Annotated in this window: 806 protein-coding genes, 41 pseudogenes and 1 riboswitch (2 of these 848 cut by a window edge); of the genes and pseudogenes, 453 read left to right on the top strand and 394 right to left on the bottom strand. The window is 69.5% G+C overall.

From position 1 onward, the window contains the following. From OG905_RS05410 to OG905_RS05400, 3 genes are all read left to right on the top strand, one after another. Positions 1–258: the 3' portion of a Fur family transcriptional regulator gene (locus OG905_RS05410; RefSeq protein WP_328666451.1), read on the top strand. The gene continues 153 nt to the left of window position 1, outside the view; the window shows 258 of its 411 coding nt (coding positions 154–411); its start codon lies beyond the left edge, outside the window; it ends in the stop codon at positions 256–258. A 153-nt stretch (positions 259–411) separates the two neighbouring features. Next, positions 412–795, top strand: a complete 384-nt coding sequence (locus OG905_RS05405; RefSeq protein WP_328666450.1) for a VOC family protein — start codon at positions 412–414, stop codon at positions 793–795. 40 nt (positions 796–835) lie between these two features. Further along, positions 836–991 carry a hypothetical protein gene (locus OG905_RS05400; RefSeq protein ID WP_328666449.1) on the top strand — a complete coding sequence of 52 codons (156 nt, stop codon included), beginning with the start codon at positions 836–838 and terminating at the stop codon, positions 989–991. A gap of 9 nt (positions 992–1000) precedes the next feature. On the opposite strand, the gene OG905_RS05395 is transcribed toward OG905_RS05400, so the two are convergent. Then, positions 1001–1762, bottom strand: a complete 762-nt coding sequence (locus OG905_RS05395) for a DeoR/GlpR family DNA-binding transcription regulator (protein ID WP_328666448.1) — start codon at positions 1760–1762, stop codon at positions 1001–1003. Positions 1763–2162: 400 nt separating this feature from the next. Here OG905_RS05395 and OG905_RS05390 point away from each other — a divergent pair, with 400 nt between their 5' ends. After that, positions 2163–2516: a CU044_2847 family protein gene (locus OG905_RS05390; protein ID WP_328666447.1), complete on the top strand. Its 354-nt coding sequence runs from the start codon at positions 2163–2165 to the stop codon at positions 2514–2516. 176 nt (positions 2517–2692) lie between these two features. On the opposite strand, the gene OG905_RS05385 is transcribed toward OG905_RS05390, so the two are convergent. After that, complete coding sequence (locus OG905_RS05385) at positions 2693–3103, bottom strand: VOC family protein (protein WP_328666446.1); 411 nt, start codon at positions 3101–3103, stop codon at positions 2693–2695. A gap of 83 nt (positions 3104–3186) precedes the next feature. Continuing rightward, the gene (locus OG905_RS05380; RefSeq protein ID WP_328666445.1) at positions 3187–3579 is read right to left on the bottom strand and encodes an AraC family transcriptional regulator; all 393 of its coding nucleotides are present in this window, start codon (positions 3577–3579) and stop codon (positions 3187–3189) included. A 127-nt stretch (positions 3580–3706) separates the two neighbouring features. Here OG905_RS05380 and OG905_RS05375 point away from each other — a divergent pair, with 127 nt between their 5' ends. Next, positions 3707–5449 carry a sensor histidine kinase gene (locus OG905_RS05375; protein WP_328682054.1) on the top strand — a complete coding sequence of 581 codons (1743 nt, stop codon included), beginning with the start codon at positions 3707–3709 and terminating at the stop codon, positions 5447–5449. Positions 5450–5467: 18 nt separating this feature from the next. On the opposite strand, the gene OG905_RS05370 is transcribed toward OG905_RS05375, so the two are convergent. Then, a complete protein-coding gene (locus OG905_RS05370; protein WP_328666444.1) occupies positions 5468–6169 on the bottom strand; it encodes a response regulator transcription factor in 702 nt (233 codons plus the stop codon). A gap of 301 nt (positions 6170–6470) precedes the next feature. Beyond that, on the bottom strand, positions 6471–7454 hold the full coding sequence (locus OG905_RS05365; protein WP_328666443.1) for an Acg family FMN-binding oxidoreductase: 984 nt from the start codon (positions 7452–7454) through the stop codon (positions 6471–6473). A 356-nt stretch (positions 7455–7810) separates the two neighbouring features. On the opposite strand from OG905_RS05365, the gene OG905_RS05360 reads away from it, so the two are divergent. Further along, positions 7811–8710: a pyridoxamine 5'-phosphate oxidase family protein gene (locus OG905_RS05360; RefSeq protein ID WP_328666442.1), complete on the top strand. Its 900-nt coding sequence runs from the start codon at positions 7811–7813 to the stop codon at positions 8708–8710. An 83-nt stretch (positions 8711–8793) separates the two neighbouring features. On the opposite strand, the gene OG905_RS05355 is transcribed toward OG905_RS05360, so the two are convergent. From OG905_RS05355 to OG905_RS05310, 10 genes and pseudogenes are all read right to left on the bottom strand, one after another. Then, positions 8794–9666, bottom strand: a complete 873-nt coding sequence (locus tag OG905_RS05355; RefSeq protein WP_328682052.1) for a universal stress protein — start codon at positions 9664–9666, stop codon at positions 8794–8796. Between the two features lie 339 nt (positions 9667–10005). Next, positions 10006–10581: pseudogene (locus OG905_RS05350) on the bottom strand (FkbM family methyltransferase); the annotation flags it as partial. Next, positions 10578–10787 carry a Trm112 family protein gene (locus OG905_RS05345; protein ID WP_328666441.1) on the bottom strand — a complete coding sequence of 70 codons (210 nt, stop codon included), beginning with the start codon at positions 10785–10787 and terminating at the stop codon, positions 10578–10580. The gene OG905_RS05345 and the pseudogene OG905_RS05350, both read right to left, overlap by 4 nt. Continuing rightward, positions 10777–11685 carry a hypothetical protein gene (locus OG905_RS05340; protein WP_328666440.1) on the bottom strand — a complete coding sequence of 303 codons (909 nt, stop codon included), beginning with the start codon at positions 11683–11685 and terminating at the stop codon, positions 10777–10779. The genes OG905_RS05345 and OG905_RS05340 overlap by 11 nt, the downstream gene beginning before the upstream one ends. A 4-nt stretch (positions 11686–11689) precedes the next feature. After that, positions 11690–12409, bottom strand: coding sequence for a class I SAM-dependent methyltransferase (locus OG905_RS05335; protein ID WP_328666439.1), 720 nt, complete (start codon positions 12407–12409; stop codon positions 11690–11692). Then, the gene (locus OG905_RS05330; protein ID WP_328666438.1) at positions 12406–13752 is read right to left on the bottom strand and encodes a condensation protein; all 1347 of its coding nucleotides are present in this window, start codon (positions 13750–13752) and stop codon (positions 12406–12408) included. The genes OG905_RS05335 and OG905_RS05330 overlap by 4 nt, the downstream gene beginning before the upstream one ends. Then, entirely contained in the window at positions 13749–18056 is a 4308-nt protein-coding gene (locus OG905_RS05325; protein ID WP_443043896.1) for an alpha-(1->3)-arabinofuranosyltransferase domain-containing protein, read from the bottom strand. The genes OG905_RS05330 and OG905_RS05325 overlap by 4 nt, the downstream gene beginning before the upstream one ends. After that, the gene (locus OG905_RS05320) at positions 18049–18819 is read right to left on the bottom strand and encodes a class I SAM-dependent methyltransferase (protein ID WP_328666437.1); all 771 of its coding nucleotides are present in this window, start codon (positions 18817–18819) and stop codon (positions 18049–18051) included. The genes OG905_RS05325 and OG905_RS05320 overlap by 8 nt, the downstream gene beginning before the upstream one ends. Positions 18820–18826: 7 nt before the next feature. Beyond that, the gene (locus tag OG905_RS05315) at positions 18827–19984 is read right to left on the bottom strand and encodes a glycosyltransferase family 4 protein (RefSeq protein WP_328666436.1); all 1158 of its coding nucleotides are present in this window, start codon (positions 19982–19984) and stop codon (positions 18827–18829) included. 171 nt (positions 19985–20155) lie between these two features. Beyond that, positions 20156–21106 carry a DUF3068 domain-containing protein gene (locus tag OG905_RS05310; protein WP_328666435.1) on the bottom strand — a complete coding sequence of 317 codons (951 nt, stop codon included), beginning with the start codon at positions 21104–21106 and terminating at the stop codon, positions 20156–20158. Positions 21107–21271: 165 nt separating this feature from the next. On the opposite strand from OG905_RS05310, the gene OG905_RS05305 reads away from it, so the two are divergent. Together OG905_RS05305 and OG905_RS05300 are read left to right on the top strand one after the other, a co-directional pair. After that, complete coding sequence (locus OG905_RS05305) at positions 21272–21436, top strand: hypothetical protein (protein WP_328666434.1); 165 nt, start codon at positions 21272–21274, stop codon at positions 21434–21436. Between the two features lie 30 nt (positions 21437–21466). Beyond that, the gene (locus OG905_RS05300; RefSeq protein ID WP_328666433.1) at positions 21467–22705 is read left to right on the top strand and encodes a PucR family transcriptional regulator; all 1239 of its coding nucleotides are present in this window, start codon (positions 21467–21469) and stop codon (positions 22703–22705) included. Positions 22706–22714: 9 nt separating this feature from the next. Here OG905_RS05300 and OG905_RS05295 read toward each other — a convergent pair whose 3' ends face one another. Continuing rightward, entirely contained in the window at positions 22715–24046 is a 1332-nt protein-coding gene (locus OG905_RS05295; RefSeq protein WP_328666432.1) for a helix-turn-helix domain-containing protein, read from the bottom strand. A 139-nt stretch (positions 24047–24185) separates the two neighbouring features. On the opposite strand from OG905_RS05295, the gene OG905_RS05290 reads away from it, so the two are divergent. Beyond that, the gene (locus OG905_RS05290) at positions 24186–25538 is read left to right on the top strand and encodes a M64 family metallopeptidase (protein WP_328666431.1); all 1353 of its coding nucleotides are present in this window, start codon (positions 24186–24188) and stop codon (positions 25536–25538) included. Here the strand turns inward: OG905_RS05290 and OG905_RS05285 are convergent. From OG905_RS05285 to OG905_RS05255, 7 genes are all read right to left on the bottom strand, one after another. Next, positions 25473–26345 carry an ATP-grasp domain-containing protein gene (locus tag OG905_RS05285; protein ID WP_328666430.1) on the bottom strand — a complete coding sequence of 291 codons (873 nt, stop codon included), beginning with the start codon at positions 26343–26345 and terminating at the stop codon, positions 25473–25475. The two genes, OG905_RS05290 and OG905_RS05285, sit on opposite strands and share 66 nt — an antisense overlap. Continuing rightward, the gene (locus tag OG905_RS05280; protein ID WP_328666429.1) at positions 26342–27256 is read right to left on the bottom strand and encodes an ATP-grasp domain-containing protein; all 915 of its coding nucleotides are present in this window, start codon (positions 27254–27256) and stop codon (positions 26342–26344) included. The genes OG905_RS05285 and OG905_RS05280 overlap by 4 nt, the downstream gene beginning before the upstream one ends. 108 nt (positions 27257–27364) lie before the next feature. Further along, positions 27365–27499 carry a hypothetical protein gene (locus OG905_RS05275; RefSeq protein WP_328666428.1) on the bottom strand — a complete coding sequence of 45 codons (135 nt, stop codon included), beginning with the start codon at positions 27497–27499 and terminating at the stop codon, positions 27365–27367. Positions 27500–27525: 26 nt separating this feature from the next. Continuing rightward, complete coding sequence (locus OG905_RS05270) at positions 27526–28377, bottom strand: SAM-dependent methyltransferase (RefSeq protein ID WP_328666427.1); 852 nt, start codon at positions 28375–28377, stop codon at positions 27526–27528. 248 nt (positions 28378–28625) lie between these two features. Further along, positions 28626–29084: a CBS domain-containing protein gene (locus OG905_RS05265; protein WP_328666426.1), complete on the bottom strand. Its 459-nt coding sequence runs from the start codon at positions 29082–29084 to the stop codon at positions 28626–28628. Positions 29085–29173: 89 nt separating this feature from the next. Continuing rightward, positions 29174–29473: a hypothetical protein gene (locus OG905_RS05260; protein WP_328666425.1), complete on the bottom strand. Its 300-nt coding sequence runs from the start codon at positions 29471–29473 to the stop codon at positions 29174–29176. A 226-nt stretch (positions 29474–29699) separates the two neighbouring features. Further along, positions 29700–32984: a GH92 family glycosyl hydrolase gene (locus tag OG905_RS05255; RefSeq protein WP_328666424.1), complete on the bottom strand. Its 3285-nt coding sequence runs from the start codon at positions 32982–32984 to the stop codon at positions 29700–29702. Between the two features lie 361 nt (positions 32985–33345). Here OG905_RS05255 and OG905_RS05250 point away from each other — a divergent pair, with 361 nt between their 5' ends. Continuing rightward, entirely contained in the window at positions 33346–34299 is a 954-nt protein-coding gene (locus OG905_RS05250) for an ABC transporter substrate-binding protein (RefSeq protein ID WP_328682048.1), read from the top strand. A 17-nt stretch (positions 34300–34316) separates the two neighbouring features. On the opposite strand, the gene OG905_RS05245 is transcribed toward OG905_RS05250, so the two are convergent. Continuing rightward, positions 34317–35453, bottom strand: coding sequence for a hypothetical protein (locus OG905_RS05245; RefSeq protein WP_328666423.1), 1137 nt, complete (start codon positions 35451–35453; stop codon positions 34317–34319). A gap of 94 nt (positions 35454–35547) precedes the next feature. On the opposite strand from OG905_RS05245, the pseudogene OG905_RS05240 reads away from it, so the two are divergent. The 9 genes and pseudogenes from OG905_RS05240 to OG905_RS05200 all read left to right on the top strand — a co-directional run. Beyond that, positions 35548–35691: pseudogene (locus OG905_RS05240) on the top strand (glycoside hydrolase family 5 protein); the annotation flags it as partial. A gap of 72 nt (positions 35692–35763) precedes the next feature. Then, positions 35764–37062, top strand: coding sequence for an alpha/beta fold hydrolase (locus tag OG905_RS05235; protein WP_328666422.1), 1299 nt, complete (start codon positions 35764–35766; stop codon positions 37060–37062). Positions 37063–37090: 28 nt separating this feature from the next. Beyond that, a complete protein-coding gene (locus OG905_RS05230) occupies positions 37091–37837 on the top strand; it encodes a PIG-L deacetylase family protein (protein WP_328666421.1) in 747 nt (248 codons plus the stop codon). A 108-nt stretch (positions 37838–37945) separates the two neighbouring features. Then, positions 37946–38530, top strand: a complete 585-nt coding sequence (locus OG905_RS05225) for a helix-turn-helix domain-containing protein (RefSeq protein ID WP_443043895.1) — start codon at positions 37946–37948, stop codon at positions 38528–38530. Between the two features lie 78 nt (positions 38531–38608). After that, complete coding sequence (locus OG905_RS05220) at positions 38609–39577, top strand: NADPH:quinone oxidoreductase family protein (protein WP_328666419.1); 969 nt, start codon at positions 38609–38611, stop codon at positions 39575–39577. Then, the gene (locus tag OG905_RS05215) at positions 39574–40755 is read left to right on the top strand and encodes an acyl-CoA dehydrogenase family protein (protein ID WP_328666418.1); all 1182 of its coding nucleotides are present in this window, start codon (positions 39574–39576) and stop codon (positions 40753–40755) included. The genes OG905_RS05220 and OG905_RS05215 overlap by 4 nt, the downstream gene beginning before the upstream one ends. Further along, positions 40752–41831, top strand: a complete 1080-nt coding sequence (locus OG905_RS05210) for an acyl-CoA dehydrogenase family protein (RefSeq protein ID WP_328666417.1) — start codon at positions 40752–40754, stop codon at positions 41829–41831. Before OG905_RS05215 ends, OG905_RS05210 begins: the two co-directional genes overlap by 4 nt. A 192-nt stretch (positions 41832–42023) precedes the next feature. Next, complete coding sequence (locus OG905_RS05205) at positions 42024–42890, top strand: phosphatidylinositol-specific phospholipase C/glycerophosphodiester phosphodiesterase family protein (protein ID WP_328682046.1); 867 nt, start codon at positions 42024–42026, stop codon at positions 42888–42890. Between the two features lie 119 nt (positions 42891–43009). Continuing rightward, a complete protein-coding gene (locus OG905_RS05200) occupies positions 43010–43204 on the top strand; it encodes a hypothetical protein (protein WP_266484269.1) in 195 nt (64 codons plus the stop codon). Here OG905_RS05200 and OG905_RS05195 read toward each other — a convergent pair. Further along, positions 43194–43610: a hypothetical protein gene (locus tag OG905_RS05195; RefSeq protein WP_328666416.1), complete on the bottom strand. Its 417-nt coding sequence runs from the start codon at positions 43608–43610 to the stop codon at positions 43194–43196. The two genes, OG905_RS05200 and OG905_RS05195, sit on opposite strands and share 11 nt — an antisense overlap. 71 nt (positions 43611–43681) lie before the next feature. Next, a complete protein-coding gene (locus tag OG905_RS05190; RefSeq protein ID WP_328666415.1) occupies positions 43682–44041 on the bottom strand; it encodes a DUF779 domain-containing protein in 360 nt (119 codons plus the stop codon). Between the two features lie 147 nt (positions 44042–44188). On the opposite strand from OG905_RS05190, the gene OG905_RS05185 reads away from it, so the two are divergent. Both OG905_RS05185 and OG905_RS05180 read left to right on the top strand, forming a co-directional pair. Then, positions 44189–44755 carry a dihydrofolate reductase family protein gene (locus tag OG905_RS05185; RefSeq protein WP_328666414.1) on the top strand — a complete coding sequence of 189 codons (567 nt, stop codon included), beginning with the start codon at positions 44189–44191 and terminating at the stop codon, positions 44753–44755. A 67-nt stretch (positions 44756–44822) separates the two neighbouring features. Then, complete coding sequence (locus tag OG905_RS05180; RefSeq protein WP_328666413.1) at positions 44823–45263, top strand: nitroreductase family deazaflavin-dependent oxidoreductase; 441 nt, start codon at positions 44823–44825, stop codon at positions 45261–45263. A gap of 30 nt (positions 45264–45293) precedes the next feature. On the opposite strand, the gene OG905_RS05175 is transcribed toward OG905_RS05180, so the two are convergent. The 3 genes from OG905_RS05175 to OG905_RS05165 form a co-directional block, all read right to left on the bottom strand. Then, positions 45294–46646, bottom strand: a complete 1353-nt coding sequence (locus OG905_RS05175; protein ID WP_328666412.1) for a hypothetical protein — start codon at positions 46644–46646, stop codon at positions 45294–45296. A 76-nt stretch (positions 46647–46722) separates the two neighbouring features. Continuing rightward, positions 46723–48045, bottom strand: a complete 1323-nt coding sequence (locus OG905_RS05170) for a sensor histidine kinase (protein WP_328666411.1) — start codon at positions 48043–48045, stop codon at positions 46723–46725. Between the two features lie 25 nt (positions 48046–48070). Beyond that, positions 48071–48748 carry a response regulator transcription factor gene (locus OG905_RS05165; protein ID WP_324976122.1) on the bottom strand — a complete coding sequence of 226 codons (678 nt, stop codon included), beginning with the start codon at positions 48746–48748 and terminating at the stop codon, positions 48071–48073. A gap of 391 nt (positions 48749–49139) precedes the next feature. Between OG905_RS05165 and OG905_RS05160 the strand changes: the two genes are divergently transcribed. Continuing rightward, complete coding sequence (locus OG905_RS05160) at positions 49140–49895, top strand: nuclear transport factor 2 family protein (protein WP_328666410.1); 756 nt, start codon at positions 49140–49142, stop codon at positions 49893–49895. Between the two features lie 67 nt (positions 49896–49962). Continuing rightward, positions 49963–50391: a PPOX class F420-dependent oxidoreductase gene (locus tag OG905_RS05155; protein ID WP_328666409.1), complete on the top strand. Its 429-nt coding sequence runs from the start codon at positions 49963–49965 to the stop codon at positions 50389–50391. Between the two features lie 51 nt (positions 50392–50442). On the opposite strand, the gene OG905_RS05150 is transcribed toward OG905_RS05155, so the two are convergent. Beyond that, complete coding sequence (locus OG905_RS05150; protein WP_328666408.1) at positions 50443–50829, bottom strand: nuclear transport factor 2 family protein; 387 nt, start codon at positions 50827–50829, stop codon at positions 50443–50445. A gap of 45 nt (positions 50830–50874) precedes the next feature. Further along, complete coding sequence (locus tag OG905_RS05145; RefSeq protein WP_328666407.1) at positions 50875–51429, bottom strand: hypothetical protein; 555 nt, start codon at positions 51427–51429, stop codon at positions 50875–50877. 179 nt (positions 51430–51608) lie between these two features. On the opposite strand from OG905_RS05145, the gene OG905_RS05140 reads away from it, so the two are divergent. Continuing rightward, entirely contained in the window at positions 51609–52529 is a 921-nt protein-coding gene (locus tag OG905_RS05140) for a helix-turn-helix domain-containing protein (protein ID WP_328666406.1), read from the top strand. A gap of 137 nt (positions 52530–52666) precedes the next feature. Here the strand turns inward: OG905_RS05140 and OG905_RS05135 are convergent, their stop codons facing one another. After that, positions 52667–54610 (bottom strand): glycoside hydrolase, encoded by a 1944-nt coding sequence (locus OG905_RS05135; protein ID WP_328666405.1) that lies wholly within the window; start codon positions 54608–54610, stop codon positions 52667–52669. Between the two features lie 169 nt (positions 54611–54779). Between OG905_RS05135 and OG905_RS05130 the strand changes: the two genes are divergently transcribed. From OG905_RS05130 to OG905_RS05120, 3 genes are all read left to right on the top strand, one after another. After that, complete coding sequence (locus tag OG905_RS05130) at positions 54780–55460, top strand: response regulator transcription factor (protein WP_328666404.1); 681 nt, start codon at positions 54780–54782, stop codon at positions 55458–55460. Further along, entirely contained in the window at positions 55457–56842 is a 1386-nt protein-coding gene (locus tag OG905_RS05125) for a sensor histidine kinase (protein WP_328666403.1), read from the top strand. The genes OG905_RS05130 and OG905_RS05125 overlap by 4 nt, the downstream gene beginning before the upstream one ends. A 330-nt stretch (positions 56843–57172) precedes the next feature. Beyond that, on the top strand, positions 57173–58687 hold the full coding sequence (locus OG905_RS05120) for a nucleobase:cation symporter-2 family protein (RefSeq protein ID WP_328666402.1): 1515 nt from the start codon (positions 57173–57175) through the stop codon (positions 58685–58687). A 40-nt stretch (positions 58688–58727) separates the two neighbouring features. On the opposite strand, the gene OG905_RS05115 is transcribed toward OG905_RS05120, so the two are convergent. Both OG905_RS05115 and OG905_RS05110 read right to left on the bottom strand, forming a co-directional pair. Then, positions 58728–59357 (bottom strand): TetR/AcrR family transcriptional regulator, encoded by a 630-nt coding sequence (locus tag OG905_RS05115; RefSeq protein WP_328666401.1) that lies wholly within the window; start codon positions 59355–59357, stop codon positions 58728–58730. A gap of 106 nt (positions 59358–59463) precedes the next feature. Then, the gene (locus OG905_RS05110; protein ID WP_328666400.1) at positions 59464–61527 is read right to left on the bottom strand and encodes a galactose-binding domain-containing protein; all 2064 of its coding nucleotides are present in this window, start codon (positions 61525–61527) and stop codon (positions 59464–59466) included. 263 nt (positions 61528–61790) lie between these two features. On the opposite strand from OG905_RS05110, the gene OG905_RS05105 reads away from it, so the two are divergent. Continuing rightward, on the top strand, positions 61791–62351 hold the full coding sequence (locus OG905_RS05105) for a GNAT family N-acetyltransferase (RefSeq protein ID WP_328682045.1): 561 nt from the start codon (positions 61791–61793) through the stop codon (positions 62349–62351). 37 nt (positions 62352–62388) lie between these two features. Here OG905_RS05105 and OG905_RS05100 read toward each other — a convergent pair whose 3' ends face one another. Continuing rightward, entirely contained in the window at positions 62389–62949 is a 561-nt protein-coding gene (locus OG905_RS05100; protein ID WP_328666399.1) for an isochorismatase family protein, read from the bottom strand. Positions 62950–63350: 401 nt separating this feature from the next. Between OG905_RS05100 and OG905_RS05095 the strand changes: the two genes are divergently transcribed. Beyond that, positions 63351–64766 carry an MFS transporter gene (locus tag OG905_RS05095; RefSeq protein ID WP_328666398.1) on the top strand — a complete coding sequence of 472 codons (1416 nt, stop codon included), beginning with the start codon at positions 63351–63353 and terminating at the stop codon, positions 64764–64766. A 96-nt stretch (positions 64767–64862) separates the two neighbouring features. Beyond that, positions 64863–65069 (top strand): annotated as a pseudogene (locus OG905_RS05090) (UTRA domain-containing protein); the annotation flags it as partial. A gap of 90 nt (positions 65070–65159) precedes the next feature. On the opposite strand, the gene OG905_RS05085 reads toward OG905_RS05090, so the two are convergent. Both OG905_RS05085 and OG905_RS05080 read right to left on the bottom strand, forming a co-directional pair. Next, on the bottom strand, positions 65160–66014 hold the full coding sequence (locus OG905_RS05085) for an SDR family NAD(P)-dependent oxidoreductase (protein WP_328682042.1): 855 nt from the start codon (positions 66012–66014) through the stop codon (positions 65160–65162). 154 nt (positions 66015–66168) lie between these two features. Next, a complete protein-coding gene (locus tag OG905_RS05080) occupies positions 66169–66747 on the bottom strand; it encodes a TetR/AcrR family transcriptional regulator (RefSeq protein WP_328666397.1) in 579 nt (192 codons plus the stop codon). A gap of 90 nt (positions 66748–66837) precedes the next feature. Here OG905_RS05080 and OG905_RS05075 point away from each other — a divergent pair, with 90 nt between their 5' ends. Together OG905_RS05075 and OG905_RS05070 are read left to right on the top strand one after the other, a co-directional pair. After that, complete coding sequence (locus OG905_RS05075) at positions 66838–67092, top strand: hypothetical protein (protein WP_328682842.1); 255 nt, start codon at positions 66838–66840, stop codon at positions 67090–67092. Between the two features lie 129 nt (positions 67093–67221). Next, positions 67222–68862, top strand: a complete 1641-nt coding sequence (locus tag OG905_RS05070; RefSeq protein WP_328666396.1) for a penicillin-binding transpeptidase domain-containing protein — start codon at positions 67222–67224, stop codon at positions 68860–68862. A gap of 211 nt (positions 68863–69073) precedes the next feature. Here the strand turns inward: OG905_RS05070 and OG905_RS05065 are convergent, their stop codons facing one another. Next, positions 69074–69400: a GYD domain-containing protein gene (locus OG905_RS05065; RefSeq protein WP_328666395.1), complete on the bottom strand. Its 327-nt coding sequence runs from the start codon at positions 69398–69400 to the stop codon at positions 69074–69076. A gap of 671 nt (positions 69401–70071) precedes the next feature. Further along, positions 70072–70680, bottom strand: coding sequence for a TetR/AcrR family transcriptional regulator (locus OG905_RS05060; RefSeq protein ID WP_328666394.1), 609 nt, complete (start codon positions 70678–70680; stop codon positions 70072–70074). A gap of 132 nt (positions 70681–70812) precedes the next feature. Here OG905_RS05060 and OG905_RS05055 point away from each other — a divergent pair, with 132 nt between their 5' ends. Further along, complete coding sequence (locus OG905_RS05055; RefSeq protein WP_328666393.1) at positions 70813–71574, top strand: SDR family NAD(P)-dependent oxidoreductase; 762 nt, start codon at positions 70813–70815, stop codon at positions 71572–71574. A gap of 159 nt (positions 71575–71733) precedes the next feature. Here the strand turns inward: OG905_RS05055 and OG905_RS05050 are convergent, their stop codons facing one another. Both OG905_RS05050 and OG905_RS05045 read right to left on the bottom strand, forming a co-directional pair. Continuing rightward, positions 71734–71991: a hypothetical protein gene (locus OG905_RS05050; RefSeq protein WP_328666392.1), complete on the bottom strand. Its 258-nt coding sequence runs from the start codon at positions 71989–71991 to the stop codon at positions 71734–71736. Positions 71992–72560: 569 nt separating this feature from the next. Beyond that, positions 72561–74057 (bottom strand): IPT/TIG domain-containing protein, encoded by a 1497-nt coding sequence (locus OG905_RS05045; protein WP_328666391.1) that lies wholly within the window; start codon positions 74055–74057, stop codon positions 72561–72563. Positions 74058–74142: 85 nt separating this feature from the next. Between OG905_RS05045 and OG905_RS05040 the strand changes: the two are divergent. From OG905_RS05040 to OG905_RS05020, 5 genes and pseudogenes are all read left to right on the top strand, one after another. Beyond that, positions 74143–74357, top strand: a pseudogene (locus OG905_RS05040) (hypothetical protein); the annotation flags it as partial. Between the two features lie 591 nt (positions 74358–74948). Beyond that, positions 74949–76361: a family 2B encapsulin nanocompartment shell protein gene (locus tag OG905_RS05035; protein ID WP_328666390.1), complete on the top strand. Its 1413-nt coding sequence runs from the start codon at positions 74949–74951 to the stop codon at positions 76359–76361. Positions 76362–76588: 227 nt separating this feature from the next. Beyond that, positions 76589–78016, top strand: a complete 1428-nt coding sequence (locus tag OG905_RS05030; RefSeq protein ID WP_443044058.1) for a family 2 encapsulin nanocompartment cargo protein terpene cyclase — start codon at positions 76589–76591, stop codon at positions 78014–78016. A 15-nt stretch (positions 78017–78031) separates the two neighbouring features. Further along, positions 78032–78913, top strand: a complete 882-nt coding sequence (locus tag OG905_RS05025; protein ID WP_443043894.1) for a geranyl diphosphate 2-C-methyltransferase — start codon at positions 78032–78034, stop codon at positions 78911–78913. Between the two features lie 191 nt (positions 78914–79104). Continuing rightward, a complete protein-coding gene (locus tag OG905_RS05020; protein WP_328666387.1) occupies positions 79105–80427 on the top strand; it encodes a cytochrome P450 in 1323 nt (440 codons plus the stop codon). A gap of 148 nt (positions 80428–80575) precedes the next feature. Here the strand turns inward: OG905_RS05020 and OG905_RS05015 are convergent, their stop codons facing one another. Together OG905_RS05015 and OG905_RS05010 are read right to left on the bottom strand one after the other, a co-directional pair. Then, a complete protein-coding gene (locus OG905_RS05015; protein ID WP_328666386.1) occupies positions 80576–80821 on the bottom strand; it encodes a hypothetical protein in 246 nt (81 codons plus the stop codon). Positions 80822–81036: 215 nt separating this feature from the next. Continuing rightward, the gene (locus tag OG905_RS05010; protein ID WP_328666385.1) at positions 81037–81984 is read right to left on the bottom strand and encodes a mannose-binding protein; all 948 of its coding nucleotides are present in this window, start codon (positions 81982–81984) and stop codon (positions 81037–81039) included. Positions 81985–82543: 559 nt separating this feature from the next. On the opposite strand from OG905_RS05010, the gene OG905_RS05005 reads away from it, so the two are divergent. The 4 genes from OG905_RS05005 (at position 82544) to OG905_RS04990 (ending at position 89279) form a co-directional block, all read left to right on the top strand. Next, a complete protein-coding gene (locus OG905_RS05005; RefSeq protein WP_328666384.1) occupies positions 82544–83368 on the top strand; it encodes a type VII secretion system-associated protein in 825 nt (274 codons plus the stop codon). Further along, positions 83365–84576: a ricin-type beta-trefoil lectin domain protein gene (locus OG905_RS05000; protein WP_328666383.1), complete on the top strand. Its 1212-nt coding sequence runs from the start codon at positions 83365–83367 to the stop codon at positions 84574–84576. Before OG905_RS05005 ends, OG905_RS05000 begins: the two co-directional genes overlap by 4 nt. A 144-nt stretch (positions 84577–84720) precedes the next feature. Beyond that, positions 84721–88038 carry a right-handed parallel beta-helix repeat-containing protein gene (locus tag OG905_RS04995; protein WP_328666382.1) on the top strand — a complete coding sequence of 1106 codons (3318 nt, stop codon included), beginning with the start codon at positions 84721–84723 and terminating at the stop codon, positions 88036–88038. Beyond that, the gene (locus OG905_RS04990; protein WP_328666381.1) at positions 88035–89279 is read left to right on the top strand and encodes a S8 family serine peptidase; all 1245 of its coding nucleotides are present in this window, start codon (positions 88035–88037) and stop codon (positions 89277–89279) included. The genes OG905_RS04995 and OG905_RS04990 overlap by 4 nt, the downstream gene beginning before the upstream one ends. 215 nt (positions 89280–89494) lie before the next feature. Here OG905_RS04990 and eccCa read toward each other — a convergent pair whose 3' ends face one another. Next, positions 89495–93529 (bottom strand): type VII secretion protein EccCa, encoded by a 4035-nt coding sequence (eccCa, locus tag OG905_RS04985; RefSeq protein ID WP_328666380.1) that lies wholly within the window; start codon positions 93527–93529, stop codon positions 89495–89497. Positions 93530–93983: 454 nt separating this feature from the next. Between eccCa and eccD the strand changes: the two genes are divergently transcribed. The 9 genes from eccD to OG905_RS04940 all read left to right on the top strand — a co-directional run bounded on the left by eccD (position 93984) and on the right by OG905_RS04940 (position 123647). Then, positions 93984–95390, top strand: a complete 1407-nt coding sequence (gene eccD / locus OG905_RS04980) for a type VII secretion integral membrane protein EccD (RefSeq protein ID WP_328666379.1) — start codon at positions 93984–93986, stop codon at positions 95388–95390. 45 nt (positions 95391–95435) lie between these two features. Continuing rightward, positions 95436–97034, top strand: coding sequence for a type VII secretion protein EccB (eccB, locus tag OG905_RS04975; RefSeq protein ID WP_328666378.1), 1599 nt, complete (start codon positions 95436–95438; stop codon positions 97032–97034). A gap of 503 nt (positions 97035–97537) precedes the next feature. Beyond that, positions 97538–97873, top strand: coding sequence for a hypothetical protein (locus OG905_RS04970; protein WP_328666377.1), 336 nt, complete (start codon positions 97538–97540; stop codon positions 97871–97873). Positions 97874–97958: 85 nt separating this feature from the next. Beyond that, on the top strand, positions 97959–98267 hold the full coding sequence (locus tag OG905_RS04965; protein WP_328666376.1) for a WXG100 family type VII secretion target: 309 nt from the start codon (positions 97959–97961) through the stop codon (positions 98265–98267). Between the two features lie 316 nt (positions 98268–98583). Next, positions 98584–99045, top strand: coding sequence for a type VII secretion system-associated protein (locus OG905_RS04960; RefSeq protein ID WP_328666375.1), 462 nt, complete (start codon positions 98584–98586; stop codon positions 99043–99045). A gap of 125 nt (positions 99046–99170) precedes the next feature. After that, entirely contained in the window at positions 99171–102338 is a 3168-nt protein-coding gene (locus OG905_RS04955; protein WP_328666374.1) for an AAWKG family protein, read from the top strand. A gap of 223 nt (positions 102339–102561) precedes the next feature. Then, positions 102562–103017 (top strand): YbaB/EbfC family nucleoid-associated protein, encoded by a 456-nt coding sequence (locus OG905_RS04950; RefSeq protein WP_328666373.1) that lies wholly within the window; start codon positions 102562–102564, stop codon positions 103015–103017. A 2-nt stretch (positions 103018–103019) separates the two neighbouring features. Continuing rightward, positions 103020–103394: a hypothetical protein gene (locus tag OG905_RS04945; RefSeq protein WP_328666372.1), complete on the top strand. Its 375-nt coding sequence runs from the start codon at positions 103020–103022 to the stop codon at positions 103392–103394. Positions 103395–103475: 81 nt separating this feature from the next. Beyond that, complete coding sequence (locus OG905_RS04940) at positions 103476–123647, top strand: hypothetical protein (protein ID WP_328666371.1); 20172 nt, start codon at positions 103476–103478, stop codon at positions 123645–123647. A 480-nt stretch (positions 123648–124127) separates the two neighbouring features. Here the strand turns inward: OG905_RS04940 and exaC are convergent, their stop codons facing one another. The 6 genes from exaC to OG905_RS04910 all read right to left on the bottom strand — a co-directional run bounded on the left by exaC (position 124128) and on the right by OG905_RS04910 (position 133369). Continuing rightward, entirely contained in the window at positions 124128–125651 is a 1524-nt protein-coding gene (exaC, locus tag OG905_RS04935) for an acetaldehyde dehydrogenase ExaC (RefSeq protein WP_328666370.1), read from the bottom strand. Positions 125652–125751: 100 nt separating this feature from the next. Then, positions 125752–127314, bottom strand: coding sequence for a GMC family oxidoreductase (locus OG905_RS04930; protein WP_328666369.1), 1563 nt, complete (start codon positions 127312–127314; stop codon positions 125752–125754). Between the two features lie 48 nt (positions 127315–127362). Next, positions 127363–128952, bottom strand: coding sequence for an APC family permease (locus tag OG905_RS04925; protein WP_328666368.1), 1590 nt, complete (start codon positions 128950–128952; stop codon positions 127363–127365). Next, entirely contained in the window at positions 128949–130418 is a 1470-nt protein-coding gene (locus OG905_RS04920) for an aldehyde dehydrogenase family protein (protein WP_328666367.1), read from the bottom strand. The genes OG905_RS04925 and OG905_RS04920 overlap by 4 nt, the downstream gene beginning before the upstream one ends. Positions 130419–130605: 187 nt before the next feature. Next, positions 130606–131859, bottom strand: coding sequence for a GAF domain-containing protein (locus OG905_RS04915; RefSeq protein WP_328666366.1), 1254 nt, complete (start codon positions 131857–131859; stop codon positions 130606–130608). 163 nt (positions 131860–132022) lie between these two features. Beyond that, positions 132023–133369, bottom strand: coding sequence for an esterase-like activity of phytase family protein (locus tag OG905_RS04910; protein ID WP_328666365.1), 1347 nt, complete (start codon positions 133367–133369; stop codon positions 132023–132025). A gap of 126 nt (positions 133370–133495) precedes the next feature. Here OG905_RS04910 and OG905_RS04905 point away from each other — a divergent pair, with 126 nt between their 5' ends. Beyond that, the gene (locus OG905_RS04905; protein WP_328666364.1) at positions 133496–133756 is read left to right on the top strand and encodes a hypothetical protein; all 261 of its coding nucleotides are present in this window, start codon (positions 133496–133498) and stop codon (positions 133754–133756) included. A 3-nt stretch (positions 133757–133759) separates the two neighbouring features. On the opposite strand, the gene OG905_RS04900 is transcribed toward OG905_RS04905, so the two are convergent. Both OG905_RS04900 and OG905_RS04895 read right to left on the bottom strand, forming a co-directional pair. Continuing rightward, positions 133760–135061 (bottom strand): SWIM zinc finger family protein, encoded by a 1302-nt coding sequence (locus OG905_RS04900; RefSeq protein WP_328666363.1) that lies wholly within the window; start codon positions 135059–135061, stop codon positions 133760–133762. Further along, the gene (locus tag OG905_RS04895; protein ID WP_328666362.1) at positions 135058–137967 is read right to left on the bottom strand and encodes a DEAD/DEAH box helicase; all 2910 of its coding nucleotides are present in this window, start codon (positions 137965–137967) and stop codon (positions 135058–135060) included. The genes OG905_RS04900 and OG905_RS04895 overlap by 4 nt, the downstream gene beginning before the upstream one ends. A 264-nt stretch (positions 137968–138231) precedes the next feature. Here OG905_RS04895 and OG905_RS04890 point away from each other — a divergent pair, with 264 nt between their 5' ends. The 3 genes from OG905_RS04890 (at position 138232) to OG905_RS04880 (ending at position 140177) form a co-directional block, all read left to right on the top strand. Then, positions 138232–139314, top strand: coding sequence for a fatty acid desaturase family protein (locus tag OG905_RS04890; RefSeq protein WP_328666361.1), 1083 nt, complete (start codon positions 138232–138234; stop codon positions 139312–139314). Positions 139315–139383: 69 nt separating this feature from the next. Beyond that, the gene (locus tag OG905_RS04885; protein ID WP_328666360.1) at positions 139384–139566 is read left to right on the top strand and encodes a hypothetical protein; all 183 of its coding nucleotides are present in this window, start codon (positions 139384–139386) and stop codon (positions 139564–139566) included. A 68-nt stretch (positions 139567–139634) separates the two neighbouring features. Beyond that, positions 139635–140177, top strand: coding sequence for an MOSC domain-containing protein (locus tag OG905_RS04880; protein WP_328666359.1), 543 nt, complete (start codon positions 139635–139637; stop codon positions 140175–140177). A 314-nt stretch (positions 140178–140491) separates the two neighbouring features. Here OG905_RS04880 and OG905_RS04875 read toward each other — a convergent pair whose 3' ends face one another. The 4 genes from OG905_RS04875 to OG905_RS04860 all read right to left on the bottom strand — a co-directional run bounded on the left by OG905_RS04875 (position 140492) and on the right by OG905_RS04860 (position 142883). Further along, positions 140492–140998: an SAM-dependent methyltransferase gene (locus OG905_RS04875; protein WP_328666358.1), complete on the bottom strand. Its 507-nt coding sequence runs from the start codon at positions 140996–140998 to the stop codon at positions 140492–140494. 48 nt (positions 140999–141046) lie between these two features. Continuing rightward, positions 141047–141847, bottom strand: coding sequence for a hypothetical protein (locus OG905_RS04870; RefSeq protein ID WP_328666357.1), 801 nt, complete (start codon positions 141845–141847; stop codon positions 141047–141049). 115 nt (positions 141848–141962) lie between these two features. After that, complete coding sequence (locus tag OG905_RS04865; RefSeq protein WP_443043893.1) at positions 141963–142259, bottom strand: hypothetical protein; 297 nt, start codon at positions 142257–142259, stop codon at positions 141963–141965. Between the two features lie 99 nt (positions 142260–142358). Next, on the bottom strand, positions 142359–142883 hold the full coding sequence (locus OG905_RS04860; RefSeq protein ID WP_328666356.1) for a PadR family transcriptional regulator: 525 nt from the start codon (positions 142881–142883) through the stop codon (positions 142359–142361). A 106-nt stretch (positions 142884–142989) separates the two neighbouring features. Here OG905_RS04860 and OG905_RS04855 point away from each other — a divergent pair, with 106 nt between their 5' ends. Beyond that, entirely contained in the window at positions 142990–143775 is a 786-nt protein-coding gene (locus OG905_RS04855; RefSeq protein WP_328666355.1) for an alpha/beta fold hydrolase, read from the top strand. On the opposite strand, the gene OG905_RS04850 is transcribed toward OG905_RS04855, so the two are convergent. Beyond that, positions 143766–144365 carry a class I SAM-dependent methyltransferase gene (locus OG905_RS04850; protein ID WP_328682038.1) on the bottom strand — a complete coding sequence of 200 codons (600 nt, stop codon included), beginning with the start codon at positions 144363–144365 and terminating at the stop codon, positions 143766–143768. The two genes, OG905_RS04855 and OG905_RS04850, sit on opposite strands and share 10 nt — an antisense overlap. 151 nt (positions 144366–144516) lie before the next feature. On the opposite strand from OG905_RS04850, the gene OG905_RS04845 reads away from it, so the two are divergent. Genes OG905_RS04845 through OG905_RS04830 form a run of 4 tightly spaced genes read left to right on the top strand, consistent with a single transcriptional unit; the run spans position 144517 to position 148861 of the window. After that, positions 144517–145431, top strand: a complete 915-nt coding sequence (locus tag OG905_RS04845; protein ID WP_328666354.1) for an MHYT domain-containing protein — start codon at positions 144517–144519, stop codon at positions 145429–145431. 48 nt (positions 145432–145479) lie between these two features. Further along, positions 145480–147972 carry a sensor histidine kinase gene (locus tag OG905_RS04840; protein ID WP_328666353.1) on the top strand — a complete coding sequence of 831 codons (2493 nt, stop codon included), beginning with the start codon at positions 145480–145482 and terminating at the stop codon, positions 147970–147972. Then, entirely contained in the window at positions 147969–148391 is a 423-nt protein-coding gene (locus OG905_RS04835) for a roadblock/LC7 domain-containing protein (RefSeq protein ID WP_328666352.1), read from the top strand. The genes OG905_RS04840 and OG905_RS04835 overlap by 4 nt, the downstream gene beginning before the upstream one ends. Before the next feature lie 35 nt (positions 148392–148426). Next, positions 148427–148861, top strand: a complete 435-nt coding sequence (locus OG905_RS04830) for a DUF742 domain-containing protein (RefSeq protein ID WP_328682036.1) — start codon at positions 148427–148429, stop codon at positions 148859–148861. 221 nt (positions 148862–149082) lie between these two features. Here the strand turns inward: OG905_RS04830 and OG905_RS04825 are convergent, their stop codons facing one another. Further along, positions 149083–149664 carry a GNAT family N-acetyltransferase gene (locus tag OG905_RS04825; RefSeq protein ID WP_328666351.1) on the bottom strand — a complete coding sequence of 194 codons (582 nt, stop codon included), beginning with the start codon at positions 149662–149664 and terminating at the stop codon, positions 149083–149085. Positions 149665–149728: 64 nt separating this feature from the next. Here OG905_RS04825 and OG905_RS04820 point away from each other — a divergent pair, with 64 nt between their 5' ends. From OG905_RS04820 to OG905_RS04790, 7 genes are all read left to right on the top strand, one after another. After that, positions 149729–150334, top strand: coding sequence for a GTP-binding protein (locus tag OG905_RS04820; RefSeq protein WP_328666350.1), 606 nt, complete (start codon positions 149729–149731; stop codon positions 150332–150334). An 84-nt stretch (positions 150335–150418) separates the two neighbouring features. Next, entirely contained in the window at positions 150419–150823 is a 405-nt protein-coding gene (locus OG905_RS04815; RefSeq protein WP_142212421.1) for a roadblock/LC7 domain-containing protein, read from the top strand. A 109-nt stretch (positions 150824–150932) separates the two neighbouring features. Further along, positions 150933–151886, top strand: coding sequence for a DUF6397 family protein (locus OG905_RS04810; RefSeq protein WP_328666349.1), 954 nt, complete (start codon positions 150933–150935; stop codon positions 151884–151886). A gap of 238 nt (positions 151887–152124) precedes the next feature. Continuing rightward, the gene (locus OG905_RS04805) at positions 152125–152631 is read left to right on the top strand and encodes a response regulator (protein WP_328666348.1); all 507 of its coding nucleotides are present in this window, start codon (positions 152125–152127) and stop codon (positions 152629–152631) included. 293 nt (positions 152632–152924) lie between these two features. Further along, positions 152925–153953, top strand: a complete 1029-nt coding sequence (gene tdh, locus OG905_RS04800; RefSeq protein WP_328666347.1) for an L-threonine 3-dehydrogenase — start codon at positions 152925–152927, stop codon at positions 153951–153953. 41 nt (positions 153954–153994) lie between these two features. Then, positions 153995–155176 carry a glycine C-acetyltransferase gene (locus OG905_RS04795; RefSeq protein ID WP_328666346.1) on the top strand — a complete coding sequence of 394 codons (1182 nt, stop codon included), beginning with the start codon at positions 153995–153997 and terminating at the stop codon, positions 155174–155176. A gap of 23 nt (positions 155177–155199) precedes the next feature. Continuing rightward, positions 155200–156114 (top strand): LysR family transcriptional regulator, encoded by a 915-nt coding sequence (locus tag OG905_RS04790; RefSeq protein WP_328666345.1) that lies wholly within the window; start codon positions 155200–155202, stop codon positions 156112–156114. Positions 156115–156133: 19 nt separating this feature from the next. Here OG905_RS04790 and OG905_RS04785 read toward each other — a convergent pair whose 3' ends face one another. The 10 genes and pseudogenes from OG905_RS04785 to OG905_RS04740 form a co-directional block, all read right to left on the bottom strand. Next, positions 156134–156643, bottom strand: coding sequence for an SRPBCC family protein (locus OG905_RS04785; protein WP_328682034.1), 510 nt, complete (start codon positions 156641–156643; stop codon positions 156134–156136). A gap of 41 nt (positions 156644–156684) precedes the next feature. Further along, entirely contained in the window at positions 156685–158301 is a 1617-nt protein-coding gene (locus OG905_RS04780) for a sodium/solute symporter (RefSeq protein ID WP_328666344.1), read from the bottom strand. Next, positions 158298–158717, bottom strand: coding sequence for a DUF485 domain-containing protein (locus tag OG905_RS04775; protein ID WP_328666343.1), 420 nt, complete (start codon positions 158715–158717; stop codon positions 158298–158300). The genes OG905_RS04780 and OG905_RS04775 overlap by 4 nt, the downstream gene beginning before the upstream one ends. 263 nt (positions 158718–158980) lie before the next feature. After that, entirely contained in the window at positions 158981–161176 is a 2196-nt protein-coding gene (locus tag OG905_RS04770; protein ID WP_443044057.1) for an RICIN domain-containing protein, read from the bottom strand. A gap of 129 nt (positions 161177–161305) precedes the next feature. Then, a complete protein-coding gene (locus OG905_RS04765) occupies positions 161306–162577 on the bottom strand; it encodes a ricin-type beta-trefoil lectin domain protein (protein WP_328666342.1) in 1272 nt (423 codons plus the stop codon). Between the two features lie 194 nt (positions 162578–162771). Then, positions 162772–162977: pseudogene (locus OG905_RS04760) on the bottom strand (MFS transporter); the annotation flags it as partial. Positions 162978–163049: 72 nt separating this feature from the next. Beyond that, entirely contained in the window at positions 163050–164987 is a 1938-nt protein-coding gene (locus tag OG905_RS04755) for a transglycosylase domain-containing protein (protein ID WP_328666340.1), read from the bottom strand. 69 nt (positions 164988–165056) lie between these two features. Beyond that, entirely contained in the window at positions 165057–166292 is a 1236-nt protein-coding gene (locus OG905_RS04750) for a sensor histidine kinase (protein ID WP_328666338.1), read from the bottom strand. A gap of 2 nt (positions 166293–166294) precedes the next feature. Next, complete coding sequence (cseB, locus tag OG905_RS04745; RefSeq protein WP_328666336.1) at positions 166295–167041, bottom strand: two-component system response regulator CseB; 747 nt, start codon at positions 167039–167041, stop codon at positions 166295–166297. Beyond that, complete coding sequence (locus OG905_RS04740; RefSeq protein ID WP_328666335.1) at positions 167041–167781, bottom strand: hypothetical protein; 741 nt, start codon at positions 167779–167781, stop codon at positions 167041–167043. The genes cseB and OG905_RS04740 overlap by 1 nt, the downstream gene beginning before the upstream one ends. Before the next feature lie 91 nt (positions 167782–167872). Here OG905_RS04740 and OG905_RS04735 point away from each other — a divergent pair, with 91 nt between their 5' ends. Beyond that, positions 167873–168052 (top strand): hypothetical protein, encoded by a 180-nt coding sequence (locus OG905_RS04735; protein WP_328666334.1) that lies wholly within the window; start codon positions 167873–167875, stop codon positions 168050–168052. A gap of 20 nt (positions 168053–168072) precedes the next feature. On the opposite strand, the gene OG905_RS04730 is transcribed toward OG905_RS04735, so the two are convergent. Continuing rightward, positions 168073–168957, bottom strand: coding sequence for a hypothetical protein (locus OG905_RS04730; protein WP_328666333.1), 885 nt, complete (start codon positions 168955–168957; stop codon positions 168073–168075). Beyond that, entirely contained in the window at positions 168954–170564 is a 1611-nt protein-coding gene (locus OG905_RS04725; RefSeq protein ID WP_328666332.1) for a serine/threonine-protein kinase, read from the bottom strand. The genes OG905_RS04730 and OG905_RS04725 overlap by 4 nt, the downstream gene beginning before the upstream one ends. 253 nt (positions 170565–170817) lie before the next feature. On the opposite strand from OG905_RS04725, the pseudogene OG905_RS39060 reads away from it, so the two are divergent. Next, a pseudogene (locus OG905_RS39060) lies at positions 170818–171164 on the top strand (SRPBCC family protein); the annotation flags it as partial. A 78-nt stretch (positions 171165–171242) separates the two neighbouring features. Here the strand turns inward: OG905_RS39060 and OG905_RS04720 are convergent. Further along, positions 171243–171890, bottom strand: coding sequence for an NADPH-dependent F420 reductase (locus OG905_RS04720; protein WP_328666331.1), 648 nt, complete (start codon positions 171888–171890; stop codon positions 171243–171245). A gap of 31 nt (positions 171891–171921) precedes the next feature. Beyond that, positions 171922–172734: an inositol monophosphatase family protein gene (locus OG905_RS04715; RefSeq protein WP_328666330.1), complete on the bottom strand. Its 813-nt coding sequence runs from the start codon at positions 172732–172734 to the stop codon at positions 171922–171924. A 124-nt stretch (positions 172735–172858) separates the two neighbouring features. Between OG905_RS04715 and OG905_RS04710 the strand changes: the two genes are divergently transcribed. Beyond that, positions 172859–173776: a LysR family transcriptional regulator gene (locus OG905_RS04710; RefSeq protein ID WP_328666329.1), complete on the top strand. Its 918-nt coding sequence runs from the start codon at positions 172859–172861 to the stop codon at positions 173774–173776. Between the two features lie 89 nt (positions 173777–173865). Further along, positions 173866–175272, top strand: coding sequence for an amidase family protein (locus OG905_RS04705; RefSeq protein WP_328666328.1), 1407 nt, complete (start codon positions 173866–173868; stop codon positions 175270–175272). A 278-nt stretch (positions 175273–175550) separates the two neighbouring features. Here the strand turns inward: OG905_RS04705 and OG905_RS04695 are convergent, their stop codons facing one another. From OG905_RS04695 to OG905_RS04680, 4 genes are all read right to left on the bottom strand, one after another. Beyond that, positions 175551–175889, bottom strand: coding sequence for an ArsR/SmtB family transcription factor (locus OG905_RS04695; protein ID WP_142212405.1), 339 nt, complete (start codon positions 175887–175889; stop codon positions 175551–175553). A 196-nt stretch (positions 175890–176085) separates the two neighbouring features. After that, positions 176086–176427 (bottom strand): hypothetical protein, encoded by a 342-nt coding sequence (locus OG905_RS04690; RefSeq protein ID WP_443043892.1) that lies wholly within the window; start codon positions 176425–176427, stop codon positions 176086–176088. 170 nt (positions 176428–176597) lie between these two features. Continuing rightward, positions 176598–177026, bottom strand: a complete 429-nt coding sequence (locus OG905_RS04685) for a transposase (RefSeq protein WP_328682028.1) — start codon at positions 177024–177026, stop codon at positions 176598–176600. After that, positions 176959–177279, bottom strand: a complete 321-nt coding sequence (locus OG905_RS04680; RefSeq protein WP_328666327.1) for an antibiotic biosynthesis monooxygenase family protein — start codon at positions 177277–177279, stop codon at positions 176959–176961. The genes OG905_RS04685 and OG905_RS04680 overlap by 68 nt, the downstream gene beginning before the upstream one ends. 149 nt (positions 177280–177428) lie before the next feature. Between OG905_RS04680 and OG905_RS39055 the strand changes: the two genes are divergently transcribed. After that, positions 177429–177641 (top strand): DUF7848 domain-containing protein, encoded by a 213-nt coding sequence (locus OG905_RS39055; protein WP_443044056.1) that lies wholly within the window; start codon positions 177429–177431, stop codon positions 177639–177641. An 83-nt stretch (positions 177642–177724) separates the two neighbouring features. Here OG905_RS39055 and OG905_RS04675 read toward each other — a convergent pair whose 3' ends face one another. Next, positions 177725–178534, bottom strand: a complete 810-nt coding sequence (locus OG905_RS04675; RefSeq protein WP_328666326.1) for an NPP1 family protein — start codon at positions 178532–178534, stop codon at positions 177725–177727. 433 nt (positions 178535–178967) lie between these two features. On the opposite strand from OG905_RS04675, the gene OG905_RS04670 reads away from it, so the two are divergent. After that, entirely contained in the window at positions 178968–179786 is an 819-nt protein-coding gene (locus OG905_RS04670) for a methyltransferase domain-containing protein (protein WP_328666325.1), read from the top strand. Between the two features lie 97 nt (positions 179787–179883). Here the strand turns inward: OG905_RS04670 and OG905_RS04665 are convergent, their stop codons facing one another. From OG905_RS04665 to OG905_RS04610, 12 genes are all read right to left on the bottom strand, one after another. Next, positions 179884–180891, bottom strand: a complete 1008-nt coding sequence (locus OG905_RS04665; protein ID WP_328666324.1) for an isopenicillin N synthase family dioxygenase — start codon at positions 180889–180891, stop codon at positions 179884–179886. A gap of 50 nt (positions 180892–180941) precedes the next feature. Continuing rightward, positions 180942–182099 carry an MFS transporter gene (locus tag OG905_RS04660; RefSeq protein ID WP_328666323.1) on the bottom strand — a complete coding sequence of 386 codons (1158 nt, stop codon included), beginning with the start codon at positions 182097–182099 and terminating at the stop codon, positions 180942–180944. Positions 182100–182172: 73 nt separating this feature from the next. Then, positions 182173–183465: an ATP-grasp domain-containing protein gene (locus tag OG905_RS04655; RefSeq protein ID WP_328666322.1), complete on the bottom strand. Its 1293-nt coding sequence runs from the start codon at positions 183463–183465 to the stop codon at positions 182173–182175. A gap of 101 nt (positions 183466–183566) precedes the next feature. Next, positions 183567–184439 (bottom strand): 2,3,4,5-tetrahydropyridine-2,6-dicarboxylate N-succinyltransferase, encoded by an 873-nt coding sequence (locus OG905_RS04650; protein WP_328666321.1) that lies wholly within the window; start codon positions 184437–184439, stop codon positions 183567–183569. A 31-nt stretch (positions 184440–184470) separates the two neighbouring features. Next, entirely contained in the window at positions 184471–185622 is a 1152-nt protein-coding gene (locus OG905_RS04645) for an aminotransferase class I/II-fold pyridoxal phosphate-dependent enzyme (protein WP_328666320.1), read from the bottom strand. Continuing rightward, positions 185619–186902 (bottom strand): diaminopimelate decarboxylase, encoded by a 1284-nt coding sequence (gene lysA, locus OG905_RS04640; protein WP_328666319.1) that lies wholly within the window; start codon positions 186900–186902, stop codon positions 185619–185621. The genes OG905_RS04645 and lysA overlap by 4 nt, the downstream gene beginning before the upstream one ends. A 32-nt stretch (positions 186903–186934) precedes the next feature. Further along, positions 186935–187621 (bottom strand): hypothetical protein, encoded by a 687-nt coding sequence (locus OG905_RS04635; RefSeq protein ID WP_328666318.1) that lies wholly within the window; start codon positions 187619–187621, stop codon positions 186935–186937. A gap of 75 nt (positions 187622–187696) precedes the next feature. Beyond that, positions 187697–188314: a GTP cyclohydrolase I gene (gene folE, locus OG905_RS04630; protein WP_328666317.1), complete on the bottom strand. Its 618-nt coding sequence runs from the start codon at positions 188312–188314 to the stop codon at positions 187697–187699. A 1-nt stretch (position 188315) separates the two neighbouring features. After that, entirely contained in the window at positions 188316–189011 is a 696-nt protein-coding gene (locus OG905_RS04625) for a 7-carboxy-7-deazaguanine synthase QueE (RefSeq protein WP_328666316.1), read from the bottom strand. Positions 189012–189063: 52 nt separating this feature from the next. Further along, positions 189064–189426 (bottom strand): 6-carboxytetrahydropterin synthase QueD, encoded by a 363-nt coding sequence (queD, locus tag OG905_RS04620; RefSeq protein ID WP_328666315.1) that lies wholly within the window; start codon positions 189424–189426, stop codon positions 189064–189066. A gap of 5 nt (positions 189427–189431) precedes the next feature. Next, on the bottom strand, positions 189432–190103 hold the full coding sequence (locus OG905_RS04615) for a 7-cyano-7-deazaguanine synthase (RefSeq protein ID WP_328666314.1): 672 nt from the start codon (positions 190101–190103) through the stop codon (positions 189432–189434). A gap of 174 nt (positions 190104–190277) precedes the next feature. Then, the gene (locus OG905_RS04610) at positions 190278–191126 is read right to left on the bottom strand and encodes an AfsR/SARP family transcriptional regulator (RefSeq protein WP_328666313.1); all 849 of its coding nucleotides are present in this window, start codon (positions 191124–191126) and stop codon (positions 190278–190280) included. Between the two features lie 438 nt (positions 191127–191564). Between OG905_RS04610 and OG905_RS04605 the strand changes: the two genes are divergently transcribed. Continuing rightward, a complete protein-coding gene (locus OG905_RS04605) occupies positions 191565–194852 on the top strand; it encodes a BTAD domain-containing putative transcriptional regulator (RefSeq protein ID WP_328666312.1) in 3288 nt (1095 codons plus the stop codon). Between the two features lie 72 nt (positions 194853–194924). Here OG905_RS04605 and OG905_RS04600 read toward each other — a convergent pair whose 3' ends face one another. The 3 genes from OG905_RS04600 to OG905_RS04590 form a co-directional block, all read right to left on the bottom strand. After that, positions 194925–195905, bottom strand: a complete 981-nt coding sequence (locus OG905_RS04600) for an aldo/keto reductase (protein ID WP_328666311.1) — start codon at positions 195903–195905, stop codon at positions 194925–194927. A 9-nt stretch (positions 195906–195914) separates the two neighbouring features. Next, positions 195915–196865 carry a nucleoside hydrolase gene (locus OG905_RS04595; protein ID WP_328666310.1) on the bottom strand — a complete coding sequence of 317 codons (951 nt, stop codon included), beginning with the start codon at positions 196863–196865 and terminating at the stop codon, positions 195915–195917. A gap of 323 nt (positions 196866–197188) precedes the next feature. Beyond that, on the bottom strand, positions 197189–198079 hold the full coding sequence (locus OG905_RS04590; protein WP_328666309.1) for a LysR family transcriptional regulator: 891 nt from the start codon (positions 198077–198079) through the stop codon (positions 197189–197191). 89 nt (positions 198080–198168) lie between these two features. Here OG905_RS04590 and OG905_RS04585 point away from each other — a divergent pair, with 89 nt between their 5' ends. After that, complete coding sequence (locus tag OG905_RS04585) at positions 198169–199077, top strand: alpha/beta fold hydrolase (RefSeq protein ID WP_328666308.1); 909 nt, start codon at positions 198169–198171, stop codon at positions 199075–199077. On the opposite strand, the gene OG905_RS04580 is transcribed toward OG905_RS04585, so the two are convergent. Together OG905_RS04580 and OG905_RS04575 are read right to left on the bottom strand one after the other, a co-directional pair. Further along, the gene (locus tag OG905_RS04580; RefSeq protein ID WP_328666307.1) at positions 199064–199201 is read right to left on the bottom strand and encodes a putative Ig domain-containing protein; all 138 of its coding nucleotides are present in this window, start codon (positions 199199–199201) and stop codon (positions 199064–199066) included. The genes OG905_RS04585 and OG905_RS04580 overlap by 14 nt on opposite strands. Before the next feature lie 213 nt (positions 199202–199414). Continuing rightward, entirely contained in the window at positions 199415–200308 is an 894-nt protein-coding gene (locus OG905_RS04575; RefSeq protein ID WP_328666306.1) for a LysR family transcriptional regulator, read from the bottom strand. Positions 200309–200708: 400 nt separating this feature from the next. Here OG905_RS04575 and OG905_RS04570 point away from each other — a divergent pair, with 400 nt between their 5' ends. Genes OG905_RS04570 through OG905_RS04525 form a run of 10 tightly spaced genes read left to right on the top strand, consistent with a single transcriptional unit; the run spans position 200709 to position 220418 of the window. Next, positions 200709–207401, top strand: a complete 6693-nt coding sequence (locus tag OG905_RS04570) for an SDR family NAD(P)-dependent oxidoreductase (protein WP_328682026.1) — start codon at positions 200709–200711, stop codon at positions 207399–207401. Further along, entirely contained in the window at positions 207394–211812 is a 4419-nt protein-coding gene (locus OG905_RS04565) for a beta-ketoacyl synthase N-terminal-like domain-containing protein (protein WP_328666305.1), read from the top strand. The genes OG905_RS04570 and OG905_RS04565 overlap by 8 nt, the downstream gene beginning before the upstream one ends. Then, entirely contained in the window at positions 211802–212152 is a 351-nt protein-coding gene (locus tag OG905_RS04560) for a phosphopantetheine-binding protein (protein ID WP_328666304.1), read from the top strand. Before OG905_RS04565 ends, OG905_RS04560 begins: the two co-directional genes overlap by 11 nt. A gap of 5 nt (positions 212153–212157) precedes the next feature. Further along, positions 212158–212973, top strand: a complete 816-nt coding sequence (locus tag OG905_RS04555; RefSeq protein WP_328666303.1) for an alpha/beta fold hydrolase — start codon at positions 212158–212160, stop codon at positions 212971–212973. Then, positions 212970–214139, top strand: a complete 1170-nt coding sequence (locus tag OG905_RS04550) for a glycosyltransferase (RefSeq protein ID WP_328666302.1) — start codon at positions 212970–212972, stop codon at positions 214137–214139. The genes OG905_RS04555 and OG905_RS04550 overlap by 4 nt, the downstream gene beginning before the upstream one ends. Next, positions 214136–215995 carry a class I SAM-dependent methyltransferase gene (locus OG905_RS04545; RefSeq protein ID WP_328666301.1) on the top strand — a complete coding sequence of 620 codons (1860 nt, stop codon included), beginning with the start codon at positions 214136–214138 and terminating at the stop codon, positions 215993–215995. The genes OG905_RS04550 and OG905_RS04545 overlap by 4 nt, the downstream gene beginning before the upstream one ends. 11 nt (positions 215996–216006) lie before the next feature. Then, positions 216007–216876, top strand: a complete 870-nt coding sequence (locus tag OG905_RS04540) for a galactokinase (RefSeq protein WP_328682024.1) — start codon at positions 216007–216009, stop codon at positions 216874–216876. 16 nt (positions 216877–216892) lie between these two features. Continuing rightward, on the top strand, positions 216893–218110 hold the full coding sequence (locus OG905_RS04535; RefSeq protein ID WP_328666300.1) for an alkaline phosphatase family protein: 1218 nt from the start codon (positions 216893–216895) through the stop codon (positions 218108–218110). A gap of 35 nt (positions 218111–218145) precedes the next feature. Continuing rightward, positions 218146–219405 (top strand): MFS transporter, encoded by a 1260-nt coding sequence (locus OG905_RS04530; protein WP_328666299.1) that lies wholly within the window; start codon positions 218146–218148, stop codon positions 219403–219405. Next, positions 219402–220418 carry a TolB family protein gene (locus OG905_RS04525; RefSeq protein WP_328666298.1) on the top strand — a complete coding sequence of 339 codons (1017 nt, stop codon included), beginning with the start codon at positions 219402–219404 and terminating at the stop codon, positions 220416–220418. Before OG905_RS04530 ends, OG905_RS04525 begins: the two co-directional genes overlap by 4 nt. 157 nt (positions 220419–220575) lie before the next feature. Here the strand turns inward: OG905_RS04525 and OG905_RS04520 are convergent, their stop codons facing one another. Further along, positions 220576–221904, bottom strand: a complete 1329-nt coding sequence (locus OG905_RS04520; RefSeq protein WP_328666297.1) for an MFS transporter — start codon at positions 221902–221904, stop codon at positions 220576–220578. Further along, entirely contained in the window at positions 221901–223268 is a 1368-nt protein-coding gene (locus OG905_RS04515) for a hypothetical protein (RefSeq protein WP_328666296.1), read from the bottom strand. Before OG905_RS04515 ends, OG905_RS04520 begins: the two co-directional genes overlap by 4 nt. A 128-nt stretch (positions 223269–223396) precedes the next feature. Between OG905_RS04515 and OG905_RS04510 the strand changes: the two genes are divergently transcribed. Then, positions 223397–223837, top strand: a complete 441-nt coding sequence (locus OG905_RS04510) for an SsgA family sporulation/cell division regulator (protein WP_328666295.1) — start codon at positions 223397–223399, stop codon at positions 223835–223837. Positions 223838–223881: 44 nt separating this feature from the next. Here the strand turns inward: OG905_RS04510 and OG905_RS04505 are convergent, their stop codons facing one another. Further along, entirely contained in the window at positions 223882–224406 is a 525-nt protein-coding gene (locus OG905_RS04505; RefSeq protein WP_328666294.1) for a hypothetical protein, read from the bottom strand. Between the two features lie 182 nt (positions 224407–224588). On the opposite strand from OG905_RS04505, the gene OG905_RS04500 reads away from it, so the two are divergent. The 9 genes from OG905_RS04500 (at position 224589) to OG905_RS04460 (ending at position 234706) form a co-directional block, all read left to right on the top strand. After that, positions 224589–225128, top strand: coding sequence for a (2Fe-2S)-binding protein (locus OG905_RS04500; RefSeq protein WP_328666293.1), 540 nt, complete (start codon positions 224589–224591; stop codon positions 225126–225128). A gap of 11 nt (positions 225129–225139) precedes the next feature. Next, on the top strand, positions 225140–227515 hold the full coding sequence (locus tag OG905_RS04495; RefSeq protein ID WP_328666292.1) for a xanthine dehydrogenase family protein molybdopterin-binding subunit: 2376 nt from the start codon (positions 225140–225142) through the stop codon (positions 227513–227515). Next, positions 227512–228369, top strand: a complete 858-nt coding sequence (locus OG905_RS04490) for an FAD binding domain-containing protein (protein WP_328666291.1) — start codon at positions 227512–227514, stop codon at positions 228367–228369. Before OG905_RS04495 ends, OG905_RS04490 begins: the two co-directional genes overlap by 4 nt. Before the next feature lie 4 nt (positions 228370–228373). Beyond that, positions 228374–229252 (top strand): AAA family ATPase, encoded by an 879-nt coding sequence (locus tag OG905_RS04485; RefSeq protein WP_328666290.1) that lies wholly within the window; start codon positions 228374–228376, stop codon positions 229250–229252. 5 nt (positions 229253–229257) lie between these two features. Further along, positions 229258–230418: a vWA domain-containing protein gene (locus OG905_RS04480; protein WP_328666289.1), complete on the top strand. Its 1161-nt coding sequence runs from the start codon at positions 229258–229260 to the stop codon at positions 230416–230418. Next, positions 230411–231523 carry an XdhC/CoxI family protein gene (locus OG905_RS04475; protein WP_328666288.1) on the top strand — a complete coding sequence of 371 codons (1113 nt, stop codon included), beginning with the start codon at positions 230411–230413 and terminating at the stop codon, positions 231521–231523. Before OG905_RS04480 ends, OG905_RS04475 begins: the two co-directional genes overlap by 8 nt. Before the next feature lie 10 nt (positions 231524–231533). Next, the gene (locus tag OG905_RS04470) at positions 231534–232208 is read left to right on the top strand and encodes an SRPBCC family protein (RefSeq protein WP_328666287.1); all 675 of its coding nucleotides are present in this window, start codon (positions 231534–231536) and stop codon (positions 232206–232208) included. Positions 232209–232307: 99 nt separating this feature from the next. Continuing rightward, positions 232308–233123: a thioesterase family protein gene (locus OG905_RS04465; protein WP_328666286.1), complete on the top strand. Its 816-nt coding sequence runs from the start codon at positions 232308–232310 to the stop codon at positions 233121–233123. Between the two features lie 182 nt (positions 233124–233305). Next, a complete protein-coding gene (locus OG905_RS04460; protein WP_328666285.1) occupies positions 233306–234706 on the top strand; it encodes a hypothetical protein in 1401 nt (466 codons plus the stop codon). Positions 234707–234742: 36 nt separating this feature from the next. Here the strand turns inward: OG905_RS04460 and OG905_RS04455 are convergent, their stop codons facing one another. Beyond that, positions 234743–237661: a LuxR family transcriptional regulator gene (locus OG905_RS04455; protein ID WP_328666284.1), complete on the bottom strand. Its 2919-nt coding sequence runs from the start codon at positions 237659–237661 to the stop codon at positions 234743–234745. 192 nt (positions 237662–237853) lie between these two features. Then, positions 237854–239545 (bottom strand): S8 family peptidase, encoded by a 1692-nt coding sequence (locus OG905_RS04450; RefSeq protein ID WP_328682022.1) that lies wholly within the window; start codon positions 239543–239545, stop codon positions 237854–237856. A 622-nt stretch (positions 239546–240167) separates the two neighbouring features. Between OG905_RS04450 and OG905_RS04445 the strand changes: the two genes are divergently transcribed. Beyond that, positions 240168–240953 (top strand): VOC family protein, encoded by a 786-nt coding sequence (locus OG905_RS04445; RefSeq protein WP_328666283.1) that lies wholly within the window; start codon positions 240168–240170, stop codon positions 240951–240953. A 33-nt stretch (positions 240954–240986) separates the two neighbouring features. Here the strand turns inward: OG905_RS04445 and OG905_RS04440 are convergent, their stop codons facing one another. The 6 genes from OG905_RS04440 to OG905_RS04415 all read right to left on the bottom strand — a co-directional run bounded on the left by OG905_RS04440 (position 240987) and on the right by OG905_RS04415 (position 249623). Beyond that, a complete protein-coding gene (locus tag OG905_RS04440) occupies positions 240987–242258 on the bottom strand; it encodes a glycosyltransferase (protein ID WP_328666282.1) in 1272 nt (423 codons plus the stop codon). Between the two features lie 65 nt (positions 242259–242323). After that, complete coding sequence (locus OG905_RS04435) at positions 242324–243388, bottom strand: trypsin-like serine peptidase (protein ID WP_328666281.1); 1065 nt, start codon at positions 243386–243388, stop codon at positions 242324–242326. Between the two features lie 32 nt (positions 243389–243420). Further along, positions 243421–244554 carry a trypsin-like peptidase domain-containing protein gene (locus OG905_RS04430; RefSeq protein WP_328666280.1) on the bottom strand — a complete coding sequence of 378 codons (1134 nt, stop codon included), beginning with the start codon at positions 244552–244554 and terminating at the stop codon, positions 243421–243423. Continuing rightward, complete coding sequence (locus OG905_RS04425) at positions 244551–247496, bottom strand: ATP-binding protein (protein ID WP_328666279.1); 2946 nt, start codon at positions 247494–247496, stop codon at positions 244551–244553. The genes OG905_RS04430 and OG905_RS04425 overlap by 4 nt, the downstream gene beginning before the upstream one ends. Continuing rightward, complete coding sequence (locus OG905_RS04420; protein WP_328666278.1) at positions 247477–248601, bottom strand: hypothetical protein; 1125 nt, start codon at positions 248599–248601, stop codon at positions 247477–247479. The genes OG905_RS04425 and OG905_RS04420 overlap by 20 nt, the downstream gene beginning before the upstream one ends. A 77-nt stretch (positions 248602–248678) precedes the next feature. Further along, positions 248679–249623: a hypothetical protein gene (locus OG905_RS04415; RefSeq protein WP_328666277.1), complete on the bottom strand. Its 945-nt coding sequence runs from the start codon at positions 249621–249623 to the stop codon at positions 248679–248681. Positions 249624–249801: 178 nt separating this feature from the next. Here OG905_RS04415 and OG905_RS04410 point away from each other — a divergent pair, with 178 nt between their 5' ends. Beyond that, complete coding sequence (locus OG905_RS04410; RefSeq protein WP_328666276.1) at positions 249802–250653, top strand: caspase family protein; 852 nt, start codon at positions 249802–249804, stop codon at positions 250651–250653. A gap of 12 nt (positions 250654–250665) precedes the next feature. On the opposite strand, the gene OG905_RS04405 is transcribed toward OG905_RS04410, so the two are convergent. Next, positions 250666–252858, bottom strand: a complete 2193-nt coding sequence (locus OG905_RS04405) for an endonuclease (RefSeq protein ID WP_328666275.1) — start codon at positions 252856–252858, stop codon at positions 250666–250668. A 313-nt stretch (positions 252859–253171) separates the two neighbouring features. Here OG905_RS04405 and OG905_RS04400 point away from each other — a divergent pair, with 313 nt between their 5' ends. Continuing rightward, positions 253172–254035, top strand: a complete 864-nt coding sequence (locus OG905_RS04400) for a leishmanolysin-related zinc metalloendopeptidase (protein WP_328666274.1) — start codon at positions 253172–253174, stop codon at positions 254033–254035. A 103-nt stretch (positions 254036–254138) separates the two neighbouring features. On the opposite strand, the gene OG905_RS04395 is transcribed toward OG905_RS04400, so the two are convergent. Next, a complete protein-coding gene (locus OG905_RS04395) occupies positions 254139–254603 on the bottom strand; it encodes a hypothetical protein (protein WP_328666273.1) in 465 nt (154 codons plus the stop codon). A 261-nt stretch (positions 254604–254864) separates the two neighbouring features. Between OG905_RS04395 and OG905_RS04390 the strand changes: the two genes are divergently transcribed. Further along, positions 254865–256019, top strand: coding sequence for a sensor histidine kinase (locus OG905_RS04390; RefSeq protein WP_328666272.1), 1155 nt, complete (start codon positions 254865–254867; stop codon positions 256017–256019). Further along, positions 256016–256693, top strand: coding sequence for a response regulator transcription factor (locus tag OG905_RS04385; RefSeq protein WP_328666271.1), 678 nt, complete (start codon positions 256016–256018; stop codon positions 256691–256693). Before OG905_RS04390 ends, OG905_RS04385 begins: the two co-directional genes overlap by 4 nt. An 11-nt stretch (positions 256694–256704) precedes the next feature. Here the strand turns inward: OG905_RS04385 and OG905_RS04380 are convergent, their stop codons facing one another. Then, positions 256705–257382 (bottom strand): winged helix-turn-helix transcriptional regulator, encoded by a 678-nt coding sequence (locus tag OG905_RS04380; protein WP_328666270.1) that lies wholly within the window; start codon positions 257380–257382, stop codon positions 256705–256707. Positions 257383–257568: 186 nt separating this feature from the next. Between OG905_RS04380 and OG905_RS04375 the strand changes: the two genes are divergently transcribed. Next, a complete protein-coding gene (locus OG905_RS04375; RefSeq protein ID WP_328666269.1) occupies positions 257569–258405 on the top strand; it encodes a class I SAM-dependent methyltransferase in 837 nt (278 codons plus the stop codon). Between the two features lie 2 nt (positions 258406–258407). Here the strand turns inward: OG905_RS04375 and OG905_RS04370 are convergent, their stop codons facing one another. Then, positions 258408–259724 carry a sensor histidine kinase gene (locus OG905_RS04370; RefSeq protein WP_328666268.1) on the bottom strand — a complete coding sequence of 439 codons (1317 nt, stop codon included), beginning with the start codon at positions 259722–259724 and terminating at the stop codon, positions 258408–258410. A 38-nt stretch (positions 259725–259762) separates the two neighbouring features. Next, entirely contained in the window at positions 259763–260449 is a 687-nt protein-coding gene (locus OG905_RS04365; RefSeq protein ID WP_328666267.1) for a response regulator transcription factor, read from the bottom strand. A 136-nt stretch (positions 260450–260585) separates the two neighbouring features. Here OG905_RS04365 and OG905_RS04360 point away from each other — a divergent pair, with 136 nt between their 5' ends. Both OG905_RS04360 and OG905_RS04355 read left to right on the top strand, forming a co-directional pair. Continuing rightward, complete coding sequence (locus OG905_RS04360; protein WP_328666266.1) at positions 260586–262805, top strand: MMPL family transporter; 2220 nt, start codon at positions 260586–260588, stop codon at positions 262803–262805. Then, the gene (locus tag OG905_RS04355) at positions 262802–263503 is read left to right on the top strand and encodes an LmeA family phospholipid-binding protein (protein ID WP_328666265.1); all 702 of its coding nucleotides are present in this window, start codon (positions 262802–262804) and stop codon (positions 263501–263503) included. The genes OG905_RS04360 and OG905_RS04355 overlap by 4 nt, the downstream gene beginning before the upstream one ends. 55 nt (positions 263504–263558) lie before the next feature. Here OG905_RS04355 and OG905_RS04350 read toward each other — a convergent pair whose 3' ends face one another. The 13 genes from OG905_RS04350 to OG905_RS04290 all read right to left on the bottom strand — a co-directional run bounded on the left by OG905_RS04350 (position 263559) and on the right by OG905_RS04290 (position 271129). Then, positions 263559–263879: a hypothetical protein gene (locus OG905_RS04350; RefSeq protein WP_328666264.1), complete on the bottom strand. Its 321-nt coding sequence runs from the start codon at positions 263877–263879 to the stop codon at positions 263559–263561. A 17-nt stretch (positions 263880–263896) separates the two neighbouring features. Beyond that, positions 263897–264718, bottom strand: coding sequence for an alpha/beta fold hydrolase (locus OG905_RS04345; protein ID WP_328666263.1), 822 nt, complete (start codon positions 264716–264718; stop codon positions 263897–263899). 145 nt (positions 264719–264863) lie between these two features. Continuing rightward, on the bottom strand, positions 264864–265064 hold the full coding sequence (locus OG905_RS04340; RefSeq protein WP_328666262.1) for a DUF5988 family protein: 201 nt from the start codon (positions 265062–265064) through the stop codon (positions 264864–264866). A gap of 87 nt (positions 265065–265151) precedes the next feature. Next, the gene (locus OG905_RS04335) at positions 265152–265628 is read right to left on the bottom strand and encodes a DUF5994 family protein (RefSeq protein WP_328666261.1); all 477 of its coding nucleotides are present in this window, start codon (positions 265626–265628) and stop codon (positions 265152–265154) included. 112 nt (positions 265629–265740) lie between these two features. Then, the gene (locus tag OG905_RS04330) at positions 265741–266340 is read right to left on the bottom strand and encodes a DUF5994 family protein (RefSeq protein ID WP_328666260.1); all 600 of its coding nucleotides are present in this window, start codon (positions 266338–266340) and stop codon (positions 265741–265743) included. Between the two features lie 304 nt (positions 266341–266644). Beyond that, positions 266645–266917, bottom strand: coding sequence for a hypothetical protein (locus OG905_RS04325; protein WP_324978233.1), 273 nt, complete (start codon positions 266915–266917; stop codon positions 266645–266647). 321 nt (positions 266918–267238) lie between these two features. Beyond that, positions 267239–267601, bottom strand: a complete 363-nt coding sequence (locus OG905_RS04320) for an ArsR/SmtB family transcription factor (protein ID WP_328666259.1) — start codon at positions 267599–267601, stop codon at positions 267239–267241. Between the two features lie 65 nt (positions 267602–267666). After that, positions 267667–267888 (bottom strand): alkylphosphonate utilization protein, encoded by a 222-nt coding sequence (locus OG905_RS04315; RefSeq protein ID WP_326655003.1) that lies wholly within the window; start codon positions 267886–267888, stop codon positions 267667–267669. Continuing rightward, positions 267860–268336: an STAS domain-containing protein gene (locus OG905_RS04310; protein ID WP_328666258.1), complete on the bottom strand. Its 477-nt coding sequence runs from the start codon at positions 268334–268336 to the stop codon at positions 267860–267862. The genes OG905_RS04315 and OG905_RS04310 overlap by 29 nt, the downstream gene beginning before the upstream one ends. Before the next feature lie 16 nt (positions 268337–268352). Beyond that, positions 268353–268562 (bottom strand): hypothetical protein, encoded by a 210-nt coding sequence (locus OG905_RS04305; RefSeq protein WP_443043891.1) that lies wholly within the window; start codon positions 268560–268562, stop codon positions 268353–268355. A gap of 109 nt (positions 268563–268671) precedes the next feature. Further along, entirely contained in the window at positions 268672–269082 is a 411-nt protein-coding gene (locus tag OG905_RS04300; protein WP_328666257.1) for a pyridoxamine 5'-phosphate oxidase family protein, read from the bottom strand. Then, positions 269079–270719 carry a SulP family inorganic anion transporter gene (locus tag OG905_RS04295; protein ID WP_443044055.1) on the bottom strand — a complete coding sequence of 547 codons (1641 nt, stop codon included), beginning with the start codon at positions 270717–270719 and terminating at the stop codon, positions 269079–269081. The genes OG905_RS04300 and OG905_RS04295 overlap by 4 nt, the downstream gene beginning before the upstream one ends. Positions 270720–270787: 68 nt before the next feature. Beyond that, entirely contained in the window at positions 270788–271129 is a 342-nt protein-coding gene (locus tag OG905_RS04290) for an ArsR/SmtB family transcription factor (protein WP_328666255.1), read from the bottom strand. Positions 271130–271309: 180 nt separating this feature from the next. Here OG905_RS04290 and OG905_RS04285 point away from each other — a divergent pair, with 180 nt between their 5' ends. From OG905_RS04285 to OG905_RS04270, 4 genes and pseudogenes are all read left to right on the top strand, one after another. Then, positions 271310–272851, top strand: coding sequence for an FAD-binding oxidoreductase (locus OG905_RS04285; RefSeq protein ID WP_328666254.1), 1542 nt, complete (start codon positions 271310–271312; stop codon positions 272849–272851). A gap of 273 nt (positions 272852–273124) precedes the next feature. After that, positions 273125–273400 (top strand): hypothetical protein, encoded by a 276-nt coding sequence (locus OG905_RS04280; protein ID WP_328666253.1) that lies wholly within the window; start codon positions 273125–273127, stop codon positions 273398–273400. A 58-nt stretch (positions 273401–273458) separates the two neighbouring features. Next, positions 273459–273635: pseudogene (locus OG905_RS04275) on the top strand (His/Gly/Thr/Pro-type tRNA ligase C-terminal domain-containing protein); the annotation flags it as partial. 310 nt (positions 273636–273945) lie between these two features. Next, positions 273946–275184 (top strand): heparan-alpha-glucosaminide N-acetyltransferase domain-containing protein, encoded by a 1239-nt coding sequence (locus tag OG905_RS04270; RefSeq protein ID WP_328666252.1) that lies wholly within the window; start codon positions 273946–273948, stop codon positions 275182–275184. 18 nt (positions 275185–275202) lie between these two features. On the opposite strand, the gene OG905_RS04265 is transcribed toward OG905_RS04270, so the two are convergent. Further along, positions 275203–275640 (bottom strand): SRPBCC family protein, encoded by a 438-nt coding sequence (locus OG905_RS04265; protein ID WP_328666251.1) that lies wholly within the window; start codon positions 275638–275640, stop codon positions 275203–275205. After that, complete coding sequence (locus OG905_RS04260; protein ID WP_328666250.1) at positions 275637–275960, bottom strand: ArsR/SmtB family transcription factor; 324 nt, start codon at positions 275958–275960, stop codon at positions 275637–275639. Before OG905_RS04260 ends, OG905_RS04265 begins: the two co-directional genes overlap by 4 nt. 87 nt (positions 275961–276047) lie before the next feature. Here OG905_RS04260 and OG905_RS04255 point away from each other — a divergent pair, with 87 nt between their 5' ends. From OG905_RS04255 to OG905_RS04215, 9 genes are all read left to right on the top strand, one after another. Further along, entirely contained in the window at positions 276048–276470 is a 423-nt protein-coding gene (locus OG905_RS04255; RefSeq protein WP_328666249.1) for an SRPBCC family protein, read from the top strand. 52 nt (positions 276471–276522) lie between these two features. Then, positions 276523–277095, top strand: a complete 573-nt coding sequence (locus OG905_RS04250) for a TIGR03086 family metal-binding protein (RefSeq protein ID WP_328666248.1) — start codon at positions 276523–276525, stop codon at positions 277093–277095. Positions 277096–277295: 200 nt separating this feature from the next. Continuing rightward, positions 277296–278006: a response regulator transcription factor gene (locus OG905_RS04245; RefSeq protein WP_328666247.1), complete on the top strand. Its 711-nt coding sequence runs from the start codon at positions 277296–277298 to the stop codon at positions 278004–278006. Next, positions 278003–279490 carry a sensor histidine kinase gene (locus OG905_RS04240; RefSeq protein WP_328666246.1) on the top strand — a complete coding sequence of 496 codons (1488 nt, stop codon included), beginning with the start codon at positions 278003–278005 and terminating at the stop codon, positions 279488–279490. The genes OG905_RS04245 and OG905_RS04240 overlap by 4 nt, the downstream gene beginning before the upstream one ends. A 57-nt stretch (positions 279491–279547) precedes the next feature. Beyond that, positions 279548–279955 carry a hypothetical protein gene (locus OG905_RS04235; RefSeq protein WP_328666245.1) on the top strand — a complete coding sequence of 136 codons (408 nt, stop codon included), beginning with the start codon at positions 279548–279550 and terminating at the stop codon, positions 279953–279955. Continuing rightward, positions 279952–280179: a hypothetical protein gene (locus tag OG905_RS04230; protein WP_328666244.1), complete on the top strand. Its 228-nt coding sequence runs from the start codon at positions 279952–279954 to the stop codon at positions 280177–280179. Before OG905_RS04235 ends, OG905_RS04230 begins: the two co-directional genes overlap by 4 nt. 277 nt (positions 280180–280456) lie before the next feature. Further along, positions 280457–281143: a FadR/GntR family transcriptional regulator gene (locus OG905_RS04225; RefSeq protein WP_328666243.1), complete on the top strand. Its 687-nt coding sequence runs from the start codon at positions 280457–280459 to the stop codon at positions 281141–281143. After that, on the top strand, positions 281140–282546 hold the full coding sequence (locus tag OG905_RS04220; RefSeq protein ID WP_328666242.1) for a hypothetical protein: 1407 nt from the start codon (positions 281140–281142) through the stop codon (positions 282544–282546). Before OG905_RS04225 ends, OG905_RS04220 begins: the two co-directional genes overlap by 4 nt. Next, the gene (locus tag OG905_RS04215; RefSeq protein WP_328666241.1) at positions 282543–284420 is read left to right on the top strand and encodes a GMC family oxidoreductase; all 1878 of its coding nucleotides are present in this window, start codon (positions 282543–282545) and stop codon (positions 284418–284420) included. The genes OG905_RS04220 and OG905_RS04215 overlap by 4 nt, the downstream gene beginning before the upstream one ends. Before the next feature lie 80 nt (positions 284421–284500). On the opposite strand, the gene OG905_RS04210 is transcribed toward OG905_RS04215, so the two are convergent. Next, on the bottom strand, positions 284501–284671 hold the full coding sequence (locus OG905_RS04210) for a hypothetical protein (RefSeq protein ID WP_328666240.1): 171 nt from the start codon (positions 284669–284671) through the stop codon (positions 284501–284503). Between the two features lie 45 nt (positions 284672–284716). Further along, entirely contained in the window at positions 284717–285151 is a 435-nt protein-coding gene (locus tag OG905_RS04205) for a carboxymuconolactone decarboxylase family protein (protein ID WP_328666239.1), read from the bottom strand. Between the two features lie 184 nt (positions 285152–285335). On the opposite strand from OG905_RS04205, the gene OG905_RS04200 reads away from it, so the two are divergent. Both OG905_RS04200 and OG905_RS04195 read left to right on the top strand, forming a co-directional pair. Continuing rightward, positions 285336–285677, top strand: a complete 342-nt coding sequence (locus OG905_RS04200; RefSeq protein WP_328666238.1) for a hypothetical protein — start codon at positions 285336–285338, stop codon at positions 285675–285677. A 74-nt stretch (positions 285678–285751) separates the two neighbouring features. After that, positions 285752–286321 (top strand): hypothetical protein, encoded by a 570-nt coding sequence (locus OG905_RS04195; protein WP_328666237.1) that lies wholly within the window; start codon positions 285752–285754, stop codon positions 286319–286321. Between the two features lie 31 nt (positions 286322–286352). Here the strand turns inward: OG905_RS04195 and OG905_RS04190 are convergent, their stop codons facing one another. Together OG905_RS04190 and OG905_RS04185 are read right to left on the bottom strand one after the other, a co-directional pair. Continuing rightward, positions 286353–287708 (bottom strand): S1 family peptidase, encoded by a 1356-nt coding sequence (locus tag OG905_RS04190; protein ID WP_328666236.1) that lies wholly within the window; start codon positions 287706–287708, stop codon positions 286353–286355. 118 nt (positions 287709–287826) lie between these two features. Next, positions 287827–289050 (bottom strand): 4-hydroxybenzoate 3-monooxygenase, encoded by a 1224-nt coding sequence (locus OG905_RS04185; RefSeq protein WP_328666235.1) that lies wholly within the window; start codon positions 289048–289050, stop codon positions 287827–287829. A 135-nt stretch (positions 289051–289185) separates the two neighbouring features. Here OG905_RS04185 and OG905_RS04180 point away from each other — a divergent pair, with 135 nt between their 5' ends. From OG905_RS04180 to OG905_RS04170, 3 genes are all read left to right on the top strand, one after another. Further along, positions 289186–289986, top strand: coding sequence for an alpha/beta fold hydrolase (locus tag OG905_RS04180; protein ID WP_328666234.1), 801 nt, complete (start codon positions 289186–289188; stop codon positions 289984–289986). A gap of 369 nt (positions 289987–290355) precedes the next feature. Further along, positions 290356–290940: a TIGR03086 family metal-binding protein gene (locus OG905_RS04175; RefSeq protein WP_328666233.1), complete on the top strand. Its 585-nt coding sequence runs from the start codon at positions 290356–290358 to the stop codon at positions 290938–290940. Between the two features lie 100 nt (positions 290941–291040). Continuing rightward, entirely contained in the window at positions 291041–292111 is a 1071-nt protein-coding gene (locus tag OG905_RS04170) for a methyltransferase (protein ID WP_328666232.1), read from the top strand. Positions 292112–292174: 63 nt separating this feature from the next. Here OG905_RS04170 and OG905_RS04165 read toward each other — a convergent pair whose 3' ends face one another. Then, positions 292175–294052, bottom strand: a complete 1878-nt coding sequence (locus OG905_RS04165) for an acyl-CoA dehydrogenase family protein (protein WP_328666231.1) — start codon at positions 294050–294052, stop codon at positions 292175–292177. A gap of 372 nt (positions 294053–294424) precedes the next feature. Between OG905_RS04165 and OG905_RS04160 the strand changes: the two genes are divergently transcribed. The 6 genes from OG905_RS04160 (at position 294425) to OG905_RS04135 (ending at position 299685) form a co-directional block, all read left to right on the top strand. Next, positions 294425–295105, top strand: coding sequence for a ScbR family autoregulator-binding transcription factor (locus OG905_RS04160; RefSeq protein WP_324978283.1), 681 nt, complete (start codon positions 294425–294427; stop codon positions 295103–295105). Positions 295106–295271: 166 nt separating this feature from the next. Beyond that, positions 295272–295481: an acyl-CoA carboxylase subunit epsilon gene (locus OG905_RS04155; protein ID WP_328666230.1), complete on the top strand. Its 210-nt coding sequence runs from the start codon at positions 295272–295274 to the stop codon at positions 295479–295481. 96 nt (positions 295482–295577) lie between these two features. Next, positions 295578–297170 (top strand): acyl-CoA carboxylase subunit beta, encoded by a 1593-nt coding sequence (locus tag OG905_RS04150; protein ID WP_406277152.1) that lies wholly within the window; start codon positions 295578–295580, stop codon positions 297168–297170. A 12-nt stretch (positions 297171–297182) separates the two neighbouring features. After that, on the top strand, positions 297183–297809 hold the full coding sequence (locus tag OG905_RS04145; RefSeq protein WP_328666229.1) for a ScbR family autoregulator-binding transcription factor: 627 nt from the start codon (positions 297183–297185) through the stop codon (positions 297807–297809). 419 nt (positions 297810–298228) lie between these two features. Then, positions 298229–299056, top strand: a complete 828-nt coding sequence (locus OG905_RS04140; RefSeq protein ID WP_328666228.1) for an AfsR/SARP family transcriptional regulator — start codon at positions 298229–298231, stop codon at positions 299054–299056. 23 nt (positions 299057–299079) lie between these two features. Continuing rightward, on the top strand, positions 299080–299685 hold the full coding sequence (locus tag OG905_RS04135; protein WP_328666227.1) for an acyl carrier protein: 606 nt from the start codon (positions 299080–299082) through the stop codon (positions 299683–299685). Between the two features lie 32 nt (positions 299686–299717). On the opposite strand, the gene OG905_RS04130 is transcribed toward OG905_RS04135, so the two are convergent. Further along, entirely contained in the window at positions 299718–300707 is a 990-nt protein-coding gene (locus OG905_RS04130; RefSeq protein WP_328666226.1) for an AfsR/SARP family transcriptional regulator, read from the bottom strand. A gap of 355 nt (positions 300708–301062) precedes the next feature. On the opposite strand from OG905_RS04130, the gene OG905_RS04125 reads away from it, so the two are divergent. From OG905_RS04125 to OG905_RS04110, 4 genes are all read left to right on the top strand, one after another. Next, positions 301063–301884, top strand: coding sequence for an AfsR/SARP family transcriptional regulator (locus OG905_RS04125; RefSeq protein ID WP_324976363.1), 822 nt, complete (start codon positions 301063–301065; stop codon positions 301882–301884). A 49-nt stretch (positions 301885–301933) separates the two neighbouring features. Then, positions 301934–303199: a beta-ketoacyl-[acyl-carrier-protein] synthase family protein gene (locus OG905_RS04120; RefSeq protein WP_328666225.1), complete on the top strand. Its 1266-nt coding sequence runs from the start codon at positions 301934–301936 to the stop codon at positions 303197–303199. Continuing rightward, on the top strand, positions 303196–304425 hold the full coding sequence (locus OG905_RS04115; RefSeq protein ID WP_328666224.1) for a beta-ketoacyl synthase N-terminal-like domain-containing protein: 1230 nt from the start codon (positions 303196–303198) through the stop codon (positions 304423–304425). Before OG905_RS04120 ends, OG905_RS04115 begins: the two co-directional genes overlap by 4 nt. 75 nt (positions 304426–304500) lie before the next feature. Then, on the top strand, positions 304501–306030 hold the full coding sequence (locus OG905_RS04110) for an FAD-dependent monooxygenase (protein WP_328666223.1): 1530 nt from the start codon (positions 304501–304503) through the stop codon (positions 306028–306030). Here the strand turns inward: OG905_RS04110 and OG905_RS04105 are convergent. From OG905_RS04105 to OG905_RS04080, 6 genes are read right to left on the bottom strand one after another with little or no spacing between them, the layout of a single operon-like run. Next, complete coding sequence (locus tag OG905_RS04105; protein ID WP_328666222.1) at positions 306006–307277, bottom strand: ATP-grasp domain-containing protein; 1272 nt, start codon at positions 307275–307277, stop codon at positions 306006–306008. The genes OG905_RS04110 and OG905_RS04105 overlap by 25 nt on opposite strands. A 4-nt stretch (positions 307278–307281) precedes the next feature. Continuing rightward, entirely contained in the window at positions 307282–308082 is an 801-nt protein-coding gene (locus OG905_RS04100) for a phytanoyl-CoA dioxygenase family protein (protein WP_328666221.1), read from the bottom strand. Next, positions 308079–308531 carry a pyridoxamine 5'-phosphate oxidase family protein gene (locus OG905_RS04095; protein ID WP_328666220.1) on the bottom strand — a complete coding sequence of 151 codons (453 nt, stop codon included), beginning with the start codon at positions 308529–308531 and terminating at the stop codon, positions 308079–308081. Before OG905_RS04095 ends, OG905_RS04100 begins: the two co-directional genes overlap by 4 nt. A 10-nt stretch (positions 308532–308541) precedes the next feature. Continuing rightward, positions 308542–309837, bottom strand: a complete 1296-nt coding sequence (locus OG905_RS04090; RefSeq protein ID WP_328666219.1) for an MFS transporter — start codon at positions 309835–309837, stop codon at positions 308542–308544. Position 309838: 1 nt separating this feature from the next. Then, entirely contained in the window at positions 309839–311269 is a 1431-nt protein-coding gene (locus OG905_RS04085) for a hypothetical protein (RefSeq protein ID WP_328666218.1), read from the bottom strand. Between the two features lie 26 nt (positions 311270–311295). Next, positions 311296–312528 carry an ATP-grasp domain-containing protein gene (locus OG905_RS04080; RefSeq protein ID WP_328666217.1) on the bottom strand — a complete coding sequence of 411 codons (1233 nt, stop codon included), beginning with the start codon at positions 312526–312528 and terminating at the stop codon, positions 311296–311298. A 576-nt stretch (positions 312529–313104) separates the two neighbouring features. On the opposite strand from OG905_RS04080, the gene OG905_RS04075 reads away from it, so the two are divergent. From OG905_RS04075 to OG905_RS04045, 7 genes are read left to right on the top strand one after another with little or no spacing between them, the layout of a single operon-like run. Continuing rightward, positions 313105–314475: a formylglycine-generating enzyme family protein gene (locus tag OG905_RS04075; RefSeq protein ID WP_328666216.1), complete on the top strand. Its 1371-nt coding sequence runs from the start codon at positions 313105–313107 to the stop codon at positions 314473–314475. Next, positions 314472–315908, top strand: coding sequence for an MBL fold metallo-hydrolase (locus OG905_RS04070; RefSeq protein ID WP_328666215.1), 1437 nt, complete (start codon positions 314472–314474; stop codon positions 315906–315908). Before OG905_RS04075 ends, OG905_RS04070 begins: the two co-directional genes overlap by 4 nt. Further along, entirely contained in the window at positions 315901–316917 is a 1017-nt protein-coding gene (locus tag OG905_RS04065) for an alpha/beta hydrolase-fold protein (protein ID WP_328666214.1), read from the top strand. The genes OG905_RS04070 and OG905_RS04065 overlap by 8 nt, the downstream gene beginning before the upstream one ends. Position 316918: 1 nt before the next feature. Beyond that, on the top strand, positions 316919–318697 hold the full coding sequence (locus OG905_RS04060; RefSeq protein ID WP_328666213.1) for an asparagine synthetase B family protein: 1779 nt from the start codon (positions 316919–316921) through the stop codon (positions 318695–318697). A 14-nt stretch (positions 318698–318711) separates the two neighbouring features. Then, positions 318712–319806 (top strand): hypothetical protein, encoded by a 1095-nt coding sequence (locus tag OG905_RS04055; RefSeq protein WP_328666212.1) that lies wholly within the window; start codon positions 318712–318714, stop codon positions 319804–319806. Further along, positions 319803–321275 (top strand): aldehyde dehydrogenase family protein, encoded by a 1473-nt coding sequence (locus OG905_RS04050; protein WP_328666211.1) that lies wholly within the window; start codon positions 319803–319805, stop codon positions 321273–321275. The genes OG905_RS04055 and OG905_RS04050 overlap by 4 nt, the downstream gene beginning before the upstream one ends. Beyond that, on the top strand, positions 321272–322351 hold the full coding sequence (locus OG905_RS04045) for a GntG family PLP-dependent aldolase (protein ID WP_328666210.1): 1080 nt from the start codon (positions 321272–321274) through the stop codon (positions 322349–322351). The genes OG905_RS04050 and OG905_RS04045 overlap by 4 nt, the downstream gene beginning before the upstream one ends. Here the strand turns inward: OG905_RS04045 and OG905_RS04040 are convergent. Next, positions 322327–322563, bottom strand: a complete 237-nt coding sequence (locus OG905_RS04040) for a DUF6059 family protein (RefSeq protein ID WP_328666209.1) — start codon at positions 322561–322563, stop codon at positions 322327–322329. The two genes, OG905_RS04045 and OG905_RS04040, sit on opposite strands and share 25 nt — an antisense overlap. 152 nt (positions 322564–322715) lie before the next feature. Here OG905_RS04040 and OG905_RS04035 point away from each other — a divergent pair, with 152 nt between their 5' ends. Beyond that, positions 322716–324197: a hypothetical protein gene (locus tag OG905_RS04035; RefSeq protein WP_328666208.1), complete on the top strand. Its 1482-nt coding sequence runs from the start codon at positions 322716–322718 to the stop codon at positions 324195–324197. A 437-nt stretch (positions 324198–324634) separates the two neighbouring features. Further along, positions 324635–325555, top strand: a complete 921-nt coding sequence (locus tag OG905_RS04030) for an MBL fold metallo-hydrolase (protein ID WP_328666207.1) — start codon at positions 324635–324637, stop codon at positions 325553–325555. Between the two features lie 57 nt (positions 325556–325612). Here the strand turns inward: OG905_RS04030 and OG905_RS04025 are convergent, their stop codons facing one another. Further along, positions 325613–326068 carry a nuclear transport factor 2 family protein gene (locus OG905_RS04025; RefSeq protein ID WP_328666206.1) on the bottom strand — a complete coding sequence of 152 codons (456 nt, stop codon included), beginning with the start codon at positions 326066–326068 and terminating at the stop codon, positions 325613–325615. A 123-nt stretch (positions 326069–326191) separates the two neighbouring features. Between OG905_RS04025 and OG905_RS04020 the strand changes: the two genes are divergently transcribed. The 9 genes from OG905_RS04020 to OG905_RS03980 all read left to right on the top strand — a co-directional run bounded on the left by OG905_RS04020 (position 326192) and on the right by OG905_RS03980 (position 335950). Beyond that, positions 326192–327796, top strand: a complete 1605-nt coding sequence (locus OG905_RS04020) for a class I adenylate-forming enzyme family protein (RefSeq protein WP_328666205.1) — start codon at positions 326192–326194, stop codon at positions 327794–327796. A gap of 66 nt (positions 327797–327862) precedes the next feature. Next, entirely contained in the window at positions 327863–328180 is a 318-nt protein-coding gene (locus OG905_RS04015; protein ID WP_328666204.1) for an antibiotic biosynthesis monooxygenase family protein, read from the top strand. Continuing rightward, the gene (locus OG905_RS04010; protein WP_328666203.1) at positions 328170–329921 is read left to right on the top strand and encodes an FAD-dependent oxidoreductase; all 1752 of its coding nucleotides are present in this window, start codon (positions 328170–328172) and stop codon (positions 329919–329921) included. The genes OG905_RS04015 and OG905_RS04010 overlap by 11 nt, the downstream gene beginning before the upstream one ends. 151 nt (positions 329922–330072) lie before the next feature. After that, entirely contained in the window at positions 330073–331029 is a 957-nt protein-coding gene (locus OG905_RS04005; RefSeq protein WP_328666202.1) for an aromatase/cyclase, read from the top strand. Then, on the top strand, positions 331026–332792 hold the full coding sequence (locus OG905_RS04000; protein ID WP_328666201.1) for an acyl-CoA dehydrogenase: 1767 nt from the start codon (positions 331026–331028) through the stop codon (positions 332790–332792). The genes OG905_RS04005 and OG905_RS04000 overlap by 4 nt, the downstream gene beginning before the upstream one ends. Positions 332793–332850: 58 nt before the next feature. After that, positions 332851–333690, top strand: coding sequence for a 4'-phosphopantetheinyl transferase family protein (locus tag OG905_RS03995; protein WP_328666200.1), 840 nt, complete (start codon positions 332851–332853; stop codon positions 333688–333690). Positions 333691–333787: 97 nt separating this feature from the next. Further along, positions 333788–335227 (top strand): condensation domain-containing protein, encoded by a 1440-nt coding sequence (locus OG905_RS03990; protein WP_328666199.1) that lies wholly within the window; start codon positions 333788–333790, stop codon positions 335225–335227. Between the two features lie 100 nt (positions 335228–335327). Beyond that, entirely contained in the window at positions 335328–335456 is a 129-nt protein-coding gene (locus tag OG905_RS03985; RefSeq protein WP_324986592.1) for a hypothetical protein, read from the top strand. A 77-nt stretch (positions 335457–335533) separates the two neighbouring features. Beyond that, entirely contained in the window at positions 335534–335950 is a 417-nt protein-coding gene (locus OG905_RS03980) for a pyridoxamine 5'-phosphate oxidase family protein (RefSeq protein WP_443043890.1), read from the top strand. Positions 335951–335960: 10 nt separating this feature from the next. Here OG905_RS03980 and OG905_RS03975 read toward each other — a convergent pair whose 3' ends face one another. Further along, positions 335961–336410 carry a nuclear transport factor 2 family protein gene (locus OG905_RS03975; RefSeq protein WP_328666198.1) on the bottom strand — a complete coding sequence of 150 codons (450 nt, stop codon included), beginning with the start codon at positions 336408–336410 and terminating at the stop codon, positions 335961–335963. A gap of 165 nt (positions 336411–336575) precedes the next feature. Between OG905_RS03975 and OG905_RS03970 the strand changes: the two genes are divergently transcribed. The 11 genes from OG905_RS03970 (at position 336576) to OG905_RS03920 (ending at position 348133) form a co-directional block, all read left to right on the top strand. After that, the gene (locus OG905_RS03970) at positions 336576–338045 is read left to right on the top strand and encodes an FAD-dependent monooxygenase (protein WP_328666197.1); all 1470 of its coding nucleotides are present in this window, start codon (positions 336576–336578) and stop codon (positions 338043–338045) included. Positions 338046–338097: 52 nt separating this feature from the next. After that, a complete protein-coding gene (locus OG905_RS03965) occupies positions 338098–338793 on the top strand; it encodes an antibiotic biosynthesis monooxygenase (protein ID WP_328666196.1) in 696 nt (231 codons plus the stop codon). A gap of 216 nt (positions 338794–339009) precedes the next feature. Beyond that, on the top strand, positions 339010–339339 hold the full coding sequence (locus tag OG905_RS03960; protein WP_328666195.1) for a TcmI family type II polyketide cyclase: 330 nt from the start codon (positions 339010–339012) through the stop codon (positions 339337–339339). After that, positions 339336–340607: a beta-ketoacyl-[acyl-carrier-protein] synthase family protein gene (locus OG905_RS03955; RefSeq protein WP_328666194.1), complete on the top strand. Its 1272-nt coding sequence runs from the start codon at positions 339336–339338 to the stop codon at positions 340605–340607. Before OG905_RS03960 ends, OG905_RS03955 begins: the two co-directional genes overlap by 4 nt. Further along, positions 340604–341854 (top strand): ketosynthase chain-length factor, encoded by a 1251-nt coding sequence (locus OG905_RS03950; protein ID WP_328666193.1) that lies wholly within the window; start codon positions 340604–340606, stop codon positions 341852–341854. Before OG905_RS03955 ends, OG905_RS03950 begins: the two co-directional genes overlap by 4 nt. 70 nt (positions 341855–341924) lie before the next feature. After that, entirely contained in the window at positions 341925–342194 is a 270-nt protein-coding gene (locus tag OG905_RS03945) for an acyl carrier protein (RefSeq protein WP_324986611.1), read from the top strand. Between the two features lie 12 nt (positions 342195–342206). Next, a complete protein-coding gene (fabG, locus tag OG905_RS03940) occupies positions 342207–342992 on the top strand; it encodes a 3-oxoacyl-ACP reductase FabG (RefSeq protein WP_328666192.1) in 786 nt (261 codons plus the stop codon). Between the two features lie 31 nt (positions 342993–343023). Further along, entirely contained in the window at positions 343024–343968 is a 945-nt protein-coding gene (locus tag OG905_RS03935) for an aromatase/cyclase (RefSeq protein WP_328666191.1), read from the top strand. Positions 343969–343970: 2 nt separating this feature from the next. After that, positions 343971–345452, top strand: a complete 1482-nt coding sequence (locus tag OG905_RS03930) for an FAD-dependent monooxygenase (RefSeq protein ID WP_328666190.1) — start codon at positions 343971–343973, stop codon at positions 345450–345452. A gap of 63 nt (positions 345453–345515) precedes the next feature. Continuing rightward, positions 345516–347036 carry an FAD-dependent monooxygenase gene (locus tag OG905_RS03925; RefSeq protein ID WP_328666189.1) on the top strand — a complete coding sequence of 507 codons (1521 nt, stop codon included), beginning with the start codon at positions 345516–345518 and terminating at the stop codon, positions 347034–347036. A 275-nt stretch (positions 347037–347311) separates the two neighbouring features. After that, the gene (locus OG905_RS03920) at positions 347312–348133 is read left to right on the top strand and encodes an alpha/beta hydrolase (RefSeq protein WP_328682015.1); all 822 of its coding nucleotides are present in this window, start codon (positions 347312–347314) and stop codon (positions 348131–348133) included. 79 nt (positions 348134–348212) lie between these two features. Here the strand turns inward: OG905_RS03920 and OG905_RS03915 are convergent, their stop codons facing one another. After that, complete coding sequence (locus tag OG905_RS03915; protein WP_328666188.1) at positions 348213–349298, bottom strand: methyltransferase; 1086 nt, start codon at positions 349296–349298, stop codon at positions 348213–348215. A gap of 421 nt (positions 349299–349719) precedes the next feature. Between OG905_RS03915 and OG905_RS03910 the strand changes: the two genes are divergently transcribed. From OG905_RS03910 to OG905_RS03900, 3 genes are all read left to right on the top strand, one after another. Then, positions 349720–350850, top strand: coding sequence for a ScyD/ScyE family protein (locus tag OG905_RS03910; RefSeq protein ID WP_328666187.1), 1131 nt, complete (start codon positions 349720–349722; stop codon positions 350848–350850). Positions 350851–350918: 68 nt separating this feature from the next. Next, entirely contained in the window at positions 350919–352082 is a 1164-nt protein-coding gene (locus OG905_RS03905; RefSeq protein ID WP_443043889.1) for an inositol-3-phosphate synthase, read from the top strand. A gap of 42 nt (positions 352083–352124) precedes the next feature. Continuing rightward, positions 352125–352778, top strand: a complete 654-nt coding sequence (locus OG905_RS03900) for an EboA domain-containing protein (RefSeq protein WP_328666186.1) — start codon at positions 352125–352127, stop codon at positions 352776–352778. Positions 352779–352787: 9 nt separating this feature from the next. On the opposite strand, the gene OG905_RS03895 is transcribed toward OG905_RS03900, so the two are convergent. Further along, positions 352788–353663, bottom strand: a complete 876-nt coding sequence (locus OG905_RS03895) for a sigma-70 family RNA polymerase sigma factor (protein WP_328666185.1) — start codon at positions 353661–353663, stop codon at positions 352788–352790. Positions 353664–353971: 308 nt separating this feature from the next. Here OG905_RS03895 and OG905_RS03890 point away from each other — a divergent pair, with 308 nt between their 5' ends. The 4 genes from OG905_RS03890 to OG905_RS03875 all read left to right on the top strand — a co-directional run bounded on the left by OG905_RS03890 (position 353972) and on the right by OG905_RS03875 (position 357572). After that, positions 353972–356149 carry an MMPL family transporter gene (locus tag OG905_RS03890; protein ID WP_328666184.1) on the top strand — a complete coding sequence of 726 codons (2178 nt, stop codon included), beginning with the start codon at positions 353972–353974 and terminating at the stop codon, positions 356147–356149. 81 nt (positions 356150–356230) lie between these two features. Next, positions 356231–356650: an SDR family oxidoreductase gene (locus OG905_RS03885; protein WP_328666183.1), complete on the top strand. Its 420-nt coding sequence runs from the start codon at positions 356231–356233 to the stop codon at positions 356648–356650. Further along, positions 356593–356991: an SDR family oxidoreductase gene (locus OG905_RS03880; RefSeq protein WP_328666182.1), complete on the top strand. Its 399-nt coding sequence runs from the start codon at positions 356593–356595 to the stop codon at positions 356989–356991. Before OG905_RS03885 ends, OG905_RS03880 begins: the two co-directional genes overlap by 58 nt. 128 nt (positions 356992–357119) lie before the next feature. Further along, on the top strand, positions 357120–357572 hold the full coding sequence (locus OG905_RS03875) for a carboxymuconolactone decarboxylase family protein (RefSeq protein WP_324986644.1): 453 nt from the start codon (positions 357120–357122) through the stop codon (positions 357570–357572). Positions 357573–357641: 69 nt separating this feature from the next. Here OG905_RS03875 and OG905_RS03870 read toward each other — a convergent pair whose 3' ends face one another. Genes OG905_RS03870 through OG905_RS03860 form a run of 3 tightly spaced genes read right to left on the bottom strand, consistent with a single transcriptional unit; the run spans position 357642 to position 359744 of the window. Then, entirely contained in the window at positions 357642–358406 is a 765-nt protein-coding gene (locus OG905_RS03870; protein ID WP_328666181.1) for a gamma-glutamyl-gamma-aminobutyrate hydrolase family protein, read from the bottom strand. Between the two features lie 34 nt (positions 358407–358440). Then, a complete protein-coding gene (locus OG905_RS03865; protein WP_328666180.1) occupies positions 358441–359277 on the bottom strand; it encodes an NmrA family NAD(P)-binding protein in 837 nt (278 codons plus the stop codon). A gap of 5 nt (positions 359278–359282) precedes the next feature. After that, positions 359283–359744, bottom strand: a complete 462-nt coding sequence (locus tag OG905_RS03860; protein WP_328666179.1) for a VOC family protein — start codon at positions 359742–359744, stop codon at positions 359283–359285. A 240-nt stretch (positions 359745–359984) separates the two neighbouring features. Here OG905_RS03860 and OG905_RS03855 point away from each other — a divergent pair, with 240 nt between their 5' ends. Next, positions 359985–361499: an FAD-dependent monooxygenase gene (locus OG905_RS03855; RefSeq protein WP_328666178.1), complete on the top strand. Its 1515-nt coding sequence runs from the start codon at positions 359985–359987 to the stop codon at positions 361497–361499. Positions 361500–361604: 105 nt separating this feature from the next. Here the strand turns inward: OG905_RS03855 and OG905_RS03850 are convergent. Together OG905_RS03850 and OG905_RS03845 are read right to left on the bottom strand one after the other, a co-directional pair. Continuing rightward, positions 361605–362204 (bottom strand): annotated as a pseudogene (locus OG905_RS03850) (sigma-70 family RNA polymerase sigma factor); the annotation flags it as partial. A 264-nt stretch (positions 362205–362468) separates the two neighbouring features. After that, positions 362469–363254, bottom strand: a complete 786-nt coding sequence (locus OG905_RS03845; RefSeq protein WP_328666177.1) for a DUF3050 domain-containing protein — start codon at positions 363252–363254, stop codon at positions 362469–362471. A gap of 233 nt (positions 363255–363487) precedes the next feature. Here OG905_RS03845 and OG905_RS03840 point away from each other — a divergent pair, with 233 nt between their 5' ends. From OG905_RS03840 to OG905_RS03810, 7 genes are all read left to right on the top strand, one after another. Then, on the top strand, positions 363488–363817 hold the full coding sequence (locus OG905_RS03840; protein ID WP_328666176.1) for a 4Fe-4S dicluster-binding protein: 330 nt from the start codon (positions 363488–363490) through the stop codon (positions 363815–363817). Further along, positions 363814–365718 carry a hypothetical protein gene (locus OG905_RS03835; RefSeq protein WP_328666175.1) on the top strand — a complete coding sequence of 635 codons (1905 nt, stop codon included), beginning with the start codon at positions 363814–363816 and terminating at the stop codon, positions 365716–365718. The genes OG905_RS03840 and OG905_RS03835 overlap by 4 nt, the downstream gene beginning before the upstream one ends. 198 nt (positions 365719–365916) lie before the next feature. Continuing rightward, the gene (locus tag OG905_RS03830; protein WP_328666174.1) at positions 365917–367302 is read left to right on the top strand and encodes an amidase; all 1386 of its coding nucleotides are present in this window, start codon (positions 365917–365919) and stop codon (positions 367300–367302) included. 3 nt (positions 367303–367305) lie between these two features. Continuing rightward, the gene (locus OG905_RS03825; protein ID WP_328666173.1) at positions 367306–368823 is read left to right on the top strand and encodes a glutamine synthetase family protein; all 1518 of its coding nucleotides are present in this window, start codon (positions 367306–367308) and stop codon (positions 368821–368823) included. Between the two features lie 73 nt (positions 368824–368896). Further along, on the top strand, positions 368897–370174 hold the full coding sequence (purB, locus tag OG905_RS03820; RefSeq protein ID WP_328666172.1) for an adenylosuccinate lyase: 1278 nt from the start codon (positions 368897–368899) through the stop codon (positions 370172–370174). Then, a complete protein-coding gene (locus OG905_RS03815) occupies positions 370171–370581 on the top strand; it encodes a GNAT family N-acetyltransferase (protein WP_328666171.1) in 411 nt (136 codons plus the stop codon). The genes purB and OG905_RS03815 overlap by 4 nt, the downstream gene beginning before the upstream one ends. A gap of 14 nt (positions 370582–370595) precedes the next feature. Beyond that, positions 370596–371318, top strand: coding sequence for a response regulator transcription factor (locus OG905_RS03810; RefSeq protein ID WP_328666170.1), 723 nt, complete (start codon positions 370596–370598; stop codon positions 371316–371318). A gap of 100 nt (positions 371319–371418) precedes the next feature. Here the strand turns inward: OG905_RS03810 and OG905_RS03805 are convergent, their stop codons facing one another. Then, positions 371419–372462 carry a ParB N-terminal domain-containing protein gene (locus tag OG905_RS03805; RefSeq protein ID WP_328666169.1) on the bottom strand — a complete coding sequence of 348 codons (1044 nt, stop codon included), beginning with the start codon at positions 372460–372462 and terminating at the stop codon, positions 371419–371421. Positions 372463–372634: 172 nt separating this feature from the next. Between OG905_RS03805 and OG905_RS03800 the strand changes: the two genes are divergently transcribed. The 3 genes from OG905_RS03800 to OG905_RS03790 all read left to right on the top strand — a co-directional run bounded on the left by OG905_RS03800 (position 372635) and on the right by OG905_RS03790 (position 376646). Then, the gene (locus OG905_RS03800; RefSeq protein ID WP_328666168.1) at positions 372635–373297 is read left to right on the top strand and encodes a class I SAM-dependent methyltransferase; all 663 of its coding nucleotides are present in this window, start codon (positions 372635–372637) and stop codon (positions 373295–373297) included. Positions 373298–373600: 303 nt separating this feature from the next. After that, entirely contained in the window at positions 373601–375070 is a 1470-nt protein-coding gene (locus OG905_RS03795; RefSeq protein WP_328666167.1) for a multicopper oxidase family protein, read from the top strand. A gap of 13 nt (positions 375071–375083) precedes the next feature. Continuing rightward, the gene (locus OG905_RS03790) at positions 375084–376646 is read left to right on the top strand and encodes an MDR family MFS transporter (protein WP_328666166.1); all 1563 of its coding nucleotides are present in this window, start codon (positions 375084–375086) and stop codon (positions 376644–376646) included. 49 nt (positions 376647–376695) lie between these two features. Here OG905_RS03790 and OG905_RS03785 read toward each other — a convergent pair whose 3' ends face one another. The 6 genes and pseudogenes from OG905_RS03785 to OG905_RS03760 form a co-directional block, all read right to left on the bottom strand. Then, complete coding sequence (locus tag OG905_RS03785; protein WP_328666165.1) at positions 376696–378096, bottom strand: MFS transporter; 1401 nt, start codon at positions 378094–378096, stop codon at positions 376696–376698. 425 nt (positions 378097–378521) lie between these two features. Then, positions 378522–378689: a hypothetical protein gene (locus OG905_RS03780; RefSeq protein WP_328666164.1), complete on the bottom strand. Its 168-nt coding sequence runs from the start codon at positions 378687–378689 to the stop codon at positions 378522–378524. Between the two features lie 191 nt (positions 378690–378880). Beyond that, positions 378881–380488: an alpha/beta fold hydrolase gene (locus tag OG905_RS03775; protein WP_328666163.1), complete on the bottom strand. Its 1608-nt coding sequence runs from the start codon at positions 380486–380488 to the stop codon at positions 378881–378883. Positions 380489–380502: 14 nt separating this feature from the next. Then, positions 380503–382134 carry an alpha/beta hydrolase gene (locus OG905_RS03770; RefSeq protein WP_328666162.1) on the bottom strand — a complete coding sequence of 544 codons (1632 nt, stop codon included), beginning with the start codon at positions 382132–382134 and terminating at the stop codon, positions 380503–380505. A gap of 329 nt (positions 382135–382463) precedes the next feature. Beyond that, positions 382464–383240: pseudogene (locus tag OG905_RS03765) on the bottom strand (IS5 family transposase). A gap of 37 nt (positions 383241–383277) precedes the next feature. Next, complete coding sequence (locus OG905_RS03760; protein WP_328666161.1) at positions 383278–383718, bottom strand: YdeI/OmpD-associated family protein; 441 nt, start codon at positions 383716–383718, stop codon at positions 383278–383280. Positions 383719–383878: 160 nt separating this feature from the next. Between OG905_RS03760 and OG905_RS03755 the strand changes: the two genes are divergently transcribed. Together OG905_RS03755 and OG905_RS03750 are read left to right on the top strand one after the other, a co-directional pair. Further along, positions 383879–384085: a hypothetical protein gene (locus OG905_RS03755; protein WP_328666160.1), complete on the top strand. Its 207-nt coding sequence runs from the start codon at positions 383879–383881 to the stop codon at positions 384083–384085. Positions 384086–384144: 59 nt separating this feature from the next. After that, positions 384145–384453: pseudogene (locus OG905_RS03750) on the top strand (transcriptional regulator); the annotation flags it as partial. An 18-nt stretch (positions 384454–384471) separates the two neighbouring features. Here OG905_RS03750 and OG905_RS03745 read toward each other — a convergent pair. Both OG905_RS03745 and OG905_RS03740 read right to left on the bottom strand, forming a co-directional pair. Beyond that, positions 384472–385056 carry a dihydrofolate reductase family protein gene (locus OG905_RS03745; protein WP_328666159.1) on the bottom strand — a complete coding sequence of 195 codons (585 nt, stop codon included), beginning with the start codon at positions 385054–385056 and terminating at the stop codon, positions 384472–384474. A gap of 195 nt (positions 385057–385251) precedes the next feature. Next, the gene (locus tag OG905_RS03740; protein ID WP_328666158.1) at positions 385252–386034 is read right to left on the bottom strand and encodes an oxidoreductase; all 783 of its coding nucleotides are present in this window, start codon (positions 386032–386034) and stop codon (positions 385252–385254) included. Between the two features lie 209 nt (positions 386035–386243). Here OG905_RS03740 and OG905_RS03735 point away from each other — a divergent pair, with 209 nt between their 5' ends. The 3 genes from OG905_RS03735 (at position 386244) to OG905_RS03725 (ending at position 389711) form a co-directional block, all read left to right on the top strand. Further along, the gene (locus tag OG905_RS03735) at positions 386244–388202 is read left to right on the top strand and encodes a sensor histidine kinase (RefSeq protein WP_328666157.1); all 1959 of its coding nucleotides are present in this window, start codon (positions 386244–386246) and stop codon (positions 388200–388202) included. Between the two features lie 231 nt (positions 388203–388433). Then, positions 388434–389270 carry an undecaprenyl-diphosphate phosphatase gene (locus OG905_RS03730; protein ID WP_328666156.1) on the top strand — a complete coding sequence of 279 codons (837 nt, stop codon included), beginning with the start codon at positions 388434–388436 and terminating at the stop codon, positions 389268–389270. Between the two features lie 111 nt (positions 389271–389381). Next, entirely contained in the window at positions 389382–389711 is a 330-nt protein-coding gene (locus OG905_RS03725; RefSeq protein ID WP_328666155.1) for a TfoX/Sxy family protein, read from the top strand. A 275-nt stretch (positions 389712–389986) separates the two neighbouring features. On the opposite strand, the gene OG905_RS03720 is transcribed toward OG905_RS03725, so the two are convergent. Then, positions 389987–390748, bottom strand: a complete 762-nt coding sequence (locus tag OG905_RS03720) for an SDR family oxidoreductase (protein ID WP_328666154.1) — start codon at positions 390746–390748, stop codon at positions 389987–389989. Between the two features lie 105 nt (positions 390749–390853). On the opposite strand from OG905_RS03720, the gene OG905_RS03715 reads away from it, so the two are divergent. After that, positions 390854–391738 carry a sigma-70 family RNA polymerase sigma factor gene (locus OG905_RS03715; RefSeq protein ID WP_328666153.1) on the top strand — a complete coding sequence of 295 codons (885 nt, stop codon included), beginning with the start codon at positions 390854–390856 and terminating at the stop codon, positions 391736–391738. A gap of 42 nt (positions 391739–391780) precedes the next feature. On the opposite strand, the gene OG905_RS03710 is transcribed toward OG905_RS03715, so the two are convergent. Further along, complete coding sequence (locus tag OG905_RS03710) at positions 391781–392200, bottom strand: arsenate reductase ArsC (RefSeq protein ID WP_328666152.1); 420 nt, start codon at positions 392198–392200, stop codon at positions 391781–391783. A 65-nt stretch (positions 392201–392265) separates the two neighbouring features. Here OG905_RS03710 and OG905_RS03705 point away from each other — a divergent pair, with 65 nt between their 5' ends. Further along, the gene (locus OG905_RS03705) at positions 392266–392580 is read left to right on the top strand and encodes an ArsR/SmtB family transcription factor (protein WP_328666151.1); all 315 of its coding nucleotides are present in this window, start codon (positions 392266–392268) and stop codon (positions 392578–392580) included. Positions 392581–392627: 47 nt separating this feature from the next. Further along, on the top strand, positions 392628–393422 hold the full coding sequence (locus OG905_RS03700) for an aquaporin (RefSeq protein WP_328666150.1): 795 nt from the start codon (positions 392628–392630) through the stop codon (positions 393420–393422). Between the two features lie 21 nt (positions 393423–393443). Here the strand turns inward: OG905_RS03700 and pstS are convergent, their stop codons facing one another. Beyond that, positions 393444–394562: a phosphate ABC transporter substrate-binding protein PstS gene (gene pstS, locus OG905_RS03695; RefSeq protein ID WP_328666149.1), complete on the bottom strand. Its 1119-nt coding sequence runs from the start codon at positions 394560–394562 to the stop codon at positions 393444–393446. 272 nt (positions 394563–394834) lie between these two features. Between pstS and OG905_RS03690 the strand changes: the two genes are divergently transcribed. Continuing rightward, positions 394835–395278, top strand: coding sequence for an ArsI/CadI family heavy metal resistance metalloenzyme (locus OG905_RS03690; protein WP_328666148.1), 444 nt, complete (start codon positions 394835–394837; stop codon positions 395276–395278). A gap of 45 nt (positions 395279–395323) precedes the next feature. On the opposite strand, the gene OG905_RS03685 is transcribed toward OG905_RS03690, so the two are convergent. Next, positions 395324–397426, bottom strand: a complete 2103-nt coding sequence (locus OG905_RS03685) for a SpoIIE family protein phosphatase (protein WP_328666147.1) — start codon at positions 397424–397426, stop codon at positions 395324–395326. Between the two features lie 358 nt (positions 397427–397784). Between OG905_RS03685 and OG905_RS03680 the strand changes: the two genes are divergently transcribed. The 9 genes from OG905_RS03680 (at position 397785) to OG905_RS03640 (ending at position 410495) form a co-directional block, all read left to right on the top strand. Continuing rightward, entirely contained in the window at positions 397785–399509 is a 1725-nt protein-coding gene (locus OG905_RS03680; protein ID WP_328666146.1) for a serine/threonine-protein kinase, read from the top strand. Between the two features lie 420 nt (positions 399510–399929). Beyond that, positions 399930–401129, top strand: coding sequence for an isochorismate synthase DhbC (gene dhbC / locus OG905_RS03675; protein WP_328666145.1), 1200 nt, complete (start codon positions 399930–399932; stop codon positions 401127–401129). Then, positions 401126–402754, top strand: a complete 1629-nt coding sequence (locus OG905_RS03670) for a (2,3-dihydroxybenzoyl)adenylate synthase (RefSeq protein WP_328666144.1) — start codon at positions 401126–401128, stop codon at positions 402752–402754. The genes dhbC and OG905_RS03670 overlap by 4 nt, the downstream gene beginning before the upstream one ends. A 15-nt stretch (positions 402755–402769) precedes the next feature. After that, complete coding sequence (locus tag OG905_RS03665) at positions 402770–403402, top strand: isochorismatase family protein (RefSeq protein ID WP_328666143.1); 633 nt, start codon at positions 402770–402772, stop codon at positions 403400–403402. 15 nt (positions 403403–403417) lie between these two features. Beyond that, the gene (locus OG905_RS03660; RefSeq protein ID WP_443043888.1) at positions 403418–403636 is read left to right on the top strand and encodes a phosphopantetheine-binding protein; all 219 of its coding nucleotides are present in this window, start codon (positions 403418–403420) and stop codon (positions 403634–403636) included. Then, positions 403633–407586 carry an amino acid adenylation domain-containing protein gene (locus OG905_RS03655; RefSeq protein ID WP_328666141.1) on the top strand — a complete coding sequence of 1318 codons (3954 nt, stop codon included), beginning with the start codon at positions 403633–403635 and terminating at the stop codon, positions 407584–407586. Before OG905_RS03660 ends, OG905_RS03655 begins: the two co-directional genes overlap by 4 nt. Then, complete coding sequence (locus tag OG905_RS03650; RefSeq protein WP_328666140.1) at positions 407583–407774, top strand: MbtH family NRPS accessory protein; 192 nt, start codon at positions 407583–407585, stop codon at positions 407772–407774. Before OG905_RS03655 ends, OG905_RS03650 begins: the two co-directional genes overlap by 4 nt. A 237-nt stretch (positions 407775–408011) precedes the next feature. Beyond that, the gene (locus tag OG905_RS03645; RefSeq protein ID WP_328666139.1) at positions 408012–409082 is read left to right on the top strand and encodes a YncE family protein; all 1071 of its coding nucleotides are present in this window, start codon (positions 408012–408014) and stop codon (positions 409080–409082) included. 454 nt (positions 409083–409536) lie between these two features. Further along, positions 409537–409701, top strand: a riboswitch (cyclic di-AMP (ydaO/yuaA leader). A gap of 2 nt (positions 409702–409703) precedes the next feature. Continuing rightward, complete coding sequence (locus OG905_RS03640) at positions 409704–410495, top strand: transglycosylase SLT domain-containing protein (RefSeq protein ID WP_328666138.1); 792 nt, start codon at positions 409704–409706, stop codon at positions 410493–410495. A gap of 80 nt (positions 410496–410575) precedes the next feature. Here OG905_RS03640 and OG905_RS03635 read toward each other — a convergent pair whose 3' ends face one another. The 4 genes from OG905_RS03635 to OG905_RS03620 all read right to left on the bottom strand — a co-directional run bounded on the left by OG905_RS03635 (position 410576) and on the right by OG905_RS03620 (position 418172). Next, positions 410576–412465 carry an ABC transporter ATP-binding protein gene (locus tag OG905_RS03635; protein WP_328666137.1) on the bottom strand — a complete coding sequence of 630 codons (1890 nt, stop codon included), beginning with the start codon at positions 412463–412465 and terminating at the stop codon, positions 410576–410578. A 658-nt stretch (positions 412466–413123) separates the two neighbouring features. Continuing rightward, a complete protein-coding gene (locus OG905_RS03630) occupies positions 413124–414491 on the bottom strand; it encodes a pyridoxal phosphate-dependent decarboxylase family protein (protein ID WP_328666136.1) in 1368 nt (455 codons plus the stop codon). Between the two features lie 67 nt (positions 414492–414558). Next, on the bottom strand, positions 414559–416421 hold the full coding sequence (nhaA, locus tag OG905_RS03625; RefSeq protein WP_328682011.1) for a Na+/H+ antiporter NhaA: 1863 nt from the start codon (positions 416419–416421) through the stop codon (positions 414559–414561). 194 nt (positions 416422–416615) lie between these two features. Beyond that, positions 416616–418172 carry a M4 family metallopeptidase gene (locus OG905_RS03620; RefSeq protein WP_328666135.1) on the bottom strand — a complete coding sequence of 519 codons (1557 nt, stop codon included), beginning with the start codon at positions 418170–418172 and terminating at the stop codon, positions 416616–416618. Positions 418173–418375: 203 nt separating this feature from the next. On the opposite strand from OG905_RS03620, the gene OG905_RS03615 reads away from it, so the two are divergent. Further along, positions 418376–418945: a CchlQ gene (locus OG905_RS03615; RefSeq protein WP_328666134.1), complete on the top strand. Its 570-nt coding sequence runs from the start codon at positions 418376–418378 to the stop codon at positions 418943–418945. A 32-nt stretch (positions 418946–418977) separates the two neighbouring features. Here OG905_RS03615 and OG905_RS03610 read toward each other — a convergent pair whose 3' ends face one another. After that, on the bottom strand, positions 418978–419523 hold the full coding sequence (locus tag OG905_RS03610) for a hypothetical protein (protein ID WP_328666133.1): 546 nt from the start codon (positions 419521–419523) through the stop codon (positions 418978–418980). Between the two features lie 202 nt (positions 419524–419725). On the opposite strand from OG905_RS03610, the gene OG905_RS03605 reads away from it, so the two are divergent. The 4 genes from OG905_RS03605 to OG905_RS03590 all read left to right on the top strand — a co-directional run bounded on the left by OG905_RS03605 (position 419726) and on the right by OG905_RS03590 (position 421620). Further along, positions 419726–420511, top strand: coding sequence for a hypothetical protein (locus OG905_RS03605; protein ID WP_328666132.1), 786 nt, complete (start codon positions 419726–419728; stop codon positions 420509–420511). Continuing rightward, positions 420508–421035 (top strand): SixA phosphatase family protein, encoded by a 528-nt coding sequence (locus OG905_RS03600; RefSeq protein WP_328666131.1) that lies wholly within the window; start codon positions 420508–420510, stop codon positions 421033–421035. Before OG905_RS03605 ends, OG905_RS03600 begins: the two co-directional genes overlap by 4 nt. Before the next feature lie 106 nt (positions 421036–421141). Next, positions 421142–421306, top strand: coding sequence for a 50S ribosomal protein L33 (rpmG, locus tag OG905_RS03595; protein ID WP_328666130.1), 165 nt, complete (start codon positions 421142–421144; stop codon positions 421304–421306). A 56-nt stretch (positions 421307–421362) separates the two neighbouring features. Then, a complete protein-coding gene (locus OG905_RS03590; RefSeq protein WP_328666129.1) occupies positions 421363–421620 on the top strand; it encodes a type B 50S ribosomal protein L31 in 258 nt (85 codons plus the stop codon). Between the two features lie 57 nt (positions 421621–421677). Here the strand turns inward: OG905_RS03590 and OG905_RS03585 are convergent, their stop codons facing one another. From OG905_RS03585 to OG905_RS03575, 3 genes are all read right to left on the bottom strand, one after another. Then, positions 421678–422136, bottom strand: coding sequence for a DUF5709 domain-containing protein (locus tag OG905_RS03585; protein ID WP_328666128.1), 459 nt, complete (start codon positions 422134–422136; stop codon positions 421678–421680). A gap of 84 nt (positions 422137–422220) precedes the next feature. Beyond that, a complete protein-coding gene (locus tag OG905_RS03580; protein WP_328666127.1) occupies positions 422221–426084 on the bottom strand; it encodes an nSTAND1 domain-containing NTPase in 3864 nt (1287 codons plus the stop codon). Between the two features lie 192 nt (positions 426085–426276). Then, positions 426277–427695 carry an APC family permease gene (locus OG905_RS03575; RefSeq protein ID WP_328666126.1) on the bottom strand — a complete coding sequence of 473 codons (1419 nt, stop codon included), beginning with the start codon at positions 427693–427695 and terminating at the stop codon, positions 426277–426279. A gap of 456 nt (positions 427696–428151) precedes the next feature. Here OG905_RS03575 and OG905_RS03570 point away from each other — a divergent pair, with 456 nt between their 5' ends. The 4 genes from OG905_RS03570 to OG905_RS03555 all read left to right on the top strand — a co-directional run bounded on the left by OG905_RS03570 (position 428152) and on the right by OG905_RS03555 (position 431604). Further along, on the top strand, positions 428152–428661 hold the full coding sequence (locus OG905_RS03570; protein ID WP_328666125.1) for a hypothetical protein: 510 nt from the start codon (positions 428152–428154) through the stop codon (positions 428659–428661). Positions 428662–429003: 342 nt separating this feature from the next. Continuing rightward, positions 429004–429741, top strand: coding sequence for a class I SAM-dependent methyltransferase (locus tag OG905_RS03565; RefSeq protein ID WP_328666124.1), 738 nt, complete (start codon positions 429004–429006; stop codon positions 429739–429741). Between the two features lie 32 nt (positions 429742–429773). Continuing rightward, entirely contained in the window at positions 429774–430868 is a 1095-nt protein-coding gene (locus tag OG905_RS03560; RefSeq protein WP_328666123.1) for a hypothetical protein, read from the top strand. A gap of 49 nt (positions 430869–430917) precedes the next feature. Then, positions 430918–431604 (top strand): HAD-IA family hydrolase, encoded by a 687-nt coding sequence (locus OG905_RS03555; RefSeq protein ID WP_328666122.1) that lies wholly within the window; start codon positions 430918–430920, stop codon positions 431602–431604. Between the two features lie 20 nt (positions 431605–431624). Here the strand turns inward: OG905_RS03555 and OG905_RS03550 are convergent, their stop codons facing one another. The 4 genes from OG905_RS03550 to OG905_RS03535 form a co-directional block, all read right to left on the bottom strand. Beyond that, positions 431625–432620 (bottom strand): NAD(P)-dependent alcohol dehydrogenase, encoded by a 996-nt coding sequence (locus OG905_RS03550; RefSeq protein ID WP_328666121.1) that lies wholly within the window; start codon positions 432618–432620, stop codon positions 431625–431627. After that, positions 432617–432850: a helix-turn-helix transcriptional regulator gene (locus tag OG905_RS03545; RefSeq protein WP_405604800.1), complete on the bottom strand. Its 234-nt coding sequence runs from the start codon at positions 432848–432850 to the stop codon at positions 432617–432619. The genes OG905_RS03550 and OG905_RS03545 overlap by 4 nt, the downstream gene beginning before the upstream one ends. Next, entirely contained in the window at positions 432844–433272 is a 429-nt protein-coding gene (locus tag OG905_RS03540) for a hypothetical protein (protein WP_328666120.1), read from the bottom strand. Before OG905_RS03540 ends, OG905_RS03545 begins: the two co-directional genes overlap by 7 nt. 259 nt (positions 433273–433531) lie before the next feature. Continuing rightward, entirely contained in the window at positions 433532–433924 is a 393-nt protein-coding gene (locus OG905_RS03535; protein ID WP_328666119.1) for a DUF5997 family protein, read from the bottom strand. Positions 433925–433982: 58 nt separating this feature from the next. Between OG905_RS03535 and OG905_RS03530 the strand changes: the two genes are divergently transcribed. After that, positions 433983–434756, top strand: a complete 774-nt coding sequence (locus OG905_RS03530) for a LysR substrate-binding domain-containing protein (RefSeq protein ID WP_328666118.1) — start codon at positions 433983–433985, stop codon at positions 434754–434756. Positions 434757–434961: 205 nt separating this feature from the next. Here OG905_RS03530 and OG905_RS03525 read toward each other — a convergent pair whose 3' ends face one another. Continuing rightward, a complete protein-coding gene (locus OG905_RS03525; protein ID WP_328666117.1) occupies positions 434962–436170 on the bottom strand; it encodes an aminotransferase class V-fold PLP-dependent enzyme in 1209 nt (402 codons plus the stop codon). Positions 436171–436270: 100 nt separating this feature from the next. Then, complete coding sequence (locus OG905_RS03520) at positions 436271–436441, bottom strand: hypothetical protein (protein ID WP_328666116.1); 171 nt, start codon at positions 436439–436441, stop codon at positions 436271–436273. A 356-nt stretch (positions 436442–436797) separates the two neighbouring features. Between OG905_RS03520 and OG905_RS03515 the strand changes: the two genes are divergently transcribed. Beyond that, a complete protein-coding gene (locus OG905_RS03515) occupies positions 436798–437607 on the top strand; it encodes a S1 family peptidase (RefSeq protein ID WP_328666115.1) in 810 nt (269 codons plus the stop codon). A 107-nt stretch (positions 437608–437714) separates the two neighbouring features. On the opposite strand, the gene OG905_RS03510 is transcribed toward OG905_RS03515, so the two are convergent. The 3 genes from OG905_RS03510 to OG905_RS03500 form a co-directional block, all read right to left on the bottom strand. Continuing rightward, positions 437715–438185: a GNAT family N-acetyltransferase gene (locus OG905_RS03510; protein WP_328682007.1), complete on the bottom strand. Its 471-nt coding sequence runs from the start codon at positions 438183–438185 to the stop codon at positions 437715–437717. A 23-nt stretch (positions 438186–438208) separates the two neighbouring features. Next, positions 438209–438736 (bottom strand): hypothetical protein, encoded by a 528-nt coding sequence (locus OG905_RS03505; protein ID WP_328666114.1) that lies wholly within the window; start codon positions 438734–438736, stop codon positions 438209–438211. 142 nt (positions 438737–438878) lie between these two features. Then, entirely contained in the window at positions 438879–440243 is a 1365-nt protein-coding gene (locus tag OG905_RS03500; RefSeq protein WP_328666113.1) for a cytochrome P450, read from the bottom strand. Between the two features lie 268 nt (positions 440244–440511). Between OG905_RS03500 and OG905_RS03495 the strand changes: the two genes are divergently transcribed. Beyond that, complete coding sequence (locus tag OG905_RS03495) at positions 440512–441933, top strand: cytochrome P450 (protein ID WP_328666112.1); 1422 nt, start codon at positions 440512–440514, stop codon at positions 441931–441933. A 55-nt stretch (positions 441934–441988) separates the two neighbouring features. Here OG905_RS03495 and OG905_RS03490 read toward each other — a convergent pair whose 3' ends face one another. After that, positions 441989–443239, bottom strand: a complete 1251-nt coding sequence (locus tag OG905_RS03490) for a cytochrome P450 family protein (protein WP_328666111.1) — start codon at positions 443237–443239, stop codon at positions 441989–441991. A gap of 542 nt (positions 443240–443781) precedes the next feature. On the opposite strand from OG905_RS03490, the gene OG905_RS03485 reads away from it, so the two are divergent. From OG905_RS03485 to OG905_RS03475, 3 genes are all read left to right on the top strand, one after another. Continuing rightward, positions 443782–444876: a selina-4(15),7(11)-diene synthase gene (locus tag OG905_RS03485; protein ID WP_328666110.1), complete on the top strand. Its 1095-nt coding sequence runs from the start codon at positions 443782–443784 to the stop codon at positions 444874–444876. Between the two features lie 182 nt (positions 444877–445058). Then, positions 445059–445622, top strand: coding sequence for a GNAT family N-acetyltransferase (locus OG905_RS03480; protein WP_328666109.1), 564 nt, complete (start codon positions 445059–445061; stop codon positions 445620–445622). A 112-nt stretch (positions 445623–445734) separates the two neighbouring features. After that, positions 445735–446577: a hypothetical protein gene (locus tag OG905_RS03475; RefSeq protein ID WP_328666108.1), complete on the top strand. Its 843-nt coding sequence runs from the start codon at positions 445735–445737 to the stop codon at positions 446575–446577. A gap of 207 nt (positions 446578–446784) precedes the next feature. Here the strand turns inward: OG905_RS03475 and OG905_RS03470 are convergent, their stop codons facing one another. Continuing rightward, the gene (locus OG905_RS03470) at positions 446785–447288 is read right to left on the bottom strand and encodes a GNAT family N-acetyltransferase (protein ID WP_328666107.1); all 504 of its coding nucleotides are present in this window, start codon (positions 447286–447288) and stop codon (positions 446785–446787) included. Positions 447289–447889: 601 nt separating this feature from the next. Between OG905_RS03470 and OG905_RS03465 the strand changes: the two genes are divergently transcribed. The 20 genes from OG905_RS03465 to OG905_RS03370 all read left to right on the top strand — a co-directional run bounded on the left by OG905_RS03465 (position 447890) and on the right by OG905_RS03370 (position 468481). Then, complete coding sequence (locus OG905_RS03465; RefSeq protein WP_328666106.1) at positions 447890–448825, top strand: fatty acid desaturase family protein; 936 nt, start codon at positions 447890–447892, stop codon at positions 448823–448825. Further along, entirely contained in the window at positions 448818–449753 is a 936-nt protein-coding gene (locus OG905_RS03460; RefSeq protein ID WP_328666105.1) for a class I SAM-dependent methyltransferase, read from the top strand. The genes OG905_RS03465 and OG905_RS03460 overlap by 8 nt, the downstream gene beginning before the upstream one ends. A gap of 50 nt (positions 449754–449803) precedes the next feature. Further along, a complete protein-coding gene (locus OG905_RS03455) occupies positions 449804–450742 on the top strand; it encodes a glycosyltransferase (RefSeq protein ID WP_328666104.1) in 939 nt (312 codons plus the stop codon). Between the two features lie 112 nt (positions 450743–450854). Then, a complete protein-coding gene (locus OG905_RS03450; RefSeq protein WP_328666103.1) occupies positions 450855–452105 on the top strand; it encodes a nucleotide sugar dehydrogenase in 1251 nt (416 codons plus the stop codon). Next, the gene (locus OG905_RS03445; protein WP_328666102.1) at positions 452102–453055 is read left to right on the top strand and encodes a sugar phosphate isomerase/epimerase family protein; all 954 of its coding nucleotides are present in this window, start codon (positions 452102–452104) and stop codon (positions 453053–453055) included. Before OG905_RS03450 ends, OG905_RS03445 begins: the two co-directional genes overlap by 4 nt. Next, positions 453042–454241 carry a DegT/DnrJ/EryC1/StrS family aminotransferase gene (locus tag OG905_RS03440; RefSeq protein WP_328666101.1) on the top strand — a complete coding sequence of 400 codons (1200 nt, stop codon included), beginning with the start codon at positions 453042–453044 and terminating at the stop codon, positions 454239–454241. The genes OG905_RS03445 and OG905_RS03440 overlap by 14 nt, the downstream gene beginning before the upstream one ends. Further along, positions 454238–455272 carry an NAD-dependent epimerase/dehydratase family protein gene (locus tag OG905_RS03435; RefSeq protein ID WP_328666100.1) on the top strand — a complete coding sequence of 345 codons (1035 nt, stop codon included), beginning with the start codon at positions 454238–454240 and terminating at the stop codon, positions 455270–455272. The genes OG905_RS03440 and OG905_RS03435 overlap by 4 nt, the downstream gene beginning before the upstream one ends. 2 nt (positions 455273–455274) lie before the next feature. Beyond that, a complete protein-coding gene (locus tag OG905_RS03430; protein ID WP_328666099.1) occupies positions 455275–456522 on the top strand; it encodes a DegT/DnrJ/EryC1/StrS family aminotransferase in 1248 nt (415 codons plus the stop codon). Then, on the top strand, positions 456515–457450 hold the full coding sequence (locus tag OG905_RS03425) for a GNAT family N-acetyltransferase (protein WP_328666098.1): 936 nt from the start codon (positions 456515–456517) through the stop codon (positions 457448–457450). Before OG905_RS03430 ends, OG905_RS03425 begins: the two co-directional genes overlap by 8 nt. Beyond that, positions 457447–458133, top strand: coding sequence for a WbqC family protein (locus OG905_RS03420; protein ID WP_328666097.1), 687 nt, complete (start codon positions 457447–457449; stop codon positions 458131–458133). The genes OG905_RS03425 and OG905_RS03420 overlap by 4 nt, the downstream gene beginning before the upstream one ends. Further along, complete coding sequence (locus tag OG905_RS03415) at positions 458130–458831, top strand: PIG-L deacetylase family protein (RefSeq protein ID WP_328666096.1); 702 nt, start codon at positions 458130–458132, stop codon at positions 458829–458831. The genes OG905_RS03420 and OG905_RS03415 overlap by 4 nt, the downstream gene beginning before the upstream one ends. 6 nt (positions 458832–458837) lie before the next feature. Then, entirely contained in the window at positions 458838–460292 is a 1455-nt protein-coding gene (locus OG905_RS03410; RefSeq protein ID WP_328666095.1) for an aldehyde dehydrogenase family protein, read from the top strand. Between the two features lie 77 nt (positions 460293–460369). After that, positions 460370–461449, top strand: coding sequence for an LLM class flavin-dependent oxidoreductase (locus OG905_RS03405; protein WP_328666094.1), 1080 nt, complete (start codon positions 460370–460372; stop codon positions 461447–461449). Beyond that, positions 461449–462618, top strand: a complete 1170-nt coding sequence (locus tag OG905_RS03400) for a LuxE/PaaK family acyltransferase (protein ID WP_328666093.1) — start codon at positions 461449–461451, stop codon at positions 462616–462618. The genes OG905_RS03405 and OG905_RS03400 overlap by 1 nt, the downstream gene beginning before the upstream one ends. 46 nt (positions 462619–462664) lie before the next feature. Next, entirely contained in the window at positions 462665–463567 is a 903-nt protein-coding gene (locus OG905_RS03395) for a hypothetical protein (RefSeq protein ID WP_328666092.1), read from the top strand. Positions 463568–463572: 5 nt separating this feature from the next. Next, positions 463573–464373 carry a class I SAM-dependent methyltransferase gene (locus tag OG905_RS03390; RefSeq protein ID WP_328666091.1) on the top strand — a complete coding sequence of 267 codons (801 nt, stop codon included), beginning with the start codon at positions 463573–463575 and terminating at the stop codon, positions 464371–464373. Positions 464374–464406: 33 nt separating this feature from the next. Beyond that, complete coding sequence (locus OG905_RS03385; RefSeq protein ID WP_328666090.1) at positions 464407–465957, top strand: alpha/beta hydrolase; 1551 nt, start codon at positions 464407–464409, stop codon at positions 465955–465957. Continuing rightward, the gene (locus OG905_RS03380) at positions 465954–467522 is read left to right on the top strand and encodes an MFS transporter (RefSeq protein WP_328666089.1); all 1569 of its coding nucleotides are present in this window, start codon (positions 465954–465956) and stop codon (positions 467520–467522) included. Before OG905_RS03385 ends, OG905_RS03380 begins: the two co-directional genes overlap by 4 nt. Before the next feature lie 5 nt (positions 467523–467527). After that, on the top strand, positions 467528–468034 hold the full coding sequence (locus OG905_RS03375; protein WP_328666088.1) for a flavin reductase family protein: 507 nt from the start codon (positions 467528–467530) through the stop codon (positions 468032–468034). 159 nt (positions 468035–468193) lie between these two features. Next, the gene (locus OG905_RS03370) at positions 468194–468481 is read left to right on the top strand and encodes a hypothetical protein (protein WP_328666087.1); all 288 of its coding nucleotides are present in this window, start codon (positions 468194–468196) and stop codon (positions 468479–468481) included. Between the two features lie 26 nt (positions 468482–468507). Here OG905_RS03370 and OG905_RS03365 read toward each other — a convergent pair whose 3' ends face one another. Beyond that, positions 468508–469065: a hypothetical protein gene (locus OG905_RS03365; protein WP_328666086.1), complete on the bottom strand. Its 558-nt coding sequence runs from the start codon at positions 469063–469065 to the stop codon at positions 468508–468510. Between the two features lie 209 nt (positions 469066–469274). On the opposite strand from OG905_RS03365, the gene OG905_RS03360 reads away from it, so the two are divergent. Continuing rightward, positions 469275–471125 carry an APC family permease gene (locus OG905_RS03360; RefSeq protein WP_328666085.1) on the top strand — a complete coding sequence of 617 codons (1851 nt, stop codon included), beginning with the start codon at positions 469275–469277 and terminating at the stop codon, positions 471123–471125. A gap of 95 nt (positions 471126–471220) precedes the next feature. Here the strand turns inward: OG905_RS03360 and OG905_RS39050 are convergent, their stop codons facing one another. Then, the gene (locus OG905_RS39050; protein ID WP_443043887.1) at positions 471221–471511 is read right to left on the bottom strand and encodes a DUF7848 domain-containing protein; all 291 of its coding nucleotides are present in this window, start codon (positions 471509–471511) and stop codon (positions 471221–471223) included. Beyond that, entirely contained in the window at positions 471511–471942 is a 432-nt protein-coding gene (locus OG905_RS03355) for an ATP-binding protein (RefSeq protein WP_328666084.1), read from the bottom strand. The genes OG905_RS39050 and OG905_RS03355 overlap by 1 nt, the downstream gene beginning before the upstream one ends. Positions 471943–472103: 161 nt before the next feature. Here OG905_RS03355 and OG905_RS03350 point away from each other — a divergent pair, with 161 nt between their 5' ends. Continuing rightward, positions 472104–473453, top strand: coding sequence for an XRE family transcriptional regulator (locus tag OG905_RS03350; RefSeq protein ID WP_328666083.1), 1350 nt, complete (start codon positions 472104–472106; stop codon positions 473451–473453). On the opposite strand, the gene cutA is transcribed toward OG905_RS03350, so the two are convergent. Further along, positions 473446–473766, bottom strand: a complete 321-nt coding sequence (cutA, locus tag OG905_RS03345) for a divalent-cation tolerance protein CutA (RefSeq protein WP_328666082.1) — start codon at positions 473764–473766, stop codon at positions 473446–473448. The two genes, OG905_RS03350 and cutA, sit on opposite strands and share 8 nt — an antisense overlap. Before the next feature lie 386 nt (positions 473767–474152). Here cutA and kdpF point away from each other — a divergent pair, with 386 nt between their 5' ends. The 6 genes from kdpF (at position 474153) to OG905_RS03315 (ending at position 482207) form a co-directional block, all read left to right on the top strand. Next, entirely contained in the window at positions 474153–474242 is a 90-nt protein-coding gene (kdpF, locus tag OG905_RS03340; RefSeq protein WP_328666081.1) for a K(+)-transporting ATPase subunit F, read from the top strand. An 8-nt stretch (positions 474243–474250) separates the two neighbouring features. After that, positions 474251–475915 (top strand): potassium-transporting ATPase subunit KdpA, encoded by a 1665-nt coding sequence (kdpA, locus tag OG905_RS03335; RefSeq protein WP_328666080.1) that lies wholly within the window; start codon positions 474251–474253, stop codon positions 475913–475915. Continuing rightward, positions 475912–478062, top strand: a complete 2151-nt coding sequence (gene kdpB, locus OG905_RS03330) for a potassium-transporting ATPase subunit KdpB (protein ID WP_328666079.1) — start codon at positions 475912–475914, stop codon at positions 478060–478062. Before kdpA ends, kdpB begins: the two co-directional genes overlap by 4 nt. A gap of 4 nt (positions 478063–478066) precedes the next feature. Beyond that, positions 478067–478789 carry a potassium-transporting ATPase subunit C gene (locus OG905_RS03325; protein ID WP_328666078.1) on the top strand — a complete coding sequence of 241 codons (723 nt, stop codon included), beginning with the start codon at positions 478067–478069 and terminating at the stop codon, positions 478787–478789. A 113-nt stretch (positions 478790–478902) separates the two neighbouring features. Next, positions 478903–479586 (top strand): response regulator transcription factor, encoded by a 684-nt coding sequence (locus tag OG905_RS03320; RefSeq protein WP_328666077.1) that lies wholly within the window; start codon positions 478903–478905, stop codon positions 479584–479586. A 74-nt stretch (positions 479587–479660) separates the two neighbouring features. Then, entirely contained in the window at positions 479661–482207 is a 2547-nt protein-coding gene (locus OG905_RS03315; RefSeq protein WP_328666076.1) for a sensor histidine kinase KdpD, read from the top strand. 63 nt (positions 482208–482270) lie between these two features. Here OG905_RS03315 and OG905_RS03310 read toward each other — a convergent pair whose 3' ends face one another. Further along, positions 482271–484175 carry an amino acid transporter gene (locus OG905_RS03310; protein WP_328682006.1) on the bottom strand — a complete coding sequence of 635 codons (1905 nt, stop codon included), beginning with the start codon at positions 484173–484175 and terminating at the stop codon, positions 482271–482273. Between the two features lie 310 nt (positions 484176–484485). Here OG905_RS03310 and OG905_RS03305 point away from each other — a divergent pair, with 310 nt between their 5' ends. Then, complete coding sequence (locus tag OG905_RS03305) at positions 484486–485565, top strand: NAD(P)H-dependent amine dehydrogenase family protein (RefSeq protein WP_328666075.1); 1080 nt, start codon at positions 484486–484488, stop codon at positions 485563–485565. Further along, complete coding sequence (locus OG905_RS03300) at positions 485562–486041, top strand: carboxymuconolactone decarboxylase family protein (RefSeq protein WP_328666074.1); 480 nt, start codon at positions 485562–485564, stop codon at positions 486039–486041. The genes OG905_RS03305 and OG905_RS03300 overlap by 4 nt, the downstream gene beginning before the upstream one ends. Before the next feature lie 30 nt (positions 486042–486071). Here OG905_RS03300 and OG905_RS03295 read toward each other — a convergent pair whose 3' ends face one another. Continuing rightward, on the bottom strand, positions 486072–487715 hold the full coding sequence (locus OG905_RS03295) for a GMC oxidoreductase (protein WP_328666073.1): 1644 nt from the start codon (positions 487713–487715) through the stop codon (positions 486072–486074). 485 nt (positions 487716–488200) lie between these two features. Between OG905_RS03295 and OG905_RS03290 the strand changes: the two genes are divergently transcribed. Continuing rightward, positions 488201–488401: a hypothetical protein gene (locus OG905_RS03290; RefSeq protein ID WP_328666072.1), complete on the top strand. Its 201-nt coding sequence runs from the start codon at positions 488201–488203 to the stop codon at positions 488399–488401. A 97-nt stretch (positions 488402–488498) separates the two neighbouring features. On the opposite strand, the gene OG905_RS03285 is transcribed toward OG905_RS03290, so the two are convergent. The 6 genes from OG905_RS03285 to OG905_RS03260 are packed head-to-tail and all read right to left on the bottom strand — an operon-like array spanning position 488499 to position 497250. Continuing rightward, the gene (locus tag OG905_RS03285) at positions 488499–489179 is read right to left on the bottom strand and encodes a formyltransferase family protein (RefSeq protein ID WP_328666071.1); all 681 of its coding nucleotides are present in this window, start codon (positions 489177–489179) and stop codon (positions 488499–488501) included. After that, positions 489176–492274: a non-ribosomal peptide synthetase gene (locus OG905_RS03280; protein ID WP_328666070.1), complete on the bottom strand. Its 3099-nt coding sequence runs from the start codon at positions 492272–492274 to the stop codon at positions 489176–489178. The genes OG905_RS03285 and OG905_RS03280 overlap by 4 nt, the downstream gene beginning before the upstream one ends. A gap of 2 nt (positions 492275–492276) precedes the next feature. Continuing rightward, positions 492277–493311 (bottom strand): NAD-dependent epimerase/dehydratase family protein, encoded by a 1035-nt coding sequence (locus tag OG905_RS03275; protein ID WP_328666069.1) that lies wholly within the window; start codon positions 493309–493311, stop codon positions 492277–492279. Further along, on the bottom strand, positions 493308–495275 hold the full coding sequence (locus tag OG905_RS03270; RefSeq protein ID WP_328666068.1) for a fatty acid CoA ligase family protein: 1968 nt from the start codon (positions 495273–495275) through the stop codon (positions 493308–493310). Before OG905_RS03270 ends, OG905_RS03275 begins: the two co-directional genes overlap by 4 nt. Further along, complete coding sequence (locus OG905_RS03265; RefSeq protein ID WP_328666067.1) at positions 495275–496222, bottom strand: hypothetical protein; 948 nt, start codon at positions 496220–496222, stop codon at positions 495275–495277. The genes OG905_RS03270 and OG905_RS03265 overlap by 1 nt, the downstream gene beginning before the upstream one ends. Before the next feature lie 2 nt (positions 496223–496224). Beyond that, positions 496225–497250, bottom strand: coding sequence for a 3-oxoacyl-ACP synthase III family protein (locus tag OG905_RS03260; protein ID WP_328666066.1), 1026 nt, complete (start codon positions 497248–497250; stop codon positions 496225–496227). 412 nt (positions 497251–497662) lie between these two features. Here OG905_RS03260 and OG905_RS03255 point away from each other — a divergent pair, with 412 nt between their 5' ends. From OG905_RS03255 to OG905_RS03245, 3 genes are all read left to right on the top strand, one after another. Further along, a complete protein-coding gene (locus OG905_RS03255) occupies positions 497663–498736 on the top strand; it encodes a hypothetical protein (protein WP_443044054.1) in 1074 nt (357 codons plus the stop codon). 132 nt (positions 498737–498868) lie between these two features. After that, the gene (locus OG905_RS03250; RefSeq protein ID WP_443043886.1) at positions 498869–500584 is read left to right on the top strand and encodes a CocE/NonD family hydrolase; all 1716 of its coding nucleotides are present in this window, start codon (positions 498869–498871) and stop codon (positions 500582–500584) included. Between the two features lie 94 nt (positions 500585–500678). Next, the gene (locus tag OG905_RS03245) at positions 500679–501173 is read left to right on the top strand and encodes a pyridoxamine 5'-phosphate oxidase family protein (RefSeq protein ID WP_328666063.1); all 495 of its coding nucleotides are present in this window, start codon (positions 500679–500681) and stop codon (positions 501171–501173) included. A gap of 147 nt (positions 501174–501320) precedes the next feature. On the opposite strand, the pseudogene OG905_RS03240 reads toward OG905_RS03245, so the two are convergent. Continuing rightward, positions 501321–501424 (bottom strand): annotated as a pseudogene (locus OG905_RS03240) (aldo/keto reductase); the annotation flags it as partial. Positions 501425–501428: 4 nt separating this feature from the next. On the opposite strand from OG905_RS03240, the pseudogene OG905_RS03235 reads away from it, so the two are divergent. Beyond that, a pseudogene (locus OG905_RS03235) lies at positions 501429–501509 on the top strand (TetR family transcriptional regulator); the annotation flags it as partial. Here the strand turns inward: OG905_RS03235 and OG905_RS03230 are convergent. Further along, on the bottom strand, positions 501510–502196 hold the full coding sequence (locus OG905_RS03230) for a pyridoxamine 5'-phosphate oxidase family protein (RefSeq protein WP_328666062.1): 687 nt from the start codon (positions 502194–502196) through the stop codon (positions 501510–501512). It abuts the pseudogene before it with no gap. A 306-nt stretch (positions 502197–502502) separates the two neighbouring features. On the opposite strand from OG905_RS03230, the gene OG905_RS03225 reads away from it, so the two are divergent. The 8 genes from OG905_RS03225 (at position 502503) to OG905_RS03190 (ending at position 509121) form a co-directional block, all read left to right on the top strand. Next, positions 502503–503708, top strand: coding sequence for an RNA polymerase subunit sigma-70 (locus tag OG905_RS03225; protein ID WP_328666061.1), 1206 nt, complete (start codon positions 502503–502505; stop codon positions 503706–503708). Positions 503709–503796: 88 nt separating this feature from the next. Then, a complete protein-coding gene (locus tag OG905_RS03220; protein WP_328666060.1) occupies positions 503797–504006 on the top strand; it encodes an SDR family NAD(P)-dependent oxidoreductase in 210 nt (69 codons plus the stop codon). Continuing rightward, positions 504003–504125 (top strand): hypothetical protein, encoded by a 123-nt coding sequence (locus OG905_RS03215; protein WP_328666059.1) that lies wholly within the window; start codon positions 504003–504005, stop codon positions 504123–504125. Before OG905_RS03220 ends, OG905_RS03215 begins: the two co-directional genes overlap by 4 nt. A gap of 157 nt (positions 504126–504282) precedes the next feature. After that, complete coding sequence (locus OG905_RS03210) at positions 504283–505368, top strand: S-(hydroxymethyl)mycothiol dehydrogenase (protein WP_328666058.1); 1086 nt, start codon at positions 504283–504285, stop codon at positions 505366–505368. Continuing rightward, positions 505365–505997 carry an MBL fold metallo-hydrolase gene (locus OG905_RS03205; RefSeq protein ID WP_328666057.1) on the top strand — a complete coding sequence of 211 codons (633 nt, stop codon included), beginning with the start codon at positions 505365–505367 and terminating at the stop codon, positions 505995–505997. The genes OG905_RS03210 and OG905_RS03205 overlap by 4 nt, the downstream gene beginning before the upstream one ends. Positions 505998–506341: 344 nt before the next feature. After that, a complete protein-coding gene (locus OG905_RS03200) occupies positions 506342–506704 on the top strand; it encodes a bifunctional 3-phenylpropionate/cinnamic acid dioxygenase ferredoxin subunit (RefSeq protein ID WP_328666056.1) in 363 nt (120 codons plus the stop codon). Next, a complete protein-coding gene (locus OG905_RS03195; protein ID WP_328666055.1) occupies positions 506701–507864 on the top strand; it encodes an NAD(P)/FAD-dependent oxidoreductase in 1164 nt (387 codons plus the stop codon). The genes OG905_RS03200 and OG905_RS03195 overlap by 4 nt, the downstream gene beginning before the upstream one ends. Positions 507865–507990: 126 nt before the next feature. Further along, positions 507991–509121: an aromatic ring-hydroxylating oxygenase subunit alpha gene (locus OG905_RS03190; RefSeq protein WP_328666054.1), complete on the top strand. Its 1131-nt coding sequence runs from the start codon at positions 507991–507993 to the stop codon at positions 509119–509121. Positions 509122–509123: 2 nt separating this feature from the next. On the opposite strand, the gene OG905_RS03185 is transcribed toward OG905_RS03190, so the two are convergent. Next, entirely contained in the window at positions 509124–509921 is a 798-nt protein-coding gene (locus tag OG905_RS03185) for an IclR family transcriptional regulator (RefSeq protein ID WP_328666053.1), read from the bottom strand. A 143-nt stretch (positions 509922–510064) separates the two neighbouring features. Here OG905_RS03185 and betA point away from each other — a divergent pair, with 143 nt between their 5' ends. Further along, positions 510065–511726: a choline dehydrogenase gene (gene betA / locus OG905_RS03180; protein ID WP_328666052.1), complete on the top strand. Its 1662-nt coding sequence runs from the start codon at positions 510065–510067 to the stop codon at positions 511724–511726. Then, positions 511723–512556 carry a 5,10-methylenetetrahydrofolate reductase gene (locus OG905_RS03175; RefSeq protein ID WP_328666051.1) on the top strand — a complete coding sequence of 278 codons (834 nt, stop codon included), beginning with the start codon at positions 511723–511725 and terminating at the stop codon, positions 512554–512556. Before betA ends, OG905_RS03175 begins: the two co-directional genes overlap by 4 nt. Positions 512557–512943: 387 nt before the next feature. Here OG905_RS03175 and purU read toward each other — a convergent pair whose 3' ends face one another. Continuing rightward, entirely contained in the window at positions 512944–513816 is an 873-nt protein-coding gene (gene purU / locus OG905_RS03170) for a formyltetrahydrofolate deformylase (RefSeq protein ID WP_328666050.1), read from the bottom strand. Positions 513817–514035: 219 nt separating this feature from the next. Here purU and OG905_RS03165 point away from each other — a divergent pair, with 219 nt between their 5' ends. The 10 genes from OG905_RS03165 (at position 514036) to OG905_RS03120 (ending at position 529493) form a co-directional block, all read left to right on the top strand. After that, the gene (locus OG905_RS03165; RefSeq protein WP_328666049.1) at positions 514036–515505 is read left to right on the top strand and encodes an aldehyde dehydrogenase family protein; all 1470 of its coding nucleotides are present in this window, start codon (positions 514036–514038) and stop codon (positions 515503–515505) included. 20 nt (positions 515506–515525) lie between these two features. Continuing rightward, positions 515526–516614 (top strand): quaternary amine ABC transporter ATP-binding protein, encoded by a 1089-nt coding sequence (locus OG905_RS03160; RefSeq protein WP_328666048.1) that lies wholly within the window; start codon positions 515526–515528, stop codon positions 516612–516614. Then, entirely contained in the window at positions 516614–518605 is a 1992-nt protein-coding gene (locus OG905_RS03155; protein ID WP_328666047.1) for an ABC transporter permease subunit, read from the top strand. Before OG905_RS03160 ends, OG905_RS03155 begins: the two co-directional genes overlap by 1 nt. Before the next feature lie 47 nt (positions 518606–518652). Next, on the top strand, positions 518653–519654 hold the full coding sequence (locus OG905_RS03150; protein WP_328666046.1) for an ABC transporter substrate-binding protein: 1002 nt from the start codon (positions 518653–518655) through the stop codon (positions 519652–519654). A 198-nt stretch (positions 519655–519852) separates the two neighbouring features. Further along, positions 519853–522291: a GcvT family protein gene (locus OG905_RS03145; protein WP_328666045.1), complete on the top strand. Its 2439-nt coding sequence runs from the start codon at positions 519853–519855 to the stop codon at positions 522289–522291. A gap of 27 nt (positions 522292–522318) precedes the next feature. Beyond that, the gene (locus tag OG905_RS03140; protein WP_328666044.1) at positions 522319–523170 is read left to right on the top strand and encodes a bifunctional methylenetetrahydrofolate dehydrogenase/methenyltetrahydrofolate cyclohydrolase; all 852 of its coding nucleotides are present in this window, start codon (positions 522319–522321) and stop codon (positions 523168–523170) included. Further along, positions 523167–524444, top strand: coding sequence for a serine hydroxymethyltransferase (gene glyA / locus OG905_RS03135; protein WP_328666043.1), 1278 nt, complete (start codon positions 523167–523169; stop codon positions 524442–524444). Before OG905_RS03140 ends, glyA begins: the two co-directional genes overlap by 4 nt. After that, a complete protein-coding gene (locus OG905_RS03130; RefSeq protein WP_328666042.1) occupies positions 524441–525673 on the top strand; it encodes a sarcosine oxidase subunit beta family protein in 1233 nt (410 codons plus the stop codon). Before glyA ends, OG905_RS03130 begins: the two co-directional genes overlap by 4 nt. A gap of 12 nt (positions 525674–525685) precedes the next feature. Continuing rightward, positions 525686–528907 carry a sarcosine oxidase subunit delta family protein gene (locus OG905_RS03125; RefSeq protein ID WP_328666041.1) on the top strand — a complete coding sequence of 1074 codons (3222 nt, stop codon included), beginning with the start codon at positions 525686–525688 and terminating at the stop codon, positions 528905–528907. Beyond that, the gene (locus OG905_RS03120; protein WP_328666040.1) at positions 528900–529493 is read left to right on the top strand and encodes a sarcosine oxidase subunit gamma; all 594 of its coding nucleotides are present in this window, start codon (positions 528900–528902) and stop codon (positions 529491–529493) included. The genes OG905_RS03125 and OG905_RS03120 overlap by 8 nt, the downstream gene beginning before the upstream one ends. A gap of 255 nt (positions 529494–529748) precedes the next feature. On the opposite strand, the gene aspA is transcribed toward OG905_RS03120, so the two are convergent. Both aspA and OG905_RS03110 read right to left on the bottom strand, forming a co-directional pair. After that, positions 529749–531197 carry an aspartate ammonia-lyase gene (aspA, locus tag OG905_RS03115; RefSeq protein WP_328666039.1) on the bottom strand — a complete coding sequence of 483 codons (1449 nt, stop codon included), beginning with the start codon at positions 531195–531197 and terminating at the stop codon, positions 529749–529751. A 110-nt stretch (positions 531198–531307) separates the two neighbouring features. Next, positions 531308–532330 (bottom strand): asparaginase, encoded by a 1023-nt coding sequence (locus OG905_RS03110; protein ID WP_328666038.1) that lies wholly within the window; start codon positions 532328–532330, stop codon positions 531308–531310. 207 nt (positions 532331–532537) lie between these two features. On the opposite strand from OG905_RS03110, the gene OG905_RS03105 reads away from it, so the two are divergent. Continuing rightward, a complete protein-coding gene (locus OG905_RS03105; protein WP_328666037.1) occupies positions 532538–532993 on the top strand; it encodes an Lrp/AsnC family transcriptional regulator in 456 nt (151 codons plus the stop codon). 23 nt (positions 532994–533016) lie between these two features. On the opposite strand, the gene OG905_RS03100 is transcribed toward OG905_RS03105, so the two are convergent. From OG905_RS03100 to OG905_RS03070, 7 genes and pseudogenes are all read right to left on the bottom strand, one after another. Further along, entirely contained in the window at positions 533017–533634 is a 618-nt protein-coding gene (locus OG905_RS03100) for an MBL fold metallo-hydrolase (protein ID WP_328666036.1), read from the bottom strand. A gap of 87 nt (positions 533635–533721) precedes the next feature. Then, positions 533722–535167, bottom strand: a complete 1446-nt coding sequence (locus OG905_RS03095; protein ID WP_328666035.1) for an amino acid permease — start codon at positions 535165–535167, stop codon at positions 533722–533724. Positions 535168–535555: 388 nt separating this feature from the next. Continuing rightward, entirely contained in the window at positions 535556–536926 is a 1371-nt protein-coding gene (locus OG905_RS03090) for an NAD-binding protein (protein WP_328666034.1), read from the bottom strand. Positions 536927–537115: 189 nt separating this feature from the next. After that, complete coding sequence (locus OG905_RS03085) at positions 537116–537448, bottom strand: hypothetical protein (RefSeq protein ID WP_328666033.1); 333 nt, start codon at positions 537446–537448, stop codon at positions 537116–537118. Positions 537449–537579: 131 nt separating this feature from the next. Next, positions 537580–537807, bottom strand: a pseudogene (locus OG905_RS03080) (histidine phosphatase family protein); the annotation flags it as partial. Positions 537808–537926: 119 nt separating this feature from the next. Next, entirely contained in the window at positions 537927–538871 is a 945-nt protein-coding gene (locus OG905_RS03075) for a ribose-phosphate diphosphokinase (protein ID WP_328666031.1), read from the bottom strand. Between the two features lie 229 nt (positions 538872–539100). After that, positions 539101–539274, bottom strand: a complete 174-nt coding sequence (locus OG905_RS03070) for a hypothetical protein (RefSeq protein ID WP_328666030.1) — start codon at positions 539272–539274, stop codon at positions 539101–539103. Between the two features lie 691 nt (positions 539275–539965). On the opposite strand from OG905_RS03070, the gene OG905_RS03065 reads away from it, so the two are divergent. Further along, on the top strand, positions 539966–541498 hold the full coding sequence (locus OG905_RS03065) for a S8 family peptidase (RefSeq protein ID WP_328666029.1): 1533 nt from the start codon (positions 539966–539968) through the stop codon (positions 541496–541498). A 356-nt stretch (positions 541499–541854) separates the two neighbouring features. On the opposite strand, the gene OG905_RS03060 is transcribed toward OG905_RS03065, so the two are convergent. Together OG905_RS03060 and OG905_RS03055 are read right to left on the bottom strand one after the other, a co-directional pair. Then, on the bottom strand, positions 541855–542850 hold the full coding sequence (locus OG905_RS03060; RefSeq protein WP_328666028.1) for an NAD(P)-dependent alcohol dehydrogenase: 996 nt from the start codon (positions 542848–542850) through the stop codon (positions 541855–541857). 163 nt (positions 542851–543013) lie between these two features. After that, on the bottom strand, positions 543014–543310 hold the full coding sequence (locus OG905_RS03055; protein WP_328666027.1) for a DUF3303 family protein: 297 nt from the start codon (positions 543308–543310) through the stop codon (positions 543014–543016). A gap of 493 nt (positions 543311–543803) precedes the next feature. Between OG905_RS03055 and OG905_RS03050 the strand changes: the two genes are divergently transcribed. After that, positions 543804–545612: a VanW family protein gene (locus tag OG905_RS03050; RefSeq protein WP_328666026.1), complete on the top strand. Its 1809-nt coding sequence runs from the start codon at positions 543804–543806 to the stop codon at positions 545610–545612. A gap of 37 nt (positions 545613–545649) precedes the next feature. On the opposite strand, the gene OG905_RS03045 is transcribed toward OG905_RS03050, so the two are convergent. Beyond that, entirely contained in the window at positions 545650–546750 is a 1101-nt protein-coding gene (locus OG905_RS03045) for a mechanosensitive ion channel family protein (protein WP_328666025.1), read from the bottom strand. 323 nt (positions 546751–547073) lie between these two features. Beyond that, entirely contained in the window at positions 547074–547721 is a 648-nt protein-coding gene (locus OG905_RS03040) for a DUF6300 family protein (RefSeq protein WP_328666024.1), read from the bottom strand. A gap of 452 nt (positions 547722–548173) precedes the next feature. On the opposite strand from OG905_RS03040, the gene qcrB reads away from it, so the two are divergent. Then, positions 548174–549811 (top strand): cytochrome bc1 complex cytochrome b subunit, encoded by a 1638-nt coding sequence (gene qcrB / locus OG905_RS03035; protein ID WP_328682003.1) that lies wholly within the window; start codon positions 548174–548176, stop codon positions 549809–549811. A 31-nt stretch (positions 549812–549842) separates the two neighbouring features. Here the strand turns inward: qcrB and OG905_RS03030 are convergent, their stop codons facing one another. From OG905_RS03030 to OG905_RS03015, 4 genes and pseudogenes are all read right to left on the bottom strand, one after another. Then, a complete protein-coding gene (locus tag OG905_RS03030; RefSeq protein WP_328666023.1) occupies positions 549843–550232 on the bottom strand; it encodes a cytochrome c oxidase subunit 4 in 390 nt (129 codons plus the stop codon). Continuing rightward, complete coding sequence (ctaD, locus tag OG905_RS03025) at positions 550229–551944, bottom strand: aa3-type cytochrome oxidase subunit I (protein ID WP_328666022.1); 1716 nt, start codon at positions 551942–551944, stop codon at positions 550229–550231. Before ctaD ends, OG905_RS03030 begins: the two co-directional genes overlap by 4 nt. A 193-nt stretch (positions 551945–552137) precedes the next feature. Further along, positions 552138–552506 (bottom strand): low affinity iron permease family protein, encoded by a 369-nt coding sequence (locus OG905_RS03020; RefSeq protein WP_328666021.1) that lies wholly within the window; start codon positions 552504–552506, stop codon positions 552138–552140. A 5-nt stretch (positions 552507–552511) separates the two neighbouring features. Then, positions 552512–553205 (bottom strand): annotated as a pseudogene (locus tag OG905_RS03015) (UdgX family uracil-DNA binding protein). Positions 553206–553481: 276 nt separating this feature from the next. Between OG905_RS03015 and OG905_RS03010 the strand changes: the two are divergent. Continuing rightward, complete coding sequence (locus tag OG905_RS03010; RefSeq protein ID WP_328666020.1) at positions 553482–553754, top strand: CsbD family protein; 273 nt, start codon at positions 553482–553484, stop codon at positions 553752–553754. Between the two features lie 112 nt (positions 553755–553866). Here OG905_RS03010 and OG905_RS03005 read toward each other — a convergent pair whose 3' ends face one another. After that, complete coding sequence (locus OG905_RS03005; RefSeq protein WP_328666019.1) at positions 553867–555138, bottom strand: peptide ligase PGM1-related protein; 1272 nt, start codon at positions 555136–555138, stop codon at positions 553867–553869. A 107-nt stretch (positions 555139–555245) separates the two neighbouring features. Here OG905_RS03005 and OG905_RS03000 point away from each other — a divergent pair, with 107 nt between their 5' ends. Both OG905_RS03000 and OG905_RS02995 read left to right on the top strand, forming a co-directional pair. After that, positions 555246–556265: an iron-containing redox enzyme family protein gene (locus OG905_RS03000; protein ID WP_328682002.1), complete on the top strand. Its 1020-nt coding sequence runs from the start codon at positions 555246–555248 to the stop codon at positions 556263–556265. After that, positions 556262–556915, top strand: coding sequence for a HemK2/MTQ2 family protein methyltransferase (locus OG905_RS02995; RefSeq protein WP_328666018.1), 654 nt, complete (start codon positions 556262–556264; stop codon positions 556913–556915). Before OG905_RS03000 ends, OG905_RS02995 begins: the two co-directional genes overlap by 4 nt. A gap of 53 nt (positions 556916–556968) precedes the next feature. On the opposite strand, the gene OG905_RS02990 is transcribed toward OG905_RS02995, so the two are convergent. Further along, positions 556969–557250, bottom strand: a complete 282-nt coding sequence (locus tag OG905_RS02990) for a CDGSH iron-sulfur domain-containing protein (protein ID WP_328666017.1) — start codon at positions 557248–557250, stop codon at positions 556969–556971. Positions 557251–557448: 198 nt separating this feature from the next. Here OG905_RS02990 and OG905_RS39045 point away from each other — a divergent pair, with 198 nt between their 5' ends. The 5 genes from OG905_RS39045 (at position 557449) to OG905_RS02970 (ending at position 560325) form a co-directional block, all read left to right on the top strand. Then, on the top strand, positions 557449–557799 hold the full coding sequence (locus tag OG905_RS39045) for a DUF6479 family protein (protein WP_443043885.1): 351 nt from the start codon (positions 557449–557451) through the stop codon (positions 557797–557799). Between the two features lie 138 nt (positions 557800–557937). Further along, positions 557938–558654 (top strand): hypothetical protein, encoded by a 717-nt coding sequence (locus tag OG905_RS02985; RefSeq protein WP_328666016.1) that lies wholly within the window; start codon positions 557938–557940, stop codon positions 558652–558654. Next, a complete protein-coding gene (locus OG905_RS02980; protein ID WP_328666015.1) occupies positions 558651–558905 on the top strand; it encodes a BON domain-containing protein in 255 nt (84 codons plus the stop codon). The genes OG905_RS02985 and OG905_RS02980 overlap by 4 nt, the downstream gene beginning before the upstream one ends. Then, entirely contained in the window at positions 558902–559636 is a 735-nt protein-coding gene (locus OG905_RS02975) for a metallophosphoesterase family protein (protein ID WP_328666014.1), read from the top strand. Before OG905_RS02980 ends, OG905_RS02975 begins: the two co-directional genes overlap by 4 nt. Positions 559637–560001: 365 nt before the next feature. Further along, positions 560002–560325 (top strand): plasmid stabilization protein, encoded by a 324-nt coding sequence (locus OG905_RS02970; RefSeq protein WP_328666013.1) that lies wholly within the window; start codon positions 560002–560004, stop codon positions 560323–560325. Positions 560326–560401: 76 nt separating this feature from the next. Here OG905_RS02970 and OG905_RS02965 read toward each other — a convergent pair whose 3' ends face one another. The 4 genes from OG905_RS02965 to OG905_RS02950 form a co-directional block, all read right to left on the bottom strand. After that, positions 560402–561373, bottom strand: a complete 972-nt coding sequence (locus OG905_RS02965) for an LLM class F420-dependent oxidoreductase (RefSeq protein WP_328666012.1) — start codon at positions 561371–561373, stop codon at positions 560402–560404. 52 nt (positions 561374–561425) lie between these two features. Further along, positions 561426–562088, bottom strand: coding sequence for an HAD family hydrolase (locus OG905_RS02960; RefSeq protein WP_328666011.1), 663 nt, complete (start codon positions 562086–562088; stop codon positions 561426–561428). Between the two features lie 209 nt (positions 562089–562297). After that, positions 562298–563146 (bottom strand): transposase family protein, encoded by an 849-nt coding sequence (locus OG905_RS02955; RefSeq protein ID WP_328666010.1) that lies wholly within the window; start codon positions 563144–563146, stop codon positions 562298–562300. A gap of 108 nt (positions 563147–563254) precedes the next feature. Further along, positions 563255–563827 carry a TetR/AcrR family transcriptional regulator gene (locus OG905_RS02950; RefSeq protein ID WP_328666009.1) on the bottom strand — a complete coding sequence of 191 codons (573 nt, stop codon included), beginning with the start codon at positions 563825–563827 and terminating at the stop codon, positions 563255–563257. A gap of 101 nt (positions 563828–563928) precedes the next feature. Here OG905_RS02950 and OG905_RS02945 point away from each other — a divergent pair, with 101 nt between their 5' ends. The 3 genes and pseudogenes from OG905_RS02945 to OG905_RS02935 form a co-directional block, all read left to right on the top strand. Next, positions 563929–564240 carry a hypothetical protein gene (locus tag OG905_RS02945; RefSeq protein WP_328666008.1) on the top strand — a complete coding sequence of 104 codons (312 nt, stop codon included), beginning with the start codon at positions 563929–563931 and terminating at the stop codon, positions 564238–564240. A 100-nt stretch (positions 564241–564340) separates the two neighbouring features. Further along, a complete protein-coding gene (locus OG905_RS02940; protein WP_328666007.1) occupies positions 564341–565063 on the top strand; it encodes a VOC family protein in 723 nt (240 codons plus the stop codon). Between the two features lie 436 nt (positions 565064–565499). Next, positions 565500–566266 (top strand): annotated as a pseudogene (locus OG905_RS02935) (SDR family oxidoreductase); the annotation flags it as partial. Positions 566267–566327: 61 nt separating this feature from the next. Here the strand turns inward: OG905_RS02935 and OG905_RS02930 are convergent. Then, positions 566328–566768 carry a hypothetical protein gene (locus OG905_RS02930; protein ID WP_328666006.1) on the bottom strand — a complete coding sequence of 147 codons (441 nt, stop codon included), beginning with the start codon at positions 566766–566768 and terminating at the stop codon, positions 566328–566330. 181 nt (positions 566769–566949) lie between these two features. Here OG905_RS02930 and OG905_RS02925 point away from each other — a divergent pair, with 181 nt between their 5' ends. Further along, entirely contained in the window at positions 566950–567120 is a 171-nt protein-coding gene (locus OG905_RS02925) for a hydrophobic protein (RefSeq protein ID WP_328666005.1), read from the top strand. A 152-nt stretch (positions 567121–567272) separates the two neighbouring features. On the opposite strand, the gene OG905_RS02920 is transcribed toward OG905_RS02925, so the two are convergent. Then, positions 567273–567536 carry a DUF5133 domain-containing protein gene (locus OG905_RS02920; RefSeq protein WP_328666004.1) on the bottom strand — a complete coding sequence of 88 codons (264 nt, stop codon included), beginning with the start codon at positions 567534–567536 and terminating at the stop codon, positions 567273–567275. Positions 567537–568510: 974 nt separating this feature from the next. Here OG905_RS02920 and OG905_RS02915 point away from each other — a divergent pair. The 14 genes and pseudogenes from OG905_RS02915 (at position 568511) to OG905_RS02845 (ending at position 576944) form a co-directional block, all read left to right on the top strand. Beyond that, a complete protein-coding gene (locus OG905_RS02915) occupies positions 568511–569005 on the top strand; it encodes a hypothetical protein (RefSeq protein ID WP_328666003.1) in 495 nt (164 codons plus the stop codon). A gap of 6 nt (positions 569006–569011) precedes the next feature. After that, positions 569012–570112 carry an SRPBCC family protein gene (locus tag OG905_RS02910; protein ID WP_328666002.1) on the top strand — a complete coding sequence of 367 codons (1101 nt, stop codon included), beginning with the start codon at positions 569012–569014 and terminating at the stop codon, positions 570110–570112. 6 nt (positions 570113–570118) lie between these two features. Continuing rightward, positions 570119–570556 carry a gas vesicle protein GvpJ gene (gene gvpJ, locus OG905_RS02905; protein WP_328666001.1) on the top strand — a complete coding sequence of 146 codons (438 nt, stop codon included), beginning with the start codon at positions 570119–570121 and terminating at the stop codon, positions 570554–570556. Then, positions 570553–571359 carry a GvpL/GvpF family gas vesicle protein gene (locus tag OG905_RS02900; protein ID WP_328666000.1) on the top strand — a complete coding sequence of 269 codons (807 nt, stop codon included), beginning with the start codon at positions 570553–570555 and terminating at the stop codon, positions 571357–571359. Before gvpJ ends, OG905_RS02900 begins: the two co-directional genes overlap by 4 nt. Before the next feature lie 2 nt (positions 571360–571361). Further along, a complete protein-coding gene (ccmI, locus tag OG905_RS02895; RefSeq protein WP_328665999.1) occupies positions 571362–571613 on the top strand; it encodes a c-type cytochrome biogenesis protein CcmI in 252 nt (83 codons plus the stop codon). A gap of 3 nt (positions 571614–571616) precedes the next feature. Then, positions 571617–572015 carry a gas vesicle protein GvpO gene (gene gvpO, locus OG905_RS02890; protein ID WP_328665998.1) on the top strand — a complete coding sequence of 133 codons (399 nt, stop codon included), beginning with the start codon at positions 571617–571619 and terminating at the stop codon, positions 572013–572015. After that, on the top strand, positions 572012–572407 hold the full coding sequence (locus tag OG905_RS02885) for a gas vesicle protein (RefSeq protein ID WP_328665997.1): 396 nt from the start codon (positions 572012–572014) through the stop codon (positions 572405–572407). Before gvpO ends, OG905_RS02885 begins: the two co-directional genes overlap by 4 nt. Beyond that, positions 572404–573204 (top strand): GvpL/GvpF family gas vesicle protein, encoded by an 801-nt coding sequence (locus OG905_RS02880; protein WP_328665996.1) that lies wholly within the window; start codon positions 572404–572406, stop codon positions 573202–573204. The genes OG905_RS02885 and OG905_RS02880 overlap by 4 nt, the downstream gene beginning before the upstream one ends. A 4-nt stretch (positions 573205–573208) precedes the next feature. Further along, the gene (locus OG905_RS02875; RefSeq protein ID WP_328665995.1) at positions 573209–573469 is read left to right on the top strand and encodes a gas vesicle protein; all 261 of its coding nucleotides are present in this window, start codon (positions 573209–573211) and stop codon (positions 573467–573469) included. Positions 573470–573536: 67 nt separating this feature from the next. After that, a complete protein-coding gene (locus OG905_RS02870; RefSeq protein ID WP_328665994.1) occupies positions 573537–573797 on the top strand; it encodes a gas vesicle protein K in 261 nt (86 codons plus the stop codon). A 97-nt stretch (positions 573798–573894) separates the two neighbouring features. After that, positions 573895–574107: a CsbD family protein gene (locus OG905_RS02865; protein WP_328665993.1), complete on the top strand. Its 213-nt coding sequence runs from the start codon at positions 573895–573897 to the stop codon at positions 574105–574107. A 91-nt stretch (positions 574108–574198) separates the two neighbouring features. Beyond that, a complete protein-coding gene (locus OG905_RS02860; RefSeq protein ID WP_328665992.1) occupies positions 574199–574657 on the top strand; it encodes an SRPBCC family protein in 459 nt (152 codons plus the stop codon). Between the two features lie 521 nt (positions 574658–575178). Further along, positions 575179–575670: a hypothetical protein gene (locus OG905_RS02850; RefSeq protein ID WP_328665991.1), complete on the top strand. Its 492-nt coding sequence runs from the start codon at positions 575179–575181 to the stop codon at positions 575668–575670. 87 nt (positions 575671–575757) lie between these two features. Continuing rightward, positions 575758–576944, top strand: a pseudogene (locus OG905_RS02845) (alcohol dehydrogenase catalytic domain-containing protein). A gap of 154 nt (positions 576945–577098) precedes the next feature. Here OG905_RS02845 and OG905_RS02840 read toward each other — a convergent pair. The 7 genes from OG905_RS02840 to OG905_RS02810 all read right to left on the bottom strand — a co-directional run bounded on the left by OG905_RS02840 (position 577099) and on the right by OG905_RS02810 (position 581991). Then, a complete protein-coding gene (locus OG905_RS02840) occupies positions 577099–577362 on the bottom strand; it encodes a GlsB/YeaQ/YmgE family stress response membrane protein (RefSeq protein ID WP_328665990.1) in 264 nt (87 codons plus the stop codon). A 65-nt stretch (positions 577363–577427) separates the two neighbouring features. After that, the gene (locus OG905_RS02835) at positions 577428–578987 is read right to left on the bottom strand and encodes an FAD-dependent oxidoreductase (protein WP_328665989.1); all 1560 of its coding nucleotides are present in this window, start codon (positions 578985–578987) and stop codon (positions 577428–577430) included. Positions 578988–579016: 29 nt separating this feature from the next. Next, positions 579017–579283 (bottom strand): DUF4235 domain-containing protein, encoded by a 267-nt coding sequence (locus OG905_RS02830; RefSeq protein ID WP_328665988.1) that lies wholly within the window; start codon positions 579281–579283, stop codon positions 579017–579019. After that, positions 579280–579711, bottom strand: coding sequence for a DUF3618 domain-containing protein (locus OG905_RS02825; RefSeq protein WP_328665987.1), 432 nt, complete (start codon positions 579709–579711; stop codon positions 579280–579282). The genes OG905_RS02830 and OG905_RS02825 overlap by 4 nt, the downstream gene beginning before the upstream one ends. Beyond that, positions 579708–580127 carry a phage holin family protein gene (locus tag OG905_RS02820; RefSeq protein ID WP_328665986.1) on the bottom strand — a complete coding sequence of 140 codons (420 nt, stop codon included), beginning with the start codon at positions 580125–580127 and terminating at the stop codon, positions 579708–579710. Before OG905_RS02820 ends, OG905_RS02825 begins: the two co-directional genes overlap by 4 nt. A gap of 234 nt (positions 580128–580361) precedes the next feature. Beyond that, the gene (locus OG905_RS02815) at positions 580362–581384 is read right to left on the bottom strand and encodes a YihY/virulence factor BrkB family protein (RefSeq protein ID WP_328682000.1); all 1023 of its coding nucleotides are present in this window, start codon (positions 581382–581384) and stop codon (positions 580362–580364) included. Between the two features lie 79 nt (positions 581385–581463). Further along, positions 581464–581991, bottom strand: coding sequence for an STAS domain-containing protein (locus tag OG905_RS02810; protein WP_328665985.1), 528 nt, complete (start codon positions 581989–581991; stop codon positions 581464–581466). Positions 581992–582118: 127 nt separating this feature from the next. Here OG905_RS02810 and OG905_RS02805 point away from each other — a divergent pair, with 127 nt between their 5' ends. Next, positions 582119–582508, top strand: coding sequence for a helix-turn-helix transcriptional regulator (locus tag OG905_RS02805; RefSeq protein ID WP_328665984.1), 390 nt, complete (start codon positions 582119–582121; stop codon positions 582506–582508). 24 nt (positions 582509–582532) lie between these two features. On the opposite strand, the gene OG905_RS02800 is transcribed toward OG905_RS02805, so the two are convergent. Further along, positions 582533–583207 (bottom strand): formylglycine-generating enzyme family protein, encoded by a 675-nt coding sequence (locus tag OG905_RS02800; protein ID WP_328665983.1) that lies wholly within the window; start codon positions 583205–583207, stop codon positions 582533–582535. A 104-nt stretch (positions 583208–583311) separates the two neighbouring features. Between OG905_RS02800 and OG905_RS02795 the strand changes: the two genes are divergently transcribed. Both OG905_RS02795 and OG905_RS02790 read left to right on the top strand, forming a co-directional pair. Next, positions 583312–583593, top strand: a complete 282-nt coding sequence (locus tag OG905_RS02795; protein ID WP_328665982.1) for a hypothetical protein — start codon at positions 583312–583314, stop codon at positions 583591–583593. Positions 583594–583751: 158 nt separating this feature from the next. After that, positions 583752–583934: a DUF6381 family protein gene (locus OG905_RS02790; RefSeq protein ID WP_328665981.1), complete on the top strand. Its 183-nt coding sequence runs from the start codon at positions 583752–583754 to the stop codon at positions 583932–583934. Between the two features lie 114 nt (positions 583935–584048). On the opposite strand, the gene OG905_RS02785 is transcribed toward OG905_RS02790, so the two are convergent. Then, complete coding sequence (locus OG905_RS02785) at positions 584049–586247, bottom strand: MMPL family transporter (RefSeq protein WP_328665980.1); 2199 nt, start codon at positions 586245–586247, stop codon at positions 584049–584051. An 84-nt stretch (positions 586248–586331) separates the two neighbouring features. Here OG905_RS02785 and OG905_RS02780 point away from each other — a divergent pair, with 84 nt between their 5' ends. Then, positions 586332–586982, top strand: coding sequence for a TetR/AcrR family transcriptional regulator (locus OG905_RS02780; RefSeq protein ID WP_328665979.1), 651 nt, complete (start codon positions 586332–586334; stop codon positions 586980–586982). Positions 586983–587065: 83 nt separating this feature from the next. Here OG905_RS02780 and OG905_RS02775 read toward each other — a convergent pair whose 3' ends face one another. Next, a complete protein-coding gene (locus tag OG905_RS02775) occupies positions 587066–588250 on the bottom strand; it encodes an isoafricanol synthase (RefSeq protein ID WP_328665978.1) in 1185 nt (394 codons plus the stop codon). Positions 588251–588510: 260 nt separating this feature from the next. Between OG905_RS02775 and OG905_RS02770 the strand changes: the two genes are divergently transcribed. Continuing rightward, positions 588511–591441 (top strand): ATP-binding protein, encoded by a 2931-nt coding sequence (locus tag OG905_RS02770; protein ID WP_328665977.1) that lies wholly within the window; start codon positions 588511–588513, stop codon positions 591439–591441. Between the two features lie 76 nt (positions 591442–591517). Here the strand turns inward: OG905_RS02770 and OG905_RS02765 are convergent, their stop codons facing one another. Continuing rightward, positions 591518–592285 (bottom strand): hypothetical protein, encoded by a 768-nt coding sequence (locus OG905_RS02765; RefSeq protein ID WP_328665976.1) that lies wholly within the window; start codon positions 592283–592285, stop codon positions 591518–591520. A gap of 217 nt (positions 592286–592502) precedes the next feature. Between OG905_RS02765 and OG905_RS02760 the strand changes: the two genes are divergently transcribed. Next, positions 592503–592973, top strand: coding sequence for a cupin domain-containing protein (locus tag OG905_RS02760; protein WP_328665975.1), 471 nt, complete (start codon positions 592503–592505; stop codon positions 592971–592973). A gap of 136 nt (positions 592974–593109) precedes the next feature. On the opposite strand, the gene OG905_RS02755 is transcribed toward OG905_RS02760, so the two are convergent. From OG905_RS02755 to OG905_RS02740, 4 genes are read right to left on the bottom strand one after another with little or no spacing between them, the layout of a single operon-like run. Further along, a complete protein-coding gene (locus tag OG905_RS02755) occupies positions 593110–594258 on the bottom strand; it encodes an XdhC/CoxI family protein (protein WP_328665974.1) in 1149 nt (382 codons plus the stop codon). Then, on the bottom strand, positions 594251–596437 hold the full coding sequence (locus tag OG905_RS02750) for a xanthine dehydrogenase family protein molybdopterin-binding subunit (RefSeq protein WP_328665973.1): 2187 nt from the start codon (positions 596435–596437) through the stop codon (positions 594251–594253). The genes OG905_RS02755 and OG905_RS02750 overlap by 8 nt, the downstream gene beginning before the upstream one ends. Beyond that, positions 596434–597426: an FAD binding domain-containing protein gene (locus OG905_RS02745; RefSeq protein WP_328665972.1), complete on the bottom strand. Its 993-nt coding sequence runs from the start codon at positions 597424–597426 to the stop codon at positions 596434–596436. The genes OG905_RS02750 and OG905_RS02745 overlap by 4 nt, the downstream gene beginning before the upstream one ends. Beyond that, positions 597423–597974, bottom strand: a complete 552-nt coding sequence (locus tag OG905_RS02740) for a 2Fe-2S iron-sulfur cluster-binding protein (protein WP_328665971.1) — start codon at positions 597972–597974, stop codon at positions 597423–597425. Before OG905_RS02740 ends, OG905_RS02745 begins: the two co-directional genes overlap by 4 nt. 238 nt (positions 597975–598212) lie before the next feature. Here OG905_RS02740 and OG905_RS02735 point away from each other — a divergent pair, with 238 nt between their 5' ends. Then, complete coding sequence (locus OG905_RS02735) at positions 598213–598812, top strand: TetR/AcrR family transcriptional regulator (RefSeq protein ID WP_328665970.1); 600 nt, start codon at positions 598213–598215, stop codon at positions 598810–598812. A 26-nt stretch (positions 598813–598838) separates the two neighbouring features. On the opposite strand, the gene OG905_RS02730 is transcribed toward OG905_RS02735, so the two are convergent. Then, positions 598839–599723, bottom strand: coding sequence for a helix-turn-helix transcriptional regulator (locus tag OG905_RS02730; protein WP_328665969.1), 885 nt, complete (start codon positions 599721–599723; stop codon positions 598839–598841). Between the two features lie 150 nt (positions 599724–599873). On the opposite strand from OG905_RS02730, the gene OG905_RS02725 reads away from it, so the two are divergent. The 7 genes from OG905_RS02725 (at position 599874) to OG905_RS02695 (ending at position 604630) form a co-directional block, all read left to right on the top strand. Next, positions 599874–600659: an SDR family oxidoreductase gene (locus OG905_RS02725; protein ID WP_328665968.1), complete on the top strand. Its 786-nt coding sequence runs from the start codon at positions 599874–599876 to the stop codon at positions 600657–600659. A gap of 83 nt (positions 600660–600742) precedes the next feature. Continuing rightward, entirely contained in the window at positions 600743–601651 is a 909-nt protein-coding gene (locus OG905_RS02720) for an SDR family NAD(P)-dependent oxidoreductase (RefSeq protein ID WP_328665967.1), read from the top strand. A gap of 23 nt (positions 601652–601674) precedes the next feature. Beyond that, positions 601675–601890, top strand: coding sequence for a 4-oxalocrotonate tautomerase family protein (locus tag OG905_RS02715; RefSeq protein ID WP_328665966.1), 216 nt, complete (start codon positions 601675–601677; stop codon positions 601888–601890). Positions 601891–602392: 502 nt separating this feature from the next. Further along, positions 602393–602749 (top strand): PRC-barrel domain-containing protein, encoded by a 357-nt coding sequence (locus tag OG905_RS02710; RefSeq protein WP_328665965.1) that lies wholly within the window; start codon positions 602393–602395, stop codon positions 602747–602749. Positions 602750–602783: 34 nt separating this feature from the next. Continuing rightward, a complete protein-coding gene (locus OG905_RS02705) occupies positions 602784–602951 on the top strand; it encodes a hypothetical protein (protein ID WP_328665964.1) in 168 nt (55 codons plus the stop codon). 176 nt (positions 602952–603127) lie between these two features. Then, the gene (locus OG905_RS02700; RefSeq protein ID WP_328681998.1) at positions 603128–603550 is read left to right on the top strand and encodes an Asp23/Gls24 family envelope stress response protein; all 423 of its coding nucleotides are present in this window, start codon (positions 603128–603130) and stop codon (positions 603548–603550) included. A gap of 297 nt (positions 603551–603847) precedes the next feature. Then, positions 603848–604630: a class I SAM-dependent methyltransferase gene (locus tag OG905_RS02695; protein WP_328665963.1), complete on the top strand. Its 783-nt coding sequence runs from the start codon at positions 603848–603850 to the stop codon at positions 604628–604630. 52 nt (positions 604631–604682) lie between these two features. Here the strand turns inward: OG905_RS02695 and OG905_RS02690 are convergent, their stop codons facing one another. Next, positions 604683–605081 (bottom strand): hypothetical protein, encoded by a 399-nt coding sequence (locus OG905_RS02690; RefSeq protein ID WP_328665962.1) that lies wholly within the window; start codon positions 605079–605081, stop codon positions 604683–604685. Positions 605082–605389: 308 nt separating this feature from the next. Between OG905_RS02690 and OG905_RS02685 the strand changes: the two genes are divergently transcribed. The 4 genes from OG905_RS02685 (at position 605390) to OG905_RS02670 (ending at position 611136) form a co-directional block, all read left to right on the top strand. Next, entirely contained in the window at positions 605390–606493 is a 1104-nt protein-coding gene (locus tag OG905_RS02685; protein WP_328665961.1) for a PP2C family protein-serine/threonine phosphatase, read from the top strand. 332 nt (positions 606494–606825) lie between these two features. Next, entirely contained in the window at positions 606826–607602 is a 777-nt protein-coding gene (locus OG905_RS02680; protein ID WP_328665960.1) for an alpha/beta fold hydrolase, read from the top strand. Positions 607603–607830: 228 nt separating this feature from the next. Next, complete coding sequence (locus OG905_RS02675) at positions 607831–610191, top strand: transglycosylase domain-containing protein (RefSeq protein WP_328665959.1); 2361 nt, start codon at positions 607831–607833, stop codon at positions 610189–610191. A gap of 45 nt (positions 610192–610236) precedes the next feature. After that, positions 610237–611136 carry a bifunctional helix-turn-helix transcriptional regulator/GNAT family N-acetyltransferase gene (locus OG905_RS02670; protein ID WP_328665958.1) on the top strand — a complete coding sequence of 300 codons (900 nt, stop codon included), beginning with the start codon at positions 610237–610239 and terminating at the stop codon, positions 611134–611136. A 46-nt stretch (positions 611137–611182) separates the two neighbouring features. Here OG905_RS02670 and OG905_RS02665 read toward each other — a convergent pair whose 3' ends face one another. Genes OG905_RS02665 through OG905_RS02640 form a run of 6 tightly spaced genes read right to left on the bottom strand, consistent with a single transcriptional unit; the run spans position 611183 to position 617313 of the window. Continuing rightward, entirely contained in the window at positions 611183–612073 is an 891-nt protein-coding gene (locus OG905_RS02665) for an STM4011 family radical SAM protein (protein WP_328665957.1), read from the bottom strand. 6 nt (positions 612074–612079) lie between these two features. Continuing rightward, a complete protein-coding gene (locus OG905_RS02660; protein ID WP_328665956.1) occupies positions 612080–613417 on the bottom strand; it encodes an STM4012 family radical SAM protein in 1338 nt (445 codons plus the stop codon). Further along, a complete protein-coding gene (locus OG905_RS02655; RefSeq protein WP_328681997.1) occupies positions 613414–614226 on the bottom strand; it encodes an STM4013/SEN3800 family hydrolase in 813 nt (270 codons plus the stop codon). Before OG905_RS02655 ends, OG905_RS02660 begins: the two co-directional genes overlap by 4 nt. Before the next feature lie 46 nt (positions 614227–614272). Further along, entirely contained in the window at positions 614273–615409 is a 1137-nt protein-coding gene (locus tag OG905_RS02650; protein ID WP_328665955.1) for an STM4014 family protein, read from the bottom strand. Beyond that, the gene (locus tag OG905_RS02645; protein ID WP_328665954.1) at positions 615390–616361 is read right to left on the bottom strand and encodes an STM4015 family protein; all 972 of its coding nucleotides are present in this window, start codon (positions 616359–616361) and stop codon (positions 615390–615392) included. The genes OG905_RS02650 and OG905_RS02645 overlap by 20 nt, the downstream gene beginning before the upstream one ends. Before the next feature lie 7 nt (positions 616362–616368). Continuing rightward, positions 616369–617313, bottom strand: a complete 945-nt coding sequence (locus OG905_RS02640) for an STM4015 family protein (protein ID WP_328665953.1) — start codon at positions 617311–617313, stop codon at positions 616369–616371. Positions 617314–617487: 174 nt separating this feature from the next. Here OG905_RS02640 and OG905_RS02635 point away from each other — a divergent pair, with 174 nt between their 5' ends. The 3 genes from OG905_RS02635 to OG905_RS02625 all read left to right on the top strand — a co-directional run bounded on the left by OG905_RS02635 (position 617488) and on the right by OG905_RS02625 (position 619576). Continuing rightward, complete coding sequence (locus OG905_RS02635; protein ID WP_328665952.1) at positions 617488–617814, top strand: hypothetical protein; 327 nt, start codon at positions 617488–617490, stop codon at positions 617812–617814. Between the two features lie 93 nt (positions 617815–617907). Beyond that, a complete protein-coding gene (locus OG905_RS02630; protein ID WP_328665951.1) occupies positions 617908–618909 on the top strand; it encodes a DUF6745 domain-containing protein in 1002 nt (333 codons plus the stop codon). A gap of 82 nt (positions 618910–618991) precedes the next feature. Next, complete coding sequence (locus OG905_RS02625; RefSeq protein ID WP_328665950.1) at positions 618992–619576, top strand: YceI family protein; 585 nt, start codon at positions 618992–618994, stop codon at positions 619574–619576. 144 nt (positions 619577–619720) lie between these two features. Here the strand turns inward: OG905_RS02625 and OG905_RS02620 are convergent, their stop codons facing one another. Further along, positions 619721–620719: a trypsin-like serine peptidase gene (locus OG905_RS02620; protein WP_328665949.1), complete on the bottom strand. Its 999-nt coding sequence runs from the start codon at positions 620717–620719 to the stop codon at positions 619721–619723. Between the two features lie 311 nt (positions 620720–621030). On the opposite strand from OG905_RS02620, the gene OG905_RS02615 reads away from it, so the two are divergent. Next, positions 621031–621408: a hypothetical protein gene (locus OG905_RS02615; protein ID WP_328665948.1), complete on the top strand. Its 378-nt coding sequence runs from the start codon at positions 621031–621033 to the stop codon at positions 621406–621408. 178 nt (positions 621409–621586) lie between these two features. On the opposite strand, the gene OG905_RS02610 is transcribed toward OG905_RS02615, so the two are convergent. After that, entirely contained in the window at positions 621587–622711 is a 1125-nt protein-coding gene (locus OG905_RS02610) for a haloacid dehalogenase-like hydrolase (RefSeq protein ID WP_328665947.1), read from the bottom strand. A 570-nt stretch (positions 622712–623281) separates the two neighbouring features. On the opposite strand from OG905_RS02610, the gene OG905_RS02605 reads away from it, so the two are divergent. Both OG905_RS02605 and OG905_RS02600 read left to right on the top strand, forming a co-directional pair. Beyond that, complete coding sequence (locus tag OG905_RS02605; protein WP_328665946.1) at positions 623282–623512, top strand: hypothetical protein; 231 nt, start codon at positions 623282–623284, stop codon at positions 623510–623512. Next, positions 623509–623793 carry a hypothetical protein gene (locus OG905_RS02600; RefSeq protein WP_328665945.1) on the top strand — a complete coding sequence of 95 codons (285 nt, stop codon included), beginning with the start codon at positions 623509–623511 and terminating at the stop codon, positions 623791–623793. The genes OG905_RS02605 and OG905_RS02600 overlap by 4 nt, the downstream gene beginning before the upstream one ends. On the opposite strand, the gene OG905_RS02595 is transcribed toward OG905_RS02600, so the two are convergent. Continuing rightward, entirely contained in the window at positions 623756–626617 is a 2862-nt protein-coding gene (locus OG905_RS02595) for a helix-turn-helix transcriptional regulator (protein WP_328665944.1), read from the bottom strand. The two genes, OG905_RS02600 and OG905_RS02595, sit on opposite strands and share 38 nt — an antisense overlap. 285 nt (positions 626618–626902) lie before the next feature. On the opposite strand from OG905_RS02595, the gene OG905_RS02590 reads away from it, so the two are divergent. The 3 genes from OG905_RS02590 (at position 626903) to acs (ending at position 630938) form a co-directional block, all read left to right on the top strand. Continuing rightward, positions 626903–627265: a DUF485 domain-containing protein gene (locus tag OG905_RS02590; RefSeq protein WP_328665943.1), complete on the top strand. Its 363-nt coding sequence runs from the start codon at positions 626903–626905 to the stop codon at positions 627263–627265. A 62-nt stretch (positions 627266–627327) separates the two neighbouring features. After that, positions 627328–628902 (top strand): solute symporter family protein, encoded by a 1575-nt coding sequence (locus OG905_RS02585; protein WP_328681996.1) that lies wholly within the window; start codon positions 627328–627330, stop codon positions 628900–628902. 80 nt (positions 628903–628982) lie between these two features. Then, positions 628983–630938 carry an acetate--CoA ligase gene (gene acs / locus OG905_RS02580; RefSeq protein WP_328665942.1) on the top strand — a complete coding sequence of 652 codons (1956 nt, stop codon included), beginning with the start codon at positions 628983–628985 and terminating at the stop codon, positions 630936–630938. A gap of 615 nt (positions 630939–631553) precedes the next feature. On the opposite strand, the gene OG905_RS02575 is transcribed toward acs, so the two are convergent. The 3 genes and pseudogenes from OG905_RS02575 to OG905_RS02565 all read right to left on the bottom strand — a co-directional run bounded on the left by OG905_RS02575 (position 631554) and on the right by OG905_RS02565 (position 633929). Beyond that, on the bottom strand, positions 631554–632237 hold the full coding sequence (locus tag OG905_RS02575) for a hypothetical protein (RefSeq protein ID WP_328665941.1): 684 nt from the start codon (positions 632235–632237) through the stop codon (positions 631554–631556). Positions 632238–632287: 50 nt separating this feature from the next. Then, on the bottom strand, positions 632288–632935 hold the full coding sequence (locus tag OG905_RS02570; protein ID WP_328665940.1) for a hypothetical protein: 648 nt from the start codon (positions 632933–632935) through the stop codon (positions 632288–632290). Positions 632936–633086: 151 nt separating this feature from the next. After that, positions 633087–633929 (bottom strand): annotated as a pseudogene (locus OG905_RS02565) (IS5 family transposase). 249 nt (positions 633930–634178) lie between these two features. Between OG905_RS02565 and OG905_RS02560 the strand changes: the two are divergent. The 3 genes and pseudogenes from OG905_RS02560 to OG905_RS02550 all read left to right on the top strand — a co-directional run bounded on the left by OG905_RS02560 (position 634179) and on the right by OG905_RS02550 (position 637563). After that, entirely contained in the window at positions 634179–635210 is a 1032-nt protein-coding gene (locus OG905_RS02560; protein WP_328665683.1) for an FUSC family protein, read from the top strand. A gap of 536 nt (positions 635211–635746) precedes the next feature. Then, positions 635747–637158, top strand: a pseudogene (locus tag OG905_RS02555) (NF041680 family putative transposase). Between the two features lie 84 nt (positions 637159–637242). After that, entirely contained in the window at positions 637243–637563 is a 321-nt protein-coding gene (locus tag OG905_RS02550) for a hypothetical protein (protein WP_328665939.1), read from the top strand. Positions 637564–637615: 52 nt separating this feature from the next. Here the strand turns inward: OG905_RS02550 and OG905_RS02545 are convergent, their stop codons facing one another. The 16 genes from OG905_RS02545 to OG905_RS02470 all read right to left on the bottom strand — a co-directional run bounded on the left by OG905_RS02545 (position 637616) and on the right by OG905_RS02470 (position 658357). Then, positions 637616–639094, bottom strand: a complete 1479-nt coding sequence (locus tag OG905_RS02545; RefSeq protein ID WP_328665938.1) for an alpha/beta fold hydrolase — start codon at positions 639092–639094, stop codon at positions 637616–637618. A gap of 326 nt (positions 639095–639420) precedes the next feature. Continuing rightward, a complete protein-coding gene (locus OG905_RS02540) occupies positions 639421–640785 on the bottom strand; it encodes a carotenoid oxygenase family protein (protein WP_328665937.1) in 1365 nt (454 codons plus the stop codon). A 36-nt stretch (positions 640786–640821) separates the two neighbouring features. Next, a complete protein-coding gene (locus OG905_RS02535; RefSeq protein ID WP_328665936.1) occupies positions 640822–641262 on the bottom strand; it encodes an SRPBCC family protein in 441 nt (146 codons plus the stop codon). A gap of 76 nt (positions 641263–641338) precedes the next feature. After that, positions 641339–642811: an MFS transporter gene (locus OG905_RS02530; protein WP_328665935.1), complete on the bottom strand. Its 1473-nt coding sequence runs from the start codon at positions 642809–642811 to the stop codon at positions 641339–641341. A gap of 118 nt (positions 642812–642929) precedes the next feature. Continuing rightward, complete coding sequence (locus OG905_RS02525; RefSeq protein ID WP_328665934.1) at positions 642930–644918, bottom strand: ATP-binding protein; 1989 nt, start codon at positions 644916–644918, stop codon at positions 642930–642932. Positions 644919–645177: 259 nt separating this feature from the next. Continuing rightward, a complete protein-coding gene (locus OG905_RS02520) occupies positions 645178–645570 on the bottom strand; it encodes a nuclear transport factor 2 family protein (protein WP_328665933.1) in 393 nt (130 codons plus the stop codon). Positions 645571–645667: 97 nt separating this feature from the next. Beyond that, complete coding sequence (locus OG905_RS02515) at positions 645668–646921, bottom strand: cytochrome P450, cyclodipeptide synthase-associated (RefSeq protein ID WP_328665932.1); 1254 nt, start codon at positions 646919–646921, stop codon at positions 645668–645670. A 236-nt stretch (positions 646922–647157) separates the two neighbouring features. Next, positions 647158–649887 carry an AAA family ATPase gene (locus tag OG905_RS02510; RefSeq protein WP_328665931.1) on the bottom strand — a complete coding sequence of 910 codons (2730 nt, stop codon included), beginning with the start codon at positions 649885–649887 and terminating at the stop codon, positions 647158–647160. Between the two features lie 221 nt (positions 649888–650108). Next, complete coding sequence (locus OG905_RS02505; RefSeq protein ID WP_328665930.1) at positions 650109–650720, bottom strand: TetR/AcrR family transcriptional regulator; 612 nt, start codon at positions 650718–650720, stop codon at positions 650109–650111. 120 nt (positions 650721–650840) lie between these two features. Continuing rightward, positions 650841–651701 carry a 3-hydroxybutyryl-CoA dehydrogenase gene (locus tag OG905_RS02500; RefSeq protein ID WP_328665929.1) on the bottom strand — a complete coding sequence of 287 codons (861 nt, stop codon included), beginning with the start codon at positions 651699–651701 and terminating at the stop codon, positions 650841–650843. Between the two features lie 75 nt (positions 651702–651776). Next, entirely contained in the window at positions 651777–652949 is a 1173-nt protein-coding gene (locus OG905_RS02495) for an acyl-CoA dehydrogenase family protein (RefSeq protein ID WP_328665928.1), read from the bottom strand. Positions 652950–652979: 30 nt separating this feature from the next. Beyond that, positions 652980–654152 (bottom strand): acyl-CoA dehydrogenase family protein, encoded by a 1173-nt coding sequence (locus tag OG905_RS02490; protein ID WP_328665927.1) that lies wholly within the window; start codon positions 654150–654152, stop codon positions 652980–652982. Positions 654153–654194: 42 nt separating this feature from the next. Continuing rightward, entirely contained in the window at positions 654195–656249 is a 2055-nt protein-coding gene (locus tag OG905_RS02485) for an acetate--CoA ligase family protein (protein WP_328665926.1), read from the bottom strand. 1 nt (position 656250) lies between these two features. Beyond that, a complete protein-coding gene (locus OG905_RS02480) occupies positions 656251–656442 on the bottom strand; it encodes a ferredoxin (RefSeq protein WP_328665925.1) in 192 nt (63 codons plus the stop codon). Next, on the bottom strand, positions 656439–657731 hold the full coding sequence (locus tag OG905_RS02475) for an NADH-ubiquinone oxidoreductase-F iron-sulfur binding region domain-containing protein (protein WP_328665924.1): 1293 nt from the start codon (positions 657729–657731) through the stop codon (positions 656439–656441). Before OG905_RS02475 ends, OG905_RS02480 begins: the two co-directional genes overlap by 4 nt. 182 nt (positions 657732–657913) lie before the next feature. Continuing rightward, positions 657914–658357, bottom strand: coding sequence for a hypothetical protein (locus tag OG905_RS02470; RefSeq protein WP_328665923.1), 444 nt, complete (start codon positions 658355–658357; stop codon positions 657914–657916). Positions 658358–658749: 392 nt separating this feature from the next. Here OG905_RS02470 and OG905_RS02465 point away from each other — a divergent pair, with 392 nt between their 5' ends. The 7 genes from OG905_RS02465 to OG905_RS02435 all read left to right on the top strand — a co-directional run bounded on the left by OG905_RS02465 (position 658750) and on the right by OG905_RS02435 (position 667059). Next, complete coding sequence (locus tag OG905_RS02465) at positions 658750–659988, top strand: aromatic ring-hydroxylating oxygenase subunit alpha (protein WP_328665922.1); 1239 nt, start codon at positions 658750–658752, stop codon at positions 659986–659988. A 217-nt stretch (positions 659989–660205) separates the two neighbouring features. Then, entirely contained in the window at positions 660206–661342 is a 1137-nt protein-coding gene (locus OG905_RS02460; protein WP_328665921.1) for a polyamine ABC transporter substrate-binding protein, read from the top strand. Between the two features lie 4 nt (positions 661343–661346). After that, positions 661347–662249 (top strand): ABC transporter permease, encoded by a 903-nt coding sequence (locus tag OG905_RS02455; protein ID WP_328665920.1) that lies wholly within the window; start codon positions 661347–661349, stop codon positions 662247–662249. Between the two features lie 56 nt (positions 662250–662305). Further along, complete coding sequence (locus OG905_RS02450; protein WP_328665919.1) at positions 662306–663178, top strand: ABC transporter permease; 873 nt, start codon at positions 662306–662308, stop codon at positions 663176–663178. Between the two features lie 5 nt (positions 663179–663183). Then, complete coding sequence (locus OG905_RS02445) at positions 663184–664290, top strand: ABC transporter ATP-binding protein (protein WP_328665918.1); 1107 nt, start codon at positions 663184–663186, stop codon at positions 664288–664290. 41 nt (positions 664291–664331) lie between these two features. Continuing rightward, positions 664332–665654, top strand: a complete 1323-nt coding sequence (locus tag OG905_RS02440) for a flavin monoamine oxidase family protein (protein ID WP_328665917.1) — start codon at positions 664332–664334, stop codon at positions 665652–665654. A 7-nt stretch (positions 665655–665661) separates the two neighbouring features. Continuing rightward, positions 665662–667059: an aldehyde dehydrogenase family protein gene (locus OG905_RS02435; RefSeq protein ID WP_328681994.1), complete on the top strand. Its 1398-nt coding sequence runs from the start codon at positions 665662–665664 to the stop codon at positions 667057–667059. Positions 667060–667066: 7 nt separating this feature from the next. On the opposite strand, the gene OG905_RS02430 is transcribed toward OG905_RS02435, so the two are convergent. The 4 genes from OG905_RS02430 to OG905_RS02415 form a co-directional block, all read right to left on the bottom strand. Beyond that, the gene (locus OG905_RS02430; RefSeq protein WP_328665916.1) at positions 667067–668593 is read right to left on the bottom strand and encodes a carboxylesterase/lipase family protein; all 1527 of its coding nucleotides are present in this window, start codon (positions 668591–668593) and stop codon (positions 667067–667069) included. Positions 668594–668695: 102 nt separating this feature from the next. Continuing rightward, positions 668696–669595, bottom strand: a complete 900-nt coding sequence (locus OG905_RS02425) for an MBL fold metallo-hydrolase (protein WP_328681992.1) — start codon at positions 669593–669595, stop codon at positions 668696–668698. Positions 669596–669632: 37 nt separating this feature from the next. Then, entirely contained in the window at positions 669633–670604 is a 972-nt protein-coding gene (locus tag OG905_RS02420) for an SMP-30/gluconolactonase/LRE family protein (RefSeq protein ID WP_328665915.1), read from the bottom strand. A 112-nt stretch (positions 670605–670716) separates the two neighbouring features. Beyond that, complete coding sequence (locus tag OG905_RS02415) at positions 670717–671604, bottom strand: helix-turn-helix transcriptional regulator (RefSeq protein ID WP_328665914.1); 888 nt, start codon at positions 671602–671604, stop codon at positions 670717–670719. 241 nt (positions 671605–671845) lie between these two features. Between OG905_RS02415 and OG905_RS02410 the strand changes: the two genes are divergently transcribed. Then, a complete protein-coding gene (locus OG905_RS02410) occupies positions 671846–672427 on the top strand; it encodes a GNAT family N-acetyltransferase (RefSeq protein WP_328665913.1) in 582 nt (193 codons plus the stop codon). An 84-nt stretch (positions 672428–672511) separates the two neighbouring features. Here the strand turns inward: OG905_RS02410 and OG905_RS02405 are convergent, their stop codons facing one another. Continuing rightward, positions 672512–673306, bottom strand: a complete 795-nt coding sequence (locus tag OG905_RS02405; RefSeq protein WP_328665912.1) for an SDR family NAD(P)-dependent oxidoreductase — start codon at positions 673304–673306, stop codon at positions 672512–672514. A 104-nt stretch (positions 673307–673410) separates the two neighbouring features. On the opposite strand from OG905_RS02405, the gene OG905_RS02400 reads away from it, so the two are divergent. Together OG905_RS02400 and OG905_RS02395 are read left to right on the top strand one after the other, a co-directional pair. Beyond that, on the top strand, positions 673411–674028 hold the full coding sequence (locus OG905_RS02400; RefSeq protein ID WP_328665911.1) for a TetR/AcrR family transcriptional regulator: 618 nt from the start codon (positions 673411–673413) through the stop codon (positions 674026–674028). A gap of 551 nt (positions 674029–674579) precedes the next feature. Then, positions 674580–674909 carry a hypothetical protein gene (locus OG905_RS02395; RefSeq protein ID WP_328665910.1) on the top strand — a complete coding sequence of 110 codons (330 nt, stop codon included), beginning with the start codon at positions 674580–674582 and terminating at the stop codon, positions 674907–674909. A gap of 62 nt (positions 674910–674971) precedes the next feature. Here OG905_RS02395 and OG905_RS02390 read toward each other — a convergent pair whose 3' ends face one another. Next, positions 674972–675961, bottom strand: a complete 990-nt coding sequence (locus tag OG905_RS02390; RefSeq protein WP_328665909.1) for a phosphotransferase family protein — start codon at positions 675959–675961, stop codon at positions 674972–674974. A gap of 353 nt (positions 675962–676314) precedes the next feature. Here OG905_RS02390 and OG905_RS02385 point away from each other — a divergent pair, with 353 nt between their 5' ends. The 4 genes from OG905_RS02385 (at position 676315) to OG905_RS02370 (ending at position 680377) form a co-directional block, all read left to right on the top strand. After that, positions 676315–676995, top strand: coding sequence for a hypothetical protein (locus tag OG905_RS02385; RefSeq protein ID WP_328665908.1), 681 nt, complete (start codon positions 676315–676317; stop codon positions 676993–676995). A 1-nt stretch (position 676996) separates the two neighbouring features. After that, positions 676997–679222, top strand: coding sequence for a M48 family metalloprotease (locus OG905_RS02380; protein ID WP_328665907.1), 2226 nt, complete (start codon positions 676997–676999; stop codon positions 679220–679222). 250 nt (positions 679223–679472) lie between these two features. After that, positions 679473–680108 (top strand): ParA family protein, encoded by a 636-nt coding sequence (locus tag OG905_RS02375; protein WP_324975132.1) that lies wholly within the window; start codon positions 679473–679475, stop codon positions 680106–680108. Then, entirely contained in the window at positions 680105–680377 is a 273-nt protein-coding gene (locus OG905_RS02370; RefSeq protein ID WP_328665906.1) for a hypothetical protein, read from the top strand. The genes OG905_RS02375 and OG905_RS02370 overlap by 4 nt, the downstream gene beginning before the upstream one ends. A 66-nt stretch (positions 680378–680443) precedes the next feature. Here the strand turns inward: OG905_RS02370 and OG905_RS02365 are convergent, their stop codons facing one another. Then, complete coding sequence (locus tag OG905_RS02365) at positions 680444–681910, bottom strand: membrane-associated oxidoreductase (RefSeq protein WP_328665905.1); 1467 nt, start codon at positions 681908–681910, stop codon at positions 680444–680446. A gap of 344 nt (positions 681911–682254) precedes the next feature. Next, on the bottom strand, positions 682255–682608 hold the full coding sequence (locus OG905_RS02360) for a VOC family protein (RefSeq protein ID WP_328665904.1): 354 nt from the start codon (positions 682606–682608) through the stop codon (positions 682255–682257). A 289-nt stretch (positions 682609–682897) separates the two neighbouring features. Between OG905_RS02360 and OG905_RS02355 the strand changes: the two genes are divergently transcribed. Beyond that, the gene (locus OG905_RS02355) at positions 682898–683107 is read left to right on the top strand and encodes a hypothetical protein (protein WP_328665903.1); all 210 of its coding nucleotides are present in this window, start codon (positions 682898–682900) and stop codon (positions 683105–683107) included. A 578-nt stretch (positions 683108–683685) separates the two neighbouring features. Beyond that, on the top strand, positions 683686–684054 hold the full coding sequence (locus OG905_RS02350) for an FGGY-family carbohydrate kinase (RefSeq protein ID WP_328665902.1): 369 nt from the start codon (positions 683686–683688) through the stop codon (positions 684052–684054). 52 nt (positions 684055–684106) lie between these two features. On the opposite strand, the gene OG905_RS02345 is transcribed toward OG905_RS02350, so the two are convergent. Continuing rightward, the gene (locus OG905_RS02345) at positions 684107–685093 is read right to left on the bottom strand and encodes a carbohydrate kinase family protein (RefSeq protein ID WP_328665901.1); all 987 of its coding nucleotides are present in this window, start codon (positions 685091–685093) and stop codon (positions 684107–684109) included. A gap of 384 nt (positions 685094–685477) precedes the next feature. Here OG905_RS02345 and OG905_RS02340 point away from each other — a divergent pair, with 384 nt between their 5' ends. From OG905_RS02340 to OG905_RS02310, 7 genes and pseudogenes are all read left to right on the top strand, one after another. Next, positions 685478–686827, top strand: coding sequence for an ABC transporter substrate-binding protein (locus OG905_RS02340; protein WP_328665900.1), 1350 nt, complete (start codon positions 685478–685480; stop codon positions 686825–686827). 76 nt (positions 686828–686903) lie between these two features. Continuing rightward, a complete protein-coding gene (locus tag OG905_RS02335) occupies positions 686904–687863 on the top strand; it encodes a carbohydrate ABC transporter permease (protein WP_328665899.1) in 960 nt (319 codons plus the stop codon). Further along, positions 687860–688744 (top strand): carbohydrate ABC transporter permease, encoded by an 885-nt coding sequence (locus tag OG905_RS02330; RefSeq protein ID WP_328665898.1) that lies wholly within the window; start codon positions 687860–687862, stop codon positions 688742–688744. The genes OG905_RS02335 and OG905_RS02330 overlap by 4 nt, the downstream gene beginning before the upstream one ends. A 90-nt stretch (positions 688745–688834) precedes the next feature. Next, positions 688835–689154 (top strand): annotated as a pseudogene (locus OG905_RS02325) (alcohol dehydrogenase); the annotation flags it as partial. A gap of 28 nt (positions 689155–689182) precedes the next feature. After that, on the top strand, positions 689183–690217 hold the full coding sequence (locus OG905_RS02320; protein WP_328665897.1) for a zinc-dependent alcohol dehydrogenase: 1035 nt from the start codon (positions 689183–689185) through the stop codon (positions 690215–690217). A 144-nt stretch (positions 690218–690361) separates the two neighbouring features. Beyond that, positions 690362–691168 carry a DeoR/GlpR family DNA-binding transcription regulator gene (locus OG905_RS02315; protein ID WP_328665896.1) on the top strand — a complete coding sequence of 269 codons (807 nt, stop codon included), beginning with the start codon at positions 690362–690364 and terminating at the stop codon, positions 691166–691168. Further along, complete coding sequence (locus tag OG905_RS02310; protein WP_328665895.1) at positions 691165–691902, top strand: HAD family hydrolase; 738 nt, start codon at positions 691165–691167, stop codon at positions 691900–691902. Before OG905_RS02315 ends, OG905_RS02310 begins: the two co-directional genes overlap by 4 nt. Before the next feature lie 242 nt (positions 691903–692144). Here OG905_RS02310 and OG905_RS02305 read toward each other — a convergent pair whose 3' ends face one another. From OG905_RS02305 to OG905_RS02280, 5 genes are all read right to left on the bottom strand, one after another. Continuing rightward, entirely contained in the window at positions 692145–692948 is an 804-nt protein-coding gene (locus tag OG905_RS02305) for a polysaccharide deacetylase family protein (protein ID WP_328665894.1), read from the bottom strand. A gap of 374 nt (positions 692949–693322) precedes the next feature. After that, entirely contained in the window at positions 693323–695221 is a 1899-nt protein-coding gene (locus tag OG905_RS02300; RefSeq protein ID WP_328665893.1) for a propionyl-CoA synthetase, read from the bottom strand. A gap of 613 nt (positions 695222–695834) precedes the next feature. After that, entirely contained in the window at positions 695835–696500 is a 666-nt protein-coding gene (locus OG905_RS02290; protein ID WP_328665892.1) for a response regulator transcription factor, read from the bottom strand. Next, positions 696427–697890, bottom strand: coding sequence for a sensor histidine kinase (locus tag OG905_RS02285; RefSeq protein ID WP_328665891.1), 1464 nt, complete (start codon positions 697888–697890; stop codon positions 696427–696429). Before OG905_RS02285 ends, OG905_RS02290 begins: the two co-directional genes overlap by 74 nt. A 223-nt stretch (positions 697891–698113) precedes the next feature. Then, positions 698114–700120 (bottom strand): M4 family metallopeptidase, encoded by a 2007-nt coding sequence (locus OG905_RS02280; protein ID WP_328665890.1) that lies wholly within the window; start codon positions 700118–700120, stop codon positions 698114–698116. Positions 700121–700553: 433 nt separating this feature from the next. On the opposite strand from OG905_RS02280, the gene OG905_RS02275 reads away from it, so the two are divergent. Continuing rightward, the gene (locus OG905_RS02275) at positions 700554–701168 is read left to right on the top strand and encodes a gamma carbonic anhydrase family protein (RefSeq protein WP_328665889.1); all 615 of its coding nucleotides are present in this window, start codon (positions 700554–700556) and stop codon (positions 701166–701168) included. A 273-nt stretch (positions 701169–701441) separates the two neighbouring features. Here OG905_RS02275 and OG905_RS02270 read toward each other — a convergent pair whose 3' ends face one another. From OG905_RS02270 to OG905_RS02245, 7 genes and pseudogenes are all read right to left on the bottom strand, one after another. Continuing rightward, positions 701442–702980: a hypothetical protein gene (locus OG905_RS02270; protein ID WP_328665888.1), complete on the bottom strand. Its 1539-nt coding sequence runs from the start codon at positions 702978–702980 to the stop codon at positions 701442–701444. After that, a complete protein-coding gene (locus tag OG905_RS02265) occupies positions 702980–704161 on the bottom strand; it encodes an FAD-dependent monooxygenase (protein WP_328665887.1) in 1182 nt (393 codons plus the stop codon). The genes OG905_RS02270 and OG905_RS02265 overlap by 1 nt, the downstream gene beginning before the upstream one ends. 231 nt (positions 704162–704392) lie before the next feature. Beyond that, positions 704393–704539, bottom strand: a pseudogene (locus OG905_RS39040) (IS701 family transposase); the annotation flags it as partial. Between the two features lie 64 nt (positions 704540–704603). Further along, positions 704604–705623, bottom strand: a complete 1020-nt coding sequence (locus tag OG905_RS02260) for a 3-oxoacyl-ACP synthase III family protein (protein ID WP_328665886.1) — start codon at positions 705621–705623, stop codon at positions 704604–704606. After that, positions 705620–706273, bottom strand: a complete 654-nt coding sequence (locus OG905_RS02255) for an SRPBCC family protein (RefSeq protein WP_328665885.1) — start codon at positions 706271–706273, stop codon at positions 705620–705622. Before OG905_RS02255 ends, OG905_RS02260 begins: the two co-directional genes overlap by 4 nt. Next, complete coding sequence (locus OG905_RS02250; RefSeq protein WP_328665884.1) at positions 706245–707999, bottom strand: thiamine pyrophosphate-binding protein; 1755 nt, start codon at positions 707997–707999, stop codon at positions 706245–706247. Before OG905_RS02250 ends, OG905_RS02255 begins: the two co-directional genes overlap by 29 nt. Beyond that, positions 707996–709012 carry a GlxA family transcriptional regulator gene (locus tag OG905_RS02245; RefSeq protein ID WP_328665883.1) on the bottom strand — a complete coding sequence of 339 codons (1017 nt, stop codon included), beginning with the start codon at positions 709010–709012 and terminating at the stop codon, positions 707996–707998. Before OG905_RS02245 ends, OG905_RS02250 begins: the two co-directional genes overlap by 4 nt. A 488-nt stretch (positions 709013–709500) precedes the next feature. Between OG905_RS02245 and OG905_RS39035 the strand changes: the two are divergent. Both OG905_RS39035 and OG905_RS02240 read left to right on the top strand, forming a co-directional pair. After that, positions 709501–709621, top strand: a pseudogene (locus OG905_RS39035) (site-specific integrase); the annotation flags it as partial. Between the two features lie 152 nt (positions 709622–709773). After that, a complete protein-coding gene (locus tag OG905_RS02240) occupies positions 709774–711129 on the top strand; it encodes a flavin monoamine oxidase family protein (RefSeq protein WP_328665882.1) in 1356 nt (451 codons plus the stop codon). 306 nt (positions 711130–711435) lie between these two features. Here the strand turns inward: OG905_RS02240 and OG905_RS02235 are convergent, their stop codons facing one another. Further along, positions 711436–712533 (bottom strand): hypothetical protein, encoded by a 1098-nt coding sequence (locus OG905_RS02235; RefSeq protein WP_328665881.1) that lies wholly within the window; start codon positions 712531–712533, stop codon positions 711436–711438. A 202-nt stretch (positions 712534–712735) separates the two neighbouring features. Between OG905_RS02235 and OG905_RS02230 the strand changes: the two genes are divergently transcribed. Next, positions 712736–712957 (top strand): hypothetical protein, encoded by a 222-nt coding sequence (locus tag OG905_RS02230; RefSeq protein ID WP_328665880.1) that lies wholly within the window; start codon positions 712736–712738, stop codon positions 712955–712957. Positions 712958–713235: 278 nt separating this feature from the next. Here OG905_RS02230 and OG905_RS02225 read toward each other — a convergent pair whose 3' ends face one another. Continuing rightward, complete coding sequence (locus OG905_RS02225) at positions 713236–713829, bottom strand: TetR/AcrR family transcriptional regulator (RefSeq protein WP_328665879.1); 594 nt, start codon at positions 713827–713829, stop codon at positions 713236–713238. 90 nt (positions 713830–713919) lie between these two features. Between OG905_RS02225 and OG905_RS02220 the strand changes: the two genes are divergently transcribed. Next, positions 713920–715140, top strand: coding sequence for an alpha/beta hydrolase family protein (locus OG905_RS02220; protein ID WP_328665878.1), 1221 nt, complete (start codon positions 713920–713922; stop codon positions 715138–715140). An 85-nt stretch (positions 715141–715225) separates the two neighbouring features. Continuing rightward, the gene (locus tag OG905_RS02215; protein ID WP_328665877.1) at positions 715226–715618 is read left to right on the top strand and encodes a nuclear transport factor 2 family protein; all 393 of its coding nucleotides are present in this window, start codon (positions 715226–715228) and stop codon (positions 715616–715618) included. Positions 715619–716098: 480 nt separating this feature from the next. Here the strand turns inward: OG905_RS02215 and OG905_RS02210 are convergent, their stop codons facing one another. Further along, positions 716099–716824 carry a dienelactone hydrolase family protein gene (locus OG905_RS02210; RefSeq protein WP_328665876.1) on the bottom strand — a complete coding sequence of 242 codons (726 nt, stop codon included), beginning with the start codon at positions 716822–716824 and terminating at the stop codon, positions 716099–716101. Between the two features lie 328 nt (positions 716825–717152). On the opposite strand from OG905_RS02210, the gene OG905_RS02205 reads away from it, so the two are divergent. Next, entirely contained in the window at positions 717153–717716 is a 564-nt protein-coding gene (locus tag OG905_RS02205; protein WP_328665875.1) for a dihydrofolate reductase family protein, read from the top strand. 61 nt (positions 717717–717777) lie between these two features. Here the strand turns inward: OG905_RS02205 and OG905_RS02200 are convergent, their stop codons facing one another. Then, positions 717778–718419 carry a transposase family protein gene (locus OG905_RS02200; RefSeq protein WP_443043884.1) on the bottom strand — a complete coding sequence of 214 codons (642 nt, stop codon included), beginning with the start codon at positions 718417–718419 and terminating at the stop codon, positions 717778–717780. Beyond that, positions 718367–718660: a hypothetical protein gene (locus tag OG905_RS02195; protein ID WP_328665874.1), complete on the bottom strand. Its 294-nt coding sequence runs from the start codon at positions 718658–718660 to the stop codon at positions 718367–718369. Before OG905_RS02195 ends, OG905_RS02200 begins: the two co-directional genes overlap by 53 nt. Positions 718661–719304: 644 nt before the next feature. On the opposite strand from OG905_RS02195, the gene OG905_RS02190 reads away from it, so the two are divergent. The 3 genes from OG905_RS02190 to OG905_RS02180 all read left to right on the top strand — a co-directional run bounded on the left by OG905_RS02190 (position 719305) and on the right by OG905_RS02180 (position 722212). Beyond that, positions 719305–721572: a protein kinase domain-containing protein gene (locus OG905_RS02190; RefSeq protein WP_328665873.1), complete on the top strand. Its 2268-nt coding sequence runs from the start codon at positions 719305–719307 to the stop codon at positions 721570–721572. 129 nt (positions 721573–721701) lie between these two features. After that, the gene (locus tag OG905_RS39030) at positions 721702–722070 is read left to right on the top strand and encodes a Ku protein (protein WP_443043883.1); all 369 of its coding nucleotides are present in this window, start codon (positions 721702–721704) and stop codon (positions 722068–722070) included. Next, positions 722048–722212 carry a hypothetical protein gene (locus OG905_RS02180; protein ID WP_328665871.1) on the top strand — a complete coding sequence of 55 codons (165 nt, stop codon included), beginning with the start codon at positions 722048–722050 and terminating at the stop codon, positions 722210–722212. The genes OG905_RS39030 and OG905_RS02180 overlap by 23 nt, the downstream gene beginning before the upstream one ends. A gap of 21 nt (positions 722213–722233) precedes the next feature. On the opposite strand, the gene OG905_RS02175 is transcribed toward OG905_RS02180, so the two are convergent. Continuing rightward, positions 722234–722815, bottom strand: coding sequence for a TetR/AcrR family transcriptional regulator (locus tag OG905_RS02175; RefSeq protein ID WP_328665870.1), 582 nt, complete (start codon positions 722813–722815; stop codon positions 722234–722236). Between the two features lie 89 nt (positions 722816–722904). Here OG905_RS02175 and OG905_RS02170 point away from each other — a divergent pair, with 89 nt between their 5' ends. The 3 genes from OG905_RS02170 to OG905_RS02160 all read left to right on the top strand — a co-directional run bounded on the left by OG905_RS02170 (position 722905) and on the right by OG905_RS02160 (position 725201). Further along, positions 722905–723426: a carboxymuconolactone decarboxylase family protein gene (locus tag OG905_RS02170; protein ID WP_328665869.1), complete on the top strand. Its 522-nt coding sequence runs from the start codon at positions 722905–722907 to the stop codon at positions 723424–723426. Beyond that, positions 723423–723650, top strand: coding sequence for a hypothetical protein (locus tag OG905_RS02165; RefSeq protein ID WP_328665868.1), 228 nt, complete (start codon positions 723423–723425; stop codon positions 723648–723650). The genes OG905_RS02170 and OG905_RS02165 overlap by 4 nt, the downstream gene beginning before the upstream one ends. A 438-nt stretch (positions 723651–724088) precedes the next feature. Beyond that, a complete protein-coding gene (locus OG905_RS02160; RefSeq protein WP_328665867.1) occupies positions 724089–725201 on the top strand; it encodes an ABC transporter substrate-binding protein in 1113 nt (370 codons plus the stop codon). A 383-nt stretch (positions 725202–725584) separates the two neighbouring features. On the opposite strand, the gene OG905_RS02155 is transcribed toward OG905_RS02160, so the two are convergent. After that, positions 725585–726010: a hypothetical protein gene (locus tag OG905_RS02155; protein WP_328665866.1), complete on the bottom strand. Its 426-nt coding sequence runs from the start codon at positions 726008–726010 to the stop codon at positions 725585–725587. Positions 726011–726194: 184 nt separating this feature from the next. Between OG905_RS02155 and OG905_RS02150 the strand changes: the two genes are divergently transcribed. Both OG905_RS02150 and OG905_RS02145 read left to right on the top strand, forming a co-directional pair. Beyond that, on the top strand, positions 726195–726518 hold the full coding sequence (locus OG905_RS02150) for a helix-turn-helix domain-containing protein (RefSeq protein WP_328681989.1): 324 nt from the start codon (positions 726195–726197) through the stop codon (positions 726516–726518). Between the two features lie 281 nt (positions 726519–726799). Next, positions 726800–727199, top strand: a pseudogene (locus OG905_RS02145) (ATP-binding protein). 243 nt (positions 727200–727442) lie between these two features. On the opposite strand, the gene OG905_RS02140 reads toward OG905_RS02145, so the two are convergent. Beyond that, positions 727443–728195 (bottom strand): hypothetical protein, encoded by a 753-nt coding sequence (locus OG905_RS02140; protein WP_328665865.1) that lies wholly within the window; start codon positions 728193–728195, stop codon positions 727443–727445. A 289-nt stretch (positions 728196–728484) separates the two neighbouring features. Between OG905_RS02140 and OG905_RS02135 the strand changes: the two genes are divergently transcribed. Then, positions 728485–729084, top strand: a complete 600-nt coding sequence (locus tag OG905_RS02135) for a DinB family protein (protein WP_328665864.1) — start codon at positions 728485–728487, stop codon at positions 729082–729084. 54 nt (positions 729085–729138) lie between these two features. Here OG905_RS02135 and OG905_RS02130 read toward each other — a convergent pair. After that, positions 729139–729264: pseudogene (locus tag OG905_RS02130) on the bottom strand (IS21-like element helper ATPase IstB); the annotation flags it as partial. Here OG905_RS02130 and OG905_RS02125 point away from each other — a divergent pair. Beyond that, complete coding sequence (locus tag OG905_RS02125) at positions 729242–729454, top strand: hypothetical protein (protein WP_328665863.1); 213 nt, start codon at positions 729242–729244, stop codon at positions 729452–729454. The pseudogene OG905_RS02130 and the gene OG905_RS02125 overlap by 23 nt on opposite strands. 212 nt (positions 729455–729666) lie before the next feature. On the opposite strand, the gene OG905_RS02120 is transcribed toward OG905_RS02125, so the two are convergent. The 3 genes from OG905_RS02120 to OG905_RS02110 form a co-directional block, all read right to left on the bottom strand. Further along, positions 729667–730461: a PIG-L deacetylase family protein gene (locus OG905_RS02120; RefSeq protein ID WP_328665862.1), complete on the bottom strand. Its 795-nt coding sequence runs from the start codon at positions 730459–730461 to the stop codon at positions 729667–729669. Positions 730462–730534: 73 nt separating this feature from the next. Continuing rightward, on the bottom strand, positions 730535–730918 hold the full coding sequence (locus OG905_RS02115; protein WP_328665861.1) for a hypothetical protein: 384 nt from the start codon (positions 730916–730918) through the stop codon (positions 730535–730537). A 606-nt stretch (positions 730919–731524) separates the two neighbouring features. Then, positions 731525–731674 carry a hypothetical protein gene (locus OG905_RS02110; protein ID WP_328665860.1) on the bottom strand — a complete coding sequence of 50 codons (150 nt, stop codon included), beginning with the start codon at positions 731672–731674 and terminating at the stop codon, positions 731525–731527. A gap of 22 nt (positions 731675–731696) precedes the next feature. On the opposite strand from OG905_RS02110, the gene OG905_RS02105 reads away from it, so the two are divergent. The 3 genes and pseudogenes from OG905_RS02105 (at position 731697) to OG905_RS02095 (ending at position 732680) form a co-directional block, all read left to right on the top strand. Further along, positions 731697–731894: a hypothetical protein gene (locus tag OG905_RS02105; RefSeq protein WP_328682838.1), complete on the top strand. Its 198-nt coding sequence runs from the start codon at positions 731697–731699 to the stop codon at positions 731892–731894. Between the two features lie 77 nt (positions 731895–731971). Next, positions 731972–732228, top strand: a pseudogene (locus OG905_RS02100) (helix-turn-helix transcriptional regulator). A 137-nt stretch (positions 732229–732365) separates the two neighbouring features. Next, positions 732366–732680 carry a DUF6083 domain-containing protein gene (locus OG905_RS02095; protein WP_328665859.1) on the top strand — a complete coding sequence of 105 codons (315 nt, stop codon included), beginning with the start codon at positions 732366–732368 and terminating at the stop codon, positions 732678–732680. A gap of 28 nt (positions 732681–732708) precedes the next feature. Here OG905_RS02095 and OG905_RS02090 read toward each other — a convergent pair whose 3' ends face one another. The 6 genes from OG905_RS02090 to OG905_RS02065 form a co-directional block, all read right to left on the bottom strand. Further along, positions 732709–733182 (bottom strand): hypothetical protein, encoded by a 474-nt coding sequence (locus tag OG905_RS02090; RefSeq protein ID WP_328665858.1) that lies wholly within the window; start codon positions 733180–733182, stop codon positions 732709–732711. Between the two features lie 215 nt (positions 733183–733397). After that, positions 733398–734438, bottom strand: a complete 1041-nt coding sequence (locus tag OG905_RS02085) for a zinc-dependent dehydrogenase (RefSeq protein WP_328665857.1) — start codon at positions 734436–734438, stop codon at positions 733398–733400. After that, the gene (locus OG905_RS02080) at positions 734435–734881 is read right to left on the bottom strand and encodes a PTS sugar transporter subunit IIA (protein ID WP_328665856.1); all 447 of its coding nucleotides are present in this window, start codon (positions 734879–734881) and stop codon (positions 734435–734437) included. The genes OG905_RS02085 and OG905_RS02080 overlap by 4 nt, the downstream gene beginning before the upstream one ends. Next, a complete protein-coding gene (locus tag OG905_RS02075; RefSeq protein ID WP_328665855.1) occupies positions 734874–736271 on the bottom strand; it encodes a PTS mannitol transporter subunit IICB in 1398 nt (465 codons plus the stop codon). The genes OG905_RS02080 and OG905_RS02075 overlap by 8 nt, the downstream gene beginning before the upstream one ends. Further along, positions 736264–737286 carry a 1-phosphofructokinase gene (pfkB, locus tag OG905_RS02070; protein ID WP_328665854.1) on the bottom strand — a complete coding sequence of 341 codons (1023 nt, stop codon included), beginning with the start codon at positions 737284–737286 and terminating at the stop codon, positions 736264–736266. Before pfkB ends, OG905_RS02075 begins: the two co-directional genes overlap by 8 nt. After that, positions 737283–738044 (bottom strand): DeoR/GlpR family DNA-binding transcription regulator, encoded by a 762-nt coding sequence (locus OG905_RS02065; protein ID WP_328665853.1) that lies wholly within the window; start codon positions 738042–738044, stop codon positions 737283–737285. The genes pfkB and OG905_RS02065 overlap by 4 nt, the downstream gene beginning before the upstream one ends. Positions 738045–738362: 318 nt before the next feature. Between OG905_RS02065 and OG905_RS02060 the strand changes: the two genes are divergently transcribed. Together OG905_RS02060 and ptsP are read left to right on the top strand one after the other, a co-directional pair. Beyond that, on the top strand, positions 738363–738629 hold the full coding sequence (locus tag OG905_RS02060) for an HPr family phosphocarrier protein (RefSeq protein ID WP_328665852.1): 267 nt from the start codon (positions 738363–738365) through the stop codon (positions 738627–738629). Then, positions 738626–740275, top strand: coding sequence for a phosphoenolpyruvate--protein phosphotransferase (ptsP, locus tag OG905_RS02055; protein ID WP_328665851.1), 1650 nt, complete (start codon positions 738626–738628; stop codon positions 740273–740275). Before OG905_RS02060 ends, ptsP begins: the two co-directional genes overlap by 4 nt. A 263-nt stretch (positions 740276–740538) precedes the next feature. On the opposite strand, the gene OG905_RS02050 is transcribed toward ptsP, so the two are convergent. Continuing rightward, positions 740539–740691: a hypothetical protein gene (locus OG905_RS02050; protein WP_328665850.1), complete on the bottom strand. Its 153-nt coding sequence runs from the start codon at positions 740689–740691 to the stop codon at positions 740539–740541. 247 nt (positions 740692–740938) lie between these two features. On the opposite strand from OG905_RS02050, the gene OG905_RS39025 reads away from it, so the two are divergent. The 3 genes and pseudogenes from OG905_RS39025 to OG905_RS02035 all read left to right on the top strand — a co-directional run. Next, positions 740939–741298, top strand: a complete 360-nt coding sequence (locus OG905_RS39025; RefSeq protein ID WP_443043882.1) for a LuxR C-terminal-related transcriptional regulator — start codon at positions 740939–740941, stop codon at positions 741296–741298. A 379-nt stretch (positions 741299–741677) separates the two neighbouring features. Then, positions 741678–743279: an endonuclease/exonuclease/phosphatase family protein gene (locus OG905_RS02045; RefSeq protein ID WP_328665849.1), complete on the top strand. Its 1602-nt coding sequence runs from the start codon at positions 741678–741680 to the stop codon at positions 743277–743279. Positions 743280–743849: 570 nt separating this feature from the next. Beyond that, positions 743850–744051: pseudogene (locus tag OG905_RS02035) on the top strand (DNA helicase); the annotation flags it as partial. Between the two features lie 49 nt (positions 744052–744100). Here the strand turns inward: OG905_RS02035 and OG905_RS02030 are convergent. From OG905_RS02030 to OG905_RS02010, 5 genes and pseudogenes are all read right to left on the bottom strand, one after another. Then, positions 744101–746197, bottom strand: a complete 2097-nt coding sequence (locus OG905_RS02030) for an ATP-binding cassette domain-containing protein (RefSeq protein ID WP_328681987.1) — start codon at positions 746195–746197, stop codon at positions 744101–744103. A gap of 355 nt (positions 746198–746552) precedes the next feature. Next, entirely contained in the window at positions 746553–748244 is a 1692-nt protein-coding gene (locus tag OG905_RS02025) for a YceI family protein (protein ID WP_328665848.1), read from the bottom strand. Between the two features lie 203 nt (positions 748245–748447). Further along, positions 748448–748816 (bottom strand): annotated as a pseudogene (locus tag OG905_RS02020) (1-phosphofructokinase); the annotation flags it as partial. Positions 748817–749011: 195 nt separating this feature from the next. Beyond that, positions 749012–749710, bottom strand: coding sequence for a DUF2079 domain-containing protein (locus OG905_RS02015; RefSeq protein ID WP_328665847.1), 699 nt, complete (start codon positions 749708–749710; stop codon positions 749012–749014). 467 nt (positions 749711–750177) lie between these two features. Then, a complete protein-coding gene (locus OG905_RS02010) occupies positions 750178–750957 on the bottom strand; it encodes a S1 family peptidase (protein WP_328665846.1) in 780 nt (259 codons plus the stop codon). A gap of 531 nt (positions 750958–751488) precedes the next feature. On the opposite strand from OG905_RS02010, the gene OG905_RS02005 reads away from it, so the two are divergent. The 6 genes from OG905_RS02005 (at position 751489) to OG905_RS01980 (ending at position 765398) form a co-directional block, all read left to right on the top strand. Next, complete coding sequence (locus OG905_RS02005) at positions 751489–751989, top strand: ATP-binding protein (protein ID WP_328665845.1); 501 nt, start codon at positions 751489–751491, stop codon at positions 751987–751989. A 1599-nt stretch (positions 751990–753588) separates the two neighbouring features. After that, positions 753589–755184 carry a sigma-70 family RNA polymerase sigma factor gene (locus OG905_RS02000; RefSeq protein WP_328665844.1) on the top strand — a complete coding sequence of 532 codons (1596 nt, stop codon included), beginning with the start codon at positions 753589–753591 and terminating at the stop codon, positions 755182–755184. Between the two features lie 694 nt (positions 755185–755878). Next, positions 755879–757237, top strand: coding sequence for a carbohydrate-binding protein (locus tag OG905_RS01995; RefSeq protein ID WP_328665843.1), 1359 nt, complete (start codon positions 755879–755881; stop codon positions 757235–757237). A 904-nt stretch (positions 757238–758141) separates the two neighbouring features. After that, complete coding sequence (locus OG905_RS01990) at positions 758142–760043, top strand: ABC transporter ATP-binding protein (protein ID WP_328665842.1); 1902 nt, start codon at positions 758142–758144, stop codon at positions 760041–760043. A 443-nt stretch (positions 760044–760486) separates the two neighbouring features. Beyond that, entirely contained in the window at positions 760487–762952 is a 2466-nt protein-coding gene (locus OG905_RS01985) for a discoidin domain-containing protein (RefSeq protein WP_328665841.1), read from the top strand. A 271-nt stretch (positions 762953–763223) separates the two neighbouring features. Continuing rightward, positions 763224–765398 carry an NPCBM/NEW2 domain-containing protein gene (locus tag OG905_RS01980; RefSeq protein ID WP_443043881.1) on the top strand — a complete coding sequence of 725 codons (2175 nt, stop codon included), beginning with the start codon at positions 763224–763226 and terminating at the stop codon, positions 765396–765398. Between the two features lie 70 nt (positions 765399–765468). Here the strand turns inward: OG905_RS01980 and OG905_RS01970 are convergent, their stop codons facing one another. The 3 genes and pseudogenes from OG905_RS01970 to OG905_RS01960 all read right to left on the bottom strand — a co-directional run. After that, positions 765469–767109, bottom strand: coding sequence for a protein kinase domain-containing protein (locus tag OG905_RS01970; protein WP_328665840.1), 1641 nt, complete (start codon positions 767107–767109; stop codon positions 765469–765471). 4 nt (positions 767110–767113) lie between these two features. Then, positions 767114–767587: a phosphoribosyltransferase family protein gene (locus tag OG905_RS01965; RefSeq protein WP_443044053.1), complete on the bottom strand. Its 474-nt coding sequence runs from the start codon at positions 767585–767587 to the stop codon at positions 767114–767116. Between the two features lie 63 nt (positions 767588–767650). Next, positions 767651–767896 (bottom strand): annotated as a pseudogene (locus OG905_RS01960) (dCTP deaminase); the annotation flags it as partial. Between the two features lie 4 nt (positions 767897–767900). On the opposite strand from OG905_RS01960, the pseudogene OG905_RS39020 reads away from it, so the two are divergent. After that, positions 767901–768033 (top strand): annotated as a pseudogene (locus tag OG905_RS39020) (IS630 family transposase); the annotation flags it as partial. Between the two features lie 133 nt (positions 768034–768166). Here OG905_RS39020 and OG905_RS01955 read toward each other — a convergent pair. Then, positions 768167–769357, bottom strand: coding sequence for a hypothetical protein (locus OG905_RS01955; protein ID WP_328665839.1), 1191 nt, complete (start codon positions 769355–769357; stop codon positions 768167–768169). Positions 769358–769541: 184 nt separating this feature from the next. Here OG905_RS01955 and OG905_RS01950 point away from each other — a divergent pair. Further along, positions 769542–769795: pseudogene (locus tag OG905_RS01950) on the top strand (helix-turn-helix domain-containing protein); the annotation flags it as partial. 149 nt (positions 769796–769944) lie between these two features. Here the strand turns inward: OG905_RS01950 and OG905_RS01945 are convergent. Beyond that, a complete protein-coding gene (locus OG905_RS01945) occupies positions 769945–773931 on the bottom strand; it encodes an nSTAND1 domain-containing NTPase (protein WP_328665838.1) in 3987 nt (1328 codons plus the stop codon). A gap of 979 nt (positions 773932–774910) precedes the next feature. Between OG905_RS01945 and OG905_RS01940 the strand changes: the two genes are divergently transcribed. After that, positions 774911–777814, top strand: a complete 2904-nt coding sequence (locus OG905_RS01940; protein WP_328665837.1) for an ATP-binding protein — start codon at positions 774911–774913, stop codon at positions 777812–777814. A gap of 40 nt (positions 777815–777854) precedes the next feature. Here the strand turns inward: OG905_RS01940 and OG905_RS01935 are convergent, their stop codons facing one another. From OG905_RS01935 to OG905_RS01920, 4 genes and pseudogenes are all read right to left on the bottom strand, one after another. Then, on the bottom strand, positions 777855–778109 hold the full coding sequence (locus OG905_RS01935; RefSeq protein WP_328682836.1) for a hypothetical protein: 255 nt from the start codon (positions 778107–778109) through the stop codon (positions 777855–777857). A gap of 33 nt (positions 778110–778142) precedes the next feature. Beyond that, positions 778143–778562 carry a helix-turn-helix domain-containing protein gene (locus tag OG905_RS01930; RefSeq protein WP_443043880.1) on the bottom strand — a complete coding sequence of 140 codons (420 nt, stop codon included), beginning with the start codon at positions 778560–778562 and terminating at the stop codon, positions 778143–778145. Positions 778563–779282: 720 nt separating this feature from the next. After that, positions 779283–779759 (bottom strand): hypothetical protein, encoded by a 477-nt coding sequence (locus OG905_RS01925; RefSeq protein WP_328665836.1) that lies wholly within the window; start codon positions 779757–779759, stop codon positions 779283–779285. A 1322-nt stretch (positions 779760–781081) separates the two neighbouring features. Then, positions 781082–781410: pseudogene (locus tag OG905_RS01920) on the bottom strand (transposase); the annotation flags it as partial. Between the two features lie 224 nt (positions 781411–781634). Here OG905_RS01920 and OG905_RS01915 point away from each other — a divergent pair. From OG905_RS01915 to OG905_RS01890, 6 genes are all read left to right on the top strand, one after another. Next, complete coding sequence (locus tag OG905_RS01915) at positions 781635–782705, top strand: LacI family DNA-binding transcriptional regulator (protein ID WP_328665835.1); 1071 nt, start codon at positions 781635–781637, stop codon at positions 782703–782705. Positions 782706–783216: 511 nt separating this feature from the next. Then, positions 783217–784461 (top strand): sugar ABC transporter substrate-binding protein, encoded by a 1245-nt coding sequence (locus OG905_RS01910; RefSeq protein WP_328665834.1) that lies wholly within the window; start codon positions 783217–783219, stop codon positions 784459–784461. Positions 784462–784471: 10 nt separating this feature from the next. Further along, complete coding sequence (locus OG905_RS01905) at positions 784472–785455, top strand: carbohydrate ABC transporter permease (protein WP_328665833.1); 984 nt, start codon at positions 784472–784474, stop codon at positions 785453–785455. Then, entirely contained in the window at positions 785452–786339 is an 888-nt protein-coding gene (locus OG905_RS01900) for a carbohydrate ABC transporter permease (RefSeq protein ID WP_328665832.1), read from the top strand. Before OG905_RS01905 ends, OG905_RS01900 begins: the two co-directional genes overlap by 4 nt. A gap of 88 nt (positions 786340–786427) precedes the next feature. Further along, positions 786428–787624, top strand: coding sequence for a glycoside hydrolase family 1 protein (locus OG905_RS01895; protein ID WP_328665831.1), 1197 nt, complete (start codon positions 786428–786430; stop codon positions 787622–787624). A 136-nt stretch (positions 787625–787760) separates the two neighbouring features. Then, positions 787761–789182: a glucoamylase family protein gene (locus tag OG905_RS01890; protein WP_328665830.1), complete on the top strand. Its 1422-nt coding sequence runs from the start codon at positions 787761–787763 to the stop codon at positions 789180–789182. Between the two features lie 462 nt (positions 789183–789644). Here the strand turns inward: OG905_RS01890 and OG905_RS01885 are convergent, their stop codons facing one another. Both OG905_RS01885 and OG905_RS01880 read right to left on the bottom strand, forming a co-directional pair. Then, complete coding sequence (locus tag OG905_RS01885; protein ID WP_328665829.1) at positions 789645–790205, bottom strand: hypothetical protein; 561 nt, start codon at positions 790203–790205, stop codon at positions 789645–789647. Between the two features lie 625 nt (positions 790206–790830). Further along, on the bottom strand, positions 790831–790968 hold the full coding sequence (locus tag OG905_RS01880; RefSeq protein WP_328665828.1) for a hypothetical protein: 138 nt from the start codon (positions 790966–790968) through the stop codon (positions 790831–790833). Positions 790969–791364: 396 nt separating this feature from the next. Here OG905_RS01880 and OG905_RS01875 point away from each other — a divergent pair, with 396 nt between their 5' ends. Next, complete coding sequence (locus OG905_RS01875) at positions 791365–793572, top strand: M64 family metallopeptidase (RefSeq protein ID WP_328665827.1); 2208 nt, start codon at positions 791365–791367, stop codon at positions 793570–793572. A 1932-nt stretch (positions 793573–795504) separates the two neighbouring features. After that, the gene (locus OG905_RS01870) at positions 795505–798381 is read left to right on the top strand and encodes a helix-turn-helix transcriptional regulator (RefSeq protein ID WP_328665826.1); all 2877 of its coding nucleotides are present in this window, start codon (positions 795505–795507) and stop codon (positions 798379–798381) included. Positions 798382–798449: 68 nt separating this feature from the next. Here the strand turns inward: OG905_RS01870 and OG905_RS01865 are convergent, their stop codons facing one another. From OG905_RS01865 to OG905_RS01850, 4 genes and pseudogenes are all read right to left on the bottom strand, one after another. Beyond that, positions 798450–798896, bottom strand: coding sequence for a transposase family protein (locus tag OG905_RS01865; RefSeq protein WP_328665825.1), 447 nt, complete (start codon positions 798894–798896; stop codon positions 798450–798452). Between the two features lie 212 nt (positions 798897–799108). Next, positions 799109–799408 (bottom strand): annotated as a pseudogene (locus tag OG905_RS01860) (transposase family protein); the annotation flags it as partial. A gap of 67 nt (positions 799409–799475) precedes the next feature. Next, positions 799476–801932, bottom strand: coding sequence for a discoidin domain-containing protein (locus tag OG905_RS01855; RefSeq protein ID WP_328665824.1), 2457 nt, complete (start codon positions 801930–801932; stop codon positions 799476–799478). A 676-nt stretch (positions 801933–802608) separates the two neighbouring features. Next, the gene (locus tag OG905_RS01850) at positions 802609–802956 is read right to left on the bottom strand and encodes a hypothetical protein (RefSeq protein WP_328665823.1); all 348 of its coding nucleotides are present in this window, start codon (positions 802954–802956) and stop codon (positions 802609–802611) included. Positions 802957–803053: 97 nt separating this feature from the next. Between OG905_RS01850 and OG905_RS01845 the strand changes: the two genes are divergently transcribed. Together OG905_RS01845 and OG905_RS01840 are read left to right on the top strand one after the other, a co-directional pair. Further along, on the top strand, positions 803054–803587 hold the full coding sequence (locus OG905_RS01845) for a hypothetical protein (RefSeq protein ID WP_328665822.1): 534 nt from the start codon (positions 803054–803056) through the stop codon (positions 803585–803587). A gap of 358 nt (positions 803588–803945) precedes the next feature. After that, positions 803946–804542: a hypothetical protein gene (locus OG905_RS01840; protein ID WP_328665821.1), complete on the top strand. Its 597-nt coding sequence runs from the start codon at positions 803946–803948 to the stop codon at positions 804540–804542. A 48-nt stretch (positions 804543–804590) separates the two neighbouring features. Here OG905_RS01840 and OG905_RS01835 read toward each other — a convergent pair whose 3' ends face one another. The 6 genes from OG905_RS01835 to OG905_RS01810 form a co-directional block, all read right to left on the bottom strand. Beyond that, positions 804591–805121: a YcaO-like family protein gene (locus tag OG905_RS01835; protein ID WP_328681984.1), complete on the bottom strand. Its 531-nt coding sequence runs from the start codon at positions 805119–805121 to the stop codon at positions 804591–804593. Positions 805122–805477: 356 nt separating this feature from the next. After that, positions 805478–809968: a caspase, EACC1-associated type gene (locus OG905_RS01830; RefSeq protein WP_443043879.1), complete on the bottom strand. Its 4491-nt coding sequence runs from the start codon at positions 809966–809968 to the stop codon at positions 805478–805480. Then, the gene (locus OG905_RS01825) at positions 809937–810338 is read right to left on the bottom strand and encodes an effector-associated constant component EACC1 (protein ID WP_328665819.1); all 402 of its coding nucleotides are present in this window, start codon (positions 810336–810338) and stop codon (positions 809937–809939) included. The genes OG905_RS01830 and OG905_RS01825 overlap by 32 nt, the downstream gene beginning before the upstream one ends. A 421-nt stretch (positions 810339–810759) precedes the next feature. Beyond that, positions 810760–813594: a type 2 lanthipeptide synthetase LanM family protein gene (locus OG905_RS01820; protein WP_328665818.1), complete on the bottom strand. Its 2835-nt coding sequence runs from the start codon at positions 813592–813594 to the stop codon at positions 810760–810762. 253 nt (positions 813595–813847) lie between these two features. Then, a complete protein-coding gene (locus tag OG905_RS01815; RefSeq protein WP_328665817.1) occupies positions 813848–814048 on the bottom strand; it encodes a DUF6229 family protein in 201 nt (66 codons plus the stop codon). Between the two features lie 178 nt (positions 814049–814226). Further along, on the bottom strand, positions 814227–814583 hold the full coding sequence (locus OG905_RS01810) for a DUF5958 family protein (RefSeq protein ID WP_328665816.1): 357 nt from the start codon (positions 814581–814583) through the stop codon (positions 814227–814229). Between OG905_RS01810 and OG905_RS01805 the strand changes: the two genes are divergently transcribed. Continuing rightward, positions 814582–815172, top strand: coding sequence for a hypothetical protein (locus tag OG905_RS01805; RefSeq protein ID WP_328665815.1), 591 nt, complete (start codon positions 814582–814584; stop codon positions 815170–815172). The two genes, OG905_RS01810 and OG905_RS01805, sit on opposite strands and share 2 nt — an antisense overlap. Before the next feature lie 17 nt (positions 815173–815189). On the opposite strand, the gene OG905_RS01800 is transcribed toward OG905_RS01805, so the two are convergent. Both OG905_RS01800 and OG905_RS01795 read right to left on the bottom strand, forming a co-directional pair. Beyond that, positions 815190–816992, bottom strand: a complete 1803-nt coding sequence (locus OG905_RS01800) for a sensor histidine kinase (protein ID WP_328665814.1) — start codon at positions 816990–816992, stop codon at positions 815190–815192. Continuing rightward, entirely contained in the window at positions 816989–817726 is a 738-nt protein-coding gene (locus tag OG905_RS01795; protein ID WP_328665813.1) for a response regulator transcription factor, read from the bottom strand. The genes OG905_RS01800 and OG905_RS01795 overlap by 4 nt, the downstream gene beginning before the upstream one ends. Before the next feature lie 90 nt (positions 817727–817816). On the opposite strand from OG905_RS01795, the gene OG905_RS01790 reads away from it, so the two are divergent. The 3 genes from OG905_RS01790 to OG905_RS01780 are packed head-to-tail and all read left to right on the top strand — an operon-like array spanning position 817817 to position 821123. Continuing rightward, positions 817817–819169, top strand: coding sequence for a hypothetical protein (locus tag OG905_RS01790; RefSeq protein ID WP_328665812.1), 1353 nt, complete (start codon positions 817817–817819; stop codon positions 819167–819169). Between the two features lie 53 nt (positions 819170–819222). Continuing rightward, positions 819223–819876, top strand: a complete 654-nt coding sequence (locus OG905_RS01785) for an ABC transporter ATP-binding protein (protein ID WP_328681982.1) — start codon at positions 819223–819225, stop codon at positions 819874–819876. After that, a complete protein-coding gene (locus OG905_RS01780) occupies positions 819873–821123 on the top strand; it encodes an ABC transporter permease (protein WP_328665811.1) in 1251 nt (416 codons plus the stop codon). The genes OG905_RS01785 and OG905_RS01780 overlap by 4 nt, the downstream gene beginning before the upstream one ends. Here the strand turns inward: OG905_RS01780 and OG905_RS01775 are convergent. Continuing rightward, the gene (locus OG905_RS01775) at positions 821115–821474 is read right to left on the bottom strand and encodes a hypothetical protein (RefSeq protein WP_328665810.1); all 360 of its coding nucleotides are present in this window, start codon (positions 821472–821474) and stop codon (positions 821115–821117) included. The genes OG905_RS01780 and OG905_RS01775 overlap by 9 nt on opposite strands. A gap of 2014 nt (positions 821475–823488) precedes the next feature. On the opposite strand from OG905_RS01775, the gene OG905_RS39015 reads away from it, so the two are divergent. After that, positions 823489–824250, top strand: coding sequence for a PucR family transcriptional regulator (locus tag OG905_RS39015; RefSeq protein ID WP_443044052.1), 762 nt, complete (start codon positions 823489–823491; stop codon positions 824248–824250). Here OG905_RS39015 and OG905_RS01760 read toward each other — a convergent pair. From OG905_RS01760 to OG905_RS01750, 3 genes and pseudogenes are all read right to left on the bottom strand, one after another. Beyond that, positions 824226–825719 carry a serine/threonine protein kinase gene (locus tag OG905_RS01760; RefSeq protein ID WP_328665808.1) on the bottom strand — a complete coding sequence of 498 codons (1494 nt, stop codon included), beginning with the start codon at positions 825717–825719 and terminating at the stop codon, positions 824226–824228. The genes OG905_RS39015 and OG905_RS01760 overlap by 25 nt on opposite strands. Continuing rightward, on the bottom strand, positions 825712–826581 hold the full coding sequence (locus OG905_RS01755; RefSeq protein ID WP_328665807.1) for an FHA domain-containing protein: 870 nt from the start codon (positions 826579–826581) through the stop codon (positions 825712–825714). The genes OG905_RS01760 and OG905_RS01755 overlap by 8 nt, the downstream gene beginning before the upstream one ends. Before the next feature lie 215 nt (positions 826582–826796). Continuing rightward, positions 826797–826931: pseudogene (locus OG905_RS01750) on the bottom strand (IS110 family transposase); the annotation flags it as partial. Between the two features lie 287 nt (positions 826932–827218). Between OG905_RS01750 and OG905_RS39010 the strand changes: the two are divergent. The 4 genes and pseudogenes from OG905_RS39010 to OG905_RS01730 form a co-directional block, all read left to right on the top strand. Next, the gene (locus OG905_RS39010) at positions 827219–827344 is read left to right on the top strand and encodes a transposase domain-containing protein (RefSeq protein WP_443043878.1); all 126 of its coding nucleotides are present in this window, start codon (positions 827219–827221) and stop codon (positions 827342–827344) included. Between the two features lie 572 nt (positions 827345–827916). Then, positions 827917–828417, top strand: a complete 501-nt coding sequence (locus OG905_RS01740) for a GNAT family N-acetyltransferase (RefSeq protein ID WP_328665806.1) — start codon at positions 827917–827919, stop codon at positions 828415–828417. An 87-nt stretch (positions 828418–828504) separates the two neighbouring features. Beyond that, complete coding sequence (locus OG905_RS01735) at positions 828505–829482, top strand: transposase family protein (protein ID WP_328665805.1); 978 nt, start codon at positions 828505–828507, stop codon at positions 829480–829482. Between the two features lie 62 nt (positions 829483–829544). Then, a pseudogene (locus OG905_RS01730) lies at positions 829545–829703 on the top strand (ATP-binding protein); the annotation flags it as partial. A 145-nt stretch (positions 829704–829848) separates the two neighbouring features. Here OG905_RS01730 and tnpA (OG905_RS01725) read toward each other — a convergent pair. Next, on the bottom strand, positions 829849–830277 hold the full coding sequence (tnpA, locus tag OG905_RS01725) for an IS200/IS605 family transposase (RefSeq protein ID WP_328665804.1): 429 nt from the start codon (positions 830275–830277) through the stop codon (positions 829849–829851). 23 nt (positions 830278–830300) lie between these two features. Between tnpA (OG905_RS01725) and OG905_RS01720 the strand changes: the two genes are divergently transcribed. After that, complete coding sequence (locus tag OG905_RS01720; protein WP_328681979.1) at positions 830301–831458, top strand: RNA-guided endonuclease InsQ/TnpB family protein; 1158 nt, start codon at positions 830301–830303, stop codon at positions 831456–831458. Between the two features lie 62 nt (positions 831459–831520). Here the strand turns inward: OG905_RS01720 and OG905_RS01715 are convergent, their stop codons facing one another. The 11 genes and pseudogenes from OG905_RS01715 to OG905_RS01670 form a co-directional block, all read right to left on the bottom strand. Continuing rightward, a complete protein-coding gene (locus OG905_RS01715) occupies positions 831521–832000 on the bottom strand; it encodes a hypothetical protein (protein ID WP_328665803.1) in 480 nt (159 codons plus the stop codon). Between the two features lie 107 nt (positions 832001–832107). Continuing rightward, positions 832108–832515 carry a hypothetical protein gene (locus tag OG905_RS01710; protein WP_328665802.1) on the bottom strand — a complete coding sequence of 136 codons (408 nt, stop codon included), beginning with the start codon at positions 832513–832515 and terminating at the stop codon, positions 832108–832110. A 64-nt stretch (positions 832516–832579) separates the two neighbouring features. Continuing rightward, positions 832580–832930 (bottom strand): annotated as a pseudogene (locus tag OG905_RS39005) (hypothetical protein); the annotation flags it as partial. A gap of 261 nt (positions 832931–833191) precedes the next feature. Beyond that, positions 833192–833470 (bottom strand): hypothetical protein, encoded by a 279-nt coding sequence (locus OG905_RS01705; RefSeq protein ID WP_328665801.1) that lies wholly within the window; start codon positions 833468–833470, stop codon positions 833192–833194. A 422-nt stretch (positions 833471–833892) separates the two neighbouring features. Beyond that, positions 833893–835143, bottom strand: coding sequence for an RICIN domain-containing protein (locus OG905_RS01700; RefSeq protein WP_328665800.1), 1251 nt, complete (start codon positions 835141–835143; stop codon positions 833893–833895). Positions 835144–835565: 422 nt separating this feature from the next. Beyond that, positions 835566–835718 (bottom strand): annotated as a pseudogene (locus OG905_RS01695) (carbohydrate-binding protein); the annotation flags it as partial. A gap of 112 nt (positions 835719–835830) precedes the next feature. Next, a complete protein-coding gene (locus OG905_RS01690) occupies positions 835831–836517 on the bottom strand; it encodes a hypothetical protein (protein WP_328665799.1) in 687 nt (228 codons plus the stop codon). A gap of 65 nt (positions 836518–836582) precedes the next feature. Continuing rightward, the gene (locus tag OG905_RS01685; RefSeq protein ID WP_328665798.1) at positions 836583–837716 is read right to left on the bottom strand and encodes a hypothetical protein; all 1134 of its coding nucleotides are present in this window, start codon (positions 837714–837716) and stop codon (positions 836583–836585) included. 65 nt (positions 837717–837781) lie between these two features. Next, on the bottom strand, positions 837782–838168 hold the full coding sequence (locus OG905_RS01680; RefSeq protein WP_328665797.1) for a hypothetical protein: 387 nt from the start codon (positions 838166–838168) through the stop codon (positions 837782–837784). 218 nt (positions 838169–838386) lie between these two features. Beyond that, positions 838387–838677 (bottom strand): WXG100 family type VII secretion target, encoded by a 291-nt coding sequence (locus tag OG905_RS39000; protein ID WP_443044051.1) that lies wholly within the window; start codon positions 838675–838677, stop codon positions 838387–838389. A 134-nt stretch (positions 838678–838811) separates the two neighbouring features. Continuing rightward, on the bottom strand, positions 838812–839096 hold the full coding sequence (locus OG905_RS01670; RefSeq protein WP_328665795.1) for a WXG100 family type VII secretion target: 285 nt from the start codon (positions 839094–839096) through the stop codon (positions 838812–838814). 361 nt (positions 839097–839457) lie between these two features. Here OG905_RS01670 and OG905_RS01665 point away from each other — a divergent pair, with 361 nt between their 5' ends. Then, the gene (locus tag OG905_RS01665; RefSeq protein ID WP_328665794.1) at positions 839458–840153 is read left to right on the top strand and encodes a transglycosylase SLT domain-containing protein; all 696 of its coding nucleotides are present in this window, start codon (positions 839458–839460) and stop codon (positions 840151–840153) included. A gap of 90 nt (positions 840154–840243) precedes the next feature. On the opposite strand, the pseudogene OG905_RS01660 reads toward OG905_RS01665, so the two are convergent. Together OG905_RS01660 and OG905_RS01655 are read right to left on the bottom strand one after the other, a co-directional pair. Then, a pseudogene (locus OG905_RS01660) lies at positions 840244–840348 on the bottom strand (IS5/IS1182 family transposase); the annotation flags it as partial. 709 nt (positions 840349–841057) lie between these two features. After that, the gene (locus OG905_RS01655; protein WP_328665793.1) at positions 841058–841654 is read right to left on the bottom strand and encodes a TetR/AcrR family transcriptional regulator; all 597 of its coding nucleotides are present in this window, start codon (positions 841652–841654) and stop codon (positions 841058–841060) included. Between the two features lie 147 nt (positions 841655–841801). On the opposite strand from OG905_RS01655, the gene OG905_RS01650 reads away from it, so the two are divergent. The 5 genes from OG905_RS01650 to OG905_RS01635 all read left to right on the top strand — a co-directional run bounded on the left by OG905_RS01650 (position 841802) and on the right by OG905_RS01635 (position 846838). Then, positions 841802–842581 (top strand): ABC transporter ATP-binding protein, encoded by a 780-nt coding sequence (locus OG905_RS01650; RefSeq protein WP_328665792.1) that lies wholly within the window; start codon positions 841802–841804, stop codon positions 842579–842581. Continuing rightward, the gene (locus OG905_RS01645; RefSeq protein ID WP_328665790.1) at positions 842578–845004 is read left to right on the top strand and encodes an ABC transporter permease; all 2427 of its coding nucleotides are present in this window, start codon (positions 842578–842580) and stop codon (positions 845002–845004) included. The genes OG905_RS01650 and OG905_RS01645 overlap by 4 nt, the downstream gene beginning before the upstream one ends. A gap of 12 nt (positions 845005–845016) precedes the next feature. Then, entirely contained in the window at positions 845017–845142 is a 126-nt protein-coding gene (locus OG905_RS01640; protein WP_328665789.1) for a hypothetical protein, read from the top strand. Positions 845143–845453: 311 nt separating this feature from the next. Beyond that, complete coding sequence (locus OG905_RS38995) at positions 845454–846071, top strand: transposase family protein (RefSeq protein ID WP_443043877.1); 618 nt, start codon at positions 845454–845456, stop codon at positions 846069–846071. A 56-nt stretch (positions 846072–846127) separates the two neighbouring features. Continuing rightward, positions 846128–846838: a hypothetical protein gene (locus tag OG905_RS01635; RefSeq protein ID WP_328665786.1), complete on the top strand. Its 711-nt coding sequence runs from the start codon at positions 846128–846130 to the stop codon at positions 846836–846838. A 72-nt stretch (positions 846839–846910) separates the two neighbouring features. Here OG905_RS01635 and OG905_RS01630 read toward each other — a convergent pair whose 3' ends face one another. Together OG905_RS01630 and OG905_RS01625 are read right to left on the bottom strand one after the other, a co-directional pair. Beyond that, positions 846911–847834, bottom strand: coding sequence for a glutamate ABC transporter substrate-binding protein (locus OG905_RS01630; protein WP_328665785.1), 924 nt, complete (start codon positions 847832–847834; stop codon positions 846911–846913). 186 nt (positions 847835–848020) lie between these two features. Then, positions 848021–848344 carry a DUF6415 family natural product biosynthesis protein gene (locus tag OG905_RS01625; protein WP_328665784.1) on the bottom strand — a complete coding sequence of 108 codons (324 nt, stop codon included), beginning with the start codon at positions 848342–848344 and terminating at the stop codon, positions 848021–848023. A 419-nt stretch (positions 848345–848763) separates the two neighbouring features. On the opposite strand from OG905_RS01625, the gene OG905_RS01620 reads away from it, so the two are divergent. After that, entirely contained in the window at positions 848764–848946 is a 183-nt protein-coding gene (locus OG905_RS01620) for a hypothetical protein (protein ID WP_328665783.1), read from the top strand. Between the two features lie 30 nt (positions 848947–848976). Here the strand turns inward: OG905_RS01620 and OG905_RS01615 are convergent, their stop codons facing one another. From OG905_RS01615 to legP, 3 genes are read right to left on the bottom strand one after another with little or no spacing between them, the layout of a single operon-like run. Next, positions 848977–849318: a YbaY family lipoprotein gene (locus OG905_RS01615; protein WP_328665782.1), complete on the bottom strand. Its 342-nt coding sequence runs from the start codon at positions 849316–849318 to the stop codon at positions 848977–848979. Then, positions 849315–850307 carry an MvdC/MvdD family ATP grasp protein gene (locus OG905_RS01610; protein ID WP_328665781.1) on the bottom strand — a complete coding sequence of 331 codons (993 nt, stop codon included), beginning with the start codon at positions 850305–850307 and terminating at the stop codon, positions 849315–849317. The genes OG905_RS01615 and OG905_RS01610 overlap by 4 nt, the downstream gene beginning before the upstream one ends. Further along, entirely contained in the window at positions 850304–851566 is a 1263-nt protein-coding gene (legP, locus tag OG905_RS01605; RefSeq protein ID WP_328665780.1) for a Dot/Icm T4SS effector Zinc-dependent metalloprotease LegP, read from the bottom strand. Before legP ends, OG905_RS01610 begins: the two co-directional genes overlap by 4 nt. Before the next feature lie 274 nt (positions 851567–851840). On the opposite strand from legP, the gene OG905_RS01600 reads away from it, so the two are divergent. Both OG905_RS01600 and OG905_RS01595 read left to right on the top strand, forming a co-directional pair. Then, positions 851841–852818 carry an aldo/keto reductase gene (locus OG905_RS01600; protein ID WP_328665777.1) on the top strand — a complete coding sequence of 326 codons (978 nt, stop codon included), beginning with the start codon at positions 851841–851843 and terminating at the stop codon, positions 852816–852818. 257 nt (positions 852819–853075) lie between these two features. Then, a complete protein-coding gene (locus OG905_RS01595) occupies positions 853076–853474 on the top strand; it encodes an SDR family NAD(P)-dependent oxidoreductase (RefSeq protein ID WP_328665775.1) in 399 nt (132 codons plus the stop codon). A gap of 215 nt (positions 853475–853689) precedes the next feature. On the opposite strand, the gene OG905_RS01590 is transcribed toward OG905_RS01595, so the two are convergent. The 4 genes from OG905_RS01590 to OG905_RS01575 all read right to left on the bottom strand — a co-directional run bounded on the left by OG905_RS01590 (position 853690) and on the right by OG905_RS01575 (position 856978). Beyond that, positions 853690–854043, bottom strand: coding sequence for a hypothetical protein (locus tag OG905_RS01590; RefSeq protein WP_328665774.1), 354 nt, complete (start codon positions 854041–854043; stop codon positions 853690–853692). Positions 854044–854611: 568 nt separating this feature from the next. After that, complete coding sequence (locus OG905_RS01585; RefSeq protein ID WP_328665773.1) at positions 854612–855157, bottom strand: RICIN domain-containing protein; 546 nt, start codon at positions 855155–855157, stop codon at positions 854612–854614. 6 nt (positions 855158–855163) lie between these two features. Further along, a complete protein-coding gene (locus tag OG905_RS01580; protein WP_328665771.1) occupies positions 855164–855565 on the bottom strand; it encodes a hypothetical protein in 402 nt (133 codons plus the stop codon). 453 nt (positions 855566–856018) lie between these two features. Beyond that, positions 856019–856978 (bottom strand): GNAT family N-acetyltransferase, encoded by a 960-nt coding sequence (locus OG905_RS01575; protein WP_328665769.1) that lies wholly within the window; start codon positions 856976–856978, stop codon positions 856019–856021. 53 nt (positions 856979–857031) lie between these two features. Here OG905_RS01575 and OG905_RS01570 point away from each other — a divergent pair, with 53 nt between their 5' ends. Beyond that, positions 857032–857664: a TetR/AcrR family transcriptional regulator gene (locus OG905_RS01570; RefSeq protein WP_328665767.1), complete on the top strand. Its 633-nt coding sequence runs from the start codon at positions 857032–857034 to the stop codon at positions 857662–857664. Positions 857665–858052: 388 nt separating this feature from the next. On the opposite strand, the gene OG905_RS01565 is transcribed toward OG905_RS01570, so the two are convergent. Beyond that, the gene (locus OG905_RS01565; RefSeq protein ID WP_328665765.1) at positions 858053–858850 is read right to left on the bottom strand and encodes a hypothetical protein; all 798 of its coding nucleotides are present in this window, start codon (positions 858848–858850) and stop codon (positions 858053–858055) included. 744 nt (positions 858851–859594) lie between these two features. On the opposite strand from OG905_RS01565, the gene OG905_RS01560 reads away from it, so the two are divergent. Next, positions 859595–860572: a GlxA family transcriptional regulator gene (locus OG905_RS01560; protein ID WP_328665764.1), complete on the top strand. Its 978-nt coding sequence runs from the start codon at positions 859595–859597 to the stop codon at positions 860570–860572. 80 nt (positions 860573–860652) lie between these two features. Beyond that, the gene (locus OG905_RS01555) at positions 860653–861432 is read left to right on the top strand and encodes an MBL fold metallo-hydrolase (protein ID WP_328665762.1); all 780 of its coding nucleotides are present in this window, start codon (positions 860653–860655) and stop codon (positions 861430–861432) included. A 118-nt stretch (positions 861433–861550) separates the two neighbouring features. On the opposite strand, the gene OG905_RS01550 is transcribed toward OG905_RS01555, so the two are convergent. After that, positions 861551–861931 carry a hypothetical protein gene (locus OG905_RS01550; protein WP_328665759.1) on the bottom strand — a complete coding sequence of 127 codons (381 nt, stop codon included), beginning with the start codon at positions 861929–861931 and terminating at the stop codon, positions 861551–861553. 12 nt (positions 861932–861943) lie between these two features. Beyond that, positions 861944–864901: a tetratricopeptide repeat protein gene (locus OG905_RS01545; protein WP_328665757.1), complete on the bottom strand. Its 2958-nt coding sequence runs from the start codon at positions 864899–864901 to the stop codon at positions 861944–861946. Between the two features lie 161 nt (positions 864902–865062). Between OG905_RS01545 and OG905_RS01540 the strand changes: the two genes are divergently transcribed. The 4 genes from OG905_RS01540 (at position 865063) to OG905_RS01525 (ending at position 866358) form a co-directional block, all read left to right on the top strand. Further along, positions 865063–865188: a hypothetical protein gene (locus OG905_RS01540; RefSeq protein ID WP_328665755.1), complete on the top strand. Its 126-nt coding sequence runs from the start codon at positions 865063–865065 to the stop codon at positions 865186–865188. Positions 865189–865274: 86 nt separating this feature from the next. Continuing rightward, positions 865275–865775, top strand: a complete 501-nt coding sequence (locus tag OG905_RS01535) for a hypothetical protein (protein ID WP_328665753.1) — start codon at positions 865275–865277, stop codon at positions 865773–865775. Further along, a complete protein-coding gene (locus tag OG905_RS01530) occupies positions 865765–866097 on the top strand; it encodes a hypothetical protein (protein WP_328665751.1) in 333 nt (110 codons plus the stop codon). Before OG905_RS01535 ends, OG905_RS01530 begins: the two co-directional genes overlap by 11 nt. A 51-nt stretch (positions 866098–866148) precedes the next feature. Next, a complete protein-coding gene (locus OG905_RS01525; RefSeq protein ID WP_328665749.1) occupies positions 866149–866358 on the top strand; it encodes a hypothetical protein in 210 nt (69 codons plus the stop codon). A 111-nt stretch (positions 866359–866469) separates the two neighbouring features. On the opposite strand, the gene OG905_RS01520 is transcribed toward OG905_RS01525, so the two are convergent. Continuing rightward, positions 866470–867411, bottom strand: coding sequence for a GlxA family transcriptional regulator (locus tag OG905_RS01520; RefSeq protein ID WP_328665747.1), 942 nt, complete (start codon positions 867409–867411; stop codon positions 866470–866472). A gap of 71 nt (positions 867412–867482) precedes the next feature. Here OG905_RS01520 and OG905_RS01515 point away from each other — a divergent pair, with 71 nt between their 5' ends. Next, complete coding sequence (locus OG905_RS01515) at positions 867483–868115, top strand: HD domain-containing protein (protein ID WP_328665746.1); 633 nt, start codon at positions 867483–867485, stop codon at positions 868113–868115. A 691-nt stretch (positions 868116–868806) separates the two neighbouring features. Here OG905_RS01515 and OG905_RS01510 read toward each other — a convergent pair. Then, entirely contained in the window at positions 868807–869172 is a 366-nt protein-coding gene (locus OG905_RS01510; protein ID WP_328665744.1) for a Tat pathway signal protein, read from the bottom strand. A gap of 282 nt (positions 869173–869454) precedes the next feature. Here OG905_RS01510 and OG905_RS01505 point away from each other — a divergent pair, with 282 nt between their 5' ends. Continuing rightward, on the top strand, positions 869455–870390 hold the full coding sequence (locus OG905_RS01505) for a helix-turn-helix transcriptional regulator (RefSeq protein WP_328665742.1): 936 nt from the start codon (positions 869455–869457) through the stop codon (positions 870388–870390). Between the two features lie 187 nt (positions 870391–870577). Here the strand turns inward: OG905_RS01505 and OG905_RS01500 are convergent, their stop codons facing one another. Then, the gene (locus OG905_RS01500; protein ID WP_328665740.1) at positions 870578–870727 is read right to left on the bottom strand and encodes a bifunctional ornithine acetyltransferase/N-acetylglutamate synthase; all 150 of its coding nucleotides are present in this window, start codon (positions 870725–870727) and stop codon (positions 870578–870580) included. Positions 870728–870742: 15 nt separating this feature from the next. Between OG905_RS01500 and OG905_RS01495 the strand changes: the two genes are divergently transcribed. Continuing rightward, complete coding sequence (locus OG905_RS01495) at positions 870743–870982, top strand: hypothetical protein (protein WP_443043876.1); 240 nt, start codon at positions 870743–870745, stop codon at positions 870980–870982. Positions 870983–871081: 99 nt separating this feature from the next. Here OG905_RS01495 and OG905_RS01490 read toward each other — a convergent pair whose 3' ends face one another. Further along, on the bottom strand, positions 871082–871630 hold the full coding sequence (locus OG905_RS01490) for a winged helix-turn-helix transcriptional regulator (RefSeq protein WP_328665738.1): 549 nt from the start codon (positions 871628–871630) through the stop codon (positions 871082–871084). 87 nt (positions 871631–871717) lie between these two features. Here OG905_RS01490 and OG905_RS01485 point away from each other — a divergent pair, with 87 nt between their 5' ends. The 4 genes from OG905_RS01485 (at position 871718) to OG905_RS01470 (ending at position 873782) form a co-directional block, all read left to right on the top strand. Further along, positions 871718–872515: an SDR family oxidoreductase gene (locus tag OG905_RS01485; RefSeq protein ID WP_328665736.1), complete on the top strand. Its 798-nt coding sequence runs from the start codon at positions 871718–871720 to the stop codon at positions 872513–872515. A 25-nt stretch (positions 872516–872540) separates the two neighbouring features. Further along, positions 872541–872900 (top strand): nuclear transport factor 2 family protein, encoded by a 360-nt coding sequence (locus OG905_RS01480; RefSeq protein ID WP_328665735.1) that lies wholly within the window; start codon positions 872541–872543, stop codon positions 872898–872900. 77 nt (positions 872901–872977) lie between these two features. Further along, positions 872978–873259 carry a hypothetical protein gene (locus tag OG905_RS01475; RefSeq protein ID WP_328665733.1) on the top strand — a complete coding sequence of 94 codons (282 nt, stop codon included), beginning with the start codon at positions 872978–872980 and terminating at the stop codon, positions 873257–873259. A gap of 94 nt (positions 873260–873353) precedes the next feature. After that, on the top strand, positions 873354–873782 hold the full coding sequence (locus tag OG905_RS01470; RefSeq protein WP_328665731.1) for a hypothetical protein: 429 nt from the start codon (positions 873354–873356) through the stop codon (positions 873780–873782). Here OG905_RS01470 and OG905_RS01465 read toward each other — a convergent pair. The 6 genes and pseudogenes from OG905_RS01465 to OG905_RS01440 form a co-directional block, all read right to left on the bottom strand. Continuing rightward, the gene (locus OG905_RS01465) at positions 873751–874191 is read right to left on the bottom strand and encodes a VOC family protein (protein ID WP_328665729.1); all 441 of its coding nucleotides are present in this window, start codon (positions 874189–874191) and stop codon (positions 873751–873753) included. The genes OG905_RS01470 and OG905_RS01465 overlap by 32 nt on opposite strands. Positions 874192–874461: 270 nt before the next feature. After that, positions 874462–874725, bottom strand: a complete 264-nt coding sequence (locus tag OG905_RS38990) for a hypothetical protein (protein ID WP_443044050.1) — start codon at positions 874723–874725, stop codon at positions 874462–874464. Positions 874726–875162: 437 nt separating this feature from the next. Then, complete coding sequence (locus tag OG905_RS01455; RefSeq protein ID WP_328665726.1) at positions 875163–875468, bottom strand: putative immunity protein; 306 nt, start codon at positions 875466–875468, stop codon at positions 875163–875165. 181 nt (positions 875469–875649) lie between these two features. Beyond that, positions 875650–876630, bottom strand: coding sequence for a GNAT family N-acetyltransferase (locus OG905_RS01450; RefSeq protein WP_328665725.1), 981 nt, complete (start codon positions 876628–876630; stop codon positions 875650–875652). Between the two features lie 456 nt (positions 876631–877086). Beyond that, a pseudogene (locus OG905_RS01445) lies at positions 877087–877763 on the bottom strand (response regulator transcription factor). Continuing rightward, positions 877760–877987, bottom strand: coding sequence for an ATP-binding protein (locus OG905_RS01440; protein ID WP_328665722.1), 228 nt, complete (start codon positions 877985–877987; stop codon positions 877760–877762). The pseudogene OG905_RS01445 and the gene OG905_RS01440 overlap by 4 nt, the downstream one beginning before the upstream one ends. Positions 877988–878191: 204 nt before the next feature. On the opposite strand from OG905_RS01440, the gene OG905_RS01435 reads away from it, so the two are divergent. The 3 genes and pseudogenes from OG905_RS01435 to OG905_RS01425 form a co-directional block, all read left to right on the top strand. Continuing rightward, positions 878192–878677, top strand: coding sequence for a nuclear transport factor 2 family protein (locus OG905_RS01435; protein ID WP_328665721.1), 486 nt, complete (start codon positions 878192–878194; stop codon positions 878675–878677). A gap of 525 nt (positions 878678–879202) precedes the next feature. Next, positions 879203–879667: an IS200/IS605 family transposase gene (tnpA, locus tag OG905_RS01430; RefSeq protein WP_328681976.1), complete on the top strand. Its 465-nt coding sequence runs from the start codon at positions 879203–879205 to the stop codon at positions 879665–879667. Further along, positions 879651–880860: pseudogene (locus tag OG905_RS01425) on the top strand (RNA-guided endonuclease InsQ/TnpB family protein); the annotation flags it as partial. The gene tnpA (OG905_RS01430) and the pseudogene OG905_RS01425, both read left to right, overlap by 17 nt. A gap of 132 nt (positions 880861–880992) precedes the next feature. On the opposite strand, the gene OG905_RS01420 reads toward OG905_RS01425, so the two are convergent. Next, the gene (locus OG905_RS01420; RefSeq protein ID WP_328665720.1) at positions 880993–882207 is read right to left on the bottom strand and encodes an ROK family transcriptional regulator; all 1215 of its coding nucleotides are present in this window, start codon (positions 882205–882207) and stop codon (positions 880993–880995) included. 245 nt (positions 882208–882452) lie between these two features. Here OG905_RS01420 and mmsA point away from each other — a divergent pair, with 245 nt between their 5' ends. The 5 genes from mmsA to OG905_RS01395 all read left to right on the top strand — a co-directional run bounded on the left by mmsA (position 882453) and on the right by OG905_RS01395 (position 887837). Next, the gene (mmsA, locus tag OG905_RS01415; protein WP_328665718.1) at positions 882453–884000 is read left to right on the top strand and encodes a multiple monosaccharide ABC transporter ATP-binding protein; all 1548 of its coding nucleotides are present in this window, start codon (positions 882453–882455) and stop codon (positions 883998–884000) included. Further along, complete coding sequence (gene mmsB / locus OG905_RS01410) at positions 883997–885298, top strand: multiple monosaccharide ABC transporter permease (RefSeq protein ID WP_328665715.1); 1302 nt, start codon at positions 883997–883999, stop codon at positions 885296–885298. Before mmsA ends, mmsB begins: the two co-directional genes overlap by 4 nt. A gap of 80 nt (positions 885299–885378) precedes the next feature. After that, positions 885379–886488: a sugar-binding protein gene (locus tag OG905_RS01405; protein WP_328665713.1), complete on the top strand. Its 1110-nt coding sequence runs from the start codon at positions 885379–885381 to the stop codon at positions 886486–886488. 88 nt (positions 886489–886576) lie between these two features. Then, positions 886577–887557 (top strand): ROK family protein, encoded by a 981-nt coding sequence (locus tag OG905_RS01400; RefSeq protein ID WP_328665712.1) that lies wholly within the window; start codon positions 886577–886579, stop codon positions 887555–887557. Between the two features lies 1 nt (position 887558). Then, complete coding sequence (locus OG905_RS01395) at positions 887559–887837, top strand: DUF6193 family natural product biosynthesis protein (RefSeq protein WP_328681974.1); 279 nt, start codon at positions 887559–887561, stop codon at positions 887835–887837. Between the two features lie 363 nt (positions 887838–888200). Here OG905_RS01395 and OG905_RS01390 read toward each other — a convergent pair whose 3' ends face one another. After that, positions 888201–888473 (bottom strand): hypothetical protein, encoded by a 273-nt coding sequence (locus tag OG905_RS01390; protein WP_328665711.1) that lies wholly within the window; start codon positions 888471–888473, stop codon positions 888201–888203. Between the two features lie 210 nt (positions 888474–888683). Here OG905_RS01390 and OG905_RS01385 point away from each other — a divergent pair, with 210 nt between their 5' ends. After that, the gene (locus OG905_RS01385; protein ID WP_328665710.1) at positions 888684–889172 is read left to right on the top strand and encodes an ester cyclase; all 489 of its coding nucleotides are present in this window, start codon (positions 888684–888686) and stop codon (positions 889170–889172) included. Between the two features lie 332 nt (positions 889173–889504). Here OG905_RS01385 and OG905_RS01380 read toward each other — a convergent pair whose 3' ends face one another. The 6 genes and pseudogenes from OG905_RS01380 to OG905_RS01360 all read right to left on the bottom strand — a co-directional run bounded on the left by OG905_RS01380 (position 889505) and on the right by OG905_RS01360 (position 893917). After that, entirely contained in the window at positions 889505–890167 is a 663-nt protein-coding gene (locus OG905_RS01380) for a maleylpyruvate isomerase family mycothiol-dependent enzyme (RefSeq protein ID WP_328665709.1), read from the bottom strand. Between the two features lie 275 nt (positions 890168–890442). Continuing rightward, the gene (locus tag OG905_RS01375) at positions 890443–891204 is read right to left on the bottom strand and encodes a thioesterase II family protein (RefSeq protein ID WP_328665708.1); all 762 of its coding nucleotides are present in this window, start codon (positions 891202–891204) and stop codon (positions 890443–890445) included. Between the two features lie 393 nt (positions 891205–891597). After that, positions 891598–891819 carry a helix-turn-helix domain-containing protein gene (locus OG905_RS01370; protein WP_010981499.1) on the bottom strand — a complete coding sequence of 74 codons (222 nt, stop codon included), beginning with the start codon at positions 891817–891819 and terminating at the stop codon, positions 891598–891600. After that, the gene (locus OG905_RS01365) at positions 891819–892304 is read right to left on the bottom strand and encodes a DUF2975 domain-containing protein (protein ID WP_328665686.1); all 486 of its coding nucleotides are present in this window, start codon (positions 892302–892304) and stop codon (positions 891819–891821) included. The genes OG905_RS01370 and OG905_RS01365 overlap by 1 nt, the downstream gene beginning before the upstream one ends. Before the next feature lie 159 nt (positions 892305–892463). Then, positions 892464–892709: pseudogene (locus tag OG905_RS38985) on the bottom strand (transposase); the annotation flags it as partial. Positions 892710–892885: 176 nt separating this feature from the next. After that, on the bottom strand, positions 892886–893917 hold the full coding sequence (locus OG905_RS01360; protein WP_328665683.1) for an FUSC family protein: 1032 nt from the start codon (positions 893915–893917) through the stop codon (positions 892886–892888). A 249-nt stretch (positions 893918–894166) separates the two neighbouring features. Here OG905_RS01360 and OG905_RS01355 point away from each other — a divergent pair. Further along, a protein-coding gene (locus OG905_RS01355; RefSeq protein WP_443043875.1) for an IS5 family transposase occupies positions 894167–895098 on the top strand; the annotation gives its coding sequence in 2 pieces (ribosomal slippage) (positions 894167–894602 and positions 894602–895098; 933 coding nt in all). A 15-nt stretch (positions 895099–895113) separates the two neighbouring features. On the opposite strand, the gene OG905_RS01350 is transcribed toward OG905_RS01355, so the two are convergent. Continuing rightward, a complete protein-coding gene (locus OG905_RS01350; protein WP_328665680.1) occupies positions 895114–895434 on the bottom strand; it encodes a hypothetical protein in 321 nt (106 codons plus the stop codon). 277 nt (positions 895435–895711) lie between these two features. On the opposite strand from OG905_RS01350, the gene OG905_RS01345 reads away from it, so the two are divergent. Further along, a complete protein-coding gene (locus OG905_RS01345) occupies positions 895712–895969 on the top strand; it encodes a helix-turn-helix domain-containing protein (RefSeq protein ID WP_443044049.1) in 258 nt (85 codons plus the stop codon). Positions 895970–896050: 81 nt separating this feature from the next. Continuing rightward, positions 896051–896500 carry a hypothetical protein gene (locus tag OG905_RS01340; RefSeq protein ID WP_328665676.1) on the top strand — a complete coding sequence of 150 codons (450 nt, stop codon included), beginning with the start codon at positions 896051–896053 and terminating at the stop codon, positions 896498–896500. A gap of 146 nt (positions 896501–896646) precedes the next feature. Here the strand turns inward: OG905_RS01340 and OG905_RS01335 are convergent, their stop codons facing one another. Then, positions 896647–897729 carry a DUF5937 family protein gene (locus OG905_RS01335; protein ID WP_328665674.1) on the bottom strand — a complete coding sequence of 361 codons (1083 nt, stop codon included), beginning with the start codon at positions 897727–897729 and terminating at the stop codon, positions 896647–896649. A gap of 98 nt (positions 897730–897827) precedes the next feature. On the opposite strand from OG905_RS01335, the gene OG905_RS01330 reads away from it, so the two are divergent. Further along, complete coding sequence (locus OG905_RS01330) at positions 897828–899144, top strand: MFS transporter (RefSeq protein WP_328665672.1); 1317 nt, start codon at positions 897828–897830, stop codon at positions 899142–899144. 586 nt (positions 899145–899730) lie between these two features. Here the strand turns inward: OG905_RS01330 and OG905_RS01325 are convergent. Both OG905_RS01325 and OG905_RS01320 read right to left on the bottom strand, forming a co-directional pair. Then, positions 899731–900090: pseudogene (locus OG905_RS01325) on the bottom strand (helix-turn-helix domain-containing protein); the annotation flags it as partial. 126 nt (positions 900091–900216) lie between these two features. Then, positions 900217–900417: a type II toxin-antitoxin system VapB family antitoxin gene (locus OG905_RS01320; RefSeq protein ID WP_086800714.1), complete on the bottom strand. Its 201-nt coding sequence runs from the start codon at positions 900415–900417 to the stop codon at positions 900217–900219. A gap of 1347 nt (positions 900418–901764) precedes the next feature. On the opposite strand from OG905_RS01320, the gene OG905_RS01315 reads away from it, so the two are divergent. The 6 genes and pseudogenes from OG905_RS01315 to OG905_RS01290 all read left to right on the top strand — a co-directional run bounded on the left by OG905_RS01315 (position 901765) and on the right by OG905_RS01290 (position 909307). Beyond that, positions 901765–902736 (top strand): Gfo/Idh/MocA family protein, encoded by a 972-nt coding sequence (locus OG905_RS01315; protein ID WP_328665663.1) that lies wholly within the window; start codon positions 901765–901767, stop codon positions 902734–902736. Next, complete coding sequence (locus OG905_RS01310) at positions 902733–903725, top strand: Gfo/Idh/MocA family protein (RefSeq protein ID WP_328665662.1); 993 nt, start codon at positions 902733–902735, stop codon at positions 903723–903725. Before OG905_RS01315 ends, OG905_RS01310 begins: the two co-directional genes overlap by 4 nt. Next, positions 903722–904759, top strand: coding sequence for an ABC transporter permease (locus OG905_RS01305; RefSeq protein ID WP_328665660.1), 1038 nt, complete (start codon positions 903722–903724; stop codon positions 904757–904759). The genes OG905_RS01310 and OG905_RS01305 overlap by 4 nt, the downstream gene beginning before the upstream one ends. Positions 904760–904868: 109 nt before the next feature. Then, positions 904869–905870, top strand: coding sequence for a sugar ABC transporter substrate-binding protein (locus OG905_RS01300; RefSeq protein ID WP_328665658.1), 1002 nt, complete (start codon positions 904869–904871; stop codon positions 905868–905870). A gap of 125 nt (positions 905871–905995) precedes the next feature. Continuing rightward, positions 905996–907522, top strand: a complete 1527-nt coding sequence (locus OG905_RS01295; protein WP_328665656.1) for a sugar ABC transporter ATP-binding protein — start codon at positions 905996–905998, stop codon at positions 907520–907522. 158 nt (positions 907523–907680) lie between these two features. Then, positions 907681–909307: pseudogene (locus tag OG905_RS01290) on the top strand (ABC transporter substrate-binding protein). A gap of 457 nt (positions 909308–909764) precedes the next feature. Here the strand turns inward: OG905_RS01290 and OG905_RS01285 are convergent. Both OG905_RS01285 and OG905_RS01280 read right to left on the bottom strand, forming a co-directional pair. Then, positions 909765–909893 carry a hypothetical protein gene (locus OG905_RS01285; protein WP_328665654.1) on the bottom strand — a complete coding sequence of 43 codons (129 nt, stop codon included), beginning with the start codon at positions 909891–909893 and terminating at the stop codon, positions 909765–909767. A gap of 63 nt (positions 909894–909956) precedes the next feature. After that, on the bottom strand, positions 909957–911582 hold the full coding sequence (locus tag OG905_RS01280; RefSeq protein WP_328665652.1) for a serine/threonine-protein kinase: 1626 nt from the start codon (positions 911580–911582) through the stop codon (positions 909957–909959). 108 nt (positions 911583–911690) lie between these two features. On the opposite strand from OG905_RS01280, the gene OG905_RS01275 reads away from it, so the two are divergent. Further along, positions 911691–911873, top strand: a complete 183-nt coding sequence (locus OG905_RS01275; RefSeq protein WP_328665650.1) for a hypothetical protein — start codon at positions 911691–911693, stop codon at positions 911871–911873. Between the two features lie 165 nt (positions 911874–912038). On the opposite strand, the gene OG905_RS01270 is transcribed toward OG905_RS01275, so the two are convergent. The 7 genes from OG905_RS01270 to OG905_RS01240 all read right to left on the bottom strand — a co-directional run bounded on the left by OG905_RS01270 (position 912039) and on the right by OG905_RS01240 (position 917401). Further along, positions 912039–912794, bottom strand: a complete 756-nt coding sequence (locus OG905_RS01270; protein WP_328665648.1) for a hypothetical protein — start codon at positions 912792–912794, stop codon at positions 912039–912041. A 185-nt stretch (positions 912795–912979) separates the two neighbouring features. Beyond that, a complete protein-coding gene (locus OG905_RS01265; protein ID WP_328665646.1) occupies positions 912980–914023 on the bottom strand; it encodes a Gfo/Idh/MocA family protein in 1044 nt (347 codons plus the stop codon). Next, positions 914023–915042, bottom strand: coding sequence for a Gfo/Idh/MocA family protein (locus OG905_RS01260; protein ID WP_328665645.1), 1020 nt, complete (start codon positions 915040–915042; stop codon positions 914023–914025). The genes OG905_RS01265 and OG905_RS01260 overlap by 1 nt, the downstream gene beginning before the upstream one ends. Continuing rightward, on the bottom strand, positions 915039–915782 hold the full coding sequence (locus OG905_RS01255) for an HAD family hydrolase (RefSeq protein ID WP_328665643.1): 744 nt from the start codon (positions 915780–915782) through the stop codon (positions 915039–915041). Before OG905_RS01255 ends, OG905_RS01260 begins: the two co-directional genes overlap by 4 nt. Beyond that, on the bottom strand, positions 915779–916243 hold the full coding sequence (locus OG905_RS01250; protein ID WP_328665640.1) for a PTS sugar transporter subunit IIA: 465 nt from the start codon (positions 916241–916243) through the stop codon (positions 915779–915781). The genes OG905_RS01255 and OG905_RS01250 overlap by 4 nt, the downstream gene beginning before the upstream one ends. Further along, positions 916240–916485, bottom strand: a complete 246-nt coding sequence (locus OG905_RS01245; RefSeq protein WP_443044048.1) for a PTS transporter subunit EIIB — start codon at positions 916483–916485, stop codon at positions 916240–916242. The genes OG905_RS01250 and OG905_RS01245 overlap by 4 nt, the downstream gene beginning before the upstream one ends. 187 nt (positions 916486–916672) lie before the next feature. Then, positions 916673–917401, bottom strand: a complete 729-nt coding sequence (locus tag OG905_RS01240; protein WP_328665638.1) for a GntR family transcriptional regulator — start codon at positions 917399–917401, stop codon at positions 916673–916675. 329 nt (positions 917402–917730) lie between these two features. Here OG905_RS01240 and OG905_RS01235 point away from each other — a divergent pair, with 329 nt between their 5' ends. The 7 genes from OG905_RS01235 to OG905_RS01205 form a co-directional block, all read left to right on the top strand. After that, a complete protein-coding gene (locus tag OG905_RS01235) occupies positions 917731–918966 on the top strand; it encodes a PTS transporter subunit EIIC (RefSeq protein WP_328665636.1) in 1236 nt (411 codons plus the stop codon). A 38-nt stretch (positions 918967–919004) separates the two neighbouring features. Continuing rightward, on the top strand, positions 919005–919271 hold the full coding sequence (locus OG905_RS01230; protein ID WP_328665633.1) for an HPr family phosphocarrier protein: 267 nt from the start codon (positions 919005–919007) through the stop codon (positions 919269–919271). Then, positions 919268–919507 (top strand): hypothetical protein, encoded by a 240-nt coding sequence (locus tag OG905_RS01225; protein ID WP_328665631.1) that lies wholly within the window; start codon positions 919268–919270, stop codon positions 919505–919507. Before OG905_RS01230 ends, OG905_RS01225 begins: the two co-directional genes overlap by 4 nt. Before the next feature lies 1 nt (position 919508). Then, complete coding sequence (gene nagB, locus OG905_RS01220; protein WP_328665629.1) at positions 919509–920288, top strand: glucosamine-6-phosphate deaminase; 780 nt, start codon at positions 919509–919511, stop codon at positions 920286–920288. Next, on the top strand, positions 920288–921244 hold the full coding sequence (locus tag OG905_RS01215) for an ROK family protein (RefSeq protein ID WP_328665628.1): 957 nt from the start codon (positions 920288–920290) through the stop codon (positions 921242–921244). The genes nagB and OG905_RS01215 overlap by 1 nt, the downstream gene beginning before the upstream one ends. 70 nt (positions 921245–921314) lie before the next feature. Beyond that, a complete protein-coding gene (locus OG905_RS01210; RefSeq protein ID WP_328665626.1) occupies positions 921315–922298 on the top strand; it encodes a hypothetical protein in 984 nt (327 codons plus the stop codon). A 204-nt stretch (positions 922299–922502) separates the two neighbouring features. Then, on the top strand, positions 922503–922746 hold the 5' end (the start) of the coding sequence (locus OG905_RS01205; RefSeq protein ID WP_328665624.1) for an ATP-binding protein. Its footprint extends 356 nt past the window's final position; 244 of the gene's 600 nt are visible here — the first part of the coding sequence; the start codon lies at positions 922503–922505; its stop codon lies off the right edge, out of view.

The following is a 922746-nucleotide window of genomic DNA, read 5'->3' as shown; positions in this document are numbered from 1 at the left end:
GCGACCGTCTACAACGCTCTGGGCGAGTTGGTCTTGCTCGGTGAGGTCATAGAGGTCTGCACCGAAGGCCGCGCCAAGCGCTACGACCCCAACGCACACCATCCGCACCAGCACCTGGTGTGCTCGAACTGCGGCACCATCCGCGATGTCCACCCGACCGGCAACCCGCTGGCCGACCTCCCGGCAGGGGAACGGTTCGGCTTCACGGTGTCCGAGGTCGAGGTCACCTACCGCGGACTGTGCCCATCCTGCGCCTAGGGGGGAGTGCCTTCGTCACGGTTGATGGCGGAGGCCGTGCGGGCCGTCGGCGCCCGCGGTGCAATCGAGGAGTGCTTCTCGGCCGCAGTAGTAGGCCACAGTGCGGCAATATTCCGGTGGCGAGCGGGGCGCCGCTCGGACATGATCGCGCGCATGGCCTCAACGGTGACGAACATAGCGATCGACTGTTCAAACGCCTACCAACTGGCGCGGTTCTGGAGCGATGTGACCGGACACCCGCTGGATCCCGAGGACGAACCGGGTGACGACGAGACCGAGATCATGCTGCCTGGCGGCCCGGCCTTGCACTTCAACGAGGTTCCCGAGCCGAAGCCGGCCAAGAACAGGCTCCATCTGTGCCTGCGCCCGGACACCTCGCGGGACGCAGAGGTTGAGCGGCTGCTGAAGCTGGGCGCCTCCCTGGTCGCCGATCGCCGCAAGCCCGACGGCTGGGGCTGGGTCGTTCTCGCCGACCCGGAGGGCAACGAGTTCTGCATATTGCTGGCCGAATCCGAACGGGCCGCATTGTCCTCGTAACCTCAGTCCTCGCTCAAGCCCAGCATCCGCCCCGCGATAGATGCCGCTCGCCCGGCTGGCCCGCCAGCTCCTGGAGACGATGATCACCCACCAGGCCCGGCGCCTCGGCGGCCTGCGCGCCCCCACCGTGGACTACCTGCGGACCCTGCTGCCGGACGACCTGCCGTCCGACCCGGCGGTGGCCAAGAAGGCCTGAGCGGACCGCTCACACCCGGATGACCTGGGGGCCCAGCTGCGCAAAGCGCTGGGCCTCCACGGCCGAGAGCGAGGTGTCGGTGATGATGGCCTCGAAATCCGGTACCTCGGCGAACCGGCAGAAACTCACCGCGCCGAACTTGGTGTGTATGCCGGAAAATATCCGGCGCCGGGCCGACTTCATGGCCTGCGCCTTCACATGCCCAACCGCGGGATCGGGCGTCGTCAGCCCGTACTCCCGCGAGATGCCGTTGGCCCCGACATACGCCAGATCGATCACCAGGCCGGTCAGCATCCCGGTCACCCAGTGATCCACCGTGGCCAGTGTGTTGCCCCGCACCCGCCCGCCCAGCAGCAGTACCTGTGTGTGCTCCCGCCCGGCCAGCGAGCCGGCGGTGGCGAGTGACGCGGTGACGACGGTCAGCGGCCGGTCCTGGGGCAACGCCTCGGCGATGAGCTGCGGGGTGAAGCCCTCGTCGATGAAGACGGTCTCCGCCTCGCCGAGCAACTCGACGGCTGCCGCTGCGATGCGGGCCTTCTGCGGTACGTACCGGGTGGTGCGGGCTGCGAGCGTCGTCTCGAATCCGGCGCTCTCGACAGGGTAGGCCCCTCCGTGCGTACGCCGGACCAGCCCGTTCTCCTCCAGTACCCGCAGATCCCGCCGCACGGTCTCCGGGGAAACCATCAACTCCGCCGCGACGGCGGCGACTTCCATCGATCCGTTGCGTCGGGCAACCGCGAGAATGGCACGTCGACGCTCCTCGCCGTCCACGTCTTTCTCCTCACTGTGCATCAGTGCTCGGGGCGTGGAGCGCTCTCAGGACGCCCCGACGCCCCGTCGCCGCCGAAGCGCGTCCCTCAGGACAACGGTGTCAGGTTGCGGGGTTTCTCGGTTTCGAGGTTACCCTCGCGCCGAACGGCAACGAGGACCGGGTGGTTGGCGGGCATCGGACGACAGCCCGGGCATGGGACGCCATCGGTGAGCCTGGCGGCTCTCGCGCACCGCGCCGCCGGGGGAAGCGGGAGCCACTGCCGGGATACCCGGGGTCGTCCCTCAGCCGCGGTGGCCTGCTGCGCCCGGCGGGCCGGACCGGCACCTAGGTCCTGTCCGCTCACGCATCGAAGAAATCGAAGAACCTGACCGCGAGACACGAGAGTTGCAAAGGAATCCCATGGACGAACTGGGCCTGAACACGACGGAAGTCCTGCTGCCGAACGACGCTGTCATCGAGGTACGGAACGACGTGGGCGGGGGCGAGTCCAGGGACGTCGCCGACCCGACCCGCCATTTCCGCCAGGTCATGGACTCGCTTCAAGGTATCTCGCAGGGCGTGCTCAACGCGGTGCAAGCCGTCAACCCGGCCGAGGTCACCGTCGAGTTCGGCATCAACGTCTCTGCCAAGTCCGGTCAGCTCACCAGTCTGCTGGTCTCGGCCGACGCAGCGGCGGATCTCAAAGTCACCTTGACCTGGCGAAAGGACGATGGGCCCGACGGCACGGCCCCCGCGGGCGCGCCGGCGGGATGAAATGAGACCTCGAAGTGGGTGACGGCACAACGGCGCCGACGGCGGTGGTGGCCGGCAGGGCCACCACCGATTGCGGGGGTGCCGCGCACCGGCGGACGCGTCTGTTCCCGGAGGCGGTCCGCCGGCCGGCATTCTCTTCCGCCGGCGGGACCGGCATCCCGTGGCGAGACCTGTCCTCAGGCCTTCGGCTGGGTGAGACGGATGTGGTTGCCGAAGGGGTCGCGGAGGCCGCAGTCGGTTCCGTACGGGCGATCGGTGGGTTCCTCGGTGAACTCGACGCCCCGGCCCAGCAGCGTCTCGTACGTCTTGCGGCAGTCGTCCGTGCTGAAGATGAGATGGCCACCCATGACGCCCTTGGTGACCAGCTCGCGGACCTGCTGCGCCGTCTCGTCGGACATCGCGGGAGGGCCCGGCTTCTCCAGCAGGATCTGGCGCTCGGGGTGACCGGGGACGCTGACGGTCAGCCAGCGCATGAAGCCCATGTCGACATCGGCGTTGACCTCCAGGCCAAGCTTGCCGACGTAGAAGTCGAGGGCCTCGTCCTGGTCGAGGACGTAGATCTGTGAGTGTGTGATGGCGTTCAACATGTGCATCACGCTAGTGGGAACGCGGCACGAAAACTTATCCAAAACTGCTCGGTCGACGGACAGACGGACGGGCAGTGGGACTGTCACGCGCTCGGCCGCGTCCACGCCATCGTGAAGCATGTCGGTACGCCCGTGGCCGCCGCCTCCTTGCGGTACGTCCTCGGTGACCGGCCGACGATGTCGCGGAACGTACGGCTGAAGGTTCCCGGGCTGCCGAAGCCGACTTGGTAGCAGATGTCCGTCACGCTGCGGTCGGTCTCCCGCAGCAGGAACATCGCACGCTCGACACGTCGGCGCTGCAGGTAGCGGTGCGGCGTCTCGCCGAACGTGGCCCGGAAGGTGCGCGTGAAGTGCGCCTGGGACACATGGGCGATCCTGGCCAGGGCCGGGACGTCCAGCGGCTGCGCGTAGGCGCGGTCCATCGCATCCCGTGCCCGAAGCATGCGGCGGTTGGTCTCTTCTGCAGCGCGGCTCACGGCGCCATCCCACCACGTTCACCGCCGTCCGTGACAGGTCCGACGCCATGCTGGGCGGCCTGCGGAGCGACTACCGTTGCCTACGGGGTCACCAACGCCCCGTCTGCGTGAGGCGGCCGGAGGAATGATGGGCAGCGGCAGGGAAGGGCGCACGGTGGCCGAGCAGCTGCCCAAGCTGCGGCTGGACGAGCTGCTGGAAGAGCTCCAGGTGCGCATCGACGCGGTGCGTGGGACGCGCGACCGGGTGCACGGCCTGCTCGAGGCGGTGCTGTCGGTGGGGCGGGAGCTGGATCTGCCTCAGGCGCTGCGGAGCATCGTCGAGGCCGCCGTGGTGCTGGTGGACGCCGAGTACGGCGCGCTGGGCGTGATCGGCGACGAGCACAAGCTCGCGCAGTTCCTGCCGGTCGGCATCGACGACGAGCGGCGGGCAGAGATCGGGGCCCTGCCCAGTGGGCACGGGATCCTCGGGGAGCTGATCCGGCACCCGGAGCCGCTGCGGCTGGCCGAGCTCGCCGATCACCCGGCCTCGTACGGATTTCCGCCGCACCATCCCCCCATGCACTCGTTCCTCGGTGTACCCATCCGGGTCCGCGACAAGGTGTTCGGGAACATCTACCTCACCGAGAAACGCAGCGCCAAGGAGTTCGACGCCGAGGACGAGGCCGTGCTGTCGACGCTTGCCGTGGCCGCCGGGGTCGCCATCGAGAACGCGCGACTGTACGAGGAGGCCAGGCTCCGGGAGCGCTGGCAGCGGGCGAGCGCGGAGGTCACCAGCACCCTGCTGTCGGGAGCACCGCGGGGCGAGGTGCTGCAGCTGATCGTCGAGGAGGCCCGGGCGATCGCGTCCGCGGACATGGGGATGGTCGCGGAGCGTGACGCGGGGGAGGGCAGTCTGCGGCCGGCGCTGGCGGCCGGGCCCGCCGCGGGGCGTCGCAGCGGGATGGTGCTGTCGACGGGGGACGGTTTCATCGGAGCGGCGTTCGCAGCGTCGGAACCGGTGATCAGCGCCCACATCGGGCAGGATCCGCGCACCGGCCGCGACGAGCCGCAGTGGGCCGGGCTCGGGCCCGTGGTCGCGGTGCCCCTCGGCAGCGGCGGAGCGACACGCGGTGTGCTACTGCTGGGCCGTACGCCGGACCGTGCCTCCTTCACCGAGGCGGAGGCCGACCCTCTGCTCGGTTTCGCCGGGCAGGCGGCGCTGGCGATGGAGCTGGCCGAGCGGCGCAGTGACGCGGAGAAGATCGCGCTGCTCCAGGACCGCGACCGCATTGCGCGTGATCTGCACGATCTCGCCATCCAGCGGCTTTTCGCGACGGGCATGACGCTGCAAAGCGCACAGCGCTTCGTGGAGCACCCGGAGGCGACCGAGCGGCTCGCCCGGGCCATCGACGACCTGGACGACACCATCAAGATCATTCGGTCGACGATCTTCGGGCTGCGGACCCACGCCGGGGGTGGCGGGGAGGGCGGGTTGCGAGGCCGTTTCACCTCGGCGGTGAAGGCCTCGGCAGCCTCGTTCGGCTTCTCTCCCGGGCTGCGGATCGAAGGGCTCGTCGACACCGACGTCCCCGGCGCGGTCGCGGATCACGCGGTTGCGGTGCTCGCAGAGGCGCTCAGCAACGCGGCCCGCCATTCCGGCGCACGGGCCGTCGATGTCCATCTGCGGTGCGCCGACGGGGAGTTGACGCTCACCGTGACGGACGACGGCTGCGGCGTCCCGGCGGACGTCGTACGCAGCGGACTGAAGAACCTTCAGGAGCGTGCCGCCGGACTCGGCGGCGGGTTGTCGCTCGGTGAACGGCCGGAAGGCGGCGGCACCCAGCTGCGCTGGCGGGTGCCGGTGCGCCACGACGGATCCTCGCCGTCCTAGAAGGTCCGCCCGCCCGCTTCAGCGGGAACGGCGGTCCGTGGCCTCGGGCTGCTCCAACTGGGTCGCGAGGACCGCGGCCTGGACGCGGCGCTGGACGCCCAGCTTGGCCAGCAGGCGGGAGATGTGGTTCTTCACCGTCTTCTCGGACAGATACAGCCGCTTGCCGATCTGCCGATTGGTGAGCCCCTCCCCGATCAACGCGAGAATGTCCCGCTCGCGTGGAGAGAGGCCCGCCAGCGCAGGCGCCACGGCTTCCGTGCCGGTGGGCTCCGCGCGCAGGCTGCTCATCAGCCGGGCCGTCGTGGCCGGGTCGAGCATGGACTGGCCCGAAGCGACCGTACGCACCGCGGCCACCAGATCGGACCCCTTGATCTGCTTGAGTACGTAGCCCGCCGCACCGGCCATGATCGCGTCGAGCAGGGCGTCCTCGTCGTCGAACGAAGTCAGCATCAGGCAGGCCAACTCCGGCATACGGCTGCGCAGTTCACGGCACACACCGATACCGTCGCCGTCGGGCAGGCGTACGTCGAGCACGGCCACGTGCGGGCGCAGCGCCGGGCCGCGCGCCAGAGCCTGTTCGACGCTGCCCGCGTCACCGACCACGGTGATGTCCGGCTCGGCGTCGAGGAGATCGGTCAGTCCACGGCGTACGACCTCGTGGTCGTCGACGAGGAACACCTGTACCGGATCCTCCGCCGTGAATTTCCGTGCCTCGGTCATGACGGGCCCCTCGGTCGTGATCTCTCCCGTAGTGCGGACTGCTGAGACGATCATTGCCCTGCCCGGGCAGGAGTACCAGGGCCGACCGGCCCTACTTGCGTCCGGTGGAGGTCCCGATCGGCCCCGCCTGGATTCCAAGGCGCCGCGGCACCGGGGGCGCGGTCATCGTGGACTGCCGCTGCCGTAGGGGGCTACACGTCGAGCAGCCGGGTCCTGGCGGCATGCAGCCGGTGGGCGATCACCTGCCCAACCGGCGGCCTGCGTCTTCCTGGAGTTCCTCGTTGAGTACCCGAAGGCGGGCTCATACGAAGTCCAGTACCTCCCGCACGGGCCGGCGAGGGCTTGTCGGGCCCACGGGGCCGTAGCCGAGGCGGAGCGTCAGATGGACGTGCGCCATCGTCGAGAGCGGTTCGCGTGCTGCCCAGCGCAGGTCGCGCCATTCGAGAGCCTGGGTGGTGAGGGAACAGACCAGCTCGTGGTTGGTGGCCCGGAGCAGCACTCGCTGCAGGGCCTGGCCCGCGCGCAGCCAGTCGCCGGGGCGGTCGGTCTCCGTTCCCAGCAGGGCGAGCTGGGGCTTCTCTTCGAAGTCCGTGGTGCCCAGGTCCGCCGGGTGACGCCGACCCGCGAAGTCACGGACGGGTGCCCTGCCGCTGCGTCGGCGCGGCCCGAAGGCGTACTCGGGAACACCGTCGTCGGCAGCCGTCTCCGCGCCGATGCGCGTCCATTGCTCCACCTCGGCGAGGCGGTCGGGGTCCATCATGTCGAGCCCCTCCGCGTCCTCCACCAGGTCCAGCAGAAACCGCACGTGCCAGGGCCCTGGGAAGTCCAGCGCGGCCCCCTCCAACCGTGCGGCTTCGCGCAGGTCCTCCCGTACGGGGGTGGGGATCGGCGTGTCCGCGAAGGGGTAGCGGCTGGTGTGCCGGCGGGCGATGGCGGGGTACAGGCCGACGAGAGTGCCGCCGGGCTCGGCGGGCGCGGACAGGTCCACCGTCGCGAGGAGGTGAGGGCGCTCAGGGTCGGGCAGCAGCCGGACATGCGGCTCCCGGCCCGCGTGCGCGGCGGCGACGCGCAGCGTGAACAGCGCGGCGCCGCAGCCGATGTGGAGAGCGCGGCCGGCCGGATCGGCGTGTGGCATCGCACGTCCGGGATCGGCGCACAGCTCGACGGTGCCGGAGTCGCGCAGGAACCGGAACCGCCACGGCTGGGCGTTGTGCATGGACGGCGCGGTGGTGGCGTCCTTCACCAGTGCGGCGATGGTCGTGGTGTCGAGAGCGGGCACGGACACGACGGCCTCCCTTCGTGCGGAGCACTGTGCGCCTGCGAGGCAGGATCAGGTTCGTGTACCTGGCCGGCCTCGGGGCTTGTCTCCAGCATCAGGTCGTGGCCACGGGCGCCGCTGGGGCCGAATGTCCCCAGTCACAGGCCGTGCGGCCCACACCGCAGAGCGGAGTTCGACAGGAGTCCATGTCGCCTCCCGGTCGCGGCCGGAACCTATCCGGTACGGGTCACCCGGTTCGACCGCACGGCCGCATCGCCGGGATCAAGGGCCGGGCAGCCGACTCAGCAGGGCACGTCGCCCCATGCGTCCGCACGCCATGCGTGGCACGGTGGTTGCGAGGGGGCCGGAAGGCGGTGATGGTCATGCGAGCCCACATTGGTGATCAACTCGTGGTGGAAAGCCCGACCACGGGCTCAACCCGACGGGACGGCGAGATCGTCGGACTCCACCACGAGGACGGCACGCCTCCCTACGACGTTCGCTGGTCGGACACCGAACAGATCACGCTGGTGTTCCCAGGGCCCGACGCGCATGTTCGGCACAGTGAGCACAGGCTGGAGAGGCTTCGGCATGCGTCCCGCCCGGGGACGGACGACACCACCCGGTCCCTACGAGCACCTGACCCCGGCGACATCGGACGGCGCGTGGCCCTCGAACGAAAGCGCCGGGGACTGACCCGTACGGAAGCGGCTCGCCGCGCCAGAATCGCCCCGGAATACCTGAGGTATCTCGAAGAGCGGTCGGCCCACCCGAGCCCGGCGACTCTCATCAGGCTGGCCGACGCCCTGGGGACCGGGGTCGCCGACCTGCGGGGAGGCGGGGTCGACGTGCCGCCCGGACAGGGACAGGCGCTCCGCCACCCCACGCTGGAGGACCTCACCGTCGATGAATGCCGCGCCCGCCTTTCCACGCACGGCGTCGGACGTGTCGCGGTGTCGACGCCCGACGGCCCGGCGGTCGTTCCGGTGAACTACGAGGTCATCGACGATGCGATCGTCTTCAGGACGGCCCCTGGCTCCGATGCGGCGGCGGCTGTGGGAGCAGACGTCGCCTTCGAGGTGGACCATGTGGACGAGGCCATGAGCCAGGGCTGGAGTGTGCTCGCCGTCGGCCCCGCACAGGCGGTTACCGAGCCCGACGCGATGCGGCAGCTGGCCGAGCGGGCCCACACCGATCCCTGGGCAGGTGGTGAGCGCGAGCTGTGGGTGTCGATCCGGCCCACGCGCCTCACGGGTCGCCGCATCACCCCGTCCGATCGGTGACTGTCCGGCCCGTTCCAAGGGGCCGGGTTATTGGCTGCTCCTCGGGCCGGACGCGTTCCCGGCTCCGCGCCGACCGGCGGCTCTCAAGCGTGCGGAACCACCGCGACGGGGCAGGTCGCATGGTGGAGGGCGGCATGGGCGACGGACCCGATGTGCGTACCGATGGCGGAGCGGCGTACGCGGCGGCCCACCACGAGCAACCGCGCACGGGAGGCGGCCGACAGGAGCACCTGCCCCGCGCTCCCGATTTCGACATGCTCGATCACCGGCACGTCGGGAAACCGCTCGCGCCAAGGGGCGAGCGCCTGCTCCAGCGCCTTCTTCTCGAACGGTTCCAGCCCCCCTGCCTCGTCGGCCAGGTACATCGAACCAGCGCTGTGGGCGAAGACGGGCGGCAGACTCCAGGCCCGCACGGCTCGCACCGTCGCTCCTCGTACTGCCGCGGCCTCGAAGGCGAATCCCAGCACCGCGTCGCTGTCCTCCGCCCCGCCCTGCTGCCCTACGACGATCTCAGCGCCCTCCGGCTCGCCTGCGTCCTCTGCTTGGGCCCGCACCGAGACCACGGGACGCGTGGCGGCAGCGATCACCTGCTGACCGTACGAGCCGAGCATGAAGCCGACGAGCGCGCCGTGCCCCCGAGATCCCAGAACCAGCAGCTCGGCTTCCTCGTTCGCCGCGAGCAGCGCGGCAACCGCGGTGTCGGGCACCACCTCGGCGGACACCGACAAGTCCGGGTACCGGCCGGCCAGTTGCGTCTCGGCTTCCCTTACCACCGCGTTGGCCGATTGCGTCTGCGCGTCCCTGTCCTGGACCACGGGCACGTCGAGCGCTTGCCAGAGCCAGGCGTGCACGATCCGGAGCGACAGTCCCCGGAGTGTCGCTTCGCGGGCTGCCCAGTCGGCCGCGGCCAGGCTTTCCGGGGATCCGTCCACTCCTACAGCGATCGCGCGGGTCATGGGGCTGCCTCCGTACTGGGTGGACGGCACGGTCACTCGAACCGGCCTCTGTTCCCTCAGCATCGCCGAACCGGGGGCAGTCGGCAGAGGGCCGGTCGGCCCAACATCGGTACCCATTCGGCCGCCACGGCCCCGGTCTGCCGCCTCCGCGCAGCCCGGCCGCAGGGAGCCGTGGAGGAAGAGCACCGAGTTGACGTACCGCCGCCGGAAGGGGCTCAGGCTGCGGCGCAGCAGTCCGTGCTCGGCGACGTGTGCCGTCAGCGACTGCTGGCCCGGCAGGTCGAAGTCGGACAGCGGCAGCCAGTCGCGGCCCGGCAGCACCCAGCCCCGGTAGCCGTGGTGGGCGAGCAGGTTCAGTACCGGGTCCACCGGCCCGATCCGGGCCTCCAGTTCGACGAACAGTGCCGGGCGGTCACGGACCAGGATCTCCTCGGCGCCGCGCAGCACGTCCAGCTCGCTGCCGTCCACATCGATCTTGATCAGGGTGACGCCTGTCAGGCCGAGGCTGTCGATCCGGACGCACGGCACGGGTATCGATCTGCTGTGGATGTCCCTGCGGACGAGTGAGGAGACACCGCGGTTGCCGCGGTCGCCGGGTGGCAGCCACAGGTGCGCCGTGCCGCCGTCGTGGTCCGTGGCCGCCGCGTTCACCACGTCGACATGGGCCGGTGTGGTGGCGGCGAGCACGCGGGCGAGGTGGGGGACCGGCTCGATCACCACCACCCGCTCGGCCCGACGGGCCAGCCGCCGGGACCACGGGCCGTACCAGCCGCCGACATCCACCGCCGTGCCGCCGGCCGGGCAGAAGTCCGCCAGCCGCCGCAGCTCCGGCTCGTACCGCGGATACAGCAGACCGACGCCCGTGGCGATCAGCGCAGGCGGCAGACGAGGGGCGATCCGGGCGGCCAGGGTCATGGACCGATCCGCCTGAGGATCCGCTCGTGCTCCTCGTCGGGCACCCTCGTACCCGAGGAGGGAAGCAACTGGGGGATCCCGTCGATGATCGGATAGCGCCGGCGCAGCCGCGGGTTGTAGAGGACCTCCTCGGGAAGAAGCAGCGTCAGCTGTCCCTTGTCGATCGGGCAGGCGATGATCCGGAGCAGCGGATCGTCAGGCTTCATGGGCCAACTCCTTTGTCGGCGTGGGGGGTTCGTCATGACGTGGAAGCATCAGCAGGACACATACGGCGAGAGCCGTGCCGCCGAGCCGCAGCGCGAGCCGCAGCGGGTCTTCGGGCAGGGACTCGCCGAAGACGAACGTGCCAAGCGCGGCCGTGAACAGACAGGTGACGGTCGTGCACACGGGCACGATCAGAGAGGCCCGGCAGCGCTGCAGCGCGGTCTGGGACAGGATCAGCCCGGTGACTCCGGTGAAGATCAGGATGTACGGATACGGGGACTTCAGCAGGCCGAAGGCCGCGCCTTGGACCCCGCGGGTCGTCAGATGGCCGGAGACGCCCTTGATGGCGAGCGAGCTGACTCCGTACAACAGTCCGACGGCCACGCCGTATTCGACGCCCGCGGTGGGCAGCCGGTGACGGCGGCGTGCCCTGCGTTCCACGGACCCGTACAGCCACAGCCCCGCCGCGAGCGCGGGCAGGCAGATCAGCAGCACACGGCCGGACGAGGCATGTCCGCCCACGGAGTCGGACTGCTGGAGGGAGGCCACGACCATCAGCAGGGCGAGGGTGATCACGACCACGCTCCGGCGCTCGCGGCCGCTGGGGCGCTCGCCCAGCACGACCGAGGAGAGCAGAAGCAGTAGGACGAGACCGGAGACGAAGATGCCCTGCGCGGCCGCGATGGGAAGGGTGCGGTAGACGGCGAGCTGCGCGGCGAAGCCCGCGGCGAGCGCGAACGAACCGCCGAGCCACAACGGGCTGCCGATGAGCAGGCGTACGACGCGCGCCGGTTGTCCGGTACTCAGTCGCGGCAGGCCCGACAGTGCCCGCTTCTCCAGTACGAAGCCGGTGCTGTAGAAGACGTTGGCCAGCAGAGCCGATGCCACCCCCCACCACATGGCGCTACACCCGCCTGGCGTGCACCAGGAGGATGGAGGCCAAAGACGGTGCGGCGCAGGCGGCGCGGTCCACCGGGCGCAGGGGGCGCGGCACACCGTGGAAGGGCGCGCCGGCCAGGGTGACCACCTCGAAGCCCGCGGCGCTCAGGAATTCCCGCAGCGCACGGGCCGTGAACAACCGGAGATGGCCCACCACTTGGGAACCCGGGCGGCCGTGGATGCCGCGCAGGCTGACCTCGGAGAACACGGGCTGCACCCCGAGGGCCAGCAGCACCCGGTTGTACCAGGCGGCCAGGTTCGGGGTGGAGAGCATCAGATGGCCACCCGGTTTGAGGATGCGGCGCAGCTCGTCCAGGGCACTGTCGGGATCCACCAGATGCTCGATGACCTCGCTGAAGAGCACGGCGTCGGCGATCGCGTCGCCCAACGGCAGCCCGCCCGCGGTCAGTTCACCCCGCACGACATCGTTCATCCGGGTGGCGGCCCGACGCAGCGCGTCCTGGGACCAGTCGACACCGACGATCCGGTGATCGCCGAGCAGCGGACCCGCGGTGGCGGCCGCGGAGCCGTCACCGCAGCCGACGTCCACGACGACGCAGGGCTCGGCGGGCAGCACCCGGGCCAGCATCACCGCCTGCCGGCGGCTGCGCTCGTCCCCGGAGGCGACGGGGACGGCCGGGTTCTCGTAGAACTCGCGCAGTCCCGCCGGGAGAGTTCCCGTCACGGCCCGTCACCTCCTGAATCGGCCGGCAGGGCCGTCATGGCCGCCAGATACTCCGTGAAGAAGTCGCACAGCCGCCTGCCCGCCGCGTCGTCGAGGAGCGCACGCGACCAGCGCAGTGCCAGATGCAGCCGTCCGGCCGTGCTGGCGGTGGTCACGGTGAGCCCGCGCGGCATCGAGGCGGGAGCCGAGAACCAGACGGCCTCGGCCCGGCCCGCCTCCGCGAAGTCCAGCGGATACGGGACGCGCCCGATGTTGCTGAGCAGCGTCGTCGAGGTCCACGGTGCGGCAGCCCGCCGAAGGCCACGGGTCAGGGCGGCCCGCATCCCGACGGGCACGGCGGGTGCGGTGAGGAGGGCGGCGGCATGGCCGAGTTGAGGGCGGGGCGCCGCCTTGAGGGCGCGGGTGCGTTCCGCGGTGCGGTGCAGCAGCGCGGCAAGAGCGTCGGGGCCGGGCTCGCTCGCGTACTCCCGCGCCGCGAATCCGACCTCGACGAGACGCGTGCCGTTTCCGATGGGCATCTCCGCGCCGCGGGGCCGTTCGTCGATGGGCATGGTGATACGCATCGGACGCGGCGGGACATCGTGCAGCCGGTTCCAGCGCGCGATCATCAGGCAGGTGGCGACGAGGAGTTGATCGTTGACGGTGTAGCCGGCCCCGGCCGGCCGGCGCGGCACCGGCAGATCGGCCAGCAGCAAGCCGTTGCCGCGTCCCCGGGCGTCGGTCGCCGGTGCGACACGGGCGGGCCGTGCGGCGCCGCCGCCGGTGCGGGCGGGGGGCGGCGGCCCCGGCCGATCGGGCGCGCCGACGGTACTGCGCACGGGGGAGGTGGCGCCGCCGTACAACTCGGCGGCGGTGGCCAGCACGCGCAGACAGGCCGGCCCGTCCAGGGCGGTGTGGTTGAGCGTCAGCAGCAGCACACACGACCCGCCCGCCGGCGACTGCCTGACCACCTCCAGCCGGACGGGCGGGGAAATGGACAGCGGCGGAGCCTCGGCCAGCGCTCTGGCCCTGGCCCGCTCCAGCGCGCCGTGCCCCGGCTCCGGGAAGCGAGTCGGATCCACGTCCGGGGTGCCCGTCAGCTCCCATTCGTAGCGCCGCCGGTACCAGGGGCGGGGTGCCTCGCGGACCAGAATCCGCGGGTGCCTGCGCAAAGCCTCGCCGAACGCGGCACGAAGCCGCTCCGGATCCGGCTTGCGGGGCAGGTGCACCTCGATGTGTACGGTCTCGGGCTCGTCCTCGCGCACACAGTGCCGGGAGATCTCGTCGACGACCGGAAACGGAATCCGGCCCGGCGCGGGCTCGGCCGGTGGTGGCCCCGGCCGCGCGGGTTGCAGAGCGGTCATCGCGGCGGGGCCTCCCTCGGGTCGATCGGTGCGCTGCCGGGCGGATCGGGGCGGGGCGCGGGGCCGGGATGCGGGCGGGGCGTCGGGCCCGGATCGGGGTGCCAGGCAGGGCCGTTCGCCGACCGCACGCGCTGCGGCAGGGGCGGCGGGTCCGGATCCACCGCGCCCGATGTGCTGCCGCGCGTGCGCCGGTCCACGGTGACCACGGCCGCGCACAGCGCGATGAGCGCCAGGAGCTGGGCCGCCGGACCGAACGCGCCCCGCCCGGCCGAGACCGGATCGCCCGCCTCCGTCGCGGCCGCGATCCCGGCGCCCGCCATCGCCACCAGGGCGATCGGCACCAGCAGGGAATGCCGCAGACGGGCAACCACCGCCAGCGCGGGGACGATCAGCGCGAAGGGACCCGCCACGACCGCGACCACAAGGGTCAGCGCGACACAGCCCAGCACCCACCCGGGTTCCGGCGGGGTCATCGCCGCGGCGGCCGGGGTGGTGCTCCGGCGGCGTACGAATGCGAGAGCCGCCAGCAACGCAACCGCCACCGCGCCGCCGATCATCCCGATGTCGTAGAGCAGCACGGGCTCGTACTCGAGCTCGACCGTGCCGCCCGCGCCCGCGGGAATCAGCCAGGCCTGCTGCCAGCCGTCGATGCGCAGAGGGATCAGTGACTTGCCGTTCAGGGTGGCTTTCCAGCCGTCGTTGGCGTTCTCGTACATCTGGAGGTACGCGGCCTCGCCCGCGCCGACGGTCACGGACCGCCGGTCGCCGCGCCAGTCGACCGCGGACGCCTCCCGCTGGTCGCCCACGGCGGGTTGCCGCATTTCGCCGCGGGTCAGGGTGATGTCGGTGAGGGCGAGGGGACCTTGGTCGCCCGCCTCCACCTGGTGCAGCCCGCGGCCCAGCGGAAGGGCGCCCTGCTCGGTCCGGCAGAGCTTCACATCGACGGGCCGGCGCTCGGTCAGATCGCGCACCGTTCCCGACGCGCTCGTCGCGTGCAGCGTGCCGTCGACGGCGACGGGCGGACCCTGGCCGCACGGCACGGAGAACCTCAGCTCCGCGGCGGGCGGCGGTGTGCGCAGGTCGGCGAGTGCCGGTACGTAGACCTCGCTGAGGCCGACCGGCAACTGCATCCGGCTGTCGGCAACGGGGTTGTGGACGGTGAGCGGTGCCGCCCGGCTGACGGTGATGTCGAGCCGGTCCGTGGTGATCGGCTCGAAGCGGGCCAGGCCGTTCTCGTCGACCGCGGCCGTCACACCGCCGTTCGGCGTGCTGATCAGTATCTGCTCGGGCCGGGTGGACAGGCCGCCCGCCGCCGCGAGGACGATCTCGTCGATGGTCTTCCGGCCGGGCCAGCGCAGATGGATGACCGGCCTGTCGCCCGCGATCCATGCGCTGGTCAGATCCTCGTCGACGAGATTGCGCGGGCTGAGGCCGTTGTCGAGCCGGCTGGTCGAGTCCGCGGTCGCCGTGATCCGTCGCCCCTGCCGCGGATCGGCGGCCGTGATGAGCCGGTCCAGCGCCTCGCCGGGCACCGGCAGCGCCTTGGCCGTGATAGCGAAGTCTCCGCCCCGGCCGACGCCGAACCGGCGGTGCAGTCCCTCCTCGGCCGAGACCGGCGAGAGGCCGCCCGGGTCGCTGCCGCGATGCAGCGAGAACACCTCGGCGCCCGCCTCGGTGTCGCCCGCGTCGGTGGGGAGCCGGAGCAGCCGGGTCACCTGGACGCCGGGGACCGCGACCTCGCTGAAGCCCGCGCCGCCCAGTCCGGCCTTGGGGGACTGGGCCGCCAGGACCGTGATCCTCAGCCAATTGGCCTGCCCCGCAGGCGCCTTGACCGGCTGAGGGGTGCCGTTCGGCGCCAGCGGGCTGTCCTCGGAGCCCTGGTCGGTCTCGACCCGTACGAGTGTGGGGGCGGCCCGCATTCCGTCGCCCGGCAGGGGAGTGAGCTGAAGCGATGCGGGGACGTCGGTGGGCGAGGAGAAGCCGATACGGAGCCACTGGCCCACGGCGTTTCCGGCACTGCCCTCGGCCCACGCCGTCTCCGGGTTGCCGTCGAAGGCGTTCACCGGGTCGTACTGCGGCAGATGGAACAGCCAGTTGCCGCTGCTGGATGCGGTCACCGAGGCGGCGCCGCGCAGGACGGCCGTCGTCTGGTGCCCGGTGCCCCTGTTCGGCAGGATCTGCCGCGGCCGTTCGCCCGGATCCTGCAGGCTCCCGGTGGGGTTCCGTTCGTCCGCGGTGTACGTGTACGAGGTGTTGCTGTTGACCAGTCCGAAGCGGGTGTCCGCGCGGCGCAGCCCGTCCGCGACGTATTGCGCCGCGGGCGTGCCGAGCCCCGGGTGGTTGTCGCCGGTGAGCACGGTGGGCCTGCCCCGCAGGCTTGGATCGGCGGACAGTTGCAGCAGCGCTTCGGGGCCGCCGCTGACCACCGCGGTGTCGGCGACCGCCTGCAGACCGACCTGTCCGGGCCGCCGGGTATTGCCGGTCGGCTCGTAGATCTCGACGGCCTGCATACGCGGGAAGATGCCCTGGACCTGAACCGGTGTGTCGCTGGGGATGCGGCCGCCGGTGAGCAACGGGTCGAAACCGGTGACCCGCCGATAGCCGGAGGCTTCCAGGGTGCGCTTCACGGTGATCGGCGGGACGTATCCGAGCTGGTCCGGGTCGAGGTCGTTGCGTACGACGACGAAGTAGAGGTCGGCGCGTGACAAGTAGTCGCGCAGGCCCGGCACTTCGCCGCCACTCATGAGTGCCTGTTCCACCGCGTCCATCGCACGCCGTGAGCCGGGCGTGCCGACGGGCACGAAGTCGCGCTGCGCCCAGGGGGAGTCGGCCAGTACGTCGAGGGGCTCGTCGATGGGAGAGCCCCAGGTGTAGAGGCCGTGGGCGGTGGCGGGAACGACGAGGGCACGGCTGTCGGGGGAGTTCTTCTCCAGCCAGTCGGCGGCCTTCGTCCACTGGCTGGGCAGTTTCTTGAAGGCGCCGGGCTGCAGGATCGTCCCGTTCACATACGGCCAGGCCAGACCGGGCAGGACCAGTAGCGCGGCGATCAACGGCGCATGGCGACGCGCGGGGAAGGGCCGGGCCCCGCGGCTCTCGCCCGCCGTCGCCACCAGGTGCATCAGCCCGAAGGCGAGCGCGAGGGCGAGCCCCGGCTGGAACTTGTAGACGCTGCGGAAGGGCTTGAGCGGCCCGTTCAGCCAGTCCCTGACCGCCCCGTGGAAGGGGGCGCCGAAGGACCCGGCGTATCCGGTCAGGGCGATCAGCGCGACGGCCAGCACGGTGAGCAGCAGCCAGCGGCGCTCGGGCAGATCGCGCCGGGCCAGACCCGCGAGCCCGAGCGCGGCCGCGAACGCCGTGCCGAGGATGGTGACCGTCGCGGTCGCCACCGTCCAGCCGGCGGGCAGCCAGGCTTCGCCGAAGTGGAGGTAGGCGACCCAGTTGCCGGCTCCGCGCAGCAGTTCGGTCGCGGACATCGTCCCGGTGGTGGTGTCGGCCTGCTCGACGTACGGCATGAAGTCCTCGCCGTAGACGCCGAGAAGCAGCAGGGGGACGACCCACCAGGCGGTGGCGAGCACGACGCCGGGCATCCACCAGGCGATCAGCGCCCGCTTGCGCGGACCCGCAGGGCGGCTGAGCAGATAGAGCCCAACCGGCAGCAGCGAGGCGAGCGTCGACGCCGCGTTGACCCCGCCCATGAAGGGGATCAGCAGCGCGGACCTGGCCGCGGCCACCCGCGGTGTTGTCCGGGTGCCGGTGAGCGGCAGCAGCACCCACGGAAGCAGCGCCCCAGGGAGCGCGGCCGCCGAGGTGGAGCCGACGACGATCGTGAAGGTCGGCCACAGCGCGTAGCAGACGGCGCCGAGCAGCCGGGACCCTGCGCTGCCGATCTCCAGGCGCTCGGCGAGCCGCAGGGCACCCCAGAACGCGGTGGTCACGATCAGCGAGAGCCACAGCCGTTCGGCCAGCCACACCGGGATGTGCGCGAGGTCGGTGAGCGCGTAGTACGGGAGGGTCGGGAAGGCGTATCCGGCGTACTGGTTGGAGAGCCCGCCGAATCCGGCGCGGCTCTGCCACAGCTCCCCGAGGTCGCCGATGAACTTCCAGGGGTCGGCGACCACGCCGAGCTTGGTCTCGAAGGTCATCCTGCCCGGGGAGACGGACAGGAACGCGACGAGGACCGCCGCCCAGAAGGCCAGCAGCCACGATCTGCGGCGCGGCCGGCCGGCGGGAGGCGGGGGCGGCGGAGCAGTGGGCCGCGGACGGCCCGGCCTGTCCGGGGGGAGGGTCAACGTCGTCTCAGCCACGGGTGACTCGCAGGGGGCTGGTCATCGCTGCTGCCGTTTCTGTTCGGCGCCTAAGGACGAGGAGGAGGTTCCAGGTGGCGATCTCGCGCAGGCCCGGGACGCGGGTGACGGCCTGGGCGAGGAACGGCCAGTACCGCGAGCGGGCCGTGACGAGCGAGACGTCCTCGCGGGCGCGCACCTGGCGCAGGGTCGGACCGATGTGGATCGCGAAGAGGTTCTCGCCCAGGGTGTGCTTGGCGGGGCGCCCGGTCCGCCGTAGGTAGCGGGCGCGGGCGCGGTCCGCGCCCAGGTAGTGCCAGGGCGCCCACTCGTGACCGCCCCAGGGGGAGAGCCAGTTGGTGAACGAGACGTAGATCAGCCCGCCCGGCCGGGTGACGCGGATCAGTTCGCTGAGGAAGGTCTGCGGGTCGGCGACGTGTTCCAGGACGTTGGAGGAGAAGCAGATGTCGGCGACGCCGTCGGCGAGGGGCAGCAGATAGCCGTCGGCGACCACCGAGCCCGCGGGGACGGTGCCCCGGGCGCCCAGTTCCCGCAGATCGGGCTCGAAGAGGTAGCTGTGCGCACCGCGCCGCCGGAACTCCTCGGTGAAGTGGCCGCGTCCGCCGCCCACGTCCACCACCATCCGGCCCTTCAGCGGCATGTGCCGCTCCAGTTGGTCGGCCGCGTCCTGGGCGAGCAGGGTGTAACACCGGTCCGGGTCGGTCTGCTCGCCCATGAAAGCCCGGAAGAGAGTCAGGGACCTGTGGATGGAGGGGTCCTTCACGGCCGCATCACCTCCGCTGCAGAGCGGCCTCCGCGGCCGCCGCCCGGAACTGCCGGACCGTGGCGCCCCAGCGGAACTGCGCCGCCCGCTGCCCGGCCGCGCGGCCCAGCGCCTCACGCCGCTCGGGGCTGAGCGCCAGCGTGCACCAGGCCGCGGCGAACGAGCTCTCGCCGCGGGCGAGCACACCGGTGACGCCGTCCTCGATCGAGTCTCTGAGTCCTGGCACGTCGAAGCCGATGGCAGGGGTGTACCGGGCCGCCGCCTCGGTCACCACGAGCCCCCAGCCCTCGACGAGCGAGGGGTGCAGCAACACCCAGGCCGCGCACAGCAGCCGGTGTTTCTCCGCCTCCGAGACCCGGCCGGTGAAGGTCACGCCGGGCCCGGCGAGGGCTTCCAGCCTGGCTCGTTCCGGCCCGTCACCCACGATGACGAGCCGGCCTCCGGTGACCGGTCTGACCCTCTCCCACAGCCGCAGCAGCAGCTCGATCCGTTTGTACTCGACGAGGCGTCCCACGGCGAGGAACAGCGGCTCGGCCGAGGTCGGGGTGAGCGGGCCGGGCTCCTCGACGCCGTTGTGGACGAGCCGGATCCGCTCGCGCGGGACACCGAGGCCGTGGAGCGCGTCGGCGGTCGAGGGGGAGACGGCGACCAGCAGGTTGCCGCTGTGAGCACGGGTCAGTGCCCAGCGTTCGAGCCTTCTGCCCAGCCGGGCGGCAGGGCCGGGGAAGCGCTCGCCCCAGATGTCGGTGTGGACGTGGTTGACCAGGCAGAGCGTTGGTCCGCTGTGCCACAGCGGGGCGAGGTAGGGCATGCCGTTGCACACCTCGACGAACAGGTCGCAGTCACCGACCTGCCGTTCGAAGGCGCGGCGGGCCCGCAGGAAGTGCCCGGCGTCGCCGCCCGCCGAGACCACGCGGTAGTCGCGGTAGGCGGCGGGACCGCCGCACAGGAGCGTGACCTGGTGGCCGTGAGCGGTGAGCCCGTCGGCAATGCGGTCGATGAGCAGTTCGGAACCGCCCGCGGCCGGGTTGCCGAGGTCGCGTCGGGCGAGGAAGACGATCCGGCGGGGATGCGGGGGAGGGCCGGACGCAGGGTCGTGCCGCGGGGACAGCCGCGGAGTGTGGGGGAGTGGCGCGCGCAACGTGGGGGGTACGTGCTGGGGCATTCGAGCTCCAACTCGCCTCGGGGTGCGGGACGGTGGGGAATGTCGGGTGCGCGAGAGCGGTCGGCGGGGCGGGGTGGGTTGGTAGTGTCCGCCCGCCTGTTCGACGCCGCTACTCACGTTGGTGACAAATTTGGCCCGTCGTGGACCTGACGCTCCATCACATTGTGCGCATTACTGGGGATTCGGGCGTTCCCGGCCGCGAACGACGAGTACGGCACCCACGGCAGCCAGGACGAGCCCGGCCGCTCCCGCGCCGATCGGCACGAGTTCCCCCACCGCCCGCAGTCTGCCGCTGTCGGTCTTCGCCAGCGCCACCTGCTCGCGCTGGGTGCCCGGGGTGAACTCCAGCCCGGCGCTGTCCAGCAGGACCACCTTCGCCTCGCCGCCGCCGGGTGCCCGCAGCGTCTTGCGCGGAGCGGTCCTCGCGTTCATGATGCGGCCGGTCCGCCGGTCGACGACCAGCTCGATGCCGTGGTTGGCGTACCACTCCTCGGCATGCACCTGGCCCTGCTTCGGCAGGCCGACCAGCCGCCCCGGTACCTGGCGGGTGCCCGTCCGGGTGTCCTTCACGGATCCCGTGAAGCGGTAACCCTCGTAGCCCGCGACCTTCTTGGTGCCCCTGAACTCCAGCCGTACCGTGGATCCCAGCGTGGTGTCCCACCAGAGGTATCCGCGCTTTTGCACGTCGAAGGGGAACTTGAGGTAGGCCTCGCCCTGATACTGCGGCGTCTCCCCGCAGCAGTGCACCGGAGCGTTTGTCCGGCGGTCGGTCACCCAGCGCTCCAGCGTCCACTGGTAGGACCTGCGCGGATCGCGCAAGGCCAGCGTGTCCGGGGTGTCGATCGCCGTGGACACGTCCCACACCGCCCGCCCGCTGCGCTCGCTCGCCGCCACGTCGCCCAGCACGCGCCGGGTGATGGTGATCGGTTTTCCCTGTACGGGGCTGAGGCTCTCGGTGTCGAAATAGGCGCCGGTGCCGGTGAAGACCGTGGTGACATCGACATCGGTCGGGGTGCGTTCGGCGCGCGGCTCGACGTACCAGGCGAGCAGCGGAGCCAGCATGAGCAGAAAGACGCCGGTGCCCAACAGGACCAGCGACAACGGCGAAGCGGTACGACGCATAAGGGCACTCCCGGACAGTGGGGGAAATCAGGACGGTGCGCGTCTGTACGGGCCGGGACCGTAAGCGCCCTCTTGACGAAGTGTCAATGCCCCTCACAGACTGGGCAGTCGCCGAGCCGGCGGCCGCGGGGCGGGGTGCCTTCCGACCGAGAGGCTCGCTGAACCATGCACAGACTGACCGCCGCCGTGCTGACCACCATGGCCGCAGCCGTCCTCGCCGTGGGGGCTGCCTTCGGCATCGTCGCCGCCCTGAACGCCACGCCCGAGCAGCCCAATGTGCCTCTCGTCTCCTTCGAGACGGGCCGGCCGACAGCGTCCCCGCAGCCCTAGGGATGTCCACCAGCCGCGAGGGAGGAACCCATGCCCGTGCGCACGGCCTGGCGGGACGTCCCCCGCCTGCGGGCACGCAGATTCGCCTCGCTGGCCATGGCCGAGGTGCCCGCGCTCGCCCAGGCCATCCTGGGCGAGATCCGCAAGGAGTACCCCGGCCTGCCGCTCGTAGTCGACGAATCGGGTGAGCCCATGGCCCTGATCGGCATCCGTGAGGCGCTGGAGGATTTCGTGGGTCACCTCGTGGTGGAGGAACACCGGCCGCACGGGCGCCAGTTGGAGGTCTTTCAGGAGTTCGGCCGCGGCGAGGTGCTGCAGGGCCGCAGCCTGGACTCGCTCCAGGCCATCTACCGGCTCGGCGTGCGGCTCGCGTGGCGTCGCCTCGCCGAGATCGGGCAGCAGGTGGAGATTCCGCCACCGGCCATGTACGAGCTGGTGGAGTCGGGCTTCGAGTATCTCGACGGGCTCGTGGCGCAGTCCGTACGCGGCTACGTCGAAGCAGCGGCCCGCCAGGCCGGCGAACGGCTGCGGCTGCAGCGGCGGCTGATCAGCCTGCTGCTCAGCGAGCACCGCACCGATCCCACCGATGCCCTGGCCGAGCATGCCGAGCGCATCGGCTGGCCGCTGCCCGAACAGGTCGCTGTCGGAGTACTGCTGCGGCCCGCCCCGGAGTCCGTCGCCCCGGCCGTGGGCCAGGACGTGCTGCTGGACATGGAGTACGAGCAGCCGCGCATGGTCGTCCCCGAGCCGCACGCGGCCGGGCGGCCCGAACTCCTGGAGCGCGCGATGACCGGCTGGTCCGGCGCGATGGGGCCGCCGGTTCCGCTCGCCGAGGCCGCCAAGTCGCTGCACTGGGCCTTCGCCGCCGTACGCCTGATGGAGCGCGGGCTGCTCCCGGCCGGCCAGGTGCTGCAGTGCACGGAACACACCGAGGCGCTGGTCCTGCTCCCGCCGGAGGAACTGATCGAGGATCTGGCCCGGCGCTGCCTGGCACCGCTCGACCAGTGCGGCCCCGCGCACAGCCGGCGACTTGTCGAGACGCTGCTGGCCTGGCTGGAGACACGCGGCGGCGCCCCCGAGGTGGCGGAGCGGCTCGGCGTCCATCCGCAGACCGTGCGCTACCGATTACGCCAGATCCGCGCGCTGCTCGGCGACGAGGTGGACGATCCGGACCGGCGTTTCAAGCTGGAGCTGGTGCTGAGGGCCCGACGCCTGCGCGATGCGGGGACGGCGCAGGACGCCGGTGAGCCCCTGCGCGGGCGCCGTTGACCAGATGATCTAGAACGACGGAGCCGCCGGAGCGGGTCCCAGGGTCGTGGTGCCGGGGGCCGCCCGGTGCCCCAGCCCCGTTCGGTACGCGTCCAGAGCGGCCTCGGTGCGGCCGGCGCGGCGCAGCAGGTCGCCCAGCAGACGGCACAGATCGGCGAGGTCACCGCTGGCCCCGCTCCGCTCCAGCAGGGCGAGCGCCACGACGTAGTGCTCCTCGGCGGCCTCGGTCTCGCCCCGCTCCTCGGCGATGAGCCCGAGCAGCCGGTGCGCGCCGCCCGCGTGCACCGCGCCGTGCCGGTCCCCGAGTTCCAGGAGGGCCGAGAGCAGACCGGCCGCCTCATCGTGTCGCCCGAGCCGCCGCAGTACGTCGGCGAGTTCCACCTCCACCTGGGCGGTGTAGAGCACGGCGCGCTTGGCGTTCAGCATGTCCCGGGCCGTGCGCAACTCCTGTTCGGCGAGGACGAGTTCGCCGTTCTGTGCCTGGACGTAACCGCGCATCCAGTGGCAGTGAGCGAGGTCGGTCCGCAGTCTCAGCTGGCGGTAGATCGTCTGCGCCTTGGCGAGCGAGGCGTCGGCGTCCGCCGTGCGTCCTTCGGCGAGGAACGTACGGGCCACCTGCCGGTGCATGCCCGCCACCAGTGCCGGATCGCTGACCTGCGGTGCCAGGGCCAGGGCGAGTTCGGCGGCGTGTGCGGCGCGGGCGTGGGCGCCCATGTCGATGTACGGGCCGATGACGGCGGCGTACAGGAGCACCAGCGCCTCGGGGTCGGCGAGGCCGCTCGTGCCGAGCTCGTCGATGGTGGACTCGAGGAGATAGCAGGCGTAGCGCAGCTCCCCGGCCAGCAGGTGCGCGACGGCGCGGCCCCGGATCGCGCGGGCGCGGCGGGGCAGCGGCTCATCGGCCAGGAGCCGCTCCGCCGCCTCGAAGTGCCGTCCCGCATGGGCCAGTTCGCCGGTTTCCAGCGCGCAGTCGCCCAGCCCGAGCAGCGCCTCGGCCTGCTCGGGAGCGAGGCCGAGGTGTTCCGCGTCGGTCAGGAGGCGGCGGTAGCTGACGGCAGCCTCGTCGGCTGCGCCGGTGGCCAGCTGCTGCTGGGCGTCGGTGAGAGCCAGCCGCAGCTCGGTGGCCACATGGGCGGGCCGTCCGGTGGTCAGCTCCTCGTACGTCGTGCCGAGCCGTTCCGCGAGGAAGCGAAGCGCGGTCTCGGAGGGCCGGACCTTGCCGGACTCCAGGGTCGAGACATACGCGGGCGTATAGGAGGGCTCTGCCAGCTGCCGCTGTGTGAGGCCGCGTTGGTTACGCAGACGCTGCACCCGGCGTCCGATCTCGACCGGTTCGTCCATCGGTACCCCCTCTTGATTCCTGAACTCCCCAGTATTCAGGGGTACCAGGCATTGCGCACCTCCGGTACGCCCCCTAATTTAAGCATCCAGTTCATCAGACTTAACCAACTACTTAACTTCCATGACAGGGGGAGGATTCATGCGTTCAGCACGGGGCAGTGCCCTGGCGGCGGCCGGAGTGGCCGCTGTCCTCGTGGCCGTTGTGGCGGCCGCACCGGGCAGCGCTGCCGCCGACGGAGCGACGCCGGGCCGGAGCGGGGTCGAGGTCGAGATACCCGGGCCGGAGCACGGCAGAGCCGCCGGATCCGGCCACGCGCACGTACCCAAGGAGGGCCGGGACCGGCCGGCCTCCCGGCTCTCGGCGACCGAGGAGGCGGCCGACGGCGAGGTCACCAAGCTGGTGGACAACGGCTCCACCGCCGACCGGCTGGACATTGTCATCGTCGGGGACGGCTATACCGCCGCCGAGATCGCGCAGTTCCACATCGACGCCAAGGAGAAATGGGCCGAGGTGGCGGCCGTCGAGCCGTACACGACGTACCAGGGCCTCTTCAACGTCTGGGCGGTCGACGCCGTGTCGAACCAGTCCGGAGTCTCCGGCGACCCCGGTCAGGACACGGTCCGCGACACCGCCCTCGGCTCGTACTTCTGGTGCGACGACATCGAGCGGCTGCTCTGCATCGACCAGGACAAGGTCGACGGCTATGTGGCGAAGGCCCCGGAGGCCGACCTGGTGATCGTCCTGGCCAACAGCGCCAAGTACGGCGGCGCGGGCTACAACGAACCGAGCGCGAGCCTCGGCTACGAGGGCATCTCGACCGCCTCGGCGGGCAACGACAAGTCCGGCCAGGTCGCCATCCATGAGACCGGCCACTCGCTGGGCAAGCTCGCCGACGAGTACTACTACCCCGGCTACCCGGGCTACGAGGAGTACACGGGGGCCGAGCCTGCCCAACCCAACATCTCCACCCTGGCCGCCGACGACATGTCCGGGCAGGGCGCCAAGTGGCACCGCTGGCTCGGCGAACAGTCGCCCGACGGCGGTACGGTCGGCACGTACGAGGGCGGGGGCTACTACGTCAAGGGGCTGTACCGGCCCACCGACAACTCCCTGATGCGTATTCTCGGCAAGCCCTTCAACCTGCCCGGGGTAGAAGCGATGATCGCCGGCTTCTACCGCCATGCCAGGGTCGTCACCGCCGTCACTCCCACCGCTGGCACCCTCCGGCCGGGAAACACCGCGAAGATCGCCGTACCCCGGCTGGCGAGCGCGGACGGGCATCAGCTCAGGATCCGCTGGTACCTGGACGGCAGGGAGTTGAGGTTCTTCGAGGGCCGTAAGCAGATACGGGTGTCGGAGCTGGCCCCGCGGCTGCTCGACCGGCGCACGCACTCGCTGTCGGTCACCGCCGAGGACCGTACGCCCTCAGTGCGCGACCCGGAAATCGCCGGGACGCTGAAGTCCACCACCGGCTGGACGATCCGCCTCTGACGTCGAGCGGATCGCCTCTGAGGCCGAACGGTCCAGGACCAGTGCCACCAGGGCCTCGGGAGCGCCGGACTGACCCCGGACTCCGGGGAAGGCGTTGATGTCCACGATCAGCGGGACGCCGTCCCCCGTGTCGATGATGTCCACGCCGTAGACGTCGAGTTCGAAGACCTCGCCGACCCGGCGCACCAAGGCCGGCCAGCCGGGCGGCAGGTCTTCGGGGGCGAGCGGCAGTGAGGGACCCCGGCCCCCGGGGGAAAGTTCGGAACGGCGCAGGGCGGCGAAGAGCCCGTCTCCGACCGCCCACAGTTTGTGGTCCCAGCCGCTGTTCGGTGTGAACTCCTGGACCACGACGGGCTCCAGGGGGTGCGAGGCGGCGAGCTCATGCAGTTGTACGTCGCTGTCGAGACGGGCCACCAGGTCGTGCCGACGGCTGTGGCGGCTTTTGACCACCACCGGGCCGGGGAGCGGTGGTCCGGAGGCCAGTTGGGCGAGCGTGGCGAAGGTGCGGGTGGCCGCGAACGGGAGGCCCGCCCGACGTGCCTTGTGCGCCATCGCCGTACGGTCCTGGCACAGCGCGGTCGCCGCAGCCGAGTTCACCACCGGGGCGCCGCGCCGCTCCAGATCGCGGGCGAGGGCCAGGGCGCGCGGCGTACGCGACTTGAGCAGATAGACGTCGGCGAGCGGCCCGGGGACTTCCTCCACCGTTCTCGGATCCAGCGTCTCCACCTGATGTACGGGCGTGAGCAGGGCGGTGACGGCGGCCAGCAGCGGATGCCCGGGCTCGGGCGTGATCAGGGCGACCCTCATGCGCTCTCGCCCGCCGCCGCGGGAACCTGCACCGGAGCCTGAGCCGGGAGTTGCACGGGATGCGGACGGGCCGAGGGCAGCACGGCCGCCCCGGAGGACCCGCCCGTGCGGGCCAGCCCGAGCACGGCTCGTGCCACCCGGGCCGCGGCGTCGGGGACCTGACGGAAGCTCGGAAAGTCGTTGACATCGACGACCACGGGGCCGTCCGGTCCCAGCACCACGTCCACGCCGTACAGATCCAGGCCGTAGACCGCCCCGACCCGGGCGGCTATCGCGGCCACCTCGGCCGACAGCGGCACACGGCGTTCCGGCACCGAGCGGTCCGGGTGGAGCGGGGAGCAGCGCTCGGTCGCGTACAGCTCGCCGCCGACGCAGTACACCTTGACGTCGATGCCCGAGTTGGTCACATACGGCTGGGCGATGAGCATGCCCTCCCCCGCCAGTTCGGGGACCATGGCGGCGAGCCGATCCGGCGACGGGACCAGGTACACGGCCCGCCCCGAGCTGCCGTCGGCGGGCTTGACCACCAGCGGGTACTGCGACGCCGGTATCTCCGCCAGCAGTTCGGGCCGCGCCGCCGCGTAGGTGGGCGGCAGAGGAAGCCCACGGCTGCGGCCGATCGCCGCGGCCAGTGCCTTGTCCCGTACACCCCGTATCGACCGGGCGTCGTTGACGGTCGTCATCCCCGCCGAGGCCGCGGCTTCGAGCAAGGTCAGCCCGGGGCCACCGGAGACCGTCTTGAGCACCCACGCGTCGTGAGTACCGGCCTGCACCACCTCGGTCATGTGCAGCAGGGAACCGCCGGGCCGCAGCACGTCCACCCGGTGTCCCCAGGAGGTCAGCCGGCGGATCACCTCGATCGGCATGCCGTCGTGCCGGTAGTGCTCCTCCACCAGGAAGCAGAGCTTCATCGACCTTCCCCGTAACCCCCGGACGTCCGCCGATCCCGTCCGGCGAGTTGTGACATCACAGGATGTCATGGACGTCGTGAGGTGATCTCCCCGGCGTCCACCGGTGCTTCACGGAGCCTCACGCCTTGACGGCGTGGCCGCGCCCACCTGCACCGTGAGGGTGAGCGGCAGGACGGCCAGGCCGGTCTTGACGGGGGAGTGGTCGAGGACGATCTGGAAGTAGTACGCCAGGAAGAGGAACAAGCCCGGCATCCCCGTCCGGCGGGCCTCTACGACTTGCGGAGCAGCCCGCCGTACTCGTAGATGCCCTTGTTCTTCTCGGTGGCGCCCAGGTACGTGGCCAGCGCCTCGTGCACCGGGGCGAGGGCCGGCTGGTCGGGGTCGGGGCGCCAGTCGGCCAGGTTCACCAGTCCCGGCTCCACCGGGTCCAGCCCGTCCAGGAAGGCGTCGAGTTCGGCCGGGGTGCGGGTCTGCCACGGGATGCCGCGCTGAGAGATGTGCTCGGTCATCTGGGCGCCCCTGGCCGGATCGTCGGAGACGACCTGGGACAGGCCCAGATAGCTGCCCGGTGCCGACCCGTCGATGACGGTGCGCAGGACCCGGCGCGGATCGTCGGCATCGGTGAGGTGGTGGCCCACTGACAGGAACAGCACCGCAACCGGCTCGCGGAAGTCGATCAGCCGCCGGACCTCGGGGTGGTCGAGTACCGACTGCTGGTCCCGCATGTCCGCCGTGATGACGGTGGTGGAGTCGTCGTCGGCGAGCAGCGCCCGGCCGTGTGCCAGCACGATGGGGTCGATGTCGACATAGACGACGCGGGCGTCCGGTGCGAAGCGCCGGGCGACCTGGTGGACATTGTTGTCGGTCGGCAGGCCGCACCCCATGTCGAGGATCTGGCGGATGCCCGCCTCCTGCGTCAGGTAGCGCACGGCCCGGAAGAGGAACTGGCGGTTCTGCCGCGCGATGTCCACACACTCGGGGAAGGACGGCAGTGTGGAGAGGAGGAAGGCACGGTCGACGTCGTAGTTGTCCTTGCCTCCGAGCATCCACCCATAGGCTCGTGCCGAAGTGGGCACGTCGAAGGGTATCGAGGTCGTCCCGGACTGCCTGTCATCGGCCATGGTGTTCTCCGCCTCTCCGTCCGCGGAGCCCCGCTCCGCCGTGGCGAGACTACCCTCTGCCGGTATCTCGGCGGACCGGTTCGCGAGGGTCAACACGCCTACTGACAAGGGAGATTGGCGGCCGGGACCGTACAACTCGGGTATTCCCGCCCCGCCGTCACGGCGAGGGCCCCGCCCCCGGGCCGGGGGCGGGGTCGTGGGACCGCTCGTGAAAGCCCGACGAGACGACTCGGCCCGGGTTTGTCCGGTCAGCCCTGGGACTGACCCGACATCGGGGCCGTCGCGTAAACACGGGTCGCGAACTCGGCGATCTGCTCGTCGCTCAGGTTCTTCGCGAGGTTGGCCTCCGTGATCATGCCGACCAGACGGTGACCGCCCCGGACGTCGATCACCGGGAGCCGCCTGATCTGGTGCTCCTCCATGGTCGTCAGGACTTCGGCCGCCTCCGCCTCGGCATCGATCCAGTGCACCTTGGCATTGAGGGATCCGGCCTGCACGGTCGCCGGGTCGACGCCTTCGGCGCAGCACCTGACGACGATGTCACGGTCGGTGATCAACCCTGTGAGCCTGTTGTTGTCGCCGCAGATGGGCAGGCAACCGACGTTCAGGTCGCGCATCATCTTCGCCGCGTCGAAGAGCGACTGGTGCGCCCCGACGCACTGCACGCCGCCGGACATGATGTCCCGGGCTCGCAGCTTCTCAGCCATGATTTCCTCCCGTCCTCGAGAGCGTTGTGTCCTCTGCCATCGATCACAACACGAATGGCGCAACACCGCTCCCTGGATGCACGGGGCTGTCAAGGCTCCAGATGGCTGAATCCCACCTCGAAGCGTTCGACCGAGACAACCCGTTGGCCCTCCCGCTGGGCGACCTGGTCGCGGAGCTGGTTCGCCTGGTCCTCGCTGGCGTACATGGCCTTCTCGTCCTCCCACAAGGTCAGCGATTTGGCCTTCCCGGAGGCCCGGTCGACGAGGTAGTACACGCCCCGGAAGCCGGGGGCCTCCCGCACATCTTTGAGAACCGCTTCCCAGTTCGCGGTCAGGTCCCCCTGCGCCGGGACCGGTGAACCCTGGTACGTGCTGAGCCTCACGAACATGGCTGCCAACCCTTCCTGGCCGGCTGCCGGCCGGGGGGCAGGCAGCTCTCCAGGACCAGAGTGCTCCGGCACGCCGCACACCGCACGACGAGCGGCCGCGACCCAGACATCCGGCCGCCGCCCCGGGGGGGGCGGGACGGTCCGCAAGGTGCCTGAACACTTCGCCCGGCGCCTACGGCCCGCCGGTCGGGTACCGGCGGGCCGTACGCGCTGGGCACCGGGCCCCTCAGCCCACCGCCACCGTGAACACGTGGATGTTCTGGTTGTCCGGCAGCGTCACGCTCTTGACGGTCTTGCCCGTCGGCGCGCGGAACGCCTTGGTGGCGAAGACGTAGGCGTCCACCACATCCCTGTCGCCGCCGCTGACATTGCGGTACGCGGTTCTGGCGACGGTCTCGTTTCCGTACTGGACCGTGCCGCCCCCGCCCCCGATCGTCCAGTCGGTGAAGGAAAGGTCGGCGGCGGACGACGTGCCGTCGGTGTACGTCACCTTCGCCGTCGCCGCCTGGTTGCCGTTGACCGCGCTGCCGAGGAAGGACAGGGCTGTCGGCGCACCGGACACGTCGATCGTCTGGCCGGTGGCCGAGGCGTTGTCGGGGCGTGCCACCGGTGACGCGGGCCAGGTGAAGCCGAGGCCCTGGGTAGTGCCCCTGGCGCCCGGCGCGAGTCCGCCGGTGGCGAGTGCCTGGCGCGAGTAGCTCCAGCCGCCCCCGTCGTAGTCGGCTTCGTCGTGCTCGCCGGCGTCGTCGGACGCGCCCGCGTTGTTGTACGCGGCGAGCAGGCTGCCGGGCCTGGCGACGGTGAGGGTGACCGGCTGTTTCACCGCCACGCCGCCGTCGCTCGTGACGGCCACCTCGGCGTCGTAGAAGCCCTCTGCCGTCTGCGCTCCCGCCGTGAGTGCGATGTCGGCGGTGCCGTCGGGACCGACCGTGCCGGACGCGGGTGAGGCGGTGAGTCCGGCCGGAGCGGTGACCTTGAAGTTCACCTTCGGCCCTTCGCCCGAACTCACCGGTACCGCGGCGACCTTGACGGTCAGCGTGCCGCCCGGCGCGATGGTCCCGGTCGTCGGTCCGACGCCGATCTGGTACGGCTGCTCGCCCGTACGGAAGGACGGCGGGGCGTCGGCGGCGGACGATCCCCAGGAGCGGTTGGGCTCCTTGCCGAGGCTGTAGTCGAGGGTTCCGCCGCGCGCGACGAGGGAGGCGGGCAGCCACGGCCTTGAGGTGGCAGCGCCGTTGACCTTCAGCGACTGGACGTACGGGGTGTCGGCGGCGGCGCCCGCTGCCCTCACGGTGATGTCGCGGTGGCCGCGTTCGATCTCGATCCGCGGGAACAGCGGTGAGGACAGGACGAGTTCGGCGCGCGAGGGCACCTGCGGGTACATGCCCATCGCCGAGAAGACGTACCAGGACGACATGGCGCCGAGATCGTCGTTGCCGGGGATGCCCTCGGGCGCGGTCGACCACAGCGTGCGCATCGCGGCCCGTACGGTCTCCTGTGCCTTGTACGGCTGCCCCGCGTACGCGTACAGGTAGGGCACGTTGACGGACGGTTCGTTGTCCATCTCGGACTTGTCGCCGCCGCTGCCCGTGAAGGCCCAGCCGCCGTCGGCGTTGTGGAAGAACGAGTCCAGGCGTCCCGCAGCCTTTGCCTTGCCTCCCATGGCAGCGAAGAGGCCCGCGGCATTGTGCGGGACCATCCAGGTGTACTGGGCCGCGGAGCCCTCGACGAAGCCGTTGCCGGTGGCCGGGGTGAAGCCGGTGACCCAGCTGCCGTCGGCCTTGCGGTTGGCGATGTATCCACCGGTCGGGTCGGCCGCGGCGTTGAAGTTGTTCTGCCACCACTGGGCCCGCTCGGCGAAGGTCCGGGCGGTCTTCTTCCGGCCCGCGGCGGTGGCCAGTTGGGAGAGTGCGAAGTCCGCTCCGGAGATCTCCAGAGTCTCCGCCGCGCCGCCCCAGGCGTTCGAGACGGACGGCATGTAGTGAAGGGACAGGTACTTGTCCAGGGACGGCCGCTGCCCGACGGACAGGATGGGCTTCCCGGCCGGGCTGAGGTCCTTCTCGGTCGGTACGGTCGCGGCCTTGACCAGTGAGTCCAGCGCGCCTTCCAGGTCGAAGTCGTCGCCGCCGAAGGCGAGGATGCCGGCGAGTGCGGCGGGGGACGGATCTCCGTTCATGACATGCGTACCGCCGGCGTTGTGGATCCACCGGTCCCACAGACCGCCGTTCTGGCGGGCGAGGTTGAACAGCGACTGGGCGATGTCGGAGCCCGTCGTCGGCTTGAGGAGGGTCAGCAGCTGGAGCTGCGAGCGGTAGACGTCCCAGCCCGAGAAGGTTCCGTACTGGGCCTTCTGCCGGCCGCTCACCCGGTGGACGGCGCCGTCGCTGCCCGCGTATCGCCCGTCTGCGTCGTTGATGACATTGGGGTGGAACAGGGCGTGGTAGAGCGCGGTGTAGAAGGTCGTGCGGTCGGCGTCGGTGCCGCCGCCGACACGGATGGCGGAGAGTTCACGTCGCCAGGCGTCGTGCGCGGCCCGTCGTACGTCGTCGAAGGTGCGGGCCGGCGGGTTCTCCACCGCGAGATTGGCTGTCGCGCCCTTCTGGTCGACGTAGGAGATCGCGACCTTCACGCCGACCGGGTTCTTGCCGGGCGCGAACGAGACGTATCCGCCCGAGCCCTTGCCCGCGACGGGGCGGCCGTCGGTGCCGAAGCCGCCCGTGCCGCCGTCGGCCGTGGTGGCTCCCGGCGTCAACTCGCCGTCCTTCCAGGTGCCGTGAGAGGCGAAGGCGCGGTCGAAGGTGGCGGTGAAATGGACCGTGTAATAGCTGCGGCGCCCCTCGGGGTCGAGGTAACCGCAGAAGTTGCCGCTGGTGACCGAGCCGGAGACGGTGCGGGCTTGCGGATCGATGTCGATGTGCGCGTCGGTCGAACCGACCTCGGAGTTGGCGCTGCGGATGAGGAGCGAGGCCGCCTTGTCCTCGGGGAAGGTGAAGCGGCCCGAGCCGGTACGGGTGGTGGCGGTCAGGTCGGCGGTGACGCCGGACTTCAACGCCACCTTGTAGTGGCCGGGTTCGGCCGTCTCGTCCGTATGGCTGAAGTCGGACGCGTACACCGCGTCCTTAGTGTCCGCGGCGGGGGAGGACGTCACCTCGCCCGCGTACGGGAAGAACGGGATGTCGCCGGAGCCGCCCGCGCAGCCGGTGCCGGACATATGGGTGAGGCTGAAGCCACGGATGCGGGTGGCGTCGTACTGGTAACCGCCGGGAGCGGCGGTGCGGGTGGCGTTTCCGCGGGTGTTCTCGGGGCTCCAGGAGAGCATGCCCTGCGGGAGCACGGCGCCGGGGAAGGTGTTGCCGCCGTTTCGGCTGCCGATCAGCGGGTCGACGTAGGCGGTGGGGTCACTGACCAGCGGTAACGCGGTGTCCGCGGAGGCAGGCGCGGCGAGCGCGGGCACGGTGAGTCCCACGGTCAGCGCCGCGGCTGCGAAGGCGGCCGGGAGCTTCAGTTGCATGGTGGTCCTGCCTTGTCGGAAGGGCCACGCACGACAGGTCGAACAAGCCGGAAGGGAACGTACCGCACATCCCCGGGATCCCGGAAGACGACCGCGGACGCCCTTGACGGGACTGGGTTCTTGGGGCTTCACTGATCGTCAACCCCCGATTGACAACGTTGTCGCGCCTCGGCCGGTCGAACAAGCCACCGTCCGCCCAGGGCCGCCGACCACGGTTCCGTGACACGGGAGGCGAGACACGGGCCGCGAGGCTGACACCGGACGCGACTGTCCGCCGTACGCCTCGGACAGGCCGGTCCGACGCGCGCCCGCCCCACGCCCGGGCTGCAATGGAGAGGTGACCGGGGCGAGGCAGATCCGGATGAGGGCGCGGCACGCTCTCGCGTCCGCCGTGCTGGTGACGGTCGCCGCCTGTTCGACCGGGCCGTCCCCCGCGAACCCGGGCGCTGTCACCGAGTCGCCGGGCGCCACCAAACTTCTGACCATCGGTTCTGCGGGCTTCACCGAGAGCGATCTGCTCGCCCAGATGTACGCGCTGCTCCTCGGCGAGGCCGGATACAGCACCCGGATCCAGTCCGTCCCCCGCCGGGAGATCTACGAGCCCGCGCTGGAGAGCGGCCGGATCGATGTGGTGCCCGAGTACGCCGCCGCCTTTGCGGACTGGCTGAACGCCAAGGTCAACGGCCCCGACGCGGGCACGGTCGGTTCGCCCGACCTCGCAAGGACGATGGCGGCCCTGCGGAAGCTGGCGACACCGCGCGGTCTGACCGTCCTCGAGGCGGGCAAGGCCGTCGACCAGTACGCCTTCGCCGTCAGTGCGTCCTTCGCCCAGGGCCTCGGGCTCACAACGCTCAGCGATCTGGGGAAGACCAAGCTGCCCGTGCGGCTCGCGGCGGACGAGGAGTGCGTCCAACGTCCTGACTGCGAACCCGGACTGAAGAAGACGTACGGAATCGACATCACGGCGGTCGACCCCCTGGGTGTCGGCACCACGCGGGCCAAACAGGCCGTCCAGAGCGGCCGGGACCAGATGCTGCTCACCACGACCACCGACGCGACGCTCGACGGCTTCGGCCTCGTCCTGCTCGCGGACGACAAACACCTCCAGAACGCCAACTACATCGTTCCGGTCGTCAACCGGGCCAGGGCCGGCGGCGAAGGGGTCACGCGCGCACTGGGCAGGCTCAACACTGTACTGACAACGGCCGATCTGGCCCGGCTCAACGAGCAGGTGGACAGCCAGAGGCGGCCGCCCAAGGACGTGGCTGGGAAGTATCTGGAGTCGAAGAAGCTGCTCCCCGAGTCCGGCGACTGAACGCGGCCGCCCGAGCTTTACGCCACCGGGCCGGTGTGCAGGCTCTCCAGGCGCCGTTGCAGCACCTGAAGCGCCCCGCGCTGACGGCCCGGAACAATGCGGCGCAGCCGGACCAGCTCGGGCGCGAGTGCCCGCGCCCGGGGCAGGTCCCGGATCTGTTCCCACTGGTGATGAGCGCGGTCGACCGCACCCTCGACATCGGGGTCGTCGGTGGCCTGCCGGCGCGTCAGCCGGGCTTGTGCCGCGGCCATCCACAACTCGCAGCTGAGGGCCGGATCCTGCGCGAGCCGCGCGAGATCGGCCCGGACTTCCAGCCAGTGGATCGCCTGCACCGAACCGGGGCCGTGGGTGCGCAGCTCCCGCTGCTCCCAGGCGGCGGCAGCGGCGGCGGCCTCCGTGTGCCGCCCGGCTCCGGCGGCCGCGAGAATCGCCGGGTGCGGATCCTCGGGAGGCTCCGGAGCACCGGCCGGCCCTGTGGCCTGTACGGGCTGGGGGGTACCGATCGCCAGCAGCAGGGCCTCCTCATCACCTGACCGGGCCGCGGCCTGCTCGTGCAGGGTGGCCAGATCCGGCCGTGCCCCGCTGCGCCAGATCGCCGCGCACGCCTTCAGATAGGCCGGAGTTGCGGCTCCCCGGCTGCGCTGGGGAGCCCGGCAGACGCGCCCGTAGAGACGGATGCCCGGTCCGAGACCGAGGCCGCGCGAAGCGAGGTGCTGCCAGGCATCGGCGTCGGCGACCAGGTCGACGACGACGGTGGTGGTGCCGGGCCGCCGGATCGCCGTCTCGGCGGCCAGCCAGTGCCAAGGAAGCGCCGTGTAGCGCATGGTCGTCGGAGTGGTCCGGGCGAGGGCGAGATGCAACAGCCGCTGTTTGCGGTCCAGTTGGAGCTGACCGGCGATGTAGAGGAACAGCGGTCCTGCCGCGGTCGCCGCCGCCCGGATCCGGGTGAGGACGGTCTGCGGATCGAGGGGATCGGCGAGCTCGACGACCGTCGCCGCCGGGGTTCCGGTGAGCGCGCTGGGCGGGACGGCGGCGAGCGTGGGCAGCACGGAACTCGCGTCCACGAGACGGCCCTTGCCCACCGGGGCGGCCGCGATGAGCAGCGCTGTTCCCGGTTCTGCCGTGTCCCCTTCGTTGATCACCACACGCAGCACCGTAGCCGACGAGGCTGCGGCCGAAGGCGTCCGGCGTCGCGCGGCCCGCCGTCGGCCCTTCTTGTCATGACCCTTGCAGGGCAGGGTCGGCGCTGCCGACGACGAACGCTCCGGCGCCGTCTTCAAGGGCGGCACCTGCGACAAGAACGGTCCCTGGACCGGCACCGGGCCGCTCAAGCCCGCCGGCGTCTGGGTCCGTGACCACGCCAGGACCCCGGACGACTTCCCGACGGGCTGACCAGGACTCCTGTGTCCCCGTGCCCGCCCATGTGATCCCATGGGCGGGCAGGGACACAGAACAGGAGCATCAGTGACCAGCTATCGCCAGCCGGGAATCGTCCTGACAGACCGGCACTTCACCGTCCCGCTCGACCACGCCGACCCGGCGGGCGAGCAGCTCGAGCTGTTCGGCCGCGAGGTCGTCGCGAGCGGACGGTCCGGTGCGGATCTGCCCTGGCTGGTCTATCTGGAGGGCGGACCCGGCTTCGGAGCCCGCCGCTTCGTCGGCAAGCAGGCATGGCTCGGGCGGGCGGTGCAGGAGTACCGGGTCCTCCTCCTCGACCAGCGCGGCACCGGCCGGTCCACCCCCCTGAACCGCCAGACCCTGCCCCTGCGCGGCGGGCACCGGGCCCAGGCCGACCACCTCGCCCTCTTCCGCGCCGACAGCATCGTGCGCGACTGCGAGACCGTCCGGCCGCTGCTCACCGGCGGCGCGCCGTGGACCGTGCTGGGCCAGAGCTTCGGCGGATTCTGCGCCACGCACTATCTCTCCACCGCCCCCGAAGGGCTGCGGACCGTGCTCGTCACGGGCGGTCTGCCCGCCCTGGACGCCTGTGCCGATGACGTCTACCGCGCCGCGTATCCCCGCATCCAGCGCAAGGTCGAGGCGCACTACGCCCGCTATCCGCAGGACGTGCGCCGGGCGCGCCGTATCGCCGAGTACCTCGCCGAGCACAAGACCGAGCTGCCCGGCGGCTATCTGCTCACCCCCGAGGCCTTCCAGTCGCTGGGCATTCTGCTCGGCGGCGGGGACGGCAGCCACCAGCTGCACTATCTGCTGGAGGACGCCTTCGTCCGTACGGGAGCGGGGTACGAACTCTCCGACGCGTTCCAGGAGGCCGTGCTCGGGACCCTCTCGTACGCGGGACATCCGCTGTACGCCGTGCTGCACGAGGCGATCTACGCCCAAGGTGCGGGGCCGACCGCCTGGGCTGCCGAGCGGGTCAGGGCCGAATTCCCGCAGTTCGACGTCGCGACTGCTCTCGACGGGGACGCCCCGCTGCTGTTCACCGGGGAGACCGTCCATCCCTGGCACTTCGAGGTGGACCCCGCCCTGCGACCGCTGCGCGAGAGCGCCGAGCTGCTGGCCGCCCGCACCGACTGGACCCCGCTGTACGACCCGGCCCGGCTCGCCGCCAACCAGGTACCCGTCGCCGCCGCCGTCTACCACGACGACATGTACGTCGACACCGAGCACTCGCTGCGCACCGCCCGTACCATCCGCGGACTGCGCACCTGGGTCACCGACGAGTACGAGCACGACGGGGTGCGGGCGAGCGGGCAGCGGGTGCTCGACCGGCTGCTCTCGCTGGCCCGCGGGGAGGTATGACGCCCGGTCAGCGTCGTATCCTGCCCGCATGAGCGAGCCTGCGCCCGAGCAGCTGGAACCCATGCCCGACGACTGGCAGCGCGCGCTGGCCGTCGTCGCGCACCCGGACGACCTCGAGTACGGCTGCGCCGCGGCCGTCGCGAGCTGGACCGACGGCGGACGTGAGGTCTCGTACCTTCTCGCCTCCCGTGGCGAGGCCGGCATCGACACGATGGACCCGGCCACCTGCGCCCCGCTGCGCGAGCAGGAGCAGCGGGCGAGCGCAGCCGTCGTCGGGGTGTCCTCGGTGGAGTTCCTGGACCACAGGGACGGTGTCATCGAGTACGGGACCGAGCTGCGCCGGGACATCGCGGCGGCCATCCGCCGCCATCGGCCGGAGCTGGTGATCACCCTCAACCACCGGGACACCTGGGGCGGCACCGCCTGGAATACCCCCGACCACCGCGCGGTCGGCCGGGCCACGCTGGACGCCGCCGGGGACGCGGGAAACCGCTGGATCTTCCCCGAACTCATCGCCGAACAGGGCCTTCAGCCCTGGAACGGGGTGCGCTGGGTGGCGGTCGCGGGCACCACGACGCCCACCCACGCCGTCGACGCGACGGCGGGTCTTGAGCGCTCCGTCCTCTCCCTGCTGGAGCACCGCACCTATATCGAGGTGCTGACGGACCAGGACCCCGAGGAGTACTGCAGGACCTTTCTGACCGGGTACGCCCAGCGGGCGGCGGCACTCTTCGGCGGCCGGCCCGCCGTGACCTTCGAGCTGTTCGGCCGCTGACGCCGACGGCCGCTTCCGGCGCGGACCGCCCGACCCGTGCACGGCCGGGACGATCGGCCCGGTCTCGCCCGATTGACAAATGCGCTTGCCGTTTCTGCAATGGACGGCATGGACGACGACACGCAGCTCGATGCCGTACTCAGCGAGGTGGGCCCCCGGCTCCGCAAGATCAGGCGGGAGCGAGGAGCCACGCTCGGGGCGCTGTCCGAGGTGACCGGGATCTCCGTGAGCACCCTGTCCCGGCTGGAGTCCGGGCGACGCAGGCCCAGCCTGGAGCTGCTGCTGCCCATCGCCCGTGCGCACCAGGTTCCGCTCGACGAGCTGGTCGGCGCGCCGCCGGTCGGCGATCCGCGGGTGCGGGCGAAGCCCATCGTCCGACATGGCCGCACGATGCTGCCGCTGACCCGGCAGCCTGGTGGCCTCCAGGCGTACAAGGTGGTCCAGGAGGCGGGTGCCCCTGCGCCCGAGCCGCGGACGCACGAGGGGTACGAATGGCTGTATGTACTGTCCGGCCGGCTCCGGCTGCTGCTCGGTGACCACGACGTGGTGCTGACCGCGGGGGAGGCGGCGGAGTTCGACACCCGCGTGCCGCACAGCTTCGGCCCGGCGGGGGACGCCCCCGTGGAGTTCCTGAGTCTGTTCGGTCCGCAGGGCGAGCGGATGCATGTACGGGCGAGGCCCAAGCGCGGTTGACGGGGTCTTCCCGAGAGGCAAGCGACCGCTTAGTATGCGACGAGCATGGTACTGCCTACGGTTTGTGGAGGCCCCGAGATGCAGGCATGGCGAGTGCACCGGAACGGCGAGCCGAGCGAGGTGATGCGGCTCGAAGAGGTGGACCGGCCGACGCCCGGTGAGGGGCAGCTGCTGCTGCGGGTCCGCGCGGCGAACATCAACTTCCCCGACGCCCTGCTCTGCCGCGGCCAGTACCAGGTGCGGCCCCCGCTGCCCTTCACACCGGGCGTGGAGATCTGCGGCGAGACCGAGGGCGGCCGCCGCGTGATCGCCAACCCCGCACTGCCGAACGGCGGACTCGCCGACTATGTCGTCGCCGACGCCGCGGCCGTGCTGCCCGCCCCCGACGCGCTCGACGACGCCGAGGCGGCCGCCCTGCACATCGGCTATCAGACCGGCTGGTTCGGACTGCACCGCCGCGCACAGCTCCGGGCGGGCGAGACACTGCTCGTCCACGCGGCGGCCGGCGGCGTCGGCAGCGCGGCCGTCCAGCTCGGCAAGGCGGCCGGCGCACACGTCATCGGAGTCGTCGGCGGCGCGGACAAGGCCCGCATCGCGCGGGAGCTCGGCTGCGACGTCGTCATCGACCGCCGCGAGGACGACATCGTCGCCGCGGTCAAAGAGGCCACCGGCGGCCGGGGCGCGAACGTCGTCTACGACCCGGTCGGCGGCGACGCCTACGCCAAGTCCGCCAAGTGCGTCGCCTTCGAGGGCCGGATCGTGATCGTCGGTTTCGCGAGCGGCACGATCCCCAGCCCCGCCCTCAACCACGCCCTGGTGAAGAACTACTCGATCGTCGGCCTCCACTGGGGCCTGTACAACCAGATGGATCCCGTCGCGATCCGCGCCTGCCACGAGGAGCTCACCAAGCTCGCCGCACAGGGCGTGATCAAGCCGCTGATCAGCGGACGCGTCGCCATGAAGGACGCCGCGGACGCCGTCCAGCGCGTCGCCGACGGCACGACCACCGGCCGCCTGGTCGTCATCCCGGAAGGAGATGCCCGATGACGGACGCCGCCGAACTGCTCGCCCGTACCAAGGAGTTGCTGGCCGCGCATCCCCCGGCCGGCACGGACCGTACGGACTTTCTGAAGGCGCGTTTCGACGCGGGCCTCGCCTGGGTGCACTACCCGAAGGGCCTCGGCGGCCTCGGAGCGCCCCGCACACTCCAGGCCGTCGTGGACGCCGAACTGACCGCCGCGGGCGCACCCGACAACGACCCGCGCCGGATCGGCATCGGCCTCGGCATGGCCGCGCCGACCATCCTCAAGTACGGCTCCGACGAGCTGAAGCAGCGCTTCCTGCGGCCGCTGTGGGTCGGCGAGGAAGTGTGGTGCCAGCTCTTCAGCGAGCCCGGCGCGGGCTCCGACCTCGCCGCGCTCGGCACCCGTGCCGTCAGGGACGGCGACGACTGGATCGTGGGCGGGCAGAAGGTGTGGACCTCCAGCGCCCATGTGGCCCGCTGGGCGATCCTCATCGCCCGCACCGACCCCGATCTTCCCAAGCACCGCGGCATCACCTACTTCATCTGCGACATGAGCGACCCCGGTGTCGAGGTGCGCCCACTGCGCCAGATCACCGGCGAGGCGGAGTTCAACGAGGTCTTCCTGACCGATGTGCGCATCCCCGACGCGCACCGCCTCGGAGAGATCGGCGAGGGCTGGAAGGTCGCCCAGACCACCCTTATGAACGAGCGCGTCTCCATCGGCGGCAGCCGCATCCCGCGCGAGGGCGGCATGATCGGCCCCGTCGCGCAGACCTGGCGCGAACGTCCCGAACTGCGAACGCACGATCTGCACCAGCGGCTGCTGACCCTGTGGGTGGACGCCGAGGTCGCCCGGCTGGCCGGCGAACGGCTGCGCCAGCAGCTCGCCGCGGGCCAGCCAGGCCCCGAGGGCAGCGGAATGAAGCTCGCCTTCGCCCGCCTCAACCAGGAGATCAGCGGCCTGGAGGTCGAACTCCGCGGTGGGGAAGGCCTGTTGTACGACGACTGGACCATGAGCCGTCCGGAACTCGTCGACTTCACCGGGCGTGACGCGGGCTACCGCTATCTGCGCTCCAAGGGCAACTCCATCGAGGGCGGCACCAGCGAAGTGCTGCTGAACATCGTCGCGGAACGTGTACTCGGACTGCCTTCCGAGCCGCGCAACGACAAGGACGTCGCCTGGAAGGATCTCGCGCGATGACTGACCTGCTGTACTCCGAGGCCGAGGACGACCTGCGCGCCGCCGTACGCTCCCTGCTCACCGACCGCAATGACACGGCGTCCGTTCTTGCCCGTGCCGAGGCCGGTGCGCCGTACGACCCCGGACTGTGGAAGGCGCTCGCCGGGGACATGGGCGCGGCCGGACTGCTCGTGCCCGAGAAACTCGGCGGCCAGGGCGCGAGCCACCGCGAGGCGGCCGTCGTCCTGGAGGAGCTGGGCCGCGCCGTCGCTCCCGCCCCGTATCTCACGAGCTCGGTCATCGCGACCGAGACGCTGCTCGGCCTTGACGTGGATTCAGCCGAAGTGGCTGAGCTCATCGGCGAGTTGGCGGCCGGCAGGAAGACCGCCGTGCTCGCCGTGCCACTGTCCGCCTCGCCGCACGGTCCGCTCCCCGCCGGTGCCTCCACGATCACCGGGATCGCGGACGCCGCCGTCGCCGATCTGCTGCTCGTCCTGAAGTCCGACGGGCTGTACGCGGTCGAGACGGCGAGCGTCACGGTCGAGGCGCTGACCCCGCTCGATCTCACCCGCCCGCTCTTCGCCGTCACGATCGGCGACACTGCGGGCGGCACGCGTATCGCCGATGCGGCGACCGCCGAGCGGGCAGTACGGCGCGGGCTGCTCGCCGGGGCCGGGCTGCTCGCCTCCGAGCAGCTGGGGCTCGCCGAGTGGTGCCTTGAGGAGACGGTCCGCCACACCCGCGAACGCCACCAGTTCAACCGCCCCATCGGCTCGTTCCAGGCGCTCAAGCACCGTATGGCGCAGCTGTGGCTCGAGGTCGTCTCGGCCCGCGCCGCGGCCCGCAACGCCGCCGACGCGCTGGCCACCGACAGCCCGGAGGCCACCCTCGCGGTCGCCGTCGCCCAGGCATACAGCTCGCGGGTCGCGGTGCACGCCGCCGAGGAGTGCGTGCAGTTGCACGCGGGCATCGGCATGACCTGGGAGCACCCGGCGCATCTGTACCTCAAGCGCGCCAAGTCCGACGAGATCGCGCTCGGCACGCCGGGCCGCCACAAGGAGAAACTGGCCGAACTGGTCGACCTCCAGGCACCGTAGGGGGTGTCCGGCCCCCGGCCGCCGCGCTGAGCCATCAGCGCGGCGGCCGTCGTATGCCACCCGCCCTGACGCTCCGTCACCGCTGACGACCCGGTGACGGATGGCCGAACTCTTCGCGCTGCCCTGCCCATTGGGCCGCCCGCGACGGATACTCGCCGATGTCCCTCCCGACCCGTAGAGCCCGGAGGCACCATCGTGCTGACCACCCGTCGCAGAGCCGTCACCACCATCGCCGCCGCACTGGCAGCCGCCGTCGCCGCGCCCGCCTATGCGCAGGCCGCGCAGCAACACGGCGGACGGACCCGCCCGAGGCCGCTGCGCCGGGCCCACGCCCACAACGACTATCTGCACCAACGGCCCCTGCACGACGCCCTGTCGCACGGTTTCACCAGCGTGGAGGCGGACATCTTCCTCGTGGACGGCGAGCTGCTCGTCGCCCATGAGCCGACGGACCTCGACCCGACGCGCACCCTGCGCTCGCTCTACCTCGACCCGCTGCTCACCCGCGTGAAGGCCAACCACGGCTCCGTGTACCGCGGTTACCGGCGACCCGTCCAGCTCCTGATCGACATCAAGACGGACGGTGTCAACGCCTACCTCGAACTCGACCGCCAGCTGCGGCACTACCGGCGGATGCTGAGCAGCTACTCCCACGGCCGGGTCCACCCCGGTGCCGTCACCCCCGTCATCTCCGGCGACCGCGCGGCCCGCGTGCCGATGGAGGCCCAGCGCCAGCGGTATGCCTTCTACGACGGCCGCCTCGAAGACCTCGGTACCGCCGCCCCCGCCTCCTTCGTCCCGCTGATCTCCAGCAACTGGACGCAGAGCTTCACTTGGCTGGGTACGGGCCCGTTCCCGGCCGCCGAGCGGCAGAAGCTGCACGCGATCGTCGCCGATGCCCACGACCACGGTCAGCGGGTCCGCTTCTGGGCCACCCCCGACGTGGCGGGGCCCGCCCGCGACGCGATGTGGAGCGAATTGCTCGCCGCCCGGGTCGACCACATCAACACGGACGACCTGGCGGGCCTGGAGAGCTTCCTGCGCGCCCGCGGCGAGTAATCGAACTGACCCGCAGACAACACCCGTACGGCGGACACGCCAGTCGGCCGTACGGGCCCCTCACTGCGCCAGACTGACCGCCGTACGCCGCGATCCCCGCGCGGCGCAGGAGGTTGGCGATGGCCATTTCGATCTCGATCGTGCTGCTTCTGCTCGTTCTCGCAGTGATCTTTCTGCGCAACGGCGGACTGAAGCTGTCCCACGCGGTTGTCTGCGCCCTGCTCGGGTTCTACCTCGCGAGCACCAGCATGGCGCCGACCATCCAGGAGGGCATCGCGGCCACGGCCAACGTGGTCGGCAGCCTCAGGCCGTGACGTCGTCCGGCAGCTGGAACAGGCTGCCGCGAACCTCGTCCACATGCACCACATACCGGCCGACGCGGACGATCTGAGCGGTCCCCACCCGCCAGGAGCCGCAGGCCCCTTCACTGTCCGGCAGCGGTCTCCACACCTCGCGGAACGTACTGCCGTCCGCGTTCACGCCTGTCTCGATCATGTCCTCGCCCGACCGCCGGAGTGTGCCCACATCCAAGCCGGGTTCCCCGACGTCATGGTGGAAGCGGACCTGTCCGCCCTCGTATGTGGTGACGCCCGCGAAGCCGCGGCTGTCGGCGTAGTAGGCGTCGATCTGGAGCCAGACCACGTGCTCGTTCTCCTGCAGCGGTCCGCCGTTACGGCTGATTCCGGCGCGCAGCCAAGCGCCGCGAGTGGGGGCGTTCACATACACCAGCATGTCAGCCGGGGCTCACAGTGGGTGCCTTTCGGATCTTGGCTCGCGACCGGGCTGAGCCGTCAGCCGCCGTCCACCACATGCGAGCGGATCAGGAATCGCACGCCCTCCGGCGCCTCCAGCGAGAAGCCGCTGCCCCGGCCCTCGACGACATCGACGACGAGCCGGGTGTGGCTCCACACCGCGTACTGGCTCTTGGAGATCCAGAACGAGACCGGCTCCTCGACGCCCTCCACCCGGAGATCCTCCAGCAGGACGTCGGACTCGCCCGTACGGAACTCTCCGTCCAGGTAGCACATCGGCGCGCTGCCGTCGCAGCAGCCGCCGGACTGGTGGAACATCAGCGGACCGTGGGCGGCCCGCAGTCGCCGCAGCAGATCGGCGGCTGCGGGGGTCAGCTCCACGCGCGGGGCATCACTCATCCCGCCAGCAGAGCACCGGCGAGGTTGCAACGCCGTTGCAGCGTCTTCGCGGAAGATCTTTGCCTGGGGTGTCGATCGGGCGAGGTCCCGTTCGACATACGGGTGAGGGCGCGAGAGGGATGCGCCACGGAAGCAGGAGGAACGGCCATGAGGAAGATCATCTACTTCGTCCACTCGTCGCTCGACGGACACATCGACGGGCCCGGCGGGGCCTTCGACTGGACGCTGCTCGGACCGGAACTCGCCGCGTACGGCGACGGCCTGCAGGAACGCGCCGACACCTTCCTCTACGGGCGGGTCGTCTGGGAGATGATGGCGGGCTACTGGCCAAACGCCGAGTCGATCTCCGACGACCCGCACGACCTCGCCTTCGCGCCCGTCTGGCGCCGGACTCCGAAAATCGTCTTCTCCCGGACGCTGGAACAGCCCGAAGGCAACGTCCGCGTGATCGGCGGGGATCTTGCCGAAGAGGTCACCGACCTGAAGCTGAGCCCGGGCAAGGACCTGCTGCTGATGGGCGGTTCGACGCTGCCGGCCGCCCTCACGGACCTCGGCCTGATCGACGAGTACCACATCGTCGTGCACCCGGTGGTTCTCGGCGGCGGCAGGCCGCTGTTCCTCCAGGGCAAGGACCGGCTCAACCTCCGGTTCGTCGAGTCGCGGTCCTTCGACGCACGGACCGTGCTGCTCCGCTACGAGCGTCCGGCGGGATGATTGCCCGGATCCCAGGTGTTGAAGTGACGAAGCGAGTCTTCGACTCTTCGACGACGGGATGGATGCCATGCCTCTTGAGGGCGAGTACGAGCCGAGCCCGCAGAAGTGGGTACGCGACCAGGTCGACCTGTACGAAAGCTCCGGCGGCACGAAGGGGACCACGATGCGGGGCCTGCCCGTCATCGTTCTGACCACCCTCGGCGCCAAGAGCGGCAAGGTCCGCAAATCCCCGCTGATGCGGGTGGAGCACGAGGGCACGTACGCCGCGGTGGCATCGCTGGGCGGCGCGCCCAAGCACCCGGTCTGGTACTTCAACGTCCTGGCCGACCCCCGGGTCGAGCTCCAGGACGGGCAGGTGCGCCAGGACATGACGGCGCGTGAGGTGACGGGGGAGGAGAAGGCGCTGTGGTGGGAGCGCGCGGTCGCGGCCTACCCCGACTACGCCGCCTACCAGAGGAAGACGGAGCGCGTGATCCCCGTGTTCGTCCTCGAGCCGGACAGGACCTAGGAGCACTGACCGGCGGGGAGAGGGCCCGGGTCAGGGCTGGGCGTTCGCGAGTGCGGCCTGCAGTCTGGGCGCCGACTTCGCCGCTGTGGCAATGTCCTTGTGGTCGGCCGCGTCCCGCAGTTCGCGCAACCGGTCGTCGACATGCCCCGCTTTGCCGGCCTCGGTGTTGTGGCGGGCTCGCGCCCAGGTGAGTTCGAGACCGGTGACGTCCCCGGCGACCGCACCCGGGTCGCCGGTGGCGGCATCGGTCGCCAACTGCCGTGCCCACAAGGACATCCGGGCCGCCTCGACGGTGGCGAGCGGCTCATAGCGCAGATGCAGATCGAGGTCGTTCTGCGCGACCCTGAGCGCCGCACTGTGCACCCGCTTCACATCGCCGGCTTTGACCGCCGCGGTGAGCGTGTCGACATCGCGGTTCATCTGTTTGGCGAGCAGCTGGGGCACGCTGTCCCCGGTCCGGTAGGCGTCCCATGCGGTCCGCACCTTCTGCACCGCCACCGGGTCCGCCGTACCGCTCTGTGCCGCGCGGACGGAGTCCGACAGGGCGCTCAGGGCGGCGGGCACGGGTCCGGGCTTCGCGTCGGTGGGCACGGCGAGGGACACCGCTTCGAGGTCGCCGTCCGGGCTCCCGGTCGAGAACTCCCCGTATCCGGGGGCGAAGACCTTGTCCTCGCGGCTGCCGTCCATATGCAGCTCGCGTACGGTCATCGCGCCCTTGATGGGCCCGTACGGGCCGTCGATCGTCTGGCCCGCGGCCTTGACCGTGACCTCCTCGAAGACGACGCCCGGCGTATTCTCCGGCCGGTACACGTCCCCGGCCTTCGGGTGGGCGGGCATGATCATCGCGGCCGGTCCGGTCTTTCCGGCCTTCCAGGTGCCGTCGGTGTCAGCCACCACGCCGTCTCGATAGTTGAAGACATCCTCGCCGAGGTACCAGACGGAACCGTCGTCGGCCTGCGCGAACCAGTCGAGCGCGACCTCTTCGATCCGCCCGTCGGACAGAGCCATGTACTGCAGAGTGCGTACCTTCACCTGCCCGCCCTTGATGGTGATGGACGTGGTGCCGGGCAGCAGGGTGAACTCGGTCCGGAACGGCTTGCCGCCGACCTGGCCTCCGTAGATCACCTGTTGGACCTGTGAGCTGGGATGCAGCGGATTGTTGATGGTCGTCGAATCGGAGAAGACCGGCTTGACCCGGTCGACCCGGTCCTTCTCGGGTGCCAGCGGCATGCACTTTCCGGTCTTCTCTCCGGTGGCCTCGTCGATGATCGGCACACAGTCCGAACGCGCCTGGGCGTTCCCCGAACCGCTGCTGCATCCGCCGGTCGCGAGCGTCGCGCCCAGCACCACCGCCACCGCTCCCGCGCGTTTCCTGCTGTTCATGACGCGCCTCCTCGTCTCGTACGCAGACCGTGGCAGCAGGGCGCTGAAGGAATGCTGAACCAAACTGAACCTGCCTTCAGACAAGGTCCTCGCGAGCCGGGAGCGAGACCTCGAAACGGGCCCCGCCCAGCGCGCTCCCGGACACCGTCACCGCCCCGCCGTGCGCCGCGACCAGCTCCGCGACGATCGCAAGCCCGAGCCCGCTGCCGCCGCCCTCCTCCACGGAACGCGAGCGCGCGTCGTCGAGCCGTACGAACCGCTCGAAGATCCGCTCACGCTCGACGGCCGGCACCCCGGGCCCGTCGTCCTCGACCCCCAGCACGATCCGCCCCTCCTCCTCCGCGAGGTCGAAGGCCACCCGGTACCGGGCGTGGCGGGCCGCGTTGTCGCCCAGGTTGCGCAGCACGCGCCGCAGGCCCTGCGGATCCGCCGCCAGCCGCGCAGGCGACACCCCGGCCGTGCTGATCCGCAGCCCCGTCGCCGCCGTCCGCAGCCGCCGCGCCTCGTCCAGTACAAGGTCGTCGACGTCGACCGGCCGGCGATCCGGGCGCAGCGCGTGCTCGTCGGCGCGGGCCAGCAGCAGCAGATCGTCGACCAGATGCTGGATGCGCAGATCCTCCGCAAGTACGGTCGCCGCCAGCCCTTCCTGCGTCGTACGGCCGGGATGGGCGAGCGCGACCTCGGCATGCTGGCGGATGGACGCCACGGGGGAGCGCAGCTCGTGTGAGGCGTCCGAGATGAAGCGCCGCTGCGCCTTCTGGGCCACCTCCAGGCGGTCCAGCATGCGGTTCATGGTGGCGGCGAGCCCCGCGATCTCGTCCTGCCCGCGGGGCAGCGGCACCCGGCGGTGCAGCTGGGCGGAGGAGATCGCCTCCACCTCCGTGCGGATGGCTGCGACCGGGGCGAGCGCACGCCCGACCGCCATCCAGGTGGCCGCCCCGGCCAGCAGGAGCAGCAGCGGCAGCCCCACGAGCAGCAGCCTGGTGACGATCTGCGTCGCCTCCGCGACCGCGATCAGTGCCCGCCCGACCAGCACCGTCTTCTGCCCGTCGGGCGCGTCGGCGACCGTTGCCACCACCAGGAACTCGTCCTCGTCCAGCGGGGTGGTGATCCGGCTCTCGCCGTCCCCGCCCGGGCGGGCCAGCGCGGGCAGCTCATCGACATTCGCGCTGGCGGCCACCACATCGCCGTCGGCGTCCAGGACCTGGATGAACTGCTCGTCGCGATCGGCCACCACCAGCGAGGGCACCCCGCGCCCCGACTCGATGACGGCGGCCACCTGCTCGGCACGAGCACGCGCCGCCTGCCGTACGTCGTCGGTCAGCTCGGCCCTGAGCAGCGCGACCAGCGCCACCGCCCCCGCGACCAGCCCCACCGCGACGACGACGACGGCCGCCACCGTCGACCGGAACCTGACCCCGTGCCTAACCGCCATCGGAGGCCAGCCGGTAGCCGCAGCCACGCACGGTCTCGATCGCGGCCCGCCCGAAAGGCCGGTCGAGCTTATTGCGCAGATGACGGACGTAGACCTCGACAATGTTGGGATCGCCGTCGAAGTCGTCGTCCCAGACATGCGCGAGGATCTCCCGCTTGGACACGGTCTCCCCGCGCCTGCGCAGCAGGAACTCCAGCAACGCCAGCTCGCGGGCGGTCAGTTGGACCCGCTCCCCGCCGCGCGAGACCTCCTTGGCCGCGGGATCGAGCCGCAGATCGCCGGCGGTGAGCGCGGCGGGCCGCTCGCGCGGGTCACGGCGCAGCAGTGCCCGTAGCCTGGCCAGCAGCACGGCGTACGAGAAGGGCTTGGTCAGATAGTCGTCGGCACCGGTGTCCAGCCCTTCGACCTCGTCCCACTCGCCCTCCTTGGCGGTGAGCATCAGGATCGGCGTCCAGTTGCCCTCGGCGCGCAGGGCCGCGCAGACGCGGTAGCCGTTGAGGCCCGGCAGCATGATGTCGAGGACGATGGCGTCATAGGGGTTCTCGCGGGCCCGCCACAGGCCGTCCGTACCGTCGAAGGCGACATCGACGGCGAAGCCCTCCGCCTCCAGACCGATGCGCAGCCCTTCGGCGAAGCGCTCCTCGTCCTCGACGACCAGTACGCGCATGCCCCGATTGTGGCCCCCGGCGCCTGAAGCGGGGCTGAACACGCACGGGTGTCGGTCTGGGAGCGTCGCCGCCCTGGGGCGGTCGACGAAATCAACCATCGCGGTTCCGACGCCGCCGGCCATCAGGGTGATCTGGCGGGAGACCAGCCGGTACGGCATCGCGAGCGTTTCCGCAGACAGTCGGCTCTTCAGGCCTGTGTGCTTCCGAGCCCATGTGCGGGTCGGTCGGATGCCGTAACCGGCCTCAGGGAGGATGACCCATTGAGCGACTGTCCATTTTTGACCATAGTTGTTCAGGATCTCACCTCGTGTGCCGGATCAATTCCGACGACGCTGGAGGAGCAGTCGGCGGACAGCGGGTCCGCCGCCCCCGGTTGAACGGATGCGCGTCATGAACAACAAGGATCTGGTCCTCAAGGCCACAGGTGAGCTGTTCGGTCACAAGGACCCCTCCGCAGTGGACCGCTGGGTCTCGCCGACGTACAAGCAGCACAGCGCGCTGGCCGCCGACGGCCCCGAGGCTCTGCGTGAGCTGGTCGACTCGCTCTCTGCGGACTTTCGCTACGAGGGCGTCCGGGTCATCGCCGACGGAGATCTTGTCGCTTTGCACGGGGTCTACCACGGCCTCGGCCCCACGGCGCTGGTTGCCTTCGACATCTTCCGTGTGGAGAACGGCAAGCTCGCCGAGCACTGGGACGCCCTGGTGCCGGTGATCGAGGACACCGTCAGCGGCCGCTCCCAGACCGACGGCCCGACCCAGGTCAGCGACCTGGAGATGACCGAGGCGAACCGCAAGCTGGTCGCCGCGTACGCCGAAAAGGTGCTCAAGGGCGCCGACTACTCGGCGTCGACCGACTACACCTCCGCCGAGACCTACCACCAGCACAACCCGGAGGCCGGTGACGGTCTGGACGGCTTCGGCGTGGCCGCAGCCAAGTGGGCTGAGCAGGGCAAGAACGTCGTCTACAAGACGATCCACAAGGTCATCGCGGAGGGTGACTTCGTCCTGGTGCAGGCCGAGGGCGAGTTCGGCGAGCCGGTCGTCTACTACGACCTGTTCCGCCTCGCCGACGGGAAGATCGTCGAGCACTGGGACGCCATCCAGGCGATCCCCGCCGAACTGCCCCACGGCAATGGCCTGTTCTGACCGACAGCAGCAACGGGACAACCACAGAACACCGCAGCCGACCCGTTCCTAAGGAGACCCAGGACTCATGGCCGCACCCATGACCGACGCCGAATGGCGCGCCTTCGTCAGTGAGGGCACCCGCACCGCGAAAATCGCCACCACCCGTGCCGACGGACGCCCACACGTGGCACCCGTCTGGTTCCTGTTGGACGGCGACAACCTCGTATTCAACACCGGCAAGAACTCCGTCAAGGGCCGCACCCTGATCCGCGACGGGCGAATCTCCCTCTGCGTGGACGACGATCAGCCGCCGTTTTCCTTCGTCGTCATCGATGGCCGGGCGCAGGTGAGCGAGGATTTGCCAGAGGTGCGCGACTGGGCGGCCCGGATCGCCGGCCGCTACGTGGGAATGGACCTTGCGGCAGAGTACGCCGCTCGTAACAGCGTGCCGGGAATTCTCCTGGTGCGGATGTCGATCGAGAAGGTCCTGGCGTTCAGCGGCGTAGCCGAATGACAGGAGGGTGTTCGTGAACGATTCCTCTGCGGTGTCTGACCCGGCGTGCCGTCAGAACATGGTGTTGGGGTTCCTTGAAGTAGCGGGGATGAGTTGGAGTACGTCCCAGTGCTCAACGATCTTTCCGTTGTCGTCGAAACGGAAGATGTCGATGCCGGCGTATTCCTCGTTCGGCCACACCTGGTGGCAGTGAAGGACGACGTGGCTGCCCTCGGCGATGGCGCGCTTGACCTCCACGCGCTTGCCCGGGTATTCGGCAGCCATTCGTTCAAAGTAGTCGACGAAGTCCTGCCTGCCGTCACTGGCAAGCGGGTTGTGCTGGATATAGCTGTCGCCCACGTACCTGTCGAATGCTTCCGCTGGGCGGCATTCGTTGAACAGCAGGTCGTAGAACGCCTTGGCCGTGGCCTTGTTGTGCTCGAGATGGATATCGGTCATGTCAGTCATGGTAGGTAGTCGCTCTCTGGTAGTTGTAGTGTCAATCTACAGATTCGAGCCGCTATTTGGCCGGCGCTGGTCGAGTGCAGGATCGGCCCCGGGCGTCCGCCGCTTGCCGAACCGCTTCAGGCGCTCAAGCTGACGGTCCGCCGGGATCATCGCCCCCAGCCCCAGGGCGAGTCCCAGCAGCAGGCGCCAGGGCGGGGCTTGGGACAGTAGCAGGGCAAATCCCACATAAATGACACCAGTCATGCTCATGACCGCAAGGAATATTGCCCAGGACGTTCGCTCCCTCGCCGGGTCGAGCCCCTGTGGCTGCATCCCGGGCGATATGCCCAGCAGCCTCCGCCCCCGGCGGGTGTACTGGGCGGCGAGAAACGCCGGGGTCAGGACCGCGCAGATCCCGAGCCACCACAGACTCCACCGTTCCAGGTGGAGCATGGGCAGGAGGTCCGGCTCGACGAGGAGCAGAAAGAGATAGACACCCCAGGCCACCGCGAACCATCGGGGCAGGCGCCGTGCGTCAATCGCCTGGTTGTGACGCTGTTGGACCTTTTCCGCGGCGCGGGCCGCTTGCTCAGCGTCGGGCTCAGGGGGCACTGGACATCTCCTGGTACTCGTGGCGTGGGGGGAGTGCAGGCGGGTCAGGTGCCGCAGAGGCCGGGGTGCTGGTCGAGCTCCTTATATAATTCCGTCACCGGCTCCTGGCTCTGCCGTGGTGACCCTGCTCAACGCTAGGGGCGGAACTGGGACCCATCCGGATAGGCTGCTGACTCACTATGGTCAAAAACCGACAACCGGCTTCGCGCGTGATCCCCGAGGTCGCCTTCGCCGCCCCCGTCGGCACCCCCGCCGGGGTCGAGGTCCTTTCGCTGGCCCAACTGCGCTCACGGATCGGACCCGAGCAGGGTCGGATGGTGGCGCCGGGACGGCCGGACTTCCACCATCTGCTCACCCTCACCAGCGGCTCCCTGTGGCAGACGGTGGACTTCACCGGGTACGCCCTCAGGCCCGGGTCCTGGCTGTGGGCGCGGCCTGGCCAGGTGTACCAATGGGGCGACATCACCCAGGCCGAGGGCACAGTGATCATTTTCGAGCGGGACTTCCCCGACCCGGCCACCACAGCGGCCGCTCGCCTGGACGACCCGCACGCTCCGGTCGTACGAGTGCCGCGTGGCGACGACATCGAAGCGCTGCACACGGCAGCCCACCACCTCGACCGGGAGTTCCACGCGGCAATGCGGCTGCCGGTCGACATCCACGTCACGGTGCTGCGCCACCTGCTGGCCGTTCTCGTCCTGCGCCTCACGCACCTGGCGTCGTCTGTCGGCAGCCCCTCGCCCGAGCCCGGATCGACGTATCTGCGTTTCCGTGACGCGGTCGAGCGCGAGTTCGCCTCCACCCGCCGCCTGGACGACTACGCGCATGCCCTCGGCTACTCCGCGCGTACGCTCTCCCGTGCCACTCTCGCCGCCGCAGGTGTCGGGGCGAAGGAGTTCATCGACCGCAGGGTCGTCCTGGAGGCCAAACGCCTGCTCGCGCACAGCGACTTGCCCGCGGTACGGATTGCCGCCCAGCTCGGCTTCTCCAGCGCCACCAACTTCAGCAAGTACTTCCACCAGCGCACTGGGCAGACCCCGATCGCCTTCCGCGAGTCCGCGCGCGGTCGCCATGATCTGGCACGGGCCGACCGCCGGTGAGACATCGACCCGATCATCGAGCAACACCCGGACTGTTCGCCGTACGTGATCCGCGACTTCGACTGGGCGTGCCGCCGGGGCCGTGGCCACGGCGGCACTGCCCGGGCGTCGTAGGACGACACCGATCGCTTCAGCCGTTACGGACAGAGGGTGCGGTCCGGGCCGCCCGGCACCTCGGCTCGTACGCAGCCGCCCGGCAGCCCCCGGTACGGCGAGGATCCGAAGTTGGCGGTCACGGTCAGTGCCGTGTCGCCGAAGGTGGTGCGCTGCACCCGGTGGTCGGCGGTGAGCCGGGTGAAGCCGGTCATCGCCTTGGTACCGGCCGCCTTCTGGAGATGAGAGAAGAAGCGCTGGAGCTTGGCGATCTCGGGGCCGTGTTTCTTCAAGCTCTGGCCGTCCAGTGTGAAGTTGAGCGGCGTGTTGTAGAGCATGGCCAGCAGCGCGCGGACGGTCTGCTGCTCGGGCAGTTTGTAGTACCCCAGCTCCCAACGCTCCACGCTCACCACGGAGTCATGGAGCACGGTCTCGTACAACGGCACCCTGTAGCGCGGGTCGTACATCGCGCGGGCGGCGTCGGAGGTGAGCTTCGCGGGCTTGAAGAAGAGATCCGGTGCGTTCTGGGGGGCGTAGCCGCCCCATGACTCGCGGTCGCGCTCCAGTGCCCACAGGTGGTCCGACACGGGCGTACTCGAACCGTGGCTGTAGGCCAGGACGCTATTGGCCCAGCTGCCCGCCGACTCCGAACCCAGCACGAGTTTCTCCTCGCGCGACAGCATCCCCATCCGGGCGAGCCGATGGGCGCGGTCGCGCGCCTGTGTGGCCTCGTGCGCGGGGGAGTGGTCGCGGAAGAGCTCGCCCGCCGCGTCGACGTCGAGGAAGTAGCTGTTCGCGCCGTTGGCGGTCATCGACCTCGTCCGGTCGGCCAGATAGTGGTGCGTGGGCTCGGCCTGCGCCAGGGCCTGTGAGCTGACGTAGCAGCCCCGGCCGCCGAAGCCGGTCTTCACCTTGCCGTCCGCTCCGCGCACACACGCGTCCGGCCAGACCGGCGCGGGCCACGTGGAGGACGGGGCGTCAGCCGTCGCCGGATCCTGGGCGTTGGACCACGAGTCGTAGGGTCCGACCAGGTACCCGGCCTTCTTGGCCGTATTCACCGCCTCCCGCGTCATGGGCCTGGCGTCGGCGTCGTAGCCCAGCCACATCCGGTCCAGGCCCAGTGCTCGCATCCGCTCGACGGACTCCTTGCTGCGCCCGTCGCCCCACAGGTACGCGTGGAAGGCGCCGATGAGCCTGGCTGCCTGCGGATTCTCTTCGATCTTGCGTTCCAGGCTGCCGAGTTGCCCATGTTCGACAAGCCACCGCCGGTAGTCCCTCGCCGCCGCGACCGGCGACGCGTCGGTCAGGGCGAATGCGACCGTGTAGTGGCGGGTCTCCTCCTTCTCGCTGAAGGCGTGGGTGGTGGCGGTGCGCATGCGGCCGGCCCGCGATGCGAAGTCGAGCGTGGTGCCGATATCGGTCGGTACCACATAGCTGACGCCGTGGCGCCCCATCGTCCAGCCCCAGAACGGCATGGTCAGCCCGTCGGTGAGCGCGATTCCTCCGCCGCCCGCCAGCTTCGCTCGGTCTGAGTTCCACCACGGGTCCGCCGCCGGGATCGACAGTCCCTCGCCGCGCGGCACCTGCACGGCCGACGCCCGGAGGTCCACCCCGCTGACCGGCCAGGTCAGCTCCGAGTCGCGTGAACTGCGCATCTCGACCACCAGTCGGCCCTCGCGTTCACGGGCCGTAACAGTCAGGCCCCGTTTCGGGTAGTGCCAGGTCGCCGCCGAGTCCCGCAGAGAAACGTCCCCGGCCGGGCCGAGATCCTGCGCGGCTTTGGCGGAGAGCACCAGCGAAGTCCCGTCGGCCGCACGGGCGGTGACGCCGAGCGAGGCCGGATCCACGCGTGCCTGGCCGCCCTTGACCGGTACCACGACCGTGCCGCGGTCCAGGCGGGCTCGGTTGTCCGGTGTCGCTGCCGAGCCGCCCGGCATGAAGGAGGCGGCGCCGGCGAGGAGCGTTGCGGACACGGCGGCCGCGGCCACGGCCCGGACTCGTCGCGAGCCCTGCCAACGATGCTTTGTTTTCTTGGTGAACGGCAACATGGCAGTCACCGTCTTTCTCAAAGGTGAGAGGTAGATGAGAACCACTGGGCGCGGCGTGACGTGAGAGACGGCAGAGGACGCGCGTCGGACCAATCCGCGGGAGGTACGTTTGGGAACGGTGTCGGTGCTGGTCGTGGATGACGAGCCGGCCACGCGCGAGGCCGTCGCCGAGGCCCTGGAGATCGAGGGCTATGCCGTGGCGCTGGCAGCCGACGGCGCCGAGGCGCTGCACAGCGTGGCGGCGCGCCCGCCGGACGCCATCGTGCTTGACGTCCTCATGCCCCGTATGGACGGGCTCGCGTTCTGCCGACGGCTGCGGGCGCTCGGCGACCGCACGCCGATCCTGGTGCTCACCGCGCGCGGCACAGTGGAGGACCGGGTGGGCGGGCTCGACGCCGGGGCCGACGACTACCTCGCCAAGCCGTTCGCGCTGCAGGAACTGCTGGCCCGGCTGCGGGCCCTGCTTCGGCGCGCCTACCCCGAGGACGGCGACGCGCCGGCTTTCGCAGACCTCACCCTGGACCCGCAGACGCGACGCGGGCGGCGCGGAGGCCGGCTGATCCAGTTCAGCCAAACCGAGTTCGCTCTCCTGGAGTTGTTGGTCCGTAACGCAGGCCATGTGCTGACCCGTGAAGTCATCATGGACCGGGTCTGGGGTTACGACTTCGGGCCCGGCTCCAACTCGGTCGAGGTCTACATCCGCTACGTACGCCGCAAGCTCGAAGCGGACGGCGAGCGGCGCCTGGTGCACACGGTGCGCGGGCTCGGCTACCGGCTGGCTCTGGAATGAAACCGGGACTCCTGAATTTCTGGCGGCGGCTGTCGATCCGCAGCCGGCTGGCCGGCACCGCGGCACTCGCCGTCGCCCTCGCCGTCGCGGCGATGGCCGTGGTCGGCTATGTCGCCGCCGACCGCCAGGCCCATCGTGAGCTGGATCTCGGGCTGGTCCGCGAGGCCAACCGGATCAAACGGCAGGTCCAGAGCGGTACTTGGTCGGCGGCCGGCCCCTGTGCCTGGCTGTCCGCGCCGGCCTGCGTGCAACTCGTGGGCTCCGACGGGGAGGTGAGCGCCGAGGGCGCGACCGAGCCGGGGGCGCTCGACACCCGTGACGCGCGGGCCGTCGCAGGCGGCAGGAAGACCGCGTTCTTCAGCACTGCCCGGCTGCAGGGCCACCCGGTCCGCGTCTACACCGCGCCCGTCGCCCAGGGCCGGGCTGTGCAGGTCTGGGTGCGCTCGGACGGGGTGGATCGCGGTGTGGCACGCGTCCGTACGGTACTGATCGAGGCCGGAGCGGCAGGCGTGCTCCTCGCCTGCCTTCTCGGGTACCTCGTCGCCCGCACCAGTCTCGCCCCGCTGGCCCGGCTGACGGCCGTCGTGGAGCGGATCGCCACGACCCGTGACACCCGACACCGCATCGCTGTCACCGGCCACGACGAAGCCGCCCGGCTGACCGGCAGTTTCAACACGATGCTGATGGCTCTGCACGACTCGCTCACCGCCCAGCGCCGCCTGGTCGCGGACGCCTCCCACGAGCTGCGCACTCCGCTGACCAGCCTGCGCACCAACGCCGAACTCCTGGCCAGGATCGCCCCCGACGACGTCCGCCGCCGAGAACGCGCCACGAAGGCTCTGGGCCGGCAGATCACCGAGCTGGTGGACCTGGTGGAGGATCTCGCGGAGCTGGCGCGGGGCGACGAAGGGGCGGAGGAACCGGCCGATGACCTCCGGCTCGACGCGGTCGTGACCCAGTGCGTGGACCGGGCGCGTGCGCATCGGCCCGCCACGGTGTTCAGGGTCGAGACCGAGCCCACGCTGATCCTCGGCGTACGCGCCCGGCTGGCCCGCGCGGTGGCGAACCTGATCGACAACGCGGCCAAGTTCAGCCCCGACGGCTCCGTGGTGGAAGTCCGGCTGCGTGATGGCGAGCTCACCATCCGTGACCACGGTCCGGGCATCGACCCTGACGACCTGCCGCACATCTTCGACCGCTTCTACCGCGCCCCAGCCGCCCGCGCCCTCCCCGGCTCCGGCCTTGGCCTGGCCATTGTCGCCCAGGCCGCGGCCCTGCACGGTGCCACAGCCGCAGCCGAGCCCGCGGAGGACGGCGGGACGGTCATGCGCCTGTCCTTCCGGACGGCCGGGAGTCCAGAAGACCCGTCAACTCACTCGTGATCATCCCACTCGTGATCATGTCAATCGTGGCTTGAAATGGCCCCGCCTCAGGGGGACTTGCTGTATCCAGGGCCGGGGCGGGCTGCGCCGGCTTTGGAGGTTTGACCAGGTAGAGGCCCCGAGGGCGGCCCTTTCTTTGGAGAAGTCTACGATGTTCGCCGAGTTCCTCTCTGGCGTTGGATATGCGTCACACAGGACGAAGAGCCGACGGAGACACCGCGAGCCTTCGATCCCCCTGCGACTGGCTGAAACCAGGGTGCGCCATCGTCGTCGCGCCAGGGATAACCAGAGCTCCCTCTCACTACCTACCTCTTGAAGGGCAAGGCGGAGATGGCACGAGTCGCCCCGCTTTCCGTTGCCGGAAAGCAGAGCGAGCACCCGGTCGACGAGGTGCTCCCCCTCCCGAAACTGGCTCTCTACGGGTTCCAGCACGTCCTGGCGTTCTACGCCGGTGCCGTGATTGTCCCGATCATCGTCGGCGGGGCCCTCGGGCTCAGCCGCGAAGAGCTCGTCTACCTGATTAACGCAGACCTGTTCACCTGCGGTATCGCCTCGATCATCCAGGCCCTCGGCATCGGCCGCATCGGCGCGCGGCTGCCGCTGATCCAAGGGGTCACCTTCACCGCGGTGTCCCCGATGATCGCGATCGGCCTCGGCGCCGGCGGTGGCACGGCCGCCCTGCTGGTGATCTACGGCGCGGTGATCACTGCGGGCTTCGCCACCTTCGCCTTCGCCTGGCTCCCCGCCCGCGCCTTCAAGGCGGTGCTGGGGCTCTTCCCGCCGGTGGTCACCGGCACGGTGATCACCGTCCTCGGGCTGGTCCTCATCCCGGTGGGGCTCAATGACGCGGCGGGCGGGGTGGGCAGCCCGCACTTCGGCGATCCCGAGAACTTCGCCTACGCGGGCGGCACCATGGCCTTCATCCTGGTGCTGATGAAGATCGGCCGGCCGTTCCTGTCCAGCATCGCCATCCTGCTCGGGCTGGTGGCCGGCACCGCGGCCGCCTTCCTGCTGGGTGACGCGAGCTTCACTGACGTCGGCAAGGCGGACTGGGTGGGCGTCACCACCCCGTTCCACTTCGGCGCCCCGCAGTTCCAGTGGTTCCCGATCCTGCTGATGCTGATCGTCATGCTGATCACCATGGTGGAGACCACCGGTGACACGTACGCCATCGGCGACATCGTGGGCAAGAAGATCGACGGCGAGACCGTGGCACGCGCCCTGCGCGCCGATGGCGCCGCGACCGCCCTCGGAGGTGTGCTCAACTCCTTCCCGTACGTCGCCTTCGCCGAGAACGTCGGCCTGGTGCGGATGACGAAGGTGAAGAGCCGCTTCGTGGTCGTCGCGGCCGGCGTTTTCATGATCGTGCTGGGAATGCTGCCGAAGGCCGCCGCCGCGGTCGCCTCGGTGCCGCACCCGGTGCTCGGTGGCGCCGCGACCGTGATGTTCGCGATGGTCGCCCTGGCCGGTATCCAGACCCTGGCCAAGGTGGATCTCAAGGACGAGAAGAACGCCTTGGTGGTGGGCGTCTCGCTGGCCATGGCCCTGCTGCCGTCCACCGTCCCCGTGCTGTTCAAGGAGCACATGAACGCGGACCTCTCCTCGCTGCTGAACAGCGGCGTCACGCTCGGCGCGAGCACCGCGATCCTGCTGAACCTGGTCCTCAATCGCCTGGGCCCCAAGGAGCCGCAGAGCGAGCCGGGGGTGGCGGGCAGTGCGGTGACGGACGCGGACCCGGCGGACGCCGCCCCGGCTCATCCCGCTCCTGCCCCCGCCGGGGTGGCCGCGCAGGTCGCCCCCGCAGGTGCGTCGGGGTCGTCGGGCGACGAGCCGGACGGCGCCTAGGACCTCCCGCCGGGCCCGCGAGCGGGCCCGGCGGACCGCTTCAGTGGTCGACGTCCTCCCGGGCGGTCGGTCGGACTTCGGCGCATACAAGGCCGGTGACGTGGTCGGTGATCATGTCGAGGATGTCCGCCGAGGCCTTGTCATCGCCGAGGACGAGGAAGTTCAGGGTCAGCCCGTCCGTCATGGCGGCCAGATAGCGGGCCAGCACGGGGACGGGTACGCGGAGCTCGAACTTCATGCTCTGACAGAGCTGTTCGATGAGTTCGCCGTAGGTGTCGCAGTACAGCGCGTACTGCCGCCGGGCCAGATGCTCGAACCCCGGTCGGCGCAGGGCGTACTGCGTGAGTTCGTACGTGAGCATGTGCTCGCCGGGGTTGGCGGACACATGGTCCCAGTAGGCCTGGAAACCGGCCCGGATGGTCTCCCGGAGGGTGGCCTTCGGCCGTATCGCTTCCTTCACCAACGTGACCGCGTGTTCGGTGATCGCCGCCATGACGGACTCGATCAGGTCCTGCTTGGAGTCGAAGCAGTAGTGGAAGACGCTCAGTGACAGGCCCGCCTCGGCGGCGATGGACCGGGTCGTCGTCCGGGAGACGCCGTCGCGGGTCATCGCACGGATGGCTCCCTCGATCAGCTGCCGGCGCCGCTCGGCCGACGGCATGCGTGCCATGGTGTTCCCTTCGCTCTTGTGCCGCCCGGAGGCATGAGGCCGGAGCCGGCCGGATCAGGAGGACTGATCCGGCCGGCCCCGGCCGCCTGGGACTCCATCGGTGGTGTCAGCCGCTGTAGACGCCCACTTCGCGGAGGGAATAGCCCCACTTGGTGCCGCGCTCCAGCCCGTGGACGCGTACGTAGCGGGCCGTCGTGCCGGTGAACTGCGCCGTGTCCAGGCCGCCGTCACCGGCGGTCGTGGACCATACGGACTGCCAGTTCGTGCCGTCGGTGGAGACCTCGATGCGGTAGGCCTTCCCGTAGGCGCTCTCCCAGTTGAGGGTGACGCGCTTGATCAGGCTCGGTGCCCCGAGGTCGATGCGGAGCCACTGGTCGTCGCTCCAGCCGCTTGCCCAGCGGGTGTCCGCATTGCCGTCCACGGCCCGGTCGGGTGCGTAACTCGTGAACGGGTTCCACTCCGACGAGCTGGCCGATGCGGACGAGCCCGCAGCCAGGTTCACCCCGGCCTTGTGGTCCTCGGACGCCTTCCAGGTGTCGAGGTAGGACTCGGCGCCCTTGAAGAGGTCGTCCACGACGCCCTGGCCGCCGACGAGCCGTATGTCCTCGATCCAGTCCGGGACCAGACCGTAGTGCGCCGCGCCGTCGGTGTTGATGTCCCAAGTGCGCTCGCCGGTGGTCTGCCTGTCGATGACGGCGCTTCCGTCGGCGCTGCGGAAGGGGTACTTCACCGGGTTCGGAGTGTTCGTGCCGCGGGGGCCGGGCCAGCCGCCGACGCCGTTCATGTCGGTGCCGTAGCCGTAGCCGACGTTGTACTTCTCGCGCAGCGCGTCCGTGCGCTTGGCCTCCGCACTGAACGCCTCGGCGCCGTTCATGTACTGAGCCACGAAGCCGCCGAGACGGTAGACCCGCTCGGTCCAGCTGAGATCCATCCAGCTGTGCGAGGAGATCACACCGGGGTACGACGCGGACTCGAAGATGTCGAAGGCCTGGCCGGCTGCCTTGACGCCCATATGGTCGATCTCCAGCATCATCTTGCGTTTCATCATGCCGCGCACCGCGTACTCGCCGAGCGAGGTGAGACCGCGGGCGTTGCACTGCGCGTCCGCGGCGTACGACGGGACCTGGACGCCCGGCGGCAGCTCCTTCTGCGCCTGGGGCGCCGCCGCCAGTCCGATGGGGTTGTCGTGCTGGGGGCCGGTGCACTTCTCCGTCTTCCAGAAGGTGCCGGTCGACAGGAACTGGCCGACGTTGATCGCCGTGCCGAGGGTGCCCGAGTCGAAGCGGACGCCGCACAGGGCGTTGTCGAACTTGTGGCACAGGAACATGCTGCGTACGCCGAGCTTGTACAGCTCGTCGAGACCGCGGTCGATATCGTCCCTGCTGCACTGCGCGACGTCGAGGATCTGCTTGCAGCCGAACGGCTCGGAGGTCTCGACCCCGAGAACGACGGCCAGCTTGCCCTGCTGGATGACCTCGCGGGCCTGAGCGGAGTCGGTGACGATCCTGAACCAGCCCTTGCCGGGGCCGCCGTACATCTTGTCGATGTAGGCCTGCAGGTCGTACGTCTTCTGAGCCTGCAGGCGGATGGAGGTCATCTCGTCGCAGCTGCGGTCCTTGAAGAAGTAGACCGAGCAGATCACGCCGTTGGTGACGAGGTCGTTGACGAGCACTCGCTGACCGCCGCGCCACGCCCGTTCGACCCAGGCGTAGTAGTTCTGCTGGTGGGTCAGCGAGTCATGAGCCGGCCAGTCCTTGAACGTCGGCCATCCGTTGGGATCGTGCTTGCCGTCGCCGCCCTTGGTGATGAAGTCGAAGATCGCGAGCGAGCCGTCGGGGTAGTGCTCGGGGCAGTCCTTGAGCGCGTCGGCGATGCCCAGTTCGGAGAACGTCTTGCCGCAGATGAGCCGGCCGCCGAAGGCCTCGTTGGACATCAGGTGGTCGTGTGCGTCGACGAAGCCCCGTACTTGCCCCTGTGCGTCCGTTCCCTTGAAGGGCTCGCCCGTGACATTGATCTGGGAGTCGGGCGCGGGCCGCGCGGCTGGGGTCCACCAGCCCGACTCGGCCGAGGAGTTGGGCGCTGTGCCGAGGACCATGGCCACGACGGTGAGGAGCAACGACAGAACCGCGATGGGCCTGCGTCGGCGGTGCGAGCGTCGAGTCGTGGTCATCACTCACGCCTTCGGTCGGAGGATTGCGCGGGTCGGGGAGCAAAACCGTCCCGGGATCTGACGTGATTGTCATGTCCCACGCGAACGATGCGACGAGAATCGCGGCTGTCAGACTCGGAGTCAATAGTCCGGGACGGATGACCTGATGGGCCGTCGGCTGCGTGGCAGACGCCCGTGACGCTGCCCGTGATGCCGAGCGTGATATTGCCCGTGCGAAGATCCCTTCGCGCTGTGTGGGCTGGTTCCGGCCGCGGAAGGTGACGATGTACGCGATATCCCTGGGCGACGACGGCGCCGAACTGCGCCCGCTCGAACCGTGGCAGGCCGAGGAGTTCCTGACCCACGTGGACCGAGGACGGGAGTTCATCGGGCAGTACAACGCGCTACCCGACGTCGTAACGGACCTGGAGTCGAGCCGGGCGTTCCTCCAGGCGTACGCGGAGAAGGCCGCAGCCGACGCCGGGCGGCTCTACGGCATCTGGACGGACGGCAAGCTGGTCGGCGCGGTCCTCTTCCGGAGGATGGACGCAGGGCAGGGCACCGCCGAGGCGGGCTGCTGGCTGGAGCCGTCGGCGGTGGGCAAGGGTCTGGTGACCCGGGCCGCGCGCGTAATCATCGATTGGGCCGTCGAGGAGCGGGGCATCCACCGAGTGGAGTGGTGGGTCTCGGCGGCGAATGAGCCCAGCATCGCCGTGGCCAGGCGGCTCGGGATGACGAAAGACGGCGTTCTGCGGGAGAGCTACCTGTACCGGGGGCAGCGGCACGACGAGGAGGTGTGGTCGGTGCTTGCGCCGGAGTGGCGGGCGGGCAGGCGGGCGACTTGAACACAGGTCGTCGGCCCGCCGGCTCAGCCGCTGAACGTCACGTGCTTCGTCTGAACGTCACGTCCTTCGTCTCCGTGACTCCAGCGGTGCGGCCGGGCGCAGTCTGGTACTGCCAATAGAGGTTCGTGTGCGCGATGACCTTGTCCGGCGGCGGAGCGCCCCACGTGCTCTGATCCTGCGCCGTGTGCGCGTCACCGACGAGTGTCACGTCGTAGCCACGCACAAAAGCGCCATGGATCGTGGACCGGATGCAGGCATCCGTCTCCGCGCCTGTCACGACCAGGCGTCCGACTCCAGCCTCGGCCAGCACCTCCTCCAAGTCGGTGTCCTCGAAGGCGTCTCCGAACGTCTTGTGCACCAACCGTTCCGACTCCTGGCGTGCCAGTTCCGGGACGTACTCCCAGGCGGCACTGCCCTTCTTCAGGTGATCGTCGGAGTGCTGGACCCAGACGATCGGGACACCCTCATCGCGAGCCTTGTCGACGAGCGTGCAGATGTTGGCGACGACCGCGTCGCGCTGGTGCGCATCGGCCACGACGCCCTTCTGGACGTCGATCACCATCAAGGCGGTGTTGGGTCGATCTGACAGCGTGGTCATGACGTTCTCCTCTGCTGCTCGGACGGGCTCGTGCCACGGGGATCACGCTAGGGGGTGTCCGGTGGATCATGCTGGGCTCGCGGCGTCATGCGACTCCGTCTCCTGCGTTGTCGTCGGTCGGCATGGCTCCGCCATGCCTCCCTCCTCCGTCTTGGATCCGAAGCCGCATGACGCCGCTCCCTGATCCAGCCTGATCCGCCGGACACCCCCTAGGCCGATCCGTCGACGACGGCGTCGTTTGCCGTATCGGCAAACATACTTTGCCGCCACGGCAGTCGGGCGCACTGTGGTGCAGGGCCGGCCGACGGTGACATCACGGCCCCCACAACACCCGGCACGGCTCAAGCCGCCACTCAACGGAGTTCATATTGAAGCCCATTGTCGCTGGACGAGATGAACCAGTGGCTGGAAACGCAGAACGGACGGCGCCCTCGGTCCGGTGGGCGCTCACCGGCCTTTCGCTGTCCATGCTGCTGTCCTCGCTCGGCACCAGCATCGCCAATGTTGCCCTGCCGACGTTGGCACAGGCGTTCACCGCCTCCTTCCAGGAAGTCCAGTGGATCGTCCTCGCCTATCTCCTCGCCATCACCACCCTGATCGTCAGCGTCGGACGGCTCGGCGACATCACCGGCCGCCGACGGCTCCTACTCGCCGGAATCGTCCTGTTCACGATGGCCTCGGTCCTGTGCGGCGTCGCGCCCACGCTCTGGATGCTGATTGCCGCCCGGGCGGCGCAGGGTCTCGGAGCGGCCATCATGATGGCCCTCACCATGGCGTTTGTCAGTGAGACCGTTCCGAAGGCAAAGACCGGTAGCGCCATGGGGCTGCTCGGAACGATGTCGGCGATCGGCACCGCTCTCGGTCCATCGCTCGGCGGCGTACTGATCTCCGGACTCGGTTGGCGGGCAATCTTCCTCGTCAACGTACCGCTGGGCATCCTGACTTTCCTTCTCGCGCATCGCTACCTGCCCGTCGACCGCCGGGAACCGAAGGCTGATCGGACCGGCTTCGACAATGTGGGCACACTGCTGCTGGTTCTAACACTCGCGGCCTACGCACTCGCCATGACGATCGGGCATGGCAGTTTCGGTCCGCTCAACATGGCTCTGCTGTTGGCTGCCGTCTTCGGAGTCGGCGTCTTCGTCCTCGCCGAGTCGAAAACGGCATCACCCTTGATCCGATTGGCGATCTTCCGCGATCCCGCGCTGAGTGCGAGCCTCGCCATGAGCGCGCTCGTCTCGACGGTGATGATGGCGACGCTGGTGGTCGGACCGTTCTATCTCTCTCGTGCTCTCGGGCTCGACGCGGCTCTCGTAGGACTCGTCATGTCAGTCGGTCCGCTTGTCGCCGCGCTGACCGGCGTGCCGGCCGGTCGCATCGTGGACCGCCTCGGCGCCCAACGCATAACGCTGCTTGGGCTCATCGGAATAGTGGCCGGCTCCTTCATCCTGTCCGCGATGCCGACCACGGTCGGAATCCCCGGCTACATCGCCCCCATCGTCGTCATCACCGCCGGCTACGCGATGTTCCAGACGGCCAACAACACTGCCGTCATGTCAGATGTCCGCCCGGACCAGCGGGGCGTCATTTCAGGCATGCTCAACCTGTCGCGCAATCTCGGGCTCATCACGGGTGCATCCGTCATGGGCGCGGTGTTCGCGCTCGCATCGGCGACGACCGACATCACAACGGCGCACTCGGGGGCCGTTGCCACCGGCATGCGGATCACGTTCGCAGTCGCGGCGATGCTGATCGTCGTCGCGCTCGCCATCGCGGCCGGAGGCCGTGCTCTCGCCCGCCGCTCCCTGGCGACGTGAACCCACACGCACTGGCATCCACCAGTACTGGCCGCAGTCCTCAACAAGGGCTGCGACCAGCACTCTTGAGGTCAACACTGCAACCGCGTCCACTCCTTCCGGCAGACCTTCGAGGCCATCCCCGCGGATCCGCTCGACGCCAAGCTCCTCGAAGTTCCCGAGGGCACCCCGTTGTTGCGGGAGCGGCGTCTGACCACCGACTCCCAGGGCGCGCCCATCGAGTGGTCCGACGACCGCTACCGCTCGGACATCGCGACGGTGACCGTGACCACTACGCGAAGCTCCCGCACCGCGATTCTCTGAGGACGGGGAGGACCGCACGGGCTGGAACGTCCGGTACGGCAGCCGGACTTCCGCACGGCGGGCGCACCGCTCAGACGATCACCGGCCACCTCAGAGAGGCGCCAGGCGCTGACTGAGGCTGAGCACGTGGTGGACCGTCCGAGGGTCGGTGCTCCCACGGAAGGCGGGGACGGGGCGAACTCGGGGGCCGATGAGCAGGCCGGTCCGCCCATCGAGCGAGGCGTCGGTGGCGGCGAAGACGGACGGCCGAGCGGCCACCGACGCGGGGCCGGCGGTGGAGCGTTCGAAGGTCCGCCGGACCAGCGGCCAGAGCAGGCGCAGCCCCGGCGAGACGATCCTCGGTGAGGTCATAGTGCCGTTGGTCATGTCGGTCGCTGCACCGCCGGGGTCGGCTGCGAAGACCGTGACGCCGCTGTCGCGCAGGCGCTGGGCCAGATCCAGGGTGTAGGCGAGGTTGGCGAGCTTGGCGCGGCCGTACCAGTGGAAGCCGTAGTAGCCGCCCGGTGGTTCGACGGCGTCGAAGGTGCGCTTGGCGACCTTGATCGCGCCGGAGCTGACGTTCACGATCCGGCTCGGCCCGCCGGCCCGGAGCTGATAGAGCAGCAGCTCGGTCAGCAGGTACGGCGAGAGGTGGTTGACGGCGAACGTCGCCTCGATGCCGTCGACGGTCTGCTGCCGGTCCGCGAACATCGCGCCCACGTTGTTGACCAGGACCTTGAGCGGCCCCTCGGCCGCCAGTCGGGCGGCGAGCGCTCGTACGTCGCCGAGCGACGCGAGGTCGGCCGCCACGAACCGCGGATCGCCTCCGGTCGCGACCGTAGCGATGCGCTCGACCGCCCGGACGCCGCGCTCGGCGTTGCGGCCGACCACGGTGACGGCGAGCCCGTGCGCCGCCAGTCCCATCGCGGTCTCCAGGCCGATTCCCCCGGTTCCTGCCGTTACCACTGCCCGCTGTTCCACGGGTCTGCCCTCCGTCGCTTCGCGCGTCAAAATCGGATAAGTATCCGTTTCCATGGGGGCACGCTAGCACAACCGGATAGTCATCCGGTTAGGGTGCAGTGAGGCGACCGGTGCCTGGGGGCCCGGTAGCCGGCTGCGGTCAGCGCGGGGGACGCAGGCCCTCAAGAAGGACACCGAGGTAGACCTCGGTGCGGGTGGAGTCAACAGCGCCGGAGCGCAGGGCGTGCTCGATGCCGCAGAGCAGGCGGCGCACGTCGTCGGCCTCGATGTCGCGCCGGATGGAGCCGATCCCGCGGGCGCGGTCAAGCAGGTGCGCGACTGCCAGGTCGAGCTCGGCCTTGAGCGCCGAGGTCTGCTCCTCGGTGTCGCTGGCGGATTCGAGCACGGCGGCGAATCCGCTGTCGTCCAGCGCGCGCGCGAGGGTGAACCGCAGCAGGCGGTGCAGCCCACCAAGGGCGTCCTCGTCGGCGGCCGCGGCCTGGGCCTCGTCCACCAGCTCTCGGAAGCGCTCGGCAGACAGCGCCTCCCGCAGCGCGTGGCGGTTGGGGAAATGCCGGTAGACGGTTCCCACGCCCACGCCGGCGAGCCGGGCGATGGCGTTCAGCTGAAGCGAGTCGTCACCGGCGGCCAACTGCTCGCGGGCGACCTGCAACACCCGGGCGCGGTTGCGTGCGGCATCAGTTCGTAGCGTCGGCCCCTGCTCGCCCTTCAGTGTCACGGGCCCAGCATAGGGGCCGGCTGACCGCAGCCCGATGACGGCAGACCGCGCGCAGTGGGCAGGCAGGGTCAGCGGAGGAGAGGTTCACGTTTGACGCACGGGCTGGCGGCAGGGCATCCCGGGAACCGTCATGAGCCGGACGCGTGCGCGGCATGGCGCGGGCGCGGGGCCGTCGCGAAGACCGGCACGGCGGAAGTCGACAGCCAGACCGAGTCCAACAGCTGGTTCACGGGATACCGGGGCGATGTCGCGGCCGCGGTGACCCAGGAGGGTGGCCACGGCGGCGATGCGGCGGGACCGATCGTGGCGGCGGTTCGCCGCGCGGGGGCTGAGGGCGGGGGCTGAGGCGCGGCCGTACATCTGCCGCCCCTAGTGTGGGGGACCTCTTGGTAAGGAGCTGGGGATCGGCGAACGGCGGAGGACTTTGTGGGCAAGAGACGACGCCCCGCGCGCAGGAGGACGCACCCTGCGCTGATGGGCGGAGTGGTCGCGGTGGCCGTGGGCGGCGCGGGGTTCGCCGCGTACAGCATGTACGGCGCCGGGGCGGACGAGGACACGACGGCAGGCGGCACTGCGAAGACGCTCTCAGCAGCCCCCCTGACGGCTGCGGAAGTCCGGGCCACGGCGGACGGGTTCCTCACGGCGTGGCAGGGCGGCAACGCCGCGAAGGCCGCCGCGTACACCGACGACACGGCGGCGGCGCAGACCGCGCTGACCGGGCTTCGCGCCAACGCGCACATCGACGATGTGACGCTGACCCGTGGCGAGGCGTCCGGCGAGGTGGTGACGTTCAAGGTCTCCGGCACCGTCTCGTACAAGGGCAAGAGCAAGCCCCTGGCCTACGACTCTCAGCTCACCGTCGTCCGACGGGCGAAGGACGGCAAGCCACTCGTCGGGTGGCAGCCGTCCGTCGTGCACCCGGACCTGAAGCAGGGCGACACCCTGGTCACCGATGAGGCCGGGGACCCGCCCGTCAAGGCAGAGGACCGTCACGGCGCGGAGCTCACCGAGGCGGACTACCCCTCGCTCGGCACCGTCCTGGACGGGCTGCGGAAGAAGTACGGCAAGAAGGCCGGGGGTACGGCGGGGATCGAACTGCGGGTGGTCCGCGGGGACAGTGCGGACGCCTCGCGGAAGGACGACGGGTCGGGGAAGAGCGACGAGAGCCCCGACAAGACGCTGCTGACGCTGTCCGATGGCACGCCGGGGACACTGAAGACCACGCTCAGCGCGACCGCGCAGGCAGCCGCCGAGCGGGAGGTGGGTGAGCGCAAGGGGGCGTCCATAGTCGTCATGAAGCCGTCGACCGGTGAGATCCTCGCCGCCGCCAATTCGAGCCATGGCTTCAACACCGCGCTCCAGGGGTCCCTGGCGCCCGGCTCCACGATGAAGATCGTGACGTCGTCCATGCTGCTGGAGAAGGACCTCGCGTCGATCGACAAGCCGCATCCGTGCCCCAAGTACGCGTCGTACGGCGGCTGGAAGTTCCAGAACGTGGAGAAGTTCGAGATCAAGAACGGTACGTTCCGTTCGAGCTTCGCTGCCTCCTGTAACACAGCCTTCATCACGCAGGCCGAGAAGCTCGACGAGGACGATCTGACCAAGCAGGCCCAGCAGGTCTTCGGGCTCGGGCTCAACAACTGGTCGATCGGCGTGTCCAGTTTCGACGGGGCCGTGCCGGTGCAGAGCAATGCGCAGATGGCGGCGTCGCTCATAGGGCAGGGCGGGGTACGGATGAACCCGCTGAACGTCGCATCCATCATCTCCACGGCCAAGACGGGCGTCTTCCGGCAGCCGTACCTGGTCTCGCCCGACGTCGACGGCCGCACGCTCGCGAAGGCCGCGCGCAAGCTGGACGCGTCGGCGCAGGCGCAGCTGCACGAACTCCTGAACTACACCGCGACGTCGGGCTCCGCCGCGCAGGCCATGGCGGGCGCCGGCTCGGACATCGGCGGCAAGACGGGCTCCGCGGAGGTCGACGGCCAGACCAAGCCCAACGGTTGGTTCACGGCATGGCGCGGCGACCTCGCCGCGGCGGCGGTGGTCCAACAGGGCGGCCGGGGCGGCAAGTCGTCGGGGCCGCTGGTGGCGGCGGTGCTGAAGGCGGGCAGCTGACGGCCGCCCACAGCGGGATGGGGACTCACACGCGTGCTCAGAACACCGACCGCCGGCGTTCCGTCCATGACGAGGTCGCCGTGGAATGGATGTGGGGCGGCTCGGAGGAGGCTGGTCCCCAGTCCGGACCAGCCGACGGGCACGTTGTCGACGAGGTGTCGGGACATGGTCTCGATGTCACTCGCAGGGTTGCTGTAAGTGATCTGTACCGCTACGAGCCGGGCGCCCGGTACTGGACTCGCTCTGCTTTGCGCAGGGCCTCCACTGTTTCATCGACGGTCAGGAGGACGGTCGTCTCAAACGAGCTGAGCGCGCCGCCTCCACTGATCGCCAGCGCAACCGCGGCCATGGACACGTTGTCGGGCGCCTCCCACAGGTTGTAGCCGTCGTGCGTGCCGAAGGCATACCAGAAGCCGTGGAGTTTCCCGCCGACGGACTCGATGTACGACTGAGCGGCCTTTGCGCGGTCCTCGGGGTGACTGATCAGCCTCGCCCACGTCTCCGGCGTGTAGCTGAATCTCGATAGATAGAGCGGCATCGTGTCTCCTTTCGTTCCGTCAAGGAATGCCCCCGCGGGGCGGGTACCGCGCCATAGGCGGCCTCCTCTCCCCCGAAAGGCCGAGGTCCATGACCGGCAGTGCCACAGGCGGCGGTGAACGACCGACCCGGGCGGCGTGGAGAGGCTTTGGGTGGGAGCTGCCAGACGGAGCACGACGAAGGCCCCGACCGTGATCGGCCGTCGGGGCCTTCCGTCTGCCCTGGTGGGCGGCTGCCGAGGATACGAGATTCGAAGTCCTGAGGGGGTGTCCCCAGCATGCTTTCCAAGTCTGTTGAGACTGCCCGGCAGCAGGCCGGCCTGTCTCTCCCTGGTGCAGCTGATCCGTGGTTCTGCTGAGAACGGTCGGCGGGTCATGTATGGCCCTCTGGGTCGGCGGCGAGAGCCGGCGGCTCACCGGTGAGGGATCCCACAAACGGGCCACCCGCTGGCGCGTGGACGCCTAGGGGGATTATCGTCGAAAGGTAGAATGACCGGTAACCCTACTTCGGATGGCGTTTCGGCCTTCCGGGCGGGACTGCCAACCAGGCAAGCAACTGTCAGTGGCTTCCGGTGCACGTCGAACAGAGATGAAAAGCTCCATGAAGCCAATCCGCGCCCCGGCTTGCCCGGGGTCCAACAGAGGGCCGGTTTTTCGCGCGGCCTCGGTGGGATCAGCCTCCCGACCGGATCAGCCGGACCGCGTTCAGCAGGGTCTTGTGGGCGGCCGTCGAGTCGTCCAGGTAGCCGGCGGCCATCGCGCCGTCGTACAGCATCAGCAGCGCACCGGCGGCCGACTGCGCATCGGCATGGCCGAGCCGGGTGAGCAGTTCCTGGAAGAGGGTGCGGATCCAGTCCCGATGGGACGTCACCAGGCCGCGGACCGGATGGGTGGCGTCCGGGTACTCGGCGGCCGCGTTCATGAACGGCGATCCGCGAAAGCCGCGCTCGCGGGCGTGCTCGGCGATCGCCTCGAAGATCAGGTCGATCGCTTCGGCGGGCGGGTGCCCGGCGGCCAGCGGTTCGGCCACCTCCTTGTAGTAGGCGTCCTTGGTCAGCAGATAGGCCACGACCAGGTCGTCCTTGGAAGCGAAGTGCCGGTAGAAGGTCACCTTCGTCACCCCGGCCTCGGAGATCAGCCGCTCCACGCCGACCGCGCGTACGCCCTCGTAATAGAACAGCCGCGACGCGGCCTGCACCAGGCGTTCGCGAGGCGGGAGGCCTGCCACAGTCTTGGCCCCCCGGTGTGCGGCGTCGGCGGTCTTCTTTCCAGTGATGCTCACTTCCCCATTGTGCCCTCGGCCCGGCCCTGAGCGGCCTCCACCCCCGTACGGCCCCACCAGCAGGGCCGTATCCCCCTTGTTCCGCACGGCTCGCAGCAAGGTGGCCGTGCCGCGTATCGAAAGGCTTGAACGATGACTCGTCGTCTTGAAGGAACCGTCGCCCTGGTCACCGGAGCATCCAGCGGCATCGGCCACGCCACGGCCCTGGAGCTTGCCCGCGAGGGCGCCTCCGTGGCCGTGGTCGGCCGGCGTGAGGACCGGCTTACCGACCTCGCCGCGGAAATCACCGGTGCCGGTGGCAAGGCCTTGGTCGTGCCCGCCGACATCACCACGGCCCAGGCCGCCGCGGAAGCGGTCGAGCGGACGGTCGACGGCCTGGGCCGTCTGGACACGCTGGTCAACAACGCCGGCCTCATGCTGCTCGGGCCCGCCCCCGGTGCGGACCTGAACGACTGGAAGCGCATGATCGACATCAACCTCATGGGCCTGATGTACACCGCCCACGCGGCCGTCCCCCACCTGGTCAAGGCCGCCGCCGAACAGCCGCGTCAGGTCGCCGACATCGTCAACATCGGCTCGCTCGCCGGCCGCAACGCCTACGCCATGTCCGCCGTGTACAGCGCCACCAAGTTCGGCGTCGGCGCCTTCAGCGAAGCGCTGCGCCAGGAACTGGCCCGCCAGCACGTCCGCGTCTCCGTCGTCGAGCCGGGCAGCGTCGACACCGAACTGCGCACGCACAACCCCGACGTCATCCAGCAGCACATCATCGCCGCCCTGGGCGACATCGAGCGGCTGCAGAGCCAGGACATCGCCGACACCGTCGGCTACATCGTCACCCGCCCCCGGCACGTGGCCGTCGCCGAACTGCTCGTACGCCCTACCGAACAGGCCTGAACACCAAGCCCGCGGCCAACTCCCAGACGAGAAAGGAGCCATGATGGCGGCCCACACCCCTCTCACACCAGTTCAGAGAGACTGCGGTCTGGCCGCTACAGACTGGCGCGAGCCACTCGCGGTTGCTGTACTTCGCTGCTGTACGGCCAGGGCCTCCGGTCAGGTGGTGGCTGTCAGCCCCACCGCGACGATCAGACACAGGACGCCGAAGACGGCGCCTATCCATCCGACTACGAGGACGGCCATGCGTGCCAAGGGCGTAGCGAGCGCCGATCCTTCCAGGCGCGACGGTTCACGCCTCCATTGGCGTTGCTTGTAGATGAGATACAGCCCCAACAGCAAGAACCATGGCGCCATGGAAAAGAAATAGCCTGGCGGCGGCGAACCCTGCTGGGCCGCGGCGTAATCGTGGATCATTTCCCACCCTGTAGGACTGATGTCGGCGGCGATCAACTCATAGGCGGGCCCACGGCGTCAAGGACTTGGAGGCCTGCGAGGTCGGCGGAGTCTCAATGACTGAGTCAAGCCCCCAACAATCTTGAAACCGTCGTGGCACCGATGCCACCGTGGGTTCAAGTCCCACACCCACCGCAGGTGAACGGCCCCTGACCAGGAAACTTGGTCAGGGGCCGCTGCGCTGCCGGCCATCCAATCCTGACTGCTGTTCCCCGTGGCTACCCGCTGGATCGGCCACGGAAGGGGCCCGGAGACCCCGCAAACTCGTGCTGCTGACGGAGGTCCGCGGCATAGCATCAGCCTGCTTGATCAGGTGGGGGCGGGAGACTGTGGTGTACGCACACGAGGTGATCCTCAACCAGGTCCGACGCCACCAGGGGTGGTACCGGCACATCACCCCCGCGGCCCGGGAGCACCCCTGTCCGAAGGGTGCCCTCGGGTCGCGGGCAGGCCGCGCCGGATGCGGCCGAGGCGGATACGGCCGAGGCGGCACGGACCTACGTGCGCGGCGCGGCCGGCCGGCCCCGGCGTCAGCTGGGGTAGGTGAACTCGTCGACGGGGACGGCGGGGGACAGGTAGCCGTTCACCAGCACCCTGATGTCGACGGTCTTGCTGAAGGGCGTACCGGACGACGGCGCCGTCGCGGTGATCTGGGTCGGCGAGACGAGCGTGGACGTCGCGAGGTTCTTCCCGAAGTACACGGTGGGTTTGGCGGCGAAGCCCACGCCCGTGATGGTGACCGTTGTCCCGGACTTCCCGTTGTCCGGAGTGATGCCGGTGACCAGGACGGGCTGCGGCCCGCCGTAGGCGAACTGCCCGGTCGGGACGGCCGGGGAGGTGCCCAGACTCCCGGTGACACTGACGTCGACGACGCCGACCCCCTCGGGTGCGGTCGCGATGATCTGGGTGTCGCTGACGACCTTGCTCACGCACGGGACCGGGCCGAAGTCGACGACGCTGTCCGAGCCGAAGCCGCGCCCGGTGATGGTGATCTGCGTGCCCGCGGTGCCGACGTTGGGGCTGACGGCCTGCACCACGGGCCCGGTGGGCAGCTGCGGTGCCTGCAGCAGTCCCAGGTAGGTGGAGTTGGCGTGCTGATAGGCGACCTGAGCCAGGAAGTCCTCGGTCGAGCTCTTGACCACGGCGGGGTCGAACGTGTCGTAGTTGGGGTTCAGGGGCGGCATGGCGTTGTTCGGCTGGACGTAGACGTTGGGCCCGGTGAGCGCCTCGATCGCCGGAATGAGGACGTCCTTGACGTCGGCGGGCGCGACCGGCCCGTGGGTGGCGGGGTACCACTTCTTGGCCGCGTCCAGGTCGGCCCAGGCCCGTGGCACGATGTCGTAGTTGTTGACGTACCCCTGGTTCACGTTCCACTGCACGGAGTTGAAGCGGTCGGCGAAGTCCTTCAGCCCGGCGGTGGGGGCGGCGAAGGTGATCACCCCGAACTGTGGCGCGAGGCTGCCCCAGTTCTGGGCCTGCAGGTACAGCGCGAGCACGGTGGCGATGCAGCCGCCCAGGCTGTGGCCGATCACGTTGACCGTCGCCCGCGGGGGCGCGTCCGTCAGGAGGAGGGTGAGCGCCCGCACGAGGTTGGAGCCCGCCCCCGGGGACCCGTCGGTCATGCCGGCGACCTGGGTGAACGCCGTCATGGAGCCCTTCGAGATGGAGACCGGCGACGATCCGCCGACGGTGAAGGGGACCACCGTGCCGACGTCGAGGTCCTCGAGGGTGTCGATCGCGTTGGCGACCGTCCCGCGGACGACCACGGCGAACGCGTTCGAGCCGGAGGTGTCCTTCGCGATGTACGCCATGTTCGCGTTGTCCGGGCTCAGCGCGAGCCAGACCAGCTGCCACGTGCCCTTCGTCGCCAGGGCGGGGTCGGACAGTTGTTGCTTGATGCCGGCGGCGATGCGCGGTTTCTGCGCCGTCACGCTCTCCCCGGACGGGCGCGGGGTCGCCCCGGTCGCCGCGAGCGCGGCCAGGGTCATCGCCACTGCGGCCGTCGGCGCGGTCGAATCTACCGTCATGATCACTCCTCTGGTGCTCACGTGAGCACCCAACGAACCAAATGGGTCGTATTCAACCTATTTTCGGGAGTGGGCGGCCGAGAGCATGCGGGCCCCTGGGGGGCCGGGTTTCAGGCCATTGGGCTACTACCCGGCTGACGTCAGGTTGTGGGCCGGGGAACTGGGCGCGGTGCACGAGCGGTTCGTGCACCGGTTCAACCGGCAGGAGCCAGGGATTCGACGTTCGCTTATGTGCGAGGACTGATTGCTCCGCTGGAGCGGAGGAACGGCTGGACGCTCGCGGAGGAAGCCGGACACGCAGAGTGGGCCCGACCCACTCGGACCCAAGGTCGACCGGACGCCCCCAGAGCCTCGCGCTTGGCGTCGCAGGTGTCGGTGGGCCGGTAGGCGGTATGGCGGCCGTAGGGGGCGATATCGGCGGCGAACTTGGCCGGATTCGCCTCTGCCCGGGAGCCGAGGACGGCGTTCCCGCGGTCGCGGACGACAACGGGCGCCGCCTGATGCCCGGGGGCCGACGCCGACCTCGGAGGCGATGGCGGTCTTCCCTTGCGGCGGCCTGGGCGTTCGCCTACGGGTCCCCCTGATCATATTCTGACGTGCCGTCAGTTCAGGCCGCCGTGCCGAAGAGAGGACCGGGCGGGCGGCCGCTCCGCGCACCGGGCGGCTCTCGGCCGGATGGCTCGGATGTCGTCGGTCGTCCAGATAAACCCCGTGCGGAGCAAGGTCACTTCATCGAGGTAATGCCCACGGTCTCATGGGGTGACCTGGGCATATCGGCCGTTACTGTTCACCGGGATCTGGACGGATTCCCAGAGCTTGTCCCTCTTTTCCTCTTTCACGGTTGGCGTGCGCGTACGCCGATCACCAGCCTTGCGAAGGAGAGCTCGCCCGATGACCGTTGAGACCGGCCCGGAAGCACAGCTGGAGCCGCCCCGGCAGTCCAGCCTGAGCACCGCCGCTGCCCGCAACCTTGCCACCACGACCAAGTCCGCCCCGCAGATGCAGGAGATCACCTCTCGCTGGCTGCTGCGGATGCTCCCCTGGGTGGAGACGAGGGGCGGCACCTACCGGGTGAACCGTCGGCTGAGCTACACCGTCGGCGACGGGCGCATCGACTTCGTCCAGGACGGTGCCGACGTCCGGGTGATCCCCAGAGAGCTCGGCGAACTGGCCCTGCTGCGTGGCTTCGAAGACGTGGAGGTGCTGACCGCGATCGCCGGCCGGTGCGTCCAGCGGGACTTTCGTGCCGGCGAGGTGTTGGCCGAGCGCGGTACCCCCGCCGAGCAGATCCACCTGATCGCCCACGGCCGGATCAACCGGACCTCCGTCGGCAAGTACGGCGACGAGGTCGCCGTCGCCGTACTCGCCGACGGCGGCCGGTTCGGTGAGAACGCCCTTCTGGACGCTGACGCCAGGTGGGACTACACCGCCACTGCCGAGACCGCCGGCACCCTGCTCACCTTGTCCCGGGACGACTTCGCCGCCGTGCTGTCCTCGGCGCCGAGCCTCCAGGCCCACATCCGGCAGTTCAGCTCGCTTCCCCTGCAGCGGCAGAACCGTCACGGCGAGGCCGAGATCGCGATGTCGGCCGGCCATACCGGCGAAGTCGAGCTGCCGGGTGCCTTCGTCGACTACGAACTCCACCCGCGCGAGTACGAACTCTCCGTCGCACAGACCGTTCTGCGGGTCCACACGAGGGTCACCGACCTCTACAACGGGCCGATGAACCAGACCGAGGAGCAGCTCAGGCTCACCATCGAGGCGCTGCGCGAGCGCCAGGAGCACGAGCTGATCAACAACCGGGAGTTCGGCCTGCTCCACAACGCCGACTTCAAGCAGCGGATCCAGACCCACTCGGGCCCGCCCACCCCGGACGACCTCGACGAGCTGCTCTGCCGCCGCCGCGGCACCAAGCTCTTCCTCGCCCACCCCAGGACGATCGCGGCGATCGGGCGTGAGTTCAACGCCCGCGGGCTCTATCCGGACCACGTCGACCTCGGCGGGCAGCAGGTCCCGGCCTGGCGCGGGGTCCCGATCCTGCCCTGCAACAAGATCCCCATCAGTAAGGAGGGCACCAGCTCGATCCTCGCCATGCGAACCGGCGAGGACAACCAAGGCGTCATCGGTCTGCGTCAGACCGGCCTGCCGGAGGAGTACGAGTCGGGCCTGTCGGTGCGCTTCATGGGCATCAGCGAGCAGGCGATCATCTCGTACCTGGTCACCACCTACTACTCCGCCGCAATCCTGGTGCCCAACGCGCTCGGCGTGCTGGAGGACGTGCAGATCGCCCGCAGGCGCGACTAGGGCGTGTTTTAGAAGTCGCTCCCCCAGAGCTTCGCCTGGGAGGTACCCCCACCCCGCGACGCCTGGCACGCGCACTCGCGGTGTTGTCGGAGTCGCCCAAGTACGTCCAGTACGAGGGCGATCCTCCGCCTTGCGATTGCACGCACCAGACGCCGCGGGGCCCGCCCTTCGGGCGGACGGCGCTACTTCTAAAACACGCCCTAGACGATCCGTCCGACGGCCACCACATCCCGGACCTTCCCGCGCCGGGCGAGCATGCCCGGGATCCGGGACGGCCCACCCACTTCACCAAGGAGCTACGGATGCCCGATCCTGGGCTTTCCCCTCTGCAGTCGAGCCTTCCTGCCGCTGCGGCTCGCTTCGGGGCTTCTGTCCTCACCAGCACCCACACCACCGGTGTCGAGGCCGCCGCCGGCGCCCTGCCTGCCCTACCCGCTCTGCCCCCCGTTCCCATCCCTGCCGCAGGGGCCGTGCCCGTAGACGTGGCAGTACCCGACGACGGCCCGGGTGGCGACCGGATCGCTCACCACGTGCGGGAGGGCGCTGCCGCGGCGAGGCAACCGAGCCCGGCCCTGGACCGGATCCTGCGCGGCCCCACCGGTCTCGGCACGTCGGGTCTGTGCCTGGGCCTGCGCGCGGAGTCGTGGGCACCTCCGGCGCCCGTGGCACCAGCGGAGGGCAAGCCGATCCCGGGCCTCTACTACCACCCGGTGCCGGAGCCCGATCCGGCGCGGGTGGAGGAGGTCTGTCGCAGGATCAAGGACTGGGCGCTGGACGAGGTCGAGCTGTACCCCGAGGAGTGGGAGGGCCAGTTCGACGGTTTCTCCGTCGGGCGCTACATGGTTGCCTGCCATCCGGACGCTGCGACCGTCGACCACCTGATGATCGCTACGCGGCTGATGGTCGCCGAGAACGCGGTCGACGACTACTACTGCGAGGACCACGGAGGTTCGCCCATCGGCCTCGGCGGACGCCTTCTTCTGGCGCACACCGCCCTCGACCCCCTTCACGCGACGAAGGAATACCAGCCGCAGTGGGCGGAGTCGCTCCACGCGGACGCCCCGCGGCGCGCCTACCGCTCCGCCATGGAGTACTTCGTCCAACAGGCCACCCCCTCCCAAGCCGACCGGTTCCGGCACGACATGGCCCGTCTGCATCTGGGGTACCTCGCGGAGGCCGCCTGGGCCCAGACGGACCACACACCCGAGGTGTGGGAGTACCTGGTGATGCGGCAGTTCAACAACTTCCGCCCTTGCCCCACCATCACCGACACCGTCGGCGGCTACGAACTGCCGACGGACCTGCATGCCCAACCCGCCATGCAGCGTGTTCTCGCGCTCGCCGGGAACGCCAGCACCATCGTCAACGACCTGTACTCGTACACCAAGGAGCTTGCCGGCCCCGGTCGGCACCTGAACCTGCCCGTGGTGATCGCCGAGCGTGAGGGCATCGCCGACCGGGAGGCCTATCTGAAGGCGGTCGAGGTCCACAACGACCTCATGCACGACTTCGAAGCCGAAGCCGCCGCTCTGGCCGCCGCCTGTCCCGTCCCGAGCGTGCTGCGCTTCCTGCGGGGAGTGGCCGTGTGGGTCGACGGCAACCACTACTGGCACCAGACCAACACCTATCGATACAGCCTGCCCGACTTCTGGTAAGAAATGGACTCATCTGTGACCAGCACCGAGCTCACCGTCAACGGCACCTCCGCGTTCATTCCCTCCCCGGCGTCGCCCTACCAGGGTGACATCGCCCGTTACTGGGATCACGAGGCCAGGCCCGTGAACCTGCGTCTCGGCGACGTCGACGGGCTTTACCACCACCACTACGGCATCGGCGATGTCGACCACGCCGCCCTCGGGGACGCATGTGACAGCGAGTACGAGAAGAAGCTGATCGCCGAACTCCACCGCCTGGAGTCGGCGCAGGCCGAAGTCCTCCTGGACCACCTCGGATCCATCGGGCGCGACGACACGCTCGTGGACGCCGGCTGCGGCCGCGGCGGTTCGATGGTCATGGCCCACCAGCGGTTCGGGTGCAAGGTCGAGGGCGTCACCCTCTCGGCCAAGCAGGCCGATTTCGCGAACCAGCGCGCCCATGAACTCGGCATCGAGGACCATGTTCACGCCCGCGTATGCAACATGCTCGACATGCCCTTCGAGACCGGGCAGGCCGCGGCCTCGTGGAACAACGAGTCGAGTATGTACGTCGACCTGCACGACCTCTTCGCCGAGCACTCCCGCATCCTCGCGGGCGGCGGCCGCTACGTGACCATCACCGGCTGCTGGAACCCGCGCTACGGACAGCCCTCGAAGTGGGTCTCCCAGATCAACGCGCACTTCGAATGCAACATCCACTCCCGCCGGGAATACCTGCGCGCCATGGCCGACAACCGTCTCGTACCGCAGACCGTCATCGACCTGACTGCTGCGACCCTCCCCTACTGGGAGCTGCGGGCCACGTCTTCCCTGGTCACCGGCATCGAAGAGGCGTTCATCAACTCCTACAAGGACGGCTCCTTCCAGTACCTCCTGATTGCAGCTGACCGCATCTGACCGACCGCCGACTGAAGGGGCCGGGCCCGTCAGCCGACGGCTCCGGCCCTTTCGGGGCAGCGGCTCTCGGTGAGTTCAGAGGGAGCACGGGAGGGGCGAGGCGGACTGTCGCCCACCGCGTCCGCTCCCCTACAGTGCGTGATGCCTGCATCCGCGTGACGACGTACCGCCGCCGAATAGGAGCAGCCACCGTGGCCACCCACGCCCGCCCCGGCTCCCTCCCGAGCCCGTCCCCTACAGGTCGCCGGGTCCCCGAGCTTGATCCCGCCCTCGTCGGGCAGTGGCAGGCCGGGGGAGGGGACCTCATCGACCTCTTCGCCCAGGCGCACGAACGACTCGGCGGCGTCGCCGCCTTCCGGCTCGGTCCGCGCCCGACCGTCCTGGTAACCGCCCCCCAGGCCGTACAGCACGTGCTCGCGCTCCATCCCGGCCGGTACGTGAAGCGCTCGCACCGCGCCCGACTGCTGATCGGCGACGGAGTCCTGAGCGCGACCGGCGAGGCGTGGCAGCGGCAACGGCGGCTGCTGCAGTCCCAGTTCACCGGCCGGGGAATGCGCCGCTACGAGGAGCGGATCACCGAGGCCGCCCGGATCACCGCGGCACGCTGGGCCGGGTTCGCCCGCACCGGGAAGGTCGTCGATGTCGGCGACGAGATGCGCCGCTTCGCCCTGGACACCATCTGGCGTTCCCTGACCGGACATCCCCTCGACCCCGGAACGGAACGTGAACTGGCCGCCGTGCCCGCCGTGGTGGCCGCGCTGCCCAGCCTGCCCGCCGACGGCGCCGCCGTCCAAGGGGCGGTCGCCGCCGAGCTGGCCAGAATCGACGCCGTGGCCAGCCACGCCATCGCCGCCGCCCACGACGGCGAGGCAGGACCCGACGGCCTGGGCCTGCTGCACGTCCTGCTCGAGGCGGCCGGAACGCGCCCCGAGTACACCGACCGGCTGATCCGTGACGAGCTGGTCACGCTGCTGGTCGCCGGTCACGAGACCACCGCCACCACCCTGACCTGGCTTTACCTCCTGTTGGACCGAAACCCGGAGGCGCGGGAGCAGGCCCTCGCCGCGGGCGCCGAGGGTTCACCCCAGCGGCGGCAGGCCGTCCAGGCGCTCGTCCACGAAACGCTGCGCTTCTATCCGTCCGCCTGGATATTGCCGCGCTGCGCGGCGGAGGACGACATCCTCGCCGGATACGAGGTCGAGGCCGGCACCGACGTGCTGGTCTGCCCCTACCTCACGCACCGGGACTCCGGGCTCTGGGAAGACCCAGGGCGGTTCGATCCGGGGCGCTTCACCACCCCCGGACGACGCCCCACCCACCCGGGGAGCTACCTCCCGTTCGGCATCGGGCCCCGGGCCTGCCTGGGCCTGCAGTTCGCCCTCCGGGAGTCGACCGTCCTCCTCGAGCACCTGCTGCCTGCCCACACCCCACGCTTCCAGTCCACCCCGGCCAAGGCTGCCTACAGCATCACCGTCCGCCCCGACGGCCCGACACCCGCATTGCTGGGCAGTTAGCGCGCCCGGTGGAAGGTGTGCTGCTCGTGCTGGTCAGCTGTGGGAGTCGGGTGAAACAGGTTGGGACAAACAGGGTGTCACGCGCTCGCGGTCCGGCCGGCCGGCCGAGGCCGGTCGTAAGAGGGCCTCCAACCCACGCAGTTGCAGGTCAGAGGCCCTCGACCGTCGCCTGGAAGAAACCGGGCTTCTTCGGTGAGTAGCTCACCAGCAGGTTCTTCGTCTGCTGGTGGTACAGACTCGATACCCCGTTGACCAGCGGAAACGGCGGGTGTTGAGGCCCGAGAAGCGGTGATGGCCCGCGTATGGTCCGGATCTTGGGAGGCGTGCCGAAGTAGAAGTTGATCGAGGTGTCCTCCCGCATGTGCTCGGCGCCGTTGGTCACCAGGTTCGACACGGTCACCATGACCGGCTGGGGCGCCGTGACGGAGTTTGGTGGACAGGAACCGCGACAACCCGGACAGGCGGGTTCGGTTGTCGTTCCTCGGCTGAGGTCCGCGCGGCGAGCGGCGGAATGGGCAGCGTGACGGGCCGTGGCGCCGTTGTGCGATCACGGCCCGTCACATAGCGGCGAGGTCCGACAGTCGGCGGCCTTTCCGACCCGCCGCGGTGTCAGGTGGACCAGATGACTCCGCCGTTGTGAAGAATGACGACCTTGCCGTCCGCCCGCAGGACCAGTTGGGCGTTCTCGTGGCCGTGGCTCTTGGAGGCCCAGATGGGGCGGTCGTCGGCGTTGTGGATGACGAGGTTGCCGTCCTGCTGGAAGATTGCCCGGTGGTTGGCGCCGAACGTCATGGCCGCCCAGATGGGCTTGCCCTTCTCGTTGTAGACGACGAGGTTGCCGTCGCTCTGCATGACCATGCGGATGCGGTTGGTGGACCAGGCCTGTCCGACCTGCAGGACACTGGTCGCGTAGACGGTCTTGGTGCCCCAGTTCGGCTTCGGGGTCGCCTTGGCCTTCTTCTCGGGCGAGCTGCTCGCCTTGGGGCTCGGCGAGGGCGCGGCAGGCTGGACGACGGCGACCTTCGGAGCCTCGCTCTTCTTCGGCTTCGCCTTGCTCGGGGACGAACTGGGCTTCTCGGCCACGTAGTCGTCGAGCACGGCGGGGGCGGAGCTCGCGTTCAGGACGGTGTCGGAGTCCGCGGCCAGCCCCTTCGCGGAGTCGGGTCGCTCGTCGTTCGCGCTCCCCGCCAGCAGCAGGGGTATGGCGACCAGGACGGCGCCGGCGATCGCGGCCCCCGCCAGGATCGGCTTGCGGGGGCGTCCTGTGTCGGTACCGGTGGCGGCCTTGACGTCCGGCGGCGCCGTTCCGACGGCCGCCGCCACGGCGACGCCCTCCTCGGGCTCCTCGGCGGGCTTGGCGGCGGCCGGGGGCGGGGCGGCGGCGGTGGTGGTCGCGGCAGCGGTCTCCCCGCTCGGGGCAGTGCCTGACTCCGCCTTGGGGGCCGCGGCGGGGCTCTGCTCGTCCGGTGCCGAGGACGGGGGTGGCGACCCGGCCTCCTCTGCGCGGGCGGCGGCCGCCTCCGCATTCGCGCCGGGGGTGTGGTGCTGGGGGGACATGCGGTACTCCTCCTCGGTGGCGGAGCTGTCGGTGGTGGGCACGGGCCCGCACAGCGGCCGGGCCGGACGAACGCCGGTCGGCGCGGCGGGCTTTGGGCAAGTGCCGCGTCGAGTGAGCCGGTTCGGCTCTCGGTCCTGGTCGTCGAGTTCCGCGTGCCCCTCCGCGGCGGCGGCCGCGGACCGGTCCGAGCCTTTCCGGGCTGCGAACCTTTCCGAGCCGCGAAGTCCTCCCGTACAGCCCTGGCTTGGACGTCCGGGCGGAAGGCATGTGTACGTCGACGGGTCCGATGGCACACCCAACTTAGCCCGTCACAGGGGCGACAGCAGCACTCCCAGCCCCAACCGCCCCACCGCTTTGTCCACCCACGCCTCACTGGTCCCCAAAAGTTCACCACCCGGGCAGCAAACGGGCACGCGGGCCCCTGATACGGACATGACGCGGTCGCCCACGGGCGGGGCGCGTGTGGCATCCTGTTGGCTCCCCGATCTGATCAACGCGAGGTGCGCGCATGGCGCGCGGCACCCAAGAATTCGTACGGACCGAAGAGTTCAGGTGAAAATGCGGCCCGGAGAATGGCAAGAGGGCAGGCATGATGCCTTGTCCGTGGTGCCTGACGGCTCCGGCCCGACCGCCGCTTCCGAGCCAGTCGTTGCCGACGTCACCGAGACCACCGAATTCGCGGACACGCCCGAGATACCCGAGGCCGTGCGGGCCGCCGCCCGCCGGGCGCCGGGGCACTGGATCGGCGTGGTCGACCCGGAGTGGACCGAGGAGCGGACGCCGCCGGAGTGGGCGGTGCTGGGGGAGTGGCAGTCGGACGAGGACGGGGGCGTGGGGGACTACCGCGCCAACCCGGCGTACCGGCCCTCGGCCCGGGTGCTCGGCTGGCCGGAGCCCAGCGACCCGGTGGACGCGGCGGCGCAGCGTGCCGCCACCGGTTACGGCTCGGTGGACGAGGCGCTCGCGGCGCTCGCGGGGGCGGAGATCACAGTGGTGCGCGGGCCGGACGGCGGGCCGCTCACGGCCACCGGCCTGGACGGGGCACCGGTGGTGCTGTTGTTCACCTCGCCGGTACACGAGTTCATGTCCGCGGCACTTCGACATGACACGCTTCCCGCACGCGAGTTGGCCCGTTCACTGAGTGCTTCGGGCACCCGGTTGCTGGCGAACGCCGGAGCCGCGGCCCCCTTGCTCGTCCCGGCGGACAGTCTTCTCGATCCCGTACGTGTGCCGGATGCCGAGGGGGCGCCCGCAGCAGAGGCCGTGACGGTGGAGGGCTCCGGCGGCCTCTCCGGCTCGGTGGACCGTACCGACCCTGGGGCCGCGGCCCGGACCGACAGCTCTCCTGAACCCTGGCCCCACACCACAGGGAGGACCACGTGACACGTTCGGCCCCACAACCCCCCATCTCCCCGCGTGCCGAGCCCGGTTCCGACGGCGAGGAGACGGCCGCGACCGCAGCCGTCGCCGAGCCCGCACCCGCACCCAAGACCGAGCCCAACTCTGAGCCCGCGGAGGCGAAGAGCGGAGCCGAGGCCGGTACGAAACCTGCCGCGGGCGAGGAGACGGCCGCACAGGGCAGCACCACAGAGCCCGAAGGCGGCGCCAGCTCCGAGACCGGCACCAACTCTGAGACCGGCACCAACTCCGAGAGCCGGGCCGGCTCCGAGACCGGCACCAGCTCCGAGAGCGGGGCGGCCTCCGGCAGTCAGTCCGAAGCCGAAGGCGACCCCGGTGCCGCCGCGGCCGCCAAGAGCCGGCTGCCAGCGCTCGTACGGACCATGACCGTGACCGCGATCGACCGGCCGCAGCAGCAGGCCGGACCGGTGGGGCGGCCGGGTAAGGCGGTGCTGGCCGGGGCCGCGGTCGCGGGGGCGCTGCTCGTGTCGGTGCCGTTCATGATGCTCGGCGGGAACGACGACAAGGACCGCAGGGGGCCGGCGTCGGCGGGAACAGTGCTCGGCGGGAACGCGCAGGACGCACCGGGCGAGTTCGCTACGACCACGCCCCACACCGGTTCCTCCGGCGACGGCAAGAAGGACCCCGACCAGCAGGGCAAGCAGAAGGAGCCGGTGAAAGAGGCTTCCGCGTCCGCCCCGGTGAAGGGCGGGGACAAGGGCGAGGACCAGCCGGAGAAACAGAGCGGCGGGAAGAAGTCCGATGGCCGCAAGGACCAGCCCGCGAAGGCCGGTTCGGGCGTGACCCTCAGTGCCCCCGTCTCCCTGCGCAGTCACCTCTCGGGCCGTTGCATCGACGTACCGGGCAGCGACTTCAGCGACGGCAAGCAGCTGTTCGTGTGGGACTGCAACAACGGCCCCGCGCAGAAGTGGCAGTTCGCCTCCGACGGCACCGTCCGCATCGAGGGCAAGTGCCTGGACGTGGCCAACGCGAACTACAACGACGGCACCCCCATCCAGATTGCCTGGTGCAGTGGCAACGCCGCCCAGAAGTTCGTCCTGAACGCCAGCCACGACCTGGTCAACACCGTTGTCGGCAAGTGCGTCGACATCAAGGACAACAACCGTGGCAGCGGGGCCTGGCTGCAGCTGTGGAGCTGCGCGGGGACCGACAACCAGAAGTGGAGCGTCTGACAGGACGCCCGCAGACCGAGAACACCGCTCTCGGCACTCGCCCGCCCCCAGGGCGAGGCATGATGGCACCGTCGGCTCGCCGACACGCGCCCCCGGACGAGGGGGCGCCCACTGCAGACGCCCCCGTGGCAAGGAGGTTGGTGCGTGTCGCGCCAGGTACTGACCGTCGGTCCGGGGGACCGGGACCGCTACCGGACGATCGGTGAGGCACTCGCGGCCGCCCGTACCGGCGCACTCATCAGCGTCCGGCCCGGGACATACGCGGAGAACCTGGTGATCAACACCAGGGTCACCCTCACCGCCGCCGAAGGGCGGGGGACGGTGGAGATCCGCCCGCGCTCGGGCAGCGTGATCGCGCTGCGCGCCGACGCCGTGATGCTCTCCGAACTGACTCTGCGCGGCGGCGACGCCGAACTGCCGGCCGTGGACGTGCGGCGTGGGCAGGCCGCCCTCGACGGCTGTGAGGTCGTCGGCGCCGCCTGGACCGCGATGCTGGCCGGCGGAACGGGTTCACTCGCGCTGCGGGAGTGCCGGGTGAGTAACCCGCAGGGCGCGGGCATCGTGGTCACCTCCACCACGCCCACCACCGTGGAGTCCTGCACCTTCGAACACCTGGGCACCAGCGGCCTGGTCATCGCGGAGCAGGGCGAGGCACGCATCCGCGGTTGCACGGTGCGCGACGCCCGCGGCAACGGCCTGCTCGCCAACGGCGAGTCCCGCGGCACCGTCGAGGACTGCGACATCTCCTCCACCGACAAACCCTCCATCGCCCTGGAGCAGAACTGCTCCCTCTCGGTGGTCCGCACCGTGGTGCACGACACCAGCACCGGTGTGCACCTGAGCAGCTCCGGCCGTACGACGCTGGAGGACGTCCGCGTCACCGGGGCGTCGGGGAACGGGATCACGCTGGCCCAGGGCGCCGACCCGGTGCTGCGCCGCTGCCGCGTCTCGCGCACCCGCGGGCACGGCGTGCTGGTCACGGACCGGGCGCGCGGCACCTTCGAGGACTGCTGGGTGGACGGGGCGCAGGGCGCGGCGCTGCGGGTCGCCGGGGCCGCCTCCCCGGCCCTGACCGGCCTGACGGTCCGCGACTGCGACCAGACCGGGCTGCTCCTGGAGGAGGACTCGGCGCCGGAGCTGGACCACCTGGAGGTGATCGGCGGCGCCCCCGCCATCGCGGTGCGCGGCGGCGCCAACCCGCTGCTGCGCCGGGCCCGGCTGGTGGAGCCCTCCGGTGACGGCATCGCGGTCGCCAAGGACGCCCGCGGCCGCGTCGAGGACTGCGAGATCGTCCGGCCGAAGGGCGCGGGCGTACGGGTGGCCTCCGGCAGCACCCTCTACCTGGCCGGCGGTGGAGTCTCCGACACGGCCACCCACGGCCTGGTCGTGGAGGACGGCGGCAACGTCACCGTCCGCGACTTCCGCGTCGAGATATCCGGCGAGGAAGGTGTGGTCGTCGCCGCGGGCGGCGAGCTGACCGCCAACCGCACCACGGTGCACGCCCCCAAAGGTCACGGCTTCCTGCTCCGCGAGGGCGCGCTCGCCTCGCTCAGCGGCTGCGAGGTCTCCGGAGGCGCCCAGGACGGCTTCCGGGTGGAGTCCACCGCGCCGGTCTCTCTGGTGAACTGCCTCGCCCGGGAGAACGAGGGCGGCGGCCTGGTGCAGACCTCGCCCGGCGACCGCCTCGCGGTGGAGGGCCTGAACAGCACCGGCAACGGCAAGCGGGACGCCTGGGGCAGCGGCAGCGCCGAGAACACCGACCCGGCCGGCTCCGGCGCCGCGGACGCACCCCCGCCGGACCGTGCGGACGGCCCGCTCGGCGCCCTCAACGCGCTGATCGGCCTGGACAACGTCAAGCAGCAGGTGCGCACGCTGGTCAACCTGACGCAGCTCGCCCAGCGCCGCGAACAGCTCGGCATGTCGGCCCCGCCGATGAGCCGGCACCTGATCTTCGCCGGCCCGCCCGGCACCGGTAAGACCACCGTCGCCCGCCTCTACGGGTCGATCCTCGCCGAGCTGGGTTCGCTGCCCAGCGGGCACCTGGTGGAGGTCTCACGCGCCGACCTGGTCGCGCAGGTCGTCGGCGGCACCGCCATCAAGACCACCGACACCTTCCAACGGGCTCTCGGCGGCGTGCTGTTCATCGACGAGGCGTACACGCTCGCCTCGGACAGCGGCAACGGCGGCGCCGACTTCGGCCGCGAGGCGGTGGACACCCTGCTGAAGCTCATGGAGGACCACCGCGACGACGTGGTGGTGGTCGCGGCAGGCTACTCCCGCGAGATGGAGTCCTTCCTCGGCTCCAACCCGGGCCTGGCCTCCCGCTTCTCGCGGACCGTCGAGTTCGAGAACTACTCGGTGCCCGAACTGGTCGCGATCATGGAGAACATGTGCTCCCAGCATCAGTACGAGCTGGCCGAAGGCACCGCGGCCGCCCTGGCCGCGCACTTCGAGGCGATGCCGCGGGACAGCGGCTTCGGCAACGGCCGTGCCGCGCGCGGGGTGTTCGAGGAGATGGTGGACAGACAGGCGGTCCGGCTCGCCACCCAGGCGCAGGTCGGTGAGCACGACCTGCGCCTGCTGCTGCCGGATGACGTCTCCGCCACCGCCGCCGCGCAGAGCACCTCGACGGCCGTTCCGGCCGACGACCCGCTGACCCGCCTCGGCGACATGATCGGCCTGGCCGAGGTGAAGCGCGAGGTCGCGGACCTGGTCAACCTCATCACCACGGCCCGCCACCGCGCCGCCGCCGGACTGCCGGTGCCCTCACTCAGCAACCACCTGGTCTTCACCGGCCCGCCCGGTACCGGCAAGACCACCGTCGCCCGCCTCTACGGGGAGGTCCTGACCCAGCTCGGCATCCTCGACCGGGGCCAGCTGATCGAGGCGGCCCGCGCCGACCTGGTCGGCCGCTACATCGGCCACACCGCCCAGCTCACCCGCGAGGTCTTCGAGAAGGCCCGCGGCGGCGTGCTGTTCATCGACGAGGCATACACCCTCACCCCGCGCGGCGGCGGCGCCGACTTCGGCCAGGAGGCGGTGGACACCCTGCTGAAACTGATGGAGGACCATCGCGACGAGGTGGTCGTCATCGTCGCCGGCTACACCGACGAGATGGAGCGCTTCCTCGCCTCCAACCCGGGCCTCTCCTCCCGCTTCCCGCGCCGTATCGGCTTCGCCGACTACTCCTCCGAGGAACTGGTCACCATCGTGCGCACCCAGGCCTCGAACATGGGATACGAGTGCGGACCCGGCACCGGCCCGCTGCTCAAGGAGCACTTCGAATCGCTGCCCAGGGACCGTTCCTTCGGCAACGCCCGGCTGGCCCGCCAGGTGGTCGAGTCGATGGTCACCCGCCAGGCGGGACGGCTCAGTTCACTGGCCACACCCACCCTGGACGATCTGCGCATCCTCCTCCCCGAGGACGTCGTGTCTGCGGCGCCGAAGGCGGCCCCCCGATGAGAACGCCCGCCCGCTGGGTCACCCGCCTGCTGTCCGGCACAGGCCTCGCCGCCGCGCTGCTGCTGCCCACGGCCCTTCCGGCCCAGGCGGCGCCCCCCTCGCGCCTGCCGGCGGCGGACGGGAAGAAGGGCCAGGAACTGCCCGGTATGCCCACCGCGCTCGATCCGACGGCCGATGCGGTGACCTGCACCCCCGCCTCCCGCGAGAAGGCCAAGAAGCAGGACTGGTCGCGCCAGCGCCTCGACCTGGACCGGCTGCACCAGTACAGCACCGGCGCGGGTGTGACCGTCGCCCTGATCGACACCGGCGTCGTTCCGGGCGCCGCCGGGCTGAGCGGCAGGGTCACCGCCCAGGGCACGGCCGCCGAGGACTGCGTCGGGCACGGCACCTTCCTGGCCGGGCTGATCGCCGGGGCCGGCAAGGGCAGTTCGCGCCTGACCGGGGTCGCCCCGGGCGCGAAAATCCTGGCCCTGCGCGGCACCGATACACGCGGTCAGGCGAGTACCGGCCTGGTCGTGGAGGCACTGCGCGAGGCGACCGAAGCCAAGGCCGAAGTGATCGCGGTCGCGGTGGCGCTGCCGCGCCGTGACGCCGAGCTGACCCGTGCGGTCGCCGAGGCCCGCAGCGCCGGCGCGCTGGTGGTCGCCGCGGCCACCCCGGACCCGCCGCGGAGCAGCACCGACGAGATCCCGCCGCGCACCTACTGGCCGGCCGGTGAACCCGGCGTCCTCTCGGTCGCCGACATGCTTCCCGGCGGTGTCCGCCCGGACAACGCCTTGGCCACCGGCGGCATCGACCTGGCCGCCCCGGGCGCCGGGGTGGTCTCCGGCGGCCCGCGCGGCGACGGCCACTACCTCGGCGCCGGCGCCTCGGTGGCCACCGCCTACGCCGCCGGGGCTGCCGCGGCCGTCCGTGCCGTCCGCCCCGACGACTCGCCCGACGCCGTCGCCCGCCGCCTGACCGCCACCGCCTACCCCGCCGACATCCCGCAGCTCGACGTTTACGCGGCCGTCACCACGGTCCTCGCCGACTCGGGCGGCTCCGCCGGCGCCGAGCGCGCCACAGGTCCCGTGACCGTCCGCGACACCTCCGCCGCCGACCGCGCCACCGACCGCGCGACCCTCTTCGTCCTCCTCGGCTCCGCCGGCGTCCTCGCCGTCCTCTGGGGCGCTTTCGTCCTTCCCCGGGCCCGCGCCCGGGGCTGGCGTCCGGCGGGAGCGGGCGGAACCGAGCAGGAATGAGCCGAGGACCGAGGGCGCAGGACGTGTGACGCGTCCCGCTCATCGGTCCGTACGGCCGGTCCCGGTGACCCGTCGGTCTCCGCAACCCGCTGGTCCTAGTGACCCGCCGACGCCGTACAGCCGCCCCGGGAACTGACAGCGGGGGCCACCTGAGGTGGCCCCCGCTGTCAGTGTTCCGCGTACGTCCCGGACGTACGCTTCGCTCTCGCGTTCCGTCAGTCGTCCCCCTGGTCCCCCTCTACCAGTGCCGTCTGCATCAGCTTGGCGCGGCGGCGGGCGATGTGCAGCGCGCGGCCGGGAGGAAGGTTGCGGGGCTTCGTGTTGCCGAAGAGACTTCCTTCCGTGGGCGGGCAGGAGAGGAGGACAGCCGGGTTGTTGGCCTCGTCGAGACGGCGGATGAGGGCGTCGCTGAGGCCGCGACCGGCACCCATGGCGCTGCGGGCCACGACCAGGTGCAGACCCATCTCGAAGCCGAGAGTCAGGTACTCGAAGAGCGGCTCCATGGGGCTCTGGAACGAGCTGCCGGAGACCATGTCGTAGTCGTCGACCAGGATGAACAGACGCGGGCCGGTCCACCAGTCGCACTTGCGCATACGGCCGGGGGCGATGTCGGCGCCGGGGACGCGGGTCTTCATCGCCCGGGCGGCGCCCTCGATGGTCTCCTTGAGGTTGTCCAGCGAGATCACGTGCCCGATGCGGTACTCCTCGGGGACGGTGTCGACCAGGGTGCGGCGGTAGTCCACCACGATGATCTTCGCCTCGGCGGGGGAGTAGCGGGCGGTGATGCCCGCGACGACGCTGCGCAGCATGTTGGTCTTGCCGCTCTCGGTGTCGCCGACCACGATCAGGTGCGGGGTGCGGCTGAAGTCGTGCCAGACCGGTTCCAGGGCGTCCTGGTCGATACCGAGAGGAAGGCGCATGCCGCCGCCCTCGGTGGCCTCGGGCGCCGGGAGTTCGGCGGCCGGGAGCCGGTGCGGCAGCATCCGTACCTGTGGGGCGGGTGCGCCGGGCCAGTGCCGGGCGACCTCGGCGACCAGGTGGGCGACGCCGTCGCCGAGGTCCTCGAGGGAGCCGCTGCCGTCCAGCCGGGGCAGGCCGGCGAGGAAGTGCATCTTGGTGTCGGCGGTGATGCCGCGACCGCCGCTGCGCGGCACCGAGCGGGCCTTGCGGGTGTCGATCTCGGAGTCCATCGGGTCACCCATCCGCAGTTCGAGGCGGGTGGCGGCCTGGTCGCGGACCTGGGCCGACAGCTCCACCCAGCGAGTGGTGGTGATGAGCAGGTGGATGCCGTAGTTGAGGCCGCGGGCGGCGAGTTCGTTGAACTTCGCGATCAGCTCGTCGTAGTCCTGGCGGACCGTGGACCAGCCGTCGACCACCATGAACACGTCGCCGAAGGGCTCGTCGGGGAACTCCCCGGCGGCCCGGCGACGGCGATAGGACTGCATGGAGTCGATGGTGTGGTCGACGAAGAACTGCTCGCGCCGGGCGAGCAGCGTCATCACCTCGGCGACCGCACGGTGCACCCGCTCGGGGTTGAGCCGTGCCGCGACGCCGCCGACGTGCGGAAGCGCGGCGAGCTGCGAGAGGCCGCCACCGCCGAAGTCGAGGCAGTAGAACTGGATCTCGGCGGGGGTGTGGGTGAGGGCGAGGGCGCTGATCAGGGTGCGGGTGAGGGTGGACTTCCCGCTCTGCGACCCGCCCGCGATGGCGACGTGGCCGCCGGCCCCGGAGAGGTCCACGATCAGCGGGTCACGGCGCTGCTCGAACGGTTTGTCCACGAGGCCGACAGGAACCCGCAGCCTGCCGGTCCCGGGCCAGCCGACGGCGGTGAGGCCGCGCTCGGGGTCGCGGGCGATGCCCGGCAGGAGGGCGTCCAGGGGGGAAGGCTCGTCCAGCGGTGGCAGCCACACCTGGTGGGCGGCGGGTCCTGAGTCGCGCAGCCGGTCGAGGGCCACGGCGAGCAGGGTCTCCTCATCCTCCTCGGTCTCCTCGGTCTCCGGCTCCGGTTCGGGAGCGGCCTCCAAGGTGCGCGGCACCACCCAGCCGCTGGTCCACGGCACCACCTGGCTGGCCACCCGGGCCTGGACCACGGCGCCGGTGCGGCGCCGGTAGGTGCCGGAGGAGTAGGCGGCACGGAACCGGGTCAGGGACTCCACACCGGACTTGAGGTAGCCGCTGCCGGGCTGGGCCGGAAGCTCGTAGGCGTCCGGCACACCGAGCACGCCACGGCTCTCCATGGCGGAGAAGGTGCGCAGGCCGACGCGGTACGAGAGGTGGCTCTCCAACTGGTGCATGCGGCCCTCGTCCAGGCGCTGCGAGGCCAGCAGCAGGTGCACCCCGAGGGAACGGCCGAGGCGGCCGATCATCACGAACAGGTCCATGAACTCCCGGTGCGTGGAGAGGAGTTCGCTGAACTCGTCGACCACCACGAACAGGCTGGGCAGCGGGGTGAGGTCGGTTCCCGCGGCGCGGGCCCGCTCATATTCCAGGGCGGAGGTGTAGTTGCCCGCCGAGCGCAGCAGCTCCTGGCGGCGCATGAGTTCACCGTGCAGGGCGTCCTGCATACGTTCCACCAGCGCGACCTCGTCGGCGAGGTTCGTGATGACGGCGGACGTGTGCGGGAGTTCCTCAAGGCCCAGGAAGGTGGCGCCGCCCTTGAAGTCGACCAGGACGAAGTTCAGGGTCTCGGAGGAGTTGGTCAGGGCGAGACCGAGGACGAGAGTGCGCAGCAGTTCGCTCTTGCCGGAGCCGGTGGCGCCGATGAGCATGCCGTGCGGGCCCATACCGCCCTGCGCGGACTCCTTGATGTCCAGTTCCACCGGGCGGCCGTCCACGCCGACCGCGACCGGTACCCGCAGCCGGGCGGCGCCGGTGTGCCGGCTGAAGAGGGTGGCCGGGTCGTGGCGGTGCAGGTCGGGAATGCCGAGCAGGGTGGTCAGTTCGACGTCGGCGTCCAACGGCTGCGCGATGTCGGTGCCCAGGCTGATCCGGCGCGAGGTGAGCAGCCGGGCCAGCGACTCCGCACCGCGCGTGCCCATCCGGTCCGGGCGGCCGAGCGACACGGAGCGCTCCTTGCGGCTGCGGTCGGTGCGCACCAGGCTCACCCGGTCCGGCCCGACGGTCAGCCGCAGCGTGTTGCGGCCGGGCCGCCAGCGCAGCGCCCCGGAGACGTCGAGGACCACGGCGTTGCGGTAGCCGTGACCCTCCCAGCGGTGGCCCTCGGGGACGGTGACGCCGTCCAGGACGATGACGGTGTAGGGCTCGTCACGGCCGGGGCGGGCATCCGGGTCGAACCCGGGCCGCTCGGCGAACTCGGCGCCGAGCAGGTCGTCCAGCTCGGTGAGCTCGGCGGTGATCCGGCGGACCTGGCCGGCCCCGTCCTCCTCCTGAGGGTGCAGTGCGTGCGGCAGCCACTTGACCCACTCCCAGTCGGGACGTCGCTCGTCACTGACACAGATCGCGAGCCACAGCTCCTCGGGCGCGTGGAACACCGCGAGCTGACCGAGCGCGGCACGCACGAGGGCGCGTACGGCGTCGGTCGGGTCCTCCGCCGGGGCGGCGCCCTCGGCCCGGGCCTCGCCGAGCTCCCCGTTCGGCGGGACGCCCGGCTCTGCGGACGCCTGACCGGGGGGCTCCTCGGGGCGCATCAGGATCCGGGCCGAGGAGCGCAGATAGAGGCCGAGGGGCTGTTCGGGGACGGTGGAGTAGGCGCGGATGAAACGGCGCAGGGCGTGCGCGCAGAGCGGTTCGAGGTCCTCCACCGGGCGGGTGGAGACCGGCTGCAGGGTGAGCGCGAGCTGCTGTTCACCGACCGCGAGCCGGGCCTCGCCGAAGTCCTCGTCGGTCGGGCGGCGTTCCCACAGCCGCGAGGTGCGGGCGACCGAGCGGAGCGAGGCGGGGTCCGGGTGGCGCCAGGCGAGCGCCCGCTGCTGCTCCACGATGGTGGCACGGACCCGCTTGCGCATCTGCGCCAGGTAGCGGAGGTAGTCGCGGCGTTCGCCCTTCAGGCGCTGCTTGCGCTCGCTGGAGCGGCGCATCAGCTGCCCCAGCAGCATCGCACCGGCGGAGAGCGCCATGACGCCCATCGCCAGATACATGAAGACGCCGTTCCCGCCGCCGGGGCGCAGGAACATCAGCATCATCGACACCGACATCAGCGCCATCGGCAAATAGGTCCATATCGCCGAGGTGTCGGGCACCGTCTCGGCGAGGACCGGTGGCTCCTGCAGGGTCAATTGACCCTCGGGCATCTCCGGTCCGCGTCTGCGGGCCGGCCGGCGAAACAGCACCACACTCAAGGAACAGAACCTCCGGTTTCACTGATTTTCCGGCCCGCACCGAATACCGGCGCACCCGGTAGCGGAAAAGACCGCACCGAGGTGATTCTCCGGGTGCCGCGAGACGCGGTGAACGCCGGGGTGAATGTTTCGAGCGGATAGCGGGGACGGTCAACTCCCGTGATGGACAACTCCATACCGGACAAAGAGTCCGGTCCGCAGCACGATCCGGCGGGCGTAGGCAGTAGTCTGCATTCACGGAACGCGACCTGTCCACGTGGGAGAGGCGGTCGCCGGCGGCGCGGACACAATTCTCCTGCCTGTACCCCCCGTTCCTGGCCGCGCCAGCCTTCCGTACTCTTCGCAGGTTCCCTCTCCCGGGGAAGTCCTCCTGTCAAAGCCCCCACGGAAGACGAGAGTTCAGCTGATGACCGACAGCGCTGTGGCCGAACTGTGCCGCCTGACCGTACGTGCGCCGAGCGTCTCCGTCGATCTGGCCGTGCCCGCCGACGTGCCGGTCGCCGACCTCCTGCCCACGCTGCTTCGTTATGTCGGCGAGGAGGCCGAGGAGTCCGGTCTCGACCACGCAGGCTGGGTGCTCCAGCAGCTCGGCGATGCCCCGCTCGACGAGGAGACCACCCTCGCCCGCGCCGGGCTCGCCGACGGCGCGGTGCTCTACCTGCGCCCGCACACCGAGGCGCTGCCCGAGGCCCGGCTCGACGATCTGGTGGACGGGATAGCCGACACCGCGGCCCGACGGCTGCACACCTGGCACCCCGAAGCGGCCCGCGGGCTTGTCGTGGGCACCGCGGTGGCGACCGTGGTGGCCGCCCTCGCACTGGTGCTCTGGCCCGGGGCGACCGCCTCGGGCTCCCGCCAGGTCGCCTACGCGGCCGTGACCGGGCTGCTGCTGCTCGCCGGCGCGGGCTCGGCGAGCCGCGCCGTCGGTGACCGCCTCTCCGCGACCGCGCTCGCCCTGCTGGTCGCGCCCTGTCTGGCACTGGCCGGCTGGCTGCTGCCCGGCGGCGATCTGACTGGCCCGGACGCTGCGCAGGTCGTGGGCGCCCGGCTGCTGGCGGCAGGTGCGGCGGGCGCGGGCGGCGCGGTTCTCGCGCTCGCCGCCACCGCGGTCGGTGCCCCGGCCCTCTTCGCCACCGCGATCGTCTCGGTGGCCACCGCGATCGCCGGGGCCCTGATGGGGTACTCCGGCCTGGACGTACCGGCCTCCGTGGCACTGGTGGCGACGGTGGTCGCGCTCGCCGCCGGAGCCGTGGCGCCGTTCGCCTTCAAACTGGCCGGGATGCGGCTGCCCGCGCTGCCGTCCTCCGCAGCCCAGTTGCAGGAGGGTATCGAGCCCTACGCGGGCGACGAGGTCGCCCAGCGCACCGAGCTGGCCGGGCGCTGGGTCACCGCGCTCTTCGCCGCCACCGGCATCATTGCCGCGGCCGCCCTGGTCGTCCTCACCGACCACCCGAACCTGCCCGAGGTGCTGACCTCCTGCGGGCTGAGCCTGCTGCTGCTCCTGCACTGCCGAGGCCTGGTGCACATCGGGCAGCGGCTGACCCTGGCAGTGCCCGGCGTCTTCGGGCTGCTGCTGCTCGCCCGCGCCTGGGCGGTGGACCACGACGGCGACGGACGCGTGCTGGTCTTCGCGGTGCTGCTCGGCGCCGCGGCCGCACTCGTGATCGCCGCCTGGACGGTGCCCGGCCGTCGGGTGCTGCCCTACTGGGGCCGTGCGGCGGAACTCGCGCACACCGGCCTGGCGGTGGCGCTGCTGCCGCTCAGCCTCTGGGCGGCCGGGCTCTTCGGCTGGCTCCGCGGCCTGTTCGGCTGAGCACACCCGCACGCCGCGGCATGGAGAAGGAGTTGAGGAGAAGCCGTGCAGTCCAAACGAGACCAGGTACACGCCCACACGTTCATGATGGGCAGGCTCAGCTCGAGCCTGCTGATGGCCGACCCGGACGCCCCGGAGAGCCCGCTCGGGCGCACCACCCGCGGCGTGGTCTTCGGGGTACTGGTCACCGTCCTGATCGGCGCGGGCGCCACCGTCTACGGCCTGCTGCGCCCCGGCGGTAACGACGGCTGGCGCGACGGCGCGCACCTGGTGGTCAACCGCGACACCGGCGCCCGGTATCTGTGGACCGGTACCGACGGCGTACTGCACCCGGTGCGCAACTACGCCTCGGCGAAGCTGATCGGCGGTTCGGACCTGGCGACCGCCGACGTCCGCACCCCCTCACTGCAGGGCGTTCCGGTCGGCGCCCCGGTCGGCATCCCCGGCGCCCCGGAAGTGGTGCCCGCGGCCGGCCAACTCGACGACGGCGCCTGGCACATGTGCGTCACCGGGCCGGACGGGGCGCTGCCCAACACCTCCGGTGTCGTGGCGAACAGCGGGGTGGACAAGCCGGGAGCCACCACCGTGGCGGCCGGGATGTCCCTGGACTCCCGCGGCATCGGCCGCGACCGCGGAGTGCTGGTACGCGGCCCGGACGACACCGAGTACCTGGTGTGGCGGGGCAGCCGACTGCCGCTGGACCGCGCCTCCGACGCCCGCAACGCCCTCGGCTACGGCTCACAGCAGCCGATGCCGGTCTCGGCGGCCTTCCTCGACGCGCTGGCGCCCGGCCCCGCCCTGAAGCCGCCCGCGGTGCCGGGACGCGGCGAGAAGGGCCCCACGCTCGGTGGGGAAGCCAGCAGGATCGGCCAGCTGTTCAAGGTCAGCGTGCCCGGCGGTGGCAGCACCTACCACCTGCTGCGCGAGGACGGCCTGGTGCCGCTGACCCGGCTCGGCGCCGCCCTGGTACTGGGCGACCCGGCCACCCAGAAGGACGCCTACCAGGGGCAGTCGCCCGAGGTGCGCACGGTCGGCGCGGACGCGCTGCGCGAGCACCGGGCGAAGGACTCGGAGTCCGCCGACTCCGCGGAACTGCCGGACGCGCCGCCTCTCCCGCAGTCCGCTGAGCGCGGCACCGCGCTCTGCGCGCAGGTGGACGGCGACAACGGCGGCGTACGGATCAGGTCGGTGCTGGTCCCACTGACCCAACTCGCCCCGGTCGCGGTGTCGGAGGGCACCGCGCAGCCGCTGAAGCCGGCCTGTGTCCCGACGGACGCCACGGTGGTACGGCCCGGGCACGGCGCTCTGGTCCGGGCCCTGCATGCGAGCGGCGCCGCGCACGCCGGGACCACCTATCTGGTGGCGGAGAACGGTGTGAAGTACCGCGTGTCCGCCAAGGAATCGCTGGCGGCGCTCGGGTACGAGGCCGCGGACATCGGCTCGGTCCCGGCACCACTGCTCGCGGCCTTCCCGACCGGCGCGGACCTCGATGCGATCGCCGCCACCGGTGCCGCGGAGCCCAAGGTCACGGCACCGGAGTGCGGTACCGCCGGTCGGTCGGAGAAGGCCGGGGAGAGAGGCGAGGCGGACAAGCCGGACAAGGCGAGCGAAGTGGTCACGGCGGGCACCGCTTCACAGAACTGACACCGCATACCGATTCCGGCAAGAAACGCACACGACGCCGAGAAAAAGAGAAAGAGAAAAGGCGAGTGGAGAGAAAGATGTGGCCGAAATCGGCGTCGTCGGCACGAAGTCGCTGATGTCGCCCGGCAGGAAGGTGCCGGTTACTGAGGAGAAACCTCAGAACTAGCTCAAACTTTTCAGCGGGCGGCACCCGTGGAATCCCGCGGGTGCACGCACAATGCCGGGCGCGGTCCTTCTCCATGACCGTTCGGTCTCTTCGTGTGCCCGTTTTCCGCCCGCTTCGCGGGTCGGCGGGGGTAGTTCACGTCCTGCTTCCCCCGCCGTTCGGGCGTACCCGTTCATCCCGCTGCAACGTTCGCACAACTCCGTTGCCATACAAGCGAATTCTGCCGAACCGGCCGTTGCTCACATCTTTCCTGCACGCGTTGCGCGGAACCCTGTTTTCTCTTTAGCCTCAACGGGCAACGGTGCGACGAGACGCGCCTGAACGAAGGGAGCGTGACATGGCGGACAGCGCCGCAAGGAAAGCGGACTATGCCAAGGGCTTGGGGGGAGTCTCCTCCCTGGAGACGGCCAGGGACCAGGTCGAGAAGACCCAGAACAACGTCGCTGAGATCGCCGCGCGTTCGGGCGTCGGCGGCGACGAGGGCCAAGCACTGCTGAAGCTCTTCCGCAGTTGGAACGCCGAGGCGCAGAAGGTCGTCATCCAGATCAGCACGATGATCGACGCGCTCCAGGAGAACGTGACCTCCGCCAACCGTCTGGCGAAGGAGAACCAGGACCTGGCAGAGGTTCTCAACAGCAAGACCAGCCAGGGCGTCTTCGAAGCACTGAGCTGAACCACCCGCGGTACCGGCCCCCTTCGGTGAGGCCGGACTTCGTGAGCTTCCCGGGCCTCGTGCCCGGCCTTCGAGAGGAGACGTCATGGCCGACGGCATCATTGACGTGCAGTACCCCAAGGTCCAGCAGGCCATCGAGGAGTTGATGGAGCAGACCCAGGTGATCATCAACACCCTCAACAACCTGGAGGACGAGCTGAAGCCGCTCGTCACGTCCTGGGAGGGTGCGGACCAGGAGAAGTACCGTGAGGTCCAAGCGGAGTGGGACAACGCCACCAAGAACATGGCCCGGCTCCTCGGTGACAACGGTGAGCTGATCCGGACCATCCACGACAACCACTCTCGCGACGAGCGCAAGAGCGCCGACAACTGGGGCAACGTACGGGCCCGTTAAGGCCTAGGCCCCAGGGCCTGCCCGGAGCTTCCCCTCCGTCCTGAGGGCGGGGCCCGGCGTCGCGCGTGCGATCGAAGGCGCCGAACCGCACGCATGGCGGCCCCATGCGGGCGGTTGAGGCAACAAGAGCCGAGCTCGCTCCAAGAGTTCCGGGAGGATCCGTGCCGGACGCCGCCGAGCGGGCCGGAGCCTCCCGGCAGGCCCGGTGCGCCGACCCGGCACGCAGGCCTACGGATCAGGCCGTCGTCCGTACACGCGAGGCTCACCGGGCCGTCCCGTACCCACCGTCCGGCACCTAGCAGCAGGAGATCGTCCCATGGCCGGTGAAAAGGCCGACGTCAAGCATTTCGACCTCAAGCAGATGGAGAACTTCCGGGACAACGAGGTACAGCCGGTCTACACCGCCGCGAAGAAGCACCGCGAGGAGGGCGACGGAGCCACCATCCGCCCGCTCGGCGACCTCGTCGACGGGCACACCACCCCGGACAACCTCGCCCAGGACAAACAGCTCCTGCGCATCGGCAAGATGGTCACCGACCCCCTGGTCTCGGGACCGAAGCTGATCGAGGGCGTCCGCACCGCGGCCGAGGCTATCGACAAGCTGCTCGGCGACCAGATGGACCTCTTCAAGGAGCTCAAGGAAGCGCTCACGGACACCATCGAAGAGGCGAACAAGACCAAGGACAAGAACCTCGGGGCGATCGACGCGCAGACGCTCCTACAGACCTTCGAAGAGGTCGACACGCTCACCGCGGGCAGTGCGGAAGAAGAAGACTGACCCCTCGCGCGTGCCGGCAGCGGCCCCAGCCGACCGGCGCACCTCTGTAAGAGACACACACCTGCACATCCGTACGAAGACGCGATGCGCCGGCACGGACGGCAACCGACCAGAAAGGGCGCCCGGTGGTAGATCGGTACGATCTCAACTCCGTCACCAACCTCGACAAGTTCGACAACGCCGGCGACCCGTCGAGCGACACCTGGGCCACCCTGGTCACCCACATCACGGGCTATCCCGTGCCGGACCGCAACACCATCTTCGACACGCTCCGCTCCGACCATGGCGGCAAGCTCTTCCGGATGGACATCAAGGAGCGCAGCCTCGGCCTTCTCGTCAAGGACTCCGGTTTCCTGAGGAACACGGGCGAGGACTACGACATCTGGTTCTTCGACGGCGGCAAGAAGCAGAAGATCATGCAGGCCCGGATCGTCTTCGAGGGTCGTGTGAAGGCAGGCGAGGAGATCATCTTCGCCGCCCCCGGCACCGACGACGTCAACAACGCCCAGGTCCGTGAGGGCAACGAGTTCACGGACTACAACAAGGACAAGATGAGCACCATCCCGCTCGCCCGGTACATGAACGGGCCGCGGGCGGCGCTCCTCGCTCTGCTGGGCGGCAGCAGCAAGGACGCCCGGTTCAGCAACCTGGGTGTACCCGGGGCCGACGTGGTGGACCTGAGCTCCTTCAACACCACCGGAGACTCCTTCGACTTCGCCGCCAAGTTCTTCCGGGACCACGCGGTGGTGCTGAAGGACTGGGAGGACCGTTTCGGCAAGGACGACGCGAGCTGGAAGGGCGAGGCGGCGGAGGTCTTCCGAAGCTTGCTGAAGAAGATCCGCGAGAACTACGACAGTTACGTCGAGACCTTCGACTCCTCAGCCGGCACCGGCGACGAGACCGGCACCGGCAACACGGTGTACTCGCGCGCCCTGTCGCTGGGCCGCAAGTATCTGCAGGACTCCGCCACGGAGCTGCTGAATGCGTGGCTGACCTGGGCCAAGTCCTCGTACTACGACCCGCATCAGGTGTTGCGCTACGTCCTGGACGAGCTCGCCCAGTGGGTGGACACGAACAACGTCGCCAAGACGGACATCACGTCGACCAGCACCCGCTACTCCACGACCGTCAGGCACAGCCCGCAGGGCGGCTTCTCCCAGGTGCATCCGGAGTACGGCGACCTGACCGACATCGCCAACTGGGCGAAGGTCGGCGACAAGGCGGTCAAGATTTGGAGCCAGGGCGTCGAGGAGTACCTGAGCAAGCCCGCCGCCACGGTGCAGTCCAAGTTGAACAACCACTTCCTCGAACTCGGCGAGGACTTCGCGGACAACGTGCCCAAGCCGAAGTCGACCAGCACGGCCTCGGAGGAGTACGAGGAGAAGAAGCTGAAGGAGGAGAAGGAGGAGATCAAGAAGCAGAACGAGGAGAACAAGAAGTACCAGGACGAGCTGCGGGCGGAGCAGGAGCGGCAGCGGGAGGAGGACAAGAAGTACCAGGACGAGCTGCGGGCGGAGCAGAACCGGCAGCGCGAGGAGGACAAGAAGTACCAGGACGAACTGCGCGACGAGCAGAAGAAGGAGCAGGAGGAGGCCAAGCGCCTCCAGGAAGACCTGCGGAACGAGCAGAACCAGCAGCGCGACGAGGACAAGAAGTACGCGGACGAACTGCGCGACGAGCAGAAGAAGGAGCAGGAGGAGGCCAAGCGCGAGGCCGAGGAACAGGCCAAGGCCATGGAGGAGAGCCTCGGCGGCCTCAACGACCCCAACGCGGTCAACGAGCAGAACCTTGACAGCCTCGACGACCTGCTGAACCAGAACACCCCGGTCACCGAGAGCCCCGGCGACATCGGTGACATCAACGGTGACGGCCAGGGGTCCCAGACCGACCTGGGGCCGGTCAACCAGAGTCTCGGCAACTTCGGCGGGTTGAACGCCGGTGGCGGCTCCCTCAGGACCCCGACCGGCGGGAACACCCAGGCCGACGGCGGCAAGCTCACCACCGACTTCCCGGACGGCAGCAAGACCTCCTTCGATCCCGACAGCGGGCTGCTCACCACCACCTCCCCGGAAGGCACCGTCACCACGCAGGATCTGGGTGACGGCCTCAAGGTGACGAACCCGGACGGTTCGGTGACGTCCCTCGGCGACGGCGGCAAACTGACGACCACGTTCCCCGACGGCACCACGCAGACCGTCGACCCCTCGACCGGTCAGGCGATCACCACCAACCCGGACGGCACCACCACCACCGAGAACCTCGGCAACCTGGGCGACCTGAACAGCCAGAACAGCCTCAGCGACCTGAATGATCTGAACGACCTGGGCGATCTGGGCGACATCAACTCCGACGTGACCACGGAGACGATCGGCGACCTCGGGAACCTCAACAGCGACCCGTCCGGCCTGGAGACCCCGACCGGCGGGCACGTCGAGCTCGACGACAGCGGCGACTTCACCACCACGTTCGCGGACGGCAGCGAGTCCTCGTTCGACCCGGACAACGGCCAGCTGACCACCACCGACGCGGACGGCACCACCACGACCACCGACCTCACCCACGGGGCGAGGGTGACCAACCCGGACGGCTCCACCACCATCCTGGACAACGGCCAGCTGACCACCACCTTCCCGGACGGTAGTACGCAGGTCATCGACCCGGACACCGGCATCGCCACCCTCACTGACCCGCAGGGCAACACCGAAAGGGTGGACCTGCACGACCTCAACTCGTCCGGGAACAACGACGGCACCACCTCCCGGGACGTGCCGCTCTCCGAACTGGGCCTCAGCGGTGACGGCGGGAGCGGCGGAGGCCTTGGCGGTGGCCTCTCCGGGGACAGTTCGCTGTCCGCCGCGGACGGGTTCAGCGCGGCCGGCGTCACACCACTCTCGGACAGCACGGGCACCCCGCTCAGCGCCGCCGCCTCAGCCGGCACCCCCGGAACGCCAGGGACGCCCGGCAGCCCCGGTATGCCGATGGGCGGCGGCCAGGGCGGGATGGGCGGGGGCGGCGAGAAGGGCAACGGCGAGCGGGTGCGCGCCGTCCTGGTCGACGCGGCCGAGGAGAGCGAGCGCCGCAACCGCCGACGGCGCAGCCCGTGGAACCGCCAGGAGGACAGTGACACCTTCCTGGCCCCGGCCTCCCGGGTGACGACCACCGGCGGCGGCGACTCCAACGAGGAGGAGACGCAGCCGGGCCGCAGGGCCACCACTTCCGCCGACTACCTGGAGGAGGACGAGGACGTGTGGGGCACCGAGGAGGGCGGCACCCCGGCCGTCATCGGGCGGTGACCGTACCGCAGATCCGGCGAGAGCTTTGCGGAGAGACGAATCCCACCCGGCCCCGGATTCCGCAACCGTGCCCTCACCAGGCAAGATCAGCAGGGCAGTTGCTGAACTTGGGACCGGAGCCGGACGCACGGACCGTTCACAGGGACGTACGAGCCGGGCATTGGGACGCACGGACCGGACAGCCGGATGTGCGGCGAGACCGACGGAGAAGGGCGGAGCGGGCGTGACGGAACCGCTGGAGAAGCGCCTGGAAAAGGCGATGGCCGAACTTCAGGCCGCTCAGGAAGCGGTCGCGCGCACCGAGCGCGAGCTGCGGCAGGCATCGTTCGCGGTACTCTCCTCCGACCGCGCGATCCGCGCCAGCGTGGGCCCGCAGGGCGAGCTGACCGGGATCGAGTTCCTGGAGAACAAGTACCGCGACATGTCCCCCCAGGAGCTGGCCGCCAGCGTCCTGGAGGCGGCGAACGCGGCACGCCTGAAGATGAACCGGCATGTGATGAAGGCGATGGCGCCCTTCGCGGAGCCCAGCAGCAACGTGCCGGAACTGAAGGGCTTCGAGCTGGACTGGGAGCGGATCTTCGGCCCCGAGGTCCTGCGAGAGGACGACGAGGACACGGCGCGCGGCGGCCAGGCCACCCCCGCCTGGCGGGACGCGCTCGGCGAGGACGGGGAGGACTGACGATGGGACAGCGGTACTACGTAGACCCGCAGCGCATCGAGGCCCTGGCGGGGCAGCTGGAGGAGATCGGCACCCTGGCCAGGAGCATGACCGAGGAGTTCCTCGACGAGCTCGCGCCCACGGTCAGATGGCCGGGTACGGAAGGCGAGTTCGCCGAGAAGGCCAAGCCGCAGGAACAGAAGGAACGGCAGACCACCAAGGACACCATGATGTCCATCCGCGACGCGCTGGTGGGCATCACCGACGCCACGGTCAGCCAGGTCCGGCTGATGAAGACCACGCGTGACGGCAACATCGAGGCGATCGAGCAGAACAACAGAGAGCTCGACACCCATGGGCTGGACGGCAACGGCCCGGGCGGGCATGGCCGCCGCTGACCCGCGCGCCGCCGACCGCTCCCGCACCGTGCCGGGAGCGGCCGCTCCGTCCTGCCCGAGCGACCAGCGGGGCGGCTCCCGATGAGCATGATGGCATCACCCGAGGTCAACGCGATGATCTTCATCCTCACCGGGGAGAAGCTCATCGACGCCGACGAGGACCTCGCCTACGAGAGCCGTCGGCCCTACTCCGGCCTGGGCCGCAAGCTCGACAGGATGTCGTCGCTGATCGAGAAGTCCATCCACGACATAGCCGAGGTCATGCCCGACGACCTCTCCAAGTCGTACGCCAAGGCGATGGGCATGCTCATCGATGACGGCGGCAAGAACTACCTGCGCGACTTCGCCGAGCAACTCGACAAGATCGCCGAGGGCCGGCGCAAGACCTCCATGGACATCATGGAGTCCAAATGGCAGGTCATCGCCGAGGTCATCCGGCTGCTCATCGAGATCGCCATCTACCTGGCGATGTCCTTCTTCACCGGCGGCGCCTCGGCCAGCCAGATCATGATGGCCAAGCTGCGCAGCCGGTTCATGATCCTCACCACGCTCAGCCACCTGCTCCAGCGGCTGCACATCGCGCCCTCGCTGACCGAGGCGTTCGCCGAGGCGTTCACCACCTTCGCGGTGCGGCTGGCGATGATGAACTTCGCCCCCAACGGCCGCCGCCCAGACGGCTTCGACTGGAACGACATCCTCAAGTCGGCCGCGTTCGGCGCCGCCGCGGGCTTCCTCACCAGCATCTTCGACGACTTCGCCAAGAACATCGTCAAGAGCTACGACAACAACTTCCTCAAGAACGGCCCCGACCTCAACTTCAAGAACAACCCCAATCTCAAGAACCCCCCGAACCTCGACTTCAAGAACAACGGCCCGAACCCCAAGCCGAACCCCGACCCCACACCGAACCCCCGCGGCAACACCCCGAAGGACCGCCCGGACCCCAACTCGTACGGGAACGGCCCCAACACCACGAACAACACGCCGATCACTTTCCGGAACAACCCGCTGTCCTTCCGAAACAACACGAACCTGTGGCGGAACAGCCAGATCCTGCGCAACAACGCCGACCGGCCGGGCGCGATGGCCGGGCACTACGGGCTCAAGGGGACGGCCGACTTCCTCGCCGCCGGCTCCGGCGAGGCGCTCGCGGAGATCCTGATCAAGGGTGCCTTCGACGGCGACTGGTCCACCAGCTGGTCCACATTCGTCGGCGCGGGCCTCAGCAGCCAGGTCGAGGCCACGCTCAGCGACACCGCTCTGAACAGCGGCGCCGAACTGCGCCACGCCATCGACAAGTTGCGCAACCAGCCGTCCACCGTCTCCGGTGGCAACACCGACTCCGACACCCCTGACTCGGACGGCTCCACGCGCTCCCGCGACGGCGCCGACCGCACCGACGGTCCCTCGAACACGGAGACCTCGGGCTCCTCGGGAGCCGGAGGTTCCACGCGCACCTCGCCCCAGCCCGTCTCACAACAGAACGCCGGCACGGGGGACTTCACCGGGAACGAGTCGCCTCCGCCCTACTCCGCCGGGAACCCGCCGCCGTACACCACCATGAACCCGCCGGCTTACTCCCCGGGCCCGCTGCCCGCGACCGCCGCCGAGAACGAGCTGTGGCAGCAGGTCCACAACGGTCCCGCCGAGGTCCGCGAGCAGGCGCTGCGCGACCTCGCCGCGCTGCGCGGTTCCCAGCCGCCCGGCAGCACCGAGATCGGGGTCCGCGACAGCCTGCACGGCAACCTGTCGCAGGTGCCCGAGGTCCGGGTTGTACCCGCCGGGAACAGCCCCGCCGCCCAGATCGACACCGACGAGGTCCGCCGCGCGCTCGACGCCTTCGGCACCTCGGTCGCGGTGGACGCTCCGATCACCAACGAGGGCACTTTCGGCAACGGGCCCACGGGCAACTCCGCTCCCGGTCCCGCCGATCACGTGATGGACCTCGGTCCGGACGTTCAGGTCGACAACGCCGTCGACTTGAACGGTGCCGCGCCTGAGGCGTCTTCGGGGAACGTGTCTCCGGAGAACCCGGTCGTGGGTTCCCCGGAGAACAACGTTCAGAACTCGCCGGACGCGTTGGCCGAGCAGGACGACCGTACGGCTCCGGTGCCGGAGCAAGGGGCCGGCGGACCTGTCACTTCCAACGGCCCCACCAACTCCGCCACGCCGGGCACGGGTACCGGCACTGGCTCCGGCACAGGCACAGGGTCGGGCACCAGCACTGGGTCCGGTACCGGCTCGGGCACTGGCGCTCGGCCGAGTGGCGCCCCCACATCCGGAAGCACCCCGAATTACTCCAACACCCAGCCGCAGGGCACCCGTGACCCGGACGCCACGGGCCCGGTGGACGGCACGCAGACCACGAGTGACGACACCCCGCAGGTCACGATTGACGGGCCCTCGCAGACCACGACTGACGACGCCTCGCAGATCACGACCGGCGACGCCTCGCAGATCTCGCAGTCGCCCGACACCGCCACTTCTCCGGAGACTCCCTCTTCGGAGATCAGCCCGCCTCCGGAGAACAGCACGCCACCGGAGACCTCATCCTCTCCGGAGACCGCCAACTCGGCTGAGCTCGGTGGGACTTCGGGCTCCGCCGAGAGCGGCCCCACCCCGGCCCCCGACATCGCCACGGCTCCGCCGAAGGTGACCACCACCGGCTCGTACGCCGACACGGGCGACGTACGCGATGCCGGTGACGTACGCGACCTCGGCGGACCGGCCCGCGACGTGAAGGCTGGTCCGTCGCCCGTGGCGAATCCCTCGGCCACTCAGTCACAGCCGTTGACGATCGTGGTCTCGCAGGTGCCGCCGCCGGGGGAGGGCGCGCCGGAAGCGGCCGAGCTGCTGGACGGGGCCGGGGTCGACCGGGCCGTCGTACTCGGGCCGGCGGTCGCGTCGGACGGGGCGGGGCGTCCGGTACGCGCCGCCGTCGAGCTGACCCGCGAAGGGCCCGGCGCCCCGGTTCGGGTCCGCCCGCTCACCGGCCCGCCGACCGCCGTGACGCCGGACGGCTCCCCGGACACCTCGGACGCCGCGTTCCCCGGCGCCGATGTGCTGCTGCCGCTCGCCGACGCCCTCGGCCCGGCCCCCGCCGCGACCACCGGCCCCGCCACGCAGAGCACCCCGACGACAGACAGCGACCCGGTCATCGCCCCGGCCACGCGGCCGAAGCTCGTTTCGGACGTGACACCTTCCGTGGACGCCAACGGAGTCGGCCCGAACTCGACGGACACCGGCGCGCCCGGCGCGGCCAAGCTGGCCACCCTGTCCCGCCCCTGGACCGAGGGGGCCACCGACCTGTACCTGGAGTCGGGCCACGACAACGGCGACGCGACGGGCGGACACGATTCCGGCCTCGGCGGCGGGCGCGGGCCCGGGGACGGCGGCACCCCGCCTCCCCTTCCGCTTCCGCTCACCACGTCGGACAACACGTCGGACAACACGTCGGACAACACGTCGGACAACACGTCGGCGACACCCCCCGTGGCGCTCCCACCCACGGGGCGGATCGTCGTGCGGCCCGCGGACAGCGGCGACACTGCCGACGACGGAAACGGCCGCGCGCGGCCGCCGAGCGAGCGGGTCGTCACCACCCTGGACGGCCACACGGTGCCTGTCGCGCAGCTGCGGCGCTGGGTTCCGGACGCCGCCGTCAAGCCACAACCGGGGCGTGCCGTACAGACGTTGACCATCTCGCAGAGCCCGGCCGAGGACGGCACGGCACACAGCGAAGGGCGTCGCGCGCTGCTGGGCCAGGACACCTTCCGCGGCGTGCGCACCACGTCCACGAGCCCGGCTCCGGGGACCACGGCGGGCCCGCCCGCCCGCCGTACCGTGTTCACCGGCCCGCCGACCGCACTCCCCGGCTCGGGCACCGAGCGTGGCGCCGACTACGCCGCGGGGCACGGCACCTCTCGTACCGTCACCCTCGGTACGAACGACGCGGCGCGCCCCACCGTGAAGGTCAGCGGTGTGCAGTACGGCGAGGTGCTCAACTCGTGGGCACAGGACGGCGACCAGGACCGGCCGCTGGTGCTGTTCTCCTGCGAGACCGGGCGGCAGCCCGAGATGGCGGGGCTGCCGGTGGCGCAGCATGTGGCGAACCGGACCGGACGGCAGGTGTACGCGCCGACCACCGAGGTCGGCACGGCCCGGGACCGGGACGGCAACGTCCGCGCGGTGCTCACCGAGGACTCCGACGGGCCGGGCAGGTGGAGACTCTTCACCCCGGAGCCCAGCGGCGCCGACCTGGACGGACTGGCACGCGACGCGGGCCTGCACGCGGGCCCGGATCCCGCCGACGCCTTCGCGCGGGCCCGTACCCTCCAGCAGATCCGCACGCTGCGCGACGCCCTCGGCCCTGACGCCGAACAGCGCCCGGAGAACCGTGAGTTGCTCGCCGGTCTCGCCTTCGTGGACGGCCTGCGCTGGCTCAGCCCGGACACCGCGGCCCGGTACGGCGACGGCCGGATGACCCCGGACCTGCTGCGCCGGATGGTCGTCGACCGGGGTGGTGCCACGGGCACCACCAGCGATCCGGCCGCCGAGCCGACCGTCGAGCAGTACACCGAATTCCTGCGCGCCGCAGCCGAGTTGCGCACCACCGCCGGGCCCGACACCACGCTCGACGCCCTGCTGCCCCCGCCACCGCCCGCACTCCCGCCGACCACCATGGTCTCGCCGGAGGACGTGCGCGGCCTCACCTACGCACCCTCCGCGCAGATCACCTGGTCGCTCTCCGACACCCCGCTGCCGCTGTCCGAGCTGGGCCTCAGCTCCGAGGACACCGCCGAACTCGCCCGCCGCAGGCCCGACCTGGCGCCCACGTCGAGCCGCCCGGAGAGCCTCGCCGAGGACATGACCCTCCTCAGCAAGGCCACGCCCGGCACGGTGGACGCCGTGCACGCGGACGGCCGGGCCTTCCGGCGGCTGGACACCCCGGGTGGCGGTAACTGCCTCTTCCGTGCGGCGCTCGACAGTGCGCGCAGCCAGGACGTACCGCCCGCGTGGGCCGCGCGGAACGTCGCCGGCCTGCGCCGTCTGCTGAGCGACCGGATCACCGGGTCCGAACTGGGCGACGCGGTGGCCCTGGGGATCCCCGACCCGGTGTTCTCGGTGGTGGACGATCTGCGGATGCGCGCCGTGGCCGGAGTGCAGGATCCGGCGGAGAGGGGCAGGCTCACCCAGCTCTGGAACCGGATCGCGCAGGATGTCGTCACCGACGGCAACGCCGACGAATGGCAGCGGATCCTCCGGGAAAGCGACTACCCGCAGCTTGCCGACGTAGCACCGACCCCCGCCGACGCGTGGCGGCTGGGCGCCACGGAACTCGTCGCGGCGGCGGCCGAGCTCCCCGCGCTGTGGTCCTCTCCCTTCGCCGACCTGCTCCCGGAGACGCTGGCGCACACCCTCGACCTCGACCTGCGGCTCGTCCAGCCCGACCGGCAGTCGCCGGGGACCACGTTCGTCAACACGCTCAACCCGGGCGGCCAGGGCGGCACCCTGCACCTGGCCTACAACGGCTCCGACCACTTCGACGCGCTGGTCCCGGCCTCGGCGCCGCTCACCCCCGTACCGGACCCGAGCATCACGCAGGATCCGGCCACCACTCAAGACCCGGCCACCCCGGACTCGGACAGCTCCGACCTCTTCGGGGAATGGCTCCGCAGCATGGGTGGGATCACCGACCTCGAGAGCCCGGACGCCGAGACGCCCGACCGGGGCGACCCGGTACCGTTGGAGACCCAGCTCGAACGGCACCGCCCGGCCCGGCTGCTGACCGGCGCGGACGCCCGACCGCCCGGCCCGGCACCGCGCACCGTCACCTTCGAGGACGGCAGCCGACTGCCCACGGTCCTGATCAGCCCGGACGCAGACCCGGGCGACGGGACCCCGGGCGGCCGGACGGACGGGAGCACGCGGAGTCGCCCGACCGGACTCTTCACCGGCCCCGGCAAGACCACCCTGCGCTCGCCCGAGCAGGTGGCCGAGGAGATCCTGAGCAAGCTTCCGGCGAAGCTGCGCGCCCAGTTCGACGAGGCGGATCTGCTGCGCCTGCTGACCGAGCAGCCCGGCGCCTTCACCGCCCCGCGCGGCGCGCGCTTCGTGGGCCGGGAGAAGTCCGGCGTCGGCCACGAGATGACGGTCGAGGCCATCCCGTACCACCGCTGGGAGCGCTTCTCCGACGTGAACGGCGGCACCGTCCGGCTGGACACCATGCGACGCGGCCAGGCCGGTACGGGCGGCGGGCGCAGCGTCGGCTTCGGGCGCCGGATCGCCGGCGGGCTGAGCATGGGCCCGCCGCTCAACTGGCTGCTGAAGATCGGTGTTTCGCTGGGCTGGACCCGCAGGACCGACTACGCCCAGGGCACCCAGGCGTACAACCAGTCCGAGTGGCGCGCCCACGAGGGCTCGCACCTGCACCTGGACGACGTCCACTACCGGGTGCGGGTGGACCGCGTCACCGAGGCACCGAAGACCACCGGCCCCGACAATTCGTCAGGCCGGGGCAGTATGCCGGGCAACCAGCCCAACTCGCCGCTGCCGAAACCCCATTGGCAGCGTACGCAAGTGCACTCCGCGGAGTTCGCGATGCGCGACGGGCTGAGCTGGCGGCTGCCGGACGACCTCACCGTGCCGTACAAGGGACCGCAGCGGGCACCGAAGACGCTCACTTTCCCGGACGGGGTCGAGCCGCGGATCACCGACACCACCGGGCTGCACCTGACGGATCCGCCGGAGGACGTGGCGCTGGCCATCTCCGGGGCGCGGCCAGGGAGTTCGGCGCACCGCACCCTGGTCTCGTACGTTCGTCCGGGGCGGCTGCTCGCCCTGTTCGGCCGTTTCTCCGGGCCGGTTACCGGGCCCGAGCTGACCCGGGGCAGCGGACAGCACCCGCTGGGGCACCTGATCGTGGAGCGCTCGGTGCCGCACCGGGCCACGCTGGTCACCGAGTCGGTCAAGGCGGAGTTGCGCGACCTCACCCAGACCACCTACCAGAATGAGCGCGGCCACGTCCGTGACACCCGCCTGGGCATCCAGGTCACCGCGGGGCCGAACTACACCCTCGTCGGCGCGGAGACCGATGTGCGCCTCCAGGGCGGCCCGTTGGTCCGCGCGGACCTCAGCGCCGGGCGCGGCCACTACCTCGGCGTCGACGCGGCCCGGAAGACCACCGGCCGGGTCCGCAACCACCCGATCGCCCTGTACCGGGTGGAGCGCACCCTGATGGTGCGCAAGCCCGGCGAACCGCCGTCGGCCGCCCGCCCGGTCCGGGTGGTCAGCCTGGACTGGATCTCCACCCAGGACGCCCGACGCCTCGCGGGCTGGGACAGCCGCACGCCCGGCCAGGCGGGCCCCAACCCGGACGCCGAGCCGCCGGTGCCGTGGTACCTCACCCGAGAGGACCCGGTCCACCTGAGCGGTCAGGTCCGCGCCGAGGGCTTCCGCCCCGTCCGCCCGCAGACCCAGGTGCAGTCGCAGCCCCAGGTGCAGACACAGGTCCCGGTACAGCCGCAGCCCCTGGGGCAGACCCAGCCCCAGACCCAATCTCAGACCCAGCCACAGACCCAGCCACAGACCCAGCCACAGACCCAGCCCCAGACTCGGAGCCAGCCGCAGGGGCAAAGCCAGAGTCAGCAGCAGCCGCCGGCTCAGCAGCCCGTCCCCCAGGACCCCATGCGGGCCTTCGCGGACGCCGTCCTGGACACACTGCACCGCTCCTACCCGTCGCTGTTCGTCCCGCCACTGATGCTGCGGCACCCGCGGCTCGCCAAGTTCTGGTACGGCGACGGGCGGATGCGGACCGCGCTGCACAACGACCGCCAGGTGCGCGAGGCGCTGAACCGGCCCAGCCTGGCGCAGAGCCTGGACGACCTGACCACCACCGGGGTGCCGGTCACCCTCACCGAGGACGGCAAGGTGCGCCGCGGCCACCACACGCTCGTCCTCCGGGCACGCCTCACCGACCGGCAGTTCGAGACCACCATGAGCGAGCGCTCGCTGCGCAACGCGGTGATCGGCACCGAGGTCTCGGGCCAGGGGCAGCAGGCGTCCCTCACCCTCTCCGGAGGTGTCGAGCTGGGCGTCTCGCCCCGCGACCACAACAAGGTGCCCGACGTCGGGCTGCCCCGTCAGGCCGGCAACGTGACAGTCGGGGTCCGTCACGCCAAGACCGACCAGAAGGCCACCAGGAACACGGTCGCGGTGGCCCACGACCAGCTGACGTTCCAGACCGGCGCCGACCTCTACAGCTACCAGCTGGAGCTGGGTGCCTCCTTCGAGGGCCACCGCCGCCCGCGCGGCTGGGCCCGGCTCGCCTCGGTCGGCCTGCTCGGCGCGGGCGTCTTCGTCAGCAAGGTCGAGGAACGGCCACTGTTCACCCGGGGCAACGAGACCGTGGGCCGGGTGGAGCTGGCCGTGCCCGCCGCGCACGGCTCCGACCGCCACGCCCCCGCCGACCCGCCGCCCACCGGGCCGGCACCGGCGACCGCGGCCGTACCGCAGCAGCTCTCCTCCACCGAGGCGGACCAACTCCTCGACGGCACCCGCCCGCTGCCCAGGACGGACTCGCCCGATCGGCAGCTCACCAAGAAACTGCTGAGCGTTCCGCACGTGGTACTGAGCGCCGAGGGCGGCCCGCAGCGCCAGCAGCTCATGCAGGACACCGCCGACCGTGCCTCGGGCACCTCCTGGCACGTCAGCGCACCCGGCGCCCCGGTGCGCACCGCGCTGCGCCGGGCGATGGCCAACCTCAGCGTGGCCGGGCAACTCGGCCAGTATCTGGGCCCGTTCGGTTCCCGCGTCGCCGGACTCAACGGCGCCGGACCGTTCCGTACCCATTACCTCAAGGCGGCGGTCCGCGGCGAACTGGGCAACTTCCGGGTCAAGAGCGACCCGAAGCCGGCCAGCCTCGAGGCCACCATCGGCAACGAGCACCGCGTCGCCGGCAGCACGAGCACCGTCTCCCGTACCACCGTCGGCCTCCAGGGTGCCGACATGCCGCTGCAGCAGGCCCCGGGCCAGTCGGCGGTGGTCGGCTCCTACTCGACCGCCCTGCAGTACGCCTGGGGCAAGGGCCGCAGCGTCTCGCAGACCCTCACCCGGGGACGCAACACCACCCTCACCTTCGCCGGGCGCATGTACCTGGTGGTCGCCGACGCCGCCGAGACCGTCGCGGTACGGGACCGCTGGACGGCCGCGATGGGCATGGTGGGCACCCGCGCCGGCGCCCGGATCAGCTTCGCGGCCGGTCGGCTCTCCGAGCGCCTCGGCGACAGTCTCGCCCCACGCCGGTCCGCCGCCGCGGTCCAGCGCATCCGTGACGCGGTGATGTTCCACCTCCCGATGCAGGACGTCATCGAGGCCGGGCTCGCCCGGGACGGCCTGGGCATCACCACCCCGCACAACCTCGGCGGCGGCTACCGGGTGCCCCCCTACCTGCGCAACCGCCGCTTCCCCACCCACCCCAGCGGCCAACTCGACGCGGGCCCTGCGGCACAGCAGCTGATGGGGCAGCTGGAGAAGATCGGGGTGCCCTCGCACGACCGGGAGCAGGTCCTCCAGCGGCTCTCCCCGGACTTCCTCCGCGGCCACCTGCACGAGCTGACGACCGACGGGATGAACCTGCCGGTCCGCTACCGCGCCTGGTCCAGCCCGCACCACCTGCCGGTCGGCGGCAGCCCCGGACAGGTCCAATTCAAGCTGACTCCGGTCACCACCACCGTGGACAGGCTGCGTACCGGCTACGAGCTGGAGGACTACCGCACCATCGCCCGCGACGACGCCGACGGCACCTCCCAGGACCGCGGCGCCGACGTGACGCTCAGCGCCGGTCAGCGCGCGGCGGAGAGCGGCATTCTCGTCGCCAACCCCTCGCTCCAGGGCACCGCGGCCAAGCAGCGGTCGAGCACCCGGACCCGGACCGCCGGCACCACCGCGATGCCGAACATCGCCACCACCCAGGCGCACGCCGAGATCGTCACCAGCTACGTCCTGACCGTCACCATGACGGACGCGACCGGTGATCCGCTCACCCCGGGCGTCAACACCCCGGTCGGAAGCCTCAATGAGATCCTCCCGGCGAACCTGCTGACCCCGGACGGCGACGGCGCCGACGGCGCGCTCACCGAGCAGGACGTGCCGGAACCAGAACGCGCGGTGAAGATGCTGACCGCCGCCCAGGCCCGCCCGGAGGGCATCGCCGCCTGGCGCACCTCCGCCGCCGGGGACGGCACCGGTGGCGCCGACCCGGACATCCTGCCCTTCGGCGACCGGATCGGCTCCGGCATCCTCGCCGTGGACATCCGCGGCGCCGCGAACGTGCAGGACGCCCTGACCCTCGCCACCGCCCGCGCCGACGGCCTCGGCGACAGCGACCTCGGCAAACGGCACACAGGCAAGGTCCTCGACTCACGCGTGCGCATGGCCCGCCAGACCCCGCTCACCGGCCTCGGCACCGCCCCCGCCCAGGCCCAGCAGGAGGCCACCGCGCAGGGCGGTCTGACCGCCGGTTTCCGCGAGGCGCTCGGCGCGAACGGCTCACCGCTGCCCGCCCAGGCCTCCGCGCGCCTCTTCGGGCAGTACCACACCGCGGACTCCCGCCTCTACGCGAAGATGCACCGCCGCGGCGCCCGCCTGCTCGCTGTGGAGAACAAGCCGCGCATGGAGGCCATGCAACGGGCGAAGACCTCCGACGCGCTGGAGGCCGGCATCACCGACAACGTCGAGGGCGCCGTGGGCACCGCGCCGATGGCGGGCAACAGCAACGCGGGTGTGACCAATCCGGGCGCCACGGTCCCGATCGGTGGCTCGAACGACGGCACCGTGCTCAAGGGCACCGCGGACACCACCCTCGGCACCCACCTCAAGGTCGTCACCGACCGGAGCATGCTCTTCGCGCTGCCGGTGAGCTGGCTGTCCGTGGCCGAGGCGGACCACCGCATCACCGACAGCCGCCCGCTGCACGCGCTCGGCAAGGCCAAGCGCGGGCCGCGCGCCGCCGAGGCCGAGACCACCGCCCTGGTCTGGCTGCGCGAGGACATCGCCCGGGACTACGGCCTCCTGGACGACACCACGTTCCCCGACGAGGCCCTCGCGGCCTGGGACGACCTGTCCAAGGCGGCGGGCGACCTCGCCGCGGCCGAGAAGGGTTACTACGACGCACGGGCGCGGGCCCGGGAGACGTGGCTCGACCTGAGCCCGGCGGAACAGGCCGCGCTCGGCGACGACAACTCCGGTCCGCCGACCGATCTGCCGCAGGACATGGTCTGGTCCCCAGCCGTCGTCGCCTGGCAGGCCGCCCGCCAGGAGGTCCACCGGTGGGAGCAGCACACCGACGCCGCCGCCCGGGACCACCACCGGCTGCACCTGGCCGCCTCCCGCCTCACCGCGCACCACCAGGGTTCGGCCTCCGTCCCGGTGCCGGACCAGCCGCAGGAGTACGCCGAGCCGGGCTGGCGCTCCGAGGCACCCGAGCCGTACGTCATCACCGACGGGACGGACTCCGCCCCACGCACCCTCACCTCGCCGGACGGCGCCACGGTGCGCGAGGTGCACGACATGCCGCACGACGGCGCCTCCTTCTTCCACGCGCTGCTCGCTGCCGCCGAGGCCCGAGGCCGCCTGCCCCACCTGCTCGGCACCGACCTCTCCGACCGGTTCACGGGCGCCTCCGGCGACCCGGCGGTCACCGCGGAGGCCATCGGCACCGCCCGCGACCGCCTCGCCTGGGAGCTGGGCGAGGACGGCAACGAGGACCTGCTCGACGCCCTCGCCCTGGACGCCGAGGACACCTTCACGCAGGACGAACTCGACGCCGCGGGTGTGCAGTTGACCCCGGCGCAGCAGACCGAGTTCGATGCCTTCGGCCGACTCCCGCAGACCTACTGGCCGACCCCCGCGCAGCGGGTGGCGCTGGCCACCGCGGCCCTGTCCCGCCCGTTCGCGAGCGAGCCGCTGCAGGACGGCGGCACGGAGCGCCCGGACGGCGAACCGGCCCGGCCCGAGCGCCGCGCCGGGGATCACGGCGGAGCCGACCTGCTGCCCGCCCTCGCCGCCCGCGTCCTGGGCACCCCGCTCACCGTGGTGACCGGTGAGGGCCGCGACCAGCTCTTCCTCCCGCACGGCACCGATCCGGCCGCCGTCGACCCGGCCACCGATCCGGTCCTCTTCACCACCGACGGCTTCTTCCACGCCGCGCTTCCGCCCGGGACCTCGCCGCCGGTCGCCACCCCGTTGCCGGCCCCGGCGACGGTGACGACCGCGGCAACTGCGACGACCGCGACCGGTACCGGTGCGAACACCGGGACATCGGCCGTGGGGACCTCGGGTACCGACACCACGACGAGCCCCGGGTCGGAGCAGCGGTCCGCGCAGCCGCCCGCGCACCGCAGCCACGCCACCCCGCCCTGGCTGCCGCCCGCCGACAGCAGCGGCCCGCGCTACCGCCTCGACCGCGACGGCGTCCTCACCGCACCCGACGGCGCCACCTACACCCAGGTCGCCCCCGCCGGCCGCGGCAACGGCTTTTTCGGCGCGCTCTCCACGGCCTTGCGACAGGCAGCGGAGCAGCCCGGACTGGACCGCCAGGAGGCGGCACGGCTGCGCATGCGCGCCGGGGCGTCGCCCGCCCAGCTGATGCGTCTGAACGGTCTGCCCGCCGACTCGGCGGAACGCGACTCGCTCTTCACACCCCCGCCCCTGCGGACCCACCCCGGCGAGCCCGCGCCGAGCCAGGACGCCCGCGAGGGGCATCTGCGCCGCCACCTCGCCGAGGCCCCGTGGGGTCCCGGGGCCGACCGTGCGGTGGCCCGGTGGGCCGCCGCCGCGACCGGCACCACCGTCACCCTGATCGAGGAGAACGGAACCGCCCACACCTACCCCGGCCCGTCCGGCGACAGCGGTCCGCACCTTCGGCTCCGCCGCCGGGGCGGGGACTTCGTCCCCTTGAGCCTGCACACGCCTGCACCCACGCCGAAGGCTCCCGCGCCCAAGGACACGGAGTCGAAGGCACCGGAACCGAAAAGCTTGAAGGCGCCGGAGCCGAAGGGCCCGCAGCAGAAGGCCCCGGTGCTGGAGGGTTCCGAGCTGAAGGGGCCCGAGCTGAAGGGGCCCGAGGCACAGGTCGCGACGTCCATCGACACTGCTACGCCGGTCCCGCCCGTGCCGGATCCGGCCTCGCAGGACCCGGCTTTGCAGGACCCGGCCCTTCAGGACCCGGTCTCGCAGGACTCGACCCTGCAAGACCCGACCCCGCAGGACGCGCTCCTCCAGGACGCGGCCACCCTTCCGCTGCCCCCGTCACCGACGGGCAGCGACCTCCCCGGTCTCCTGGAGGAGGAGGCGCACGAGCTGAGCACGCTGTCCGGCACCGACGCGGGCTCCGACGCCCCCACGGACTCGGACACGGCGCCCGCCGCATCGGATCCGGTCCTGACTCCCTTCAAGTTGGGGAACTTCGAGTTCACCAACCTGAACCAGGCGGAGAAGTACGTCGACAAGGCGGTCCGGATCGTCGAGCTGCTCGACGAGCACACCACCATCAAGAACTACGTCGACGGCCGCCCTGTCCGGATCACCCTGCATGTGCGCACGACCGAGACCCCGGCCGACGTGCGTGACCTGGGCGACGACGGCGTCCAGATCAACCTGGCCAGCTATTACTTCGAGAAGTACGACATCGGCTACATCATGGGCATGCTGGCCCACGAGATCGGCCTGCACCCCCTCGCCTCCCGCAACACGGAGATTCCGGAGCAGGAGGAGGCGTACCGGGGTATGCCCCTGCCGGTACCGGGACTGGAGACCCTGAAGACGCCGCGCACCATGAACACCGAGGGGGCGGGCCAGGCCGACCACATCATGGCCGCCTACCCCCGTACCATCCGGCACGGCATCTACCGCGACATCGTCATAGAGATGGCCAAGGTGCTCGCGCAGCACGCGCGGGTCGGCGTGACGGGCGCCAAGTCCCAGGACGTCACCGACCTCTTCGACACCTACCTGATGGACCTCGCCTCCATCGCGGTCACCAGCGACTACCGGATGAACGCGGTCAAGGAGCCCAACTACACGGCAAGGGTCTACAACGCCTACAAGGAGATGCTCCGCGCCCAGTTGGCGGAGAACACCGCTCTTCGGGACCTCCTGCCGTCGAATAAGAGCCTGTTCGGCGTCGCACGGTCCTTCACCCAGCTCGCTACCAGCATCGCGACCAACAACCGCGGCGACAGCATCCAACAGCCCGTTGCTCCGGACCAGGCCGGAGGCAACACCGGCGAGGCACGCCCCAGACTTCCCGAGGCGGGCACCGGCCCCGCGCCGCAGACCGCGCCGTCCGCCACCTCGCCGACGCGCGGCCCGCGCGACAGCCGACCCCGGTTCGTGGTGCGTTCAGGCTTCGACGCCCGGCGGTTCTCGTACCAGGGCAAGCCGGTCACCGACCTCACCGTCCGCATTGCGATACGGGGCACGGACGGCCAGGCCTCGCGCGTGTTCGACCAGCTCAACGCGGGCGTGAGCGAGTTCCTGAACGACCCGGACCACCGCCTGCCCAACGGCGACCGGCTGCACGTGACCGTCGAGCACGTCGATCCCACCGATGCGCCGCACCTGACCGTGAACCTGGCGGGCCGGGACCAGGCGATGAACCAGACCACCTGGTGGTCCGACGCCGCCCCGGTGCAGATGGTGCACGAGCTCACCCACCAGCTCGGCCTGCGCGACGAGTACCGGGACGCCGACTCCCCGCACCGCCCGCACATCCTCGGCAGCCTGCTGGGCGACCTCGACGGAGCTACCGAAGACGCCTCCCTCGCCCCCGCCGGCCTGCGCGACCGGCACATGGCCCTGCTCGGAGCGCTCATCGGCGACGTGACCCCAGCGCCTCAGCAGAACGGCGACCAGGCCGACCAGAGCTGGGCGGCGGCCCGGAGCGCCGCCGCTGCGGAAACCCGCGAGTCCATCTGGGTCGACCCGGTCTCCCTGCCCCGACCCGCCGACGGCCCGGCAGTCACCGAGGTTCCGGCTCACATGCAGCAGGACTCGGACACGGCGCCCGCCGCACCGGATCCGGTCCTGACTCCCTTCAAGTTGGGGAACTTCGAGTTCACCAACCTGAACCAGGCGGAGAAGTACGTCGACAAGGCGGTCCGGATCGTCGAGCTGCTCGACGAGCACACCACCATCAAGAACTACGTCGACGGCCGCCCTGTCCGGATCACCCTGCATGTGCGCACGACCGAGACCCCGGCCGACGTGCGTGACCTGGGCGACGACGGCGTCCAGATCAACCTGGCCAGCTATTACTTCGAGAAGTACGACATCGGCTACATCATGGGCATGCTGGCCCACGAGATCGGCCTGCACCCCCTCGCCTCCCGCAACACGAAGATCCCCGAGGAGGAGGAGCTGTACCGGGGCATGCCCCTGCCGGTACCGGGACTGGAGACCCTGAAGACGCCGCGCTTCATGAACACCGAAGGCGCCGGCCAGGAAGACCACGTCATGGCCGCCTTCCCCCACACCATCCGGCACGGCATCTACCGCGACATCGTCCTGGAAATGGCCGGGGTGCTCGCGCAGCACGCACGGGTCGGCGTGACGGGCGCCAAGGCAAAGGACGTCACCGACCTGATCGACACCTACCTGATGGACCTCGCCTCCATCGCGGTCACCAACGACCACCGGGCGAGGGCGATCAGGGACCCCAACTACACGGCAAGGGTCTACAACACCTACAAAGCCCAGCTGGCCGAGCACATCGCCCAGGACAGTCCCGTCCGCCCCTTGCTGCCCGCCGACAAGGGAAGGTTCGGCGTCCTCGGAGACTTCGCCCAGCTCGCCACCAGCGTCGGAACCAACAACCGCGGCGACAGCATCCAGCAACCCGTTGCTCCGGACCGGACCGGCGGCAACACCGGCGAGGCACGCCCCAGACTGCCCCATACCGGCGCCGACACCGGCACCGACCGCACGGCGACCACCGGCGTCCCGGCCCGTATGCCGCAGAACCCGAACACGACGCCCGCAGCACCGGAGCCGGTCCTCATCCCCTTCAAGTCCGGGAACTTCGAGTTCACCAACCTGAAGCACACGAACGAGGGGTACCGCGACAAGGCGGTCCGCATCATCGAGCTGCTCCGGAAGCACGACACGATCCGTGACTACGTCGGCGGCCGCCCTGTCCGGATCACCCTGCACCTCCGTACGACGGAGACCCCGGCCGATGTGACGGACCGTGGTGATGCCGGTGTGGACATCAACCTCGCCAGTTACTACTTCGAGAAGTACGACATCGGTTACATCATGGGGATGCTGGCCCATGAGATCGGCCTGCACCCCTTGGCCTCGCGGGACACGAACATCCCTGACGAGGAGGGGATGTTCGCGGGGGTTCCGCTGACGGTCCCGGGGCTGACGGACCTGAAGACGCCACGGACCATGAACACCGAGGGTGCCGGTCAGGCCGACCACATCATGGCCGCGTTCCCCAGCAGTACCAGGCACCGGATCTACCGCGACATCGTCCTGAAAATGGCAGGTGTCCTGGCGGAGGATGCCCGAACGGGGGAGGAGGGCGCCAAGCCCGCGGACGTCACGGACCTGATCGACACCTACCTCATGGACCTGGCCACGATCGCGCTCACCAACGACCGGCGTAAGGACGCGGCGTGGGAACCGCGGTATACGGCCAAGGTCTACAACGCCTACAAGGCGCAGTTCGCAGCGCAGTTGGCGCAGGACAGTCCGGTGCGGGGTCTGCTGCCGGCTGACAAGAGCTGGTACAACGTCACGAGCAACTTCCTGGGCCTGGGCAGCAGCGTCGCGTTCAACAACCAGGGCGACAGCATCCAGACCGTTTCTCCGGTGCAGGCCGGCACCTCGGCACAGGCCAACAGCGACACAGGCGAAGCCCGTCCCCGGCTTCCGCAGGGGAGCACCGACACCGCGCTCCAGACGCAGCTCCCCGGCACATCGCAGCCAAGGGGACCGCGTGACAGCCGCCCCCGCTTCGTGGTCCGGTCGGGCTTTGACGCGCGGCGGTTCACGTACGACGGTGATCCGGTCACCGACCTGACCGTCCGCATCGCGATACGGGGCACGGACGGGCAGGCCTCACGCGTGTTCGACCAGCTCAAGTCAGGTGTCAGCGAATTCCTCAACGTTCGCGGTTACCGGCTGCCGAACGGTGACCTGCTGCACGTGTCCGTCGAGCTGGTTACGCCTTCGGGCTCGCCGCACCTGACCGTGGACCTGGCCAACCGGGATCAGGTTATGGATCAGAACACCTGGTGGGCGGATGCCGATCCGGTGCAGATGGTGCATGAGCTGACGCACCAGCTCGGCCTGCGGGACGAGTACCGCGACGCCGACTCCCCGCACCGACCTCACGTCCCGGGGAGCCTGCTCGGTGACTTGAACGCCGACCCTGAGGACTCTTCGCCCGCCGTCGCAGGTCTGCGTGGCCGGCACCTGGCGCTGCTGGGTGCGCTGATCGGGGACGTAACCCCGCAGCCGGAGGGAAGCGCGAGGGAGGACACCGAGCAGACCTGGGACGCGGTACGCACCGGCACCGACCCGGTCCTTCGCGAGGCGATCTGGGTGGATCCGGTCTCCCTGCCCCGACCGTCCACCGACCGCACGGCGGTCGCCGAAGTCGCTGAAGTCACTGGGGTCCCGGCCCGTATGCCGCAGGGTCCGAACGCGACGCCTGCTACCGCTGCGGAGCCCGATTCGGGTCCCTTCGTGATGGAGAACTTCGAGTTCACGAATCTGAAGCGTTCGAATGAGCGGTACCGCGCGAAGGCGGTGCGGATCGTCGATGTGCTGAGGGATCACCCGACGATCAAGGCGTACGTGGGCGGCCGCCCTGTCCGGATCACTCTGCATGTGCGCACGACCGAGACCCCGGCCGACGTGCGTGACCTGGGCGAAGACGGGGTCCAGATCAACCTCGCCAGCTACTACTTCGAGAAGTACGACATCGGCTACATCATGGGGATGCTGGCCCACGAGATAGGCTTGCACCCGCTTGCCTCCCGGAACCGGGACATCCCCGATGAGGAGGAGATGTTCCGGGGCATCCCTCTGCCCGTGCCGGGGCTGGCCGACCTGAAGACGCCGCGCACGATGAACACCGACAATGCGGGTCAGGCCGACCACATCATGGCGGCATTCCCCAGCAGTACGAGGCACGGGATCTACCGCGACATCGTGCTGAAGATGGCGGAGATGCTGGCGGACTTCGTGCAGGCGCACGTGCCCGGAGCCAAGCTCCAGGACGTCACGGACCTGATCGACTGCTATCTGATGGATCTGGCGTCTATCGCGATCACCAGTGACTATCGGGTGAACGCGGCCAAGGAGCCTAGTAACACCGCGAAGGTCTACAACGCCTACAAGGCGCTGTTCGCTGCGCGTATGGCTGAGGACAGCCCAATCCGTGCTCTGCTGCCCGCCGACAAGGGGATGTTTGGCGTGGTGCGGGACTTCACCACACTGGCCGCAAGCGTCGCCACCAACAACCGCGGCGACAGCATCCAGCCGCCCATGCCGACGGACGAAGCCCGCCCCCGACTCCCGCAAGCAACCGACAACAGTCAGCAGACCGAGGAGAGCATCCAGCAAGCCCCGCCCGCAACACCGCAGTTGAGGGGTCCGCGTGACAGCCGCCCCCGCTTCGTGGTGCGGTCGGGCTTCGACGCGCGCCGCGTCTCCTACCAGGGCGAGCAGGTCACGGACCTCACCGTCCGGCTCGCGATACGGGGCCCGGAGGGTCAGACCACGCTCGTGGCCGATCAACTCGACTCAGGTGTGTGGGAGTTCCTCAACAACCCCGCTTACCGGTTGCCGAACGGCGACCGCCTCCACGTCACCGTCGAGCACGTCGCCCCCTCGGACTCTCCGCACCTGACTGTGGACCTGGTGGGCCGGGACCGCGCAATGGATCAAAGCACGTGGTGGGCGGACGCCGATCCGGTGCAGATGGTCCATGAGTTGACCCACCAGCTCGGTCTGCGGGACGAATACCGTGACGCCGACTCCCCGCACCGCCCGCACATCCCGGGCAGTCTCCTTGGCGACCTGAACGCGGGCCCCGAGGACTCTTCGCTCGCCGTCGCCGGTCTGCGGGGTCGGCACCTGGCGCTGCTCAGTGCGCTGATCGGTGACGTCGACCCGCAACCTCAGAGCAAGCAGGACAGCGAACAGGGCACCGAGCGGCACACCGAGCAGACCTGGGAGGCGGTACGCACCGGCACCGAGCCGGTCCTCCGCGAGTCCGTGTGGGTGGACCCGGTCTCCCTGCCCCGACCGTCCGACAGCGGCGCGGCAGTCACCGAAGTCACCGAGGTCCCGGCCCGTATGCCGCAGGACCCGAACGCGACCCCCACCGCCCCAGCAAGGGCCTACGTGCCGTTCTCGTCGGGGAACTTCGAGTTCACGAACCTGGCGCACACGAACGAGAGGTACCGCGACAAGGCGATCCGCATCATCGATCTGCTGCGGAAGCACGACACCATCAGGGAGTACATCGGCACCCGCCCCTGCCGCATCACCCTGCACCTGCGGACGACGGAGCCCCCGGCCGACGTGAGGGACCGCGGGGACGACGGCGTGGACATCAACCTCGCCAGCTATTACTTCGAGAAGTACGACATCGGCTACATCATGGGCATGCTGGCCCACGAGATCGGCCTGCACCCGCTCGCCTCCCGCAACACGAACATCCCCGACGAGGAGGAGATGTTCCAGGGAGTCCCGCTGACCGTGCCGGGGCTGGCCGACCTCAGCACGCCGCGCACCATGAACACCGAGGGCGCTGGTCAGGCCGACCACATCATGGCCGCCTTCCCCAGCAGCACAAGGCACCGGATCTACCGCGACATCGTCCTGGGAATGGCCAAGATCCTGGCGGAGGACGCGCAGGCCGGCGAGGAGGGTGCCAAGGCCCAGGACGTCACCGACCTGATCGACTGCTATCTGATGGACCTGGCCTCAATCGCCCTCACCAACGACCACCGGACGAACGCGGCGAAGGAGCCCAACTACACGGCGCGGGTCTACAACGCCTACAAAGACTTGTTCCAGGCCCAGTCGGCGGGAGCCACTGCGCTCCGGGCCCTTCAGGCCCTCCTGCCGTCCAACAAGAGCATGTTCGGCGTGATGAACGACTTCCGGCGCATCGCCACCCACGTCGCCATCGGCAACAGCGGCGACAGCATCCAGCAGGCCGGTACGACCTGAGGCGCGTGTGTCTCTGACGCACGCGCCTCCTGGCGCACGATCGGGGCGGGGCGCACCGACACACAGTCCGCCCCGCACCACCACGCCTCAGGAAACGGTCCGCACTCCCGCCAGCTCATCCGGCCCGACGGTGTGGCCCAGCAGGTGCAGCGGGCCCGCCGTCACCCCGGCACGTTCCACGGCCCTCCCAGTAGGCGAGGGCCGCTGACCCGTCCACCAGGCCGTGCACCAGCGGCAGTTCGTGATCCGCCGCGTGCAGCAGGGACTCGACCCGGCAGGAAGCTGCGCGTCAGCCGAGGTGACGCACCGGAGGGCTGAACCAGGGGTTTGGTCCGCGACTGGTCCGGAAGCACTGGTCAGGAGGGGTGCATCAGTGGGAGGAATTGGGAGTTAGCGGGCAAGCCGGGCTCGGTCGAGAGCGGGCTGAGCGAAAGGCGCCTGACGGGTGAAAACCCAGCTCAGGCGCCTTTTCTCGTGCGTCTAGAAGAAGCCCAGCTTCTTCGGCGAATACGACACCAGAAGATTCTTCGTCTGCTGGTAGTGCTCCAGCATCATCTTGTGGTTCTCGCGGCCGATCCCCGACTGCTTGTAGCCGCCGAACGCCGCATGCGCCGGATACGCGTGGTAGCAGTTCGTCCAGACCCGGCCCGCCTGGATGGCGCGGCCCGCTCGGTACGCGGTGTTGATGTCACGCGTCCAGACGCCCGCGCCGAGCCCGTACAGCGTGTCGTTCGCCGTTGTGATTGCGTCGTCGAAGTCCGAGAAGGACGTGACGGCGACGACCGGGCCGAAGATCTCCTCCTGGAAGACCCGCATGCGGTTGTCGCCCTCGAAGATCGTGGGCTGGACGTAGTAGCCCCCGGCCAACTCGCCGTCGTACTCGATGCGCTGACCGCCCGTCAGGATCTTCGCGCCCTCCTGCTGGCCGATGTCCAGATATGAAAGGATCTTCTGGAGCTGGTCGTTGGACGCCTGCGCGCCGATCATTGTGTCGGTGTCCAGGGGGTGGCCCGGCGCGATCTTCTCCGTGCGGGCGATGCCCGCCTCCAGGAATTCGCTGTAGTGGCCCCGCTGGATCAGCGCCCGCGACGGGCATGTGCACACCTCGCCCTGGTTGAGGGCGAACATGGTGAAGCCTTCGAGCGCCTTGTCGCGGAAGTCGTCGTCGGCCGCCCAGACGTCGTCGAAGAAGATGTTCGGCGACTTGCCGCCGAGCTCCAGGGTGACCGGCCTGATGTTCTCGGAGGCGTACTGCATGATCAGCCGCCCCGTCGTGGTCTCGCCGGTGAACGCGATCTTCGCGACGCGCGGGCTGGAGGCGAGCGGCTTGCCCGCCTCCACGCCGAAGCCGTTGACGATGTTGACGACGCCCGGGGGCAGAAGATCGGCGACCAGGCTCAGCCAGAAGTGGATGGAGGCCGGGGTCTGTTCGGCGGGTTTGAGTACCACCGCGTTGCCTGCCGCCAGGGCGGGCGCCAGCTTCCACACCGCCATCAGGATCGGGAAGTTCCAGGGAATGATCTGGCCGACCACGCCCAGCGGCTCGTGGAAGTGGTACGCGATCGTGTCGTCGTCGACCTCGCTGAGCGAGCCTTCCTGGGCGCGCAGCGCGCCCGCGAAGTAGCGGAAGTGGTCGATGGCGAGCGGGATGTCGGCGGCCAGGGTCTCGCGGACCGGCTTGCCGTTCTCCCAGCTTTCGGCGACCGCCAGTTCCTCCAGATGAGCCTCCATCCGGTCGGCGATCTTCAGCAGGAGGGCGGAGCGGTCGCCCGCCGACGTGCGGCCCCAGGCGGGGGCCGCCGAGTGGGCCGCGTCCAGGGCGCGTTCGATGTCCTCGGCTGTGCCGCGCGCGATCTCGGTGAAGGGGCGGCCGTTGACCGGGCTCGGGTTCTCGAAGTACTGGCCGCGGGCCGGTGCGACGTACTCGCCGCCGATCCAGTGGTCGTAGCGGGACTGGTACGCGACGATCGCGCCGTCGCTGCCCGGCGCTGCGTATCGGGTCATCTCCAAGGCCTCCCGGTGAGGGTGCCGCCCGCCTTTGGACGGCGCTCGCCGCGAGGCTAGGAGCCGGGAGGTTGCGACGACGTTGCACGACGGTCGTCACTCAGCTCGACCGGATCAGATCCACGCACTTCTCGCCGATCATCATCGTCGTGATGCACGGATTGACCGCGGGCAGGAGCGGCATCACCGACGCGTCGGCCACGCGCAGCCCGGTGACTCCCTTGACCCGCAGCTGAGGATCGAGCGGCGAGTCCGCGTCGTCCGCAGCGCCCATCCGCACGGTGCCCGCCGGGTGGTAGACCGTGTTGTGGGTCTCGCGGATGTACGAGAAGAGCTCGTCGTCGCTCCCCAGCGACGGCCCCGGAGCGAGTTCCGTGCCGGCCCACTCGGCCAGCGGGGCCTGGGCGGCGATCTCGCGGGCGAGCCGCAGGCCGTGGGTCATCACCCGGATGTCGTGCTCGTGAGTGAAGTAGCGCGGGTCGACCTTCGGCTTGTCCCGGAAGTCGCGCGTGCGCAGCCGGACCGTGCCCGTGGACCGGGCGCGGGTGACATTCGGTGTGAGGCAGAAGGCGTTGTCGGAGGTCGGATAGCCGCGCCGGTAGGTGTTCATGTCGAACGGCACCGAGCCGTAGTGGAGCATCAGGTCCGGCCGGTCCAGGCCGGGCTCGGTGTCGGCGAGGATGCCGATCTCCCACCACTGCGTCGACGAAGTGACCATGGGCTGCTTCGCCTCCCACATGATCACGCCCTCGGGGTGGTCCTGGAGATGGGAGCCGACACCGGGGGAGTCGACCCGTACGTCGACGCCGCAGTCGCGCAGATGCCCGGCGGGTCCGATGCCCGACAGCATCAGCAGCTTGGGCGAGTCGATGGCCCCGCAGCAGACGATGACCTCGCGGCGGGCCGTGACCGACCCGCTGTGGATGGTGTCTGGTTCCAGGTACTCGACGCCGGTGCAGCGTCCTTGGTCGCCGAAGAGCAGCCGCTTGGCCTGCAGCCCGGTGCGTAGTTCGAGGTTTGGCCGCTTGCCGAGAACGGGGTGGAGGTAGGACACCGACGCGGACGAACGGGTGCCGTCGGAGCGGGCGTTGATCTGGAACCAGTTCGCCCCGCGTACCACCGTGGTGCCGGTGTTGAACGGCGTGGTGGGGATGCCCGCCGCCTCGCAGGCCGCGAGCAGCGCTCTCCCGCACGGGTCGTTCGGCGGTACGGTGCGGATGGTGACCGGGCCCGTTCGGCCGTGGTGCTCGCCGGGCGCGTCATTGGACTCCAGACGCTGGTAGAGCGGAAAACAGTCCTTGGCGCTCCAGCCCGTGCACCCCATCGCGCCCCACTCGTCCAGGTCCTCCGCCGGAGCCCAGAAGGCGATGCAGGAGTTGTGCGAGGAGCAGCCGCCGAGCACCTTGGCGCGGGCGTGCCGCAGGAAGCTGTTGCCGTTCTCCTGCGGCTCCACCGGATAGTCCCAGTCGTAACCCGACTCCAGCAGGGTCATCCACCGGTCGAGTCTGAGGATGCTGTCGTCGCCGACGTCGCAGGGCCCGGCCTCGATCACGCAGACGCTCGACTCCGGGTCCTCGGTCAGCCTTGCGGCGACCACGGCTCCGGCCGTGCCGCCGCCGACCACCACGTAGTCGAACTCGTGGGCGGGGCTCTGTGCGGACATCGCAGCTCCAGTATCGGGAGGCCAAGGTCGGGACGTCCGATCGGGACGTCAGGGGGTGGCGGTGGCCGGCGGTTCGTCCGCGGCGACGGCGCGGTGTTCGGCGAGTACGCCCGTACGGTGGCGCTGCACGAACCAGTAGTAGGCGAAGCCGCCGAGCGCGACCACACCGATGAACAAGAACGCGCCCCAGCGCAGGTACCAGTGCTGGGGACCCGTGGCGTTGTAGACATCGGCGCGCGGCCAGGCGAGGTTGATGGACATGCCCAGGCCCCACACCACGGCCAGGATGTTGACGGGCAGTCCGAACCGGCCGAGCGAGAACTTCCCCTCGGCCGGGTGCCACCTGCCGCGCAGCCGCCGAAGCAGCATGGGGAGGGTGACCATCAGATAGGCCAGATAGATCATGATGACCGCGATGCTCGTGATCACCGAGAAGATCTGCGGCTGGTTGATGTTGATGACCAGGATGACCACCCCCACCACGCCGATCACCACGGCGGGCACGACAGGCGTCTTGAAGCGCGGGCTGACCCGCGCCAGCAGCGATCCCGCGGGCAGGTTGTTGTCGCGTGCCATCGCGAACATCAGCCGGATTCCTGCGGCCTGAACGGCCAGGGCGCACACGGTGATCGCGACGACGACGCACCACAGGAAGATCTCGCCGATTGTCGAGCCGAGGGTCTCGAGGACCACGTACTGCAGTCCTTCCGTCCCCAGCTGCTTCGCGGCGAGATTGGGCACGGCCATCAGCGCGAAGAGCAGAATCAGCCCGCCGATGATGAAGGACGCGATCACGGCGCGCAGGATGGCGCGCGGCGCGTTGCGGCTCGGATCGTGCGACTCCTCGCCGAGCGAGGATGCCGTGTCGAAGCCGTACATCACATACGCCGATGCCAGTGACGCGGTGAGGAACGCGCCGAAGTAGCCGAGGGTGTCGCCGCTCCCGAGCCCGTATGTGTCGGTCAGGACGGTGCTGGGGCCCCGGGTGATGTGCGCCGCGAGGAAGATGATCAGGGCCACGGCGGCGATCAGCTCGATGAAGACGCCGGCGGAGTTGATGGTGGCCATGAGTTTGACGCCGAAGGCGTTGACGACGGTGGTGAAGAGGATGAGCACCGTGCCCAGCAGTACGGCGTTGGCGGCGGCGTCGGTCTTGCCGGTGCCGTCACCGACGAACTGGAACCACTCGTCGATCTGCGGCAGCGTGATCTGGTAGGCGAGGGCCACGGCGGAGAGCGTCACCATGGTGGCCGTCATCATCATCCAGCCGCCGAGCCAGCCGACGTGCGGGCCGCCCATGGTCTTGGACCAGTTGTAGACGGACCCGGCCACCGGGTAGCGGGCGGCGAGCTCGCAGAAGCAGAGCGCCACCATCAGCTGTCCGACGAAGACCATCGGCCAGGACCACCAGTAGGCGGGGCCGCCGAAGGCGACACCGAAGTAGAAGAGCTGGAAGGTGCCGGTCAGGATCGAGATGTAGCTGATCCCGGCGGCGAAGGTGTGGAAGTTGCCGAGGGTGCGCTTGAGTTCGGGCTTGTAGCCGAGTTCGCCGAGCGCGTCGTCGTCGTGCTTGCCCTGGGCGAGACGGACGTCGTGGCGACTTGACGGGTCCGGCCCGCCGCCGGTGCCGCCGCTCATGCGAACCACCTCTGGGGGCGCGGCGCGAGATTGCGCCAGACGTGCTTGGCCTCCTGGTACTCCGCGAGTCCCGCGGGGCCCAGTTCACGGCCGAAGCCGGACTGTTTCATACCGCCCCACTCGGCCTGCGGGACGTACGGATGGAAGTCGTTGATCCATACGGTTCCGGCGCGGATCCGGGACGCCACCCGGTGCGCCCGGCCGACGTCCTGCGACCAGACGGCCCCGGCCAGCCCGTAGACGGTGTCGTTGGCGAGCGCGACCGCCTCCTCCTCGTCGCGGAACGTCTCGACGGTGAGCACCGGACCGAACGACTCGTCCCGCACCACCGACATGCCCGGCGTGCACTCGTCCAGCACGGTCGGCAGGTAGTAGAAGCCCTCGCGCAGCGCCGGGTCGTCTGGCCGTGCGCCGCCGCAGCGCAGCACCGCGCCCTCGGCGAGCCCGGCGGCGACATACCCCTCGACCTTGTCCCGGTGAGCGGCGGAGATCAGCGGCCCGGTGCGGGCGTTCTCGTCGAAGGGTCCGCCGAGCCGGATCTGCCTCGCCTGCGCCACCACCGCGTCGACGAACATGTCGTGCAACTCCTCCTGGACCAGCAGCCGGGCACCGGCCGAGCAGACCTGGCCGGAGTGCAGGAACACCGCCATCAGCGCGTAGTCGACCGCCGCGTCGAAGTCGGCGTCCGCGAAGACGATGTTGGGGTTCTTGCCGCCCAGCTCCAGGGCGACCTTCTTCACGGTCGGCGCGGCGGCCGCCATGATGCGCCGTCCCGTCAGCAGACCGCCGGTGAACGACACCAGATCGACCCGCGGATCCTCGCTCAGCGGCGCGCCCGCGGTGGGACCCGCGCCGAGCACCAGATTGGCCACCCCGTCCGGCAGCCCGGCCTCGGACAGCAGGCGCATCAGGATGATGGCGGTGTGGGGGGTCAGCTCGCTGGGTTTGAGTACGAAGGTGTTGCCCGCGCCGAGCGCCGGGGCGACCTTCCACGCGGTCTGCAGCAGCGGATAGTTCCACGGAGTGATCAGCGCGCACACGCCGACCGGCTCGTGCACCACTCTGCTGTCCGCGTCGGGATTGCCCGTGTCGACGATCCGGTCGCTGCCGCCCGAGGCCGTCAGGCTGCCGAAGTAGCGGAAACAGCCCGCGATGTCGTCCATGTCGTACTCGCTCTCCACCAGCCGCTTCCCGGTGTCCAGGGATTCGGCGCGGGCGAGTGCGTCCTTGTCGCGTTCCAGCAGGTCGGCGACGCGCAGCAGCAGCCTGCCTCGTTCGGCGGCCGGGGTGGCGGGCCACGGGCCGCGGTCGAAGGCGTCACGGGCGGCGGCGATCGCTGCGGCGGCATCCTTCGGCCCGCCCTCGTCCACGGTCGCGACCAGGGTGCCGTCCGCGGGGCAGCGGATCTCACGTACGTGCCCGTCCACCGCGGCGGTCCACTTACCGCCGATGAACAGCTCCGGCATGGGGAATCCTCCGGGTTCACATGGGCGGGCACCCGACACGGGCCCGGCCGGGACATGCCCTGTGGTGCTCCACCCATTGACAGTAAGGAGGTCGGCCCGTGTTCGCAGTGCGGGAACCGTCATCCGGTGGCGGAAGAACGCCGTCCAGATGTTCGAATGAAGTCTGTGGCGCGCCGGACGTCCGCGGTCACGACCTCTGCCAGGCGTCCAGCTCACGCACGCGCGCCAGCGCGGAGGGGCGCTGCGGCAGAGGGAGCGCGTCGGCGAGAGCCCGCCACACCACGAGATCGTCCTCGCCCCACGGGCTGTAGGCCCAGTCGGCCAGCAGCCCCGTATCGCCGCGTGCGACGAGCGCCGCCCGCAGCTGGTCCTCCAGACGCCGGCGCAGCCGCGCCACCGCTGGCGCCTGCGAGGCGGGCAGCAGCGGACCCGCGTACGCGCTCAGCGCCCCGGTCACCGCGCCCGACGCGAGACGCCGCGTCACCGTGCCGAAGTCGGCGTCGACACGGACCGCGAGCCGGTAGGGGCGCGAGCGCAGCAGTTCGGGGCCGAGCAGACCGCGCAGCCGGGACAGCTCTGCCCGCAGCGTGACGGGCGTGACCGACTCGTCCTCGTACAGCTCCACGAGAAGTTCGTCGCCGCCGATGCCCTCGGGGCGATGGGTCAGCAGGACCAGGATCTCGCTGTGCCGGCGGCTGAGGCGCAGCTTGCGCCCGCCGACCACGAGCAGTGCCTCGTCCCGTCCCAGCGCGGAGAGCTGCACACGCTCGGCGGTCGGCGCCGGGGCGAGCAGCGCGAGCTGTGACTCGGCGGCCCGCGCCACGGCGCCCACGAAGGCGAGGCTGTGCGGATGCGCCAGCCGGTCCCCGCCGGTGATGTCCACGGCGCCGAGCAGCCGTCCGGTGCCCGGATCGTGGATCGGGGCCGCCGCACACGTCCAGGCCTGGACGGGCCTGCGGAAGTGCTCGGCGGCGAAGACCTGCACGGGCCGGTCGAGGGTGATCGCGGTGCCGGGGGCGTTCGTCCCGGCGACCGCCTCGGCCCAGCGGGCACCCGGCACGAAGTTCATCAGGCCCGCCTTGCCGCGGGTGGCGGGCGGCCCTTCGACCCATAGCAGCCGCCCGTGCGCGTCGCAGACGGCGACCAGATGCTCGCCGTCCTGCGCGTAGGCGCCCGTCAGCTCCCTGACCAGGGACATCACCCGTGCCAGCGGATGGCCTTCGCGATACGCGGACAGCGCGTCGGCGTCCAGCTCGACGCCCGCCGTGCCGTCCGGGCTGACCTGGGCCCGCGCCGAGCGATGCCAGGAGTCGGCCACCACGGAACGCACCGGGCGCTCGACCCGCCCCGCCGTCACATACGCGTCGTACGCCCGCCGCAGCACGCCGATCCGCTCCGCCGGATCCGCGCCGGACTCAAGGGCCACCCATGCGTCGCTCAACTCGGCCTCCCGCGCCCATCGTGGCCCAGGCGCCGGGAGGCGACAAGCGTGCCCGCAGGTGTGCTTCCGGCAGCAGCCCACTGGCGGCCGAGCCTCCCCCGCGTGAGCGACTCATATCAACTGCCGTTGTCCGAACGACAGTTGATACGGCCGGCCCGGCTACTCAGCTGTGCAGGGGCTTCGACAGCCGTACGTACGTCACCGTCGTCTCGATGCCGCTGTCCACCAGGCGCCCCTGTGCGTCGAAGGCCTCCGGGCCGTCCGTCATGCCGAAGTCGTTGTCGTTGACGAGCGCGAGAGTGTCCCGGCCCAGCAGCACGACGCCTTCGACCTTGCCGGGCACGCCCGTGACCTTGGTGAAGTCGGCCACGAGGGTCTTGCGGAGCACTGGGATGCCCGCCGCCGACGGGGCCTCGATCTGCTCGTACGAGGGAGAGGTGGCGGGGTCGTCCCAGGCGCCGCCCAGGATGCCCGCGCCGTGCGGCAGGGTGACCCGGTGCAGCCGGGACGTCCTGTCGGTGCGCTCCTGGACCAGCAGGGTGTTGCGGCCGATCGCCACGACCGAGGAGATCTTGAGCTCCGAGGGGTCGTCCTCGCCCGGGTCGACGACGTCCACCGCGTCGAAGCGATAGGCGTACTCCGCCGTCACGGAGCACTTCCTGGGTGAGAAGCGCAGCAGTCGCGCATTGCGGGACTTCTCGCCGGCGGCCGTGTCCGGCAGGGACAGCGGGCTCTGCACAGCGAGCACCAGGTCGCCGCCCGGCAGCTGGGTCAGGCCCTCGAAGCCGCGGTTGGTCTTGCGCTTGAGCAGAATGCCCGGCAGCGACTCCACGACCGGATAGTCGGCGCCCGTGAGCTTCAGCCCCTCGGGCACATGACGGGCGAGGACCCTGCCGTGGGCGGAGACATGGACGAGCGAGGGGCCGTACTCGTCGGCCAGCCAGAAGGTGCCGTCCGCCGAGCGCACGATGCCCTCGGTGTCCAGACCGTTCGGGTCGTACGAGAGCGGGGTCTTCGCGTCGTACGTGTACGGGGCCTCGTCGCGCGAAGCCTGGTTCGGCAGCCCGGTGACCGGCTTGCCGGAGCGCGTCGTGATCGGGATCGCCCCTAGCACCTGCACGCGGTCGCCGGACACGCGGATCTTGACGATCGCCGGGTCGAAGCCGGGGACGGGGAAGGTGCGGCGCTTCTTGCCGTCCACCTTGATCTGCCCGTTGGGACCGCGGTCGGTCACCGTCCAGAACTCGCCCTTGCGGCCGGCCGGGAAGATGTCGCTGCCGATCCCACCGAGGTCGACCCCGCGGTCGTCGGCGACCGAACCGGGCAGCAGGGCGTTGCTGAAGTCGCCCAGCGGTATGTCCGCGAGGACCGCCGTCCCGGTGACCCGGGCAGTCGCCGGCCCGGTCCCGTCCTGCGCGCCGGTGGCGGTGCCGGCCACCGCGAACGCGGTCAGGGCGGCGAGCGGCACGGCAGCGACGACGGTGGTGCGCCTGACGGCACGACGGGACATGAGTCCTCCCAAGGACACGAGCGTTCGTACGGCAGTCGGGGCGAATGCCCGGGCAACTGCCGGTAAGACTGCGAGATCCCCGCGAACTCCCGGAATCCGTGGGGTGAATGGCGGGAGGGCTTCGCCGTGAGTGTGATGGCCCCGAAGATCCAGCGCGACGCGGGGATGGACGTGAGTGCCTTGTCCGCCTTCGTGGAGAAGGCGGACAAGGCCGCCGAGGGCGAACCGGTCGTGACGCCAGGCGGCAATGTCGCCACCGTCCGGCTCCCGGTGGCGGGCGGCGGCGACATCGCGCTGATCGTGAGCTTCGGTGAGGGCAGGAACAGCCTGGGCGCGGACAGGGCCGGAGAGATCGCGAAGGCGCTCGCGGGCCAGGCACGCGGTTGACTCTCAGGCCGCGTTGCCCTCGCTCTCGCTGGTGACCGTCGCCAGCGCCGCCGCCGGATCGTGGTCCGCCGATCCGGCCGGAGCCCAGCGGCCCCGCTCCTTGCGGTAGGGCCACCAGCGGCCGTCCCGCCCCAGGCGCAGCTGCGCATCGGCGCCGACCACCGTCCAGCGGCCCGGACCCGTTCCCCGCAGCTGCGGCCGGTCGCTCCCCTCCCAGGCCTCATCGAGCGCCGTCCGCGCCCGGGCGAGTGCATCGGGCTGCGGTGTCCACTCCTCTTCGAGCACCGCGAGCCCGGAGGCGCCGCCGAAGTGCCAGGCACGCACGGCCAGTTCCAGCTCGGCGCGCTGCCGGTCCGTGCCCGCGGCGAGGCGACCCGCGATCACCGGTCCGGGCGCGCCGGCCGCCAGTCGCACGGCATCCTGGTCCGGAGTCAACTCAGGCTCGACAGGCTGCTGTTGATAGCCTGCACCGCCGCGGCCCGACAGCGCGTCCGTGAGCATCCGGTGCGCCCGCGCCGCCGCGTCCGCCGCCAGGAACTCCAGCGCCGCGACGTCCAGGCCCGGCCCCGGAGGGTTCTCGGTGTCCAGGGCGGGCGGCAGCCCGGGCTCCTGCGGCAGCGGCGGGGGAGCGGGCAGCGCAGGCACGATGTCCCGCGCCGCGAAGGCCTCGTCGGCCCGCACCCCTGCCGGTCGCCGCTCGGCCTCCTGCTCCGGCGCCGTCGCGGACGCCCGCGCCGCACTGCGTATCTGCAACTCGTCGAGCAGACGGCGCTCCCCGCGTCCCCGCATCAGCAGCAGCACGAACGGATCCTGGTCGAGGAGCCGCGCCATCTGATAGCACAGGGCAGCTGTGTGCGGGCAGTGGTCCCAGGCTCCGCAGGTGCACTCGGGCTCCAGATCGCCGATCCCGGGCAGGAGTTCGACCCCGGCCGCCGCCGCGTCCTCCACCAGATGCGGCGGCATCTCCCGGTCCAGCAGCGCCGCGATATGACCCGCGCGGTCGACCGCCATGTCAAGGAAGCCGTCCCACTCGGCCCCGGTCAGCTCCTGCAGCAGCACATCGCTGCGCTGTGCGGTGCCGTCGTGGTCCCGTACGACGGCGGTGATCCGCCCGGGACGCACTGACACCGCCCCGACCGCACCCTCGCGCGCGTGCCTGCGGCCCTTCTTCAGCTGCCCGCCGTCAAGTGCCGTGTCCTCCAGCGCCTTCAGCCAGGCTTGACCCCACCAGCTCGCGGCGAAGCCACGGCCGCGCGCGGGCGGCAGCGCCGCGAAGGTCCGCTCGCTCTCGTCGGTTCCGCTCATCGTCCGCCCCCTCGCAGCTCCACCAGATCCGCCAGCTCGGCGTCGGTCAGTTCCGTCAGCGCCCCCTCGCCCGAGCCGAGTACCGCGTCCGCCAGTTCCCGTTTGCGCGCCAGCATGTCCGCGATCCGGTCCTCGATGGTTCCCTCGGCGATCAGGCGGTGGACCTGGACGGGACGGTCCTGGCCGATGCGGTACGCGCGGTCGGTGGCCTGCGCCTCGACTGCCGGATTCCACCAGCGGTCGTAGTGCACGACATGCTCGGCCCGGGTGAGATTCAGCCCGGTGCCCGCCGCCTTCAACGACAGCAGGAAGACCGGGACTTCGCCGTCCTGGAAGCGACTGACCATCGCTTCACGTTCTGCGATCGGCGTGCCGCCGTGCAGGAACTGGGTGCGCACACCTCGTGCCGCCAGATGCTGTTCCAGCAGCCGCGCCATCTGCACGTACTGCGTGAAGACCAGTACGCTCGCGTCCTCGGCCAGGATTGTGTCGAGCAGCTCGTCGAGCAGCTCCAGCTTTCCCGAGCGGTCCGGGATACGTGGTCGCTCCTCCTTCAGATATTGCGCCGGGTGGTTGCAGATCTGCTTGAGCGCGGTGAGCAGCTTCACCACCAGACCGCGCCGCTCCATGCCGCCCGCCTCCGAAATCGCGGCGAGCGTCTCCCGCACCACCGCCTCGTACAGACCGGCCTGCTCTTTGGTGAGCGACACCGCCCGGTCGGTCTCGGTCTTGGGCGGCAGCTCGGGTGCGATGCCCGGGTCGGACTTGCGTCTGCGCAGGAGGAACGGCCTGACCAGCGCTGCCAGTCGGCGGGCCGCGGCCGGATCGTTGCCGCCCTCCACGGCGTGCGCGTAGCGCGTGCGGAAGGTGCCGAGCCGGCCGAGCAGCCCGGGTGTGGTCCAGTCGAGGATCGCCCACAGCTCGGAGAGGTTGTTCTCCACGGGCGTGCCGCTGAGCGCGACCCGCGCCTTCGCCCCGATGGTGCGCAGTTGTCTGGCGGTTGTGGAGTACGGGTTCTTGACGTGCTGCGCCTCGTCGGCGACGACCATGCCCCAGGCGACCTGGCCGAGCTTCGCGGCGTCCAGCCGCATCGTGCCGTACGTCGTGAGGACGAACTGCCCGTCGGCGAGGGAGTCGAGAGCGCGCGTGGAGCCATGGAAGCGGCGCACGGGAGTGCCGGGCGCGAACCTCTCGATCTCGCGCTGCCAGTTGCCCATCAGGGACGTGGGGCAGACGACCAGGGTGGGGCCGGCGGCCGATGCGTGGCTCTGGCGGTGCAGATGGAGTGCGATGAGCGTGATGGTCTTGCCCAGGCCCATGTCGTCGGCGAGACAGCCACCGAGACCGAGTGATGTCATCCGGTTCAGCCAGTTGAGCCCGCGCAGCTGGTAGTCGCGCAGCGTCGCGACGAGCGCCTCCGGCTGGCCGATCTCCTGCTCGCCGCCCTCGGGGTCGGCGAGCCGGTCGCGCAGTCGCTCCAGCCAACCCGACGCCTGGACGTCGACGCGGCGGCCGTCGACCTCGGTGGATCCGGTCAGTACGGCGCCGAGCGCGTCGACGGGAGTCAGCTTGCGGTCGCGGCTCTCGCGGGCGCGCCTGGCCTCCTCCGGGTCGATGAGCACCCACTGGTCACGCAGTCGTACGACGGGGCGGCCGGATTCGGCCAGCTGGTCGAGCTCGGCGGGTGTGAGCCGCTGATCGCCCAGCGCGAACCGCCAGTTGAAAGCGAGCAGGGCGTCGGCGGACAGGAAGGAGGGCAGCCCCGACTCGTCCTTCCTCGGGCCTTCGGAATCCTCCTCCTCGTCGGCCGGGCCGATCACGGCCCGCGCGGTCAGCTTGCGTGTCATCTCCTTGGGCCAGTGCACCTGGACGCCGGTCGTCGCCAGCGACCTGGCCGCCTCACCCAGCAGCTCGGTGACCTCCTCGTCGGCGAGCTCGATCGCGTCCGGCACGGCGGCATGGAGCAGCGGCATGAGCGGTGCCCAGGCGCGGGCGGCGCGGCGCAGCGCCAGCAGGGCGTCCATCCGGGCGCGCGGCCCGAAGGCTCCGCCGGCCCGGCCCGCCCACACCCCGGCGGCATCCGCGACGAGCGCCGGGTCGCTGACGCTGTGCATCTGCAGGACGGCGCGGAAGGCCGGTCCTTCACCCTCGGCCTCTTCCAGGCCCGGCAGTTCGATACGCAGGGAGAGTCGTACGCCGGCGTCATGGCCGGCGGCGACGTCCGCCGCCCAGGCGCGCCGGCCGGGCAGTCGCTGCGGCTCGTGCGCGGCGAAGGCCGGGCCACCGGCGGCGATGGGGGCCGCGGGCGTGCGGGGCAGCCCGTCCGCGACCGCGTCGAGGAACCCGCGCAGCAGGCGCTCGGGTTCGGGCAGCAGCAGGGGATCGGCAGCGGCATCGAGCGGCACGGCGTGGGCGGCGGGCGGCATCGAGGCCGCGAGCGTACGTACCCGCTCGAGATCCTGCGGGCTCAGCGGCCCGACCCGCCACGCGTCGTGATCGGTGGCGCTCAGCCCCGGCAACAGCAGCCCGCGCGCGGCGAGTTGCAGCGCGAGGATCGTCGCCGCACCCCAGAAGGCGGCCGCCGCGGAGGCGTCCGCGTCGGCCCGCGCCCTGGTGAGGACCGGCAGTGCCTCTCGTACGGGCAGCAGCAACGCCCGTACGGACCGCGGGTGGACGTCGTCACCGACCACGGTCAGCGCCTTGACGGTGCCCGGCGCGGCGGGGAGTTCGTCGCCGTCGAGAGGGGTGGCGGGATCGACGGCGGGGCGGAAGAAGGCGACGCGTCCGGTGCGGGCGGGGTCCCCGGGCACGAAGACCGCTGAGCAGCGGACGAGTTGGGTGAGATCGGCGGGGGCACGTCGGGGTTCGGGGACGGGGGAGGGCGTTGCCGCAACAGGCTTGTGCACAGCGATGACGCATTCCTCAAATTTGACTACTGCGGGACCGGAGCCGCCGAGGGTACTCCACGCCGCATCCGGGCGGAGGCGGTTGAGCCGTGACGCAGCTCACTTCGACCCGTCGGGGTGTAGTCAGCACCACCCCGGGCCAGGGGCTGGCCCCAGACCGGTCCGGGTGGTGACGTCATCGTCGCGAACTCCCACGTGAACGTACGTTTGGTCAGGTCAGCGCAGAAGCGCATCAGCTCACGGCCTACAGACCGGAGACCGCCCATGCCCCAGGCCACCGCCACCCTTGCGCCGCCGCCTACCCCTGTCGAGGGAGCACGGCGGGGTTCCGGGAGCGAATTCGCGCCACTCCTGCGGACCGTCAAGGAGGCGGGCCTGCTGGAGCGCCGCACCGGCTGGTACGCCCGCGGCATCACCCTGAATCTGCTCGGCCTCGCCGCCGTGATCACCGGCATGGCACTCATCGGCGGTTCCTGGTGGGTCCTGCTGCTCGCGGCTCCGCTCGCCGTCATGTCCTCCCGTACCGCTTTCTTCGGTCACGACGCAGGACACGCACAGATATCCGGCGATCGCCGTACGGGCCGGATCATCCAGCTCATCCACGCCAATCTGCTGCTCGGCATGAGCCAGGAATGGTGGAACGACAAGCACAACCGCCACCACGCCAACCCCAATCACATGGACAAGGACCCGGACGTCGCCGCCGACATCCTCGTCTTCACACAGAAGCAGGCCAAGGGCCGCGCAGGGTTCCGCGGCTGGCTCACCCGCCACCAGGCCTGGCTGTTCTTCCCGCTGACCACCCTCGAAGGAATCGCCCTCAAGATCTACGGATTCCGGGCCGTCTTCTCCAAGGACGCCGGCGCCCGCCAGTCCAGGGGTGAGCGCGCTGTCGAGGGCCTGCTGCTCCTCGCCCACGTCACCGCGTACGCCACCCTGCTCCTCACCACCATGCCGCTCGGCCACGCCGTGGTCTTCGCGCTCCTCCATCAGATGCTGCTCGGCCTCCACCTGGGCCTGGCCTTCGCGCCCAACCACAAGGGCATGGAGATGCCGGACGAGGAGAGCGGCGAGCGCTGGGGTCATCTGCGCCGGCAGGTCCTGACCTCCAGGAACATCCGCGGCAACCCGGTCACCGACTGGTTCCTGGGCGGGCTCAACTATCAGATCGAGCACCATCTCTTCCCGAGCATGCCGCGCCCGAACCTGAGGCCGGCACAGCCGCTGGTGCGCGCCCACTGCCGCTCGCTCGGTGTCAGCTACACCGAGACCGGGCTCGTCGATTCGTACCGGCAGGCACTGAGCCATATGCACGAGGTCGGCGAACCGCTGCGCGCCGACGCATAGTGGAACCGTGGGACGTGCGCGCACGTTCTCACAGCAGGAGCGGCCAAGGCCGCGAATGGAGGCGTCGAGATGTCGACACGTACAAAGCTCGTCATAGGGGGAGTGGCCGTAGGCCTGCTCCTGATGCCATTGATCGGATTCTGGCTGTCGCTCCTCGTGGTGATCGGAGTCCCCGCGGTGGCGTATTTCATGCTCGACCCCAGCCAGCGCCGCAGGCTGCGCCGGGCCTCCCGCAAGGAGATCGGCCGCTGACCCGGGCTTCTCGACCGTGCCGGTAGGGTCGAAGACGATCACCGGCACGGAAGAGGGGACTCCGCGCGATGGGCGGAACGGTCACAACGGTCAGCAGCAATGGGGAGTACTCCTTCACGAAGCCGAACCGCGAGAGCATCACGCTGCTCGCCGGACTCGGCGTGCTGGGCGACGTGCACGCGGGGGTGACCGTCAAGCACCGCTCCCGGATCGCGCAGGATCCGACCCAGCCGAATCTCCGCCAGGTCCACCTGATCCATGAGGAGCTCTTCAGGGAGGTGGCGGAGGCCGGTTTCGATGTCGCCCCGGGCGATCTCGGTGAGAACATCACCACGACCGGAATCGACCTGCTCGCTCTGCCCACTGGCACCGTGCTGCGACTGGGCGAAGAAGCGGAAGTGGAGATCACCGGACTGCGCAACCCGTGCCTGCAGATCGACGCCTTCCAGGACGGCCTGCTCAAGCAGGTCGTCGGCAGGGACGAGCAGGGCAACATCGTGCACAGGGCCGGAATCATGAGCATCGTCAGGACCGGCGGAGTCGTCATGCCCGGCGATGCGATAGCGGTCGAGCTGCCGGACGGGCCGCACACGCCGCTCGAACGGGTCTAGGGCCTGTCGTTTGGATCTTGCCGGGTTCGCGTGCCCTGGCACGCTCCCCCACAGCCTTCGGCGTGGGAGGGGCCCCCACCCCCGTAGCCCTTCGGGCACGGGAGGTGCCCCCATGCTGCGTTGCGTCAGTCGCCGACGCTCCGCGTCGGCTCTCCCCCTGCCTTCGGCGGGGGACCCCCATCCTCCGGCCTGCGATCGCACGCACCAGACCCCGCTCACTGATCCGGCCTGATCCAAACGACAGGCCCTAGGGGTGTCCGGTCGGGTTCAGGCGCGCACGGTCCGCGGACAGTGCTGCTCTTGGCCCGGCGCCGTCAGTAGTAGTCGCGCATCAGCTCGACCGACCAGCTCGGCTGCAGCGTTTCGCCGATCGGACCGAACTCCGCCATATACGGCTTGATGTCGAGGACCGGCGTGCCGTCCACCGCGTCGAGCCCGGTCACATGGATGTCGAGCCCGTCGACCTTCACCAGCCGGCAGCGAGAAACCCCCAGCCGATTGGGACGGTTCTTGCCGCGCTGCGCGAAGATCCCCACCAGCGGCCAGTCCGTGTTGCCGCGCGGGTGACGAGCGCCCGTCTGGATCTTCTCCGGTGCCACCCGGTCGAAGTGGTACACGATCTCCAGATGCGAGAAGTCCTCGAGCCCGAAGAGCGCCTCGGGCCCGAACCGGGTGCCGTCCAGCCGGATCACCGCGCTCTCCGGACCCCAGTCGTCGTCCTCGACCACGCTACGGCCGCCGACGACCCGGCCGACCGGGCGGCACTCGACCAGCCCGTCCTGACGGTCCACGCCGTGTTCCTCAACCGCACTGTCCGGCATGCCGGTTCCTCCCCGTAACCTGCTGTGCGTCCGCGCTCCCGCCGATCCTCAGGCCGGTCGCACGGCCATTTTGTCGAGCGCCTCCAGCAGCGCGGGCAGCCTGGCCCCGCGCCCCACCGGAATCACCTCGCACGGCTCCTCGTCCAGCAGGACGAAGGCTATGTCGTCGGTTCTGGCGACCATGGACCAGCCGGGACCGTCGGCGCGCAGCGTGCGCGCCCCGCCGGGCGCGAAGCTGGAGCGGACCCGCCCGACCGGCGGGGCGGATTCCACATAGCCCCGGGCCTCTTCCAGCGCCCGCTGCACGCCCTGGTGCCGCTCCTTCGGCGCGTTCTCGGGCGTGTCCGGCGAGGACAGGTCCGCGTCGTCGATCTGCTGGCGCCACTCCGTCCACTGGAGCGCGATCTCGTCCGCCCCCAGTCGGCGCTGAGCGGGCCCCCACGCACCGGTGTCGGGCGGTGTCAGCGGCGCCGGATCGCCCTCTTCGGGCTCCGGATCGTGCGGCTCGGGCACGCCGGGCGCGGCGACCGCGACGGCCAGCGGCCAGCCGGGCAGCGCCGAGACCACCGAGCGCTCGCCGGGGGACAGGTCGTATTCCATGCCGCAGTCCCAGGAGGCGATCGCGACGGCGACGAGCGAGACGTCGTCGACCACGACCGTCCATCGGGCGCCGCCGGAGTCCTGGCCCAGCACCAGCCCGTACCCCCCGGCGTACGGCCCGAGGCCCAGCGCCGCGCACGCGGCGGGGAAGTCGTCGCCGAGCACGCTCGGGTACTGCGCAGGCGTCAGAAGCAGCGCGGTCAGCACATACAGCGCGTCCTCGTCGACGGCGTCGTCCGTCCCGGCCACGTCACCCTCCCCATCCGATCGTTCGTCGGCGCACCTTAACCAGTGGGTAACCCGGCCGTCGAGGGTTGGCGTACGGAAAGTGGTCCGCCCCTTTCATCAGCGGCCCCGGCCTGCCTCACGCGGCGGGCAGGCCCAGCAGACTGCGGGCCACCGTCTGCGGCGACTCGTCCCGCTCGCGGGCGAGGGCGATGACCGCCCGGCAGGCCAGCTCGTTGACCCCGAAGGACAGCGCCTCGGGGGACACCCAGGTCACCGCCTCGTCAATCTGGTCCTGATCGTCCTCCGCGCACCCCGACACATAGACGGCCGCGGCCTCGAAGATGTTGTGCTGCCGCGCCGGGGGCCGGGCTGTCGGCACCTCCTCGGGGCGGTGTGCGAGGAACTTGCGGAGTCTGCGGAGTCTGTCGAACACCCGGACCACCTTCCCCAGGGCGGCGGCCGCCGCCGATCTTTCAAGTTTCGCATCCTTGTGCGGAGTTGGAACTGGTGCAGTGGAGAGAGGAACGGCGCGCTACCTGTCGAGGGCGCGGATCGTGGTGTGCAGCCACTTCAGCTCCGCCTCGCTGGTGGCGCGCGCGATGGTGAGGATGCCGCGGCGGAAGGGGTCGTCCAACTCCTCGGCCCGCAGCGGCCGATCGCCCTCGTAGAAGAAGCTGGCGGGCTCCTCGAGGAAGGCCAGCCGCCGCCGCAGGACGACCGTCTGTGCCTTCGCGTCCTCAAGGTGCCGCAGGAAGGCGAGGAGGGTGAACCACCGGTTCTCGTCGGTGATGTCGCCCTGCGGGGGCTCCGCGAGACGGCGCAGCAGTTCGCGTCGCCCCTCGTCGGTGAGGCTGAGGACATGGCGGGGTGCGGCGCCCGACCCCGGCTGTGTCTCGCGCGCCAACAGGCCCGCTTTTTCGAGCCGCTTGATCGCGGGATACAGGGTGCTCTCGGCGACCGGCCGCACGTGCCCGGTCAGAGCGGTGATGCGTTTGCGCAGTTCGTAGCCGTGCAGCGGGGCGTCATGGAGGAATCCGAGGATCGCGAGCTCGAGCATGCCCGCATTCTGCCGCATCAGCGGTGTACATCGGACTCGCAATACATCGTCTCCGATGTATGCTGCGGGCGAAGGTACGGACTTCGACAAGCAGGGGAGAGCGACCGTGCGACAGGCCGGATTCGACTCGAGGGGCAGCCTCATTCGCTGGACCGAAGCGGCTGGGGACGGTCCGCCGAGGGTGTACGTACACGGGCTCGGCGCGGCCTCGGCGGCGTACCACGCGCATATCGCGGCAAGCCCCGAACTGGCGGGACGCCGCTCGCTCTTCGTCGACCTGCCCGGTCACGGACTCAGTGACCGGCCCGCCGACTTCGGCTACTCGCTGGAGGACCATGCGGCCGCGCTCGCCGCCGTGCTCGACACTGCCGAGGTCCGCGACGCCGAGATCGTCGGGCACAGCATGGGCGGATCGGTCGCCATCGTGCTGGCGTACCGCCGCCCGGAGCTGGTGTCACGGCTCGTCGTCACGGAGGCCAACCTCGACCCCACCCCGCCGCCGAAGCCCGGAAGCAGCGGGATCGCCACCTACGGCGAGGAGGAGTTCGTCGACGGCGACGGCTTCGCGCGCGTGCTGGAGCGGGTCGGCCCGGCCTGGGCGGCGACCATGCGCCTGGCGGACCCGCTCGCTCTGCACCGCAGCGCGGCCGGCCTGTTCCGCGGCACACGGCCCACGATGCGCCGGATGCTCATGGAACTTCCCGCCGAGCGCACCTATTTGCAGGGCGCGAAGAGTGGTGAACTCGCCGGGAGTGAGGAGCTGATGGCCTCGGGCGTACGGGTGGTGACGGTCCCGGACGCCGGTCACAACGTCATGTTCGACAACCCTGCCGCTTTCGTACGGGCTGTCGCGGCGGCTCGGTCCTCGCGTGTCGCGGCGGGTCAGTCCTGACGGGCCGCCAGCGCGAGGAAGCGGGCGTCCTCGTCGACGTAGGAGATCATCCGCCAGCCCGAACCGGCCAGCAGGGGACGGAGATTGGGCTCGGCGCGCAGATCGTCCTCGGTGATCTGCCTGCCCTGGCGGGCGGCGAGGGCCGCGCGGCCGATGGGATGGAAGAGGGCCAGCTTTCCGCCCGGCCGGACCACCCGCGCCAACTCCCGTAGATTCAGTTCTGGTTGGGGCAGATGGGCGATCAGGCCCGCGGCGAACACTGCGTCGAGGGACTCGGTGCGCAGCGGCAGCCGGGCGACATCGGCGAGCAGCAGCTGCCCGCTGGACCCGCGCCCGGCCCGCAGGGCCGCGTCCAGCATCGCGGGCGTCAGGTCCGCACCGATCACCGTCCCCCGCGGTCCCACGGCGGAGCGCAGGGGCGGCAGGGCGCGCCCCGTGCCGCAGCCCGCGTCGAGCACGGCGTCGCCGGGGTGCAGAGCGAGCTCGGCGACGGCGGCGGCGTAGGCCGGGCCGTCGTCGGGGAAGCGAGCGTCCCAGTCCGCGGCGCGGGCGCCGAAGAATTCCTGCACATGTGTGTGGTCGTCGGCCATGAGGACATGATCCCCCATCGCCTCGGACGACCGTTCGGTGCGCACGTTCGAGCGCGGCACGATCGTTCTGAAACGTCTCTCTGTCATATTCCATCAGCTTTCGAAATGCGCCCCCAGCGCACGCCCCCCGCGGGTCTAGCGTCCCTGAGCCATGGGACACCTGGACCACGCCGCCTTCGGCCTGCTGACCCCCGTGCTGTCGTACGCGATGGCCGTCATCGGCGCCGCCCTCGGGCTGCGCTGCACCGTGCGCGCGCTCGACGCGAGCGGCCGCTCCCGCCGCAACTGGCTGTTCACCGCAGCGTCGTCGATCGGCACCGGCATCTGGACGATGCACTTCGTCGCGATGCTCGGCTTCGCCGTGCGCGGCACCGACATCCGCTACAACGTGCCGCTGACCATCCTCAGCCTGCTCGTCGCGATGCTCGTCGTCGGCGCCGGAGTGTTCTGCGTCGGCTTCGGCCGCGACCGGGGCCGCGCGCTGCTGGTCGGCGGGCTCACCACCGGGCTCGGCGTGGCCAGCATGCACTATCTCGGCATGGCGGCCCTGCGGCTGCACGGCTCGGTGCACTACGACCCGCTGCTCGTCGTGCTCTCCGTGGTCATCGCCGTCGTCGCCGCCACCGCGGCCCTGTGGGCGGCGCTCAACATCAAGTCTCCGGTCGCCGTCGCTGTCGCTTCGCTCGTCATGGGCGCCGCGGTCAGCAGCATGCACTACACCGGAATGCTCGCGGTGGGCGTGCGGGTCGTGCCTTCCGGCGGCGAACTGCCCGGGGCCAGGGCGATGCAGTTCATCTTCCCCCTCGCCGTCGGCCTCGGGTCGTACCTCTTCGTCACCTCGGCGTTCGTCGCGCTCTCACCGACGGCACGCGAGCGCGCGGCCTACACCTCGGCCGAGCGGCCGACCGGAGCCGCGCAGGCCGATGACGGCGAGGCCACCCGGTCCGCCACCGGGTCCGGGTCGGGTTCCGGGTCCGGGTCGGGGTCGGGCTCCGGGTCGGGCACCGGGGCCGGCTCGGCTTCCGCCGTGCCCGGGGCCGCGAACACCACCACCGCGACCGCCTAGCCGGCCCGGCCGCCGCACCCCCAGCCCCGTAACCGGAACGAGGAGGCCATGCGCACACCCCCGAGGATCCCGGGCGACGGCCCGCCGCCGCCCCCGCTGCCACCGGCGTCGCCCGCCCGCGGACGACGGGCGCACGCAGGGCCGCCCGCGGTCGAACACACCGGGCAGGAGCCGCAGGACATACCGGTGCCCCCGCGAGTCGCACGCGGAGGACGGCTCCCGCGCCCCAGAACCGTACGCGCGAAGATCATCTCCCTGCTGATGGTGCCCGTCGTGTCGCTGCTGGCCCTGTGGGGACTCGCCACGGTCAGCACCGCCCAGGAGGTCTCGCGGCTGCGCCAGTTGCAGAGCGTCGACACCCAGGTCCGCGAACCGGTCAGCGCCGCCGTCGCCGCTCTGCAGGCCGAACGGCGCGCGGCCGTACGGCAGATCGCAGCCCCCTCCGACGAGCGTGCCGCCGCACTCCAGCAGGAGGCCCGGCGCACCGACGACGCCCTGCGCAGGCTGCGTATCGACGACACAGCGACTGTCGCGGCGGGCGGCGGTATCCCGGCGAGAGCGGCGGGACGGCTCGACCAGTTCGTCGCGCGCGCCGAGAAGCTGCGTACGCTGCGCAGCGCCGTACTCGGCCGCACGGCCACCTGGGACGCCACCTATGAGCAGTACACCGCGGCCGTCAGCTCCGCCTTCGGCGTCACCGGAGCACTCACCGGCATCCAGGACGCGAGGCCCGGATCCGATGCCCGTGTCCTGCTGGAGTTCGCCCGGGCGGGCGAGATGCTCGCCCGTGAGGACGCGCTGCTGGGCTCGGCGCAGCTCAGCAAGTCCCTTGCCGCGGAGCGCATGCGGCTGTTCACCGGCGCCGTCTCGACCCGTAGAAGCCTCACCGAATCGACCGTCGCCGATCTGCGCGGCCCCGAGGGCACCGCCTGGCGAGACCTCGCCGCCCAGAGTTCCTACCGGCAGCTGGAAGCGGCCGAGGACAAGGTCCTTGTAGCCCCCGCCGGCCGCCAGGCCGCACAGATCGTCCCGGCCGAAGCCTGGGACAAGGCCCGCGCAGCCGTCGGCGACGGTATGCGCGCCATCGAGGACGGCGCCCGAAGCAGCGCGGCCGACCGGGCCGATCCCGTCGCGCGCGGCCTGCTGACCCCGTCCGGCGCGGCCGTACTCCTCGGACTCGCCGCCGTCGCCGCCTCGCTGGTCATCTCCGTACGCATCGGCCGCGGCCTCGTCGTCGAACTGATCAGCCTCCGCAACAGCGCACTCAAGATCGCCCGGCACCGGCTGCCGCAGGCCATGCGCAGGCTGCGTACCGGCGGGGAGATCGACATCCAGGCCGAGGCACCGCCGGGACCGCCCGCCGAGGACGAGATCGGCCAGGTCGGCGAGGCGCTCGGAACCGTCCATCGCGCCGCCCTGAGCGCCGCCGTCGAACGCGCCGAACTCGCCGGAAGCATCTCCGGAGTGTTCGTCAACCTCGCCCGCCGCAGCCAGATCCTGGTCCACCGCCAGCTCACCCTGCTGGACACCATGGAGCGCCGCGCCGACGACCCCAACGAACTCGGGGACCTGTTCCGGCTCGACCACCTCACCACCCGTATGCGGCGGCATGCCGAAAGCCTGATCATTCTGTCCGGCTCGGCGCCCGGACGTGCCTGGCGCATGCCCGTCCCGTTGACCAGCGTCGTTCGGGCCGCCGTCTCGGAAATCGAGGACTACGCGCGCGTGGAGGTGCGCCAGCTCCCGGAGACCGCCGTCGTCGGCGCCGCCGTCGCGGACGTCACGCATCTGCTGGCCGAACTGGTCGAGAACGCGGCCCAGTTCTCCCCGCCGCACACCAAGGTGCGCGTCAACGGCGAGCCCGTGGGCAACGGTTACGTCCTGGAGATCGAGGACCGCGGCCTGGGCATGGGCAAGGACGCGCTCGCCGAAGCGAACCGCAGACTGGAGGAGTCCGAAGCGCTCGATCTCTTCGACAGCGACCGGCTCGGCCTCTTCGTCGTCAGCCGGCTCGCGTCGCGCCGCGAGATCAGGGTCCATTTGCGCCCCTCGCCGTACGGCGGCACGACGGCCGTTGTGCTGCTGCCCACCGCGCTGCTGCAGAGTGCGCTGTCCGCCCCGCTCGGCTCCCGCCGTGCCCCGGAGCGGGACGACGAGGACCCGGCCGAGCGGCCCGGGCGGCGACCGCGTACGGACAGCACCCCCGTCCCGCCGCCGGCCCCCCGCCCCGCACTCGTCTCCCAGGCCGAGATCCCGACCCCGCCGCCCGGCGTCACCGCCCTGCGCCTGCGCGCAGCCCCGCAGCAGTCCGGCGACGGCGAACTCCCGCGCCGGATCAGGCAGGCGCACCTCGTCCCACAGCTGCGCGAAGAGCCCAAGGCCAACGAGCCGGAGGAGAGCGGGGCAAGAACCGAGGACACCCCGGAACGCACCCCCGAACAGGTACGGGACCGCATGACGGCGTACCGCAACGGCTGGACCCGGGGCGGCGGTGCCGCACCCGGCACGGCAGCCCGCGGCAGCGAAGGAGACAGAGCATGACCGAGTACGAGTCGGCCGTAGCCCGCCCCACCACCGGCGACCTCGACTGGCTGCTGGACGACCTTGTCCTGCGCGTCCGTGAAGTCCGCCATGCGGTCGTGCTGTCCAACGACGGCCTGCCGGTCGGCGCGTCGACCGCGCTGACCCGAGAGGACGCCGAGCATCTGGCGGCCGTCGCCTCCGGATTCCACAGCCTCGCGAAGGGAGCGGGTCGTCACTTCCACGCCGGGGGTGTGCGCCAGACGATGGTCGAAATGGACGACGGCTTCCTCTTCGTGGCGGCCGCGGGTGACGGGTCCTGTCTGGCCGTCCTCACCTCCGTCGTCGCCGACATCGGCCTGATCGCCTACGAGATGGCCCGCCTGGTCAAACGTGTCGGCGAACATCTGCGGACCCCGCCGCGGATCCCCGCGACGTGAGTGCCATGACAGAGGCGAGAGGCAGCGGCGACGCGATGGGCGCGGCCGGTGCATGGGGGGCCGCCGACGCGCAGGGGACAGCCGGCAGCGCCGCCGGCCAGTGGTACGACGACGACGCCGGTCCGCTCGTGCGTCCGTACGCGATGACGGGCGGGCGGACCAAGCCGGGCCCCAGCAATGTGCGGTTCGACCTCATCGCGCTCGTCGACATCGCCGCCGACGCGCCCGGCCCGGCCGAGGAGTCCCTTCTCGGGCCCGAACACCGGGCGCTGCTCACCCTCTGCCGCTGCGAGACCCAGTCCGTCGCGGAACTCGCAGCCGACGCCGATCTGCCGGTCGGCGTCGTACGGGTCCTTCTCGGCGATCTGCTCGAAGCGGGATTCGTGCGGGTCAGTCGCCCCGTACCACCGGCTCAACTGCCCGACGAGAAGATCCTCAGGGAGGTGATCGAGGGGCTGAGGGCCCTTTAGGTCCTGTCCGGCCGATCTTGCCGGGCTGATCGACCGGACAGGACCTAGGGCGTGTTTTAGAAGTAGCGCCGTCCGCCCGCAGGGCGGGCCCCGCGGCGTCTGGTGCGTGCAATCGCAAGGCGGAGGATCGTCCTCGTACTGGACGTACTTGGGCGACTCCGACAACACCGCGAGTGTGCGTGCCAGGCGTCGCGGGGCAGGCGCGACTTCTAAAACACGCCCTAGGGGGTGCCCCCCTGAACCCCGGTACTCCGTTCCCAGTCGGCCCTGGTCAGGGCGTATTCGACATCGCCGAGCTCGGAGCCTTCGATGGGCTCCGGCCACTCCTCGAAGAAGGTCCGGACATAGCTCAGCCCCGCGTTTTCCATCACCCGCCGCGAACGGGCGTTGGCCGTCATGGTGTTCGCGGTCACCCGCTCCACGCCGAAGTCCGTGAAGCCCTTGCGGACCAGTGCGATCGCGCCCTCCGTCGCATAGCCGCGGCCCCACGCGGCCCGGTTCAGGCGGTATCCGAGTTCGGCCTCCGCAGCGCTGTGGTCGTCCAGCGGCTTCAGTTCGAACCAGCCCAGAAATTGATGCGTGGACCGCTCTTCTGCCGCCCAGAAGCCCCGATTGCCGAGGCACGGATAGTGATGGAGAAAGCGCGGCAGCGACTCGGCCAGCACCGCCTCCCGGGTGGTCGGCCGGCCTCCGTTGATGAAACGCATGACCTCGGGGTCGTTGTCGAGGTCGAGCAGACGGTCCACATCGGCCTCGCCGAGAGCGCGAAGCGCCAGACGGCCGGTCTCCAGGAAGTAGGGCATGCCCCGATCCTCGACGCACCCCGCACCACCCGCCAGCGAATATCACTCCCGAGAGAAGTTACCGATGGCCTCCGAGAGCTCTCACACCACCGGTGGGGATACCACCGCCCTCGCGCTGAAAATCCTCGTCGCCGGCGGATTCGGCGTCGGCAAGACCACCCTGGTCGGCGCGGTCAGTGAAATCCGGCCCCTGCGTACTGAGGAACAGCTCAGTCAGGCGGGCAGTACGGTCGACGACACCGGGGGAGTCGACCAGAAGTCCACGACGACCGTCGCCATGGACTTCGGACGCATCACCATCCACTCGGGTCTGTCCCTCTATCTCTTCGGGACCCCCGGCCAGGACCGCTTCTGGTTCCTGTGGGACGAGCTTTCGCAAGGTGCCCTGGGCGCGGTGGTCCTCGCCGACACCCGGCGCCTTGTGGACTGCTTTCCCGCTGTCGACTACTTCGAGCACCGCAGGATTCCCTTCGTCGTCGCGGTCAACTGTTTCGCCGGGGCCCGCACCTACGGGGCGCACGAAGTCTCGCGCGCCCTCGATCTCGAACGTGGGACACCGGTGGTGCTGTGCGACGCGAGAGACCGCGACTCCGGAAAAGAGGTGCTCGTACGCCTGGTCGAATATGCCGGTCGAATGCACACCGCGCGGCTGCTCGATTCGGTCGGCTAGGCGCACCTTGCCGAGTCGTCGTGTGTACGAAAGGCTTACGGCAACGCGGGGCCACGGGGAACGTATGAGCGGGGAGGACCGACCATGGCGCTGGACAAGGGACTTGACTGGCTGCTGGACGACCTGACGAAGAGAATCGAGCACATACGGCACGCTTTGGTGCTGTCCAATGACGGTCTGGTGACCGGCGCGAGCACGGGACTTGCCCGGGAGGACGCGGAACATCTCGCCGCGGTCTCCTCCGGTCTGCACTCCCTCGCCCGCGGGTCCGGACGTCATTTCCGCGCGGGCAAAGCGCGGCAGACCATGGTCGAGTTCGACGAAGCCCTGCTCTTCGTCACGGCGGCCGGCGAGGGAAGCTGCCTCTGCGTACTGAGCGCGGCCGAGGCCGACGTCGGTCAGGTGGCGTACGAGATGACGCTGATGGTGAACCGGGTCGGCGAGCACCTGGGAGTCGAGGCCAGGCAGCCGGGCGGAACTTCCCTCTGACCTGGGGGAATTCGGATTGCTGCGGGGTTATCCACAGGCCGGGCGCAATGTGACTGTGTCCGGCTACGGTCGTCACCGAGAGTATTCACACCTCACGGGGGAGACCGACATGACGGTGACGGAAGCAGCGACGTCCGGCGGGGCCGTGCGCAGTCTGGCGCTGGGGCGGGCCGCGCAGGAGCTGGGGCTCAAGCGGGGAGAGCTGGATCTCGCGGTCCAGCTGGGCCATGTCCGCACCACGCCGGGCGCGAGCGGCGGCCCGCCCAGGATCGACCGGCAGGAGGTCGACCGGTTGCGCGCGGCCGATGGATTCCCGGACGCCCTGCGGGAGCGGGTGCGGACCGTGGGCACGATGGAGGGGGCGGGGCTCGTCTCGATCAGCCCCGCGCGCTTCACCCGGCTCGCCCGCACGGGCCATTTCACGCCGGTCCGGTTCTATCTCAACCGCTATCGCGCGGTCGTCTGGCTCTATCTGGCAGAAGAACTGCGCGAGTTCGCCCTCGCCCACCCCGCACTCCTCAGCGGCAGGACCCCACCGGCGCTGCGGGCCCTGCTCGACGCCGGTGAGGACCGGCGAGCACGCAACTGGCGGGGCAGGCGGCTGGGACTGCTCCTGCGCGTGACCGAAGACCCCTGGCGGCAGGCGGCGGCGATCGCCTCGGTGCTCGATTCGGCGACGGTGGCCGAGGTGGTGACCGATCCCTACGAACGCTCGCATCTGCGCGTGCTCCGGCCCGAACTTGTCCCGGGCCGCCCGGATACGCCGGCAGCGAGGGAGGTCGTCGAGCGGCTGCTCCTGGCGGACCACCCCGACGAGATCCTCTGGCACCGGGTGAGCCTGGCCCACGCCTTGCGGGAGGCGCGCGAACTGCGTCCGGCGCCACGGCCGGGCGTGAGGGACGAAGCGCGGCCGGTGCGTCGCGAGCTCTCCGTGCGCTCGCGGCCGGTGCCGGTGGCGCACCACAGTGGCCGCAGTCCGTACGGGCGGGGACTGCTCGCGCGGCTGCGCCTGCGGAAGGGGCGACGCGATGCGGCGCAGGTGGGGCGGGACGGGCGGGGCTGATGGTGCGACAGATGGGGTTACGGACTGGTCGGTTCGCGTTTCCGGACGAAGGGGGCGCGTTACCGCCTGGTGCTCGAAGCCGCGCGAGGCTTCATACTGCCTCTACGCCCGAAGCCCCGCGGGAGCCGGAGGACAAGGACGGGGCCGAGCCAGCCGTATCGCGCGGCATACGCTGATGTGGCCGACTGTCGAGGGAGGCACAAATGGAGACGCGGGTTGTGCCTTGAAAATCCTGGTGGTGGACGACCGCGAGGACAACCTCTTCGCGATAGAGAGCCTGTTACGCCCTGTGGGGCGTCCGGTGGTACGTGCACACAGCGGGGACGAAGCACTGAAGACCGTGCTGCGCGGCGGCATAGCCGTGGTGATCCTCGATGTGGTGATGCCGCAGATGGACGGCCTGGAGGTGCTCGCCTATCTCAAGCGACTCGACCACACCCGCAATCTGCCCGTGGTGCTGATGACCGGCCTGGGCAGGGACGACGACCTGGCCGCCCGTGCGTATGACCTCGGAGTCTCCGACTTCCTGGTCAAGCCCGTGGACCCCTGGGTGGTGCGTACGAAAGTCAGGGCGCTCGCCGATCTGTACACGGAGAACCAGAGCCTGCGCGCACAGCTCGGCGCCCTGACCGGCCGACGGGCAGACGCCGCCGCGGCCGACCTGCCCGACCTCCTGGAATCGCGTCTTCCGCGCCAGGGCGGCGGCGCGAAGGGCCGCGCCCGGAGCATCCAGGGAACCGACTGACCGCCGCGCCCGGCCGACGGGCAGGACCGGACCGGCGGGCAGGACCCGGCGGGACCGGACCCGAGCGCATTCGGGGATGGCTCGCGCATGCGGCGCGACCGGGACAGGCACCTGATCGAGTGGTCCGGGCCGGAGTTCGGTGAAGCCTTGCACGGTGCGGTCCCCGTTCGCCGTACAACGTGAAGCTGGGCTGTTGGCCCGCTTAAGAAATCCTCGATGGACTCCGAGGTCACGGCTGGGCAGATTGGTCCAGGTCCACCACCGATCCCGTCACCATGCCTGGAGCCGCCCCGATGAAGGCACTTGTCAAGCAGCATGCCGAGCCCGGCCTGTGGCTCATGGACGTGCCGGAGCCGGAGACCGGCCCGGGCGATGTGCTGATCAAGGTGCTGCGCACCGGCATCTGCGGCACCGATCTGCACATCAGATCCTGGGACGGCTGGGCCCAGCAGGCAGTCAGCACGCCGCGCGTACTCGGCCACGAGTTCGTCGGCGAGGTCGCGGCGGTCGGCGCGGACGTCCAGGACATCGCGGTGGGCGATGTGGTGAGCGGCGAGGGCCATCTGGTCTGCGGCAAGTGCCGCAACTGTCTCGCCGGGCGCCGCCATCTGTGCCGCAGCACCATCGGACTCGGCGTCGGCAGGGACGGCGCGTTCGCCGAGTATGTCGCGCTCCCCGCGTCCAACGTGTGGGTGCACCGTACGGAGGTGGACCTGGACATCGCCGCGATCTTCGACCCGTTCGGGAACGCCGTCCACACCGCGCTCTCCTTTCCACTGGTCGGCGAAGACGTACTGATCACCGGCGCGGGCCCGATCGGCATCATGGCCGCGGCCGTCGCCCGGCACGCGGGCGCCCGCAACGTCGTGATCACCGATGTCAGCGAGTCCCGCCTCGCGATCGCCCGCAAGGCGGGCGCCACCCTCGCCCTGAACGTCGCCCAGCACGACATCGCCGACGCGCAGCGGCAGCTCGGCCTGAAGGAGGGCTTCGACATCGGCCTGGAGATGTCCGGTCGTCCCGAGGCCATGCGCGACATGGTCGACAACATGACCCACGGCGGCCGTATCGCCATGCTGGGACTGCCTGCGCAGGAGTTCGCGGTCGACTGGTCGAAGATCGTCACCTCGATGATCACCATCAAGGGCATCTACGGCCGCGAGATGTTCGAGACCTGGTACGCGATGACGGTTCTGCTCGAAGGCGGACTCGACCTCAGCCCCGTGATCACCGGCAGCTACGGGTACCAGGACTTCGACGCCGCCTTCGACGAGGCTGCCACCGCCCGCAGCGGCAAGATCATCCTCGACTGGACCGTCTAGGTCCCGTCCGAGCCTCCGCAGCCTTCGTAAGGAGCCCCACCATGTACGCGTCCGTCCGCGACGACCTCCGTACCACCCTCGACGAGATCCGAGCCGCCGGTCTCTACAAGCCCGAGCGGGTCATCGGCACCCCGCAGAGCGCCTCCGTCTCCGTAGCCTCGGGCGAGGTCCTCAACTTCTGCGCCAACAACTACCTCGGCCTCGCCGACCACCCCGAGGTCGTCGCCGCCGCCAAGGAGGCGCTGGACCGCTGGGGCTACGGAATGGCCTCCGTCCGCTTCATCTGCGGCACCCAGGACGTCCACAAGGAGCTCGAGGCGCGCCTTTCCGCGTTCCTCGGCCAGGAGGACACGATCCTCTACTCCTCCTGCTTCGACGCCAACGGCGGCATCTTCGAGACGCTCCTCGGCCCCGAGGACGCGGTCATCTCCGACGCGCTGAACCACGCCAGCATCATCGACGGCATCCGCCTGTCCAAGGCCCGCCGCCACCGCTACGCCAACCGCGACCTCGCCGACCTGGAGCAGCAGCTCAAGGAGACCCAGGACGTCCGCCGCCGTCTCATCGTCACCGACGGCGTCTTCTCCATGGACGGATATGTCGCCCCCCTCGCCGAGATCTGCGACCTCGCCGACCGTTACGACGCGATGGTCATGGTCGACGACTCGCACGCCGTCGGCTTCGTCGGCCCCGGCGGCCGCGGCACCCCTGAGCTGCACGGCGTGATGGACCGGGTCGACATCATCACCGGCACCCTCGGCAAGGCGCTCGGCGGTGCGTCCGGCGGCTATGTCGCGGCCCGCGCCGAGATCGTCGCCCTGCTGCGCCAGCGCTCGCGCCCGTATCTCTTCTCCAACTCCCTCGCCCCCGTGATCGCCGCCGCCTCCCTCAAGGTCCTGGACCTGCTGGAGTCCGCCGGCGACCTGCGCGAGCGGCTGAACGCGAACACCGCGCTGTTCCGTACGAAGATGACCGAGGCGGGCTTCGAGGTCCTTCCCGGCGACCACGCCATCGCCCCCGTCATGATCGGCGACGCCGCCGAGGCCGGCCGGATGGCCGAACTCCTGCTGGAGCGCGGCGTCTACGTGATCGGCTTCTCCTACCCGGTCGTCCCGATGGGCCAGGCGAGGATCCGGGTCCAGCTCTCCGCCGCGCACTCCACCGAGGACGTGGAGCGGGCCGTCGCCGCGTTCATCGACGCGCGCGAGGCGCTGAAGGGCTGATTGCACCTGGCAAGATGGACCGGGTGATCGACCCCCGGCGGCTGCGCATCCTGCGTGCCGTGGCGGACCACCGTACGGTGACCGCCGCGGCCGCCGCGCTGTACCTCACCCCCTCGGCCGTCTCCCAGCAGCTCAACGCGCTGGAGCAGGAGACCGGCCACGCCTTGCTGATCCGCAGCGGCAAGGGGGTGCGGCTGACGGCCGCGGGGGAGATCCTGCTGGCCCACACCCATACCGTGCTCGCGCAGCTGGAGCGCGCCGAGGCGGAACTCGCGGCCTACGCGGGCGGCGTAGCCGGCGACGTCACGGTCGCCGCCTTCGCCACCGGCATCGCCGAGGTCGTCGCCCCCGCGATCGTGCACCTCGCCGCCGGCCATCCGGACATCCGGGTGCGCGTACGGGACGCCGAGGGCGACGAGAGCCTTCCGCTGGTGCTCGACGGCGAGGCGGATCTGGCGGTGGCGGTCGAGTACCGGGGGGCGCCCCGCGAGAACGACCGCAGGCTGTCCCGGGTGCCGCTGTACGCCGAGCCGTTCGACGCCGTACTGCACGCGGGACATCCCCTCGGCGCGGGTGAACGCGTCGAGCTGGCCGAGCTCGCCGACAGCGACTGGATCGGCCCCTACCCCGGCAACCCCTGTCACGACATGGTGCTGCTCGCCTGCGAACTCGCCGGATTCCAGCCCCGCCTCATGCACTCCTCGGACGACTTCCGCGCCGTGGTCGCCCTCGCGGGAGCGGGCGCGGGAGTGGCACTGGTGCCGCGCTCGGCGCTGCGCGGGATGGAGCTCACGGACGTTGTCGTACGGCCCGTGGCGGGCCCCGCCGCGACCCGCCGTGTCTTCGCCGCCGTGCGGCGGGGCGCGGAGTCCCACCCGCTGATCCACCCTGTGCTCGACGCACTGGCCAAGTCGGCGGCCGGACTCTCCTCCGGCTGAGCGGGCCCGGACCGGCGGGTCAGCCGGCCGGCGTCGCCTCCATCGCCTTCTTCAGGTTGTCCAGCGTGCTGCGGATATTGCGGCGCTGGAAGTCGGCGAACGTGTGCCCCCGGGTCGCCATCCGATCGAAGGCGTTGGCCACGGCATCGGGCCAGCCCCGACGGTCGTCGGTCCAGGTCTCGGTCACCCGCGCCCCGCCGTCGACGGCCTCGAAGCGGTACTCCCAGGTCGCGATCCGACCGGGCAGCACGGGCCGGCGCCGGCCTATGGCGCGTACCCGGAAGGCGAACCGCTCACCGGGATCCGCCGCGATCACCGTGCACCGTGTGGTCCAGCGCAGCGGCCCGCGCTTGTTGTGGCCGTCGAAGACCATGCCCACGTACGCCTGTTGAGCGCCGTCGCGTACGGTCGCACCCCGGTTCTCTGGACTCCAGCGACCCATCAGGGCAGGGTTACTGATCTGCGCGTAGATCGTCGAGGGGTCGGCGTCGATGACGACGCTGTCCGACACCGAGAAGGTTCGTGCCATGGGTACGACTCCGATCGTGAGTTCCGGCGGCAGCGCGGTGATCATCCCCGCGGCTGTACCGCGTCGGCCAGGATGGAAGCGTCGACATCGTCGTACTCGTCGCTGTGCCGCAGCGGAGCTCCGGCGGTGCGGCGGCTGAGGACGGTGCCGAGCCAGCCGGCGAGGAATCCGACGGGGACGGAGACCAGGCCGGTGGTGGTGTACGGGAACCACGTGAAGTCGGCGTCGGGGAAGATCGCCCTGGGGGAACCCGAGACGAGGGTGGTCCCCGTGACGAGGATCAGGACGCTCACCGTGCCGCCGATCAGGGTGCTCAGCAGCCCGGTCCGGCTGTACTGGCGCCAGAAGAGGCTGTAGATCAGCGCGGGCGCGACCGCGGAGGCGCCCAGGCAGAAGGACAGGGTGACCATCGCCTGTAGGTTCACATGCCGGGAGGTCGCCGCGAGGAAGATCGCACAGAGGCCGACGGCGGCCGCTGTGGCCCGGGCCACCATCATCTCGGTCCTGTCGCGCTGGGCTCGCTTGCGGCCCAGACCGTGTGTGATGAGGTCGTGGGCGAGGGTGTTGGCACAGGCGAGCGTGATGCCGGCGACGGAGGCCAGCAGCGTCAGGAAGATCGCGGTGGCCATGGCCGTGAAGAGCAGCGTCTCGAAGGTGGACACCTCCGAGCCCATGATCGCCTGGCTGACCAGCAGGATCGAGGTCTTGCCCTGCGGATCGGCGAGGGTGATCTGCTGACGGCCCACGATCGCCGCGGCGCCGAAGCCGATGATGGCGCTCAGCACACACATGACGACAACCGTCGATACCGCCCAGGACATGGAGCGCCGTGCGGCGGACGCGCTGCGGGAGCTGAACATGCGCATCGTGATGTGCGGAAGGCAGGCCGCGCCGAGGACGACGGTCAGCTGGGCGCTGATCATGTCCAGGCCGTCGCCGCCGAACTGGAGCCCGGGCGCCAGGTACGCGTCCCCCGCACCGCTCCCGCGTGCCGCCGCGTCCAGCAGTGAGGGGATGCTGAAGTCGAAGCGGTTCAGGATGAGCGAGGCGATGGCAATGGCGGCGGCGAGCAGCACCACGGTCTTCACGATCTGGATGAAGGCGGTGCCCTTCATGCCGCCGATGGCCGCGTAGATGATCATCAGCAGGCCGAGCAGCACGATGGAGCCGGTCTTGAAGCCCGCGGCGTCGATGCCGAGGACGAAGGCCAGCAGATCGCCCGCGCCCGCCAGCTGGAAGATCAGCAGCGGGAACAGGGCGATGAGCGAAACGATGCACGCGGTGATGCGTACGGCGGAACTGGGCTCGCGGCGGGTGAGGACGTCGCCCATGGTGAACCGGCCCGCGTTCCGCAGCGGTTCGGCCAGCAGGAACATCAGCAGCACCAGCGAGAGCACGGTGCTCAGAGCGAGTACGAGACCGTCTTGGCCGAGCAGTGAGATGACGCCGATGGTGCCGAGCACGCTCGCGGCGGAGATGTAGTCGCCCGCGATGGCGAGGCCGCTCTGCATGGGGGACAGCGAGCGGAAGCCGGTGTAGAACTCGTCCAGGTCGTCGCGGTCGGGCCCGGTCATCACGCACAGCAGCAGGGTCACCGTGGTCACCGCGATGAAGGCGACGAACGACATGGTCTGGGCTTCGGAGCCGAATCCGCTCATCGGCGTGCTCCCTGGGTGGTCGGTGCGGCCTGGAGACGTACGGCATCGGCCAGCGGATCGACCCGGCGGCGTGCGGACCTCTCGTATGCGGCCACGGCTATGAGGGACACCGGGAGCTGGATCAGGCCGAGCAGGAGGGCGATGTTGAGACCGCCGGTGATCTTGCTCGTCATCAGGTCCGGCGCGTACGCCGAGAGGAGGAGGAACAGCACGAAGTAGCCGAGGGCCGTCAGGGTCGCCACCCGGCGCAGCCGTCGGTAGGCGGAGCTCAGGGCGCGCACGTCGCGGTGGGGGTCGGTCGGCTGCCGGGGCGGGGCCGGGGGAGTGGGCTCCTGCCAGTAGTGGAGCGGGTTTCCCGGCTGCTGGGGGTACTCGGGAAACTCGGGATAGGAGCGCGGTGGGGGGTAGTGCGACATCGCGTTGGTTCCTCGTATGCCTGTGCGGACGGCGGGGGCAGGGCATGCTGGCGGAGCGGCTACGTTACCCATGGGTAGCGGCAGCCGGTGCATTGTTGCATGAACTGTCCGGTCGGTCAGTTGCCTGTTCGTGACCCGAGAATGGGCCTCTTGAACCACAGACAGGAGGCCCGGGCATCCGCGGAGCGGGTACCCGGGCCAGGCCGGCCGAGAAGACTCAGGACATCAGGGCTGCGCGGTCAGGAGGCGTACTCCCAGCCGCCTCATGGGTAGCTCACCAGATTGGCCACGTTGGTGGAAGAGTTCGACGGACCGCCCCGGTCATTGATGACATGGCGGATGGTCCCGGTGCCGCCGAGCGATACGGTCACCATGCTGCGGAACCGCACGTTCGGGTTGTTCGGGGCCTCGAAGGCGTGCTCCGCGGTCACGGACGGATTGGCGTTGAAGAAGCAGTAGCTGCCGAGCCCGAACGCCTCATGGCTGGTCACCTGACTGCCAACCTTGTAGGCGGCATAGCCCTGGGTCGAACCATTCATCCACGCCGCCTGATGGGGCGGGTCGTACGGCATCTCGTTCTGGTAGAAGTACGTCCGCCCGCCGTTGCCGTTCCAGATCGTCTGATGCTTCTGGTAGTGCTCCACGAACAGCCCGTACATCGTCACGTCGTCACCGTTGACCACGAGCCCGGTGTCCGCCGTGTTGCTGGTCCAGCCGATGCCGGTGCCGTGGTCGCCGCGCCAGATCCACATGTGGTCGCCGATGACGTTGTCGCTGTTGACCACCAGGCTTGTCGTCGCCTTGCCCACGGCGGCGCCGCCGACGCGGAAGAACACATCGTGCAGGGATGTCGGGTCGGCCGCGTGGGAGGCGGACGAGGCGGACGGGCCGACCTCCATCAAGGTCTGCGAGTTGGTCGTACCTGCGTCGAAGAGGATGCCCGCGACCTTGACGCCGTCGACGTCCGCGACCGTCATCGCCGTGACGCCGTTGTCGGGGATGAACGTGGCCAGCCCGAGCCCGAGGACGACCGTGTCGGGACGGGTCACCCGCAGGGTCTGGTTGAGGTGGTAGACCCCGGGGGTGACCAGCAGGTTCTTGCCCTCGGCAAGCGCGGCGTTGATCTGCGCGGCGCTCGCTCCGGCCTTCACGACATAGAACTGGTCCATGCCCAGCGAGGTCCCGGCGGCGCTGCCGCTCGCCCAGGTCGTGGCCGAGGAGTTGGCGCGCAGGGACGGCACGAACACCTTGTAGGCGCCGGCCCCGTCCACGTACAGGAAGGGCTTCTCGCGGACCGTCGGCGTCTGGTTCACCGTCGTGTAGGGCGGGCTGGGGAAGCTGGTTGCCGGAACGCCCTGGCTGCCGACGAAGACCATGTTCCAGTTGGAGCCGGTCCAGCTGCCGAGCTGGGAGTTACGCGTCACCCACTGTTGCTGCGTACCGGAGCGGACCTGACCGTCGATCTTGCTGTCGGCCATGAAGCCGCCACTTGCCCAACCGCCGTCGTCCAGCGCCAGGTTGCCGCGCACATGCATACGGCGGTACGGAGCGGCCTGCGACACCGCCCACCGGTCCGTGCCGCCGGACGGGTTCACCGAGAGGTTCTCGGCGCCGCGCCAGAAGTTCTGGGTGGCGTTCTGCGGCGGGAACCAGTCGGCCTCGACATGCACCGCGCCGTTGATCGTCACCGAGTCCGGGGACTGGCCGAGGCCGAGGACCTGGGTGTAGAAGCCGACATTGACGTCATTGCTGTAGGTGCCCGGCTTGAACATGACCGCGTACCGCTGGGAGCCGAACTGGTTGGTCTCCTGCTGCCGGAAGATCGAGTTGAGCCGGCTCTGGATGGTCGAGGACGACATCGACGGATCGAAGACGACCACGTTCGGACCGAGATCGACATCCCCGGGTGCGGTACTCACGGGCGCGACCTGGAAGCGCTGGGCCGCTGTCCCGTTGCAGGTGTACTGCACCAGCTGAACGCTGTCCGCGGTCGAAGCGGAGGGGACGTCCAGGCACTTGCCGCTGTTGCGGTTGACGAAGTGATAGGCGCCGCCGCCCTCGTCCACCGCCTGCCACTGCTGGTTGGCGCCGCCGCCGTACGTCCACAGATGCACGGCGGCGTTGTCGGCGGTGGACACATCACTCACATCCGCCACCTGGTTGGCGTCATTGCGGTTGTTGATCCGTACGAAGCCACCGCTGGTGGCCGTGAAACTCCACTGCTGGGCCGTGGAGTTGTTGCAGCTGTACTGCTGGACGGCGGTGCCGTTCGCGGTCGCGGCCGAGCGCGCGTCCAGACACTTGCCGCTTGTGCTGTTCACCACGGTGGCCCAACTCGTCGGCAGCGCGGCCGCACCTGCGATCGCTTCGGGTGTGGCCGCTTGGGGCGTGGCCGCCTCGGAGGTGGAGACGGCGACCAGGACGGAAGCGGCCGAAGCCAGCACGGCGATGGCGGCCACAAGTGACGTGGTGCGAGGGGCGCGTCGGAAGGTGTGGCGGCCCGCTCCGGGCGTGCGCTGCGTTCGAAGCACGTTCTCTCCTGTGCTGAGGGTGAGTTTGTGGGGGGTGTGCGCGGGGGAGTCACCCGGTCAGCCGGCAGTCACCGTCCACTTCTGGTTGGCGGCTCCGGTGCACGTCCAGATCTGCAGGCGGGTGCCGTTGGCTGAGCTGTTGCCGGTGGCGTCCAGGCACTTGTCGGCCTGCGGGTTGACGATGTCGTGGGCGGCGGTGACGCTCCAGCGTTGTGCGCCCGTTCCGTTGCAGTCCCACAACTGGACCAGGGAGCCGTCGGCGGTGCCCCCTGACGCGACGTCGAGGCACTTGCCGAGGGCCCGGATCGTGCCGTCGCCGCCGACGCTCCACTGCTGGGCGGCGGTGCCGTTGCAGTCGTAGAGCTGTACGGGTGTGCCGTTGGCGCTGTTCGCCCCGGCGATGTCCACGCACTTGCCGCCCAGGCCCGTGATGGCGCTGCCCCTCCCCGGCCCGCTGTCGCTCGTGCTGACGCGCACATGGTCGACGACGAGCTGCTGGGGAAACACGGTGCTGCCGTCGGGGTCGCCCGGCCAGTATCCGCCGACCGCGAGATTGAGGATCAGGAAGAACGGCTTGTTGAACACCCATTGCCTGCCGCCGAGATCGACGGGCGTGCGGCGCTGGTACACGTTGCCGTCCACGGACCAGGTGATCGAGTCGGGCGCCCAGTCGACGGCGAAGGTGTGGAAGGCGTCCGCGAATGCCTGGCCGCCGGGCAGTGTGTACGCGGCGCCGATGCCGCCGGAGCCGGAGTAGCCGGGGCCGTGCAGCGTGCCGTGGATGGTGGAGGGCTCGAAGCCGACGTTCTCCATGACGTCGATCTCACCCGAGTTCGGCCAGCCGACCTGCCCGATGTCGTTGCCCAGCATCCAGAAGGCGGGCCACATACCCTGGCCGCGCGGCACCTTCAGCCTGGCCTCGACATGCCCGTAGGTCTGCGTGAACCTGCCCGCGGTGTTCAGCCGGGCGGAGGTGTACTCACATCGTCCGTACCAGCACTGGTAGTTGCCCGGGTTCTCGCGGCGGGCGGTGATGACGAGATGACCCTGGCCGTCGAGAGCGGCGTTGCGGTTGCCCGCGGTGTAGTACTGCCGCTCGTGGTTGTTGACGTTGTCGCCCGTCTCGGTCTGCCACTTGCCGCCGTCGACGGTGGAGCCCGCGGGACCGTCGAATTCATCGGCGAAGGTCACGGCGGCAGGCGCGGCGGTCGTGGTGGTCATCGAGGCGGGTACGGGGTTGCCCTGTGCGAGCCCGGTGGTGACCGTCGCAAAGGTCAGGACGGACAGAACAGACAGCAGTAGACGCCGTGATGAGCGCGGGGAGTCCATGACTCTCCCTTCCCGGCCTGGCATGCATATGACAGGCCAGATATCCGAACACAGTGGGGGGTGGTAGGGGGAGGGCGCTTAGTTCACTACGTGATTTAAGAAGTGAACTAAGGGGCTGTCAAGGTCTTGGTATGGACCATTACTCCCCAAGGCGGAAGATGGGGCGCGCTTGCAAGTAATGTCGTGTGCAATTACGCGACGACCGAGCCGATGCCGAAGAAGGCGCCGTGGGCGAGGGAGGCGACCACTCGTCCGGCCCGCATCACGCCGAAGACGGGCGCGCGACGGCGGACAGGACGTTTCCTGCGATGAACAGGCCCATCAGCAGCATCAGCATCCGCTTGCGGGACACCTTCGTGCCGAGGACGGTCATCAGCGGGGCACCGAGCACCACGCCCACCCGCGCCCTGATGCCGCTGCTGTACGTCTCGTTGGGCGCCCACTCCCTCCAGAACCGCCGGCTGCATTCGTGTCAGCGTGATGGAGCGTCCGTATTCACGGGGGCGTCGGGAGCCTTGGACTGGGGCATCGGCAGAGCGGACAGGGCCCGCCTGGCGTAGCCGGACCAGATGATCGCGGGGGCACCGTTGCCGATGTTCTTGAGGGTGACTTGTTTCTGGGTGGTGGCGTCCTCGCCGAAGAGGCCGACCGCGGTGACGAGTTCGTCGGTGGAGCCGATGAACCACTCGGCCTTCCTGTCGTCGGTGCGGCCCTGGGTCGTGGTCATCGTCCCTTCGCGGTCGTCCGCGTACCGGAGACCGTCGGCCTCCCCCCGGCTCAGGTCGCCGCGGAGATACGACGTGACCATGTCGGCCGTCCGGGGATCGATCGCCTGGCCGCCGATCGCGCCGTGCAGGCCGGTCTGTTCGCCGTCCCGCTCCGCGGACTTCACGATCGAGGGGGTGATCTTCCTGCCGTCGTGGCGGAAGGAGGAGTAGACACCTGCCAGTTCCAGTGGGCTTGCTCCCATCAGGCCGAGTGTTGTCGCCTGGGACGAGGCGAAGTCGCGCGTTTCCACGGCCATTCCCAGAGCTGTGGCGGTCTTCCTGATGTGTTCGGTGCCGGACACATCGTTGGCGTCGGTCTTGGCCTCCATGGATGCCGCCAGGGCGATGGGCTCGAAGGTGGGGCCTGCCTGGTAGTCGGCACGGGTGGCATTGCTGACGTAGTGGCGGGTGGAGTCGCGGCCGCCGTAAAGGGCCACGACGCGGCCGGACTTCGGGTCCACCGAGACCGCCCCCGCCTGCCGGTTGGCGTCCGCGGCCGCGTTGTCGGCCGCCGCTTCACCGCCGCCGAGGCCCGTGGTGACGGCCTGCTCCAGGGCGCGCTGTTTGGCGGGATCGATGTTGAGGGTGATGCGCCAGCCGCCGCCCGCCAGTTCCTGCTCGCTCACGCCCGAGGCCATCAGCTCACGCCGCGCGGCATCCACGAGGTAGCCGGTCTGGCCCGAGAGGCCCGAGGCCTGCTTGGGAGCGACCGGCACGGGGAACTTCATCTGCTGCCGTTTGCCCTTGTCCAGCCAGCCCTGCTCCACCATGTTGTCGAGTACGTAGTTCCAGCGCTGAGTGACCAGTTGCTTGCCCTCGGGGCTGGCGATGGCCCAGTCGTACTGGCTGGGAGCCTGCAGCAACGCCGCGAGATAGGCGCCCTGTTCGACGCTCAGGTTCTGGACCTCTGTGCGGTAGTACGCGCGGGACGCGGCCTGGACGCCGTAGGCGAGCCGCCCGTAGTAACTGCTGTTCAGATACCCCGCGAGGATGTCGTCCTTGGAGTTCTGCCGGTCCACCTTGAGGGAGATGACCAGCTCCTTGACCTTGCGGGTGACTGTCTGTTCCTGGCTGAGGTAGTAGTTCTTGACGTACTGCTGGGTGATGGTCGACCCACCCTGTTTGCCCTTGCCCGTCAAGGTGCTCAGAATGCCGCGGGCGGTGCCGGACAAGGACACGCCGGAGTCGCTGTAGAAGTCCTTGTTCTCCGCGGCGACGAACGCGCGCTGCACATCCTTGGGCACCTTGCTGAGCGGAACGGTCTCGCGGTTGATCTCGCCCGTGCGGGCGAGGCGGGTGCCGTCGCTGAAGAGAAAGACGTTGCTCTGGGCCTGGGCCAGTTCATTGGCCTGGGGGATGTCGATGGCGACGTAGAGAACGGTGAAGCCGCCGATCAGCAGGGCGACCAGAGAGATGACAAAGGCGAGTGCCTTGCGCCAGGTGAGGAACCGCCGGATCCCGGTCCTCCTGCCTGCCCTCTTCCTCGTGCGCCTGCCGGAGTGGCGCGGTCGACGCCGCCGGAACCGGCCCCCGCGCTGCGGACCTCTGGCTTCTTCGGGAGTACCAGCCTCGTCGGTCTCGCCGCTGATGCCGCTCGGCGTCAGCCAACTCACCTTCTGGTCCGGACTCCACCTGGTACGCATGGCCACATCCTCGGGGCCGAAGATCTTCGTAAACCCAAAGCGGGGCATCGGCTGTGCCTCGGAGGTGTATCAGTCGTGTATCGGCCCGGGCCGCGGGAGTCGGAGAGTCGCACGCGCGCCGCCGGCGGGCGCGTTGGTGAACTGAAGCGTCGCGCCGATGACATCCGCCTGTCCCAGGGCGATGGTCAGCCCCAGACCGGTACCGGTACCGCGCTCGCGGGCACCCGTGCGGAACCGTTGCGGTCCGTCGTCGAGCAGGGAGTCCGGGTAGCCGTCGCCGTGATCGCGTACCGTCACCGTCCTGCCGTCAGCTGCCACGGTGACGGTGACCGGCGCGCGGCCGTGCCGGTGGGCGTTGACGATCAGGTTGGTCACAATGCGTTCCAGGCGCCGCGGATCCGTCCACACCGTCGTATCGCCCGCTCCGTCCTCGACGACGAGGCGTACGGACAGGCCGGTACGCATGGTGATGTCCTCGACCAGGAAGCCGAGGGGGCAGGGCGAGAGGTCGGCCTGTTCACCGCCGGCGTCCAGCCGGGAGATCTCCAACAGGTCCTCCACGAGCGCCGCCAGGACGCGCACCCGGTCGCGGACGTATCCGGCCGCCTCTCCGTCCGGGAGCAACTCCGCGGAGGTGACCAGACCCATGAGCGGAGTGCGCAGTTCATGCGCCACGTCGGCGGTGAAGCGCTGTTCGCTGCGCAGCCGTTGCTGCAGCGCCGCGGCCATGGTGTCGACGGCCGTGGAGATCTCGGCGATCTCGTCGCGCGGCCGGGGCCCGGCCTCGATACGGGCATCGAGGTCACCCGCGGCGATGCGCCGCGCCGTGCCCGCCGCACTGCGCAGCCGGCGGCTCATCCGGCCGGCGCTGAGCACTCCGAGCGGCAGCACGACCGCCGTGGTGAGCACTCCGGCCCAGGCGATGCTCGTGTCAAGAGCGCTGATGTCACCCAGGGCGGTGGTCATGTCGACCCGTACGGACAGCACTTGCTCACCGGCGGGGCGTGCCGCCCACATCGCGGGGCCGGGCGGTCCGGCCTCGTACTCCGTGCCCTGGCGGCCCTTGGCGGCCAGGCTTCGCAGCCCGGCGGGCAGACCCGGCGCGTTGAGGACGGCGCCGGTGCCCTGGACGGTGCCGCTGCGGGTGTAGGCGGCGGCGGCCCGGTCGAGAGTGGTCCTGGCCGCCTCGCGGGCCTGGTTCAATTCCCGGTCGCGCGAGGCCTGGTGGACGATCACGCCGACGGCCGCGGCGACGGCGCAGATGGCCACGGCGACGAGGGCGGCGATGCGCCATCTCAGCGGCATGGTCAGCGCCGCAGCTTGTAGCCGAAACCGCGGACCGTTTCGATCCGTTCGGCGCCGATCTTCGCCCGCAGCCGCTGCACATGCAGATCGACAACACGCGTGTCGCCGTGCCAGGCGTGGTCCCACACGCGGCTGAGCAGGGTCCGGCGCTCCAGCACGACACCGGGCGACGCGGCGAATTCGAGCAGCATCCGCAGTTCGGTGGGGGTGAGAGCGAGCGGCTGTCCCGAGCGGTGCACTTCCATGCCCCGGGTGTCGATGGTCAGATCCCCGAAGGTCATCGTGGTCGTGTCGCCTCCGCCTGTTCCAGGCCCGGCACCGCTCGCGCCCGCGGGGGAGTGGGCGGGGGTGAAGGACGCGCGGCGCAGCAGCGAGCGGATACGCGCGACGAGTACGGCGCTCTCGACGGGCTTGACGACATAGTCGTCCGCACCCGCCTCAAGGCCGGAGACCACGTCGAGGGCGTCGCCGCGCGCGGACATCATCAGGATGGGAGCCAGGCTCAGTTCGCGGATCCGGCGGCACAGTCCGATGCCGTCCAGCTCGGGCAGCATGACGTCGAGCAGCAGCAGGTCGGGGCGTCGCTCGCGGAACATCTCAAGACCGGACATGCCGTCGGCGGCGGTGGAGACGGTGAAGCCATAGCGTTCGAGGAGCATGCGGACGGTGTTACGGATGACCTCGTCGTCCTCGACGAGCAGCAGATGTGCCTCGGTGGCACTGCCTGGTGTGACGGCGGGACTGGTCATCACTCTGTCCTGGTCGGCGAGTTCGGCGAGTTCGGCGAGTTCGGCGGGGGAGTCGGTGGGGGAGTCGGTGGGGGGCTCTTCTGCGCCGAGTCGCCTGCCTGGTCCTGCGGGGCCGCTGCCGAAAGCACGTTCCCGTCCCATCGGTAGCGGGTGGTGAAGCGGCCGTCGTTCCCGGTCGAGACGAGCACAAGATCGTGGCCGAAGGTCTCACCGGTGAGTCCGAGGGGACCCCAGCTGATCAGCACGGGCCGTACCGCAGTCCCGAAGGCCCGGTAGACCTGGACCAGCGTCAGCCCGGCCGCGGGCGCGTCGAGCCCCACGACGAGTTCTTCCTGTCCGTCGCCCGTGAGGTCCCGGTAGACGGGTTTGCGCAGACCGCACTCCGTACCGGGGCAGGCCTGCAGCTCGTCCCGTACGAGCTTGGCCACGTTGGGGTCCTTCTCCAGCAGTTCCTTGACCGGGATCTGCTTCAGCCCGGCCGCGGGCACCTCGACGCCCTTGATGCTCAGATACCGGCGGCCGGGACTGGTGGGCTCGCTGGAGGGCGTGACCGGAGGGGAATACTGCGGCCACAGCGGCGAGGCACTGGTCGGCGGTGACAGCCGGGGCGCGACGCCCCCGTCCCGCGCGCCCGTCTCCGCGGCACAGCCGGCGAGGCCCACGGCGGCCGCGCATGCGGCAATGGCGGCCGCGCGGAGCCGCCCGCGGTCGTGGGGGCCGGTGCGGGGGGTGTGGGGCATAGGCGTATCAGCGTACCGGCGGGGGCGGGAGGGGCGGACGTGGGTCGCGCCGTCAACTGTGTAGCAGGGCTTCTTCGGCACCGGCGTCGCCGTGGCCCGTATGCTCGGCCCGCTGCTGCTCACCACACTGATCGTCGGCTGGGGAGCCCCCGGCTGGCTGCTCCTCGGAGCGCCGTTTCTGGTCGCCGGACCGGCGATGGGACCGGCGGTCCGGTGGGCGGAGAAGTCCAGGACCGACGTGAGCGTCGTGGTCCCGTCCGCCACCCGATGACTGTCCGGTCCGGCGATGCCTCAGGCGCAGCGGTAGGTGAAACGCGTCGTGACGGTGTCCCCGGTGGGCGAGACGATCCGCAGGACTGCGGCCGCCTGGTACTCGCCCTTCCCTTGAAAGGTCCACAGCAGATGCAGACGCGCCTGCTTCTGGCCACGCGTCAGCTTCTCCCGGAGTACGCCCGAGGTGGTGCCGTCGCTGCGTTCCCAGCGATACCTCACGGTGCCGGGCCGTCCGTTGGTCGACAGGACGCCCACGATGTCGGCCGTGCTGTCACAGCCGAGAGCCTGCGCCGTGGTCTGGACTGTCACGCTCTTTACGGCCAGGGCGGGCCCGTAGCGCTGCCAGGCCAGAAAGGCCAGTACGGCCAACAGCACCGTGCCCGCCAGGGCGTAGCGGCGCAGTCCTGAACGGCGGCGCTCGGGGGGCTGAGCCGGGCCGGCGGGTTGTCCGGCCAGAGTGCCGTGCCAGATCTCGGCAGTTGTGTTGTTGCCGCCATTGCGGTGGAGGACCGCGGCGGTTACTCCCGGGCCGAAGCGGAGGACCTCGCCCTCGACCCGGTCGGGGGCCACGCTCGCCGGTGGCTCCTCCCGGATCTGGGTGGCTGCGTCGGGTCCGTCCTGGACCGTGGCGGTTGAGTCGGGCCCGTCCTGGACCAGGGTGGCCGTGTCGGGTCCGTCCTGGACCGTGGCGGTTGAGTCGGGTCCGTCCTCGACCAGGGTGGCCGTGTCGGGCTCGCCTTGGATCAGGGTGGCCGTGTCGGGCTCAGGCCCCGCCTCGGGGCGTTCGAACCAGTGGCTGCCCAGCGCGGTCGCGCTGTACCCGTCGCTCTCGTAGGCCTCGACCGCCTTGTCCACTTCCGGTACCTGATCGTGCGGGCCGTAGGGGACGCGAGGATCGTTCATGAGATTATGCACCGCCGGATCCAGATCTGCTGCGAGGAACTGCCGTTCGCGGCAGCCGGGTTCGTCGTCGCCCGCACACCCCAGTAGCAGCCCTGCCCCTGGAAGGTGTGGTCAAGAGCGATCGTGTACTGCGTCGCTCCGCTCCGCACGAAGGTCTGCGAGCCGTCCGGCGTGCCCAGGTCGCCCTTCACGTCGCTGGTGAACCACGAGATGACGACGGTCACCGGACCGGTCCCGTCCGTGGTGACGTCGATCGAGGCGGTGCCACTCGTGGGACCAACCTGCCGCAGGCTCGTGACCGACACCGACTTCACGGCTACGGGTGGCGTGCTGGAAGTGGAGGGGCTGGGCTCCGTGGTCGGAGTGGAGACCGACGGCGAAGGCGCGGAGGTGGTGGGCAGGGTCACCCCGGGTGTCGGCGTCGCGGGCGTCGTACTCGCGCTGGCGGAAGGCGAGTCGGAGACCGAGGCACTGGCACTCGGGGACGGGCTCGCGGAGGCGGAAGGCCAGACGGGCGGGGCGCCGCTCGCGCCCGGCTGCGCGCTCGTGGTGGCCACGGCCTGAGCGGTCGTCCGCGTGGGACCGTCCCCGCCCGCACGCGCGGCGAGGGCGACCGCGATGGCCAGCAGCACGGCGGCGGCACCCGTCAGCACTCCCCGCAGGCTGGGCCTGAGGATGCGGCGCCAGCCGCTGGACACAGCAGTCGTGGCGAACGCGGTGGTTCCCGCCGCCTGGCCCGCTGCGGAGGGGAAGAGCAACGGCAGCAGCGCGGCGAGAGCGGCGAGCTTGCGCTGGCCCCTCTCCTCCCAGTCCGGTCCGTACGCCGCGCCGGCGATCTCTTCGAGCTCGGCGACGAACGCCTCCGCGTTCTCGGGCCGCTTCCGCGGCTCCTTCGCCATCCCGCGCCGGATGAGCGGGCGCACCGGCTCCGGCGCGTCCTCGTCGGGAACCGGCGCGTCGATGTGCTGCAGCGCGAGCTCGGCGAAGTTCCCGCCCGTGAACGGCTTGCGGCCGGTCAGGCACTCGTAGAAGGTCGCGGTCGCCGCATAGACGTCGGCGGCCGGTGAGGCGGGCTCCCCGTTCCACTGCTCCGGCGCCATGTACGCGGGAGTGCCCGCGATGCCCGGCGTGCTGCCGCGCCCCGCCGCGATACCGAAGTCGACCAGCTTGGACGAGCCGTCGGCCGCGACCAGGACGTTCTCCGGCTTGTAGTCGCGGTGCACGACACCCGCCCGGTGCGCGGCCGCCAGGCCCAGCAGTGAGCCCTTCAGGACCACCAGCGCCGCCTCGGGACCGGTGGCTCCTTCCCGCAGGAGCAGGGCGCGCAGGGCGATGCCGTCGACCAGTTCCATCACGATGGCGGCGCCCTGCGGAGCCTCTACGTACTCGTACAGCCCGACGACGTACGGTGAATCGAGATCGCCGAGCAGGCGTGCCTCCGCCCGGAAGTCCCGTACGAAGGCCGAATCGGTACGCAGCCGCTCGCTCAGGTATTTCACGGCCACCGGCACGCCGGTCGCGTCGTGGACGGCCAGGACGACGCGCCCGCTGCCGCCGGAGCCCAGTTCCCGGGTCTCGGTGTACCCGGGGACCGACCATGCGTTCATTACCGTCCCCCTATGCGCCGCGGTCGCTCACACGCGGCCGCCGCACGATAGCTCACCTGCTCTCCCCATGGCAGACACAATTCCGTCACGAGCGGTTCCCGGGGGCCGCGGTGGGTCGGGGGGCAGCGAATGGCGTGAACGCCTTGTGAGTCGAGCTCGTAGCCCGCCGGTCACCCCTATCCGCCGATGCGCCCGCCTTCCATCGTGCGCTCGCTTCCAGTGGGAGGAGTCCTGAGTGGAGCGGCTGAGGGGCTGGACCCAGGGCATCCGGACGGCGGAGCTGACCCGGGAGGCGGACGGGGGCGGCTTCGGCCTCGGCGCCGAGGTCACCCGTACCGCGTACTTCCTTGGACAGGCGCATCGACTATGTGCTCCGTGTCGCCGAGTACGAGCCCTTGAGACTCCTGGCCATGGTGTCCGTGGCAGGTCCGATGCCGATGCACGTTCACGTACACCTTCACCCCCCATACGCACGGCACGCTCGCACGCATCCGGGTCCAGGGCGACGCCGGCCGTTACTACCGCCTGGCCGCGCCCATCATGGCGAGAAGGGTCCGCTCCTCGATCGGCAAGGACCTGAGTGACCTGGAGCGCAACCTTTTCGCTTACAGCGATGGTTTGTTCAACTGCTTGCGGCTCGGGGCCCGGGCGTCGGCCGGCGCAGCATCGCGGCGGCGGTCAGCGTGCGAGGGACACGGCGAACGGCTGGAATCCGTGGCGTCGCAGGACGTGCGGGACCAGCAGGATCAGCGCCTCCGTGGCGCGGGCCGTGGCGATGTCGCCGAGGTCCTCGATCCAGTCCGGTTGCCAGCCCAGGTCGGCGAGGAGGCCGGCGACGACCTTCTTGGCGTGCTCGTCGTTGCCGGACAGGTAGACGGTCGGCGGTGTTGACAGGGAGTCAGGGGCCGTCATGACCATGAAGAGCATGGTGTTGAGGGTCTTGACGACCTGCGTTGCGGGCAGGGCTTGCTGGAGCTGCTCGGCCAGGCTGCTGCCGGGGTAGCACTGCTCTCCCGGGAGACCGTCGGCGGCATCATGGGTCGCGTTGGAGACGTCGATGAGGATTTTGTCCGCAAGCTCGGCGCGGAACTCCGACAAGCGCTCGAGGGCTGTGTCTCCCGGCGTCGCGTTGATCACGATGTCGGCGGTGCGAGCAGTGGTGCTTTGGTCGGCGAAGCGGATCGACGCGTCGATACCGGCCTCGCGGGCCGCGGTCTCTTCGGACGGCTGCAGGTAGCCGAGGGTCACGTCGTGCCCGGCGGCGGCGAGCTTGCGGGCGAGGTTGCCGCCGACGCGGCCGGCGCCGAGGATGCCGATGGTAGTCATGGGGTTCTGCTCCTTGGATGGTGGCGGTTGGTCAGGCGATGGATGACAGGACGTTGGTGGCGGCGGCGTGGATGCCGGGGGCGGCTGCCAGGAAGTCGCGGCTGGCCAGGCTCCAGGGCTCGCCGTGGATGTCGGTGACGGCGCCGCCGGCCTCTGCGACCAGCAGGGCGCCTGCCACCAGGCCAGAGCGGACATCGGAGAACTGCCAGAAGGCGTCCATCCGCCCGGCCGCGACGTGGATGAGCTGCAGGGTGGCGGGCACGGAGACGCGGACGACGAGGCCGTTGATCAGCATCGCCGTGACCGAGTCGCCGATCCGGCGGAACGTCTGCTCGTCCTCGCCGGGCTTGGCCTGACCGGTGCCGGTCAGGGCCGCGCTCAGATCGGTCTTCGCCGACACACGGAGCTGCGCACCGTTGAGGCATGCGCCTCTGCCGGCCACGGCGGTGTAGTTTTCGCCGGTCAGCGGGAGCTGGACGACGGTGAGGACCGGGTGGTTGTCACGCACGAGGGTGGCGGTCACGGCCCAGTCCGGCATGCCGTGAACATGGTTGATGTTGCCCTCGGCCGGGTCGACGATCCACCACTCGCCGGGCGGCAGTGGGCCTCCGGCCAGTTCGTCCTCGGCCCAGCGGGAACCGGGCCGGGCTGCTAGCAGCGGCTCTTTGAGCAGGTCGAGGACGGCCGCGTCGTTCGCGTAGATCTCCGAGACGATCTCCTCCGTGCTGATGCCGCGCGCGTGGAGGGTGTACCGCTCGCGCAACCGCTCGCCGGCCGCCTGGACCGCGGCCGTGACCTGGGACAGGACCGCGTCATCAAGGTCGGATGCCGTCGCTGGGGACATGGGGTACTCCAGAAGGATCGTGGATGGAAGCAGAAGTTCGGTGCGCCTCAACGCCCGTGCTCGACGGTAGTCATCACCAACTGTTAACTACAAGTGCATGCTGGTAACCCGTAGCATTACTCTCATGCAATTGGATTTGAACCTCCTCACCGCCCTGGACGCCCTCCTGGAGGAGGGCAGCGTCGGCGGCGCGGCTGCCCGCCTGCACGTCACGGCCCCCGCGATGAGCCGAACCCTGGGCCGCATCCGCCATGCCACCGGCGACCCGATCCTCGTGCGCACCGGACGGACGATGGTGCCCACCGCCCATGCCCAGGCCATCCGGGCAGAGGTCCACGCGCTCGTGCACCGAGCCCGCGACGTGCTCTCCCGCCAGCAGGAGGTGGATCTCGCGACGCTGGAGCGCGTCTTCTCCGTGCGCTGGCACGACACGCTCGCCACCGCGTGTGGCCCAGCCCTGGTGGCCGCCGTCCACCACAGGGCCCCAGGTGTACGGTTGCGCCTCGTCGCCGAATCCAGCTCCGACACCCCGGAGCTGCGCCGAGGCGAAGTGGACCTGGAATCCAGCTCCACCAAGCCGGCCACACCCGACAGCCGCCACCGTTTCATCGGTCAGGACCGCCTCGTCGTGGCGGCGCGCCGCGGCCACCCCCTGGCCGGCCAGCCGCTCACCATCGAGCGCTACGCGGAAGCGGAACACATCACCGTCTCCCGCCGGGGGCGGCTGCGCGACCCGGTCGACGACGCCCTGGGCGCGCTCGGGTTGGAGCGCCGGGTGGTCACGGCGGCGCCGACCGGAGCGACCGCTCTCCACATCGCCGCCGGCACGGACTTGGTGGTAGCCGTCCCCGAGGCGGTCACGCGCTCTGCCCGGGAATCGCTGGATCTGCTGGCACTGCCCCTGCCGGTGGAGATGCCGCCGATCCCGCTCTATCTGGTCTGGCACCAGCGCTACGACAACGACCCTGCCCACGTCTGGCTCCGGGACCAGGTATGCGCGGCCATGCGGGCCGTGTTCCCACTCCCGATTGCGCCGGAGTAAATGCACGGGTGCCGAATAGGCAATGGACGCTCAAGGGAACCGACACCTAGACAGGGAGCCGTAATGCGATCCGTCGAAGGAGGACTCCGGTGTCGGAGGAACTGCATTGGCTCTCGGCGGTCGAAGCCGTCGCCCGGCTGCGCGACGGCTCACTGGACCTGGCCGAATACGTCGAGGCGCTGCTGGAACGCACCGAGAGCCTCGCGTATCTGAACACGTACATCTCCCACGACCCCGCGCAAGTCAGGCAATCGCTGACCCGCGACCCGCGGCCGTCCGGGCCGTTGTTCGGGCTGCCGTTCGCCCTCAAAGACGCGATCGACACCGCCGACCTGCCCACCACCGCCGCGACCCCAGCCCTTCGGGACTGGCGGCCAGGCCGCAATGCCCCGGTCGCCCAGAGACTCCTGGACGCCGGTGGAACACTCATGGGCAAGCAGGCCCTGGGCGAACTGTCGTTCGGGATCACTGGCAACAACCCGGCCTTCGGAACCGTCGGCAACCCCTACAACCCGCGGTTCATGGTCGGCGGAAGCAGCGGCGGAACGGCCGCGGGCATCGCCGCCGGACTCGTCCCGGTCGGCCTGGGCGCCGATACCGGCGGTTCGGCTCGGATTCCCGCGGCGCTCTGCGGCTGCGTCGGCTTCCGCCCCAGCCACGGACGGTACGACCAGCGAGGGGTCGTCCCCATCTCCTCCACGCGTGACACCGTCGGGCCTCTCGCGCGGACTGTCACCGACATCCGCCTGATCGACGCGATCTGCACTGTCACTTCGGTGGACGACGCCGTTGTGTCCCTGTCCGGCCTCCGGATCGGCGTGCCACGCGGCTACTTCTACGACGACCTCGACGACGAGGTCGGCGCCGCCACCGAGCACACGCTCGCGGAGCTCTCCGCGGCCGGTGTCGTGCTGGTGGAGCAGGACCTGCCGGACATCGGCGCGCTCAACGAGCGGGTGAGCTTCACGATCGTGTTGTACGAAGCGCTACGGGAGCTGGCGGCGTACCTGTATCAGCACGGAGCGTCGTTCACTGTTCGCGATGTGGTTGCGCAGATGGCCGGTCCTGCCGAGCGAGAAACCCTTACCTCAATCCTCGACCACGATGTTGTCCCGGCTGCCGACTACCGCGAAGCGCTCGTCGTCCATCGCCCCGCTCTGCAAAAGGCCTACGCGTCGTATTTTGCCGACCACGACATCGCAGCGGTTCTGATCCCCACCACCCCGGCGCCCGCACGCTCGCACCAGGAACCGGGGGATGACCGCACCATCGACCTCAACGGCCGGACAGTCGACACGTTCCTGACCTACATCCGCAACTGCGACCCGGCCAGCAATGCCGGCTTGCCGGCACTGTCCATCCCCTCTCGCCTGACCAGCACCGGCATGCCTGCCGGCGTTGAACTCGTCGGACCGGCATCCTCAGACGCACGCTTGCTGGCCATCGGGGAAGCCGTCGAACGCCTGCTTCCCGGACTGCCGAAGCCGACGCTGTAGGAATCCGGACACAAGATCCGCGGCAATGACGCCCACCCCTGCTGCCGTTGCTGAGAGCGGGGATGCGGCTCCGGTACCGTGCCGAACGGCCGGCTTGAACTGAACGGCCGTTGCACATCTGAACGCCCGGAGCCAGGCTCAGTCCGGGGCCTTCGGGGAGGCCTGCTGGACCACCTCCAACGACCGCAGCGCGGACCCGGTGGCGGCGGGCTTGGGACGCCCGCTGCCACCTTCTCCGCCGCTCGGCCCGCCACCGGCCCTCGCGATGCCATGCCCGTTCATCGACTCACGTCGGCCTGTCGCAACTCGGCCAGCAATTCGCCCTGACCGACGATGAGTTCGGTGAGGATACGGCGGGCCGCGCGGAGGAGCTCGGCGACATCACCACCGGCCAGGGCGTAACTGACGGTGGCGCCGTCGCGGATGGACACGACAATGCCGGAGCGGCGCAGCACCGCGAGCTGCTGGGACAGGTTCGACGGCTCGATCTCGATCTCGGCAAGCAGGTCTCGCACGGGCACGGGGCCGTTCTGCAGCAACTCCAGCACGCGAATACGGACTGGGTGTCCGAGCATGCGGAAGAACTCCGCCTTGGCCTGGTACAGCGGTACCTGCATGTGAACGCTCCTGCTGTGTTCGACGGCCCGCCGTGTGCTGAGGCCTCCGCTGCTGCCGCCGGGAGGCGATGCAGTGCAGGGTCCGATCCTCCCGCCTCCTGGTGCCGCACTCCCAGAGGGTTCAACGCATCGGGATGTGGCTACTTGAAGAAATCTTCAAGTCATGGGCAGACGAAGGCGGGGAGATCGACGGTGCCTAGATCTCGAGCTCTGCCTCGATGCGCTTGAGCCGGTGACGGGCCATGGCCAGGTTCGACTTGGCCTTGTCGAGCACGAGGTAGAGGAAGAGACCGTTGCCGGAGCGACCCTTGAGCAGGCGGATGAGGTGGTACTGGTCGCCCAGGGTGATCAGTACGTCCTCGATCTCATCCTTGAGGCCGAGTTGTTCCATGGTGCGCGTCTTCGCCCGGATCACATCAGTGTTGCCGGCCGCCGCGACGGACAGATCGAGGTCCTTCCCGCCCCCGAGAGTACCCAGCGCCATCCCGCTGGTGTAATCCACGAGGGCGGCTCCGAGACTGCCTTCGATCGATGTCATCGCTTCCTTGAGAGAGGTCTCCAAACTCACCACGTCAGCGCTCACTCCTCGTCAGACTCCATAGGTGGACGGCAGCTCGCACCTGCGGCCGCCGACGGATTGCGACGATGACGCTACTGGTCGTGTGCGAGATGCCGACGGAGATGCCGGAACCACGACGCAAGCGGTGATCAGCCCCTAGGATGCGCTTCCTGGAACCGATACGGCGACCGCCCCCGTCCACCTGTCCGGGCGAACGGACTGACTGCCTGTACCGCGGCGCGTTCAGGATGTCGGAGACCAGGGCGTGGAAATTGTCCGGTTCGAACGGCGGTGTCCCCGGACCGGTCTGGCCGGTGAGCAGGCGTAAGCGGCCGCTGCGGGCAGCGACCAGCGGACCGCCGAGGCACGTGATCGGCCACCGGCGGCCACTGGTTCACGAACTGCTGCAGGGCTTGCATGTTCCCGTCAGGCAACCGCTGGACCATCGGCTGGATCGACTTACACCGCCCATGCAGCATCAGACCCCGCAGAGAACGGCGGCCCCACCGACTAGTCGCTCTTTGGCGCCGCTTGCTGCACGACGTCGAAGGACCAGAGTGTGGAACCGGATGCCGCAGGCTTGGGGTGGTCGCCGGCCCCCTGGTGTGCTGCCTTCATGGGACCTTCCAACCAAGCCTGAAAGGACTCCTCGTCGCGCCACCGCGTGTAGACGAGGTAGTTGTCTGTGCCTTCGACCGGGCGCAGGAGTTCGAACCATTCGAAGCCGTCCGAGTTCTCGACGGCATGCGCGCGGGACGCGAACCGCTTCTCCAGGGTTTCCCGCTGCTCAGCGGGGACCGTCAGGACGTTGATTTTTACAACGCTGGGCACATGACACCTTTCAACAAACGGGCCCCTGGCCGGGGACCTGACATCGACATCGTGCGAGCAGTAACTTACGCCCGCAGCCCAAGCGCCGTGAGGATGACTCCCAGGCATCTGGCCGAGCCGTCCAGGCGTCCGCTCGGGGCGGAGCAGTCATCCGGTACGTCGACCACGTGATCAGGCACGTACCGGACGGTGGAATCACCGCGCTGATCACGTGCGTGGCGCACGGGTGCGGTGATGCCAGCGGGCCCCGGGATGATGCCGACGACGCTCAGGACTGGGCCCTTGCCCCCATCGGCCGGACTGGGCACGACCTGTTTCGCCGGGAGTACGTAGACCATGCCCGAGCGACTCGCGCCGAGTAGGCAGGAGGTTCCTGTGGGAGTCGCTCGACAGGCGCATTGATCTTCACCGTGCCCATGTGTCCATCGTGCCTCACCACTGACGATCAGTGAGAGCAGGACTCCCGCGCCACCTTGCCGGGATTGCCGTTGGCGCTTCCCCACGCGGCCGCATTCGCCTCGAACTTCTGCTGCAGCGGACTGTCCTTGGCGACCTCCACGAGTCCGCCGCCCTGATCCGCCCACACCGGGTAGTCGGCGTGGCGGTACTCATTGGTGTACGCGGAGATGACGTCCTTCAGGCCGCCCTGGTTGTTGTACATCGAGTGGCTGCCGTATCCGACGAAGATCCGCGGGTGCTCCAGGCCCTTTGCCGCGTGTCCGCGGTCGTGATTCCAGCTCTCCGCGTTGCCCCAGGCCACCACGCGATGGTCGCCGTGCGCGCTGAGCAGCAGCCGGTCGCGGGTCCAGTCGTTCCCGCTCTTCCGCCAGACCACCTCGACATGCTCGAAGTCGTGCCGATGGCCCGAGGGCCGGAAGCCGCTGGTGGCCTGATAGATGGTGAACGCGACACGGATTTCGTCGGCGTTGCACTTCTGGACCGTGTAGTACGTGGGGAACGGCGCACCGTGCGGCGCGCAATCGCCGTCGCTGTTGGGCCAGTTCTGTACATTGCCGCCGTCCGTCGGATTGCCGTTGCCGTCGAAAGCCGACTCGGGCCAGCACGGATCGTTGCGATTGGCGCGGGCGAAATTCCACTGGGGTACGGACTTGGCGACGAAGTCCTGAAGGGTGGCAGGCCCCTCGGGAAGCGGTTCGTTCGCCGACGCTCCCGGCGTGGTCACGAGGAGCAGGCCCGCGATCAGGGACACGGCCGCGACGGAACCGGTCCGGACGCGGCGGGGTCGGTGGGACATTCATTCTCCTCGTGCTCAGGACATGGAAGAGACAGGGTGTTCCAGCCACGTGCCGCACCAGAGTAGGGATGTCGAAGCAGCGGAACCAGATCGGATTTCGGAACGCCCCGTTGCCGGTTTTCGGCCTCGGTAAGGCGAGTTGGCGGTCGCGGCCCCCTCAAGCGGCCCTAGGGCCTGTCGTTTGGATCTTGCCGGGTTCGCGTGCCCTGGCACGCTCCCCCACAGCCTTCGGCGTGGGAGGGGCCCCCACCCCCGTAGCCCTTCGGGCACGGGAGGTGCCCCCATGCTGCGTTGCGTCAGTCGCCGACGCTCCGCGTCGGCTCTCCCCCTGCCTTCGGCGGGGGGACCCCCATCCTCCGGCCTGCGATCGCACGCACCAGACCCCGCTCACTGATCCGGCCTGATCCAAACGACAGGCCCTAGGCTGGTCGGCATGCGGGACTCGCGGCCGACCTCGGCATTTCACTCGGACAACATCACCGCCTCGGCCACCGACACCCTGGTCGGGGTGCTGGACATGCAGGCGGCGAGCGCCGGCGTACGGCGGCTGCGCGACTGGGCGCAGCTCGGTGTGGCCGCGCGGCCCGGCGAGCGGGCCGTGGACATCGGCTCCGGTACCGGCGCGGTGACCAGGGTGCTGGCCGCGGCGGTAGCGCCGGACGGTGAGGCGATCGGAGTCGAGCCGAACCCCGGTCTGCGCACGGTGGCCGAGCAGCGCGCGGCCGATGCGGGCAGCCCGGCCCGATTCGTCGACGGCGACGCGCTGGCGCTGCCCATCGCTGACTTGGACGCCGATGTGGCCTGGTGCGAGCGGGTCTTCCAGCACCTTGCCGAGCCGGACAAGGCGGCCGCCGAGATCGCGCGAATCCTGCGCCCGGGCGGCAGGGTGGCGCTGCTGGACACCGACTGGGCCACCACGATTCTGCACCCCGGCGACCCAGAGGTAGTGGCGGCTCTGACCGACGGTGCGCTCGCGGCCGCCGCCAACCCGTACGCCGGGCGCAAGCTGGCGGGCCAGTTGGCCGCGGTGGGACTCGAGATCGACGACCTCGGCTCGCAGGCACTCGTCCAGGACCCGCGGAAGGTCACCTGGCCGCTCGTCAAGCTGCTTGCCGAGACGGCCCTGCGGGGCGAGCTGATCACCGAAGAGCAGCGCGACAGGCTGTACGCCGACCTCGGCGCCGCCGCCGAACAGGGCGCTCTGCACATGTCCGTGACCATGTTCGGCGTCATCGCGCGTCGTCCGGCCTGACCTCGGCTCGTCAAGGCCGGTGACTCAGCCGGCGCGGGGCGGCGAGAGCCGGAACACCTCTCCCGCCGCCCCATGTCCGGCGTACCGGGGGAGTCGGTCAGGTCTGCCGCTGGAGGAGCTCGGGGTGGTGCCGGGCGATGACCTCGGGGAAGGCGCGCAGCATGCCGCGCATGGTGTTGTTGCCGTAGCTCGACGACAGCGGGTTGGCGGGGTCGTGCACCACGCCCGCCGCCTCGCGGACGAAGCGGGTGGGCAGCGGCTGCATCGTCGCCTCGAGACGCGGGTTGAAGAAGAAGGGCGCCGAGTAGCGGTTGACACCGGAGGCCGGGCTGACGACCCGGTGTGTGGTGGCTCGCAGGTAGCCGCGGGTTGCGACCTCCAGGAGCTCGCCCAGGTTCACGACGAAGGCTCCGGGGATCACGGGAACGTCGGCGAATTCGCCGTCGTTGACGGACACCTGGAGTCCGCCGTGCTCGTCCTGGAGCAGCAGGGTGAGCAGCCCGTAGTCCTTGTGCACGCCGATTCCCTGGTCGGAGTGCTCGCTGTCGCGGGTGCGGCCCGGGTAGTGCAGCAGCTTGAAGTGCACATGCGGGTCGGGCGAGACGACGGGGTCCAGGAAGTCCTCGGGTGCGTCGAGCGATGCCAGGATCAGCCGGAGCAGGCGCTGTGACACCTGAGTCAGCTCGGTGATCCAGTCGATGACCGCCGGCCGGAGCTCGGGCATGCTCTGCGGCCACTGGTTCGGGCCGGCCAGCCAGAGATAGCTGGGGTCGTCGGGGCCAGGCACGAGCGTCTCGTGCTCCGGGCCGATGTCGAGCTGCGCCCGCTGGTCGGGCGTGCCCTGGGTCCGCTCCCGGCCGACCTCCGAGTAGCCGCGGAAGTGCGGGGACTTGAGGATGCTCAGCTGCTCCAGCTCGGCCTCGGGAAGGGCGAAGAAGTCGCGGGCCAGCTCCAGCAGCCGGTCGGCTCCCTCCACTCCGTGTCCGACGAGCTGGAAGAAACCGATCTCATGGATGGCTGAACGCAACTGGTCCAGGAATGCCGCGCGAGCCTCGGGACCGCGGTCCGCATCCCTGAGATCGAGCACGGGAAAGACGTCGGACATGTGATTCCTTACTGTGTGGTGGCTTACAGAGCCAGGTCTGATCGGTCGTTTCAGGTCCGGTCCGGACTCGTTGGTCCCCTCCAGACGAGCGGGATCGCGAGGGCCACCGAAACCGGAGTCAGGGCCAGGACGGTGGCACTGCCGTACGCAGCGGCGAGAGAGGCGCCCGTGGCAGCGCCGGCCGCCGCACCGACCTGGATGAGGGATCCCGCCCAGCCCTGCGCCTCGTTCTCGTAACCCTCGGGCGCAAGGTCGCCTCCGGCCATGAAGAGTGCCGAGAAGGTCGAGCCGATCGCGATGCCGGTGACGGGGCAGATGAGCAGGACGATCAGGGGCGAGGCCCTGGCGGCGAGCGCGAGAAGCGCGGCACCGATGAGGAAGACGACGAGCAGCAGGGGCAGTCTCCGGTTCCGGGCCAGCAGGCCCGGCCGCGCGCCCAGCGTGAGACCGCCCAGCATGCTGCCGACGGACAGGGCGCCGAGGTACAGGCCGGTGTACGAGGTCATGCGGTGTTCCTGGGCGTACAGGGGGAGCGCGACCTCGACGGCGGACAGGGTGAGACAGAACAGCAGGATCGCCCCGAACACGCGCCGCAGCGCGGCCGACCGGAGCGGTCCCAGCCAATGTCCGGAACCCTCCGGCCTCGGCCGCCCCTGGGCGGGCGGCAGTGTGAGCATCAGACCGACGGCGCCGGTCATCAGAGCTCCGCCGACGACGAAGGGGAGCACCGGCGACACGGTTGTGCTCAGCCAGGCGGCGAGCAGGGGCCCCGAGATGAGCGTGAGGTCCATCATCACGGCTTCGAGGGACATCGCCGAGACGAGGCTCTTCTCACGGGCGATCGATCCCCAGTACGTCCGCATCAGAATGCTGACCGGGGGAAAGGAGCAGCCCATGAGGGCGGCGAACGCCAATACGGTCTGCCACGGCGTACGTGCCGCCGCGGAAAGGGCCAGTCCGAGGATGCCGGTCAGATAGCCCGTCAGACAGAGCGGGAGAATGACTCTCACCGGGTAGCGGTCGACGAGTCTGCCCCGCGCCGGGCTGGTCAGCGCGTTGGCGATCAGCATGGCGCTGATGGCGATTCCCGCTGTGCCGTACGAATAGCGCGGGGCGATCAGCAGCAGCACGCTGACGGCGAACATGTTGATCGGGAACTTCGACACAAGCCCCACGGCCGCCATCCGGCGCGCCCTGGGAATCGCCATGAGTTCCCGGTATTCCGCCAGGAAGCGGCCGCGTACTGGTGACGGTGCCTCATCAGGTGATGCGGTGCCGGTGTCAGCGGGCACGACCGGGCTCTCCGCTGCGGCCGGCCGCTGAGGATCCGGACTCGGGAGCAGGGTCGGGCGAGATCTCGAGCCGGACCAGCCTCCTCGCCGTGGCCAGCGCCCGCAGCACATGCTCCTCGTCCGGTCCCGATACATAGGCGCCGACGGGAATGCTGTCCATGCTGCGGGTGACCGGAATATGGTCGCCGGGCTCGCAGTCCACAAGGATCTGGTCGATCCCCGGGCACTCGGCCAGGAGGTCGAGGCCGTGGATGGCGACCAGGGTGCCGGGCGCCTCGTCGTTGCGGATCGCGAGGGCGCCGTAGCGGGCCCGGAAGCCGAGCGGTTCGTCCATGATCGCGGGCCGCTTGCCGAGGTAGCACTCCAGGGAGTCGTGGAAGGGGCGCACCGAGCTGTACTTGGCCCACATCTCGGTCGCCGGCCCGCCGGGAAGCCGGGCTCCGACCTCCATCAGACAGACCCCGTCGGCCGAGACTTTCACCTCGGTGTGGCTGGGCCCGCGCTCGATGCCGTAGGCCGTGAGGACCTCCTGGACGAAGCTCTCCACCGGGTGCCAGTCGGGGTGGTCGCGGTCGATCTGGACGTTGTCCCAGATGGGGAAGTCGTAGTCGCGGTCGTCCGGTTGGCGGTATTCCCACATGTCCACGACGCGATGGTCGCCGTCACTGCTGAGGCAGTTGACCGAGAACTCCCGGCCTCTGATGTACTGCTCGACCAGCCACTCGCGGATCGGCTCGTCGTAGATGTCACGCGTCTCCGGAATCTCCAGGTGGCGGAGCGCCCGTGCATCGGGGAGCAGCGTGGTGCCGTGGGCCCCGGCGCCCATGGTCGGTTTCGCGATCGCCGGAAAGCCGATCTCCGTTGCGGCCGCCGCTATCTCGGACACCTCGTGGACGAGGCGGAACTCGGGGATGCGCACCCCCGCTTCCCGTGCCCTTTCACGCATGGCCGCTTTGTTCCGCCGGGCCCACGCGAGTGAGGGGTCGTTGCCGGGCAGACCGAGCCGGTCCGCGAGGATGCCCGCCAGGTGCACTGCCGCCTCCATGCCGGGAACGACGGCCCTGATGTCGTGGTCGACGCTGGAGAGTACGTCGACCGCGCTGTCAGGTGTGTATGCGTAGAGGGAGGTGTCGTCCCCCTTCGCGTGGTCGGACACAGCGGTGCTGTACCGGCGGCTGTACAGGGAGACGACGGCGTATCCCATGTCTTTGACGGCGCTCTTGTACGCCGCACCATTGCGCACGGGGTCCACCAGCAGGATGGCGGGCTTGACTTGGCCCATGGGGGATCTCTCCTCGAAGGACGGTCCGGCCCGGGCGGTCGGCGCCGGGCAGGGGATCATTCGGCCGACAGCGCACCGCGCGTCGTGCCGGTCATGCGGACTCAGGCGGCAGCGCCGTGCTCGCGGAAGAGGCTGTCCAGCAGGAGTCTGTCGTGTTCCTCCCCCTCGCCCAGTCGCTTGATCACGAGTAGGCAGGGCACGCCGAACTCACCGCCGGGGAAGGTCCGCCGGCGTGTCGAGCTGACACAGACCGACCAGGACGGCGCCTGTCCGCGTGGCAGTTCCTCGCCCGTCTCCGCGTCGAACACGCGCGTGCTGCCCGTCAGCAGCACGCCGGCGCCCAGCTTCGCCCCTCGCCGGACGCGTGCTCCTTCGACGATCACCGAGCGGGATCCCACGAACGCCTCGTCCTCCACGACGACCGGCGCGGCACCCGGCGGCTCCAGGACGCCACCGATGCCGACGCCTCCGGACAGATGCACATTGCTGCCGATCTGCGCGCAGGAGCCCACCGTCGCCCAGGTGTCGACCAGAGTCCCGGCTCCGACGTGGGCGCCGATGTTGACGTAGGACGGCATCAGCACCACGCCGGGCGCCAGATAGCTGCCCCAGCGTGCGATCGCACCCGGCACCACCCGTACGCGGTCGAAGTGCTGCTTGAGCGGGACGCGATCCTGGTACCGGAAGGGTCCGGCCTGCGACTCCTCCATGCCCAACACCTTGAAGGACAGCAGGATCGCGCGTCGCGCGCGCTCGTCCACGACGACGTCGTCGTTGGCCGGGTCCACCGCTGCCACCTGTGCGACGCCGCTGTCGAGCAGGTTGACGGCCTCCACGACGATGCGGCGGGCCTCGTCGTCGGTGGGTGTCAGATCGGTGCGTCGCTCCCACAGCTCATCGATCACTTCCGGGACGGGGCTGGGGCGAGAAGACGGGCGGGAGGGTTCGGTCATCCGGACGTGATGCTGGGACATGGAGTCTCCTGAGATGGTGTGTTCGGACGGATCAGCGCTTCGACACCCGGGCCGGGACGGGGCGCAGAAGCTCCAGCCGGGAAGCGATCGGCGCCAAGTCATGAACGGCGGCGATCCGTACGTGTCCGTCGCCATCGGGGCCGTATTCGCTGCCTGGCGTCATGACCACACCGGCGTGCGCGGCTGCACGGTGGGCGAACGCGCGCCCGTCGCCGTCGGGCGCGCTCACCCACGCGAACAGCCCTCCTTCGGGAGTCGCACACGGCAGCCCCAGTGCGTTGAGCCGGTCGACCAGGTCCGAGACCCGCCGCGCGTTGCGGGATCGCTGCTGCGCGGCGTGCCGGTCGTCGACAAGCAGGACCGCGGCGAGCTGCTGGGATGCGGCGGCCGCCATGAGGCCCGCCTGTCTGCGGCGGCGCACGAGTCCGGCCACCAGCGAGGGGTCGCCGGCGTAGAAGCCGACCCGGAGTCCGGGTGCGTTCGACCGTTTGGACAGACTGTGGACCGCGAGCACACCGGCCAGCCCGCCACGCAGCACGGTTCGGGGCTCGTGGCACCAGGTGGCTTCGGCGTACGCCTCGTCGGAGAGCACGAGCACATCGTGCGCGCGTCCCCAGTCGGCGACCGAGTCCAGGTCCTCGACGATTCCGGTGGGGTTCGCGGGGCTGTTGACCCACAGGCACAGGGCGCGGCGCACCACGTCCGGGGCGAGGCGGTCCAGACGCATACGGAACGCCTCGTCCACGGGGACGCGGTGAATCCGCAGGCCCGCCAGCCGGGCACCGTACTCGTACGACGGATAGCACAGGGCAGGGATCAGCACGGTGTCACGCCCGGTGCCCCGGGCGGGTCCGCGTGCCAGGTCCCGGAGGAACAGCGGGAGTGTGGAGATGAACTCCTTGGACCCCACGCAGGCCGCCACCGCCTCCGGCGGAACGGCGACGGCGTACCTGCGGCCCAGGTACCCGGCGATCACGTCGCGCAACTGCTGTGTGCCGGCACTCGGCGGATACGCGGCCACAGCCCCCTCGCCGGGATGCCGTGGCGGCTCAGCCGGGTGGAAGTCCCGCGGCCCTGGCGGCGGATCGCCCGGAACCCCGAGCGACAGGTCCACGGGCCTGTGCCCCGAGGCTGCGGCCAGAGTCAGCGCCTCTTCCCTGCTCCACGGCCCGGCCCCGCTCATGCGGCGCCGGGCCGTGCCAGCCTGGCCGGCGTGAAGTCCAGCGTGGCGAAGTAGTCCTGCTGACTCTCCGCCCTGCGGATCCGCTCGACGCTGCCGTCCGCGTGCAGCAGCAACTCCTGGGGCCGCAGCCGTCCGTTGTAGGTGAACCCCATCGAATAGGCATGTGCCCCGGTGTCGTGGATCAGCAGGAGGTCGCCCTCGGACACGGCTGGCAGAGCACGCTGCCGGGCGAACTTGTCGTTGTTCTCGCAGAGCGAGCCGACCACGTCGACAACCTCGCAGGGCCGGCCGGCGGCATCATGAACGGTGATGTGGTGGTAGGCCGACGGATAGAGGGCCGGCCGCATCAGGGCGCTCATGCTGGCGTCGACCCCGACGAACTCCCGGAACTTGCTCATCCTGTTCAGTACCCGGGTGACCAGGACGCCGTGCGGCCCTGTGACGAAACGTCCGCTCTCGAAACAGACGCGAGGCCGGGTCACGCCATGGCGCAGCTCCCACTCCTCGAGGCGCGCGCGGATCCTGCTGCCGAGCTCGGCGAGGGCGAAGGGCCGCTCGTCAGGGCGGTAAGGGATGCCGAGCCCGCCACCGAGGTTGACGAAGCCGATCTCGATGCCGAGCTCGGCGCGCAGCCGTACGGCCTGATCAAGCAGAAGGTCGAGCGTCAGCAGGAACGGGTCCAGGGTCAGATATCCCGAGCCGAGCATCATGTGCAGGCCGAAGGACTCGACCCCCAGCCGCTGTGCCCTCGCGCACACCTCAGCAAGCCGGTCGGTGGGGATGCCGAACTTGGCCGATTCGGTGTCCCCGAGACAGGAGTCGAGGATCTCCTGCCGGTCCTTGCCCGGATGGACCCGGAAGCACAGGGTGCTGGGGATGTCGGGCATGGCGGCGAGCTTGTCGAGCACGGACTCGTCGTCCACATTGATGAGCGCACCCATCCCGATGGCGGCTTCGAGCTCTTCGGAGCTGGTGTTGTTCGAGGTGAAGCAGATGTCGTGACCGGTCGCACCTGCCTGGCGGGCGAGGGTGAGTTCGGGCAGGGAGCTGCAGTCGAACCCGAAACCGCGGTCGGCCAGAATCTTCAGTGCGGTCGGGTTGGGGAGGGCCTTGACCGCGAAGAACTCACGGTAGGGCGTGCCCGCGAAGGCCTGGTCGAACTCGTCACAGGTGTCCTGGATGCCTTGCACGTCGTACAGGTGGAACGGAGTGCCGAAATGCTCCGCGGCCCGCGTCACCACCGAGCCGAGACGCCGCTCGAACGCCGGGCTGATCGGCATGGAGGTCTCCTCTCCTTGTTGTGGGCGAGGGGTCAGTTCCCGATGGTCGCGGTGATGACGGCGCGCGCACGCTCGCCCGACAGGGGGCGTTCGTAGATGAAGGCCTCGGTGGTGACTTCGGAGAATCCGGCGGTGAGGGCTTCCTCGCGCATGTACTCACCGGACAGCCAGTGGAATCCGTCGACGCCGGGCGCGGGCTGGACCGAACTGCCGTCCTGGGTGCTGTCGTTGGAAGCGATCAGCGTGCCCCTGCCCGTCGCGCTCGTACTCAGCCAGGAGCGGATCCGCGACAGAAGGGGGGACAGGCCGTGCTCGGCGGTGTAGAGATGGCCGAGGAGGCCGTCCATGTAGATGACCGGCCAGTCCCCTTCCGGGGACCAGGTGGTCACATCGCCCTGCAGCGCGTCGACGCCCTTCGCCCTGGCCATCGCGACTGCTTCGGGCATGGCGTCGACAGCGAGCACGCGATAGCCGCCGTGAACGATATCGCTCTCGACGGCGGCGTTGCCGCTGCCCAGGCTCAACAGCTGTGATGTCCCGTGGTCTTTCATCGCGGCGACGAGCTTGTCGTGCATCCAGCCGCGATAGGCGGAGGAGTATGTGGACGGTGTGACAGAGTCGCCGCGCGCTTCGCCGCGCTCCCATATCTCGAAGAGATTCGGCTCGCCGTCACGGCGCGGAAGATAGAACCGCATCAGATCGTTGATGCCGGCATTCATTGATGTCACCTGATGTCACCCCTTCTGAGGGACAGGAGTCATGGGGTTCGCCCTGCTGGGTGGCAGTCGGGCCACCTACCAGCGGGGCGCGCTTCCGGAGGCGTGTGCCAGGGTTTGCAGATGGCTGCGTTCCGGGCCGTCCGCCTGGAATACGCCGCCGAACACCGCCGAGGTCATCAGCGCGCCGGTCCTGATGCCGCGCATGGTCATGCAGAGGTGTTCTCCTCGGCCGATCACCGCAACGTCCGGGGATCCGGTGATGTCCTCGATCTCCTTGGCAATGTCCGCCACGAGTCGTTCCTGGACCTGCAATTTATGGGCGTGCTTATGGGCGATGCGGCCGAACTTGGACAGACCCAAGAGGTTCTTCGCACTCCGATAGGCGATGCTCAAGTTGCAGTTGAAAGGCAGGAGATGGTGCTCGCAGAGCGACCAGACACGCATGTCCGACACGAACACCAGCTGTTCTTCGCTGACGGTCTCGAACAGCGTCTCCACCTTGCCGGCCTCGTAGTCGATGAACTCCCGCCACCACTTCGCATAGCGGCGAGGAGTGTCGACCAGCCCTTCACGGTCCGGGTCCTCACCAATTGCCACGAGCAGTTGCCTGGCAATCCCTTCCAGAGAGTCCGGGTAGATCTCGGACCCGTTCGCAGAATCGGTCGAACGAAGGGGTTCAAGGGTGCTTGCCATCTCATACTCCTCGCCGGTCGCCCCAGGCGAGCACGTGCAGACGCGTGGAGAGGTTCCATCCGCGCCGCACCACCTCGCCCGCGATGTCGCTGAGATGCCTTGTGACATCCAGCTGGTTCTTTCCTTCAGGCATGATCCAGACAGGAGCCAGTCCCATGCGCTCCTGCAGGGCGGCCACTTCGGCCAAGTCGTCGTGTGTCCTGCACACGAATTTGAACGCGACCCCGGGGGTCTGGTGCAGTTTCTGCAGCGCGCTCGGCTTGATACGGCGGCTCTCCGGCTCCCCGGAGTGTGCAAGTTTCGGTGACACATTGAAACGAACGCCGAGTGAGACGAGCTCGTCCGTCGGTGCAATGGTGCCGTTGGTCTCGATCTCCACCGCAATACGGCGATCACGCAGGGACCGCACGAGCGGAATGAGGCGCTTTTGCTGCTGCAGAGGCTCGCCGCCGCTGATGACGATGAGGGCGACATCCATGGCGAGCAGGGTCTCCAGCACCTCGTCCGCGGTGCGCTGGGTCAGTTCCTGGCGCGGGTCGTAGGCCCGGCCTTCGTCGCTGACCCCCTTCCAGTCCCAGGTGTAGGGGGTGTCGCACCAACGGCACGACAGATTGCATCCCCCGAGACGGACGAAGGCGCAGCGCTGTCCGGACGAGGGGCCCTCTCCCTGCACCGTGGGACCGAAGACCTCGTTCACCACAATCGTTGATGTCACGACACTCCCGTTCCGTCAGTCCCTCGAAGCGGGTTCAGGGCCTGTACTCCGCCCATGTCTTGGAGGTTTCCGACACGCGGACGGCGGTTATCTCGCTGAATCGTTCGGACCACACCGTGTAGATCCACATCGCCATGTTCTCGGCCGAGGGGTTGCGGTCCGGGATCACGTCATTCAGGTGCCGGTGGTCCAGTTCCGCGTCGATCCACTTCTTGAAGTCGGAGAGGTCGCCGTAGTCGCGCACGAAACCGGCGGCGGTGAGCTCGTTCAGGCCGGCTGACAGCTCCAGCTGAATGATGTAGTTGTGCCCGTGCAGGCGCGCGCACTGGTGGTCCTGGGGCAGGTGATCCAGCCGGTGGCTCGCCGAGAACTGAAATTCCTTGGTGATGCGGAACATGAACATCAGTCCCTTGCGTAGATGGTGGGGTCGTGGACTTCGGCTTTTTCGAATGAGGTCCGGCGGTCGTAGCAGGTCGCGCAGACACCGCATTGCTCCACGCCGCCCCGGAAGCAGCTCCAGGTCTCCTGCCACGGGACCCCGAGTGCTTCGCCGAGGCGGATGACCTCGTGCTTGGGCATCTCGATGAACGGGGCGACGACGGTGAGGTTTTCGGGGGCGAAACCCGCACACGCCACGCGCTCCATCGCGTTGAAGGCGGAAAGGAACGCCGGCGAGCAGTCCGGTCCGGTGTCGGCATCGCCGGCGACAGTCCCGATGGCCACGTTGTCGGCCTTCTCCGCCGCCGCCTTCGCGAAGGCGACGGAAAGAAGGATGACATTCCTGTTCGGCACCACATTGACCACGCCGGACACTTCGCCGCCGTGGTCCGGCACGCCCACTTCGCTGTCGGTGAGCGCATTGCCCGGCAACAGCGTGCCGATCGCACGCAGATCGGCGACCTCGTGAGGCGTGTTGAGCCGCCTCGCCGTTCGCCGGGCGAACTCGTGCTCCTTGCGATGGCGCTGGCCGTAATCGATGGACAGCAGGGACAGTTGATGTCCCTCCGCATGAAGATGATGGGCGAGTACGACCGAATCTATTCCACCGGAAACGACGGCGACTGTTCGATCCATGCTCGTTGTTTCTCCTTGGTCCGGGGAGGGGAGATGAATGTCCTGCCAGTCGGTGCAGCCAGGATCGATTCTCCTGGCACGTACTCTCGCCGCAGTGGCTAACGACCGGCTAACGGGATGCTGTTGGTCGATTTCCCCGCGACGTCCCGCGGCGGGGAATCGGGCTCCGAGGTCTCATCGCGCGGCTGGAGGGCGATGCCGCAGCTGATGCCTGTGCCTCGTCCGGTGGGCGACATGGCAGCACCGATCCGAGCTGAGGCTCGACCGCCGACCCGGGGCAGGGGCCGGGCCCGCTCCCGAATTCCCGTTCAAGGGGCTCACGTTGTCGGAACGAAGTACGGCGGCTTGCGCCTGCCTCAGCTCTGCGCCGGGATCCAGTCCCAGTTCCTCGGCGAGGCGCCGTCGTACAGCTTCGTACACCTCCAGCGCGTCGACCTGGCGTCCTGCCTCATGCAGACAGGCCATCAGCTGCGCTGCCAGACTTTCGCGCAAGGGGTGCAGGCCGAGCGCCTCCCGCAGGCCCGCCACGGCTTCCGTCGGCCGCCCGATACGGCGTAACCGCTCGGCCAGTGCCTCCCATGCGTCCAGACGCGCGTCCTCCCAGGGGGTGGCGAGATCATGCCAGGGGCTGGCTCCGGCCAGGTCGGTCAGCGCCTGTCCGCGCCACAGGCCGAGGGCCTCACGCAGGAGGCCGACGGCCTCGGCGTCCTCGGCCCGCTCGGCGGCCGCCTCCACCAGATGCGCGAAACGATGTGCGTCAACTCTGTCGGCGTCAACGGCCAGTACGTATCCGGGCGGGCGCGTCTCTATGGCCATGCCGGGGCCGAGTAACTGTCGCAGAGCGGAGATGTGCCCGTGCACGACGGTGCGGGCATGCTCGGGAGGGCACCCCTCCCAGAGCACATCCACCAGCCGGTCCAGGGGTACGACGCGATTCGCCTCCAGCGCCAGGAGGGAGAGCATCACGCGCCGCTTACGGGTCGGCACCCGGACGGAAGTCCCGCTGTCGGTAATCAATTCCACGGGGCCCAACACATGCACGTGCAATGGAGGTGCCTTTCTCGAACCTCATCCGATACCGGATGCACCGGGAGGCGTATGGGATCTGTCATTCCGTCATCGCGAAAGCCGGAAGGCTGTTCGGCGCGCCTACATGTCGATTCGAACACTGGTTGATGCCGCCGACCAGCGGCTTCGGCTGCTCGTCAGACTTCCGTCACATTCCGAGAGGTAAACGGACGAGGAATTCAAACAGGCTCCGGGGACAGCAGACGTTGCGCGGACGGATGCCGAGGCGCCAATGAGACCGGTGGGCTCCGCCGCCCGGTTGGGACTGACCTCGGAACGCTGACACGGCACCCTTGCCGAGGCGCTTGCGGAATGCTTGTCGTCTGCTGGACGGAAGTCTTGAGTGGCTCGTAATCGCGCAACGAAGGCGGGAGCCCTGACGTCATCACCTGTGTGAGTACGATCAGAATGACGGGCGGCACGTCCGCTTCAGAGGGTGACGGGCGTACAGGGCTGTTGCGCATCGGCGTGCTGGGCCCGATGGTGGCCCATATCGACGACCGGCAGCTGCCGTTGGGGCCACCGCGCCGCAGAGCCTTGCTGGCTCTGCTGTTGACCCGGCTCGGCCATGTCGTACCCACCCAACTGCTCATCGAGGAGCTGTGGGGCCGACGCCCGCCCCAGCGCGGTTCATTGCACAGCTACATCTCGCACCTGCGTCGTGCGCTGGCCCCGGCCTCCGGAGCCGGTGAAGGCGAGAGCGTGGTGCGCCATCTCTCCTCGGGCTACGTGCTGGAGCTGGCCCCCGAGCAGATCGACTCGCACCGGTTCGAGAGGTTGGTCGCCCAGGGACGCAGCCTTCAGGGCCGCGGCGACCACCACGCCGCCCGGGACGCCCTGACGGGGGCTCTCGAACTGTGGCGCGGTGCCCCGTACGTGGATCTGGCCGACTACACAGCGCTCGCCGAGGAGCGAGCCCGTCTGGAGCAGGTCCGGCTCTCGGCTCTGGAGACATGGGCCGACGCCTGCCTCGAGCTCGGCGGCGCCGAAGCAGTGGCAGCCCGGCTCGACGCCGATGTGCGCAGGCATCCGATGCGCGAGCGGCTGGTCGGCAAGCTCATGACGGCTCAGTACCGGATCGGTCAGCGGGCCGACGCGTTGTTCGTCTTCGCCCGGACCCGCGACTGCTTGTCGAGAGAACTCGGGGTCGACGTCAGCGAAGACCTCCGGCAGTTGCACCGGGCCATCCTGCGTCAGGAACTGGACGTCACCGAGACGCATCACACCAGCGACGGCTTTGACAACGCTGTCACTCTCCGCGCTCCGGCTGCGACCCCGGCAGCGCGGCCGACCGCCGAGGACAGCACCAGGATGACGGCGCCAGGGACCGCGACCGAGGGGCAGCCGCCGTTCACGGGTCGCGACCCCGAGCTCGCCGAGCTGCGAGCACTGGTCGCCGACACTCTGCGGGGCGGGGGACGTTCGGCCGCCGTGCTGGGCGATCCGGGCCTGGGCAAGTCCCGTCTGCTGATGGAACTGGCCGCCGGACAGCCGGCCGACCAGCTGGAAGTGGTCTGGGGCTACTGCGTCACTGGAGCTGGTGTACCGCCTTTCTGGCTGTGGAGCCAGGTGCTTCGCCGGCTCTCGGCCTCGCGCCCCGACGCGTTCCGCGCGGCCGCCGAGAGATTCGAAGACCTCCTCACTCCGCTCTTCGCCGGACCGTCGGCATGCCAGAACTCCGAGGAACGGCGCTGCGATCCCTCCGAGCGCTTCCGCACCTATGACGCCATCTGCGAGATCCTCATCGCTCTCGCCGACGAACGCCCGCTGCTGCTGCTACTGGAGGACCTTCACTGGGCCGATGCTCCCTCGCTCGACCTGCTGCGCCTGCTGTCGACCCGGCAGAGCGCCCGCGCTCTCGGCATCGTATGGAGCGCGAGGGCCTGGGACATCGAGGCGGACCCGGCCCTCCAGCAGCCACTCGGTGAAACGTTGCGCAATCCCCGCACACAGACCCTGCGGCTGCCGAGCCTCTCGGAGGAGTCGGTCGCCAGCCTGATCACCGCTGCGGCCGGACCGGGCGTCGACGCGGACATCGTCCACCGGCTCTATGAACGCAGCGGGGGAAATCCCTACTTCGTCACCCAGTTGCTCTCCCTGTTCGGCGACTCCGAGCAACTGCACGACCCGTCGGCGGCACGCCGGAAACTCACCGCAATTCCCTCGGGAGTGCGCGAGGTCCTGCGCCAGCGGTTCACCACGCTGCCCGAAGGGGCCGAAGAGATACTGCGGATCTGCGCCGTACTCGGCGCCACTGTCGATGTGCGGCTGCTGGAGGAGGTTGCCGGACAGAGCCCAGCCACCACGGCATCCCTCGAGTCGGCCGTACACGTGGCCCTGCTGCACGAGGACGCGCACCATCCGTACCTGCTGCACTTCAGCCATGCCCTGGTGCGGGAGACCCTCTACGGCGAACTGGGCCGGGCTCAGCGCGCGCGGCTCCATGCCCAGGTGGCTCGCATCCTGATGACCCGGGCAGGCGACCTGCCGGAGGAAATCGAGCGGATCGCCCACCATGCTTGGGAAGGCGCCCGGGAATTGACCGACGACGAGGTACTGCCCCAACTGGTGCGTGCCGCAGAAGAGGCCGAACTGCGTCTCGCCTACGAACAGGCCGAGCTGTGGCTGCGCCGCGCGACGGACCTGGTCCGATCGCTGCCTCCGGGGGACCCCTCCGGACCCGCTCGCGAACAGCATCTGCAGACCCAGCTCGGCCAGTTACTCGCCCTGACCCGCGGATACGGGGACGCCGACGCCGAAGCCGCTCTCAGCCGCAGCCGCGCGCTCAACCCCGTCACCGGCGCGGCGGACCGCCCCTCGGTGCTGTGGGCGCTGTGCACCGCTCACATGGTCTCCGGACGCTACGAAGGCTCCCTCCAGTTCTCCGAGCGGTTGGGGGACCTGGCCGAGGAAACCAAGGACCCGGTGGCTTTTCTGGGCTCCCACTACGGCCGCGGCATCGTCCTGCACACGCGCGGCCAACTGCCGCAGGCACTGGTCGAACTCGAGAAGGCGGTCACGCTGGCAGACCACTTCACCGATCGCGAAGGCAGCCGGCTCGCCCGGGTCTTCCAGCACGACCCGCGGGTCTCGTGCCGTTCCTACGACGCCTTCACCCACTGGCTGCTGGGCTCGGTCCAGACGGCGACCCAGCGCCGCGCTCAACTGCTCGCCCTGACCGACCACGACAGCAGGCCCTCGGACCGGGCGTTCGCCTTGTACGTGGATGCCGTACTCGCAGCGCTCGAAGGGGACGTGGCGACCGCGGAGCGTTCCAGCACACTGGGGGTTGAGGTGGCGGGCCGCTACGGGCTGCGCTATTGGCGGGCGATGCTCGAAGTCTGCCAGGGGTGGTCCGCCGCGCACTTCGGCCACGAGGAGCGCGGGATCACACAGATCCGTTCGGCGCTCATCGAACTCCGCGCCTCCCGGACCCTCATCCGGCTTCCCCTGCATCTGGGGTTCCTGGCGGAGGCTCAGCACCACGCCGGACGCACGGACGACGCGCGGACAACACTGAGAGAGCTCCTCGCCTCGGTCGAGTGCCGCAACGAATACGTCTACCTGCACGAGCGCTTTCCTGCCACCGCCCTCCGCCGCAAACTCCTCGGCGCGGCAAGGGTCTGCCAGGCGTCGCCAGGCGGAGGGGCCTTTGAAGGCACGACCTATGGCGGCGTCTGATGATCACTGGGCGCCTGCAGTGCTCTGCGCCGTCGCCCCAGCGAGGTCTGTGCCGACGGACCGGGCATGCGGCTACCAGCGGTGGTGCACCTGGCCGCGGATGCGCCGGTCGTACAGCTCGCTCACCGCGCTCAACGTCTCCGGGGAGAGCGGCGGAAGCGCGGCGGCCGCGGCGTTCGCGCGGGCCTGGTCGACCGAGCGCGCACCGGGGATCACGCTGGTGACTCCCTGCTGGAGGATCCAGCGCAGCGCGGTCTGGGCGGGGGTCGCACCTTCGGGCGCGAGCGCCGAGAACTCCGCCGCCGCTTCGACGCCGGTCTCGTAGTCGACGCCGGAGAAGGTCTCGCCCTGGTCGAACGCCTCGCCGTGGCGGTTGTACGTGCGGTGGTCGTCGGCCGCGAAGACCGTGTCCTTCGTATATCTGCCGGACAGCAGACCGGAGGCCAGCGGCACCCGGGCGATGATGCCCACGCCCGCCGCCCGGGCGGCGGGCAGAACCTCCTCCAGCGGCTTGCGCCGGAAGGGGTTGAGGATGATCTGGACACTGGCCGTCCCCGGCCGGGCGATGGCGGTCAGTGCCTCGGCGCAGGTTTCGACGCTGACGCCGTACGCGGCGATGCGCTTCTCGGCAACGAGTTTGTCGAGTGCGTCGAAGACCGCTTCGGATGCGTAGACCGGTGTGGGAGGACAGTGCAGTTGTACGAGGTCGAGTGTGTCCACGCCGAGATTGGTTCGCGAACGGTCCGTCCAGGCACGGAAGTTGTCCAGGACATAGTTCTCGGACACCTGGGCCGAGCGGCGGCCCATCTTCGTGGCCACGAAGATGTTCGCGTCGCAGTGGTCCCGGAGATAGCGGCCGATGAGCTGCTCGCTGCGTCCGTCCCCGTAGACGTCGGCGGTGTCGAAGAAGGTCACGCCCGCATCGACGGCCGCGTCGAGAACCGCGAAGGCGTCCGCCTCCCGGACCTCGCCCCAGTCGGCACCCAGTTGCCACGTACCGAGACCTACGACGGAAACGCTCTTGCCCGCCCTGCGAAGCACTCGCTGTTCCATGCTGTCATGCTACGTTCGCGCCCCGCCTTTCCCGAGCGTCTCCACGGCCGCGACCACCCGGTCCCAGAACAGTTCCGCCTCCAGTGTCACGGCGACCAGCGCGTTCACAGGCCGGTCCAGGTACCGGTGCATGTCCACCACCGTTGCCCCGCGTGTGTACTGCCCGCGCAGTTCCACCGCCACGCTCGCCTCGACGCAGTTCACGATCGCGGGATCGATGACGCGGGCCACGGCGACGGGATCGTGCAGCGGAGGGGAGTCGAAGCCCCACAGCCGCTTGTAGGTGGACGCGAAGTAGGTGATCAGCTGGGCGCAGGTGCGGCCGAGTTCGGTGCCGAGTCCTTCGAGGCGGGCCAGGACATCGGGGGTGGCGAGTGCCTGGTGGGTGACATTGAGCCCGCACATGGTCACGGGTACGCCGCTGCGGAAGACGATGTCCGCGGCTTCGGGGTCGACGTGGATGTTGAATTCGGCGGCCGGGGTCCTGTTGCCGCGCCCCGTGGAGCCGCCCATGAGCACGATCTCGCGGATGTGCGCGGCGCTGTCGGGGTAGCGGGTGAGCAGCAGGGCGATATTGGTCAGCGGGGCGGTGGGGACGAGGGTGACGGGTTCGGGATGCCCGGTCAGGATCCGATGGATGAGGTCCACCGCGTGCTCGGGGACAACGTCCACGGTGGGTTCCCCGAACTGCGGCCCGTCCATGCCCGAGTCGCCGTGGACGTCGTCCGCCACGAGCAGCGGCTGCACGAGTGGCCGTGCGCATCCGGCCGCGATGGGTACGCCCGTGATTCCGGCGACGGTGCAGACCCGGCGGGCGTTGAGCGTGGTCTTCTCCACGGTCTGATTGCCGGCGACCGTGGTGATGGCCAGCAGGTCGATCGCGGGATCTCCCGCGGCGAGGATGATGGCCAGGGCGTCGTCGTGCCCGGGGTCGCAGTCGATGATGATCGGCACAGGCACGGTGCACGCTCCTAGGTCGTGTCTTCAAAGTCCCGTCTGCCTGGCGACGCCTGGCACGCACGCTCGCCGCGTTGTCGTCAGTCGCCTACGCTCCGCGTGGGCTCCATCCTCCGCCTTGCGATCGCACGCACCAGACGCCGCCAGGCCCGCCCTCCGGGCGGACGACGCTACTTTGAAGACACTCCCTAGCGTCCTGGGACGGCAGCATCCTCAGTATCCGTGGTTGCGCTCAGGAACGTCCGACGCCACGGGGGCGGTTTGCGAGGTTGACGCGAACCCATCACGGGCTGAGCCGGCCGGCGCACCGACACTCCCTGCAGACGTCAACGTGCCATGCGCTGCACGGTGTTGCGGAAGTTGCGCAGGACCGTCCCCGAGTCGGCAGTGCGGTGGGCGAGGTGGAATTCGAGGCCCGGCGTGGCAGGCGCCAGAGGGAGCAGCGTGACCCCCACGTGCCGGAATCTGCGCATGCCCGTGGGGCCGATGCCGACGCCGAGGCCGCAGGCGACGAACCCCAGCAGGGTGTGCAGACCGTCCGCCTCGTGAGCGACACGTGGTTCGAAACCCGCCGCGCGGCACGCGCCGATGGCCGCGTCGGCAGCCGCGGGCTCGGTCTGCCGGGAGGAGAGGATCAGCGGCTGCCCGGCCAGGGCATCGAGGGCGATGAACGGCTCACCGGCCAGCGGATGGTCCGCCGGCACGGCCGCGACCAGGCTCTCGCGGGCCAGAGGGACCGTGATGAGGTGCCTTCGGGCCGCGCCGGGCACCGGGCCGCAGATGAAACCGGCGTCCAGGCTGCCGTCGAGGAGTGCTTCGATCTGCCGGACGCTGGGCAGTTCTCGCAGGTCCAGCCGCACCTGGGGCCAGCGGCCACGGAAGGCGGCGAGCACCTCGGGAAGCACCGCGGCCAGTGCGGTACCGAGGAAGCCCACGGCCAGCGAGCCGGTGTCGCCGCGGTCCGCGTCGGCGGCGTCGCGCACGGCGAGGTCGACGTGGTCCAGCACCTGCTGGGCGCGGAGCAGAAAGGCCCGTCCGGCGGCCGTGGGGCGCACCCCGTGTCCGGTGCGATCGAAGAGCCTGACCCCGAGTTCGGTCTCCAGCGCCTTGATCTGCTGGGACAGCGGCGGCTGCTGGATTCCCAGCGCGGCCGCCGCGCGGCCGAAGTGGGCGTGCTCGGACACGGCCAGCGCGTACCGAAGATGCCGCAGTTCCATGCCACGATCATATCTCGCAGTGAATCACGCCATCCCTTCTCATATATCGGGCATGAAAAAGGTCGTCCAGGCCTGGTCCACTGGCGGGCATGAGCGAGCAGACACGGGCACAAGGCCCGACAACAGAAGGCGGCACCGGCACAGGGGCCTGGGAGCACGGCCGTACCGAGGTCGACGGCGTCGATCTCCACTGGGTCCACGCGGGAAAGGCCGGGGGCACTCCCGTCGTGCTGCTGCACGGATGGCCCCAGACCTGGTACGCCTGGCGGAAGGTGATTCCCGTACTCGCGCAGCAGCATGAGGTGTACGCGATCGACCTGCCCGGCCTAGGTGACTCGGGATCGTCGTCCCTCGGCCACGGGGTCCGTATCGCAGCCGATCTCCTCGACGGATGGCGCGCCGCCTTGGACCTGCCCCGGATCCACGTGGTGGGACACGACCTGGGTGGCCCGATCGGATACACCTGGGCGGCGAGCCGCCCCGGCCATGTCCGCAGCTTCGTCCTGGTCGGCGTGCCCCTGCACGGTTTCGGGCTCAAGGAGTTGATCGCCCGCGCCGGGCTCTGGCACTTCGGCTTCTTCTCGGTACCCGGGCTCGCCGAGGGGCTTTCTCAGGGACGCGAGCGGGTGCTGCTCGAGCACTTCTACCAGCACGCCGTGGACAGCGGCGCCGTCCGGCCCGCCGACATTGACGAGTATGTGCGCAGCTACGCCCTGCCGGAGCGGCTTGCCAACGGCTTCGCGTACTACCGCAGCCTCGGCGCGGACACCGCCGACATCACCGCTCTCGCCCGCACGAAGCTGCCGATGCCCGCCCTGGCTGTGGGCTGTGGGCAGGCGGGCGGGCCCGCGCCGCTCGACAGCCTGGCCCGGGTCGCCTCCGACGTCCGCGGCGAGATTGTGGCGGAAAGCGGCCACTTCATCGCCGAGGAGCAGCCGGACCGGCTTGCCGCGCTTCTGCTGGACTTCTTCGAGCGGGCCTCGGTCAGAACCAGTTGACGGTGAGCGGGAAGGATGCGGTGGCGGTGGTGCCGCCGGTGTCGGTGGCGGTGGCCGTGATCCGCAGGGCGCCGACCTGCCACGGTTTTCCGCTGATCCGGCCGGTCGAGGTGTCGATGGACATCTAAGACACGCCCTGGGCCCGGCGGCTGCGTGCACGCACGCTCCGGCGCGGCGGCCGGTGCTGTTGCCGCGGCCCGGGACGGCGGGGCCGCGAGCAGGACCGTAGTGGTCATCGGCGCCGCGCTCAGGACGGCCCGGCGTCCGGGCAGATGGCCGGGTCGGCCAGGAATCGGGACACGCTCGCCGGCGATCGCGGCCTGCGCGGACCGTCAGGTCATCTGGCTGGCTCCCGGACGGGCGCGTGGTGCCGGGCGTGGGAGAGGAAGGCGCGCGCGGCACGGCTGAGCGGGCGGCGCGGATGCGCGATGCCGACGGCGCGCAGCAGCGGCGGGGTGAAGGAACGGACCTCCACGCGATGGCCGAAGGCCCGTAACACCATGTCCCGGTACCAGATCAGCGAGCCGCGCCCGTCCGCGACACTGGTCACCCAGGCCAGCCGCTCGTCCGCTTCCACCACGGGCACGGGGCGTACTCCGATCTGTCCGAACATCGCCTCCAGCTCCGTGCGCCGGCCGGTGCCGGGGGTCGGCAGCACCATCCGCAGACCTCCCAGCATCCGGAACGGGATCGGGTCGGGCAGCCCGGAGCCGGGCGGGGAGATCAGGACGACCTCACGGTCCTGGAGATGGTGAGTCGACAGTTCCTTGTCGAGCGGCAGATCGACAAGGCCCAGCTCCGCCGCGCCGTCCGTCAGTGCCCGCACCAGAGCCTCGCGGCTGTCGTGCGGGAGAAGGCGTACGTCGATGTCCGGGTGGCGCTCGGCGAAGGACGGCACGAGATCGGCGGCGAGATCGAGGGACAGGGTCGGCGTGGCGGCCACCGTCAGGGAGGTACGCGAACTGCCGCCGTGCGCCGGGCGGATGTCCTCGATGGCCTCGACGGCGTCGAGGACCGTACGGGCCAGGCGTACGACGCGAGCGCCTTCCGGGGTCAGGGTCGCCCGCCGGCGCCTGCGGTCCAGGAGCTCCATGCCGAGGTCCCGTTCGAGGGACTGGATGGACCGTGAGAGTGCGGGCTGGGCGATATAGACGGAGCACGCGGCGGCTGTGATCGAGCGGCAGTCCGCAACGGCGACGAGGTATCGCAACTGCTGGAGTGTGGGGGTCATGCGCGGACGGTAGCCGCCGGGTCCTGAGGGCGTAAGAGGCACAAGCGCGAACAACTGCCCATAACCACACCTGAGTTGAGACTTGGCCGGCAGTAATCCATACCTCTGAGGCATGAGTGGCTGATGTGCGTTGACAGTGTCGGCCGACCGCCGCACGATGCAACGCGGCATCGGACGTTACCGTCCGGTCACTTCTCTCGTAGGTCCTGTCCGGCCTGATCGGCCGGACAGGATCTGGGGTCCCGATCCGTCCCCGGCACGCCACGGTCCGACCCGCCGTGGCCCCCCCTCGCAGGCCCTGCCCGGAACCCAAGGAGAGCCCGTGATCTCTCAGCCCACCCGGCACGCGGACCGGGACCTCGTGATCGTGGTCAGCCCCTTCGAAGAGCCCAGTGCCCGGATGGTCGCGGCCGCGGAGCGAGCCGGCGCGCTGGGCGTGCTCGACCTCGGCAGGAACCGTGAGCGGGCGTGTGGCGCCATGGCCGGGCTGCGGGGGCGGTACGGAGTCCGTGTACCGGCGGGGTGCCCGCTCGCCCCGGACGAACTGCCCGCCGGGGTGGACACCGTTCTGCTCGCCGAAGAGCACTGGCGCACCGGGACGGCCCGGTGGGCCGCGGACGGCGAACGCCGGGTGTGGGCCGAGGTGGTCAGCCCCGCCGAGGCCGCGGCCGCCGTCACAGCCGGGGCGTCCGGCCTGGTGGCCAGGGGGCATGAGGCCGGCGGCCGGGTCGGCGAACTGACCACCTTCGTGCTGCTCCAACGCCTGCTGAGCCAGCCCGAGTTGAGCGTCCCCGTCTTCGCGGCCGGAGGCATCGGCCCCCACACGGCCGCCGCCGCCGTCGCGGGCGGTGCCACCGGAGTCGTACTCGACACCCAGCTCGCGCTCACCACCGAGGGCGCCGCCGGGCTGCCCGGCGATGTCGAGGCAGCGATCCGCGCCATGGACGGCAGCGAAACCACCGTCGTCTGCGGTCACCGGATCTACGCCCGCCCCGATCTGGCGCCGCCGCAGACGGAGATCGCCGAACACCTCGGCGCCCGCGGACTGCGCACCCAGCCGCTGCCCATCGGCCAGGAGGGGGCCACCGCCGCGCGGCTCGCCGCGCGTCACCGCACCACCGGCTCGGTCGTCCAGGCCGTCCGGGTGGCCATCACCGGCCACCTGGAAGCGGCGGTACGTGCCCGTCCACTGAGGCCGCGCCCGGGCGAGGGCCATCTGCCGGTGGCCCAGGGGCCCATGACCCGGGTGAGTGACCGGCACGCCTTCGCCTCGGCGGTGGCGGACGCGGGCGGGCTGCCCTTTCTCGCCCTCGCCGTCATGGACGGCCCCGATGTACGCGAACTGCTCACCCGGACCGCGGAGCGCCTGGGCGGCCGGGACTGGGGTGTCGGACTGCTCGGCTTCGCTCCCGAGGAGCTGCGCCGCGAACAGCTCGCCGCCGTCGCCGACGCACAACCCCCGTACGCGATCATCGCGGGCGGGCGGCCCGCCCAGGCCGCCCCCCTCGAAGCCGCCGGGACCCGGACCTATCTGCATGTGCCGTCGCCGGGACTCCTGGAGCAGTTTCTCGCCGAAGGAGCGCGGCGCTTCGTCTTCGAGGGGCTCGAGTGCGGCGGGCACATCGGCCCGCGCGCTGCCTTCCCCCTCTGGGAGGAGCAGATCGAGCGGCTGCTCGCCTGCCCGTACGCCGACGAGCTCGACGTGCTCTTCGCCGGTGGCATCCACGACGAGCGGTCCGCGGCGATGGCGATGGCCGCCGCGGGTCCCCTGGCCGAGCGCGGGGCCCGGACCGGCGTCCTGATGGGCACCGCCTATCTGTTCACCGAGGAGGCGGTGGCCGCCGGAGCCGTACTGCCCGGCTTCCAGCGCACGGCGATCGACTGCGCGGCCACCACACTCCTGCGTACCGCCCCGGGTCATGCCACCCGCTGCGCCACCACACCGTACGCCGACGTCTTCACCGCCACCGCGCAGCGGCTGCGGCAGGACGGCGCGAGCCCGAACGAGCTCTGGGAGGAGCTGGAGAAACTCAACCTCGGGCGGCTGCGGATCGCCAGCAAGGGCCTGCGCCGCACAGCGAGTGGGCTCGTCCCGGTGGACGAGGACGAACAGCGCGGCGAAGGCCTCTACATGCTCGGCCAGATCGCCACCGCCCGCACCGCGACCACCACGGTCGCCGCCCTCCACGCCCAAGTGACCGAAGGCGCGACGCAGTTGCTGGAAAGGCGATGGGAGCAGCTGTGCGATGCGTCCCCGCGCGAGGCGGACCAGACACCGCTCGACATCGCGATCGTGGGTATGGCCTGCCGCTATCCCGGCGCCGACGACCTCGCCGGGTACTGGGCGAACATCGTCGCCGGGACCGACTCCGTGACCGAGGTACCGGCCGACCGCTGGGACAGCGCCGCCCATTACGACCCGGACCCGGCGCGCGCGGGGGAGCGGACCCCGTCCCGGTGGGGCGGCTTCCTGCCACCGGCACCCTTCGACGCGCTCGCGCACGGAATCGCCCCGGCCTCGCTCGGCAGTATCGAGCCGGTGCAGCTCCTCGCCCTCGACATCTCTGCCCGCGCCCTCGCCGACGCCGGATACGCGGGCGAGCGACACTTCGACCGCTCACGCACGTCGGTCGTCTTCGGCGCGGAGGCAGGCACGGATCTCGCAGGGGCCTACGGCTTCCGCGCCCTGTACCCCGGCTATCTCGGCGTACTGCCACCCGGGCTGGACGGGCAACTGCCCCGGCTGACCGAGGACTCGTTCCCGGGAGTCCTTGCGAACGTCATCGCCGGGCGGGTCGCCAACCGCCTCGACCTCGGGGGCGCCAACTGCACGATCGACGCCGCCTGCGCCTCCTCGCTCGCCGCACTGGACCTGGCCTGCAAGCAACTGCGCGACCGGGACAGCGACATGGTGCTGTGCGGCGGCGCCGATGTGCACAACGGCATCAACGACTACCTGATGTTCGCCTCCGTACGTGCCCTCTCACCCACCGGACGCTGCCGTCCCTTCGACGCCTCCGCCGACGGCATCGCGCTCGGCGAGGGCGTCGCCTGCCTCGTACTCAAACGCCTCGCGGACGCGGAACGCGACGGCGACCGCGTCTACGCCGTCGTCAAGGCCGTCGGCGCCTCCAGCGACGGACGTTCCCTCGGCCTCACCGCACCCCGCCCCGAAGGACAGCGGCGGGCTCTGGAACGCGCCTACCGGCGGGCGGGGATCGCGCCCAGTGAGATCGGTCTGGTGGAGGCGCACGGCACAGGCACCGTCGTGGGCGACAGCACCGAACTGGCCATCCTCACCGAGGTCTTCGGCGGCGGCGAGCCGGACCTCTGCTCGCTCGGTTCGGTCAAGTCGCAGGTCGGCCATACGAAGTGTGCGGCGGGCCTGGCCGGACTGATCAAGGCGGCATGGGCCGTGCACCGCGGCGTACGGCCGCCGACGCTGCACCTGACGAGCCCCAACCCCGACTGGCAGCCAGGCAGCAGCCCCTTCTGCTTCGACACCGAGGCCAGGCCGTGGACCGCGCCTGCCGGGCGCCGGTTCGCGGCAGTGAGTGCCTTCGGCTTCGGCGGCACCAACTACCACGCGGTGCTTGCCGGTTACGGGGTCGAGGGCGAGCCCGCCCACGGCCTGGACGCCTGGCCCGCCGAGCTTTTCTGCTTCCGCGGGGCCGACCGGACCGCCGCCCTCGGGTCGATGGACCGCCTCGCCGCCCGGCTGGAGCAGAACGACACGGCGGGACGACCGTGGCCGCTGCGCGACCTCGCCGCGGAGACCTCCGCCGGTGAGGGGACGATCCACGTCGCGGTGGTCGCCACCGGGCTGGACGATCTGGCCGGAAAGCTGGAGCGGGCCCGGGAGTTCGTCGCAGGCGACGGCATTCACGTGCGCGACGAAGGGCAAGGTCCCGGCCGGACCGCCTTCCTCTTCCCGGGGCAGGGCAGCCAGCGGCCGGGCATGCTCGGTGATCTGTTCATCGCCTTCCCCCGGCTGAGGGGTCTGCTGTACGAGGAGGATCCGCGCCGGACCGCCACGATGTTCCCGCCCGCCGCCTTCACGCCCGAGGACCGGGCCGCACAGCGCGCGGCCGTCACCGACACCCGGACCGCCCAGCCGGCCCTCGGCCTCACCGGCGCCGCCGCACACCTCCTGCTCACCTCCCTCGGCATACGTCCCGACTGCACCGCCGGACACTCCTACGGCGAACTGGTCGCACTCTGGGCCGCGGGCGCCTACGACACGGCGGCCCTCCTGCGGCTCAGCGAACGCCGGGCGGAGGCGATCCTGGCAGCCGCCGGGGACGACCCGGGAGCGATGGCCGCAGTGGCCTCTGCTCCACAGGACCTGCCCGACCTGCCGCCCGGATGCGTCGTCGCCAACCACAACGCACCGGCGCAGAGCGTCATCTCCGGCCCGACCGGCGCGGTCGACGCCGCGATCGGCGCACTGCGCGAGGCGGGCATCCGGGCCGAACGCCTCCCGGTGGCCTGCGCCTTCCACAGCGAGGTCGTCGCCGGGGCCGCCGAGGAGCTGGCCGAGGAGCTGGCCCGGGCCTCGGTCGCCGAGCCCGCGATCCCGGTCTGGTCGAACACCACCGCGGACCTCTATCCGGCCGATGCGGCGGCCGTCAGGGAGCTGCTCGCCCGCCAGGTCGCCGAACCCGTGCGGTTCGCCGAACAGATCGAAGCCATGTACGCGGCAGGGGTGCGGACCTTCGTCGAGGCCGGACCGGGCCGGGTGCTCACCGGTCTGGTCGGCCGCATCCTGGGCGACCGGCCCCACACCGCGGTTCCCCTCGACATCGCGGGAGAGCACGGCGTGACCCGCCTGGTGACCGCGCTCGCCGAACTCGCCGCGGCGGGCGTCCCGTTCGACCCGGAGCCGCTGTTCAGGGACCGCACCGCCCCGCTGCCCGCCGAACCGCCACGGCGCGCCGGATGGCTGGTCGACGGCCATCTCGTACGGACGGCGGACGGCGAGCCGGTGGCGGGCGGGCTGCTTCCGGCGCGCCGGGTGACACCGGCTCCCGCTGCTGCCACCGCCGACCGGCGGGAGGACGCCGTACTGGAGTATCTGCGAGGAGCGCGGGAACTGGTCGCCGCCCAACGGGACGTCCTGCTCGGCTACTTGGGTGTGGAAGCCCCGCCGCCGACTGACATACCCGCGCGGGCTCCTGAGATCCCCGCCCCGCAACCCGCCGCCGAAGAGCCGGACCGTCGCCCTTTGACGCCGGACCAACTCCTCGACGCCGTACTGGAGATCGTGCACAAACGCACCGGCTATCCGCGGGAGATGCTCGATCCCGCTCTCGACCTGGAGGCCGACCTGTCGGTGGACTCCATCAAGCGCGTGGAGATCATTGGGGCCCTGGCCGACCGGATCGGGCTGCCGCGCGGTGCGGATGGCCCGGCGGAATCGGCCGTCGAGGAACTGTCCCGGCTGAAGACCATCAGCGGCATCGTCGACTGGATCGTCGCCCGGGGGACGAGTGCGGATCCCGCACCGACGACGGATCCCGCACCGACCAGGGCCCCCGCCTCCGCCGCCGCGCCTCAAACGCTCGCCGCAGCCGAGCCGTCCTCCGATCCTGTCCGGCCCACGCGCCCTGCCCGGCTGCTGGTCGAGGTCACTCCCGTGGCACCGCCCGCCACCCACGACCCGGCCGATGTACTGCCCGGCCTTCGGCTGGCCGTCGTCGACGACGGCCTCGGCGTCGCCGCCGCACTCGCCGCCGAGCTCGAATCCCACGGCGCCGAGGTGCGCACCCTCCACCCCGAGCGGCTCGCGGACGCGGCCGGAGCCGACGGCGTCGTGGACCTCAGCTCGCTGCGTCCCGCCCCGGACCCAGTCCTGCCCGAGACCTTTGGCGCCCTGCGCCGGATCCTGACGGCGGGCACCCGCCGACTGCTGCTCGTCACCGGCCGCGGTGGAGCCTTCGGCAGGACCGCAGCGTCGCAGGAGGTGCCCGGCTCGTCGTCCGACCCGATCCCCGGCGCCGGCCTGTACGGCTTCGCCCGCACCGCGGCGATCGAGCATCCCGGCACCGCCGTACGCGCCGTGGACATGGACCCCAAGGACCGCCCCGAGCGGATCGCCGCCCATCTGATCGCCGAACTGTGCGCTCCCGAAGAGCCCGTGGTCATCGGCTACACCAACGGCACCCGCAACACCCTTCGTACCGTCGCCGTCCCTCTCCCGGCCGACGAACCGGAACCACCGCTCCCGCTCGGCTGCGACGCGGTGGTGCTGCTCGCCGGCGGGGCCCGCGGTATCACCGCCCGTACAGCCGTCGCCCTCGCCGAGGCCACGGGATGCCACATCGAACTCATCGGCCGCACCCCGCTCCCCGACGAGGCCGAGGACCCGGCCGTCGCCCACGCCCACGACCGGGTCGCCCTGCGTGCGGCCCTCGTCCGGCAGGGCCTGCGCACCCCCGCCGAGATCGAGGCCGCCGCGACCCGCATCCTCGCCGCGCGCGAGATCCGCACCACCCTGGCGGCCCTCACCTCCGCGGCCGCCTCGGTCCGGTACCACGCGGCGGACGTCACCGATCCCGATGCCGTACGCAGCGTGATCCGTGGCGTACGCGCCCGGCACGGCCGTCTCGACGGCATCGTGCACGGCGCCGGAACCATCGAGGACAAGCTGCTGCGCGACAAGGACCCGGCCTCCTTCGCCCGGGTGTTCGCCACCAAGGTCGACGGCGCCCGCCATCTCCTCGACGCCGCTGCCGACCACGGGGACGGCTCGCCGCCCGGCTTCCTCGTCCTCTTCGGCAGCGTCGCAGGTGTCTTCGGCAACCGCGGTCAGGCGGACTACGCGGCGGCCAACGAAGCCCTGGACACCTTGGCCGCCACCCCCTCCTGGTCCCAGCGCTTCCCCGGCCGGGTACTCGCCGTCGACTGGGGCCCCTGGGCGGCGGAGGCGGGCGGCATGGTCACCCCCGAGCTGGAACGGATGTACGCGAGCCGCGGCATCCCCCTCCTCGATCCGGCCGCGGGCACGGCCGCCCTCCTCGCCGAGCTGGCCCACGGCACCACGGGCCAGGTCGTCCTGCTCGCACAAGACCCGGGGGAGTCCCGCCATGGCTGAGGAGCGTCGCGGTCCCCGGCCGAGCGACGCCGCGATCATCAGCATGGGCGCCGTCTTCCCAGGCGCCACCGATCTGGCCGCGTACCGTCGCAATCTCTTCGCGGGCACGGACGCCATCAGCGACGTACCGCCGGGCCGCTGGGACCCCGCGGTCTACTACGACCCGAACGGCACCGAAGGACCAGCGCGCAGCGACCACTTCTACTGCCGCCGTGGCGGCTTCATCGACGAGCTCACCGCCTTCGAGCCGACCCGTTTCGGCATCATGCCCGCCGCCGTGGCGGGAGCGGAGCCCGATCAGCTGCTCGCCCTGCGGGTCATCGCCGAGGCCGTGGCCGATGCCGGGGGCGAGGAACGGCTGCCCGCCGACCGGTCCCGTATCGGAGTCATCCTCGGCCGTGGCGGCTTCATGGGCGTCGCCACCGCGCGCCTCGACCAGCGCGTGCGCACCGCCCACCAGCTCGCCGCGACGTTGCGCGAACTCGCCCCCGAACTCGGCGAGAAGCGCATCACCGAGGTGCGCGAAGCCTTCCAGGCCGGGCTGGGTCCCGAGCGGCCCGAGGCTTCCATCGGTCTGGTGCCGAGCTTCACCGCAGCCAGGACCGCCAACCGCCTCGACTTCCGTGGCCCCGCCTACACCATCGACGCCGCCTGTGCCTCCTCGCTGCTCGCTGTCGACCAGGGGGTCGGTCTGCTGGCGGGCGGCAGTTGTGACCTGGTGGTCGCCGGGGCTGTGCACCACTGTCATATCGCCACGCTCTGGAGTGTCTTCACCCAGCTGCGGGCGCTCAGCCCCAGTCAGCACATCCGTCCTTTCGACCGCCGCGCCGACGGCACGCTGCTGTCCGAAGGCACCGGCGTCGTCCTGCTCAAGCGCCTGGCGGACGCCGAACGCGACGGCGACCGCGTCTACGCCGTCGTACGGGGGGTCGGCGTCGCCGGTGACGGCCGCGCGGCCAGCCTGATGAGCCCCTTGGTGGACGGCCAGGTCCGTGCCCTGCGCCAGGCCTGGGCGCGGGCCGGGCTCGATCCGGTCGCGCCCGGCGCGCTCGGGCTGCTGGAGGCCCACGGCACCGGGACACCGGTCGGCGACGAGGCCGAACTCAGCACTCTGGCCGAGGTCTTCGGCCCGCGCACGCCCGGCGCCGAACAGGTCGCCATGGGTTCCGTGAAATCGATGCTCGGCCACACGATGCAGGCCTCCGGGATGGCCGGGCTGATCAAGGCCGTACTCGCCGTGCACGACGGGACGCTGCCCCCGACCCTGCACCTCGAAGAGCCGCACGAGGGCTTCGCGAGCACGCGCATGCGCCCGGTGACGCAGGTGGAGCCGTGGCACCGGGGGCGCCTGCCGCGACGGGCGGGTGTGAACGCCTTCGGTTTCGGCGGGATCAACGCGCATGTGGTGCTGGAAGAGGCGCCGGGGGCCTTCGCCGCGGGCGGGCGGGTGATCTCGGCCGCCGCCGCGCCGCCCGCTCATATGACGCTGCTGGCCGCGGCCAGCTCCGCGGAACTCGGCCGTCTCGTGGAGGCGTTGCCGGACTCGGAAGCACAGGTGCCTGGTGTGTCCGAGGGCCCTTGTCGCCTCGCCGTCCTCGGACTGACACCCAAGCGCCGGGCCCTGGCCGCGGCGGTCGTCGCCCGTGGAAAGCCGTGGCGCGGGCGCGGCGGCGTGTGGTTCACACCCAGCCCGCTGCTCGCGCGCGACGGCAGGGTGGCCTTCGTCTTCCCGGGCCTGGAACCGGACTTCACACCGCACATCGATGATGTCGCCGACCGGTTCGGGCTTCCCCGGCCCGCCCTGACCGGCGGGGACACACTGATGGAACGGGCGCTGGACGCCATCGCCGTCGGCCGCCTCTTCGCCCGATTACTGCCCGAACTGGGCATTCACGCCGACCTGCTGGCCGGGCACAGTCTCGGCGAGTGGACCGCCATGGTCGTCGCAGGAATGTATCCGCAGCAGGCCGTCGACACCTTCCTCGACTCGCTGCGGGCGGGCGATCTCGACGTGCCCGATCTGGTGTACGCGGCGCTGGGCTGCGGGGCGCGGCAGGCGGACGCCGCGCTGCACGGGCTCAGCGGCGTCGCCGTCAGCCACGACAACTGCCCTCACCAGTCGGTGCTGTGCGGCGAGCCGCGCGCCATGGCCGTGGCGCTGAGCCGACTGGCCGCTCAGGGCGTACTCACCCAGGAGCTGCCCTTCCGGTCGGGCTTCCATACGCCCATGTGGGGGCCGTACCTCGACCAGGTGCGCGCCGCGTTCGCCGCACTGCCGGTCAGGCCACCGACCGTGCCGGTCTGGTCGGCCACAACCGTGGCCGCCTATCCGGGCGCCGAGGACGAGGTACGGGACGTGGTGCTGCGCCATCTGCTGGAGCCGGTGCGCTTCCGGGAGTTGACGACGCGGCTGTACGCGGAGGGAGTGCGCGCCTTCGTGCAAATGGGTCCGGGCAGCCTCCCCGGCTTCGTGGCGGACACCCTGCACGGGCGGGACCACCTCGCGGTCTCCGCGGGCGCGGTGCGGGGCGGGAGCGGTCTCGACCAACTGCGCCGCCTGGCCGCCGCGTTGTGGACGGAGGGGCTGAACCCTCGCTGGGACCGCCTGGCCGGGCATGAGTCGGCGAGTCCGGTTGCACCGTCGGGGCGGGACCTCGTGCGGCTCGACCTCGGCTCGTCGCTGGTGACTCTGGGCGACGCCGTGCCCTCGCTCCGGCTGGCCGACCCGCCCCGGGGCCGGGCCACCGGCCAACCCGTACTGCTGTCGGCCCTCGACGCCGTGGCCGGCGAGACGGAGGACGCGGTGCGGGCCGTCGCCGACGCCTGGCGCGCGAAGATCGTTCCGACCGCCGTCGTCGCTCCGTACAACTCCCGGCGACGGCTTTCCCTCGACACCATGCCGTACGTCCGCGACCACTGCGTCTATCTCCAGCCCGACGCCTGGCCCGAGCCCTCGGACCGCTTCCCCGTCGTCCCCATGACCACCCTGCTGGAACTGGCCGCGGACGCCGCACGCGCCGCGGCTCCCGGACGGATCGTGACCGGTTTCGCGGAGGTACGGGCCCTGCGCTGGCTGCCCGTCGATCCGCCCGTCGACGCCGAGTTCACGGTGACCGGCGACAGCGGGGGCAGCCGGATACGCGTGGAGATCGGCGATTGCGCGACCGTCACCGTCGTCCTCGCCGACCGCCACGCCGCACCGCCCGCCCCCGATCTCTCGACGCTGACCCGCGCATCGGCGCCTCCGGTCAGCGCGGAGGCCCTCTACCGCGACCGGTGGATGTTCCACGGACCTGCCTTCGCCGGGGTCCACGAGGTGACCGCCGTCGCCGACGACGGCATTCGCGGGGTGCTGCGGGCCCTGCCCGCGCCGGGCGCGCTGCTGGACGCCGCCGGACAACTGCTCGGCCACTGGATGCAGTTGAGACTGACGGCCGACCGGCTGGTCTTCCCCGCCTCGCTGGAGCGGGTGAGTCTGTACGGGCCCGCGCCGCGCGACGGAGCGCTCCTGCGCGCCACCGCCCGTATCCGGTCCGTGCGGCCCGACTCTGTCCTGGGCGATGTGGAACTCACCGCCGCCGACGGCACGGTGTGGGCCCGGCTCGAAGGGTGGACCTACCGGCGCTTCGCCGCCGACGAGCGGGTGTGGCCCATGAAGTTCACCCCGGAGATCTTCGGGATCGGCGAGCCGCAGCCCGGCGGCTGGTGCCTCGCCCGGCGGCGCTGGACCGACCCGGCATCCCAGGAGCTGGTGATGCGGCGCTACCTGGGCGCCGCCGAGCGTGCCGCGTACGAACAGCGCCCCCCACGCGCCCGCGCGCCGTGGCTGCTCGGGCGGATCGCCGCCAAGGACGCCGTTCGCCATCTGCTGTGGGACGGCGGTGCGGGGCCCCTCTTCCCGGTGGAGGTGCAGGTCGGCAACGACGAGTCGGGCCGCCCCCGCGCGGAGGGTCCGCTCGCCGCCGGACTGCGGCTCTCCCTGGCCCACAAGGACCGGCTGGCGGTCGCGTACGCGCATCAGTCCCACGCCGTCGGCATCGACATCGAGACCGTCACAGAGGACCCGGCGGCGCTGAGCCGTATCGCGCTCACCGCCGAAGAGCGCGAGCTCGCCGAGCAGTTCGCCGCGCGGGAAGGGTGCGGCAGGGCGCAGGCGCTCACCGCGTTCTGGTGCGCCAAGGAGGCCGCGGCCAAGGCCGAGGGCACCGGCCTGGGCGGCCGTCTGCGGCTGTGGACCGTCACCGACGGACCCACAGGGCTGCGGGTGCGCTCTCCCGAGGGCCGCAGCCACGCCGTACGGATCAGCACCGTCGATGATCTGCCCGGCCCGTACAGCCACCCCGTAACCCATGTTGTCGCCCGGACCGTACCCCCCACCCCGACCCCGCCGGAGGCCGGCCATGACGTCTGACCCCATCGCCGAACAGATACTCGCCGAGATCACCGCCATGCTCGTCGAGACCGTCGGCGACGAGTTCCTCCTCGCCGAAGAGGTCACGCTGAACACCACCTTCAACGAGGACCTGGCGCTGGAGAGCATCGAGTTCGTCGCTCTCGCCGAACTGCTCCAGCAGCGCTACGGGGCAGCTGTGGACCTGATCGCCTTCCTGGCCGAGAAGGACATGGAGGAGATCCTGGCGATGACCGTCGGCGACCTCGTCTCGCACATCGCCGGGAGACCCGCTCCGGCCGGCGCTGGGGCTCCCGCTCCGACTGTCGCCGGGACACCCGCCCCGGCCCCGGCCGGCTGACCGCCATGGCCGAGATCATCGCCAACTCCCTCCGCTTCCATGTCCAGCGGCTGCCCGCGGCGGACACGGGCGGCGACGCGGGAGCAACGGTCGTCTTCCTCCACGGCCTGGTCGTCGACAACCTCTCCAGCTTCTACTGCACCCTCGCCGTCCCGGCCGCACAGGCCGGTCACGATGTCGTCCTGTACGACCTGCGAGGCCACGGCCGCACCGAGCGTCCGCCGAGCGGATACGACACCGCCACCGCCGTCCGCGATCTGACCGCCCTGCTCGGGGCGCTCGGCCTCGACGAGCAGCCCGTCCATCTCGTCGGCAACAGCTTCGGCGGAACCCTCGCACTGCACACCGCACTCGCGCGCCCCGATCTCGTCGCCGGACTCATCCTGATCGAGGCCCCGCTGAGCGGCCCCTGGATCGACAACATGCTCGACACGCTGTCCGTCGCCGCTCTCGACCTCGAAGGCAGCCAGGTACCGCGGGAACTCGCCTCGCTCGGAGCACGCAAGGCGGCCCGGCTGACCGCAACGGCCGACGAACTCCTCAACCGCACCACCCTGATCGACGACATCGCGGCAGGGCGGCCGTTCACCGCCCAGGACTTCGCCCGGGTGCGCTGCCCGGTGCTCGCCGTCTGCGGAGAGCACTCCGAACTGGTCTCCGGCTCCCGGGAGTTGGCTCGCCACGCGCCCGACTGCACTGTCCACGTCGTGCCGGGCCTCGGCCACGACGTCCTGCAGGGCGGCACCGCCGAGCTACGGCGGGCCGTACTGGACCGGCTGGCCGGGGCCGTGCGGCGGCAGCCCGAGGCGGTGACGGTATGAAAGTGCTGTTCGTCGTCCCGCCGTTGGCCGGACACGTCAACCCCACGGTCGCCGTCGCCGCCGAACTCACCGCACGCGGACACGAGGTCGCGTGGACCGGCCCCGCCGAAGTCCTGCCCGGTCTGCTGCCGGCCCGCGCCACCCTCATCCCCTCCGGCGAGCGCGCCGGCCCCGGCGGCTACGGAGCTCTGCACGAACGCTGGCGCGATCTGCGCGGCGCCGCCGCTCTGCGCTTCCTGTGGGAGGAGGCGCTCGTCCCGCTCGCCCACGGGATGCTGCCCGGTGTCGAGGCGGCCGTCGATGCCTACGCCCCCGATGTGCTCGTCGCCGACCAGCAGGCCCTCGCCGGGGCGGTGGTCGCCCGGCGGCGCGGACTGCCGTGGGTGACCTCCTCGACGACCACGGCCGAGTTCACCCGGCCCTTCGCGGGTTTCCCCAAGGTGGGGGAGTGGGTGAAGGAACGGATCAACGGATTCCTCGCCGCCTCCGGCGCGCCCGGCGGCTGGGACCCACGCTTCTCGGACCAGCTGGTCCTGGTCTTCTCCACCCCCGAGCTCGTCGGCGCGGGCGAGACGTGGCCCGAGCACTACGCCTTCACCGGACCGGCCCTCGGCGCCCGCCCGTCGGACGGCTCGTCGTTCCCCTGGCGGCGGCTGGATCCCGGACGCCGCCGGGTGCTGGTATCCCTCGGCACGCTCAACCGCGAGGCCGGCGGCCGCTTCTACGCTGCGGTCCTGCGGGCCGCCGAGCGCCTGGCCGACCGGGTGCAGCTGATCGTGGCCGCACCCGCGGACCTGGTCGGCGAGGTGCGTCAGGACCATGTCCTGCTTCAGGAGTACGTCCCTCAACTCGCGTTGCTGCCGCACCTCGACGCCGTGGTCTGCCACGGCGGGCACAACACCGTCTGCGAGGCGCTCGCCCACGGACTGCCCCTGGTCGTCGCGCCGGTCCGCGACGACCAGCCGATCGTCGCCCAGCAGGTGGCCGCGTCCGGGGCCGGAATCCGGGTGCACTTCGGCCGCCCCCGCGCGGACGAGGTCCACACCGCCCTGAGCGCCGTCCTCGACGACCCGAACCACCGGCGGGCCGCCCGCCGTGTCCAGGCATCCTTCGCGGCGGCCGGGGGAGCCGCGGCCGCGGCAGACAGGTTGGAGAAGCTGCTATGACACAGTCCCGTACCCGCCGCGTCCCCTGGACGGCAGTCGCCGTTCTCGCAGGTCTCACCGCGGGCACCGTCCGCGCCCGCCGGCGGCTGGCCGCGATACCCGTGCTCGACTCGGCCGGGGACCGTGCGCCCACGGACGGCTGGCATCTGATCACCGCCCGGGGCGTCGAGGCCGACGCAGCCACCGTGAGCGCCGCCGTCGCGTACGCGGAGCGGACCGGCCTGAAGGTGCTCGACCTGCTTCCGGGCAGCCTCGACGCGGAACGCGCGCTGAGCCTGCTCCGGCTGCTCGAACTCGGTGACGCCCGCTTTGCCCGTACGACACAGGCGCGTGGCGCGGGGCAGGCCGTACTGATCGCCGAGGATGTCCGCAGCCGCGCCGGTGTCGAGATCGGGAGCGACCTCGACACCGCTGAACTGCACGCCCTCCTCGGCCGGGTGAAGGAGTACGCCGCCGGGGAGACCGGTATCGCCATCGCCCCCGGTCTCACCGTCCCGTCGCCCGAACTCAGTCTCCGTCCAGGGGAGTTGCGAGCCCAGGGACTGCCTCCGGGTGTGCTGACCGCCGCCCATCTCGCCGGTCTGGCCCTGCTGGCTCGCGCGGCCGTCAAGGACCGCCGCTGGGGCGCCGCGGCACTCGCCCTGTACTGGCTGCAGCCCGCGCTGGTCCTCGGCGCTCCGAACAGCCCTCTGCGCCCGGCCGACCTGCCGCGCGCCACCGCGGCGCGGCCGCTGCACTCCCTCCACGCCGCTCTCCGTACGGCGGCCACCCTCCGACCGGCCCCGGCCGGACCCTGGCCGGAAGTGGAAGCGCTCCGGCCCGGCTATGAGGCCGAACTCAAGGCGGGAACCGAGCGGTTCTTCGAGCCGCGCCGCCCCGACTGCCCCTGGTGCGGCTCCACCGAGCTCTGCGTACGCACCCGGATGCCGGATCAGTTCCAGGCCAAGCCCGGCCGCTTCTCCCTCGAACAGTGCGGCGACTGCGGGCATGTCTTCCAGAACCCGCGCCTGTCCCTGGACGGACTCGACTTCTACTACCGCGACTTCTACGACGGTCTCAGCGTCAGCAGCGCGTCGGCGGTCTTCGGCCGCATGAACCGCTCGTATCTGGCCCGCGCCGCCATGCTGAAACCCTTCGGCACGCCCGCCGCCTGGCTCGACGTGGGTACCGGACACGGCCACTTCTGCAACGGCGCGCGCGAGGTGTGGCCCGACACCCGCTTCGACGGTCTCGACATGGCCGCCGCGGTGCGGGATGCGGAAGCCCGCGGCTGGGTCGCGACCGCCCACTGCGGACAGTTCCCGGAGCTCGCCGCCGGACTCGTGCACCGCTACGACACGATCAGCATGTACCACTACCTGGAGCACACCCGGGACCCCTTCGCCGAGCTCGACGCGGCCGCCGAGGTGCTGCCCGCCGGCGGGCATCTGCTCATCGAGCTGCCCGACCCCGAGTCACGGCTCGCCCGGCTGCTGGGCTCGTACTGGCTGCCCTGGTTCCAGCCCCAGCACCAGCACCTCATGCCGATCGCCAACCTCAAGCAGGCCTTGGCCGAGCGTGGGTTCACGGTCCTGGCCGAGGAGCACGGCGCCGCCCACCAGGCCTGCGACTTCGTCGGCGTCGTCCTGCTCGCCGCGAACCGGATCGCCCCCAATCCGTACGCACCCTGGGGACCGGGCAGTGCCACCGTGGCCCGGCGGATCGCGCGCAAGGGCGTCTGGACGGCGGCGCTGCCGTGCTTCACGGCAGCCGCGGCCCTGGACAGACTGCGCGCGGCCGCGGCCCGCGTCACCGACGGCGGCAACGCCTACCGGCTGCTGGCCCGCAGGACACCGGTCGGCCCTGAGAGCGGGTGAGGGACGTGAGCATGCTGGACCTCGCCCGCCGCCACACCGCCGACCCGCTCTTCCGGCTGGTCGCCTACGCCCTCGAATCGGCACACGACCGGCCCCCGGCCACGGTGTGGAGCGCCCCGCACGCCTTCCACCTCGGATCGCCGCACCTGGTCGCGGCCGCCGGCTGGCCGGTCGCCGCCGCCGCCGCACCCCGTGACGACGGCCTCGTACGGCTGAGTTCGCTCGCCCACCCCGCACACAGCTGCGAACTCCCGCTCACCGGCCCGCCATCGCCCCACCCCGACTGGGCCGCCCGCACCTATGCCCTGCTGCGGACCATGGCCCGGGTCGGATACGGCCGGGGCGGCATCGACCTTCACATTCACTCCACGCTGACCCCTGCGACCGGTCTGTCGAGCGCCGAGCCGTTGGAGTGTGCCGTCGCCCTCGCGGTCGCCGATCTGCACGCAGGGCGGGCACGGCCGCCGCGCGGCAGGCTCGCCACCCTGGCCCGGACCGCAGCACCGGGCGGTGACCAAGCGCTGCGCGAGGCCGTGCTCTTCGCCCGCCCCGGCCGGGCCCTGCTGCTCGGCGACGGCGGCCGGCGGCATGTCCGCTTCGACCCGGACGAGCACGGGGCGCGCCTGACCCTGCTGGTGACCCGCGGCGAAGGGCGCGGTCCGGGTGACATCGAGGACGCGGTGGCGATCGCGCGGCGTGCGGGTGCGACGGCCGCCTGGTGGCCCGGACACGGGCCGGGGTGCAGCGCTCTGGTGCTGCTGCCGAAGGACCGGCTGACACAGATCCGTACCACCGTGACCGAGGAATTCCGCTCCGGCGGACGACGCGTGCCGCGCTTCGTGAACATCACAGTGGCGGGCGCGGCCCGCCGCGAGGAGTGAGAGGGAGGAACACCCCATGAAATCAAGAGAGTTACCGCACAGGTTGCCGGCCGCGCGAAAACCGGAAGCCGACAGCGGCCGTCGTGGCAGAAGGTGGCGAGCGACCGCCGCCGGGATCTTCAGCACGCTGTGCCTGGTCGTCACCATTGGCGCGGCCGACTCCGGCGCCGCCGAGCCCCAGGCGCCCGCCGCACTCCCCACGTACGACCACGTGGTCGTCGTCGTCTTCGAGAACAAGCAGTACGGCGAGATCATGGGTAGCGCCAACGCCCCCTACATCAACCAGCTCGCGAGCGCGGGTGCCAGCCTGACCTCGATGAAGGCGCTGACCCACCCCAGCCAGCCGAACTACTTCAACCTCTTCTCCGGCGCCACCCAGGGCATCACCGGAGACGGCTGCTACACGCCCCAGTCGATGAGCGCGGCCAACCTGGGACAGGAACTGATCGCGGCGGGCAAGACCTTCGCCACCTACAACGAGGATCTGCCGAGCGAGGGATCCACCGCCTGCACCAACGGGCAGTACGCGCAGAAGCACAACCCCTGGTTCGCCTTCAAGAACGTGCCGCTGGGCAGCGGCAAGACCTGGGCGCAGTTCCCCAAGGGCGACTTCACGCAGCTGCCGCACCTGTCGTTCGTCGTGCCGAACCAGTGCAACGACATGCATTCCTGCTCCGTCGGCACCGGCGACACCTGGGTCAAGAACAGTCTCGACGCGTACGCCCAGTGGGCCAAGGCCAACAACAGCCTGCTGGTGCTGACCTGGGACGAGGACAACTACCTCGGTTCCAACACGATCGCCACGGTCTTCTCCGGCGCCAAGGTCAAGCAGGGCACGTACAGCAGCGCCTACAACCACTACAGCCTGCTGCGCACCTTCGAGGATCTCTTCGGCACCACCCATGCCGCAAACGCGGCGAGCGCCACACCCATCACCGAAGTCTTCGGCGACGGCACCACCCCGCCGGGCGGGGATCTGAGTGTGGTCAACCCCGGTGCGCAGACCTGCAGGTTCAACCAGAGCTGCACGATTCAGATCACGGCCACCGGTGGCAAGGCACCGCTCAAGTACAGCGCGTCCGGGCTGCCGTTCGGCCTGTCCATCGACACCTCGACCGGCCGGATCAGCGGAAAGCCGTGGCAGGTCGGCGCCCTGCGGATCACGGCCACCGCCACCGACACCGGCGGCGCCACCGCCACCGCATCCTTCCCGCTCACCGTCAACTGGTTCTGACGGGCGCGCCCCAGCGACCGGAAGGGAGGGATTCTGTGTATCTGTCGGCCGGCCGGACCGCCGACACCGCGACGGGCGTACGCCGCACCCGCCCGCCGCGGAACGCCGGGGTCCGCCGTGCGGTCGCGGGCAATGTCATCGCCCTCGGTGGGGTCAGCCTGCTGACGGATGTCTCCGCCGAGATGGTCACCGCCGTGCTGCCGCTCTACCTCGTCGTCGGCCTCGGCATGTCCCCGCTGGCCTTCGGCGCCCTCGACGGCCTCTACCAGGGCGCGACCGTCCTGTCCCGGCTGGCCGGAGGACACCTCGCGGACCGCGCCCAGCGCCGCAAACTCGTCGCGGGCACCGGCTATGCCTTGTCCGCGGGCTGCAAACTCGCCCTGCTCGCCGCCACGACACCCTGGGCGATCGGGGCGGTCCTCGCCGCCGACCGCACCGGCAAGGGGCTGCGCACCGCACCACGCGACGCGCTGATCTCCCTGTCCTGCTCTGCCGAGGAGCAGGGCCGGGCGTTCGGAGTGCACCGGGCGATGGACACCGCGGGCGCCCTGATCGGCCCCCTCGCCGCCTTCGCGGTGCTGTGGGCGGCACGCGACGGATACGACGCCGTGTTCGTGGTGAGCTTCTGCACCGCCGCACTCGGCGTGCTGTTGCTCGTCCTGTTCGTCCGCGACGTTTCCGCTGGACCGCGTCCCCGCCGAACTCGCCGCACCCGCAAGGAACTTGGCAGCCTCGCCCGCACGCGCGGACTGCCGCGGCTGTGTCTGCTCGCCGCGCTGCTCGGCACGGTCACGGTCAGCGACTCGTTCCTCTATCTGCTGCTCCAGCGCCGCCTCGATCTGCCCATCCCGTACTTCCCGCTGCTCCCCGTCGCCGCCGCCGCCGGATTCCTGCTCCTCGCGGTGCCGCTGGGGCGGCTGGCCGACCGGGTCGGCCGCCCGCGGATCTTCCTCGCCGGACACGGTGCGCTGCTCGCCGCGTATCTGCTGCTGCTCGCACCCTGGGGCGGCGGACTGATGGCTGCCGGGTGCGTACTCCTGCTGCTCGGGGCCTTCTACGCGGCCACCGACGGCGTCCTGATGGCCGCGGCCGGTCCGCTGCTGCCCGGGCATCTGAAGGCGAGCGGACTCGCACTGGTGCAGACGGCAGGGGCCTTGTCCCGTTTTGGCGGCTCGCTGCTCTTCGGCGCGGGCTGGATGTACCTCGGGCCCGACGGCGCCCTGACCGCAGCCGCCGCCGGTCTCGCCCTCGCCCTGACGGCGGTCGCCGCCTTCCAACGACGGAGTCGCGCATGAACGTCCGGCCGAGGCTGCTCGTGTTCCTGCTCGCCACTGTGCTCCTGGCCGCTCTCGCGGGCATCACGATCGTGCGAGCGGCAGACCGTGCGTCCGAACACGACCGGGCGCGGCCCGGCGAACCGGTTGCCCAGGCAGGTGTTGTGACGCTCCGTCAGAAAGGAAGGCTGCTGTTCCGGAACCTCGCCTGGGGGCCGCAGCGCGATCATGTCTCGTCCGTCCCGCTGACCGCAGCGACCGGGCGCCGCACGTCCGCGCCCCGCGAATGCCTGCGCTTCCACGCAGCCGCAGGCACCGGCATCTGCCTTCGGGCCACGCGCGGGGTGGTCCCCGGCCATGAAGCCGTCCTTCTGGACGCGGAGTTACGGCCCGTCCGTACCTTCCAGGTGTCCGGGATACCCACGCGCGCGAGGGTGTCGCCGAGCGGACGCCTGGTGGCGTGGACGGTCTTCGTCAGCGGAGACTCGTACGCGGGCGGCGCCTTCTCCACCCGTACCGCCGTCTACGACACCCGCACCGGCGCCCTCCAGCCCGACCTCGAGAAGTTCACCGTCCTCAAGGACGGCCGCCGCCGCCGGGCCGCCGACCACAACTTCTGGGGCGTCACCTTCGCGGCCGACGACAACCGCTTCTACGCGACCCTCGCCACCGGTGGCCGCACCTTCCTCGTCGAAGGCGACCTGGCCGCGCGCACCCTGCGCACGCTGCGCGAGAACGTCGAATGCCCCTCGCTCTCGCCGGACGGCACCCGCATCGCCTTCAAGAAGCGCGTCGCGGGCGCCGGAGCCGACACGCCGTGGCGGCTGTACGTCCTGGACCTGCGCACCGGCCGGGAGACGGCGCTCGCCGAACACAGAGGCGTCGACGACCAGGCGCTGTGGCTGGACGGCCGTTCTCTCCTGTACGCGCTGCCGGGGGACTTCGGCGCGGACCTCTGGTCGGTCCCCGCGGACGGGAGCGGGAAGGCACGGCTGGTCGTGAGGTCGGGCACGTCGCCGGCGGTGGTCCGGTAGGCGCTGCGGTGCGCCTGCGGCGGGCCCACGCGGCGAGCCGCACATCCAGCCCGTCCGGCGTTTGAGGACATGCGGCCGAAGGTCGCATTCGGGGGTCTGGGGGCTTGCCCCCAGTTCGGGAAGGGGCGGGGTGGGGAACAAGCCCGCCGCAGGCGACCTACGCCTCCGCCGACGTCTCCGGCAGCCGCACAACGCACCCCACACTCACCACACACAGCACGAGCAGATACCCAGCCACCCCCCAAGGCATCCCCTGCGCCCCCGACGACAGCCGCGTCGCGACCAGTGGTGTCAGCGCGCCGCCCAGCACCGCGCCGATGTTGTAGGCGAAAGCCGTACCCGTACAGCGCAGTTGGGGCTCGAAGAGTTCGGGAATGTACGCGCCCTGCACGCCGAGCATCGTGATCACGGCGAGCAGGATCATCGACGTTCCGGCGAGGATCATCCCGACTCGCCCGGTGTGCAGCATCGCCAGATACGGCACGACGCCCAGCGCCATCGCACAGCACCCCAGCAGGCTGAGCCTGCGCCGCCCGTACCGGTCGCCGAGCAGGGCGACCAGCGGGGTGGCGATGCCCATCACCGCCATCGCCCCCATCAGGCAGAACAGCATGACGGTCGGGTCCACGCCCAGTCGTCCGGTGGCCTGGGACAGTGCCCAGGTCGTGGCCGCGTAATTCACGGCGTACGCGGCCGTGACCGCACCGGCCACCAGCAGCACGCGCCGCCAGTGGTGGCGCATCAGCCGGGCCAGGGGCGCGCTCTCCAGGGTGCGGCGGGCGGTGAGGTCGAGAAAGGTCGGCGTCTCGTCGACCTTCGATCGCAGGATGTAGCCGACGAGTGTCAGCACACCCGCGCAGAGGAAGGGCACGCGCCAGCCCCACGTACGGAACTGCTCGTCCGTGAGCGTCGCGGTCATGGCCAGCATGATGCCGTTGGCGAGCACGAATCCGACGGTGGGTCCGGTCTGCGGGAATCCCGCCCACAGGCCGCGCCGACCGGGCGGGGCGTGCTCGGAGGCGAGGAGTACGGCCGCGCTCCACTCGCCGCCCACGCCGAGACCCTGGACGATGCGCATGAGGGTCAGCAGGAGTGGGGCGGCGACACCGAGGCTTGCGTACCCGGGCAGGAGGCCGATGGAGACGGTTGCGAGTCCGGTGGCGAGAACGGAGATCAGCAGGACCGTGCGACGTCCGTGCCGGTCTCCGATGTGTCCGAAGAGCAGGGAGCCCACGGGGCGGGCGATGAAACCCGTGGCGAAGGTCGCGAACGCGGCCAGGGTGCCCGCTGTGCTCGAGAAGTTCGGGAAGTAGACCGGCCCGAAGACGAGGGCCGCGGCGCTCCCGTAGATGAAGAAGTCGTAGTACTCGATGACGGTGCCGATCGAACCGGCCGCGGCGACGCGCGCCATCGACGGCCGTCCGGCGACGGGCGTCGCGTCCTTGACCTGGTGCTCGCTGACCTGGTTCTCGCTCGATTGCGTCATACGTCTTCTCCTGCCAGCCACAGTCGGGCACGTTCGTCGAAGTCCACGGCCGCCCGCGACCCCCGGTGGGCGAAAGGCGCCAGATCCCGGCGCATGGTCCGCGCGGCCCGAACGACGCGCGCGGAGCGGACGCCGTCCATGAGTTCCAGGGCCCTGCGCCAGGTCGTGCAGGCCCGCTCCACATGCCCTTGCCTGCACTGCATGGATCCTGCGTGCGCCAGGCTCAGTGCGGTGATGCGCTGGTACGAGTGGCCTGAGGTGCTCCAGACGGCCCGGGAGAAGTGGCGCTCGGCAATGTCGTAATTCCCCAGCAGCTCTGCCGACTTGGCGGTGTGGGTGCCGACACAGGCACCGGCCGACCCCCACAGAGCGGCCCAGAAGGGCATCTCACTCTCGTCCGCGCCGTCGACCAGGCGCGCCGCGCGGGCTGCTTCCGCGACGGCTTCGCGGCTTCTGCCCGCCATGGCGAGGGCACGCGCGCGCGTGATGACGTACAGCGACTCGGTGGCCGGGTCGGTGCGGTCCTTCACCAGTCGCAGTGCCGCGTCGATGAGGTCCAGGGTGTGCTCGCCGCGCCCCGTCTCCAGGCCGTGATGAGCAAGGACCCGCAGGACGAACGCCGTGTGCAGGTCCTGGCCGGCCTCCCGGGTGAGCTTGAGGGCCTGGAGGTAGTAGCGCTGCGCAAGACCCGCCTCACCCGCGTCGTACGCCTTCCATCCGGCGAGGTAGGCCACGCATGCGGCGGCCGAGAGCATCTGCTGCTTCTGCGCCTCGGTGCGAAAGCGGCTGCGGCACAGGGTGGCCACGTCGGAGACCAGGTATTGCACGACGGCCGAGCGGCCGTGCCCGCCGCCGTGCCGTTCGTCGACGGCCGTGAACAGCGTGGTCATCTCCCGCACCGCCTGGATCTCCCCCTCGCCCGCGGTGCCGGCCGGCCGCGCGGCGGTGCGGGTCCGCGGCTTGTGCGTCAAAGGCATTGCGGCGGCCGGGACGGAGTAGGGGGCGGAGTTTATCCACGTTCGGCGTTCGATGTCGGCCCGTCCGAGCCGGGTGAGAGCCTCGACCGGGTCCTGCTCCATGTCGAGTCCGAGGGACTGGTCGGCGGTCTGCGATATGCGTACGAGGCCGAGTTGCTCGGGTGTGACCAGCCGCCCCAGCTTCCGGGACAGCGTCTCGGCCAGAACGCGGGCGGCGGTGGCGCCCGGCTGCGTGCCGGCGACCCAGTGGGCGACGGCGGATGAGTTGGTGCGCAGCTGCGCCACCCCGCTCTCGGCGGCAACGGCCCTGACGTCCCTGGCCAGTTCGGCGTAGGAGCAGCCGGCTTCGGTCACGGCTCGTCTCAGATGTTCGTTTCCTTCTGTCATGCGGCCCTGGACGCCCCTCGGGTTTAAGCGGCTTAAGCGAACTCGTGAGCCACGGACCCTACCGACGCCGAGCGGTGCTTCGTTCACTTTCCGTCGACACAACACACGCAGGGGTGAGGAGGCCGTCCGTGCTGCAGCGAGGACACCTGCCAGGAGACCGCACGCATACGACGGTCGAGCGCGAACTGGTCTGTCAACTCGTCCTGGAGGCCGGGCGAACGCTTCCCGTGCCGACTCGGCTGGTCTATCGCACCGACGACCCGTACGCCGTCCATGTCGTCTTCCACACCGACACCGACGATCCCGTCGAATGGTGCTTCGCCCGCGATCTGCTGATCGAAGGCATCTTCCATCCGACGGGCGAGGGCGATGTGAAGGTCTGGCCGGGGAGGACGCTGCACACCATGAACTTCGTCCATCTGCTGCTGTCGGGGCCCACGGAGCACGTCCTCATCCAGGCATCTGCCCGCGCCGTCTCGGCCTGGACCGAGCGCACGCTGCGCCTGGTTCCCCCGGGCACGGAGGAGGCGCAGCCGCCTTCACACGTCGGCGACTTGGGGCCGGGGTGAGCGCTGTCCCGGCCGCCTTGCCGGTGGACGCGTAAGCCAACCTCCTATTCGGCGTCCGGGCCCTGTGCCCGTACCTGTTGGACGTGCTCGAGTGAGTCGCGCAGGTCGCTCAGCCAGGTGTCCGCGTTGCGCTGCACCAGGCGTACGCACCAGGCCAGGGCATCGCTGCGGCTCCGGGCGACACCGCCGGCGATCAGGGTGTCCAGGGTCTGGCGCTCGGGCTGGCGCAGTCGTGTCATCACGGGCGCCGAGACGGTGGTGTACATGGCCCGCTTGTCGCCGCATTCGACGCCCCACGAGACCTTCCGCCCGAATCGATTCTCGGCCTCGCGCGCGACGCCTATGCGCTCGTCACGGGTGCGTTCCCGGAATTCCGAGATGCGCCCTTCCAGCGAGGCCTCGCGTTCGGCCTGTGACGCTTCCGCGCCGAGGTCGGGCTCCGGGATCCGGCCGATGACGGTGATCTCCTCACGGTCCACCCTCACGTCCAGGAGCTCGACGAAGAGTCCTTCCGGCAGCCGCCCGGCGAACCAGCCGCGCAGTGCCTCTACCTGCTCCTTTGTAATCATGTAATTTAGATTACTCGGCCGCGGCCCGGATGGAAGGGTGTCAGCCCAGGGCGAAATGTGCCTGCGTCTCGGCCGTGCGGGGGCCGCCCCGAGGGCTCGCGCCGTCCGGAGCGCCGTCCTAGAGTTGGCGTGTATCAGAGCAGAACGGCAGATACCCCCTGCCCGTGTCTCTGGGAGGGCATATGACCCATATCTCGCTGACGGTTGACGGCACGGCCTACGAGGACGAGGTGGAACCCCGCCTCCTGCTCGTCCACTACCTGCGCGACCACCTCGGCCTCACCGGTACCCCCGTCGGATGCGACACCTCGAACTGTGGGGCCTGCACGGTCGAGCTGGACGGTGACAGCGTCAAGAGCTGCTCGGTCCTGGCCGTCCAGGCCGACGGCTGTGAGGTGACGACCATTCAGGGACTGGCGTCCGGCGCCGAATGGGACCCGCTCCAGACGGCGTTTCATCAGCAGCACGCTCTGCAGTGCGGCTACTGCACCCCCGGCATGATCATGGCCGCCCGGGATCTGCTCAAGGAGAACCCGGACCCCACCCCGGAAGAGATCCGTCTCGGTCTCGAGGGCAATCTCTGCCGGTGCACCGGCTACCAGAACATCGTGCGTGCCGTCCTCGCGGCGGCTGCCGAGGAGCGGCGCCGCCGCGCTCCCGCGCCGGGAGCCGTCACGGAGACCGCGCCGGTCACATCCACGGCCCCGGCCGCAGCCGGGTAGGAGGCGCCGGAATGACTACCGAGCAGCTCAGCGTCGAGGTCGGCCGCTCGCGGACCCGCAAGGAAGACGCCCGGCTGGTGACCGGCCGGACCACCTGGACCGACAACATCGCCGTCACGGGCATGCTGCACATGGCGATCCTGCGCAGCCCCATGGCACACGCCACGATCGACCGCGTCGACGTTTCGCCCGCGCTGGGGCGGCCAGGAGTGATCGCCGCGTTCAGCGGCCGCGACCTGGCCGACGAGCTGGGTTCCATGCCCTGCGTATGGCCGGTGACGGAAGACATCGTCATGCCCGACCACCCACCGATCGCCGTCGACGAGGTCCGCTACGCCGGAGACCCCGTCGCCATCGTCATTGCCCGTGACCGCTATGCCGCGGCCGATGCGCTGGAGGCCATCGAGGTCGACTACACGCCACTGCCTCCGGTACTGGATCTGGAGGCCGCGCTGGCCGACGGCGCCCCGCTGGTCCACTCCGACAAGGGCACCAACCGCTGCTACACCTGGCCGCTCGCCACCGGCGACTACGAGGCGGAGAAGGCCCGTGCCGACACCGTCGTGCGCCGCCGCTACACCCAACAGCGCCTGATCCCGAACGCGATGGAGCCACGCGCCGTCGTCGCGACCCCGCCCACGGCGTCCAACGAGTACACCCTGTACTCCTCGACCCAGGTCCCGCACGTGGCGCGCGTGACCCTGTCGATGGTCACCGGCATCCCCGAGCACCAGCTGCGGGTGATCGCCCCGGACGTCGGCGGGGGCTTCGGATCCAAGCTCCAGGTGTACGGCGAGGAAGCAGTCGCCCTCGCCGTGGCCAGGCGGCTCGGCCGGCCGGTCAAGTGGACCGAGTCCCGGTCGGAGGGCTACCAGGCCACCCATCACGGCCGCGGCCAGATCCAGGACATCGAGATCGCCGCGACCCGCGACGGCAAGGTCCTCGGCATGCGGGCCCACCTGCTCGCCGACATGGGCGCCTATCTGATGCTGATCACCCCCGGCACCCCGCTTCTGGGCGCGTTCATGTACTGCGGCATCTACAAGATGAACGCGTACGACTTCAAGTGCACCGGCGTCTTCACCACCAAGACCCCCACGGACGCCTACCGCGGCGCCGGCCGGCCGGAGGCCACGTTCGCCATCGAGCGGACCATGGACGAACTGGCCGCGGAACTGGGCATGGACCCCATGGAGCTGCGCCGCCGCAACTGGATCGGCCACGACGAGTTCCCGTACACCTCCATCTCCGGGCTCACCTACGACAGCGGCAACTACGAGGCGGCCACCGACCGCGCCATGGCGCTCTTCGGCTACGACGACCTGCGCGCCGAGCAGCGTGCTCGCAACGAGAACAACGATCCGGTCCGCCTCGGCATCGGCATCTCGACGTACACCGAGATGTGCGGCCTGGCCCCGAGCCGGATCCTGCGCGAACTGCGCTACGTCGCCGGCGGCTGGGAGGCCGCCACCATCCGCATGCTGCCCACAGGCACGGTCGAGGTGGCCACCGGCACCAGCCCGCACGGTCAGGGGCACGCCACCTGCTGGAGCCAGATCGCGGCGGACGTGCTCGGTGTGCCCTTCGACGACATCGAGGTGGTGCACGGCGACACCAAGGCGGTACCGCAGGGCATGGACACCTACGGCTCCCGCTCGCTCGTGGTGGGCGGACTCGCCGTCCACCACGCCGCGCAGAAGGTGGTGGCCAAGGCCCGCAAGGTCGCCGCGCACCTGCTGGAGGCGAGCGAGGCGGACCTGGAGTTCTCCGGCGGGGTCTTCTCCGTGAAGGGATCACCCGAGGCGACGAAGACCATCCAGGAAGTGGCCTTCGCGACGTTCTCGTCCCACGACCTGCCCGACGGCATGGAGCCGACGATCAACGCCGAGCACCTGGTCGACCCGGAAACCTTCTCGTTCCCCTTCGGCACCCACCTGTGCGCGATCGAGGTCGACACCGAGACCGGCCGTGCCCGGATCCGCAGTTACGTCTGCGTCGACGACGTCGGCAAGGTCATCAACCCCATGATCGTCCAGGGGCAGATCCACGGTGGCGTGGCGCAGGGAATCTCCCAGGCGCTCTACGAGGAGGCGGTGTACGACACCGAGGGCAACCTGCTCTCCGGCACCATGGCGGACTATCTGGTGCCCTCGGCGGTCGACCTGCCGGACTTCGTCACCGACCGCACCGAGACCCCGGCGACCTCCAACGCGCTCGGCGTCAAGGGGGTCGGCGAGACCGGGACGATCGCCTCCACACCGGCCGTGGTCAACGCGGTCGTGGACGCACTGCGGCCGATGGGTGTGAAGGACGTAGCGATGCCGTGCACGCCGCAGCGCATCTGGCAGGCCGTCACGGCGGCCCGGGCCGAGGAGGCAGCAGCATGATTCCCGCGGCATTCGACTACGCACGGCCGCAGACGGTCGACGAAGCGGTACGCGCCCTGGTGGACGGCGGCGAGGACGCCAAGGTCCTGGCCGGCGGCCAGAGCCTGATCCCCATCCTCCGGCTCCGGCTCGCCTTCCCCGAACTGCTCGTCGACGTCGGCCGGATCCCCGAACTGCGCGGTGTCCGCGCCGAAGCCGACACGCTCGTGATCGGGGCCATGACGACCCACCACGACGTCATCCGTGACCCGCTGGTACGCAGCCACGCAGGGCTGCTGGCCGCCGCGACCGAGACCGTCGCCGACCCGTCCGTACGCCATCGCGGCACCATCGGCGGCTCGCTCTCCCACGCAGACCCTGCGGGGGACCTGCCTGCGGTGCTGCTGGCACTCGACGGCGAGATGGTCGCCATGGGGCCGCAGGGCAGGCGCACCATTCCGGCACGCGAATTCTTCACCGACTACCTGCAGACCGCGCTCGGGCCCGACGAACTGCTGGTGGAGGTCCGCGTGCCCAAGAGCGACACCTGGGGTTACCACTATGAGAAGTTCAACCAGGTCGCGCAGGCCTGGGCGATCGTCGGTGTGGCCGCGATGGTGCGTCGCGACGACGGCCACCTCGTCGAATCCCGTGTCGCGCTGACCAACATGGGCGCGACCCCCTTGCGGGCGAGTGCCACCGAGGAGGCGCTCGCCGGGGCGGACGCCGACCCGGCCGCGGTGGCGCGGGCCGCCGAATCGGCGGCGGACGGCACCCGTCCGGCCTCCGACCTGTCGGCGTCGCCCGAGTACCGCGAACACCTGGCGCGGGTGCTCACCCGCCGGGCGGTACTGGCTGCGGCCGGGATGGAGTGAGCGTGTGACGGCCGGGCCCGAGGAGCTGCGGGCGAGACTGGAGAAGACCGGTTATCTCGTCGATGACGGTCTGGCCATCGCCTGTTTCCTGGCCCTCAAGCTGCACCGGCCGATCTTCTGCGAGGGCGACGCGGGCACGGGCAAGACCGCGCTCGCGTCAGCCCTCGCGCAGGTGCTCGAAGCGCCCCTGATCCGTCTGCAGTGCTACGAGGGCATCGACGCGTCGCAGGCCCTGTACGACTGGGACTTCCCGCGGCAGCTGCTGCACCTGCGGGCCGCCGAAGCCGCCGGGGTCAGCGACGCGGAGCGGCTGGAGAGCGAGCTGTACAGCAGGCGCTTCCTCATCGCGCGCCCGCTTCTGCAGGCGCTCGAGACGCGGCCGTCGGTCCTGCTCGTCGACGAAGTCGACCGGGCCGACGACGAGTTCGAGGCGTTCCTCCTGGAGCTGCTGTCCGAGTACAGCGTCACCGTTCCCGAACTGGGCACCCTGCGGGCGGCGTCACCGCCCGTGGTCGTCCTCACCTCCAACCGCACGCGCGAGGTCCACGACGCCCTGAAACGGCGCTGTCTGTACCACTGGTTCGACCACCCCGGCTTCGAACGCGAACTCGCGATCGTCCGCAGACGCCAGCCTCAGGTGACACAACGGCTCGCCGCACAGGTCACCGCCGTCGTACAGACCCTGCGCACAAAGGAGTTGCTCAAGCCGCCCGGGGTGGCCGAGACCATCGACTGGGCCGAGGCCCTGGACGCACTCGGTGCGACCGAGCTCGACGCCGAGCTGGCCGTCGCCACCCTCGGCTCGGTGCTCAAGTACCGCGAGGACGCCGAACGAGCCCGTTCCCTGGACCTGTCCGCGATCCTCGCGGCCCGGGGAGCGTGAGCACCGTGCCCCCTACCCCCCTGTCCCCAGCACCGGCGGTGGACGCGACCGCGGTCCTCGTCGGCTTCGCCCGGGCCCTGCGCGCTGCCGGGGTCGCCGCGGGACCGGGCCGGGTGCAGAGTTTCCTGGCCGCGCTCGCGCTCCTCGGGTCCGAGCGGCGCTCCGACGTCTACTGGGCCGGCCGGCTCACCCTGTGCGGCAGCCAGGACGACCTCGAACGCTACGACCGTGTCTTCGCCGCCTACTTCACGCAGAAGCCGCCCGTCGGCGACCGGACGCGCAGGGCGCCGGCCCCCGGGCCCGCGCTCCACCTGGTGACCGCCGAGGCCGCCTTGCCTGCCGGGCCGGAGGAAGAGGACGGTACGGCTCGGCCCGCCTCAGCCCTGGCGAGTTCCGCCGAAGTCCTGCGCCACCGGGACATGGCCGAGCTGTCCGCAGCCGAGCGGGCCCAACTGCGGCGGCTGCTCGCGGCGTTCGCGCTGAGCGGTGAGCCGCGCCGCACCCCACGGCTGCGCCCGGCCCGGCGCGGCGGCGTCGATCCGCGACGCACCGTACGAGAGCTGCTGCAGCGCGGCGGGGAACCGGCCAGGCTGCGCTACCGTGCCCCCGCCACCAAGCCCCGCCGGGTGGTGCTGCTGCTGGATGTCAGCGGCTCGATGGACCCGTACGCGAGCGCCCTGCTCCGCTTCGCGCACGCCGCGGCGCAGGCCTCGCCCACCACCCGTACACAGACCGAGGTGTTCACGATCGGCACCCGGCTGACCCGCGTGACCCGTGAGATGGCGCACCACGACCCCGACGCGGCGCTGGCAGCCGTCGCCTCCGCGGTGCCCGACTGGAGCGGAGGCACCCGGCTCGGCGAGATGCTCCGCGCCTTCCTCGACCGCTGGGGGCAGCGCGGCACGGCCCGCGGAGCGGTGGTCGTGGTGCTCTCCGACGGATGGGAGCGCGGCGATCCGGAACTGCTGGCGGCCCAGATGCGGCGGCTGCACCGACTGGCGCACCGCGTGGTGTGGGCCAACCCGCGCAAGGCGCGTCCGGGATACGCCCCGCTCGCGGCCGGGATGGCGGCGGCGCTGCCCAGCGTGGACGCGTTCGTCGAGGGACACAGCCTGGCGGCCCTGGAGCGCCTGGCGGCCGTGGTGAAAGGTGCGAGCGATGCGTGAGATTCTCCCTGTGCTCAGCCGGTGGTACGCGGCCGGAACCCCCTTCGGGCTCGCCACTGTTGTCGCGGTGAGCCGCAGTGCGCCACGCGGTCCCGGGGCCGCGATGGCGGTGGGCCCGGACGACGAGGTCGTGGGCAGCGTCTCCGGCGGCTGCGTGGAGGGCGCGGTCTTCGAACTGGCCCAGGAGGTCGTTCAGACCGGTGAGGCCCGGCTGCAGACCTTCGGCTACAGCGACGAGGACGCCTTCGCCGTCGGCCTCACCTGCGGCGGGGAGATCACGCTCCTCGTACGGTCCGTATCGCCCGAAATGGACGCCTCGTTCGGGCAGGTCGCGGCATCGGTCGCCGAGCACCGCCCCGTGGTGGCGGCCACCGTGATCGACGGTCCGGCCCTGCGCGGGTCCGCGCTCGCCGTATGGCCGGATACTGTGTCCGGCTCGCTTGGGTCGGAGGGTCTGGACGTGGCCGTCACCGCGGACGCGCGCGGGGAACTGGCACAGGGCGCCTCCGGTCTGCGGCACTACGGCCCGCACGGGGAACGGCGCGAGGACGACGTCACCGTGTTCCTGCAGTCCTTCGCCCCGCCACCACGGATGCTGGTCTTCGGCGCGATCGACTTCGCCGCCGCGGTCGCCCGGATCGGCGGGTTCCTCGGCTACCGGGTGACCGTGTGCGACGCGCGCCCGGCCTTCGCCGACCCCCGCAGGTTCCCTGACGGGGCCGAGGTGGTGGTCGACTGGCCGCACCGGTATCTGAGCGGTACCGAGGTGGACGACCGGACCGTGATGTGCGTGCTCACCCACGACCCGAAGTTCGACGTCCCGCTGCTCGAAGTGGCGCTGCGCTCCCCGGCCGCGTACATCGGCGTGATGGGCAGCCGCCGCACCCACGACGACCGCCTGAAGCGGCTGCGGGAGCAGGGACTGGACGAGGCGGAACTGGCGCGGCTGCGCTCGCCCATCGGCCTCGATCTCGGCGCCCGTACGCCCGAGGAGGTGGCCGTCTCCATCGCGGCGGAGATCGTGGCGCTGCGCTGGGGTGGCAGTGGCACCCCGCTCGCGGACACGGCGGGAGCGATCCACCATCCGCATCTGAAGCCGGTGTGAGGAGCAGACCATGGAACTGCAGCACTCGTTCACCGTCCCTGTACCGGTCGACGAGGCATGGCGGGTGCTCCTCGATATCGAGCGGGTCGCCCCCTGCATGCCCGGCGCCAGTGTCGAGGGCTTCGACGGCGAGACCATCGAGGGAGCCGTGAAGGTGCGCGTCGGCCCCGTCACCGTGACCTACCGGGGCACCGCCACCTTCCAGGAGAAGGACGAGTCGGCGCACCGGATCGTCCTCGCCGCCAAGGGCAAGGAAGTCCGCGGACAGGGCACGGCGAGCGCCACGGTGACCGGAACGCTGGCCGACCGCGACGGAGCGACGGCGGTCGTCGTCGTGACCGATCTGACGATCACCGGACGGCCGGCCCAGTTCGGCCGCGGGGTCATGGCCGAAGTCGGCAACAAGCTCATCGGCCGGTTCGCGGACTGTCTGGCCCAGCAGTTGGCCGGACCCGAACCGGCCGAGGGCGCGCCCGCCGACACAGCGCACAGAGCCGACGCCGAGACCGAAGGCGACCAGGCCGCCGACGCAGCCGCCATGGTCGCGGGCGCCGGAAACCGTGAGGCCGAGCCGATCGATCTCCTGCGTACAGCGGGCTTCCCGGTCGCCAAGCGCGCGGCGGGAGTCCTTCTCGCGGCGGCCCTCGCCGTACTGGCCGTCATCCTCATCCGCAGGAAATGCTGACCGGTCCGCTGGAAACGGTGTGGTGACTGCATGGACCTCACTGGCACGGACCGGGTAGGAAACAACCCCAGGAATGTGCCACCGATTCGGAGTTCATGTATGACTGCTGATGCCACGCCCGACGCGAGTGAGTTGCCCGAGGCCTTCTACCGGAGTCTCGGCCAGGGCCGATACGAGAGCACCACCGCCACCGCGGGGCCGTGGAGCCCGAAGACGCAGCATGCCGGGCCTCCTTCCGCCCTGCTCGGCCGGGCCATGGAGCGGCACACGCCCAGAGAGGACTTCCGGATCGCGCGCATCACGCTGGAGCTGCCGCGTCCGGTGCCGGTGGCCGAGCTGAAGGTCGATGTACGGACGGTGCGTTCGGGCGGGCGCGTCGAACTCCTCGAAGGCGAGATCACGTCCAACGGGCAGCCGGTCCTGCTGGCGCGGGCCTGGCGGATGATCGCCAGTCCGGCTGACACCCCGTCGTTGCGCCCCGAACCCGGCCCTCCTCCGTTGCCCGGTCCGCAGCCGCCGCAGACCATGGAAGGTGCTCACCTCGCCGGTTATGTCTCCGCCATGGAGTGGCGATTCGAACCGGGGCAGGGATTCGACACGCCCGGGCCCGGGACGGTATGGGCGCGGCAGCGCATCCCGCTGGTGGCCGGCGAGGAGGACACCGCGCTGACCCGGGCGCTCACCTTGGCGGACAGCAACTGGGCGGTCGGCTTCGAGCTCGACCACCAACGGCGGCTCGTCATCAATACGGACGTCACGCTCGCCCTGCACCGTGAACCGGTCGGCGAATGGTTCTGCGTGCGCTCGGCGACGGCGGCAAGCCCCGGCGGATCCGGGCTGGCCCTGGGACAGCTCGATGACAGCGCCGGCGACTGCGGTCGCATCCTGCAGACTCTGCTCGTCACTGAACGCTGATCCCGAAGTGGCCTGCCAGGGCCGCGTGTTGAAGATGTGACGCAGTTCATTGCCGGGGTTCCGGTGAATCTTGGCTCCGGCTGCGACGTGTGTGGGATCGTCGGGCCGGTTGTTACTCGCGGGTACTCGCGAGTCCCTTCCTGTTGCGCGTATCCCCCAACACACGCTCCGAGGATTCCCACGTGCGTAAGCTGTCCGCCAGACGTGCCCTTCTTGCTGCTCTGGCCACCATTTCCCTTTTCGCCTCCGGGTGTTCGGCCGGCACCGGGGATTCGTCCCCGGCCGCCGCCGGCGCTGAAGGGCCGACTCCCACCAGCGTCGTGACACCCGACCCCGGCCCCTCGCGGCAGCTCGACGTGTCCGCCGCGCCCCAGGGGAAGCCGACCGCCGTCGCCCGCGCGGGCGGAGGCGGGGCGAAGAAGTCACCGCTCAAGGTCGCCTCGTACGACCGCGGCAGTCGACGTGCCGTCATATCCACTGCGGAGAAGTCGCCTTCGAGGACCGCTCCGGAGAAGTCGCCTTCGACCGCACCCGTCGAACACACCCCGGCCGTCGGGGACATCATCGCCAGCGGGCCCGCGCCCGGCGCTCCCGACGGGCTGCTCGCCAAGGTCACCGGCGTCGCCGGAAAGACCGAGAAGGGCACCGAGGTCAGGACCGAGCCGTCGACGCTCGGTGCACTGCTCGGTGACGACAAGGCCGACGGGACCGTGCCCGTCGACCCGGCGAGCGTCGGCGTCGAACCGCTGGTCAAGGGAGTGAAGGTCTCCTGGGCCAAGGCCGGGAACATTCATGTGGGTCCCCAGGGCGCGAAGGTGCCCCTGGGAAGCCTGCGGATCGATGTCGGGGCCTCGGTCCCGCTCCCGGTCACCGAGGGCGCTCCCGTGTCGGGAGCGGCGTCCGTCTCGGGCTATGTGCAGCTCGCCCCCGAGGTCGAGTTCTCGTACGACGGGTCCTCCGCCTTCACCCCGGACTCCGCCTTCATCGGCCTCACCGGTGACTGGACGTCCCAGTGGGAGCTGAAGGGCAGGGCGAGTGCCGGCGGCAAGCCGGTGCGGATTCCCTTCGCCAAGCTGCACGCCGATCCCGTGATCCAGGTCGGGCCCGTGCCGGTCGTGGTGAACCTCGACCTCACGGCATATGTCCAGGTGGCCGGTGACGGCACCGTCACCGTCGAAGTCAAGCAGGACCTCAAGGGCGGCTTCCGGATCGGCGGCAGCTACACCAAGGCGGGCGGCTGGAAGCCGGTCAGCACCTCCGACATCACAGGTACTCCGGTAAGTGCGAAGGCCACGGCGGCCGGTCAGGTGAAGGCGGCTCTCGGCGCCGAGGCGACGGTCGGTCTGTACGGCGCGGTCGGCGTGACCGCGGATCTCGCTCCGTATCTACGGGGCGAGGTCAGTGCCTCAGCGACGCCCGGGTCCGTCGTGGGAGCCTGGAAGATATACGGCGGCGTGGACCTGGCGGGGTGGCTGCAACTGCAGCTCTCCATCTTCGGCACGCCCATCTTCGAACACCGCATCCCCCTGGGTGCGTTGCACAAGGAGTGGACGCTGGCACAGGGCAAGGGCGCCCTCGCCTGACCCTGTCGTCGACGAGACACGGACGGCCCGGCGGGATCAGCCTCCCGCCGGGCCGTCCGTGGATTCCGCCGCCGCCCGATGGCTCGGCCAGGCGTTCAGGGCGGTCGCCAGCTGCGCGCGCGAACGGACGTCCAGCTTCTGGTAGATGCGGGTCAGACGCGCCTCGACCGTCTTCACGCTGAGGTACAGCTTGGCCGCCGCCTCCTGGTTGCTCGCCCCCTCGCGGACCAGCAGCGCGAGGCGCAGCTCCGCCTCCGTGAGGGAGGCGGGGGCGCCACCGCGGGCCGCGTCGGGTTCGGTCGCCCGCGACGACCCGGTCTCCGCGGCCAGCGCCAGCCAGGGGGATGCTCCCGCCCGTTCGAAGACCGAGGCCGCGGAGTGGAGCGCGTTCTGGGCGGCCGACCGCCGTCGGCGACGGCGCTCGACCCGCGCGAGCGCGATCAGCGCCCGGCCGCGCTCCAGGGGCAGACCCGCCATGTCGAATCGGTCGGCGGTCTGGGTGAGCAGGCCCGCCGCCTCCTCGGCTTTCCCGCTCGCCGCCAGGTACAGCGCGTACGCCCGGTCGCAGCCGAGCAGCACCGTCGTACGGCCCAGGCGCTCGGCCACCGGCCGTACAGCGGCGAGCAGGCTCGCGGCCTCCTCAGGTGCGTCGTTCGCCAGCAGGGCCTCGGCGAGCTCCTCGTGCCAGCGCAGCATGGACGGGTCCACGGTCGACTGGGCGTGCTCGGCGGCCTGGACCCGGCGCAGGGTCTCCAGGGCGTTGGCCACATCCCCGGCGACGAGCTGAACCCGGCCCAGTGCGTACAGGCTGCGGGAGAGAAAGACGTGGTCGCACTCCTCCTCGGAGGCCTGGACGCTGCGCCGGGCGTAGCTGGCGGCCCGTGCGAAGCTGCCGCCCGCCGTCTCCGCGAGAGCGAGCGTGTACCACGCGGGTCCCGGCGAGAGACCGGCCTCCAGCGTCAGGGCGAGGGCCCTTCCGGCGTGCGCGAGCGCCGCCGCGCACTGGCCCTGCCGGGCTTCGACGGCCGCGAGTGTGTGGAACAGCTCGATGGCGTCCTCCACCGGGCCCCGGCGCTCCACCAGCGGCAGCAGGGCGTTGAGCTGGTCGCGGGCGTCGGCGAGACGGTCGTCGAACAGGGCATGACGGATCGTCAGTATCTGTGCCGCGTTACGGATTCCGAGCGGGCGCTCGAACACTTCCAGGGCTCGCGCCTCCGCGAGAATCCGCTCCGCGTCCGGCGAGCCGAGGACCCGTTCCATCCGGGCCTGCACGGTCAGCGCCCTGGCCGCCGTCTTGCGGTCGCCCACCGACCCGGCGAGCGCGGCGGACTCGACGGCCGCGGCCCGCGAGCGTACGGGATCGCCGTCCGCCAGCACGTACTTCACCGCCAGCCGCAGCTGCACGGCCGCCCGCAGCGCCGTGTCGCCCTCGGAGTCCTCCATCGCGTGTACGTAGATCTCGTCGAGGTCGCTCAGCCCCTGCCCGGCCGTGTCCAGCACCGCGAGCCGCGCGCGGACCCGGTCGGCCGGCGCGGCGTCGCGGGCGAGGAGATCGGTCGCGGCACGCATCGCCAGATCCGCTCGGGCTGCGCGGGCCGCCTCCTCGGCCGCGTCGACAAGCCTGGTGATCCGTTGCGCACCGAGCCCGACGGGGGTGGACTCGGCCGCGAGCAGGGCGAGTTCGGCGGCCAGCGCGCTGTTTCCGCGGCGACGCGCCGTCTCGGCCGCCGCCGCGACCTCGGCCGCAAGACCCTCGTCGGGGATGTCCGTGGCCAGAGCCCGGTGCCGTACCGCCTCGACAGGGTCGTCCACGACCCGCGCGAGCGCCGCGTGGCCGTCGCTGCGCTCGGTCCAGCAGGCGTCGTGCACCAGAGTGGACGGCAGCACGCCGGCGGTGAAGGCGACCGTGCCGTCCTCCTTCAGGGAGATCAGATTGGCCCGCTCGGCGGCCGCGAGGTCGGCCTCGGCGGTGAGGCGGCCCGCGCGGCGGATCAGTGACGCCGTCGGCCGCAGCGCAAGCGCGGACAGAAGGAGCGTGCCGCGGACGGCGGGGGAGGCGGCCCCCAGCAGCTGCCGGGCGAGATCGCGCGCACGGCCGGAAAGGGACAGCGTCTCGGCGTGGTGCACCGGCGTGCGCGCGTCGGCGAGGGAGCGGCCGACGGCGAGCGCGAGCCGCGGATTGCCGCCGCTGGCCCGGTGGATGCGCCCGGCCATCCGGGACGGCAGCCGGTGGTGGATGAGGAGTTCGGCGATCTCGTCGGCGTGCAGCGGTGGGACGAACAGGACATCGGCCTCGGAGGGCACCCAGAGGGGTTCAGGGCCCGCCCCGTCCGGCTGCGGCACGGCAGCCCCTGCCGGGTCGGACCCGTACGCCGCCGGGGTCTCGACGGCGATGGCCCGCAGCCCGGCGGGGGCCAGATGCAGGGCGAAGCGCAGCAGGTCGGCGCTGTCGGCGTCGATGCGCTGGACACCGTCGACGACCAGCAGGACGGGGCCGCGCGCGGCAAGGGTCCGCAGGATCTGGGCGATGGCCAGACGAAGCGCGATGGGATCCCAGCCGTCGTCGGGGATGGGCGCTTCGCGGCACAGCATGGCGACGGCGGTCCGCTGCGGACCGGGCAGCTCTTCGAGGATGTCGAAGCCGCCCGGACTGTCGGGCGCTGCCGGGCCGCCGTGCGTCCCGGGCACGGGCCAGGACACGCTCGCCGATATGGACGCGACGAGGGCGGCAGCTGCGGCGCCCGGTATGTCCCGGTCGGCGGGGAGCGTGGCGAGCCACAGCACTCGCTCGCCGCGTGACTCCACGCGCGCGGCGGTGGCCAGGGCGACCTCCGTCTTGCCGACCCCGGCGGGGCCGGTGAGCAGGGCGCGCCCGCGGGTGTTCAGGACCCGTTCGAGCCGGGCGAGGAGCTCCACCCGCCCGACCGGCGCAGGGCGGTACGCCGCCGTTGTCACGTGCCCACCACCACCTTCCGGCGTGCGCGGACCCCCTGCCCACGTGTGCAGAGAATACGAACCATGCCTGCACAGTCCAGGCCCGGTGTCCGGCATGCGGACGCCGGGCCTTGGACAGGCGGCGGGGCGCGCCTGCGGTGAGTAACCGCGGACGCGCCCCTGACCAGCGATGATGCAGTAATTCGGGGTGGTTCAGAAGGTGAGGCTCCAGCTGTCGATGTAGCCGGTGTCACCCGATGCCACATCGCGGACCTGGAGCTTCCAGGTGCCGCCCGCGACCTCGCTGGACGCGTCGACCGTGTACGTCGCGAGGACGTTGTCGGCGCTGTCCGAGCCCGAAGACGTCTTCAGGTTGCGCACGGTCCCGTCCGGGGCGATCAGGTCGATGACCAGGTCGCCGCGCCAGGTGTGCTTGATGTCCACGGCGACCTTGAGGGCGGCCGGGGCGTTGCCCGTGAGGCCGGTGACCGCGATAGACGAGGTGGAGGTCGAGTTGTCCGAGATCGACACGTCCGTCGCGTTGGTGAAGGTCGTGCCGCCGGTGGTGCCGGTGACCGCGTTCACGGTCTTGGTGGCGTCGGCGATACCGGCGCCGCAGCCTCCGGTGCACGTGCCCGGCAGCGGCCTGGCGTTGCTCTTGATCGCGGCCTCGATCTCGGCCGGGGTGAGAGTGCTCTTGGCCGACTTCAGCAGCGCGGCGAGCCCGGCGATGTGCGGGGCGGCCATCGAAGTGCCCTGGTAGGGCTTGTAGTTCTCCGTCGACTGGGTGGTGGCGCCGGAGTTCAGCGTCGAGAGGATGCCGTTCTCGGGGGTAGTGACGGTGCCGGGCGTGTCGGTGGCGCGGCGGGTCTCACCGCCGGGCGCGGCGACGTCGACGATGCTTCCGTAGTTCGAGTAGAACGAACGGTTGCCCTCACGGCTGGTGGACGCCACGTTGATGATGTTGGCGCAGTTCGCGGGGGTGAACCCGGAGGCGTTGGCGTTGCTGTTGCCCGCCGCGACGACCACCGTGGTGCCGCGCGAGACGGCGCCGTTGATGGCGTTCTGGTAGACGCTGGGGCAGGTGGAGCTGGCGCCGCCGAGGCTCATGTTGATGACCTTGGCGGGCGTCGGGTTCGCCGGGACGCCGGGGACGGTGCCGCCGGACGCCCAGGTGATGGCGTCGGCGATGTCGGCCGATGAGCCGCCGCACTTGCCGAGCACACGGACGGGCTGGATCTTGGCGTTGTACGCGATGCCCGCAACGCCCTTGCTGTTGCCCGTCGTTGCGGCGATGGTGCCCGCGACGTGGGTGCCGTGCCAGGAGGAGTTGCTCGCCTTGGAGCCGGTGCCGCACTCGCCGTCGGTGGCGTTCCAGTCGCCCTCGTCCTTGGCGTCGCTGTCGCGGCCGTTGCCGTCGCGGGCGTCCGCGGCGGTGGAGATGAAGTCGTAGCCGGAGATGACATTGGCGGCGACGTCCGAGTGAGCCGCGTAGCCGGTGTCGATCACGGCGACGTTGACGCCGCTGCCGGTGGCCTTGTCCCAGGCGCCGGGCACATTCATGCCACCGGTGGCCTCGAACAGGTCCCACTGCTTGGTGTACTCGGTGTCGTTCGGGGTGACCGCCATCGCGTAGGCGCGGATGTCGGGCTCCACGGACGCGACCGAGGAGTCGGCGCGGAAGGCGGCCATGACCTCGGCGACGTCCTGCTTGGACGTCTCGCCCCCGAGGTCGATCAGGGCGGCGCCGCCGGCGAGCCTGCGCTCGAACGACAGGCTCTCGCCGGTCTCAGCGCCCTTGGCCGTCGCGTCGGTCTTGGCCGCCGCGTTGGAGCCGGCCTCGGCCGTCTTGGCCTTGTAGGTGACGATGACCTTGTCGACCGGTGCGGTCGGCAGTGAGGTCATCGCCTGGGCGGCCGGAGCCGGCTTGGGCGAGGGTGCCGGGGTGGCGGCGAGTGCTACGGACGACGTCGCGGCGACGGCGGCGATCGTCGCGCTCGCGGCCACGACGGATATGAGTCTCCGTCTGGAACCGTTCAAGGTGTTCCCTTTCCACTGACGGTGCGGAGCGCGGGCGGGCGGCGCGGGAACCACGGTTCGCTGTGGGGGTGCGATCCGTGGTGCCCTTGGGTCGGGTTTGCCCGTGCGCCGCCGCCCGTGCGACGGCCCCTGGTCAAGGGCCGCCACCGGACGGAAACCCATGATTTACATGCACCTGACACTTAAGGGTCAGAAGATGGGATCCGCCGGTGCGGCAGACAGTAGGGAACGCGGAGATGAACTCGATACGGGGAAAACCCTTGTCACCCCCGGTGGGGGTGACGTGGAGGGTCGGGGCGAGGCCGGGACGCGGCCCCGGGGCTGAAGGTCCGTCGGGCCATGTGGGGAGATACCGCCACATTTCGCACGCGTGGCGCACGGCAGGGTGTCATCGCGCGCGGAACGGCGAATTGTCAGTGATGGCTGGCATGCTGAAGCCGACCGACACATCCGACATCCACCGCGCACCCGCGGGAGGAGAATTGCGATGCTGACCACCACATATGTCCCGGGCGCTCCGAACTGGATCGACCTGGGAAGTCCTGACGTCGACGCGGCCGCCGCCTTCTACGGAGCCGTGTTCGGCTGGGAGTTGCAGACCCTGGGACCGGACGCCGGGGGGTATGGCTTCTTCCAGGTGAACGGGAAGACGGTCGCGGCGATCGGCCCGCTCACCGACGAGGGCGCGTCCTCCGCGTGGACCCCGTACTTCCTGACGCCCGACGCCGACGCCACCACCAAGGCCGTCGAACAGGCGGGCGGCACCGTCCGAGTCCCGCCGGGGGATGTCTTCGCCGAGGGCCGGATGGCGGCGTTCACCGACCCGACCGGCGCCGAGTTCGCGGTCTGGCAGCCCGGCGATACCAAGGGCCTGGGCGCGGTCACCGATGTGAACACCCTGTCCTGGACCGAGCTGTACACGACGGACGCGGGCGCCGCGAAGGACTTCTACCGCTCGGTGTTCTCGTGGGAATACCAGGACATGCCGTTCGCGGGCATCACCTACAGCGTCGTCTCCCCGTCGGGCGGCGGACAAGAGGCCACGCAGGGCGGGATCATGCAGCTCCCGAAGGAGAACCTGGAAGCGGGCTCCCGCTCGGAGTGGCACCCCTACTTCGAAGTGTCCGATGTCGACGCCACCTTCGCCAAGGCCGCGGAGCACGGGGCCACGACGCTCATCCCGCCGATGGACGCGGAGGGCGTGGGCCGCCTGGCGATGTTCACGGACCCCTTCGGCGCACCTTTGGCGATCATCCGCGGCGCGGCCGCCTGATCCCTCTGATCTCGCAGGGCTCCTCCCTGCCGTTCACCGCCCGTGGCCCGGTCTTCCGTTGTCAGTGAGCCCGTTCACGGCGGCGAGCACGGGACCGACGCTGTCCTCTGCGTCGAGTCGGGCGGCGAGAGCGCGGGCGCGGTGCCCGTACGCAGGGTCGGTGGTGGCCCTGACCAGCGCCGTGGTGAGGGCGGTCGCGGTAAGGCGGCGCAGCGGGAGGGGGCCGGGTGAGACGCCGAGCGAGGCCAGGCGGGCGGCCCAGAACGCCTCGTCGAACTGGATGGGGACGGGCACGGCGGGGACACCGGCGCGCAGGCCCGCAGCCGTGGTTCCGGCGCCCGCGTGGTGGACCACTGCCGCCATCCTGGGGAACAGGGCACTGTGCGGGACCTCGTCGACGGTGAGCATGTCCTCGCCTTCGGCGTGCAGTCCGCTCCAGCCGGACTGGATCACTCCGCGCAGACCGGCGGCCCGCAGTGCGCGCACGACCGTCGCGCTGACCCGGTCGGGGTCGGGCACGGTCGCGCTGCCCAGGCCGACGAAGACCGGGGGCGGGCCGGAAGCGAGGAAGTCGCCGAGAACGGGCGGGAGTTGGGCGGTGGGCGGATCGTGGGGCCACCAGTAGCCCGCGATGCGCAGACCCGGGCGCCAGTCGCGCGGACGGGGCACGACCAGCTCGCTGAAGCCGTGAAAGACGGGCCAGTCCTGCCGTTCGCGGGCCCGGCGGGCGGCACGCGCTCCGGTGCGCGGCAGGCCGAGGCGGGCTCGCAGGGTGCGGGTGGCGTCGGCGAAGACGCGGTCCACGGCGGCGTTCACGGCCCGCCCCGCCAGCCGGTTGGCCGTCCGTCCCCACGACCGGGTGCCCGTGACGGGCGGGGCGAACTCACCGGTGGCGGCGAGTGGTTGGAGATAGACGCCCATGCTGGGCAGGCCGAGCCCCTCGGCGATGGTGTGGCCGAGCGGCCCCAACGAGCTGGACAGCAGCAGCACATCGCTCGCGTGGGCGGCTTCGAGCAGGTCGTCGGCCATCTGACCGACCAGGGACCGCGCCATGTCGACCACGCGCAGCAGCTTTCCCGCGCCGGTGGTGCTGCGGTGCAGGGCCCGGCCGGCCGCGGATTCCAGTGCGGCGCGCGGGTCGACCGGCAGGGGGTGGAAATGTACGCGTGCCGCGTCGACCAGAGGCGCGAAGCGGGCGTGGGTGACGAGGGTGACGTCGTGCCCGGCCTGCGCCAGACCTTGGCCGAGTCCGGTGTAGGGGGCAACGTCGCCCCGTGAGCCTGCCGTCATGACTGCCACGCGCATGAGCGCCAGTATGGCGGGGGCCGCGGGCACGGCCCTTGCATCGCGCGCCGAAGTCCCGCCCGGGTTCAGACGAAATTGACGTCGGCGCGGTGCAGCAGAGGATCGTCGACCAGCTCGAAGAGGGGCACGGCGTAGTTGCCGAAGCCGTAGTGTCCGCCGAAATGCAGGCCGAGGACGCGGTGATCGGTGAGGTCGAAGACGGGGGAGCCGCTGTTGCCGCCCAGCGTGGAGCAGTCGTGCATCATCACGGTCTGCTCGGGCCGGAGCTCCGTGGTGGTGCCGGGCTGCAGACGTTTGACGTTGTAGATGTCCATGAAGATTCTGCGCATCGACTCCGGTTCGTTGCGACGGCCGTCGTACGCCGGATAGCCGACGCAGTACACCGGACGTCCCGGCAGATCCGCGGGCGCGTCGGCGGCGACCGCGAGCGGGGTCGGCAGCGTGGTGCCACCCACGGCGGGGGAGACGCGCAGCAGCGCCATGTCGACATCCGGGTGGATGCCGATCACCTCGGTGATCTCGTACGCCGGTTCGCTGTTCGCCGAGAGCGCGCCGTACTCCTCCGCCACGTCGATCCGGGCGCTCATGCCCTGCTGGAACGTCCAGCCGGTGCCGTCACCGCGCGCGAACTCAGCCGCCACATGACGGTTCGTCATGACGGCATCCGGGCCGACGAGGAAGGCCGTGCCGAGCCAGTCCAGGCTGGCGTGTCCGGAGACCTCGACCCGGCCGACGCGCGCGATCGATTCGCGGATCGCGGTCCGGTGGCCGTCCAGGACCGCCCAGTCGCCGTCCTGCGGGGCGAAGTCATGGTTCTGGACGAGGATGGCGGGTCTGCCCTCCAGCAGGACGATCGCCTCCATACCGAAGGACTCGTCGTCGCTGATCTCGTCCTCGCGCCCCTCGGCGAGCTTCTCCAGACCGTTCGCTCCCGCCGACAGAACGCGGTCCCGTTCCTGCTGGGCGAACTGGGATATCTGCCCGGAGGGCTGCTCTTCGGCGGGGAGTTCCTCCGAGGACTCGGGGACTTCCTGCCACAGTCCCTCCCGCACGCGCTGCGCGACCTCGCGCAGATCGGTGAAGATCTGCTCGGGACCGGTTGCCACCGGTGATCTGCTCCGGCTGCCCATATCGCCCTCCTCAGTCTCCTCAGCGGTGTTGTTCAGTCGTGTTGTGCCGTCTCGATCTCGGCATGGATTTCGGGGCTGTTCGCCTGAAGGTGGCGCATGATGGTGTCCATCTGGGTGCCGACGTTGACGAAGGCCGTCGTCCTGCCCTGGAACATCACGTCCTCCACCCGCCGTGTGCCCCGGTGGAGTGCCACCACCTTCCAGTCGTCGGTGAACACGGGCGATCCGGAGGATCCGCCTCGGGTGTCGGTGAAGTAGCGCACGTCGCTCCCGTCGGCCGCGTAGACGAGGTTGTTGCGCAGCGCGACCCGCTTCGGCTGTCCGCCCGGGTGCTGAATGATGTTGACGGCCACGACGTCGCCCTTGGCGACCGACAGCGGTTGCTTCGCGAGCTTCAGCGACGGCCGGGAGGGCTCGGCGGTCAGCCGCAGGATCGCGTAGTCGAGTTCCGGGTCCGCGGCGACGAGTTCGCTGACGGTGGCCTCCTCGGTCTCCACCTCGTCCGTGTCGTAGTCGAAGCGCGCCCGCGCGTGTTGTGCCTGCAGGCGCAGGTCTTCGGCATCGGCCCGGGGCCGTCCCGAGCCGGTGCCGGACCGGGCGTTGACCACATGGTGGTTGGTGATGACGAGGTCCGGGGCGATGAGCCATCCCGTGCCGGAGTGCGGGAAACCGTTCGGCTGGAGCGGGGCCCCTCCCTGGTAGGGGGGAACCTTGATACGCGCGACCGCCGTGCCCGCCAGGTCGCCGCCCCGCAGGAAGTCGAAGGCGACCGTGTCGTCGCGGTGGACGATCTCCTCCTTGATTTCCTGGATGTCCGGGGCGGGCATTGACGCCATGATGTCCGGCTCGCCTCCCGCGCTGCGCGCCACATCGTCCAGGGTGCGCTGCAGGAGGGCGAGCGGTTCGGCTTCGGTCGTCTGGGCGATGGCGTTGCGGAGCCAGATCTCCAGCGGGACGGAACCGTCGACGAGCCGCTCGACACGGTTCATCTCGTTGAGGTCGGAGTGCAGTTGCCGCCCGGGCGCCGGAAGCATCGGCAGCGTGCCCCGGTACTTGGGCATGATCCCGTCGAACAGCAGCGGCCGGACCATCGGGTCGGCGAGCCCGGTCTCCAGGGCGGCGTCGCGCACCTGGAGGATCTCGGCCGCCGTGAGGTAGGCGTTCATGACCGACCAGGCCGCGGGGGGCCGTTCCCTTCGCTCGCGTTGTTCCGCTCCGCCGTGTGGGCCGTGAAGCTCGGCGGCGGAGGGCCGCTCGCGCCCACCCTCATGGCGGCGGCCACCCCGGCCACGATCTCACCGCTCGCGTCGGGCAGGGCCAGCAGCCGCCGGGCGAGTGTGTCGAGGGTGCCGCGGTCGCGTGCCAGGCGCAGGATTTCGGTGGTGCTGGTGGGGCCGGTCCCTCCGTGCGGCTCGGTCGGGTCTGCGGCATCGCCGAGGATGTCCATCAGCGCACCGAGCAGTCGTGGCTGGCGGGCGGCCGCACGGCGCATGGCCGCCCCAAGGCCCTCCAGCGCCTCGTCGTCCCCGGGCAACCCGACGACGTCCAGCGCGTGTTCGAGCGCCTTGGGGTCCTGCGGGTAGATCTGCGAGGCGACGGCGCGTACGAGTGCGGGCTGGTCGGCGAGTACGGCGTCGGGCAAGCGCCGCAGCCCCTCGGAGAGCCGGCTGTCGGCTTCCAGATCGGGGACGTCGGCACCCGCGGCGAGCCGGGCCCGGGCCAGCAGCGCTCCCATCGCTTCGAGATCCTGCCCGAGGCCCACCGCGATGTCCTCCGCCGCCCGCAGGTCGCCGCCCGCGCTCTCCACGTCGCCCGCTTCCTCCGCGAGGCGGGCGGACAGCAGGAGCAGTTCCAGTTGTCTCTCGGCGCATCCCGCGCCCGCCGTGGCGCTGACGGCCTGCGACACCGTCCCCCGTGCCTGAGCCCCCCGTCCGAGTCTGCTCAGCGTCTCGGCCAGCAGGGAGTGAAGGGGGCTGCACGGCGTCCACGGCCGGCGTTCGCCGAGCCGGACGAGCGCCGCCTCGGGGAAGCCCTGCGCCAGCAGGTCCTCGACCTCACGGGCGGCGATCCGCTCCCAGTCCTCCTGGTCGGCGCCCTCAAGGACATGGTCGGAGGCTCCGCCTCCGAGCTTCGCCGTGAGCAGGCCCGCGGACCTGGGGGTCATGTCCTGCTGCGCCCCGACCAGGAAACGCTCGACGCCGGGCAGCCACCGCTCCTCCACCGAGCGCGGGTTCTCGTCGAGGCGCAGCCGGTGATAGATCTCCTCGGCGCGTGCCTCCAGACCCTCGCGTGCGGCGTAGTACTCGACGGCACGCCGTTCGATCGTGCGCATCACGTCGGTGCGGTCACTGCCCGGCAGGCGCAGCATGATGGCGCGGACGTCGCCGCGGTGCCGTAGGGCCCCGGGGCCCGCCGGTTCGACGAGGTCGAGGCGGGAGAGTTCGTCGAAGAGGAGCTGGGCGTCGTCGAGGGTCTCCACGGGCAGTCCGCAGGGCTCGGCCAGGACGTCCTTGATGATCTCGGGAGTGATGATCCGGAGCACCAGGCCCGGATGGGCGAGACGGCGTACCTCCTGGTTCGCGATGTGGTTGAGGATGCGGTCGTACAGGATGCCCTGGATGAGCATCCGGTCGATGCGGCGGGTGAACTGCCGGCGCCGGGCGGGCATGCTGCTGATCAGGTCGCCCATGGACTCGGCTTCGCCTCCCGCGAGAGTGACGGCCCGGGCGGCGAGTTTCAGGCTGAGCGGGTGACCGCCCACACGGTCGGCCCACATCCCCGCCATCTCCCGGTCCGTGACTCCGCATGCCGTCAGAAGGCTGATGGCGGCCTCGCGGTCGAGTTCGTGGAGTTCGATGTCCTGCGGTGTCACGGTCCGTGCCGGATGGTCGACGGGCGCACGCCCGGAGACGACGACACGCAGCCCCGGATAGACGCTCTGGAACGTGACGCACATACGCCACAGCCTGCCCATCACGGGTGAACCCCGGTACTGGGCTTCCTCGAACGAGTCGATGACGAGTACGAAGGGCGGGTTCTTCTGGCCCGCCGCCTCCACCACCCGGATCAGAAGGTCCGCGGTACGCCGGATGAGGTCGGTATCGCGTTCCGTGGCCTGGAGCTGGAACTCCTGGGAGGAACTGCGGCCCAGGACGGTCCTGGTGGTGGCGAGTTCGTGCAGCTGTGTCACCCGGTCCTGTCCCTCCCGCTGACCGCGGGCCGTCTGCTGACACTCGTACGCCAGTGCCTCCAGCTCGTCACGGTGAGCGGGGTACTGGATGCCGAGCTGCCGGGCGGCCTCTGCGATGAGCGTGACCGGTTCGTGGATCGAGAGCGTGGGCCGCTCGAAGTCGATGTACGCGAAGGGGAAGCTGAGCTCGCGTTCGTGGATGCTGTCGAGGAGGAACTTGGCGAGCAGGGTGCTCTTGCCCATGCCTCCGGGTCCATGGATGACCAGCGGGGGCACGGGCGTGGCGGAGTCGGAAGGTGTGCCGATGTAGTCGCGCAGTTCGTCGAGTTCGCGGCCACGCCCCTGAAACGGTTGCTGCACAAGGCGTTCGAGGGGCTGCAGGAGTCGGGCGCGCTCCAGTGTGTGCTGGAGTTCACCGGTGTCCGGCAGCCCGGTCATGCCCGGCACGCGGGTCAGCCACAGCACCGCCTGGAGCGTGTCGGCCAGTTCGGACGCGTTCTCATCGGCCGGCTGGTGCGGGCTGCCCGACAGATAGGCAAGGCAGATCCGTTCCGGCCCGGGCTGGTCCTCGAACTGGTCGAGATTGCACTCCAGCGCGCGCCGGGCGGCCTCCGGACCGGCGAGAGAACGCAGCGCCCGATCCCGGGCATCGGCCTTGAGGGTCCATACGGCTCGTGCCTTCATGCCCATGCCCAAGGTCGTGCAGTCGTCGAGCAGTTCGAGCACCGCACCGCCGGTGGCATGGTCCTCGCCGGGCAGCCGGAGCAGCATGGGGTCGAAGCGAGTGAGCAGGCAGGCGGCCTCCCGATAGCCCGCGCGGGAGTCCGGGACGGTCTGGGAACCGTCCTCGCCGGCGTGGAGTTCCCGGCGCAGCCGGGCAGCGAAGTCCTTCCCGGCCTCAGAGGCCCCGGTAGACACGGATCGCCCCCTCTGCCGCCGTGCAGATCTTTCTCATGTAGCTCTCGCTGCCGGCGCTCGGTTCCGCGGCCCGCAGGACCTCCTGGACGGCCACTTCCACGAGTTCGGTGATCGTGGCCTCGTCGGGCGGTCCGCCGTCGAGGAAGCCGGGTGGGGATTCGTGGAAGTACTGGTCGAAGAACCTGCGCAGATCGGCCGGTCCGGCGACGCGGGCCGTGTCCCAGCACATGCTTCCCCGCAGGTCATAGGGGAGTTGGCGCATCGAGGGCCCGTAGCCGAGAAGAACCAGACGGGGTGCCTGGTCGCCTCGTACGGCCGCGTGTTCGTAGATGGCGAGGGCCAGTTGTCCGATGAAGTCCCACACGTCGGAGCTGGGGTCGAGCTTGTCGCACTCGTCCAGGACCAGCCAGAAGCGGTCCTCGACGGCTGTCGCCCGGCCGACGACCCAGTGCACCGCATCGTCGATCGACGGCAGTTGGTCGTTGAGCTCCGTGGGGTTCAGCGGTGAGATTCCCGCGCGCGGGTCGGAGACGAATTCCGCGAGCCGGCGGACTACCTTGTCCGCTGTGGATGTGTGCGACAGGGTCACCCGGGCCGGCCGGAATCCGTAGTGCTGCCCGATATGGCGGATGAGGTTGTAGGTGTAAGACCTTCCGCTGTCCGGATCGCCGTCGACCAGCAGGACGGATTTCTCCGGGTCGTCGACGAACTGACGCAGTGTCTCCCGCAGGTTCTGCCGGTCGATGAAGACCTCGGTGCCGTTCTTGAGGACGCAGGTACGGAAATTGTCCTGCGAGGCGTGGACGCGGTAGTCCTCGCGCAGCCGGTCCTGGAATTCCAGAGCCTTGGAGACTTCCGGAAGGACGCTGAGTCTGTCGACCGCGGCGACGACCTCGACGAGTTTGAGCTGCCCCTGGATGTCTTTGCGTGAAGCTTGAACCAGTGCGCGGGCATTCTCCGCGCTGACCGCCGTCAGCGGCAGAGCGGCGACGAATTCCGGGGCGAAACCGTACTGGACGAGCTGAGTGTGGGGGTCGGTGGTGTCGAGAAGGTACTCCCGTACCCACATGGTGACGAGGTCCCATTCCGTGTCGGCCAACGGCATGCCACACCTGCCCAGCCGCCCCAGGGGAGCATGAGACGGACGATCTCCTAGTTGTCATGTTTGCACCCGGTCTGCGCTCACGCAAGGCGGCTGAACATGCGCTGGAATGGCTCCCTGATCTGCGGATTTCCCAGGTACTCGGAGATGCCGTGATGGTTCTTGCTGTCGTTGGTGACGAGAAGATCGGTCACCTTTTCAACCGGTGCGTACTCGGGCCGGAGCGTGTGGTCGAGAGCCACCAGATCGCGCAGATCCGAGGCATTGCGCCAGGCCCGCACGCAGGCTGGAACCGCGGGCGGTTTCGCCAGATGGTCCTGCACCTCCGTGATCGCCAGCGGCGACCCCACGGTGACGAAGAGCTCGACGTCCCGTTCCTCATCGGCCAGCACCTCGTAGGCGACGATGGACCCCAGGCTGTGCCCGACGACCGCCAGCGGGGCGCCGTCCAGGCCCTCCAGCGCCTCCTTGACCACGTCGCGGATCACCGCTCCCGCCCCGCCGAAGAAATAGGCGTGGACGTCCTGATAGGTGTGCTTGACGAGCAGCCGAAACACCGCTGTGCGGGCCGCGCGCGGCAACGGCAGTGCTTCGAGGGGCAGTTGCGTTCCCTGCCCGGTCTCCTCCGACTCGGCGAGCGTGTCTCCTAGATACGTCATCTCGAGCAGCCACTCGCTGAGCGCGTTCTTCACCTCGCGCGTACCGGGCACCGACTCCGGCGCGATTCCGCTCGCGTCGAACCGGGCTTCGTCGAGGGTTCTCGCCACGAATTCCTCCGGCGCCTCGAACTCCACCGGCGCGGCTCTCCCCTCGGTCTCCAGAGGCACGCCGTCGACCGGTCCACCCTCCAGCGGGTCGGGCCGGTGGTCGGGCAGTGGCTTGTCGTACCGGAGCGGGGCCCAGTACGCCATGCGCGAGGAATCGCCCATGTCCCTGCCGAAAAGAGCCGTGTCCCACTGAGACTTGAGCAGTTCCGAGCGGACCTTGTTCCCATTGCCGTGGACGTAGATGACCCTGGGTCGCATGTGCGCCTCCCGACACGGCACGGACGCCCGTCACTTGGACGTCGGTCGTTTTCAGTATTGGCCTGCGGTGATGTGTCCGCCATTCGGGCGCCCGCCCGCCGGAAAAGGGTTCAGACACCGAAGGGTCACGGAACTCATCCAGACGACGCACGTCACCCAGGCACGAGGAGCTCTTCTCATGGCCACTGGCCTCTCCCTCCACGTCGGACTCAACAACGTCGACCCAGCGAAATACGGCGGCTGGGACGGTGAGCTCGTCGCATGCGAGAACGACGCCAACGACATGGCCCGTCTGGCCCGCGAGGCAGGCTTCGACGACACGACCCTGCTCACCCCCGACGGCACCGTCGAGAACGTCACCGCCGAGCTGCGCAAGGCGGCCAGAAGGCTCAAGAGCGGGGACATCCTGATGTTCACGTACTCGGGTCACGGCGGTCAGGTGCCGAACAGCGTCGGGTCCGACGACGAGCCGGACGACTTCGACGAAACCCTCGTCCTCTACGACCGCGAATTCCTCGACGACGAGCTCTACAGGGAGTTCGCCCGCTTCGACGACGGCGTCAGGATCCTCGCTCTCCTCGACTCCTGCCACAGCGGGACCGGCATCGAGGTAAGGGAAGTCCTCAGCCCCGAAGCCATGAAGGAGCAGTTCCAGACCAGCGACCCCAACCGGATCGAGAACACCTCACGGCTCATGCCGGTCGCCAAGCAGTACGAGATCTACCTGCGGGACAAGGAGTTCTTCCAGGAGATCCAGCGCGGGCTGGGCACCGGGAACGGCGGCGAGGAGAAAGTGAACGCGCTGCTCATCTCCGGCTGCCAGGACAACCAGCTCTCCTCGGACGGCCCCGTCAACGGCAAGTTCACCGGCACGCTGCTGGAGGTCTGGGACGGCGGGACGTTCCGCGGCGGCTACCGCGCCTTCCACCGCGACATCGTGCGGAACATGCCGGCCACGCAGAGCCCGAACTTCTACGTGACCGGCCGTCCCCGGGACGCGTTCCTGGAACAGCGCCCCTTCACGGTCTAGGAGGTCGGCTCGTCAACCGCCGTCGGGCCAGGCACCGGCGAAGTCGATCTCCTCGGCCCACTCCGGGTGGTCGATGAGCGGATTGCGATTGCCCTGTATCTCGGCTATGGCCGCATTGCGGTGCCGCTCGTACTCGCTCACCGCGTCGGCGGCGTGCCAGGACAGCAGAAGGTCCAGGCGCTCGCGTTGGAGCTCGCGCGCCTCGTCCCCGATGAATCCGGGGTAGCGCAGCAGGAAGTACAGCGTCGCGCGGGCGACCGGACCCTTGCCGGCCGACGGCTCGAACTTGAGCGGTTCGCGGCGCCCGCAGGAGTGCCGTACGACTTCCTCGCTGTCCGCGAAGTCGAAGTACGGAATGTTCCCGCGGAAGCTGTTGCACGCCGACTCGCAGGCGAAGAGGTGATGCAGGTCCCCGCGCATGGGCTCCTTCTTGGCAAACCAGGACTGGGGCACCACGTGCTCGCAGTTGAACGGCAGAGCCGCTTCCAGGGCGTCGAACTCGGCCTCCAGTGCTCCGGGGCCGGGCGCGCTCTCGTGCAGCAGGAACTCCTGCCAGCGTCCGATCCGGGCGGCCTCCACCGCGGCGTCGGCCTGTATCAGCTCTTCGGGAGTGAAGTCCTTGCCCGAGTAGATGCTGCGCAACTGCTCGTCCGGGTGCAGGTCGACCCACGGGTAGAGCATGCGCATCGGCTTGTACGCGGGCCGGTTCTCGTGGGTCGTCTCCAGCAGCTCGGTGAGTGCCCGGCGAAGAGCGGCGGGGCTGCCGGTGCGGATGTCCGCGTAGTAGGCGTCCTGCGCGGTACCGTCCGCGGCCGCGTCGTAGTAGGGACGGGCCCTGGCGGCAGCGAGGTTGACCAGCGCGGCGGCCAGGTCGTTCTCGGCGGGCGACTGACCGTCGATGTGTCCGACGGCGATGCCCGCAACGCCCGGGAGACCCGCAACGCCCGGGAGGCCCGGCAGGGCCGTGGCCGGAACGGAGGCCGGAGCCGCGGCTGTGGTGTTGGCCTGCGCCTGGAACGTGGCCGGGTCCACGCTGAGTGTGATGTTCAGCGGGACGCTCAGACGCACCGTCCCTCCGGGCACCGGCTGCTGCACAGCCCCGTCCGGGACAAGGCCGGTGAGGCTCTGTTGCCCGACTCCGTTCGTCCGGCCAGGCGGCGGTGGCGACACCTCCACCGTGTGCAGGGTGGCTCCGGCCGCGAATATCTCCTCGCGGAGCGCTGCGGCGGGAGGGGACATGGGGACCTGCCGGAGCGCGCCGAGGACGCGGCTGATCCGTACGCCCTCATTGGCCTTCCAGTCGAGCCGCTGCTCACCCATACTCGGCTCCCAGACGGAACCGTCGACGGCAAGAGGTTTGCCGTCGCCGTCGGTGCGCGGAACACCGGCGTGATGCAGGGCCACGACCTCCCACTGGTCGTTGAAGACCGGGGACCCCGACGAGCCGGGGGCCGTGTCGGTCTCGTAGTGCACGAACTCATCCAGCAGGTCCACGACCTTGTTCTCGCGCAGCGCGAGCTGTTTGGGCTCGCCGTTGGGGTGCTGGATGATGTTGACGATCTCGCCGAGGATGACCTTGCCTTCGGCCTCCTTGAGGGGAAGCCGGCCGAACGGCGCGAGCGGCTGTCCGTCCTGGGAGCGCTGGGCCACGGCGACCACGCTGAAGTCGAGGGCCTGGTCGGTGACGAAGAACGTCTGCGGCTCCAGCCGGAACACCACGGGCAGGAGTGGCTGTCCGTCCAGTCCGGCCTGGAAGTTGAATTCGATGACTCCATTACCGGCTTCGTCCGCCGTACGCAGCACATGATTGTTCGTCATCAGGAGTGTGGGGGAGATGAGGAATCCGGTGCCGTGATGGCCTCCGCCGCCTGCCCGGACCGTCACGCGCCCGATCGAGCGCGCCGCTATGAACCCCGCTTCGAGGAAACCGACTCCGATGAGGTCATTGCGCCCCATGAGGCGTTCAAGACCCAGCACATCGGCACCGAAGGAGTCGGGGGCCAGCTCCAGACTGCTGCCCGTGGTGGCTGCCGCAGGTGTCTGCTCGATCGCCGTCGCCAGCGCCCGATCGGCGCCCAGGCGTGCAAGCCTCTTCTCCACGCGCTCCGGGGCGTCGGCGTACAGGATGCCGCGCCGGTCGAGGACGCGCAGGTTACTGGCCCGCTCCGCCGCGCGCATCTCGTAGCGGTCGCGAGCCTGCTTCATTTGTGAGAGATATTCCGAATCGGCTTGCGACAACTGCTGCACAGTCATATCGGCCCGCCTCCCGGCCATCGTCCGAACATGGATTTGCTGCCTGTCGCCCCTTCTTCATTATGAACACGGAATGTCGATCGGTGCTCACTCGAACGGCTCAGTGGTTGCCCCTTCAATACTGGACCGCTGGATTATTGCGAATTGAATTTTGTTTGCCCTCGGCGGAAACCCGTCGAGCACCCCAACGGCCCGGATCTTATGCTCGAAAGGGGAAACGGCACGAAAGAGAAACGATCGAGCGGCATTCAGCCGAGGAGAGGCCATGTGCACTTACCGGACGTACCACGCGGTTGCCAATCCCTCCCGCGCGCAGGAACTCGCCTACGTCACCTCACCGTTCACGATCGACGTGCAGTTCCTCGGAGGGCTGACGGACGCTCAGGAGCAGGCCTTCGAGCAGGCGGCAGACCGCTGGGCACGCGTCATCATCGGCGATCTGCCCACGGTCATTCTCGGCGGCGAGGTGATCGACGACCTTCTGATACTCGCTCAGGGAGTGCCGATCGACGGCACCGGCAGAATTCTGGGACAGGCGGGTCCGACACATGTGCGCTCCGCGTCGGCCGCTGTCGGCGCGCTGTTGCCGGTCAAGGGAATCATGTCCTTCGACACAGCAGACCTGGTACGTATGGAGGACGACGGGACTCTGCTCGACGTCATCACCCATGAAATGGGACATGTGCTGGGAGTTGGCACGGTGTGGGAGGACAAAGGCCTTCTCAAGGATCCTCGGACGCCCAATCCGAATTTCGTCGGAGCCGCTGCCATGGAGGAACTCGGCACGCTCATGGGCGCCGGCGGACCGGTGCCGGTACCGGTGGAGGCCACGGGCGGTCCGGGCACCGCGGACAGTCACTGGCGGGAGACCGTCTTTCACAACGAGCTCATGTCCGGCTTCGTCGGCTCGCCCGGGAATCCTCTCAGCCGTCTGACGGTCGCGGGCCTGCAAGACCTCGGCTACCAGGTCGACCTCGATGCCGCCGAGCTGTACGAGCTTCCCGATCTGTTCGAACTCGCCCGCGCCGGCGAACTCGTGACGCACAGCGCGCCGACGGACCGCGGCACGATGCTGCCGGTCATCCCGGTCGTGCTGCCCGCGGAGCGCTCGGGCCGACCCTCTCCGTAAGGTTCCCGAGCAGCACCAGACGGCCCGGCCCTCCCGTGAAGGGAGGACCGGGCCGCACTCCGGTCGCGCCGCCCGAGTTCGTCGGCGACGACCGTCCCCCGTCTCAGCGGTAGTAGTAGGCCTTCGCCTCGACCGTGTGCGCGTTGCCCTTCAGGTAGATGCGCATGTAGTACGACGTGCCGGACGACGCGTTCGCCTTGACCGTCATCCAGCCGCCGTTGCAGTAGCCCCAGCCGCCCTTCTTGACGACCTTCTTGTCGCGGGTCCGTACGACGTCGATCTTGTACTTGGTGCCGTCACCGCCGTTCCAGCAGCGCGCGTTGACGCCGAGCGTGCCGCTGCGCGGGACGAAGTCGGGCGTGGCCCAGTACGTGGTGGGCTTGTGGCTCTTCGGGCCCCAGATCAGGTGCCAGCCGGCCTTTGCCGCAGCGGCTCTGGTCTGCGAAGCGGTGGTGCCCGGCGTGCTGTGCGCCGCCGGAGCTGCCTGCGCGGCCGGAGTGGCCATCGCGAGCCCGGTACCCAGCGCCACCGTGGCCGTCGCCAGGGCGAGGCTCTTTCGTGCCGTCATCGTGTTGCATCCCTTCCAGGACCACCGGCCGGGTTCCCCCGTTGGGCACCCCGTGTCAACCGCGATCCGTGTGGCGCCCCGGTGGTCGGCCGGTGCGCCGTCGTGCTGGTCCAAGAAGCTACGGAAGGCCGGCCCGGGCCGCGTCCGGCGACGGGTTGAACTCCCGGCAGACCCACGGCAGTAGGCACACGGTTCCTGCACCTTTCGCGGTACCGCGGCAGTTTGACGTCCTGCCACCTGCCCCACGGCTACGCTGCGGCGATGCGGATCCGCCCCCTCGCCGCCGACGCGCTGATCGCCGTGGCGCTCACCAGCGTGGCCATGCTCCTCGGGCAGGAGGCCGCGAGCCAGGGATGGTCCGCGCTCGACGCGCCCGCGTACGCGTTCGTCGGCCTGGTCAATCTGCCGCTCGCGCTACGCAGCAGGGCGCCGGTCGCCGTCTGCGCCTTTGTCCATCTCGTGTGGTTCTGCTACGTCACCGCCGGCTACTGGCCCGTCGTGAACACCTTCGGCCCGATGCTCGCCGTCTATACGGTGGCCTCGCTGCGTCCCGTACGCACATCCGTCACCTGCGCCGCCGTGATGGCCGTGATCTGGATCTACGCGGGTGTGGTCAGCCACAGCGACTCCATGCCGTCCGTCGTCGGCCAGGCCTTTGTCTTCCCCGCGGTGCTGTGGCGCTTCGGTGTCACCGCCCGCCACGCCGCCGAACTCGCCCGCAGGCTCAGCGAGGAACAGGCCGAAAGGGCCCGCCGTGAAGTGGCCGAGGAGCGCGGCAGGATCGCGCGTGAGCTGCACGATGTGGTGGCCCACCACATGTCGGTGATATCGGTGCAGGCGGGCCTGGCCGGATTCGTCTTCGACTCGGACCGCGACACAGCGCGTACCGCGCTCTCCACCATCTCCGGCACCAGCGCGGAGGCCCTCGAGGAACTCCGCCGCATGCTGTGGGTGTTGCGGGCCTCGGACGAGGACGGCGTCCCGGCCACGCCCATGCCGGGACTCGCGCGCCTGGGGGAGATGGTCGAGCGCGTCCGGTCCGGTGGCGTGCGGCTCGACCTGCGGATCGAGGGCACGGCCCGCCCCCTCGCGCCCGGCGTCGACCTGTGCGCGTACCGCGTGGTGCAGGAGGCGCTGACCAACGTACTGAAGCATGCGCCCGGAGCCCGCGCGAGCGTGGAACTGCGCTATGAGCCACGCCTGTTGCAGGTGACCGTCACGGACGACGGACAGGGAGTGATTCCGGCCAAAGTTCGGCCGGGCGGTGGGCACGGGTTGATCGGCATGCGTGAGCGGGCCAAGCTCTACGGCGGGCGGGTCGACATCGGCCCGCGGAGCGAGGGGGGTTTCGCGGTGCGCCTGACCCTGCCGACCTCCACGCAGGCTGTACGCGAGGGAGACGACACGTCGGGATGACCAGGGTGCTCGTCGTCGACGACCAGTTCCTGATCCGCGCCGGACTGGTGGGGCTGCTGCGCGCGGCACCGGGCATCGAGGTGGTCGGCGAGGCGGGCGACGGCGAGGAGGCCGTCGCGCTGGCCGAGCAGACCCGTCCCGACGTCATCCTCATGGATATCCGGATGCCCGGCATGAGCGGCATCGCGGCCACCGAGAAGATCCTCGCCGAAGCGCCGGACCCGCTGCCCCGGGTCCTGGTGCTGACCACCTTCGACCTGGACGAGTATGTCTACGGCGCGCTGCGTGCCGGCGCCTGCGGCTTTCTGCTCAAGGACTCGGGGCCCGAGCGGCTGCTCGCCGCGGTGGCGGCGGTCCGCGGGGGCGATGCGCTCTTCGCAGCCAGCGTCACCCGCCGCCTGGTCGAGGCGTTCGCCCGACAGGCCGGCAGTGCCGCGAGTACGGACGAACCGCCGCCCGATCTGGGGGCGTTGACCTCGCGCGAGGTGGAGGTGCTGAGGCTGACCGCCAGAGGTCTGTCCAATCTGGAGATCGCCGGAGAGCTGTTCATCAGCGAGGCAACCGTCAAGACCCACCTCAACCGCACGATGAGCAAACTGGATCTGGGCAGCAGGGCGCAGGCCGTGGTGGTGGCGTACGAGACGGGCCTGGTTACTCCGGGCGGCGCGGGCTGACCGGCGCGGACTCAAAGGGGACGGGGCGCCGCTGCGTACGCAGGTAGCGTGAACCATCTCGGCACCGCCCTGCGCACCGCCTCGGGGCCCTGTACCTCGAGCGCGCCCGTCCGTAGAGCGTCGGACCAGCTCAGATCGCCGCGCCAGACCTCGATCATGCGGCGCAGGCCCGCGGTCACCGTTACCGCCACCGTGAAGCCGGGGTCCGTGTCGCAGACGTCTGCACCGGCCGCTGTGATCACCAGCCACCAGTGGCGGTTGCGCGCGGGCACGTCCGGGAACTGGAACTGGACCACGGTCCGCCCCTCCGGAACGGCATCGGCGTCGACCCTGCGGTGCATGTCCCACAGCAAGAGTTTCGGATCGAGATCCTCGTCGCCGAGTTCTCCGATCCAGCGGACGCCCCAGACACTGAGCGCCTCCACCACCGGGCGCAGCTCGAGGCCGGCCGGTGTCAGGACGTACCGCACCTCTTTGTTCTCGGTCCGCCTCTCGACGATTCCGGCGCGTACCAACTGCTGCAGCCGCTTCGACAGCAATGTGGGGGACATCCGCGGCACCCCGCGGCGCAGCTCGTTGAAGTGCTCGCTCCCGGTCACCAGCTCCCGCACGATCAGCAGCGTCCAGCGCTCGTCGAGCAGCTCCATCGCTTTGGCGACGGGGCAGAACTGGTAGTACGAGGACCCCATGTTCTGCAGGTTAGGTCCCGTACACCGGCGCGACCAGTCCGGCGGACAAGCCGGCGCATCCCGGGGCGGCACCCCGCTGGTACAGATCTCGTACTAGGACGGGAGCCAGCCCGTTCCTACGCTCGACCTCATGGCAAATCCGAATATTTCCGGCCGCTGCCGGAGAAACACCAGAGGAGAGCTGTCATGAGTAAGACGATCGACGCCGTCGAGGCCGACCGTGTCCTCAAGGCCAAGCACCGGGGGATGTGGGCGCTGGGCGACTACCCAGCCGTGGCCGCCGAAGTCATCCCGGAGCTGGGCGCGGTCCTGGTGAACGCGTGCGACGTACGGGACGGCGAGCGTGTGCTCGACGTCGCGGCCGGGTCGGGGAACGCCGCGATCCCCGCCGCGCTGGCCGGTGCGAGCGTGGTGGCCTGCGACCTCACCCCGGAGCTGCTGGAATCCGGGCGGCGCCTGGCCGAGCGGCGCGGCGCGGAGCTGGAGTGGCGTCAGGCCGACGCGGAGGCGCTGCCCTTCACCGACGGCGAATTCGACACCGTGATGTCCTGCGTCGGGATCATGTTCGCGCCGCATCACCAGCTCAGCGCCGACGAACTGGTCCGCGTCTGCCGCCCCGGCGGCACCATAGGTCTGATCAACTGGACACCGGAGGGCTTCATCGGCCAGATGTTCACGACGATGAAGCCGTACGCCCCCGCACCCCCGCCCGGCGCACAGCCCGCGCCGCTGTGGGGACGCGAGGAGCATGTCCGCGCGCTCCTCGCCGACCGGGTGACCGACGTCGTCGCGCACCGGAGGACCGTGCGGATCGACGGCTTCGACACGCCCGAGGCCTTCCGCGAGTACTTCAAGACCCACTACGGCCCGACCATCGCCGTCTACGGGAGCATCGCCGACGACCCCGACCGGGTCGCCGCGCTGGACCGCGATCTCGACGAGCTCGTCCGGCGGCACGACCGGGGAACGGGAAGCACGGTGATGGACTGGGAGTATCTGCTGCTCACCGCCCGCAGGCGCTGAGGCTAGCGCCGCCGTGGCAGCCGGACCGAGAAGCAGGCCCCGCCTTCGGGACCGTGCCCCTGAGCGGTCACCGAACCGCCGAGGCGCTGGGTGAGCCGGTGCACGATGGCCAGGCCCAGGCCCGTGCCGGACGGCCGGATCCCTTGGTAGCGGGCGTGCAGAGCGCCCCGTTGGAAGGCGACCTCGGCATCCTCCGGCGCGAGCCCCGGCCCGCCGTCGCGCACCTGGACCAGCGCTCCTTCACCGTCCGGGGCGAGGGCCAGCACCAGGGGCGCTCGCTCCGGGGTCACACGCAGGGCGTTCTCCGCCAGTTGGTCGATGATCTGCCGGACCCGCTCGCCGTCGGTGTCCACGGTCAGCGGTGCGCCGGGGCGCTCCAGGCGGAACTCCACGCCATGGCGTGCGCAGCGGCTCTCCCAGACCGTGCCCGCCTTCGCCACCAGCGCGTCCAGGTCCACCGGACCGGTCTCGACCCGGAAGTCGTCGGTCTCCAGGTGGGCGAGATCCAGCAGATCCTGTACGAAGCGTTCCAGGCGCCGGGTCTCGCTGAGCAGCGTCTCGCCGACCTCGGGCAGGTCGTCGGCCCCGACCACACCGTCCGCCAGCGCCTCCGCGTAACCGCGGGTCGCGGTCAGCGGCGTGCGCAACTCGTGCGAGACGGACAGCAGGAACTCGCGCTGCCGGTTCTCACTGCGCGCCAGCGCCTCGTCGAGAACGCTCAATGCGCCCGTCAGATCGGCGAGTTCACGCGGCCCGCCCGGCGCCGCACGCAGACCGCGCTCACCCTCGGCGAGCCGCCGGGCCGTGGTCGCCGCCGTGGTCAGCGGCCGCGACAGGCGACGGGCCAGCAGCAGTCCCGCGAGCCCGGCGCCTGCCAGACCCACCGCGAGCGGCAGGATCAGCGCCCCGCGCATACGGGAGACGCTGTTGTGCACGACCGTGTAGGGCTGGGTGAGGACGACGGCGGTGTGCCCGTTCCCGGGGCGGCCCTCCACCAGGACGTCCTCGCCGTCGAGTTGGGCGTCGGTGGATACGGACTCGCCGTCGAGGAGGGCCGTGCGGGTCCGGGCGTCCACAGCTGCTGCAGCCGGTCCGGACGCGTCACCGGCGGGGTCGACGACGGCGAGCCGCACCCCGTTCGATCCGGCGAGCCGCTGTTCACGGTCGAGCAGCAACTGGGAGAAGACCGGGGTGCGGCTCAACACCTCCGCCTGCCGCCCCAGTTGGTCGCGCTGCTGTGCCTCGGCGCCGTCCCGGATCATGTACCAGGCGACCGCGCCCGTCAGCAGCACGGCGAGCAGGGCGACCGCGGTGGTCACCAGAGTGATGCTGCGGGAGACGGGTCCCGGCCGGCTCCTCACGAGGCGGGCTCCGCCGCGCTGTAGCCGACGCCCCGCACGGTACGGATCGGACTCGCGTCGCCGAGTTTGGCGCGCAACTGCGCGATGTGGACGTCCACGGTCCTGCTGCCCCGGTAGTCCGCCTGCCCCCACACCTGGGCGAGCAGCTGTTCACGGGGGAATACCCGCCCGGGGTGACGCAGGAGATGGGTCAGGAGATCGAATTCCGTTGCGGTCAGCTCCACGGGGCGGCCGTCCGCCACCGCCGTACGGCGCACCGGATCGACCGCGACCCGGCCCACTCGCCGCATGGGAGCGTCGGGCGGACCGGCCGCCCGGCGCAGCACCGTCTTGACCCGTGCGACCAGCTCCCGCGGCGAGAACGGCTTGGTGATGTAGTCGTCCGCGCCCAGCTCCAGACCGAGCACCCGGTCCGTCTCGTCGTCGCGCGCCGTGACCAGCAGGACCGGCGTCCAGTCCCCGCCCTCGCGCAGCGTGCGGCACACCTCGACCCCGTCGAGACCCGGCAGGGCGATATCCAGAACGATCGCGACGGGACACAGCCGCCGCGCCGCCGCGAGCCCGGCGCGCCCGTCGGCCTCGACATGCACGCCGAAGCCCTCACGGGAGAGATACAGCCGTTGCAGATCCGCGATGTGCCGCTCGTCCTCGACGATCAGGACGAGGCCCTTGCTGTCCGGCATGTCCCACTCCTCGCCCTCGTACGGATCTTCGATGCTAGCCCGGCGCCAGGTGCCCCAGGGCGTCGGCCGCCGCGCTCTGACATTCCTCGAACATTCCGCTGATCCGCCGCTCACCTGCGCGTTCCAGGATCACGCCATGACTGCTTCCGCACCCGACACCGTGTGCCCCGCCCCGCCGGGGACCGATCCGCCACCCGGGGCCCTGCACCGTCTCGGCCGGTGGTGCGCCAGGCGCGCCCGCCTGGTGATCGTGGCCTGGCTGCTCGTCCTGGTCGCCGCCTTCGCCGCGGACCGGGCCTGGGGCGGCGCCTACGAGGACGAGTTCTCGCTGCCCGGCACCACCGCCCAGGAGGGCGCCGACCTGTTGCGGGAGCACGGCTCCGACCTGGAAGGCGTGGGCGCGCAGATCGTGCTCCGGGCCGACGGCCCACTCGCGGCACACCGGTCAGCGATCGACGACGCGATGGGTGAACTCGCCGACCTGCCCGATGTGTTGAGGGTCGCCGGCCCGCTCGGCACACCGGGTGCCCTCTCCACGGACGGGACGATCGGCTACGCCACCGTCCGCTTCGCCGAGAACCCGGCAACCTTCGACCGGTCCTACGTCGACGCGGTCGACACCGCGGTCGCGGAGCTGCGCGCCGACGACGTGACCGTCGAGTACGGCGGCCCGCTCGGCCAGCTCGCCCGGCCCGAGGCGGCACACGGACTGTCCGAGGTCATCGGACTCGTGACGGCCGTGATCGTGCTGCTGATCGGCTTCGGCAGCATCGCCGCGGCCGGGCTGCCGCTCGTCACCGCGGTCGTCGGCCTGCTCGGCGGCCTGTCCGTCCTCGGCCTGATCGCCGCCGCCTTCACCTTCGGCTCCGCCGCGCCCACCCTCGCCACCATGATGGGCCTGGGCGTGGGACTCGACTACGCGCTCTTTCTGACCACCCGCCACCGCGGGCTCCTCGCCTCAGGAGTCCCGCCCGAGGACGCGGCCGGCCGCACGCTCGCCACCAGCGGCCGGGCCGTCCTGGTCGCCGCCGCCACGGTCGCGATGGCCCTCGCGGGCCTGTACGCCTCGGGTGTCGCGTTCATCGGCACGCTCGGCCTCGCGGCAGCCATCACCGTGTTGGTCTCCGCGCTCGCCTCGCTGACCCTGACACCCGCCCTGCTCGGCCTCCTCGGGCGCCGGATCGACCGCTGGTCCGTACGCCCACCGGTGGCCGAGTCCGAGGGCGCCGACGACACCTGGCGGCGCTGGGCCGCGACGGTCGGCCGCCGGCCGTGGCTCTTCCTCGCCGCCGGCCTGCTGGTCCTCGGCGTCCTCAGCGTGCCGCTCGCCTCGATGCGGATCGGCCACATCGACGCGGGCGCGAGCCCGACCGGCTACACCGAGCGCCAGGCGTACGACCTGATCTCGGACGGGTTCGGGCCCGGCACGAACGGTCCGCTCACCGTCGTCGTCGCACCGGCCGGGAGCGGTACGGACACGGACCGGGTCGCGGCCGACGTACGAGAGTCCCTGGAGCGGACCCCCGGCGTCGCCTCCGTCACACGGCCCGCATACACGCCGGACCGGGCCCTGCTCACGGCCACCGTCGTCCCTCGGCACGGCCCGCAGGACGAGTCGACCACCCAACTAGTGCACCGGCTCGAGGACGAGGTGCTGCCCAAGACCCTCGACGGCACCGGCTCACGGGCGTACGTCACCGGCACCACCGCCGTCCACGTCGCCTTCCGCGACGTCCTGGTGGAGCGACTGCCGTGGATCGTGGCGGTCGTCGTCGGTGCCGCCTTCCTGCTGCTGCTCTGCGTGTTCCGCAGCCTGCTCGTCGCCGTGAAGGCAGCCCTGCTGAATCTGCTGTCGATCAGCGCGGCCTACGGGGTCGTCGTCGCGGTCTTCCAATGGGGCTGGGGCGGGCGGCTGTTCGGCGTCACGGAATCCGTGCCGGTGGAGTCGTACGTCCCCATGATGATGTTCGCCATCGTCTTCGGGCTCTCGATGGACTACGAGGTCTTCCTGTTGGCGCGGATTCGCGAGACATGGCTGGAGACCGGCGACAACCACGAAAGCGTGGCCGGGGGGCTGGCCGCCACCGCGCGCGTCATCAGCTGCGCGGCGATCGTGATGACCAGCGTGTTCCTCGCCTTCCTGCTCTCCACCAATGTGGTGATCAAGATGCTCGCGCTCGGGCTCGGCGTGAGCGTGGTGATCGACGCGACGGTGGTGCGGCTGCTGCTGGTGCCCGCCACCATGTACCTGTTCGGCAGGGCCAACTGGTGGCTGCCACGGTGGCTGGACCGGCTGCTGCCACGCCTCGATCCGGAGGGGACGACAGCACGGTCCGGGCAGGGGGTCTGCGCATGAGGCGCCGGACCTGGATCGCCCTGGCCGTGGCCGGAGTTCTCGTAGCAGTGCCGGTGTGCGGCGAACTCCTCGCACGCTCCGTCATCCAGGGCCGCATCGAGGAGGCGGCGGCCCGGGCGCTGGGCGGAGAGATCGACATCGACCTCGCCGCCCGCCCGGCGCTCCTCCAACTCGGCGACAAGCACCTGCCGTTCGTCGGGGTGGACGGCGATCATGTGCGACTCGGCCGCGTACCGGACGCCGAACTCCACGCGCGCCTGGACGACGTACGCTTCACCGACGGCGATCCGGACGCCGCCACCGTGGGCTCTGCCCGCGCGACGGTGCTGATCCCGGTGAGCGCCGTCGCGCAGATGGGGGGCAACCTCGGCGGCATGCCCGTCACCGAGGTACGGACGGACCCCCGGGCGGACACGCTCACTCTCGTCCTCGGCCGGGCCGGAATCGGCAGCGTGACGCTGCGGCCAAGGATCCGGGACGGCCGCATCGAGACGACGATCGCGTCGGCGGACATCATGGGCAGGCCCGCCCCCGACCGGATGATCGACCGGATCGGCGACTCCCTCACCCGCCAGGACGAGCACCGCGACTACCCGCTGGGCCTCGAAGCGACGTCCGTCGAGGTCGAGGCGGACGGAATCCACCTGCGGTTCGCGTCCGGTGGCCCGTCGGTACTGCATCGGCCGGAACGACCTTAATGACACGGGGCAGGGCTGTCCGATGGGCTTCCCCGGCGGCGGCGAAAGGTCGGGCCTAGCTTGGGGGGCCGCCGTACAGGCTCTCGTACGCGATGCGTGCGGTGTCGGACTGCCGGGTGTCCTGGGCGACGGCCCACTGGCGCGTCGCCCGGTCGACCGCGATGGTCGTCCACCCGTGACCGTCCTCGTCGCTGAGATGGATCAGCAGGGTGTGCCGGTCGTGCTCGACGCGGAGGCGGTGGTCCGGGTTGGCGGCCTCGTGCAGGCCCCTTGACGCTTTCTCGGGGGTCGTGGGATCGGCGACGAAGGACGTCCATCGCCGCCCTCCCCTTGGAGGGCGGGCGGGGCGATCGCCGGGTGCCACTGGGTCGGACACGGCCCCCTCCTCTGCGGTCACGGAGCGGCGGCCGGCGCCGTGCTGGTGGCGAAGGCGACCAGGTCGGCGATGACGCGTTCGGGCTGTTCCCAGTGGACGACGTGGCCCACGCCCTCGTACGTCAGGAGACGCGAGCCGTGAATGGCGTCGAGGATGGCCTGCTGGTCGCTGCGCGGCAGGAAGTCGTCCTGGTCGCCCCAGATGACGAGCGTCGGCACCAGGATGCCCGCGAGGGTCGCCCGGAGATCGGCTTCGAGCAGCCCCCGCATCGTCTCTTTCCAGACGTGGGCCGGGACTTTGAGGCTTTCGTCGATCATGGTCTCCAGGAGACCCCTGGCCACCGGGCGGGCCACCATGCCGGACATCAGGTCCTCGACGAACGCGCGCGGGACGGGATCGGAGAGCCCCTCGATCTTCTTCTGCAGACCGGTCACCGCGGGCTTGTCCGCGAGCGTGGCGGGGACGCCGAGCAGTACCAGCCCCGATACGCGGTCGGGGTGGCTGCCGGCGACCATCCGGGCGGGCACGCCGCCACTGGAGGCCCCGACGAGGATGGCGCGGCCGATGCCCGCCGCGTCGAGGAAAGCCACGAGATCGGAGGCGAAGTCCTCGGGCCGGTAGCCGTCGGCGGGGCGGTCGGCGTCGCCGTGGCCGCGCTGGGTGGGGGCGTAGCCGTGCAGGGATGCCGGAAGCCGCCTCAGCAGAGGTTCGAAGGACCACCAGGAGTCGGCGATGGCGTGGACGAAGACGACGGGAGTGCCACGGGGATAGCCCGCCTCGGCGTAGGGGAGGGTGAGCCCTTCCCGCAGAGGCGCGGCCTTGACGGAGATGGTGGTCATGGCGGCCTTCCTCGCCGCGCCCGGACGGCCCCTGTCCGCGAGCCCGGTGGAGCCGAGCGGCGATCTTTCCGATCGTACCGACGAGCGGCCCGTCCCGCCGGGCAGCTGAGGAACCGCGCGCGGCACGGGGCCCCGACCGCAGGTCCTACTCGGCGATCTCCGTCCGTTCCCACCAGTCGTAGACGGGAAGCCGTCCCTCGGGCGTGTCCTGATGCCGCGACGTGACCTTGAAGTGCTCGTATCCGCCGCGGTGCGGAATCTTCAGCTCTTGTCCGGGAGGCGTGATCGGGACGATCCGCTCGCGCAGATCGTCCGGGCCGCCCTCGAGGACTGCCTTGGTAGTCATAACGCCAGTCTTCCTACCGGAGCGACCGCTCGCACCTCGGATCGAGCAGGAGGTCGGCCGCTCGGCCGATGGGTCCGAATGTCCCGGCTAGGCGGGAAGGATGCCGGTGTCGGCGAGGATCTGTTCCGCGGACGTGCAGTTGCCGTCCTGTATGGCCATCGTCATCGCGGCGTGCGCGGCAGCCGCGTCGGCCTCGAGTGGGATCACCAGGAAGGAGAAGTGGTCCTGAGGTCCCCGAGTGATGATCATTGTGTGGTCGTCGACCGCGGACCAGTCGATACGGACCATGCGGTCATCGATGACCAGGTGGCCCGGAGCGCGGTCCCAGGCGCTTGCGTCCAGTCCGACGCGTGCGACGGGGCCCAGCTGGGCGGTCAGGGCGGTGATCAGGCCGGGCAACTGGGCCTCGATGTCGCGGGAGCGTGGCCACCAGGCTCCGTCGAACAGCCCCACACGGCTGGAGGTGGTCTCCATCCTCAGCACGGCCGCACCGGGAACCATCGGCTGATCACTCGTGTCCGCGAGGAGCAGGAGAGGAGTCGGGGCGCCGAAGTCGGCAGTCATGAGCGTCGGCGGGGCCAGAGCCGCCCCACGGCACCTGAGGCGTGGATCACGAGCGCGCCCAGAGCGATCATCGCGATGAGCAGGAGCACGGTGAGGAAGGTTCCCATGATCCTCACATGCCTTCCGTCGGCTCCATTGGGTGAGCGCTGACTGCTTGGGCAGCTGGAGATGAGCTCACTCGGCGCGCTTCGTGGCCGCCTTCGGAGTCCCAGACCATCTCCCGGTTCGAGTCCCAGTCGTTCTCGGCCGCCGTCCGGAAGAACTCGGCCTCCTGGATCAGGCCGCTCGCGGTGAGACTGCGCGACGGATCAGTCGCTGTGGCCATCAGCCGGGCCCCAGTGGCCGAGCTGGTCTCAGGCGGGATCACCAGCAGGTCCCAGCGGCCGGACGTGTAGGACAGCAGCAGCAGTTTGTGGGGGTCCTGCTCGGCCGTGAACCAGCCGACATGCACCACATGCCCGGCGACGGGCACCTTCCGCGGGATGACCGGCCAGAACGTGGGGTTCACGGTGACGCGGGTGATCCGGCCCCACAGCGGGTCCAGTACGGCCGTCAGCGCGGGAAGTTCCGCCGTCAGATCACGGGAGCGGGGCCACCAGGCACCGTCGATCAGGGCCGGAGCGGTGCCGGCCGGCGCCAGCATGAGTCGGAGCGGCAACGAAGAAGAGGTCCGGTCTTCGACCGCGGGTAGGTTCAGAATGGTCGCGGTCATGACGCGGACCTGCCCCCGGGCACGCCGTAGCGCGCCCGGTGTCGTGAATCGCCGAAAACGACACGAGCCTGTGAGCTGGTGCACGAAGTGTCCTCGGTAGCTCCAGAGTACTCCCGCCCGGTACCCACCGGACCCATGCGGAGCGCCGGGCTGGAAGGCATCCGGGAGCCGACGCAACGGCCCCGGCGTATACACACCGGGGCCGCCCTTCCGGGCGGTTGCACGTGAGAGTGCACCAACCCAAGTCCCGATTTTACTCCCGTCAATGCCGCATTTGGGGCCTGGGGTGCGGGCCGATGCCGCGTCAGCCGCGCTCTTCCTCCTCGGCCTCCATGCGTCGAATGCCTTGATGTGTCAGCGAGACCATGGCGGGCGTATTGCCCGTGGCCCAGTCGACCGTGATCAGATCCTCGCCCACCAGATAAGTGCAGGCGGCGGCCAGATCCTCTTCTAGGATGCCGAGATCGTGAACCAGCTTCTCCCCGGTCACGCCCAGAAGGCGGTTGCCCTCGGTGGTCTCGTACAGAGCCTGCATGATCTTCTCGCGGTATGCCTTCCGCTCGGCCAGGGATGCCATGACTGCCGCTTTCTGGAAGGGAGTTGTCAGACCTCGTCCGGATGCGGGCCGTCACCCGTGCCGGACTTGCTCGTCACCAGCCACGTCGCGTCCGGCTCGCTGGTCTCATGACGGCCTCGCGGTCCGGCGAATGAGGCGCTCACCAATGATTTCACAGTACTCCTGCCCCCAGCGTCTCGACGGTCGTGTACGAGCCCACGTGCGGCAATGTGGCCGGGTCGTCCTCGTCCGGTTCCGGATTCCTGGCTGAAGGGCGGAGGAGACCTTGGCGGAGGGCCCGCGCCGGGATCGGACGAGCCGCCCCACGGCTGAGGGAGTCGCCTACGACGGCGCGCGCTGCCGCGGCTCCGCGTCAGGTTCGGCGGCGCGCAGGTCGGCGAGCAGCTCGGCCTGGCCCGCCAGCACGCCGGACAGGATCGTCCGCGCGAGCCTGAGCAGCTCCGCCACCTGAGGGCTGGTCAGCGAGTAGTGGACGGCCGAGCCTTTCTTGCGGGTTATGACCAGATTGGCCCGGCGCAGTACGGCCAGTTGCTGTGAGAGGTGAGCGGGCTCGACGCCTACCTCCGGCAGCATCTCGAAGACGGCGTGTTCCCGTTCGCTCAATAGCTCCAACACCCGGATCTGGACCGGATGCCCGAGCGTCTTGAAGAACTCCGCCTTCAGTTGGTACAGCGGCGCGCTCATCGAACCGGCCCCGCGCCCGTGCCTGCCGCCACACTCTTCGTCATGGGGCCATCCTCGCGCGGAGGTCAGGCCTTCTTCAGGAATTCGGTCTTCAGGACCAGGCCCTTGACCTTCTTGGTGTTGCACTCGACCTCGCCGGGCTTGCTGGTGAGCCGAATATTTTTCACGAGGGTTCCGCGCTTGAGGGTCTCGGAGGTCCCCTTCACCTTCAGGTCCTTGATCAGCGTCACGGAGTCGCCATCCTGAAGCGGGGTTCCGTTACTGTCCTTCACGATCACGTCGCTCATGCTGCTTCCTTGTCTGCTTTCGTTCCCGTGTATCTCTTGCTTCAGGGCTTGTGCCGCCGGGTTCCGCACGCCCGGCCTCGTCCGTGCGCCATTCCCGCGCTTGACCGGTGACCGCCTGGTGCGCCACCAGAGCGGCGGCCAGGTCGCAGTGGACGGGGATCGGCGGATGGCTGCCGTCGGGGTCGAGCGAGCCGTCCGAGGGGATCGCCGCCAGCTCCAGGCTCCGCCCCTTGTCGGCGAGTTGGCGGGCGGCCTGAGCGACGGCCAGCTGGCCCCCCGCCGACCAGCCGCGCAGCTCGGTGAGGTCGAGGATCACCGGCTTGGTGCCGCGAGCCAGCGCCCAGCCGACGGCTCCGGTGAAGCGGGCCACGGCGTCGGCGCCGAGAAATCCGGCCAGGGAGAGGACTCCGAGGTCCTGGTGGGTGGTGTAACGCCACTCGATGGTCATCTTTGCTGTCTCGTTCTCACAGGGGGAGGGTGATCCAGATGGTTTTGCCCCGGCCGTCGGCGTCCGCGCGAACGACCGCCGTGCCGCCGAGCCCGAGGGTGAGCTCGACGACGGTCGCCAGCCCGCCGCCCCCGGCGGCGATGGCCGCGGCACACAGGGCGGGCTGGTAGGGGTGACGGTCGTGGACGGCGAACGCGAAGGTGTCCGGGCCGACCGCGTGGATCACGGTGATATTCGGGGAAAGTCGGTGGTCTCGCGCGTCAGCCGTACGGCGGACCCCATGGCGGGCACGGTCAGTACATGCCGGTTTGGCAGACCCTCCTGCTGAGCGACCATCAGGCCCCCTCGTGGGCGAGCCGGAAGCCGGTCATCGTCTGCGGGCGGATCCGGACGAGGGTGTCGTGTGGTCCGTGGGCCCAGCCGGGCAGCGTACGGCGGTAGTGGGCTGCCTCGTCCGGATCGGTGATCACCTCGGCCGGACCGCTTGCCGTCACCGTCCACCGTGTGCCGCCGGCCACGCGGATCTCGTCGGCGTGGTAGGTGAGCGAGGCCCTGCCGGACAGGGCTGCCGCCTGGGCCGGGGTGCGCACGATCAATCTGCCGTACTGGAGGATGTGCACCGCCGGGCGTATCACCGCGCTCTCGCGGGGGACGTACACAAGTCGTCCCTGGACCGCGCCTTCGAGCAGCCACAGAGCCTCGCTGCGGGGCACCTCGACCATACGACGGGAGAGGGGGACGGTCATCGGGAGGTCCCCTCGGCAACGGGAACGACGGGCAGCACCCCGGCGAGGTGCAGGTGGGCGCGGGCACCCGCGATGGCCTCGGGGGTGGTGGCGTACTCCCGGCCCTCCCGGCGCAGCAGGTCCAGCGCGCCGACGGACTCGAGGACGCGCCGCTGGCCGGAGCGAATCCCCGAGGTCATGACGGCGATGCCGCGCCGGTTCAGCTTTTGTATCGCGTCCTTCAGGAGGAGTGCTCCGGTGGCGTCCATCGTGGAGACCCGCGACATGCGCAGGATGACGACTCGCACGTCGGCGACCTCGCTCAGCTCCAACAGGAATCGGTGCGCGCCGGCGAAGAACAGCGGGCCGTCGATCCGGTACGCCACGATGTGCTGGGCCAGCAGCGCGTGTTCCTCGGCGCTGTGCTCGCCGGGCAGGTCGGGCCGGAAGTCCACCTGGTCCATACGGGCCTGCTTGGCCACCGAGTGCAGGGCGAGCGCACCGGCCACGAACAGGCCGATGATCACCGCGTAGACGAGGTCCAGGGCCAGGGTGGCGGCGGCGGTCAGTACGAGAACGAGGGCGTCGGAGCGCGTGGAGCGCGTCATCGCACGCAGCGCGCCGACCTCGACCATGCGGACGGCGGTCGCCAGCAGCACACCGGCGAGTGCGGCCAGGGGAATCTTCGAGACCAGCGGGGCGGCCGCGAAGACGATCACCGCGAGGACGGCGGCGTGGATGAGCGCCGCGAGCCTGGAGCCCGCGCCGGTACGGACATTGACCGCCGTGCGGGCGATGGCCGCCGTCGCCGGGACACCACCGAACAGCGGCGCAGCCAGGTTCGCAATGCCCTGCCCGAACAACTCCTTGTCCGGATCGTGTTTCTGGCCGACCGTCATGCCGTCCGCGACCGTGGCCGACAGCAGCGACTCCAGCGCCGCGAGGGCGGCCACCGCCATCGCGGGTGCGAGCAGCGAACCGAGCGCGGAAAGGTCTAGGAAGCCGAGCGAGGGAGCGGGCAGCCCGGACGGCAGATCCCCGATCGGGGCGGCGTCGAGCTGGAAGAGCTGCCCCACGAGGGTCGCGGCGATTACCGCGACGATCGAGAAGGGGACGGTGGGCCGCAGGCGTGCGCCGAGCAGCATCACGGCGGCAACCCCGAGGGCGATGGAGAGGGCCGTCCAGTTCGGGGTGCGCACGAACTCCTCGACAGCCCGCCAGGTCACCAGCAGGACCCTGTCGCCCTCTGGCTTGGCCACCCCGAGCGCGTTCGGGATCTGCTGCAGACCGATCACGAGGGCGATACCGAGGGTGAAGCCCTCCACCACGGGGGCGGGGATGTACTGCATGTACCGTCCGGCCCGCAGCAGCGCGAGCGCGATCAGCATGACTCCGGCCATCAGCCCCACGGTCAGCACCCCGCCGGGACCGTACTGGGCGACGATCGGTACCAGTACGACCGTCATAGCCCCGGTGGGCCCCGAGACCTGAAGGTTCGAGCCGCCGAACAGCGCCGCGAGGGCACCCGCCACGACAGCGGTCGCCAGTCCCGCCTCGGCGCCCAGCCCGGAGGACACGCCGAAGCCGAGCGCGAGCGGCAGCGCGACGATCGCCACCGTGAGCCCGGCGAGCAGGTCGCGGCGCGGGTTGCGCGCCATGACCGCGAAGTCGGCACGGGCGGGAAGGAGGGAACGCAGCCTGCGCAGGGCCCGGGCGAGGACCGTACTCACTTCGCGGCACCCTCGGCTTCCCGCAGCTCCTCCAGGAGCTCGTTCTGCCCGGACAGCATCTCGGTCAGGATCCGCCGTGCCGCGCGCATCAGATCGGCGACATCGCCGCCGGCGAGCTCGTAGACGACGGTCGAGCCTTCGCGGGTCGAGGTGACGATGCCCGAGCGGCGGAGCACCGCCAGCTGCTGGGAGAGGGCCGACGGCTCCACCTCGATCGACGCGAGCAGATCCCGGACCGGCATCGGCCCGCCTTGCAGGAGCTCCAGGACGCGTATACGGACCGGGTGCCCGAGCATCCGGAAGAACTCGGCCTTGGCCTGATACAGGGGAACGGGCACGGCCCTCGAACTCTCCTCATCGCTGCGGACACTGCTAACACAGCATGTATTGAATTGCAGAATTTCGCAATTCCTCCAGTCGCGGCGGAGTCCTCGCCCTCCGTGTCCGAGGTGCCGTTCGGGTGCACATCAAGTGCCCCGGAGTGCCGCCACGACCCTCCGTCCCCGCAGGCCGACACCATGATCACCGGCATTTGGTGCGAGGAGAGGAACGCCGCGATGGTCGTGAGGCGGGACGTACTGCGTATGGGATCCGTAGCCGCAGCACTGGGGCTGGCTGCCGGACTGACGGGCGGCGCCGGGAAGGCAGCCGGGCAGCAGCGATTCCCCCGCGGGGCCGCCCGGCCGGAGCCGCGAGCCTGGCGGGAGCTGCGCAGGAGACTCAGCCCGGCTGCCGGGCTCTACCGGCCCGGCAGCGACGACTACAGCCTGCTCGCCCTGCCGGACAATCTGCGCTACGCCGACGTCCTGCCGGCAGGCATCGTGGCCTGCGCCACCGAGCGCGACGTGCAGGTCGCCGTCCGGTGGGCAGCGTGGCACGGCGTTCCCTTCGCGCCACGCTCGGGCGGCCACAACTACGCCGGGTACTCCACCACGCGTGGCCTCCTCATCAGCCTCCGACGTATGAACGACGTGGCTGTTCTCGGCACCCGGCTCGCGCTCGGCGGCGGCACCACCAACTCCGACGTCTACGCGGCCAGAGCAGCCAACCTGTATTTCCCCGGCGGCCGCTGCCCGGGCGTCGGCGTGGCCGGACTGACGCTCGGCGGCGGACTGGGCTTCAACGACCGCAAGTGGGGCCTGACATGCGACCGGCTGGTGGAGACCCGCCTCGTACTGGCCGACGGTTCACTGGTGCGCGCGGCCGACGACGAGAACCCGGACCTGTTCTGGGCCTGCCGCGGCGGCGCCGGGGGCAACTTCGGCATCAACACCGCCTTCGTCTTCGACGCCACACCGGTCGGCGAACTGCTCGCCACGGTCTTCGACCTGACCTTCGACCTGAAGGCCGGAGTCCCGCTGGTGGCCGCGGTGCAGGAGATCCTCGACGCCGACGCCGCGGGCGACTTCGACGTACGCATCGGCTTCAAGCACCCCGGCGATGGCCCGGCGGCCGTCGCGCTGCTGGGGCAGAGGCTGGGCGACGAGGCGGCGCTGCGCGGGCTGCTCGCCCCCGTGCTGGAGCTCGGACCTACGAAGGAGTTCATCGAGCAGCGGCACTTCTGGACCGCCCAGGACTACCTCATGGAGAAGCCCGGGGCGGGTGGTGCCACGGCGTCCAAGTCCCTTGTGCCGGACCGGTGGCTGAACCCGGGGACGGTCGAGTCCGTCGCCGAGTGGGTCCGCGGCTGGCGGCCCGGCGTCGTCGGCAACACCGGCTACGTCACGCTGTTCGCGATGGGCGGACGCAGCGGGTCTCCGGGGCCGGGCGAGACGGCCTACCCCCACCGCGACGCCACATTCGTCATCGACGTCGGCACGCACTGGAAGCCCACCACCCCGCAGGAGATCGTCGACGACCTGCTGATCCAGACGCGCGCCATGCATCGCACGCTCCGCCGCGATCTGGAAACGTCGGCGGCGTACGTCAACTTCCCCGACCCGGACCTGCGGAAGTGGCAATGGGCGTACTACGGCGGCAATTACGACCGCCTCGTCGACGTCAAGCACCGCTACGACCCCAGCGGTCTCTTCCACTACGACCAGGCGGTGGGCATGTAAGGGTGCCGGGCGCGGGCGCCGGGTGCGTGCTGCTTGCCCGGCCGGGCCTCGGGGCGCAGTCTGGGGTGAGGCCCGAGTCCAGTGCGCACCCGTACGGAGGTCGCCGTGGTCTTCAGACGCAGGCGTTGCGACCCGATGACATCAGGCTTGTTTACCCGGCCCTCGGGAGCCTGCAACGCCTGCACTCGCTGTGGGCGCAGGCCCTGCTCCGTCTGGCAAGGTCCGCTCGCCGTCGGAAAGCTGGGCCGAACCACGGTGACGTACCGCGGCTGTGTGCGTCGCACCCTGTTCGTGTCCGCGGCCGTGGCCGGGCTGCTGCTCGGCGGCGGGCTGGCCGGGGTGCTGCTGACCACCGGGTCGGTCGCGGCGTTCCTCGCCCTGGTCTGGCTGGCGACATCGGTCCGGCTGGTCCGCCCCGCTCCGGCCTGCGGCGACTGGGGTGGCGGGCTCGGTCCGGGCGGCGCGGGCGTGCGCGAGCCGCGTCGGCCCAAGCCGTTTCCGCCTGCCGACGCGATCGCACTGCCACCGCCTTCCCCTGCCGAATATTGATCGCGTGACGATCTGCGGTCTCCACTACATCGGCCCGGGCGGGGCCAAACACGGGCCGATCATGCCCTACCAGGTGCTGATCGGCGCCAAGGAGGCCGATAGCGACCAGGTCGCCCTGCGTCTGCGGGACGGGCGCCGACTGGACGCCCTGCCTGCCGCGGAGGTCCTGTCCCGCATCGGGGCGCTTGTCGCCGCTCACAGCACCGAGCTGTGGGAAACCGAAGTGCTGGCGTAGAGCGGCCGAGGGCGCGGTCGGGGTCAGCGCGCGTGTGGGCGGCCGCAGGACGTGGGCCAGGGGAACCCCCGTAGCGAGCAGGCCCTACCTGCGGCTCGGCCCGCTCGGTACGGCGCCCCCTCCGCGAATGGGCCCGGCCGCGCATCACCACCGACACCAAGAACTCCGGCTGCAGTACGAGGCAACCTGGACAGCCGTCTCGGCCTCCTAAGGACCGTATGGGCGCACAGACATTCAGTCGGCATCGGTCGCAGACCGTCCCTGAACGGCCGCCCGTTGATACGAACAGACGCGGGAGCGGTCAGCAAGAATGCAGGAACGTAACGCAACCTCGGCCAACAGGCGGCTGCTCAGCGTGGACCTGGTCCGCGCCATAGCCGTGTTCGCCATGTTCGCCGCGCACATCGGTCCCCCAGTGAAGCCCGAGGGCGCAGGCTATCTGCTGGTCGCCTTCGATGGGCGCGCGCCCGGCATCTTCACCCTGATTGCGGGACTTTCGCTGACCCTCTCCCGAGGCGGTACCAAGCCCCGTCCGCCGCTGACCGGCACGCTGCGCGCCACGCTCATACGCTGCGCCGTACTCGCGGTGCTCGGCATGGCGTTGACGGAGCTCAGGTCGGGGATTGCGGTGATCCTCACGTTCTTCGCCGTGTACTTCCTGACAGCGGAACCGCTGGCCCGCCTGCGCACCCGCCCCCTGATCGCGGTCGCGGCAATCTCCGTGGTGCTGGGTCCGGTCCTGTCGTACTGGCTGGGGCCGTACTTGGGACACCGCGTCGCCGGACGCGGCCGCTACCCCGGATTCGATGCGGTCACCGGCTGGTCCGGATTCAGTGAGGCGCTCGACACGCTGCTGGTGTCCGGCGCCTACCCCTGGCTCACCTACTTTCCCTACGTCATCGTCGGCATGGCGATGGGCCGGGTGGTGAACCTGACCAAGCCCGGAACGGCACGTCGGCTCATCGGCTGGGGAGCACTGTCCGTGCTGGCCGGGCATGGGCTGTCCGCGCTGGCTCTTGGGCCGGCCGGCGGGCGCGCGGCGTTGCTGGATGCCATAGCCCACAGTCACGCCTTCGCGATGAACGCCCCCGATCCGGTACAGGCCGTGCTCGCCCGACAGGCCGGGGCGATACCCAGCACCTCCTGGGCCTGGCTGCTGGTCGACGATCCCTACAGCCAGACGCCCTTCGAGACCATCGCCAACATCGGCGTCAGCTGGCTCCTCATCGGCCTGGCAGTGGCCGCCTGCCGCCTTCACGTGCTCGAACCGCTCCTGCGCCCGCTGGCCGTCGTCGGGACGATGGGCCTGTCGGTGTACGCCCTTCACGTCCTCGCGCGGGCCGAGCTGCAACCGCAGCACGGTTGGCCGGCCCTGGGCGCCTTCTGCGGCATCTCGCTGGTGGGGTGTGTCTTCTGGGCGTACACCTTCCGCGGCACTTCGCTCAGGCGCGGGCCGCTGGAATGGGTCCTTCATACGATCACGCCGACCCGGAAGGCAGCCACTCCCGAGAGCAGAGCGACCCAGGAGGCATTGACCCTGCGCGGATGACGACGGCTCCGCGTCGCGTCACATCCAGGTGTCGGGGCCGGGGTTGCCGCCCTCCGCGAGGGTGGCGAGCCGGTCGGTGTAGTGGATCCAGCCGTCCTTGTGGGCCGCGCGGGCCTGCGGGGAGGGCAGGTCGCGGTGGATCAGGCGGAGCAGCGTGCCCTCGGCGTCCGGTTCGAGGGTGATTTCGACGGTCGTCGAGCCGGGCGGGACACCGAGGTCGCTGTCCAGCCAGCCCCAGGTGAAGACGAGGCGTTTGGGCGGGTCGATCTCGACGAAGTGGCCCTCTGCGATGTTCTGGCCGGTGACGGTGGTGAGGTAGGCGCCGCCGGGCCGGAAGCTGAACTCGCCGTCCTGGCCCATCCAGGACAGCCATTTGTTCCGGTCGGTGAAGAAGGAGAAGACCGTCTCGGGCCGGGCGTCGATGCGCCGTTCCAGCGTGACCAGCTCGGTGCTCACGGGCTTGCCTCCTCGGACTTCTCGGCGCGTTCGGCCGCTTCGGCCAGTTCGGCGAGGGCGTCCAGCTTGGTGGCCCACATCGACTGCAGGTAGTCGGCCAGCGGGCCCATGCCCTCGCGGTCGGCCCGGTAGAAGCGTTTTCTGCCGTCCTGGCGCAGCGTAACGAGGCCGGAGTCCCTGAGCACCTTGAGGTGCTGGGACACCGCGCCGAAGGTGACGTCGAACCGCTCGGCGATCTCGCCCGCGGACAGCTCTGCGTCCCAGACCAGGCGAAGGATCTCGCGCCGTCTGGGCTCGGCGACCGCCCGTACCGCATCCATGAGGTTCATTTTAGCCGCCACTTCAGCTTGCCATCGAGGCGAAGTCATTTTAGTGTCGACTAAAGCAATAGAAACGGAGCACATCTCATGGCGGACATCGCGATGCAGCTGCACATCGAGGCAGACGCGGACACCGTGTACGCGGCGATCTCGACAACCGAAGGCATAAGGAGCTGGTTCACCACGACCGCCACCGCGGACCAGGGCGTGGACGGCCTGCACGAGCTGGCGTTTCCGGGAGTGCCGGAGCCCTGGCGGCTGCGCGTCGTCGAGGCGGAGCCCGGCAAGCGGCTCGTGCTGGCGGGGGAGAACGGACCCTGGACCGGCACCGTGCAGACCTACGAGGTCCTCACGCGCCCCGAAGGTGATGTCACCCTGCGCTTCACCCACAGCGGCTTCCCGGCCGTCGACGACGCCTACCGGGACTTCACCTACGGCTGGGCGACGAAGTTCGTACAGCTCAAGGCGTATGCCGAGACCGGCAAGCCCGCGCCCTTCTTCACCTCCTGACCCGACCGGCCCACCCCCGCCGGACCTCCGGCGAATCCGATGGAGTGATCCCATGAACACCCAGCAGCAGGCACTGCCCACCGCCATCCGGGAATGCGCCGACGCGGTCGCCGCCACGGCCTCCGGCATCCGCGGCGACCAGCTCGGCGAGCGCACCCCGTGCGAGAAGTTCACCGTCGCCGAGCTCCTCGACCACCTCGGCGGAACCCTGACCTCCTCCGCACGCGCCGCCCGCAAGGAGCCGCGGCCCGACGAGGCGGCCGCCTCGGACATGTCACCGGCATCCGTTGCCGAGTCCGCGAACCGCGCCGCCGCGGCCTGGGGCGACCCCGGCGCGTACGAGGGCACCACCGAGTTCGGCCCCGGCGAGATGCCTGCCGGCTTCGCCGCCACGGTCACCCTGGAGGAACTCGCCCTGCACGGCTGGGACCTGGCCCGGGCCACCGGACGGACCTTCGCCATCAGCGAGGAAGCCGGACGGGCCACGCTCGGCGCGGTCGAACAGATCGCGGAGCAGGCCCGGATCAGGGGCTCCTACGGCCCGCCCGTCCCCGTACCCGCCGGCGCACCCGCCTTCCACCGCGCGCTCGGTGCCAGCGGGAGGAATCCCGAGTGGGCCGGCTGAGAGCCGGAGGGAGCCGCCCGGCAAGGAGGCCGACGCAGCGGAATGACGATCGACGAGTAAAGGTCCGCTCCTCCATCGGCAAGGGCCTGTGTGACCTGGAGCGCACGCTACTGGGGGGCGCCACCGGGGCTGATTCACGATAGGAAGGGGCCGCGGCGTGGCGGGTGCCCACGCCGGAAGGCGGGGGAGGGGAGCAGCGGATGGACGGGGACACCGGCCGGGGGCGGGTGCTGGTCGTGGACGACGATCCGGCGATCCGGCGTTCGCTGGAGCGCGGACTGAGGCTGGCCGGTTTCGCCGTGGCCCTGGCCGAAGGGGGGCGGCCCGCCCTCGCCCATGTACGGCAGCAGCCGACCGATGTCGTCGTGCTGGACATCTCCATGCCGGATCTCGACGGGATCCAGGTGTGCCGGACCCTGCGCGACGACGACAACGACGTGCCCGTACTCATGCTGTCGGCACTGGACGAGACGACGGACCGGATCGCCGGACTGCAGGCCGGCGGCGACGACTACCTGGTCAAACCCTTCGCGCTGCAGGAGCTGGTGCTGCGGCTTGAGGCGCTGCTGCGCCGGCGGCCGCCCAGGGCCACCGACGTGGTGCGTATCGGTCCGCTCGTACTGGATCCCGCGGCCCGCGAAGCACGGCTCGACGGCGAGCCGCTGTCGCTGACCCGCCGGGAGTTCGAGCTGCTGGAGGTTCTGGCCAGAAATGCGGGGATCGTGCTCACCCGGGACCAACTGCTCGACCGCGTATGGGGGTACGACTTCGACGTGCGCACCGACGCCGTCGACACCTTCGTCAGCTATCTGAGGCGCAAGGTGGAGGCCGACGGCCGTGCCCGGCTCATCCACACCGTACGAGGAGTCGGCTTCGTCCTGCGCTGCGACGACAGGGGCCAGAGCACGTGAAACTCTCCACACGCATAGCGCTCGCCGTCGGTATCACCGTGCCGGTACTGGTACTGGCGGCCGGCTGGCTGCTGCTGCAACTCGTCGCTCGTGACCTGCACGCGCAGCAGGACGCGCATCTGCGCGAGCGCGCGACCCTCGTCGCCGCGGACGCCCGCCGACTGCTGCGGGCCACCGCCGCCGACCGCCCCGCCGCGGTCGAGCAGGCGCGTGAGCGGCAGCTGTACAACTCGGCCCTGGACGTCGGCATCCGGCTGACCGGCCCCGAGGGAACCGTCTCGGGCGGGCCTCAGCCCAGTACGTCAGTACGTCTCCCCGACAGCGCGCCCAGGCCGGTGACCGTCGAGGAGGGAGACGACAGCTGGCGGGTCATGTCGGTTCGCGTCCGGGGATCGCGACCCGGCGTCGACGGCACGCTGTGGCTGTTCTCCCCCGACACCGCGAGCCAGGACCAACTCGCCCTCGTACGCAGGCGCGTGGTGACCGTGGCACTGCTGGCCGCGCCGATGGCCGGACTGCTCGGCCTGGCTGTCGCCTCCCGCGCCGCCCGCCCGCTGCGCCGACTGCAACAACGCACCAGCGGACTCGACCCGACGGCCGACGCGGCACGGCTCGACCACGCGCCGACCGGGGTCACCGAGGTCGACGACCTCGCCCGGACCCTGGCGACCGTGCTCGCCCGCTACGACGAACAGGCCGCCAGAACCACCGGCGCCCTCGCCACCGCACGGTCCTTCGCGGCCGCCGCCGCGCACGAACTGCGTACGCCGCTGATGAGCATGCAGACCAACCTGGACATCCTCACCGAGCATCCCGACCTCGGAACGCAGGACCGGACGGAGGTACTGAAGGATCTGCACAGCGAGCACACCCGGATGCTCGGCCTGCTGGTGATGCTGCGCGAGCTCGGGCGGGGCGACCTGGTGGAGGCCGAGGCCTTCGGGCCGGTGGACCTGGCGGAGGTGATCGACGCCTCGGTCGCCGATGCCCGGCGCAGGCACCCCACGGCGGAGATCAGTGTGCCGGTGATGCCGCGCCCGAGCGTGTACGGATGGGAGCCCGGGCTGCGCACGATCGTCGACAACCTCCTGGCCAATGCCCTGATGCACGGGCGCAGCGGCGACCGGCGGGCCCGCATCGAGGTCGGGCTGCGCGCGGGCGGGCACCCCGCGGAACCGGTCGCGGTGCTGACGGTGGACGACCGGGGACCAGGCATCCCGGCCGCGCGGCGCGACGCGGTGTTCCACCGCTTCGAGCGCGGACCGCAGAGCCCGGGCTCGGGGCTCGGCCTCACCCTGGTCGCGCAGCAGACGGCACTGCACCGTGGCCGCGTCCAGGTCCAGGACCGGCCGACGGGCGAGGGCACCCGGTTCGAGGTCCGCCTCCCCGTCCTGGGCGAGACCGCACCGTCACTGCCCGCCGATCGGGACTGGCTGATCGGAACGGCCCGGCACCCACAAGGTTTCCACAAAGTCGGCCCCTAACTTCTGGCTGCGCGCAGGCACATGGGCCTCGCGCCCCGTTCCAGGAGGTACGCCGACATGAGGACCACCAAAACCGCCGCCCTGGCTCTCACCGCCGTGGCCGCCCTGCTCACCGCGACCGGCGCGGCCGCGGCCGACGCGGGGACACCCGGCACCGGGACGCCGGGCGCCGAGCCGACCGGCGACGGCGCACAGGCACTGTGCAAGCGGGTGCCGAAGATCGAGAAGCGACTGGCGCGAGCTCTGGCCCGCCTGGGCGGCGACGCGACACAGCGCGGATCCATCAGCAGGCTGGAGCAGCGGGTCGAGAACGCCAGGAAGGCCGGCCACACCGAGGTCGAGACCTACCTCAACGACAAGCTCACCTTCCGGCGTTCGCTCGTGCCCACCCTGGAGAAGCGGCAGAAGGACCTGGCCGCGGTGAAGACCTGGTGCAAGGCGAACAACAACGGGAGCGGGAAGTGACGGCACGCCGACGCACCGGAAGGGCGGCGCTGTCCGCACTCATCGTCCTCACCGTTCTCGGCGGCGTCGCGGGGTGCGGACGGGGCGGCGACGACAAGGGTGGCGGCACGAGCGGCGCCTCGGCGACGACGAGCCCGTCGGATCTGCCGGAGATGCGGAAACTGGTGGATGCAGCCGAATCGGCGGCGGCCGCGGCAGAGTCGGCGGCGGGTGAGGACGACTGAGACTCCGCCGGGCCTGAACCTGCCACCCGCGAGCAGTTCCGGAGTGGACAGACCGTGACCCCGGGGCGCTTCGTCACCGGGCCCGCGGGCCGGTTGCCGAGGCGCCGGGAGGAGTACAGCTCCTGCGCCGACGTGTGATGGCCGGGCTCGGCACACTCACTGCCGAGGTGGAGCGCCGTAACAGCCTCGGGCAGCACGGTGATTGGCGCATTGACTTCATCCTCCAGCACTGGTTGAGTGGCTCATCCACTGAGTCGCTGAGTCAAGGAGGATCCATATGGAGGCGCTGCCCCGCGAGACCATCGTCGATGTCCTGGAGACCCGGCTGCGCGAGGACATCCTCGCCGGGCGCCACCCGGCCGGCAGCTATCTGCCTCCGGAGCGACAGCTCGCCGATGGGTACGGCGTCACCCGTACCACCCTCAAGCACGCCTTCGGCCGTCTCGTCCAGGCCGGGCTGCTGGAGACACGGCACGGCGTGGGCACCCGCGTGCGCGACTACGCGCGGGTCGGCGGGGCCGATCTGCTGCCCATGCTCGTGCGGCACAGTCCGGACTGGATCGGCGAGATCTTCGAAGTGCGGCGCAGCGTCGGCGCGTTGATCGCCGAGCGGGCCGCCGCCCGTTCGACCGCGGAGCACCGGGCCGAGCTGCGCTCCCTGTTGGCGGCCGTGCGGGCGGCCGAGGGCGGGGATGCCGTGCAGCTCGCCGACATCGAGGTGCACCGGGCACTGGCCCGGGCCACCGGGAACCGCGTCTACGTGCTGCTGACCAACACCCTCTTCAATGCTTATCTGCCGGTGCGGGCCGCCCTCGTGGGCCCCTTCACCGACCCCGTCGCCGCGTACGCCAGGCTGGAACCGGTGGTCGAAGCCGTCGTGGCGGGCGACGAAAGCGGCGCGCGACGGGCCGCGGAGACGTATCTGACGGCGACCGAGCGGATCATGCTGGAGGGCCTCGCATGAGTCCACGGACAGATGGGGGAACGCGGGGGACCGTCTTCAGGGAGACCATGCTCGGCACGGTCACCCTCGACGGGGAGGACCGGGCCCGCGCGGTACGGCTCGACCTGAGGGCCGCGGCGGATCGCGTCCTGCGGCCCGGTGGTACGACCGAGGCGCGGATCACCGGGCGGATACGCATCGCCGGATGGGCCGACGACCCTTGTGCCGAGGGCGAGTTGGAGATCTCGCCGCTCGCCCGGCGGCGTATCCGCTACGGGATCTCCTTCACTGCCGGAGACCGCCGTCTCACTCTCGACGGCTGGAAGTCCGTGACCCCGCGCAGGCCGCTCGCATCGATGACCGTGCTGCCCTTCACGGTGTACGAGGACGGCACCGCGATCGGGGAAGGCACCCTGCGCTTCCCGGTGACGACGGGGCTCGTGCCCTTCCTCACGAGTTTCCGCTTCCCGCGGCGCGAGGACGCGCGTACGCACCTGGCGCCGCGGTGGAACGGTGAGCCGGGCCGTACCGAAGTCTGGTACACCACACTGACCGACCCGGCCTCCGGCACCGGACTGTGGCTGCACCACGAACTCACCGCGCCCGCCGACGGATCCGAGGCGTTCGCGCACGGCTGGGCCGCGGTCTTTCCCAAGGACGGTCCGGTACGGCACGCCCGCTTCGGCCCCGAGAAGTGGGCCGGGAGCGGCGAGGGCTTCACCGCTGACGGCGTCTCGGCCGTGCCCGGCCGGCTGTCCGGCTCGGCGGGCGCACTGCGCTGGGACCTCACCGAACAGACCACGGGCGCACCGCTGTTCACCTTCCCCCGCTGGTCCTGGCGCCGCCCCCTGCTGCCCGCGGCCCAGATGCTTCCCGCCGCGCGCGCCTCGTACGGCGGGACATTCTCGTACGAGAACGCGACCCTGACACCGGCCGGCGCGCCCGGAGCCTCCGCCCGGATCTACGGCCACGGCAACGCCCGCCGCTGGGCCTGGCTGCACGCGGATCTCGGCGGGGGCGATGTGCTGGAGATCGTCGCCGCGGTCTCCACCCGGCCGGGGCTGCGGCGCCTGCCGCCGCTGGTGTTCCTGCGACTGCGCCGGGGCGGACGGACCTGGCCGCGCAGGGCGGAGCGTACAGCGGTGGGCTGGGCCGGGTTCGGGCGATTCCGCTGCGCCATCGGCCTGCCCACCTGGACGGCAACCGGCCGTGCGGGCCTGCGCCGTATCCGCGTCGAGGTCACCCAGCCCGAGGAGCGCACGCTCGCGCTCGACTACACCGACCCGGACGGAAGCCACGCGACCTGCCGCAACAGTGAACGTGCGGATGCGCATGTCCTGCTGGAACGGTGGTGGGGCAGCTGGCGCACCGAGGCCGAGTGGACCCTGGACGGCACGGCACACGCCGAGGTGGGCACCCGATGAGTCTCAACGGCCTGGTGGCCGCCCTCATCGCCGACGACGGCACCGCCGACTGGCCCACACGGGTTCCCGGCAGGCTGGAGGCCGTCATCGGCTCGATGCCCGCGCCCACACGGGCCGGGGTCCGGGCGGCGGCGCGTGCGCTCGACGCGTATGCCCTGGCCCGCACCGGCCGCAGGCTGTCCGGCATCACCGCCGCGGAGCGGGAGAGGGTGCTCGGCTCGCTCGGCGCACGCCCCGCGCTGCTGCCCCTCCTCGACGTGCTCAAGGTGCCCGTTCTGCTGGCCGCCGGGACCGAGCGGATGCTCGAACACGGCGTACGCACCCAGGGGTTGACGCGCGAGGATCCGCCGCTCGACTGCACCCCGTCGCGCGAGTGGCGGGCCCGGTCCACCGCGGACGCCGTGGTCATCGGCTCCGGCGCGGGTGGCGCCATGGCGGCCCGGACCCTGGCCCGGGCCGGTCTCCGTGTCGTCGTACTGGAGGAGGGGCACCATCACTCCACGGCGTCCTTCGGGCGGCGCACCCCGCTCGACCGGTTCGCCGAGCTCTACCGGGACGGCGGGGCGACCGTCGCATGGGGGAATCCGCCTCTGCTGCTTCCGGTGGGCCGCGCGGTCGGCGGCACGACCGTCGTCAACTCCGGGACCTGCTACCGCACTCCGGACCATGTGCTGGCGCGCTGGACGAACGACCTCGGCTTCTCGCCCGCCGAACGCTTCGGCCCGTACCTCGACGAGGTCGAACGCACCCTCAACGTGGCCACCCAGCCGATGGACGTCCTCGGCAACAACGGCCGGCTCGCGCTCGCCGGAGCCGAACGCCTCGGCTGGCGCGCCGCGCCCCTGCGCCGCAACGCGACCGGCTGCAAGGGCTCCTGCCAGTGCGTGGTCGGCTGCCCCACCGGCGCCAAACAGAGCGTGCAACTGTCGGTCCTGCCCGACGCCTGCGCCGCGGGAGCCCGCATCGTCACGGGCGCGCGGGCCCGGCGTGTCCTCGTGGACGCCGACCGTCCGGGTGGGCCCCGCGCGACGGGTGTGCTCGCGGGGAGGGAGGACGGCGGCGAGTTCGAGATCCTCGCGCCCCTGATCGTCGTCGCCGCGGGCGCCCTGCAGTCCCCGCCCCTGCTGCGCCGCTCGGGCCTGGGCGGCCACCCACGGCTCGGCCGCAACCTCAGTGTCCATCCGGCGACCAGCGTCGCGGGCCGCTTCGCCGAGCCGGTGACCGCCTGGGAGGGGGTGCTTCAGAGCGTCGGCGTGGAGGAGCTGCACGACCAAGGCGCCCTGATCGAGGCCACCGCGACCCCGCCGGGCATGGGTTCCTTCGTACTGCCGGGCCTGGGAGGCGAGTTGCGGCGCGAACTGGAGAGCGCCGACCGGCTCGCCACCCTCGGCGCGATGATCGCCGACCGCCCGTCGGGCCGGGTACTGGGCCGTGAACGGACTCTGCTCCGCTACGACCTGGACCCGCGTGACGGCGACCGCCTGATGCTCGCCGTACGCGCGATGGGCCAACTCCTGTTCGCGGCGGGCGCGGAGGAGGTCCTCACCGGCATCCCCGTCGCGCCCCGCGCCCGCTCGCTGCCCGAACTGGACGAAATCCTCGGGCGCGTGGGCCCGCGCAGTCTGCACCTGTCCGCGTACCACCCCACCGGCACGGTCTCCGCCGGTGCCGACGCCCAGCGCTTCCCGGCCGACCCCGACGGGCGGCTGCGCGGAGTGCACGGGGTGCTGATCGCGGACGCGGCGGTGCTGCCGGGCTGCCCGGAGGTCAATCCGCAGCTGAGCATCATGGCCGCGGCGCTGGCAGTCACCGAGGGCCACGTGGAGGGGGCACGGGGCCCGGACCGTCCCCGCCCGGTGGTTCAGCGGCGCTGACCCGCCGGGCCGACAGTGGCGGGCCGCAGGCGACGGCGGCCCGCCACCGTCGCGCACCTTTGCCCGACGGGGTGACTCCGCTATTCGGCCGCAGGGAGGATTTCGTCAACACCTTCGAGTGAACCGTCCGCGACCGTCGGCACGGCGATCGGGAGCCCCAGGGACTCACCGAGTGCGTCGGCGTGAGCGCTGGGGGACGGCGCGATGAGGGAGGCCACGACACCGGTGACAAGGGACGCAACAGCGGCCATGCTTCGCTTCTTCATACCGTGGTCAACGGCCGGAGCCGCGCGACGTCACGGGTGGCCCGGGTGGACTACCGGCAGAAGGCCACGTTCGGCGAAGACCTTCTTGGCGACGAACGTGGCGTTGAGCGCCTTGGGCATGCCGCAGTAGACGGCGGAGTGCAGCAGGGCCTCGACGATCTCCTCGGGGGTGAGGCCGACATTGAGTGCCGCGTTGATGTGGACGTCCAGCTGGGGCTCGCAGCCACCGAGGGCGGTGAGCATGCCCAGCGTGACCAACTGACGGTCGCGGGGCGGGAGCCCGGGGCGCTCGTACATCTCACCGAAGGCCCAGGCCACGACCTGGTGTCCGAGTTCGGGGGAGATGTCGGCGAGGGAGTCGATGACCCGCTGTCCGCCCTCGCCGTCGACGGCGGACAGCACCTTCATTCCGTGCTGGAAGCGCTTCTCGCGGATGTCGGCGTTCGTGCTCTCGCTGCTCGTCATGGCTGGACCGTAGAACTTGGTCTGCGCTCAAGGTCAAGCGTCGCCCCATCCTGCGTGCGTGGCTGCGCTGTAGCTCGGCCGGCCGCGCACCGGATGCCGCCTGCCCGCGAACCAGGCAAGGTGGCCTCCACCAGGACGTTTCAGGGACCTTCCAGGACTCTTCCGCACAGACGAGGACCGCCCAATGGCCGTGACCGATCACCGGCGCCTCGGCGTTGCCGCCGGGGCAGCGCTCCTGACCATCGCCCTCGCGGGCTGCTCCGACCTCGGCCGCAACGGGGCCGGCACCATTTCCTACGAAACCGAGAAGGAGAGGGTGGTGACCGTGAGCAACCCCTTGGTCGAGGGCTGCCACCGCTTCGGGCCCGCCGGGGCCACCGAGGTCGTCAACAACACCCTCGTGGACATGGTCCTGTATCCCAACGACGACTGCTCGGGGGACATGACGACGTATCTCGCGACGACCCTCACCGACAACATCGTGCCCAACACCGAGCCGTGGGGCAGTTACACCCTCGTCCACTGAGACCCGAGTGGAACGGAACCGTCGCCGCACGCATCTGGACAGCGGGGAACAACGAGCGACGGGGGAGAGTCCAGATGACGACGGGTCGAGGTGTGCGCCGGTCCGGTGCCGTGACGGTGGTGGCGATGCTCTGCTGCGGGCTGCTGGTGTCGTGCGGACAGGAGAAGCAGGAGCCGAGCACGGTGGTGGCCGACGGTTCCGTACAGGGACAGTCGGGAACGGTCGAGGGCAGCACCGACGAGACGACCGACGATACCGCGGACGAGACCACCGATGAGACGACCGACGAGTCCGGAGCGGCACAGCCCGACCTGACGACCGAGGGCGACGGCGAGCCGGTTCTCAGCTCCGAGGAGGAGATGGCGGGCTGGTACGACGCCAAGGCCGACTTCCGCGGCCACCTTGCCTCGAACAGCGACAGGACCGACGACGCCCTGGGCCCGCTGGCGGTCAAGGTCATCATCCGCAAGGTGGGGGACACCAACGAGGCGCAGGTCTGGATGCAGGTCGCCCACAGTTCGGACGAGGACATGCAGCGGATGGCCGACGCGTTCGCCAAGTGGCGTCAGGACGTATACGACGACAAGGGCCGGGTGAGCGTCCTGATCAGCGCGAAAATGGGTGGCGTCGAAAAGGACTGGTAGCTGTCGCCTGCCGCCCGGTCCTGTCGGTGGGTCAGCTCCAGCTCTGCGAGTAGTGCGTACGGTAGCGGCGGCGATCCTGAGCCGACCAGATCGAGCGGGTGGCGATCAGCCCGACGAGGCTCACCACGAGGACGACGAGTCCCGGTGCGAGGGTCCGGGCGCTGATGATTCCGGTGACCGTTGTCGGACCGTTCGCCTGCCCGGGCCCGGGCGGTGTATCGGCACCCGCTGGAGCCGGCGGCAGAGCCGCGGGGTTGAGGGGAGCCTGGCTCGCGCCATTGCCCTGCGCGGGAGTGGTGCCGCCGGTCAGGTTCACCCCGAGGGCCGCCATCGCCTTGGTCGCCGGCTGGAAGAACGTGGTCCCTCCTGCGCTGCAGTCGCCGCTGCCGCCCGAGGTCACCCCGAGCGCCAGCCCCTCAGCGAACAGCGGGCCTCCGCTGTCCCCGGGCTCGGCGCAGACCGTCGTCTCGATCAGGCCGCTGACCGTGCCTTCGGGATAGTTGACCGTCGCGTTCAACCCGGTCACGCGGCCGGAGCGCAGTCCCGTGGTGCTTCCGCTGCGGAAGACCTGCTGGCCGACGGCGGGATCGGCTGCCCCGGTGATCTGGACCCCTTTGCCGCCACCGACGTTCACGACGTTCGCTCCGCCGGGCGTCTCGCCGTTGCGGTACTGCACGAGCGAGAAGTCGGTGCCGGGGAAGTTGCTGGCGGTGGTGGCGCCGAGCGGCTGGGTGCCTCGCTTGTCCTTGAACCAGGTGGTGCCGACCGGGCCGCAGTGCCCGGCCGTCAGTATGAAGTTGTCGCGGCCGTTGGTCACGTTGAAGCCCGCGGAGCAGCGGCCGTTGGGGGCGAGGATCGGCTCGGCGCCGTTGACCCTGGTGGTGAAGGCGCCTGTGGTGCGCTGCATCTGTACGAAGCCGCCGATGTCCTCGGCGACGCCGGACATGTGCGACCAGTCGGTGGCCGAGACGGTGCTGTCGGCCTGCACCACGACCCTGTTGGACGCGTAGTCCACGGCCCATGCGGTGCCGGGCACACGGGGGGCTTGGCTCAGGGTCTCGGTGGCCGAGCGCAGTCGGCTCATGCTGTGCCGGACGACTTTGGCGCGCGCCCCGGCCCGCTCGACCTCGGCCGCCGCGTCCGCGTCGGTCACCGCGACGACCTGTCGTCCGTCGTCGCCGATCCAGCTGCCGGCGGTACGGGACATGCCGAGCTCGGACACGAGACGTGCGCCCAGGCCGTTGTTCTCTGAGGTGCTGCCCGGGCCCCCTCTCGGGGTGGAGCCCTCGCTCGCCACGGCGTCGGTGATCATCAGCCCGCCGCAGAGCAGTCCGCCGACTGCCGCCAGCCGCGCGATCCGCTGAAGCCTGCGTCGTGCGTGCGTCATCTCCTGGCCCCTCAGTCGTTCCGGGACGGCGCTGTGAACGCCGGGGGCCCGGACGTCGGGAGCCCTCCTCTCATACGTGGCGCGGTGCCACCCGGTTCACCGCGCGGCCGCCGGAAAGTCAGTAATCGGCGTCCTTGCCGATGTACATCTCGGCGAAGGCGGCCGCGGCGGCCGGCGAACCGAGGATCCGCCGCAGCCGGGCAGCCGCGGAGGCCGCCCGGAAGGGGTCGCCCGAGGAGGCCCCGTGCAGCACCTCCGAGAGCCATTGCGAGAACTCCTGGTACTGCCACACGCGTCGCAGACATGCCTCCGAGTAGCCGCGCAGAGCGCTGTCGTCGCCCTTGTGGCAGTACGCGACGAGCGCGTCGCCGAGCAACAGCGCATCGTTCAGGGCGAGGTTCATGCCTTTCGCGGCGATCGGCGCCGCGAGGTGGGCCGAGTCGCCGGCCAGGTACAGCCGTCCGTACGCCATGGGCTCCACGACGTAGTTGTGCATGTCCAGCACCCGCTTCTCGATCAGCCGACCCTCCGTGAGCGGCCCAGCGCCGTCCGCGGACAGCCGGTGGTGGAGTTCGGACCACACGCGCTCGTGCGGCCAGTTCTCCGGGTCGTCGCCCGGAGGGCACTCGAGGTAGTAGCGGGTGACCTGAGGACTTCGGGCCATATGGGCGGCGAAGCCGCGCGGATGCACGCCGAAGACGACGCAGTCCGAGGAGGGCGGCGCCTCGGCGAGCAGCGCGAGCCAGCCGATGCCGTAGTCGTGCCGGGCGAAGGTGGCGCGTTCCGGCGGCACCCAGCCGCGTGTCACGCCGCGCGCGCCGTCGCAGCCAGCGACGACATCGCAGTCGATGCGCAGGCGTTCGCCGGTGTCCGGGTCCGTGTACGCCACCGAGGGCCGGTCCGAATCGACGGCGTGCGGTTCCACGTCGCGTACGCCGAAGCGGATGTCGCCACCCGTCTCGTCCGCGTACGTGCGCACCAGATCCGTCACCAACAGCGGTTGCGGATAGACGAAGTGACGGTGTCCCGACAGCTCGCCGTACCGGAACCTGTGACGCTCACCCGCGAACCGGAATTCGCACTCGCCGTGCGCCTGCGCCTGTTCCAGCAGCCGGTCGGCCAGCCCGCGCCGTTCGAGGGCGCGTACCGCCCACTCCTCGATGAAGCCGGCGCGGGGGCGCTGTTCGATGAACTCTCTGCTCTCCGTTTCCAGCAGTACGCAGTCGACGGAGGCGGCACGCAGGATGTTGGCGATGGTGAGCCCGGCAGGTCCCGCGCCCACGACGACGACGCGGGTGCGCTGTAAGGAGGCGGAGGAGGAAGGCGGGGCGGCGGCAGTCATCCGAGCATTATGGCGGCGAGCAGTTGCTGGGGGTTTCGGTCTGGGGGACATGCCGCGTTCGGCTCAGGGTCGTCGTGCCGCGCCGGTCCGCGCGCCACACTGGGCCCGCCCGAAGGCGTGAGACGGAGGTCCATCGTGAGCAGTACCGAGGAGTTCCATGCGTGGGACGTCCGCGAGTCCGGGCCCGCCGATGCCGCGCACCGCGTGCTGCTGCTGCCCGGCGGACTCTGCAGCACCGCGTTCTACGACGACATGATCGCCGAACCGGCGCTCGCCACCGCGCCGGTCCGGCTGGTGGCCGCGACGGTCCCGGGCTTCGCCGGCACCGAGGCCCCGCAGGACCTGAGCATGGAGAACTACGCAGCGCTGGCGGGGGCCCTCGCTGCGGAGCGGGGCTGCGGTGTCGTGGTCGGCCACAGTTTCGGCGCCAACATCGCCTTGGAGATGGCGGCCGGCGGGCACTTCGCCGGCCGCCTCGTTCTGCTGTCACCGACGTTCTCTCGGCCGGACGAGTCCAAGGAGCTCGCCGTCGCCGACCGCCTCGGGCAGCTGCCCGGGATCGGGGCGCTGATCTGGTCCGCCTTCGTGTGGCTCTCACCGCGGGCGATCGCGAAGAGCCTGCCCGTGGCCCATCGCGAGGCGCTGGTCGCCGAGCTGAAGAAGAACGATGCCGCCTTCTGCCGCCGAAGCGTCCGGCACTACTTCGACTACCTGGACCAGCACGGTTCGCTGGTCCCACGGCTGCGTGACTCGGGCGCGCAGGCCTGGGTCGTACGAGGGGATCGCGACGAGATCGGGCTGACCGACGATGAGCGCGCCGCGCTCGAGGCAAGCCCTCGCGTCACCATGGTCACCATTCCCGACGCGACCCACATGGTGATGACGGATCAGCCCGCACGGGTCGCCGAACTCCTTGCCCAGGTGGTCCTCGGCTAGGGCCTGTCGTTCGGATCTTGCCGGGTTCGCGTGCCCTGGCACGCTCCCCCACAGCCTTCGGCGTGGGAGGGGCCCCCACCCCCGTAGCCCTTCGGGCACGGGAGGTGCCCCCATGCTGCGTTGTCGTCAGTCGCCGACGCTCCGCGTGGGCTCTCCCCCTGCCTTCGGCGGGGGACCCCCATCCTCCGGCCTTGCGATCGCACGCACCAGACCCCGCTCACTGATCCGGCCTGATCGGCCGGACAGGACCTGAAGACCGGGGACCGCTCAATGCCTGCAGAACCCTGACGTTGTTGACCGATGAGTTGTGGCCACGGCCGGAGTCCTACCGATGGCACGTCCTCAGCGCTTTGGGAACGAGAGGGAAACATGAACGCGATCGCCGACCGCTACCGCCGCCACGCCGACGCCTTCGAGCGGAAGGTTGCCGCCGTGGAGTCCGGCCAGTGGGCCAGCCCGTCACCGTGCGAGGACTGGACGGCCCGGGACGTCGTGGGCCACATCATCGACATGCACGGCGTGATGCTGCGCCCCCTGGGCCGCTCACTCAGCTCCGCGCCCCGGCTGGAGGACGATCCGCTGGGCGCTTTCACGTCCGCCCGCGCCGACATCCAGGCCGTGCTCGACGACCCCGAGAGCGCCGGGACGCAGTGCGACACGCCCACCGGCCGTATGACGGTCGCGCAGCAGATCGACCAGGTCGTCAGCGACGACATGGTGCTCCACGCGTGGGACCTCGCCCGGGCCACCGGGCAGGACGACCGGATGGACCCGGCGGACGTCGAGCGGATGTGGTTGTCAACCTCGGCCATTCCGGACGACGTGCTGGAGAAGCTGCGCACGCCAGAAGCCTTCGGTCCGGGCGTGAAGGTCTTCGGCCCGGAGGTGCCGGTCCCCGAGGACGCCCCCCTGCAGGACCGGCTGCTCGGCATGATCGGACGCGACCCCCGCTGAGCCCACCAGAGCTCCTTGAGTGTGGTTCGAGTGGGCTGCGACGGCGGTGATCGAGGCTGGCGCCACGAGCCGAGTCTGTGGGGCGGAGGGGTGTGGGCCGATGGGTGCTGTTCGTTCCGAGGCTTCGGTCGAGGTGGCTGCGGAGGAGGATCTCTCCGGCGAGCTGTTCGAACTGGCCGTGGGGTATGTGTACTCGGCGGCGCTGCAGGCCGCGGCCCGCTTCCGTATCGCGGATCTTCTCGCCGGCGGTCCCCGTACGTGCGGCGAGCTGGCCGAGTCGGCCGGTGTGGACGGCGCGAGTCTGCAACGGGTGCTGCGGTATCTGGCGACCAAGGGGGTCTTCCGCGAGGACGGCACGGGGTGTTTTCATCTGACGCCGCTCGCGGATCCCCTGCGCTGTGATGCGCCTCGCTCTCTGCGGGACTTCGTCCTGATGCGGGGCGAGGACATCTTCTGGCGGCCCGCCGGCCGGCTTCATGAAGCGGTACGCACTGGCGGCACGGTCTTCGAGGACCTCTTCGGCGTCCCGTTCTACGACCATCTCGCGGCCGATCCGGCACTGGCCGCGCGCTTCAACGCCAGTATGGCGGCGTTCTCCGACACGCTGAGCGACGATGTCGCCCGCGCCTACGACTTCTCCGCCGTGGCCAGCGGCGGCGGGCAGGTCGTCGACGTGGGCGGCGGGCGCGGCGGGCTGCTGCGGGCCGTGCTGTTGCGGCATCCGGGGCTGACAGGTGTGCTGTTCGAGCTGCCCTCGGTGGTCGCCGATCATGTGCTGGATGAGCCGGGGCTGGCCGGGCGCTGGAGCGTGGTGGCGGGCAGCTTCTTCGACGCGGTGCCGGCCGGCGGCGACGTCTACCTCCTCAAGCATGTCCTGGCCAGCTGGCCCGACGAGGAGGCGCTGCGGATTCTCGCCGAGTGCCGCCGCGCCATGTCGGACCACGCACGGCTGCTGGTCGTCAACGCGCTGATCCCGCAAGGGAACGCCCCCCATCCAGGCAAGAGCATCGACGCGATGATGATGACCGTGCTGAACGGCAAGGGGCGTACCAGGGACGAGTACGAGGCGCTGCTGGACCGTGCGGGTCTCACGGTGACCCGGGTGATTCCGGTCTCGCCGCACGCCGCCGTCATCGAGGCCGCGCGGGCTGAACGGGCTGCCGCCGGCTGAACGTGCGGCCACGGGCTGAACGGGCCGCCCCGCCCCGGAGGATGCCGGGGCGAGGCGGGGCCGTCAGTCGTCCAGGACGCGGTCGAGATAGCCGCCGCTGGCGATGGGGATGGCGGACAGGAATTCGCCGGGCAGGTCGAAGGCGTCAACGAGGGTCATCATGTGGGGGGCCAGGTCGGCGATGGCCTCCTCCATGGCGTTCGACCAGGCGCGGACATGATGGTTGTTCAGGGCGCCTTCGGCGAGCAGATCGCCCGTGTGCGCGCACAACTGGCGTAGCAGAAACAGCCTGCACAGCCCGTGGAGCAGGTGTGCCGCGGTCGGGTCGGTGGCCCGGGCGGCAGCGGCGATGAAAGCGTCGGCGGCGTTCAGGCTGGCGTGGGTGGAGACCATCTCAAGGCCGGCCGAGGACGCGGCGTTCCACCGGTTCAACGGGCTTTTCGCCGGGGCCCTGCGCACGGCGGCCCGCGCCCGTAATTGCCATATGCCTTCGACGTCGGCGAGCAGGGCACGCAGGAAGCCGAGGTCGTTGAGAGCCTGTTCGGCCGTTCCGGAATGCTGATGGGAGCCGGGCCGGGTGGTCTGGTGGCCGAAGACCATCTCGGACGCGGCCTTGACCCAGACCACCAGATTGTCGCCCTCCGCGGTGATCGAGCTCTCCAGGTTCAGCGGGAAGTCGGCAAGGCCGTTGGCGGGGAACAGGCCCTGGGCGCCGCAGCGTTCGCGGCACTCGAGGGTGATGTCGCGGGCCTGCCAGGTGATCCAGCCTTTGGCGATGGCGGTCAGCCGCTCGGCCTCGGCCCGGTCCTCGGGGGTGTGCTGGGACCAGTGGGAGACGACCGTACGGTGCAGAAAGGTCATCGCGTACGCCTTGGACAGCGCGTACAGCAGCCGGCCGTGATGGCTTCGGTGGGCGGCCAGCGGCACCCGCTCGCCCACCCTCGGCCCGCTGATGTGTCGGTGGTGCGCATAGCGCACCGCGATGGCCAGGGCCGCCCGCGAGACGCCGACGCCCTTGGCACTGAGGCAGAGTTTGCCCACGGTGACGCGGCCGATCGAGCGCAGGAATCGTCTTCGCCGACTGCCCAGGCTGCCGGTGACGAGCCCGTCGTGGTCCAGGTGCCCGTGATCGGCCTCCATCAGCGCCTCGCGGGGCAGCCGCACCTGGTCGAACGAGGTGAGGCAGTGGTCCAGCGGGACGCCGGTGCGCTCGGGCAGCATCCGGATCCGGACCCCGGGCAGCGGGCCGTGCTCATCGCTCAGCGGCGTCAGGAACAGGCAGACGCCCTGGTCCTGGCCGTCGATGAGGAGCCGCGCGGCCACCACCGCGCTCTTCGGGCCGCCGATCATGCTGGTGTTCGGCATGAACTTCTGCGCACCGGGGGTGGGCGTGTGCAGCACGAAGCCGCCGGAGGCGCGGTCGAGTGCAGCAGTGGTTTCAAGGCCGGCGACGTCGTTGCCGTGATCGAGCTCCGTGCACAGAAAGGTTCCTGTGCGCTGCATGGACGTGAACTCCGACAAGTTGCGGCGGCGTTCGGGGTCGTGGTCGAGGAGGCTGCCCAGGAACAGGTTGTAATGGATGCCCGCGACCGTGCCCAGCGCCGCGTCCACCACCCCCGTCCACTCGTGCAGGCTGGCCAGCCGGCAGGGGTCGCCCGCCAGCGCCTCGGGACTGTCGAGGGCGCCGTTGAGCAGGCGCAGCCGGGCGTAGGAGCGAGCGATGCGCTGTTCTTCGGACAGCCCCGGGCGGTATCGGAACTCCTCGCCGGCGATGAGCGCGCGCCAGGTGCCGTGGACGCGGTCCCGGTCCTCCTGGTCGAAGAGCAGATGCGCGAGTTCGGCGGCGGCCGGAGCCGGGGCGGCGGTTTCGGGCCCCACGCGCGGGAGTGGTCTCCCGGCGGTCTGGGGATGGTCATCCTTCTGGAACGTCAGCAGGGTCATGGGACCTCTCCGCAGAGACGTCGAGTCAGGGAAGGAAGTTCAATGGCCCATAAAGATACGGCCCAACCGGTTTTTTGCAAGGAATCCACGGAAGTTGCAGGTCAACTATGCGGTGTTGGGCCCCGTATGACCGGAAGGGGACCGTCCGGGACGCCTTGAAAAACCGGACGCTTGGTTTTATTGTGGGGATTGTTCGCACCCCTGCGGGAGCATGGGCGGGTGGATGGCGTCCGCGCCGTCCGGTGGCGGGACGGGCGAACGGCAAGCGCAGGCAGGCAGGTTGCCCGCCTGCTCCGGCGCCTCTCGTCGGCCGGTGGCCGACGCGGGGGCATCCGTCATGTCCGGGTATGACGGGGGGTACGGAGGTGTAACGTGGCGCGCCAAGAACGGGCCACTCGAACGCGGCAGACGATCCTGGTCGCCGCGGCCGAGGTGTTCGATGAGGTCGGGTACGAAGCAGCGACGATCTCCGAGATCCTCAAGAGATCGGGAGTGACCAAGGGAGCGCTGTACTTCCACTACGCCTCCAAGAAAGAGCTGGCCCAGGAGGTGCTGGGTGAACAGCTCGGCGCACTCCCGGAGTTGCCTCCCAGGGATCTGAGCCTGCAGCGGGCGGTCGACGAGGCTCTGCTGCTGTCCTACCTGCTCAAGGAGCGCGAGCCGATCGTTCGGGGCAGCGTGCGGCTCACCGTGGAGCAGGGATCGTCCAAGGACGGCCTGGACCGGCGGGTGCCGATGCAGGCCTGGACCGACCACAGCCTGAGCCTCTTCGAGCAGGCGAAAGCGGACGGCGAGCTCCTTCCCCACACCGACCTGGCCACCATCGCGACGATGTTCGTCGGGGCGTTCACCGGGGTGCAGGTGCTGTCGAGCATCATGACCAGGCACGAGGACATGCTGGAGCGCGTGGCGGAGCTCTACCGGCACCTGATGGCCGCGATCGCGGTTCCGGGGGTGCTGGTGCGACTGGACTTCTCCCCTGGTCGGGCGGCCAAGGTGTACGAAGAGGCCATGAAGCTGCGCAAGGAGAAGGAAGCGACCTCTCCCGCGTAACGGCGTCCGCAGTCGGAGAACTCCGCAGCATCTCGCGGTCGGCGGAGTTCTCTGTTGTGCGGTGCCTCCCTGCCGCCGAGACGGGTCTTGGACCGGTTCTCGAGCCGGATCCGAGCCCTCCTTGAGCATCGCCGCCGACCGTGGCGGGAGAGGAGGGGAGGCCGCTGTGAACGCTGAAGGTGGAACTGACCACGTGGTGCGCGTCGAGCGCGGACATGCCGAGGCGGACGAACTGGCCGCCGTCACCGTGGTGTTGCTCTCGGTGCTCGCGGGGCAGAAGGCGCAAGCGGAGTGCACAGGGGAGCGGCCGCCCGCTGCCGACCGGCGGCGATGGGAGGGCCTCGCGGCCTACCGCGCTCCGCACAGCTGGCAGTGAGCCGCCCGTCGATTTGGACTAGGCAAACCGCACAAGCGGTTTGTTATGTTGGGTGCATCCGGACCGGACGCACCTGCGCCAAAGAAAGGACCCGTTGTGACGCTGCTGAGTGACACCGCCCCGGTCCGCGTGGAGGCGGTACCTGCCCGTGGACGCGTGGCCGAACTGCATGCCCTTCGTGAGGAGGCCCGTCGTGGGCCGAGTGAGAGGGCGACCGAGGCGCAGCATGCGAAGGGCAAGCTGACGGCGCGGGAGCGGATCGGGCTGTTGCTGGATGAGGGGTCGTTCCATGAGGTCGAGCAGTTGCGTCGGCATCGGGCGACGGGGTTCGGTCTGGAGGCGAAGAAGCCGTACACGGATGGTGTGATCACCGGGTGGGGCACGGTCGAGGGCCGCACGGTGTTCGTGTACGCGCATGATTTCCGGATCTTCGGCGGGGCGCTGGGTGAGGCGCATGCCACGAAGATCCACAAGATTATGGACATGGCGATCTCGGCGGGTGCGCCGCTGGTGTCGCTGAACGACGGTGCGGGTGCGCGGATCCAGGAGGGTGTCTCGGCGCTGGCCGGCTATGGCGGGATCTTCCAGCGCAATACCCGTGCGTCGGGGGTGATCCCGCAGATTTCGGTGATGCTGGGCCCGTGCGCGGGCGGGGCGGCCTACAGTCCGGCGCTGACGGACTTCGTGTTCATGGTGCGGGAGACCTCGCAGATGTTCATCACCGGGCCGGATGTGGTCAAGGCGGTGACGGGTGAGGAGATTTCGCAGAACGGTCTGGGCGGTGCGGATGTGCACGCCGAGACGTCGGGGGTGGCGCACTTCGCCTACGACGACGAGGAGACCTGCATCGCCGAGGTGCGTTACCTGCTGGCGATGCTGCCGTCGAACAACCGGGAGAACCCGCCGGTGGTGGCCTCGGACGATCCGGCCGACCGGCGCGGCGAGGCGCTGCTGGACCTGGTTCCGGCGGACGGCAACCGGCCCTACGACATGCACAAGGTGATCGAGGAGCTCGTCGACGACGGCGACTACCTGGAGATCCACGAGCGCTGGGCCCGCAACATCATCTGCGCGCTGGCGCGGCTGGACGGGCAGGTGGTGGGCATTGTGGCCAACCAGCCGCAGTCGCTGGCCGGGGTGCTGGACATCGAGGCCTCCGAGAAGGCGGCCCGGTTTGTGCAGATGTGCGACGCGTTCAACATCCCGATCGTCACGCTGCTGGACGTGCCGGGGTTCCTGCCGGGTGTGGACCAGGAGCACGGCGGGATCATCCGGCACGGCGCGAAGCTGCTGTACGCGTACTGCAACGCCACCGTGCCCAGGATTTCGCTGATCCTGCGCAAGGCGTATGGCGGGGCGTACATCGTGATGGACAGCCAGTCCATCGGCGCGGACCTGACCTACGCGTGGCCGACCAACGAGATCGCGGTGATGGGCGCCGAGGGTGCCGCCAATGTCATCTTCCGCCGGCAGATCGCCGATGCCGAGGACCCCGAGGCGATGCGGGTGCGCATGGTCAAGGAGTACAAGGCCGAGCTGATGCACCCGTACTACGCCGCCGAGCGCGGTCTGGTCGACGACGTGATCGACCCGGCCGAGACCCGCGGGGTGCTGATCGCATCCCTGGCCATGCTCCGCACCAAGCACGCCGACCTGCCCTCCCGCAAACACGGCAACCCCCCGCAGTGACGGAGCAGTTCGATGGTCAAGCAGGAACGCGCGGCGCGTACCCGTGAAGCACTGATCAGGTGCGCGGCGGAGGTCTTCGACCGGGAAGGCTTCACCGTGGCCGCGCTCACCACGATCAGCTCGCTCGCGGGGGTGAGCACCGGCGCGCTGCACTTCCACTTCGCCACCAAGGCCCAACTCGCCGGGGCCGTCGAGGAGGCGGCCCTGGAGCGTCTGGACGGGATCACGTCGGGCGAGGAGCAGGGGACCGCGCCGGTGAGCCGTCTGCAGCTGCTGGTGAATGCCTCGCACCGGCTCATCCGCGGCTTCGGCGAGGACGTGGTGCTGCGGGCCGGGTTCGAACTCAGCGGCGCCGCGGCCGGCGAACCCGGGCGCGACCTGCGCCGCCACTGGCAGCAGTGGGTCTCCCGGACGCTCCAGAAAGCCGAGGGCGACGGAGAACTGCACAGGACGGTCGCACCACAGGACGTGGTGACCGCCGTGGTGGCGGCCACGGTGGGCTTCGAGGTGCTCGGCGCCCGTGACTCCGCGTGGCGCTCCGCACCCACCGTGACCGGGTTCTGGGAGCTGTTGCTGCCCCGGCTCGCCGTCGCGTCGGTGCTCGCCGGCCTCACGGCCGAGGGCCCGCACCAGTCGTAGCACCGTCCCACTGGCCCATCACGCCGCCAGACATAAAACCGTCGCGCTGGTCTGTTCTTGTGACGCCATGGATGCTGCGGCGCGCCGCCCGTGCGGTGCGCACGGATGGCTTGTCATGGGCCCGTCCGGGCACCCGCCCACCCCGCCGCCTGCCCCTTCTGCCACGGTGCGCACCCCTGCCACGCCTGCGCGGCGGGGGTGCGCACTGCTGTGCGACGGGACCGGCATCGGCCGGAAACCGACCGTCGGCCTCCATGCGGCGGAACCCCGCGGAAGCGTCCGTTCCAGCATTGACAAACCGACCGTGCTGTTTTTTAATCGTATCGTTCGTGTACGGCAGGTGCCGCAACCGCATCTGCGGGGGCGGACGCGGCGAGTTCGCATACCTGACCCTGCATGCCCGACGTTGGGGGAGAAACATGAACATCGAAGTGCTGGGGGCGCTGTCGGTGCGGGAGAAGGGACGGTCGATCGCGCCCTCCGCGCCCAAGCCCCGGCAGGTTCTGGCCCTGCTCGCGCTGAACGCGGATCAACTGGTGCCGGTCTCCCAGCTGGTGGAGGAGCTCTGGGGCCAGAATCCGCCACGCAGCTCCCGCACCACTCTGCAGACCTATGTGCTCCAGGTACGTGACCTCATTGGCGAGGCCCTGGCCGGCGGCCCCGACGAGGGGCGGAGCGCCAAGAGCGTCCTGGTCACCCTTCCCGGCGGCTACCGCCTGGAGACCGAGGGCGGCACCGTCGACTTCCGTGAATTCGAGCACCGCGCCGGTGCCGGGTACCGGGCCATGGACGCCGAGGACTACTCCCAGGCGGCCGCACGGCTGCGGGACGCGCTGTCCCTGTGGTCGGGGCCCGCCCTGGCCGACGTACAGGCAGGCAGCCAGACCGGCATGGAGATCGAGCGCCTCGAAGAGGCCCGGCTGTGTGCCCTCGATCAGCGGATCGAGGCCGATCTGCGCCTCGGACGTCACCGGGAGCTTCTCTCCGAACTGACCGTGCTCGTCAGCCGGTACCGCACCCACGAGAGCCTGCACGGGCAGTTCATGCTGGCCCTGCACCGCTCGGGACGGCGAGGCGAGGCACTCAACGTCTACCAGCGCCTGCGCAACACCCTGGTCGCGGACCTCGGCCTGGAGCCGTCGGCAGCACTGGGCCGGCTGCAGCGCTCCATCCTGATGGCCCAGCCCGACGCCCCGGCGCCCGGGGGCCAGGGACGCGGCACGCGCGTACCGGCTCGCGTACGCTGACCGGCACGCGCCCGCACCCCACCATGAGCCCGGAAGACGCCGCGGCCCTGTCCCTCCGGGAGGCGACGCAGGTGCTTGCCCGGCTGCTCTACCGGGATGCCGCGGACATCGAACCGGACCTGACCTTCTGGCTGCTGGGCGTCGACGCACTGCTCGGCGCACAGTTCGTGGCCCTGTTGAACGCCGCCTGCGGATCGGACGTCGATGTCGCCGAACTCGACGACTACCCCACGCCCGCAGCCCTTTCCCGGCATGTCGCCGCCCAGCTGACCGGCACACCGCCGCCCAGGCCGCTCGGTGAGCGGGCCGTGCCCGAGCCCAGGCCGGTTCCGGCCGGGGCGAGCAGGGCCGGCGGAGGGAGGGCCGACGTTCTCAGCGTCCTGCGCGAGCAGCTCGCCGAGACGCTGTGCTGCGACGTGTTCGACATCGACACCGAGGCCACCTTCCGCAGCCTGGGCCTGGACCCCGTACTGGGCGCCGAGTTCCTCGACTTCGTCAACGGCGCGTACGGGATTCAGGCCCGGCCCGCCGTCCTGTTCGACCACCCCAGCCTGTCCGCCCTGGCGGACCATATCGCCGCGAGCACCACCGCCGTCGCTCCCGGGCCGTCGGCGGCCTGGACGCGCTGAGCGGACCCGCGAGCGCCCGTGCGTGGGGCCGCTCACTGTCCGGCCGCGGGCGGGGCGGTCAACTGGTCGAAGCGGTGCATCAGATGCTGCTGTTCGCGCGAGAGCCGCTCGACGTGGCTGCGTAAGCGTGCGATCTCGTCGCTCAGACTCAGCACGCTCGCCCCCAAGCCCGCCGCGGCAGGTGAGCCGGTGTCATCGAGTGAGCTGGGCAGCCGGTGGACGGTGGCGACCTGCCCGCGGTACGCCGGTGCGTCAAGGCCCGGATCGTGGTGGAGGATCGCCTCCATCCGGCCGCGCAGCGCGGGCCCGGGCTCCACCCCCAGCTCGTGCACCAGCCGCTTGCGCGCCCGGTCGTACACGCTCAGGGCCTCCGCCTGCCGGCCGCACCGGTACAGGGCGGTCATGAGCAGGTCGTAGAAGCGTTCCCGCATCGGGTGATCGGCCGTCAGCTCCTCCAGTTCGCCGGTGATCTCACCGTGCCGTCCCGCGCGCAGAGACGCGTCGTACAGCGTCTCCAGCACCGTCAGCCGTCCCTCTTCCAGCTGGGCGGCCTCGGCCGAGCAGATGTCCCCGCGCCCGGCGCCCTCCAGCGCCGCCCCCCGCCACAGCGCCAGCGCCCGGCGCAGCAGGCCGGTCGCCTGCTCGGGGTCCGCCACGGCGCGAGCGCGTCCTTCGGCTGCCAGCTGGTGGAACTGCCCGGCATCGGTACCGGCCCGGCCGGCGCGCAGCACATAGCCCATCGAGCGGGTCACGATCCACTCGTGGTGCGGCTCACCCGAGCCCGGCACCGGAACCGGCAACAGCCGCCGCAGCCGCATCACATGAGCCTGCAGCGCATTGGTCGCGTTCGCCGGAGGGGTGTGGCCCCACAGCTCGTCGATGAGCCGGTGCGCCGACACCACCTGACCCCTCTTCACGATCAGCGCGCCCAGCAGCGCCCGCTGTTTGGCTCCCGTCAGAGCGATCCGTACACCGGTGCGTTCGTCATGGATCTCCACCGGACCGAGGATGCGAAACTCCATCTCTCCCCTCCTCTCACAGAAGAAAAGAAGCCGGTATCGAATTCCACGAAAGATCCGTCCGGTGATCCGCCTGAAAGATTCTTGGAATTCATGACGCGCAACTCCTCGCCGTACGGACCATAGACGCCGCGCGCTGTGCCCGGGACTGGCACCAGTGCTGCTCAGCGCACCATGAAACGTTTCTTGAGTCTCGTTCAGGGCACGCGTCGCGCGGCCGGAAACGGAGGCGGCCGCACCGCCGGAGAACGGCTCGAAAGGCAGCGGAGTGCAACGGGGATGGCTGTCGAACACGGTTACGGTGCTTCTCCGGATACCGGCTCGAAACGGCGGAGGCCGGCCAGGTACGGAGGAAATCGTGAAGATGAAGGTTCTGGGTCCACTGAGTGCCGAGGTCAACGGAGTCTCGATCGTTCCGACCGCCGGCAAGCCCCGCCAGATACTGGCCCTGCTCGCCCTGTACCCGGGACGGGTCATGCCGGTTCCGACCCTCATGGAGGAGATATGGAACACGGACCTTCCACCCAGCGCCCTGACCACCCTGCAGACGTACATCCTGCAGCTGCGCAGGCGGCTCGGCACGGCCATGGGGCCCGATGCTCCGGGCTCCGCGAAGGACGTGCTCGCCACCCGCTACGGCGGCTATCTGCTGCAGATCCCGTCCGAGGCGGTGGATGTGCACCAGTACGAAAGCCTGGTGGCCCAGGGCCAGGACGCGTTCGAAGAGGGCGATGACCACGCGGCGGCACGCTGCCTGCGCGAAGCCCTCGACCTCTGGGAGGGGCCCGCGCTCGTGGACGTACGCGTCGGCCCGATCCTGGAGATCGAGGTGACCCGGCTGGAGGAGAGCCGCCTCGTCGCCCGGGAACGCCGCATCGACGCCGACCTGCGGCTCGGCCGGCACGGTGAACTCATCGCCGAACTCACCGACTTGATTGCCCGTCACCCACAACACGAAGGACTGCACTCGCAGGCCATGGTGGCGCTCTACCGCTCCGGCCGGCAGGCCTCCGCGCTCGACGTCTACCGCCGCCTGCGCAGGCGGCTGATCGAGGACCTGGGCGTGGAGCCGTCCCCCCAACTGCAGCGGCTGCACCAGGCGATCCTGGCCGTCGACCCGATGCTGGACGTCGTCGCGGGCCCCAGGCGCTCCTCGACCTTCGACCTGTACGCGGCGTGAGTCCGCCCGACAGGGCAGGCGGCGCGGGGGCAGGCGTGGGGGAGGGACGATGAGGCGCGTCGTCGTCACCGGCCTGGGCGTGGTCGCGCCCGGCGCAGTGGGCACGAAGGAATTCTGGTCGCTGCTCACCGCGGGCCGCACCGCCACCCGCGCCATCAGGCTCTTCGACCCCACCCCCTACCGTTCCCGCATCGCCGCCGAGGCCGACTTCCACCCGGCCGAACACCACTTCACCCCCGAAGAGACAGAACGCCTCGACAGGGCGGCCCAGTTCGCCCTTGTCAGCGCGCGTGAGGCGATCGCCGACAGCGGCCTGGACCGTACGGGGGATCCACTGCGCACCGGGGTCGCGCTCGGCAGTGCGGCCGGCTGCGTCACGGGCCTGAGCACCGAGTACGCCGTCGTCAGCGACTGCGGATCCACCTGGCACGTCGACCACAACCGCGCTGTGCCGCAGCTGCTCGACTACCTCGTGCCCAGCTCGCTGGCGGCCGAAGTGGCCCTGGACAGCGGCGCGCAGGGGCCCGTCACACTGTTCTCCAACGGCTGTACCTCGGGCCTAGACTCCATCGGGCACGCAGCCGCCCTGATCCGCGAGGACTGCACCGACGTCATGATCGCCGGTGGCACCGAGGCGCCCATCGCCCCGATCACCGTGGCCGGTTTCGACGCGCTGAAGGTGACCAGCCGGCGCAACGACGAGGCACAGACCGCCTCGCGCCCCTTCGACCGGACGCGCGACGGCTTCGTGCTCGGTGAGGGATCGGCCGTGCTGATCCTTGAGGAGTTCGAGCACGCGCGCCGCCGCGGCGCGAGGATGTACGCCGAGATCGCCGGCTTCGCCCGGCGCAGCAGCGCCTACCACATGACCGGGCTGCGCCCGGGTGGCCACGAACTGGCGCGGACCATCCGGGCCGCACTCGACCAGGCGCGGATCGACGCGGGCGATGTCGACTACATCAACGCCCACGGCGCGGGCACCCGGCAGAACGACGTGTACGAGACCGAGGCCCTCAAACGCAGCTTCGGCCCACACGCCTACCGCATCCCCGTCAGCTCCATCAAATCGATGATCGGCCACGCCCTCGGGGCGGCCGGCTCCCTCGACGTGACCGCGAGCGCGCTGGCCATCGAACACGGTGTGGTGCCGCCCACCGCCAATCTGCACGCCCTCGACCCGGCCTGTGACCTCGACTACACCCCGCTGACCGCCCGCGAGCAGCGCATCGACACGGTGCTCGGCGTCGGGAGCGGCTTCGGCGGATTCCACAGCGCCGTGGTCCTCACCCGCCCGCGTCCGGCAGCGTCCCCATGAGCGCCCGTACGCGCCGGGAGAAGCCCGTCGCCCTCGTCACCGGGATCGGGGTCGCCGCCCCCAACGGCCTGGGCGCCCGCGCCTGGTGGGCCGCCGTGCTGCGCGGTGAGAGCGGCATCGGGCCGCTGACCCGATTCGACGGCGACGAATATCCGGTACGGGTCGCGGGCGAGATCGACGGCTTCGTCGACGAGGACCACGTTCCTGCCCGGCTGCGGCCGGCCACCGACCGGATCACCCGGCTCACGCTCGCCGTGGCAGCCGAGGCCCTGGCCGACGCGGACGCCGCCCCCGCCCTGTCGGCCGACAGCAACGCCGGTGTCGTCACGGCCAGTTCCGCAGGCGGTGTCGAACTCGGCCAGAGCGAGCTGCAGGCACTGTGGAGCAAGGGGCGACGGCACGTCAGCGTCTACCACGCGAGCGCCTGGTTCCCCGCGGCCGGCCCTGGCCAGCTCGCCATCCGGCACCAACTGCACGGCCCCGGCGGCGCCGTCGTCACCGAGCAGGCGGGCGGCCTGGACGCGGTGGCACAGGCCCGCAGGCACCTGCGTAACGGCTCACGCCTGATGCTGGCCGGTGGCGTCGACTCGGCGCTGTGCCCATGGGCCTGGGCCGCGCACCTGGCGGCCGGCTCCCTGAGCACTGTCGCCGAACCGGCCCGCGCCTACCGGCCGTTCGCCCCGGACGCCTGCGGGCATGTCCTGGGTGAGGGCGGCGCGCTGATGGTCCTCGAAGACGCGGATACCGCACAGGCCCGGGGAGCGGCCGGTTACGGAACCGTCGCCGGATGCGCGGCCACCTTCGACGGGCCCGGCGTGCCCCGGCTGCGCGCGGCGGCCGAACTGGCCCTGGCCGACGCCGGCGTGAGCCCCGCCGACATCGACGTCGTGTTCGCCGACGCGGCAGGCGAGCGGGGCGCCGACCGGGCCGAGGCCGAGGCGATCTGCGCACTGTTCGGCCCGTACGGCGTCCCGGTCACCGCACCCAAGACCATGACCGGTCGCCTGCTGGCCGGTGGCTCCTCCCTCGATCTGGCCGCCGCCCTGTTCGCCCTGCGCGACGGCGTGGTGCCGCCGACCACCGCGACCGAACGCACCGCGGACGACTGCCCGCTGGACCTCGTGATCGGCGAGCCCCGGCGCGGCGGCGTGCTGCGCTGCGCGCTCGTCCTGGCCCGTGACAGGGGCGGGTTCAACTCCGCGGCCGTCGTACGCGGCCCCGGCTGACACCCCGCCAGGCATCCCTCAGGACACCCCTTCAGGCACCACGAGCGTGCCGAGCACGCAGGAAGAGAGGCCACCGTGGCACCGTTCAACCTGTCGGACCTGACCGCCCTGTTGCGCGCATGCGCGGGGGAGGGGGAGGCCGGGGACCTGGACGAGGGCGTGCTCGACGTGCCGTTCTTCGACCTCGGATACGACTCGCTGGCGATCCTGCAGACCACCGCCCGGATCGAGGACGAGCACGGGATCGGCCTCGACGAGGAGGCCATCGACGAGGCCGAGACCCCCCGCCAGTACCTCGACCTCGTCAACCGCGCCTTGGCCGTCCGCGGCACGGACACCCTGCACACCGACGCGGTGGTCGTCGGCGCGGGCCCGGCAGGTCTCGCCCTCACACTGATGCTGCTGCGGTCCGGGGTGAGGGTCGTGCTGGTGGAGCGCTCTCCATCGGCGGGCCGCGACTTCCACGGCGAGATCCTGCAGCCCGGCGGCCAGCGCATCCTGGACCAGCTGGGGGTGCTGGAGGCGGCCAGCGGCCGCGGCGCCGTGGCCCTGGACGGATTCCAGGTCCTGGAGCGGGACAGGCTGCTCCTGGACATCGACTACCGCCGCCTCGACGCACCGTACAACCGGCTGCTCGCCCTCCCGCAGCGCCATCTGCTCGACGAACTCCTGGCCCGCTGCCGCCAACTGCCCGGATTCCACTACCTGGGCGGCCACCGCATCAGCAGCCTGCTGCACCCGGACGAGGGCGGCGCGTGCGCGGGGGCCGTGGTGAGCGGACCCGGCGGGCGGCGCGCCACCGTGCGGGCCCAGGTTGTTGTGGGCTGCGACGGACGGTTCTCCAAGACCCGGCAGCTCGCCGGGATCGCTTCCGGCCGAACCGAAGCCTTCGACCAGGACGTGGTGTGGTTCGCGCTTCCGGCCTCCGGCCGCACGACCGGCCGGGTGCGGGTGCACCGGGCGGGAAGCGCCGCGGTACTCGTCCACGACTGCTGGCCCGACCGGCTCAGGATCGGCTGGACGCTGCCCCACCACACCTGGCAGCAGGCCGCCGCGCGCGGCATCGACGACATCCGGCGCGAACTGGCCGCCGCCCTGCCGTACTTGGCCGACCTGATCGACGAGCACCTCACACAGCTGTCCGACCTCACACTGCTCGACGTCTTCGCCGCCCGGGCCGGTCAGTGGGTGCGCGACGGCCTCGTGCTGGCCGGAGACAGTGCGCACACCCACGGCCCACTCGGCGCGCAGGGCATCAACCAGGCCCTCCAGGACGCCGCCGTCCTGCATCCGCTGCTCGTCGCCGCCCTCGCCGCCGGGGACTGCTCACAGGCGCGCCTGGCCGCCTTCGAGGCGGCGCGTGGACCCGCCGCCGACGCCGTGCTGCGGATGCAGCGCCTGCAGGCCGCGGCCTTCTTCGGGCACGGCGGACCACTCGCCGCCTTCCTGCGGGCCCGAGCCGCGCGGCTCGTCACGCGTACACCGCTCGGCGCGCGCATCACCCGGCGGATCGCCTATGGCCAGCCCCAAGTCCACGTACAGACCGATCTGTTCGCGGCGGACGGGAGCCGACCGGCTGCTCAGTCGTCGACCTCGATGTCGTAGAAGCCGTCGCGTTCCCACTGCCGGATGGTGGCGTGATCCTGTTCCACCACCGAGCGGTCCCGATGGATCAGATAGACGGCGCCGGGCCGGGTGAACAGGTCTTTGGTGCGACGGACGAACTCACCCGCGCGTCCGGCCGGAGCGAGCATGCTGTGGTACGAGGGCAGGGTCCGCAGCCGGGACCAGTCCAGGTCCCGGCGCAGCCGCCCGCTGCTCGGGCAGATGAAGCTCACACCACGGGCCTCGGCCAGCGGGGCGGTGGGCAGCCGCCTGGAGGTGTAGAGATCGGGGACGAGCATGGCGTGCACGGTGTTGGCCACCGGGTTGCGGCCGGTCGCCCGGGTCACCGCCGACACATCGATGGTGCCCTGCGGGCGTGCCGCGCTCTCGACCAGCCGCGGCCCGGCGGCGGTGTTGATGACCTCGGTGTGGGAGGGACCCCAGCGGGTCCCCAGCGCGTCCAGGACGTCTCGTACGTACGCGGCGACGCGCTGCGCGTCGGGGTTCTGGGGCGGGATCAGATCGATGTAGTCGTACACGGGCGCGCCCGCCAGCACGGTCTTGACGGAGCGCCAGATCTCCGTGACGGTGTGCTGCCCGTCCGCGGAGAGGCAGTTGACCATGTATTCGTCACCGCGCAGATACTCCTGTACGAGTACGGCCGCGTTGGTCTGGCCGTACACGCTGCGGCTGCCCAGGAGCTTGTCCGCGGCGGCTGCGGCCTCCTGCGGGCTCGTACAGCAGAACACGCCGTCCGTGCCCGCGCTGCGCAGGGGTTTGACGACGACCGGTCCGCCGCCGTGCCCGGCGGTCACCGCGTGCGCTTCCTCGGCGGTGGCGACCGCGGCGTGCCAGGCGGCCGGCACACCGGCGTCGGCGACTGCCCGCTGCATCCGAAGCTTGTCCCGGCGCGCGGCCGAGGAGGATGGCTCGTTGTTCCTCCTGAGCCCCAGCCGGGCGGCGAGCTCGTCGGCCGGCTCCACGCCCGATTCGGTGCCCGCGGCCACCCACCCGACGTGATACCGCCCCAGGGAGCGCAGCAGCGTCTCCCAGTCGCCGTCGAAGGAGTACTCCGCCCGGTAGCTTTCCGGGGCGTACGTGGCGCGGAAGGTTCCGGCCCGCTCCGCCCGGTTCTCCACGTGCACCGTGCCGATTCCGTACGCGGCGAAGGCGGGCGCGTACAGCGCTCCGGTGGAGTAGCCGTCGACGACGACGGCGACCCGCTCGTTCATGGTGTGCACGGGCATGCCACTACCTCCGACGGTCGGGGTGGGACCAGGCCGGCCTCGGTACCCGATAGACGAAGCTGATCGCCGTACGGGGCTCGCTGACCGTCGAGTTGGGGGCGGAGCGGTGCAGCATCATCCCGTCGAAGGCGACCGCCGAACCGGGTGGGAGCGGCACCGACACGGGCGCAGGTGCGGGCAGTACCCGGGCCGGGTCGACATGCGGTTCGACGGCGTCCGCGAGGGGCGGTTCGCCGGGGCGTCGTTCGCGGACGCCGCGGTGCTCGAACAGGCCGTGCCGGTGGGAGCCGGGGATGAACTGCAGACAGCCGTTGGCCTCGGTCGCCGCCTCGACCGCCACCCAGACGGTGACCACGCTGTGGGCGTCGGTGTCGAAGCCGTCGGGAGCGAACGCCATGTCCTGGTGCCACGGCTTCTCCGAGCCAAGCCGGGGCGGCTTGGCCCACAGGAAGGAGTTGACCAGCACGCCCGGCGCGCCCACGAGCTGGGGCACCAGGCTCTCGGGCAGGTCCAGTTCGGCCTGCAGCGCGGCCAGGTCCGGTGCGTAGTGGTGGGCCCGGCTCACCGAGCGCAGCAGCCCGGCGACCTGCGGATCGCCCTGCTGCCAGGCCACCCAGCCGCCCACGCCCGCCGCCTCCAGGACGAAGTCCCCGGCCGAGGAGTCAAGGCGGGCGGCTTCCTTGCGCAGCTGCGCGGCGGCGCGGCGCAGCCGGGCGAGCCCCGCCGCCGGCACCAGGCCGGGCAGCGGGACGAACCCGCCGCCCTCCAGGGTGCCGACGGCGGCATCGGTCACGTTGTGGGTCATAGCCAGTTGCCCTCCTGCATGAGGTCGCGCCCGGACAGTTCATTGACCTCCCGCCACGCCTGCACGTGCCGGGGCCTGATACGGAAGTACTGGTACGGCGTCTTCAGCTCACGCGGATCGAAGCCGGTCTTCTCGGCGAAGGTGTCCCCGAACTCGGGCCCGACGTCGTCCGGTTGAACGGGTGAGGCGACGCCCTCGACCAGGACAACATCGCGGGTCGCACCGAACGCGAGCCGCACCCGGCCGCCTGCCAGAAGGTTTCGGCTGGTGGGCGAGGTGCGCACCGTGGAGATGTAGAAGAAGGTGCCGTCCCACAGGAAGGACAGCGGCACCAGATAGGGCCCGCCGTCGGAGTCCGCGGTGGACACCCAGGTGTCGACGTCCTTCTCGAAGTGCACGAGGACATCGCGGCGGCGCTCTTCGCGGCTGCGCGGTGGTGCGAGAGTCATGGTGTTCTCCTCATCGGGGTGTACGGGGCCTGCCGACCGCGGCGAATCTACCGGGCTCCTCGCTGCGCAGGCCGCCGTCCGCGCCGACGCGGCGCACGTCGGAGAGGGCCAGACCGAGGAAGACGGGGGCTCCCACCAGGGCCGACAGCCACATCGCGCTGTGCAGTCCCACCACTTGGGCCAGTGCACCCCCGAGCAGCGCGCCCACCGGCAGCGCGCCCCAGGACACGAAGCGCACAGTGGCGTTCATCCGTCCCATCAGCGGCCGGGGGGTGACCGCCTGACGCACACTCACCTGATTGACGTTGAGCACCACCACACCGACCGCCTGGATCAGCAGGCCGCCGACCAGCAGGGCATCGACCAGCAGGGCGTGGGGCGCCGCGTACGCGGCCACTGGCAGCAGCAGTGGTCCGGCACCGCACAGCAGCGAGGCGGCGACGATGGTGGGCCCGGTGCCGAAGCGCCGGGCCGCCCGCCGGGAGGCGAGCGCTCCGCCCACCATCCCGGCACTGGACAGCGCCATCACCAGGCCGATCCGGGCCGGTGAGAAGCCCAGCTGACGGGTCGCATACGTGACGAGCAGGGCCGAGACCATGGCGTACGACAGATTGGTCAGGCACGACGTGATCGTGATGGGGGCCAGCAGCCGGTGGTGCCTGACGAACTTCAGGCCCTGGATGATGTCCTGGCACGGAAGCTGGCCGGTGCGCGCGGCAGGCTCCGGGGGGCGGGGCCGGCCGGGGATGCGCCACACCATCACGGCGGAGAAGAGGAACGAGACGATGTCCACGCACAGCGCCACGGGCCCGCGCAGCAGCCCGATCAGCCAGCCGCCCGCGGCGTGCCCGCCGACCAGAGCGCCCGAACGGGCAAGCTCCAGCTTGGAGTTGCCCTCGGCGAGGTCCTCGGCGGGCAGGATGTCGGGCAGATAGGACTGGTAGGCGATGTCGAAGAACACGGTGGCCGCGCCGATCGTCAGCCCGACGGCGTACAGCTGCGCCAGCGTGAGCACACCGAGCACATGGCTGACCGGGACGGTCAGCAGCACCAGCGCCCGCACGAGGTCTGCCGTGATGAGGACCGGCTTGCGCGGCATCCGGTCCACCCAGGCGCCCGCGGGCAGCCCGATCAGAAGATACGGCGCGACCTGCACGGCCTGAACGGCGCTCACCTCGAACGCGCTGGCATTCAGCGTCGTCAGGGCGGTCAGTGGCAGGGCGAGGATGCTGATCTGCGTACCGAACTGGGTGACCGCCTGGCCCGCCCACAGCCGGCGGAACGCCGGTTGCCGCAGCAGTCCCATGTCACACCCCCGCTGCCGAGGTGTCGCCGGGCCAGGCGGGGGCGTCGTAGGTGAACACGCCTGCCGTGCAGGCCCGTTGATCGGCGCCCATGCCCACCACGGCGCCCGCGTGGGCGGGCAGCGCGCGGGCGTAGGTGCCCGCGTGCCCGTCCGGAGTGAGGAACAGGCTCCACACGGTCCGCCAGTCCTCGGCGCGGCCGGTTGCCGGATCGAGGACGGGTTCCGGACGGGTGCGGGCGCGCTCCTGGACGACGGCGCCCGAGACATCGACCGATTCCAGTGCACGACGCCACCGGCCCGCGGGTGTCTCCCATCCGGCCAGCACGCCCGAACCGCCGTACTGAGCCCGGGGCTTGAGGATCAGCTCGTCCTGCCGGTCCAGGCACTCGGCGAACAGGTCCGGGGCACTGGTGCGTGCGTGGTGCGGCAACGACCTCGTCCAGGGCAGCAGCCGGTCGATCAGTGCAAGCTCTTCGGTACTGAAGCGATCGCGCAGGCGGGGCCGGGAGAGCAGCGAGAGCGCGCCCTTGTTGCTGAACAGATAGGACTCGAGAGGCGTCCACAGCACCACGGTGCCCTGCTCATGGGCCTGGAAGAGGGGTTCCACCATGGCCTCGCCGTCGGGCTCGGCCAGGATCTCCTCGGCGCAGAAGCAGCGCAGCACCAGATCCACTGCGGTGCCGCCCAGGGTGATCCGGTTCCCGCGGCTCCGGACCGCGTTCACCTCACCGACGCGGAAGTCCAGTCCCTCGGCGCGCATCAGCTCGGCGACCGCCTCCCACACGGCGCCGAACTTGGCCAGCCCGCCCGGCGCTTCGAGCAGGGCGACGACCGGGGTGCGTCCGCCCGCCACCGGGTGTGCAGCCGCCCGCAGGGTTTCGGCGACCAGGTGGCCGGTGTCCAGATACGTCAGCGCGTGCTCGGCCGCGAAGGACGCGAAACCCGGGGCCTGTGCCCACAGGCGGGGCAGCGTGCCCGCGCGGTCGATGCCGCCGAGCTCGCTCGCGATGTTGAACTCCAGGAGCCGGAATCGGCTTCCGTCGAAGCTCATGTCGGTGCGCCCGTACATCGGCGGCGCACCGCCGCCGAGGCGGGTGATCAGTTTCTGGGTGCGTTCGTCGATGCCGAGCGCGCGGCAGTACGCGTCCAGGTCGCCGTCGAAGAGCCGCTGCGGCAGCGAGGTGATCAGCTCGAAGAAGCCCGCCGTATCGGCCGCTGCTCGCTCCACTGCCTGTTGCGGGGCGAAGAGCGGCCGGGACAGCAGCCGGTTGCCTGCCGCCGCCGCGAGAGCGGGCGGCAGGCTGATCTCCTTGAGGACGGTGTGCAGCGGGCTGTGCGGATCCGCGCTCTCGCGCAGAAACGCCCCCGTCACCGGGTCCGTGGTCAGGTCGTCGGTCGTCGTGTTGTCGGACCTCGTGCTGTCGGTCGCCATGGCGGGCAACTGCCTTTCCCTCGGGGTCACGCGGTGCTCAGCCGCACGGCGTGAGCCGCCTTGTCGGCCTCGATCCAGCACGCGTCGGCGCTCCGCCCGGTGACGAGCACATAGCCGTAGCGGCTCATGATGTGACCGGCGGGCGGCAGCAGCAGCTCCTGGCCCGGCGCAGCCAGCGCCTGCGCCCGCACGGCGGAGGCGGGCAGTGCCGCCGCGTCCACGTGCACGCCGGCGGCCACACAGTCCTGTTCGGGGTAGAGGAAGCGGATCGCCGCGCAATGACGGCGGCGCTCGGGTGGTGGGAGTATGCGGCCGCAGGCGATCGCGACGGCCCAGTGACCCGGGTCGACCCCGCAGGCGAACGAGGCCACGAGAGGAATGAGATCGCCGCCGAGGCGGGCGTTGATCTCGATCACCTTGGGTCCGGCCGCCGACAGCATGAGTTCGGTGTGGGTGATCCCGGTGTCGTAGCCCACCGCCGCATGCGCCCGCCGCAGCACGTCAAGCAGCTCGGGGTCGTCCAGCAGCGGATCGGCGGCGTCGACGCTGTGCGCGATCTCCTCGAAGTACGGCTCGAATCCGCAGACTTTGCGGGCGATGTACAGCGTGGTCAGCTCGCCGTTGAGCAGTGCCGCGTCGATGCTGATCTCCTCGCCGCGCAGGTACTCCTCGACCAGGACGCTCCCGCCGAAGTCCGGCGCACCGGCCATGACCACGGTTCCCGCCGCGGTGTACGCCGCCTCCACCTCCGCGGGCGATGCGGCCCGGCTCACTCCGACGCTGGCCCCCAGACCGCGCGGCTTGACGACCACCGGGAAGCCGATACGGTCCGCGGCCCGCTGGGCCTCGGCCGCCGATGCCACGGGGAGGGAGCGGGCCTGGGGCACGCCCGCGGCATCGAGGGCCCGGCGGGTGCCGTGCTTGTCGCGGCACAGCCCTACGGCCCCGGGCGGCGAACCGGGCAGGCCCAACTCCTGCTGCAGCCGGGCGCTCTGCTCCACCAGCAGCTCGTTCCAGCACAGCACCCCGGCCACGGTGTGCCGGGTCGCCACCGAACGGGCCGCGGTCTTCAGGGCGCCGGCGTCATGGAGGTCGACCACGGTGTGGCCGCACAGATACGGCAGCTCCCACGTGGGCTCGGTGTCCAGGAACAGCCAGATACGGGCATGGGTGGCGGCCATCGACAGGAGATATTCGCGGAACTGCTGAACGCCACTGTGCACCAGGAGGACCAGCGGAAGATTCCCGGTATCGGCCACTGAGTTCACCCCGTACCTCTCACGACGCGGCTCTCGTGAAGGAGAGCAATTGTGCGGCTGCGGCTGAACTGCCCGCCGCTGGGACGCTAGCGCCGGAAGGCCCCCTGATTCTCCGGACAGGCAAAGATTTGTAGCTCCCCGGAGAGATTTGTCATTGCTATCCGAAACTTGTCATTGCTGTCGACGTATGTTTCCGGCCAGGTGTGAGTACACTGCGGCGTGACTGGATTCTGTTCTCAACAGGGCGAACACTGCTCGTGCTTGGCGAGTCTGCGGGGTCCAAGCGTGAAAATCGGCCAGCCCTCACAGCCTCCCCGTGAATTCGCTATTGACGATCCGGTGACTCGGGATTCACTCTGATTCCGCTCGGCGACTGATTGAGGTCGCTGGACTTACCCTTTGTGGAAGGAGGAGGATTCTCATGGAGAAGGACTTCATCGGGTCGCGTGACAACGGCCAGGGCATCGAGAAGTGGTAATACTGCTCCACCCGTTCCACGCACCCCGAAATACCTAAAAAGCCGCCCGCATGTATGACAGTGCGGGCGGCTTCACAACGTCTTGAGGGAGAGATCTGGTGGTTGGCAACCTTCCGTCGGCGACCGTGGAGTTGTCGCCGGAGTTTCTCGAGGTGGACCACTCGGACGACGCGCGCTACTGGGCGTCGGTCGAGGCCGTCGTGGATCTCGCCGACCGTCGCGGCCGGGACCGAGCCGGCATCCCCTTGCTCATCGGCCTCGCGGTCAAGCACCCGCAGTGGCCGGTGCGCGCCGCTGCCGTACGACTTCTCGCCGCCCACCACCGCGACGACGCGACAGCGGCAGCCGCGGTCGCCGCCGCCACCCACGACCCCGTGGACTGGGTGGCGTTCACCGCCCTCAAGGTGGTGACCGAGCACCGTATCCGGGCTGCCGTGCCGGACATGATCCGTATCTCGGGATGGCCGAGCAACTTCGCCCGCGACGACTACGCCCGCAAACCGGTCGGCTGCGGGGCCGCGTTCACCAAGCGCGCCCTGCTCGCCATCTTCGGCACCCGGGACCCTCAGGAGCTGCGCCGCCTGGAGGACGAGTACTTCACGGACATGCGCGCCCGTGTCGCCGCGCACGCCCGCCGCCCGCGCCTGAACGACGACGTCGTGCTGGTGCCCGCCGGTCCCTTCCTGGCCGGTACCGCCTCGTCCGCCGGCGGGCCCTTCCGCATGAAGCAGGGCGACAACCCGCTGCGTGCCGAGACCCTGCCCGCCTTCCACATCGACCGGACCACCGTCACCAACGCCCGCTACGCCGAGTTCCTGGACAAGGCCTCGGACACGGGGGAATACGACCACCCGGACCAGCCCGAGGAGCGCCGCCACCACCAGCCGGCCCACTGGCACGACGCCCGCTTCAACGAGCCGGGCATGCCCGTGGTCGGCCTCGACTGGTACGACGCCTGGGCCTTCGCCAACTGGGCCGGCGGCACCCTGCCCAGTGAGCTGCAGTGGGAGAAGGCGGCCCGCGGTACGGACGGCCGCGCCTACCCGTGGGGGGACAGCTTCGAGCCGGACCGGGTGAACTACGTCGAGCGCTCCTACGGCCGGCCGGTCGCCGACCTGGACGAGCTGGAAGCGCTGCTGGTCACCACGACCCCCGACGACACCCCGCCCCACCCGGTGCTCGCCTCCGACAGCCTGCCCACGGGCGCCAGCCCCTACGGCGTGCTCCAGATGTCCGGGAACGTATGGGAGCTGACCCGCACCAACTACTACACCGGCGAGGACATGGATCCCTTCTTCAAGGGGCGCCACCCCATGGAGTTCATGAACCGCAAAGAGGCCTTCCATGTGCTGCGCGGCGGCACCTGGACCTCGCCGCCGGTGTGCCTGACCACCTTCTACCGGGGCAAGGACCTGATCACCGATCTGCACAACGAGGTCGGATTCCGCTGCGTGTACGAGGCGCAATGATGCGGCTGACATCCCTGGGGCATGCCGCCGTCCTCATCGAGACCGGCGAGCGGCGCATCCTGGTCGACCCGTGGCTCACCCAGCGTCTGGACCGCTTCTGGGAGCACCATCCCGCGCTGCCCGACGGGCTGCTCGACGTCCTGGACGGCGGCGTGGACCACATCGTCTTCAGCCACCACCACTTCGACCACCACCACTTCCCCTCCCTCGCCCGGATCCTTCAGGACAGTGAGGTCGACTTCGACGACAGCCCGCACCGCGCGCCGGACACGGACTGCGTCTTCCCCGTCGGCCCCGTCCCGCCCCGGTTCACCGGATCAGGACTCGGCCACCAGGCGATCCAATGGACCCTGCGCCGCCTCGGCTTCGAACGCCTGACCCCCCTCACCCCCGGCAGCACCCTGCACCTGGGCGACACAGTCCTGCACACCTTCGTCTCCGACGTCACCTTCCCCGAGATGAGCATCCTGGTGCAGAGTGGCGAGGCGTCCGTGATGCTCTGCGGCGACGCGATCCTGCACGAGTCGACCGTGCGGCACTTCGCCCGCCCCGACGCCCCCCGGATCGACGTCGCCTTCGTGCCGGCGCACAGCATGTCGCCGCCCGGCGTGCTCACCGAGCGCCGCCCGCTCGCCGACACCGAGTCCGTACGCGCCCGCGCGGTCGCGAACTTCGACCGCTACGCGACCACCCTGAACGCGGGCCTGACCGTCCCGTCGTCCTTCGGCTGGAAGGTCAGCGGCGAGGGTGCTCAGGACTACTCCTGGTGCAACCGCACCATCTTTCCCCTCACCCCCTACCAAGCCCTCGGCCGCCTGCGCGAGTTGGGCAAGGACGGTCTGTTGTGGGGGCCCGGACAGATCATCGAGGTCGCCGACGGCAGTGCCCAACTGCACAACGGCCCCCATGCGCCCAAGGGGTACGACTTCGAGGCCGTCTACGCAGAGGTGAGTCTGGACGAGGCCACCGCCGTCCCGCAGTTCGCCCCCGAACGCGACCGCCACGGCCGCCAGACTCGCAGGGCCGAAGACCTGCTCGCGGACCTGATGGAACGCCTCGTCGGCACCGACTTCTGGTACCGCGCCATCGACAGCGGCGCGACCCACACCATCTCGCTGCACGAGGGCGGCGGCGAGGGCGGCGGCGAGGGCGGCGGCGAGGAAGGCGCCACCCACAGCCACCTTCTGGACCCGGTGACCGGCCGCGTCGTCCATCTGGGACCCGGACCGGCCCGCCGGCACCTCACCCAGGACACCGGATACACAGAGATCGCCGCGAGCACCCTGCAGGCCCTGCTGGACAGCGAGTTGCTCTACGGCAGCTCGTACGGACTGTGGGCCAGCAACAGCAATCTGCTCTCCGCCGTCTTCCACCAGCCCGTCCACTACACCCGGCATGTTGACCAGGTCCTGGGCAGGCCCGGCGATGGGTGAGACGGCCGGGCGGCGCGTCGTCGTCGACCACCACAGCAACTGCCTGCGGGACAACCCGCTGGGGGACCCGTACACCCGGCGGATCGAGGTGCTGCTGCCGCCGGGATACCGGGAGGACGCGCGCCACCCCGTCGTCTACTGGCTGCCCGGCTTCGGTGCCGCCCCCACCCTGACGAACCGCCCGCTGGCGTTCGGCGACTCGGTGGCCGGCCGGCTCCAGGCGGCCATGGCGCGCGGCGAGATCCCCGCGGCGCTCCTGGTGGTGCCGGACTGCACGACCGCGTACGGCGGTTCGCAGTACATCGACTCTCCGGCCTGCGGCCGCTACCTCACCCACCTCACCGAGGTCGTCGCCGAGGTGGACCGGCGCTTTGCCACCCGGGCCGAGCCCGCCTGTCGCGCGATCGCGGGCAAGTCGAGCGGCGGCTACGGCGCCCTGATCGCCGCCATGCACACCGACCTTTTCGGCGCGGTACTCGCCCACACCCCCGACGCGGGCTTCGAGCACTGCTATCTGCCGCTGCTCCCGGGCGTACTGGACACGATCGAAGCAGCGGGCGGCATCGAGCAGTTCCTGGATCGCCGCGACAGCGGGCCGCACGATGTGGCGTTCATGGTCGCGATGAGTCTGCTGGCCATGGGCATGTGCTACGCCCCCGAGCCCGGGTTTCGGGCCGCGCAGACCCTGCCCTGCGATCCGCGCACCGGGCTCTTCCGCCCCCAGGTGTGGGAGCGCTGGCTGCGGCACGATCCCGTACGCACCGCCGCCGCGCACGCCGAACGACTGCGGGCGCTGCGGCTGCTCTACCTGGAGACCGGGCGCCGCGACGAATACCACATGCACTGGGGCGTCAGGGCGCTGCACGCCACGCTGCAGGAGCTCGGCATCGCGCACGAATACCAGGAACACGACGGCGGCCACCACGGCATCGAGCACCGCTTCACCGCCTCCCTGGGCCGCCTCGGCCGGGTGTGGCACACCGCGGCAGTCACCACGGGAGGGCGCTGACATGTGCGGCATCGCAGGGTTCATCCCGCTCGGCGCGCCGCGCGAGCGGCAGTGGCTCGCGGCACTCGGCACCGCCATGACCGAGGCGATGGCCCACCGCGGCGAATCCGCGGCCGCCCCCTGGGTGGCACCGTCGGGCGCGGCGATGCTCGCCTGCGTCCGGCTCGCCGTCCAGGACCGGACCGGCGCCGGAGACCAGCCCATGGCAGACCCCGACGGGCGGTTTGTACTGGTCAACAACGGCGAGGTGTACGCCTCCCGCGCGCCGCTCGCGCCGCCGTGGCCACGGCGTACCCACTGCGACACCGAATTCGTCCTGCAACAGGTCAGCCGGGCCACCGACGAAGCGGCCGTACTGAGCAACCTGGACGGCATGTTCGCGCTCGCCTGGCACGACACCCGCACCCGGCGCACCGTCCTGGCCCGCGACCACTTCGGCGTCAAGCCGCTCCACTACTGCTACACCGACGACGGGCTTCTCTTCGCCTCCGAGGCCCAGGCCCTGCTCGCCACCGGACTGATCCGGCCGGAGGTCGACCCCGCCGAGTTCGTGCTGCGCTCCTGGGTGCGGATGGACGCGGCGGACGAACACACCTGGCTGTCCGGCATCCGCGCGCTCCAGCCGGCCGAGTACCTGGTCGTGGACTCGCCCCGGGTGCGCCTACGCCGCTACTGGCAGCCCGAGCCGTCCGACGAGGTGGTCGGTGCCGAGGAGATCCGCGCCGCCTTCGACCGCGCCGTCGCCCTGCGTTCGGTGGCGGACGTGCCCCGGGCCGCGGTGCTCAGCGGCGGCGTCGACAGCTCGGCGATCTTCTCGGCGCTGCACAGCAATGGAGTCGAGGTGGCCCCCTATGTCGCACACTACGAGGACGGCATCGGCGGCTCCGGCAGCGACGTCGACTACGCCCGTCTGGTGTCCGACGCCCACGGCGTCCCGCTCACCGTCTGCGAACTGTCGCGCCGCGACGCGGTCACCCTCGTCCCGGAGGTCGCGCACCGGCTCATGCGGCCCCTGCTGCACGGCGCCGAACTCGCCATGTACCAGCTCTACCGGCGGATCTCCGCCGAGGGCCAGGTCGTCGTCTACTCCGGACACGGGGCCGACGAGATGTGGGGCTACCAGGACGGCGGCTACTTCCCCGTCGTCGACCCCGCGGCCGCGACTCACGTGCATGGCCGCCACTACCTCACCCACCGCCTGTACCGCGACGAACGCCCGCTGTGGGGCGAACTGATCGAGTGGCTGGCACGCGAACTCGGCGTCGACATGGACGACATCAGGCAGCGGGTGTGGGACAGGGTGCTCAGGGAGTACCGGGCGCTGGACACCCTCGACCCGCTCAAGCGCGGCAGACACCATCTGATGCGCCGCTTCCTCGTCTACGTCAACGACATGGTGGACCTCACCTCCTCGACGTACACACTCGAGGACCGGCCCGTGTTCCAGGACGTCACCCTGGCCGAACTCGCCTTCCGCTGCCCGGAACATCTCAAGAGCCCCTCGGCGCCCGGCCGCCACAAGGAACTGCTGAAATCCGCGCTCGGCACCCTGCTGCCGCCCGCCGTCGTCCAGCGCCGCAAGCAGGGTTTCCCCTCGCCCACCGACCCCGTCTACGAGCAGGCGCTGCGGAACCTGGCGGCCGAGCAGGGACTGCCGTTCGGACTCACCGGCCTGCCCGGGCACCTCTACGACGCCCTGGGGGCAGGGGAGTTGATGTTCCTCGCCTCCAGCTCCGCCTGGCTGGAGCGGCTGCGGACGCCGGAGCCCACCCCCATGTAGAAGGAGAAACACCCATGGCGTCGACCCATACCTGGCAGTGGAACACGGTCGCCGACGCGGCCGAACTGGAGGACGTGCCGCCCCGGCTGGCACCCCAACAGGCCCAGCCGTGGTGCAACTTCACACTGTGGCACCCCTCCGAACTGCCCGGCCGCTGCGACTCGGCGGTCGGCACCCTGCGCAAGGAGGCCCCGCCAGGCCGCACCGCGGCGAGCGCGGGCCGCACCCCGTGGTCCGATGCCAACCCGGCCGCGTACCGCACCGAGATCAGCGGCGGCGGGCGGCGGCTGCGGCTCAAGCAGTTCCTGTACGACTGGGCCTTCCCCGCCGCCGACCACCCCTGCCTCTGGGGCAGCGAGACCCGTGCCTTCCCGATCGGTGCGGGGCGCGTGGTCTGGCTGGGCACCGACTACCTCGGGCACCGCGCCGCCTCCGCGCGCATGAGCCGAACGACGGTCGAACTCTCCGTGCTGGAAGGTGAGTTCAGCGACGAGGAGCTGGTGGAGCTGTACCGTGCGCTGCGGCCGGCCGACGGGCAGGCCCCGGCGCGTATCGTGCGTACGCCGTTCAGTGAACTCTCGTACTGGGCCAGGCACACCACCGACATGATCTCGGTGCCGACCGGGCTGTACTTCTTCCACCGGCGCGATCGCCCGCACGAGGGGGACTGGGTGCCCACCGCGGAACTCCCCTCCTTTCTCGCGGCTCAGGGCCTCCCCGCCGAGCTGGGCGGCTTCGCATCGGACAGCGCCGCCGTCTTCACCGGCGGCGAGGGCGCGCGGGAACTCGAAGTGATCTACACGAATGCGGCGGGCGGCGGCGAGCTGCGGCTGGTCCTGCAGCGCTCGGGCGCCGGACGGATGCCGTACCCGCCGGAGCGCGAGAAGCACCCGGCCCGTACGCAGGAGACCCGGGTCCGGGGCCGGTCCGTGCATGTGGCCTTCGTGGATCCGGCGGTCGGCTCCTTCGACGCCGTCTGGCAGGACCAGGGGGTGGAGGGCAAGCTCCTGACCAGCTCCGGGCTGGGGATGGACAAGGAGTTCGTCCTCGGCTGCCTCGACACCCTGCTCGCCGGGACACCGCTGGCGGGTCGGGGGGTCGCACGGTGAGCTCCCCCGCCGCATCCCTGATCACCGCCTCGCCCGGCAGCCGCCGCGGGCGGCCGCTGTACGACCCGGCCACCGGGGAGTGCTTCGACGTCCTGCCCGACAGCACGGCGGACGAGTGCGCCCGGACGGTACGGCGCGCCGCCACAGCCCAGGTCGCCTGGAGCACGGCCGGACCCCGCCACCGCTCCGAGCGCCTGCACCGGCTGGCGGATCTCGTCCAGGAGCGACGGGAGGAATTCATCGAGCTGGAGCGGCGGGGCGCGGGCAAACCCGTCGGACGTGTGGGCGGGGAAGTGGACTTCGCCGTCCGCGCGTTCCGCTGGTTCGCCCATGCGGCGCTGCACCCCGCGGGCGAGGTGCACCCCGCCGGGCCGGGCCTGCGGGCCTATACGGACCGAGTTCCGCTGGGCGTGTGCGCCGCCATCTGCCCGGCCAACTACCCGCTGCTCATGGCCTCCTGGAAAGCCGCCGCCGCCCTGGCGTACGGCAACGCCGTGGTCGTCAAGCCCGCGCCCGAAACCCCCCTGTCCGTACGCCTGTTGGTGGAAACGGCCGAGGAAGTCCTGCCGCCCCATCTGCTCGGCGCCGCCTACGGCGGCAGCGGCGTGGGGCAGCTGCTGTGCGAACTGCCCGGCATCGCCGCGGTCTCCTTCACCGGCTCCACCGCCGCCGGGCGCGACGTGGCGCGGCGCTGCGCGGCCGGGGTCAAGCGGGTCTCGCTCGAACTCGGCGGCAAGAACCCGCTCGTGGTCTTCCCGGACGCAGATCTGGCCGCAGCCGCCGAGGCGGCCGTGGAGGCGTTCACCGGAAACTCCGGCCAGATGTGCGTCGCCGCCTCCCGGCTCGTCGTCCACGAGTCCGTGCACGCCGACTTCGTACGGGAGATCGCCGCCCGCGCGGGCTCACGGACCCTGGGCCCGACCGACGACCCGGGCACGCACCTCGGGCCGCTGATCACCCGGCAGGCCGTGGACCGGGTCGCCGCGGCCGTCGACGAGGCCGTGGCACAGGGCGCATCGGCGCACCTCCCGCCCGGCCGGAGCGCGCTGCGGCCGAGCCTTCCCGGTGCGTGCGGCCAGGGCTTCTACGTCAATCCGGTCGTCCTCGACCAGGTGGCCACGAGCGGCCGGGCGTGGCGCCAGGAGCTGTTCGGCCCGGTGCTCGCGGTACGGACGTTCCGCACCGAGGACGAGGCGCTGAGCCTGGCCCACGACACCGCCTACGGTCTGTCCGCCTCCGTATGGACCGCGGACAGCGGCCGTATCGAGCGGCTGGCCCGGCAACTGCTGGCCGGACTGCTCTGGTTCAACACCTGGGGCGACACGGACGAGACCATCAGCGTCGGGGGAATGGGCCACAGCGGCTACGGCCGCGAGCTGGGCGTGCACGCCGCCGACCAGTACACCCACTCCCGCGCCGTCTGGATCGCCCATGCCGAGCAGCCGCACCTGCCGGAGGCGGGCCGGTGAACGACCAGCCGCCGTGCCTCGACTTCCGCAGCGACACCCGCACGCGTCCCGACGCGGCGATGCGGGCCGCCATGGCCGAGGCCGAGGTGGGAGACGACGCGTACGGGGACGACCCGACCGTCCTGGCGCTGGAGGCGGAGGGCGCCCGGCTCACCGGCAAACAGGCGGCGCTGTTCCTGCCGAGCAGCACCATGGCCAACCTCGTCGCGGTCCTGGCCGCCGCACCCGCCGCACCCGGCGCGCACACCCGCCTCGTCACCGGCGAGGACACCCACATCGCCCGCTTCGAGAGCGCGGCCATGCGCCTTTTCGGCGGTGTACGGCTCGTCGGGGTGGCGCAGCGCGACGACGGAAGCCCCGAGCCGGCCGCGTTCACCCGGGCACTCGACGACGGCCGCGGGCAGCCGCTGATCGTCTCCCTGGAGAACACCTGCATGCTCCAGACGGGCAACGCCCTGGATGCGGCAACGACCTGGAGCCTGGCCGCGCTCGCCCGGCGGTACGGGGCCCATGTCCACCTCGACGGTGCACGCCTCGCCAATGCGGCGGTTGCCCGGCAGGTATCCGTACAGACTCTGGCGGCCGCCCCGGACAGCGTCACCTTCTGCCTGGCCAAAGGCCTGGGCGCGCCGGTCGGCTCGCTGTTGTGCGGGGGCGCCGCCTTCGTGGACCGCTCCCGTGAGCTGCGCCTTCAGCTCGGGGGCACCATGCACCAGGCCGGCGTTGTGGCGGCCGCGGGTCTCGTGGCCCTGCGACGGGTGCCCCGGCTGGCCGACGACCATTCACTGGCTGCCGCGCTGGCGGCCGGACTTGCTTCGGTTCGGGGTGCGGACGTGGCCGTGCCGCCCCGGCGGACGAACATCGTGACGGTCCGGCTGGCCGGGCTCGACGCCGCGGAGTTGCAGCGGCGGCTGGCGTCACACGGGGTACTGGTGCTGCCCCTCGACCACGGCCGGGTGCGCTTCGTCGTGCACCGCGAGCACGAGGCCGCGGCGGTGCCGGACGTGGTCCGCGCGCTGGCCGGCGCGCGGACCGCCTCCGCGAGCGTTGTTCAGCCCGCTTCGAGCTCCCGCTGAAGCGCCTGCTCCAGCGGGCTCAGCGGAATGTCCGGGCGCAGCCGCTCCGGGTGGCGCGCGGGCGGGCCCTTGAGATCGGGGGCCGGCTCGGGCGGCAGCGGAGGGTACGGGTGCCCCGGCTCGCCGCCCGTGTGCTGCATGCCCAGAGCCACCAGACCGCGGCACAGCGCGGTGAGCAGGCGGCGGATGAAGGAGGCTTTCACGGCTGACATCACTCCCTCGTCGCGGACCGGGCCGGTTCCCGTCACTGTCCGGCCCGCCGCTCGGCACAGCTTCGAGACGGGGTCGAGCCCGGCTCGAACACACCGCCACACACTTCTGAGCACCCGCCGGGCCCGGCGCCGGGGCGGGAGGAGGGACGACGATGACCCGTGACCAGAGCAGGAAGTGGCCGCAGGGGCGCAGGGTTTCGGCCGCGCACACCCGGGCGGGCCTGGGGATCGACGGCTTCGACGAAGCCGTCGTGCATCCCGAGGACGAGCACTTCGGAGCCTTCGCCGAGCTGTCCGTCCCGGGTGGCGACGAGGGCGCCACGGTCGAAGACATCGAGGATCTGCTGGCCGATCTGCAGCTGGAAGGCGCCGGGCTGGCCGGGTGCGACCCCGAGCCCGCCGTGCGGCGGGCCCGCCGGCTCGGCGACGAGATCGCCTTTCTGGGGCTGACCCGGCTGGTCGCCGAACTGACCGGCGACACCGCACCGCCGACCGCTTCCGCACTATTCGCCCTGGAGGCCGACGAGGACGCCCGCCTGGCGTCCTGCGCACGACAGCGAGCCGAGGCCGGGGAGCTCGTGGAGGCCACCTGGCAGTGGCTGTCAGCTCGCCGTCGCGCCGCCGACGGACAGCCCTGGTGGTCCACCGGCCGGCTCCGCCCGCTGCCGCCCGGCACACTGCGCCGGCTGGCCGAAGTGTCCGAGCCCGTACCGGACTTGGCTCCCATTGCCGAATCCTGGGCGCGTACGGCGGGACTGCGGGACGGTGCAGCTGAGCACAACTGGCGCTGGCTGATGCACGGTGAGCCGTTGTGCCGATCCGCCGCACCGGCGGGGCACGGGCTGCCCCGGCTGAACGAACTGCTCGCCGGCCTCGTCGCTGAGGCCCGCGGTCACGGGCTGCTGCCGCCCACCCACAAGGTCAAGCTGATCCGCAGGCCCGGCACCGTGCCGCGGGCCACCCCCGTACGTATGCCGGGCTTCTCGCTGCTGTCCGCGCCCACGCGCGTCACCCCCGCCACCGTGCGGCAACTGCAGCGGCACATCGCCGCCCTGACCGAACACGCGCTGCGCCCCAAGCACGCGCCTCTGGCCGAACGGTGGACCCTCGACCCCGTGCGCTCCGCGGGCTGGGCCCTGCTGCTCGTGCACCGGGTCCACTCGCCCGAGCTGCTCGTCAGGCTCGGCTTGGAGGAGCACACCGCGGTGTCCGCGGCCCGGTTCCTTGCCGAGCACGAGCGCTTCTGCCGTGGGCTGTCGGCGGTCGACCTGGCTCTGGACGCGGCCATCGGCGAATGCCGCAGCGTGGGCGGCGCGCTCGACGCGGCGGCAGCGGTCGCCGAGCGTACGGGGCTGCGGATGGCGCCCGAGCTGCTGCTGCTTCGCCAGCCCCGCATCCTGAACCGGCGCTCCCACCTGGCGGCCGGACCCTGGCACGGAGCCGTACGCGACGCTCTCACCGACCGTTTCGGGAACGGCTGGGCCCAGCAGGAAGAGGCATGGGCGCTGCTGCTGAACACCCTGACGAGCACCGATACGGCCGCCGCGTTTCTGGGAGCCCTGGCGGCACCGGGTCGTACGGGCCGTGGCGGGCGGCGTCCGGGCTTCCTCGTGCCGGTGGGGGCTGCCGCATGAACGGCGCGCGGGGCAGAGTTCCGGCCGCCCGCGTGGTCGTCAGGAGCCACGGGGGCGGCCGGGTGGCGCGCGGCGCCGGGAAGGGGGGACGCTCCCCGGTGCCACGCGCCTGGCGCTCCGTCAGGAACGCCGGTCACGGGCGGCATTCCGGCCGCAACTCGCCGGATCCAGCGACGAGATCCTCCGGGATCAGCTTTCCCGCACCGGCTGGAGCACGGCTGGAGGCAGCCGAGGCATCGGACGGGTCCAGTTGTCTTCGAGGCGGCTCCCAGGCGGGGCGGTCACGCTGCAGGCCAGCAGGCCCGGGCCGCGGCGTTCCGGTCCGCATTCCGGGCCGAGGCGACGGGAGTTGGCGCCGTGACGGGTGTGGTGACCTACGCAAGCGCGGGAGAGGCCGATCGGCACACCGCTGTCCCTGGCGTGGCGGTGAGGCCGCGATGACCGCGACGGTCACCGGCGCCCTGCAGACGCAGGAGGTCGCCGACGGGGTCTTCGCTTACGTACAGCCGCCCGGCGGCTGGTGCCTGAACAACGCGGGCCTCGTCGTCGGCGACGACGGCCAGAGCGTGCTCATCGACACCGTGGCGACCGAGCGCCGCGCCCGGCGGCTGCGCGAGGCGGTGCTGCGCCGCGTGCCCACGCCGCCGCGCACCCTGGTCAACACCCACTTCCACGGCGATCACGTCTTCGGCAACTTCGTCTTCCCCGAAGCCCTGATCGTCGCCCACGAAGGCACCCGCAGCGACATGGCGGAACACGGACTGCACCTGGCCGGACTGTGGCCGGACGTGTGCTGGGGCGACCTCGAACTGGCGCTGCCCCAGGTGACCTACCGCGATGCGCTGACCCTGCACATCGGCGGCGTACGCGTCGAGCTGCTGCACATCGGCCCGGCCGCGCACACCACCAACGACACGGTCGTCTGGCTGCCCGAACAGCGGGTGCTGTTCACCGGAGACGTGCTGATGGCGGGGGTCACGCCGTTCTGCGTCATGGGGTCGGTCTCCGGGTCGCTCGACGCCCTGGACCGGCTGCGCGCCCTCGGCGCGGTGGTGGTGGTGCCGGGACACGGACCGGTCGGCGGTCCCGACCTGTTCGACGCCAACGAGGCGTACTTCCGCTGGATCCAGCGGCTGGCCGAGCGGGGAACCGCGGCCGGTCTGACCCCGCTGCAGCTCGCCCGTGAGACCGACCTGGGACCGTATGCCGAACTGATCGACCCGGAGCGCCTGGTGCCCAACCTGGCCCGCGCCTACGCCGAGGTGCAGGGCGCGGCCCCCGGCTCCCCGCTGGACGTGGGCGCCCTGTTCGGAGAGATGATCGACTACCACGGCCGGCTGCCCGACTGTCACGCCTGACTGCCGTCCTGACCGGCACCCCGAGCACCACAGCCCGGGGTGCCGGTGCGCGACCGCTTACGGGAAATCGTCGCGGGTGACCGTGCGCGTGCGCACATGCAATTCGTCGCCGCTGCGCACCAGCACATCGGTGCAGACACACACCCGGTGCACCCGGCAGCCGCCGCCGATCCTGGAGGCGTACACGATCGTGTAGGCGCGTACGTCCAGCACCCCGTCCGGGCGCTCGGTCAGATCGAGCATGCCGATGAAGTGGCGGTGCCGCTCGCCCGCCTCGGCGAGTGCGTCGGCGCTGCGTTGCGCGGCAGTGACCAGACCGGGGCGGCCGTGCACCGGCTTGGGCAGCGTCGGTACATCGAAGCGGGCGTCCTCGGTGAAGGTGGCCGCCCACTGCTCGGCCTCGCCGGCGTCCAGCAACTGCATCTGGTGTGCGTAGAACTGCTGCACCTGCGCATAGAGGGCTGCGAACGCGTCGGTGGGCCGCAGGGCCTCGGCCTCGCTCCGCACAGTCATGGCGTCTCCGTTCCGTCGGTTGGCGCCACTGTCCAGGACACCGATCGAGCCGCCTTCGAAGATTCCTCAAGCACCCCGGCCGACCGTGAGGGCCCAGTCGTCGGGAGCAGGAGGTCTGAGCCCATGCCGTCGTTCACCTATCCAGAACTGCCGCTGGACGGGCTGCTGCGCCGGGCCGCCATCCGCCACCCCGGCAAAGCCGCCCTGGTCACCGAGTCGGGCACCGTCGACCACGCCGAACTCGACGACCGTGCCGACCGCATCGCCCGCTACCTGGAGCACACGGTCGGCCGGCGCGAGGCGGCGGTCGGTGTGGCCAACGTCCTCGACCCCGCCTTCCCCGCCGCCTTCTACGGCGCCGTGCGCGGCGGCAGCGTCGCCGTGCTCGTCAACCCCCTGATCAGACAGGCGGCGTTGCACCACGTCTTCGCCGCGGCGGGCATCGAGGTGGCCTTCGTACCGACGGCGACAGCCGAACTCCTCGTGAAACTGCGGGAGTCACTGCCGAAGCTGCGCACGATCGTCGTCACCGACGCCGAGGACGGTGTGGTCCCGGCCGACGCGGTGCCGCTGCAGGCAGCCCTCGACGCGGTGCCCGAAGGTACGGGCGGGCACCGTGGGCGCGCCGCGGCCCCCGGCGCCATCGCCTGCGTCCAGTTCACCACCGGCACCACCGGCCGGCCCAAAGGAGTGCGCCTGACCCACCGCAACCTGGTGGCGAACGCCGCGCAGACCGTCCACGCCCACGCCCTGGGCCCACAGTCCGTGACCCTCAACCATCTGCCGCTCTATCACGTGATGCACCTCAACTCGGCGCTGTACGCGGGCGCCACGCAGATCCTGTGCCGCGATCCCGACCCGGTGGCCTCGCTGGCGCTGGCCTCCCGGACGGGCGCCACCCACTACTACGGGCTGCCCGCACGGCTGCACCGGCTGGCCGCCGACCCGCGGCTTGAGGGCCGCCCGGAAGGCGTGCCCGCCGGACCACGGCTGACCGCAGTGCTCTCCGGCGGCAACGCGCTCGCCGACGCCACCGCCCGTCGGCTGCGCGATCTGCTCGGCGTCCCCGTCATCCAGGGCTACGGCATGGCCGAACTCTCCCCGCTGTCCCACAGCCAGCGGCCCGGAGACGGATCGCGCAGGGGCTGCGTCGGGCCTGCCGTGCCCGGCACCGAGTGCCGCATCGTGGACCTCGGGACGGGGGAACGCGTCGGCGTGTACGCGACCGGCGAGGTGCAGGTGCGCGGTCCGCAGCTGATGGCCGGATACCTCGACGAGCACGAGCCCTCCAGGACGGACGCGGACGGCTGGTTCGCCACCGGCGACGTCGGCCATCTCGACGAGGACGGTGCGCTGTTCCTGGTGGATCGGCTCGGCGACGTGTTCAAGTACGACAACGAACTCGTCTCGCCGACCGCCGTCGAGCGGATCCTCGCCGAGGACCCGCGCGTGGCCGACTGCGTCGTCTCCGGCTGGCCCGACCCCGTGCACGGCGCCGTCGTCTGGGCGGGCATCGTGCTGCACCAGGACGCCGGACAGCGCTGGTGCTCCGTGCTCGACATCCTGGACTCGATCACCGAGAAGGCCAACGCCCAGCTGGCGTCCTTCGAGCAGATCCGCCGCGTCGAGACGCTCGACGCCGTCCCGCGCACTCCCGTCGGCAAGCCCCGGCGTCTGGAGCTGAGACAGCAGCTGCGCGCCCGGGCCGCCGCCGAAAGCGCCGCCTGAGCAGGCCCGGTGCATGAGCCTCGTACGCCCACCCATCGCGCACCACCGACCCGCAGGAGGCAGGACATGGCGACCTTTGTCAACAAGCTGACCGTGCACGGCGACCACGAGACCTTCCTGGCCGTCAGGAACCGGCTTACGGCCTACATGGCGGCCCAGCCCGGCTATGTCGGCCACCAGCACCTGCGCCGGCTCGGCGAAGGGCATGTCTACCTGGAGATCGCGACCTGGCACGACGCCGCGGCCCACCGCACGGCCTTCGCCACCCAAGGCTTCCAGCAGCTGCTCGCCGAGCTCAGGCCGCTCGTCAGCGCCGAGCCCGGCATGTACGAGCCGGTGGACGCGCAGGACCAGGCCGGTCCGGAGGCAGCCGGTGTCCGGTGACCGTCAGGTCCTGGTCGTCGGCGCCGGTCCCGTCGGCCTGAGCGCGGCCCACGAACTCGCCCGTCGCGGCCTGCGCGTGCGCCTCGTCGACGCCGCCGCGGGCCCGGCCCGCACCAGCCGGGCCGTTGCCGTCCACCCTCGCACCCTGGAGACCTTCGACCAGATGGGCACGGTCGGCCCGATCCTCGAACAGGGACGCCGCAACGAGGCGTTCACCATGTACGCCAAGGGCCGCCGCCTGGTCAGGCTCGACGCCGACTACGCGTCGATGCCCACCCGGTACCCGTACACCGTCATCATCGAGCAGACCCGCACGGAGGCCGTGCTGCGCGCGGCCGTCGCCCGGCTCGGCGTCGAGGTCGAGTGGGGGGTGCGTCTGGCGTCCTTCGAGCAGGACGAGACGTCGGTACGAGCCGTTCTGCGGCGGTCCGACGGCGCCGAGGAGCTGTGCCAGGTGCCCTGGCTCATCGGCTGCGACGGCGGGCACAGCACCGTACGCAAAGGCCTCGGGCTGCCCCTGATCGGGGAGAGCCGCGACACCTGGATGCTCGCCGACGCACCGGTCACCACGGATCTGCCGCCCGACAGCATCTACTGGGTGCACACCGGCACCGGGGCCATGATGATGGTGCCCTACGCGAGCGAAGGGCGCTGGCGCCTGCTGGAGACGGCACCCGGCCGACACGGTGAGCGGGACGTGGCCGAGCACTTCTCCGCCCGCCTCAGTCGCGGCCTGGGCCATGAGGTGCGGGTCGGCGAACCCGTATGGACGTCGGTCTTCACCTTCCAGCAGCGCATGGTCCCGCGCATGCACGAACGGCGTGTCTTCGTCGCCGGTGACGCCGCACACGTGCACAGCCCCGCCTCCGGCCAGGGAATGAACACCGGAATCCAGGAGGCGTACAACCTCGCCTGGAAGCTCGCCATGGTCCAACAGGGCCATGCCGGGCGCGAGTTGCTGGACACCTACAGCCAGGAGCGGGTTCCCGTCGGGCGCCAGCTGCTCGGCTCCACCCGCACGGCCACGTTCCTCGTCCAGTTCAAGAACATCCTCGCCTCGTTGGCGCTGCCCGCCGTCTTCGCCGTCGTGCGCAGGGTCCCGGCGCTGCGCCGCGCCATCCAGCGCCAGGTGCTCGGCTCCATGTCGGGGCTGCGCCTGAACTATGCCCGCGGCCCCCTGAGCCTCCAGCCCTCCGGCGGGTCGGCGCCACTTCCGCACTGCCGCCCCGGACACCGCGTCGCCTTCGCCACCGCCGGGAATCCGCAGACCGCGGGAGGGCGCGCCCTGTGCGAGGAACTGCGCGACGTGCGCTGGACCCTGCTGGCCGCAGCCGACGGCCGCGGCCGGGCCGGTGAACCCGCACGGGCCGCCGCCGACGCGGCCGCCCGGCACGGCGCCTGGCTGTCGGTGCGCACCGTGGGCGGGTACGGCTGGGCAGGCCCGGCCCCGCTGCCCGATCCGGACGGAGCCCTGTGCGCCGCGCTGGGCCTGGTGCCCGGCGGCTGGGCGCTCATCAGGCCCGACGGCTATCTCGCCGCGCACGGCGCCCTGTTGAGCGGTCGGACCCTCGACGAAGCGCTCACCGCGCTGCGGCTGGACCGCTCCCCGCGGGTGCCGTTGTCGCCCGCCGGTGGCCCTCCACCGGTGCTTGAGCCGTCCTCGTCCGTTCTTCGACCCGGTCGAGACAAGGTCAATGGCAAGGTAAAAACCGTGGCCTTCGCGGACAGAGATACCCGATGACGAGCCGACTGCAACCGGGATGCGCACAGGCCGCGAAGCCGGCCGGGCGCCGCCCCGCGCACCGGCCGGGACGAGCCGGACGTCCCCGGCGGGCTCGCTGACGCCCGCCCCCGCTCCGGCGAACTCATCCGACGCGAGAGGGGTGTTGCACATGTCGGACACGCGCGTGCACCGTACGAGCCACCGGGTCGAGGTGGCCGCTCCGGCCGGAGTGCTGTACGGGCTGATCGCCGACACCGTACGGTGGCCGCTGTTCTTCCCGCCCAGCATCCATGTCGAGCAGCTCGAATTCGACGGAACCCACGAGCGCCTGCGCATCTGGGCCACGGCCAACGGCCGGGTCACGTCATGGGCCTCGGTCCGGTCGCTCGACCCCGAGCTGCGCCGGGTGGACTTCCGTCAGCAGGTACCCGCCTCGTCCGTCGAGTCCATGGGCGGCACCTGGATCGTCGAGGCGCGCGGAGGCGATCGCTCGCAGCTGACCCTGCTGCACGACTTCGTCGTCCCCGGGGACGCGGCAGACCAAGTGGCCTGGGTGCAGCGGGCGACCGACACCAACAGCCGTGCTCAGCTGGACAGCCTCAAGGACATGGCCGAGAAGTGGACGCGCCTGGACGACCTGGTGCTCCTCTTCGAGGACTCCGTACGGGTCAAGGGCCCCGCCGAGCTGGTCTACGACTTCCTCTACCGGGCCGGCGACTGGCCGGAACTCGCCCCGCACGTCCGCCGCGTCGAGCTGACCGAACAGGCGCCGGGTGTGCAGGTGATGTCCATGGACGCGTCGGGCGCCGACGGTGCGATCCACACCACCGAATCGGTGCGGATCTGCTTCCCGCACGCCGGGCGCATCGTCTACAAGCAGACGGCGCCCCCCGCCCTGATGGCGGCCCACACCGGGGAGTGGTCGGTCGAACCCGACGCGACGGGTGTGACGGTCACCGCGCAGCACCAAGTCGTCCTGAACGAGGCGGACATCGAGCGGGTGCTCGGCGAGGGCGCCGGGCCGGCCGCGGCCCGCCGCCGGGTGCGCGAGGACCTCGGCCGCGCCGGCACCCTCATGCTGGCGCTGGCCAAGCAGCATGCGGAGAGTGCGGTCCGGGTCCTGTGACCAGAGCCGCCTGTTTCGGCACGCCCGCCGGCCGGCAGCCCGGTGCTGCCGGCCCCCCGGCCGCCGCTCCCGAGCGGGCCGCGCGCCTGGAAGCACTTCTTGGCGACCCGCTCGACCCCGCCAACCCGCACGGCCACACCGCACTGCTGGGGGCGGACGAACGGCGGGAGGTGCCCGAAGCCACCGAGCAGCTGCTGGCCGATGCCCACCTCGCCGCCGAGTTCGTGCCCCAGGACCTCGGCGGCAGGCTGGCCAGAGCGGACGACCTGGCCCGCATCCTGCGCCCGGTCTTCCGACGCGATGCCGCCCTCGGCTTCGGTTTCGGCATCACCTCGCTGTTCGCGGCCTCCGCCGTGTGGGCCGAGGGCGACGCCCGCCAGCGCGCGGACACCGCACGGCTGCTGCTTGACGGCGGCCGCGCCTCGATCCTGCACCGGGAACTCGCGCACGCGAACGCCATCCTGCGCGACGAGTTCACCGCACGTCCCGCCCCCGGCGGCGGCTTCACGCTCGGCGGCCGCAAGGATGTCGTCATCAACGCCGACCGGGCCGACGCCTTCGTCATGTACGCCCGCACCGCGCCCACCACCGGCCCGGGCAGCCATTCCGTACTGCTGCTCGATCCGGAACGGCTTCCGCGCGGCGGTTTGCGGCGCCTCGCGCGCGTCGACACCGCAGGAATGCGCAGCAGCCGCTTCTCCGGAATCGCGTTCACCGACTGTCCCGTGCCGCCGGACACCCTCGTCGGCGGGCTGGGCGAGGGTGTCCTGCTCGCACTGCGCACCTTCCAGGTCAACCGCTGCCTGATCCCCGGCGTGGTGATCGCAGGAGTGGACAGCGTCCTGCGGCACGCCGTGCGGGCCGCCACCGAGCACCGCCCGAACGGTCTGCCCGCCCGTCGCTGGCACCGGGTGCTCGCGGGGGTGTTCGCGGACCTGCTGGCCTGCGACAGCATGGCCGTCACCGGGCTGCGCGCCCTGAGCCTGCTGCCCGACAGTGCCCATCTGCTCGCGGCGGCCGTCAAGTACACGATGCCCGACCTGCTCCGCGAGGACCTGGAGGAACTGGCCACCGCGCTCGGTGCACGCGGCTACGATCGCGGACCGCGGTACGGCGGATTCCAGAAACTGGTGCGGGACCTGCCGGTGGCCGGTCTCGGACATGCGGGCACGGCCGCCTGCCAGGCGGTCCTCGTGCCCCAACTGCGCACTCTGGCCCGAACCTCCTGGTTCCACTCGCCCGAGCCGCCCGCCGCACTGTTCCGGCCCGAGGCCCCGGTGCCACCGTTCGACTACCGCAGGCTGACGGTCTCCGGAACCGAGGACCGGATCACAGCGGCGCTGGTCTCCGTCGCCGAACGTCTCGGCCCGCTGCGCTCGGCCGGACCGGTCTGGGCGGCACTGGCGGATCTTGCCGAATCGTTCGTCCAGGAGGTGCGAGCACTGCGCGAGGAGTGCGCAGCGCTGCCCGGCCGCGGCCGGGCGCTGTTCGCCGACCCGAAGGCGTGCGTCCTGGCCGACCGTTACGCACTCCTGCTCGCCGCCGCGTCCTGCCTGGGCGTACGGCAGGGCCAGGACGGCACCGGCTCCTTCCTCGACGACCCCTCCTGGACGGTGCTCGCCCTGAGCCGGATCGGCCGCAGGCTGGGCGTGCCGGTGCCCGAACTGCCCGACCAGGTCACCGGCACCGTCATCGCCGAGGTGCTGGAGCGCTACCGGGACGGCCGCAGTTTCGACCTGTACGCCACGCAGCTCGCCGGATGACCCTGCCCGGGCAATCCGCGACCAGGCAGGGGACTTTGGGGACGAGGGGAGGACGACCATGGACGAGCCGACGATCGCCGCGCCGGTCCATGTGCCGCGGCCCGAAGGGCCGTGGCACGCCGTGCACCGGAACCTGACGGACACCGGCAGCGCGGTGGTGTACACGACGTGGGGGGAATGGCTGCCCGCCGTGCTCACCACACCGGGGCTGCGCCGGCTGCTCGGCCACGACTGGACCCGCTACCGCCGTACGACCGATGCCACGGTGCGCTACCGGTTCGCGGCCGCCCGCCTGCTGATCAAGTACGCGGCGGGCGCGGCGCTGCGCACGCCGCCCGCATCCCTCGACCTGGCCTACCGGCTCGGCGGCCGCCCATATCTGCGCGGCTTCGACCAGATCGAGGTGAGCCTGACACACACCGGCGAGCTCATCGTGGTCGCGCTGAGCCGGATCGGCCGCATCGGCGTGGACGCGGAACCGGCCGGCCGCCCGCTGCGGCTGGACCTGCTGAGGTCCCAGATGTGCACCCCCGCCGAGGCGGCCGAGCTCGACTCCTTCCCGCAGGACGAACAGAGCGCGCAGGCACTGCGGTTGTGGACCTTGAAGGAGGCCTACACCAAGGCGCTGGGCCAGGGCATGCGGCTGGGGTTCACCGAATTCGGTTTCGGTCTGCGCGGCGGCCGGCTGCGCGCCCCCGACGGAAGCGCGGGCTCCCGCGGCGAATGGGGCTTTGCCACACATCTGGCGCTCGGCCGCTATCTGATCAGCATCGCCTGCCACGACGCCGGCCTCGACCCGGCGGGCGACACCTCGGTGCGCACCATGCTGGACGAGGGATTCCTGGCGGCGATGACGCAGCGCACCACGGAGGGCGACACGGGCCCGTCGGGGGTATGACCCCGCGTCAGCGGCGTATCAGCCCCGCGGCAGCGGCGCGGGGCATCCTCAGCCCGGGAGCACCGTATCCGTCGGCCGAGGAACCAGGAGACGTCCCATGACGAAGGAGCACCATGGCGACGGCCCGCTACTGCCCGACGGCACTTCGGAGAGCATCGTGCGGTCGGTCGGCGCTCCCGACGGGCCGGACTCGGTGCCCCTGACCCCGCAGCAGCACAGCCTGCTGCGGGACGCGATGGCCCACCCGGGCAGCGGCCGCTACGTCGAGCAGCTGGTCTGGCGCTGGCACGGCCCGCTGGACACCGGCCGGTTCACCAGTGCCTGGCAGGCCGTTTTCGACCGCGAGAGCGTGCTGCGCGCGGCATTCGACGTGGGTGGCGAGCCCCGTATCGTCCTGTACGAGAACGCCAGGGCCGAGGTCGTCCGGCACGCCGCGGGCACCGTCGCCTGGGACGAGCTCCTCGAACGGGACCGGCTGCGCGGCTTCGACCTCGGCCGCCCGGGCCTGCTGCGGATCACGCTCGTCGACGAGCCCCCGGCCCCAGCGGGCCAGGGCCCCGCCGCCACCCGGATCCTGCTCACCCACCACCACGTCCTGCTGGACGGCTGGAGCGTCGTCGTCCTGCTGCAGGAGTTCTACCGGGCCTACCTGGCCGGGGGTGAGCTGCCCGGCGGCGAGCGGCGCCCCGACATCCGTGACTACACCCGCTGGCTGGCGGCTCAGGACACGGGTCCGGCCCGGGAGTTCTGGTCCCGGGCCCTGACCGGCACCGCGCCGGCGCTCACCCCGGTCACGCCCGGTCCTGCCACCGGCCACAGCGGCCGAGGCCGCGCCACGGCCAGGCTCGGCGCCGCCGAGGCAGAACGGCTGCGCACCTGGGCGGCAGGCCACGCCGCCACCGAGGCCGGAGCTCTGCAAGCCGTCTGGGCGATCCTCCTGTACCGGGCCGGTGGCGCCCAGGGCCCGGCGCCGGTGGGCTTCGGCGTCGCCGTGTCCGGCCGCGGCATCCCCCTGGACGTCGCCGAACGGCTTCCCGGACTGCTCATGAACGTGCTGCCGATGACCATCCAGGTCGACCCGGCGCAGGGCCTGCCGCTGCTGCTGGCCCAACTGCGCGACCTGACACTGGACATGGCCGCGTACGAATGGGTGTCGCTGGAGCAGATCCACGCATGGAGCGGCCGTCCGGCCGCCGAGCAACTCCTCGACAGCGTCCTCGTCTTCGCGCACTATCCGCGGATGGCCGACGGCCTCGAGACGGCTCTCGCCGCCCAGGACATCCGCGTCTCGCCGCCCGGCGCCGTCGGCGCGCCCGCCGCGTACCCCGTCGTCCTGCTCGCCCGCCGCGACGCGGACGGCGGCCTCGCCCTCACCGCCGTGCACGACCGCGGCAAGATCGCCGACGCCGAAGCCGGACAACTCCTCGGACAGTGCACGCGGTTGCTGCGGCAACTGCCCCACACTGCCGACGACACGACCGTCGGCGACGTTCTTCAACTGCTCGCGGAACCGGACCCGCCGCCCGTCGCGGACTGAGCCCCCGGCAGCCCGGCGCTCAAGCCGCTCTCGAGCAGATCTTGACACCCTGGTCCGATCGAACCGGAGGAGTGGTCCGAGCGATCCCCAGGAGGAGCTCATGCACGACGACAAGCAAGAGCGCGAACGCCCCGCACGCGACCTGGTGTCCCTGGCTCCGGCGCCCCGGCTCGCCGGCGTCGACGAGGACGAACCGCCCGAGCCGCACATCGTCCGAGGCATCGACTGAACGCCCCGCCGGTACACCGCGATTCGAGCGCGCCCCGGCACACTGCCCGGCAGCCGAATCACGAGGGGGAAGACGCCATGCCGCGCTCAGGAGCACGTACGGACATCCCGGCGATGCCGCACCGGGCCGAGGAATTTCTGGCCGCGCCGCACGTCGGCACGCTGACCACCCAGCGGCCCGACGGATCCCTCCATGCCGCGCCCGTACGGTTCACCTGGGACGCCGGGACCGGGCTCGCCCGGGTTCTCACGGTCGCCTCCTCGCGCAAGGCAAGGAATCTGATCGCCGCCCCGGGCAGCCGGGTCGCGCTGTGCCAGGTGGACGGCTTCAGCTGGGTCACGCTCGAAGGCACCGCAACCGTCAGTGAGGACGGCCGCCGCGTGGCCGAAGGCGTGCGGCGCTACGCCCGGCGCTACTGGTCCGCGCCGCCCAGCCCGGCCGACCGCGTGGTCATCGAGATCGCGGTCGACCGGGTGCTGAGCCTCAATCTGTGAGGCCGTCGGCTCACGCACGCGGTGCGGGTGGGTTCCCGGTGGCCCAGATCAGGCGGAACGACAGCAGGCTCAGCCGCCAGCCCTCGCTCGTACGGCGGGCTTCGCCGGTCACGAACGTGCCGGTGGCGAACAGCGGCGGCAGCTCGCCGCCCGGCAGCGCCTGGTCCGGCAGATGGACATGGGTCGAGATGAGGTTGGCCCGCAGCCGGGCCCGCTCACCGTCGAGTTCGACGACGGCCGGCGAGCCCAGATGCTGCGTCCGCTCGAAGGCCGCAAGCGCGCCGCGGTGATAGGCCGCCAGCCCGTCGATCCCTTCGTGCCGGCTCATCGGGAATTCGACAACCGCATCGTCGGTGAACAGCCTTTTCGCCCAGTCGGCGTCGAGTTTCTCGTCGTCGAGGCCGACCAGATAACGGTCCAGAAGTGAGCCTATTTCGGCGGTGGATCGGGTTGAGGTCATGCCTGAGCATGACCGCAGTTCTTCTCGCGGACCAAGCCTTCCTGTACGAGATCTGACATTCACGGCAGAAATCTGTACCGGCTTGTAAAAGGCCTGTACCGGCGGCTATTTACGGCCCGCTGAGCCCCTCGCAATACTCGAGAAACACCAGTTGGAAGAGGGCAGATGGACACCTTTGACGCGGACGTGATCATTGTAGGGGCCGGCCCCACCGGACTCATGCTCGCGGGCGAGCTGGGTCTCAAGGGAGTGTCGGTCACAGTCGTCGAGCGGCTCGCCGAACCGATCAAGGAATCGCGGGCTCTCGGTTTCTCGGCGCGCACGATCGAAGAATTCAATCAGCGGGGCCTGTTGTCCCGTCTCGGCGACGTCGACGTTATTCCGGCCGGTCACTTCGGTGGCGTTCCTCTCGACTACCGTGTGGTCGGCGGAGGTTCGTACGGAGCCCGCGGAATACCCCAGTCGCGCACCGAGGCCATGCTGGGCGCCTGGGCCGCCGAACAGGGCGTGACGGTACGCCGGTCGCTGGAGGTCGTCGGCCTCGACACGGACGACGACGGTGTGAGTGTGCAGCTCAGCGGGCCCGCGGGCACCAGCGCGCTGCGCGCCCGTTACGTGGTGGGCTGCGACGGCGCGCGCAGCACCGTCCGCCGACTGGCCGGAATCGACTTTCCCGGCACCGACCCCGCCGTCGAGCTGCGCTTCGCCGATGTCGCGGGCGTCCGGCTGCGGCCGCGCTTCAGCGGCGAACGGGTGCCCGGCGGAATGGTCATGGTGCTGCCGATCGGCCCGGACCGCAGCCGGATCATCTATTTCGACCGGGACGAACCGCTGCGCACCAGTTCCGAGCCGATCACCTTCGAGGAGGTGGCCGCCGCCTTCGAGCGGCTGTCGGGCGAGGACATCAGCGGCGCCACGCCGCTGTGGGTCAGCTCCACCACCGATGTCAGCCGTCAGGCCGCCGAGTACCGGCGCGAACGTGTGTTCCTGGCCGGCGACGCGGCGCACATCCATCTGCCCATCGGGGCCCAGGGGATGAGCGCGGGGGTGCAGGACGCGGTCAACCTCGGCTGGAAGCTGGCCCTGGACATCCAGGGCAAGGCGCCGGACGGTCTGCTCGACACGTACCACAGCGAGCGCCACCCGGTCGGTGCCCGCATCCTGACCAACACCCTTGCGCAGCGCATCCTCTACCTCAGCGGGGACGAGATGACGCCGCTGCTCGGCGTCCTCGCCGAGCTGACGCAGCACGAGTCGGTCCAGCGCCACCTCGTCGGCATGGTCACCGGCCTCGACATCCGCCATGACGTCGGCCCCGGCGACCATCCCCTCCTCGGCCGGCGCCTTCCGGACAAGGAAGTGGTCATCGGCGGCAGGAAGACGAGCAGTTCGGAGCTTCTGCACCCCGGCCGCGGCGTGCTGCTCGACCTGAAGGGCGACCCGCAGCTGCGCGAGATCGCCGCCGGCTGGGCCGGCCGGGTCGACTCGGTCACCGCCGACGACCCCGACTGCGACGCCCCCATGGACGGAATTCTCGTGCGCCCCGACGGCTACGTCGCCTGGGCCTCGCCCTCCGGCTCACGCACCGACGGCCTGGCCGACGCGCTCGGCCGCTGGTTCGGCCTGCCCGACTGAGCCGGGAACGACGGCTCTTACACCCGCCACCCTCAAGGAAGCGAAGGAAGAAATGCCCATCATCTCCACCGAGGACCAGCACCTGACCGTCCTCAACCTGTTCACGACCGACGCCCCCGAGAAGCAGGACAAGCTCCTGGCGGAGATGCGGAAGATCGTCGACGCCGCGACGTACGAGGGCTGGATCTCCAGCACCGTGCACGCCGGTCAGGACAAGCCGGGCACCGCGAACTTCATCCAGTGGCGCAGCGGGGAGGACCTTCAGGCGCGGTACGCCGGCGAGGAGTTCAAGCACCGCACACTCCCGGTCTTCGGCGAGATCACGACATCGATCCGCCTGCTGCAGAACGAGATCGCGTTCACCCAGCGCCACCCGTCCGTCGGCGACACGATCGAGGTCTCGCCCACTCGCGACGACCTCACCGTGATCGAGGTCTTCGGGGTCGCGGAGAGCGACCAGGGCGACCTGGTCGACGCCCTGGGCCCGTCCCAGGACTGGCTGCTCGACGTCCCGGGCTACCGCTCCCACAGCGTCCTGCGCGGCCTGGCCGCCCGGGGCCTGGAGGGCTCCTTCGTCGTCGTCTACTCCCAGTGGGCCGACAAGGACTCCTACGACGCCTTCCGCGCCACAGCGCACAGCGAGCAGTCCCCGGCCCGGCAGAAGTCGCAGGCTCGCGTCGAGTCCCTGGCGACCAGCAGCGACTGGAACACCTACCGCGTCGTCCACACGCGCTCGGCCGGCCAGTGACAGACCCGAGGCAATAGGTACGGCACGCCCGAAGCGACAGGACGCCCGGCTCCTTCGGCGAGCCGGGCGTCCTGATGTGCCCGGCCGGTGCCGCCGAGAGAGATCAGGCCATGTGGACTCTGGCGGAATTCTGGCTTCCCCCGTGCCGGGCACGATCGCGAGGCCTCACCGTCGGCCCTGCGAGCTCAAACCGCGACCGCCAAGGAGCGAACACGTATGAACAGCACGCTGATCGTCGCCCGGATGGCACCCGGTTCCAGTGCTGAGGTGGCCAGGCTGTTTGCCGACTTCGACGCGACGGACATGCCCCGGCTCATGGGAACACGCCGCCGCCAGCTGTTCTCCTACCGGGGCCTGTACTTCCACCTGCAGGACTTCGACGAGGACAACGGCGGCGAGCTGATCGAACAGGCCAAGAGCGACCCGCGCTTCGTCGGGATCAGCGATGACCTGAAGCCGTTCATCGAGGCCTACGACCCGGCCACCTGGCGCTCGCCGTCCGACGCCATGGCCACCCGCTTCTACTCCTGGAAGGGATCGGCGTGAGCGGCCGCAGAGTAGTCATCACCGGTCTGGAGGTCATCGCCCCGGGCGGGGTGGGGGCCAAGAGCTTCTGGGACCTGCTGAGCGACGGACGCACCGCGACCCGCGGGATCACCTTCTTCGACCCCGCGCCGTTCCGCTCCCGGGTGGCCGCCGAGATCGACTTCTGCCCCTATGGTCACGGGCTGAGCCCGCAGGAGGTCCGGCGCATGGACCGGGCCGCGCAGTTCGCCGTGGTCGCCTCGCGCGGCGCGGTCGACGACAGCGGACTCGACCTGGGCGGCCTCGACCCGTACCGCATCGGCGTCACCGTGGGCAGCGCCGTGGGCGCGACGATGGGGCTCGACGAGGAGTACCGGGTCGTCAGCGACGGCGGCAGGCTGGACCTGGTGGACCACCGGTACGCGGCCCCGCACCTGTACAACCATCTGGTTCCCAGCTCGTTCGCGGCCGAGGTCGCCTGGGCCGTCGGCGCACAGGGGCCGAGCACCGTGGTCTCCACCGGCTGCACTTCCGGCATCGACGCGGTCGGCTACGGCGTCGAACTGCTGCGGGAAGGCTCCGTCGACATCATGATCGCCGGCGCCTCCGACGCCCCGATATCGCCGATCACCATGGCCTGCTTCGACGCCATCAAGGCCACCACCCCGCGCTACGACGACCCGCAGCGCGCCTCACGTCCCTTCGACGGCACCCGCAACGGGTTCGTGCTCGGCGAGGGCAGCGCCTTCTTCGTCCTGGAGGAGCTGGAGAGCGCGCGGAAGCGGGGCGCCCACATCTACGCGGAGATCGCCGGCTACGCCACCCGCAGCAACGCGTACCACATGACCGGACTGCGGCCGGACGGCGCGGAGATGGCGGAGGCGATCCGGGTCGCGCTGGACGAGGCACGGATGAACGGCGACGCGATCGACTACATCAACGCGCACGGCTCCGGCACCAAGCAGAACGACCGGCACGAGACGGCGGCGTTCAAGAAGAGCCTCGGCGACCACGCCTACCGCACCCCCGTCAGCTCCATCAAGTCCATGGTCGGGCACTCGCTCGGCGCCATCGGCTCCATCGAGATCGCCGCCTCCGCGCTGGCGATGGAGTACGACGTGGTGCCGCCGACGGCCAATCTGCACACCCCCGACCCGGAGTGCGACCTCGACTACGTACCCCTCACGGCGCGCGACCAGCTCGTCGACGCGGTCCTCACCGTCGGCAGCGGCTTCGGGGGATTCCAGAGCGCCATGGTTCTGGCCAGTCACGAAAGGAGCCTCATATGACCTCGTCGGTAGTGGTCACCGGCCTGGGCATCGCCTCTCCCAACGGGCTGGGCGCTCAGGACTACTGGGCGGCGACCCTGAGCGGCAAGAGCGGCATCGGCCGCATCACCCGCTTCGACCCGTCCGGCTATCCGTCCCGGCTGGCCGGGGAGATCCCCGGATTCGAGGCGGAGCAGTATCTGCCCAGCCGTCTCATCCCGCAGACCGACCGCATGACACGGATCGCGCTGGTGGCCGCCGACTGGGCACTGGCCGACGCCGGGGTACGTCCCGAAGACCTCCCCGAGTTCGACATGGGCGTCGTCACGGCGAGCGCGTCGGGCGGTTTCGCGTTCGGCCAGGGCGAACTGCAGAAGCTTTGGAGCCAGGGCAGCCAGTTCGTCTCCGCGTACCAGTCCTTCGCCTGGTTCTACGCCGTCAACAGCGGCCAGATATCCATCCGCAACGGCATCAAGGGCCCCAGCGGCGTCGTCGTCAGCGACCAGGCCGGCGGCCTCGACGCGGTGGCCCAGGCCCGCCGGCAGATCCGCAAGGGGACCAGCCTGGTCGTGTCCGGCGCCGTCGACGCGTCGCTCTGCCCCTGGGGCTGGGTGGCCCAGCTCGCGGGCGGCAAGCTCAGCACCAGCGACGAACCGACAAGGGCGTACCTGCCCTTCGACCGCGACGCGCGCGGATATGTGCCGGGCGAGGGAGGCGCGATCCTCATCCTCGAGGACGCCGAGTCCGCAGGCGCCCGGGGCACTCGCGTCTACGGCGAGATCTCCGGCTACGGGGCGACCATCGACCCCAAACCGAGCATGGGACGGCCCAGCGAACAAGACGGTCCCGGACGCGAGCCGGGCCTGCGCAAGGCCATCGAGATCGCCCTCGCCGACGCGGGAATCGCCCCCGGCGACGTGGACGTGGTCTTCGCCGACGGGGCGGGCGTCCCCGCCCTCGACCGTATCGAGGCCGAGGCGATCACCGCCGTCTTCGGGGTCCGTGGGGTCCCGGTCACGGCGCCCAAGACGATGACCGGACGCCTGTACTCGGGCGCCGCGCCGCTGGACCTGGCGACCGCCTTCCTCGCCATGGAGGAAGGCGTCATCCCGCCCACCGTGCACATCGACCCCTGCCCCGAGTACGTCCTGGACCTGGTCCTGAACCAGCCGCGCACCGCCGAGGTGCGGACCGCGCTGGTGCTGGCCCGGGGTCACGGCGGATTCAACTCCGCCATGGTCGTGCGCGCCCCCGGCAAGGCCGCGTAACAAGCCTGAGGAAACCGCCTCGTACCAACGAGGCACACCCACCACATGCCTTATCGATGAAGGGATTCACATGGCCACCAAGCTTTTCACCATCGAAGACCTCAAGCGCATCCTGCTCCAGGCCGCGGGCGCGGAGGAGGGCGTCGACCTGGACGGCGACATCCTGGACACGCCCTTCGCCGTCCTCGGTTACGAGTCGCTCGCGCTCCTGGAGACCGGGGGCTTCATCGAGCGGGAGTACGAAATCTCGCTCGACGACGACGATGTCGCCGACGCCGAGACCCCGCGCGCCCTCATCGAAGCCGTCAACGCGCAGCTGGCGCCCGTCCAGGCAGCCTGAGGGGAGGCCGACATGACACAGAAGACGGCACGCGTCGCCCTGGTGACGGGCGCGACCAGCGGGATCGGTCTCGCGACGGCCAGGCTGCTGGCCACGCAGGGCCACCAGGTGTACATCGGCGCGCGCAGCGCCGAGAACGTCACCGCCACGGTCAAGGAGCTGCAGGCCGAAGGGCTCGACGTCGACGGCTCGGTCGTCGACGTGACCGACGGCGGGGCCGTGGCGGCGTTCGTCCAGGCCGCCGTCGACCGGTTCGGCCCGATCGACGTGCTGGTGAACAACGCCGGCCGGTCGGGCGGCGGAGTGACCGCCGACATCGCCGACGAGCTGTGGGACGAGGTGATCGACACCAACCTCAACAGCGTCTTCCGGCTCACCAAGGCGGTGCTCAACACCGGCGCCATGAGGCACAAGGACCGCGGCCGGATCATCAACATCGCTTCCACCGCGGGCAAGCAGGGCGTCGTGCTCGGCGCGCCGTACTCGGCCTCCAAGCACGGTGTGGTCGGCTTCACCAAGGCACTCGGCAATGAGCTGGCACCCACCGGCATCACGGTCAACGCCGTCTGCCCCGGCTACGTCGAGACACCGATGGCGCAGCGGGTGCGGCAGGGATACGCCGCCGCGTACGACACCTCGGAGGAGGCGATCCTCGAGAAGTTCCAGGCGAAGATCCCCCTCGGCCGCTACTCCACCCCCGAAGAGGTCGCCGGACTCGTCGGCTATCTCGCATCGGACACGGCCGCCTCCATCACCGCGCAGGCATTCAACGTCTGCGGCGGCCTCGGCAACTTCTGATCCCGTCCAAGCATGTGAAGGAGGAGTGGTCATGACGACCCGTGAAGTCGAACACGAGATCATGGTCGGCGCCCCGGCGGCGGAGGTCTACCGGCTGCTGGCGGAGGTCACCAACTGGCCGCGCATCTTCCCGCCGACGATCCACGTCGACCAGCTGGAGGCGGACGCGGACGGGACCCGGGAGCGGATCCGCATCTGGGCGACCGCCAACGGCGAGGCGAAGAACTGGACATCGCGCCGCACCCTCGATCCCGGCGCCCTGCGCATCACCTTCCGGCAGGAGATCACCGCCCCGCCGGTCGCCGCCATGGGCGGCACCTGGATCATCGAGCCACTCGGGGAGACGGAGTCCCGGGTCCGGCTGTTGCACGACTACCGGGCCGTCGACGACGACCCGCACGATCTGCTCTGGATCGAGCGGGCCGTCGACAAGAACAGCACAGCCGAGCTGGCAGCGCTCAAGGAGAACGTCGAACTGGCGCACGCCGCCGAGGAGGTGACCTTCTCCTTCACCGACAGCGTGCACATCGCGGGAGCCGGCAAGGACGTGTTCGACTTCATCAACGAGGCGGACCTGTGGTCCGAGCGGCTGCCCCATGTGGCCACCGTGCGGCTCACGGAGGAGACCCCCGGCCTGCAGACCCTCGAAATGGACACCCGCGCCAAGGACGGCTCGGTGCACACCACCAAGTCGTACCGAGTGACTTTCCCGCACCACAAGATCGCCTACAAGCAGGTCACGCTGCCCGCGCTGATGACCCTGCACACCGGCGTCTGGACCTTCGAGGAGCCGGCCGGCGGCGGCACCGAAGCCTCCTCCCAGCACACCGTCACCCTCAACACCGCCAACATCGCGAAGATCCTCGGCCCGGACGCAACCGTCGCCGACGCCCGCGCATACGTCCACACGGCGCTCAGCACGAACAGCCGCGCCACCCTGGACCACGCCAAGAACTACGCCGAGCAGAAGAGCTGACCGTGGCCGCGGACCGCCTGGACACTCAGGTCATCGTCGTCGGCGCCGGCCCCGTCGGGCTCATGCTCGCCGGTGAGCTGAGACTGGGCGGCCTCGACGTGGTCGTCCTGGAGAAACGGCACGTCCACACGGACGAGTCGAGGGCCTCGACCCTGCACGCCCGCACCATGGAGATCCTCGACAGCCGCGGCCTTCTCACCCACTTCGGCACACCGCCGAACGAGACACGCGGCCACTTCGGCGGCATCCCGCTCGACCTCACCCTGCCGAGCCCCTACCCGGGCCAGTGGAAGGTGCCGCAGACCAGGACCGAGGCGGTGCTGGAGGAGTGGGCGCTCTCGCTGGGCGCCGACATCCGCTGCGGTCACGAACTGCGCGCCCTGTCCGAGGCCCGGGCGGGTCAGGGGCAGTACGTACAGGCCGAGGCCGCGGGCCGCGACGGCATCGTGCACGTACGTGGCGAGTACCTCGTCGCCTGTGACGGCGAGGACAGCACGGTCCGCCGGCTCATCGGCGCCGAGTTCCCGGGCCACGACGCCCGTCGCGAACTGCTGCGCGCCGACGTCGAGGGCATCACCGTCCCCGACCGGCGCTTCAACCGGCTGCCGCAGGGCCTGGCCATCGCGGCCCGCCGCAACGACGGCGTGACCCGCGTGATGGTGCACGAGTTCGGCAGCAGCGCGCGGCCGCGCGCCGAGGAAGCACAGTTCGAGGAGATCGCCACCATCTGGAAACGGGTCACCGGCGAGGACATCAGCGGCGGAAAGCCGCTGTGGGTGAACTCCTTCGGCGACGCCAACCGCCAGCTGGTCAGCTACCGACACGGCCGGATCCTGTTCGCCGGGGACGCTGCCCACCGCCAGATGCCCATCGGCGGCCAGGCCCTCAACCTCGGCCTGCAGGACGCCTTCAACCTGGGCTGGAAGCTCGCCGCGACGCTGTCCGGCCGGGCCGGAGACGGCCTGCTCGACACCTACCACCAGGAGCGGCACGCCGTCGGCCGACGGGTCCTGGCCAATATCGAGGCCCAGGCCCGGCTGCTGCTCGGCGGGAGCGAAGTCGAGCCCGTACGCACCGTCCTGACGGAGCTCATCGCGTACGCCCCCGTGCGCGAGCACCTCGCGGGCATGATCAGCGGCCTCGACATCCGCTACCACGCCGGGTCGGCCAACCATCCGCTGCTCGGCGCCCGGCTGCCGCACACCGTCCTGCTCTCCGGTGAAGGACACCTCACCACCTCCCAGCTGTTGCACCCCGGTCGCGGCATACTCGTCGATCTGAGCGGCGGGGCCGGAGCACCGTTGTCCCCGTACAGCGGCTGGTCCGACCGCGTCAGCCTGCTGGCGGCGCTCCCGCGAGCGGGCAGTGCTCTGGACGGCACCGGCTGTGTCCTGGTGCGACCGGACGGCCATGTCGCCTGGGCGGGAGACGGGACCGCCGGACTGCGCCAGGCGCTGGAACGCTGGTTCGGCCCGCCGCGCTGAGCCCCCCGGAGCCTCGCCCCCAACCCCGCGGCACCACAACTCCATCTCGAGGAAAGGACAACCATGGAAGGGACAGCCGTGGACACCGACGTCATCATCGTCGGCGCAGGTCCGACCGGACTGATGCTCGCCGCCGAGCTGCGTCTGGGCGGGGCAAGCGTCATCGTCACCGAGCAGCTGACCCGGCCCACCGGCCAGTCACGGGGCCTGGGCTTCACAGCCCGCGCCATGGAGGTGTTCGACCAGCGCGGACTCCTGCCCCGGTTCGGCCAGGGCGAGACGCTGGAGATCAGCCCGATGGGCCACTTCGGCGGGGTGCAGTTCGACTACACCACTTTGGAGGGCGCCCACTTCGGAGCCCGCGGAATCCCGCAGAACCAGACCGAGGCCGTACTTGAGGAGTGGGCTTCGCAGCTGGGCGCGGACATCCGCCGCGGCTGGCAGTTCCTCGAGCTGGCGGACGGCTTCGCGGACGGCGACGGTGTCTCGGTCACCGTGCAGACCCCGGGCGGGGTCAAGCAGCTGAGCGCCGCCTACCTCGTGGGTTGCGACGGCGGACACAGCAACGTCCGAAAGGCCGCCGGCTTCGACTTCCCCGGCACATCGGCGACACGCGCGATGTTCCTCGCCGATGTGACCGGCTGCCGGCTGCGCCCTCGCTTCCTGGGCGAGCGCCGGCCGAACGGCATGGTGATGGCGGCTCCGCTGGCCGAGGGCGTCGACCGCATCATCGTGTGCCCGAACGGCACGCCGGCGCGCGGCCGTGACGAGATGCCGGTGACCTTCACGGAAGTCGCCGACGCCTGGCAGCACATCACCGGCGAGGACATCCACGGCGGCGGGGCCGAGTGGGTGAGCTACTTCACCGACGCCTCCCGCCAGGCCTCCGAGTACCGCCGCGGGCGGGTCCTGCTCGCCGGGGACGCGGCCCACATCCACCTCCCGGCCGGCGGACAGGGGCTGAGCAGCGGAGTCCAGGACGCCGCCAACCTCGGCTGGAAGCTGGCCGCCGTGATCAGGGGCGGCGCACCGAACGGTCTGCTCGACACGTACCACGGCGAACGGCACCCGGTGGGCAGGCGGCTGCTGATGAACACCCGTGCCCAGGGCATGGTCTTCCTCGGCGGCCCGGAGTCGGACCCGCTGCGCGAACTGTTCTCGGAACTCATCGAGTACGACGACGTGAAACGGCATCTCGCCGGAATCGTCAGCGGCCTCGACATCCGCTACGACTTCGGCGACGGCGACCATCCGCTCCTCGGCCGCCGCCTTCCGCGCCGTCAACTGATCGGTTCAGAAGGCGAGATGAGCACCACCGAACTGCTGCACCCGGCGCGCGGTGTGCTGCTCGACCTCGCCGACGACGCTCGTATCCGACAGGCGGCAGCCGGCCGGCCCGACCGGGTGAGCGTCACCACCGCTGTGCCCAAGCCGGTGGACGGCGCCGACCCGCTGGCCGGCACGGCCGCGCTGCTCATCCGGCCCGACGGTCATGTGGCCTGGGCCGGGGACGAGTTGGACGGCTTGACCAAGGCCTTGCACCGCTGGTTCGGCCCGGACTCGCGGGACGGGTCCGGCGCATGATCCAGGACTGGCCCGGTCTGTGGGGGACGCTGATGGGGAGCGCTTTGTCCGATCCGCTGAACGGAACCCCGCTTGCCGGTGCCTCCCTGACGGGCGCATCCCTGGCCGGGGCATCCCCGTCGGGGGCGCCGCGGACGGTTGAGCCACCGGCTGGGCTCGCGCCCGTGGTGGCCACCGCGGAACCTGAGGCCGCCCAGCCCCAGCCCCAGTCCCAGCCCCAGCCCCAACCCCCGCCCGCCCCGACGACGCCCGCCCCGTCCCGACCGGTACGCCGGATCACCCTGGACGCGGCGGGCATCACGCTGTCCGCCCTGCTCATCGAGCCGGAGCACACGGCCCCGCGCGCGGTCGTGGTCGCCGTCCACGGCGGCGGCATGACCGCGGGCTACTTCGACGGAACGGCCCACCCCGACCAGTCCCTGCTCCTGCTCGGAGCGAGCCTCGGCTACACGGTCCTGGCCGTGGACCGCCCCGGCTACGGGCAGTCCGCCGCGGCTCTGCCCGAGGGACAGACGCTGGCTGAGCAGACCGGGCTGCTGCGTGCGGCGCTCGCCGACTTCGCCTCCCGGTATCCGACCGGCGCGGGACTGTTCCTGCTCGCCCACTCCTTCGGCGGGAAGCTCGCCCTGTGCACGGCCGCGGACCCCGGAGAGACACCGCGGCTGCTCGGCCTGGACATCTCCGGCTGCGGCCACCGCTATGCGGCGGTCCCCGCCGCGAACGGCGACGGCAAGGACACCCGGCGGCACTGGGGGCCGCTGCGCCTGTATCCGCCGGACACCTTCCGCTTCTGCGCCACAGTCGTGGCGCCGATGCCGCTGCGTGAAGCCTCGGAACTCGGCCGCTGGCCGGAGCTCTTCCCCGACATCGCGCCCCGTGTCCGCGTACCGGTCCGGCTGACCTTCGCCGAGCACGAGCACTGGTGGCACCACGGCGAGGAGGACCTCGCCGATCTGAGGGCACGGCTGAACGCCGCCCCCCGGGTCCAGATCGACCGGCAGCCGGACGCGGGCCACAACATCAGCCTGGGCTGGGCGGCCCGGGCCTACCATCTGCGGGCCCTGGCGTTCCTGGAGGACTGCCTCACCGCCAGGTGATGACGCTCGTGGCCCAGGACCGATTCGGTCCTGGGCCACGAACGTCATCCGGGCAGCGTCGCCGGGCCGCGCCGCCCGATCAGCAGGGCCGCGCCTCGACGATCGAGATCGGTGCCGCGGTCTGCACCACCCGCTCGAGCCGGAACCCGGCGGCGGCGAGCAGTTCGGCGTACTGCTCCTGGGTGCGCTCCTTGCCGCCGACCAGCAGCATCAGCCACAGGTCAACGAGCTTCGCCGCATGCGGCGCATTCCCCGATGAGGGGGGCACCATCTCCATGAGAAGCAGCCGGCCGTCCGGACTGATCGCCTCCCGCACCTTCTTGAGGATCTCCACCGCCTGGGACTCGGGCCAGTCGTGCACGATGTGCTTGAGGATGTACGCGTCGTGGCCCGCGGGAGGCGCGTCGAACAGGCCCCCGCCCACAATGGTGCACCGGTCGGCGACACCTTCCTCCTTGAGGAAGTCCGCGGCGCCGTTGTTGTCCACGCGGGGGTCGTAGAGGATTCCGCGCGCACCGGCCGCGCGCTGCAGAATCCCCGCGAGGAGGGTCCCGCGTCCCCCGCAGAAGTCGACGATCGTGCCGAACCGCGAGAAGTCGTACGCCGCCACAATGGGCAGCGTTTCGGTGTCCGACATGGCGCCCATGCCACCGATGAACACCTTGCCGTATGCGGGATTCGCCTCCAGATATTCGAATGCGCCCATGCCGCGCAGCTTCGGCATGCTCGGCTCGCCCGTGCGCACCGAATCCAGCAGATGACCCCAGTCCTCCCAGTGGATGGGGTGGCCCATGAGGACGGCGATGTCGCGCATCGAAACCGGAGCGTTCTCGCGCAGCGCGTCGGCCATCGGTGTGAGCCGGAACCGGCCGTCGCCCTGCTCCGCGAATATCGAGTAGCCGGCGAGCAGGCGCAGCAGCCGGTGGAGCGCTTCGGGGTCGGCGTCGACCTCGCGCGCGAGCTCCTGCACGGTGAGCGGTCCGTCCTCCAGCGCGTCGGCCACGCGGAGTTCGGCGGCGACGTAGATCGCCTGGGTGACCATGGAGCCCTGGGCCAGCTCGAGCAGGGCGAACGGAGCGGGCGCCAGCTTCCGGGTCAGGTGCTGCAGACGCGCTCGGACACCTTCGACGGTGCGGACGACTGGGGCGGGTGGCAGAGCGGGCATGAGTTTCCTCCGTTGCGGTGGCTCAGCTGTGTCGGACTTTCCCGCGTGGCGGCGCGTGTTCAGCGCATTACGTGTATTCCGGCGGCCGTACGGGATACATCGATTTCCGGAAACCATGGGCTTCGCCCGGCCGACTGTAGAGCTGCCGCGCAGAGCCGGACAACTGCTCAGGAAAGCGGCTCGTATTCTTGAGAACTCCTAGGGCCGCGGGCGGTGTTCAAGCGCGGAATCACCGCAGTTGAACACCGCGGCCACCGTCGCGTAATAGCCCCAAAACCCTGGTCACAGGCCGGGCGAACCACAATGCACCACTGATCGGCGGCGATTGGACACGCGAGACCGGCGTGAAATGCATGCCTATCGTGACACGGGTTTCCAACCGCTCCCTCGACAGGGGGCAGGCTCACGACGAGGGAGAGAGATGTCGAGATTGGGCAGGTCATGGACGGGCGCCGTCCTGGCGACCGCTGCCGTGGGCAGCGTCACGGCGGCCATGGGGCCGAGTGCCGCGCAGGCTGCGCAGAACGAGACGACACCCGGCTACGAGGTCATAGCGAGCGGGCTCAACAACCCGCGCGGCATTGCCGTCCTGAAGGACGGCACGGTCCTGGTCGCCGAGTCGGGCACCGGCAAACCCGGCTGCGCGGCCGGCACGGAGTGCGTCGGTGCCACAGGTTCGGTCTACCGCGTCGGCGGCGGCAGGAGCAGCGGCCGCGTCGTCACGGGCCTGCAGTCGGTGGGCGTTGGCCCCAAGAGCCCGCAGGAGCCGGTCTCGGCCACCGGCCCGAACGACGTGGCGCCCGGACCCCGTGGCGGCTTCGTCGTCCTCAACGGAGGTGGCGGCAACCTCGAGCACCGCGCCACGCTCGGCGAGGACGGCAAGTACGCGGGCACCCTCTACCAGTCCCGGTCCGGCCGGGTGCTCGGCGACCTCGTGAAGTACGAGACCGAGGCCGACCCCGACTGGGTCCTCGGTCACGCGCCGACACCGCAGGAACCCACGACGGCGCACAGCAACGCCTGGCGCTTCGCGCAGACCCGCACCGGCTGGCTGGTGGCCGACGCGGGCGGCAACGACCTGGTGAAGGTCCCCGGCTGGGGACGCCCTTCGACCGAAACGGTCTTCCCCGACAGCAAGGCGGCCGACGGGAAGCCCGTTCAGGCAGTGCCCAGCGGCGTCGTCGTGGCCGGCGACGGCACCATCTACGTCTGCGACATGGGCGCCCTGAAGCCGGGTGCGTCGCGTATCTGGAAGATCGTGCCGGGCCACAAGCCGCAGGTCTTCGTCAACGGCCTGACCGCGCTCAGCGACCTCGCCCTGGACAGCAAGGGCAATCTGGTCGCGCTGTCGCTCACCGGCGGCTACACGCAGACCGGTCCGCTGCCCGGCAAGGTCCACAAGATCGACACGCGGTCCAAGGAAGTCACCGAGGTCCCGACCGGCGACAAGCTGTCGATGTCGACCGGCCTGGGGATCGGGCCCGACGACGAGATCTATGTGACCAACAAGTCGGTCGGCACCAGCGGCGAGTTGGTGCGCATCACTCAGTGAGGCCCGACGGTCCCGCGGCCCTGCACGCCCGGCGGGACCGTCCGCGCCCACGTACCCAGGAGGAAGCCGTGTCCCTTCCCGCCGACACCCCCGACACCCCCCACACCCCTGACACCCTCGACCCCGGGCCCAGGACCGGAGTGTGGTTCCTCGGAGCCCGTGGTTCGCTCGCCACCACGGCTGTCGCCGGGTGCGCCGCCGTGGCCGCCGGACTGACCCCGGCCACCGGCATGGTCACCGGGACAGCGCCCTTCGCCGCATCGGGACTTCCGCCGCTCGACTCACTGGTCTTCGGCGGCCACGACACGCAGAGCGCCCCGCTGCCCAAGCGGGCGGAAGCGCTGGCCGACGGGGGAGTGATTCCGCACGCCCTGGCCGCCGCCGTACGGAGCGAACTGGCCGACGCGGACGCGGAGATACGGCCCGGTGGGCCGCAGTCCGGCGACATGAGGACCGACGAGGAACTGATCGCCGCCTTCACCGCCGACATCACGGACTTCGTACGCCGCCGCGGACTGGCCCGCGCGGTGGTGGTGAACGTCGCCTCCACCGAACCCGCCACCGCGGCAGGCGACGCCCGCCTTCCGGCGAGCTCGCTCTACGCTGCGGCGGCGCTGCGCGCGGGCTGCCCCTATGTCAACTTCACCCCCTCGGCCGGGCTGCGCCATCCCGCGCTCGCGGCGTCCGCGACCGTCTGCGGACTGCCGTACGCGGGCCGTGACGGCAAGACGGGCCAGACGCTGCTCCGTTCCGTGCTCGCCCCGATGTTCGTGCAGCGCGCCCTGACGGTACGGGCGTGGTCGGGCACCAACCTGCTGGGCGGCGGGGACGGAGCGGCGCTGGCCGACTCCCAGGCCGCGGCCGCAAAGAACGCGGGCAAGAACCGGGTGCTCAACGACACCCTCGGCATCGTGCCCGAGGGCGAGGTCCACATCGACAACGTCCCGGCGCTCGGCGACTGGAAGACGGCCTGGGACCACATCGCGTTCGAGGGTTTCCTCGGCTCGCGGATGATCCTCCAGACGATCTGGCAGGGCTGCGACTCCGCGCTCGCGGCGCCGCTGGTGCTTGACCTGGCCCTGCTCCTGGCCCGTGCGCATGAGGTGGGCCTGGCGGGCCCGCTGCCGGAGCTGGGCTTCTACTTCAAGGATCCGGACGGCGGTCCGGCGGCACTGGGGGAGCAGTTCGAGGCGCTGCTGTCGTTCGCCGGCCGACTGCGGGGGGCACGGTGACGCGCGGTACACGCAGGTCTTACGAAACGGAGGAAGCACCTGATGTACGCCCAAGCGGAAACAGCCGATCTCCACACCGAACCGGAAGAGCGCCTCGCACCCCCCGCCCGTGACTGGCTGGAAGGCGCACTGGCCGCCGCCGAGGCGGACAGCCATCGCTCCGCGATACCCGCCCAACGTGGGCTGCCCGCCTGGGAGTTGCGATTCGCCGAGGCCGGCCGCTACTGCGGCGAGGACGCCGCAGACGTCATCCGGGTCCTGCTGCTGCACGCCGCCCGTACCAAGGCCCCCGCGGTGGCCCGTCTCTACCATCAGGGCTCCGCCGCGGAACGTCGTGCGGTCCTGCGCGCCCTGCCCTATCTCGGCCTCGATCCCACCCAGGGGCTCCCGCTCGTCGAGGACGCGCTGCGTACCAACGACACGCGGCTCGTCGCCGCCGCGGTGGGCCCGTACGCAGCCGAGCACCTCGATCCGCACGCCTGGCGCCACGCCGTCCTCAAGTGCCTGTTCAACGGCGTACCGGTGGACGCGATCGCCTTCCTCGCCGAGCGTGCCAGGGGGGACGCGGAACTCGCCCGTATGCTCGACGACTACGCCGGGGAACGAGGCGCGGCGGGCCGTGAGGTGCCCGATGACCTGTACCGGGTGCTCGCTCTTACCGGCGAGCAGCCGGGCGACTCCGGGCAGCAGTCCTGACAGCCGGACTCAGTCGTTGAGGAACGCCAGGTCGAGACGGCGCAGCCGCTCCGGCTCGGCCACCAGGTCGATGGCGCTGATCTTCCCGTCGGTGATGGTGAATCCGAAGACGACCAGCGGTCGGCCGCGGGGCGCCCATACGGCGCCGACGGCTCCGTCGACGAGCGCTGTCTGGGCCAGCTGGGCGCGGCCGGAGAAGGTGTCGGCCACGGCGGACGCCCCGCGGATCAGACCGGCGGCGCCCGCGCGGACGGCCGCGGAGTCGGCGCGCAGGACGACGTCCGGGTCCAGGACGGTGAGCAGCGCGTCGAACTCGCCGCCGCGCGCGGCCGCGAGGAACGCGTCCACAATCTCCCGCTGGCGGGACACGTCGGGCTCGGGTACCCGGGCCGCGCCGCGCACCCGGCGCCGGGCGCGGCTGGCGAGCTGGCGGGCGGCTGCGGGTGTGCGGTCGACGATGGGAGCGATCTCGTCGAACGGCAGGGCGAACATGTCGTGCAGGACGAACGCCAGCCGCTCCGCGGGGTCGAGGGTGTCCAGGACCACCAGCAGCGCCAGGCCGACCGAGTCGGCGAGCAGGACCTCCTGCTCCGGATCGATCACGTACTGGTGATCGGTGACCGACACGGACGGGGGCTCGTCGAGCAGGTCTTCGCGCCGCGAGGTGCGCGAGCGCAGCATGTCCAGGCACACCCGGCCGACGACCGTGGTGAGCCAGCCGCTCAGGTTCTCGACGGTGTCGGGGTCCGAGCGGTGGAGCCGCAGCCATGCCTCCTGGACCGCGTCCTCGGCCTCACTGCGTGAACCGAGCATCCGGTAGGCCACCGCCTTCAGCCGCGGCCGGTTCTCCTCGAACCGCGCGGTCAGCCATTCGCCCTCATTCATCGGTCACATTCCTCCGTCGCGGTCCGTCATAGAAGTGACGAACGCGTCCACGGTCACCACTCCCGGCCGCGGTCCGTCATAGAAGTGACGAACGAAACCCAGCCGATGTGACGAGAACTGGCCCCTTCCGATCGGTTGGCACCGAATCGGACGTGACCGAGCGGAGCAGCCGGGAGCGAGCAACTGATCGCCGGCAGTGCTCGCGGCCCCGTAAGACCACCGGCAGACGACTGGCGCGCTTCGTCCCTTCCCCCCGCGAGTTCGTAACGAGCCCTGAGCACAGGACTCCTGACCCTTAGCGAGCATTCATGACGACGCACCCTCCAACTCCCGAGCCGGCCATCGCGCAGCCGCCCCCCACTACCACCTTCTCCAGCCGATACGCCTCGCTCGTGGCCGGCCGACGCACGAAGTGGGTCGTCCTCGTGCTCTGGCTGCTGCTCATGGGCGTGGGCGGATCGCTGGCCGCCAAGCTCGGCGACGTCCAGGACAACGACCCCGAGACCTGGCTGCCCGCGAACGCCCAGTCGACGCAGGCGGTCAAACTCGCCGAAGAGCACTTCGCCGACAAGGACAGCAGCACCGCCGTCATCGTCTACGCACGCGGCAGCGGGCTCACCGAGGCCGACCTGGCCAAGATCAACGGTGACCGGGGCCGCCTGACGCAGAAGGGCACCGCGGGCCCGGTGTCCGAGCCCCTGGTGTCCAAGGACAACAAGGCCGCGTTCCTCAGCGTGCCGCTGGCGACCTCACCGAGCGACAACAGCGTGCTGGGCGACGGCGTGGACAACGTCAAGAAACTCACCAAGGACGGTGCGCCGGACGGACTGGAGGTCAGGATCGCCGGTGAGGCAGGCAACATCGCCGACTTCATCGACGTCTACTCCGGTATGGACGGCGCGCTCCTGGGCGCCGCGCTCGCCGTCGTCGCACTGCTTCTGCTGGTCACCTACCGCAGCCCCGTCCTGTGGCTGATCCCCTTGCTGTCGGTGGGACTTGCCAGCCAGGTGGCCAGCGGCGTGGTGTATCTGCTCGCCAAGCACGCGGGGCTCGTGGTCAACGGAATGAGCGCCTACATCCTGGCCGTCCTCGCGATCGGGGTCGGCACCGACTACGCGCTGCTGCTCATCGCCCGCTACCGCGAGGAGCTGCACCGCCACGAGGACCGGCACGAGGCGATGGTGGTGGCCGTCCAGCGCTCGCTGCCCGCGATCGCGGCCTCCGCCGTGACCGTCGGGATCGCCACGCTGTGCCTGGTGTTCGGCAGCATGAACTCCACGCGCGGTCTCGGTCCGGTCGTGGCCATCGGTGTCGCCGTGGTGTTCCTCGCCATGACCTCCCTGCTGCCCGCGCTCCTGGTCATCCTGGGCCGCTGGGTGTTCTGGCCGTTCGTCCCGCGCCACACGCCCGGCTACGAAGCGAGCGCCGAGCAGGGGCGCACCGTGTGGGCGCGCGTTGCGGGGACCGTGGGGCGCAGGCCTCGCCCGATCTGGATCGGCACCGCTGTCGTCCTGGTGGCTCTCGCCTTCGGTGCCACCTCCGTGCAGACGGGGCAGACCCAGGCCGAGCAGTTCACCAACACCGTCGACTCCGTCGCGGGCCAGGAGCTGCTCGCCGAGCACTTCCCGGCAGGGTCGTCGTCCCCCGCGGACGTCTATGTCCCGGCCGCCGGCGCGGACGCGGCGCGAGCAGCCGTCGAGGGCGTGTCCGGCGTGGAGTCGGCGGCAACCGCCGGATCCAAGGACGGCTGGACGCACATCACCACGGTCCTGAGCGCATCACCGGACACCCAGGCCGCCCGGGACACCGTCAAGCGCATGCGCACGGCCCTGGACAAGAGCCCTGGGCAGGCGAGTGACGCGGTCGTCGGCGGTCAGACAGCCGTCGCCCTGGACATCTCCACCGCACAGGGCGACGAGGAGATGCTGCTGATCCCGCTCATCCTCGGCGTCGTACTGATCATGCTGATCGTGCTGCTCCGCGCACTGGTCGCGCCCCTGGTCCTGCTGGTGTCCGTGGTGCTCTCCTACGCCTCGGCCGTGGGAGCCGCGTCCCTGCTGTTCCACGCGCTGGACTACCCGCGCATCGACCGAGGACTGCTGCTGTTCGGCTTCCTGTTCCTGGTCGCGCTCGGGGTGGACTACACGATCTTCCTGATGACCCGTGCCCGGGAAGAGGTTCAGCTGCGCGGCCACCGCGAGGGCATCCTGAGCGGTCTGCGGGTGACCGGAGGCGTCATCACCTCGGCGGGTGTCGTGCTGGCGGCGACCTTCTGCGTGCTGGCGGCCATTCCGACCGTGCAGGCCCTGCAGCAGGGGCTCCTTGTCGCGGTCGGGGTGCTCCTGGACACCTTCCTGATCCGCAGTCTGCTGATCCCCGCGCTCTCCCTGGAGATCGGCCCGCGCATCTGGCGTCCGGGCCGTCCCGACGCGGAGCCGCATCTCGCGGTCACCGAGCCCGCCGAACCGGCACGCGTCGGCAGCTGACCTGACACCACACAAGGGGGGCGCGGGACTTCACAGCCGAAGTCCCGCGCCCCTGGGGCCTGTCGTAGTAGAGGAGGGGCCATGACCTCGCGCCTGCTGGTCACCGGCGGCACCGGAACGCTCGGACGGCTCGTCGTCGGGCGTCTGCGGGCCGCCGACTGTGATGTACGGGTGCTCAGCCGGCGCAGCCGGGCGTCCGGGGCAGGCGTCGAGTACGTCACCGGCGACCTGGCCAAGGACGAGGGAATCGCCTCGGCCGTCAAGGGGGCGTCGGTCATCGTGCACTTGGCCAGCGAGAAGAAGGGCGACGCAGAGGCGACCCGCAACCTCGTGCGGGCCGCGTCGTCACAGGACCGGGCTCCGCACCTGGTGTACGTGTCGATTGTCGGGGTCGACTCCCTCTCGTTCGGCTACTTCCGGGCGAAGCTCGCTTCGGAGCGATCGTGGCCGACTCGGGACTGCCGTGGACGGTACTGCGTGCCACCCAGTTCTACGACCTGATCCTCACCGGCGCCCAGAAGGCGGCGAAGCTGCCGGTGGTGCCGGTTCCGTCCGGCTTCCTGGTGCAGCCCGTCGACGCCGACGAGGTGGCGGCCAGGCTCGTGGAGCTGGCGCTCGGCCGACCGGCCGGCCGGGTGCCCGACATGGGTGGGCCGCGGGTTGCGAGCGCGGCCGAACTGGTCCAGGGCTATCTGCGGGCGGTCCGGCGTCGCCGGAGGATTCTTCCGCTGTGGATGCCGGGCATCGGCCCGGTCCGTGCCGGGGCCCTGCTGGTTTCCGGCCCTTCGCCCGCAGCGGGCCGCCGGACGTGGGAGGAGTTCCTGTCCGGTCGGCTGCGCTGACTCGCGAGCCGTTTCGGCCATCGCAGTCTCCAGGGGTTGGCCGATTCACGTGCCTCCTCCTGTCACATTCGTGCGCCGCGATCCGTCATAGCAGTGACCCACGTGCAAGACCTCTGGAGGAGAAATTCATGGAAGCACGGATGAAGAACCCGGCGATGGTCCTCGACGCCACGCAGCCCATCCAGGCGCTGTACAAGTCCGTCTACGCGGGCGGTGTGGAGCCGAAGACGCTGGAGCTGGTGCATCTGCGCGCGAGCCAGATCAACGGCTGCAGCGCGTGCGTCGATTCCGGGGCCAAGAGCGCCAAGAAGGCCGGCGAGAGCGACGAGCGGCTCTTCGCGGTGGCGGCCTGGCGCGAGTCGCCCCTCTTCACCGACGCCGAGCGGGCCGCCCTTGCGCTCGCCGAGGCCGCCACCCGGCTGGCCGACCGCACCGACCCGGTGCCGGACGACATCTGGGACGAGGCCGCCGACCACTATGACGAGAAGGGGCTCGCGGCCCTGATCCTCATGGTCGCGGTGACCAACCTCTTCAACCGCCTCAACGCCACCACCAAGCAGGTCGCCGGCGCCTGGGGCTGAGCAAGATGAATGCGGCCCGGACACCCCGCGAGGGTGGTGTCCGGGCCGCATCGCTGTGCCCGGTGAGCCCTAACGGCTGTCGCGGGCACGCGCCGCGTGCCCCGCCGCCTCGGCCAGTGCCAGGAAGGGGCCGTCGTCGTCGCTCTCCTCGGCGTGCCACTGCACGGCCACGGCGAAGGGATGGTCGGCGACCTCCACGGCTTCGACCGTTTCGTCGCTCTCGGACCAGGCGGTGATGGCGAGCCCCTCGCCGAGCCGGTCGATCACCTGATGGTGGTGGCACGGCACGGTGGCCCGCTCGGCGTCCAGGATCTTGGCGATACGGCTGCCCGGCTCCAGGCGCACGGGCTGCTGCCCGTACTCCCGCAGCCCGGGGGAGTGGCCGGTGTGTCCGACGATGTCGGGCAGATGCTGGTGCAGGGTGCCGCCGCGCAGCACATTGAGCAACTGCAGACCGCGGCAGATACCGAGGAACGGGACCCTCGAGCGAAGCGCCGCATCGAGCAGCGCCAGCTCGGCGGCGTCCCGCCGCGGGTCGATGGGCGCGGTCTTCTCGTGCCGCGGCGCCGAGTAGGAGGCCGGGTCCACATCCGGGCCCGCCAGCAGCAGCAGACCGTCGAGACCGCGAACGGCCGCCTCCACACCGGGCAGCGGCGGCAGCAGTACGGGTACACAGCCCGCGGCGGCCACCCGGTCGATGAACTGCTGGGGGGTGAAGGTCGCCTCCATGTCGAAGATCGCGACCTTGATCGATGTCGTCGCGGCACTGATGCCGATCACGGGCCGACGGGCGCCGTCCGGGGCGCCCGTGCCCTCGTATGCAAATGAATTCACAATCAACGCCTCACAGTGCTCGGGGAATTGAGAATCAGTGCCCTGCGGCCTGCTGTGCGGGGCGGAAGTCCGCCTCGTGGTAGGCGAGCCATTCGGCGTAGGTGTAGGGCGCGCGCCCCGTGACCTGCTCGACCGTCGGCAGCACCTCGGCGGTGGTGCCCACCAGCGAGGCCCGGTGGTCGAGCAGTTCGTCCACCAGGGCGGCCGGCAAATGAGCGGTCATCTGCTTCCGCACGTGCTCGCGGGGCAGCTCCTCGAACCGCACCGTACGCCCCAGGACCTGGCCGGCGATCCGTACCCGGTCGACCTGGGTCAGCGACTGCGGCCCGGTGACCGTGTGCACCGTGCCGGACCGTGGGGTGAGCAGGGACCTCACCACGACCGCGGCGATGTCGCGTTCGTCGATGGGGGCCAGGGGGGCCTTTCCGGACCCGCCGCGCACCACCCCTTCTCCGGCGAACTGCCCCGCCCAGTGGAGGTCGTTGACCATGAGCGCGCCGGTGCGCACGAAGGTCCACGACAGCCCGGAGGCCTTCACCGCCTCCTCGCACGCCAGGTGCGGATCTCCTGCCGAGTACTCGATGGCCTGCGAGGACAGCATCACCACATGCTTCACCCCCGCCTGCCGCGCGGCTTCGACCGCGTCGGGGACCGCGCCGAACACGGGGAAGAGGTACATGCTGTCGACGCCGCCGAGCGCGGCCGCCAGTGTCCCGGGCTCTTTCAGGTCGCCGGGCAGGACCTCCACCCCGGGCGGACAGGGGCGGCTGCCCGGGGTGCGGCTCAGGGCCCGCACCTTCTCGCCCGCCGCGAGCAGCCCGCTCACAATGTGCCTGCCCACGTGGCCGGTTGCTCCGGTTACCAGGATCATGACTACTACCGGTCGGCTGATGTGGGCGCGGACAGGTTGAGGCGCCAGGAAATCCCGAACCGGTCCTCGACAAGGGCGAACTTGGCGCTGAACCCGTAGGAGCCGACCGGCATGACGACCTCGCCCTTCTCGGAGAGCGCGGCGAAGAGCCGGTCGAACTCGCTGTCGCTGGAGCACTGGACGTAGGTCGCCGTCGCGCCGGAGAAGCGGTAGGTGTCCCACGGAGCGTGATCGTGACCACGCGCTCCGGCCGGCGGGATGTTGATGCACATGAACTGCCGGCCGCCGAGCGAGAAGACGGCGTGCTGCAGGGTCCCCTCACTCCAGCCGGGCTCATCGGCGCGGGCCCGGATGGTGTGGAGCACCTCGGAGTCCTCGAACACCGACGTGTAGAACGTCACGGCCTCCTCGGCGTCCTTCTCGAACGCCCAGAACGTGGTGAGCTTCTGCGGGGGAACGGCAGACATCGTGGCTGCTCCTTTTCGGGCTGATGTACCGGTCGGCTGTGTGAGAAGTATTCCGGCAGGGTGTCGCCGTCGGGAACGCGTACAGGCAATGCAATTCCCGCACATGACCGTAACCGCGACTCCGTTGTGTTCAACTGCGGAAAAGAAGCAGTTGAACACCCCTGGTCATTCGGCTGGTTGCTCCACAATCCGATGACGGCCACTCTTGGAGTTATGTATCTCAGCCGGGAGGACAAAGAAATGGGAACTGGTGTCATCATTGCCGGTGCCGGACCAGTCGGACTGATGCTTGCCGGTGAGCTACGGCTCTGGGGAGTGGATGTCGTCGTCTGCGAGCAGCGAGCCGCTCCCAGCGGGGAATCGCGCGGAGTCGGCTTCACGCGGCGCGCGTACGAGGTCTTCGACCAGCGCGGGCTGCTGGGGGGCCTCGGCGAGATCGAAATCGGCAACCAAGGACATTTCGGCGGCGTACGCGTCGACTTCGACAAGCTCGACGACATCCACTTCGGCATACGGGGCGTCCCCCAGTACCGCATCGAGGCGATGCTCGAAGCCTGGGTGACGGACCTCGGCGCATCGGTGCAGCGCGGCTACGAGGTCGTCGACTTCCGCGAGAGCGACGACGGCATCGTGGTCGTGACCGAGGGGCCACAGGGCCGCAGCGAGCGCACGGCCCAGTATCTCGTCGGCTGCGACGGCGGCCGCAGCACGGTGCGCCGGCTGGCCGGCATCGACTTCCCCGGCATCCCCGCCACCCGGGGCATGTACGTGGCGGACATCGCCGGCTGCGACATCCGTCCGCGGCCCGTCGGCGAACGGGTGCCGGGCGGCATGGTGATGGCGATCCGGCTGGAGGAGGGCGTGGACCGGATCATCATCCACCCCGACGGACAGCCCCCGCGCGAGAACGGCGAGGTGACGTTCACCGAGGTCGCCGACTCCTGGCAGCGCCTGACCGGCCAGTCCGTGCACGATGCCGACGTGCGCTGGGTGAGCGCCTTCACCAACACCACCCGCCAGGCCGCCGAGTACCGGCGCGGCCGGGTGCTCCTGTCCGGAGACTCGACCCACATCCATGTCCCGGCCGGTGCGCAGGGCCTGAGCGTCGGCGTCCAGGACGCCGTGAACCTCGGCTGGAAGCTCGCCGCCACGGTGAACGGCTGGGCGCCCGACGGTCTGCTCGACACGTACCACTCCGAACGGCACCCGGTGGGGCAGCGCCTTCTGCGCAGCACACTCGCCCAGTCGCAGCTCTACCTCACCGGCGACGAGATGGAGCCGGTGCGCAGCGTCATGCGCGAGCTCGCGCAGATCCCGGAGGCGGCACACGCCCTGGCCGGAATGGTCAGCGGGCTCGAAGTCCGATACGACGTCGGCGCATCGGGGCACCCGCTGCTCGGGCTGCGCCTGCGGCCCGACCGCGAGCTGCAACTCGCCGACGGCACCCGCACCAAGGCAGTGCAACTGCTGCACCGGGGCCGGGGCGTGCTCATCGACGCCGGCTCGTCGGGCGAGGCGGGCAAGCTCGCCGCCCCGTGGTCGGACCGGGTCGACGTGGTGGCGGCCACCTGGGTCCCGGTCGAAGGGGCCACCGGGCAGCCCGTGTCGGAGTCGGTGCTGGTCCGCCCGGACGGACACGTCATCTGGGCCGCGCCGGACGGCGGCGATCTGCAGGAGGCTCTGCGGCGCTGGTTCGGTGCGGCGGGGACGAATGCGCAGTCCCGGGATTCGGAGGCCGTGACCGCCGCATCCTGAGCCGGGGCGTATTTCCTCCCCCGGGAAGAAAAGAACCGAGGCCGCGAACCAGGTTCGCGGCCTCGGTGTTCTTGCGTTGCCCTAACGCAGCTGCGGGACAGGGTTGTCGGGGGCCAGGACGGTGAGCAGCGCCTCGAACTCGCCGCCGCGCGCCGCCGCGAGGAAGGCGCCGGCGGCCCGGTGCTGGCGCGGCAGGTCGCGCACCGGAGCCGTACCCGAGACCCGGCGCCGCGCGCGGCTGGCGAGCTGGCGCGCGGCCGATGGGGTGCGGTCGACCATGGGAGCGATGGCCTCGAAGGGCAGGGCGAACATGTCGTGCAGGACGAACGCGAGGCGCTCGGCGGGGTCCAGGGTGTCCAGAACCACCAGCAGCGCCAGACCGATCGAGTCGGCCAGCAGCGCTTCGCGCTCGGGGTCGGCGCCCTTCACCAGGCTGACGAGCGGCTCGCACGCGAGCTCTTCGAGCGGGTCCTCGCGCCGGGCCGCGAGCGAGCGCAGCATGTCCAGGCACACCCGGCCGACGACCGTGGTGAGCCAGCCGCTCAGGTTCTCGACGGTGTCGGGGTCCGAGCGGTGGAGCCGCAGCCACGCCTCCTGGACCGCGTCCTCGGCCTCACTGCGTGAACCGAGCATCCGGTAGGCCATGGCGCGCAGCCGCGGCCGGTTCTCCTCGAACCGCGCGGCCAGCCATTCGCACTCGTACACGGTCGACATCACGATAGACACCTCGGCGTTCAGTGATCCGGTCGGCTCTAGGCCGGTTTTCTCTCCTCGGAGGTGGCCGGAATTCTTCGTGCTGGCGCTCGGCGGGCATTTTTCTGTGTGGCCGGAAACCCGGTGCCTGCTCATCCATGACCCATCGACTGCACGGCGCCCGAATTGCCGCGGGCGCCTTCGTAGAATGCCCGGCACGCCACCGGAATGCTGTCCGGTGGCGTGCCTCTGTACCGAATCTCGAGCGGGCGTGGATCAGGAGTCGAGTTCGGTCAGGATTCCGTCCCACAGCGCCACTCGGGCCTTCAGTGCCGCCACGACGGTGTCGGCGCACTCGTCCCACTTGGCCTGGTCGTCGCCGCACAGGTCGGCCACCATCGCCATGGCCATCGGGGTGTGCTGCTCGCCGTCCACCTCGATGTGGCGCGCGAGGTACTCACGGAACGTGGCCAGCCTGCCGCCCTGGTCGTCGATCTTGATGACCTGGTCGAACATCTCGGGGATGAGGTCCTCGCGGCCGAACGCGAACGCCGCCGCCTGGCAGTGCAGTGCCGCGTTCTCGATGAAGTCCCAGGTGCTGGCGACGAAGGTGGCGGCCGCCGACGGCACGGGAGCGTTCACCAGCGCCTCGCGCACGCCTTCGCCGCGCCGGATCCGGTCGAGGAAGTCATGGATCGGCTTCACATCGGCCCCGGCCTCCTCCATGCCGTTGACGTAGAGCTCGAAGTGGCTGATGAACCCGTCGCCGAGCTCGTCGCTCTCCTCGACCAGAACGATGTCGTTGATCAGGCGCCGGCTCTCCGACGAGCCCTGCGGCACCCACGGCACCTGGACGCAGGTCAGGTTCCGCTGAAGGTTCTTCAGCAGGGACATGAAGTCCCAGACCGCGAATACGTGGGTCTCGTTGAAGGTGTTGACGTCCTGGAGCGTCTTCAGTCGGGTGTAAATCGGGTGCTTGATGACGTCCAGGCGCGCGTCGTCAATCACCTTACGCAGCTTGGCGATCTCCGGATTCTCTTTGCCCCAGTCGTAACGTGACACTGAAAGCCTCCTCCGTTTAAGGAATGTTTCTCCTTCAGCGGAGACTATGGATGCCCTTCACTGATTGCCGCAACAGTAAAGAGACTTGGTGTTCAACTGCTCTGTTTCCGCGGTTGAACAGTCCGGGCCGTGAGCCTTTTTGCCGACTCCAGCCGGCCGCGAGGGTCACTCGTGGAGCCATGGAGAAGATTCGGCCACGATCGAAGCAACTGGTTCCAGAAGGGTGAATTCACGTGAGTGAGAACGCTTCGCCGGCTGCACGGCCCGGGCGTGACGAGCGGATTTCCGCCCGTTCCCGCGGCGAATCATGGAAGAAAGCACCACGCCGTATCGAGACGTCGGAATGCATCACGTGCGACACCTGCCTGCGCAGCTGCCCGTCCGAGTTCGGCGCCATATTCGACCGTGGTCTCGACGTCGTCATCATTCCCGAACTGTGCTCGGGCTGCCCGGTGTGCGTCATGGAATGCCCCGTCGACTGCATCTACGTCGACGAGGACTGGACCCCCACCGACGACGACATGTGGAACCACATCGAGCTGACCGCCGGCGGTGCGGCATGACCGCCCCCGCCGAGCACAGCGCCGCATCGGCGGGCGGCGGCGCGTCCCGTCGGGCGCTGCTTGCCAAGAAGCGCCAGAGCCGCAGGCCCAGCCGTCTCGGCGTGCCCGCGGGAGCCACCCCCAAGCCGGACCGCGTGTCCGAGGAGGACGCGGGTTTTGCCGGACTGCTCAAGCGCGCCTGGCAGCAGGCGGTCCAGGCCCCGGATCTGCGCACCGCAGTGGACACGCTCCTGACCCTCGGCGGCCATGTCCCCGCCGACATCCAGCTGCGCGCGCTGCGCACTGCGGACGAGGCGGCGCTCAAGGTGCTGTGCGGCCTGACCTGGCGCCCCGGCGAGCAGAACAACGGCCCCGCCGCGGGCACCGGTGAGCAGCCGGCGTTCCTCGGCGAGCTCGGGCTGACCACCAGCGGCCGGATCGTGGTCCGCGTCCCCTCCCAGGGCCCGCTGGCCGGCAGGGAGCAACTGGTCGGAGGCAGCCTGCGCGTGCCGTGGTCGGGCCAGGACCTGCTGGACTACCGCAGCGAGCTGGAGCGTGCGACGGCCCGGCTCGCCGGGGCGGCGGCGGACTGCCGCGCCTGGCTTTCCTCGGCCGGCCCGGCGGGCCGGAGCGAGCTTCTGGGGCAGCTCAAGGAAGCCGCCCTGCGCACCGCCCCGTTCGTCCTCTACCAGGAGGACAAGCAGTACACGAACTTCCGCGACCGCAACACGGTGACGGGCAAGACACTGTGGCCCGGGCATCCGGACTGCTCACTGAGCAGTCTTCAGGGCCTGCCGCTCCAGCTGTGGTCGGACAACGACGCGGTGATGGTCGTCTGCCTCACCCTGCTCGTGCGCTCGGCGGGTTTCGGGCGTATCGAGGAGGCCAACGGGACACAGCTGAGCCTCGATCACATCGCTCTGCTGCTGGAGCGGACACGGCGCAACTACAACAGCGCCTTGGACGGGCACGCGCTTCCTCCCGCGGCCTCGGCCCGGGTCGAGGATCTCGACGCCCTCGCCGGTGCGCTGCGTGAGAGGCGTCAGCAGGTCGCCAAGAGCGTTCAGCTCTACCGGGAGATCCACGGCGCCCTGATGCACAAGATCGAGCGGGTCGCCGCGCCGTACGGCGAAGGAGCGCGGCTGCGCGAGGAAGCCCTCTGTGCCCGTCTTCGCGAGCAACTTCCGCTCAACGGCGCCACATTGGACGAACTCGGCGCGGAGGTTCATGCGTCGCCGGGCTGGCTCACGCAGCCGCATGGCAGCTTCGGCACCGGACTCGAATCCCTGGTGTACGAGGCCGTCTCCGCGTCGGCGCAGGCATTCCGGGCCGACTTCGCCATGAGCCGGGGAATACGCTCGCTGCCCCGGCTGATCCAGGCCCTGCGCGCGCAGGACTGGGCCGAGATCACCGAGTGGGGCATCACCGACTTCTTCTGCTGTGTCGTGGCGCTGCCCGAAGCCCGACGGTACTTCGCCGGCTCCACCGCCCAACTCGCCGACACGGCCTGGGCGATGTCCTCCCGTATGCAGTACAACTCCTGGCACTTCATCGCCGGGAACCTTCCCAAAGTCCCCGAAGTGACCGCCCGCGACCATTTCGTGCCGCCCACGATCCCGGACATCGCCTTCTACTCCGACCAGCACCATCACGGTCACGTAGCCAACCGGGTGCGCTTCAGTATTCGCAGCCCGCAGGCGGTCGACGTCCTGGACCGAGCCTTCAACGGATTCATGGACCTGCGGCTGCTGCGCTGCGAAGGCCCGCCGTTCGACGAGCAGGACGTACTCGCCGCCCACCGCACCTCGGCCTTCGTCGCCCGGGCGACGAGCAGCGCCGCCCGCCTGGTCGCCGAGGGCGAGGGCATCGAGGTCACCTCCTTCGACTCCGCCTGGCACTGGGCGACCATCGCGGGCACCTAGGTCGTGTCTTCAAAGTCCCGTCTGCCTGGCGGCGTCTGGCACGCACGCTCGCTGCGTTGTCGTCAGTCGCCGATGCTCCGCATGGACTCCTTCCTCCGCCTTGCGATCGCACGCACAGGCGCCGCCAGGCCCGCCCTTCGGGCGGACGACGCTACTTCGAAGAAACTCCCTAGGCCGCCGCACCATGAGGAGAGCCCGATGAGCGCACCCGGCATCAGCCGGACACGACAGATGCTCCAGCAGGGGGAGACCTCCGTCGCCGAGCATGTCCAGTCGGTCCTGAGCGACATCCGCGACAGGGACGGCGACGTGGGAGCCTTCATCGCGGTGGCGGGAGACGAAGCTCTCATGGCTGCGGAACAGGCCGATGCGCGCATCCGTGAACTCGGCCCGGCCGCCTGGCAGGAGACGCCTCTGCTGGGGGTCACCGTCTCGGTCAAGGACCTCATCCAGACCGAGGGCCTGCCCACCACCCGAGGATCCCTGCTGGACAATCCGCGTCCGGACATCGATGCGCCGGCCGTGGCCCGGCTGCGGGCCGCGGGCGCCATCGTGGTGGGAAAGACGACCACGTCGGAGTACGGCTGGAGCGCGAGCACCGTGTGCCGGGTCGCTCCTGCCACCCGCAACCCCTGGAACCTCGCGCGCACGGCGGGAGGATCCAGCGGAGGCGCCGCGGCCGCGCTCGCGGCAGGGCTGTGCTCGGCGTCGCTGGGCACCGACGGAGCGGGCTCGATCCGGATTCCAGCCGCGTTCTGCGGGGTTGTGGGATACAAGCCTTCGTTCGGCCGCGTCCCCTATGTTCCCTCCGGCGCCGAGCGGCTCGCCCATCTGGGGCCAATCGCGAAGAACGTGCCGGACGTCATGGAGCTCGCGGCGGTGCTCGCGGGTCCGGACCGCAGCGACCCGGACTCGGGTCTCGGTTCGCTGGACGCGCCCCGGGAGGCGAGGAGCATGAGGGTTGGCTGGATCGAGTACGCGGGAACCTCGGAAGAGGTCCGCAGGGTCAGCGAGCGGGCGTGGAGCGTCCTCGCCGAACAGGGCCACCGGCTGGAGCGGGTCGAAGTGCGCTGCCGCGACATCTACCCGGCCCTCGTCGACATCGTCGCCGCGACGGAGGCCGCCACCACCGCACCCGGGGACGAGGAGTGGATCGACTTCGGCCGCCTCGCGGTCGTACGGCACGGACGCACCGTCAGCGGCGCGACGGTGATGCGGGCCGAGGAGGTGCGGCACTCGCTGCGCACCACCCTGCGTTCGGTGATGGACCGCTTCGACCTGCTGGCGATGGCCACCGTCCCCGTCGAGCCGTTCGACGCCGAGGCGATCGGCCCCACCTGGGCCGCCGATCCCGGCGATCTGCTCTGGCTGGCCTGGGCGCCCGCCTCCTACCCGTTCAACATGACCGGCCAGCCCGCCCTGTCGATGCCGGCCGGGCTCACCCGGTCCGGACTGCCCGTGGGACTCCAACTGGTCGGGCCCGTGGGGGCGGACGACCTGGTCCTGTCCACCGCCCTACGTATCGAGGCGGAGCTCGGGGCACTCGCCCCGGCGCCGGTCCGCGTCACCGAGAGGATGCTGTAGCCGATGTACTCCCGCTCGTTCTCCCCCCTGTACGCGGAAGGCAGCGTGGGGCGCCCCTCGTTCGCCGCCGAACTCGGCCTGTGGAACGACCAGCAGACGCAGGCGGCCGAGCAGATCGAAGCGGGCCTCGACGAGGTCGACCTCGTCCGCCTCGTCTTCTGCGACCCGCACGGGCTCGCCCGCTCCAAGACGCTCAGCGCACAGACATTCCGTACCGTGCTGCGCAACGGCATGAACTTCAGCCCGGGCCCGTTCCTCTTCGACACCGGCCACGCGGTCGCCGTCGACTTTCTGGGCGACCCCGGCATCGGCGTCGACGAGATCGCCGGCGCGGGCAACTTCATCCTCGTCCCCGACCCGTCGACGTTCCAACTGCTCCCGGGCAGCGAGCCGCGCACCGCCTGGGTCCTGGGCGACGAGTACCTCCGCGACGGCACACCGCACCCGCTCTCCGCCAGGAATGTGCTGCGCCGCGTGCTCTGCCAGTACGCGGAGCGGGAACTCACCCCGGCCCTCGGCCTGGAGGTCGAGTGGTACCTCACCCGCCGCCTTGGCGGCCCGCCGGGACACAGCGGCAACGGCTTCGGCACCCAGGGATCCGCGCCGCTCGTGGAGCCGCTGAACTCCGGCTACCAGTTCAACGGCGAGGGCATGTACGACACCGTCGCCCATGTCACCGACCCGCTCGCCCTGCACCTGGGCGCGCTCGGCCTGCCGCTGCGGTCCATGGAGCACGAATCAGGACCGGGACAGGTCGAGACGACCTTCAGCCCGATGACCGCCCTGGACACGGCCGATGCGATGGTGCTGTTCCGGACCGTCACCAAGCAGTGGACCGCGCGGCGCGGATACCACGCCTCGTTCATGTCGCTGCCCCGTATCGACAGCTTCGACCCGAGCGGCTGGCACCTCAACCAGTCCGTGCGGGACGAGCGGACGGGACGCAACCTGTTCTGCGCCGAAGGCTTCTCGGGCGGCATGTCTCCGGACGGAAAGGGCTACGCCGAAGGGCTGCTCGCCCGCGCCCGCGACTTCTGTCTGCTGTCCGTACCGACCGTCAACGGCTACCGCCGCCTGAGCGCCGACTTCTCCCTCTCTCCCACCCGGATCGGCTGGAGCCTGGAAGACCGCAGCGCCATGCTGCGGGTGGTGGGAACCGGCGCCTCCGCCCACATCGAGAACCGGGTCGGCGAGCCGTGCGCGAACCCGTATCTCACCATCGCCGCACAGCTGTTCGCGGGCCTGACCGGAATCACCGGCGCGCCCGAGCCGGACCGCCCCGCAGCACCCGGCACCCAGGACACGGACCCGCACCGGACCGTGCCCCAGTCCCTGCGCGAGGCCCTGGACGCCTTCCGCGGCGGCCGGGCGGCGGAGCTGCTCGGTACGCCGCTCGCACAGTGCCTGGTCAAGCTGAAGGAGAGCGAGGTCTCCCGGTTCGAGGCCTGGTGCGAGCAGGAGCGGCCCGCCGACGGCGAGGTCACCGAATGGGAGCAGCGCGAGTACTTCGAGACGTACTGACCGTCGCGCGAGCTCCGGCAGAAACCGCTTGAGCGTTGCCAGTCCACCACGACCCCAGGGGATGCAGGCCGTCATGATTCCTCGCTACACACTGCCCGAGATGGCGGACCTCTTCTCGGACCAGTCCCGCTACGAGACATGGGTCCGGGTGGAGATCCTCGCCTCCGAGGCACAGGTGCACCTCGGGCGGGTGCCGGACGAAGCGGTCCAGGACATGCGCCGGGCACGCGTGCCGCTCGCGGCACGGGTGGCCGAGATCGAGAAGGAGCGGGACCACGAGGTCCTCTCCTTCCTCGCAGCCTACTGCGAGGACATGCCGGACGAGTCCGCGCGCTGGGTCCACCTCGGGATGACGAGCTACGATCTGGTGGACACCTCCCTCGGCCACACCCTGGCCCGCGCGACCGATCTGCTGACCGGCGCCGGACAGCGGCTGCGTAAGATCCTGGTGGACAGGGCGCTCGAACACTGGAACACGGTGATCGTCGGCCGTACCCACGGGGTACACGCGGAGCCCACCACGTTCGGGCACAAACTCGCCGGCTTCGCGTTCGCCGTCGACCGCTCGCTCACCCGGCTGGCGGCCGCCCGGGAGGCCGTTGCCGTGGGCACCGTCTCCGGCTCGGTGGGCACCTACGCGCTGATCGATCCGTTCGTCGAACGCCACGTCTGCCAGGAACTCGGCCTGGGCATCGAGCCGGCCCCCAGCCAGGTCGTCTCCCGCGACCGCCACGCCCAACTCGTACAGGCGGTCGCGACACTGGGCGCCTGCGTCGAGCAGATCGCCCTGGAACTACGGCTGTTGCAGCGCACCGAAGTACGTGAGGTGGAGGAACGGCGCACCGCCGCCTACCAGGGCTCCAGCGCCATGCCCCACAAACGCAACCCGACCACCAGCGAGCGCCTGTGCGGACTGGCACGGCTGCTGCGCGGATACGCGACGACGGCACTGGAGAACGTGGCGCTGTGGCACGAGCGGGATCTGGCCCACCAGTCGGTCGAGCGGGTGATCCTGCCCGACAGCCTGTCCGTCGGACACTTCCAGGCCACGGCGGCGGCCGACCTGGTCCAGTCACTCACGGTCTTCGAGGACCGCATGCGGGCGCACGTCGAGCAGACGGACGGTCTCGTGTACAGCTCGGCGGTCCTCGCCGACCTGCTCCAGGACGGTGTGGAGCGGGAGAAGGCCTACCGGGCGGTGCAGGCCGCCGCGAACCGCACCGCAGTCTGTGGCGAACACCTCGGTGACACCCTCGCGAAGGAGGGCATCGCCGCGGGGATCGGGCTCGGGCCGCAGCGCTTCCTTGTCAACCACGATGTGATCCGCACCCGTCTGGAGGCCCTTTCATGACTGTCACGAGCTGGAAGACCGAACGCGTCGACGGCGCCGACCTGGACATCGACGAGGTCCTGGAGGTGTACCGGGCCTCGGGACTGGGCGAGCGCCGCCCCATCGAGGACCGGGAGCGCTTCACGGCGATGGTGCGCCGCGCCAACCTCGTGCTGGTCGCGCGCGTGGACGGCGAGCTCATCGGCATCGCCCGCGCCGTCTCCGACTTCAGCTATGTCACCTACCTCTCGGACATCGCGGTCGCCCGCGCGCACCAGCGCTCCGGGATCGGCCGCGCACTGATCGAGGCGCTGCGCCAGGAGGCGCCGGACGCGAAGATCGTGCTCCTCTCGGCACCGGCCGCGGCCGAGTACTACCCGCACATCGGCTTCGTCCCGCACCACTCCGCCTGGGTCCTCAACCCGTAGGGAGGCGTGGGGGGATGTCGTCGAAAGCGCTGCTGGAGTCTCATACACCTGATCAGCAGGATCAGCTGCCCGACCGCGGCGGGCGGCGGATCCTGGTCGTCGACAACGACGCCGACACCGCGGAGCTGCTGGTGAACCGGCTGCGACGGCACGGCCACCAGCCCGTCAGCGTGAAGCGCGGCGGCGCTGCCCTCAAGGCGTACGAGGACGCCGATCTGGTCCTGCTCGACCTCGAACTGCCGGATCTGGACGGCCTGGAGGTCTGCCGGGCGATCCGTTCGATGAGTCATGTCCCGGTCATCATCGTCACCGCCCGCGAGTCCGAACTCGACTGTGTGCTCAGCCTTCAGGCGGGCGCCGACGACTATGTGGTCAAGCCCTACGGATTCCGGGAACTCATGGCCCGTATCGAGGCCGTCGTACGCCGCGCCCAGTGGCAGCCGGCGGCCGCGGGAGAGATCCGGCACGGCCGGCTGTGCATCGACGCCGCCGCTCGCGAGGTAAGCGTGGACGGCCATGTCGTCGCCCTGACCCGCAAGGAGTTCGACCTGCTGTGCCTGCTCGCCGCCCATCCCGACACCGTCATCCCGCGCAGGCTGCTCCTGCAGCAGGTGTGGGGGGATTCGTGGTCCCGGCGCACCCTGGACACGCATGTCAGCAGCCTGCGCGGCAAGCTCGGTGACAGCGGCTGGATCACCACTGTGCGGGGAGTGGGGTTCAAGATCGGGAGCGGGTGACGCCGAGCGTGTGCACGGCAACGTACAGCCCGCCGCCGGGAGTTCTGCTTCCGGCGGCGGGCTTGTCCGTGCGGTCGGTTCGCCGGCGAGCGGTGGGAGGTCACCAGGTGCGGCCCTTGAGCTCCTCGCATCCCTGAAGTTCGTCCGCGAACAGCCGCCAGAGTTCGGCGTACCCGTTCATCAGCTCCGACATCTGCCCTTTGCAGTGCGGCGGCAGGTTCGCGATGATCGTCTGCCGGTCCTTGGCGACCAGCGAGCAGGCGTCCAGCATGCGCAGTACGTTGCGTCCCACCTCGTTGAGGCGCAGGGACGGATCCCGCCGGAGCGAGTCGAAGATCATGAACAGCTCGCCGGGCGACTTGGCCTCCGGCTCCCGGGGCTGCGCCGGTCGCGGAGCCTGCCGCTGCGGCCTGCGCTCCACCGCCGCGATGCCCCGCTGCCTCGGCGGAACGGGGTCCTCACCCCGCAGCAGCCGGTCCCGTACATCCGCCACCGTGGCGGGGGAGATCCCGGCCTTCTTGGCGATGGTCCGCAGCGAGGCCGCGGGGTCGTCCTTGATCAGCCGGCCGGCGAGCTCACGCCCGTGCGCGGAGTTGAGCGGCCGGGCCCGGCCGTCCAGGCCGACCCTGCGCTCGCAGTGAAGCGTGCCCGCGGCCGTCAGGCGAATCTCCGACACCTTCTTCGCGGACAGACCGGCCACGGCCGCGACGGCCCGGTCCGACCAGTGCGGGCGCGAGGCGAAGATGAGCCCGGCGGCTGCCGTCCGGTCGGCCATGGACAGCGGACGCCCCTGGGCCACGTTCATGGCCACCGAGAGAAGGGCCGCGTCGTCCTCGGCTCCGTCGAAGAAACGGACCCGTATGTGCTCACGCCCCTTCAGTGCGGCGGCGCGCAGACGGTGCAGCCCGTCGATGACCGTCATCGTCGAGCGGTGCACGAGGATCGGCGGCAGCTCCGCCTCCAACTCGGCCAGCGCCAGGACGTATTCGCCGTCGACTCCCGCCACCCGGGGGGTGTAGGAGACCAGCAGATCGCCGAGCGACACCAGCTCCACCGGAGCGTCGTGCAAGGCCTTGTCCCGCAGGGCGAGCAAGGAGTCCGAACTGCTGCCTTCGTGCGCTCGGACAAGCTGATGGGCAATCACCGCGACTCCTCAATGGCGCGATCGGGCTGCGTCGCTGCCTCTTCGGGCGGTCCTTTTCTGACACTTTCTGACAGAGTCGATCCTTCCGGCAGGGGCTGACGCCGCACTGACGGACGACTGATGCGTCCCTAGGATGGGGGCTGACCTGCACATACATCAGGAGATGGAACCCGTGGCGGACGAGAAGGAACTGGCCGAGGCCCAGCGCGCGCACTGGCAGGACACCTACGCCGCCCACCCCGGGATGTACGGAGAGCAGCCATCCGATCCCGCGGTCCACGCCGCCCAGGTGTTCCGGGCGGCCGGGGCGCACCATGTGCTGGAGCTGGGTGCCGGGCACGGCCGCGACGCCCTGTACTTCGCCCGCGAGGGCTTCACCGTTCAGGCCGGCGACTTCAGCGCCGTCGGCCTCGACCAGCTGCGCGCCGCCGCCCGGGCCCAGGATGTCGCCGAACGGGTGACCACCGTGGAACACGACGTCCGGGACCCGTTCCCCCTGCCGGACGCCTCCGTGGACGCGGTCTTCGCGCACATGCTGCTGTGCATGGCCCTGTCCACGGAGGAGATCCGTGCCCTGGTCGGTGAGGTCCGCCGGGTGCTGAGACCGGGAGGGGTCTTCGTCTACACCGTGAGACATACCGGTGACGCCCACTACGGCGAGGGCACCTCCCACGGCGACGACATCTACGAGCACGGCGGCTTCGCCGTGCACTTCTTCCCCCGCGACCTGGTCGACTCTCTCGCCGCCGACTGGACTCTCGACGAGGTCCACGCCTTCGAGGAAGGGGATCTGCCCCGTCGTCTCTGGCGCATCACGCAGACCGCGTCCCGGTGACGGCCCGGGGGCGAACGAGACGAGGGCCTGTCGTTTGGATCTTGCCGGGTTCGCGTGCCCTGGCACGCACGCTCGCTGCGTTGCGTCGGTCGCCGACGCTCCGCGTCGGCTCTCCCCCTGCCTTCGGCGGGGGGACCCCCATCCTCCGGCCTGCGATCGCACGCACCAGACCCCGCTCACTGATCCGGCCTGATCCAAACGACAGGCCCTAGGTCCCGGGAGGACGAACCGCACCAGCGGCACACGAGTGGTTCCTGCTGCACTTCGGCCGGCGCGCCCATTGACAAGCCTCCTGGAGGAACCATGGTCACCCGACGCAATGTGCTCGGCGCCGGCCTCGCCGCCATCGGCGCGGGGCTCACCGGTGCCGCATTCACCCCGATGATCACCGCGCACAGCGCCAGGGCGGGCACCACCGTCCCGCAGGCACAGGCCGGTGCGGCGGGCATGGCGGTGGAGCCCTTCCGCATCGCCCTGCCCGTCCCGCCGGTGCTCGCGCCCGTCTCGACGGCGGGCGGCGTCGACGTGTATGCCGTCACCATGCGGCGGGCCGTCAAGGAGATCGTCCCCGGACAGCCGGCCGAGGTGCTGACCTACAACGGCAGTTTTCCCGGCCCCACCATCAAGGCGCGCTCCGGCCGCCCCGTCGTCGTACGCCAGCGCAACCAGCTGGACATGCCCACCTCGGTCCATCTGCACGGCGCCTCGGTACCGCACCGCAGCGACGGCGCCCCGATGGACACCATCGCCCCAGGTGCCGGACGCACCTATGTCTATCCCAACCATCAGCCACACGCCTCGCTCTGGTACCACGACCACGCACACCACATGGAGTCCGAACACGTCTACCGCGGCCTGTCCGGCTCCTACCTGCTCACCGACCACACCGAGAGGCGGCTGCCGCTGCCCTCGGGGGCGTACGACATACCGATAGCGATACGCGACGCGCACCTCGACGAGTCCGGTCAGCTCGTGTACGTCATGGGCGACAGGAACCGCACCACGCTCCTCGCCAACGGCGTGCCCTACCCGTATGCCGCCGTCGCCGCCCGCAAGTACCGCTTCCGGCTGCTGAACTCGGCCAATACGCGCTCCTTCCGGCTGCGCCTCGCCGACGGCGGCCCGATCGTCCAGATCGGCTCGGACGGCGGCCTGCTGCCCGGCCCGCACACCACCGACTCCGTCTATCTCTCGGCCGGTGAACGCGCCGATGTGGTCATCGACTTCTCGCGCTACCCGGTCGGTACGCAGCTGGTGCTGCAGAACACCACCGGCTCGGGACCGGCGGACCAGATCGGCCAGGTGCTGAGGTTCGATGTCACCCGCACCGCCCACGACCCCAGCGTCGTCCCGCCGGTGCTGCGCACCCTGCGCCCCCTTCCCGAAGCCACGGCGGAGCGCAGCATCGAGCTGCGCATGGACGAGGGCGGCACCACGCCGCCCAAGGCGTACATCGACGGCAAGACCTACGACCCCGACCGCGTCGACTCCCTGGTGCGCCACGGCGCCAGCGAGATCTGGACCGTCACCAATCCCAACAAGATCGTGCCCCACAACTTCCATATGCACCTGGTGCAGTTCCGGGTGCTGGAGCGGAACGGGAAGGAGCCGGATCCCGGCGAGGTGGGCCTGAAGGACACAGTGATGCTGATGCCCGGCGAAACCGTCAAGCTCCAGGCGACGTTCGACACCTACCGGGGCGCCTACGTCTATCACTGCCACATGCTGGACCACTCGGCGATGGGCATGATGGCGACCATGAAGATCGCTTAGGGGAGTGGCCAGGATGGAGGCAACAGCCGGAAAACCGGCCGCCGTTGACGAGGCGGCGCGCCCCCGCAGTGTCCGCGTCGTGCTGCTCCCGCTCATGATCGCGATGCTGCTGTCGATGCTGGACACCATGATCGTGGGCACCGCGATGCCGACGATCGTCGGTGAACTCGGCGGGCTGGAGCATCTGTCGTGGGTGGTGACCGCCTATACGCTCGCCACCGCCGCCTCGACCCCGGTCTGGGGGAAGCTCGGCGACATGTACGGCCGCAAGGGCACCTTCCTCGTCGCGATCGTCATCTTCCTGATCGGGTCGGCGCTCAGCGGAATGGCCCAGGACATGGGCCAGTTGATCGGCTTCCGCGCCGTCCAGGGCCTGGGGGCGGGCGGTCTGATGGTCGGCGTCATGGCGATCATGGGCGAACTGATTCCGCCGCGGGAACGCGGCAAGTACCAGGGCATGATCACCAGCGTGATGGCGCTCGCCATGATCGGCGGACCGCTCGTCGGCGGCACCATCACCGACCACCTCGGCTGGCGCTGGTCCTTCTACATCAACCTGCCGCTCGGCGCGATCGCCCTCGCCATGATCAGTGCGGTCCTGCATCTGCCCGTAAAGCGCTCCCGCTCCAGCGTCGACTACTCCGGCGCCGGGCTGCTGACCGTGGGCATCACCTCGATCGTGCTGGTGACCACCTGGGGCGGTACGGAGTACGCCTGGGGCTCGGCCACCATCACCGGGCTCATCGCCCTCGGCGCCGCCGCGCTCGCCGCGTTCCTGTTCGTGGAGACGAAGGCCGCCGATCCGGTCGTGCCGCTGCACATCTTCCGCACCCGCAACTTCGCTCTGATGTCGGTGACCGGTTTCCTGACCGGGTTCGTGATGTTCGGCGCGGTGCTGTTCCTGCCGCTGTTCCAGCAGTCGGTGCAGGGCGCGTCCGCAACCAACTCCGGTCTGCTGCTGTTGCCGATGCTCGTGTCGATGATGCTCGTCTCGCTGTTCGCGGGCCGGGCGACCAGCAGCAGCGGAAAGTACAAGATCTTCCCCATCGCGGGCAGCGCACTGATGGTCGCCGGGCTCTATCTGCTGGCCCAGATGGACACCGGGACCTCGCGCCTGACCTCCGGCCTCTCCATGGCGGTGCTCGGCGCGGGCATGGGTTTTCTGATGCAGATCGTCATGCTGATCGCGCAGAACAGTGTCGGAAACGCGGACATGGGCGTCGCGTCCTCCTCGATCACGCTGTTCCGTACGCTCGGCAGCTCCTTCGGTGTCGCGATCATGGGGGCGATCTTCAACCACCGGGTCCAGGACGTGATGGCCGAGCGGGTCGGCGACGGAGCCGCACTGCACGGGGCCCAGCTGGACGCGGCGAGCCTGGCGAAGCTGGACGCCTCCACCCGCGCGGCGTACCAGTACGCGGTCTCCGCCGGGACCCACTCCGCCTTCCTGCTCGGCTCCGCGGTCGCGGTCATCGCGTTCCTCGCGGCGCTCTGCGTCAAGGAGGTCCCGCTCAAAGGTGGTGCGGGCGGAGGTGCCGCGCCTGGGCGCACACGTACGACCGCGTCGGCTGTCTGAGGCGGGCCGGGTGGCGCGGGCTCGACGGCGGCACCCGGCCCGGCCGCGGTCAGCGTTTGAGGGTGCCCGGCCGGCGCAGACACAGCGCGGCCAGCAGCGCGACCGCGGCAAAGGCGGAACCGGTCAGGAAGGCCGCGGACATCCCCTCGCTGTGCGTCGACACCGTGACCAGCATCGCCAGGCCCAGTGAACCGCCCACGCTCTGCAGGGAGTTGAGAACACCGGCGGCGGCGCCCACCTCGCCGGGGCGCAGCCCCGAGGTGGCCAGCACCGTGGGCGGCAGAACACAGAGGGCCATCCCGGCGCCGAGCATCACCAGCGCGGGCAGCGCGGCATCCCAGTAGCCGCTCGTGGCGGACAGCTGGGTCAGCCACAGGTTCCCGCTGAGCAGCAGCGCGGCTCCGATCGCCATCACCTGCTTCGCGCCGATGCGCTCGGTCAGCCGCGCCGCGAACACGGCCGTCACCGCCATCGTGACCGGCAGGGTGACCAGCGCGGCGGCCGCGGTGAGCGGGCCCCAGCCGCTCTCCTTCTGGAAGAACTGGTTCAAGAAGAAGTACGTACCGATCAGCGCGCCCGGAATGGCGAGCGTGCCCAGATAGGCACAGACACGGTCGCGGTCCGCGAACAGCCGCAGCACGACGATGGGTTGCTCGGCATGCCGTTCGATGCCGACGAAGACGACGAGCAGCGCCACACCGGCCAGGACGCAGCCCACGACCACCGGATCGCTCCACGAGCGCTCGGCGGCCTGGGCGAGCCCGTAGACGAGCGAGGCGGCTCCGAGGGCCGACACCAGTGCGCCCGCGAGGTCGAAGCGGCCCAGGCTGCGTGCGGTCTCCTCGATGACGAACGGCGCCAGTACCAAAATCACCAGTCCCAGCGGCACATTGAGGAACAACACCCACCGCCAGGAACTCAGCGAGGTCAGCGCCCCCGCGAGGAGCAGGCCCCCGGCCGTGCTGACTGCCCCCACCGCCGTGCACACGGCGATCGCGCGCCGCCGCGGCGCCCCTTCGGCGAACATACTCAGCACCAGGGCCAGTCCACTGGGCGCGGCCAGCGCGGCACCGACTCCCTGGACGGCGCGTACGCCCACAAGGAACTCTCCGGACGGAGCCACCCCACGCAGCATCGCGGCCGCGGTGAACAGCCCGACCCCGGCCAGGAACACCTTGCGCCGCCCGAGGATGTCACCGGCCCGGCCGCCGAGCAGCAGCAGTCCGCCGAAGGCCAGCAGATAGACGTTGATGACCCAGGCAGCGCCGACGGCGGACAGGCCCAGCCCCTCGCGCAGGCCGGGCAGCGCGATGTTCACGATCGGGTCGTCGAGCTGGATCATCGCGTTGCAGCAGGCGATGACCGCCAGCGCGACACCGGGACGCGCCCTGCGCGCCGGGCGCACGGCGGCCGCCTGCGGCACTGGTTGAACCGACACTTGCGCTGACATGCGCAGCCTCCAGACGGGGAGCGGGGCGGTGGACGATGCCTCGACACCATGACCGGACGCGCTCGAGAGCCCGTCGAACCCCGATCGGCCGCGCGGAGAATCAAGCGGATCCCGAGTGAAGCTCACCCGCCGCGTCAGAGCCTGCTGGTGCGCGATCAGCGCGGCCGTGGCGCCGTACACGCTGAGTCCCGGCCGGACGGCCGATTCGCCCCCCGGCCGGACGGGACCTAGGTTCTGTCTCTTTGGTCAGCGCCGCGTCCGGATGAGGATGGCGGCGAGGTGGGGTGTGCGCTATCGCTGGTTTGGTCACATCGACGGCGCACATGAGAAGTGGTTCCAGCGCGTGGCTGTGCCTGCTCGGTGCGGGGTCTGACTTTGCCGATGGGGCCCGCTCCCAGTGGTGCGTCTTCGGCGCGGGCGAGCAGTCAGGAAAGATTGATCTCGATGGACTGGCGTTCGACGTCGGTGAAGTCGGCAGTCCGGCCAGGGCCGGGGTCTGCGGCGTAGGCGTCCAGCAGAGGCTGGGACGGCTGGTGGCAGGGCCAGGCGGCGGCGATCGTGAGCGTGGGCCCCAGGCCCGACGACCAGGGCAAGACCGTCTGGGCCGACCTGTCCCTCCCACCCGACGCGAGCCGGTGACAGGGCGTGGCACCCGCACCGACAACGGCAGTCGCACCGGCCTGGTGTTGTAGGCCAGCACCGCCGGGGCCCGCATCCACCACCATGGTGGATGCGGGCCCCGGCGGTTCCGCCACCGTGGGCGGCGGTCGCCCACGCAAGCGCCTTACGGTGCGATCTCGAACTGCGGCGGCTGGAGTCCCGCGAGGCAGCTGGTGTCCGGCGCGGTCGGACGGGCGAAGAACGACGCGGTGATCGTCTGCGCGCACCGCGAGTCGGCGAACACCACGTGGGCGACGTAGGGGACCGTGACGGCGGTGGAGCGACTCAGCGTACGGGCGACGTACGCCCCGTTGCTCGGCGCCGTCTGGGCGTCGAACCCGCCGGACAGGGCGAGGGTCGGGATGTCGCTGCGGGTCACGTCACGGACCGACGGGGGTGCCGGGGGGACGTCCCAGGCACGGCAGTCGTCGTGGAGCCAGGCGAGTTGCGGGGCGTTGGCCAGCATCGATCGGGGGAACGACGGGAACGCGCGGAGTCCGCCCCGGATGATGTCGGCCCGGCTCTCGTACGGGGTCCACTGGCTGCAGAAGACGCCGTAGACAAGCCCGTGGGCGACCCTTCCGATGGCCTGCGGGCTGTACTTGCCGCCCGCGAGCTGCTCGGCGATCCGCTGCGGGTTGCCGTGGGCCAGTTCGTCGATGGAACGCGGCACCCCGGCCGCCACGTGGGTGGCCGAGGTCAGCCAGGTGACCAGGTTGCCCCCGTCCAGCACGACCTTCACCGGCTCCGGGTGGACCGGGACCGTGACGGTGGTGGTGATCGGGTCGGCCTCCAGCTCGCTGACGAGGCGGAGGAAGGTGGCCTTCAGGTTCGGGTAGCGGGTGTTGCAGGCGGGCTGCTCCTCGCACGCCTTGAACAGGCCGTCGAAACCCTCTCGTGCGGCCTTCCAGGTCACGGCCCCGCCGGCGATGGACGGCGGCAGGATGCCGTCGATGCCGACCGAGCGGATGCCCTTCGGGTGCAGGCGCATGTAGTTGAGCGCCAGATGGGTGCCGTAGGAGATCCCGAAGACGTTCCACTTCTTGACACTCAGCGTCTTGCGCAGGGCGTCGTAGTCGGCCGAGCTCTCGATGTCGTTGTAGGTGCTGCGGTCGGCGCCCTGGGCGTCCACACGGTCGCGGCAGGCCCGGGTCGCCTCGACGTGCAGGCGCCCGGTGGACGGCGCGTTGGAGACCAGGCCGAGGGCGCGGGCGTTGAACTGGTCGATGTTGGGGCAGGTGAGCTCCGGGTCGGCCGAGTAGGTGCCGCGTTGGGACATGAAGATCACGTCGCGGTCGCGGTTCAGGTTGCCGGCGAGCGCCATCGGGATCTCGGAGACCGCGTCGTCGCCGGGGCCGCCGGCGAGCCACGCGATCGGGTCGGGCGCGGGACGGCTGCTCTCCGCGGGCATGATCGCGACAGCGAGGGTGATCCTGCGCCCGTCGTGGCTCCTGGGCCCCTGGGCCCTGGAACGCTTCTCGGGCACGGTGAGGGTGCCGCAGTGGGCGCGCGCGAGATCGGGGATCGGGTCCGCCGTCCTGGGGCAGGGGCCCGGTTCGAAGTGGGCGTCGCCCACCGTACGGGCGACCGTGCCGATCGGGCCGTCGGTGCCGGAACGGGCGTGTGCGGGCATCGCGGCGAGGCCGACGACGAGAGCGCCGGCCGCGGCTCCGGCCAGCGTTGCCGGGAGCCGTCGCGCGGGGCGCCGACTGGGGGTCGTACCAGGGGACATCGCGCGTACTCCAGTCAGGGGATGATGGTGAACGGCTTGGGTTCGACTTCCGGCACGCAGCCGGTGTCGGGCGCGGTCGGCCGCGCCAGGAAGGAGCGCAGGACCGACGCGGCGCAGGGCTCCTGGGGCACCACCCAGTGGGTGATCCCGGGAATCACCACGGCGGTCGAGCGGGGCAGCGTGCGGCCGGTGAACGGCCCCCAGCTCGCCCCGGTCTTCGCGTCGAAGGTTCCGGTGATGACGAGTGCGGGCACCTTGCTGTGGGTGGCCACCCTCTGGACCGCGGTGCGGTCCGGGACGTTCCAGACGCGGCACAGGTCGTGCTCGAAGGGCAGCTGCGGTGCGTGGGCCAGCACTGAGTCCGGCCATCCGGGGAAGGCCCGGCGACCCGCCTTCAGCACGTCGCGCTTCGAGAAGCCCGGGGCCCACTCGGCGCAGGCCACCGAGTGCGTCAGCCCGTGGGCGAACTCGCCGATGGCGGGCGTCGCCCCGGCGGCCTGGGCCCGCGCGAGGCGCTCCGGATTGCCGTCGGCGAGTTCGTAGAGTGCCGCGGGGACGTCGACGGCCGGTACCAGTCGGCCGTTGGCGACCAGCAGGTTCACCAGCGTGCCCCCGTCGAGGACGGCCTTCACCGGGGTTCCGCCACCGGGCGGCGGTACGGCCAGCGTCAGGGGGTTCGCCTCCAGCCGCCGGACCTGCTCCGTGAGGGTGCGGGAGAGCTCCGGGTAGCGGGACTTGCAGGCGGGCTGGGCCTTACACGCCGCGAAGATCGCGTTGATCCCTTCCTGGGCGCTGTCCCAGGCCCACGGCAGGCTCACGATCTGTGGCGGCACGACCGAGTCGATCGCCAGCGAGCGGATGCCCTGGGGGTGTCGGCGCAGGTAGGTGAGGCCCAGGTCGGTGCCGTAGGAGTAGCCGTAGACGTTCCACTTCTTGATGCCCAGTGCCTTGCGGAGGGCGGCGAAGTCCGCGGCGTTCTCGGTGGTGTTGTAGGCCGTGAGGTCGTTTCCCTCGGCCGTCAGGCGGTCCCGGCACTCCTTCGCCGCGCGTACCAGCCCTTGTCCGGTGGACGGCGCGTCGTAGCGCAGGCCCACGGCGGTCGCGTTGAACCGGTCCATCTCCGGGCAGGCGAGGTTCGGCTGTGAGTGGAGGGCGCCGCGCTGGGCCACGACGATCAGATCGCGGTCGCGGTTCACGTCGGAGTCGATCAGGAAGGGGATGGCTCCGAACGCGTCTCCGCCGGGACCCCCTTCCATGAACACCACGGGGTCCGCGGCCGGCGTCTTCGACGCTGCCGGGATGATGGCGACGGCCAGCCGGATGGTCCGTCCCGTGGGGCGCTCGCGGTTCTCGGGGACCTCCAGGAAGCCGCACCGCCCGGGAACCGGCGCGGGCGTCTGTGGGCAGGGGCCCGGCACGAACCGTGCCAGATGCCCCGACGGTGGCCCGCCGACAGGCGGCGACTGGGCGCTGCTCGGCGCGGTCCCGATCGCACCGAGGGCACCCAGACATGCGGCGAGGACCGCCGCCTTCGTACGCGCCCTCCGGCTGCGTCGTGGATGGGTGTGTCGATCCCGACTCTGTACGGGCGTCCCGGTCCCGGAGAAGGAGGGCAGGGGTCCGGGGCCGATGTCGTGTTCCGCCATGTGATCTCGTCTCTCTGACGTCCCTGGCCACTCCGGTCGGGGGACGGTTGGCATGGCTGCGCCCCGCCGCATGGCCGGGCAGGGCGCGTACGCCAGCCTGCGTTCGGGCAAGGGCTTCCACCACTCGTCGCCTCCACTTGGAGCAGCCCCACCTCGGACCGGGGGCTGTCCCTGGTACCCAGTCGGCCGGGGGCGGAGCCACCCCCGCTCCGGCGGTGGTCACTCAGCCGTATGCCCGAGCAGGCGGCGCGCGCTTCGTTGCCGCCGCGTCGTCCGCATGTACGTCCTCGGACCACCCCGTAGCGTGGACTAGGTTCTGTCTTTTTTGGTCAGCGTCGAGTCCAGATGAGGATGCTGGCCAGGTGGAGTGCGGCTTGGTAGGCGATGGCGAGTTTGTCGGTTCGTGCAGCCAGGCCTCGCCACTGTTTGAGGCGGTCGATGCAGCGTTCGACGGTGTTTCGTTGCTTGTAGGTCTCGGTGTCGAAGGCGGGCGGCCGGCCGCCTCGACGGCCTCGCCGCAGGCGGTGGCCCACCTGGTCGGATGGTTGAGGGATGACCGCTCGGATTCCGCGACGCCGCAGATGCGCCCGGATGGCGGCCATCACCGTCTCGAAGGCCGGTGCGTCCCCGGCCTGGCCTGCGGTGACGGTGAATGCCAGTGGCCGGGCCAGACCGTCCCGCGGCCAGGTGGACTTTGGTGCTCAGCCCGCCGCGTGAGCGTCCGACTGCATGGTCGGCGGGCTCGGCGCGATCGACGGCCCCCTTTTCCGTGCGCCGGCGGCGTGCTGGTGGGCCCGAACGACGGTGGAGTCCACAGATACGGTCCAGTCGATGTCGTCGTCGGAGTCCGCTGCGGCCAGAACGGCGGTGAGGATCCGCTCCCAGGTACCGTCAACGGCCCACCTGATCAGGTGTTTGTGAGCGGTCTGGAATGAACCGAGCTCGTCGGGAAGGTCCCGCCAGGGCGAACTGGTTCGGTACTTCCACGCGATGGCTTCAAGGGTGCGGCGGTGGTCGGCCCATCGCCGCCCACGAACCGGATCGGCCGGCATCAGCGGCTCGATCCGGTTCCACATCGCATCAGTGATCACTAATCGGACGGACACATCCGATCAACTGACCAACCCATCAAAGAGACACGCGCTAGGAGCCCTCACGGATGGCCGTCATGGCCTTCTCGATACGCCGCTGCCGCGTCTCAGGTGTCTTCGCGCCCTCGATCGCGAGCACATGGCGGCGCCGGTGGGTGTACGCGAGACGGTCGTACGCCGCGCGGAGCTGCGGATCGGCATCCAGCGCCTCGGCGAAGTCCGGCGGCTCGACCACGACGCGCGGCTCGGTGTCCAGCTGGAGGTCAACCTCCACCTCGTCACCCTCGGCGATCTTGCTCGCGGCCCGGTTCGCCGCGCTGATCCCGACGATGAACCGCCCGCCCATGGCCGCGACGCGGCTGCGCCACGTGTGCCCATTGATCGTGATGACGACCGCCGGACGCTTCCCCGCGCCCAGCGCGTCGACGACGTCCGCCGGGACCTCGATTCCGGTGGCGTTTCCGGCCGGTTCGACCGTGGCTCTGAACACCATGTCCGCACTCCCCTCAGGCAGTGCGGATGCTGTCATGCCCGGGGGAGCGTCTCAACCAGCTGCCGGTTGTGTCGCGTCGGCTGCCCCCTGCGGACGACTTGCCCGATGCATTCCTTGCATATTCGGGACGCAAGACACTTGATTTCGATAGTATTCGCGTATGCCGATGTCGTTGAGGGAGACGCTGCAGTTGACCGTCGCGGCGCTGATGCACGCCACGGGCGACTCGCAGAGCGAGCTTGCCGGTGCCCTCGGCCTCACGCAGACACAGGTGTCGCGCCGTCAGGCGGGCCGCACCGCCTGGACGCTGGACGACTGGCAGGAAGTGCCGCTGCCGCCCGCCGAGGAGCGGCGCACTCTGCGGTAGGGGCTGAGCCTGTCCCGTACGCAGGTCGCCGGTGCTCCGGGTGTGAGCCCGTCGACAGTCAGATCGACGCCGCCTACCGCACGGTGCGGCGCCACAACGTTGCCCGCTATCTGCTCGGCAGGCTCAACGCCCGCGGTCGCGGCACCCGAGTCGGGATCCGCCCGCTCAACCAGTCCCAGGTGAGCCGCCCCCACCAGCGCGTGGTGGAGTGCCGCACGCTCAACGTCCGCCGCTGGGACAGCATCATCGCGGCCTGGGCCGTCGGCGACGAGCAGGGGCTCGACGACGCCTGGATCGACCAGATCGAAGACCTCGGCTCGCAGTGGGGCCAGTACGAGTACGTCACCAACATCGGCTTCGCCGCGTAGCGGAGGCAACAGGCCCACTCAGGGGGTCTGTGGCGCGCTCTCCGCCCGCTCGAAGGTGAGGATGGCGACGCCGTCGCCGACCACCTTGGAATCCGCCAGGCGCAGATGCTTCTTGTCGCTCGTGGCCCCGAAGAGGCGCTTCCCGGTCCCGAGGACCACCGGGAAGACCATCAGATGCAGCTCGTCGACCAGATCGTGTTCGAGGAGGGTCTGCACCAGCTGCGCGCTGCCGTGGACCACGATGTTCCCGTCGAGCGTCCGCCTGAGGTTCGCAGCCTCTTCGGCCACATCGCCGCTGAGAACAGTCGAGTTGTTCCACTCGGCCTTGTCGAGGGTCTTGGAGATCACGTACTTGGGCATGTTGTTGAACTTGTCCGCGAAGTCGCCCTCCCGGGAGGGCCAGGCGCCGGCGAACCCTTCGTAGGTCCTCCGCCCCAGCAGCAGCGCGTCGGAGTCCCGAGTCTCGTCGAGCTTGAACTGGTTGCCGTCCTCTCCGCGGTCGATCTCGAAGCTCCAGCCGTCGTACCTGAAGCCCTCGCCGCCGCCGGGCGCCTCCATGACACCGTCGAGCGAGACGAATTCAGTGACGATGATCCTTCCCATGCTGTTCCTCCCTTTTCGCGTCGCATGAGTCATGACGCACTGATTGTGGCGCGCATGGGGCGACGGGCAAGAAACGCCGTCCCGTGTTGCGCGGTGGTTGCGGTCCCACCCGGCTCTGTCACGTTTACGCGTGCAAGCGAGCATTAAGCTGAACCGGGCGAGCGACGCCGACGCCTCATCGGGGCGCCGACATCGTCAAAGCGTGTTGATGAGTCCGCCGTCGATCGTGAAGTCGGCGCCGGTGATGTTGGACGCCCGGTCGCCGGCCAGCCAGACGACCAGGTCCGCGACCTCGTCGGGCCGGGTGAACCGGCCGGTCACCGATTCGCTCGCGGCCCGGTCGGCAACCGCTGGCGGTTTCATCCCGTGGGCTTCGGCAACGGTGGCTGCGACGCCGTCGTCACCGAGCCACAGGGCGGTGCTCACCGGCCCCGGGCTGACCGTGTTGACCCGGATTCCTTGCGGGCCGACCTCTTTCGACAGCGCCTTCGAGAAGTTCGCCAGCGCCGCTTTGGCCGCGCTGTAGTCGATGACCAGGGGATCGGGAAGCCTGGCGTTGACCGAGTTGACGGTGACGACAGCGCCCGAGCCACGCTCGATGAGGTGGGGCAGGGCGGCGCGGGTGGTGCGGACCGCGGCGAGGAAGTTGATCGTCAGGGTGGAGATCCACTCGTCGTCGGTCACCGACAGGAAGCCGCCGGTGCGGGGACGGACCGCGCCGACATTGTTGACCAGGATGTCCAGTCCGCCGGCTCCGACGGCGTCGACCAGCATCGCGGGGCCGTCCGGCGTGGCCAGATCCACCTGCATCGGCCGTACCCGGCCGCCGTCGGCGAGCTGTGACAGCTCGTCAGTGAGGCTGCGCGCCCCGGCGATGACCGCGGCGCCCTCGTCAGCCAACGCGCGCGTGATGGCCAGTCCGATTCCCTTGCTCGCGCCGGTGACAATCGCGACCTTGTCGGCCAGGTGCAGGTCCATAAGGACATCGTGGCATCGACGGCTCCTCACCAGTGGCTGCGACCGCTGGCGCGCCGAGCAAGTTCTGCGGAGGCGGTCACCGTGATGCTGCGTTACGGGCTTGTGGCGTACGGTGCCCGGCATGGCCCGGCTGGCTGTGAACCGGCAGCAACCAGCCGCTTACTGTCGGGAAATCGCGCGGGCCATGTCAGTTCGTATCGTCGTCGGACATGATGCACAACCTACGGCGGCTTCTGCCGCCGCTTCCCGTCCTTCCCGGCTGGGGCTCGATTCGCGGTCGTGTGGCCATCGTGCTCGCAGTCCCCACCTGCCTGCTGTTGGTCGTGACCGGCCTCGGCGTGGCCGACCGGGCATCCGACTGGTCCGCGGCGCGCGAGACCGCGGGCCGGGTCGAACTCGTCCTCAAGGCACAGGGCCTGGTGCGCGAGCTGCAGCGTGAGCGTGGCCTGACCAATGGGCTGCTCGGTGGCGCTGCGGAGTACCGCGACGACGTCGACGCCCAGCGCGCACGCACCGACACCGCCCGTACCGGATTCGACGTCCTCCTCAGGGAGGGCGGCCCTGGCGTGGACGCGCGGGGCGACGGCTTACGGGACGCGCTCTCCCCGGTCTCGGCTCTGGTCGCCGTGCGCCGTCAGGTCGACGGCGGCACTGCCCAGCGCCCCTCGACCCTTGCCGCGTACACGGAAGCGATCGATGGACTGATCGGTGCCTCGGCGGCGGACCCGGCTCGTGGCGACCGCACTCTCGTCGACGGGATGGACGCACTGCAGGCCCTCACCCGGGCCACCGAAGCGATCGCCCTTGAGCGCGGCTTCCTCAACGGAGTTTTCGCGGCCGGGCGTTTCAAGGGGGCCGAGTTCCTTCAATTCACCGAAGTGCGGGCAGACCGGCTGGCCTTCCTGCGCCAGTACGCCGAACTGGCCGCCCCTGCCCAGCAGTCCGCGCTCGACGCGGCCTTCGCCTCCAGCAACGCCCGGCGCGCCATGGGCTACGAGAAGCAGGCAGAGGGCGGAGCCGATGGCAGCCGACTCGCCGTGGATCCCGGCCGCTGGTGGTCCTCGATGACTGCGCTCGTCGACCAACTCCACGGCGTTCAGAGGCAGATCGGCGCTCAGGTACGCACTCGCGCGGTCCGGATGGGGGACGGCGCCACCGGTCAGCTGGGCGGCTTCATCGGTCTCGGTGTGCTGATCCTGGCGGTCGCCACCGCACTCGCCGTGCTCTCCGCCCGTTCGATCACCCGGCCGCTCGTCGCACTCGCTGATGAGGCCGACATGGTCGCCAGTGCCGGGCTGCCTGCCGCCGTTACCCGGATCCAGCAGGCCGAAGCGGGCGCCGAACTCGCCCCCCTACCCTCCCGCCGAGTGCCCGACAGCGCCCGCGAGTTCACCCGGCTCGCCGACGCCCTGCACAATGTCGAGCACACCGCGATCGGTCTTGCGACCGAGCAGGCTGTGCTGCGGCGCAACAGCTCCGAGTCGCTCGCCGGCCTCGGCCGCCGCAACCAGGCGCTGATCTCCCGCCAGCTCGGCCTGATCACCGCCCTGGAAAGGCAGGAAATCGATCCGGACGCACTCGGGGAGCTGTTCGAACTCGACCACCTGGCCACCCGTATGCGCCGCAATGCCGAGTCGCTGCTCGTGCTCACGGGGGAGGAGCTGCCGCCGCGCACCTGGTCGGGTCTTGTGACAGCAGCCGAGGTGGTGCAGTCGGCGATCGCCGAGGTCGAGCAGTACCGGCGCGTGGCCGTGGTCGACGTACAGCAGGCACGGATCCGCGGCCGGGCAGTCGCCGAGCTCTCCCATCTGCTGGCCGAACTCATCGAGAATGCCCTGCTCTTCTCACCTCCCTCGCGCCCGGTCGAGATCTACGGCTGGCGCGACGGCGGCGAGTACTGCCTGGCCGTCGTCGATCGCGGTTCCGGCATGACGGCCGAGGAGCTGGCCCGCTCCAACGCCCGGCTCGCGGGCCGCGAGTCATTCCTGGTCGCCCCTACCCGCTATCTCGGGCACTACGTCGTCGGGACCCTCGCGGCCCGGCTCGGCGCCCAGGTCGAACTGCGCCCCACCCAGGGCCAGGGCAGTGCCTGCGGTGTCACGGCGTACGTCGCCCTGCCGTCCGCGCTTGTCGAGGTGCCGCAGACACAGCCGGCGACGGCGGGCTGAACCGTACCTGCTGTTCGCCGGCCGGCCGGCGGTGGCCCTGGCCTATCCACCTGCTCCCCGATCGCTCGCCACACCAGTGCCTGCCAGGACTCGGAGCGTGGGTCACTCGCCCGTGCAGGTGGGGGTCAACGTACTCGGCGCCCTCGCCGGCAGTCGTGTAGAACTTCTACGGCGGCGCGGTGGACAGGCAAGCCGCTCGCACACCCGGCCAACCGTTCAGAAAGGGCTCCTGTGAGTGCCATCAGCGTCAGCCAGGCCGCCATGCTCGGTGTCGTGGAGGGGGTGACGGAATTCCTTCCCATCTCCTCCACCGGCCACCTGAAGATCACCGAAGGGCTGATGGGTATCCCCGTCGACGACACGTCCGTCGTCGGCTTCACCGCTGTCATCCAGGTCGGGGCGATCGCCGCCGTGCTGACGTACTTCCGCAAGGACATCATGCGGATCGTCTCCGCCTGGGGCCGCGGCCTGGCGGACCGCGAGGAGCGGTACCACCACGACTACAAGTTCGCCTGGTGGGTCATCTACGCAACCGTCCCCATCGTCGCCGTCGGGCTGGCCGCCAAACCGCTCATCGAGGGCCCGCTGGCCTCGCTGTGGGTGGTGGCCGGATCGTTGATCGCCGGCAGCGGTGTGATGTGGGCGGCCGACCGGATGGGGCGTCACAAGCGCGGCGAGGACGACGCCGGCCTCAAGGACACCATGCTCGTGGGCGGCTCGCAGATCCTCGCCCTGCTCTTCCCCGGCTTCTCCCGCTCCGGCGCGACCATGTCCACGGCCCTCATGCTCGACCTGGACCGGGTCGCGGCCACCCGGCTGTCGTTCTTCCTGGGCATTCCGGCGCTCACGGGCGCGGGCCTGTACGAACTCAAGGACGCCCTCGGCGCCGGCGTGGACACCACCCCGCTCCTCGTCGGCACGGTCGTCTCCTTCGCCGTCGCCTACGCCTCCATTGCCTGGCTGCTGAAGTTCGTCGCGAAGCACTCCTTCAACGCGTTCGTCGTCTACCGGATCCTGGTGGGCGGCGTCCTGTTCGCGCTGCTGGGCACTGGAGCGCTCCACGCCTGACGGGCAGCGCTGTCCGCGGCAGCGGTGACGCTCAGCGCGCAGCTCGGCAACCCATCCGCTGCACGAGGCGCGACCAGTGGTGCGGCACGACGCCCCGGGTTTCACTGAGACATGGCATTCGACGAAGGACTGGCCGAGCGGATCCGCGAACGCCTGAGCACGGATCCCGCGATCACTGAGAAGCGCATGTTCGGCGGCCTGGCGTTCTTGCATCACGGCAATATGGCCGTCGGCGTCATCGGGGACGAGCTCATGGTCCGCGTCGGCCCAGACGGCACCGACGCGGCCCTGGCCCGGCCCGGTGCGCGCGCCTTCGACTTCACCGGCCGCCCGATGCGGGGCTGGGTCGTCGTCGCCGCACCCGCAATCTCCGAGGACAGGGACCTCGACGCATGGATCGACGAGGGCTGTGCCTTCGCGGCGGGTCTGCCACCGAAGTGACCCGCGGACCGGCGATGCGACCAGCGGACCCGCCTCCCGGCCATTGGAACCGGCCGCCGCGGCCGCCCCCTCGAAGCCTGTCCGTCTCGGTCGACCGCGAGGGGATGGAAGCGGTGCCGGGCATCCTGCCTGCGACGCCGGATCGCCGGAGCAGCGGCGGCCTCCCCACCGGCGCGCACGCTGACGTGGGGCGGTCGCCGGTCGGCGCGCTGACCTGACGACCGCCGTGCCCGCGCCGGCATTCGGTTGTGACGGCGCGTCAGCGGCTCAGGCCGTCAACTCACCCGCTCCGCCAGGAAGTCCTCCCAGGTCCGCCGCCCCAGCGTCGCCCCATCGAGGGACAGGTTCTCGCCCGCCCGGTAGGCGCGGCCGGCCTTGCCCGGGATGCGGACCGGCATCATCAACCGGCGCTTGCCGCGCGCCCGCAGATATCCGCGGGCCAGGTCGCCCATCCCGTACACCTTCGGCCCGGCCAGGTCGGGCACCAGGCCGACCGGCTCGCCGAGCGTCAGTTCCACGAGCCGGGCCGCCACGTCGCGGGAGTCGACCGGCTGGAACCGGAGTCCGCCCGGGACCGGTATCACCGGCAGCTTTGCGGTCTTCTCGGCCACGGTCAGGACCAGGTTGTGGAACTGCGCGGCACGCAGCGTCGTCCACGGCACACCGGATTCGGCCACGGCCTGCTCCGCGGCCAGCTTGGACCTGAGCCAGCCCACCGGAACCTTGTCCGCCCCGATGACCGAGATGTACACCAGGTGCCGCACCCCTGCTCGCGCCGCGGCCCGCACCAGGTTCCGGGTCGCCACGTCGTCGCCCTTGGGGCCACCCGCGAGGTGCAGGACGATCTCCGCCCCGTCCACCGCGGCCTCGATCCCCTCGCCCTTGAGCAGGTCACAGGCCACGTATTCGACGCCCTCCCGGGACTCGCGGCCGTGCCGGCTGAGCACCCGCACCTTGCAGCCGGCCTCCAGCAGGAGCGGGACGACGTGGCTCCCGAGCGTGCCCGTACCGCCAGTGACCAGGATGGTTGACGTCATGGCTTCTCCCAAGCTTGTCCGGACCGGGCGCTCGAACTCCCAGCCCCATCAGTAGGTTCTCGGTGATCTACTTCTATGACACCCGCCGAGCGAGGAATGTGACCGATGGACAAGAACGCAGGGCTGGCCGAGCGATTCGAGGAAGACCGCACTCGTCTGCGAGCGGTGGCCTACCGGATGCTCGGCTCGGTGAGTGAGGCCGATGACGCCGTGCAGGAAGCCTGGCTGCGCGTCAGCCGCGCCGACACCAGCGATGTCCAGAACCTCTCCGGATGGCTGACCACGGTGGTGTCACGGGTGTGTCTGAACATGCTGCGCTCGCGCGAGCACCGGCGCGAGGAGCCCCTTGACGTGCTGGTGCCCGACGCGGCACCCGGCCACGAGGAAGGGCGCGACCCCGAGCAGGAAGCGTTGCTGGCCGACTCGGTCGGGGTGGCCATGCTGGTGGTGCTCGACACGCTGACGCCGGCCGAGCGGCTCGCCTTCGTATTGCACGACATGTTCGCCGTGTCCTTCGACGACATCGGCGTGATGCTCGAGCGTTCCCCGGCCGCGGCCCGACAGCTCGCGAGCCGCGCCCGCCGCCGGGTCAAGGGGGGCGCGGCGGTGGCCGACGCGGATCTGGCCCGCAAGCGCCGAGTGGTCGAGGCCTTCCTGGCAGCCACCCGTGGTGGGGACTTCGAGGCGCTGGTCGCACTCCTCGATCCGGACGTGGTGCTCCGGGCGGACAAGGCGGTCGTCCCGACTCCCGAACCCCTCGTCATTCTGGGCGCCCACACCGTGGCCAAGGGCGCGATGGCCGCGACGGGAAGGGCCCGGTTCACCGGACTGGCGCTAATCGACGGAGCAGTTGGGCTCGCCATGGCCCCGCGCGGTCGGCTCTTCCTGGTACTCGCTTTCACGATCACGGACGGCAGGATCACCGAGATCGACGTGATCGCCGACCCGAATCGCCTCGGCCAACTCAAGATTGCCGTTCTCGACGACTGACACAACTACGTCAAGAGCAAGCCGTGTTCCGAGCCTCACCGCTCACTTGGCGGCCGCGGCGTCGATCTCGGCGATCAGGCCCTCGACCCGCTTCTTGATCTCGTCGCGGATGGGGCGTACGGCCTCGACGCCCTGGCCCGCCGGGTCCTCCAGCTCCCAGTCCAGGTAGCGCTTGCCGGGGAAGACAGGGCAGGTGTCGCCGCAGCCCATGGTGATGCAGACGTCGGACTCGCGGACCGCGTCGATCGTGAGGATCTTGGGCGTCTCGGCGGAGATGTCGATCCCGACTTCCTTCATCGCCTCGACTGCTGCCGGGTTCACGGCGTTGCCGGGCTTGGAGCCCGCGGAGCGGACCTCGATTCGGTCACCGGCAAGGTGGGTCAGCCAGGCGGCGGCCATCTGCGAGCGCCCGGCGTTGTGGACGCAGACGAACAGCACGGAGGCGGCGGGTGTGGAGGCCATCGGATCTACTTCCTTTGCTCAGTTCGGACTGGTGTCAGCTCCGGCTGATGTGACAGTATCAGCCCATGATGACGTCAGTCGACACTGACCTGATCCGGGTGCTGGCCGACCCGCTCAGGCTCCGGATCGTGACCCTGCTCGCCCGCGAGACCCTGTGCACTACGCACCTGGTCGAGGAGACCGGCGCCCGGCAGACGAATCTCTCGAACCACCTGAAGGTGCTGCGCGAGGCGGGGGTCGTGGAGACCGAGCCCTGCGGACGGTTCACCTACTACAGGCTTCGCCCAGACGTCATCGCCTCCCTTGCCGGTCAGTTCGCCGACCTCGCGGAGACCGCGCGCGCCACCGCCGAGGCGAACATCAAGCGCTCCTGCCCCTGAACACCTTTTCCCGTTGCGCCTGCTTGCGTCTGCACTGAGGAGTCCTGTTGAGCACCACCCGGGCCGCCGGAACCGAGTCCGCCGCGGAGGCCGTCGTTTCCGCCACCGAACCGCAGCCCGCGCCGGGCGCCACCCCGCCGCGCACGCCGCTCGTGGCCCGGGCCGCCGCCGAACTGGTCGGCACCGCCGCTCTGGTCGCGGTGGTCGTCGGCTCCGGCATCCAGGCCACCGAGCTCACCCAGGACGTCGGCCTCCAGCTCCTGGCCAACTCCATCGCCACCGTCTTCGGGCTCGGCGTACTGATCGCCCTGCTCGGCCCGGTCTCCGGCGCGCACTTCAACCCGGCCGTCACGCTGGCCGAGTGGTGGACCGCCCGCCGCGGCGGCCCCGGCGTCACCGCACGCGAGGCGGTCGTCTACGTCCCCGCCCAGATCGCGGGCGCGGTCGCGGGCGCCGTGCTGGCCGACGCGATGTTCGCCGAGCCGCTGGTCAAGTGGTCCACGCATGACCGCTCGGCCGGACACCTGCTGCTCGGCGAGGTCGTGGCGACCGCAGGGCTGATCCTGTTGATCTTCGGCCTGGCGCGCACCGACCGCCTGCGCTTCGCGCCGGTCGCCGTCGCCTCGTACATCGGTGCCGCCTACTGGTTCACGTCGTCCACGTCGTTCGCCAATCCGGCTGTGACGATCGGCCGTGCGTTCACCGACACCTTCGCGGGCATCGCGCCCTCCTCGGTCCCGGGCTTCATCGGCGCCCAGCTGGCCGGCACGGTGGTCGGACTGGCGCTGGTGGCGCTCGTCTTCATGCAGGGGCGGGACGCTTCCCGGCAACCGGCCGGGTGAGCTCAGACCCCGGCGCCGCCGTCAGGACAGGGTGCCGACGATGGTGCGGACCTGGTCGGCCACCTCTTGCGGCAGGGGGGCGTAGTGGATGCGCGAGAGGTCCTTCTGCCCCTCCGCGCCCGCGGTGTAGGTCAGGAAGGACTTGAGGGCGGGCAGGACATCGGCGGGGGTGCCCTTGTCGCAGACGATCTCGTACGTGACGAGGACGATGGGGTATGCCCCGTCGGCCTTGGTCCTGTAGTCGAACTTCACCGTCATGTCCTTGCCGGTTCCCGACACATGGCCCGCGGCGATACCGGCCGATGCCGTCTCGGCGGAGACGGCGACGGGCTCGGGGGCGCCCGTGTCGAGTCTGACGGTGGGGATCTTGCTGGCCTTCGCGAAGGACAGCTCGAAGTAGCCGATCGCGCCGTCCGTGCCCGCCACCTGGGATGCCACCCCGTCGGAACCGGCCGCGGAGTTGCCTCCCTTCGCCTGCCAGGTCTTCTCCTTGGGATAGGGCCAGTCGTCCGGGGCGGCCCCGGAGAGGTAGGCGTTGAAGTTCTGGGTCGTACCGGAGCCGTCGGAGCGGTGCACCGCACTGATGGGGGTGGCGGGCAGCCGGAGGCCGGGGTTCAGGCGCTGGATGGCCGGAGCGTTCCACACGGTGATCTCCGAGTCGAAGATCTTCGCGAGAGTGGGGGCATCGAGGACGAGGTTGTCGACGCCCGAGAGGTTGTAGCCGAGGGCGATGGGGCCGCCGACCATCGGCAGATCGATGGCTCTGCCTCCTTTGCACACCTCCCGGGAGTCCTCGATCTCGTCCGGCTTCAGCGTGCTGTCGGTCCCGCCGAGCACGGTCGCCCCGCGCAGAAACTGGGCGACACCGGCGCCGGAGCCGACGGGCACGTAGCGGAACTGCACGCCCGGGCAGGCGCGTTGGTACTCGCGCATCCAGTGCGTCATCGCGTTCTGCTGGGCGGAGGACCCGGACGCTGCCAGTTGACCCTTCGTGGCGCACGCGATGTGGCTGGTCGCCGTGGCAGTCGGCCGCGGGTCGTCCGCGGCGCCGAGCCCGCAGGCGGAGAGGAGGGCGACACCCGTCGCTGCTGCCGCACCCGCGCCGAGCAGATGCCTGCGGCTCGTGGGTCGATGCTGCATCTGTGGTCCCTTCCAGAAGCCGGGGACATTGATGCTCGGCTATGCGGGAGCGGCCGAGGTGACGCCTCGATGAACACCAGCCGTCGCTCTGGCGCCCCGGCTAGTAATTTGATGAATGTCTATGTTGACGTTCATCGAATCAGGTGCCATGCTGGCCGTGCAAGCCATCGACAGTTGTCGAAACAGGCGGCGTCTCTCGGCTCGGCTCCGACCGCGTGGGAGACGCCGACCGTGAATCAGTAGCCGCTCACAGCCCCAGCAGGAGGCACGTCATGTCCCGTGTACAACTCGCACTCCGCGTTCCCGACCTCGCCGCCGCCATCGCCTTCTACACCAAGCTCTTCGGCACCGGGCCCGCCAAACTCCGCGACGGCTATGCCAACTTCGCCATCGCCGAGCCGCCGCTCAAGCTCGTCCTCATCGAAGGCGACACGGGCGAGGACACCCGTATGGACCACCTCGGCGTCGAGGTCGAAACCGCCGACGCCGTCCACGCCGCCACTGCCCGCCTGAGCGAGGCGGGCCTTGCGACGGCGGAGGAGAACGACACCACCTGTTGCTACGCACTCCAGGACAAGGTCTGGGTCCATGGCCCCGGCCGTGAGCCCTGGGAGGTGTACGTCGTCAAGGCCGACGCCGACACGTCGGCCAAGCAGCCTGGCAGCGCGTGCTGCGCGGAAGCCGGCCAACCGGTGGGCGCCGACCTCTGCTGCTGATCCTGTGGGTCCGCCCTGCGGCTGTTCCGGCCAGGGGAGCCGGTCTTATGACGGCGGCGTCCCCCCGGTCCCAGGACTGCGCCGGGCCCGGGCGATGAGCAGGGCCACGTCGTCGTGGTTTCCCGGTTGGCGCAGCTCGCGCAGGAGTGCGTCGCAGGTGTCCTCCAGGGATCGCCGCGGCTGCGCGAGGAGGGCGAGGAAGGCGTCCAGACGTTCGTCGATGGCCTGGTCGCGTGTTTCGACCAGGCCATCGGTGTAGAGGACGAGTTGGTCCTCGGGGTGCAGGGCCAGCGTGGTGGTGTGGAAGGTGATGTCGCCGACGCCGAGCGGCGCGCCGGTGGGCAGGTCGAGCAGTTCGGGGGCCCGGCCGGGGCGTACCAGCGCGGGTGGGAGGTGTCCGGCGCTGGAGATGAGGCACTGGGCGTTGTGGGGATCGTAGATGGCGTAGATGCACGTGGTGATGGTCTGCCCCATGCGGTCGGTGATGCGGTCGAGGTGGCGCAGCACCTGGGCGGGGTCGAGGTCGAGTTCGGCCAGCGTGCGGGTGGCGGTGCGGAGCTGGCCCATCGTGGCGGCGGCGGTGATGCCGCTGCCCATGACGTCGCCGATGACCAGCGCCGTCTTGTCTCCGGACAGCGGGATGACGTCGAACCAGTCGCCTCCCACCTCACTGGCGGCCAGGGCGGGCTGGTAGCGGTAGGCGATCTCCAGGCCGGGCTGTTCCGGTGGCTGCTGCGGCAGAAGGCTGCGCTGCAGCGTGAGGGCCGTGTTGCGCAACTGCCGGTACCAGCGGGCGTTGTCGATGCACACGGCAGCCCGCGCCGCCAGCTCGCCGGCCAGGACCTCGTCGTCGGCGTCGAACGGCTGGGGGTTGGTGGTGCGCTTGAGGTCCAGGGCGCCGAGTACTTCACCCCGCGCGATCAGCGGCACGGCCAGATACGAGTGCACTCCCGCGGCAGCCAGCAGCGTCGCGGCTTCGGGACTGCGGGCGATGCACTTCAGGTCATCGCTGTCCACGTGGGACACGCGGACCGGGCGGCCGGTGTTCACGCACTGGGTGACCAGCCGGTCGGCGTCGTACCGGGCGACCTCGCCGGGCTGATCGGCCGCCCGTACGGCATCACTGGCATGTGAGGCGGCGACGGCCAGAGCGCGGAAGACCGCGGGGCCTTCGTGGATGACGGTGCCCGAATGGCCGTTGAGGATGCTGTCGAGTACGTCCACCGCCGCCACGTCGGCCAGCTCGGGCACCGACACCTCGGCGAGTTCGCGGGCTGTCTGTTCGAGGTCGAGCGTGGTGCCGATGCGTATCGAGGCGTCGGCGACGAGAGCCAGGCGTTGCCGGGCCTGGGCGGCCTCTCTGGTGGCCAGATATCGCTCGGTGACGTCCACGACGGAGGTGGCCAGACCCAGGACCTTCCCGTTCGAGGACTCCAGCCGGTAGAAGGACACCGACCAGGCGTGCTCGTGGTCCGGGTCGGCCGGTGTGTGCCCGACGGACTCCCGGTCCAGGATCGGAATACCGGTGGCGAGAACTTTGCGCATCGCGGCCTCGATGGCCGCGGTGTCCAAGAACGGCAGAGCTTCTCGGACATGCCGGCCAACGTGCTCGGCGGCAGGCAGGCCGTTGATGCGCTCCAGGGCAGCGTTGACGGTGACGTACCGCAGATCGGTGTCCACCACCGCAAGGCCGATCGGGGACTGGGAGATCAGCCGTGTGGACAGCGCGAGGTCTCGCTCCACCTGCCGCAACGTGCCCTGCTCGGTGGCCAGGCCCAAGGCGTAGAAGCCTTTCCGGTTGTCCTCCAGCCGCATGTTGCGGAACTCGACCAGTCGCGTGCCGCCGTCCTTGTGCCGCACGGGAAAGACACCCGCCCAGGTCCCCTCGCCCGCCATGACCTGAGAAAACAGCCGCCGTATCAGCGCCCGGTGCTGCTCGTGGACGAGCAGTCGGGCGGCGTACCGGCCGAGCGCCTCTTTGGCGGCGTACCCGAACAACCCCTCGGCCTGCGGGCTCCACAGGACGATCCGGCCGTCCGCGTCCAGCACCACGGCGGCGACGCTCAGGACGTCCATGAGGCCACTCGGCTCGGAGCTGCTGCCCTTGGGCCGGGCCGCGTCGGCCGGGAAGGATTCGGTTGTGCTCATCCCAGGCCCTCCGTCCGCCCGCCGCCATCCTCGATGCCCGGTGCTGACTCCGGCCTCGGGCGCCGCCGGTCTCGATGACTTCCATGGTCTCTCAGCGCTGCCTGCGGCCGCACCCTGTCGACCACTACAGCTCCCGCGTACCCCCGCCGTACGAAACAAGACGTAGCGAGCCCTGCGTTTCCGCTGCGACGTCCCAGCGTGGCGGGCCGCTGGCCGCTGCGATCACCGCGGGGCCCAATCTGCACAGGATGCTCACGCGAGGGCGTCCGCCAGCGGCGTACGGTCCGCCGCGCCGGGGCCGGGCGATTGAACATCCCGGCCGCACGGGTGTCAGCGGTGACTCGTACGATGACCAGCCATGAACAGCAGCGAGACCGGCAGACGGCTGGTCGATGGCCGCTTCGAACTTCTCGGACGTCTGGGAAGCGGCGGCATGGGCACGGTGTGGCGCGCCCGCGACATCGCCCTGCACCGGGAGGTCGCGCTCAAGGAAGTGCGGCCGCCCGACCCCGCGACGGGGGACGCGAGCTCCGCACTCGCGCAGACTCTGAGGGACCGCGCGATCCGGGAGGCACGCGCGCTGGCCAGGCTGGCTCATCCGCATGTCGTCACGATCCACCACATCGTCGAGCCTCTCGACGGATCGCACCCCTGGATCGTCATGGAGCTGGTGCAGGGCGGCTCGCTGCACGACCGGCTCGCCCACGGTCCGCTGCCGCTCCCCGAAGCGCTGAAAATCGGCCTCGACGTCCTCTCCGCACTGCGGGCCGCGCACGCGGCCGGTGTCCAGCACCGCGACGTGAAGCCGGCCAACGTCCTGTTGCGGCCGGACGGGAACGCCGTGCTCACCGACTTCGGTATCGCGGCCCTGCGGGAATCGACCAGCCTGACGGCCACCGGCGACCTCATCGGCTCGCCCGAGTACATCGCGCCCGAACGCATCCGCGGTGAGGAGGGCAACCCGGCCTCGGACCTGTGGTCCCTCGGCATGCTGCTCTACGTCGCCACCGAGGGCAGCCATCCGCTGCGGCGCGCCACCAGTCTCGCGACGCTCGTCGCTGTGCTCGACGAGCCGGTCCCCCCGGCCACGCGCTCGGGCCCGCTGGCGCCGGTCCTCGCCGGACTGCTGGTTCGGGACACCTCGGCGCGGCCCGACGCGGACCGCCTGGAGGAGCTGCTGCGGGCCGCGGCCGACGAGGCGGCCGGGCGTCCGGCCCGGCCCGCGCAGCCCGCGGGCACGACGCCCGTGCCCTCGGCCGGGCAGCAGTTCGGGCCGCCGGTTCCCCCACCCGCCGACGGGGCCTTCGGCCCCTACGCGCCGATGCCGCCGTACGGATCGACACCGTACGGACCGACGACGCCCGTGGACCAGGTCTACGGGCTTGCCCCTGTGCCGGACCGACGTGCGCGCAGGAGGCTGCCCGTCGTCCTCGCGATCGCCGCAGCCCTGGTCGCGGTGAGCATCGGCGCCGTGAAGCTGGTGTCCGTTCTCGGCGGCGAGGACTCGGGCGGCGGGTCCGCCAACCACTCGGGCGGTCCCACCGCTTCGGCAGGCGGCACGACGGGCCCCGGACGCGACACCGATGCGGCCGGTCCACAGGCGAGCACCACCCCCGTGCCAACTCCCGCCTCGAAGCAGGACGATCTGCTGACGCCGGCGGGTGTACGGGCGGCGGTGGCGTCCCTGTCGGCGAAGGCGGGCAGTGCAAAGGCCGTGGATTTCACGGTCTACCCCGGTTACGCGATCGCCTCCATGCCGCTGAAAACACGCCCGAGCGTCTACGACAGCCTCCAGTACCGCGACGGTGAGACCTCGAAATGGGGCACTGGAGGCACCATCCGGCAGGGGTCGACGATCATCGACCTGTCGAAGGTCGACTGGGACAAGCTGCCGGCGCTGATCAAGCGCGCGGACAAGGAGTTGGGCGTGCCCAGACCGACGACCCGCTACGTCCTGGTGGACAGCGACATCATCAGCGGGGAGCCCTCTCTGAGGGTCTACGTCGGTGACGAGTACGGCTCGGGCTATCTCGCCGCAGGACTCGACGGCACCGTACACAAGCTCTATCCGGTCTCCGGCTGACGCCAGGAAAGGACCACGGTCCCGGCGCGGGTCACCACTGCGCCGGTGACAACTGCTCCCTGTCGCCAGGGATTTGACGATTCGTCACCATCCCCGCAGGTTGAGCGCTTTGCGATCTCTTTGCCAACAGGGCAGGGGGGATCTCTTCGCATGTCAGGGGCTGTCAGGCAACGAGCCTGAAGAGGCATCTCAAAGTTACTGTCGGGCAGTCGGGTCAGTCGCGCCCGTGGGGGACCTGGGCGCGCAGGCGCCAAGTCGCAGTAATGCGGCGATGGTTGTGAACCGCTCGGCCCGCTGCCGCTCATGGTAGGTGAGCCTTGCCTCACTTTCAAGAGGTGACCTCGGCGCCTGGCTCTTCGCACATTCCCGACACCGTCGACCCCTGTACCGGGGTATGCAGAGAAACTGGGAGATCCCAAGGTGACCACGGTCCATGACACGCTCACCACGGAGGAGTCCGGAGCCGGAGTCGTCGGCACGGCGACGGCTCTCCTCGATGCCTATCGGCCCGCGACGGACCGCTTCTTCGCCTCGCCGACGAGAACGCTCCTCGCCCGCGGTCTGCGTGCCTCCGTGGCGCACGACGCGCGACCGCTGACCGAGCGCGTCCAGGACGCCCTGACGGCGGCCCGGGCCTCGGGACAGCCCGACCCGGTGGTCATCGGAGCCATCCCCTTCGACCCGTCCGCACCGGCCGCGCTCGCCGTCCCCGAGACACTGCACCGGGCACCTGCCCTCGGCAAGGACCCGCTGATCGCCCTGCCCGCGCCCCAACCGGCCGCCACCGCCTGGAAGATGCGCCCGGTGCCTCTGCCCGAGCAGTACGCGGCCGCTGTCGCCACGGCTGTCGGCCGGATGAAAGCGGGCGAGTTCCGCAAGGTCGTCCTCGCCCGCGCACTCGACCTGACCGGCGACCGGGAACCCGACGTGCCGGGAATGCTCCAGCGCCTCGCCCGCCGTGACACCCGCGGCTACACCTTCGCGATGCCCACGGGCACGGACCGCACCCTGCTCGGCGCCAGCCCCGAACTGCTCGTCTCCCGACGCGGCAGCAGCCTGCTGGCCAACCCGCTCGCCGGTTCCACACCCCGCAGTGCCGACCTGGCCGAGGACGTGCGGCGCGCCGCCGCGCTGCTCGAATCGCCCAAGGACCTGCACGAGCACGCCGTCGTCGTGACCGCCATACGCGAGGCGCTGGCCCCGTACTGCACCGACCTCGTGGTGCCCGAGCGGCCCACCCTCGTGAAGACCGCCGCCATGTGGCACCTGTCGACAACTATCACCGGATCCCTCGCCGGACAGCCGGTCTCCGCACTGGAACTCGCCTGCGCCCTGCACCCCACACCGGCCGTCTGCGGCGAGCCGACCGCGCTGGCCCGCAAGGTCATCGGGGAACTGGAGCCGTTCGACCGCGGGCTGTATTCCGGCGTCGTGGGCTGGGGCGACGCGCAGGGGGACGGCGAGTGGGTGGTGACCATCCGCTGCGCCGAGGCGGCCAGGGGCGGTCTGCGGCTGTTCGCCGGGGCGGGCGTGGTGGCCTCGTCCGACCCGGCGGCCGAGACCGCGGAGACGAGCGCCAAGTTCCGTACGTTCCTCGACGCCGTGGGGGCAGAACTGTGAGCGCCGAAGCGCCCACCTGGCCCGCCGACTTCGCCGCGCGCTACCGCGCGGCCGGGTACTGGCAGGGCGAGACGTTCGGACAGATGCTGCGGGCCCGTGCCGTGCAGTACCCGGACCGGGTCGCTGTCGTGGACCCGGCCGGGGCCGGGCGGCGCTGGACCTACGCCGAGCTGGACCGCCGGGCCGACCGGCTCGCCGCCGGCTTGCGCGACTCCGGTATCGCCAGGGGCGACCGGGTCGTGGTGCAGCTGCCGAACGTCGCGGAGTTCTTCGAGGTGGTCTTCGCGCTGTTCCGGATCGGTGCGCTGCCGGTGTTCGCCCTGCCGGCCCACCGGGAGGTGGAGATCGGGTACTTCTGCTCGTTCTCCGACGCGGTCGCGTATGTCATCGCCGACCACCACGAGGGCTTCGACTACCGCGGCCTCGCCGCCAAGGTGAAGGAGCAGGCGCCCACGCTCCGCCATGTGTTCGTCGTGGGGGAGCCGGGCGAGCACACCGCGCTGAGCGCCGTGCCGCGCGAACCGGCCGGGCTCGTTGGCCCTGACGGGCCGGAGGCGTCGGACCTGGCCTTCCTCCAGCTGTCCGGCGGCAGTACGGGAGTGCCGAAGCTGATTCCCCGTACGCACGACGACTACTTGTACTCGCTGCGCGGATCGAACGAGATCTGCGCGATGGACGAGGACAGCGTGTATCTCGTCGTCCTGCCCGCCGCGCACAACTTCCCGCTCAGCTCGCCGGGTTCGCTGGGCACCCTGTGCGCGGGCGGACGCGTGGTGCTGTGCCCCGGCCCGGCTCCCGAGACCGCTTTCCCCCTCATTGAAAGCGAGGGCGTGACGATCACCGGCCTCGTGCCCCCGCTCGCCCTGGTGTGGACCGAGGCCGCCCGCAGCACGCCGCACGACCTGTCCAGCCTGGACGTGCTGCTGGTGGGCGGCGCCAAGCTCAGCGAGGCGGCCGCCCGGCGCGTACGTCCCGCGCTCGACTGCACGCTCCAGCAGGTCTTCGGCATGGCCGAAGGCCTCGTCAACTACACCCGGCTGGACGACGACGAGGAGACCATCCTCACCACCCAGGGCCGTCCCATCTCGCCCGACGACGAGATCCGCATCGTCGACGACGAGGACCAGGACGTCGCACCGGGGGAGCCGGGGCATCTGCTCACCCGCGGTCCCTACACCATCCGGGGCTACTGGCGAGCCCCGGAGCACAACGAGCGCTCGTTCACGACAGACGGCTTCTACCGCACCGGCGACATAGCCAGGGCCACCCCGAGCGGCCACCTCGTGGTCGAGGGGCGCGCCAAGGACCAGATCAACCGCGGCGGCGAGAAGATCGCGGCCGAGGAGGTCGAGAACGTCATCCTCGGCCACCCGGCCGTGCACGACGTGTCCGTCGTCTCCGTACCCGACGACTACCTCGGCGAGCGCACCTGCGCCTACGTCATCCTCCGCGAGGCGGCCGAGCTGCGCCCCGCCGCCCTGCGACGGTTCGTGCGCGAACGCGGTCTGGCCGCCTACAAGGTGCCCGACCGTGTCGAGTTCGTCGACGTCTTCCCGCACACGGGTGTCGGCAAGGTCAGCAAGAAGGACCTGCGCACGACCGCCACCCAGCCCGCCCATCCCTGAAAGGCACTACCTTCCATGGCGCTGCCCGCCATCGCTCCCTACGCCATGCCCGGCGTCGCCGGCCTGCCCGAGAACCGCGTCGACTGGACCGTCGATCCGGCGCGGGCCGTTCTGCTCGTCCACGACCTGCAGAACCACTTCCTGTCCGCCTTCGAGGCGGATGCCTCACCCGTGACCGAACTCCTCGCCAACACCGCCCGGCTCACCAAGCAGGCCCGCAGCCGCGGCATCCCGGTCGTCTACTCCGCCCAGCCCGGCGGACAGAGCCCCGAACAGCGCGGTCTCCAGCAGGACTTCTGGGGGCCGGGGCTGCCCGCCGACCCGCACGCGGAAGCCATCGCCGCGGCCGTGGCTCCCCAGGACGGCGACACCGTTCTCACCAAGTGGAAGTACAGCGCCTTCGTACGGTCCGACCTCGCCGCTCTGATGGAGCTCCAGGGCCGCGACCAGCTCGTCATCACGGGCGTCTACGCACACATCGGCGTGATCGCGACCGCCTGCGACGCGTGGATGCGCGACATCCAGGCCTTCGTCGTCGCCGACGCCGTCGCCGACTTCGGCGAGGACGAACACCGATCGGCGCTGCGCTGGGCCGCCGGCCGCTGCGCCGTCGTCATCACCACCGACGCGCTCTTCCAGGGGGACTGACTCGTGGCGCTGACCATGCAGCAGATACGTGAGGACGTCGCCGATGTGCTGGGGGAGGACCCCGCGGACATCCCCGACGACGAGAACCTCGCCGACTACGGGCTCGATTCGGTCCGGCTGATGAGCCTGGTCGAACGGTGGCGCCGTGAGCACGGCGCAGACATCACGTTCGTCGCCCTCGCCGAACGCCCCGCCATCGACGCGTGGTCGCTCCTGCTGGGGGCCCAGGCATGACGGCCCTGCCGACAGCCGAACCCGCCGCGGAGACCGGAGCGGCGGACGGCGGGGGGCTTCCGCTGACCGCCGCCCAGTCGGGCATGTGGTACGTGCAGGCGCTCGACCCTGAGAGCCCCGCGCTCAACACGGCCGAATACCTCGAGATCGAGGGGCCCTTGCGGCCGGAGCTGCTGGCTCGTGCGCTGCACCGTACCGCTCGCGAGGCGGACGCGCTGTGCGTACGGATCGAGGAAACACCGGACGGACCACGGCAGTTCGCCCTCGACCCGGGCGCGCCCGGCCAGGGCTTTCCGCTGCACACGGCCGATCTGCGCTCGGAGCCGGATCCGCAGGCGGCTGCCCGCGCCTGGATGGACGACGACCTGACGCGGCCGTTCGACCTCGCCGCCGCGCCGCCGTTCCGGCACGCGCTGTTCCAGGTCGGCGACGAGCGCTGGCTGTGGTACCAGTGCGTGCACCACATCGTCATGGACGGCTTCGGCTACTCACTGCTCGCCCGCCGCACCGCGGAGGTCTACACGGCCCTCGCCGCGCGGGAAGAGCCGGGCGCGAACCCCTTCGGCCGCCTGGTCGAACTGATCGCCGACGACGCCGCCTACCGCGGCGGCGACCAGTTCGACAAGGACCGGACTCACTGGGCCGAAGCGCTCGCCGACCGTCCGCAGGCGCCCGCGCTCGCCGGACGTACGGTGCTGCCCTCCCGTACGTTCCTGCGGCGCAGCGCCCACGTCCCATCCGGGACAACGGCCCGGCTGCGGACGCTCGCCGACGAACTGCGCGCCACCTGGCCGGAGTTGCTGGTCGCGGCCCAGGCGCTCTATGTCTCGCGGGCCACCGGTACTCCTGACGTGGTGCTGGGGATGCCGATGATGGGCCGTATGGGCTCGGTCGCCCTGCGGATTCCCGGCATGGTGATGAACGTGCTGCCGCTGCGGCTGACCGTCGAGGCGGACACCACGCTGGCCGGACTGACGCGGCAGGTCGTCCTCGCCGTACGCGCCGCGCGCCGCCACCAGCGCTACCGGATCGAGGACATCAGGCGTGACCTCGGCCTGCTCGGCGAGGGACGGGCGCTGGTCGGTCCACTGGTCAACATCATGCCGTTCGACTATGCACTCACCTTCGGCGGCAGCAGCGCCGTCCCGCACAACCTCTCAGCGGGCCCGGTCGACGATCTCACCGTCAATGTCTACGACCGGACCGACGGCCGTGGCCTGCACATCGACCATGACGCCAACCCCGCCGCGTACACCGACGACGAACTCCTCGCCCACCAGAGGCGGTTCCTGCACCTGCTCGACCGTATCGCCGGCTGCGATCCGGCGGTCCCGCTCGCACAGCTCGGCATCGCGACCGAGGAGGAAGAGCACCGCGTCCTGGTCGAGTTCAACGACACCGCCCGGCCGCTGCCCGCGACCACCCTGATCGGCCCCGTCGAGGCGCAGGCACGCCGCACTCCCGACGCCACGGCCCTCGTCTTCCGGGGCAGGACGCTGACGTACGCAGAACTGAACGCCGAGGCCAGCCGTCTCGCCCGCCATCTGACCGGACACGGCGTACGGCCCGGCTCGCTGGTGGCGATCGCCCTGCCGCGTTCGGTGGAACTGATCGTCGCTCTGCTGGCCGTACTCAAGGCGGGCGGCGCGTATCTGCCGCTCGACCCGGGCTATCCGACAGGCCGGCTCGCCGACATGCTGGAGGACGCCGCGCCGGTCTGCGTGGTCACCGACTCGGCCACCCGCACCCAACTGCCGGACACTGACCTGCCGTTCATCCTGCTCGACCGGACGGATCTCTCGGCCCTGTCCCCGCTCGACCCGCCCCGCGCGCTCACACCGCAGCATCCGGCGTATGTCATCTATACGTCAGGGTCCACGGGCAGGCCCAAAGGTGTCGTGGTGCCGCACGCGGCCATCGACAACCGGCTGCGCTGGATGCAGCACACCTACCCGCTCGGCCCCGGCGACCGGGTGCTGCAGAAAACACCCTCCGGCTTCGACGTGTCGGTGTGGGAGTTCTTCTGGGCCCTGCGCGAGGGTGCCACCCTTGTCGTCGCCGAACCCGACGGACACAAGGATCCGGTCTATCTGGCCCGGACCATGCAGGAGCAGGCGATCACCGTCTGCCACTTCGTGCCGTCCATGCTCCAGGTGTTCCTCGCGGAGCCGGAAGCGGCCGGATGCTCCTCGCTGCGGGACGTCTTCTGCAGCGGTGAGGCCCTGCCCCGGGACACCGTGCAGGACTTCCACCAGACCTTGCCCACAGCGCGGTTGCACAACCTGTACGGCCCCACGGAAGCCGCCGTCGACGTCACCCACCACACCTGCACACCCGGTCAGAGTGGGCCCGTTCCCATCGGCCGTCCTGTGTGGAACACCCGGCTGTACGTCCTGGACGCGGCACTCAAACCCTGTCCGCCCGGCGTCACGGGCGAGCTCTACCTCGCCGGAGTCCAGCTCGCCGACGGCTACCTTCGCCGCCCCGGCCTGACCGCGATCCGATTCGTCGCCGACCCCCACGGCGAGGGCGGCGCCCGTATGTACCGCACGGGCGACCTCGCCCGGTGGACCGCCGACGGCGAGGTCACCTACCTCGGGCGCACGGACCAGCAGGTCAAACTCCGCGGCCAGCGCCTCGAACCCGGCGAGATCGAGACTCATCTTGCGGCGGTGGACGCGGTGACCGGCGCCTGTGTGACGGTGCGCGAGGACCGGCCCGGTGACCAGCGGCTCGTCGCCTACATCACGGGCAGCGACGCCGTACCCGACCAGGAGACCCTGCGCGCACGCCTAGGCACGCTCCTGCCCGAGTACATGGTGCCCTCGGCGATCGTTTGCCTCGACGACTTCCCCCTCAGCCCCAACGGAAAGCTCGACCGCAAGGCCCTGCCCGCCCCGGCCACCGACACGCACACCGGCGGACGCGCCCCCCGTAACCCCACAGAGGAGACACTGACCCGCCTCTTCGCCGAAGTCCTCGGCCTCGAACGGGTCGGCACGGACGCCGCGTTCTTCGACCTCGGGGGCACATCCCTGCTGGCCGCCCGGCTCATGTCCCGTATCCGCGAAACGCTCGGCATCAGCGCCCCGATCGGGACCCTGTTCCGCGCGCCGACCCCGGCCGCGCTCGCCGAGCGCCTCACCGACGACAACGGCGCTGACACCGCGCTGGAGGTGCTGCTGCCACTGCGCGCGAGCGGCGAGCGCATCCCGCTGTTCGTGTTCCACCCGGCCGGCGGCATCAGCTGGTGCTACTCGGGGCTCCTCTCCGGTCTCGGCAGCGGACAGCCCGTCCACGGCCTGCAGGCCCGTGGACTGATGCACGACGGGGAAGCCCTGCCCGCCACGATGGACGAGATGGCCGCCGACTACGTGGCACAGATCCGCACCGTCCAGCCGCACGGCCCCTACCGGCTCCTCGGCTGGTCCGTCGGAGGCGTCATCGCCCATACCGTCGCGGTCCATCTCCAGCAGGGTGGCGAACAGGTCGACCTGCTGGCCCTCATGGACGCCTACCCGTCGGACCAGTGGAGCGATCTCGCCGGACCCACCGAGGCCGACGCGCTCAACGCCCTTCTGCGCATGGCCGGTTTCGAGGGCGGTGACGGACTCACCCGGGACGGCGTCCTCGCCACCCTGCGCCATGAGGGCAGTGCGCTCGCGGCCCTTCCCGAGCGGGTACTGACCGCGGTCCTCGGCATCGTCACCAACAACGCCCGCCTCATGCGTACCCACCGGCACCAGACCTTCGAGGGGGACCTGCTGTTCTTCACGGCAGCCGCACCCCGCGCCGAGGACTGGCTCACCCCGCACGCCTGGCGGCCGTACATGAGCGGCAGGCTCGACGAGCACAGGCTGGACTGCCTGCATCCCGAGATGACACAGCCACGGCAGCTCGACGAGATCGCCACCGTCCTCATGGCCCGGCTGAAGGAACTCGACACATGACCCAGCCTTTCGACCCCACGGGCACGCCCGAGCCCACCCATCTCGTCCTCGTCAACACGGCGGGGGCACGGTCGCTGTGGCCGGTATTCCTGCCCGTGCCGGCCGGTTGGGCCACGGAACACGGCCCCGCATCACACGAGGACTGTCTGCGGGCACTGACGCCCGCACAGCCCGCGCCGCCCGGCTGATCCGGCTGGGCAGAAGGCCCGGGATACGAATTCCGGCGACTTGCGCCGCCCCTGCGGACGAATTCGGCGACCGCATTCCCGATTCCCGGCCGGAACGTGTCAGCGATATGTCAGACGAGGGGGAACGACCGACAACTGACAAGCCCTGCTTTCATAGTGAGGCAGGGGCCCAGCAGGGGCGCATATCCACGGTGCCACAAACCGGCATCCACTTCTCATTGTTCTGGAGGAACAAGCATGTCCCGCACCCGAAGCACAATTCGCCGCCGGGTCCTACTCGCCGCCGCCATAACCGCCACCTGCGCGCTCGGCCCGGCCGGCATGGCCATGGCCGCCGCCCCGGCGCAGGTTCACACGCTCCAGGCGTCCTACACGGTCGACTCCGCCCAACTGGGCCAGGGGCTCTACCAGTCCGCCTACTCCGCGCGGAACAACGTCCTGTGGGTCACCAGCTCGGTCGGATACCCCCCGGTCACCAAGACCCAACTGCTCAAGGTGGACCCGTCGACCCTGAAGGTGAAGGCCGCCTACACGCCGCCCCTCAAGGACGAGGCCACCGGGGCGCGGGAGGCCGTCTACGGCGTGGCCGTCGACGACGTGCACAACACCGTGTGGACCACCAACACGCTCGACAACTCCCTTGCCGTCTACAGCCAGCGGACCGGCCAGCACCTGGCCTCGCTGCCCGGCGTGAAGCACGCCCGTGACGTCGTCGTCGACCAGCAGCGCAATCTGGCCTGGACCGCCGGGCTCGAGGACGGCAGCATCGTCGCCTTCGACACCCGTACATACCAGGAGAAGAAGCGCGTCACGGTCACGGGCGCGACACCCGCGGGCGTTGCCGTCGACGAGCGCACCGGCACCGTCTACGCGGCCGATCTGACCAACGGTCAGCTCATCGAGGTCTCTCCGGCATCCGACACGCCCAGGCTGATCCCGGCCGGCAAGGGCACGATCGACGTCGCGCTGTCGGCCGACGGCCGGACCGCCTACGCCGCCAATCAGGCGAGCGGTTCCCTCGCCGTCATCGATCTGCGGGCGGGAGTGGTGCAGAAGGAGATCGCGACGGGAGCGGGCGCCCTCGCGGTCGCGACCGACGCGTGCACGGGCAACGTCTACGTGGCCAACAGGGAATCCGGTACGACCTCGGTGGTCGACCCCCGCAAGGGAATCGTGCTCGCGAACCTTGCGACCGGTGCGAACACGGACCATGTCGTCGTCACGCGCGGCACGGCCTATGTCGTCGACAAGGCGGCGGTCGGCGCGGAGGCGATGGACTCCATCCACCGTATTCGCGCGACCGGCTGACCGGCTGCGGCACCTGAGCGCTCCGGACGGCGGGCTCCGCCGTCCGGAGCGCTCTGTGCTGTCACGGCCGGGTCCCGGATGCGCGCCCCGAAAAGCGCCCTGATGTCCGAAAAGGCCCGCATAGGCGGTTCATCTTTATTGTTATTCGATGCCCGCATAAGAGGAATCCGGGCGAATTCCAATTATCCTGCGCGCAACGCCGCAAACCGGACTCCGTTGCCTTCTCCTCCAGTGAAATGGGTCACGTCCCGAAGTGCCCACGCAGGGCGGCGTGGCGCCCAGTCCCGTTCTGCGACAAGAAAGTTGAGATTCTCGATCATGCCGACCGGCGGGAATTTCTCGCGAATAATCCGCCTCGCGAATTGAAATGTGAATTCGGGACTTGTTTCGCCCGGTCTGCCTCGCTTACGGTCACGACAACCCGGATGGACCGCCGAATCCTGCCGCCGTCCGGAAACCGCACCCACCCACTCACGTACGTACGGCAGGAGCGGGGGACCCAGGTAAGCCGCCGATCCGGAATACGGAACGGCTTGGGGTGAAGTCGCCGTCACATTGCGGCCGGGCATCTCCAGCCCGAACCCGACAGCTCACCTCGCAGGCGACGGAGAGGAATTCGTCATGCCCGCAAAGGGTAAGCATCGCCGTCCCAAGTCCAGTGCACTCAGCCGCGGTCTCGTCGTCGCGGGCACGGGTGGCGCCGCACTCGTCCTGCCGGTCATCGGCACGACCGCCGCCTCCGCGCAGACGGCACCGCAGTCCACTCCCGCCGCCAAGACCTCGGCCACTGTTCCCGTCCTCGCGAAGAAGGCCGGAACCACGACCTACTCCGTCCTCGCGGGCGACTCCCTTGCCAAGATCGCGGACCAGCTCAACGTCAGCGGCGGCTGGAAGAAGCTCTACAAGGACAACCGCAAGGTCGTCGGTGACGACCCGCGGCTGATTCACCCGGGCCTCAAGCTGACGATCGGCAAGAAGGCCAAGGCGGCCCCCGCCTCCGATCGAGCCGACCGGGCCGACCGCTCCAAGCGGACGAAGACGCTGACCCCGGCGAAGAGCGCCCCCGCCGCGAAGCCCAAGAAGAAGACGTACTCCAACGACCTCGACGGCTGGATCAACGAGTCGCTGGACGTCATGGCCAAGCACGGCATCCCCGGCAGCTATGACGGCATCCACCGCAACATCATGCGCGAGTCCTCGGGCAACCCGCTGGCCATCAACAACTGGGACTCCAACGCCCTGGCCGGAACGCCGTCCAAGGGCCTCCTGCAGGTCATCGACCCCACGTTCTTCGCCTACCACGTGCCCGGCACGTCGATGGACAGCTACGACCCGGTCGCCAACATCACCGCCGCATGCAACTACGCCGCCGACAAGTACGGCTCGATCGACAACGTGAACGGCGCCTACTGAGCCTCACAGGTCGCGGCGGTTCACGACGACCAGGGCGAGAACCGCCGCGACGAGCGGCCAGACAGCGCGGGCCCTTTTCCTCACCGGTCCTTCGAGAGCGCAAGCAGCTCGGCGAACAGACCCCCGGCATGGACCAGGTCCTCGTACCGGCCCTGTTCGGTGATCCGTCCCTGCTCCATGACGATGATGCGATCCGCCAGCCGGGTGTTCTCCAGCTGATGCGTCACAACGACCGTGATGCGGTCGGCCGAGATCGCCTTGATCGCCTCGAGGATGCCGTGTTCACCGCGCGCGTCCATCTGCGACGTCGGCTCGTCCAGGATCAGCAAGGATGGCCGCCGGTACAGAGCGCGTGAGCAGACCAGACGCTGCCACTGTCCACCCGACAGCTCGGATCCGCCGTACAGTTCGCGCGCCAGCAGCGTGTCGAGCCCCTTGGGCAGGTCGTCGATCGCCGCGCGCATCCCCACGGCGTCGACTGCGTCCCACACCGGCCCGTCGTCGAAGGTGCGGGGCTGCCCCAGCGTGACGTTCTCCCTTGCGCGCAGGGGCCATTGGGCGAAGATCTGCGGGACCAGCCCGGTCCCCGCCCACACGGAGTCGGGGTCGGCGGCGGCGAGATCGACGTCACCCCAGGTCACTCGGCCCTTGTCGGCCAGGAAGATCCCGGTGATCAGCCGCGTCAGGGTGGACTTGCCCGAACCGTTCTCCCCGACGATCGCGACGATCTCGCCGCGGCGGAGCGTGAGGGAGACATGGTCGACGGCCGGAGCCTCCTTGCCGGGGTACTGGTAGACCACCTCATCGAGCCGGATCTCCTCCACGCTCCCCGGGGCGATCAGCGCACCGCGCTTGGGCGCCAGTTGCTGGGCCAGGTCGAGGAAGGACCGCATGTCGGCGAGGTACAGGCTGGTGTGGAACATCGCCGCTCCGTTGATGACGAGCTGCGAGAGCGCGGCCAGCGTGGTCTGAACGGCGACAACGGCGGTCGCGGCGATGGCGATGCCGACTCGGCCGGTCATCGCGAGCCAGGCCAGGGTGGCCCAGGTGCAGACGAGGAACAGCCCGCCGAGAGCGGAGGTGGCCAGGACGATGCGCAGCATCCGGGGCGCGATCGTGAGGGTGCGCCGGTCGATACGGTCGGACAGCGTGCGGTACCAGAACAGCAGGTAGTCGGTCATGCCGTTCGCACGGACCTCGTCGCCGTACTTGGACGTTGTCGCCCACCAGCGCATCATTCCGCGGACATTGCGGTCGGCGACATTGGCGTAGTGGGTCTCATAGTCCACCTTGGCCGAGAGCACGGCGCCGATACCGGCCGGGAGCACGGCGAGCAACAGCAGCGGCAGCATCAGCGGGTGCATCAGCGTCAGGACACCACCGGCGGCGACCATGCGCACCAGCGCCGCCATGAAGCGCTGCGCGTCCTTCACCATCATCGTCGTGCGGACCACGCCCATCTCCGCGGCTTCCTGCCGGTCGGCGAACCCGTCCGTACTGTAGGCGGACGCCTCGACCCGGCAGACCGCTTCGACGAGTGCGGTGTCGGCCGCCGTGGTCAGCGTGGGCGTGATCCGCCCGTCCGCATAGGAGGCGAAGGCACCGGCGATCCGTCCCGCGGCGGCCGCGGTCCCGACGACCAGCAGCGCGGGGAACGCCGCGTGGAGACGGGCGGAGACTTCGCCGCTGCCGAGGAGGGGATGCATCGCGCGGGCGGTGAAAGCCAGCAGCACGGCAGCCGCGACACCTGTGAGGACCTGGCAGGCCAGCAGGAGAATCACAGCCGCGCGATCGATAAGCCAGGCCATCCGGGAGGTCTGCCCCAGCACCGCCGGCAGGCGGGAGCACAGGGCGGTGAACGAGACCTCGCCGAGGGGGTTCTTGCCGTAGTGGCCCTCGAAGGTGATCTCCGCGGGCGGGGGAGGCGGCGGCGTTGCCACGTTCGCTGCGGCGGAGTTGGTGTCGGTCACCTGCCAACCTCCACAAGTTTGGACGTGGACGCGCGCAGCCCGAGCTGAACCTTGCCGGCCTGCTCGAACACCAGGTGAACTCCGATGACGTTGGCATGTGGATGCATGAAGGCTCCTCGGACGTCGGTGACTGGGGTCAGCGCATGAACAACGTTGCTGATCAGCGGCGCGTAACGGTCGAGTCGTCGCTCGAAAGTTCGACCGCTCCGCCCGGTGCTTGCCAGGACTGGGCAGAGGGGTCGTGATCCATAGTTCGAATCACCCGCGCGGGAATCGGTACCCGTTCTGGGGATTGCCTGGTGAGAGGTCGGGCACCAGTGGGTGGTCAGTGAGCTGGAGGCCCACTCGGCGCGTTGGCGTGGTGGTCGGACCGTCGTCGAGAGGCAGACGAATGCGACGTCCTTCTCCACGCACAGCGGTATGACAATGACCAACTGGCGGCGTAGTCGATGTGGTGTTGCAGCAGTGCGTCGCGGGCCTCGGTCTGCCATTCGGCGATCGAGCAGGTCGTCACCCGCAACCCGGGACGGCCGGGGCCGTGCGCCGCGTTCGTGATCCACCCCTCCGGGCCGGGATACTGGTCAGACCTGGCAGGTGGCCGTACGCTTGCCGGTAACTCGAGCAGGCCAAAGCGTCGTTGAGGATGACGGTCGCCGCGTCAGGGGCCGGCGGCCGCGCGCCGGATCGCGTCCAGCGTGCGCTCCACGTCCTCGTCCGTCGTCGACCAGTTGCTCACCGAGATCCGCATGACGCCGCGGCCGTGCCAGGTGGAGCCGCTGATCCACGCCGTGCCGTCGGCGAGCAGCCGGGTAAGTACCCGTTCCGTGCGTTCGTCGTCGCCGAACTCGGCGCAGACCTGGGTGAACTCGACGTCGTTGAGCACCGTCGCCCCGTCGATCCCGGAGATACCGGTCGCGAACGTGGAGGCGTGCCGGCACAGCCGGTCGATCAGGTCGGCCACACCGGACCGGCCGAGCGACCTGAGCGCGGCCCACACGGTGAAGGCCCTGCCGCGCCGGGAGAGTTCGGGGACCTTGTCGATGGGGTCGCCGTGTTCGTCCTGGATGAGGTAGTCGCCTTGGAGGCCCATCGCCGCCCGGAGTGCGGACGGGTCGCGCACGATGGCGAGGCCGCAGTCGTACGGAACGTTCAGGGTCTTGTGGGCATCCGTCGCCCACGAGTCGGCGTCGGCGCAGCCCGCCATCAGATGGGCGTACGCGGGTGAGGCGGCCGCCCACAGTCCGAACGCGCCGTCGACGTGCACCCACGCGTCCGCCTCGTGAGCGGCGCCGACCGTCTCGGTGAAGGGGTCGAAGGCACCGGAGTGGATGTCTCCCGCCTGGAGGATCACGATCGTGGGGCGCTGTCCGCCGGCAGCCAGGGCGTGCCGCAGCGCCTCGGGCTCGATGCGTCCCTGATCGTCTGACTTCACCAGTTCGGGTTCGCCGAGCCCCAGGTAGCGCAGGCCCAGGTCGATGGCCATGTGGCGGTCCTCGCCAGCGATGACATGTACGGGCGGTCCGCCCGCGAGCCCGTCGCGGGCGACGTTCCAGCCCGCGCGCCGCAGCACCGCGTCGCGTCCGGCGGCGAGGCAGGTGAAGCTCGACATCGTGGCGCCGGTGGTGAAGCCGACGGCGCTGTCGGCCGGCAGACCCAGCAGGTCGAGCAGCCACGCGCCGGCGATGTCCTCCACGGCCGCGTGCGCGGGTGAGACGGCGCGCATGACGCTGTTCTGGTCCCAGGCGCTGACCAGCCAGTCGGTGGCCAGCGCGGCCGGTTCACTGCCGCCGACCACGAACCCGTAGAAGCGGCCACTGGGAAACGCGGTGAGTCCCGGCTCGCAGGCGGTGGCCAGAAGCTCGACGACGTCGGCGGGGGTGCTCGGATCCTGCGGCAGCTCGGTCCCGAGCGCGCGCACGATCTCGTCGACCGAGGCGCGAGCCGGAACGGGGCGATCGGACAGGCTCGCCAGCCAGCGGACGGCGTGGTCGTACGCCTGGTGCAGCGCTGTCTCCCGCGCATCCATGCCTCGGACTATGAGACAGGTGCGGCCGCCACGCAACCGGGGGCGGAACCGGGGCGGAATCGGCCGGCTATGTCTGGCGGACGGCTGCCCGCTGGCGGGCCGTTCGTACGGCCGCGGAGAGGTGGCCGATGTCGTAGGCGCCGTGGTGGCGGATCCCGTTGACGAAGAAGGTCGGTGTCCCGGACACGCCGCTGAGGTCGGCGGATTCCACGTCCTCGGCCACCCGTCCCGCGCCCATCCGCTTGCGCAGGTCGCGCTGGAAGCGCTGGACGTCCAGACCGATCTCCTCCGCGTAGCGGATCAGATCCGAGGGCTTCAGCGCGTCCTGGTGTTCCATGAGGAGGTCGTGCAGCCGCCAGAAGGCGTCCTGCACGGCCGCTGCCTCGGACGCTTCCGCCGCGAGCTGTGCCCGGGGGTGGACGTCGGTCAGGGGCAGGTGCCGCCAGACGTAGCGGACATCCCCGAAGTCGGCGAGGAGAGCGCGGACGACGGGTTCCGCCTGACCGCAGTAGGGGCATTCGAAGTCGCCGTACTCGACCACGGTCACCGCGGCGTCCGGGCGCCCGCGGATGTGGTCGCGTTCGGGGTCGACAGGCGCGGCGAGGTCGACGATGCCCTCTGTCGCGCCCAGCAGTGCACGAATCTGCGTACGGCGCGGCAGCAGCCGGATCACGGCCGTGACCGCCCAGGTGAGGGCGAAGGCGCAGATCACCGCGCTGAGGATGCCGATCTTCGCCTCTTCCAGCTGGTCGCCGCTGAAGGCCAGGGTCGCGATCAGCAGGGACACGGTGAAGCCGACGCCCGCGATGGTGCCGCCGGCCGCCGTCGCGCCCCAGCCGACCGGCGGGCGCAGCCGCCCGTGGCTGAACCGGAACGCCAGCCACGACGTACCGAGAACCGCGACCGGCTTGCCCAGGACGAAGCCGAGCAGGATGCCGAGCGTGACGGGTGAGTCCGCGGCGCGCGACAGCTCATGGGCGCCGATCGGGATGCCCGTATTGGCCAGCGCGAACAGCGGCACGATCACATAGCTCGTCCACGGATGGAACATCCGCTGCAGCCGCTCGTTCGGCGAGATGGCCGATGCCAGTCCCTGCCGTACCGAGCGCTCGAGCTCTGGTGTCGGCTGCTCGCGGAACAGCCGGAACAGCCCGCTCGCCCGCTCCAGGTCGCTCCGGGCCGCCGGATACGCGTACGTGATCAGCCCCACGGCCAGACCGGTGACCACCGGGTCGACGCCGGACTTCAGCAGCGCCGTCCAGGTGGCGATCGCGAGCAGCGCGTACACCGGACCGGGGCGTACGCCTGCGGCCCGCAGCCCCAGAATGGCGCCGAAGATGCCCAGCGCCACCAGGAGGGCCGGGACGACGATGCGGTCACTGTAGGCGACCGCGATGACGCCGAGCGCGACGAAGTCGTCGACGACCGTGACCGTGAGGATGAAGACCCGCAGGCCGGCCGGCAGGCGCGAGCCGAGCAGGGCCAGCATGCCAAGGGCGAAGGCGGTGTCCGTGGACATCGCGACGCCCCAGCCGTGCACCGAGGCGTGGCCACTGTTGATGCCGAGAAAGATGGCCACCGGTACGACCATGCCGGCGATACCGACGAGCAGCGGAAGCGTGACCCGACGCCGTTCGCGCAGTTCCCCCATGTCGAACTCTCGCCGGGCTTCGAGGCCGACGACGAAGAAGAACAGGGTCATCAGACCGTTGTTGACCCAATCGCGCAGGTCGAGCGACACGCCATGGGAACCCAGCTCCAGCGACAGGTGCGTGCCCCAGAAGGTGTCGTAGGAGCCGGGCCAGATATTTGCCCAGACCAGCGCCACCACCACCGCGGCCAGCAGGAACGTGGCACTGCCCGTCTCGGTCCGCAGGAAGTGCCGCCACGGCGTCCGCAAGTCGTCGCCGCACACGGTCTGCCCGGACATGCTTCCGGCCGCGGAGGGTTCGGTCACGCGGTGATTCTCTCCCGTACCCGGCCCTCGGGCCTGCTGTCGCGCGGATCGCCGTGTCACCCGTGGTGTCGCCGGGCCCCGAAGCGGTGGGCGACGACGCCCGGTACGGCATCGTCCAAGGCCGAATCAGCACCCACCGCCACGGCGCAGCGTCCAGACAGACGCCGTTACTTCACGTTGACCGCGCCCCAGGCAGCGGCGACCGTCTTCGCCTCCGTGCCGTCCGCGCCGTACAGGTCGTTGGCCGCCTTCACGGTCGCCTCACGGGCGGCCTTGTAGTCGGTCGTCGAGGTCATGTACGTGGTGAGCGCCTTGTACCAGATCTTGTAGGCCTTATCCCGGCCGATCCCGGAGACCGTCGAGCCGTCCGAGGTCGGTGAGTCGTAGTCGACCCCGTTGATCGTCTTCTTGCCGCTGCCCTCGGACAGCAGGTAGAAGAAGTGGTTGGCGATGCCGGAGGAGTAGTGGACGTCCACATCTCCGGCGCCGGCCTTCCAGGCGTCCAGGGACTTGCCGTCCTTGCTGGGCTTGTCCATGTAACGCAGGGGCGTGCCGTCGCCGTTGATGTCGATCTCTTCGCCGATGAGGTAGTCGCCGATGTCCTCCTTGTTGTTGGCGAAGAACTCCACCGAGGTGCCGAAGATGTCGCTGGTGGCCTCGTTGAGACCGCCCGACTCACCGCTGTACTCGAGGCCCGCGGTGCGGGAGGTCAGGCCGTGGCTCATCTCGTGCCCGGCCACGTCGAGCTCGGTGAGGGACTTCTTGTCGCCCTCGCCGTCGCCGTACGTCATGCAGAAGCAGCTGTCGTCCCAGAAGGCGTTGACGTACGACTGGCCGTAGTGGACCCGGGAGTACGCGGCTTTGCCGTCGCCCGCGATACCGCTGCGGCCGAGCTCGGCCTTGTAGAAGTCCCATGTCATGGCGGCGCCGTAGGCGGCGTCGACGCCGGCGGTCTGCCGGTTGTCGTTGCTGCCGCTGCCCCACTTGTCGTCGTCGTCCGTGAGCAGCTTGCCGGTGCCGCTCTGGCCCTGGTTGAGGTCGTACGTCTTGTGGCCTCCGCGCTCGCCGTCGGTGAGCTCGAATCCGGAGCCGTTCTTGGTGGTGGTGAGGGGGACCTCGCCGCTGTACTGGCTGGCGCCTGTGCCCGTCTCGATGGCCTCGTACTGGTGCAGCTTCCTGCCCGTGGTGGCGTCCGTGACGATGTGCAGCCTGCTCGGCGTACCGTCCTTCTGCACACCGGTCTTGACGGTCTCGAAGGCGAGGACGGGCTTGCCGTCGCGCGCCCAGATCACCTTGCGGGCGCCGGCCGCGGCTTTGCGTACGGCATCGGTGGTCGCCACCGATATCTGGGCGTCGTTCGCCTTGTCCACGCTCTTGAGGCTGCCGTTTTCGGCGGCGTGCGTGACGAGGTCACCGCCGAGGACGGGCAGTCCGGCGTACGTGCGCTCGTAGCGGGTGTGCACGGTGCCGTCGGCGTCCTTGACGACGTCACGGACGACCAGCTTCTCCTTGGCGCCGAGGCCGAGCTCCGCCGCAGCCGAAGTGGCGTCGGCCTGAGCGGACTTGATGGCGGCGGCACGCGCGGACACGCTCGTCGGGGCGGGGGTGGGGTCGCCCGCGCGGTCGGGTGCCGTAGCGGCGGAAGCGGTCTGTACGCCGACGACCACCATGGCGGCCGTGGCGACGAGAGCAGCGGCGCGCCGGGTGTTCTTGTGGGGGGTCATGCGATCTCCGTCGTTCGGTCAGTGGGGGGTAGATCACTCTCGAACGTGCCACCGACTGAACGAAATTGACAGAGTGTCAACAATTACCTCACAATTTTTTGACCAGTTCTTGTCCGAATGGGCTTCAGTGTTGTCCGTTACCCGGCGAGCGACCCCCCTCTGTTTCGAGCGCCAAGGGACGCGTAGATTCCAGGCTTTGACGTTTGATCACTTCTGGGGGAGACGTGGACTGGGGGACGCTCGTCGCGGCGGTCAGCGGTGGCTCCATCGCCATTTCCGGCACTGTTCTGGCCGACTACCTTCGCCATCGCCATGAACAGGACCGAGGAGTGGGGGAGCGGCGACGGGCCGTGTACATCGAGTTCATCACCGCCGCCGGAGCCTGCCACGCGCGGCTGCGCCAGATCGCCCAGGCCCCGGGCGCCGAAGCCGACCTGGACACGGCGGCCCGCGAGGCGCTGAGCGATGCCGCGATCCACGAAGTACGGGAACGGCTGTTCATCGACGCGACCACCGAGGTCGCCGCCGCCGGGCAGACGATGTTCCAGCAGCTGCGCGCTCTGCAACGTACGGTCGCGGCAGGCGAGTCGCTGACATCACCCGCCTTCCACGATGCGTACCACCCCTACATCGGCACGGTCTGGACCTATCGGGTCGCGGTGCGCGGGGAGTTGGAAGGAAAGCCGCTCGCGCCCGAGGATTTCGGATGGGACGGGTGGGACGGCAGGGACCGATGCCCGATCTGCCAGGCCGCCGTCGTCACCGGGACGTAGACGACGCGCTCCTGCCGCTCATGACCTGCCCCTCAGGACCTGCTCTTCTCGTCCGGAACGCCCTCCGCGGCGGTCCGGACCTGGTCACGCAGCTCGCGGAGAGCATCGGCAGGCGCCCCCAGTCCGTTCAGCTCGAGCCGCGCGGCCTCCACACGGGAGTCCGGGTTCGTACTGAAGGCGAAGACGAGCGACTGGTGCAGCATCCACTGGTGGTAGGACAGCAGCCGTACGGCGCGCTCGCGGACCTCGGCGACGTCGCCGTCCGCGGGAAGGGCGCGCACCATCCCCCGCAGGCGGTGGTAGACCACCACCTGCTCCCCGGCCGCTTTGGCGACGGCACCCGGTACCCGCTCCGGCTCTCCGCACGCGGCCACCACCTGGTCCGCCAGCGGCTGCGCGGCGACCGCCGCGTCGAGGACGTCCGCCAGGGTTCTGAGCTGCTCGGATCGAGCGGGCCGCTCCGGAGTCGTACGTCCGGCGGGCCGTCGGCGTCCGAGCATGCGGGCCGCGCGGTGCAGCAGGTCCTGTGTGACAAGGGATATGTGGGACGGAGGGTTGTGAGCGGCATCTACGGGCATGGCTCCTCCTGGTCACAGCCCGACCAGATCTCGTCAGTGGAAGATCAACAGCTGCGGTGAACCCCATAAACCGGCACGCTGTGCGCGCACCTTCAGTGTGCGCCGTCCATCGCCCGGTGGCACCACACCGATGCTGCGTGGTTCACGGCGCCGTCGACCGGCATCCCGCACACCGGAGGTTCCCGGGACTAGCCTCCACAGCATGCTGCGTATCGCCGACACCCGCACCGGTCACCTCGTGGAGATTCCCCCCGGACACCGCCATCTGCTGCGCATCTGCGTCCACCTGCCTGTCATCGACACCGCGAGCGGCACCGAGATCAGCGCGGCGCATCTGCGGGCGCCCCTGGTCGGCGACGTGATGGCGCGCGCGGCGGAGTTGCACGGCCTGCAGGCCGTCATGGTCCTCACCGCACCGGACCTGCCGTACGAGCAGGCCCGGGCGCTCGACCGAGCCATGGGCGCACTCGGCATCCATCCGCCCGCCGCCGTCGACACTCACGATGCGACCGGGTCACGCGGCACCCCCGCCGACGTGCACCTGTTCGCTCACGGCACCGACAGCGATGCCGCCGAAGGAGCGCGGATCGACGTGGGCGGCGTCAGCCCTGGACGTGCGGACGACGTGGGCGTCGAGGATCCCCTCGCCGTCAGGATGCTTCTTCTCGGCCACGCCCACAGCGTGCCGGTCGCCGTCACTCCCGCCGGGCTCGCCGAAGCCGGGAGGGCATTGCGGCACTGGCGACAACAGGTGGCCGACTGGGCGCAGGAGCCGTCCCGGCCGATCCCCGCCGACCTGCGGCGACAGGCCTATGCCGCGCTCGACGACAATCTCGGCGTCCCAGCCGTCCTGGACTTGCTGTCCGGCCTGGAACGGGACCCGGACGTCCCGGCCGGAGCGAAGTTCGAGACCTTCGCCCATCTCGACCGTGTCCTCGGACTTGACCTGGCACGCGAGGTCGGCCACCAGCAGCGGGAGACGCCATGACAGCTGCAGACTTCCGGCGCCTGGTCGTGCTGCGGCACGCCAAGTCCGCCTGGCCCGACGATGTGGCCGACCACGAGCGGCCTCTGGCCCCGCGAGGCCGACGCGACGCCCCGGTCGCGGGCCGCTGGCTGCGAGAGGCCGACTGCGTGCCTGACCTCGCTGTCTGTTCCACCGCCCGCCGCACGCGCCGGACGTGGGACCTCGCCTCGGCGGAGTTCGGCGTCACGACGCCGGTGATCCACGACGTACGCCTGTACGGCGCGGATGCGACGGAACTGCTCGACGTCGTACGGGAGACTCCCGCACACGTACGCACGCTGATGCTGATCGGGCACAACCCCGGCATGCAGGACCTGGTCCTGATGCTGGCCGGCGAGGCGGACGGCATGGCGCTGGAGCAGACGCGTACGAAATTCCCGACGTCCGCCATCGCTGTCCTGCGGGTGCCGGGCGCCTGGTCGGATCTCGACGAGGGAGCGGCCCGGCTGACCGGGATGGTCGTGCCCCGCGGCGCGAAGCCCTGACCCGTGGCACCGGTGTCCACCTGAGGGGCCGGGGAATGCGACAGGACCTCGGCGCGTTACCAGCATCAGCACGCTACTGGTAACAATGACCATCTGGAGGCACCGCATGGCACGAAGCGACACCCGACCGGTCATCACACTCCGGTCGACTGCCGGAACCGGTCACACCTACGCCACCCGCAAGAACCGGCGCAACAACCCCGATCGCCTGCTCCTGCGCAAGTACGACCCCACCCTCGGGCAGCACGTCGTGTTCCGCGAGGAACGCTGACCCGCTCCCGTACACCGCAGCCGGCCAAACGCCCGTCTCAAGCGAAGGATCCGCGCATGAAGTCTCGTATCCACCCCATATCCCGGCCGGTCGTCTTCCGTGACCGTGCGGCGGGCACCGCGTTCCTGACGACCTCGACCGCGGACTCCGCCCAGCGCGTGGAGTGGGAGGACGGCAACAGCTACCCCGTCATCGACGTGGAGATCTCCTCTGCCAGCCATCCGTTCTACACCGGAACCTCGCGGGTCGTGGACACCGCCGGCCGCATCGAACGGTTCGAGCGCCGCTACGCATCCGCGGCCTCCCGGGGCTGATCACCCCACGTCCCCCGGTGGGCGCTCAGTCGGGCGCCCACCGCAGTCATGTGCGGGTCAGAACTGCTCGGACTCCGGGATCAGATGCATCGCCGCCTCTTCCGCCGAGGCGGCGCCGTCGATACCGACGTCGGTAGCGATCATGTCCTTCTCCAGGCCGGAGTGCGCCCCCTCGTCAGGGGCCACGAGCCGGCCGGCGCGCTCCTGTCCGACCTCGTCGTCGATCAGCTCCCCGTCCGTGTCCCAGGCGTCTCCCAGCCCGTCGCCGACGGGAACGGTGACGTCGGGTGCTTCCTCGGCCAGCCGCTCGTCCAGGCTCTCGCGGCGGTGCTGTTCCTCCGCGGTGGTGCCCACCCGGTCAACGGCCCATGGCCGCTCCGGTGGGGAGTATCCGTCGGAGAGGATCTGCAGCGCGGGATCCTCGAGCGTGTCTTCGGCGTCCAGCAGCCCGGCGTCGTCCTGTACGTCGGACCCGTCCGGCTGGTAGACCTCGTCGCCCATGGAGCTCTCGCTCATGTCTCCTCCTCACGGCCCTGTGTTTTCAGTTTCCGCCAGGTTGCGGCGCCAGGCTCCTCGTGGAGCGCATTTCTGCAAGCTCGATCATGGACGGCCGCAGCCGGAACCGCGGGAGAGGGCAAGGCCGGGCATGAGCTTGTCCCGCTCATCGGCGCCGATGGTGGCTCTCAGCCGGCAGATCTCCGCGAGCCGGGCAGCCGTGTCCAGATTCCAGAGCCGTACGGTGCCGTCGTTGCTGCTGCTGGCCACCGTCCGGCCGTCGGGCGCGAAGGCGACGCCCCACACCGCGTTGCTGTGACCGGCCAGAGCCGCCACCAAACGGCGCCCGGGAACGTCCCACAGTCGCACCGTCCGGTCATTGCCGCTGCTCGCCAGGGTGCGGCCGTCGGCGGAGAAGGCGACCCCCCGTACGGAGCCGGTGTGGCCGGTCAGTATCGCCACCGTGCGGCGCCGCGAGGTGTCCCACAGCCGTACGGTGCCGTCGTTGCTGCTGCTCGCCAGAGTCAGCCCGTCCGGACCGAAGTCCACCCCCCGCACCGCGCCGGTATGCCCGGTGAGCGAGGCCAGGGCGCGACGCCCGGGAACGTCCCACAGCCGCACGGTCAGGTCGTCCCCCGCGCTCGCCAGGGTCCGGCCGTCGGGGCTGAAGGCGACATCGTTGGCGAAGTCGGTGTGGCCGGTGAGTGTGGCGAGCAGCCGTCGCCGCGAGAGGTCCCACAGGCGGATGGTGCGGTCGGATCCGGCGGAGGCCAGGGTGTGTCCGTCGGGGCTGAAGGTGACCGAGAACACTGCTCCGGTGTGGCCGGCGAGTGTGGCGAGCAGCCGTCGCCGCGGCAGGTCCCACAGGCGGATGGTGCGGTCGGATCCGGCGGAGGCGAGGGTGCGTCCGTCGGGGCTGAAGGCCACGGAGAACACGGTTCCGCTGTGTCCGTTGAATGTGGCGAGCAGACGCCGCTCCGGCACGTCCCACAGCCGAACCGTGTGATCGGCGTCCGCCGTCGCCAGCTGCCCCCCGTCCGGGCTGTAGGCGGCCTTCCAGATCTCGGTGAACGGACGCGCCGTCAGGACCGATCTGCGCAGGTCCCACAGCACAACGGAGTCGTCGAACCCGGCCGTGGCCACCACCGAGCCGCCGGAGTCGACGGCCACCCCCTGTACGTAGTCGGTGTGGCCCGACAGGGTGCTGGTCAGGCGGCCGCTGCGCACGTCCCACAGACGGGTTGAGCCGTCGCCGCCGGCGCTGATCACTGTGGTGCCGTCCGGGGTGTAGGCGACGGCGTTGATGTCGTCGCTGTGCCCGGTCAGCGTCGAGGTCGCCCTGCGGCCCGCCAGGTCCCACAGCCGCACGGTCCGGTCGACGCCGCCGCTGACGACGCTTCGCCCGTCCGGAGCGAACGCCACTCCCAGTACCTCGTCGGTATGACCCCGGAGCACGGCCGTCGGGCGGGCATGGACCGCGTCCCACAGCCGTACGGTGCGATCCGCGCCGGCGGACACCAGTGCCAGACCGTCCGGGGCGTAGGCAAGGGCGTTGATGTCTCCGTCATGACCGGCGAGGGTCGCCATGGCCCCGTGGTCCCCCGAGGCCTGCCACAGTCTGATCCTTCCGTCGGGACCGGCGGTGGCGAGCGCGGTCCCGTGGGGGGCGAAGGCCAGTGCCCGGGCGGCTCTGGTGGCGGCGGGAAGAACGGCTTTCGTACGGTGGCTCGTGGTGTCCCAGAGCCGTACGGGGCCGTCGGTCGAGGTCGCGGCGAGCGTGCGCCCGTCGGGGCTGAAGGCGACCGCGCGCACCCGCCCGGGGACGGTGAACGTCGCGATCTGCCGACGGTCGGCCACTCGCCACAGCTTCACCGTGCCGTCGGAACTCGCCGTTGCCAGCGACCTGTTGTCCGGGGCGAAGACCACGCAGTTGACCGGACCGCTGTGCCCGGTGAGCCGGGCGGAGAAGTACTGCGCCTGCGTGCTGAGCAGGGCTCCGCGCGCCTCCGTCGTCGCCGAGGTGCGGTAGGCCTGCTCGGCCAGCAGCAGCGACGCCTCCGGCTGGCCCGCTGCCAGAGAGATGGACTGTGCGGCAAGGGCCTGAGATCGGGCGACACGTCCCTGCGCGAGTGCGCCGGCGCGCTGGTGATAGGCGAGGGCGCCGGCGGTGACGGCCAGGAGCAGCAGCACGGCGAGTGTGGCCATGAGCCGGCGCTGCTGCCGGACCTGGCGCCTGGCGCGCTCCTCCGCGCTGCGCTGCTCCGCCTGACTGGACTGAAGGAACTTCCCCTCCAGCGGAGTGAGTTGGGTCCGCCCGTCGAGATCGTCGGCCCAGCCGCGGGCAGCGGCGAGCCGGCTGCCGCGGTAGAGGTGGGAAGGGTCGCGCCCCTCGCGCTCCCATTCGCCCGCGTCGTGGGCCAGTTGCTGATGGATCAGAAGTCCCGCCCGGTCGGCGTTGATCCAGCCGTGCAGTCGTGGCCAGGCGTGCAGGAGGGCCTCGTGGGTGATCTCCACGGTGTCCCGGTCGAGGGTGATGAGCCGGGCCCGCACGAAGGCGTCGAGCGCGGCGGCCGCCCCGTCCGTGTCCACCAGCTGTTCCATCAGGGAGGTACGGCTCATCCGGCGCCGGGTCGGCCCGGCGCCGTCCGCGACATGGACCAGCCGTACCAGGATGCGGCGGATCGTCTTCTGTTCTACGGGGTAGAGGCGCGCGAACACGTCCTCGGCGGTCCGCGCGATCGCGCCCTGGATGCCGCCGGTGCGCTCGTATCCGGCGACCGTCAGAGTGGAGCCGTCGCGCTGCTGCCAGGTGGCCCTCAGCGTGTGGGACAGGAGTGGCAGTGCGCCGGGCGGCGTGTGGTGGGGCGGCCTGCCCGGCTCGTTGCGTAACCCCGCGTCACGGAGAAGGAGTTGGACCAGACCCGGTTCGAGTGTCAGACCGGCCAGCTCCGCCGGACGGGTGATCGACTCCTGCAGTTCCTCCATGGACATCGGGGGCAGTACGAACAGCGCGTCCGTGAAGACGGAGGCCAGTTCGGGAACGTCGAGGCAGTGCCCGGAGAAGTCGGCCCGCACACCGAGGACCACGACTGCGGGACTCTGTTCGCCTGCCGCCGGGCCGGACGTGGCCACCGCCGAGAGCACGGATACGAACGCGCGTCGCTCGGCCTCGTCGGCGCACAGGGTGAAGAGCTCCTCGAACTGATCGACGAGCAACACCAGTCGGTTGGGCGGAGGTTCGCGGTCCCCGGGGCCCCCGGGCGGCGGGGCCGACATCGTGCGGACGGCGTCCAGCAGCACATGCGGGCGGTCCTGTAGCTCCTGGGCGGCGATGTCGAGCGAGGTGCCGAGGACCTTCCCGGTACAGTCCAGGAGTTCGTCCAGCGGATGAGCCGTGGGGGTGAACATCACCACGGGCCACGCCTCCGCACCCGGCATCGGGAAGGCGCCCCTGCGGCGCAGGGCGGGCACGAGGCCGGCGTTGAGCAGCGAGGACTTGCCCCCTCCGGAGGGTGCGACAAGCAACAGCGGTCCGCCACCGATCCGTTCGAAGACCCGGTCGACGAGGGTGGCGGTGACACGCTCGCGCCCGAAGAACCATCCGGCATCGTGCGACGTGAACGCCGACAGGCCCTGGTACGGACATTCGCCACCGGACCCCGGCCCTGCCGCGGCACCCGTACCCCTGCCGGCGTCCGGTGAAGCAGCCTCGGGCAACAGCCGAAGCAGCTCGCCTCCTGCTCGCAGCACCTGGTCACAGCGCCGCGCGACGTCGAAGGTCGCAGGCTTCGAACCCGTCTCGATCTTGCTCAAGTAGCCTTTGCTGTAGTGCGTCTGACGCGCCAGGTCGGCCAGTGACAGGCCTCGCCGGCCGCGCAGGCGCCTCAGTTGCGCGGGGAAGGACACCGGCGCGCCGTCAGGTAACTCGCCCTGGTCGGTGGGTTCCTGTCCATCCTGCTGCTCCCACAAAGAGCACCCCTTGGCATTTCGTGCGCAAGCCACGGTACGGCTGGTGCCCAGGCTACAGCGGGGGTCGGACCGAGATCCGGTGACTTTCGGCCGATGGCGGTCACTGAGCTGGGACAGCACCCGTGGGCGGGACCCCGTAGACGTCAGTACGGGTGCCCCGCCACGCGGCTCGTGCTCGACAGCCCTGTTGTGTCAGGGGCGCATGTCCTTGGGGAGCGTGACCAGCCAGCGGGAGTCCTGCCGGGGGCGGAGGTAGAGGGCCCAGTACACGGTGGCCGTCGCCATGATGCCGCCGGTCCACAGCAGGTACTGCGTTTCCTGCTGACTGAGGATGTAGACGAGTACGGCGATCAGCACGAGGGGCACGGCGGGCCAGAGCGGCATCCGCCAGGCGGGCAGCTCCTTGTGCGAGGCGCGGCGGGCAGCGAGCGCGGCGATCGCGACGAGCAGGTACATCCCCGTCACGGAGACACCGGTCACGCCGTACAGGGTGTCGAGGTTGACGAAGCACAGGGCCGCGCCGGGGACTCCGACCACGAGCGTGGCGACCCACGGCGAGCCGAACCGGCCGAGGCGGGACAGGGCGTTGTTGACCGGCTCGGGCCAAGCCTTGTCGCGGGCGGAGGCGAACAGCACGCGGGAGTTCTGAATGACCATGACGATGCCCGCGTTGATGATCGCGAGCGCGACGCAGAGGCTCACGAACGTGCCGACCGCCGAATTGCTCCAGGCGGTGACCATCGTGCTGATGTCACCGGAGGTGAGGGCCGCGAGGTCGGGGGCGCCCATGGTGATCGCGACCACCGGGACGAGGATGACGGCCGCCGAGATGGCCAGGGTGGTGAGGACAGTACGCGCCACGTTGCGCCGCGGGTTCTCCATCTCTTCGGAGAGGTAGACGGCGGTGGAGAAGCCCTGAGTGACGAAGAGGGCGATGGCCAGGCCCGAGACGATCAGCATTGCGTTGACCGGGCCTGGTGAGCCGCTGTCGCCCGCGACCACGCCGTGGACGAGGCTGCCGGCGCCGCGCTCGGTGTGGGCGAAGCCGAGGACGGCCACGACGGCGGCCGCGATGACTTCGAGGACCAGGAAGACACCGGTGATCCAGGCGTTGGCGCGCAGGTCGAGGAGACCGGCGAGGGTGGCCAGCAGCATGACTCCGGCGCCGGCGGCCTCGGCCGGTACGTGGACCAGCGGGGCGAGGTAGTCCGCCGTGCCCATGGCGATCACGGGCGGCACGATCATCACGACCAGCAGCGACAGGACGAATACCAGCCACCCGGCCAGTCGGCCGGTCAGCGTGGTGACGATGGCGTACTCGCCTCCCGCGCTGGGAATCAGGGTGCCCAACTCCGAGTAACAGAACGCGACAGCGATACAGAGGAGCGAGCCGATCGCGATGGTGAGAGCAGTGGCGGTGCCGAGGCTCGCGAAGAGATCGGGCACGACCACGAACAGTGTGGAGGCGGGTGTCACGCACGAGAGGGTCAGCAGTGTCCCGCCGACGACGCCGATGGAACGCTTGAGTGTGTGCGGCCCGTCCTGGCCGCCGGAGTCTGTCCCCGCAGGTGCTGGGTCGGCTGTGAGCGGCTGGCTGAGCATGTCGGTCATGGAGCGGTTCCGATCGACTGGGCGTGACGAGTGACGGCGGGAGTGCTATCGCCTCCGTGGCTGGACTGGCTGTGGTTCATCCACTCCCGGCGCGTTATGGAAACCCGCCGAATCCGGAACGTCAACCCTCGTTAACCTTCGGAATTCGTTGTGAATGGCGTCAGGCACGGCGGTTTTCGAAGCAAGGTGCGGGAGTGAGTGCGAGCTGGCGGGCGACTGATTCCACCGCTCCGCCAGGCCGATCGCCTTTGAAACGCAGGGGTACTGGCGTGATTGGCTTCGAAATGCGAAGCGGCGCTGCGGGCAAAGTCGGCCACAGACAGTGACGGTGGCCCTGCGGGAATCGCAGTCGCGCGGCCCACATGGTTTCGCAGTCTTTGCGTTGGGGCGTGCCGATGGCCGACAACCTCGGACACAGAGTGGTCGCGCACAGGTTCATCGACCATACTGCCCGTCGTGGAACAGCGCGTAGATCCAAACATCCCACTCGAGTCCGCCGTTGGGACCGACCCGGCGTACATCCCAGGCCTCACGGCCCCCCGCCCTGCCGGGACGGCAGAGGCCGAGGAGGTGAAGGAGCCGGTCCCGGAGCAGTCCGTGGAGCCGGAGCCCGACGCGGCCGCCCCGGAGGATGCGCCCACCCCCGACGAGGAGGGCGCCGCCGCTGAGGCGGAGGACGGGGCGAGCGGCCCGGTCTTCGAGGTCGCAGACCGCCGCGGTTCGATCAGGGCGGACCGCGACGGCATCCGGTTCCGGCTGGACGACCAGGAGGCCGAGTTCCGCTGGGACGAACTCGGCGCCGTCGAGGTCAAGCCCGCGCGATTCGGCCGCCGGTTCACCGTCACGGTCCACTTGTCGACCCGCCGCTGGTTCGACGCCGAGGTCGATGCCCCGGCCAGGAGCCACCTCAAGGAGTGGACGGCGGAATTCGACACGGTCCTGGACGCCTACTTCGAGGATGCCTGACAGGCAGTCAGCGCACCTGTCTCGTAACGCCATTCGGTAAGTGCGGCCACCGCGTTGCCTCCCGGTCGCCATGGCCGGGAGGTTTGTCGTCAGTGGCCGACGCTCCGCGTGGGCTCCATCGTCCGGCGGACCGCCCGGAAACCCGGATCGGCGCTGCCGGGACTACCCCCGTGACGGCCGTCGTCGGGAGCGAGAGCGCCGGTCGGCCTCACCCGTGGGTGACGGCCTCCTCATCGTCGGCCGAGCCCCTCACGCGACCGACGGCAGCGTCCGGACACACGGTCTGATCTGGTCGTTCGTGCCAGTCCGACCTACCCTCGCCTGATCGGGAAGGGGGACCGGATGGACCGGGACATACGCACCGTGGACGATGTACTCAGGCTCCTGGACAGCCTGTTCGCGCCGGAGGCCGACCGCTGGACGGCCGACGCCGCATCCTGGTGGGACGGGTTCTACGCGGACCGAACCAAACCGGTGCCGTTCTTCGTGAGCAAACCGGACGAGAACCTGGTCTCGTACCTCGACCGCGGCCTGATCACCCGGGGCCGCGCCCTCGACCTGGGCTGCGGCCCTGGCCGCAACGCGCTCCACCTCGCCTCGCTGGGCTTCGAGGTGGACGCCGTCGATCTCTCCCCGGCGGCCATCGCCTGGGCCGAGGACCGCGCCCGTGAGGCGGGGGCCGAGGTCCGATTCCACTGCGGTGACGCCTTCAGCATCGTCGGCACCGAACTCGGCGGCCCGTACGACCTGATCTACGACTCCGGCTGTTTCCACCACCTGCCGCCGCACCGCCGTATCAGCTACCTCGCCCTCCTCGACCGGGCCCTGGTGCCCGGCGGTCATCTCGCCCTTACCTGCTTCGCGGCCGGCGAGATGGGTTCAGAACTCCCCGACGCCGACTTCTACCGCCAGTCCCGCCTGCACGGCGGACTCGCCTACACGCCGGAGTCTCTGCGCTGGATCTTCTCCGGCCAGGCGGAGGTCGAGCTGCGCCGCATGCGCGACGAACCACCCGAGTCCCCCTGCTTCGGCGAACCCTTCCTCTGGACAGCCCTGTTCCGCCACGACGAACAGCCGTAATCAGGCCGAGTCATCTCGTCCAGGACCCCCGTGTGCAGGCATTGTTCGGTCTGGTGCACGATCTGGTGGTGCGTGGGCACACCGATGCGCTGAGGGGCATGATTGCTCGGCGCCGTGAGCGTGAGGGGGTTGATCGGCAGATGTCCCGTGTGGCCGGTGTTCGTCATGACGTTCTTGAGGGGGACCGAAGCGGTGAAGGCGAGGCTGTCGGCGTCGACGGGCCGGGCGCGGTGCGTGGGGGAGTCGCAGGACAAGTCCGCGCCGCGCTGGGCTGGTTCGTACGTTTCGTCTGGAGCACGCTCGTAGGTGAGTGGCGTGGCATTGTCGTCGCGCCCCTGCGGGAGCTGCTGGTGCGCCGACGGCTGACCGGGCTCTCGCTGGCGTTTCTGGCCACGTTCGCGGTCATCTTCTTCCATGCGATTCACGTGACGCCGCGCGGTGCGGTGGTCGTGCGGCTGCTCGGCGAGGTGCGGGCCGACTTGCCGCTCCCCCTTGCCCTGTTGCGTACCCCCGTGTCCTTGTTCGTCCCCGCGCTCGATCTGCCGGTGTGGGCAGGCATTACGCAGTTGTTCCTGGCGTTCGCCCTGGCCGAACTGTCGCTGGGCCGTGCCCGGACACTGATGGTCGCGTACGCCACGACTCTGGCCGGCACGCTCAGCGTCCGGGTGATGATCGCGATCGGCCCGGGCTGGTGGGGGCTTGGGCTGCCGCCCGAGATCGGGCAGGTACTCGACACGGGACCGTCTGCCGCTGTGGTGGGTCTGTTCAGCTACCTCGCGGTGGTACGGCGGGCGCCCGTCCTTTTCGCGTTCACCGGGGGCTCGATGGTGCTGGAGTCCGTCATCAAACCCAATCTGGCAGCTCGTGAGCACCTGATCGCGATCGCCGCCGCGATCGTCTTGGGGCTGTGTCACGGACGCTTCGGAGCGCATCCGTCGGGGGATGAGGGTGTGCTGGCGGACGGTGGCCGGCTGAGATGGAGGTTCTTGAACCGCGGTTTGGGATCGCCTTCAGTGCCGGAGCCACGAAGGGGCGCCGAAAGCCCGACCGCGAAAGGTCGTTGGGTGGCCCTCGAACCGGCCGGCAAGCGGCGCAGGGCCGAACGATCCGAGGAGCCCGCTGACTAAGGCTTGTCCCGCAAACTGCCTGCTCGCGGCCTGATGGCATGATCAAGGCGTGATCAGCGAACCGCCTCGGCCTGGCGCCGTGAAGTATGTCCTGTTTGATGTCGATGGCACGTTGATCGATGCCATCGACAATCAGCGCCGGGTTTGGAGAACGTGGGCGGAGCGATACGGGCTGGACCCCGACGAGGTCTACCAAGTGGCGCTGCGGACCAGGCCGATGGAGACCTTCGCGGATGTCGCTCCGGACCAGGACCCGCGGGAGTGTCTGGCCGCGTTGCACGAGCTGGAGGACGAGGATGTCCGATCCGGTGTCTACGCGGCCTTCGATGGCGCGTCGGAACTGCTGGGCGCTCTGCCACAGGGGGTTTGGGCGCTGGTGACTTCAAACTACGAGCACCGGGTGCGCGGACGCTTCGCCCGGACTGGTTTGCCGGTACCGGAGGTCCTCGTGGATGCGGCCGCTGTCGAGGATGGCAAGCCATCGCCTGCGCCCTATCTGCAGGCGGCCTCGCGACTTGGTGCCGAACCGAAGGACTGTCTGGTCATCGAGGATGCCCCTTCCGGCGTGCAGTCCGGGCTGCGTGCGGGGATGACGGTGTGGGGGGTCAACGCGCCCGTGGCGGTGGATGGCGTGCATCGTCATTTCGGAAGCCTGCGTGAAGCGGTCTGCGACATCCTCGCCTTCACCGCCGGGAGCCGCCCTCGTCGGCTGGAGGAGTCAGCCGCATTGGAATGATCTTGCTATGACTGGTGTGATCACGGCGTCGCCCCGGCCGCGCCCGGCACTGTGATCACGACCTTGCCGCGTACGAGGCCGTCGCGCAGATGCCGGATCGCCTCGGGGACTTCGCTCAGCGGGTACGCTCGCTCGACGACCGGCGTGATCTTGCCTGCCTCAAGGAGTTCCTTGAGGAACTCCAGATCCTTCTGGCGCTCCGCCGAGACCAGCCCGAGCAGCTTCTGGCCTACGAACGGTGAGAGCACAGCCGCTCGGAGCAGGCGCTCCGTGCCCCCCAGCCACGCTCCGCCCTCCTCGCCGCCGACGATGACGAGAATTCCCTTCGGAGTGAGCGCGCGCCGGAGGTGCGACAACGAGCGGTTGCCGGCGATGTCGAGGATGACGTCATAGTGGCGAGTCCCGTCCGCGAAGTCCTCGCGGGTGTAGTCGATGACGTCATCCGCGCCGATCGATCGGACAAGGTCCGCCTTCGTCGCACTGCACACGCCGGTGACGTCGGCTCCGTACATCTTGGCGAGCTGGACCGCGAACGTCCCCACACCTCCCGACGCACCGATGACGAGGACCTTCTGTCCTGTCCGGACCCGCCCCTTGTCGCGGACAGCCTGAAGGGCGGTGTAAGCCGAAATGGGGACGGCCGCCGCCTGTTCGAAGGTCAGATTCCCGGGCTTCGGGGCGAGCCTGTTCTCCCGGGCGCACGCGTACTCGGCGAACGAGCCGTCGCACGCACCGAAGACCTCATCACCGACCTTGAATCGGGTCACTTTTCTGCCGACCGCCTCGACGCGACCCGCGACATCCAGGCCTCGCACAGGGTTCTTGGGCGCGCGAAGCCCGAAACCCATGAGGCGCAGCAGGTAGGGCAGGCCCGTCATGAGGTGCCACACGCCCGCCTCGACGCCGGCCGCGTGCACCTGTACGAGCACATCACCGTCCCCGACGGCGGGCGGATCGATGTCCCTGAGCTTGAGCACATCGGTAGAGCCGTACGCGTCCTGGACAATGGCCTTCATGGCGTCTCTCCATCAGTCTGCGTGTACTGGAACACGGCGTCGAGCGGGACCTTGAACACCCTGGCGATCTGAAAAGCCATCTCGAGGGAAGGCGAATAGCGGCCCTTCTCGATGGCGATGACGGTCTGGCGGGTCACGCCGATGCGATCGGCCAGCTGCGCTTGCGTCATCTCTCCGTTCGCGAACCGGAGGGCTCGGATCGAGTTCGTGACTCGGGTCGGCTTCACCACGGCTGAAAGCCTCGGCGGTAGGCGGAGAGCTTTGCCGCGCAGCCGAGGACCGACGACAGGACGAATGCCAAATAGATGGCATTGGCGATCCAGAAGTAGTCCAGCTCGGCCATCGACATGCCGAGCGCCGCGACGCCGCCGATGACGACGAACGACTGGCCGATGTGCTCGCCGAACTGGCTGATCTCCCTGTCGCGTTGGTCCTTCTTGTCGCCGTCCTTGGGTGAGGCGGTGGCGACCACGATGTTGAGCACGATCGATGCGACGATCGCGGCACCGATCGTGTACAGCAGCGTCGAGACGTACGACACCTCGGTGAGTGGGGTGCTCTGCGCCCGCCCCAGGATGATGGCGAGGTAGGTCGTATAGGCGCCGACCGTGACCACCGCCATGATCCATGTGCGCTTCTCTTCGAACGACACTCCCGCTCCCCTGTTAAAGAAACTTAACATGGATGAATGTAGGGAACCCTTGACATCATGTCAAGGGTTCTTAACCTCGGCGAGCTGGGTCCGAGCAGGTGCTACGGGGCTCGCCGAACGGGAGGGCAGGGTCTTTGCGCGCACGCGCGCCTGCGCCCGGCCTGCAGCGGCAGGGGCTTATGGAGTCACTGCGGAGACGGCCGAAGTCACCACGGAAAAAGCGTCCGGGTGCGGTGCTTCCAGACGATCAGGACTGCGGTCAGCGGGGCTGGTCGCCTCGCTCCGCGTTCTTCTCCTTGATGCGGACGGCTTCCTTCCGGACCTCGGCCTGGGTGGCACGCTCCTTCTGCAGCCACTCGGGGCTTTCCGCCTTCAGCGCCTCGATCTGCTCGGTGGTGAGGGCTTCGGTGATTCCGCCCCGCGCGAGACCCGAGATGGAGATGCCCAGCTTCGCCGCGACCACGGGCCGGGGGTGCGGGCCGTTGCGTCGCAGCTCCTGCAGCCACTGGGGCGGATCGGCCTGCAGCGCACTCAGCTCGGCGCGCGAGACGACGCCCTCCTGGAACTCGGCGGGGGTGGCCTCGAGGTACACACCCAGCTTCTTCGCCGCCGTGGCGGGCTTCATCGTCTGGGTGGTCTGGTGCGACGTCATGGTGTCAAGAGTATCGAGCGTGTGCGCCACCTCTGACCACGACCGATAACCTTGCGGGGTGACAGGCTCGGAAGTATCCCCTTCGTTCCGGCTCGCGTATGTCCCGGGAGTGACGCCCACCAAGTGGGTGCGGATCTGGAACGAGCGGCTGCCCGACGTCCCCCTGACCCTCATCGCGGTGTCCGCCGCCGAAGCATTCGACGTGCTGCGGGGCGGCGGCGCCGACGCGGGTTTCGTGCGGCTGCCGGTCGACCGGACGGACCTCAGCGCTATCCCGCTCTACACCGAGACGACGGTGGTCGTGGTCCCGAAGGACCACGTTGTGGCGGCGGTGGACGCGGTGTCCGCCGAGGACCTGGCCGACGACATCGTGCTGCACCCTCTCGACGACACCCTCGACTGGGAGCGTCCGCCTGGGCGGCCCGCGAACGAGCGCCCCGCCACGACGGCGGACGCCGTCGAGCTGGTGGCGGCCGGGGTGGGACTGCTTGTCGTGCCCCAGTCACTCGCCCGCCTGCACCACCGTAAGGACCTCACGTATCGGCCGGTCACGGACGCCCCAGAGTCGCGCGTCGCGCTGTCCTGGCCGCAGGACGAGACCACCGATCTGGTGGAGGACTTCATCGGTATCGTCCGCGGACGGACCGTCAACAGCTCACGGGGCCGCACTCCGACCCCGGCACAGCCGAGGCGCAAGCGCCCCGATACGGGCGGCGGCGCACGGCAGAAGCGCGCAGCCGGGAAGCCGACCGGCAAGAGTCCCCGGAGCGGTTCAGGCGGCTCCAAGGGCTCCAAGGGCGGCAAGCGCGGCAAGCCTCGCGGCCGCTCGTAGCGTCATCTCGGTGCAGTGCGGCCCGGGCGCGTGAGGGGCAGGTCGCGCAGCCCCGCCTGAGAAGTGGAGCGTGTGGAGGCGGGCGAGCAGGAGGTTCGGGTCCTCCATCGTCGTGAAGGCCCCGCCCTACGTGGCCGAAGCTCCGGCCGGCCTTCGCCCGACGCGGCGGCCGGCCGCATGCGGGAGGGTGTGGTGGAGCCGAAGGTCAGCCGGTGGCGCCCGTGCTGCCGCCGGGGGAGGCCTGGGCGCGGGGCAGTGCGGCGCACAGCCGGTCGACTTCGTCGTCCGTGTTGTAGTAGTGCACCGACGCGCGGACCACAGAGGTCAGGCCCCGTGGTTCGAGGTCCCAGCGCGCGTAGTCCGCGACCGAGACCGAAACGTTGATCCTTTTCACCCGGAGGTCCCTGGCGATGTGATCGCTGTCGTGGCCGTCGACAGTGAAGGTCACGATGCCGCACTGCCGGGATCCCCGGTCGTGGACGCGCACCCCGGGAAGGGAGCGCAGACGCCGGCGCAGATTCCCGGCGAGGAGCGTGACACGCTCCTCGATGGCCTCCAGGCCCAGGTCGAGGGCGTAGTCGACGGCGACGCCGAGGCCGATCTTCCCTGCGTAGTACGTTTCCCAGTTCTCGAACCGGCGGGCGTCGTCCCGGACGCGGTAGGTGTCCGGCGAGGTCCAGGTCGCGGCGTGCAGGTCCAGAAACGGCGGCTCCAGACGCGCGCGGACACGGGGAGAGCAGTAGAGGAAGCCGGTGCCGCGCGGGCCGCGCAGGAATTTGCGGCCGGTCGCGGTGAGGAGATCGCAGCCGGTCTCGTTCACGTCCACGGGCATCTGCCCGACGGACTGGCAGGCGTCCAGGAGGTAGGTCACCCCGGCTTCCCGCGCTGCCTCGCCGATCTCGGCCGCCGGGTTCACCAGACCGCCCTGGGCGGGGACATGGGTGACGGCAATCAGCTTGACCCGCTCGTCGATCATCTCCCGCAAGGCGCCGACATCGAGTTGTCCGCTGTCGTCGTCGGGCACGACATCGACCTGGACACCGTGGCGGCGGGCGGTCTGCAGGAAGGCGATGGCGTTGCTGGCGTACTCGGCGCGGGCCGTCAGGATCCGGTCGCCCGGAGCCCAGGGAAGCGAGTAGAAGGCCATGTCCCAGGCGCGGGTGGCGTTCTCCACCACCGCGATGTCCTCGCGGGCCGCACCCACCAGGCGGGCCAGCGCGTCATACGTGTGCTCGATGCGGTCGGCCCGAGCGGCCGCGGCCTCGTAGCCCCCGATCTCCTCCTCCAGCCGCAGGTGTTCCACCACCGCGTCGACCACGGGCCGCGGCTGCAGCGCGGCCCCGGCATTGTTGAGGTGAGTGACATGCGCACAGCCCGCTGTGTCCTGACGCACCCGCTCGACATCGATCCGCATCACGGGCTCCACCTCCGTAGTCCTCGCATTGTGCCTCCACAGAACGCGCCGGAGCCGGACGACATCCCCGGCCACCGGCGTGGACTGCGTCGAGCCGCCGTCAGCCCAGCACGGCGATCACCTCCCCTTCGGGGCGGCAGCTGCCACGGACCTCGGCCACGGGCAGCCGCAGTCGGCGCGCGGCCGCCCCGGCACCGCGTACGGGGTTCACGGCCTCGCCGCCGTCGCCGCGGCGGTGACGACCGTTCTGCTCCTGCGTGAACGTCCGCAATTGCCGTTCGGATTGCCACGCTCACCGCTGATTTCAGCGTGGATTGCGCCAACAACACAGCTGTCCGGAGACTGCGTTGCACTCGTGTAACAGTCGCTGGCATTAGCTGCCGGGTTCGGCCGGTATGGACCCAACAGGCCATACTCCGAAGGCGAGTTGAGCGATTACGCACCCTTGTCACTCGGGTGTGCGATTCCACATAATCGCAGGGCGCTTTGCGGACTCATCCCCCACTGGGTTCGGACGCCTTACGGCGTGCTGCCGTTTTTCAACGCACGCCATTCGGTGGTGACTTCCGGTTCCCGGGGTTGGGATGAGTTCGCCGTTGAGGCGTACCCCCCACGAGAGGAAGTCCGTTGAAGAGCTACCTGAAGCACCTGAGGGTGACCACCGCGATCGGTGCCGTCGCCCTCGCCGCGTTCAGCCTCCAGCCCGGCGCGGCCAACGCCGCCTCCGCACCGACCCCACGCGGTGACGTAGGCACGAAGGTTGTCGGCGGGACCAAGGCCGATCAGGGTGAATTCCCGTTCATGGTCCGCCTGTCCATGGGCTGTGGCGGCGCACTGTACGCCAAGAACATCGTTCTGACCGCTGCCCACTGCGTCGACGGCAGCGGCCCGAACACGGGCATCACCGCGACGGCGGGCGTCGTCGACCTGGAGGACTCGAACGCGATCAGCGTCAAGTCCACCGAGGTCCTCCAGGCGCCCGGCTACAACGGCAAGGGCAAGGACTGGGCGCTGATCAAGCTCGAGAAGCCGATCGACCTGCCGACCCTGGCGATCGCCGGCGACGACAAGCTCAACAACGGCGACTTCGACATCGCCGGCTGGGGCGCGGACAAGGAAGGCGGCGCCCAGCAGCGCCACCTGCTCAAGGCCAAGGTCCCGTTCGTCGACGACGCCGCCTGCCAGAAGGCGTACGGCGACCAGCTGACCCCGGGCGAAGAGCTCTGCGCCGGGATCCTGGACACCGGCGGCGTCGACACCTGCCAGGGCGACTCCGGCGGCCCCATGTTCCGCAAGGACGAGGCGGGCGCCTGGATCCAGGTCGGCATCGTCAGCTGGGGCGAGGGCTGCGCGCGTCCGGGCAAGCCCGGTATCTACACCGAGGTGAGCACGTTCGCGGCGGACATCAAGAAGGCCGCCGACGGGCTGGGCGGCTGACGCCGGTCAGCAGGTGTTGAGCAGCTGAGCATTGTGAGCAGTTGAGTACCACCGCGTCCCGGCGCCGGGCCACTGGCCACACGGCGCCGGGACGCGGCTCGGTCAGATCAAGGCGTAGGAACCTGAGGCTGCCAGACGTATCGGATGTCGGGTTCACGTTCCTCATTGCGCAGCCCGTCAGTGCGCTCAACCTCGATGAAGCCGTGCCGCTCGTAGAACCGTCGCGCCGGTTCGTTGACCTGGAACGTCCACAGCCGCAGCCCGGCGGGCCGCTGCTGCTTGGCCAGGTCGACGAACCGGTCCCCGACACCTCGGCCGCGCCACGACGGATCGAGGTAGAGCTGCTCCAGCTCCTCGCCATCAAGGACGAGGAGCCCAACGACCGAGCCCTCGGCGACGGCAATCCATGTCTCGTACCGCGGCACGACCACATGGGAAAACCAGGCCCGCACCTCGTCGTCGTCGTGCGCGCGGCGCACGGTCGGCAGCGCGGCTGCGAAGGAGCGCAGCCACACGCCGGCGACGGCGGCCGCATCGGAATCGTCCGCACGCCGGAAGACAAGCTCAACACTGTTCACCGCAGTCACGGCGACTACGGTACCTACAGGTCATGCACCGCAGTTCGGGCGGTGGAGACGAAGGTCAGGACGGACTGCCAAAAGGGGTCGTAGCACTGGTCAAAGGCTGCGGGGGCGTTCGAGTCCCCCGCGATCGACGCCTCAAGTGCCCGGTACGGAGGTCTGGTTGAGAGCCTGACCTTCTCCGCTGCCTCGGCGACGTCGTTGGGCCCCTCCAGGTTGATCACCCATATGAAGTGGCGGAGCTTGCTGTACTCCTCCCGGAGGTTGGCCCGGACCTCCTTGAGCGCGGGCAGCTGCTCCGTGCGTGTTCCTCCCGAGCCATAGATGTCCGAAACTTTCCAGTACAACTCGGCCATCCTGTGCGCCTGTTCAATGAGGCTCACGTAGGCCGACCGTCGTGCCTCACTCACTCGAACGATGCGCTGAGTCTTCTCGGCCGCGTCGGCCTGGATCTGCGCGGCGCGGGATGTCCCCCGGCTGGTGACCCAACTGGCAAGCACAGCCGTGCCGGCGGTCAGCGACGAGATCCACAGGGCGGAGTCAGTCATGCCGGAGAGTGTTCCCCGGCATGGTCATTCCGATGGCGCCAACGTCGGGGGATCGGGTAGTGCCGTCTCTGTTTCGGCCAAGGGAGACCGGCGTGCAGCTCGCCGCCGACGAGAGCGAGCTGCAGGCGAACCTGGTGCGGGATCAGGCGCGGCGCGGCTGGACCGTCATGGGGATGCGGTCGGCGTGCGCCACGGCCGAGGCCACTTCCTTGGGCGTGTGGCCGGGGGCGGGGACCAGCTGCCAGCGGGCGAGCACCGTCGCGATGGCGATCGTCGCCTCCGTCCACACGAACAGGTCCCCGATGCACTTGCGGTTGCCCGCGCCGAAGGGAACGTAGGCCTCACGCCCCAGGCCCGCCTCCCGCCGGCGTTCCGGCAGCCACCGGTCGGGGTCGAAGCTGTCGGCGTCCGCGTACAGGGTCGGGTCGCGGTGGATGGCGTACAGGCTGAACGCCACCTCGGTGCCCGCGGGGAAGGAGACGCCGCCCAGCTCCACCGGCTCGGTGGTGCGGCGCATCAGCAGGGTGACCCCGTGCATGCGGATCACCTCGTCCAGAACCCGCCGGATTCCCTCCAGCCGCGGTATGTCCTCAATGGTGACCGGCCGGTCACCGACGACGTCGTGGATCTCGGCGACCAGCTGCTTCTCGACCTCGGGATGCGCGGCCAGCTCGTGGAACGTCCAGGCCAGCATGGCAGCCGTCGTCTCGGCGCCGGCGAACAGGATGGTGCTCAGCTCGTCCCTGACCTCGGTGTCGGAAAGCACCTCGCCGCTCTCTCCGTCCTGGACCGCGAGCAGCAAGGACAGCAGATCGTTCCGGTCCGTGTCCCCGGAACGGCGAGCGGTGGCGACGACCTCGTCGATGACCTTGCGGAGATTGGCCGCCGCCGCGTCGAAGTCACGGTTGGCGCGAATCGGCAGCCGGTCCAGCGCCTTGGGCGAGGCCGCCCGTATCAGCAGATTCTTGAGCAGCACGGGAAGGTTCTTGCGTACGGCCTCCACCGCCGGCAGCCCGATGTCGGTGGAGAACATCGTCGCTGCCAGCGTCTCGATGGCGTACGCGGCCATCACCTGCTCCATCTCGATCTCCTGCCCCGGAGTCCAGGAGTCGGCAAGGGCAGTCGCGTTGCGGCTCATTGTCTCGGAGTAGCCCGCGATCCGCTCCTTGGAAAACATCGGCTGAATCAGCCGGCGGTGCTTGCGGTGCACCTCGCCGTTGGCGTTGGCCAGGCCATTACCGGCGAGCGGCCGCAGCCGGTCGAAGAATCGGCCCTTCTCGAAGCTGCGCGCCTTGGTCACCGTCACCTCGTGCACGAGCGCTGCCGAGGTGACGACATACATGGGCATCGTGCCGAGGTCGACGCGGACCATGTCCCCGTGCTCTCGCAGTGACTTCATGAATCCGAGGGGATCTCGCCACAGCTTCAAGGCATGCCCGAAAAGCGGAAGCGCCCCGGGCGCGTGCGGAATCGACTTCAGCCCGACCGGCTGCAAACCAACAGACATCTCTGAATCCTTTGCTCTGAGCAGTGCGCTGCACCAGTTGGTGCGCCGCGCCGAGCGATCTTCTCGCCCAGGAGATCCCACCATCGGGAGCCCGGCAGCGCGAGCCCGCATCGGTCGGCCACGGGCGAAACAAGTGGCCAAGTGTCCGGCCGAGCAGGCGAGTTCAAGGGGTGCACCGCCCGCTGGGGCGTCATGGGTCATGGATATGCTGTGCGGCGTTTGCTGCTACCTCCGCTTTCCCCTTACACCGCTGCTTCCCGGAGGCTTTGTGACCACCCCGCCCTCAGATCCGACCGGCACCGTGTCCGCGCCCGTCCCGCCTCCCGGGTGTCCCGCGCACGCCCAAGGGCCGAGCGGGCTGCGCCGGTTGTACGGTCCGGAAGCGGAAGGGTCGCCGCACGCGCTGTACGGAACGCTCCGCCAGGAGCACGGCCAGGTGGCGCGGGTGTTGCTGCCCGGTGACGTACCGGTCTGGCTGGTTCTCGGGCACCGGGAGAACCTCGAGGTCATGCGCACCCCGTCGCTGTATTCCTGCGACTCCCGCCGCTGGAACGTGCAGCTGCCCCCGGACTCCCCGCTGCTGCCGATCACGATGTGGCAGCCGTTGGTCGCCTTCGCCGACGGCGTGGAGCACGCACGACTGCGCAACGCGATCACTGAGAGCCTGGGGCGCTTCAATCGCCACGGAGTCCGCCGCTATGTCGTCCGGTACACGAACCAATTGATCGACGGCTTCGCCGCCACCGGCCAGGCCGACCTGGTGGCCGACTTCGCCGAGAAGTTGCCGATTCTCGTGCTCTCCCGGCTGTTCGGCATACAGGAGAAGGACGCGCTGCCGCTCGGCGAGGCCGTCCGTGACATGGTCAAGGGCACCGCGACAGCTCTCCAGAGCAACCAGTTCGTGGTGGACACCATGCAGACCCTGATCAAGCGGAAGAAGGACAGGCCGGGCGAGGACTTCGTCAGCTGGCTGCTGAGCCACGAGGCGGGTCTCACCGATGACGAAGTCATGGAGCACTTGCGGCATTCGCTCGTCGCCGCGACGGAGCCCACGATCAACCTGATCGCCAACGCCCTGCGGATGGTGCTCACCGACCGCCGCTTCCGCGGCAATCTCTCCGGCGGTCAGATGACGCTGCCGGACGCCCTGGAGAAGGTGCACTGGGACGACCCCGCGCTCCCGGTGGTGCCGACCCGCTGGGCGACCGGCGACACGGTCCTCGGCGGCCAGCAGATCAAGGCCGGCGACATGGTGATGCTGGGGCTGGCGGCCGGCAACGTCGACCCCGAGATCCGGCCCGACCTGGCCGCGTCGGTGTACGGCAACCGCTCGCACCTCGCCTTCAGCGGCGGGCCGCACGAATGCCCCGGCCAGGACATCGGACGGGCCATCGCGGACACCGGCATCGACACGCTGCTCGCGCGCATTCCCGACATTGAACTCGCCGTGCACGAAGGCGAGTTGCACGTGACCGCCTCCTGGTTCTCCCGCCGTCTGGACAACCTGCCCGTCCGCTTCACCAGGAAAGCGGTCGGGGGGGCCGCGGCGTCGGCACCCGGCAGCGCACCGTCCGTCGCGCAACCGCTGCCCGCTGCGGCACCGGTCGCGGCGCCCGCCCCGGCCTCGGCACCGGTGGCCACCGAAGGCCGTACGCCCTGGTGGCGGCGGCTCGTACAACGGCTTCGCTGACCCATTCCCGTAGAGCCGAAGGCCCGGACCGTGATGTGGTCCGGGCCTTCCCTTCTTACGGAGTCCGGCGTGACGGGGGCCGTTCGCGAGTGTGTAGGTGGACGGGGAGGGACGTGAAGCCCTGGAGCGGTATGGACGCCAGGGGATCCGGGGCGGAGGCCGCCGTGAGGTCCGGATATTGGCCGAACAGGGCCCCCAGAGCGATCTCGGCCTCGATCTTGGCCAGGCGCGCGCCCAGGCAGTAGTGCGCGCCGTGGCCGAACGCCGCATGGTCGCGGCGCGTTGGCCGGCCAATGTCGAAGCTGTCGGCGTTCTCATGGTGGCCTGGGTCGCGGCCCGCGGCGAACAGGCTGGCGACTACGGGATCGCCCTGGGCCACCCGGACTCCGGCGATCTCGGTGTCCTTGACGGCGTACCTCAAGAGGGCGTGCCGTACCGGCGAGGAGAAGCGAAGGCCTTCATCGACCACGTCCGCCCATGTGTGGGCGCCGTCGCGGACCGCTGCCACCGTCATGGGGTTTCGCAGGAGCTCGTGAACCGTGTTGGTGATCAAGTTGATCGTGGTCTCGTGGCCCGCGATGAGGACAAGGAACAGGGTCTCGACCAGCTCCTGCTCACCGAGCCGGTCGCCGTCGTCCCGTGCCTGGATCAGCGCGGTGGTCAAGTCGTGCCCGGGATCCTCGCGTTTGCCCGCGATCAACGCCGTGAGAGATCTTTGAATGTCCGCCATGGCGAGTCGGATGTCCGCCTCGCCGGAGCCGGAGCCTTGAGGTGTCACCAGGCGATGGAAGCTGTCGCGCAGTTCGGACACGGCAGTGCCGGGTACCCCGAGGACCTCGCAGATGACGCGCACCGGCAGTGGGTAGGAGAAGTGTTCACGCAGGTCAATGGGCTCATACGGGCTCAAAGAGCTCAGGGCGTCAAGCAGTTCGTCGGCGATGGCGGTGATGCGGGGCCTGAGCGCTTCGATGGGCGCTCGGGCAAAGGCCGAGCTCACCAGCAGCCGCAGTCGGCGGTGATCGTCGCCGCCCTGGTGGAGCATCGCAGCTCCGCGGACGAGGGCGATCAGTTCCCAGTCGTCGGGTATTCGGCCGGCGCCCAATGCGGGCCAGTGGGCAGGGTCCTTGGTCAGATCCTCGTGGCCGAGGACTCTCTGGGCGGTCGCGACGTCCGTTGCTGCCCAGGCAGCCACACCCCCGGGGAGTTCGACCGGCACGAGGGGCCCCAGTGCGTGAAGCCTTCTCGCTTCCTCGGCGGGGTCGGCGTGCGGGTCGAGCGTGAAGAGCGGGCGGTCGGTCAGATCCACGGGCACTCCAGAAGCCGGAGGGAGGGGCGCCGTACAGCTTGCCCAACCTGTCAACCATGTCCGTCCGCCGATTCAGGCCACCGCTCGCGGTGTTGCGGCTCCTGTTCAACCCGACACGCCGACGACTGACTCCCGGCTTCGGCTTCAACTCGGCCTCGGATGCGTCATCTGTCCGGAAACCTGCGCTGCCGGGCGGCAAACCGTGATGGACGTCTCTCTGCCCTCGACACGGCGAGGCAGTGCTCAACCGGCTCTGTCACGAGCCTGGTAGGGCTCACGGCCTGTCGTGATCAAGCCAGAGGCGGCTCACGCGCGTCACCTGGGGATCTTTCCGAAAGGTGGTTACCCATGTGGGCAGTTGGAGCCCTCGGGTCCCCCGATGAATACGCCGTTTTCGCTGGTGCGGGCCTCTTCAGCGCCGCGCCCTGTGGCGCAAAGGCCCTATTGGAACGGAAGTGACAGCTGGGTACTATGCGGCGTAGTTGATCAATCGCGTGGCGTGATTCGCTCCGCTGACGACCGCTTCGTAGAGAGGTGATCACGTGAGACCGGAGCTGACAGTTCCGCCGATCTACTCTCCGATACCGCCGGCCATACACCCGAGCCATCCGGCCATAGACGCCCAGACCACCGCCTGGGCCCAGGCCATCGGCATCGGATCCGACGAGCTGCGCGGCCGGCTCATCCAGCACGACATCGGCACCTTCGCCGCACGGGTCCTGCCCGATGGTCGCGAGGCCGTGATCGGCATCCTGTCGGACTTCGTGCTGTGGCTGTTCGGCGTGGACGACGGATACTGCGAGGAAGGCGAACTGGGCCGTCGGCCAGGGGAGTTGATGGCCGCACTCCAGCGGCTGCTGCGCGTCGCGCAGAACCCGGAAGTCCCCATGCTGCTGGACGACCCGATCGCGGGCGGGCTGCGTGACCTGCGGCGCAGAATCTCCGAGCACGGCACCGTGGGCCAGACGGCCCTGTGGGTCAACGCGCTGCGCGAATACTTCTCCACGGTGGTGTGGGAAGCGGAGCACCGCCGTGCGGACTCCGTGCCCGACCTGAACGACTACACTCTGATGCGCCTCGCGGACGGCGCGACGACGGTCGTGCTGCCGCTGCTGGAGATGGGCCACGGCTACGAACTCCAGCCGCAGGAGAGGGACCAGAAACCCGTACGGGCGGCGGCCGAGATGGCCTCGTTCATCATCACGTGGGACAACGACATCTTCTCCCACAGCAAGGAGAGCCGGAGCACCGGCTACTACCTGAACGTGATCCGGGTTCTGCAGGACCAGTACCGGCTCACCCCCGGCCAGGCCCTCGATCTGGCGATCTCCCAGCGGGACCGCGTGATGCGCCTCTTCATGCGGGTGCAGGAGCGCCTGCTGCCTGCGGCGAGCCCGCAGCTGCGGCAGTACCTGCACAACCTGGGCACATTCATACGGGGCGCCCAGGACTGGGGCACGAGTTCCGTGCGCTACACCACTCCGGACGATCCCGCGAACCTTCCCACGGTATTCCGCGAGACCCCCACGAAACCCAGCGACGATCCGGTGGACATCCCTGCCATCGCGTGGTGGTGGGACCTGGACCTACTCCGGGCCGACGCATACTTCGCAGCCCGTACGCAGCTGGCCGGATAGCACTCTTCCATGTCCGGCGAGGGCGCATCCCACCCCGGACGAAAGGATTCGCCGGTCGCCGGTTGAGCCGGGACCGCAATCCGCCGCAGATGCGGTCCGCGCGTCGCGCCGCGCGGTCTTCGCCCGTGCCTACCCTTGAGCCACCGGCAGGCAGGTCACGGGGGTGTGGCTGAGGAGGACAGATGGTCGGACAACTGGACACCGAGCGGTTGACGCTTCGGCCCTGGCGGATTGAGGACGCGGAAGCCGCCCTCGGGATCTTCGGAGCTCCCGGCGTCGCGCGGTGGCTGAGCCCGGCCATGGACCGGGTCGGGGACGTCAATGCCATGCGGCTGGTTCTGCAGCAGTGGATCGGCGAGGCCGCCCGGCTCGTTCCGCCGGCGGGACGCTGGGCGATCGAACTGCGTGAGGATCACCGCCTCGTCGGGGGCGGGATCCTGCTGCCGCTGCCTCCTCGCGGGGACGACCTGGAGATGGGATGGCAGCTGCACCCCGAAGTGTGGGGACAGGGATACGCCACCGAGGCGGGCCGCGCGCTGGCCCGCTGGGCCTTCGACAAGGGGGCCGACGAAGTTCTCGCTGTGGTCCGGCCCGCCAACACCCGCGCGTCCGGGACCGCTCGCCGGATCGGCATGGAGTGGGTCGGGGAAACCGAGAAGTACTACGGCATGCGTCTTCAGGTGTTCCGGCTTCGTCCCGGGGACTTCGACGCTCAGATGCCCCCACCGGGACGCGGCAGGCGGTAGACGTAGCTGGAACGGGTGTCTCAGGCCGCGGGACCCTGTGACGTGGGCCTCAGTGGTGGCACCATAGGCGCACAGACCGTATCGGCGGTCGGTACACGTACCTGGGGCACTCATGAACTTCCGGCTCCCGCTCCGACTCTTCGCCGCAGCGGCCATGACTGGCGTACTGCTCACCTCCTGCAGTGGATCCGGAGGTTCGCCCGGCGCGTCGGCATCGTCGCCCACCGCACCGGTGACGTCCGCGCCGTCCCCGTCGCCCACAACACCCGAACCCTCGGCCCCGTCGACGACCACACCGCCGAGCACGCCGGCGCCGACCACGCCCGCGCCCGGCGGCAGCGCGCCGGCGTTCAGCCTCGGGGGCTTCCAGCCGCTGTGGCCGTTCGCCACGCTAGCCCAGGCGCAGGCGTGGGAACGCGAGTATCACTCCGGCGGACACCAGCCCTGGCATCTGGACCCGGGCCAGACCGCACTGTCGTTCACCCGGGGCTACTTGGGCTTCCGGGAGATCGACCGAGTCTCCTCGCGCAAGGTCATCGGTGCGCACGCCCACATCGGCGTGGCGGGGAGCGGACCCGAGGGCGGCACCGCCGCGATTGTCCACCTCGTGCGGTACGGGACAGGCACGAACGCCCCGTGGGAGGTCGTGGGCACCGACGACACGACGTTCTCCCTGACCGCTCCCCGGTACGGATCGCTCGTCCGTACCCCGGTGGTGACCGGCGGGCGGATCAGTGGCGTGGACGAGGGCATCCGGGTCCAGGTGCGCCAGCTGTCGTCCGCCGCGCCGTTGGGTTCCTCGTGCTGCACCCCGGCGGGCGGCGACAAGCAGCCCTGGAAACAGTCGGTGTCATTCACCGGCGCCCGCGACCGGGTGCTCACCATCGTCGCGTCCACCGGCGGGCACGTCGCCGAGGTCGAACGCTTCACCGTCACGGCGGTACGCACCGGCTGACGCGGCTGTGTCATCCCGCCGTGAGGGCCGGCTGATCGCCGTGGCTCCTGACGCACTGGTCCCCACCAGCAGCACGGCGGCCCCCCGCCGTGAACAGCAATCACGGCCGGTCCGGGAAGAGGGACGGGCCGCGACGAGTTGTTACTGGTGACTCGTCGACGGCCCACTGCGCCGACAGTCCCCGCCCCGGACGACCCGGACGCCCCGTCAGATCTCTTTGCGCATACAGGCCCGCGGCCACCTGTCCAGCCCGTGTGCGGCCTCCGCTGCACGGATCTCACGGAGTCCTGGCGTCAGCTCCGCCTCGGGCAGCAGCCGGAAACCGAGCTTCTCGTAGTACGGCCCGTTCCAGACCACCTCGGTGAACGTGGTGAGCGTCAGTGCCGGCGCTCCCTGCGCCCTCGCCCATTGCGCAGCATGGTCGATGAGGGCCTTGCCGATCCTCTTCCCGGCGTGGTCGGGGTGTACGGACACCTGCTCGACATGCCCGTTGCCATCGACCAGGTCCGCGATCAGGTACGCGACCGGGAAGTCGTCTTCGTCCGCCCACACCCAGGCCCGGCCGTCCTCCTGATACGCGCCAAGGACCTCCAGCGACGGCGGCTCGTCCTCCGCGACCGCGACCATGTCGATATCGGCGAAGACCTTTCCGGCAGCACGCTCGATGTCTTGCAGATTCGGCAGGTCCGCCGCTCTGGCTAACCGGATCACGGCTCTCCTTCGTCCAGTCCACGTGTTGGTGAAAGGCAGGGTATCCAACGTGGTGGTTCCTGCGAGGACTTGGAAACCGGACGTCAGCGTTCTGTCAGCCGGGGGAACGCCGCGTCAGGGGCGTGAGACGTTCGGGGGCGGTGTTCGGAGGAGCCCGATCGGGACGCGGTGGCGTATATGCCCTGCTGCACCGGCTCACCGCGGGGGAAGCGGAACCGGAGTCGGGCAGGCTCGTGCGGAAACCTCTTAGACGGTGCATAAAAAATCCATGCCAAGCCTGTGCTGGTGGGTTGTGGGTGTGCTTCACTGGCGCCAGACCTAAAGCGGGGACCAAAGCGGGGCTCAAAGCGGTGGGTCGGGGGAAGTTCAGGGGGGCTTTTCGTGTTTTTGGATCGCAACTGTGGTGCCCTGATGTAAGCGGGACCCGGGCGATTGCTGCGGGCGGGGCACAGATCTCCATCAATCACTGTTGGCGCGCGAGCGGGTCGTTTTGGCGATCCGCCGGACGGGCCTACCATAAACACGGGGAAAGGTCATGGAGTCAGCAAAGGGCGAGACTCGGGGCAGAGGGAATCCGGGGTCTCCGCACTTACCGTCGATCGTGTCCGACGACGGCGTGCGATGGGTCGACTTCCGTAAGACTTTGCGGCCGCGCTACGGGATTGTGTGGCGCGATGTCGGTCTCTGCTACCTGTTCCTGGCCGTAGGCGTCTTCGCCGTCGCTGTCGCGTCGCAGGTGTGGCCCGCATGGGCGGCCGGCGCGCTCGTCGTGCCGGCGGCCTGCTGGACCGGGTTCTGGCTCCACTCGCTGTTCCTGTTCGGCCACGAGGCCGCGCATGCCAACCTGGCGCCGCGCCGCAGGACCAACGACCGGCTGGGCGACTGGTTCGTATGGCTCCTCTACGGCTCCACCACCGTCAACTACCGCCATACGCATATGGCCCACCATGCGCACCTCGGCGACCACGACGACACGGAAACCACATACCACCTGTGCCTTTCCGTGCTGAACATGCTCAAGGCGGTCACCGGAATCCATGTGCTGGAGGTGCTGCTCCGCAAGCAGCGGCTCGGCGAGACCCGGAGGAAGTCCAGCCGTACGTCCAGCGGGCTGCTGGCCTCGCTTCGCTCCTTCGCCGCGCACACGGCGATCGTCGCCGGGCTGCTCCTCGCAGGCTTCCACCTCGGCGCATTGACGTGGGTCGTCGCCGTCGGGGCGGTGTTCCCACTGCTGGCGACGGTGCGGACGATCGTCGAGCACCGGCACCTCGAGGCCCCCTGCGACATCGACTTCTCCGTCGAGCTCCACGGGCCGGTGAACCGGCTGTTCGGGACGGGACTTCTCTCGCGCACCTTCGGCTCGGCCGGTTTCAACCAGCACCTGCTGCACCACTGGGACCCGGCCATCTCCTACACCCGTTTCGAGGAGATGGAGCAGTTCTTTTCCCGTACCCCGCTTGCCGCGGATATGGAGGCCAGCCGCACCGGATACGGCGCGGCCGTCAGGACGCTGATAATGGAGGCCCGTCGTGGCTGAGACGTTGATGGCTTGCCCAGTTTGCGGGGAAACCGCGGTCGAGTTGTTCGCCAAGGCGTACGACAAGGAATACTTCACCAGCGACGAGGAATACCGCTACGCGCTCTGTCCGTCCTGCACGGCCGTTTATCTGGATTCTCCGCCGGCGGACCGTCTCGACGAGATCTACCCGACCAATTACTATTCCTATGGCGGGATCGGGGAGTCGACCACTTTCACCGAGCGCATCAAGGAACGGCTCGACGGTCGAATGCTCGCGAAGGTGCTGAAGTCAATTCCCGGAGAAAAGCTGCGGGTGCTCGACGTCGGCGGCGGATCCGGCTGGCTGCTCAGCACTGTGCGCAAGGTGGATCAGCGGGTGGTGGAGACGCACGAGGTCGACCTCCAGGCCGCGGCCGGGCCGCCGGCCGAGGCGGCGGGCCACGTCTACCACTGCATGCCCATCGAGGAGTTCACCTCGGACGAGCCGTTCGACCTGATCCTGATGATGAGCATCATCGAGCACGTGCCCGACCCGCGGAAGGTCATGGCCGGGATGGCCGGCCTCCTGTCGGAGAACGGTGTGCTGCTGATGAAGACCCCCAACACCGCCACCGTCGACGCCCGCATCTTCCGGCACCGCAACTGGGGCGGACTGCACTGCCCCCGGCACTTCGTGCTGTTCACCGAGCCCGGGCTCGACAGGCTCGGCTCCCAGGTGGGGCTCGCCAAGTCGGACAGCTACTACACCCAGGGCGCCCCCCAGTGGGCGATCAGTGTGATGGCGTGGCTCAGCGACCGCGGCTGGATCAAGGTCACCCCGCAGAAGCCCGCCTATATGAACTGGGTGTACGAGCCGCTCACCGCGTTCTTCGCCGGCGTCGACTTCCTGCGCGCCAGGTTCGCCCCCACCGCGCAGATGATGATCAGTTTCAAACGAGCCCGCTGATGGCTCAGACCGTCAGAAATGACCACGACCACAGGGACCGTAGGGAAGACATGAGCCGGAAACTCGACGAGCACCCGACCGACGCGGCCGACAGCGTGGACCTCAGTTTCGTCATCCCCATGTACAACGAGGAGGACATCGCCAGGGAGGCCGTGGAGCGGGCGGTGAAGGTCGGCAAGAATTGGGGCCGTTCCTTCGAGGTGCTCGCGGTCGATGACGGCAGCACCGACTCCACCCCGCGCATCCTTGCCGAACTGCGGGCCACGACACCGGAGTTCCGCTGGGTGCAGCTGCGCCCCAACTGCGGGCAGCCCGCCTCCAGCAAGGCGGGCATGATCGCCGCTCGCGGCGCGATGGTGTGCGTACTCGACGCCGACATGCAGACCCCGCCCGAGATCGTGGCGCAGCTGGTCGCCGCTCTGGAGCAGACCGGTCCCGAGGTTGCCGCGGTGTTCGGCGTGACCTCCACCCGCAAGCGCGACGACCCGACGCGTCTGCTGGTGGGTCAGGCGGTCTTCTACTTCCTGGAGACCCGGTTCGGCCGGCATCCGATCCCGCACGGCGCCAGTTCGTTCTTCGTCATGCGCCAGGACGTCGCCCGCAGGCTGGGCAACCTGACGTTCACCAAGGGCAACGTCGGCGCGATCATGGCCGCGCTCGGGCTCGACATGCACACGGTCACCTACGTCAAGCCCAAGAGCTACCGCGACGACTCCCGGCTGGGCCTCAAGGGCCATGTCGAGGAGGCGGTGGGATCGCTCGCGCTCACCGGGGTGCTGACCCGGTTCGGCGTGGTGGGCGGGGCGCTCGCCACGCTCGCGGGTGTCAGGTCCCGATCGCGCTGGTTCCGGGTGGCCGCCGCGTTGACGGCGGCGACCTCGCTGGGCTCGGTTGCCGCAGCGGAACGGTTCAACAGGCGCTCACTGCAGGTCGCCACCACAGAACTGCCCATCTTCGAAGGTGAAGCCGCGGTCGCGGAGCAGGTCTGAACACCGGCCTGCCCATGCAGGTCTGAACACCAGCCCGTCCAGGTCGGACAGTGCCCTCGGCACGTCCTGAGCCGAATGCTGCCACAACGGATTACGACGAAAGGAGGGGAACGTGCGAGTCGCGGCTATCGGGCAGGGATACGTGGGTTTGCCGCTTTCCATCGCCATAGCGTCCTCCGGCCACACCTTGTACGCGGTCGAGATCGATCCGATCCGGTTCGAATCACTGCGGGCGTGCCGGTCGTACATCGTCGACGTCACCGACGAGGAACTGCGCAGGGAGACCGAGAACGAGCGCTATGTGCCGGTGGCGAACCTGGCCGAGGTGCCGGAGGTCGATGTCTATCTGATCTCCACGCCCACTCCGCTGACCGAGGACAAGAGGCCTGATCTCACCTACGTCGACCGGGCGTTGGCGCAGGTCGCCGCGGTCGCCGGGCCGGGCGCGCTGATCGTGGTCGAGTCGACGGTCTACCCCGGCGCGATACGCCAGCACGTCGCGCCGCTCTTCGAGCAGCTCTCCGGCCTGAAGTCGGGTGTGGACGTGTTCTTCGCCTACAGCCCGGACCGGGTCGACCCCGGCCGCGACGCGGAGCTCGTTGATGTGCCCAAGCTGGTCTCCGGTCTCGACGACCAGGCCCTCGAGGCGATCCGCACCTTCTACGGGACGGTCTTCAAGGAGGTCGTTCCGGTCTCCAGCTGCGAGGTGGCCGAGTTCACCAAGTTGCTTGAGAACACCTTCCGTTATCTGAACATCGCCTTCGTCAATGAGCTGAGCAAGGCGACGTCGGAGATGAACATCAGCCTGCGCGAGGTGATCTCCGCCGCGTCGACCAAGCCGTTCGGGTTCATGCCGTTCCACCACGGGCCCGGCGTCGGCGGGCACTGCCTGCCCAACAACGTGCACTACCTCAATCACGCGCTGAGTTCGGCGGGGCACAAGAGCGATCTGCTCAATGCGGCAGCCGAGATCAACGAGTCGATGCCGCGGCATGTGATGCAGCGGCTTGCCGCATCGCTGCAGCGGCAGGGCAAGAGCCTGCAGGGCGCGACCGTGCTCATCCTCGGCGTCGCGTTCAAGTCCGGGGTGTCGGACTCGCGGAACTCGCCCGCCTTCGCCATCGGCGCCGAACTGGTCAGCATGGGCACCACGGTCAAGGTCACCGACCCGTGGCTCGGCATCGACATGGACTCCGACACGTTCAAGGCCGTGGAGTTGACCGCGGCCGAGTGCCGCGACGCCGACGCCGTGGTGCTCGTGACCGACCATGAGGAGATCGACTACGAGACGGTGCTCGCCTCGTCGAACCTGATCTTCGACTGCCGGGGCATGCTCAACGCGGCGGAGGTCGAGCAGCTGTGAGCGGCGCACCGGCGACCCTGCGGCTGACGTTCGACGGGCTGCGCCGCAGCCAGATCGAGACGCGCTGGGCCCGCGAACTCGGCGGTCTTGAGGCGTACGTCTTCGACGGCGGCGACATCGGACACGAGGACCAGTGGCGGGTGCTGGGCCAGAATCTGCGCCACGCCTTCGATGTCGGCGCGCGGCGGCTCACCCTGCACTTTCCGACCGAGAACGCCAACTGGGTCGCGGACCCGGGCGTATACGACCGGCTGCGCCGGTTCTGCGACCTGGCCGCCGAGGTGGGTGCGCTGGGCGTCGTACTGCACGCGAACCAGTTCGTGTCGCTGGCCGACTGGGCCACGTTCGACCTGCCGGGGACGCGGGCGCGGGTGGTGGAGAAGGTCGCCGAGCTCGATGCGTATCTGGGCGACTCGCCGATCTGGATCGGCATCGAGAACATGCCCATCATCGGCGCACAGGGCATCGACTTCGACTCGGTCTTCGTGCGGCCGGCGGACTTCGCGCCGCTCGCCGAGCTCGGCTCGCAGCGGGTCGGGGTCACCTGGGACGTCTGCCACTGGGCCGTGTCGTACTCGACGCTGAGCGCGGTGGCGCGGCTGGAGCAACGCGCCGAGCCGGTAGGGCCGTTCGAGCTTCCGGCGCTGCCGGTCAAGCATCTGCACTTCGCGTCCTTCTCCGGGCACGCCATGCCGACCTGGCCGGACCAGTGCCTCGAAGGCGTGCCGCCGCAGCACGGCGACATCGCGCCCGAGCTGCTCGCGGGCATGCTCGCCGCCGCGCTCGACGCGGCAGCCGCCGAGGGCGGCGAGGTCGGAGTCGTCTTCGAGGTGCAGGAGGACGACTACGAGGACCGCAAGAACTGCTGGGCGACCTACGAATGGCTGGCGTCCGTCCCCGAACTGGCGGCGCGCGTCGACTGTACGAGGAGGGGCGATGACCGAGCCTGATCTTCCGTACGCCCGTCCCCACTGGGACGCCGAGGAAGCCGTCGCCCTGATGGCGGCGCTGGAGTCCGGGTTCTGGACCAACGGCGGCCAGGTCGTGCGGTTCGAGGAGGAACTGAAGCGGATCACCGGCGCGCCCACGGTCACCATGGCCAGCGGTACCAGCGCGATCTTCGCACTGCTGCACACGCTGGGGCGCTCGGTGTCCGGGCCGAAGCTGCTGGTGTCGCCGACACTGAACTTCGCCGCGGGCGCGGCGTCGGCCAAGCTGCTCGGCTGGGACGTCGCGCTGTGCGATGTGGCCGCCGACGACCTCACCCTCTGCCCGGCGAGCCTCGGTGACCTGCTGGAGCGCGTACACAGCGACTACGCCAAGATCGTTGTGCTGCCGGTGCACTACGCCGGCCACTGTGCCGACATGGCCGCGCTGTCGACGCAGTGCGAGCGCTACGGCGCGGACCTGGTCGAGGACGCCTGCCACGCGGTCGGCGGTTCCTACGACGGCGTGCTGCCGGTGGGGTCGTGGCCGAGGTCGGTCGCCGCGTACTTCAGCTTCCACCCGACCAAGCCGATCGCCGCAGGCGAGGGCGGCGCGGTGAGCACGGCGGACCCGGACCTTCTCGACGAGCTGCGCCTGGTGCGCAACCACAACATGTCGCTTGTCGACGCGCACACCGACGACCACGGTCCATGGCCGTACTCGATCACGGTGCCCGGAATGAACCTGCGCCTTTCGGAGTTCAACGCGGCCGTCGGAGCGGTGCAGGCGGGCAGGGCCGAGGAGTCCCGGCTGGAGCGTGCCCGGCTGGTGACGCGCTACCAGGAGAGGCTGGGCGGACTGCCGTTCGTACGCGCCGTACCGCGGCGGCAACGCGCCGGGTCCGCGCACCACTTGTTCCCCGTCGTGTTCGACGTCGAGGGCCTCGGCATGTCGAAGAAGGACCTGCTGGGCACCTTCTTCTCCCGGGGGATCCGCTGCCAGGTGCACTACACGCCGCTGCACCGGCTGCCCGCCTTCACCGGCATCGCACCGCGGCTGAGGACGTCGTTCACCGCCATGGACGCCGCCTTTCCCGGACTGGTCTCGCTGCCGCTGTGGCGCGGGATGACCGACGGCGACTGCGACCGCGTCATCGGCGTCGTCACCGAGATCGTGCACCGATCGACTCGAGCATTGGGAAGGTCATGAGCGAACAGCACACTGGGCCGCGCACACTGATCACCGGCGGATTCGGCTTCCTGGCGACCTGGGTCGCCGCCGGTCTGATCCGGTCGGGCCACCGGGTGGTCCTCGTCGACAACCGGGAGCCGGAGGGCACGCCGATCTGGCTGTCCGGGCTGCTGGACGACCCCGCGGTGGAGACAGGCAGGGCCGACATCACCGAGCGCGGGTCGCTCGACCGGTTCGGCGAGGTCGAATACGTCGTACACGCCGCGGCACTGCTCGGGGTGAACAAGGTGCGCAGCGCGCCCCGTGAAACCCTGCGCGTCAACATCGACGGCACCGCGGTCGCCCTGGACTACGCCGCACGCATGCCGGGGCTGCGCCGCTTCCTGCTGCTGAGCACCAGCGAGGTGTACGGCAGCGACGCCAAGGGCGCCGAGGAGAGCGAGTGGCTGTCGGTGCGGACCGGCGACCCGCGCTGGGGCTACGCGGTCAGCAAGGTCACCGCGGAGTCGATGACCGCGGCCTATGGCACCGAGGACAAGCTGCCGTTCGCGATCGTGCGGCCGTTCAATGTCTACGGCCCGCTCAGGACCGGCGCGTACGCGGTCGGAATCCTCGCCGCGCAGGCGGTGGCCGGGCAGCCGATCACCGTGCACGGCGACGGCTCGCAGTCGCGGGCCTGGTGCCACGCCGAGGACTTCGCCGCCGGCCTGATCCGCTGCCTGCACGCACCCGAGGCCATCGGTGAGGCCTTCAACATCGGTGACGACACCAACGACCTGACCGTGGCTGAACTGGCCAGGCTGACCAGCGATTTGAGCGGAACCAAGGCCCAGATCCAGCAGATCCCGCACACCGGCCCCGACATCCAGTCGCGCAAGCCCGACCTGACCAAGGCCCGCAAGCTGCTGGACTACGAGCCGGTGCGCGACTTGGAGGCGGGACTGCGGGAGACGATCGAGTGGGTCCGCGGCGGCTCCGGCGAAATGCCGCTGCGCCTCGAGCGCACCGACTGGCCGCAGTGGGCTCCCGACGGAGTGGGTGTCCGGTAGCCGTGATCCATGACCAGGCAGAGATGTCCGACCTGTGGTACGCGCCTGTGCCGCGTCGTCCGGTCGGCTACCTCCACCCGTCCCGCATGACGGCGGGCCGCTTCGCCGCGACAGCGTGCGCGGCGGCCCGGCCGGGGCACGCGCGGACGGGCCTCGCCGCCCGGCTGCGCGAGCACGCGGGACGGAACCGGTGTGTCCTCACCGCGAGCGGGCGCGCCGCGCTCGAACTCGCGGTGCGGCAGACCGGTGCCGCCGAGGTCGTGATGTCCACGTTCAACTGCCCCGCCGTGGCCGATGCCGTGCTCGCGGCGGGTGCGCGACCGGTGCTGGTCGACCTCGACCACGTAGAAGGTCCCGCGTTCACCTCGGTGGACCTCGACGGTCGCGCGGTCGTGCTGACCAACGCACTCGGCCTGGACGAGTGGCGGGCACACGCGGAGCGGATCGAGGCGCTCGGTGGCAGGGTGGTGCTCGACCTGGCACAGGCGAGCGTCGCGCTCAGGGTGCTGCGCCGGTTCCGGGATGCGGCCTGCCCGATCGTGCTCAGCTTCGGCGAGGGCAAGCAGCTCGGCGGACTCGGCGGCGGCGCGCTGCTCACCTCGGCGCAGCACACCTCGGCGTCGCTCGTCGGCGCCGGCGGGCTGCGGCGTGGCGGTGAGATGGCTCCCCTGCGGCGGGCTGTGGTGGAGCGGATCGTGGCGCACGCTCCGGGTGTCGTACGGGCCGCAGTCCAGCGCGGGCAGTCACGCACGCCCGGCTGGTCGTACACCAAGGCCGACCACCTGCCGACCGAGGCGGGCCAGGTCACCCAGGGCGAGCCGTCCCGCTGGGAGGTCGCGTCGGCGGCTGCCCTGCTGCGGACCGCTTCCACCGTCGCGGACGAGGCCGCGCTCACCCACGAGCGGGTCCGCTCGGCCGCCGCCGAGTTGACGACCTGTCAGCCGGTGGCCGCCGACCCCGACTTCGGGCCGGGTGTCGAGCTCGTGTTCCGGCGTCCCGGGCAGCGGTTTCTCTTCGCGCGGGCGCTCGCCGAGCGCGGCGTTCCAAGCACGTGGAACTACTACCCGCTGCACAGGCTGGCCCCGTACGGCGCCTTCGCGGCGGGATCGATGGCGGGAGCGGATTCGCTGTGGCCGCGGGTGCTGACCGTGGCCAAGCAGCCGCAGCCGCGGCTCACTACGCAGCTCCTGGTCGAGGCGATGGTCGCGGCCGATCGTTCGGTGCGGGAGCAGGAGGCAGGTCGTGACTGATCTCCGTGAGAAGAACGCCGCTTCGGCGCTGTCGGAGTCCGCATGGGACGCCCGGCTGGAAGCCGCGCGCGCCGAACTGCCCTTCGCGCGGCGGTGCTGGCTCACGCTCGGCCTTATGGACTCGCCGGACCTGCGGTTCGTGCCGACAGCGGTGGGGTGGGGGCACTCGGGCGAAATGCTGTTGCCTCTGTGTGTGTCCGGTCGGCGGGCGCAGATCGGCTGTTACGGCTACGGATCGGTGGCCGTGTCCGCCGACTGGCGGGGGGAACTGCCCGGCTTCGCCGACCTTGCCGAGGTGGTGTGCCGAGACCACGGTCTCTCGGAACTGTCCACACTGATCCCTCCGGCCGACGCTGCTCCCGGCCTGGATCGGCAGTTGGGGCACTGGCCCACCCGGCCCGGCAGGAACACCCACCTCCTCGACCTCACCGAGGGCGCGGACGCGGTGTGGAAGGCAGCCAAGGGCAGCTCCCGTACGGCCGTCCGGCGGGCGGGCACGCTCGGTCTCGTCGCGTCGGCCGCGCTGCCCGCGCACGGGGACGAGCTGCTCCGGCTGCACCGGCAGACTCTCGGACGCAACGGTGTCGCGTCCGCCTACAGCGCATCGGACATCGCGTTCCTCCTCGACGGCGACCAGGCCGTCACCACCGTCGTCGCTGAAGACGACGCGGTCCTTGCCGCGTCGGTGTTCGCCGTGGGCAGGGCGGGCGCGTACCACCTCATGCAACTGACCTCCGAGCGCGGGCGAAAGGCCAACGCGGGGCATCTGGCCTTCTGGTCCGCCCTCACGGCGCTGGCCGGCCGCGGCATCGGCACGGTCGACCTCGGCGCGGCGGTGGGTGACGGGCAGGAGAAGTTCAAGGCGGGCTGGGGCGCGTTCGCCGCGGCCACCCGTGTCGTCCACTGGCAGCACGGGGAGGCGCGATGATCATCAGTGCGCACCAGCCCGCCTACCTGCCGTGGCTGGGCTACTTCGCCAAGATCGCCGCCTCGGACCTGTTCGTGCTGCACGACCGCAGCCGGATCGGCCGGCGGAACATGCTCAACCGCAACAAGATCGGCGGCCCGGGCGGCGAACAGCTGCTGACCATTCCGCTGTCGCACGAGGACCTGCGGGCCGAGCGGCCGATCGACGAAGTGCGGCTGCTCGACGACGGCTGGCGGCGCAGGCACTGGAAGGCCATTCAGATGGCCTACCGCCGGGCGCCCTACTTCAGGCTGCACGCCGAGTTCCTGGAGAGCTACTACGCCACCGAGTTCGCCACGCTCAACGAAGTGTGCCTGCCGTTCATCGACTACTGCCTCGAACAGCTCAAGATCGACTGCCCGGTGCACCGGATTTCGAAGCTGGAGCTGCCCGAGTTCGACCGCCAGACGGTCATCCCGCTGCTGTGCGAGAAGTACGGCGCCGACGCGTTCATCGCGGGGCCACAGGCGACGAACTACCTGGACACCACGGGCCTGGACGGCATCCGCATCGACTACTTCCACTACCCGCACCCGGTGTACCCGCAGGCGCGCGACGGCTTCCAGTCGCACCTGTCGGTGCTTGACCTGTTGATGCAGTGCGGGCCGGAGAGCGCCGACATCGTCAGGGGGACCCCATCATGAGCACGGTGCTCGCCGTCGTCGCGCATCCCGACGACGAGGTGATCGGCCCGGGCGGCACGCTGGCCAAGCACGCCAAGGCCGGCGACGAGGTACACGTACTGATCCTCGCCGAGGGCAAGACGTCGCGGGCGGACGACCCCGATCCCGAGGCCAGCGCGGCACTGTCGGCAGACGAGACGGCGGCGTCCTGCGCGGTGCTGGGGAGCGCCGGAGTGCACCGGCTCGACCTCGCGGACAACCAGCTCGACACCTACCCGCTGCTCACTCTGGCCCAGCAGGTCGGCGCGGTGGTCGAACGGCTGGCCCCGCACACCGTCTACACCCACCACAGCGGCGACCTCAACATCGACCACGAACTGACGGCCCGCGCCTGCATGATCGCGTGCCGGCCGCACGCGAGCAAGGTGCGCTGGCTGCTCGGCTTCTCCACCCTGTCGGCCACCGACGCGGGCTACGCGGGCCGCGAACCGTTCGTGCCCGCGCTCTACAGCGACATCACCGACACGCTGGCGTACAAGCTCGACGCGATGCGCTGCTACGCGTCGGAACTGCGGGACTTCCCGCACCCCCGCTCACTCAAGGCCATCGGCCTGCAGGCCGAGCTGTTCGGCGCGCACGCGAACACCGCCGCGGCGGAGGCGTTCAGCGTGCTGCGCGGGACCTGGGACACGCACATCAACCAGTCGAAGGAGGTGTGACCGCTCGTGACCGGTCACGTGGTGCTGCCGGCGCCGACAAAGGTGAAGACCCATCCGTTCATGGTGTGGGGGGAGCGCGTCGAGCCCGACGGCGACCCCCGCGTACTGGAGTTCCCCAACGGTGCCAAGGCCGCGGTTCCGAGGCTGACCCGGGCGCTCGTTGATCGGCTGCACAGCCCGCCGACCGACCTCGCCGAGACCCCGCTGCAGGAGATCGTCGCCTATCTCAACCGGATCGGGCACCTGTGGAACAACGAGGAGTACGCGCGCCGCAGGCTCTACGTCCGTGAGCTGAAGCGGATGCACGGCTACTCCCAGCAGATGGCCGACGCCGAGGCCGACCTGATCTCGGCGACGCTGCGCGCGCACGGACAGCTGCACGACATGGTGGCCGTCGAGCTCGGCCACCGGCAGATCATGGACCGCTGGATCCCCCGTGAGGACGCCGAGGTGCGCGCGTATCCGCGTGGCCGCAGCGTGCACATCCTGCCGGGCAACGTGCCGTACTCGACCACGGTTTCGCTGGTCCGCGCGCTGCTGACCAAGAACACCTCGGTGCTCAAGTACGCCGCGGGCGAGCCGGCCACCGCGGTCGTGCTGGCGCAGAGCTTCACCGACATCGATCCCGACCACCCGGTGACCAGGTCGGTGAGCGCGGTGTTCTGGGAGCGCGACAGCGACCTGGGCAAGGAGATCCTCGGCAGTGCCGACGTGATCTGCGCCTGGGGCGGTGCCGAGGCGGTGCACGCGGCTTACCGGAACTGCTCGTCCGAGGCGATCGTGGTGCCCTACGGCCCCCGGCGCAGCTTCACCGTCGTGGGCAAGGACGCCGACATGGCGCGGGCGACCCGCGGCATCGCGCACGACGCGTCGATGTACGAGCAGCGCGCCTGCTTCTCCACCCACCAGGTGTTCACCGACGCCGACCCCGAGGAGTTCGCCGACCGGCTGCAGGCCGAGCTGGTGCGCTACGAGGACATGCTGCCGCGCACATCGGTCACCGCCGACGAGGCCGCGCAGGCGTCGATGGAGGTCGCCGCCCAGCAGTACTTCGGGCAGCGGGTCCGCACCGGCTCCTGGGGGTCGATCCTGATCACCGACCCGGCCACCGTCACCGAACTGCCCAGCGCCCGCACGGTGTTCGTGCATCAGGTCGCCGACCTGGCCGAGGTGGCGCAGTGGGTCGACCCGACGGTGCAGACCATCGGCCTGGCGCCGTGGTCACTGCACGAACAGCTGCGGCACGAGCTGGCCCGGCGCGGCGCGTGCCGGTTCGTCGAGGCCGGCCTTTCGCCGTTCTTCCGGCTCGGCGGTTCCCACGACGGCCTCCAGCCGCTGCAGATGATGACGCGGATGGTCTCGGTGGAGGCCCCGCGGCTCAACTACGGCAAGGGAATGGTCGTGCCGATCGACCAGTCCGAGTTCCTGGAGCACCGCCGCTTGCGCGACCTGCTCATGTGACGGCCCGCGGCCAACGGCCAACGGCCGAAGTTTCCCGACCGAATATCCCCAGCCGAAGAGCACAGAGGAGAAATCTGATGGACGTAGGCGTGATGCTGACGACGGCCCACCCCGACCACTGGTCGGAGACGGAGGTCTTCGACTACTCGATGGACTTCGCCGTCGAGGCCGACAAGATCGGCTACCAGTCGGCATGGCTGCTGGAGCACCACTTCACCCGCTATGGCCTGTGCCCGAACACGCTGACGATGGCGGGCTATGTGCTGGGCAAGACCAAGCAGATCAAGGTCGGCACCGCTGTGGTCATCCTGCCGCTGGACCACCCGATCCGTATCGCCGAGCAGACCAACATGCTCGACCAGCTCAGCCACGGCCGGTTCATCCTCGGTGTGGGCCGCGGGTACTTCCCGAAGGACTTCGAGGCCTTCGGCGTCGACCCGGCCAAGTCGCACATCCTGCAGACCGAGTACGTCGACGTCATCCGCAGCATCTGGGAGACCGGCAGCGCCAAGTGGGACGGCGAGGAGATAAAGCTGCCCGACGTGACGCCCTTCCCCACGCAGTTCACCAAGCCGAACCCGCCGATGTACGGCGTGGGCCAGTCACCTTCGACGATCGAGTGGGCGGCCTCGCGGGGCATTCCGCTGATCATGCCGGCCATCGGCGCCTACGAGGCGATGCGCTCGATCATCGACCTCTACAACGAGACCGCCGAGAGCCACGGCATCGACCCGACCACCGTGCCGCACGCCCTGTGCACCGTCGCCCATGTCGCCGAGACCACCCAGAAGGCGCACGACGAGATCTGGAAGCACATGTGCTGGTGGGAGCAGGAGCACGACGACGCCGCGTTCACCATGGAGCAGCTGCAGAAGCTGCCGAACTATCGGTTCCAGTACGGCGAATGGCAGGCCGCCGCGCTGCGCGGTGACCGTACCAACGCCGACTTCACCAACTACATGCTGGAAAACAGCATCGTCGGCAGCGTGGAGGAGTGCGTCGACCGCATCGGCAAGACCATGGAGGTCACCGGGGTGCGCAACTTCCAGCTCGGGGTCGAGGCCACCCTCAACCGCGACCGGATCCTGGAGAACATGAACATGTTCGCCGAGGAAGTCCTGCCCCGTATCGGCTGGAAGCCGAGCGCGGTCTCGTGATGACGACGGACATCGATGCCGGGCCGCGGTCGTCCATCGCGCTCACCGGTACCGAGTTCGCCGAACTCGACCGGCTGATCTTCGAGGACGACGACTGGTGGGCGATGCCGAGCGCCGACCAGGCCGCGCTGCGGCACCGGTTCATCACCGCGGCGGTGGCACACCATCTGGAGCACAACGCGGACTACCGGACCTTCGCCGAGTCGAGCGGGTTCACGCTCGCCGACCTCGGCGCCCCCGGGAGCCTGGTGCGGGTGCCGCAGTTCCCGACCCGGATGTTCAAGCGCGTCGAGGTCCGCAGCGTTCCCGCCGCGGACTGCGACGTGTTCAAGTCCAGCGGTACCAGCGGCACTCAGAGCATGGTCTGGCGGGACGAACCCTCGCTGGAGCGGCTGGCCGGCTCGCTGCGCCCCGAAAGCGACATCTGGCGCACCCTCTACGGCGACATCGATCTCGACGACGACGGCCAGATGGTGCACCTCGGCCCCAACCGGCGCGAGGCGGACGGCGTATGGATCAGCTACATCATGACGCTGGTCGAGATGTTCGCCGCCACACGCTCCTACGTCGCCGACGGAGTGCTGCGCCTGCGGGACGTCGTACGCGACCTGGAGAGCGCTCTGGCCGACGGCAAGTTCGTGTGCGTGGCCGGTCCGCCGGTGTTCATGGCGGAACTGCTGCGCCACATGTCGGACAACAGCATCAAGCTGTCCGCGGGCGACCGGATGGCGGTGATCACCGGCGGTGGCTGGAAGAAGAACGAGTCCACCAAACTCGACCCGGACCGGCTGCGGTCACTGGCCATGGACACCTTCGGCCTGGCATCGGCGCAGCAGGTGCGCGACGTGTTCAACCAGGTCGAGCTGAACACGGCGTTCATCGAGTGTGAGCACCATCGCAAGCACGTGCCGCCGTGGGTCGAGGTGATCGTGCGCGACCCGCGCGACCTGTCCCCGGTTCCGGCCGGGCAGGTCGGCCTGATGTCGTACCTGGACCCGACGGCGCGCAGCTACCCGTGCTTCCTGCTGGCGGAGGACTTCGGGTCAGCCGAGACCGACAACTGCCCGTGCGGGCGGGGCGGCACCACGGTTCACATCGACCGCAGGATGCGCACGTCCAGTCACCACGGCTGCGCCCTGCGCCTCGCCGAGACGGTGCGGACCGACTGACGAGCATCAGGACAGACAAGCAACGGATCACACAGGAGGGGGAGCCATGTCGACAGAGTGTTTCGACGTGACAACGAACAACGGCCGGACCGTGGCGGTATGGCGAGACAGCCCGTCGGACAACGCCGGCACCGGGCCGATCGTCGTCATGGCGCCGGGATTCGGCCAGCGGATGCGCAGCTCCGGGGTGCTCGCGCTGATGCTGGTCTACAACGGCGCCACGGTGTACCGGTTCGACGCGCTCGACCACGTCGGGATCAGCGACGGCGAGATCGTCGACTATTCCGTCACCGAGCTGATGCAGGCCCTCACGGCGGTCGTTGACAACGTGCGCAAGCGCGAGGGGGTGGAGACCGTCTCGATGGTCGCCACCAGCCTCTCCGCGCTGCCGGTGCTGCAGTTCGCGGCCGCCAACAAGTGCGCGGACAACATCGCGTTGATGCTGGGCGTGGTCAACGGCCGGAAGACCCTGCTCAAGGTGCTTGACGTCGACTACCTGGACTGGGAGCTGGACGACCTGCCCGACCGGGTACACATCGACAAGCACTCGGTGGACCCGCGCCCGATCGTCAGTGAGACCCGGGTCGTCAACTGGTGGGAGCTGTCGGCCACGATCGACGCGCTGTCCCAGCTCAACATCCCGGTACGCAACTTCGTCGCCGCCGACGACGACTGGGTGGACATCGCCGACGTACGCACCGCGTTCGAGGCCGCCGACCTCGACCAGAGCAATGTCATCGAGGTCGCCGTGTCCGGGCACGCGCTGCTGCGCAATCCGGTGGCTCTCAAGCAACTGCTGATGGACGTGACCCGCAGCCTGATCGGCGGTGACGACGAGCCGGTCATGCCGAGCTTCGAGGAGATCGTCGCGCTGCGCGGCTCGGAGCGCGAGCTCGAACGCCACCATGTGGCCACCCGCGAGGGCGGCCGGGCAGAACCCACGGAGTAGGTGCGATGAGCGTGGAACCGGCAACTCACGGCCAGGGCGAGACGGCGGCCGACCCGACAGCGGACTCGACCCTCATGGACGCCACGTACAGCGGCGTCTACGGCGAGATCTACCGCACGCACTGGTGGTGGCGGGCCCGCGAGCACCAGGTGCTGCACTACGTCGGCAAGCACGGCCGGTGGGCCGGCCGCCGGGCAAAGGTCCTCGACGTCGGCTGCGGCGACGGCTTCATCTGGCGCCGGCTCGAACCCTTCGGCGATGTCGAGGGGATCGAGCCGGACCGGGTGCTCGTGGCGCCCGATTCGCCGGTGCGCGACCGCATCGAGGTCGCGGACTTCGTGCAGGGACGGCCGCGCGGCGCCGATCACGACCTGGTGCTGATGCTCGATGTGCTCGAACACATCGACGACCAGGGCGCGGCGCTGCGCCGGGTGGCGTCCCTCCTCGGCCCCGACGGCCGGGGCGTGATCACGGTCCCCGCGCTCATGGCGCTGTGGAGCGAGTTCGACGAACTCAGCGGCCACTTCCGGCGATACACCCGCAAGTCCCTGCGTGCGGCGCTGGAGGGCGCGGGGCTGAGGGTGCTGGAGGTGCGCTACTACTACGCGTGGACGGTGCTGCCGCTGTTCCTGCGCCGGCTGCTCTTCAAGGCGGACGCCTCGGAGCACAGCCATTTCGTGAAGGCGCCCGCGCAGCCGGTCAACCGGCTGATGTACGGACTGAGCCGCATCGATCACTGGCTCACCCGCCGGCTGCCCGCGCCCGCCGGCAGCTCCCTCATCGCGGTGGTCTCCAGGACACCGTGACGGGCCCGAACCAACACCCTTAAGGAATGTGACATGTCGGAACATCGTGCGCGGGCCTCCCGCCGCGTCCTGGGGCTGATCGCCGCGGGCAGCACTCTGGCCCTCGCGGTGGTCATGCCCACGCTGGCCGATGCCCACGAGGCGAGTGTCGAATCCGCGGCGGAGATCGCCTGGGCCGACTGCGGTGAGGGCTCGGTGCCCGGGGCCCAGTGTGCGCAGATGGAGGTGCCGCTGGACTGGACGAAGCCGGGCGGGAAGAAGATCACCCTGGCCCTGTCGAAGCTGCCCGCGCTGGACAAGGAGAACCGGATCGGCCCGCTGCTGTTCAACCCGGGCGGCCCCGGTGGCTCCGGCATGGGGGCCGTGGCCTACAGCGACCTGCTCGCCATCGCGCCCGAATTCGCGCCGCTGCGCCAGCGGTTCGACCTCATCGGGTTCGACCCGCGCGGTGTCGGCCAGAGCACGCCGATCGCCTGCCCGAAGCCGCTGCACGACTCCGCGCTCAGTACGTTCCCGCGCACCCCGGCCGCCTACGAGCAGCTCAAGCGGTTCAACCAGACAGCCGGGCAGGCCTGCCGCGAGGCGACAGGTCCGCTGACAGACCACGTCGACACCGCCAGCGTCGTCTCCGACGTCGAAGCCCTGCGCAAGGCACTGGGCGCGCAGAAGATCTCGTGGCTCGGCCTGTCCTACGGCACCGAGATCGGCTCGCTCTACGCCCAGCGCCACCCGGACCGGGTGCGGACGATGGTGCTCGACGGCGTCGTCGACCACAGTCTGCCGACCCGCACCGCCGCGATCGACGAGGCCCGGGCCACGGAGAAGGCACTGCGGCGCTTCGCCGACTGGTGCCGCACCGACGAGCAGTGCGCCCTGCACGGCGCCGATGTGATCGCCACGTACGACGGCGTCATGACCGCGGCGCGCACCTCGGGCATCCCCGCGTCGAACCTCGGGCGCAAGGCCAACGCCGAGGAACTCGCCAACGGCGCGTACACCTACCTGACCCAGCCCTCCGCGTGGCCGCTCCTGGCCGGCGCGCTCGCGGCCGCCGCGGGCCTGGCCGGGGACGCCGACGCCACGGGCCTGGTCACCCCCGCCTCGTTCCTGCAGCCGGAGTACAAGGCTTACCGGACCGTGGGCTGCCACGACTTCGCGCCGAACACCCGCGGATTCGTCGACATGGCCGTGCAGTCCGCCCGCCTGCGGACGGTGGCCCCGCACACCTGGCGCTACTCGGAGTTCTGGGACTGGACCAGCGGCTGTGTGGGCTGGCCGGTGCCTGCTGCCAACCGGCCCGCCCCGCTGGAGGTCCACGGCGCGCCGCCCGTCCTGCTGGTCAACACCCGCTACGACGCGGCGACTCCGTACCGGTGGGCGCAGCGGCTCGCGGCGAAGATCGAGGGCAGCCGGCTGCTCACCGTCGAGGGCGACGGCCACACCGGCATCCTCAACTCCGCCTGCGCGCGCGGCCACGAGGCCCAGTACCTGGTGACCGGAAAGACGCCGCCGGCGGGCGCGACCTGCGCGGCCTCGCAGTCGGCCGCAGTCGCCAAGGCGTTCACCAGCGGCGGACTACGGTGAGCGGGACCGCCGGCGCTCCGTCCGCGCAGGACACCAAGGCCACTTTGGGCAAGGCCACGTATGAGGAGTGGCTCGGCCTGGTGGTGATCGTGCTGTGCTGCGTCCTCGTGGCGATGGACATCAGCGTGCTGTTCTACGCGGTGCCCTTCGTCGCGGCCGATCTCACCCCCAGCACCTCCGAGATGCTGTGGGTGATGGACATCTACGGATTCCTGCTGGCGGGCCTGCTGATCACGATGGGGGCGCTGGGGGACCGGATCGGGCGGCGCCGGCTGCTGCTGTTCGGCGCGGCGGGCTTCGGCGTCGCCTCCGTCCTCGCGGCCTACTCCAGCAGTCCCGGGCTGCTCATCGCCAGCCGAGCCCTGCTGGGGGTCGCGGGCGCGACGCTGGCGCCCTCCACGCTGTCGCTGATCCGCAACATGTTCCACGACGAGGGGCAGCGCCGCGCGGCGATCGGACTGTGGACCGCGGGCTTCGCCGCCGGCGCGATGCTCGGCCCCATCACGGCGGGCCTGCTCCTGGAGCGATTCTGGTGGGGCTCGGTCTTCCTCATCAACGTGCCGGTCATGATCCTGGTGCTCGTGCTCGGCCCGATCCTGCTGCCGGAGTTCCGCAGCCCAAGCCCGGAACGGTTCGACCTGTTCAGCGCGGCATTGTCGCTGGCGGCGGTGCTGCCGGTCGTCTACGGAGCCAAGAGGTTCGCAGAGGGCCACCTCGACTGGAAGTCGATCGTGCCCGTCGTCGCCGGACTCGCGGTCGGCGCGCTGTTCGTCCGGCGGCAGCGCCGCTCGCGCGACCCGCTCATCGACACCAAGCTGTTCCGTGACCGCGCGTTCAGCACCGCCATCGTCACCACCACGGTGGTGCAGTTCGCGATGCTCGGCATGATGATGCTCAGCTCGCAGTACGCGCTGTCGGTGCTGGGCCTGCGGCCGTTCGTCGCCTCGATGTGGCAACTGCCCGCGATCGCAACGCTGTTCCTCGGGCTCACGGTGGCGGGCGTGCTGGCCAAGCGGGTCCGGCCCGCGTCCATCGTCTGCACCGGGCTCACGGTCGCCGCCGTGGGCTTCGCGGTGATGAGCCTGGTGACCGCGGACAGCGGGCTGGCCATCATCGTGCTCGGCAGCAGCATCATGACCTCCGGGGTGGGCATGGTGGTGCTGCTGGCCACCGACGTCGTGGTCGCGACCGCTCCGCCGGAACGTGCGGGGTCGGCGTCGGCGCTGTCGGAGACCAGCAACGAGTTCGGCGGCGCCATCGGCATCGCGATGCTCGGGAGCATCGCGCTGACGGTGTACCGGCGCGAGGTGGAGGACGTCATCCCACCCGGTCTGCCGGCCACGGCGGGCGAAGCCACCCGCGGCACGCTCCAGGCGGCGATGGAGGTCGCCAAGTCCCTGCCGGACCCGGCGGGCGCGGCGCTCAAGCAGGGCAGCATCGAGGCGTTCACCGACGGGTTGCAGGTCGCGGTGCTCACCGGGTCGGCGATCCTGCTGGTCGTCGCCGCCGCTGCGGCGATCGCGCTGCGGCCGGTACGTATCGACGCCCACCAGGCGGGGGAGTGACAGCCGTGACCATCGAAGGGGCGGCCCTGCGCACGGCCCTGCGGCCGTACGCCTCGGGGATCGCGGTCCTCACCGCGGCGGATGCCGCGGGCCCCGCAGGAGTGACCATCACCTCGCTGACCTCGATCAGCACGGAACCCGCGCTGGTCTCCTTCGCACTGGCCGACACCTCATCCACCTGGCGCCGGATCAAGGACAACCAGTGGTTCGGGATCCAGATCCTGTCCGGCGACCAGATGGACGTGGCCAAGCGCTTCGCCACCCCCGGCACCGACCGGTTCGCCCCACCCACCCGCTGGCACACCGGCCCCCACGGCGTCCCCCTCCTCGACGGCTGCCTGTCCTGGCTGGTCTGCTCCCGCTACGACCGGATCAGGCTCGGCGACCACCACTTGGTCGTCGGCGCGGTGGCCCACGCGGAGGTCGGCGTGGGCGGGGACAGCCTGGTCCATCTGCATGGGGCGCTGCAGCCGGTCGCCTCCGTTGCTCTGACTAAGGCGAGCGTCGACTAGCGGCATCCTGCCCGGCACGTTCGCCTGTCCCAACGACATCGCGTATGTATGCCGTCAAGATGCGGGCGGCGCCGTGCCCGCCCAAGTACCTTCTCGTGAGCGGATGTTCGCGTCGGCTGACTCGGCGGCGCAGATGTCCCGGCTCTCAAGGGTGGGGATATGAACGGGTATTTGCTGGTGCCGTCTGTCGTCGTGGGCACGCTCATCGCGGCCAGTGGGATTGCCGCGATACGGACGGGCTGGCTGCCGAAGTGGCAGCGCAGGTATATCCAGCGGCCGCGTCTGTGGGGTTACGGGCAGCTGCTGATGGCCGCGTACCTCGGTCTTCAGGTGACCTTCGGTGTGCTGGCGGAGCCGGATGCCCGGTTCGTCGGCTCGGGCGTGGTGCTCGTGTTCATCGCCGCGGGGCTGCTGTGGGCCGCGCAGCGGCCGCCCCGGGCGGGCTGAGGCGGGGCTGGCGTGGCCGGTCGTCGCTAGTCCAGGCCGGAGACCTTGAAGACCGTCTGGGCCGTCTCACCGTCGATCCGCCGCGACAACTGCTTCAGGGCCGTGGCACCGCACAGCAGTGTCCCGCGGCCCAGGGAGGCGCGGGCGCCCGCGTCCACCAGTCGCCATAGTTGCGGATTGTCGATGAGGACATGCGGGTCCAGCTCGACGCGTCCGCCGTCCACGTCGCGCAGGACCAGCCGTTGCGCGACACCGTCGGACCAGCGCACCGCCACCAGGCGGTCCGTGTGCACTCTCCGTTCGCGCCACAGCCCGCGCGAGGCGAGCCAGCCCTCTCCGGCCGTGACCCTCGCCGGGTGCAGCACCACGAAGAGCAGGACGGAGAGGCCCGCCCACAGCGCGACGCGCGGGGCGGTGAGGCCACCGGCAGCGGTGTCGATCAGCAGGAGAAGCGCGAGGAGCAGTAGGGCGCAGCCGACTGCGGCTCGTAGCTCACCGGCCCACCCGGTGTTGGAAGCGTGCGTTCCGGGGGGCTCCACATGGTCGGCGTCGCGCCCCGGAACGGATCTCGTACTCCGTCCCATGCCACCGACGCTAGGCGCGCCGAGAGCTCGCTCCCGGTTCATTGATGAACCCCTGGCGCGGTGTCGGTCAGCTTTGACGTCTTCTTGACGGCCCCCGTCAAGAACGCGTGAAGGCATCGCCGTTTCGCGCCAAGAACGCGCCAGCGACAGCCGCGGCCGGTCGGATGCGGGCACACCCTGAGCGGACCTGGAACGAAGGAGCTGCCCGCATGTCCGTCCTGTCCACCGAGACCGGCACCGCGCCCGGCGCAGAGGAACCCCCGGATACCGACGCACGCCACAAACTCACCGCCCTGACCGGCCTGGCCGCGCTCTCCCTCGACGCCATGGCCTCGGTCGCGTACGGCCCCGAAGCGATCGTCCTGGTCCTCGCCGCGGCCGGCGGATACGGGCTGGGCTTCACGCTCCCCGTCACCGTGGCGATCGCCGCGCTGCTGGCCGTCCTCGTCGCCTCGTACCGGCAGGTCATCGCGGCCTTCCCGGACGGCGGCGGGAGCTACGCGGTAGCCAAGGAGCACCTGGGCCGCCGGACCAGCCTGGTCGCCGCGGCGTCCCTGGTCCTGGACTACGTCCTCAATGTGGCCGTCGCCGTCACGGCGGGCGTGGCCGCGCTTACCTCGGCCTTCCCCGGGCTGTACGGCGAGCGACTGTGGCTGTGCCTCGTCGTGCTCGTCCTGATCACTGCGGTGAACCTGCGCGGGATCGTCGACTCGGCCCGCGCGTTCATCGTGCCCACGATCGTCTTCGTCGGTTCGATCCTCGTCCTCATCACGGTCGGCCTGTTCCGCGACGCCCCGCTCTCCACCGAAGCGGCGACCGGCCACGCCTCCGTACTCGCCGACAACGCCACCACCGTCGGAGCCCTCCTGCTGCTGAAAGCCTTCGCGTCGGGGTGCTCGGCGCTGACGGGTGTCGAGGCGATCGCCAACGCCGTCCCGTCCTTCCGCGCCCCGGCCGTCCGCCGAGCTCAGGGTGCGGAGGTCGCTCTCGGGGCCCTGCTGGGAGTGATGCTGATCGGCCTGTCCGTGCTGATCTCCCGGTTCGGGCTGCAGCCGGTCGACGGCGTGACCGTGCTCGCGCAGCTCGCCGACGCGTCGTTCGGGCACAATCTCGCCTTCTACGTCGTCCAGTTCACCACCATGGTGCTGCTGGCGCTGTCCGCGAACACGTCCTTCGGCGGGCTGCCGGTCCTGCTCAAGCTGCTGGCCCGCGACAACTACCTGCCGCACGTCTTCGGTCTGAAGGCCGACCGGCAGGTCCACCGACACGGGGTCCTCGCCCTCGCGGCCGTCTCCGCCGCACTGCTGGTCTTCTCCGGCGGCGACACCAACACACTCGTGCCCCTCTTCGCCATCGGCGTCTTCGTCGGCTTCACCGTCGCCCAGACCGGCATGGTCATCCACTGGCGCCGGGTACGCGGGCCGCGCTGGGCGGGCAAGGCGCTCCTCAACGGCATGGGCGCACTGCTCACGGGTGTCAGTGCGGTCGTCGTCACCGCCACCAAGTTCCACGACGGCGCCTGGCTGATCGTGGTCGCCCTGCCCCTGCTGGTCGCCGGGTTCGAGTGCGTCCAACGTGCGTACGACCGGATCGGCGACCGGCTCGGGCTCGGCCGCATCCCCGAATCCCCGCACCGCGACCGCTCACTGGTCCTGGTCCCGGTCTCCTCCCTGACCCGGCTCACCAGCGAGGCCCTGACCGCGGCCGTGTCACTGGGCGACGAAGTGCGCGCGGTGACGGTCTGCCACCCCGATCCGGAGGACCGCGCGCAGACTGAGGCTCTGGAGCGGGACTGGGCGCTGTGGAATCCGGGCGTCCCGCTGGTGCGCATCTCCTCCGCCCGCCGCACGGTCGGCCGCCCGGTCGCCGCGTACGTACGCGAGATCGCGGCGGACCGTCCGGACACCCGGATCACGGTGCTCATTCCCGAGATCGAGCCGACCCGCCTGTGGCAGCGGCTGTTGCAGAACCAGCGCGGCGCTGTCGTCGCACACGCCGTACGCCGCGACACGGACGCCGTGATCTGCCGACTGAGGTTCCGGCTGTCGGATCTGCCCTGACGGTTGCGGCCGGTCTGGGTCGGGGGCGGCCCGGCAGGGCCGCCCCCTTGGTGGTCAGCGCCGGCGAATAATCGCCGCCTCATGAGTCCGGCCCGCTATTTCGAGGGCTCAACAGGAGTGGCCCGGAAGTAGGCTGTGGTGATTCCTCGGAAACCCGTGTGCCCAAGTGCGCCTGCGTGGCGTAAACACCACACCTCAGGATCGGCCTTGTTTTCCGCCGCATCGGAGGACTCGTCGCACGTTGTGCACTCTGCGATAAAGATCGGTCCGCTGCCCTCCTTGTCGGCGCTCAAGGTCCAGTCCGCGAACCGCATTACGGCGCGCGCTTTCGTAAACCTATCTTCGGGCGAGACCGCTTCAATTTGCCTCCTCCGAGTTCCGTCCATCAGCCGTCTCCCTCTCTTGGCGGCACAGACATCAGAGCCCATACGGACTTACCGACTCCGCCGCGTTCGCTCACGCCCCACTGGTCCGCAAGCGCACTTACCAGGACGAGCCCTCGCCCGCCCTCCGAGTCGCTGTCGGCGTCGCGCTTCTGTGGCCAACCGTCGGCGCTGTCGTGCACCTCGACGCGGACGCCGTCGCACGTCAGCTGATAGCGCGTTTCGATCTCTCGTCCCGGTGACACTCGCGCATGTCGCACGGCATTTGTGATCAATTCCGAGAGCACGACCAGAGCCGCGTCCTCAATCCGAGTCAGACCCCAGACGGCCAGAATCTTGCGTAGCTCGACACGGGCCAAACTGACGCAACGTGGGTGGCGGGCCCAACGACGCACCACCTCTGGGTTGTTCAGCGCTTCCTGTCGTTCCTGCATGCCTCAGAGGATGGCGAGTTCAGGCGTCTGCCGATTCCCGGCGATAGGGGTACCCATGATGGGTAAACTCCGCGAACAGAACGACTGCTAGTCCTTATGTACAAGCGGATTCGAGGCAACACGTGTCAGGAGACTTCTCGCCAGCAGCCTTACCCGGGCATGTGCTGGACCGAACCGATGTACAGTCCGCGCTGAAGCGGCACGACTTCGGCCAGGTGTTCAAGCTGGCCCGGCAGTGGGGCGGGATCAGTTTCCTGAAGATCGCTGATGCGTGCGACATCAAGCCCGAACGGGTGGGGAAGCTGGCCCGAGGCGAAGGGGCGATCACCACCTACGAGAAGATCGCGTACATCGCAGATGCCTTGGGAATCCCCGGCCACATGATCGGGCTGGCACCGCGCCCATGGGAACAGGCCCCTACACTCGCGTCTCCGACCAGCTCCGAGCTGGGCCCGCTCTTTGCGTCTGCCTCACTATTAGCGGACGCCCGCGAGTTCGGTGATCTGGGGACTGTCGATCTCGAAGGAGATGAAGTGCAGCGCAGGAAGTTCCTCGCAGCGTCGATAGGTGTCGCCACCGGCGCGGCCATGGCGCAAGGAGCTGCGGCCAGCCGTCGCATCGGACCGCGACAGGTGCAGCACCTGAAAAGGCGCGCAACCCGTCTCCGGAGTCTCGACGATGTGCTCGGTGGGGCTGATACGCGGCAGATGTACCGCGCCGAACTCGGCACCACGCTGAACCTGCTGCGCAACGCCTCCTACGCAGAAGCCACCGGCCGCCAGCTCCTCAGCCTGGTTGCCGAGCAGGCACAGCAAGCGGGTTGGGCAGCTTTCGACGCGGGTCACCAGGGTGAGGCATCCGCCCTCTACGAGAAGGCTCTTCAGGCGGCGACAGAAGCTGGTGACAGAGCGCTGGCAGGTAATTCGCTCGCGTTCATGGCCTATCAGCAGGTCAGCACCGGCACCTCTGGCGTAGCGACCGCAGCCGCATCATGCGAGACGGCAAGCCTGAATGCGCCCCCAACTGTGCGGGCACTCCTTTTCGAACGCCGCGCTTGGGCCCACGCCAAAGCAGGACAGGCCACGGAAACGGAGAAGGCTCTCGGCCAAGCCGAGGAGGCATTGACCGGGCATGGCAGCGATCGGCCAGGACCTGACTGGGCATCGTGGGTCGACACCCGCGAGCTCCAGATTATGAAAGGCCGCTGCTGGACTGAGCTGCACCGGCCACTACGAGCAGTGCCCGCTCTCGAGAGTGCCCTGGCAGACTTCAACGACGCCCACGCACGGGACAAGTCGCTGTACCTGACCTGGCTCGCGCACGCCTACCTGGACGCCGGGGAGGTCGAGCAGTCAACGGCAGTGATCACCAGGGCCATGGATCTTTCAGCCGGAATTGGGTCCGTCCGGCCGCAGCAGCGTGCGAACGAGTTCCTGCTGAGGCTTCAGCCGCACCGGACACTCACTCCCGTTGCTGAACTACTTGACCGCGCGGCCATGGTGATCACTTAGCCACGGTGCGGGCGATCCAGTCCAGGTACGCCGCAGATCCGGAGACAAAGGGCACCGCCGTGATCTCTGGATTCTGCCAGGGGTGGTGCTCCAGCAGGTGTGCTTCAAGGTCGGGGTACCGGGCGGTCGTGGTCTTGAAGATCACCTGCCACTCCTCGCCTTCACCGAACTCGCCCAGATGCCAAAAGAGCGACACAACGGGGCCCACCACTTGGACGCCCGCAGCCAGGCGCGCCTCTGTCGCAGTCTTCCCCAACACCACCGCCGCTTCACGACTCGCAGTCGCTGTGTAGACCTGCACGCAATCCGTCATGGCCCAGAGCCTAGACACGACCCGAAGGCCTTGCCCGCTGAGCCAGGGACCGTCAAGGCAGTGTTCAAGGTCCGGCTCATCGGCGCCAGGGATGCAGAACAGGCCGGGGCCTCACTCGACACCGCGGGCCCGGTTCTCGGCGGCTGATCGCCCGGTGTCCTCGCAGGTCGGACGGGTCGGCGTAAGAGAGCCGTCAAGAGCGTGCCCATAGCCGTAAGAGAGCCGTCAACGGCGCTCATGTCTGGCCGGAAACAGGCTTTCCTCTAGACGTCCGAGACATTTCCGAACCTCTTTCAGGAGCTCACGATGGCTGACCTGGCCTTCGTCGTCACCACGATCGCGGTCTTCGCGCTGGTGGCCGTCATCGCCAAGGGGGTGGCAAAGCTGTGACTGCCGAGAACATCGTCGGCCTGGTCGTGGCCGTCGCCCTGCTGGGTTACCTCGTCGTCGCCCTTGTGTACCCGGAGAGGTTCTGAGCACGGATATGAGCCCCTTCCTCGCCGGTGTGCTCCAGCTGCTCGCGCTCATCGCGGCGCTGGCTCTCGCGTACCGTCCGCTCGGCGACTACATGGCCCGGGTCTACTCCTCGACCAAGCATCTGCGGGTCGAGAAATGGATCTACAAGGCCATCGGCGCCAACCCCAACGCCGAGATGCGCTGGCCCGCCTACCTGCGCGGCGTCCTCGCCTTCTCCGCGGTCAGTGTCCTGTTCCTGTACCTGCTGCAGCGGATCCAGGGCAGCCTGCCCGGCTCGCTCGGCTTCTCCTCGATCGACCCGGACCAGGCGTTCAACACCGCTACGTCGTTCGTGTCGAACACCAACTGGCAGTCGTACTACGGCGAGCAGGCCATGGGCCACGTCGTACAGACCGGCGGCCTGGCGGTGCAGAACTTCGTCTCCGCCGCAGTGGGTATCGCGGTGGCGGTGGCCCTTGTACGCGGCTTCGCCCGCTCCCGCACCGGTGAGCTCGGCAACTTCTGGGCCGACATGGTGCGCGGCACCGTGCGGATCCTGATCCCGGTCTCCGTGATCGGCGCGATCGTGCTGGTCGCGTGCGGTGCCATCCAGAACTTCGCCGGCATCCACGAGGTCGGCCAGTTCATGGGCGGCAGCCAGCAGTGGAACGGTGGCGCGGTCGCCTCCCAGGAGGCCATCAAGGAGATCGGCACCAATGGTGGCGGTTACTTCAACGCCAACTCGGCCCATCCCTTCGAGAACCCGAACTCCTTCTCGAACCTCTTCGAGATCTTCCTGATCCTGCTGGTCCCGTTCGCGCTGACCCGCACGTTCGGCAAGATGGTCGGCTCGATCAAGCAGGGTTACGCGATCCTCGCCACGATGGTCACCATCTGGGTCGGCTTCGTGCTGCTCATGATGGCGACCGAGTTTGCGGGTCACGGTCCGGCGTTCGAGGTCGCGGGCGGTGCCCTGGAGGGCAAGGAGACCCGCTTCGGTATCGGCGCCTCGTCGATCTTCTCGATCTCCACGACGCTCACCTCGACCGGCGCGGTGGACTCCTTCCACTCGTCCAACACCGGTCTGGGCGGTGGCCTCAACCTGCTGGGTATGCAGCTGGGCGAGATCGCTCCCGGCGGTGTCGGCTCCGGCCTCTACGGCATGCTGATCATGGCGATCATCGCGGTGTTCATCGCGGGCCTGATGGTGGGCCGTACGCCCGAGTACCTCGGCAAGAAGATCGGCACCCGAGAGATCAAGCTCGCGGCCTGCTACATCCTCATTACCCCGGCGCTGGTGCTCTGCTTCACCGCCGCCGCGATGGCGCTGCCGACCCCGGTGAACTCGCTGACCAACTCCGGTGCGCACGGCTTCTCCGAGATCCTCTACGCCTACACCTCGGGCGCCAACAACAATGGCTCCGCCTTCGCGGGCCTGAACGCGGACACGCAGTGGTTCAACACCACCCTCGGTCTCGCGATGCTGCTCGGCCGGTTCCTGCCGATGGTGTTCGTGCTTGCGCTCGCGGGCTCGCTCGCCGAGCAGAAGCCGGTCCCGGAGACCGCAGGAACCCTGCGCACCAACAAGCCGCTGTTCACCGGGCTGCTGGTCGGCACGATCCTGATCATCACCGGTCTGACCTACTTCCCGGCCCTGGCGCTGGGTCCGCTCGCCGAGGGGCTGGCGTCATGACCACCAACGTAAAGAAGCATGAGGAGCCCGGCTCCATGTCCACTGCCACTGCGACCCGTGCGCCGCACTCCGATGTGCCGACCGGTCACAAGACCGAGCCCGGCCGCGTCGGCGGGGGGCTCTTCGACCCCAAGCAGCTGATCAAGTCCTTCCCCGACGCCGTCCGCAAACTCGACCCGCGGGTGATGATCAAGTCGCCCGTGATGTTCGTGGTGCTGATCGGCTCGGTGGTCACCACCGTGCTGGCGCTCAAGGACCCGACCGACTGGTTCGGCTGGGCGATCGCGGCGTGGCTGTGGCTGACCACGATCTTCGCCAATCTGGCGGAGGCGGTGGCCGAGGGCCGCGGCAAGGCGCAGGCCGACACCCTTCGCAAGGCCAAGACCGACACGGTCGCGCGCCGCCTGACCGGCACGACCGAGGAGCGGGTGCCCGGCACCGAGCTGCGCGTCGGCGACCTGGTGGTCTGCGAGGCCGGCGACATCATTCCCGGCGACGGTGACGTCGTCGAGGGTGTCGCGTCGGTCGACGAGTCGGCCATCACCGGTGAGTCGGCTCCGGTCATCCGGGAGTCCGGCGGTGACCGGTCCGCGGTCACCGGCGGTACGAAGGTGCTGTCCGACCGGATCGTCATCAAGGTCACGACGAAGCCGGGCGAGACCTTCATCGACCGCATGATCGCCCTGGTCGAGGGCGCGGCCCGGCAGAAGACGCCCAACGAGATCGCGCTCAACATCCTGCTCGCGTCGCTGACGATCGTCTTCCTGCTCGCGGTCGTCACGCTGCAGCCGTTCGCGAAGTACGCCGGCGCCGAGCAGTCGCTGATCGTGCTGACCGCGCTGCTGGTCTGCCTGATCCCGACCACCATCGGCGCACTGCTGTCCGCGATCGGTATCGCGGGCATGGACCGCCTGGTGCAGCGCAACGTCCTGGCGATGTCCGGCCGTGCGGTCGAGGCGGCGGGCGATGTGTCGACGCTGCTGCTCGACAAGACGGGCACCATCACCCTCGGCAACCGCCAGGCCGCCGAGTTCGTACCCGTCAAGGGCGTCACGGAGGCCGAGCTGGCGGATGCCGCACAGCTGTCCTCGCTCGCCGACGAGACGCCCGAGGGCCGCTCGATCGTGGTCCTGGCGAAGGAGAAGTACGGGCTGCGGGAGCGGCACCAGGGCGAGCTGATCGACGCCGACTGGGTGCCCTTCACCGCCCAGACCCGCATGTCGGGTGTCGACCTCGTCGAGGACGGCACCGGGCGCAAGGTCCGCAAGGGCGCGACCGCCTCGGTGATGGCATGGGTGAAGGAACAAGGCGGCCGGGTCACCGACGACGCCGACACCATCGCCAACAAGATCTCCCAGGCCGGCGGCACCCCGCTGCTGGTCGCCGTCGAGGACGACAAGGGCGCTCGCGTGCTCGGTGTCATCCACCTCAAGGACGTCGTCAAAGACGGCATGCGCGAGCGGTTCGACGAACTGCGCCGCATGGGCATCAAGACCGTCATGATCACGGGCGACAACCCGCTGACCGCCAAGGCGATCGCGGAAGAGGCGGGCGTGGACGACTTCCTCGCCGAGGCCACTCCCGAGGACAAGATGGCGCTGATCAAACGCGAGCAGGCCGGTGGAAAGCTCGTCGCGATGACCGGCGACGGCACCAACGACGCCCCGGCGCTGGCCCAGGCGGACGTCGGCGTGGCCATGAACACCGGTACCTCGGCCGCCAAGGAGGCCGGGAACATGGTGGACCTGGACTCCAACCCGACCAAGCTCATCGAGATCGTCGAGATCGGCAAGCAACTCCTCATCACCCGGGGAGCGTTGACGACCTTCTCGATCGCCAACGACGTCGCGAAGTACTTCGCGATCATCCCGGCGATGTTCGCGGTGGTCTACCCGGGCCTGGACAAGCTCAACATCATGAACCTGGCCAGCCCGGAGTCGGCGATCCTGTCGGCCGTCATCTTCAACGCGCTGATCATCATCGCGCTGGTGCCGCTCGCCCTGAAGGGCGTGCAGTACCGGCCGACCAGCGCGGACAAGATGCTGCGGCGCAACATCGGGATCTACGGCCTGGGCGGCCTGATCGCCCCGTTCATCGGCATCAAGCTCATCGACCTGCTCATCTCCCTCATCCCTGGCATCGGGTGACGTCATGAACAACTCTCTCAGCAGCACCGCACGGCTCCTCGGGGCAGGGCTTCGCGCCCTCCTCGTCCTGACCGTCATCTGCGGCGTCATCTACCCGCTCGCCGTCACCGGCGTCGCGCAGGCCCTGTTCAACGACAAGGCCAACGGCTCCGAGATCAAGTCCCGCGGCAAGGTGGTCGGTTCGGAGCTGATCGGCCAGACCTACAACCTGCCGAAGAAGGACCCCAACAGTGCGGAGGAGGCGGCGGTCCCGGACCTGAAGTGGTTCCAGCCGCGCCCGTCCAACGGCCTCGGCACCAACAGCGTGAACACCCAGTACTCGCTGATCCTGTCCGGTGCGACAAACCGCTCCGGCGACAACGGCGCGGTCGACGGCCGCTGCCCGACCGACGCGAAGGACGCGGAGGACGGCACCCTCTGCAAGTGGGTCGTCGAGGCGAAGGCCGCCGTGGTCAAGGGCAACTCGGTGCCCGGCTACAAGGTCAAGCCCTCGGACGTGCCGGCCGACGCCGTCACCTCCTCCGGCTCCGGCCTGGACCCGGACATCTCCCCGGAGTACGCCAAGCTCCAGATCCACCGCGTCGCGGAGAAGAACCACCTCTCCGTAGCCCAGGTGGAGAAGCTCGTCGCGGACAACACCGACGGCCGGATCCTCGGCTTCATGGGAGAGCCGACGGTGAACGTCCTCAAGCTCAACATCGCACTCAAGGCACTCACCGGGAAGTGATCGTCTTACGTCGGCGGGCGGGAGTCCGAGGCCCGAGGAACCTCCTCGGGTCTTCGGCTCCCTCCCCAGCCCATGACGAGATTCTCCTCGCGCACAACAGAAAGGGCACACCGATGACCCGGGTGCTGGTGGTGGAGGACGAGCCGCAGCTCGTGCGGGCTCTCGAGATCAATCTCAAGGCACGCAAGTACGAGGTGGACTCGGCGCCCGACGGAGGGACGGCTCTTCGGCTGGCCGCCTCGCGCCACCCCGACGTGGTTCTGCTGGATCTCGGGCTGCCCGACATGGACGGCATCGACGTGATCAAAGGGATCCGCGGGTGGAGCCGGGTGCCGATCCTCGTGGTCTCCGCCCGGCGGACCTCCGACGAGAAGGTCGTGGCGCTGGACGCCGGCGCCGACGACTACATCACCAAGCCCTTCAGCATGGACGAAATGCTGGCCCGGCTTCGGGCCGCATCCCGCCGGACCTCGCCGGTGGCACCTTCCGGCGATTCGGTGATGGTCGCGACCGAGGCCTTCACGGTCGATCTGCCGGCGAAGAAGGTCACGCGGGAGGGCCGCGACGTCCGCCTCACGCCGACCGAGTGGCACCTGCTGGAAGTACTGATCCACCATCGCGGGCGGCTCGTCAGCCAGAAGCAGCTGCTGCAGGAGGTGTGGGGCCCCACGTATGGCACGCAGGCCAACTACCTGCGTGTCTACATGGCACAGCTACGGCGCAAACTCGAACCAGACCCTTCGCATCCCCGGTATCTCATCACTGCCCCCGGCATGGGCTACCGCTTCGAGATGTGAGGCACTCCGCGGGCCGGCAGGCAGCTGTGAACGTGGACCTGTAAACCAGCCATTCGACTGCAAAGATCGGAATCATGGGACGCGGCAAGCTCCGGATCTACCTCGGCGCGGCGCCGGGCGTCGGCAAGACGTACGCGATGCTCTCCGAGGCGCACCGCCGGATCGAGCGGGGCACCGACTGTGTGGTCGCGTTCGTGGAACACCACAATCGGCCCCGCACCGAAGTGATGCTGCACGGCCTCGAGCAGATCCAGCGCTGCGAGATCGAGTACCGGGACACCGTCTTCACCGAGATGGACGTCGACGCGGTGCTGGAGCGCCGCCCGGCCGTCGCGCTCGTGGACGAACTCGCCCACACCAATGTGCCGGGCTCCCGCAACGCCAAGCGCTGGCAGGACGTCGAAGAGCTGCTCCAGGCCGGTATCGATGTCGTCTCCACGGTCAACATCCAGCACCTCGAATCGCTCGGTGACGTGGTGGAGTCGATCACCGGCGTGCGGCAGCGCGAGACCGTCCCCGACGAAGTGGTCCGCCGCGCCGACCAGATAGAGCTGGTCGACATGTCGCCCCAGGCGCTGCGCCGCCGGATGGCCCACGGCAACATCTACAAGCCGGACAAGGTCGACGCGGCCCTCTCCAACTACTTCCGTCCCGGCAACCTCACCGCCCTGCGCGAGCTGGCGCTGCTGTGGACGGCAGACCGGGTCGACGAGTACCTGCAGGAGTACCGCACCGAGCACCGGGTCTCCAAGATCTGGGGCTCCCGCGAACGCATCGTTGTCGGCCTCACCGGCGGATCCGAGGGCCGCACTCTCATCCGCCGCGCCGCCCGCCTCGCTGAGAAGGGCGCCGGAGGCGAGGTGATGGCGGTCTACATCGCCCGCAGCGACGGGCTGACCTCCGCATCACCCAAGGAACTCGCCGTCCAGCGCACCCTCGTCGAAGACCTCGGCGGCACTTTCCACCACGTCATAGGCGACGATGTCCCCTCTGCCCTGCTCGACTTCGCGCGCGGGGTGAATGCCACCCAGATCGTGCTCGGCGTCAGCCGCCGCCGGACCTGGCAGTACGTCCTCGGCCCCGGCGTCAGCGCCACCGTCGCCCGCGAATCGGGACCCGACCTCGACGTCCACATCGTCACCCACGAAGAGGCGGCCAAGGGCCGGGGTTTGCCCGTGGCCCGCGGCGCCCGCCTCGGCCGCGCCCGGATCATCTGGGGCTGGCTCGTCGGGGTCATCGGCCCCGTCCTGCTGACCCTCCTGCTCGACGGCATCGCCCCCGACGTCGGCCTTGCCAACGACATGCTGCTGTTCCTGACGCTGACGGTGGCCACCGCGCTGATCGGCGGGCTGCTGCCGGCGCTGGCCTCCGTCGCGTGGGGTTCGCTGCTGCTGAACTACTACTTCACGCCGCCGCTGCACAAGCTCACCATCGCGGACCCCAGGAACATCGTTGCCATCGTGATCTTCATCGCGGTGGCGATCTCGGTCGCCTCCGTCGTGGACCTGGCCGCCCGCCGAACCCACCAGGCAGCGAGGCTACGTGCCGAGTCAGAGATCCTCTCCTTCCTCGCGGGCAACGTGCTGCGCGGCGAGTCGAGCCTGGATTCGCTCCTGGAGCAGGTCCGCGAGACCTTCAACATGGAATCGGTGGCCCTACTGGAGCGCGAGAGCGACGTCGAACCTTGGACCTGCACCGGCAGCGTCGGGACGACCCGTCCGCTCGCGCGCCCCGAGGACGCGGACGTCGACATGCCCGTCGGCGACCACATGGCGCTCGCACTCTCCGGCCGGGTCCTGCCCGCCGAGGACCGCCGCGTGCTGGCTGCCTTCGCCGCCCAGGCAGCCGTCGTACTCGACCGCCAGCGCCTGCTCGGGGAGGCCGAACAGGCCCGCGAACTCGCCGAGGGCAACCGCATCCGCACCGCCCTGCTCGCCGCGGTCAGCCATGACCTGCGGACACCACTGGCCGGCATCAAGGCCGCCGTGTCCTCGCTCAGGTCCGACGACGTCGAGTGGTCCGAGGCGGACCGCGCCGAGCTCCTCCAAGGCATCGAGGAAGGCGCGGACCGGCTCGACCACCTGGTCGGCAACCTCCTCGACATGTCCCGCCTCCAGACCGGCACCGTCACCCCGCTCATCCGGCAGGTCGACCTCGACGAAGTCGTCCCGATGGCACTCCTCGGCGTACCGGAGGACTGCGTCGTCCTCGACATCCCCGAAGTCCTGCCGATGGTTGCGGTCGACCCGGGCCTGCTGGAGCGCACGGTCGCCAACATCGTCGAGAACGCCGTCAAGTACGCCCCCGACGGCGAGGCCGTGGTGGTGTCGGCCAGCGCGATCGCCGACCGCGTGGAAGTCCGGGTGACGGACCGCGGCCCCGGCGTCCCCGATCAGGCCAAGGACCGTATCTTCGCGCCTTTTCAGCGCTACGGCGACGCCCCGCGCGGCGCCGGAGTCGGCCTCGGTCTTGCGGTCGCCCGCGGCTTCGCCGAAGCGATCGGCGGCACGCTGACCGCGGAGGACACCCCCGGCGGCGGCATGACCATGGTCCTCACGCTGCCCGCCGCGGTTGGCCGTACGCAGGCCCGCCCCGACCTTTCGGCCAAAGCCACGTCCTGAAGGGTTCCGCCCCCGTGGACGGTGAGTTCGTACTCCGGCTACGACCTGCCGTTCGTCCGCGCCTCAGCCGACGTGGACGCGGGGCCGCCTCGACCGGTCGGGTTCGGCCTCGCGCAGGACTTCGCGGGTGACCGGGGCGACCTCGCCCTGGCCGAAGAGGAAGAAGCGGAGGAAGTTGGCGAAGGGGTTGCCCTCGGTCCATTCGAAATAGATGTGCGGGCGCTGTCCTGTGGCATCGCGTACGTACAGGAGCAGTGCGGCCAGTGCGTTGGGGATCGAGGAGCTCTCCAGGGTCAGGATGCGGTAGCGGTCGTGCAGCACCTCACCGCGTACGTTCAGACCGGCCTCGAACTCCGAGGGGTCGAGGACGGTGACCTCGACGAAGACGAAGTCGTCCTGGGCTGGCACGTCGTTGTCGGCCCGGATCTGGTGGATCTTGTCGCGGTACTCGGCCATGTCGCGGCGGTCCGGCTCATTGGCGATGAACCGGATCCGGCGGTTGGCGATGTCGCGCACGAAGCGCTCGGCCATGCTGTCCAGAGCGACGTGGGTGACGCGCAGCTCGAAGGCGCGGGCGAGCCGGGACATCAGCGAGAGGATGATGATGCCCGCGATGAAGCAGGCGCCGATCTTCACACCGTCGGGCCGCTCGATGACGTTGACCACGGTGGTGTAGAGGAAGACCGCCGAGATCACGGCGAAGCCGATGGTCCAGTTGCGCTGGCCGGCGCGGCGGGCGGCGATGGTCACCGCGATCGCCGCGGAGCAGATCAGCACGAGCACGCCGGTGGCGTAGGCGCCGCCCTGGGCGTCGACATCGGCGTCGAAGATCCAGGTGACGAGGAACGCCACGAGGATGAAGACGATCACCATGGGGCGTACGGCGCGTGCCCAGTGCGGGGCCATGCCGTAGCGGGGCAGGTAGCGCGGCATCAGGTTCAGCAGGCCGGCCATGGCGGAGGCACCGGCGAACCACAGGATGGCGATGGTCGCGACGTCGTAGACGGTGCCGAACCCGTCTCCGAGGTATTGGTGCGCCAGATACGCGAGCGCGCGCCCGTTGGCCTCGCCGCCCGGCTCGAAGTCCTTCTCCGGGATGAGCAGGGTGGTGATGAAGCTGGTGGCGATGAGGAACACGCTCATGATCAGGGCGGCGGTGGTGAGGAGCGTCTTCGTGCCGCGGATACGTCCTGCGGGCTTTTCCTCGGTGTCGCCGGCCTCGCCCTCGACGTGCGGCATGACCGCCACGCCGGTCTCGAAGCCGGACAGGCCGAGCGCCAGCTTGGGAAAGACCAGCAGCGACACTCCGACCATGGCCACCACGTTGCCGTGTTCGGCGGTCAGCGCGCTGGTCCAGTCGGTGACCACGTGCGAGGCGGTGGCGACGTGCCACAGGCCCACGACCACGACGACCGCGTTGAGGGCCAGGTACACGCCGACCAGGACGACGGCTACGCCGATCGCCTCCAGGAACCCCTTGAGGAACACCGCCCCCAGCAGGGCGACCAGGACCAGCGTGACGACCAACTGCTGTCCGTGCAGCAGGCTGGGCACGTGCGGATTCTCCACCAGGTGGGTGGAGGCGTCCGCCGCCGACAGCGTGATGGTGATCAGGAAGTCGGTGGCGGCGAAGCCGAGCAGGGTCAGGACGAACAGCTTGCCTTTCCAGAAGGACAGCAGGCGCTCCAGCATGGCGATCGAGCCCTCGCCGTGCGAGCTCTCCTCGGCCACCCGCCGGTACACCGGCAGCGCGCCCGCCAGGGTCACGATCACCAGCACGATCGTGGCCACCGGCGACAACAGCCCGGCCGCGAGCGCGGCGATGCCCGGCTGATAGCCGAGCGTGGAGAAGTAGTCGACGCCGGTCAGGCACATCACGCGCCACCACCGCTGCCCCTTGTGCTCGGGCTCCGTCTTGGCCTGCGGCCCCTGCTGGTGCCTGGCCATGTCGGACAGGCCCTCCAGCATCCATGCGCGCAGGCGACGCCGTGGTGTGGAAGCGGAATCGGAAGCCGCAGGGGTGGGGGTGGCCACCGGGTACTCCTGTCGTAAGCAAAAGGACAGCCATCGATGGGACGGCCCGGTCAGCGTACGCAACGTGGCCGTAAGTGTTTCGGCTGGTCAGGTTAGCTCGCGCACGCGCGGCCCCCGGATCGGGCCTCGCCGTACGAGCGGGGGTGGCAAGCCGGTCCCCGCAGCAGCGCCGCCGAAACCGGCGCTGCCGGCTTTTCCGGTCACGGCACTATGAACTGATACGCCCCCTCGCTACCCTCCGCCCATGATTTCCACGGTTGTCTGGGGTACCGGCAATGTCGGACGTGCGGCCATCCGTGCCGTCGATGCCCACCCGGCACTGGAACTCGCGGCCGTACTCGTCCACAACCCCGACAAGGTCGGCCGCGACGCGGGCGAACTCGGCGGACTCACCCATGAGTTGGGGGTCGCGGCCACCGACGACATTGATGTGGTGCTGGCCGCCGGTCCCGGCGCCGTGGTGTACGCGGCGTCCGGCGACATCCGCCCCGACGACGCCCTCGCGGACATCCTCCGAGCGATCCGGGCCGGAGCCGTCGTCGTCACCCCGGCGATGTACGGGCTCTACGATCAGCGCAACGCTCCGCCGGAGCTGAGGGAACCGTTACTGGCCGCCGTGGCGGACGGCGGCGGCTCGCTGTTCGTCTCCGGCGTCGACCCCGGTTGGGGCAACGACGTACTGCCGTTGCTCATCAGCGGGCTCGGCTCCACCGTGGACGTCATCCGCTGCCAGGAGATCTTCGACTACTCCACGTACGAGCAGGAAGATTCGGTCCGGTACCTGGTCGGGATGGGCCAGCCCATGGACTACGAGCCGATGATGCTCGCGCCGAGCATCCCGACCATGGTGTGGGGCGGGCAGATACGGCTGATGGCCAGGGCTCTCGGCGTAGAACTCGACGACATCCGCGAGACCTTGGACCGCCGCGCGCTCGACGCCACCGTGAGCACCAGGACGATGGGGGAGTTCGAGGCAGGCACCCAGGGCGCGGTGCGGTTCGAGGTGCAGGGCATCGTCGAGGGCGAACCCCGCATCGTCATCGAGCACGTCACCCGTATCCATCCGTCCTGCGCACCGGACTGGCCGACGCCGCCCGACGGCGCCGGGGCACACCGGGTGATCATCGAGGGCCGCCCGCGCATCGAGGTCACGATCGAGGCGACCGACGAGGGCGAGAACCGGTCCGCGGGAGGCAACGCCACCGCGGTCGGCCGGCTGGTGAGCGCCATCGACTGGCTCGTGGCCGCGGAACCCGGACTCTACGACGCGCTCGACGTCCCGCTGCTCCCCGCAGTCGGCAAGCTCGGAAGGAGACAACGTTGAACATCGACATCCCCGAGGGCCAGGAGCCGATCGGGTACGTGTGGGGAGAGATGGTCCCCGGCATAGGGCTGGCCGCCGCGAACTTCTCGCTCTCGGTGTACGAGCACACGACCCTGGGACTACGTGAGTTCGAGGCCGCGCGGCTGCGGATCGCCCAGATCAACGGGTGCCTGTTCTGCCTCGACTGGCGGACCGACCGTGACGGACAGAAGGTCGAGGAGGAGTTCGCGGACGCGGTGACCCAGTGGCGTACGACCGACGCTTTCGACGACCGCGCCCGGCTGGCCGCGGAGTACGCCGAGCGGTACGCCCTGGATCACCATGGCCTCGACGACGAGTTCTGGACGCGGATGACCGCGCACTACAGCCAGCGGGAGATCGTGGAGCTGAGCATGAGCATCGGCTCCTGGCTGGCGTTCGGCCGGCTCAACCATGTGCTGGGTCTCGACGCCGTGTGCGTACTGCGCGGGCACTGAGGCCGCGAACTCGCCGTCACCAAGGGGCCGTTACAGGTCGGCGGCGATGATCGTCTCGATGTTCCGTTCGGCGAGTGCCGTGATGGTCACAAAGGGGTTCACGCTGGTGTTGCCGGGGATCAGCGAGCCGTCGATGACGTAGAGGCCGGGATGGCCGTGGAGGCGGCCGTAGTTGTCGGTGGCCTTGTTCAGCACGGCGCCGCCGAGGGGGTGGTACGTGAGGTGGTCGCCCCAGATCTTGTAGGCGCCGAACAGGTCGGTGCGGTAGATCGTCCCTTCCCTGGCGTTGATCTTGTCGAAGATCGTCTTGGCCATGTCGATGGACGGCTGCTTCCAGGCGGTCTGCCAGTTCAGGTCGACCTTGCCCGTCGCGGCGTTCCAGGAGAACTGGGCGCGGTTCGGGTTCTTGGTGATCGACAGATAGAACGAGGCGTAGGTCTCGATCCCGGTCGGCAGAGGCGCGATCTCGGCGAACGCGCCGCCGGCAGCCCAGTTGTCGATGCCGGAACAGGGGATGGACGACTGGAGTTTGCCGGTCGGGTCCCACAGGTAGTTGGCGCGGCCGCACATGACGTTGCCGTTGTCGCCCCAGCCCTTGCCGATCTCGCTGTTCAGGTTCGGCAGTAAGCCGGTTGCCTTCAGCTTGGTCAGCAGCTTGCTCGTACCGACACTGCCGGCTGCGAAGAACACCCTGTCCGCGGTCACGGTCTTGGTGGCCGTGGTGTCTCCGGTGGTGTTGATCTCCTCGATGGCGACCGTGTAGCCGCCGCCGACGGCAGGGGCGACCGAAGTGACCTTGTGCAGCGGCGAGATGGTGACTCTGCCGGTCGCTCTGGCCTGAGCGAGGTAGGTCTTCTCGAGCGACTTCTTGCCGTAGTTGTTGCCGTAGAGGATCTCGCCGATCAGCGCTGATTTGGGGACGGTCCCGGCGGCTTCCTGCTTCATGTAGTCCCAGTCGTACACGTCGGGCACGAAGACGAACGGGAAGCCTGAACGCTGGGCGTGCTTACGGCCCACCCGGGCGTACTGGTAGCACTCGGCGGTCTCGAACCAGGCCGGGTCGACGACGCTGACTCCGAGCCCGGCGTTGGCGCGCGGGTAGTAGGTGCCGTACATCTCGTCGGCGTTCACCGAGGGCAGGACGGCGCTGAAGTTCTCACGCTTGGGCGTCACGGCCATACCGCCATTGACCAGCGAACCGCCACCGACGCCGCGGCCCTGGTAGACGATGATGCCGCCCATCTCCTCGGCGTCCAGGATCCCGGTGTAGCGGGGGATGTCCTTGTCGAGCGGAAAGCCGAGGAAGTTGCTGATGGGCTGTTTCGTTTTGGTGCGGAGCCAGTAGGACCGTTTATCAGGTTTGGTCGTGTTGGCGAAGATCTTGCCGTCGGAACCCGGGGTGTCCCAGGACATCCCCATCTCGACCATGTGCACGTCGACGCCGCCCTGAGCGAGCCGCAGAGCGGCTACGGAACCGCCGTATCCGGTACCGATCACGAGGACGGGGACATGGGCTCCGGAGTTGATCGGGGCGGCTGCGGAGGCGGCCTGCGCCTGGGCTGCGGTGGCGTGACCGGCGAGCACGACGGCGCCCAGAATGGAACTGGTTCCAGCGATGAAACGGCGGCGCGAAACGTCGTTGGAACCCGTACGATGCACGGTAGTTTCACTCATGTGATGTTCCTCACTCTTTGACGAATGGGAACACGTTCTACTGCTGCTTGTGCATGAAGTCACTACATACCTTGAGGTAACTTGCGCCCGATCATGCGCGGGTCGGGGCGGCCCCCGCACGACAGCAGGCCCCCGATGCTCGCCGACGGGCGGCGCATGACGATCACCCGCTGCGGGCGATTACGTGGACCCCCCTCACCGCGATCCTGAGATGTAGGTGCCGGGTGGAGCGGGCCTCGCGGCCTGTCGTGGCCACCCGGGCCGGGTGATGAGCCCGGTGCCTCCGTTTGCCGTCGCGGATGTGAAGACGGTGCCCGCCGAAGGAGGCGAACCGCATGCCCCGTATCCGTCATCGCGGGACGGCGTCTCCGCCGCAGACTCAAGCGGAGTTCGGAAGAGGCGCCTGGGTCCTGATCGGTGCCACAACCATTGCGGTGGGGGCGGCGTTTCATGCCGTCACCGGGCTCCTGAGGATCGTCAGGGACATGATGAGAGCGGAGCCGCGCGACGGGCCCGAGCAGACCGAGTCGCCTCCCGTGGTCGCCGAAAGGGGTCCGCACGAGGCGGCGGGCTGGATCCTCATCGCCGGAGCCACCGTTGCGGTGGGGGTGCTTTCCCACGCCGTTGCGAATCTTGCCCAGATCGTCAGAGAGATCCTGCGCGGACGGCCGATTCGGTCGTCCTGAGCCCTCGTCGTGGTTGCGGTGGACGACGAAGCCGAGGTGAAAAGGACATCGGGCTGGGGCGGATCGCGGCAACGGTGACGGTGCCCGAAGCCCGGCCTCATGCCAGCGCTGCAGCGAGTTCCGGGAGGTAGCCGGCCAGGAAGCCCAGGTCGGTGGCGCGCCCGAACTCCGGGTGGCTGCGGTGCTCGGGCAGACGAGCCAGTGCCTTGCGGCCGAAGTAGCCGCCGCCGTCGGCCCCCGTGGGCCGGGTGGGCTCGCCCGTCCAGCCGGGGTCGGCCGCGGCGAGGGGCAGGCAGCGTTCGAAGAGGTGGTGGCAGGCTTGCAATCCGCGGCGCAGCACCACGTGGTAGGGGTCGTTCTGGCCGATCGGATAGGGCTCGGCGGCCAGGGTGCGGCCCGTGTCGATGCCCGCGTCCACCTCGTGGAGTGTCGCGGCGAACTCCCGCTCGCCGCGCAGTATCGCGTAAACCAGGGCCACCTCGGGCAGCCCCCGATAGGCAGGCAGCGGGCCATGGTGGATGTTCAGGATGCGCAGCCCGGTGGAGAGGACCGGAGCGCGGAAGATCATCCGGTTGTTGACCGACCAGAGGAGGCCGTCCGTGCTGGCGTCTGCCAGCTCGGCAGCGACCGTGTTGACGTCCTCGACGCGCAGGAAGGGCACGTCGGGCAGAGACGCGCCCGCGGCGGCAGGGCCGCACACCAGGTCCACGGCCAGGCCGCTGTCCAGCGAGTGCTGTACGGCGCGCCAGAGCAGCGCGCCCTCACCGACGAAGATCACGACGTGCTCCTCAGCGCCTCGACGGTCTCGACGACGCGGCCGAGCGTCAGATTTTCGCTCAGGGACCCGAGCCGGGCCAGGAACTGCTGCTCCGCGGTCCGTCCCAGTAGTTCGTCGCCGAGCGCGGACAGCATCTCCAGTACGGCGAGAGAGTCGCCGCCCAGTGCGTGGAAGTCGGAGGAGGCGTCGAGGCGGCCGGCGTCGCAGTGCAGGACGCGGGACCAGATCCCGGCAATCACCGCCGCTGTGCCGGGCCCGGGAGCACGTACCGTCCCCGGCTCTGCGGCTGCCTCGTCGAAAGGGTTCGGCAGCGCGTTGCGGTCGGTCTTGCCGCTGGCCGTTTCCGGAAGCGCGGGCACCGCACACACCACCGAGGGCACCAGGTGGGAAGGCAGCGAACGCTCCAACTCGGTACGTACGGCGCCCTCGTCGAGGATGACCGAGCCCTCGGCGGGAACCACGTAGGCGCACAGCGCCTGCGGGCCGGTGTGGTGCCTGCGGCGGGCGACCACGGCGGCCTGTGCGATGTCCGGCAGCGCGGTCAGCGCCGCCTCGACCTCGGCCGGCTCGACCCGGTGACCGCGGATCTTGACCTGCGCGTCGATCCGGCCCGCGTATTCGAGCTGCCCGTCCGGCAGCCGCTGCACCAGGTCGCCGGTCCGGTAGGCGCGCCGCCCGTCGGGGAGGTAGAGGAAGCGGTCGGCCGTCAGGTCGGGGCGGCCGAGGTAGCCACGGGCCAGCTGAACACCCGTCACATACAGCTCGCCCAGCTCGCCGTCACCGACTTCCTGCCGCTGCTCGTCCAGCACGGCCACAGAGGTGCGGTGCACCGGCACTCCGATCGGCGTGGACGCGCGTGAGGCGTCGTCGCCGACGACGGCGACGGTACAGGCCACCGTCGCCTCGGTGGGGCCGTAGATATTGACGATCAGGCAGTCGGGCCCGAACGAGGCACGTGCCCACAGGCTGGTGGCCGTGGTGAGGTTCTCGCCCCCGAGATGGAGCGCGCGGATGCCCGCCGGGCGCAGGCCGAGGCGCCCGGCCAGATCGAGGTGGGTCGGGGTGAGCGCCAGGGTGTTGGCGTGCCGCCCCGAGAACATCTCACGCAGTTTGACGTGGTCGAGCTCGCCGGGCACCGGTACGACGGCGCCACCGTGCAGCAGCGGCGGGAAGATCTGCATCATCGACAGGTCGAAGCCGGGCGAGAAGGAGTACGCGGCCCGGGTCTGCTCGTCGCACCGCAGGAACGGTGCTATCCAGCCGGCCACATTGACCAGGCTCCGGTGCTCGATCTGGACGCCCTTGGGCTTGCCGGTGGAACCCGAGGTGTAGATGACGTACGCCAGATCGTCCGGTCCGGGAGCGGCGGCGGCGATCGTCGCCCGGGCGTCCACGGTGGCGTCGTCGCTCGCGACGTCTTCGAGGAGGAGCGTCGTGCAGTCGGCCCCCTCCGTACGGTCGGCCGAGGCCGCGTCCGTCAGACAGAAGCGGACCTGCGCGTCGTGCAGCAGTTCCTTGACCCGCTGCGCCGGATTGCGCATGTCCATCGGCAGGAACGCGGCGCCCGCCTTGAGGACACCGAAGACCCCGGCCAGGCCGAGCGCCGAGCGGTCCGCCAGCACACCGACCACCTCGCCGCGCTCGACCCCTCGGGCCAGCAGCACGGCCGCGACGGCGTCCGAGCGGCGGTCCAGATCCCCGTACGACCAGGGGAGTCCGTCGCCGATCACGGCGGGTGCGTCCGGCCGCCCGGCGGCCTGCGCGCGGAACAGCTGCACCACGGTGGTGTCCAGTGGCGGAAGCCCGTCAGGTCCGGGTTCAAGGAGCCGGTCGGCTGCACCTGGCTTTCGAGGCGCGGTCACCGACGGCGCAGCCGAGGCCGGTACTGCCGAGGCCAGCGCGGTCTCGATCCGGTCCAGCAGCGCCTCGCAGCGCTCGCCGACGTCCGCAGCCCCGCGGGCGGAGACCACCAGCTCCGTGTGCTCGGGCAGTTCGAGCAGCGCGATGCTGACGGGAACCAGCGGCGCATGCACCGGCAGGGCGTACACGGTCGCCGCCGTGAACTGCCCGGTGCTGAATTCCCCGAGCGCCAGTCGGCCGGCGTTGGACACGATGGCCGACGCCAGATAGCGGTGGCGTGCGTACGAGGCGGTGCGCGAGGCGCCGATCAGCCCTGCGGCCACGGGCAGTGGCAGCCGGGCCAGCGCGGCTTCCGTGCCGGGCGCCAGTTCCTGCCGCGCGGCCAGGGCGTTGAGCAACCGCCGGTGCACCGCATCCGCATCCTGGCCGGGCGGCACGTCGAGAAACACCGGCAGCGCCAGGTTGGCCGTCGACGACACTGTGGGGGCGTGACGCCGCAGATCCACCGGGACCATGATCCGGGCCGAGGCACCGCCGACGGCCCCGGCAACCTCGGCGGCCACCTTCGCGGCCAGCGCCGCGTGCCGACCGGGTACCGTACGCCGCCGCCACACCGAGCCGCTGCCAGGCCGGCCGGCCAACGGCGAGCGCTGGTCGAGCCCGAGGCGGGGCCGCTGCCCGGTCCGGCCGAGTGTGTCCAGCAGTTGATAGTCGGCCAGGGAACCGGCGGCGCCGTGCAGCGGCTCGCCCCGCAGAGCGCGGAAGACCTCGGCGGCCCACATCGCCGTGCCCTTGAGATCCATCACGGCATGGGAGACGCGGAACACCACCGTGCTGGGTTCGCCGGTGAGAAGCAGGACCTCGCAGCCCGAGCGGCCTTCGGCCTCGGCCAACGGGCCGGTCAACTCCGGCAGGCCGGTGAGCGTACGGCGGTCGAAGCCCTGCCCATCGGCGACCACGACCCGGGCCGGAAGCCCACTGTCGATCCACATCCTGCCGCGGCGCACCAGCCGCGAGCCCGGGCAGGACGCCGAGGCCTGTGCCACGGCGCGGCTCAAGTCCAGGGCGTCGATCGGACCTGTGCCCTCGACCACCAGCTGGAGCACCAGCAGCTCACCGAGGCGGGCGGCGGCCAGATAGGACCACTCGGTCGGAGAGACGGGCCGGCGGAAAGCGGTACGGCCCGAAGGGCGGGCACCAGGACCGATGCCCGTGACGGCATGCTGCTCAGTCATGGCTACTTCACCTTCCGGATGAATTGGTCGACGCCGCCGATGCTGTCGATCCAGGCGTCCAGCTGGGCCATCCCGGCTTCGTGGGCCACCCGTGGCGCCGTCAGATCCCGCCGCGCCGCCGAGATGTCGTACGTCGCCGAACGGGTCAGCAGGGCCAGCGAGTAACGGGAGAGCGGAGGCGAGGAGTTCTTCGCCAGCGGTGGTAGTTTCCAGACCATGTCCGCCGTGAAGGCGAGTGCGCGGAGCAGGCTGTGGGGGACCCGTTTGGCCGGAGGCCGGCCGCCGAACCGTTCGGCGAGGCCTGCGAGGGTGCTCCAGATCTCCACCGGCTCTTCGTCGGCTATGAAGTAGGCCCTGCCCCCGACACCCTCGGCACGCGCCGCCCGCACGCAGGCGTCGGCGGCGTTCTCGCAGTAGCACAGCGATGCGTACACCCGCCTTCCCCCGGACAGGTCGGGCAGGCTGCCCGTCATCATCTTCGCGAGCAGCCGCGGCATGAAACCGGAGTGGTCGCGCGGGCCCCACACGGCGCGCGGGCGCAGGGCGACGGTGGTGAAGTCAGCGCTGTCCGCCGCCAGGACCAGGCGCTCCGCGGCGGCCTTGGTCTCCGAGTAGAGATTGAGGTGGCGCGTCGGGAAGGGCTCGCTCTCGTCGATGTCGAGCCGGTCGCCCCCGCGGATGCTCATGAGCGCGCTGGGGCTGCTGATGAAGACGAAGCGCCTCGCCCCCGCCTCCTGGGCCGCCGACATGAGGCGCTCCGTGCCCGAGACATTCTCGTCCCAGAACTGCGCGCGGGTACCCCTGTCGGTGACGCGGGCGGCGCTGTGGTGCACCGCATCGATGCCGTCCATGGCCCGGCGTATCGAGGCGGCGTCGCGCAGGTCGCCGTACGCGAACTCGATGCCTGCGACGGTGCGCAGATGGCTCAGGTCGCTCTCTTTGCGCACCAGCACCCGCACGTCGTCGCCCGCGCGTAGGCAGGCGTCGACGATATGGCTGCCGAGGAACCCGGACGCGCCGGTCACCAGCACCTTCATCGGGAAGCGCCCTTCGTCTTGCGGCGCCCAGTCCGCCACCAGGTGGCTCCGAAGAGCATCGTGAGAGCGGCTGTCGCCCATGGTTTGCGCCCGGTGGCGAGCTCCTGCTCCGCGCGCAGCGCGGACGGTATCTGGACGGCGTGGACGACGACGCTCAGGAAGGCGTCGAGCCACCACAGAGCGGTCAGGGCCACATGGTCCAGGGGCAGCAGCGGCCAGGCAGCCAGGTACGCCCACCCGAGCAGCGGTATCGCGCGCAGCGCCTGGTCGGCCGCCGTCGGGCGGCGGCTTCCGGTCAGCTGGTCCTCGGCCCAGCCGGCCAGCAGCTCCCGGCGGATCTTGGCGTTGTGGCGAATGTCGACGGGGAACGCGGGATGCGGAAGGAAGTCCGCGATCGCCTTGGTCATCGGGTTGTTCGCGCCGAGTTCGCGCAACTCGCCCTCGATGTGGGGCCACTGCTTGCGGTCGATGCCCGGTGCCAGCTCCACGCACAGCACCGGCCGCTGTTCGGCGCCCGGGCCGAAGCCCACCAGCGCCGTGCGTTTCACTTGGGGGTGGGTGTTGAAGACGCTTTCGCAGCGCACCGTGTGCAGATCGCCGTCGGCTGCCCGGACCCGGTGGCTCTTGCGACCGCAGAACCAGATCCGTCCCTCACCGTCGATCCATCCGACGTCACCGGTGCGGTGCCAACGACGCCCGCCGTCCTGGATCTTGTGCTCGGCGTCGGCCTGGGGCGTTTGGAAGTACCGCGGGCTGACCGCTTGACCGCTGACCACGATCTCGCCCATCTCACCGGCTGCCACCGGTAGTCCGGGTGTCCACCGGGGGACCGGTCGGTCGCTGACCTTGATGGTTCGCACCGTTGTGCCGGGCGCGGGTCGGCCGATACAGACGCCCAGGCCTTCAGCCGGGCCGGCGGCCGGCCCGGCCAGCGCTTCTCTGCTCTCCACCAGCGCCATCGGCAGCGCCTCGGTCGACCCGTACGTGCTGAACACACGTGCCTCGTCGGGCAGTACGGCCCGCAGCGCCGCCATCAGCTCGGGGCTCACGGGTGCGCCACCGGAGACGATCAACCGCAGCGACGGCACCTGGGCGCCGGACTGGGCCAGATGAGCCGAGAGCGGATCCAGCAATGCGGGTGAGGCGAACATGGCGTTGACGGAGAAGCGCTGGATCGCGTCGGTCAGCAGTGCCGGATCGGCGGCGCCGACCCGGCCCATGTTCATCTTCGGCACGACCGCCGTGCGACCCGCCGCGAGGTCGAACACGCCCATCAGGGGCAAGGTGACCAGGGTGCTTGTCATGTCGCTGGTGAAGTGACCCTCTTCGACGCCGTACGCCATCCCGCGCAGCATGCCGACGGTGATCTCGACCGGCTTGGCCGGGCCGGTACTGCCGGTGGTATAGCCGATCAGTGCGAGGTCGTCGGGCCCGGACTCCAGCGGGGGCAGTTGCGGCATGCCCGCACCGAGGGCGGTCAGCTCCTCAAGTGCCGTGCCGCTCCCGCGGCCGACCTTGATCAGGCTCTGCACTCCGGCGAAGGCGCGCGGGCGCAGCCGCCGCAGGATGTGTGCGGACGGTACGCCGATGAATGCCTGGACCCCCACGCGGTGGATGCAGTCCAGCATGCGGCCCAGCCCCATGCCGGGATCGACCACCACCGGAACCGCTCCGACATGCATCAGGGCGAAGACCAGGGTCAGCAGGTCGACGCCCGGAGTCACCAGCAGGGCCGTACGGGTGCCGCGGCGGATGCCATGAGCTTCCAGTGCGGCGGCGCAGGCGGTGACCCGGGCGGCGAGTTCGCCGTAGCCGACCGACGTGTAGGCCGGTCGGCCGGCCGACTCCATGCGGTCGCCGTCCGGGTGGATGACGGCCGGTTTGCCGGGCGTACGGACGGCGTGCCAGGCGAGCAGTTCGGCCAGGAACGCGTCCTGGCGCAGGGCGGTTGTGGTACCGGGCATCAGTGCGCGGCTCCGTCGCTGTCGTCGGCCAGGCGGTAAAGGCAGGCCGCCGAACTCAGCCCGGCGCCGACGGCGAGGAAGAGGATCCGGTCGAACGCGTTGAACCTGCCCGCGTCTTGTGCCTGCCGGAAGCCGTGGGTGAGTGCCGAGCTGTGCGGGTCGCCCTGCACCCCTTCGACGGTGACCGCGGCATCGGATGCCATGCCCAGGCGTTTGGCGAGCTGGGCGGGGAAGTCGGACGACGGCTGCGAGGTGATCAGCAGTGTGCGGTCGAGGACCGCTGCCGCTCCATCGGCGTCGGTGCCGTACTCGGCCGCGAGGCAACCGTGTACCGAGTCGACGGCCAGATCGAGCATGCGCTCCAGGACGCCGTCGGCGCGATCGACGACGATGGTGTCACGACCAGCCGAGCCCGCCTCGTACAGCGGCAGATACCCGTTGACACCGTGGTCACCCGGCGCCGACCGATGGTGCACCCGGCCGAAGCCGCGGGCGTCGCCGGTGCGTTCCAGCAGCAGTGCCGCGCCGGTGCTCGCGTACGGGAACTCGGCGGTGCCCGCCCTCGACGGATCCATCGAGGGGTGGGTGTCGGCGGAGACCACAAGTACCCGGCGGGCACTGCCGGTTGCCAGCAGGGCACCGGCCGCCTGGACGGCGTTGAGTACGCCGCAGGCGCCGTTCATGAGGTCGAACGAGAACGCGGGCCGCCTGTCCGGGGCGTGCAGATACTCCAGGTTGATGCCGATGCGCTTCTGGATGAGTGCGGCGACGGAGGGCTCGGAGATGTTGGAGTCGCGGTAGACGCCGACGTTGATGAGGACGTCGATGTCCTCGGCGGTGAGCCCGGCCTGTTCCAGACAGGCGCTGCCGGCCGATGCCGCGTACCCGATCGCGCTGCCGGTGTCGTCGGCAGGGCTGAGCGCGGTGGAGGCAATGACAGTTGCCACTTTCACACCTCCAGGGAGGAGACGGTCGCGGACAGGAAGCCGGTCACCACGCCCGATGCGGCGGGTACCAGGAGGACTTTGGACCCCTTGGGTATGCGGCCTTCCGCGAGTGCCTGATGCAGTACCAGGTAGTGAGAGGTGGTCGCGGTGTTGGCGAACTTCTCGACGACCGAGAGCGTCTGCGGCATCGGTGTCTCGAAGATGCTCTCGCCCACCTGGTTCATGAAGTCGATGAACCGGCTGCCGACCTGATGCTGAACGACGAAGTCGTATCCCTCGTCGGCGAATTGGCGACCGTCTTCGGCCAGCTTGTCGCGGTGGAAGGTCGGCCACAGCGAGAGCCTGTCCTGGGCGTGCATCTCTTTGTTGTTCGTGTACATGGCCAGATCGCCGGTGTCGTCACTGGGCATGCCCAGGCACAGATGCGAGTACTCCGAGCAGGTCATCAGCTCGATGTCGTGGATCACGTCTGCTTCGTCAGTGGCGCGATCGACCAACACGGCGACGGCCGAGTCGCCCACGGAGAGGGACGCGAACTGGGGGTCCCGGCTGTCCTCCATCTCGCGCGCGGCAGTGAAGGCGATCGGGGTGATGTGCTCCCCACTGAGCACCAGGCCGTTGCGCACTTCACCGGAGCGGATCATCCGGTCCAGCAGGTATACGCCGGTCATCATGCCCGCGCAGGCGTTGGAGACATCGAAGTGAAGGGCGGAGCGCGCGCCGATCTCCTTGGCGATGCGGTGGGCGAACGACGGCTCGAACTGGTGGCGTCGGCCGTCCGTCGTGCGGCTGATGGAGCAGGAGATCACGACGTCGATCTCGTCCGGGGCGTAGCGCGAGCGATCCAGGCATGCGCGGGCTGCCGAGACCGCCATCGTGAGGCAGTCCTCGGGAATGTCGCCCGTATCGTCCGCGACGCGGCGTTCGGCCATGCCGGTAATTTTGAAGAGGTCGAATTCCGGAACCTTCTCCATGCGGGCGAGGAGTTCCGGAGTGCTCATCACCGTCGAGGGGAGATATGCTCCCATGGACTCTAAGCGACTCTTATTCATAAACCCCTCCTGGTGGTTCCTTGTTCATGCTGCGCACCGGCATCGTCAAAGTCTCAATGAATGTCAACGGGTCATGTTTTCCCCCGACTTCAGTGCGCCGCACGACGACGTTAGCGCACTGTGCAGGGTGTCTGGCCCCGTGGGCCTGTGACGATCACCACTTGACGGTCATTTAGCATTCCCCGGGGTGATGGCCAAAACGTGGCAGCCGATATTGCGACACGATGTCGGCGGCGTTTCGGGACGTCGTTGTGAACAATCCGCGCGGCGTATCCGTCCGGTCCCGGTCATGCGAATGCTCTGTTACACGTCTTCCCTGGCCCGGAACCGTGACGGACCACAGGTCGTGATAGCAGCAGAAGAGGCGCTGAGACATGGGGAGGTCGCCGTGGTCACCGGTGATGTGCGTATCGAGGGCAACACTCTGTTGCTGGGCGGCGGGGTGCAGATCCGTTTCATCCGTACGCTGCGTCTGCCCGAGTCGGGGACGCATCCGCTGCCGCCAGGGCTTGGGGAGTTCCCGCTGCGGCGGGTCGAAGACTTTCCCGGCACCGTGCCGCGCCCGTGGCTGGCTCGGGGTGGCGTGATGCTGCCGGTGTACCTGCGGGAGGCCCTGTGGCTCAGCTTCGCGGGCACCAGGGAGCCCGCGGCGCTCCAGATCGGCGTCGGCAAGGTGTGTGCCGTTTCGGGCGAGCGGTGGAGCGGTCGGCTGGTGCGAAAGCCGCAGAACTATGTGGTCCTGCCGCGCCAGCCGTGGCTGGACGGCATCAACTCCGGTCAGGGGACGGTGCGTCAGTTCGTTGCTGTGCCGCTCGGACTGGGGGCCACGGTCGAAGGACAGGTCACCGGTGAGGAGACCACGGGAGGGGTTCAGCTCCAGGCGTTCCCGCTGTCCCGGGCCGCGCTTCGTGCCTGGCGCGAAGAGCAGCGCGTTCAGGCGGAGTTGGCGGCACGGGCCCGTTCGGCTGCCGCGCCGGGTGCGCCGGCCGGCGCACCCGGCGGCGGCTACGGTGCGGCGTTTCCCGCAGCCATGGCCGCACCCCCGGCTCCGGGTGGGCCGCCCCCGCAGGCCGCCGCAATGGGCCTGGGCGCGGGCGGTTCCATGCGGCAGGAGGTCTATCAGGACGACCGGCGCCTGTCCGACTGGGCCGAGGACCCCGCCGGCCGGGTGTTCGTCCACCTGGTCACCCCGCCCGACTGGCGCCGCATCACCGGTGAGGAGGCGCCGCCCTCGCCCGTCGATCGCGCCGCTTACACCCGGGCCGGGCTCCCGTGGTTCGACTACTACGACGAGGACGGCACCGACCTGGCGCCGACCGGCACTCTGAGCCAGGTCAAGCCGGTCGGCGACTGGCTCGGCGACGACCACACCCCGTGGGCCCCGCCCGGCGCACACCAGGTCCAGCCGCTAGGTGACGTCCCGCAGCCGCCGGGGACCCCGGTGAAGGACGGGGACTGGTGACCTGAGGCCCGATCCGGCCGATAGCCTACCCGTCAGTAATTTGGCTGATCATCGTCTCACCGAGGCTGTTCCGCACCTCTACGCTCCGGATCACCGAGCCGCGGTGCCGTCCGGACGGCCGGTCCCAGCCAAATGGAGCCCCCAGTGAGACGAACGCAACGCCACGGCGGTCACCGCGCCGCGGTCCGGACGACAAGTGCCGCCGTTGCCGCGGCACTTGTCGTCGTCGCAACGGTCGCCGCCGCACCCGCCCGACCCGCCGCACCCGCGAGGCACACGTCAGCGGGCGCGGGGCCGGAGCGCGCGGCGGCCCATGCGGCGGCAGCCCACGCGGCGGGGCCCTCCTTCCGCCTCGCCGACATCCCGATGAAGGACGGTGTCGTCCTCAAGGCGAACGTGTTCTCGCCCGCCTCCGGTACACCCGGCGCCGACGCGCACGGCCGCTACCCGGTGATCGTGCAGCCGGCCAGCTGGGGCCAGAACGACCTCGAGTACGTCCTCCAGGGCAAGCAACTCGCCGCAGCCGGCTACGTCGTGGTCACCTACACCGTCCGCGGCTTCTGGCTCTCCGGAGGCGAGGTCGACGTCGCGGGTCCCAAGGACGTGGCGGACATCTCGACGGTGATCGACTGGACCATCGCCCGGACACCGGCGGATCCGCAGCGTATCGGCATGACCGGTCTCTCCCTGGGCGGCGGCCTGACCCTGCTCGGGGCCGCCGCAGACCCGCGGATCAAAGCGGTCGCCGCGATGAGTGGTTGGGGGGACCTGGTCGACTCCCTCTACAGCGGCGAGACCCGGCACCTGCAGGCCGTCGCCGCACTCACCGCCGTACAGACGCCCACGGGCCGCCAAAGCGCCGAGTTCCGGCGCATGCTGGTCAACCTCTTCGCCGACCGCGACACCCCCGATGTCATCAGATGGGCGCAGACCAGGTCGCCCGGCGCGTATGTGGACCGCATCAACGCCAACGGCACGGCCGTATTCCTTGCCGGTGCGTGGGGGGACAGCATCTTCAACCCCAGCCAGATCACCGCCTTCTATCAGAAGCTGACCGGCCCCAAGCGAATCGAGATGCGCCCCGGAGACCACGCCACGCAGGAGGTCTCCGGCCTGCTGGGCCTGGACAACGCCACCTGGGCGAGCGCGCTTCGCTGGTTCGACGAGCACCTCAAAGGCAGGGGCACCTCCCGGCCGCCGGTGGAGCTGGAAGTACGGCCAACCGGTGCACACGAGAGCTATCCGTCCTGGCAGGCTGTCAGTTCCCGGTCCGAGCGGTTGCGGCTGGGCAGGGCGGACGCCTTCGGCACCGGCGCGCTCGCAAGCGGCGCCTCGGTGGGAACAGGATGGCGGACGTCCGTCGTCGGCGGCCTGAACTCGGGCGCGGACGGCGGGATCACCGAACTGTCAGGACTGCTCGACCAGTTCATCAAGCTGCCTCCGGTCGTCGCGGTCCCGCTGCTGCCCCGATGGGCCGCAGCCGTATGGCAGTCGAAGCCGTACGCGGCCACGCAACGCATACGCGGAGTCGTCAGGCTGCACACCACCGTCACGTCCTCCGCGCCGCAGGGCACGGTGATCGGCCACCTCTACGACGTGAACGCCCTCGGCGTGGGCAAACTGATCTCCCACGCCCCGCAGAGCTGGACCGGCAGAACGCCGGGGCGAGCCTTCCCTCTCGACATCCCACTGTTCGCCACCGCCTACGACCTGCCCGCAGGACACCGGCTGGCCCTGGTCCTCGACACTCAGGACCCGCTGTACGGCGGTCGCACGCCGCTGGGCAGCAAGGTGTCGTTCGGCTCGCCGGATGACGACCCGTCCGAAGTGGTGCTGCCCCTGCGATAGCCAACGACCAGCCGGGCGCGTCGCCGATGCACGTCGAACCCCTCTCGACGTACCGTGCTGTGTCGGCAGGCCAAGGCTCCCGCAGGAGGCCGCAATGCATCGAGAAGAAGTCGCTGACGTCCTGAACAAGCCGCTCGCGCTCGAGCTGATGTCCTCGGACATCCCGGCCCGCGTGGCGTACACCGGGCTCGACGGAGCACCGCGGGTCGTGCCCATCGGCTTCCACTGGTCCGGCACGGAGATCATCATCAGCACCGTGCCGGGCTCCTACAAGGTCCGCGCCCTGGCGGCCGACCCGAGGGTGGCGCTGACCATCGACACGACCGGTCGGCACCCACCGCATGTGCTGCTCGTCCGCGGCACGGCCGTCACCGAACTGGTCGAAGGCGTCCCCGCCGAATACGTCCAAGGGGGGAAGAAGTACATCCCCGACGAACAGTGGTCGACATTCGAGGCCGAGGTGCGGTCGCTCTACAAGCAGATGGTCCGCATCACGATCACGCCCGAGTGGGCAAAGCTGCTGGACTTCGAGACCACGATCCCGAGCGCCGTGGAGCGGTTGGTGCGGGAGCGTGCCCGGGAGCAGTGACTGAGGGGCGACCGTGGTGGTGCGGGCGAACTCCTTGTCGTGCGCGATCCGGCGCATCGTGGCCGCGCTCGGGACCACGTACGCGCCGGCCACCAGATGAACACGGCATCCGGCCAACGCCCCGGCTCCGGCGGCAACTCGACGCGATCAGCGGCGCCGCAGTGACGGGTCGAGCAGGGGGGAGTGTCGTTCTTCTCATGCGCGGCCAGGTCGGTGCCGGGAGCGACAATCGCGTCGATCGCATCGAGCACGGTCATGGGCGCGGAGAGCGATCCCCGCTACGACGCACGTCGACTGGTCGAGCTCCTCATCGCAGGACTGCGTCGACCGCACTGACTATCGGCAGTTTGCGGGCGCGAGGGCGCGGGCGGTGATGTGGGGTGGCGGGGCAATGCCATCGGGAAGTGCGGGGTCGGCCTCCGGTTGCCCGAAGGTGGTCGCCATGGGCAGGACGCCGGCCCATATCCCGAGTGCGGCGTCCGGACCGTCGCCGTCGTCGGGGGCGCCTGTGCGCACCTTGACGGAGGCCTCTTCCAGGGAAAGGGCGAGCAGAGCCGTCGCCGCCAGTTCCTTACGGTTGGGCTGCCGTGCGTAATCCCATTGGCCGGGTGCGGCTTGTTCGGTCAGGTAGCGCAGTCCGGCGAGTTTCTCCACGGGGTCGGTGACCAGGCGGGGTATGCCGTAGATCATCGCGCTGCGGTAGTTGACGCCGTGTTCGAACACCGATCGAGCGAGGACCAGGCCGTCCACGTGCGTGACGGTGACGCATATCGTGGCCCGGGGCGAGGCGACGAGGCTGCGGCTCGCAACCGAGCCGTGGAAGTACAGGTTCTGCCCGTCGGCCCCGTAGACGGTCGGAACGACCATGGTCTGCCCGTCGACGACCACACCGAGGTGGCAGACAAAGCCCGCCTCCAGGATGGCGTCGAGGACCGCGCGGTCGGGGCTTCCCTGCTCCCGCAGGCGCCGGTGGCGAGTGAGTTCCGTCTGTGGCAGGGCGGCCGGAAGTGGGCTGTTGTTCACGTCGGGTCTCTCAACTGTTTGCTGTTGCCGAGGAAGTCACGGGGATGACCCGTAGGCTAACGATATCGACACTTGAACCGCTATGGATCGACGAAATCAGTTGTTCTGAGATGAGGAGGTCGCGGAATCCCTCGCCGTCGTGATCGCGGCCCTAGCCTGTGACGTATGACAGGGAAGTGCCAAGCCTGCGGGCGCCCGATCGAGAGCGATGGTGGCCCTGGGCGGGCCGCGTTGTACTGCTCGCAGGCGTGCCGGCAGCGCGCCTACCGGGAAAGGCGGCAGCCGGTCGGCGTTCCCGTCAGGGAGTTGATTTCCGACATCGGGGACCGACTGCGGCGGCTGCGGCTCGACCCGGCGCTCGCGTTCCACGCCGATGTCGAGGCCCTGTCGACACGGTTCGCACAGCTGCGGCGCCTGGCCCGGCAGGCGCGTCAGAACCCCGGAGCCGACGTCGCCACCGCGGCAGCCGAGGCCGCCACGGCAGCTGCCACTCGCGACGCGGAAAGCGTCACGTCCAACGGCGTGACGAAACCCGTCGAGGACACCTTGACCGCGCTCATCGAGGGGCACCGGCGTGAGCTGCGAGTGCACTGCTACCGGCTGCTCGGCTCGTACGACGAGGCCGAGGACCTCACCCAGGAGGCATTCCTGCGGGCCTGGCGGGCCAGGGAGACGCTGGAAGGCGTCGACAACCCTCGCGCCTGGCTGTACAAGATCGCCACGAACGTGTGCCTCGACTTCCTGCGCAAACACAACCGGCGCCCGACCGTCTACGAGCCGGTGCCGGGCATGGACTCCGGTGGCGGGCCGCCGCCACCACAGCTGCCCTGGCTGCAGCCGTTTCCCGACGACCAGCTGCCCGAGACCCCCGTGCCGCACGCCGAGCCCGACGAACAGGCCGTGGCGAGCGAGACTCTCGAGCTGGTCTTCCTGACCGCTATCCAGCAGCTTCCCCCGCGACAGCGGGCGGCGGTGATCCTGCGCGATGTCGCCGGGTGGCCGGCGCAGGACACGGCCGACCTGCTGGGCTCGAGCCTGGCCTCCGCGAACAGTGCGGTCCAGCGAGGCAGGTCGGCACTGCGGGAGGCGCTGCCCGGTCGGCGCGAGGACTGGTCGGCGAGCGAGCCGAGCGCCGAGGACCTGGCGCTGCTGCAGCGCTACATGGAGGCGGCGGCCCGGACCGACATCGACGCCATGGTCGAGCTGGTGCGGGAGGACGCGGTGCTCACCATGCCGCCGAACCCCTTCTGGTTCGTGAGCCGTGACGCACTCTTCGCGTTCGTACGGCCGAATCTTGATCCGGCGTCGCCGATGTTCGCCGGGCGCTGGCGGCACCTGCCCGTACACGCCAACGGCCAGTTGGCGGTGGCCGGTTACCTGCAGCGGCCCGGCACCAGCGTCTACAGGGCCCAGCTGATAGACGTCCTGCGCGTCGAGAAGGGGAAGATCGCCGAGATCACCACGTTCGAGCCGCATCTCTTCGCCGCGTTCGGACTGCCGATGACGCTCTGAGGGCGCGGCGAGCGATGAGTCTGCCCAGGAGTCACGTCCTATGGAGTGACAGGCGCACAGGGCGCCCCCACTCAAGGAGTCGAATGCCATGCTGAAGGACAAGGTCGCAGTCATCTACGGCGGAGCCGGTTCGCTCGGCGCGGGAATCGCGAAGGCGTACGCGCAGGCGGGGGCGCGGGTGTTCCTGGTCGGTCGTACGGAGGTCACGCTGAGCAAGGTCGCCGCGCCACTGGAGCTCCGGGCATGGACGAGGCCGCCGTGCAGGGCCTTCGCAGTCACCTCGACAGCATGCGGATGACGAAGCGATCGCCTCGGATCGCCGACATCGGCGCACTGGCGACGTTCCTCGCCTCCGATGCCGGCTGCACCATTACCGGCACCTGGGTCAACGCGACCGCAGGGATGTTCCCCAGCTGACCGAACGCGCTGGGGCGCGGCGCAGTCCGGCCGTGGCTGCTGCAGGCGGGATCCTTGACCGCAGGTCGGGCCTCCGTGATGCTGTTGTTGCGGCACTTGCGGTGTGTGCCGTAATAAGCAACGCATCCTATGGGTTCGCATCAGTCGAGGAGTGGCCATGACTCACCAGGTCCGTGCTGTTGTCGCGAGGGGGAAGGGCGCCCCCGTCAGCCTGGAAACGATCATCGTCCCTGACCCCGGCCCGGGTGAGGTGCTGGTGAACATCGAGGCCTGCGGGGTCTGCCACACCGACCTGCACTATCGCGAGGGTGGCATCAACGACGACTTCCCCTTCCTGCTCGGCCATGAGGCGGCGGGCCGGGTCGAGGCGGTCGGCGAGGGCGTCACCGAGATCGCACCCGGCGACTTCGTCATCCTCAACTGGCGCGCGGTCTGCGGCCAGTGCCGCGCGTGTCTGCGGGGGCGGCCCTGGTACTGCTTCAACACCCACAACGCCAAGCAGAAGATGACCCTCGCCGACGGCACCGAGCTGTCGCCGGCCCTGGGCATTGGTGCCTTCGCCGAGAAGACGCTGGTGGCAGCCGGGCAGTGCACGAAGGTCGACGAGAGGGCGTCCGCCGCGGTCGCCGGGCTCCTGGGCTGCGGTGTGATGGCGGGCATCGGTGCGGCGATCAACACCGGTGCCGTCGGACGCGGCGATTCCGTCGCGGTCATCGGCTGCGGCGGCGTGGGCGACGCCGCGATCGCCGGGTCTCGGCTCGCAGGGGCGGCGAAGATCATCGCCGTGGACATCGACGAGCGGAAGCTGGCCACCGCGAAGAAGATCGGTGCCACCCACACCGTCAACTCCAAGGAGACCGACCCCGTGGAGGCGATCCGTGAACTGACCGGCGGCTTCGGCGCGGACGTCGTCATCGAGGCCGTCGGCCGCCCCGAGACGTACAAGCAGGCCTTCTATGCCCGCGACCTGGCCGGGACTGTCGTCCTGGTCGGGGTGCCGACCCCGCAGATGAAGCTGGAGCTTCCGCTGCTGGACGTGTTCGGCCGCGGCGGAGCGCTCAAGTCGTCCTGGTACGGGGACTGCCTGCCCAGCCGCGACTTCCCGATGCTGATCGACCTCCATCTGCAGGGGCGCCTGGATCTGGACGCGTTCGTGACCGAGACGATCGCGCTCGACGATGTCGAGAAGGCCTTCGAGCGGATGCACCACGGTGACGTACTGCGCTCGGTGGTGGTCCTGTGACATCCGTGAAAATCGACCGATTGGTCACCTCCGGCACCTTCTCCCTGGACGGCGGCACCTGGGACGTCGACAACAACGTGTGGATCGTCGGCGACGACACCGAAGCGGTCGTCATCGACGCCGCGCATGACGCCGACGCCATCGTGGCCGCGCTCGGCGGCCGGACGCTTCGCGCGATCCTGTGTTCACACGCCCACAACGACCACATCGACGCCGCCCCGGCGCTCGCCGACCGGACCGGCGCTCCGATTCTGCTGCACCCGGACGACCTGCCGCTGTGGAAGCAGACCCATCCCGAGCGGCTGCCCGACGCCGAGCTGGCGCACGGCCAGATCGTCACGGTGGCGGGTGTCGATCTGACGGTGCTGCACACCCCCGGCCACGCCCCCGGCGCGGTCTGCCTGTACGCGCCGGCTCTGCACGCCCTTTTCAGCGGTGACACGCTCTTCGCGGGCGGTCCCGGGGCGACGGGGAGGTCGTACAGCCACTTCGGCACCATCATCGAATCGATCAGGAACCGGCTGCTGGCGCTGCCCGACGACACGGTCGTGCACACCGGTCACGGGGACACGACCACCATCGCGGCGGAAGCCCCGCATCTGCAGGAGTGGATCGACCGCGGGTTCTGACAGCGGTTCCGGCAGCAGGTTCTGACCGCGGCTTGTGACCGCGGGTTCCGAGGGTGCCTCGCGGCGGCCTCCGGTCAACACGTCGATGACGCTGACCGCGAGGCCGCCGCGCGCTGTCTCCTGGCGGCCCAATACCCCCTTTGAGCAGGCCGAAGAGGCTGATGGCCGCGGCGTTCCCTCTGATCCAGAGTTGTGTACTACGCACAGCGTTGCGTGAAAAGAAACATGGAACAAGGGGTCGGCCTGTCCGGAGGATGCCTTGACACCGGCTTTGGGGGACTTCAAACTGGCGTTGCGCTTACCGCAATCTGTTTCGCTATATGCACCCGAGCACCCGAGGTGTCATGATGATTCCCGCGTGCCGTCTCGCGGATCTGCCGCGAGGCGAGGCCATACGGCTCGACATGGATCCGCCCGTGTCGGTGTTCCACACCGATGACGGCGAGGTCTTCGCCATCGACGACACTTGCACCCACCAGGATGCGTCGCTCGCCGACGGCTGGCTGGAGGGCTGTGAGGTCGAATGCCCGCTGCATGCCTCGAAGTTCAACCTCCGGACGGGGGCCGTCGACTCACCGCCGGCCAAGCTCCCGGTCCGTACGCACGAGGTCCTGATCGAGGACGGCATGGTCTACGTCCAGCCGTCCACTGCGGCCCCGAATCTGCCGCCGTGCATCGCAGCGAGGCTCGCCGGAGGTCCCGCGTGAGGACCGTGGCCGTGGTCGGCGCCTCGCTCGCCGGACTGTCGGCCGCACGCTCCCTGCGGAAGCAGGGCTACGACGGACGGCTCGTCGTGATCGGAGACGAGCCGCACCGCCCGTACGACAGGCCGCCGTTGTCCAAGGAGTTCCTCGCCGGAACGGTCGGTGAAACGGATCTCGCTCTGGAGGCGGACGGCGAGGACCTGCAGGCGGAGTGGCTGCTCGGCGTGCGGGCCGCGGGATTCGACCCCGGTGACCACGCCGTGCGGCTGGCCGACGGCCGGTCCGTCCGGGCCGACGGGATCGTCATCGCCACGGGTGCGACCGCGCGCATGCTGCCGGGCAGCGACGGCCTCGAAGGAGTGCACACGCTGCGGACCCTGGACGACGCCCGGGCCCTGCGGGCCGATCTGGCCCTCGGCGGGCGGCTGGTGGTGATCGGCGGCGGGTTCATCGGCGCCGAGGTCGCCTCGACCGCGTACGGACTGGGACTTGACGTGACGGTCGTCGAGGCCGCGCCGACTCCGCTGTCCGGACCGCTCGGCGAGGTCATGGGAGGCGTCGTCTCCACGCTCCATGCGGACCACGGCGTACGCCTGCTGTGCGGCGTCGGGGTCAAGGGGCTGAGCGGGCGGGCCCGCGTCGAGGCGGTCCTGCTCCAGGACGGCCGCAGCATCCCGGCCGACACCGTCGTCGTCGGCGTGGGTGCCCGCCCATGCGTCGAGTGGCTGGCCGGCAGCGGCGTCGTCCTGGACGACGGCGTCAAGTGCGGGGCGGACGGCCGCACCAGCGTGGCCGGTGTGGTCGCGGTCGGGGACTGTGCCTCCTGGTACGACCCCGCCGCCGGGATCCACCGTCGCGTCGAGCACTGGACCGGGGCGCGGGAGAGGCCCGACGCGGCCGTGGCCGCGCTGCTCTCCGGAGGCGCGGCGACTCCGGGGGTGCCCAAGCCGCCCTACTTCTGGTCGGACCAGTACGGCGTACGGATCCAGTTCGCCGGACATTCCGCCGGCGCCGACAGTGTGACGGTCGAGGAGGGACTCCCCGACGACCGCAGCTTCCTGGCCGTGTACCGGCGGTCGGGGCATCCGGTCGCGGTCCTCGGGATGAACCAGCCGCGCCTGTTCACCCGCTGGCGCAAGCAACTTGCCGCCGCCACGCTCTGACGCCACACGCGCGGCGTCACGCCCTCCTGCTCAGCACGCCGTTCATTGCCCACCGCACAGCGGCGCCCGGACTTCCCCGTCCCGGCGCGACGACCCACCGACGATGTCACCCGCGAGGAGTGCCCAGTGACCTCGACCAGCCTGCCGGACAGCCTGATCGCCACCCTCCCCGGCTCCTACTACACCGATCCCGGGATCTTCGCCCAGGAGCAGGAGCACATCTTCGAGGCGATGTGGTTCTGCGCCGCGCGCTCCTCCGACCTGGCAGGGCCCGGTGCCTTCCGGACCGTCGACGTCGGCCGCGAGAGCATCCTCCTTACCCGAGCCCGCGACAACTCCGTCCGCGCCTTCTTCAATGTCTGCCGGCACCGCGGCGCCAAGCTCTGCACGGAGGAGTCCGGCGAGGTCAAGCGCGCCTTCCAGTGCCCTTATCACGCGTGGACCTACGACCTGACGGGCAAACTCGTCGCCGCGCCCAACCTCACGAAGATGCCCGACGTCGGCCGTACCGAATACGGCCTGGCGAGTGTGGCCACTCGCGAGTGGCTGGGCTATGTCTGGGTCTGTCTGGCGGAGACCCCGCCCTCCTTCGAGGAACAGGTCGTCGCAGAGGTCGTGGCCCGGCTCGGTGACGTGGAGTCGATCGAGCGCTACGACATGGACAGCCTCGAAGTCGGCAGGCGGATCGTCTACGACGTGAAGGCGAACTGGAAGCTCATCATCGAGAACTTCATGGAGTGCTACCACTGCGCCACGATCCACCCGGAACTCACCGAGGTGCTGCCGGAGTTCGCCGACGGCTATGCCGCGCAGTACTACGTCGGCCACGGCGCCGAATTCGGGGCCGAGATCAAGGGCTTCACCGTGGACGGCTCCGAAGGCCTGGACCGTATCCCCGGTGTCTCCGAGGACCAGGACCGCCGCTACTACGCGATCACCGTCAGACCGCAGGTGTTCATCAATCTCGTCCCCGACCATGTGATCTTCCACCGGATGTACCCGGTCGCCGTCGACCGCACGATCGTCGAGTGCGACTGGCTCTACCTCAAGGACGTGGTGGACAGCGGCAGGGATGTGAGCCGGTCCGTGGAGCTCTTCGACCGGGTCAACCGGCAGGACTTCGACGCCTGCGAGCGCTGCCAGCCCGCGATGAGCTCACGCCTGTACGCCAAGGGCGGCGTACTCGTACCCAGTGAGCACCACATCGGTGCCTTCCACGACTGGATCCACGAGCGCCTCGGCACCGGGCAGCCCTAGGGTCAGCCCAGGTAGCCCATGCGGTTACTGATCTCGTTCGCGCCCTGGATCAGCAACGGAGCGAGCTCGCGCATGCGCTCGTCCGTGAACCGGTACGAGGGCCCGGACGCACTCAGCGCCGCGATGACCTCTCCGTCACGGGAGCGGATCGGCGCGGCCATGGCGTGCAGTCCGAGCTCGAGCTCCTCCAGCGTCCAGGAGTAGCCGTGTTCGCGGGCATCGGCGAGGTTCTTCTCGAGCTTCGTCTTCGCGGTGATGGTGCGCGGGGTCACCTTCTTCAGACCCGTCTGCGCCAGCAGCTCGTTGCGCTCCTTGGCGGGCATGTGGGCCAGCAGGATCTTGCCGCTCGAGGTGGCGTGCAGCGGGGTCAGCTGGCCGACCCAGTTGTGCGCCGCGACGGCCGCGGGGCCGCGCACCTGGAAGAGGTTGATCGCATAGTGCTCCTGCATGACCGCGATGTTGACGGTCTCGCCGATCTCCTCCGCGAGGCGCTCGCAGACCGGGCGGCCCTGCTGTGTGATGTCGATGCGGCCGGTGACCGCACCGGCCAGGCGCACGATGCCGAAGCCGAGGCGGTATTTGCCGCGCTCGCCGGCCTGCTCCACCAGACCGCGCGACTCCAGCGCCCCGAGCAGGCGGAATGCCGTGGATTTGTGGACGTCGATCTCGGCCGCCACGTCACTGACGCCCGCTTCACCTTGTTGGGCAAGGATTTCCAGCACGCTGATGGCGCGGTCGACGGACTGGACGCCACCGGGCTGCGAACCGGTCGTTTCGGTATCTGGACTGTAGTTGCTCACAGCGAAACTATACGCGCAGTAAACAACGATCGTGCGAAAGGGTGCACGACAATCAAGTTGCGTTGCTCGCAACCTGGTGCGTATCGCGCTACTCGTACTAGCATGCCCGGCGTATCGAACGGCGCGACCGAGACGAGGCAGCCATGGCTCCCCAGCAGTACGACTTCGTCATCGTCGGCGGCGGATCGGCCGGCAGTGCACTGGCGAACCGGCTCTCCGCCGACCCGGGCAACCGCGTGCTGGTGCTGGAGGCCGGCCGGCCCGACTACCCCTGGGATGTGTTCATCCACATGCCCGCGGCGCTGACCTACCCGATCGGCAGCCGCTTCTACGACTGGAAGTACGAGTCCGAGCCCGAGCCCCACATGGGCGGCCGCCGCGTCTACCACGCCCGCGGCAAGGTGCTCGGCGGTTCCAGCAGCATCAACGGCATGATCTTCCAGCGCGGCAACCCCATGGACTACGAGCGGTGGGCGGCCGATGCGGGCATGGAGACCTGGGACTACGCGCACTGTCTGCCGTACTTCCAGCGCATGGAGAACTGTCTGGCGGCCGACCCCGACGACGAGTTCCGCGGCCACGACGGCCCCCTCGTCCTCGAACGCGGCCCGGCCTCCAGTCCGCTCTTCCCCGCCTTTCTCGAGGCCACCCAGGAAGCCGGCTACCCCCGCACCGACGACGTCAACGGCTACCGGCAGGAAGGCTTCGCCCCCTTCGACCGCAACGTCCACCGCGGGCGCCGTCTGTCGGCCTCGAAGGCGTACCTCAAGCCCGTGCGGAGGCGGCCGAACCTTGACGTCAAGACCCGTGCCCTGGTCACTCGCGTGCTCTTCGAGGGCAAGCGTGCCGTCGGCGTCGAGTACCGGCGTGGCCGGGGCAAGCCCCAGCAGGTCCGCGCCCGCGAGGTCATCCTCTGCGGCGGCGCGATCAACTCCCCGCAGCTGCTGCAGCTCTCCGGCGTCGGGAACGCCGGCGAACTGAGCGCGCTCGGCATCGACGTCGTACACGACCTGCCCGGGGTCGGCGAGAACATGCAGGACCACCTGGAGGTCTACATCCAGTACGCCTGCAAGCAGCCGGTCTCCATGCAGCCGTACATGGCCAAGTGGCGCGCCCCGTTCATCGGTCTGCAGTGGCTCTTCCGCAAGGGCCCGGCCGCGACCAACCACTTCGAGGCCGGCGGCTTCGCCCGCAGCAACGAGGACGTCGACTACCCCAACCTGATGTTCCACTTCCTGCCCGTCGCGGTCCGCTACGACGGCTCCTCGCCGTCGGGCGGCCACGGCTACCAGGTGCACGTCGGCCCCATGTACTCCGACGCCCTCGGCTCCGTGAAGATCAAGAGCAAGGACCCGCGCGAGCACCCGGCCCTGCGCTTCAACTACCTGTCCACCGAACAGGACCGCCGCGAGTGGGTCGAGGCGATCCGGGTGACCCGCAAGCTCCTCAACCAGCCCGCGCTCGCCCCGTACAACGGCGGAGAGATCTCGCCGGGACCGTCCGTCGAGAGCGAGGAGGAGATCCTCGCCTGGGTCGCGAAGGAGGGCGAGACGGCCCTGCACCCCTCCTGCACCTGCAAGATGGGCACCGACGAGATGGCCGTCGTCGACCCCGCCAGCCTGCGTGTGCACGGCCTTGAAGGACTGCGCGTCGTGGACGCCTCGGTGATGCCCTACGTCACCAACGGCAACATCTACGCGCCGGTGATGATGATCGCCGAGAAGGCCGCCGACCTCATCCTCGGCAAGGACCCCCTGCCGCCGTCGAAGGCCGCCTACTACCGGCACCGCGACGCCGCGAGATGACCGCGCTCCGCCCGCTGCTGCACCGTGTCCGCTACGAGGTGCTCCCCGCAAAGGCGACGCAGGACAAGGTGCTCGCCCATGTGCCGCGCGACGTGGTGGTCACGGTCACCGCGTCGCCGGTCAAGGGTCTTGAGCCGACCCTCGACCTTGCCACCCGGCTGGCGGCGCACGGCTACCGCGCGGTGCCGCATGTGCCCGCGCGGCTGCTGCGGGACGGCGCCCATGTGGCGGAGGTCGTCCACCGGCTGCGCGAGGCGGGCGTTGACGATGTCTTCGTACCTGCCGGGGACGCCGATCCGCCGGCCGGCCCGTACGACGGCGCGCTGCCCCTGCTGAGGCACCTCGCCGAGCTGGGCAGCCCCTTCGCCAGGGTCGGCATCACCGGCTACCCGCAGAGTCATCCGCTCATCGACGACGACATCACCATCCAGGCGATGTGGGACAAGCACGCCCATGCGACGTACATCGTCAGCAACATGTGCTTCGACTCGCGGGTGCTCGGGGAGTGGGTGGCGCGGGTGCGGCGGCGCGATGTCACGCTGCCGGTGCACGTGGGCGTGGCAGGGCCCGTGGAACGTACGAAGCTGCTGGCGATGGCGGCGAAGATCGGTGTGGGGGAGTCGACGCGCTTCCTGGCCCGGCACGCCTCCTGGTTCGTGCGCTTCGCGGCGCCGGGCGGCTATGCGCCGGAGCGGCTACTACGGCGCAGTGCGCCGGCGCTGACCGCGCCCTCGGCGGCGGTGGCGGGGTTGCACCTGTTCACGTTCAACCAGATCGCCGAGACGGAGCGCTGGCGGCGGGCGATGCTTGACCGCCTGGAGGGGTGTTAAGCCCCTCCCCGCCCTCCCTTACGGCCTGGCGGCCGTGGGAGGTACCCCATCCCGTAACTGGGGCTCCGCCCCAGACCCCGTGCGTGGGCTCCGCCCCGGACCCCCGCGCCTCAAACGCCGGCGGGGCTGAGTTTCGTCCCGTCCGCCCCGGGGCTCCGCCCCGGACCCCTGCGCCTCAAGCTCCCCCAGACTTCGTCCGGGGGACCCCCACGGGGCTGGGTGTGCGGCCGGGTCGCATATTCAGCCCGTCCGGCGCTTGAGGACATGCGGCCGAAGGTCGCATAGGGGGTCCGGGGCGAAGCCCCGTCGGGGGTCTGGGGGCTTGCCCCCAGTTACGGGAAGGGGCGGGGTGGGGAACAAGCCCGCCGCAGGCGCACCCCGTACCGCTCAGCGGAAGACCACCGTCCGGCTCCCGTCCACCATGACCCGGCTCTCGGTGTGCCACTTCACCGCGTGCGCCAGCACCTGCGCCTCCACGTCCCGTCCCACCGTGACCAGTTCGTCCGGATCGAGGGAGTGATCCACACGGACCACGTCCTGCTCGATGATCTGTCCCTCGTCCAGGTCGGGGGTCACATAGTGCGCCGTGGCGCCGACCAGCTTCACGCCGCGGTCGTACGCCTGCCCGTACGGGCGTGCGCCCTTGAAACTGGGCAGGAAGGAGTGGTGGATGTTGATGGCGCGGCCCTCGAGCTGCTTGCACAGGTCGTCCGAGAGGATCTGCATGTAGCGGGCGAGCACCACCAGGTCGATGTCCAGCTCGCGCACGAGTTCCAGAAGGCGTGCCTCGGCATCGGCCTTGGTTTCCTTGGTCACCGGGATGTGGTGGAAGGGGATGCCATAGGTCCCGGCCAGCTCCTCGAACTCCTCGTGGTTGGAGACGATGGCCGGGATTTCGATGTTGAGTGCGCCGGTGCGCCGGCGGAAGAGCAGGTCGTTCAGGCAGTGGCCGAACTTCGACACCATGATCAGCGTGCGGGTCGGGGTCGAGGCGTCCCGCAGGGTCCACGAGATCCGGTACGCCTCGGCCACGGGGCCGAATCGGTCACGCAGATGTTTCACGTCGGTGTCGGGGTCCGACACATCGAAGTGGACCCTCATGAAGAAACGGTCCTGGAGCCGGTCGTCGAACTGCTGGCTCTCCAGGATGTTGCCGGAGTTCCTGACCAGGTAGCCGCTCACGGCATGCACCAGTCCGGCCTGGTCCGGGCACGAGAGGGTGAGGACGTATTCGCGGCCTGGTTGCGGTCGAGGGGACATACGCGGCCTCCGTTGGTGCGTATTGCACAACGCGGTGAGTGATACGCAACATGGTCAGCCCCTCGTGGGCCGCGGTCAAGAGAGTCGGGCCAACTGTGTCTCGGGGAGGAATCGGCCTGTCTCGCCCCCTTGACGTGGGTCACGCGTTCGGCCAGGGTGTTCCACCACAAGCAATGCAGTGCATGATGCGCAACGAACTTCGGTCGAAGGGCTCCGCTCGTGGCAGACCTGTATCTGGACGGAGAATGGCGCGACGCGGTGGCCGGTGGTCGCCGGGAGATTCTCTGCCCCGCAGATGGCACGCTTGCGGCGGTCGTGTCCGAAGGGACGCGAGCCGACAGCGAGGCCGCGATCGCAGCGGCTCGCCGGGCTTTCGACCAGGGCCCCTGGCCGCGGACCCCCGAACGCGAGCGCGGCGCGCTGCTGCTGCGGACCGCCGATCTGATCGAGCGCGACGTCAAGGAGTTCGCCCGGGCCGAATCGCTCGACACCGGCAAACGGCTGGTGGAGAGCGAGTACGACATCGCCGATGTGGTCGCCTGCTTCCGCTACTACGGCGGGATCGCGGGCACCAGCGCCGGCCGGGTGATCGACACCGGACGCGACGACGCCGTCAGCCGCGTCACGTACGAGCCGGTCGGTGTGTGCGGGCTGATCACCCCCTGGAACTACCCACTGCTCCAGGCGTCGTGGAAGGTCGCCCCCGCCCTGCTGGCAGGCAACACGATCGTGGTGAAGCCGAGTGAGCTCACCCCCTCGACAACCATCCTGCTGATGCGGGCACTTGAGGAGGCCGGTCTGCCGCCCGGCGCGGCCAACCTCGTGCTCGGCTCCGGCCCCGAGGTGGGCGCACCGCTGGCCGAAGACCCGGCCGTCGACATGATCTCCTTCACCGGGGGCCTGGACACCGGCCGGAGGATCATGGCCACGGCCGCCGCGACCGTGAAGAAGGTCGCTCTCGAACTGGGCGGCAAGAACCCCAATGTCGTCTTCGCCGACGCCGACTTCGAGACCGCGGTGGACTTCGCCCTCACGGCCGTCTTCCTGCATTCGGGGCAGGTCTGCTCGGCCGGCGCCCGGCTCATCGTAGAAGACTCCCTCCACGACGCCTTCGTCGACGAGGTCGTGCGCCGCGCCGGAGGCATCCGGCTGGGCGGACCCTTCGATCCCCAGGCCGACACGGGACCGCTGATCTCCGCGCAGCACCGCGAGAAGGTCGAGGCCTATGTCGCCGCGGGCCTTGCCGAGGGCGCCGTACTGCGCTGCGGCGGCAGCCGCCCGGCGGACCCCGCGCTCGGAGGCGGCCACTACTACCCGCCGACCGTGCTCGACGAGTGCCGCCAGGACATGCGCGTGGTGCACGAGGAGTCATTCGGACCCGTACTGACCGTCGAGCGCTTCAGCGACGAGGACGACGCCGTACGCATCGCCAATGACACCGAGTACGGACTCGCCGGAGCCGTATGGACGCAGGACGCCGGCAAGGCCCAGCGCGTCGCGCGGCGGCTGCGCCACGGCACCGTGTGGATCAACGACTACCACCCCTATGTGCCCCAGGCGGAGTGGGGTGGCTTCGGGCACTCGGGCGTGGGCCGCGAACTGGGCCCGACAGGCCTGGAGGAATACCGCGAGCCCAAGCACATCTGGCAGAACATCCAACCCCGGCCGCAGCACTGGTTCCGCGGCTGAACGCCGAAGAGAGGTCGATCGTGACCCCAACGCAGACTGAACTGCCGCAGCGGCGCGGCACGTCCCAGTACCAGGACGCAGCCCCGGTCATCTCCGTGCGCGGGCTGTGGAAGGTGTTCGGGCCCAAGGCCGACCAGGTGCCGGATTCCGAGGAGCTGTGCGGGCTCACGCGCCGCGAGCTCATGGACCGCACCGGATGCACCGCCGCCGTCCGGGATGTGAACTTCGACGTGTCGCCCGGCGAGGTTTTCGTCGTGATGGGTCTGTCCGGCTCCGGCAAGTCCACGCTGGTGCGATGTCTCACCCGGCTGATCGAACCCACCGCGGGCGAGGTCAACTTCGAGGGCGAGGACATCCGCGGCGCGGACAGCAGGCGGCTGCGTGAGCTTCGGCGCCGCAAGTTCTCCATGGTCTTCCAGCACTTCGGGCTGCTGCCGCACCGCAGGGTCGTCGACAACGTGTCGTACGGCCTGGAGATCCGCGGCATGGGCAAGGCCGAGCGCATCAAGCGTGCGCTGGAGGTCGTCGAACTGGTCGGCCTGTCCGGATACGAGCACTCCTACCCCGACCAGCTGTCCGGCGGCATGCAGCAGCGCGTCGGTCTCGCCCGGGCGCTCGCCGGCGACCCGGACGTGCTCTTCTTCGACGAGCCGTTCTCCGCACTCGACCCGTTGATCCGCCGCGACATGCAGAACGAGGTCATCCGTCTGCACCACGAGGTCGGCAAGACGATGGTCTTCATCACCCACGACCTGTCCGAGGCGCTCAAGCTCGGCGACCGCATCCTCATCATGCGCGACGGCAAGATGGTCCAGTGCGGCACGGGTGACGAACTGGTCGGTGCGCCCGCCGACGACTATGTGCGCGAGTTCGTCAAGGACGTGTCCCGCGCCGAAGTCCTCACCCTGCGCTGGATCATGCGGGCCCCCGAGCCAGGCGACGCCCTCGACGGCCCGGAGTTGGGCCCGGACGTCGTCGTGCGCGAGGCGACGCGGGCGGTGCTCGCCGCCGACAGGCCGGTCAAGGTCGTCCAGGACGGCAAGCTACTGGGCATCGTCGGCGACGAGGAGATTCTCGCGGTCGTGGCGGGGCAGGAAGGCGGCGCGTGATGGCCGTCATCACCAAGACGGCCGCGCCGGTCGCGTCCGTACGCAGGGTCAGCCGCCGCGTGGTGGTGGCCGCGATCCTGATCGCCTGGCTGGTGCTGTTCGCCGCCCTGCGCGGGCGGCAGACACTCAACCTCGCGGCGGCTGATCTGACCGACCTGCACCGCTGGTTCAACTCGGTCAACGACAGCATCGGTGCCAACCGCAACAGCAACCCGCTCTTCCTCTACTTCTTCAACGAGATCCGGCTGGTCATCGACAATCTCGTGACCTTCATCCAGTCGCTGATCTCCCAGCCGGGCGCCGGGCGTCCAGTCCCCGTCATCGGCTGGCTGGGTGTCGTCGCCCTCGCCGGTTATGTCTCGTGGGCCTTCGGCAACATCCGCGTCGCGGCCCTGGCCGTGGCCGGGTTCGTCTTCCTCGGGCTGCAGGGACTGTGGCAGGAGAGCATGGACACCCTCGCCCTGACCCTGTCGGCGGTGTTCGTCTCCCTGCTCATCGGGATCCCGCTCGGCATCTGGGCCGGGCTCTCCGACCGGGTGAACCGCGCCATCACGCCGTTCCTGGACTTCATGCAGACGATGCCCACGTTCGTCTATCTGGCTCCACTGACGCTGTTCTTCCTCATCGGCCCGGCATCCGCGACGATCGCCACGCTCATCTACGCGGCGCCTCCCGCCATCCGCATCACCGCGCACGCCATCCGCTCGGTGCCCGCCACCACGGTCGAGGCCGCCGAGTCGCTGGGATCCACCCGGCGCCAGACGCTCACCAAGGTGCTGCTGCCCATGTCCAAGCGGACCGTCGTCATGGGCGTGAACCAGACCATCATGGCGGCCCTGTCCATGGTCACGATCGCGGCCCTGATCGACGCGCCCGGCCTCGGCAAGACCGTCGTCAAGGCACTGCAGACCCTCGACGTCGGCGTCGCCTTCAACGCCGGGCTCGCCATCGTCGTCATGGCGATCGTGCTGGACCGGGTCACGACCGCGGCAGGCGACCGCGTAGAGACCGCCAGGAGGCGCGGAGCAGGCCGCTTCACGAAGTGGCGCCGCCCCCTCCTGCTGGCCGGCGGCGCAGTGGCCGCAGTGTGCGTGTGGCTGTCCCACACCTATGTGTGGGCAGCCCAGTTCCCCGGCGACGCCGGGGTCGGAAGCGCGATCGCCCGCTCGGCGGACTCGGTCACGCTGTGGACGCAGGACACCTTCGGCGGACTGACCAACGGATTCAGGGACCTGATCACCACCACGTTGCTCAACCCCTTCGAGACGCTGCTCACCGAATCGCCCTGGTGGCTGGTGGGCATGGTCGTCGTGGCCGTCGGCGCCGTGCTCGGCGGGTGGCGCGCGGGTGCGACGGCGGTGGTCTGCGTGGCCCTGCTCGTCGGGACCGGGGTGTGGTCGGACAGCATGACGACGCTGGCCTCCACGGCGGTGGCGACTTTGATCGTGATGCTGCTCGGCGTCGTGGTCGGTGTCTGGATGGGCCGCAGTGCGCTGGTCGACCGGCTGATCAGACCCAGTCTCGACGCGGGCCAGACCATGCCCTCGTTCGTGTATCTGGTGCCGTTCCTGGCGCTGTTCGGGGCCACGCGTTTCACGGCGATCATCGCCGCCGTGGTCTTCGCCGCCCCCGTGACGATCAAGATCATCGCGGACGGTGTGCGGGCGGTGCCGGAAACCACGGTGGAGGCCGCCACGGCGGCGGGTTCCAGTACCTGGCAGATCATCACCAAGGTCCAGCTCCCCATGTCACGCAGCGCTCTGACACTCGCGACCAACCAGGGGCTGATCTATGTCCTGTCCATGGTGGTCGTGGGCGGTCTCGTCGGTGCGGGTGCCCTGGGCTACGACGTCGTAGCCGGTTTCTCCCAGGGCCAGTTGTACGGCAAGGGCCTCGCGGCGGGCCTCGCCATCGTTCTGCTCGGGGTCATGTTCGACCGGATATCCCAGGCAGCGGCACGGCGCACGACGAGAGCGCCCGGCGCTCGCTAGTCCGGCCACACCTCAGCGGCCACTGGAAACAGCACAGGAGGCAGTACATGATCGGGAACCTCATTACGCAGTCGCGGCCCGCGAGACGCAGGGCAGCGGTGGCCGGGCTGGCGGCGCTGAGCCTGACCACACTCGCCGCCTGCGGCGGCGCCAAGGTCGGCGAGTCGGGGTCGGACAAGGCGGGGGGCGGCGCCGGCAAGTGCGGCACGTTCAACCTCGCGGTCAACCCATGGGTCGGCTACGAGGCCAATGCGGCGGTCATCGCGTATGTCGCCGAGAACGACCTCAAGTGTCAGGTGACCAAGAAGGACCTCAAGGAAGAGGTCGCCTGGCAGGGCTTCGGCACCGGTGAGGTGGACGCCGTTGTCGAGAACTGGGGCCACGACGACCTGAAGAAGAAGTACATCACCGACCAGAAGACCGCCGTGGCGGCCGGCGCGACCGGCAACAAGGGTGTCATCGGCTGGTTCGTGCCGCCGTGGCTGGCCAAGGAGCACCCGGACATCACCGACTGGAAGAACCTCAATAAGTACGCCGCCAATTTCAAGACCTCCGAGTCGGGCGCCAAGGGCCAGTTCCTCGACGGCGATCCGTCGTTCGTCACGAATGACGCCGCACTGGTGAAGAATCTGAAACTTGACTACAAGGTCGTCTACGGCGGCAGCGAGGCGGCGCTGATCCAGGCGTTCAGGCAGGCCGAGGCCAAGAAGAGCTGGGTGATCGGCTACTTCTACGCGCCGCAGTGGTTCCTGTCGGAGGTCGAGCTCGCGAAGGTGAATCTGCCGCCGTACAAGGCGGGCTGCGACGCGGACGCGGCCAAGGTCGCCTGCGACTATCCCGAGTACGAGCTGGACAAGATCGTCAGCAAGAAGTTCGCCGATTCGGGCAGTCCTGCCTATGACCTTGTCAAGAAATTCACCTGGACCAACTCCGACCAGAACCTCGTGGCCAAGTACATCGCCGAGGACAAGATGACGCCGGAGGCGGCGGCCAAGAAGTGGGTTGACGCCAACCGCGACAAGGTTGATTTCTGGCTCAAGAAGGGCTGATCCACAAGAGGGTCCGGGAAGCGCTGACCGTGCCCGGCGGGCTGCCGTGACAGCCCGCCGGGCACGGCTGTTTTTTTGCCCCGGTTACGGCCGTGAAGGCCCCTTGACACCCTCCTCGGTGACCGGCATCGTGAGTTGCGCAACCTGAAGCATGTTGCGCTGACAGCAACTCAAACGCTTAAAGGCGGAGGTGCGGCGATGGCGGGACCCCGAGTGGTCATCATCGGAGCGGGCGTCGTGGGAGCGGCGCTCGCCGACGAACTGTCCTTCGCGGGCTGGACCGACATCACGGTCGTCGACCAGGGGCCCCTGCCCGCCACCGGCGGGTCCTCGTCCCATGCGCCGGGGCTGGTCTTCCAGACGAACTCCTCGAAGACCATGACCGAGCTCGCCCGCTACACCGTCGAGAAGTTCTGCAGCCTGGACGTCGACGGGCAGCCCTGCTTCCTCCAGGTCGGGGGACTCGAGGTGGCCACCACCCCCGAGCGGCTGACCGAATTGCACCGCCGCCACGGCTGGATCACCGCCTGGGGCATCGAGTCCCGGCTGCTGAGCCCCGAGGCGTGCATCGAACTGCACCCGCTGGTGGACCCCGAGCGCGTCCTCGGCGGCCTCCTGGTCCCCACCGACGGCCTGGCCAAGGCGGTGCTCGCCGTCGAGGCCCAGATCCGGCGGGCCACCGAGCGCGGCGTACGCTTCCTCGCCCGCCACGAAGTCCTCGACGTCGTGCACAGCGAGGGCCAGGTCAGCACGGTCGTCACCGACCAGGGTGAGATCCCCGCCGACATCGTCGTGTGCTGTGCCGGCATCTGGGGCCCGAAGATCGCCCGCATGGTCGGCATGAACCTGCCGCTGACCCCGCTCGCCCACCAGCTCGCCTGGACAGGCCCCGTTCCCGCGCTGGAGGGCCAGACCGAGGAAGCCGTCCGGCCGATCCTGCGCCACCAGGACGCGGACCTGTACTACCGCGACCGCTTCGACCGCATCGGCATCGGCTACTACGGCCACCGGCCGATGCCTGTCGACGCGGAAGACATCGCCTCGGTCGACGAGGCCGAGCAGATGCCCTCCGTCCTGAAGTTCACCGAGGACGACTTCGCGGACGCCTGGGCCGAGACTCAGGCCCTGCTGCCCGCGACGCGCGACGCCAAGATCGAAGAGGGCATCAACGGCCTCTTCTCCTTCACCACCGACGGACTGCCGCTGCTCGGCGAATCACCCGACGTCAAGGGCTTCTGGGTCGCCGAGGCCGTATGGGTCACCCACTCCGCCGGCGTCGCCCGCGCGGTGGCCGAATGGCTCGTGGACGGCCACTGCTCGTCCTTCGATCTGCACGAGTGCGACGTCAACCGCTTCGAGCCGCACCAGCTCTCTCCGGAGTACGTCCTGGCCCGTGACTGCCAGAACTTCGTCGAGGTCTACGACATCCTCCACCCCCTCCAGCCCGCAGGCGCCCCACGGCCCCTGCGCACCAGCCCCTTCTACGCCCGCCAGCAGGAACTCGGCGCCTTCTTCCTGGAGGCCACCGGCTGGGAGCGGCCCCAGTGGTACGAAGCCAACGCCCCGCTCGTCGCAGGCCGTTCCATCCCGACCCCCAACGACTGGGCGGCGCGCTACTGGTCGCCCATCGTCGGCGCCGAGGCCCAGACCACCCGCGAGACCGTCGCGATGTACGACATGACGGCGCTCAAGCGCCTGGACGTCACCGGACGCGGCGCGGCCGCCTTCCTCCAGCGGCTGTCCACCGGCAACGTCGACAAGTCGGTCGGGTCGGTGACGTACACCCTGCTCCTGGACGAAGACGGCGGCATCCGCAGCGACGTCACCGTCGCCCGCCTCGGCCGCGACCACTTCCAGGTCGGCGCCAACGGCAACCTGGACCTCGACTGGTTCGGCCGTCACCTGCCGGCGGACGGCTCGGTCCAGGTGCGCGACATCACCGCAGGCACCTGCTGCATCGGCCTGTGGGGCCCGCTGGCCCGCGAGGTCCTCCAGCCGCTAGCCGACTCGGACTTCTCCAACGAAGGTCTGAAGTACTTCCGCGCCAAGCGCGCCCACATCGGCTCCGTCCCCGTCACGGCGATGCGCCTTTCGTACGTCGGCGAACGCGGCTGGGAGCTGTACACCACCGCCGACATGGGCCAGAAGCTGTGGGACACCCTGTGGCAGGCCGCCCAGCCCCTCGGCGGCATCGCCGCCGGCCGCGGCGCCTTCAACAGCCTCAGGCTGGAGAAGGGGTACCGCTCCTTCGGCACCGACATGACCTATGAGCACGACCCGTACGAGGCGGGGGTCGGCTTCGCCGTGAAGCTCGACAAGGGTGACTTCATCGGCAAGGCCGCGCTGGAGCGGCGCAAGGCGGATGTACGGCGCCGCCTGACCTGTCTGACCATCGACGATCCGCGGGCCGTGGTCATGGGCAAGGAGCCGGTGTACGACGGCGAGCGCCCCGTCGGCTACGTCACCAGTGCCGCGTACGGCTACACGATCGGCAAGGGCATCGCCTACGCGTGGCTGCCCGCCGAACTCGCCACGACCGGCACCGCCGTGCAGATCGGCTACTTCGACCGGCGCGTGGAAGCGGTCGTCGCCGACGAGCCGCTGTTCGACCCGTCCATGTCCCGCCTTCGCGGCTGAGCCCCCAGCTGTAGGAAGAGGAGCACCGTGAGCGCAAAGGTCCTCGACGGACGCCGTACCGCCGCCGCGATCCGCACCGAACTCGCCGAGCGCGTGGTCAAGCTGGCCGCGCGGGGAATCACACCGGGCCTCGGCACCGTACTGGTCGGCGACGACCCCGGCAGCAACGCGTACGTCGCCGGCAAGCACCGCGACTGCGCGCAGATCGGCGTCGCCTCCATACGGCGCGAACTGCCCGCCGACGCCACGCAGGAACGGGTCGAGGCCGTCATCGACGAGCTCAACGCCGACCCCGGCTGCACCGGCTACATCGTCCAACTGCCGCTGCCGCGCGGCCTCGACGCCAACGCCGTACTGCAGCGCATGGACCCGGCCAAGGACGCCGACGGCCTGCACCCCGTCAGCCTCGGCCGCCTCGCGCTCGGCGTCGAGGCCCCCCTGCCCTGCACCCCACGCGGCATCGTGGAGCTCCTGCGCCGCCACGACGTCCCCCTCGCCGGAGCGCGGGTGTGCGTCATCGGGCGAGGCATCACCGTCGGGCGGCCGATCGGGCTGCTGCTCACGCGCAGGTCCGAGAACGCCACCGTGACCCTGTGCCACACCGGGACCAAGGGACTCGCCTGGCATGTGCGCGAGGCGGACATCGTCATCGCCGCTGCCGGATCGCCCGGACTGATCACCCCCGACATGCTCCGGCCCGGCGCCGTCGTCCTCGACGTCGGCATCACCCGCACCGACAAGGGGCTGATCGGCGACGTGCACCCCGATGCCGCCAGGGTCGCAGGATGGGTCGCGCCCATGCCGGGCGGCGTAGGTCCCATGACGCGGGCGATGCTGCTCGCCAATGTCGTTGAAGCCGCCGAGAGGAACGCCGCATGAACCCGCTGAACGCGCCGCTCGCCGAGCTGGACCCCGAGGTCCATGCCGCAGTCTCCGCGGAGCTGGACCGCCAGCAGTCCACCCTCGAAATGATCGCGTCGGAGAACTTCGCCCCCTCGGCGGTCATGGAGGCCCAGGGTTCGGTCCTGACGAACAAGTACGCCGAGGGCTACCCGGGCCGCCGCTACTACGGCGGCTGCGAACACGTCGACGTGACCGAGCGGCTGGCCGTCGAACGCGTGAAGTCCCTCTTCGGCGCCGGATTCGCCAATGTGCAGCCGCACTCGGGCGCCCAGGCCAACACCGCGGTCTTCTTCGGCCTGCTGAAGCCCGGTGACACCGTCCTCGGCCTCGATCTCGCGCACGGCGGGCACCTCACCCACGGCATGCGCATCAACTACAGCGGCAAGATGCTCAATGTCGTGCCCTACCACGTGGACCGGACCGACAACCTGGTCGACATGGACGAGGTGGAGCGCCTCGCCAAGGAACACAACCCCAAGATGATCATCGCGGGCTGGTCGGCGTATCCCCGGCAGCTGGACTTCGAGGCCTTCAGGCGGATCGCCGACGAGGTGGGCGCGTATCTGATGGTCGACATGGCCCACTTCGCGGGCCTCGTGGCCGCCGGTCTGCACCCCAATCCGGTACCGCACGCCCACATCACCACCACGACCACCCACAAGACACTCGGCGGCCCGCGCGGCGGCGTCATTCTCACCAATGAGGCCGACCTCGCCAAGAAGATCAACTCGGCGGTGTTCCCCGGTATGCAGGGCGGACCGCTGGAGCATGTCATCGCTGCGAAGGCGGTGTCGTTCAAGCTCGCCGCATCGCCGGAGTTCGCCGAACGACAGGCCCGCACGCTGGCCGGCGCCCACATCCTTGCCGAGCGGCTCACCAAGCCGGACGCGGCCGCTGCCGGAGTCAGCGTGCTGACCGGCGGCACCGACGTCCACCTGGTCCTGGTCGACCTCAGGGAATCGGAGCTGGACGGAAAGCAGGCCGAGGACCGGCTTCACGAGATCGGCATCACCGTCAACCGCAACGCCGTCCCCTTCGACCCCCGCCCGCCCATGGTCACATCGGGCCTGCGTATCGGCACCCCGGCACTGGCCACCCGCGGCTTCACCGAAGAGGACTTCGCAGAGGTCGCCGACGTGATCGCGCTCGCCCTCCAGCCCGCCCCCGATGTCGCGGCGCTTCGCGCCCGTACGGAAGCGCTGGCCGCCAAGCACCCGCTGTACCCGCACCTTTCAGGAGGCGCCCGATGAGCCCCCGCACCCCGGGCGCCGACCTCCCCGAGCACCCCGACTGGCTGTGGCGCACGCCCGAGCCGAAGCGGTCGTACGACGTGGTGATCGTGGGCGGCGGCGGACACGGTCTCGCGACCGCCCACTACCTGGCGAAGAACCACGGCATCACCAAGGTGGCCGTACTGGAGAAGGGCTGGCTCGCGGGCGGCAACATGGCCCGCAACACCACCATCATCCGTTCCAACTACCTGTGGGACGAGAGCGCCGGAATCTACGAGCACGCTCTCAAACTGTGGGAAGGGCTGGCGGACGAACTCGACTACCCGATCCTCTTCTCCCAGCGCGGTGTGCTGAACCTCGCCCACAGCCTGCAGGACGTCCGCGACAGCGTGCGCCGCGTCGAGGCCAACCGGCTCAACGGCGTCGATGCCGAGTGGCTCGACCCGCAGCAGGTCAAGGACGTCTGCCCCATCGTCAACATCTCGCCCGACGTGCGATATCCGGTGATGGGCGGCACTTACCAGCCGAGGGCCGGCATCGCCAAGCACGACCACGTCGCCTGGGGGCTCGCGCGCTCCGCCGACGCCGCCGGTATCGACATCATCCAGAACTGCGAAGTCACCGGCATCGACATCCAGGGCGGTCGGGTCACCGGCGTACAGACGACGCTCGGCCCGATCGCCGCGGGCAAGGTGGCGCTCTGCTCGGCCGGTCACACCTCGGTGCTCGCCGCCATGGCGGGCTTCGAGCTGCCGCTGCAGAGCCATCCGCTGCAGGCGCTGGTCTCCGAGCTCCTTGAGCCGGTGCACCCCACGGTCGTGATGTCCAACGCGGTGCATGTGTACGTCAGCCAGGCCCACAAGGGCGAACTGGTGATGGGCGCGGGCATCGACGCGTACAACGCCTACACACAGCGCGGCGCCTTCCACATCATCGAGCATCAGATGGCAGCAGCCCTGGAACTCTTCCCGGTCTTCGCCCGCGCCCATGTGCTGCGTACCTGGGGCGGCATCGTCGACGTCAGCCCCGACGCCTCGCCCATCGTGGGGCTCAGTCCGGTGGACAACCTCTACCTCAACTGCGGCTGGGGCACGGGCGGCTTCAAGGCCACCCCGGGCGTCGGCTGGGTCTATGCCCACACCATCGCCCATGACACCCCTCACCACCTCAACGCCCCCTTCTCGCTCGACCGATTCACCACCGGCGCGCTCGTGGACGAGCACGGCGCGGCCGCGGTGGCCCACTAGGGAGCCGAATCGATGCTGCTCATCCCATGCCCCTGGTGCGGGCCCCGCGACGAGGCCGAGTTCCACTACGGCGGCCAGGCACACGTGCCGTATCCCGAGGACTCCGCCGCCCTGACCGATCCGGAGTGGGCCCGCTACCTGTTCTTCCGCGACAATCCCAAGGGCCCGTTCGCGGAGCGGTGGACCCACGCGTCGGGATGCCGCCGCTGGTTCAACGCGGTCCGTGACACGGCGACGAACGAGATCCTGGCGGTCTACCGTGCGGGAGAGCCGCGCCCGGCGGGCTCCACCAGGTTGTGGGCAGGCGTTCCGCAGGGCGGAACGGGTGGGCACAACCCACCCACCGGCCCGCGGTCGGCGACGAAACCGCTGGGGTCCGGGGCGACAGCCCCGTCGCCCGCCACGGACGCGCGCCTTCAACCGTTCCGGCTCCCCACCACCGGCGGCCACGTCCACCGCGACGAACCGCTGAGGTTCGTCTTCGACGGCACCCCGTACGAGGGCCTCCGCGGCGACACCCTCGCCTCCGCCCTCCTCGCCAACGGCGTCATCCAGACCGGCACCAGCATCAAACTCGGCCGCCCCCGCGGCATCTTCTCCGCCGGAGTCGAGGAGCCCAACGCGGTCGTCCAGATCGAGGAGCCGTTCCCCGAGCCCATGCTGCCCGCGACGGCGGTGGAGTTGTACGACGGCCTCGTCGCGAGCAGCCTCCCCGGGCAGGGACGGCTCGCCACCGAGCCCGACCCCGCACGCTACGACGCGGTCCATGCCCACTGCGACCTGCTGGTCGTCGGCGCAGGCCCGGCCGGACTCGCGGCCGCGTCCGCCGCCGCCCGCAGCGGCGCGCGCGTCATCCTCGCCGACGACCAGCCCGAGCCGGGCGGCAGTCTCCTCGGCACAGGCCAACTCACCACGTGGGCAGCCGAGATTGAGGCGCTGCTCGAAGCCGCACCGGAAACCCGCATCCTGCGCCGCACCACCGTCTTCGGCCACTACGACGACAACCACCTCCTCGCCGTCGAACGCCGGACCAACCACCTCGGCGGCGCAGCCCCCGAGAACGTCTCCCGCGAGCGTGTCTGGCGCATCCGCGCCCGCCGGGTCGTCCTGGCCACCGGAGCCCACGAGCGCTCGCTGGCCTTCGCCGACAACGACCGCCCCGGCGTCATGCTGGCAGCCTCGGCCCGCACGTATGCCAACCGCTACGGCGTCCTGCCCGGCCGCCGCGCCGTCGTCTTCACCACCAACGACAGCGCCTACGCGGCCGCGCTCGACCTGGCGGTGGCGGGTGTGGAGATCGCGGCCGTCGTCGACACCCGCCCCGAACCGGGGGAGTGGGCGCGCCGCGCCCAGGACGCCGGGATCGAGGTGCTGGCCGGGCATGCCGTGGTCGGTACCGAGGGCGACCGGCGGCTGTCGGCGGTGACCGTCGCTCCGTACGGAGAGGCAGCGGGGCACCGCGAGTTCAGCGCCGACCTGCTGCTGGTCTCCGGCGGCTGGAACCCCGTCGCGCATCTGTTCAGCCAGGCGGGCGGAAAGCTCCGGTACGACGACACCCTCGGCACCTTCGTCCCCGACACCTGCCGTCAGGCGGTCGAGGTCGCCGGCTCCGCAGCGGGCGAATTCGATCTGTCGGCCGTACTCGCTCAGGGCGCCGCGGCGGGCGCCCGCGCGATCGAGGCCGAGGGCTACGTGACCGGTGCACCAGAGCTCCCAGCCGTGGCGGACGAACCGCAGTCCCCGCCCATGCACGTCTTCGTCGTCCCCGGTCCCGCAGGCGTGCCCCGCTTCGTAGACCTCCAGCGTGATGTCACCGTCGACGACCTCGCCCGCGCGACCGGCGCCGGTATGCGCTCGGTCGAGCACACCAAGCGCTACACCACCGCCGGCACCGCCAACGACCAGGGCAAGACTTCCGGCGTCCTGGCCAGCGGCACCGTCGCCCAGCTGCTGGGCGTGGACGTATCAGCTCTCGGCACGACGACGTTCCGCCCTCCCTACACCCCCGTCTCCTTCGCCACCCTCGCGGGCCGCGACCGCGGCGCGCTCCACGACCCCGTGCGCGTGACCGCCCTGCACGACTGGCATGTCGGCCATGGCGCGCTCTTCGAGAACGTCGGTCAGTGGAAGCGGCCCTGGTACTACCCACAGGACGGCGAGGACATGAAGGCCGCCGTGCTCCGTGAGTGCCGCGCCGCCCGTGAGGGCGTCGCCTTCATGGACGCCTCCACCCTCGGCAAGATCGACGTGCAGGGTCCTGACGCCGCCGTCTTTCTCGACCGGCTCTACACCAACATGATGAGCACCCTCAAAGTCGGCATGATCCGCTACGGCGTCATGTGCCGCCTCGACGGCATGGTCTTCGACGACGGCACCGTCATCCGCCTCGCCCAGGACCGTTTCCTCGTCACCACCACGACCGGCAACGCGGCCGCCGTCCTGGACTGGATGGAGGAATGGCTGCAGACCGAGTGGCCCGAACTGCGTGTCCACTGCACCTCCGTCACCGAACAGTGGGCCACCGTCGCCCTCGTCGGCCCCCGCTCCCGCGAGGTACTGGGTGTCCTCGCCCCCGAACTGGCCGTCGCGAACGACGACTTCCCCTTCATGGCGTGGCGCGAGTCCACGGTCGCGGACATCGCCGCCCGGGTCTGCCGGATCAGCTTCTCCGGCGAACTGGCCTACGAGATCAACGTGTCGCCGTGGGACGCCCGCGCGCTGTGGGAGGCGTTGTACGCGGCCGGGAGCCCGTACGGCATCACCCCGTACGGCACCGAGACCATGCACGTCCTGCGCGCCGAGAAGGGCTACCCGATCATCGGCCAGGACACCGACGGCACCGTCACCCCGCAGGACCTCGGTATGAGCTGGGCGGTGTCCAAGAAGAAGCCCGACTTCATCGGCAAGCGCTCCCACGCGCGCGCCGACACCACACGACCCGACCGCAAACACCTCGTCGGCCTGCTTCCGGAAGACCCGGACTCCTTCCTCCCCGAAGGCACCCATCTGGTCGCCGACAGCGTGCTGCCCGCGCCTCCGGTGCCCATGCTCGGCCACGTCACCTCCAGCTACCACAGCGCGGCGCTCGGCCGGACCTTCGCGCTCGCCCTGATCAAGGGCGGCCGGGACCGCATCGGCGAGCGGCTGTACGCGCCGGTCGGCGACCGTCTGGTCCCGGTGACCGTCGCAAGTCCCGTCCTCTACGACCCCGAGGGAGCCCGCCGCGATGGCTGACACCGCAATCCGCCACAGCCCCCTGGCACACGCCGCCGGCCGCTTCGCCGCCGTCACCCGCGCCTCGGGCGGCGACGTGCGCCTGGCCGAACTTCCCTTCCTCGCCCAGCTCACCATCCGGCTCGAGGCCAAGGGCCCGGCAGCCGACGCCGTCGGAGTGGCCCTGGGCCTCCAACTGCCCCTCGAACCCAACACCGTCGTACGCGCCGGTGACCTCCATGTACTGTGGCTCGGCCCCGACGAATGGCTCGTCGTCGCCCCGCCCGGCAGCGGGCCGGGTCTGGAGAACCAGATCCGGGCGGCGGCGGGCGACGAGCCGGCAGCGGTCACGGACGTCTCCGCCCAGCGCACCACCCTGCTCGTCACCGGCCCCCGTGCCCGCGACCTGCTGGCCCACGGCTGCCCACTGGACCTGCACCCGCGTGCCCTCGGCCCGGGCCGCTGCGCCCAGACCACCCTGGCTCGCGCGCAGGTCGTGCTCGTGGCACGGGACGAGCCGAGGGCGGGGTTCTGGCTGCTGGTCCGTTCGTCCTTCGCCGGGTATCTGGCGGACTGGCTGCTGGACGCGGCGTCGGAGTACGTCTGACGCTTAAGGTCCTGTCCGGCCGATCTTGCCGGGTTCGCGTGCCCTGGCACGCTCCCCCACAGCCTTCGGCGTGGGAGGGGCCCCCACCCCCGTAGCCCTTCGGGCACGGGAGGTGCCCCCATGCTGCGTTGCGTCAGTCGCCGACGCTCCGCGTCGGCTCTCCCCCTGCCTTCGGCGGGGGACCCCCATCCTCCGGCCTGCGATCGCACGCACCAGACCCCGCTCACTGATCCAGCCTGATCGACCGGACAGAACCTAGCCGCCGATCGCGCCCGCCGCCGCGGCCTGGAGGTGCGGACGGGCGAGATTGTCCGGCCGGAGGATGAACTGAAGCTCGTCCTTGGTCAACAGGCCCTTGTCGAGGACGAGTTCATGAACACTGCGGCCGGTCTGCAGCGCTTCCTGGGCGACCGCGGTGGCCTGCTCGTAGCCGATGTGCGGGTTCAGCGCGGTCGCCAGGCCGATGGACTGGGCGACCAGGTCGGCGAGGTGCTCCCGGTTGGCGGTGATGCCGGTGACACAGCGCTCGGCGAGGGTCAGACAGCCGGCCCGCAGATGCGTCAGACTCTTCAGCAGGCTGTGGGCGATGACCGGTTCGAAGGCGTTCAGCTGGAGCTGGCCCGCCTCGGCGGCCATGGTCACCGTCATGTCGTTGCCGATGACCTCGAACGCGATTTGGTTGACCACCTCGGGGACGACAGGGTTCACCTTGCCCGGCATGATGCTGGAACCGGCCTGCACCGGCGGCAGATTGATCTCGGCGAAGCCTGCTCGCGGTCCGCAGGAGAGCAGCCGAAGGTCGTTGCACGTCTTGGAGAGCTTGACGGCGATCCGCTTCAGCACTCCCGACAGCTGGACGAACGCGCCGGCGTCCTGGGTGGCTTCGACGAGGTCGTGCGCGACCGTCAGCGGAAGTCCGGTGATGGTGCGCAGATGCCGGGAAGCCAGTGCAGCGTACTCGGGGTGGGCGTTGAGTCCGGTGCCGATGGCGGTGCCGCCCAGGTTGATCTCGCGGATCAACTCGCATGCCTCGGTGAGCCGCTTGTGGTCCTCTCCCAGCATGACGGCGTACGTCGCGAACTCCTGGCCCAGGGTCATGGGCACCGCGTCCTGCAACTGCGTACGGCCCATCTTCAGGACGTCCGCGAACTCCTCCGCCTTCGCTGCGAAGGCGCGGCGGAGCACCTCCATGGCGTCCAGCAGACGCTGAGCGGTGAAGTCGAGGGCGATCTTGACGGCGGTCGGGTAGACGTCGTTGGTGCTCTGGCCCGCGTTGACGTCCTCCAGCGGGTGCAGGTTGCCGTACTCGCCCCTGCGGTGGCCGAGGAGCTCCAGGGCCCGGTTGGCGACGACCTCGTTGGCGTTCATGTTCGTCGAGGTGCCCGCGCCGCCCTGGATCACGTCGACCACGAACTCGCCGTGGAGCTTCCCGGCACGGATCTCTTCGCAGGCGCTCACGATCGCGTCCGCCTTGCGGCCCTCCAGCATGCCGAGGTCGCGGTTGGCGAGGGCCGCTGCCTGCTTGACGCAGGCGAGGGCGGTCACCAGGTCCGGGTAGGCCGAGACGGGGATGCCGGTGATGGGGAAGTTCTCCACGGCCCGCAGGGTGTGGATGCCGTAGTAGGCGTCGGCGGGGACGTCCCGGTCGCCGAGCAGATCGTGCTCGGCGCGGACCTCGGGGTGGACGTGGTCGTGCGTGGCCATGGAGGTGCGGACTCTCCTGTCGGGTGCGTACGGGGAGGAGGGGAATGAGGCTCGACGTGGTGGGGGCCGCTCGGCCCGGGGGAGGGGGAAGAAGACCGAGCGGCCCCGGTCTATGCGGGGACGAGCTCGGCAGGCGGGTCGGAGTCGGCGGACAGTGCCTCGCCGAGCGCGTGGCGCAGCACCCGTTCCCGCTCACGCGGGTCGGTGGCGGCCAGCAGTGCGGTGAGCAGGGCGATCCGGGCCTGGCCGGCCCGCAGCGTGCCGGTCTTGACGGCGCCCGCGGCCACGAGGTCGACCGCGCCGCCGTGGGTGTAGATCTCGGTGACCGGTCCGGCCTGGACACGGGTGGTCAGGGCGACGAGCACGCCGCGGGAGGTCGCGGAGGCGACGGCTTCGACGAACTCGGGGGTGGCGTTGCCGGCGCCGGTGGCCACCAGGACGATTCCCTTGGCCCCCGCGTTCACGGCCGCGTCCAGCAGGAGCGGGTCGGCGTCGCAGTGGTGCATCACCATGTCGACGCGGGGCAGGGCGTCCGGCATGCCGGGCAGGGCAAGCGCGGCAGGGCGCCGGGGGTGGCGCAGGACGGAGACGCGGCCGAAGCCGATGTTCCCGATGCGGACACCGGACGGATCGGCGAAGGCGTCGGCGGCGAGTGTCTGCGTCTTGACGGTGCCGCGGGCGGAGTGCAGCTTGCCGTCGAAGGCGACCAGTACCCCAAGGCCACGCGTCGTCGCGGCGGTCAGCAGCGCGTCGTGGAGGTTGTCGGGTCCGTCGCCGTCCGCCGCGTCGAGCGGAAGCTGGGCGCCGGTGAAGACGACCGGGCGGGGGTCGTCGTGGTGGAGGTCGACCAGGAACGCCGACTCCTCCAGGGTGTCGGTGCCGTGGGTGACGACGATGCCGTCCACGCCGGGGTCGGCGAGCACCTCGTGCACCGTGCGGAGCAGGGTGAGCTGGTGGGCGGTGGTGAGGCGGGGGCTGTTCACGCTGAACAGATCGACGACCTCGACGGTGACACCGTCGGGCACGGCGGCGGTCGCCATCACCTCCTCGCCGTGCGCGGCGGCGGCGAATCCCGAACCCTGCCAGCGGCTGGCTATCGTCCCGCCGGTGCTGATGACGACGACGCGTCCCACAGTGCCCTCTCCTCGTTCGTGCCGCCGGTGCTGCGGCGAATCCGACGGGGCACGCGGCCCGGCTTGGCTCGTGGCCCCGGCCGGGCTGCGCCCCATGGCTGACCCGGGGATACCGGAGCAGTCGGACGCAATGATAGAGTCCTGGGCTCGCAATATGATCGCCAATTCTGGCCCCCATGCGCCTAGAGCATGGTGAATAATTGCGCCATGGATGAGATCGACCGAGATATCTTGCGCGAGCTTCAGAAGGACGGGCGGCTGAGCAATCAGGACCTGGCACAACGAGTGGGGCTGACCCCCTCACCCTGCATGCGCCGCGTCCGGCAACTGGAGCAGGACGGGGTGATCCAGGGCTATCGCGCGGTGATCGACCCGGAGGCGGTCGGCAGGAGCTTCGAAGTCCTCGTCTCCATCGAGGTGAAGCGGGACCGCGAGGTGGTCGAGGCCTTTGAGGCCGGTCTTCAGGACATTCCCGACGTCATCGAGGCGTACCGGCTCTTCGGCAGCCCCGGATGCCTGCTGCGTATCGCGGTCGAGGACCTGCGTGCGTACGAGCGGCTGTGGATCGAGAAGCTGACCTCGCTGTCCGGCGTCACCGAGGTCAACTCGCAGATCATCATGAAGCGGATCAAGGAGTCTCGCGGTCTGCCGGTGGACGGCTGAGCCGCCCTGATCCGCGACAGGCCCTAGAGATCGACCGACTCGCCCAGCGGGATACGGGAGTAGTCGGCCCCGCCCTGCCCGTCGAGCCATCGGTCGAAGTGGTCCAGGCCGACCTCGCTGAGTTGGACGTCGTGGATGGGGAACGCGCGAGCGGGGCGGACCGCTCGGACGAACTCGATGACCTCGCGGAGTTTCAGCCACGGGCCGGCGGCCGGGACCAGCAGTGTGTCGACCGCCTCTGCGGGGACGAACAGTGAGTCCCCCGGGTGGTAGATGCCGTCGACGACGAAGCCGATGTTGGGGCAGCCGGGCAGGCCGTCGATGATCTCGGCGTGCTCGCCGCCGACGGCGCGCACGGTGAAGCCGGCAGCGGTGAAGGCGTCACCCGGTTCGACGGCGGTCACGCCCTCGCCGAGGGCTGCGGCCAGCGCGGGATGGGTGTGGACGGTCAGCGCGGGGTTGCTTTCGCGGGCCGCTTTGAGTTTGTCGAGGTCGATGTGATCGTCGTGCTCGTGGCTGATGAGCACGGCGGTCGCGCCGGACAGTGATTCCATTTCGGAAAAGGTGCCCGGGTCGATCACGAGCACTCGGTCGCCGTCTTCGAGACGCACGCAGGCGTGGCCGTACTTTGTCAAACGCATCTGATCAACTTACCGGCAGACGACCGCGGTCTGCGTACCGCTCGGGCAGGTCCGGTCCGCACCGGCCCGAGCGGTGCAGCGGGCGAACTACCTCTTCGTGAGTGCGTCCCTGGCGTCCGCGCGCAGTCGGTCCCGGACCACCGAGATCGCCACGACCAGCGCCGCCACCAGTAGCGAGAGGATCACCTGATCCCGTCCGGCGTCGTCGGTCAGCATGTAGACCAGGACGAACGAGATCATCGCGATCGTCGCCCACGTCAGGTACGGGAAGAGCCACATCCGTACGACGAGTTTGTCCGGCGACTCGCGCAGCAGGATGGCGCGCATCTTCAGCTGGGTGAAGCAGATGACCAGCCAGACGAACAGGGCCACCGCACCGGAGGAGTTCAGCAGGAACAGGAACACCGTGTCGGGCCACTGGTAGTTGAAGAACACCGCGACGAAGCCGAAGACGACCGACCCCAGAATGGCGGCCTGAGGCACACCGCGGCTGTTCGTGCGGGCGAACGCCTTGGGCGCGTCGCCGCGCTCGCCGAGCGAGAAGGCCATACGAGAGGCGGTGTACAGGCCGGAGTTGAGGCAGGAGAGCACTGCGGTGAGGACGATGACGTTCATGATCTGGCCGGCGTGCGGGATGCCGATCGCATCCAGCGCCGCCACGTACGAGCCGCTCTCCTTGATCGCCGGATCGTCCCACTTGAGCAGGGACACCACGATCAGGATCGAGCCGAGGTAGAAGACGCCGATCCGCCAGATCACGCTGTTGGTGGCCTTGGTGACGGCGCGTCGTGGGTCCTCGGACTCGCCGGCGGCGAGGGTGACGATCTCGCTTCCCATGAAGGAGAACACGACCATCAGGATGCCGGTGAGGATCGCTCCGGGCCCGTTGGGGAGGAACCCACCGTGGCCGGTCAGATTGGCCAGGCCCACGGCTTCGTGGCCGGAGCCGGGCAGTACACCGAACACCGCGAGACCGCCGATCACGATGAACGCGGCGATGGCGACGACCTTGATCCCGGCGAACCAGAACTCGAACTCGCCGTAGGAGCCGACCGAGGCCAGGTTGGTCGCCGTGAGCACCACCATGACGATGAGGGCCCAGCCCCACTGCGGGACAGCCGGGACCCATCCCTCGAGGATCTTCGCGCCGGCGGTGGCCTCGACGGCCAGGACCACGACCCAGAAGAACCAGTACAGCCAGCCGATGGAGAAGCCGGCCCAGCGGCCGAGTGCCCGGTCGGCGTAGGCGGAGAAGGAGCCGGAGGTGGGGTGGGCCGCGGCCATCTCGCCGAGCATCCGCATGACGAAGACGACCATCGCGCCGACCAGGGCGTACGAGACCAGGATGCCGGGGCCGGCGGCCGCGATGCCGGAGGCGGAACCGACGAACAGGCCGGCGCCGATCACACCGCCGATCGCGATCATCGACAGATGACGGTTCTTGAGCCCGGCCTGGAGGCCGTCCGCGGAAGGCGTCTGCCCGCTCTCACGGGGTGGCGAAGCCACGTCGGTGTTCGAGGGTTGCGCGCTCATGCTCAGTCCTTACTGGGGGAACGGGGGTCAGACCGGCCTGTGGGTCGTCCACATGCCGAGCACGGGTGGGACGACGGTGTGTACGACCACAGGGGGAGGCCGGAATGCCGATCCGCTGGAGCAGGTCTGCTTGTTCGCGGCCTGCTCGCCGTTGCCCGTGCCTACGTGTCGGTGAGGACGGCCGCCCGGCGGGTCGGGCTCGCGTACTGCGAGCCGCCGGGGGCGAGGACACGTGACGGTATGGAACGCCAGGGGGTGACCCGGCGCGCGGAATCGGGGTACGCAGACGGTAGGAGCGAACGCGACCGGGTCACCATGGACAGATGTCACGCGCGACGGAGCCTTGTTCGTACAAATGCTCAAACGCGGTCGTAGGGGTGCGGCGGAGTCAGCCCGGGAGATGCGCGGCGGCGATCTCCGCGCGGACGTCGCCCTCCTGCGGGTGATCGCAGCGGTCCGCCACGGGCCACGGTACGAACGCCCCGTCCCCGCACTGCACCAGCAACTGCTTGCCGTGTGCCACGACGCCTCGCGGCCGCAGCCCACTCAGACTCGCGGTGGTATACGCGGCGGTCAGGCTGTTGAGGTCGTGGACGTCGCCGATCCGGAACAGGGAGCGGGTCTCCGCGATGGCCTCGTGCTCGCCCGCGCGCATGACCACACGCAACTCGGGCGCGACTGCCAGGGCCGTCACCGATACGGCGATGTTGTCCAGGTCGTCGGAGGCCACGGCGGCCAGTGCCTGCGCCTGCCGCAGACCGAGCGTGCTCAGCACGAACCGGTCGGTCGCATCGGCTACGACCACGGGCACACCAAGTGCCCTGGCCAGCCGCAGGTTCGGCGCTGCCGGATTCCGCTCGACCGCGATCACGCCGATGCCCAGAGCCTGCAACTGGGTGCACAGACGCAGGCCGACCTGCCCGAGCCCGACGACCACCACATGCCCCGCCCGCGGCAGGGCCCGGGACCCCACGATGCCGACCGCGCGCGGTCCCAGCAGACGATCGACCATGCCCGCGGTGAAGACCGCGGTGAAGACAATGGTGACAAGCATCGCGACGGCGGAGAACGCCAGATAGGTGTCCGAACCGTGGGCGGCTGCCGGGCCGACGGCGGACACGGTGCGCGCCGCTTCGAACAGCGCCTGGACCGGCGCGCGATGGTGGAAGGCCACGGCCCAGGCCCAGTCGGCCAGCAGCACCGTGAGCAGCCCGGCCAGACCCGTCAGCATGATCCGCGAACTGCCGTCGTGCGGTCGCAGCTGCCCGCGGACCCTGCCCAGCCGAGCCCGGTACCGCAGCGAGCGAGGTGGCTGCCACGGCTCCTCGTGCACGGCGTCGTCCTGCCAGCGGGCGCCTATGTGGCCCGCGGGTGTCCGGTTGAGGCTCAGCAGACCCGGCTGGAGACAGGCTGCCAGGAGCACGGGTGCGGCGATATCGGCCGGCGAGGTGACCTGGCAGTTCGGGAGTACGCGCAGGAGTTGCTCGCCGACCGTCCGGTCGAAGACCGTCACGACCAGCTTGATGCTGGGGCGGATGTGCTCGACGGCGAGTGCGTAGCGCAACGACTCGACGTCGTCGTCGAGCAGCACCGCGACGCCCGCCACCTCGCGACGCAGCGCCCGGCGCAGATCCTCGTCCGTGGGACGGTCGAGGTGGCGCACGAGGTGCCCGGCCGACTGCAGCAGACCGCAGACTCTGCGCGCCATGTCGCTTCCGATCACCACGAAGTACTGCTGTGGCGCTGCGTCCTCGGGCATCGCGTATGCACTCCCTCGCCTCTCAGGTGGTGAGAACTCTAGGGGCGTGGTCCGCGTATGTGCTCGTCCCTGTGTCTGAGACGGGGGAGCCATTGGCTGTACGACTGCACAAGGCCGAAAGGGCACACGTCGATCGCTTCGTGCATTCGCGATTCGCGACTGGCGGACCCGCCAGTCGCGAACAGCGTTCTAGCCGGGGCTGGTGATCCATCGCAGGACGGTGGTGAGTGTTGTGTCGTCCAGCATGCACAGGGCCTTGATGGCATCGAGGTCGCCGGGCATGGGTGCGACGCCTTTGGTGGTCAGGACGGTGTGCACCGCCAGGCGGCGCTTGTCGGCGGCGGGAAGTGCGAAGGGAATCCGCTGCTTCGGGTCAGGGGCCGGGAGGAGGAAATCGTCCGAGCTGTCCGACGCCGTGAGAGCGGAGTGTGTATCGATGTCCCGGGCGCCCGGGAAGCGATAGGGGTCGATCTCCGACTGCTGCGGCGCTGACGGAAGAGCAGAAACCTGCCACGCGTACATAGGGGCCTCCTGGGTTGCGTCTCTGACTGCCAGGAGGCTCGGTGCGCTGGTTCAGTTGCACCGGTGCTTGCCTACCACCCGAATGCCCTCATGCATCATCTCTTCACAACACGGCTTGTCCCTAGGTTCGCCGGGCTCAGTGCGACTGGTGGATCACTGCCCTCAGATGGAGAGGTCGGGCGGGAAGTCTTCTCCGCTCGTGGGAGCGGGCCGTGGTGGACAGCAGAGAGAGGGCTGCGCTGAAGTCGCTCCCCAAGCAGTACGGCTTGTCGGTGGCCGTTGTCCGTCAGCCTGCTCTCATCCGGTGAAGCCTCACCGTGCCGAGCGAGGTAGAGGTAGCGGGCAGCTGTTCCAGTCATGGGCGAGTCCTGCGTCAGCGTTCATGATCTTGCGAACGCTTGGACGGACGTTGACGAGCGCCGTGTGGTTCCGCCGACCGACGAAAGCAGCGGGCAGCGGCGGCACTGGCCTCCAGCCGTCACGGGGCATCGAACAGCGCGCTCACCGACTCGCCGTTGTGGATGCGCCGCATGGCCTCGGCCAGCGCCGGTGCGATCGACAGGACCGTCAGCTTGTCCGTGCGGTGCCCGGCCGGGATGGGCACTGTGTTCGTACAGACGATCTCCAGCACGTCGGGCTGATCGGACAGACGCTTGAGTGCGCCGGCGGCGAACAAACCATGGGTGCAGGCGACCCGGATCGACCGGGCTCCCAACTCCCTCAGCCGGTCGAGGAGTTCGACGACAGTGCTGCCCTTCGCGATCTCGTCGTCGAGCACGATCACATCACGGTCGGCAACGTCCCCGATGACCGTGCTGATGCTCACCCGGTCATCCGCGAAGCGCTGCTTGGCCCCGGCCGCCACCTTCGCCCCCAGCAGCCGCGCGAAGGCAGCCGCCTCTTTGGCGTTACCCAGATCCGGCGAGACGACTGTCGTGTTCGACAGGTCGTAGCCGCGAAAGTGCTCGGCCAGCTCACGCAGTGCGTGGAGGTGATCCACGGGCACGGAGAAGAAGCCGTGCACCTGCGGCGAATGCAACGTCAGCGCCAGGACACGGTCGGCGCCCGAAGACACCAGCAGATCAGCCACCAGCCGCCCGCCGATCGAGATTCTCGGCGCGTCCTTCTTGTCCGAACGCGCATAGGCATAGTGCGACATCACCACGGTGACGCGACTCGCTGATGCCCCGCGGGCAGCGTCGCACATCAGCAGCAGCTCAACGAGGTTCTCCTGTACGGGAGTGACCAGCGGCTGGATCAGAAAGACGTCCCGCTCACGGCAGTTGGCCTGCAACTGGACCTCGAGGCAGTCATTCGCGAACCGGCTGACCCGCGCGGGACTGAGCGGTACACCCAGATGGGCACAGACCTCGGCTGCCAGCTCGGGATGGGCGCTACCGCTGAATACGGCGATGTCTCGCACGAACTGCTCCTGGCGTGATCGAGTCGGGATGCCACGGACAGGCTACTGGCCCTGACACCCGGGGAGCAGCGATGCCGAATCCCAGCATCCGCCGAGATGCCGCCCGCGGGTTCCTCGACCCGTGCCGGGGCAGAGCTGATCCCCGGCCGGCCCGGAAACCGTACTTCCAGGGCCTTCACCGGGGACGATCGCCGACTGCGCGGTCGGCGGCCCGACGCTGCACGAAGGATCAGTTGTGGCCGAACTTCCGCTGATGCTTACGGGAGACCGGTTCCGAGATCCGGTGCTCCGGATCACGGGCGGCCGAGGTATTCGGCTGCTGTTCCTTCGCCTGCACGACGGTGCTGCGCTCATGGCCGCCGCTGCGGGCGCCGCGGTTCTGCCGACTCTGTTTCTTGCCCATGATCGTGCCTCCTGGCGCGGATGTCGGACGATGGGCCGCTACCAGGCTTTCATGCGGGCACGAAGAGTGCATTTCGGACAGGTGTCGGCCTCGCCCCGTACCGGCGCCAACCGCGACAGAGGATCCGGGGAGCGCGGCCACCCCCGCACACTCCCCGACGGGCAGTGCGGCGCTCTCTCGGGGGGACCATCAGCGTGGCCCGTTCGGCATCCGCCGATGCGGGCGACCTGCAGCGGCCTCGGGTTCGGCGGCGAGCTGGTCGGCGCAGAGGCGGGGGAGTCGCCCGACTCCGTACGCGGTGGTTCGCGGGCGAGCACACCGTACTGGCCCCGACCGTCGGCCATGCCGTACGCACCGGACGGGACTCCCACGCATGGCAGTTGGCCTGGGTGATCGCACCTCCTTGCCACGCGCGGGCGTTGGGTCTGCATCAAAACCTCCCCATATACCTCGAAATCGACCCGTCCGACGAGGACGTGAACCGGGTCCGCGCGCGACGGGCCGACGAGAGACGGGGGCTCCGGCATCAGACCGTGGGCGCAATGTCTACGGGTGAGGCGGGAGTAGACGAAGAAACCTGTTGTCGCTGGCCATTGATACGCACAGTTGATCGACGCTAGCTTTCTTCGTCACGTACCCCCGCCCCTGCGTACACGCTTCGGGCGGCCCCACTCATGATGTGGAGTACTTCATGGCTCAGCTGCGCTCCAGACGCCTGCGCGCCGCCCTCGCGGTGCCGGCCGGTCTGGCGCTGACCGCGTCGCTCGGCTTTCTGCCGGGCACCGCCCAGGCCGCCGTTCAGGACACCCCTGCCACGGCGGCCACGGAGGGCCCCAAGCTCTCGTACGTGGTCAACACCAAGGCGAACCTCGGCACCATCAAGGCCGTTGAGAAGGCCATAGCCGCGGCCGGCGGCACCATTGTCATCACCCACGAGAAGATCGGCGTCATCGTCGTCCACTCGACGAACCCCGACTTCGCCAAGCAGATGCGCACGGTGAAGGGCGTACAGAGCGCGGGTGCCACGCGTACCGCCGCACTCGCCCCTGCGAGCACCACCGAGATCGGCGCCCCGGAGTACGTGGACAGCGCCAAGGCGCAGGCCGGTACGGCCTCCACCGATGGTGCCGAGCCGCTCGAGGCCGACCAGTGGGACCTGCGCGCCATCGGCGCGGACAAGGCCGCCAAGATCAACCCGGGCAGCCCGAAGGTCACCGTCGCCGTGATCGACACCGGCGTCGACGACACCCACCCCGACCTCGCCGCGAACTTCTCCAAGAGCCAGTCCGCCAACTGCGTGGGCGGCGTCGCGGACACGAGCGAGGGCGCCTGGCGTCCGTACGACCCCGCGAACGACTACCACGGCACGCACGTCGCGGGTGAGATAGCCGCCGCCCGTAACGGCATCGGCGTGGCCGGTGTTGCCCCGGGCGTCAAGGTCGCCTCGATCAAGGTGAGCGACCCGACGACCAGCCTCTTCTTCCCGGAGAGCGTGGTCTGTGCGTTCGTCTTCGCTGCCGACCACGGTGTCGAGATAACCAACAACAGCTACTACATCGACCCGTGGCTCTACAACTGCATGGACGACCCGGACCAGAAGGCCATCGTCGACGCGGTCAACCGGGCCTCCCTGTACGCGCAGAGCAAGGGCACGCTGCACGTCGCGTCCGCGGGTAACTCCAACGACGACCTGGACTCCGACGCGATCGTCGACGACTCCAGCCCCGACGACACCACCCCGGTCCCGCGGACCATCGACCCGCACGAGTGCTTCGACATCCCGACCCAGCTGCCGGGTGTCGTCACGGTCTCCGCGACCGGCGTGCAGAACCTGAAGTCGTACTACTCGAGCTACGGACTCGGCGTCGTCGACGTCGCGGCCCCGGGCGGCGACAAGTACCAGATTCCGGACACCCCGTCGAAGAACGGGCGAATCCTGGCCACCATGCCCAACAACGGATACGCCTTCCTCCAGGGCACCTCGATGGCAGGCCCGCACGTGGCCGGCGTCGCGGCGCTCCTCAAGAGCACCCACCCGTGGGCCGGCCCGCTGGCTCTGCAGACGCTGCTCAAGGCCCAGGCGGACAACCCGGGTTGCCCGACGGGCCTGTACGACCCCGACGGCAACGGCATCGAAGACTCGACCTGCAAGGGCTCCAAGCGGGTCAACGGCTTCTACGGTTACGGCATCGTCAACGCGCTCGACGCCGTCACACAGCACTGACCCACCGCGCGCCCTGAGGCCTGCCGCACCGGCAGGCCTCAGGGCGTCGGCCTGAATGCGGCCGGCACCCTCGAAGCGGGCATCCGCGGATCAGGCGCGCCGATTTTGAATCACCGGACCTCGCGGGTGTGACCGGTCGCTCTATCGGCCGTTGAATTGATCGTTAGTATCCGACGCACACGTCAACGCGGCACTGTCTTCGTCGCGTTCGCCACCGTCCTCGCCGTCTCCCTGACCGCGCCCGCCGCGCAGGCGGAGCCCACCGACGCCGTACCGCCGGAGGAGCCTGGGCCTACACCCCGGCCGGCCACAGCGAGGCCGACCCCCGGGTGATGCGGCACGCCTACTCCATCGCCTCACACGGTGATGACCACCTTGGCGCGCGCGTGCTTCACTTCGAGGTACCGGATGGCCTCGGGTACCTGGCTCAACGGGTACGTCCGGTCGATGACCGGGGTGACCTTTCCGGACTCGGCGAGCTCCCTCAGCAACGCCAGGTTCTCCTTCCCCGGCGACTCAGTGAGTGCGAGCAGCCGATGGCGGACGAAGGGTGACAGCGCCTGCCCCCTGATGAGGAGACCCATCGGCCCGACAGGACTGCCTCCGCCGGACACGCCTCCGCCGGACATGACGAGCGTGCCCCCGGGTGTCAGCGTGCGTCGGTATTCGGTCAGTGAACGGTTGCCCACCAGGTCGAACACGACGTCGTACCGCCGCCCGCCCCGGGCGAAGTCCTCCTGGGTGTAGTCGATGACGTGGTCCGCGCCGAGCGACCGGACCAGGTCCACGTTTCTGGTGCTGCACACGGCGGTCACTTCCGTGCCGAACGACTTGGCGATCTGTACGGCGAACGTTCCCACGCCGCCTGACGCACCGTTGATCAGGACGTGTTGTCCCGGTTGTACGCGCCCGACGTCGCGCAGGCCCATGAGGGCGGTGTTGCCCGCCAGCGGCATCGCAGCTGCCTGCTCGAAGGTCAGGTTGGCCGGTTTCGGCTCCACCGTCTCGTCCGGGGCGCACACGTACTCGGCAAATGCTCCGTCGGCGTTGCCGAGGTCGCCGTACACCTCGTCGCCAGGACGGAACCGTGTCACCTCTGCGCCGACCGCTTCCACCCGACCCGCGAAGTCCCTGCCTCGGATTCGCCTCTTGGGCCCGCTGAACCCGAATACGGAGGGGAGCATCAGCCGCGCGACGTACGGGTCGCCGCGCATGACGTGCCAGTCGCGCGCGTTGACCGCCGCCGCGTGTACCCGTACGAGAACCTCTTTGGCGGCGGGCACCGGCGTGTCGAGCTCCATGAGTTCCAGGACGTCAGGTGAGCCGTACCGGTCCTGGACGATTGCCTTCATCGGGGTCTCCGTAACGAGTGAGTTCGGTACGGAGTGGCCGACTGGCCAGAAAGCTCCGCACTACTCGCGACCGTAGAGGAACGCCCTCGGTCCGGACATCGGGGACCATCCCTAGGTGACGTATGCCGAGGCAGCCATGGCGGCGGAGGCCGACGAGACGCGGTCAGCCCTGCCGCAGGGCTGCAAGACCCTTCTGCAGGTCCTCGGTGTTCATCACCGGCTGGATCTCGATCCTCGCGCCGAGTCCCTCGAAGAGCGGTTCAGCGATGGTGGGCAGCTGTGAACTGTCCTGCATGTCGAAGACGAAGGTGCACGACCGCCCGCCCTCGCTGGGGCCGAAGTAGGCCGCCTCGGGCTTGAGCCGATCCGACATCGACTGCATGATCTTCAGCAGTGTGCCGTTCTTGAGCGCCTCATTCGACAGCTGGGTGTCCAGGTGCGCTCTCAGTATGACCCTCATCGCACGTGCTCCTTTCGTCCACCACGACCGGCGCGATCACGTTCGCGCTCGCTGAGCCTGGTGGCGTCCCGCTCAGCCTCGCCCCCTGTGATGGGGGCAGCAACATCTCATCCTCCGTCCGTGCTGCCGCAGAAACCCGGTGCACTCGCTTCCTGCCCGTCAGCCACGGTCGGGACAGCTGCGCGCGCGGGCGGACGGTGACTGACCGCCGCCCAGGGCAGGGCGTCAGCCGCGTCCCGGCCGGAGCCGACTGGAGCTTGTCGGTGGCCGGTGGCACGTCCCTGAGCCGCGCGTGGCGCATGGGGGCTTGACTGAATGCTCCGAACTCCTCACGTTAAGTAGTTCGAAGCGGGGACCTTCTCGATCGTGACGGACATTACATTCTTCCGATTTCGCCCATTTTCTGAACTAATCTGGGCGAATTCGCTTGTGCAGGTCTGGCTCCGGCTGGCCAAACGCACCTTTCCGGCCCGTCGGCGCTACAGGGAGACACATGGGACGCGTACGCAGCAGAACCGTCAACTGGCGGATGGCTCTGCCCGTCGCAGGTGGGGCTGTCGTGCTCGGACTGGGTGGCCTCTATGTCACTGGGCTCGTGGCCGGCGACGACATCGCCGAGGGCACAAGCGTGCGCGGTGTCGACATCGGCGGAATGGGCAGGGCGGAGGCACAGCGGGTCCTGGACCGAAAGCTCGGTCCGCTCTTGGCGGCACCGGTCGCGCTGAAGGTCGGTGACCGTATCGAGAAGGCCGATCCCGGCGCGCTCGGGCTGTCCCTCGACACCGCAGCGACCGCCGACCGCGCCGCGAGCGCAGGATCCGGCCCGGCGACGGCGATCGGCAGGCTCTTCGCCTCCAGTAGCAGCCGGGACGTCGAGCCGGTGGTACGCGTGGACGAGCACAAGAGCCGGGCGGCAATCGACCGTATCGCCGCGGCCGCCGAGCGGCAGATGCGGGATGGGGCCATATCGTTCGAGAAGGGCGGAGCGAAGGCCATCGCTCCGGTCACCGGCGTCGCCGTGATCGAAGACAAGGCCCTGGACACCGTCCGCGACGGCTACCTCCGCACGCCGCATGCCGCCCCCGTCGTGATGCCGGTGAGGCAGACGCAGCCTCGCATCGGCCCCCACGAGACCGAGCGGGCCATGAAGGAGTTCGCGCAGCCCGCCATGTCCGCCCCCGTCACGCTGACCCTCGCCGACAAGCGCATACCCATCGGCCCCGCCGCGCTCGGCAGGCATCTGACGATGAAGCCCGACAGCGCAAACCGCCTCGTGCCGGCCCTCGACTCCAAGGGTCTGCTCACCGACCCCGCTGTCTCCCGCCCGGTGCGGGACGCCTCCCAGGGCCCGCAGGATGCCGTGCTCAACCTCGACCGCGACGACCGCGTCGTGGTGGCCCAGGAAAGCGGCGTGGGGCGCCACGTCACCGCGAAGGCACTCGGCGAGGCCGTGGTGCCCCTGCTGACCCGCTCCGGCCAAGCCCGCACCGGCGAGATAGCCTCCTCAACGCTCCAGCCGCGGTTCACGAGCGCATCGGCACAGCGGCTCGGCATCAAGGAGAAGGTCTCCTCCTTCACCGTCGCCTTCCCGCGCGCGCCCTACCGCAGCACCAACATCGGCCGCGCGGTGGAACTCATCAACGGCTCTGTTGTCCTCCCCGGACAGGAGTGGAGCTTCAACCGAACGGTCGGCGAGCGCTCGAAGGAGAACGGCTTCGTCGACGGCATCATGATCAACAACGGTCAGTATGTGAAGTCGCCCGGCGGCGGCGTCTCCGCAGTCGCCACCACCATGTTCAACGCCATGTTCTTCGCGGGCGTCAAGCCACTGGAGTACGGCGCCCACTCCTTCTACATCGAGCGCTACCCCGAGGGCCGCGAGGCCACGGTCGCGTGGGGCACCCTCGACCTCCGCTGGATCAACGATTCCGGTCACGCCCTCTACATCAAGGCCGAATCCACTGACACGTCGGTGACCATCACCTTCCTGGGCACGAAGAAGTACGACGAGATACGTGCGACCAAGGGGCCGCGCACGAACATCAAGCCACCGGCCACGCGCACGGGCAGCGGCCCGGAGTGCGAAGTCCAGACCCCACTCGAAGGGTTCGACGTTTCCGTCGGCCGCGTCTTCGTGCAGGACGGCCGGGAAGTCAAGCGCGAAGACTTCGACACCCACTACACACCGCGCGACAAGGTCACGTGCACCCCGGAGAAATCGGCCCCGACCCCAACGGCGGCGCCGGGCGGGTCGGACGCAGCGCCCGCGACGGCGACAAGCGACAGCGCCCCCCTCGGCTGATTCGAAACCGACAGCTGCGCCGCAGGTCGAGCTCGCCCTACACGGGCGGGGCTCCGTGCGTCGGTGCGGTCATCGGCTCCGTGGTGAAGCGCTGGTGGGGAATCGGCAACTCGCCCTGCTGCAGGGCAATGGTGCGTGTCGGAGCGGGAACGCTGATGCCCTCGGCACGGTAGCGCCGGTGCAGACGCTTGATGAACTCGTGCTTGATCCGGTACTGGTCACTGAACTCGCCGACCCCCAGGATCACCGTAAAGCTGATTCTGGAGTCGCCGAACGTGTGGAAACGAACGAGCGCTTCATGGTCGGGCAGACCACCGTCGATGTCCGCCATCACGCTCTCGACGACCTCCATGGTGACCTGCTCGACATGGTCCAGGTCGCTCTCGTAACCGACGCCCACCTGGACGTTCAGTGTCATCTCCTGGTCCGGCCTGTGGAAGTTGGTCATGTTGGTGCCGGACAGCTTCGTGTTGGGGATGATCACCAGGTTGTTGGAGAGCTGGCGCACCACGGTGTTGCGCCAGTTGATGTCGACGACGTAGCCCTCCTCGCCGCTGCTGAGCCGGATGTAGTCACCGGGCTGCACCGTTCTGGAAGCAAGGATGTGCACACCCGCGAAGAGGTTGGCCAGAGTGTCCTGCAAGGCCAGGGCGACTGCCAGACCCCCTACACCCAGCGCGGTGAGCAACGGGGCGATCGAGACGCCCAGGGTCTCCAGTACGACAAGGAAACCCATGGCCAGCACCAGGACGCGCGTGATGTTCACGAATATCGTGGCCGACCCGGCGACACCGGTCTTGGACTGCGCCAGAGCCTGCACGAGCCCGGCGACGATCCTCGCGGCCGTGAGGGTCGCGGCCATGATGAGCACGGCGGTGAGCGTCATGGTGACGTTGCGCTGGACCCCGCCGTTCAGCGGAAGCACCGACGCCGCGACGGCCGCGCCGCCGGTGATCGCGGCCCAGGGGGCCAGTGCGCGCAGGGCGTGGACGAGGATGTCGTCGCCGCCCCAACGGGTTCTGTCCGCCCGTACGCCGAGCCATTTCAGGATGACCCGCAGCACCAGGGCGGCCGCGATGCCTGCGGCCACCGCGATTCCGGCGACGATCACGTCGTGCATGGTGAGGTCCCGGGTCACCGCGTCCCTCCAGTTGCACGGGGAAGACGGTCGGCGGCGGTGGCTGCCGCTTGGATCCGTATGTGATGTGTCGTCACTTTGGCACCTGTGCATTCTGGGAGCGTGGTTGTGCGGTCGCGCCGGGACGTATGGAGCCGACCCGGCGCGACCTGTCATCCTGCCGCACACCGCAGGCAGAGCCGCGCGTGGGCCCGCCTCGGCTTCGCGTAATGGGGCGTCAGGCGATGTGACAGCGGTTCAGCGAGCGGGGTTGGGGCTTGCGGACGCCTCTGACGGGCCGCGAGGCCGGTGTTCCACGAGCTGACGGCACGACTCTTGCGAGGTCAGCTGTCCGTGTCGGGTTGTGGCGGCTCTTCCGTGAGATGCCGGAGCAGGTCCATCAGGCGTTGTTCAGCCTCCGGGCTCAATGGATCCGGTGGCTGCGGGACCTCGTCGCGCAGCTCCGCGGCAGTCGGGTCCTGGGCGGCCAGGCCCTCCGCGGTGGCTTCTCCAAAGCGCCGGATGACCTCCTGGAGCCGTGCGCGTTCCTGCGGAGTCGCGGTGGTGAGCTGGGTGCGAAGGGTGTCGCGGATCTCCTGGAGGCGTTCGACGTCAGCGATGTTGCCGGGGATGTCCTGGGTCATGAGCACCTGGAGGTTCGTCTCGGCCGGAGTGGGGCCCTCTGGCTCGACCGGCGCCTCGTCCGGTTCGTGGGCGGACCAGCACCAGCCGTGTTCGGCCATGCCCTCCTTGGTCCACTCCATGAGCAGGTCCGCGCCTTCGTGTACGCGTGACATGTCGTGGCCGCCCCCGGTGGCGAACCAGGACAGCAGCGCGGCGGCGGCCGGTTTCTCGGTATCGCAGGAAGAACACAGTTCGAGGTGGATCGGAAAGCCGTCCGCGTCCTCCTGCGGCATGACGGCACTGGTGATCAGCGGCCCGCCGCAGCGTGAACACGACGGCAACTTCTCTGCGAGTTCCACCTGGGTCACGCCGGCCTCCTTGCTCTCACCTGCGCCTACCAAAGCCCGCGTGACCTGCGGCGTCAACCACCTCGTCGCATTCTGCTGCAGCCGGAGGTCGAAGCCCAGGCCGCGGTCGAGCCCCCGTGTGCGAGGCTCATGCCTGTCGATTGATGTTGACAGCAGGGCTGATGGAAAGCGCCGGGGAGACACGAACCATCCGTCATCGGACTGTCCCTCCCTCGGATTCTTCTCGCTTGGGTCGGCCGTCGTGGGGGCATTTTGTCGCGGTTCTGGCCGACCCGGACTGAGTACCCCACGTCCGTCCCGGTACGCGCGCCCTGGGGCGCGGCCCTACCGGGAGAACCGCTGTAACCGGCTGTGAGTCCCGTGCGTCGACGCGAATGATTCCGTGCAGTGAGTGTTACCCATGTACCAACACAAGCGGGATGCGTGGCACGGGTACGCCGGGAGAGTGGTGCATGCTCCAACAGCGCAAGGCGCAATTGAAGGCCAAAGCCGAAGATGCGGCCATCCGCGGGTTCACCGCGGCGGACGGTCGGCTGCCCGTCACCGAGCTCGCCAGGCAATTGCTGCGCAAGGCCTATCCCGACCACTGGTCCTTCCTGCTCGGTGAAATTGCCCTGTACTCCTTCGTGGTGCTCCTCCTGACCGGCACCTACCTCACGCTCTTCTTCGATCCAAGCATGATGGAGAGCACGTACACCGGTCCCTACGCGCCCCTGCACGGCGAGAGAATGACGCAGGCGTACACCACCACCCTCAACATCAGCTTCGCCGTGCGCGGAGGCCTGCTGATCCGTCAGATCCACCATTGGGCCGCGCTGGTGTTCCCCGCCGCCATTGCCGTCCATATGCTGCGGATCCTGTTCACCGGCGCCTTCCGCAAGCCCCGAGAGGCCAATTGGATCGTTGGCGTATCGCTGTTTGTCCTCGCGCTCCTCGAAGGGTTCGCGGGCTACTCACTGCCCGACGACCTGCTGTCGGGGACCGGTCTCAGGACAGCGGGCACGATCGTGGGATCCATCCCGTTCGTCGGTACGAACCTGGAAATGTTCGTCTTCGGCGGGGAGTTCCCGGGAAAAATCATCATCCCCCGCCTGTACATCGTCCATGTCCTCCTCGTCCCGGGCCTCCTTGTGGCCCTGATCACCGCTCATCTCATCCTGATCGTGTATCTCAAACACACTCACTGGGCCGCTCAGGGCAGGACCAACAGAAATGCCGTAGGTCTGCCGATGTTCCCTCAGTTCACCGCGAAGACCACCGGCTTCTTTCTCATGATCTTCGGCATCCTGACCCTTATGGGCGCCCTCGCGCAGATCAACCCCGTGTGGAACTACGGTCCCTACCGTGCCGACCAGGTTTCCGGTGATGCGCAGCCGGACTGGTATGTCGGGTTCCTGGAGGGCGCCATGCGGCTCATGCCGCCCTGGGAGACCGTCATCGCGGGACACACGATCATGTGGAATGTTTTCATTCCTGCGGTGGCGTTGCCCGGCGTCGTGTTCACCGTCCTGTTCCTGTACCCGTTCTTCGAGAAGTGGGTGACGGGCGACCGCAATGAACACCATCTGTGCGATCGGCCACGCAACCGCCCGGCCCGCACGGGACTCGGCGTGGCGGCGATCGTCTTCTACGCCGTTCTTCTGACAGCCGGGGGCAACGACGTCATCGCCCTCTCCTTCCGTGTGTCCGTCAACACCATGACGTGGATCCTCCGGATCGCGCTGGTGGTCGCACCCCTCGTGGCATTCGCTGTGGCCAAACGCCTCTGTCTCGCCCTTCAGATGCGCGACCGGGGGCGGCTGACAAAGGGGGAGGAGACCGGTCAGGTGACTCAGTCTCCGTACGGCGGACTACAGGAGGGCCGTCGCGGCATCACCAAGGCCACTCGCCACCGTCTCCTGGTACGAGAAGTCCCGATGCCCCTGGAACTGCCCGCGGAAGGCCCCCTCTCGCGTCGGCTGCGCCTGAAAACAACTCTGAGCAGCTGGTATTACGGCGACCGTGTCGATCTGCCGGCGACGCAGGAGCAGAAGTCCGCCATCGCGGAGCGCACTGCTCCCCCTGAGCCACTCGGTGAAGGCCAGGAGTGAGGTTTCGCCTGTTCGCTGAGGTGCGGTCGTCTCAAAGCGGCGGCCGCGAGAACTGGAACACCATTCCGCACACTCCCGCCAGGACCACGCCCAGCCCGATCAGGAAGAGCCACAGTCCAAAGACCGTCCCGAGGGCCAGTACGGCCACGCCTGTCGCGATCAGCACCGGCCAGGCGCTGTGTGGAGGAAAGAAGTCCACCAGCCCTGCCCGCTCCTGTACCTCTCCCTCCTTTCGGTCCTCGGGGCGCAGTCCTTTCCTGCGGTAGTTCGTGGCGAAGACGAACGACACGAGCAGCGCCATGAGGAAAGCGAAGGTGAGTGCAGCCGTGCCGGCGGGATCCTTGGACCAGACGGCGTAGAGAACACCGGTCACGAGAAAGAACGCCGCGACCCCGGCGAAGAGGATGGCCTCGGTCTTCATGAGTTCGCGTCCCCCCGTGTGTCCGGCGTCGGTGGGGTGCCATCTCTGCCGATGGGTGGTCCTACCGTCACAGCGGGGTGGTTGAGGTCGAATGCTGGGGAGTCGGAGCGCACGCGCGGCAGAGCCGTGAAGTTGTGGCGCGGTGGCGGGCACGAGGTCGCCCACTCCATTGACCGACCGAACCCCCAGGGATCATCCACCTCAACCTTCGGCGCGTGCCGACTGGTGCGCCACACGTTGAACAGGAACGGCAACGTCGACAGGCCCAGCAGAAACGAGCCGATGGAGGAGATCGTGTTGAGGAGGGTGAAGCCGTCCGCCGCAAGGTAGTCGGCGTAACGTCGCGGCATTCCGCTCTCTCCCAGCCAGTGCTGGACGAGGAAAGTGGTCTGGAAGCCGACGAACAGGGTCCAGAAGTGAATGCGCCCGAGGCGTTCGTCGAGCATCCGTCCGGTCCACTTGGGCCACCAGAAATAGAACCCGGCGAACATCGCGAAAACCACCGTTCCGAACAGCACGTAATGGAGGTGGGCCACGATGAAGTACGAGTCGGTGAGATGGAAGTCCAGCGGGGGAGACGCGATCAGCACACCACTGAGGCCGCCGAGGAGGAAGGTGACCAGGAATCCCAGCGACCACAGCATGGGCGTCTCGAACGAGACGCTTCCGTTCCACATCGTGCCGATCCAGTTGAAGAACTTGACTCCTGTGGGCACGGCGATGATGAACGACATGGCCGAGAAGAACGGCAGCAGAACCGCTCCCGTGGCGAACATGTGATGAGCCCATACGACCGCCGAAAGCATAGTGATGGCGATCGTGGCACCGACCATGCCGACGTATCCGAACATCGGTTTCCGGCTGAACACGGGCAGGATCTCGCTCACTACGCCGAAGAACGGCAACGCGACGATGTAGACCTCCGGGTGACCGAAGAACCAGAACAGGTGTTGCCACAGCAGCGCGCCGCCGTTGGCGGAGTCGTAGATATGGGTCCCGAATTTTCTGTCGGCTTCGAGGGCCAGCAGTGCGGCGGCGAGCACCGGGAATGCCTGCAAGGCCAGGATCGATGTGAAGAGTACGTTCCAGGTGAAGATCGGCATGCGGAACATCGTCATGCCGGGAGCGCGCAGACAGACGATGGTCGCGACGAAATTCACGGCTCCCAGTGTCGTACTGATCCCGGAGAGGACCAGGCCCATGGTCCACAGGTCACCGCCGGCGCCCGGCGAGAAGACGGCACTGTTCAGCGGGGCATAGGCGAACCAACCGAAGGCTGCCGCGCCGCCCGGGACGATGAATCCCGACACGATGATCAGCCCGCCGAAGAGGAAGAGCCAGTACGTGAGCGCGTTCAGGCGAGGGAAAGCGACGTCGGGTGAGCCGATCTGCAGCGGCATGACGGCGTTCGCGAACCCGGCGAACATCGGCGTCGCGAACAACAGCATCATGATGGTGCCATGCACGGTGAACAGCTGGTTGTACTGATCGGCGCTGACGATCTGCAGACCGGGGCGGGCCAGTTCCGCTCGCATCAGCATCGCAAGCAGCCCGGCCAGCAGAAAGAATCCGAAAGCGGTGACCATGTAGAGATTGCCGATGACCTTGTGGTCCGTGGTCGTCAGCCAGCCCATCAGCCGGACGCCGGCTCTGATCCGCCGATTACTGACTGCTGCCTCGATCGAGGTGGCTTCCTGCTGGTCCTGCGACATCGCTTCCCCGTCCGCCCTGATACGGCACATTCCGGCTTCGGAATTGATGGTGGAGCCTCGCATCACGGATGGCGTGTGCGACGGGCGGGAAAGCCTCGAATTTCGTCAGTTCACCGGCGTGGAGGCCGCGAGCTGCGGCAGCGTGGGGATCGAGGCGTACGGCGTTCCCTTCGCGAAGGCGCGAAGGGGGCGCTCAGGTCTCCTCCTCCATCCGGATCGCGGCCTTGAGGTCGTCGTGTGCCTTTCCGCGTTCGCCCTCTTGTTGTTCGAGCAGGGCGGCCGCGATGGCGTCCAGCTTGCGCTGGATCGCGCGCTCGGCCCGCAGCTCCGAGTTCTTCAGCAGGGCCACGAGGAGGAGCGTCACCGTCGTCATCCACCCTTGGGCGAACAGTTGCCATTCCAGTTCCAGCCCGGCGGCGTGCACAGCCACTACACCGGCCACGAGGGCCAGACAGAGCAAGAAGAATGCAAGGGAGCTGGTGAATCTCGAAACGGCCTCGGCCAGCCGTTCGAACCGCCCGCGCCCCTCGCCTCCGCGATCGGCTGGATGTTGAAATGTCATGAGACCTAATCACCTCCCTGGTGGCCGTCCAGAATCTCCGCAGCTACGCGCAGATCCGAGACAAGGCTTTGGTAGACCGGCTCGCGGTCGTCCGCGCGGAGCACGGCCGAGGGGTGGATCGTGGCCACCAGGCCTCGAATTCCCTCATCGGCCTCACCATGATCGTCAAGGGTGGGCCACGGCAGCAGCGCGCCCGGCTGCTGGGTCACCCGGAAGGTCGATCCGAGCAGTGCCTTGCCCGCGGTCGCGCCGAGCCACGACCAATTCCGGTGCGACAAGCCGCAGTTCGGCGAGAAGCCAAGGCCGGCACGCCGTCATCTCCCGCAGATCCGGGGCTTTGTGGATACGGCGCTTGCGGCCTTCGGGGATCGTGAACTTGAAGTGTTTGACAGCATTGGTGGTGTACGTCTGTTCCGGGTCGATTCCCGCATCCGCGAGGGCCCTCGTCAGCACCCTGCCCGCCGGGCCGACGAACGGCCTGCCCTGCCGGTCCTCCTGGTCACCCGGCTGCTCCCCGAGCAGCAGCAGGCGCGCGGAGACGTCGCCCTCGCCGAAAACGGTTTGTGTCGCGTTCGCGTAGAGGGGGCATCCACGGCAGTCGGCCGCGGCTTTCCGTAGGCCGGACAAGCCCGCGCGACGGCTGGGGAGGAAGGGTGTCGCGTCGTACTCCAGCCCACCCTCTTCAGGTGCTCTGTCCATGGCTGACCGCCTCTCCTCCCGCCCGCCTGGGGTATGACGGTTCTCTTCGCCGCTGTCCTCCCGGATCCGGCTGGGAGCTCAGCGCCCTGTTCACCGTGCGCCCGCCTGAGGTGCGCCGCAAACCGACGCACAGCGGATACCCGCACGATGGCCGGGAAACCGTCCCGTGGATAGACGGCCGCGCCATTGCTGGTCTCTTTGCTTCTGCAATCCAGGCCCCTATTCGTGCGGCCTGCTCCTCACGGCGGTGTGGTAAATGACGTTTGCAGTCTCCTGATGGAGGTAGTCGCATTAAGTAACGGAAAGGGCCGTTACTCGGTCGAGGAGCTGATCCGCGTGGCTGAGGGTAAGAGAATCCGGGGCATCGCCCAGGAGACAGTGGGCAAGGCCAAGCAAAAGATCGGGCGAGCTACGGGGCGGGACGACCTGCGCGTGAAGGGGACTGGCGACCGCATCGAGGGGAAGGCGCGCCGGGCCGTAGGAGAGATGGCAGACAAGGTCAAAGGTACGGCGGAGGAAGTCAAGGGAAAGATTCGCAGGCACAAGTGAGGGTTCGTCACTGCACGATGCCACCACAGGCCCCGGATGGAATTGAATCCCCTGTCCGGGGCCGCTGCGTGCGCACGTTCTCCTCCTCAGGACGTAACGGTGTGCGGCAGAGTCACTCCAGGATGACCTCGAGCTTCATGACGTTTCGCAAGGCCGCCTCAAGTTCCGTCACTCTTGAGCGGTTGGCTCCGATCACGGCATAGCGCCAGGACCGCCTGTCGGCAGGAGCGTCCGCATACAGCACCACGCCCATCTGGCGGCTCGGTTCCCAGGCCAGATCTTCCGCCCGTAGCAGGGCGACCGCGCCGGCGAAGCTGTGCCGTGCCCGCGACCGCCCCCTTCCCAGGAGCCAGGCCGGCTCGCTGAGCTTCCCAGTGCGGCTGAGCCGATCGACCATGACCCACGGCGTGATGGTCGCTGTCCTGCGGACATTGCTCTCCGTGGCGTACAGCCTGCCGTCCGAGGCCAGGACGGCGTCGATTCCGTAGGGGCCGATGTACCCGTGACCGGCCAGATGGTGTCCGAGCGCCGAGCCCCAGCGCCACAACTCCTTCACGAAGGTGCCTGCACGCTCCTCCAGGGGTGAGACATAGCCGACGAAAGAGCCGGTCGTCGTGCGCATCTCACCGCTGAACAACAGGCGAGGCCCAGCCGGGAACGCCTCCATCTGGACGCTGACAGCCCGAACGGCATCGAGGCACTGCTCCACCACCCATGCGCCTGCCTGCTCTCCGGGGGCGGGCACCGGGTCCGTACGAGAGACGAACCTCAGCCCGTAGCCGCCGGCGGAGCGGTCCGGCTTGACCACGACCCGCTCATACCGAGCCAGCATGGCCCCGACTGTCCCTGAGAGATTCTTGCCGCCGCAGACCTCTCCGGGCGCCAGCCGTATGCCCAGACCGCCGGCGACAGCACGAAAGCCGCTCTTCGTGTTGAGGCGGTACGCGGCCTCCACGGCGCTCGCCTTCGGTCCCTCCGGCCCGTACGGAGCCACCGGTACGCCCAGCTGCGCCGCGAAGTCGACGGTGGAAGCGTCCAAAGCGACGGGGAGCAGCTGAATCCCGGGCCGCTCGGCGGTGAGTGTATGGAGTGTGTCCATCAGCCCGGCCCGGCGCACGGCCTCCGCCATGGGAACTCCGCCCACGGGTGGCGCCGTGACCACGGTGACGGAGTCGGCCGGCACGCGCAGCAACTCGGCCGCGTATTGCCTGAAGGGAGAGCTGAGAGAGACGGGCGTGACAAGTACATCGCCAGGCCGCATCAGCCAGATCTTGCGCGGAGCCTGTTCGGCCCATCGGTTCAGTACGTCGCGAGCGGTTACCTCCACGGCCATGTCGGAGTGGAAGTTCGCGTAAACGATCAGCGGGCTGCGGTACTGCTCCACCGTGCCATGCCTACCCGAGCGGGGCAGGGGGCGCACCCGGCGGAATCGCCACTGACCCGAGCAGCGGGTCGACCGGTGGTCGGGCGTAGACGGGGTACATGAGCGACATGACCGAAATAGGCATCGATCAACAGGGACCGGTGCTGCCGCAGGAGCGTGGGAAACTCTCGGCAGCGATTCTTGGCTACCTCGGCGGACAGGCTTCGCTGTCCTCTGCCACGGATGTGCCGCCCGAGGACCTGAACCCCTACGGGGACGATCTTCAACTGGCCCTGTACGTCTGTTACGAACTCCATTACCGCGGATTCGCGGGAGTCAGCCCGTCCTTCGAGTGGGATCCGGCGCTGCTGAGCCTGCGCAGCCGCCTCGAGCACCAGTTCCTCACCACCTTGCGGAAAGACGCCCGCCGCCACGAAACCGTGGACGCCGCACTGGCGGGGCTCCTTGTGGAGCCTGTACAGGGCACGAGTGTCTCCCACTTCCTTCAGGACAAGGGAGAGCTGTGGCAGCTGAACGAATTCGCCGCCCAGCGATCCGCGTATCACCTGAAGGAGGCCGATCCGCAGGTCTGGGTTCTGCCCCGGCTCTGGGGGCGCGCCAAGGCTGGTATGGCGGCCGTGGAATTCGATGAATACGGCGGCGGGCGGGCGGAGCGAGTGCACGCTCAACTCTTCGCCGACCTCATGAAAGACCTGGGTCTCGACACCACGTACGGCCACTACGTCGACGACACTGCGGCACCCATGCTGGCCACGGTGAACCTGATGTCGCTTTTCGGTCTGCACCGGGTGCTGCGCGGATGCCTGGTCGGACATTTCGCGGCCGTCGAGGTCACGTCGTCCCCTGGGTCGCGGCGGCTGGCCGAGGCCATGCGACGCACCGGGGCGGGGCCGGCCGCGGAGTTCTTCTACAGCGAGCATGTCGAGGCCGACGCCGTGCATGAGCAGATCGTCCGGCGTGAGGTCATCGGCGGACTCCTGGAGGAGGAGCCTCATTTGGAGGCCGACATCGCCTTTGGCATCGACGCGACGGTTCATCTTGAGGACCTTCTTGGCGACCATCTTCTGGACGCGTGGAGGGACAGCAGGACGTCACTGTACGTGAGCGGACAGGCTGAAGGATCATGACATTTGTGGTCCTGCCGGGCGTGTATGCCCCGCAGGACGACACGGCGCTGCTGGCCGGTTGCCTCCACCACGAGGTGCTGCCGCCCCGGGCTCAGGTCCTCGATGTCGGCACGGGCGCCGGAGCGCTGGCCCTGGCCGCGGCGGTGCGAGGAGCGCATGTCACAGCGGTGGACATCTCGCGTCGCGCCGTGTGGACGGCGCGGCTCAATGCCACGCTGGCTGGGAAGCGGGTGAGGGTGCTGCGCGGCGACCTCACGGCACCGGTCGCGGGGCGCACCTTCGACCTCATCGTGACCAACCCGCCCTACGTGCCGAGCCCGACCTTGACTCAACCACGCCGGGGCCTTGCGCGGGCTTGGGACGGCGGTAGCGACGGCCGTGTGATCCTCGATCGGATCTGCGCGGAGGCGCCGCCACTGCTACGGCAAGGCGGCGTGCTGCTCGTGGTGCACTCCGCACTGAGCGGCGAAGTACGCACCCTGGAGCGCCTGCGCTCAGCCGGCCTGACGGCCATCGTGACGGAGCGCCGTTCCGTGACATTCGGCCCTGTCCTGCGATCCCGTCAGCCCTGGCTGCACCAACTGGGTCTGCTGGGGCCTGATGGGGAGAAGGAAGAGCTGGTGGTGATCCGTGCGGAACGGGCCCACTGACGCATACGTCCGTTCCGGAACTGCCCCGGCCTGCAGCGATGGGCACACCAAGTTCAGAAACGCCCGCCGAGGCGTACGTGGCGGCGGTGGCTGGTGTCGCAGAAGGGGAAGCGCAGGCTGCGTCGGCACGTGCAGAAGGCCACGGTCGGGCGTTCCGACAGCTGGACGGTCCCGTCCGGCATCACGATCTCCACCGGCCCCTCCATGAGCAGCGGGCCGTCCTTAAGCGGGGTGACGCGTGGGGCCCTGGGCGCCGATGCGTTCGCCGTTTTGGGCGCGTCCCTCCGTCGTGAGTCATCCGGATGGGCGTTCGTGTTCGCATTCGATTCGAGCATTGCCAACCGCCAGATGGTCCGTCCGATATCTTCCGCCACTGCCCCGTTGCGGGGCGAACATGCAGTGGTGTGGCCCCGAGGGGCGCGCGAGAACCAGGCGTGAGGTTCATGAGAGAGGTTTGTGGTTACCCGTAGTGCCTGGCGCAGAGTGATGTCTGCTCGCACCGACCTCGCTTCCGGAGCACCTCAAGGGAGTAAATGATCGCCATGAATTCATTCGTAGTCGCATTTGGCCCCGGGGGTATGGCCAGCGCTGCCGCCGAGAACGAATGGGTGACGGGTATTGCCCCGTTCGTCGTTGGAATCGTTCTGGTGGCTTTCTTGATCGGCTTGGTGGGCTGGGGCATCAAGCGCGGCCGCGGCCTGCCGTCCCGACCCGGCGCACAATCCCGCCACCGTTCACGTCGCACACACATTGATCGTGAAGCCGACGACTTCGGTAGCGAGGGCGAGAGGCTCACTCCTCATGAGCTGAGGGGTTACGGAAACCAGGGTTCCCGGCCGGCTCGCGACATGGAGCGCCCGAAACACAATGGCGATAGTGGATAGGTTCGGAAGCGGAGGCCGCGACCGGCGCGCGCTTGGGGTCCCGCGGAAGGGGTAGTCGCCCGCCGAAGACCGCCTCCGGCCGCGAAGGAGACCTTTTGGGCACGCCGGTCGCCCCGGCCGCCAGGACGGAGTTCCGCAATGAACAACGCGAAGGAGACCCACAGGACCGGGCGGCCGCATGCCGAAGAAGGCCCTGAAACGGAATCCCGCACGGTGGAGTCCGGCCCGGCCGGGGCCGCAGCGCTCCGGCCGTCCGCGGGCCGCCCGCCCCGACCGCTCCCCCCGGATCACTCGCAGGCAATCCTCGAGGCCACCAAGCATGTCGCCGCAATAATCAAGACGTCGGGCTATCCCTTCGCGCTGGCGGGCAGTGTCGCCGCTCACGCGCACGGAGTACCGGTGGTTCTCCAACATGACACCGACTTCTGCATCAGACGCGAAGATGTCGAAGGAGTGGTGGCGGCGCTGCGGGAAGGTGATGTCGAATTCGTCCCCGCTGCGGAGGACTGGCTGGTCAAGGCCCGCGCGAGCGGCGAGGGCGTCGACTTGATCTACGAGTTGGCGCGGCGGCCGGTTACCGCTGAAATGCTGGCTCGAGCGCCGATGCTGCCCGTCGAGTCGGTGCGCATGCCGATGCTGGCTCCGTACGACCTGCTGAGCAGTCAGCTCGCCGCCCTGTCCGAGCAGCACTGCGACTTCGGCCCCCTGCTCCACATAGGCCGGACCCTGCGGGAACGCATCGACTGGGACAAGCTGCGGGACGAATACCAGCAGGAGCCCCTGCCAGACGCATTCTTTTATCTGCTCGAACGGCTCGGGGTCATCGATCCCGGCCCCCGGGAGGCAGTTTCATGAACTCCTCCGGCATCAGCGACTACCGCATCGCCCAGCTGTGCGACCGACTGGCCGGCGACGAGGTGGCCGAGCTGGGCATACAGATAGAGCAACGCGGCCGGGCAGTACTGCTCTCCGGCACCGTCGCCACGGCCGAACACCGGGACGAGATCCTGCGTATCGCAGCGGAAGAGCTCGGCGCCGTCCCGGTGCGATCGGATCTGGTGGTCCTCTCCGCCACCGCCCCCGACGCGCCTGAGGAACTGCCATGATCCGGATAGCGGCCGTCGGCGACATCCACCTCGGCGAGGATTGCCGGGGTCTGCTCCGGCCCGCCTTCGACACCCTGGGGGACTGCGCCGATGTGCTGCTGCTCGCAGGCGACCTCACTCGCCACGGCACCATCGAGGAGGCCGATGTCGTCGCCGAAGAGGTGGCCGGACTTCCCGTCCCGGTCGTGGGCGTACTGGGTAACCACGACTACCACAGCGATCTCGCGGCCGAGGTGACTACGGTCCTTAGCGCGGCAGGAGTTACCGTGCTGGAGGGCGACGGCACTGTGCTGGACATCCGCGGGACGAAGGTCGGGATCGCGGGCACAAAGGGGTTCGGGGGTGGCTATGCCGGAACGTGCGCCGGTGAGTTCGGTGAGCCGGAGATGAAGGCGTTCGTCCGCTGCACCCGCCGTAGCGCGGCGAACCTGCGTCGCTCGCTGGAAGGACTCGCGGCTCGAGGCAGTTCGGTGCGGATCGCTCTGACGCACTTCTCGCCAGTGCCCGACACTCTCGCCGGGGAACCGCCTGAGATCTATCCCTTCCTCGGCAGCTATCTGCTGGCCCAGGCCGTGGACGAGGCAGGCGCCGACCTGGCCGTGCACGGCCATGCGCATCGGGGTGTCGAACACGGAATGACGGCGGGCGGAGTGCGCGTACGCAACGTGGCTCAGCCCGTGATCGGACGTGCGTTCGCCATCTATCATCTGCGAGCGCTACCCACGTCGTGACGCCAACAATGTGGTGAGTGATCCGCTCCGTCCTGGGTACCCGAATTCATGAACGTCGTCAGGCGAGCGAAGATCGCTTGCGGCTCGTCCTTGTGGGCTGGAGCCGATGACCTGACGAGTTAACGGCTTGAGGAGATGTCAGCCGTGGATAAGCTGGCCGAAACCGAACCGATCGGGTATGAGACGACCGCTGAACAGAGCGTCCGTATGTGCCGCGCTGCCGTTCTCGACAGGGGGAGCGGAGAGCCGGCGGAAGCGGAGAGCGGTCCGGAATGGAACATCGTCCGTGGCGAGGACTGAATACCCTCTCGGGGATCGGAGCCGCTCGGGGATCGGAAGGGCACAGGAATATAAGGAGAGTGGTCATGCCTCGCGGTTCGAGTCCTAAGCGGGAGCGCCAGTACGAGCACATCAAGGAGAGTGCCGAGCAACGTGGTGAGAGCAAAGAGCGGGCGAAGGAAATCGCAGCCCGAACTGTGAACAAGGAGCGCGCGCGCTCTGGCGAGTCGCGCACCGCGAGCAAGTCGTCGACGCAGGACATGTCATCGTCGAAGCGTGGCGGTCAGCGCTCCCACAGCGGTTCCGAAGGCCCCACGTACGACCAGCTGTATGCGGAGGCGCAGCGCCGCAATATCCATGGCCGGTCCTCGATGAACAAGGCCGAGCTGAAACGGTCTCTGGGGCACTGAACGAAAACAGCGTTATCCACTTGGGCGCGGCGGGCGTCACTGATGCCCCGGCTGCGCCCAGGCCTTCCTTGTGCACTTACCCGAAGGCCTCGCTGAGGGCGGGCAGCAGCCTCTTTTCCGACCAATCAAGGTATTCGTGCTGGGTCTCGCCGCCGATCTGCACGAGTGCGACCTCCGTGAAGCCGGCGTCGACAAACGGGCGTACGGCTTCGACGAAGTCGTCGATGCTGTCCCCGCACGGAACGGCGCCGGCGACGTCCTCAGGACGTACGAACTGGGTGGCCGACTCGAAGGACTCCGGATGCGGTAGTTCCGCATTCACCTTCCAGCCGCCGCCGAACCAGCGGAACTGGTCATGGGCTCGGCGTACCGCCGCGTCCCGGTCACGGTCGTAGCAGACCGGCAGCTGTCCGACGCGAGCCTCGCCCTCTCCGCCGTGCCGGTCGAACGAGGTCAGCAGATCCCTTTCCGGCTCCGTGGCGATGACGAAGTCGGCGAGGCGACCGGCGATGGAGCAGGACTGCTCTCCAGAGACAGCGATCCCGATGGGCGGTAGGTCGTCCGGCAGATCCCACAGCCGGGCCGAGTCCACATCGAAGTGGGCTCCGTGGTGGGTGACATGGCCCCCGTCGAAGAGCGCGCGGATGATACCGACGGCCTCCTCGAGCATCTCGTGCCGTACATTCACCGGTGACCAACCGCCGCCCACGACATGTTCGTTGAGGTTCTCCCCGGACCCCAGCCCCAGCCGGAACCTGCCCTCGGACAGCAACTGCATGGTCGCCGCCTTCTGCGCCACCACCGCCGGGTGGTAGCGGAACGTCGGGCATGTCACGTACGTCATGAGCGGAATGCGTGAGGTCGCCTGAGCGGCCGCGCCGAGAACGCTCCACGCGTAGGGGGAGTGGCCTTGCGACCGGAGCCAGGGAAAGTAGTGGTCCGACGTGACCGAGAAGTCGAATCCAGCGGCTTCCGCTCCCACTACATGATCTACCAGCGCGCGGGGTCCTGCCTGTTCGGTCATCATCGTGTATCCGAATTGCACCATGGTTCAGGCATCCGTTCCGGCTAGGCAGTCAGCGGCGACGGGTTCTGAGGCGTCAGCTGTCCGCGAGGGGGCTGTTGTCCAGGGACCGCAACAGATGGGACGGATGGTTGAAGATCGCGGCGGCTCCTGCGTTCTCCAGATCGCCCCGGGGAATGCCGCCGCACAGCACACCCACACAGGTGACCCCGGCCTGGGAGCCGGCCCGCATGTCCCATACGGTGTCGCCGACGAGGACGGCTCGCTCCGCCGGGACACCGGCGAGTTCCAGAGCCTGCTCGACGGGGTCCGGCGCCGGTTTCCCGGCCTGCACGTCGTCAACGCTGGCGCTGGCGCTGATGGCGTCGTCGGCGTCGATGGCACGCTTCAGGGCCTCCAGTTCCCTCCCACTGGCGGACGTGGCCAGAACGACGGTCCAGCCCTTGTCGGCCAGTGCGCGCAGGAGCGGGCCGGCGTCCTTGAACGCTGGCAGCCGGCCGAAGTACGTCCCGTACAGAGCTTTGTGCCCCGCAGCGAGGGTGTCGTCCTCGCCGCGGTCGCGCTCGTCTCCCAGCAGATGGGCAATGAGGTCGTAGGATCCGAGCCCGATGGCCCGATGGATGGCATGCATGGGAACCGTGTGGCCCGCCTGCCGAAACGCCTCCCACCAGGCGGCCACATGAAGGTGATTGGTGTCGACCAAGGTGCCGTCGACATCGAACACGGCGGCGCGTGGCATGGGGTTCCTTCCGTCAGCGTGCCGGAGTGGAGTGATCACCTGCTCCACCTTCTGGTCCCTCTATGGCACTCCGGCCAGCGGCTCAACGCATCTCCACCGCGTGGATTCGGGGGACGCGGGCTGAAAGGCGCGTCAGTGCGGGAGCAGGAGGTATTCAAGGTCCATATGGACCAGACGCACGAACCCGACGAGCCGCAGGACGAACCACGTCAGGGAGCAGCATCCATGAGCGCCGGAGCCGGAACAGTCACATGGGCCGGTTCATGTATGCGCTCCGAGGACTGCTGATGGCGGGCTGCGTCCCAGGCGGCGATGTCTTCGGGCGGGGCGCCCTTCTTCGGTTTGAGCGGCGGGGCTTGGACCTGGTAGGGAAACTGCTTGGCAAGTCCCCGGTAGCCCGCGTCGACCTTGGCCCTGACTTGGGGGTACTGCTCGAACAACTCGCAGACTCCCTCGGTCGTCACGGCTGTCTGGTCGTGCATTCGGCCGGGCCGGAAGGCCCCGGCCCACAGGGTTCGGCCCTGCCCGTCAGTGACGACGGTGGCCTTCTTGGTGTTCTGCCGCATCTTGCCCGAGACGAAGGCGCGACGGCCTGGCTTGTTCGCCCGGGGTCGTCGAACCCGGACCTCCGTCCCGTCCAGCCGCAGTTCGACGTCCTCGGCCGCCGCATAGGCGAAGACGTCCGCGAGAGTGCGAAGCCGCAGGTCGTTATGTCCGGGAACGGCGAAGCCACGAGCTGCCAGAAGGGGACGGACTTCGTGGACAGCCCGGGTGATCGTGGAGCGGTCCACTCCGTAGAGCAGGGCCAGAGCCGCGTGCGGGAGCTGGAATCGCAGGACGACCAGCGTGGCGATGACCCGGTCGGTGAACACCAGCTGGTGATTGGGTCCTGCGCCGGCCGCGCGCAACCGGCTGCGGCCTCGGCGCTCGTGCAGTCGGCCCTCCTCGGCGGCCATCCATGCTTCGGCCAACTCTGCGATCAGCGAACCGAGTCGACGGCGCTGGAGGCCGGTGAAGACACGATGGGACAAGGCCGTGCGGCCAAGGTATTGCGTCACAGCAACACCCAACCCATGCGGCCCTGTTCATGTCGTGGCAGCAGCGTTCATGTCGTGGCAGCAGCCTGATCGTGTCAGCGCGCCACGTGGTTGTGGTCCGGCACCGGGTCAACCCGAACTCGGGAGGTCGGAGAGCAGGGCCGCAGCAGCTCTGTCGAAAGGGGCGATGCTGCCTGCAGCACGACACAGGATGTGCGCGCCTTCGAGTGTGACGATCATGAGGGTGGCCAGATCAGCGGCCTGGGACGAGCTCATTCCGGCGTGGGTGAGTTTTCCGGTGAGCTCGCCGACCCAGCCGGTGAACGCTTCGGCCGCGACAGTACGCAGGCTGCTCTGGTCGGCAATGGCCGCACCGCCATCGACGGTGACCGCCGCGATTGCGCAGCCGCCGCCCCCGGCGGACGCCTGCACCACGGGGCGCACGCTGCGAAGGAACGCCTCCACGACTTCGCGTGGCGAGCGGGCCGGCAGTTCGTGCAGGTGACTGCGGACGTCTTCTGCGTTGCGGCGGGCGGCTTCGAGGGCGAGTTGCTGTTTGCCGCCCGGGAAATGGTGATAGATCGCTCCCCGCGCGGCACCGCTCTCGGCCAGGACGTCGGTGAAGGACATCACGGCCAGGCCGTGGCGCTGCAGCAGTCCGATTGCTGCGCTGATCATGCGGGACTTCGTGTCCACGGCCATCGCGACCCCCTTGACTAGTACGTCCATCCTAGTCCATGCTCGCATCACTAGGACGCACGTACTAGTAGCGCGGGCTGGACAGCCCCCGAAACCGGAGGTTCGTGATGGGCAAGACATTTCTCTACACCGAGATCCAGGCGGCAGTGCCGTTCGAGCAGTTCGACTGGTACCAGATCAACGCGGCACTGAAGACCGCACCGGGCCTGATCCGCAAGACGTGGCTGTCCGGCATCGGAACGCACACCGTAGGTGGCTTCTACGAGTTTGACAGCGCCGAGAACGCCCTGGCCTTCGCTCAGGGCCCCTTCGCCGAAGAAGCCCGCCGGGCCGGAGCCCCGGCAACGACACGACTGTTCGACGGCGACATCGTCAAAGACGCCAGTATCGACCTGAACTCGCCCTACTACACCTGACACCACAGGTTGCCGCGACCGCACGTCGCCGCCGAGTCGGCTCTGAACACCGCCTCGCTCCACTGCCGGGGCGAGGCGGCCTCAACGGAAAGTCATCTCGATGAACATCACGCAGCACCCCGAGAACACCGTGAGCTGGATCGACCTCGGCACCCCCGACATGGAGACGACGACGGCGTTCTACACCGCACTGTTCGGCTGGACCGTCGCCCCACCGGACTTCAACGGCTACAGGCTCTGCGCGCTGCGCGGACATCTCGTCGCCGCCCTGGGGCCGGCCGAGGACGCCGGCGCACCGTACTGGACGATCAACGTCACCGTGTCGGACATCCACGCCACCGCCACCCGCTTCACGAACCTGGGCGCCCAGATCGTCGTGCCACCCACCCGGGTCGGGACGCTCGGCCACGCCGCCGTCACGCTCGACCCCGTCGGCGCACCACTGTCACTCTGGCAGCCCGGCACCCATGACGGCATACAGCTGAACCACGAACCGGGTACCTTCGCCGGCATCAGCCTTCTCACCGACCACTGCGCGCAAGCCGCCGCCTTCTACCGACCAGCCCTGCACTGGAACTCCAACCCCCAGCACACCAGGTTCCGGTTGCCGGACAACTCCATCGCCGCTGTCAGCCCGCCGCCAGCGAAACCCACGGCACAGCGATCACTCTGGCTGGTCAGTTTCGCCAGCAACAGACCCCATGCCGACGCCAAACGGGCCCGACAGCTCGGTGCGACCGAAGTGCGCCAGGACTCCAACGGAGACGTGGCCTTGCGCGATCCCACCGGCGCTCTGTTCAGCCTTACCCAGCACGTCCGATAGCCCCGCTCCGCCCGAACGCGTTACCCCAGGCAATCGCGCACCAAGTTGTTACCGCTGGGCGACGCAGGACAACGACTCGAGCGACCACTTGCCGTATGTGGGACACGTCCACCCGGGCATATCCACGCCGACCTCGAACGCGCCCCCGCCTACACGGTCCGCGGTCAGGTCCGCGCCGGGCGGCGGATAGAGGTGCCCGGCACGCTGGCCCTCCAGTACGACGTCGAGCAGGCAGCGCGGAAGGGCGATTCTGTGGCCACGGCGCAGTCTCGAAGCCGCGCGAAACCGGCCGTCGGGTCTGCCGGGGATCGCCAAAGTTTGGCGTGATCAACGATGACAGGCAGCGCTCTGCGCAGCGCGCGTGCCCCGGTCGTGCGTCGGTGCCGTTCGGCCAGGCTCACGGGCTCTCCACCTGACCGTCGACATGACGGGGAGGGCTCTGCTGGCGCGGGGGAAGCGCGGCCTTCAGGGTGCGGCCGAGGAGGTGCGGGCGGCGGGTGGAAGCGCTCTGCCCATCTGTGTGGACACCGCGGATCACGAGCAGCTGGCGCGGGCCGCCGAGCGGGTCGAAAACGAGCTGGGCCCCATCGATGTATGGGTGAACTCCGCGTTCACCACCGTCTTCGCACCCGTCACGCAGATCCGACCCGAGGAGTTCCGCAGAGTCACCGAGGTGACGTACCTGGGGTGCGTATACGCGACCCAGATCGCGCTCAGCAGGATGCTGCCCCGCAACCGAGGCACCATCGTGCAGGTCGGCTCGGCCCTGAGCTGCCGCGGCATCCCGCTGCAGGCGGCCTATTGCGCCGCCAAACACGCGCTCATGGGCCTCCACGAGTCCCTGCGCTGCGAGCTGTTGCATGGCGGCGGCGGTGTCCATGTGACCATGGTCCAGCTGCCGGCCCTCAATACTCCGCAGTTCCGCTGGGTCCTCTCCCGGCTGCCCCGGAGGGCCCAGCCCGTGCCCCCGATCTATCAGCCGGAGGTGGCCGCCGACGCCGTGCTGTACGCGGCCGATCATCCCCGGCGGCGCGGGTACTGGGTGGGTGGCTCGACCGTGGGAACGATCGTCGCGAACAGGATTGCCCCGCCTTGCTGGACCGCTACCTCGCCAGAAGGGGATTCGGGGCTCAGCAGACCTCGCAGCCCCGGGACACGGCACAGCCCGCCAATCTCTGGGAGCCGCGGTGCGGCGACGGCGGTGGGACTGCTTCGCCGCCGCGGCCACGCATGAGTCCCGCTCTGCCCTCGCCGGGAGGCTCGCTCAGTCCTTCGTGATCTCGAACCTGTGGGTCTCGTAGCCCAGGACGTTGTCGTCGGCGTCTACGAACGTCCCTGTCACCTCGTACGTGTCGCGCGCCAAGTGCCCTATCGGCAGCCGCTCGAGAGGGAGGACCAGCTCATAGGGACCGCCGGGCCTGAAGCTGCCCAGCATCACCTCGGTTTTGCCCACCACCGCTCCCTGCCGCTTTCTCTCGTCGACGAACTTGAGCCTCTCGACGGCCCTCCCGACACGGAAGACCAGCGTGATCCGGATTTCTGCACCCTCCCTGAGGGAGAAAGGAGCGGGCTGCGGTGAGGCTTCGGATTCGTCCGATGTCGGCAGCGCGACAACAAGATCGTCGTGGCCCTCCGCTTGCAACGTCACGTGCAGCAGCTCGAATTCGCGAGTATCCCCGGTTGGATGTTCAAGGGGCGTATTCATCGGACGAGCCATCTTTCGCTGCCGGTGGGGCGGACGAACCAGAAGTGAACCATGTCAACCACCGGCGAGTGATTCTCGGATTCCCGGAGTGCTCGGAGTCAAACCGACTCTTCGGTGATGCGTAAGTCCGCATGCTCGGGGCACGTGCATGCCGAAGACCCGGTGATGAGGAGGTATCGCCATGGTCCCGCTGCTCTTGGTGCTCCTTCTGGTCCTGCTGCTTTTCGGGGTCGGGTTCGCCGCCAAGGTTCTCTGGTGGATCGCGCTGGTCGTGCTGGTGGTCTGGCTGCTGGGGTTCCTGTTCCGGGGCCCGGTCGCCGGAGGCGGACGTTCGCGTTGGTACCGCTGGTAGACGAGGCCCTGTGACGGCGGTGGAACGGGGCTGCACGGACGGAGGCGTCGCCACTGGCGTGCCGTACGTCCGCAACGGGCGGGAGCAGCGCAGCGCCCGAGCGCCGCATGATCGCCATCGCCGACCACCCATCAGGACTCCGCGCCCGCTGCTCAACTGCGGGCGGGCTCCTGAATGATGTCCTCGCTGGTTGTTGTGGCGTGCCCTTTTCGGTCTCGTAGCGCCGCGAGGTGTCTCTCCGCCAGACGGGCCGCCTCCAGTGGGGTGCGCCCTCCCATCAGGACACACAGGGTGTAGGCGGCGTCCTGGAAGCGTGCCCTGCTCTTGGGGTCGGCCGGGTCGCGGAGCATCCTGCTCTCCTGCAAACGGTATGACCTCAGAACCTTGGTGATCACCGTCTCGTTGGGCATCAGCATGGGTCTTCCTCAAGCGACGTGGGCCCACAGCGCGGTGCCCAAGACGGGTGCAACGAGGAGATGGGGCGCACCTGGGCACCAGGAAGCGCCCGCGCCGTGCAGCACCATTGTTCGCCGGAACCGGCGTTCGCGCTTGTTGGCGGATCAACCATCCGGAGTGCGCCAGGATGCGCAGTCCAGCCGGGAGGAACAGGCGCCCGGTGCGCATCGTCTCTCGGCCACGAGGCCATCGAGCGCGACCCCGGCTCCGCTCTGGGCGACATCAGCCCGGCCCGAGCCCAACCAGTGAAAACCCTCGGGCTGACGGGTTTCGTCCCAGCCGCAAAGGGCACCCGCAGCTTGCGGCTGAGCGGCCGCGAAGGTGAAGGACCAGGGCACGGAGTCCGTGGACTCCGTGCCCGTCCTGTCAGAAATTCATGGCTGGCGCGCCGCCAAGAAGTCCCGTCTGCCTGGCGGCGCCTGGCACGCACGCTCGCTCGCCGCGTTGTCGTCATTCGCCGATGCCTCGCGTGGGCTCCTAGTGCCCAGCGATGATCAGGCGGCGGCCATGCGGCAGAGTCCCCCGCGCGCCAGCCCGGCATCCCGTTCCCCCTCTCAGCACCACGGGAGTTGGGGGACTGTCGACGTGTCCGCCGGCTCGCATTGGCGGAGCGGCAATCTCCTCGCAGACCGCAACCGAGAAGCCCAGCAGCAGGCGGGCGTGTGTTGGTCCTGGGGGCGCAGGGCCATCTTCCGGGCTCCACTCGCGGAGCGCGTCGACGGCATTGGTCAGCAGACTGGGCACCGCGCGACTCTTGCGTCGGGCGACTGACATTTCATGTTTGCCATACGGACATATGCCTCATACTTGTACATAACGACTGTCTCGGTGCCTGCTCATGGGGAGTGGAGTCCTCAGATACTCCACCCCGACGGCGTGAAAGTCGCATCCGCAGGTGGCGGGACGAACCCACCCATTCGAGGCGGTTTGGATCATGAAGAATGGCCAGGTGGCCCTTGCCTTGACCGCCGGCTACGCCCTCGGACGCACACACAAGATGCGCTGGGCGCTCGCTCTTGCCGGTATAACGGCGGCCGGTAGAGGGATGGGCGCGGGCCGCCTCGCGGCAGGAGCGGCCAAGTCCCCGGAATTGTCACGGTTGACGCACGACGTGCGGGACCAATTGATGTCGGCGGGCCGGAAGGCCGTTGTGGCGACGGCGAGCAACCAGATCGACTCGCTGAGTGACCGGCTGCAATCCCGTGCTGAGTCACTTCGCACGAAACCCGAGGCGGAGGAGACCGAGGAAGACGAGGAGCCCGAGGAGATCGAGGAGACCGAAGACGAGGAAGACGCCGACGAGAGGGACATGGACGAGGAAGCGGAAGAGGAGCAGGCGCCCAAGAAGCGGGCTCCGGCAAAGAAGACCTCAAGCCGTGCGCCGCGAAAGAAGACCTCCAGTCGTTCCTCGCAGCGGAGCGAGGGGTGATGACCAATGGCTGAGCGATCGGACGAGAAGCGCGAGAGTGGACACGGGTCCCTGATGGAAGGTCTCCCTACGGACCGTTTGATACAGGAGCTCGAGAACCTCATTGCCGCGCTCGGTCAGCGGGCCTTGTCCGCTGTCACGGAAAAGGCGAGCGGGGGTGTCAAGCGCCTGGCCCATCCCGGCGGGGATGGCGACGGTTTGAAGGAAGCGGTGGCGGCGGGAGGCCGCCAGCTGGTGGAGCACATACCTCTCAAGGCAGCTGCCGGCGCCGGATTGTCAAAGGTGAAGGACAAGGCGGTAGAGGCGCTGCCCGGTGGTGGCGGTGACGACAAGGGCGGGGGCAAGAAGGTCAAGGTCGTCAATATCGTCGAAGAGATCGACGTGGGTGTGCCCGTGTCGGTCGCGTACAACCAGTGGACCCAGTTCGAGGACTACCCGAGCTTCATGAAGAAGGTCGAGCGCGTCGAGCAGGAGTCCGAAACGGAAATCGAGTGGAAGGCCCAGATCTTCTTCTCGCACCGCGAATGGCATTCGACCGTCATCGAGCAGGTGCCCGACGAGAAGATCGTCTGGCAGTCCAAGGCCGAGAAGGGCCATGTGGACGGTGCTGTGACCTTCCACGAGATCGCGCCGAACCTCACCAGGATCCTGATGGTCCTGCAGTACCACCCGCAGGGCTTTTTCGAGGGCACCGGCAACCTTCTCCGGGCCCAGGGGCGGCGGGTCCGTCTGGAGCTCAAGCACTTCCGGCGACAGGTCATGACCGAGGCCCTTCTCAACCCTGATGAGGTCAGGGGATGGCGTGGCGAGGTCCGTGACGGCGAGGTCGTCCGCACCGACGAGGAAGTTCGCGAGGAGGAGGAAGAGCGCGAGCGCGAGGCAGCCGCAGAAGCCGAGGAAGAAGCCGAGTACGAGGACGAGTACGAAGACGAGGACCAGGGCCCCAGGCAGGAGGACGAGTACGAGGACGAGGAGGACGAGGAAGAAGACGAGGAAGTCGAGGAAGACGAAGAGGAAGAGCCGGAAGAGGAAGAGCCCGAAGAAGTCCCCGAGAAAAAGCCCGCCCCGTCTGCTCGTCGACGGTCCAGCAGGGCAAAGTCGAGGTGATGTGTGATGACCGTAGCCAGTCAGAGCAGCCGCTACTTGGAACGGCCTTCCACCAGTGGTCTCGCCGAGGTCGTCGACCTCATCCTGGACAAGGGCCTCGTCATCGACATCTTCGTCCGTGTCTCAGTGGTGGGCATCGAGCTTCTGACGATCGACGCACGCATCGTCGTTGCGAGTGTCGACACCTACCTCCGCTTCGCGGAAGCAGTGAACCGCCTCGACCTCGCCCGCGCCGGAACCGAACGCGGGCTGCCTGAGCTCGTGGACGACCTGCGGGAAGGCGGCGCGAAGCACAAGACCCGCGGTGCTCTCGAGGGCGTCAAGGAGAAGGTGAGTGAGGCCTTCGGCAACGGCGAGGACGAGGAGGACCAGGAGGAGGAGCAGCCCGAGGAGCGGCCCCGTCGCAGGTCCAGGCCCGAAGGCCGGAAGGAGCGGGAGCGGTGACCGCCGACGAGGCGGGGACGGCTCTGCCGGTGCAGGGCGCCTGCTATGTCTACGGCGTCGTCCCCGAGCCGACAGACCGTGCCCCCGCAATGGATCTCCCCGCGGTCGGGAACTCGCAGACGCAGGCCACATTCGTTCGGCACCGGGGAATTGCGGCCGTCATCAGTGCGGTTCCCACCGACCGCCCGCTGGGCACCCCGGAGGATCTGCACGCGCACGCACGCGTGCTGGACTCCCTGGCCGCCGCCACAACTGCCGTCGTCCCCTTCCGCTTCGGCACCGTACTGCCGGATGTACGGACCGTGGTCGAGGAGTTGCTGGAGGAAGGACGTGACGACTTCGCCGAGATCCTCAAACGGCTGCACGGCCAGGCGCAGTTCACCCTCAGAGCCCGGTACGTCCAGGACGCCGTGTTGCGCGAGGTGCTCGGCGAGAATCCGGCGATAGCCCGACTGCGGGAGGAGGTGGCGGCAAAGGACGAGGATGCGAGCTACTACGAACGTGTCGAGCTCGGCAGAGCCATCACCGACGCGATCGCCGGCAAACGCGAAACGGATACGGCCGAGATCCAACGCCGTCTCGCTCCCTTCGCCGTCGCCACGGCCCATGCCGAACCGGCCGTCGCGGAGGGGGTGGTGAATGCCTCCTTCCTCGTTCCGCAGGACAAGTGGGCCGCGTTCGAAAAGGCGGCCGAAGAACTCGCCGTCCAGTGGCACGGCCGGATCCAGTTGCGCCTGCTAGGCCCTCTCGCGCCCTACGACTTCGTGGACGAGGCGGCGAGCGAGATCGAGGAGGGCCGATAGCCGTGGGACTTCTCAGCGGGCTGTTCACCTGGCCGCTCGCGCCGGTCCGCGGAGTGGTGTGGATCGCAGAGCGCGTCGAGGAGGTGGCAGAGCGCGAGCTCAGTGACCCGGAGGTCATCCGGCAGCGCCTGGAGGAAGTGCAGATCGCGCGGGACGCCGGGGAGATCACAGATGAGGAAGCGGCAGAACAGGAAGCAGAGCTAGTACGCCGCCTCATGGCCTCGCGGTCCCCCGACGGCGGCATGGAGGTGTGAACCGTGCCCGGATCAGAACGTGCCGCGCCGGAGCCGAAGAGGCCTGCCCGGCCGAAGCGGGAGTCGGCGACAGACGCGTCCGAGCGCAGCTCGACCGACCGCCCGAGGCGCAAGACGACGAAGTCCTCATCCCCACACCGTCTCAGTGGCCGCCGGGCCGCCGCACGAGCCGCACAGCACGTCTCTGAACTCGCCGGCAAAGATCTCGAGGCCGTGACCTCTCTGGAGAAGACGGAGCAGGGCTGGCAAGTGGGCATCGAGGTCGTGGAATCGCATCGGATACCCGACTCCACCGACATCCTCGCCGTCTACCTCGTCGAGATGGACGACGCGGGAGAGCTGATTTCCTACCGCCGCGACAAGCGCCATTACCGGGGCAGGGCAGAGAAGAGCGGAGCATGAGCCAGGGTTCGGGCTGGAGTGGCGCAAGCAGGCGAAGAGACCCCTCGCTCGTGCCCTCCCGGCCCGAACCGGCCAATCTGGCCGACATACTGGAGCGCGTCCTCGACAAGGGCATCGTCATCGCGGGTGACATCCGGATCAACCTGCTGGATATCGAGCTGCTCACCATAAAGATCCGTCTTCTGGTGGCCTCCGTCGACCGTGCGCGCGAAATGGGCATCGACTGGTGGGAACACGACCCCACCCTTTCCTACGGGCAACGTGACGTCCTTGAGGAGAACCGCCGCCTGCGCCGCCGTATCGGTGAGCTGGAGGCAGAAGACCGGGGCAGTGAGGCCGTTGAGGCCGATGAGGAGGCCGACCGGCCGCGGGACGAGGAGCAGGAGCGATGACCGAGTCCTGCGTCACCTGGCTCTACGCCATCGCCTTCGACGTCCACCCCGTCACCGCCGTCAGACAAGCGGCGTTGACGGGGGTGGCCGGTGAGTCTGTGCATGTCGTCGAGGAGTCCGGGCTGCTCGGCATCGTCGGTTCGGTTCCGGTCAGCGACTTCGGCGAGGAGGAGCTGCGCGAACGCCTCCAGGACCTCGACTGGCTCGAGGCAGCTGCCCGGGCCCACCACAAGGTGATTTCCACGGTGGCTCGCGAGGGGAACATCATCCCTCTGCGCTTCGCGACGATCTACCACGACGACGATCGTGTGCGTTCTCTCCTGGCGGAGCGCCGGGCGGACTTCGCCTCGGCGCTGAACCGCGTGGCCGGGCGGACGGAGTGGGGCATCAAGGCGTACGCCGACCCACGGACGCTCGAGCGGCAGGAACCAACCGATACGGGCCCCGAGGAGGGCGGCAGCCCCGGTACGGCCTATCTCCTGCGTCGTCGAGCGCAGCGACAGGGGCAGGAGACCGCGCAACGGCAAGCTCAGGACCGGGCGGAGCAGATTCATGTCGCGCTCCAGGAACTCGCGGTGGAGTCGGCCCACCATCGCCCTCAGGACGCCCGGCTGGCTCGGTACGAGGGCTCGATGATCCTCAACACCTCGTATCTCGTGCCGAACGTCCTTACTGAGGAATTCGTTACTGCGGTCGAGGACATCCGAGGTCGCTTTCCCGATGTGCGGATCGAGCTCATCGGCCCGTGGCCCGCCTACTCCTTCGCCGGTGACGACGTGGGGCCGGAGCGGACGTGAGCGCATGACCGACCACCGGCAATCGCCCGTACGGCAGTCCCAAGTGCCGTACGCCTTCGAGGGACAGCAGATCGCCTTGGTCGACCTGCTCGACCGGGTTCTGGCCGGAGGTGTGGTCATCGCTGGGGAGATCACCCTGAGTATCGCGGACGTCGACCTCGTCCGGATATCGCTGCGCGCACTGATCGCCTCCATCCGTCCTGGCATGGAGGCCTCCCGTGCCACGGAGGCAGACGCCCGTCGGAGCGGCCGTGATGAACCGTAGACCCGGCGAAGACCGCGGAGGCGGCACACCAAGGAACGCGGCACGTCGGTTCCCCGAACGCGTCGAGATGGACCCCGAGTCGGTGGAGCGAGGACTGGCCGGTCTTGTGCTGACCATCGTCGAACTGCTGCGCCAGTTGATGGAACGGCAGGCATTGCGCCGCATTGAAGACGGAGGCCTCAGCGGGGAGCAGATCGAGCAGCTCGGGCTCACGTTGATGGCTCTGGAAAAGCACGTCGAGGAGCTGCGGGAGCACTTCGGCCTGTCACCGGAAGACTTGAATCTAGACCTCGGCCCGCTGGGTCCTCTGCTGCCTCCGGAGCCTTGAGCGCAACGCGAGAAGGAATGACGTTTGCGGGTTCTGGGGCGAGGTACCCGCACGGTATCCGAAAGAATCGCTATTCGGTCGAGGAGAACTGATCCGCATGGCTGAGGGAAAGAAGATTCGCGGCAGGGCCCAGGAGACAGTGGGCAAGGCAAAGGAAGCGGCCGGACGCGCAACGGGCAAGGACGATCTTCGCCTCAAGGGCACCGGTGACCGCATCGAGGGCAAGGCACGTCAGGCGGCCGGAAAGACGGAGGACATCGCGAAGGGTACGGCGGAGGAGGTCAAAGGAAAGGCCCGCAAGCACAAGTGAGCATCGTCCGCTGCGCGAAAGAGAATCAGGCCCTGATTCCACCCGGGGCCCTGCCCAATTAATGCGCATACACAACTAAGGAGCCCGAGAAATGAGCACGGTGAAGCAAGCGGTAGAGGTTGGCGTGCCCGTCCACACGGCCTACAACCAGTGGACGCAGTTTGAGGAGTTCCCGAGGTTCATGGAAGGGGTTGAGGAGGTCAGGCAGCTGGATGACCTGCACAACCACTGGACCACAGAGATCGGCGGTGTCCGGCGGGAGTTCGACACCGAGATCGTCGACCAGCTCCCTGATGAACGGATCGCGTGGCGCACGATCAGCGGCGACACCAAGCAAAAGGGCATGGTCCGCTTCCAGAGCCTGGACGAGACGCACACGCGGGTGGAACTTGTGATGGACGTCGAAAGCACCGGAGTAGCTGAGAAGGGCGCGGACATGCTCGGCATGATCGACCGCCGCGTGAAGGGTGACATGGGACGCTTCAAGGAGTACATCGAGAAGCGCGGCGGCGAATCCGGCTCGTGGCGTGGCCGCGTGACGCCTGGATGATGTGAGGGAGCGACCCTTGTCCGTACGGGTCACACGGGATGAGCAGGGCGGCGGAACCTCTGAGTCCCGCAAGCGCGGTGTCTAACGTTGAGCGATTCGGCGTACGTTCTCGATGTTTCCGCAGTAGGCGGCGAGCTGATCCGCCCGCTCACGCGCGAAGACCCGGCCCAGCTCGGCCCTGTGCTCGTCAGTCACGTTCTCCCGCCTGCCCGTGAGCAATCAGCAGACCGGCGAACTCTCGCAGAGCCCCCGCGCGGTCCGCCTCGGCGCTGCGCATGCGACGGGAAAGGTCTTCCGTAGTCCGGTGGTCCTTCAGGATCAGCTCGACCAAATCGTGGGACGCCATTCAGCACTGCCATATTGGGTGCCGTTCTGCGGAATGAAGGTGACTTGCGCGAAGGGAAGTCCGCGTACGAGGGTGATTCGAGACCAGATCGTCGGAAAGATCAAAAGGCTCCTCGTTCCGAGACTCATTCCGGGACGTGTCCTGGTCGGGTCATGACAGGCGAAGGGAAAGCTCCGTGCACGACAAAGCTCTCAGGATTTACCTGAACGACCACTTGGCCGGCGCCACTGCGGGAGTCGAGCTGTCGCGGCGGGTCGCTCGTGCACACCGCTCTTCGGCGCGTGCCTCAGAGATGCGGCGCCTCGCTGAGGACATCGACCAGGACCGACAGAGCCTCATCGAACTGATGCATTCCCTCGAGATTGCTCCGCACCGATACAGGATGTACGGCGGCTGGATCGCGGAGAAGGTAGCCAGGCTCAAGCCCAACGGCCGCGTCTACCGTCGCTCGGGGCTGAGTAGCCTCATCGAATTGGAGGTCCTACGGTTGGGCATCGAGGGCAAACATCAAATGTGGCAAGCGATGGTGCCCGTGGCCGCCGAACTGGACCAGCTCGAAACTTCGCTTCTCCATGAGCTCATGGACCGGGCCACCGCTCAGATGACAACCGTCGATTCGTTGCATCACGCCGCAGCTGCCGCTGTTCTGACCCATCGCCGTGGCTGACGTTCCGGTTCAGCACATCGGTGACCAGCGGGTCACGTCCGGGGGCCCGTATGGCAGCCGGCTCATCATGGTGACGAGGAGGACGGTATGCGCGCGTTGACTTGGCACGGAAAGCGGGATGTGCGAGTGGACACCGTGCCGGATCCGGTGCTGAAGGAAGACACGGACATCATCGTCCGGATCACATCCACCGGTATCTGCGGTTCGGACCTCCATCTGTACGAGGTGATGGGACCGTACCTCGATCCCGGCGACATCCTCGGACACGAGCCCATGGGTGTCGTCGAAGAGGTTCGGCGCGACGGTGGCCTCGCTCGCTGTCGGCGACCGGGTCGTTATTCCGTTCAACCTTTCATGCGGCCACTGTTTCATGTGTGAACGAGGCCTGCAGTCCCAGTGCGAAACCACGCAGGTTCGCGAATGCGGCATGGGAGCCGCGCTGTTCGGCTACACCAAGCTGTACGGCCAAGTGCCGGGCGGGCAGGCCGAGTTTCTCAGGGTCCCCTTCGGGGACAGCCTGCCGATCAAGGTCCCGCACGGGCCGCCCGACGAGCGGTACGTCTACCTGTCCGACGTCCTGCCCACCGCCTGGCAGGCGGGTGGAGTACGCGAACTTCCTGCCCGGCGGCACCGTCACTGTGCTGGGCCTCGGGCCGATCGGCGAGATGGCAGCCCGTATCGCCCTGCACCGGGGCGCGAGCATGGTCATCGGCGTCGACCTGGTGCCCGCCCGGCTGGCTCGTACCGCCGCCCGCGGCATCGACGTGATCGACGCGCGCAAGTACGGCAGGGATCTGGGCGACGCCATCCGCGAACTGACGAACGGGCGGGGAACGGACGCCGTGATCGACGCCGTCGGCATGGAAGCGCACGGCGCGCCGATCGCGAAGGCGGCCCAATGGATCACCGGCCTGCTGCCCGACGCCCTTGCCGCGCGAATGATGGAGCACGCCGGGGTCGACCGCCTGAACGCGCTTTACGGCGCGATCGACGTCGTACGACGCGGGGGCACGATCTCGCTGGCGGGCGTTTACGGCGGCGCGGCCGATCCGCTGCCGATGCTGACGATGTTCGACAAGCAGATCCAGCTCCGAATGGGACAGGCGAACGTCAAGCACTGGATTGACGACATCATGCCGCTGCTCAACGATGACGATGTGCTCGGAGTCGAGAGCTTCGCCACGCACACCATGCCGCTGGAGGACGGTCCGGATGCATACGAGATGTTCCAGCACAAGACGGACGGCATGATCAAGACCCTCCTGAAGCCCTGAGCACACCGAGTCACGACGTGCGTCGTGTGGGGCCACGTTCGGCCGGAGGCCCTTCCGACCGGAGACCGGAGGCGGCAGCACCAATTGGTGCTGCCGCCTCCGGTCTCCGGTCAGAGGAGGACACTCTGGTCACCGGACCCGGGCCCCTCCGCCGTCAGCGTCGGAGCTTGACCCGCTCGAGTGCTGCGACACCAAGGGCGGCCAAGCCGATCTGGAAGAGCCACTCGATCCAGTCGACGCCCTCGGTGTCGGCGACATCGAAGGCTGAGGCGATGGCCGAGCCCACAAACGCGGCCACGATGCCGACCGCGATCGTCCAGAGGATGCCGATGCGCTGGCGTCCCGGGACGACAAGCCTGCCGAGCACGCCAATGACGATACCGATCACAATCGCGCTAATAATGCCCGAGATATCCATGTCTGTCCCTTTGTCACGACTCTCCCACCCCTTTCTGCTCGGATACCCCTTACGGGCAGGAACAGTCAGCCTCTGGTATCCCGGACCTTTCCCGGAGGCGCATCAGTCTCGGCGTAAGCCTCCAAGGGACGCACCGCGGGCCCCTGCACCACGCTGCCATCGGTGTCGAAGCGGGAGCCGTGGCAGGGACATTCCCAGGTCCGCTCGGCGTCGTTGAACTGCACCAGGCAGCCGAGGTGGGTGCACCGTGCCGACAGCGTGTGCAGTGCGCCGTCCTCCTCGCGGTAGACGGCCAGGTGCCGCGCTCCTCTGCGTACGACGGCGCCGCTGCCCCTCGGGAGGTCGGCAAGGCCGTCCGACGGGGGCGAGGAGAGCCGGTCACCGACGAAGTGCCGCGCAGTGTCGACCTGGCGCTCGACCAAGGCGCGGCCTTCGCGCAACAGGTGGAGCCGCCGCGGGTCGTACAAAGGGGCCCAGGCAAGCTCATCACCCATGATCAGCGATGTGAGAAGCCGGCCCGCCATCACTCCACCGCTCAGCCCCCACCCACCGAAACCGGTCGCGACATAGGTGTGGCGGGCGGCGGGATGGAGCAACCCGACGAAGGGGATGTGGTCAGTGGTCCAGTTGTCCTGCGCCGCCCAGCGATGAACCGGTTCGGCAGTAGGGAAATGCTCGCGCATCCACGAGCTCAGGTGCGCATACCGCTCCCGCACCTGCCCGGCACCCGGTGTGAACTTCTCCCCGGTGACGATCAGCAGTCGACGTTCGGCGTCGTAGGGGGCAGTTCGCACCGACCTCGTCCGTTGCTCCTGGGTGTGGTACATCCCCCGCGGGTCGAGGTCCTTCGGGATCAGCCCTGTGACGACCAGTTCACGGCGCGAGGCCATCCGGGCGAACAGCAGGGCGCGGTCGAAGATCGGGTAGTGCGTGGCGACCACGACATCGCGAGCCGTGATGCGGACGCCTCTCGACGTGCTCAGCCGGCACGGAGAGCCCTCCTTCAGCCCGGTGACCCGGGTGCCTTCGACGATGCGGGCGCCGCGCTCGGTCAGATCGTCCACAAGGCCCGCCAGGAACTTGAGCGGGTGGAACTGTGCCTGACCGCTGGCGCGGACCGCGCCGGAGACGGGGAACGGGAGCCCCGTACCCGGCACGAACTCCGCGGCCAGACCCGCTGCCTCGGCCGCATCTGCCTCCGCACGCAGCTCGTCGAGCCCGGCTTCACGGGTGGCATAGCTGTAGGCGTCGCAACGCTCCCACTCGCAGTCGATGTCCAACTCGGCGCTGACCCGGCCGACTTGTTCGACGGCCTCCTGTTGCGAGGTGGCGTACAGCTGGGCCGCGCGGGGCCCGAAGGCGGAGCGGAGGTGTCCGTAGGTGAGTCCTTGGAGAGCGGACAGCTTTGCGGTGGTATGCCCGGTGACACCGGACCCGAGCCGATTCGCCTCCACCAGGATCACCGAACGCCCGGCGTGCGCGATCTCCCACGCCGTGCAGAGCCCCGCCATTCCGCCGCCGATCACGGCGACGTCGGCTTCCTCGTCGTGCTCCGGCGGAGGATGGGCACCCTTCAACTCGGCTTCCAGCCAGTACGACGTGGGCACACCCGGCAGCGTGGTCATGGGCTTGCCCTCCTCCCTGCTCGAGCGGCTCAGCCCGGCCAGGTTCCGGTCAGGCGGCGTACGACGGTGGCGCCGCCGCGGTCGACGGCCGCCTTGACCGCGGAGAAGATCGCACCCTGCAAGGTGGCGGCGATCATGACTTCCCGCCACTTGCGGTCCTGGTCGGTGGCGTCAGGGGCGTCCTCGTCGTGGCCGACCGCCTTCCACACCTGCTTGAAGACCGCGCCGGCCAGGGCACCGCTCACCGCACCGAGGGCCAGGCCGACCGGCTTGTAGGCGATCTTGGAAGCTTTCATGCGTTCTTCCTCCTACGGCGGGCGAGGAGGATGACGGTCAGCGCGGCTGCACCGGCGATGAGCAGGGTGCGGTTGCCGCGCGCGAACTGCGCCGTCCGGGCGGCCTTGTCGCGTACCGGCTCCGGGGTGGTGTCCTGGATCTTCGCTCCGAGACTCTGGGCCTTCTCCGTCAGCTGTTGCTTGGCGTGTGCGGCCGTCTCGCGTACCGGCTCGGGAGTCTTGTCGTGCGCCACGTGGAGGGCCTGGGCAGCCTTGTCCTGCACCTGAGTCTTGACCTTCGCCGCCTTTTGCTGCGCCTGGGCCTTGATGTCGGCCTTGGCGGTCAGCGCCTCGACGGTCTGGCCGAGTTCCAAGCGGGTCCCCTCCACCTGCTCGCGCAGTTCGTCAGCGGTGGGTACGGAGTCGTTGTTCTGCGACTTGTCCGTCATTGGTGTGCCCTCTCCTTGATCTCGGCAATATCGCTCTTGACGCTGTCGATGGCTTGCTCGGGTGTGGGTGGGGTGGCCTTGCCAACCTGCTTCTTGCCCATGGCAGTGAGTGCACCGGCCGCGGCGAGCAGGACGACAGTCACGGTCAGCGCGGAGCCCCACAACGGCCAGACCAGGTCCAGGGCCACGATCGCGGTGGCCGCCAGGGCCTGCAGAGCGATGAAACCGATCGCGCCCGCTCCACCGAGCAGACCGCCACCGATCCCGAATCGTTTGCCCTTGTCCCGCATCTCCGCCTGCGCCAGGGCCAGTTCCTGCCGCGTCAATTGGGAGATCTGCTCGGATGCCTGCCTGACCAGCTCGCTCATGGACGCATCGGAGTCCTGGCGCGGCGGCTGGTCCAGCGACCTGTCCATCGTCGTCCCTTCTTTTCCGTCGTTTCGGCGGATGTGCGCGAAGTGGCCGCCGGTCGAGGCGCTGCGCCTTGCTTGGCGCCGGTTCGTGGCGTCCTTTGGCGGCCATGTGCACGTCTCGATCTCCTCAGCGCGTACCCGAGCCCGTTCGCCCCATTCGGGTTCCCGCCCGCTGGGCAAGGAGAAATCACAGCGGGGTGGGCGGAGCAGCCTGGCGTACGAGCCCACGCCCGGAGGTCAGACATCGCCCATCTCGGCGCGTTCCTCATCGGTCCACTTGCGGGTGTCCCGAGGCTCGACGTACGGCTCTTCGTCCTCCGGGAGTCCGCCCATGATCGCCCGCTCGCGGCTCAGCTCCGCATCGAATTCCAGCCCCAGCAGGATCGCGAGATTGGTAATCCAGAGCCAGACCAGAAAGATGATCACTCCGGCCAGGGCGCCGTACGTCTTGTTGTAGGAGCCGAAGTTCGCAACGTACAGAGCAAAGCCGGCTGAGGCGATCATCCAGATCACGAGGGCCAGGAAACTCCCCGGGGTGATCCACTTGAATCCGCGGCCCTTCGCGTTCGGCGACGCCCAGTAGAGGAGCGCGATCATGCTGGTGACCAGCACCACCAGCACTGGCCACTTGGCAATTGACCACACGGTCAGTGCCGTATCCCCGATCCCCAGCGCCGTGCCGAGCTGTCGGGCCAGACCGCCGGTGAACACGACGATCAATGCGCTGACACAGGCAAGGATCATCAGCACCAGGGTGAGGGCCAGCCGCACCGGCAGCACCTTCCACACTGGGCGGCCCTCCGGGATGTCATAGACGGCGTTGGAGGTGCGGATGAACGCCGCCACATATCCGGACGCCGACCACAGCGCCAGCAGCAGACCGGCAATCGCCAGCACCGAACCGGTGCCACTTTGGCCCTGGAGCTGCTCGACAGCGTTGGTGATGACATCCCGTGCCGAGCCGGGAGTCATCTTCTTGATGTTGTCCAGAACACTTTGGGTTGCCGACTCACTGACGATGCCAAGCATCGAGACCAGGACAAGCAGAGCGGGGAAGAGTGCCAGCACCCCGAAGTACGTCAGCGCTGCTGCCCGGTCCGCCAGCTCGTCGTCCTTGAACTCCGCCACCGTCCGCTTCAGCACCGCCCACCACGACTTCTTCCCCATCGCCGTCGGCCCGTCCGGAGCATCATGCTCCACCTGCGGATCCGGCCCCGGCCCGCCCACGTGCTGGGAATCTGCCCGACGGTGGGCACTCATGCGCCCGCCATCTTGGTGGTGATCCTCGTTGCGCTTGCCCTGCCACATGGGTGCCATCCCTCACGGGTAACCACGAACCTCAATCCTGAACGGCAGCTGCGTCATCGGGACCATCCCGCAGCAGCGGCATGCTGATCTGTGGCCAGGCTGGGTGACTGCGTCCGCCCGGCTCGGCCGCGGCTCGCTCGTGACGAACAAGGGCCGGCGGATCGCTGTCCGACTCGGTCGTGTTTGTGAGCAGGCCAAGGGTGTCGGTCAGCTCGAACAGCCTCCGCACGCACGGGCTGGCATCGATCACGGCTACGGTCCGACCCTGCGACCGTGCCCTGTACCAGGTGTCCATGAGGGTGTGCAGGCCGGAGCAGTCACAGAACGAGACCCTGGCAAGATCGATTTCGAGAGCAGCGGACGCGTGCAGGGCACCGGTGAGCACTCGATGCAGGTCTGCTGCGCTGTCCATATCGATTTCGCCGACCACGACCACTCGGGCGCGGTCACCAGCGACCACGGTCACGGTGAGGGCGAGGCGGTTGATGTCGGTCGAGTCGACGACGGGGCGCGAAGGGCGCGGGCGAGGCTCCTCGAAGGCGCCTGTGGCGGAAGCCATGATCATCTCCCTCGAACGGGAAATACGTCTGACCTCATGCTGAGTCGCAGCCAAAGACACGTCAATAGATACCGGAATTTTATTTCAGGTAGTGCGAAGCCTGTATGAGGGGACGTATGATGGGGGCATGGACGAAGCCTCTGCGCCCCGCACCACGTGGACGTTCCTGACCAGCCATGCGCGAGTGCTCACGGCCATCGCACGCGATCCCTGGGTCCGGGTTCGCGAGCTTGCCACGAGGCTCGGGCTGACCGAGCGGACCGTCCAGGCCGTGGTCTCCGACCTTGAATCGGCCGGATACCTCACGCACACGCGCGAAGGCCGTCGGAACCGGTACCACCTGATCGGGGGCAGATTCCGACATCCTGCCGACGAACACCGGGACATTGCGCCACTCCTGGAAATCTTCGAAACCCCGGCGTCTGACGGCGACCAGGGCAACGCCACGGCCCAGACGGTTCCGGAGGGCCGCAACCCCGACGCGGCACGCTCGCACGACGAGTCTCGCAACGCGTAGCCGGGCCAGCCACGGCGGGGAACGTCAGCGCGTGATGGAACGTGCGATGCGGAATCCCACGTCGTCGATCCGGAAGGTCGGGTGGCTGCGGCGCCGCACGGAGGCCCGGCAGCTCCAGCGCTCGTCGAACCACCCACCGCCCCGCAGCACCCGATAGGTGCCGTAGACCTCGGCGTCGTAGAGATCCCAGCACCACTCCCACACGTTGCCCAACATGTCGTACAGGCCCCACGCGTTGGGCTGCTTGCCGCCCACGTCGTGAATGCGCTCGTGCGAGTTGCCGCGATGCCAGGCGACCTCGTCGAGCTGCCCGTACCGCGCGCTGGCCGTACCGGCACGACATGCGTGCTCCCACTCGGCCTCGGTCGGTAGCCGGTACCCGTCCGAGGATGTGTCCCACTCGATACCGTCGGCGTCAGCATTGAGGCGATACGCGGGCGCCAACCCCTCGCGCTGGGACAGGGTGTTGCAGAACCGGACCGCGTCCACCCACGAAACGCCCTCGACAGGCAACTGGTCGCCCTGCGCGGTGCTCGGCCGTTGGCCGGTGACGTGTGCGTACCGCTCCTGGGTGATCGGAAACGCCGCGAGCCGGTATGGCGCAAGCTCGACCGACCAACTGCGCTGTGTCCGCCGGTCCGACAGCGTCACTTGTCCCGGCGGGATGGCAATTATTGCGTTTCCTGCGCTCACGTCCATGGGCACGCAACCCTACCGATGCCTGTCCCTCGATGATCACGCGGCCTGTCGCAACGGTTGTCCTCACCCATGCGTGATCCGCCGTATCGGCCTACCGTCGGAGCATGAGCGAGATCTTCGTGATGTACGAGCTCGACCAGCCTCCCGCAGCGCGATCGTTGGCCGGATCGTCACCGGCCGAGGAGCGTCCCGTCCTGCGCGTGCACGCTGCGAACGCCGCTCCCGGGTCTTCGAATACTCCTGGGCCACGAACGCTGTGCGGTCAGGACACGTTCGCGATGGGGACGGCCTCGTGGAAGCCGTCGGAGCATCCAGGTTCATCGTGGTACACACCGAAGTACGCCCAACTCGTGTGCGCCCAGTGCGATGCCGTGATGGAGGTCTGATGACCCACGGCTCCTCTCCGGGTTGAACGACGGTTGTGAACGCTCCGTCGCGCGGAGTTCAGAGATATGCAGGACGGCGAGTACGGGCAGAGGCCCAACTTCCGGGGCGCGCATATTCTCGGAGTGGGAAGGCTCATCCCGATGGCCGAGGAGTGACCATGAGTGATTCCGGAAGTCATGTCCGTCAGCTGCGACAGGATGCTGAGGGGCTCAAGCAGGAGGCGGAGCGGGCGACCGATCCGCAGGAGCGGCAGCGGCTCCAGGAAAAGGCGCGCAGGCTGCTCGCACAGAGCGAGCAGGAGAGCGCCATGGCCGCGGGGGACATTTACCCCCAGGAGTGAGGGGGCAGGCACACCGGCCAGGGCGCAGACAGGCACGCCTCGGCCGGGTGCGACATGCGCGCCGCGGCAGAGCCCCGGCGCTGTTTGCCAGACCTTTCGCGCGGGTGCGCGGGGTCAGACGCCGACGGGTGTCCGCTCGTCCTCGGTGGGCGCGCCTTCGGTGAGGCCCAGCCGCTTGTGCACCGAGCGCAGCGGCCTCGGCGCGTACCAGGCCGTACGCCCCAGCAGCCGCATGGCCGCCGGTACGAGTATCCCGCGTACGGCCACCGCGTCGATCAGGATCGCCAGCCCGCTGCCGAGCCCGAACATCTGGATGAAGCTGACACTGGACGTGCCGAAGGCGAAGAAGCTCACCGCGAGCAGCCCGGCCGCCATCGTCACGATCCGCCCGGTGTGCGAGAGCCCGCTGGATACGGCGGTCTCGGTGTCGGCGCCCGCGTCGTGCAGCTCCTTGATCCGGCTCGTCACGAAGACCTCGTAGTCCATGGACAGGCCGAAGGCGATGCAGAACATGAGCACCGTCATCGAGGTGTCCATCGGCTGCGGCGTGAAGCCGAGCAGGGAGGCCAGGTGGCCGTCCTGGAAGATCCACACCATGATGCCGATGGCCGCGGTGAGGCTGATGGCGTTGAGGACCAGCGCCCGCAGTGGCTGGACCACGCTGCCGGTGAACAGGAAGAGGATCACGAACGTGGTGCCAGCGACGAGACCGATGGCGGCCGGGAGCCTGTCGGCGATCGAGTCCTTGGAGTCGATGAGCCGCGCGTCGGTGCCGCCGACCAGCGCCTCGGTCCCGGCGGGCGGATCCACCGCCTGTACGTCCTTGACCAGGTCCTGAGCCTCGCCCGACTTGGGGGTGAGGTCGCTGACGACGGTGATCCGCTGGGTGTCGGGCCGGCCCAGTGCGGCGTTCGCGGGCCCGGGCGGGGCGAAGCGGCCGTCCCGGAAGGTGCCGGCGGAGGTCTCCACCCGCACCGCGCCGTCGAGCCGCGAGATGCCGGTCGCGTACGTGCGCAGGTCGGCCGGGGCCACGGGCCCGGTCGTGACGATCTGCACCGCCGACTCGTCGCTGCCGGTGAAGTCGCGCTGCACCGCGGTGGCGACCTGCCTGCTCTGGGCGCTCTCCGGAAGCACCCGCTCGTCCGGGGTGCCGAAGGTGACGCCGAGCAGTGGACTCGCGGCGAGCAGCAGCACCCCGAGGACCGGCAGTGCGGTCAGGGCGGGCCTGCGCATGACCGTGCGGGCCAGTCGGCCCCACAGGGGAGCCTCGGCGCTGCGCACGGTCTTCGCCCAGGGCAGCCGGCCGTTGTTGACCCGGTGGCCCAGCACGGCGAGCAGCGCAGGGATGACGACCAGGGCGCTGACGGCGGCGATGGCCACCACGCCGATGCCGGCGTAGGCGAAGGAGCGCAGGAAGTACTGCGGGAAGACCAGCAGCGCGGCGAGTGCGGCGGCGACGGTCGCGGCGGAGAAGGTGATGGTCCGCCCGGCCGTCCGTACCGTGTGCCGGAGCGCTTCGGGGACGGCGGCGCCCTGCGCGAGGTGCTCGCGGAACCGGCTGATCATGAGCAGGGCGTAGTCGATGCCCAGGCCCAGGCCGAGTGCGGTGGTGAGGTTGATCGAGAAGACCGACACGCTGGTGAGGCTGCCGAGCACATAGAGCTCGGCGAAGGTGCCGACGATCGCGATCAGCCCGATGACAAGGGGCAGCAGTGCCGCCACCACACTGCCGAAGGCGATCACCAGCAGCACGAGGATCAGTGGCACGGCGATGGTCTCGGCCAGCGCGAGGTCCTTGGCGACCTGGGTGGGCACTTCGTCGCCGACCGCGGCCGATCCGCCGGCCTGGACGGTCAGCCCGTCCCGGTCGCCGGTGTACTCGTCGATGATCGCCGAGGCGTTGTCGCCCTGCTCGGTGTCGTCGCCCTTGACGTGGGCCAGCACGAGCGCCTCGTTCCCGTCCCGGGAGGTCAGCGCGGAGGTGCCGGTGTCCCAGTACGAGATCACATTCGCCACGGTGGGCTCGCCCCGAAGCTCCGAGGTGAGGGCGCGGCCGGTGCGCTGGGCGGCGGGAGAGCCGATGCTGCCGTCGTCGGCCCGGACCAGCAGGACCAGATTGCTCTCGCCGCCGAACTTGTCGTCGATGAGCTCCTGTGCGCGGGCAGAGGGCGCGCTCGGATCTTCGAAGCCGCCGCCCTGGAGCTTGCCGAACGCCCCGAAGCCGATGGCTCCCATAGCGATCACGGCCACCGCGGTGAGTATCAGTACGAGCCTGCCCCGGTGCAGGGCCAGCCCGGCGATTCTGTCGAACATGGTCATCACCTACCGATGTTTACTCCGTTAACATCGACGGTCGCATATAATGTTAACAGCGTCAACTTCGGGCAGAATGGAGTCATGGAATCGACCACGGGCACCAAGTCCCGCTACCACCACGGCGACCTCCGCAACGCGCTGATCGAGGCCGCCGTCGAACTCGCGGCCGAAGGTGGCCCCGAGCGTGTCGTCCTGCGTGAGGCGGCCCGCAGCGTCGGTGTGTCACCCACCGCCGCGTACCGCCACTTCACCGGCCAGGGAGATCTCCTCGAGGCCGTGAAGATCGTCGGCCAGCAGGCGCTGGCCGACTCGATGGCCGAGGCCGTACGCGTGCTCCCCGCGCTCGACGACCCGGGTGAGCAGGCCGTTCGCAGGGCCGAGGCGATCGGGCGCGGCTATGTCCGGTTCGCGATCGAGCACCCGGGGCTCTACCGCACCGCCTTCTGCCGCACACCCCTGGCGCAGAGCGGCGACTTCACCGGCCTCGAAGCCCCCGAGTCCAGGCCGGAGTTCGCGGCGTTCGTACTGCTCTCGGACACGCTCGACATGCTCGTGGCCGCAGGCCGGATGCGGCCGGAGAACCGGCCCGCGGCGGAGGTTGCCGCCTGGTCGGCCGTCCACGGACTCGCGCTGCTCATCCTCGACGGCCCGCTCGCCCAACTGCCCCCCGACCAGCGCGACGCGGTCGTCGAGCGCACCCTCACCACTCTCTCCGCCGGCCTGACACGCTGAGTCGCTTCCGGTCGAGGGCGCTGAGGTCACAGGTCCAGTCGGTCGCGGCGCGGCGACGCACTGCGCCCCTACGAGCGTGATGCTCAACTCTCCGTCGGCACGCTCCGCCGGGCACCTTCGCCAGAGGACTCGCGTGTCACGGCGAGGTACGCCCAAGGACGTTGCCGCCCGCCGCTCACGGCGGCAATTCCGGTCTCGTCGTAGCGGGAAGTCGCAAGGGACCAGGCGAGGTTGCCCGCCATCAGGTGACCCATGCCCTCCACATAGTGGCCGATGTGCCCGCGCACCTCCGGAAGAACGCCTCGCTCGCTCAGCGCCTTCGGGAGAGCCGCCGCGAGCTGCGCGAAGCGGGCCATGTGCGCGTTGGCGCGGGCGGCGATGTACCCGACGGACTGATCCAGGGTGCAACCCTTCTGTTCGCGCAGGACGATGACGCTGTTGTTCACATCCCCGGCTGCCAGTTCCTTGACGAGCGAGACGATGTCATTGACGAAGATCACCACATCGCCGGTGATCTCACGCATCTCCCGCAGCGGGGAAGAGCCGTGCAGCTCGTCCGGCAGCGCGTAACCACCGCACCGCTCGGTGAAGTCGAGGCAAGGCTGTACCCCTATGGAGTCCCGCCTGACCTTGAGGAACTGTTCGAGGGAAGGCAGGCGTTGCGCGTTCCGGTTGCGTGCTTCCCCCAGGTGGGCGGCCATGTAGGCCTGCCAGTGCGTACGGAACCGACGCCGCCAGTTGTACGGTGTGCGGGCGGTTGCCCGGCGCCAGATGTCCCGGAATCCCTGGACGAGCGGCGGGCCGTGCCCGCCGGACACCTGGGGCGCGCCGTCCGTCGTCATGGTCCGTACAAGGGAGTCCACCACAGGTTCGATCGCCTCGGGTCGCATCCCCAGGTGCCCGTCGAACTGGTCGTCGAAGATGAAGAACCAGGCGTTGAAGTCAGCTGCCAGCTCAAGGTCGTTGCCTGTGGCGTCGGGGTAGAAATACGCCATCAGCCGCTCGAGCCGCAGCGCGTCGTACTCCGCCGTCACCGCTTCCCCGGTCAGCAAGCCCATCTCCTGCAGCCACTGCAGTGAGTGCCGCCGGGCCCGCTCCGCCTGAGGGTTGAAGCGGGCGGGGAACGGAATCCTGATCGCGGCGGTGCGCCGCGTAGGGTCCGTGAGCACCCGGTTGCGGCCGGAAGCCATCGCGTTCGCCATACACACCCCCTGGGTGTCCGCGGCGCGTCCCGCCGCGACGATGCACGCCTGGCGCATTTTCGCCATCCTTTCGAGCCTAGGCGCCGCATCCCGCGTACAGCCGCGGTCGACGGGTGCGATGGGGCGTAAGACCGGCGCACGCGACCGCGTGCGCGCCCTCTGCGGCGCAGCATGAGCGAGGCGGGGTGAGAGGTAACCGCCGTGCGGTCACCGGTGTTATCAGAATTTCGTGCCCATGGGGCAAAAGCCTCCGCGATGGGCTACGGACCGTCTCCGAGGGCGTACTCTTCGCGTACTCGGACGACACACGGTCGAAGGAAGCGGATGTGACCTACACGGGAGACCGGCCGGGGCGACCGCGTCGGCTGCTGCTGGAACGTGATGCAGAACTCGCGGCAGTGGATGTTCTGTTGACCGACCTGAGCGGGTCGTCCACGGGCTCGGCCGCACCGGGTAGCGGCGGCTTACTGACCTTTGCCGGGCCGGCGGGACTCGGCAAGACGACTCTCCTCACAGAGGTGCGGAGGAAGGCCGTGGCTCGCGGCTGCACGGTGCTTTTCGCCCGCGGAGGAGAGCAGGAGCAGGGCGTCGCCTTCCATGTCGTACGCCAGCTCGTCCAGCCCGTACTCGCGGCAGCCACCGAGAAGGAACACCGCAAGATACTGGGCAGTTGGTACGAAATCGTCGCCCCTGCGGTCGGTCTGGTAGCGGGGAACAGCAACGGCTCACCCGATCCACAGGGCGTGCGGGACGGCCTGGACTGGATCGCCACCCGCTTCGCCGTCCAGCAGGCGCCGCTGGTGGTGATGGTGGACGACGCCCACTGGGCCGACGCCGAGTCGCTGGCCTGGCTCACCGGCTTCGCACCGCGGGTCAGTGAGCTCCCGTTGCTGCTCGTCGTGGCCTACCGCTCCGATGAACTCCCCGCCGACGCGACGGCGTTCGGCAGACTTGGCGAACGCCATGGATCGCGCCCCTTCGACCTCGTACCGTTCACCCCCGGCGCGGTCAGCCGCATCGTCCGGGACACCCTGGGTGAGGAAGCCGACGAGGGGTTCTGCCGCGAGGCCTGGGCGGTCACCGGAGGGAACCCGTTCGAGACCGTCGAACTCACCGCCAGGGTCGCCGATCGCGGGCTGAAACCACAGGTCGTGCACGTGCCCGAACTCCGGGAACTCGCCTCTGCCGTGAAGGGCGGCGGGCTCATCGAGCGGCTGGAGCGGCTCGGCACCTCCGTCGTCCGGTTTGCCTGGAGTGCTGCCGTGCTCGGCGCCGAGGCGTCCCGGAGTCTGGCAGCGAGCGTCGGCGGACTGGGCGATGCCGAGTCATCCGACGCCGTCGCCCGGCTGCGCCAGGCCCGCATCCTCGCCGACCCGGCTCCCGACGCCCCGGACGACGACCGGTTGGAGTTTTTCCACCCGCTGGTCGCCACCGCCGTCTACCGGGCGATTCCCGCGGCGTTCCGCGTGGCCATGCACGGCCAGGCCGCCGCTGTTGTCTCGAGCGCGGGCCTGGGCGCAACCACGGCTGCCCGGCACCTGTTGGAGGTGCACCCCGAGAGCGACCCCTGGGCCGTGCGGCAGTTCCGCGAAGCCGCCCGCGAGTACCTGAGGGCAGGCGCTCCTGAGGCCGCCCGGCGCTGCCTCGCCAGGGCACTGCGCGAGCCACCCGCGCTGGAGGAGCGGGCCGATGTGCTGTTCGAACTTGGCTGCTCCGCCCTGCTCACCGAACCTGCGACCACGGTCAACCATCTGCGGGCCGCACTGGACGAGCCCGTTCTCGACCCGGCGCTGCGCGAAGCCATCGTCTACCGGCTGGCGCAGGCCCTCGGTCACTCGGACCGGATGGCGGAGGCAGCCGAGACGGTTGCCGAAGCCGCCCGGGGGGCCACCAACGCAAGGACCCGGCTGCGCATGCAGGCGGAGCAGTTCATGTGGAACGCCTTCCGGGCCGACGAACAGGACTCGCCCGCCCGCTCACGAAAGCTGGCCAGGCTCGCCGAGCACCTCAGCGGCCGCGGCACAGCGGAGCGGTACATCCTGGGGCTGCGTGCCTGGGACGCCATGGTGCGCGGCGAGCCCGCCGCCACCGCTCTCCACTATGCGGAGGAAGCCCTGGGCGAGGGCCTCAAGTGGACCGACGAGCAGTGGGGTTTCGAGGTCCCGGTCCTGGTCGCCCTCACCTTCATGTACTGCGACCAGCCCGGGCGCGCGGAGGAACTCTTCAACAGAGGCATCGCAGAATGTGAGACCAAGGGCTGGCGCGGAGCCCATCTGTCCTTCGGTTACACACTTCTGGGGTATATCCGCTATCGCCGCGGATGCCTTGACGAGGCCGAGAGCCTGGTCCGCGGCGGACTGCGCATCGCGGACAGGGTCGGGCACCAGGTGCCCGCACAGTACTTCGCCATCGGCATCCTCATCGAGATCCTGCTCGCCCGAGGCCGCACCCAGGACGCCCAGGAACTCGCCACCATGTACAGCTACGGCGAAGTCGTGCCCAGCGCCGTGGTGTACCCGGACTCCCAGACCGTCTACAGCGAGCTGCTGCTCGCCCTGGGCATGCATCGAGAGGCCGAGCATCACCTTGCCCGGGTCGGTCTCCGGCTCGAACCGCGCGGCATGCGCAACCCCGCCTGGTGCCCCTGGCAGCTCCACCTGGCCCGAGCACTGAAAAACGACGACCCTGAACGAGCCGTCGAGTACGCCTCCGAAGGCGTCCGCAGGGCCCGTCGATTCGGTACCCAGTCCGCCATCGGACAGGCCTTGCGTGCCATGGCTTCGGTGGCCCACGGTGCGGAACGGGTCACCCTGCTGGCCCAAGCCGTCGAACACCTCGAGCGCTCCCCGTCCGGCTATGACCTGGCGTGTGCGCTGGTGGACCACGGCATCGCACTGCGCCAGGTCGGACTGCCGCAGGACGCAGCCGAGCAGCTTCACCGTGGACTGGAAGGCGCCGTTCAGTGCGGGGCCGACGCCCTCGCGGCGCGGGCCCGTGAGGAGCTGGACGCGGCTGGTCTGTGGCCGGTCCAACTGCGTACCACGGCCACGGAATCGCTCACCGCGCAGGAGCGGACGGTGGCCGAATGGGCTGCCCGAGGCTGGTCGAACGCCCGCATCGCGGAGGCGCTGGGCGCTCAGGACCCGGTGGTGACGCGCTTGCTGTCGGACATTTACCGCAAGGTCGGCTCCGACCACGAGGGCCTGACACGGCTGATCGGGGGGCAGGGCGGCGCACGGCCGACACCGGGTGACTGAGCCGTAAGGTGAAGCCCCACGGGTTCGCTGTTCCCGTGGGGGCTCCGCCGTGCGGGCCGAGCGGCCGAGAACGACGTCAGCGCGGCGAAAGCTGGTCGTACGTCTTGAAGGTGTAGTACGCGGACAAGGTGATCGCGTTTCCGGCCTTCGCCGGGAGGCCGAACCGGTCGTTGACGAGGCCGCCCAGAGGGCCACAGCCGTCGGCGCCCGGGGCGGTGAAGACATCGTCGTACGCGTCGAACTTGATGATGGGCGGGTTCTTCGACACCCATTGGGAGGCGCCCGCGCGCTCCAGACGAAGCTCGATCGGGGCGTCGCCACCGATGACGCAACCATGCGGCAGCAGGGGACTGAGGGCGCGAAAGCGCATGGTGAACAGGCCCAGGCTGTTCCCGACAGAGTAGAAGTCGGACCGGCCGCCGTACTCGGGCTGCAGGGACAGTGAGAGCAGGCGGCCGTGGTCGCCGGCGGCGTTGCCGAGGAGGCCGCCGGGGACCCGCGTCGGCGAGCTGCGCAGCGCGCCCCAGACCTGCCCCCTGCTTCCGTCGGGCAGCGGACCTTCGGCATGGGTGATGGTCATCGGCGCCAGTTCGGGAATGGTTCGGCTTCCGAGGGTCAACGAGCCGGTGGCGGTGAGGACTTCGCATTTCCAGCGGGGCGCGTCGACACCGGCCGGGATCTCCGGGCAATCGTTGAAGTCGTACGAGGGGGTGGGCGGCGCGTCGGCGGCGACAGCGGGGGCGCCGGCCGCACCGATGACGGTGGTGGCGAGGGTGGCGGCGACTGCGAGTCCGACGGCCCCGCGGCGGACGGTCGAGGGGCGCTTCTCGGTGGTGGTCTGCATGAGTCTCACCCTGCTGTCGCACACAGCCCGGCGGCCATGGGGAAGCCCCCTTGCCATACCCTGAGCCGCCCCTGACGTCTTGTCAGGGTGCGGCCCCTAAGGCGAGCGCGTGTACTTCCGCCCCGCTGCCGTGCCCCTTCGCGCTGGGCTCGGGGCTTGGAGTGGTGATTGCCAGTCTGCGGGCCGCTTCGCTGCTGGTCTCTGCCATCATGCGACGATGATCGAGTATGAATCGCCGGACCGCCGCCCGCTGTTTCGCCGCCCCGAAGAGGGGGAGTTGATCGACGTGGCAGGGGTCGAGCATTTCTTCAGGCTGACCGCCGAGCACACCGAAGGCCGGTTCGCCTTCGAGGAGTTCACGCTGGGCCCGGGGATCGTGGGCGCCCGTCCCCATGTCCACCACGGACACGACGAGTACTTCTACGTCCTGGAGGGGGACTTGACGCTCCACAACGGCGACGGTGAGATAACCGCCGGTCCCGGTGGCCTGCTGGCCGCGGTGCGCGGCACACCACACGGATTCCGCAACGCCGGCACACAGACCGCGCGAGCCCTGTGCCTCTACACTCCTGCCGGATACGAGGGGTACTTCCGCGAGGTGCACGCGGCGGTGGCCGCCGGCGCCGAGGTGACTGACGAACTGCTGGCGGAGTTCCGCGGACGGTACCGCACGACCTCCGCGAGCTGAGCGTGAGCGCGCGGTCGCGACCGGGTCAGGCTGGCACCAGGTACGCCTGGCCTGGGAGTTGGCCAAGTCGACGGTTGTGATTCCGATCCCGGGTTGTGGTGTCCCGTGAATGATCTTTGAGGGGGTCCGGACATGGTCATGCCGCAGTTCGGGAGCGGGCCTCGCCTTCCTCCCTCCCGTCCGTGTCATGGTGAATGGGCGTCCCCGAACCGGTCAGCGGGACCCCCGTCCCGCCCCGGCGCGTGGCGACGATCTCCGCCGCGATGGACAGGGCGGTCTCCTCGGGAGTGCGGGCGCCGAGGTCGAGGCCGATGGGGGAGCGCAAGCGGGCCAACTCACCTTCCGTGACGCCGACTTCGCGCAGGCGCCGGTTGCGGTCCTCGTGGGTGCGGCGCGAGCCCATCGCGCCGACGAACGCGACCGGCAGCCGCAGGGCCGCCTTGAGCAGCGGCACGTCGAACTTGGCGTCATGGGTGAGCACGCACAGGACGGTTCGTTCGTCTGTCGCGGTGCGCCGGAGGTAGCGGTGCGGCCAGTCGACCACGAGGTCGTCGGCCTCGGGGAAGCGGACGCGGGTGGCGAAGACCGGCCGGGCGTCGCACACGGTCACGTGGTAGCCGAGGAACTTGCCCGCCCGTACGAGCGCCGTCGCGAAGTCCACGGCGCCGAAGACGATCATCCGGGGCGGCGGCAGGCTCGACTCCACGAACAGCGTCACGCCGCCCGGGCAGCGCGCCCCGTCCTCCGCGATCTCGACGGTGCCGGTGCGGCCGGTGTCCAGCATCGCGCGGGCCTCCGCCGCCGCCGTCCGGTCCAGACCCTGACGGCCGTCGAGGCTGCCCTCGTACGATCCGTCGGGGTGGACGAGCAGCACCCTGCCGAGCAGTTCGTCCGGGCCCCGGGCCACCCGGGCCAGTGCCGCCGCCTTTCCTCGGTCCGCCGCCGACACCCCTGCCCGGAAGACCTGAGCGTCCGCGCGCACCGGCGTGACCAGGACTTCGATGACGCCGCCGCAGGTGAGTCCCACCGCGAAGGCGTCCTCGTCGCTGTATCCGAACTGTTCGCGCACCGTCCGGCCGTCCTGGAGCGCCTGGACGCACAGGTCGTACACGGCTCCTTCCACGCAACCACCGGAGACGGAACCGATGGCGGTGCCGTGACTGTCGACTGCCAGCGCGGCGCCGGGACCGCGGGGCGCGCTGCCGCCGACGGCCACGACCGTGGCAACGGCGAAGTCCCGGCCCTGATCGAACCAGCGGTTCAACTCCTGTGCGATGTCAAGCACTCCGGACTTCCTCCTCCGACCGACTCCGAGCCTCCTCCTCCGCCCGACGCCTGGCTTCGTCCGCCGCCCGCAGGACGCGGTCCGGACGGATCGGCAGGTCCCGGTGGCGTACGCCGGTCGCGTGCCACACCGCGTTGGCGATCGCGGCGGCGACGCCCACGATGCCGATCTCGCCGATGCCCTTGATCCCGACCGGGTCGTCCGGGACGGGGTCGTCCACCCAGTCCGCCTCGATGAGCGGCACGTCGGCGTGCGCGGCGAAGTGATAGCCGGCGAGGTCGGCGCCGACAAGGCCGCCGGAGGCCTGGTCCCTGATCGCCTCCTCGTGGAGGGCCATGGACAGCCCCCAGGTCATCCCGCCGATGAACTGGCTGCGGGCCGTGAGCGGGTTGACGATGGTGCCCGCGGCATAGATGCCGAGCAGCCGTCGCGCGCGCACCTCACCGGTAGTGACATCCACCGCGACCTCGGCGAAGTGCGCCCCGAAGGAGTGCCGTTCCTGCTGCGCGAGAGCCTCGATGGCCTCGGCGGTGTTCGACCGGGCGGTGATCCCCTCCGGGGGAATGCTGCCCCCCAGCGCCAGTCGCTCCCGCAGCTCGGCCGCCGCGAGTGTCACCGCCCACGCCCAGGAGCGCGTGCCCGTCGAGCCGCCGGCGATCATCGCCGGACCGAGGTCGCTGTCCGCGATGTGCAGCCGGATGCGGTCCCGATCCACCTCCAGCGCGTCCGAGGCGATCGAGGCGATCGCGGTCCGCGCCCCCGTGCCGATGTCCGTCGCGTTGATCCGCACGGTGAAGGTTCCGTCCGGCTCCGCGGTCACGGCCGCGGTGGACGGGCCGACTCCCGAGGGGTAGGTGGCCGCCGCCGTTCCGGTCCCGAGCAGCCAGCGCCCCTCACGGCGCAGGCCGGGCCGCGGGTCGCGGTCCGCCCAGCCGAACCTGCGGGCGCCCTCCTCGAAGCAGGCCAGCACATTGCGGCTGCTGAACGGCAGCCCGGACACGGGACCCGTCTCGGGTTCGTTGCGCGTGCGCAACTCGATCGGGTCCATGCCGCACTTCTCGGCCAGTTCGTCGAGGGCGGATTCGAGGGCGAAGGACCCTGGTGCCTCACCCGGCGCGCGCATCCAGGTCGGGGTCGGCACGTCGAGCCGTACGAGCCGGTGAAGGGTGTGATGGGCGTCGGCGTCGTACATCACGCGCCCCATCACGGCGCTCGACTCGATGAATTCGTGCACGGTCGAGGTCAGACTCTGCGCCTGGTGGTCGAACGCGCGCAGCCGCCCGTCGGCGTCGGCGCCGAGCCTGATCCGCTGCGCCGTGGGGCTGCGGTAACCGACGAGGGAGAACATCTGGCGGCGGGTCAGGACGACACGGACCGGGCGGTGGAGGACGGTCGTGGCCATCACGGCGGCCACTTGGTGGGGGCTCAGGCCCTTCGATCCGAAGCCGCCGCCGACATGCTCGGCCCGCACCCGTACGGAAGCCGGATCGAGTGAGAAGAGCGATGCGAGTTCGCCCGCCACCCAGGTGCTGCCCTGGTTGGAATCGACGACGTCGAGCCGGCCACCGTCCCAGCGAGCCGTCGCCGCATGCGGCTCCATCGCGTTGTGGTGTTCCTCCGGCGTGGTGTACTCCTCGTCCACGACAACGGCGGAAGCGCCGAGTTGAGCCTCTATGTCCCCCTTCTCCGTCTCGGCCTGGACCATCGGGGTGTTCTCCGGCGTGTACGCATCGGAACGTCCCGAGGAGAACGCGACGTCGTGCGGTTCCTCGTCGTATCGCACCACCAGCGCCTCGGCGGCCTCTCTGGCCTGCTCGGACGTCTCGGCCACTACCAACGCCACCGGCCAGCCCACGAAGGGCACACGGTCGTGCTGGAAGATCCCGAGCACCGGGTTCGGCCGCCCCAGCATGCCGACATAGTCGGTGTCGACGCGCGGCGCATTCCCGTGGTGCAGCACGGCGAGGACGCCGGGCATGGCCAGGACGGGGGAGTCCTCCACGGAGCGGATACGGCCACGGGCAACGGTCGACAACACCAGCCAGCCGTGGGCGAGTTCGGCGAAGGGTACTTCCCCGGCGTAGCGGGCCGCCCCGGTGACCTTGTCGCGGCCCTCCAGGCGGATGTGGGATGAGCCGACGGCTCCCGTCACGGCTGCGATGTTGGTCGTCGTGGTCATCGGGAGGCCTCCTCGGTGAGTTCGGTGAGCACGGCCACGACGAGGTTGCGCATCAACGTCACCTTGTATCCGTTCTCGGGAAGCGCCTCGGCGGCCGCCAGTTCGGCATCCGCCGCGGCTGCGAACGCCTCCGCGCTCGCCGGGCCGCCGATCAGCACCCGCTCGGCCGCACGAGCCCGCCACGGCCGGGACGCGACCGCCCCGAACGCGAGGCGCACTTCGCGTACGACATCGTCCTGGACGTCGAGTGCAGCGGCGATCGAGCCGATCGCGAATGCGTACGAGGCGCGCTCGCGCACCTTCCGGTACCGCGAGTGGGCGGCGACGGGGGCCGGCGGCAGAGTGACGCCGGTGATCAGCGCGCCGGGCGGAAGGGCGGTCTCGACGTGCGGGGTGTCGCCCACGGGCAGATAGAACTCGGGAAAGGACAACTCGCCCGGTCCGTCGGCCGTTTCGTACGTGATGACGGCGTCGAAGGCGGCGAGCGCGACCGCCATGTCCGATGGATGGGTGGCGACGCAGTGCTCGGAGGCGCCGAGGATCGCGTGGTTGTGGTGCTCGCCGGTGAGGGCGGGGCAACCGCTGCCGGGGGCACGCTTGTTGCACGGCTTGCTGAGGTCGGTGAAGTAGCCACAGCGGGTGCGCTGGAGCAGATTCCCGCCGACCGTGGCCATGTTGCGCAGCTGTCCCGAGGCGCCGGCCAGGACGGCCTGCGCCAACGCCGGGTAATGACGCCGTACGTCGGGATGGGCCGCGAGATCGCTGTTGGTGACGGTCGCGCCGACGCGCAGCCCAGTGTCGTGGCTGAACTCGACTCCGTCGAGAGGAAGTTCGCGTACATCGATGAGCAGCGCGGGCCTTTCCACGCCGGCCTTCATCAGGTCGACGAGGTTGGTGCCGCCGCCGAGGAAGCGGGCGTCGGGGTCGGCGCCCAGCAGGGCGACTGCTCCAGAGACGTCGAAGACGCGTTCGTAGCCGAATTCCCTCATGCCGCCGCCTCCTTGGCCTCTGCCGCCTCTGCCGCCCGGGCGACCGCCTGCACGATCGACACATAGGCGCCGCAGCGGCACAGGTTGCCGCTCATCCGCTCGCGGATCTCTTCGGCGGTGAGCGCAGGCACCCCCGCTTCGGGCCGGACATCGTCGGTCACGGCGCTCGGCCAGCCCGCCGCGTGTTCCTCGATCACCGCGAGGGCCGAACAGATCTGCCCCGGTGTGCAGTAACCGCATTGATAGCCGTCGAGGTCGAGAAAGGCCTGCTGCACGGGATGCAGCCGCTCACCATCGGCCACGCCTTCGATGGTGGTGATCGCGCGCCCCTCGGCCGCGACCGCGAGCTGAAGACAGGAAACTGCCCGGCGCCCGTCGAGCAGCACCGTGCAGGCGCCGCATTGGCCCTGGTCACAGCCCTTTTTGGTACCGGTCAGATCGAGATGCTCGCGCAGGGCGTCGAGCAGGGTGGTGCGATGGTCGACGGGCAGCGTGTACTTCTCGCCATTGATGTTCAGGGTGATGGCGCTGGACGTCGATGGGGCCATGATCAGCCTTCTTTCGCATTGCTGATGCGCGTCGAACGAGACGATCCCGGCAGACAGTCCGGGAGGGAGAGAGCGATGCGGGTGAATGAACCAGTGACGATGACACCGGTCGGCCACACTGTCCGGACCTGCCGCTATGGTGGACCTAAGCGGACAGCTGTCCGTTAGCCATTGAACTTAGCGGACAGCTGTCCGGTTAGCAAGACCGGGCATGGCTGTGATTCCGGAGGGAGGACGAGTGCGGGAAGACAAGAGCGCGACTCTGCGCTCGGACGCGCAACGGAATCGCGAGCGCATCCTGGAAGTCGCGCTGGCCGAGCTGACGCGGGCCGCGGACGCCCCACTGAGCGCGATCGCGAAGAAGGCGGGCGTCGGGCAGGGGACGTTCTACCGCAACTTCCCCAACCGTGAGGCCCTCGTCCTGGAGGTCTACCGCTACGAGATGCAGCAGGTCGCCGACGCCGCTGCCCAACTGCTCCAAACCCGTGCACCTGATCAGGCCCTGAGGGAGTGGATGGACCGCCTGGCCCAGTACGCCATGGCCAAGGCCGGCCTGGCCGACGCGCTGCGCAAGACCACCAGCTCGTACGGCAGCCTGGCCCAGCTGGGTCACGGCCCGGTGACCCGGGCGGTCACGCTCCTGCTGAACGCGAACGAGGAGGCCGGCACGATCCGCCCGGGGCTGACCCCCGACGACTTCGTGCTCGCCATTTCCGGGCTCTGGCAGATCGACCCGCACAGCGACTGGCAGCCGCGTGCGACGCGACTGATGGACATCGTGATGGACGGGCTGCGGGCGGGGGCGTCCAGAGCGGGCGGGCCTGAGGCGGGCGCCTGAGCCGGGCGAATCTCGGCCGGTCGGAATCAGTCGGCGTTCGCGTTCGTGCCCTCGCGGCAGGCGTTCTCGCTCGCCGCCATGTCCTGGGTGCCGATGACGCTGAGCAGTTCCAACTGGGCGGCGCCCTGGGTGCCGGGCGGTGCGGTGAACCACAGCAGGCGCTGGCGTCCGTCCTCGCTGAACAGGCTGTGGCAGTCCAGTTCGATGACGCCCAGTGCGGGGTGGACGATGCGTTTGTGGTCGACCCGGCGCAGGGCGACGTCGTGGGTGTCCCACAGAGCGGCGAACTCGGCACTGCGCCGCCGCAGCACAGCCACCATCCGGGCGACCTCGGTGTCGCGGTCGCGCCGTGCGGCGACTGCCTGGAGGTCGGCGACGAAGACCCGCGAATGGTGCGGGTGATCGTCCGGCGGATAGAGGGCGCGGGCGGCGGGGTCGGTGAACCAGCGGTAGGCGAAGCTCGCGGCCGGCCCGCGTACCGCCGGGGGGCGGCCGACGAGGGCGGCGGCCAGCTCGTTCTGCACGAGGATTTCATGCAGGTCGGTGATGACCTGGGCGGGGGTGGTGGTGAGCCGGTCCAGCAGGCCGAGCAGGGCCGGCTGGACGTGCGCGGACGGGCCGTGCGCCGCCGGAGGGACGGGGCGGGCGGCGAGGTGGAAGAGGTGGTCGCGTTCGTCACCGTTCAGCCGCAGCGCACGGGCGAGGGCGGCTACGACCTGGGCCGAGGGTTGGGCGCCCCGTCCGCGTTCCAGCTCGGTGTAGTAGTCCGCCGACAGCCCGGCCAGCTGCGCGACCTCCTCGCGCCGCAGGCCGGGCACCCGGCGCCGGGGGCCGGTCGGCAGGCCTACGTCGGCCGGCCGTATCCGGTCGCGGCGGGACTTCAGAAATGCGGCGAGTTCGGGAAGGTTCACGCCACCCATCGTGACGCGTACGGCGGGGTCCGAGCCAGGGGATGACAACCCCTGGGTGGACGCAGCCCTGGATGGCGCCTGGAGACCGGCCGATCGTGGTGGAGACGTCGGGGCGCGTTGCCCCGGTCCCACCCCCAGGCAGGAGTCCTCATGTCCCTTTCCCCGAGCTCCGCGGAGAGCCGCACCACGCCCGACCACGCCTCCGCACGGCCCCGGGTCGCCGTCGTCACCGGCGGCTCCCGCGGTATCGGCCGCCAGGCGGTGAGCCGGCTGGCCGCCGACGGGTTCGCCGTCGTGGTCGGGTTCGCAGGTAACCGTGATCTGGCCGAGTCCGCCGTCAAGGACGTCACGGCGACCGGCGGCCGGGCCGTCGCAGTCCAGGCCGACGTGGCCGACGAGCACGCCGTGGCCGCGCTGTTCGCCACCGCGGAGTCCGAGTACGGCGGCGTGGACGTCGTCGTCCACGCCGCCGGCCGGGCGCACACGTCCACCATCGCCGACCTGGACCTGGCCGAGCTGGACGCGCTGCACCGCACCAACATCCGTGGGACCTTCGTCGTCGCCCAGCAGGCAGCCCGGAAGGTTCGCCGCGGCGGGGCGATCGTCATGTTCTCCACCTCCGTGGTGGGCCTGGCCTTCCCCGGCTACGGCGCCTACAGCGCCAGCAAGGGCGCTGTGGAGGCACTCACGCTGATCCTGGCCCGCGAGCTGCGCGGCCGGGATGTCACCGTGAACGCCGTCGCCCCCGGCCCCACCGCCACCGACCTGTTCCTCGACGGCAAGGACGAGCAGACGATCGCCCGCCTGGCCGCCCAGCCCCCGCTGGAACGGCTCGGCACACCCACTGACATCGCCGAGGTTGTCGCATTCCTCGCGGCCCCGGTCGGCCACTGGGTCAACGGACAGGTCGTCCGTGCCAACGGCGGCATCGTCTGACGGCAGCCCCCGGCGCTCGCTCTCGTTGCTCAACAACCCACCCCTGGCGGCGAAGCCGCAGCCGAACACGGACAAGGACGCGCATGCCCTCCGACACGACCAGAACGATCCTGGTGACCGGCGCCGCCAGCGGCTTCGGAGCGCTGACCGTACGTGCCCTCGCCGGCGCCGACCACACGGTGTACGCCGGGATCCGGCAGACCGCGACCCGCAACGCACCGGCGGTGGACGACCTGCAGCGTCACGCCGCCGCCTACGACTGCGACCTGCATGCCGTCGAACTCGACGTCGCCTCCGAGCAGTCCGCCGACGCCGCCATCTCCCACATCCTGGCGGCACGAGGCCGCCTGGACGTGGTCGTCCACAACGCCGGACACATGGCCACCGGACCGGCCGAGGCCTTCACCCCGGCCCAGCTCGCGGAGCTCTACGACATCAACGTCCTGGGCACCCAGCGCGTCAACCGTGCCGCGCTGCCCCACCTGCGCGCCCGCGGCGAGGGACTGCTGGTGTGGATCGGCAGTTCCAGCACCCGGGGCGGCTGCCCGCCGTTCGTCGGCCCGTACTTCGCGGCGAAGGCGGCCATGGATGCCTTGGCCGTCAGCTACGCCGCCGAAGTACTGCGCTTCGGCATCGACACCGCCATCGTCGTCCCCGGCGCCTTCACCTCCGGCACCAACCACTTCGTCCACGCGGGCGCACCCGCCGACACGGCCCGGGCCGCCGCGTACGAGGAGCGCTACGGCGCCCTGCTGGCCGGCCTCGACGAGCGGCTGGCCGCGCTCATCCCGCCGGACGCGGACGCGGCCCAGGTCGCCGACGCCGTCGTACGCCTGGTGGCCATGCCTGCGGGTACGCGGCCACTGCGTACCCACATCGACCCCAGCCGTGACGGCAGCGAAGTCGTCTCAGCGGTCGCCGACCGCATCCGCGCCGACTTCTTCCGCCGGGTCGGGCTGGACGACCTGCTCACCGCAGGCAGCTCCCTGTAACCCCCAATAGAGAGAGAACAACCATGCCGTTCGCGAATTTCAAGGTCCCCGCCGGCACCCTCGACGAGAAGCAGAAGGAGCAGATCATCACCCGCACCACCGACCTGTACGCCGAGATCTACGGCGAACGCGCCCGCGCCACCACCCTGGTCCTGGTCGAGGAGGTCACCGACGGCGGCTGGGGCATCGGCGGCGACGTCCTGACCCTCGCGAGGCTCCAGCAGAGCCAGGACGACTGAACCACCGCACCACGCACGGCAGCCGGGCACAGCCCGGCACCCGGCGCTCCCCGGTCGGCACCCGCCGGCGGGGAACCCGGTGGCGCAGGAGCCGGAAGCTCGTCCATCTCAACCAGCCCATTTGCCCGGCGAATTGACTGATGAACAGCAACCGCGGCAAGGCTCTACGCGTGGCCGTCACGCTCGGGGGCACCCCTCTGATGAGCGCCTGCGGGTGCTCGGACACAGACTCGGAGGCAGCGGACCATGCTTCCTCTCCCGTGTCGGCAGCTCAGCCGTCGGATCCGGTTCGCCCACCGCGGCCGGCAGCCACAGCAGCGGCAAGGGCTCCGGTGCCGCACGACGGGCGACGGGCGCTCGGGCGATTGGCGCTCTGCCCCGCCTGGCGCCCGACCACAGACAGGGGCAGGCTGAGAGTAGGAACGCATTGGCCCGGCCGGAGATGTTGACTGGCCTGGCCTGCATGACGGCGGGACGGGGCACGCGATCGAGGGACAGCTCGATGATCGAGGCAGCCGACATCCGTGAGTGGCGCGACCATGACGTGGTGGACTCCGGCGGCCACAAGATCGGTGTCCTCGAGGCGGTCTACGTAGACACCATCACCGACGAACCGGCCATGGCCACGGTCCGCACGGGCATGCCCACTCGTCGCCGCCTGGTCTTCGTCCCCGTCGACGACGCGATCGTCGGGCCCGGGTACGTCAAGGTCCCCTATGCCCGGGCACTGGTGAAAAAGGCCCCGTGGATCGGCACGGACGACGTATTGCCCGCGGAGGAGGAGGCAGCGATCTTCCAGCATTACGGCATGACGTACCAGCCGGGTGCTGACGGCGAACGACAGCTCGCGCGTCGTTGACCGCCCGCGTAAGTCCAAAGGATGCGATCGCGTCATGGTTCTCTTCCTGCTCCTGATCATCGTGGCCATCGTGCTGGGACTCATCGGTGCCGTGGCGGAAGGGGTGGGATATCTGCTCATCATCGGCATCGTGTTGTTCGTGGCCGATCTGACGGTCGCCGCCGTGCGACTGTCCAGCCGGAGGCGACGCCCGGTGCGATGACAACGATCACTGGAGCGCGGCCATTTCCGCGCCCGCAGCCGAGCCCCAAGCCCGTCGCACCGAACACATCTGCCGTGACCCTACGACCGAGGAGGCGTCTTCAGGTGACACAGCCGACCAGCACAGCAATTCCCACCGCCGAGCCCCGCGCATCCCGCCCGCAGAGGGAAACAAAGCTGCAGGCCCACGAGACCGGTCCGCAGACGGCGCCGGGCATACGGGGCCGGACAGCCATCGCGGACGGGGTGGTGGAGAAGATCGCCGGGACGGCGGCACGCGAAGTGCCGGGTATCCACGCTCTGGGAGGCGGGATTTCCCGCTCAATGGGCGCCGTACGCGACGCGGTCCCCGGCGGGCGCCCGAGCGTCACACGCGGCGTCAAGGTCGAGGTCGGCGAGCGGCAGACCGCCGTGGACCTCTCGGTCGTCGTGGACTACGGGTTCGCCATCGCCGACGTTGTCGCCGAGGTACGCGAGAACGTCATCGCGGGCGTGGAGCGCATGACTGACCTGGAAGTCGTAGAAGTCAACATTGCCGTCAACGACGTTCACCTGCCCGACGAGGAGGCCGACGAGGCGACGGAAGGTCGCCTGCAGTAACCAACCGCCGGGGACCAGGACCCGGTCGGTGAACACCATCTCGTGTTTGCGTCGGGCTCCGGCCTGCCAACGCGGCTCGCCACCTCGCCGCTCGCACAGGGCCGACTCCCGCCGGGCCGCCGTGGGCGGGCCAACTCCTCGATCAAACCGCCGAGATGCGTACGGGAGAGTGCCGCCGCGGTCGAGTGGAGCCCTTGCACGCGAAGTCATCGGCCGGGCACTCGGGCGGTTCGTCCGGGTCGGCAGGTCTGCCGAAACTCCGGTGCGGCCGCCTGCGCGGTCTGCCATTCTCGCCGCATGTCTGGGTTCGAAGATCTCGTCGCGGAAGGTGCAGCCGTACCCACGGAGGGCTGGGACTTCTCCTGGTTCAACGGTCGTGCGACCGAGCAGCGGCCATCTTGGGGCTATGCCCAGATGCTCGCGGTTCGGATGGCGAAGGCCGAGGCGGTGCTGGATATCCAGACCGGCGGCGGTGAGGTACTGGCCTCGGTCCCGGTCGCCCCACCGGTCGTGGCAGCGACGGAATCATGGCAACCGAACGTGCAGATTGCCCGACGCAACCTGGCCAAGTTCAGTGCCAGCGTTGCAGAGGTGGGCGATGCGGCCGACCTGCCGTTCCCATCGGACCATTTTGACCTGATCGTGAGCCGCCATCCGGTGGTGACCCGCTGGGACGAGGTCCGCCGCGTCCTGCGCCCGAATGGCACCTACCTTTCCCAGCAGGTGGGCTCGGGCTCGGTGCGCGAGTTGACCGAATTCATGATGGGGCCGCAGCGGGCTTCGGTCCATCAGTCTCTGGGGCCGCTCGCGACGACAGCGGGTGCCGGCCCCATCGCGGCGGCAGCCGGTGCTGAAGTGGCGGGTCTGGATGTGGTCGACCTGCGCCAAGAAGCACTCCGGATGGAGTTCTACGACATCGCGGCGGTGGTCCACTTCCTCCGCAAGGTGATCTGGATCGTCCCGGACTTCACCGTGGATGCCTATCGCGATCGTCTGGCAGAGCTCCATCATTTCATCGAGCGCCATGGCCCCTTCGTGGCCTACTCGCAGCGGTTCCTCATCGAAGTCCGAAAGGGCTGAGCCCGCCGAGGAGTTCGGCGAGGAGAGCCAAGGACACCGAACACCATCCGGGTCACAGCTGATTGATCCATCCCACGAACAGCACCGCTCCTGCTGCGGCCAACAGGAGGGCGAGCGGCCTGCTCCACCAGTGGGACCTCGATCCGGTGGATGATTCCTGATCGTGGGAACCGAGTGCGACCAGGCCACGCAGTAGCCATATGGCAGCCACGAGAATCGGCACGGCCAGCGCCGCGTGTGTTGCCCAGGCGCCCGCCAGGGTAGGGCCGCCCCAGGAGTTGTGGTAATCGTGCGCATCCAGGAGCGGATAGAGGGCGCCATTTACGGCCGCCTGGGTGCTGATCAGGATGGCGAGCCAGGCGACGAGCCCCAGCCCCATCCCCACGAGTGCCGCGGACGCGTCGGCGAAGCGCCCCCTCGACGCGGTGCGCATGAACCGGGCAGCCGACACCGGCAACAATGTGACCCCCCGCCAGACCCACGTCCGTGCGGGCCTGCCCAAGGTCTTCGAAACGAACGAACGGGCGGAACGGCGATGTGACTGTTGCGTGATCTCCATGGATCCACAATCACAGTCGCGGCACGCCGGATCGATGGTGCCTGCACGAACCTCCGCGGTAGGGTTTCCCCCCGGACGTCAGCGGCCGCGGGTGCTGTGGGTACCGCCGAGTGGAGCATGGCGCTTCAACAAGGCAGGCTGTATCCATGCGGTCGCTCTTCCGCTCGGCTCCTCGACCAGGGGCGGACGGTCACAGCCGGGTGCTGTTCACACTCGCGGAGTGTGCGCCGTTCGCAATCGCATTGCTCGTGGTGGCTATCGAGTTCTCGCCCGCGCACTTTCTGTACACCGGTCCTCTCCTCACCGCGACGCCGGCGTTGGCTGCGGTTGCGATGGGCCCCAAAGGCACCCTCGCGGCGGCGGGTTTCGCTCTGCTCATCAGCGTTGCCACGGCTACCTACAACCAAGCGTGGGGCAGCCAACAGGTCTACACCAACATCGTGGCTCTGCTACTGGTCTCGGCGGCCAGTGTCACGACCAGTAGCGCAGTGCATACCCAGAGGCAGAACGAGCTCAACCAGGTACGCCGGATCGCCGTGGCGGCACAGCGGGTGCTGCTGCGGCCCGTACCGGCCCGGCTCGGTCCCGTGCGGGCGGCCAGCAGGTATATCGCGGCAGAAGAGGGGGCGCAGATCGGTGGCGATCTGTACGAGGCCGTGCAGACCCGGTACGGCGTTCGGATGATCGTCGGAGACGTGCGCGGCAAGGGGCTGCCTGCTGTGCGCTCGGCCGCCGCCGTGCTGGGTGCCTTCCGGGAGTCCGTGCACTATGAAGAAGACTTGGTGGAGGTCATCAACCACTGCGCGGCGGCGCTGCGACGGGAGCGCGCCATGCCGCGTGGGATCGACCAGGACGACGAGGAAGAACTGGCGGAATCCTTCGTCACCGCGGTCGTGGCACAGGTGCTGGACGGACCCGTGGTGGAGTTGGTCAACCGTGGCCATGTGCCTCCGCTGGTGCTCAACGGGGGCAAGGTTCAGGCTCTGATGCCGACCTCACCACTGCCGCCCCTTGGCCTGGAAGACTTCATCACCAGCCCTCCGGCGAAGGCGGAGGGCTATCCGTTCGCACCCGGCGACCGTCTGCTGCTGTACACCGACGGTGTTATAGAAGCCCGCAATCGCGACAACGAATTCTTCGCCCTGCCGGACGCCATGGAAGCAGTGCGCCACCGCACCGCGCCCGAGTTCCTGGAACTACTGCACCAGGGATTGATCCGTCACACCGAGGGCCGCCTGGCGGACGACGTGGCGATGATCGTGGTTGACCGCCTCGACAACGAACCAAGTGACAGAGGGTATTGAGGTCTCGCCGCTCGCCTGTCAGAGGTACCCGCCCGCGGCGCGCAGGAGTTGGCCGCGTACACCACGCATACTGCTCGCGCGCAGCAAGAACGGGCTGTGGCTGGACTCCCACAAGCTCCTTCACGACGTACTCGCCCGCCGGCAGCCGCCATTGGACGTGGCGTACACCGAGATTCCCGACTACGGTCACCTGGACACCTCTCGGCCGGGGCGCCGCCTCGACGTGTTCGGGCACTTCCTCGACTTCCTCGGCAGGCGGCGGCGAGGGCATCCGGGGCGGCCGGAGGCAGCACCCGGCCGTACCCGAACCGCACTCCAGGAGGCAACGACCCATGCCGCAGCTCGCTCTCGACGGCGCAGCACTGACATACGACGACGAGGGCCCTCGCGACGGTGACGGCGTCCCCCTGGTGTTCATCCACGGCTGGACGGCCAACCGGCACCGCTGGGACCACCAGATGGCACACTTCGCCCCGAAGCGGCGGGTCATACGGCTCGACCTGCGCGGGCACGGCGAGAGCGACGGGTCGGCACGGACGATCGAGGAGTTGGCCGCGGACGTCATCGTCCTCCTCGACCAGCTGAAGGTCGAGCGGTTCATACCAGTCGGCCACTCCATGGGCGGGATGATCGCGCAGACCCTCGCCCTTGGTCATCCCGAGCGGGTCGAGCGCCTGGTTCTGGTGAACTCGATCAGTCGGATGACCTACAGCCGTGGAAGGGGCCTGCTGATGGCGGCATCCACACTGGCGCCGTTCAAGCTGTTCGTCGCCGCCAACATCCAGCGCGCCTTTTCCCCCGGCTACCCGCGCGAGGAGATCCGCGAGTGCATCCGGGCCTCCTCGGCCACGCCGCGGGAGGTGGTCATGACCTGCTACGCCGCTATGCGGACCTTCGACGTCCTCGACCGGGTCGGCGAGATCCGCACGCCCACCCTCCTGGTGCACGGCTACCACGACATCCAACTGCCCGTCGCGCAGATGCTGCGGATGGCGAAGGCCTACCCGGACGCGCTGGTCCGGATCGTGGATGCCGGCCACGAACTGCCGGTGGAGAAGCCGGCGGAGCTGACCGCGGCGCTCGAATCGTTCGTGACCGACCGAGCGTGAGGCGGCCGAGTGGATCCCTTGCAGGTCTTCGTCAAGGCCACCTGGCCGTCGCGAACTCGGAAGCGGCGCTACGCGTAGGCGGCCCTGCCCTCCGGCCCCACTGATTGGTCCGGCGCCAAAAGGGAAGGTGCTGCACAATAAGGCACATACGGAGCGGCGCACCGCACCCGGCCCCCTGTGCGCCACCCGGCGCAACGCGACGGTGCCGGTCAGAGGAGCTGCGTACGCATGAGCAGCGGGCCGAGCGAATCGGCCGTCCCAGCGGATGCCAACTGGCGCGACCTGCTGCGGACTACGAGGCAGGCCCGCAGGCTGGCACGGCAGATGCGCAGGGAGGCGCGCCATGCGATGCCTTGGTGGCGACGGACGCTCCCCACCTGGCGGATGATGCTCGGCGGTCTGCTCACCGTTCTCCTGCTCTCCATCACCGCCTTCACCGCCCTCTACGTGAGCGTCCAGGTCCCCGCTCCGAACGCCGCCGCCGTGAGCCAGAGCAACATCTACTACTACGCCGACGGCACCGAATTGGGCCGTACCGGCGCGGTCAACCGCGCATCGGTGCCCCTCTCCGAGATCTCGGTCAACGTGCAGCATGCCGTGGTCGCCGCCGAGGACCGGACGTTCTACTCCAACAAAGGGGTGGACGTCCGCGGCATCCTGCGCGGAGCCTGGCGCACCGTGACCGGCAAAGGACTGCAGGGCGGCTCGACGATCACCCAGCAGTACGTGAGGAGCTACTACCTCACCCAAGAACAGACCCTCGGCCGGAAGGTCAAGGAAGCCGTCATCGCGATCAAGGTCAATGAGACGCAGAGCAAGGACGCCGTCATGGCCGGGTATCTGAACACCAGCTACTTCGGCCGCAACGCCTACGGCGTCCAGGCCGCCGCACAGGCGTACTACGGCGTCCGCGCTTCACAGTTGAACGTCCGGCAGAGCGCCTACCTCGCGGCCCTGCTCAAGGCTCCCAGCGTGTACGACGTCTCCACGGCGACCGTGACGAACGGGGCCGCGGCCATTGCGCGCTGGAACTACGTCCTGGACGGCATGGTCGAGCTCGGCCACCTCAGCAGCGGCGAGCGCGCCAGGATGGCGTTCCCCACGCCGAAGGCACCCCGCCCCACCCCCGGGGTCAGCGGCCAGGCCGGATACCTCATCGACATCGCCCGCCGCTACCTCGTCGACAACAAGATCATGGATGACGCCACCCTGGCCTCGGGTGGCTGGCACATAACCACCACCTTCAAGAAGAAGAACCAGGACGCCATGGTCGCGGCCGTGAAGAAGGAATTGCGGCGGCTGCCGGACACCCGCAGGGCCAAGGCCATCCGCGTCGGCGCCGCGTCCGTGGATCCCTCCACCGGAAGGATCCTCGCTGCCTACGGCGGGCCGGACTACGCCTCCCAGCCCTACAACGACGCCATCCGCCACGACCTCCAGGCCGGCTCCACGTTCAAGCCTTTCGACCTTGCCGCCGCCTTGCAGCACCACGCCACCACCCAGGACGGGCGCACCATCACGCCCGGGACCCGTTACGACGGCACCAGCCGCCGCTGCGTCCAGGGCTTGCCCCGAAGCCTGCACTACTGCCCGCCCAACGAGGACGATCGTGACTACGGCCGGATCAGCCTGCGCAGCGCGATGATGAAGTCCGTCAACGCGGTGTACGCGCAGGTGGGCGCGGACGCCGGTCTTGCCGGCGTGCGCAGGGCCGCCATCGCCGCGGGCCTTCCCTCCGACACGCCCGACATGAGCGCCAACCCCTCCCTTGCCCTCGGCGTGGCCGCCCCCAGCCCGCTCGCCATGGCCGAGGCGTACGCGACCTTCGACAACCACGGCCGGCACATCGCCACGTGGTCGGTCCAGAAGGTCACCCGGAACAATGAGCCGTACGAACTCCCCGGCCACGAGGACATCCAGGCATTCTCCCGGGCCACCGCCGACCAGGTCACCTCGGTCCTGAAGGGCGTCGTCAGCGCGGAGGGCACCGGCTACCTGGCCACCGGCCTGGGCCGGCCCGCCGCAGGCAAGACCGGCACCACGGACAACAACCTCTCCGCATGGTTCGTCGGCTACACCCCGCAGCTGACCACTTCAGTGGCCATGTTCGCCGAGGATCCCAAGACCCATACCCGGGTCTCTCTCGGCACCGCCGCCGGCATCAGCCGCGTCAACGGCGGCTCATACCCGACACGGATCTGGACCGCCTACATGGCCGCGGCCCTGAAGGGCCAGCCGGTGAAGGACTTCCAGCTGACGGCGGCGACCGAGTCCGACAGCCCCACCACCGCGCCCGCCCGAGAACCCACGTCGACCGCTCCGACCAGGACGCCGACACCCACGCCTTTGCCGGAGCCGAGCACGCCGACGGTGGTTCCGCCTACGCCTACGCCGGGTCCGAGCACAACGACGGTGGTGCCATCGACGCCTTCGGATGACCCGGGAACACCGACGGTGGTTCCCTCCACTCCTTCGCCGGGGCCTACGGAACCGCCCGGCGGGACCAGCACCAGCCCCTCGTCCCGGGAACCCGGCACCATCGATACGGGCGGGTCGGTCGCCGATGTGGGAGTCCGGAGAGCAACGTGACGCCTCCCGCTGGCCCTGACCGGATTCTCTGACTAGAGTCAGAGAATGGATGCGGCGCACATCGACCAGGTGCGGCGGTTCAACCGCACCGTCACCGAACGCTTGGGCGTGCTGTACGACCACTACATGGGCCGCGACCGGCCCATCGGAGCGGCCCGGCTGCTGTGGGAGATCGGCGGGGAAGGCCAGGACGTAAGGCGGCTGCGCGAGCGCCTCGGGCTCGACTCCGGGTACGTCAGCCGGCTGCTGCGCTCCCTGGAGACCGACGGCCTGGTGACGGTGGAGCCCCAGCCTCAGGACAGACGAGTGCGCACCGTCCGGCTCACCGAGGCGGGCCGCGCCGAGCGCGCCATCCTCGATGACCGCAGCGACGAACTGGCCGGTTCTCTGCTGGAGCCGCTCAACACCGCTCAGCGCGCCCGGCTGGTCGCCGCCATGGCCGACGTCGAGCGGTTGCTGACCGCCGCGACGGTCACGCTTGACCTCGTCGACCCGGAACACCCCGACGCACAGCACTGCTTGCGGGCCTACTTCACCGAGTTGCAGGAGCGCTTCGAGACCGGCTTCGACCCCGCGCGGAGTCTTCTGCCCGACGCGGGCGAACTGCGGGCACCGCACGGCCTGTTCCTGATCGCCCGGCTCCACGGCGAGTCCGTCGGCTGCGCCGGTCTGAAGCTGCCGCCCGGCGCCCCGGCCGAGATCAAACGGATGTGGGTCGCGCCCCACGCCCGGGGGCTCGGTCTCGGCCGCCGATTCCTGGCCGAGCTGGAGGCGCGGGCCGCCCAGTACGGCTGCACCGTCCTGCGCCTGGACACGAACAAGGCGCTCAGCGCCGCGATCAGCCTGTATCGCTCCTGTGGCTTCCAGGAGGTCCCCGCCTTCAACGACGAGCCCTACGCCCACCACTGGTTCGAGAAGCAGATCACCACATCGTCACCGGGGTGAGGGTTCGGCTGACTACGCATGAGCCCTGTCGTGATCAACGAATGCGTCAGGCGATCACGTCGAGACGAAGGGGTCGGACCTGCTGCCGCTCCGGGAGCGCGGCGGGTATGCGTTCAAGGACGCCGCCCGCGAAGACGTCGTACAACGGCAGCGTCTCCAGATGGACATAGCCGATGTGGCAGTCGCAGGCGGCGAGGGGGCAGGCGCGCGGGCCCAGCGCCTGCCGGTAGGAGCCGTCGTAAAGACTGCCGAGTTCGGACGGCACGAAATGGCAGCGGCGTACCGTGCCCTCGCCGTCCACCGAGATCACCGACTCGCCCGTACGGCAGGGCAGCCCGGCCGAGCGGTGCGGGTGGCGGCTGTACGGGAAGAGGGGGTCCAGAGCCGTCCAGCGGGCGGCCTCCTCGTCCGTATAGGTGCGGCCCTCGGCCGCGTTGACCCACAGATACACCTCGTCGGGCAGGTCAGCGCGCAGCCGTCGCGCCTCGTCGAGGTGCTCGGGGAAGCCGACGACGCCGACGCTGAAGCGTGCGCCCATCGCGGTCAGCTCGCGGCACTTGCCGAGGAAGCGGTCGTACGGCGTCTGGCCCGGATGGTAGGTGCACCACAGTGCGAGCGTGCCGAGGTCGGATTCCGTCAGCCAGTCGGTGCGGCAGCTGAGGTTCGTCTGGATGGCGACGCGCGCGATGTGCGGCAGGTGGGAGAGCTCGGCGAGCGCCCGTCGGTACCAGGAGCGGACCAGGCCCTCGCCCCAGGGGGTGAAGAGCACCGAAAGGCGGTCGCCGGTCTGTGCGGCCGCCCATGCGGCGAAGCGCTCGAGCGCCGCCCGGTCGGCGCGCAACTGGTCAGGAGTGTCGCGGCGCTTGGCGAAGGGACAGTACGGACAGTCGTAGTCGCAGGAGGCGAGCGGCCCGCGGTAGAGAATCGTCAGGTCCACGACGGCTCATTTCAGTTCGTACGCGGCCATGGCGGCCCGTACGGAGTCGGAGAAGAGCTCGGGGCCGAGTGCGTCGGAGTGGGCGAGGCCTTCGGGGGACAGGCGCAGCAGGCCGGGGCCCCCCGTCTCGTCGAGCCAGCCGCGGGCTGCGAAACGGTCGAGCTCCGCCGGGAAGTCGTCGGTCGGCGCGGCGCCGAACCGGTCGGCATAGTCGGTCAGTGGCATGCCTTCGGCCTGGAGGAGCGACTGGAGCAGGTGGCGGCGGCGTGCCTCGGCGGCGTCGACGTACCGGCCGACCTCGGCACGGGAGAAGTCGTCGGTGGCGGTGTAGTTGTCGATGATCGACCGGATTTCGCGCATGTCGACGGCGTAGTCGAAGGAGTAGTGGAGCGCAGAGGTGTACGAGCGGGCTCCGCAGCCGAGGCCGATCATGCCGTCCGTTTGGCAGGCGTAGTCCTCGGCCGACTGCTTCGGCGCGTCTTGGCGGCGGAACATCCGCATCGACACCTGCTCGTAGCCGTGCTCGACGAGGTGGTCCCGGCCCTGGCGGTACAGCCGTAGTCGCCGACGGTCCCAGGCGGCGTCGGCTTCGGCACCGATCCTGCCGAGGCCGGTCAGCGGGCGTACGTACAAGGGGTAGAGGTAGAGCTCCTCGGGCCGCCAGGCGAGCGCTGCGTCGAGGGATGCGCGCCAGGTGTCCGCGGTCTGGCCCTCTATGCCGTAGATCAGGTCGATGTTGAGGACAGGGATACGGGCGTCGCGGATGCGGGCGAGAGCCGCCTCGACGTCGGCGCGGCGCTGAGGGCGCACCGCAGCGCGGGCCTCGGCGTCGACGAAGCTCTGGATTCCAAGGCTGAGACGGGTGGTACCACGGTCGGCGAGCACGGCGAGCCGGTCGGCCGTCGCGGTCGCGGGGGACGCCTCGACGGACAGCGGTACGGCGTGCAGGTCGGCTCCCATCCGCTTCTCGGCGATGTCGCAGAGCCGGTCCAGTTCGTTGGCAGTGAGGAAGGTGGGGGTGCCGCCGCCGAAAGCCGAGGCGACGAAGCGGATCCCGCCTCCGTCCGCGGCCTGGTCGAGGGCGTCGCGCACGGCGGTGGCCTGGCGGTCGAGCGCGTCGAGATACCGGCCGGTCAGCTCGTCTGGGGCGCTGATCCGGGTGAAGAGGTTGCAGAAGCCGCAGCGGACCTCGCAGAACGGTATGTGGAGGTAGAGGGAGAGGGCGTTCTTGGGCTCACCCGCCCAGAGATCGCGCAGTGCGGGCCGGTCTTTGAGCTCGCGGTACGCCGTTTTGTGCGGGTAGGCGTACACGTAACTCTGGTAGGGGCGGGGCGCGTTGTTCATCGGACAGCCCCTTGATCGAGGGTGAACTGGGCGTACGGCACGGTCCAGACGGCCTCGTGGCCGAGACGATGACCGGTGTAGCCGTCGTCGCCGTACGCCGTGCCGTGGTCGGAGCAGATGATCGCGAAGCACGGGCGGCGGCTGCTTGCGGCGGCGAAGAGGCGGCCGATGTGCCGGTCGACGTACTCCAGGGCGGCGGCATGGGTTGCGCGGGAGTCGCCGGCCTCGCTGGTGGCGCCGGGCAGATGGAACCAGTTGGGCTGGTGCAGCGCGGAGACATTGACGAACAGGAACAGCCGCTGCTCGGCGGGGAGTTCGGCGACGACCTTCTCAGCCCGTGCCACCTGCTTCTCGAAGGAGAGGGGGGACGCCACACCGAACTCCAGGTCCCAGTGGCTCTCCTGGAACATCCCGGGCAGCACCGAGCCGAGAGGGCCCTGCTGGTTGAAGAAGCCGACGCCGCCGATGCACACGGTGTGGTAGCCGGCGTCCGCGAGGCCGGAGACCAGGTCGGGGGTGTCGAAGACGAAGGTGCGCTCGGCGGTGGTCTCGCTGCCCGCGAAGCGTGCGGCGAAGAGGCGGGGGTGGGGGCCGGGCGCGGCGGGTGTGGGCAGGAAGCCCGCGAAGATCGCCTGGTGCGAGGCGTACGTGAAGCTGCCGGGCGCGTGCCGCTTCTCCCAGACACCGCCCGGAAGATGGCGGACCAGGTTCGGGATGCGTCCGGCGGCGGCCAGCTCTGCGGCGACGTCGTGGCGCAGGGTGTCGAGGGTGACGAGCAGCAGATCGTGGCTGCCCACGATCTGGTTCATGTCCGGCTTGCTGGAGTCCAGTTCGTTCGGGTCCGGCTGGTTGATGTCAGGCGATTGCATCGTGGTTCCTTGTCGTGCGCTGTACAGCGGCGACCTGCGCCGCGTAGGTGTCCATGCCCTCGGCGCCGCTACCGGGCAGGCCTGTGAGGTTCGGCAGCAGATCGCCGAAGGCGTTGACCTCGCCGACCGCGAAGCGGCGCCAGCCGACCGCCGGCAGCAGATCGACGCCCACGCAGAGCGTGCGCGGGAAGCAGGCCGCGGCCCGCTCGCACACGTCAAGGGCGCCGGCCCAGCTGCCGCCCGCCGCCTCGACGGCAGCCCGTGCCTCGTCGAGGTCCCCGCGGGCGCCGCCGAGGTGGAGGTTGGTCATGGGGGAGCGGCTGGTCCGTACGACGGCATGGGTCGCCCGGCCGGCGACGACCACGACCCGCAGGTCGGCGGCCCGGCCTCGCTGGGAGGCTTTGGGGAGCCAGCGCTCGACGTGCAGGCCGTCGGGCGCCAGAGCGTCGACGATCGCGGCGACCTCACCCTCGGTCGTACAGCGGCGTACCCGAAGGGAGTTGAAGAGTCGTCCCTCGCTGTCGCGCTCCACCGACGTGGTGGCCCGTACCCGTCCGGATCCCGCCATCTCGACGGCCAGCACACCCGAGGCGGAGGAGCCGTGCGCGAGCTTGACGAATGCGCGCGGCATTCGGTGCGCGCGCAGCAGCTCGCGTACGTCCGACCAGCCTCGCACGGGCGGTACCGGGGCCCCGGAGGTTGGCGAAGGCGGCACCGGAACACCTGCGTGGTGCAGTACGGCATGGCACAGCCGCTTGTCGAACAGAACCGCCAGCTCGTCGGGGTCGTCGAGCAGTGTGCATCCCTCGGCCGCCTGCCCCACCTCCCGTACGGCCGCGGTGAACCGCTCGTACCAGCGGGCCGAGCCCTCCACCCGGGTGGCGTCACCGACGCCGCGCAACAGCCGTTCGACCTCGGGGTCTTCCCCGGGCGAGTCGATCCGTACGGTCTCGCCCGGCCGGAAGGAAACCCCTTGGCGGAGCACCTCCAGCCAAGGCACGACGCGCGCGGTGGGCAGGCCGGCGGAGGCCACGGCCTGCTGGAAGAGCGCGACACGGCGGTTGGCGGGATTGCCGACGACCGCGAATCGCGGACCCACTGCGCTACTCGTCGGCGGCGACATATCGGGGTTCGTCGTCCTCGGGGTCCCAGTAGTCGGCTTGGTCCAGGTTCAGCCGTACGCCCTGTGGTTCGAGTTCGTTGCGCAGGCGTTGTTGCATCGCCTCCTGCATGTAGTGGTGGTGGAGGTCCAGGTCCCGTAGGTGGATCAGCGGCTGGCCGCCGAGCAGGGCTTCGGCGCCGGTGTCGCTGAGGGTGCCCATCGAGAGGGCCAGCGAGTCCAACTGGGCGACGACAGGAGCCGAGGCGACCGCGACCGCGATCTCGTCCTGGATCTCGCTGTTCTGCACCCCCAGGTGGCTCAGGCGTGGGAAGGCACCGCCGGACAACAGAGGTGCCAGGTCGGCGACCGTAGCGTCGCCTCCGTAATGCGTGACGCCGAGCCAGAGTTCGAGGCGCTCCAGGCTGGGCAGCGTGGAGGCGCCGACAGCCCTGACGACGGAACCTGGCAGGCCGCCGGATTCGAAGCGGAGCACTTTCAGTGCATCGTGGCGGACCGGTCGCAAGGACAGGGCGTCCTGTTCCGAGATGGAGTCGCCGCAGCCGCGCACCGTCAGCTCTTCGAGCCTGGGGAACGCTTCGAGGCAGGGGGTGACGTCGGTCATCTCCAGCCAGGACACCTCGCACTCCTCGCCCGTGACGTCGGCGAGGAACAGCGCACGCAGCGCGGGGAAGCGGTCCGCGTCCGCGACGATCAGGTCGAGGACGGGACGCAGGGGCGAGTATTCGTCGTGCCACCACGGGCCGAGCACCAGCGCACGCACCTGCGTGGAGTCGACCGAAGTGAGGAAACGGCCCCACAGCTCCGGGAACGGATTGTTCTCGTTCCACAGACAGTCCAGGCGCCAGGCCACGGAGTCCGCCGACGGGAGCGGCGCAGCGTGCTCGTCGTCGGGATCGGGGAGCGTGTGGACGGGAAGTCCGTGGAACGTCTCGGGGTGGTCGATACCGGTCATGGATACCTCACTCCGCCACTGCCGTGTAGCGGCCCTCGGCGCCCCGGCCGTCCCACGGCTCCTCGCGCTCCGATACGTCGACACGCACCCCGTGCGACTCCAGCGCGTCGGCGACCCGGCGTTCCATCTCCTCGGAGAGGAAGTGGTGGTGCAGGTCGAGGCATTCGAGATGGGTGAGCGGCTGCCCTTCCAGCAGCGCGGCCGCACCCTCGTCGCCGAGGGTTCCGTTCGACAGGTCGAGGGTGCGCAGTCGGGCGACGACGGGGGCCGACGCGACCGCGGCCGCGATCTCGTTCTGTATCTCGCTGTTACGCAGGCCGAGGTGGCGTAGCCCGGGGAAGCGGGAACCGGACAGCAGCGGTGCGAGGTCGGTGATCTCGGTGTCGCCGCCGTACTCCGAGACGCCGAGCCACAGGTCGAGGTGGTCCAGGGCAGGGAGTTCGCTCTCGATGACGCCGCGCACCACCTCCGCCGGGAGGCCGCCGGACTCGAAGACGAGCGAGCGCAGCCGCGTGTGGTGCACAGGCGGGAAGCGGAGCTTGCTGCCACCGCGCACGCCGAGCTGCAGCAGGCGGGGGAACGCGCTGAGCAGGCCCGTGACATTGGACTGCTCGATCCAGGAGATCTCGTTCTCCTCGGAGGTCATGTCGCCGACGAAGACGGCCTCCAGGGAGGTCAGCCGACCGGCGGCGGCGATGACCAGGTTGATGGGGAAGCTCGAATCGTTGTCGTACGCCTCGCCCCACTGGCCGATGATCAGCGCGCGCACCTTCCCGGGGTCGACGGTCTTGAGGAACTCGGCGAACACCTCGTCCCAGGGCGGGTCGTCGTCGTACGGGTTCACGGAGATGCGCCACGCGGCGGCGTCCGCGGCGGGCAATGGCGAGGGGGCGGGGTGGAAGTCGACGGCTGGGAGGCCGAGCAATTCCTGCAGATGGTCCACATAGGACATGGCCCTGATCTCCTGACACTGAGCGGTCGACTGACGTGCGAAAGGTTTACCAAGCCGCACTGACAACGCTGCGAGCGGGCCCCGTCGTCCCAGGTCGGCGCCGATTGTCAGACCCCGGCCGTAGCGTCTTCCATGTGGTCGGCACAGCGTGTGCGCCAACGAGAGGAGACAGCCATGTACCGGCAAGGGGACGTCCTGATCATGCCGTTGGGGGAGTCGGCGGTGCCGGCGCACCTGGTGGACGCACCCGGTGAACTGCGCGACGGGCGGGGACGGTTGGTCCTCGCACTGGGCGAAGTCACCGGGCATGCGCACGCGGTGCAGGGGCCCGGCAGGCTTGTGCGTGAGGCGGGCCCTCTCGACCCATTGCTGCTCCATCTGCCGGACGGCGGGCGGGTGGTACACGAGGAGCACGCGGCGATACCGCTGCCGAAGGGCTGGTACCGAGTGGTGCGCCAGCGGGAGTACGTGCCGGGCTCGGTCCGAATCGTCGCGGACTGAGCGTCGCTCGTGGCGGGGCGTGGCAGAGCACGTCTGGACAGGGCAGTACCGGGAGTGCAGGGCGGGACAGGGAACAGGGGACAGGGACTTCTGATGCAGAACGTAATGACATGGCGGGCCGTCGCGGCGGCGACGGGAGCGGCGGACCGGGCGGCCGCGGAAGAAGGAGTGCGGCTCGCCTACCGCACCGCCGGTCTCGAGGAGCCGGCGACGATCGTGTGGGCCGCGTCGCCCAGGGCGGCGGTCGAAGCCGTCGAAAAGCTCACCGATGCGGGACCCTCGGTGCGCGACGAGGTCCGCACCCGGCCATGGGCCGATGAACGACGTCGTCTGCACGACGAGTTGGGTCCCCAGGGCTGGTCCGCGCTGTGGTCCGCGACCGGCGCGCAATTGTGGGACACCACCAGGGAGCTGGCCGAGCGGATACGTACCGGAGTCGTCGCGGAGCTCATGGAGCGACCGGAAGACGAGTCCGACGTGCGGTTGCTCCTCCTCGACGCGGTGCTCGGCCAGCACGACGCGGCCTGGCTCGCGGCGTTCGACGGCCGTGGCGAGCGACTTGCGGGACTGGCACAGGTGGCCAGGAACGCCGGATGGTGGTGGCCGTACAAGAACGCGGTGGTCATCAGCGAGCGGCCGGTGGAGCTGCATCGCGACGAGGCCGGACGCCTCGACCGTGGCGACGGCCCGGCTCTGGCCTTCCCGGACGGCTTCGCGCTGTACGCCTGGCGAGGTATGCCCGTACCCGCCGCATTCCTGGACGAGCTGGCATCACTGACCCCCGCACGCATACGGGCCGAGGAGAACGCGGAGCTGCGCCGCGTGATGCTGGAGTTCTACGGCTACGACCGCTATCTCAGCGAGTCGGACGCCCAGCCGGTGCACCGCGACGAGACCGGCATCCTCTGGCGGATCGCGCTCCAAGGCGACGAGGACGTGGTGATGGTCGAGGTGGTCAACTCCACCGCCGAGCCGGACGGCACGCACCGCACGTACTGGCTGCGCGTGCCGCCCACGACAAGGACCGCGAAGGAAGGCGTGGCTTGGACGTTCGGGCTCGGCCAGGAGGCGTACGAACCGGTACGGCAGACCTGAGCGCGGTCGATGCATCAACGCGGGACGCGCCGGAACCGCTGCCTCGAAAGCCTGGCCACACCCCCCACGTACAGTGAGCGCTGTGAAACTGACGGACGGAAACTACCGTCTCGGACCGTCGACCGGCCGACTGCTGATCAAGACCAGCAGGACCGGGCTCGGCCGCAAGGCGGGACACGACCTCACTGTCGAGGCCACCCGATGGTCCGGGGACGCGATGGTTGTCGTCGGCGATCCTGAGAAGTCGTCGGTGACCGTGACGGTCGAGGCGGGCTCGTTGGATGTCCGTGAGGGGACGGGCGGGCTGAAGCCACTCACCGATGCCGACCGGGCCGAGATCAAACGGACGCTGGGGGGCAAGGCCCTGTTGCACACCGCCCAGCATCCCGTGATCACCTTCCGTTCCACCCGCATCGTGGGTACGACTCAGTCCTTCGAGATCACCGGGGACCTCACCATCAAGGGCCGGACGCACCCGGTGACGGTTCACGGGGTGACCGACGGCGGAGCGCTGCTGAACGGCTGGGCGACCGTCACGCAATCCGCTTGGGGAATCAAGCCCTACAGCGCGTTCTTGGGCGCATTGCGGTTGGCCGACGAGGTCCGGATCGAGTTCGAAGTGACTGAACTGAAACCGGTACCCGGACCCGGGCAAGCGCTGGCGTAGGCGAGCAGGCATGCCCTTCAGACCCACGGGCCCCGCAAGCTGGCCGGACCCACGCCCGGAACTGCGGCGTATTTCGTTTTTTCATGCGCATTCGCGCGCCAGACTCTCGCCGCCTTGTGCCGGCGGCAGGGCCGGGGTGCTCCATCACGCACCCGGGTAAGCCCCCCGAGCCGGGCCTGCGGGCGGGGCACCGCTGATCGCGGCGTGGTAGAGGGCATGGGTGGCGGCGCCGAAGTAGGCGCTGTAGGAGACCTGGGGGGTGTTGCCGCCGGTGTGGTAGCCGCCGATGACTCCGATCACGGCCCAGCCGCCCGGCCACGGCACCAGCATCGGCCCGCCGCTGGTCCCGCCCGTGAAGGCGTCGCAGGCGATGCGGGCGAAGGTGCCCGGGTCGGCCGGGTCGTCGCTGGCCCACTTGGTGGTCCAGCTCCAGCACTCCAGCGGCTTCTCCGCCCTCGCCGGGTAGCCGATCATCCGCACCGGGGCGTGGTAGTACCCCGTCCCGGTGAGCAGGTGCACTCCGCCGACCGCGTCCTGGAGCCGTGTCCCGTCCTGATTGGGTTCGGTGACCGCGAAGGCGAAGTCGTACGCGGCACCCGCGTGCGCGCCGAGGTCGTAGTACTGCTGCGGGACGTAGACGCCGTTGGTCTTGATCGGGAAGATGCCGAAGGGCTTGAGGCCGTCGTGGTACTGCGGCACGAAGCCCAGGTTGCGCCTGGGGGAGGTGCCGGAGTAGCCCTTCAGGCAGTGCCCGGCGCCGAGCACGAGGTCGTGGCCGGGGCTGCGCACCACAGAGCCGCTGCAGGTGCGCCCGGAGCCGGCGGCGTCGGTCCAGAAGAAGGTGCCGGCCTGACGCATGCCGTCGAAGCTCCGGCTGGGCGGGATGTACTCGCCCGGCTGAGGCCCGTCCGCCGTGGGTGAGACGGCTCGGGGCGTCAGCCCCGTCTCGGAGCCCTTGCCGGTGTCGCCGGGCAGTGCGGCCGCCATCCGGGCCTGCGTCCAGTACTCGTTGAGCTGGACGGCGGCCGGGTTCGGCCCGGCCGGGGGCTCGTCGGCGGAGGCTGCCGGGGCGAGCCCGGCGGAGAGCAGCAGGGCTGCCGCGAATGCTGCCGCGTGTCGGATGAGCTTGGTCCTACGCACCATCAGTTCCCCTCTGGCCGGACACAAGTGACGGCTCACCATACGAGTGGCGGGCTACGAGCAGAAGTGTGCCGGGGGCGGCCGGGGTTCTGCGCCGCGACTCGAACTGCCCCAGATTGGACGAGATCCGCCGGGCGCATTGACCGAGGATCGGACCGCCAGGCCCACGTGGGTGCGAGAACCCCCCGCCACCGCCGTGGGTCGAGCGAACCAAAGGGGCACGCCGGAGTGAATGTGGAGTGATCGGATGGGGGCGCTCGCGATCGCCGAGGCCGCCGGGGGCTCTGAGCCTGCAGGAAGCAACTCTGGCGCAGATGCGGACGGGCGACAGCGGCGTCGACCGGCCCTGGAAGTGGCTGACGGCAATCGGACGCGAAGCGCACCGTCAGGCCCTAGTCGCGCAGGTCGCGCTGTTCACCCTCCTCTGGGTCATGAACGTCCAGCCCAAGGCGGGGTTTGCGGACCACATGGACATGAAGATGGACGACCCGTCCTCAGAGGTACTCGCGGACATCTGCTCGTTGGCGCTCGAGACATTGCCCCGGCTCGACCCCGACACCGTCATTGTCAATCACCCCGGAGGTGTGATGACAGCAGAGACGACCCTCGTGGCCTGCGCCCAGCAGGCCCTGGGCCTCGGCCAGTTGCTGGAGCCGGGTGTCCTGGAGTGCGCACGGAGGTACGCCGCGTAAGGCGCGACGTAACCGACACGAGAGGCTGCAGCCGACGGGTCGGCGCCCCCGGGATGCCGACCCGCCGCCCCTGTGCGACCCATCTCAGGCAGGGCCCGAAGGAGGCGGCGGTACCTCGGCGATCTTCAGTGATTGGGGGCACCATGGCGACGGCGCCGCTTGGTGAACCATCCAGGGGTCATCCGCCGATTTCCCCGGGCTTCACCACGACCCAGTCGCGCTCCGCGTCGACCGGTACGCCGGCTTCTTTCTGCTCGGCCGCGCGCTTGGTCTTCTCCGCCTCCAGCGCGTCGGTGTACTTCTGCTTGCGGTTGACCCATACGCGCGCACCACCGGCACGGATGTCGGTGTCGAAGAGCATGAACCAGTCGCTGGGCGCGTCTCCCGCTACGAGCACCGGGCGCTCGTAGTGGTCGATGTACTCCTTGATGCCCGCCAGCTTGCCGACGTACCAGGTACCCGGAGTCCACAGGTAGGGCGTGACCTCCATGCTCATGTGCTTGTCCTTGGTGTACTCGCCGTCGAGGAAGTGCCCCTGCTCGATCTGCTTGCGGGCGGTGGTCAGTTGGCCGGTCTTCGGATCCTTGAGCAGGGTGGTGACACCAATCACGTTCTTGGGGTCGATACCCAGGCCGTACTTTGGATCCGAGACCACCATGCGGGCGAGTTCCTCGTGCGCGGCCGTCATGACGTAGACGGTGATGTTCCGCTTCGTGAGCTCGTTGATCAGCTCTCGCTGGGCGGGGTAGATGCGAGGTGGATTGACCGTGCTGTCGACGACCTTGTCGCCATCGTAGTAGCGCACCGGGATCGGCTTGTCGTAGGCGTAGAGGTCGTCGACGTGCTTCTTGAGCTCGCTCAGGGTCAGCCCGGAGAACACCTGAGCGATCCAGGGGTAGCACACTTTGTCGTCGATCTCGCAGAGCCGCGAGTAGTAGGAGTAGAGGCTCTCGTCCTGCCGGAACGGCTGGAGCTTCAGCGACGGGTCGACCTTGGCCGGGGTCAACACGCCCTTCATCTCGAGGTAGGGCAGAAGGGCCTCCTCGAGGTCATAGCGCCAGATGGTGTTGTCGGCGTCAAAGACGGCGTACTCCCCGCGACCCGCGTGCTTGTCGATGAGCCGTTCCAGGCGGTCGCCCTGAGCCTTCGGCCACGATGGGAGTTCTGAGTGGTGCTTGCCGTGGCCGGGCGGGGGAGAGGCCTGGCCGGTCTGTGCGACGGCGACGATCGATGACCCGGCGAGCAGCACGGCGGCGGCTTTCAGGGCGAGGGCCTTGCGGTTGCGCGGGTGAGCAGTAGTCATGTGCACCAGACTCCCTGTCGTTGCGTGATGCGCAATACTTTGTTCTATGCGAAACAGAGTGAAGTGGGCAGGGTCAGGAGCTGTCAATGGCGCGTGCCCACATTTCCGGGTCGTGTACGCCCTGACCGGATCTCGTTCCGCACATCGGCAACGAGCAGGGTGCGCATCACCCTCGATGCCCTGCGTCCGCAGCCCGACGCGGGCGTCCTTGAGGCTGCTCCCCGACAACCCCGGCGTCGACCAAAGCATTTGCTGCCGAGTGGCCCCACCGAAAGGCCCGGACCCTTGCCCGAAAGATCTAGGTCTTACGGTCCGTAACGCTGGCCATGGCTCTGTGCCCGCTGGTGGGATCGAACCAGGCAGGCGCCCCAACACCGGGGAGAGCCCTGCGGCGACGGGCAGCCCTACAGGCCCTTCACCCCGCACGACGAGAAGAGCACCATGCCGCACACCCCACAACGCGCAACCGCAGAGCACCCGCCGGTAACGCACAGCACATCGCCTGGACCCGCCGACGCGCCGGTCACCGCGACTGGATCGGCGCCACCGCAGGCACTTTGGCCGCACGCGGTGCCCGATCGTGCCGACCGACGGGGCAACAGCGCCGTCATCGTCGTTCTCTCCTGCGCCCTGTTGCTCAGCCTGTGCAGCCTCTACATTTCCGTCCACCGCAACATATATGCCGAGACGACTCCGGCCGTCGAGCACTCGGGCGAGTGCCAATCGCCTCTCGACGACAAGGAATTCGACTCCTGGGACTCGGCCGTCCTCCACCGCACCGCACCCGGCACCCGCGAGTGAACACCAGCAGCACGCCCCATCGCTCGGCAGGAAAGCTGGTTCGCGGCCTCGTCCTGGTCTCCGCCGGAGTTCTCACGGCGGTGACCGGAGTCATCATCTGGGCCGTCTCCACCGTCGGCGGTGGACCGGCACTTGTCGCCGCGACCGTCGTCCTCGCGGCACCGTGGGCGATCATCCACTGGGTCACCACTCGCGCGCGAACGCATCACTCGACGGGCGAGAAGGGCGAGGAGGGCGAGATGTTCAGCGCAGCGTCTCCGCCAGTCCCTGACGGCCCTTGATGCCCAGCTTGCCGTAGACATGGGTGAGATGGATCTCCACGGTCCGCAGGCCGACGAAGAGATGCTGGGCGATCTCCCGGTTGGTCATGCCACCCGCAGCGAGATCGGCGACCCTGCGTTCGGTCGGGGTGAGCGCGTCCACACCCTGGAAGGTGCGGGTACGGGGCCGGTCGCCGAGGGCGCGCAGCTCCCGCAGCGCGCCCTGCGCGACCACACCGGCATTGCACGCATGGGCGACACTGACCGCCTCCTGGAGGTCTGCACGGGCCTCCGGGATCCTGCTGCAGCGCATGGCAAGGGCCCCGCGGTCGGCCAGCGCCTGCGCGTACCGGAAGCGGGCAAATGACGTCTCCAGCGCGCGTACCGCTTCGTCGAGCTTCTGAAGGCCCTCCGGCCCGCCGGTGACGATTCCCAGGGCGCGCAGCGCGACAGCCGTCATCTCCGGGACGCCCCAGCGCCGGGCGAGCGCCACCTCCTCCTCGGCGAGACGCACGGCCTCCTCGGCGTGGCCAAGCCGCACGTGCACCAGCGCTGCCTCGGACCGCCAGGGGTAGAAGCCGGGGGCGGGCATGTTGCGGGCCACCGTGCGGGCACCGCAGGCCAGGAAGTCGGCGAGGCCCTCCTCCAGTCGGCCCTGCTCAACGCGCAACCAGCCCCGCGCGAGCAGCGGATAGTCGTTGATCCAGTACGGATGGAGCTGCCCGTCCATGCCGCTGCGCTCCAGCAGGGACTGTGCCTCCTCGACGCGGCCCTGCCGGGTCAGCGACTCGATGAGGGTCGCGACGGCGAACACCGTGTGGCTGGACCCGAGCGGCACCCCGACTTCCAGCAGCGCCTCCAGGGCGGCTTCGGCGTCGGCCTCGCACTCCAACGTGCGGCCCAGCCGCGCGTTGGCGTTGCCTCGCATGGCGACGGCATGCGCGTACTGGAAGACCGCGCCCCGGGCCCGCGCCTCGTCGATGGCCGCCTCTGCGTAATCGTGTGCGAGGTCGGGTCGGCCGGCGGCACCGAGTGCGAGCATCGCGCAGTGGTAGACCACCGACTCGTCGTCTGCCGGCGCCAATCCGTGTGCCAGCGCAATGCGGGCCAGCCGGACCACCTCCTCCGCGTCCTCTCCCACCATCGCTCCACGCAGGCTGAGCAGCGCGGCCAGGGGACGTTCGACGGCGGTTCCGGACGCGTCCGTCATGGCCAGGTCCATCAGCCGCGGATAGGCACGGGCGGCCGAGGCGAGCTCGACCAGGCTGATGAAGAGGAAGTCGATCTCCAGGCGCAGCGCGTACGCGGGGTCGACCGGGCGTATGGCGGCGCTGGTACGTTCCAGGACGTCCAGGGCGTCGAGATACCGGTCGACGGCGAACAGCGCGCCTGCCAGCCGGCGGGCGGCCGATGTCTGTTCGCTGGGGCCCATGCTGAGCTGGAGGCTGCGGCGCAGTTCGTCTATGGCGGTCGGGACGCTGGATTCGAGCTCCGCCTCGCCCAGCAGGCAGAGAACCGCCGCGCGCTCCTCCTCCGTCTGTGGTTCACGCAGGGCGCGTCGCAGATAGAGGGCGGCCCGGTCGTGCGCACCGGCGTCGCTCGCCTCGGCCGCCGCTCGGCGTAGTACTTCGGGCGCAAACGGCTGCCCGGGAGCGCAGTGCAGCAGATGGTGGGCGACCTGCTCGGGCGCGGCGACGCGGCCGAGCAGGAAACGGGCGGCGCCGGCGTGGAGTTCCTGGCGCCGACTGGGCGGTACGAACTGTTCAACGGCGTCCGAGAGCAGCGAGGCGGCGATGCCCACGCCCTGCTCGTACTGGTGCAGGAGCCCGGCACGTACGAGGGTGTGCACGGCGTCCTCAGTGGCGGGCTGCGGCACTGAGGCGACTTCGGCGATCAGTTCCACCGGCCTTGGGGACCCGAGGACCGCCACCGCGCCGGCCACGGCTTCGCTGTGGGCTCCGGTTCCGCGGAGCAACGAGCGGACGGCGGGCGCGAGTTCGGGCAGCAGCGCGCCGAGGGCGACGGACACGGTCCGCTCACCGCCGGCGGTATCGGGCCCCGGTTGCGGCGGTGTGGCGGCCAGGGCGCCGAGGACGGAACGGAGCAGCAAGTGGTTGCCGTCCGTGGCCTGTTGGCATGTATTGAGGAATGCCTGGTCGGCGTCGTGCCCGAGGGTCCGGGCGAGCAGTGCTCCTGTCGCGTGCGGGGCGAATGGGGCAAGGCTGACGTGGTCGCGGAAGAGAGGCAGGACGGCGCCGAGCGCATCCTCGTCGGGTGACTCGCCGGGGCCGAGCGAGGCGATGACGGCGGGCGGTGAGCCGTCGGCGCGGCGCATCAGCCGTCGGAGCAGGCGGAGCGAGGCCGCGTCCGCCCACTGCAGGTCGTCCACGCAGATCAGCGGTCGGCGCGCGCCGGCGGCAAGCCGGGCGACCACCGTGTCCAGGCTCCGGTGATACGCGCCGTCCTCGGGCGGTTCGCCGGAGGGCCGAACGGAGGGGGCGGGCGGGGCTGATTCGAGCAGTTGCCGCAGCACGGCGTGGTCGGTTCGGCTGTCACCGGGATCGGCCCAGGAGTCGAGCACGGCCCTGTCGTCGGCCCGCGCCTCATCGAGCAGGGCGCGCAGGAGTGCGCTCTTCCCACTGCCGAAGCCGCCCCGTACAAGGACGAACACGTGGTCACGATCCGTGACCGCGGGAGTGTTGCCGATCCCGAACAGGGACCGCAGCTCCGCGAGTTCGGCCTCCCGGCCGATGAGTTCGGGGATCGTGCCGGACGGGCCGGGAGGTGCACCCGGGACCCCCGCCCCCTGCCCGGACATGGCGGCCGCATGCGCTGCGTACTGCATGAGTATCGCGTTTCCCCCTTCGCGGCTCCCGTGGCTCGGATGCCGCTGACAGATTCTTGCACCGCCGCGCTGGTGGACCTACCGAAAGAACCGGCACCCTCACCGAAAGATCTAGACCTTACGGTGCGTAACGCTGGCCGTATCCAGTCGGCCGCTGATGAGATCAGACCGACCCTCGGTGCGCGCCGACGTCGCAAGCCTCCGGCACCGGCCGTGAAGAGCTTCGCCCCGCGCACTCGCCGGGCGTTCATCGTTCCCCAACCTCACCAGTACGTACGGAGATCCATGTCCAGCCCGCCCGAAACGCTCCAGAAGCCGCAGTACGCGGACATACGCGACACCGAGAGCTTCGCCGAACTCCGCAGCCGCTTCCGGCGTTTCAGCTTCTCGATGACCGGCGCGTTTCTGCTCTTCTATGTGTCCTACGTCGTCCTGTGCACCTATGCACCGCACCTGGTGGCGACCAAGGCCATGGGGAATGTGAACGTCGCCCTGCTGCTGGGCCTGGTGCAGTTCGCCTCCACCTTCCTCATCGCCTGGCTCTACACCCGTCACGCGAAGAAGCACCTCGACCCGCTCGCCGATTCCCTGCGGTTCGCCGCTCAGCCGGCCATCGACCCTCTCGCCCCCGCGCGAGGTGAGGTGTGAACGGCACCGCACTCCTCGGGACCGGCACGCTCGCCGCGGCCGGCGCCTCGCAGAACCGCACAATGATCATCGTGTTGTTCCTGCTCTTCGTCGCCATCACCCTGGGCATTACCGTCTGGGTCGGCAGAAACAACAGGAGCGCCACCGACTTCTACGCCGGAGGACGGTCGTTCAGCGGCTTCCAGAACGGTCTCGCCATCTCAGGCGACTACATGTCTGCGGCCTCCTTCCTCGGCATCACCGGATCCATCGCCCTCTTCGGCTACGACGGCTTCCTCTACTCGGTCGGATTCCTGGTCGCCTGGCTCGTGGCCCTGCTGCTCGTGGCCGAACCGCTGCGCAACAGCGGCCGGTTCACCATGGCGGACATCCTCGCGTTCCGGATGCGGCAGCGTCCCGTCCGTACCGCCGCCGGTATCTCCACCATCGTGGTCTCCATCGTGTACCTGCTGGCCCAGATGGTCGGCGCGGGCTCGCTGGTCGCGCTGCTGCTCGGGGTCTCCGGCGACGACGCCAAGAAAGGGATCATCCTGGGCGTCGGCGCTCTGATGATCTTCTACGTCACGATGGGCGGGATGAAGGGCACCACCTGGGTGCAGATCATCAAGGCGGGCCTGCTCATGGCCGGCGCGCTGCTGCTGACCGTACTGGTGATGAACCGCTTCGGCTGGAACCTCTCCGCGCTGCTCGGTTCGGCGGCCGAATCCAGCGGCAAGGGCGACGCCTTCCTCGAACCAGGACTGAAGTACGGCATCAGCTCACTCACCCGGCTCGACTTCATCAGCCTCGGCCTCGCTCTCGTCCTGGGCACAGCCGGCCTGCCACACATCCTGGTCCGCTTCTACACCGTGCCCACCGCACGAGCCGCGCGCACCTCGGTGAACTGGGCCATCGCGGTCATCGGCATCTTCTACCTGATGACCATCGCGCTTGGTTTCGGCGCGGCGGCACTGATCGGCCCCGAAGCGATCAAGGCATCCAACCCGGCCGGCACGACGGCCGCGCTGATGCTCGCCGAGGAACTGGGCGGCGGCCCGGCGTCCACCACCGGAGCGCTGCTGCTCGCCGTCATCTCGGCGGTCGCCTTCGCGACCATCCTCGCTGTCGTCGCCGGCCTGACCCTGGCCTCCTCGGCCTCCTTCGCCCATGACCTGTACGCCCATGTCATCCGTAAGGGCCGGGCCGGCGAGAAGCAGGAAGTGCGGGTGGCCCGCTGGTCGGCGGTGGCGATCGGAGCTGTCGCGGTGGCGTTGAGCATGCTCGCGGACAAGCTCAACACGGCGGCTCTGGTGGCGCTGGCCTTCGCGATCGCGGCATCCGCCAACGTGCCGACCATCGTCTTCAGCCTCTTCTGGAAGCGCTTCACCACCATGGGTGCACTGGCGGGCATCTACGGCGGCCTGGCTTCCTCCCTGCTTCTGGTGATCTTCTCCCCGGTGGTCTCCGGCAAGCCGACATCCGTGTTCCCGAGCGCGGACTTCCATCTCTTCCCGCTGGAGAACCCGGGACTGATCTCCATTCCGCTCGGATTCCTGCTCGGGTGGCTCGGCACAGTGCTGTCCCGGCCCGAGGAGCGCGGCGCAGAAAAGCACGCGGAACTGGAGATCCGTTCCCTGACGGGCATTGGCGCGAACTGACCCCGCCCACCGCCCCTTTCGGTGTCTTGCCGATGCCCTCCTTCGTTTCATTTTCCGCAACAGACCATGAGGAACGAGAAGTGAGTAACGAAAGCCTGGCCAATCTGCTGAAAGAGGAGCGCCGTTTCGCTCCGCCGGCCGAGCTGGTCGCCCATGCCAACGCTGAGGCGGAGGTGTACGAGAAGGCCGAGGCCGACCGGCTGGGCTTCTGGGCCGAGCAGGCCAGGCGCCTGTCCTGGGCCACCGAACCGGCCGAGACACTGGACTGGTCGAACCCACCGTTCGCCAGGTGGTTCGCCGACGGCACGCTGAACGTGGCGTACAACTGCGTCGACCGGCATGTCGAAGCGGGCAACGGCGACCGGGTGGCCATCCACTTCCAGGGCGAGCCCCGGGACAGCCGCGCCCTCACCTATGCCGAGCTCAAGGATGAAGTCAGCCGCGCCGCAAACGCGTTGACCGAGCTCGGTGTCACCAAGGGCGACCGCGTCGCCGTCTACATGCCGATGATCCCCGAAGCGGTCGTGGCGATGCTGGCCTGCGCCCGCATCGGCGCCGTCCACTCGGTGGTGTTCGGCGGTTTCTCCGCCGACGCGCTCGCGACCCGTATCCAGGACGCCGACGCCAAGCTGGTCATCACCGCCGACGGCGGCTACCGTCGCGGCAAGGACGTCGCCCTCAAGCCTGCCGTCGACGAGGCCGTCGCCAGGTGCCCGCAGGTCGAGCACGTACTGGTGGTCCGCCGCACCGGCCAGAACACGGCCTTCACCGACGGCAGGGACGTGTGGTGGCACGAGATCACCGCCCGCCAGTCGACCGAGCACACTCCCGAGGCTTTTGAGGCCGAGCACCCGCTGTTCATTCTCTACACCAGCGGCACCACCGGGAAGCCGAAGGGCATCCTGCACACCTCCGGCGGCTACCTCACCCAGGCGGCGTACACCCACCACGCCGTCTTCGACCTCAAGCCGGAGACGGACGTGTACTGGTGCACGGCCGACGTCGGCTGGGTGACCGGCCACTCCTACATCGCGTACGGGCCGCTCGCCAACGGCGCGACCCAGGTGATGTACGAGGGCACCCCCGACACTCCGCACCAGGGCCGCTTCTGGGAGATCGTGCAGAAGTACGGCGTCACGATCCTGTACACGGCGCCGACCGCGATCCGTACCTTCATGAAGTGGGGAGACGACATCCCCGCCAAGTTCGACCTGTCCTCGCTGCGGGTGCTCGGGTCGGTCGGTGAGCCGATCAACCCGGAGGCCTGGATGTGGTACCGCGAGCACATCGGCGGCAACCGCTGCCCGATCGTGGACACCTGGTGGCAGACCGAGACCGGCGCCATGATGATCAGCCCCCTGCCCGGCGTCACCGAGACCAAGCCCGGCTCCGCCCAGCGCGCGCTGCCCGGCATCTCGGCCACCGTCGTCGATGACAAGGGCGAGGAAGTGCCGGACGGTTGCGGCGGCTACCTGGTGCTGACCGAGCCGTGGCCTTCGATGCTCCGCACGATCTGGGGCGACGACCAGCGCTACATAAAGACCTACTGGTCCCGGTTCGCCAACCGCTACTTCGCCGGCGACGGCGCCAAGAAGGACGACGACGGCGACATCTGGCTGCTCGGCCGCGTCGACGACGTGATGCTCGTGTCCGGGCACAACATCTCCACCACCGAGGTGGAGTCGGCACTGGTCTCGCACCCGAAGGTCGCCGAGGCGGCGGTCGTCGGCGCCGCCGACACCACAACTACCCAGGCCATCGTCGCCTTCGTGATCCTGCGCGGCAGCGCAACGGAGGACGACGTGCTCGTGGACGAGCTGCGGGCCCACGTCGCCAGGACGCTCGGCCCCATCGCGAAGCCCAAGCGCATCCTCGCGGTCGCCGAGCTGCCCAAGACCCGCTCCGGCAAGATCATGCGCCGGCTGCTGCGCGATGTCGCCGAGAACCGTCAGCTGGGCGACGTCACAACGCTGACGGACTCCTCCGTCATGAATCTCATCCAGTCCAAGCTGCCCACCGCGGCCAACGAGGACTGAGTCCCCGCCAGCACCACACAGCGGTGATCCGGAGAAACGGGCCGCCACACAGACCGGATGCCGGGCAGTGACTCCCCCCACTGCCCGGCATCCTGTTGCCCTTTCCGGTCCCGGCCCGGCGCGTGGAGCGGACCCGCCGTAACGAGGCGCGCGGTCTCGCACCCCGCCCGGCCGCGTGCGCCGTCGATGCCATGCCCGTTTGCGACAACGGGGAGAGCAGTACCGTGCCGAGACTGGGCGGTCCGCCCCGACCGTCCAACTCACACCACACTCCGGACAGTTCACCCTCCCAGCTGCTTGGACCGCCTCGGTCCTCGACCTCGTCCGCCGCAGCCGGCGCCAGTGCCGCGAACGACAAGCCGACGAACAGAACATCGCCGTCGACTTCGCCGACGGCATCAGTGCACCACCGCACCCCCGGCACAACCGCGGCCCGGCGTCCTGGTCCTCGACCAGTCGCAGCCGCACAGCCCCGTCCCTGCCCGTGCTCGCCACGGTACGACCGGCAACGACTTCCGCCCAGTCGTCGCTTCGGGCGGATCCGCCCGAAGCGACAAGCCCCTGAGTTGCACCGAATCACGGCTCACTTGTCATTCAGCCCTCAGACACGGCTTCTCAGGCCCAGTTGGTGAGGTCGTAGACGGCCTGGCAGTGCGGGTCTTCGGCCCCGTGTTCCTCATGTGCAAGGAGAGTGGAGTCTTCGGGGTTGATGGCTGAAACAAGCTTCGTGGCAGCCCACCAGTTCACGCTGCGGGGAGCGCCGCTCTCTGAGTCCACCGTGGCCAGATCGACACCGATCGTCCTTCCCTTGTAGAGGAGGTAGACGCGCAATGTGTCGCGGCTGCGCAAGTCGAATCCCGTGAGCTCGTACAGTTCCGGATAGGCGGATGCCTTGGCCTCGTACCACAGCGGGTCCCCAACCAGATCGGCAATAATGTAGTCGACCGAATCATCGGGTGAGACCTCTCCGTCTGGACGCAGAATACCGGACGCAAGCAAGTCGACTCCGTCAATGACTCTGCCGGCAAGGTTTCCCTGTGATGTATCGCGAGCATGGAGCGCGAATCGTCGCAAGGCGGCGACGTACCACCACATGCCGAACTGCTCATCGCTGCCGGGTTGACAGACGGGGAGATCGAGAGAAATGAATCCCTCTGCGTTTTCCTCGCCACCCAGTTTTACCCGGATTCGCTCATTATCGATCCGGATCAGGCCGCGAATCCGGTATGGGGTGCCAGGCAATGGGGCAGCGATGAAACGGCGCAGTGCCAGCAGGACTCGAGCGAAGTGTTTGTCCATGCGGTAAAGCATGACACGTGGCTCGGCCTGCTGGCACAGTTACCTGATTTTTAAAGGTCGTTGACCCAATCGGGGCAGACCGTCTGGCCCCGGCAGAACACGGTGACGGTGCCGATCGGGCGGCCATCGGGGGTGTGCGGCGCGGTGGGGCCTGGCCCGTAGGTTCCCTGTTCGGCGACACTCGTCACGGTGAGGCGAATGCCGCCCTGGCTGGTGGCGACGACGGCGTCGTACTCGTAGCGCGTGGGCCTGGGATGCCGGTCCGCGTTCCCGTTGTACGCGGCGGTTATGACCTTCTTTTCGCAGGCGTTGTGTTTCGAACAGGCGTGTTTCACGCCGAAATCGGCGTTGCCGCGACGCGAGGGAATGTCGTGGCCGTCCCAGTCAATCGCCGTCCAGTAGATGTGGTGCCACGGTATTGTCGGGTCAGGAACAGTGCTGCGTCCTTGAGCGGTTCCGCTGGCAACGGAAGGGGTAACCCCGGAAACCGGCAGGCCCTCCGCTATCGCCTTCTTTGCGCCGAACTTCTCGATGTAGGCGTCGTTCGACATGACCACATAGATGTCGAAGTCGTCAGGCCGTGCTGAATCGCTGGCAGATTTCTCGGTTTCCGTAGCATGGCTGCTGGTCGGCAAGGCTCCGAGTAAGCAGAGCGCCGCAAAGCTTGCGAACACTGATCTGCCAATGGCGGTTTTCATGATCCTCTCCCGGAATCCGGGTGACAGACAGCCACCTGATGGCGTGACGGAAGAGAGGCTTGAAAATAGCCCGCCGGTCGCGACGGGCTTGCCCCCGCCTCCGGACGGTCAGTCCGTGAGGTAGCGGCAAACTTAGGCCATGTCTCCCCGATCATGAGCGGAGCCAGATGATGATGGCTGCGAAGGTGACGGTGCCAAGGAAGACGTGACCGCGTTTGTCATAGCGGGTAGCCACGGCGCGGAAGCCTTTGAGCTTGTTGATCGCCCGCTCGACGACGTTGCGTTTCTTGTATCGCTCCTTGTCGAAGCCGGGAGGGCGGCCTCCGCGCGAGCCGAGCTTGACGCGGTTTGCTGCCTGGTCGGCCTTCTCCGGGATCACATGCCGGATGCCCCGTTTCCGCAGGTAGGCCCGCGTTCGCCGGTTGCTGTACGCCTTATCGGCGCTCACGCTGTCGGGTCGGGTGCGCGGGCGCCCGGTGCCGATCCTGTGGACGCGGATCTTGTCCATGACCGGCTCGAACTGGGTGCAGTCAGCCCGCTGCCCGGGTGTGACCAGCAGGGACAGCGGGCGGCACCTGCCGTCGGCACTCAGGTGGACCTTGGTGGTGAACCCGCCGCGGGAGCGGCCCAGGGCCTCGCCTGCCGCACCACCTCCGCCAGGTGGCCGGCCAGGCCCGTCCACGCCGGATCGATCTGGTGTTCCGCCACTGCCGCCCCCTTTGAGGACGCCGGCGGAGGGGCTGTGCGGGCCCCGGCTGCGTGCTGGTGGGCGCGCATCACCGTGGAATCGACCGAGATGGCCCAGTCGATGGTGCTCTTGGCGTCCGCGACGGCCTGGACCTGCTGGAGAAGTCGTTCCCAGGTTCCGTCGGCCGACCACTGCAGGTGTCGCTTATGGACGGTCTTCCACGGGCCGAACCGCTCGGGTACTCACCGGCAGGAGCGGCTCCAGCCGCTTCCACTCACCGTCGGTCAGATCCCCACGACCAGTCATATCAAGCTAACGAGTCACATGATCGGAGAGGCGTGGCTCGGGGCAGGGCACGTGGCACCCGAAACGATAGATGCTGTGCAGACAAGGAGTCCCTGATGAACGATCTGCGACCGCGCTGACCGCGACCTGCCAGCACCCGGATGCATCAGTGGCGTTCGCCGGCCTGGGACGCCCTGTTGCGTAGGGTGACCGCAGAGCCGGGCAGGCGAGTGAACCGGCCCCGGCCCCGGACGCGAGAAGGGTCGTGCGGTGGGCGAGGCTGAGCAAGGGGACGTTGCGAACGGCGGTAAGCCGGACGCGGCAGCGGGCCCGGCCAAGCAGTCGGGCGCCCGCAGGTGGCTGCACATTCTCGGCGCCGTCGCGGTGGCGATCGTGCTGCCGGTCGCGGTGGCCGGGATCGTCGCCGGGCAACTGGGTGCCCGGGCCGTGTTCCTCGGACTGCTCCTCGGCGTCGTCGGGGCGAAGCTCGGCGGAACCCGTCGCATGCTGTACCTCGCCCCCGCGGCGGGGGTCGCGGTCGGCCTGGGCTCGTTCACCGCCTACGACTGGTGGTGGGTGGCGCTCCTCGCGGTGACCGGTGCCGTCGTGGGGGCGGGGATCGGCTTCGGCTGGCTCCCGCCGCTGCTGATGCTCGCCTTCGCTGCCACATTCGCGGCACCGACGCCGTCCGGCACCGACGCGCTGATCTCCGGCATCATGGCCGCCCTCGGTGTGGGCTACGGCATCGTGATCGCCCACCGCTTCGGCACCGCCCCCGTCATCGAAGGCGACCGCCTGCCCGTCAAGGTGGCCGCCGTGGTGGCGCTCGTGTTCGGCGCCGCACTCGGTGCCGGAGCCGCACTCGGCGTCGGGCTCGGGTGGACCGAGCCCTACTGGGTGCCGGAGCCGATCCTCATCCTCGCGCTGTACATCGTCACAGGAAAACGCGACCGGATCAAAGGCAAGGCCATCGGCACCGCGGTCGGTATCGCCGGCGCCCTGCCCGTGGCGATCCTCGCCCCGTCCGTCTGGGTCACCTCGGCCATCGCCACCGCCGCGTTCATCGCCGCTCTCACTCAGGCCGACAAGTACTGGCTCATGTACGGCCTCTACACCTTCGCCCTCGTCCTCGCACTCGCCTCCCCCGGCCAGGTCGCCGTCGAAGCCGAACACCGCGGCTTCGAAATCCTCGCAGGCATCGCCATCCTCGTCATCGGCCTCGCCGTCGTCCACGCCATCGGCGACCGCCTCCTACGGCAAAGCCCACAACCCGAACTCACAACCGGCAATCACAGCATCTGACGGCCAGCCACACCTCGCTCACTCCTCCCAGGCAGCGGTCACTTTCGCCGCCATCATGGTCCGCTCATGATCGGGGAGACATGGCCTAGTTCGAATGCTAAGCGCCTCGCAAGGGAGATCTAGCAGGGCCGAACTAAGTGAGGAAACGCAAGGGCATTTTCCGTCTGGCTAAGTAGTTGCTGGCTAAACCGAATCCAGCACAGCCTCAGGGTGAACTGCAGGGCAACCTTGAAGGAGCCCAGTATCCGGATTGACTCGCCCTCCCCCGGATCTCAGTCGCTCCAGGACAACAGCTTGGCATGCTCGGATCAGGAACAGGCTCTCAGCTTGTCATTTATGGTCCGGCGTCGAACGCGACTCGAACTTGATCAGTGTTTTCGCAGTTCAACGGACATGTAGGCGGCCTTCGTCTGATCCTGTGCTCCGTCACAGAGTGGATCAACGCGAAGGCCGTGGTCGTGAGTTTGGTGCATCAGGGCGTCCTGCGGGATGCGTTCGCGGAAGTGTCACACTTCCCGTCGGAGCTGTACGCGTGCATGACTGCGCGGGGCGACGCGTTGTTCGAGTTGTGCGACGCGTTGTTGTGCACAGAGGGTCCGGTGCGGACGCTGGTTGATCTCGCGCTCGCTCCCGAACACCGTCGCGGTCATGGAGCTCTGTACGGCGGGCTGAATCAGGGCGGATCGATGTTGCACGCCTGCGTCGCGCGCTGGCGGGGGTGCCGTTGCCGAGGGCGGCGGATGGCCGGCTGGTGTTGGCTGTGGATGTCTCGCCGTGGCTGCGGCCGGACGCCAACACCTGTGCTGACCGGGCCTTTTGCCACACGTTCGGCCGGGGCGAGGGCAAGCACCAGATGGTGCCAGGCTGGCCGTACTCGGTGCTGGCCGCGCTGGAGACCGGCCGCACCTCTTGGACGGCGGTGCTGGACGCGGTCCGCCTGGAGCCCGGCGCCGACGTCGCCGCGGTGACCACGGTGCAGATTCGTGAAGTAGTCGAGCGGCTGGTGGCCGCCGGCCAGTGGCAGGAGGGCGACCCGGAGGTCCTGGTGGTGCTGGACGCCGGATATGACGCCCCGCGCATCGCCCACCTGCTGGCTGGGCTGCCTGTCGAGATTCTCGGCCGGCTCCGTTCGGATCGCGTGATGCGTCGGCCGACGCCGCCGCGGATCTACGACCCCAAGGGCGGCCGACCGCCCAAGCACGGCGGCGAGTTCGTCTTCGGTGACTCCGGCACCTGGGGCGTCGAACACGGCCGCGACGACCACGGACACCCGGCTCTATGGGCAAGCGACCGCGCAGGCTGGGACCGGCTTCACCCGCGGCTGACCCGCCGGGCCGCCTGGCTCGACCACGAAGGACCACTGCCCATCATCGAGGGCACCGTCATCCGCCTGGTCGTGGAGAAGCTGCCCAGCGGCGGGGTCAACAAGCCGGTCTGGCTGTGGTGGTCGGGCACCGGCGCGACCACTGAGGACGTTGATCGCTGCCGGCAGTCCTTCCTCCGTCGCTTCGACATCGAGCACACGTTTCGCCTGTCCAAGCAGACCCTCGGGTGGACCAAGCCCCGGCTTCGCAGCTCGGAAGCAGCCGACCGGTGGACGTGGCTGGTGATCGCCGCCCATGCCCAGCTCCTGCTCGCCCGTCCGCTCGCCACCGACCTCCGGCGCCCCTGGGAGAAACCGGCCGAGCCGAACAAACTAACACCCGCCCGCGTCCGGAGAGGGTTCAGAAACCTGTGCACGAAGGTCGGCTCTCCGGCCGGGGCACCCAAACCTTCCCGTCCCGGACCCGGCCGACCAGCGGGCTCGAAAAACCGCCGCCCCGCCACCCGTCACGACGTGGGCAGAGTCCTTGCCACTGGCGAAGCGTTCAGCCGCCCCGCCCACCACAAGGTGGGCACCAAACCCAGGCGAACGGCCGATGTGGGTCGCGACCGAGGCCCCGCATAGGCTTGCCCCTGCCCCTGCCCCTGCCCCTGCCCCTGCTGCTGCGGCCGGCTGGACCTGCAATTGGATCTACAACTGGGGCTACCCATGGAGCACAGTTCTGAGCGAGAAAACGGCGACGGCTCGGACTCTGAGGCATACACGCGGGATATCCGTCCAGAACGCCAATCTGTGCGCGAGGCACTGCGCTCAGATCTCCCCGCCGCCCACTTGGGCCTGGGCGTGATGGTCATCGCTTTGGTCGTAGTTGCCAGCTTTGTCGGCGCTCGATGGACCTTGATCGTCGCTGGTGCGTTCACGGCCTGGTTCGTTCTGGCCCTGGCAGTGATTCGCATCGGCAGCGGCCGCGGCTGGCACGCCGTCCGACGGGCCTACATCGCCACGTTCGGCTGGGGCAACTGGATCTGAACCCCTTCGCTGCTGCCTGGCCCTTCAGCAGGCCGGACGTTAAACGACAAGCTCAGTCGGTGCAGGTGGTGCCAGGAGCGGGCAGCACGCGGGTGGTCAGGTAGCGGTTGGTGGCCTCCTGGACGCACTTGGAGACCAGGAACATGCTGTAGTCGTCGCCTTCGTGGCCGAGTACGACGCTGCCGGGCAGTTGGGCGGCCATGGTCGCGCCCGCGCGGTAGGGGGCGAGGGCCTGGTGGGTGGACTGGAGGATCAGTGCGGGCGGTGCGCCGTGGATCGGGGCGCCCGCCTTGACGGGCTTGGCCGGGATGGGCCAGCCGAGGCAGCCCGCGATGGCCTTGTAGGAGCGCACGGCGCCGCCGAGGTGCGGGGACACGCGGGCGAGTTCCTTCCGCAGCTGGGTCAGCTGGGCGAGGGTCCGCACCGGGCGGGCGCTGTCGAGGCAGGCGGGTACCTGTACCTGTACCGGGTCGAGAGTGTTGTCCGGGTCGAGGGTGAAGTCCGTCGCGTCGCCGCCCTGGGCCTTGACGATGGCCTTCGCCAGCTCCGGCCAGGACAGACCGGACAGGGTCAGGTAGTCCTGGGTGGCCTCGCGGATGTCCTCACCGGTCAGCGGCTGGTGGGCCACGCCCCCGGTCGGGATCGGATCGCGGTCGGCACGGGCGACGAGGGCGTCGTACTCGGCCGCGACGTCCTTGCCGTGCAGGGCGCAGTCCTTCGACGTGGCGCACCAGGCGGTGAAGCGGTTGAAGGCCGTCTCGGCCGTGGCCGCCTCCTGGGTGACCCGCGAGAGAGGCGAGCCGGTGTCGTCCAGGGCGGTGTCGAGGACCATGGTGCGCAGCCTGCCCGGGTAGAGCTTGGCGTAGGTGCGTCCGAGGAGCGTGCTGTAGTGGATGCCGTACCAGTTCAGCTGCCGTTCGCCCAGCCCGATCCGGACCGCCTCGAAGTCCCGCGCGGTGCTGGTCAGGTCGACGTGGGCGGTGAGCCGGCCGTTGCGGCGCAGGCAGTCTTCGGCGAAGGCCCTGTTGTGGGACACGAGCGCGTTGAACGCGGCCCGGACCTGCGGGAAGTGGCTGACTCCGGCGGGCTTGAGCGGTTCGCCGCAGAGGATCGGCGCGCTGTGCCCCACTCCGCGCGGGTCCACCGCGACCAGGTCGAATTTCTGGGTCATGGCGCCGGCGAAGTTCGGCATGCCGATGTGCATCGCCAGTCGCAGTTGCTCGATGGAGGAGCCGCCGGCTCCGTCGTTGAGGAGCAGGGTGCCCTGGCGGTGGGCTCGGGCATCCGCCGGGCGGCGGACCAGGGCGAGGGGGGTGCTGCCGGCGTGGGGGTGGGACCAGTCCACTGGTACCTGGATCGATCCGCACTGCATGCGCTTGAAGTCGGTGTCGGCGCAGGCGTGCCAGTCGATGCCGTTGGCGGGGGTCCGGTGGTCGGCGTCCTCGGTCTGCGCGAGCGCCGGTACGGCGATGGTGGCTAGGAGCGCGGAGAGGGCGGCGATCCAACCGGCGCTTTTCCGGTTTCTTGTCATGTCGACTTCCTCGGTCGTGTGCCTCGGCCTGTGCGGGTTCGAGGCGTTGTTCGGGGTGCTCCGGGAGGAGGCGGGGCCAGGGGGGGACGGCGATGCTTACGGAGCTGTGGGCGGTGCCGGAGCCGTGAGCGTCTCGCGGCTCCGGCAGCCGCCTTGGTGGGATGGCGTTTCGGCGGTGCGGTTGTTCGATGTGCGTCTCGCGAGTCGGCGGCGTCGGAGGCACACGAGCGGCTTCAGGGGGTCGGCAGGTCCCGTTAGGGCTCCGGGGGCAGTCAGCCTTGCGTCAACACGCCGCCGGTGTAGCTGAGGTGCGTCGTCGCTGTGGGTCAGCCCTTGGTGGCTTCCAGGGCGGTGTCGGGGATCCAGGAGCCGTGGAGTCCGGCGCTTACCCGTTGGGGCAGGTGGACGGTGGCGATCCGGTCGAGGCCGGAGGCGTCGAGGACGAGAAGCTGGGAGGCGTCCTGCTTGAGGTCTGAGGCCACGGTGAGGAGGTAGCCGTCGTCCTCGCGGGTGGCTCCGGCGGCGGGGACGAACACCGCTTCGCTGGGCATACGGGCGTCGCCGACCTGGTGGATGCGGCGGGCGCCGGTGGTGCGGTCGTACTTGACGATGCCGTAGCCGCCGAAGCCCTTCTCGTCGGGGAAGGAGACGGCGTACTGGTAGCGGTTCTCAGAGCCCAGGTAGTCCTCGTTGAGGGTCGGGAACTCCACGGTGAGGTCGTCGATGATCTGCTCGTCGACGGAACCGGCCGCCATGTCGACCACCCAGCGGCGGGTGTATGAGCGGGCGACGGGCTCGGTACCGCGCCCGGGGGCGCCGACCCACCAATTCCAGGACAGCTGGAAGCCCTCGCGGTCCACGGTGGGGCCTTCCAGAACGATCCGGCCCTGGCCGTCCTCGTAGGCGTTGGCGACGTGCAGCAGGTTGCCGGGCTCGATGGAGAACCAGCGGACCTGCGGGGCGCCGTCGTTGCCGCGCGCCATGACGCCTATGCGGGCGGGCTGGGCGTCGCTCCAGCCGTAGGGGATGCCGGAGTGCTCGGCCGGATCGAAGGTGACATTGCCCTCGATGAAGACCACATGGCGGCGGGTCAGGGCGAAGTCGTGCTTGAGGGAGGCGGTCGCTCCCGGGACCTCGGTGCTGTGGACGATCGCGCCCTTGGCGTCGGCGACGTAGTACGTCAGGAACGGCGGGAAGGGCGAGGAGCCGAAGAAGTGCAACTCCCCGGTGACCGGGTCCTCCTTGGGGTGCGCGGTCATCGCGCTGCGCAGCTTGCCGTCGAAGTCGTACGCGCCGACGGTCTCCAGGTCCGGGGTGAGTTCGAAGGGGAAGTTCGCCTCGCACAGGGCGAGCAGGCGTCCGGCGTGCTCGATGACGTGGGTGCCGGCGGCGCTGGCGGTCAGGTCGGGGCCGCGCTCGGTCATGTAGGGCGCGCCGTCGAGGGCGGGGGTGTGCACCCAGCGGTTGCGGTACCACTCGGCGCGGCCCTCACGGAGGCGGATGCCGTGGACCATGCCGCTGCCCTTGAACCAGTGGGTCGGGGTGACACCGGGCTTGGGGTTGTGGCCGTTGCGGATCAGCCGGCCGTCCAGCTCCGGGGGCAGCGTGCCCTCCACGGTGAGTCCGGTGGCGGTGCCCTCGTCGGCGACGGGGGCGTAGTGGCCGGTCAGGTAGGGCTTCGCAGCAGTCATGGCAGGAACCTCTTTCAGTGGATGTGATGCTTTTTGTCAGGCAGCTTGTTCGGCACGGGACTTGAGGTGGGAAAGCCAGTTCTCCAGGGAGGCGTGGAGGGCCTTGCCGAGGTGGTCGGCCGCGGCTTCGACCGGGGCACCGCTCCAGGACTCCTCGGTGCGGACGGTGACGTGGTCGTCGTTCTGCTCGAACGTCCACACGTGGATGCCGGTGATGCCGTCGGCGGGGCCGCCCCACACGATCCGCTCGCCGGGGACCAGTTCGCGCACGGTGGAGGTGATCTCCAGGCCGTGGGTTCGCCAGCTGAAGGAGTTGCCGGGCGTCAGGGGGCCGCTGAGCTCAGCCTCGTCGATGTCCGTGTTCCAGGTGGGCCAGGACGCGATGTCGGTGTGCAGCTCCCACACCGTCGCGAGCTGGGCGTTGACCTCGGTGCTCAGGCGGACGATGACGGGCGCGGTCTCGTCGATGGTGACCATGGCTGTGGGTTCCTCTCTCTGGATGACATGTTTCGGCGGCGCGGCTGATCCGTCGGTTCAGCCGGATTCAGGAGACTCAGGCGGGTTGGGGGTCGGAGGCCGGGCCGGTGGAGGAGGTTGCGGTCCGCGGGCCGGCGCAGCGGGTGAGGAGCAGCGCGAGGAGGGCTGTTGCGGCCAGGACCGCGGCGGCGACGGTGAAGACGGTGCGGTAGCCGGCGGTGAGGGCTTCCAGATGGGGCTGGTGGGTGGACGCGTGGGCGGTGACGGAGCCGGCCAGGGTGGCCAGGGCGGCGAGGCCGATGGCACCGCCGACCTGGCGGGTGGTGTTCACCAGGCCGCCGGCCAGGCCCGCGTCCTCCCGTGGGACGCCGTCCACGGCGAGCGCGGTGAGCTGGACGAAGGCGATGCTGAGGCCCAGGCCGATCAGGACGCTCGGGCCGAGGAGGTTGGCGAGGTAGCTGCCGTGGGCGCTGATCTGGGACAGCCACATCAGGCCCGCGGCCTCGGTGAGCAGGGACGCGGTCACGGTCGCGGGGGCCCCGATGCGCCGGGAGATGTGCGGCGCCAGGGCGGCGCCGAGCATGTTGGCTCCGGCGAGCGGGAGTTGTCCCGCTCCGGTGGCCAAGGGGCTGGATCCGAGGACCTGCTGCTGGTAGAGCGGCAGGAAGAAGAACAGGGCGATCCACACCGAGCCCAGCAGCGCCATCAGCAGGTTGCCCGCGGCGACCTGGCCGGTGGTGAACAGACGTGGTGGTATCAGTGCGTTCGGACGGCGGCGCTCGATCACGGCGAAGGCCCCGAGCAGCGTGGCGGCGGCCCCGAGGGCGCCCAGCACCCGGCCGTCGGTCCAGCCGGCGCCGCGTGCGGTGGTCAGGCTCCAGACCAGGCAGGTCAGGGCGAGAGTGACGGTGGCTGTGCCCAGCAGGTCAAACCGCCCGGCCTTCCGTCCGGCCGCCCGTGGCACGAACGCAGCCACGGCGGCCAGGACCACCGCCGCCCCGAGCGCGACCGAGTGGAAGATCCAGGGCCAGCCCCAGGCCTGCGTGAGCACACCGCCCAGCAGGACGCCGCCCGCTCCTCCCGCGCCGGAGACAGCCCCCCACACCCCCAGTGCCTTGCCACGCCCCGGGCCGGAGGGGAACTGGTCCATCGTCAGGGCGAGCGCGGCCGGGGCGATGGCGGCGGCGGCAAGGCCCTGAACGGCGCGGGCGGCGATCAGCACGCCCGAAGCGGTGGCCAGTCCCGCTGCCAGCGAAGCCGCGGCGAACAACGCGAGCCCGGCGATCAGCACGCGACGGCGGCCGAGGAGGTCGGCCGCCCTCCCGCCCGCCAGGAGCAGTGCCCCGAACGCCAGGCCGTAGGCGTTGACCACCCAGGTGGTCCCGCCGTCCGACAGCCCGACTCCGGCGCGGATCTGCGGAAGAGCCACATTGACGATCGAGGTGGCGAGCATGACGGTGAACTGCGCCGCGGCGAGTGCCGCGAGCACGGCTCCCGGCCGGGGGGCTTGGCGTGCTGCCTGGTTCGTCTGCGTGCGTGCAACGTTCATGGGGCACAGGCTCGTGCCGGACGGTGTCCACTTTCCAGGCCCGGCAGGGGCGGGGACTGTCCACTGCTGTCCGCACCCGTCCACCCGCATCTGCCGAAGCGTGCGGCTTCGGTCGCGATCAGCGGCCGTGCAGCTCCTGCTGCCACAGGGCTTCGCAAAGCAGGTCCAGGCCCTGGCGCAGGTGGCGACGGTAGGTGCCGTACGGAAGGCCGAGGCGGCGGGCCGCGGCCTCCTGGGTGGGTGCACCGGAGAAGTAGCCTGCCGTCAGCGCCTCGCAGGCGCGCACTCCGCGCGGGTCATGGGCGAGGTCGTCGACGGCCTGGCGCATCAGGGTGCGCAACTCCCCGACAGGATCACCGAAATCAGCCGCGAGACGGGCGCGCATCAGGGCACAGGCGGCGAAGGCTCCCGCATCGCGCCAGTGCGTCAGCGCCTCACGCACGGCCCGGTCGAACGCGGTACGCGAAATGGGCGACGGTCCGGGTGGAGCCGGCACTTCGGGGGCTGATATGAAGTGGAGAAGCCAGGTCTCCACGGGTACCTGACGCCAGTCGACGCTGAACAGCCCGTAGGTGTGCTCACCTACTCGCGGGCGCGCCCCTGTGTCGCTGAGAGTGCCCTTGACGCGCTCGGCCCAGGTCTCGGCGTCCCGGTAGACGGCGAAGCCATAGGCGCGACCGCGGGCACGGGCGGCCTCCGCCTGGGCCCGGGAACTGCTCAAGTCGATGACGCGCGAGGGCACCTGGTACCGCTCGGGGTAGATCGAGAAGCGGCTTATGCCGATGTGTTCGCCCGGGCTCACCGGGGCGGTGGCATCGGTGTACCGCCACGCGGCCGCGACGACAGGATCGGTGGCAAGGTCCTGGGGGTCGGGAGGGACCGGCAGAGCGAGTCGGGCCGTGAAGGCCACGATCCGGCCCGTGCTCACGAGACGGTAGACGCTGAAAGCCTGCGGCTGGCGCTGTGCCCAGTAGCGGACCAGTTCCGCGGAGGCGGCCCCCTCGGTCTCCTCGGCCATCCGCAGCACGACATCGATGTCCTCCGGGTGCAGCGGACGGTCGTGCACCTCGTCCTCGCGGGACCAGGTGCGTAGCCGGGCCAGGGTCTCCCCCTCCCGGAAGAGGTAGAAGAGCTCGTCGGTGACGGTCCACACCCGCTCCTCGGGTGCCTCGCGCAGGATGCGCAGGTACTCGTCCGCCAGCCGCTGGCGCATCGTCTCGAACGCGTTGGGAGCACGCCAGCGCAGGTCGGCGGCCAGCGTCTCGCGTGCGGCGTCGTGCGGGTGGAGCCCCCGATGCGTGGACTCCATGAAGGGCAGGTCCCTCAGCCAGGAGAAGAGCAGATGGGCATCCTCCCCGGGCAGCACGGCGGCGAGCAGTTCCTCGGACGTCGAGTGGGCCTGCGCGGCCACCTCCAGGGCGCGGCGGTGGGCAGCCGTGGGGACCTCACCGATCAACCCCGCCAACAGTGTGCGCAGGACGTCCGCCGACGGGGCCCAGATCTCCTCCCTGGAGCAGCCCGCCGATCCTGCCGCGGCCGCGAGGGACAGGGCCAACGGATTGCCGCCGGCGAAGCGGAGGACCCGGTCGCGCAGTTCGGGCCGGATCTGCGCCGCGACCAGCAGGCTCCCGGCCTGTTCCGCGGAGAACGGCTCCAGTTCGGTCACGTGCAGGAGCCGGGACCAGGCGGGGTCGGCGGTCCACTGCGGTTGCGGAGCGCGCCGTCCGGCCAGGACGACCAGGGTGCCGTCCGCGGCGCGAGGCAGAAAGTGGTGCCACAGCCAGCTCTCCAGCCACTGGCAGTGCTCGAAGGAGTCCACGAACAGGACCGTGCCCGGAACATCCAGGAAAGGACCGGCAGCGTGCTCGAAATCGGCCGGGTCCCGGCTGACGAACCGGCCGTCGAGTTCGACGAGCAGCCGGCCCGCCGCACGAGCGTGGTCCGCCAGACGCCTCAGCAGCGTCGACTTCCCGATGCCGCCCGGCCCGCACACGTAGAACGCGAACGGTGCCTGCGGATCGCCGGCCAAAGCCTCCTCGAAGCGCCCGAGTTCCTCGTCCCGGCCGATGAAGGCCTGCACGCGCGCTCTGCTCAGTCTCTCTCCCACGGACACCATGGCGGCTCCCATCCCCTTTGCTCCAGCACTCGACAGCCATGCCCGGAGACACCCATCGGGCCCCGCGGCGACAGCCACCGGCACGAGTTACGCACGGCAGTGGTCCGAGCTCCTTGTGCACCACCCGGCTCCGGCTGGTCGAGGCTGCGCCGCGCACGGGTGTGAACAGGTGTCGCATCCGGTGCTTCGGAGGCCGATTCCCCCTCCAGGGCCGCTACTCCGGGGAGATCCTAACGGAGGCTCTGTCCTGTCACTTGATGAGCCCGAGGTTCCCGTCGTCGGGGTGGCCGGTGATCAGGAGGGTGGTTTCTTCGACGCGATGGAAGCGGCCGTCGGGGGCCAGCTGGGCGAAGAGGTAGACCTCGGTGCGAGAGATACGGCCGTTGTCCTGGCTGAGGGTGACGGTGTGGCGGTCGGCGTAGCGCAGTCCGTCCCGGAGTTCGTCGTGGACCTCTATGTGGCCGCTGCGGATCAGGGAGCGGAGGCGTGTGATGTGCTGGGCGAAGGAGGTCCGGTCACTCCACACGCCGTCGGTGCGCTGGCGGTAGTCAGGGGTGAAGTGCCGGTCGAGGGCTTCGGCGAGGTCGAGGCCCGGGTTGAACAGCAAGTCGTTGATGGCTCGGGTGATGTCGGTCGATGTCATCGCTGTATTCGCCTGAAGTGAGGAGGGGCATGGAGTTGGTCCTGGCGGCTGGAGCCGCGGAGGACAGGACGCCGGCCCGGCCCGGGAGAGGCCTGGGTCAGGGACGGCCGTCAGTCGTGGCCGGTGCCGCCTTCGTGGACGGAGTGAAGTCCAGCGACAGGGAAACAGGGCCTCGGGTGTACAGGCCGGTCTCCTGGTAGCGGAAGCCGGGGCTGTAGCGGACCTGGTCGAGCAGGGGCAGGAGCATTGCGGCGACGGTCTCGATCTCGGCGCGTGCGAAGGCCGCGCCGACGCACTGGTGGAGTCCGGTACCGAAGGCCAAGTGCTGGGCGGCCGCGGTGAAGGAGCGGGCGGTGCCAAGGTCCGGGCGGTGGATGTCGAAGGTGTCCGGGGCGGTGAAGGCATCGGGGTCGCGGTTGGCCGCGCCGATCATGCAGAAGACGGTGGCACCTGCCGGGACGGTGGTGCCCGCGAACACGGCGTTCTCCTCCGCCTGGCGGGGAATGAGCTGGACCGGCGGGGTGAAGCGCAGGGTCTCGGCGATCGCGGCGGCCAGCAGGTTCGGGTCCTGGCGGACCTGCGCCATCTGCTCGGGGTGGTCGATCAGGTGCTTGACGAGCAGGGCGAGGGTCTTGTCCGCGGGCTCGGTGGCGGCAGCCAACACGTTGATGATCAGCGCGGTGACGTCGCGATTGCTCATGGCGACGCCGTCGAACTCGGCCGTGCACAGCGTCGATATCAGGTCCTCGCCGGGGTGGCGGCGCCGCTGTTCGATGACGGGTACGAGATAGGCCTCCAGCTGCTCCGCGCAGTCCATGCAGTGCCGGCGGCGCTCGGGGGTGAGAGTCATGCTGGTGATGAACTCGACGACCCCGCTGTGCCAGGCGGCCACCTGCCGCCAGTCCTCTCTGTCCAAACCGAGGACATCGAGGGTCACGTGGACGGCGAAGGGCTTGCCGAAATCGTTGACCAGGTCCATCCGGCCTCGGGAAAGGAAAGGGGCCATGAGTTCAGCGGCGTTGGCGTGGATGGCGCGTATCTGGCTCTCGAGGGCCTGGCCGGTGAAACCCCGGACGACGATCTTTCGCTTGGCGGTGTGCTCGGCCCCGGTCATCTGGGCGAGGACCGGCCCGCGCATCACCGGCTCGGCGCGCACCTGCAGTGTCTCGGTAGTGAACGCCTCATGGTCGGTAAGTACCCGCTTGACGTCCTGGTAGCGGGAGAGGAAATAGCTGTCGATCGCCGGCTCGTAGTGCACCGGAGCCTGCTCCCTCAGCTGTGCGGAGCAGCGGTAGGGGTCTGCGGCGAAGTCCTCGGACAGGATGCTGAAACGGGGATTGACCACGGGCATGGTGAAGACCTCTCAAAGTGCGCAGTGCCGGGGAAGAATAAGTACCAGGGAGGCGGGAGGTGGACCGTCAGCGGCCCCAGCGAAGCTGGGCCGCCCGTAACCTGGTCGGAGGATGGGGGTCCCCCGTCGAAGTCAGGGGGAGGGCCCACGCGGTGGGGGCAACTCGCGTGCCCGAAGGGCTACGGGGGAGTGCGTGCCCGGGCACACCAGCCCGGCAAGATCCGGAAGACAGGCCCTTAGGCCGCAAGAGCCTCCGCCAGTCCGGCCCGGCCGCTGATACCGAGCTTGTGGTACGCCTTGCTGAGGTGGACCTCGACGGTCCGCAGACCGACGAAGAGACTCGCCGCGATCTCCTTGTTCGTCATGCCCTCGGCAGCGAGCTTCGCGACCCGGCGCTCCGAGCGGGTCAGTGCCTCCAGCCCGCGTGAGGCACGGGACTCCGCCCGGTAACCTGCCGCCCGCAGTTCCTCCAGGGCGAAGGCTTCCACGGCGATCGCCCCGCACTGCTTCGCGACGCTCACCGCCTGCTGCAGCACACTCCACGCCGCCGACGGCAGCCCGTTCCGCCGCACCAGCGCCCCGCAGTCGGCGAGCGCCTGGGCGTACGAGAAGCGTGCGGTGGACGCTTCCAGCAGACGGATGGACTCGCGGAGCATTTCCGCGCCCGCGGAGCCCCCGGTGATGACCCCACGAGCGCGTAGCGCCACCCCGGTGACCTCCGGTATTCCCCACGCCTGAGCAAGCGTGAGCTCTTCCTCGACCAGTGCACTCGCCTCTTCGTGTTCACCGAGACAGGCGTGGGCCAGGGCGGCCTCGGAGCGCCAGGGCAGCACGGCCGGTCCTGCCATCCGGCGGGTCCGGGCACGGGCTCCGGCGTGGAGGAAATCGGCGAGGCCCTCCCGGGCCCGGCCCTGTACCATCCTCAGCCGGCCACGGACCAACGCTGTGAAGTCATTGGCCCAGTGGGGGTTGAGCCGGCCCATCAGCCCGTGGTCGGCCAGCAGTTGCTCGGCCTCCTCGGTACGGCCCTGTTTGACCAGTGCGTCCGTCCACATGGCCACGCTGTGACTGGTTGTCGGTCCGGCGCCGACACCCCGCAACGACTCAACGGCGGCGTGGGCGTCGGCCTCGCATCCGGCAACGTTGCCGACGCGGTAGTTGACCCCGGCGCGCAGCGTGGAGAGATATGCGGAGCGGAGTGCGGACCCTCCCGCCCGGACCGCGTCCATGGTCGCGTCGACGTGGGCGAGGGCGAGATCGGAGCGGCCTGCAGCGGCCAGTGCCAGGACCGGGGCGGTGTAGACGAAGGATTCGTCGTCCGCCGGACAGACCCCGCCGCTCATGGCCTGCTGTGCATAGGCGACCGCGTCCGCCGGGTTGCCTCCGTCCATGATCGAACGGAGCGAGAGCAATGCGGCGAGCGGCCGCCGTACGAGGGTTCCCTCGGCCTCGGCCAGGTCCATCGCCATCAGCCGTGGCATCGCCGAGGCGGCGGTGGAGGTGCGGCTGAGCCGGGCGTAGACGAGGTCGATCTCCAAACGCAGAGCGTCCACTCGGCCGGCCGCGCGGATCCGCTCGGAGACGTGCTCCAGCACGTCGAGTCCCTCGGGGTAGCGGTCCAGGGTGAACAGGGCAGCGGACAGCGAGCGTGCCGCCGCGGCCTGTTCGCCGGGCGCGGTGGCGAGATCCAGACTTCGGCGGAGGCTGTGCACCGCGCTGGGCACGCAGCGGGCCAGTTCTGCTTCGCCGAGGGAGGCAAGCGCCTGGGCACGAACCGGGTCGGGCAGGGGTTCGCGCAGGGCGCGTTGCAGACACCCGAGTGCGGCCGCGCGGTCTCCGCGCGCCATTGCCTCGTCGGCGGCGCGGAGCAGGGCGTCGATCGCCCACTCCTGGCCCAGCGGGGCATTCAGCAGATGAGGGACGACCGAGTCCCACGCGGCCCCCTGGTCGATCAGGAACCGTGCGGCGCGGGCGTGGAGTTCCTGACGGCGGCTGGGCAGCACTTCATTGGCGACGGCCACGGACAGTACCGGGCAACTGAAGGCGGTGCCTCCCTCCGCTCGGACCATCAGGCCGGTGGCGGTGAGGGTGTGCAGACTGTCCTCGACAGCCGGCTGAGGCATGTCGGCGGCGCAGGCGATCAGGTCGGCGGTCGGCGTCGGCGACCCCGCCAGCACGGCCGCCACCTCGGCGGTGGCGACCGCATCGGGTCCGCAGGCCCGCAGCCTGGCCTGAAGGGTTCTGCCCACCTCGGCGGGTACGTAGCGGGCGAGATCGGCGCCGGTGTCGGCGTCCGGCGCCGCTCCATGGGTCCGTATCGACCGGAGCAGGGCGTGCAGCAGGGCGGGGATGCCGCCGGTGGCCGTGCGGCAGGCGGTGACGAAGTCCGGTTCGGGTTCGGTCCCGAGCACCGCCTCGGCGAGTTCACCGACTTCTGTGTCGCCGAGCGGGGTGAGCCAGATGCGGTGCCGGAACAGCGGCAGCAGCGTGCCGATGGAGTGCTCGTCGCCGGACGGGACTTCCGGGCCCATGGTGGTGACCACGGTGATCCGCAGCCCGTCCAGTCGACGAAGCAGTCTGCCCAGCCATGTCACCGAGGCCGTGTCGGCCCATTGGAGGTCGTCGATCCCCAGCACGACCCGGCGGCCGGTGCGGGTGAGAGCAGCCGCGGCCCGGTACGGAGCCTGGAAGTCGGCGATGGCCGCCTGCACGGTCTCGTCCAGCTGCTCTTCCGCGACGTGCTCCAACAACTGGTGGACGACACCGAAATCGGCCGGTGTGTCCAGAGAGTCGGCCGTCGCACAGAGGACGAGTTGCCCGTCGGCTCGCGCTCGGCGCAGCACCCTGCGGAGCAGGGCGCTCTTGCCGACGCCGCTGCCCCCGCGCACGATCACCGCCGTTCCGGGTGCGGCATGTCTGGTCAGCTCACCCAGTGTGGCGAGTTCTCGTTGTCGTCCAATAAGCACGGTCGTTGCCCCGTTGTCATGCTTCACCAACCCACAGCCCCCCACTGCGGTCAGGGAGGCGACCGTGCTGTCACCGTACGGGGTATCGCGCCGAGGATGACGCTCCGTGGTGACGAGCAAGGCTGCCGCCAGCATATTTGCTGGAAAGTTCAAGAGTAGAGGGGTTCTGAGTTACAGCGTGTCGTCGGTCTCGGGACGAACCGAAAGAGGACCGGGGTGCGTTACAGAGCCGGGAACTCCGCCGGTACCGCGAGGGTGCCGGCCACCGCACCCCAGATGGCATTCTGAGCCGTCTGCACGCTGACCCGGGAGTCGGTCAGCATCAGGCGGATGCCGAACCCGTCGCACAGGGCGAGCAGGAGCGTGGTCGTCGCGTCGATGTCGCAGGGTGCGAACTCTCCCGAGTCGATGCCCCGCTGAATTGCCTCGCCGACCCAGGTGTGGAGCTGTCCGTACAGGTCGATGGCCAGATGCTGTGCGGCCTCGTCGCGCAGGGCCCGAACCCACAGCTCCTGCCAGAGTCGCCAGTCCTGCCTGAGTTCCGGGTCGGTGGGGAGCAGGCTGTTGAGGATCCGCGCCAGAATGACCGAGGCGGGCACCGAGCCCGCGTCTCTTTCGAGCTCGGTCCCGGTCTGTGCGAATGAGTACGTCATCGCCTCGGTGAAGAGTTTCTCGCGGGTCTCGAAGTGGTAGTGCAGCAGAGCTGTTGACACCCCCGCGCGCTTCGCCACCATCCACATGCGGATCTTCTCGAAGCCGACCTCGGCGATCACCTCGCACGCCGCGGCGAGAATCCGCTCACGAGTCTCGCGCGTGCGTTCGGCCTTCGTCACGTTGGTGCTCCCTGGGTCGGATCGGCGTCGGCGTGGTCGGTGGGATGCCGGGTCTCCCGCGTTCCATCTTCCCGTATCTCTTTCCTGCCTCTCCGGCAGCTCCGGGCCACGGTGCGGCGCTCATCGGTAGGTATGAAAGCCGCGGTCCGACTTACGCCCGAGCATGCCCGCGTCGACCATGCGGGCGAGCAGCGGCGGAGGCGCGTACAGCGGCTCGCGGAACTCCTCGTACATCGACTCCGCGATCGCTTGGGTGGTGTCCAGCCCTATCAGGTCGATGAGTGCGAGCGGACCGAGCGGGTGGGCGCAGCCCAGGATCATGCCGCGGTCGATGTCCTCCACGGAGGCCGTGCCCGACTCGACCATCCGGACGGCGGCCAGCAGGTACGGGACGAGCAGGGCGTTCACGATGAAGCCGGCCCGGTCGCGGGCGCGTACGACCTGCTTGCCCAGAACTCCGGAGGCGAAGTCTTCTGCCCGCCGTGCCGTGTTCTCGCCGGTCAGCAGCGACGGCACCAGCTCGACCAGGGGCAGTACCGGGACGGGGTTGAAGAAGTGCAGGCCGATCACCTGCTCGGGGCGGCCGGTGGCCGCGGCGAGGCGGATGACCGGGATCGAGGACGTGTTGGTCGCCAGGATCGCGTCAGGCCGCTTCACGGTCGCATCGAGGCGTGCGAAGACGTCCACCTTGGCGGCTTCGTTCTCGGCGACGGCCTCCGCAACCAGGTCTCGGTCCGCCATCCGGTTCAAGTCCGTGGTTGTCTCGATGCGGGCCAGCGCGCTGTCCCGGTCCTTGGGGGACAGCTTCCCGGCGGCGGTCGCGCGAGCGAGGGATCGGCTGATGCGTCGGAGCCCGGCTTCCGCCGCGGCGCGGCTCGTCTCGAGCACCACGACGTTCCGTCCTGCCCGGGCGCATACTTCGGCGATGCCTGATCCCATCAGGCCGCAGCCCACGACCCCGATCCGCTCGATGTCGTCCATTGGTCCTCCTGTGACGGCGTGTGAGGGGGAGCGAGCCCGGCCGCGGTGGGGCGGCTGCGGCCGGGCCGGGTGGACTCAGGCGGGAGAGGGCATCTGCAGAACGCCCGTGCCCCGCTTGACCAGTTCACCCGCGATGATCAGGCGCTGGATTTCGGAGGTGCCTTCCCAGATGCGGTCGACGCGCAGTTCGCGGTAGAGGCGTTCGACGGGGTAGGAGCGGTCGTAGCCGCGGCCGCCGAAGATCTGCACGCAGCGGTCGATAACCCGGCCGGCCGCTTCGCTCGCGGACAGTTTGGCGATGGCCGCCTTCGCGTGGAGCGTCTTACGGTCGCAGGCGCCCTCGGTCACCTCCCAGGCGACCTGGTGGGTGTAGGCGCGGTTGACGGCGATGTCGACGGCGCAGTCGGCGAGCATGCCCTGGATGAGCTGGAAGTCGGCGATGGGGGAGCCGAACTGGCGGCGTTCGACCGCCCAGTCGCGGGCCAGTTCCAGGGCTCGTTCGGCGGCTCCGGTGGTCCGCGCCGCGATCATCAGCCGCTCTTCGGTGAACCAGGAGCGGGTGATGTCGTATCCGTTCCCGATGCCACCGAGCACGGCGTCGTCGCCGACATGGACCCCTGTGAACGTGAACTCGGGGTGCTCGTAGACGAAGGTGTGCATGAAGCGCGGCACCCGTGTCATCTCGATGCCCGCAGTGTCCTTGTCGACGAGGAAGAGGGTCGGTGCACGCTCTTCACCGGCGGCGGCCAGCACGATCATGAAGTCGGCGTGGTCGCCGACGGTGACGAACCACTTCTCGCCGTTCAGCACCCAGCCGTCGGTGGTGCGTGTCGCCGTCGTGGTGATGTTCTGCGGGTCGGATCCGGCCTCCGGCTCGGTGACCGCGTAGCAGTCGCGGCGCCGCCCCCGGATGACGGGAACGAGGTAGCGCTCGCGCTGCTCGGGGGTGCAGAAGCGCAGCGCGTTCGCCGGGCGCCACACCATGTCCCACAACGCACCGGTGAGCCGGCCGAGTTCCTCCTGGACGACGGCCTGCTCCAGGATCGTCAGTCCTGCTCCGCCCCACTCCTCGGGCATGTTGACGGCCTGGAGTCCGCTGTCCAATACAGCGTCGCGGATCTCGGCGTGGGCGGCGGGCGGCAGGCCGTTGTTCTCCTCGCAGTCGATCTCGTACTTCATGATGAACTCGGTGAGCCCGCGCGCGGAGCTCCTGAGCTCCTCCTGACGGGCGGTGAGACGGAAGTCCATGTCAGTCCTCTGATAGCGGTGGACGGGGTGTCAGGAGGTGGGGAGCGCGAGCGCCCGGGCGCCGCGCTTGATCAGTTCGTTGGCGATGATCAGGCGCTGGATCTCGGAGGTGCCTTCCCAGATGCGGTCGACGCGCAGTTCGCGGTAGAGGCGTTCGACGGGGTAGGAGCGGTCGTAGCCGCGTCCGCCGAAGATCTGGACGCACCGGTCGATGACGCGGCCCGCTGCCTCGCTCGCCGCGAGCTTCGCCGTCGACGCCTTGGCGTGCAGTGCCTTGCGGTCGGTGTGCGGCTGGTCGGCTTCCCAGGCGACCTGGTGGGTGTAGGCGCGGTTGACGGCGATGTCGACGGCGCAGTCGGCGAGCATGCCCTGGATGAGCTGGAAGTCGGCGATGGGGGAGCCGAACTGGCGGCGTTCGACTGCCCAGTCGCGGGCGAGTTCCAGGGCCCGTTCGGCGGCTCCGGTGGTGCGCGCCGCGATCATGAGCCGCTCGTCGGTGAACCATTCCTTGGTGAGCTCGTAGCCGTTGCCGACACCGCCGAGCACGTCCTCGTCGGGGACGAACACATCGGTGAACGTGAACTCGGGATGCCCGTTGACAGCGGAGTGCATGAACCGGGGCACGCGCGTCATCTCCACGCCCGGCGCCTGCTTGTCCACGAAGAAGAGGGTGGCCGCCCGCTCGGTCCCCGCGTCCGCCTGCACCAGCAGGAAGTCGGCGATGTCGCCGCAGGTCACGAACCACTTCTCGCCGTTCAGCAGCCAGCCGCCGTCCGTACGGGTCGCGGTGCTGGTGCCCGAGGAGGGGTCAGAGCCCGCGCCCGGTTCGGTCACGGCGAAGGCGTCGAAGCGCTCACCGCGGATGACGGGCAGCAGATACTTCTCACGCTGCGCCTCGGTGCCGTACGCCAGCACGTTGGCCGGCCGCCACGGGATGTCCCAGAGGCAGTTGGTGACCTTCCCGAACTCCTCCTCGACGATGACCTGGTCCAGCAGGGACAGCCCTGCGCCGCCCCACTCGGCCGGCATGTTGATCGCGTACACGCCGGCGTCGATCGCGGCGCGGGTCAGCTCGCGGACGGTGTCGGCGGGCAGCGGGCCGCCCGCTTCCTCGGACTGGTTCTCGTACTCCATCAGGAGCCTGGTGTACGCGGCGGCCCGGCTCTTGAGGTCGGCCTGCTCGGGTGTGTAGCGGAAGTCCATCGTGTTCTCCGGGCCTTTCGGGTTGGGGAGTGCGGGGAGCGGTCAGGCGAGCACGGCGCGGGAGTCCAGGGCGAGCACACCGTCCGGGCGGACCAGCAGCGGATTGACCTCCAGTTCGGCGATCTCCGGATGGGCGGCGGCGACGGTGGTGATGCGCTCGATGACCTCTGCGGCGGCTGCCACATCGAGGGCCGGACGCCCGCGGACACCTGTCAGCAGAGCGGCGGACCGAAGACCGCGCAGCAGCTCTTCGGCGCGGGCGGCCGGAAGGGGGGCCAGGGCGAAGGCGACATCGTGCAGGGCCTCGGTGAGGACGCCGCCGAGACCGACCATGGCGACCGGACCGAACCTCGGGTCCCGGTTGACTCCCACGATCAGCTCGATCCCGTCGTCGAGATCCGCCATCGCCTCGACCGAATAGGAAGGCGCGCCGAGCCTGGCGTGCATCGCCCGGTACGCGGCGAGGAGCGCCGGACGGTCGGTGAGGCGCAGGGCCACTCCGCCCGCGTCGGACTTGTGCAGGACATGCAGGGCCTTCAGGACGTACGGACCGGCGAACTCATCGGCTGCGGAGAGCAGTTCGGCCTCGCCGGTGATTTCGCGTGCCTGGGGGTACGGCACGCCGGCGTCGGCGAGGACGCCCCGGATCCCGTGGTATCCGGCCTCGCGCAGCGGCGGGGCGGGGGGCGGGAGGGGGGCGAGTCCGGGCGGCCCGCCCAATACCGCCATCGCGGCGAGCGCACGGGCCGCATCCTCGGTCGCCGAGAACACTGGTATGCCCGCCCCGGCCAACGTGCGACAGCTTGGCGACTTCGGATACATCGACTGCACGACCAGCGGCTTCGGCCGGGCCCGCCAGTGCGCGACGATGTCCCGTGCGGCCTCGGCCTCGCCCTCGGCGAGGGTGGCTCCGCCGCCGCCGAGACCGCTGCCGGAGGCCGCGTAGCCCCCGAAGTAGCCCGACATCAGGACGGCGTCGACCTCGTCCATGGCCAGGAGTCCGCCGACTGTCTCGGCGTACGAGCGGGGGTTCTGCTCGCCCATTCCGGCCAGGTCGACCGGATTGCCGACCGCGGACTGCTCCCACAGCAGGGCCCGTAGCCGGTTCTGTGCCGCGGCACCGAGTTCGGGGACATCGAGACCCGCGGCTTCCGCCGCGTCCGCGGCGATCACGCCGTGTCCGCCGCCGTCTGTGAAGACCGCGGTACGCCGCCCGAAGGCACGTGCACCGGAGCTGCGGGCGGCCAGGACCACGGTCATCTCGCGTGGTGTGGCAACCAGTTCCACGCCGGCGTCCCGGCATGCGGCGGCCACGACATCGGAGGACGTGGTGAGCGCCCCGGTGTGGGACTGGGCGCTACGCGCGGAGGCAGTGCCGCGGCCCGCGGTGAGCAGAACGACCGGCTTGCCCGCCGCGGCAGCCGCCTGCGCGAAGGCACGGCCGTCGCCGAAGTCCTCGGCGTACACGGCGATCGCCGAGGTGGGCTCGTGCCGGGCGCAGTCCTCGACCAGGTCGACGAGGGTGACATCGGCCTGGTTGCCGAGCGAGACGAACCGGGAGAAGCCGAGGCCGTGCCGCTCCATGCGGAGCTGGAGTTCGAGGGCCAGATTTCCGCTCTGGCTCAGCAGCGCGACACGGCCGGGCGCGAAGGTGTCCGAGGCGAGATGCAGCTCGGTCGTGTTGTCGGCGATGCCCAGACAGTTGGGGCCGACCAGGACCGCACCTGCCTCCCGCACCCGTGCGGCGAGTGCCTGCTGCCGGGCCAGCCCGTCCGCACCGGTCTCGGCGAAACCGGCGGTGATGCCGACGATGGCGCGTGCGCCGCACTCCAGAGCCTCGTCGACCGCGGCCTCGAAGCCCGCCCCGGGCACGGAGATCACCACGAGCTCGACGGGCTCGCCGATCGCGGTGAGGCTGGTTGCTGCCCGGCGCCCGAGAACGGTCCCACCGCGGCGGTTGACCAGGTGCACCGGCCGGCGTCCGAGGGCGCGCAGCGCCTGCGCCGCCACGGCGTAACCGTATTTCGCCGGGTCGTCGCTGGCCCCGACCACGGCCACGGACTTGGGATCGAAGAGCGCAGTCAGGTCACGTCCCATGTCACTTCTCCAGCCGCAGCGCGGAGTTGGGGCAGCTCTCGGCGCAGGCGTGGGCCGCGTCTTCTTCCCCGGGCGGTACGTCGACGGCGAGCACCGACGCGTAGCCCCATTCGTCGAGTTCGATCAGACCGGGGGAGTGCTCATGGCAGAGCCCGTAGCCCTGGCAGCGTGTGGAGTCCAGGAAGAGTTTCATGCTGTTCCTTTCAGCGAGGGCACGGCCTCGGTCGCAGAAGCGGCGTCCGCGACATGCGGTACGGCGACCACCAGCCGGTGACCGCCACGGGGCGGACAGGCGGCGCAGAGCGGGCACGGCGTATCGAGATGGCTGCGGACGAGGGCGGGAAAGGCACGCAGGAGGCTGCCGGCCGTACCGGCGGCGGCGTCGAGCAGCCCGCATGCGCCCCGCCCCGGCAGGGTTTTCGACCAGCGCTCCAGTCGTTCGGCGGCGTCGGGGCCCGCCGTGCCGGTCGTCAATGCCCGCAGCGTGTCGCGGATGGCGGTGGTGCCCGATACGCAGACGCCGCACTGCCGGGCGCTCTCGCCTGTGAGGTGGTCGACCGCGTCGGCGGCGACGGCCACCGGGCATGCCCCCGGGGCGAGGAACCGGATCGCGCCGCAGCCCAGTGCCGTGCCCGCACCGGCGAGCGCGGCGTGGTCGAGCGGAAGGGACGGCCAGCCGGGTCCGACGAGTCCGCCGAACAGTCCGCCCATGAGCGCTCCGGACGCGTCGGCGGCGCCCAGTTCGGCGGCGAGTGTGCCCAGGGTGGTGCCGTAGGGGACCTCGGAGAGGAGGGGGTCCTCGCAGGGGTCGTCGGCGGCGCCACGGTCGGTGGAGAGGGTGAGCAGCGTGCTGTGGGCGATGCGGTGACGCAGGTGGGGGTGTGCAGCGATGAGCGCGATCCGGGCGAGTGTCTCGACGTTGCAGACCAGCGTGGGCCGGTCGGCGACTCCGCGTTCGAACGGGCGCGGGGGCTTGGCGGTCGGCAGGGCGGGTCCGCCGTTGATACGCCGGACGGCGGCGGTCTCCTCGCCGCCCACATAGGTGTGGTCGGTCTCGATCACCTCGACCGGCAGCGGCGTCGGGCGCTCGGCCAGGGCACGGCGGACGCGTGTCGCCGCGCAGGGATCGGAGAGATAGACATAGCCGTGTTCGGCCCCGGTGATCGCGGCGGCGAGGGCGAGTCCGTCCAGCACGAGATGGGGCCGGGCGCGCAGCAGCCAGCGGTCCTTCACCGACCCGGGCTCGCCCTCCTCACCGTTGGCCACCACGACGGGCACGCCGGTGCCGTCCCGTACGGCCGCGAGCTTGATGGCGGCCGGGAAGCCCGCGCCGCCGCGGCCGAGCAGACCGGCGTCGGTGATCAGGTCGAGCAGCTTCGCCGGGTCTGCGGTGTCGCGGTATCCGCCGGTGGCGGCGTACGCCTCGGCATCTTCCGTGACTTCGGGGGCCGGGCCGAGGAGGGTGCCGGGTCCACCAGGCATCAGCGACCGGATACGGGTGGCGGTCGCGGACGTCGATACGCCCCCGATCTCGCTGGTTTCTGGGGGGCTGCCGGCCGTCGGGCCGCGCAGTGGACGGGTCTGCGTCGCGCGTGATTCCCGCTGTCCGGGCGCGCTCGGCACCGTCCTCGCACCGGCCCCGGTTCCGGGCCTTGCGCTCGCCGTCATCCCCGGCCTCCTTGCGTCAGCGTCGGCTCCGGTCCGCTCGCAGGCGGAGCTGTGGCGGTGCGCAGCGCCCGTACCGCCTGCTCCAGGGCGCTGCGGTCGGCCGCGGTCCGGTCGTATCCGGAGCCCGGCAGACCGATGAGCATCCGGTGGTGGTCGAGCACGACTTCGCCCGCGAGGAGGGCTGCCCTCCGATCGCCGGGCACGGAGCCGTCGGCGACGGAGGTCACCAGCGAGGTGACCTCGGCGAGGTAGCGCAGCCAGCTGCGCCGACTGCCATGCAGGATCAGGCTCTGGACCCGGCGCCGCTCGGCGGCCGCCGTCCTCGGCGCTGGTGCGGCCGTGTCCGGCGCACGGGTGCGCAGGGCAGCGACGGCAGGGGGCAGCTCCCGTTCCGGTTCGGGTGTCAGCCCGAGCCAGGCGAGACTCCGACGACCGCTCATGCGTGCCTCCGGGAGGGGAGTGGGGAGCCGTCACGGCGCATCCGGGCCGGTGGGAGCCGAGTGCGGTGAGCGTGTGTCCGTGGCCTGCGGCCGTGGACCGGAGCGCCGTGCGACGGGGATTCGGCGGTAGGGGACCGGGCGGGGTCGCCCGGGAGCTGCCGGCGTCCGGCTCCGCGGCACAAAGCCTCGGATCGCCGGGAGCAGCGATGACCACTACGCTAACTAATCAATTAGTCAGTCCACAAGACTTGACACCCCGGCAACCCGCCAGCAATCTGACTGACCAATTAGTCAGCGCAGTCCGCGGCACCGGATGCATCACCCGGGCCCCGTACCGCCCTAGGGCCGCCTCAACACCGATCGCCGCCTGTGCGGCATTGAGGAGTCAGCCGATGCAGCCCGAAGCCGAAGCCCCAGCAGCTCCCGCAGCACCGCCTCTGCAGGAGCCCCACGAGACGAACCCCGACCGGACAAGCCACGCAGGCGCCACAGCGGACCCGGACAGCCCGCACCAGGACGACCCCGGCCAAGCCCTGGCCGCCCGCTACTACACCGACCCCGACACGGCCGCCGCCGAAACCCGGCACATCTTCGCCAGGTCCTGGCAGCTCGTGTGCCATGAATCCGACCTCCCCGGCCCCGGCGCCAGACTCGCCGCCACGGTCGCCGACCGCGAAGTGCTGGTGGTGCGAACCGAGGACGACAGCCTCGCCGCCCACCTCAACATCTGCCGCCATCGCGGCACCCGGCTGGTCACCCGGCCCGAACCGTCCGGCAAGGCGATTCGCTGCCCGTACCACGGCTGGACGTACAAACTCGACGGACGCCTGGTGGGTGCCCCCGAGGCGCGGCAGATTCCGTGCCTGGACAAGCCGAAGCTCAGTCTGTTCTCCGTCCGCGTGGAGTCCTTCCTGGGCTTCGTCTTCGTCAACCTCGACCAGAACGCCGTACCCCTGGGCGAGCAGTGCGCCGGACTCGCGGAAGCCGTCGGCCACTACGCCGGAACCGATCTCGTGCCCATCGGACGCAGCCGTATCCACCACCTGGAAGGCGCCGAGGTCCAGCACGCCAACTGGAAGGTCGCCGTCGACAACTACCTCGAGGGCTACCACGTGCCCGTCGCCCACCCCGGGCTGATGCGGCTGCTCGACTACCAGGGCTACACCAGCGAGATCCGCGACGCGTACACACTGTTCGCCTCACCGCTGCGTGACAAGCCGTCCTCGAACTGGGCGGAGCGCCTCTACCAGCGCATCACCGCCCCCATGCCGGGTCTGACCGAGGCCGACCGCCGGGTCTGGCGGTACGCCGTGATCTACCCCAATACACTTATCGACTTTTACCCCGACCATGTGCTTGCCTGGACCGCGATCCCGACGGCGGTGGACCGCGTGGCCGTACCCGGAGCGTTCTACACGCGCCGTGGCACCGGACTGCGCACCAAGCTCGCCCGGCGGCTGAACATCCACATCGGCTGGATCACCAACGACGAGGACGCCGAACTGGTGGCCCGTGTGCAGAAAGGACTCACCACACCGGGCTTCGAACCTGGGCCCCTGTCCCGGCGCGAGTCCGCGGTCGGCTGGTTCGCCGGCCGCGTCCGCGCCGACCTGGACGGCGTGGAGCCCTAGCCGAACCTGTCCCCGCGGCCGCCGGGCAGCACTGAGCTGCCCCCTCGCGGCCGGCGTGGAGCCCGAACCGCCAAGGCCACCCCCCTGTCGAGTACGCCATCGGTCCCCCCGAACCGACCCGCGGCTCCCCGGGTCCCGCACGTGCACACGTGTCAGGGGCCACCCCGCCCGCACCAGGTGTCCGTTGCCCGCGCGGACCCCACGGAGAGGACCTCGTATGTCCCCCGAAGCATTCCCCCTGTCCCGCCGCTCCTTCCTGCGCACCGGCTCCGCCGCGGCCGTCGGCCTCGGCCTGACCGCGGCCGGCTGCGGATTCTCCTCCTCGGGCCCCGCCGCGAAGAAGGCCGAGGAAAAGCCCATCGACGTCAAGGTCGACGGTGACCTCGTCTACTTCAACTGGGCCGACTTCGTCGATCCGGCCGTCTTCGCCGGATTCGCGAAGGAGTACGGAGTCAAGGTCATCCAGTCGAACTTCGACTCGATGGAAGGCATGGCCGCCAAGCTCAACGCCGGCAACCGCTACGACATCATCTTCCCGACCGCGAAATGGGCCCAGCGGCTGGCGGAAGGAAACCGGCTGCGCGCCATCGACCACAGCCGGCTGAAGAACGCCGACTCCATCTTCAGCCACTACGACTACTTCGCCGACCCCTGGTACGACCCCGGCGCCCGCCACACCGTCCCCTTCACCATGTACAAGACCGGGATCGGCTGGCGGAAGGACAAGATCGGCAGCGACCTGCCCGGCTCCTGGGACGATCTGTGGAGCGCCAAGGCCAAGGGCAAGGTCTTCCTGCTCGACGACCGGGACGAAGTCCTGGGCATGGCGGCGCTCAAGCTCGGCCTCGACCTCTCCACGAGCGCCGAGGGTGAGCTGGGCCGTATCACCGACTCCCTGCGCTCGCTGCGGCCCCATCTGCGCGGCTTCTCCAGCGACAGCTACAACAACCTGCTCACCGGCAACGCGGCCATGACCCAGGCATGGAGCGGCGACATGGCCGCCATGCTCAACCAGGCGAAGGACCCCTCGATCTTCGGCTTCGAAGTCGCGAAGGAAGGGGCTCCGATCAACTCGGACTGCTACGCCATCCCTTCCGATGCCCGCCACCCCGGCACGGCGATGCTCTTCATCGACTACATGCTCCGCCCGGAGAACGTGAAGAAGAACATCGAGTACATCGGCTATCCCATGCCGGTCGACGGCACTGAGGAAACGTACGCCGCGCTCGTGGAGCCGTTCCCCGAGTGCCAGGTCTCCGCCGACGACCTGACGGACGAGCTCTACTTCCGCAATGTCACCTCCGAGGGCGAACAGGCACGCGACACGGCCTGGACCCGCGTGAAGGCCGGCTGACGACATGAGACGACGCACAGATCACGCCCTGCCCCCACCCCGCAGAGGACCGTCCGCCGGCGGCAACCGGCTGTGGGCCTGGCTCATGGTCCCGGGCACCCTGTGGATGTCCGCCTTCCTAGTCGCCTCCCTGGTCCTGGTCGCGGCACTGGCGCTCGGCACCACCGACCCCCTCGGCAATCCGCACTTCGGGCTCAACTTCGAGAACATCACGGCGCTGGCCGAACCCGCCTACCGGGCCGTGCTGCTGCGCTCCCTCGGCTACGCCCTGCTCACCTGCGTCATCTGTCTGGCCGTGGCCTACCCCGTCGCCTACACCATCGCCCTGCACGGCGGACGCTTCAAGAACCTCCTGATCGCGGCCATCGTCGTTCCGTTCTTCGCCAACTACCTGGTGCGGATGTACGGCTGGTCCGTCGTCCTGTCCGACGACGGCCCCCTGCTGAAGGCACTGCGCGCCGTCGGGCTCGCCGACAGCGGCACCAAGATTCTCCAGTCCGGCGTGGGCGTCATCGCCGGGCTGGTCTACGGCTTCATCGTGTTCATGATCATTCCGCTGTACGCGGCGCTGGAGCGCATGGACGTCTCGCTGATCGAGGCAGGCCGCGACCTCTACGGAGGCCCCCTGCGGACCTTCTTCTTCGTCACCCTGCCCGCCACCCGGCAGGGCGCGGCAGCCGGCTGCGTCCTTGTCTTCCTGCCCGCCATGGGCGACTTCGTCAGTGCCCAGCTGATGGGAGGCCCCGACCAGATCATGATCGGCAACCTGATCCAGGACAAGTTCTTCCAGGGCCAGAACTGGCCGCTCGGCTCCGCACTCACCATGCTCATGATGGCGGTCCTGTTCCTCGGGATGATCGGCTACCTCCGCCGGGCCCGCAAGGACGAAGCGGAGGCGACGCGATGACCCTCCGCCCGGCCCTCAAACCCCAGCGCCGCCCCGCCTCCCGTCCGCTCCGCGCCGTGAGCACGCGCACGCAGAGCAGCCCTGCCACCGGCGCGCCCCGCGTCCGCAGGCGCCGCCGCGGCACCGACCGCAAGCCCCGCTTCGCCCTCGCCGTCACAGCCGCGTTCTTCGCGCTTCTCTACCTGCCCATCGGCGTCGTCGTCCTCTTCTCCTTCAACTCCCAGAAGTCCCTCACCGTCTTCAAGGACTTCAGCCTCCGCTGGTACTCGGCCTTCTTCCGGGACGATGTCCTGCTCGACTCGCTCGGCATGAGCCTGCGGGTGTCCCTGGTCGCGACGGCCGGTTCGCTGATCCTCGGCGTGGCACTGGCACTCGGCCTGGTCCGCTGCCGCAGCCGCCTCGGCTCCCTCGCAGGCCTCATCATGCTCGTCCCCCTGATCACCCCCGAGATCGTCACAGGGGTCGCGGCCATGATGCTCTTCAAGGGCATGGGCATCACACTGTCCACCGGCACCGTCATGCTCGCGGAGATCACCTTCTCCATCTCCTATGTGACGGTCATCCTGCGGTCCCGGATCGCCGCCCTCAACCCCGAGGTCGAAGAGGCCGCGATGGACCTGGGAGCCACCCGCTGGCAGGCGCTACGCCTGGTCACCCTGCCCGCACTGCTCCCCAGCATCCTCGCCTCCGCCGTACTGATTTTCGCGCTTGTCTTCGACGACTTCGTCCTCGCCTACTTCACCACCGGCGTCGACCCGCAGCCGCTGTCCGTCCGCATCTACTCGGCGATCCGGTTCGGTGTGCAGCCCACCATCAACGCCGTAGGCACCCTGATGCTCGCCGGATCCATCGGCCTCATCGCCCTCGCCCTGTTCATCCCGCGCCTGTTCGGCCGTCGCGGCGGCCTCGACCTCCTCTCCGGGAAGTGACACCCGTGACCACGACGACCACCACGGCCGCCCTGGCGGCGACGGACACCGCACCCGCGGTCCGGCTCGACTCCGTCAGCAAGAGCTACGGCGACTCCTACGCCGTCCGCGACCTCACCCTGGACATCGCGTCCGGCGAGTTCTTCTCCCTCCTCGGCCCTTCGGGCTGCGGAAAGACCACCTCGCTGAGGATGATCGGCGGATTCACCGACCCCACCGACGGCAGCATTCTGCTCGGCGGCGAAGACGTCACCGCCCTGCCTCCCAACAAGCGCAACGTCAACACTGTCTTCCAGAGCTACGCCCTCTTCGACCACCTCTCGGTCGCCGACAACGTCGCCTTCGGCCTCAAGCGCGCAGGCGTCGGCCGCACCGAGATACGCGAACGCGTTGCCGGCATGCTGGAGCGGGTACAGCTCGGCAGCCTGGCCGACCGCAAGCCCCACACCCTCTCCGGCGGCCAGCGCCAACGCGTCGCCCTGGCCCGCGCCCTGGTCAACCGCCCCCAAGTCCTGCTCCTCGACGAGCCGCTGGCCGCACTGGACCTCAAACTCCGCCGCCAGATGCAGGTCGAACTGAAGCAGATCCAGCGGGAGATCGGCATCACCTTCGTGTTCGTCACCCACGACCAGGACGAAGCCCTGACCATGTCGGACCGGGTCGCGGTGATGAACGAGGGCCGCGTCGAGCAGTGCGGCACCCCCGAGGACGTGTACGAACGCCCGGCCGGCAGCTTCGTCGCCTCGTTCATGGGCACCTCCAACCTCGTGCCCGGCACGTACCGCGCCGGTGACGTCCACGTCGACCAAGGCCCAGCGCTCCCTGTCGGGCCCCGCACCGGCGTCAGCGACGGCAGCCGGGTCAGCCTGTCCATCCGGCCGGAGAAGATCTGGCTCTCCGACCTCGAACCCGGCATGACCCGCGTGAACGGCGTCGTCCGTGAAACCGTCTACTCCGGGCCGACCACCACCTACCTCATCGAACTCGCCCCCGGCATCACCCTGTCCGTACTGGAGCAGAACACCGACCGCTCCCGCATGGAAGACCGCTGGAGCGGCGGTGAAAGCGTCGAGATCGGCTGGAGGCCCGAGCACTGCCTGGTTCTCGACTGACCGCCCCGACTGTGCAGCCGAACCAGCGAAGGAACGCACCCATGAACCACGATGTCATCGTGCTCGGCGCAGGACTCGCCGGTCTCGCCGCCGCACGGGACCTCGCCACAGGCGGAGCCGACGTCCTCGTCCTGGAGGCCCGCGACCGTGTCGGCGGACGCGTCGAACAGACCGAACTCCCCGACGGCCGGCTCGTCCAGCTCGGCGGCGAAGTCGTCGGCCGGGCCCACACCGCCTACCTCACCCTCGTCGAAGAGCTCGGACTCAGCCTCGTCCCCAGCTATGTCGCCGAACCCGGCGTCATGGCCCGCGCCACACCCGAGGGGATCTCTGCCGGGGATCCGCCCCACTGGTTCGGCCCCGGAGACGACGCCTGCCACCGACGGCTCACCGCCGCATTCACGGCCCTCGCCCACAGCGTCGACCCCGACAACCCCTGGTCACACCCCGAGGCCGCCACTCTCGACGCCCTCTCCGTCGCCGAATGGCTGCGCTCCGAGGGCGCGAGCCCCGCCGTCGTACGCCTGTGGGAGATCGGTCAACTCGCCCTTGCCAGCGGCTCGTACGAACGGACCTCGCTCCTGTCCGCCCTGCGCAAGCACGCAGCCGTCCCCGGCGGCGACGAGACAGAGCACTACGACTACCAGGACTGGGAGGGGCTGCGGGTGGCCGAAGGATCGGCGACGGTGGCTCTGCGCATGGCCGACGCGCTGGGGCACCGCATCCGGCTCGGCGCTCCCGTCGAGGAAGTCGCCGCAGGGCCGGGCGGCTGCACCGTACGCATCGCCGGAGGGGAGAGCTTCACCGCCGGCGCAGTCGTCAGCGCCCTGCCCGTCGGCCCGCTGCGCCGCCTCACGGTCACCGGAGTCTCCGACGCACGACTCGCCTCTCTGCACCGCCAACGACAGGCCGTCGCCGCCAAGTTCGTTGCCGCCTACGACAAGCCGTTCTGGCGCGCATCGGACCTGAGCGGCCTGTCCGAGTGCGAAGGCGTCCTCGGCAGCACCTGGCCGCAGAACGAAGGAATCCTCTCCGCCCTCGTCCCGCCGGAACGGTATGGCGTGCTCCTCGGTATGCCCGAAGCCCTGCGGGAGCACGAACTGCTCGGCGACATCGCCCGCCTCTACGGAGACGAAGCGCACAGCCCGCTGAGCACGTACGTGCGGATGTGGGGCACCGATCCCTTCACCCAGGGATATGTGACCCAGTGGACTCCCGGCGATGTCATGGCCGTCGGCCCCCTGCACGCAACCCACGAACCGCCCTTCTACGTCTGCGGATCCGACCAGTGGGTGGCGGGCTACATGGAAGGCGCGGTACGCACCGGCCGCGCCGCGGCGAAAGAGGCACTCACGCGTGGCTGACACTCGTATGCACACCGTCCTCAACCACATCGGGGGAGCGGACCTGCCGGCGGCCTCGGGCGCGACAACCGAGCTCGTCGACCCGGCGACCAGCAGGACACACGGCACCGCCCCGCTCTCCGGCCCGCAGGACACCGACGAAGCCTGCGGAGCCGCGGCTGCCGCGTACGAGCTGTGGTCCACGACCACACCGGCCGAACGGGGGCTCGCACTGCTGCGCATCGCCGACGCCATGGAGAGGCACGCGGACGACCTGGTCGCGGCGGAGACCGCGGACACCGGCAAGCCCGCCGACCTGTTCCGCTCCGACGAACTGCCCGCGATCACCGACACCTTGCGCTACTTCGCAGGAGCGGCACGGAATCTGCCCGGTGCCGCCGCGGGCGAGTACACCGAAGGACGCACCTCGCTGCTGAGGCGCGAACCAGTCGGTGTCTGCGCCCAGATCACGCCGTGGAACTACCCCCTGATGATGGCCGTGTGGAAGATCGCACCGGCGATTGCGGCCGGCAACACGACCGTACTGAAACCCGCCGACACCACCCCGTCCTCGACCGCACTGCTCGCCCGGATCGCCGCCGAGCATCTGCCCGCGGGCGTACTGAACGTGGTGTGCGGCAACCGTGACACCGGACGGGCCCTCGTCACCCACCCGGCAACCCGGCTGATCGCCGTCACCGGAAGCGTCCGGGCCGGTCAGGAGATCGCCGCCGCGGCGGCCCCGGACCTCAAAAGGGTCCATCTGGAACTGGGAGGCAACGCCCCGGTCATCGTCCACGACGACGTCGACGTCGAGACAACCGCCGCGCAGCTTGCCGCTGTTGCGTACTACAACGCGGGCCAGGACTGCACGGCCCCCACCCGCCTGCTCGTTGACGCCCGTATCCACGACGCATTCGTGGACGCCTTCACCACCCGCGCCGCAGCCCTGACCCCAGGAGTCGACTTCGGTCCCCTCAACAACGCCTCCCAACGCGCCGCGGTGAAGGGTCTGCTGGACCGTCTGCCCGGCCACGCAAAGATCGCGACCGGCGGCTGTGAGGCACCGGGTCCCGGCTTCTTCCATCAGGCCACCGTCGTCACCGGCGTCCACCAGAGCGACGAGATCGTCCAGGAGGAAATCTTCGGCCCGGTGGTCACCGTCCAGCCCTTCACCGACGAGTCCGAAGCCCTCCGTCTCGCCAACGACGTGCGCTGCGGCCTGGCGGCCGGCGTCTGGACCACGAACCACGATCGGGCGATGCGGGCGATGAGGGCTCTGCGTACCGGCATCGTCTGGGTCAACACGCACGGAACCACCGTGTCCGAGATGCCGCACGGCGGTGTCAGGCATTCGGGTTACGGCAGCGATCTGTCGCTGGCGGGCCTGTTGGACTACACACAGGTCAAGCACGTGATGCTGTAGACCGGGGTCAGGACTTCCGGGCAGGTCGGCGGTGATCGGTGCACGCCCAGGCTTCGGTCTCACGGGGGCGCGGGTCCTCGGCCAGCTCCCAGGCGGCGCCGATCCGCTGCACGCGGCAACGGCCGGACTCGTGGCGGGGCCACCCGGGATCGCCGCCGGCGGCGAAGCGGACCCATGCCTGGTGCATCCGGGCGGCGAGGTCGGCGGGCGGCTCGCTGGTGCCGAGCAGTGCTTGCGGGCCGTGCAGCGACGGCAGGTCGAGGCAGTCGAAGACGAACGGCAGCTCCATGGTGTGGCTCGCGCCGAGTTGTCCGTCGAGCGCGTTGGACCGCCAGGTGAACTCGTAGACGAATGTCGGTGCGTCCCCCGCTGTCGCGTGCGCGTGGGCCATCCGCCGGGTGCCGGTGCCGAAGAGTCCGTCACCGAGCACGGCGGTGCGCAGTTCCGCGGCGGATGCGGTCGGCCGCTGGGTCCGGTACGCGTGGATCAACTCGTCGGGGCGGGGATGGAATCTCGCCGCGGTTGCCCGGACGTCGGCGTCGGTGCTGCCGGGCAGCATGCCGTTCGGGGCGAGGTAAAGGCTGCCCTCGTCGATGTTGGCGCCGATGAGCAGATCGACATCCGTCCCGCGGCCGGTGGCTACGGCAGCGGCCGGCTGCTGTTCGAGGACGAGGCTGAACGTTGTGATGCCGCCGAGCGGGTCGTGGTGGGTCGGCGTATGCAGGTCCAGGCCGCTCAGGTGGGGCACGAGGCCGACGAGTCGCTCGTCGGGGATGTCGGCCAGGGTGTGGGCGGTGGGTTCGAGTCCGAGGTGCCGCCCGACTTCCGCGGTGACGATCCGCGCCTGCTCAGGGGTGAATGCGCCGGTGCCGCTGCCGCTTTGCATGATCGCCCGGCGGATCAGGCCGTGAGAGGCTGCGTCGGCGAGGACGCCGCCGACGATGATGGCTCCTGCGGACTGGCCGAACAGGGTCACGTTGGCCGGATCGCCGCCGAAGCGGGGGATGTTGTCCTGCAGCCAGCGCAGTGCGGCCAGGACGTCGAGCATGCCCCGGTTGTCGGGGGCGCCCGGTAGGTGGAGGAAGCCGGGGATGCCCAGGCGGTAGTTCAGGGTGACGAGGACGACGCCGTCGCGGGCGAAGGCGGTCCCGTCGTACAGGGGGGCGCCGGCCGAGCCGGCGACGAAGCCGCCGCCGTGGACGAACACCATGACGGGCGCCGGCGGCCCCTGCCGGTCCGGGGCCCAGATGTCGGCGGTGAGGTAGTCGGCACCGGGCCGCCCGCCCGGCACGAAGTAGGGCGACATGTCCAAGGAGCCGAAAGCGTCCCGGGCAGGCTGCGGCGCTGTCGGGCCGCGCCGGGCAGCGTCACGGACCTGTGTCCACCGCTGGTGCGGGCGGGGTGCGCCGAATCGCAGGTGCCCAACGGGCGCAGCCGCGTACGGCACACCAAAGAAGGCCGTTCCGTGGGTGTTGCGGCGACCGAGGACCGGGCCGGTGGTCGTGGTGACGATGACGGAATCGGTGGGGGCCATGGTGTGTCCCTTCGTGTTGCGCGGCGCTCGGCCGGTCGCCCGCCGCCCTTGGGTGGGCGCGGCAGCGGGCGACCGGTGGGGTTCTGCGGGTTGTGCCGGGGCTCAGTACCGGGGGAGTGGAGCCCACCGCTTGATGGCGAAGGCGTCCGCGTCATGGGTGACTTCGAGCGCGCTGTGGCCGCTGAGGTGTGCGGGCAGTACGAGCGCGTTGGTGTCGGCGGCCCAGCCGAGCAGCTTGCGACGGGTCGCGCGCGCAGCGGCCGGGTCCTCGCAGAAGCAGCTGTTGTGGTCGGGTTCCATGACCTGCAGCGGGGTGTGCAGCAGATCGCCGGCGAACAAGGCCCGGTCGGAGCCGGAGTTGAGCTTGAGCACGCTGGATCCCGGGGTGTGGCCCGGGGCCGCCTCCAGGCGCAGGTTCGCGTCGATGGTGTGGCTGCCCTCCCACAACTGCACCTGGCCGGCTGCGTACACAGGGGCGACGCTGTCTTCGAAGACGTTCTCGTTGACGCCACCGGTGATGTTCGGGTTGTTCGCGGGGTTCCAGAACTCGAAGTCGGCCTTGGGCATCAGGTAGGTGGCGTTGGGAAACGTCGGGACCCAGGTGCCGTCGTCCAGGCGGGTGTTCCAGCCGACATGGTCCACGTGCAGGTGGGTGTTCACCACCAGGTCGACGTCCTCCGGCCGCACCCCGGCCCGCTGCAGGTTGCCGAGGTAGTCGAGAAGTAGGTGGTCCCACGCCGGGACGGCCGGGCGGGCCTTGTCGTTGCCGATCCCGGTGTCCACGAGGATGGTCCGGCCCTGGCTGCGCAGCAGCCACGTCTGCATCGCGACCTGGACGATGTCGTCGTCGGAATTGAGGTGGTCGGGGACGAGTACGTCCGCGTGCCGCCGCCATGCCTCCTCGGGCGAGCCCGGGAAGAACTGCTGCGGGGTCATGCCGACGGGGCCGTGCATCTCCTCGATCCGGGTGACGGTGACGTCACCCAGCTTGATCTCGTTCACGGTCTCATTCATCGTGCGCTCCACGGGGGTTGGTCGATCAGCGGTTGTGCGGGAGACGGGCCAGCAGCAGATTGGGGTCGGTGGCCGTGGTGTAGGCGGCGCTGGGCACGTAGGCGGTGTCGCGGCGCAGTGCGACCGAGGTGGGGTTCTGCAGACCGTCGGCGGCGGTCAGGACGGTGGACACGGAGCCGTTGCCCCCGATGCGGACGACCGTGTTGGGGGCGTTGAGGGCCGCAAGGATCTCGTCGCCGTTGCCGGTGAAGGCGAAGTCGTCGATGCCGACGAGGTTCGTGGCCCTCGTCCGGACCGGGCCGGGCCCGTTGCCCGGCAGGAACGGGATGCGCAGCACAGTGCCCTTGTCGAGATTGGTCACCCACAGCGCACAGTCGTGGATCTTCAGGCCGTTGGCTCCGAGGAAGCCGGCGGGAGCGAGTTCCGCCGCTGAGGACCACGTGGTCGGCTCCCCACCGGCGGCGGGGACAGTGAAGATCGTCCCGAGCACGGAGTCGGCGATGTAGAGCACGCCCCTGCGCTCGTCCAGCGCCAGTCCGTTGGGCAGGCCGCCTGCGGGCAGCGCGGCGATACGGTGCGGGGCGCCGCCCGGGCGCAGCCGCCACAGGCCCGTCAGGTCTTCGGTGCCGCTCGCATAGAGGAAGTACAGCGTCCCGTCATGGGCCCGGGCGATGCCGGTGGTCAGCGCGAAGCCGAGGACCGGGGTGTTCACCCCGCCGTCGGCGGGAGCCGGAAGCGTGGCGAGCACCCGCGTCCTGCCCGCAGGGGTGACAGCCGCTACCTGCCGACCGGCCGCGAAGGTGACGTAAGCAGTGCCGTTGGGATCCAGCGCGATGTTCTCCGGCATCTGCCCCTGCGCCAGATCGAAATGCGCGGCAATCCGGGTCTTGACCACCGGAGCGGTGCCCGCAGACGCCGGGGCCACGGTGACGGCGGCCAGGGTGACCACAGCGACCGCCGTGGCCGCGCCGGCGATTGTTGCCAGTTTCTTTTTCATGTTCCTTCACGGTTTTCGGGCGTGCGGAATCCACACGCGAAATGCGGGTGATCACAGTGAATTGAGTGAATTGGTCCGTGCAGGCAGAACGGGCTATGTGCGCCGCATCGGATTACGTCGGATTGCTGAAGCGCGCCAGAACGCCGTCCTGGTCGGCCGGCACGCTGTGCATCAGCAGCGTCATGGCGGCCTGGGAGGGCGAACCGGGCTCGGTGGTCGCGACGACGATGTGCTGCCCGATTTCGGTGTGCAGGGTCTGCTGAGTGACTTCCATGCTGCCCACCAGCGGATGCAGCATTTCGTAAACTGCGGCGCCGCCTGCCTTGACCCGGTGATCTGCCCACCAGGAGGCAAATTCGGCGCTCTTGACCGTCAGCTCGCCGATCAGCGCGGCCAGGGCCGGGTCGTCCGGGTGCCTGCCGCATGCGAGGCGCAAAGTGCCCACCACGGCTTTGGCCTTGGCCGGCCAGTCCGCGTACAGGGCGCGGGTGTGGCCGTCCAGGAAGAGCAGGCGAGCCATGTTCGGGCGCTCAGCCGGCCGGTCCGGGCTGCCTGGGTCGAGATGCCCCGCAAACAGGGCGTGACCGGCCCGGTTCCAGGCCAGAACGTCACTGCGCCGGCCGAGCACCACCGTCGGTACATCCGCCAACGCGGCCACGAGTTGCACCACGCCCGGCGTCAGCCGTTCCGGCACCGATCGGCGGACTCCGGCACGGCGCCGTGTGCCGGCGGCCAGGTCGTGCAGGTGCCTGCGCTCGGCCTCGTCCAGCCGCAGCGCCTGGGCGATCGCGTCGAGGACCTCCGGGGAGGCGTTGGTCGATTGTCCCTGCTCCAGCCGCGCGTAGTACGAGGCGCTGACTCCGGCCAGCTGGGCCAGTTCGTCGCGCCGCAGACCCGGCACACGGCGCTGGTCACCGTACGCCACCAGTCCCACGTCCTCGGGCAGCAACTGCGCGCGGCGGGTCCGCAGGAACTCACCAAGCGGTTGTCTTCCTTCCATGTGCTCGAGTATTGGCTCCCCGGCGCGATGCAGCCACACCCTGCCAGGGATACCGCCCTCTACTTGGGCCAGACCCTTGCATTGGCCCCAAAGAGCGGGCGGCCTCAGCATGGTTGAGGCCGGTGCCCGCTGGGGGCGGCCTCAGTCCTGGGCGACCGTTCAGGGCCGGCGGACGAGGGCGATCGCGGTCGCCATCGGGAAAACCGGTTGCGCTCGCGTGGTGTGCGGACAGAATCAGCGCGTGCAGATCCTGTCGTTCCCCGAAGAAGCCACTCCGTCCGAGTTGCGCGTCCAGGTGCGGGAGATCCAGGCGCAGGCGTGGCCGTCCGCGCGTGTGTCGGTGACCCCTGTCGATGCGCCCACCCACGATCCTTTGCTGCGGCCGTTGTCGATGCTGTTTGTGGAGGAGGGCTCGGTGCTTGCCGCGCTGGACATCCTGTCCAAGGAGATCGTCCACGCCGGTCGGTGCTATGCCGCTGGTGGGCTGAGCACTGTGGTGACGAGCCGGGAAGCTCGTGGTCGCGGGTACGGCCGGCGCCTGGTGGCAGCGGCCCGGGAGACGATGGCCGCCCAGGGACTGGACCTGGGGCTGTTCACCTGCGACCGCCCGCTTCTGGCGTTCTATGAGAGCGCCGGCTGGCACCTTCTTCCCGGGGCTGTACTCATCGGGGGAACACCGCAGGCTCCCTTCCCCAGCGACCAGCCCGGCTTCGACAAGGTCACCATGGCCGCCTTCTTCTCGGCCGAGGGCAGGCAGGTCCAGACGTCGTTCCACCACAGCCGCATCGAGCTCTATCCGGGAGAGACGGACAAGCTCTGGTGAACACTGGGAACAGCAGCTTCGCGCCGGTCTTCTCCAGGTCGAGGCAACTGGACGGCACGAATCGGATGAGCGGGGAGGGTCAACTCAAGAGGCGGGCCGCAGGAGCCGCCCGCTGATCCAGGCGGTCACCGCGCGCGGGGCGAACCGGGGAGCGCTTGCGAGAAGAGCGTTGCGAAAGCCGGGGATGACGGTACCCCGATCGCGGTCGAACGCGCGCAGTCCGACGGTGACGACCCGGTCGGCGCGGTCGAGCCGGGAGTAGATGGCGGTGCGGGCGGCCCGGTCGTCGCCCAGCCCGGCCAGGAACCCGGTGTCGACCGGCCCCGGACACAGGGTGAGTACCCGAACCCCGGTGCCCCGGGTCTCGACGCGCACCGCCTCGCTGAATGACAGCACAAAGGCCTTCGTCGCCCCGTACACCGCCTGGTAGGCGCCGGGCTGGAAGGCGATGGTGGAGGCGACGTTGACGACTCCGCCGTTACCGCGGTCGAGCATCGCGGGCAGCACCGCGCGGGTCAGCGCGACCAGGGCCGCATTGTTGACGAGTACCTGGTCGTACTCGCGGCCGGGATCGAGCGTGGCGAACCGCCCGTAGCTGCCGTAGCCGGCGCTGTTGACCAGGAGGTGCACGCGGTCGCCGATCTCGCCGACCAGGTGCTGGACGGCGTCGCAGTCGGCCAGGTCGGTCGGTACGACGTCGACCCGTACGGAGTGCGTGCGCTCGATCTCGGCGGCCAGGGCGCGCAGCCGGTCCGCCGAGCGAGCGACGAGGATGAGGTTGGCGCCGCGGCCGGCCAACTGTCGGGCGAACTCGGCGCCCAGCCCGCTGCTCGCGCCCGTGACCAGCGCCGTGTGGTCCGCATAGGGGAAGAGTGCCATGTCGGGGGACTCCGTTCGGTACGGTCGGCTCGCGACTGACCTTTACACTGTCAAGTCGACCAGAGATAGCTTGACAGTGTCAAGGGATGGGCAAGTGTGAGGACATGACCACAGACGTCGAAAGTGCCCACCAGTCCGGCCGCGCGGCACTGCTCGCGGCCGCCCGCGCGGAGTTGGCCCAGGTCGGGGTCGGCGAGCTGAGCCTGCGCGCGGTGGCCCGCCGAGCGGGTGTGTCACACGCGGCGCCCAAGCACCACTTCGCGCACCGCGCCGGCCTGCTCAGCGCGCTCGCCGCGGATGGCTTCACCGCCCTGGCCGCGCGGCTGGACACCGTGGTGACCGGAGGTGGATCGCCACTGCACCGGCTGGTCGCCGCCGGGCACGCGTATCTGCGGTTCGCGCAGGACGAGCCGGCCTTGTTCGACCTGATGTACCGCCCGGAGCTGCTCAGCTCCGCCGACCCGGCCCTGCTCGCCGGCAAACGGGCGGCGTTCGGGATGCTCGTCCAGGTGGTGGATGAAGCCCGGACGGACCTACGCCCCGACATCGGCACCGACGACATTGCCCTGCTCGCCTGGGCGACGGTGCACGGGATGGCGGTACTGATCCGCGACCGGGCGCTGGAGGCGGTCGAGATCGCAGAAGACGCCGGGCAAAGCGCCGCGCTCGCCGGGCCACTCGTCGAGGCGCTTGGCCGCATCCTCAGCGTGGAGTCTCGTTAGCTTCACCGGTCGTCACGCCTTTCGCGGCTACGGTCCCGGCCACCCGGCCCCCCGGCCCCTGTGGCCGGGGCGGCCTCCTGCCGGATCAGCTGATCGGCCGGCGTGTCTGAGCGCGGACCTTGAGGGTGAGCGCTGCGTACTTGCTGAGGTCGATGTTCTCGGGGCGCTGAGAGAAGGACATCCGGTTGGGGCGGAGGCAGTCGGCCGGGCTGTCTCGGACAGCGCCTGACCCGGCTGGATTTTCTCGATCTTCCGCAGGAAGTCCCTGGTCATAGCCCACTGGACGCGGATAGCGTCGGCGTCCTCATGCACAGAGTCCTTGGGGGGACATCCATGTACGTCCGCGCGCTGCGGCCTACGCCGGCACTCGTCACTGTGGTTGCCGGGGCGCTGATGACCTCCGGGTGTTCCGCAGAACCCGATGCGCGACCAGCCTCGGCAGTACCGCGAGCGACGGCATCGGCCAAGGCCGCCGTAGCACCTTTGACGAGGGCACAGCTGAGGGCGCTCACCTCAAGGACGGTGAGGTTGCGGGAGTGTACAAGGGCGGGATGGAGGTGCAGGACCCCCAGCCGGAGGCCGAACGGCGCTCTTTCCCGCCGGTCTCCGACCCCGATTGTCAGACCATGCTCGACATCCGCAGCGGGGATCGCACATCCACCGTCGTCTTCCAGGTCTTCAACTGGAAGGGCGCCATCTGGGGAGGCGACTCGACGCTGGCCGCCTACGAGGACGGGAAGGCCCAGCAGGTCTTCGCACAGCTCAAGCAGGCACTTGGCTCCTCGAGCCGGCCCGCCCGCACACAGCAACGCGTCCATCAGCTCGAACAGTTCGTCACGCCGAGCAGTCAGCCACGCGTGGAAGTCGTCCCGGAAGTGTGACGCCAAAGCGCCCGGCGCCCGCTGGGCGCTGTGGTGCAGCAGGGTGAGACGCCCGCGGGCGTTCAGGTGTGGACCAGTTCCAGCGCCTTCTTCAGGTTGTACTCGGCGATGCCCGCCATGAACGCCCGGTCGGGGAAGTCCCCGTCGAGCAGCCGCAGTGGACCCGCCGTCAGTGACAGACGCTGCGCGAGCATGTAGAGCGAGAGCCGGTCCTCGTCCAGTCCGTCCACCTCCAGCGGCCGGTAGGCGTCGTGCAGGCGGATCCGCAGAAAAACGTGCTCCCACTCGACGTCGAAGTACATCAAGCCCTCGATGTCGATCGCCACGGGGTTCCCGCCCGCGTCCACCAGCACGTGGTCGGGCCCGAGTTCGCCGTGCACCACCGCGTACTCCGCGCGCGGCCGCACCGCCGCCGCCAGACCAAGCAGCCGTCCCTCCAGCCGGTCGCGGGCTCCCGCTATCCGCGGATCACGCGACGCCGCCTCGGCGAGGTCCCGCAGCGCACGGTCCAGGACGATCCCCTCGCACGACGTCCCGCGCGACGTACCTCCCCCGTCGACCGCGGCCACTTTGCCGTACGTGGGCGCCCGATGACGCCGCATCGCCTCAAGCACCTCCCCGAGCTGGGCCATGACCGGGGCAGCCGCGCTCGGGTCACGCGCGAGCAGTTCCTCCAGGTTCTCGCCCGGGAGGTCCTCGACGATCGCGAGGTCGGCGGGACAGTGGGCGCCGTTGCGGTCGACGAGACGGATCGCGGGGACGCGGACGCCGAGCGCATCCAGCCGCACGTGCGCGGCCTCGAACAGGTCGAGCCCGAGGCCGGGCGCGAACGGGTCGGCGAGGTCGTCGTCTCCCTCGGCGGCCGGCCAGTAGTTCTCGGCGTCGTCCCACAGGTAGGCGATCGCAGTCGTCGCGTCGTCCATCACCAGGCGGTATACGCCCTTCTTACTACCGCCCGCGACCCGCTCAACCGCCTCCAGCCGCCGCCCACCGCCCAGCGCGGCCCGCGCCGCACCCGCCAACTGCTCACGCGTCTCTGCCCTGGGTGCCACGTTCCGAACCGCCTCTCCATGGACGACAACCTGCGCACCCTACGGGAGCATCTACGTGGGCCCGCGGCCCAGACCTCATCACCATCGCACTCCGTTCCGGGCTTCGGGGCGCGGCTGGGTACGAGCGCGGGTGCGCTGCACGCCCGTCAGCAGGTGTCGCAGTAGGTGCCGCACGGCAGGGGGCAAGGTGCCTCTTCGGCGATCGCCGGACAGCTCGCGGCAGCGGGTCCATACTCGAAGACGCGCGACGACACATACGTTGATTTGCGGAATTTGTGGAGTCGTGGAGGGGCAACGACTCAGCGGGGGGCTGACGCACACTCATGACGACTCCGACACCGTCCATCACGGCCATGTCCGAAAGCCCGTGGAAGCACAGCGGGGAGCATCGTCGACTTGCGCGGGCGCTCGCCAGGGAGGTGGTGACCGAGGTTGCCGCCGGGGAGCTGCCGCTCTTCGAGCAGCGCGCCCGGAGCCACTTCCGCCCCCGGCTGTGGAGCCGTCGGCCCTTGTCCGTCGACGTCTTCGGGCTGGCGGCCGAGGTAGTGACCCCCGCGGCGCTGTCGGCGGCGGCCGGGGTGATCGGGGTGATGTCGGCCGAGCTGGTGAGCCGGTTGACCTCGCGCGTCGTCGGCCGTGTGTCGCGCCGTTGGCGGCGGTCCGAAGCCGAGCCCGCCGGACCGGCGGACGCCGCGCCCGCACCGACCGCCGCGGAGCTGGCCCGCTGGCGTACGGCCGCGCTGTCGGGTGCCCTGCGCCACGTGTCCGAGCAACGGGCCCAGCAGGTCGCCGACTCCGTGCTGGCGGAACTCGTACGGATGCTGGCGACGGACGGGGCACCGGAGCATTCCTCGTCGCCGCCCACCGTGCTCCAGTCTTCCGGGGCCTCGGGGTCCGGCGGCCCCAACGCCGACGACGCGGACGACGCGGACCGGCACGCGGAAGGAGCCCCGGGTAACCCGAGCGGAGACACCGAGCACGTGGCTGGGCACAGAGACCCAGACGGAGACGGTCCAGCGGCGACCAGGCTCTAGCGTGGTCGTACGGGCTCTCCTCTTCGGTGTCGCGCTGATGGCCGCGGCCATGACGATCGCCTTCCCGGCCACCACCAGTCGGCACCACAAGGCCACGGAAGTCTACAGCCGGTGCTGGCCGGGGGCGATGAGGCAGTTCCAGCTGTCCCTGCCGATGACCTCTGTGGAAGCCGAGATCCTCGCTCAGGCGCCGATCTGGCCCCCGCAACCGGTGCCGGATGAGTATGCGCCCGCCCTGAAGCAGTACCTCCTGGAGCAGTGCCCGCCGCCGGCGGACCGGAGCGAGTCCCGCGCCGGGCTCGCGCTAGGGGTACTGGGAGCCGGCGGCTTCGTCCTGTACTGGCTCAGCCCCTATCAGCAGATCCTTTTCCGTGGTCTGCGCCGCCTGCACCCCACAGCAAGCTCCGGAACACCCCGCGGCTACCGGCCCGACCTTGCCGACGCTGTGTACCGGCAGGCGGACGACGCCGGAGTGACCGTCCATGGAGTGTGGCTGAACGCCTCCGACTACACCAAGAACGCGGTGGCTTTCGGGCACTGGCGGCGCCGGCACATCGAGCTCGCGAGCGGCATGGAGAAGCTGTTGGATGAGGATCCAGGCACCTTCGAGGTCATCATCCGCCATGAACTCGGCCACATCAGCCACCGGGACCTTGACGTCACCCATGGCGTCACCGCGTTGTGGGGAGCCTTCACCGTCCTGCTCGCCATTACTTTCTGCTTCGCCGTGTCAGGGTACGCCGGCGATGGTGAGTACCTGCTTCAGCTCTCCTTCCATCTCTGCTTGCTCGCCTACACGCTCTACGCGGCCCGCAACACCTTCCTCCAGTCGCGGGAACTGCACGCCGACGCGTTCGCCGTGAGTGGTCCCCCCGGATCGGGCACGGGGGAGGAACGCCGACAGAAGCTGGACGAGTTCTTCGTGGGCCTGGCCGCGCAGCGGTCGCCCACCGTCGGGGCGATCCGCGCCTTCGCCGGCAACACGACCCCTGCGGCACCGGATCCGGCGGAGCGCGCCGGCACCAGCTGGCCGTTCGCCACCCATCCCGCCCTCCAGCGCCGCAGGACGGCCCTGCGGAACCCTGCCTTGGCAGGCGAACTCAGCGCTTGGGAAGCCGGGTTGACCGGCTGCGTCGCCATGTTCGCCATCAACCTGCTGCTCGGGGGCAGTTTCGACGTCATGATGATCGGGCTGCGACGGGGCTTCCTGGAGATCGACACGCTCCGCCCCGTGTACGCCTGGCTCGCGATCCCCCTGCTCCTCCCGGCCGGAGCCGTACTGGGCCTCGGAATCCGGCACACAGTCGTCGCATGGGGTGGCGTACGCGGCGGCCGCAGGCTGGCGGGGCGGCTGGCGTTCCTTGCCGGGGGCCTGTGGGCGGGGCTGTGCTCCGGATACATGCTCCTTCCGACGCAGGAGTTCAGTGCCGGCTGGTCCGCGCAGCTCGACACGATGTGGTGGCACGGGGTCACCGGCGGACTCGGGCTCGGCCTCGCACTGACGGCGGCCCTGTCGATCCTGGCCCTCGCACTGTTCGCCCTGGTCTGCGACACCGTGTGCCGACCACGGACGGCGTCCTTGTGCGTCGGCCTGTACGGCGTGCTCACCGCCGTTGCCTGGTTCCCGTCGGCTCTTCCCGACGGGACCGCCCCGTACCTCCACGCCGTGGTGGCCGGCGCCGCACTACTGAGCGCCACGGCGCTGCCGTTCCTGGGCCGCCGACCAGGACGGCCCGCTCCCGCGCCGCTCTCCCTTGAGGGGCCGGTGACACGGACCGAGGCTCCGGACGCGACGAGGCCGCAGCGCCTGCTGGCCCATGTCGTCACGGTCGTAGCGGCGGCCGGGGCGATCGTTGTCGCGGACAGCCGCCTCGTGGACATTCCCGATTCGCGGCTCACGCTGGTGGCCTCGATGGGGCTTGTCTGGTCCGTGACCGCCCTCGCCGGAGCGGCCGCCGCCCAGCACGATGCCGAGTTCCGGCGCAGGGCCCGATTCGCCACCGTCTGCCTGACCGTCGGTGCCGCCGCGGCCGTCATGGAGTATCTGACGAGCGCCTCACTTGGCCTCTTGCCAGTCCTGCTGTTGCTCGGGTCGGCGGCCGCTGTGAAGGTGGCCGGCCGGGTCTCGGCGGCCTCCCTCTACGCCTTCAGCCACCGCAGGAGCGAGCACTCTTCGGGGTGGGCGTCGCGGGCCAGGCGCTCCCTTGACGACGGTGCCCCTCGCTAGTCGCGGCGTAGCGAGCGCATCCCAAGCCGGCCACGCATGACGAGGCCATCATCGGACACCGGGCAACGATCGGGCACCCACGACCGCGAATCAGCCCCCTGCACAGCTCGTCTCGGCCTGCTCGGCGGCACTGCACGCGCGGCTCGACCACCGGCCGAAGAGCGGGTCCTGACTGCTTGCGAGTGAACCATGGAGTCCCGCACTCGCGTCGAACCCATCCAATCGATCACGCCCGTTAGCGTTGGCTCCCATGCTGCTGAGCTGTGCCTTTGTGAATCTCAAGCCTGGAGTCGGCAAGACGACCAGTGCCGTATGGCTGGCCCACGCGCTTCACGAGTCGGGCTACTCGCCGCTTCTGGTCGACGGCGACCCAGCCGCCTCCGCACTGCGCTGGAGCGAATTGGCCGACGGCTTTCCGTTTCCCGTCATCGCCTTGCCGGTGGGTGACGTGCACCGCCGCGTGAACGACTTCCTGGGCAATCGGCAGGCTGTGGTGCTCGATGCGCCGCAGTTGGAGGACCATCCTCGTATCGCCCGCAGCATCATGCGGTACGCGAGTGAGTGGATCGTCCCGGTGACTCCCGCTCCCATCGAACTGGATCGGATGGCACCCATCCGCTCCGAGATGGACGACGTCCAGTCCCTGCGCGCCGAGCCGGGCCGCACTGCAGTCCTCCTGAACCGGACCAATCGTCCCGACGCCACACGCACCGGCCCCGACGCCGACGCTCGTGAGGCGCTCACCGAGTTGGGGTTCGTGGTGCTGGACACCCAGATTGCGCGGCTCGAGTTGTACGCCCAGTCGTTCGGAAGTCCGGTGCGGGCCAAGGGGTCGGCGTACATGGACCTTGCCGATGAACTCATCAAGCGTCAGGAAGAGGCATGAAGGAGCGCAAGGACAGGTACCGCGCGGCATTGCAGCGCACAGGGGACGTCGCTGCCCGGTCCTCCAAAATCATCACGCTGAACAGCAGATACGTCCGGATGACCATCGAAGTGGACCCGGACCTGCAGCGCGACCTGACGCGATGGGCCAGTCTGCCGGTCTCAGCGCTGGTGCTCGCCGGCGCGACCGTCCTGCGCACCTTGGCCGACACCGCCGCGGCCGTGCCCCGATCAGTGGGCGGCGCCGGACATACGGGGCCGACACCCTGACGACCTCAAGCACGATTTCCTCGCCCGGCGCACGTTCTCTGAGCATTTCGCGGGTTCTCGTGGGGGTCATTGGCGGCTGACCGTACGGGTCACGCCCGTGACGATCGTCGTCGCCAGGATCCAGCCGGTGATGATCAGGGCGTACGACAGCCACTGGTGCCAGCCATCAGGGGCGAACGCCGGCTCCTGGCCGAAGTTGATGATCGGCAGGAGCAGGTCGAGGGTGTAGAAGACGGGGTTGAAGTCAGGGGCCTCGTCCGCCTTGATGGGCCGTGGGTGGTCCAGGCCGTACGCGATCGATCCGATGGCCACGAGGGACAGCAGCCAGACGGCCGCGCGCAACGGGCGGAAGCCGTAGCCGACGGTGGCGTCCTGGATGTACCCCCACAGCCGCCCGTACCAGGTGAGCGTGGTGCGGCGGCGTCGCTGCTTGGCGAGTTGGACGAGCCGGGCCGCGTCGTCGTCACCGACGTGGCGGTATGCCGCCGTCAGCTGCTCATAGCCGTACGGCTCATACCGGTCGCCGTCCCGCTCCAGCATCGGAAGACGGCGTTCGGCGGGCTCGTGCGGGGTGAGTACGGTGTACGTGAGATTGCTGAGATACATCTGGTCCGGCAGCATCTCCGGTTCAAGAGTCAGGATCTCTATTTGAGAGCGCCGCAGATTCACGGCGCCCTCGATGCGATCGCCCCTGCGCAGCCAGAGTTCACCGATGACACAACTGCTCGCACGCAGTGCCGTGTCGCCCGGATGCGACAGGTGGGCGTGGAGCAGGTCGAGACGGCCCGATATGCGTGAGCCTCGGAGTTCGACCCGGCCCTGCGCTCGCACGCACCGCGCCCGTACATGGGCTCCCACGTTGAGGTTCTGTGCGTCCAGCGCGGTGCCATCAGGCTTGTTGAACTCGGCGTCCTGAACGTTGATCCGCCCTGCGACGGAGGCGCCAGTGAGCCGTACCTGTCCGTGCGCGCGCATCTCTGGCGCCCACAAGTCGTCCCCGATCGTGGCCTGGTTGAGCTGCAGCACCGGCTCGGAGTCGTCCGGCGCCGTGAACTCCGCGCGCTCCATGAACAGCGCCCCGGAGATTTGAGCCCCGCCGAGCCGCACGGGCCCCCGCATACGGCAGTCCGTCATCCGCAGCACCCCCTCGACCCGCAAGGTCGCCGAGGTCAAGCCCGGCAGAACGGACTTGCTCAGATTGAGCTGGCGCAGCTGGGCACCGTACAGGTCGGGAACGCCGTCGAATTGACAGTGGCTCAGCCGGATGGCGGCGCCGATCGTGGCGTACTTCAGGTCCAGCACGCCGGTGATCCGCGCCCCCGTGATCTTGAGCGCGGCGATCTCCCCCTCCTCCTGCGGAGCCCTGAGCAGCAACGCCCGCAGCACACTCGCCCGTACGGTCCGCTCGGCGCCCCACGTGTTGCCGAGGGCCGGATCCTCGTTCTCGGCGGCGCGGAAATCCACGGATTCGCCTCGCGGAAAGGCCCGCCATACACGCACCTCGGCCGGCGTCAGATCGTTGGTCTCGCTCACGCCGGGACTCTGACGTGCCGTGTTCGAGGTGTCAACTGCCGTACGGAGCTGGCCATGCTGTCCGGCATCCTCCCCCTCCGCCCTCGCCGAGGCCGACACCGACCCCATCGACTCCGAGCCACTGTTTGTGGGCTGTGAGGCGGGTCGAATAGCCGTCGGCTGGCCGAAGAGGCCCGGCTCGGATGCGGTGAGGATGCTACGGCTCACCAGGTGTTTCAGTTCTGCCGCGAGCGGCTCGTCGCCGGCGGGCAGTGGCACGAGGGGATCCAGGGATCTGTCGGTCGGTGAACAGTGAAGCGTATTTTGTGGTCCACCCGTACGTCACCGCCTGCGTGAAGATGCGGTCAGGCGGGCTGCCACAGCTCGACACGATTGCCCTCAGGATCGGTGACCCAGCCGAATCGACCGACACCCTCCATGTCTTGCGTTTCATTGGCCACGTCCGCTCCCTTGGCGCGCAATTGCGCGAGCATCGCATCCAGGTCGCGGACCCGGAAGTTGAGCATGGATTGCTGGGCGCGGGACCCGAAGTAGTCGGTCTCGGACTCGAACGTCGCGAACACCGTCGGCCCGGCTCCCTGACGCCACAGGCCGTTCTCATCGGCGTCCAGGCCTAGGCAATCGCGATACCACGCGCTCAGGGCCGCCGGGTCGACGGCCCGCATGAAGTATCCACCGATTCCAAGCACACGTTCCATGCCGCTATCTTGCCAGGACGGCGATCGGGCGGGCTGGCACCACACCATCGCCCGCTTCACCCCCCGTCTCAATCGCGGGGGAACTCGTAAGGGGCACCAAGCCGCGACGAGGCACTCGCCGGGGGCGGAAGACACCAAGTCCGTCAGGCCGGCGCCAGGCCGATGACTTTTGATCTGAAGCAACGTCCTACTGATGACGGAATCCGCAGAACGGAGACAGCTCATGCACGCGGCTCTTGTGACATTGACGATTGACCCGGATCAGGCCCCGGCTGCAGCCGCTGCGCTGATGAACGACATCCTGCCGAGGGTCCGCTCGGCTCCCGGCTTCATCACCGGATACTGGCTGGAGCCTGCCGACGGCCGCGGACTCTCGATCGTCCTGTTCGAGAACGAGGAGCAAGCTCGCGAATCAACCCCACCGGCCGGCGACTGGACAGCTCCCGGCGTCACCATCAACGGTGTTGAGATCCGGCGGGTAGCCGCCACGGCCCCATGACACGCAAGCCACCCAGCATCGGTTAGATGCCAAGCATCGCCGTCGGCGCTGCGGCGGGTGAAGATTCCCAACCGCGGCGGCGGGGGGAGTGGCGGCCGCTGTCGATTCCCACCGTGGCGGACGGGGACGCCGGCCCTCGGCCGGAGCGATGCGTACCGCGGTTGTCGACCCCGTACTGCGGGGCGTGGCGGCGTACTTCCGGCAACGGGAACTCCGGGCGGAAGTTCAACGCAGTTGACGGCTACGTCACGAACGGCTGGCGATCTTCGCCAGCCGGAAACACAGACTGCGAGGCCGGAATGAGGCTTAGCGCTTGAGTTGGCGAGTTGAATGTTGTGGTTGGCGAGCGAGCTGATCTCGCCCCCTACACGCAAGCTCTCGCCGCCCGAATCGACCGAGACGCCGCAGTCCAACCCACCCGAGGTCATGGACATGAGCACACAAGGCTCACGTGTCGGGGTGTCGTTAAGGCTCCGCGTCAGCGAGGCCGGTACGACGGCCACGCCGCGGGCGGTCGCGGCGGCGACGTCGAGGCGATCAGCCGAGAGGTCGAGGCGCACCTGGACGGTCCGTCGGAGGTGTTGTTCCACCCCTTCGTCTACGGCTCCCCGCACCCGCAGCCCACGTCCGGGACGTTCCTCGGTCTGCGCGGTTGGCACAGCCGCGGTCACCTGCTGCGGGCCCTGATGGAAGGCGTCGTCCTCAATCACCGCTGGCACGTCGACGCGCTCTGCTCGAAGCTGCGGATCACCGGGGCGGCGGCCCGGCTGACCGGCGGCGCAGCGCACAGCGAGGTGTGGAGCCAGATGTTCGCCGACGCTCTGCGGCGGCCGGTCGTGGTGACCGACGTGCAGGAGAGTGCCGCATTGGGAGCGGCCCTGCTTGCTGCCACCGCCGTCGGACTGCTCGACGACGTGACGGACCCGCGCGCCGGCGCCCCCGCATAAGGGATCAACAAAGGGATCAAGAGAGATCCCGGCACGGTCCGGGCCACGGGCCCTACGCCGAAGCCGGCACGCCGTCGCGGCGGTACGGCGGCTGGGCGCCCGCGCGGGTGCAGGTGTCGGCCGCGATCTCCACGGCGTACGACAGCAGCCGGGCGAGCTCGCCGGCACCGAGACCGTCGACGCCTTCGCGGTCGAGTCGGCCGGTGTGGTGCAGATGGGCGAGCGCCCCGGCGGTGAAGGCGTCGCCCGCTCCCACCGTGTCGACGACCTCGACCGCCGGGGCGGGCACATGCACGCGGGCGTCGCGTCCGGCGGCCCAGGCGCCCCGCGACCCGAACGTGATCAGGACGAGCCCTGCCCCGGACGCGAGCCAGCGGTCGGCCACCGCCTCGTACGACTCACCCGGGTGGAGCCAGGCCAGGTCCTCGTCGCTCGCCTTCACCACGTCGGCGAGCGCCACCCATTCGGCGAGCCGCCGGAGATAGGCGGCTCGGTCGGTGACCAGGCCGGGCCGTACGTTCGGATCGAGGGACACCAGCCGCCGGCCCGCCTCCCGGCGCAACAGTCCGTCGAGGGTCAAGGCCAGGGGCTCCAGCAGCAGTCCCAGCGAGCCTAGGTGCAGCGCTGCCCCCGGGGGCAGCGTGCCCCCGTCCGGGAGGGCGGCGAGGTGCTCGGGTCGCAGGCCGCGGTCGGCGGCGCCGTTCGCGTGGAAGGAGTACGCGGCCGACCCGTCCTCGCGCAGGTGCACGGCGGCGAGGGCGGTGGGGTCGGACGTCGGCAGCACATGGGTGAGCCGGGTGCCGGATGCCGCGAGGTGCGCGCGCAGCAGGCCGCCGAAGTAGTCGTCGGAGATGCGCGCGAGCAGCATTGCCGGGACTCCGAGGCGACCGAGGCCGGCGGCGACATTGAGGCAGGAGCCGCCCGGGCACGGCTGGAAGGCCGTGGCACCGTCGGCCGTGCGGGTGGGGGTGAGGTCCACCAGCGCGTCTCCGGCGACGACGACGGCAGGCTTGTCTGCGGTTTCCGGTTCGGCACTCATGCGGGACTCCTCGGGGACTGCGGCGGCACGGTCGGGGGCCGGGGCTGTTCGGTATTCCGCCCGTGACCTGGTCATCAGCCACCTCGGCGGCGACCGGAGATGGAGGGGCGAAAGCGTCTCGCACCACCTCGCGAGACCACTGAACGATAGATTCGTAGAAATTTTATCGCAAGATGCGTTAACAATGGCGCAGTCTCCTGCTAATAATTCGGCTATCGATATCGCGCCCGACACCCCAGGGCCGGATCCACACCCCTCCCCCCTCAGCCGAGCCTCAGTCGAGGTCCCGACGAACCCCGCTGAGCGGCTGCTCCCGACGAGCGGCGCCGCCGTGGGAGCCCCCTACGCCGTTTCCCGAGCCACCCGTACGAGAGGTCCCCCGCCATGCGATCGACCAGATACGCCCTCATAGCCGGTGCCGCCGCCACCGCCCTGCTCGCCACCGCCTGTTCCGGAGCCGGAGCCGGGGGGTCCTCGAGCGGGGGCAAGAGCATCAACGTGCTGATGGTCGGCAACCCGCAGATGGAGGACATCGCGAAGCTGACGAAGAGCACGTTCACGAAGGACACCGGCATCAAGGTGAACTTCACGGTTCTTCCCGAGAACGAGCTCCGTGACAAGGTCACCCAGGACATCGCCACCCAGGCCGGCCAGTACGACGTCGCCACCATCGGCGCCTACGAGGTGCCGATCTGGACCAAGAACGGCTGGCTGCACGAACTCGGCTCCTACGCCGACAAGGACGCGAGCTTCGACAAGGCCGACCTGCTCAAGCCGATGGTCAAGTCGCTGTCCGGCTCCGACGGCAAGCTCTACGCGCTGCCGTTCTACGGCGAGTCCTCCTTCCTCATGTACAACAAGGACGTCATGAAGGCCAAGGGCATCACAATGCCCGAGCACCCGACCTGGCAGCAGATCGCCGACATCGCGGCCAAGGTCGACGGTGCCGAGCCCGGCATGCGGGGCATCTGCCTGCGCGGTCTGGCCGGTTGGGGGGAGCTCGGGGCGCCGCTGACGTCCGTGGTCAACACCTTTGGCGGCACCTGGTTCACCAAGGACTGGAAGGCACAGGTCAACAGCCCGGCGTTCAAGAAGGCCACGAACTTTTACGTCGACCTGGTCAAGACGCACGGTGAGGCGGGAGCGGCGCAGTCCGGCTTCACCGAGTGCCTGAACGCGATGAGCCAGAAGAAGGTCGCGATGTGGTACGACGCGTCCAGCGCGGCCGGTTCGTTGGAGGACCCCAGCGCCAGCAAGATCGCCGGCCGTGTCGGTTACGCCTACGCGCCGACCGTCGAGACCAAGAGCAGCGGCTGGCTGTGGAGTTGGGCGTGGGCCATGCCGAAGACCACGAAGAATGCCGACGCGGCCTCGAAGTTCATGCTGTGGGCCTCCAGCAAGAAGTACGAGAAGCTCGTCGGCGCGAAGCTCGGCTGGGCGCGCGTCCCGGCCGGCAAGCGGGCCAGCACGTACGAGATCCCCCCGTACCAGAAGGCCGCCGCGTCGTTCGGTGCCATCACCCTGAAGTCCATCGAGGGTGCCGACCCGGCCAACCCGGGCGTCCAGCCCCGGCCGACGGTGGGCATCCAGTACGTGGCCATCCCCGAGTTCCAGGACCTGGGAACGAAGGTCACCCAGGAGATCTCCGCCGCCATCGCTGGCAAGACCAGCGTGGACAAGGCGCTGAACGACGGCCAGAAGCTCGCCGAGGACGTTGCCAAGAACTACCAGTGACCCGCACCGTCCGGCCGGCCCTCCCGCCGGCCGGGCCCGCTTCCCCTACCCGGCCGTCACTGGCGGAGGAAAGTCCATGACCACGCTCACCGCTCCCCTCAAGACCGCACCACCACCCACCCGTCCTCGGACGCGCTCGGGCACAGCCAAGTGGAAGCGCCGCATCCCGCTGCTGCCGGCGCTGATCTTCACCATCGTCGTCACGCAACTGCCCTTTGTCGCCACGCTCGTTATCTCCACCTTCCAGTGGAACATCCTCAAGCCGGGCGACCGGCACTTCGTCGGCCTGTCCAACTTCACTTTCGTCTTCACCGACGAGCGGCTGCGCACAGCGGTGCTCAATACCATCCTCCTCACCGCTTCGGTGGTGCTCGTCAGCGTGGTCCTCGGACTGGGCCTGGCGATGCTGCTCGACCGCCGGTTCGTCGGCCGCGGGATGGCGCGCACCCTGCTCATCGCCCCGTTCCTCGTCATGCCGGTCGCAGCGGCGCTGCTGTGGAAGCACGCCATCTACAACCCCGACTACGGACTGCTCAACGGCACCCTCAACGCCGTATACAGGTTTTTCGGCGCCGACAACGGCCCCACGGTCGACTGGGTGTCCTCCTACCCCATGCCCGCCGTCGTGGTCTCGCTGGTCTGGCAGTGGACCCCGTTCATGATGCTGATCCTCCTGGCCGGCCTGCAGGCACAGCCCGGGGACGTCCTGGAGGCGGCCCGCGTCGACGGGGCGTCGGCCTTGGCGACCTTCCGCTACATCACCCTGCCGCACCTGCGCCAGTACATCGAGCTGGGCGTCCTGCTCGGCACGATCTACGTCGTGCAGACCTTCGACGCGGTCTACACGATTACCCAGGGAGGCCCCGGCTCGCAGACGACCAACCTGCCCTACGAGATCTACCTGACCATGTTCCGCAAGTACGAGTACGGCGAGGCGGCCGCCGCGGGTGTCGTCGTCGTGCTCGGCTCGATCGTGATCGCGACCTTCGCGCTGCGCACCATCGCGTCGCTGTTCCGCGAGGAGGTATCCCGATGACCCACGCAGCAGTCGCCGCGCCCGGGGCGAGGTTCAAGAAGCTCCTGCGCCGTCACGACGACCACGGCGGTGCGCCGCGGCTGTCGCCCCTGTGGACCTTCGTCGCCTGGCTCGCCACGCTGGCGTTCTTCGCGCCGGTGGCGTGGATGGTGCTCACCTCCTTCCACCAGGAGGCGGACGCGGCGACCAACCCTCCGACCCCCTTCGCGCCCCTCACCTTCGACCAGTACAAACTGCTGTTCAGCCGGGACATCACCCCCTTCCTCCTCAACTCGGCCATGGCCAGCGTCCTTTCGACGCTGCTGGTGCTCGCCCTGGCGGTGCCCACGGCCTACGCGCTGTCCATCAAGCCGGTCGAGAAGTGGACCGACGTGATGTTCTTCTTCCTGTCCACGAAGTTCCTCCCGGCCATCGCGGCCCTGCTGCCGGTGTACCTGATCGTCAAGGACGCCGGGATGCTGGACAACGTGTGGACGCTGATCGTCCTCTACACCGCCATGAACCTCCCGATCGCGGTGTGGATGATGCGGTCGTTTCTCGCCGAGGTCCCGAAGGAGATCCTGGAGGCGGCCGAGGTCGACGGGGCCAACCTGCCCACCGTGCTGTGGCGGGTCGTCGCGCCGGTCGCCATGCCAGGACTCGCCGCCACCTCGCTGATCTGCTTCATCTTCAGCTGGAACGAGTTCATGTTCGCCGTGAACCTCACCGCGACGCAGGCGTCCACCGCGCCGGTGTTCCTGGTTGGTTTCATCACCAACGAGGGCCTGTTCCTGGCCCGGCTGTGCGCGGCGGCCACACTGGTTTCCCTGCCGGTCCTCATCGCCGGTTTCGCCGCCCAGGACAAGCTGGTGCGCGGCCTTTCCCTGGGAGCCGTGAAGTGAGAGCGGCGGCCATCATCACCCAGCCCGACGACCTCGAGATCAGCACCATCGACGATCCAGCCCCCGCCCCGCGCGAGGTCGTCGTCGAGGTACGGCGCCGGGACGATGGGTCTGATGATGCTCCAGCTCGTCCAGGCCACCGGGCCGCGAGCGTCGACGTCGTCGACAACAACGCCGAACGCCTGGCCACGGCACGGCAGTTGGGCTGCTCCGCCGTTGCCACGTCCGCCGACGAGTTCGACCGACCGCCCTACGGCTGGGACCTGGTCATCGACGCCACCGGCAACGCCAAGGCGGACGTCTTCATCAGCGACCGCCTCCCCCTGGCGGCGTTCCCGGACGCGATCGCCCGCTTCCAGGCGGGCATCGGCCGCAAGAGCCAGATCCAGCCCGGCCTCGCCACCGCGTGAACGCCCGAACCGAACGGAACCCGCCACCATGACCGAGCAGATTCGCCGCGTTCTCGTCCGCTCCCTCGACGACATCACCATCGAGCAGGTACCCGCCCCCGTCCCCGGGGTCGACGAACTCCTGGTGCGCACGACGTTCGTCGGGGTGTGCGGCTCCGACACCCATGCGGCGGCCGGCCACCATCCCTTCATCGCCCTGCCCTACCGTCCCGGTCACGAGGCAGTCGGCGTCGTGGCCGCGGCAGGGAAGGGAGCCGAGGACTTCGCGCCCGGCGAACGGGTGATCATCGAACCCAACCTGTACTGCGGCCGGTGCCCCCAGTGCCGCGCCGGCCGCTACAACATCTGCCAGGAACTGAAGGTCTTCGGCTGCCAGACGCCCGGCGCCATGACCGACCTGTTCACCATTCCCGCCGACCGCGTCCACCGCGTCCCCGACGGCATGACCGACATCGAGGCCGCCCTCGTCGAGCCCCTGGCCACGCCGGTGCACGCCGTGGCGAAGGCCGGGGACCTCACCGGCCGCACGGTCGTCGTACTCGGCTCCGGCCCCATCGGCCTGCTCACCCTCCTCGCCGCCCGGCACGCGGGCGCCGCCCGGATCGCCGTCACCGACCTGCTGGACGGCAAGCGGGAGAGGGCGCTGCGCCTCGGCGCCGACACGGCGCTGCCCGCCGACGCCGGCGACCTGGTCGAGCAGGCCGCCGCGGCGCTCGGCGGTCCGGTCGACGTCGTCTTCGACTGCGTAGCCCGAGAGCAGTCCATGGCCCAGGCCATCGACCTGGTGGCCAAGGGCGGCCGCATCATCGTGGTGGGTGTGGGCGCCGCCGGCGCGACCTCGATCCGTCTTGACCTGGTTCAGGACCGGGAGGTCCGCATTGAGGGCACCCTGATGTACACAGGCGAGGACTACCGCACGGCGATGTCCCTGATCACGTCAGGTGCCGTCGACACAGCCGAGATAGTGACCGCCACCTACCCGCTGGAGGACGCCGCCAAGGCTTTCGCCGCATCCGTCGACCCCGAGCAGGTCAAGGTGCTGGTCACGGTGGACGGTCCGTAGGCCCGCGGCCACACAGGTATGGACACAGATATGCACGTCGTACGCCGCGCGGGTGGCCCGAGGCCCGGGAACCGGACGGGCCCCGGCCGCCACCGGCTCGTGTGGGAAACTGCGACACCGGAACGACCGGGAAGGAGGGCCACTGTGACCGCCCGTACGCGACTGTCACAGGCCGCCGTCGAAGAGCGGCGCCAGGCCGTGCTGCGGTACGTCGCCGAACACGGCGAGACCCGCATCGACGACCTCGCCCGGCACTTCGACGTCAGCCTGATGACGATGCACCGGGACCTGGACGACCTCGCCGGGCGCCACCTGCTGCGCAAGGAGCGCGGACGGGCCGTCGCCTTCCCCGCCCTCACCATGGAAACGGCCACCCGCTTCCGTGAGAACAGCGCCCTCGCGGCCAAGAACGCGCTGTGCGCGGCCGTCGCCGACCGGATCAGGCCGGGCAGCACGGTACTCATGGACGACTCGACCACCCTGTTCCCCCTGGTCCCCGCGCTGGCCCGGCTGGACCAACTCCACGTGGTCACCAACTCCGTGGGCCTCGCACAGCGCTTCGGGGCCGCGCCCGGCGTGAGCGTCACGCTGCTGGGCGGCCACTACCGCGGCGACTTCAACTCCTGCACCGGTCCCACCGTCACCCGCGCCCTGTCCCAGATCCGGGCCGACCTCGCCCTGATGTCCGCCACCGCCGTCCTGGAAGGCCGGCTCTTCCACCCCCTCAGCGACTACGTCGAAGTCAAGCTGGCCATGCTCGCCTCCGCCGAACAGGCGCTGCTCCTGGCGGACCACTCGAAGTTCGGCAAGACCGCGACATACGCGTACGGCACCGTGGCCGACTACCACGCCGTGATCACCGACACCGGCACCCCCGACGCGGAACTCAGCGCCATACGCGACCTCGGAGTCCCCGTCGAGACGGTCGAACCCGAAGAGCCCTCCCCGTGATCCACACCCTGTTCGAAACACCGAGCGCCTACCGTCCCAGCGACGTCGAGATGGCCGCGCCCGTGCCCCCGGTCCAGGCCGTCCTGTTCGACTTCAGCAACACCGTCTTCCAGATGATCGACCTGGAGACGTGGCTGCGCCGGGTCGGCGCCGCCTCCGGCCGCCTCGCCGTGCTGGACGAGCCCGGCGCGGTGGCCGAAATCTCCGACCACTTGCGCGCCGCCTTCCGACTGCCCTCCGTCGTCGCCCTCCAGGAAGGCCGGGACCTCTCTTCCGACCAGCACCGCCGCGCCATGCAGGGATGGTGGGAGCAGGTGGACTTCCTGCGCGGCGCGGAGGAGGCGGCCTACCGGGAACTGACCGCCCCGGACGCCTGGGTCCCCTATCCCGACACCGAACCGGTCCTGCGCGCTCTGCGCGAACGCGGACTGCGCGTCGCCGTCGTCAGCGACTTCGCCTGGGACCTGCGCACCCACCTCGCCCACCACGGGCTGGACGCCTTGATCGACACCTGCGTCATCTCCTACGAGCAGGGCCGCGAAAAGCCCGACCCGCAGCTGTTCCTCAAAGCCTGCGCCGACCTCGGCGCCGACCCCCGCACCACCCTCATGGTCGGCGACAACCCGGTCCGCGACGGCGGCGCGGCCGCCTGCGGTCTACGCACCTACATCCTGCCGGCGGAACACCGCACCGGTGAGCGCGGCCTGGCGGACATACTGCGGCTCGTGATCTGACAGCGTGGGGTCGAAACGCCCAGCGCATCGGTCAAAGAGCCGCGTCCCCTTTGCCGGCGCCGAGCAGCTGTCCCAAAGCGGATTCAGCACACATGAGGCCGGGAAACCCCGTGAACACGTGAGAACTACGGAGAGGTGTTTTCCCCGGCCAGACGCCGCCCAATGGTCAACGTTTCCGCAGGTCACAGGCTCATCGACTGAAGCATGGTCCTGGTCGTTGAGCACTCGCTCGTGACGGGCGCTTACTTGCTGATCAGGTCCCGCAGGTCGGTGATCTGGTATCCGCGGGACTGGAACGCTTGGATGATCCGTGGCAGTACTTCGGCGTCGAGGACGGGGCTCAGGGCGTTCGGAGTTCCGATGTGCATCTGCAGGATCGCGCCGGGGCGCAGGGCGTCCAGGGCCCGCTGCACCGCCTTGTCCGCGGTCATCGCGCCGGCGGCGCCCAGGTAGCCGTTGGTGTCGGTGGTGAACTCGATGTCAGCAAAGCCCAGTTCGTTGACGTCCGCGATGTGCTGCGGGGTGGTCTCCCCGTACGGGAAGCGGAAGAACGGCAGCGGCACCGCCCCAGACGCGGCCCGGATGGCCCGGTTCGCGGCCAGCACCTCGCTCGCCCGCTCGTTTGCGTTCAGGTCGACGAAGTTCGGGTGGCTGTATGAGTGGTTGCCCAGGCCGTGTCCGGCCGCCGCGATTCGGCGGACGGCATCCGGGTTGCGGTCGGCGAAGTCACCCGTGAGGAAGAAGGTGGCCGGGGCCTTGTGGCGGTCCAGGACGGACAGCACCGTGTCCAGGCCCCGGTCGTTCCACGCCGCGTTGAATGTCAGCGCGACCACGCGCTGCTCGGTCCGGATCGAACGGTTCTCCGACCCGTACAGCGCCCGCAACCGGGCCTCGTCCCACCGCTGCGAGACCACCGCGGCCCGCTGCGCTGCGGCGGTCCCCGCGGCCGCGGGGGCGCCAACCGTGCTCACCACTGCCGCAGCCGCCGCCAGCCCGGCGACCAGCAGCCGCCCGAACATGAATCCTGCCTTCGAGAAGAGCGTCACACCCTCACACATCGGCGCAAGCGCGCTCCCGCTTGAAGGCCAGGGCCGGACTGGCCACCGAACTCCCTGGTGTTCTACGCAGACGTCGTCACCGCACCGCGCTCGGGGCGCGCCACGGGACCCTCCCGACCTCGGTTCGGTGGCTGGTGGTCAGGGCCCAGGGTTATGGAAGTCGGTGGAGCAGCGCGTCAGGGTGGGCCGCGTCGTGGCCTCAGCAGTTTGAGACCGACAGGGCACTCGTGCGTGATCCTGATTCGATCGGGGTGCTGATCTCCGGGCCGGCGGACGCTGAACTGTCCGTTGTGCTGTTCCGGGGCGGCTGGGCTGATGTGGACTTCGTTGCCGGCTTCGAAGACGCAGGCCGGACAAGTCCGCTAGACGTCGTCGCGGAGTACCGGACGCAGGGCCTCGATCACCGCGGCATCTTCGATGGTGGAAGGGAGTTCGGGGTCGCGGCCGTCGGCGATGTCGCGCATGGTGCGGCGCAGGATCTTTCCCGATCGCGTCTTGGGCAGCGCGGCGACCACGTCGACCCGGCGCAGCGCCGCCACAGGGCCGATCGTCTCCCGTACGGCGGTGACGAGTTCCGCGGCGACTTCACGCGCATCGCGGTCGAGGCCGGCCTTGAGCACGACGAAACCGCGCGGCACCTGTCCCTTGAGCGGGTCGGCCACGCCGACGACAGCACACTCGGCGACATCCCGGTGGGCGGCGAGCACCTCCTCCATCGCGCCGGTGGACAGCCGGTGCCCGGCGACGTTGATCACGTCGTCGATGCGGCCCATGATGTAGAAGTAGCCGTCCTCATCCTTGCGGCCGCCGTCGCCGGTGAGGTAGTAGCCGCTGTAGGCGGACAGGTACGAGCGCACGTACCGGACGTCGTCCTGCCACAACGTAGGCAGCGTTCCGGGCGGCAGCGGCAGCCGGATCGCCACTGCGCCGTCGGTACCGGGGGGCGCTTCGCGGCCCGCTTCGTCGAGGATGCGCACGTCGTAGCCGGGCATCGGCACCGTCGGTGAGCCGGCCTTGATCGGGTGCGGCTCAAGGCCCATGGGATTGGCGACGATCGGCCAGCCGGTCTCGGTCTGCCACCAGTTGTCGACCACCGGCACACCGAGCAGGTCCGTCGCCCAGCGGTAGGTCTCCGGGTCCAGGCGCTCGCCGGCCAGGAACAGGTAGCGCAGCGATCCGATGTCGTGGGCGTGGAGAAGTGCTCCGCGCGGGTCCTCCTTCTTCACTGCGCGAATTGCGGTGGGCGCGGTGAACAGTGCCGTCACACGGTGTTCGGCGATCACCCGCCACAGCGCACCGGCGTCGGGGGTGCCGACGGGCTTGCCTTCGTAGAGCACGGTGGTGCAGCCGGTGAGCAGGGGGGCGTAGACGATGTAGGAGTGGCCGACGACCCAGCCCACGTCGGAGGCCGCCCAGAAGACTTCACCGGGGTGGGTGTCGTAGATGTTCTCCAGGGACCAGCGCAGCGCGACCGCGTGGCCGCCGTTGTCGCGCACCACGCCCTTGGGACGGCCGGTGGTGCCGGAGGTGTAGAGGATGTAGAGCGGGTCGGTGGCGGCCACGGGGACGCAGTCCACCTGCTTGGCAGTAGCCAGGGCATGGTCCCAGTCGAGGTCACCGCCGGTCAGGTCTGCCGTGGATTGCGGCCGCTGGCGGATGATGCAGTGCTCCGGCTGGTGCTCGGCCAGGGCGAGGGCGGCGTCCAGCAGGGGCTTGTACGGCACGACGCGGGTCGGCTCGATGCCGCACGAAGCGGCGATGACGACTTTGGGGCGGGCGTCGTCGATGCGCACGGCGAGCTCGTGCGCGGCGAATCCGCCGAAGACGACCGAGTGGACGGCGCCGATGCGGGCACAGGCCAGCATGGCGACGACCGCCTCGGGGATCATCGGCATATAGATCGCGACGCGGTCGCCCTTGGCCACACCGAGCCCCGCCAACACTCCGGCGAACTTCGCGACCTGGTCACGCAGCTCTCGATAGGTGAACGACGCCTTGCAGTCGGTGACCGGACTGTCGTACACGAGTGCGAGTTGCTCGCCGCGCCCGGCGTCGACATGCCGGTCCAGTGCGTTGTAGCAGGTGTTCAATTGCCCGTCGGGGAACCACCGGTACAGCGGGGCCTGTGACTCGTCGAGGGCGCGGGTCGGCGCGACGGCCCAGTCGATGGCACGGGCGGCGTCCAGCCAGAAGCCTGCCGGATCCTCCAGACTGCGCCGGTACCCGGCCGCATAGTCGCCCTGCTTCGGCGTCTGCGTCATGTCGATGTTCCTTTCCTCGTTCCGGCTGGAGCCTGGAAGGACCGGCCCGCCCCACGCCCGTTCCGTCCGGGCAGTGCCACGGTCCGCCCCTCACAGCGGGCGCCCGGGTACTTCATCAGCCATTCGGTGACAGCTTCCGCACGCGTCCAGAATGAGATCACCCTCTCCGCGGTCGCCGAACGCGCCTCACCCGCCACGCCCGACGAAGTGACCTTATGGAACGATCGTGGTACATGGACCGTCTCGTTCGCATCCGATGCAGCGTGATCCACGGGGCGACCGTCTCGGCGAGCCGTGCTCAATCGACGAGGTCCGGCGCACGCGCCACCCCTGCTCGCCGACGCATCGGATCTTGGCGTGGGTGCTGTTGCGCCGGCGCTTCCATCGCTTGAGTCGTCGTCCGCGGAACGGGACGCGGATGTGGCGCCCTGCGCCCTGGTACGCCTTGTCCGCCCAGCACTTGATCCCGGCCTCAGCCAGGGCGTCGACGATGCCAGGGACCCCCGGGCGCTGCACCGATGTGCCGACGGCTGCCGGTGCGTCCTGCCGGTCAGGCACGCACTACACCAGTGCTGGCTGTGCAGATGAGGATGTACGCACCGTCCCCGGAGTGCTAATCCGCCACGGGTTGGTGTGACAGGCCCGCCGAGTAGGCGATGATCGCTGCCTGGACCCGGTTGCTCAGGCGGAGCATCCGCAGGATTCGGCTGACCTGCGCCTTGACCTGAGATTCCGTCAGGCCTCGGCATGCGCCGATCTCGGCATTGGACAAGCCCTGGGCGATCAGGGCGAGGATCGTGCGCTGTTCCTCCGGGAGGGCACGCAAGCGGTCCTGCGCGGTGGAGACCGGCGAGACCTCGGGAGGGGTGAACCGCCGGATCAGCGAGCGGGTCATCGACGGGGAGATGATGGCGTCGCCGCCCACAACCGCCTTGACGGCATTCAGCAAGTCGTTTGGCGAGATGTCCTTGACCAGGAAGCCGTCGGCCCCGCCTTTGAGGGCCGCGAAGAGGTACTCATCCTGGGCATAGGACGTGAGCATGATCACGCGCGGCGGCTGCGGAAGGAGCACCATTTCGCGAGCCGCGGCGAGTCCGTCCATGACGGGCATGCGGATATCCACGAGGGCGAGGTCCGGGTGATGCCTGCTCGCAGTCTCGACGGCCTGTGAGCCGTCGGTGGCCTCGGCGACCACGGTGATCTCGTCATCCGATTCGAGCACGAGGCGGATGCCCTGTCGTACCAGTGCCTCGTCGTCCGCCAGCAGCACCCGGATCATCGAGCTCCCCAGAGGGACAGGGCTCCGGGAACTCCTCCGCAGCCCGCGGCATGCCAGCCGCGCCGGCATCGGCGGCGGCCTCGGCCGGTATGCGGGCGACGAGAGTGAACCCGCCTTGCGGCGTCGCGGACGCTCGCACGGATCCCCCCAACAGGGACACCCTCTCGCGTATCCCGATGAGGCCGTGGCCACCCCCCAGTGTCGACCCGGCCGCCGACTCGGGCGGCCGACCGTTGCGGACGCAGACGTCCAGGCTCTGGGCGGACACCGCGACCGACACGCGGACCTCGGCTCCGGGCGCGTGCCGGACCGCGTTCGCGATCCCCTCCTGGATCACACGGTAGGCGGCCCGCTGCGCCGCCGCGCCGGCTCTCTGGGGCTCTCCGCTGACTTGCCACGTAGCTAGTACGCCCGCGCGGCGTACTTCGTTCACCAGAGCCTGAACGTCCCGCTGCCACGATTGGGTGCTCAGCACCTGCGAACCCGCCGATGCCTCTGCCTGCCCGTCCACATCCTCGTACCTCAACACGTCGAGCAGATCGCGGAGTTCACCCATCGCACGTCGCCCCAGATCCCCGAGAAGACGGGCGCTTCGGTGCGCCGGGGAATCCTTGGCCTCACTGATTTCCAGAGCTCCTGACTGGATGACGATGAGCCCCACATAGTGGGCGACCACGTCATGGATGTCCCGGGCGATCCGTGCGCGCTCCTCCAGCCGGGCGTTCCGCGTGGCCAGGTCCTGCTCCCGTTGGAGTTGTTCCGCTCTGCGATGCAGGCTGCGAATGAGGGCCCGGTGCGTGCGAACCGTGGTGGCCGCCAGCGTCGGAGCGACGAGCATCGGGAGCAGGTAGCCCACCGCGGCCTCCTGAACGAACAAGGGCACGGGAGGTCTTTCACCGGTGATCAGCAGAAAGTCCAGGACGGGCACCGCCGCCCCGGCGAGGCCGACCGCGACCGCCCAGCGGTTCCGCCCACGCACTACCAGGGTGTAGACCGCGACGGGAAAGGTGATTCCGGAACCTCCCAGCCACAGATCGGCGATGGAGGCCGCGGCCAGGACCAACGGCAGGCGACGGCGGGTCAGGAGGGAGAGAGCGGCGAGGATCTCCGCGGCGGTGATCGCCACGAGGAGGGCACCGGAGGGTGTCCCGTTGTCGGGCGCCGAGGGCGCCATACGCCAGAGCGGCTGGAACACCAGTGCTTGCAAAAGGCCGTAGGCGAGCGCGGCCACCGCGAGCGCGGCATCGATCATGATGGCCCGACTCATCGTCAGCCGCTTCCGGCTTCGGTGCGGCCGGTGCCTGGATCGCCTCGCCGACGGTTTCTCTCCCACCAGCAGCGGTTCGTCCTGCGCCGCGAACGCCCGCATCCTCTTGATGCCGACTGCCATACCCGTCTCGTCCTCCCTGCCGACTTCCCGTCGCGCCGGAGCCCGGGGGTCTGAGCCCATCCCGGTTCGCGGCCCGCTCGCCTTTCCCGGCAGTGGCGTGCGGCGACGAGTAAGTCCCCCGGACCTCCGGTGCCGGGCAGGCGCGGGGCGGGGCTACCATCGATCTGCTCGATGGTAGCCCCGCCCCCCTTGCGCGACAGGATCCACAGCCCCACTCGCTCGGCTACTTCACGTTCACCGCGTCCCATGCCTCGGCGACGTTCTGGACTTCGGTGCTGTCCTGGCCGAACAGGTCGGCGGCAGCCTGCAACGTGCCCTCCCTGGCATCCAGGAAGCCGGTGTTCGAGGTGAAGTACGTCGTCACGGCCCGGAACCAGATCTGCTCGGCCGCCTCCTTGCCGATTCCCTTCACCTGGGAGTTGTCACACGTCGGGCTGTTGCCGAACTCGGACCCACCGCTGCCGTTGACCAGCAGGAAGAAGAAGTGGTTCGACACTCCGCCGCCGTCGTGCGGGTCCAGCTGGCCGACACCGGGGGAGAAGCAGTCGGGCGACCTTCCGTCCCTGGAGGGGCGGTCCATGAAGCGCTGCAACCGCTTCTGCTGGGCGTCGCCCTCCAGGTCCTCGCCGAGGAGGAAGTCCGGCGGGTCGTTGGGGTTGTTGGTGAAGAACTCTGCCATCGCGCCGAAGATGTCACTCGTGGACTCGTTGAGCGCCGCCGGCTCACCCTGTTCGGACAAGGCGTTGTTCGACAAGGTCACCAAGTGGCCCATCTCATGGGCGACGACGTCGAGTTCGGCGAGCGGCTTGACGTTCTGACCGTCCCCGTCCCCGAAGACCGCTGTGAAGGTCTGCGGGTCGGCGAAGGCGTTGACGACACCCTCGCCGTAGTGCGTGTAAAGGGTGGGGCCTCGCCCGTCACCGCCGAAGCCGTTGCGACCGAACTTCTCCTGGAAGTAGTCCCATGCCTGGGAAGCTCCGAAGTGCACGTCCGCTGCGACGGTGGAGCGGTTGGAGGCATCTCCGGTCCCGAAGGTGTTGTCGTCGCTGACGACGGACTTGGCCCCAGGCACGCCGAGTGGGTTGCCGTTGTCGCCGCCGCCCTGGCCCCTGTTGCCGTCGTCTTGGCTGTTGCCGCCGCTCGTCGAGGGGATCTCCTCAGGCTGCCTGCCCTGCTGGCCCGCTCCGTAGCAGACCGGGACTCCCTTCAGGCAGTACCCCTCGCTATCCCCTGGCAGCGCCGGCAAGGGCCCCACACCGAAGGCGGCTCCGCCCCCTTCGGCGCTGTCTTCGGCGGGTCCGTTCGGGTCCTGGCCGTTACCCGGACCGTCGCCACCGCCCGCGGGATCCTGCGGGCCACCAGGGCCGGCCGGGCCGCCACCCCCACCGGGCGCATCGCCGCGGCAGTTCGGGTCCGGGTCCTGCGGCGCGCACTGGTTGTCGGCGTCCAGGGTGGTCATCCCGCCCCGTGTGGCGTCCGTGAGTTCGAACCCACCCTGTCGGCCGCGATTCGTTTCCAGCTTCACCTGCCCGCTGTAGAGGGTGTTGCCCGACCCCTGTTCGCGCATATACCGATCCCGGGTGCCCAGGACCTTCCCGTTCTCCGCGTCGACGTAGGTGTGCACCTCGGCGGGGGCGCTGTCGGCGCGGACTGCGCGGATCACGTTCTCGTAGGCAAGCCGGGGTTGCTTCTTCCCTGCCCATACGACGAGCCGGGATCCCGCCCGCGCCTCCCGGGTCGCGTCTTTGCCCGAGCGGGCCACCCCCTTCTTGGCCTTCCCACCTTGCGCTGGTTCCCGCAAGGGGCTGTGCTTGAACGCGCTCGTCCACGCGTCTTCGACGGAGAGCGCGGGCTGGGTGTCGACGTCGGGCGCCGAAGCGAGCGTCTGGCTGATGCCCTTGAGCCCGCCGTCCCCGGTCATGTGCAGAGCGAGGTCGCCGCCGATGACCGGCAAGCCCTTGTAGTACCGGTCCATCCGTATGTGCCGGTCCCCGTCTTTTTCCTGTTGGATGGCCCGGGTCCTGAATGTCTGGCCCCGCGCGTAGTGCGACGAGGCCGGATCGCTCTTGAGAGCCTTGTAGGCCAGTGCACGGATGTCCGTAGCCCTCGGATCCGGCGGGTTGGCGGACGCGTTGAACGCTATGACGGTGACGCAGGAGCCCACCAGTCCTATGGCCGCTATGAGAGAGGTGGGCCGCTTGTAGAGCGGAGGCCGTCGTCGTCTTGTCATGTGAAGTCCCAGGGTCGATAGGTGGGTTGGTCGAGATGAACGCGCCCTGCTGCAGCGCCGAAGGAGGTTCCGGCGTGGCCCGGCAGCGGGAGACCATGGGTGTGGCGTTCAACCACCGTGCTGATGGCCGACCGCGCCGGGTGGTGGGAATTCAAGGACCGACGAACGTCACGGGGATCAGCCTCAAGGAGGAATCATGAGACAGATGTGGCGTCTTGAGGCGCGGAGGAACTGGAACCAGAAGCCCGGCTGAGCAGACAGGCCCATGCGGACGACAGCGCGCCCAAGGGCCTCCGGCCTGGAATCGGCCGGCGCGGGCAGATCGAGAGGTCAACGACTTCGTCGTCGCCCGTTCACTGAGCCTTTCCAACCTGCTGACGGGTCGGGTTGGTTGGGGGGGGGAGTGGCGCGCGTAGATGGCCCAGGCTGCGGCATGATCGACGGCATGTTGATTGATCACGAGGGCTGTTCGCCGACCGTCCACCCCACGGCCTATGTCGCGCCGACGGCGACACTGAGCGGGGACGTGCGGGTGGGAGCGGGGTGTCGGGTGCTGTTCGGCGCGGTACTCACTGCCGAAGGCGGCCCGGTGGAACTCGGCGAGGACTGCATCGTGATGGAGAGCGCGGTCCTGCGCGGGACACGCCGCGATCCACTGAGCTTGGGCAGGCAGGTCCTGGTCGGCCCAACGTCGTACCTGACCGGATGCTCGGTGGAGGACGAGGTTTTCCTGGCAACCGGAAGCCGGGTGTTCAACGGCGCGCGCATTGGGACGCGCTCGGAGGTGCGCATCAACGGCATCGTGCACCTGCGCACCGTGCTGCCCGCCGACTCGATGGTGCCGATCGGTTGGGTAGCCGTGGGCGACCCGGCGCGGATTCTTCCGCCGCAGGATCACGAGGCGATCTGGGCTGTGCAGAAGGAACTGGACTTCCCTGGCTACGTCTTCGGCCTCGACCGGCCGGATGACGGCGAGAGCCTTATGCCGGGCATCTCAGAGCGTTTCGGTCGGGCCCTCGGCCGCCATCGGAACGACCGTCAGATCTGAGCCCCCGGCATTGGTGGGCCTCGAACGCCTCCTGAGGCGAAGACCGGGGACGGTCACAGCACTAGGCCGTGTCTGACAAATCTCGCCTGGCGCGCGACGCCCGGCACGCACACTCGCTGCGTTGTCGGAGTCATCCAAGTACGTCCAGTACGAGGATGATCCTCCGCCTTGCGATTGCACGCACCGGACGCCGCGCACCCCGCCCTGCGGGCGGACGGCGCTATTTGTCAGACACGGCCTAGCCTCACGATCATGGGGAGCCGGGGCGGCCCGTCAGTCTTTCGGCCTCGCCGACGCCTTGGCGCAGAGGTACGGACGCGCGAGCAGCAGGCCGGTGCCGGTCAGGGCGATGCCGAAGTACACCGGCGCGAGGTGGATGAAGTCCGTGTAGTGGATCGCGCCGTGCACCACGACAGCCGGCAGGAAGCCGGCGGCCGCCGCCGCTGCCAGGGTCCAGAACACCCACGTCTCACCCCGCCGCCAGCCCCACGCGCTGAGCAGAGTGATCGCCACCGCGGCGGCCATCAGGGCGCCTCCGAACCCCGCGCGGTCGTGGGCGACGAACGGCACTAGCCGGGGATTCACGATTTCCAGCGCCTGCGCGCTCGTGCCCAGGAAGGCCAGGTCGGTCGGCACGAAGACACCGGTCAGACCGACCACCGAGATCACCGCTCCGCCGACGAAGAGCCCCGCTCCTGTGAGGATCAGCAGCAGTTGGCCGGCCAGCGCCCGTCGGCGTTCCAGCTCCGGCCCCTCGGGCGCCAGTTGCCACCGCGGTGCGTGCGGGGTCCGACGGACCGCGACCACGAACATCGGGAACAGCACGATGGTGGTGGCCGTGTGCAGGGGTTCCACGAAGCCGGTGGCCAGGAAGTAGAACAGGGTGGGGAAGCCGATCGCCCCCGAGAGCAGGTACACCTCGCGGGCCCAAGGCCAGCCGCGTCTGATGCCGCCCACGGCGAGGCCGGTGTAGAGGGCGCCGATCGCCACCATCGTGCCGGCCATGGTGATCCGATCGTGCTGGAGGAAGTGCACGAGGTGGTGATTGGCGGCATGCATGTCGTGCAGCGTCATGCCGAGGTAGTCGCGGTCGTACCAGAGCAGCACCGGCCCGAGCGTGATCGCCGCGGCGCCGAGTCCGGCGCCAGTCATACCGAGCCCGACGAGCAGCGCCCACCACCAGGCGGGCCAGCGTCGGGGATCGCGACCGACGTCCCGTAGCACCGGAGCGGGCGCGGTGGGCGTGACTGCCTCGGCGACCCGTGCGAACCAGCCGGGTCCGGCCGCGACGAGCACCCCGGGCCGGGCGAGCACGACGGCGCCCGGCTCTTCGAGCGCGGCGGCCGCGGCGGTGACCGACGGGTCGGACATGTGGACTACGTGCGGGTCGTCGCCGCTGGTGAACCCGTCGACATGGGGCCTGAGGGCGGCCTCGGCCTCCGGGTCGCAAGCGCGGACGACGATCGGGATCGAGCGGCCAGCAGCGGCCTCGCGTACGGTCTCCGCGTCGGCCGCCGAGACGGGTGCCACCTCGACGACACCAGCCCCGAGCGGGGGCATGGCGCGTAGTACCTCGCGGGCGAGCGAGGGCGGGACGGATATGCCGAGGCGGACGGTCACGGGCACACCGGCGATCTCGCCGGCGAGCCGCTCTGGCGGACGGCGGTGGCCGAACGACCGAGCGATCAGCCGCGCGCCGACGGGACGGGAGCCGATCGAGGCCAACAGCCTCAGTGCGGTCCGCTGCGAACGGCGCCGGCCGAGGACGGCGGCGGCCGAGCCGCGCAGCGGGTGATAAGTCCAGTCCGGCATCAGTGGCTCTCGCTCTCCGTCGCGGTCACCCGGTCACCGGGCGCGGTCCAGCCGAGCACCGACGTCATGGAACGCAGCGGCGCCCGCGTCGGCATCAGCCGGGCGGTCGTGTCGCGCAGCAGCACCGCGGGCGGCCACGACAGTTGGCCGACTGCGCCGAGCCGGGCGGAGCGGCGTGTGATGGCCTGCGTCCGCGGACGGCGCAGCAGGTCGTACGAGCGGAGCGCGGCGGCGACGTCCGGGGTGCCGTCGAGGCAGTGGGCGAGGGTGACTGCGTCCTCCAGCGCCTGGCACGCGCCCTGGCCCAGATTGGGGGTCATGGCATGGGCCGCGTCGCCCAGCAGCGCGACCCGGCCGCGGACGAAGGAGGGCAGCGGCGGAAGGTCGTACAGGTCGTGTCGGAGCACCGCGTCCGCGGGGACGGCGTCCAGCAGGGCGGGGATGGGATCCGGCCAGGACCCGAACCGGCGCAGCAGTTCGGCGTACTCGGACGAGCCGGTGGCCGCTCCCGCCGGCAGCGACGCGGTCGCGAAGCAGTACATCCGCCCGCCCGGCAGCGCCGTGTAACCGAGCCTCGCCCCGCGGCCCCAGGTCACCGCACCCTCGGAGGGCGGCCCGGCGAGTGGCTCGGTGACCGTGCGCCAGGCGGTGTAACCGGCGTACCGGGGGCCGGCCGCGTCGGGCCACAGAGCGCGGCGGACCGCACTGCGTAGCCCGTCGGCACCGACGACGAGGTCGGGTCGGGACTCGCCTCTACGGTGATCGACGACCAGGCAGTGGCCGTCGTCGCGGACCGCGGACACCTCGCTGCCCGACCGCAGGCTGTCGGCGGGCAGCGCCTCGGTGAGCGCCCGCAACAGGTCCGCGCGGTGCACGACCACCAAGGGATGGCCGAAGCGGCGCGCCAGCTCCGCATTGTCGGTACGGGACAGCCAGCGGCCCTGGCGGTCGCGTACGCCGCCTGTGGCCTCGACGGCGCCCAGTGCCCGGACGGCGCCGGCCAGGCCGAGCACTTCGAGCGCGTGCAGCGCGTTCGGCCACAGGGAGATGCCGGCGCCGATCTCAGTGAACTCCGGGGCCCGTTCCAGCACCTCGACGCGCCAGCCCCGTCGGTGCAGGGCGATGGCCGCCGCGAGGCCGCCGATCCCGCCGCCGATGATGGTCGCGGCGCGCTGTGGCATGGGTCCTCGCTCTGGGTTCGGGGGCGCCTCCCCCGGCCAAGTGGCCGTCGATCCCGTGCCCGAGCGGCATGCGACCCGGCGCAGGTCCGGCTGAGCAGCGCCTCATAGCAGCATGTCGACAGATGCCTGTCAACGTGCCGAGGGGCGGACCGGCCAGCCCTGGTAGGGCTTGGATCAGGTGGGTATCGCCGTGGGTATGTCGCGGTGGCAGGTGTGACAGGCGCCGCTCGGGCCCTTGCGGCCCTCCCGCCAGGTCACCTGGGTGAAGCGGGAGACCGGCACTTCCGCGGCCATGCGGGGCAGAGACCGCGGTGGGGTGCGATAGCGCGGCAATGTCGGCGGGCCAAGGCCGTCATAAGCCGGTTGGTGCGGCGTGGCCGTCGATCCTCACGAAGCACTAACCCGCCCGGACGCCAGCCGGTGCAGAACAGGGAGGTCCCGGTCATTCCCGCCCGCTGTGCCAGCGGATGGCGACGGCACCCGCGAAGTCGCCAGCGTGGGCGAATCCCCCCAGTACCACCAGATCGCCTTCCTTGACGTGCTGTGAGTGGATGGCGCGGTCCAGGGTGATCGGGATCGCTGCTCCGAAGAGATTCCCGCATTGATCGAACGTGTGCAGGTGCCGTTCGGGCGGCAGTTGCAGCGCTTCGCGCCAGTTCCGCAGGAAGGCTCGGTTGGGCTGGTTGGTGATGAAGACGTCGATCTCGGTGGTGGCCACCCCGATCCGCCCGCACAGGTCCGCGACGACCTCCGGCACGAGGCGGTTCCCGCGTGCGAGGACCTTGGCGATGCTTGCTTCGGTGAACCCGATACGCAGCTGGGATTCGCCTGGCTCCCAGTACTTGCGGCCGTCGTCGAGCATCACCGTCATGTCCCCGGCGTAGTCGCCGATGTGCCGGGTCTCCACGTCCAGCACCGGGGCGCCGGCCGAGGTGGTCACATATCCCACTCCGCAGCCGTCGCCGGGGATCGCGGCCTGGGCGAGCCTGCGCACTTCGGACTGGGTGAAGCACTGGCCAGCGGCGCTCTGTGCGTTGCAGATCAGGGCGGTTCTCGCGTCGGTGGTGGTGAGCAGTCGCCGGGCCAGTTTGAGCATGTACACGAACGACGCGCAGCCCGCGTTGGCCACGTCGATAAGCCACTCCGGGTGCATGCCCAGCCGGCGGGCCACTTCGGTGCCCGCGCCCACGAACGGCAGGTCCGGCAGCTGGCTGTGCACCAACAGCACATCCACGTTGCGGATCTCATCCCTGCCGTGCCGCTCGATCAGGGGCTGTACCGCGCGCTCGATCATGTCCGCGTTGGTCTCGTCGGCGGCCACGTGGTGCCGTAAGGGCGGGATCTTGAACATGGGATGATTGCGTAGCTTGTCCTCGGCTCCGGGGTATTCGGTGTAGAACTCGGCGGGGACCGGTTCGCCGGGAAGGTAGCTTGCGACATCGGTGAGGCTGACCGTATTCACCGGAGCACCGCCGTCACAGGCGGCACACTGACGGGCAGACCGCCGCGGTGGCGGTGCTCGAGGATCGCCTTGAGGTTGTTCATCTCCACGGTGTGGCCCGCGTAGAACAGATCCCAATAGTCGCCGACCCACGGCCGGTCCGGGCGGGGCGCCATCTCGGGGTGCGGGTTGTCGTCGTAATACGGGTGGTGGCAGTTGGTCCAGGTGATCACCGACCCCGGCTGGTCGAGCACCAGCCGGGCAGGGATGACCCGCATCAGGTAAATCATCCACAGCTTCTCGCCCTGGTCCCAGGAGCAGTGGTAGTCCACGGTCATGGTCTCGGGGTTGGCCACCACCTTGCAGTAGATGCTGGTTTCGCGCTCGAGCCGGTCGTGGCCGACCCACAGCCCCGGGGTGGCCGTGGGCGCGAAGCCCCGCAGGCTGTAGGTCCACTCCTCCAGGTGGTGGCCCTGGCGCAGGTACTCATAGGCCTGTTCCGGCGGGCAGTCGACGTGCTCCTGGACGGTGCAGTACTGCCCGTAGACCTGGTGGTGTGGATAGACCGCGTGGGTGAGGTCCATGCAGTGGGCGGTCATCTCCTCCTTGTCGGTGTTCTCGATCCGCATCAGGCCGGGGATGTCAGCCAACGTGGACGGGTCCGCGTTCATCGGAACTCTCCTCGTGTTCGGTGCTTTCGGCGACGGGCAGGAAGGGCAGGAACGGCGGGATCTCCCGGGCGTCGCAGTCCAGCGCGATGAACGCGGGACCGCTGCTCGCGTTGCTGCGTAGCAGCGCCCGGCGCAGCCGCGCATCGTCGTCGGCCCAGGTGACCTCAAGGGTCGGGAAGGCGGCGGCCACTCCGGCGGCGATGTGGGTCGGGGCGAACAGGTCGTCGCTGCGGACGCCTCCCTGGAAGAGCTCTTCGCGCAGCGCGCACATGGCGTGGGCGTTGTTGTTGAAGATCACGAAGGTCACGGGTGCGGCGTACTCCACGGCGGTGTGCACTTCCATTCCGTGCATGAAGAACGCTCCGTCGCCGGCGAGTACGTAGGTGCGTCGGCCCGTGGCGAGCGCGGCGCCGATGCCGGCTCCGAAGGTGTAGCCCATGCCGCCCATGCCGACCGCCACGACGAAGCGGCCGTGGCGCGGTGCGGGAAGCAGATGGACCGCGCTGGCCCCTGCGTTGCCGGCGTCCACGAAGACGTGGGCGTCCTGGGGGAGTGCCGCCTCGACCGCGGCGATCGCTTCGGCGTAGGAGAGGCTTCCACCAACCGCCCGCGGAATGGGAGTTGGCGGGGGTGTCGGTAAGGGGCCTGCATGCTCCGGGCAGGGAACCGGGTGCGATGGGAGCCGGTCGACGACTGCGCGCAGCGTGTCCCGCAGGTTCCCGCCCAGCGCGATGCCGGCCACGAACGGTGGTTCGGGATCGATGCAGACGACGGGGGTGGTGGCCAGGGCCTGGTCCAGCCCTCCGCGTGCCAGTAACGGCAGCCGGGTGCCGACCAGTATGCACAAGTCTGCCCTGCGCAGGCAGTCTTCGACGTTGGTGTGCCCCATCACCCCGGCTACACCTGCGAACCGCGGATCCCGGTTGTCGAACACGTCCTTGGCGTCCGGGGTGACCGCCACCCAGGCTCCGAGCCGCCGGGCCAGCTCCGTCAGCTCCCCGCGCGCATCAGCGGCGGCCACGCCCTCGCCGGCGATGACGAGGACACGGCTCGCGCCGCGCAGCGTGGCCGACACGGCGTCCCGGGCGTCGGTTTCAATGCCCGCCGCCGAGGTGGTCTGCTGCGGCACGACCGGCGCCGACGTCACGCCGGGCGCGGGCACTGTGACCTGTGCCTGCTGCAGGTCCTTGGGCAGCAGCAGCACGGCGGGCCCCTTGGGATCGGATTGTGCGGCCGCGATCGCCTGGGGCAGCAACTCCGCGAACGAGTCCGCGTCTTCGGCCCGGGCGCAGAACCTCGAGACGGGCGTGAACACCTCCTGGGCGTCGAACGAGCCTGCCTTGCCGCTGGAGTCCTGGAACGCCCCGCGGCCCTCCTGGGCGGTGGGCGGCTGTCCTACGAGGGCCAGCAGCGGCACCCGGGAGGCGTACGCCTCCGCCAGGCCGGGCACGAGATTCATCGCACCGCCGCCCGAGGTGGCTGCGACTACGCCGAGGCGCCGCGTGGCGCGGGCGTAACCGTCGGCCATGGTGACTGCGGAGAACTCGTGTTTGGCGACGACGCCGCGGATGGTGCCGGTGCGGTGGACGGCGTCGTACAGGTCCTCGATGTTCGCTCCGCCGACGCCGAACATGTGGGTGACGCCCGCCCTGACCAGCTGGGCGGCCAGGTAGTCGACAAGGCGCACCCCGCCTTCCTGGGGCATCTCGCGCGTCATGGCTGTCATACGGAGCTCCTGTCCGCTTGGTCGGGCTGGACGACAAGACCGGACGGCGAGACGACCTGAAAGCGGTGCCGGTACTGGTTCGGAGTGAGTCCCAGGGCTCGTCCGAAGGAGCGGATGAACGTCTCCGGGGCCGCGAATCCGCAGCGGCGCGCCACCTGGCTCGTCGTCAGATCGGTGGTCTCCAGCAGCTCGCGGGCGCGGGCGATACGCGTCCGCTCGACGTATTGGCCGGGGGGCGTGCCTACCTCGCGCCGGAACACCCGGGCGAAATTGCGCAGGCTCATATTGGCTCGCTGGGCGATCTCGGCCACGGGTAACGGGTCTTCGAGGTTGTCCAGGATCCACTCCTGCGCGGCCCGGATCGGCGCGTGGTCGGCCAACTGGGCGTCCAGGACGGCACTGAACTGAGCCTGTCCTCCGTGCCGTTTGAGGAACAGCACCAGAAACCGTGCTGCCTCCAGCGCGAGCGCCGCGCCGTGGTCGGCCTCCACCAGAGCGAGGGCCATGTCGATCCCGGTCGACACTCCCGCCGAGGTGACGAACCGGCCGTCCCAGACGAAGATCGGCTCCGGATCCACCGTCACGTCCGGGTAGCGGCAGGCCATCTCCTCGCAGTACGCCCAATGGGTGGTGGCTCGCCGCCCGTCGAGCAGGCCGGCCTCGGCCAGCAGGAACGATCCGCCACATACGGATGTGACTCGCCGCGACCGGGTGGCTGCCTGCCCGATCCATGAGACCAGCGCCCGGTTCTTCAGCGCGTCCCCCAGGCTCCATCCCCCCGGGACGAGGAGCGTGTCGATAGGACCACGCCCCGCCTCCAGCGGCGCGGCTTCAATCATCACTCCCGAACTGGTGCGCACCAGCGGCGCATCGATGGAGACAAACTCGATCCGGTAGCGGGCACCCGATTTGGGGAGGAGCCGGTTGACGGTATCGAACACTTCTATAGGGCCGGTGATGTCCAGGGCCTGCGCACCGGAGTACACAACCACCACAACGCGTCGCTGCAACACGGTCACAGCCTGTATCTGACATCGAACTGGCCGCAATGACAGCTTGTTGACGAATTCGGCCAACGGGCAGCCGTCGACTGCGGGTTGGCGGCGCTGATCAGGCAGTTCGTGCGCGCGACTGGTTGGTGCGGGTGAGGCACGTCACAGGGGCCTTCCCTCGACCGCGCCGCTCGGCGCGGCTCTCACGTTCGTTCTGCGGGACGGCAGGCGGCCGGGGCGGCGCGCTCATCGGTGTGCTGCACCTGCGCGGCGAGGCGCGGCGCTGATCGCCTCGCGGGGCCGGCCGGATACGTGCCGTCCTGCAGCCACGGGTAGGCGGTGTGCAGGGCCGTCGACGCGCATTAGCCGACCGCGTCAGCAAGCGGCCGATGAGCCACCGGCGCCACCTTCCGCGAGCCGGGGCCGTGGTCTGACCTGGGAGAGGGTGGGCAACGAGATGGCGGGGCGCGACCTTTTTCTCCACCGTCGCGAACATGCCGGCTACTTTCGGCGAGCCGGCCGAACGCCTCGGGGAGAGTCGGCCGCTGGGGTCGGTCGCTGACGACGAGATCGGCGAGGCTGTGGGGCGCCGCGGCGGTCAACACCTGGAACGCTCGCTGGGCGGCGGTGCAGGTCCTTCCCGATCTCGGCGGCGGTGGCCTTCCACTCGCCACACCCAACTTCCCGCCACAGCGCGAGCCCGTCGTTGTTCGGCACGATCGATACTCTGTCGGGGCTGATCAAAGGCTTCCGACCAGCTCGTCTTGAAAGGACTCGTATCCGTGAACCGCTTCGACGAAGTGCGGCGCCGCCAATTTCTCGGCTCGGCGCTCGCGCTGGTCGCAACCGGAACACTGGCATCATGCATCGGAAACAAGGAGCGAGCATCCGGCTCGCCCGCGGGGAGCGGTGCCGGACGCGTGAAGGATCCGGTGGCGTTCCTGCGAACGTCGTGGTCGACCGACCCGTTCGCCCGCTGCTCCTACTCCTATCTTGCGCCCAGTTCTCTGGGGAGCCGGGCACGTACCCTGCTCGCCGCGCCGGTCGCCGGCCGGTTGCACTTCGCCGGTGAGGCCACCTCCTCCGAAGCGCCCTCCACTGCGCACGGAGCCCTGGAGAGCGGGCGCCGGGCAGCCTCGGAGATCATCGACATTGCTGAAGCCGGCGAGCACATCCTGATCATCGGGGCCGGGTTCGCGGGGCTGGGCTGCGCACGCGCACTGGCCGACGAGGGCTTCGAGGTGACGATTCTCGAAGGTCGCGACCGGGTCGGCGGCCGCATCTGGACGCGACATCTGGCGGGTGTGCCGGCCGAGATGGGCGCCTCTTGGATCCACGGCTCCAAAGGCAACCCAATGACCAAGGTTCTCAAGGAAACCGGCGACGCCAGCTACACGTTCGACTACGACAACTCCACAGGCGGCGACGAGGACGCGGCGGAACAACTCGCCGACTACGAGAAGCGGTTGGACGACGTCGAAGACCCCGACACCGCCACCGTCGCTTCGGTGATGCCGCGAAAGCCCTCCGCCGCGCTGCGGACCGCCCTGACCATCAACTACGCCTGTGAGTACGCCGCCGAGCCCCACCAGCTCTCGGTGACCGCTACCCTCGAAGGACGCGACCCCAAAGGCCCCGACCTGCTCCTACCAGGCGGCTACAACCGGCTGATAAACACGGTCCGCGACGGGCTCCCGGTACGCACAGAGGAGGTCGTCACCGGCGTGCGTTACGACACCGTTGAGGTGTCGGTGACGCTGGCAGGCGGCGAGACCATCGAGGCCGATCACGCGGTGGTGACCGTTCCCATCGGTGTCCTCAAGGCCGGGGCCATCCACTTCGAGCCCGCCCTGCCCGACGCCAAACAAGAAGCCATCACTGCGCTCGGAGCCGGAGTGCTGGAAAAGCTGTGGCTCGAGTTCCCCACGGTCTTCTGGGACCCTGAGGTCGACGTCATCGAGTGGTACGACCCCGAAAACCCGGGCCAGTGGCCCTGGTGGGTCAACGGATACAAAGTCTTCGGAAAGCCCGTCCTACTCGGCCTGAACGGCGGCGACCACGCACGCGCACTCGACCACCTCTCCGATGACAACGTCGTCGACAGCGCCATGACAGCCCTGCGCCACATGCACGCCTGATCGCCTTCCGCGTCAGCGAAACCGCAACTGACCCTCCCCGGGTCTGTCCGATCGCGCGCGGGGGTGCACGCGGCCCAGCAACCGCCTTACCGCCGCGGTGAGTGTGGCAACAGGACTACCCCTTCGCGCAGCATCGCGGACCCGCGGAGCCACAGCGCCGTACGACGGTCGTTACCTGCCTTGGCGACTCCGGATAGGTGCGGCACAACTGCCGCCCGACTGAGCACATTTGGTGTGTGAGGCATGCCCGCAGTCGTCTGCGGGTGACGTGGCCGGCATCGCGCCCGCACGATCCGGCCAGGGATCTCACGAGGCGGATGGACTGGGCGATCGCGTCGGGCTTGCGGACGGAGCGGTACGGGCGCATGCGCCGGCCGGGGCGTGGGTCGGGGAGGCAGTGGGCTTCGGGGAGGCGCTGGGTGTTGGGGAACTACTGGTGGTGGGGGAGGGATCCTCGGAGGGTGTGGCTGAGGTCGGCGGCGTCCAGATGGGGGAGGGCCAGCCCGACCAAGACGGGCCGGGAATGATCATCTGTGGTTCGTGGGCGGCTGCCGCCTGTGCCGTGGTCACGCCGGGCTGGAGAGTGGCCTGAGGGGGGAGCGGCGCGGCTGTGAGGACGCGGGTGGGCCGGCAGGAGTTGGGGAGCTGCCCGGTGAGGGAGTCCGCAGCCAGCGTGATGGCCAGCCCCATCCCCGCCACTCCCACTCCGGCCACCGTAAACAGAGGGCGCCACGCTTGGCGAGGAGGTAAGGCACCCGCGCCCCACCACAACGACGTCCTGTCAGAGTCAGCGCGCGCAGGGACGGGCAGTTCCTCGGCGTCCTGCAGTGGCCGTAAGTGCAGCCGCTCGGCCTCCGCCTGCGCCCGCTGCAGCAGCTCGTCGGCATCATGCTGAGCCTGGGTGCGCCAGCGCTCCGCATCAACCTCCGCGCCGGCACGAATAAGGACGGCATCCTCGTGCGCAGTTGCGCGGATGTCCTCGGCTTCCCGCAGGGCCTGGTCGAGCATGTCCTGCACGGTGGCGCGCACGCGCGTCCACGGGGCGTGGGCCTGCCGCTGCAGGAACTTCACGTGCTGCCACCGGCTGCGCCATTGCTCCACGAGCTCCGGGCGGGCCCGGGAGGTGGCTGGGTTGTCCGATGGGGGAGGCTGCGGGTTGCTGACCACCCGGACGAATTCCAGGAGCGCCTCCAGGGAGGGGAATCGCTTGCCGGACAGGATCTCGTTGAGCCCGGCTTTGGTCAGCCTCGGCCGGCCGGATGCCTTGACGAGGGTGGCGTAGGACGGCGCGCCGTACGCGATGTGGAGTCGGTTCAGCTCAATGGTGAACTCACGCCATGCTTCCTCGTACGCGGCGATGGCGGCAGCGTCGTCCGGCTCTACCTGGGAATTGCTGTATGTCACCGGATCACACTCCCTGTTGCGAAATGCCACGTTAGTAGGTCTCGTGTCTGAACGTCCGCGGATTGGGCCGAACGTTCCTGAACGCCTTGGGCCGTTCAGTGTTGCGCCGGTTCGCACAGGCCTGTGACCTGTGGCGTCCGGGTCTATGCGGGGCCGTACGGATCACTAGGTGCCCGGGGGTGTGCGGCGGTCTGCTGGAGGCATGGCTGACATCGACACAACCTCTCCCGTTCCCGAGCCCGAACTGCCCTCCGCCTCCCGGGAGCCAGTGCTGCCGCCGCGGCACCAAGTACTTGACGTGGTGGTCCTGGTGGCCCTGCTGGCCGTGTGCGCCGGGGTGTACCGCGCGGTCGGGAACGCCGGCTTCTCCGTGATCATCGGGGCAGTCGCCGGGCTGTACGGCACCTGGCGCATGCGGCGCTGACCGGGTAGGTCGCTTCCGGTTGGACCCGTTGGCCCCAACGGACTCAGCGTCGGGGAAGGAGACGGCAGGCCGTTGGGGCGGACGCCTCAGCACACCCCGACGCCTTCGGTGACGGCGTCTCTCCACCGGGCGCCGCGCCCGGGGTCATCGTCGGGTCCGCCAGGTGGCCAAGAGGCCGGCGCCGGTGCTGACGACGATCGAGAAGCCGGCGCGCCGGTCGCCGTCGACGCGACTCTCTGGCATGAGCGCCTGGGGGCCAGGGGTTCAGGTGCGCTCGCTCAGGCCGTTCCCGACCCGCCCGCGTTGCCGAGCAGTCTGTCCACGAGGAGTTCCGGGTAGCCGGTGGCCGGTGGTTCGATGCCGAAGATCGCTCGTAGGTAGAGCGGTGCGATGAGCTGGTCGAGGATCTGTTCGAGGGGCGGGGGGTTCTCACCGCGGGCCGCGGCCCGCTCACGGATGCGTTCGATGGCGTGGATCCGGCGTTCGAAGTGTTGCGCGCGCTCCCCCTGCGCCTGGGCGCTGCCTGGCATCGACAGGGCGACGGCCCGCACGAGGAGCCGGCCTTCGGGCTTACGGATGCTCGCAACCCCCGCTTCCGCCCATGCGATGAGGTCGCCGCGCAGGGTGCCGGTGTCCGCCAGCGGCCAGTCGCGTTCGAGCCGGGTGACGACCACGTCGGCCAGGAGCGCCTCACGGCTGCCCCAGCGCCGGTAGATGCTGGTGTGGTTCACCCCGGCGCGCTGCGCGATCGCGGGAATGGTCAGGTCCGCGCCCCCGGGGTCGGACAACAAGTCGATGACCGCCTGATGGACGGCCGAGCGGACCTGCTCGGAGCTCTTACGGATGCGTGGAGTCGGCTGTTTCGAGGTCACCCCCACATCGTAAGCACAAATATTTGCTTCGCAGTGCCTGCAGGGTCTACAGTCCGTCGTACGCACAAATCTGTGCTTAAGGAGAGTGTGATGAAGCAGCTGCTGTTCCCCAACAACCCCCAGTTCTGGTACGAGACCCTGCGCTCGATGAGCCACATCGCCTACGGCGGCGCCGATTTCGGCGAGGTCGTCTCCACGAGCGAGCGCATCGTCGAGGGTGACTACGACAGCTGGCACGAGGAGTGGCTCGCGACGGCCGACCGGGTGGCCGACGAGGCTCAGAAGGCTCTGGACGCCGGTCACACGGTCAGCGCCCGGGACGGGTTCCTGCGGGCCTCGAACTACTACCGGTCGGCCGAGTTCTTCCTGCACGGTCACCCCTGCGACCCGCGCCACGACCACGCCTACGACCGGAGCGTGGCCTGCTTCCAGGCAGCGGCGGCGCTCTACACCCCGCGCATCGAACCGGTCCGCATCCCGTACGAGGACACCACGCTGCCCGGCTACCTCTACCGGGCCGACACCACCGGCGCACCCCGGCCGACCCTGATCATGCACAGCGGCTTCGACGGCACCGCCGAGGAACTCCACTTCAGCGGCGCGCTGGCGGCCGTGGAGCGCGGCTACACCGTGCTGACCTTCGACGGCCCCGGACAGCCCGGACCACGCCACCGCGAGGGGCTGGTCTTCCGCCCCGACTGGGAGAACGTCATCACCCCCGTCGTCGACTTCGCCGAAGCCCTCCCCGAGGTCGACAACAGCCGTATCGCGCTGCTCGGTTCCAGCATGGGTGGCGTGCTCGCCCCCAGGGCGGCGGCCTTCGAACACCGCCTGGCCGCACTGATAGCTGTCGACGGCGTCTACGACCTCGGCCAGATATCCGTCCGCAACATCCCCGGTGACCGCGACGAGGCCGAGCGGCTCCTGCGCGCGGACTCCGCCCCCGAACTCGACGCCCGCTTCGAGCAGATCCTGACTCAGGACGCCACCGCCCGCTGGGCGATCAACCACGGCATGTACGTCATGGGCGTGGACACCCCCCGGGCCTTCAGCGCCTCCTACCTCGACTACACCCTCCAAGACGGCATCGCCGAACAGATCCAGTGCCCCACCCTCGTCTGCGACGCCGCCGAGGACGAGTTCTTCAAGGGCCAGCCCGAGCAGCTCTACAACGACCTGACCTGCCCCAAGACCCTCATGGTGTTCACCGCCGAGGAAGGCGCCGGCGCCCACTGTCACCCCGGCGCCATGCGCCTGTCCCTGGCACGGATCTACGACTGGCTCGACGACACCCTCACCACCACCCCCTGAAGACGCCGGACATCACCGGCAAGCCCCGATCACAGCCCCACCCGACCGGCCCTCCCGGACCGCCTCACACTCCCAGGGAATCCAGATGAACCGCACCGGTATCGAAGCCGCCCTCAACGACCTGCTCTTCAACCACGACATCACCCTGGAGGAAGCCGCCGACCGCTACTTCACCCCCGACTACCGGCAGCGCACGGACGGCGAGTGGGCCGACCGCACCGAGTTCCTCGACCACATCAACCACCTCCGCGGCATCGTCGCCGGCGGCACGGTCGAGGTCCACGAAGAGCTGTACGACGGCGACAAGTACGCCGACCGGCACACCTGCCACATCACCAAGACCGACGGCACCACCGTCACCATGGAGGTCTACGTCTTCGCCGACCTCGCCCCCGACGGCCGCTTCAACCGCATCGAAGAAACCACCCTCATGCTCAAGGGCTCCGACGCCGACCGCAACATCGGCAGCGCCCGCTGAGAGACCACGCCGCGAAGACGCCACACGCCTCGGCAGCGGGTCAGCACCATCCGGCAAGCGAGCCCGCCAAGTCCCCAGCTGCGCACGAGCCTGGAGAGTTCTTATGAGTGACGAGCCCGTCGTTTGAGGTCGGGCACTGAGGTCATGACGCAACGTTAGGCGGCAATGGCGGACCGCCACGCCGTGTCCTGTTGACTGCACCATCTCGGGGTCCCTTGGGGGCCGTCTTCCTGGAGGTGGTGTTGGTGGAGGAGATGCGTCGTGCGCTCCTTGGAGGCAGAGCCGCTCTGCCCGCGGTCGGTGCGGCTCGGCCCGCCGAGGGGTTGGTGCCCTTCGTGGGGCCCGCCTGAGGTGGTGGCCCGGGATGTCGCGCCAGATCCAGTAGCCGACACCGTCATCGAGGAGGGCCGGGGCCTGTCCTCGATGACGGCATCATGGCCGATGCCGCTTATCGTCTGCTGCTGGCCAGAGGGCCCGGCCTCACTTCAGGTGCCGGCTGAAGAACCGGCCCCCGTCCTCCACCTCGAACCACGGGGTGCCGACGTGCCCGCCCATATTGGCGTGCAGCGTCTTCTCCTTGGTGCCGAAGGTGTCGAACAGGTCCAGGGCCCGTTGCCGGGGGTTCCCTTCGTCGTCCCACTGCAGCAGGAACAGCAGCGGAATGGTGACCTGCCGGGCCTCCTCACGCTGGGCGCGGGGCACGTAACCCCCGGCGAAGAAACCGGCGGCCGCGATGCGCGGCTCGACCACCGCCAGCCGAATGCCGACGGCGGTCCACCCCGAGTACCCGACCTGGCCGCCGATCTCGGGCAGCGAAAGGAGGGCGTCCAGGGTGGTCCGCCATTCCGGGACAGCCTTTTCGACCAGCGGGCCGATGAAGGACTCGAAGATCTCGTCGACCGGCTCGCCGGCCTGCATCGCCCTGCGGAGGTCGGCGCGGGCTTGCTCGTCGGCGGCGGTACGGGGCCGGTCGCCGCACCCGGGGGCGTCGATGGCGGCTACCGCGTAGCCGTACGCCGCGGAGTGCCGGGCCCGGGCCACCAGCCGGGATTCCCCTTTGGGCAGGCCGTTGTTGTGGGCCATCAGGATCAGCGGAGCCGGGGCGGATCCAGGCGTCCACAGGGTGCCGGGGATCTCGCCGAGGGTGAATTCGCGTTCGAGGACGCCGTCGTCGAGGCGCTGTTCGGAAGTGAAGTGAAGGGCCATGGTCGTGCCTTTCGGGAGTGCTCCAGAACGGCGCTCCCGGACGACCTATCGCCCGACCGTGACCCCGGAGGAGAGCACCCATGTCGATACGTTCACGGGTATCACCTCCTCGTTCTCTCGCACGGCCTCCGGAAAAGTAGCAGTGGTCGCCGTGGTCCGCCAACGGGTTTTTGCGGAGGCTCCGTGGCCGGACGCCACGGAGCCACTGAGGTTTTCTCAACGAAATGATCTCGTGAGGTGACTAGGCCCAGGAAATCCCGCGAGTCGCGATGAGTCCTGCGGCGTCCGGCGGTCGTACTGTCGAACCCGTTACGGAGGAGGACTTCTGATGCGCAGCGTGACCTATTCGATGGGCGTCTCACTCGACGGCTACATCGTCGGGCCGGACGGCGAGTTCGACTGGACGGCGCCCGACGAGGAGGTCTTTCGCTTCTGGATCGACGAGATTCGAGAGGTCGGCGTCCACCTGTTGGGACGACGGCTGTACGAGACGATGCTGTACTGGGAGACCGCCGACCAGGATCCAACGCTCGACGACTCAGAGCGCGAGTGGACCGCGCTCTGGAAGCCGCTGCCAAAGGTGGTGTTCTCCACCACGCTGTCGGCGGTGCAGGGCAATGCCCGCCTGGCCTCCGGCGGCCTGGCGGAGGAGATCGAGCGGTTGCGAGCCGAGCCGGGGGAGGGCGAGATCGCGATCGGCGGCGCGACCCTCGCCGCCGAGGCGGCCGCGTTGGGTCTGATCGACGAGTACCGGGCCATGGTCTACCCGGTGCTGGTCGGCGGCGGCATCCCGTTCTTTCCCCAACGCGAGCGCCGGGTGGATCTCGAACTCGTCGAGACCCGCACCTTCAGCTCGAGAATCGTCTACCTCCGCTACCGCGTGGCGCGTTAGCCGGTTCGTCCGCCGAGCCCTAGGAAGAACGGGCCAGTCAGTGACGTCTTCTCAGTGAAGATCACTTCCAGTGTCTGTTGAGGACGAGGGCGGCGCGGGTGATGTCGCCGATTCGGCTTGGGCTGAGGGTGACATGGTGCAGGGTGCGCCAGCGTTGTTTGAGTTCGGCGGCGGTGCGTTCGCCCAGGGTGCGGACGTTCCTGATCAGGGCGTTCGTTGCGCGCGCGTCGGCGTGCAGGGCCTGCTCGGACTGGCCCTTGGGACGGCGGACGGGACCCTGGCCGGTGGCCTGGGAGATGCCCGCGTCGCGGGCCAGGCAGTGCACACAGCCACGCTCGCGGAACCAGCGCAGGACAAGCACCGCCTGGCGAAACGGCCCCGGCACCCGGGAGCGCCGGGGCGTCCCGAGGTGTCGTCGGTGTGCGGTGAGCAAACGGGACGCGAGGTTCGGCTCGCCCCGGAACCAGCGGTCGCCCGCCTCGCCCTCCGGGATCGACGGCAGCTCCCGCTCCTGCGTCCCGCCCGGAACGGGCGCCAAAACCGGGGCAGATGGCGCGGGGGAGGGGACGGGCGCCTCGGCGGTGAGGTCGCCGTCAGCCAGCAGCTCCTGGCGCTCGTCGTTGTCCCCGCCCGCCTGCGGCTCGACCACCTCAGCCGCCGACTCGGGCGGTGGCGGGGGAACGCAGGTCGGGCGCCAGGGCACCAGCCGGTTCCTTGATCGCCTGTGCGGACGGCCGCGCCTCTGTGCGATCTTCAGCGACGGAATCGGTCGGCGACAGCTCCCCAGGCGCGCTGGCGGGCCCCTGGGGACCCAGCGAAGGCACCAGGGCGACTACGTCGATCACCGAGAGGCCTGCGGACGTCGCGAGTCGGTCCGCTTTTGCCTTCTCGTACGCGCCCAGCTCGATGACCTTCTTGTCGCGCTCGGTGCGCAGCTTCGCCAACTGCCGCTCGAGCGGCTTGATCTCATCGCGTACCTCGCGTACCTCGCGTACCTCGCGTACCTCGCGGAGCTCGGTGAGCCCGGCGGTGTAGGCCTTGCTGTCCGTTAGAAAGCGTCCCTGGTAGATCGGGGTGGTAGGCCCCGCCTTGGGCGGTCGGAGCCGGATTCGTCAGGCGATCAGAGGTTGGTGGCGTACTACGCACTCCGCCACACGGTCCTGGCCAGGCGTCTCCTGCGCGCTGGCGACCCGGCCGACGTCGAGCAGGAGATGTGGACACTTCTGACGCTCTACCAGGCACTGCGGACGGGTCATGGTCGATGCCAGACGCTCGTTGACATGCGGGCCGGCGAGTAACGGATCAGGTACAGGATGGGCTCGTCCGTGGTGCAGGTTTCCGGGAGGGGTGCCGATTTGCTTGCATCCGGGTTCACTTGGCGGGTACGGACCGGCGGTGGGCGAGCGGACCTGCTTGCTCTGAGGGCCTTGGGGGTGCCTGCATGCGATGGATGGGCAAGCGGCGAAGGAGCACACCGCAGCCGGACGAAGGGCCCGGATCGCCACCGAGTCCCGGGGTGCTTGCCCGGCTGCAGACCGAGAGTGCCACGGCCGAGCAGGCGGGACGCGGGGGCAGAGCCGGTGAAGCGGTGAGGCGTTATCGCGACCTGGTCGCTCAGGCGGACAGTGCACTGGGGCCGGACGACACCACCACCCTTGCACTGCGGCATCAACTGGCGCACTGGACAGGCGAGTCTGGGGAGCCGGAGAGCGCTGTGGAGTTGTTCGGTCAATTGTTGCGTGACCGGATGTCACGCCAAGGGCCGCGTCACCCGGACACCGAACTGGCCCGCCACCAACTGGCCCACTGGCACGGCCGGGCCGGGCGCTGCCAGGAGGCCGCCCGGCGCTATGAGGAGATGCACGTCGGGGCCCAGCGGGAGGGCCGCACAGAGACGGCGCTCAGCATGCTGTGCGACATGGGCCACTGGCAGCAGGAGGCCGGTGACACGGCTGCCGCGTTGCGCACGTACACCCAGATGCTGCGAACCGCCGAAGAGGAACTCGGCTCGGCGCACCAGCTCACCGGCATCGCCCGTCAGCGCTACGCCGAGCTCGCGGGAGGGCTGCCCTTCGGCCACGACCAAGCCCACGGGCTGCAGAACCTGATCATGGCGGCGGCGGAGGTCGAGGAGTCCGGCGACTTCCAGCGGGCGAGCCGGATGTACGAACAGATAGCCGACCAGAGCGAGCAGTTGTACGGCGCGGGCAGCGCCCAGGTACTGGGCGCGCGCGTCTCGCAGGCCAAGGCCGCGGTGAAGTCGGAGAATCCCGCGGAGGCTGCCGCCTGTTTCCAGAAGGTGCTCGACTGCATGACATTGCAGGGCCAGGGGTCGGGCACACCCGAGTACGACACGCTGTGCGCGCAGCGGGACGAGCTCGCCGGCGCGGCCCGGCGCACGGACCTCCACATCGGACAGGGTGCGGGGACCCTGCTCGCTCGCGAGGTGGATGCCGCGCCCGACACGGCATTCGGCATCCTCGCCCGCGAAACGAGTGCCCGGATGGTGACCCGCAGCCTCACCATCCGCACTCGAGTGGGCGGTCCAGGACCGCAGGAGGTCACCTCGGAGGAATGGTCCGGGATCATCCAGCACCTGGCGGACCAGGGCTACGAGGCCCGTGCCCTCTATTTCGCCCGCGCGGACCGCCGTCCGACGCCTGCGGAAGGCGCCCTGTGCGGACAACTCGGGCTGCTCGGCGTCTACGTGTCCTGCCCGAGCCCCGGCAACGTGCAGGTGCAGGCGTACGCGTTCCACGGGGACGACCCGGTAGGGGTGCCGATCGTGGTGGTGGACGACCATCGTGCAGAGGTGAAGCCCGCCACGCTGCGCCCCTCGAGCGAGCGCAGCGTGTTCAACCCGCAGGCCGAGGCCCTCGGTGGATGGCGGGAGCTGAAGCGGGCTCGGCCTGCCCGCGCGGCGGACGACCCCTCGGCCTTCGGCCCGTACCAGGTGCTGGAACGTGTGGGAGAGGGCGGCTTCGGGCGCGTCTACCTCTGCCAGGACACAGCCGGCGTCATGGTGGCCGTCAAGACCCTGCATGCGCAGTACGCGGCCGACCCGTCGATCCGGCAGGCCTTCGCCCACGAGGTGCAGGCGGCCCAGCGGGTGAGCGGACGCTTCACAGTCCCGGTCATCGCCGCCGACGGGGACAGTGACACGCCGTGGATGGCCGTACCCTACGTCGCGGCACCGTCGTTGCAGGAGCTGGTCAAACGCTGCGGCGTGCTGGACACCGCGACGGTCCGCAGCCTGGGGGCCGGCGTCGCCACGGCCCTGACCGCCATCCACGCGCAGGGCATCGTCCATCTCGACCTGAAACCGGCCAACGTGTTGCTGACCGAGGACGGCCCGCGAGTCATCGACTTCGGCATCGCACAGATTGAACGGCTGACGGAACCCCGCCGCGGGTTCGCGGGGACATACGCCTACGCCTCGCCCGAACAACTGCGAGAGCACGAGCACTTCACACCCGCCAGCGACGTGTTCTCCCTCGGGACCCTGCTCGCCCGCCTTGCGCTGGGCCGCATTCCCTGGGGGAGCGACGCTCCGGCAATGATGGTCACCATCTGCGAGGGCACACCCGACCTGACCGGCCTGCCGGACGAACTGGAGGACGTGGTACGCGCCTGTCTCAGCGTCAACCCAGCCGACCGGCCGACCCCAGCGCAAGTGGCCGAGGCGCTCGTCCCAGGCGCGGCGGAGGACGGAATCGCCCCGCCTGTGCTGCCGGAGGACGCGAAGACGATCATCGCGGAGCATGCCACCGTGCCGGCCACCCGCGCCTACAGGACACAGGCGTACACCCTAGGCGCGGACGTCGCCCAGGCGGACGAAGACCGAGCAGAGTCCTGAGGTGCGCACGTACCTCGATACCGGCCACGTGCGACAGCGCCGACGCCTGGGCGGCCGGTCGCCGGGGAGATCCCGCGGGGCCAGGCCTTTCGGCTGCCACTGTATAAGCGGGCTACCTGGCGACGCCGGGTGAACTCGGGGGCCGGATCAGATGGGGCATGGAACGCTGCTGATGGATTAACCGCTGCGTTGCTGTACGACCGGGGTTACTTCGTCTGCACGGACGGACCGGTCGCCCAGCGCCCCTACGCCCTCTTGGTCGAAGCTCTCGCCCGCACCGGCCGCGTCGGCATCGCCAAGTTCGTCGTCCGCACCCGCGAGCACCTGGCCGTGCTGCGCCCACGCCGCGGCGTCCTGGTGGTCCATGCCCTGCGGTGGCCCAGGAGCTGCGTAAGCCCATTGACATGGCTCCGAGCGCCCCGGTGTCCGAGCGGGAGCTGGAGCTCGCTGAGGTGCGGTCGGGCAGCCGGCCGGGGTGGACATCACGGAACTGCATGACGAGTACGGAGCGGCGCTCGAACAGGTAGTGACGGCGAAGCTCGAAGGCTCGGCGGAGCTTCCCGAGCCCCAGCCCGCCGTCGACCTGATGCAAGCCCTGGAGGACAACAGCATCCGCCAGGCCCGGCGCGGCGAGCAGTAGTGGCGTCGCGCCTGTTCAGCCTTAAGGCGCTGGGTCTTGGGCGGTGTGTGCTTGGTGTTTGTCGCTGGTGAGCAGGGCGGCCGCCACGGTGCGCGCCTCGTTCGCTGCAGCGGGCGTGCGTTCGCGCAGTGCGGTGACGATGGCCCCGTCCATCAGCAGCACGAACCGCCGTGCGAGTTCGTCGGTTGCCGCATGGCCCGTCTCGGTGAGCAGGCCCGCGACGTACGTCGTGACGCGCTCCTTGTGCTCCGCCGCGACCCGGTAGGCGCAGCTTTGAGTGTCGGCGGTCTCGGCCATGGTGTTGATGAAGGCGCAGCCGCGGAAGTCGGCGCGTGCGAACCGCTCGGCCAGCGCGTGGAACACATCCAGGGGTTCTCCGCCGAGCGCGGCGACTCTGTCCGCCAGCCAGGTGCGCCAGGCTTGGTCACGTCGTTGGAGTACGGCCACGACCAGGTCGTCCTTGCTGGCGAAGTGGCGGTAGAAGGACGCGCGGCCGACTCCGGACTCGGCCAGGATGCGCTCCACGCCGACGGCTCGGATGCCTTCGGCGTAGAAGAGTTCCTCGGCAGTGTCGAGGAGGCGTTCGCGGGCTTTGGTGGCCATGTCTGCAGCTTATCCCGATCTTGACGCAAATGGAACCGATCGGTACCGTCCCGGAAGACGGAACCGATCAGTACCATCTGGAGTCGACCATGCCACGTATCCCGCAGCTCACCGAAGACCCCGCAGGACTACTCGACAAGACCCATCAGCAGCTCGGCCGCGTGCCCAACCTCTATGCGGCGCTTGCCAACGGCCCGGCCGCGCTCGCCGGTTACCTGGCCATGCGTGACCACCTCACCCGCGGTGCCCTGCGCGCCCGGCTCCGTGAACAGCTGGCGCTTCTGGTGGCCCAGGAGAACCACTGCACCTACTGCGTCAGCGCCCACACCATGCGAGGACGGAAGCTTGGTCTGACCGACGCCGAGCTGGCTCGTACCCGCGAGGCGTCCGACGACGGCGACCCGCACGCCGACGCGGTGCTACATCTGGCTCGCGAGATCATCCGCACTTCAGGGCGGGTCGAGGACAGGGTGCTGGCCGCTGCCCGAGAGGCCGGGGTGACCGACGCCGAGCTGGCCGAGATCGTCGCCCACGTCGCGCTCAACACACTCTCGAACTACTTCAACCACCTGGCCCAGCCCGATCTGGACTTCCCGGAGGTCGCCGCGTGACCCCCAACTGGCGCACGGGCTCCATCGAGCTCATGGCCGGCTACACCCTCACCGGCGCCGATGGCCGCCGTATCGACCGCGCTGACGACATCCGCTTCGCGATCGAGGGAGGCTTCATCCATGTCCAACTCCCCGACGTCCCCTACCCCCAAGTCGTCTCGGCCCCCGCCCTGCGCCTGCTGACCTGCACAGCGGCAGCCTCCGGGCAGCCATCCTCCGGCTGATCCCGAGCCTCGGAGGAGCACCGCTCGAGGATGCTGATTTCGGAACAGAACCACAAGCGTCGCAAACGGAAGAAGGCTCACACAGGGCAGTAGACGAAGCTTTCGCTGCTGCGCTCCAGGCTCAGCGTTCAGGTGCCGGCGCTGATCCGTCACTGCAGCGGGCCAGAAGCGAACGGCGGGACCCAGCCACTACCGGCTCGGTCTCGCCGTTCCCTAAGGCTGGAATACGGCCTCGGGATCAATGGAAGGTTTCTTGAAGCCTGGCAGCTCAGCGAACAAGTACTCGGTTGCCTGTTGGCGATGGCGGTGTATGCAATATCCGGCATGGTCATCCAGGGCGCCCGCCACAGCGAGATGGGATGAACGCGTACTACCAGGCCTTGCCACTCTGCGATCCGGCAAACTGCCACCGAATCGTCACACGGGAGACGCCAACGCATGAATACGCCACCATCGCCACCTGGAGCGGGGCGGACTGACGGATCATCCGTCCAGATCGGCGCTCTCGTTCCGCTGACTCGGCCTGGCTGGGTCGAGGCAGGCCAACACTTGCTCGCTGGACTCGAGCTGGCCGTTCGCGAAGTCAATGACGCCGGCGGGATCGTCGGAAGACCACTCGAGCTGGTGGTCCGAGACACCGCGGCTGATCCGCAGAGAGCCGCGGCGGCCGTAGATGAATTGGCTCGCCTGGGCGTGGCTGCCTTGGCGGGGGAGTATCACAGCGTCGTCGCTCGCGCCGCTGCCGCCAGGGCCGACGCCCTCGGCCTGCCGTTCCTCTGCTCGTCAGCGGTTCTCGACGCGCTCACAGAACAGCCAACGGAATGGGTCGCGCGCCTCGCCCCGGCGCAGTCCCACGGCTGGCAGATCTACGCGGACTTCCTGCTCAGCGCGGGCCACAGTCGAATCGCCGTAGCAGTCGAGTCGAGTGTCTACTGGGCATCTGGGACCCGCATTCTGCGGGACTACCTCGCTCCACGCGGCGGCACTGTCATCGAACTCGACATGCGCGCGCTCGCCCCCACGGCCGTGTGCGACGAACTCGTCGACGATCGCGCGACAGCCCTCCTTCTTCTGGTCGGCCACCCGGAGCCGGCCGTGTCGGTTGTCAAGTCTGTCCGCCGCGACCAGCGCCTCGCCGAGATCATGATTGGTGCTCCGGCCGGGCAACCGGAGTTCGCCGAATGGGCGACTTTGCTGGGCGACGACAGCGCCGCGATCCCGTTCTTGCGCTACCTGCCCGAGCGCCTCAGCCCACTCGGTGCACGAGTCGAGACAGCCCTCCGCGAGCGGCTGGCCGAAGCGCCCTCCTTCGTCGCCTTCGAGGGCTACGACACGGTCGCCGTCCTCGCCGATGTGCTGCGTTCTCACGGCGCGGACCGGGCGCGCACTGCCGAATCCTGGCCGCGCGTTGCAGTCGAAGGCACCCGCGGGCAGATCCAGTTCTCCCGAGCGCCAGGCATCAGCGTTTGGCAATGGGCTTGGACGCCAATCCAAGTCGTTGATCGAGATCCGGCGGAACCCGATCGCTTTCGGATCCTGCACGCGAGCTGAGAGAGGACGGAGGTCCGACTGCCCAGAGCTGTCCGAACTTGAGGCTGTCTACCTGTCTACCTGTCTACGTGTTGATACGGGCTCTCAGCTTCGCGGCGGGTGCCCCGACCGCATTCTCAGATTATCGCGTGGCAGCCGGCGCTAGCCCGGGCAGCCCGGAGAACGGCAGCAGTCGGACCGGCATCAAGATCAATCTCAGCGCCAACCACGGTTCCACCGGACGCCGGAGTAGTTGAGGCACAGGAAATACCCGTAGAGATTGATCTTGGTCGGTTGGCGTACTGGCCGGGGGCGCCAGTGGGGTTCGTGGAAAGCGCGCCAGGTGGGTGCGCACCCGGTCGGCGATGTGCTAATCGGGTGCGCACGGTCAGGCGGAAGTCGGGTCAGTAGTTGAACGATACGATCGCGTCGCGCGAGCAGAAGTCTGGGAGGGCATTGCGGTCGACGCACACGTGAATCGCGGCGCGTGCTGCGGTCGCTTCATGCCTCAGCCTGCGGGACAGGGGCCCGTTGGCGTGAGTGTGGGTTCGGGCGGACTCGCTGCTGCCCGCGCTTTCCCACTTGCCCTCTACGAGGAAGAAGAACTCCACCCTTACGAACGTGGGCATACCATCGTTGCGCAGGTCACGCCAATTGGCGCCGACTGTCGCGTAGACACCCCCGTTGTTGGCGAAGTCTCCATCTGCGGAGCCGATGGCCGTTTGGCCGCTCTTGGCGTAGATCGGCCCCCACCGCTTGCCGGCCGCATTGGCAGCAGGCGCCACCACCGTCGACGCGAGCAGTGACGCGGCGACCATCGCGGACGTCATGAGAACGCCCCGGAAACCAACTCGTGCCATGATCCCTCCCAGATCAGCAAGGCGCATCGTCCGAATGCGCGAGCGGAGCATGGCACGGGCTCGGCTTGGCCGTGACGCGAATGAACCCGTTCAACCCGATCGGACCATTCATTGACCAAAAACCTATCTCCGTGGCGTACTTCGACGCGCCACCCTGTGCCCCTACGAGGGCCCCGGCACCGGGCCGTTCGATGCTCCCTGGGACAGAAGTCGGCTCACTGACCGGGAAAGGCAGGGTCTCCTGCTCCTCGGCGGTGGCCTGTCCAACCGTGCGCTGTCCCTGAAGCTCGGGATAGCTGAACGTACCGTCAAGGCGCACATCTCGCGGATACGGGCCAAACTCGGCCAGACGTCACGCCTGCGAGCTGCCGTGATCTCAGTCCTGGCGCACGACCGGCTGTGCCCGGACCCGCGGTGCACCAGACACCTGCCGCCGATCCCCACCCAAGCCCATGCGGTGCCCTTTCGCGTGGCCTAGTACGGCAATTGCGCTTGAAGTGACGAGGTCACAGCCCTATGGGCTGTGACCTCGTCGTTTGTAGTGGCTGCGCTGGTCCCACCGGCGCCGCATCTCCTCGGGGAGTGTGGGGAGTGCAGCCCCGCGGTGTATTCACTCTGGTTGACGAGCTGGCCGATGAAGGCGCCCTTGGTGGCGTGGAGGGTGACGCGCTTGACGGCCTCTTCCCGAAGGACTTGACCCGCGGGAGGGTGGTGATACGACCGCTGGCGTCGTTGCCCGTGACGCTGCTGGTGGCGTCGATGCGGATCGCGGCGTTGACCGGGACGGACAACTTCCAGCACTGGCCGCCGTGGCGGCCGCTCGTAGTCGAGACCGCCCGCCGCGTACTCGACTACACCGGCGGCACTCTGGTGATGCCCATGATTGTCCTGGTCGAGCAGTACTGGCGCGAGATCAGCACCGGCCTCACCCAACAGCCATTCCGGTACGGCACCTCGTCCTCCACGCTGACCAAGACACCCTCCGCGGGCGCATCGAGGGGGACACTCTTCTTGGCCCCTCCCCATTCCGTCTCAAATACCTTGAGCCCTACGCCGAGGCGGCTCGCACGTGGCTACACCGCGAGGCCGAGGTCGTCGACACCACGCACCTCACGCCCGCCCGGCCGCCCTGCAGATCGCGGAGGCCGTCAAGAGTTGAGGTCCACCCGCCACGCGAAACAGGCGCAGGTGGCAACAAAGAACGGCCTTCCGGTGCCAAGCAGTGCGAATAGACTCAACCAGGGGCCCCAGCTCAGCCCAGCACCGCGGTGTCAACTACCCCGAGAAGTCGCACCCGCAGGTGTGGTCTTCGGCGCTGGTTCACGTGCCGGTCGCTCGGGCCGAGCGGAGTTGAGTGCGCAGGGTAGGCAGCCGGGCACAGTCTTCAGATTCGGCCATGCCCTCACCCAGGGCCAGGAGCGAAAGGAGCTGCACCGGGCAGCCAGCTGTGGCCGCAGCCTCCAGTTTTGTGGTGGCCGTCGAGGAGGAAGTGCGTCAGGCCCCAGTGCCGGTAGTGGTCGGCCGGCAGGCCGGAGGCGGGTTCGCATACGTCCAGCGTTGAGACCGCCACAGCCGTCGGGACCGTTCCTCGGCCCATGAGTTCGGCGTACTCCTCGACACGCTCCCTCGCGTTCCACGTCGGGGGAACCATGGGCACGACGAACTCGTAGAGGTGAGTGGACGCGTCGACTGCGGTCTCGAAGGTCCGGTAGTACGCCGTGTGCGGGTATTCGGGGAGGCCCCAGAACTGGTCGAGCCCCCACGTGGCCACCTGCTCGCCGCTGAAGTAGTCGCCTTCCTGGCCGGGGAAGACCAGACGGGGCTCCACGCGGAGCAGCACCGGAAGGTACTCGCCCTCCGGCAGCAACGCACCGAACGCATCGATCACGCCGCCGTCGTCCGGATCGGCCAGCGCGCCGGTGGGCCGCTCCTGCGCGCTCTCCAGCGACAACGTCTGCCGGGCGGTCTTCAACCGGCGGAACAGGAACGGGCATGTTCCGCACCAGAAGCTGAGTTCGAAGGAGGGTTCCCCGTCGACCACGAGCAACCTGCGCCCCGGCCCGCCCCCGGTCTCCCGCTGCTCCGCCTCGAAGCGCAACCGCGCCTCGGGGGCCGGGACACCGACCCTGCGCGGCTCGCCCAATTTGATCATCACGGACCGACCGTATGGGACGCTGCGGATCGGCACCACCGGCTACTGAGTGCGTATCTGACCGGTCGGGCCAACTATGGCGCTCAGTCACAGCTTGTGCGACTGAGCGCTTTGGATGGCGGGGCTCGCCATCCAAAGCGCTCAGCGACCTTCGACAATCACGCGGGGTCGGCAATCGGGCCCGACTGGCGACTACGCGCCCCAGGGCTGCGCCCCGGGTGTCGCGAGGCAAGTCCCTGAAGCAGCGTCCTGTAGTGCCCGGCTGTCAGTGCTGGATGGAAGGCTGCCCGGCATGATCGAACCGAATCCGAAAGCGGACCTTCTCCGATACCTGCAAGACGCGCGTGACGCCCTGTTGTGGAAGCTCGATGGGCTCTCGGAATACGACATCCGCCGCCCGCTGACCCCCACGGGCACGAACCTGTTGGGGCTGGTCAAACATGTCGCCAGCGTGGAACTGGGGTACTTCGGCGATACGTTCGGGCGGCCATTCTTCGACGAGGAGCCGCCGCCCTGGTGGTATACGGAGGACGCAGAACCCAACGCGGATATGTGGGCCACTGCAGACCAGTCGCGCCAAGGGATCGTTGGGCTGTATCACCAGGCGTGGGAGCACTCCAACAGCACGATCGCGACGCTGACGCTTGACGCGATCGGTCACGTCCCGTGGTGGCCGGAGGAACGACGAGAGGTGACACTGCACCACATCCTGGTGCGCGTGATCTCTGATACTCAGCGGCACGCCGGCCACGCCGACATCGTGCGAGAGCTCATCGACGGAACCGTCGGGTACTTGAAGGGCAACGACAACATGCCACCAGGAGATCAAGCATGGTGGGACAACCACCGGCGCCGACTGGAGCGCGTGGCACGGGAAGTCGGTAACAGCTGATCTCGCCCTGCTGCGCCGACTCGGCCGGCCCTGGAGTCAGCCATGCGTCGCCGTTCAGCCGGTGTTGGCGTGTTCGGCTTGTGCTTTGGTGTGAGCGAGGCGGTAGGACTCGGAGCCGGTCTGGATGATGGCCCCGTTGAAGGTGAGCCGGTCGACGATGGCCGCGCAGAGCCGGGGGTCGACTCAGCTGTTCTCCACCTTCATCCCGGCCGCGTACCGGCCCCATCCGCGCTACCCCTGCCGCTGGACGGCGCGGCAGGCACAGGCCGCTCTCACCCTTTTCGCCGTGCATCTGCAGCTCTTCTTGCACGGCACACCTGAGCCTGGCGGCAACTCCACCGAGCGGTACCGGTTTCCATCCCCAGCCTGATCGCCTGGCCCATCGCCCTGCTGACAAGCAGCTTGCTCACGATCACGGCCTTGCCCCAGGAGCGGCCGTCAAGGTCGGTATTGCACTGGCCGGGTCCGTCATAGGACTCCTGCCCGGGTTCGCCCTCATTCTCCCGGCCTGGCTTGTTTTCGAGACAGAACGCAGGCAGCCGGCAGCCAAGATCCGCTGGACATGGAACTGGGCGGGAGGTGTCACGCCGTCGGCTGAAAGATGCCGATGACCGGTGCGGATGTTGAGGTCCGTGTGGCATCGATGAACCATTCCCGCCCGAGGAGCATTCCGAAGACGGGTGCAGGGAGCCGGATGAGCGCCTGCATGACTGGGGCCAGTCGACCGGTGCCGGTCACCTGGGATCGGTGCGCGGCGAGTGCTCTTTGTTTTTGCCGGGCGAAGCGGCGTGCGTCGACTTTGTGGGTGATGGCCGAGCGCGCGCTGTAGGCGGTGCGGGGAGACACAGCGTCGTGGCGCAGGGGGATTTTCAACCGGTTCACCAGCTTGAGCACTCGGGCGATGAGGTCGCGTGGAAGCGTGGCCTCAAGTACCTGATTGACCCCGGCGAGTGCGGCTGCGCGTCTGCCGACCTCGTGGACTCTGACGTGGTCCCGGTGGCCGTAACCGCCGTTGGCGTCGTAGCTGAGGAGCACATCGGCGTCCTCCTCCGTGAGGATTGCGGCCAGTCGCTCGGCGGCTTCTTCTGGGTCGGCGCGTACGAAACGCGCCCGGTCCGGCGGGTCGGGATAGAGCACGTTGCCGTTGCCGCTGTCTGCGTAGCCAAGGTGAACGACCCGAGCTGCCCCCAGGATGGCGGCACTCGCACGCAGTTCACCCATGCGCGGCGACTCGCCCTGTGCCGTGGGATCCATCAGGCCGTCGGTGGCGACAACGATCACCACGCGGTGCCCCTCGGCGGCGATGCGCGCAAGGGTGCCCCCGGTCATGAGCACCTCATCGTCGGGGTGTGCATGGAATGCGAGAACGGTTGCCATGGGGCCTCATCCTGCACCAGCTGTGCTCCGCCCCGCGGAGCCGCAAGCAGGAGATCCGTGGCCACCCCCGCGCTCAGGACTTGATCCAGCCCAAAAGCCGACCGCTCCGGCCGGCCATTCCGCGCACCTGCACCCGCCTGGTCTGGATATCTGTCTCCCAGGTGAGGATGCCTTCGGAACTTCCCCATGCCTGGGAGGCCAGAGTGTTGATGCGGGCTTCGACGCCACGTAAATGACGGCCTATCCGCTGAATGGCCAGATTGATGCCGCGCAGCCACACGACGGCAAGGAGGAGAACGAGAACGGCGACGCACACGCTCGGGCCGCCGAAGGTGAAGTTGTCCGCCACCACCAGCAGGGCGGAGACGACGCCAGCGAATCCGATCATCTGCATGCGTGCTGCGACCCGTTGGGTGACCTCTTCACGCAGGGCCCGGTACTCCTCGAAGAGGACCATGATCTCCTGTTCGCACCGGTGCCGGGAGAGTTGCTCAGTCGTGCCCGATGGACCCGTCTGGCTTTGCGATTCCATGTGTCCCCCCAATCAACTCACGTATGACCGGCGCTGTCCGCGCAGGGCCGTGGCACGTCGGTGGCAGTCCACGGGTTCCAGCTGGTTCGCCGCGGGCCGTTCGTGAGTTCTCGTGCGAGCTTGTTCGTGGCTCACCTCCCGGACGGGCAATTCGCCGGGGGCAGTAAGGGAGTTGTTTCCCGGCGTCCGGGATAGGCCCAGCACCAGGGTGGTCGTGAGCAGGCCTCAGTCGGCAGGGCGTGCCGGGGGCGCATGGGGGTCCAGTGGAGTTCGTCGGTGTGTGGGTCGCAGCTCCATGCCGTGATTGTCCCGGCTTCGACGAGGCGATCGAGGAGTGGGCCGAGGCTGGCGGGTTGGGTGCCGCATGCGCGGCTGAGGCGGTCGGGTTCAACGCCGGTGGCTACGTGGGTGGGGTAGTAATGCGCTTCGAAGGCCAGTGCGGTCAGCCGTGTACTGGCCGGCAGAGCCTTGAGCGGTGCTGCGGAGGCGACGCGTAGTGCCCAGTCGGCGGCGGGCGACCGGGCGCGTGGCTCAGGGCGTGGACCAACTGGCGGTGAGGGCTCTGTCGTGCGACGGCCAGGGGGTGCTCTGCTGCGGCAGAAGGTGGAGCCAGCGGCGGTGTTCCAACTCGTGCCAGCGCGTGGGGTCGTGGGCCCGGCGCATGCCGCGCAGCAGTCTCACGGGGAGGCACGCTTCGCCACGGGTGTTGCTCGTCCTCACCCGAGAACACGGCGGCCGCACCTGGCGCCTGGCCGACACCTGCGCCGCCGCCACCCCGTACGCAGCCGCCATCCCCGACACCGCCCTCATCGCCCCGTCGGTACAGCACCTCGGGGCTGGTGCCCCAGGGCAGTGCGAATGCGAGGTAGCTGAGCATGTCCTGGACGCGGACCTGTTCTGACGGGCCCCGCGGCCGTCGGGTGCGCTTCCCTCGGCTGGATCCGGAAGCGCTCACTGGCAGAACCGTCGGATGGTGGGGTGACGATCTTCCCGCCTGACCTCACCGCCCTCCGTTTGGAGCTGGCGCGGCTGAGGGGCGAGCGCGGCTGGACCTATGACGAACTGGCCCGCCGTAGCGGCTTGGCCAGACGCACCCTGATCGAGATCGAGCAGGGCCGCACGATTGGATCCCTCAGGTCCTGGCACGCCCTCGCCCATGCCCTGGGCGTGCCGGTCGACCACCTTTCGCCACCCTCTGTGGCGGTCACGCGCCTCCCGCCGAGGCCGCCGACTAGCCCCGGCTGCACCGCTGTCGAGGATCACCCGATCCGGTCACCGGCCTCGTGCGCACCTGCGATGAATCGCGCACCAGTTCCCGAAGTTTGGGCCGTACGCGGGACATTGGCGGCACGGACGTCGAGTTGGCGGCGCGTTGCCTGTCATCTTCGCGGCCACGCGCTCCCTCACCACCCCATCCGGCCGACGCTGGGACGGCACCCCCACAGCTCCTCGACGCCTGCGGACGCTGCACGTTGACGCGGACAGCCCCAGCCGGCTCCTGCGCACCGCCCAGCCCAGCCGCTGCCGGGACTGCGGCAACCGCATCGACTGGTACACCCGAACTCAGGGGCGACCCGTCGGCCTGCACCCGCAGGAACTTGCTGCGGCCGCGGTACCTGCCGCCTGCTCGATACCGGCGCCTCCACCCCGCCCTCGCCCGGCGAACCGGCCCTCGTGTGGCCTGTAACGGCGGGCCACGCCGCGGGGAGGTGCCGTCAGATGCGGTGCAGGGCGTGGTGTGCGGGAGAGGGGACGATGGCGGGTGCCTGGTCGTGGTCCGGGGTCACCGGCGCGGGCTTTGGGGCGGGGCGGCAGCGTTCCGGCCGGCCGTCGCCGGGAATGTATCCCGAGAGCGGGCCCGGGAGTTCGACGATCCGGCAGCCGAGGCTCTGGAGTGCGTCGCCGATCGCCCTGGCGTCGCGGTCCTTGATGGAGAAGACCCACCAGCCGGGCACGAGGACGGTTGCGAAGTGCCCCTGCTTCACGTGCTGGAAGAGGTGGTTGAGACGGGGCAGGTGGGCGTGGGAGGCGTACCCGTCGTCTGTGAAGGGCTCCGTGTCGGTGAATCCGAGGTCGCGGGCGTAGTGCCAGAGGGCTTGGCGCAGGGAGTGCATGTGCCAGTAGTCGGCCGGGTGGCAGCGCAGGTAGACCGCGGCGACGGAGGCCGGCGGTGGAAGGGAAGTGATCATGGGAGGGCCCCTGGTGATGAGCTTTCTGGCGGGTGTGCCTGCCGGAGGATCGGTGTCGACGGGCTCGGTCCGTGCGGTTTCAGCGTCTGCGTTGCTGGGTGGATGTCACCGGTGTCAGTGACCTTGCCTGTCCTCTCGTTGTGTCGTGCGGGGCGCGGCGGCCCGGTTGGACCGTCTCGGCGGTGCGACCGGCGGCCGCCGCGCCCGGCGGGGGGTCAGGGTTCGATCGTCACCTTGATCGCGTCTCCGGCTGCGACGGTGCTGATCGCGTCCAGGACGTTGTCCAGTGGCATGCGGTGTGTGATCAGGTCGGCGACGGGGACGGCACCGGAGGCGATCAGTTCCAGGGCCCGCTTGTTGTGGGCGGGACTGGAGCCGTTGGCGCCGACGACGGTCAGTTCTCGGTAGTGCACGAGGTTGGAGTCGAGCGTGATGGTGGGGGCGGTTTTGGGGAGGCCGCCGAAGAGGCTGATACGGCCCCTGCGTGCGGTCATGCGCAGCGCGTCTTCCTGCGCCGCGCCCGAGGCGGCCGCGGTGATCACCACGTCGGCGCCCCGGCCGTCGGTCAGTTTGAGGATCGCCTCCACGATGTCGCCGTCGGCTCCGCAGACCGTCTCGTCCGGCCGTACGAGGGCGGCCGACTTCTCCAGCCGGGTCGCGTTGAGGTCGGCCAGGATCACCCGGCGGGCGCCGCGGGCCCGGGCGAGGCGCACGTGCAGGCAGCCGATCGGTCCGGCCCCGATCACGACCACGTCATCGCCGCTTCCGACTCCGGCGAGTTCCTGACCGTTGAGGACGCAGGCGAGGGGTTCGGCCACGGACGCCTCGGCGAAGCTCACGCCGTTGGGGATCGGGTTGAGTCCGTCCACTTTAAGAACGGCGTGCGGGACGATCAGGTACTCGGCGAAGCCGCCGTCGTACTGGTAGCCGACGGAGGTCTGGTGAGGGCAGATCGTCATGCGGCCGCGGCGGCAGTCCTGGCAGTCGCCGCACGGGACGGCGGCGATGACCTGTACGCGGTCGCCCACGGACCAGCCGTCGACCTCGGCGCCGACCTCGGCGATCTCGCCGGCGATCTCATGGCCCATCACACGCGGTGGGGACAGGTGCTGGTGGCCGTGATTGAAGATCTTCACGTCGGTGCCGCAGGTCGAGCAGTTCCGGACGCGGAGCTTGATCTCGTTCGGCTGCGGTGAGGGCTCCGGTACGTCCTCCAGCCTGAGGTCGCCGGGGGCGTAGAAGCGTGCCACTCTCATGCTGCGATGTCCTTACTGATCGGCTTGAGCAGGTGGTAGATCTCGTCGGGGTCGGAGGAGGAACGCAGCCTTTCGGCCTGGTCGGCTTCCAGGAGGACGAGGGCGAGTGCGGACAGCACCGCGACGTGTTCGTCGCCCTTGGCCGCGATGGCCACGCAGGTGGTGACCGTTTCGCCGTCCCAGTTCACACCGACGGGGAACTGGAGCACGGCGAGCGTGGTGCGGCGGACCAGGTCGCGGCTGGCTTCGGTTCCGTGGGGGATGGCCACACCCTCGCCGACGTAGGTGCTGATCGATTGCTCGCGCTCGAGCATCGTGCGTGCGTATCCCTGCTCCACGGCGCCGAGTTCCTCCAGCACCGCGCCGCACTGGCGCACGGCGTCCCACCGGTTGTCGGCACTCAGTCCCAGTCGGATGCCCTCGCGGGTCAGTACGTCAGCCATGGATGTCGCCACCGTCTCGGATGGTGGCCTCGAGCTGGTCGAAGGCCGGGTCGTTGAGGAAGGACTGGAAGGGGATGATCACCGCGTCGGGCGCCACCGCGCGGGCGCGGTCGGCCAGGTTGGTGTGGGTGACCACGACCTGGGTGCCCTGGGGAATGTCGTTGACCGGCTTGTGGGTGGCCGTCACGCCGTACGGCTTGAGCCGCTTGGTCAGCTGGCTGGCCAGCATCACGCTGCTGCCCATGCCCGCGTCGCAGGCGACCACCACGGAGGTGATGGCCGTGACTGGGACGGACCGCGTCGCGGTGGCCTCCTCCTCTTCCGTGTCGGCCTCCGGCTCCGGGGTGCGCCCGATGCGCAGCAGGGCGGCGGCCGAGGCGAAGGACACGGCGGCGGCGACCACGATGGAGGCGAGGACGGGGAAGTAGCCGCCCTTGGGGGTGACCGCGAGGTAGGCGAAGATGCTGCCCGGCGACGGGGTGGCGACCAGGCCGGCGCCGGTGACCATGGCGGTCGCCACGCCGGCCATGCCGCCCGCGATCGCGGCGAGGACCAGCCGCGGCTTCATCAGCACGTACGGGAAGTAGATCTCGTGGATGCCGCCCAGGAACTGGACGATGATCGCGCCGGGCACGGTGGGACGCAGCCGTCTGGGGCCGAAGAACCAGTAGGCGAGCAGGATGCCCAAGCCCGGGCCCGGGTTGCTCTCGATCATGAACAGGATCGACTTGCCGCTCTCGGTGGCCTGCTGCACGCCCAGTGGGGAGAGCACTCCGTGGTTGATCGCGTTGTTCAGGAACAGGACCTTGGCGGGTTCGACGATGATCGACACCAGCGGCAGCAGCCCGGCGTCGACCAGGACGTCGACTCCGTTGCCCGCGGCCTTGGTGAGTCCTGAGACGACTGGCCCGATGCCGACCAGTCCGGCCAGGGCCATGGCGCCGCCCAGGATGCCGGCGGTGAAGTTGTCCACCAGCATCTCGAAACCGGGGCGGGTGTGGCGGGCAGAGACGCCATCGACCAGCTTGAGCAGGTAGGCCGTCAGCGGGCCGATGATCATCGCGCCCAGGAACATCGGGACGTCGGAGCCGACCGCCACGCCGACCGTGGCGATCGCGCCGACCACCGCCCCTCGCTGGCCGTGCACCAGGCGTCCGCCGGTGTAGCCGATCAGCACTGGCAGCAGCATGGTGATCATCGGCCCGACCAGCTTGGCCAGTGTCTCGTTGGGCAGCCAGCCCGTCGGGATGAACATTGCGGTGATCAGGCCCCAGGCGATGAAGGCCGCGATGTTCGGCATCACCATCCCGGCGAGGTTACCGCCGAGGCGTTGCACCCTGGCCCTGAACCCGTGGCCTTCCAGGTGCTTGAGTTGCGCTGTGTCAGTCATGACATTCTCCGATCCGCTCCGGTGTAGGGATGTGAAACGTCCCCGACCTCCGGTCGGCCGTGGGCCGGCCGTTTCGGCCGCCGAGCGGCCAGTCCAGCGGAATGTCCGCCGTGACAGTGACTCCGGCCGGATCCAGATCGGCCGGTGTCGGTATCGCGCTGCCCGGCAGCTTCACTGCGGCGGCACCGTGTGCCACCGCCGCTGCCAGGGCCTTCGGTCCGGCGCCGCCTGCGCCGAGGAAGCCTGCGAGCGAGGCATCACCCGCTCCTACATCACTGCGGACCAAGGCCACGGGCGCGCTGCCGTACCAGCTGCCCTCCTCCGCGACCAGCAGCATCCCGTCCGCGCCGAGGCTGGCCAGCACCTGCTGGGCACCGAGCCTGCGCAGCTCGGCTGCCGCGTCCACCGCGTCGCCGATGGTGGCCAGCGGGCGGCCGACCGCCTCGGCGAGTTCCTCCCGGTTGGGCTTGACCACGTCGGGACGGGCTGTGAGCGCCGCCAGCAGCGCGGAACCCGAGGTGTCCAGCGCGATGCGGGCGCCGCCGTCGTGGACCCGTGCCACTAGGTCGGCGTACCACTCGGGCGCCAGGCCGCGCGGCAGGCTGCCGCAGCAGGCCAGCCAGTCGGTGTCCGGCCCGATGAGGTCGCGCACGGTGTGCAGCAGGGCGTCCGATTCGTCTGCGGTGAGTTCGGGGCCCGGCGCGTTGATCTTGGTGAGTGCGCCGTTCGTCTCGACCACGCTGACGTTGATCCGGGTGTCGCCGTGTACCGATACGGATGCCACCTCGATGCCCTGGCGGCTGAGCAGCTCGGACAGCAGCATTCCGGAGAATCCGCCGAGCGGCAGCACAGCCGTGGTGCGGTGGCCTGCGGCGTTCAATGCCCGGGAGACGTTGACGCCCTTGCCACCGGGGTCCACCCGGTCGGCCGTGGCACGGTTGATCCCACCCCGGGACAGCCGTTCCAGTTCGAAGCTGCGGTCCAGGCTCGGGTTCGGGGTGATGGTGATGATCATGCGCGGATCACCTCCGGTCCCAGGGCGGCGATCTCGGCGGCCTGCTCGTCGGTCAGCCCGGTGTCCGTGACCACCACGTCCACCTGATCCAGGGTGGCGAACCGGGCGAAGTACCGGGCGCCGTACTTGGTCGAGTCCGCGACCAGCACCACCTGGCGGGCGCTGGCCACCATGGCGCGCTTCACCGCGGCCTCGGCGAGGTCCGGGGTGCTCAGTCCGGCCTCCGGCGAGAAGCCGTTGGTCGCGATCACGGCCATGTCGGCGTCCAGGTCCGCCAGGTCGCGCAGGGCCCAGGCGTCCACCGCCGCCTGCGTACGGTGCCGGAGCCGGCCGCCGACCAGATGGAGGTTCAGCTGGGGGTGTTCCGCGAGCCGGGCGGCCACCGGGAGCGCGTTGGTGACCACGGTGAGCGCGGAGTCCAGGGGCAGCTGCGCGGCCAGCCGGGAAACCGTGGTGCCGGCGTCCAGCAGCAGGCTGCCCTCTTCGGGCAGCAGCGCGAGTGCGGCTTTGGCGATCCGCTCCTTGTCGGCCGCGGCGGTGGAGTCCCGCTCCGCGAGCCCCGGCTCCAGGTGGAGACCCCCGGCGGGCAGTGCGCCGCCGTGCACCCGGCGCAGCAGTCCGGCTCGTTCCAGGGCGCTCAGGTCGCGCCGGATGGTCTCCTGCGTGACGCCGAAGTCTTCTGCCAGCGAGGGGACTTCGACCCGGCCGCGATCCTGGGCCAGCTCAAGGATCCGTTGCTGACGCTCGGGTGCGTACATGTGGGATCAGGTCCGTTTCATGTGGGGCGATGCCTGTCTGTGGCTGACCTTACTCGCAGCCACGGGAAAGACAAGACTTCCGAGTGCGTTGATTTGATTTTCTGAATGTGTTGACATCGCCCTGCTGGTGCACGTAGAACCATCGAAAACACCCTCCTCGGGTGGAAAACACAGACGTCCGGACACCGCCCCCCCCGACCGCGGGTTCGGACTCGGGGCAGTCCGAGCCGCCTTTCGGACTGCCCCACCACCCCACACATATGCGATAGCCCGCCCCGCCCGGGGCTGCCGCTCGCCCTCACCGTCGAAGGAATCGCGATGCCCCACCTCCTGGTCACCGTCGGCTCGCGGAACGGGCTCCACGCCCGCCCGGCCACCCTGTTTGTGCAGGCCGCGGCCCGCCAGCCCGTCAAGGTCACCGTCGGCCGCCCCGACCAGCCCCCCGTGGACGCCGGGAGCCTGCTGTCCGTACTCGCTCTCGCGGCAAAGCACGGCGACGCCCTGCAACTCGCCGCCGAAGGCGAGCGCGCCGAAGCCGCCCTTGAGGAGCTGGCCCTGCTGCTGTCCCAGGACCTGGACGCATGAGCACGGTCCTTCCCGGCATCGGCGTCGGCACGGGAAGCGCCTCGGGTCCCGTGGCCCGGATGGCTCCACCGCCCCAGCTGCCCGCACCCCGCCCGGTCACAGACCCCGAAGCCGACACGGCCGCCCTGCGCCGGGCCCTGACCACCCTGGTCGCGGACCTCGAGCACCGCGCCGCGCGAGCCCCCCAAGGGACCGCCGCCGACGTGCTGTACACCCAGGCGCACATGGCGGCCGACCCGGCCCTGGCCGATCAGGCAGCCGACGCGGTCCACCAGGGCACCGACCCCGCCCACGCGCTGACCGCCACCTTCGACGGCTTCCGCGCCCAGCTACTGGCCGCCGGCGGCTACTTCGCCGAACGCGCCACGGACCTGGACGACCTGCGCGACCGCGCCGTCTCCCACCTGCTCGGGCTCCCGCTGCCAGGGCTGCCCGACCCCGGCCACCCCTACGTCCTGGTGGCCGACGACCTCGGCCCTGCCGACACCGCCCTCCTCGACCCGCAGCAGGTGCTGGCCCTGGTCACCGTGCGCGGCGGCCCCACCAGCCACACCGCGATCCTCGCCAAGGCACTCGGCCTGCCCGCCGTCGTCGGCTGCTCCTCGGCGACCTACCTGCACAACGGCCAGACCGTGCTCGTCAACGACGGCACGGTGGAAGTCGACCCGCCGCCGGAAACAGTCGCCGAGGCGGCCCGCCGGGAACAGCGCCGCCGGGAGCGGGCCACAGCCGTCCACGGACCCGGCCTCACCGCGGACGGGCACCCGGTGGCGCTCCTCGTCAATCTCGGCGCCCCCCATGAACTCTCCCGGGCCGCTTCGGCCGACTCCGAAGGCGTCGGACTGTTCCGCACCGAGTTCCTCTACCTCGACCGGACCGAGGCACCCGGCCTCGATGAACAGACGGCGGCCTACCGCCGGGTCTTCGACGCCTTCACCGGCCGCCGCGTGGTCGTACGCACCCTCGACGCGGGCGCGGACAAGCCGTTGCCCTTCGCCACCGCCGACGACGAGGACAACCCGGCCCTCGGCGTGCGCGGCCTGCGTACCGCTGCCAGGGACCCACGGCTGCTGGACACCCAGCTCGCCGCCATCGCCGAAGCGGCGCGCGGCAGCATCGCCGACGTCTGGGTCATGGCGCCGATGGTCTCCCTGCCCGGCGAGGCCGCCCAGTTCGCCGCCCGGGTCCGCTCGCATGGACTGCAGGTGGCCGGCGCGATGGTTGAGGTCCCGGCGGCCGCGCTGCGCGCCGACCGGCTGGCAGGTGTCTGTGACTTCCTCAGCATCGGCACCAACGACCTCGCCCAGTACACCTTCGCCGCCGACCGCACTCTCGGCGCCCTCGCCGAACTGCTCGACCCCTGGCAACCCGCCCTCCTCGACCTGGTCGCCACCACCGCCCGCGCCGGCGCGGACCTCGGCCGGCCCGTCGGCGTGTGCGGCGAAGCGGCGTCCGACCCGGCCCTTGCCCTGGTGCTGGTGGGGCTCGGCGTGAGCAGCCTCTCCATGGCCCCGGCCTGCCTGCCCGAAGTCCGCACCGCCCTCGCGGCACACCCCCTCGCCCATTGCCAGGACCTGGCCGCTCTGGCCCGCCGCGCGCCTGACGCCGCCACAGCACGTGCGGACGTTCGCCGCCGCATGCTCTGAGCGGGGCGCATCCGCCCCGGCCCCGGGACCCTCAGCCTCACCGGTCCCGGGGCCCTCCCACACCCGGCCCATCCACGTCCCGGGCGGCCTGTCCTGGATTCACAACCATCCAGTCCAACGTTTGCACGGCCGTCTGTTCAGCCGCGGCCGGTTTGATCTGCAGTCGACGGCGGTGGGGGTCTGGCGCCATCGGCCTCCTGGGAACGCCGGTGGGCCCCGGAACCTGCTGGTTCCTGGGCCACCGGCGAGCGGGCGAGGGCGGACTACAGGCGCATGGGCAGCGGCAGTAGGGCTGCGATCAGGCTGCAGGCGGTCATCAGGATCTGGAGGCTCCCGCCGGGCCCGTAGGAGATCGGCGTGAGCGGCCCGGTGTGGCTGTGGGTGTCGATTGACTTGGCGGTCGCGGTGGTTCGCATGTGCAGTGCTTCGGCGATCTCGAGCCGGGCGCCGTACCGCTGGTGGCGGCGGCATCGGGCAGTCGCATCAGGCTGGCCTTTGCCTACCAGGACACGGCCCCCGCTGCCCGCGCGGCGCCGAGCACTGCTCGCCGAGGGCCGACGGCCAACTCCTCCAAGCTATCGAGTGCTTTCGGCGCTCCCGTATCCGATACCAGCTGCTTCCCCAGCCCTATGAGACGGACCTCGTCGCGGAAGCTGCCGGACGGTGCGCCTTGGCCAACGGCCCGGATGCCACAGCGGGCGTCTCAAACTGACCACTGCGGCAGAGGAACTGGAGTCCATCGGCGCGACATGGGATGTGGCTCGAGTACGGGCGGAACTGCGGGCCCATCGCAGCACCGAGTGGCGCCGGCCTGGTCGTACCAGCAACGGGAACCGGCTCTCGCCGCGCGAGCAGGAGGTGGCAGCACTGGCCGATGCGGATCTCAGCAACCGCGAGATCGCAGCCACCCTGTACCTGTCCCCGCGGACGGTGGAGCAGCATGTCCCGGGCTCTGCGGAAGGCGGGGCACTCTCCCGGCGTGACCTGGCGCGTATGGTCCGGACCGGGAAGCCGGAAGGCTGAACAGGCGGTGGTTGCAGACCTTTGCGGCCACCGCCCCCGCGAATGTGGCGATTGCATGGCCACAACGGTCCCGATCGACTGGCACCGCGGCGCTTGTCCGTGCCGCCCGCCTTGGGCTGGCCCGCACCTGCAGGGAGAGCAAGAGCGAACGCGGTGCTTCACAAGGGCGAAGAAAACGGAAGACTTTTCGGATATTCATTGAGTATAGGTGATCCGTATCCCCTTAATGATCGCCGGGCTCGGCCTGCGTTATGGTTCCGGCGCCGTCGAAGGCCGCAACCAACAAGATCATTCTCTGGATAGGTCAATAACGGCAGGTGAGTTGCCATATTGCCTGACGGGCCGTTAGAGCTTCTGTCGCCATGAGGGAGAGCCTCGTATGGGAATAAAACGTCACTATCCGAGCCGCGGTATGTGGATGAGTCTGCGAGCATTAGTCATCACGATCGCCGTGCTGCTGGGCATGGCTTCTCCGCTGTCGGCCTCCGCGGCGGCTGACAGCGGCACGATGAGCTTGAACCAGCTCGACTATCAGACAACCCAGCAGATCACGATCACCTACACCACGAGTCGGCCCAGTTCCACCAACTGGGTCGGCATCTATGCCGATCCCGGCAACGGCCCGGTCAACGGCCAGCAGCTCGGGGCATCGACGACGTGGGAGTACGCCCCCGGCTCTTCCGGCACAGTCTCCATCCCGGCCTCCGGCCTCAGCGTCGGGGCCTACGTGGCCTACTACCTGTACAACGACGGCTACACCTGGCTGGCCAATCCGGTGAAGTTCCGCATCACGAACTCCGCGCAGGCACGTACCGGTTCGATGAGCCTGGACCGGCTGGACTACCCGGCGGGTGACCCGATCTCGGTTACGTACAGCACGAGCCGGCCCAGTTCCCTCAACTGGGTCGGCATCTATGCCGATCCGGGGAACGGACCGGTCAATGACCAGTACGTCCGGCCCTCGACCACGTGGCTCTATGCCCCTGGTTCCTCCGGCCAGATCTCGATCCCGACCGCCGGCCTCAGCCCCGGCCACTACGTCGCCTACTACCTGTACAACGACGGCTACAGCCGGGTGGCCAGCCCGCTGAAGTTCCGCATCGTGCCCTCCACCGCGGCCACCACACTGAAGGTGGCCTCCTTCAACACCTGGATGGCCGCCGGCCAGGTGACCGACGGCCCCACCAAGGCCACCAACTTCATCACCTCCAGCGGCGCGGACGTGGTGGCCCTGCAGGAAACTGGCGGAACCCTCGCCAAGGATCTGGCAAGAGACCTGGGCTGGTACTACTACCAGGGCCCCGCCAGCGCGGCGATCATCAGCAGGTACGCGATCACGCAGACCTTCGGGCTCGCGCTGGACAACGCCGGGCTCGGCGCGCGGCTCAACCTGGGTGCCGGTAAGCAAGCCGTGGTGTGGTCGGTCCACCTGGCCGCTTATCCCTACGGGCCTTACAACGCGTGCTACGAAGGCATGACGCCGGCACAGATCGAGGACAACGAACGGAACACTTCCCGGCGGGTTGTGCAGATCAACGACATCCTCACCAGGGCGGCACCCGAGATCAACGCCGCCAAGAGCGGCGGGCCGCCGGTGTTCCTGGCCGGTGACTTCAACGCACCGTCGCATCTGGACTGGGTGCCTGCGGCCGCCAGCCAGAACTGCGGTTACAGCTCCGTCAACTGGCGGGCCTCCAGGGCCGTCTCCGACGCCGGACTCAACGACTCATACCGGGTCGTCAACCCCCATCCTGCAACCATGCCGGGCGACACGTGGTCCCCCGTGTATCCCAAGAACAACGGCTCCACCGGGCCGGACGAACCCCAGGACCGCATCGACTTCGTACACTACGCCGGCTCAGCGACGCCGGTCAGCTCGACGGCCGAGGTTCGTGGCACGCCACAGCCGGTTCCCAACAATCAGAACAACGAATGGGTCAGCGATCACCGCGCCGTGGTCACGACGTTCAACCTGACCTGACGTACCGCCACACCGCAGCGAGGATGCTGCGTGCGTGAGAAGCCACCCTCTTGCCGCTCAACAGTCCTGAGCCAACCCAGACATCGGCCCTGCCACCGTCACACCCTCGCCAAAGGCGAATGGATCAAGAAAGGGCAGCCTCTTCGCCTGATCGGCGACTCCGGCACGGGCAGGAAGCAGCCGCAAGCTGACCTCACCGAACACACGACGGCCCCCACCGCCCTCCGGGCGGCGGGGGCCGTCCACGCAGAGCCGTCATTCCGCATGCACAAAACTCGGCCTCAAAGATCACCAACCGCCGTCAGGAACATGCACAAACGTTGTCCTTGAACATGCGCGAAGCCACGATCGGGCTGCCGAGCTGCTGGTGTGCAGCGATCAGCAGATCGGCGGTAGGCACGCCAGGAACTACGCTCCTGGGAAACCGCCGACGTGGCACCGCTGCAAGCAGCCGCCGGGGCCGGGCTTCTCCACCCCCCTCGCGGGCGGCCCCCAACTGGACGGGAAGGAGCCGGCGAAGTGCCCGAAAAGGTAAAGGGATTGCAGAGCTGCAGGATGATCGCCTCCCGGGCCCGCGACGTCAAGACCGGCTTCGAGGGCCACGCCCTGTCCCTCTCGCAGCCCTTCCGCTTCGGCCCCTGCCTCGCCGAGGAGGCCAAACCGGTGGCTGGCGATCACCGGCGCGCCGATCCGTCTGACCGGCACCGACGCGATGGCCACCGAACTCGCGCCGGTGGATCGTCCCGATGCGGTGCTGTGCCGGACCAACATCCCTGGAGCCCGACCGGATTCGTCATCGCCGAACTGACAGTCGCGCGAACTCAGCGTTTTCGTACGACTTCCGGTTCGTGGCGGCGCAGGAACCGGATGGTGAGCAGCGTGCAGACGATCGCCGCGCCGAGCAGCGCACCTGTTTCGGTCAGCCACTGGCCGAAGGTGTGACGCCACAGAGGGTCTCTGGCGGAGGGAATCGTCTTGTCCTGGGGACCGAGCAACTGCCCGAGATCGAGGGTTGCGCCTTCCGCTGCGACAGCCCACCGTGATGGCATCAGCCTGGCCACGTGTTCAACACCGGGATTGTCGAAGAGTTTGAAGACGATGCCTGAGAACAAGTACTGGGCAAAAGAAAAGACAACCAGCAGAGGCATAGTTTTCTCGGCGGTCTTCACCAGTGCGGAGATGACCAGACCGCACATCATGGAAGTGAACCCGAGCAGCGTGATGACGAATGTCATCTCCAAGACCGGGGTGCTTTTCACGACTACGCCTTCTGACGGCAGTTCGCGCGGTGCAAGGCTGAGCGCGCACAGGACGATGCCCTGCAAGCCCGTGATCAGTCCCAGCACGGTGATCTTCGACATCAGGTAGGCGGATCTGGACACGCCCGCCGCCCGTTCCCTCTCGTAGATCACCCGTTCCTTGACCAGCTCCCGGACAGAGTTCGCGGTGCCGATGAAGCACATGCTGATGACCAGGGATAACAGGACGGTGCCGGCCTCGGCGTTCGGCTCGCCGTCGGGTGCTTTTCGCAGGCCGAAGTCAGCAGGTATCACGGTGTTGGCCAGGCCCAGGACGACCGGCAGGAGGGCCATCAGGCCGACGAAGCCCTTGTCGCAGGCCACGACCGCCAGGTACCGGCGGACGAGTGTGAAGAGCTGAGCTGTCCAGCGAGGTGGCTTCGGCGGATGGACGCCCTCGGGGGCCGCATGCCCCGCCCGCGTGCCCGACTGCTGCGGGGTGACCAAGGAGGCCAAGTGCTGCCTCGACTCGCGCCACCGTCCGGACCAGTCGGACTCTTGTTCCTCCTCGAAGGCGGAGAAGACGTCGGCCCACTGCTCGTACCTGAAGAATTCCAGTGCCGTCTGCGGCGGACCGTAGTACGCCACGGATCCGTGTGGGGCCAGGACCAGCACCTTGTCGCACAACTCCAACTCCCGGACCGAGTGGGTCACCACAATGATGATCCTGCCGTCGTCAGCGAGTCGTCGCAGCAGTTGCATGACGTCGCGGTCCATGCCGGGGTCCAGGCCGGAGGTCGGCTCGTCCAGGAACATGAGCGAGGGTGTGGTCAGCAGTTCCATGGCGACAGAGACGCGCTTTTGCTGCCCACCGGAGAGCGCGGCGATGCGTTTGCCGGCATGGGGGTCGAGTTTGAGCTCACTCAGCACCTCCTCGACGCGACGGTCGCGCTCCGCAGCGTCGGTGTCGCGGGGAAAGCGCAGTCTGGCGGCGTACCGGAGCGCGGTCCGTACAGTGAGCTGCAGATGGAGAATGTCGTGCTGTGGGACGATGCCAATGCGCTGACGCAGTTCAGCGAGCCGCTCGTGGAGGTTGTGGTTCTCGTAGAGCACCTCACCTCTGACGCCCCGCTGGTGACCGGTCAGGGCACGCAGCAAGGTGGACTTCCCAGAACCGGACGGTCCGATCACCGCGATCAGAGCCTTCGGCGGCACCGCGAAGCTCACCTTGTTCAGCAACGTTCTCCTGCTCTTGCCGCACTTGACCTTGACGGTCAGCCGACGGGCGATCAGGGTGGCGGCGCTGACGCCCTGCCCATGGGAGCGGGGGGCGGGGGATTGACTGTCCCGGTGTGCCTCTGGTGGCGCGACGCCCCCCTTCATGTGACCGTTCTGCCGGTGCGTCGGCGCACTGAAGCGAAGCTGCGGACCATCGGCTTCACTGCCGAGGCTGGATACAGCACCGTGTGTGATGTCTGCCAGAGGCATGCACCGACCGTTGGTGTATGTGCCGTTGGTGCTGTCCAGATCCTGCAGGACCCAGCTCTTTCCGTTCCAGTAGATTCGGGCGTGCCGCCACGACACGACGGCCTCCTGGAATTTCATGTCCGACTGAGGATCACGACCCAGCACGTACGTTCTGGCAGGATCGAGTCTCCTGGCGGTCCCGTTGAATTCCATCGAGAGCTCTATTCCATGCTCCACGATTGTTGTCTCCCTGACAGTCGTGTACTCCTGCTGAGCACGTCGGCGACGATCGCGGCATCGGCCGCACGGGCGGCTGCGGCTGGACCCACTCCGCCTGCCCGAGGCGGCGCGGCAGGTGCTTGCTCGCGCCGCCGGTGCGGACGCGGGTCGGTAGCGCCGGAGTGCCGTCATCGACTGCGCCGGCCGCCGTCCGTTGGACTGCAGGGGCGGCTGTCACGCCCGGCGGTTATCCACCCGCTGCCCGCGGGCTGGTGCGTCCCCCGCTGTCTCCCAGCAAGGGACGGAGGGAATACTCCAACCATCCGTGCCGGCCTCACTGGTCGCGGTATCAGTGATCCTTGACCGCCTGGATCTCCAGTTCCAGCATGACGGTGTCACCGATCAGCGCGCGTCTTCCAGCCACGGGCACATGGCCCGTCACGCCGAACTCGGATCGGCTGATCCGGGTGTAGGCCCGGAATCCGGCCCTGGTCCTGCCCGACACGTCGGCGTCCACACCGAGCAAGAACAGGTCGAGGGTCACCCGCCGGACCTGGCCCCGGATGGCCAGCGCCCCTTCGACGAGGTATCGGCCGTCCTTTGTGCGGATGCGAGCAGACGTGAAGTACGCCGTCGGGTGGTTGTCACTGTCGAGGAAATTGGTGGCGCGCAGGTGCTTGTCCCGCATGGAGTTGCGGGTGTCGACCGACGCGGTGTCGATCTCTGCCCGCACGCTGGACCACAGAGGGTTGTCCCCGACCGTGATGGTCCCGCAGAACCGCGTGAATGCGCCGCGCAGCCGGGTCATGAGGTGGCGTACGCAGAAGCCGACCTCGGAGTGGTCAGGGTCGATCTGCCAGACGCCGGTGAGCTGGTCAAGATCGACTGGAGTTGCGAGCATGGTGCTCTCCATGGGGGGTGCGTTGGTTGAGGAGCGTGGCAGCAACGGTCTCGGCGGCCTGTTCGGCAGCGGCGCAGGGGGGCGGCACGGGTCGGTGGGGTACCGAGGGGACCCGTTGGCAGCCGGGCTCGACCGCTGTGACCGCACTCTGCACCGCAGTGCGGTGACCAACCCGGGCAGTGCCAACCCCACTTTCACCGTCGTGTCGAGCCAGACCGCGCCGTCGGCCACCGAAGTTGACGCGACGCTGGTCATGAGCCATTTACGCAGGCGGGTGCCGAAGTCCGGGAGCGGCTGCGTCCATGGGTGCCGGGCGCCTGCCGGGGCGGTGATCTCGCCGCGTTCGGCTTTGGCCCGTACCTCGGCGATGAGAGCGGCCGGCCGGTTGATGGCGGCCTTGACTGCGACGTCGACAGTGGGCTTTCCGGTGAACCGGGCCTTCTCGCGGACTTCCACGTCGTGCGCGAGGATCACCGCGTCGGCGGCCGCGATCACGGCGGGGTCGAGCCGGGCGAAACCGGCGGAGCCCTGTGTCTCGACGACGAGTTCCACGCCGTTGGCCTCGCCGGCCTTCTGGAGCGATTCGGCGGCCATGTAGGTGTAGGCGATGCCGGGCGCGCAGGACGTGACGGCCACGATCCGGAAGGGGCGGGACGCAGGCGCCGGGGACGCGGGGCCAGCGGCTGCCGTCTGCAGGCCGGCCTCGCCGCGGATCAGGGTGGCGACCGCCGCCGGATCGTGCCCGATACGGAGGGCGGTCGTGAATTCCTGGTCCATGAGCCGCCTGGCCAGCGCGGACAGAACCTTCGGGTGATCGTCGTCCGCGCCGAGCGGCGCGGCTATCAGGAAGATCAGGTCGGCGGGCCCGTCGCGAGCGCCGAAGTCGATGCCGTAGTCGCTGCGGCCGAAGGCGAGGGTCGGGGCGGTTACGTGCTTGCTGCGGCAGTGCTGGATCCCCATGCCGCCTTCGAGACCGGTATGCGTCTTCGCCTCGCGGGCGGCCAGGTCGGCGAGGAAGCCTTCGAGATCGGTGACCCGGCCGGCCGCGACCATCCGCTCGGCGAGGGAGCGAGAGGCGGTTTGCGTGGTCCGGGCGGACAGCTCGAGGTCAACCAGTTCCGAGGTGATCAACTCGTTCATCACGAGGCTCCTTGCTCGCGAACCGCCGCGGGGGCGGTAGTGGGTTGCGGTGGAGCGTTGTCCATCCGCGCCGAGGCAGTTCGAGCGTATGGACGGACGGGCGGGCGGGCCGGTGGGCCGGGGCCGTGAACACCTGCGGCCAGTAGGCGACCCGGGGCCGTGGACAGCTATGACCGGCGGGTCGGTCGGGACGGGGCGCATGGTCAGGGCGTCGGCTCCCCGAGGACACGGTCCAGGGGTACGGACGCGGTCGTCGTGACCGCCGCCAGGTCCAGGTCGGCCGGTGACGGCATGACGCTGCCCGGCAGCTGGACGGCCGCGGACCCGTGGGCGACCGCCGCCGCCAGGGCGGCGGGGCCACTGCCGCCGGCTAGGAAGCCCGCGAGAGAGGCGTCTTACGCGCCGACGTTGCTGCGCAGGGCGGTCGCGGCTGCGTGGCCGACCCAGGTGCCGGTGGCATCCACCAGCAGTCGGCCGTCCGCCCCCAGACCGGCCAGGACCGCCTGGGCGCCTCGTTCGCGCAGCTCCTCCGCCGCCTTGACCACGCCGCCGGTCGCGGCGAGCGGGCGGCCGTGTGTAGAGGGCACCTAGGACCATCGAGTTCCCCAGATGTGCGTGATGTTTACGGCGGTCACTAGGGAGGACTGTGTTAGGTGGCGACCATCCCGCTCCTTTGTCTACGCTTTGCCAAGTCGACGCACGCGGCACCGAGTTGGCGGGCTGCGTATGGCGGGTCCGCCCTGCCTGTCCGAGAGGCGATGCGCGGATTACTTGTTTCGGGGCCAGCAGCAGCACCACAGTGAGGCCGCATGCGGCGGGCTGCATCCCCGTGAGCGCGGTCCCGGTGACCCCGCCCGAGCCGAGGCTGTTCCAGTACGCGTACTGCCGGCCGGGGCTGAACGCCGGAATGATGACGAGGACTTCCAGCAGTGTCCCCACGATGCCGACAGCGGACGCGGCCAGGCCGAGCCGCACCAGCCACGGCGGGCCACCAGTACACCGATGACCGCGAGGGTGAGGCCGAGGTCTTCCTTGACCAGCAGCAGCGGCAGCGCCCACAGGACGGCAGCGCGCAGCCTCCCTTCGCCGAGCGCAGCCAGTGAGAAAGACAGCAGCGGTACGGCGAAGCAGACCTCGTGGAAGTCGAAGCCCACGGCCTGAGCAATCCCCCAGGAGGCGCCGTAGCCGAAGGCGACTACCAGGGCCGTGGTTCGGCCGGCTGTGCGTTGCGCCCAGGAGGCCAGCGGCACCACTGCCACGGCAAACAGCGCGGCCTGGGCCACCAGCAGCAGGATCGGAGAGGACCACAGCCGGTAGAAGGGCACCAGGGTGGCCAGGACGGGCGAGAAGTGATCGCCGAGCAGCGGGAAGCCGGGGCCCTTGAGCTCGGAGACGGGCAACTGGCCATGTGAGTAGGAACGCACAGCCTGCTCGAAGATGCCCAGGTCGAATCCGGTGGTCCTCATCCGCTGGTGATCTCGCACCGATACGGCCGCATAGAGAGTGTCCAGCACCGCCCCGAAGGCCCACGGCCCAAATGCACCGCACCAGGTGTGCAGGCTCGTCCGATCCTGGTCGGGCGTGGACGCAGCAGATGGGGGAGACGCGGTGGCGGGCGAAGTCAATTCATCATCATCAGGCACCTTTTCTAAGAAGGCTTCCGCATACCGTTCGGTGGGGTTGATCAGTCGAACTGGGTTCTGGATCGGGTGATCGCTGGGGTTCCGGCGAAGGCAGGGCCCCTCGGCAGCTCGGAGTTGCGAGGCTCAAGCACCGAGGAGGCCCCGTTGTGGCAGTCTTGCGTGACCATGCCTGCCCCGTTCAACTGCCCCGTGCCGCCGTGGGATTGCCTCACACACAGGTTCGGCAATGCCAGAAGCGGCAGTCGTTCTTCTTGGCCGCTCGACCGCTCCCCACCCCGGGCCGGGATGCCCTACACGCCCGTGATCTGCCTGATCCAGGTGCGGTAGTTGGCGATGTTGGTGTAGCCGCTCCAGCCGCCGGACGGCTTCGGGCCGACCGCGCTGACGCCTGCCTGCACCCACCTGCCGGTCTGAGGGCTCCACACCATCAGCGGTCCGCCGGAGTCGCCGCCGGCCGTGGTGCCGTTGCCCGCCCCGAAGCACAGCACGGCAGGGTTGGCGGGGGTGCACTGTGTACCGATCATGTAGCCCCTGGCGTACTTGAGCCGGGTGGGCAGGGGACCGCCCCAGTCGGCCTGCTCGGAGCCCCAGCCGTACACCTCGGCCGCCTGGTTCTGGGCGATGTCGCCGGCGCTCGCCAGCGGGGAGTACGTGGTGCGGACATCCCGGTCCAGCTGCACCAGCGCGATGTCGTTGCTGGGCCAGTTGTAGTAGGGGTGCTGGATCACTCTGACCGCCCATGCGGGGTAGCCGCCCTGGATGCGGTCCAGCGAACCGATCCGCACGAACGGCCGGTCGCCGGGGCCGACGCAGTGGGCGGCGGTGAGCACCCAGCGCGGGGCGATGATGGTGGAGGTGCAGCGGTGGTTCGTGCCCCCGAGCGAGGCGATGGAGGGCTTTTGCTCAGTGACGAACCAGCCGCCGACGATTCGCGTACCGACAGAGCCGGGGGCGGTGTCCTGGCCGGTGCTCCCGTGGGCGGTTGCCGGCACAACGAGCGCGCTTGTGGCCAGTGCGGTGAGCGCCGCGCTCAGCAGCGACCGCCGACGTATGACAGATCGTATGCCCATAACTGTCCTGCCTTTCCGGGTAGTTGAGGGTGCGGTTCGTTCTCACTGGGGACATGCAGTTGCCCCCCCGCGGGTCGCACGGCATCGGCCGACACGGGCGGCTGCGGGCCGGATCGCCGCCCACTCCGCCTGCCCGAGGCGGCGCGGCAGGTGCTTGCTCGCGACGCCGTTGTCGGCACCACCAGAGCGCAGTGAGTGGGCGCAGGTGCGCGCGTACGCCGGCGGCGCTGTTGGCCATGACGGTCATGGTGTGGCCCGTGGCGGGAACTTCTTGTTGTGATGAAGAAGGAGTACAGGCCGCACCATCCCGTGACGTGACCAAGCCGTTATAGAGGGGCAGTCGTGCCGAAGCGCCTGGCCCCTGTTGTGCCCGGAAGTTCAGGTCAACTCGCCCTCGCTCGCGGCCTCGTCGAGCGCCGCGGCCGCAACGCGCAGCGCAGTCAACGCCCGGAACCTTGCGTATCCGTAATTCGGCACTCCTGCTTGTCCCGCCGGTCGGCAGCAGTCACGGTGGGAGCGATCCGATCCTCGATGCCTGTTTCTGCGGGCACTTCCACGGAGTCCGATTTGGCCATCACTGACCACACTCGCCGGCCGGTCACCAGCCGCCCTCGATGGAGCCTTGCGAAGCCGCCTGGGCGGGCACGATGTCGGGCGTTCTGCATCACCCGGGCGAGGCGCGCCACCGTGCCGGATTTACGTCGCTTCGCGGTCCATACAGCCCGGCGGTGGGCGATTTCGAAGGACCCGTACGACACGCTGGCGCTGGTCGTCAGCGAACTGGTCACGAATGTCGTGCTCCACAGCGGCAGCCCGGACGTCGCGCTACTGATCACCTTCGACGGTGTCGCCCTGACCGTCGAAGTCACCGACAGTGGACGGTGGCTGGAGTATGACGCCGGGGCCCCCACGCTGGAGGGCCGCGCCTCCTTCGGGCGAGGACTCGAACTGGTCCGGGCGTACAGCAGCTGGTGCACCGTCCTCGCCACCGCGGCCGGCACCCGGGTGACGGCCGGTATCCCCGTCATTTGAGCCGGACGCGAGCCGGGTTGAGGTCCGCGAGCACAGCGGTTCGGCACGCTTCGGGCAATTTCTTGGGTATGGGTGATTCGGCATCCCCCTATTGCCGATCCCCAACCGTCCGCGTGAGATGAGAGCGCACGGTGCTCCACACCGGAGCACTGGCCCGCAGAGCTGCGCCGGTGATTCACGACCTGAACTCGCCAGCTGCCACGCGGACCGGCACCCCGGACTGCCGCTCACTCGGGTTCAGGTCCGGCTCGCGGCGCTGCTGCCTGTCGCCGGACGATCCGCTTCCCCCGGATGCGGACGGCACAACCGTACACGCGTGCACCCCCGGCCTCCTCGGCCCGGTGGACGCCTCACGCACCCGCGTGTCTCAGGACCCCGTGCACACACCCCGGGCGGCTTCCGTACCCGTTCTTACGTCGCCCAGTCACCGACCCCTGTTTTCATGCAATGCGGAAGGCTTGGCTGCTCCATGGTCGACCACCAGGACGAACCGCCCACTGACGCCGAACTCGTCGCCGCCGCTCTGAGAACCCTGGATCCGACGCCGCAGTGGAGGAGTTGTACCGGAGGCATCGTGAGCCGGCCCTCTCGTACGCGTACACCTGCTTCCGTGATCCGCGGAGCACCGAGGATCTCACCTCGGAGGTCTTCGCCCGCGCGGTGCGAGAGGCCCGATCCGGCTGCGGTCCCACGGTCGCCTGGCGCCCGTCTCTGCTCACCGTCGTCCGACGCGCCGCTGCCAGCTGGGCAGGCACAGCCCGCCGCACCGAGCTGTCCCACAACCGGTGCAACGGCAGCAGAAGCCAGCTCTGGGAGACGGTGCCGTTCAAGGAGGCGCCGGGCAACAGCCGCCTGCGCAACGGCGCCAGCGGTGGGTGCACCCCGACTATCACAGCGGCATCCAGCGGTTGCACCGGAACGCCGTCAACATCGCCGTCGCCATGGGCCCGTGCCGAACCACGGGGGAAGGGCGGCTGTTCCGCATCGATCTCCTCTCGGCCACGAGCGGCGACGGCAGTTGTCTTCTGCGCGCCGAACTCCGCGCCGGCGAGCCCTGGCACGAGATGCAGTTCGGCATGCTCACCCGGTTGGGAGGGGAATGCCCCCTCCGGAGCGGGGCGCGCCGGTCGTGCTCACGTGCAACTGCTACGGCGCCGTACGGCTCTGCTGTCTCGTCGACGGCCGGGCATCCGCATCGGGAGCGCCCTCACACCTCCGTCAACTCGTCGGAGTGACGCACGGATTATCAGTTGAGGAATTCCATCGCCTCCCATGGCTGTCACCTGCCACCGGAGATGAGTGGAAGACTCCTGTGCAATTACTCCTCGGCTCACGACCGTTGCAGCAGCCGCTCTTCGACGCTTGGCTTGGTACTTGCGGTCGCAAAGCTCGTCTCGAGCTGTTCGGACTTCTTTGCCGCCGCCCGCTACCCCGCCGAAGCTAATTACCCCAAACGCTCCCACTGGCATTCGAGCGTCGGCCACAATGTCGCTTCCGCCTCATCGAAAGGCCTTGCTACGCATGTCCGGTGATAGTGTTGGCTCCGTGTCCGACGCCGAACTCACGGCAGCAATAAGGGAGTTAGGATCCGAAGCTCCGGTGGAGGAGCTGTATCGGCGGCACCGTTCGGCGGTTCTGTCTTATGCGCGTACGTGTTGCCGTGATCCGCACACGGCCGAGGACCTGGTCTCGGAGGCCTTCGCCCGAACGCTGCAGGCGGTGCGGTCCGGGGGCGGTCCGGAGGCCGCTTGGCGACCGTATCTGCTCACGGTTGTCCGCCGCGTCGCCGCGGAATGGGCGGGCACGGCACGGCGCACCGAGCTGTCGGCCGATTTCGAGCAGTGGCTCGGCAACCTGCCCGACAGTCCTGAGGCGGAGAGCAGCGAGGAGCGGATACTGCGCCTGGAGGACGACAGCCTCGTCATCCGCGCGTTTCGCTCGTTGCCCGAGCGCTGGCAGGCCGTCCTGTGGCACACCGCCGTCGAGGAGGAACCCGCCTCGAAGGTCGGCGCCCTGCTTGGCATGGGCGCAAGCGGTATCGGCTCGCTGGCGTCCCGGGCCCGGGAAGGGCTGCGCGAGGCCTACCTGGCCGCGCATGTCGAAAGCGCCTCCGTGAGCGAGGAGTGCCGCCGCTACAGTTCCCTGCTCGGGGCCGCGGTGCGCCGTAGTGGCCGTCGCCCGAACAAGGACCTCGACCGGCACCTCGCGAAGTGCGCGCACTGCCGTCACGCGCTGGTCGAACTGACCGACCTCAACCAGCGGCTGGGCTCGGCGCTGCCGACCTGTGTGCTGTTGTGGGGCAGTTCGGCGTATGTGGCGGCCCGGATGGCCGAAGCCGGCGCGAGTGCCGCTGGTGCGGCCTTGGCACCCGGCACACCGGGCGGCCTCCCCCCGGACGGTGGTACGGGGTGGTGGCCGCAGGCCGCGGGCTCCCCACTGCGCTCGGGCGCGTTCGCCGGCGGCGTCGTCACCGCCCTCGCGGTCGCCCTCCTCGTCCTGCCCATGCCGTTCGGTGACGACGGCACCGAGTCCTCGCCCTCGCAGGCGACGCCGGCCGTGACGGACGTCTCCTATCCGCCGCCTGTCACGGTCACGGCTACCCCCTCCCAGCAGATCCCTTCGGGCCGGGCCGGGCCGGCCGTCCACGCATCAGGTACGGCATCAGGGAAGCCGGCCAAGCCGTCTCCCACCGGGGCCGATCTCGGGACCGTCACATGGTCGGGCACCCTCCGCAACCGGGGAATCACCACGAAATGCGTCGAGCCCGCCGGCACAGCAATCGTCCAGAACACCTGCGACGGCAGCAAGGACCAGGTCTGGCAGAGCGTGTCGTCCAAGACCCGCAAGGACTACAGCCGCCTGCGCAACGCCGCCACCGGCGAGTGCATCGACTACGGTGCGGCGACCTACCACCACGGAACCACCGGCAGGGACGTCATCGACGTCGGAATGTGCCCCTGCCGCACCGAGGGCGAAGGGCAATTGTTCCGCTTCGACCTGTGGTGGGTCGAGAACGACGGCAGCTACCTGGTGCGCGCCGACCTAACGGACGGCAAGCCCTGGGACGAGATGGTGCTCGGCATGCTGCACTGGCCGGAAGGCGGCGACCCGCCGCCCGAGACGAACGCCCCCCTCGTGCTCACCTACAACTACTACAACTCCACACGGCTCCGCTACTTCGTCGAAGGTAGGTGACAGGGCAGGCCGGGCCGGACCCCGTACAAGCCCGTCACTCAACGGCACATGGGCCGCACTCGGCAAAGCCTCGGCAAAGCAGCGGGATGGGCGCAGTCGAACACCCTCCTTCTCTGTGACCAGCCAAACACGCATAACGAGGGGGACTAGGTGGCCCGAAGCGTCCTCGCGCACCACGTCCACCAGCGCTTGAGTGATGCGCCCTGCGTTGGGCGGGCGCGGAGATTGCTGTCCATTGTGACCAGACCGACGCCGCGTCGGTCACCGCAATGGCGGTTCCCGAAGCGGGTTCAGCACGTTGGGTTTATGCGGTCATGAGGTCCGCCGTCGGCGTCCACACGGCGTAAATCACGGCCGGTGCCGCAGCCGGATCCCCGCGTCGGCGCTACCGAACTCACCCAAAGCGAGTATCACCACAATTCCTTGCCGACTGGGGAGGAGCGCCTCGGCCGGCAGGGACGGTGGCGCCGTGACGGAGTTCACCCATTGGCACCACCGGACCTGAGTGGAAGGCTCCTCAATGCAATTGCTCTTGGGCTCGCGGCCGTCACAGCAACCACTCTCCGACGCTGCTGTGATGATTGCGTTGCGCAAAGGACAGATCGAATTCTTTCGGCATCTCTACCGCCGCCACTACGCCGCAGTGCAGGCATACGCCTCCCAATGCGTGAGAGGTCCGCTGCATGCGCAGGAGGTGACGTCAGATGTCTTTGCGCACCTGCTCCAACAGATGGTGTCCGGGGAATCGCTCATCGAGCGTCGTCATCCCGGATGCCTGCGACCCCAGTTACTGGGAAAGGTCCGCACCGGCGCGATCCATCGCTGGCACCGGGAGCGCGAGACGCTGTCGCCGGACTTCCAGGCCTGGGTCGCGGCAGGATCACGCTGGCCCTGGGGCGAAGACGGCCAGCTGGCTCTCGCCTACGAGCGCCTCCCGGCCACCACCCAGTGCCTGCTGTGGCATTCGGTGGTGGAACGGGACGATCCCGCGTTCACGGCACGCATCACGGGCCTGGACCACCATGCGGTTCCGGCTGCGTGCGACCAGGCCATGACCGCGCTGCGCCAGGCCCGTGCGGACCTGTACCTCGAGCGGCTGGAGCGTCCGGACTGCAGGGAGGTGATCGAGCGGCTTACCCAGCGGCCTGAAGCACACCCGGCTGAAGGATGGGGCCATCTCCGCGCGTGTCCGGCCTGTGCGGCTGTCTACAAAGACCTGTCCCAGCTCGACGAGCAGCTCGAAGCGCAACTGCCGGTACGGCTGTTGGGATGGTGGACCGGACAGCAATACCTGCGTGCGAAGGCCGCCATCCCCGTACCACTGGGCGATCCGCCGTTCCTGGCGAGGTTGCTGGAGCGACGCCGGGCCGATGCCCCCGCAGAGCCCTCGCGTGTACGCCGCACAGCGGCCACCCGGGGGAGCCGGGGAAGAAGCAGGGCAGCGTCCCCGCTGCTTCCTCGTCGCTCCCGGGCCGCTTTCGCGGTGGCGGGCTTCCTGGTCGGCGTTGGCGCGGGCGTGCTCCTGCTGACCGCTTGTGACCCCCAGCTCGGAGCGCACATACAACCGCCGCCTACCTCCGGACCTTCACCTGCCCCGAACGACCCCCCGTCACAGCAGGCAACACCTCCTCCTGCGCTCTCGGCCCGATTCCCCGTCCAGGCCAATGCGTACACATCGCAGCATGGGACAAGCGCCGGCCCCGACCCCGGTGCCCGTTCCCTCGGAAGCTCTTCTGTCCTGCGTTACGACCGGGTCGATTTCTCCACCGTCCGAGACACCCTCGCCGTGGCGAGGCTCGCGGGGCCGTCGGGCGGCGGTGCCCGGATAGAGCTCAGGCTCGATTCCCCTGCCCGGCCACCGCTGGCACAGATCATTCCGAGTGCCGACGGTTCCGTGAACGACATCTCGGTGCCCATCACCCCCGTCGTCGGCGTGCACCGCCTCTACGTCACCGCGCACTGCCCGACGACCACCGATCGGTGCATCGAACTCTTCGCGTTCGGTGCGGCACCGTCGATGTCTGGGGCTCTGCTCGTCCTTCACCGTCCATAGGGAGCGTCATGCCAATCATCCTTGGCCACCAACGAGCAGCTACGACTTCCTTGTTGCGTGCGCAGAGGCCGACCTGGTGGAAGTCGAAGGGACTGATCCTTTTCGGGCTCACGTAAGTCTGATTCGCCCCGCCGCGCCAACCGAACGAGACGGCGGATGCTGTTGTTGCGTCCCTTCCTTCAGGCGCTTAAGCGCTGATTCGAGTCGCGCCAGGGACGAGTCGAGTTCCCAGCGGAATGCTGGTCGAGAGAACCTCGACCGGCATTTCTGCGTTGCCCGGGGCGGGACGTGCACACATGCGGAGGCGACGCTCCGTCAGAATCCAGAAAAATTCGAGGAGTTCCGTTGAGTGGGTCTGGATCCGCATCCGTACTATCAGGTGACGGTTGCCAATGATTCGGCCCAATGAGGTCGTCATTCGAGGCAACCGGAAAGTGGGGTCTGACGGCCCCTGAGATCCAATGGAAAGGAAGAATAAGTCATGGGATTTGATCTCTTCGCGCTCGGCCGGCAGGGTGCCGGGCGCGGTCAGCAGGGTGCCGGGCGCGGTCAGCAGGGTGCCGGGCGCTGCCGGCGTGGCGCTGGTCAGGGCGTGCGGGGCAGCGGCCGCGGCCAGGGCCGCGGGGCCAGTGGCGGCCGCAGGCGCGCCTGCCAGTAACAGTTCTGCGGATACGGGAGATTCCAGCCGGCTCCGGCAGCCGGCCCTGCGGATGACAACGCCGGAATTCTCTCCGCCCGCCTGACAGGGACTCGGGGATTGATACCGTCAGAACCTCTCACGGTCATCAACTCCGATCACCGCAACAAATGGGCCGCGGTCGCAGCATGAATTGCTGCGGCCGCGGTTTGCCGGGGGACGGCTCGGCGTCAGCAAACGCAGCACTCCAACCCAACCATCGGTTATATGAGCCAGATGAATAAATCAGCCATGCCCACAGCCGCAATCACACACGGACAGCGAGTCCGTCACGCGAGAACATCACCTGTTGCCAGCTTCAAGGAATTCTGGCCATTGGCCCGGAAGAACAGACCCGCCATGGCTGCAACCTTATCGTTGCTCATGCTCTCCGCGGGTTTCCAGACAGCCTCCATCTGGCTGGTTTCCTACCTCACCGACAATGTGCTTGCCGGCGGCAGGGTCTCTGCGTTCTGGCTGCCCGCCGCGACATGGCTCGCCTTGGCGGTTCTCGGTGGACTGGCCGGATTTGCGGGCGGATACCTCGCCGACTGGGTGAGTGAGCACTTCCTGCTCCAGTTGCGTGACCACACGTTTCAGCACCTGCAGAAGCTTCCTCCGGACTATTTCGGAAAGCGTGGGATCGGCGACCTGGTAGCGCGGCTGACAGGCGACATCGAGGCGGTGGAGTCCCTGGTCACCTCCGCTCCGGTAGCAGCAGTGACCGCCATGTTCGAGATCATGTTCTTCACCGTCGCCGCCTTCTGGATCAGCTGGCCGCTCGCCCTGGCGACAGTCGCTGCCGCTCCAGTGTTCTGGCTGGTCGCTCGTGCCTTCTCCAAGCGCATGCGGACCGTGACCCGGCAGGAGCGAGACAGCAACGGACAGCTCGCCTCACTGCTGGAAGAGAACCTGACCAACATGCCCGTTGTGCAGGCATACAACCGGCTGGAAGCAGAGCGCGCGAGGGTGCACCGCGAAGGGCGGACATGGATGCGTGCCAATCTACGCCAGGCGCTCCTGGACGGTGCCTATCGGCCCCTCAGCGGGTTTGTCGAAACCCTCTGCGTCCTGCTCATCATGGGCATCGGAGCCTGGCAGATCTCTGCCGGTCGGCTCACCATCGGCGGCCTCCTTGCCTTTTCGGCATACGTGGCCCATCTGTATCCCCAGTTGGAGCAGGTCAGCGCACTTTTGATCCAGATGTCGTCCGCTACTGCTGCAGCGGAACGCGTCCTTGAGGTGCTCGCAGCTCAGCCCGTTGACGCACCCGCGGACGGTCCCGTCACCGTCGAAGACGGTCCTGCTGAACGCACTTCCCTTGACAAGCAGCACCTGAGCGAGGCCCGTCCGCGGCGACACACGGCCGTTGGGTCCCCTCGGGGCTCCGGCATGGGCCCTAGGGCACCGCACACGCCAGGCCTCGACCGGCCGGCCCCGTCCGAAGTCCTCGCATCAGTTCGTGGCTCGATCGCCTTCGAAGGTGTCAACTTCTTCTATCCCGGTGCAGCCCGACCATCGCTCTGGGAAGCCTCGCTCACCGCTGCACCCGGTCAGCTCGTTGTGATCACGGGACCTAGTGGAGCCGGCAAGTCCACGATCGGCAAACTCCTTCTACGCTTCTACGCTCCATCGGCCGGCCGCATTCTTCTCGACGGCCTGGACATTGCCCCCATGACGGCGGCATCACTGCGCCGGAACGTCTGTCTACTGCCGCAGGAAAGCATGCTCTTCGAGGGGACGATCCGGGAGAACATCGCCTACGGTCGCCCTGACGCCGACGATGAGCAGATCGCCGCAGCCGCCAAGGCCGCCGACGCGCACGATTTCATCAGCGCCTTACCTGACGGGTACGCCACCTCCGTCGGCCGGCAGGGCCAGTTCCTCTCCGGAGGGGAACGCCGCCGACTGGCCATCGCACGTGCCATGATCCGTGACGCACGGATCCTCGTCCTTGATGAACCCACTTCGGGTTTGGACGACGAATCCGCAGAGCGGATCACGGAACCCCTTCGCCGCCTGACCACCGAGCGCACCACGTTCCTCATCACTCACGACCTGCGACTGGCCTCTTACGCCGACACCATCATCGAGGTGGATGCGGGAACATTGACGACGATCACTCCCTGACCCATGCCATCGAGCCCGCCGCCGCGCTGCCGACAGGCACGGAGGATCTGTAGTTCTTCATGCGGTCGAAGGCATGCTCGACGCGGGCACGGACCCGGCGAGGTTGGTGGTTGCCGCCCCCGGTGGCGCCCGTTCGAGCGTGGCGCACGCCCGGGCCGCGGCTGGATGAGCGACCGACCTGCCCGTCACCTCGGCACGGCCACGGGTCAACTCAACGCCACACGGGCCGATTTGGCAAAGCACGCGCAAAGCGGCGGGATGGTCGGGCCCGGACAGAGTCCTCTCTGGTGACCAGCCGACGGCCTTCCGCGCTCGTGACGAGGCGCGTGAGGCCCTTTTCTTCCTTGCTCTTGGGGGGCGATGTCATGGTGCGTGCGTCACGGTTGTTCCGGCTGTCCCGGTACAGAGGCAGAGGTCTCGTTGTCCTGGCCCTGACGGCAGTCATGACAGCGCGGCTGCCGCTGATCACTACTACCGCCCACGGCGGGACCCCCGCCGCGCGCCCGCACCCGCCCGCCACGGGGCAGGCGGCGCCGCCTTCTGCGCCGCATCATGGGGCGGCCCCCGCGGCGGCGATGGAGCCTGCCGCTCCCGTACTGCCGCGTGCGGGCTGGACGGCCACCGCAAGTGACGAGGAGACCGCGGCCGAGGACGGCCGTGCCCAACTGGTCCTGGACGGGAATGCCGATACTTTCTGGCACAGCAAGTGGTCGGGGACCCCCGCTCCGCTACCGCACAGCATCACCATCGACATGCACCGCACCGCCGTGGCTTCGGCGATCGTCTACCGGCCGCGGGCCGTCGGCATCAACGGCCGTATCGGCAGGTACGAAATCCGGCTGAGCGACGACGGCCGGACGTGGGGCGGGCCGGTGGCCTCCGGCACTCTCGCGGACGACTCCACGCTCAAGACGCTGTCCTTCGCCGCGCAGGGCACCCGGTACGTGCGGCTGACGGCGCTGGCCGAAGCGGGCGGACGGGGGCCGTGGACGTCCGCGGCGGAACTCGACCTGCTCGGCGATCCCGGCACCACCGCCGCTGTCGTCGACCTGTCGCGCGAGGGATGGTCCGCCACGGCAAGCGACGAGGAGAGCGCCGCGGAGGATGGGCGCGCCGCCAACGTGCTGGACGGGGATGCCTCCACCATCTGGCACAGCAAGTGGTCGGAGACCCCCGCTTCGCTGCCGCACAGCATCACCATCGACATGAAGACGCCCCGCACGGTCTCCCAGCTCACCTACCAGCCGCGTCAGGTCGGCGTGAACGGCCGGATCGGCGCCTTCACCGTCACCACCAGCTCGGATGGTGCGTCCTTCGGTGCGCCGGTGGCCTCCGGCACCTGGGCCGACAGCGACATGATCAAGGGCGCCTCGTTCATCCGGGCGGTGCAGGCCCGGTATGTGCGTCTGACCGCCACCACCGAGGCGGGTGGCCGCGGCCCGTGGTCCTCGGCGGCCGAAATCCGGCTGGCTGGGCCCGCGGATCCCGCCCTCGCGGGTGCGTGGGGTCCGGTGAAGGGCTTCCCTCTGGTCCCCGTGGCCACGGCCGTCCTGCCGAACAACAAACTGCTCGCCTGGTCGGCGTACGGCGTCGACCGGTTCGGCGGCAGCAATGGCTACACCCAGACCGCAATCATGGACCTGACGACTGGTCAGGTCACACAGCGGCGCATCGACAACACCGGGCACGACATGTTTTGCCCGGGGATCGCCATTCTGTCCGACGGGCGCGTCCTGGTCACCGGCGGCAGCAACGCGGAGCGTGCCAGCATCTACGACCCGGCGACGGACGCCTGGACGTCCACTGCGGACATGCACATACCCCGCGGCTACCAGGCGATGACCCTGCTGTCCAACGGCGAGGCCTTCGTCCTGGGCGGTTCCTGGAGCGGCGGCACCGGCGGCAAGAACGGCGAAGTGTGGTCGCCTGCCACGGGCACCTGGCGCACCCTGCCCGGCGTTCCCGCCACCCCGACCATGACGGCGGACCCTGCGGGCCCCTACCGGGCGGACAACCATCAGTGGCTGCACGCCACTTCGGGCGGCCGGGTGCTGCAGCTCGGCCCGAGCAAGCAGATGAACTGGATCATGACGACGGGCGCCGGGAGCATCGCGTCGGCCGGGACCCGTGCCGACAGCCAGGACGCCATGAACGGCAACGCGGTCGCGTACGACATCAACAAGTTGCTCACCCTCGGCGGTGCCACCGTCTACGACAACGCCAAGGCCACGAACCGTGCCTATACCGTCGACGCGAGCGGCAGCGGACAGCCGGTGAGCGCCCGCACCGGGGATATGCGCTTCGGGCGCGCATTCAGCAACAGCGTGGTCATGCCGGACGGGAAGGTCGCGGTGTTCGGCGGACAGTCCTACCCGGTACCTTTCAGCGACGCGACGTCCGTCATGACCCCGGAGATCTGGGATCCGGCTACCGGGAAGTTCACGCCCGCGGCATCGATGGCCCTGCCGCGCAACTACCACAGCGTCGCCAATCTGCTGCCGGACGGCCGGATCTTCTCCGGAGGCGGGGGCCTGTGCGGGGACTGCGCCACGAACCACCTGGACGGCGCGATCTTCACCCCGCCGTATCTGCTCAACCCGGACGGCAGCGAAAAGCCCCGTCCGGCCATCACCGGTCAGGTGCCCGCCCGGGCGGCAATCGGCACCCAGTTGTCGGTAACCACTGACAAGGCCGTCACCTCCTTCGCCCTCGTACGCGCCGGTGCGGCAACCCACTCCACCGACAACGACCAGCGGCGCGTGCCACTGCGGTTCCGGGCCACGGCCGGCACCGCGTACCAGATCGACATCCCGGCTGACCCGGGCATCGCCCTGCCAGGGACGTACATGCTGTTCGCGCTCGACGCTCAGGGAGTGCCGAGCAAGGCCCGGTTGCTGACGATCGGCTGAAGCTCTCCGTGTGCACCGCCCTCACCGTCACCACGGTCTGGGCGCCGCCGTGGACCCCGGCCGCCCCGTCGGCGTGTGCGGCGAAGCGGCGTCCGACCCGGACCCTCGGGCAGGGCCTGCCGGGGCGCGCGGACCCCCTCCCAGGAGACAACCCGGAGCCTGCAGGTCCTGCCACCCCAAAGCCACATGATCCTGAATCGGCATTGAGATGTGGTGACTTTCATTCGTACTCGTTTGATTGTGCGCCATTCGCCCCACAGGGAGCCCGCACATGCCTGCCGAACGACACACGCCCAGACAGCGCCTGGCCGCTGCCGCCGCCTTCCTGCTGTTCGCCGGAGGCACGCTGTGGGCCGGTGCGCCCCCGGCGGCGGCCGCGCACTCAGCCCCGACACCGGCGCCGGTGTCGGCGCCGGTCCCAGCACCGCCGCCGACGCCAGCCGTCGACGGACTTGCCCGTACCCCCCAGATGGGCTTCAACAACTGGAACTCCACGTACTGCGGGGCCGATTTCAACGAGGCCATGGTCAAGGGAATCGCCGACACCTTCGTGTCCCAAGGGCTGAAGGCCGCCGGATACACCTACGTCAACATCGACGACTGCTGGGCGCTGCCGAACCGCGATGCCTCCGGCAATCTCGTGCCCGACCCGGTGCGTTTCCCCCACGGGATCAAGGCAGTTGCCGACTATGTGCACTCCAAGGGGCTCAAGTTCGGCATCTACTCCAGCGCCGGCACCAAGACCTGTGACGGACAGGGCTTTCCCGGCGGGCTCGGGCACGAGCGGCAGGACGCCAACCTGTGGGCGTCCTGGGGGGTGGACTACCTGAAGTACGACAACTGCAACAACACCGGCACCGACGCACGGCAGCGCTACAAGGCAATGGCTGACGCGCTGAAGGCCACCGGGCGGCCAATTCTCCACAGCATCTGCGAGTGGGGCGTGAACCAGCCCTGGAACTGGGCCGCGGAGTACGGCAATTCCTGGCGCACCACCTTTGACATCAGGGACAACTGGTCCAGCATGATCGGCATCGCCCACCAGAACCAGCCGCTCGCGCGGTATGCGGGGCCCGGGGCCTGGAACGACCCGGACATGCTGGAGGTCGGCAACGGCGGGATGACCGACACCGAATACCGCACGCACTTCAGCCTCTGGGCACAGATGGCCGCGCCGCTGCTGATCGGCAGCGATCTGCGCAGCGCATCCGCCGCGACCCTCGCGATCCTGAAGAACACCGACGTGATCGCGGTCGACCAGGACAGCCTGGGCAGGCAGGGCACGGTGGTCTCCAGTTCCGGCGGGCTGGTGGTGATGTCCAAGCCCTTGGCGGACGGCGGCCGTTCGGTGACTCTGACGAACGAGACCACCTCTGCGAAGACGCTCTCGACGACCGCCGACGCGATCGGCATCGGGGGCGCTGCCTCGTACGTACTCGAGGACCTCTGGTCGAAGCAGACCGGCACCACCACCGGTGCCATCAGCGCTTCGGTGCCCGCGCACGGCACCGTGATGTACCGCGTGACACCGGGGGCACTGGTGCCGCCGCCCACCGGAGTCAGTCAGCTCAGCGATCTGCCGTGGATGTCGGCGGTGGGCGGCTGGGGGCCCGTCGAACGCGACCGCAGCAACGGCGAGCAGGCCGCCGAAGACGGCAGGACACTCACCGTGGGTGGCACGACATACGCCAAGGGACTCGGCACCCACGCGGCCAGTGACATCACGTACTACCTCGGCGGCGGCTGCCGGTCCTTCAGCGTCGACGTCGGTGTGGACGACGAATCGAGTACGCAGGGCTCCGTCGTCTTCCAGGTCTATCGCGACGGAACCAAGGTCGCCGACAGCGGGCTGCGGACAGCGAGCGATCCGCCCGTCCGTCTCAGCGCCGGCCTCACCGACGGTACGAAACTGAGACTGGTCGTCACCGACGGCGGCGACGGCATCGACTACGACCACGCCGACTGGGCGAACGCCCGGCTGGCCTGCGGAAACGGACCCTCCGCCGGGACGCACGCGGTCAGCGACCTGAACTGGACATCGGCGGTGGGCGGCTGGGGGCCCGTCGAACGCGACCGCAGCAACGGCGAGCGGGCCGCCGAAGACGGCAGGACACTCACCGTGGGCGGCACGACATACGCCAAGGGACTCGGCACCCACGCGGCCAGTGACATCACGTACTACCTCGGCGGCAGTTGTTCCACCTTCACCGCGAGTGTCGGCGTCGACGACGAGACGGGTGGCTCGAACGGCTCGGTGGTGTTCCAGGTCTACCGGGACGGGACCAAGGTCGCCGACAGCGGCCGGGTCACCGGGGCCGACGCCCCCAGAGTCCTGAGCGCCGGCCTCACCGGTGGTCTGGAGCTCAGGCTCGTCGTCGCGGAAGGCGGCGACGGCATCAACTACGACCACGCCGACTGGGCAGTCCCCAGGCTCAGCTGCGCCTGAGGCAGGGGGAGGCCAGGGCAGGGCGGGCTCCCACACAAGGCGGTGACACGGGCCGCGCCCGCTCTTCCGATCACGGAAAGCTGCTCTTCCAGTCGCTCAAGGGATGCGGCTTGGTTACCTGCTTGTCGGTGTGACCCCCGTTCGCGACCTCGATCTCCGCGTACCGATTGCCCGAGAACACCCAATACCGGTTCCGACTATCCGGGGCCTGCATCACCGCATCGACGCGGGAGAACCCCGCCAGACTCGACCAGTCGCTCAAGGGATGCGGCTTGGTCACCTGCTTGTCGGTGTGACCCCCGTCCGCGACCTCGATCTCCGCGTACCGATTGCCCGAGAACACCCAATACCGGTTCCGACTATCCGGCGCCTGCATCACCGCATCGACGCGGGAGAACCCCGCCAGACTCGACCAGTCGCTCAAGGGATGCGGCTTGGTCACCTGCTTGTCGGTGTGACCCCCGTCCGCGACCTCGATCTCCGCATACTGACTGCCCGAGAACACCCAATAAAGGTTCCGACTATCCGGGGCCTGCATCACCGCATCGACGCGGGAGAACCCCGCCAGACTCGACCAGTCGCTCAAGGGATGCGGCTTGGTCACCTGCTTGTCGGCGTGGCCCCCGTCAGCGACCTCGATCTCCGCGTACTGACTGCCCGAGAACACCCAATACCGGTTCCCACTATCCGGCGCCTGCATCACCGCGTCAGGCGGCGTCGGCCGCGTCGCGTGTGCCGGGGCCGATGCTGCATGGTGGGCCGACGGACGGTTCATCACCAACGCGGTGGCGGCACCGCCCGCGAGCAGCAGCGCGGCCAGCGACACCGCCGCCCAGCGCAATCGGCGACGCCGAGGCGGCGGGGGGAGGGTGGGTGCCCGCAGGGTCTGCTTGAGCGTCCCCGGCTCCTGGGTGCCTATCGACCGCAGGGCGTCCACCGTGTCGGCCGCGGAAAGGCGTTCGGCGGGGTCCTTGTGCAAAAGCCGCTCGATGACCATGCCCAACGGGTCTGCGCAGTCAGGGATGTCGGGCTCGTCGTAGGCAACAGCATGCAGCACGGCGGCTGGTGTCGGCTGTGCGAAGGGGGAGCGGCCGGAGACCAGTACGCACAGCGTGGCGCCCAGCGAGAACAGATCGCTGGGCGGGCCCGCCTGCTTGCCGTGCAGCCGTTCCGGGGCGATGTAGTCGAGGGAGCCCATCAGCTCGCCGGTGCTGGTCAGCGACTCGCCGTCAGCCAGGGCCGCGATGCCGAAGTCACTCAGGACGACGCTGCCGTCGCCGCGCAACAGCACATTGGCCGGCTTCACGTCCCGGTGCAGGGCGCCGGCCGCGTGCACCGCTCCGAGGGCGTCGAGAAGCTGCAGACCGATCTCCGCGGCCCTGGACGGGGACAGCGGGCCGACAGAGGCGAGGTGGCGGGAGAGCGACGGGCCCTCCACGAGTTCCATGACGATCCACAGCCGGTCCTCGAACTCGACCAGATCGTAGATGTCGATCACGTGGGGGTGGGAAACGCGGGCGATGGCACGGGCCTCACGCAGCGCCCGCCGTGACCCCTCGCCGTCGCCCCCGAAGGGCAGCTCCTTGACCGCGACGGTGCGCTGCAACAGCTGATCAGTGGCGCGCCAGACCGCACCCATTCCGCCGCGCCCTATTAGGTCGGTCAGAAGGTACCGGTCGGCGATCAGCCGCTGCTTGTCACTGGGAATCACCCGGTCAAAGTACGTCATGCTGCGGGCTGACCAGCTCCCCGCCCTGGTCAGCCCGTGTACCTGAACGCGATCTCGCGAGCATCCGCTGAGTCACCTCAGCAGTCCGAGGAGATCTCGGACGCGGTCGGCGCCGATTTAAGTGCGCTTCCACACGTACTCGCACTTCACCAGCGAGTGCGACTTCTCGTAGATAACGGCCGAGCGGGGCGACGGTGTCCAGGCAGAAGTCGTGCACCAGCTTGAGGGTCTTGCCGGTGTCGGAGACGTCGTCCGCGATCAGGACCTTCTTGTTCGAGAAGTCGATCGCGTTCGGGACCGGGGGCCGGCATGACCGGCATTTCGGGGGTCGTGCCCACGCCCGTGTAGAACTCCATTCACCAGGTGGATGTTCTTGCAGTCGAGCGCGTACGCAAGCCCGCCCGCCACCGCCGCGGGCGATGCTCAGGATGATGTCCGGCTGGTAGCCGTCGTCGGCGATGGTCTGCGCCAGCTCGCGGACAGCGTTGCCGAACTTCTCGTACGTCAGGCGCCCATGGAGCCCTCACACCTGCGTCCGGTGGAAGTTGAGGAAGGAGCGCGAGGCCGTCGGACCGCGCTGGCCGTGGTAGCGGGAGCCGTAGCGCTCGCTGCCGTACGGGAATTCGGCCGGCGAGGAGAGCCGGAACATGCCCAGCTGGCCGATCTTCATGCCCGGCCAGAGCTTGATCGGCAGCGTCGCGAGGTTGGAGAGCTCAAGCGTGACGTGCCCGGAGAAGCCGGGGTCGACGAACCCGGCCGTGGAGTGCGTCGAGTACCGGGGCCGCAAGGGCGAGCCGATCATCCGCGCCCGCAACCAGCTCGGGCGGCCCGGTCGTGCTGGTCTGGGACAACGTGCGCCTCCACCTCACGGCCGGACTGCGGGAGTTCATGGCCGCGAACGCCGACAACGCGATCGGGGTTGCGGTGTCGAAGGTGGAGAACTGGCAGTGGTCCGCGAGGCGGTGGTCATCAGTCAGCTGGTCGGGCAGCAAGCCGCCCTGCCTGTCAGGGCTGAGGAGAGGGTCCAGGTGGGCGACCTTCAGCGCTGCAGGATGACGATCACCGATCTGCTCGTAGGATTGCCGGCCTGATTGACCTCGACGTGGCCGACGCCGAGGATCTTGTCGGTGCCGGGGACTGCCTCGATGGCGTTCAGCCAGAGCGACTGCTGTGAGCTGGACCTGATCCCGTCGGTGCTCGGCAGCTCTGCGTACGAGATCCCTTCGCAGTCGCCGTCCGCGGTGAGGTACTGGCTGGCACTGAGGACAATCCCGCGCTTACCGTCGCGGACCGCGCGGCCGCGGTCGGCACACGCACTCTTCGCATTCGGCGGCTTGGTCCAGCGGGTGCCGTTCCAGCGCAGCCGGATGTCCTCTTCGGGGGGCTCGTTGTACTCCTCGCCGTGGTTGTAGGAGTGCTCGCCGTAGGCACGTACGTCGTCCTTGGCCAGCGCGACGACTTCGCTGAGGGAGGCGCTGGGCTCGGGTGGCGCCGGGGCTGGGAAGTGGTAGTCCGGCATCCGTACATGCTTCCAGGCGCGGCCGTCCCAGTGCACGGCGGCGGGCTGGGTGAACTCCCCCTCCCTGCCGGTGTCCACGTCGTTCGTGCTGCGGGAGCCGACCGCCCACAGGTCGTCGGACGCGACGCCGTCGAGTGCGGTGACGGTGACGGGCAGGTCCATGGCAGTCCAGCGGGTGCCGTCCCAGTGTTGGGCCCCGGTCCGGCCGTCGAGGACCCAGATGTCGTCCGCGGCAAAGGCCCGTACATCGGCGGCCCGGTGGTCGTCGGGGAGCTTGGGCAGCGCTGTCCAGCGTGTGCCGTCCCAGCGGGCCGTGCGCGGCGAGTTCTGGTCCTTCAGGCTCGCTGTCAGCAGGAATCCGCCGGAGTCCACGTCGTCGAAGCGGGCCTCGTAGACGCTGTCGCCGAACAATGTCGGCATGGGACGGCGCTGCCAGCGGGTGCCGTCGTGGTGCAGGAGGAAGCCGTCGTCGGCCGACTCGTCCCCGGCATAACTGACGGTTCGGGTGGCGTTGCCCACCACCCAGATGTCGTCGTCGGCGGTCGCAATCATGTCGGACAGCTGGCCCGTGCCCTTGTCTTTGAAGACCTTGTCGTACCTCCAGGTCATGTCGGAGTCGATCACGGCGCGTATGGCCACCACGGCGACGAACAGGAGCAACAACACGATGAGTGTCACGTTGACCTTGACCATGCGCGTGTTCACGTCCATGTTCCCCACCTCGCGCTCACCCAAAGCCCCCGGCCCGTGGCCGCACAGCATACTTTCCGGACCTTCGTCCGGATCATCACCGTCCGCACCCCGGGGGTGTGCTGCTGGCCTGAGGCCGGTCCAGCTGAGGCAGCGGCACGCGAGACTCTGTGAGATGGAACGGCACGGGTGAGACGATCTTGCCGTGGCTGGTGTGATCACGGCGTCGGAGCCGTCCTGGATGGCCCCGTTCACCGGACTGAGCCCGCGCTGCTTCCACAAGCTGATCACTGCGTTACCCCGCGAGGGCGTGGATCCGGTACGCAAGGCCGTCCCTGGGGCCTCCCGCTGGAGGACGGCGTACTGCTGGTAACGGCGTACTGGCGCACGAATTTGACGCTGCGCCAGATGGCCCCGCTGTTCGGCGTCTCGAAGTCCGCTGCCGATCGCATCATCGAATGAGGGTGAGTTCTCTGCATTCCCTTATGCAGGCATGAGTTGCTTACCGTATCCGCCGGAACAGCAGGCCATTGAAGCTGTCGATCCGAGCGTTGTCGGGGAAGTACGGCTCCTTGAAGACGAATGCCATCTGCGCGTTCAGGCGGAGCTCAGGTGAGGCACACGCGGTCAGGTGACTGTCCGGCGAGGTACTCGGAGCGTTCTTCCGCGGTGAGATCTCGGCCAACGACCTGGCAGATCCTTCTGATCGCCGCGGTCTGGTCAGGCATGTCTGCATTCCACAGCCGCGCCGTGCCGTCTTCGCTGCTGGTGGCGAGGGTGTGTCCATCGGGGCTGAACGCCACCGACCAGACACCGTCTGTGTGGCCGGTGAGGGTGGTGCGGGTGCGGCCGGTGGTGGTGTCCCACAGCCGTACCGTTCTGTCTTCGCTGGCGGTGGCGAGGGTGTGTCCATCGGGGCTTAACGCCACCGCCTGCACGGCGTCTGTGTGGCCGGTGAGGGTGGTACGGGTGCGGCCGGTGGTGGTGTCCCACAACCGCGCTGTCCCGTCGAAGCTGCCAGTGGCGAGGGTGTGCCCATCGGGGCTGAACGCCACATCATTCACCCAGTCTGTGTGGCCGGTGAGGGTGGTGCGGGTGCGGCCGGTGGTGGTGTCCCACAGCCGTACCGTTCTGTCTTCACTGGTGGTGGCGAGGGTGCGTCCATCGGGGCTGAACTCCGCAGAAAACACGGCTTCTGTGTGGCCGGTGAGGGTGGTGCGGGTGCGGCCGGTGGTGGTGTCCCACAACCGTACTGTGCCGTCTTCGCTGGTGGTGGCGAGGGTGTGTCCATCGGGGCTGAACGCCACCGAATACACGGTGTCCTTGTGGCCGGTGAGGGTGGTGCGGGTGCGGCCGGTGGTGGTGTCCCACAACCGTACTGTGCCGTCTTCGCTGGCGGTGGCGAGGGTGTGTCCATCGGGGCTGAACGCCACCGTCCCCACGGCGGTCTTGTGGCCGGTGAGGGTGGTGCGGGTGCGGCCGCTGGTGGTGTCCCACAGCCGTACCGTTCTGTCTTCGCTGGCGGTGGCGAGGGTGTGTCCATCGGGGCTGAACGCCACCGACCAGACACTGTCCGTGTGGCCGGTGAGGGTGGTGCGGGTGCGGCCGCCGGTGGTGTCCCACAACCGCGCTGTCCCGTCGAAGCTGCCAGTGGCCAAGGTGTGTCCATCGGGGCTGAACGCCACCGTCCCCACGGCGGTCTTGTGGCCGGTGAGGGTGGTGCGGGTGCGGCCGCTGGTGGTGTCCCACAGCCGTACCGTTCTGTCTTCGCTGGCGGTGGCGAGGGTGCGTCCATCGGGGCTGAACGCCACCCACCTCACGGAGTCTGTGTGGCCGGTGAGGGTGGTGCGGGTGCGGGTGCGGCCGCCGGTGGTGTCCCACAACCGCGCTGTCCCGTCGGCGCTGGTGGTGGCGAGGGTGTGTCCATCGGGGCTGAACGCCACCGACTGCACGTTGTCTGTGTGGCCGGTGAGGGTGGTGCGGGTGCGGCCGGTGGTGGTGTCCCACAACCGCGCTGTCCCGTCGAAGCTGGCGGTAGCGAGGGTGTGCCCATCGGGGCTGAACGCCACATCATTCACCCAGTCTGTGTGGCCGGTGAGGGTGGTGCGGGTGCGGCCGGTGGTGGTGTCCCACAACCGTACTGTGCCGTCGGCGCTGGCGGTGGCGAGGGTGTGTCCATCGGGGCTGAACGCCACCGAAAGCACCTTGTCCTTGTGGCCAGTGAGGGTGGTGCGGGTGCGGCCGGTGGTGGTGTCCCACAGCCGTACCGTTCTGTCTTCGCTGGCGGTGGCGAGGGTGTGTCCATCGGGGCTGAACGCCACCGAATACACGGTGTCCTTGTGGCCGGTGAGGGTGGTGCGGGTGCGGCCGGTGGTGGTGTCCCACAACCGCGCTGTCCCGTCGGCGCTGGCGGTAGCGAGGGTGTGTCCATCGGGGCTGAACGCCACCGAAAGCACGGTCTCCTTGTGGCCGGTGAGGCGGCGGTGAAAGGGGAGTTCTGCTGCCGCATAAAGGCTGGCGGTGGCTTCGTTGGTGGGGCTGGTGCCGTATGCCTGGACGGCCAGTAGGGAAGCCAGGTCGGGGTCGGTGTCGATGAGCGCGTCGGACTGGGCGGCGAGTTGCTTGGACAGCCCCTGTTGCTGGGCGGTGAGTGCGGTTTCGCGTTGTCGGTAGGCCAGTGAAGCGGCGGCCATGGCGAGGACGAGCAGGATGGTGAGGGCTGTGGTGAGGGCGTGTCTTCGCCGGGTGGTGCGGGTCTCGGCTTTGACGCTTGCGTCGAGGAAATCCTGCTCCTGCCGGGCGAGGGTGGGGTAGCGGTCGGGGTCACTGTTCCAGTGCTGTCGGGCGTTGGTGACCGCGGTGAGGCGTTGGCCCCGGTAGAGGTAGGAGAAGTCGTGGTGGTTGCCGGCCCAGTCGGCTGCGTCGTCGGCCAGCTGGCTGTACAGGGCACGGTTGGCCGGGTCGTCCTCGAGCCAGCCGCGTAAGCGTACCCAGGCGTGCAGCAGGGTGTCGTGGGTGATCTGCGCAGTGTTCTCGCCCACCACGATCAGGCGTTGGGCGGCGAAGGCCTCCACGACGTCCTGAACCTCGGAGGCGGCGTCGTCGTGCCGGTAGGGCATGGGGCGGCGGACGGCCTGCCCGTCAGAGGTGATCCTGGTGAGGCGGAGGAACACTTTGCGGCCGGCGGCCTGCTGAGCGGGTGTGAGGGCGCTGTAGACGGCTTCGGCGCTGGTCTGGATGGCGTGGGCGACACCGCCGGACAGCTCGTAGCCGCGGCTGGTCAGCCGGTTGCCTTCACGGTGCTGCCAGGTCACGCGCATCGCCTCCGACAGCAGCGGCAGCGCCCCCACCTCGTACCCGCCATCCGATGAGGATGCCGGCAGGTCGGCGAGGATGGCGTCGACCAGAGTGGGTGCGATCTCCAGGCCCGTGCGTTCGGCGGGTCCGGTGATGGCCAGCCGCAGCTGCTGCGCGGTCATCGGCCCGACCAGGAACAGCCCGTCGGCTGCCGCGTCGGCCAGTTCTGGGTAAACCGCGCAGGCGGGCAGGAAATCGGAGCGGATGACCGCGATGACCAACGCGGCCGGCTCCCCGTCCGGCCCGCACGGCTCGGTGGCCGCCGCGTGCAGTGCCGTGATCACGTCCGCGCGCTGCCGTTGCACCGAACTAACAGAATTGGGGCCGGAGTCGGAGTCGGGGTGATGGGCGCCGGGGAGGGTGAACAACTGCTCGAACGGGTCGACCACCAGCACCAGCCGGTCACCGGTGCTGCCCGCAGTCGTCTGTGCCGTGGCGGCGTGGGCGTCCACTACGTCCCGTACCAACGTGTGGGCCCGCTCCGGGGAGCTCTCCAGCACCGTGCGGATGGCCTCGGGGTCACGCCCGGCGACTTTGGCCAGCGCCCGTGCCAGCTCATCGCGGGGCTGGGAGGTGGGATGCATCACCGCAACCGGCCACCGGGCCGACTCAGCGCTGAGCGCGCCGTCGGCGAGCGCGGGCAGCAGTCCGGCGCGCACCAGTGAGGACTTGCCCGCGCCCGAGGCCCCGCTCACTATCAAGATCCCGGGGCGGTCCAACCGGTCGGCGAGGGTGTGCACTAGCTGCGCGGTCGGCTTCTCCCGCCCGTAGAACACCTCCGCCTGTTCCTGCCCGAAGGGCGCCAAACCCAAATACGGGCACTCAGACTTCCACCGGCCGGAAGCGGGCGTCTGCCCGGCCCGCTCTTCCTGCCCGGCCGACTGCTTCGTGAAGGGCTCGGGGTCGGGCGGGGACGTGCGGGCGGCCCGCAGCCACCGCCGCCACTGCTCCTCATCCAGCAGACCCGGACTGACCTCGTCAGCAGGCACCCGGCGACCGCGGCAGTGCTCGACCAGCACCCGAATCAGTACAAGGAATGCCATCTCCGACTCGGGCAGATGCTGGCCTCGCTTCCAGTCGCTGACCCTGCGCCCCGAGATCGGCCGACCCCGGCCGGCAGGCCGACGCCGGTTGGCTTCAGCCACCGCACTCTTCAGCGGCAGGTCCGCCGCCAGCTCCAGCAGCTCACCCAACCGTTCGGCGAACAACCACCGCGGTAACGGTTCCACACTTCCCATGACCACCCCTGCCACAGCGCTTTCCGGCCCGGTCCGGACCGGAGGCCTACCGTAGGGCTGCGACCAGCGGCAATGTCCCCCTGTGACAGAACCGGTACAAGCCGCTATGCATCGGGGTGCTTAATCAGGGCGCACCGGCTGCATGGCATCCCATCCCGCCATCGCAGCGACGTACAAGGAACGCCATCTCCGACTCGGGCAGATGCTGGCCTCGCTTCCAGTCGCTGACCCTGCGCCCCGAGATCGGCCGACCCCGGCCGGCAGGCCGACGCCGGTTGGCTTCAGCCACCGCACTCTTCAGCGGCAGGTCCGCCGCCAACCGTTCGGCGAACAACCACCGCGGTGTCGGCTCCGCTTCCTCCATGGCCAACCCCAGCACAACGCTGTCCGGACCGGTCCGGACCGGAAAAGGCGCCGTAGGACCGCTACTTGGGGCAACACCCCGACCGGGACACAACCGGTACAAGCCATTGCGCATTGGGTGGCTCAATCAGCATGCGTCGGCCCCGGCCTCTGCGGGGGCCCGCCAGGCTTCGCCCGCCGCACCGACACCGGCGGCAACACCAGTCGTCACGAGGGAGAACCACCGTGCATGCTCGTCCGCAACCGCCCCTTCTGGCCGCTCTGACTGCTGTGCTTCCCGGCCTGGCGAGCACCGGCTGTCAGCCCAAGGATCCACTCTCCTCCGCGCCCCAGTTCCCCCGCTCCGCGACACCGGTGGCAACCGCCGGCCGGGTCCCCTGCCCCGACCTGCGGCGCGGTCGGCACAACCCGGTCAACGGCGGCCACACCTGGGCACGGGCGCCGTATCCGACCCAGAAGCGCTGCTACTACCCCAGTCAGCCGGTAACGGGGCCGCTCTCTGGGGCCAACCGGGGCTCATGTCCTGGACTTCCTGCGCCCGTACGGCATCCGCTTGGTGAAACCCGTGTGCTCGGGACGGCGCGTCGGGAAGCGCCGATGAAGACAGGTGACCGTGATGCGTGAGCACGAGTGGGATTGGGTGGTACGCGAGCCGTTGCGGTCGGCTGCGGCGGGTGCCCGGGTGTTGGTGCTCGTCGAGGGAGAGGCGGGGATGGGCAAGACGCGGTTCGTGCGGTGGCTGCTGGCGCGTCCGGAGCTCGCGCAGGCTCCTCGCCTGACGATGACGTTCACGGCTTCGGGAGCCTCTGTCCTGCGGGAGCCCGCCTGCTCAGCAAGGACAGTGTCGGCGGTGGCGGAGGATGGGTCGTTGCATCGTCCGAGAATCCTGGAGTCTGGATCCTCGGCTCCGCTAGCGGCTGCTTCACTGCGGGAGTTGGCGGCCTCGCCCGGCACGGATGCTCCGATGCTGCTGGTGGCCGAGGACATCGACCGTGCGCACGAGCAGGACGCAAGCGCATTGCGTGCAGTGCTGGCTCACCCTCCGGCCGGATTGCGAGCGGTGCTGACCTACCGACCCGAGGAGTTGGCCAGTCCCGGGCTGGTGCTGGGCGCCCCGGTGGGTTACCCGGCCGAGCTGACCCTCGTCCGAATGCGGCTCGGGCCGCTCGGCGAGGCCGAGGTCCGCCGGATGGCAGTAGAGGCACTGGGCGAAGACCGCTGCTCGGCCCGGTTCATCGCCCGGCTTTGCGAGCGCTCGGGCGGAAACGCGCAGGTGGTGGCCGATCTCGTGGAGGAGCTGAAGACGGCTGGTCTGCCTTCGGGCGGGAGTGCCACGGTGGTCGGCCTGGGCCGGCTGACGGCAAGGGACGTGGACGAGGCGGCGGTGCCGGTTCGGCTCGCCGAGCTGGTGGTCGGCCGCATGGCGGCGCTGGATGAGGAGCCGCGGCGCGTGGTGTGGGCGGCGGCAGTGCTCGACAAGGCCGCGACAGAGGACGAGCTGACCTTCGTGGCGGGCCTGTCGGCGGAGGGCGGCCGGGCGGCGCTGACGGCCGCGCTGTCCGGAGCGGTGCTGAACGAGTCGGGGCTCGGTCACTACGGGTTCCGGGTACCGATGGAGGCCGCGGCCGTGTATCAACTGCTGCCCGGCCCGGTGCGTCGGGAGTTGCACGCTCGTGCGGCCGACGTGCTGGCGGTTCGGCGCCCGGTGCCATGGGCGCGGTTGGCCCGCCAACAGCTCGCGGCCGGCGGGATCGCGGACTGGCTGGAGAGTGTGGAGAAGGCCGCGCGTGAGGCCGTCGACGCCGGGGACCACCAGCCGGCGATCTCGCTGCTCGAGGACGCGCTGGCGCATCCTGAAGCCCGGTCGTCGAACCCGGCTCAGTTGGCCTTGATGCTCGCACGCAGCGCTGTTGTCGGGCTGGGCTCCGACCAGACCGTGGAGGTCCTGCGACGGGTGATCGACGACCCTGCTCTGCCAGCCGTTGTGCGTGGCGAGATCCGGCTGGACCTCGGGCTGCTACTGAGCAACCAGGTCGGGCGGGGCCGTGAAGGGCGCGTCGAACACGTGAGGGCTGCCGATGAGCTGAGCAGCCGTCCGGCGTTGGCGGCGCGGGCCATGTCGGACCTGGCGCTGCCCTACTGGCCGAATGGCCCGCTGTCGGACAACCTCGCCTGGCTGGCGCGCGCCGAGGCGACGGTGGCCGGGAGCGGGGATGCGGCGGCCCAGGCGGCGGTCGCGGCAGACCGGGTGACCGTCCTGCTCAGCGTAGGCGATCCGGACGGGTGGCGGCAGCTGGAGAAACTCCCCCGGGAAAGCGACGATCCGCGGATTCTCCATCACTCGTCTCGTGGCCTGATCAATGCCGCAGACGCGGCCATCTGGCTAGGCCAGTACGCGCGAGCGGGCGAGCTGCTGCCCGAGGGCACGAAGCTGGCCGTCCGTAGTGGGGCCCTGTACATGCAGCAGGCGGCACGGAGTAAATCGCTGCTGCTGGACATGACGGCCGGCCGCTGGTCGGGCCTGGCCCGCCAGGCCCGCACGATGGCGGCGGAGGCGGACGAGATGCCGTTCATCGCGGGCTACGCCAGGTTGGTACTCGGCCTGCTGGCCCTGGCCAAAGGCGACTGGGGCCGGGTGGGCACCTGGCTCTCAGACGCCGGACTGTCTGGGGACGACGGCGCCGTTCCGCTGGTGGCGGCAGCCTCGGGCGGTCGCATCAGGCTCGCGCTGGCCCGCCAGGACATGGCGGCCGCAGCCCGGGAAGCGGCTGAGGCCTGGGTCAGGCTGCGAGCCAAGGCCGTGTGGGTATGGGCGGCGGAGTTGGCCCCGTGGGCTGTGGAAGCTACGGTTCGGGCCGGGGAGTTGGATACGGCGCGGGCCATGGTGGACGAGTTCGCGGCCGGCCTTGAGAACAGACAGTCATCGGCTGCCGCGGCCGCACTGCTGTGGTGCCGAGCGCTGCTGGCCGAGGCGGACGGCGAACTTCCGGGAGCAGCCGAGTACTTCCGGCGCGCCCGTACTCGCTACCTGGCGCTTCCCCGGCCCTACGAGGCGGCTCTCGCCGCAGAGGCCTGTGGTCGATGTGCTCTGGCCGGCAGCCCGAAGACCACGGCAGGTGTCCCGGAGTTGGCCGCTGCCGCAGGCGAGCTGCATGCCCTCGGCGCGACATGGGATGTGGCTCGGGTACGGGCTTCACTACGGGCCCATCCGAGCGCTGAGCACCGCCCGCCGGGCCGCCCCGGCTACGGCGACCGGCTGTCGCCGCGCGAGCAGGAGGTGGCAGAGCTCGCCGGTGCCGGCCTGAGCAACCGCGAGATCGCGGCCACCCTGCACCTGTCCCCACGGACGGTCGAGCAGCATGTCGCCCGTGCCCTCAGGAAGACGGGCGCGTTCTCGCGGCATGACCTGGCTCCAACGCACCGAATGGGCGAGCCGGGAAGCCCCGGGAGGTTCCCCCATGAAGCGGCCCAGGTGACGTGCGGGCACGCACAACAGCGGTGGGTGTGCCCGGTATCGTAGCCGCGGTGAGGGAGGCCGCGGACCGGGGGCCGCGCGGCGCTCAGGAGAAGCCGGCACCGAGTGTCCACGGCAGCGGGGAGCGGCGCGTGTGGTCACCGCCTCCGCCCTGCTCCGCTGGCTGCTGAAGGAGAGTGGGGCCCGCCGTCGGGAGGACGCGATCCACCTCGCCACCTGCACACTCGCGGCCACCGGCACCGCCGACCCCGCGCTGCTCGCCCGTGCGGCGGTCCTCGCCGCACACGCCCGCGAGTTCGCGTGCGCGCTGAGCCTGCTCCGCGCGATCCCGCAGGAGCACCGCAGTTGGTGCGCTTCTCGCCGGCGTCGAAGGTCACCGGCAGCACCGGCTGGGTCCGGTCCAGCGCCTGCACCTGCGTCTTCTCATCGACCGACAGCACGACAGCGCGGGCGGGTCCAGGTACAGCCCGACCACGTCGGCCAGCTTCTCGGCGAACGCCGGGTCCTTCGACGGTTTGAAGGTGCCCGACCGGTGTGGCTTCAGGTTCTCCTCGCGCCAGACGCGGGCGACATAGCGAAAGGAGGCCTTGATGCCCTCAGTTCGCTTCAGGTGTGCTGCCAACGTGAGCGTTGACCAGTGCGACAGGCTCGATTCCGGCGGCGGGGTCATCCTGGTCAATGCAATCACCCGGCTGCGGGTCTGAGGCGGCACCTGGTCCTTCCCGCCACCGCGCTTCTTTTCCACCAGACCCGCCAGACCGTGCTCCGCGTACCGGGACTTGGCACGGTCCACCGTCCGCGCGGACACACCGCCAGCTCGGCGATGTCCTTACGGCGACGGCCTTCGTCGGCCCACAACACGATGCGGGCCCGCATTGCCACATCCGCCGTCACGTGCCGATCTGCCGCCAACGCCCGCAATTCCGCGGCCTGTTCAGAAAAGAGGTTCACACACTGCCCAACGAGCCAAAGAGCTTCAGGTGACAGGAACCAGGTCACGAGACACTAGTTCATCGAAACTGGAAGCATGATCGTCCCTGACCCCGGTCCGATATCACCGCTTCCGACCTTCCGTGCCTGGCGCCAACGCATACGGACTCCAGATCCCGGCCGACCCCGGAGTCACGCTGCCCGGCCCTTACATGCCTTTCGCGCTCAACAAACAGGGCGTCCCAGCAAAGCCGCTCTCCTCACCATCAATGAGGGCGTCGCACACATCAACTCCGTGACGAAGTGAAGGAGTCCGGAAATGCGGAGTCGAGCGGCCACTGGATTCGTTCCATGGGCCGCCCTACTGCCGGGACAGGTGAGTGCCGGACCTCTTTTCAGATGTCGGCCGGTTGTTGCCCTGCAGATCGGTGAATTCGCGGGGAGGCGGGTGACCCGCTTCCGCCTCGGGACAACGAGGCGGAAGCGGGGGTGCCCGGGGCGGCGTTGGGCTATCCGACGCGTTCGACCCGTGCGTTTCGGATCAGCTTCGCGCCCCGCTCACTCACTCCTGACGGCCTCCGGGTCAGCAGCCCTGGCGCTCCATGTTTGCAATGGTCTGGCGCACCAATTCTTGCTGCCTTTCGATCTTGGCCCTCTTGTCGGGGAAGTTGTTGCGTTCCTGGGCGACGATGAACGCGTTGCTGTCCGATAAGAACTTCTCCGCTGCAAGGCAGAACTGCGACGACCGGTTGTTCCCCTGGCCGGCGTTCCCGGTTCCTCCCTGCACGTTGCAGCCCTGGCGCTCCATGTTTGCAATGGTCTGGCGCACCAATTCTTGCTGCCTTTCGATCTTGGCCCTCTTGTCGGGGAAGTTGTTGCGTTCCTGGGCGACGATGAACGCGTTGCTGTCGGACAAGAACTTCTCCGCTCCAAGGCAGAACTGCGACGACCGGTTGTTCCCCTGGCTGGCGTTCCCGGTTCCTGCCATCGCGAATGCAGTACCACCCACCAGTGCGGCGGTACCGACGAGCAGAACGATCTTCTTCTTCTTGCTGGTCATTTTCTTTCGGGACACGGGTCCCTCCGTCCTCGATGGCGAAACACGATCGGATTTCGATTCGTGTGCCAGGGAGTACGCTCCATGCCCGGTTTCTGTTCAGCGTCCTTGTTCAATTTTCTCGACTGCCGCATCATATCCGCCGACGAGGGCCGTTGAATCACAAAAGGGCATGCGGAACGGACGCACTGTGCGTACCGAATGAATTCCCGCATGTCGTGCGTTGACTTCGAAAACGAGCTGCCGCGTACCACAACGGTCCACCACCGGTTACTGATGAAGACGGTGTCCGGGGGCGGCCATCCCGCTGCTTTGCCAATGATTTACCCAGGGCCTCGTTACGTGCGGCAGGTGCCTTGCTGTCACAGGTCCTTGAAGCTGTAGCAGTCCTGCATCGGCGCCCTGCCGGCTTTCGTAGTTGTACGTGATCACGAGGGTGGGGTCGTCCCGTGCGGGGCGCGGGTTGCAGGTGTCGCACCAGTCCAGCATGCGGTTCAAAGATCCCCATGTACGACCGTTACGTCGTCGGGGCGCCCCCGAGGGACACGCTGACCTCGCTGTTTCGCTTGGTTGTGGCGGCTGTTGAGGCGGAAACGCGAAAGTGCCTTCCTGACCTGGGACGATGAACCGCGCTTCGGATCGGGAGGTCGCCTGGCTGGAGGCCGCCGAGCGCGGTGAGGGCATCCCCGCAGTCCGGGCCGCGGGACGCATGCTGCCCGGTCTGGACCTGGACCTCGACGTCACGCTGCTCGCGGGCGGTGCCGCCACCGCGTGGGTGATGAACCGTCCGTCGGCCCACCATGCAGCATCGGCCCCGGCACACGCGACGCGGCCGACGCCGCCTGACGCGGTGATGCAGGCGCCGGATAGTCGGAACCGGTATTGGTGTTCTCGGGCAATCGGTATGCGCAGGTCGAGGTCGCTGACGGGGGCCATGCCGACAAGCGGGTGGCGGAGCCGGCCCACAGCGTGATGATCGGGGGACTGTCCTGTGCCTGAGACTGAAACAACTGCGCTTGCAGGAACTCCCGCGGGATCGCCCGGCGCCCCCAGCGGGGTGCCGGGACCAACGGTGCCAGCCGCGCCAGGTGCGGCTTTCGACGGGCGGGCGACCTCCTTGGCAAGCTCCATCTGAGCGCGGACGGCTGCTGCCGCCCGCGCTGAGCTGGTTGGCGCTGAAGGTCTGTGCCTGGGTGGCGTTGGCGGCGGGGACGGCCAGCGCGGCGGCGGTGATCAGGCCAGTGGTGACGGCGAGCAGACGCAAGCGTCTCGCCGTGCCACTGCGGGGGTGGTGCGCTTCCCAGCAGGTCCACGGCCCCCGAATCGACTTGGCAGTTGGTGACTTGCCCGCGGTGCCGGTGTACTGCCGCGCAACGCATGCCGAGGCGTGACCGTCCTTGAGGGATCCGGTGTCGTCGATGATCAGCGCGGTCGGCTTGATCACCTGCTGCATCCGCCATGCCAGACGGCCCGCAGATGCGCCGCAATCCCGCGGACTGGAGGTGATGAAGTGCGCCAGCGCCTGCCGGTTGCCGTCCTCACCCAGCCGGGCGGTCATCGGCTCCACCGACTTGCGCCGCCCGACCAGCAGTAGACCCCGCAGATAGACCCCGCCCCACCGGCGTTGATCCGCCCGCGCGAACGGCTCGAGCAATGCCGGTGGGCCCGGAGCCTCATCCCGCCCGGACTACGCCGAGCGACTCGACAGGTGGATCACTGACGTGCGCGCCGCCGACCTGCCCGGGTGCGCCATCGAAACAGACGCCCTTGCTTCCACACAGAGTCCCGACCTAGGGTGAATGCGCTTTCATGCACGCCGCCCGGACCTGGGCGGACTCGCGCATCACATCCACCACGACTGCCTCGGGGGTCCACCCAGTGAGCACAGCCCCCACGGTGTACGACGTCGCCGAACGTTCCGGCGTCTCCATTGCCACCGTGTCACGGGTCTACCGCATCCCGGACACGGTCCGCGCCGAGACCCGGGAACGGGTCCTTGCTGCGGCCCGCGAGTTGGGCTACGTACCCAGCGGCAACGCCCGTGGACTCGCCAGCCGCTCCACCGGCGTACTCGGCCTCTGCTTCCCGGACTACTCCGACCCGGACGCCGAGTCCGAGGCCGGCCAGGAGGCTGATGACGACGCGGCCATGCTCTACTCCGACCAGATCATCCGGGGTATGGAGCGGGCCGCGCGGCGGCACGGGTACGCGCTGCTGATCGCCGCGTCCCTCAAGGGCGGGCCGGAGTCGCTGGTGGCGAAGGTGGCGGGCCGCGTCGACGGGTTCGCGGTGCTCGCCCGCACCGTGCCCACGGAGGATCTGGAGGTCATCTCGCGCCGTCAGCCCGTCGTCATGCTGGCGGGGCCGCGCGAGCATGTGCAGCTCGACCACCTCGACCACATCGAAGTGGCCAACGCCGACGGGCAGCGCGAACTGACCCGGCACCTCATCGAGGACCACGGGCTGCGGCACCTCGCCTACGTCGGCTCCGCCGAGGAGTCACCGGATGTCGCGGCGCGTTTCCGCGGGTACCGGGAGGCATGCCGGGCAGCCGGGGTCGCGGTGCGCGACGAGCCGGACCTGCGGGTGCCGATGATGACGCAAGCCGAAGGGGCCCGTGCAACTGCCGCGCTGCTGGACCGTACGGGCGACCGGCCCGAGGCCCTGCTCTTCGCCAATGACCAGATGGCCGTGGGCGCGCTGCACACCCTGGAGCGGCGGGGGGTGCGGGTACCGGGTGACGTGGCTGTCACCGGGTTCGACGGGATCGCCCTCGGCCGCCTGGTCCACCCCGCCCTCACCACCGTGCGGCAGCCGATGCGCCGGATGGGCGAGGAGGCGGTCGAACTCCTGGTCCGCCGCCTCAACGGCACCGCGGACAGCGAGCCGGTCTCCCTGATGCTGCCGGTCTCGGTGGTACGCAGGTCCAGCTGCGGCTGCACCCGCTGAGCCGACGAGGGTCCGGCCCGCGGGCATCAGCCGCAGGACCCTGCCGAGCACGCTGACCACTCACCTCGGCGGGGGCCCAGCGCCGCCTCTCACACCCCGCGCCCGATTGCCCGTAGCGGCCACCTCCCGCACCTGGGGCTCAGCCCGCCGCGCCGGCCTGGGGTGCACCGCCGACCCGCTGAGGCGCGGGACGCGCAGGGGGCGCGGTCGCGCCGGTACACGCTCGCGGGACTCGGTACCCGCTCGCGGCCATCGGGTCCTCGCGCGCCTCCCACCGCAACCCAGCGAAATCCATCACACTTCCTCCCTTTTCGCCAACGGAAACCATACGGTTTGCGCCATGCAAGGATCCCCTTCCTGCCCATTCGCACACAAAGCCCCACGGCCGGATGTCACTCCCGTTACGGGAGTGTGACCAGGACCCCCTTGCCACCGTCGCGGCGCCTGCACCACAGTGATGTATGCGCTTACAGACAGCGCATACATCTGGAACCTCAAGGAGGAGCCGGCCATGAACCGCACCGCTACCACCGCCTCGGTCGCCATCACACTGGCGTCGGCGCTCATCCTCACCGCCTGCGGTAGCAGCGATGGTGCGAGCGCCGCCGCCGACAAGAAGCAGACCCTGAGCGTCTGGGCGATGGGCACCGAGGGCGAGAAGCTCGGGGACGTCGCCAAGGAGTACCAGAAGGCGAACCCCAACATCACGATCAAGGTCACCCCGATCGGCTGGGATGTCGCGCACCAGAAGCTGGTCGCCGCGGCCGCTGCCGGGAAGCTCCCCGACGTCATGCAGATGGGCGGGAGCTACATGGGCGAGTTCGCGGACATGGGCGTCCTGGAGCCGGTCGACACGGCCACGTTCAACAAGAGCGACTTCTTCCCGGCCGGCTGGGAGCAGGGCACGGTCGACGCCAAGACCTACGGCGTTCCGTGGTACGTCGACACCCGCGTCCTCTTCTACCGCACGGACCTCGCCGAGCAGGCCGATATCACCAAGGCCCCGGCCACGGTGAAGGAGCTCCAGCAGGCGGCCGAGGCGTACCAGCAGAAGGCCGGCGCCAAGTGGGGCCTGTCGATCCAGCCGGGCGGCCTCGACACCGTGCAGAGCTTCTACCAGTTCCTCTACTCGGCCGGCGGCGAGATCGTCACCCAGGACGGCAAGGCAGTCGTCAACAGCCCCGAGGCCGTCAAGGCGCTGGAGAACTACGGCAGCTACTTCGACAAGGGCCTGAGCGAGAAGTCGGTCCGTCCGGGTTACGACGTCACCAAGGACTTCAACAGCGGCAAGGTCGCGATGTTCTTCGGCGGCCCCTGGATGATGGGGCTGCTCAACGAGAACTACCCGGACATCAAGGGCAAGTGGGCCGTCGCGAACGTGCCCACCGACCAGTCCTCGGTCTCCATGGCCGGCGGCTCCAGCCTGGCGATCTCCGCAGACAGCGAGCACAAGGCCGCCGCGAAGGAGTTCGTCACGTACCTGACGGACGCCGAGGGCCAGGCGGACTGGTTCGAGCGCACGCGGGACCTGCCCGCCAACATCGCCGCCTGGAAGTCCGGTGAGCTGGCGACCGACCCGGACATGACGGTCTGGAAGACCCAGATGGAGACCGCGAAGGTCTCGCCGGTGCAGCCCAAGTGGACCGAGATCACCTCGAAGGTCGACGCGGCCATCGAGTCGGTCACCCAGGGCAAGTCCTCCGCCAAGGAAGCCCTGGACAAGGCCCAGGGTGAGATCGAAAGCCTCGTGAAGTAGCGCACACGCCATGACCGCCACCAAGGCTACGGCCACCACCACGAAGGCCGCGCACGGCACGCGGCCGGGAGCCCCGGAGCAGTCCGGGGTCCCGGCCGGGCCGCGGCGGCGCCGGATGGGGATGCAGAACCTCGCCGGCTGGCTGTTCTCCACCCCGTTCCTGGTCCTGTTCGGGCTGTTCATGCTCCTCCCGATCGTCGCGACGCTCCTCATGAGCTTCACCGACTTCGGGGCGCGCAATGTGACCCGACCGCTGGAGGCGGAGTTCGTCGGCTTCGACAACTACGTCAAGCTGTTCGATGACGACAAGTTCCTCAAGGCGCTGTTCAACACGGCGTACTTCGTCGTCGTCGGCGTCCCCCTGACGATCCTCCTCGGGCTGCTCGTCGCGATCCTCCTCAACAACGGGATCGACCGGGCCCGGACCTTCTTCCGCGTGGGCTTCTACGCCCCGGTGGTCACCACCATCGTGGCCGTGGCGATCGTGTGGCGGTTCGTGCTCGACCCGTCCGACGGCCTGATAGCCGGGCTCGGCGCCGAGCTGGGCTTCAGCACCCCGGACTTCCTCGGCTCCGAGACCTGGGCCATGCCGTCACTGATCGCGATGGCGGTATGGCGCAACCTGGGCACCGTGATGGTGCTGTTCATCGCCGGTCTCCAGGCCATCCCGGCCGAGGTCCGCGAGGCCGCGCGGCTGGACGGGGCGGGCGCCTGGCAGGAGCTGCGCCGGATCACGGTGCCGCTCCTGCGGCCGACGATGCTGTACGCGACGGTCATCACCACCATCGGGTACCTCAACGTGTTCGAGGAACCGTTCGTGATGACGCAGGGCGGTCCGTCCGACGCGACCTTGACGGTCTCGCTGGACATGTACCGCGAGGGCTTCAACTTCTTCCACATGGGCTATGCGAGTGCGATGGCGTACGTCCTGTTCGTCGTGATCATGGGCGTCACGGTGCTCCAGCTCCGCCTCATGAAGGACAACACCAAATGAGCGCCCCCACTGCCCCTTCAGCCCCCACCGTATCCACCGCGAGGCCGGGCCGCCGCGACAGTCGGGCGCGCAAGCCCCTGCTGTACGTCATCTCCTCCGCCGGCCTCCTCATCATGGCGTCGCCCTTCCTCTGGATGGCGCTGAGCGCCTTCAAGACGAAGAAGGAGCTGACGGCCAGCCCGCCGGTGTGGATCCCCTCCGACTGGACTCTGGCCAGCTTCCGCGACCTGCTCGACCAGCTCGACATGCCCCGGTACTTCCTGAACTCGGTGATCGTCGCGATCCTCGTCACGGTCTGCAACCTGCTGTTCTGCTCGATGCTCGGCTACGCCCTGGCCAAGCTGATCTTCTCGGGCCGTTCGAAGATCTTCGGCGTGGTCCTCGCGTCGCTGATGGTCCCCGGGAACCTGATGATCCTTCCCTTGTACGTGCTGATGACGAAGATGAACCTCATCGACACATACGCGGGCCTGGTGCTGCCCTTCGCGGCCGGCGCGTTCGGTGTCTTCCTGATGCGGCAGTTCATGCAGTCCATCCCGGACGAGCTGCTGGAGGCGGCCCGGATGGACGGCGCCGGCGAGTGGTACATCTTCTGGCGGATCGTCCTGCCGCTGGTCAAGCCGGCGCTGGCGACCCTGACGATCTTCACGTTCCTTGGCTCCTGGAACAACTTCATCTGGCCACTGATCGCCACCAACGACCCTGACAAATACACCCTGCCGGTGGCGCTCGCCACCTTCGCGAACGACCCCAACCGCACCGTGGGCGGCGGCAACGGGATGCTGATGGCCGGCTCCCTGCTCGTGGTACTGCCGGTCCTGGTCGTCTTCATCGTCCTTCAGCGGCACTTCACCCAGGGCATCGCCACCGCGGGCATGAAGTAGACCGCGGCGCCGCCTCCCGTACCCCACCCCCTCGAGGCATGCACCTTCGCCCCGCCTGCCCTGCATCAGAGAAAGAAGTGGACTCACCATGACCACCCGCACCACGCCGTTCCCCGAGGGCTTCCTGTGGGGCGCGTCCACCGCCGCGCATCAGATCGAGGGCAACAACGTCAACAGCGACTGGTGGCGCAAGGAGCACGATCCGGCGGCGGGGATCCAGGAGCCGAGCCTCGACGCCTGCGACAGTTACCACCGCTGGGAGCAGGACATGGACCTGCTCGCCGACCTCGGCTTCACCGACTACCGCTTCAGCGTCGAGTGGGCCCGTATCGAGCCCGCTCGCGGCCACTTCTCCCAAGCCGAGATCGCCCACTACCGCCGCATGGTGGACGGCGCACTCGCCCGCGGGCTGCGCCCGATGGTGACGCTGCATCACTTCACCGTCCCGCGCTGGTTCGAGGACTTCGGCGGGTGGACCGCGGACGGCGCCGTCGAACTGTTCGCCAGGTACGTCGAGGAGTGCGCCCCGATCATCGCCGAGGGTGTACGCCATGTCTGTACGATCAACGAGCCGAACATGATCGCCGTGATGGCCGGGCTCGCCAAGTCCGGCGACCAGGGCTTCCCGCCTGCGGGCCTGCCCACGCCCGACGAGGAGACCACGCACGCGATCATCGCCGCGCACCATGCCGCCGTGAAGGCGGTCAAGGGCATCAACCCCGACATCCAGGTCGGCTGGACCATCGCCAACCAGGTCTACCAGGCACTGCCTGGTGCCAAGGACATCACGGCCGCGTACCGCCACCCGCGCGAGGATGTCTTCATTGAGGCCGCCCGCGGCGACGACTGGCTCGGCGTGCAGTCCTACACGCGCACGAAGATCGGCTCCGAGGGTCCCGTCACGGCGCCCGCCGAGGCTGAGCGCACCCTGACGCAGTGGGAGTACTACCCCACTGCCGTCGGTCACGCCCTGCGGCACACCGCTGACTTCGCCGGCCCCGGCATGCCGCTGATCGTCACCGAGAACGGCATCGCCACCGCAGACGACACCCGGCGCGTCGCCTACTACACGGGGGCCCTCGCCGCCGTCGCCGCCTGCATCGAGGACGGCCTGAACGTCCAGGGTTACCTGGCCTGGAGCGCCCTCGACAATTACGAGTGGGGCTCCTTCGCACCGACCTTCGGCCTCATCGCGGTCAACCCGGTCACCTTCGAGCGCACCGCCAAGCCGTCGGCCGTATGGCTCGGCGCGATGGGCAACACCAGGGCGCTGCCACACGCCTGACCGATGCCCCCTCCCGCCCGGGAGCCGGCGGACCCCTGACATCCGCCGGCTCCCGGCCCATTCCAAGGAACAGCCGAGCACGCCCCAGAACGTCCACATCCACTCATCCCCTACCTGCCAAGGGAGTTCGAGCAGCATGGACCGTCGTACCTTCCTCGCAACCGCCGCCGGAGCCGGTGCCGCAGCCCTCACGCTGGGCGGCGCCCCCGCCGCCTTCGCCCGCCCCTCGTCCGCGCAGAGCGACGACACGAAGCTGCTGCACACGTGGTTCCGTGCGACCTACCGCTCGATCGTCGCCGTGACCACCGACTTCGGACTGACCGCCGACAAGATCGACGTCAGCGGCCCGGGCCGCCCGCTGCCCTCGGTACAGACCTCGCCGACCAACATCGGCTGCGGGCTGTGGTCGACCGTCGCGGCCGCCGGGCTCGGCGTGATCTCGCCCGCCGCAATGCACCAACAGCTGAGCCGCACCCTGTCCGCCGTCGAGAGGCTCGAGCGCGCACACGGCTTCTGGTTCAACTGGTACAACGCGTACGACGGTTCGGTCCTCACCTCCTGGCCCGGCACCGGCGACGCGGTACGCCCGTTCTTGTCCAGCGTCGACAACGCCTGGCTGGTGACCGGCCTGCGTATCGCCGCGGACGCCGACCCGGCGCTGGGGCCGCGTATTGCGAAGCTGCTCGCCGATGCCGACTGGTCGTACTACTACACGCCCTTCGACCCCGCCGACCCGGCGGCCGGTCCCGGCCAGCTGCGCGGCGGGTTCTGGCCGGACCAGCCGGGCAAGGGCGAGCCGACCGGGCATCACTACGGCGCCCTCAACACCGAGCCGCGCATGGCCAGTTACCTCGGCATCGCCGACGGCAGCCTGCCGGCCGAGCACTACTGGCACCTGTACCGCACGATGCTGCCGGGCTGGGGCCAGGAGCAGGAACCCGAGGGCTCGTGGGTCGTCGTCGACGGCGTACGGCTGTGGCAGGGGCACTACACCTACCGCGGACGCAAGCTCGTGCCCTCCTGGGGCGGCTCGATGTTCGAAGCACTCATGGTGCCCCTGTTCGTACCGGAGACAGAGTGGTCCCCGCGCGCCTGGGGCGTCACGCATGACCGTTACGTGCGCAGCCAGATCGAACACGGCCTCGACGAGGCGGCATACGGCTACTGGGGCTTCTCACCCGCCAACATCCCCGAGGGCGGCTACCGCGAGTACGGCGTGGACGCCATCGGCATGCAGGTGGAGGGGTACAACTCCCTCGGCGTCGTCACCCCGCACGCCTCCTTCCTCGCGCTGCCGCAGGCTCGCGGGGCGGCCGTCGACAATCTGCGCGCCCTGGACCGGGACTTCAGCGCATACGACGAGGACTACGGCTTCCGGGACTCCGTCAACATCGCGACCGGGCGGGTCAGCGACTTCGTGCTCGCACTCGATCAAGGCATGATCGCGGCCGCGCTCGCGCAGCAGCTGCGCCCCGGCCTCCTCCAGCGCTCGTTCCGCACCAGCGGGTTCGCCTCACGGGTGAGACCGCTGCTGGAGAGGGAGGATTTCGGCATCTGAGCCCGGCCATGCCCTCGCGCCGGCGGGCGGCGGTGCCGGCCGCCTCGCTCGGCTCGAGGGTGCTGGGAGTCAGCGGCTCCCGCTGGCGCAAGCTGCCACCGGGCCGGATCGCCGGCGACCAGCACACGGCCCGAACACCCGCAGCCGTCGTCATCCGCATCCAGGAAACTCCCACCACCGCCCACAGCACGCAGGACACGCCAGCCGCGGACAACCCGCCAATGAAGCTCGCCGTGACCCCGGGGACTTCGACGACCTGCGTATCCACGGTCCCAGACCCGCAAACGCGCCCGACTCACACGCACCTGGCTCCGCCCACAGCCGCCTCTCCCGCCGGCGGGATACACCGCGCCGGACTACCGATCCGCAATCCCCGGCGCTACGGACCGCGCGGAGGTGGGTGACCCGCTCCCGCCCCAGGGGACGGCGGGGCGGGAGTGGGAACCCGGTGCTGTTCCCGAGCTATCCGACGCGCTCGACGCGCACGTTCCGGATGACGTTCTTGCCCGGTTCGCGGACTTGCTCGAACGCCGCGTTGTTCAGCAGCACACAGCTTCCGGAGGGCGAATTCACCTCGACGGTCGTCGACCTGTTGTTGTCGAGGTTTGTCACCCTCAGCTGCGTACCCGCAGGGAACTGGTCGCTGGATGCCGCCGGTGCACCGCCCTCTCCGGACAGTGTCACCGTCGACCCGGCACAGACCACCTGGGCCGCCCGGCGGCGGCCCGACCCGTTGCAGCCTGCGGATTGCTGCTGCTGCTGCCTGATCTGACGGATCGCCGCTATCGAATTGGCGATCCTCGCCCGGGAGTTGACGTTGGGGTTGGCCCGCTCATTGGCGATGAAGCGCTGGTGGTCCGCCCCAAGCCTGGCCAGCCCGTTGCACCTCGACGACTCGTTGCCCTGCCGCTGGCCGGCATTTCCGGTTCCGGTCATCGCGAATGCCGCACTACCGACCAGTGCGGTGGTGCCGACTAGCAGGACGATTTTCTTCTTCTTGGTGATCATTCTCTTTCGGGACACTTTCAACTCCGTCCTCGATGGCGAAAACGCGGCTCGGATTCGATCCGTGTGCCATGGAGTACGTGTCGATTCTCGATTGCGTTCAGAGCCCCATGGAACCTTTTCCCCGCCCCGTGGATTGCGCCCGAAGGCAGGAGTCATTGAATTCGGAAAGGTCGCACAGGAATTGACGGAACTCACCCTTGAGCGAAATCTCGGACGTCATGCGTGACTTCGAGAATGAGCTGGGGAACGCCCAAAAGGAATGTGTAATACCGTGACACGGCTCTCCCGCCGGAGAGGCGGAACGCCGCGGCGGGGGATCGGCATCCGACTCCTCGGTCAACTCCCCGTGCGTCTGAGGATGTCCAGGCGGCAGCGGATCGACTCGGTGAGTCGCAGCCGCTGCTCGATGTTGTGCATCAGGGCGCTTCGGGCCATCGGGTTCCCCGCAGATGTGCGTCGTATGGAGGGCCGGTCATGATGAAGGACTATGTCCGGCCCCCGCCGTCCCGCCTCTTTGCCGATGCTTTACCGAACCGGCTCCCGCATCGCTGAGTTGAGAGGGTGTGTAGGGGTCCCGCCTGTCTCTCACTGGCCCTCGACCACGTAGCGAGCCGTGGAGCGTTGTAGTAGTTGTTCGTGATCACGACGTGGGGTTGTCCCGCGTGGGCCGCGGGCTGCACGACTCGCACCAGTCCAGCATGCCGAGTTGCATCTCGTCCCAGGGCTTGCCGTTGCAGGGGCCCATCACGGCGGGCATGTTGACGGCGTTGTCGAACACCTGCTGGGGTCCTTGAGTTCGGCGCGCACGAGGCAGCTGTCGTCGGACCCCTCCACGGGCCGAAGCGGAACAGCTGTCCCGTACGGCCTGAACCTTGAGTGCGTATCCGTGTTTTGGGGCTACGAATAGTCGGTTCCCGGTTGAGTCCCTAGGTTTGCTGCGTCGGACAGGTGCCGTGCGTGCCGTGCCTGTCTGGGGCAGCGAGGTGTGCCTTGCGAATTGGCTGTATCTGCAGGGCCGCGGCCAACGGGGCCCTGCGGGGCGTTGGGGGCAGGTCAATCTCTCGTCCGTCGGCGACCGGTCGTGATCGCCAGGCGGGTGCGATGTATCGGGACCTCGACTGCCAATCTCGAGCATAGCGACGTCAACACTCCACATACAGAAAGGGATTCCGCGATGGCCAGGCACAAAAGGGTGTCCGTGAAGGGCCGGCACAGAAAGGATTCCGGGAAGGGCCGTCCGGGACTCGCGGCTGCCGCGGCGGGAGGGGTGCTGTACGGTGCGCTGTTCGTCTCCAACGCGTCGGCGGCTGAGCCTACCGATGCACAGTCCATTAGCGCGGAGGACGTGCAGCCGGGCACGGAGGAGCAGTCGTATCAGGAGGCGGAGTCCGGCGGGTACGAGGCTCAGCCTGGCGCGGTGGACGTGCAGTCGAGCACGGAGGAGCAGTCGTATCAGGAGGTGCAGTCGGGCGGGTACGAGGCTCAGCCTGGCGCGGAGGTCGTGCAGTCGAGCACGGAGGAGCAGTCGTATCAGGAGGTGCAGTCGGGCGGGTACGAGGCTCAGCCTGGCGCGGAGGTCGTGCAGTCGAGCACCGACCAGCCGGAGCAGGAGGTGCAGTCGGGTGGGGAGGCCCAGCAGGAGTCCCAGGGGACGGAGCCCGGCACGGAGGACCAGCAGCCGGGCACGGAGGAGCAGCCGGTCCAGGAGATGCAGCCGGTCCAGGCGTTGCAGCCGGGTACGGAGGAGCAGCCGGGTACGGAGGAGCAGTCGTATCAGGAGGCGGAGTCCGGCGGGTACGAGGCTCAGCCTGGCGCGGAGGTCGTGCAGCCGGGCACCGACCAGCCGGAGCAGGAGGTGCAGTCGGGTGGGGAGGCCCAGCAGGAGTCCCAGGGGACGGAGCCCGGCGCGGATGACGTGCAGCCGGGTACGGAGGAGTTGCCGGTCCAGGACGCCCAGCCGGGCACCGACGAGCAGCCGGGTGCGGAGGACCAGCAGCCGGGTACGGAGGAGTTGCCGGTCCAGGACGCCCAGCCGGGCACCGACGAGCAGCCGGGTACGGAGGAGTTGCCGGTCCAGGACGCCCAGCCGGGCACCGACGAGCAGCCGGGTACGGAGGACCAGCAGCCGGGTACGGAGGACCAGCAGCCGGGTACGGAGGAGTTGCCCGGCGTGGAGGGCGTGCAGCCGGGCACAGACCAGCAGCCGGAGCAGCGAGTGCAGCTCGGCGCGGAGGGTCAGCAGGAGTCCCAGGGGACGGAGCCCGGCACGGAGGACCAGCAGCCGGGCTCGGAGGAGCAGCCGGGCACGGAGGAGCAGCCGGTCCAGGAGATGCAGCCGGTCCAGGCGTTGCAGCCGGGTACGGAGGGGCAGCCGAACGATGACGTCACCGTGCTGGCGCAGAGGGTCTTCCGAAATCCGGAGGGCGAGGAAGGATCCCAGCCCGGCGGGGAGGTCCAGCCGCCGCCGGTCCAGGAGGTGCAGCCTGGCGAGGCGGAGCAGCAGCCGGTCCAAGTATCGGAGCCGGCCTTCGCCGCACCCGACGCACGGGACCGCCAGGCAGCTGCAACCCCCAAGGTGATCACCATACAGAACACCGGCCCGTCCAGTGAGCGCTTCGACCTGACATTCGTCGGCGACGGCTACACCGCATCCGAGCAGGATCTCCAGCGACGCCATGCGGAAGAACAGTGGAAGGGGATCGCGGAGTCCGAGCCGTGGAACAAGTATCGCGACTGGACCAATGTGTGGCTGGTCCCCGTGGTTTCCAAGGAGTCCGGAGTAGATAACGACCCGGCCTGGGGCACCAACCGTGACACCGCGTTGGACATGGGCTTCTTCTGCGACGGTCGTACCGAGCGGCTGCTGTGCGCCGCAGGCGATCCGGACAATGCCAAGGCGAAGTCGTTCGCGAGCCAGGCCCCGGGGGCCGACGCGATCGTCGCGATGTCCAACTCCACCAAGTACGGTGGAGCCGGCGCCGCCGGCGTCGCCACCGTGTCTGGCGGCAACGCCGAGTCCAATCCGGTCCTCCAGCATGAACTCGGCCATTCGGTCGCCGGCCTGGCCGACGAGTACTCCACTCGTTCCGACACCTACGCCGGTGGTGAGCCGACCGAACCCAACGTCACCAAAGATCCGACGGGCTCCAAGTGGGCCTCCTACCTGGGCCGGCCCACCCCCGACGGCGGAGTGATCGGCGTATACGAGGGCGGCCATCAATTTGAGCGCGGTATCTACCGGCCCTCGCAGGATTCAAAGATGCGTACCAGCACCAAACCATTCAATCTGGTGAGCCTGGACGCCATGGACCGTGCTATCGCGTCCAAGATCATCCGCCCCGCCGCCCCCGGCGCGGAGACCGGTGGCGGCGGCACCGCATAGGAGCACCGGGCGGGGTGACCCCTTCGGCGCCGACGCAATCGGCCGACAACGACTCACTGAGCGTTTGGTGACGGTGATTCGCGTGTGGTCCCGGGCCGGCTATGGCGCCGGTCCGGGGCCACTTCGCCGGTGGGTGTGCGGGCCGTGACTGCCTCCAGCTCCGAGATCCGCTCGCGGGCCGCGGCCAGTTCGGCCTGCTCGTGCGTGGGGACACCAGGCATCTGCTTGGTGTCGATCAGATGCTGGCGGCGCCAGACACAGATGGTCTGCTCGCTGATGTCGAGGAGCTTCGCGAGGGAAAGACCCGCCGCGAAGTGATCAGCTGCCTCAAGCGTTGCGTCGCTCGAGAGATCTCTGCGAAGTTCAGCGTGCTGCGGGTTGCGGACGCATCGCCACCTCGCTGTATAACGGTTTGGTTACGTAGCGGGATGGTGCCGCCGTAAGTCGCTCCTCATCACAGCAAGAAGTTCCGCCCCGTCCACGGCGCCAGGGTGATCGCCATTGCCCAACAGCCCCACCGGCACTCCTGCCGCCGGTGCCGCCAGCAGCGACGCCAGCTTGGCCGCCGGCGTACGCAACGGCACGTTCCGCGAGGCCCGGACCGCGCTGCGGAAGTTGTACCGGCGGCATCAGCCGCCAGTGACCTCGCAGGCGTATGCCCGTGCACTGCAGGCAATGCGTGGCGGCAGCAGTCCCGAGGGCGCCTGGAGCCCGTACCTACTGACCACGGTCTGCCGCACCGCCGCAGCCTGGTCCCTCACGGCCCGCCGTACCGAACTCGCTCCCGACGTCGAGACCTGGCGGGTGCAGGCGGCGGTGACGGAGAGCGGAGAGGAACGGAGGCGTTCTGCAGCTTGCCCGAGCGCCGGCGGACCGCTCTGGCACTCGGCCGTCGAGCGCCAGTCGCCGGACGGGACCGCTGCGCTGCCCGGACTCAGCCCGAGCGGCGCCGCCTCGCTCGCGGCACGCGCGCGCGAGGGCCTGCGGGCGGCTTACCGGGCCGAGCATGCGAGGGATGCAGCGGTGCCGGACGAATGCCGTCATGTCGCTGGCCCACTGGCTGCATCGGTCCACCGCCACGTCCACCGGAATCTGGAGCGGCATCTGACGGTCTGTTCCCGCCGCCGTCGCGCATCGCTCGACCTGCGGAAACTGAAGGATTCGTGGAGTGTTGCACTCCGCGTTGACGTCCTGCCGCGAGCAGGGGACTGCTGCGGGCCGAAGGCCACGCAGGCCGTGGTCGCACAGCGGCCCGGCAAACGGTGGCGGCACGACCGGTTTCGGCGTGAAAGAGACCCTCAGGGTTGTCGGCACGGGCGCCTCCCTGCTCGTCATCCACCTCAGCGGCTGGGCATCTTCCTGGGCGGCGACGAACCTCCCACGTCGCGGCCCGCTCCAGCCAGGACCGTCACGGCCGTCGCCACGTCCGGGCCAAGGGTGTTATCGACCGCACCCAGCTGCCGGTCGCGGCCACCGGTGGATCCATGGACAACTCAAACGGCGGAGGGCGCAGAGCCGTACGAGGCGAAGTGCGACGGCAGCCAAACGCTGCAATGGGTACTGATGAGCGACCGTGCCTCACGTACACCGGCTCGGCGACGGACGGCGCTCCGGTCTGTCAGCCACGTGCCGCCTGCAACTCCGCCGCGACCACGGCCCGCTGGTCGTACCTCCGGTTCGACGGACAGACAGCCTTCGCGCAGAAGGATTCCAGCGAGCGTCGTCTCCGCCTGGATGACTGCGCAAGGCTGGCGAGGGCGAACCCCACTCCCGGTCCATCGGCACGATGGCCAGCCACTTCAAGTCGCCATCGCTTCGATTCCTTTACGAGGGTGATGCCTGGCTGCCAGCACACATGTGGCGGGGCCGGCCGGGACCAGGCGGGCTACCGGATCGAGTTCGAGTACGAGGAAACGAAATAGGGGGAACGTGATGCGTGAGCGTGAGTGGGACACGGCAGTACGGGAGTCGCTGGCCTCGGTGGCGCCGGGCGCGTCGGTCCTGGTGATAGTCGAAGGAGAGGCAGGGACTGGCAAGACCAGGTTTGTGCAGTGGTTGCTCGCTCTTCCTGAGCTCGGCAGGGTGCATCGCCTGACGGTGACCTTCAAGGCGTCTGGTGCTTCCGTCGTCCGCGAGTCCCCCCATGTGAAAGGCGCCGCGCCGACGCGGCCGGAGGCCAGGTCGGCACGTCGTCCCGAGCCCCCGCAGCCCGGAGCGCTGCAGTCCGGCGCTCCGGTGGCGCCCTCGTGGCCGGCCCTGCCGGCGGCTTCCTCTCTGAGAGAGCTGGCGGCTTCGCTGGGCACGGGTGTTCCGGTGCTGCTGGTGGCCGAGGACGTTCACCGTGCGGACGAGCAGGACGCTCGTGCACTGCGTACCCTGCTGGCCGATCCGCCGGCCGGACTGCGCGTTGTGCTGACCTACCGCCCCGAGGAGCTGGCCAGTCGCGGGCTGATGCTGGGCGCGCCGGTGGGGTACCCGGCTGAGTTGCCCGTCATCCGATTGCGGCTCGGGGCACTCAGTGAGGCCGAGGTGCGCGGGATGGTGGTGGAGGCGTTGGGCGAGGACGATTACTCGGATCCGTTTCTTGCTCGGCTCTGCGAGAGGTCGGGGGGAATCGCGCAGGTCGTGGCTGATCTGTTGGAGGAGCTGAAGACGGCCGCGTCGCTGCCGTCCCCGGGAACCGCAGAGGCCGGCCGGAAGCGGTTCACGGCCAAGGACATGGACGAGGTCAGGGTGCCGGTTCGGCTCGCCGAGTCGGTGGTCGGCCGCTTGGCGGCGCTGGACGAGGAGCCACGGCGCGTGGTCTGGGCGGCGGCAGTGCTCGACGAGGCCGCGACTGAGGAGGAGTTGGCCGCCATAGCGGCCCTGCCGGCGGAAAGTGGGCGTGCGGCGCTGACGGCTGCTCTGTCCGAAGCGGTGCTGCAGGAGTCCGAGCTCGGCCGGTACGGGTTCCGGGCACCGATGGAGACCACGGCCATATACCACGTACTGCCCGGCCCGGTGCGGCAGGAGCTGCACGGTCGCGCGGCCGAGGCGTTGGCGGCGCGCCGCCCGGTGCCGTGGGCGCGGCTTGCCCGCCAGCAGCTCGCCTCCGGCCGGATCGCGCACTGGCTGGAGAGCGTGGAAACCGCAGCACGTGAGGCCGTCGAAGCCGGGGACCCCCAGCTGGCGATCTCGTTGCTCGAGGACACGCTGGCGCGTCCTGACGTCTGTCAGTCGGACCGGGCTCGGCTGGCTTTGATGCTCGCGCGCAGCGTGATTCATGGGTTGCGTTCCGGCCAGACGCTGGAGGTCCTGCGGCGATTGGTCGACGACCGTGCGCTGCCCGCGGCCGTGCGTGGCGAGATTCGCCTCCATCTCGGGCGGATCCTGCTCAGTGCTGGGCGCAGTGGCCACGGGCGTATCGAAATCCTCAGAACGGTTGACGAGTTGAGTAATCGTCCGGCGTTGGCGGCGCGGGCCATGGCGGTCCTTGGGGTTCCCTACTGGCCCGGTGAACCGCTGGCGGACTGTCTGGTCTGGCTGGCGCGAGCCGAGGCGGCAGCGGCCGAGAGCGGGGATGCGGCGGTCCAGGCGGCGGTCGCGGTGCACCGGGCGGTCGTGGTGGTTTGCGTGGGTGATCCGGACGGATGGCGACGCTTGGAACAACTTCCCAGGGAAAGCGAGGATCCGCGGATCCTTCAGCACTCGGCATATGGTCTGGGCAGCGCCGCCTATGCGGCGATCTGGCTGGGCGAGTACGCGCGAGCGCGCGAGCTGCAGGCCGAAGGCCTGATGTTGTACGCACGAAGCGGGTCTCCGTTCGGAGAACAGCTGTCTCGGGGTATGTCGCTGCCTCTGGACATGGTGACCGGCCAATGGGCAGGCCTGGCTGCCCGAGCCCGTCTGTATGCGGCGGAGGTCGGCGAGCTGCCAAGCATCGCGGGCGAGGCCAGGCTGGTGCTCGGCCTCCTCGCCCTGGCAAAAGGCGAGTGGAGCCGAGCAAGCACCTGGCTTGCCGCACCCGGCCTGTCTGGGGCCGACGGCACCGTACCCCAGGTGGCGGCGGCCTCAGGCGGCCGCATCAGGCTGGCGCTGGCCCGCCAGGAACTGGCGTCCGCGGCGCAGGAGGCCGCTGAGGCATGGGCCAGGCTCCGGGCAACGGCCGTGTGGGTATGGGCAGCGGAATTGGTCCCATGGGCTGTGGAAGCAACGGCCCGAGCGGGAGCGTTGGACACGGCGCGGACGATGGTGGACGAGTTCTCGGCAGGCATAGAGACCAGGCAGGCACCCGCCGCCGCGGCGGCACTGATGTGGTGCCGGGCGCTGCTGGCGGAGGCGGATGGCGAACTCCCGGCGGCGGGGGAGCACTTCCGGCATGCCCGCAGGCTCTACCAGGCGCTGCCCCGGCCCTATGAGGCGGCCCTCATCGCGGAGGCCAGCGGACGATGTGCTCTGGCAGGTGGTCCGGAGACCACCACAGGCATACAGGAACTGACCACCGCCGCACACGAGCTCGAGGTGCTCGGCGCGACATGGGATGCCGCTCGCGCACGAGCGGAACTACGAACCCACCAGAGTGCCCACCCGCTTCGCCGTACGGGCAGCCTCAGCTACGACGAGCGGCTGTCGCCCCGCGAACAGGAAGTGGCCCAACTCGCCGGTTCCGGCATGAAAAACCGCGAGATCGCGGCCACCCTGTACCTCTCCCCGCGGACGGTGGAGTCGCATGTCGCTCGCGCCATGCGAAAGGTGGGCGCGCTTTCCCGGCAGGACCTTGCGCGTATGGTCCGCAACAGCGAGGCGGAAGCTGAACAGGCGGCGGGATAGAGCTCCGCAGACACGCCGCGGACCTCGGCGACCGCATACATCTGGATTCCTCCGTGGATACCCCGCCTTCAGGCGGGGAGGAAACGGACTCCTGCGGAGCAGGCGGCGATGGCGGCGTGGGTCTCGGGGTAGTACCCGCGCCGTCCGGTGTACCGCTGCAGCGGGCGCCACTTCTTTTCTTCTCCGATGACATGCTCCACGCAGATCCGGCGGGCGGATTGGCGTCGGCGCTGCTCGCGCCAGGCACCCCGCTCGCCGAGCGGGGCGTCATCCTTCGGTTTCTTCGGCGGGGCGCTGACCTGGTCGGGGAACTCGTTGGCCAGTCTGCGGTAGCCCTCGTGGGCCTCGGCTTTCACCTTCGGGTGCAGGCGGCGCTGCTCGGCGATGCCCTCGGTGCGCACGGCGGTCTGGTCGTGCATGCGGCCCGGCCGGTCGGCGCCGGACCACAGCAGCCGGCCGGAGCTGTCGCTGATCGTGGTGGTCTTGGCGGTGTTCTGCTTCTTCTTGCCGGACACGAACGCCTTGCGGCCTGCTCGTCCGGCCCGGGGGGACGGCGGACTTGCACTTCGGTTCCGTCGACGCGCGGGTCGACTCCCTCGGCCTCGGCATAGGCGAAGACGTAGGCCAGGGTATGCAGCCGCGCACCGGGCCGCTGCGGGACGGCAAAGCCACGCCGGGCCAGCAGAGGACTTATCTCGTGGATTGCACGGGTAACGGTGGGCCGGGTCACTCCGTACAGCTCGGCCAGCGCCGCGTGCGGCAGCTGCAGCCGCAGGTAGATCGGGGTGATCAGCACCCGGTCGACGAAGACCAGCTGGTGACTGGGCCCGGCACCGGCCGCCCGCTGACGGTCGTGGCCGCGCCGTTCCTGGCGCGCAGACTCGCGCTGTGCCGCCCACGGGGCAGGCACTTCCTCGATCAAGTCGCCGAGATGTGCACGATCAAGGCCGCAGAAGGCAGGATGCGACAAGGCCGCGCGGGCCGAGAAGGACGTCACAATCCACTCAACCTGCGCGGCCGTCGTCATGTCACGGCCGACCCCGCGCTACCGCGTACCGAGTCCCCCCGAGGCCACCGAGTGAGTGTCGGGTGTGTCAGCCGAGGTTGAGGATCGTGGCCTTGCTGGGTACGCCTTGGGCGTTGAGTGCGAAGAGGAAGTATGTGCCTGGCAGTGCGACGCCAGGGTCGGCCGGCACGGTAACTTCGTACGTCCTCGTGTTTGTCTGGCGGGTTGTGAGCGGGACGCGTCGCTGGTCGTTGTCGGTGGAGTGGGTCGCGGCGCCTGCGCGGACCAGCGCGAAGGAGGTGACGGCGGTGTCGGTGGTGATCGTGAGTTTCGTCCCGTTGGCTGCGTGGGCCGGGACGCCGCCGGTGATCTGGGGCCGGGTTTTCTCGGTGCCGTCGGTGTTGAGAAGGTAGGGCGGGGTGAAGATCGCCCCGTCGGGGTGGTTGGTGGCGCAGGCGCCGCACAGGCCGCCGCCGCCGCTGAATATGCGGCCGTCGGGCAGCAGGTTGGCGACGCTGTGGTAGTTGCGCGGCACGGCCATTGCTGCCATGCGGGTGAACCTGCCGGTCGCCGGGTCCCAGATCTCCGGGGTCATGGCTGAGGTCGCGTCGCTGAAGGGGACCGGGTAGGACTGGCCGCCGAAGACGGCGACCTTGCCGTCCGGCATCACGACGCTGTTGGCGAACGCGCGGGCGTGGGCCAGGTCGCCGGTGCGGGCGCTGAGGGGCCTGCCGCCCCCGTTGAGGTCGACGGTGTAGGCGCGCCGGGTGGCTTTGACGTTCTCGTACGCGGTGGCGCCGCCCAGGGTGAGCAGCTTGCCGATGTCGTACGCAACCGCGTTGCCGTTCATCGCGTCCGGGCTGTCGGCGCGGGTGCCGGCCGCGGTGATGCTGCCGTTGCCGCTGGTGGAGATCCAGTTGATCTGCTTGCTGGGACCAAGCTGCAGCACGCGCCCGTTCGAGGTGGCGTGCAGCCACTGGTGGTTGTCGGCGCGGTAGGGGCCGCGCGGGTCGGCCGTCATGGTCGTGGTGACGGGGACGCCGCCGAGCTTGCGCCACGTGCCGCTGGCGGAGGACCAGACTTCACCGCCCTTGCCGCCGTTGCCGCCGCTCCAGGATCCCCCGAGGACGAAGGCGTCACCGGTGGACAGCAGCGTCATCGCCTGATATCCGCGTGCGATGTTCATGTCCGCGGTCGAGGTCCACTCGTCGGTCGCCGGGTCGTACATGCTGGCGCGCTGTGCGTTGGAGCCGCCGGTGACCAGGACCCGCCCGTCCTTGAGGACCGCGATGCCGGGGCAGAACATGTCGTGCCCGGTGTTGTCCACGCGGCGCTGCGTGATGCGGCCGGTAGCCAGGTCCATGATCGCGGTTTGCGTATAACCGTTGCTGCCGCCGAAGCGGTCGACGCCGTACGCGGACCACGCGAGCATCTTGTTGCCCGGCAGGACCGCGGTGGCGACAGGGACCAGCGGGAAGCCCGTCACCTTGCCCCACAGGCCGTGGGCGGCCGGGTCGGCGGGAGCGCTGAGGCGGATCTCGGCCGCCGAGGACCACGGCCCGCGGCCCCCCGCCTCGGTGGTCGCGGTCAGCCGGATGTAGCGGGCGGTGACGGTACGCGTGAAGGTGGCCCCTTTCGGGGTGTCGTCGTCCTTCCAGGTTCCGCTCGCCACCGGGGTGCTGAAGGAGGTGCCGTTGGTGCTGGTGGTGACGGTGTAGGCGCCGATCCGGCCGTTGACGCCGGTGCGGCGCGGTTCGTAGGACAGGGCGGAGACGGGGCGGGCCGTTTTCATGTCGATGGTGATGGTGTGCGGCAAGGGCGTGGCCGTGGGTGTCCATGTGCTGTGCCACATGGTGTTGGGGTCGCCGTCCAGGGCGCGGGCGGGACTGTGGTCGCCCTTCGCCGTCTCGTGGTCGCTTGCGGTCGCCGTCCAGCCGTCGCGGGGCAGGTCGACCACGGCTGCGGTGGTGCCCGGATCGCCGAGCAGGTTGATCTCGGCGGCGCTGGTCCAGGGGCCGCGGTTGCCGGCCTCGGTGGTCGCGGTCAGCCGGATGTAGCGGGCGCCTTTGGGCGCGAAGCTCAGGGTCTTGACGGTGTTGTCATCGGCCAGGGTGCCGGTGGCCACCGCGTCCCCCCACGCGGTTCCCTCCGCGCTGAGGTGGATCGCGTACTCGCCGACGCGGCCGTTGATGCCGGTGGTTCGGGGCTGGTAGACGAGCGCGGAGACGACCACCGTCTTGTGCATGTCGATGGTGATGGTGTGCGGCAAGGGCGTGGCCACCGGTGTCCACTGGCTGTGCCACATGGTGTTGGGGTCGCCGTCCAGGGCGCGGGCGGGGCTGTGGTCGCCCTTCGCCGTCTCGTGGTCGCTTGCGGTCGCGGTCCAGCCGTCGCGGGGCAGGGTGGGCGCGGCGGGCTCCATCGCGGCGGCGGGGGCAGCCTGGTGATGCGGGGCCGCCGGCGGGACCGTCGGATCCGCCGCCGGCAGCGCCCGTCCCGGCCCGGCGCTCGCGCTGCCGCCGAAGACGAGGAGAGGGACGAGCACCGCGAGGACAGCGGTCAGGGGCAGCAGAATCAGACCCCGGGATCTGAAACGGGACCATCGGCTGAGACACAACGGTGCGAAGCCACGGATCATGTCGTCGTCCCCCCACGGACAGGGCGTCGCCTTCCGCAGCCACGCCACGCGGGACATGACCATGGCACCAGGCCCCAGGCTTGTAAAGACTCTGGTCATAGCCGACAGCCACGACGTAACGGGCGTCAACGGTGTACGTTGCGGGCAGGTTCAGCCCGTTCCGGGGCGCGCTCCGACCACCACGACGGTCCGTCACATGACAACGGACCCTGGCAACCACCTGCTGCTGGCGAAGGCCGGCGCATCTGCTCGTCGGCGGACTTCGACGCGTGGGTATCGGGGCGGACGGCGAAGGAGCTGGCCGAGCCGTTCAATGGCGACGGTCCGGCGGTGATTCGGTTTCTGGGGCGCGGGGGACCAGGCCTTGTTGGGCGATCTGGTCGGTACCTCGGCACCTGGTACGCGCTACCCCCGCTGGGCCGATCCGGGCTGCTGTCCCCGGACGATGCCATCACGTACCCGTCAGCGATTGACACGAGCGGCGGGTCCCTCTGGCCGACGTGAAGTGAAGCAGACCGGCATCGGCAGGCCGTATCCCAGGCAGGGCGGCCGATGCTGCGTCCTGCACCCCTGGTCGGCAGGGTCAGTTCAGGTTCAGGAACACCACCGCCGAAGACTGCGGACGCACCTCCCTCACCCGTGGCGTCCCCGCAAGGAGCACCGGCCCATCGAGGAGATCCAGCGGCGGGTGCGCGAGGAGGTCTACTGGAGCTCCTCCATCGAGCGGCACGCCAACAATGGGCTGCCGCGGTGTGAGCCGGTGACCAGCGCGGAACTGCTGGGCCGAGCTGCCGTCGAGGCCAGGGGAGAGTCGTTTGCTACCTGCCGGTATGCTGCCGGTCGCCAAAGAGGAAAGGTTACAAATGCCAAGCTGCTTACCGTCGTTGCGCTCGGTGCCGCTGTTACCGCTCATCATGGCTGCCGTGTTCATGCTGCCGACGCCGCTGAGCTCCTCCGCCGCCGCGTCCCCGGTCTCGGACGCACCGCCTGGCACCGCACGACAGGGTCAGGGTTGCGGGGAGTTGCGGGTGACGGGCTCACTGCCTGCGCCTCCGGCCGGGATGGCTGTCCGGCAGGAGGTCAGCGTCGGCGATGACTGCAAGCTGCACCTGGGTCAAGTCCGGTTCGTGCCCGCCCCGGACGGGCGGCGGCACACGGCGGGGGACAGCCGGGAGCTGCGCACCTGGTCGGAGATGTACGACTGCTGCGGGATCCTGATGACCGCGTTGTACACCACCACGACCTGGGGAAACGTCGACGGCGGGGTGCGCGAGGCCAACACCACTGCGCGGCACGACTGGAACCGAGAGCCGTGGGACGCAGGCTGGTCCCTCGCGGGCACGAGCCATAGTGTGGATTGCCACGCTGCCTGCCCAGGTGCCCGCGCCGCCGCCCACGCAGCGTTCGGCTACCGCGGGATCTTCGACCTCACGGGTGACTGGTACGCCAACACCCATGACTCCACTGTGCAGCTGAACGGGAACGGCTCCGCCTCATGCCGACTCGACGTGACCTTGCGGCATACCTTCATCGGCTGGCGTTGGGTGCGCGGCTGCGCTTGACGGCAAGTCTGTCGTGGCGAGGTGTGGGTGGGTTGTTCGGCTCGTTGCCTTCTACGCGTCGCACCGTCGCTCACTTGGGGCCCGTCAGTCAGCCTTCGACCTACCGCCATCGGGATACCTCATCCTCCCGGCATTGGTGAGCGCAGCGCCAGCCGTCAGCAGGCTCGCAACTCCTGCCGGCCAAAGATCTCTCGTGTCGGGGCTTCCCACACTCGGCGAGCCACCGTCTGCACCTTCGGCCTCCCTGCATGCGCATGCCGAAGTTGTCTCGGCCGAGTGGGTTTTGCGTCCACACGTACACGTATTGCCGCGGGGTGAGTAGAGTCCGGAATCATCACCCCCGCTTTGAGGAGCCATCGTGCCCGAGTCGGACACCACCACGCTGAAGACCCAGTACGCGGCCAGGGTTGCCGCCGACCTGAGTCAGAACACGGCCGAACAAGAACGCATCCAAGCAGAGATCGAGGCTCTGCAGGCCCAACTGGCCTCGCTGGAGCAGGACCACGAACTCCTGGTCGGCATGCGCTCCGCCTTGGGCGGCGAGACAGCCGAACCCAAGACGGTCCCTGCAGCTCGTCGGACCGTGAAGAAGCCGGGCTCAGCCACGGCGAAGACCACGCGCACACCCTCCGCCAAGAAGACAGCACCGAGGAAGGCGGCCGCCAACAAGACCCCCGCCACGGGTCCGGCACAGAAGGGACCCACCCTGACGGACCTCGTGCATCAGCACCTGAGCGGTCAGACCGAGCCGCGCACCGCTGCCGAGATCGCAAGGGCTCTCGCCGACGCGCACCCTGAGCGCAACATCAACGACAACCTCGTGCGCACCACCACCGAAAGGCTGGTCGCCCGCAGTAAGGTCGTCCGGGCCAAGCAGGGCGCCACCGTGTTCTACACGACTGCCCAGAGCGCCGAGGACACGGCAGCGCTCAAGCCCGCCGAGGCTGCAGCCTGACCCGCACAGCGGTCCGCAACAGGCCGGCCGCACCGTCTGCCGCGGTCGTCATGTCGTCGGAGCCTCCGGCGAGTTGATGCCGCAACCCACCGCAGGCCGGTGTCGCGGAAGCGTCGCACGGCCTTGCGGTCCAGGTTGAGGCGGCGGGCGATCGCGCTGATGGTCCAGCCCGCGGCGAGAGGCCGTTCCGCGGCGAAGTCGCCCCGCTCCAGCCGCACGTCGATCCCCGAAAAGAGCAGGCATGCGGCGACAGGGGTCGGCGACCGAGAGGGGATCGACCAGCGTCCGCCGCGCTCTGGCACAGGCCTCGTCGGTGAACAGGGCGTCGCGTTCGACGACTTCGTACATGGCGTGCAGCAACGCCTCATCACGCGTATTGCCGCAGACCAGTCCGGTGCTGGTTGCACGGAACACATCCGGCTGCAAGACAGGCCTGGCTGCTGAGCGGTGGACCAAGCCGACGGGTACTGGGACGCGCCGACGGCTGAGCACACCGCTGCCGGTCGTCGTTCCGCACTCCGGGCAACTTGACGTCCAGTCGGCCCGGACCGCCTCGGCCCTGGCCCGCGTCCGCCGCATCCGGCGCCAGTGCCGCGAGCGGCAAGCCGACGAGCAGAACACCCCCGTCGACTTCACCGACGGCGTCAGCGGACCACCGCGCCCCCGGCACAACCGCGGCTCGGCTCCGCGGCCATCCGCGACCACGAGCAGCCTCAGTCCGGGAGTTCCGTTCGTCCTGGCTCATGCACGACACCGAGCCAGCGGGCATCGCGCCCGACTGGGCGGTTCTGGCCGCGGTGTGGTGGTGAGCCGGGCATCGAGGAGAGCGTCCGGGCGGTCTGGGTCGATATCGCGCGTGTCCGCGCCTCCCATCCGGCGGTGTCTCATGGTGGCCGCACTCAGCTCTGCGCTGCCGCGGGCGGCCCCGGCGCCGCTCAGCGAGCGCTACCGGGCCGGCAAGGCGGGGCATAGGTCCGGCTGCTGTCCGGGACATATTGCCTCCATTCGGCTCTGGTGAGGGGGTCTCCGGAGACTGAGCAGACACGGGCAGCCGCCCGGCTGGGGTCGATCTCCCACAGCCGGACCGTCGGGTCCAGACCGCTCGCGGCAAGCGTGCGGCCACCCGGACCGAAAGCCAACGAGAGGACACTGTCAGTGTGGCCGGTCAGCGTGGCCAGGGTGCGGGGTTGGGCGGGCTCAGTCATGTTCCACAGCCGCACCGTGCCATCCGTGCCTCCGGTCGCCAGCGTGTCTCCGCCGGGGTTGAAGGCGGCCCAAATGACATAGCCGTTGTGGCTGGCAAGCGGGGCCCTCAATTTGATGGGGCGACGGGGGGCAGTCACATCCCACAGATGCACCTTTCCGTCCGCGTCACCTGCAACGAGGACATCTCCGTGGGGTTGGTACGCGACCGAGTACACATCGTTCGCTGGGCCCTTGAGCGTCACGACCCCTTTGGGGTGGTGAGCGTCGGTGAGGTCCCACACCCGGACGGTCTTGTCGATGCTGGCGGTGGCTGCGAAGCGCCCGTCGGGGCTGAATGCGACAGACTGGACGTAGTTGCGGTGACCGACGAGGGTGGACACTTTCCGGGGGTGGCGGGGATCCGAGACGTCCCACAGGTGAACCTTCCAGTCCTGGCCGCCGGCGGCGAGCAATCGCCCGTCCGGGCTGAACGCAATGGTCTCCACTGAGTTTCTGGGACCGGTCAGCGGCCTGGGCACCTGCGGGACCGGCCGCCGCGGGTCCCGCACATCCCACAGGTAAACGGATCCCTTGGTGCTGGCGACGGCGAGAAGCGGACGCTTCGGGCTGAAGGCCAGTGACCCGGTGAAGTCGCCATCTTTGTCGGGACTGGTCAGCGGGGCTCCGAATGGGACAGGGTGCTGCGGGTTGGCCATGTTCCGCAGCCAGACGGTCCTGTCGCGGCTGCCGGCGGCGAGGACCTTCCCTCCCGAGGAGAAAGCGACGGTGAAGACGGCGTCCGCGGGACCCCTGAGCGCGGTTCCGGGGAGGTTCCACAGCCGCACAGGCCCGTCGGCGCCTCCGGTCGCCAGCGTTTCCGTACCCCGTCGGAAGGCGACCGTGGTCACCGGGCCCGGATGGGGAAGCACCGAGACCATACGCCTGGTGGCCACGTCCCAGGTACGAGCCTTGGCGTCGGAACTTCCGGCGGCCAGTGTGCGGCCGTCCCGGCTGAATGCCACCGTGTTCACAAAGCTCGTGGCACCAGTCAGCGGCCGCCCCAGTGTTCTGGGGCGGTCCGCGTGAATGACGTTCCACAGGTGCACGGTGTTCTCAGCGCCCCCGGCCGCCAGCGTCCGTCCATCGGGGCTGAACGCCACGGAAAAGATGCCCTTCTTCGGGCTGGTCAGTGCGGTGAGGGCCTTCGGCTTCTCGGGGCCGGCCAGCGTCCAAAGCCGGACCGTTCTGTCCATGCCCCCGCTTGCCAGCAGGCGCCCATCGGGGCTGAATGCCACCGACTGCACATAGCCGTTGTGCCCGTTGAGCGTCGCGAAGGCTTTGGGCCGCCGCGGATTCGCCAGGTTCCACAAACGTATGGTCCTGTCCGCGCCTCCCGCTGCCAAGGTCTTCCCATCAGGGCTGAAGGCCAACGAGTAGATCGTGTTGTCAGCACGCATAGTTCTGGAGCCATATGCGACGGGCCTCGCCCTGTCACCGAGATCCCACAGCCGCACCACCCGATCAGCCCCCGCGGCGGCCAGGGTGCGCCCGTCCGGACTGAAGGCAAGCGAAAAGACGGTATTTGTGGGACCGGACAGCGGGTTGCCCAGCGGGCTGGGGCGCCGGTCACCGGTCAAGTCCCACAGCCGTACGGACTTGTTGGCACCGGCAGCGGCCAGCGTGTGCCCATCGGGGCTGAAGGCCACCGACTGGGTCACGCCCTTCGGACCGAGCAGCCGTGTCGCGGCAGGGCCCGCGGTGGAGTTGAGCAGGCTGGCCCGCGCTTCTGCGGTCGGGGCGACACGGTACGCGGTCAGGCTCAACTGCATGGCGAGCGAGGTGTCGTTGTCCCGCAACTCATCTGCGTGTATCGCGATCAATCGGGAGACGGCCAAGTCACGCTGCCGGTCGGCCGCGGCGCGCTGCTGGACCGCGTCCGCCATGAGACCGCTTGTGATCAGCAGCAACACCACCAGTGCGGCGAGGAGACCGTAGAGGCGGCGGGTCCGACGCTGCTTCGCTCGCTCATCTGCCTGCCGCTGTTGCAAGCTGGCATCCAGGAACTCGCGTACCACAGGGGTCAGCAGGTGCCGGTGACCCGAATCCGCCCACCTCTCGGCGATCTTCAGACGGGTGCCGCTGTAGAGGGCTCCGGCGTCGCGCTGCTCACGTTCCCATTGGTCAGCGGACTCGGCGAGGCGCTGTCCGATAAGGAGTTCAGCGCGGTCAGTATCGATCCACCGGCGCAGCAAAGGCCAGGCGTGCAAGAGTGCTTCATGGGCGATCTGTGCCTGCTGCTCGTCGAGGGACAGCAGCCGAGCGTGCGCGAAGGCGTCGAGGACCCTGTTGATGGCCGCCGCGTCAGTGGCCGCTTCCGCGGCGATGAGCTCGTTGAGCGAGGCAGGACGGCGTGTGTCTTCGGTGCCGTCGCCGATGCGGACGAGTCGCAGCAGCAGGCGCTTGGCGACCTGCTGGTCGTCGGGATCGAGGCTGGCGTAGATGCGTTCTGCTGTCTGGGCGACCGCCTGCCAGATTCCTCCGGTCGCCTGATATCCGGCCAGTGTGAGCAGCCGGCCCTCGCGCTGCTGCCAGGTGGCCAGAAGTGCGTGGGACAGGAGAGGGAGCGTGCCGTGTTCCGGTCCCGCTGCGCCGCTGGCCCGCAGATCACGGATCAGTGCCTCGACCAGGCCGTCCTCCAGAACCAACCCGGCGACGGCAGCTGGCTTCTCGATTGCTTCGACGAGTTCTTCTCGCCTCATGGGCTCGACGATCTGATTGTGCTGGAGCGCGGGAACCAGCTCGGTGAATGCCGAGCAGTGCCCGTAGAAGTCGGCGCGGACGCCGAGCACCACGAGCAGTGAAGGCTCGTCCCCGTCAGCGCCGGGGCTACTCGCCTGGCACAGAGCGCGGATGAATGCCTGCTGCTCGACGGGATCAGTGCATGCGGTGAAAAGCTGCTCGAACTGGTCGACGATCAGGACCACTCTGCTGCCGGGCACGGCCGCGCTCGATGCGCGCGATCGCAGTAACCGCCGCGCGGCCTCGGAGAGCCATGCCTGGTCTTGCGTGGGGTTAGGGGTGTTGTCCCCTGGGTTCGCTCCCGAGTTCTGTGCCATGCGCTCGGCGAGTTCGCGAAGCGGGTGGGCCTTCGGCGCGAACGGCATTACGGGCCAGCTGCGGGAGACCTCGACGCCGGGCAGTCCCCTCTTCAGGGCAGGTACCAGTCCGGCGCAGAGCAGGGAGGACTTGCCCGATCCCGACGGCCCCGTCACGACAAGTGGGCCACCGTCCGGGAGCCGTTCGACGAGTCGGCGTACGAGCTGCGCGGTGAGCCGTTCACGGCCGAAGAAGTAGTCCACGTCTTCTGGCCCGAAAGCGGCCAGTCCGGGGTACGGGCTGGTGGCCTGGGCAGCACCGCCGCTCACCGCGGCGGCAGCTGCCCGCGCTTCGGCGGGGTCCGGCGGCCGGTAGGCCCGGTTCACGGCAAGGACCAGGCCGTCGGCACGCCCTGCCGCCTGTCGCCGCGGCCGTGGCAGCTCACGCTTGGGCAGGGAACGCTCCAGGTACCGGTACACGTGATCGAGCGTCAGCGCGGGCGGCCCTGTCGGATCGCCTTCATGCAGTAGCCGGATCAGCTCTCCGGTGAAGGCGGTGTGGCGAGTCCCAGGGGGCGCATGGGCTGCCTCATCGCGGGCCGCGGCCGCGATCAGGTAGCTGCCGTGAATCTGCGCCGCGACCATGGCGTCGTCGGCGGGGCTGCCCAGCGACCCATGGGCACGTCCGGCGAAGCAACAGTCCAGCAGGACCAGGACAGACTGGGCCCTGCAGTCGGTCAGAGCGTCACGGACCACCGAATAGGGAAGCGCGTTGAAGGCCAGCCTGCGGCTGTCGTGGTCAGTGGCACGTGTGGCCAGGTGCAACTGGTTGCCCGCACTGACGAGGCCGTGGCCGATGTAGGAGAAGACAAGGACATCCTCGGCCTGTTGGGCCGCCTCCATCAGTGCTTCGCCCAGCACCAGCGGATCCGGGGGGTCGAGCAAGGTACGCAGTCCCGTAGGGGCGAGGCCACACTGTTCCACCAGTGCTTGCCCCAGATCCCGTACAGTCTTGGCCACGCTGGGTATGGCCGGGAGCGTGGAGGTGTGCACATGGGTACCCGTCCCAACCACAAGCACCCGGACTCCCGGAGCGCTCAGTGTCGTGGGCGGCTCATTGGCCGATTGCCCCCTGCCGCCCGGCATCGCTCTCACCCCCGAGCAGCCGCTCTACCTCGGCGATCTGCCGTTGAAGGTCGGCTCCGTCCAGGCTGCGCATCCGTCTGGCCGAAAGCGCCACCTGGACACGGTCGCCATCTCGTGAGGCGGTCAGGGTCACATCGCTTGTACGCTGCCGCAGCCACGTGATCAGTACGCCGGACAGCACCGCCAGTGCGCCGCCCGGTGCCAGGACCACCAGCAAGGCATCCACTGCCGCGCCCATCCTGCCGGGTTCAGGCGGCTCAGCGGCGACGTGGACCCGGCCGCGAAGCTCTTCTTCCTCGACCAGCCACGCTTGTAAAGACCGAAGCTCGTCTCCTGATGGATCCGTCAGTAGATTGATCTTCACATCCACAAGCCCCACCCCTCCGGGCGTCCGGACCTCCGAACGCGCTTCCTGGCGCCGTAACTTAGCGGCTGGATGACATAAATGAGGAGATCTCTACGATCTTTGGTGAAAAAGGTTGATCTTATCGCCGGAAGAGCTTGGAAGGGGAGTGTCGCTGCTTCGGCCCCCGCGATGGGCCGCGGCGGCCATCGCGGTCCGGTGCCCTGTACAAACAGACCTCTGACCAGCAGGAATAGCGAGACGCTGCTGGAGTGAGGTGTTGTCGCCAAGGTGTCACGCCCACCTCAGAAGCGATGCGAGGGTGACGGCTGCTTGGTAGGACTCGACGTAGCGCCACGACTGCGGCCACGAGACCGGCAACACTGATCACGGGCAAGGGCGACCCTGCGCATCAAGAGCGCAGCGAGTCGACACACCAGCCCGAAGGTCAGTCGAGGAGTTGGGGATTGGGCAGGGTGGCTGCGGGGTGCATGCGGAGGAGGGTGTGAAGGACTCCTGAGAGGCCGGACATGAGGCTGGGGGAGAACGCTTCGCGGGCCAGCCCGCCGACCGGGCCGCGTTGTTCGAGGCCGGTGAGGATTTCGGCGTCGAGGTCAGAAGGGTCGCCGAAGTTCAGGGACGTGAGGAATTCCCACAGGCCGAGGTCGCCGTGGCACAGAGTGTGGCTCCAGCCGAAGCCCTCGGCGGCGCAGGCGCGTGCTGCGCGCTGAGCCATGTCGAGGTGGGCGGGATCGCCCGCGCGTCGGTGGAGATCGAGCATGCCGATGCCGACTCCCGCGCTGCCATGGCACCAGCTGGTGAAGAAATCCTCCTCCGCGCCGATGCGGACGTCGCGCCAGTTGCCGTGCTCGGGTTCGTAGAGGGATTCCTGGTAGGCGAAGGCCCGCTCGGCGAGGTGTGTCCAGCCGCGCTGTTCGGCCGCGGAACCCGCGTCGCTGAGGGCGAGCCGGGTCAGCGCCCAGCCGATCCCGGTGGCGCCGTGGGCGAAGCCGCCGATGCCCTCGGGGTTGAGCCGGGTCGTCCAGCGGGCACCGCTCGCGTCGACCGTGGCCAGCCCGGTCAACCGGCGGCCGATGTGCGCGGCGGCGCCGAGCCAGCGGTCCTGCCCGGTCGCCGCAGCCAGGTTGAGGAGGGGGACGACTCCGCCGGCCGCCCCGTTGAGGAGGTCCACCTCGACGTCGTCCTCGACCAGTCGGCCTTCCGCGAGCAGCAGGGCCCTTTCGGCGGCCCGCTCCAGCAGCCAGTCCTGACCGAGCACCCGGTGCAACGCCATCCACGTCCACACCTGCGACGCGGCACCGCTGAACGCCCCGGGTGACGGAGTCGGCGTCCGGTCCTCCGTGCCGACCAGCACCCGCAGCGCCCCCTCGAACGTCTCGGCGACGCCCGGCACCTCGTCCGCCCGCCCGGCCCGCACCTCGGTCACGTACTCCGCGAGCGTCAGCGCCACCCCGCCCTGCCCGGTGTAGAGGTCGGCCGGCAGCACCCTGATGGACCACCCCGCGGGGGTGAAGACAGGGCTGATCCAGGTGACCGTACCGTCCTCGCCGCGCACCGCCCCGTCACACAGCCGCCGTACCATCTGCGCGGCTAGGTCGCGGCGGCGCCGCTCCCGGTCACGGGCGTGCGGGTCGCGGGCGGCGGCCTGCACCCGCTCAGGCAGCGAACGCTCATTGAGGTACGCGCCCACCAGCGCATCCTGGATCACCGACTCCTCCAGCGCCAGGTCGGTGGTGCGCCAGTCCTCGACGGTGGTCCGTACGGCGGCCGCGTCCACGGTGAAGCTGAACATCGGTACGTCGCCGGCCAGTAGGTCCGCGATCTCGCCGTCGATGGCAGCGCGGTCGGTCGGCGCGCCGGGCAGCACCTCGGCGTTGCGCCGCAGGATGTCCCGGGCGCGCTCGAGTGCCGCCGCCTCATCGTGCAACGACGCCGGGTGCCACAGCATCCGGCCGATGTCGACGTACGCCTGCGTCGGCCGCAGGATCCGCCGCGCCTGGGCGCCTTCGAAGCGGCGCAGCAGCCGGTACGGGTCGACGCCGGGCCGGCGCAGATGCGCGGTCATCTCCAGGAAACCGGCCAGGATCCGGTCCCAGTACGCGCTCAGCACCGGGGTGGGGCTCGGGTGATTGCCCGCGGTGGGCATCGCCACCAGGTCCACCTGGAAGCGGGCCGCCGCGCTGCCACCATCTGCGATCACCGGGTTCGGGATCAGCGGCTGCTGGCCGGGCAGCGCCCCGACCCCGGAGATGTCCACCCCGCCGAGCGCGAAGCCGGTGCCGCGTACGGGCAGCAGTCCGGTACGTAGCACCGTACGGCGGATGGCCGCCGCCGCCACGTCCACCGCGTCTCCCCGGCCGCTGGGCGGGAAGGGCGCGGGGACGTCGAAGAGTGTCTCAGCGTCCACGATCACCGGCACCGGGCCCGCGGCGATCATGTTCTCGGCGTGCATGTCGGTGCCGCCGGTGAAGCGGAGGACGGCCAGCCAGTGTCCGACGTTGAGGTAGAACGCGGCGAGTTCGGTGTCGTCCGCGCAGTAGCGGTGGCGGACGAACTCGGCCCAGCCGTAGCCCTCGCGCGCCAGCGTACGCGGCACCCGGATGCGCTCATCCGGCGCCGGGGCACCGGGAAAGTCAGCGTAGAGCTCCTCCAGCAGCGCTTCCAGCGCCACGTCGGCCTCGGACGGCCGGGGCTTGTACATGACGCTCCCGCCAGTGAAGTCAACCCGGCTGACCGTCAGGCCGCCCCGGTGAGTGTCGCCCGCACCGAACGCGACGGCTCGGATCTCCCCCGCGGGTCTCCCCAGCAGCGGCTGCAGCAGCCCGCGGTCCGCGGCGAAGCGCTGCGCGAAACCGTCGGTCGCCGCCACCGACAGCCGAGCCACCGACGCGATCCGCGGGCCGACGCTCGGGTATCGGCCGGCCAGCCGGTCGAGATAGCCCTCCTCACAGGCCTGCTCGATGAACGCGGCCCAGGTCCTCGTGTCGGATCCGGCTCCTGCGCTCTCGGCTGCCCGCCCGCCGCCTGCTGCCATGCGCAGCGCGTGCAGTTCAATCAGGAACAGGCGGGACAGCTTCGCGTGCAAGGACTTGAGCAGGGCGGTGTGGCCGGCCTCCAGCACCGCTTCCCGTTCCTCCCGGCCCAGGGCGTCCACGGCGTCCAGCCGCCGGGCCAGCTTTTCCCGCCACGGGCGGGCGATGTTTCGTACGGGTTGGGCGAACCACTCCGCCTCGTCCCTCTTTTCCGGCGCCGATCCGCTCACCGTCCACCCTCCCCATTCCGCCGCACGTTCGCGCCCCCGGGCGCCCCAAAGGGGCGCGGGGAACTGCCGCGATACCGGGTGCGGACGCGTCGTTGCTTGGCAGTCAGTTCCCCACGCCCTTGTTTCTCGACCGCACTCCGCAGGGCGCCCCAAAGAAGCGCATTCCGCAGGAGAAACGGTCAGGCAGCGCGCCTCGGAGAAGGCACTCCGTAGGAAGTCCCTCCTCAAAGGGTCCTAAAGGCGCCGCAGGCGATCAGCAGCACCAGCTGCCGTGCGACCCGCTCGGGCTGGAACAGAAGCCGTAGAGGGAGTCGCTCGGGTCGGTGAGTGCAGCCTCGGCGGCGGCGCCGCCGACGTAAAGGGGCCCGGCGGGGTTGGTCTGGCCGTACGCGCTCTCGGCGCCTGCCAGCCAGGCGTCGAGCACGGCGGTGGTGGGAACACTGGTCTGGGGCATCAGCGGCCTCCGGATGTGGGGATTGGGACGGATTGCCCAGTGCTGAGTATCGCCGGATTCGAACACCCGTCAGACGACCAATCTGGCCAAAGTCGTTTGGTGTTCTTGCGGCGTAACGCTATGTGTGGGGCGGGCGGGACGGCGGCGCCGCCGAGCGGTGACGGGGCGATGAACCTCCTCAGCGACGCGGTCGTTGCGGCGTTCGTCGAGGGGGGTGAGAAACGATCTTCCCCAACTGGTGCTCGATCCGGCCGCGTGTGATCAGGACCGCGGGTGTGTGCGTCGGAAGCAGCCCGGCACGGCGGATGCTCTCCGGTCCGTCCTCGACGACGGCGCGCGCCCATGGGGAGATGAGGCAGCTTGTGAGTTGAATGACACGGCGGCTGTGTCCGGAGCAGCCATGCCGGCCGCACCGGCTCTGACCGGGACGTTCTGGTCGCAAGCAAGCCGCGATCAGCCTTTCTTCGAAGGCCGGACAGTCCGCTGACAGGGCGTTGACCCGAAACAAACATCGCTCGTCAAGGATGGCCGTCATGCAGACACGCATCCTTCGATCACTGCGCAGGCCCCTCGGCGTTGCGCGAAGCACCGTGCTCTTCGCGGTCGGTACGACGGCGGTCGCGGTTCTCACCGGCTGCGGTGGCGGTTCGACGAGCAACGAAGAAAGCGGCGGCAACGACGTCGCTTCGCTGCCCACTCGGGGGACGGAGGGCTCCGCGGCGAAGCCCAGCCCTGCCGATCCGGACGCGGGCCGACCTCAGATCCGGTTGGACAGCACCCAGGACGACGTCAACCGCATGATGGACAGCTGGCTGGCCTGTCTGAATCAGCATGGTGGGCCGGACGCGCTCAAGCAGTACAAGCGGAACCCCAACACCGCCACTGGTCGGGCCTGTCAATCCAAGCTCCCGCTCGACCCTCCGGAGCTCGATCCGGCCAAGAACCCGCGCTACAACGACGACGTGCGGGAGATGATCCAGTGTATGAACGGCAAGGGCTTCAAGAGCGAGGTGAGCCCGGACGGCCACGGCTGGGCGCTTGTTCACGGCAGCGATCTCAACGCTCCCGGCTTCGAAAAGGCCGAGCGCCCCTGCCTCGTGAAGGCCTTCGGCGGGGACAACTGAGCGTTCTCCTGACCGGGTCACGTCGGCAGGTGAAGCGTGAATACCGTTCCGGCGCCCAGGGTGCTGGTCACGGCGACGTCGCCCCCGTGCGCTTCGACGAGTTGACGCACGATGGCCAGGCCCAGGCCGCTGCCGCCGGTCCGGCGACTGCGGGAGCGCTCGGCCCGCCAGAAGCGGTCGAACACACGGGGGAGGTCTTCCGGGGCCATGCCGCTGCCGGTGTCGGCCACCTCGATCAGTACGGTCTTTCCTTTCCTTCGGGAGCGCAGCGACACCGTGCCGCCGGACGGGGTGTGCCGTAGGGCGTTGGACACCAGGTTGCCCACGATCTGGCGCAGACGCAGCGGGTCCACGAAGAAGTAGACATCGTCCTCGGCGCACAACTCCAAGCCGACTCCAGCCAACTGGGCCGGGCCGGCGTACACGGTGGCGACGTGCTGGAGGATCGTGCCGGCCTCCACGTACTCCTGCTGCAACTTGAGCATGCCGGCGTCGGACGCGGCAAGGATCTGGAGATCGTCCACGATGTTCTGGAGCAGCAGGGTCTCTTCCAGCAGCGAGGCGGTCACCTCGTCCTCGTCCGACAGCAGGCCGTCCTGCGTCGCCTCCAGCCAGACGCGGATGGTGGTCAGCGGGGTGCGCAGCTCATGGGTGATGTCACTGACCATCGCCTTGCGTTGCTCTTCCATGCGTTCGCGGTATGCGGACAGGTCGTTGAACGCCTGCGTGAGACGGCCGATCTCGTCGTCGCCGGCCACGGGCAGCGGAGTGTGCTCCTGTCCCGGCCCGCGGACCGCGTTGGTGAGTGCGCGCAGCGGCCTGACCATACGCAGGCCGACCACGACGGTCACCGCCGTGGTCAACGCCAGTACGAGGACGGTGACGCCGACGATCCGAGCGGCGTTGGCCGGGGAGAAGTCGAAGCGGGCCACGGCCGCGGAGCCGCTCGACTCGCTGACGAACACCCGTGCCGCAGGTGCGACATGGGCCGTGAGTTGTTCGCGGCGGCTGGTGTCGATGCAGTTCTGCGCCGCCTTGCCCCAGGCGCTGTTCGACAGCGCGGTCTCGGGAGTGAGATCGAGACCGAGTTCTACCGGGGGCATCCGCCGGCGCTGCAGACAGTCCTTGATCAGCGCGTTGAGGTGGCCGAGGGCCGCGATCTCGGTCGGCGTGGGGGCTTCGAGGGCGGCCAGATTGCAGAAGATCGTGCCCTTCATCTGGTCGTCGCTGCTCCCGGAGATGTGGATCCGGGGGTGTCCGCCGGGAAGATCGACGAGTGCGGCTGTGAAGTGCAGCTCCTCACGCAGGCACAGCAGGCCCTTCTGGACCCTCGCGAGGACCTTCCGGCGCTCGGTCGACTGCAGCCGGAAGGGGCCGAGAGCCTTGGGGTGGATACGGTCGGCACGGGCGTCGGGGATCAGCGCCGGATCGGTCTGGAGCGGGTCGACGACCGCGAGCGCCTGGGTGGAGGGCAGCCCGTTGTCTCCACCGGAGGAGTCTGCGATCAGCCCGTCACCGCGGCCTTCGGAACCGCGCAGGGTGATACGACGGTGGGTGCGTGCCGCGAGTTCCGCGACCGTCCGCTCGACGCCGTCCCACCGCGGATGGGTGGCTGCATAGTCCATCAGCGTGCGGTACACGGTGATGTCGTCGGTGAGCGCCTGCCCGCTCTGTCGTCGGATCACACTGCTCGTGGTCTGCACCGCGAGCCACGCGGTGGCGGACAGGGCACACATGGCGATGAGCAAGGACGCGGCCAGCAGCCGGGTCAACAGGCTCTTGCGCAGCGGGACTCCGGCCGCGTCGCCGCCGGTTCTCACCGCTCGCCCCGCGGTTTGGCCGGGAAGTCGTCCGTGCCGTCGGTCAGCTTGTATCCGACGCCGATGACAGTGACCAGGTAGGCGGGCCGCCGAGGATCGGGTTCGAGTTTCTTGCGCAGGTTCAGGACGTGTACGTCGATCGTGCGCTCGGTGACGAAGGTGTCGGCCCCCCGGGTGTGCATGAGCAGTTGCCGACGTGTGAAGACGCGTTCCGGCGCGGCTGCCATCACCGTCAGCACTCGGAACTCGCCCGCCGTCAACTCGATGCGGCGCTCACCGAACCAGACCGCGTGCTGTACCGGATCCACCATGAGGGCGCCGACCCGCAGCACCGGATCGTCCGCCGGCTCCTCCCGGACCTCGGCCGTGGGCCGAGCGCGTCGCAGCAAGGTCCGTATGCGGGCCATGAGCTCGCGGGCGCTGTAGGGCTTGGTCATGTAGTCGTCGGCTCCCAGCCCGAGTCCGCGCAGGAGATCCTCTTCGGCCGTGCGGGCCGTGAGCACCAGGATGGGCAGGTCGGACTCCCGGCGTAGCGTGCGGCAGACCTGCAGACCGTCCACCACCGGCATCATCACGTCGAGGACCAGCAGATCGGGTGGGCGTCGCCGGGCCTGGTCGATCGCCGCACGTCCGTCGTGGACAACCACGGCGGTGTGGCCCTCGTGTTCGAGGTACCGGCGAATGACCGTGGCCTGCCTGACGTCGTCTTCGGCCACCAGAATATGTGCGCACACAGGGCGACCCTAGGACTCCGCCGCGACCTCGAACATGCCTTTGATATCAATCTGACAGCATCCTCATCTCGTTCGGCCAGGATGACCGCCATGTCCCCCTATCCGTTGCGGCGCATCCGCATGCACGGCAGTGACCACGCCCCGCCCGAGCCGTCGGAGCTCCAGGAGCCGGGAACCGAGAGCAAGAAGAATGCCAAGAAGAAGAAGGCGCTGGCCGTCGCGATCGTCGTGGTCCTCGCGGCAGTCGGGGCGGGTGTCCGCCTGATCGAACGGTACGACGGCGGGCAGCGGGCAACCGACACGTCGAGCGAAGCGGCGCGGGCCAGGACCGTGGCCGTTGTCAGGACCGACCTGGCCGACACGCTGACATTGAACGGAACGCTCGGCTACGGGCAGTCGGTGCCGGTCAGGGGCGGCAAGGACGGTGTGGTCACCCAACTACCGGGCGTGGGTGCCACAGTGGTGAGAGGGGAGTCCCTGTACCGGGTGGACGACCGCCCGGTCCCCGTGTTCTACGGTTCCACCCCCCTGTTCCGTACGCTCGACACCAAGGGCGTCGCCGGGCGGGATGTGAAGGTGATCGCTGACAACCTGCGGGCATTGGGCTACGCCGTGGGCTCCCAGCCCGCGTCGGGTACCTGGATCGATCTACCGGTGCAGCAAACCGCTTCGGCGCAGAAGGGAGCGACGCAGAAGGTTCCGGTAGAGGCCGATGCGAGCCCGAGTGCGAGTGCGAGCGCGAGCGCTGCGCCGGGCAAGGGCGCTCCGGTGGATCCGGTTCCCTCCACGGTCCGGACAAAGCTCAAGCCGGGAGAGGCAGTGCTCACCGCCTCCCTCATCCGGGCCCTCAAGGCGTGGCAGACCCACGTGGGCATGCCGCCCACCGGCGTGCTCGGGGTGGGCGACGTGATGGTCACCGGCGGCGCGGTGCGGGTGGGCGCGGTGCAGGCCCATTCCGGCGACCCGGCCACCGGGCCGCTGCTGTCGGTCACCAGCACGCGCAAGATGGTGACCGTTCCGGTGGAGGCGACCGAGGCCGGCTCGATCAACCAGGGCGACAAGGCGATCCTCGTTCTGCCCGACGCCTCCACGACACCCGGCACCGTCTCCGCCATCAGTACGACGGTGCAGTCCGGGGACGCGGGCGGGGACGATGACTCGGGCGCCTCCGCCCGCGTGAACGTCACGGTCTTCCTGGACGACGCCAAAGCAGTGGGCCGACTGAACTCCGCCTCCGTTCAAGTACGGTTCAGCGCCCAGACCCGCAAGGGCGTCCTGGCCGTGCCGGTCGGTGCTCTGCTCGCCCTGAGCGGAGGCGGCTACGCCGTCCAGCTTGCAGACGGCCGTCTGGTGGCGGTGCGCACGGGGCTGTTCGCAAAAGGTCAGGTGGAGATCAGCGCCACGGGCATCGGCCCGGGTACGAAGGTGGTGACGACGTCGTGACCACAGCCGTGCACACCGGTCCTGAACCGGTGCTCGCCGTCCGAGACGCGAGCATGGTGTATCCCGGCGGTGTGAAAGCCCTCGACGACGTCTCGCTGAGCGTCGGCACCGGCGAACTCCTCGCCATCCTGGGCCCGTCGGGCTCCGGCAAGTCCACACTCCTCAACATCATGGGGACGTTGGACCGGCCGACCAGCGGCGCCGTCGAGATCGCCGGGCAGAACGTGTCGGTGCTCTCCGACCGACGCCTTTCCGCGCTGCGCGGACGCCTGCTCGGTTTCGTCTTCCAGCAGTTCCACCTCACCGACGGTCTGACCGCAACCGAGAACGTCGCGACGGGCCTGCTCTACGCAGGGGTGCCGCGCCGCCGGCGCCGCCCGCTCGCCCTGGAGGCGCTGGCCCGGGTCGGTCTGGCTCACCGTGCCGGGCATCTGCCGCGCCAGCTGTCCGGTGGTGAGAAACAGCGCGTCGCCATCGCACGCGCACTGGTGCACAACCCCGCCCTGGTGCTGGCCGACGAGCCCACCGGCGCGCTGGACAGCGCCAACGGCCGGGCCGTACTGGACCTTCTGACCACACTCAACCGCGAGGGTGCCACCATCGCGATCATCACCCACGACTCGGACATCGCCATGTGCCTGCCGCGCCGGGTGGAGATCCGCGACGGCCGCCTCGTCGCGGACACACACGGAGAGAACGGGGCATGAACTCAAGGTCCACCGCCGATTCCACCGCCCGCCTTGCCCTTACCGCGGCGCATACCAGACCTGTACGGCTGAGTCCGCTCGACATCCTCGGTCTGGGCCTTCTCGGCATCCGGACGCGCACGATGCGGGCCGCGCTGTCGGCGCTCGGCATCTCGATCGGCATCGCCACCATGATCGTCGTCACCGGCATCCCATCCTCCAGTCGGCAGGCCCTGATGAACCAGCTCACCGCCTTGGGCACCAACATGCTCCAGGTACAGCCGGAACCCGACCAGAAGCCGCCGGTCCTGCTGTCGTCCGAATCGGTCGACATGGCCGCCCGAATCGGTCCCGTGACGGTCGCGAGCGCCGTCGCCAACACCCACTCCAAGGTTCACCGCTCCGATCGCGTCGACCCGGACGACTACGCGGGCCTCACCGTCCTGGCGAGCCGGCTCGATCTGCTCCCCGCTCTCAACGCGAGCGTCCGCTCGGGATCGTTCCTCACCCCCGCCACCGGGAAGTTCCCTGCCGCTGTCCTCGGCTCGGTCGCCGCGACCCGGCTGGGTATCGAGTCCGTGCGCCCTGGGCAGCCGAGCCCGCAGATCTTCATCAACGACCGCTGGTTCACGGTTGTCGGCATCCTCGCCAGGACACCGCTGTCGCCCGACATCGACCGTTCCGTCCTCGTCGGCTGGGACGCCGCTCGCGCTCAGTTGCACTTCGACGGGCATCCCACAGTCATCTACGTCAAAGCCAGGGAGAACGCGATCGAAGCCGTCCGAGCCGTCCTGCCCGCCACGGTCCACCCGCAACTGCCCGGCATGGTGCGGGTGAGCCGTCCGTCCGACGCCCTGGCCGCGAAGCGCGCCACCGAATCCAACTTCTCCGCCCTCTTCCTGGGCCTGGCCGGGGTTGCGCTGCTGGTCGGCGGTATCGGCGTGGCCAACACCATGGTCATCTCCGTCCTCGAACGCCGCCGGGAGATCGGCCTGCGACGCGCTCTGGGCGCCCACCGGGGCCAGATCCGCAACCAGTTCCTGACCGAGTCGGTCATCCTGTCCGCACTCGGCGGACTGGCCGGCGTCGTGCTCGGCGTCCTGGCGACCGTCGGCTACGTCACCTACCAGCACTGGCCTGTGGTCATCCCGATCGCCTCGGTGACCCAAGGCTTCGGAGGAGCCCTCCTCGTAGGCGTGATGGCCGGCGTCTACCCCTCCATCAGAGCATCCCGTCTCACCCCCAACGAAGCCCTTGCCTCAGCCTGAAGCCCGTCCCCACACGCCGCTCCCGAGCCACCGCTCCGCCGAAGTGGGACAACAAGGGCACTGAGAGCGGTGACGCGTCGATCTCGGTGGATCCAGGCGCGCGTTGCTGTCGCGCCGAAGGAGGAGGGAGAGCCGCGTCGGGATGGCAGCGGCCAGTTGTGGCAGCACTGCGGTGAGCACCCGCACCGAGCCTGCCTGGAGCAGCAGCCCGACGCTGACCACGGCGACCAGGGCGAGCGCGCTCGCACCCCGGGAGGCGCTCAGGACCAGCAGAGCGGCGGTGAGCACCGTCGCGGTCAGCACGCTGAGCAGGGTGAGCAGCGCGTTCCTGCGGCTTACCACGGTGGCCACGTCCGCACTGTCCAGTGGCGGCCTTTCGACGGTGCTATCCGCAAACAGTCGGGAGAGGCCTGAGGCTGCCCCGAACGCCGGCTCCTTGCAGATGGGCACCCTGCATACTCGGTTCCGCAGACAGCCGCAGGTGGCGCCCGATGGGGCACTGTCGTGACGGTGCTCTGCTGGGCCCGGTCATCCCCAACTGCCCTATGACCGAAGCCTGGTTGTGCGAGGTGGTGTCAGCGCTGATCACAGCCATGCCGCCGAGGTGGCCAGGCAGGGCGGCACCTGTCCAGGGTGCCAGGGCATCTGCGATGTGAGCCGGGGCACCGAGGAGGGCGGAGAGGTGCCCATAGTGGGTGGTGCCCCAGCGGTCGGTGACAGCGGTGGCCTGGAGGAGTGAGGTTGCCTTGGACGGCTCCCGCCAGGATCGCGAGGACGACCAACAGGTTTACGGGGCCAGGGATGAGGGTCGCGGTGGTCGTGCGCCGAGCCCGATGAGTGCGTGTTTCTGAGCCCGGCATGGCAATCGGAGATTGACTGTTCGGTACTGCGGGTGCTGGAGGCTACGTCACTGTGACCGGGGCGCTCATGGGACGGCCGCCGCCGATGACGAGGGCCGCAGGTGGCCCAGCAACTCCGTTGGAGCAGGAGCGGCAGGAGCCGCGTCGTACCAGGCCGACAACCCACCACCCCCGATGACACCAACCCCAGCCACCACAACCCCAACTCACAATGTCCGCGGCGGCGGCCAGGACAGCCCTGCCGTGGCTCGATGACGGAAACCGCTCAATGATGGTGATTGAGGGGACGGCGACCGAAGGAACCTTCAGACCTGGGACGGTTTCCATGACGATCGATTCGAAATACGCCTGGGAGCAGCACAGCCCGTTCGAGGAACCTCGGACGAGAACAGCGCCGAAGGCCGGCGGTCGCAGTGCCCCTGAATGGGACAGTGCAGCGGTGGGACGCATTCTCGGCGCTTGAGCCTGGGGCGCGTTCGTCTTCACGGTCGCGGCCGGATCCGCCGTCTTCATCATTCTGGCAGCCACCTGCCACATGTGAACTCCCGCCCCTGCCGGACGCAGCCGAATCCTCTTCGATCCGGAATCCCGGCAGGGGCGGGACTCCGCTCACGTGCGGTGCGTCGGAAGAGAAGAGGGGTCAGATGACAGAGGAGTACGCTCAGTTGTCCCTGAAGGGCATTCTCGCTCTGTTCGAACCCTACGAAGCCAGACTCCTCACCCCTGAGCCGCAGGCCGACGTCCAGGTGACCGCACACGCGGTCCTGGATCTAACGGAGCAAGCCGGGCCCCTGCACCGGGGCGCTCTTCTGATCGCGGTCGGAATCTCTCCCGCCGACACCGCACTGCTCGACGCACTGCCCGCTCTCGCCGAGGCGGGTGTTGCGGCGATCGCGCTGAAAACACGTGGTTCACGGGCCGAGCCGCTGGTCGAGAGCGCCACCGCGGCGGGAGTCGCCGTGGTGGACATCGCCGAGGAGATCCCCTGGCGGCATGTCGACGCCCTGCTGGGCGCCGCCATGGGCGAGGTCCGGCATGGCACACCCAGCTCCTCCCCGGCTGACGCGGGTGTCGGTGAGCTCGCGGCGCTGGCCGATGCCGTGGCGGCGAGGGTGGGCGGTGCCGTCACGATCGAGGACCCGCAGAGGCGGGTGCTCGCCTACTCCAATCTCCCCGGCCAGCCGATCGACGACCTGCGCCGCGAAGCCATCCTCAGGCGGCAGGCTTCCGATGACTTTCTGCAGGCGTGGCGACGAGTCCAGGTCACCCAGGGCGTGATCCGGATCGACGACCTCTCCCCTTTGCCCCGCCTCGCGGTGGCCGTGCGGGCGGGAACGGATCTGCTCGGTTCCATCTGGGCGCTCCAGTCCCCGGGTACACGGTTCAGTCCCGAGACGGAGCGAGTTCTGTGCGGGGCCGCCCAGAGTGCGGCACTGCAGCTGCTCAGGCTCCGCCATGCCACGCACCGGGAACGCCAGGCGCGCGGTGAACTGCTGCGCGCCCTGATGGCCGGTGAGCTCGACCCTCCGCCGTCGGTCAGGCTCGGCATCGAGCGCGGCCGCATGACCGTACTCGCCTTCTGGCTGCCGTCCTCGCCGGAGACCCCCGCCGATGTCGTCGGCCTTCAGGCGGCCGACCTGGTTGCCGCCTGTGCCGAGACGATGGCACCCCGCTCCTCCTGTGTGGTGGAGGGCGACGTCGTCTACGCCCTGCTTCCGCTGCCGGACGAGCTGCCCGAAGCCCACGGGGCGGTTGCGCTGGCCAGGACCGTCCTGGGCTGGGCAGAGGCGTCCTTGCGTGTCCGGTTGCGCGCGGGGATCGGCTCGGCCGTGGCCCACCTCACGGAGGTACCGCGCTCACGTCAGGATGCCGACCGGGTGCTGTCCGTGCTCGCAACAGGGCATCACGGCTGCCGGATCGCGTCCATCGAGGACGTACGCTGCCAGGCGATCCTGCTGGAGCTCGGCGACACCGCCGTCCACGACCCCCGGTTGCGGCTGGGCTCGGTGGCCGCGATTCTGCGCCATGACACGGAGAAGCAGGCAGAGTACGCCAAGTCCCTGCTGACGTACCTCGAGGCGTTCGGTGACATCGCCGTCGCCGCGGACCGGCTCCATGTGCACCAGAACACCCTCCGGTATCGCCTGCGCCGGATCACGGAACTGTTCGGCGTGAATCTCTCTGACGCCGACGAACGCCTCGTGCTCTGGCTGCAACTGCGGCACCTGTGCCGGGCCCGGCATCAGAAGAAGCGCCATGCCTGCTGAGGAACTCCGCTGCACGTCCGCATCTCGATCGGTGTTCCGTTCGCGGTTTCAGGGCCTCTCACGTCCAGGCACATTCCCTGGTACCCGACGAGGCTGCTGTCGGACGTGAGACTCCATTGCTGGGCCGGAGTGTCCGCGCAGGACCACAGCTGCACCGGGGTACCAGCTTCTTCCGTTCGCGGGCCGCGTCGCACCTCGAGACACTTGCCGGCCAATCCCTTGATGTGCCCGTCGCCGGTCAACACCCATCGTTCTTCTGGGACGTTGATGCAATCCCACAGCTGGAACCCCGTCCCGTTGTCGAACGACGGACCGTGGACGGTCATGCACTTGCTCGCAGAGAGACTTTGTAGTTGAGATGTGACCGTGGCGGTCGCGGACGAAGCCGGTGTGGTGGCTGTTCGTGTCGTCGACGGAACGGGGGAGCTGGAGTTCGCGGGCGAACTCGCCCGAATCGTCGGGGACTTCGTGCCGACTCCCGCGCTGGCGTTCTGGTTGTCCAGCCTGGATTCCAGAAAGGCCATGGATCCGGCCGCGGCCGCGATCACCGCGAGCACCATGAGTGCGCGACGGACCGAACGCGGGGGAGAGCTGTCGCCTGGGCGGTGCTCCCACGGACTGGTGAGTGGCTCGGTGGCGGACGTGTCGACCTCGGTCGGTTTCGCCCCGCGGTCGCCGTGCTCTCCGGGCCGGGGGGCGGTGTCCTCCGCGGCGGGGGCGGCGTACTTGGCGCGCGCCGCCTGGAGGCGGTCCAGGAAGGCACCGGCGTCCGGGGGCCGGTCCGCGGGTTCGCTGGAGGTGGCACGCGTCAGCAGACGTTCGACGCCATCTGGTGGGTTCTCGCCGAAGATTCCGTAGAGGGTGACCGCCGCCGAGTAGACGTCACTTCGGGGGTCGGGTTGCCGACCCCGGCCCAATTCCGGGGCGAGGTAGCCCGGTGACCCCGCCGGCGCGTTGAGCGTGTGCCGGTCGACAGGTTTGGCAATTCCCATGTCGCACAGGACGGCCCTTCCTTGCCGCAGGAGAACGTTGCCGGGCTTGATGTCGCGGTGAATGTGACCCTGCCGGTGGATCTCGGCCAGGCCCGACAGCACGTCCTCGGCGAGTTCGAATGCGTCCTCGTCCGACAGGGGAGGGCTGCGGTGCAGTCGATCGTCGAGCGACTCGTCGCACAATTCTGTTGCGATCCACGCCGAACCATCGGCCGGTGCATCAGCCCACAGAAAGCGAACGATGTTCGGATGGCCTGACAGCCTACGGTGCAGGGAGCATTCTTGCCGAAATCTGATGCGTTCGTCCTCGGTGAGTGACCGCTGCCAGACCTTGAGCGCGACGACATCGTCGAATGTTGTGCTTCTTGCCCGGTGGACGACCGAGGAAGAGCCCCTGCCCAAAACGCCCAGAGTCACGAAATTGGCGGGCCCCAGGGGCACATGACGATCCTGCCCCGGTATGGCACGCTCAGCCATCCGTGAACTCCTCCGCGGGGAGCCGTTCCACATCGGCGGCCGTGATCCGGAAGTGCGAGACGAGTATCTGCGCGACCTCGTAGTAGTCAGGCAGAGCAAGTGCCCGCCGCCGGTTGCCCTCCTCCGCGCCCCGGTCTTCGGTGGTTCCCGCCCGGGCCTGTCCGAACGTCCACAGCCCGCGGCGCAACTGCGGATCCGAGGGTATGCCGAGTTGTTCCTGCTCCCGGACCAGTCGCACCAGCAAACGGTCCTTCAGCTCGGGAGAGGCATCGGTGTAGTGCGTGCACAGCTCGCCGACCAGCATGCGGACCTTCTTGAGGCTCGGTTCACCGATGCGTGACATCACTTCGCGGTACGAAGCCGGCAAATACCCGCCGGCAAGGAGCGGCTCGCACAGAGCTGCGGCTATGTGCCGCAGATGGCCGGGGACTTCGGGGACCCTGGAGAGGGTGGGGTTGTCCAGGCCGTAGGTGAACATCTCGGGTGCGGGCTGGTTCACCTGGCGTACCTGAAGTTCGCAACCGTCCGGACCCAGCACGGTGCACACGGGCCTGGGAATGCTGCGGGCGTCTCCGCGTGCCAGCTCGTCACGGCGGCGTCGCAGTGGCTGTTCCGGCGGCATATGAGGTATCCGCAGGTGGAGCTCGTGCGTCGTGGACAGGTTCCGCAACCACAACTCGCCCTCCATCCGCCAGATTCTTCCGGCGACCCGGGAGAGCTCGCGGCCGTTGAGCGCTGACCAGATCACTATGTCGCACGAGGTGTCGTCCCTGCCGAACAAACGGGAATCGCCCTCCTTGGCGAACTCGAATACGATGTCGGGTTCACCTGTGTAAGTCACTGTTAAGAACGGCTCAGTCATGGACCTGTTCCCCTCGTGCAACAGTGCGCCAAGCCTAGCCCAAAGGTTGCCTTGGTCTGTCGTTGTCGGAGAGCAGGACGCCGCTCACCTGAGAGGCTCTGAACGGGCAGTTGGCACCATTTCTGAACGTTCCCCAGGTATGGCCGTACCGGTCCCGTCGCTGGCGACGTGACGCGTGCCACACCGGCCCCTGGGGGGCGCCCCTATGGGTTTCGTCAACCCATAGGGCTGGGTCGGGGGCCGTAAAAGGTGCCGTCGCGGAGCATCGCGAAGAGCACGTCGGCTCGTCGTCTCGCGAGGCAGAGGAGGGCTTGGCTGTGGTGCTTTCCCTGGGCGATCTTCTTGTCGTAGGGCCTTGACCCAAGGCCCGGGTAGTTAAGGCATTCGTGCTGGTGGCAAGCGAGTTGATGGGAGTCGGCGCCGGAGCGAACATGAGCAAGGGAGCCCCGTTGGAGCATGTAGTCCGCCAAGACCGTCTGCTGTATGGAGCTCCGTTGCCTGCACGTCATTGTGCCCTGGCGACTGTCTTCCACGAGTTCACGGTGGCCGGGGGCCGGTTCGCTCCCGACCATCTGGGGAAGCTGACCCGGGTCGTGCCGTTCGATCTCGTCGACGCGGTGCTGGAAGAGACCTGCACGTGCAGCGCCGACTGCGCGACCTGCCCTCACGGGTCGGGGTCTACTTCCTACTTGCGATGTGCCTGTTCCCGGAGGTCGGCTACCGGCTGGTCTGGCAGAAGCTGACCGCGGGACTGCCCGGCTGAACGTGGCACAGGCAGCCGCCAGATCGGCGACTTGAAGCCCGATGATGCCGACGTCGGCAGAGGTCCCGGGCAAGGAAGGCAGTTCGAAGGCGAGCACGGTCATGGAGCCGCGCTCGATGCCGAGCCGGGCTGTCGGGGAAACGGGCTCGCCGGCCAGCAGGGAGCGCAACAGTTCGCTGCGGGCGCGGCGTTCCAGGTCTGTAGCATGGCGGACCCTGAGCAGGTGAAGCGCGGCACTCGTGGCGGCCTCGGTAAGGGCTCGTTCCGCATCGGGACCGAGCGTCTCAGTGGAGGATCCCACCGCCCAGATTGAGGCGAGCAGGTCTGCTCCGGCTCGCACTGCCACCGCGATGCGGGGCAGGGGCGCGCAGTCGAACCGGGGCATTGGGTCCTGACCGAACGCCAGAAGAACAGCGTCGCCATCGCCTCGAACTAACGACCCGGTCCGCGATTGAGGTCGCGGTGGGATTGGGTGGCTCGGGTTGAGATGCCCATGTGCCTGTTCAGAGCAGGCGGACTGAGATACTCCGGCCGTGGATGCTGGGGTGATGGGGAGCGGTACGCGATCGGACATGGCAGTGCCTGCACGGACTACGTCGGCGCACGCCGCGGGCTGGGCTCTGCGTTCTGCGGTGACAGCGGATGTCGAGGTGATCGCGGAGTTGCGGGCCACGGTCATGCGTGCGGACTTGGAACGCCTTGGGCGCTACGACGAGCACCGGGTACGGCAGCGGCTGCGGGACTCCTTCTCCCCGCAGCACACCTCGATCATCATGATCGACCGCGAACTCGCAGGATGCGTCACGGTCCTGCCCGCCGAAGGCAGGCAGTGGCTGGAGCACTTCTACCTTGCTCCGCACTGTCAGGGCCGAGGGCTCGGATCCGCTGTGTTGCGCACGGTACTGGAGCGAACGGACGCGCAGGGCATGACCGTGGGCTTGAACGTCTTGCAGGGCAGTGCCGCCCATCGACTCTACGAGCGCCACGGATTCGTCGTGGAAGCCCAGGACGCGATCGACGTCTTCATGATGCGCCCGCCGGGGGCGATGGCGAGCACTCCTGCGAAAGCCTGACCTGCGACGGTGCCACGGCCTCGACTCGGTCCGCGAGGCTGTCTTCTACGGCCGTGACGTGACAGCGGCCGCACGGGTTCTTCGTGTGTGACCAGGAAGTGGGCTCGTGCGGCCTTGTCCCATCCTGCCTTCTGCGGCGTCTCCCGTGCACATCTCGGCGATTTGATCGAGGAGTTGGCAGACTCGTGGCTGGCACAGTGCGAGTCGGCACTGCGTGAGCGGCGAGGTGCTGCGCGGCGACGGGCGGCCGGTGCTGGCCCGAAGTACGACCTGGTCTTCACCGACCGGGTGCTGGTCACCCTGGTCCACCTGCGCACGGGGCTCCCGCACGCTGCGCTCGCCGAGCTGTACGGCACGGCCCGTTCCACGGTCTCCCGCGTCATCGGCGAGATCCGCCCGCTGCTGGCGGCGCGCGGCTTCGCTGTCCCCGACCGCCCCGGGGTGCGGCTGCGCACCCTGGCGGACGTGTTCGCCTACGCCGAAGCCGAGGGGGTCCGCCTGAGGATCGACGGAGCCGAGACCCAGGTCCGCCGGCCCAAGGCCAACCGTCCCGGACGACGGGCCTGCGTCTCGGGCAAGAAGAAGCAGAACACCATCAAGACCACCACCGTCAGCGACGGCCAGGGCCGTCTGCTGTGGTCCGGCGCAGACCGGCCGGGCCGCATGCACGACCAGACCGCGATGCGCACCGAGGGCATCGCCGAGCAGTTCCGGCTCCGCCCGGAAGTGGGAGCCGAGGTCGACGAGGGCTACCGGGGTCTGGCCAACGAATTCCCTGACCAGGTCAGCGCCCCGCCGAAGAAGCCGAAGGACGACGCACCGCTCGGCGATCAGTACGCATGGCGGGAGATGCGCCGACGCCAGTCCTCGGATCGGATCTGTGTCGAGCACGCCCATGCCGAACTGCGGGAATGGCGGCCGCTCCAGCGTTACACCGGCCGGCGTGAGGACTACGCCGAGACCCATCGCGCGATCGCTTCACTGATCTCGGACCGCTCCGCCCGTCGGCCAACCCGCCGTAAGCCGAGCACCGAACTGGTTCTCGCCCGACAGGCGGCCTACTGATCAACCACCAGCCGAACCGCCAGGCCAGCACGCCCCGACCTCAATCGCGGACCGGGTCGTAATCATCCAGCGGCTGGACCAGGACCTTCACCGACCCGCGCCTTTGCGCCGCCATCGTCGACCGCCTCACCTTCAACGGCAACGTCATCGAAACCGGCACCGACTCCTACCGCCTCGCCACCACTCGCGCCCGCGCCGAACAACAGCAAGCGGCTGGCTGACTTGGCCTCGTGCTCAAGCGCGATCGGCCGGTACTTCAGCGTGATCTAGCGCGGAACCCCGGGCGTTCACGCCGGGGAGGAAGCGCTTTCTGGGCTGTGCTGACCCGCAGGTTTCCACGGGTCCGCACTGTTGGCGTGGTCTTGCTCAGTTCGGGTGCTTCTGGTTCTCGATGTACTCCTTGATGATCGAGAGAGGGGCGCCGCCGCAGGAAGCCGCGAAGTACGACGGCGACCAGAAGTGATCGCCCCAAAGGTAGGTGCGGAGGTGGGCAGGGAACTCCTGTCGGAGGCGGCGGGCGGATACGCCCTTGAGGGAGCCGACCAGTCGCGACAGGGAGACCTTCGGCGGATAGTGCACCAGCAGATGCACATGATCGGTCTCGCCGTTGAACTCGACCAGCTCCGTTTCGAAGTCGGTGCACACGTCGCGCATGACCTCTTCGCAGCGACGAAGGATCTCGGCGGTGAACGGCCCGCGCCGGTATTTGGGTGTGAAGACCAAGTGTGCGTGGAGGGTGTAGACGACCGTGCGTCCCCTGCGGATGTTGGGATTTGGCTCCCAGCGTGGTGACATAGATCAATGCTACGATCTTGCCCGTGAAGATCGTTACGCAGGTGAAGCTGATACCGGAGGCCGACCAGGCCGCCGGGCTGTCGGCGACCCTGCACGCGGTCAACGACGCCGCGAATTGGGTATCCGGTGTGGCGTTCGATCACGGCGTTCCGCGTGAGTACGAGCTGCGCAAGCACACCTACGCCGAGCTGAAGTCGCGGGGCTTGGGGGCGCAGGCCGCCCAGCACACGATCAAGAAGGTCCGGGACGCCTACACCACGCTGCGGGCGAACCTGCGGGCAGGCAACCTCGGCAAGCCGGGTTCGAAGCGCCGTCGGAAGGCAGAGTCCAAGCCGATCGCCTTCCGGCCCGATGCCGCGCAGCCGTATGACGACAGATGTTTGTCCTGGCAGTACGGCGCGCAGACCGTCAGCATCTGGACCACCGCCGGACGCCTGCGAGGCGTCCGCTTCGCGTGCTCCCCGGATGCCCTCAAGACGCTCCGTGAGCACCGCAAGGGCGAATCCGACCTCATCGAACGCGACGGCGTGTTCTACCTGGTCGCTGTGTGCGAGGTTCCCGAGGCCGAGCAGTACGAGCCCGATGGCTTTATCGGCGTGGACCTGGGCATCGCCAACATCGCCACCACCTCCACCGGCTGCAAGGCTGCCGGGCGTGGCCTGAACCGGCACCGTAAGCGTCAGCTCGACCTGCGCCGCACGTTGCAGGCCAAGGGAACCAAGAGCGCGAAGCGCCGGTTGAAGAACCGGCGGCGCAAGGAACAGCGGCACGCCGCGAACGTCAACCACACCATCTCGAAACTGATCGTGACCGAGGCTGAACGCACCTCGTCTGGTATTGCCCTGGAAGACCTGGGCGGCATCCGGCAGAGGGTACGGCTCCGCAAGCCCCGACGGGTCGCGCTCCACTCTTGGGCGTTCCACCAGCTCGGAACCTTCCTTGAGTACAAGGCACGCCGGGCGGGCGTCCCGCTGGTGTACGTCGATCCGGCGTACACCAGCCAGGAATGCGCCGAGTGCCATCACATCGAGAAGAAGAACCGGGTCAACCAGGCCCTGTTCATCTGCCGGTCATGCGGGGTCGTTGCCCACGCAGACCGCAACGCTTCCCGCAACATCGCCGCACGCGGCGAGGCTGCGTGGACTGCGGGGCGTGAGTCACGCGTCCCTGCCGCCACATAAGGGTGTCTGGACGGAGGAGCCAACCCAGCAGCCAGTTGGGCACTACCTCCAAGCCCGGTCGTTCACGGCCGGGTCAAGTTGACGGCCTCATCAACGATCTCCTCCGCAGATGCATCCTGGAGGTCTTCCGGGGGATGAAAGATCAGACCACTGACCCCAGGGTGCGGCACGTTCGCTTCGAGGAGCCGCAGGTAGTAGTCGCTCTCCGGGGAGGCAACGAGGACTCTGCGGACGATCTCGACGAGTTCGTCCCGCGTGATGCCTGCAACCGGGAGGCAAGCCGGCCGGGCCGCCTCCCTGGCAAACTCCTCAACGTTGCTGCTTCCGTAGTACTCGATGAAGTCGAAGGCTTCGTAATCGTGGCCGGTCATAGCATTGAACGCCCGGATCGCGTCGTCGGCGTCCTCAGAACGGTCTGCCACCAGGGCAGCGATCCGATCGATCTCGCAACTCAACTCATCCAGCCGTTGCCTGCTCACAGGCGGGGGCAGCAGCTCCGGTCTCAGGTCCACAGCCCGCACTATGTCCACCGGCTCCGACATGCCGGACCACTAGCCCTCTGGGTGCTGCCAGTTCTCATCAACATTTTCTGAGCATCTCGATCAAGAAACGATGCCAGGACCAACCAACATCCGCTCTCCGTTCTCACCTACGAAGCCACCCAGTCCTGGTCGTCCTTGCCCGGTTCGGGGCCGAAGAGGGTCAGGGAGCCGCCGCCGTAGTTCTTGTCCTTGAAGAACGTGCCCACGACGACGCGGCTGCTCGCGCCGGAGTCCGACATGAGCCGTAGTGTCTCCTCCCGGAGCCCTTGGAGCCCCGAGTCCTGGGAGGCCGCCTTCGGGTTGTCCGGCGCGTCTGTGATCTGTCCGTCGGACGCCGCGGCGAACGCGGCTGAGAGCTCGCCGTAGCAGGTCTGGGGTCCCGTATCGAGGTCCAGTACGCAGTGTTCGAGGGCGGGTTGATCCGCCGGGGCGGGCGGCGCGGCCGCCATGGCGCCCAGGCCCCTGGCCACGACCGCCGCCGCGGCCAGGGGACGCCGCGGGAGATTTCTGATCATTGCAGATTCTCTTTCCGTGGGTTCGCTTGCGGTCTGATCAAGCGCTTTCGTGTGGTCCGCGATGCTAGTGAGCTGCCTGCAGAAGCCTGCAATGATCAGGGGGTTCAAGTCTTTGTCGTCCGCCATCAGATGACCGCCGCACATTCGTGGCCGATCCCAAGCACCCGGCGTCTGCCGATCGAACGTCTCTACCAAGTCGGGCCCTTAGTTCGAATCCTGGACACGGGCTATGTGGCTCGGGCCAGGTAGCTGATGGTTCCTCGAGCGCCGTTTCGAAGGCGATCGGGCTGCGCTGCCCGAGCGGGGAGTGACGGCGCCCGGTGTTGTAGCGGTGCAGCCAGCGGAAGGCGTCGAGACGAGCCTCGCGGTCGCTGGACCGGCTCTTTCGGCCATAGAGCGTTTCCCGTTTGAAGGTCGCGTTGAAACGACTCGGCCAGCGCGTTGTCCGCCGAACTACCCACCGCGCTCATGGACGGGCGGACGCTGGCTTTCACACAGGCTGCGGCGAACGCAGCGGAGGTGTGTTGGGCGCAGTGGTCGGGGTGGATGATCGCGCCGGTGAGGCTGCCCCGGGTCCGCTTAGCCAGGTAGAGGAACGTCCCGTTCGCGAGCGGAAGACACGTGATGTCGCCGACGTGGTTCGTGTTCACCGCCTCGGCAGTGAAGTCGCGTCCGATCAGGTCGGGAGCCTTCGCCGCGGCCGGGCCCGGGATAGTTTCACTCGTTCGCCGCGGAGCTCGGCCGTGGCCCTGGGGACTCCGGACGTCCTGTCGGATTCCTGGTGCACCTTGCGTATCTTCGCGGTGAGCTTGGCGTCGGCGGCCTGCCGGGTCGCCCGGGCCGGAGCGGGCTTGCCCCAGTAGCAAAAGCTGGAGCGGGCGATGCCCAGGACCTGGCACAACCGCTTGACGCCGAAGCGGCGCTGGTGGTCAGCGACGAACTGGAAGCGGTTCACTAGCGCATCTCACCCGGCGGAATACTCGGTGGCGGAGAAGGGGAACGCCAGCGCGTCCGGCCAATTGGCAGCCGCCGTGTCGGCCTCGGCAGCCTCCGTGGCGGCGGAGGTTGGACAGCCACTACCCTACTGGCCGGTTCAGCACGGTCACCGAACGCGGTGTCACTCCGGACAGGCTCAACCCCGACACCGGGCGTTGGGAACGCCAACCGGCCTGTGTCAGTGTCGGACTGACCCGGACCATGAGCTCATAGAGCTCGCCGACCTCACCGACCGACGAGGGGGCTGCCTATTGCACACGCATGAGCAGCCCCGTCGTCCGGCGCTGGTCGTGGGGTGGCGGTGGCCTGGCCGGACAGCACCGCGAGGGCGGCGGTGCGGCGCATCGAGTGAGGCCGCCTCACACCGTTTCAGCCGAGGTGTTAGTCATCATGGTTCATGGTGAAGACGAAGCTTTCCGAGTTGTAGTAATCGGGCAGGTGCGCGAGGTAAGAGCCTTTGCGGGGCGGACTCTCGTTCGGCCAGTCCTCCGGGCCCAGCAGGTGCAAGGAGTAGTCACTCGATGCCACGGGAGGTACGAACTGCAGGCGGAACGCGCCTGAGTCTGCCACGGGGCTGATCCTCCACAGCTGCACGGTGTAGTGGGCTGAAGAGTGATCACCGCAATCGTTCAGGACGGCCCGCACAACGTTTCCGCCGCCGTCCGTACCGTCGAGGCACTTGCTGCTGCCCGAGTTGCGAAGCCGGTACGCGCCGGATGCGTCCTTGACCGTCTCCCAACGCTGCAGCTCCGTTGTCCGGCATTCCTCGAGGCGCAGCCAGGCCCCTGCGGCGCGGCTCTGCGCGCCGACGCACAGTCCGGTCCTTCTGTTGACGAGTTGGAAGCCGACGGGAGGGTCGTCCGGTGAGCGGGACGGGGCCGGGGAACGTTTCGCCGGGGCGGAGGTTATGACAACGGGAGCAGGGGGCTCCGTGGTGCCAGCGGGTGCGGATATGGGGGGCGTGAGGGTGACGCGGTCCTGGGGCGGACGGGTGGTGCTGGACGAGCCGTCCGTCATCGTGCTGGCGGCGACGGCGGCCGCCAGCACGATGACGGACGCCGCGACGACGACCGCGGCACGGGACTGCAGGACCGTCACGCCCCGGCTGCGGGGGTGCAGCCCAGGAGATGGGGAGCCTGGGCCAGCAGCGGTCATATCGGGCGCCGTCGGCCTCGGTCCCTCCGGGCCGGTGTCGGCGGTGCCGGTGCGGGGAGTGACTTGGTTCTCTGCCGCGTCCAAGAGAAGGCCGGTGAGGACTGCGTGGCTTCCGCTGCGAAGGATGGCGAGGTCAGCCCGGATGCCTGAGCAGCTCCGGCAGGCTGCGGTGTGGCGGTCGAGGACGCTCGACTGGTCGGAGACACTGCCCTGGACCGTGTCATCCATGACGGCCATCAGATGCCGGCAGGTCCGGCTCGGAGCCTGTGCGGTATAGGCACGCAGGTAGGCCTCGCACAGCTGGGTTCGGGCCGACCGGACGAAGGCGGCGTCCCGGCCAGGTTGCTCCGCGTGGAGGGGCCCGGATGGTCCGGAGACTTCGGCCAGTTCGGGGCACAGGGCCTGTTGCGATGCCGGGGACAATGTACGGAAGGCGCTCAGGACCAGGGGGTCGTCGTCGGCAGCGGTCGGGATCACGATGCTCCTTGTCCAAGTACGCACGAAAGCCGCGATGTTCGGAGAGGGAGCCAATGAACCGGCTTGCCGAGGGCGGGGCCCGGACGAAGCCATCCCCACGAGGGGACCGCAGTCCGGGAACACGGACGGTATCTCTCCTGGGCCTCTACAGTGCAGGCGAGTGAGGCATGTGGCGTCAAGTACGGAATTTTGTACCGGGGTTGGCCCGCGCCCCCTCTTCGACGCTTTGATCCGGTTCGGCGCAAGGGCCCCCGGGAGGCTGTCCCTCCGCCCATACGGTCGTGCGGTCGTGGGGATGCACTGGGCAGCCGGAATTCGCGGGCGAGTTTACGGCCGCCGCGCAGCGGCTGGGCCGGGCTGCACGCTTCCGCAGTGCAGCCCGGCCCAGCCTCAGCTCCCTAGCTTCCGCAGTGGGCCAGGCTCTAGCAGGCGCCGAGGTCCTGCCAAATGCCCCATTCGCCGGTGGTGCCGGGCTCTTCGCCCTGGGTCCACCACTTGGCCTTCCAGGTGTGGCCGTTGCGGGAGACCTGCTTGTCGGCGGTGTACGTGGCGGCTCGGTCCCACGCGGCGGCCGAGCTAGGCCGACGGGGTCGTCGGAGCAGCACCGACCCTGACGAGCGCCTGCACGCCAGCCTCGCGCACGTCCTCCAACGCCCGGCCAAGGGCGAGATCGCGCGCATCATCCCCTCAGGCCGGCCGCGCATCGTCCCCTCCGGCGGGCGGGGACGTCGGAGGCGGAGTCGTCGGAGGCGCGGTGGACAGCGTGCCTCCGCAGTGGGCGTTGGCCTCGTCAGGGGTCATCGGCCGGGTGCGCTGGGTCACGCTGCCTGCGTCCCCCTTGGGCCCTGTTGCCGTGAAGGGCAGGTACCAGTAGTAGTGGTCGTAGTACCGCTTCCGGAAGTGGAGTTCGTACCGGCCCGAGACCTCCACCAGGGTCGGCTCGCGGTTGATCCAGCCGACCCTGCCCGCGGGCACGTTGATGGCGGTGGTCTGCGACTCCGTGTGCGCCTTTGCCCAGCTGTGCGAGAACGATGTCTGGATCGAAGCCGTGAAGATGTCGAAGAAGCCGACACCGGCGGTCATGGTGACACCGATCGTGTTGGTCTCGGTGTCGGTGTCCGACCAGCTGACGTTCATCGTCTGCGGAATGTCCGTGCAGTTGAAGACACTCGTTCCGACCTGGTGACTCTCGCCCTTGACCTCCTTCTCCGGGCCGTCAGGGTGGAAGGCGCATAGGCTGGTGCCGTTGTCGCACTGCTCCAGCAGCTCACGTGGGGACGGGACGTCGTCGGCCTGTGCGGAGGACGCGATCAGGATCCCGCATATGGGGACGAGAGCCGCCGCGAGGATCGCGGTGCGGATTGATGTACGCATGAAGCCTGTTCTCCTCTTGGGTCGATCAGGTCCGATCCGGGAGCTCGGGTGTGATGCGGACCGGATCACCGGTAGGCGATGGAGCTGGTGCGGTCGTTCATGTACGCGCCGATGTCGGGCGTGTTGTTCCGGTACGCGCCGTCGCGGTCACCGCCGAAGTTGTCGTCGGAGTAGAGCTCGATCCAGCAGTTCGCCCATGGCTGCAGCGAGGTGATGATGTCGTTCCAGCCCGGCGGCATGGTGGGCGTCCAGTGATCCTGGGCATTGTTGTTCCTGCACGGCATGTCGGCTTCGATGGTCAGGGTGGCGCCGCCGTAGTCCTTGTGCTCGAAGAACGTGCCTATGATGACGTTGCCGTTCGCGCCGCCGCCGCCGGCGGCGGCGTCTTCCATGAGCCGTGAGGTCTCCGCACGGAGCTCCTGCAGCGAGCCTCCGGAGGCTCCCTCCAGGTTGTCCGGCGCGTCGGTGATCCTGCCGCCCGATGCCGCGGCGAACGCGGCCGTGAACCCGTCGTAGCAGGTCTGGCGGCCCGTATCGAGATCCAGTACGCAGTGTTCGAGTGCTGATTGATCCGCCGAGGCGGGCGGCGCGGCGGCCAGGCCGCCCAGCGCTGCGGCCGCGGCTGCCGCGGCGGCCAGGGCACGCCGCGGGAGTTTTCTGATCATGAGCAGACTCTCCTCTGTGGGGGGGTGCGCTTGCTGTTGCATCAAGCGCTTCCTGCGCCCACCGTGGTGGTGAGCGGCCGGGAGAAAGCCTGCAACGATCAGGGGGCTCCGGTCTTTGTCGTCCGCCCTCAGATAGCCGCGCCAAATTCGTCGCCGATCCCTAAGACAAACGGCGGCGCAGTCCACCGGTCCAACTGACCTCAACCATTTCGCGGGCGGGAACCTGACTGGCCGCCCCCAGGGATATTTGCTGTCCGCATACAGACACTGCCTGTCCAGAGTGGGCGTGCCGGTGTCCGGTCCGATGGGGACGAGAACCGCGATCTGGCTGGTCACCCGGGGCAGGCCGGCCACCAGGTACAGCGCCAGGGCCACCACGGCGGCCGAGCCGGTGAGGCCCGCGTGCAGCGCCGTCAGCGGCACCACGCACAACGCGGCCACTGCGGTGACCAGTTGGAGGACGACGGTGGACGGCGCCGGCAGCGCCACCTGCCCTGCGAGCGCGCCGAGCGCGGCGGAGACCGCGACCAGCACCGGGGTGGCCAGCGTCCCGTGCAGCGGTGCGCCCAGTCCGGCGCAGGCCAGCAGTGGGCAGGCCGTCAGCGCCAGAAGCTGGCGGACCCCGCCTGGCAGCGGCCAGTTCTCACGGGTCGCGTACCCAGGCGAGCAGCGCCGAGGCCAGCGCGGCGAGCGCGAAGAGCCACATGGCCGGACCGGCCCGACCGGTGCGCCCCGAGCCATCCCGTGGCGCTGACGGTTACCAGCAGACCTGCCCCCAGCACCGCCTGCGCGTGGGGGCGGGCGCTCCACAGACCGCTGTGCTCACGCGCCGCCGTAATCTGTTCGTCCAGGTCGGTGACGGTCAGCTCGCTCCACTCGCCGTCCCGCTGGTCGCGCAGGTAGAGCGTGGCACCGTCCACGATGCCCGCGTCGGCCAGTGAGTCGCCGGGGGTAAGGAGGGAGCCCCTTACTCGGCCAGCGATCACCGGGAGGCATCGCCTCGGATTCGGGCTGGCCGCACAGGGCGGCGAGCCGAGGGGCGTACTCGGCGATCGGGGCCTGCGCCGGGGAGCGCGAGGTCGACGCGCCTGTGGTCACCGACGACGGTGACCCGGCAGCGTTCATCGGGCACGGACGATGCCTTCGGTGGTGTCGAGCTTCAAGGCCGCGGAGCCGTGGCGGGCCCCGCACGGCGCAGGGGGAGTCAGTGCCGCCAGGTGGATATGTTCGACCACTCGGCGTCGCTGTAGTTGTTCCAGTTCACGTGCATGGCGTGGGCGATGCGGCCGAGCACTCCGTCCGGTCCGAACAGGCCGTTGGCCGCCATGTCCCACTCGTTCTGCATGTCCTGGTAGTAGGTGGCGGCTTGGCTCTCCCGCCAGGCGTCCGCCAGCGGGGCCAGCTGGGCCTTGAGGCCCTGGAGTTCGCCGGAGACCTCGGCGGCCCTGGCGTTGAGCCAGCCGCCGGCTGCGGCGAGCCCTTCGCCCGCGTAGATCGGGGTGCCGTCGACATCGGCAATGACTCGCTCCTAGCGAGTGCCCCTGGATGGGCGGCGGAACACGTGGCTGTCAGGAGAAGTTGGTGCCTGTCGGGGGCTTGGGCACGTCATGGCCGAGCGCGTCAGGTTGTTCACGTTCTGCTGCTCGGAGTCCTTGTAGTTGACGTAATTGCCCTGCAGCCCTTGGAGATCCCCTCCAGGGCGTCGTGCGGCATCCGCGCGTAGATGTCGTACTCGGCCATCAACGTTTGGATCTGGTTGTGGGCGATGCCCTGTCGGCTCGCCTCCAGGCTGGTCACGTACGTCTTCAGCTCGCTCAACTGCCCGGAGATCTCAGCAGCCGTGGACGCGGTGTTACTGGAGGCGTTGGCCAGGTACTCCGGTTTCACCCGGTAGGTCACACCGCCGACGCTCACGGAAGGCTGGTCAGCAATGGTGGTCCGCCCCTCTCGTTCGACACCCGTGTAGTCAAACACCGCCACGGCCCCGGCCGGGGCGTCGCGGACCCAAGTGAGTAGCGATTGAGCAGGTTCTGAGCTGCGGAGGATCGCCCGGCCCGCCGCGCGGTGGCCGCGTAGGTCAGCTCACCTGACGGCTCGGCAGGGCCGGATGGTGGGAGACCGCACACCCCGACGATCCGACCCCGTGTGTATAGGATGCGATAACTTGGGGAGGGGATCTCATGTACTTAGACCGTTCGGCCGGTCGGACGGCTGGCCGTCTCGGCGCCGCTATCGCAGCCTGTGTCGCCCGTGACCCCGCAGTTGGGAGGCCAGAGTGAGCCGGATTTCGGTCCGGGGATTTGCTGTGGCTTCAGCCACGGCGGTCACCGCTGTAGGCGCCGCTACTGGTGTGGTCTCAAGTAGCACCGGCCAGCCCGGAGGCGACGCCGAGGCGACGGCAAGCGACACGACGCTTCTCGCTGACATCCCGGGGGGTCAGCAGGCTCAGGTGCAGACCGCGTCCTTGACGCAGCAGGCCGACGCACAGGCCATCGCCGCCGACGCGAGCGCCAAGAAGGTCGCCGAGGAGACGGCCCGTAGGCAGGCCGCCGCTGACGCGGACGCCAAGCACAAGGCCGCGCAGAAGGCCGAAGAGGAAGCCAAGCAGCGCAAGACGGCCCAGGAGACGGCCAGCCGCTCCGCCACACGTGACGCCTCCAACTTCCCGGTCCAGAGCTCCTACACCATCGCGCAGATCCAGGCGATGGCGCGTGAAATCGTGGGCGCGGGCCAGTTCCAGTGCTTCAGCAACATCGTGGACCACGAGTCCACCTGGAACTATCAGGCGGCCAACCCTTCCGGTGCCTACGGTCTCGTCCAGGCATACCCCGGCTCCAAGATGTCGAGTGTGGGCGCCGACTGGCGGACCAACCCGGCCACGCAGATCAAGTGGGGCCTCAACTACATGAACGAGAAGTACGGCAGCCCGTGCCAGGCCTGGTCGTACTGGCAAACCCACCACTCGTACTAAGAGTCTCCCAACAGCAGCCGATTTTCGTGTGTCTGTCGGCTTGGATGCTCGTTGGTCCGGTCATGGGGAAGAGCGAGTCTCGTCCGTCCCGCGATGGCGGCCCAGTCGCTGCGAGGTCTCGATACCCTCGCGGGCGATGCGGTGGGTGATGCCGCGCTCGCGTAACCATCGCCGCGGGTGGGAGTAGTCGTAGCCCAGCTTCTCCTCGCTGGCCTAGCGCTCGCAGTAGCGGCGCAGCCGTGCTCGGCCGCCTCTGCAGCGGGTGGTGGAGCGGGACGGAGTGCGGCGCCGTGGCGGCGTGCACGGGCATGGCGAAGGCCCTGGAGCGGTCGATGAAATCGCCTCGTTCGGTCTGGGCCGGGTGAGGATCGACAAGGTGCCGCCGAACCGGCTGGCGACGCTTGCCCGTACGGGGTCATGGCAGCCTGCGGCCGCCATCGGGTTAATCGCGTAAACGGGCCGTTTGGTCGCGCGGAGGCAGGCAACCAGGAGCCTTGGTGAGTCTCGATCGCCACCGGCATGGGCTGCTCAACAACACGATCAACGGGGCGACGGGCAGGCCCGGCAGCGCAAGACTCATCACAGCGGCCGCTCTTTGCTTCGGACTTCGACTTCGAGAGTCGCAGACGGCCGCGCCCAATGTCCGGGAATCGGGCATCCCAGGGACAAGAGAAGATCGTCAAATTCTCGACCTTGTTGACCAACTGTGTGGTCTTCCATACGACGCTGGACGGCGCAGGCGGGGCCGTACAAGTTCGCGGACGTTTACCCTATCTGGCTGGCCGGTTCTGTCGTTTGAGTGACAGACCCGGCTGGTCCGTGACCTGCCGCCCGATCGTCCGCTCGGGTGCGTGCAGTCCCACACACGCCCAACCTTCGTCGGGTAGTGGGCCGTTGGCGGCTGTCATTGGTGGCGGTTGGGGGCGAGGGCGATCGCGGCGCGTACGCCGGGAGCGACGAGGGCGTGGAACAGGGCGTCGGCGCGGTCGGGGCTGTCGTCGTCGCTGCCGTGCTCGGCCCACCAGGCCATCGTGGCGAGAAAGGCTGCGACGACGAACTGGACGACGAGCTCGGTGGGCACGTCGGGGGCGGGGGCGGTGGGTGTCAGCGCCTTGAGCTCGTTGCGGACGAGGTCGGCCAGCAGGTGCTGCATCTCTCGGAGGACGGGCGCGCCGCTGGGCGAGCCGGTCAGGGCGCGTCCGAGTTGTCGCTGGCCCTGGACGTGGCGGAACATTTCCAGGCTGAAGCGGAACAGGCGCTCGGGGGCCCGGGAGCCGGGTTGCGGCTGTTCCAGGATGGCCCGCAGGTGGACGAAGCCGCTGCGCATCAGGTCCTGCTTGTCGGTGAAGTGGGTGTAGAAGGTCGACCGGCCGACGTCGGCGCGGTCGATGATGTCCTGCACCGTGACCGCGTCGTAGCCCTTTTCGGTCATGAGCGCGAGCAGCGCCTCGTGCAGTGCCCGGCGGGTGCGGCGTACCCGCCGGTCTGAGTCGTTCCTCACATTGGCTCCACTTCCCGAACGGATCTGTCGCGCGCGTCCGCTTCCGCATTCTTGGGCCCGGATTGCTTGTTGACCACACTGAACAGCACCTCTAATTATGGACGCGTTGTTCATCAACGAACCTAACGTCCATCAGGGGGTTTGTCCATGTCACTCAACCCAACGCCGCTCGCCGACGCCAACACCGGTCGGGCACGCGGTGACGCCGCAGCGATCGCTGTGCGGGGTGCGGTCAAGAGGTACGCGTCGCCGTCGGGGGAGTTCACCGCCCTGCACGGCATCGACCTGGACGTCGCCGGCGGCGAGTTCGTCACCGTGGTCGGCCGGTCCGGCAGCGGAAAGACCACCTTCCTGAACCTGTTGGCCGGCATCGACAGGCCCACCGCCGGCGCGCTGATCATCGCCGGTACCAGGGTCGACGAGCTGCGAGGCTCGCGGCTTGCCGCCTGGCGGGGGCGCACCATCGGGCTGGTCTTCCAGTTCTTCCAGCTGCTGCCGACGCTCACGGTCGCCGAGAACGTGATGATCCCGATGGACTTCTGCGCCACGTTCCCGTCGAAGGAACGGCGGCCCCGCGCGCTGGCGTTGCTGGCGCGGATGGGCATCGCCGAGCAGGCCGACAAGCTGCCGTCGTCGCTGTCGGGTGGCCAGCAGCAGCGGGCGGCGATCGCCCGGGCCCTGGCCAACGACCCGCCGGTCCTGCTGGCTGACGAGCCGACCGGCAACCTCGACTCCCGTACCAGCGACAGCGTCCTGGAGCTGTTCGCGCAGCTCGCGGCCGAGGGTAGGACCGTGATGATGGTGACCCACGAGCGGGACGTGTCGCGCTACGCCACGCGCCAGGTGACCCTGGTCGACGGCCGGGTCAGCGACGACAGCGCCGTGCGGCCAGCAGCCGCCACCGCCCCGATCGGGGAGGCCCGGTGACCACGCTGCGGCTTCGCAAACTCGCCCGCGACATGTGGACCGCCCGGACGCGCATGGCGATGATGACGGTCGCGATCGCAGTCAGCGTCGTGGCGGTCGGCGCGTTCCTGAGCGCGCGGGCCATCATCGGGCGCGAGATCACACGCAACTACCTCGACACCCACCCGGCGTCGGCCACCCTGGTGGTTCCCGCCGGCATCGACCAGGCGACGCTCGACGCGGTCCGCGCCCAGCCCGGCGTCCTGGACGCCACCGCCCGCGGCTCCGTCGTCGCTCGGATAAAGATCGGCGAAGGGCGCTGGCAGCCCCTGGTGCTGTTCGTGACCGGTCCCGACGACCCCCAGCGGATCGCCACCGTGCACGTGGAGCAGGGCAGCTGGCCACCGCCGGCGGATGGATTCTTCCTCGAACGCACCGCGCTGCCCTTCTTCGACGTCAAGGCCGGCGACTCGGTCCTCGTCCAGACACCGGCCGGCGCGCCGACCCCGCTGACCGTGGCCGGGTCCGTCCACGACGGCGGCGTCGCCCCGGCCGAGCAGGAACGCACCGGCTACGGCTACATCAGCACCGCCGCCCTCACTCACCTGGGCGAGAAATCCACTCTGACCGAACTGAAGATCGTCATCGGTGACCGGGCCAGACCCAGCAGCGACCAGGCCGCCATCGAGCGCACCACGCAACAGGTGGGCGCCGCCCTGGCCGCGCGGGGACTGCGCGTCGACTCCATCCAGGTCCCGCCACCGCTGCGTCACCCACACCAGGGCCAGATGATCACCATCAGCTTTATGCTGCTGGCCTTCGGCGTCATCTCGCTGCTGCTCAGCTCGATCCTGGTCGCCACCATGCTCGGAGCCATGCTGACCGCCCAGATCCGCCAGATCGGCGCGATGAAAGCCGTCGGCGCCCGCACCGGCCAGATCCTGGGCATGTACCTACTGCAGACCGGCGCCATCGCGGTCGCGGCCACCAGCCTGGCCCTGCTCCCCGGCGCCGCCCTCGGGCGCCTGCTAGCCGCACAGGCCGCACGCCTGCTCAACCTCGACCTGACCAGCACCGCCATCCCCGGCTGGGTGTTCGCCATCGAGATCGCCGCCGGTGTCCTGGCGCCGCTGATGATCGCACTGCCCCCGCTGGTACGGGGCAGTCGCGTCACCGTCCGCGAAGCCATCGACGACCACGGCGCCGACCCGGGCACCGCCGGCGGCACCGGCATCGAGCGGTGGCTCGGCCGACTGCGCGGGCCCAGCCGCTCCCAGCTGATGGCCCTGCGCAACATATTCCGCCGCAAGGGCCGCCTCGCCCTCACCCTCGGGCTGCTAGCCATCGCCGGATCGATGTTCCTGACCGGGTTCAACACCGCCACCGGCTGGACCAAGCTCGTCGATCAGGGCGTCGCCAACCGCAACTACGACCTCCAGATCAAGCTCAACCGCCCCGAGCCGGTCGACAAGCTGACCAGCCTCGTGCGATCCGTCCCCGGCGTCGTCGGCGCCGAGGCGTGGGGCAGCCAGGCCACCGCGGTCACCACCCCCGACCGCATCGACGTCGCCCACGTCTACCCCGACGACGCGCACGGCAGCTTCACCATCATGGCGCCCCCGGCTGACACGCCCCTACTGCACCTGCCGCTCAAGTCCGGCCGATGGCTGCAACCCTCCGACACCAACGCCGTCGTCCTCAACCACCTCGTCCCCGACCAACAGGCCCCCGGGATCAAGGTCGGCGACGACATCACCCTGACCGTCGACGGCCGCCCCACCACCTGGCACGTCGTGGGCATCGCCTCAGACTTCGGCACCCAGGGCGCGGCCTACGTCACCGACCAGGCGTACGCCAAGATCAGCCGCGCACCCGGCCAAGCCTCAATGATCCGCATCGTCACCGACCGCCACGACCCCGCCGGCCGACAGGCCACCCTCGACCAGGTCGAACGGGCCCTCGCCGCAGGCCATGTCAGCATCGGCGGGGCCGGCTCGATCAACGAGCTGAAAGCCGCCCTGGACGGGCACGTGGCGGTACTCTCCCAGGCGCTTATCGCCATCGCTCTCGTCATGGGCCTCGTCGGCCTGCTCGGACTCGCCTCCACGATGAGCACCAACGTCATCGAACGCACCCGCGAGTTCGGCGTCCTGCACACCATCGGCGCCACCGCCTCGGCGGTACGCACCATCGTCGTCGTCGAAGGCGTCCTCATCGGCGCCCTCAGCATCGGACTGGCGCTCGTGCTCTCACTACCGCTGACCCACCTCCTCGGCGACTACATCGGCACCCAGGCGTTCGTCCAACCCCTGCCCTTCCAGTTCTCCACGCCAGCGCTGCTGCTGTGGACCGTCGCCGCCCTCGCTGGCGCCGCCGGCGCCACCACGGCCGCCGCCCGCCGCGCCTCACGACTCACCGTCCGCGAAGCCCTCACCACCATCTGAAAGGAACACACCATGAACAAAAAACGTGTCCGCCTCATCCTGCTGATCCTGCTCGCCATCCCCGTCATCATGGCGACGATCCACTTCACCCTCAATGGCTTGCCCTCACTCGCGTCGCTCAACCCACACGGCAACTGAGCCCACGGTTTGGGGGTCCGCCACAGATGTGGCGGACCCCCAAACCGGCCAGAGGACAGACAGGGGCACAGCCAAGGTAAGGGAAAGACCCGCCATAAATCGATCTTGGCTAGCGCTAGGATTCCAGTACGTCGGGTGTCGCCGGGCCAGGGCTCCGTCGTTCACGTGATCGATCCGGAGTGTCCGGAGTGGCACTGATGCCCCAAGTGCCCATCCGCGAGCGGTTCATGACATGGCGGCAGGCACAGGAGCAAGCACGGCTCCCGGTGATCATTGAGTGTCGAATTCCATGATCACCGCAACGGAAGACCGTGCCTGCCGCGCCATCATCACCCATCCCCGCTCTCCTGAGCCAACTCGCCAGCTCCCGGCCGGCGACCCTCGAGCACCTTCCCGGCCTGCTGGACGCTCTCGCCCAGCTGCCCGACCCGCGGCGCCGCCAAGGCCGGCGCCACCCCCTGCCCTTCATCCTCGCCCTGGCCGCCTGCGTCGTCCTGGCTGGCTCGAAGTCCGTCACGGCGATCGCCGAATGGGCCGCCGACGCCCCCGACCGGGTGCTCCTTGACTGCGGCGCCGCGCTGCGCGATCCGCATCACCCCTACCACCCGCCCAGTGAGGCCACCGTGCGCCGCGTACTGCAGCGCCTCGACGGCAACGCCCTCGACAGGACGCTCGGCGCCTGGCTCGCCGATCGCGCCTACGCTGGCCGGGCCGACCCTCCGGCAGTCCTCCCGCCGCGGGCGGCCATCGCCGTGGACGGCAAGTCCCTGCGGCGCGATCCGCCCCGACGGCCGCTGCGTCCACCTCATCTCCGCGCTGCGATCCGACGGCATCGTCCTGGCTCAGCGCAAGGTCGACGCCAAGACCAACGAAATCACCGCGTTCCGCCCGCTGCTGGACCCACTCGACCTCGGCGGCGCCGTGGTTAGCTTGGACGCCGTGCTGGCCAAGACCGACCACGCGAAGTTCCCGGTCGAGGACAAGGGTGCGCGCGCACTACATCGCCGTGCTCAAGGCCAACCATCCCACCCTGCACGCGGCAGTGAAGGACCTGCCGTGGAAGGACGTCCCACTGATGGACCGCACCCGGGCCACCACCCACGGCCGTGATGAGATCCGCCGGCTGAAGGCCGCCACCGTGCCCGGCCTGTCGCTGGAGGACTTCCTCGGCACGGTCCTCGATCCGCCTGCCGATCTGCTGTCGGCGACCGAGGACGATCTGGTGGCCTATCGCCGCTACCGCACGGCGTTGCAGCCGTCGCCGGTGAAGCCAGCGACGTGGCGGCGCAACCGGGTCTCGATCGACGGGTTCTACGACCGGGCGGTGGACACCGGCCTGTTGGAGGCGCGGCCCTACCGGGTGCGGCGCAACGGACGCGATGCCTTGTCCGGAGGCTCGGTACAGGATCTGGACGTGCGTCACCTGACCCACCGGCAGTGGGTTCTGCTGCACCGTGTGGGGCTGGGCGGCGATCTGTCCGATGGCAGCCCCGACCCGTCATTTCGGGGCGGGGACCGGCACGCGATTTCTTCGCCGTCCTCGCCGTCGCCGCCCAGCTCGACCGCAACTACGTCCGGCGACCTAAAGCTCCAGAAACGCATCATGGCAGGCTGTGCCAGCGTCCCACTTCTCGGCCACCGAGTAGTACTGATCGCCCACCTACGCCGCCGGTGCGGTCTGCTTTTGATGTGGTGACAACAGGCTTGAGCCGCTGGTGTCGTCCGATGCCGAGCGGCGGATGCTGTAGGGGTGGACCAGGGCCTCGTGTCAGTAGTGCTCGACCACCGGCGCCCCGCCGTACCTCGAGCCGGAAAGGCCCAGCGTCGCCGCGTACGCCCTCCTGTGGTCGCCGTTCTCGTCGTGCGCCTCGAGCGCGTCCGTCACCGCTTCCCGCAGCGCCTCGTCGTCCTTGTTCATGCCGATGCCGTAGGGCTCCTCGGTGAACGGGTTGCCGACGACCTTCAGCTTGTCCGGGCGCTGGGCGGCGTAGCCCATGAGGATGGCGTCGTCCGTGGTGACGGCATCGACCTTCTTGTCGAGCAGTAGCTGGACGCACTCCGTATCCTTGGTCGTCTCCACCGTCGTGGTGTTGTAGTCGGGCTTCTTGATCTCCCGGAGGGTGGTCGATCCCTTGACTGAGCAGACCTTCTTGCCCTCCAGGGAGTACGGGCCCCCGATCGTGCTGTCGTTCTTGCGGACCAGGAGGTCGGCGCCGGCCTTGTAGTACGGGCCGGCGAAGCCCACCTTCTTCTTGCGTTCGTCGTTGATCGTGTACGTGCCGACGTACAGGTCGACCTGGCCGCTGGAGATGGCGGCCTCACGGTTCTTCGTGTCGACCGTCCTGAACTCGATCTTGTCGGGCGAGAACCCGAGATCCGCCGCGACCATCTTGGCGATCTCGATGTCGAAGCCGGACCGCCCGCCGTCCTTCTCCTCGAAGCCGAGGAACGGCTGGTCGCTATGGGCACCGATGATGAGCTTGCCGGCCTTCTGCGCCTTCTTCAGCGTGGCGGAGTCGATCTTGACGTCCTTGGCGACCGTGTACGTGGGCAGCCGCGGGTGGTTTCCGTTGGAGCTGCTGGTGGGCTCGTCACCGGAGGCATTGCCGGACTCTTCGCTGCAGGCGGTGGCGGTGAGGGCGACCGACAGCACAGTGATCGTTGCGAAGGCGGCGGACTTGGAAAGTTTCATAATGCAACGTCCTCTATTTTTTCCGACAGGTTGAGCAGCCTGCGTCCCGAGATCCATCCCGCTGAGCAAGGGCCCGCGCCGCGGTCCTGCCGATCGGTGCCTGACGGTTGGGCCTGGTCAAGCTTCTTGCCGAGCTGCATGGCCGGCAACAGCGGCCTGGCGTTCGATGCCGTTCTGTCATGGTGGTCAGTCCTCCGCCAGCAGGTCCAGGAGGTCCTGGGTGACCAGCGCGAGCCTCCGCAGATGTCCGCGGGCCGGTAGGAAGTCTCCAGGCGGCTCCTCCGCCCGGAGAGCCCGTGCGTGCCCGATCGTGCGGGAGGCTTCGGCGCCGGGCTGGTGATGGCGATGCGCCAGGACCATGGCCACCAGCTGCATGAGCGCTCTCCGAAGTCGCTCGGTCAGCTCCTCGATCTCGTATATGGCCGGAGCGGCGTCCTGGCCGAGTACCGCTTCGAGGTGGTCGTATCGTTCCTGGCGGTCCGGGGCGCCGCTGGCGAGAGAACGGGTCATGGCCGGCGCCCACTTGCCCGTGGAGGACCGCACGGCGGTCTCGACAAGGACCGTCATCAGGCGGCGGCCGCGGCCGGCCGCGGTGAGGGTGGCCGCGGCGATCGCCCCGCAGCCGCCCAGCAGCGCGAGGACGGTGTCCAGCGGGGTGCCGGCGAGGAACAGGGCGCTGCCCAGGCCTCACCCAGGAGAACCGGTGAGCTGGCCCACTACTACGTTTTCCGGGAGATCTACCACGGCCGGAAGCTGATCAAGACCTCCGAAGACCCGCCCCGGTGGGAGTTCGCCGGAGACGAGATCCCGATGCCCCGCGCTTTCCCCATGGGCACCGTGCCGCCGGGCGGCTGGGGAACGGCCGGTCCCCGGCGCCCGATGCAGAAACCAGGAGACTTCTCGACGCGGTCAACCACTCCTACAGCGAGATGCTGCGGTTCCTGGAACAGGCCTGGCAGACGGATGTGCCTGCCACGGCAAGGGCGTTGCTCAACAAGGCCGTCGGCCAGATGTTCACACTCCAGAATCCAGCGCAGTCACTGATGCAGCGCGAACTGCCCGACGGCAGCGGCAAAACCTACGGACCTGAATTCAGGTACATCGACGGATAGGTGCCCAACAGCCCATGCAAAAAGCCCCCGTCACACGACGGTGACGGGGGCAATCATTCCGTCCGCGGACTCCGCCGTAACGAGCGTGGCCTGCGTACTGATCAGATCGCCCGCTTCCACGATTCCCGTGCCGGCGACGTCGACGTGGACGCGGAGTCCGTAGGAGGCGGTGGGGTCGAGATCGGGCACCTTCACGCTGAAGGGGACACGGCCGCCCGGGGCCAATGGGATGTCCGACTGGATCTGCGCGCCGACCACGGTGGAGGGTGCGTCGGCCCGGGAAACGTCGCGGACTTCCACAAGGAGGCGGTTGGCCGGGCCTGTCGGCGCGTCGGGCGGCAGGGACACGAAGCCCGAGACGGTACGGGTCATGCCGCCCTGCCCCCCGGCGTGTGTACGGCCGTCGTGTGCTCCGGCTCGTGTCCGTCGAGCCGCGACAGGAGCGCGGCGACCTCCGCGGTGATCGGCAGTCCGGTCCGTTCCTCCACGAACAGCCACTGTCCGGCGGGGTTGACCTCGAAGAACACGTATTCACCGTCGGGACGGCGACGCAGATCGACGGCGCCGTACACCAGGCCGAGGCTGCGCATGAAACGCAGGAGTTGGCCGGTGAGGGCCGGGGGGAGAGTCACCGGCCGTACGTGTGCTTCGTGGACCACCATCCGCATGTCCACCGGGTAGCTGGTCGACGAGGCGTCGATCTCGGCCGCGAAGACACGATCGCCCACGATGGTCACACGGAGATCGGCCCCCGCCACGAACTCCTGGAAGATCACAGGGGCGTAGCGTACGGCGTCCAGGGCGGCCAGGTCCTCCGTCCGTACGAGCCGGGTCTCGCGCCAGGCGTCGGCCGAGGCGATGAAGGCCTTGAATACGGTGCCGCCGACGCCGCCCTCCTGGATGAACCGGCGGGCCTTCTCCGGCTGATTGGTGACCAGGGTGCGCGGCAGCGTGAGCCCGATGCGGCGCGCCACTTCCCATTGGTAGGGCTTGTGGTGGGCGATCCCGTCCAGCGCGGGCGGATTGACCCAGGTGCAGTCGAGCGAGTGGAACAGGCCGTTCAGTGCCTGGCCGGTCTCGCTGATCGCGAAGCTCTGGTCCCGGGCGGTGCCCAGCTCCCGGTCGACGGTGAAGGGACGCACGCGCCGCCACCATGCCACGCGGCACCTGTCGAGGCGGGCGTGGGCCGTCGGCGTCGTGAGCGTATGGACCGGCCCCCCGGCCACGGCGTAATCGAGGGTGATCTCGCCGCGGGCGGGAAAGTCGGCCAGGTCGACGCGGACCACCTCGCGGCCGTCGGCCTCCAGGCGGCGTACGACCGCGAGGGTGTGGTCCTCGTCGTAGGAGACGACCAGGATCATCGCGGCTGTCCGGCACCGGCGGCGGAGCCGGCACCAAGCTGGGCCAGAAGGCCGTTGTGGCTCGCCATGACCGCGGACAGTCCCTGCTGCAATGTGCCGACCATCTGGCTCAGTTGGCGTACCTGCTCGGCCAGCCCGTCGGACTGACCCACGAGAGCCGGAGACTGATGCGGCGTGGCCAGCACGAACGGGCTGCCGACCGGCTGGCCGATCGGGTGGCCGAAGGGAATGTCCAGGGCGGGAAGCTTGTTGGGCCCGTCCAGCACCGGGTCCTTGGGGATCTCCTTGAGGGTCCCGTCGACGATGGGGTCCTTCGGGATCTCCTTGAACGTGGGCGGGTGAACGGCCGGGTACATCATGTGCACTCCGTCGATGTCGCCCTGCGACAGCCCCGTGCGCTGCCCCATCACCACGCCCGGCGGCAGCGGGTTCCGCGGGACGATCGTCGGCTGGTTCGGGTCGATCGCGAACGCCGTGGCCGGGTAGTGCATGATCGAGCCGAAGTCGTACGGTCCCAGGTCGTCGCCGTCGGCAATGTGCTGAAGGAAGTTGTGCTGCATGTCCGGGTCGATGTTCGCGAACACGATCATGACCTGCTGATCGCGGTCTTCGCGGCTCTGCTCGTGCCACAGGCCCACCGTGTGGCCGATCTCGTGGATGGCGTTGCCGGTGTTGCAGTTGGGGCCCAGCGTGACCGTCTGCCTGCCGCCCCTTCGGCCGACGTTCGAAGAACACCCGCCGCCCGGAACGAAGCGCACGAAATCCGGGAACTGTGCCGCGTTGGCGGCTGTCCGCTCCACGAACCTGATGCGGGTACGCGATTGCCAATGAGCGATTGCGTCCGTGACCCGCTGCTGGTTGGGAAGGGCGGGGTCGATCTCGAAGGGCACGGTCGCGTTCGGCCAGCGGCGCGGCTGCCCTCCCTCGACGGCCGTGATCCCGACCGACTCGAGCACCGGCCCCTGGGCGGCCAGTTCCTCCATCTCCTGCACGGTGCCGAGCACGATGTCCCCTTCGAACATCGCCATCCCGTCCACCTCGGCGTACTGGATGCCCTTGGAGCGGAAGGTCGCGCCGTCCACCAGCGCAGTGCCTGCGACCGGTCCCGAGCGGAGCTCGCCGCTACCGTTCGCCTTGCGCGAGGAGGCCGCCTTGCGCGCGGCGGACTGTTTGCGGGGTGGGGTCGCCTTTTTGGCTGCGGTCTTGCGAGCTGCGGTCTTCTTGGTTCGGCGGGTGGGATCCGACGGGCCGGCGTTCATGCGTCACCTTCACTGCAGGGGGACAGAAAGCGCTGGGACGAGGACTTCGTCGCCTCCATGCATTCCACCCCCAGCGAGTCGTCTCTTACGCCATACGGGTCGGCTGCCGGACTGCCTCCGACCTGGCTGCTCACTCGTGCGGGAGGGCTGCGCATGGCGACCACCACTACCCGGCTCGGGTACGCGGTGCTCCCGGGCAAGCCAAGAACGCCTATGCTCCCTGCGCTGGTTCCACCCGCAGACCGCACCGCTCAGATCCCCGAGGACATCCCGCATGCCCCTTGAACGCTCCACCGCCTCGCCCATCTCGCAATTCGGTCTGGGCCTGGCCGCCGTCGGGCGTCCCGGCTACATCAATCTCGGCCGCGACGCGGACCTGCCCGCCGACCGCTCGGTCGACGCGCTGCGGGCCCATGCCCACCAGCTGCTGGACGCGGCCTACGCCCGGGGCGTGCGATACCTCGACACTGCCCGCTCCTACGGCGGGGCCGAGGAGTTCCTCGCCACCTGGCTGGACGGGCGGCCCGATGCGCAGGATGTGGTGATCGGCAGCAAGTGGGGCTACACCTACACCGCCGACTGGCGCACGGACGCCGATGTGCACGAGGTCAAGGACCACAGCGTCGCCACGTTCAACAGGCAACTCGCACAGTCGCGCGCGCTGCTCGGCACCCGGCTCGGCCTCTACCAAATCCACTCGGTGACCCCCGACAGCCCTGCGCTGACCGATCGCGCCCTTCACGAGGGCCTGGCCGCGCTCGCGACCGAGGGCGTGACGATCGGGCTGTCCACCAGTGGACCGGCCCAGGCGGCAGCCATCCGCACGGCGCTGGAGGTCACGGTGGGGGGCGAGCCGCTATTCGGCAGCGTGCAGGCCACCTACAACCTCCTGGAACCGTCAGCGGGCCCTGCGCTCGCCGAGGCGCACGTCACCGGGCGCACGGTGATCGTCAAAGAGGCCATGGCCAACGGCCGCCTGGCCGATCGCCATGCGACAGGGCCGGATACGTCCACGCTGCGCGAGATCGCGCACGAGGCGGACGTCTCATGCGATGCGGTAGCACTCGCCGCCGTCGCCGCGCGGCCCTGGGCGGACATCGTCCTCTCCGGAGCGGCCAACGTCGAGCAACTCACCAGCAATCTGACCGCGGCGGATGTCCACCTCGACCCCGATCGGCTCGCACGGCTGGCCGAGTCGGCTGAGCCCGCCGGAGCCTACTGGGCCCACAGATCGCGGCTCGCCTGGGCGTGAGAGGTCGGGGCTGCCTTCGGCGCCGGACAACGGCCGGTCGTGGCCCGCTCCGAGGTCAGCCGCAACGGTCTGGCCGCGCCCATCGCCCAGGGATACCGGGCGGCGCAGCATGGGGGGCGGCGCCCCCACCATCAGATCTGCCACAGGTGCGCCCGCTGACACGGCCAGCCGCGTGAGATGACCTTGTGCCTGGTGGTGACCACATCAGGCTCAGCTCACCCTCCCCTGCCCCGGCGCCGTGCTGCCAGGGTGAGCGCATGAACCAGCGAACCACCTTGGTCACCGGCGCCACCCAGGGCCTGGGCCGCGCCATCGCGCTCGACCTTGCCTCCCGAGGCCACCCCGTTCTGCTGCACGGCCGTGACCACACCCGTCTTGAGGCAGTCGCGACCGAGATCCAGGACGCCACCCCCGACGCCACCGTCCACACCTCCGGCGATCAGCAGGATCAGCGCGTGCGTGGGCCCGAACCGTCCGGCGCCGGACGGTTCGCACCCGCAGGTGTGGGGGCAGGCCGGGGCCGTGCCGGCCGGGTGGGGATCAGAGAGGTCGCTCATGGTGCGCAGGACTTCGCCCAGCGGTGGGACGGCGGCCAGGACTGGCACACCGGCGCCGCTTTGGCCGTCGCCCCGGGCCCGCCCGCCCCGCCCCCGTGAGTGGGTCGGCCGTTTGGTCCCTGCCGCCCGCAGCAGGCATCGACCGTTCTGGAGAAGGTGCTGCTGGACTATGCCCACGATGCACAGACCGACGTCCTCCTGTTCGATCCGGTCACCGGTGTGCCGGCGCTGAGGCGCGGTGCCCGTCCGGGCGACGTCTTCACCTTCGCGCTGCCGCGCCTGCCCACCCATTCCCCGCTCGCCGCCACAGGCTCTTACGCCGCCTCGTCCTCGGCTCGCTCGTGGACGTGCTTCAACGCCATCCGGGCATCGACCACATTCCCCTGCAGGGCCGGCGTCTCCCAGTAGGGATGCGTGCTCACTTCGATCGACAGGCGCGGTGTAGCCGCAAGCAGGCGCTGGCGCAACCGCTTCTCTTCCTCCAGCTGCTCAGCGGGACTGTCCGGAAAGGACACCGCCCGGTCGTTGAGTACGTACTTCTCGCTCGTCCAGCCCGGCTCCGGTGTCACCGACCACGGCAGCGTGCGACACAGCGCCTCGTACTCGTTTAGGCGGGTCACCTTGAACGCTTCGGCATCTTCGGCTCGATCGATTGTCCGCCCGGACATCGGCGACTACGGCCGAGCCGTCGGCGCGGCGTGCAAAGTAGTCCGGGGCGTGCCGGCGCTCTCGCGGGGATAGTCCCGAGCGCGTACTCGTTGAGCCCGTACATCTCCACTGCTCCCCGCACCCGCGGGGATGGTCCCTACGTGATGTCGATCAACCTGAACGGCAAACCCTGCTCCCCGCGCCTGCGGGGATGGTCCCGCGCGTTGCCGTGGGTGTTGGCCTCGTTCGGCCCCTCCCAGGGCTCCCGGGGGTGATCCCACCGCGGCGATGAACTCCACCATGGGCCGGTCCTGCTCCCCGCGGCCGCGGGCATGTTCCCCCGCACCTTCGACTGCGGCCAGCCCAGCCGTTCCGCGAACACGCGGCCCGACACTGGGCCGCGGGCTCACGGAGCCGCCCGCCGAGGGAAACGCGGGACTGCTGGAAGTCGGTGGTCGCCCTTCGAACGGTACCGCTACCCCTCGGCGTGCGGTGCCGCGTAGTGCCAAGCAGCTTCGCGAGCCTGGCAGTAGCGCCCGACATCCACCGGGTTGGTAATCAGCTCGACCCGGCCGGGGCACTTCGCGGTCAGCTGCTGGTGCTGGCCGACCAGGTGTAGTACCAGCTCGAGATCCCCGTGCGGGTCTTGTCATCGTTGTAGACCGCGCCGGGGTTGCCCGGCGACGTCCTAGCCTGGGTGTACCAACTGGACTCGAGATAGCCGTTGTTCGTGCCGTCGGTCCGGTAGTCGAAGCGCCAGAGCTGGCCTTCGTTGTATATGGAATTGCAGCTGGTCTGCCAGACCGCGTTGGCCTTGTAGGGGTCCGGCTTGGCGTAAGTCGCGAGACACTTGTTGGTGGCCCTGTTGACCAGCAGCTTCAGCCGGTATTCACCATTCGCGTAGGCCCACCGCCACTGCTGCGCGCTGTCGGTGCTGCGGCACGGGCCCTCGAAGACGGCATTCGACGAGGTGCTGGCCGTGAGGCAGCCGCTCATGGCGTTGTCGAACCGCCAGTACGTGGTCGCCGCCTGGGCTTGCGACAGGGGCGCGGACGTCCAGAGCAGGGTGCCACTTAACGCGGCGAGGAGAGCCCCCCGCCCCACGCGACCGCAAGTACCCGATCGTGTCTTCACCTACGTTCACCTTCCTTTCCTGGTAGGAGCGTTGATCAGCGTACGCGCAGTCAGTTTGATATTCAAACCCTTTCGACACGAGTTTCGGTTCTGGCTCAACCTCTGTGGTCCGGATGCGGAACGTGACCCGGCCGCTTCCGGGTGGTGAACGGTGAGCATCTGCGTGAACCGACCGCTGGTTGTTCGTTCTGCCGCCGAGGGTCGGAGAGCACCTGGAACCGCTGCCACGTCCGAGACCGTGCAACGCAACGCACCCTGCCAGCTGAGGAGTCCGAAGCCCGCGTCCCCGGCTGCGCGGCCTTTCGCCACCACATCGACGGTGCCGAAGGCTGCGGTAGCTGCCTCGACGTCATCGTCGTCGATCCCGTCGAACACCGGCGAGTCCCAGAACGATGCGTTGGTCTGCATGACCAGTACCGTTACCGGCCACAGCCGACAACGGCGGAGATCGCAAGAGATCTGATGGAGCGTCACGCTCAGGCAGCAGACGGCAAGGCGTACGCGGTCTCACGCAACCCCACCTCTCGCAATCGAACACTGGGATGACGCTCCGCGAACCTCCCCAAGATCTGTGCCAGAACCGAGTTTTGATGTCACTCGCCCGTGTGGGGCCGCCCGCTCGGTCATGATGAGGGCCGTCGCGTCCCGTCAAGGGCGCCTTCGGCGGCGTGATGCGCTTACCTACGGTCACCACCCGTAACAGGCCACCACAGCCTTGGGACCGGCTGCCTATCGGGCAGCCCTCCCGTGTGCCGGCGTTCGGAAAGTGGCTCCATGGCGCGAATCGCCCTACTGTCGCCCAGCTTCCGCTCGTAACTCCGGCCATTCGCAACCCATGCCATGGCTGGGTTGGGGCGCCTCCTACACGTCATCCCAGGCCATCGAGCTCATCCTCCAGCCGGCAGGCGTCCGGACGAATTGGGTGGTCTTGCGGCCGGAGCCCTCGAACCACTCGCCGTCGAGGAAACCGGACTTGCGGTACTCGCTGAACCGGTGCGCGATCGACTCGAATATTTCGGTCCGCTCGGCGACTTCCCATTCGGAGAACTCCGTCAGCGTCCCATCGGTGAGGATTTGCTCCCGGGGCTCGACGAACGCGTCGAGGTCGTAGATCACGGGCTTGTCCCCGACGTTGCTGATAATCATTCCTTGTGGAATGAACACCTCACGGACAACGTTGATGTTCGGCCGGCTGCCGCCGGTGTTGGTGAACGCGCCGAGGAAGGCGCGCATCAGCTGGTCGAGCTCGGCCTTGACGTCGGACAGGGGTACTTCTTGCACGGGTGACCACTCTTCGGAGAGGACCGACCAGATCTCGCTGTCGTGCCGCACGCCCCGGTACGCAGAGCGCTGCCGCAGCACACCATCGCGGGTCATCCCGAGTCGGCGCGCGGCTTTGATGCTGTGAGTGTTGCCAGCCGTGGCCCACCATTCGACCCGGCTCATCCCGCGTTCCTTGAAAGCCCAGTCGATCAATGCCCGGCATGCCAGGGTCACCAGCCCGCGGCCTGCCCCGGCCGCCTCCAGCCAGCAGCCGATTTCGCACACTCCGGAGGTGGCGTCGAACTTCGTGAACATGACGCCGCCGACCAGCGTGCCGTCCAGCCAGATCCCATAGATCCGAGCGGTGTCCTTGGCCTGTCTGTCGGCGTACCTCTGGAGGACGGCGGTGGCGGAGGCGAGGTCGGTGCTGAACGTCGCCCAGGGTATCCAAGGGTCCACGTAGGGCCGGGCGCGGTCGATATGGGCAAGGAACTCCTGCGCGTGCCAGGGCTCCAGAGGGCGGAGCTGAGCGTTGTCACCGACCGGCAGTGCGAACACGGATACCTCAATCCCGGGGTACGTAACGAGCGTTCGGCACGTAAGGTAGCAGCATGCCACCCGCACCTGGAGATCGTGAAGCCCGCCGCGAGGACGTGTCCCAGGCGGTATGGCACGTACTCGCCGACAAGGGGTTCAGCGGGCTGACCCTGCGTGCCGTCGCCGCCGCGATGAGCGTCTCGACCGGGATGCTCATGCACTACTTCCCGACCAAGCGGGCCTTGATCGCGCATGCCCTGGACCTGCTGGAGAAGCGCACCGCGGAACGTCCCCGCCGTGAACGTCCCGTCGAGGGCCTTGCCACCGTGCGAGCCATGCTGCTGGACATCCTGCCGCTGACTGCGGACGACACCGCCCGCAACCGCATCTGGGTCAGCTCCTGGGACCTTGCCCTCGCCGACGACGGGCTGGCCACGGACCAGGCCGACCGCTACACCCGACTGCGCTCAGCGATACGCCCGCATTTCGAAGCCGCCCGCAGCCTGGGCGAGCTCTCCGCAACCGCCGCCCCGGAGCAACTCGCCGCCACCGCCGTCGCGTTCACCCACGGGCTCGTTGTCCAAGCCCTCTTCGACCCCGTCCGCTTCCCCGAGGACGTACAGATCGGCATGCTCGACGACTTCCTCGCTTCGATCGCGCTGCCCCAGCCTGAACCCGGTGCCGGCAGGCCGGTCCCTGACCAGTAGGGCCAGGTAGCACCGTCATCCCGCGATAGCTCGGCCTCACCGTTGATCTCGTTGTCGTTGTCGTGAGCGTGCCGGTGAATCACTGCGAGAACCCGGGGGCGTCGTTCCAGAATCGCCAGGTGTCCGCGGTGACGGCGACTGCGAACACCTGGTGCAAGCCGCGGGGGTCGAAGTCGTGCATCGACGGCTTAGCGGCAGCCCGTGCGGGCGGGCAGCGGCGGTGATCGCCTCCACACCCCCTCAGGGCACCGGCCGGGTGGTGCAGAGCAGCGCGTACGCTCCGAAGCCGGCCCCGCCGGTACGGGACAGGTGACCCGTCCCGCACCGGTGAGGGGCTGGCCGCCTTCCGCGCCGGCGGGTATCAGTGTGCGGTAGCCGTCCTGAAGGTTCAGAGTGTGAGCACAGGCCGGGTGGAGAAGTCTTCGGAGAGGTCTTCGCCATCCGGGCCGTTCATGAACTCGGCCATGGACGGGTTGCGGTTGGCGGTGGCCAGCGGCAGCCACGCCAGCATGTGGCCGTAGCCGCCGCACACCGACTCGCCGCCGTCTCCGCCGTGTACTGCGGTGACGTCGCTCGTCAGTTCCGCGCTGTAGGTGTCGTAGGCGATACGCAGGCCGAAGGCGCTCAGCTGGTTCTGCGGGCCGGTGCGGTCCCCGTAGGGGATGCGGTCCAGGGGGCAGTCGTTGCCCCACCGGAACAACGTGCCCGCGCCGGCTCCACAGGCGTGCTCCCATTCATCGGCGCTCGGCATCCGCAGGCCGCGAGCCGCGAGTACGGCTGGCATGTCGGCGGGCGGCGCGGTCAGGCTCTCGTTCTCCACAGCCATGAGCACAGTGGCCAAGGTTACGTTCCGGCGCGGGCTGAGCACCTGCCCGAGGTGCGCCCGCAGATCAGGGCCGTAGCCGTAGCCCTGATCCAGACTCCCGGCGTAGTCGGCGGCCTGCTCGGGCGACGGCTGCCACGCGTCGAGGTCGAACCCGAGTGTCACCGCGCCGCCCGGTACCAGGGCGAACTCCCGCGCATTCCGCTCGATCCGGACGCGGTGCAGCGGGGCACCGAAGTGCTCGGCGGTCTCGACGACGGTTACGCGGCCCTGCACCTGTTCCGCGGCCTCCTGGGCGATACGACGCGCCGTAAGCAGATCGAAGGACCGCCACTCGTCGAGACTGAGATCAGCGAGAGACATGGGGCGCAGTGTCGCACGCCGGTCTGACACCATCAGGACCACAGTTCCGTCACCCGACGGACCGCATGTCGTCGATGAGCCGGAGCAGGCTTGCCTGGCGGTACGCATCTGATCCTGGTCGGCACCATCCCCGCGGGTGCGGGGAGCAGCGCGCAAGGTCGGTGGTGTCGTTGTCGTAGAAGGGAGACCATCCCCGCGGGTGCGGGAAGCAGCCTGCCTGCGACGCCGGCCCCGCGGGTGCGGGTGGCAGCCGTCGTGGTGCAAGCTAGTGCCGCGTCAGGTTACGTTTCGCCCGGTTCTCGTTCCCGGTGCCGGAGGCGCTTCCGATCAACTGGTGTGTATGGAGACGGCCCGGCATTCCTCGACCAGTCGGCGCAGCCTGGGCGCCAGCCGGGTCAGCAGCATCCCTCGGCAGCTGGGGGCATGCGGCGTTGATGAGGATTCGTGAAATCCCCAGGGTCGATCGACTTCCCCAGATGGATGACGCTCCAACGAAGTGGCGCAGTCGCCCTTCTCCGAAGGATCCGGGCCGGGCCCCGGGCGGTCGCTTGCCACGCTGGGCTACGCACTCCGCCCACCCTGGATGACCCGATTCGCCCCCGTGCGGCTGACTGACGGGCGACTCTGCAGGTCTGACTCTCCGTCGCAGGTCAGCTCCGTCCTGGAGCCTTGCGGCATACTGATGGCCGAATCTGACAGAACATCGTCATTGCGGCCACTACAACGGGGCGAGATGATCAGCGCATGCCCGAACCGCACAGAGTCGTCATCGTCGCCTTCGCGGGTGTTGAACTGCTCGACGTCACAGGTCCGGCTGAGGTGTTCTCGGTCGCCACCCGCGTCGCCGGCACCGGCCGGCCCGGCTACGTCGTCCAGATCGCGACAGCCGACGGCGGTCCGGTGGCCACCTCCAGCGGCGTCCGGCTGATGGCCGACCTGACGCTTGACGAAGTGAACGGCCGAGTGGACACCCTGCTCGTTTCGGGCGCGGTCGATCTGGGCGAGGACGGTGTGGAGCCGGTGCTCGACAGCAAGATCACCGACTGGCTGCGTGAAGCGGCACCGAGGGCCCATCGGACTGGCTCGATCTGCGCGGGCGCGCACCTGCTGGCCGCGGCGGGCCTGCTGGACGGCCTGTCCGCCACGACCCATTGGCTCACCGCCGCGCAACTGGCCGCCGAGCACCCGCAGGTGACCGTCGATCCGGATCCGATCTTCATCCGGGCCGGCAACATGTGGACCTGCGCCGGTATCACATCGGGGATGGATATGGCGCTGGCGATGGTCGCTGAGGACCACGGCCAGGATCTCGCCCTGGCCACCGCCCGGATGATGGTCATGTATGTCAAACGCTCAGGCGGCCAGAGCCAGTTCAGTGTGCCGCTCTCCGTACCAGCCTCCACGGGCGACCGGATCGACGACCTGCGTGTGTGGATCGGCGAGCACCTCACCCAGGATCTCGCCACCGAAGCTCTGGCCGCGCGGCTGCACCTGAGCGTGCGCCACTTCTCCCGGCTGTTCCACCGGCGCACCGGAACCACACCGGCCGCCTACGTGGAGTTCGCCCGTCTGGAAGCCGCCCGCCGGCTGCTGGAGGAGAGTGACCGCAGCCTGCCGGAGGTCGCGGCCGGCAGCGGCCTCGGTTCTGTAGAGACCCTGCACCGTTCGTTCCAGCGCCGACTGGGGACGACTCCCGCCGAATACCGTCGCCGCTTCCGTTAGACCCAGCTACCGCCCATCACCGCCCGGCGGATCCCAGGCATGCCCACACGGGCAGCAGCCACCACACCTCGGAGGACACGATGACCCGCACGAAGATCATCCCCATCCCGGTCATGGGCCGAACAGCCATCAACGCCTACCTGCTCCTGGGCCGGAGGCCGGTGATCGTCGACGCCGGAACACCGGGCAGCGGCCGTCGGATCCACGACCGGATCGCCGAGCACGGAGTGGACCCTTCCGACGTCTCGCTGATCGTCATCACCCACGGACACATCGACCACTTCGGATCCGCCGCCGAGCTGCACCGCCGCACCGGGGCGCCCGTCGCCGGCCATGTCGCCGACCTGGGACCGTTCCGCACCGGCCGAGTCCGCGAACCGTACCTGCCCACCGGCCCGATGGGCCGCGTCATGGACCGGAACAAAGACCTCCATGCCCAGGTCGAACCCGTCGAACCCGACGTTCTGATCCAGGGCGAGACGAGCCTGGAGGACTTCGGGATCGCTGCCCGGATCATGCCTACCCCCGGACACACCGCCGGATCGATCTCCGTCCTCACCGACCAAGGGGACCTCGTCGCCGGTGACCTGGTCGCCAATTCCTTCATGGGCCTCATCCCGGGCAGGCCGGCCAACCCGCCCTTCCACGACGATCCGTTGCGCAACCTCGCCAGCCTGCGAAAGATGCTCGCCCTCAACCCCACCAAACTTCACGTCGGACACGGCGCCCCACTGGAGCCTGACCGCGTCCGACGTTGGGCCGCACGGGAACACCACCGCCTGTCCCGGCTCGAAGCAGCGGGGCGGATCGCCACCCGCACGGAGAACGACGTGGCACCAGGCGCCCTGGACGCCAGCTGACCGCCTGGCTGCAGCCGCTACGGCAAGCGGGAGCAGGAACGGCCCGAGCCCCGGTCACCGGGCGGTTCGGGCCCTTTCTGATCCGTATCTCTCACCCCGCGTCCGGTGGTCAGAGACGTCATCGGGCCGTGTTCGGGTGACCACGACGGGCGGTGACCAGGGTGCGCCACCGCTCCCGGGTCTGCTGTTCCCCATCGGGCCACCGGGCCGGTGAGGGCGCATCGAGGGGAAGGCCGGCCATGAAGTGGGCGATGTCGACGTAGTACGCGTAGTCGCCGCTGCGGGTGAGGTTGTTCAGGCGGGTGATCGAGGCGGACACTGCGTGGTTGGCGCCCAGGACGGCGTGGTGGAAACACAAGGCGAGTTCGAGGATGGGCTCGGCGATGGTGACGCCGGCAAGTCCGATCTCGGTGCGCAGCAGCTCGGCTCGGTCTTCGATGTCCTGGGTGGTGCCGGCGTCGCGGATGAGCGCGGCGATGCGAACGGTCGCGCTGGTCACGCGCCCACTTCGCTACGTCGAGGGTGACCTGGTGGGTGCTGACGCACTCCACTTCACGCTGATCGAGCCATCGGGTTCCCAGCCATACCGGGTGAGTCTCTCCCCCTCATCGCTGCGGCCGCACGCTGCGAGCACCTCGCCAGCAGCGATCAACGCCCGCGCATCGCCTACAAAGGCGGCCCGCCTGTACCAGGCGAGCGCGTCGTCGACGCGGCCTGCCCAGTGCAGGAAGAGCGCCGCCTCAATGAGCGCGTCTATCTCACCAGCATCTGCTGCTCGCTGGAACCAGACGAGTGCCTCCTCCAGGCGCCCGGCATTTGCCAGATGCGCGGCAGCTTGACGCAAAGCATCAGTCCGGCCTGCATCAGCGGCACGCTGGAATAGTGCGAGAGCGTCGTCGAGGTTGCCACTTGCCCGCTCCGTCTCCGCCCTCGCAGCATGGAGCAAGGCATCGCCCCCAGCGGGGGGTGGACTCCACGCGGCTGAGAACTTCTCCTGAAGCTCTAGTAGTCGCTGGAAGACAATCTGGGCGTCCTCCATCCTGCCTTCGCCTTCCAGCATGCGGCCGGCCTCGTTGAGCGCGAAGTGTTCTCCGGAGTCGGCGGCTCGCTCGTACCAGGCGAGGGCTTCGTCAATTCGCTTCTGACCGTGCAGCAGGTCCGCGGCCTTACGCGCCGCGTTGCGTTCTCCGGCATGGTGCGCCCGCTCGTACCAGGCGAGAGCCTCACGGATTCGGCCTTCGCTCTGCAGCATCCGGGCAGCCTCGCTCAACCCCAAGTCTTCTGAGCCGACTCGCTCGTACCAGGCGAGGGCTTCGTCAATTCGCTTCTGACCGTGCAGCAGGTCCGCGGCCTTACGCGCCGCGTTGCGTTCTCCGGCATGGTGCGCCCGCTCGTACCAGTGGAGTGCATCGTCAATCTTTCCGGCCCTCGCAAGAAGCTCCGCGGTACGAAGCAGCACTCGGGCGTCACCCGACGCAGCAGCCTGCTGATGCCAGGCCACCGCCTGATCCAGCTTGCCCTGCTTGATCTGGATATCAGCAGCCCAACGCACTGCCTCCTTGTCGCCTGTCCGTGCCGCCCGCTCGTACCAGTCGAGGGCTTCATGCGTCCGGCCCTCGCGGTCCAGCATGTTGGCCGCCCACCGTGGTGCATCGAAATCCCCAGCCTCCGTCGCGCGCTCAAACCAACCGAGGGCATCATCCACACGGCCGGCAAGGTCCAGCATGTTCGCAGCCCACCGCAGAGCGACGGCCTCGCCACGTTCAGCCGCGCGCTCGAACCAGGGGAGAGCGTCGTCCACACGACCGCCCTGACCCCGGTATACGACGGCCCACCTCAGCGCCTCGGCATCGCCGGCGGCAGCTGCCTGCTCGTACCAGGCGGTCGCCTCTTCCATCTGGCCTCGGCCAATGAGCATCTCAGCTATGCCGCGAACAGCACCGGCGTCACCCGCCTCAGCGGCACGCTTCTGAAGCAGGAACCCAGTGTGGTACAGGCCCCGTTGGTGAGCAGCCTGGCCGAGTCGTGCAGCGGACGCCGCTCCGCTGAACGCGAGGGCAGCAGACCAGAATCCCGCAGGGACAGGGAGTGCACGGCGCACTCTTTGACCATGCTGTTCCAGGTAGTCCGCCAGCCGGTAGCCCGTTTCCTGGGGTTGTACGGCCTGGCCAGCGCGCGGTCGGATGCGTGTCAGGGCCCCGCGTGCCCCTCGCACCGGCCGGGCGCAGTAGGCCACCGCCTGCTCCAGCCAGTCTTCCGGCAAGAGGTCCCATTCCGGATCCTCCACATAGGCTTCCGCCGCAGCAGCAAGGAACGACTGCGGCAACGAGAGCACGTGCCCGAGCCGACGGGCATCCATGGCCGCATCCAAAAGCGCGCGGGCACCAGTCGGCGCCGTACGGTAGCGGTCCAGAAGCTCTGGGGCGCCTGCCAGATACTGCGTGATGCCGCCGCCCTCTGCACGTCTTTGGGCGATGGCCAACCGAGGATCGACCGCGGCCTTCACTGACAGATCTCTGAGGGCAGCAGAGTCGAACCGTGCTGGGACCGCAATCTCCTGACCAGCCAGCAACTCCCGGGTCTGGGCGTGCGGATCTCGTTCCTGAGGTTGAGGTTCGGTCATCAGCAGGGCGCGGTACTCGGGCCAGATCGTTCCCAGCACGAGCACGGGACCTCGATGGCGTGAGCGCAGCAGTTCGCGCAAGCCAGCGGCTATCTCCTCGCCTGCCCCATCTCTCGGATTCAACAGGTAGTGCTGAGCCTCGTTGAGCCAGATCACCGTGTGAGGCCCCACGCGCGGCAGCTCGGCCAGTGCTGCGCGCGGCCGCTCCGGATCAATCGGATGCCATACCCGCCAGCTATCGGGCAACTGCTGCACAGCCTCCCAGCACGCCCGGGTCTTGCCCGTGGAGGACTGCCCCACCAGCATCACTATTCGGCTCGCACCGGCGACCGCATCGTCCACGACCCCGCGCAGCAGAACATCATGTGGCCGCTCTACGTAGGCCGGCAGAAGCGGGAGCTGCTCCCCGTCGAAACCCGAGCCGTCGATTGCCCGGTGCACCTCGAGGTCCAGCGGGTTGGTGAGGTCCCGAATGGGCTGGCCCAGTGGCCGCTGAAGTTTGGCCTCAGCCCACAACTCAGCAACCCGTTGCGCAGCCTGTCCCGACTGCTCCTTCGGCACGCCCGCCCAGCGAGCGAGGACGGTCACCAAAGCACAGACATCGGCCTGCCTCGGCGGAACATCCGAGGAGGTAATGATGCGCTGGATGGTGTCCCGCGACGGTGCTGCGCTCAGCGACTCATCCTCGGCGATGGAGGCAGCCATTTGGTCAAGGGTTGGACTTCCCGCGGCGAGATAGGACTGGTGGACCAGGTCCTTCAGATCGCGCAGTGGCCCAGGCGCCAGTTCCGGACGGCGCAGCGTGCGCGCCGACCCCACATGGCGATCCGCCCCGTCGCGTTTCATCGCACCATCATGCCCGCACCGACTCTCATGGGGTCCTGAACTGGGCGTCTTCTAGGTCGACTTCCGTTCTCATCGCGTTTCAGAGTGAGTCGTTCGGATGCATTGAAGGTGGTGACCAAGCCGGCCGGCCAACCCATCCGACGCAAGGTCAGGACAACACGATGCCTCGCAACCGAAAGCCCCACCGCCGCAACCGGTCCCACAACGACCTCCGCAACGCAACCGTCAGCGGCACCGCCGCTGGAATCGTGCGCGCCGTCATTGACTGGCTCCGCGATCTGATCTGACAGATCAGCCCTCACAGCACAGCAGAGAGGGCGTACACAGGTGTCCGGGCACTGCCCGCGTCCGGACCCCGTCTGTGTCAGTCCGTGTGCTTCCATGCTGGGTCGACGACCTCGAGGCGTGGGCCACGGCGGAGCAGCTGGAGCCGGGCGTGTGGCTACGCACCAGCACGGGTACGCGCGTCCAGGTCAGCGCGGTCAGGTCGTGGACCGGCCAGGACCGGACGGTCCACAACCTCACCGTCGCCAACCTGCACACCTTCTACGTACTGGCCGGCGACACGGCCCTTCTGGTGCACAACGCGAACGGCTGCGGTGTATGGAAGTCCGGCTTCGACGCCCTTCCGAAGGGGAGGCAGCCACACGTCAAGAAGATGTCGAGCGTCGCGGAGATGCGCGGGGCGTTCGATAAGTGGACCGCCGGTGCACAGCGGCTGCCGGCCCGAGGGCCGAAGATCCCGGACGTCTACAAGCTTGCGGACGGAACGGTCATCCAGTGGCGTACCGCGTCCCGGTCCGGCGGAGAGACGATTGACATCTTCCCGGTCACCGGTAAAGGAATGAAGGTGCATCTACCCGATGGACAATGAGGTCATCGTCCGTGAGCTCCTCGTCGAGGGGCTGGACGACTGGGTACCGGTGGACCGGCTGATCGGGCTCGCACGTGAATCGGCCGAGCCGTCGAGCGGTGACTTCCGAGCCCTGGCCAGCGAGGTGCTCGCCGACGTGGTGAGGGGCGGCCTGATGGCTATTGGAGAAATCGGCGACACCGGGTTCGAACCCTGGGCCGGTGACGACGACGCCGTCCTCCACCGGGTCGTCGCAGCACTCGACCGGGTCGCCTGGATCCCCGCGGGCGGCGTCTGCTGGCTCTCGAACACCCCCGAGGGGGACCGGCTGGCGTCCGGGTGACACCCGGCGCACGCCCGTCCTGACCGCGCGCGCCGACCGGCGACGCGGCCCGTGAGAACGACGGAGGACGCGGGTCTCAACGCGAAAGGGGCGCGCCCTGCCGGGCGCGCCCCGTCGTCAAGTGCCTGGGGAGCCGAGCACATCAAGCGGTTCGGCAAGTACTCCACCCATGAACTCGGCATCACCCCCGATGCCTGCGACGCCCACCTGGACGTCGACTTCAGCGTGCTCGGCGACGACCAGAAGGCGGCAGCAGCATGACGGGGCGCCGTTAACGACCGTGTCACCAGCCCAAACGGGTGTGACTTCGCTGGTCAGCGGCCTGCCGACAAGTGCTGAGCGTGAACCCGCCCCTCGAAAGCCGTACGAGCACTACGCCTGGAAGGTGGCTCGGTAGTCCGCAGGGGACGTGCCGACGTAGCGGTGGAAAGCCGCACGGAAGGTGGCGGGGCTGCCCAGACCGCTGAGGCGGGCGACCTGTTCGACGGGGGTTGTGGTTGTCTCCAGGAGTTCGCGGGCCCAGTCGATGCGGGCGGCGGTCAGCCAGGCCATCGGCGAGGTGTCCGTCTCCTGCTGGAAGCGCCGGATGAACGTCCGGCGGGACATGTGCGCGCGGTGGGCCAGTTCGTCCACGGTCTGACGGCGGGCGAGGTTGTCGAGCATCCAGGCGCGGACCGGTGCGAGGTCCTCACCCCGGGGGGCCGGCCGGAAGCGGTCAATGAACTGCGCTTGGCCGCCGGCACGCTGGGGCGGGGCGACGAGTACCCGTGCGCGGGCATTGGCGGCTGCGGCGCCGTAGTCGCTCCGGATGATGTGCAGGCACAGGTCGACGCCCGCGGTCACTCCCGCGGAGGTGAGGATGTCGCCGTCGTCGACGTAGAGCTGGTTCGGCCGGACGTCAATCCGGGGGTACCGCCGTTGCAGCGCAGCGGTCTCCTGCCAGTGGGTCGTTGCGGGGCGCCCGTCCAGCAGCCCGGCGGCCGCCAGCGCGAATGCGCCCGTGCAGATCGACACCAACCGCGCTCCGCGCGCGTGCCCCGAGCGGATCGCCGACAGTGCCGCGGTGGGAAGCGGGATGTCCGGGGCCTGGTAGCCGGGGATGACGACGGTGTCGGCGTCCCGCAGCGCCTCCAGCCCGGTGGACGTGACGACGGTGAACCCGCCGCTGCGGACCGGTCCGGCGGACGGATCGGTGCAGACGGTGACCTGGTAGTGCGGGTCCGACCCGAAGGTCTGCACCGGTATGCCGAGGTCGAGCGGGAGGACCCGTGGAAGCGCCAGCACCGCAACTCGGTGCCCATCGATGGCCGACATGGCACGATCCTAGCGATGGATGGCTCCCGTGCCACTGTCGATGACGGAGCCTAGATTCGTAGCCTGCACCCATGGAGTTCTCACTCGACTTGCCTGCCGGCCCCCTGGCCGAGGCCATCCTCTCCACCGTGCGTACCTCCGAGACCCCGCCGGTGGTCAATCACAGCGTGCGAAGCTTCTTCTTCGCCCAGCTCCTCGCCGCCCACGAAGGATGCCTGGAGGACGCCGCCTACGACCGTGACCTGCTGTTCGCCGCGACCGTCCTGCACGACCTGGGCACGGGCAACCTCGCGAAGGGCGAAGCCCGCTTCGAGGTGGAAGGTGCGGACCTGGCGGCCGACCTGCTGCGGCAGCACAAGGTCCCCGAGGCGGACATCGACCGCGTGTGGGAGGCGATCGCGCTGCACGCCTCTCCCGGTATCGCCGAGCGCCGCGGCTTGCTGAGCTACCTCACCCGCGCGGGCGTGGGCATCGACTTCGGGCGCAACGCGGAGATCGTCTCCCCGTGGGAGAAGCAGATCCACGCCGCCTATCCCCGCCTGGCCATGGTCCGCTCGCTCGTCGACGCGATCGTGGAGCGAGCCGCCCGGTCAGATGCCGCGGCCGCGCGCTACACGATCGGCGGCGAGATGCTTCGCGAACGCCGGGCCGACGGCGTGACCAGCATGGAACGCGCCGCCGCATCCTCGCCCTGGGGAGGGTAACCGGCCTGTCGCCGGGAGGGGCGCAGGCCGCTGACCTGTGGTGGGAGTTTCGTCGTCGGTTCGCCCGCCACCCCGCTTCCGCAGGCGGCGGTCCACCCAACGGCTGTCTGGCACGACACGCTGTCGAGCAGACCCCCGGGGCGGGAGGGCGCTGGTGTCTGCCGGAACGTCACCCGCCGGGAGCTGATCGTCTCCGGCACCCGCGAGGGCATAGACCCGCCCGCTGTGCGCAGCATGCCAGCCGCCTCGCGCTCTGTCGAAGGGATTAGAGGGGCCGTCCGTCAGTTGAGGACCTGGACCTCGCGGACGTCGACCGTGAACGGGGTCTCGCGTACTTCGGTGAATTCTCCGGCGTCTCCAAGGGCCGCTGCCTGCCATTCCACGGTCCATGTGGCGGTCGCCGTCCCGGAGTACTTCCCGCCCTTCTGGCCGGTCGATGGGGCCTTGTAGCGGTGCCCGCAGTCGGGCGACGGCCCTTCTGAGTTGGCCGTGGTGGTCGCGGTCCGGCGGGGTACCAGCAGGCACCGAACCCCTCCGCCGTACGAAGGTCGCAGTCGCGGCGTGGGCCAGACTGGGTCTAGCGCCGGGCCGGCCACGCGGCGGCGGCGAACGGGCCGGAACGTTCCTCGAGCATCGCAAGAGCCTGTCGCCACCGGGGTGTACGACTCGCACACCCCGGTGGGAGGAGAGGTCACCAGACGCGGCTGCAGCCCGAGGGGGCCTTCTCCGGGTAGTAGTTGCACACGTTGATCTGTACACCGTCCACGTTGGACAGTGGGGTGCTGTACGTTCCGTTGACCTTGACCCGTCGCTGGGAGATCCAGCTCCACTGGCCGTTCTGGTACTTCCAGTAGCTCAGATAGAGGCCGCCTGCCCAGCCGTCGCCCGGGCACTTGTCCCGGACGGTGATGTTGAAGTAGGCGTTGTAGGTGTCACGCCCCTGGGCATTGCCGGTCCAGGCGTAGCTGTAGGTGCCCCCGGCGTCCGCGCAGCCGTTGCTGCTCTCGCCGTAGACACTGGCCGCCTGCGCCGTGCCCGAAAAGGCGACGGTAGCCACGGCGGCCAGGGTCACGCCGATACCCGCTTTTCCAATCCGCGACGCCAAACCTGTCTTCTCCACTTGATGCTCCCTTGTGTGAGCCGTGCGCTGTGGTGTGAGCGCTTGGACGGGGAAGAGGCTTGCGGATGCCGGGGCAGCAGCACAGTGAAACCGCGTGTCCCGGACAGGCGCGGGCTGTCCGGGCTGGTCGGAGCTTTGTCCGAACCCTGGCCCCGGACAGCCAGACATGACGGAATACGCCGTTGTCTTCTTTGACAGGGACTCAGCAAGATGACACTCATGGGGAACCTGGGGGAGTTGCCACCGTACGAAGACGTGTCGCCGCACGAAGTCCCGGACGCCGCCGGCTTCATCGCGTCGATGCAGCGGCTCAAGGAGCGTTCGGGTCTGACGTATCGCGAGCTGGAGGAGCGAGCCGCCCGCAGTGGTGACGTCCTAGCGCGCAGCACGCTCGCCGACGTACTGCGCCGGACGAGCCTGCCGCGTCCCGAGGTCCTGGCCGCGTTCGTCCGCGCCTGCGGGGACGGTGAGCGGGTCGACGCCTGGCTGGCCACCAGAGACAGGCTCGCCGCTGCCCGTACGATTGCGGCGCCCGTCCAGGCGCGCGACGTTGAAACCGATGCTCAACCGCAGACTGAAGCGGCTGCGATCGCGCGGCCCCGCCGGCCCAAGGGCTCCACAGTCGCCGGCGCGACCACGCTCGCGGTCCCGATGCTGGCCCTGGTCGCCTGGGGGCTGCTCGCTGGCGACTCCGCCGAGCCAGGGATACCGGCCTCTCCCGCCGACGGCTGGGTCACCATCCGCCCCGCCCGCACGCCCGATCTCTGCCTGACCGACGGACGCGACCGCAACGGTGCCTACGGCAGCGCCGTAGCCGTCCAACTCCCCTGTGCCCAGGCACCCGTGCCGCGCACCTACCTCGAACCGATGGGTGAGGGGCTCTACCGCATCCAGTGGCACCATCCCCAGATGGGAAAGGGATGTCTGACGGTCATGAGCGAGGACCAGATCAAGGGCATGCTGGAACCCCGCCGGAATTGCGCGCAGGGCACCCTCTTCCGCCTGGAACCCACTGCGGGGACCTTCCGGCTGCGTCCGGCCACCAGCAGCGGGTGCATCGGCATCGTCGACAACGACACTACCGTGGGCGCCGAGGCGATCGAGGAAAGCTGCTCCGGTGCGGCAGATCAGCGGTTCCTCGTCCGGGCGGGCTGACGGCTCGCGTGCACCTGACGCCGGTATCGCGCCCGTCAACCTCGGCATGCCGGGCATCCGACCTGAAGGTCCATCATGAGCCGCTCGGTATCCCCGGTCTCGCGGAGTCCAGCTGGAGGCTGCCGTGCTTGGACTGTGTGGTCGGGCGTTGCGCTGTCCCGGGGGCCGTGACTGCGATCGGCGGCCGTCATGAGGTGTAGTCCGCGTTGACGCGGATGTAGCCCTCGGACAGGTCGCAGCCGTAGACGGTGGCCGTGGCGTCACCGAGGCCGGGGGAGATGGTGACCTCGCCTTCTTCGAAGACCGTCACGACGACTGCGCACACACGATCTTGCACAGCGGGCTGCTCCTCGTGCGCGGCACCATCCGGCGCCGCGGCGGCCGCAACACCGTCACCGGCACCATGGTCTGGGACCTCGACGAACTGGCCGCCGCCCGCCGCGACCACGGCCCCGAAGCCGTACACCGCCTCCTCGGCCCCGACGCCACCCCCACACCCGCAACGCCCGCAGCCAGGGGCGATGCGCCGCAGCGCACCATCGCGCAGGAGACCGGAGCGGAACTGCACCCCTGGGCTCCTCGCCTCCCGTGATCCAGTTCCCAACGACTGGGGAGGATTGGCAGGCGTGATGCTGGCAGCGAGCCGACGTTGCGTGGTCGATCAGGTACGACCTGTGCGTTCCGGCCCTGCTCAAGGCCGTTCGGTGTTTGTCCGGGGCAGCCTTACGCCTGCGCGGGGGGCGGCCGGCCGTGTCGCGTAACGGTGGCGCATGGCGTCGCTGGCTGCGGGACCTGCGGTGAAGACGTGGGTGTCGCTGTCGTCGAGTCGGCGGCCGGTCTTGGCGTCAACGACGACGGGCTCGACTTCCTCGCCGCTGTGCGCGTCGATGAGGATCATGCTGCGTTCGGCCGGTGCGAGGCGGGAGTTGCCCCATGCGGCCAGGGCAACGATCACCGGTCGCAGGGAGCGCCCCAGTTCGGTGAGGACGTACTCGTGGCGTACGGGGTTGGTCTGGTAGGGCCGTCGCCCCAGCAGGCCGTCCGCGACGAGGGTCTTCAGCCGGGTGGTGAGCATGCTGGAGGAGATACCCAGGCTCTCCTGGAACTGGTCGAAGCGCGTGTAGCCGTCGAAGGCGTCGTGGAGGATCAGCAGCGTCCACCACTCGCCTACGTGTTCCACCGTCGTGGACAGCGGGCACTCCCGGTCCTCCAGCCTGATCCGGCTTGCCACGGCGACCATCCCCTCAGTTACTGCTAAAGTCGAACTTAGTAGCTTCTATTTTAGCAGTAATGACGGGAGCGGTGCTTTCTGTGCCCGCACCCGGGAATGGAGCACACCGTGACCACATCCATCAGCGAATCCCTCGAAGGCCGGCGTGCTCTGGTCACCGGCGGCACCAAGGGCACCGGAGCCGCCATCGCCAGACGTCTCGCCCAGGCCGGCGCAACCGTACTGGTCACCGCCCGCAGCCTCCCCGACGACATCGAGGAGAAGACGTTCATCACCGCCGACCTGTCCGCCGCCCAGGGTGCAGCCCACGTAGCCGCCGAGGTGGACGCCCGCGTGGGAGGCGTCGACATCCTGGTCAACACCCTCGGCGGGTCCGAGGCACCGGCCGGAGGGTTCGCGGCGCTCGGCGAGGACGACTGGGCCAGGGAGCTGAACACCAACCTGCTGGCCGCCGTCCGCCTGGACCGTGCACTCCTGCCGCACGTGATCACCACGGGTAAGGGGGCGGTCGTGCACGTCACCTCGATCCAGCGCCGCATGCCGCTGTGGAACGGCACCCTGGCCTACGCCGCCGCCAAGGCCGCCCTGACCACCTACAGCAAGGGCCTGGCCAACGAGGTCGCCCCGCACGGCGTCCGCGTCAACACCGTCTCGCCCGGCTTCGTGCAGACCTCGGCCGCCGACAACCTCGTCGCCCGGATCGCCCACGACGCAGACATCACCGAGGAAGCGGCGCTGCGCCGGCTCATGGGCTCCCTGGGCGGTATCCCGCTGGGCCGTCCCAACCGGCCCGAGGAAGTCGCCGAACTCGTCGCCTTCCTCGTCTCCGACCGCGCCTCGGCCATCGTCGGCGCCGAACACGTTATCGACGGCGGCAACACCCCCACCGTCTGAACCCGCCACCACCCAAAGGAGCGTCATGCACGACAACCAGCCCCGCACCAGTACCCCGGACACCCTGCCCGAGGTGATCACCCGCTACCTGAAGGCGCACCGTGCCCACGACGCTGGCACCGCGATCACGGCGTTCACCGGCCAAGCCACGGTGATCGACGACGGCAACACCTACGAGGGCACCGAGGCGATCGAGGGGTGGCTCGACCGATCCGCCACCGAATTCACCTACACCATCCACCTCACCGACGCCCAGCAGACCGACGCGACCCGCTACATCGCCACCCACCACCTCGAGGGCAACTTCCCCGGCGGGACCATCGATCTGCGCTACCAGTTCACACTCCACGACGGGCTCATCGAACGCCTCGTCATCGAACCCTGAGTCTGCTCACCTGCTGCCGCCTGCGCGTCGGTTGGTCGCGGAACGACTTCCATGCTCTAGCCGCGGAGTGCGAGGCCATGAACGCCGAGAGCCTTCAAGCCGAGCTATTCCGTGCCCGCGCTGTGGAGGACGGTGTCCGACACTTCAAGCTGTTGACCTTCGCACTCGGCCACATGGGCATGGAACTGTCCCGAAAGGACGCGGAAGCGGTGGCGCGAAGCCTTTCTGCCCTGGCCAGCATTTGCGACGCGGCGGCTTTGACCGATCTGCTCGCCAGAACTCGGGCAAAGACGGTCCAAGCCGGACGACAGCCTAGGGAGGCGAGGTCTGGTCGTCGCAGCCAACGGGTGGTCCAGTGAAAGTCATGCGTGTGGGCCTGGGGCACCGCAGACCAGCTGGGATTGCCGCTGCCGGTTAGGTTGCTGATCACCCTGGTGTGAGCGGAGGCAGTTGATGGGGAAGGCCCAGGTCGACCGTTCGGCTTCGGTGGAACCGCCGGGTCTGCTCCCGCTTTCCGCGCAGGAAGGTCAGGGTGAGGTCGAGTCCTTCGATCTCACCTTGCCAGCCCTCGGCACCGACCACGACATCGTCTTCCAGGCCCTCAAAGACGCAGGTGTCCATGACGCGTTCGCCGAAGTCCTGGACCCCGCCTCGGCATCAGTCGTGAACGGCGTTGGCCGCGGCCACGGCCTGGGCGGCGGTGTGGAAGTTCGTCGGGTTGGCGAGGGCGACCAGGTCCGCGATGCCTTCCGGGCCAGGCGGGTCACGTCGCGGGCCAGCAGCTCCTGGCTGATCGGGCGGTTCAGAACGTCAATGATCACGTTCGGCTGCATGGTTCGGTTCCTCCTTCTCAGCGCAATTGCTCGGCCAGTCCGACGATGATGCCCTCCGGGCCGCGGATGTAGCAGAGCAGATAGCTGTCCTCGAACCGGGCGATCTCGCCGACGAGTTCGGCGCCGTGAGGGCGCAGGCGGGCAACGGTGTCGTCGATGTCGTCGACGGCGAACATGACGCGGTGCGTGCCCAGAATGTTGTGCGGCCGGTTGCGCGGCCCGGAGCTGATCACTGCGGGGCTGCGGTACTTCGCCAGCTCGAGCCGGCTGTGACCGTCCGGGGTCCGGACCATCGCGATGTCACAGCGGACGCCGTCGAGTCCGGTGCACTGGTCGGCGAAGGTCCCCGCGACCTCTGCCCTGCCCTCCAGCTCCATACCGAGTTCCACGAAGAACGCGATGGCGGCATCCATGTCCTCGACGACGATGCCGACGTTGTCCATCCGCTGAATCGCCATGCTGGTTTCTCCTCCTTCCTCGTGCGGCCGGTGGTGGCCGCTGATGTCCCTGGGACGGAGCCCGTGGCACGTTCTCGACATCCGCAGACCGCCGAACTCCGAAAAATCTGGATCGCGCCTCAGCACTGCTACAGCAGACCCGCGAGTCAGGTCGTCACCAGCGAGGGTGAGTGCGGCGCAGGTGGCCGCTCCCATGAAGACGATCAGCCGCAGCGTGCCGTCCCCGCTTTTCACCGTCAGTCGGCAGCGCACACCACGTGTTCGGGACGGTCAGGACAGCCGGCATGCGTGGAGCCGGTTGGAATGGATGTTCCCGAACGACGCGGGGATCGGGGCGATGCCCTGGTCCGGGCGGATGGTCCGACTCTGGCCCCGGTACTCGGTGCTGTTGTACACGGTGAAGCACCGGCCCGAGACCTGGCCGTTCCGGCGCCACGTCCTGGCACTGTTCCACACCGACTCACCGCCGATGAATCCGACGTATGCGGTCGTCTCCGGAGACCGCGGCATGTCCTGCGAGACAAAACTCGCCACGCCCGTGTAGTCGGGGCCGGTCCAGCCGCACACCCAGCCGGACGTGCACGGCTCGGACGGGACGGGGACGACGGCCTGCGCCGGCGTGGCGGCGTACGGTCACGGGGATCACCGCCACTCTCCGGGAGGCCACAGGCCGCGCGACGGCCTGCGGGGGCTGTTCCATCGCACCTCCGTGCCGCCTTGATCGCATCACCGGACGTCGTGCCCGGTGCCGGTCGTAGCCGCCTCGGACCGGCGGTCGGCGCAGTGGAACCACACCCCGTGGTTCTGCCTTGCCCCCGGACGGAACCAGGCGGGCCCGGCCCTTCCCGCTATCGGCACGGGCAGATCCGGCTTCGCGTGCTGACACGCCCGCCCCAGCAGGCCGAGCTCGAACAGCCGCGCCCCCTGCCCGAGACCCGCGCGTCGGCCGGGCCGCTGAGCGGCCCGGCCCTTCAGCGGATCAGGCGTGGACCGGGGCCCAGGAGGTGCACTTGCGCTCGCTGCCCTTCACAGCGCAGCCGCAGTGTCCGCGCTCTTGGCTGCGTTGAGGGCCGCCCACGCTGTGTCGCGCAGAGGTTTCCGCGCTCACCACCCCGGGCGAACTCCCACGCGGCACCGATAGCGTCTCGCAGCCGCGAGTCGTCCGGCTGATCGGCCTCGGATACCTCGAGCACCACTTCCGCGCACGCCGCAGCGAACGCGGTGACCTCACGAAGGTCTTGCTTGTTCAGAGCGATCTCGCCTGCTTCTCCCGCCATGATTCCATCCTCGACCATTGTGCTGGACAGCACGGCGACAGGGGCTCCGGTGGCTCTGTCCATGAGAAGGGACAGCACTCCGACAGTGGTCCGGGAGGTGTCTGGCCGTCGGCGCCGTCGGCCAATGTCCACGGGTTCGGGCAGCACCGGGCCTTCCTCGCGGGCCGAGTGTGGCGGGGTCTCAGCGCCAGTCGTCGATCACGTAGGCGTCGGGGTGGCTGTAGCCGGGTTCGTTGGGCCTGTGCATGGTCACGCCCTGCAACCAGGTGCGGAAACCGCGGTCGACCATTCGACGGTAGGCATCCGGGCGGCCCAGGTTCATCCCGGCGTCCAGTTGACCCAGTCCGCGCTCGGCGGCCAGCTGCTCGCACGCGCCAAGCAGTCGTTCGAACCGGTTGGCGGCCTCCGGGCCAGGGCGTACGGCTCCGAACTTGACGAAGCACACGTCCTCGCCGGCCTCCGACCCGGCTCCGCAGTGGCAGACGGCCAGGCCATCGAGCTCGGAGCCGGCGCCCTGGAGCAGGATGGTGTCACCGAGCCCCTGCGCGTGCGTGGCCACGATCTCGCGTTCCAGGCTCAGGCCCTCGTACACGGCCCCGGTCAGTGCGCGACAAAGGCTCAGGGCGTGGGGCTGCTCGGCGGCGGGCAGCTGGCCGTACAGCACTCGGCCGGGGACTGCGGCACTGCCTGCCACCTGCTTCTTCATGATGGCTGTGAGGAATCGGGGCCAGAAACCGTACCGGCGGTAGAGCTCAAGGTGCTTGGGACTGTGCGAGAAGGTGAACAGGCCCAGGTGGCGGTTCTCCCAGGTGTCGAAGCAGTCCATGACCGGCTCCATGAGGCGCCTGCCGACGCCCTGGTCCCACAGGTCCGGACGCACGGTCAGCGGGCCGAAGTACCCGACGCTGCCCCAGTTGGCGGCGAAGTTCGATCCGGCGACTTCGCCCTCGACCGTCGCTGCGAAGGCCGCCTGTGGATCGGCCGCCCAGCGGGTGCGGACGTAGTCGGCGGTCCCGAAGAACGTCTTCGGCTCGGGAGCCCCGAGGAACGTCCCGAAGGCGACCCTGAAGATCTCGTCGGCCCGATCCAGGTCCGCCTCACCCAGCGGGCGGACCGACAACGGGCCCGTGCCACTCTTGCGCTCCCCTGCCGGTGGGGTCATCGCTCTCTCCTTCCCGACCCCCTGTTTCATCGCACCACGGGCGTGCGCCGCAGGCGAGGCGAAAGGTCCACCGATACTCAGGGACCGAGGACCCGGCCGGCCTGCCTTGCGTGTCCGCCGGGAACTGCAGCTGTCACCAGGCCGAATACCGACCAGTCGAACAACGGCTACGACGGGTAACGAGGCCCAGGAAGGCCACCCCCTGCCCGGGCGGGGAGTCAGTCGACGGGTGCTGTCCGTTCTCGTGAACATCGACCTCGGCCCCGGGCGGGCGCCTCCCAGAGTGCTGAACAATCGCCGTCGTGATCCGTGAACGAAACCACACCGGGCTGCTGCGCGTGGTCAGGCCTCTTCGACCAGTCGATACGGGCGCCTTTTCGCGTGAGTCGCCTGAGGATCAGAAACACGCACTTGAACACGGCCTCCGCTCGCGGGCCGCCAACCCCTGCTAGCCGCTCAGTCGGGTGTGGCAGCTGGGTCGATGATCCGATACCCCACGCCGGGTGTGGTAGCGATGACCGGGGGTCGCCAAGTTTGCGGCGCAGGCGGCTGATGGTCACCGTGACAGTGTTGGTGAACGGGTCGGCGTGCTCGTCCCAGACCTGTTCGAGGAGGTCCTCCGTGCTGAGGAAGGCGGGGCTCGCGTTCAGGAGGGCTTCGAGTAGCGCGAACTCCTTTACGGAGAGGTCGAGTTGGCGGCCGTCGCGGATTGCGGTGCGGCGCATGGGGTCGAGTTCGATGCCGGCCGAGCGCAGGGTGCGGGAGCGGGCGGCGGGGCGGCGGCGGGCCAGGGCGCGGATGCGCAGGACGAGTTCGGGGAAGTGGAAGGGCTTGGCGAGGTAGTCGTCGGCGCCCAGGGTCAGACCGCTGACGCGGTCGCCGGGTGAGTCGGCGGCGGTCAGCATCAGGACCATCACGCGGCTGTCCCGCTCGGTGATCATCCGGCAGAGGGTGTCGCCGTGGATGCCTGGCAGGTCGCGGTCGAGAACGACGACGTGGTACGCGTTGACGTCCAGCTTGGCTGCGGCATCGAGCCCGTCGTGGGCCATGTCCACGGCCATGCCCTGGTCGCGCAGTCCCTCGGCTATGACCTCGGCGAGCGGGCGGGCGTCCTCGACCACCAGGTCTCTCAACGCGCCACGTCCGTCTCTGTGTTGGGGCCTTTTGTCGCCCTGTCGCCTGGGTGGGGGAGGGTGACGGTGACGCGCAGGCCGCCGTCGGGGCGGGCGCGCAGGTCCAGGGTGCCGTGGTGGGCCTCGGTGATAGCCGCGACGATGGAAAGGCCGAGGCCGCTGCCCCGGCCGGTGCCAGTCCGGTCGGCGCCGAGGCGGCGGAAAGGCTGCGCGAGTTCCGCCACCCGCCGCCGATCCCCTACCCCGGGAGCGGCCATACCGCTCACCCGAGCCACCAAAGCCCCGAGCCTTGCCGAATCTCGCACCGCCGTCGGCAAGGCTGCCCTGACCCCCTGACACCATCCCCGGGATACCGGCCGCCCGGCCGCACCCACACCCGCACCCTCACCCGAAGGAGCATCACCATAACGTCCCGCCCGCCCCGTGCCATGACCATGCTGTTCGCCGCCGCGGCCCTCTGCGCCGCCACCCCTACGACCGCCTACGCCGCGCCGGACGCCGGGCGCTGCCCGTCGAGGATCGTCACCGACTGGGCCCGCGCCTGGAACGGCACCGACCCACAGGCGCTCGGCGCCCTTTTCACCGCCGACGGCACTTACACCGACGAGGCGGTGGGCATGACCTTCCACGGCCGCGAGGAGATCGCCGGGTGGAAGGCCCGCGCCGACGCCGTCATCGACAACGTCCACGTCACCGTGCACGCCGCCCACCGCGGCGGCGACGGCATCACCGTCGAAGCCATCTACTCGGGCCACATCAAGGGCGCACCCAAGCCCTTCGCCGTGCCGATGACCACCCTCCTCGACCTCGACAAGAACCGTTGCCGGATCACCTCCGACCAGGACCACTACAGCCTCGCCACCGTCCTCAGCCAGTCCGGCCTGCCTGCCGACTGGACCCCGCCCGCCCTCTGACCGGCGACCCTACGGCGTCACCGACCTGAACGCGGAACAGACCGATGCAATCGAGATCGCACAACGCGTCCACAGCCGCTGGGAGATCGCGAACAGGATCCACCATGTCTGAGACACCCCTTACGAGTTGGTGCCTGACAGCGGATATGGATGTTTTCGTCTGCTCGAGGGTGAGGCGCAGGATGGTTGCGGTGCGATCAGAGGCGGGGCGGGCGGTGACGCGGTAGGCGTCGGGCAGGGTCTCGCGGTGATGTGTCCAGCGGATGAGTTGTTTCCAGCGCTGGTGGTCGGCCAGGCCGTGTTCGACGGTGATGCGGTCAGACGAGTACCAGTGGCGGTCGAGTAGGCGTGGACGTCGGGCAATGCAATAGCTCGTCCTCCATCAGACTCCTAGCGAGGGGACCCGCGCCTTTAGGCGTGGGGGGAATCGCTTCTCGGTGTTGCTCTGACCTGGATTTTGTTCATGGGTCTGCATTGTTGATCTCGGTTTCCGGTACCCGCAGCCACTAGATGTGTGCCACGCGTATGGTCGCGGTGGTGACTGTGACTCGGAAGGTCCGCCGGTATTCCGGTGGCGTGTACGACCTGGGACTGCACGTCGTGTGGTGCCCGAAGTACCGCCGGCGGGTCCTGGGTGGCCCGGTCGCTGTCCGGCTGCGTGAGCTGATCGAGGCGAAGGCAGCCGAGAAGGGCTGGGAGATCATTGCCCTTGAGGTGATGCCCGACCACGTCCACCTCTTCGTCAAGCACGAACCGAAGGCGTCCGCGTCCTACGTCGCGAACCAGTTCAAGGGCTTCACCTCCCGGGTGCTCCGCGAGGAGTTCCCGCATTTGAAGTCGCAGATGCCGACCTTGTGGTCGTCGTCGTTCTTCGTGGCCTCGGTCGGCGCGGTGAGCGCGAACACGGTCGAGCAGTACATCAACACCCAGTGGGAACGCCCCTGGACCAACAAGCGGAAGGAGGAGGGCGAGCGTGCACCGCGCGTATAAGTTCCTTCTCCGTCCCACCGTGCGCCAGAGCCGGGCGCTGGGTGAGATGCTGCGGGATCACTGCTCCCTCTACAACGGGGCGTTACAGGAACGTCGGGACGCCTACCGGCACGTCTCGAAGACGAACATCAAGTACGGCAGCCAGTCGGCGCAGCTCAAGGAGATCAGGGCGTTCGATCCGCAGCGGCAGGGCCGGTGGTCGTTCTCCTCGCAGCAGGCCACGCTGCGGCGCCTGGACAAGGCGTTCGCCGCGTTCTTCCGCCGGGTCAAGTCCGGGGACACCCCCGGCTACCCCCGGTTCCGGGGCGTGAACTGGTTCGACACGGTCGAGTTCCCCAAGGACGGCGACGGCTGCCGCTGGGACTCCACCCCGCACGACCCGGTCACCCGCGTCCGTCTCCAAGGCGTCGGACACGTCCGCGTCCACCAGCACCGCCCCGTCAGGGGCCGCGTGAAGACAGTCAGCGTCAAGCGTGAGGGGCGGCAGTGGTACGTCATCCTCGCCTGCGACGAGGTCCCGGCCGAGCCCCTGCCCCAGGCGGGCGCAGTGACCGGAATCGACATGGGCGTGGCCCACTTCCTCACCACGTCCGAGGGCGAGCACATCGCAAACCCGCGTCACCACAAGCGCAACGCCGTAGCCCTGGCCGATGCCCAGCGCGCCCTCAAGGAGTTCCCAAGGCGCAGACGGGACAACCGGTCGGCCCGCCACCGCCGGGCCGTGGAAAAAGTCGCCGCCCTTCACCGCAAGGTCAAGCGGCAGCGCACCGACCACGCACACAAGACCGCCCTCGCCCTGGTCCGCGACTACGACACGATCGCGCACGAGCAGCTTCGCATCGTGAACATGGTCCGCGCCCCAAGGCCCAAGCCCGACCCCGAAATGCTCGGCGGGTTTCTGCCGAACGGTGCCGCCGCGAAGGCCGGCCTGAACAAGAGCATTCACGATGCGGGTTGGGGGGTGTCCCTGGGCATCCTCGCGCACAAGGCTGAAAGCGCCGGTCGCGTACTGATCCCCGTGGACCCCCGCAACACCTCCCGCACATGCCCCCCCATGCGGGCACGTGTCCGGCGAGAACCGCACCACGCAAGAGAAGTTCGAGTGCACCCGTTGCGGCCACACCGCCAACGCCGACCAGGTCGGTGCACTCAACGTCGCTATCAGGGCCGGGCTGGTCCTTCCCGACGTGGCCCAGCCACCGACAGGAGAAGCCCGCACGTTTACGCGTGGGAGGAGTCACTTCCTCTTCGCTGGCGCAGGTCCCGATTCTCCAGTATTCGAACTCGGCAACGAACCCAGTGCTGTTCAGCGTCCCAGGTTGCGTTCAGTCAGCGAGAAGTGCGGACAACTGCGGTGAGTACGTCGAGTGCAGTACGAGGGCGGCACCGCCCACCACGGCGGCGTCCGTGCCGAGGGGGGACGCCTTGACCTCGACGACCCGGATGCTGCGGGACAGTGGTCTGGTTGCCAGCGCCGAGGCGACGACGTCGACGTACCGCGACTCCACGTGCTGGATGCCGTGACCGCCGAGAACGATGAGATCCACGTCGAGGAAGTTGGCGATGCTGACGGCGACCGAGGCGACGCGTTCCGCGGCCTCGTCGATGACGGCGGCGGCGACAGGGTCGCCGGCCGCGGCGGCGAGCCGGATCGCGGCATGGTCGACCGAAGCCGGATCTCGGTCGAATGCTTGCGACAGCTCACTCTCGTCTCGATGCCGGTCGGCAAGTCGGCGATGCACCTCGGCCACGATCGCCGGGGGATTGGCGAGGCGCTCCAGGCAGCCGCGGTTGCCGCAGTAGCATTCCGGCCCGTCGGGCAGCACGGACGAGTGGCCGAATTCTCCGGCGTTCAGCGAACCGCCCCTGAATACCTGGTGGTTGAGGATCAGGCCACCACCGATGCCGGTGCCGAAGAAGAAGTACGCGAAGTTCGCCACGCCCTTGCCTGCGCCGGACCAGCGTTCGCCGACCGCGGCGGCGGTGGCGTCGTTGTCCAGCGTCACGGGCAGTCCGGTGGCGTCGCTCAGCATGCTTTGCATGGGCACCCGGGTCCAGTGCGCGAGCTGAGGCGGAGTGACGATCATGCCGAGATCCTGGTCGATCGGTCCCGGGGTGGCGAGGCCCAGGCCGAGTACCTTGTCGCGCGGGACGTCTGCTTCGTCCAGCACTTCGGCGACCAGCTCCGCCATGGCCGTCACCACGTGGGCCGGGTCGATGCCGGGCGGGGTGGGGCGCTTCTTGACGACCAGGGGGCGTCCGCGCAGGTCGACCACGGAGCAGGTCAGTTGGATCGGGTCGAAGTGCAGTCCGACCGCACTGCCCGCCTCCGCGTTGAGCCGCAGCGTGGTGCGGGGCTTTCCGCCGCTGGCGATCCGGCTGGCCCCGTCCTCCCGGACGATGCCCTCGTCCAGCAGGCGGCGCACGATGCCGGAGACCGTCTGCGGGGTGAGTCCGGTCTGCTGGGCGATCTCCACCCGGCTGATGCCGTCGGTCAGCTGGATCTGGTCCAGGACCACCGCTCGGTTGTACCGCCCCACTTTGGGGAGGTTCGTTCCTGCCTGCCGCACGTACTGGTCCTCTCTGGTTTTCCCCGGATACATACTGCCAGGCCGTTGACTTAGTAAAACAAATGGATTTAGTGTCCCGGCACGCGGTCGTAGCACCCCGGACACGGGGCACCGCGCAGTGCCATCGGAGGCAAGCTGATGTCCACGAAACCCCGCATCCCTGAAGGCTCGGCCCCGAGTGCTCGGCGTGGCCTGAGCAGTGCGGAGGCCTGCCCATGACCGAGGCCCCGAACCTGCTGGATATGCGGTCGATCAACAAGACCTTCCCCGGCGTCAAAGCGCTCGCCGATGTCAACCTGGTCGTCCGCGAGGGCGAGATCCACGCGATCTGCGGGGAGAACGGTGCCGGCAAGTCCACCCTCATGAAGGTGTTGAGCGGCGTTCACCCGCACGGCAGCTACTCGGGCGAGATCGTCTACCGCGGCGAGCAGATGCGGTTCCATGACATCCGGGCCAGTGAACGGGCCGGGATCGTCATCATCCACCAGGAGCTTGCCCTGGTGCCGGGCATGTCGATCGCCGAGAACATCTTCCTCGGCAACGAACCCCGCAGGCGGGGCGGGATCGACTGGAAGGCCTGCCAGAGCCGGGCGCTGGAGCTGATGGCACAGGTCGGGCTCCGGGAGGATCCCGACAGGCTGGTCAAGGACATCGGCGTCGGCAAGCAGCAACTCGTGGAGATCGCCAAGGCGTTCGCGAAGGACGTGAAGCTGCTCATCCTCGACGAGCCGACCGCGGCTCTCAACGAGGACGACTCCCGGCACCTGCTCGACCTGCTGCGCGGCTTCAGGGAGCGGGGCATCACCTCGATCATCATCTCGCACAAGCTCAACGAGATCGAGGCGATCGCCGACAGCATCACGATCCTGCGCGACGGCCGCACCATCGAGACTCTGGACGTCAAGGCGGACGGCGTCAACGAGGACCGCATCGTGCGTGGCATGGTCGGCCGCGAGCTCAGCAGTCGGTTTCCCGACCACACGCCCGACATCGGCGAGGTCTTCTTCGAGGTCCGTGACTGGACAGTGCAGCACCCGAGTTCCGACCAACGGCTGGTGTGCAAGGGGTCGACCTTCCATGTCCGGCGCGGTGAGATCGTCGGTTTCGCCGGCCTCATGGGCGCTGGGCGCACGGAACTCGCGATGAGTCTGTTCGGGCGCTCCTACGGCACCTACCTGTCCGGCCGAGTCTTCAAGGACGGCGAGGAGATCCGGCTGAAGTCGGTGGCGGACGCCATCCGCCACGGCCTCGCCTACGTCAGCGAGGACCGCAAGTCCATCGGCCTCAACTTGCTGGACGACATCAAGACCTCGATGGTGGCTGCCAAACTGTCGAAGATCGCCAGGCGCGGGGTCATCGATCCGGTGCGTGAGTACCGCATCGCCGAGGAATACCGCGCGAGCTTGAGGATCAAGACGCCCAGCGTCGACGAGGGCGTCGTCAAGCTCTCCGGCGGCAACCAGCAGAAGGTCGTCCTGGCGAAGTGGATGTTCACCGACCCGGACCTGCTGATCCTCGACGAGCCGACCCGCGGCATCGACGTGGGTGCCAAGTACGAGATCTACGGGATCATCCAGCGGCTCGTGGGCCAGGGGAAGGGCGTCATCGTCATCTCCTCGGAGCTTCCCGAACTCATCGGGCTGTGCGACCGCATCTACACGGCGTTCGAAGGCACCATCACTGGCGAAGTCCCGCGCCGCGACGCCGACCCCGAAGTGCTGATGAAGCAGATGACCGCGATGAAGAAGAGCCCGACCTCATGAGCCGAATCAAAGACCTGCAGAAGAACCTCTTCGGAGGCACGACCTCCAACGCCCGCCAGTTCGGCATGATCTTCACCCTTGTGGCGATCGTCCTGCTGTTCCAGATCTGGACCGGCGGGCTGACCCTGACCTCCGGCAACCTCATCGCGGTCGTCAGCCAGTACTCCTACATCCTGATTCTCGCCATCGGCATGCTCATGGTGATCGTCGCCGGGCACATCGATCTCTCGGTCGGCTCGGTCGCGGCGTTCACCGGCATCGTGGTCGCCAAGGCGATGGAGGCGTACTCCCTCCCGTGGCCCCTCGGCATCGCACTCGGCCTCCTCGTCGGTGCGTTGATCGGGGCTTGGCAGGGCTTCTGGGTCGCCTACGTGGGCGTGCCGGCGTTCATCGTCACCCTGGCCGGGATGATGCTGTTCCGCGGCGGCAACCAGTACATCGGCAACGCCGACACGGTGCCGGTCCCCGAGAACTTCCGCGAGATCGGAGCGGGTTTCCTGCCCGAGGTCGGGCCGGACACCGGATACAACAACCTGACCCTGCTGCTCGGATTGGCGGCCTGCGCGGGCGTGGCGTGGCGCGAGTGGAAGGCGCAGCAGACCCGCCGCGAAATGCACGCCGACGTGGCTCCACTGTGGATCACGGGCATCCGCCTCACGGTGATGCTGGGAGTGATCGTCTTCGCGACGCTGCGCTTCGCGGGCGGCCGCATCGGCACCAGCCTGCCGATCTCCGGCATCATCCTGATCGTCCTGGTGCTCGTGTACTCGTACTACACCCGCAACACCATCGGCGGCCGGCACATCTACGCCGTCGGCGGCAACGCCCGCGCGGCGGAGCTTTCCGGCGTGAAACTGAGGCGGGTCAACTTCGTCGTCATGATGAACATGTCCGTACTGGCCGCCCTGGCCGGCATGATCTTCGTGGCGCGGTCCGCGGCATCCGGCCCGCAGGATGGCCTGAGCTGGGAACTCGACGCCATCGCGGCAGTCTTCATCGGTGGCGCGGCGGTTTCCGGCGGGCTCGGCACCATCAGCGGCTCGATCGTCGGGGGCCTGGTCATGGCGCTTCTCAACAACGGCCTGCAGTTGGAAGGCGTCGGCTCCGACATGGTCCAGATCATCAAGGGGTTGGTCCTCCTCTTCGCCGTCGCGTTCGACGTCTACAACAAGCGCCAGGGCCGCTTCTCGATCATCGGGTCGCTGATGCGCCCCTTCCGACGGGAGGAACCGGTCGGAACGGCGAACCCGGCTTCCGACTCCGACTCCGACTCCGACAAAACGCTGGTCGCAGGCTGACCGCACCACCTACTCGCGGGCCGGCGCCCGCGGAACACCACTCCCGGCAACAGCAACCTGCACGAAGGGCTCAACTCACCATGCGCACATTCATCACCAGAGGCATCGCCACGGTCGGCGCCGCCACACTGCTCATCATGGGCACGGCTTGCTCCAACGAACGCGAAGGCTCCACCGGTACCGGCAGCAGCGGCGCCAAGGGCTTCGCGCAGGACTCCCTCGTCGGTGTCGCGCTGCCGGCGAAGACCTCGGAGAACTGGGTGCTCGCCGGCGACCTGTTCACCAACGGCCTCAAGGAGGCGGGCTTCAAGGCCGACGTGCAGTACGCGGGTGCCTCGACCACCGTCGCGGACCAGCAGTCGCAGATCTCCGCCATGGTCACCAAGGGGGCCAAGGTGATCGTCGTCGGCGCGACCGACGCCTCGCAGCTCGCCACACAGGTGGCACAGGCCAAGCAGGCCGGCGCGACGGTCATCGCCTACGACCGTCTCATCACCAACACGCCCGACGTCGACTACTACATCGCGTTCGACAACTTCAAGGTCGGCCAGCTGCAGGGGCAGGCTCTCCTCGACGGTATGAAGGCCCAGAAGCCGAAGGGCCCGTGGACGATCGAGCTGTTCTCCGGCTCGCCGGACGACAACAACTCGAAGGTCTTCTTCGACGGCGCGATGGATGTCCTCAAGCCTATGATCGACAAGGGTGACATCGTTGTCGGGTCCGGTCAGAAGGACATCAAGCAGACCGCGATCCAGGGCTGGAAGGCCGAGAACGCCCAGCAGCGCATGGACTCCCTGCTGACCTCGACCTACAACGGCGCCAAGAAGCTCGACGGCGTCCTGTCGCCGAACGACACCCTCGCCCGCGCGATCCTCACCTCAGTGAAAGGCGCCGGCAAGCCGGTCCCGGTCGTCACCGGTCAGGACTCCGAAGTCGAGTCGGTGAAGTCGATCATGGCCGGCGCGCAGTACTCCACCATCAACAAGGACACGCGAAAGCTCGTCGCCGAGACCATCAACATGGTCAAGTCCCTGCAGAAGGGCGACAAGCCGCAGATCAACGACACCAAGTCGTACAGCAACGGCTCCAAGGTCGTCCCTGCTTACCTCCTCCCGCCGGTCATCGTGACCAAGGAGAACGCGGCCGAGGCCTATGCCAACGACCCCAAGCTGTCCCCGCTCACCAAGTAACCCAGTGACTGCTACGTCGCGCGCCCCGGGGCGCGCGACGTAGCGGGATGGCACGTGGTCAGGCCTGCAGGAAGTCCCGAGAGATGGAATGGACGGTCTCGTGTACGGAGCACTCGACATCGGTGGTACCAAGATCGCCGGTGGGCTCGTCGACACCGACGGCCACCTGGTGGCCCGGTCGCAGTGCGCCACGCCGGCCCACGGCACGGCCGAGGAGATGATGGCCGCGGTCGCGGCGGTCCTGGACGACCTGGCCGTTCACCCGGGGTGGAAGTCGCTCTCCTGCCTGGGCATCGGCAGCGCGGGCCCGGTCGACACCGTGGCCGGGACGGTCAGCCCGGTCAATATTCCGGCCTGGCGCGCCTTCCCACTGGTCGACCGGGTACGCGCGCATCCCCGCGTCCCACGCGGCGTCGAGCCCGTTGTTGTGGGAGACGCGGTCGCGATGGCCGCAGGTGAGCATTGGAAGGGCGCCGCCAGGGGAGTGGACAACGCCCTGGGCATGGTGGTCTCCACCGGCATCGGCGGCGGCTTGATCCTCAACGGGGCGTTGTATGCCGGCCTGTCGGGCAACGCCGGGCACATCGGCCACATCACTGTCGACCACATCGGAGGGCCCGAGTGCCCGTGCGGGGCGCGCGGCTGTGTGGAGCGGTTCGCCAGCGGCACCGCCATCGCCGCCCATGCTGTGGAATCCGGCTGGGTGCCGCCCGCCGGTGTCGAACCGACGGCCGCAGCGGTTGCGGACGCCGCCCGCACCGGGGATCCGCGAGCCGCTGCGGCGTATGACCGTGCCGGACGAGCCCTTGCCGCCGCGATTGCGGCCACAGCGGCCCTCGTTGAACTCGACCTCGTCGTCGTCGGCGGTGGTGTCGCCCAGGCCGGCACCACACTGCTTGCGCCCCTGCGGCGCCACCTCGCCGATTACGCCGTCCTCGACTTCACCCGCAACCTGCCCGTCGTGCCCGCCAAGCTCGCGACGGACGCCGGACTCATCGGAGCGGCCGCCGTAGCCGGACTGTCGCACTCGGGGCGCGGAATGCCCCGGCTGCCCGTTGTCCACCCGTAACGTGCTGGCGTCGGCAGCGGCTGAGCGGACCGGTCGGGACCTCGACCGCCGTCTTGCGCGCGACGACATCCCTTACATTCAGCCCGCTGCCGAAGGAGCATTCTGGGTATCCGGGCCTCTCCGTACGGAGACTGTGGGACCTGCTGCCACAGCGCAGGACCCCATCGCCATGGTGATCGAACGCCTGCCGGCTGGCCGCGGCCCCGCATTCGTCGGAACGCCAGAAGAGCTCGCAGCCCACAAGGCCACAACGCGGAAGTCGCAGACTCAACGAGGTTAATTGACAAGCTGTGTCCGACATTGACGCTGAGGCGGAGGTGGTCGACCGCCGGGTTGTCCAGGGGCCTCGACCAGTTCCTCCCGCGCGATCACCCGCCGGTACAACTCGATCTCGCCCGCCTCCAACACCTCAGCCAACCGGGCGACTTCCTCCCGCAAGCCTGCTCGACTCGCCAGTGCCGGCCAACTGGAAGTACTCGTAGTTGCCGGTTGACGCAGGCGTTGCGGACCGTTGAGGGGTGTGACCGCGCTGCGCAGCCTCGTGGTGGAGAGTCGCAAGGTTCTGCGTGCCGTGCGCCGCCGCCGAGGGCCGTGGCGGCGGCGGTCCACGTCGCCTCGGGGAGGAGGCCGGCCAAGTCCTGGCTCAGCTGCCCGGCCCGATCGCGGGGCATGAGGCCAGGGCGAGGGCGGCGATCCGCAGCTGGGTCTCCCACGCCTCCTGGTCGAGTCCCAGCGTGTACTCGATGCAGCACGCACATTGCGGGATCAGCGCCACGAACGCATGCTCTGCCGCGGTCTCGACCTCCATGTCCCACCCGTCGTCCGATGCCAGTTCGGCGAGAGCTATCTTCCCGGCGGCGAACCTCATGGCCAGCCTGCGCAGCGCGTAACGCTGGGCCAGGTTGTGATCGGGCAACGCTGTGCTGGCGGCACGTACTCCCGGATTCGCCGTGAGGGGTTGGCTCAGCGGTGAGGCGGGCTGGTCGGCCGGGTCAAGGGGCTGGCGTACGGGCGTCTTCGAGGCCTTGGCCGCAACGAGGCTGCAGTGACTGGTAGGCCGGTCGGGCGGCATTCGCAAATCGGGCGACGATGACCGGGGCGTTCCTCGGTGTCCGTCCTAGTCTGCTTGTCGATTCTTGACGGCTGGAGCGAAACGGAAAGGCGATCGATGAGCGGTGGCGTGGCAGAGGCGGAGAGTGCCAGGAAGACCCCGAAGAGTGTCATCCGTCGTTTCAGTGAGGAGGTGGTCAACAAGGGAAATTTCGACGTGCTGGCCGAGCTCGTCCATGAAGACGTGAAGTTCAACAGCACCGTGGCAGGTGCAGCACCGGGAATCGACGGCGTACGGGAAATCTTCTCGGCGTTGCACAAAGGGTTCTCCAATGCCGCTTGCGCCATCGAGGAACTCGTCGCCGAGGGCGAGACGGTCGCTGAGCGTTTCACCTTCACCGGCACCCACAGCGGTGAATTCCACGGAGTACGCGCGACCGGGAAACGGGTGTCCATGAGCGGCATGGCCATGTTCCGTGTCGTGGACGGCAAGATCGCCGCGCGGTGGGGACTTGAGGACCAACTCGGGCTGCTGCGCCAGCTCGGTGCCCTTCGCCTGGGTTGACTCCGGAGGCGGCGCCGAGTCAGAAGTAGGGTGTTCGCCTGCGCCGGAGGGGGGGCGCCCCGGCGCCACTATGCCGGCGGGGCAGCCTGATGAAAGCGTGTGCACATGCCTTGTGGCGGACGGACCGGTGAAGTCGCCGACGGATCTGACGTCGCAACCGTCCGGGTGGACCTGACCTGGGATCAATTTCGTGCCGAACCGCTGACCGAAGGTGCTTGCCTGGCTGGCATGGAGCCTGAATTCGCTTGCGCGACAGGGGGAACGCCTGTGTGTCCAACCTGTCGGGCAAGCCGGTCTACACCTACCACGGCTACCTCGACCCCGTTGTCAATTCACTCGTCTCCGCGCCGGCGTCGACTTCTGCGAGCGCCGGGCGTGGGGAGACGGGTGGTACGTGCGCCGTCGGCGGAGAGCGAGAGGCGCCAGGAGCGGCCCTCGGTGGCGTGGAAGTCGACGGCAGCGGGCTTGTGCGGCCAGGCGGTTGTCCACGCGCAGCAAGTGGACAGGAACTCCTCTACACCGTCGAGTGCCGCCTCCTCCGGCAGCGGCTGCAGGGCGCCCAGGGTGATCTGGGCATCGTAGGTGTGCACCGCGATCTCCTGGAGTGGGTGCCGGGCGACGGCACCAGAGGTCTGCGGCGACTCCGACGGACCCCACCACGTCCAACGACCGCGATCCGGGCCGGCCTCGCGCAGTGCGCTCAGCAGCTGCTTCGTCGACTCGGCCGACCAGGCCAGCAGGGCCTCGCGCTCCCGGGGCACAGCCGGGCGCCCTCCGGCGCGGTCTCGGCCGGGGGGAGCGTCAGCAAGCCCTGTGGCGACGGTGGCGGCCCAGAAGCGGTGCACCCCGCCCAGATGTTGCACCAGATCGAACAACGTCCACTCGGGGCAGGTCGGCACCCGCACGTCGAGGCTGGGCGCGGAGGCGACCGCGGCCCGGAACGCGACCGACCGTTCGTCGAACAGCCGCAGCAGAACGGAGAACTCCAGAGTCATTTCCGCACCGGCTGTCTATCACCGTGCTCCGCCAACCGGCACGCGACTTTCGCTGCCAGCACAGCGGGCACAGCGGGCGCGTGACACGGGCCGGGGGCGTCCTCGGATGACGCGGTGGCCTCATGGCACGTCCACGGGACGTCGCCCGGGCCGAGGTCGAGGTCGGTGGCGTCGAGGGCCCGCAGCTAGCGTGCCAGGTGCCGCAAACGTCAACGTACCGCCGGATCAACCGGCGATGCTTCGCAGCCGCGCGCCTCGGCTGCACCGGGCCGGGATCACGCCCCGTCGCAGCCGAGGCGCGCGGAGACCAGTTGGCGCACCTGAGCCTCCTGCTCGTCCAGATAGAAGTGCCCGCCGGGCAACACGCGCAGCTCGAAGCCACCCCGCGTGTGCCTGGCCCAGGCCTCCGCCTCCTCGAGCGTGGTCCAGCGGTCGTTGTCTCCGATGATCGTCAGGATGGGCGTGCGCAGCGCGAGGCCCGGTGGGCAGCGGTACGTCTCGATCGCCCGCAGATCGCTGCGGACGGTCGGGAGAATCATGGCCCTCGCCCGGGGATCTTCCATCAGACGGCTGTTGGTGGCGCTCAGCTCGGCAATGTGCGTGGTCAGATCGGCGTCGCCGAGCTGGTGTACCAGCACGGCGCGGTGTCGGGACGGGGCCCGACGAGCCGATGCAACCAGCAGCTCGGGGCCGGCGTCGCTTTCGGCCTCCAGCCGACGGGCCACCTCGAATGCGAGGGTGGCGCCCATGCTGTGTCCGAACAGCGCGTACCGGCTGTCGCCGACCGCGGCCCGCAGCGGCGGCAGCACCTGCTTGGCCAGCTCCGGGAGGTCCTCGAGGCGCGGTTCGGCAAGCCGGTCTTGCCGGCCCGGATACTGGACGGCGAGCATCTCCACGTCCGGGTGGAACGCCGCCGCCCAGGGGTGGAAGACCACCGCCGAGCCCCCGGCGTGCGGGAAACAGACCAGCCGCACCGAGGCGTTCGGCCGTGGCCGGTAGCGCCGGATCCAGGCGGCAATACTGCGGTCGCGGTGCACGGCGGAACATCCTCCTGGGTGAGGGTGGTGCGCAATGGGGTACGGAACCGCAGCGCGGGCTGGTGGCGGGCGCGGCGCTCAGGCTACCGTCCAGCGGCGGGGCGGCCACGGGCGGCCCTGTTTCTGGCCGTACCGGTATCCCGCTCCACCGCGCTGGGACGCGACGGCGGTGTGCGGGGGCGTCCCAGGCGGCTCCACCACGGCGGGGGTGCCGACAGCTCCAGTTGGTACTGCTTGGCGAAGACCTCGTGGTCGCGCATTGCCTGGTTAGCGGCCAGCCTTCGCTCGTCCACGGGCTGCCCGACATCGGCGCTCGCAAGGGATACGTCGGCAGGCACGGTCTTCCACTCGGATCACGGGGCGTCGAGAACTCCATGATCTTGGAAGGGCACGTCATCCGCCTGCGGCGTCCTCGGCCTCCCAGCGCAGCAGGTCGCCCGGCTGGCACTTGAGCACCTCGCAGAGTGCGGCGAGCGTCGCGAAGCGCACCGCCTTGGCGCGGCCGTTCTTGAGTACCGCCAGGTTGGCGGGCGTGATTCCTACGCGGTCCGCGAGTTCGCCCACGGACATCTTCCGCCTGGCCAGCATCACGTCGATGTCGACGGCGATCGGCATCAGATCACCTCGTCCAACTCGGCCTGCATCTGCGCCGCTTCGACGTCGCGCGTGACGGCCTGGGCGAGCAGCATCCGCAGCACGAGCACGATGAGCGCGACCCCCAGGATGGCCACGCCAACCCCGCCCATGATGACGGTGACGCCCGGGTCGTCCCGCTGGCCCGGCGCATTGATGACCGTGACCGCGAACCACACGAGGGCAGCCGCCACGATCGCGCCGATCACGCCGTCCACATACCGGAAGGCGGCGTGGGAGAACACGGTTCCGCGTCGCACCATCGTCACCAGCCGCCATACGCAGACCAGGGCGACCTGGACCGACGCCATGCCCAGGATCGTGATCACGCGCAGCGGGGTCAGCGGGAGCGACCCGTCCTCCGGGTCGGTGGCCAACGCCCACACCATCAATGCCTGTACGAACACGGTGCCGGCGAGCACCACCACGAGCACGGCGCGCAGCGCACTCACTGTCAGCTTTCCCATGGCCCATCCTTCCCTCGAGTTGCGATGGGAATCTATCGAAATTCGATAGGTGAAACAAGGGCTGGGACGGCGGGTGGGCAGCAGTTTCGCACCGTGGCGGGACGCCGCCGCCTCGCATGGCATGGCGCTTGCGCGAACGGTCTTGATCGTGACGCCGGCCTCGGTCCACGCGGTGAACCGACGATGTGCCGTCGCGGGGGACGTGTTGAATGTCGGCGGCAGGTGCCGCCAAGCGCGTCCGCTGGTCAGCACGTACATCACCGCCGTGAAGACAGCCCTCTCATCGCACGGAGCGGTCCCGCCACCCTGCGGACGAGCGGTGAAGGACGGCGGCAACGGGGCGGCCAGTTCCCAGAGTTCATTAGGAACCAGACGCTTCGACAGATCAGCACCCACGACCCGCATCATGCCGCACGGGCATCACGCCACGTGAGACAACCTCTAACCGGACAGGCACATCCGATCAACTGACCAACCCTTCAAAGACACGCGCTAGGCCATGTCTCCCCGATCATGAGCGGACCATGATGGCGGCGAAAGTGACCGCTGCCTGGGAGGAGTGAGCGAGGTGTGGCTGGCCGTCAGATGCTGTGATTGCCGGTTGTGAGTTCGGGTTGTGGGCTTTGCCGTAGGAGGCGGTCGCCGATGGCGTGGACGACGGCGAGGCCGATGACGAGGATGGCGATGCCTGCGAGGATTTCGAAGCCGCGGTGTTCGGCTTCGACGGCGACCTGGCCGGGGGAGGCGAGTGCGAGGACGAGGGCGAAGGTGTAGAGGCCGTACATGAGCCAGTACTTGTCGGCCTGAGTGAGAGCGGCGATGAACGCGGCGGTGGCGATGGCCGAGGTGACCCAGACGGACGGGGCGAGGATCGCCACGGGCAGGGCGCCGGCGATACCGACCGCGGTGCCGATGGCCTTGCCTTTGATCCGGTCGCGTTTTCCTGTGACGATGTACAGCGCGAGGATGAGGATCGGCTCCGGCACCCAGTAGGGCTCGGTCCACCCGAGCCCGACGCCGAGTGCGGCTCCGGCACCGAGTGCGGCGCCGAACACGAGCGCCACCACGGCGGCCACCTTGACGGGCAGGCGGTCGCCTTCGATGACGGGGGCGGTGCCGAAGCGGTGGGCGATCACGATGCCGTAGCCCACACCGAGGGCGGCCATGATGCCGGAGATCAGCGCGTCGGTGCCGGACGGCGTCGGTGCCGCGAATGTGGCAGCGAAGGCGAGCATCAGCAGCGGCGGGAGCCAGCCGAAGCCGATCCCCGCCCCCACGACGGCACCGGTCACCGCGAGGAGCGCCACCCACCACCAGTCGTAGGCGGTGAACGAGCCCAGGCCGACCGCGACCCCCGCCGCGGGGGCGAGGTACAGCATGCGACGGGTTCCGCCGAGCTTCGCCCCGACGACGCCGAGGAGCAGTCCGAGGAACACGGCCCGGGCACCCAGTTGCCCGGCGACGATCCCGGCCACCGCGACCGGCAGCACGATCGCCACCGCGACGGCGCCGAGAATGTGCAGCCACCTGCGGGCGCCCGACTGCTTGGCCGGGCCCGCTGCCGCGTCCGGCTTACCGCCGTTCGCAACGTCCCCTTGCTCAGCCTCGCCCACCGCACGACCCTTCTCGCGTCCGGGGCCGGGGCCGGTTCACTCGCCTGCCCGGCTCTGCGGTCACCCTACGCAACAGGGCGTCCCAGGCCGGCGAACGCCACTGATGCATCCGGGTGCTGGCAGGTCGCGGTCAGCGCGGTCGCAGATCGTTCATCAGGGACTCCTTGTCTGCACAGCATCTATCGTTTCGGGTGCCACGTGCCCTGCCCCGAGCCACGCCTCTCCGATCATGTGACTCGTTAGCTTGATATGACTGGTCGTGGGGATCTGACCGACGGTGAGTGGAAGCGGCTGGAGCCGCTCCTGCCGGTGAGTAACAGACGTTGTGGCAGATGGCGGGACCACCGGCAGGTGATCAACGGGGTCCTGCACCGGGTGCGGACCGGCGTGCAGTGGCGTGACCTTCCCGAGCGGTTCGGCCCGTGGAAGACCGTCCATAAGCGACACCTGCAGTGGTCGGCCGACGGAACCTGGGAACGACTTCTCCAGCAGGTCCAGGCCGTCGCGGACGCCAAGAGCACCATCGACTGGGCCATCTCGGTCGATTCCACGGTGATGCGCGCCCACCAGCACGCAGCCGGGGCCCGCACAGCCCCTCCGCCGGCGTCCTCAAAGGGGGCGGCAGTGGCGGAACACCAGATCGATCCGGCGTGGACGGGCCTGGCCGGCCACCTGGCGGAGGTGGTGCGGCAGGCGAGGCCCTGGGCCGCTCCCGCGGCGGGTTCACCACCAAGGTCCACCTGAGTGCCGACGGCAGGTGCCGCCCGCTGTCCCTGCTGGTCACACCCGGGCAGCGGGCTGACTGCACCCAGTTCGAGCCGGTCATGGACAAGATCCGCGTCCACAGGATCGGCACCGGGCGCCCGCGCACCCGACCCGACAGCGTGAGCGCCGATAAGGCGTACAGCAACCGGCGAACGCGGGCCTACCTGCGGAAACGGGGCATCCGGCATGTGATCCCGGAGAAGGCCGACCAGGCAGCAAACCGCGTCAAGCTCGGCTCGCGCGGAGGCCGCCCTCCCGGCTTCGACAAGGAGCGATACAAGAAACGCAACGTCGTCGAGCGGGCGATCAACAAGCTCAAAGGCTTCCGCGCCGTGGCTACCCGCTATGACAAACGCGGTCACGTCTTCCTTGGCACCGTCACCTTCGCAGCCATCATCATCTGGCTCCGCTCATGATCGGGGAGACATGGCCTAGTCCGGTGTGGGCTTTCGGGAGGCGGTGAGAATCTCGCTGACGTCCCGTGGCTCCGCTAGGTAGGGCTCGGCGGCGTCCTGGGCCTCCGGAGGCCGGCGACCCCACTGGGGGGTCGACTCCGCGCCCGCGCGCCGCTTGAACGTCGACGAACCGATCAGTCCGTCGTTGACGTACATACCGCGCCAGAAGACGGCGCTCCGGTCCCGTGTGGTGAACTTGGCCTCCAGGCGGCTCTCGGAGCCGATGCTGAGACTGCCGCGCACCCGGCTGAGATCATGGCTGTTGTGGTCATGGAGATTCCCTTCGATCCCGGTCACCGCCGCTGTCTCGTGTCAGTGACTCCGGTGGTGCAGGGTACGGCCGGTAGTTGGGAAAAGAACATCCAGCACTCGAAAGAGGCCCTGACGACACAGCGGCGTCGACGGCTACTTGATCACCCGCGCCCGTCCTGGGGCTCCTTCGGCACCACACTGCGCTGGGCCACTGCCCGGTCCGTCAGTCCTGCAGGGGCACTGGCGCTGAATCCCCAACGTCTGCCGCTTTCGCATCATCGAGACAAGAATCGCATAACGTTGGTAGGGTGTGAATGTGGCGATGACAGTGAGGCAGACGTTGCAGTTGACAGTGGCGGCGCTGATGCAAGCAACAGGGGATTCGCAGCACGACGTTGCGCAGTCTCTGGGGCTGACGCAGACGCAGGTCTCGCGACGCCAGGCCGGCCGCACCGCCTGGACGCTGGACGACTGCGATGCCCTGGCCTTTCACTTCGGGCTCCCCGTGCTGGATTTGCTGGGCGGACCCACCAGGGCATGTGAGGCGCTGTCTGCCGAGCGGCGCCGTGACCGTAGCTGATCCGCGGGGTTCGCCATGCGGCAACGCCCGCGGCTGCCTCCCCACCTGCACCTGCCTGAACCCAACGCCGGAGAGACTGTGATGGACGCCCAGACCTACACCACCGCTCTCGCCGAGCTGCGCACCCTGCGCGACGAGGTCAAGAAGGCACAAGCCACGCTTGCCAGGCTCGAGACGCAGCGGGACAAGCAGATCTTCGCCCTGGCCGGCTACGAGAAGGCCAAAGCCGAACGCATCGCGCCCGCGGCCGGGCTCAGCCTCGCCGACATCGTCCGCATCGCCCCCACCTCGCCCCGCAACCGCTCACCACCAACTCGGACGCGGCAGATACCACTGCGCCTGCACCAGTCAGTGACAACCGCGCAGTCACCGACGTGCCCGCCCCAACTGCCGAGGCCGCCGCGGCCGTCACAACACCGGGCGCGCTCGCTCCGGCCCTCGACACGAGCTCCTCGGCACCGCAGCCCTCCACGGCGCCTTCGCCGGAGCCCGCACCACCGGCCCACCCCGTGTCGGCACCGGATGCCCTGACGGTGTCGGCGCATGAGCCACGCACGCTGCCCTCGATCCCCGAAGGCCCCGACGGGGACGCCTGGTTTGCTCACACGCCGAACCTGGCCTCCACCCATCCCAACTGCCGGAGTGCAAGCCGCTCGGCGCGCTGTTGCAGCCAGCCGTTACCGCAGCACTGCTTCGAGCAGGTCGAACCCGAGGCGGGCGCAGGTGTCGAGGTCGAGTTCGTACAGTACGTAGCGGCCGCGACGGCGGGTGGTCAGCAGTCCAGCTTTCTTCAGCACGGCCAGGTGCCGGGATACCGCCGGTGCGCTGAGTTGCCAGAATGCCGCCAGTTCGCCCGTTGTGTGCCCGCCACGAGACAGGGTGCGGCACAGGCGGATCCGTACCGGGTGTGCGAGTGCTTCGAGGCGCCGCTGCACCACGTCTGGCGGGATTGGATGCGGCAGGCCCGGTTCGGCGGCGGGGTATTGCACCACGGGTCGCCAGCCGGGTGAGAAGACGATGGTCAGGTGGGGCCGGCCGTGGATGCTCGGGATGAAGGTGACACCGTCCCCGTCAGCGCTGGTGCTCACGTCCTGGAGCTTGTCAATGACGATCCGATGCCGTGTCTCGTCGAGGGTGACGGCGCTCGACACAGCGGCAATTGCCTTCGCCGGGCCCTGCCGCATCAGGAGGTCGGTTTTCTGCCGGGCGTCGGCGGTGAGGTGGTTACGGATGCGCTGCCAGGCGTCGGTGAAGAAAGCCTCCTCGCAGTCGTGCAACAGCCGCCGCACCCAAGCACGCACGGCGGGGGGATCCGCGAGTAGGAGCTCTGCGAAGGCCGCCTGCTGTGGCCCGCGAGCACGGGCGGTGTCCAGCGCCAGGTTCCTGGCCGCCGGGTCCGTGAGGGGGGAGGGTATCGGGTGGATGGGGGCCGAGGCTCGCTGAGAGGTGAGCGCGGCGGCAACGTACGCCTCGTCCTCGATCCGGTCGACCGCGTCCAGTTCGTCGGCCAGCGTCAGGCCGGGGCGGCCGGGGATGAGGAAGTCGGCGCGTGCGGAGCGCCAGAGGGTTTCCGCTTCCAGCAGCCGGTCGGCGAGCTCGGGCTCGAGCAGGGCCGCAGTGGCGACGGCCCAGCCGCTCAGCGCCGGGTGGTGACCCGGCTCGGACAGAACGTGCAGCATCGCGGTCAGTTCCCCCAGCGGTGAGGGGGCGAAGCGGATGCGCTCGGGCGGCAGACCCGCGATGTCAATGGTCACGCTCATCACCCCATCGTTGCAGCCTTGCCGGGCGGGGCCCGGTGGATTGTCGCTGATGGTCAATCGTCGGGTCCGACGGCTGGCGGGCACGCATGGTGGCGGCCATGAGCGCTGAACAGCACAAGACCGATGAGAGTGGGCGGGTGGTAGCGAGTGGCAGACATCCGGCTGCGGACGCGGGGACCGCCGAGCAGCCCGTAACCGGCCTCACGCTGGCCGCACTGCTCCGGGTCTCCGGTGGTGGCCGGTACACCTCAGCACTGGCGGTAGATGCTCTCGCTGCGGGATTGCTGAGGCCGTTCCTGCTGCTGTACGGGATCAGCGTGATGCGCCTGGACGCGGGAACCGCCGGGCTTGCGCTGTCCATCGGCATGTTTGCGGGTCTGGGGGCGGTCCCGCTGACCGGCCGGTGGATCGACCACGGCGCCCGCACTGCCCCGGTGGCCGCAACGTTGCTGGTCCGGGTCGCGGGCACGGCCGTGCTGCTGGCGGCCACCGGGCCGCTCGGGTTCACCGCGGCGGCGGTGCTGCTGGGCATCGGCAACCAATGCTGGCCGACCGCCCACGCGGCGATGGTTGCCGCCCTGGCGGATGACCGGCATCGGGACGCGGCTCTGGCGGCCGGCAGGTCGCTCCGCAACGCTGGACTGGGGGTGGGCGCGCTGATTGCCACCGTGGCGGTGACCGCCGGCACCGGCGCACTGCAGGGCATGGCGGTAGTAACGGCACTGGGCTACCTCGTGGCGGCGGCCCTGGTGTGGTCCATGCGAGTGCCCGTTGGGTCCGTGGGGAACAAGCGCCAGGACATCTCCGACAGTGATGGCCGCAGCGGTCTGGGCCATGTCACCGTCCTGGGCATCGCGAATCTGGCATACGCATTCTGCTACGACGTACTCGAAGTGGCTTTGCCCGCACTGCTGTTGACTCACCTGCACGCCTCCCCGTCCTGGTCGGCAGGCATCTTCGTGGGCAATACCTTCATGGTTGTGGCCACCCAGGTGACGGTGGTGCTGTGGCTGGCGCGACGGTCGAGGCGAACGGTGCTGGCCGGCTCCGGGGTAGTGCTCGCCCTGTCCTACCTCGGATTCTGGGCCGCGGGCTCGCTCGGCGGGCATGCGGGCACAGCGGCATTGGCCGCAGTGTCGGTGCTCTACACAGCTGGAGAGATCCTCTACACGGGCAGTGGCACCGCTTTGGTGATTGCCACGGCCTCACCGCACCTGCTGGGACGGGCACTCGCCCGCTGGCAGCTGTCCACCGGCATCGCCCGGTCCATGGCGCCCGCGGCACTCACCGGGCTACTCGAGGTCGGTCCGGGACTGCTGTGGGGTGTCCTGGCGGGCACCACCATGCTGGCAGCTGCCGCCATACGATGCGGGACTCCTGCCGACCACCCCTCGACGGTCCTGGGCCGACCGTGAGCTGCACGGGGATCGCCACCGGTGCGGCGGGGGCAGGAACGGCCACGTGGCGGCTTCCGGCGACCTTGGCCAGGCGTTCGCCTCACCGTCCGCAGGGCGTGAACCGCAGCCGGGAGCGGTGCGGTTCACCATCCTCGGTCCCCTCTCCGCCGAGGCCGACGGCCTGACACTCCTGCTCGGCCCGATCAAGCAGCGTCTGGTCCTCGGCCTGCTGCTGTGCCGTCCGAACGCGCTGGCGTCGACCGACGTGTTGACTGCGGAAGCGGATCGCCACGGCCCCCATGCTGCTGCATGCGCCCGCCAGGGATGGGCGGCGACGAGCCGTTGGTCGAACAATCGGCGACACTCGCCGAGGACTGCGTCGAAAAGCTTCCCTCCCATGGCCGACGGGGCTTCGCCCTGCGCGCACGTATGCGAGCCCACGCCCTGCACGGGGAAACCGAGCGGGCTGTGCCGAGCGCACAGCGGGCGATCGAGGACTTCTCCGCGAGCGGCAAGCGCATCGAGACGTGCCGCACCCTGCTCGCGATGGCGGCACTGTCATTGGACGCGGGGCGAACCCACGACGTGGACAGCCGGCTGGGCCGAAGTCCGCCAGCTTGGTCAGGCTCCAGGTCGAGAACGGCAGGTCGTGCTCGGTGGGCCTGGACTTCACGATCTTCTCGCGGCGCTCAGGCAACGTGAACGTCTTCGGCCTGCCACCCTTGTACTTCGGATACAGCGACTCGAAGCCGTCCGCGTTGAAGTTGTGGATCACATCCCGGACCCGGTCGGCGCAGGTGAACGACACCTCGGCGATCTTCGCTACCGGCATGCCCTGCGCGGACAGCAGCACCATCTGGGCCCGCCGCCAGGACACCACCGACCCGGTGCCCCTGCGGATCATCCGCAGCAGCCGACTGCCCTCGTTGTCGTCGATCTCGCGGACGCGTACTCGAATCGTCACTCGCACAGTCTGGTGGCCATGCCTCCCGGAACGGGATCCCGAGAGGCTCGTCACTTGCAACTGCCCGGTCCTCGAGCCTTGGACGCGTGCCAACGGAGCAGGAGCGACGTCACGCGATCACAGTGGTCAGCCTTGAGGCTCCTGCGGTTTGACCTCGACCTCGCGCAGGCTCTGGTCTTTGAGCTCGGTGCGTGCCTCGGTTCGGTGTCCCCGGGCGATGTAGTCACGCACGACCGCTTCGACGGCGTCCTGGGGCGAGCCGACCCCGGCCAGGACCATCACTTCCACCACCAGTTCGGCATCGAGACTGATGTTGACCTTGGCCACGAGCAGCCCCCCTTCATCGGTCCGGGACTCTAGCAGCCGCACAGCAGCGACTCGTTCCCGCTGCGGTTCAATGGCACGGGACAACAACAGGGCGAACGTTGCCTAATTCCTTGTTAACGGTGCCGCGAGGAGTTGTGAGCCTGGCGGTGCTGTTCGAATGCTGGACCGTGATGTCTAAACGTTGCCTGGCGACTGACGCCTCGCATCAGAGCGGGGGACGGTCCGGCGCATCTCGGGGTGGCGGTCGCTTGGGCGCCGGGCGGATGCCTTCGGCGAACACGGCGTTGATGCCTACGCATAGAGCGGTGACGCTCGGTGCCTTCGCGGGTGGACATTGGTGAGTACCAGGTCAGTACCAGTTATAACCACTGACCGTAGCGTCGGCAGCTAAGAAGCGCAACCCGGTGGTCCGGGAAGCGGTGCGGCCCCCTGCGAGCGAGCGTCACATGCAGCTTGTAGCGATCGGCGCGGAACCACGAGTAGGCGTGCTCGATCGGCTGCTTGCCGCTGTAGGTGATCCGGTCGAACGCCATCACCGTCGTGCCCGCACCACCCCCAGTACTTGGCGATCTCCGAGGACACAGGGCCGGCGCTGACCAGATCGGTGCGTGCAGCCTCTGGGGCTCTTTGACCTGGACAACGCCTTGATGGACCGGCAGCTCGCACTGGTCCGCTGGGCCGCGTCTTTCCGATCCCCTTCGGTCTCTGCCAGCAGGACGAAGCTTGGCTGACGAATCTGCTGGCCGAACGGGCTGCCCCTGCTCACTTCGAGGCGATACGCGAGCGAATTCAACCGAGCGACCCCTGCTGTTGCTGGATCCGGTGCGGGCGACCCTTCGGCGGGTTCTGGCCTGGAGGCGGACACCATCGATGGTGATCTCCCCGTTGGGGGCCGACGCAGGGCTGGGATTCTGCCGCTCCTGCGCCCCGGTGATCGGGCGGACCGGCGCGGCGGTGTGGGCTTACCTGATGGCACCCCTCACGGCAGGACGAATACGCCGAGTCGTGCGTTCGAGTACTCGGGCTCGCCTCAGCGGTCCTGACCTGCGCTCCCCAGGGCTTGGCGCCGCCACTGCCGGCTTCTGCCCCAACTCGCCCCCACTCTTGAGGCTCATCTGAAGTGGCGTGATCGGCTCAGCGCTGCTCGTTTTTCTCTTGGTCCGGCGGTTGACATCCCCTGACCCTTGACTCATGCTCTCTCTCAACTGGTTATGACCAGACGCTACCAGCAGCGAAAACGGCCGGGTAATACCGCTCGGGAAGGCGCGGGGCCCTTGCCGCAACGGGGCCGCCGCTCAAGGCCGCTGGGCAGTCCCCGAGGATCTGAGAAAGGCACGAGTGTTGGAAATGCGAATAGGTCTCATCGGCGCGGGCGCCCTGGGCGCCCTCCACGCGGTGAACCTTGAGGCGGTGCCGGACTGCCGGCTGGTGGCTGTCGCTTCGGAGCAGGTCTCGCCCGCCGCACTGGAAGCCATCCGCTCCACAGGTGCCGACACGGTGGGCGTTGCGGAAGTCCTCGACCCTGGGCGTGTCGACGCGGTCATCATCGCGACACCGACAGATACGCACGCCCACTATGCACTCCTTGCGATCGAAGCCGGGCTGTCGGTGTTCGTCGAGAAGCCGCTTGCGCGGACGCCTGCCGAGGCGCGCCTGGTTCGCGACACTGCCTCCGCCCATGGGGTGAAGCTGGCCGTAGGCCACGTCGTGCGGTACTTCCCCGAGTACGCCGCGATTCGTGACCTGGTCCGGGACGGCGTCCTGGGCACTCCGTCCGTGGCCCGCCTGGCCCGGTTGAACACCGCTCCGGCAGGCGTTGGCAAGTGGTACGGCGACGTGGCCAGGAGCGGCGGTGTGCTGCTCGACATGGCGGTCCACGACGTCGACTGGTGCCTGTGGACCTTCGGTCCTGCCGCCCGTGTGTACGCGGTATCAGCAGGTGGCCCGGATTGCCCCGTCGTCGCTCTCACCATCCGTCATGCCGCCGGCACCATCTCGTACATCGACGCGAGCTGGCGGGAGGAATCCTTCACCACCCGCCTCGAGGTTGCCGGCACCCGGGGCCTCTACCAGGCGGACGGTTCCGGAAGCGCAGGATTTGCGTCCGCACGCAGCGATGCGCAGACGTATCTCCCCCCAGCATCGGCGAGCGACGACCCCTATGTGAGCGAGTTGCGGGCGGCGATCGACTGGTTCCGCGGCGGGCCGCCGCCGCGCGCCACCGTCGCCGACGCCTGCGACGCCGTCAAGGTCATCGAGGCTGCCCAGCGCAGCATCGACACCGGTCGCCCCATCGCCCTGGAAGGAGCCCTGGCGTGATCAAGATCGGTTTCCTCGGATGCGCGCATGTGCATGCTGCCACCTACTGCGAAGAGCTGAGCCTCTCTCAGCAGGGGTGCTCCGTGGCTGTCTTCGACCCCGACCGTGCCCGCGCGGACGCCTTCGCCGCCGCCCACGCCGCCCACGATTTGACCGTCGCCTCGACTCCCGAGGCCCTGTGCGCCATGGTCGACGCGGTCATCATCACCGGCGAGCACGTGACCTACCCCGAGCACGTGGCCGTGGCCGCCACCGCCGGTGTCCCCGTGCTCTGTGAGAAGCCCCTCGGCACGTCGGCCGAGGCCGCCAAGTCCATCCTGAGTTCCGGCGCCTGGCTTTCGGTGGCTTTTCCGGTGCGCTACGCCCAGCCCGTACGGCAGGCGAAGGCGGCGATCGAGAACGGATCGCTCGGTGCCCTCGTCGCCATGAGCGGAACCAATCACGCCGCCTTCCCCGGTGGGTTCTTCGGCACCCGCAGCGAGTCGGGCGGCGGCGCCCTCATCGACCATGTGGTGCATCTGGCCGACGCTCTGCGCTGGCTGACCGGGTGTGAGTACCGGACCGTCTACGCGGAGGCCGGCAGATTCAGCCGGGTCGGTGACGTGGAGGACGCGGGGCAGGTCGTCGTCACGACAACTGACGGCGCCTGGGCAAGCATCGACCCGAGCTGGTCACGTCCTGTCGGCATGCCGGGGGCCAACGACCTGGTGATGACCCTGTGGTTCGAGAACGGCCGGCTCTCGATCGACGCCTTCGCGCGCCATGGCTTGCTCGTCGACGAGGGCGGCGCCGTCACCCAGTTGCCGTACGGCCGAAGCATGGACGCAGAGCTTCTTGACGACTGGCTCACCGCGATCCGGCTCGGCTCGGCACCCCCCGTCCCGATGGAGGACGGCTGGAAGGCCACCCAGGTCGCGCTCGCCGCCCTGACATCAGCCCAGTACGGAACAGTCGTCGACATTACGGATCAGAAGGACGGGTCGGCATGAAGAGCAGCGCAAACAGGAGCGGCCTGTTGAGGCGCTTTGGTCTCTGGCTGGTGTTCGCACTCGTCACCAGCATCCTGATGGCCGTATCCCCCACGTTCCGCTCCTCGGTCAACCTGGAAAACATCCTGGAGCAGAACGCCATCATCGGCATCGTCGCCTGCGGCATGGCTGTCATGATGATCTCCGGCGGCTTCGACCTGTCCGTCGGAGCCGTCGGAGCCACCACAGCGGTCGTAGGGGCAGTCGTCGCCAGCCGCGGCCACGGCGCCATCGTGACCATCGGCGCCGGCCTCGCCGCGGGCCTCGCGGTCGGTGTCGCCAACGGCATCCTGATCGCGAAGATCCGTATCAACGCCTTCGTCGCCACCTTCGCCATGGCCAGCATCGTCTCCGGCCTGCTATTCGTCGCCACCGGCGCCGAGTCAAAGCAGGGTGTGACGCCCGTGCTGGAGAGCGCTGCCAACGCGCGGGTCGCCGGTATCCCGGTGATCTTCGCCGTCTTCATGTGCTGCCTGCTTGCGGTGTGGTTCCTGCTGACCCGCACCAAGTACGGGCACTACATCTACAGCGTCGGCGGCAACGCCGAGGCCAGCCACCTGTCGGGCGTCCCCGTACAGCGCGTACAGATCTTCGCCTTCGCCATGGGAGGCCTGATGGCCGCAGGCGCGGGCCTGCTGCTCCTCGGCCAGACGATGGTCGGGCAGCCCTCGGCCGCGGCCGACTGGCCCCTGGAGGCCATCGCCATCTGCGTGGTCGGCGGCATCGCCTTGACCGGCGGCGTGGGGCGCATCGAGGACGTCCTCGCCGCGACCCTCCTCCTCGGCGTCATCTCCAACGGCCTCAACCAGCTCAACGTCTCGCCCTACTGGAAGCCCACCGTCACCGGACTGGTGATCCTCATGGCCGTCGTCATCGACCGCTACAGCCGGCTCCACAACGGCGCTGGGCGGCGGCGCGGCAGCAGGAACTCCCCGACCTCTGCCGCGCCCGGCGCGCCCACCACCACCCCACTGACCCCGTCGGCTTCGACCTGACCGCCGACTGGTACGTCCGCTGCGCCGCGCACGCGCTGAGGACACGCACAAATCCGCACCCAACCAAGTCCTCCGCGGACTTCCGCACGACACGCCCCAAGGGAGCACCATGTCCGCATCCATCCCCGCCCGCCGCACCTTCAGACGTGGCCTGGCCGCCGCGACTGCCATCGTGTCGCTGACTGTGCTCACCGCCGCCTGCGGCGACGCCGACAGCAGCAGCACCGCCGGCGGCAAGGGCAAGACCTTCACCATCGGTCTTGCCAACGCCGACACCACGATCCCCTTCCTCGCCTCCATGAACTCCGCCTTCGAGGCCGAGGCGAAGCGGCTCGGCATGAAGACCATCACCCTCAACGGCGGACTCGACAACGCCAAGCAGGCCGCCAACGTGCAGACGCTGGTGGCCCGCCGTGTGGACCTGATCCTGGTGTGCTCCTCCAGCCCGACCGCCGTCCTCCCCGCCATCAAGCAGGCCAACCGCGCCGGCATCCCGGTGATGGCGCTCAACGCCCAACTCAGCCCCGGCGCCGATCTGGTGACGTACATCGGGGCCTCGGACCGCCAGTTTGGACAAGGTGAGGGCAAGCTCATCGTCCAGGCGCTTCCCAAGGGCGGGAAGATCGCAGTCACGCTCGGAACCCTCGGCTCCACCCCGCAGGTCGAGCGGCTCAAGGGCATCAAGGACGTTCTCAAGAATCACCCCAACATCAAGATCGTCGCCACCCCGGTCGACAACTTCAAGAACAGCGAAAACCTGTCCGTGACCCAGGACCTCCTCTCGAAGTACCCCAAGGGGAAGCTGGATGCGATCGTCGCCCAAGGCCCCCAGATGTACGTCGGGGCCCAGTACGCACGCAAGATCGGGCGCAACGAGATCCGCTTCATTGCCGGCGACTACTCCAAGCAGGTCGAGGCCGCCATCAAGTCCGGCGACCTTTACGGCACCGTCAACCAGAGTCCCGTCCTGGAAGGCAAGCTCGGTGCCCAGTACGCCAATTACTGGCTGACCGGCCAGAAGGACAAGGTCAAGCAGCCCAACTACTACATCCCGCTGCCCCCGATCACCAAGGACAACGTGGACACCAACCCCGCTGAGTGGAGCGGCTGACCTGATTGCCCTGCGCGCCTGACACCACGTACCGCCGGCGCGCAGGGCGGGCCTCCCCGCCCCACCGGCCAACACAGAATCTCCGCCCACTTCAGACCCGCCAACGCATACAGAGGAAAGTGCCCATGCCCAGCGACATCAGGCTCCAGCTCTCGGGCGTAACCAAACGGTTCGGTCCTGTCGTGGTGCTCGATCACGTCGACTTCCAGGTGCGCGCCGGACAGGTCCACGGACTCATCGGACAGAACGGTGCCGGAAAGTCGACCCTGGTGAAGACACTGGCCGGTCTGTACCCGGACCACGGCGGCGTGATTACCCTCGACGGCAAGCGTGCGACGCTTGGCAGCCCGCGGCATTCCAGAGCGGAGGGAATCGCTGTCATCCACCAGGAGTTCAGTCTGGTGTCCGAGATGACCATCGCCGAGAACCTCCTTCTCGGACAGGAGCCCGGACGGTGGCGCTACAGCCGGCGGGCAGTCCACAGCCGGGCCGAGGCACTGGTCGAGCAAGTCGGCATCGAGATCGGCGAGAGCCTCGACGCGAGCGTCGGCACACTCAGCCCGGCCATCCGGCAACGCATCGAGATCGTGAAAGCCCTCGCGGACGATGTGAAGGTACTCGTCATGGACGAGCCGACCGCCCGCCTGTCCGAGGCCGAACGGCAGTCCCTGTTCCGCGTCGTACGCGAACTGGCCGACCGCGGCGTGGGGCTGGTGTTCATCTCCCACTTCCTCGAGGAGGTCCGGGAAGCGACCGACTGGCTCACGGTGATGCGCAACGGCAAGGCCATCGCGTCGGAGCCGACAAAATCGCTGTCGGTGGTCCAAATGGCCGAGCTGATGCTGGGGGAGAAATTCAAACAGACCTTGGACGAAGAAGTCGCCTCCCACCACGCCGACGACCAGCAGCCCGTCGTCCTGGAAGCGGAGTCGGTCAGCTGCGGACCCCGCCTTCGCGACGTCACCATCAGCCTGCGCGCGGGCGAGATCATGGGCGTGGCCGGCCTCGTCGGCTCCGGCCGGACCAGGCTCTGCAGAGTGCTCAGCGGTGCCGAAAAGCCCACGAGCGGACGCCTTCGCCTCCGCGGCAACCAGGTGGCCTTCACAACCCCGCGCCGGGCCATCGCCCATGGCGTGGCACTCATACCGGAGGACCGCAAACACCAAGGACTGAGCCTGTCCGCACCCCTGGCGTGGAATCTGTGCCTCATGGCCATGCACCGCCGACTGGGCCGCTGGGGCGTCGTAGCACGGGGCACGGTCAGGAGCCTGAGCACCCGTCTCGTCGAGGACCTGGAAATCTCCCCGGGCAACATCGACGCCAACGCCGCGACACTCAGCGGCGGCAACCAGCAGAAGGTCGTCCTCGGCAAGACGTTCGCCGCCGATCCCGACGTGCTCGTCATCGACCAGCCCACCGCCGGCGTCGACATCGGCACAAAAGCACAGATCCACCGTCTGCTGCGCGAGCGCGCGGACGCCGGCGCCGCCGTCCTCGTCGTCTCGGACGATTTGGAAGAGCTGTACGCGCTCGGCGACCGCTTCCACGTCCTACGGCAAGGACGAACCGTCTGGCAGGGCACCTCGGCCGACGTCACCCACGAGGAGCTTGTTCGGCTCATCTCCTCAGGTTCGTCGCAGCAACGCGCCTGACCAACTCCTCGCCCTGCGGTACCAACGGACCATGACCCGCTAGGAGTTCCAGCGACCCGGACAACTCGTACGGCCCCGGAGGCCTTGACATCCGCGGGCTCCCCAGGGCAGCCAGGCTCCGGCTACACGCAGCAGCCAGATCCGTCCAACACCCATGCATGCCGTACACGGACTTGACAGCTCTGGAGAACTCGAGCAAGAACCGCAAGATTTTAGTGCTGCCAGCCGTCGCTGGTGTGTTCACCGCCGTCCTCGCTGCCTGCGGCGGGTCCAGCAGCGATGACGCCACAGTCGTCGGTACTACTGACCGCTTCACCGCCTCCAAGGCCGCCCCCGCGCCGCTCGACTCGGCGTACGCGTACGACGTAGGCACCTGGAACGTCCTCCGGCAGACCGTGCAGACACTGATGGTCCAGCCGCGCGGCACCCGTTGAGCTCCAACCCGAGGCTGCTCAGAGCTGCGGTTTCACCGACACCAGCAACGAGCGCTACGCCTGCAAGATGCGAAAGGGTCTGAAGTTCTCCAACGGTGCCCCGGTGACCGCGGCCGATGTGAAGTTCTCCATCGACCGTGCCCGAGCCATCAAGTCCGACAGTGGTGTCTTCGCGCTGCTGTCGAACATCGACATCGTCGAGACGCAGGGCGACAGCGTCATCTTTCATCTCAAGACCGCGGACGCCACCTTCCCGTTCAAGCTGTCGACGCCGGTCGCGGGCATCGTCAGCCCCAAGAACTACGAGAAGAAAGAGCTGCGCAACGGCTTCGAGGTCGAGGGCTCCGGGCCGTACACAATGCAGGCCGAGGTGAAGAACAACGAGATGGTGAAGGCCACCTTCACCAAGAACCCCAACTACAAGGGCCTGTTCACACCCAAGAACGACACGGTGGAGCTGGAGTCCTTCAAGGACGCCGGCAGCATGGGCAACGCGCTCGACAAGGGTGACATCGACGTAGCGACCCGAACGATGGCGCCTGGCCAGATTCGCAAGCTCCAGGACAACACCGGCGGCGACATCAAACTGTTCGAGGTGCTGGGCCTGGAGATCCGCTATCTGGCGTTCAACACCAACGCCCCGTCGGTGAAGAACAAAACCGTCCGCCAGGCCATGGCGCAGGTCATCGACCGCGGCGAGCTGGTCTCCAAGGTGTACGCCACCGAGGCCCAGCCCCTGTTCTCGCTCGTCCCGGCCACCATCACCGGCCACTCCAACTCGTTCTTCAACAAGTACAGCGAGCCAAGCGTCGCCAAGGCCCGCAAGCGGCTGGCCAAGGCGAACATCACCACCCCGGTGGAGCTCACGCTGCACTACACGACCGACCACTACGGCCCGGCCACCGCCAAGGAATTCGAGGTGCTGAAGAAGCAGCTCAACGTCAGCGGGCTGTTCAACGTCACCGTCAAAGGCACGCCATGGAGGAATTACGTCCTGGCCGAGCGCAAGGGCGACTACGACGTCTACGACATGGGCTGGTTCCCGGACTTCCCGGACGCCGACAACTACCTCGCGCCGTTCCTCGACAAGGACAACTTCCTCCACTCGCCGTACTTGAACGGCGAGATCATCAACACCCTGATCCCGAAGTCCCGGCGCGAGGCAGACCGGCTCAAGTCGACGAGCCTCACCGACATCCAGGACATCGTCGCCGACGACGTACCGATCCTCCCGCTGTGGCAGGGCAAGCAGTACGTCGCCACCCGGGACGACATCACGGGCAGCGAGTACGCGATGAACTCCTCCTCCACCCTGCGCCTGTGGGAGCTTGGCCGCGGCGTCGGCAGCTGACCGACCGTCCATAGGCCCCGGGCATCGGCGGCGGATTCCAGGGGGTGTCGCAACACGTGGTCGTGTTGATCACGCCGCGAGCAGTTCATGCAGGCGCCGCTCGGCGGGGGTTTCCCAGCCGAGTGTTTTGCGTGGGCGGCCGTTGAGTTCGGCGGCGACGGCGTTCAAGCCGCGGGGGACACCAGACAGGTCGACACACCGAGAGAGAGCCAGGCCGTGCAGCGTGGGCGCCTTCCCCTTCGAGGAGTGGGTCCCCGACGGTCAGCAGGAATTCCACGGGACCCTTGACAACCGCCTCGCTCGGCGACCAAGACCGCGCGCGTCCTGCTGTTCACCTGGTCCGGCTCCAGGTCAGGGCCAGGGGTTGCCCGCTGGGCGCGGCCAGCGGGCAGGCACAGCGACCAGGAAGTGTGGCGGCATACTCGGCTGCCCGTTCGCCGACGGATACATCCGCACATCACGACGCCGGGAACACCTCGCCGCGATACTCGGCCAGGACGCGAAACACACTGCCCGCCGGGCTCAACTCCCGGCAGACCTCCCACACATCCGGCTCGACCGCCTCCGCGGCCCATTCCCCCGTCACCACAACGAGCCTGGCCCCGCCACTCACACGGCGGAACCGGAACTCCAGATATTCACGAGTCTTCTAAGGAATCTTCCAGAGGGTCAGCTCGGTGACGAAGTCGGGAAGGGCGGTGCGGTTGACGACGTCGGTGATCTCCAGCATCGCCAGGTTGCCGTCCTTGGTGACGGTGCACAGCACGGTGCCCTTGGGGAAGGTCTCTGCCAAGTCCTTCCCGGGGATCTTGTTCGGCAGAACGCTGGCCCCGGTCGCTGACTGGCATTCCTCCGGCGTCGTGCCCGAGCTCGTGCCGGTGGGGGTCTCGAACTCCAAGTAGGAGAATTTCTCCATCTCCTGGTACACCATCTCGGTCGCTCCCACATCGGCTCCGCTGGGTACGACCTTCGGGGTATCCAGATCCACCTGGCTATACGTCGCGGTCGGGGCACGGATCGTGAAAGGTTTGTTCTCGAAGATCACCTCGTAGGCGGACTCCGGCCCGGCCGCGGTGGCGGTCGACGCCGGGGACTGCTTCGTCGCCGAAGCGGTCGGTTGCGGGGCGCCGTTCCTGGCCTCGGTGCTCTTCTCATTCCCGCGGCTCGTGAGCGCCCAGGTGGCGGCTGCCGCCACGACGACGGCCATCGCGGTGGCGCCGATCACCAGCGGCGCACGGCGGCTCCGGGCCGGCGCGGGCGCGGGGGCCGATCCGAGGACGGGCGCGGGTGCGGCCGTCCGGGTCGGTGCGTCGTGCGGCGGCTGCGGCACGTACGTCGGCGTGTATCCGTGGGGGGCAGCCGTGGCCGCAGGCTCGGGCGGCTGCTGGGAGGCCTCCTCGCGGCGGGCGATCTCCGCCGTGACCGGCTCCGGGAGCCAGCCTGCGAAGTCGCGCAGCTGCCGGCCGCCAGCCTCTTCGCACAGCTCGGCCAGTTCGGCGGGTGCGGGGCGCGAGGCCGGGTCGGCGGCCAAGGAGCGTTCCAGGACGGGCCGCAGCGCTTCCGGGTAGCCGGTCAGGTCCGGAGGCCGCGCTTCGGTGTTGGCGATCTGGGTGGCGAGCGTGATGGCCGAGCCGTCGCCGTACGGGTGGCGGCCGGTCGCCACCACCGCCGCGATCAGGCCCAGCGAGAAGATGTCGGTGGCGGGGGTGAGGGGCTGCCCAATGGCGTGCTCGGGCGACATGTACTGCGGAGTGCCGATGAGCCCGCCGCTGCGGGTGAGCTGCGTGGCGTCTGCGGCGCGCGCGATGCCGAAGTCGATCACCCAGGGGCCTTCGGCGCCGAGCAGGATGTTGCTCGGCTTCAGGTCGCGGTGGATTACGCCGGACGCGTGTACCGCGCGCAGCGCCTCCGCCGCGCAGCCGATGAGTTGGAGGGCCGCGGGCAGTGGCAGCGGTCCGTACGCGGTGAGTGCCTCGTCGAGCGGCAGGCCCGGTATGTAGGTGGTGGCGAGCCATGGCTGGGTGCCGGTCGTGTCGTGGTCGACGACCGGAACGACGTGGTGGCCCTGCACGTTGCGCGCAGCTTTGACCTCCTGCTGGAAGCGGCGCCGGAACTCGCCCTCTTGTGCGTATTCGCGGCGGATGACCTTGAGGGCGACGGGCTGGTTGCCGCGGGTGCGCGTGAGGTAGACCGAGCCCATACCGCCCTCGCCGATCCGGGCCAGCAACCGGTACCCGGCCACCTCCCGCGGGTCGTCGGAGCGAAGCGGTCTCAAGTGGCTATTGGAGTCGGCGGTGTTGATGTGATCACTCTTTTCAGTCAGGTTCCGCGAGCGAGCTGGTCGGCGCATTGCCGAGTGCTGCGAGGGCGCCGGACAGGGAGTATGGACGGTGAGAAGCAGGTCAACGCCAGCAGCGAACTGGCCGTGATCCCGATGCGCACCACCGAGGCCCAACAGCTCGGTGACCTGGAACCCGCCGTGTCGGCGCCCGCCGCAGCCCTCGCGGTCGGGGCGTTCGCGGCCGGCTGCGCCCTCGCCGGCGGCAGCAACAAGCCGCGTTACTGAGATTCCGCCCGTGATGTCGCATGGCGGCTGGGCTTCTGACCTGGGGCGGATGGCACCAACACGCCACGCTCGCCTCCGTCGCCCACGCCTTGTTCACTCTGCGCCGCTTGGCCGCCGCTCCCCATCCCATACGGGACGGAGAGCGGCGGTGTGCACCGCGAGCCGCTACTGGACGATCTGCAGGCCCTGCTCCATGGCTGCCTGACGGCGCGACATCTGGTCGTGCAGCAGCGAGCTGCTGCAGGCCGGGAGACTCGCCTTGGTGTTGACGAGGTTGACCGCGAGGTAGCCGACCGGGATGTCACCGGCGTTGGTGAAGTCGGTCACCGACGAGGTCTTGCTGGCCTGCGCGCCTGAACCTCCCGCCTGGTCCAGCGTTGTCGGGTGGAACAGCTTGCCGGTCATCAAGACCGCGTAGTAGTGCTCGGTCGAGTCGTTGGGGTGCGCCGCCTTGCAGACGAGCTGCAACTTGTCGCCCGGCTGGGGTAGACACTGCGACCCCGACGAGTTGGTGAAACACTGGCGCGTGCTGTCGTCGGCGCTGTCCTCACGCGTGCTGGCGTTGAGGGGGAGGGCCTGCGACAGGATGTCCGACTTGATGGGCGCCCACTTGACAGCGGTGCCGTCGTAGAGCTTGGGCGAGGCACAGAGATCGATGGTCGAGGACTTGCCCTCGCCGTCGAAGTCCCAGCCGCCTTCGTTCCTGACGGTCGCGGTGTGCTTGTCGGGGCACTTGCCGCTCTGTCCGTTGTGGGACGCGTTCGCGTTGGTGCTGTTGGCGCTGCCGCAGCCAGCCAGGGCTACCCCAATGGTGAGACTCGCGACGAACATACCTACGCGTCGTGCGTTGCGGTACAAAGGTTCTCCTAAAACGAAGAGATGGACAGCGGTGATCCGCTCGGTCAGCTCCGCATCAGGCACGGCCCGAGGGCCTGGGTGGCAGTGCGGCGGGCGCGATATCCGGGTCGGCACCACCCGGACGGTCACTGCCAGCCGGGCCCTACGCGCACGGCACCAGCGAGGTCTTCAACACCGTCTCCGGCCACGGCCACACGGGCTGGACGTACGGCCCCGGCGGCACGCTCCACTCCCCACGCCGGAGAGCTCTAAGGGAGGGGCCAGGCTGCAGCGGCCGTGACTACGGGCTGGCTGGTACGCAGGGATTCGTAGGCGGCCAGAGCGGTTTGGAGGGTGCGCAGTCCGGTCTCGCCGTCGGGGTGGGCTCGCTGGCCGGTGCGGGCGGCGGTGAGGAAGCTGTCGAGCATGGCAGCGTCGAGGTCGATGGCGCCGGGCTCCCAGCGGGTGGTGGCTTGGGTGGTGTCGTAGCCGTCGAGGAGCGGTGGGAAGGCGTCGAATTCGATGAGGGCGCGGTTCCCTACGCAGGTGAGCGTCAGGCCGCCCCAGGTCGGGTGGGACGACGGATGGCTCCAGCTGCAGTCGATCGTGGCGACAAGCCCGCGGGCGTAGGTGAGGGTGAGGAGGCCGGCGGATTCCACCTTCGGTTCGCCTGCGTCCCCATTGTTCGGTGTGAGGAGCGTGTTGGCCACGGCGTAGACCTGTGTGGGTTGTTCGCCGTCGAGGAGGACGTCCAGAAGGTCTGCGATGTGCAGGGTGTGGTCCATGATCGCGCCGCCGCCCGCAAGGACCGGGTCGGCGAACCAGGGCCGTTCCAGGCCAGGAGGGCGGGAGTTGTTGACGCCGTGCACGCTGAGAAGGGGCCCGACGGAGCCATCGGCCAGGGCGTGGCGCAGTGCTGTGAATGCCGGATGGAAACGAACGGGGTATGCGGTCATGAGGCTGACCCCTGCCTCCTCACAGGCTTCGATCATGGCGCGTGCATCATCTTCAGTGGTGGCTATGGGCTTCTCGCACAGGACGTGTGCGCCTGCGGCGGCGGCTTGTTCGACGAGCTGCCGGTGCCGGGTGTTCTCGCTGGTGACGATGACGGCTCGGGGGCACTCGGCGAAGATCTCCTCGTAGTCGGCCCGGTAGGTGACGCCAAGTTGGTCGGCCAGGGCCTTGCCGCGCGTCGGGTCGCCGGGCGGGGCGTCGGGGTCGGTGGTGATGAGCTCGATGTCGCTACGGTCGCGCAGCAGCTCGATGTATGTTGCGGCGTGAACGTGGGCGAAGGACAGGACGGCGACCTTCATCAGCGGCTTCCTTCCCTGAGCTGCTGCGGAGACGTCTCTTCGACCTCAACGGCCCGGCCGGTCGCTGCGGACTGGCGCGCGGCAGCGGCGATACGGACGGCTGCAACACCATCCAATGCGCTGACACGGGGGGCGGGGCCGCCCTGGAACGCGGTCGCGAACTCGCGGATCTGAGTGGCGAACGGGTCTTCGCCGAAGTCGCCGCTGGGTGAGCCGTCGGCTTCCGCATCTGTTTTGCCGAAGAGGCGCAGCGAGGGGTGGCTGAGGGAGTCGTGGGTGAGTGTTCCGTTGGAACCGGCGACATGGAGGGTGTAGCGGAACGGCGTGGTCGGCGGTGCCCAGACGCCCAGGATCTGGGAGATGATCCCGGAACTGTGGGTGAGCGTTGCACTGCCGACGGCCACGCCCCCCTCGGGTGCGGGGGTGGTGAGGTGGTCGCGCTGGGTGGCGTGAATGGTGACGACTTCCCCGAAGAGCCACCTGGCGATGTCCATGTCGTGGAGCATCTGGTCCGTCAGGATGCCGCCGGAGAGCGCGGGGTCCGCGAACCATGAACTCCATCTCGGACAGCTGCCGGTACGGGCGAAGCGGGCGACCGCAACGCGGCCGAGCGCACCGGAGTTGATGGCGTCACGGAGCCGGACGTAGGCGGGGAAGAACCGCACGACGTGTCCGGGGTATATCTGACGGCCTGCCTTCTCTGCGGCGTACGTCATCTCCAGGGCGTCCGCCGGGGCGAGCGCCAGCGGTTTCTCGCACAGCACCTCCGCCCCCGCTTCGAAGGCGGCCAGAGCGATGTCGCGATGGGTGGCCGCGGGCGTGCAGATGTCAACGACCGTGGCCCACTCCAGCGCCTCTTCGAGGGTTGCGGCCTCGGTGATTCCGAACTCTTCGGCAAGACGGGCGGCCTGGCCGTCGGTCGAAAAGACGCGTACTCGCGCCCCGAGGGCGATCCAGACCGGTAAATGGGTCCGCGCGATAAAGCCGGCACCGATCATGGCCACGTCGAGTCTCTTCATCCGTCAACCTCCTGGTCGTTGCTTCCCCCGGCCACTGTCTGCGCGCCGATGGAGCTGCGAATGTGCTGCAGGTGTCGGGGGGCGAGATCGGGGACGGTCCAGCGCGCTCCGGCGCGGGTGAGATCAGCTGCGGCGGCGGTGGTTGTGACACCCACGATGTCCCGCACACCAGCAGCGACAAGCGCGTGGATCCCCGAGGGCGAATCCTCGAAGGCGACGCACCGTTCAGGCCGCGCCCGCAAGGCTGCGCAGGCCCTCAGATAGCCCTCGGGCGAAGGCTTGCCGCAGGTGATTTCCTCGGAGGTGATGATCACGTCGATCAGGTCGCGCACATCGAGGACGTCTTTGAGGAGATGCTGGGCCCACTGGGCTCCGGCGCTGGTAACCACGGATATGCGGTACTTCACGCGCAGCTGCCGGATGAGAGCGGCTGCGCCAGGCACGGCCTTCACGCTGCCGGCATGCTCCAGCGTGAAGGCGGTCATGGTGGCGAGAGCGGCGGCCGCGTCCGTCCCTGTCCAGGGTCCCGGCACGCCCGCGATGACGTCGCTGGGGCGTCGTCCCATGTAGTGCTGCTCGTAGTCGGCGTCGGTGACGGCCACGCTCCACCTGTCGAAGAACGCTTGCCAGGCACGCCGGTGCACGTCCTCGCTGAACACCAGGGTGCCGTCCAGGTCCATGAGGACCGCCTCGCACGCCGGGTCGGACCTCCGTGTCAGGCCGAAGCCGGCGGCCGTCACGATGCGGACCAGCTGAACATGAGTGCTCCGGCCTGGATCAGCCCGGTGACGGCGGGCGGTTGCGCGGATCCGGGCTGGGAGTCGAGCACGACGACAGGGCAAATCGCGGACAGGCCGTGTGCTCGAACCGCGGCAGGACCGAAGGTGATCACGGCATGGCCGGCCTCGACCTGCTCGCCTTCCGCCACACGCGTGCGGAAGCCTTCTCCCTTCAGCCGCACCGTGTCGATGCCCACGTGCACCAGAACGCCTGTCCCGCTGCTGGTACGAATCACGAACGCGTGCGGATGCAGTTTGACGACAACGCCCGCGACAGGTGCCACGACCTCGACGGGCCCGGTGTCAGGAGAAGGTTCCACCGCCAGTCCCGAGCCCACCATCTGAGCTGCGAAGACCGGGTCGGGGACTTTGCCGAGCGCCGTGAGGGCCCCGGACAGGGGGGCGTAGACGGCGAGGCTCACAGCATCTCCTTGATGTCCTCAGCCAGGCAGTCGGCCTCCGCGCCGACGACGACCTGCACGACGCCGGCCGAGACGAGGACCCCGAGAGCTCCTGCCCTCTTGAGGGCATTGACGTCGACGGCGTCCGCGTTGTTTACCTCGGTGCGGAGCCTGGTGATGCAGGCTTCGATGTCAGCGATGTTTTCCGCCCCGCCGAGCCCCTCGACGATCAGCCGCGCCTTGGACATGAGTTGCCCCTCCATATGGATCACCGTGTGGTGGATGCAGCGCAGCACAGTGCTCGCCCTACTGGTAATAACCAGTCAGTGCCAGACGGTACCTCTCTGGGTACCCTTGCGCAATACTGAAAGAGGTGATGATCATGGTCATGACAAAAAAGCCAAGAGGGTGAGGCGGGTGCTCGCCTCGGGGGTTCCCGAGGCTGCTGAATCACCGGTCGGCGAGTGTCATGTGCAGCTGGTACCGGTCGGCCCGGAACCATGAGTACGCATGCTCAATGGCTTGATCGCCGCTGTAGGCGATGCGGTCGAAGGTCATGACGGCGGCGCCCGTGCGGATGCCCAGCAGTGCGGCCGTTTCCGATGAGGCCGGCCCGGCCCCGACTGTCTGCTCCGCGCGGTCGATGGGATATCCGAAGCGTGTGGCCAAGGTTTCGTAGATCGAGACCGTGAAGTCCACGCTGTCCAGCTCTGGGAGGAGATCGGCGCTGTACCACGCGTCGTCGATGGAGATGGGCGTTCCGTCGGCAAGTCGGAGGCGGCGGACGTGCCACGCCTGCTGCTTCTCGGTCATCTGAAGTACTGCGGCGGTGGCAGGGGATGGGGCGTCCTGATCGATGGACAGAACGACGGTGCCCGGCTCCAGGCCGAGGCGGCGCATGTCCTCATGGAATGAGGCCAGGCGGAGTTCCGAGCGGTGCGCCCGCTCGGCCACGAAGGTTCCGCGCCCATGGACACGGACGGCCAGGCCGTCGGCCACGAGCTGGCCGAGCGCTTCGCGTACCGTCACGCGGCTGACTCCATGGTCGAGGCACAGCTGACGCTCACTGGGCAGTGCGTCGCCCGGTGACAGCTGATTGGTGCACATGTCAACAAGGATCGCGCGGAGCTGTGCGTGCTTGGGCACCATGCCCTTGCCGACAATCTGCCGTGTAGTCACTGCGGCCCCACTTTCGGTCCAGGGGAGGTGTCAGCCTCCCCTACTGGTTATTACCAGTATGCATCACACGTCTACTTTACCGTTCAGCCGTCGGTAGTGGGGCGTGGTCAGGGTCGGGGCTGCGTAAGCCTCGCCAGCGATGCGATCGGTTTCTGCAATGTTTGGCCGCCGTAAGCATTGACACCCGTCCGGCCGCAGGGCCATGCTACCGGCACTGGTCATGACCAGATGATACCGGTCACGTCCACTGTGCGTTTCAGTCGCCCGGGGCTGGGCCCCGCCCGGCTCCTCTTGCGCTCCCGCCCCTCCTGCACACCTTTGAGGTCGTCATGAGCCCCAGCACATCCCCCTCCGCCGGCCGCCGCCCGGGCCTGGCGGGCCTGCAGAAACTCGGCCGCAGCCTGATGCTGCCGATCGCCACGCTCCCCGCCGCCGGTCTCCTGCTGCGGCTGGGGCAGGACGACGTCCTCGGCCGGTTCCCCGCACTCCAAGACACCGCACACGTCATTTCCGCCGCCGGCGGTGCGCTGTTCACCCACCTGCCGCTGATCTTCGCTGTCGGCATTGCTATCGGATTCGCGAAGAAGGCAGACGGTTCCACCGCGCTGGCCGCCGTGGTGGGTTATCTCGTCCTGGAGGGCGTCTTCACGGCTATGTCGCCCATCGTCCTCAAGGGCCAGAAGGACCTGGCCGGGGCGCAGGCCGTGGTCAACTTCGGTGTCCTGGGCGGGATCGTCATCGGACTGCTGGCGGCGATGCTGTGGCAGCGCTTCTACCGCACCACGCTCCCGCCCTATCTGGGCTTCTTCAGCGGCCGCAGACTCGTTCCCATCCTCACGGCGGTGGCCGCTCTCGTCATCGGCGTTCTGATGAGTCTGATCTATCCGGTGTTCAACGACGGCCTGACCTCAGTCGGCGAAGCCGTCGACAAGAACAGCGTCGTCGGCGGCGGCATCTACGGCACCGCGAACAAGTTGCTGATCCCCCTCGGCCTACACCACATCCTCAACTCGGTCGTGTGGTTCATACTCGGCGACTACAACGGCGCCCACGGCGACCTGAACCGCTTCTTCGCGGGCGACCCGGAGGCCGGCATCTTCATGACCGGCTTCTTCCCGATCATGATGTTCGCCCTTCCGGCCGCAGCTCTGGCCATCTGGCGAGAAGCCCGACCCGAGCACCGCAAGGCCGTCGGCGGCATCATGCTCTCGGCCGGACTCACCAGCTTCCTCACCGGCATCACCGAGCCGATCGAGTTCTCCTTCCTCTTCGTCGCCTGGCCCCTCTACCTCGCACACGCCGTGCTGACCGGCACCTCCCTCGCCCTGGTCAACGCCCTCGGCATCCACCACGGATTCACCTTCTCCTCCGGACTCATCGACTACGTCCTCAACTGGGGCAAGGCCACCCATCCCCTGCTGCTGATTCCCATAGGCCTGGCCTACGCCGCCATCTACTACACGCTGTTCCGCTTCGTCATCCGCCGCTGGAACCTGCGCACCCCCGGCCGCGAGGAGGAGAACCCCGATCCCACCCAGGAACGCCTGCCCGAACCCGCGGCCTGACACCAACGTCCCTCAATAGCCATCGAAAGGAACTGCCCATGGCGCAGCGCGTCGTCTTCATCGGCTCACGCAGCGGACTGCACGCCCGGCCCGCCGCCACCTTCGTCCAGGCCGCCGCCCGGGCGCCCGTCCCCGTGACCATCGCCGTCGACGGCAAGCCCTCGGTCCCCGCCGGCAGCCTGCTGGGCGTCATGACGCTCGGCGCCGGCTACGGCGACCAGGTCACTCTGACTGCAGAGGGAGACCAGACGGAGGCTGCACTGGAAGAGCTGGCAGACCTGCTGAGCAAGGAGCTCGACGCGTGAGCGCCTCCTCTACCACGATGACCGGTCACGGCGACAGGCCAGGACTGGCGTACGCACCACTGATCCGCATGACGCCGCGCGGGCTGGCCGAGTGCTGCAGCGGCACTGCACAGCTGAGCGATGACAAGAACGGGGCGAGGAGCGGGTCAGCGGCCGAAGCGCCGCCGGCACGGGCCAAGGCTCTGTGGATGGGTGAGGCCTTCATCGCCGCGACGAGCGAACGGCAGGAGGCCTGAGATGGAGGTCGTGATCCGCCCCGATGCCGACGACGCCGGCCGCACGGTCGCAGGGATCATCCATCACGCGATCGCGTGTGGTACGAAGACTCTCGGGCTGGCCACAGGCGCCTCACCCCTGGGCGTCTACCGTGACATGGTCCGCCGCCACCGCCAGGAGGGTCTCAGTTTCGCCGGCGTCCACGCCTTCCTGCTCGACGAGTACATCGGGCTCCCGCCCTCCCATCCGCAGTCCTACGCCCAGGTGATACGCCGCGAGCTGGTCGACCACGTCGACCTCGACCCCGCCCGGGTACACACCCCCCAAGGCACCGCATCCGACCCGCAGCAAGAGGCCCGCCGTTTCGAGCACACCCTCACGGCCGCGGGACCGGTCGGCGTGCAGATCCTCGGGATCGGCGTCAACGGCCATATCGGCTTCAACGAGCCGGGCTCGTCCCTCGCCTCTTGCACCCGGCTCAAGACCCTCACCGACGACACCCGCCGCGACAACGCACGCTTTTTCGGCGGGATCGACGAGGTGCCCCGGCATGTCATCACCCAAGGGCTCGCCACAATCGGCCGCGCATCCCACCTGGTACTGATCGCCACCGGCCCGCACAAGGCCCACGCGGTGGCCGCCGCCGTCGAAGGACCCATCAGCGCGATGTGCCCCGCTTCCATGCTCCAGCTGCATCCGCATGCCACCGTTGTGGTGGACGAACTCGCGGCAGCCCGACTGGAACAGCAGCCCTACTACCGTCACATCGCCCGCCACAAGCCCGCCGGTCAGGGGTACTGATGAGCCGCCCCGCCAATGTTGTCGCCGTCGATCTCGGCGGCACCACCATCAAGGCCGCGCGGTTCAACGCGCAGGGGGTGAGCGAGGAGTCGCTGCGGCTGGCCACTCCATCCTCCCAGGGGCCGGAAGCCGTTGTCGCCGCCGTCGTGCGGACCGCCACTACTCTCGTCCGTCTCGGCACCCGAGCCGTCGGCCTGTGCGCCCCGGGACTGATCGACGACGCCGCCGGTGTCGTCCGGTTCGCCTCGAATCTCGGATTGCGCGACACGCCACTCGCTGCAGCTGTGGCAGACAGGCTCAGCCTCCCCGTCACGCTCGAGCATGATGTCCGGGCAGCGTGCCTGGCCGAGCAGAGGCTCGGACTCGGCACCGGCGTACAGGACCTGCTCGTCGTCGTGCTCGGAACCGGCGTGGCCGCGGGGATCGTCAGCAATGGCCAACTCGTGCGAGGTGACCAGGGGTTCGCCGGCGAATTCGGCCACATCCCCGTCCACGCGGACGGTGAGCACTGCGCCTGCGGCCAGCGCGGCTGCCTGGAGGCCTACGTGTCAGCCAGTGCCCTGGTCCGCCGCTACCGCCGCACTGGAGGCATCGCCCACAACGCAGCCGACATCACCTCTCGCTTGGACACCGACCCGGATGCCGCACGGCTGTGGGCCGAGGGAACCGAGGCTCTCGGAAGGGCGCTCGTCACCTCGACCGTGCTGCTGGACCATCAGCGCATCGTCCTGGCGGGCGGGGTGACCGCCGCCGGAGAAGCACTCACCGACCCTGTCCGACGCACCCTGCAGCGCGGACTCGCCTGGCGCGCCGCACCGTCCGTCGGCATCTCGCCACTGGGCGCGGATGCGGGACTCCTTGGAGCGGCCTTGAGGGCGACAGACGCCTCAGTGCTCCCGCCCTCCTGCAATGGACGCGCTGAAGCGATCGCGGCGGGACAGCGCACGCCGAGGTAATCGTCCTCTGTCCGGAGCGACGGCGTCGCGCCACCGGTACCTGGACCGCGGATGAAAGGAGCAGGTCACCATGTGGCCCCGAAGACGAAATCAGCGACCTCCCCAGCGGCTGCAGCCCGAGCTCGACGACTGGCCGCTGGTCCGCGCCCTGACGCATCTGGAAGCTCAGATAGCGGCCCAGGGCAACAACTTGGCCGAATGCAACGACCGAGGCGCCCTCACCTATCCGATAGAGCAGGCACTGCGCGATCCCGGAGAGAACTGGGACCGGCGGATGCACCGCCTGCTTGTGTTCAGCACTCTTCCCGATGCACACGTCCTGGCCGACCAGTGGTGTGCCTGGAATCCCGACAGTGCCGACGCCATGCTTCTACATGTCTTCGCCGGCATCGCCCGGGCGCGGGCGGGCGCCGGCACCAGCGATCTGGGTGCAACGCTCTCCCTGTGCCGGGATGCCGCTGAGCTGGCGCCCGCGGACCCTGCCCCATGGGTCGGGCTGCTGAGCTACTACCGACTGCTGCGGGCACCCTGGGCCCAAGTCCACCCCATATGGACAGCCGTGAAAACGCGTGATCCTTGGAACCGGGAAGCTCACTGGCAGATGCTGCACTACGTCTCCCCGGAGGAATGCGGCTCCAACGTCCTGACCGTCCAGTTCACCGACTCGGTCGCTGTCTCCGAGCCCTTGGGTTCCCCCGTAGCGGCCATAAGCCTTGCTGCCAGCCTCAACCGGTACCGAAGGGCCCTGGCAGCCGGAGGAATCACGACGCTGACCGCACGCCGGCACTGGGACCAGCCCCACGAACGCGCCCTCGTCGACAACGCCCTCGCGACCTGGACCCAGCCCGGCTTCCTCAGGCACGCAGCAGCACTCGCCGACCTGAACCTCCTCGCCTACGTGCTGACGAAAGCCGCACGCCTGAAGGACGCCTGGCCGGTCTTCGAGGCCACCGCGGCGGTCGCCACCTCCTGGCCCTGGGAACTGGACGGCGACCCACTGAAGGAGGTCCGGGAGTGGCACTCCCGGGCATTCCGAGCCAGGAGCCAGCGGTGACCCTACGTAGTCGCGAAGCGCCACGTGTTCCCGCCCAGGGGACCGCGATGACGCTGCGCCCGCTCGTCGGAGTCCGACCCAGTGAGCCTCGGCATGTCGGTGGCCTCAGGCGACAGGATCGGCGTCGGTTACCCGCTCCACGACGGAAATCGCAAAAATTCGGCACATCTCTTGCGATATCGAAATTGACAACCTCGCCATCCGGTGCGCAAACTGGTCATATCTGGTAATGACCAGTTCATAGGCCTATCGCACGGCAGATGCGACGACCGCTCGTCGCACCCGCGGAAACCCGAGGTTGTGATGACTGCTCAAGCACCCCCTGAATCGGCTGGGCCGGTCGAACTGCTCGCACCGAACCCAAACCGCAGGGCCACGAGGGCCGACCAGCTCCTGCGCGAAAGCCAGGGTCCCGCGGCAGAAGACCCGCGTGACCGACACCTCGCCC

This window comes from Streptomyces sp. NBC_00322, from assembly GCF_036147535.1.
In the GTDB taxonomy this organism is placed as follows: Bacteria; Actinomycetota; Actinomycetes; order Streptomycetales; family Streptomycetaceae; genus Streptomyces.
The sequence above is the reverse complement of the archived record's forward strand: the minus strand, read 5'-3'. Positions and strand labels throughout refer to the sequence as shown.

Coding starts and splice junctions, on each gene's coding strand:
- OG905_RS01985 (WP_328665841.1), top strand. CDS start 760,487: ATGACAGCGCGGCTGCCGCTGATCACTACTACCGCCCACGGCGGGACC.
- OG905_RS02645 (WP_328665954.1), bottom strand. CDS start 616,361: ATGACCGGTATCGACCACCCCGAGACGTTCCACGGACTTCCCGTCCAC.
- OG905_RS02415 (WP_328665914.1), bottom strand. CDS start 671,604: ATGGAAGGAAGACAACCGCTTGGTGAGTTCCTGCGGACCCGCCGCGCG.
- OG905_RS01235 (WP_328665636.1), top strand. CDS start 917,731: ATGAGCCCCAGCACATCCCCCTCCGCCGGCCGCCGCCCGGGCCTGGCG.
- OG905_RS03175 (WP_328666051.1), top strand. CDS start 511,723: ATGACCGCGCTCCGCCCGCTGCTGCACCGTGTCCGCTACGAGGTGCTC.
- OG905_RS01945 (WP_328665838.1), bottom strand. CDS start 773,931: ATGGGAAGTGTGGAACCGTTACCGCGGTGGTTGTTCGCCGAACGGTTG.
- OG905_RS01515 (WP_328665746.1), top strand. CDS start 867,483: ATGGAGTTCTCACTCGACTTGCCTGCCGGCCCCCTGGCCGAGGCCATC.
- OG905_RS03090 (WP_328666034.1), bottom strand. CDS start 536,926: ATGCCCGAGGACGCAGCGCCACAGCAGTACTTCGTGGTGATCGGAAGC.
- OG905_RS04720 (WP_328666331.1), bottom strand. CDS start 171,890: ATGACTACCATCGGCATCCTCGGCGCCGGCCGCGTCGGCGGCAACCTC.
- OG905_RS01545 (WP_328665757.1), bottom strand. CDS start 864,901: ATGAAACGCGACGGGGCGGATCGCCATGTGGGGTCGGCGCGCACGCTG.
- OG905_RS03720 (WP_328666154.1), bottom strand. CDS start 390,748: ATGACGTCAACCATCCTGGTCACTGGCGGTACGGGCACGCTCGGGAGC.
- OG905_RS04835 (WP_328666352.1), top strand. CDS start 147,969: ATGACCGAGTACGAGTCGGCCGTAGCCCGCCCCACCACCGGCGACCTC.
- OG905_RS01345 (WP_443044049.1), top strand. CDS start 895,712: ATGACAGTGAGGCAGACGTTGCAGTTGACAGTGGCGGCGCTGATGCAA.
- OG905_RS02635 (WP_328665952.1), top strand. CDS start 617,488: ATGTACCGGCAAGGGGACGTCCTGATCATGCCGTTGGGGGAGTCGGCG.
- OG905_RS04085 (WP_328666218.1), bottom strand. CDS start 311,269: ATGGCGACCGACAGCACGAGGTCCGACAACACGACGACCGACGACCTG.
- OG905_RS02255 (WP_328665885.1), bottom strand. CDS start 706,273: ATGAACGCGGACCCGTCCACGTTGGCTGACATCCCCGGCCTGATGCGG.
- OG905_RS04990 (WP_328666381.1), top strand. CDS start 88,035: ATGAGAACGCCCGCCCGCTGGGTCACCCGCCTGCTGTCCGGCACAGGC.
- OG905_RS04385 (WP_328666271.1), top strand. CDS start 256,016: ATGACCAGGGTGCTCGTCGTCGACGACCAGTTCCTGATCCGCGCCGGA.
- OG905_RS05250 (WP_328682048.1), top strand. CDS start 33,346: ATGAGGGCGCGGCACGCTCTCGCGTCCGCCGTGCTGGTGACGGTCGCC.
- tnpA (WP_328681976.1), top strand. CDS start 879,203: ATGGTCGCGGTGGTGACTGTGACTCGGAAGGTCCGCCGGTATTCCGGT.
- OG905_RS03985 (WP_324986592.1), top strand. CDS start 335,328: ATGCACGACGACAAGCAAGAGCGCGAACGCCCCGCACGCGACCTGGTG.
- OG905_RS04440 (WP_328666282.1), bottom strand. CDS start 242,258: ATGCGCGTGGCAGTCATGACGGCAGGCTCACGGGGCGACGTTGCCCCC.
- OG905_RS02075 (WP_328665855.1), bottom strand. CDS start 736,271: ATGACTGACACAGCGCAACTCAAGCACCTGGAAGGCCACGGGTTCAGG.
- OG905_RS02160 (WP_328665867.1), top strand. CDS start 724,089: ATGAATACGCCACCATCGCCACCTGGAGCGGGGCGGACTGACGGATCA.
- OG905_RS05185 (WP_328666414.1), top strand. CDS start 44,189: ATGAGGAAGATCATCTACTTCGTCCACTCGTCGCTCGACGGACACATC.
- OG905_RS04600 (WP_328666311.1), bottom strand. CDS start 195,905: ATGGAACAGCGAGTGCTTCGCAGGGCGGGCAAGAGCGTTTCCGTCGTA.
- OG905_RS03600 (WP_328666131.1), top strand. CDS start 420,508: ATGACAGCTGCAGACTTCCGGCGCCTGGTCGTGCTGCGGCACGCCAAG.
- gvpJ (WP_328666001.1), top strand. CDS start 570,119: ATGACCGTAGCCAGTCAGAGCAGCCGCTACTTGGAACGGCCTTCCACC.
- OG905_RS04450 (WP_328682022.1), bottom strand. CDS start 239,545: ATGACCTCACTGCCGACCGCACCGGTCGACAAGGTCATCGTCACCTAC.
- OG905_RS04430 (WP_328666280.1), bottom strand. CDS start 244,554: ATGAACGCCTACCTCACGGCGGCCGAGATCCTCCAGGTGCGCGACGCC.
- OG905_RS04360 (WP_328666266.1), top strand. CDS start 260,586: ATGACTGCTTCCGCACCCGACACCGTGTGCCCCGCCCCGCCGGGGACC.
- OG905_RS03970 (WP_328666197.1), top strand. CDS start 336,576: ATGGACACCTTTGACGCGGACGTGATCATTGTAGGGGCCGGCCCCACC.
- OG905_RS01925 (WP_328665836.1), bottom strand. CDS start 779,759: ATGACCAGCAAGAAGAAGAAGATCGTTCTGCTCGTCGGTACCGCCGCA.
- OG905_RS03725 (WP_328666155.1), top strand. CDS start 389,382: ATGGCATTCGACGAAGGACTGGCCGAGCGGATCCGCGAACGCCTGAGC.
- OG905_RS02795 (WP_328665982.1), top strand. CDS start 583,312: ATGAGCGAGATCTTCGTGATGTACGAGCTCGACCAGCCTCCCGCAGCG.
- OG905_RS03260 (WP_328666066.1), bottom strand. CDS start 497,250: ATGGGAGCATATCTCCCCTCGACGGTGATGAGCACTCCGGAACTCCTC.
- OG905_RS01785 (WP_328681982.1), top strand. CDS start 819,223: ATGGTGTATCCCGGCGGTGTGAAAGCCCTCGACGACGTCTCGCTGAGC.
- OG905_RS04390 (WP_328666272.1), top strand. CDS start 254,865: ATGCGGATCCGCCCCCTCGCCGCCGACGCGCTGATCGCCGTGGCGCTC.
- OG905_RS03130 (WP_328666042.1), top strand. CDS start 524,441: ATGAGCCCCCGCACCCCGGGCGCCGACCTCCCCGAGCACCCCGACTGG.
- OG905_RS04540 (WP_328682024.1), top strand. CDS start 216,007: ATGCTGGACCTCGCCCGCCGCCACACCGCCGACCCGCTCTTCCGGCTG.
- OG905_RS02620 (WP_328665949.1), bottom strand. CDS start 620,719: ATGGTGCGTAGGACCAAGCTCATCCGACACGCGGCAGCATTCGCGGCA.
- OG905_RS04555 (WP_328666303.1), top strand. CDS start 212,158: ATGGCCGAGATCATCGCCAACTCCCTCCGCTTCCATGTCCAGCGGCTG.
- OG905_RS02400 (WP_328665911.1), top strand. CDS start 673,411: ATGACCACAGACGTCGAAAGTGCCCACCAGTCCGGCCGCGCGGCACTG.
- OG905_RS01340 (WP_328665676.1), top strand. CDS start 896,051: ATGGACGCCCAGACCTACACCACCGCTCTCGCCGAGCTGCGCACCCTG.
- OG905_RS03505 (WP_328666114.1), bottom strand. CDS start 438,736: ATGACTGACTCCGCCCTGTGGATCTCGTCGCTGACCGCCGGCACGGCT.
- OG905_RS01465 (WP_328665729.1), bottom strand. CDS start 874,191: ATGGCGATTCAGCGGATGGACAACGTCGGCATCGTCGTCGAGGACATG.
- OG905_RS04690 (WP_443043892.1), bottom strand. CDS start 176,427: ATGACATCGATCGAAGGCAGTCTCGGAGCCGCCCTCGTGGATTACACC.
- OG905_RS04560 (WP_328666304.1), top strand. CDS start 211,802: ATGACGTCTGACCCCATCGCCGAACAGATACTCGCCGAGATCACCGCC.
- OG905_RS05305 (WP_328666434.1), top strand. CDS start 21,272: ATGCACAGACTGACCGCCGCCGTGCTGACCACCATGGCCGCAGCCGTC.
- OG905_RS02670 (WP_328665958.1), top strand. CDS start 610,237: ATGGATGCGGCGCACATCGACCAGGTGCGGCGGTTCAACCGCACCGTC.
- OG905_RS01540 (WP_328665755.1), top strand. CDS start 865,063: ATGCCTCGCAACCGAAAGCCCCACCGCCGCAACCGGTCCCACAACGAC.
- OG905_RS05050 (WP_328666392.1), bottom strand. CDS start 71,991: ATGATCCACGATTACGCCGCGGCCCAGCAGGGTTCGCCGCCGCCAGGC.
- OG905_RS04270 (WP_328666252.1), top strand. CDS start 273,946: ATGCAGGAACGTAACGCAACCTCGGCCAACAGGCGGCTGCTCAGCGTG.
- OG905_RS02500 (WP_328665929.1), bottom strand. CDS start 651,701: ATGGACGACATCGAGCGGATCGGGGTCGTGGGCTGCGGCCTGATGGGA.
- OG905_RS05355 (WP_328682052.1), bottom strand. CDS start 9,666: ATGACCCGCGCGATCGCTGTAGGAGTGGACGGATCCCCGGAAAGCCTG.
- kdpA (WP_328666080.1), top strand. CDS start 474,251: ATGAGCCCCTTCCTCGCCGGTGTGCTCCAGCTGCTCGCGCTCATCGCG.
- OG905_RS39045 (WP_443043885.1), top strand. CDS start 557,449: ATGATCGCCATGAATTCATTCGTAGTCGCATTTGGCCCCGGGGGTATG.
- OG905_RS03220 (WP_328666060.1), top strand. CDS start 503,797: ATGCTGAAGGACAAGGTCGCAGTCATCTACGGCGGAGCCGGTTCGCTC.
- OG905_RS02960 (WP_328666011.1), bottom strand. CDS start 562,088: ATGCCACGCGCCGCCGTGTTCGATGTCGACGGCACCTTGGTCGACACC.
- OG905_RS04810 (WP_328666349.1), top strand. CDS start 150,933: ATGACGGTGACGGAAGCAGCGACGTCCGGCGGGGCCGTGCGCAGTCTG.
- OG905_RS02405 (WP_328665912.1), bottom strand. CDS start 673,306: ATGGCACTCTTCCCCTATGCGGACCACACGGCGCTGGTCACGGGCGCG.
- OG905_RS04785 (WP_328682034.1), bottom strand. CDS start 156,643: ATGGCACGAACCTTCTCGGTGTCGGACAGCGTCGTCATCGACGCCGAC.
- OG905_RS01565 (WP_328665765.1), bottom strand. CDS start 858,850: ATGTCTCTCGCTGATCTCAGTCTCGACGAGTGGCGGTCCTTCGATCTG.
- OG905_RS03910 (WP_328666187.1), top strand. CDS start 349,720: ATGTCGAGATTGGGCAGGTCATGGACGGGCGCCGTCCTGGCGACCGCT.
- OG905_RS04565 (WP_328666305.1), top strand. CDS start 207,394: ATGGCTGAGGAGCGTCGCGGTCCCCGGCCGAGCGACGCCGCGATCATC.
- OG905_RS03310 (WP_328682006.1), bottom strand. CDS start 484,175: ATGCTGGAGGGCCTGTCCGACATGGCCAGGCACCAGCAGGGGCCGCAG.
- OG905_RS05140 (WP_328666406.1), top strand. CDS start 51,609: ATGGTCAAAAACCGACAACCGGCTTCGCGCGTGATCCCCGAGGTCGCC.
- OG905_RS04060 (WP_328666213.1), top strand. CDS start 316,919: ATGTGCGGCATCGCAGGGTTCATCCCGCTCGGCGCGCCGCGCGAGCGG.
- OG905_RS02085 (WP_328665857.1), bottom strand. CDS start 734,438: ATGAGAGTGGCACGCTTCTACGCCCCCGGCGACCTCAGGCTGGAGGAC.
- OG905_RS04380 (WP_328666270.1), bottom strand. CDS start 257,382: ATGGGGTCCTCGTACTACCAGTTCTGCCCCGTCGCCAAAGCGATGGAG.
- OG905_RS05115 (WP_328666401.1), bottom strand. CDS start 59,357: ATGGCACGCATGCCGTCGGCCGAGCGGCGCCGGCAGCTGATCGAGGGA.
- OG905_RS02335 (WP_328665899.1), top strand. CDS start 686,904: ATGACCACGCTCACCGCTCCCCTCAAGACCGCACCACCACCCACCCGT.
- OG905_RS03885 (WP_328666183.1), top strand. CDS start 356,231: ATGACCTCGCGCCTGCTGGTCACCGGCGGCACCGGAACGCTCGGACGG.
- OG905_RS03400 (WP_328666093.1), top strand. CDS start 461,449: ATGACGACGGACATCGATGCCGGGCCGCGGTCGTCCATCGCGCTCACC.
- eccD (WP_328666379.1), top strand. CDS start 93,984: ATGACCGACAGCGCTGTGGCCGAACTGTGCCGCCTGACCGTACGTGCG.
- OG905_RS03745 (WP_328666159.1), bottom strand. CDS start 385,056: ATGGGAAGGATCATCGTCACTGAATTCGTCTCGCTCGACGGTGTCATG.
- queD (WP_328666315.1), bottom strand. CDS start 189,426: ATGTTCCGCATCACCAAGGAATTTCAGTTCTCGGCGAGCCACCGGCTG.
- OG905_RS03435 (WP_328666100.1), top strand. CDS start 454,238: ATGAGCGAACAGCACACTGGGCCGCGCACACTGATCACCGGCGGATTC.
- OG905_RS05155 (WP_328666409.1), top strand. CDS start 49,963: ATGGCCGCACCCATGACCGACGCCGAATGGCGCGCCTTCGTCAGTGAG.
- OG905_RS04405 (WP_328666275.1), bottom strand. CDS start 252,858: ATGAAGCAGGCTCGCGACCGCTACGAGATGCGCGCGGCGGAGCGGGCC.
- OG905_RS03105 (WP_328666037.1), top strand. CDS start 532,538: ATGGATGAGATCGACCGAGATATCTTGCGCGAGCTTCAGAAGGACGGG.
- OG905_RS01625 (WP_328665784.1), bottom strand. CDS start 848,344: ATGACCCGTTCTCTCGCCAGCGGCGCCCCGGACCGCCAGGAACGATAC.
- OG905_RS02720 (WP_328665967.1), top strand. CDS start 600,743: ATGCCCTCCGACACGACCAGAACGATCCTGGTGACCGGCGCCGCCAGC.
- tnpA (WP_328665804.1), bottom strand. CDS start 830,277: ATGTCACCACGCTGGGAGCCAAATCCCAACATCCGCAGGGGACGCACG.
- OG905_RS03150 (WP_328666046.1), top strand. CDS start 518,653: ATGATCGGGAACCTCATTACGCAGTCGCGGCCCGCGAGACGCAGGGCA.
- OG905_RS04590 (WP_328666309.1), bottom strand. CDS start 198,079: ATGGAACTGCGGCATCTTCGGTACGCGCTGGCCGTGTCCGAGCACGCC.
- OG905_RS04395 (WP_328666273.1), bottom strand. CDS start 254,603: ATGACGGCACGAAAGAGCCTCGCCCTGGCGACGGCCACGGTGGCGCTG.
- OG905_RS04205 (WP_328666239.1), bottom strand. CDS start 285,151: ATGACGAGCAGCGAGAGCACGAACGCCGACATCCGCGAGAAGCGCTTC.
- OG905_RS03760 (WP_328666161.1), bottom strand. CDS start 383,718: ATGGTGTTCAGAGCCACGGTCGAACCGGCCGGAAACGCCACCGGAATC.
- OG905_RS05340 (WP_328666440.1), bottom strand. CDS start 11,685: ATGTGGTGGGGGGTGGCATCGGCTCTGCTGGCCAACGTCTTCTACAGC.
- OG905_RS04890 (WP_328666361.1), top strand. CDS start 138,232: ATGCCCCAGGCCACCGCCACCCTTGCGCCGCCGCCTACCCCTGTCGAG.
- OG905_RS02575 (WP_328665941.1), bottom strand. CDS start 632,237: ATGGACAAACACTTCGCTCGAGTCCTGCTGGCACTGCGCCGTTTCATC.
- OG905_RS04670 (WP_328666325.1), top strand. CDS start 178,968: ATGCGGGACTCGCGGCCGACCTCGGCATTTCACTCGGACAACATCACC.
- OG905_RS04310 (WP_328666258.1), bottom strand. CDS start 268,336: ATGACCATCGAGTGGCGTTACACCACCCACCAGGACCTCGGAGTCCTC.
- OG905_RS02015 (WP_328665847.1), bottom strand. CDS start 749,710: ATGAGGACCACCGGATTCGACCTGGGCATCTTCGAGCAGGCTGTGCGT.
- OG905_RS03630 (WP_328666136.1), bottom strand. CDS start 414,491: ATGGATGCGCGGGAGACAGCGCTGCACCAGGCGTACGACCACGCCGTC.
- OG905_RS04860 (WP_328666356.1), bottom strand. CDS start 142,883: ATGCTCGAGCTCGCGATCCTCGGATTCCTCCATGACGCCCCGCTGCAC.
- OG905_RS02930 (WP_328666006.1), bottom strand. CDS start 566,768: ATGAATACGCCCCTTGAACATCCAACCGGGGATACTCGCGAATTCGAG.
- OG905_RS02490 (WP_328665927.1), bottom strand. CDS start 654,152: ATGGACTTCCGCTACACACCCGAGCAGGCCGACCTCAAGAGCCGGGCC.
- OG905_RS02250 (WP_328665884.1), bottom strand. CDS start 707,999: ATGACAGCCATGACGCGCGAGATGCCCCAGGAAGGCGGGGTGCGCCTT.
- OG905_RS05230 (WP_328666421.1), top strand. CDS start 37,091: ATGAGCGAGCCTGCGCCCGAGCAGCTGGAACCCATGCCCGACGACTGG.
- OG905_RS02615 (WP_328665948.1), top strand. CDS start 621,031: ATGCGGACGGGCGACAGCGGCGTCGACCGGCCCTGGAAGTGGCTGACG.
- OG905_RS04065 (WP_328666214.1), top strand. CDS start 315,901: ATGGGTGAGACGGCCGGGCGGCGCGTCGTCGTCGACCACCACAGCAAC.
- OG905_RS05370 (WP_328666444.1), bottom strand. CDS start 6,169: ATGACCGAGGCACGGAAATTCACGGCGGAGGATCCGGTACAGGTGTTC.
- OG905_RS02080 (WP_328665856.1), bottom strand. CDS start 734,881: ATGGCTGACGTACTGACCCGCGAGGGCATCCGACTGGGACTGAGTGCC.
- OG905_RS04345 (WP_328666263.1), bottom strand. CDS start 264,718: ATGACCACCATCTCCGTCAAGGCCGCGCCTCTGCGGGAAGGGCTCACC.
- OG905_RS04490 (WP_328666291.1), top strand. CDS start 227,512: ATGATTCCCGCGGCATTCGACTACGCACGGCCGCAGACGGTCGACGAA.
- OG905_RS01435 (WP_328665721.1), top strand. CDS start 878,192: ATGACCATGCTGTTCGCCGCCGCGGCCCTCTGCGCCGCCACCCCTACG.
- OG905_RS02995 (WP_328666018.1), top strand. CDS start 556,262: ATGACATTTGTGGTCCTGCCGGGCGTGTATGCCCCGCAGGACGACACG.
- OG905_RS03535 (WP_328666119.1), bottom strand. CDS start 433,924: ATGACGTCGCACCAGACCACCCAGACGATGAAGCCCGCCACGGCGGCG.
- OG905_RS01300 (WP_328665658.1), top strand. CDS start 904,869: ATGTCCGCATCCATCCCCGCCCGCCGCACCTTCAGACGTGGCCTGGCC.
- OG905_RS03050 (WP_328666026.1), top strand. CDS start 543,804: ATGGGACGCGTACGCAGCAGAACCGTCAACTGGCGGATGGCTCTGCCC.
- OG905_RS02495 (WP_328665928.1), bottom strand. CDS start 652,949: ATGGACTTCCGTCTCACCGCCCGTCAGGAGGAGCTCAGGAGCTCCGCG.
- OG905_RS01260 (WP_328665645.1), bottom strand. CDS start 915,042: ATGAAGAGACTCGACGTGGCCATGATCGGTGCCGGCTTTATCGCGCGG.
- OG905_RS03995 (WP_328666200.1), top strand. CDS start 332,851: ATGGACGAGCCGACGATCGCCGCGCCGGTCCATGTGCCGCGGCCCGAA.
- OG905_RS01900 (WP_328665832.1), top strand. CDS start 785,452: ATGAGCGCCCCCACTGCCCCTTCAGCCCCCACCGTATCCACCGCGAGG.
- OG905_RS02230 (WP_328665880.1), top strand. CDS start 712,736: ATGGCTGACATCGACACAACCTCTCCCGTTCCCGAGCCCGAACTGCCC.
- OG905_RS02275 (WP_328665889.1), top strand. CDS start 700,554: ATGATCGACGGCATGTTGATTGATCACGAGGGCTGTTCGCCGACCGTC.
- OG905_RS02910 (WP_328666002.1), top strand. CDS start 569,012: ATGGCTGAGCGATCGGACGAGAAGCGCGAGAGTGGACACGGGTCCCTG.
- OG905_RS03010 (WP_328666020.1), top strand. CDS start 553,482: ATGGAGGTAGTCGCATTAAGTAACGGAAAGGGCCGTTACTCGGTCGAG.
- OG905_RS04090 (WP_328666219.1), bottom strand. CDS start 309,837: ATGGGACTGCTGCGGCAACCGGCGTTCCGCCGGCTGTGGGCGGGCCAG.
- OG905_RS03305 (WP_328666075.1), top strand. CDS start 484,486: ATGATTTCCACGGTTGTCTGGGGTACCGGCAATGTCGGACGTGCGGCC.
- OG905_RS02975 (WP_328666014.1), top strand. CDS start 558,902: ATGATCCGGATAGCGGCCGTCGGCGACATCCACCTCGGCGAGGATTGC.
- OG905_RS02820 (WP_328665986.1), bottom strand. CDS start 580,127: ATGGACAGGTCGCTGGACCAGCCGCCGCGCCAGGACTCCGATGCGTCC.
- OG905_RS04250 (WP_328666248.1), top strand. CDS start 276,523: ATGAACACCCAGCAGCAGGCACTGCCCACCGCCATCCGGGAATGCGCC.
- OG905_RS02815 (WP_328682000.1), bottom strand. CDS start 581,384: ATGAGTGCCCACCGTCGGGCAGATTCCCAGCACGTGGGCGGGCCGGGG.
- OG905_RS04945 (WP_328666372.1), top strand. CDS start 103,020: ATGGGACAGCGGTACTACGTAGACCCGCAGCGCATCGAGGCCCTGGCG.
- OG905_RS03715 (WP_328666153.1), top strand. CDS start 390,854: ATGGACAAGAACGCAGGGCTGGCCGAGCGATTCGAGGAAGACCGCACT.
- OG905_RS03835 (WP_328666175.1), top strand. CDS start 363,814: ATGACCGCCCCCGCCGAGCACAGCGCCGCATCGGCGGGCGGCGGCGCG.
- OG905_RS02860 (WP_328665992.1), top strand. CDS start 574,199: ATGAGCACGGTGAAGCAAGCGGTAGAGGTTGGCGTGCCCGTCCACACG.
- OG905_RS04545 (WP_328666301.1), top strand. CDS start 214,136: ATGACACAGTCCCGTACCCGCCGCGTCCCCTGGACGGCAGTCGCCGTT.
- OG905_RS02630 (WP_328665951.1), top strand. CDS start 617,908: ATGCAGAACGTAATGACATGGCGGGCCGTCGCGGCGGCGACGGGAGCG.
- OG905_RS05175 (WP_328666412.1), bottom strand. CDS start 46,646: ATGAACAGCAGGAAACGCGCGGGAGCGGTGGCGGTGGTGCTGGGCGCG.
- OG905_RS03810 (WP_328666170.1), top strand. CDS start 370,596: ATGTCGTCGAAAGCGCTGCTGGAGTCTCATACACCTGATCAGCAGGAT.
- OG905_RS01400 (WP_328665712.1), top strand. CDS start 886,577: ATGGACGGTCTCGTGTACGGAGCACTCGACATCGGTGGTACCAAGATC.
- OG905_RS05105 (WP_328682045.1), top strand. CDS start 61,791: ATGTACGCGATATCCCTGGGCGACGACGGCGCCGAACTGCGCCCGCTC.
- OG905_RS02990 (WP_328666017.1), bottom strand. CDS start 557,250: ATGCTCGAATCGAATGCGAACACGAACGCCCATCCGGATGACTCACGA.
- OG905_RS03900 (WP_328666186.1), top strand. CDS start 352,125: ATGTACGCCCAAGCGGAAACAGCCGATCTCCACACCGAACCGGAAGAG.
- OG905_RS04235 (WP_328666245.1), top strand. CDS start 279,548: ATGAGGACCACCAAAACCGCCGCCCTGGCTCTCACCGCCGTGGCCGCC.
- OG905_RS39015 (WP_443044052.1), top strand. CDS start 823,489: ATGGCCGGTGAGCTCGACCCTCCGCCGTCGGTCAGGCTCGGCATCGAG.
- OG905_RS04255 (WP_328666249.1), top strand. CDS start 276,048: ATGGCGGACATCGCGATGCAGCTGCACATCGAGGCAGACGCGGACACC.
- OG905_RS04170 (WP_328666232.1), top strand. CDS start 291,041: ATGGGTGCTGTTCGTTCCGAGGCTTCGGTCGAGGTGGCTGCGGAGGAG.
- pstS (WP_328666149.1), bottom strand. CDS start 394,562: ATGCAGCATCGACCCACGAGCCGCAGGCATCTGCTCGGCGCGGGTGCG.
- OG905_RS03975 (WP_328666198.1), bottom strand. CDS start 336,410: ATGACCTCAACCCGATCCACCGCCGAAATAGGCTCACTTCTGGACCGT.
- OG905_RS03295 (WP_328666073.1), bottom strand. CDS start 487,715: ATGAGTGAAACTACCGTGCATCGTACGGGTTCCAACGACGTTTCGCGC.
- OG905_RS03000 (WP_328682002.1), top strand. CDS start 555,246: ATGACCGAAATAGGCATCGATCAACAGGGACCGGTGCTGCCGCAGGAG.
- OG905_RS02660 (WP_328665956.1), bottom strand. CDS start 613,417: ATGAACAACGCGCCCCGCCCCTACCAGAGTTACGTGTACGCCTACCCG.
- OG905_RS02005 (WP_328665845.1), top strand. CDS start 751,489: ATGCCTGTTTCTGCGGGCACTTCCACGGAGTCCGATTTGGCCATCACT.
- OG905_RS02970 (WP_328666013.1), top strand. CDS start 560,002: ATGCCTCGCGGTTCGAGTCCTAAGCGGGAGCGCCAGTACGAGCACATC.
- exaC (WP_328666370.1), bottom strand. CDS start 125,651: ATGACCCGATACGCAGCGCCGGGCAGCGACGGCGCGATCGTCGCGTAC.
- OG905_RS02640 (WP_328665953.1), bottom strand. CDS start 617,313: ATGTCCTATGTGGACCATCTGCAGGAATTGCTCGGCCTCCCAGCCGTC.
- OG905_RS02420 (WP_328665915.1), bottom strand. CDS start 670,604: ATGAAAAAGAAACTGGCAACAATCGCCGGCGCGGCCACGGCGGTCGCT.
- OG905_RS02705 (WP_328665964.1), top strand. CDS start 602,784: ATGGTTCTCTTCCTGCTCCTGATCATCGTGGCCATCGTGCTGGGACTC.
- OG905_RS04500 (WP_328666293.1), top strand. CDS start 224,589: ATGACCCATATCTCGCTGACGGTTGACGGCACGGCCTACGAGGACGAG.
- OG905_RS02870 (WP_328665994.1), top strand. CDS start 573,537: ATGGACCCCGAGTCGGTGGAGCGAGGACTGGCCGGTCTTGTGCTGACC.
- OG905_RS03385 (WP_328666090.1), top strand. CDS start 464,407: ATGTCGGAACATCGTGCGCGGGCCTCCCGCCGCGTCCTGGGGCTGATC.
- OG905_RS01265 (WP_328665646.1), bottom strand. CDS start 914,023: ATGAAGGTCGCCGTCCTGTCCTTCGCCCACGTTCACGCCGCAACATAC.
- OG905_RS01905 (WP_328665833.1), top strand. CDS start 784,472: ATGACCGCCACCAAGGCTACGGCCACCACCACGAAGGCCGCGCACGGC.
- OG905_RS03585 (WP_328666128.1), bottom strand. CDS start 422,136: ATGAGCGAGAGCTCCATGGGCGACGAGGTCTACCAGCCGGACGGGTCC.
- OG905_RS04675 (WP_328666326.1), bottom strand. CDS start 178,534: ATGTCCCACCGACCCCGCCGCGTCCGGACCGGTTCCGTCGCGGCCGTG.
- OG905_RS02915 (WP_328666003.1), top strand. CDS start 568,511: ATGAAGAATGGCCAGGTGGCCCTTGCCTTGACCGCCGGCTACGCCCTC.
- OG905_RS03250 (WP_443043886.1), top strand. CDS start 498,869: ATGGAGCCCCCAGTGAGACGAACGCAACGCCACGGCGGTCACCGCGCC.
- OG905_RS01455 (WP_328665726.1), bottom strand. CDS start 875,468: ATGGCGGGAGAAGCAGGCGAGATCGCTCTGAACAAGCAAGACCTTCGT.
- OG905_RS03645 (WP_328666139.1), top strand. CDS start 408,012: ATGTCCCGCACCCGAAGCACAATTCGCCGCCGGGTCCTACTCGCCGCC.
- OG905_RS01570 (WP_328665767.1), top strand. CDS start 857,032: ATGCCACCCGCACCTGGAGATCGTGAAGCCCGCCGCGAGGACGTGTCC.
- OG905_RS04750 (WP_328666338.1), bottom strand. CDS start 166,292: ATGCCGCTGAGATGGCGCATCGCCGCCCTCGTCGCCGTGGCCATCTGC.
- OG905_RS03395 (WP_328666092.1), top strand. CDS start 462,665: ATGTCGACAGAGTGTTTCGACGTGACAACGAACAACGGCCGGACCGTG.
- OG905_RS02830 (WP_328665988.1), bottom strand. CDS start 579,283: ATGAAAGCTTCCAAGATCGCCTACAAGCCGGTCGGCCTGGCCCTCGGT.
- OG905_RS01215 (WP_328665628.1), top strand. CDS start 920,288: ATGAGCCGCCCCGCCAATGTTGTCGCCGTCGATCTCGGCGGCACCACC.
- OG905_RS01210 (WP_328665626.1), top strand. CDS start 921,315: ATGTGGCCCCGAAGACGAAATCAGCGACCTCCCCAGCGGCTGCAGCCC.
- OG905_RS02595 (WP_328665944.1), bottom strand. CDS start 626,617: ATGCAGTACGCAGCGCATGCGGCCGCCATGTCCGGGCAGGGGGCGGGG.
- OG905_RS03325 (WP_328666078.1), top strand. CDS start 478,067: ATGAACAACTCTCTCAGCAGCACCGCACGGCTCCTCGGGGCAGGGCTT.
- OG905_RS03620 (WP_328666135.1), bottom strand. CDS start 418,172: ATGACCCCCCACAAGAACACCCGGCGCGCCGCTGCTCTCGTCGCCACG.
- OG905_RS02485 (WP_328665926.1), bottom strand. CDS start 656,249: ATGGGACGTGACCTGACTGCGCTCTTCGATCCCAAGTCCGTGGCCGTG.
- cseB (WP_328666336.1), bottom strand. CDS start 167,041: ATGACCAGTCCCGCCGTCACACCAGGCAGTGCCACCGAGGCACATCTG.
- OG905_RS01810 (WP_328665816.1), bottom strand. CDS start 814,583: ATGACGGCCATCCTTGACGAGCGATGTTTGTTTCGGGTCAACGCCCTG.
- OG905_RS03785 (WP_328666165.1), bottom strand. CDS start 378,096: ATGTCAGCGCAAGTGTCGGTTCAACCAGTGCCGCAGGCGGCCGCCGTG.
- OG905_RS04070 (WP_328666215.1), top strand. CDS start 314,472: ATGATGCGGCTGACATCCCTGGGGCATGCCGCCGTCCTCATCGAGACC.
- OG905_RS04130 (WP_328666226.1), bottom strand. CDS start 300,707: ATGGAGTTTCGCATCCTCGGTCCGGTGGAGATCCATGACGAACGCACC.
- OG905_RS03610 (WP_328666133.1), bottom strand. CDS start 419,523: ATGCCCGTAGATGCCGCTCACAACCCTCCGTCCCACATATCCCTTGTC.
- OG905_RS02805 (WP_328665984.1), top strand. CDS start 582,119: ATGGACGAAGCCTCTGCGCCCCGCACCACGTGGACGTTCCTGACCAGC.
- OG905_RS04730 (WP_328666333.1), bottom strand. CDS start 168,957: ATGAACGATCCTCGCGTCCCCTACGGCCCGCACGATCAGGTACCGGAA.
- OG905_RS01755 (WP_328665807.1), bottom strand. CDS start 826,581: ATGACTGAGCCGTTCTTAACAGTGACTTACACAGGTGAACCCGACATC.
- OG905_RS05045 (WP_328666391.1), bottom strand. CDS start 74,057: ATGACGGTAGATTCGACCGCGCCGACGGCCGCAGTGGCGATGACCCTG.
- OG905_RS02740 (WP_328665971.1), bottom strand. CDS start 597,974: ATGGCCCCATCGACGTCCAGCGCCATCACCCTGAACATCAATGGCGAG.
- OG905_RS04910 (WP_328666365.1), bottom strand. CDS start 133,369: ATGTCCCGTCGTGCCGTCAGGCGCACCACCGTCGTCGCTGCCGTGCCG.
- fabG (WP_328666192.1), top strand. CDS start 342,207: ATGACACAGAAGACGGCACGCGTCGCCCTGGTGACGGGCGCGACCAGC.
- OG905_RS03935 (WP_328666191.1), top strand. CDS start 343,024: ATGACGACCCGTGAAGTCGAACACGAGATCATGGTCGGCGCCCCGGCG.
- OG905_RS04400 (WP_328666274.1), top strand. CDS start 253,172: ATGTGCACTTACCGGACGTACCACGCGGTTGCCAATCCCTCCCGCGCG.
- OG905_RS02270 (WP_328665888.1), bottom strand. CDS start 702,980: ATGCCGGACTGGACTTATCACCCGCTGCGCGGCTCGGCCGCCGCCGTC.
- rpmG (WP_328666130.1), top strand. CDS start 421,142: ATGGCACGAAGCGACACCCGACCGGTCATCACACTCCGGTCGACTGCC.
- OG905_RS03660 (WP_443043888.1), top strand. CDS start 403,418: ATGCAGCAGATACGTGAGGACGTCGCCGATGTGCTGGGGGAGGACCCC.
- purU (WP_328666050.1), bottom strand. CDS start 513,816: ATGTCCCCTCGACCGCAACCAGGCCGCGAATACGTCCTCACCCTCTCG.
- OG905_RS01805 (WP_328665815.1), top strand. CDS start 814,582: ATGCAGACACGCATCCTTCGATCACTGCGCAGGCCCCTCGGCGTTGCG.
- OG905_RS04295 (WP_443044055.1), bottom strand. CDS start 270,719: ATGGCGCGCAACCCGCGCCGCGACCTGCTCGCCGGGCTCACGGTGGCG.
- OG905_RS01230 (WP_328665633.1), top strand. CDS start 919,005: ATGGCGCAGCGCGTCGTCTTCATCGGCTCACGCAGCGGACTGCACGCC.
- OG905_RS02290 (WP_328665892.1), bottom strand. CDS start 696,500: ATGATCCGGGTGCTGCTGGCGGACGACGAGGCACTGGTACGACAGGGC.
- OG905_RS04780 (WP_328666344.1), bottom strand. CDS start 158,301: ATGAGCGGATTCGGCTCCGAAGCCCAGACCATGTCGTTCGTCGCCTTC.
- folE (WP_328666317.1), bottom strand. CDS start 188,314: ATGGCAAGCACCCTTGAACCCCTTCGTTCGACCGATTCTGCGAACGGG.
- OG905_RS02440 (WP_328665917.1), top strand. CDS start 664,332: ATGAACCACGATGTCATCGTGCTCGGCGCAGGACTCGCCGGTCTCGCC.
- OG905_RS01245 (WP_443044048.1), bottom strand. CDS start 916,485: ATGGAGGGGCAACTCATGTCCAAGGCGCGGCTGATCGTCGAGGGGCTC.
- OG905_RS02125 (WP_328665863.1), top strand. CDS start 729,242: ATGGCCGCGCAGAGCCGGGGGTCGACTCAGCTGTTCTCCACCTTCATC.
- OG905_RS05295 (WP_328666432.1), bottom strand. CDS start 24,046: ATGGACGAACCGGTCGAGATCGGACGCCGGGTGCAGCGTCTGCGTAAC.
- OG905_RS02010 (WP_328665846.1), bottom strand. CDS start 750,957: ATGGGCATACGATCTGTCATACGTCGGCGGTCGCTGCTGAGCGCGGCG.
- OG905_RS02220 (WP_328665878.1), top strand. CDS start 713,920: ATGAAGCAGCTGCTGTTCCCCAACAACCCCCAGTTCTGGTACGAGACC.
- OG905_RS03060 (WP_328666028.1), bottom strand. CDS start 542,850: ATGAAGGCAATCGTCCAGGACCGGTACGGCTCACCTGACGTCCTGGAA.
- OG905_RS01470 (WP_328665731.1), top strand. CDS start 873,354: ATGGGGAAGGCCCAGGTCGACCGTTCGGCTTCGGTGGAACCGCCGGGT.
- mmsB (WP_328665715.1), top strand. CDS start 883,997: ATGAGCCGAATCAAAGACCTGCAGAAGAACCTCTTCGGAGGCACGACC.
- OG905_RS02045 (WP_328665849.1), top strand. CDS start 741,678: ATGGGAATAAAACGTCACTATCCGAGCCGCGGTATGTGGATGAGTCTG.
- OG905_RS05360 (WP_328666442.1), top strand. CDS start 7,811: ATGCGAGCCCACATTGGTGATCAACTCGTGGTGGAAAGCCCGACCACG.
- OG905_RS04775 (WP_328666343.1), bottom strand. CDS start 158,717: ATGTCGCACTACCCCCCACCGCGCTCCTATCCCGAGTTTCCCGAGTAC.
- OG905_RS02155 (WP_328665866.1), bottom strand. CDS start 726,010: ATGACGTCCGCGATGGTCGCCGCGTCACTGCTCGCGTCGACGGTGGTG.
- OG905_RS03915 (WP_328666188.1), bottom strand. CDS start 349,298: ATGCCCGCTCTGCCACCCGCCCCAGTCGTCCGCACCGTCGAAGGTGTC.
- OG905_RS02435 (WP_328681994.1), top strand. CDS start 665,662: ATGCACACCGTCCTCAACCACATCGGGGGAGCGGACCTGCCGGCGGCC.
- OG905_RS04315 (WP_326655003.1), bottom strand. CDS start 267,888: ATGAGCGACGTGATCGTGAAGGACAGTAACGGAACCCCGCTTCAGGAT.
- OG905_RS04925 (WP_328666368.1), bottom strand. CDS start 128,952: ATGAGCGGCGGCACCGGCGGCGGGCCGGACCCGTCAAGTCGCCACGAC.
- OG905_RS04040 (WP_328666209.1), bottom strand. CDS start 322,563: ATGTCAGCCGTGAAAGCCTCCTTCATCCGCCGCCTGCTCACCGCGCTG.
- OG905_RS01890 (WP_328665830.1), top strand. CDS start 787,761: ATGGACCGTCGTACCTTCCTCGCAACCGCCGCCGGAGCCGGTGCCGCA.
- OG905_RS01520 (WP_328665747.1), bottom strand. CDS start 867,411: ATGTCGGCCATCGATGGGCACCGAGTTGCGGTGCTGGCGCTTCCACGG.
- OG905_RS03665 (WP_328666143.1), top strand. CDS start 402,770: ATGGCGCTGCCCGCCATCGCTCCCTACGCCATGCCCGGCGTCGCCGGC.
- OG905_RS04850 (WP_328682038.1), bottom strand. CDS start 144,365: ATGGCCGACGACCACACACATGTGCAGGAATTCTTCGGCGCCCGCGCC.
- OG905_RS01780 (WP_328665811.1), top strand. CDS start 819,873: ATGAACTCAAGGTCCACCGCCGATTCCACCGCCCGCCTTGCCCTTACC.
- OG905_RS03875 (WP_324986644.1), top strand. CDS start 357,120: ATGGAAGCACGGATGAAGAACCCGGCGATGGTCCTCGACGCCACGCAG.
- OG905_RS04580 (WP_328666307.1), bottom strand. CDS start 199,201: ATGTCCATCGACACCTCGACCGGCCGGATCAGCGGAAAACCGTGGCAG.
- OG905_RS03550 (WP_328666121.1), bottom strand. CDS start 432,620: ATGAAGGCCATTGTCCAGGACGCGTACGGCTCTACCGATGTGCTCAAG.
- OG905_RS05100 (WP_328666399.1), bottom strand. CDS start 62,949: ATGACCACGCTGTCAGATCGACCCAACACCGCCTTGATGGTGATCGAC.
- purB (WP_328666172.1), top strand. CDS start 368,897: ATGATTCCTCGCTACACACTGCCCGAGATGGCGGACCTCTTCTCGGAC.
- OG905_RS02985 (WP_328666016.1), top strand. CDS start 557,938: ATGAACAACGCGAAGGAGACCCACAGGACCGGGCGGCCGCATGCCGAA.
- OG905_RS03650 (WP_328666140.1), top strand. CDS start 407,583: ATGACCCAGCCTTTCGACCCCACGGGCACGCCCGAGCCCACCCATCTC.
- OG905_RS03735 (WP_328666157.1), top strand. CDS start 386,244: ATGATGCACAACCTACGGCGGCTTCTGCCGCCGCTTCCCGTCCTTCCC.
- OG905_RS01640 (WP_328665789.1), top strand. CDS start 845,017: ATGAACAAAAAACGTGTCCGCCTCATCCTGCTGATCCTGCTCGCCATC.
- OG905_RS02825 (WP_328665987.1), bottom strand. CDS start 579,711: ATGACGGACAAGTCGCAGAACAACGACTCCGTACCCACCGCTGACGAA.
- OG905_RS05400 (WP_328666449.1), top strand. CDS start 836: ATGCCGCTCGCCCGGCTGGCCCGCCAGCTCCTGGAGACGATGATCACC.
- OG905_RS02090 (WP_328665858.1), bottom strand. CDS start 733,182: ATGATCACTTCCCTTCCACCGCCGGCCTCCGTCGCCGCGGTCTACCTG.
- OG905_RS04415 (WP_328666277.1), bottom strand. CDS start 249,623: ATGCGACCCAGGGTCATCTACGTCCACGGCAATGGGAACAAGGTCCGC.
- OG905_RS02940 (WP_328666007.1), top strand. CDS start 564,341: ATGAACATCACGCAGCACCCCGAGAACACCGTGAGCTGGATCGACCTC.
- OG905_RS03565 (WP_328666124.1), top strand. CDS start 429,004: ATGGACCGGGACATACGCACCGTGGACGATGTACTCAGGCTCCTGGAC.
- OG905_RS01530 (WP_328665751.1), top strand. CDS start 865,765: ATGGACAATGAGGTCATCGTCCGTGAGCTCCTCGTCGAGGGGCTGGAC.
- OG905_RS01380 (WP_328665709.1), bottom strand. CDS start 890,167: ATGACTCTGGAGTTCTCCGTTCTGCTGCGGCTGTTCGACGAACGGTCG.
- OG905_RS01980 (WP_443043881.1), top strand. CDS start 763,224: ATGCCTGCCGAACGACACACGCCCAGACAGCGCCTGGCCGCTGCCGCC.
- kdpB (WP_328666079.1), top strand. CDS start 475,912: ATGACCACCAACGTAAAGAAGCATGAGGAGCCCGGCTCCATGTCCACT.
- OG905_RS01370 (WP_010981499.1), bottom strand. CDS start 891,819: ATGCCGATCGCCGTCGACATCGACGTGATGCTGGCCAGGCGGAAGATG.
- OG905_RS02370 (WP_328665906.1), top strand. CDS start 680,105: ATGAAGGAGCGCAAGGACAGGTACCGCGCGGCATTGCAGCGCACAGGG.
- OG905_RS01830 (WP_443043879.1), bottom strand. CDS start 809,968: ATGCCGGGCGGCAGGGGGCAATCGGCCAATGAGCCGCCCACGACACTG.
- OG905_RS05035 (WP_328666390.1), top strand. CDS start 74,949: ATGACCGTTGAGACCGGCCCGGAAGCACAGCTGGAGCCGCCCCGGCAG.
- OG905_RS05385 (WP_328666446.1), bottom strand. CDS start 3,103: ATGTTGAACGCCATCACACACTCACAGATCTACGTCCTCGACCAGGAC.
- ctaD (WP_328666022.1), bottom strand. CDS start 551,944: ATGTCGCAGGACCAGCAGGAAGCCACCTCGATCGAGGCAGCAGTCAGT.
- OG905_RS02455 (WP_328665920.1), top strand. CDS start 661,347: ATGAGACGACGCACAGATCACGCCCTGCCCCCACCCCGCAGAGGACCG.
- OG905_RS03095 (WP_328666035.1), bottom strand. CDS start 535,167: ATGAGCGCGCAACCCTCGAACACCGACGTGGCTTCGCCACCCCGTGAG.
- OG905_RS03440 (WP_328666101.1), top strand. CDS start 453,042: ATGACCGAGCCTGATCTTCCGTACGCCCGTCCCCACTGGGACGCCGAG.
- OG905_RS02375 (WP_324975132.1), top strand. CDS start 679,473: ATGCTGCTGAGCTGTGCCTTTGTGAATCTCAAGCCTGGAGTCGGCAAG.
- OG905_RS01690 (WP_328665799.1), bottom strand. CDS start 836,517: ATGCGTACATCAATCCGCACCGCGATCCTCGCGGCGGCTCTCGTCCCC.
- OG905_RS03655 (WP_328666141.1), top strand. CDS start 403,633: ATGACGGCCCTGCCGACAGCCGAACCCGCCGCGGAGACCGGAGCGGCG.
- OG905_RS03415 (WP_328666096.1), top strand. CDS start 458,130: ATGAGCACGGTGCTCGCCGTCGTCGCGCATCCCGACGACGAGGTGATC.
- OG905_RS04575 (WP_328666306.1), bottom strand. CDS start 200,308: ATGACCCCCACACTCCAGCAGTTGCGATACCTCGTCGCCGTTGCGGAC.
- OG905_RS04465 (WP_328666286.1), top strand. CDS start 232,308: ATGACTGCTGATGCCACGCCCGACGCGAGTGAGTTGCCCGAGGCCTTC.
- OG905_RS03640 (WP_328666138.1), top strand. CDS start 409,704: ATGCCCGCAAAGGGTAAGCATCGCCGTCCCAAGTCCAGTGCACTCAGC.
- OG905_RS02920 (WP_328666004.1), bottom strand. CDS start 567,536: ATGCTGATGCCCAACGAGACGGTGATCACCAAGGTTCTGAGGTCATAC.
- OG905_RS02385 (WP_328665908.1), top strand. CDS start 676,315: ATGTCCGAAAGCCCGTGGAAGCACAGCGGGGAGCATCGTCGACTTGCG.
- OG905_RS05405 (WP_328666450.1), top strand. CDS start 412: ATGGCCTCAACGGTGACGAACATAGCGATCGACTGTTCAAACGCCTAC.
- OG905_RS01835 (WP_328681984.1), bottom strand. CDS start 805,121: ATGCGGCGGACGCGGGCCAGGGCCGAGGCGGTCCGGGCCGACTGGACG.
- OG905_RS05315 (WP_328666436.1), bottom strand. CDS start 19,984: ATGCCCCAGCACGTACCCCCCACGTTGCGCGCGCCACTCCCCCACACT.
- OG905_RS04525 (WP_328666298.1), top strand. CDS start 219,402: ATGAACGTCCGGCCGAGGCTGCTCGTGTTCCTGCTCGCCACTGTGCTC.
- OG905_RS03030 (WP_328666023.1), bottom strand. CDS start 550,232: ATGAAGACCGAGGCCATCCTCTTCGCCGGGGTCGCGGCGTTCTTTCTC.
- OG905_RS01450 (WP_328665725.1), bottom strand. CDS start 876,630: ATGACCCCACCGGCAGGGGAGCGCAAGAGTGGCACGGGCCCGTTGTCG.
- OG905_RS02520 (WP_328665933.1), bottom strand. CDS start 645,570: ATGACATCGACCGACATCACCCGAGCCATCAACGACTTGCTGTTCAAC.
- OG905_RS03405 (WP_328666094.1), top strand. CDS start 460,370: ATGGACGTAGGCGTGATGCTGACGACGGCCCACCCCGACCACTGGTCG.
- OG905_RS04095 (WP_328666220.1), bottom strand. CDS start 308,531: ATGACTCTCGCACCACCGCGCAGCCGCGAAGAGCGCCGCCGCGATGTC.
- OG905_RS03210 (WP_328666058.1), top strand. CDS start 504,283: ATGACTCACCAGGTCCGTGCTGTTGTCGCGAGGGGGAAGGGCGCCCCC.
- OG905_RS05285 (WP_328666430.1), bottom strand. CDS start 26,345: ATGAGGGTCGCCCTGATCACGCCCGAGCCCGGGCATCCGCTGCTGGCC.
- OG905_RS04025 (WP_328666206.1), bottom strand. CDS start 326,068: ATGACTGTGCGGAGCGAGGCCGAGGCCCTGCGGCCCACCGACGCGTTC.
- OG905_RS02330 (WP_328665898.1), top strand. CDS start 687,860: ATGACCCACGCAGCAGTCGCCGCGCCCGGGGCGAGGTTCAAGAAGCTC.
- OG905_RS04665 (WP_328666324.1), bottom strand. CDS start 180,891: ATGTCCGACGTCTTTCCCGTGCTCGATCTCAGGGATGCGGACCGCGGT.
- OG905_RS04165 (WP_328666231.1), bottom strand. CDS start 294,052: ATGACCCTGCTGACGTTCCAGAAGGATGACCATCCCCAGACCGCCGGG.
- OG905_RS02395 (WP_328665910.1), top strand. CDS start 674,580: ATGGAGGTGCAGGACCCCCAGCCGGAGGCCGAACGGCGCTCTTTCCCG.
- eccCa (WP_328666380.1), bottom strand. CDS start 93,529: ATGCCCGAGGGTCAATTGACCCTGCAGGAGCCACCGGTCCTCGCCGAG.
- OG905_RS04965 (WP_328666376.1), top strand. CDS start 97,959: ATGGCCGACGGCATCATTGACGTGCAGTACCCCAAGGTCCAGCAGGCC.
- OG905_RS03290 (WP_328666072.1), top strand. CDS start 488,201: ATGATGAGAGCGGAGCCGCGCGACGGGCCCGAGCAGACCGAGTCGCCT.
- OG905_RS04140 (WP_328666228.1), top strand. CDS start 298,229: ATGAACATCGAAGTGCTGGGGGCGCTGTCGGTGCGGGAGAAGGGACGG.
- OG905_RS04185 (WP_328666235.1), bottom strand. CDS start 289,050: ATGACTGCCGCCGCCCCGCCTTCCTCCTCCGCCTCCTTACAGCGCACC.
- OG905_RS01620 (WP_328665783.1), top strand. CDS start 848,764: ATGCTGCGGTTCCTGGAACAGGCCTGGCAGACGGATGTGCCTGCCACG.
- OG905_RS01615 (WP_328665782.1), bottom strand. CDS start 849,318: ATGACCCGTACCGTCTCGGGCTTCGTGTCCCTGCCGCCCGACGCGCCG.
- OG905_RS04795 (WP_328666346.1), top strand. CDS start 153,995: ATGTACGCGTCCGTCCGCGACGACCTCCGTACCACCCTCGACGAGATC.
- OG905_RS03215 (WP_328666059.1), top strand. CDS start 504,003: ATGACGAAGCGATCGCCTCGGATCGCCGACATCGGCGCACTGGCGACG.
- OG905_RS05190 (WP_328666415.1), bottom strand. CDS start 44,041: ATGAGTGATGCCCCGCGCGTGGAGCTGACCCCCGCAGCCGCCGATCTG.
- OG905_RS04175 (WP_328666233.1), top strand. CDS start 290,356: ATGAACGCGATCGCCGACCGCTACCGCCGCCACGCCGACGCCTTCGAG.
- legP (WP_328665780.1), bottom strand. CDS start 851,566: ATGAACGCCGGCCCGTCGGATCCCACCCGCCGAACCAAGAAGACCGCA.
- OG905_RS02865 (WP_328665993.1), top strand. CDS start 573,895: ATGGCTGAGGGAAAGAAGATTCGCGGCAGGGCCCAGGAGACAGTGGGC.
- OG905_RS03795 (WP_328666167.1), top strand. CDS start 373,601: ATGGTCACCCGACGCAATGTGCTCGGCGCCGGCCTCGCCGCCATCGGC.
- OG905_RS04055 (WP_328666212.1), top strand. CDS start 318,712: ATGGCGTCGACCCATACCTGGCAGTGGAACACGGTCGCCGACGCGGCC.
- OG905_RS03320 (WP_328666077.1), top strand. CDS start 478,903: ATGACCCGGGTGCTGGTGGTGGAGGACGAGCCGCAGCTCGTGCGGGCT.
- OG905_RS04210 (WP_328666240.1), bottom strand. CDS start 284,671: ATGGCCGCTGTTGCGTCCCTTGTCACCGGTGTCGTGGCCTCCCTCATC.
- OG905_RS03830 (WP_328666174.1), top strand. CDS start 365,917: ATGAGCGCACCCGGCATCAGCCGGACACGACAGATGCTCCAGCAGGGG.
- OG905_RS02170 (WP_328665869.1), top strand. CDS start 722,905: ATGCCACGTATCCCGCAGCTCACCGAAGACCCCGCAGGACTACTCGAC.
- OG905_RS03590 (WP_328666129.1), top strand. CDS start 421,363: ATGAAGTCTCGTATCCACCCCATATCCCGGCCGGTCGTCTTCCGTGAC.
- OG905_RS04900 (WP_328666363.1), bottom strand. CDS start 135,061: ATGAGCGGAACCGACGAGAGCGAGCGGACCTTCGCGGCGCTGCCGCCC.
- lysA (WP_328666319.1), bottom strand. CDS start 186,902: ATGCCGATCAGCCCGGCGTTCGAGCGGCGTCTCGGCTCGGTGGTGACG.
- OG905_RS02340 (WP_328665900.1), top strand. CDS start 685,478: ATGCGATCGACCAGATACGCCCTCATAGCCGGTGCCGCCGCCACCGCC.
- OG905_RS03370 (WP_328666087.1), top strand. CDS start 468,194: ATGAACGGGTATTTGCTGGTGCCGTCTGTCGTCGTGGGCACGCTCATC.
- OG905_RS01710 (WP_328665802.1), bottom strand. CDS start 832,515: ATGATCAGAAATCTCCCGCGGCGTCCCCTGGCCGCGGCGGCGGTCGTG.
- OG905_RS01715 (WP_328665803.1), bottom strand. CDS start 832,000: ATGTCGGAGCCGGTGGACATAGTGCGGGCTGTGGACCTGAGACCGGAG.
- OG905_RS05055 (WP_328666393.1), top strand. CDS start 70,813: ATGACTCGTCGTCTTGAAGGAACCGTCGCCCTGGTCACCGGAGCATCC.
- OG905_RS04535 (WP_328666300.1), top strand. CDS start 216,893: ATGAAATCAAGAGAGTTACCGCACAGGTTGCCGGCCGCGCGAAAACCG.
- OG905_RS01305 (WP_328665660.1), top strand. CDS start 903,722: ATGAAGAGCAGCGCAAACAGGAGCGGCCTGTTGAGGCGCTTTGGTCTC.
- OG905_RS04840 (WP_328666353.1), top strand. CDS start 145,480: ATGCGCACACCCCCGAGGATCCCGGGCGACGGCCCGCCGCCGCCCCCG.
- OG905_RS02480 (WP_328665925.1), bottom strand. CDS start 656,442: ATGAAACTCTTCCTGGACTCCACACGCTGCCAGGGCTACGGGCTCTGC.
- OG905_RS01895 (WP_328665831.1), top strand. CDS start 786,428: ATGACCACCCGCACCACGCCGTTCCCCGAGGGCTTCCTGTGGGGCGCG.
- OG905_RS05200 (WP_266484269.1), top strand. CDS start 43,010: ATGGCCATTTCGATCTCGATCGTGCTGCTTCTGCTCGTTCTCGCAGTG.
- OG905_RS04475 (WP_328666288.1), top strand. CDS start 230,411: ATGCGTGAGATTCTCCCTGTGCTCAGCCGGTGGTACGCGGCCGGAACC.
- OG905_RS05125 (WP_328666403.1), top strand. CDS start 55,457: ATGAAACCGGGACTCCTGAATTTCTGGCGGCGGCTGTCGATCCGCAGC.
- OG905_RS03690 (WP_328666148.1), top strand. CDS start 394,835: ATGTCCCGTGTACAACTCGCACTCCGCGTTCCCGACCTCGCCGCCGCC.
- OG905_RS03680 (WP_328666146.1), top strand. CDS start 397,785: ATGAACAGCAGCGAGACCGGCAGACGGCTGGTCGATGGCCGCTTCGAA.
- betA (WP_328666052.1), top strand. CDS start 510,065: ATGGCTCCCCAGCAGTACGACTTCGTCATCGTCGGCGGCGGATCGGCC.
- OG905_RS05180 (WP_328666413.1), top strand. CDS start 44,823: ATGCCTCTTGAGGGCGAGTACGAGCCGAGCCCGCAGAAGTGGGTACGC.
- pfkB (WP_328665854.1), bottom strand. CDS start 737,286: ATGATCATCACCATCACCCCGAACCCGAGCCTGGACCGCAGCTTCGAA.
- OG905_RS03925 (WP_328666189.1), top strand. CDS start 345,516: ATGGAAGGGACAGCCGTGGACACCGACGTCATCATCGTCGGCGCAGGT.
- OG905_RS05260 (WP_328666425.1), bottom strand. CDS start 29,473: ATGTTCGTGAGGCTCAGCACGTACCAGGGTTCACCGGTCCCGGCGCAG.
- OG905_RS03860 (WP_328666179.1), bottom strand. CDS start 359,744: ATGTCTGCCGTTCCCCCGCAGAAGCTCACCACGTTCTGGGCGTTCGAG.
- OG905_RS02695 (WP_328665963.1), top strand. CDS start 603,848: ATGTCTGGGTTCGAAGATCTCGTCGCGGAAGGTGCAGCCGTACCCACG.
- OG905_RS01590 (WP_328665774.1), bottom strand. CDS start 854,043: ATGTCCGGGCGGACAATCGATCGAGCCGAAGATGCCGAAGCGTTCAAG.
- OG905_RS03275 (WP_328666069.1), bottom strand. CDS start 493,311: ATGAAGGTGCTGGTGACCGGCGCGTCCGGGTTCCTCGGCAGCCATATC.
- OG905_RS02360 (WP_328665904.1), bottom strand. CDS start 682,608: ATGGAACGTGTGCTTGGAATCGGTGGATACTTCATGCGGGCCGTCGAC.
- OG905_RS01760 (WP_328665808.1), bottom strand. CDS start 825,719: ATGGCTGAGCGTGCCATACCGGGGCAGGATCGTCATGTGCCCCTGGGG.
- OG905_RS02880 (WP_328665996.1), top strand. CDS start 572,404: ATGACCGAGTCCTGCGTCACCTGGCTCTACGCCATCGCCTTCGACGTC.
- OG905_RS02285 (WP_328665891.1), bottom strand. CDS start 697,890: ATGGCAGTCGGCATCAAGAGGATGCGGGCGTTCGCGGCGCAGGACGAA.
- OG905_RS04410 (WP_328666276.1), top strand. CDS start 249,802: ATGGCCACTGGCCTCTCCCTCCACGTCGGACTCAACAACGTCGACCCA.
- OG905_RS02800 (WP_328665983.1), bottom strand. CDS start 583,207: ATGGACGTGAGCGCAGGAAACGCAATAATTGCCATCCCGCCGGGACAA.
- OG905_RS04520 (WP_328666297.1), bottom strand. CDS start 221,904: ATGACGCAATCGAGCGAGAACCAGGTCAGCGAGCACCAGGTCAAGGAC.
- OG905_RS02760 (WP_328665975.1), top strand. CDS start 592,503: ATGATCGAGTATGAATCGCCGGACCGCCGCCCGCTGTTTCGCCGCCCC.
- OG905_RS05310 (WP_328666435.1), bottom strand. CDS start 21,106: ATGCGTCGTACCGCTTCGCCGTTGTCGCTGGTCCTGTTGGGCACCGGC.
- OG905_RS02750 (WP_328665973.1), bottom strand. CDS start 596,437: ATGACCACGACGACCAACATCGCAGCCGTGACGGGAGCCGTCGGCTCA.
- OG905_RS02065 (WP_328665853.1), bottom strand. CDS start 738,044: ATGTACGCACCCGAGCGTCAGCAACGGATCCTTGAGCTGGCCCAGGAT.
- OG905_RS04650 (WP_328666321.1), bottom strand. CDS start 184,439: ATGTCCCAGCATCACGTCCGGATGACCGAACCCTCCCGCCCGTCTTCT.
- OG905_RS05150 (WP_328666408.1), bottom strand. CDS start 50,829: ATGACCGATATCCATCTCGAGCACAACAAGGCCACGGCCAAGGCGTTC.
- OG905_RS02355 (WP_328665903.1), top strand. CDS start 682,898: ATGAACGACATCCTGCCGAGGGTCCGCTCGGCTCCCGGCTTCATCACC.
- OG905_RS02840 (WP_328665990.1), bottom strand. CDS start 577,362: ATGGATATCTCGGGCATTATTAGCGCGATTGTGATCGGTATCGTCATT.
- OG905_RS02780 (WP_328665979.1), top strand. CDS start 586,332: ATGGAATCGACCACGGGCACCAAGTCCCGCTACCACCACGGCGACCTC.
- OG905_RS03420 (WP_328666097.1), top strand. CDS start 457,447: ATGATCATCAGTGCGCACCAGCCCGCCTACCTGCCGTGGCTGGGCTAC.
- OG905_RS03085 (WP_328666033.1), bottom strand. CDS start 537,448: ATGTACGCGTGGCAGGTTTCTGCTCTTCCGTCAGCGCCGCAGCAGTCG.
- OG905_RS04505 (WP_328666294.1), bottom strand. CDS start 224,406: ATGATTACAAAGGAGCAGGTAGAGGCACTGCGCGGCTGGTTCGCCGGG.
- OG905_RS03950 (WP_328666193.1), top strand. CDS start 340,604: ATGACCTCGTCGGTAGTGGTCACCGGCCTGGGCATCGCCTCTCCCAAC.
- OG905_RS02210 (WP_328665876.1), bottom strand. CDS start 716,824: ATGGCCCTTCACTTCACTTCCGAACAGCGCCTCGACGACGGCGTCCTC.
- OG905_RS04960 (WP_328666375.1), top strand. CDS start 98,584: ATGGCCGGTGAAAAGGCCGACGTCAAGCATTTCGACCTCAAGCAGATG.
- OG905_RS01815 (WP_328665817.1), bottom strand. CDS start 814,048: ATGCCCCAGACCAGTGTTCCCACCACCGCCGTGCTCGACGCCTGGCTG.
- OG905_RS02765 (WP_328665976.1), bottom strand. CDS start 592,285: ATGCAGACCACCACCGAGAAGCGCCCCTCGACCGTCCGCCGCGGGGCC.
- OG905_RS01490 (WP_328665738.1), bottom strand. CDS start 871,630: ATGGTCGCCGTGGCAAGCCGGATCAGGCTGGAGGACCGGGAGTGCCCG.
- OG905_RS01990 (WP_328665842.1), top strand. CDS start 758,142: ATGAGCCAGATGAATAAATCAGCCATGCCCACAGCCGCAATCACACAC.
- OG905_RS04970 (WP_328666377.1), top strand. CDS start 97,538: ATGGCGGACAGCGCCGCAAGGAAAGCGGACTATGCCAAGGGCTTGGGG.
- OG905_RS04330 (WP_328666260.1), bottom strand. CDS start 266,340: ATGACCGCGACCATTCTGAACCTACCCGCGGTCGAAGACCGGACCTCT.
- OG905_RS02030 (WP_328681987.1), bottom strand. CDS start 746,197: ATGGAATTCAACGGGACCGCCAGGAGACTCGATCCTGCCAGAACGTAC.
- OG905_RS03825 (WP_328666173.1), top strand. CDS start 367,306: ATGTACTCCCGCTCGTTCTCCCCCCTGTACGCGGAAGGCAGCGTGGGG.
- OG905_RS04920 (WP_328666367.1), bottom strand. CDS start 130,418: ATGCCGGAGCTGTTCATCGGCGGTAAGTGGACCGCCGCGGTGGACGGG.
- OG905_RS04765 (WP_328666342.1), bottom strand. CDS start 162,577: ATGGACTCCCCGCGCTCATCACGGCGTCTACTGCTGTCTGTTCTGTCC.
- OG905_RS01405 (WP_328665713.1), top strand. CDS start 885,379: ATGCGCACATTCATCACCAGAGGCATCGCCACGGTCGGCGCCGCCACA.
- OG905_RS04550 (WP_328666302.1), top strand. CDS start 212,970: ATGAAAGTGCTGTTCGTCGTCCCGCCGTTGGCCGGACACGTCAACCCC.
- OG905_RS02675 (WP_328665959.1), top strand. CDS start 607,831: ATGAGCAGCGGGCCGAGCGAATCGGCCGTCCCAGCGGATGCCAACTGG.
- OG905_RS01505 (WP_328665742.1), top strand. CDS start 869,455: ATGGGGAACCTGGGGGAGTTGCCACCGTACGAAGACGTGTCGCCGCAC.
- OG905_RS01365 (WP_328665686.1), bottom strand. CDS start 892,304: ATGGGAAAGCTGACAGTGAGTGCGCTGCGCGCCGTGCTCGTGGTGGTG.
- OG905_RS04005 (WP_328666202.1), top strand. CDS start 330,073: ATGTCGGACACGCGCGTGCACCGTACGAGCCACCGGGTCGAGGTGGCC.
- OG905_RS04710 (WP_328666329.1), top strand. CDS start 172,859: ATGCAATTGGATTTGAACCTCCTCACCGCCCTGGACGCCCTCCTGGAG.
- OG905_RS04035 (WP_328666208.1), top strand. CDS start 322,716: ATGACCCGTGACCAGAGCAGGAAGTGGCCGCAGGGGCGCAGGGTTTCG.
- OG905_RS03065 (WP_328666029.1), top strand. CDS start 539,966: ATGGCTCAGCTGCGCTCCAGACGCCTGCGCGCCGCCCTCGCGGTGCCG.
- OG905_RS02925 (WP_328666005.1), top strand. CDS start 566,950: ATGGTCCCGCTGCTCTTGGTGCTCCTTCTGGTCCTGCTGCTTTTCGGG.
- OG905_RS04355 (WP_328666265.1), top strand. CDS start 262,802: ATGAGGCGCCGGACCTGGATCGCCCTGGCCGTGGCCGGAGTTCTCGTA.
- OG905_RS04335 (WP_328666261.1), bottom strand. CDS start 265,628: ATGACTGCCGACTTCGGCGCCCCGACTCCTCTCCTGCTCCTCGCGGAC.
- OG905_RS04200 (WP_328666238.1), top strand. CDS start 285,336: ATGGCCGTGACCGATCACCGGCGCCTCGGCGTTGCCGCCGGGGCAGCG.
- OG905_RS01940 (WP_328665837.1), top strand. CDS start 774,911: ATGCGTGAGCACGAGTGGGATTGGGTGGTACGCGAGCCGTTGCGGTCG.
- OG905_RS03355 (WP_328666084.1), bottom strand. CDS start 471,942: ATGCAGGAACGACAGGAAGCGCTGAACAACCCAGAGGTGGTGCGTCGT.
- OG905_RS05165 (WP_324976122.1), bottom strand. CDS start 48,748: ATGCGCGTACTGGTCGTCGAGGACGAGGAGCGCTTCGCCGAAGGGCTG.
- OG905_RS04115 (WP_328666224.1), top strand. CDS start 303,196: ATGAGCGCCCGTACGCGCCGGGAGAAGCCCGTCGCCCTCGTCACCGGG.
- OG905_RS03740 (WP_328666158.1), bottom strand. CDS start 386,034: ATGGACCTGCACCTGGCCGACAAGGTCGCGATTGTCACCGGCGCGAGC.
- OG905_RS02025 (WP_328665848.1), bottom strand. CDS start 748,244: ATGAACGAGTTGATCACCTCGGAACTGGTTGACCTCGAGCTGTCCGCC.
- OG905_RS02345 (WP_328665901.1), bottom strand. CDS start 685,093: ATGAGTGCCGAACCGGAAACCGCAGACAAGCCTGCCGTCGTCGTCGCC.
- OG905_RS02280 (WP_328665890.1), bottom strand. CDS start 700,120: ATGACAAGACGACGACGGCCTCCGCTCTACAAGCGGCCCACCTCTCTC.
- OG905_RS03890 (WP_328666184.1), top strand. CDS start 353,972: ATGACGACGCACCCTCCAACTCCCGAGCCGGCCATCGCGCAGCCGCCC.
- aspA (WP_328666039.1), bottom strand. CDS start 531,197: ATGGCCACGCACGACCACGTCCACCCCGAGGTCCGCGCCGAGCACGAT.
- OG905_RS03755 (WP_328666160.1), top strand. CDS start 383,879: ATGCCGATGTCGTTGAGGGAGACGCTGCAGTTGACCGTCGCGGCGCTG.
- OG905_RS01485 (WP_328665736.1), top strand. CDS start 871,718: ATGGAGCACACCGTGACCACATCCATCAGCGAATCCCTCGAAGGCCGG.
- OG905_RS02570 (WP_328665940.1), bottom strand. CDS start 632,935: ATGAAAACCGCCATTGGCAGATCAGTGTTCGCAAGCTTTGCGGCGCTC.
- OG905_RS05225 (WP_443043895.1), top strand. CDS start 37,946: ATGGACGACGACACGCAGCTCGATGCCGTACTCAGCGAGGTGGGCCCC.
- OG905_RS05220 (WP_328666419.1), top strand. CDS start 38,609: ATGCAGGCATGGCGAGTGCACCGGAACGGCGAGCCGAGCGAGGTGATG.
- OG905_RS04020 (WP_328666205.1), top strand. CDS start 326,192: ATGCCGTCGTTCACCTATCCAGAACTGCCGCTGGACGGGCTGCTGCGC.
- OG905_RS03480 (WP_328666109.1), top strand. CDS start 445,059: ATGGTCGGACAACTGGACACCGAGCGGTTGACGCTTCGGCCCTGGCGG.
- OG905_RS01910 (WP_328665834.1), top strand. CDS start 783,217: ATGAACCGCACCGCTACCACCGCCTCGGTCGCCATCACACTGGCGTCG.
- OG905_RS02810 (WP_328665985.1), bottom strand. CDS start 581,991: ATGGCTTCCGCCACAGGCGCCTTCGAGGAGCCTCGCCCGCGCCCTTCG.
- OG905_RS02680 (WP_328665960.1), top strand. CDS start 606,826: ATGCCGCAGCTCGCTCTCGACGGCGCAGCACTGACATACGACGACGAG.
- OG905_RS03865 (WP_328666180.1), bottom strand. CDS start 359,277: ATGATCCTGGTAACCGGAGCAACCGGCCACGTGGGCAGGCACATTGTG.
- OG905_RS04815 (WP_142212421.1), top strand. CDS start 150,419: ATGGCGCTGGACAAGGGACTTGACTGGCTGCTGGACGACCTGACGAAG.
- OG905_RS02650 (WP_328665955.1), bottom strand. CDS start 615,409: ATGTCGCCGCCGACGAGTAGCGCAGTGGGTCCGCGATTCGCGGTCGTC.
- OG905_RS01650 (WP_328665792.1), top strand. CDS start 841,802: ATGTCACTCAACCCAACGCCGCTCGCCGACGCCAACACCGGTCGGGCA.
- OG905_RS01555 (WP_328665762.1), top strand. CDS start 860,653: ATGACCCGCACGAAGATCATCCCCATCCCGGTCATGGGCCGAACAGCC.
- OG905_RS04195 (WP_328666237.1), top strand. CDS start 285,752: ATGACGACGGGTCGAGGTGTGCGCCGGTCCGGTGCCGTGACGGTGGTG.
- OG905_RS02590 (WP_328665943.1), top strand. CDS start 626,903: ATGTCCAGCCCGCCCGAAACGCTCCAGAAGCCGCAGTACGCGGACATA.
- OG905_RS02875 (WP_328665995.1), top strand. CDS start 573,209: ATGACCGACCACCGGCAATCGCCCGTACGGCAGTCCCAAGTGCCGTAC.
- OG905_RS04825 (WP_328666351.1), bottom strand. CDS start 149,664: ATGCCCTACTTCCTGGAGACCGGCCGTCTGGCGCTTCGCGCTCTCGGC.
- OG905_RS05375 (WP_328682054.1), top strand. CDS start 3,707: ATGGGCAGCGGCAGGGAAGGGCGCACGGTGGCCGAGCAGCTGCCCAAG.
- nhaA (WP_328682011.1), bottom strand. CDS start 416,421: ATGTCCGGGCAGACCGTGTGCGGCGACGACTTGCGGACGCCGTGGCGG.
- OG905_RS05010 (WP_328666385.1), bottom strand. CDS start 81,984: ATGTCCCCCCAGCACCACACCCCCGGCGCGAATGCGGAGGCGGCCGCC.
- OG905_RS01870 (WP_328665826.1), top strand. CDS start 795,505: ATGCGTGAGCGTGAGTGGGACACGGCAGTACGGGAGTCGCTGGCCTCG.
- OG905_RS04635 (WP_328666318.1), bottom strand. CDS start 187,621: ATGAATGCCGGCATCAACGATCTGATGCGGTTCTATCTTCCGCGCCGT.
- mmsA (WP_328665718.1), top strand. CDS start 882,453: ATGACCGAGGCCCCGAACCTGCTGGATATGCGGTCGATCAACAAGACC.
- OG905_RS04940 (WP_328666371.1), top strand. CDS start 103,476: ATGAGCATGATGGCATCACCCGAGGTCAACGCGATGATCTTCATCCTC.
- OG905_RS04740 (WP_328666335.1), bottom strand. CDS start 167,781: ATGCCCCACACCCCCCGCACCGGCCCCCACGACCGCGGGCGGCTCCGC.
- OG905_RS04245 (WP_328666247.1), top strand. CDS start 277,296: ATGGACGGGGACACCGGCCGGGGGCGGGTGCTGGTCGTGGACGACGAT.
- OG905_RS03245 (WP_328666063.1), top strand. CDS start 500,679: ATGCATCGAGAAGAAGTCGCTGACGTCCTGAACAAGCCGCTCGCGCTC.
- OG905_RS03155 (WP_328666047.1), top strand. CDS start 516,614: ATGGCCGTCATCACCAAGACGGCCGCGCCGGTCGCGTCCGTACGCAGG.
- OG905_RS04655 (WP_328666322.1), bottom strand. CDS start 183,465: ATGGGCCAAGTCAAGCCCGCCATCCTGCTGGTGGACCCCGTGCGCAAT.
- OG905_RS03055 (WP_328666027.1), bottom strand. CDS start 543,310: ATGAGGGTCATACTGAGAGCGCACCTGGACACCCAGCTGTCGAATGAG.
- OG905_RS04845 (WP_328666354.1), top strand. CDS start 144,517: ATGGGACACCTGGACCACGCCGCCTTCGGCCTGCTGACCCCCGTGCTG.
- OG905_RS01580 (WP_328665771.1), bottom strand. CDS start 855,565: ATGCAGACCAACGCATCGTTCTGGGACTCGCCGGTGTTCGACGGGATC.
- OG905_RS04135 (WP_328666227.1), top strand. CDS start 299,080: ATGAGCCCGGAAGACGCCGCGGCCCTGTCCCTCCGGGAGGCGACGCAG.
- OG905_RS03965 (WP_328666196.1), top strand. CDS start 338,098: ATGCCCATCATCTCCACCGAGGACCAGCACCTGACCGTCCTCAACCTG.
- OG905_RS03575 (WP_328666126.1), bottom strand. CDS start 427,695: ATGACCGACATGCTCAGCCAGCCGCTCACAGCCGACCCAGCACCTGCG.
- OG905_RS04325 (WP_324978233.1), bottom strand. CDS start 266,917: ATGGCATCCCTGGCCGAGCGGAAGGCATACCGCGAGAAGATCATGCAG.
- OG905_RS01850 (WP_328665823.1), bottom strand. CDS start 802,956: ATGAACACGGCAGCCATGATGAGCGGTAACAGCGGCACCGAGCGCAAC.
- OG905_RS01480 (WP_328665735.1), top strand. CDS start 872,541: ATGCACGACAACCAGCCCCGCACCAGTACCCCGGACACCCTGCCCGAG.
- OG905_RS03100 (WP_328666036.1), bottom strand. CDS start 533,634: ATGCGTTTGACAAAGTACGGCCACGCCTGCGTGCGTCTCGAAGACGGC.
- OG905_RS04320 (WP_328666259.1), bottom strand. CDS start 267,601: ATGAGCGCGCCGCTGTACCAACTGAAGGCGGAGTTCTTCAAGACGCTC.
- OG905_RS03145 (WP_328666045.1), top strand. CDS start 519,853: ATGGCGGGACCCCGAGTGGTCATCATCGGAGCGGGCGTCGTGGGAGCG.
- OG905_RS01600 (WP_328665777.1), top strand. CDS start 851,841: ATGCCCCTTGAACGCTCCACCGCCTCGCCCATCTCGCAATTCGGTCTG.
- OG905_RS02715 (WP_328665966.1), top strand. CDS start 601,675: ATGCCGTTCGCGAATTTCAAGGTCCCCGCCGGCACCCTCGACGAGAAG.
- OG905_RS05280 (WP_328666429.1), bottom strand. CDS start 27,256: ATGAAGCTCTGCTTCCTGGTGGAGGAGCACTACCGGCACGACGGCATG.
- OG905_RS03855 (WP_328666178.1), top strand. CDS start 359,985: ATGGGAACTGGTGTCATCATTGCCGGTGCCGGACCAGTCGGACTGATG.
- OG905_RS04435 (WP_328666281.1), bottom strand. CDS start 243,388: ATGGGCAGCCGGAGCAGATCACCGGTGGCAACCGGTCCCGAGCAGATC.
- OG905_RS02530 (WP_328665935.1), bottom strand. CDS start 642,811: ATGAACGTTGCACGCACGCAGACGAACCAGGCAGCACGCCAAGCCCCC.
- OG905_RS05160 (WP_328666410.1), top strand. CDS start 49,140: ATGAACAACAAGGATCTGGTCCTCAAGGCCACAGGTGAGCTGTTCGGT.
- cutA (WP_328666082.1), bottom strand. CDS start 473,766: ATGACGGATTGCGTGCAGGTCTACACAGCGACTGCGAGTCGTGAAGCG.
- OG905_RS04880 (WP_328666359.1), top strand. CDS start 139,635: ATGGGCGGAACGGTCACAACGGTCAGCAGCAATGGGGAGTACTCCTTC.
- OG905_RS02965 (WP_328666012.1), bottom strand. CDS start 561,373: ATGGTGCAATTCGGATACACGATGATGACCGAACAGGCAGGACCCCGC.
- OG905_RS02725 (WP_328665968.1), top strand. CDS start 599,874: ATGTCCCTTTCCCCGAGCTCCGCGGAGAGCCGCACCACGCCCGACCAC.
- OG905_RS04030 (WP_328666207.1), top strand. CDS start 324,635: ATGACCGCGACGGTCACCGGCGCCCTGCAGACGCAGGAGGTCGCCGAC.
- OG905_RS03685 (WP_328666147.1), bottom strand. CDS start 397,426: ATGAGCACAACCGAATCCTTCCCGGCCGACGCGGCCCGGCCCAAGGGC.
- OG905_RS04300 (WP_328666257.1), bottom strand. CDS start 269,082: ATGACCGTCCCCCTCTCCCGTCGTATGGTCGAGGTGCCCCGCAGCGAG.
- OG905_RS04585 (WP_328666308.1), top strand. CDS start 198,169: ATGAGCGAGCAGACACGGGCACAAGGCCCGACAACAGAAGGCGGCACC.
- OG905_RS01560 (WP_328665764.1), top strand. CDS start 859,595: ATGCCCGAACCGCACAGAGTCGTCATCGTCGCCTTCGCGGGTGTTGAA.
- OG905_RS03775 (WP_328666163.1), bottom strand. CDS start 380,488: ATGTCCCCTGGTACGACCCCCAGTCGGCGCCCCGCGCGACGGCTCCCG.
- OG905_RS02115 (WP_328665861.1), bottom strand. CDS start 730,918: ATGGTCCTCTTCGAGGAGTACCGGGCCCTGCGTGAAGAGGTCACCCAA.
- OG905_RS03070 (WP_328666030.1), bottom strand. CDS start 539,274: ATGGGCAAGAAACAGAGTCGGCAGAACCGCGGCGCCCGCAGCGGCGGC.
- OG905_RS03605 (WP_328666132.1), top strand. CDS start 419,726: ATGCTGCGTATCGCCGACACCCGCACCGGTCACCTCGTGGAGATTCCC.
- OG905_RS02215 (WP_328665877.1), top strand. CDS start 715,226: ATGAACCGCACCGGTATCGAAGCCGCCCTCAACGACCTGCTCTTCAAC.
- OG905_RS02460 (WP_328665921.1), top strand. CDS start 660,206: ATGTCCCCCGAAGCATTCCCCCTGTCCCGCCGCTCCTTCCTGCGCACC.
- OG905_RS04570 (WP_328682026.1), top strand. CDS start 200,709: ATGGTCGCGGCCGCGGAGCGAGCCGGCGCGCTGGGCGTGCTCGACCTC.
- OG905_RS05265 (WP_328666426.1), bottom strand. CDS start 29,084: ATGGCTGAGAAGCTGCGAGCCCGGGACATCATGTCCGGCGGCGTGCAG.
- glyA (WP_328666043.1), top strand. CDS start 523,167: ATGAACCCGCTGAACGCGCCGCTCGCCGAGCTGGACCCCGAGGTCCAT.
- OG905_RS02300 (WP_328665893.1), bottom strand. CDS start 695,221: ATGACGCAGACGCCGAAGCAGGGCGACTATGCGGCCGGGTACCGGCGC.
- OG905_RS04215 (WP_328666241.1), top strand. CDS start 282,543: ATGAGTCTCAACGGCCTGGTGGCCGCCCTCATCGCCGACGACGGCACC.
- OG905_RS03980 (WP_443043890.1), top strand. CDS start 335,534: ATGCCGCGCTCAGGAGCACGTACGGACATCCCGGCGATGCCGCACCGG.
- OG905_RS05120 (WP_328666402.1), top strand. CDS start 57,173: ATGGCACGAGTCGCCCCGCTTTCCGTTGCCGGAAAGCAGAGCGAGCAC.
- OG905_RS05300 (WP_328666433.1), top strand. CDS start 21,467: ATGCCCGTGCGCACGGCCTGGCGGGACGTCCCCCGCCTGCGGGCACGC.
- OG905_RS02835 (WP_328665989.1), bottom strand. CDS start 578,987: ATGACCACGCTGCCGGGTGTGCCCACGTCGTACTGGCTGGAAGCCGAG.
- OG905_RS04015 (WP_328666204.1), top strand. CDS start 327,863: ATGGCGACCTTTGTCAACAAGCTGACCGTGCACGGCGACCACGAGACC.
- OG905_RS02205 (WP_328665875.1), top strand. CDS start 717,153: ATGCGCAGCGTGACCTATTCGATGGGCGTCTCACTCGACGGCTACATC.
- OG905_RS04260 (WP_328666250.1), bottom strand. CDS start 275,960: ATGGATGCGGTACGGGCGGTCGCCGAGCCCAGACGGCGCGAGATCCTT.
- OG905_RS02610 (WP_328665947.1), bottom strand. CDS start 622,711: ATGACTACTGCTCACCCGCGCAACCGCAAGGCCCTCGCCCTGAAAGCC.
- OG905_RS05270 (WP_328666427.1), bottom strand. CDS start 28,377: ATGGCCGATGACAGGCAGTCCGGGACGACCTCGATACCCTTCGACGTG.
- OG905_RS03315 (WP_328666076.1), top strand. CDS start 479,661: ATGGGACGCGGCAAGCTCCGGATCTACCTCGGCGCGGCGCCGGGCGTC.
- OG905_RS03020 (WP_328666021.1), bottom strand. CDS start 552,506: ATGACATTTCAACATCCAGCCGATCGCGGAGGCGAGGGGCGCGGGCGG.
- OG905_RS04420 (WP_328666278.1), bottom strand. CDS start 248,601: ATGCCGTTGGCCGACACGGAATGGGACCTCGTCACCATGTGGGTACGG.
- OG905_RS02060 (WP_328665852.1), top strand. CDS start 738,363: ATGCCCCACCTCCTGGTCACCGTCGGCTCGCGGAACGGGCTCCACGCC.
- OG905_RS02515 (WP_328665932.1), bottom strand. CDS start 646,921: ATGCCCGTGGTCAATCCCCGTTTCAGCATCCTGTCCGAGGACTTCGCC.
- OG905_RS05390 (WP_328666447.1), top strand. CDS start 2,163: ATGGACGAACTGGGCCTGAACACGACGGAAGTCCTGCTGCCGAACGAC.
- OG905_RS04285 (WP_328666254.1), top strand. CDS start 271,310: ATGATCACCGGCATTTGGTGCGAGGAGAGGAACGCCGCGATGGTCGTG.
- OG905_RS01955 (WP_328665839.1), bottom strand. CDS start 769,357: ATGGACGTGAACACGCGCATGGTCAAGGTCAACGTGACACTCATCGTG.
- OG905_RS02545 (WP_328665938.1), bottom strand. CDS start 639,094: ATGACAAGAAACCGGAAAAGCGCCGGTTGGATCGCCGCCCTCTCCGCG.
- OG905_RS03280 (WP_328666070.1), bottom strand. CDS start 492,274: ATGACTGAGCAGCATGCCGTCACGGGCATCGGTCCTGGTGCCCGCCCT.
- OG905_RS05330 (WP_328666438.1), bottom strand. CDS start 13,752: ATGACCGCTCTGCAACCCGCGCGGCCGGGGCCACCACCGGCCGAGCCC.
- OG905_RS05110 (WP_328666400.1), bottom strand. CDS start 61,527: ATGACCACGACTCGACGCTCGCACCGCCGACGCAGGCCCATCGCGGTT.
- OG905_RS04515 (WP_328666296.1), bottom strand. CDS start 223,268: ATGACAGAAGGAAACGAACATCTGAGACGAGCCGTGACCGAAGCCGGC.
- OG905_RS03960 (WP_328666195.1), top strand. CDS start 339,010: ATGAACAGCACGCTGATCGTCGCCCGGATGGCACCCGGTTCCAGTGCT.
- OG905_RS05255 (WP_328666424.1), bottom strand. CDS start 32,984: ATGCAACTGAAGCTCCCGGCCGCCTTCGCAGCCGCGGCGCTGACCGTG.
- OG905_RS02950 (WP_328666009.1), bottom strand. CDS start 563,827: ATGGCCGTGGACACGAAGTCCCGCATGATCAGCGCAGCAATCGGACTG.
- OG905_RS03710 (WP_328666152.1), bottom strand. CDS start 392,200: ATGGCCTCCACACCCGCCGCCTCCGTGCTGTTCGTCTGCGTCCACAAC.
- OG905_RS05215 (WP_328666418.1), top strand. CDS start 39,574: ATGACGGACGCCGCCGAACTGCTCGCCCGTACCAAGGAGTTGCTGGCC.
- OG905_RS02785 (WP_328665980.1), bottom strand. CDS start 586,247: ATGTTCGACAGAATCGCCGGGCTGGCCCTGCACCGGGGCAGGCTCGTA.
- OG905_RS03895 (WP_328666185.1), bottom strand. CDS start 353,663: ATGAATGAGGGCGAATGGCTGACCGCGCGGTTCGAGGAGAACCGGCCG.
- OG905_RS04340 (WP_328666262.1), bottom strand. CDS start 265,064: ATGACTACCAAGGCAGTCCTCGAGGGCGGCCCGGACGATCTGCGCGAG.
- OG905_RS04365 (WP_328666267.1), bottom strand. CDS start 260,449: ATGCCGGACAGCAAGGGCCTCGTCCTGATCGTCGAGGACGAGCGGCAC.
- OG905_RS05065 (WP_328666395.1), bottom strand. CDS start 69,400: ATGCCGCTCTATCTATCGAGATTCAGCTACACGCCGGAGACGTGGGCG.
- OG905_RS01475 (WP_328665733.1), top strand. CDS start 872,978: ATGAACGCCGAGAGCCTTCAAGCCGAGCTATTCCGTGCCCGCGCTGTG.
- OG905_RS03125 (WP_328666041.1), top strand. CDS start 525,686: ATGCTGCTCATCCCATGCCCCTGGTGCGGGCCCCGCGACGAGGCCGAG.
- OG905_RS02475 (WP_328665924.1), bottom strand. CDS start 657,731: ATGCCTGGTGGACCCGGCACCCTCCTCGGCCCGGCCCCCGAAGTCACG.
- OG905_RS01790 (WP_328665812.1), top strand. CDS start 817,817: ATGTCCCCCTATCCGTTGCGGCGCATCCGCATGCACGGCAGTGACCAC.
- OG905_RS04755 (WP_328666340.1), bottom strand. CDS start 164,987: ATGCGTACCAGGTGGAGTCCGGACCAGAAGGTGAGTTGGCTGACGCCG.
- OG905_RS04445 (WP_328666283.1), top strand. CDS start 240,168: ATGCTGACCACCACATATGTCCCGGGCGCTCCGAACTGGATCGACCTG.
- OG905_RS03270 (WP_328666068.1), bottom strand. CDS start 495,275: ATGCCCGGTACCACAACCGCCCTGCGCCAGGACGCGTTCCTGGCCGAA.
- OG905_RS02585 (WP_328681996.1), top strand. CDS start 627,328: ATGATCATCGTGTTGTTCCTGCTCTTCGTCGCCATCACCCTGGGCATT.
- OG905_RS04885 (WP_328666360.1), top strand. CDS start 139,384: ATGTCGACACGTACAAAGCTCGTCATAGGGGGAGTGGCCGTAGGCCTG.
- OG905_RS02470 (WP_328665923.1), bottom strand. CDS start 658,357: ATGAGCGGTCGTCGGAGTCTCGCCTGGCTCGGGCTGACACCCGAACCG.
- ptsP (WP_328665851.1), top strand. CDS start 738,626: ATGAGCACGGTCCTTCCCGGCATCGGCGTCGGCACGGGAAGCGCCTCG.
- OG905_RS01275 (WP_328665650.1), top strand. CDS start 911,691: ATGGACGGTGAGAAGCAGGTCAACGCCAGCAGCGAACTGGCCGTGATC.
- OG905_RS03770 (WP_328666162.1), bottom strand. CDS start 382,134: ATGGCGGAACACGACATCGGCCCCGGACCCCTGCCCTCCTTCTCCGGG.
- OG905_RS02710 (WP_328665965.1), top strand. CDS start 602,393: ATGATCGAGGCAGCCGACATCCGTGAGTGGCGCGACCATGACGTGGTG.
- OG905_RS02540 (WP_328665937.1), bottom strand. CDS start 640,785: ATGACTGCTGCGAAGCCCTACCTGACCGGCCACTACGCCCCCGTCGCC.
- tdh (WP_328666347.1), top strand. CDS start 152,925: ATGAAGGCACTTGTCAAGCAGCATGCCGAGCCCGGCCTGTGGCTCATG.
- OG905_RS02465 (WP_328665922.1), top strand. CDS start 658,750: ATGCAGCCCGAAGCCGAAGCCCCAGCAGCTCCCGCAGCACCGCCTCTG.
- nagB (WP_328665629.1), top strand. CDS start 919,509: ATGGAGGTCGTGATCCGCCCCGATGCCGACGACGCCGGCCGCACGGTC.
- OG905_RS04220 (WP_328666242.1), top strand. CDS start 281,140: ATGAGTCCACGGACAGATGGGGGAACGCGGGGGACCGTCTTCAGGGAG.
- OG905_RS02135 (WP_328665864.1), top strand. CDS start 728,485: ATGATCGAACCGAATCCGAAAGCGGACCTTCTCCGATACCTGCAAGAC.
- OG905_RS05070 (WP_328666396.1), top strand. CDS start 67,222: ATGGGCGGAGTGGTCGCGGTGGCCGTGGGCGGCGCGGGGTTCGCCGCG.
- OG905_RS02550 (WP_328665939.1), top strand. CDS start 637,243: ATGGAGCACAGTTCTGAGCGAGAAAACGGCGACGGCTCGGACTCTGAG.
- OG905_RS03990 (WP_328666199.1), top strand. CDS start 333,788: ATGACGAAGGAGCACCATGGCGACGGCCCGCTACTGCCCGACGGCACT.
- OG905_RS04875 (WP_328666358.1), bottom strand. CDS start 140,998: ATGCCGGACAGTGCGGTTGAGGAACACGGCGTGGACCGTCAGGACGGG.
- OG905_RS03815 (WP_328666171.1), top strand. CDS start 370,171: ATGACTGTCACGAGCTGGAAGACCGAACGCGTCGACGGCGCCGACCTG.
- OG905_RS03120 (WP_328666040.1), top strand. CDS start 528,900: ATGGCTGACACCGCAATCCGCCACAGCCCCCTGGCACACGCCGCCGGC.
- OG905_RS02265 (WP_328665887.1), bottom strand. CDS start 704,161: ATGCCACAGCGCGCCGCGACCATCATCGGCGGCGGGATCGGCGGCCTC.
- OG905_RS01295 (WP_328665656.1), top strand. CDS start 905,996: ATGCCCAGCGACATCAGGCTCCAGCTCTCGGGCGTAACCAAACGGTTC.
- OG905_RS04645 (WP_328666320.1), bottom strand. CDS start 185,622: ATGAGCGGGGCCGGGCCGTGGAGCAGGGAAGAGGCGCTGACTCTGGCC.
- OG905_RS04695 (WP_142212405.1), bottom strand. CDS start 175,889: ATGCAGGTACCGCTGTACCAGGCCAAGGCGGAGTTCTTCCGCATGCTC.
- OG905_RS04615 (WP_328666314.1), bottom strand. CDS start 190,103: ATGGATCGAACAGTCGCCGTCGTTTCCGGTGGAATAGATTCGGTCGTA.
- OG905_RS04145 (WP_328666229.1), top strand. CDS start 297,183: ATGGTCAAGCAGGAACGCGCGGCGCGTACCCGTGAAGCACTGATCAGG.
- OG905_RS04715 (WP_328666330.1), bottom strand. CDS start 172,734: ATGTCCCCAGCGACGGCATCCGACCTTGATGACGCGGTCCTGTCCCAG.
- OG905_RS05210 (WP_328666417.1), top strand. CDS start 40,752: ATGACTGACCTGCTGTACTCCGAGGCCGAGGACGACCTGCGCGCCGCC.
- OG905_RS02790 (WP_328665981.1), top strand. CDS start 583,752: ATGAGTGATTCCGGAAGTCATGTCCGTCAGCTGCGACAGGATGCTGAG.
- OG905_RS04820 (WP_328666350.1), top strand. CDS start 149,729: ATGGCCTCCGAGAGCTCTCACACCACCGGTGGGGATACCACCGCCCTC.
- OG905_RS03455 (WP_328666104.1), top strand. CDS start 449,804: ATGAGCCGGAAACTCGACGAGCACCCGACCGACGCGGCCGACAGCGTG.
- OG905_RS04470 (WP_328666287.1), top strand. CDS start 231,534: ATGGAACTGCAGCACTCGTTCACCGTCCCTGTACCGGTCGACGAGGCA.
- OG905_RS04225 (WP_328666243.1), top strand. CDS start 280,457: ATGGAGGCGCTGCCCCGCGAGACCATCGTCGATGTCCTGGAGACCCGG.
- OG905_RS04660 (WP_328666323.1), bottom strand. CDS start 182,099: ATGGCGATTCCCAGGGCGCGCCGGATGGCGGCCGTGGGGCTTGTGTCG.
- OG905_RS05345 (WP_328666441.1), bottom strand. CDS start 10,787: ATGAAGCCTGACGATCCGCTGCTCCGGATCATCGCCTGCCCGATCGAC.
- OG905_RS03475 (WP_328666108.1), top strand. CDS start 445,735: ATGAACTTCCGGCTCCCGCTCCGACTCTTCGCCGCAGCGGCCATGACT.
- OG905_RS04830 (WP_328682036.1), top strand. CDS start 148,427: ATGGGCGCGGCCGGTGCATGGGGGGCCGCCGACGCGCAGGGGACAGCC.
- OG905_RS03790 (WP_328666166.1), top strand. CDS start 375,084: ATGGAGGCAACAGCCGGAAAACCGGCCGCCGTTGACGAGGCGGCGCGC.
- OG905_RS03525 (WP_328666117.1), bottom strand. CDS start 436,170: ATGCGGATCGATGTCGAGCGGGTGCGTCAGGACACAGCGGGCTGTGCG.
- OG905_RS02655 (WP_328681997.1), bottom strand. CDS start 614,226: ATGAACCAGATCGTGGGCAGCCACGATCTGCTGCTCGTCACCCTCGAC.
- OG905_RS03365 (WP_328666086.1), bottom strand. CDS start 469,065: ATGGGACGGAGTACGAGATCCGTTCCGGGGCGCGACGCCGACCATGTG.
- OG905_RS02320 (WP_328665897.1), top strand. CDS start 689,183: ATGACCGAGCAGATTCGCCGCGTTCTCGTCCGCTCCCTCGACGACATC.
- OG905_RS04120 (WP_328666225.1), top strand. CDS start 301,934: ATGAGGCGCGTCGTCGTCACCGGCCTGGGCGTGGTCGCGCCCGGCGCA.
- OG905_RS02980 (WP_328666015.1), top strand. CDS start 558,651: ATGAACTCCTCCGGCATCAGCGACTACCGCATCGCCCAGCTGTGCGAC.
- OG905_RS02745 (WP_328665972.1), bottom strand. CDS start 597,426: ATGAGGGAATTCGGCTACGAACGCGTCTTCGACGTCTCTGGAGCAGTC.
- OG905_RS01740 (WP_328665806.1), top strand. CDS start 827,917: ATGGCAGTGCCTGCACGGACTACGTCGGCGCACGCCGCGGGCTGGGCT.
- OG905_RS02175 (WP_328665870.1), bottom strand. CDS start 722,815: ATGGCCACCAAAGCCCGCGAACGCCTCCTCGACACTGCCGAGGAACTC.
- OG905_RS04930 (WP_328666369.1), bottom strand. CDS start 127,314: ATGTCCGCACAGAGCCCCGCCCACGAGTTCGACTACGTGGTGGTCGGC.
- OG905_RS02775 (WP_328665978.1), bottom strand. CDS start 588,250: ATGGCGAAAATGCGCCAGGCGTGCATCGTCGCGGCGGGACGCGCCGCG.
- OG905_RS01330 (WP_328665672.1), top strand. CDS start 897,828: ATGAGCGCTGAACAGCACAAGACCGATGAGAGTGGGCGGGTGGTAGCG.
- OG905_RS04190 (WP_328666236.1), bottom strand. CDS start 287,708: ATGACGCACGCACGACGCAGGCTTCAGCGGATCGCGCGGCTGGCGGCA.
- OG905_RS04495 (WP_328666292.1), top strand. CDS start 225,140: ATGACTACCGAGCAGCTCAGCGTCGAGGTCGGCCGCTCGCGGACCCGC.
- OG905_RS03945 (WP_324986611.1), top strand. CDS start 341,925: ATGGCCACCAAGCTTTTCACCATCGAAGACCTCAAGCGCATCCTGCTC.
- OG905_RS03500 (WP_328666113.1), bottom strand. CDS start 440,243: ATGTCTGTTGGTTTGCAGCCGGTCGGGCTGAAGTCGATTCCGCACGCG.
- OG905_RS02050 (WP_328665850.1), bottom strand. CDS start 740,691: ATGCGAACCACCGCGACCGCCAAGTCAATCGACACCCACAGCCACACC.
- OG905_RS04100 (WP_328666221.1), bottom strand. CDS start 308,082: ATGACCCACAACGTGACCGATGCCGCCGTCGGCACCCTGGAGGGCGGC.
- OG905_RS05290 (WP_328666431.1), top strand. CDS start 24,186: ATGCGTTCAGCACGGGGCAGTGCCCTGGCGGCGGCCGGAGTGGCCGCT.
- OG905_RS03360 (WP_328666085.1), top strand. CDS start 469,275: ATGTCCGTCCTGTCCACCGAGACCGGCACCGCGCCCGGCGCAGAGGAA.
- OG905_RS01630 (WP_328665785.1), bottom strand. CDS start 847,834: ATGAAACTTTCCAAGTCCGCCGCCTTCGCAACGATCACTGTGCTGTCG.
- OG905_RS01335 (WP_328665674.1), bottom strand. CDS start 897,729: ATGAGCGTGACCATTGACATCGCGGGTCTGCCGCCCGAGCGCATCCGC.
- OG905_RS02430 (WP_328665916.1), bottom strand. CDS start 668,593: ATGGCCCCCACCGATTCCGTCATCGTCACCACGACCACCGGCCCGGTC.
- OG905_RS03705 (WP_328666151.1), top strand. CDS start 392,266: ATGATGACGTCAGTCGACACTGACCTGATCCGGGTGCTGGCCGACCCG.
- OG905_RS02120 (WP_328665862.1), bottom strand. CDS start 730,461: ATGGCAACCGTTCTCGCATTCCATGCACACCCCGACGATGAGGTGCTC.
- OG905_RS04725 (WP_328666332.1), bottom strand. CDS start 170,564: ATGAACGCATGGTCGGTCCCCGGGTACACCGAGACCCGGGAACTGGGC.
- OG905_RS01610 (WP_328665781.1), bottom strand. CDS start 850,307: ATGATCCTGGTCGTCTCCTACGACGAGGACCACACCCTCGCGGTCGTA.
- OG905_RS01315 (WP_328665663.1), top strand. CDS start 901,765: ATGCGAATAGGTCTCATCGGCGCGGGCGCCCTGGGCGCCCTCCACGCG.
- OG905_RS02885 (WP_328665997.1), top strand. CDS start 572,012: ATGAGCCAGGGTTCGGGCTGGAGTGGCGCAAGCAGGCGAAGAGACCCC.
- OG905_RS04375 (WP_328666269.1), top strand. CDS start 257,569: ATGAGTAAGACGATCGACGCCGTCGAGGCCGACCGTGTCCTCAAGGCC.
- OG905_RS04105 (WP_328666222.1), bottom strand. CDS start 307,277: ATGCCCGTGCACACCATGAACGAGCGGGTCGCCGTCGTCGTCGACGGC.
- OG905_RS03200 (WP_328666056.1), top strand. CDS start 506,342: ATGATGATTCCCGCGTGCCGTCTCGCGGATCTGCCGCGAGGCGAGGCC.
- qcrB (WP_328682003.1), top strand. CDS start 548,174: ATGCTCCAACAGCGCAAGGCGCAATTGAAGGCCAAAGCCGAAGATGCG.
- OG905_RS02535 (WP_328665936.1), bottom strand. CDS start 641,262: ATGGTCACCATCGACGAGACCGCGCCCGTCATCGTCCGCCTGAGCACC.
- OG905_RS03390 (WP_328666091.1), top strand. CDS start 463,573: ATGAGCGTGGAACCGGCAACTCACGGCCAGGGCGAGACGGCGGCCGAC.
- OG905_RS01875 (WP_328665827.1), top strand. CDS start 791,365: ATGGCCAGGCACAAAAGGGTGTCCGTGAAGGGCCGGCACAGAAAGGAT.
- OG905_RS39050 (WP_443043887.1), bottom strand. CDS start 471,511: ATGGACGGAACTCGGAGGAGGCAAATTGAAGCGGTCTCGCCCGAAGAT.
- OG905_RS05005 (WP_328666384.1), top strand. CDS start 82,544: ATGCGGCCCGGAGAATGGCAAGAGGGCAGGCATGATGCCTTGTCCGTG.
- OG905_RS01595 (WP_328665775.1), top strand. CDS start 853,076: ATGAACCAGCGAACCACCTTGGTCACCGGCGCCACCCAGGGCCTGGGC.